We start from the raw sequence: 782108 nt of genomic DNA on the forward strand, positions 1-782108 counted from the left end.
CAGAAGCGCCCGTGCCGATTACCGCGACATTCTTACCCTCCAGCGAGTAACTGTGATCCCACTGGGCGGAGTGCATGACTTTACCCTCGTATTTCTCAATATCCGGGATGTCGGGCAGGCGCGGAATTTCCAGACCGCCAACGGCCGCGATTACAAAACGAGCGGTGAACTTGTCGCCTTGCTCGGTTTCGATATGCCAGATGTGGTTGTCTTCGTCCCAATGGCCGCCCTTGGCGCCGGTGTTGAGCCGCAGCTTCGAGCCCAGGTCATTCTTGTCGACCAAACTCTGCGCATATTTCTTCAGCTCCGAGCCCGGCGCGAACACTCGCGACCAGTCGGTGCGCTGATCAAAGGAGAAGCTGTAGACCAGCGACGGCACGTCGACCGCCACGCCCGGATAGGTATTGGCCCACCAGCACCCGCCGACTCCACTGTGCTTTTCGAGAATGACGATGTCGGTGACCCCGATATCCTTCAGTCTGATCGCCGCGCCCAGGCCGCCGAAACCAGCTCCGACGATCGCCACTTCAAAATCGGGGGTGAGCGGTTTCGACGCGGGTTTAGCGGCTGCAGCTGGCGCATTTGCAGTCTTCTCCGCAGCGGGCTTCCTCGCTGCCGCAGGCTTCTTAGGCACCGGTTTCGAGGCGGGCTTCGCCGTCGCCGGGTTAGTACTCGTGGTCATGCCAGTCCTTCCAAGGATCGGATGGTTCGATGGCATTGACCATAACGTGTCTCAGACAGAATTGGAAAGGATTCGTCAGCGCTATCGCCGGGCCAGTACCCCAAAGAGATCCAAGGGCAGTCACCAGCTAGGCTATTCTGCCATATCTGCCCCAGACAGACTCCCTTAGTCCTTATCCCCGGAACGCCGCCCGCGTGATCACGCCGACTACGACCGCGGCCAACCCAACGCCACCGACGATGAGAGCGACATGAGTAAGGTCGTCGAGCACTCCGTCAATGGTGATCTCGGCGACCTGGCGGGCACCGCCATCAGTTGCCGACACTTCTTGTTTGGCCCGATGAGCCAGCAGCGTCGCCAATCCCCAGGAGACCGCCGCCGACACGACGGCGCCGACTCCGAGCCAGGCGAGCACGGTCCCGCGCCGTCGGCCTGCCAGCAGAGCGAGCATCGCGGCGACGATCCCGACGACCACACTGATATAGGCGATCTGCGTAATCTGTTGGCTCACACGGTGATAACGTCCAGCCTCCAAGCCGTCACCCGCGTCCCGAGTGATCGGAACGGTGATCGGACCGGGAACCTTCACTGTGAGGCCAGTCGACGCGATCACTCGGTTGACCATGTCGGTCAGGTCGAGTTCCATCGCCTTACCCTGCTGATCGGGCGATGCTTCGTTGAACAACCAGCCGTGCTCTTGGCTAGCGATGTCGACAAAATCCGCCTTGAACTGCGGACTTGTCGTGTACGCCGACGCGATCGGCTTGGCGACGGCGGTCGGAACTAGACCGTTGGATCGGGTGACCACCTGATTGACGATCTCGTCGGCCATATACGACTGCACCTGCGAGTTGTCGGCCATCGTCGCGGCCGTCGAGGAAAAACCCTCGGGGTCGATGACCCGTTCCTTGATCCAGAGCGAGGGCAGTGCAACGATAATTGCCGCGATGGCGACCAACGTCGCCAGGCCGCTTACGAAACTACGCACTCCAACTAGGCTACTCACCCACCAGATCGCGGGCACGGCCGACGATCAATGGGTCAGGTTGGCCGACGAATTCCTCGTTCTTGCCGTCGTAATCGAACAGGCTGAGCACATGCCGCATCGCGTTGAGACGAGCTCGCTTCTTGTCATTGCTCTTGACGATTGTCCACGGAGCGTGGTCGGTATCGGTTGCGGCGAACATCTCTTCCTTGGCCGCGGTGTATCGATCCCACTTGTCCAACGACGCCAGATCCATCGGCGAGAGCTTCCACTGGCGTACCGGATCGATCTGGCGGATGGCGAACCGGGTGCGCTGCTCAAGCGGTGTTACCGAGAACCAGAATTTGACCAGGTTCACGCCGTCGTCGACGAGCATCTTCTCGAACCACGGCACCTGCTGCAGGAACAGGCTGTGCTGCTCATCCGAGCAGAAACCCATCACCCGCTCGACGCCCGCACGGTTATACCAAGAGCGGTCGAAGAAGACCATCTCGCCTCCGGCCGGGAGATGCTGGATGTAGCGCTGGAAATACCATTCGGTGGCTTCGCGCTCGCTGGGCTTCTCAAGTGCGACGATATGCGCGCCGCGCGGGTTGAGGTGCTCGTTGAAGCGTTTGATGGTGCCACCCTTGCCCGCGGCATCCCGTCCCTCGAATACCAGCAAATGCCGCTGGCCGGTCTTCTTGGACCACTTCTGCAGTTTGAGGAGTTCGATCTGCAGACGTCGCTTGGTGACCTCATACTCGCGCCGACTCATCCGCTCGTCATACGGGTAGTCCTCGCGCCACGTATCCACGACGTTGCGTTCAGGCAGCGTCAGCAGGATCGGGTCGTCGTCATCGTCGTCGTTTACCGCGAAACCCGAAGTATCGGCGAGGTCGACGAGTTGCTGTAGCGCCTCGCGCCCGGACACCGCGCTGAAGTCGGGTCCGACTAGTTTCAACTCATCCAGATCAGTCACAACCCAACGGTAAGCAGGAACGGCGAACGGTACATGTCTTCTGAGTGAACACGACCCGTCTCAGTTCTGGTAGTACAGCGATCCTGAACGCACGCACATCTTTCCGGTCGAACTCTCGTACGCCGCCGCGAATCCGCCGACACATGCGGTTCCGTTGGGGCTGGCATAGGCCTGGCCCGCCCAGCCGCCGATCGCGACCGCGGTAGCTCCGCGCTTAGCCTGGGCGACCGACTGTGCGGACGGGCCCGTCGTCAGTGAGTAAGCGTTGCCACGAGTGTTGGCTCCGGCCAGTGCGGTCGAACCCGGTTGGAGATTGCGGGCATGCGCGTTGCCGCCGTTGTCGGCCACCGAAATCGCGGTGCCTCCCGACGAGGAGTCCTCGGCGCTGGCCCGGCTTCCCTTGCCCGCAGTCGCGGCGCACGCACTGTTGCCGACGATGCGCTGGACCCGGTGGCCATTCTCGACATTGCAGGATGTGCCGGCATTCGCGGTACCGCCACTCAGCGTAAGCAGAAAGGCCACCCCGGCAATCGCCATCGTCGCGCCAATGAACCGCGCTGTGCACTTTCCAAAACTGTTGGTACGCAATGCTTTACACTCCTCACCGAACCAGCCCCACTGACCAGTCAACGCCTGCCAGCCTACCGATACAACACGGCGCGCGGTGCAACGATGAGGTTACGACCACGCGCCGGATTCCCGTCACCGGTGAGGACATCCGACTTAGTCGGCAGCGCGACGCTTCACCTCGGCCGAAAGGCCCTTCTTCGCGGTGTCTACTGCAACCTTCTGAGCCTGTCGCACAATGAGTCCCGGCAATTTCACCTTGAGTTCGACCTCAAGCTCGAACTTGACGTGCGCACCGCCACCCTTACCCTCGGTCACCGTGTAGACCCCGTGCTGAGAACTGAGCTGATTGCCTTCGACAAGATCCCACGTGCAACTGTTCTCGGTCCAGGTGTAGTCGAGCAGTTGATCGTCGGAGATCGGCCCCAACGACACCGACACCTGCACCCGCTTCGGCGCGCCGTCGTCATGCTCTTCGATTACCGTCGCGGATTTGTGCGGACCCGACCATTCGGGAAGGGACTCCACATCCATCAGAACTTCCATAACCACCGAAGGCGGTGCATCGACGTCGAATTCAGTTTTCGCGGAAACAGACATGCCCCGAAACCTACCATCGAGCACGACCCGTCCGGAGCAAAGCTGACCGAGCCCGTAAAACCCGTTCAGCGCTCGCGGTCGATCAGGCTCACCGGCCATGCCTCGTCGGGAATATCGGCCAGCGCGCACGGTTGATCCACCGCAGTGAACCACCCTCGATAATGGAGCACTTCGCCGATCACCGGGTTACGCACGATTGCATCGCAACGGAACCGTTGCCGCACGTCGTCCCATCCTTCGGTGTACTTCATCTCCAGGACGAACGGGCCTTTCATCCCGAGTTTGGGGCCGCGTAGCCAGCGCATCGGGCCGCTCTCGAGCAACAAGTCCCCACGTTCGGTTGCCGACGCCCGCAGTGGATACAACAATTCGGGACCGTCGCCGAAGTAGTCGACCAGACCTTCTCGCCCCGATACCAACACCGAGTTGAGTTTCCGTGTGCCAGAGGTGTATTCGAAGGTCCGCAGTACCGCCAGGCATTCCCGGCCCAGTTCGTCGACATAGCAGTAATTGTCTTGGGTAAACGGCACCATACGACTTGACTTGCTGGGCAACGCATTTCGATTCCCGTAGTACCAGGTGATCGGTGGCGGTACCGCGGCCGAGATGTAGATGGACTCCATGATTCCGGTCAGCTTTTGCGCGACCGCCGAGGTCGAATCGATCCCATATCGCCACTGCATATTCGGGTGTAGCCGCTCGAAGTCGGAGCCCAAGGCGGCACGATAGACCGGCGTCATGGGGTTCTCCTCACTGTTCAAGGGGAGAACTTACTACGCGACACCCACGCTCAGGTAGCGACTGCCGATTCGCAGAGTGCCTGCAACTCGACGATCACGTCATCGAGCGGAGTGACCCGTCGCTGCGTCTGACACAGTCCGACGGCTCCCTCGATGGCGGAGATGCTCAGAATTGCCAGTGATTGGGCTCGCTCACGCGGCACGCCGTCGTCGGCGAGGCGGTTGGTGATTAACGCGGTCCACTCGGCGAAAATCTCTTGGGCCTCGTCTGCGACGGCCGGTTCCGCATTGCGGGCCAGGCCGCCGGCTAGAACCGGGCAGCCGAACTGGAAGTCGCTGTCGATGAGCATCCGACGCCATACCGCTCCGATGTCGGCGACGGTTTCGGCTGGGGAGTCCGTTCGCCGACCCGCGATCCGACGCGCGATGAACTCCCCCGCATACCGCACCGCTTCGACCATCAGCTCCGATTTTCCACGCGGAAAGTGATGGTAAATCGAACCACGCGGCGCCTTACTCGCGGCGAGGACATCACCAATCGACGTGGCGCTCACACCGTCGCGGCCGATCAGATCCGCAGCACTGATGACCATGCGCTCCCGAGGGCCGCGTGCATCACCCTGGTCGGCAACTGGAGTCTCGGTCATCTGGACTCACTTTCATCCGCTGGACTATCTATGTCATCATACATAGCCATGCAGACAGATTCACCATCAACTCCCGAATCGGCACCATCACACACCGCCGACCCGCTTAGTTTCTCCGGACTGGAACTGATGCGGGCGTGGGCCGCTAATCCCGGCCTGGACCACCCGAGCATCGGACGCCTACTGGGCATGCGACCGGTGTCGATCGACGAGGGCACGGTAAGTTTCGCGGTCACCCCCAAGCCTGACTTCGCCAACCCGCTGGGCAGCGTGCACGGCGGCATCTGCGCCACCCTGCTCGACTCAGTGATGGGCTGCGCCGTCCACACCACCCTGCCTGCAGGCGTTGGATATACAACCCTGGAACTGAAGGTGAACTACATCCGGACGGTCTCGGTCGACGCCAGCGATCTGACCGGCGTCGGCACCACCATCCACGTCGGCCGTCGGACCGCGACCGCCGAGGGCAAGGTCTTCTCCGCCGAAGGGAAACTAGTCGCCCACGGCACCACGACATGCATTATCTTGCGCTGAGATATTTCTCCCGCAACTGACGTTGAACGGCGACGTCGAGACCGAGGCCATCGGTGAAATAGCTTGAGATAGAGCCGAATTCGCGGTCAACCTCGTCGAAGGCGTTGTCCAGGTATGCCGTACGCACACCAAGAACGGGCAGCAGTAATTCGGGGTCGCCACCGGCTTGGCCGAATAGCTTGAATACTTCGGCGAACGATGGCACCAGCAGGTCGTTGGTCAGCAAGTAGTCGGCGTAGACATCTTCCCGCGCTACGCCGAGCAGGCTGAGCAATGCCGCTGCGCCCCAACCAGTTCGATCCTTACCCGCCGTGCAGTGGAACAACGCCGGGCCAGGGCGGGCAGCCAAACCGGCGAAGAAGTCTCGATAGCCGGCGCGAGCACTGCCGTAGGTAACCAGACCTCGATAGGTCTCACCGATCGATTTGCCGACATCGTTCGACGCGAGTTGCTCGGAGACCTGGGCCGCCGTGTCCGGGTCCGCGAACAGGCCCATCAAGTTTGCGGGTACCGACAATTCAGCGTCGGCCAAGACATCTAGCTGGATATTGTCAGCACCGTTCAGCGAGGGGTCGGGAGCGGCGTTGATCTCATCGGTGGTGCGGAAATCGTAGATCGTCGTCAGGCTCAGCCCATCGACGTACCCGCGGTCGGCGTCACTCAAATCGGACAGATGATTCGAGCGGAACAATATGCCGCGAATGACTTCACCGTCCGGCGTCGACCAGCCGCCGAGATCCCGGAAGTTCGCCAGTGTGGACAACAACGAGGGCTGGTCAGCAGACGTAGACATGGTGCCATTCTTCCCGAACTCGATCCGCGGCCGACAACAACACTGGCCGGCCACTCGATATGAGTGACCGGCCAGCGTGAAACGCGTTCTGTGCGTTAGGGTTCTGAGCGGATCAGAAGCCCATGCCGCCCATCTCGTCGCCACCCGGCATTGCCGGTGCGGCAGCCTTCTCCGGCTTGTCAGCGACGACAGCCTCGGTGGTGAGGAACAGAGCAGCGATCGAAGCCGCGTTCTGCAGCGCCGAACGGGTGACCTTGACCGGGTCGTTGATGCCAGCGGCCAGCAGGTCCTCGTAGGTGTTGGTGCCGGCGTTCAGGCCGGTGCCAAGCGGCGAGTTGCGGACCTTGTCGGCGACAACGCCGGGCTCGAGGCCCGCGTTGATGGCGATCTGCTTGGCCGGAGCCTCCAGTGCGACGCGAACGATATTCGCACCGGTTGCCTCGTCGCCTTCCAGCGAGAGAGCGTCAATGGCCGACTCGGACTGCAGCAGAGCCACGCCACCACCGGCGACGATGCCCTCTTCGACGGCAGCCTTGGCGTTACGCACGGCATCTTCGATGCGGTGCTTGCGCTCCTTGAGCTCGACCTCGGTAGCAGCGCCGGCCTTGATCACTGCAACGCCGCCGGCCAGCTTGGCCAGACGTTCCTGCAGCTTCTCACGGTCGTAATCCGAGTCGCTCTTCTCGATCTCGGCACGGATCTGTGCAACACGACCGGCGATGGCGTCGGCGTCGCCGGCACCCTCGACGATGGTGGTCTCATCCTTGGTGATGACGACCTTGCGAGCGGTACCCAGCAGCTCCAGACCAGCGGTCTCCAGGGAGAGGCCGACCTCTTCGCTGATGACCTCGCCACCGGTGAGGATAGCGATGTCGGCCAGCATGGCCTTGCGACGGTCACCGAAGCCCGGTGCCTTGACGGCGACGGACTTGAAGGTGCCCTTGAGCTTGTTGACGATGAGGGTCGACAGAGCCTCACCCTCGACGTCCTCGGCGATGATGACCAGCGGCTTGCCGGCCTGGATAACCTTCTCCAGCAGCGGCAGCAGGTCCTTGATGGTCGACACCTTGCTCGAGACGAGCAGGATGTACGCGTCTTCGAGGACAGCTTCCTGACGCTCGGCATCGGTCACGAAGTAGGCCGAGATATAGCCCTTGTCGAAACGCATGCCCTCGGTGAGCTCGAGCTGCAGGCCGAAGGTGTTCGACTCCTCGACGGTGATGACACCCTCGTTGCCGACCTTGTCCATCGCCTCGGCGATCAGATCGCCGATCGACTGGTCACCGGCGGAGATACCCGCGGTGGCAGCGATCTGCTCTTTGGTCTCGATTTCGGTTGCGCTCTTGAGCAGCGACTCGGTAACAGCCTCGACGGCCTTCTCGATGCCGCGCTTCAGGCCGAGCGGGTTGGCGCCGGCTGCGACGTTGCGCAGACCTTCGCGAACCAGGGCCTGAGCCAGAACGGTAGCGGTGGTGGTGCCGTCGCCCGCGACGTCATCGGTCTTCTTGGCGACTTCCTTGACCAGCTCTGCGCCGATCTTCTCGTAAGGCTCCTCCAGCTCGATCTCCTTGGCGATGGAAACACCATCGTTGGTGATCGTGGGGGCGCCCCACTTCTTTTCCAGAACGACGTTGCGACCCTTAGGGCCCAACGTCACCTTGACAGCGTCGGCGAGGGCGTTCAGGCCCCGCTCGAGGCCACGGCGTGCCTCTTCGTCGAACGCAATGATCTTGGCCATTGGTAAGTGATCCTCCGGATACGGGGTGACACTAGGTTTCTTATGGCCGGAACTCGGTGCCCGCGACGGACGACCGGCGTGTCAAACGGACCGATCTCACCGTCCCGACCTGGCACTCACGGTCGTAGAGTGCCAGTACCGTTTTAGCACTCGAGTGCCGAGAGTGCAAGGCGATGGGTGTCATTCGTGCGTACGCACTGCCGACGATTCGGTCGACCTGGCGCAAGGCGGCAGATAGGGTCATCGGCGTGAAGATCGCCATCATCCTCATCGTCGCGTTGCTCGCGATCATCGCAGTGTTCGTGATTTTCAATTTCCTCGGGAACCGCAAGCTTCGCCTCGCAGAGGAAGAAGCACTGCGCAACCGCACCTACCGCCCCGGCGATCCGTTCTCCTCAGCCGACGACGACGCCGTGCACGGCAATCCGCGAGACCTCAAACCGAGTGACCTGATCGAGATTCGCGGCGAGACTTTCGCGGTCCGCGGGACGATGCGCCTCACCCAAGACGGCTATGTCTGGACAGAAAATTTCATCGACACCGGCACCGGCCGCAAGGCCTGGATTTCCGTGGAAGACGATCCCGACCTCGAAGTCGTCCTGTGGCAAGAACTTTCCGGCGTCGTCGTCACGCCGGGACCGCCGACCATTGATCTCGACGGACGCCGCTACGCTTTCGATGAAGCTGGCAACGCTCGGTTCACCTCGGCCGGGACGACGGGGGTTTCGGGTACCGGCAATATGGCCTATCAGGATTATCAGGCGGGGAATGATCGACTGTCCTTCGAGGACTACGGGTCCGGCTGGGAATGCGCCCGTGGCGAAGTGCTCAGCCATGCCGAATACCGCATTTATCCGTCCAACCCGGCCCCCGAGGCGTGAGGCACGCCAGATGACGATGCACACATTGGCGGTGCCCTATGCGGACACTCGCGCCGAACAGCTGACCCTTGCCATCGGCGAACCCGCATTGCCCGCACTCGCCCAGCACGAATGGCCATTCGGCGATATCATCATTGATCTGCGCCTGTTGGGGGCAAGCCACCAGGTCATCGTCTCCGACACCGACACCGGCACGTTCTCCGAAACCGTCGCGTGCTTGCCCGGTCGGACCGAATCCCTGCCAACCGAATATCGCGACAGCCGATACCGATTCGACGCCGAGATCACGGTCGTCTCCGACGCTGCCTTACGCGAGACGGTGGACCGATTGACCGCGCACGCAGATACGGCACACGCCGCCGACGCTCCCGTTCTCATCGCCCGCTTCCCGCGGGACCCGCTCGCGGTGACCGCACTATTCGCTCAGTTCGACGGCACCTTGGTGACCTGGCAAAGTTGGCATGTATATCCGCAATCCGGCGAGGTCGTAGTGACCCAATCCCAATTGGATTGCGCCGCATGACCACTCCTGATCCACGGCGCAAACTATTCATCGTCCGCAACATCATTGTCGGTGTAATCGTCGTGATTGCGGGCTTGTTGATGATCGGATCATGCGGCAGCGGGTCCACCAGCGCGCGTAACTACATCTCGGGCAATTATCAGCGCGACGCGTCGCTCGACGAATCCAATCAGACCGCATATATCGCCGACGGCACACCGGATTCGGTGGCGTCAGCGATCTCCAACGCGGAGCGACCGACCGACTCCCGCGCCGGCGCCACCACTACGGGCAATCTCGCCGGTACTCGATTTCTGCAGTACCCGGACTATCTGGTCGCGCTGTTCCCTTATGCCGCAGGCAAATCCAAGGTGATGTTGAGCAAGGACTACACCTCGGGTTATCACCACTACCACAACTACGTCGGCGGCTACTGGGTTCCGACGCCGCACTACTCGGGAACCGGATCAGGTAACCGGGGCGGCGGAAGTGGCAGCGGCAAATGACACCACTCACTTCCATCAACACTCCGACACGTCAACCTGCTAGGAGCGCACCGTGCTGACTCGAATCGTTGAGAATTCCTATGCCGCAGCGGCTTACAGCGCTTCGGGTATCGCCTTGATGGTCGCGTCGTTCGCGGTCGTCGATCTCCTAACCCCGGGCAACCTACGCCACCAACTGTGGTTCGACCGCAACCGCAACGCGGGAATCCTGGTCGGGTCGAACCTCGCGGCCATCGCCCTGATCATCGTCGCCGCGATCACCGCGAGCGAGGGCCGCCTCGGCGAGGGCCTGCTGTACACGGTCATCTACACCGCGATCGGGATAGTGCTGATGGCGATCACCTTCTTACTCATCGATCTGGTGACGCCCGGCAAGCTCGGCGAACTACTCGTCGACGAAAATCCACATCCCGCGGTCTGGGTGCAGGCGGTGGCGCATATCGGTATCGCGCTGATCATCAGCGCATCCATCCTGTGACGGTCGAATCACCGACGGTCCCCAACGCGCGGTTCGCCCGCGCAGCCCTGCTCGGCGTGGTATTCGTCTGCGCCGCATGCGGTCTCGCCTACGAACTTGCGCTGATCTCCCTCGGCTCCTTCCTGATCGGCAATACCGCGACACAAGCATCGATCGTGTTGGCGGTAATGGTGTTCGCGATGGGCGTCGGCTCGTTGGCCGCCAAACCCCTGCAACGCCACGCTGCCGCGGCGTTCGCGATCATCGAACTGGCGCTGGCACTGTTGGGCGGACTATCGGTCCTGGCGCTCTACGCCGCGTTCGCCTATCTGTCGATCTATACCTCGGCGCTGATCGTGGTCGCGTTCGTGCTGGGCCTGCTGATCGGCGCCGAGATCCCGCTGCTGATGGTCCTGCTGCAGCGAATCCGTAAGCAGGAGGCCGGTTCTGCGGTCGCCGACATGTTCGCCGCCGACTACATCGGCGCACTGATCGGCGGCTTGTGCTTTCCATTTCTTCTCCTGCCCTTCTTCGGGCAATTACGCGGCGCCCTCGTCGTCGGTCTGGTCAACGCTGCCGCCGGCGCGTTTCTGATCTTCGTCGTATTCGGCCGGGTCTTGAGCCGCCCCAAGCTGATCGCGCTAGGCACGGCGACCCTCGCGGTCGTCGCGGCGCTCATCGCCGGACTCGTCATGTCCGGATGGTTCGAAGTGACTGCGCGCCAAGCCCTGTACCGCGATCCGGTGGTCGCAGCCGAGCGCACCGCCTATCAAGACATTGTGATCACCGAGCGTCGCACCGCCCTTGGCCGCGATACTCGGCTGTTCCTCAACGGCGATCTACAGTTTTCTTCGATCGACGAATACCGCTATCACGAAGCCCTCGTACATCCGGTCATGTCTGCGCTTCCCGCACGCGGCGGCTCGGTGCTGGTGCTCGGCGGCGGCGACGGACTCGCCCTGCGCGAGGTTCTCACCTACCCGAACCTCGGCCCCACCACGCTCGTTGAGCTGGATCCGGAGATGGTCCGCCTTGGCCGCACCGACCCTCGGCTCACTTCACTCAATCGCGGGTCGATGAATGACCCTCGCGCGAATATCGTTACCGCCGATGCCTTTTCCTGGTTGCGCGACAACCAGAGCCGCTTCGACGTCATCATCATCGACATGCCCGATCCCGACGAAACCGCAACGGCGAAACTGTATTCGGCCGAGTTCTACGCGATGGTGCGCGGTCATCTCGCCACCGGCGGTCGAGTCGTCGTGCAATCCGGTTCACCCTATTTCGCGCCGCAGTCGTTCTGGTGTATCGGTTCGACACTCGCCGAGGCCGGCTTTCAGACCACGCCTTACCACGTCGATGTCCCATCCTTCGGCGACTGGGGTTTCTACCTAGCCGGATTTCAAAGACCGTCGCTGACAATGACGGCGCCGCGCGAGACTAGATTTCTAACCCCAGCCGTCCTCGCCGCCGCAGGCGTCTTTCCCGCCGACCGCCAACCGCGTCCGACGCCACCGTCGACGTTGATGGACCCACGGATCCTGCGCTACGCGCAATCGGAGTGGACGGCGTACTAGAGCGGGTAAGTTCATCACCCATGAGTCCGCAAGTGGCCGTGGCGCTGGCCGCGATGGCACTCCTGACCATCGGCGCCCTCGTCGTTATGGTGCGGACCCGTCGTGTGGTGACAACGCCTACCGAGCGCGCAGTCCATGCCACCTTGCAGACCGCAGCCTTGGCCGCCCGATCTCTGCGCTCCGGACTCACGCCTCAATCGGCGGCGGACGCCGTGCCACATCTTCGCGAGTTGACCGGTGCAGCGGCCGTCGCGGTCTACGACGCCGACATCGCGCTGCTGGCGACCGAATCCTCAGACGGGGCGGTGCCGGACAACATCATCAGCATCTTCGACGACGCCGCTCGCGCGGCCCACGCGGGCGGACGTCGCGTCCTGAACTCCGACCTGCCAACCACATCCGCACTGCGAGCGATCATCGCGCAGCCACTCATCGCCGATGACGAGACCGTTGGCGTACTTCTGGTTGCTACCAACCACTCGCCGGGCCCCGGACTATTCGGCGCGGTCGCCGAAGTCGCCCACTACGCGTCGAGTCAACTCGAGCTCGCCGAACTCGACGCATCGCGTAGTCGTCTCGACCGCGCCGAGGTCCTTGCCCTACGCGCTCAGATCAGCCCGCACTTCATCTACAACGCGCTCAACACCATCGCATCATTCGTCCGGACTGATCCTGATCGCGCTCGCGAATTGATCCTCGAATTCGCTGACTTCACGCGCTACTCGTTCCGCGCGGCAGGCGAATACACACTGCTCGCCGACGAGTTGCGCAATATCGACCGCTATCTCACACTCGAACGCGCCCGATTCGGTTCAGCACTGACCGTCAGACTTCATATCGCACCGGAAGTGCTCAACGTGGTCTTGCCATTCCTGGCATTGCAACCGTTGGTGGAGAACGCCGTTCGACATGGCCTCGCCGGCAGACGACATGGCACTATCACGATCGTGGCGGCTGACGCCGGATCGGACTGCGCAATCAGCGTCGAAGACGACGGCGTCGGGATGGACCCGGAACTGCTGCGCTCGGGTGCCATCGACGCACTGACACCATCACCGAATCCAAACCCCGACAGTGGGGGTGCCCATGTTGGCCTCGGCAACGTCGACCACCGACTACGCGCCGCGTTCGGCAACGACTATGGCCTGGTTGTCGAGACCGCCCCTGGCGCGGGGACCAAGGTCGGCATGCGAGTGCCGAAATTCCGTCCGGGAGTTGCGGTGTGATCCCGATGAGGACTAGAAAGGATGTTCGATGGCTTCGCTAGTGGTGTTAGCGGTCGACGACGAGCCGCCCGCACTGGACGAGCTGCGATATCTATTGTCTCGGCAGGCAGGCGTCGGCACGGTCACAACTGCCGCCGATGCCAATGAGGCGCTGCGCCTTCTCAACTCACGCCATTTCGACGCAGTATTCCTCGACATAAACATGCCGGGACTATCCGGGCTCGAATTGGCGGATGTACTAACGAATTTCAGCCACCGACCGGCGGTGATCTTCGTGACCGCCCATGACGACAAGGCAGTCGACGCGTTCGGTGTCGGCGCGGTCGACTATCTACTCAAGCCGTTACGCGAGGAACGGCTGGCGCAGGCGATCGCCCGGATCGAACCCACCGGCACCTCGACAACCGATGGTTCTTCCGGGGTCATCCCGGTCGAATTGGGCGGCGTCACTACGCTGGTGCCTCGCGACTCCATCTCCTGGGTCGAGGCGGTCGGCGACTACGCGCGTCTACACTCGGCCTCGGGAGCACACCTGGTTCGAATACCGTTGTCCACCTTGGAATCCCAGTGGCGAGATCACGGATTTCTACGTGTCCACCGCTCCTATCTGGTGTCGTTACCGATGGTGACCGGAATGCGGACCCGCGGATCGACGACGCTGGTCAGTCTGCGCGACAATGGTTCTGCCGTAGCGATCGACCTACCGGTCAGTCGGCGTCAGGTTCGCGACCTCAAGGATCGCCTGGTGCGCGACCCGATGCGGTCCTACCGCGGCCGCGGCCAGGGTTCGCCGTGAGCGAGAATCCCAAACCCGTTGTCGCCCAGCGTGAACGCGTTGTACTGGCTCATCGGCGCGGAGCGCGGATAGTCCGCACACGCGTCGAGGTACAGGAACAGACCGAGATCGGCGACGTCCTGGTCCGCGGACTGGTCCGCGCGCAACTCGGACTGGCCCTCCGACTCGGCGCGGCAGTGCTGGTCATCTGCGTGGCGGTCGCGATCATCGTGGCAACCGTTCCGCCGATCGGCACCGCATCGGTCGCCGGGATTCGGATCGTGTGGATCACCATCGGCCCGTTGCTATTCGGCGTTCTCTACGGCGTCGGCCGACTCTATCTGAGGTTGGCGAATCAGGCCGAGCACGACTTCCTCGGCGTCGTCGATGACGGCGGCTCGGACGAGGGCATCGACCGGTGAGGGCAGACGTGTCAACTCTTACCGCGGTCGCGTTAGTGCTCGCGGCGGCGGCAACCATCGCGGTCGGCGCCTACGGCGGACGTCTGGCGCGCACCACTTCGGACTTTCTGGTGGCCTCCCGATCGGTCGGCGCGCGGCAGAACGCTGCGGCGATCTCCGGCGAATACCTCTCTGCGGCTTCATTTCTCGGTGTCGCCGGTCTGATCGCCAAATACGGCACGGATGCACTGTGGTATCCGGTCGGCTTCACCGCGGGATACCTGGGACTGCTCATGTTCGTCGCGGCGCCGCTTCGCCGGTCGGGCGCGTATACCGTGCCCGACTTCGCGGAGTTCCGGCTGGGTTCGACGCTGGTGCGACGAGTCGCGATGATCGTCGTCGTGGCGATCTGCACCTTTTATCTGATCCCCCAGTTCCAGGGCGCGGGACTGACGCTGAACATCCTGCTCGGCCTACCCGTGTGGGCCGGTGCCGCCATCGTCGGCGCCATCGTGATCGTCAACGTCGTGGGCGGCGGCATGCGGTCCGTTACCTTTGTTCAGGCCTTTCAGTATTGGCTGAAGCTCACCGCGGTGGCGATACCGGCGCTTTCGCTCGGCCTGGTATTCCTCAGCGACCGACCGGCGCTGAATGAGACTGCGCCGCCACGGGTTTCACAGGATACGACGGTATCGATCACCACCGACGTCAGATTGACAGTGGTCGATCCGACCGGCGTCATCGTGACCGGAACGCTCGATGGTGTGTCGGTCGTCGACCATCGCATCACAACAGCGGGACGCTATGAACTGAGCGAAGACGCAACGCTCTCCCTGCGCGCGGGTTCGGCGACGCCCGTCGTCGCAGGTGCCCCGGCATCGGGCGAACGATGGTTAGAGCCTGGCGGCGGCTTTGGCGCTTCGGGCAATCGGGCTCTGTACCAAGTTCTTTCACTCATCCTTGCCACCTTTCTCGGCGCGATGGGCCTTCCACATGTACTCGTGCGCTTCTACACCAATCCGGACGGCAAGTCCGCGCGGCGGACCGCCCTTACCGTCATCGCGTTACTCGCACTGTTCTACTTATTCCCGATCGTCCTGGGAGTGCTTGCCCGCCTTTATGTTCCACAATTGCTCATCACCGGCAGCTCCGACGCCGCGGTATTGCTGCTACCAGCGGCCGCTGTCGGAGGCATGTGGGGAAGCATGCTCGCGGCGCTGGTCGCCGCGGGTGCGATCGCGGCATTCTTGTCGACATCATCCGGACTTTTGATCAGCGTTGCGGGCGCACTGTCCACCGATGTCCTGCGCGGCCGCATCAGCGACTTTCGCTGGGTCGCCGTCATCGGGGGTGCGGTCCCGGTCGCGCTGGCCGCCGCCACGACCTCTCTCGAACTCTCTCGCACCGTCGGACTGGCGTTCGCGGTCGCGGCGTCGACCCTGTGCCCTTTGCTGGTATTGGGAATCTGGTGGCGTCGTCTTACCTCGGCCGGCGCGATCAGCGGGCTTATCGTCGGCGGCTCGACGTCCAGTATTGCTGCGGTACTAGCCGTTTCAGGGATTTTGGACAACAACTCAGACGGCTGGGCCGCGGTAATCATCGGGTATCCCGCTGCGGTGACGGTACCGTTGGCGTTCGCGACAACCGTCCTGGTCAGTGTGTGTACATCGTCGCGCGCTCCGCGCGACGTGTCGCGAATATTCGCGCGAATGCATGTGCCGGAACGTCTGGGAATGGGTCTGGAGCGGCTCCCCTGACCGTTCACCGATTGAGAACCGCCGTTCGTCGCGCAGTCCGGCTTGTCTGACTCATCGCATTCGAATGTCATTCCAGTGTGACTCAGATCGCAATAGCCTCCCTTGGTAGCCCAGACCACGCAGCACAGGAGGCCAAGTGTCCACAATCGAACGGTCCAGCTGGCCGGCTGATCCGCCGTCGCCGACACCCCAACAGTTCGTTGAGATCGACGCGAGCCCCGAGTTCGCCGACCTCAAGCACACACTTCGTTCGTGGGTCTTCCCGATGACCGCGTTCTTCTTGCTGTGGTACGCGGTATACGTGCTGCTCGGCGCGTTCGCACACGACTTCATGGCGATTGAAGTATGGGGCAATATCAACGTCGGCATCATCCTGGGCCTACTACAGATAGTCACGACCTTCGTGATCACCGGACTCTACGTCCGTTTCGCCAACTCCAAACTCGATCCCAAAGCCGAAGCTATTCGCACCCAAGCGATGGCCACCACGGGTCACACCGATGGAAACGGAGCCAACGCATGAATACACCAGTTACGCATCTCGCCGCCGATACCGTCGGCAATCCGATCGCCAACATCTCGATTTTCGCGGCCTTTGTCGCGATCACGATGTTCGTGGTCATCCGAGCAAGCCGCAACAACAAGTCCGCAGCCGACTTCTTTACCGGCGGAAGATCTTTCACCGGTCCGCAGAACGGCGTCGCGATAGCTGGCGACTATCTGTCCGCCGCGAGCTTCCTCGGTATCGCCGGGGCCATCGCGGTATACGGCTATGACGGCTTCCTGTATTCCATCGGCTTCCTGGTCGCCTGGCTCGTCGCACTGTTGCTGGTAGCCGAATTACTGCGCAACACAGGCAAATTCACGATGGCCGACGTCCTGAGCTTCCGACTCAAGGAACGGCCGGTCCGGTTGGCCGCGGCCATTTCGACGCTGGCCGTATCGCTGTTCTATCTGCTCGCTCAGATGGCGGGCGCCGGCGGTCTCGTCGCACTATTACTCGACATCGAAGATCGCACCGGCCAGTCGATCGTGATCGCGGTGGTCGGCGTCCTGATGATCGTCTACGTGCTTGTCGGCGGAATGAAGGGCACCACCTGGGTGCAGATCATCAAGGCGGTCTTGTTGATCGCTGGTGCGGCACTGATGACCGCTATCGTGCTGGTCAAGTTCGGCATGAATTTCTCCGACCTGCTCGGGTCGGCGCAGGAAGCCATTGGCGGGTCGTCGGACGAGGCCGTCGCGGCCCGAGACGTGCTGGCACCGGGGGCACAGTACGGCGGTTCCACGACGTCGAAGATCAACTTCATCTCGCTGGGTATCGCCCTGGTGCTCGGCACGGCCGGTCTACCGCACGTGTTGATGCGCTTCTATACCGTGCCGACCGCCAAGGAAGCTCGACGCTCGGTGGTGTGGGCGATCGCGTTGATCGGCGCCTTCTACCTGTTCACCCTGGTGCTCGGCTACGGCGCGGCAGCCATCGTCGGACCCGATCGCATCCTTTCCGCAGCGGGCAAGGAGAACGCCGCAGCGCCACTGCTCGCCTTCGAATTGGGCGGCGTCGTACTTCTCGGAATCATCTCCGCAGTCGCGTTCGCGACGATTCTGGCCGTCGTCGCGGGTCTGACGATTACCGCGTCGGCATCGTTCGCACATGATATCTACGGAAGTGTTATCAAGCGCGGCAAGGCAACTGAGGCTCAGCAGGTCAAGGTGTCACGGATGGCCGCGGTGACGCTTGGCGTACTCGGCATCGTGCTGGGCATCCTGGCGAACGGGCAGAATATCGCCTTCCTGGTCGCTCTCGCGTTCGCGATCGCCGCGTCGGCGAATCTCCCGACGATCATCTACTCGCTGTACTGGAAGCGGTTCAACACCCGAGGCGCGCTGTGGAGTATCTACGGCGGCCTGACCGCAACGATCGCGTTGATCATCTTCTCCCCCGCCGTTTCCGGCGGACCGAAGTCGATGATTCCCGATGCCGACTTCGCCTACTTCCCGCTGGCGAATCCGGGCATCGTCTCGATCCCACTCGCCTTCGCACTAGGCATCATCGGCACCCTGACCTCCCCGTCGGATAAGGGTGATCCGGCCCGCAACGCCGAGATGGAGGTGCGCTCACTGACCGGACTCGGCGCCGAAAAGGCTGTGTCCCACTAGTTTTGGAACGTGGCAATTCGCAACTGCGCCGACTTCTATTGACTTGTAAGTGTTATCGGCTATAATCGAACATAATAACGATCAAGGCTACGCAGGTAGTGGCCCGTTGATATTTCAGATGTGGGAAGCACTGTTGATGAGGCGCGTTGGCGTCTGAATGTCCGACGCTGTTTGTTCTCATATTCGGAGTGTTCGATGGTTGCTTCTTCTGCCCCGCCACCGCGTGTTACGCGGGCGCGGTACGCGTGGGCCACGTCGGGTCCCCCTGTGATCGGTATCGACTTTGATCCGGCGCCAGTTGAAAGCTCTTGTGCCATTGGGCATGTCAACGATCTGATCGATGTGATCACCACCTGCCGTGCCGGACAATCATTGTTGTTGTGGCAGCAGTACCGCGCCCTGGCCGCCATGCACGATCAGTTAGCGCCAGGCAGCGGTGATCATGATGCTCGATTGATTGCTGAGCACAATCAGGTTGCTGCCCGCTATGCGGTCACCAGATCCATCGGACAGGCCACGGCAATGCGACAGCTGAACGAGGCTTTGGCAATGGTCTACCGGCTGCCGCTCGTGGGTGAACAACTACGCGACGGTGTCATCGCCGCCTGGCAGTTCTCCCGGATCGTGACCCGCTCGGATCTGATCGACGGCCGTGGGTATCGACACGACGTGGATGCCGAAATCGCCACAAGGCTTGGCAGAAAAGGCAGTTGGTCCGCTCGCAGACTAGATGCGCTGGTCGATTCGGCAATCTTCCGCCACGACCCCGACGCCGTCCGACAACGCCACACCGACGCCAAAGCCGCTCGTAACGCAACCATCGATCCGCTCGCTGATGGGATGGCCGAATTGCGCGTGACTGCAACCGCAGAAGACACCTGTGTCGCCATCACCGCCATCGACCAATTAATCGCCACTGTCTGCTGCCCGAATGATCCCAGACGTCGTGGGGCGCAACGCGCGGACGCCATCCTTGCGTGACTCAACGGAACCCCGTTCGAATGTGACTGCGACTCAACAGACATCAGCGCGCCGTGCACTGGCGAGCCCGACACCGTCGAACTATCGCATGCCAACGTGCAGATCGCGTTGCAAGTGATCACCGATCACGCCACGCTCACCACGCCAAACGCCGACGTCCCGGACGGTATGGGCTACATCGATGGGCACGGGGTGATCATTGGTGAGCAAGTCCGCGACATCGCAAACAGACCTGACTGCCGTCAGAGCGCGGTACCACCCAAACCCGCACACCGACAACGCCTTTCGGCAGACACTCCCTCCCATCCCCCTGCTTACCTTCTGACCCCTACCGCTTCAGTACTGCCTTCGATGCGTTCATTCGTGTCCGGGATTTGGGGTGCACGATGCCCCGGCCGCGATCGACCCGCCTGGAAAACCCAGTTGGATCACTGTCGCGAATACAACCAACAAAACCCGACCGAGGGTGGCCGCACCGAAGCAACAAATGTGGCAAGTCATTAAACAGACCCCTGAATCGACGGTCCAGCTTGCGTGTCAGGAGTGCGTTCACTACGCCCGACCCGGTTGCGATCTGGTTAGGCGAATGGATCAGTTCCGTGGGCGCCCTTTCGGGAACGCTGAGTGATCTTCTTTACAAGGCCGTCCCTTGCTTACGGACCTGCTGTTGTTTTGTGGGCGAGTTTGTGTGTGGCGGATAGGTGGTGGCGCTGGCGGTAGGTGGCGGCGGTGAGTGTGGTCCCGTCCTCGTCGTGGTGCAGTTTGAGGTGTGCTGCGAGGTTTCGGAACCATAGTCCACATTCGTGGCATTGCAGACGGGCACCGTCGTCGCCGAGGTGGCCGTGGCGACTGATGCGATGGGGTGCGGTGACCGCGCAGAGGTGTTCATCGGTGCGGTTTCGGGTCATCGCTGCCCACACGACTTGTCCGGTGCTGCCCAGGAGGCCGGCTAGTTCATAAGGGCCGAGGTGTTCGCGTGCAGCATAAATGATTGTCTCGTCCCATGATGAGAATCCTGCCGCGTGTAACCGGTTGTGCCACCACGCTTCTCGCCAGGTATCGGGGCCACGAAGGGCAACATCGGCGTCAAGTGTGTGGCGGTGACGATAGCTGTGCACAGTGAGCGGGTTATCGTCGTTGTCGGTGTGGGAGGGGATGTGTTGATCGAGCATCTGAAACCACAGTCCGCACTCGTGGCATTGCAAACGTGTCCCGTCATCTTCCAGATGGCTCGTACGACTGCGTATCAGTGGGCGGGTCGCGGCGAACGGATCGGTAAGGCTCCCGATCCGCAACCGATCAAGCACGGTGTCGCTTTTCGCACCGAAAATTTTCCCTATTTCGGTGGTGGGGGTCGAGAGCGTCGAGTTGGGTGGCAACCTCGGCGGTGAATTCCGAAATGTGTTCGCGGTGGCGGGCATGTCGCATCCACTGCAACACTTCTTCGTCGGCGTTGAGGACGGTGCCGTATTGAGCGTGGTGTGCTGTGATGCGGTCGAGCCATCGTTGCGTCGGGCTACGCAACGTTAGCCCGGTGCTGGCGGCTGCTTGAACGGTCACCGACGGATAAGCCCCGAGTCTGCGGGCGATCGCGGCCCAGGACCCATCATGGTGTTCGGCCCATTCAATAGCGTCTTGCCAACACGACCAAACCTGCCGCTGCCAGACGACCCGACCATAGGTCGTATGCGGCCTGCTCGAAAGGCACCAATGCTGGCCCTGACATTGCGGGCCCGGCCTGTTGGAAACCTACCCCCGCCGAGGACGTACTACGTGTTGAATAGCGTTGTAATGCGTAGGCGCGCATCTGATTTCGGCGTTGCGCACCAATTAGCGGTGTGCGTGCACCCAACCCCCATTGTCTGCGGTACTCCGAGGCCTCAATGCGGTGCCCCAATGCGAGGGACTGGCCAAATTCACATACCAACCGCCACACTCATGCCATTGCAACCGCACACCATCAGAGGCTAAAAACCCCGGACTTGACTCACATCGCTTCGACACCCTCCACACGCTAAACCGCCCACCACAACCGCGCGACACACGACCCAAGCAGAGCGAGCACGAAAGTGTCGCGTCTGACGGTGCGTATGCATGGTCTTCGACGTTTCAGAGTTTCCCTCCACAAACATTCGGTGTTCTATGTCACATTCAGTAACGCTTGCGTGCCGGATCGTACCGTGATGAAGTTCAGTGCAGAGTCAGTTGGCTATCGCACAGTCTGGGGATATCGGTCACCAGGGGGACCGCGATACCGCACATAGGGTCAAGGGGAGTTTCAGTGACATCACAACATCCGCCGGTGACGTTTCGGTCTAACGGGCAAGGACAAACCACTCGTTCGCGGTATCGATCACACTTTGTGGGGCTGCTGACAGTGTTGGCGGTACTAGCCAGTGTGGCCGCGAGCCTGGCCGTTGGGGGCGGTGCGGCCTCAGCGCGGGCGCACCCCACGCGTGATGGGCACACCATCTACTTAAATACCTACACCGTCAACGCCAAACCGATCTTCATCGAACGCCGATGAGGCTTGCGGGAAGCCCGCCAATATCGTGGTGGGAGTTGCTCGACACAAGGGTGACTTCTTCTTTTCTGACTCGTGCACCGCGGGATACAACCACGGCCACAACGGCATGTTCTACACCGCGACCGACACTGAGGAAGCGTCCGATGAGAAGGGCGTGCATTACGTGAGGGACGCGGCGTACGGAAAACGAGTGAATCCCAAGAAATACGAGGTCGGGGTGGATCAATCCGATCGCGACGAAGCAGCGGAATACGCACGCCGCCAAGACGGCAAGGGCTATAATAAAGTCTTCACATTCAACAAAATACAGGGCGAGAACCCCAACACGTTCAACTGCTCGCAGCTTATCTGGGCCGCGTATCGCTACACGGGCAACAACATCGAACTCGGCATCAAAGGCAAAGCAGCTGTTTATCCGAAGGAGCTGACCGAATCAAAATACGCGCACGGATACTGACATGGTGACACGGATTTCCGTGAATGCGGCGAAAGCGGCTGGTCAATCATACGCCAAGACAATTTCATTGATCCTTGCCGCACTCCTCGCAGGATTGATCACTGTAGTGGGGTGTAGCTTCTCAACTGAGACCTCAGTGCCGGGGCTGTCGGATCTCTTGGGGCCCGAGGTCTCGCGCATTCCACAGGGTGCACGAGCGGCGGTACTTGTCGGCCCTAGCGCTTTTGAATTCTCATACGACTCCGTGGCGGACGCCTCATGGCTCGTGTTTGTCGATGACGAATTCAAGCCGATTGGGCATGTGCACCGAAAAGGAATGTTCAGAGCGCAAATTGTCCGTTTCGGCAATTCAGGCCTAGCATTTCCCGATCGAACTACTACAACCCTAATCTCCACTACGGGCACGCGGAACATTCCGCTGTCAAGTACCGGTATGCTCGCTGACGGCACCTCCACTCGGACCGCAACCGGCGAAGCCTTGCTGTGGCTAGATATAGGGCGCGGGAAAGGCGGCGGACAGTACACAACTAACCTAGCCAGAATCCGTGCCGACGGTACGACGACCGAAAGTCGCATTGACGGCCGGCTCGCGTCAACAGGTTACTGCTCGAGCCACTACGCAATCATTGATGCGTGGACCACGGCAACCTATCACCTGATGAAGGTCCCTGCCAGCGGCCCGGTCGAGCATGGAACACGGTGGTCAGGGCAACCCTACGAGAACGGCCCCGCCGCATGGTCGTGCGCAGGTTCAAATTCGGCTACGGCACTGATGTCAGACAATCAGTATCCTCTGACCAAAAATCCGCCTGGCATTGCGCTCATCAGTATGGACTTGTTAACTCTGACATCGCGGTCACTCCCCAGTAGCGCCGCCGCCACCATCCGCTCCGACAGTGACTTCCGCGAGTTCCTCAAGACTCGGCGAACAATAACAGCCTCCGGCGACACCTGGTGGGATACGGCACACGGACGCGCGTTCGTACGTCCTGACGGATCTGTAGTCGAGACACGCGATGGACAGAACTACAATGCCCTGTTCACTCTCAGCACTCCGCACACTGCGATTCAGTCCGTCGAAGCAGCCGACGCTACTCGACCAGGCCAGCTGATCGCTATCTCCACGACCGCCAGCTCACCCGATCAGACGCCCACCTACGTCATCAGTGATGTCACACTTAAGGCCACGAGTCCGAGCATCCGCAATGTGCACGTACCGTGGATCGCCGAAACGATCCAACGACTACCCCAAGCAACAGTCCAAGACATCGCACAGATCCCCTAAATCCCCACCCATGCGGTACTGGCCCGTCGATAGCAGTTAACAACTATGGTACCGACCATCAACGCCGAAATTCCCGGTCCAAGCGGCACGAAACATTCCACTTCTTCGCCGCTAGTCCGCAGGGCAAGCAACAATCAACGTCACGAAGGTGAATGTATACAGCAGCCGCGAAAAGGCCTGCGGAGAGAACCCGAGTACATCATATTATGCGCAGCTTGCCTGCGGCGCGCTTAACAACTGGAGTCTGCACGGTAGTGGCAATTCATGCTCGGTTCTTTCAGATATCACAGAGCCGCATCTCGCAGCCGGTGGTGGCGACAACGAGTTCAAAGATCCTGCCGTGCACGTCTTGAATCACCCCTAGTTTGATGCCGCTCCCTTCTGAGTCAGGAAGGATGAGTACATGCCTAAGAAGATTGATCCCGAGGTTCGGTCGAGAGCCTTGAGGTTGTTGGAGTCACATAGCGGGGAGTACGCCTCGTTGACTGCGGCGTCGGCGGCGATCGCCAAGCAGGTCGGTGTGGGGCAGGAGACGGTGCGTCGGTGGGCGCTGCAAGCCCAGATCGACGCTGGTCTCCGTGCCGGTACCACCTCAGAGGAATCGGCAGAAATCAAACGACTCAAGGCCGAGAACAAGCAACTCCGTGAGGACGTCGCTATTTTGAAAGCGGCGACAACTTTCTTCGCGGGGGAACTCGACCCCCGCAACCGATGATTATCGGATTCATCGATTCCCAGCGTGCTCAGGGTCGTGTGGTCGAGTCGATCTGTCGGGTTCTGCGGGAGCAGGGTTGCCAGATCGCCGCACGAACCTACCGGGCCTGGCGCAGTCGCCGGCCGTCGGCGCGGACAGTCTCTGATGCCCACGTTGTCGATGCCGTGCGGTCTGTGGTGTCGCGTACCGATGCCAACGGAGTCAAAAAGATGACTCCCGAAGGCTTGTACGGGCGGGTCAAACTGCGTGTCCATCTGGACCGGACCACGCTGCCCGGCGTCTCTTACGGAGCAGTGGACCGGGCAATGACATTGCTGCACCACAACGGTATTCGGCGTTCCAAGGGGATCAGAACGACAATCTGATCAGTCGACGGCGTCCGCGCTGGTGACCTTCTGAACCGACAATTCAGCGCTGCCGAACCCAACCGTGTATGGGTGACTGACTTTACTTATGTCAGAACATGGGCCGGGTGGGTGTACGTGGTGTTCATTATCGACGTGTTTTCCCGGCGGATCGTTGCTTGGCATGCCTCAACATCGAAGTCAGTGGAACTGGTCACCATCCCGCTACGGATCGCGTTGTGGCAACGTCGCCACGAGGGGCATCGAGTGAAAGCTGCTGAACTGATTCATCATTCAGATGTCGGGAGTCAGTACACGTCGACCACGCTGACTGAACGGCTCGCACTCGAAGACATCGCAGCATCCATCGGATCAGTCGGCGATGCCTACGATAACGCCCTCATCGAGTCAGCGAACGGGCTGTACAAAACCGAGTGCATCCGCACCACGGTCTTCCATTCCGGCCCGTACAAGACGATCACAGACATCGAGTTCGCGACCGCCAGCTGGGTCGACTGGTACAACACCACCCGGCTTCACTCCAGTATCGGCCACCTACCCCCGATCGAATATGAAACACTCCACTACGCTGACCTCACTATCGAGGAACAGCCCCAACCGGAGCCGGCACAAAACCTAGGTTGATTCAACATGACCACCGATACCGACGGCCACACCCACTACCGGGTACGAACGCCCGAAGGAATCTGGGTCGACGGACCATCGTTCACCAGGACCGAGTTGTTCGATTCGCTCAACCAGATCCGGTTCGCCGATCCGCCGCCACCGTCACCGTCACCAACGGCCCAAGATCCCAAACACCGACAACAACGCACCATCGCCAAACACCAACGGCGACAACAAGAACGAGAACATAACCGGGCGGCAAGAGAGGCCGCCGAGTTGACGGAACACGTCACGCGCGCTGGGCGCCAACAATCGTCAGACACTTCGGATAGCGACGGCGATCCACCATTCTGACGTCACCTCACCGACTACGCACACCAGCGCTGCGGCAAATCGCACCGTCTAGGTCTTTGACGTACTGCGCGTCAGAAGTGTCCGCTGCTTGCCTGTGCGCGCATCGAGTATGACGCCCGCGGTACCGGAATCGACGCAATTGACTGCCACAACAACCGAATTGCCACCCCAACGGCATACCGCTGAATCGCGATACCCAGGACCACCGCGAGCAACACCCCCGCACCACCGGGATCAACCCGCCGCACAAAAGCCGAACGATAGGCAACCACCGCAATCACCGCAGCCACGATCACCGACAAAACCAGCGACCACCGAATCAACGACGTCAACCCACCCGCGTCATCAATAATCGCACCACCCGGAGTCCGCAACACAAACGCCACGCAATTGAGCACCATCGCACCCAACGCGCCACCAACCGTGATCTCGAACCAGCCGTTGGCGCCTCCCCCACGCTTGGTCATCTATTTGATGCCTCTCACCCCTGTATTCGCGCAAACGGTTGCGCCGCTTCGAGTTCGAAGCATAACTCAAGTAGGAGTTGCTCCTGTCCCAGATCGGCGCAGTAGTGCAGACCGATCGGCAACTCCCCCGATGACTGAGCCAACGGAAGACTCACCGCAGGAGTCCCGGCCGTATTGTTGATCGGCGTGAACGACACGTAGCGCACCAGCCGGTCGAAGATCTCATCGAAGTCCCCGGCCGGATCCAAATAGCCGATCTTCGGCGTCGTATGCGCCAACGTCGGCGACAGCACAACGTCGAAATTCTCATATACCGCACGGAATTTCTTGGTCTGACGATTGAGCCCCCGCAACGCGAACGGTGTCCGCCAGAAGTTCCGAAGGAAGTTCCGCGACAAACTTCGAGTGAATTGGTCCAGCTGAGATCGATCAAACCCCTTGTCTATTAACCTCTTTCCCATGAATTCCAAAGAGAATGCCAACAGGGACCAGTACTCGGTGAAGTCGCGAATATAGCTTCGGTCAACTGGCACCGGGATCAGATCGACTTGATGTCCCAACGATTGCAAAAGTTCGATATTCGCATAGAGTGCGTCGTTGGTGTCGCGGTCGAGCAGCGCACCGGTCAGCGGCTGGGTCAGGGCGGCTATTCTCAGGCGTCGCTTGCCGGGGCCCTCGACTAAACCCAACTCGGGCAACTTCTTTGCCGGCAAGAACTTTTGAGTGTCGGCCAGGAAATGCGCGGTATCACGGACGCTCCGGGACACGATGCCGTTAGAAATGATGTCGATCGGCGCGGCCTCGCCTTCGGCCGCCGCGATCACCCGATCCCGACTTGGTTTGAACCCCACCAATCCGCATACGGCAGCGGGAATTCGGATCGAACCACCGCCATCATTCGCGTGAGCAATTGGTAGCGCTCCCGCCGCAACAAGGGCTGCCGACCCACCCGACGACGCACCGGACGAGTAGTCGGTATTCCACGGGTTGCGCGTAGGTTCACGGTCGACGAATTCGGTGGTCGCGGTCAGTCCAAACGCCGGAAGCGTAGACGCTCCAACAATATTCATCCCGGACGACAGCAACTGATCCGTGAACCGCTCGTTGGCGGTTGCCGCGACTGCGGGTACAGCCGCCGATCCGTGCATCGTCGGCAATCCCTCGAAGAGAGTGTTGTTCTTAATGACTGATGGCACACCGCGGAATGCGCCCGGCGCGAACTCGTTCGCCGCAGCGCGCACCAGCGCGCGCTCGCGATCGTCGATGACAATTGCGTTGATGGCCGGCTCAACCTCGTCGATCCGGGCGAGGGCAGCGGTGGCAGCGTCAACCGCGGTGAACTCCCCCGCCGCGATCGCCCGAGCTACTCCCACTCCGTCCAGGTCACCGAGGCAATCGTCACTGAATGCGTGCACACGTTTCATGCGGATCGACGGTACACGGGTCACCGGAACCAAAAGGTCGGATAGTTCACGATCGACAACCTATCGCGAGAATTGGCAGCCGACGTAGAAAGACTGAACCGGGTCATTCAATCGAAGCAACACCATTCACCACCCATGAATTCACCCCAACCCGAGACCCCACCCGCCACCTGGAGTATCAAGGTAGTCATGCAGCTGACACTCAATGCCGATGAAGCCGCATTCCGCGAGGAACTGCGTACCTTTTTCACCACTCAGATTCCGCAGGAGATCCGCGATCGCGCAGCGACCGGTGACCTCCGCTACCCCGACGACATCGTCGAAACGACTCGAATCCTCAATGCCAACGGTCTCTGCGTGCCGCATTGGCCCGTCGAATGGGGCGGCAAGGACTGGACGCCAATTCAGCGCCACATCTGGCAGGAACAGCTGAATCTCGCGAACGTCCCCGACCCCCTTCCATTCAACGCGAGCATGGTCGGCCCGGTGATCGCCGAATTCGGATCACAGGAACAGAAGGAGAAATTCCTTCCCGCGACCGCCAACCTCGACATCTGGTGGTGCCAGGGGTTTTCCGAACCTGAAGCCGGCTCCGACCTCGCCTCACTCAAGACCAAGGCGGTCCGTGACGGCGACGAGTACATCGTCAACGGCCAGAAGACCTGGACCACCCTCGGCCAATATGCCGATTGGATCTTCCTACTGGTCCGCACCAACCCCGACGCTCCCAAGCGGCAGGCCGGAATTAGCTTCCTCCTGGTCGAGATGAATACACCAGGCATTGAAGTTCGGCCGATCCAACTGATTGACGGCGGCTACGAAGTCAACGAGGTCTTCTTCAATGACGTTCGGGTGCCGGCGGAGAACCTGGTCGGCGAAGAGAACGCGGGTTGGTCCTACGCCAAATTCCTGCTGGGCAACGAGCGTAGCGGTGTCGCTCGCGTCGCCGCGTCGAAGATTCGCATCTCACAGGCCAAGAAGCTGGCCGGCGAGATCAAGACGGCGAACGGCACGTTGCTCGATGACCCGTTCCTTGCCTCGCGTATTGCCGAACTCGAGAATGAACTGCTCGCACTCGAGCTCACTCAGCTCCGAGTGGTGGCGTCATCGGCCGACGGGCAGCCTAATCCGGCATCATCGCTACTGAAACTACGCGGCAGCGAATTGCAGCAGGCCGCGACCGAACTGCTCGCCGACATCGCCGGTCCCGACTCGCTGGCGGTCGCGTCTGTCGACCCGGACGCTCCCAACGGATCAGCCGAAATCGACGCAGCCACGTGGGCGCAGCTCACCGTCCCTACCTACCTCAATTACCGCAAGGTCTCGATCTACAGCGGATCGTCGGAGGTTCAGCGTCAGATCATCGACAAGGCCGTGCTCGGCCTGTAGGCCGCACCATTCGAAAGGTATTGAGTACCAATGGATTTTGAACTCACCGAAGAGCAGCAGATGCTGCGCGACGCAGTGCGCGACCTACTCACCAAGGCCTACGACGTCGAGTCGGTCCGCAAAGTCACCGACACCGAGTTGGGCTGGAACCCCGATGTCTGGAAACAACTCGCCGAGATGGGCATTCTCGGATTGACCATCGACGAGGACAACGGCGGAGCGGGCGCCGGACCGATCGAGGCATCGATCGTTCTGGGCGAACTCGGTCGGTCGCTGGCCCCCGAACCCTATCTGGACGCAGTCGTGGTCCCGGCGGCGATCCTGTCGGCGACCGACGATGCCGCAGCACCCGAACTACTCCAGGGCCTGGCCGCCGGAGATCTGCTACTGGCGTTGGCGCATAACGAGCCCGGCGACCGCTGGCCTGCCGCCGCGGTGGCGACCACCGCATCGGGCGACGGCGACAGCGTTACCATCACCGGCACCAAAGCGCCTGTGTTGCACGGTGATTGCGCCAACAGATTCATCGTTTCGGCGCGCCGCGGTGACGAGATCGGCCTTTACCTCGTCGACGCTGACGCAACCGGATTGTCCCGCAGCAACTTTCGGACCCACGACCGCCGCCGCGGCGCGCAGGTGGCTTTTGACAACACACCCGCCGTCAAACTCGCCGGCGATGCCGCGCAAATCCTCGCCGCCGCAGAGCTCACCACACAGACCGCCCTGTGTGCCGAGGCCGTCGGAGCTATGGAGAAGTCGCTCGCGCTCACCGTCGAATATCTGAAGACGCGCAAGCAATTCGGGGTGACTCTGTCGACTTTCGAGGCGCTGACCCACCGCGCCGCGGACATGTACGTGCTTCTCGAACTGGCCAGCAGCCTCAGCCTGTACGCCACCGCGACGCTTGCCGAGGGCAGCGCCGACGCGATCACCGCCTCGCGTGCGAAACTGCAGATCTGCCGATCGGCTCGCACCATCGGGCAGGAAGCCATTCAGATGCACGGCGGCATCGGAATGACCGCCGAGTATCCGGTCGGGCACTACGTCAGCCGACTGACCGCGATCAGCCACACCCTCGGAGGTGCCGACGAGCACCTGGCAAAGCTGACACAATCAGTGCGTGACTGGGACATGGTGTCCCCGGTCTGATCGCCGACGAGGGAGAACTGCACATGGTCGAGATGCTCCGTGACAATATGGCGTCGAGCGCGTCCTACGGGCTTATCGCAGTGGTGGCGCTCGTCGCCGCCTTCGGGGCTCTCGACCTGGTGACCCCAGGCAGCCTGCGCAAGCTGGTGTGGATCGACCACAACCGCAACGCGGTGATTCTGACCGTCGCCCAGGTCATTGCCGTCGCGCAGATCCTGACCGCGTCGATTATGGCCGGGACCGGGCTTGAACTGTGGCGTTCGATCTTGTTTACGCTTGTCTACGTCCTAATCGGGATCGCGGTCCTGGCCTTCTCCTTCGTCCTGATCGATTGGCTGACACCGGGCAAACTCGGCTCATTGGTCCTGGACGGCAATACCCCTACGGTGTGGATCAACGCAGCCGTTTTCGTCGGAATCGGAGCCGTGATGGCTGCCGCGCTGACCTTCTAATAGGGTGACGGGCGACATCTGTTCACCCCCGAGAAGGGATCGACCATGGCAGCGCCATTGATCGAAGCATCCATCGACATCAACGCCAGCCCCGAGCAGGTCTGGGGCGTCGTCTCCGACCTCAAGCGGATGGGCGAGTGGAGCCCGCAGTGCCTGAAGATGATTGTCCGCGGCGCGCCGGTTTCGCTGGGAACCCGCACCATCAACATCAATCGCCGCGGCGCACTGGTGTGGCCGACCACCGCGAAGATCGTGCGGTTCGAGCCGAATAAGGAGCTGGCCTTCCGGGTCACCGAGAATCACACGGTGTGGAGCTACACACTCACCCCCGGTGCGGCAGGCGTGACGCTCACCGAGCGTCGCGAGGCCGCCAACGGTGAAACCACTACTGTGTCAAGGATTCTCATCGACCGTATGTTCGGCGGAGCCGACTCCTTCGAGGCGGAATTGCATGAAGGCATGAACGAATCGCTCGGCAAGATCAAACGCGCCGCAGAGGCTGGGTAGAGCGATGGCTCGACGACCCGTCCCCGCCCCCTCCGGTCCGCCCGGCGTCGAGCCGCGCCAGCAGTCAACGCTCGAGCACCTACGGTCGCTGGCAACGCAGACTATCCCGCCACTGCACCCGGCCGGTATCCCATTCGTGGCGGTGCCGGCTGCAGTCGCGGTGCTGACTCGCCGCAAACGATGGATCTCACGGCCCGCGGCGGTCCTCGCCGCGGCCAGCGCGGCATTCTTCCGTAACCCCGGCCGAGTACCGCCGACCGGCACTGGCATCGTGGTGGCGGCGGCCGACGGCGAGGTCGCACTCGTCGATGAGGTGGTACCTCTACCCGAACTCGGACTCGGTGGCCAGCCAGTCCCCCGCGTTTCGACATTCCTATCGGTATTCGACGTCCACGTGCAGCGCGTGCCGATCAGCGGTATCGCCGAGGCCGTTACGCACATCGCTGGCAAATTCCTGTCCGCAGACCTTCCAGCGGCGAGCACCGACAACGAGCGGACGTCGATGATCATCCGCACCGACGATGGCACGCGCATCGGCGTCGTGCAGATCGCCGGGCTGATCGCTCGCCGCATCGTGTGCGAAGCCACCCCCGGTGATCGACTCAAGGTCGGCGATACCTATGGCCTTATTCGCTTCGGTTCCCGGGTCGACATCTACCTACCCGCTGGCTCGGTGCCGCAAGTACAGGTGGGTCAGCGCACCATCGGCGGCGAGACTCTCATCGCGACATTGCCGCAGGCTCCGGCGTGATCTCGGGTCGGCCACGCCAACCGGCCAGAGTCGCGCGGCGTCGCCTCGCCGGGATCCGGCCGCGTAGATCGGCCGCAGAGCGAGACGGCCGCACGAACCTGCAGTCGGGGCTGATCGTCATTCCGTCCGCGCTGACCATTCTGGCGATCTGCGCCGGGCTATCGGCTGTCCGCTTCGCAGGCGACGACAAGATCGACCTCGCGCTGGCACTCGTCGTCGGCGCGGCGCTTCTCGACGGCATCGACGGGCGAGTCGCGCGGTTGATGGGGGCCACCACCAAGATCGGGGCCGAGATCGACTCGCTCGCCGATGCGATCAACTTCGGCGTGGTGCCCGCACTCATCGTCTATGTGCATCTGATGCCCGGTGAGGACGTCGGCTGGTTACTCGCGCTGGTCTACTGCTGCGCCATCGTATTGCGGCTGGCCCGGTTCAACACCATCAACGACGACGAGAACGCCCCCGGCTACACGAAGGACTTCTTCGTCGGCGTGCCCGCACCTGCGGCTGCCATCATCGCTTTGTTGCCGATCGCCGTGGCACAGCAGTTCGGCGATGGCTGGTGGACGTCGGTCGGAGTAGTCGGTGCATGGCTGATCTTCTCGGCTTTCCTTGCGGTCAGCCGGATTCCGACGTCGTCACTGAAGGCGACCAGCCGAATTTCCCGCGCGGCGATTGCGCCGATCATGGTGGTGATAGCCGGGGCGGCCGCTCTGTTGGTGACCTACCCGTATGTGTTGATGGAGATCGCCATCATCGTGTACCTCGCGCATATCCCATTCGCGTGGCGGAATAGGCGCTGGGTCGCGGCTCGTCCTGATCAATGGGACCGGCATCCACGTGAGCGGCGTGCCGACCGCAAGGAGTTGGGGCGTGCCACGCCCAAACGCCGCTCGCGGCTGCCGGTCCGGCGTAAGTCGCAGGCCCGCTTGGGTCTTCGTAGGCCGACATGAGCGGATCACAACTGACGCTGACCGCGAAACTCAATCCGGCAGCCGTCGAAGCCAGACGTGGCATCACCCGAGTCCATCCCGAAGTGCTTGCCGCACTCGGCCTTCGGGAGTGGGATGCCGTCTCGATTACCGGAGCAAGAGTTACCGCGACCGTGGTGGCCGCCACTCCGGCGGATTTTCCGACCGGTGCCGTTTTACTCGACGACATCACCCTGTCGAATGCCGGTGTCAAAGAAGACGCACTGGTTGTGTTGTCACCGGTCGTCGTGCACGGCGCGGCGCGCGTAGTGGTGTCCGGCTCGACGCTGGCGAGCCAGTCGGTTGACGAAGCGACATTGCGTCGGGCGCTGCTCGGCAAGGTCGTCAGCGTCGGCGACACCACCTCACTACTACCTCGCGACCTCGGGCCCGAGTTCACCGCCGGCACTGCCACCCGCAAGCTTGCCGCGTCCGTTGGGATCACCTGGACGAACGAATTGCTGACGGTCGTCGAGGTCAGCCCGAACGGACCGGTGAGTGTCCAGCCGAATACCGCGGTGCTGTGGTCAACCGGCAACGACACACTTTCAGGACCCCAATCCCCCAGTACCGCAATTGTTTCCACACGCCGCACGCCGCCAGCGAAGGCACGTCCGGTCAACGAGTTGGTCGGCGTGGACACGCAGATCGCCAAGCTGACCGAGTGGCTGCGCATTACCCTTGACGAACCCGAAGTGTTGGCAGCCCTCGGTGCACAACCCCGGTTGGGTGTTCTCATCACCGGCCCGGCCGGTGTCGGGAAAGCAACCTTGGTCCGGTCGGTCTGCGCCACTCGCACGATTGGCATCATCGATGGTCCGACGGCGGGAGCCCTTGAGGCACAAGCACGTACACGTCTAGTCAATGACACCATCACAGCTCTGTCCGCATCGGGCGGCGTTCTACTGATCACCGACGTCGACACACTGCTGCCTTCGACACCGGAACCCGCATCGACCCTCATCCTTGACGCACTACGCAAAGCTATCGCCGAGCATCCGATAGCGCTGATCTGCACCAGCTCGAGTTCGGCCGGACTCGATACGCGGCTGCGCGACCCCTCCCTCTGCGACCGCGAGTTGATCATCGGCCTGCCCGACGCCGCGACCCGAGGTCGGCTACTCGCGGCGATCCTCACCGGCGTGCCGACCGGTGGTGATCTCAATCTCGACGAAATCGCCTCGCGGACACCTGGTTTCGTCGCTGCTGATTTGGCGGCCTTGACCCGCGAGGCGGCGTTACGCGCCGCCGCGCGGGTGTCAGCGGATAAGTCTTCCGAACGAGCCGACGAATCGCCGCAGCTGATCGCCGAGGATCTGCAAGGTGCGCTGTCGGTGATCCGGCCGGTCTCGCGAGCCGAATCACCCGAAGTAGCACTGGGTTCAATCACCCTCGATGACGTCGGGGATATGGAACAGACTCGCCAATCGCTGACCGAGGCAGTGCTGTGGCCCCTACGGCATCCGGACACTTTTACTCGGTTGGGTGTCCAACCGCCACGGGGAGTGCTGCTCTACGGCCCGCCCGGTTGCGGCAAAACATTCGTCGTACGTGCGCTCGCCGCATCGGGTCAGCTGAGCGTGCATACCGTCAAAGGCGCCGAGTTGATGGATAAGTGGGTCGGATCGTCGGAAAAGGCTGTGCGCGATCTATTTTCACGCGCTCGCGAGTCCGCGCCGTCACTGATCTTCCTCGACGAGGTCGATGCGCTCGCTCCCCGACGCGGGCAATCCTCCGACTCCGGCGTGAGCGATCGTGTGGTCGCGGCCCTGTTGACCGAACTCGATGGCGTCGAGCCGCTGTCCGATGTCGTCGTGCTCGGTGCCACCAACCGCCCCGATCTGATCGACCCCGCGCTGTTGCGCCCCGGCCGACTGGAGCGACTGGTGTTCGTTCCGCCGCCCGACGCCGACGCACGTTTCGAAATCTTGAAGACCGCCGGTCGCAGTGTGCCACTCGCTGACGAGATCGACCTGAAGACGGTCGCGACCGAATTGGACGGCTACTCCGCGGCGGATTGTGCTGCGCTGCTTCGCGAATCAGCGTTAGCGGCGATGCGCAGAGATATCGACACCGCGACAGTGACAGCCGAAGACCTGAAGTCAGCGCGCGCCGCGGTGCGGCCATCGCTCGACCCGGCTCAAGTCGCCGAGTTGGAGGCATATGCGCAACGTCGAGACGAGCGCTAAGCGCGAGAACTTGTGATCGGTACGCCGATACCGCCCATACCGTTATCTCCACAAGCCAATCAAGGAGAGATGACATGGGTATCTTTACTCGCAAGACCGCGGCTGACCGCCAGTCCGACGCGATGACCATGCTGGACAACATTGGAGCCGGACGCGGATTCACTGGCAAGATGACCAAGGCATTCATGGGCTCGGAATTCACTGAATCGGTTCAGCAAGCATCGACGTCACTGCACCAGGCCGAACACGTGGCTACTCTACGGGCAGCTGGCACACCAGCACGCAGTGCGATCGTCGCCAACGTCACCGATACCGGCCGGACCATCAACGACAATCCCGATGTATTGCTCACCATCGAACTCGATGGTCAGTTCCTCGCGGTGACCACGCTGGTATCGCGGATCGCGATACCACGGGTCGGAGACACCGTGCTGGTGGTCATCGATCCGGCGACCAACGCCCCCCTCTACGCCGGCCTCGGCTGAACCTGGCGAACTACTCGGCGTTGACCTGATAGAAAACGGAGTTGGGTCCACCCGCGGCCTGCGGCGTCGCACCAACCTGCGCCCAATAGGTCGTCCCAGCGTCCTTGCGCGACAACATCACCACCCGCTGGCCGCCCTCGGCGGTCCGGGACGATTCGGTGAAACCGGATTCGGTGAGTTTCTTGACCGCGGCGTCGAGCGCGTTGCCGACATCGGACTTGCCCTGCACGGTGATCGACCATCCGTCCGCCCGAGTGCCATTCGCGGTCAGGACGCGGCCGTCCAGCAACGGAACCTGATCAGCGGGGAAATCGCCGGGCAGTGCCACGACATCGAGGCCGTCACTACTGGTGGTGTCGTCACCGCCACATCCGCTGAACAGGAGTACACACGAGAACGCAGCGAGTAGGCAGGCGATCATTTTCCTCACAAGATCAACCGTATCGGTCTGCCGTCAGTGGTGGAACGGGCTGGTAGCGCTTTCCCGTGGCAACGGCGACTCCAGCCGATCCAGGAAGTCGACCTCGGATTTGATATCGGCCAGTAGCACCGTCGCCAAATCACGACTTAGCCCCGACCGCACGACGATTCGCTGCACGGTCAGGTCCGCCAAATCGTCGGCCATCGGGTAGGCCGGAACCAGCCAGCCGCGCATCCGCAAGCGATCGGACAGGTCATACAGATTCCACTTGTCCGTATAGCCGTCGCGGAGCCGCCACGCGAAGACCGGGATGGTGTCGCCTTTACTAATCAACTCGAACGGGCTCATCTGGCCGATCTGTGCCGACAGGTACTGGGCGACGTCGAGCGAACCCTGCTGTACCTGGCGATATCCTTCACGGCCGAGGCGAAGGAACATGTAGTACTGCAACAGAACCTGCGCGCCGGGCCGGGAGAAATTCAGGGCGAAGGTCGGCATATCGCCGCCCAGATAGCTGACGTGAAAGATCAGGCTCTCCGGCAAGGCCGCCTTGTCGCGCCACACCACCCAGCCGACGCCCGGATACACCAGACCGAATTTGTGGCCGGAGGTGTTGATCGACACCACCCGCTCGACTCGGAAGTCCCACTCCAGATCGGGCTGACAGAACGGTGCCACCATCGCGCCGGATGCGCCATCAACGTGAATCTTGATATCCAGCCCGGCGCTCGTCTGGACGTCGTCGAGTTTCGCGGCGATCGCAGCAACCGGCTCATACATTCCGGTAAATGTCTGACCGAGAATTGCTACGACACCGATCGTGTTCTCGTCGACGTAGTTCTCCAGATCATGACCGTCCAGGACGAGGTGATCGACGGTCACCGGGACATACCTCGGTTCCACCTCGAAGTAGTTGCAGAATTTCTCCCAGCAGACCTGCACCGCGGTCGACAACACCAGATTCGGCTTCTCGGTAGACAGGCCCTGCGCTTTGCGACGCGCCTGCCAGGACCGTTTGAGCGCGAGCCCGCCGAGCATGCATGCCTCCGACGACCCGACGGTCGACGTCCCGATTGCATCGTCGACTTCAGGTGCGTTCCACAGGTCGGCGATCATTCGCCAGCACCTGTCCTCGATCGCCGCTGTCATCGGATACTCGTCTTTGTCGATCATGTTCTTGTCGACGGTTTCGGCGTACAGCTTTTTGGCTTCGTCATCCATCCAGGTACTGACGAAGGTCGCCAAATTCAGTCGGGCGTTGCCGTCGAGCATCGCCTCGTCGTGCACGATTTGATAGGCCGTTTCAGGCAGACTCTGGTTATCCGGCAAGGCGAAACGCGGCAATTCGGTCGCTTCACCCGGCCGGGTGAACACACTGTTGAGTTGAATCGAGTCGGCGAACTCGATGTCGCGACGTGGACTGCCGTTGCGGTGGGCCATGCGTACTCCTCGGGATGGGTAGTCAGCCGTAAACAGCCACATCGGTAAGATGGATACCTGCGGGACATAATTTCCCGTGACACCCCGTCGTCGACAGTGGCCGACTCAACCGTATCGGAGTGCCCGTGATTTCAGTGCTGGTCGCGCTTTGCGTGTGCGCGCTTCTAGCACCGATGGTGATCATGCGGCTCGGTACGCGCGGCTTCTACGTGCTGGCACTCGCGCCCGCTGCGGCACTGGCCTGGCTGATCGCGAGCTGGCCGACCGCCGGTTCCCCGCACACCGAGACACTCGAGTGGGTCCCGGTCCTGCATATGTCGATCGTGCTGCGGATGGACACCCTAGCTGCGATCTTGTCGGTACTGATTCTGGGCATCGGCGCACTCGTATTGTGTTACTGCGCCAACTATTTCGACGAAGTCCGACCACGCGTCGCGACCTTCGGCGGCGAGATGATCGCCTTCGCCGCGGCCATGTTCGGACTCGTGGTCTCCGACAACATGCTGGTGCTCTACGTCTTCTGGGAAGCCACCACGGTGCTGTCGTTCATGCTCGTGGGCTTCTACGCGATGCGCGCGACATCGCGTCGCGCGGCGACCCAGGCCCTGCTGGTTACTACCCTCGGTGGTCTGGCGATGCTCGGTGGCATCATCATGCTCGGCGAGCGAGCCGGCAGCTTTTTACTCTCCGACATCTTGGCGAATCCGCCTGCGTCGTCGACGTTGGTCGATACCGCAGTCGTCCTGATTCTCATTGGCGCACTGAGCAAATCGGCCATCGTCCCGTTCCACTTCTGGCTACCCGGCGCGATGGCGGCTCCGACTCCGGTCAGCGCCTACCTACATGCCGCGGCGATGGTGAAGGCCGGCATCTACCTGGTCGCTCGCCTCGCGCCGGCATTCGCGACGACCGTCAGCTGGCACGTAGTCGTCATCACCCTTGGTCTGGTCACCATGATCCTGGGCGGCTGGCGGTCATTGCGCGAACTCGACCTCAAACTGATCCTGGCCTTCGGCACGGTCTCCCAACTCGGCTTCCTGACCGTGCTAGTTGGTATCGGCGACGCGAATGTCGCGATGGCCGGGTTGACGATGCTGGTCGCACACGCCCTGTTCAAGGCATGTCTGTTCATGGTGGTCGGCATCATCGACCACGCAACCGGCACCCGCGATCTTCGACGCCTCGCCCGGCTGGGTGAGCGACTTCCAGTACTCGCATTGACCGCCGCCGTCGCGGCCGCCAGCATGGGCGGTCTGCCGTTCACCGTCGGATTCGTCGGCAAGGAAACCGCCTTCGGCTCGATCTGGACCAGCGGCGCGTTGTCGGACTGGCAGGACAAGGTCGTCGACCTCACCCTGCTCGCGGGATCGATCCTCACCTTCGCCTACGCGACCCGCTTCCTGTGGGGGGCCTTCGGCCGCAAGGTCCGCACGGCGCCGACATCGGCCGTCCGAAATATGCATCCGCCGACTCGAATGTTCCTGCTCGCACCAATCCTGTTGGCGCTGTTGGGTGTTGTCGCCGGATTCCTCAGCCCACTGCTGGGGGATCTGTTCGAACCGTACGCGCATACGCTGCCGACCTATGGCCACGAAATCGAACATCTGGCGATGTGGCACGGCTTCGGACTGCCGGTGGTGTTCTCACTGATCGCGATTGTCGGCGGCATCCTCGTCTTCCTCGTCGTGCGGGCCGAACGCGACCACCTCTTTGTCCATCGGCCGCTGGTCAACGCCGACCGAATCTACGACGCCGTCCTGCGCGGCGCCGACACCGTCTCGCTGACTCTGACTCGGAACACTCAGCGTGGGTCGTTACCGATCACCATCGGCATCATTCTGCTGACCACCATCGCGCTCCCCGTCGCGATGCTGTTCACCGGATCCCGGAATACCTTGTCCATCAAGGGGTTCGAGAATGCCGCGCAGATCGTGATCGCCGCGGTGATCGTCACCGCTGGCATAACCGCCACACTGCTGCGCAATCGGTTGGCCGCGGTGATAGTCGTCAGTGTCACCGGCTATGGCTGCGCCGCGCTATTCGCGCTCTATGGCGCTCCCGACTTGGCACTCACCCAATTCTTGGTCGAGACCCTCACCCTGGTGATCTTCGTACTGGTATTGCGCAAGCTCCCCGCCGAACCGGAACCGCGACACTCCACCGGTTTTCGACCGCTGCGCGCCGCCCTGGCAGTGGCATTCGGCGCGACACTCGTCGGTATCGGTCTGTTCGCCGCGGCGGCCCGCGACAGCACACCCGTGCAAGTCGATCTTCCCGGTGCCGCATACACTTTCGGCCACGGCGCGAACGCGGTCAATGTGATCCTCGTCGACATCCGCGCCTGGGACACTCTGGGTGAAGTGTCGGTGCTCATCGTCGCGGCAACCGGAGTGGCGTCAATGGTGTTCCGCAACAGGCGATTCGGTGCCGCACCCCGAGTCGCCGACGCGGTCGCACTGTCCGACGTCGACGACGATCCGATCCCACCGGACCGCACCACCTGGCTCAAGGGCAGCGACCTACGTGATCCGCGACATCGCTCGATGGTGCTCGAAGCCACCACCCGCCTCATCTTCCCGACGATGGTCGTGCTGTCGGTCTACTTCTTTTACGCGGGCCATAACGCACCGGGCGGCGGATTCGCCGGCGGGCTGACCATGGGGCTCGCATTGGTTCTGCGCTACCTCGCGGGCGGTCGCTACGAACTCGGCGAGGCCTTGCCGGTCGAACCCGGCAAGATCCTGGGTGCCGGTCTGGCTATCTCCGCGGGCACCGCGATCGCGTCGCTACTCTTCGGCGCACCGGCGCTGTCGTCGGCGATGTTCAGCTTCACACTGCCCGTGCTCGGTGACATCAAAATCGTCACCGCACTGTTCTTCGACCTCGGCATCTACCTGATCGTCGTGGGACTGGTCCTCGACATTCTGCGCAGTCTCGGTGCGCGACTCGACGTCGAGAGTCAGATCAGCGGCTCGCGGGCGGTGAGCGCATGAGCGTCAACCTCGGGCTTTTGATCGCCGCCGGGATTCTGGGTGCCGCGGGAGCGTACCTGCTGATGGAACGGTCCCTGGTCCGCATGCTGCTCGGGCTGATCCTGGCCGGTAACGGCATCAACATGCTCATCATCGTCATCACCGGCGGTATGGGCAACCCGCCGATCAAAGGTCAGAGCGCGGCCGACCGCGCCCAAGACGCCGATCCCCTCGCACAAGCGATGGTGCTCACCGCGATCGTGCTGACGATGGGCGTCGCGGCATTCGTGCTGGCACTGGTCTATCGGCTCTTCGTTCTCAACCGAGACGATGACGATGTCGAAGACGACACCGAGGATGTCAAGATCCTGACCGGTTCGATACATACCGCCCCCGACCGCGACCGTAGTGACGACCCGGTCACCGGCGCCGACACCGCCGCGGGTGACTACTTCGACGACGACGGAAACCCGCTCACCGCAGAGGAATTCGTGGCACGTCACCGCAAGGTCATCGAGACCGACCTCATGCCCGACGAGGTCGCCGACATCGTCGACGAACTCTGTCTCGATGATGCGTCCGAGTCGCAACCCACCGGGGAGGTGCGCGAATGACACCCGACAGTTCGTGGATCACCACGCTGATCGTGTTGCCGACACTCGTGCCACTCGGTGCCGCCGCGTTGACGCTCCTGCAGGGACGTCACCCCCGCTTCCAGCGCGCGGTCACCGTCGCCGCGATCTCGATCGGACTCATCGCGTCGAGTCTGATGCTGTATCTGACCAACGAGAACGGCACCTATGCCGTGCATATCGGCGGTTGGGGCGAGAAGGGCTATCCGAACGGCCCGCTGGGCATCACGCTGGTTGTCGATCAACTGTCGGCGCTGATGCTGGTGGTCTCTACGACAGTGCTGCTCCTGGTGGTCGTGTACGCCATTGGCCAGGGTATCCGCGACGGCACAACGCAGCAGCCGGTCTCGATTTTCCTGCCGACCTATCTGATCCTGTGTGCCGGCGTCTGCAACGCTTTCCTCGCCGGTGACTTGTTCAACCTATTCGTCTCCTTCGAGGTCCTGCTCGCCGCGAGTTTCGTGCTGTTGACGCTTGGCGCGAGTGGCGATCGGGTTCGCGCGGGAGCTTCGTATGTAATCGTGTCGATGGTCTCGTCGCTGATCTTCCTGGTCGGCATCGCATTCGCCTACGCCACCACCGGCACGCTGAACCTCGCCGAGATGGCGATCCGGCTCGACGACGTACCGTCGGGCACCCGCAATGCTCTCTACGCGGTTCTACTTGTCGCGTTCGGTATCAAGGCTGCGGTCTTCCCGCTGTCGACGTGGCTGCCGGACTCCTATCCCACCGCTCCGGCACCGGTCACCGCGGTGTTCGCCGGGTTGCTAACCAAGGTCGGCGTATACGCCATCATTCGCACCCATACATTGCTGTTCCCGGGTGGCTCGATGGATACCATCCTGCTCGTCGCGGGACTGCTTACGATGCTCGTCGGTATCGCGGGCGCTATCGCGCAATCCGACATCAAACGTCTGTTGTCGTTCACTCTCGTCAGTCACATTGGCTACATGATCTTCGGTATCGCGCTGTCATCGGAATTCGGATTGTCGGCCGCGATCTACTATGTGGCGCACCACATTCTGGTGCAAACAACGTTGTTCCTGGTTGTTGGCCTGATCGAACGACAAGCCGGCTCGTCGTCGCTGCGCCGGCTCGGCGGCCTGATCGCCAGTCCACTCCTGGCGGTGCTCTATCTAATTCCCGGACTGAATCTCGGTGGCATTCCACCGTTTTCAGGTTTTATCGGCAAGGTGGCACTACTGGAAGCCGGCGCACAGGACGGGTCTGTTCTGGCCTGGCTGCTGGTGGCCGGCTCGTTGGTTACCAGTCTGTTGACACTGTATGTGGTTGCCCGCGTGTGGACTAAGGGATTTTGGCGGCCCCGCGCCGACGCACCGGAAGGCGATCTCTCCGACGCCGGACCGTCGGCACTGGTCGATGAGAGCACCGACTCGGCGTTCGCCGAACGTGCCGACGTCGGACGGATGCCGCCGGCAATGGTGCTGCCGACCGTCGCGATGGTTATCGTCGGCTTGGCGATGACAATCTGGGCTGGTCCGATCATCGCCTACACCGAACGCGCGGCCCACGACATCACTTCTCGCACGGTGTATCTCGAAGCCGTACTCGGCCCCAACGCACTCGACGGTACTGCGAAAGGGGGCAACTGATGTCATTTCGGTCCGCGGTCGTCAACGCGTGGCGTCTTAGTCTGTTGTCCGTCTTCTGGGCGCTGGTATCGGCCCTGGTTTGGGTACGCGGACACATTCGATTGCCACACTGGCTGGGTAGCGACAGTCGCGAGGTCGCCGTTCGGTTGTGGTCGCTAGCGTGGCTGACCTTCGTGTGGGTGCTGCTGTGGGGTGTTGTGTCATGGGCGAATGTCATTGCGGGACTTGTCCTCGCGGTAGCGATCGTGACGCTGCTGCCACTGCCGCGGGTACCGGTCGAAGGTCGAATCCACCCGTTGTCCCTTGCGCTTCTGGTGATCAGATTGCTCTACGACTTCGCGGTGTCGAGTTTCCAGGTCGGATGGATGGCCATCCGGCCGGGCAAGCCTCCACTCGGCGCGGTCGTGCGGGTACGCGTCGCCATCAAGTCCGACATGGTGCTCACACTCGCTATCGACTACCTCAATCTGGTGCCGGGCACGATGGTGGTGGAACTCGACCACCGTCGACGGCTCTTATACGTCCACGTCTTCGACGTGAGCAGTGAACGTCGGGTACGCGCGTTCTACCGACAGGTCGCGTATACCGAGAAGATGTTCATCAAGGCATTCGAGCGGGATAGCGAATGGCATCCCAGCCCGTATCACGGTATCGACGACGAGGAGCGATCATGAACTCGGTGATGCAGACGGCCTGGTCTATCGCTGGCGCGGTCTTGCTCTTCTCAGCGGCGTTGACTACCTACCGGATCCTGCGCGGCCCAAGCACATTGGACCGGTTGGTCGCGGCCGACGTTCTGATCGCGTTGTGTATGTGCGGGCTGGCGCTGTGGGCCGCGATCAGCCGGGATTCCACCGTGGTCCCCTCCATCGTCGCGATCGCGCTGGTGAATTTCCTCGGTTCATTGGCGGTCGCCCGCTTCCGAGTCCGGGATGACCAACAATGATCGGCGACATCATCAGCACGACGCTGATTCTGCTCGGCGCCCTGGTAGCTTTCACGGCATCAATCGGGCTGGCGCGATTTCCCGACACCCTGAGCCGGATGCACGCGGCGACCAAACCGCAGACGTTCGGCCTGTTACTTATCCTCGCGGGCGCGTCAATCAGGTTGGCGGGCAACGTCGATGTCGGAATGCTGATTTTGGCGGGTCTGTTCGCGCTGATCACCGCGCCGGTGGTCGCGCATCGAATCGGTCGGCTGGTCTACCGCGAACAACGAGCGCAGGACGGTTTATCGAATTCAGAGCCCGAACCCGAATCGGAGTCACCGAAGCCGTAACCGGCTAGCCCAGTTCTGCGACAACCGAACTCACGACGTCACGCATATCGGCGCTGCGTTCGTATACCAGTCGCTGCCGTTGATACGACGCGCCACGGCGAACGATCTCCTCGACACCGGCGAGTTCATCGACACAGGATAATTCCCGCGCGATTGGGGCGAGCCGCTCCAAAATCTCGGCAAGATCATCGGTGACCAACCGCTCGTTACACTGCGCATCCTGGATGATGATCGCGTCGAGTCCGTAACGCGCTGCGCGCCATTTATTCTCCTGCACCAGCCAGGGAGCCATCTGCGGCAAAGTGGCCGCAGGATCAGAGCGTTGATCCCCAGTCAGCGTGTGGTCGAGGTAGACGATCAAGCAATGGGTAAGGGCGACGAGGGCTGACAACTCACGCGTATTCGAGACACCGTCGCAGATCCGCACTTCGATGGTGCCAAGATGCGGCGAAGGCCTTATATCCCAACGGATTTCGTTGAGATGGTCGATGATGCCAGTCGTCTTCTGGTCTGCGACAAAGGCTTCGAACTCATTCCAGCGGGTGAACTGGAATGGTAATCCGGCAGTCGGCAACTGCTGGAACATCATCGCGCGATTACTGGCGTACGAGGTGTCCTGTCCCGACCACATCGGCGACGACGCCGACAGTGCCAGCAAGTGCGGGTAGTACTTGAGCAACGCTGAGACGATCGGTAACACCTTGTCGCGGTGCGAGATTCCGACGTGCACGTGTACGCCCCAGATCATCATCTGACGTCCCCACCACTGGGTACGCTCGATCAATTCGGCGTATCGATGCCCCTCGGTGAGCAACTGCGTGGACCATTGCGCGAATGGATGCGTACCGGCGCCGTAGAGGTCTACGCCCAGCCCACCTGCGACCGACCGCACCAACGAGAGCGTGTCCCCGACGTCGGCGACCGCCTCGGCGACCGTCGTGGAGACACCGCTGACGAGTTCGACGGTATTGCGCAAAAGCTCTTTGTGCACTTTGCCGGTGATCTCTTCACCGGCCAGCTCGACAACGCCATCGATAAGTGCCGCAGCCGAATTCGACAGGTCACGAGTATCCCTGTCGACCAGCGCGAACTCCCATTCGACGCCGAGTGTCGGCGGCGATCCAACGAACTCGATGGGTGTGATCATGCACAGCTCGCGTGATTCACTCTTTGGCCGCGATGACACCGCACGCGAGGCGCGGGCCCGCATCGCCAGTGTTCATCGTCGTCTGGTCCGCCGAGGGGGCGTATCGCGACGGGATATTGGCGAAGTTGTCCGGCTTTTCGTGGATCACGATCGACTTGCCGACGATCTGACTCAACGTCACTGCATCAGTGGTGGTAACCGTGGTGCCGGTGCCGTTCTTCAGAACGTTGAGCGACACCAGATCTCCGCTCGATGGATGCCCGGTATGTCCGGCGACCTGCAAATGTCCGCCGGCACTGGAGAACGGCTCCGATGTCGACGGGTCGCATACCCCGTTCGAGTGAAGGTGCAAACCGTGGAAGCCCGCAGCGACGCCCTTGGTCACTTCAATAGTGACCTTCACGCCACCACCTTCGGGCGCGAACAGGGCGGTGCCCACGACGTTATTCTTGGTGTCCACGATCTTCGCGACCGCTCCGGCCTTCTCCGACTCACCGTCGGATGACTTCACGTCGCCGGGAGGCGCCTGGTCGCCGGTGATCACTGACGGGGTGGTGCCCGGTACGTCGGTCGGTTCCTCACCATTGCTACAGGCCGCAAGGCCAAGTGCGACAACGCCAGTCGCGCCGACAGCCGTTGCCACACGGGCCCACGTGCGAGCGTTCCTCGTGTTGGATGTTGCCGTCCGATTCTTCACTGCGACTCCTTGCGGGTTGGGTTAAGAACGCGAAACCATGATGACCGGGATACCACTTGCGCACTGGGTGAAACTCGACGGTCGCTCTTCCACGCTCGCTCCGCCCGGGACGTCTTTGGCAGCCTTTTCCGCCTCCGACTTGGTGTTCCCCGCATCGCCGTCGGTGTCGTAGAAGACCGTATTCTCACTGAAACTCGATGTCGTCAGATTCTGCGGCGACGCCAGGGTATAGCCCTTCGTCTTCAAGTCGTTGGTGACTTCACGCGCCAGGCCGCTGACCGAACCGGCATTGAATACACACAGTCGGACATCAGTCGCGGACGATGTCGTCGACGTCGGTGTAGATGAGCCGCCTGGCGTCGGCGTGCTGGTGGCAACTTGGTCCAACGCCTTGTCCGGATCATCGTCCCTGGTCGCCAAATCATGGGCACCCAGTCCGATGCAGGCCACCGCAATGGCGAGGAGCAACATGGCGCCGGCTCGCAGCGGAAGACGGTTCGGTTCGCGATCTGCATTCATCACGGCAACTTTAACTCACGGCTCGGGGTGACCCGGACAACACAAACCGCTCAGGTGATATCGAATCCGAGGCGGCGGGCCGCACGCGCCTTCTGCCGAGAGGCACGCAACCGTCGCAGCCGTTTGACCAGCATCGGATCGGCCGCCAATGCTTCGGGGCGATCGACGAGTGCGTTGAGGACCTGGTAGTAGCGTGTCGCCGACAAACTGAAGAGTTCTTTGATGGCGTCTTCCTTGGCACCGGCGTACTTCCACCACTGACGTTCAAATGCGAGGATGTCACGCTCCCGTCGCGACAGACCGTCCGCTCCGACCTCGTGCGGATCGATATGCGACGAGGTGTCGGCATTGGTCGCGTGCTTGCTCGCATCACCTTGATTCTGACTCTGCGCCGCTGCGCCGTCCATCTCGCTCCCTGAAAGAATCGCTTGGTGAAAATTACTCTCACATCACTGTTCACGACCCGCTGACCTGGGAGTTCCTTCGACGTATCAGCACCGAAAGTCAAGTCTGGTCCGAGCAGTTCGGGTTAATCACAGCAATGTTGTTCGTTGATATCTAACCACGTCAGCCCACTCCGACACGCGATGACTCGCCCGGAAACTTTCCGATACCGGCGCGCTCGGGACGCTTGGGCGGCAGGGCGTAATCTGTCTGACCATGGCTATTCTCCCGATCTGTATCGTCGGCGAACCCGTCTTGCATCGGCCAACCGAACTCGTCACCCTCGACGCCGACGGCAAACCGTCGGCGGAGGACGTCGCTCTACTCGACGACATGTACGAAACGATGGACAAAGCGAACGGCGTCGGGCTGGCCGCGAACCAGGTGGGTGTCGGTAAGCGCATGTTCGTCTATGACTGCCCGGCGGGCGACACCCGGGCCACCGAACGCGAACGCGGCGAGGTCATCAATCCGGTTCTGGAGACCACCGAGATCCCGGAGACGATGCCCGATCCCGACGACAACGACGAAGGTTGCCTCTCGGTACCCGGCGAGCAGTTCCCCACCGGTCGCGCTGACTGGGCTCGGGTAACGGGCGTCGACCGCAATGGCGACGAAGTCATCGTCGAGGGGCACGGCTTCTTCGCCCGGATGCTGCAGCATGAGACGGGCCATCTCGACGGCTTCCTGTACGTTGACGTCCTCGTCGGACGCAACGCGCGTGCCGCGAAAAAGGTGATCAAGAAGAACGGCTGGGGTGTACCCGGCCTGACCTGGACCCCGGGTTCGGTCTCCGATCCCTTCGGCTGGGATGACTGACCGGGCTATCGACTCCTCGGACCTATATCTCGGCGACCGCATAGTCGTTCGGTACCGACTCGACGGCCGCCGACTTACCGATGTGACCGGGCTGTTGCGCGATGCCGGCGATCCGCTAGTCATCGAGGGCACCGGCCCCAAGGAGCTCGGTGAGTGCATCTCGGTATCCCGCCGCGAGGTGACCTCCGTGCGGTTGCTGTCCTACATGACCGTTCGCAACTCGGAGATTCGCACGGTCGCCGAATCGCTGGCACGTGCGGCGACCGCAACATTCCACCTCGAGTCGGGATGGCTATTGCGTGCGGATGCGATTGCTCCCCTTGATAATTCAGCACTCCCGGTGGAACTCGGAGCGCGGGCCGACGGCGTCTCACTGATCCCGATCTCGCGGTGGTATGCCGATCGCGGATTGCCAACGATTCTCGCATTGCCCGAACGGTTGATTCCCGACGTACACCTGGTCGGCACTCGGGTTGGACCGGTGATGCATGTGCTGGTGAAACCCGACAACCCGGCAGAGGCCGTCGCCGTGGATGCGACCGATCGGGCCAGCGGTGAGAACCTGCGGGCGTCGGGGTATCGACTGCACCACGTGCTGCGCCACCTGCGGCTCGACACGTACGGTGATGGGTAATGTCATCGGAAACCTCACCTAAACCACGCGCGCCGCGTAAGCCGTCGGCTGCGACCATCGCCAGAAACCGGCGCAAATCGATCGCATCGGCGATTGCCGTCGTCATCATCGTCGTTGTGGTCGGCGCGATCTGGCTTATCACCAATCGCGGCGACGACACCACGCCGTCAGCTGTTTCCTCATCCTCCGCAGCGGTCGGGTCGAGTTCGACAAAAAGCAATGGCAAGATCCCGGCCCGAGTGAGTGCGACGCTCGCACTCATTGACGCCGGGCGGTGGCCCGAGGCCGCGAATGCTCCCGGCACCCAGGGCGGCCGCAGCTTTCGCAACAACGAAGGCCGGCTACCGCGGAAGAGCCTGTCGGGCAAGGTGATGCGCTACCAGGAATGGGATATCAACGCGAAGGCATCCAATCGGGGCCGCGATGCGGAACGCATCATCACCGCCGCCGACGGCAGCGCCTGGTACAGCCTGGATCATTACCGAACCTTCGTCAAGATCCGAGGTCCCAATTCGTGAGCGGCACTGTAACTTTCGACGATTTTCTCGATGGCGCCCGGCGCGGTGGTGCTGTGGTGGCCTTGCGTAGCGAGGCCGCCGCAGTCGAGCTGGCCGGCGCTCGCCGGGTCGACGGCGCTGACATGACCCGGTTGGCGGGTGTGTATTCCGAGTTCGCCCGAGCCTGGGAATTCCCCGACTACTTCGGCGCCAACAAGGATGCGTTTGACGACTGTATGCGCGACTTGACCGGCTCGCCTTTGGTCACTGAAATCAGCAGCGCGCAACGGCTTCTGGTCGACGAGCCCCGCCAACTGCGCTGGTTCGCCGATGCGCTGACCTTTTATGCCGACCACTATCGGCAGGCCCGTCCCGGGGCTACTTTCGCCGTCGTCCTCACGGTGCCGGCGACCGTTCGGGCGTCGGTGCGACGTCGATGGCGCAATGTCGATGTTGAGCCGATCCTGTTGGGGGAGTGAATAAGTGCGTATCGCGACCTGGAATGTGAATTCGATTCGGGCCCGATCCGAACTCGTTGTCGAGTGGTTGACCGAGAACGACATCGATGTCCTGGCCATGCAGGAAACCAAGTGTGACAACGGCGAATTCCCATCGATGAGCTTCGCGGTCGCCGGCTATGACGTCGCCTATGTCGGCAGCGGCGGTCGAAACGGTGTGGCACTGGCGTCGCGGACAATCCTCGAAGACATCGAGACATCCTTCCCCGGTCAGCCGAGGTTTCCCGACGATGCCACGGGCGAGTTGGAGGCCCGTGCGATTTCCGCACGCTGCGGCGGGATTCGAGTGTGGAGTCTGTATGTGCCGAACGGGCGAGCCGTGGACGACCCGCACTACATCTACAAACTCAAGTGGCTCACCGCACTTCGCGATATCTCAGCGCTGTGGAAAGTGCATGATCCGGCCGCGCAAATCATGCTGGCCGGAGACTGGAATATCGCGCCGACCGACAACGATGTGTGGGATCGCGAGTACTTCGAGGGCAAGACACACGTAACCGACCCTGAGCGAAATGCTTTGCGCGAGTTCACCGATACCGGCTTCGTAGACTCCGCGGCACCATTCGCCGGTGACGACTACACGTTTTGGGATTACACCCAATTACGATTCGCCCGCAAGGAGGGGATGCGGATCGACTACGCGATGTGCTCCCCCGCCCTCGATGATCGGATCACCAACGCGTGGGTCGACCGCGACACCCGAAAACTGAGGGGCGCGAGCGATCACGCGCCGGTGGTATTCGAGATCGGAATCAGTTAGCCGATGTCTATGGACAGTTTCGATTCGTCGCATTCGCCCCGAGGAAAGTTGTCTGGTGAATTTCCCGCGCGCACTTCGGCTTTGACCGCCTCGGTGGTTTCGATGGGCGGCCGAGATAGCAGCCTCACAACAGCCGGGGCATCTCTGACGAAACACACGTTGATCACTATCCAATTGCTGCCGTCGGCCTCTTGGTGGGCAACCTTGCGGAAGGTCATCACTTGCTCGACAGAAATCGGGTTCGCACCGGATCTCAGAAGTCGTTCGGCCTCTGCCGCCGTCAAGAGAAGCAACTCGTCTTTGGCGACTTCACGGCCCTCAACCATCGGTGGCGTTGAAACCGACGTTGCAGGTGCGGATGAGGTCGCAGGTGCGGATGCGGTCGCAACTGACGATCTAACGGTCGCCGACGAGGTAGCGATGTCTGGCGGTGACGCCGTGTCCGAACACGCCGCGGTCGCAATGAGCATCCCCGCCGCACATAAGCCTGCCGCCATTCGACCAAACATCCCGTCCCCCACTCTTACTACGCTGACCCGCCTCGCGCCTTCACCGCATCGGCGTCTGACTGGTCTATCGACGTCAGAAACTTGTCGATGACGGGCCAGGTACTCGCGACCGCGTCCGGCCCAGCGAGCAAGCCCAGGTGGGACGACTCGACGGTCTCGAACTCGACCCGAGGCGAACCGGTCAGCAGTTCGACGCCATGCTGTGCCGCCGTCCAGCTGCACAGCGCATCGCGATGACTGCCGAATAGCTGGATCGGCACGTCGATATCGGCCAAATCCACCTCGACGTCGCCGATGGTGAGTTCCCCGGTGCGCAGCCGGTTGCGATAGATGAACTGATCCCACATCTGTTCAGTGAGCCGCCCCGGATATCCCGGGAATGTGCGCTGAAACCGGTTGATGACTTCCATCCGCTCCAGGGTCTGGGTGTTGCGCAGATTCTGCAGGATGAACAATGGCTTACGCAGTTCACGCTGCCACGACGTCGCACGGTAGGCGACCTGGACCACTGGCGCGGGGATGCCGCCCAAGAGGCGTAGCGGGACCAGCGGTGCCTTACCTCCGGTCGGGCGCATCAACGCGCGCGCTTCTCGGTATCCCGGCAAGGCGTCGTAGTCCAACGGCGTCGCGACCGCGGTGATCGAGCGGATCGACGTTTCGCCGCGCTTGGCCGCTGCTGCGGCGGTCAGCAAGGACAGCGTCCCGCCGAGACTCCAGGCCACCAGATCAACCTGATCGGTGCCCGAGTCGTCGAGGACGCGCCTGATGGCCTGCGGAATGATGTCGAGGACGAAATCCTCAAAACCCAGGCGCCGATCACCAAAACCAATCTCGCCGAAATCGATCACATATGGTGTCCGACCGGCGTCTCGCAGATACTTGACCAGGGAGAATTCATCAGACAGGTCATAACAACTGGCCGGTGCCGCGATGGGCGGAACCAGCAGAACCGGGGCGCCGCCGACGTCACCGTAACGGCGAAGTGCGCGGTGATCGTCGTCGAATAGCACCGTCTGGTCGGTGCTGGCCGAACCGCCGATCCCATCGCCGAACGTCAAAGCCCACAGATTGCGGGCCCCGACGCCGAGCGCAGCAACTATGGAGTCGTCAGTGCGTGGAGCTGTTGCTTGTGACATATGCCGTCTCTCTAGGTCGATATCGTCGTTGCCATTATCGACTGAGACCGTGCTCGGTGACTAATCGGCCGGTCACCTAGTCCTCGCGGATGGCTACGAACACCCGCTGATCCAGCATTTCGAGCGGATGCCCCTGCCCTGGCAAGACGACAGCCGAGGTCAGTCCCGCCCCGCGGAAACCGTCGACCCATTCGTCTTCGGTGAGGAAAATCCGGTCGGTCCCCGCACGCACGTCGGTGACACCGGCTTGCGGCTGACCCGCACGCGGTGACATAAGCAGATGCACCGACGTGAGCATCTGCGCATGCGCGTGAACCGACTCGATGATTACCAGCGCACCACCCGGATTCAGGCGATCACGCAACTTAGTCAACAGATCGCCGATGTGGTGGGCGTTGTGCAGCACATTGGACCCGATAATGATGTCGTAGCGCTCAGAACCCAGGTCCACGTTCATATCAACGATGCCGAAACGCATCCACGGGTACTCGGCGAAATGCTTTCTGGCCGAGGCCAGGAAGAAATCCGAGAGGTCAGTGAAGAAGTAGTCGACGGACATGCCGACCAGACCCGCGGCGACGTCATTCGTCGTTCCACCGACGCCGGCGCCAAGTTCCATGATCCGCACCGGCCGACGTTGCTGTTGCAACGTGCCAACCAGGTCGGCGACGGCCGCTCGCGCGCCCCGATTGAGATAGCTGCTGATCAGATTGTCCCGATAAGCCGCGTCGGCGGCGGCGGTCCCGCCGTCGGCAAAAAGGATCTCCTGCAACTGTTTACGGTCCTGAACCAACTCAGTCAGATGCTCGTTTGATCCGCCTAGGAAGGTCGCCATCTCCGGCCGATAGCCCAATTCGCGGCATACCTCGCCCAGATCGGAGCGTGACGGCGTAGGAACGGCCGCCACGTAGCGATACCGCTCTGTTCGCGCGTCTTGTTCGACGATGCCGTTACGGCCGAGCTCGACCAGCCACTGACGCAACAGCCATTGGTGCCGCGGCGCGAACTCGATGGCTGCCGCGATCTCCTCCTCGGTATGTGCCAGACCGTCGGCGAAGGCGGGGTACAGCGAGCGCATCATGGCGCTGAGACCGAACAGATTGATATCCGTTCGGGCCGAACGCATTCGATCGCCGTCAAGTGGCCCGCCGATCACTTCCTCCGCGACGGCACCCACCCGGTCGATCAGTTCACCGGGCGGCGGATCAACTGGCGCAACGGGGATAGCAACGGGAACTGCTGGTGTATTAGACTGCGGTACAGCAGCTTTCGCAGTTCCGACGTCGCCAATGGACGGGCGGTCGCCGATCATTCGGATGACGTCATCGAGTGACGCACCACTGACCAACTCCGCTACCGGCAACTCATAACCGAACTCCACCGACACCTGACGACGTAACTCCAACGCCTGCAACGAATCCAGACCCAACGCCACCAACGGCCGAGCCGTATCAATACTCGCCAGATCAACCACACCAATCACCTGACCGATCATCGCCAGCAACCTACCGGCGGCATCCACACCACCCGCCGGTGCCGGCACTGGCGTTGGACTCAGCGCTGGCGTCGGTACCGGCGTCGGTGCGGGCGTCGGCGCCGGTGCTGATGGCCGATCGCCGATCAATCGGATGACGTCATCGAGTGACGCACCACTGACCAACTCCGCTACCGGCAACTCATAACCGAACTCCACCGACACCTGACGACGTAACTCCAACGCCTGCAACGAATCCAGACCCAACGCCACCAACGGCCGAGCCGTATCAATACTCGCCAGATCAACCACACCAATCACCTGACCGATCATCGCCAGCAACCTACCGGCGGCATCCACACCACCCGCCGGTGCCGGCACTGGCGTTGGACTCAGCGCTGGCGTCGGTACCGGCGTCGGTGCGGGCGTCGGCGCCGGTACCGGTGCTGGCGTCGGTACCGGAACTGCAGTGGCAGGATTCGACAATGTTGACAGCAACGGCCCGTAACCGAAGCTACTCAGTACAGATCGCCCGCGTTCCCAATCAAATGCCGTGACGATGGCATTACCCGGCGATAGCGACTGCGCGACGGCGATCGCATCATCGGCCGACAACGGTAGGTAGCCAAAGGCTTCCAGTCCGCGCCGATCCGACGCACCGGCACCATGATGTGCGGCCCACAGCCCCCACTGAACAGATACACATGCCAGGCCCTGTGCGCGCAACCTAGTTCCGAGGGCATCGAGCATCCGATTGGCAGCGGCGTAAACCAGGGTCCCTCGACCACCGACGGTTGCGGCGAAGGACGAGCAGAGGATCACCTCGGCTCCATCAGCAAGGTCAACCGCATCCAACACATTGAGAAGGCCAACGACTTTCGCGCCCATCAACCCTTCGACGTGGCCAGCGGTCACCTCGGTCAACTCGATCGAACTGATCCCCATCAGGTCCGCCGCGGCGTGCACGACGAGATCGACTGCGCGGCGATCCAATTCCCGGCCAAGTCGGGAAACAGCCTCGACGTCGGTGACGTCACAGCCGAGCACCGAAACTTCACTCGCGCCCAACTCACGGATGTCGAGCAACGCCTCGGTGACTGCGGCGGTTTCCCCTGACCTATTCACCAGTGTGATCCGCCGCGTGCCGCGTCGCGCGTAATACTCGCAGTAGGCCAACCCGACGTCGCCGGTACCGCCGACAATCAATACGTGGTCATACGCGGAGACATCGGCCCGTCGCCGCGACTCATCTGCTGCGACAAGCCGTTTGGCGTACAGGTCCTTGCCACGCAACGCCAGTTCCGGTTCGGCCGCGGTATGCAGAGCGGTGACCAGTTTCGCAATCGCGACTGGGTCCGCGTCGGCGGGAAGGTCTAGGTGCCGGAATGCGACATCCGGATATTCTGCTCCGGCACAACGGAATCCGGCTGCCATCGCGGCTTGAGCCAGATTTGGCGGCGCGTCCGCATCGACGACCGTCTCGCCGCCCGTGGTGACCAGCCAGTAGTCACCGGCAGCCGCCGGTTTGGACCACCAGCGCCGTTCTGCGAAGAAGTCCGCGGTCTGGCCGATCGCGTCTCGCACTGATTCCGCGACGCCGCGCTGGTTGGTCGCCTGCGGCACCAGGATCACGACCGTGTCGATGGCCTCGTTCTCGCCAGCGGCGGCAACGTCGATCGTCCGCGCCGTCGCGCCGTACGCTTCTGCCTGCTCAATTACCGATACCGCGAGATCGGCCTGGCTATCGGTGTAGTCGACGATGCCGATAGTGCGCGGCGCGACCGTCTTTCGGCGGGACAGCCGTACCCACTCTTCGACGACATGCTGCGCCGACTCGGCAGACCTCGCCTGCGGGGCGGGCGGCGCCGGTACAGCAACGACCGGCACGACTGCGGGCGCCGGCGCAGTCTGCGCGGAAATGACGCGGCGTGACGGTGTCGCCTTGTCCGCCAACGGCATCCACAGCATCTGTCGGTTCATCACCGTGTGCGGAAAGTCGAGCAGCGGCAGATCTTGGTGCGCCTGACCTGATCGCAGCGAGGCTAGGGAGAAACGCAGATCGCCGACGATGACCGTTGCGAGGTTGCGGGTAAACACGGACAGGTCGGTCGCCGAACGATTAGAGGTACCGATGACGACCTCGGTGCCTTTGCCAACGGCGGTGACGGTGTCCCGCACCGGCAGCGCAAGCGTGGGATGCTCAGCTAGCTCGATGAGGGTGTCGGCACCCCGTTCCACTGCCGTACCGATCGCTTTGTCGAAGCGCACGGCATTGCGCAGGTTCCAGAACCAATACTCGTCAAGTGGCAGCTCAGCCGTGATTGAATCTCCGAGTGTGCCACCGATGCAGTCGATTTCGGTTGGTGTGAAGTGGTCGGCGACCAGTTTCGTACCCGCCGTGTCGAAGATGACATCTTTAAACTGACTCACGAGATTGGTGTGCGCGGGGTATTGAACGCCGATGACTCGTCCAAATCTGCCCCCCTCGGTGAATCGCTCGACGATATCGGCAACTATGTGCCGCTCGCCCGAGATCCCAACCATCCGAGGCGAATTGACCACCGAGATCTGTGCCCAGCCCGAGCTTCGCGCGAGCAGCGCTTCGGCTTCGTCTCGATCGGCGTCGATGACGCCCATCGCATATTTGTCCGATGCGATGGCCTCGACCGCGCGGGCCCGCGTGCCGACCATCATTGCCGCATCCGCCAGGGTCATCGCGCCCGAGACGTAGGCCGCCGCTATCTCGCCTTGACTGTGTCCCACAACAGCATTCGGTTCCACACCCACTGATCGCCACATCGCCGCCAGACCAGCCATCTGCATGAAGAGCGCCGGCTGCACCAACCGCGCGGGCTCGTTGTCGTCGGCGACTCTGGGAGCGGAGCCCAGGACATAGTCTCGCGGCGATTCGCCGAACGCCTCGATGAACGCCTCGTGACAAAGATCCACTTCGGCTCGGAATGCCGGAACGCCGTCGTAGAACAGCTTGCCCATCCCCCTGCGCTGCCCGCCTTGCCCCGGGAATATCCAGGCAGTACGCCTGGGTGTGGCAGGCTTGTCATTGGTCACCACACTGGGATGTGATCCTCCGGCGGCGATCGCGCCCATCGCGGCGTCGAGGGTCGTCCGGTCAGAAACCATCGCTAACGCCCGGTACCGACGCACGGTCCGCGTACGGATTAGCATCGCGGCAACCTCGTCACACGATATATCCGGTTGTGCACCAAGGTATTCCGAGATCGCAGCACCCTCGGCGCGCAGTAGATCCGGTGTTTCGGCGGACAACAGCACCGGGACAGAGCCGTCGGGCAGTCGGTAGGTGGGCAAGTCGGTCTCCTAAAGCAGAACAGGTGGTCTTCTCGGCGCCGGGGTTATGTCGGCGCTTGTTCGCGTGCGTCCTCGGCGAGTAGCTCGACGACGTCGGCGAGGTGTTCGTTGAGATAGAAATGCCCGCCGTCGAAAACGGTGACCTCAACGTCGTCGCTATGTTGGCGCCAGCCGTTGAGATCAGCCAAGGCGACAATGGGATCACTGTCGCCGCCAAGAGCGTGGATACGCGTCGCGATCTTCACATCCAGCGGGCAACGATAGGTATCGGCGGCAGCGTGATCGGCCTTGAGTACCGGCAATGCCATCCGCATCAATTCGCGGCTGGCGAGCACATCATTTCCGGTGCCCTGCAGAGCAGCCATGTGATCGAGGAGTTCCTCGTCATCGGTCGGCGACGGTGGCCGGAACTCACCGCGGCAAGGCGCGACGGCCGCGGACAATGTCACTTGACGCACCGGAATGCCTGCGGCTTCGGCTAGCCGGACGAATTCGAAGGATGTCACCGCACCCATGCTGTGACCGAAAGTCATGATCGGCACACCGCGGTTATACGGCGATACACGAAACTCGGCGAATGCGCCCACGGCGATATCGGCTAGGTCTTCAAGCGGTGGCTCAGCAAGCCGGTCCTGCCGGCCCGGATACTGGAAGATGATGACATCGAAGTGAGCGCTGAGCTCCTTCGATAGCGACCGATAGGCCGAAGCACCCGCTCCCGCATGCGGGAAGATGAGCAACGGTATGCGAGCATCGGGGCCCGGCTTGTGGAATTTTCGGATCCACCCTGGTTTATCCATGTCGAAGTACTCCGATCCGCGATATGACTATGGCTGACATACTTTTTCCCTTTCGGATGCATCGCGCGCGGTCGCTACAAGACTCACGCTGCGCTGCCAGAGCTTGACGAACTCGTCGATCTGAGCCTGCGTGAATATCACATCACTCCACCGCAGCGTCGTGACCAACTCCGGGCCACCCTCGCTGGCCTGCACCGCGGCAATGACACTCAACGGATACCGCAACGTCAGATCCGGTTCAGGTGCGATCGGGATGGCACGGTTGAGATCAGTGTCAGTGACCATCGTCCACGGCCGTTCGGGGCCACCACTGTGGTCGAACCTTCCGAGGTAGTTGAACTCCACCTGCGGCTCGGTCGCCGCGACAATCTCGGGGTCGCGTGAAATATCGTGCAGCAAACCGTAATCAAGACCCTGCTCGGGGACCGACGTCAGGTGCGTGCTGATTGAGTCGACGAGATCGGTCACCCGTTTCCGATCCCGCTCGGCCTCCTCGAGATCGACGGCGAACTCGCCGGCGCCCAGCCGCACCGGATACACGTTGGAGAACCATCCAGTGGTGCCCGTGGTGTCGGCTCCCAGCGTCTCGTCGGCACGACCGTGGCTTTCCAACGCGATCAGAGAACCGTGTCTATTCTCAATACCGCGCTCGGCTCGCCACGAGGCCAAAGTCACTGTCAACGCTGCCAATAGCGCCTCGCGCACACCGTCGGCGCGAGTTACCCCGGAGACCAGCGCCGCGCTGTCGGTCGGAGCGATTGTGACCTCGGCGATCCGCAGACTCGACCAGGTGACCCGGTCAGCGGCGGCCAGAGAGCCTAGCGCCGGATCCGGCCCCGCGAGCTGAGAGAGCCAATACTCACGTTGCGCACCAACTTCCGGTCTTTGTGCACGTTCGGTCATCAGCTCACACCAGCGGCGGTAGGAAGTGATTTCGGCAGGCGGCTCCGGGCGCTGCCCTGCGACAATCTGATCCCAGACCTGTGCCAGGTCAATCATCAGCACTCCCCACGAGACGACATCGACAGCCAGGTGGTGAATCGTGATCGCGAGAATATCGTCACCCGCTGATCCCCGTAACAAGTTGGCGCGCAATAAATCTCCGGTCCAGAGATTCATCTCGTCATTCGCTCGATCAACCGCGGCGGCGATTCGCTCAGCGGTCGACGGCCCCGTCGGGTCGAACTCCTCTTCGGCGAGCACCGACGCCGCGAGAACCGTGCCGGGTTCGCGCGTGCGTTGCCGAGCTTCACCGTGCTCGTTAGCGACCACAATCGACCGCAAGGTGTCGTGTCCATCAAGCACGGCCTGCAGCATGGCTTCGACATGCGAGCGGGTCGCACCGTCGGCAACCCTCAACACCACCGTCTGGGTGAACCGACGATAGTTGTCCTGCGCGAACATCCAGGACGCGTAGGGCAGCGGCAAGACATCGCCGTAGCCGCTGTGTTCCTCTTCATCCACTTCGCCAAGACCGAGATCGATCGCGGCCGCCAGGTCACGGATCGTCGGGTACGAGGCGATCAGCCGCACCGTCACGGCGAGTCCACGATGACGAGCACGCGTCGCAAGCGAAATCGCGACGATACTGTCGAGCCCCAACTCGAAGAAGTCCTCTTCGACGCCCGGCGTCTGCCCCTCGAATACCTCGGTCATCAAATCGACCAAGGCACGCTCGGTATCCGTCGACGCCACCGCATCGATACTCACGCCGGTTGTGGCCAATGCCTCCGCCGCGAGTCGATTCAATTCGCGCGCATCAGTTTTACCGTTCACGTTCACCGGCAGCTCAGTCAGGATCAGCAATCTGGCGGGAATCATGTACCCCGGTAGACGTTGACCCAACTGCGCGCGCAATAGGGTGGGGTTGAGGGCGATGCTCGCTTCGCTCCCGGCGCCCGCAACATCCGGCCCGCTCGCTTCGCTCCCGGCGCCCGCAACATCCGGCCCGCTCGCTTCGCTCCCGGCGCCGACCACAAACCCGATCAGCCCCGCTCCACCGCCTCGTCGGACGACTACCGCAGCGGCCGCTGTGACACCAGGCAGTTCGCGTAGCGCGGTCTCCACCTCACCGATCTCGATTCGATAGCCGCGGATCTTGACCTGATCGTCGGATCTGCCGAGGTAGGCGATACCGCCGCCGCGCAAGCGCCGGACCAGATCTCCCGTGCGATACATCCGTCGGCCGGATTCTCCTGTCGTACCAGGCATTTCGGTGACGAAGGGATCAGCGACGAATCTATCGGCGGTCTTGTCGGAGCGACCAACATACCCACGTGCCACCTGTGGACCAGCCAAATACAGTTCGCCAACCACGCCGGCCGGCACCTGCCGTAACCGGGAATCGAGGATATAGCCCGACATACCGGCGGTAGGCGCGCCGATATTTGCCGACGACATGTCGGGAAAGTCTTGCGGTGCAGTAAGATTCGCAACCAAAGCTTCCACCGTGGCTTCAGTTGGACCGTAGCAGTTGTGCACCGACACACCGGGCAATACCCTCAGACGAGCCCACAGTGCTGCGTCAATCGCCTCACCACCGAGCGCCAGGATCGACAGTCCCCGATCAACAATGCCCGCGTGCTCCAACTGCCGGAACATCGACGGCGTCGTGTCGATCATGTCGACACCGGACTCGGCGATGCCGTCGACCAGACGTTGCGTGTCGCGCATCGCCTCTTCGGAAAACAGTTGCAGCGCATGGCCGTCGAGCAACCCGATCATCGGCTGCCAGGAGGCGTCGAAACTCAGCGACCAGGCATGCGCTATCCGCAACGGCCGGCCCAGGCGCGCACGACCCGGACGATATACCCGCTCTCGATGGTCGACGAAATAGCTGATCACCGCTCCGTTGGTGTTGACCACCCCCTTCGGTTCACCTGTCGAACCGGAGGTGAAGATGATGTAAGCGGCCTGCTCCGGGTCGCGCCGAACCCATGGTGGCTCGATCGAGCGTGCCTCGATCCGCGCCTGCGTCTGTGCGTCATCGAGATCAATGATCTGCCCCGCCCGCGGCAGCCCAGCGACCCCACCCTGACCGCCGACTATGGTCGCGACCGGAGCGGCCTGCGCGAGGATAGAATCGATTCGATTGGCGGGCAAAGAAATATCGATGGGTACATACGCCGCACCCGCGGCGAGTACCGCGAAGATGGCGACCAGCGAATCTATCCCGCGTGGCAAACTGATCGCGACGACGTTCTCCTCACCCACGCCGTCGAGTTCACCGGCAAGACGGACCACCCGCGCATAGAACTCTTCAAAAGTCAGCTCGGTATCGCCGTCGGCAACCGCCAATGCCTTCGGCGTCTCCCGAGCCTGACGTTCAAACAGCTCGAAGATGGTCGCGCCAGACTCTGCGTCGGCAAGGGGCGGAGTAGTTGCGGCACTGGCCAATTGGGTCCGCGCATCGACCGGGACCACATCGATGTCCCCGACCGGGACCGCAGCGTTGTCCGGGAGGTCGCGCAATACATGCAAGAGACTCGCGGCGATATCGTCGGGCGTGAACGGCAACACCGACGTGATCGCCTCGACGGCGATGAGCAACTCGTCGCCGAGCAGATGTGACACGACCGTGAGCGGATAGTGCGTGAGGTTCTCCCCCATCACCGGAGTGAAGGTGACGCCTCCGCCGAATTCCATCGCCCCCATCGCCGCTTCCATTGGCGCGTTCTGGAACACGAACATCGCATCGAAGAGCGCGCCACTCCCCGCGGCACGCTGAACTGCCGACAGGCTCAGATAGCCGATATCGCGCATCGCTGTCGATTCCCGCTGCAGCCGTTGGCATTCAGCGTTCACCGTCGCCCCGGAATCAAGGGTGAACGCGACCGGAATTGTATTGAGGAAGAGCCCGATCATCCGATCGGCATCGGGCAACCGCTCCGGTCGTCCGGTGACGATTGTCCCGTAGACGACGTCGGAGCGATCGACGAGCCGAGAGAGCACTATTGTCCAGGCGAACTGGGCCGCCGTGTTCAGGGTGAGTGATTGGGCGCGAGCCCAATCCCGCAGACGCGCGGTGTCCTCGGCGGGTAGGCGGTAGTGGGTGGAGACTGGACGTGCCCCGTCGCCTGACCCGATACCCGTCCCCGAAGCTGCCTCGGCAACCATCAGCGGAGCCGAGACATCGGACAGATAGTCCGCCCACTGCTTTCCCACCGCGGCAACATCACGTTCGGCCAGCCACGCGATGTAGTCACGGTAGGGCCGCACCGGAGGCAGCGTCGATGCCACACCACCGGCTAGGTAGATCGCTTGGAGTTCGGCGAAGAAGACGCCAAGCGACCATCCATCCATCAGGATGTGATGCACCGTCACAATCAGTCGCCGTCGCTGGTCGTTCACGGTGAGCAGGGTCGCGCGCAGCGAAGGCCCTTGGCGCAGATCGAAACCGTTGGCTACCTCGGCCGCGGTGGCGGCTTCGACTCCGTCGGCGTCGACCCCCCGCTCAGTCCACGGCAGCGTGACGTCACTCGGCACAATCTGCACGGGTTTGGGAACATCGGTATCCCAGAACACCGCGCGCAGGTTGGGATGGCGTATGAGGAGTGCTTTCAGGCTGCGGCGCAACACTTCTGGATCCACCGGGCCGTCGATGTCGACGACGAGCGGAATCGTGTAGACATCCCCCTCGGGGATCGCACCACCGGCCTGCTCGGTTGCGAGCTGAGCAAGCGAGAACAACCCCTCTTGCAGCGGGCTCAGCGCCAGCACATCTTCAATCTGACTCATTGCCACATCCTCCGCATCACCAACGCGCCTTCCGCGTCATCGTCGAGAACCGCACTGTCGGCGACCACCTGATCGGGATGGGCTGCGATCTCGCGCAGCGTATTGACGAACGCCGCTTCAACGATCTCCGCCTCATCGGGTTCGAACGCGTCAGCCGCGGCGAAAATTATTGCTTCGACACTGTCACTGGGTAACAACGAGTTCGCCGGGAAAATCATCAGCAGGAGCGAATTGTCCGTCGCCCCGCCGCCTTCGAAAGTTTCCAGCCGAAGTCCGGCATCGGCGAGCAGCGACTCGATCTCGTCACGACCCGGCGGGTAGGACTCGTAGACGAACATCGTGTCGAAGAGTTTGCGGATCGACCCGCCGCCGCTCGCGGCCCGCATCGCTGAGGTCAGCGGATACTGCGGGTACTCCATGAGTTCGGTTCGGCCGGTGTGGCTTTCACTCAGCAGCGCTCGCCAGCTCGCCTGACCGTCAACGTTGATGACTGCGGGCACGATATTGGTGAAACAGCCGATCGCGGTGTCCACCCCGTCGAGATCTGCTGGCCGGCCAGATACCGCCTCGCCGAATACCGTCGCTGCCTCGCCGGTGATCAGTCGAAGAGTGTTGGCCCATGCGACTTGGCACATAGTGCTGAAAGTCGCTCCGGCCTCACTTGCGATATCAGTGAGGACTTTCACCAGTTCGTCGTCGATGGTGAACGCACGGCTCAGCGGCGCGCTACCGTCACCCGCACCTCGATCAGGTGCGACGAGACAGGCGCTGGCACCGTTCATCGTTTCCGCCCAAGCTTTTTCGGTCTCCTCCGCCCGCTGTTGGGTGAGCGCAAGGAATTTGCCATAGGTGGTCGGGTCGGCAATCGGTGGTGCACCGGCAGAGGCGTACTCGGCGAATACTTCACGCATGAGCAACTGGCCGGACCAGCCATCGAGCAGGATGTGGTGCATGGTCAACACCACCAGATGGTGGGCCGGTTCCGGCAACTTCAACACACTGACCCTCGTCAGCGGCCCGTTGGCCAGGTCAAACTGCTCCGCATTGTCGTCGGCAGTGAACTGACCGAGCCGCGCATCGACATCTGTCGTATCGGAGATATCGAGGAATCTCAGCGGCACGTCAACGCGTTCGGCGACGAGCGCATGCGGTACACCGGTTTTGGACACCGTGACGCGTACCCGCAGATTGGGATACCGGTTCACGACAGTGGCGAATGCCGCGCCCAGCCGCTCAACGTCGAGCGGTCCAGAAATCCGGATCAGCGTCTGGGTGTTGTAGACATCGCCGGCGCCGGCCGACAACGCGGTGTAGAACAGTCCGGCCTGCATCGGCGCGAGCGGGTAGACATCGGTGAAGTCACCGGTGGCCTGCCGCCAGCGATTCAAGTCATCCAGGTCAACGTCGGCGGCTAGCACATCCGACGGCGTCAACCTCCGGCGATCATCAGAGCGCACCGCCGCGGCAAGGTCAGCCAGCGCCTGCTGCCAATGCCCAACCAGGGACGTGACATCAGCTTTGGTGATGGCTCCGACAGGAAAGCGGAATGACGCTTGCAGCCGGGCGTTGACACCGTCGGCGACGGTGACGGTGTTGACATCAAGCACTGCGGGTGCGGGTGCCGCCGGGTTGGCATGACCGCCTAGATAACCGAACTCGGGTGCAGAATCCCATGAATCTGGTTCTGCCGCAATGGAGTTCGTGAAGCGACCCATATAGTTGAAACTAATCTGCGGTGCGGCATGCACTGCCAGGACGCGCCGAGCGTCTGGGTTGAGCCACCGCAACAGTCCCCAGGCAATGCCAGAATCATTCACCGCCGCTGACTGCTCTTTGACTGCCGCGAGCGCAGCCTCGACGTCGAGTGCGCCAGCCCCGGCGGCGCCGAGCGCGGCCGGGTAGGTGGTCGTGAACCAACCGACGGTCTCGGCCAGTTGTGCACCGGCGAAAAGAGATTCGGTTCTTCCGTGTCGTTCCATCGTCACCGCCACGGGGCCGGTGTCCTGAGCCTTTGCCGCACGGAGTCGGTTGACTGCGACGGTCAAGGCTGCCAGTTGCACGTCCAGGAAGCCCGCGCCGAAGGCGCCTGCGACCGTTGTCATCAGATACTCGGTGTCTGCGGCCGTGATCTCGGCGGTCACTTCGGCGACGGTCGCCACTGTATCCGCCGCCGGATCGAACGCCCTAGTACCGAGTACGACGTCGGGCGTAGCTGCGATTCGGTCCCAGCTCTCCAACGACGAAGTAATTTCCGGCGCCGTCGCGAGGCGAGCGATGTTGGTATTCCAGGCTCGCATCGAAGTGCCCTCGACCTGGTCCGAGGCTGGCGACGCCCACAACTCGCGCAGATCATCGGCGATGATGCGCCAGGAGACTCCGTCGATGACAAGGTGATGGACGATTAACAGGAGGCGACCGACATGCGTGTCTTCGGTGTGTACCCAGACCGCGGCGACATTGTGGCCCCCATCGGGGTCCAGCGCAGCGGCGTGAATCGTCAACTGCTCGGCGAGCACGTCACCGGCAGTGGCCTCCCACTCATCGGCCGCCAGCGTGATGTCGACGAATTTAGTTGCGGCCGAAGATATGTCGAGTGGAATACGGAATGCGAGGCTCCCGTTGTCGTCTATCGCTAGCGACGCGCGCAACATCGGATGCCTCGCGACAACGGCGTCGACGGTTGCCCGGATCTTCGCGGCGTCGGCGTCGCGCGGAGTAACGACAGCGGTCGCCAAGGCGAAACCGGTGCGGTCCGCATTCTGCTCGGTCCACATCGTCGCAACTGGATTCAGTGGCACCCATCCGTCCGGCCCGGAGACCTCAACCAGGGCAGGAGCGTGGTCAGTTTCCAGGATTCCGGTAGCCGCGGCAATCCCGGCGATTGATCGTGCCGCGAAGAGTGCACTGGTGGTGATATGCCGGCCGGCCTTCTTCAATTCCGCCGCGATACGTATCGCGCTGATCGAGTCGCCACCGAGAGCGAGGAAGTCATCTCCCGCCCGCAACGTCGTCGGATCAGTAAGACCAAGCACCTTTCCGATGGCTGCCGCGACTGCATGCTCGGCGTCGTCGCGCAGTTCCCGGCCGTTGCCGGACTCGGCCCCGAGCTCCGGCAGGGGAAGCGCCTTACGATCCAGTTTTCCGTTGGCGGTCAACGGAAGTGCGTCCAACACCAGCAGAGTGGCCGGGACCATATAGTCGGGGAGCCGAGCGGTGAGGTGATCACGGATCACCGCGTCGTCGACGGCGACCGATGCGGCCGCGGGAACGTAATAGCCCACTAGGGCCTCGCCATGCACCGCGACAGCTGCCGCAGCGATACCCGGCGCCTGACGTAGCACCGAACTGATCTCGCCGAGTTCGATCCGATGCCCGCGGACTTTCACCTGATCGTCTGCGCGGCCGAGGTATTCCATCGAACCATGGCCATTCCACCGGGCGATGTCGCCGGTGCGATACATCCGTGCGCCTGGCTGCTCGCCGAACGGGCAGGCGACGAACGTCGCCGAACTCAAACCGGGCCGCCGATGGTATCCATGCGCCAACTGCACGCCGGCGAGATACAACTCACCGACTACGCCCGGCGGAACCGGACGTAGTCGCTCATCGAGAACGTAGACCGACGAATTCGATTCGGGCACACCGATCAACGCCGGTTCGACACACTCGCCATAGCGTTCGCGCGTACGGATGGAATCACTGAAGTCTTCATGCATGATGTCCATTGCGGCCTCGGTTGGGCCGTATAGCCCCAGCACTGTTCCACCGAATACCTCACTCGCCTCGGTGACCAGTTCGGGCGGCACAGCCTCGCCGCCCAGATACACGTAACGCATTGAACGCAGCGAGGCTTGGTCCGGCGCGGAGTCGAGTAGCGCTCGAACCACGCTGGGCACCAACGAGATTTGGGTGATCTGGTGCTCGGCGATGATCCCGGTCAACGATTCGACGTCGGCCTGCCACCAGTCGGACGGCGGCAGGACTGTCGCAGAACCGGTGCACAAGGCGTTGATCAACTCGAAGACCGAGACATCGAAGCCGATCGGAGCCTTCTGCAGAATGCGTTCCATGCCGAAATCGAAATGCTCGGCCATCCACTGGACGTGATTCGCGGCCGCGCGATGTCCGACCATCACGCCCTTTGGGCGCCCCGTCGTGCCCGATGTGTACAGCAGATACGCGATGTCGAGTGGATGAACCGGACGAGCCAACTCGTTGTCGGTCAACGGAGTCGAATCCACCCTGCTGAGTTCGCTCAGCACGGCGTCGTCACGCAGATCGATCAGAACTGTGCCAGTGGACCCACCAGCGCCGGCAAACGCCTTCGACGCCGCGCACACCACCACCGAAAGTCGAGCGTCGGCAACCATATACTCGATACGATCCGCCGGGTAGCTCGGATCGATCGGCACGTAGACCGCACCGGCACGCAGGATGGCACTGAAGACGATGGGCAGCCACTCACTGCGTTCGGCGAACAGGCCAACCTTGTCTCCCGCCCTCACCCCTGCGCTGATCAACAGCCGCGCAACGGAATTGACGCGCTCGTCGAATTGGGCATAGGTGAGTTCAGTGTTCCCGAAGACAACCGCGATCCGCTCGGGATGGGTCCGGGACGACGTACGGATCATCTCGTCCAGAGTCTCCGGAACGATCGGCACGATTGGCCCCACGGCCGAACTGGCGAGCCGCGCGCGATCGGTCTCACTGAGGACCAGCAAGTCCTCCAGCGGCTTTTCCGGTGCGGCAGCGGCTAGCATCTGATCGATATAGTCATGCAGCCGGATAATCGTCGGCTCGTCGAAAAGGTCTGTGCGATAGGTTATCTGGACGTCGACCCGATCGTCGTGCAGGAATACCTCAACTGCGACCGGCAGCAGCGACGCCCCGTGATGCGCCAGTTCCCAACTCGTCTGTACGCCGGGAAGTTGTGGCCCGGTGATCTTCTGCTGCAGGAACAGCACCATCGTGTCGAAGAGCCCCGAACCGACGTTCCCGGTCACCCGATTCACCGCACGTACGATGGCCTCTTGCGGGAATGCCTTGTGCGCGAACGCATCAGTGGTAACAGACGCGGCATGGGCAGTCAGTTCCGCGAACGTCGACACTCCCGCACCGGTGAATCTGAGCGGCAGCATATTGCTCAAGTTTCCGATCAGCCGATCGGTTCCGGATTCCTCGCGATTGGCGACAGTCGTGCCCACGACGATGTCGGTTTGGCCGGTGATCTGTCGCAATGCCAGATAGTAGGCAGCCAGAAAGACCTGAAACGGTGTGGCCTGCAATCGATTCGCCAGATCACGAAGATTCTTGTCCGCCGCGGTACCCAGAAGTCGGTCGAGGCGCTCGCCCCGCTCGGTCTCGACGACCGGACGACGGTCATACGGAAGTTGCAGATCCGCTAGCTGTGCGACGCCTGACTCATCGGTGAATCGCGATGCCCAGAAGTCGATTTCGTCGGAGTGGTCGGCTGCCTCGAACGCATCCTGCTCGGCTTCGGCGAAATCCGCGACCTGCAACTCCAGTGGTTCTACGTCGATCTCGCCGACTGTCGCCTGTGCGTACGCGCGTTCCACATCCCGCGATAGGGCCGGCAATGTCATTCCGTCCCAGGCGATGTGCTGGATGACGAGGACGACGGTCAATGTCGCATCGTCAACACGGATGAACTGCAACCTCATTGAGGATTCGGCAGTGAGGTCGAACTCCTCATGTGCGGCGTCGGCAACCAACCTCTCCACCCGGGCGGCTACCTGTTCCGCAGGCTGACCGGTCAGGTCGACAGCGACCACTCTAGGCGGTAGATCGTCGTGGATTCGCTGGAAGGGCGCTCCACTCTCATCGGTGTGATAGGTGGTACGTAGAACTTCGTGCCGAACGGTCAGCGCTTGGAAGGAACGACGCAACGCGTCGTCATCGACCGGGCCGCGAAAGGTCAATGCGAGACAAAGGTTGTATGCAGTGCTACCCGGAGTGATTTGCTGGTGTGCCCACACATAGCGCTGACCGAAGGACAACGCCGCTCGGCTGCGGTCGCGTCTGCGCGCAATCGCCGGCGTGGTGGCCAAACCTTCGGCGGCGAGCCGCGCCGCCATCGCGCGTTCGAGGTCGTCAAGTGTTCGCATCTATTGTCCCTCACCGAATTTCGCACCGAGCGCGGCAAGTGTCGAAGCATCCAGACCCGATGCGCTCATCGGCGCACTCTCAACCGGCGCGTCGGCCGCCCGCTCGTCGGCGCCTGAGTCCGCGGCGGAATCCAGGGCGGCGCCCAACTCGTGCACAGACGGAGATGTGAATACCGTCTGCACATCGATGACATAGCCACGAGCGGTGAGGTCGGTAACCATCTTCAACGCAGCGATACTGTCGCCGCCCAGCGAGAAGAACGTGTCCTCACGGCCGACCTCGTCGTCGTCGTCAAGTTCCAAGACCTCGCGGATCGCCTGTACGACAACCTGTTCGGAGTCCGTTTTCGGCGGACCGCCAAGTCCTGACAATTGGGTCAGACCACCGGAGTCGCCGGCGAACACGATCACCCCTACGCCGCCGGCGGCGATATCTCCGTCAAGATGCGACGCCCAGGCGCCGGCCCGCTGCCCGATCCCCGTGGCGAATGCGTCAATCTCCGGACGCCCGGCCAGCCGTGGCGGGAACGAGACCACTACCGCGGCCCCCAGATCATCGAGCTCGACATCGAGTGCGATATCCACGCCTGCGTCTTGCGCATGCTGTCGTACCGATTCACGGGCCGTCAATCCGTTAGCCTCTACCGCCAGCCGTCCACTTCGACGAATGGCCAATTGGGCCTGGTAGAGGTTTTCCGACGACACCGCCTGCGCGGTCTGCTCAATCCGGACACCCGCGTGACGTCGGGCCGATGAGATGAGTTGCGCGAGATCGGCAATCAGCTGCCGCGGCGAGGACGAGGTGACTCGTACGCGCAGCGGCAGTCTGTTGGCCACGTTGCCGATCAGTCCAGCGGTCGCTTCGTCGGCGCGGGCATCGTCGACCAGCCCGATCACGATGTCGTCGCCAAGCCCCGCATCACGCAGTGCGACGGCGGTCAGGGCGGCGACCACCGCGGCTGCGGCATCGTCGGTATCCGCATTCTCCGGAGACAACGCCGCAACGGTCTCCGGCGGGATTGTCACGGTTCGGCGAGCCGGACCCGAGCCAGCCGGAACGTCGATTACCGGAACATAAGCCGGCGAATCGCTCAGCTGCTCGGCCCAGTAGGTCCTGGCCGGATCGGACGTCGGTGTCGCGGCTACCGTCTTGAGCTGTGCCGCAGCGTAATCCCGGTACTGGAGCGACGCGGCGGGCCCGGCGGCGCCGAGCAGCTCACCCACTATCAGGTCGAGCGCGACATCGTCAGCCGCTACCGGATGTACCGTCGTCGACAACACGTCGCGGCCAGGGAGGCGATGCAGCCGGATCCGAATCGGAAGTTCGGTTTCGAGGTCGAAACCATAGGTCGCCTCGTCGATCAATGCGGTCAGCAGATCCGTTTCGTCGCCGTCACGTTCTACAACCTCGAGTACCTGATCCGGCGCGGTGAGCACACGCTGGTATGGCCGACGACGATTACCGGGGTACACGCCGCGCAACACCTCGTGGTGGGATACCACTCGGATCGCGGCGTCCTCGAGTGATCCCACAGTCACTGTGCCGCTCAGTTCCAACGCTACGAACAGGTTGATCGCGGTGCCGCGACGCTGGGCAGTCAGAGCAGCCATTTGCGGCAATGACAGCGGCAGTGGCCGCTGCGCCGGCTGATCTGGGGCGTGTTGCTGCTCAGTCGATTTCGTCATTATGTCCTCTACTGGAAAATTCGGGGAGGTCTGTGGTGGCTTCGGCCAGTTCGGCAACGCCGTGGTCCGGGTGAACGGCGAAGATCTCTAGTACGCGCCGCAGAGACTGGGCGAACCGCTCGAGTGCCGCATGGTCGCAATTGCTGTCCCCCGCGGCGACACGAACCTGGAATCCACCGTCGTCGGCGTCTATGAATTCGAATCGCAAACCGTCGTCCGGACCTGTCCGCGATGTCTGGACGGCCGCGCTTAGCACCGGGCCGAACCGCATCGACGACGGCCAATTCTGTTCTCGTACTTCTACAGTCGCCTGAACCCGTGGCCGCGCGTCCAGTCGAGCGACCGCCTCCGCGGTAATTACTTCGATCGGGACATCACCGGTGCCGTATGTGCCGAGGGCGGCATCTCGCGACTGTTCCAGCGCGACGCGCAGGGTCGGTGCTCCTGCAAGATCGTGTCGCAGCACCAGCTCGCCCGCCAGTGGACCGACCATATTCGCCACCGCCACATCAGCTCGACCCGAAGTCGACCCCGCGAGCGCGATATCGTCACCGGCACCCAGGATGTTCAGTGCGACAGCGACCATCGCTTGGTAGAGCATGAATTCTGAGGCGCCGTCGGCGGTGGCCAGGCCACGAAGTCGGCGTCGCAACGCCGGGCTGACCTCAAAATCCACCGCGTCAGGCGAATCCGTCGGTTCTCCCCCGGCTTCGGGGTCGGGATTCAGCACCATCGGACGCGGGAGCCGTGCCAACTCGACATTCAACCGGAGCAAGTCCTCGGCAAACATCTCCACACATTCGAGCTGCCAGTGAACATGATCGGTGAACTCGATCTCCGCCAAAGCCTCCGCGGGTAGCGGTTGGGCAGTCATCCGGCGGTCATACGCCGCAGCCAGTTCGGCGACGACGATTCGCAGGGACCAGGTGTCAGCAATCGACCGATGCATAGTCACCGCGAGAACTGCTGTTGTTTCGTCGATGAACAGTCTTGCCCGCCAAAGTACTTCGTCTCGCAGGTCGAACCCTCGATGCTCGTCCTCGACGAGGGCACGGGCCAATCGACCGGCCGTGACATGCTCACTCACGAAGTCGACCTTCGGCTCGACCGTCGGCGATTGATAGGCGCCATCGGCGTCTTCGCCCCTGATCATGTGCAAAATCTGGTGTCGCGCAGCCACCTCGGACAACGCGCGCTGCAATTCAGTCGCGTCCAGATCGCCATCGAACCTCAACGTTGCCCGCACTTGGGCATGACTGCCATCAGAGACTGCCGCGCGCTGAATCGGAGCTAACGGACTACGGCCTGCTGGCCCGTACCGTCGCAACTCAGGCGCGGCGCGTGTCCGCAAGGTCGCCGGGGCGCGTTCAACCAGCGTGGCGAGACCTGCCACCGTGGGATGTTCGAATAGGTCACGGATCTGAATGGCTGCCCCGAACTCGCTTCGCAGCGCGTTCACCAGGCGACTGGCGATCAACGAGTGTCCGCCGAGTTCGAAGAAGGATTCGTCGGCCGCCACGGCTTCGACGCCGAGGAGGTCGGCAAAGATCTCGGCGATTCGACGCTGCGTTGGTGATTCGGGAGGCCTGCGGCCCTGGATGCCGACCTGCGGTGCGTGCGGCAGAGCCTTCTTGTCGAGTTTGCCTGTCGCCGATCGCGGAATCGCCGTGATCACGGCGTACCGCGCCGGAATCATGTACTCCGGCAAGGTCTTAGCCGCATGGGCCCGTACTGAGTCCACGTTGATCTCAGTGTCATCAGCGATCAGATACGCGGTAAGCAAGCCCGAATCACGTTGGCCGTCAACTACAATCACCGCATCGCGTACCGTTGGATGAGCACGCAACGTCGCGGCGATTTCGCCGAGTTCGACGCGATAGCCCCGGATCTTGACCTGTTGATCGGCACGACCCACAAATTCGATGTCACCCTGACGATTTCGGCTCGCAAGGTCACCGGTTCGATACAGCCGCCGGCCCGGATTGAACGGATCGGCGACGAAATGTTCGGCCGTCATCGTTGGCCGGTCCAAGTAGCCGCGCGCCAGCTGCGGTCCTCCGAGGTAGATCTCGCCGACAATGTCGTCGGGCACGAGTTGTAGTCGGTCGTCGAGGATATAGGCGGTGACATTGCGATTGGGCTGACCAATCGGGACGATCCGATTGCCGGCCGTGGTGCGGACCGAATAGTGGGTCGCGGATACCACCGCTTCGGTCGGTCCGTAATAGTTGCGCAGGTCCGCCTCGTACACCGCGCTGAATCGGTCGGCGACGTCGCCCGACAGAGCCTCACCACCAACCGGAACATGGGTCAGGTCTCGCCACTCACGTGACTCGGGAAGCGCTAATAGTGCGCGAAGCAGCGACGGCACCACGTGCAGTACCGAAATCCGGTGCCGCGTAATCGACTCCGCCAGATAGGACAGGTCGCGAATTCGTCGTGCATCAGGAATCACCAGTGTCGCACCATGATTCAGGGTGACAAACAGATCCAGCAGCGACGCGTCGAAGCTGACCGACGAGATCTGCAAGACCCGAGCCGCCGACGTTATGTCCCACTGCGCTCCGAAACCCGCGACATGGTCGCAGATCGCGCCGTGCGCGACCGGTACGCCTTTGGGAGTTCCGGTGGAACCCGAGGTGTACATGACATAAGCGAGATTGCCTGCCGTCAGCGGACGCACGCGGTCGCTATCGACTACGCGGTGTCCCGATTCGGTGCGAGCCTCGGATTCGGCGGCTGCCAACGTGGTCGGGTCGAGGACGATTCTCGGCTTGGCATCGGCGATCAGATGCTCGATACGTCCGGCCGGATAGCCGGGATCGATCGGCAGGTAGGCACCGCCCGCCTTGAGTACCGCGAGCATCGCGACGACGAATTCGACCGATCCGGCGAGTCGGATCCCGACGAGATCTTCGGTCCCAATTCCGTGCGCTATAAGATTGCGCGCCAAACGATTTGACCGAGTATCGAGCTCCCGATAGGTCACCCGCGTCTGCGCTCCCGCGACGTCAGCGACAAGCGCGAGCGCGTCAGTGTCCGCGTGATCGTCGAGCAAGTCGACTAGGGTGCCTGCAACTGGGGCAGTGGATATGCCTCGCGATCGCGTCAGTACGTCGGCTCGCTCGGCATCACCGAGCATATCGAGTCCGGAAATCGCAGCCGATGGCGTACGCAGGGCCGATTCAAGCAGCCGCGTGAAATGTGCCAACACCTGTTCGGCAGTCGGACCGTCGAGAGCGCCACCGCGGGAATCGAGCATGAACGTGGCGTCGTCAACTCCGACGTTGACGCTGAGTTGTACCGGGATTCCGATCGAGGTCGGTCCCGCATGGCGCAGCCGTGCCCGCTCACCGTCGAGTGTGAGCGTTCCGGCGCGGTCCTGGATGGCGAAACCTATCCGCACAACCTCCTCCATACCGTCGCGATCTCGACTGCGAACGGGATTGAGAGCTCGGACCACATCGTCGATGCCCGCACGGTTGTGTTTATCGGCGGCGGACAGCGCCGAATCAACGCGTCCAACCAACTCCGCGAACGACTCCCCTCGATCCACGCGTGCGCGAAACAACATCGCGTTCGCATAGCAGCCAATGACATTCACCGTCGCGGAATCGCGGGTCGAAGATCCCAACGCGATCGCGAAATCCGATGCGCCGGTATATCGCTGAACGAGTGCCGCGTATGCGGACAGGAGCACTGCCCGGAGACTGACGCCGCCGGCGGTGGCGTACCGTCTACCCTCCGCGATCAGATCGTCGGCGCCCGCCCGCGTCTGGCTAGCTTCTCCGGTCGCACCGGTCCTGCTATCCCCGGCCAGGTCAACCGGATCAGGACGCCGGTCAAACTGGTTGCGCCAGAAAGTGATATCGGCCAGTTCACTCGAGTCGTCAATTGTTTGTGCCGCGATCACCGGCAATTCTGCGGACGGATCGGCATAGAGTGCGCTGACTTCTTCGACCATCACCGACAACGAGTCAGCGTCAAACGCGATCGAGTGAGCCGTCAGCGAGAGAATCGCATCGCACCCGTCGCGATGAATCGCGGTGATACGCAACGGTACGTCGGTCCGCAGATCGAATGACGCGACATCATCGCGTTGCAGTAGTACCTCGACTCGACGTGCGGCCGCGCCTGGTGACAGCTCCGCCAGGTCGAAAGCGTCCCACCGCGGTCCGGTCCCGTCCACGACCCGGTAGGGCTCACCGTTCACGGACTCGGCAAATGTGCTGCGCAGGACATCGTGGCGAATGGTCAACTCATCGAAAGCAGTTCGCAGGCGGACCAGATCGACGGTGCCGGGTAGCTCGTAGACGGCACGAAAGTTGTGTGCCGCCGACTCCGGCTCACACAGGTAGCGGAACCAGACCCGACGTTGCGGCACCGTCAACGGGTGCCGCGCAGCGATGTCTGGTGATTCGACGTCCGGTTCCTGCCGACCGGCGAACGAGACCGTCATGAAGGCTGCGGGGTATCGGACAGATACCCGCCGCGCCGGAAGAACGTCGCGCCGTCGTGTTCGGTCCCATCAGCCGTGCGGATGCGAGTAATAACCAGTGCATAGTTGTTGCCGCGCTTGGCATCTGGCCCGCAGACCACCGCACCGCCACCTTCTTGAACGATCACCCGTCCCGCTGTCCCGCCATAGCGAGCCGTCGAGATCACCGCTCCGACGATTTCGACTTTCTCGCCGCGGTAGAAGGAATAGGCACGGGGATACGGCTCGGATAATGCGCGAACGAAACGCTCGAGGTCGTCGGCGGTGTCGGTCCAGTCGACAAGGCTGTCCCGTTCCGACCGCTTGTGGAAGTAGGTGCGGGCCGCTTTGTCCTGCGGGCGCCATTGTGGCTGACCGGATTCAACGGCAGCCAATGCCTCGTCGACCGCGTCGGGAATGAGATCCATTCCGGCATAAACCAACTCGGTCCCGGTGATTCCCGGCGGAATGGGTAGCCGCTTTTGAACCAGGATGTCGCCGGTATCCAACTGCTCATCCATTCGGTGGACGGTGAGCCCGAACTCATCGGCTCCGCTGATGAGCGCCCACAGCACCGGGGAGAACCCGGTGAACTTCGGTAGCAGTGAGTCGTGCAGGTTCAAGGTGCCGTGCGCCGGAAGGTCGTAGAGATCCTTGGGCATCCAGGTGTACCAGCTATTGACGACGATGAGATCAGGTTCGGCCCGTTTAACGATGTCGATGGTCTCGGCGTCGGCGCGCTCGGTCAGGTGGACCGGAATGTCGTTGGCCCGGGCGAGGTCTTCGACCGAATCGGCCCAACTTCCCTTGTAGGCGTCGTCACTAGCGGGGTGCGTGACGGCCAGAACCACGTCATGTTTCGACGCGATGAGTGCAGCCAGAGTCCGTTGGCCCCAGGTTTGGAAGCCGAATGACACGATGCGCATGGGAGTTAAACCTTCTCGTTCGGGGTTGGATGGACTTCGGCGAAACCGGGTACGTCATTGCGCGTCGCCGCGCTGGACAGCACTCGGTCGGACAGTTCGCCTAGACAGCTCAGATTTGGGAAGCCGGGCCCCTGGGCGAGACCGGCAAGGCTGGGCAGATGAAGTCTTGCGGCCAGGCCTTCGATTGCCAGGTCGTGTCCGATCGACGTCTCGACTCGATCCTGGGTGATCGGCCCACCGACCGCGAGTTCGATGAAATCGGTTGCCTCGGTGTCGAATAGGTCAAAGAACCACAATGGCTGACCACCGGTGGCGTCGACAACCAGATCGTAACCGTGTTCCTGGTCGGGCCGGAACTCGTTGCGTAAGGTCAGTGCGACCCCGTCGCCCTCCGGAGCCACCCGGATCACTCGACCCTGCAGATGGTGTACTCGATTGTCGTTGAGAAGCGACTCTTGCACTCGGACCGAGAACACACCACGATCGGTGCGGCGCACCACATCTCGCCGTTCGGCGAGACTTAGCGCGCGCCACTTAATCGGGTCGCTATAGAGCGAGTTCTCGAAGAAACTCTCGCCGCGCGTGTAGATCGTGGCACCGGGCGAGATCACCGAAACGGTTAAGACGTCATGTCGTACCAGTTCATCGAGTGCCGAGCCTGCGGTCTCGCCGCCGCCGATCACCGCGGCGCGTGAGGACACCGGCAGTTCCCGACGGCCCGCGAGCCGCCAGAACTCGGCAACGCTCAGAACCCGGGGATGTTCGGCCAGCGCTCTGGTGGATTGCCCTGGGCCGGTGAGCATCAACCGATCCGCCTCGACTACCGACGATGTTCCGTCGGGCCCGGTAACGGTGACCGACCAGCGGAAGCCGCCAGCGGGATCGGCTTCGGTACAGCCGATCGAGGTCGCGCGTCCACGGATGAGATCCACGTTGGTCTTTCGCGCGACCCATTGAAGGTATTTCGCCCACAGGTTGTGTTCCGGACTCGGGCGGCCGCGATCGACCCACTCGGCGTAGGTACCTCGCTCGACCAAGAAGGTGGTCCAGCTAAATGCCAGCATCGCCTTGTTGATCTCTTGGTTGTGACCACGTGCCCACGTCGAGTGGTAGGGAAAGCCGACATCCTTCTCCGGGTTGGTGCCCAGGCGGTGCCGCCCGTCGGTCCAGCCACCCGATTCCATCCAATTGCCGCCCACCGCAAGCGGTTCGATGACACTGACGCGCGGAGCCGGCAGGCCGAGGCTAGTCAGTACGTGAGCCTTTGCCGCCACCGCCATCGCCTTGGGACCTGCGCCGACAATCACCAGTCGTTCCACGAGTGCGCTCACTTCCTTGCCATGTCGGGAGCCCAGTACGAGGATGTCTCGAATCGGGTGTGCGGAAAGTCGGATAGGGGCAATCCGGCGCTGCTATGCGGCCAGATATACGCGGCGTCGTCGACGACGACGCGGGCAAGATTCGCACTGAACTCGGCGAGTGGGTCGGCGCCGCGTTTGACGGTGCCGACGGTGACGGTCCGCTGCGGTGCGGGGACATCCGCGGCGTAAACATTCTCCTGTATGGACAGCAGCATGGTCGGGTGGTCCGACATCTCGATGAAAGTGTCGACACCGTCGCGCGCGGCAGCGATGATCGCCAAGTCGAACCGCACGATATTGCGTAGATTCCAGAACCAGTAATCGCTCAGCGGTTCAGAGGGTGTGATCCGATTGCCGAGTGTCGCTCCGAAACACGGGATCGATCCCGTCAGGAATTCGACGGCGTCGAGACCGGCGGTCGCACCATAGAACGCCTCACGGTAACCGCTGACGAAATTGGTGTGACCGGGATAGTCAACTTTGATCCGGCGAGCGAAAGCGCCAGCCTGCTCGGCGCGCGACAAGATCGCCACGACGGCTTCAGTGTCACCCGATATCGCGTGAATATGACCCGAGTTGACGACGGCGAGTTCAGCCCAGCCAGAACACCGGGCCAGCAAACCTTCGACTTGATCGCGAGTCTGCCCGATCACACCCATCGTGTGATCGATGATGCCCGCGACTTCGAGTTTGCGAATCTCCCTGGCGCGCGTCGTGACAACCCGGATCGCGTCGCGCAGGCTCAGCAGCCCAGACACAACCACGGCTGCGATCTCGCCTTGACTATGCCCAATTGTCGCGGCCGGCACTACCCCCGCGTCCCGCCACATCGCGTGCAGCCCAAGGGTCAGCAGGAAAATGGCCGGCTGAACGAGCGTGACCTCCTCGCCCGCATCCTTGTCGATGAGGTAGCGCAGCGGGGAAATACCGACGGTTGCCTGGAATTCGCGGTCGACGTCATCGACGCAGGCGCGAAACACCGACGACGCCTCATAAAGTTCGGCGCCCATCCCGGCCCGCTGGCTCCCCTGACCGGGAAAGACGAATCCCACTCGACGGTCGATCGCCGCAGCCGCGGCAACCACCACGTCGGGGTGGGGCGTAGATGTCGCGAGGGCCCGCAATGCGCCAAGTGTGTGGTCACGATCACCCGCCGCAATCAACGCGCGATGCCGCCGCACTGGCCGCGCTCGCAGCAAGGCCGACGCGATATGCTCGGAGCTGAGCTCGTCATGCACCTCGAGGTAGTCGGCCAACACCGCAGCCTCTTGGGCGACACCGTCCGGTCGATCGGATGAGACCAGCAGCGCCACACGGCCATTGGGCATCGCCAACTCACTCATTCGCGGTGGCCGCCGTACTCATCCCGATTACCGCGTGCGCGTTGGTGCCCGCGATGCCGAATGACGACACCGCAGCGTAACGCGATTCGCCGTCAACCGACCAGTCAGTCAACGAGTCGGCCAAGCGCAGTCCCGTTGACGACCAGTCGATGGATTCGGTGGGTGTTTGAGCGTGCCGAGTCGGCGCGATCTGGCCGTGCAGTCCGCACAACAGCACTTTGACTAGTCCGAGCATTCCCGACGCGGCCTGCGCATGGCCAAGATTCGACTTGACCGACCCGACATATGCCGGTCGGTCGTCCTCGCCCCGATCACCGTAGATCTGTTGCAGCGCTTCCAATTCCAACGGATCGCCGACTGCCGTCCCGGTGCCGTGTCCTTCGATCAGGTCGATCTTGCCGGGATCAACGCCGGCAGTCTTGACCACTCGCGCCATCAGTCGTTCCTGGGCGGTCGCGCTGGGTACCGCGATTCCCAGTCCGCCACCGTTATGGTTGACGCCGGTGGCCAATACCTCGCCGTAGATCCGGTGATGATCGCGCAGCGCGGCAGATCTGCGTTGTACTACGACTGCTGCGGCTCCCTCCCCCCACAGGGTGCCGTCAGCCTGCGCGGAGTACGGCTGGCACTGCCCACCGGAGGCGAGCGCATTATTCTTTGAGAACTCGTAAAATGCTGCGGGCGAACCCATTACGCAGACGCCGCCGACTATCGCGGTCTCGGCCTCGCCGGCCCTGATTGATTTGACGGCCAGATCCAGCGCCGTCAGTGATGACGCGCATGCGGTGTCGACAGTCATCGACGGTCCGGTCAATTCCAGACAATGCGAGATACGACCGGCCAACGCGCCCAGCGCGGTACCACTGGCCCGGTAACCCGAGTACTCGTTGATCTCGGCCGCGCGCGGCCCGTATTCGGTGATCGATCCGCCGACGAATACTGCGGTATCGGTGCCGGACAACGACTCCGGGTTGATACCGGTGTTCTCGAGCGCCCGCCAGGCCGTCCGCAGAATCACTCGCTGTTGCGGATCCATCGCTACGGCCTCGCGCGGCGAGATACCGAAGAACAGTGGATCGAATTCACCAGCGGATTCCAGGAAGCCACCTGCATCGGTAACCTTCGACCATCCGTCGACGTCGGCGAGCGCGAGCAATTCGTCGATATCCCATCCGCGGTCACGCGGGAACGGGCCGATGAGGTCTGCGCCGGCCGACAGCGCCGTCCAGTATCCCGCCAGGGTGTCTATCCGCCCCGGCGTTTCGACAGCCATCCCGACGATGACAATCGGATCGTGGTCGTCAGAACTCATTGGTGCACTTCCTCTTCGATGGAGATCTCGGCGAGTTCGAGGAGGATATCCGCGACCCGCGATAGCCGCTCGTCGCTACCCTCCGTCTCGACGAGGCGTGACGCGATACCCCGCGCGGTCCGCGCGGAGAAAACCTCTGCTGCCCGAAACCCGTTCAGCGACAACAGTCCCCGCAGTCTCGCCGTCAGTGTCGTGGCCAGAATCGAGTTACCGCCCTGGGCGAAGAAATCCGATTCCACACCGATCCGGTCGTGCTGCAGGATCTGCGCCATCACATAGGCAACCGCCGCTTCGATCGCGTTGCGCGGAGCAACATATTCAGCTGCGGCCGGGCCACCCTGTGCTTCGGCGATCCGCGCTGCGACCACCCGGTCAAATTTTCCGTTGGCGGTCAGGGGGACGGTGTTCAAGACGCTCAGCTGATCCGGAATCATGTAGTGCGGCAGCAAGATCTCTGCCTGCGCGCGCACGTCGGCAACCTGCGCGGGCGCAGCCGGATCGGTGACGATCACCGCGGAGAGACCGTCACCGGAATTCTTCACCGCGACTGCGTCGCGGACTCCGTCGACTGACATGAGCGCGGCCTCGACCTCGCCCAATTCCACTCGGTGGCCACGGATCTTGACTTGATGATCTGCTCGGCCGAGGAAGTCGAGCGAGCCATCCGGCCGATAGCGGGCGAGATCACCTGTTCGGTACCAGCGGATTCCGGCGTGGTCGACGAATCGTGCCGCGGTCCGTTCCGGATCGCCGCGGTATCCGTCGGCGACGCTTACCCCGCCGATCCACAGTTCACCCACCACCCAATCCGGGCAGTCATCACCGGAACCGTTGACGACCCGGCAGGCCACTCCTCGAAGCGGAGTCCCGTAGGGCACCGACGTCGCGTCGGCCGGGAAGTCGGCGTCGACTTCACGGATCGTCGAATGTATCGCGGTCTCGGTCGCGCCGCCCAAACCGGCGAATCGCAATCCCGGCACCGCTTCTCGCAGTGCGCGACCCGATGCCGCAGGTACCCGATCACCACCGGTGATCACTGTGGTCAAGGTCCGCAGCTGCTCGGGTCGTGCGGTATCGACAATCATGCCGATGAGACCGGGCGCCGCATTAAGGACTGTCACTCCGGTCCGTTCGATGACGTCAGCCCACACCTGCGCGTCACGACGATCAGCCTCGTCGATGCACACCACCGCACCACCTGAGCCGAGCGGACTGAATAGGTCGAATACCGAAAGGTCGAAGTCAAGAGCCGACAGTGCCAAGGTCCGATCATCCTCGGTGAGGTCGAATTCGGCGCCGATGGCGTCAATGGTGTTGGCTGCGGCACGATGGCTGACCTGCACACCCTTGGGTTCGCCGGTTGAGCCGGAGGTGAACAGCACGTATGCGGCCGACTCCGGCGATACTGCCGCCGGAGCGGCAAGTGCCGAACCCTGTTCGGCGTCGCTGAGTGCGATCGAGGTGACACCGGCCAGCGCGTTGGCCGCGGTCGATACCAGAGCAACCCGAGCACCGCTTCGATTAAGCACGCGCTCTGCGCGCGCGCCGGGCTGATCGACTCCGATCGGAACATACTGGGCCCCGGCGGCAAACACTCCGAGAACGGCGGCGACCTGGTCGGCTCCCTTGGGAATGACGACGGCAACGGTGTCGCCAGCTCGGACGCCGGCGTCAACGAGTGCCTGCCCGATGGACAGCGCTCGCGCGGCCAGGGTGCCGTAGGTGATCTCGCCGGCACCGGAGATCACCGCGGCGCGGTTGGGCTCAGTCAGTGCGTGCCCAAAGAAGCCGTGATGTAAGGTTCGCGGCGGAAACGCCTGTGTCACAACCGCATTCACTTCGTCGCGGGTAGCCCGTGCTGATCCCGGCAGGTCCGAGGAGCCGGCAGCGTCCCAGGTCTCCGGCGCGGCGATGAGTGTGTCGAGGATTCGGCAGAACTCGGCGAACATCTCCTCGGCGACGCCGAATGGCAATGCGTCGCGCCGGATATCCCAGTTGGTCAACAATCCGCCACTCATCTCAACCACCTGCGCGTCGATGTCGACCTGTGGCCCCTGTGAGATGATCCAGACCGGCTCACCGAATCGTGCCGTCACCCGCGGCGAGAACACTTCGCCCAGTCCCAGACCGGAGGTGAACACCACCGAGGCTGTCACCGGACCGCCGCGCAGCCCACCGAGGTCACGGAGCACATCGAGGCCGCGGTAGGACGAATGCGAAGCGGCCGTGTGTAATTCACGCTGTACCTGGCGCGCGGAGTCGACCAGCGACGTGGTTGCCGACGTGTCGACATCCACCAGCACGGAGTTGGTGAAATCACCGACGACCAAATCAATCTCGGGGTGCAGTGTTTCGCGATTGAACAGCGGCACGTTGAGCAGGAATCGTTGCTCCGACGACCATCGGGCGATTACCTCGGAAAACACCGTCGCCAGTGCCACCGCGGTGGTGACGCCCCGCGAGCGCGCAGCCAATTCCAGTGCGGCCTTTCCCTTTTCGTCGAAATGCCGTGCCAGTCGGAAACTGCGCGACGGGTCAGTTCGTTCCGCTTCGGGGACGAAGGGCAGTGATGCGGGCTCGGGCAGTTGCGGGTAGCGCTGCGCCCACCACTGTCGGTCGGCCTCGGCATCGCCCGATTCACCCTCGCGCGCTTGGAGATACTCGCGGAAGGTGTAGCCGATCTCCGGCAGTTCGGCACCGTCGTACAGGGCGGCGAGATCGTCGAGGAGGCGGCGGTAGCTTTGTGCATCGGCGGCAAGCATGTCGACGTCGAGTTGCAGGCGGTGCCGGTTGTCGGGCAGGAGAGTCAGCGTGATGTCGATAACCTGACCGGCTTCGACGTCCATTCGCTGATGGCTCTTGGCATCCCGGATTTCGTCCAGCCGGGCGGCAATCTCCTGTGCGTTCTTATTCCGAAGATCCTCGGTTGTGAAGACCGGCAGCGTCGGCGCCGGCAGAATCCGCTGGGTGCCATCTTCGGTGATGGCGGCACGCAGCATCGGATGCCGAGCCACGAGTTGGCGAACTGCGATGGCCAATCGCTCGGGATCGATCGGGTCGACATCGGTTCCGCCGCCGTCGAATTCGGCGTAGAGGTGAGCGGCCACGCCGCCGAGAGCCTGTTCGTCGCCCCGGCCGATCCAATACGCGTGCTGCATACCGGCCAGCGGAAAGTCGTCGGACTGCTCAGCGTCGGTCGAGGCGGGCTGCGCCGACGCTGGAACTTCGTCGGCTGCCGTGCGCTTCTTCGCGAGTCCACCGGCTTTGGCGAAAACCCCCGACCACGCTTCGATAGTCGGCTCGAGCACAAGTGCCGAATAGTGAACGCGCGCACCACCGGCCCGCCAACGCGAGGTAAGCGCCATCAGCTTGAGCGAATCGAGCCCCAGCTCCAGCAGATCCTGATCGTCACCGATCTCATCGATCGGCAAATCCAGCGCCTGCGCGACGACTGCCCGAAGTTCGTCCTTTGTCACGTGTCTTTCCTCTATCCCTAAACTGCTATCCCTGGACCGCGCGGCGATAACCACGCGCGGCAAGTACTCCGAAAACCGCCGAGATCGCCACAGCCCAGCAAATGGTCAACGACAGCGGCGAGGCGATAGGCCCGCCTTCAGCCAACCCGACCATCGTGTCGATCGCGGGGCTCATCGGCTGATATTCGACGATCGGCTGCAGCCATCCCGGATACTCGGTCGCCGGAGCGAAACCCGTATTGAAGAACAGCAGCACCAAAAACAGCACGCCGAGGTACTGGATCTGCGCCTTACCTGACACCGTCGCAAGCGCTATCACCACCCACGCCCAGGCGACTCCGAACAGCACCGGAATCAGGACCGCGCCGAGGCCGGCCAAAAGGCCCTGCTCGAACCGAAAGCCCATTGTCATGGCGAAGACGAGTAGAACGACGGTCCCGGCGAGGATCCGCACCGCCTCGGCGAGAATACGCCCCAGCAAGAAACCCGATCTGGGGACCGGCAACGTCCACAATCTGCTGAGCAGACCTGAGTCACGGTCGTTGATCAGCGCGACGCCGGTAAGCATTGTGCCCTGCATCGCGCCGACGAGTGCCACCAGTCCCGCGTTGCCGAAGATACTTTGCCCCGCGCCGATCGCGGTGGTCGACTTGCCGAAGACGACCTGAAACATGATGAGTAGGAAGGCCGGAAAGACCAGCGCCTGAATAATCACACCTGGATCGCGCAGCCACGCACGAAGCAGTGCACCACAATGCACCGCAGACTGGGTGACCACATCCACGGCGGCGCGCGGCGCCGACACGGTTCGAGTGTCCAGCGTCATCATCGTCGAACCTCCGCTCGTGCCGCGAGACGCACCGCGACCACCCCGCCAACCAGAAGGCCAGCCGACCACGCGAGTACCGCCACATAGTCGGGCGTCGTGCCGGTCGTCAGCGCACGCATCGCATCGGCGAAGATCGATACCGGCTGATTCCGCACCACCGGGGCGATCCAATCCGGAAACGCCTGTGCGGGAACCAGACCCGTGGAAAGCATCACCAGCAGTAGCTGCGGGATCATCAGAATCTGGACGATGCTGTCGGGGTGAGCCACGACATTCGCCAGCGAGTCGGTCAGCATCGAAAGCCCAACCGCGAAAACAACCGCGAGCACCACGAATTGCACACTCTGCCACCATGATCCGTGGAACCGGAATCCGAAGGCCGATCCGATGGCGGCGGCGCCGAGGACCGCGACGAGGGTCCGGACCGCCGCGTAAAGAATTCGCGAGACCACCGGGAGCCACCGCTCCACCGGCAACGAAGCAAGGCGATCACGCACGCCGTCCTGCGCCTCCGCGGCGGCGATCTCAGCCGAGATGATTGCCGCGAACATCGCGGCCTGCAAGATGATTACCGGCGTCAGGTATTGCGCGTACCCACCCTCGTAGTCGGCGAATCGGCGGTACAGCGGCACGTACAGGCAGACGAAGAAGACGATCGGCGAACCGAAGGAGAAGAAGAACTGTCCTTCCCGAACGCCCGAACGCATCAGTCGAGTCGTGAGCACCGTGAGCGCGGTTGGTGCCGCAACCGAATTTCGGATCGCCACCCGACCGGCAGGTCGGACGTCGAGAAAGGTCATGATCGTTGCTCCGCGGGCACGTCGGAGACGAATCGGAAGAACACTTCGTCCAACGAGGGCCGACGTAGCGCGATATCGGAAACATCGATAGCGGCGTCCTGCAAGACCGCGACTACCGCACTGATCGAATCGAGGCCGTCGGGTGCGGCGAGCGAGATTTTCGGTCGGGCACCGGCAACTGTGTCGCCGGGTGCGGGATCGAACCGGGCCAGCACCTGTTCAGCGCGTTGGAGATCAGCCGCGTCAGCCAACGTGACGTCGCAGATAGCAGCTCCGGCAAGACCTTTCAGCTGCTCCGGCGTCCCCGACAGGACTACCGAGCCGTGGTCGAGCATCACAATGTTGTCCGCTAACCGATCGGCCTCCTCGAGATACTGGGTGGTCAGCAACACGGTGATGCCCTCATCGCGCAGCCCCGCGACCGTCTGCCAGACGGCCGCCCGACTCTGCGGGTCGAGCCCGGTCGTCGGCTCATCGAGGAATAGCACCCGCGGCCGGGTGACCAGCGCACAAGCGATATCCGCGCGTCGTCGCATACCTCCCGACAACGCCGAAACTTTTCGATCGACGAATTCGCCGAGACCGAATGTCTCGACTACCTCGTCGATCCGGCCGGCGATATCACGTCGGCCCAGACCGGTGAGCCGGCCGAACATCGTCACGTTTTCGCGAACGGTCAACGCACCGTCGAGTGATGCGTACTGGCCAGTGAGCGACACGATTTCACGAACCTTCGATGCCTGCGAAACGACGTCGTAGCCACCGATCAGAGCGCGCCCGCCATCGGGCCTCAGCAAGGTGGACAAGATCGACACGGTCGTGGTCTTGCCACTTCCGTTGGGGCCGAGCAAGCCGAGAATCTGCCCTTCGGAAATCTCCATCGAGACGCCGTCGAGTACCCGTGGTCCGCCGTAGGTCTTCACCAAGTCTTCGAGCACAACAATGGGCATGGCTACGCCCTCCTTCGTCGGTTCAATCGGCACTGTGGAAAACGGATCAGTCGGCGGCGGGCACGACGAAGGGTGCCACGCTGCCGAGCTTCTCGCAGGTCTCTTCGAATTCACGGTCAGGTGTGGACTGGTCGACCACGCCGGCGCCAGCGCATAGCCAGGCCTGACCGTCGTCGGAGAACGCGGTCCGCAAGGCGAGCGTCGCTTCCAGATCACCGGCAGACGACGCCGTCAACACTGCGCCCGAGTACAGCTCACGGCTATGCGGCTCGAGGCGATAGATCGCTTCGATGGCTTCCCGTTTAGGGATGCCCGAGGCCGTGATCGAGGGAAACAGCACCGCGAGCGCGCGCCACGGTCCCGCTGCCGGGTCGAGCGAACCACGCACGGTCGAGGCAAGATGCTGCACGCTCCCCCGTTCCCGAACCACCATGAATTCACTCACCGACGTGGTGTCGGCGACGGCGATCGATTCGATCTCGTCGAAACATGCGCGAACTGAAATCGCATGCTCAGCAATCTCTTTCGAATCAGAGATTAACTCCTCGCGAGCCGAAGAATCTTGCTGGGCCGAACGCCCGAAGGCGCGAGTGCCCGCCAGCGGCTCGGTGACCACCATGCCCTCGTCGTCAACCGCGACGACTAGTTCCGGACTAAATCCGGCAGCCTCGAGCGAGCCAAGCGATAACAAGAATGACCGCGCCGGATTGTTGCCCGCACGGCCACGAGCGTAGGTAGCCGGCATATCGATCGGGAACGGGACGGACACCCGGCGCGACATGATGACCTTCTGGTAATCGCCGCGACGTATCTCGGCCACTGCGGTGGCGACCCGCCCCCGGTAGTCGTCCACGTCCGCACTGACGTCGATCGGCGCGGAGTCCGCCAGTTGTCCCGCCCGGCTCGCGATTTCAGTCAGTCGCTCGGCACGGACGGTGTCGGCCGAGCCGGTGTCGATACCTGTGGCATCGACATATGCTTCGAACTCGGGAACGATCAGGTGCGCCAAAACGGCATCATCGAGCACCCGGTCGGTCAGATCGTGGTGTGGTGCGCAGAAGTCGAAACCCACCCAGCCATAAACCCGCCAGTGCGGCAGGTCCAACGCACTCAGCGCGGCGTCGAGCGCGACCGACGGGTCACCGGCCCACGCCTGCGAAGTCTGGTCGTCATCGCGAGTGACGGTGATCGAATCCTTGGTCAAGACAATGCGCACCCGAACACCGGCCGCGAATACCCAACGACCGTCGCGTTCGTACACAACATGATCGCCGAAGTTCCCTTCGCTGGCCCACGCCGCACAAATCAGAGCGGCTTGCTCGGGAGTGATCTCGGTTAGCGAGTGATCGACATTCTGCTGGTCGGTAGTCAGCGACATGATGTTTACATTCCTCGAACATGGATTGACGTGGGGTTATCGGGGGGAACGGGCTCGCGGCTCTTAGGTCAGCCTAACCTAGAAAGGTACAAAACCCACTGTTAGCTTCGTCGCAGGAATATCATAAGGCTAACCTAAAGATCCGTGTTTTAATAACCCCCGTGGATTCCCCCAGTGACCTCACCGTTGGCTATCTCGCACATCCTGAAATCGCGGCACAGAAATATAGAAATGCGGACATATTCGACAATCTGCCGCTGTGGAGGATACTCGACTCGGCGGTTCTGAACCGAGCTGATTCGCCGGCGATTACCGATGCGTCGGTCGACGGGCCCTTCACTCTCACTTATGCCCAATTAGACGCGGCCGTCGCACGTCGTGCGGCCGGCTTCGTTGACGCCGGGTTGGCACCCGGCCAGCGGATAGTCCTGCAACTGAACAATTCGGCAACCTTCGCGGTCACCCTGCTTGCTCTGCTGCGCATCGGCGCAGTCCCCGTGATGACACTTCCGGCTCATCGGATCTCGGAGATCGCCGGACTCGCGGACCGGTCCGGCGCGGTCGGCTATATCGGCGAGGACGGCCGTCGCGGATTCGACTACCGCACACTCGCGACCGAATTGCGCACCAGAGTGCCCGGCGTCGAACAGATCTTCATCGACGGCGACCCTGGAGAGTTCCTCGCGCTGCCCGATGCCGACCCGGCGTCGGTGACTCTTCCCGAGGACGTCGACCCAGACCTTCCGGCACTCTTCCTGGTATCCGGCGGAACTACCGGTCTGCCCAAACTCATCGCGCGTACCCATAACGACTACGCATTCAACGCACGACAATCCGCGACGATCGCCGAACTCCGCGCCGACGACACCTACCTGGTCGTGCTGCCCGGCGCGCACAACTTCCCGCTGTGCTGCCCCGGCCTTTTCGGAATGCTCTCGGTCGGCGGCCACGTGGTGTTCACCGACGTGGCCAGTCCGGACAACACCTTCGACCTGATCGAAGATCACCGGGTGACCGTCACCGCACTGGTTCCCGCGCTCACCCAATTATGGTGTGCCGCAAGCGAATGGGAGCCCGCTGATATCAGCTCGCTTCGATTGCTCCAAGTCGGTGGTGCCAAACTGGCTCGACCCGACGCACAGGCAGCCGACGAGGCATTCGGAAGTGTGATCCAACAGGTCTTCGGAATGGCCGAGGGGCTCATTTGCTACACGCGGCTCGACGATCCACGCGAACTGGTTCACGAGGTCCAGGGACGGCCGATGTCCGACCTCGACGAAGTCCGCATCGTCGACGCCGACGGTAATGACGTCCCCGACGGCACTGACGGTGAATTGCTGGTCCGCGGTCCGTACACCATCCGTGGCTACTACCGCGCCGACGAACACAATGCGCGTTCATTCACCGACGACGGGTTTTACCGATCCGGCGATCAAGTCCGCCGCCTGCCGTCCGGCCACCTCGCGGTGACCGGACGGATCAAGGACACCATCGTGCGGGCGGGCGAGAACGTCGCAGCCGACGACATCGAAGAGGCATTGCTTGCTCATCCCGATATCAGTCAGGCAGCCGTCGTAGGACTGCCCGACGACATGCTCGGCGAAAAGATCTGCGCCGTGCTGGTACCTCCCCTCGACCGCGCCGACGCCGATGGCCTCGATCTGCCCACGATTCGGAAATACCTCGCCGATCAGGGGCTGGCGTCCTTCAAACTTCCCGACGCCGTCGCCATCGCCGGCAGGCTGCCTGTCACCGCGGTCGGCAAGATCGACAAGTCGGTGTTGCGCGACGAATTGCTCACCGACAGCGCCGGATAGCCACGACGGCGACCACGGCTTGCTGGCAGACTGCCGGTATGTCCGAACCTCGCACACTACTGGTGAAATTCGCCGAAGCCGGTGACGGGTACCTAACGTGGCGATGGGTTAGCTCACAGGGCCCGTCAAAGTCCGTCGGTGTCGCACATATCGACGCCGCCGTGCTTTCGGCCGCCCGCACGACGCTGGCTAACGCGACACCGGATCCACTCCCCGGTGAAACCACGTCGGAGGGTGTCGACCGCGCGTTGCTCGACGGGCCGTTCGCACGACCCGACACCACTGCGGCCCTCGCCCGCGAACTCGGAAGTGCCCTCATACCAATCGAATTGACCGACACCCTGAAGGGCGAACCGACGCGCCCGATGGTGCGTCTGCAACCATCGCCATCCCTGACTCGGGTGCCGTGGGAGATGCTGCACGTGGGAGCGGCCGACGGCGTCGCATTCGACGAATTCGCCGATATCGTAGGCAGCGCCCCCGCGACAGTGGCGGCCGGCGACGAAGCCAACTCGCCCTGGACCGGTCCAGTGGTCGCGGTTATCGATCCGCGAATCCCAGGACAATCGGCGTCGTCAGCACTCGGTTCGGTGTTGGGCCGGCCATCGGAGGTCTCGCCGCTCGCGGCGCTACTCGACCGGTCCCCGGCAATCCGCCCGCCGGCCGCATCCTATTCGGACCTCGCCCGGCGTACCGATGTTGATCGAAACTGGTTGCGGAACAATATGATTGATGCTGGACGACTCCTGTATGTCGGGCATGTCAGCGCGGCATCGGGGCCCGACGACGAGAGTGTCAGCGCCGCATTGCACCTGTGTTGCACCGACGAACACGGCACTCATCGTCCGTTGACCGCATATGACGTACTGACCAGCGGCTACCGACTACCGCCGCGCACAGCTCTGATCGGATGTAATTCCGGCGGCGATCTGGAACACCCCGACGGCATGGGACTGTCGATGGCCGCCCTCGCAACCGGTGCCCAACTGGTCACCGCCACCAGGTGGGCCGTTCCCACCAACCACGCGTTGGCGCGCGCGGGTGATCTCGGCGGCCGAAATCCATTGGAGGACTTGATCCTCGCCGTCGACTCCGCACATGACTGCACCGATCCGGTCCGAAGTCTGGGGAGATGGCAGCGAGAGCAGCGCGAGCGGTGGTATGCGAACGGCGATCTCGCGGACGCACCACTACTGTGGGCCGCGCTGACAACTACTGAGCGCTGAATTACTAAGCAGCACAAACGATCCCCAAACTGGACCAGTCCAAATAATGCGATCTGTGATCGGTAGACGCCTGTCGCGATTACGTTTATTTCCAGCACGCCGGCATGGCGGCAGCACCGAAAACCTCAACAACAATCAGGAGTAGTCATGCGTAAGATCCAGATCCTCGTCGCCAGTGTCGGCGCCATCGGCCTCATCGGCGCCCTGGGCGCGTGCTCCGACGATTCCTCCAGCGACACCGGCAGCGGTGATACGGGGGTGAGCACCGGCGGTGACGCCTCGGTGACCATCGACGGCAAGCCCCTTGACATGGGATCGAAGAAGGTCGTCTGTACCGAGACCGGCGGTAAAGTCGCCATCGCCATCGGCGACAACACCGCGGGCGGCACCGCGGGTGTCGGCGCCACCCTTACCACCGGAGACAACCCAGAAGTCGAGACTGTCGGCCTCGGTGCCACCAATGGACAGGCGCTGGGCTGGGCCAAAGGCACCCCCGGCGGCGACGCCAAGGCCACCAAAGACGGCAACACCTACACGATCTCCGGCAATGTGATGGGCGTTGACATGGCCAACCCGACGGCACCGTCGAAGAAGTCCTTCGAGATCAAGGTCACCTGCCCGTAGTCCGGCACCGCCTCGCCACTGGCTACCAAGTGACGAGGGGAGCTCGATCTTCGGACAGTCCGAACCGCTGCTTGGCGACGTCGAAGGCGTCGCCAAGCACAACGGTATCGGGTGTCATCAGCAGCGGCGGCGGAGCCGCCACCATAAGTCTCGCGTCGTCATCGATCGATCGGATCGGCACGTCGCCGACCATGAGCTCGGCGGCACCGTCCGCCCACTCCTCTTCGCGCTTGATGTCCCCCGTCAGCACGGCAGCACTCAACACCCGGTGATCTGCCACGAATGATGCTGCTGCACAACGCAGTTCGACCAACTGAGCTACCACGCCGGACTCGCCCAGGCGAAATGCCAGCGCGAATGCCAGGGCAATCGCCTCCGCACCGCGTTGCTGCGCGAAGTGCCGGCGCTCAGCGTGACGGGACGAGGCGAAACTAGCGTGATGCAAGTAGACCGCCGCCGCGAGCACTTTCGCCAACGCCGACCGCAAGGCCGTCTGATTGGCGGTGGTGAGGTGCGGGTGGAACTGGCCGACGTAGCGTGCATGGGTCAGGTCGCAGACCGCCGCCATCGCGAATCGCTGCTGCACCAACGCGATTTCAGCTGCCTCGCAAATCAATTCAGCCGCTTGGTCATGCAGCTGGGTGGCCTGCTGAGAATCCTCGGAACTCAGTGCACAATCCTGCGTCGCACCCGAAGCCTGTACCAAAGCCGCGACCAACGTCATCGGCGACGAATCCCCCCGAGCCTGTTCGACGACGCCAAGATAGTGCTCGCGCGCCTCGGCGACGTCGTCATTCGCGTGCAGTCCAAACCCAACCGCCTTCGCCGACTCCGAACGATGATGCGGTTCAAGGAAATCCGCGTGAGCCAAGGCCGCAGCCGCGTATTCACCGAACAACTCGGCAGCGCGCGCGGTGTCGTTGCGTCCCAACGCGATGTAGCCGCGCAAATGCTGCAATGCCGCGCTGGCTTGAATATCGTCGACGACTCCTTCGGCCCGATCAGCGACACGAGTCGCCTCGTCGTAGTCTCCGATCCGAGCGTGGGCCTGGGCGAGATTCAGCAATGCGATCCCCAACGACTCCGGCGTATGGAGTGCACATTCGTCAACGGCTTCGCGCGCGTAGGTCAATGCCCGAGCCCACTGCTCACGTTCAGTGGCTATGGCAGCCACCGAACAGAGGGTCATCGCACGATTGCGTCCGACGTTGTCGGTCTCCGAGGCCAACTCCAGCGCGATGACCACGTCGGCATCTGCACCGTCGATATCGTCCATCGCTTGCAATACCTGACAGCGATTGAGGCGAACACCCCATTCCTGCTCGTTCAGCCGCCGCTGGTCAGCCTGACTGAGATCGACGTCGCGGACCGATGCGATCAGCTCGAGGCAGCGATCCAAATGCGCCAACGCGATCGAGACTTCACCGGAATTCAGACTGATCACATGGTCGATATTCGCCACCCGCAGTTGCGCATCCACCCGCGACCGCGGATCTGCGGTCGCATCGGCAACCTGTCTGGCCCGCTCAAGCGTCGAGGACCACTGGGCATCCCCGCTCTGCAGTTGTCCTGCCAGGACTTCGATGAGTCGGCGCACCTCAATGGCATCGTCGTCGAGTTCGACCATTCCTACACGGTAGATTCTGACGCGAGCCCGTGTATAGCGCCGGAAAGGATGTCGATCACCATGGCAGCTCCTCGCCCGCGCACAGCAGTGATCGACCAGGCGTGGCGAAACATGGTCAGCGCCACGGCCACCCGCGTCGAAGGTGACCCGTTCGCAGTGCTCAGCGGGCGCGACGGACAGCCGCTGGCCCGAACGGTCAAATGCCTCATCGATCCGTTGGTACTGCGGCTACGTGCCAATCCCGAGTTGGGTCGACCATTGCTTGATGTCGCGTCAGTCGCGGAAGTCGGCAGACTGATCAGCCTCGCCGCACCTACGATTGCCGACACCGCACGGTGGTTCACCGAACTCAAATACCAGCGACGGGCGGCTGCCATCACCGGCGGGAATATCCAGGAGCAGTACTTCCCGCGTGCTTTCGAACTCGCGGTTTCGTATGGAGCTCCTGGCAACGACGCTGCTTCGATCGCAGCTGAGATGATCGCCGAGATCCATCAGTCCAGTGCGGGAATGTCAGTCGCCGATCTGACCGCGTACCTCGATGAGAATCACGCCGAACTCGATGAACGTCTCAACCGGATATGGGGCGCCGGTGAGCGGGGATCCGACGCCGAGCCCGACCTGTGCATTGCCGAAGTATTGGCGGCACTGCTGACCGACGACGTCTCGGCGAGTGACCGCGACGGGCGGTGGGCAACTCTGACTGCTTCCGCGGTCCCCGCGCAGATCGGGCTGAGGCTATTCGACTCCGGTGCGCCGGTCGACCAGTTACTGCTGTCATGCGGAGTCGAGATCATGAAATCCGCTCGTAGACTGTCTCTTTCGGAATTCGCGCCGGCCACAATACCCGTACTGCGGGGTCGCGGCGGAGACCGACCACTGGACCGCTCGATCGCGACCCGGGTGACCACTACCTTGCGTCGGTCACGCGATCGGGACGAACTGCCTTCCATTGGCGAACTCGTCGGCCAGGAGATCAGCCGGTCCCGTCAGCCGTGGGCCCTCGACGGAGCAGTGTGGCATGCCGCGTTGCTGGTGGGCGTAGTGGTTGCCGCACAGTTGCATCCTCTTGCGCCACAACCGAGTTCCCACCATTTCGTCCAGGCGATGTCGCAGCGGCTGGCCGCCCAGGCGCACATCATGTACAACCGGCGGTTCCTCCTCGAAGGCTCGGCCGCGAACAGTGCACTCGCGGCCGATCTGCTGGAATTCTGGCGGCCCTACCTCAACCGCCTGTGGGTTCGGTTGCATGGATGGTCCGTCGTCGGACCTGACACGGCGACAACCGAATTCGACGCGGATTCACTGTTAGACCTACTTGACGGGATCGCCCGGTCGGTGAGTTTCGACCAGCGTTCACGTATTCGTGCCACGATCGAAAAGTCGGCCCGATGAGGATCTCGACCGCATCACGGTCCGCCGACGGCCCCGCATGGATGACCCTCCCCCTCGAAGTCGCCGGCGGAATGTTGACCTGGCGACTCGATTCACCGCATGATGCGGCGCCGCATCTGCACTTGTGGAGCCCGGGTGATGCCGACTGGCTGTGGCGCATCGTCGGCGAACAAGAACACGTCGGCGCACTGACTGCATTGGGAGACAACGGTGCCGACATCTCGGTCGAGCGTTCCGGCGATCCTACTCAGTTGTCGATACTGCGCCGGCTCGCCTGGGGACATTGGTTACGAAGGTGGTGGCCGACAAGTGTCGCCGACGGCATCGAGCCGCTGAACGCCGCGGTTCTCGACATCGAGGTCGCACTACTCACCGAAGACTGTGACAACTATTTCGATGCTGACTCCTTCGACGGCGACCCCGAGGCGATCGTCGTCGGACATGACGAGGACGCGATCGACTCCCTGTCAACCCATTTCAGTCCAGATGTTCGCACACTGCATCGCCGTTGGCTCGCTCGCGACAACAGCGTCGTTACCCGGTCCGAGAACATCGCCGTAGTCGCCGACGACTACGCTCTCGTCGCGGGGTCCGCCAAAACGGCGGCGCCCAGCGTCGACGCACTAGCGCGGGGTCATGCGTCACTCGCTTGGGAGTCGGTGCCCGCCAACACTTTCGATGCTGCCGAAGACACGATCGCTTGGTCGATCGACGCTGCGCCGGAGGTGGTTGCCGATATCGCGGTGGCTCTGCTGCCAGCACGTAGTGCACCGCCGCTACGCGTTGAGTTATCGCTCGCCACTCCCGCGATGCGTGTGCATGCCGCCCTGGATTCGCTTGGCACCGCGCGGATCACCTTGCCGCTTACCGCGATACAGGCATGGCGCACCGATTGGTCGACACTGATCTGCGCCGTCGGCGAAGTACCCGGCGATACCTCGCGTGACCTACGCGAGCAGGTTCGCGCAATGCTCAGGCGGCGGCTATCAGGAGCAGACGACGGAATACCGCTGTTCGTCGCCGAGCAGCTAGTCGCTGAAGCGGATTACTGACCGCCGCAACAGCACGCCTATCCGAACGAGCGACCGTAAATCCAATAAGCCTGCGACTTCACACCTTTGCGCCCGAGCTTGTAGTCGTTGCGGAAGAGGGCCGTAATTGCCCTGGTGGAAACCGATTCGGTTGCTATCCAACCGAATTGGCCCGCGGCATCGAACGCCTGCGCGGCGACCGCGGCAATCAGATCCGCACCACCGTCAGTCCGGTCGACGTAGTGAACCGTGTCTTGCGGTCGCCTCTTGATCGGCAGCGTGCGTTCGGAGGCGTGGCTCACCTCGAACCAAATAGTCGCGGCCGCAGCCGGATTGGACGATCCGTCGATCGCCTCGAGCAGCGAATTGATCGCCGGGAGGGAAGCGGCATCTCCGACGATCAGCCATCCCGACGGCGCGGGATCCGGATAGGCGAACTTGGAACCCATAAAGGTCGCGTTGATCTTGTCGCCAGGCTCGGCCGTCTGGGCCCACCGCGCCGCGGTGCCGTCATGAATGGCGAATTCGATGTAGAAAGTGTCAGTGGCCAGGTCGGTATCGACCAGGGTGTACCCACGCTGGTGCAGTTTGCCGTTGTCTTCGAACCACAACCGCACCCACATGGTGGGATGAATCGGTCGAGCGCCCAGTAGTCCACCGCCGGTGAAGCCGAGCCGCACATAGTCGTCGGTGATGGACTCATTGCTGGTGACAGTGAAGACGAAGTCGTCAGCTCCCATGAGCTTGAGGACTCGGCCCTGCCACCCGCGTGACAGTGTTTGTGTTGACGCGTCAGCCATTAGGCGCACCCTTCGCTAGATTCGAGCGCCACCCTACCCGATGTACTTAGGCTAACCTATCTTTCCATCAGGCAATGGCTATCCACCCAGCTGCGACACGCCACATAAGCGCAGATCAGGCTAGGTCGCTCATCATTCGTTCAGTGAACAGGGGCATGCTCGAGTCATGCGCACGCAATCAGTTCACGCGATATCGCTACTTCCCCGGCCAGGTGGCCGCATCATCGCTAGGATCGGCAAATGAGCACCCGCAAACGCGACCGGCAGATCCCGCGATGGCTCGGCGTCGTAATGACCGCCTACGGTTCGCTGGCGTCACTTGCGCTGGTCGTGCTCTACGCGAAGGCGAGCACTGGATCTTCATCCGGAACGGCGACCGCGATCGCCGCGAGTTGGTCAACCGCACTCACTGTCGCGCTGGTTGTCGCCGCCACGATGATTGCCGGAATCAACCTCGCCAATAGCCGCCTGCGACCTGCGGTTCTGCGCGATCGCCACCCAGGTCGTTAGCTGGTTGCAGCTCACGCCGCGATTGGCACGACTCCCGGATGAGCATCTAGGTATTGCTTGGTAAAAGTGCACACCGGCCGAATGCGCGCGCCCTGTTCCCGCACGTAGTCAAGGGCACCTCGGGTGAGTCTGGTTCCCAACCCGTGCCCGGTGTATTCGTCGTAGATAACCGTGTGCAGAACGGTGATCACCGACCCCTCCGACGACACCTCGGTTTGATAACCGAGCACGCCGACGAGATCGCCCGCGACCCATAGCTCAAAGCGATCGCGCGTGGGATTGTGCACGACCTCGGCTATTTGCTGCAGAATGGCCTGCGCCGATTGCGGCGGGCGATGACGACGTTTGAACTGCACAATTGACTCCTTTGCTCCCAGTAAACGCCGACGACGACGACGGCACCTGATGTGCCTTTCCACGACGTCGGCCCAACTGTGACTCTAGTCACAGCATAGCTAGGAACGACCCCGCCTGCGAGCTGACTCGACCCCGATTCGCGACCCGTTTCCGTTCTGTATGCAAATTGCGATCAATTTTCACAAAAACACTCCAGTTCCCCACCTGCCACAGCGGACAAAGGGGACATTCCGCCGGGCCAACGACGACGGCGAGCATCTCGACGGCGGCAGCGGTAGTGTGTTGGACGCACATCACAAATGAACACGCGGGGGCTCTCACGTACCGAGGGCTGAGATGGCGACAGGACGGTCGCCGACCGCCGGAACCTGTCCGGATAATGCCGGCGTAGGGAGTTGAAAGCATGGGCACACCTGTATCCGCGACCCAGATCACGACTGGTCCGATCGAAGGCAGCAACAAGCGTTATTTGGAACTCGATCATCTGCGAGTCCCCCAGCGTCGGGTCAATCTCACCAACGGTGAACACCTGGATCTATATGACACGTCGGGTCCCTACACCGACTCCGACGCTGAAATCGATGTCGAGGCCGGGCTCGCCCGCACCCGCGACTCGTGGACCAAACCCCAGGCGATCGGCGGTGCGGCAACCCAATTGGCATGGGCCCGAGCCGGCATCGTCACCGACGAGATGCGATTCATCGCCGCACGCGAAGGCGTCGATCCCGAGTTGGTCCGCAGCGAGGTCGCCATCGGCCGCGCAGTAATTCCCGCCAATCACCGCCATCCTGAATGCGAGCCGATGATCATCGGAAAGGCATTCGCGGTCAAGATCAATGCGAATATCGGTAATTCCGCGGTCACCTCGTCGATCGCCGAGGAGGTCGAGAAGATGGTCTGGGCAACCCGATGGGGAGCCGACACGATCATGGATCTGTCCACCGGCAAAGACATTCATCAGACCCGCGAGTGGATCATGCGTAACTCGCCGGTGCCGGTCGGGACGGTCCCGATCTACCAGGCGCTGGAAAAGGTCAACGGCGATCCAACAAAACTCACCTGGGAGCTGTACCGCGACACCGTCATCGAGCAGGCCGAGCAGGGCGTCGACTATATGACCGTGCACGCCGGGGTACTGCTCCGCTATGTGCCATTGACAGCCCGTCGGGTCACCGGCATCGTGTCGCGGGGTGGATCGATTATGGCCGCCTGGTGCCTGGCCCACCACGAAGAGTCGTTCCTCTACACACATTTCAACGAGCTGTGTGAGATCTTCGCGCAATACGACATCACCTTCTCTCTCGGCGATGGCCTGCGTCCCGGTTCCATTGCCGACGCAAATGACGACGCTCAGTTCGCCGAGTTGCGTACCCTCGGAGAACTCACGAAGATCGCGAAATCCTTTGGCGTGCAAGTGATGATCGAAGGTCCGGGCCACGTGCCGATGCACAAGATCGCGGAAAACGTTCGGCTCGAAGAAGAATTGTGCGAGGAGGCCCCGTTCTACACACTCGGACCACTCGCCACCGACATCGCACCGGCCTATGATCACATCACCTCTGCCATCGGCGCTGCGATGATAGCCCAGGCCGGCACCGCAATGCTCTGCTACGTGACTCCGAAGGAACACCTCGGACTGCCCAACCGCGACGACGTGAAAGTCGGTGTGATCACCTACAAAATCGCCGCACATTCGGCCGATCTGGCCAAAGGCCATCCGCGCGCACAGGACCGGGATAACGCATTGAGCAAGGCGCGCTTCGAGTTTCGCTGGACCGATCAGTTCAATCTCGCCCTCGATCCTGACACCGCACGGGAGTACCACGACGAGACGATGCCGGCCGAGCCAGCAAAAACAGCCCACTTCTGCTCGATGTGCGGGCCCAAGTTCTGCTCGATGCGCATCTCGGCTGATGTGCGTGCCTACGCAGAGGAGAACAATCTGGTGACCACCGAGGACATCGATCGTAAGATCGCCGCGGAAATGGCAGCGAAATCGCAGGAGTTCATCGACGCGGGCAACCGGGTGTACCTCCCTCTCGACAGCGTGGAAAGCGTCTGAACCGCTTGAGCCACAACGGAGTACCTCTTCTGCCCACCGCCCGGATCGGCGCGACGCCGGTCCGGGTGATGACCGTGGCGGGGTCGGACTCCGGCGGTGGCGCCGGAATACAGGCCGATATGCGCACCTTCGCACTCCTTGGCCTGCACGCGTGTGTCGCTGTCACCGCCGTGACTGTGCAAAACACCGTCGGTGTCAGCGATTTTGTCGCTATCGACCCGGAAATCGTTGCCGCTCAGATGACTTCAGTCGCCACCGACATCGGGGTGAACGCCGCCAAGACCGGCATGCTGGCTTCGGGTGCCATCATCGAGACCGTCTCCGGCACCGCCGACGATCTTGGTATCGGGCGCGATCACGCCACGCCGCTCGTCGTGGACCCGGTGGCTGCCTCGATGCACGGCGACCCATTGCTGGCCGCCGAGGCATTCGATGCGTTACGTACCAGGCTGATTCCACGGGCAACCGTGGTGACCCCAAATCTGGACGAGGTGCGGCTGATCACCGGCATCGAGGTGACTGACCCTGCATCGCAACGTGCCGCCGCACGGGCGCTCCTCGACCTCGGAGCTCGGTGGGCGTTGATCAAAGGGGGGCATCTGCGCAATTCGCGGCAGAGCCCCGACCTCCTGAGCGATGGCAGCGAACACTTTGAGTTTACTACCGAGCGCATCGCAACAGGCCACGACCACGGTGCCGGTGATACCCTCGCCGCGGCCATCACCGCTGCTCTGGCACATGGGTTTTCAGTCCCCGATGCCGTGCGGTTCGCCAAGTCGTGGGTCACCGAAGGATTACGCTGGGCCTACCCTCTTGGCGCCGGGCATGGTCCGGTGAACCCACTGTGGCGAGTGTCGGAACCGGAGTAGGTCCGGCCGCGTCTACTCGACCAACCGGTATCCCATCCCCTGTTCGGTGATCAGGTGACGTGGGTGTGCCGGGTCGGCCTCGAGCTTTCGTCGCAGACCAGCCAAATACACTCGTAGGTAATGGTTTTGGCCCGCGTAGGCCGGACCCCACACGGAATTGAGCAATTCGGCCTGAGTCACCAGTTGCCCGACGTTATTGGCCAGGAGCTCGAGGATTCCCCACTCGGTCGGTGTGAGGTGGACATCCCGGCCTTCGCGGGTGACCCGTTTGGCGCCGAGATCGACGGTGAATGTGGCGGTGGTTACCACCGGTTTGTCGGCCCGCGTCCCAACTGCCCCGCGGCGCACCGCGGCACGTAACCGAGCCAAGAACTCCTCCATGCCGAACGGTTTGGTCACGTAGTCGTCAGCACCGGCATCGAGTGCATCGACTTTGTCCATCGCGTCAGTGCGTGCCGAAAGAACGATCACGGGTACGTTGGTCCAACCGCGCAACCCGTCCAGCACCGTCCGTCCATCCATATCCGGCAGGCCGAGGTCGAGCACCACGACATCTGGTCGATGCCGGGCGGCCAGCGTTAGCGCCTGTGCACCGGTGGCCGCCACGGCGACATCAAATCCCCTGGCGTTGAGGTTGATTCGCAATGCTCGGAGCAGCGCCGGCTCGTCATCGACTATCAACACGCGGATGCGTTCAGCCATCGATACCTTCCTCGCTGGGCAATTCGATCACCATGGTGAGTCCACCGCCCGCTGTCTGCCCGGCGTGGATTGTCCCGGCCATCGCCTCGACGAACCCACGCGCGACCGACAGGCCCAGCCCCACACCGGATGTCGCATTGCGATCCCCTAGTCGAGTGAAGGCGGAGAACATTGTCTGACGTTCCCGTTCGGACACCCCCGCGCCGTGATCGATGACCAGGATCCGACAGCGGCGTCCCGCCGAGGAAACATAGCGGGCGGTCACCTCAACGACCGGTCTACCGTCGAAACTTTGTCCGGTCCCGCTGTGCCGCACCGCATTATCGATCACATTGGCCAGTACTCGCTCCAGCAGACCGACATCGGCATAGGTTACGATGCCCGCGGTGCGGTTGCCGATAAGGGTCGAGACAGGTGTTCCGTCGAGCGTCGGCGGCAAAGTCGCGATCACTCGGTCGACGATTTCCTCGACCGCGACGAGTTGAGGATGCGCGGTCACCACCCCGGCCGCAAGGCGTGAGGAATCGAGCAGATTTCCGACAATCGCGGTGAGATGATCGGTGGATTCCTCGATGCCGGCCAACAACTCCGCTGTGTCGTTGGCGTCAAACGTCACGTCGGTCGCCCGCAGACTCGACGCAGTTGCTTTAATCGTCGCGAGCGGAGTTCGTAGATCGTGACTCACCGCGGACAGGAGCGCTCCGCGCAACTGATCAGCTGCCGCGACTGCCTGCGCGTCAGCCGCGCGCTCGGCGAGTTCGCGACGCGTGACCACTCCCGCGACCTGTGCGGCAACCGCATCGAGCACCCGCCGCTCGCGGACCGCGACCGCCGGTCCGCGCAACAGAAGCACGAACTCCCCGTCGGACACCGGACAGACGGTGTCGGCGTCTGCCATCCCGGCCGGCGCATCACCGACTGCCTCGACGATCGTCTGGCCCTCACCGTGATCGCGTAATAGGCAAACGCCCTGTTGCGCATAGGCTTCGCGAACCTGGGCCAGCAGCGACTCGATTCCGTCACCGCGCATCGCGGCAGACGAGAATGTCGCGATCACCTCGGCGTCACGCGTGGCCCGCTGCGCCTCGACGCGCCGTGCGGCGACCGAATCCACCAGTACCGCAACGGCTATCGCGACCGCGAACATGACCGCAATCGTGATTACGTTCGCCGGTTCGGAGATCGTCAGCGTGTGCCGCGGAGCGGTGAACAGCCAGTTGAGCAACAATGCCGACACGAGCGCCGACAGCGCCGCAGGGCCCCAACCCCCCAGTAGTGAGACGGCCAGGATCACCGCGAAGAAGATCGCCGACTCGCTGCCGACATTGAGCCAGCGGTCGATTACGCTGATCCCCGCCGATGCGGCGATCGGAACTACAACTGCCGCAGCCCAACTCAGCGGGCGACGAAAACGCGAACGGCGGATATCGAGATAGTTTCGTCGTTTCGCGGATTGATCATGGGTAACCATGTGGACATCGATCTTCCCCGAGTCGCGCACGACGGCCGCGCCCGCACCTTCGGTGATGAGCCGCCGCCACCGCGATCGCCGCGACGTACCCAACACCAACTGGGTCGCATTGACCGAACGGGCGAAATCCAGTAGCGCGGTGGGAATGTCGTCGCCAACCACGGTATGCACTTGGGCGGAGAACCCTTCGGCGAGCCGAGTGACATCGGCAAGGTCTGCCGTCGGATCCATCAGGCCGTCATCGGAGATCACGTGCACGACAATGAGTTCGGCACCCGACCGTGATGCGATTCGACTGGCGCGCCGCAACAACGTCGTCGATTCCGGCCCACCCGTGACGGCCACCACGACACGTTCACGGGCCTCCCACGTTGCGGTGATGTTGTGTTCGGCTCGATAGGCCGCGAGCGACTCATCGACCCTATCGGCCAGCCATAACAGGGCCAGCTCACGCAACGCGGTGAGATTGCCACGGCGAAAGTAGTTGGCCAGCGCACCATGCACCCGATCGGCGGGATAGACCTTTCCGGCGGTGAGCCTCTGCTGCAAGGCTTCTGGCGCGATATCGACGAGTTCGATCTGATCGGCTGCACGCACGACGGCGTCGGGTACGGTTTCCCGTTGGGTGACGCCAGTGATCTGCTCGACGACATCGTTGAGCGAGTCGAGATGTTGGATATTCACCGTCGTGACGACGTCAATACCGGCGGCGCGTATCGCATCGATGTCTTGCCACCGCTTAGCGTGGACGGCCCCGACCGCATTGGTGTGTGCGAGCTCATCGACCAGCACAACCTCGGGAGCTCGATCAAGCACCGCTCTCAGGTCCATCTCCCAGAGCACGGTATCCCGGTACGAAAACGATGTGGGGGCAACGACCTCCAGCCCATCGACCAGGGCCGCAGTCGCCGTGCGGCCGTGTGACTCCACGACGCCGACCACAACGTCCCGGCCTTCGGCGACGAGTGCGTGCGCATGCATGAGCATCTCGAAGGTCTTTCCGACGCCGGGGGCGCAGCCGAGGAACACGGTCAGAGCGCCTCGTCGGCGCCCGCCGCGATCCGCCGTCGGTGACACACCCTGAGTCATGATTCGACGATACTGTCCGACCGCCGCGCGGCCGGCGCACCTACCGGTGACACACCGCTACGACATGGCCCAGCGCAACGTTGACCCGCACGACATTGACTCTGGGCTGTCCGAGGAACCCCCACTGCCTGCCTGCGGTGTTGTCGGCGATGATTTGCCGCACCTTCGATTCGGGCAAGCGCCCCTCGCGTGCGATTCGCGCGATCTGAAGATTCGCATAGGTGATGCTGATGTCCGGATCGAGACCCGAACCCGAGCCGGTCACTGCGTCGACAGGCACGGCCGATGGCGCAACTCCGTCCCGTGCCGCGATATAGCTCCGGCGTAAGTCGATACGCGTATGCAGGTCAGGGTTGTTGGGGCCGAGGTTGCTTGCCGCGGACGCCGCGGGGTCGCCGGGAGCCATCGCGTCGTCGACCGTCCCGGCCACTCGCGAGTGGAGATACCAATCCGCTTGTCCAACACCCGGTTTCGGGTCAACTCCAATCAAGGATGAACCAATACCACAGCCCCGCGCGTCGCTCATCCGACTACCTTCAGCCGCATGCGAATCGATCCGCGACACGAGCCATACGCCGGCCGGGTAGGCCAATCCCAACACGACGGTCAATGCCGCCAGTACCGCGAAAGCAACTGCGAGCTGTCGTCCGAATGTCTTGAGAAGGTTGGTCATCGCTACTCCTAACCCATGCCCGGCAGCAGTCGGACAACTAGATCGACAAGCCATATCCCCACGAACGGTGTGATCACGCCACCCAGCCCATAAACCACTAGGTTGCGGCCCAGCAGACGTTGCGCCGAACTAGGTCGGTACCGAACTCCCTTGAGTGACAGGGGAATCAGCGCGATGATGATCAGCGCGTTGAAAATCACGGCAGAAATGATCGCGGAGTTCGGCGATCCCAACCGCATGATGTTGAGACTGTCCAACTGCGGATAGACGGCGCTAAACAGAGCCGGCAGGATGGCGAAATACTTGGCCAAATCGTTGGCCAGCGAGAAAGTCGTCAACGCACCGCGGGTGATCAGCAATTGTTTACCGATCGCGACAACCTCAATGAGTTTGGACGGATCCGAATCCAGATCGACCATATTGCCGGCTTCTTTTGCGGCTGACGTTCCGGTGTTCATCGCGAGCCCGACATCAGCTTGTGCAAGGGCCGGAGCGTCGTTGGTACCGTCACCGGTCATCGCGACGAGACGACCGCCGGACTGCTCCGATCGAATCAACGCCAATTTGTCTTCCGGAGTCGCCTCCGCGACAAAGTCATCGACGCCGGCCTGCTCGGCGATAGAGGCCGCGGTCAGCGGATTGTCGCCGGTCACCATAACGGTGCGGATACCCATCGCCCTCAACTCGGCGAATCGTTGCGCCATACCGGGTTTCACGACATCGCTCAGCTCGATGACACCAACGACCGCCGGTGCGGATGTGTCGTCGGCAGCTGCCACCACCAACGGAGTGCCGCCAGCCGAGGCGATCTGCTCGACTCGGGTCTCGGTTTCGGTCGGCACCGATCCGCCGGCCTCGCGCACCCAGGTAAGGACCGCATCGGCCGCGCCCTTGCGTAGCCGACGAATTCGTTTTCCCTCGGCGATGTCTCGCCCGCTCATCCGGGTCTGTGCGGTGAACGGCACGACCACGACACCTTCAATATCGTCGGCCCGGTCGACGATGCTCGCCGTGTCCGCACCCGGACGCTCAAGACATAACTCGATGATGCTGCGACCTTCCGGAGTGTCATCGGCGAGACTCGATTCACATGCGGCACGGGTCATTTCGTCATCAGTCAGGCCCGGCGACGGCCAGAAGGCGGTCGCGCGGCGGTTGCCGAAAGTGATGGTGCCGGTCTTGTCCATGAGCAAGGTATCGACATCGCCCGCCGCCTCAACGGCCCGACCGGACATCGCGAGAACGTTGCGCTGAACCAAGCGGTCCATCCCGGCGATACCGATTGAGCTGAGCAGCGCGCCAATAGTGGTCGGGATCAAACACACCAGCAGTGCGATGAGTTTCACCGGATCGGCCTGCGCGCCACTGTAGGACTGCATCGGCCCGATTGCGACGACGGCAAGCAGGAAGACCACGGTCAACCCGGCCAACAGTATGTCGAGAGCGATCTCATTGGGCGTCTTCTTTCGCGACGCTCCTTCTACGAGTGCGATCATCCGATCGACGAAGGACTCACCAGGTGGCGTCATTATCTCCACGACGATCCGATCCGAGAGAACAGTCGTGCCGCCGGTAACCGCACTGCGATCACCGCCCGATTCACGGATCACCGGTGCCGACTCTCCGGTGATCGCGGATTCGTCGACGGTCGCGATACCTTCGATGACGTCACCGTCGCCCGCGATTACCTCACCGGCCTCAACGACGATGCGGTCGCCGATGACCAACTCCGCACCAGGGACCTCGGTGAGCGAACCGTCCGCGTTGAGACGGCGGCCGATAGTGTCGCGCTTTACTTTTCGGAGGCTGTCGGCCTGCGCACGACCACGCCCCTCGGCCACCGCCTCGGCCAGGTTCGCAAACAGTACTGTGAACCACAGCCAGACGGTGACACCGAACGCGAAAACCGACGGATGCCAGCAGGCGAGGACGAGCGTGAGAATCGATCCCAGGTAGACGACGAACATCACCGGATTGCGAGCCTGCGCCCGCGGAGTCAGTTTGCGCACCGCCAACGGCAGTGCGGTGATCATCTGCCGTGGCGAGAACGCGCCGGCCGAGACCCGATGGACAGCCGCGCCAGAGTCGCTCAGGTCTGATTCTGTTGCCTCGGTGCGACTCTCAGGTATATGCGTCACAGTCATGCCAACGCCTCTGCGATAGGTCCCAGCGCCATAGCCGGGAAGAAGGTTAGTCCGGCGACCAGTACGACAGTGCCGGTCAGCAAAGCGCCGTACAGGACGCCGTGAGTCGGTAGGGTCGCACTCGACGTCGACGATCTGGGTTTCTGCGACGCCAGCAGTCCGGCGAGCGCGAGCGTAAAGATGATCGGCAGCAATCGACCGAACAGCATGGCCAGTCCCAGTGACGTCTGGAACCAATCGCTAGTCACGGTGAGCCCGCCGAATGCGCTGCCATTGTTATTCGCCGCAGATGCATACGCGTAGAGCACTTCGCTAAACCCATGGATGGCGTTCACCGAACCGGGATCGCCGCCATTGGTCTGAAAACCACTGGTAGACGGCAAGATCAGCGTGATCGCCGTTCCAGTCAGCACCAGCACCGGCATGACCAAGATCGACAGCACCGCGACAGTGATCTCCCGCTGCCCGATATGTTTGCCTCGGAAAAGGGGCGTGCGTCCGACGAGTAGGCCGCCGACGAAGACGGCGATGATAGCCAGCACCAAGAGGCCGTAGAGACCGGTTCCGACGCCGCCGGGCGCAACCTCACCGAGGAGCATATTCCACAGCAAGGCACCACCACCCGCGGGTGAAAAGCTATCGTGTGCGGAATTGACTGCGCCGGTCGATGTTCCGGTCGTAGCGACACCGAATAGTACCGACGCGGGCACGCCGAATCGTTGCTCTTTACCTTCGAGCATGGCGCCCGCGGCATCCGAAGCGACCCCCGACGCACGGGACTCGGCAAGCCACGCGACGCTGAGCACGATTCCAAACAGGACAGTCATAACGCCGAGCAGCGTCAACCCCTGCCGATGGTCACGAACCAGCGTGCCGTAGGTACGGGTGAGGCAGACCGGTATCAACAAGATCGCCAAGATCTGCACGATATTGCTCAACGGGGTCGGATTGGAAAATGGATGGGCCGAGTTGGCCGCGAGCGTGCCACCACCGTTGGTGCCCAACAACTTTATGGATTCCTGCGAAGCGAACGGGCCGACGACGCTGCGATGATCGACGCCATCGAGCCCGGTAAAACCGAAACCGGAGTGGAATGACTGAATCGCCCCCTGGGTGAGGAAGACCAGCGCGATAAGCAGCGCAAGTGGCAGTAGGATGCGCACGCAGCCCCGGACCAGATCCACCCAGAAGTTGCCCAATTGCGCGTCGCCACGGCTGATGACGCCCCGGATCAGAGCGATCGCGACCGCGAGCCCGACCGCCGCGGAAGCAAAGTTCTGCACCGCGAGGCCAGCCATTTGAGTGAGATTCCCCATCACCTGTTCTGGCGAGTAGGACTGCCAGTTGGTATTGGCCACGAACGAGATCGCCGTATTGAAGGCTGTCGCGGGATTGATGGAACTGTGCCCGCCCGACATCGGCAACCACTGCTGGATACGTTGCAGCACATAAAGAACGATGATTCCGGCACCACTGAAGGCGACCACCGCCACCGCGTAGCCGACCCACGTCTGACCGCGCGCTGAGTCGACTCGCGCGATCCGATAGATCCATCGTTCGGGCGCGAGGTCACGCGCCCCGCTGTAAACACGGGCCATGTAGTCGCCGAGCGGAACATACGCGGCGGCCAGAAAGAACACGACCAGCAGGATCTGCAAGGTCGCGGCAAGAGCGGGTGACATCAGAACCTTTCCGGATAGACCAGCGCCACCAGCAGGTAGGCGATGACGGCTATCGCGACGATGACCAGTACGACACTGGTCACTCCGGCGCCGGTCATGACTGGTTCCGGCGCACCACGGCGCGGATCATCAACAGACACAACAGGATTCCAACGACAATCGCGCACAAGTACGCCACGTCTGCCATCGCGCTTCACTCTCCACTCACTCGCCGAAAGACTCTGCGGCTTACGCGAAGGATCGCGAGCCGCAGACCCACTGTGCGGCCGGTGGCGGTGGGCCGACGCGTTCTTAACGCATTCGGCACGTCCTGACCTGGGATCTCTACGGAATCTTTATGCTCGCGATCGATAACGCAGGAGTGCCGGAACGCCTATTCCGACGATGGCCGCGACGGCCAGTCCAAGTAGCGTCTCGCCGACGCGTTCGTTCAACCGAGCTTGTGCGGTGTCGGCATCGGCGTGACCCAGCAGGAGAATCACGAAGAATGTGGTGAAGAGCGGCAAAATATAGAACCGACTGCCAACCGTTCCAGCTGCGACCGCGACGATGACCGGAATGAGCAAGGCGTACAACACATTCGGCGTGTGCGCCCAGACCAGCAGGGTGGCCAGTGCTGCTCCGCACACCACCGAGACGAAACGGCCCAGCGTGCGCCAGCATTGCAGATCAGCATTGGGCCGCAGGACGAGAAGTGCGGCGCCGCAGGCCCAGCCGACGTGGTCGAGATGCAGTGCGAACCCGATTGATGAGGTGACGGTGGCGACGACTGCCACCAGAATCCACCAGTAGTCAGGGAATACCTCTGCCGGCGGCCGGGGTATAGGTGCGCCTCCCGGTATCGCGAGACTGCCAAGCCACACCAATATCGACGCGATGACGAACAGCCCGGCAATCCGCAGGGCAGACCCGGCGTCGTCGAAACTCAGCCCAATCGCGACCATCGGAATCACCAGGACGGTGAGCAGACCGCCCAGCAGTGCCGCGGGTTTCGCTGATGCGAGTCGGCCACCCAACGCTGCGAGCAGACACAGGCAGACGGTCGCCAGCGCCGGCGAACCGGCGATTGCGGCCCCAGCCACCAATGGCAGTCCGATCAGCGGACCGGCCGCCAACAGGACAATTCGCTTGCGCCGCTCCGGATTGATGCCAATGGCGGCGGCCGGCAGGATGCCGACGGCGAGTGCTGCGGCACGCGGAACGTCGTCGAGTGCGACATATGCGGCCGGCAGAGCAGCGAGGACCGCGACGGTCGCACCCGGCCAATTCCAGACGAATAGCGGAGCGGGACGCGGGAGGGACGTCGGTGGCGTGCCGGCGCCACGGGTCATGGCGATGCGGGATGCTGCGCGACGCCTGGTGCGCGGTACTGCACCGCGTCAGCGGTCATCGCCATGAAGACATCTTCGAGTGATGCGGTGACTGTCGACAACTCATGCAGAGTAATCGCGTGCTGCGCGGCGAGTTCACCGACTTGTTCGGTAGTCGCGCCATCGATGACGATCGCCGGTGTGCCGTCGGCCGCGTTGTCGGGTCGAACGGCAATACCGTTGTGCACCAAGGTGTCACCGAGCTTCTGAAGATGCGGACTACGCACTCGCACGGTCTGCCGGGCCGAGCTCGTGAACTCATCGATCGTGCAATCGGCGATGACTTTTCCCCGCCCGATAACCACCACGTGGTCAGCGGTCAGCGACATCTCGGTGAGCAGATGCGAGGACACGAGCACCGTCCGCCCCTGCGCAGCAAGCTGTTTCATGAAATTTCTGATCCAGACGATGCCTTCGGGATCGAGTCCGTTGACCGGTTCGTCGAAGAGCAGGACCGCCGGGTCGCCGATCATCGCAGCGGCCAGTCCCAGCCGCTGGGACATGCCGAGAGAAAAGCCACCGGCCCGCTTTCCGGCGACGTCGGACAGGCCAACCATGTCGAGGACCTGATCTACTCGCGAGCGGTCGATTCCGTTCGACGCGGCCAGCCACCGCAGGTGTGACCGCGCACTGCGATTGGGGTGCACCCACTTGGCGTCGAGCAGCGCACCGACGTGCCGCAGCGGCGAAGTGAACTTGGTATAGGGCTCGCCGTCGAAGGTGACCGAACCATCTGTCGGTCGGTCCAGACCGAGCATCATCCGCATCGTCGTGGTCTTCCCGGCACCGTTGGGTCCGAGAAACCCGGTGACCACACCTGGGCGCACGTCGAAGGAGACGTGGTCGACAGCGACGGTATCGCCGTAGACCTTGGTCAAGTTCTCGACGGAAATCATGTATGCAGCGTAATAGAGTTCACCGCACCCAGGGTGGTACTGCGACCGTGTCGCCTCGCTTAACGCCGCGCGGGTGACGACGCCCGCGCCCAGAAACGTTTGGGAATCCGGCCGGCCAACAGCGCCTGCCGCCCGGCCAGCACCGCGTGCCGCATTGCATTCGCCATCATCTCGGGGTCGTCGGCTCGGGTGACCGCTGTCGCGAGAAGTACCGCGTCACAACCCAATTCCATCGCCAGCGCGGCGTCACTGGCGGTTCCGATACCTGCGTCGAGTACTACCGGTACCGATGCCCGCGAAACGATCATCTCGATATTGTGCGGGTTCCGAATACCCAGCCCAGTGCCGATCGGTGACCCTAGCGGCATTACTGCCGCTACCCCCGCGTCCTCTAGTCGGGCGGCCAACACCGGATCGTCGTTGGAGTACGCGAGAACTGCGAACCCATCGGCTACCAGTGTCCTTGCCGCGTCAAGCAATTCGACCGGATCGGGCAACAATGTGGTGTCGTCGGCGATGACCTCGAGCTTCACCAGATCCGTCCCGATGGCCTCCCGCCCAAGATGGGCGGTCAATACCGCCTCGGCAGTGGTGTGACACCCCGCGGTGTTGGGTAACACCGCGATCTCCAACCTGCGTAACAAGTCCAGCAGCCCGGTCCCGCTCGACGGCGAGATCCGCCGCATCGCCACCGTGGTCAACTCCGTACCGGATGCGACCAGCGCACGCTCGAGCACAGCTAGATTCGACGCACCGCCTGTTCCGGTGATCAGCCGCGAGCCGAACTCGCGACCCGCCACCGTGAAGAGACCGTCAGCCACCCTGCACCGCCGTCACGATGTCCACCCGCGCCCCAATAGGAATCGATCGGCCCCAATCACCCTGCGGCACGACAAATCCGTCGACCGCCACGGCAATACCGGTCTGCGGCAGGTCCAACTGAACGACCAGACCTGCTACGGTCACGTCGACCGCGACTTCGGTATCGTCACCATTCACGGTGATAGTCATGAACTCTCCTCGATCTCGTCTACGCCGTCAGCAATTCTGCGACTCGGTCAGCGGTATAGGGCGCCAACAGGATTCCGTTGCGACCGTGACCGACAGCTGCGATAACTCGCTCATCGACTCGCTCTATGACGGGCAGACCATCAGCTGTCATCGGCCGCAATCCCGCGCCGACCTCGGCCAGGTCATAGGTCCGCAATCCCGGCATGATCTCGCACGCATCGACGAGCAGATCCGCCACGCCGCCCACCTGAGGTATCCGGTTGTCCGGTTCGAGCGGTTCGTATTGCGTCGCGCCCACGACGACGCCGTCAATCCGCGGCACCAGATAGACATTCCGATTGTCGATCCGACCTCGGATTACGTGTCGCGGCGGAGCGACCGACCATCGATTTCGGCGCAGTCGAATGATCTCGCCCTTGGCTTCATAGATCTGCACTCCCGGCCACAGCTTGCTCGAATCCAGTCCGGCGGCCAACAGAGTCTGGTCGGCTCGCACGTCGGCGAGATCGGTCACGGGTTCGTCAACGAACTCAGCGCCGATGTCGGCCAGAGCATCACGCAACCCCCTCAGGAGGCGGCGGTTGTCCACCGCCATCTCCCCGCGCGCCAAGTATCCGCCCTGCGAACGTCCACTGAGCATCGGCTCCGACGCACGCACCTGCGTCGCACTGACCTCGCTCAACCTCGACGCCACCGCGACATCGGCGGACCAGACAAACCGAGCCAATTGATGTAAATACTTCATGTCGGCAGCTGTGAAACCTACGAACAACGAGTCGCGAGCCGCGACGATATCGGGATCACCGAGCCGGTCCAAGAGCGATGGCCAGGCCCGCACCGACGCTGCCGATAGTTCGAGCTGGGCTTCCTCGCCGGGGATGCCTTCGCCAAGGGAACCGAGCATGCCAGCCGCTACGTCGGACGCCCGGCTCGACGCCCCGGCATCGAACACCGTGACCCGCCAACCTTCGTCGGCGGCGCGCAGCGCACAGGTGAGTCCGATGACACCGCCACCGACGACTGCGAGATTCATAATGTGATTCCTCCCTTCGCCGGCATGACCCGGATCAGGTTGTAACGGTCAGCGGATACCTGGCCCGCACTCTCAGTCCGACCTGTGCCCGCCTTCGGCACCCCTCGGACTCCCGTGATCTCGCCGCCTAGCCTACCGTTGCCCGAGTGGACCCTCGCGCTCGACTTTCCCAAGCTCGCTTGTACCTGTGTACCGATGCACGCCGTGAGCGCGGCGATCTGGTCGAATTCGTCAGTGCCGCAATCGCCGGCGGTGTCGACATCGTGCAACTGCGTGACAAGGGCTCGCCCGGCGAACGCGAATTCGGCGCGTTGGAGGCCGGTGAAGAGCTAGACCTACTCGCGAAGCTCCGTGAAGTCACCGACGCGACGGGCGCACTTCTCTCGGTCAACGATCGTGCCGATATCGCCGTCGCCGCGCAGGCCGACATCTTGCATCTCGGCCAGGGCGATTTGCCGATCGCGGTTGCTCGCGACATCGTCGGCGACGACATGATCATCGGGTTGTCCACCCACGACGATCAACAGGCTCGCTCTGCCGCGATCGCGACCAGCGTCGACTATTTCTGCGTCGGGCCATGCTGGCCGACACCGACCAAGCCTGATCGCAGCGCGCCCGGACTCGCCCTGGTCCGCACCGCGGCGTCGCTGGATACCGATCGGCCGTGGTTCGCGATCGGCGGAATCGACGAACACCGCCTACCCGAGGTCCTGGACGCAGGCGCCCGCCGCATTGTCGTCGTACGGGCGATCACGCACGCGCCGGAAGCCACCGCCGCCGCCCGCCGACTGTATTCGGCGACCACTTCACGCTGACCGGCTGTCGTAACTGTCCCGCGCGTCGAGTATCTCGTCCATATGCGCTGCGCCCATGTCTTGAGCTGACCGCATAGGACGCGCAGCGGCTCACCGAGTGGAGTAAGCGTAACGCAGCGCACACCGAATACGTCATCGTCCCGGCAAGCTCGGCGACGGTCATACCCGATGCGATCAGTGACGTCGATGCGGCGCCAATTGCCCCGGACACCCTTACCGCGGCGCAGGCTCTCGATATCTTGGGCGCCGCGCGCGAACGACCCTCGTTGATCACCGGGACGGCCGGAGCAGCTCGGTGGCTACGGCGCCCCGCTGGCCACAGCGAAGGGCTGGCGAGTCACCAGACTCGCGTGCCGGGCGGACGCGGCACTGATCACCGAGTTCGGCGGTCAGTACATCGAATCTTTCAATGGCACAACATAATTCGATGCCATTCTTGATGCTTCCGGTCTCGCCGACGCGGCCGAGGGCCACCGCCTCGTCGCCAAGGACGGCCTACGAGGTCGGGTGGTACTGGTCCCGTGACCTCATCGAGCCCGCACCGGCCGCAGCGAATTCCCCCGCGGAATGTGACCGCAGCTGGTGGGGGCCGGTTTGCCGACGAATCGGTCGTTGATCCAGGGAAGCGCCTGTGCCGCCCAGACCAGCGCGGCGGACGAATGGCTGGCATAGTCCAATTGCTCGTAGCGCACACGCCGGTTGCCGTCCGCGCAGTACTGACGCGCCAACGAACGGACGTCGCCCGCGATCATCACACCGTCGCCCATACCGACACCCGGCAGGGTTCCGGCGGTGCCTTCCAGTTCGCCGCGAGTCGACTGCACCAGCAGCAGTGGCGTCGTCGGGGTAGGCGACTGCCCCAGGTTGAGTTTGTTGACGATCTCGACGAAAGGTTTCACGCTCGCCGGATCGGCGTAACGCGGTTTCACGATGTCGCGCCAGGCCAACAGGGGGTGACGATAGAGGACATCGGCGATCGACGCATGCGACAACTGCCGCGTCAGTACACGACCTCGCGCACTGAGGTACGGCGTGAGATCGGCGCCGTACGCACGGCTCGCGCCGATGATCGCCATGACGGCGACACCCGACCAGCCCAAACTTCCGCTGACATAGCGCAGGTTGTTGAACGGCGCGACCAGCAGACCACCACCGGCCGCGCCGACGAGCCGGCTATTCACGTCCGGCGCGTACCCGGGCGCCAGGGTCGCGGCCCAGTTGGTCGCTATCGAGCCGCCCGAATACCCCATCAGAGCGACCTTGGTACGACTAGTCAGGCCGGTCTGCGCCGCGCGTCCGGCCGCACGGATCGCATCCAGGGTGTTGGTTCCGTATTCGGGTCCGGCCGCGAAGTCGGCGCGCTGCCCCTGGGTGTCGGTGACGATGACCGGGTAACCCTGCAGCAGCAGTGGGGTGATGAATGCGGTCTCGACCGTATTGATCAATCCGCCGAACGTCACATCCCCCGCGATCGAGCGCGACGGGCTGTCGGCCGGATTGAGCGAGTCATAGAACGAGTTGTAGGCGATCGCCTGGCCGCTTCGCGGAGTTCCGGGCGGCTTGAGGATCGACGTCACATTCGCCGACGGCCGACCTTGTGCGTCGATGCTCCGATAGACGAGCTGGACTACCGAGACCGGCGTCGCGATACCGCTCAGGTGATAACTGAGCTGCCGTGTCGCTAGAACATCGCCCGGCCCAGACTCCCCAAGTTCTGCTGTCGGCCGGCTGTAAAACGGATCGGCCTGGGCGATAGCGGCCGGTAGCGCCGTGATTAGCCCGGCGGCCACAAGGGTGCAGATCACGCGCACGACCACTCGGCGCGACAGCGAACTCGATTCGGCGCTCATCGGCCGCTCGCTTCGGCCTGCTGTGCCGTCGCGAGCATGACCGGGTCATGCGCGCACACGATTCGCAGGTCCGACTCGCCGCGCTGATACAACTCGGCGAGCGTCTGGTGATTACGTCGCACCGCACGCATATCCTCCGCGACTGCCTTCTCGAATAGTCGAAGGGACAGCGGGGTTTTCGTTGTGCCGTCGACCGTGCCGCAGTGGAAGAACGCGTCGCCACAGTGCAGAATCCAGTGATCTCCTGCGTCGACGGCGACCGCCGCGTGTCCGAGGGTGTGTCCCGGCATCGCGATGAGGGCGATGCCGTCGGAGATTTCGGTCAGCTGCATGACGTCGGTGAATCCTCGCCACCAATCTCCGCGCGGCGTATGTGTCACGATGCGGTCGGCAAACGAATCAAGTTGCCGGCTGCGGTACCTGATGCGGGAGCGAAGACCTGAGGAAAATGCCACGGCACTTTCGACCGCCGTGGTGTGCACCTTGGCACCGGGAAAATCGGATGCGCCGCCGATGTGGTCGACGTCGAGATGGGTGGCGACCACATGCCGGACATCGGCGACGTCGTAACCAAGCGCGACTACTTGCGCTGCCGCTGTCTCATGCGGGGTCAAGTCGGGCCGGATCACTCGCTTGATGGCGCCGATACGTGCGGGGTCGGTTCGGTCGTCGTGCCCATATCCACTGTCGACCAAGACCAACCCCTCGCCGGTCTCGATGAGTAGTACGTGACAGATCAACGGATCCGTCCCCGGTGGGCGCATGGTCCCGCAGTTGAGATGGTGCACTTTCATTCCAACACTCCTATTGAACGTCGTTCAATGAACGGAGTTCACTCTGGCAGAAGCCCTTAGACGTTGTCAACAGTGCGCACTGAGCGGACCAGACGAGATCACAGCCACCTGCGAGTCCGATGCCAGATCGCGGCTACAATTCGGCCATGGCCCGGCAAGTCGACAAGTCCGCACGTCGTGCGGAGATCCTGCGGGCGGGCGACAGACTCCTACGCGAACGTGGACTACAGGCACTGCAGATCCGCGAAGTCGCCCGCGAAGCCGGCATCGCGGCCGGCACCGTCTATACCTATTTCGCGACCAAGGAATCCCTGTTCGCAGCTCTGTACGCCGAACAAATCCTGCGCACCGTCGAGGAGTTCAAACCGTATCTCGACGCCCCGCCCAGAGAACAGTTCATCAGATTCGCCACCAGTTACCGCGACATGTACGGCGTCTTCGGCCGGGAAGTCGACGTCGCCTCATTCGTCACGCCGGACTCACTCGTCGACGGCCGAACGATCGAGGAATTGCTAAGTGCAACAAGCCAATTGGTCGAGTTGATGACCGAATTCATCACGAAGCACGATGTGCCACAACCCGAACTGACCCTCACCATCCTCTGGTCACTGTTGTCTGGGCTCGCTCTGCACTACAGCGGACCACGGCAGGTATTCGGTACCTCCGACTGGGACGACGCCGTGGGATTTGCCGCGGACAAGTTGGTCGACATCTTGCTGCCGAACCACACGCGATAATGACCCACGCAGCATGTGCGGCTAAAACCGAGTTGACCCGATCAGCCACCCGCAACTAGCCTTGATCGCGTGCACAAGCGACTTCTCGTAACCCGCCGCAACGGGGTCTGATCTGACCGACCCCCCGTTGCGGGTCGTTACGTCTTCTGTCGGTCACTCGAACTTCGACCGAAATGATCACACGAGATGCGTACTCTTCACTTTTCTCCGTCATCCTGTTCACGTCAGCCACAATCTGGTTCCGCGCGGACCGCACTCGCCGAGCACGTCGGCCACCTGTTGCCGCGCGGTATCGCTCAAGAGGCAGCGAATATGGACTGGAACGGATTTACCTCAACTTTTGCCCCCGAAGGCGCCATCCGCCTGGGTTCGTGGGCGACCGAACCGGCCGCAAGAGATCAAATCGATTGCCGCGCAACACTCTCCATTGACAACCGCATATTGTCCCTGCATGCCAAGGCATCGGGCCCGATCGGTGCGATGACATCGATGCTTCATGACATTGGCGCCCCGATTCAGATAGTGAGCCTGCATCAACGCACCAGCGGCGATCAAGTGATCACCTTCCTGCTGTGTGAAAACGATGATCGCCAGTGTTGGGCAGCCGGATTCGGCGCCAGCTCCGATGAAGCGAGTATCAACGCGCTCATCGCCGGAGCCAATCGATTGCTGCCGGCCGCACCGCTCTGAGATATGCAATTTCACTTTGTATACTGTTCGACTGCATTAGCTAGCCTGGTATGTCTGGGGCCGCATATGTTTTCGGCGTGCGGACAACCAGCAGATGTACACCAACGCGCACTCGGTTAAGCCACGCGAACTGGCTATTCGCCCGCAGCGGGATCATCGTTCTGCTGGTAGTTTTCGTTTCGACGATTTTTTCGGGCACAGCAGCTGCGTTACCGACCTCAATTCCCCCGCGTTCAGGCCCCAATCAGGCGACCACGACCCCTCAGGAGCCGACGCAGGAAACTCGCGTCGAGCGGCTTCCTGACAACGTAGATGCGAATAGGGATACCGACAGCGTCCCGATCCCATCTAACTATAGGTACGACGGCCCGGGCGCCAAAGACGCTCGCCATGATTACTGCTCGTACTCACCCGATTACTTTCCCGCGCCGGGACGAAATGCCAACTTCAGTGGCGCCTGCGCGCGTCACGATATGTGCTACGACGCAGCTGACGCGGCAAACCAGGGCTACGCGGGATGCAACAATTCACTCTGGCGAGACATGTCCACCATCTGTTTTCACCAATTCAGTAGATTCGACCCACGGAGGCAGGGATGTATGGGAACAGCAAATGTCTACTGGATGGCTGTTACCGGAAGTCATATAGGGCATCTATGACGGCACTCGCCGCCACTGTCATGTTGATCGCGACTTCTGGTTGCGACCGAAATCAGGTCAACGCCGACCCAGGGCAGGCAGCAACCGTCTACATGAGCGCTGTTGTCGCCGGAGATCGGAACAAGGCACTATCCGCCAGTTGCGGGCCCATCAGTTGGTACTTGGAAAAGATGACCGACAAGCAGTTCGCGGATTTTAGAACCAGCGTCGTCGGCAATTCCGCGTCGCCCACATTCGAGGTAGCTCGAACGAAGAAGACCGGCGAGGACTATCTCGTAGTACTTCGCCAGGACGGCGTAGAAAAGCCGGACGATGCACTCGTTGTGTCGTCGCCAGACCACGACGGGACATACAAAGTCTGCGATACCCGAGCGGCGCCACCGGGGACACCCGCACCGTACTCACCCGCTCCGTAATCACTCACCCGCTCCGTAATCCGACGTCACCGCTTCGGTGATCTTTGAGAGCTAGGGCAAAATCGCTGTGGCTTAGTCGAGTGCCAACTCCGCAAGACGCTCGCGCAGGGTCGCCCAACTGCCACCGAACCCAGGGTGCAGGGGTAGCGCGTCGACGTCGGACTCCGCCACCCAACGAAGTTCGGCTGACTCACCGTTCGCGGTCGTTGCCAGCGGCTCGTCCACGTCGGCGATGACGGTCGTATATGTCCACCCACTGGGAGTGGAATGGGTTACCAGTGCGGCACGCACCCGCAGGTCGTTGCCGCCGATACCGGCTTCCTCGTCAGCCTCCCGCACCGCGGTGTCGACCGCCGACTCGTGCGAGTCTCGCGCGCCGCCGGGTAGTCCCCAGGTACCGCCCTGGTGCGACCAGACGGCTCGGTGCTGGAGCAGGATCGCCATTTCGCCGTCGGCCAGTGGCGCTCGTAACAACAATCCGGCCGCGCCGTGGCGTCCCCAGTAGCGCGTCCCGTCCGCGTCGAATACCCAGCCGTCACCGTCTCCGCGCACAGTGCCTCCAGAATCCCTGACAACATCACCCGATGCCGTCGTAGCTCGCCCACAACGGGCACTCCCAAACCTAGGCGAGTTCGTCCCGCGTAGCCACCGCATCCGGTACTAGGGTTGTGTGGTGAGACGGTAGTGATAGCCGAGTTACGCGCTCGGATTGCGAAAGTGAGGACCAGCTGGTGACCGGCGACGCATCTTCTGTGCGGTCCCGGTTGGGCCGCGCACAAGTATCGCCGGACGGGAAACGCAGCGGCAAAACACGCGGCGAGCGCTCTCGTACGCCCAAACCTCTCAGCAGCGCCCACAGTCTTAGCACCGAGCGGGCGGGCGGACGTCCGCCGAGCCCACAGTTACGACGTGCGCTGTCCGACCGCCGCGAATTAATGGCCGCCGCGCGCGTGCGCGCCCAGTCACCGCTGATGTCGGCACGCCATTTGGTCTCATCGAGCATCGGGAAGCTCATCGCGATGGCCCTCATCCTGGCCGCCGCGTGTTTTCTTGCCGGCTGGTACGCGTCGCTGACACTGAACAGCCGCACGCAGATCCTGCAAGACACTGTCAATCACACCGAGCCGCTTTCGGAGTCCTCGCAGGTGCTCTACAGTTCGTTGTCGATCGCTGACGCGGCCGCCAACGCGGCGTTCATCTCAGGCGGTCTGGAACCACCTACTCTGCGCAAGCGCTACTCGGATGCGATAGCGACCGCATCGAACGCGTTAATCATTGCCGCGAGCAATTCCACGGGCGTCACCCCGACGGGGAATGACGACATTCCCGTCGATCCGGTACACACCGACCTTGCCGTACTAGCCACCAACGTTCCTGTCTACACCGGAATTATCGAGACCGCTCGAACCAATAATCGTCTGGGCAATCCGGTTGGTTCGGCCTATCTGGGCGAGGCGTCGTCGCTGATGCAGGACACGATTCTGCCTGCGGCCCAACGACTCTACGAGCGGCGCTCGGCAGCCATCGCAGACCCGCAACGGTCGTTGACCCAACCTCCGTGGGCGGTTTACGCGGTACTCGCCCTGGTACTGATCGCACTGATCTTCGCCGCCCGCTACCTCAGCCGACATACTCGCCGCCGCTTCAATATCGGCATTCTCATCGCGACGATCGCGATAGTCGTCGGACTCACCTGGTTACTCGTCGCCGGACTGATGTCGGTTGCCGCGACCAACGACGCCAAGAACAATGGCGCCGATCCATTGCGCGAGCTGACTCAGGCACGTATCGAAACGCAGCAGGCGCGCTCCGCGCAGACTCTGTCGCTGGTGCGGCGCGACCAAGACTCGCTGGAGGAAACCTATCGAAAGGCCAGCGACTCGATCGCCCGCACACTCACCGCACTGAAAGACGAACGGCAGAACGGGGCCGCGACGTCGGTGTCCGATGAGCTGATCCAGCGCGCGATCAACGCGCATAACGGCTGGGACCAGGCGAACTCGGAGATCAACCGGTTAGTGGCGGGCGGAGACTTCCGCGGAGCGCGCTCACTTCTCGTCGGCGACACCGCCAACTCCGCTGCGCGGTTCTACAGCGAACTGGACATGGCCCTCGTCGAGGCGATTACCAGCGCGCGCACCGTATTTCGGGATGACATCAACACAGCGCAACGGGTGATGGGCTTCTCCGGCAACGGCATCTGGACTCTCGGGATCATCGCCGCAGTCGCCATTCCGATCGGCCTTGCCCCACGAGTGCGGGAGTACATGTGATGGCGCACAACAGATCTACCTCGGCCCGGCGGCGGCTAACGCAGATCGCACTACTCGGCGTGCTCATCGTGACTCTCGCTGGCTGCGTCAAATTCGCCGCACCGCAAAGCCTTCCGCCCACAGCGACCGCGACGCCGCCGACACCCGCTGATGTCGAGACCAATGTGTCGCGTGAACCATCACCGAACGAATCCTGCAACCCGTCCCTGACCCTGCGGCCCACCGAGTTACCTGAACCGGGAAAGATGGCACCAAGAACCACGATGGCGGCGATTCACGGTCGTGGGCGACTGATCGTCGGACTCGATATCGGAAGCAATCCCTTCAGTTTCCGCGACCCCCTGTCAGGTGACATCAAAGGATTCGACGTCGATATCGCGCGCGAAATCTCCCGCGCCATCTTCAACACCCCCGACCGGGTGGAATACCGCGTACTCAGCTCGGCCGACCGCATCGAAGCGCTGCGCAGCAACAGCGTCGACGTGGTGGTCAAGACGATGAGCATTACCTGCGACCGCATGCAGGACGTGAGCTTTTCCGCGCCTTACTATGTTGCCTCGCAGCGAATTCTCGCATTGCGTGATTCATCGATCGAAGGTGCCGAAGGACTTGCGGGCCAACGGGTCTGCGCCGCACGCGGGGTGACGTCGATCGGTCGACTGCAGTCGATAGTGCCCAGCGTCAAGATGGTCGAAACTACCACCTGGGCCGATTGCCTCGTGTTGCTCCAACAAGGCGAGGTGGCCGCAGTATCCACCGACGACGCGATCCTGGCCGGCCTGGCGATACAAGACCCGTGGCTCAAGGTCGTCGGCCCCGGCCTTGGCACCGAGTACTACGGTGTCGGCATTCCGCGCGGGCAAGACGACATGGTTCGCTTCGTCAACGCGGTCCTCGCGTCGATAGCTGCCAATGGACGGTGGCTACAGATCTACAACGAATGGCTCTCCGTGCTCGGCCCGCAATACATCGCACCTCAACCGGTATACCGGGACTGATCGCCATGACCTCAGAATCCTCCGACGGGACCGTACCCGACGCCGACGATCCCGAAATCGGCACTCAGGCAGTACGATTCGATCCCTTCGCGGACGATGACGATGTGGTGCACACCGCCGAATCCGCGGGCACCCAAGCGGTCCCATTCGATCCATTCGCGGACTCCGGCCCAACGTCGGGCGGCTCGGCGCCGACCGCGCCAGTCGGCGACTCCGCGCCCCGCCGCGATTCATTCAGTTCCGGTGGCACCCGTCGCCTGATTCCATCTAGGCGGTCGCGCGTACATGACCGCCGGCTGGGCAGTAATCTCGTTGAGCTGCCACGGATTTCCGACACCGATCCGGCCGATGCCGTCATCGATGACCCGGTAATCGTCGAACGTAAACGCAATTGCTGGAAATGCGGTGAGCCGGTCGGGCGCGAATCCGGGCCCGGCACCGGCCCTCTCAGCGGCGACTGCCCTCACTGTGGGGCGCGGTACTCATTTGTGCCCGGACTGGCCAAGGGAACTCTGGTAGCCGATCAATATGAGATCCAGGGTGCGATCGCGCACGGCGGCATGGGTTGGATCTACCTGGCAACCGATCACAATGTCTCTGATCGCCCGGTGGTACTCAAAGGCCTTCTGAATTCGTCTGATTCGGAAGCGCAGGCGGTCGCGGTGGCAGAACGGCAGTTCCTGGCGTCGGTCAATCATCCCGCGATCGTGAAGATCTACAACTTTGTCGAGCACACGACCGAGGAGGGAAATCGGTTCGGCTACATCGTGATGGAGTACATCGGCGGCCAGACCCTCAAACAGCTGACCTCCCCCGAATCCGACGCTCCGAAGGAATCGACCAAACTTCTCTCGGTGGAGCAGGCGATGGCGTATCTGCTCGAAGTCCTACCCGCCATCGGATACCTGCATTCGGTCGGGTTGGTCTACAACGATGTGAAGCCCGACAACATCATGGTCAGTAGCGATGAGGTGAAACTCATTGATATGGGCGCGGTTTCGCCGATCAATGGCTTCGGACATCTATACGGCACCCCCGGGTTTCAGGCACCGGAGATCGCGAAAACCGGGCCGCAGATAGCCACCGACATCTACAGTCTCGGCAGAACCCTTGCCGTGCTGACCATTCCGATGCCAATGCGCGGCGGGCAGTATGTCGCCGGTCTGCCAGATGTCGCCGATGTTCCCGAGTTCGAGAACAATCCGTCCTTCCATCTGTTGTTGCAGCGGGCGACCGCGCCCGACCCGGCCGACCGGTTCGCCAACGCAGAGGAAATGACCACGCAGGTCCTCAATGTGCTGCGGGAGACGGTCGCAGTACATACCGGTGTGCCGCGGCCTGCACTGTCCACGGTGTTCACCCCGCCGCGGTCGACCTTCGGAGCTGATCTACTGCTGGCCCCGATCGAGGCCTTCTTCGACCCGGATCAAACCGCCTTCTACGACCCGGCCGACATTGCCCGGGCCCTACCGGTTCCGCTCGTCGACCCCAACGATCCGGCGGCTCCCCTGTTGACGTCGGCGGCGTTGAGCGATCCCCGACAGATCCTCGATTCGATCCGCGCCGCGCGCGCCAACGGTTTTCCGCAACTGCTCGATGCCAACGACGGTCATCCGTCGATCGAACTCGAACTCGTCGAAGTGCGCGCACTCCTGGAACTAGGTGATGTCGACACAGCGTTGGACCTGCTGTCGTCCATCGCGCTCTACTACGGCGAAAACTGGCGTATCGATTGGTATCTCGGCATCTGCGCCCTATATAACGACGAGCCCGAACTAGCCTTCGAACGATTCAACGAAGTGCTTGAAGCCATGCCTGGCGAGATCGGCCCGAAACTCGCCGTCGCGGGCACCGCGGAGTTGATCGGTCGCTGGATCATCTCGGCAAAAGGCACCCGGTCACCTTCTGCCGCAGCTAAAGCCAAGGATTGGTATAGCACCGCCGGGCACCACTACCACGACCTATGGTTCACCGATCATGGCATCGTGACCGCCGCATTCGGGTGGGCGCGGTTGGAATTAGCCGCGGGCAATATAGAAGAAGCCATCGCTCCGCTCGACGACGTTCCCGCGACGAGTCGGCATTACAGCACCGCGCGGGCCACCGCGATCCTCGTACTCGTCCACGGTCGGCCGTCGGAAGATGTCACCTACGAACACCTTTCGAAGGCCGCTCAGCGACTGGAGGAGATGCCCGACGCCGAACTCTACAAGGCGCGGCTCACCCTGATCGTGCTCGGCACTGCCCTCGGCTGGGTCGTGGCCCACCCGCCAGCCGAACCTCTGCCCGACTTCCTCGGCTATCCGTTCACCGAAGCGGGACTACGGGTCGCGACCGAACAAACGCTGCGTCGGCTGGCGCATCAGACTCGCGGCAATCGGGCTCACCGGTTCATGTTGGTGGATCTGGCCAACTATGTGCGGCCGGAGACCTTGTTCTAGGCGCGGCATCCACCCGGTTGCCCACTGCTAGATTTGGTCTCGTGGCCGAGGCACCCGCTGATCCCTGTCCAGGTCGACAGCCTGACCGCAACCGGTCCGTTGCGGGAACCGCCGTAATCGCGGTCGGCGTCTGCGTCTACGCGGGGGCGTTGCTGATTGTGACCCTCGCCAGCGACGGGCAGCTCCGATTTACGGCTGACAGCCTCGCCACGGTCCCCATGTGGCATCCGTTGCTTGCGGCGATCGTGGGCATCGCGCTCATCCAATTCACGCCGGTCGCCGAACCGCCTGTGCCTGCCGCTCCCGATCGGCGTATTCGGGTAGAGGCACCGGCACTCCTCGGTCTCGCCATGGCTTTCACGATCTTGCTGACTCTTCTCGGTCCGGCCGAGCCGAACTACACCGTGCTCAAGGTAGTGCTCTTGGTTGTTGCCCCGGCTGCGCTATTCGCGGTGAGCAGGCGATTCTTGGGCGCCGCACCATCTCTCGATTCCGCTGCGACAGACAGTTACCCCAGGGGCCGGTCCTGGTGGGCGCTGGTTCCCACCCTAGGTTGGGTGAGCATCTACCTGGCGCTATCGCTGGCCCATCCGGGCAGCGAGGTCCGGGCCGATGCGGTCACCGTCGTCGCGGTACTGATCGTGGGATTTGTGCTCAACGCGGTGGTCGAAGAGTTCTTCTATCGACGATGGCTGCAATCGCGGTGGGAGCGGATCCTCGGCGGGGTGTGGCCCGCGATTATCGTCAGTTCAATTTTGTGGGCCTCCTGGCACATCGCCATTCAAGGAACCGGTGATGTGGTCGTCGACCTCGCGAATGTCGTTGCCAATCAAGGAGTCACCGGCCTTTTCCTTGGCCTACTGTGGCAGCGATACGGCCTGATGTGGCCGCTACTCCTCGCGCACGGCGCGATGAACGCCAACCCAATCGCACTGCTCAGCTAGGGGTGTGCGACCGCCCGTGGTGGGTGTGCGCCTCGATCTCGCCCGGTCTCGATACACCAGATCCTCGCAAGCTCGGATCTGCCACTCAACCATCGACGGAGCGAACGCCTCACCGAACAGGAAGCACAGCTAGCGACGAGGTGTATCGAGCCCCGCAACCACTAAAGCGCACCCACTAACGCAGCCGCCTGCCGCGCGATCGCGAGTTCCTCGTTGGTCGGCACAACCAGCACCGTTACCGGTGAACCATCGGTGGAGATTCGCCGAGGTTCTTTGCTGCGCACAGCATTTCGCTCGGTATCGATGACGATCCCGTAGTTGTCCAGCTTCGCCAGACTGTCCGCCCGGACCGACGCCGCGTTCTCTCCGACGCCGGCGGTGAACGAGATGACATCCACCCTGCCCAGCTCGATCATGTACGCCCCGATGTAGCGGCGCAGTCGGTGGATGTACACGTCGTAGGCTGCCCGCGCATTCGCATCCCCCTGCTCGATACTCGCGGTAAGGGTACGAAAGTCGTTCTCCCCAGCCAATCCCTTGAGCCCCGACTGTTTGTTGAGCAGCATGTCGATCTCGTCGACACCAAGCCCGGCGACCCGGTTCAGATGCAAGATCAACCCCGGGTCGAGGTCACCGGAGCGAGTCCCCATGACCAAACCCTCCAGCGGCGTCATTCCCATCGAAGTGTCGATGGGATTTCCCCCGTCAATCGCCGACGCCGACGCCCCGTTGCCCAAGTGGAGAACGATCTGATTGGTGTCGCCGTACGAGCGGCCCAAGAATTCCGCAGCAGCCTTCGATACGTACTCGTGGCTGGTTCCATGAAATCCGTATCGCCGAATGGCATGTGCCGCAGCGACATCGCGGTCGATGGCGTAGGTAGCTGCGGCATCGGGCAACCCGTGGAAGAACGCCGTATCGAAGATCGCGACGGACGGAACGTCTGGCAGCAACTCTTGCGCTGCGCGAATGCCGATCAGATTCGCTGGATTGTGCAGTGGCGCAAGGGGCGAGATTCGTTCGATCTCAGCGACCACCTCGGGGGTGATCAGCGTGGGGCGATAGAAGCTCCGTCCGCCGTGAACCACCCGATGGCCGACGGCGCACAGATCCGCATTCGCGATATCGCTGCCATTGGCGGCGAAGAAGTCCAGGGCACGCGCGATAGCGGCTCCGTGGTCGGCCAACGGCAACTCATCCGAATCGGTATGACCATTCTGAGTATGGGAGATGGCCGACTGTTTCTCACCAATTCGCTCGGCCAGCCCCTCGGCTACGACATCGCCCGAAAGTGGGTGCACCACTTGATATTTCAACGACGACGAACCGGCATTGACGACAAGTACCGGTTGATCAGAAGTCGGATTGCTCACTTGCCTTGTCCTCCATCGCTATTCACCAAGTTCTGTGCCTGAATCGCGGTGATCGCAACGGTATTGACGATATCGGCGACCAGCGCGCCGCGCGACAGATCGTTTATCGGCTTGTTAAGACCTTGGAGAACCGGGCCAATGGCGATCGCACCGGCACTACGCTGCACGGCCTTATAGGTGTTGTTTCCGGTGTTGAGGTCGGGGAAGATCAGCACGGTCGCCTTGCCCGCAACCGGAGAGTCCGGCATCTTGGTTGCCGCCACCGACGGTTCGATCGCGGCGTCGTACTGAATCGGCCCCTCTACCAACAACTCCGGGGATCGCTGACGCACCATCTCGGTGGCCGCGCGCACCTTGTCAACGTCGGCACCCGCCCCCGATTCGCCGGTCGAATACGAAAGCATGGCCACCCGGGGATCAATACCGAATGCCGCCGCCGTCTCGGCCGACGAGATCGCGATATCGGCGAGTTGGGTGTCGGTTGGGTCGGGAACCACGGCACAGTCGCCGTAGGTGAGCACTTCGTCGGCGAGGCACATGAAGAAGACCGACGACACCGTGGCCACACCGGGTTTGGTCTTGATGATTTCGAAAGAGGGCCGGATGGTGTGCGCGGTGGTGTGCACCGCACCAGAAACCATGCCGTCGGCCATCCCGAGGTGCACCATCATGGTCCCGAAGTAGGAAACGTCGCGCATGACGTCGCGGGCTCGGTCGAGCGCGACATTCTTATGTTTGCGCAATTCGACGTAGATTTCGGCGAATTGTTCGGTGAGTTCGCTGGTTAGCGGATCAATGACATCGACATCGGTCAGATCGATATCGAGCGCTTCGGCTTTCTTCGCGACAACGTCGACATCACCGAGCAGCGTTAGCCGCGCAACGCCGCGTCGCAGTAGATGACCGGTGGCCCGCAGGATGCGATCCTCCTCGCCTTCAGGCAGGACGATATGCCGCCGGTCGGCCTTGGCGCGGGCCACCAACTGGTATTCGAACATTTGTGGAGTTACGACAGCAGGAATGTCGAGGTTGACCTCGGTGAGCACCTGGTCAACGTCAATATGCTCTTCCATCAGCGCCAGCGCGGCCTCGATCTTGCGCGCGGACTGATAGGCGACGCGACCGCGCGTATGTGCCGCGATACGTGCTGTGTCGTATGTCCCCTGCTCGCAGGAAATGATCGGCAGCGTCGGATTGAGTCCGTTCACCAGTGCCTGAATCATCGGATGCGGTTTGAGGCCACCGTTGAGGATGATACCCGCCAGCCGGGGAAACCCTTGTGCCGCATTGGCATTGACGAGCGCCAGCAGCACGTCGGAGCGGTCAGCCGGGGTGATCACCGCGGTGCCGTCGACGAGCCGCTCCAGAATGTGCTCGACAGTCATGCCGCCGACCATCACATTCAGCGCCTCGCGGTCCAGTAGGTCGGCATCGCCGCTGTAGAGATATCCACCGAGCGCTTCGGATAACTCACCCATCGTCGGCGCGCTGAGAATCGGCACTTCGGGCAACGCCCATGACGCGACCGGAATTGCCTTGAGCGCCTTGGTGATATCGGCGAGCCGGTCCGGTTCGCAGCGGTTGGCGACAACCGCGACGGCTGTCGCGTGAGCGGCCGACACTTCATGCAGCGCATGTTCGGCTGAGCCAACGACCTCTTCCGGCGTCCGGCCAGAGGCGTTGAGTGCCAACACAATTGGGCTCGACAGGTTGGCGGCGATGCGCGCGTTGAACCCCAGCTCCGACGGGTTGCCGACATCGGTGTAGTCCGACCCGACGACAAGAACAGTGTCGCATTGGGCCTGAACCGCGTGGAATCGCGCAACGATCTCGCCGATCGCGCCTTCCGCGTCGTCGTTCACTTGCTCATAGGTCACGCCGATACATTCGTCGTAGCTGAGGTCGACCGAATCATGCGCGAGCAACAACTCGAGGATGTAGTCACGTTCACCTTTGGATACCGCCCGCGAAATCGGCCGGAAGACTCCGATCCGCCCTCCGGTGGCCGATAGGATCGACAAAAGTCCAAGAGCGATGGTCGATTTTCCGGTCTCCGCCTCCGAAGAGGCAACGTAGATACTGTTCGACGCCACCGTGTCTGAAGCCATGCGCCTACCCTATCGTCAGTGTCGGGAGCCGGGCCGCAGGTCTATGCATCGGGCGGCCTAGCGCTGGCGCACTATCGCCCGCACGACAAGTTCGGCGGCCTCCTCGTCGGACAGGGTGCCCTCGGGGATCAGCATGTAGGAGTAGATAGTCCGCACCATGAACTCGGCTGCCGCCGCCGGATTGGGATAGAGCTGTTCGCCGATCTCCGGGGTGAGGTCGGGGATCGCCGCATTGATAATCAGGTGGATCAGCGTCGTTCCCGGCGAGTCCGTCGTAGACACCAAGGTGCGGACTATCTCCTCCGGTTCATTGCGGAGGATGTACTGAAGGGCCTCGTGTTCGCGGATATAGCGCAACGTCTCGATGACCTGGATACGCACCTTCCCCTCAGCATCGGGTTGGGTATCGGACCATTCGTTAAGACGGGCGCGTAGCAGCGAAACCTCACGCTCGACGATTGCCGCGACCAGCGCATCGCGGCCACCGAACATCCGGTAGGCGGTGGCGCGGGCCACCCCTGCCTGCCGCGCGACCGCCGTCAGACTCAACGCCTTGGCACCGAAACGGGACACGACTGCGACGCCGACGTCCACCATGCGCTCACGATCCATTGAGTAACCGTATCGAAAGCCGACGGTCGACAGCCGCGCTGATCACCGAACAGTGGTGGTCGTGGTGGTGGTCGGGCTGGAGGTAGTGGTGGCCGGCGGCGTCGAAGTGGTTGTCGTCGGCGACGTGGTCGGCTCAGGTGGTGACGTCGTCGGGCTAGTGCGCGGTGGCGCTTGCCGGAAGCTCGGCGGGGTGGAGTCGGTACCCGGCGGGGTGATCGGCTCCGATCGCACGTAAACACTGATCGTGTCCGACCGACTGACTCCGCCCCGGCCACCTCGCACCGTCGAGCAGCCGACGTCGTAGCGGTGAAAACCGCTCGACAAGTTGTCGGCACTTACGGTGCCCGATGCGCCCGGACGTAATCGGATCGACCCGATGTCGTCGGCCCGGCAGATCAAGGTCGACGTGGTCGACGTCGCGGAACGGAAGCGCACGACAATGTCGTCGTCAGTGAGTTGATAGGAGCACGACGGCGCGGGACCCGCACCCGACAGTGCACATGATCCCATCGACGTCACCGCACTCGCAGTCGGCGCGGCTATCGTGATCGTCGCGCCAAGAGTCGCCGTCGCGGTCAGGATGCCGAAGGTTTTGGTCACGCGCATCGTCGTGCTCCCTATGCGGTACTGCGTTGTTTCGGTACGAGCTATACCGACAGTTTACGCAACCGCGGGGCAAGATCGCGCGAGAAATTGTCGAGGAAGCGGCTCTGGTCATGGCCCGGCGCGTGGAACACCAAATGGTTCAGCCCGGCGTCGGTGTAGAACTTCACCTTCTCCACCGCCTCGTCGGGGTCCGATGCCACGATCCACCGTTTGGCGACCTGCTCGATCGGCAGTTCGTCTGCCAGTCGTTCCATTTCGGTCGACGAGTTCACGCTGTGCTTCTGCTCGGGCGTCAACGACAGCGGCGCCCAGAACCGGGTATTCTCTAGTGCCAGTTCAGGATCCGGGTCGTAGGAAATCTTGATCTCGATCATCCGGTCAATCTCTTCGAAGTCCCGCTCGACCTTGGCCGCGCCTTCCTTCACCGCCGGGATCAATTTCTCCGTGTAGAGCTCGACTCCCTTGCCCGACGTACAGATGAACCCGTCGCCCGCTCGACCCGCGTAACGTGCGACCACCGGCCCGCCGGCCGCGACATATACCGGAATCGGTTGTGCCGGAATGTCATACATATACGCACCCTGCGTGTGGTAGTACTCGCCGTCGAAGTCGGTCTCCTCTCCAGACCACAACGCGCGCATCAACGCGATCGACTCACGTAGCCGCGCGAACCGCTCTTTGAACTCGGGCCACTCGCCCTGGAATCCGGTCGCGTATTCGTTGAGTGCTTCGCCGGATCCGACACCCAACATGATCCGGCCCGGATACAGACAACCCATCGTCGCGAACGCCTGCGCGATGACCGCCGGGTTGTAGCGGAAAGTCGGAGTCAGCACCGATGTCCCGATCTGCACTCGTTTGGTCCGCTCACCCACCGCGGCCATCCAGGCCAGCGAGAACGGCGCGTGGCCACCATTGTGGCGCCACGGCTGGAAGTGATCGCTCACCGCTACCGAGTCCATCCCCGCTTCCTCAGCGGCGACAGCGATCTCCACCAATTCACGCGGATCAAACTGTTCGGCCGACGCCTTGAATCCGAGCTTCAGTTCCTGGGGCACCCGTTCCTCCTGGGATCGTCACGTTGTCGCCACGGTGTTTTAGGACGCGGCGCTGCTACGTCAGTTCTACCCGCTGCGGTATGCGGCGGGCTAGATCGGCTCCCCGCCGACGGCTCACGCGCATGTCGTCCGAGCAGCCGACACATGCGGGTAATAGATGGACACGGCGAAGCGCCGGAGTCGATCATCGCAGGTATGAGCGAGCTAGGGCGCGTCGATGAATCGGGGGCGGACGAGTGGCGAGTCCGCGAGCTTCATCGCCGTGACAAGCGTCGCGCCGCAATGTTCTTCGTCATCACCTGGTTGGCATTGCCGGTCGCTTTCATCTGTCTGCATGAGGTCCACGGAATGGCGTATCAGGTGCTGCGGGTAGTGATTCTTGCGTATATCGCGGTGTTTCTCTGGTCGATCGTCCGCGTGATCCAGCGGCGATGAAATAGCTTGACTTCAAGTTAACTTGAAGTCTTACCGTGTCCGCATGAGTATGGAATCTGTTGCCTGGGACACCATGTACAAATCGTCGACATCGCCGACCCAGCGGCACTTGAGTCGTGACGGCCGTACGACAGTGCAGCGCATCGTCACATTCATCGCACCCCATCGAGCGCGAATAGGGGTCTTCCTGCTACTTAGCGTGGTGGCCGCCGTGCTCACGGTGCTCACCCCCTTGCTGGCCGGTCGAGTGGTCGATCTGATCACCGACGGCGGGCCGGCGGGCGCTATAGCCGGTATCGCCGCCGCAATCGCCGGTATCGCGCTGCTGGAAACGGCGGTCAGCCTGGTGGTTCGGTGGCTGTCGGCGAATCTGGGCGAAGGATTGATCTACGATCTACGCCGCACTGTCTTCGACCACGTTCAGCAGATGCCGGTAGCGTTCTTCACCCGCACCCGAACCGGCGCTCTCGTCAGTCGACTCAATAACGACGTCATCGGGGCGCAGCGGGCCTTCAGCGACACGCTGTCCGGCGTCGTGTCCAACGCGGTCACGCTCCTACTCACCGTCTCGGTGATGTTGGCGATCAGTTGGCAGATCACTGTCGCGACGCTGATTCTGTTGCCTATCTTCATCATTCCCGCACGGCGGATGGGCGCCCGGATGGCAGCACTGTCTCGCGAAGCGTCGGCGTACAACGCTGCGATGTCGAGCCAGATGACCGAACGATTCTCGGCGCCGGGCGCGACACTGGTCAAACTCTTCGCCCGGCCGACCGACGAGTCAGCCGAATTCGCTAGTCGGGCAGATCGCGTGCGCGACATCGGCGTTCGGCGCGCGATGCTCCAGGCGATCTTCTTCAACGCGCTCATGTTGGTCAGCGCGTTAGCGCTCGCGCTGGTCTACGGGCTGGGTGGCTACCTCGCGGTTCGGGGCAGCCTCGATGCCGGAGCGGTGGTGTCGATGGCGTTGCTGCTGACCCGGATGTATGCACCACTCACCGCGCTCGCCAATGCCAGGGTAGAGATCATGAGTGCACTGGTAAGTTTCGAGCGTGTCTTCGAGGTGCTCGACGTCGAGCCGCTGATCACCGACAAGCCCGATGCCACCGAAGCTCCCGACGGCCCTGCATCGATCACGTTCTCCGATGTCGATTTCGCGTATCCCAGCGCCGACAAAGTGTCTCTCGCATCCCTGGAAGAGGTTGCCCAACTTGATAATCGGGGCGGCGATCAGATTATTCACGATGTCAGTTTCACCGTCGCCCCCGGAGAGATGCTCGCTCTCGTTGGTAGCTCCGGCGCGGGTAAGTCAACCATCGCCTCATTGGCCACTCGTCTTTACGACGTCGACTCGGGGTCAATCCGACTCAACGACAACGACATTCGCGATCTGACTGCCGCATCGCTGCATCGCCGCATCGGCCTCGTCACCCAGGACGGCCACCTTTTCCACGATACTGTCCGCGCAAATCTTAAGCTCGCGAATTCGGCGGCAACCGACGTCGAAATTGCCGAAGCACTGCGCCGCGCACGTCTGACCGACGTAATAGCCTCTCTCCCTGAGGGTCTCGACACCATCGTAGGCGAGCGCGGCTACCGCCTGTCCGGCGGCGAACGGCAGCGCCTGACGATCGCCCGATTGTTGTTGGCTCAGCCGTCAGTCGTCATCCTCGACGAGGCGACCGCACATCTCGACTCGACGTCGGAGGCCGCAGTGCAGTCCGCACTTTCCGAAGCACTCGCGGGCCGTACATCGATCGTCATCGCGCACCGTCTTTCGACGATCCGTGACGCCGACGAAATCCTTGTGCTGGAACAGGGTCGAGTCGTTGAGCGCGGGCGACATTCGGCACTGTTGGCGGCCGGCGGCCGGTACGCGGAGCTGTATCACACGCAGTTCGCGGATCAGGCGGCCTGAGAAATAGCTACTACTCCGCCGACGTCGGCTTAGCCCCCACCTTGCGTAGCTTCTTCAGTTGCAGCACCACGAATATGACGTTGACGACGATCACCACGACGCCGAGAATTACCCAGCCCCAACGCTCGTCGCCCCACCAGATCGCCGTCATCAACCCGACGAAGATCATCAAGATGATCGAGCCGACTATGGTGGTGATCATCGAAACTCGTTGTGCCGCAGCCATTGCGCCTGGGTTGAGGCCACCTCGACTCATCGGAACGCGTCCTTTCCGGTCAGCGCCTTGCCGATCATCAATTGATGCATCTCACTGGTGCCCTCATACGTGAGAACCGATTCCAGATTGTTGGCATGCCGGATGACTGGGTACTCCAAGGTAATTCCGTTGGCGCCCAATATTGTTCGGCACTCCCGGGCGATCGCGATCGCCTCGCGCACATTGTTGAGCTTGCCGAGACTGATCTGCTCCGGCCGAATCTTGCCGGAATCTTTGATCCGCCCCAGATGCAACGCGAGCAACTGTGCTTTGCCGACTTCCAGGGCCATATCAGCCAACTTCGCTTGCGTGAGTTGATAACTCGACAGCGATTTGTCGAAGACCTCACGATCTGCCGCGTAGGACAGAGCCGTCTCAACGCAGTCACGGGCCGCGCCGACCGCACCGAAGACGATGCCGAATCGCGCTTCGTTCAAACAACTCAACGGACCGCGCAGACCTTCGACACCGGGCAGCATCGCCGACGACGGCAGCCGCACATCCTCGAGAACCAGCTCGCCGGTGACCGACGCCCGCAAAGACATCTTGCGCTTGATCTCCGACGTCGAAAATCCCGGCGTATCGGTGGGTACGACGAATCCGCGAATTCCGCGCGAGCCCTCGTCAAGATCGGTGCGCGCCCACACCACCGCGACATCGGCGACAGATCCGTTGGTAATCCACATTTTTGCGCCGTTGAGGACCCAGTCGTCGCCGTCTCGACGCGCGTTGGTCCGCATACCCGCCGGGTTGGAACCGAAATCAGGTTCGGTCAGTCCGAAACAGCCGATCGCCTCGCCCGCTGCCATCCGAGGCAGCCATTCCTCGCGCTGCTGCTCGCTACCGAACGCACGGATCGCGTACATCGACAGCGACCCTTGCACGGAGACGAAACTGCGCAAGCCACTGTCAACAGCTTCGAGTTCCAGACAGGCCAGCCCATAACTGGTCGCCGATGTATTCGCGCATCCGTAGCCCTCCAGATGCATACCGAATAATCCGAGTTTGCCCAGTTCCAGAGCCAGTTCACGCACTGGCAGCTGCCCGGCCTCAAACCAATCGCCCACGTTGGGTCGCAGTCGTTTGTCGCCGAAATCCCGGACGGTATCGATAATCGCCCGTTCTTCGTCGTCGATCAACGTATCGAGCGCGAACAATTCCGCTATCGACTGCACATCACTCATCGGTCGCCTTCTGTCGTCGTCACCTTAAACTCCTGCTCACACACCAGTCGCCGCCAACGCGACGATAAGCGCACCCGCGATCACCACGATGGCTCCGATCAGCACGAACACCGCCAATGGCGATGGCATCGCGCCGCCACCACGCAACGCTCGCGTAGTCTGCCGCCATCGCACACCACCGGTCACCGCGACAGCCGTTCCGACCAGCACCATCAATCCGCCAAGCGAATACTTGATCGCCGGATGATGGACGTCGGGAGTCACGTAGATCAACGCGACACCGCCGGCCACAAAGCCGAGCGCCGTCCTAATCCAGGCGAGGACAGTCCGTTCGGCAGCGAGCGTGAACCGAGCATCGACACTACCCGGTGGCCGAACCTGCGATCGATCGTCAGCCGGTGAGCTTCGCTGGTGCATCGACAGAACTCGGGGCCTCTCTGATCACGTGGGTCACGAAGGAGGCCACCGCCTCAATCGCGTCGATCACCTCTCGATGCCGAAACGCCAGCACCGGAAACGCGTGGATCTGCCAAGAATAACTGTGTACCTCGGCCCGAATCCCCGCTGCGTCAAGCTTCTCGACGAGCTCAATCACATCCGGTTCGACCATTTCGTCCTCCGCGGTGATCAACACCGTCGGCGGAAAGAGCGCGGCGTCGAGCGAATTGATCCGGCGAGTTCCGGCGAACGGGATTGGGCCCCAATCGAATTTGGGTGCCAGCTCCGCCATCTTGTCCTGTGGCAGGTAGGCGTCGGAACGACTGCTGCGATCGGGGTTGGTGCCCAGATCTAGGTCGAGCAGCGGCGCGATCCCAACGTAGGCGATCGGAGCTGTGAGCCCGTTCTCCGCAGCGAGTTCGATGACCTTGCCGCACAGGAACCCTCCGGCCGAATCGCCGGCCACCACAATATGCCGGAATCCGCGCTGTTCGATGAGCTCCCGGTAGGCCGAGTACGCATCATGGACCGAGGTCCCGACGCCGCCCTCGGGTAGTTGGCGATACTCAAGCGAAAACACCGGCAGTTCGGTGCGTTCGCAGAGTCTGGAGGCGACCGCGCGATGAGTTCCGCGTCCGGCGACCACGAATGCGCCACCGTGTAAGTAGAGGACCGCCGTGTCACCTTCTCGCCTACTCGGCCCCTTGGGCAACATCAGATCGGCGGGGCGACCACCGAGGGTGAGCGTTGAGAACATCACCGTCTTGGATTTCGGTGCGGTCTGAGCCAGTTTGTCGATGAGATGCAGGCGTTTGAGTCCCCCGTCGGTGAGCGGATATGCCGACAACAGCGGCTTGAGGACTGCTCGCGCGCCGACCCATATCGGGTAGGACGCGAGACTCGGCTTCCGATGCGCGACGAAGGGCATGCTCAACTCCGACCTAGGCGGCTAAACGAACTCGTTGGTGAAACTACCCCCTGTGACATTCTTCATATCGCATCGGGGTACCGCGGCACCAGGAGATGAGCGGCGAGTCGCAGATGCGCGGCAATCCTATGAATCGCCCGGCGGTGGGGCACAATGGCTACGGCCGATTTCCGACAGATAGGACGAGCGTGCTGGTGAAAGCGCATCACACCGCGACTGCGTTCGCGCCGCACCGGGGTGGTCAGCCCCGGTGAACGGACGGGAAATGTTCATCGTCGGCACACCTTGCGGTCGTATCCGACGGTTACAGTTCACCGCCCATGTCGAAAGTAAGGCGGTAGTCGGTGCCCGACCCATCCAGTGATGCGATTCCCGCGCAGTATCTGCTGTCCGATCAGGGCAGTGATCCGCGGACGCTCGTCGATATCCTCACCGACACCGCTGCGCTGCACCCGGACGCACCCGCGATCGACGATGGCGACCGAACACTGACCTACGCGCAGCTTCACGCATTGATCCGGCGCGGTGCGGCGCGATTCAGCGCTGCTGGTATCGGCCGCGGGTCCCGAGTGGGCATTCGTATGCCGTCGGGCAGTCGCGATCTCTATCTGGCGATCCTCTCGACCCTGCAAGCCGGCGCCGCCTATGTCCCCGTCGACGCCGACGACCCGCCCGAACGCGCCGAACTGGTCTTCGGCGAGGCCAACGTCGATGCGATTGTCACCGCCGACGGAATCCACCGTGTTCACGACGGCGAGGTAGGTGCCGCCGTGCCCGAAGCCGCTGCCAGCATCGTGGCGCGGCCGACCCCCGACGACGACGCGTGGATCATCTTCACCTCGGGATCAACCGGAACGCCGAAAGGTGTTGCGGTAACTCATCGCAACGCCGCGGCGTTCGTCGATGCCGAAGCGCGACTATTCCTCGTCGACGAACCAATCGGTCCCGGCGATCGGGTCCTCGCCGGCCTGTCGGTCGCATTCGACGCATCCTGTGAAGAGATGTGGCTGGCCTGGCGATACGGCGCATGCCTTGTGCCCGCGCCGCGCTCGCTGGTGCGCAGTGGCATGGATTTGGGACCGTGGCTGGTTCAGCGCGACATCACCGTCGTCTCGACGGTCCCGACGCTGGCATCGCTCTGGCCACCAGAAGCCCTCGAAGCAGTGCGGCTGTTGATCTTCGGCGGCGAAGCATGCCCGCCCGAACTCGGCGAGCGACTCGCGGTCGAGGGCCGCGAAGTGTGGAATACCTACGGCCCGACCGAAGCGACCGTCGTGGCGTGTGCGGCCCCCCTCGACGGCACCCTGCCGGTGCGCATCGGATTGCCGTTAGCCGGATGGGATCTCGCCGTCGTCGATGCGCAATCACAGCCGGTCGCGGTTGGTGAGGTTGGCGAGCTGGTCATCGGCGGGGTCGGCCTCGCCCGCTATCTCGATCCGGCCAAGGATGCCGAAAAGTATTCCCCCATGCCATCTTTGGGGTGGGAGCGCGCCTACCGCAGCGGCGACCTGGTCAGACTCGACGAAGAGGGGCTGGTCTTCCAGGGACGTGCCGACGACCAAGTGAAAGTCGGCGGCCGACGGATCGAACTCGGCGAGATCGACAATGCGCTGCAACACCTTCCGGGTGTGGCCGGTGCGGCTGCGGCGGTACGCAAATCGGCTGCGGGCAACAGCCTTCTCATCGGCTACCTGGTGTCGGCCGACCCCGACTTCGACATCGCCGCCGCACACGCGTCACTTGCCGAGCAACTCCCCGCCGCGATGGTCCCGCGACTGGCACTCGTCGATGAATTGCCAACCCGCACTTCGGGAAAGGTCGATCGCAACGCACTGCCCTGGCCACTGCCCGCCGCCTCCGACGCCGACATCGACGACTTGACCGACACCGAGGCCTGGCTGGCCGAGCAGTGGACTCGCGTCCTCGGAGTACAGGTATCCGATGCTGACGCCGACTTCTTCGCCGAAGGCGGCGGATCACTATCGGCGGCACAACTGGTCACCGCACTGCGCGAGCGTCACCCGGAAATCACCGTCGCCGTCCTGTACGACCACCCACGGCTGGGTTCGTTGGCCGAGACACTCGACGACTTGAATCCGGCCGAAGAGATCGAACCGCGTGATGTCGTACCGGTGCCGCGCCGTGCCGGCTTCCTTCAACTGCTGGCTGCGATACCGCTGACCACGCTCACCGGCCTGCAATGGGCGACGTGGCTTGGTGTGGTCAACAACATCGGCGCGTGGGCCGCTGACCGCGCCGACCTCGATGTTCCCTGGCTGAACACCGTCAACTGGTGGGCCCTGCTCGCCGCGTTCCTCGTGTTCATCACGCCGCCCGGCCGAATGACGATTGCCGCAGTGGGTGCACGATTACTGTTGCGCGACGTCACCCCTGGCACCTATCCGCGCGGGGGCAGCGTTCACCTGCGACTGTGGGTCGCCGAACGCCTGGTCGAGGCGAGTGGTGCGGCCAACCTCTCCGGAGCGCCGTGGATGATCCACTTCGCACGTGCGATGGGTTCGTCGATCGGTACCGGCGTCGACCTGCACACGACTCCGCCGGTCACGGGACTACTGACGATAGGTGATTTCGCCTCCGTCGAACCCGAAGTTGACCTGGCGGGCTGGTGGATCGACGGCGACGTCGTGCATATCGGCGAGGTCGTCATCCGCGACGGCGCCTCGGTTGGTGCGCGCTCGACGCTGCTGCCCGGAGCCGTCGTCGGCCGCGAAGCCGAGATCGCCGCTGGCTCAGCGGTTATCGGCAAAGTCAAGGCTCGTCAGCATTGGGCCGGCTCGCCCGCGGTGAAGGCCGGTAAAGCGGAACATCCGTGGCCGGTCGAACGACCGAAGCGACGCGGCTATTGGGTACCGCTGTACGGAATGTCATCGCTGGTTCTGGCGTCGATTCCGCTCATCTCACTGGGCGCCGGTCTGGCCGTGCTCGGTTCCTGGGCACTGTCGGCCGACCGGCTTCAGTCGGTGGCGATCCGCTCGCTGATTCTGCTGCCGGCGGCGACACTGGTCAGCCTCTGCGTGTACGCGACCATCACCGCGGTGTTTGTGCGGCTGCTCTCGTTGGGCCTCACCAAGGGATATCACCCGGTGCGCTCGCGGGTCGGCTGGCAGGTGTGGGTGACCGAGCGTCTACTCGACGCCGCGCGGACGTACCTCTTTCCGCTCTACGCAAGCCTGTTGACGCCGGTGTGGTTCCGCATCCTCGGTGCCAAAATCGGTAAGGGTACCGAGATCTCGACGGCATTGGTTCTGCCCAAGTTCACTACCGTCGGCGATGACGCGTTTCTCGCCGACGACACCATGGTGGCGTCGTACGAACTCGGCGGCGGCTGGATGCATATCGACGAGGCCAAGATCGGCAAACGCTCATTCCTGGGCAATTCCGGCATCACCGGCCCAGGCCGCAAGGTTCCGAAGAACAGCCTCGTCGCCGTACTATCGGCGACGCCGAATAAGGCGAAGTCGGGATCGAGTTGGCTCGGTTCACCACCAGTTCGATTGCGCCGCACCACTACAACGTCGGACACCTCGCGCACCTTCGATCCGCCGACCAAACTCAAAGTTGCTCGTGCCTGCATCGAAACGCTCCGACTGATCCCGGTGATGGTCTCGTTCGGCCTCGGCCTGTTCATGCTCCTCGGCCTGCAATACATCGGATCGCAAGCCAACGTCTGGGTCGCCGCGGCGGTCAGCGGACTACTGCTGTTGGTTGCCGGTGCGGCGGCCTGCTGTATCGCGGCGGCCGCGAAATGGCTTGTGGTTGGACCGATCCCGGCGTCGGAGCATCCGCTGTGGAGCTCGTTCGTGTGGCGCAACGAGCTTTCGGACGCATTCGTGGAGACCGTCGCCGCGCCGTGGTTCGCCAACGCGGCGACCGGCACCCCGGTACTTAACATCTGGTTGCGACTACTGGGCGCGAAGATCGGTCGCGGCGTCTGGTGCGAAACCTACTGGCTACCGGAGGCCGACCTAGTTTCCCTCGGCGACGGCGCGACAGTTCAGCGTGGCTGCGTGGTGCAAACGCATCTGTTCCACGACCGGGTGATGTCGATGGACGAGGTGGTACTGGAGGCGGGTGCGACGCTCGGGCCGCACTGTGTTGCGCTTCCCGCGGCCGGGCTGGGTGAAGCCGCGACGGTTGGCCCGGCATCGCTGGTCATGCGCGGTGACGTAGTACCGGCGCATACGCGATGGCAGGGCAATCCGATCGCGCCGTGGCCGAGGAGGAAATAGAACCGGACTGCGGTCCGGAATACCATCGGCGAGACTGACGTTCTCGGATCATGAAAGGTTTCGGATTCCTCAGTTTCGGCCACTACCAGCACGGATCGCCAGTCGGTCCGGCCGAGATGATTCGCCAGGCAGTCGATATCGGTGTCGGCGCGGACGAATTGGGCGTTAACGGCGCATATTTCCGCGTCCACCACTTCGCGACCCAACAGGCCTCACCGATGCCATTGCTCACGGCGATCGCGGCGAAGACACGTCATATTGAAGTGGGCACCGGCGTCATCGACATGCGGTACGAGAACCCGCTCTACCTCGCCGAAGAAGCCGCCGCTCTCGACATCATCGCCGATCAACGACTCGCGTTGGGGATCAGCCGTGGATCACCCGAACCTGCCGAACGTGGCTGGGAATCGTTCGGCTACACCGGATCGATCGACCCGCGCGGCGCCGACCTCGCGCGCGACAAGTTCGATCTGTTCTTACGCGCGATCGACGGCCAACCGGTCGCTCCGGCGGCATCTGGCGGCCCGGCGCTACCTATCGAACCGCGCTCGAACGGGTTGCGGGACCGGATCTGGTGGGGATCGGGCAGTGCTGACACCGCCGAATGGACGGGGCGGCAAGGGTTGAACATGATGTCGTCGACATTGGTTTTCAGTGACGAAGCACGACCGCTACACGAGGTTCAGTCCGAACAGATCGAGCACTACCGCACCGCGTACACCGATGCCGGATTCACCCGACCGTCGCGAGTATCGGTGAGCCGCAGCATCTTTCCGATCGCGAGCGCCGAAGACGCGCAGATGTTCGCAATCCTCGGCGCGCGCGAAGGCCACGACGGTTTCGGATCGATCGACGGCAAGACCGCGACTTTCGGGAAGACCTACGTCGGCGAGCCGGACCAGCTTGTCGCCGCATTGCGCGCCGACACCGCGGTGATGGCGGCCGACACGTTGATGATCACCATCCCGTCCCAGCTCGGCGTCGACTTCAACCTGCGAATCCTGGAATCGTTCGCACGTCATATCGCACCGGAACTGGGTTGGCAACCGAATGCCGCGGGACCCGTGACCGGATATCCCGCGGCATAGTCAGCTAGCTCAGTCCTCGCGCTGCTGACGGAACAGGTAGTGGTCGGCTGCTGCCAATCCGGGCTTGGCGAAACCGACTGCCAGCGAAGCCGCGATGAGCACGAGGACGAGTTCGTAGCCACCGTCGGCGGCCCAGAATCCCGAATCCCAATGTGCGTACGCCATCGCGCCGATCATGTCGGCGGCCAGCAAGATTCCGACGAGCGGCAGCAGCAGGCCGAGGATCAATAGAACGCCGCCGACGAGTTCGACCCAGGTCGCGTACTGCGCTGCGAGCGCCGGCGCAGGGATACCCATCGCGTCGAACCCCTTCTCCACGTTGGAGATTCCGTTCGTATGGAGCTTCTGCCAGCCGTGCATGATGAAGGTGAAACCCAGAATGATGCGCGCCGCGAATAGGGCGAGACTGCGGATGGCGGTCATAGGTGTATGCCTCTTTCGATGATTGATGTGTCTGTGGGCGGTGCGGCCCCCGGCGCGGGGTCGCCGGGCCGAGTAGTCTTTAAGAGCCGCGACGCCGGTGAGCATCGCGTATTCGAAGTCAATCGACCAGGGAGAATGGGTGCCAGGAAAATTGGGCCGACGATCATTGCATCAGCCCCTTCTCGGAGCACCTGCCGACCATGTCGATCCCTATCTGCCCAACAACGGCAACCTGGGCTACCGCATCTCCCGATATGACCTCGAGCTCTCATATAAGGTAGCGACAAACCGCTTGGTTGTCACGTCAACCATTACCGCGACTTCATTTCAACAGCTCAGCAGCTTCTCACTCGACCTCGCGACGACGATGAGCGTCGCCCGGGTGACCGTCAACGGACATCGGGTCCGATACACCCATCGGCGCCACAAACTCACCATCACGCTGCCGAGCGTGATCGAACCCGGCGGTGCGCTGGCCCTTGTCATTCGATGTTCGGGCAACCCCCGTCCGATCAAGGGAAAATGGGGCGAAGTCGGCTGGGAGGAATTATCCGAGGGGGCACTGTGCGCTAACCAGCCCAACGGTGCGGCGTCGTGGTTTCCGTGCGATGACCACCCGGTCTCCAAAGCATCGTATCGATTCACCATCACCACCGATTCACCGTTCTACGCATTGGCAAACGGGGTGTTGCAGTCCAAGCGCGTCAAAGCCGGCCAGACCACTTGGATATACGAACAGGTAGAGCCGATGTCGACCTACCTGGCCTCGGTGCAAGTTGGGCCCTACCGCCTCCGGGAACTCGCGACCCGCCCAATACCCGTCAAAGCCGTGGTGCCGCAAAGATTGATGTCGACATTCGACGTCGACTTCGGTCGGCAGTTGGAGATGATCGAAACCTTCTCGGAAATGTTCGGTCCGTACCCGTTTCCGCAGTACTCGGTGGTCGTCACCGACGATCCGCTCGAAATTCCCATTGAGGCACAGAGCTTTTCCATCTTCGGCGCCAACCACTGCGACGGGACTCGCAACTCTGAACGTCTAGTTGCCCACGAACTGGCACACCAGTGGTTCGGCAATTCGGTGACCCTGGCCCGCTGGCGCGACATCTGGCTACACGAGGGCTTCGCCTGCTACGCCGAATGGTTGTGGAGTCAGCATTGCGGCGGCAAATCCGCCGACGAATGGGCCCGCCACTACTACGCCAAACTCGCGGCCAAGCCGGTGTCAGTGCCGCTGTCAGATCCGGGGCCGGCGCAGATGTTTGACGACTGGGTCTACAAACGTGGCGCCATGACCCTCCACGCCCTGCGGCTGACCATCGGTGACGGCAATTTCTTCGCCCTCCTCCGCCGCTGGACCGACAAGTATCGATACGGATCGGTGACCACCGAAGACTTCACGACGCTAGCCGCCGGTTTCTCGTCAACGTCGTTGACCGGCCTCTGGCAGGCGTGGTTACACCAGCCGCAGTTGCCGCCCTTTCCACAATGAACGTGGCGTCGGACGCGGCCAGATCGTCGAACGATTCGACCGATCTGCGTCGGGTAACCGTGGCAACGGTGATCGCCGCGGCGTCGGGCTATCTGGTTCTGCTTCTTGCCGCCCGACAGCTCGGAGCGGCGGCTTACGCCAGTTTCGCCGTCTTCTGGGCGGCCTACGGAATGGTCACCGGCGCACAGAACGGTCAGCTACAAGAGACCACGCGAGCAATCCGGAACGCGGCATCCGACGGACCCGCACCGGCAATCTGGCGACGACCCCTCGGGGTCAACGCAGTGATCGGCATCGGGCTGGGTCTCCTCGTCGCCGCCAGCTCGTGGTTATGGGCTCCCCATGTCTTCGACTCCTCCGTCGGATTGTCGGTCGCCCTATTGGCGGTCGGCGTCGTCAGTTTCGCGGCATACGCCCATCTGTGTGGCACGTTATCGGGGTCGGTGTCATGGTCGACGTTCGCCGCCCTGCTGACCGTCGACGCCCTCATTCGGCTCGCGGGTGCGACAGCAGCCTTCGCAATGGGGTTGTCGCTCAACGCTTTCCTCGTGATCACCGTTATCGGATCGGTGTCGTGGATGCTCGTTCTGGCAACCTCGGCCACCGCGCGTCGAGTGATCGGACTGGGCGCCGACGTCGCACCGCGCACCTTCGCCACCAACACGCTCACTGCGATGGCGGCCGCCTTGGCAAGTGCGGTGCTGGTGATGGGATTTCCGGTGCTGATCCGAATCACCGCGCCGGACTCCGATGACGCCGCCGCGATTGGCGCCGTCATCCTCGCCATCACTCTGACGAGGGCACCACTGCTGGTGCCGCTCAATAGTTTTCAGGGCGTCTTAATCACCCGGTTCGTCGACCAGCGACATCGGCTGGTTGCGGCACTTGGCGTGCCATTCGTCGCGGTTGCCGGGATCGGCGTGGTTGGCGCCCTGGCCGCGGCAATGATCGGGCCGTGGCTGATGACAAGCGTGTTCGGCGGCGGGTACGAGTTACCGGGAATTACGTTGGCCTGGTTCACCATTGGTGCGACGTTGCTCGCCTTGCTGACAATCACCGGTGCATGCGTGCTCGCCGTCGGAGCGCATCGATGGTTCGCCGCCGGATGGTGGCTTGCCACCGCCGCGTCGGTAGCGTTGCTCTTCGTGCCGCTGGGCGTGCAGGGGCGAGTGTCGGTCGCGCTGATCGCGGGACCGGTGGTCGGGATCGTGGTGCACATGGTCGCCTGCTCACGTCGGGGCGGTCTACGCTAGCTTCGAGCGGTTTACGGTGCTGTGCAGGGGGTTTCGAGTTCGGGTCGCGGAGTCTCGATACACCCGAGCTCGCAAGCTCGCTCGGGCACTCGACCATCGGCGGTGGCTACTCAACCTTGCGATGGTTAACGCCGTACCCGTCCGATTGCCGCGCTGGTTCGCTGAATTGCCTGGTTGAGCCGCGAGGTCGGGTGAAAGCGCGCTGCCCGCGCCGCCTTCGACCAGCCACGCTCACCACATTGGTCGGCCTGTTCGGCGAAAAAACGGTTCTCCTCGTCGAACCTACGACCATCGACCGCCTGAATCGAGCTGACCGACCCCCCGTGGCGGCGATAGGAGAAGACCACCGTCGGGTCGTAAACAAGCGATCCACCGTCGATGGTGAGATCAATGAGCAACGCGAGGTCGAGCACGACGTCGAAGCCGGTTCGGAACCCAACAGCACGGACCGCGGAGGTCCGCCACAGTAGCGAGGGGAAATACGTCCAATTGCCGTGAAATAAGCTGCACGCCAAGACTTCGCCGGACAATACCGTCGCGCGCGACGGCGCCAGACGCGACTTGATCCGGTCACCTAGCGGGCGAACGGGCATACCGGCGTCGTCGATAACGTCGACGCCCGGCTGTATAACGGCGGCACCGGGATTCGCGGAGGCCAGGCTCTTCACCGTCGCGAGATAGTCGGGGGCCATCACGTCGTCGCAGCCCATCACCACGAAATAGTCGGATGCGACGAGATCCACGCAGCGTCGGAAATTGCCGTTGACGCCGAGGTTGTTGTCGTTACGCAGGTAGGTAATCCGAGAGTCATCGAGTGTCTTGAGCCAACGGGCGGGCTCCGGGTCGGGATAACAGTCATCGACGACGACGAGACGCCAGTCCGCGTCAGACTGCCCGACGACGCTGGTCACCGCCTGCTTGAAATGTGCGACGTCGCCGTAGAAGGGCATCATCACGTCGACAGTCACCAGGCCAGCGTAATGGGCGGGCGCGCTGATGCGAATTCGGCGCGAGCCGGCGGCCGGCCTGGTGACGTCAGACGATCAGCTAGGGATCGGAGCCGACAGGGGCACGTTGACCCAGCTCGGCTGCTGGGCATCGAGGCGGACCCGTTGCGGCTTGAGACCGGAGTCAGCCAAGAAGAACGCCGGCGGCAACCCCTTCGGGAAATTGCTCGCGTATACATCCAAGCGCAGCCGGTGTCCCGGTTTCAGGGTCGCTTGTATCGGCGTTAGTGAGATATCCAATACCACCGGTCGGCCCGGAATAGTTTTCTGCCTCTTCGACAGGTCCATATAGTAGCTCGGCTGAGTATAGTCACCATTCGACGATTTCTGACTCCGCCCGCTATCAATCTGGCGCATCGACGCGATGAGTTGGCCGGTAGAGATTTCGCGCGAATTCCCATCCGGCGACACATCGTTGAGAGTCGCGACCCAATATCCGTCCTTCGCATCGTGCACGACATTCAGATGAGCGTTAATAGGACCCGATATCGTCGTCTCGTTACGCATGGGACTGCTGGTAAATGTCAAGCCCTCCCGCTCCCAGATCCGAGAATCACGAGCACATGCCTCGATAATCGAGATGATTCCGGCGGATATCTGCGCCGAATCACGACTGCACACACTTAGCAGGCCGGGCGCGACTGTCAGGTCACGTGGTTTCGTCGGGTACGAAACCGCAGATAAGCCGCCGTCGAATCGCGCGGTCGGGCTGGTGCCACTTCGCTTAGCGTTGAGATACATCCGTCGGTGCAGGTTCTGCGACACCGGAAACTCCGGCAGACTCACCCAAGCGCCACCCTGTTCTTTAACGGTGATCGGGCTGTATTTGTCGATTCCATTATCAATTCCGCGCAGCCAGTGGTCGAACCAAGCTCGTTGCAATACATCCAGGCGCGGCGGCATATTTCGCTGACCGAATCCGGCATAGCCCGCTCCGACATGATAGCCATCACCCATAATCAGCTTCTTCTTATCGGTGGACAGCGGAATACTGTTGAATGTGTTGGTCGCAGTATTGCCGAATAGATCGAACCACGCTCCCGCGATAAAGGTGGGCACCCGAATGCGGGAGGTATCAGTCTTCAATCCTTTCCGCAGATACGAGTTCGGATCGTACAGTTCACGAGCTTTCCGGGTGAGTTGTTCGGGACTCAAGGCGGTATAACCGCTGGCAACAACATCGAGAAGTGTTGCCGGGTCGGCGAGTCGATCCTTGAACCACTGCAGTTGCTGCTCCGGGGAAAATTTTCCCACAATGATCGAGGTAACGTCGGGCGTCATTTTGTAGAGATTCACCCCGATTAGCCAGGGAACCAGGAATCCGACACCGACGGCACCGCCGGCTCCCGCGATATCAGCGAACACGTCAGCGCTGGGGACGTAGGCGAAGATAGATTTCAGTGCCGGCGGCATTAGATGAGTTGTCTCAAGCGCGGAGATCGCGGTGAATGAGACACCCATCGCGCCGACATTTCCGTCACTCCACGACTGACGCGCTATCCAGTTGACTACCGCCGCAGCGTCACGCTTCTCGCGTTCGCCGAAGACTTGCCAGTTGCCGTTCGAATTGCCGGTGCCACGCATATCGACCTGAACCAGCGTGTACCCGGCACCCGTCAGGGCCCAGTCCTGTACCGCAGCCTCGATAGCTCCCGAGTTGAGTTGTCGGGTGAGGTCGAATACTCCATCCAGCCCGACACCGGGCAGATTTAAGGAGCTGATCCAATCTTCCAGAGGCTTCTTGACACCCAGCCCTTTCGCAGACGCGAGAAACGCGGCACCGACCAGCATCGGCAATTTTCCATAGCCCTGCAGCTGCAAGATGACCGGCCGCTTCCCGGTGGCGCGACGACCATCACGTGCCGGATGTATCACGTCAGCTTTGAGAACCGTCCCGTCATCCATCGTGATCGGCACCGCGAGATCGGGAGCGACTCCGTTATACCGCTGCGGGCCGTCGACCGCGGAGGTCCACTTCGCGGCGTACCGCCCGCCATCGACGCCGGTGTACTGACCTGGACGAGCGTCGGCCCCCGACGAGCTGAACACCACCCCTAACGCTATCGCGAGGCATATGGCCACCCCTCGCACGAACAAGCCAATCCGCATCTTCGAATCCTGCCTTCTTGTTACCAAAACCTACTGACAGGTAGCACAGTAATCTGGATCACTCAATCGCGCAAGATAGCAACCGGTCGCTATCTATGTCATGCTTTAGAGTCAGTCGAGTGCGTAGGACCCAGAAGGAACGTCGTGAAGCCACGACGGCCAAGCTGTTTGACGCGGCGATCGCGACGATCGCCGAAGTCGGCTACGCACGAACCTCCGCCAATGCCATCGCGGGTCGAGCAGGTATGTCGTCAGGTGCATTGTTCCGCCACTTCCCGACCATGGCGACGTTCCTCGCGGCGGTAGCACGAGAGGCATTCGAGCGACAGTCCGCCAATTTCGTCGAGCGCTTCGAAGCACATGCCGATGTGTCCCATCGCACAGCTCTGGAACGCGCGCTCACCGCTTGGCGCGAGATTACGAACCTTCCCGAACATTGCGTGTCACTTGAACTCACCATGGCCGCCCGAACCGATGAGGTCTTGCGTGACCGCATGCTGGAAACAATGCGTGACGTCGGGCCGGTGATGTTCGATATCACCAAGCGGACGGTCGGTGAAGATCTTGTGCTATCCGATTTGGACTTCGGCACGCTGGTTTTCATGGTTGGTGACCTCTTTGACGCCGAAACGCTCCAGCATCCGCTTCGCGAGCCCTACCCGATAATCAGCGAGCGGCGGATTCCGCTCCTGCTGGAGATGCTGGAGCGCTACCGGGCATCCGACGATTAGCCCTCGGCTGAGCAATCACATCACGGTCCGCAACACTGATTTCCAGCCCACGATAGGGTTACCGGCATGACCGAAGCTGCACCGTCGGGCGCCAACACCGACGTCTGGTTGGTAGTTCCGGTGTACAACGAGGCGCCGGTCATTGCTGACGTGATGGAGAACGCCGCGCGGACATTTCCCAATATCGTGTGCGTCGACGACGGAAGTTCCGATGGTTCGGCGGCTCAGATCAAGGCATCGCCCGCGCGTATCGTCCGCCACCCGGTCAACCTGGGACAGGGAGCGGCGATACAGACCGGCGTCGAATACGCGCGAAAACAGCCCGGCGCCAAGTACTTCGTCACCTTCGACGCCGATGGCCAGCATCAGATCGACGACGTTGTGGCGATGATCAGGCGGCTGCGTTCGGAGCCGATCGACATCATCGTCGGGACCAGATTCGCCGACGGTCGCAGCGAGTCGGTACCCCTGATCAAACGAATCGTGCTGCGAACCGTCGTGCTGTTGAGTTTCCGAACCCGCCGACTCGGCCTATCCGACGCACACAATGGACTTCGGGCGTTCAATAACACTGTCGCCGACCAACTCGACATCCGAATGAACGGCATGGCGCACGCGTCAGAATTCGTCGCTCTCATCGACCACCACGAATGGCGGGTCGCCGAGCAACCGGTGACCATTTTGTACACCGACTATTCGCGGGCAAAAGGCCAGTCGCTCATCAACGGGGTCAATATTCTGGCCGATGGCATGCTGCATGGCCGGACGAGGAAGTGATGAGATGATCTGGTTCCAGATTCTGTCGGTGCTCATTATCGTCGCGCTCATCGGCTTCTTCATGGCTAATCGCGGCACGGCACGCGCCTCAGCCGGCGTGAAGATACTGTTCGTGGGTTTCGTCGTATTTGGCGCCTACGCGATGCTTCGCCAAGACGATGTCACCTGGGTCGCAAACAAACTTGGCATTCAGCGCGGCCTTGACCTCGTGTTATTCCTGTTGGTCATCGCATTCGCCTTCACTACGGTCTCGACGTATCTGCGGTTCCGGGATCTGGAGATCAGGTATGCGCAATTGGCGCGCGCCGTCGCACTACAGAATGCCGACGCGGAGAACGAAAAGCGCTGAGCACACGATCCGCAGGGTGAGCCTGTTACGTGTCGCAGCAATTCACTTCGAGTCCACCAACCGGTTAAATCGGCCGAGTATTCGTTAGACATGCTCACAAAGCGCATCGCCGTCGCCACCGCAACCGTCGTAGCCGCCTGCGCCCTCGTTCTCGGCATACCAACCACCGCCGAAGCCGCGATCTCGTCCTGCGCTCTGTCATCACTGCCGTCCCAGGCGACCGACACCGTCAACCTGATCCACTCCGGCGGGCCGTTTCCCTACCCCAAGAACGACGGCGTCATCTTCGGCAATCGGGAAGGCATCCTGCCGTCGGCCGCATCGGGCTACTACCACGAATACACGGTCATCACACCGGGTGCGTCCACTCGCGGCGCCCGCCGAATCGTCACCGGCGGAACACCTTTGACCAGTCCGCCGCATTACTACTACACCGGCGATCACTACGTATCCTTCTGCGAAATCCGCGACGCGAACTACTGAGTAAAGGCGACAATCACCATGATTCACTATCGAATCGACGGTTCCGCGATCTCGTCGACCAAGGACTTCTACGAGGAGATCGGCCGAAGCGTCAATGGCCAGGGCGGCTACTTCGGCTCCAACCTCGACGGACTCGCCGACTGCCTGCGCGGTAGCTTCGGCACGCCAGCCGACGACGCGTTCGAGTTTGAATGGATCGACTCGGAAAACGCGCGCGCGAATCTCGACGGTTTCGACGATATCGTCGCGGTATTCGCCGACCAAGGTATCGGCTTACACCTGCTCTAGGGTCGGCCAGACGACCGACCCACGCTAACGCCGCACCACCACATATTCGATTTACCTCATGTCAGCGGGGTGACAGCCGTAAACATCGAATGAAAGGTTAGGCGCGGCATGAAGAAATCATCTTCCAATCCAATAGTCGCCACTCTGTTGGCAATATCTTTCGCCGTCACCGCATGGTTGGGTGCGGGGTCGGCACACGCAGACCGTCTCTACGGGAATATCTGGGTGGTTGGAAAAATAGAACAAGCGTATGTGGCCACAGGCGGTCCTCAGAAATGGGGAAATCCGACGATAAGCGAATCCGCCGCAGCCAACGGAGGCAGATTCCAGCGGTTCGCGAAGGATACCTCGTTCTATTGGCATCCGAGTGTCGCGAGCGGTGTCGCACATCAAGTCGGTGGCGCGATTCGCGCGAAATGGGCTGACCTGCAGTGGGAGCGTGGACCACTGGGTTATCCGGTAAAAAATGAACAAGGTCACCCTGAATCGACAACCCAACCCAACGCGCGTTCGAATGACTTTCAGGGCGGTGCAATCTTCTGGTCCGCGCAGACCGGAGCGCATCCGATCTGGGGTGAGATATACACGAAGTGGTTACGTCTCGGAGCGACTCGGTCCCAATACGGACTGCCCATCACCGATGAATACAAGATAGGCAACCGATTTGCTCAACGCTTCGAACACGGCCTCTTGGCCTGGCCGTAACCTCGCGCTCCGCTAGAAAGTGGTTCTCGGCTTACCCCGGGGACCACTTTCTGGTGTGGCGGACTACTGTCCCGGCATCTCATAGGCAGGCAACAGCCCCGACTCGACTGCCTTCGCCAAAGTCGGTGCGGCAGTATCCTTCTCCGACAATTCAAAGGTCAGCGGCGAGCCATCGCGCCGGACAGTCGGCCAGTCGATGGCCAGCTCAGGATCCAACGGATTGATGCCGTGCTCCGCGGTTGGGTTGTAGCCCGTGGAACACAGATAGGTAACCGTGGAGCCGTCGGCGAGCGCTAAGAAGGCGTGTCCGAGCCCCTCCGCGAGATAGACAGCCCGGCGGTCGGTGTCATCGAGAAGAACCGTGTCGTAGGTACCGAAAGTCGGTGAACCTACCCGGATATCGACGATGACATCGAGGACCGCGCCCACTGGGCAGGTCACATATTTAGCCTGCCCCGGCGGAACATCGGCGAAATGCACACCCCGTAGCGAACCAGCCGACGACACCGACATATTGACCTGCGCCAAGTCGAAGGTATGCCCGATGGCTTCGCTGACCAGTGGCGCCTTGAATGCCTCCAAAAACAGTCCGCGACTGTCGCCGTGCTGTACCGGAGTGAATTCCCATGCCCCGTCGATCGAGAGCGGCCGAACCTGCATCTGCTTAGAAACCCTTTCCGCGGGCGAGTAATTCGAGAAGGTAGTCGCCATATCCCGACTTGCGCAGCGGCTCAGCGCGACGGGCCAAATCGTCATCGTCGATGAGGCCGCGCCGCCAAGCGATCTCCTCCGGCACCGCGATCTTCAAACCTTGACGCTCCTCCACTGTACGGACGAAATTGCCTGCGTCGAGCAGCGAGTCGAAAGTCCCGGTGTCGAGCCACGCGGTGCCGCGCGGCAACACCGTCACGGCAAGATCGCCTCGCTCAAGATAGTGCCGGTTGATGTCGGTGATCTCGTATTCGCCACGCGCACTTGGCTTGAGACCGCGGGCGATGTCGACGACGTCGTTGTCATAGAAGTACAGTCCGGGAACCGCGAAATTCGACTTCGGTTGTGCCGGTTTCTCTTCCAACGAGATCGCAGTACCAGTGTCGTCGAAGTCGACGACACCGTAGGCACTCGGTTCGGCGACCCAGTAGGCGAAAATCGCGCCGCCGGTCAGCCCGTCGAAGCCCGACAATCGACTACCCAGTCCAGGCCCGTAGAAGATGTTGTCGCCGAGCACCAGTGCTACCGAGTCATCGCCGATGTGGTCCGCGCCGAGAACGAAAGCCTGGGCCAATCCATCGGGCGACGGCTGAGAGCGATAGGTGAGGTTGATGCCGAACTGTTCGCCACTGCCCAACAGGTGTTCGAACGCAGGCCGATCCGTCGGCGTGGTGATGATCAGAATGTCTGAGATACCGGCCAGCATCAACGTCGACAGCGGGTAATAGATCATCGGCTTGTCGTAGACGGGGACGAGCTGCTTGCTCACACCCAGGGTAATCGGATGTAACCGACTGCCCGTGCCACCAGCCAGAATGATTCCTCGCATGCGATTACCCTAGCTTCTTCACAGCCCACGACCAGCCGCTGGGATGGCGTGGTTCGTACACTTGATTCGGTAAATGACGTTTAGGAGAGGTCGTAATGCGCGTTCTCGTCACCGGCGGTGCCGGATTCATCGGCGCCAACTTCGTGTTGCGGACGTTGAGTACACGTCCCGACGTCGAACTGACTGTGCTCGACAAACTCACCTATGCGGCGAATCCGCAGACGCTAGCGGACGTCGCCGATCGGGTAGAACTAGTCGAGGGAGACGTCGCCGACGCCGGCATCGTCGATCCGCTGGTGGCGGCATCAGATCTCGTAGTGCATTTCGCCGCCGAGTCGCATAACGACAACTCACTTCTCGACCCGTCACCGTTTGTGCAGACCAACCTCGTCGGAACATTCACCTTGCTCGAAGCGATCCGCAAGTACGGGGTGCGCTACCACCACATCAGCACCGACGAGGTCTACGGCGACTTGGAACTCGACGACCCCACGCGGTTCACCGAGCACACCCCCTATAACCCGTCCAGTCCGTATAGCTCAACTAAGGCCGGCAGCGACCTGCTAGTCCGGGCGTGGGTGCGTTCGTTCGGCGTCGCGGCGACGATCTCCAATTGCTCCAACAACTACGGGCCTTATCAGCACATCGAGAAATTCATCCCCCGTCAGATCACCAATGTCCTGGCCGGACAACGCCCCAAGCTCTACGGCGACGGCCGCAACGTGCGCGACTGGATTCATGTCGACGACCACAACGATGCGGTGTGGACAATCATCGACAACGGTCACATCGGCGAAACCTATCTGATTGGCGCTGACGGAGAAGCGGATAACCGTACCGTGGTCGAGACCATCCTCGAACTGCTCGACCAGCCCTCCGACGGTTTCGATTTCGTCACCGACCGCCCCGGCCACGACCGCCGCTACGCGATCGATTCGACGCGACTGCGTGACGAACTAGGTTGGCGGCCAAACTATCTCAGCTTCCGGTCAGGCCTGGCGGCTACCATCGAGTGGTACCGCGACAACACCTCGTGGTGGCAGTCCGAAAAGTCCGGCGTCGAAAGTCGTTACGCCGCAAACGAAAAGGTAGTCGGGTAGCAATGCGCGTCTTGGTGAGTGGTGGAGCCGGGTATATCGGCTCGCATACCGTAGTCAAGTTGGTCGAGGCCGGCCACGACGTGATCGTGGTGGACGACTTCTCCAATGCCAAGCCGACGGTCATGGCGAGGCTGGAAGATCTTGCCGGACAGTCGATTCCGATGCATAGCTTTGACCTCGCCGACGCGGACAAGACCGAGCAGCTATTCGCCAACGAACAGGTTGACGCCGTCATCCACTTCGCCGGATACAAGGCGGTTGGCGAGTCGGTCGCCAAACCACTGGACTACTACGCCAACAACCTCGGTACCACGTTCTCGTTGCTGCGCGCCATGGAACGCCACGGCGTACACAAGTTGGTGTTCTCGTCGTCGGCGACGGTTTATGGCCCAGAACCGCGACTGCCGATGACCGAGGACCTGCCGACGTCGGCGACCAACCCGTACGGCTGGACCAAGGTGATGATCGAGCAAGTGCTCGCCGACGTCGCGGCCAGCGACTCCGCTTGGCGCATAGCCGCATTGCGCTACTTCAATCCGGTGGGCGCACATCCGAGCGGACAGATCGGCGAGGATCCCAGCGGCATCCCCAACAATCTCATGCCGTTCGTCGCACAGGTCGCCGTCGGGCGGCGGGACAAGCTCGCGATATTCGGCGACGACTACGACACCCCGGACGGCACCGGGGTGCGGGACTATATCCACGTCGATGATCTGGCCGCTGGTCACGTTGCCGCGCTGGACCGGATCAGTGTCGTCGACCAGTCGCTGTCGGTGTGGAATCTCGGTACCGGACAAGGAGTATCGGTACTCGAGGTAGTTCACGCCTTCGAACGGGCCAGCGGGCAACCGATCCCATACGAGATCGCTCCGCGTCGCGCCGGGGACATCGCGGCGTCGTATGCCGATCCAACCCGGGCCAACGACGAATTAGGTTGGCGCGCAACGAAGACGATCGATGACATGTGCGTCGACACCTGGCGCTGGCAATCGGCGAATCCTAACGGATACCCCGACGCGTAGGGCGATCTCGATACACCTCGTCGCTAACGCTCCTCGGCACTCGATCAGCGGTATCGGATGGTCGAGTGCCGCCCACCGAGCTTGCGAGTCGGACGGTGCATCGAGACCCCGCGAGACGAAAGACCAACGCACCAGATCTCGATACACCTCGTCGCTAACGCTCCTCGGGCACTCGATCAGCGGTATCGGATGGTCGAGTGCCGCCCAACGAGCTTGCGAGTCGGGCGGTGTATCGAGACCCCTCCAGATCACCTGGGTGGCGACAACACCTCGTCGCTCACCCGGTAGACCGTCACATTTCCCTTGCGGAAGACTGGCTTCAGCCCCGGCGCCCCGGCGACTCGAACGGCGCGGAACGGGTCACCCTGCCGACCATGCTCGGGGTCGGGAATTCCGTTCTGGAACCACCAATAACTCGGCGGGCTGTCAATGACATAGCGCACCTTCATATCTCGCACGATCGCGTCGATCTTCGGGTCCGCTCCGATCTGGCCGACACCCCAGTACAGGTCACGCTGACGCTGAGAGAAGTCGTTGGCCCGGTAGAACGGGAATAGCGGAGTCAGGCCGGTGACCGGATAGATCCACCCGGTGCCCTGGTCCAAATTGTTGAGGATCAACGACTTTCGAGCATCCGGCTGCGCGGCCAGCCAATGATAGGCCGACAGGTCGTCGGGACCGACGAACTTATCCCCTCGCTCTTTGGACGCGAGCTGCGCGTTCGGCGGGTAACGAAGTACCGCTCCACCCGCGATCAGGACCAACACAATCGCGAACACGGCCGGAACTGCTGTCCGTGCGAACGGTTTGCGACCCGTGCTCGCTGAACTTCGCGACGCCAACAACTTCGCCAGCCAATTCGTCACCGCGCCAACGGCAACCGCTGCAGCTGCGGCGGCGAAGATCGCCGTCACGAAAGTCAGGCGGTGCCCGGAGTTGTAGAAGTACCCGCCCAACACACCGAGCGGATCGGACAACGGACCAAGGGCGACAACGGAATTCGCGGCCACCAGCACAAAGACCAGCCAGGCCGCCAGGCCGCCCCAGCAGCGCAGCCAGATCAACACAACCAGGCCGATCATGGATGCCAGCACCAGGATCCACACCGGACCCAACCGGGTCAGGGGAATCGTGTAGTTGAACAGAGCCTGTTTGAATGCCTCCACCAACGTGGCCGTTTCGTCCCGGAAGTCGAAACCCGACAGTTCGTTATTCCCGGCAATCTTGATCGTGCCGTAGATGACCGGCGCGGAGAGCGCAAGCGCGGCAGCGCCGGTAACCGCCAGGGTTCCGAAGTCGGTAGCGCGTGCGCGCCAGGCAGACGCACTGCTCGACGTTCCGATCGGATGCCACAAAGCCTGTGTGAGCCACCACAATCCGACGATGGCGACAATCACGACCAGGCCCGACGGATGGGTCGCGGTGACGCCCGCGATCGCGATGGCGGCAGGCAGAATGCGACTCCGATCCCGTACCGCGGAAATTGCCAGCACAGCCGCGATCGGCGCCATCGATACTCCAACGGCGTTGGGCACCGCGGTCAGTTCCAGTTCCACATAGGGCAACGACGGGAACAAGCCGGCGACGGCAGCTCCAATCGCGGCGATCGTCGCCGACTGCGACGTCGAAAAGCGATGCCGGGCAAACCAATAGGCGAGGCTTGCGACACCAAGCGGCACGGTGATCGCAAGCACGGCAGGCGAATACGTGTTGTAGAGCTCGACCGGGTTGGCTCCGGTGACCGGGAATACCAACGCCCCCAGCGCATGCCAGGTATTAGGATAGAAGTTGAAGCCGTGGGTGTCGTAATTCATCAACTCGCCCATTCGCAGCGAGGAGCCGATGCCGGTTTCGTGAATCCAGCGCAGTGAACTCGCGTGCCACAGCGAATCCCATACCTGCGAGACATTGTCGAGTCCCCCGAATGCAGTGGTGACGATGGGGCGCACCGCCGTCGTCACGATGATCACCACGCCGAGGCCTACGCCCGCGACCAACCGCCAACAGGCTCTGCGACTCAGCGGTTCATCGTCATCGGATGCCGGAGAAGTCACTAGCCGGCGTCCGCTCCTCGAGGTGAGGAAGCGCGAATACCCCCACGCAAGGACAAGCGCGACGATCAGCGCAATTCCGGCGGTAATAAGGTTCCACTCGAATCCCACCGCCCCGTAGAAGACCGTGGCGAGACTGACGATCAGGAAGGTTACCGGCGGGCCTGCCGCGACCGCGACCGGCCAAGCGACCCCCATCCGACGTGTCACCAGCGCCCCGGGCACCACCAACAGCACCGCGGTGACGATGGCGACCCACGCGGTGAGCAACATCTTCGGTCAACCTCCAGGGAATCCTTGGCTTCTCGACGCGGATAGCCCGAATCGACTGTCCCGCCAACGTCCGAGATTACTGGGCACCAACCGCGCGCCAGATTGTGGACTGTGAGTTGCCGCGCGGTCGGCCGACTGAACTGCGCCTATGCGCCGCAGTCAGGTCCGCCTCGTGGTTAGCTTTCCAGGCCGGACCATTGACAAACGCCACAATCGTCACCCTATGACGAGGCCACAGGTACAGCCGCCGAATCTCACGCGTATCTCTTTGATCGCGCCGCCGCGCTCGACGACTTCCATCACGCGCTCCAGCACAAGATCAAACGACCGCTCTACACGTGGCCGGTGCCTGGCTACATCACGGTGGGCCGACGAGACTGAGCCTTACCCCGCGGTCACTATGCGGATGAGTCTTCGCGAATGACCGCGGGCGGGTAGCGCCGATGGCCGAGCAGGCATACCGCCAGACAGACCACCGCGGCGACGGCTCCGAAGACCAGCATCGATGGATAGGTCACCGCCCACGACGATGCGGCGAACCAGGCCATCACCGCCGGCGCCGCGAAGCCCAGATACGTGCCGGAATAGAAGACCGCCGTGAGGCCCGCGAGATCGTCGGGTCCGGCGATGCGCTGCACTTCGAGCAGACCCGAGATCATCGCCATTCCGTAGCCACAACCCAGCACAGTGGCGGCGACCAGCGCCAACCACAACGTCAGTGCATTCGCGGCCGCAGCGGCCAACAGCATGCCGACCATCAGCACGACAAGTGCCACGACGACACCCCGGACGCCCGTCGGATCATCGATCCGACGGCCTACTGATTGGATGCCGAAACCCGCGGCCAGGCCAGCGACGCAACACAGCGCAGCGAAGGCGATCGGAGCGCCGGCAGTATGCGACGTCATCACTGCCGGAATAACGGCGTAGGCGACCGCGCAAGCGCCGAACACCCAGGGCGAGACCAGCAGTACTACGGTCAGGAATCGACCATTGGTGACCGATGGGATGCGGAAGTCATCAGCCAGGCGGCGGCGGTCGCAGCGAACCGGATGCCGGGTCTCGGGCACCCGAACCAGCAGAAGGAGCGCCACTATGGCCATCGCGACGTTGATCGCATACGGCAATGCCGTCGGCCACGGTCCCCATTGCGCGAGAACGCCGGCCACGCCCGCACCGATGCCGAACCCCGCGGTCAGACTCATCGCGGCCCGGCGTGCGCCGGCTCCCGCCGACGAGCCATCGAGGTCGGATAATTCCTTGATCCACGTACCGCCCACCGCCATAGAAAGCCCAAGGGCTACACCGCTGAACACCCGCCCAACGGCAAGTAGCCCCGCGGAATGCGCGCCGACCGCGAGAATCAACGAACCCAGCGCGGCGGCGATCGGCGCGAGCATCATCAGCTTCTTGCGGCCGACTCGATCCGAGAGTGGTCCCGCGATCAACAGGGTTGGGATGATTCCGAGCACGTAGGTGAACAACAGGGCGTCGACGACGACGGCCGACATATTCGACGTCTGGCGGTACATCACCAACAGCGGAGTGAATTCGTTTCCACCCCAGGCACTCGCGAATAGGGCTGCCGCCACCGCGGCCCAGTAGCCCGAGTAGCGGGTGGTCATGGCATCTCCTGCCTGCGATTGAGTGTTGACGCTCATCGAATCGCCTGGCCATAGACCGAAGGCCCCTGGTGGACCGACGTCAGATGCGCGGCTAACGCGGCGTCGAATGCGGTGGGATCACCGGAGTCGATGGCGTCGATGAGAGCCGCGTGGTCGTCGAAGATGCGGGCCATGACGGCCGGATCGCGATGGACGCTCGCCGTGGTCATCCGGCGGTGCCGTTCGCCTAGGCTGCCAAAAAAGCCTGCGATTAGCTGGTTGTCGCCCGCGGTGACGATGAGCTGATGGAACTGTGCGTCGATACGGGCGAAGGCGGCCATATCCGACGCATCGACGCTGCGATGTTCGGCCAGATTCACGCGCAAGTCGTCGAGCAATACCGCCCTGACCGCCGGCCGGTCGACGATCTGCGCGACGGCATGGCCTTCCAAAAGCAAGCGCGCCCGGAGCACATCACCGGCCTCACGTTCGGTGACGGGCAGCACGAGAGCACCGCGCTTGGGGTAGAGCCGCATCCACCCCTCGGTCTCCAGTCGCAGGAATGCTTCACGTACGGGGGTTCGGCTGACCTCGCAACGTCGGGCGACATCACCTTCGCTGATGAGGTCTCCACCGGGAATCTCGCTGGTCAGGATGAGTTCCTTGACGACCTCGTAGACCTTGGTCGCCGCCGACGGTTCGTTACCCATAGGTACGACTCTAATCAAGTACACAACATAGATACAAGTCGCATCCTTGCTTGTTGCCTTGGAAATGCGAAGGGTGGCAGACTTTTCATGTTCTCGCCACGTGCCAGGGTTCGTGAACCGAATCACGGTGACGGCAAGAAGGACGCTATCGCAAGTGACGCACCAACCCGTGCGGCTTGTTCGGCGGCCGCTTTCGTAGCGCAACGACGCGCCCGCCCATCGCGCCTGTCACACTCGTGGCATCGACCCGCGACCCGTCTGTACTAAGGAGTGACCGTGACTAGCACGGCGAATGATCCCAGCACGCAGCCTGCCGAGACTCCGTTGCCCATCACCGACGAAGAAGTGTTCAACGCACACGTCGGCGGCAAGTTGACGGTTGAGTTGCGCGCGCCGATCGACACCCAGCGCGATTTGTCGATCGCTTACACTCCGGGCGTCGCTCAGGTCTCACGTGCGATCGCGGCCGAGACCGAGTTGGTCAACAAGTACACCTGGACCGACCGCCTGGTGGCCGTCGTCAGTGACGGTTCGGCCGTCCTCGGGCTCGGCGACATCGGACCGCGCGCATCGTTGCCGGTGATGGAAGGCAAAGCGGCACTGTTCCGTTCGTTCGCCGGCCTCAACTCGATTCCCTTGGTACTCGACACCCAGGACCCCGACGAGATCGTCGAAACCTTGATCCGACTGCGCCCCAGCTTCGGTGCGGTGAACCTGGAAGACATCTCCGCGCCGCGATGTTTCGAGATCGAGCAACGGGTCATCGAAGCGCTCGACTGCCCGGTTATGCACGACGATCAGCACGGCACGGCCATCGTTGTACTCGCGGCCCTCAAGGGCGCGGTGCGTGTACTCGACCGTGACCTGGCCGGACTAAAGGTCGTCATCTCCGGCGCTGGAGCCGCTGGCGTCGCATGTACTAACATCCTGCTCGCTTCGGGTATCGACGATGTCGTGGTCCTCGACTCGCGAGGCATCGTCAGCACCGATCGCGCCGACCTCACCCCCGTCAAGACCGACCTCGCCGCACGCACCAATCCGCGCGGACTCTCGGGCGGCGCCGCGGACGCCCTCAACGGAGCCGACGTCTTCCTGGGTGTATCGGCCGGCCTCATCGGCGAAGAGCTCATCGCCTCGATGAACGACGATTCGATCGTCTTCGCGCTGAGTAACCCCGACCCCGAAATCCACCCGACCGTCGCCGCGAAATACGCCGCCGTCGTGGCGACGGGCCGTAGCGACTTCCCGAACCAGATCAACAATGTGCTCGCGTTCCCCGGCGTGTTCGCCGGAGCACTCGACGCCGGCGCCCGTCGGATCACCGAGAATATGAAGCTCGCCGCGGCCGAAGCGATCCTGTCGGTCGTCGCCGACGACCTCGCCCGTGACAAGATCGTGCCGAGTCCGCTCGATCCCCGTGTGGCACCGGCTGTTTCAGCCGCAGTCGCCGATGCCGCACGCGCCGACGGCGTCGTGTAGCCACTTCCAACTCCAGAGGCGCCGCCCCGTCCGGCGGCGCCTTTGTCGTATCAGCGGTTATGCCGGATCAGCGCCGAGTTCCGTTGCGATTGCCGAGATTTGGCCGGCCAATTCGACATCGAGGGCGGTCAGCGTGCCGACGCTATGCGTGCTCAACTCGAAATGGATGGTGGCATAACGCAAGTCGATGTCGGGGTGATGGTTGAGCTCCTCGGCAACGTCGATGACTCGTGCGACGAACTGCCCGCCGGTGACCATGTCGCGGGTCAGGAAGTCGGCGTGCACTGAGTTGCCGACGACGCGCCACGGCACCGCGATCACGCGCTCGACTTCTTCAGGATCGATCGGTGCAGGACTATTTGCGGCCATATCCTTCACGATACGAGGATCCAGACCCTACGCACCCGGTTTGGGATTCCGGGTGCCGCCTCGCTACACTCGTGAGCGCTGTCGCGAGGCAGCACGCCGCCTTAGCTCAGTCGGTAGAGCGATTCACTCGTAATGAATAGGTCAGGGGTTCGACTCCCCTAGGCGGCTCCACACAAGTCGACATACTCGTCCTCTGGACACTCAGCTCCGACAACCTCCGGGTTGGCTTCCGCAGCAATTGCATCTCCACGGTCCGCTACGACCTCATCCTCAATCTCGTAGGTGCGTTCGCCACTAAGACTCAGTGTGAACCCAACGGGAAGGCCGAGATGGATCAGTGAGAAGTTCCAGCCACACCGGCGGGTCTAGCTGGGCATTTTCGGCGACTCGGGCCACTTCCCGGCGGCACTTCATTACCCGGACTCATAATTTTTCTACCGCGATAGGGCCACCGGCGACAAAGTGTGAAAGACTGTACTCCGGGATCTATACCTGATCTCTCACTGAAGGAAGTAGTAAAGCAACATGGCACAAGGAACCGTCAAGTGGTTCAACGGCGAAAAGGGCTTCGGCTTCATCGCTCCCGACGACAGCAACACCGGTGACGTCTTCGTTCACTACTCTGCAATCGGTGGAAGCGGATTCCGCAACCTCGAAGAAGCACAGCGAGTGGAATTCGACATCGAGCAGGGCCAGAAGGGTCCTCAGGCCACCAACGTGACCGTTCTCTAAGCTCACGCAACGAGAGCAGTCGAAAGCCCCGGTCACTTAGTGACTGGGGCTTTTTGCTGTCTCAGGTCCTGGACATCTACCCATCGCTCGGCAGCCCGCTGATGACTCCATATAGTGGAACAGACACCCATCGATGGCGAGGAGATCAGCATGTCGAACTTCGGAAAGAAGATCAAAGACGAGGTCAAGGCCGTTTCGGCCGCGATCGAGAATGAACTGACCGTCCTCGAGGGCGCACCCGGCGGCTACGACCCGCTCAAAGAGGATGATGAGGAGACCAGCGCCGACGCCGACGACAAGTAGGTTTCTCGACCTACGAATCAGGCCCTCGCACAAGCACTTCCACCAATTCGGTTAACAGTGGACTTGTCGGTTCGTCGGCACGCTCGACGCCGTTGACCTCGACCTGCAGCATTCCGGGCGACATCGGCAAGGCGCGTACACCGGGTGTCGTCTCCCCCGCGTAAAGCACCGTCCACGCGTCTGGATGGTTCACCAACTCGGCCACCGCCGTGCGATCCGGCGCAATCGGCGCGCCCCATCTCACCTGCAACCCCGCGGCGACGAACGCGTCGTCGATCACCGATCGCAATAACCTCTGCTGAGCAAGGGACGGCAGAAGTAACGGATAGCGTGAAAGCTGTTGCAGATCAACAGAATTGCCATCCGCCAATGGGTGTTTCTCGGATACCACCACCACCAGATCCTCCGACCATAACCGCCGCACGGCGAGCCTGGTGCGACCGCCGGCTTCCGAGTCCGGCAATGATCCCCGAATCAGGGCGATATCGACATCACCAGATCGCACCGAAGCGACTCGTGCGGCGAAATCGCGGATGATGAAATCAACCTCCGCGTCGGGGTGTGCGTCCCGCATCACCGCGATCGCGGCCATTGCCCGGTTGGCGAAGGACATGTTGGCGGCCAACCGAATTCGATGCCCGTCCGGCTGCACGGCGGCGAAGGCCAGTTCTTCGAGGGCCAGCATTTGACGTGCGATCGGCGCCAGCCGATCGGCAGCGTCGGTCGGTACCACTCGCCGCGTCGAACGATCGAAAAGGGTGACTGACAATTCGGCTTCTAACCGTGCGATCTGATGACTGATCGCCGACTGCGACAGATAGTTACGGCTTGCCGCTCGACTGAAGCTCAGCTCCTCACATACGGCCACGAAATAGCGCAACTGCCTCAGTTCCATCCGCCCAGGTTATCGCGATTCATGAGGGATCGAGATAACTGGGTTGAAAACTATGCGCTTTACCTCGGGATAGATCTGCATCAGTGTGTGTGTTGATGATTAATGAGAGACCCGACGCAGAGAGATCAGACGTAGAGAGGAATTCCCCGATGACTACCACCCATACCGCCGACGTTGTGATCGTCGGTTCGGGCTTTGGCGGTATTGCCGCGGCGCGCCGCCTCGCCCGGCGCGGATACCGCGCGCTCGTCGTCAGCGAAACCGCGCATTACCTATTCCAGCCGTTGCTCTACCAAGTCGCCACCGGCATTCTGGAACCTAAGATCATCGCCACCGCGGTCGAAGACACTGTGCCAACCGATGTCGAGGTCCTCAAAGCCCAGGTGACCGGGGTGGACGCTGCGGCGCAGAAACTGTTCGCCACCACAGACGGCCACGACGTCACGATCGAATACAACTGGCTCATCGCGGCAACCGGTTCGGCACAAGCGTATTTCGGCCGACCGGAGTTCGCCGAGCACACTTTCGCTTTGAAGACCGCCGCGGACGCAACGACATTGCGCGACCACATCCACGAGCGTTTCGTCATCGCCGCCGATACGACGGCAGATGCTGCCGCCCGAAATCGAGCGGCCAGCTTCGTCATCGTCGGCGCCGGGGCAACCGGCGTCGAAACAGCCGGTGAGATAGCCGAATTGGCAAAACGGCACTTCCATCAGGACGTTCAGATCACCCTCGTCGACGGCGCTCCTGACGTTCTACCCGCCTATGGTGGCAAACTCAGCGCCTACGCACGTCAGCGGCTGACCGACGCCGGTATCACCGTGATCACCGGCGCGATGGTCACCGAACTCGACGCCACCGGAGCGACCATCGAACACGACGGTGCGCCAACACGATTGGATGCCGACACCGTCGTCTGGGCCGCGGGGATGCGCGCCGCCGATTTCGCGGCGGCACTGGCCGCGACGAGCGGTTGCCCCACCGATCGCGCGGGCAGGCTACTGATCAACAACGACCTGACCGTCGGTGGATACGCGAATGTGTTCGCCATCGGCGACATGACGGCGTTGCACGACTACCCCGGACAGAGCCCGGTCGCCATGCAGCAGGGTCGTCATGCGGCGGACACCATCACCGGAAAGCACCAGCGCGGCACCGAGTTTCGGTATTTCGACAAGGGCAGCATGGCGATGCTAAACCGGCTGGGCGCGGTTACCGATGTGCGCGACACCATCAAAATGACTGGGCCGCTGGCGTGGGTGACCTGGCTGCTCGTACATCTCTACTACCTCGCGGGCCTCAAACATCGCACGCAGGCACTCGCCGATTGGGCTCGCGCGTTCGTTGGACGCGGACGACCGGGATACGCAACGTATGCGCCGATCCGCGTCCCCGATGACGACAAGGAGCGGGTAGTCGCGTAATTAAGGCGGGGCCGTCGACATCGGCGGCCCTACCTTGGCCGTTTACTCCGCATCGCCTGGCCGATTTTCGCAACCATCGCGTCCACCGCGAATTTGGGTTTGACGTTGAGGTCCAACGCTTCTCGGCATTCCAGAACTGCCTCGATACACTGCAGCAGTTGCTCCGGTGAGGCGAAGTCGGCCATCCCGGCGGTCGTGGACTCGACCATGTCCGGATGCATGGACTGCACCCGCGCGCCGGACGCTGTGACCATCGCGTCACGGAACAGTGCCGCGAGATCCACCAGCGCACGGTCAAGTACGTCACGCGATGTCCTTGTGGCGCGCGACTTCTGCCGCTTCTCCAACTCCTTGATGGCGCCCGCCGACCCACGCGGCGCTCGCGCGGCACCTTTGCCGGTGCCACCGGCGCCAAGTGCGGTTTTGAGCTCTTCAGTTTCCACTTCGTCTAGTTCGGCGCTGATCGCCTTGGCTGCTTCTTCGGCCGACCGGACCAGCGCTTCCGCCGCCGCGTAGGCCGTCGAGTCGCGGGTCGCGGCTCGAGCCAGCCCCAAGGCGGCCAACCGCTGAGTTCGAGCTGACGAATCAGTCGCCAGGCGTCGGGCCCGACCGATATGCCCGCCGCATACCGATGCCGCCCAGTGCGCATCCTCGGCGTCGATGCCATCGTGGGTCGTCAGCACATCGGCGATATCGGCCACCGACGCCGTCGTGAGCGCGATATGGCGGCACCGCGACTTCAAGGTGACCGAAATATCCTCCGGGTCAACCGACGGGGCGCACAGCAGGAAAACGGTGCGCGGTGGCGGCTCTTCGACAACTTTGAGCAACGCGTTCGCGGCCTGTTCGGTCAGCCGGTCGGCATCTTCGACGATGACGATCTGCCATCGGCCGGTGCCGGGTCGTCGGCTGGCGGTTTGCACGATATCGCGGATGGCCAGAACCGAAAGGCTCAAGCCCTGCGGTACAACATGGCGAACATCGGCATGTGTGCCACTCATCACAGTCACGCAAGAGCGACATATCCCACAGCCCAGATTTTCTGGAGTCTGGCACTGCAACGCCGCTGCGAAACACGTCGCCGCGACCGAACGACCTGTCCCCGGCGGACCGGTGAACAACCACGCGTGGGTCATCGAAGCGCGCTGAGCCGCGACACTTTCCTCGATCTGACCTGCGTCGGAGCCGAACATCGAGACCGCGCCCGAATTTTGTTCGTCGAGCCGGGCCGAAACCGACAAAGCGGCCCGCGCCGCGGCCGACAAGTCTGCCGCCACCGCTCGCTGGCCGATCAAACGATCGAACACGTTAGTCACAACAACAGACTAGAGGTCATCCCGGACACCCGATGCGAACCGGCAGTGTTTAACAATTGCAAGCAGCCAGCTACCGTTGATGATGTGGTTGCACGTCGCTCGCGGTGGTCGAAGGGTCTACACCTGGCCCGCTGGCTGATCCATACCCCGTGGCCGGTGCTCGCGCTCGACATGCTGCGGGCCAACCTGCTCGGCGCGCTTTTCACCTTCGCATTTCTGCGGTTCGGTATGCCCGACAAATACGCGGTCAGCCTCTCGCAGATCGATGCCCGTAACCAACTGGTCTTCGCTCTATATCTGATCAGCGCGGCTCTTGTCGGCGGTTATCTGAGCATCAGACTCACCCTGCCGGTACTCGTCTGGCATCGCCGACGATCCCGCCTGGATGACACCTACGCTCGACGTCGCGCACTGGCACTGCCCTGGCTGCTGACCGCGTCGAATTTCGCTCTGTGGGCCATCGGCGGCGTTCTGTTCACCTACCTCAACCTCGGCATCAGCGGCCAGCGAGCATTCTTCGTCGCCGGGGCGACGTCGGTCGGCGCACTGGTGACCTGTGTGCTCAGTTATATGCAAGCCGAAAAGGTCCTTCGCCCGATCACCGTCGCGGCGATGGCCAATGACCCCGACGTCGCCGTCGCACCCAGCGTCAGCACCCGAATCACCCTGTTCTGGCTGCTGACCGTCGCGATGCCGCTGATCGTGATCATCATCCTGATCCTGCTGGCCCGGTTTGAGATCGCCGGCGCGACCGCGTCTGAACTGATTCGGCCCATTCTCTGGATGGCCTGCGCCGGACTGGCATTCGGCGTACTCGCCATCGCCCGACTGCTCGCCGCGATCACCGACCCAATCAAACAATTGCGCCACGCCCAGAATGAGGTACGCGCGGGCAATCTCGATATCGCGGTGAAGATCTACGACGGCAGCGATCTCGGTCTGCTACAGGCCGGCTTCAACGAGATGGTGGCCGACGTCCGTGAACGCCAGGCGTTGCGCAACTTGTTCGGCCGATACGTCGGCGAAGACGTCGCCCGACGCGCCATCGAAACCGGAACCGAGTTGGGCGGCGAAGAACGTTATGTCGGCGTCCTCTTCGTCGATATCGTCGGCTCGACGCGACTCGCCGTCAATCGCCCACCGCGCGAAGTCGTTGGGTTGCTCAATGAGTTCTTCCAGGTCGTGGTCGACGTCGTGGGCCGGCACGGCGGCTTCGTCAATAAGTTCCAGGGTGATGCTGCGCTCGCCATCTTCGGTGCACCGCTCGAACTCGACGACTTCGCCGGTCGCGCACTCGCCGCTTCGCGCGAATTGCGCGTGGAAATCGAACGGACACTTGGCAATACCGACTTCGGCATCGGAGTATCGGCGGGTAAGGCGATAGCCGGGCATATCGGCTCGCAGCAGCGCCTCGAGTACACCGTTATCGGCGACCCAGTGAACGAAGCTGCTCGCTTGACCGAGCTGGCCAAGGACGAGCCGACCCGAGTCCTCGGTTCGGCCCGTGCGGTATTCCTCGGCTCGGCCGACGAAGCGGAGTTCTGGGATATCGGCGAAGGCGTCGAGTTGCGCGGCAGGGGAATCGAGACACTACTGGCACGGCCGAAGCTCGATCCGGTCGAATACGGCTGAGCCCCGGCACCTTTCGACAAACCCCACCTTTTCCGCAAACCCCACCTTTTCCGCAAACCCAACCCAGGCGGACGTTCCCGACCCTGAAAGTGGATCGGGAACGTCCGCGCGTGTGGGGTTTGCGGTGGGGCGCACTCGATGATCGGAGGGGGCCGCTACTCCGCGGTCGGCGGGGGAGTCTTTTTTGCCGCTGCCTTCTTCGCGGGAGCCTTCTTCGCCGCCGTCTTCTTCGCGGGAGCTTTCTTCGCTGGAGCCTTCTTGGCCGCCGTCTTCTTGGCCGCCGTCTTCTTCGTTGGAGCCTTCTTCGCTGGAGCCTTCTTCGCGGCCTTCTTGACCGGTCCGCGCGCCCGACGATCGGCGAGCAATTCCATTGCGCGGTCAGGAGTGATCGTCGCGACGTCGTCAGCCTTGCGCAGGCTGGCGTTGGTCTCGCCGTCGGTCACGTAGGGACCAAAACGGCCCTCTTTGATGACCATCGGCTTTTCACTGACCGAGTCGTTGCCCAACTCACGCAGCGGCGGTGCAGCAGCCGCCCGGCCCCGACGTTTGGGCTCCGAGTAGATCTTCAGCGCCTCTTCGAGAGTCACGTCGAATAGCTGGTCCTCCGACGTCAAGGACCGCGAGTCGGTCCCCTTCTTCAGATAGGGACCGTAACGCCCGTTTTGGGCGGTGATCTCGTCGCCGGATTCCGGGTCGACGCCAACCACCCTCGGCAACGACAGCAGCTTGAGTGCGTCGTCGAGAGTCACCGTCGCGATATCCATCGACTTGAACAATGAGCCGGTACGCGGCTTGGGGCCGGTCGCCTTCTTCGCGGCCTTCTTGGTCGCCTTCTTGGCGGTCGTCTTGGCAGTTTTGGTGGCGACTCCGCCCGACGCCGGATCATCAAGGGACACTGGAGCTTCCGCATCTGATCCGGACCTACCGCCAGGCGTAGCGCCGCCATCCCGTGGCGTCGGGCCAGGGGGCACCGTCAGCGCGGGCGCGGGCGTGCCGCCTTCGTCACCGTCATCGTCCGGCGTCGGCAGGATCTCGGTGACATATGGACCGAATCGTCCTTCCTTCACAACGATCTCGTGCCCGCTCGCCGGGTCGACACCCAACACCCGCCCCTCTTGCGGTGTGCTGAAAAGCTTTTCAGCTACCTCGAGAGTCAACTCGTCGGGAGTCATATCCGACGGCAGATTGGCCCGCTGTAAATCCGGCTCGGCGTCGGGACCGGCGACATTGCGCTCCAGATACGGTCCATAGCGGCCGACACGCACGTAGATCGGCCTACCCTGCTCGTCGTCGAACAGGTTGATGGAGTTCACTTCTCGCGCGTCGATACCCTCGAGATTGACGCCGACGAGGGTCTTGAGCCCACCGAGTCGCGCGACATCGGATCGCGCACCATCGGTCGAAGTCGTTGCCGGCGTGGCAGCTTCGTCGCCGTTACCGAAATAGAACTCAGTCAACCATCGCGTGCGATTCTCGTTGCCGCTAGCAATCTGGTCCAGGTCGTCTTCCAACGACGCGGTGAAGTCATAGTCGACGAGAGACTCGAAATGCGCTTCCAGCAAACCGATTACGGCGAACGCGATCCACGACGGAACCAGCGCGCTCCCCTTCTTCACCACGTAGCCGCGGTCCTGAATGGTGCCGATGATCGACGCGTAAGTCGAGGGCCGCCCGATGCCGAGTTCTTCAAGCGTCTTCACCAACGAGGCTTCGGTGTAGCGGGCCGGCGGATTGGTCGAATGGCCATCTGCCTCAAGGTCATTCGCGGTGAGTGCCTGTCCCTCGACCAGGTTCGGCAGACGCGATTCCTCGTCGTCGGCCTGCCCGCCAGCCTGCTCGTCGACCGTCTCGACATAGGCAGACAAGAAGCCCGGGAAGGTGATAGTGCGGCCGGACGTGGCGAAGGTGCAAACCTCGCCGGTATTCGCGGTGCCCGCGATTCGCAGACTCAGCGTGGTGCCTTTGGCATCGGCCATCTGCGACGCGACGGTCCGCTGCCAAATCAGTTCATACAGCCGGAATTCATCCGACGACAGCGCCGCCGCGACCGCGCCCGGAGTTCGGAACGATTCGCCAGCTGGGCGGATCGCCTCGTGTGCCTCCTGCGCGTTCTTCACCTTGCGGGTGTACTGACGTGGCGTCGGATGCACGAAGTTGGCGCCGTACAGCTCAGTGGCCTGCGCACGGGCAGCACTGATCGCCGACTCCGACAGCGTCGTCGAATCGGTACGCATATAGGTGATGTAGCCGTTCTCATACAGCCGCTGCGCGATTCTCATGGTGCGGTCCGAGGAGAAGCGCAGTTTACGGCCGGCTTCCTGTTGCAGCGTCGAGGTCATGAACGGCGCGTATGGGCGACGCGTATACGGCTTCTGCTCGACCGAGGTGACCGACATCGCGGCACCGGTAAGACCGGTGACAAGTGAACGGGCGCGGGTCTCGTCCAGCACGACGACGGCATCGGCCTTCTTCAACTGGCCACGGGAGTCGAAATCGCGTCCGGTGGCGACCCGTTGATCGTCGACGTTGACCAGGCGTGAGCGGAATGTGCGGGGCGAGGTCGTGGCATCGGCAGAGCTATCACCGGCGTCCATTGTCGCGGCGATATCCCAGTAGTCGGCTGACACGAAAGCCATGCGCTCACGTTCGCGTTCGACGATGATCCTCGTCGCCACGGACTGCACCCGGCCCGCCGACAGCTTCGGCATGACCTTTTTCCACAGCACCGGCGACACTTCGTAGCCATACAGGCGGTCGAGGATGCGACGGGTCTCCTGCGCGTCTACGAGGTCGATATCCAGGTCGCGCGGGCTCTGGGCGGCAGCCTGGATCGCCGACTCGGTGATCTCGTGAAAGACCATCCGCTTGACCGGAACTTTGGGCTTGAGAGTCTCCAGGAGGTGCCACGCGATGGCCTCCCCCTCGCGGTCACCGTCTGTCGCGAGATAAAGCTCGTCGACGTCCTTGAGCAGTGACTTCAGTTCGGTCACCGTCGACTTCTTGTCGGCGGAGACCACATAGAGCGGCTCGAAATCGTCGTCAACGTTGACACCGAGACGCGCCCACGGCTGCCCCTTGTACTTCGCGGGGACATCGGCCGCACCGCGGGGCAGGTCGCGAATGTGTCCGCGCGACGATTCGACGACGTAGTTGGCACCCAGGTAGCCGGCGATCTTACGGGCTTTGGTCGGGGACTCGACAATGACGAGCCGCCGGATTGGCTTCGTCGGTGCAGCAGTGTCAGTCTCGGCCACGGGCGCCTTTCGCGTTGTTCTTCGGTATACGGATTGACCGAAGAATAGGAGTTCTTACACGTCGTTGTACCTTATATATAGCGTGCGCTGCACATCTGATTACACATTCCGTGCGCCAGATATTCCCCTGTATCTCTGTTTTCACCCATCGAGCCGCAGGTCAGGATAGTTGAGGGGCCGGCCAGTTCGAAGTAGCGCCGGGTTGTGTCGGCGCGGGGCCGATTGTCTCGCTCAGCCGAGTGAGTCGACGCTTGCCGGTGACGCATAGTGCGGGCGAACCACCTCGCGCACCAACAATAATCGGAGCGATACCGACCCGCATCAACGCCGTCGCCAAATGCGGATGCGTATCGGGCGCGTGGGGGTCCAGAGCGAGGAGATATCGGGCGCCCTCTCGATGTCCACCAGCGATCACCCAGAGACGAATCGCGCGCGGCGTCGGTATCCAACCTGGCGGCACTGTCTTTACCGCCCCGGTGGACCAGCTGCGATGCAAAGCGGTCAACCTGGGGGTTGGCAGCGTACGGGCCATCGGCGAACCCTCGTCCGAGTGAACTGTCTCCGATTCCAACCCGGCCGCAGTCAGCTCCGCGACCAGCACATCGGCCCGCCACTGGTCGGCGACGACCACCGAAACCCGCGCCCCGGTCGCGGTATGTACCGACTGCCCATTGGCCGCGAGCAACCCCGCTACATCGGCGAGCGCGGGCTCGTCGGTGTCTGCGGAGAACATCGCGATTTGGGACATGAGTCGAGTCTAGTGTCAGTCGCTCGGGCGCCTGGAACACAAATCCCGCCCCCGATCCTTCGACCGGGGGCGGGATTGCGCAAGCTCGTCGTTTGAGCGAACGAGTCCTAGACGGCGCGGACGCCGGTGGCCTGCGGGCCCTTGGTGCCCTGGCCGACCTCGAACTCGACTCGCTGATTCTCTTCGAGAGTGCGGAAACCGGATCCCTGGATCTCGGAGTAGTGGACAAACACGTCGTCCGAACCCTCATCCGGTGCGATGAAGCCGAAGCCCTTTTCCGCGTTGAACCACTTCACAGTTCCCTGTGCCATTACTGCATTCCTTTACATACAAACCAACAGAGGCAACACGATGGTCTCGTGCCGTTGGCCGGTTCCGACGCCATACATCAAAAAGCCTGGACGGACCAAACTAACCTCAGTACCACGTTCGCAACAACGATTCCCCTCAGAGCCCGGATTGAACCGGGACTGACCAGAAGCTGCGACCGCTGCCAAGTCAACCACGTTCAGACGGTTCACAACAGTCACTAGATGCAAACTGAGTGAAAACCTGGTGTTGTTCAGCGAGTCGAAACCAAACAGTTATCTTTTCCCGCGGCTTTTAGGTTGCGCATCATCGGCGATGGGTGATTACACACCCACGGCAAGCCCTCGTCCGCCCGATCTCTACCCACCGATAACATCGACGCAGACGAGACAATATTCAGTGAACGGTCCGGTGCATGCGCAAAGTAGATTTCGGCAGCGAGTTGCTGACGCGCACTCTGGCGGGGATACCGGCCGACAACTCTCCCCTTAGGCACAGCTCGGTGATACCGGCCCGTCGTGCCTCTTATCAAGAGTGGCCCGCGTGGGTTGATCCATCAATCACGAATGCCTATGCCGCACAAGGAATCACGCAACTCTGGCAACACCAGGCCCTGGCCGCCGAGCTCGCCCACGCAGGAAACCACGTCGCGATCGCCACCGGCACTGCGTCGGGAAAATCGCTGGCATATCAGGTTCCGATCCTGTCCGAGTTTCTATCCAATCCGATTGCCTGTGCACTGTATTTAGCTCCGACCAAGGCTCTTGGCGCCGATCAACTGCGATCACTCGCGACCCTGCTAGCGGGCCGCACGGAATTCTCCCATTTGCAACCCTGCGCGTACGACGGCGATACTGAACCGGATATTCGCCAGTGGGCTCGTGCGCATTCGCGATGGATCTTCACCAATCCAGACATGTGCCATATAGGTATATTGTCAGCGCACGGAAAGTGGCAGCATTTCTTTCGAAACCTTCGCTTCATCGTCGTTGACGAATCACATCACTATCGCGGTGTATTTGGTTCGCACACGGCACTTGTACTGCGCCGGATCTTACGAATCGCGCGCGCACTGGGCGCAGAGCCGGTTGTCATCGCCGCAAGTGCGACCAACGCGGATCCTGCCGGGTCGCTGACCCGGTTGATCGGCGCACCCGCCCGGTCCGTCGCCGAAGACACCTCTCCGCACGGTGAACGAACGGTCGCACTTTGGGAACCCGACTTTGTGCCGGCGGTCAGCGGCGAAAACGACGCACCCGTTCGACGGGCGGCCGGAGCCGACGCGGCTCGCCTGCTGGCAGATTTCGTCATCGAGGGCGCTCGAACGCTCTGTTTCGTACGTTCTCGACGCGGCGTCGAGATAACCGCCCGAACGGCACGCGACCTCCTCGCACGGGCGGCCCCCGACCTGACCGATCGGATCGGCACCTACCGAGCGGGCTATCTCGCCGACGACCGACGACGCCTCGAACGCGCCATCGCCAGCGGTGAATTGCTTGGTGTCGCGACGACGAACGCCCTCGAACTCGGCGTCGACATCAGCGGCCTGGACGCCGTCATCGTCGCGGGTTATCCCGGCACCGTCGCGTCATTCTGGCAACAGGCCGGACGGGCCGGGCGACGCGGCGAGGCATCGACGGTCGTCCTGGTCGCCCGCGACGACCCCCTCGACACCTACCTGGTGCATCACCCCGAAGCGCTGCTCGACAAGCCCGTCGAAGCCACCGTGATCGACCCGACCAACCCATACGTGCTTGATGCGCAATTGCTATGTGCCGCATCTGAACTACCGCTCAAAGACCAGGACATTGAACTCTTCGACGCTCACGACGCGGTCGAACGGCTCAGCGCCGCGGGCCTTCTCAAGAAGCGGCCAGCGGGCTGGTATGTCACTCCCGGACTTGATCCGCATTCCGACGTCGACATTCGAGGCGGCATCGGTGGGCAGGTGCTGATCGTCGATTCAACGACGTCGAGATTGCTCGGCACCATCGACACCGGTCGTGCGATGTCATCAATCCATGCCGGTGCCGTCCATATCCACCAGGGAGTCGGCTACGTGGTCGATGAGTTGGACCTCGATGAGGGCTTGGCCCTCCTGCATCCAGAAGAGCCGGACTGGACGACGTCGGCTCGCGAGATCACCGAGATCACTCTCACCAAAACCGTCGAATCCCAGCATTTCTCCGATCTCGCGCTGGCCCTGGTCGAGGTAGACGTCACACATCAGGTCGTCGGCTATCTTCGTAAGTCGTTAACTGGTGAGATCATCGACTCGGTGCCACTCGATATGCCCGAGCAGACGCTGCACACCCGAGCGGTGATGTACACGCTATCTCCCGACGCGCTCGAAGCGGTCGGCGTGAGCGTCGGCCAGTTTCCGGGAGCACTCCATGCCGCCGAACATTCCGCGATCGGCATGCTCGGGTTGGTCGCGACCTGTGATCGCTGGGATATCGGCGGACTGTCGACCAATATGCATCCCGATACCGGGCTGCCGACCGTATTCGTCTACGACGGCTATCCCGGCGGTGCCGGATTCGCCGATCGCGGCTATAGCGCCTTCGCGCAATGGATTACAGCGACCCGGGACGCCGTTTCCGCCTGTCGTTGCGAACGCGGTTGTCCTTCGTGCGTCCAATCACCCAAGTGCGGCAACGGAAATGAGCCGCTCGACAAGCGCGGCGCACTTGCCGTGCTCCGATTGCTGAGTCGGCTGGTTCAGCAGTAACACCCTAATCAACCGGGCCCGCACGAGCAGACGCGCTAGCTTCGCGGCTTCCCCAGCGCCCCAACGCTATATCAACGACTACTGTCACCAAAACGTCGTCGCCGATGACGTCGCAGCGACCGACCCGAGCGTCGATTCGCTGACGCCGCACCACGTCGGCAACCCGGTCGCACGCATCCTCGCCGGACACCTGAGAGACCGCACCACCCAACGCCGCGAGGTCGGCAGCCGACTGCGCACGATGACGACCGACGATCGTCGCGCCGACATAGAGCAGCAGTACGACGACTATCGTGAACGCACCAATTGCCCACGCACCCAATACTGTTGCCGATCCGTCGTCATCGGCCAGCCGACGAACCGGCATCGTCTCCACTGCTCTCCGCTGTGCCAGGTTCGCGTACCGCTGTGTCGGGTTCGCGTGCCGCTGTGTCAGGTTCGCGCGCCGCGAGGGCATAGGCGCGAATATCGACGCCTGGGAGCAACGCGACTCTTGTCTCTACGATCACCTCGATGAACTCCGCTGACGAATCATTCACCGAGATAGAGGCCCCCGCAGGCGCAACCCGCCCGCCAACCTCCCGAGCCGTCGCGTCGCCCGCAGCGGCGAGGCGTGCCACTTCACGCGCCGCATCGACGCAGCGCACCTGCGCCGAAACTGCCGACACCCCAACGATTCCCATCATCAGAACCGTGACGATCGCCGCTATCGCATAGGCCGACTCCACAGTTGACATTCCGGCATCGTCGTCGCGTAGACGCCGGGCTATTCGCACCACGCGTCTACCCCACCGATGTCGACAATGCTTTGGTGATGATGCCGGTCAACGCACTGACCACATTGTCACCCGTGACGACCGTGTACAGCAGCGCACCGAATGCTGCCGCGGCGATCGTTCCGATCGCGTACTCAGCGGTCGACATACCGTCATCCTCGACAATTAGCTTGCGCCACAGCGATTTCTGAATCATGATCCGTCCCCTCCCGCGGTTCGCCGATCGAACCATTCGATCATTAGACGCAGCGTCGGGCCGTTTGGATCCATCGAGGTTTGGGATGCGGAAATATCGTCCCCCTCAATGGGATTCGAGGGTATATTGCCCTTTGGAGGCGGTCAGGGGGATGAGATTTACTGTTGGCCGGCGAGGGTAGGTGGAGCGGAGGGGCAGGTCGGGTAGTTCGTCTCGCGGGGTCTCGATACACCGGCAGGCCCCCAAGCTCGCACGTCAGCACTCGACCAACGGGCGGGAGTATGTCCACATGGCGACAAATCGACCAGCGAAGTCAGAACATCGTGTTGTTATTTGCTGACTTCTCCGGGACCGGCTGAATTACGTCCCAGTGCTCCACGATTTTTCCATCCTTTACGCGGAAGATGTCGACTATCGCACTCCCCCGGTCATCGGGCCGTTCGGTGGCGTGGACATGCAAATAGACCAGGTCGTCGGTAGCCGCGCTGCGCACGATCCTCGACCGCTGCGCCGGATTATCCGCGAAGGACTTCTTGAAGAAGGATACGAACGGCGCCTTGCCATCGGGAACATTCGGATTGTGCTGGCGGTAGTCGTCGGCGACCACGCTCGCGGCCTCATCGACCTGATGCTCGTTGAAGAAACGATCGTAGAAATCAACCACCAGCTTCCGGTTGGCCTGCGTGGCATCGTCGGCCGAATGACTCGACGTCGGTGAGACAGCATCGTCGGTTCCACAGGCGAGCAGGAGTGCCGCGAGACCCACTACGGTGATTGCCAGCAGTACCACCCGTGGCGCGAGAGTCTTGGAAGCAGCGAAAGAACGAGTCATACTTGTCAGATTAAGAAGTCGATCAGCCGAAGTCATGGTGTTATGGCGTCAATCGATAGTCAAAATCAGCCATCGTCGATCCGGACCGTGCGATACAAGCCATCGGCGGCATCGACCGGTCCGGTTGAACTGCGCCGAATCGCCGACCTCGCGAAGGCTGCCGCGACAGGTGAGTTCACAGGCACCCAACGCCTGGGCTTCGACCTGATTCTCCACATCGAGTCCGGTCACACCACCCATGAGGTGGACTTCACGCGCTACCGTCTTGGCCCGGGCGACATCCTCTGGGCCCACACCGGGCAAGTCCAACAGTGGGGCGATATCCACGCCATCGATGGTCACGCACTCCTGGCCAACGCCGACGCGCTGGCACCTGGAACCCACGCGCTGCTCACGCAGCTCGGCGTGTATTCGCGGGTGCACTGGCCGGCGGCAGCCGGCGAAGATTCCGAGCTGTCCCAGATCTTCGACGCGATCAAGGCGTGCGCGGCGGTAGATGCCGACAACTCTTCTGCGGCGCGCGACATGGCTATCGCCCACCTCGCGACCGCGGCCATACTCGTGTTGGCTGAAGCCGAACACAGCGCATCATCGATCCGGCCGCCGCCGAACGAACGACTACAGCAGTTCCACACGGAGGTCGACCAGAATTTCGCAACCGACCGAACGGTTGAGGGGTACGCACAACGCCTGCATTGCTCGCCTCGCACACTCAATCGCCTGGTCCGCGATCAGACCGGCCGCTCCCCCAAAGACATCATCGACGACCGCGTCGCCCTGGAAGCGCGGCGTCGACTGGCGCATGAGGACGCGGGAGTAGCAGCCATCGCCCGGAGCCTGGGATTCGATGATCCGGCGAACTTCACCAAATTCTTTCGACGCCGGACCGGCTTAACCCCCGAACAATTCCGCAGCGGTTACCGACGCTGAGTTCACAGACCGCCAAGGACTGTCCCGGCCAGACCGATGACGACCGGAGCGATACCAAGACATACAAATGCTGGCAGAAAGCAAAGCCCGAGGGGCCCGCTGATTTTCACGCCGGCACGTTCGGCTGCGGCCAAAGCGGAGTCGGCGGCACGCTCACGAGCCCGCGCCGACAGGTCGGCCAACCCCGCTGACATCGATGACCCGGCTCGCGCCGAGCGTCGGGCGAGGACTGCCAATTCTCCGAATCCCTCAGTCTCCCTTTCCAACTCATACCATGCTTGATCCGCATCGGCGCCAAGTCCGAGCAAGTCAACCGAACGTCGTAGCGATGTGGCGAGCGACGGTGGCAATCCTCGCACTACCGCCAGTCCCGCCGTCCGCACTGGCAACCCGGCCCGCAGGCAGATGGCGAAGAGGTCGTATGCGGCAGCGATTTCAAATGGGTCGACGCGGCTTCGCGAAACTCCTATCCATCGCGGCTCATGCGTCGCGGAACGATACTCGATAACCCGGTATAGCCACCAACGCGGCGGGGGCCAGACCCACAGTGCGAGCGCACCTGCCAGCACCATGATCAGCATCGGCACTACCCCTGCGCCAGAACATGGTCGGCGATCCGCAGCGACCACCACACTCCCGCCGCACCGAGCGCGGTGCCGACGACGAGCAGTATGCCGCCGATTCCACCCCGGCACAGAACGACCACCGGCTGCGCGCCGAGTGCTTGCCCGAGCCCGATGCCGAGCACTGGAAGTAACGCGAGCACAGTTGCGGTCGCACGAGGGCCCGCGAGTCCGGCATTCGTCCGCGCGGCAAAAGACCTGCGCGAGTTGAGATCGGAACGAACCGCGTCGAGCAGATCCTTGATCGGAACACCGAATTCAGACGCGATTTCCCAGGCGAGCGCGACGCGTCGCCATTCGGGCTCGATCGAACTCCCCTGCCATCCAACGCCATTCCCGATCGATCCACCGAGCGCGGTCCGCGCGGCGATCGTCCGCAACCGTCTGGCGACCACCGAATGCCGTTCGGTGAGTTCCTGTCCGGCGAAGGCGAACGCCGCTGGCGGCGGTGTGCCGATGGACAATTCGGCGGAGATCGCCGACAGGGCTGCTGCCAGGGCCTCGCGCTCCTGTTCACCTCGGCTGCGGCGAACCAATCTGCGCCGCAGCCAGATTGACAGGGCGGTCAGGACCGCGGCAGACAGTCCGACCGAGGGCCCGACGGCCACCGCGAACCCTAGTGGAACAGCACCAAGGCCGACCACGCCGAGTCTTCGCGACTTCCGCGCCTCGCTGCCGACCACAGCGCCAAGGCGGTATCGCGACTTCGGCAGTGGCCACCACAGAACGCCGAACGCGCCCACCACACACCACAAGCCGCTCACCATGCCGACCGCCGGCTCAGGATCTCCTCCAGCAACGCGCGCCTGGTGGTGAATCCGCTCTCGCGACGCCAAACCGATTGCACCACAACAAGTCCGTCGGTACCTCGCTGAACCAGACCGATGTCGGACAGTCCACGGCTTCCGTCTGGGCGACGGGCGACACCAAGGACTATCTGTATGGCGGCGGCCAATTGGCTGTGTAACGCCATCCGGTCCATTCCGCCAAGCGCGGCAAGCGCTTCCATCCGAGCGGGTACCTCGGCTGGCGAGTTCGCGTGTAGGGTGCCCGCTCCGCCATCGTGACCGGTGTTCAACGCACTGAGCAGATCGACAACTTCGGCGCCGCGAACCTCTCCGACTACGATGCGATCCGGCCGCATCCGCAGAGCCTGCCGCACTAGGACGCGCATCGGTACCTCGCCTACGCCTTCGACATTCGCCGTGCGCGCAACCAGCCGAACCAGATGCGGATGGGCTGGCGCCAGCTCCGGCGCATCCTCGACGCACAGCACCCGCTCGGCCCGATCAACGATACCGATCAGCGCGCTGAGCAGAGTCGTCTTGCCCGCACCGGTACCACCCGAAATGAGGACGGTGAGACGAGCTCGCACAATCTGGCGCAGTACGTCGACTACCTCACCGGGCACCGCGCCGCGTCTGACCAACGCGCCGAGATCCTGTGTGGCCGAACGAAGTACCCGTAGCGACAGACAGGTGCCATCCGGCGATATCGGTGGAATCACGGCGTGTAGCCGCACCGTATATCCGCGGCGCCCGACGTTGGCAAGGTGCCCATCGACCCACGGCTGCGCGTCATCCAGCCGCTTGCCCGCGCTCAATGCCAGCCGGGTGGCCAACCGGCGCACCGCCGACTCATCGTCGAATTCTATTGGCACCAGCTCCAATCCAGCCCCCCGGTCAACCCACACTCGCCTGGCCCCGACGAGAATATCGGCGATATCCGGCTCAGCCAAGAGTTCCTCCAACCGCCCCGCTCCTACCAGTTCGGTTTGAAGAAAACGCAGCGCCGCAAGCAGGTCGGTGTCACCGAGTACGCCACGGGACTCAGATCGAATCGCGTCGGCGATGAGCGCGGCGGTCGGAGTCCGGGCATCCGAGGCCAATCTGTTGCGCACCCGCTCGAGTAGCGCTTCCCGGTCCGCCGCGGGCGTCGGCTCTACAACAGTCACCCGGCCACTCCGTTCGCCCGTATCGCCCGCGCGACGACGTCACTCGCGGCGTGCCGCAACGGTTTTCGCATGAGTCGTGCCAGCGGAGCAGATTCGAGTCGCGCCGGCAAGCGGGGGTCGGGCCGATAGGCGGTGAGCAGCCGGACGTCGACGGCTCGCGCGACCTCGTGCGCCCGCAACCCGCCGAGTGTCGGCCCGCGTACTGCGACTTCGACGGCAGACATCGCGCCGAGTAGATGTGTCCGCACCGCTCGCGCTGCTGCGACCGCGACGACGCTGGCGCCGGTCACCACCACGACCACATCGACACCCGCCAGGGCCGCCCTCGTCAGTTCGACGTCAACGCGCGGCAAGTCAACGATCACGATGTCGCCCGCGGCCCGCCCGGCGTCGATGACCGCACTTAGCGCCGCAGGCGCGATAGGCCGTGGATCATCGCGGCGGGCGACGAGTACCGACACTCGGTCACTCGCTTTTGGAAGCGCGTCATGTAGTGCGGCAGAGGCGATTTGACCAGTTGATGCCGTCAAGTCCTGCCACCTCAGTCCGTCGACCGCCTCGACACCGAGAGTCAGATCAATCCCGGCTCCAACCTCGTTGGCATCGACGAGCAGCGTATGTCGTCGGGCGCCGGCCACCAATGCGCTCGCAGCGGCCAGAACCGTCGCACCGGCGCCTCCGTGCCCGCCGACGATCGCGACCGCACAGCCGGCCGCGACCCGGGGCATCCGACTCTCGGTGAGATGCCGTACCAGTCCCGCTTCGTCGCCTGGCAGTTCGAAGGCAGCGCCAACGCCCAACTCCACCCCGGCCCGCCATACGCGCGCGGACTCGGCAGCCGACGCCACCAACACCACACGATCGCGGCGCGGCATCGAATATTCTTCTAGCGCAAGCATATTCGATGGATCGACGATAGCCGCTCGACTCGATCGCCACGCTCGCCCGCATGACATGACGTCGGCGGCGATCAATTGATACCCCGCTGCCGCGGCGCATTGGGCCACACTGTCCCGCAAATCGTCGGAAACCAGCGCCAGCAGGTCGTCGTCCATGAACACCAGTGTCACTGGCGGACACCCAGCTATTGCCGCACAGAGCCTTTTGGCGGCGTTTGTGTGGACAGCCGCCGAACCTGTGGACTATCCGGTAAACGGCGGCACCACAGCACACGGCACCTTTACCGGATGCTCCGGATCCAGTGCGTTGAGGGCCAAATATGCCGCACGCCGAGAACCGGCGATCGCCATATGATCGCTGTAATCGGTTGCGCAAGAGTCCTGTACGACGATATTGCGCACCGACTCGCCTGGACGGCCCGGCACCTGACCACTCGTATAGGGAATCACCGCTTCGTCGTAGCGAGTAGAAATATTGGTGTAGTCGATACCCGCCACATACGGTGATCCGCCCGTCCAGACAGCATCGTTGGTCTTCGAACCCGGCATCATCTGCGAACATGCGGTGCAGACCGGCACCCAGCGATCACCGCCCGTCAGCCGACCCAGATACCGGCTCGGGGGAGCGAAAAGATCGCCGCCGGTCCCCCGCCAGAGCGGCGCCAACGATACGTACTTGGTCACGAACTTCGCTCCGCCGAGCTTCTTAAGGTAGTACGACGGCATGTAGGTTCCCTGCGAATGTCCAATGATGTCAACGGTTTTCGCGCCCGTCGTGGCAAGTATCCGCGCTACGAATCTTTTCAGCTGCGCTGCCGATGCCGGGATCGGACCCATCCCACCGACTGCGGTAGCCGGCCACGGCAACCCGGCGATGGCTCCATAGGTCAACGCGAAAACGCAATAGCCACGATTCGCCAACATCGGAACATATGCGCCCCAGTTGGTAGTCCGGGCACCACCGGTGCCGTGTACCAACACGACCGGACGCGGATGGGCCGACGTCGGCTTGCAGGTGAAATCATTTGAGCCCGGCAATGATCCGCCGGGATGAGTGAGTTCATAAGGGATACCGCCGAAGAAGTTGTAGTTCTCCTGGAGTCTGTTCGACGGTGCCGCGCCCGCGGAGCCCGTGCCGCCGAGTACCACCGCGAACACCGCCGCGGATACGATCAGGGATAACGCTCTACGGTCGGATATGCACTTCATATATGGACGCTCCTCGACGGGTCACAGACCTTGGTGACGCTAGCCGGACGCGCCGAGGTATGCGGACAGAATGACAAATCTGTCTCAAATGAGGAGAAAAGACCAGGAAACACCCTAGAAAGGGGACGACCCCGGCCAGGGGGGGAGGAGGCCGGGGTCATCGCGTTTCAGCCCCGGGGGGTCGGGCTGAAAGGCCCCGGTGAAGACCGGGTAACCAAGACTATACACACGGCCAGAGAATGATTGCAACTACAACCAAGTTGGGCGATCCGCGGCTACGGAAAGGCGCGCGTTGACGGATTCCGGGACGTACGCTGACCTGGTGACCAACCAGTCGGCACCCTGGAATGCGCCGCGAATTGCCGCCTTTTTCGACCTCGACAAAACTGTCATCGCCCGTTCGAGTGCGCTCGCGTTCACTCGCCCGTTCTACGCCGAGGGCCTGATCAACCGACGGTCGGTGTTGAAGTCTACCTACGCGCAACTGATGTTCCTACTCACCGCTGCCGATCATGACCAGGTCGAGCGACTGCGCGCACACGTCACCGACATGTGCCGCGGCTGGGACGTCGAGCAGATCACCTCGATCGTCTCGGAAACTCTGCACGACATCGTCGAGCCACTCGTCTTCGCCGAAGCAGCCGAACTAATCGCTTCGCATCAGGCCAAAGGCCACGACATCGTATTGATCTCGGCGTCGGGTATCGAAATGGTCGAGCCGATCGGCGAAATGCTCGGCGTCGACGCTGTTCGCGCGAGCCGGATGAAGGTGGTCGACGGCCACTACGCCGGTGAGCTGGAGTTTTACTGCTACGGCGATGCGAAGGCTGTCGCGATGTCCGAGTTGGCCGAGTCGGCCGGCTACGACCTTGATGCCAGCTACGCCTACTCCGACTCGATCACCGACCTGCCGATGCTGCTCGCGGTTGGGCACCCGACCGCGGTGAACCCCGATCGCGGCCTCCGCAAAGAGGCGGCCGATCGTGGCTGGCCGATCCTCGCCTTCGATCGACCGATCGCGCTCAGCGGTCGGCTGCGCGAGAATCGGACCGCGATCGCGGCAGCGTCGGCGGCGACCGGAATCAGCGTCGCCGCGGTGGGCGCACTGGTCTATTACGGCTGGTGGAGGCGACGCGAGTCGGCTTGAGAAAACTCGTGACGCACAACGCTTGATGTGATCTGCCTCACGGTGTACAAAAGGTGTTACGGAAACCTCGGAAGGCCAAGTCCGACCCGGAAGAGAAGGATCGAACTCCCTCGCCGAGCACTCCCAGCACGGGCGGCAAGCACCCACGCGGGGCACGCCGCAATAAGGCAAAAGCGTTGTGCGCCTGCGAAACTGCGGTCGAGGTCGACATCGACTCGCTCTCCCTCGCCGAGGCGATACCCACAACCCACCAAGCACGCTTGGTAACTTGAGTCCGTGCTACGCGGGCGGCGATCTGGATCACCAGAGCGTCGCCCGCAGTGCGTTGTCGGGAAGGATCGCGGCGTTAGCCACGCGCCGCGTCGGCGATTGAGCCGGCCTCGACCGCACCGGCCTCCAACGCCTCGCAGGTCAACAAGATCCAACGTCGCAGCCCCTCGGGTGTTCCGGCGGCAAAATCCGTTGCAGCAGAATGATATTCGACGACTTTTCGGAACCATGTCACCTCGGGGACGCCGAGATTATGTGGGTCGAGCCCGGACGACACACATACGAGCCTGGACGCCCCACGCGCCACCACCCCGTTTGCCTCGCCGAACGGCGCCAGTGACAACAGTTCGCCATGCACCACCGCGGCGAGCACTGGCGCCGCCACCGACGTTCCGCCAGTAATCAATTGGCCGAGTAGTTCGAGCCGTTCGCCGATCGCCGCGTCATCGCGCGGCCGACCGAGTTGGTCGGCGTCATCGACGAGATCGGCAGCTGCGAGCATATGTAGTCGGGCGAGCGCCTGCATCGGCGCACGGCGGAAGACTGCGGTCAACGGTTCAAGCGCGTCGCCGTCGAGCGCCTGCGCGACGCGCATCGCCCCGGCGAGGACCGGATCGTCGAAGTCGCCGTCGCGGCGCAATTCGACACTGCCGCCGTCAATGGCCGCGGACGACCGGCCGCCGCGCCACGACGCTTCGGTCGACGTATTGACCCAACCACGCAGGTTCACCGGATGTCGGTGCACGGCGCTCAATGTGTCGCGAGCCTTCTCTGCTGCGTCGGCGACGCCGGGCAGATCGAGGAGCGGGGCGAGCGGGTCCGGGCGAGCGGAGCGACGGGGAATGTCCGGGCGAGCGGAGCGACGGGGAATGTCCGGGCGAGCGGAGCGACGGGGAATGTCCGGGCGAGCGGAGCGACGGGGAATGTCCGGGCGAGCGGAGCGACGGGGAATGTCCGGGCGAGCGGAGCGACGGGGAATGTCCGGGCGAGCGGAGCGACGGGGGAAGTCGGGGGGCACAGTTGGTCAGGGTACCGACGGTTGGGGAGCGGATAGTTTCCAATACTGTCCAAACAGGTGGTGCGACGACCGCTCGTCGCATGACCTCGACCGTTCGCCGTACACAGCCGCTATCAGGCCGTGACGACGCAGCTAACTCGATGCAGCGGCATCGGCTAGTGACTACTCTCACAGTGTGCGTGAATGGCGGCGCGTGTTCACACGCCACCACGTATCGCCGCTCACCTTGTCCCACCGATCCCCGAAAGGCCCAGCCTGCAATGTCTGCTTCGCCCGACGTCTACCCACCTTCGCCGGAATTCACGGCACAGGCCAACGCCACTGCCGCACTGTACGACCGGGCCGACGCCGATCGGCTGGAATTCTGGGCCGAGCAAGCCCGCCGGCTCGATTGGGATACCGATTTCGAGCAAGTCCTCGACTGGTCGAATGCGCCCTTCGCCAACTGGTTTGTCGGCGGAAAACTCAACGTGTCGGTCAACTGCGTTGACCGCCACGTCGCAGCGGGTAAGGGCGATCGAGTTGCCATCCACTGGGTCGGCGAGCCCGGCGATTCGCGTGACATCACCTACGCGGAATTACTCGCCGAGGTCAGCCGCGCGGCCAACTATTTCACCGCGATCGGTTTACGGGCCGGCGATCGGGTGGCCATCTATATGCCGATGGTTCCCGAAGCATTGATCTCGATGCTCGCCTGCGCCCGTCTTGGCCTGACCCACTCGGTGGTCTTCGCCGGTTTCTCGGCGGCGGCGCTGCGATCACGCGTCGATGACGCGAGCGCGAAACTCGTCATCACCACCGACGGCCAGTACCGCCGCGGCAAGCCGGCCGATCTGAAGATCAACGTCGACGAAGCGCTCGGATCCGGCGACGACGCCGCGCCTTCGGTCGAACACGTCCTGGTGGTGCGCCGCACCAATCACGACACGAATCTGCCGTGGGTCGACGGTCGCGATGTCTGGTGGGATGACACCGTCGGCGAATCGTCGGATCACCATGAGCCACAAGCCTTCGACTCCAACCACCCACTGTTCCTGCTGTACACCTCTGGCACTACCGGCAAGCCAAAGGGCATCGTCCACTCGTCAGGCGGCTATCTCACCCAGACCAGTTACACCTTCCACAATGTCTTCGACCATAAGGAAGGTCGCGATATCTTCTGGTGTGGCGCCGATATCGGATGGGTCACCGGCCACTCCTATATCGTCTACGGTCCGCTCTCCAACGGCGCGACCGAAGTGGTCTACGAGGGAACGCCCAATACGCCGAATGAGCATCGGCATTTCCAGATCGTCGAAAAGTACGGCGTGACAATCTATTACATGGCGCCGACGTTGATCCGGACCTTCATGAAGTGGGGGCGCGATATCCCCGACGCCCATGACCTGTCGTCGATCCGGCTACTCGGCTCGGTCGGCGAGCCGATCAACCCCGAGGCATGGCGCTGGTATCGCGACGTCATCGGCGGCGGCACCGCGCCCATCGTCGATACCTGGTGGCAAACCGAAACCGGATCGATCATGATCTCCCCTCTACCCGGCGTTACCGATGCCAAGCCGGGTGCCGCGATGAAGCCACTACCGGGTATCTCGGCGAATATCGTCGATGACAACGCGAACCCGGTCACGCATGGCGAACAGGGTTACCTCGTCCTCGATCAACCGTGGCCGTCGATGCTGCTCGGCATCTGGGGCGACGACGAACGCTTCATCGAAACCTACTGGTCGCGGTTCGCCACGCAGGGGTGGTACTTCGCCGGTGACGGCGCCCGCTATGACGACGACGGCGCGCTCTGGGTCCTCGGCCGGGTTGACGACGTGATGAATGTTTCCGGCCACCGCATCTCCACCGCCGAAGTGGAATCGGCGCTCGTCGGCCATTCAGGCGTAGCCGAGGCCGCGGTGATCGGTGCCGCCGACGACACCACCGGCCAAGGCATCGTCGCATTCGTCATCCTGCGCGAAGGCGTCGAGAACTCCGGTGCCGCACTAGTCGCCGAACTTCGCGAACAGGTCGCGGTGGAGATCTCGCCTATCGCGAAACCTCGTGAAATCAACGTCGTGCCGGAACTGCCCAAGACACGCTCGGGCAAGATCATGCGACGCCTGCTCAAGGACGTGGCCGAGGGTCGGGAACTGGGCGATACATCGACACTGGTCGATCCGTCGGTATTCGAGGCAATCCGCCAGAAACGCGCTTAACCTAACATTCGCAATAGTGAACGACATGGCGGCGGGACTGCTAGGCTCGCCGCCATGTTGTTAGGGGCGGAACGGGATTGGACGCGGACTCTCGCGCTGATCGCAATGGTGCTTTGCGTTGTTGGACTCACATCGTGCATGACGAATCCCGCGACCTCATCAAGTTCATCGTCGACTCCGCGATCAATGTCGGTCTACGGTTCGACGTCGCCATCGAATTCGTCGTCGGTGCCGAGTTCTGCACCACGAGCGACGGGCGGCTATCTGGCCACGACAACCCGTTCGACCGGCTCGACCGGCAGCCTTCGATACGACATCGCGGTGCCACGGGTTATCGGCGGCAAACCGCGTATCGCCGCCCTCTTCAACCGAGCAACGAGCACTCGGTCCCACGATTTCGTCATGAAGTTCAGCGGCCGTCCTCCAGTCACCACCGTCAACGACAGCAAACTCGACTCAACCGAGCACACACGGGTCGCTACGATCACCGATCGCGTCATCGCCGGCGTATCCATCTACCTCTGGTACACGGCCGGTGCCGCGCATCCCAACTTCGATGTCACCACCGTCGTAGTCGATGCGGCCCGGGCCCGACTGATTGACCGCGACGAGCTGTTCAGTGACTGGGCTCGGGCGAGAACCCGGCTCGCTGAGCTCGCACCCGCATATGACCCATCGGGACGGCTACGTCGATCACCACCGACCAGTTACGATCCTCCCGCGTGGATACCGACTGCCGACGGATTACGCGTCTACATGGCGGTCCCGCATGCCATCGGAGATTATGTGCCGGTGACAATCCCGTGGTCGCAGATACGATCGGAGATCGCGCCGGAGTTACGTGAGACGGTCGGGGCCGGATGAAAACGATTGCGGCGATATCATTTTCGTTAGTGCTCAGTGTGCTGTTGAGCAGTTGTAGCGACCGAGGACTTCCCCACGCCGCGCCGGCGACTACCTCTACCGTGAACGATTTCGTCCCCGACGGCCGTGGCCCCACTACCGACCTCGATCGCACCGCACTCGACGGGCAGGCACTGCGCCGGATAATCGCCGACGGATACGACTCTCGGTGGACTCGTGACTACAGACATTCACCCTTCACATCGGAGTCGTCGAACAGTTACGAATGTCCAGCGACGCTGCTGGGCACCTCCGACGCCTTCCCCACGGGATATCGTGAGTACTCCGAGGTCCACGACGCCACCGGGCCCAATAACGCGGGTATCAGCCAATTCATGGTGCGATACGCATCAGCCACCGCCGCGCGACAGCGATACCGGGCGATTACTGCGGCAGCCGCGAGGTGCGACTCGCTCGACTCTGTCCATGTCGACCGCATGCCAGCCTCCTGGCGCTTCTACAGCAACACCCTTCAGCAACCGATCGGGCCATTCCACACGTCATACGCGATCATCACCGTCGGAGACCTTGTCTGCGCATCAACTGCCCGGACCCCCTCTCGCGACGACGTCATCACTATCACGACCCGGCTATGCGGCGCGTAACGACGACGGCCGCTTGCGACGCGGAGCGCCGCACAGATCAAACCCTGCCCCCGCGACCGCGCTGCGGCATGGCAACATAAACCCCAATACCCGAGCAACGGAGGATTCTGTGAACCCCAGCAACTCGGCCGGCCAGGGGAACGAAGCCGGTCGGCAGCCATATTCGGTCCCATCGATTCCGCTGACCGACGCCAACGTCGGCGCGAACGGCGAACCGACGATCGGCAATCTGGTCAAAGAGGCGACCGCCAGTGCATCGACGCTATTCCGCTCCGAGGTCGCGCTGGCCAAGGCCGAATTGGTCGCGGAAGGCAAGAAGGCCGGTATCGGCGCCGGGCTGCTTATCGTCGCCGCGGTCATGGTGCTCTACTCAAGCTTCTTCTTTTTCTTCTTCCTGGCTGAGGTCCTGTCCGAGTGGGTGTGGCGCTGGGCGGCCTTCGGCATCGTCTTCCTGCTACTGATCGGTGTTTCGATCCTCGCCGCGCTGATCGGCTATATCGTGTTCCGGCGGATGCATCCGCCGCGCAAGACCATCGAGTCGGTCAAGGAAGTTCGGTCGGTTGTGCCGTCCGGACTGGGCCATTCGACGACGTCGGCGACCACGCCGGAGATCTCGCATCCGGGTATTCCACCCGCTCGGGATCTTCATAAGCGCGACTGACCCCGGTGCCGGCGCCCGATCCTTCGACGGTCCGGTTCGACGGGCCGTGGCATCACTTCGACGTCCGCGCGAACGGCGTTCGATTCCACGCGGTCGAGATCGACGGGCGCCAGGTGGCCGACCGGCCACTGGTCTTGCTACTGCACGGATTCGGTGAATTCTGGTGGAGCTGGCGTCACCAGCTGGCCAGCCTGACCGATGCCGGCTACCGCGCGGTCGCCGTCGACCTACGCGGCTATGGCGATTCGGACAAACCGCCACGCGGCTACGACGGCTGGACCCTCGCCGGTGATGCCAACGGAATGATCCGCGCGCTCGGCCACACCGAGGCCGCGCTGATCGGTCACGCCGACGGCGGGTTGGTCAGCTGGGCGACGGCGATCCTGCACCCGCGCATGGTGACCCGGATCGGCGTGATCGCGTCGCCCCATCCGCGAGCGCTCCGTCATTCGGTACTACTCGACCCCGAACAGCGCAGCGCCTTCCTCGGCGGATTCCTGCACAATCAGTTGCCCCGGCTCGGCGAACGGCGGCTGACCCGCGCCAATGGTGCGTATATCGCCCAGTACTTCGAGGAGCGAGCGTCGGAGCGCTGGAAGCACACCGCCGAATTCACCGACGTTGTCGAACGTAATCGGTCAGCCGTGCAGATACCGGGTGTCGCCTACTGCAGCCTGGAGTATCGACGCTGGGCATTCCGCTCCCAGTTCCGTCCGGACGGATTCCGGTTCATGGAGTTGATGGATCGGAAATTATCGATCCCGGTCCTCGCGTTACGCGGGCGCGACGACCCGTTCGTGATGGACGGGCTGATGGCCGCCAGTCACAACTGGGCGACGCAGATGGACTACCGGCAGGTGCCGAACGCTGGTCATTTCGCGCATCAGGAACAACCCGACCGCGCGAACGACATGATCGTGAATTGGCTCGCGACCTGACTCGCGTCAGCCGCTGACGCACATCCCGGTACTCATCTCGGTCGTCGAATCGCTTCCCTGACTGACCGCGCTCTGCACCTGTTTGGCGGTGAGGATGAATCCCGTCTCGTCGGCCGGATTCTCCGACGCGCCAAACACGAGGCCGAGCACGTCACCGTCGGAGTTGATCATCGGCCCGCCCGAGTTGCCCTGCCGGATCTGTCCGCGCGCGGTGTAGACCTCGCGGGTGACGCGTCCGGTTTGATAGATATCCGGGCCGGCAAGGTTGATAGTTCCGCGAATACGCAACGGGCTCGCGGTGAACGGACCGTCTTCCGGGTACCCCAGCGCGATCGCGTCGTCGCCGCCCTTCGCCGGTGAGTCGGCGAAACGCATTGTCGGCGAACGCAGTCCGGGGACATCGAGTACGGCGATGTCGTTTTCGGGGTCGAAGTAGACGACCGTCGCCGAACGTCGGACGTTGGTCGAACTGATGACGGCCAGGCTGCGAGTACCAGCGATCACGTGCGCATTAGTCATGACGCGTTCGGGTGAGATGACAAAGCCGCTGCCCTCAAGGGAGCGTTGACAACTCGGCGCTTCACCGCGGATCTTCACGACGCTGCGTCGGGCCTGAGCCACCGCGGGCAGTCTGGTCAACGCGGTATCGGGCGGATCGACCGAAGCCACCGGCGCGGTGCCGAACGGCCCGATGACCTCGGGCAGGCCCGAACTCTCCAGCAGATTGGAGAACTCATTGGGAATATCGCGAAGCCATTGCGGCGCAATATCTTCGACGAGGCCAAGAGTCTTGGAGTCGTCAACCGCGTCAACGAGGGATGGCTGAGCGGAATGGCTGATCGGGATCGACAGCAACCACGCCGCGGCGAATACCGCGACCGCTTGCAGGACTGCCCCGACCACGCTGTCGAGTTGGCGTAATACGGGCAACCGCAGCGATCCGCGCGCCGCACGGCCAAGCACCATCCCGGCGACTTCACCGATCACGACTAGCAGCAGCAACAGACCGATCCCGACCACCAGCCGTACTGTCCGATCGTCGAACTGCGAAATGAGCCGTGGCGCAAGCAGAATCCCGGCGATCGCGCCGAGCACCACTCCGAAGAAGGCCAGTGCCGATGCGACGGCCCCCTGCCGGAAACCCGACGCGGCGGCGATCACCGCGAGGGCGATCACGATGATGTCGACCCACATACCCCCGCTCACCGGGGATGTCCTTCGACGTCGGCCGACCGCGCGGCAGCCGCTATCGCGTCCTCGAGCGGTCGGACGTCGGCATGATCCCACGGCACATCCCACCCCGCGGCGTCACTGATCGCGGCGAGGAGGCCGCCGGTGAAACCCCACACCAGTAGGCCGTCGACCATGAAAGCCGGGCCTTTGTACACACTTCCGCCCATTACCTTGCGCTGCACCTGGAATCGGTTCTCCGACGACAACAACTCCCGCAGATTCACTCGGGCGACCAACGCTGTCTCACCGGCATCGACGGCGTAGACCTCACCGGGAGCATGCCAATAACCGATCACCGGCACTACGTCGAAACCCGACGGCGGCACCGGGAAGCTGGGCAGCGCGGCGAGAACTTTGACAGCAGACGCGTCGAGCGCGGTCTCCTCGGTGGCCTCACGTAGCGCGGTCTGCACTGGAAACGATTCGCCCTCGTCATGCGCTCCACCGGGGAACGCGACCTGGCCACTGTGTTGCCGCAATGAACTGGCTCGCTGCAACAGCAGGACTTCGGCGTCGGCGGGTAGACCACCCGGGTAGGTGGGGTCGAAATCCCAACCTCCGGCGAAAAGCACCAGCACCGCCGCGGCCCGACGACGGCCGCCTCGCAACATCATCGCGATCCGTGTTCTGTCGCCGCCACGATTGTTGACGCTGTCGCTGACCGCGGTGACATTGCCGGTCAGCGTTCGAAGCCACGGAGGAATCTCGGCGTCGGCGACGAGCGGCCCCGGCACCACCGCTGCCGTTTGCCCCCGGTCGGTCATGTGCGAACTCCCAAGTTGGTTTCGACAGCAGCTGCGACGGCATCGGTGCTTTCGAAGATCTGCGGCAGTACCTTGGCAACCGTGCCGTCGGCGCGAACGAGAATCGTCGACGGGAACACTTTGGGAGCCGACAGGGCGGCAGCGACCTGGGCCTTAGTATCGAGGATTGTCGGCAGTGTGATGCCGAGTTCGGTGAGGAACTTCAAGATGAGAAATGGGCTACGCGAGCCGTCGACCGCGTGGACGGTCAATACCGTGATGGAATCGCCCGCACGTTTCGCGTAGTCCTGGAGCACCGGCAGCTCCCGCCGGCATGGCAGGCACCACACCGCCCACATGTTGATCAGCATCGGCTTACCCGCGGTGCCTGCGCCGACATCGTAGGAGGCCGCCGTTGCCAGGCACGGAACGGTGACTCCGGCCAACGTCGACGTCGGCCCGACCGGCGATCCGCCATTCGGGCAGTCGGCCAGTCTGGCTTGCGCACGTGCCCGCGCCAACTCCGCGTCGGCCACGGGAGCGTCGGTGACCCTCGCACCGGACGACGGTTCCGCCGTCGGGGTCGCCGTTGGCATCGGGTCATTCGACCGTGGCCAGATCGCGACGATCAACGCGATCACCGCGACGATGAAGACAATTGTCCAGCGCAAGGCCGGCGCCGACCACCAGCGCTGATTCTCGACTTCGGTCACTGTGCCGCGACCCCCGCCAACTCCAGCAGATGCTCGGTCTCGGGCCCTTTGACCAGCTTGGCCGCCTCAAGTTTGTCCAACGGCCCCTCACCGGCCGACGGGCAATCCTTCGCCAGGACGCACACTCCACACGCTGGTTTGCGCGCGTGGCACACGCGTCGCCCGTGGAAGATGATCCGATGCGACGCGTTGGTCCACTCTTTGCGTTCGATCAACTCCCCGACGGCCCGCTCGACCTTCACCGGGTCGGTCTCCTGGGTCCACCCCCATCGTCGCACCAGACGTCCGAAATGGGTATCGACGGTCAGCCCCGGCACACCGAAAGCGTTGCCCAGCACCACATTCGCGGTCTTGCGGCCGAATCCCGGCAACGTCACCAGTTCCTTGAGCGTGCCCGGCACCTCCCCGTCGAATCGCTCGACGAGCGCCTGACCGAGACCGATGATCGATGACGTCTTGTTGCGATAGAACCCCGTCGACCGGATCATTTCCTCGACCTCGGCGCGATTGGCACCCGCGTAGTCGGCCGCGGTGGGATATCGCGCGAATAGTGCCGGAGTCACTTGATTGACGCGTACATCGGTGCACTGGGCGGACAGGATCGTCGCCACGGAAAGGTCGAGCGGCGTCGTGAAATCGAGTTCGCAGTACACATTCGGGAAGGCCACTTTCAGTGTCCGGTCCATCCGTCGGGCCCGACGCACCAGACCTAGCGGTGTCTCGGCGTCGCGGGCGCGGCCAACGCGAGCAGCACCGGCATCGCTACGGGGATTGGCTACAGTACGGCTCGAACTCACCTGTCTAGAGTACTGACGCGGCGCACCTTCTCCTGGCCAAGGGCGAAAACGTGACTTCACGCGAAACGGCGACATCGGTCACGGTAGGTAACAATGCTGTGACGACGACGATGCCAGGTAGGCATCCGCGCCCGAGGTTGTGTTAACTGTTCCCCATGCAAGGTCTCGCCGCGGTGCTCTTCCCAGCCATGCTGATGCTGTTCGCACTGACGATGGAGAAGGTGCAGGCGCGCATCGACCGGACCACCGAGACGGTCTCCGACGAGCAGGTCGATGAAATCCTTCAGGCCGCGCAATCGCAGGCATCCGCTCCTGATGAGGTATCGCCATCGACTCTCGACGATCTGCGCAGTCGGCGCGCGAGTTGATTACCGCGAATATTTCGGCGCGACGCGTTCGAGTGTGATTGCCACCTAGTGACCTATTCAACACATATGCTGGGACGAGAGTACCCTTGCACGGTGTTCTTCTCACCGACCATTTCGGCCGGACGAGTGCGCCTAAATCAGAAAGGTTCCAGGTGGAGGAAGTACTAGCGCGGGCCGGCATATTCCAGGGTGTCGAACCCACAGCGGTTGCAGCGCTGACCAAACAACTCCAGCCGGTAGATTTCCCCCGCGGTCACGTGATCTTTCACGAGGGTGAACCCGGCGATCGGCTATACATCATTCTGTCCGGCAAGGTGAAAGTCGGCCGTCGCTCACCTGACGGACGCGAGAACCTGCTGACGATCATGGGTCCGTCGGATATGTTCGGCGAGTTGTCGATTTTCGATCCGGGTCCGCGTACGTCGTCGGCGACGACGGTCACCGAAGTGCAGACCGTGTCGATGGACCGGGACGCACTCAAGGCGTGGATCAAAGATCGCCCCGAGATCGCCGAGCAGTTGTTGCGCGTGTTGGCCCGCCGCCTGCGTCGCACCAACAACAACCTCGCCGATCTCATCTTCACCGACGTTCCCGGCCGGGTCGCCAAGCAGCTGCTTCAACTGGCTCAGCGCTTCGGCACTCAAGAGGCCGGCGCACTGCGAGTGACCCACGACCTCACGCAGGAAGAGATCGCCCAGCTGGTCGGAGCTTCCCGCGAGACGGTGAATAAGGCGCTCGCCGATTTCGCTCAGCGCGGCTGGATCCGGTTGGAGGGCAAGAGTGTCCTCATCGCCGACTCCGAGCGGCTCGCTCGTCGCGCGCGCTGACATTCTCTAACGCGATCAGGCCCCATCGTCATCGACGGTGGGGCCTGATTCTATTTTCGAAGCTATTCCTCGCGGAGATACTCCAACTGCGCCTTGACCGACATACGTGCGGCCGGCCACACCTTCTTGTCGACGTCGGCGTAGACCTTGCGCACAATCTTCATCGGCTTCGCCTTATTGGCGCTGACACCGAATTCGTCTAACGCCGCCCGGATCTGGTCGATTCGTTCTTCTCGATGCGATTTGTAGTAGCGCGCGACGGGAATCAGATCCGGATGGTCGGGGCCGTGTCCGGGCAGGAGCACGCAACCCTCCCCTTCGACGATGAGCCGGTTCAGGGAGTTCAGGTAGTCGCGTAGACCGCCGTCGCGCGGGTCGAGCACTGTCGTGCCGCGGCCGAGGATCGTGTCACCGGTGAGCATGGCGCGCTGACCGTCGTATTCGACGATGAAGCTCACCGAGTCACCCGAATGCCCTGGAGTGAAGAGAACGGTGATGGTGAGTCCAGCTGCTTCGATGACTTCTCGGTCAGTCAACGGCTCGGCCCCGCGGCAGTGTTCGTCGAGCCGCGCGCGTACTGGGGCGCCGGTCAATTTGTGTATCCGTTTAATCGCACCGGTGTGGTCGAAATGCCGGTGCGTTATCAAGGTCAGGACGACGTTGCCCTGTGCGACGACGTTCTCCACATGCGCTCGATGCTTCGGCGGCCCCGGGTCGACGACGACGCAGTCGGGGTGGCCGGGAGCCCGCAGGATCCAGGTATTGGTGCCATCGAGTTCCATCACGCCCGGGTTATGACACAGCAGCACCGACGCGAACGGCGTCACCACACGCGGCGTCTCGTAGGCCGGATGGGTAAGAGTCGCGGAATCCGTTGCCGCAGAATCATTGTCGGCGGAGCTGTTATCCATGCCATCGAGCCTAACTCAGCGCCGGGCCGCGGGCGGGTTCGTAGACGTCGGCGATTGCTCAGAATCGAAGTAGTCCGCTGGAGCCCACGGGTTGCCGCGACGTCGTCAGCGGATCTCGGGTGGGGCGCGGCGGCCGCACGGTCGGCTTGTCGGCCCGGACATATTTGAGGCGAGCGATTGCCACCCCGGCCAGGCACAGCGCCCCGCCGACCAGTCCCGCCGTCCCCGGCCCTTCGGAGAGGAAGATCCACGACCCGGCGATCGACAACGCGGGCACCGCGTAGCTCGCCGAGATACTCAACCCCGCCGGCGTATGGGCCAGTGCATATGCCCAGAGCAGGAATCCGGCGGCCGTCGGGGCGAGCCCGAGGTAGACGACGCCAACGGTGCTGCCGACCGGTGCCGCGGTCAATTCCCGGATCAACGTCAACGCGTAGGGTGCCAAGACGATCGCGCCTACCGCGCAACCCAACGCCGTCGCGGTCAGCGGGTCAGTCTTCGCCAAGACCAGTTTCTGCGCGATCACGCTGATTCCGTAGAGGAGGGCCGCGGCGATTGCCAATGCGACACCGATGCGGTCATGCCGCCCTGGCCCGGACAGTGCGATTATCGCGGCGCCGGCAAAACTGACCGCGATCCCGACCATCAGCAGTGGTGGAAATCCCTCGCGGAGGAATACACCCGCGAGTACCGCCACCACGATGGGCGCGATATTGACCAGTAGGGCGGTAGTTCCGGCGTCAAGATGCTGTTCGGCCGCATTGACCAACACGGTGTAGATCGCGAACCACATCGCGCCGTAACCGACGAGCAGGAGGAGTGTCGTTCCGCGCGGAATAGTCGCGACGAGTCGGCCGCGAAAGCGCCACCCCCACCACGTCAGGAGCACGACGGACGCGGCCAAGAGCCGCCCCTCGGCCATCGCCGCAGGTGAGACGTGTTCGCCGATGCCGCGGATCACCACGAATGACGATGACCACATCACCATGACCGCCACCAAGGCGACGGTCGGCAGCGAAACTCGATTTCCCATACGACTATCCTCCGGTGAGTAACTAATCAGCACAAGCGACTATTTGTTATGTATCATTCAGTACTACTGAAATATAGGAGTAGTCATGATCGACACCCATCGTCTGATGATCTTCCGGTCGGTCGTCGCAACCGGATCGGTGAGCGGCGCCGCCGCCACGCTCGGCTATACCTCGTCGGCGGTGTCCCAACACCTCACCGCCCTCCAACGGGAAACGGGGCTGACCCTCGTGGAACGGTCTGGTCGAGGTATCGAGCCGACGCCGGCCGGCCGGGTTCTCGCTGACGCCGCGACCAAACTCATGCAACAGGTCGACGAACTGACGAGCACCGTCGAAGACCTCCGGGCAGGGACAACCGGACGCATCGTGATCAGTGGATTCTCCTCGGCGGTGACCGGGTGGATGCCCGACGTTGTCGCCAAACTGACCCTCGGCTTCCCCGACACTCGGGTATTGGTGCGCATCGAAGAGGATCGCGAGGCAATCCGAGAGATCCGACCCGACATAGCCCTGCTGGTCAGCCTCGAACGGTCGCGGCCGATCCCCGGCTACGACAGTCATTCGCTGCTGACCGAGCCATATGTGGCGGTGCTCAACCAGAACCACGAACTCGCCGGCCGCTCGGCCATCGACCTTGCCGAGTTGGCCGCACACCGCTGGGTTGACAGCGACACCTCTGACGGTCCGTGCCGACAGAATATGCTGACTGCTTGTGCCGCAGCAGGTTTCACGCCGACGTTCATCGTAGAGACGAGCGACTACCCAGCTGCGCTGAGGTTCGTCGCACGCGATGTCGGGTTAACGGTCATCCCTCGATTGGGTGCCGCCGAACTGCCGGCCGGTACGATCGCCGTTCCGGTTGCCAATCCGACACCGCAGCGCACGATCTGCGTCTACGTCAAAGATTCGCGGTGCTATGACCCCGCGGTGGTGCGGACACTGGAGTTGCTGCGCGAGGCCGCATCTGGAAAATCGTCCGAATAAGTTTGCGGCGAGGGCAATCAGCCCTCGCCGCAAGGCTTATCTACTGATTTTCCGGAGACTGCGACACCTCGCCCTGATTCACCTGCCCCTGTACCGCTTTGAGCATCTGCACGCCCTGGGTCACGATGCCGGTAAGTATCTCGTTGACACCTTCAGCGCCGTTGAACACGGTCAGGTTCGACGATCCGAGCCCCTTAGCGGCCTCGCCAACCAGCGCGGGCAATTGTTCGATCAGCTGCTGATCCAAGGCGATCCGGTTATTCTTAGCCATTGCGGCGGACTGGATTTCGACGGCCTTCGCCTCAGCCTGCGCGGTGATCTCCCGACGTCGGGCCTCAGCCTCGGCCGGCTTGATCACCTCTGACAGCAGCTGCCGTTCGCGCAATTCGGCATTGGCCTCGGCCAACAGCGACTGCTCACGTGCGATTTCCTGGTTTACTCGCGCTTCGGCAAGCGGACCCGCCTGTGCCGCCTCGGCATTCGCCTTATCAGTCTCCGACCTGATGCCGGCCCGCTTGATGGCGGTCTCCCGCTCGTAGTCGGCCTGGTTCCGCAACGACTCCTGCTGCGCCTTCGCGGCTTCCTGATCCGCCAACGCCTTTGCCACTGCCGCTTCCCGTTGCACCTTCGCGATATTCGGCGCGGCCAGGGCGTTGATATAGCCCGATTCCATATCGTCGATCGACTGGATCTGGAACGAGTCCACGACCAAACCGATCGAACCCATCTCCCGCTTCGACGCTTCGAGAACCTGGCGCGACAACGTATCTCGTTCACGGATGATCTGCTCGATGGTCATTGAGCCGACAATGGATCGTAGATGACCCGAAAAGACTTGCCCGGTCAACTGATTCATCTCGTTCTCGTCCTCGGAGATGAAACGTTGGCCGGCGTTGACGATGGAGATGATGTCGCCGCCGACTTTGTGCGCGATCACCGCGCGCACGTTCAGCTGGATCCCCTGGGTGGTGACGCAGACCTCGCGAATCTGCGCCTCGTGCAACGCCATCGACAGATAGCGAACCTTGCGCAGTACCGGCATCACCCACTTGCCATGTCCCACAACAACATCGAACGGCGCACCCCCGTCGCTAGCCTTCTTGCCCGAGATGATCATCGCCTCGTCGGGTTCTGGAACGTGATAGCCGAACATTGAATCTCCTTTGTTTGCAACGCCAAAACGTACTTACTTCGGTGCGGAATAACTAGATCCCGATCCCGGGCACCGCCCACCGTTCGACGTCAACAACCCGCCCCGGCTGAACCCCAACGACGAGTACCGCCTCGCCGACCGTCAACGGATACGGACACTGCGCGAGAAAGCGTTCGCTCCCCCCGCTGACAAATAGCTCGACCTCACCGAGCGCGGTACCACCGTCGATAGCGACGGTGACATCCCCGGTGGCCCCGATCAGCGACGTCATCGCTTCACCCCGATCGACCTGTCGCCGACTGCCTGCGCTACCCAACCTCCACGATGAGTTCGACTTCAACTGGTGCGCCAAGCGGTAGTTCGCTTACCCCAACCGCCGAACGCGCATGGATGCCCGCGTCGCCGAAGATCTCACCGATTACATCCGATGCTCCGTTGATGACACCGGGCTGACCGGAGAAGCCGTGCGCCGACGCCACATAGCCGACCACCTTCACCACTCGGACGATCGAGTCGATACCGACCAGCGAGTCGATGGCGGCCAACGCGTTGAGCGCGCATTGCCGCGCCGCAGCGGCGGCCTCCTCCGGCTTGACCACGCCTTCGGCGCCGTCGGCGACCTTGCCGTGAGCGATCAGCTCACCGTCGCGGATCGGGACCTGACCCGAGGTATAGACAAGATTTCCGGTCCGCACCGCGGGTACATAGCTTGCCAGCGGCGGAACCACCGGCGGCAAGGTGATACCCAAGTCAGTCAGACGCTGCGACCATTGAGCCACCGCGATCAGCCCTTGGGCCGCTTGAGATAGGCAACGTGCTGCTCGCCGGTCGGCCCGGCGAGCACACTCACGAGTTCCCAGCCATCGGCACCCCACTGGTCGAGAATCTGCTTGGTGGCGTGGGTGAGAAGCGGGACCGTCACGTACTCCCAGGCGGTCACTGAAGGTGTTGTCATGGTCTCCAGCGTATCGGTACCAGCGGTGTATATAGGGTTGACCCGTGGTCAACGACAATGCGGAAGGCGCGAGACCCGCCGAGCAGACGACAACACAGCAAAATTCCTGGCCAGATGTGGCGGCGCGAGCCAAGCTGCACTTCGTGTCAGGCAAGGGGGGCACGGGAAAGACGACAGTCGCCGCGGCGGTAGCGCTCGCCCTCGCCTCGTCGGGCAAGAAGGTACTGCTCGTCGAGTGTGAAGGTAGGCAGGGCATCGCCCAACTCTTCGACACGGCACCGTTGCCGCCGACCGATCAGAAGATCGCGACGGCGCAGGGTGGCGGCGAAGTGTGGGGGCTGGCAATCGACATCGAGTTCGCCTTGCTGGAATACCTCGACATGTTCTACAACCTGGGCTTCGCGGGGCGGGCGATGCGCAAGATCGGCGCGATCGACTTCGTCACCACCGTTGCCCCCGGCCTGCGCGACGTGATACTCACCGGCAAGATCAAAGAACGGATCATCGCGACCGAGGGCACCGCGCGCAAGCCCGGCAAACTCCTCTACGACGCCGTGGTGGTTGACTCGCCGCCGACAGGCCGTATCGGCAACTTCCTGGACGTCACCGCCGCAATGGCCGAATTGACCAAAACTGGCCCCATCCGCAATCAAAGCGATGGTGTGGTCCGGTTGCTGCACTCGGAAGACACCGTGGTTCACCTGGTGACGTTGCTGGAAGCCATGCCCATTCAGGAAACCGTCGAAGCGGTCAACGAGTTGCGGGCCAAAGAACTCCGGCTGGGATCACTGATCATCAACCGGGTCGCACCTACTCATCTGCCGGCCGACGACGTCGACGAAATCGCGGCCGGAACCGTCGACGCGGCACGAATCCGCGAAAACCTCACCGAGGCTGGTCTCGAACTCTCCGACGAGGACTTCGCCGGTCTGCTCACCGAGACGATCGAGCATGCCACCCGGCTGCAGGCGCAGCAGGTGGCGCGGGCCCAACTCGACGACGTCGAAGTTCCGACGCTGGAATTGCCGAATCTGGAAGAAGGCGACCTCGGTTCGGTGTACGAACTCGCCGAGACGCTGCGGAAGGCTGGTGCGTGATGCCCCTCGATCTGAAGATGGCATCGATTCTGATGTCACCGAAAACCCGCGTCGTCATCTGTTGCGGTGCCGGCGGTGTCGGCAAGACTACGACGGCGGCCGCGATGGCCCTCTACGCGGCCGAGCGCGGACGTAAGGTCGCGGTGCTGACTATCGACCCGGCACGTCGTCTCGCGCAATCACTCGGAATGACGTCGCTCACCAACGATCCACAACCAGTCGAACTCGACGGTGACGGCGGCGGCAGCCTCGACGCGATGATGCTGGACATGCGCCGCACCTTCGATGACATGGTCATCGAGTACTCCACCCCTGAACGCGCGGCGGCGATCATGGAGAACAGTTTCTATCAGACCGTTGCGTCGTCGTTCTCGGGCACGCAGGAGTACATGGCGATGGAGAAACTCGGCAAACTCCTCGAGGAGGACCGCTGGGATCTGATCGTCGTGGACACCCCACCGTCGCGTAACGCGCTGGACTTCCTCGACGCACCCGCCCGTCTCGGCTCCTTCTTGTCCGGCCGGTTGATGAAGGTACTGATCGGCGGCGGACGCGGCGTCGGGCGCGTGGTGACCGGTGCGGTCAGTATCGCGATGCGCGGCGTCTCCACCATCATCGGCGGCGATACGTTGCGCGATGTGGCGACCTTCGTCCAGTCGCTCGATTCGATGTTCGGCGGGTTCCAGGAACGGGCGACCAAGACATATGAGCTGCTCAATCAGCCCGGCACGCAGTTCGCCGTCGTCGCCGCTGCTGAGCCGGACGCACTACGCGAGGCCGCATTCTTCGTCGATCGACTGTCCAGCGAGACGATGCCATTGGCGGGACTGATCCTCAACCGCACCCATCCCTCGCTCACCGGCATCTCCGACGCCGCTGCGGCGTCGGCACTGGAGTCGGTAACCGACGATCTCGCCCGTGGCGCGCTACAGATTCATCTGGACCGGTCGGCTACCGGCAAACGCGAATTACGTGTGCTGCAACGGTTCACCTCAGCGCATCCGGCGGTACCAATCGTCGGCGTCCCGGCCTTACCCTTCGAGGTCGCCGATCAGGACGCTCTCCGGGCGGTCGCACAACAGATAACGAGCAGGGGCTAGCAGCCCAACCGGAAACGCCGCTGAGGTTCACTCAGCGGCGTTTTTGGTTTAGTCGGTGATGACACACCGTTCGCCAACGAGCGCATCGCGACGACAGGTGCCACGCTGGGCGCGGCTACTCGCAGGTCGCAGCACGTATCGGACAAACCGACTACGCACTCCGATGGCGTTGACGTTGCGCCTCGAAGAACGAGGCCCAGGAAGTCACTTCGGGATGCTGGCGGAGTAAGGCGCGGCGCTGGCGTTCAGTCATGCCGCCCCACACACCGAACTCGACACGATTGTCGAGAGCATCGGCTCCGCATTCGAGTTGGACCGGGCAATGCCGGCAAATAGTTGCTGCTTTTCGCTGCGCCGCACCGCGGACGAACAGCTGATCTGGATCGGCGCCTCGGCATTTGGCGTTGGAAACCCACGCAAGCCGAGCCTCGGTTTCTCCGGTCGTCACTGTCGCTGACGTCATCCTTAGACCCCTATCTCTAGTTGTACACACACACGCCCACATTCCCGTTTTTAAAGTGTTATGTGAGTCACACTCTGCAGACAATCTAGGTATGGATCACTCAAATTTGCAAGCCCTGAGCGGAAGAAAATGGCACGAGCGTGCGAACTCTTGCAATCAACGCAGGCCAGGGCCCTAACCCCACCCACATTTGACTGCGCTCCCGCAGAACGTCACCGGCGCAACGTATCCTGTGCAACGTGTCGTTTGTGAAGAAACTCGCGCCGCTCGCCGGGTGTTGTCTGCTCGCTGGCGTTCTGGTCGCCGGACTCCTGTTTCCCGTAGCCAGCGGTCTCGGCGTTGCCTCCAATCGCGCGGCCAGTGCGGTGGAAAACGTATCGTCGGAGTTGTTGAACGGCACCGTTCCCGAGGTCACCACGATGACCGACGCCGCTGGCAAGCCGATCGCACTTCTCTACGACCAGTACCGTCTGCAGGTCGGCTACAACGACATCTCCCCCGACATGATCCGCGCGATCATCTCCATCGAGGACCGTCGCTTCCTCGAACACGACGGCGTCGACTGGAAGGGCACCATCCGCGCCGCTCTGAAAAACTCGTCGTCGGGTGAAGTGCAACAGGGAGCGTCGACGCTCGATCAGCAGTACATCAAGAATTACCAATTGCTGGTACTCGCTCGCACCGAGGCCGACAAGAACGCCGCTATCGAGACCACCCCCGCTCGAAAGCTGCGCGAGGTACGCATGGCGTTGACCCTGGAGCAGACGCTCGCCGATCAGGCCAAACGCGACCGGGGACTGTCCGACGCGGCTGCCAAGCAGGAAGCTAAGAAGCAGGTGGTGACGCGGTACCTGAACGTCGTGCCATTCGGCAGCAACGCCTACGGCATCGAGGCCGCCGCGCAAACATATTTCGGCATCCCCGCCAAGGACCTCAAGGTCGAGCAGGCCGCGATGCTCGCCGGCATGGTGCAGTCGAGTTCGGCGCTTAACCCGTACAACGACCCCAAAGCCACGCTCGAACGTCGAAACACCGTACTCGACACTATGATTCAAAACTTCCCGTCACGCCGCGCAGAGTTGGTGGCGGCCAAGACCACACCGCTGGGCGTACTGCCGACCCCGAAGACCGCCAAGCAGGGCTGCATCGCGGCGGGCAACAACGGCTTCTTCTGCGACTACGCATTGCAGTTCCTCGCCGAAAACGGACTGTCCCGAAACTCCGTGTTGCGCGGCGGCTACATCATCCGCACCACGCTCGACCCCGAGGTTCAACGCTCGACGGTCCGGTCCCTGCGGGCCAACGCCGACCCGCGCGCCGACGGCGTCGCCGAGGTGATGAGCGTCGTCCGTCCGGGCAAACAGTCACACGATGTCCTCGCGATGGGCTCCAGCCGCGAATACGGCCTCAACATCAGGGCCGGGCAGACGATGCAGCCTCAGCCGTTCTCGATGGTCGGCGATGGCGCCGGTTCGGTGTTCAAGGTGTTCACTGTCGCCGCCGCGATGGAGAAGGGCCTGGGCACCGGGTCGTCGATCCCGGTACCCGGATTCGTCGCCGTCGAAGGCATGGGTAACAGCGGCGGCTCCAATGGCTGTCCCGCCAACTCCTACTGCGTCAAGAATGACGGCAAATACCCCGCAACCATGTCAATCAGTCAGGCGCTGGCACAGTCCCCCAACACGGCTTTCGTCAAACTCCTCCAGCAAATCGGCGTGAAGCCGACCGTCGATATGGCGGTCCGGCTCGGCATGCGGTCGTACAACTCACCAGGTACCTCTGGCTTCGGCGAGAAGAGTGTCGCGCAGTACGTCAAAGACGGCAATCTCGGTTCGTTCACACTCGGCCCGGTACCGATTAACGGTCTGGAATTGTCCAACGTCGCGGCAACACTCGCATCCGGCGGCACCTGGTGCCCACCGAACCCGATCGCGTCGATCAGCAAGGTCAAACGTGACCGCTACGGCAACGTCGTGATGGGTGCCGACAACCGTCCGGCGCTCTCGACCGTTCCGTTCAACGCACCCAAGTGCGAGCAAGTCGTCGAGGCCGGATTGGCGAATTCGCTGGCCAACGCGATGAGCTTCGACGACAAGGGCGGCGGCACCTCGGCTGCGGCGGCCGGTTCGACTGGCTGGTCGCTGCCGGTTTCGGCCAAGACCGGCACCACCGAAGCACACCGGTCGGCTGCCTTCCTCGGCTTTACCAACAATCTCGCCGCCGCGACGTACGCCTACAACGACGGCCCTACCCCGTCCGGTATCTGCAGTGGGCCGTTGCGTCAGTGCTACGACGGGACCCTGTATGGCGGCATGGAACCCGCTCGAACCTGGTACACGGCAATGTTGCCGGTGGCCAACAAGTTCGGCGGCACCCGACTACCTCCGAATGATCCTCGGTTCGTATCGGGCTCCAATAGCGGCCGGATACCGTCGGTGACGGGACTCAACGCCAGCCAGGCGACGTCGCGGTTGCAGGAGGCCGGTTTCAAGGTGACCCAGCTCGATGTCGACAGCGGGCAAGTGCAGGGCACGGTGGTATTTACCGCACCGTCCGATTCCGCGATGCCGGGCTCAACGATCACGATCTATGTGAGCAACGGACGCAAGGCGTCGGGTGACGGAAATGGACCCACCGAGACCACTGTGCAGGTGCCCGGCGTCGGTCCGGTGGTCATTCAGATACCCGGCTAACCGACCCCGGCCCGACTCGCAGGCAACGCACATCGACATTGTCGACCGTGGTTGACGCTGTTCAGTATCCTAGGGTGATGCACTCGGATGCACTGACCAAATTGCTCGCACCCACCACGGCCGGCGCGCGCTTAGCAGTCGGCACTGCTGGGCTCGCGACGGCCGGGCTCGTCTACTCGACGGTGATCGAGCGCAACGCATTCGCGTTGCGGCACAACACCCTTGCCGTCCTTGAGCCTGGCGCGTCGCCGTTGCGGGTATTGCACCTGTCGGATTTGCATATGCTGCCCCGGCAGCATCTCAAACAAGCTTGGGTATCAGAACTCGAGGCACTCGAACCCGATCTCGTCGTCAACACCGGAGACAATCTGTCGCACCCGGCGGCGGTGCCGGCTGTTATTCAGGCACTCGGCGGCTTGCTTTCCCAGCCCGGCCTGTTCGTATTCGGGTCCAACGACTACTTCGGCCCCAAACCGAAGAATCCGTTCAAATACTTCAAATCAGACCATCAGCGCGTCCATGGTGACCCGCTCCCCTGGCAGGATCTGCGCGCCGCGTTCAGTGAGCGCGGTTGGCTCGACGCCACCCACACGGTACGGGAGCTGGAGGTCAACGGAGTTCGGATCGCGGCGGCCGGCGTGGATGATCCGCATATCGGACGCGACCGCTACGACACGGTGGCCGGCCGCCCGAATCCGTTGGCACACCTGCGACTTGGGCTCACCCATTCACCCGAACCTCGCGTCCTCGATCGTTTCGCTGCCGACGGCTACGACCTGGTGATGGCCGGCCACACTCACGGCGGCCAGCTGTGCCTGCCGTTCTACGGCGCATTGGTGACCAACTGCGAGATCGATCGATCGCGCGTCAAGGGCGTATCCAACTGGGGTTCCTCGATGAAACTGCACGTCAGCGCAGGGCTGGGCACCTCACCGTATGCTCCGGCGCGATTCTGCTGCCGCCCCGAGGTGACGCTGCTGACGCTGACCGCGGTGAGCCACGGCGATGCCGACTTCGACGCTGAGCAGTCTCTTCCACAGTTGGCCTCCGAACTGAGCTAACTCAATCGGTTTGACCGGATCGTCTGTGCGGCGATGAGTTTTCGGTGCGGGCGTTGTCTGCCCTTGTGACATCCACCAGGACTCACGACGGAGCAGACAATGACCCAATACTTCTTGACCCTCCCGCACGATAGCGCTGAGGAACCGACGATGGCGTCGATGGATCCGGCCGAACTCGAAACTGTGATGGCCGCCGTCGGAAAGCTCAACGACGACATGATCGCTTCGGGTGCATTCGTCACCGCCGGCGGCCTGTTCCCGCCGTCGACCGCCATCACCGTCGATGCCACTGGCGACAGTGTGACGCATACCCCCGGCCCGTTCGTCGAGGCAAAGGAGTATGTCGGCGGGTTCTGGATCATTGAGGCCACCGACCAGGCGGCAGCGGTGTCCTGGGCCGAACAGGCTTCTGCGGCATGCCAATCCAAGGTCGAGGTACGCGCGCTGCAGGAGGCACCGGAGTAGCTCGGGGCACCCGGTCCTGGCTAGGCTGGCCGCGTGGATATCCCCGCCGACCTACGTTCTCAGCAAAAGCTGGGCCCGGACTGGACGGACTGGCTCGATCGACTGCCCCGGCTATGCGACGACCTGCTCGCCGAGTGGCAACTGCGCGTCGTCGGGGAATCGATGCACGGGTTCGCATCGGTCGTCGCACCCGTGCGAATGGCAGACGGCAGGGAGGCCGTCCTGAAGGTCGGCTTCGACGGCGACGACGAATCCGAGTTCGAAGGACTCGCATTGCAACAATGGGCCGGCGACGGTGCGGTTCGACTGTTCCGCGCCGATCCGCAACGTCGCGCGCTGCTGCTCGAGCGGCTTGGCGATGGTGATCTGAGCACGATGCCCGACGTCGAAGCGTGTGCGATCACCGCGAGCCTGTACCAGCGTCTACATCGGCCTGCCACGCCGCAATTTCGGCCGCTGACCGGCTATCTACGACGTTGGCTCGACGCACTGGAACACGACGCCTCGCGAGTGCCGGTCCCACGGCGGCTCATCGAGCAGACACTACGCCGCGGCCGGGAGTTCGTCGACGACCCGGAATCGACCGGAACCCTTATCCACGGCGACCTGCACTACGAGAATGTTCTTGCGGCACAACGAGAGCCATGGTTGGTCATCGATCCCAACCCGATGTCGGGTGATCCGCATTACGAGTTGGCACCGCTCCTGTGGAACCGGTGGGATGAGATCGCCGACGACGCACGCGCGGGCGTCGCACGTCGTTTCTTCACCGTCGTGGACGCTGCCAGACTCGATGAGGATCGCGCCCGCGACTGGGTGATAGTCCGGATGATCCTCAACGCGCACTGGGCCGTCGAGGATGCGCAGCGAGCCGGGCGGGCACTCGACGCCGACGACCACGACTGGGTCACTCAGTGCATTACCGTCGCCAAAGCTGTTCAGCGGTAACGATTATTCGCGGGCAGCTTTTGCGGCGGCCCACCGGTTGGCATAGTCGCGCAAAAATGTCGCCTCGACGACGGCCATATTCTCAATTTCGGTTGGGTCAACACTTTCGTTTGGTGCGTGGATCAGACATCGCGGCTCTTCGACGCCGATAAGCATGATCTCGGCATCGGGGAAGGTGTCAGCGAAGACATTGCACAGCGGGATCGAGCCGCCCTGTCCCATTAGCAGCACATCGGCTACCCCGTAGACATCTTTCATGGCGTCGACCATTGTTTCGTACCCGAGTCCTGACGTCGCGCCGCGAAATGGCGCCCCTGCGGCTTCGCGCTCGATGGTGACGTTGACATGCCATGGCGCAGCCGACGTCAGCTGCGCGATCAACGCGTCTTCCGCTCGCGCCACGTCTGTCCCCGGCGGCACTCGAAGATTAAGGCGCGCACGCGTTTTCGGCACGATAGCCGCCGACGATCCCAGGACCGACGGGCAGTCGATACCCAGCACGGTCAGTGCCGGGCGGGCCCACACCATATCCGACACTCGAGCGGAGCCGAGTAGATCGACTCCGTCGAGCACATTCGCGTCTGTTCGGAACGCGTCAACCGGATAGTCGACCCCCGGCCAGGTCGCCGTGTTGTCAACACCCGCGATCGTCGTATTGCCCTTAGCATCGCGCAAGGTGGCCAGCATGGCGATCAGCGCGGCCAACGCATCCGGCGCCGCACCCCCGAACATGCCGGAATGCATTGCCGAAGAAAGTGTTTCCACCGTCACGACTACGTTGACCATCCCCCGCAGGGTGGTCGTCAGACTCGGTCGGCCAACTGCGAAGTTGCCCGAATCGCACACCAGGATCACATCGGCAGCACATATTTCCGGATTGGCGGCAACGAAATCCTCCATGCCACCGGTGCCCTGCTCTTCGGAACCTTCGCCGGCGATCTTGATATTCAGCGGTATCTGACCCTCGAGTGCTCTGAGTGCGGCGAGGTGCATCGCGATATTGCCCTTGCAATCAGCCGTGCCGCGTCCGTACCAGCGGCCATTCCGCTCAGTGAGATCCCATACCGGCGAGTCCCATTCGTCTTCGCCGAGTGGCGGTTGTACGTCGTGATGGAAGTAGAGCAGCACGGTCGGAGCATCGTCATGGCCTGCGAGAAAGCCGGTAACCGCCTTGCTGCCGTCGCTTGTCTCATGCGCATCGACGTCGGCGAACCCCAAGGCGCGGAATGTTTCCTGCAGCCAGGCGACCATCTTCTCGCATTCTTCCGGTGGCGACTGCTCTGGATTGTGGACCGATCGGAAACTGACCATCTCGGTCAGATCCGCCTTCGCCTGCGGCATTAGCTCGCGTACTCGGGCACGTAGTGTGTCATCAGCCATCGGACACCTCTATCTGTGTTGTCGTACTGAAGGATTCAGGATTTGTCTGTCGACTCGCCATCGCCTCGCAGCTCACCGCGCGGCCACAGGAACCACACTGCCACGGCGGCGAAGAGGGTGAACACCGCGGTGACGATTGTCGTGACCGCGAGCCCGTGGGTGAATGCGACGACGACCGCATCGGTTACCTTCCTCTCCAACTCTGCTGGAAGTCGCCCCAACGCGTCGGCGAACGAATTCGAATTGACCAGTGCTGCGTGAGCTTGATCGATCTCGGCGTCCGTCATTCCCGAGTCAGCAACCGCACGTTGAGAATCCGAGATCGTGAGCGCACGGGCGATGGCGCTCAGCAGTGCGACGCCGAGCGCTCCGCCGACCATACTCGACATCTTGAAGACCCCGGCTGCGGCGCCCGAGAGGCTGCCGGGCACATCTCCGACCGCCGTATTCGACACCGGGGTGGACAGCAGCCCGAGGCCAGCGCCGATCACGATAAGAGCCGCCGAGACCAGCCAGAGCGTACTGTCGCCGTGCAACGCGCCCAGTAATCCCATGCCCACCGCAAGCACGACAAGCCCGATGAGGACTGGTGTCCGGCCACCGACACGGCTGTCCATCCGGCCCCCCAACGGAATGAATCCGAAGATCCCGATGACCGCCGGCAGCATCAAGATTCCCGCAGTGACGGCGCTATATCCCCGCGCGCTCTGCAACCAGAGCACCAGGACATAACTGAGGCCCGCGTATGCGAGATTCATCGTAAGGTTGGCGGTGAGCGCTCCGTCGTAGGTACGTAGCCGAAACAATGACAGGTCTACCAGTGGCGACTTGACTCTGGCCTCGATTACCACCCATGCGACGGCGAGAACTACCGCGGCCACGAACAGTGTGAGAACCAGTGGACTCGACCAACCCGCAGTCGGGCCGTCCGTCAGGGCATACAGCAGTGCGAATACCGCCAGACCGATCGTGACGAATCCGCCCCAGTCGATCCGGCGGTCTGCATCAGCTTCGGCGGATTCCGGTGTCACAGAACGAATGACAGCGAACGCGACTATCCCCAGCGGTACGTTGATCCAGAACAGCCACCGCCATCCGGGCCCGTCGGTCAGAATGCCGCCGATCGCCGGGGCAAGGGCTTGCCCTCCCCAGGCGACAGCCTGCCAGATACCGAAGGCGGTCAATTGCGTTCGACCGGAGAATTGCAGCGGGATGAGCGCCAATGTCGCCGGAAGGATCAGTGCCGCACCGATTCCCATCAGGCCGCGACCGACGATCAGCATCACGACGCCCGGCGCGAGGCAGCGACAATCGAACAGGCCGCGAAGACCGCGATACCGATCTGCAGCACTCGACGCTGGCCAAAGATGTCCCCGAATTTTCCTGCCGCGATCACCACGGCACCGGCAACGAGGCTGAACGCGTTATTGGCCCACTGCAATCCGCCTTGATCGGCATGCATCGCATCGGCGATCGTCGGTGTGGCCACACCGAAATCGGCGAATGCGAGCCAAACCATCGCGGCCGCCGCACACGTTGCAGCTAGCGAGACCCACCGTCGGGACCCTATTGTGGCGGATGCTGCCGTCGTCATCGTGCGTAGTGCTGATCAGCGATGAACTCCCGCACGGTGGCAAGGTTCTGCGGGCAGTAGATCCCGACGATCAGCCGCAAGCCGTCGAAGGTGTTCTCCGGCAGAATGATTGGGCGGACATAGAATTCTCCGCCGATCCCAATCTGCGTCTTGAGGTGACCGAGCGCCGCTTTGCTGCCCGCCGTCGAGCACACCACCCCGCCGTCCTCACCGAGCACGCGCGCTACCTGACTGGCCGACATCGGGGTCGCCAGTCCTTCCGCCTGGTACGCGATGACCAAGCGATCAGCCTTGGCGAGCGCTGCCGCATTGTCCCGCGAATAGTTCCAGGTGACCAGCATGACCATCAGCAGGACGGTCATCACCGCCCCGACCGTCCAGTAAATTGCCTTGTGGCTCATGCTGTTTCACCTTCCGCGTCGGAGGAGACTCGCCAGGACGGCTTTCGAAGTGTTATCAGCAGCCACGGGACTATCAGGCCAAGCAGCAGTATGCCTCCGCCGACAATGCCGATGAAGACCCACGGGCTTCCGCCGCCGAACTGCGACGGCGGAATGAAACTGATCGCAATGGCTGCGACCGCCGAGATCAGCCCGACAGCGCATAACAGCGGCAACGCCGGCGCACGGTAGCCGCGCGGATGATTGGGTGCGATCTTGCGCAGTCGATAGGCGGCGATGAATAGCCAGATGTACACCAGCAAATAGACCGACGTAGTGATCGTCATGAAGATCCAGTAGGCGTTCGAGACCGCCGGGACGAGCGCGAAGAGTAGCGCCAACGCTGTCGTCACCCATCCCTGCGCAACCAGGATGTTCTGTTGCACACCGACTTTATTCGTCTTCTGGAAATACGGCGGGAGGTAGCCACCCTCTTTGCCAACCAGCAGCAGGCTCTTCGATGGCCCCGACAGCCAGGTCATGAAGCCAGCCAGCGAAGCGATAACGATCGCGAGACCGATGATCGGCACCAGCCACTGCAGTCCGAAGTGTCCGAAAACTACGGAGAAAGCTTGCATTACACCGGCCGTCAGACTGATCTGCTCCGAAGGCACTACCCACGAGATCGCCAGGGGCGGCAGAATTAAGATCACCAGGACGAGGATGACCGCCACGAACATGGCTCGCGGGAACTGTCTTTCGGGCTTCTCAAGCTCGTTGACATGTACCGCGTTCATCTCCATACCGGAGTAGGCCCCGAAGTTGCTGACGATTAGCACTATGCTCGCGATTCCAGTCCAGGCGGGGAAGATGTGGCTGCCGCTCATCGGCGCCGCAGACGGATTGCCTTGCAGGAGAAAAACAATACCCAGCAGCACCGGGGACTAGCGTGCCGATGAGCACGCCGCTAGATGCCAACTTCGCGATGACACCGATTCCGCCACGTAGTGCGAGAAGGACACCTGCCCAATAGAAGACGATGATCACGACCGCCGTGAACACGCCACTGGACGCCAGTTCCGGATTGATCACGTAGGCAAGGGTGCTCGCGACGAAGGACAGCAGCGTCGGGTAGTAGAAGATCGTCATCGCGAACTGATGCCAGGCCGCAGCGAAACCCATATTGGGCGAAATCCCTTCAGTCACCCAGCGATACACACCACCGGACCACCCCGAGGCCAGCTCGGCTGACACCAACGCTGTCGGAACGAGGAACACTATCGCGGGCAGCACGTAAAGGAAGACACATGCGAGGCCGTAGACGGCCATCGTCGGCGCTGGCCTGAGGCTGGCAACTGACGACACGGTCATTAGGGCCAAGGCGGTCCACGTTATGTAATTCGTTGCGGGACGCGCGGTTCCAACTGGGGAACCATCGCGAGTTGCCGTGTCTTCAGCCATATCCGGCCCCTTACTCTGCTCCGCCGATGTATGTCGCCATCAACTACGACATCGCACTGGGTGCGACGCCACATCACCCAAACGGGGTGAAGGCGGCATTTCTCAGGAGCAGAGATCGGGCGACCACCCTGAATCTTCGTCACGATGTTGAGGTGACGGCAGTCTGCCCTGCGATAGTCGTCAGCGCTTGACAAACGTGTCCAACAGATCCCTGCCGTCCCGCCACCAGCCGAGGCCACTGGCCGAGTTGATATGCCCCACGCTGCCGGCCAGGTGTAAGGGAGATCCCCATCCTGCGGCAATCTGCACGGCGGCATCGACTGTGCAGTACGGATCATTCACACTGGCGACTACACGACTGGGACACTCCAATGGTTCTGGCTCGGCACCAAGGAATGTCGGTGCCGCTTGTCGCGGAAAGCCCTGGCCGTTCAGGTCTGGCGGAGCCACCATGAACGCGCCCCATACCAATCGTTCCGGGTTCTTGGTCAACCACCGGGATGCGGCCCAGCAGCCAAGGCTGTGGGCTACCAGGACGACGTCGGGGTCTCGCTCGACGGAGTGATCGTAGGCAACCTGAACCGCGTCAACCCAATTGTCCAGATCAGGCGCGGACCATGACGTCGGCGAGATCCGCACCGCAGTACAGCCCCAATCGCGCTCCCACCTGGTCTGCCAGTGCTGCTCGTCCGATCCATCGATACCGGGGATGACGACGTATGCGACCACGATCACCAACCATTTCATTCGTAGAACTATCCTGCGGACCCAAGTCTTGCTCAAAGTGTGCTGGAATCAGGCTTGCGGGCAAAGCTTGGCAAATGAAATCAACGCGATGACCGGAGAAGAAGATGGAATCACTCGATCGAATCGACCAAGACATCCTGGAACTTCTTCAACAGGACGGACGGCTCACCGGCGCGGAGGTGGGGCGTCGGGTCGGATTGTCTCAACCTGCTGCGAGCGCGCGTATCGTACGGCTGGAGAAGTCCGGGATCATCACCGGCTATCGCGCGGTCGTCGACCCGATAGCACTGGGTCTCAACATCCACGCGGTCATTCGCCTCCGGACCACGCACGCCCAGTTGCCGAAGGCTCTTGAACTCGCCTCGCGGACACCGGAACTCGCCTCGACCCTGCGAGTCACCGGCGAGGACTGCCTGATCTTCGATACCCACTGCCGCGATGCGGGGAGGCTGGAGGCGGTGGTCGATTCACTGGCGCGCTACGGACCGGTCACCACGTCGTTGGTGCTGCACGAATACCCGTCCAAAGCGCTCGGGGTCGCGAAGTCACCGAGAGTCTGACCCATTCGGTTCGCGCTCGATCGCCGAGCCGTAGACGGCGTCGAGTAGCCCCGGCGCGAATTGTTCGACGAAATCGTCGCGGAGGCTATTGAGCCGACGTCCCGCGACATCATGCTGTTCGATCAGCCCGCAGCTCCGAAGAATCGAAAAGTGGTAGGAGGCAGTCGATTTCGGCAGGTTGTCATAGAGATCGCTGCAGCCCTGGTCCGGACCGCCGTCACGCAAACGGCGGACCATCTCCAGTCGCACGGGATCGGACAGGGCGCGTAGGACCTTGGCGACCCACTCAGGATCATGCCGTATGGGAGGTTCCAATTTTCTCGAACCGTCAGGTACGCTGTTCGTCATGGTTCCAGAATATTCGAACCCGCAAGGTCGGGAACTGTCGGTCGGCGTAATTGGCGCATCCGGGTGGGCGGACGTGGCGCATCTCCCCGCACTGACGAAAACACCGGGGCTGCGGCTTGGAGCAATCGCTACATCCAGGCCTGAGTCGGCCAAGCACGCCGCGAAGAAATGGGGCATCGACCGCTGGTATACCGATGCCGCCCATCTCGCGTCCGACCCGGAGGTGGACCTGATCACGGTGTCGGTGAAGGCTCCCCTGCACCGAGCCGTCATCGAACAAATCGTCGCTGCGCGTAAGCCCGTACTCTGCGAGTGGCCGATGGGCGTTTCCACCTCGGAGGCGATCCAGCTAGCAGAGCTGTTCGGGGAGAACAACATCACCGCATTCGTCGGGTTGCAAGCAGCGGCGAACCCGGTACTCGTCCAGACTGGGCGGCTCGTCGGCGACGGAAGGATCGGCACGGTCCTGAGCGCCACAGTCAGAGCATCACGGGCGAGCAAGGAACCGGTACCAGCGGCATCGGCTTACACGCTCGACATCCGCAGCGGAGCCGGCACTCTAGAAATCTTGGGCGGACACGCTCTGTCGGCGTTATTCACCGCCCTGGGATCACCGCCCGCTGCCCCCGAGAGGGTCACAGGTACAGCGAGACTGGTACGCACACAACACCTCTCGGCCGACGGCGGCGTGGTTGACGCCACCAGTCCCGACGTCATTACCGGCTATATCGATCTCGATCCGGGTATCGCGACGATCTCGCTCACCGACGGAGATCTCGCCCCCGGCACCGAAATCACCATCGTCGGGTCAGCTGGCCGAGTGACACTTCGCACCATCGCCGACGGCGAGCTGCGTCTGCGTCAGCCGCAGATGGCGGACTGGTCGGCTGAGGTCAGGACACCGGACGGTGTCGAGACACTTGTGGCGCCATCGGACGGTCTGCCGTTGGCAGCCCGGAATCCGTCGCATCTGTATCAGGCCATACGCGACGACATCGTTTCTGGGACGACACGTGCCGCACGAGCCAATGATGCGATCGCCATCCATCAGATCCTGGACGAATTCAGCGGCAACTGAGGCCCAGCAATCAACCGCCCCGGAAAGGGTTGAACTGCAACGCTAAACAGCAATACTCAGTCGCGGCAGGATTCATTGCCTTCCACGTCCCGCCATCAACAGGACGTCTGCGAAGCAGAAGTGCCGTTCGAAGTCGAGCTTCCGGCGGGTGACTACATGATCAGTTGAGATTGGATGAATGGTCGAATCGACGAGAGGTCTGAGGCGCGAGTTTCGGTGGAGTTTCGCCGGGGTCCGCGACAAGAGCCTCCGCGCGGGCCTCGTCGCGAACTGGGCTGCCACGTTGACGGCTCCGGCAATGAGTGGGGCTACTCTGGCGAGGTCACGTCGCTGGCGGGCGCGAATACCGACCGACGGACCTCACGCAAAATACTTTACACTCCCAGAAAACATGTAAAAAGTTCCATCAATATTTTGCATGTCTGGTCATATGTGTGGGAGGCTTCACGTATGACCTGGGTACCCGAAAAGCCTTACAACACCCTACCGCCGCCTCCAAGTGCCGACATCCTCGAAACCAAGGGCGTGTTGAGGGCTTCCATCGGCGCAAGCACTGCACTCGCCAAACTGGATCAGGCGGCAGTTTCGATGCGCAATCCCACGGTATTGATCAATTCGATACCTGTCCTCGAAGCACAAGCAAGCTCCGAGATCGAGAACATCGTCACCACCACCGACGAACTGTTCCGCCATATCGACAATGAGAGCGCTGCCGCGGACCCCGCCACCCGCGAAACCTTGCGGTACCGCACAGCACTGCGAGTTGGGTTCTCTCTTACGCAGGACCGTGGACTGACCGCTTCAACAGCGTCAGCCGTCTGCAGCATCATCAAGGGTCGCGAGATGAAAGTGCGCGCCGATCCGGGTACGAGAATCGCGAACCCCGGCACCGGCGAGGTGATCTACAGCCCACCCGAGGGTCGCGACTTGATCATGGACAAGCTATCTGGCTGGGAGCGCTTCGTCCACAACAACAAAGTCGATCCACTGGTCCGCATGGCTGCCGCCCACTACCAGTTCCAAGCCATCCATCCATTCTCGGATGGCAACGGCAGGACAGGACGGATCTTAAATGTGTTGATGCTGGTAGAGGCCAACCTCCTCCGAATGCCAATCCTTTACCTATCTCGATACATCATTGACACCAAGAACGACTACTACCAACTACTACTTGCTGTCACCGCGCAGGAGGCATGGGAGGAGTGGGTCCTCTACGTCCTCCGAGGGATTGAGACCACCTCGCTTATGACACTCCGCAAGATCGATGCAATCCACACACTTCAAGCGGACTTCGGGCACAGGTCCCGAGCAATCTCCAAGGGCGCAGCACACTCGGAGTTTCAGTCACTCCTATTCGAGCAGCCATACTGTCGGATCAACACGGTGATAGAGCGATGCGACGTCTCGCGCCCCACTGCAACCAGCTGGCTTAGCTCACTAGCTGAAGCGGGGCTGCTGAGAGACATCAAGGTCGGACGTGACCGCCTCTTCATCAACCGAGAGTTCCTCGAGTTATTGACCCGCGCAGAGCCTCTGGAGACATAGCAAGAGAATTGACATACCGAGAAAACCTGGGAAAAAGAGGGAACAAAGTTTGCAGTTATCAGTGATTTAGGTCACACATGACGCCTAGCCCACCCTGCGACTACCGTTCCGACCATGCGCCGCGCCGCGCTTGCACTCTGCGTATCCGCAGTCGCCCTAGCAGTAGCGTGCACCACCACTGCTCGACGGGCTGTGACTACAGCAACGGTGACTGCGTCCCACGGTTCCCCGTCGCCCCAATCGACACCAACCACGCAGACAGATCAGGATGCCACCGAGGTCCCCCGTACGTGACGAGCCGCGGCATACCCAAAACTCCAAGGCATGCGACGGCTGTGCTGCCGACATCACTTTCCAAAGCACATGGTGGAAAGACGAAAACTGCGGCGGGAGCTGGGGATGCGCAGTAGTCGAACTAACGATCAATGGCCGCTCCGCTACGCCATTCGCTTACAACGATTCGTTTGTCGCTGTCGGCCATAGCGGCAATATCGCGACGACTAACCACCACCGCAGGCCTAGTCGCCACGCTGCAACCGTCAGAACAACACCAACCAGCGAATTCAGATATGCCCACGGAGTAGCAGGATCAAAGAACATACCGGTCACCGCCAGCACCACCACGGCAACAGCTACCCCGCCACATACGAGCCATGCTCGCACGGTCTACTCATCACACCAGTAGACCGGCTATGTACGTTCTGCGGCATCAACAGATACCAGCGATCGGCGTGAGTTGGAACTACGCAACCTCTCGGAGAACGTACCCGTCTGGAACGGTCATCGTCTTATAGTAGTAATAGAATATTTGAGCGGCCTCCCTCCATTCAAAGACTTCATTTGGCTGCACAGTTGCCTCGTTTTCGCCGACCTTGACCCTTTCTTCCGGAGCTGTGTTGGTATCTGCAGATGGTGTCCGACCTACCACGCACAGGGATTGGCGGCCGTGCTTCTCAACCCTGGTATCAAGAGTCATTCTTGTCGGCGCTCCGCCTGCCTGTAGAAATATCTCTCCAGCTTTGGCTAGTTCCTCCGCCTTGAAATCGTCCGGCCACCCCGGTCGCGGAAGACTAAAAATATAGGCGGCGAAGTTCTCCTCGTCAAAGGCCCTAAACATCATCTCAAAGTAATCTTCGTCCTCGTCGGGCCCGACATACCAGGAACCGGAGAACACTTGGAGGACGTGTGTTGGAGTCGCCATGGTCATCCTTTCTCTGCGGCTTAGCCACGACCTGATTGGCAAACGAGGACGGGGCGACCGACGCGACTCCGCTCAATCCCGATGCACATGCCAGCGCCAACCCTGCCGCGGCGATACCCACCCCGTACTTGCGAACCATGTCAGAACCCCATACTCAGCCGTGTGTATCAACATGAATTATTGATACATAGGAGCACAGAGGGGTGAAGGTTAGCAACTACAAGGCCGAAATGCGCTGTTGACGACAGTAAGCGGTCATGCACGAGCGGGCGGTGGAGCCGAACTGGCCCTCCCCCCATTGAGCCCTGCGAATCGGGGCTCTCGGTACCCATGTAGTTGAGCGATCACAGCTGTCGCCTGTGTGGTTCTTGTATATAAAAGGTGTCAATGAGGTAAGTGTTACGACTCGCATCTCTCACGATCTACGTGCACAGCGCCGCATCGTTGGCAATCAACGCCTGGGCGAACGTGAAAGCCGCACAAACGATGCTGGGACACGCCTCAGCGGCACTCACCCTCGACGTCTATGCGGACCTGTTTCCGGACGATCTGGAGCGCGTTGCGGACGCTCTGGACGCGGCTCGTAAATCTGCTGCGGACTACAGGCACCGACGCCGACGCCGCGCCGTAGAAACGAGGAAGCCCCCAACCGGTGTTCCCACTGGTCAGGGGCCTCTACTGCTTCTCAACCAAAGCGTCGGGGTGGCGGGATTCGAACCCACGACCTCTTCGTCCCGAACGAAGCGCGCTACCAAGCTGCGCCACACCCCGTGTGTAGCCTGGAAAAGCTTACCGCAGGCCGCAGCGAGGACTAAATCGGCTGGTCATCGAACCAATTTCACCCTCAGCGGATGATCTGGGCGGCAACCTGATCCGACGATAATCGTCTGCATGAGCAAGCGTCCGGCGGCTCAGGCCGCCGCGCCCCAATGGTCACTGCCGCGCGGCCTCATCGTTCTCGTGAGCGTCGCCGGCTTGGTGGTCAGTGTCGCCGGAATCAGATCTGTTGCCGGGATAGTCGGGCCGGTATTTCTCGCGTTGATGCTGACGATCGCGGTACATCCGGCCGGGCGCTGGCTCCGCGGCAAAGGATGCCCACGTTGGCTCGCCTTCCTGACCGTTCTGACTTCGGTATACGCCATATTGATCGCATTGTTCGGCTCGATTATCTTCTCAATCGCTCGCCTCGCCACGATTTTGCCCGAGTACTCGGATAAGTTCGACGACCTCGTGAACGGTTTCCATAACTTTCTCGTCGATCACGGCGTCAGCTCCGAAGACGTCCACAAAATGCTGTCGAGTATCGACTCCAGCAAGATCATCGGCGCCGTCGGCGATATTCTCGGCAGCGTGGCTTCGGCCACCTCGGCACTGATCCTCGTCATCGTGGTGGCGCTGTTCATGGCGATCGACGCGATCGGCGTTTCCGAACGAATGAATATTCTCGCCCGCTCACGGCCCGATGTCGCAGCCGCGTTTAACAACTTCGCCGCCGGCACCCGGAGCTATCTAATAGTCACCACGGTGTTCGGATTCATCGTTGCAGTCCTCGATTCCGGCGCGCTCTGGGCACTAGGAATTCCACTTCCCATACTTTGGGGTTTACTTTCATTCATTACAAACTATATTCCCAATATCGGCTTCATCATCGGCGTCATTCCGCCGGCTCTTCTCGGATTGCTCGACGGCGGCGCGAGCAAAATGATCCTGGTCATCGTGATATACAGCGCGATCAACGTAATACTGCAGTCGGTGATCCAACCGAAGTTCGTCGGCGACGCCGTCGGCCTGTCAACGACACTGACGTTCCTGTCCTTGATCATCTGGTCCTGGATCATCGGACCCCTCGGCGCGATCCTTGCCGTACCACTGACCCTCTTCGCCAAGGGACTACTGATCGACATCGACCCCGCGACGCGCTGGGCCGACATACTTCTCGCCGATTCCGTAAAGACTGCCGAACAGATCGACGACGAGGACAAAAATACTGTCACACTAAAGATTGAGAATGATTGATTAGACGCCCAGCGACCACAAAACGACCGATACTTATTCCAGGACACTCATATGAAAGGCAAGAAAATGACAACCTCCCCCTCTCCCGTCAAGAATGGCTTCGCAGCCGGAATATCAATCGGCGCGGCCGCCCTTCTTTTCGTAGCGAGTCTCCTCGCCGTGTTCCAAGGCATCTCAGCCATCGCAAATGATGAAGTGTTCATTGCCGGGCCTCAATATATCTATTCCTTCGACCTCACCGCGTGGGGCTGGATTCACCTGATCCTGGGCATCATCGGAATCGCCGTTTCATTCGGATTGGCGCTGGGGTCGGGCTGGGCCCGAGTCTCGGCAATCGTCATCGCCTCGCTGTCGATCATCGCCCAGTTCCTCTGGTTGCCGTACTACCCGCTGTGGGCCATCTTGGTCATCGCTGTCGACATCCTGGTGATCTGGGCTGTGTCGACCTGGCGTACCGAGACCGTCTAGTCGCCCGCCGATCGGGCCGGTCCATCGATGGTGGGCCGGCTCGACGCGCGATGGTCGATCAACCGGTGGGCAATTGCGCCGCTTCAACCCGCCCCTGCGCGATCGCTTGTTCCAAAGCTTCGTGGTCTTCGACGTTGATCGACGCGTAGGACATCGCGAAATCAGCGATCGCATCCTCGAAACCCCTACCCCGACCAATGAATTCGGCGATGGCGTATCTGCTCGCGGTTCGGGCATGCGCTTGCGCGAGGGCTCGGCCACACAGCTTCGCGTAGAGCATCAGTCCACGGGGCTCCAATGCCTCGATGACAACCGAGCCCTTTCCGTCGCGGAGCTGGCGAATATAGAAGTCGCGGCCAATCCCCTCCGGGTCCAGCCCCGACTGCCAGCCGAGGAACGCATCGCTCGCGGCCTGCATAAGTCGCTGACCTTCGACGACGCGTCGCCCCTGGTTGTCGAAACTCGGCCCGGCTGGCACATATTTGGCCAGCACCGACTCCTGCGCCTCTTTCATCTGCAAGAACAGCGGGTCAGATAGGTCGCGGCCCACCATCAACGCGATCCACGCGCGAGTTCCGACGCTGCCGACACCCACCACCTTGCGCGCGGCCTCCTCGTAGGTGAACTGGTCCAGCAGCTGCGCCACCTCCGGCGGCAAGGTCGCCCGATACTCCGCGAGACGATGAGTGAGCTCGCGCGCCAACATCTCCGCGTCCTGCTCGCCGAATAGCTCGTTGATCGGGACCAGCAGCGGCGGATCGCTGCGGATATGCGCGATGCCGTCGGTCACCACACAAAGTTTCGATAACGCCTGCACACTGTCCCGATGCCGCGCCTTCTTCAGGAATTTGTTCGTGCGCTCGACCGCTGCGGTGTCCAGTTTTTCGCCCAGATCCGCGATGATTTCGTCGGCGTTCACGTGTGCGTACCAACAATCCAGCGTGGACTTGGTGACGCTGCGCGCCATCGACTTTCGGTAGGCCCGGGCGGAGCGGCACGCAACGGCCCGCACGTCCTTGTCGTCGAGGCCGTTTGCCTGCGCCGCGACCACGAAGCTCGCGGCGAGCCGTTTCACGTCCCATTCGAACGGGCCGGGGTACGTTTCGTCAAAATCGTTGAGATCAAACGCCATTCGACGCTCCGGCGTGAAGAACAACCCGAAGTTCGACAGATGGGCATCACCGCACAGTTGGGTATGAATACCCGAATCTGGTGTTGCCGCAAGATCTGCCGCCATTACCGCCGCCGCACCGCGGTAGAAGGTGAAGGGCGTGGCCACCATCCGCGCGTACCGCACCGGCACGAGTTCAGGGACTCGGCTGGCAGCTTGCTCGGTCAGAATGTCGATCGGGTCTCGACGATCGGCGCTGGGTGGCACATCTGCGAGGTCGGCAAGTCGCGTGGTCATCGAATCCTCCTAGCCGGACACCTCTTTCGGCGCCTACTGGTATGAAACGAACCACGGGGCGGGCGCGACACGCATTGTCTGCGCGGGGGTGAACGTCGGGTGGTCCTCCGTATAGAAATTCTTCCACCCCATCCACACATTCGGCGGCAAATCGGTAATCAGCCGATTCCACGTCCCCATCTTGACCGGCGGCGTTCCGTGTCCATCGGCATGGATCACCATCGCCAACTCGGGATGCGCGGTATTGATCGCCCGCCGATTCGCCAGCATATCCGAGTCGAATTCGTGCAGAATCAACACTTTCTGCGGTAATCCGTTGTCGCGCACCACGCTTGCGAGCCAGTCGGAGGTCCGGTTTACCTCGGCTGCTTCCACCGAGCCGATCTGCGTGAGGTGAACCTCATTGGGTTTGAGCCGCCACTCCGAATCCAGCGCGAGCCCCACATGTGGAAGCTTAAGTAGCGATTCGTACATCTTCGCCTGGCGCAGAAAGTCCATCCGGCCGGGTTGTAGATCGAGGGTCACGTAGATACCGGCTTTACCCGCGGCCTCAACCCAGGGCTTGATGACCGCGGGGTCGATGATCGAGGTGTAATTGTTACCCGGCCCGGGCGACGCCGACGCCACCGTGACGATGATTTCGAAGGCTGGGATCACCTTCTCTTTGCTCACCGAATCATACTGTGCGGCAACACGTTTAGCTCTCGCTATAGTCGCGGGCAAGCTCTGCCGTCCGAGCGGGCCGAGCGACGGCGAATCCGGCGAACCATACAGCGCGATCATCCGCCGGCCCGGAAAGACAGTGAGTCCTCCGCCGGGCAGTTCGAGCGCACGTCGGGCACCAACGACGCGATCGGAAAGCAGTGCGTCGGTACCGAATTCGCCACCGATGCCCAGCACTTGCGCCTCAGGGTCGGCCTTCAGAGCTTCGACCGCCGAGGCACTCGACCGTGGATCGCCTCCACTCGCATCTGCACCGACCGCACCTGCCGCGGCGATAGTCGCGAGTGCGTCGTCGCCTGGCGTCGCCACCAGCACCACTATCCGACGGCCCGACGGCACTGCCGAGAATGCTTTCTGCGCAGATGATTCCGTCACTGCGGCAAGGCCTAGCGAATCTGTCCCATCGCCAACCAGAACGGCATTGCGCGTACCCAACCTGGCTACTTCAGTGCGGATCGCGTCGATACTGCTGTCGTCGTAGACAAACATCGGAATCCGAAGCTTTCGGGCCGTCTCACCCGCAGCTCGACGGGCCCGGGCGTCAGCGCTTGGTCCTACAATCACGACAGTCGGAGCACCGGAAAACAGCTCGCGACTCGCGAGCACCGACGTCGGTACATTCGGATCGCCGTAGACCACCCGCGTTTGCGCGTCAGACAATTCGGCATTCGGTTCCTGGACACTCCGGCTGGCGACGGTGGCGGCAACGACAATCAGTGCGACCACGGCTACCGCGATGGCCACCGCCATCATCCGTAACGGTGTCAGCCTCCGACGCCCCTCCATATCGTTGGACCGACCTCCGCATCTCACGCCCCGGATAGCGCCGGAACTACCAGTTCTGCGCCGAGGCCACGCTAGGCCTTCGACGCCAACAAGGTATCAGCTTCGTCGGTATCAAATAGCGAATGGACTATCCACCGTCCCGACGCATCATCAGAAGGGCGTCGAGCTCGACCGCGACCCGGGCGGCGTCGGGTCCGGCCAATCGAGACAGCGGCACCCGAGAGATCCGCTCGGTGCGCCGCTCGGTGCGGTACACAATCAACGCCGTCAGCACGACGACGGGGACGAGAACGCTGACGATGATCACGATTGTCATGGCATTAATCATGTCCGCACACAAATTCTGCCACCAGTGGCGGAATTGACATTGTTAGCAAATAATCTGCCACAATTGTAGTCATGCTTCGCACTATCGCGGTCGTCCTGCAAAAACGCGTGGCGATGTTCGAATACGGCGTCATCAACGAAGTTTTCGGCATCGACCGCACCGGCGATGGGGTACCTTCCTTCGAAATGCTGGTCTGCGGGCCCGAAGCAGGTGTTCCGATCGATGCTGGCAACGGTGTGCAACTGGTACCGCCCGATGACTACTCCGCCTGCGCCCGCGCCGATCTGATCGCGATCCCCGCGGGCAATACGAACGGCGACTACACCGAAGAATCGCTCGACGTACTTCGTGCCGCCGTCGCGCGGGGTGCACGAGTGCTCACGGTCTGTTCGGGCGCCTTCCTCGCCGCGCACGCAGGGATTCTCGACGGACGCCGCGCCACCACCCACTGGATGTACGGGGAGAAACTCGCGCGGCAATTCCCCGACGTCATCGTCGACACCGACGTCCTATTCGTCGACGACGGCCCGATCACCACTAGCGCGGGGACCGCAGCCGGCATCGATGCCGCCTTACATATCGTGCGTCAGGAATTCGGTTCGGATATCGCCAATCGCATCGCACGTCGAATGGTCGTAGCGCCGCACCGGGACGGCGGCCAGCGGCAATACGTCGAGGCGCCGGTGCCGGCATGCGACTCCGACGGTTTCGGCGAAACACTGAGTTGGATGATCGAGAACCTTGACGCCGACATCGCGGTCAACGACCTCGCGAACCGCGCCCATCTCTCGCCACGCACTTTCGCACGACGGTTCGTCGACGAGGTCGGCGTGCCACCGCATCGTTGGCTCACCGAACAGCGGGTCTTGCACGCGCAACGGCTATTGGAATCGACGATGATCACGGTTGACGATGTCGCATCGCGATGCGGGTTCGGGTCCGCGACGCTGCTGCGCCACCATTTCAGCGCGATGGTCGGGGTATCGCCAGGCAGTTACCGCCAGCGGTTCACCGGCCGATGATCAATCCGCACCGCGCGTGTCGGCCGGCTCGAAATCGTCGGCATCAACCTTCGCGGCCTCGTCGGTCGCGTCAGCCTCAACCGGCAGCTCATCGAACGATACCCGCGGCGTCGCCGCGGTGTGATAGATCGCCAACCCAGCGTTGACCGCGGCCGCAATTCCGAAGCCAACGGCGAATATCCCGGTCAGCACATAGGCGATAGTCGCTAGGCCACCGTCGAGCGGCGAGACCGCCAACGCTGCCGCGACGGCCAGGATCAGCCCGAGCAGCGACCAAGCCGCGCCACGCACCCGCGGCCCCACGACGCCGGCATAAAAGAGCCTTCGATATACCCCGGTCTCGAATTCGTCGACGGCGGCCAGTCGCACCGCGTCGGCACCGGCCACGGTCCGCAGTTGCGCGGACAGTTCCAGATCCGCGAGCAACCGTGCTGATTCCCGTGCTCGGTACCGCACGAACGCGATGATCGCGACGGTCGCCGCGATCAACCCAAGACCCATCGAGAATGCCCATAAGTTCACATCGGCCACCGTACCGCCCGAGGGGTGAACGTGTTACAACTACGGTCGGGCCAACGCCGCGAGCGCGCCGGTGAACATCGACTCGAGTCCGACGATCAACGCATCCAAGCCGAGGTCGAATGCCCGATCGGCGCGCGAAACCGATTGCTCCGCTTCACCTTTCGACGCCTCGGCGGACAACGCGGGATATTCGATCGCCAATGCGCCGACGTCGAAGACTCCATCGGGCGCGTTAGCGTCCAGGGCTGCGCCCAATACAAATGATTCGACGGCAACGATCGCCGACAGTATTGACCCACGCGGCCAACCCGCAGCGGCGAATCCACTGACCAATGTGTCGTACATCTTCAGCACGGCCCGCGAGTCGGCCACCGGCATCACCGCGTATGTCGGCACCATATGCGCGTTGACGGCGAACACATCCCGCGCCGAACGCGCCCAACGCCGCACGCCTTCGGCCCAATCAGCTTCGGCGAAACCCCCGAAGTCGACCCCTTCAATGAGGTGGTCCTGGACCAGGATCATCAGCTCGCGCTTGGATCCGACATGGTTGTAGATGGCTGACGGGGCAACGCCGAGTCGATCGGCCAGCGTGGCGATGGTCAGCCGCGCCGGGCCACCCTGAGCCAACAGCGACATCGCACCGGCAACGATCTTCTCCCTCGACAGCACGCGTTGGCGGGGGCGTCCAGCACGGCGCGCCGCGTCGGCAGCCCCATCGCCAGCATTCCGATCCACGTCAGCTCCCTTGTGTTACCGCTGTCACAAGGTTAGCCTATAAATGAATCATATTCATTTACCTCGCCGGCCCGCACCCGACAGGAGCTCCCATGTCAACCTATGCAGTCACCGATCCCGCGACCGGCGAAGTCGTCGCCACCTACCCGACGGCTACCGATGCCGAAATCTCCGATGCTGTCACCGCAGCATCGAACGCCGCGTCGTGGGTCCGCTCGACGTCGGTCACCGACCGAGCCGAATTGATCCGCAAAGTCGGTGCGCTGCATCATGAACGCCGCGAACAGCTCGCCGACATCATCGTGCGGGAGATGGGCAAACCGCGCGATGAAGCGCTGGGAGAAGTGGACTTCTGCACCGCTATCTACGACTTCTATGCCGACAACGCCGAGACCTTTCTCGCCGACGAGCCGGTGAAACTCCTTGAGGGAGAAGGGGAAGCAGTCATCACCCGCGGACCGATCGGTGTGCTACTGGGCATAATGCCGTGGAACTTCCCCTACTATCAGGTGGCTCGATTCGCCGGCCCCAACCTGATTGTCGGCAACACCATCCTGCTCAAACACGCTCCGCAGTGCCCGGAATCCGCACTCGCGTTGCAGCAGATATTTCTCGACGCAGGGTTCGCCGAGGGCGCCTATGTCGATATCCGCGCCACCAACGAACAGGCAGCCACGATCATCGCCGACCCACGCGTCGCCGCGGTGTCGCTGACCGGCTCGGAACGCGCGGGCGCTGCCGTCGCCGAGGTCGCGGGCCGCAATCTCAAGAAGGTCGTACTCGAACTCGGCGGGTCGGACCCGTTCATCCTCCTGTCGTCGGACGATCTCGACGCCACCGTTGACTCAGCCGTCGCCGCACGCCTGGATAACACCGGGCAGGCCTGTAACGCGGCCAAGCGATTTATCGTCGCCGACGACCTTTACGACCCGTTCTTGGAGAAGTTCACCGCCAAGATGCTCGCCGCCGCCGACGGCATCGCCCCCCTGTCGTCGGAGCGAGCCGCTCAGGGCCTTGAACAGCAAGTCGCCCGCGCCGTTGAAGAAGGCGCTCACCTGGCCAGCGGTGGCGAACGTCGTGGTGCGTTCTATCCGCCGGCGGTACTAACCAACGTCCGACCGGGCACCGACGCCTACCACCAGGAACTATTCGGGCCGGTCGCCATCGTGCACCGCGTGGCCGACGAGGACGAAGCCGTCAGCGTAGCCAACGACACCCCATTCGGTCTGGGCTCCTATCTATTCACTACCGACCGCGATCAGGCACAACGCGTCGCCGCGAAGATCGAAGCCGGCATGGTGTTCATCAACGGAGTTGGCGCCGAGGGAGCAGAACTCCCATTCGGCGGAATCAAACGCTCAGGCTTCGGCCGGGAACTCGGGCGCTTCGGTATCGAGGAATTCATCAACAAGAAGATGATCAGGACAGTGGGCTAAGACCTGCCACCCCGCGATGGTCGAGTGCGACGGCGAGCTCGCGAGACGGCGCGTATCGAGACCCCACCCCGCGATGGTCGAGTGCGACGGCGAGCTCGCGAGACGGCGCGTATCGAGACCCGCCCCGCGATGGTCGAGTGCGACGGCGAGCTCGCGAGACGGCGTGTATCGAGACCCCCGCCGGCCGAAATACCAACGCCCCCATCGCAATTCCCTAACCGAACCCGACTACCGCGCCCCCGGCCGGAACATCTTCGACGGTTTCATCCGAGTGGACTCAGGCAACCAACGATTTACCGGACGCCGCATCGCACACAACGCGGAGATAACCAGTAAGCCGGCCTGAATCCAAGCGACGAGAATCATCGACGACGACACCTCGGGGTAGCGCAACAGAAGGTCGATGCCGATGGGTACCGACAGCACGTTGACCACGACCGTCGCGACAAAGAAGTTGCGAACATGTCGACTGTGATGATTAGCCGCACCCACCAACAGCGGATATTCGATGGCGAGGAATACCACGATCATCACCAGCATGAACGGCGGGAAAAACCCTGCGATGGAGTCGACCTGATTAGCCGGACCGGCATTCTTGGGATCCTGGGCCACGCCGTCGAGTAGACGCTGGCGTAGCAGGTCCGAGATCAGGCCCAGATTGAGGAAGCCGTAGACGACGGTGACCAGACCCATCGCTGCCGCGCCCCACCAGGCCACGCGAGCGTGCAGCGCCAACGCGACCGGCGGCGGCCCCGCATCGTCGGGTCGCGTCGGATACCACGACGACACATCCCGATCCTTCGACGTACGCGCGATCTCGGCCAGGTCTTCGGCGTCGAGTTCGGCCTGTGTCGGGATGCGATCCGGCTGGTCGGGGTCGGGTGAATTCTGCGAGCCCATAGGTTGATACTGCCACCTGCGACCTAGCGGGTGATCTTCAGCATCCTTCCAACCGTCCCCTGCCACAGCGTTCCACCGGAGGTGATGGTGCCGGTCAATTCCAACGGCTCATTGATCGGGGCATCGCCAACTTTGCGGGTCTTCACGCGTGCACCGGTCGCGAAGTCGGTGGCGACGTAGTAGACGGGACCCAACTGCTGCACTGCTCCCGGAACATAGGGTCCGTACCCGACGGCGTGGATCAGTCCGTCGGCGCGCGACAACTTGGGTAGCGTCGCGATGCGGTCAGCGTTCTCCCAGATTCGTCTGCAGCCATGCTCCGAGACGTCGATACGCGTCGCGCCGCCCTCGAATCCCGCATCGGCCGGCACACTTGGCCCGGTCACCGCCATCGGCGGGTACTGGTAGCCGTAGGTCGACGGGATCACCAACGAGTTCCCCCATGCCATCGGCGAGTTCTCGGTGCCTTGACCCGACGTCGCGAATGCCGGTGTGCGACACACGAGCGATCCGTCATCGCTGCGATAGACGAGAAGATTCGGCCGCCGTGCGGCGTTGTCGACGATGGCAACCCATCTTTCGCCACCCGGACCGAAATACGTTGGGGTGGTTCCCGATCCCCAGGTCAATTGTCCTGGCTTGCGAGCGGGACCACGATCGTAGGCTCGACGCCATACGGTGCGCGGTACGCCGTCCGAACCCGCCTTCATTTCGTAGAGGGCGTGGGTGGTGATGATCGACGCGCCACCCGGCCGAATAGTCAGCCCATTGCCAAGTTGCTCACCGGCGGGAAGTTTTGTCGAGCGGACCACGCGTCGCGCACCTCGATCGGTCACGGTGCCGATGGTTCCGTTGGTCGTCGCGAACCAGACCCGGCCCTGCCAGTCGGGCGCGAGCCCGGTGACGGCATCGCCTCGCGAAAGATGTTGCCGGACATCGGTTCTCTGGGCCACGTAGAGCTGCCATCCGGATGCGGTCCGCCGATGAGCCACACGTAGGATCGCGCCCGAACCGTCGGCGACGACCACTCGATTACGATCGTCGAGGTAGCCGTATACCCCGCCGAGTAGACCGCCTTTGGTCAACGGCAGTCGAGCGGTGACCGCTGCGGTACGCGGGTCGAAGAGCGTCACAGTCGGCACAGCGAAACCGCCGGCGCCGACATAGTTGGTACACAACGAGACTGGGAGACCGTCGGAGCCGACGAAGGTGGCGGCACATGCTCCGCCTGGTACCGACGATGCCGCGAGCCGGGCGGTTACGCCCGGACCGGGATTCCCGGTGGAATCGGTCGACTGCGGATCACCGTGCATCAGCGAGGTTCCGGCCGGGCCGATGCCCAGCGTCGGCCCCGGACTCGCCACCGCGGCCCCGACAGACAAACCGGCTACCACCGAGCAGACCACCAAAGACGTCAATGCGCGATGGATAATCGCAGTGTGACAACGCATTTGACTATGCAAGCACATAACCCGCACTGACGGCCACCTTACGGTCGGGTTGATTGGTTCAGACAATCAACCCGACCGTCTCGTCGGCTCAAATCCTCACTGAGACAGATGAGTCAACAGGAAGTTCGTCGCAGGCAGAAGTGTCGTCACCATCGGCAGCGCGTGATTGACCACCAGCCCCGGGAAGATCGGCGGGATAGTGTTGGTCACGAGAGTGACGTTGGCGCCCTGGCCTTTCCAGTCCTTGTACAGCTGATTCACCTGCCCGTAGGGAATCACGTCGTCGCTGATACCGCCCTCGATCAGTACCGGAGCGTTCGGCTTGAGTTTGCCGATCCGCTGGTCGCCGATCATCTTCTGAATCTCGGGATAGCGCTTGATCACCGACGACAACGATTCTCCAGTCCGCGTCCACTGACTGGTCCGCTGGAACCCGAAGTTGAGCCCGGTGTCACCGATGCACTGTGTCGCGGCGCTTTTCAGCGCGGTCTTACCGTTGGCGTTGGTCTCGCTGGCAAGAATCGGTGCCAGCTTGGGGTACCGGGCATCGAGTCCGTTGATGGCATAGGCGATCCCGCCGGCGATGAATGTGCCGTCGATTTGGTCGATGACCTTCGACAGGTCAGCCGGAGGCGCGCCCGCATAGGTGGCTTTCACATTCAGATCGGGCGCATAGCTCGATGCCAGTTCAGCGGCCGATGCCGCAGCACCGCCGCCTTGCGAATAGCCCGAAAAGGCGATCGGGGAATTCTTGGGCGCCTTGGCAACTCGCAGCGCGACACGAGCGGCGTCGAGCATTGCATGACCGGACTCGGCGCGGTTGACATAGGTGTGGATTCCAGGTGTGCCCATGCCGATGTAGTCGGTAATCGCCACTCGCACTCCGTTGAGGAGAAGCAGGTACATTTCCAGGCCGGTGTAGTTGACCGCGATGGACGGTTTTGCCGGATCGATGGCCAATGGGAAGGCCATCATCTTCGAACCCGCGCATTGATCGCCCTGGCCGATGGTGCCCGGACCGAGCACAACAGTGGGACGCGGCCCCTTGCCTCGCCAGGGCGCGGTCGGCTCGACGACGGTGCCGGTTACCGCAGCTGCGTTGCCGTCCTGGTAGGTCGAGCTGTACATCACGCGGGTAGCGGTCCCGGGCCACTGGTTAGGAATTCCGGGGATCTGCAGCAGTAGCGGCGATGGCTGGCTACGAATGACCGATCCTGGTGCGGTGTCGAATTTCGCTGGCGGCGTATAGAAGTCAGCGGCCGACGCCGAAGGCGCGATGGCCCCGGCGGCTCCGATCGCGAGCGCGGCGGATGTCGCAGTAGCTATCAGCGCGCCGAGTCGTCTTGAGATGAATCGCCGATTTCGTATCATAGAAATGTAATCTAGACCACCGACTCATAGAATGCTACTCGCGGGTAGGTTGTCGGGATCGACCCAAGCCAGGGCCGCCTCGCGGATCGATCACGCGTAGATTCGGTGCTCGTGGCAGACATGGTCAATGTTCCCGGCGGCGAGTACCTGATGGGTTCGGCGCAGCACTACCCCGAGGAACGTCCCGTTCGATCAGTTCACGTGACTCCCTTCCGTATCGACACGCACGCGGTCACCAACGCGCGGTTCGCCGAGTTCGTCGCGGCCACCGGGTATGTCACCGTCGCCGAACAGCCGTTAGATCCGTCGCGATATCCCGGCGCCGACCCGGACCTCCTCAAGCCGGGCGGGTTGGTGTTTCACCAAACTCCTCAACCCGTGGAATTACACGACCTCACGCAGTGGTGGGCGTACGTACCGGGAGCGAACTGGCGCAATCCGCGGGGTCCGCAATCATCGTTAGATCAACTCGACGACCATCCGGTGGTGCAGGTTTGCCACACCGACGCCGCCGCTTATGCCGCGTGGCGCGGCGTTCGTCTGCCAACCGAGGCGGAGTGGGAATTCGCCGCGCGCGGCGGTCTGCAGTCGCAGCCATATACCTGGGGTGCCGAAGCGGACGACGATCCGCCGTATCGCGTCAACCGCTGGCGCGGCGAATTCCCTTGGCAGAACTCGGCTTCCGATGGATATGAGGCGACGGCTCCGGTCGGCACGTTTGAGCCGAATGGTTACGGCCTCTACGACATGGCGGGAAACGTCTGGGAATGGACCGACACCTGGTGGACACACCACCATGCCGCCGAAAGCTCTCCGTGTTGTGGAACCGACGTCGCGCGGCAGCGGTCGATGGGCCCCGGCGACGACGTCGGACGTCGGGTCATCAAAGGCGGATCGCATCTCTGTGCGCCCAACTATTGCCTGCGTTATCGTCCGGCGGCACGACAGCCCGAGGCCATCGACTCAGCAACCTGCCACCTCGGATTCCGTTGCGCGACAGACGAATAGATAGCCGGTCGAGTGCCCGACGAGGCGCCAGCGAAATACCAACCGCCGGTCGAGTGCCCGACGAGGCGCCAGCCGAGGCGGGTGTATCGAGACCCCCCGCAAGACAAACACCCCTACCGCACAACGATTTCCAACTCACCAGGGTCTCGATACACGCGCGTCTCGCTACGCTCGGCGAGCGCACTCGACCAACCAAATCATCGCGTCTCGCTGCGCTCGGCGAGCGCACTCGACCAACCAAACACCAACCGCTGGTCGAGTGCCCGACGAGGCGCCAGCCGAGGCGGGTGTATCGAGACCACCCGCGCAACCGCCCCTAAACCAGCAACTCTGCGATCTGAATCGTGTTGAGCGCAGCGCCTTTTCGCAAGTTGTCACCGGATACGAATAGCGCCAGTCCCCGACCATCGGGCACGCCCGGATCTTGCCGGATACGTCCGACGAGCGACAAATCCTTACCCGCCGCGGCCAATGGCGTTGGCACATCGGTCAATTCGACACCAGCGGCCCCGGCCAAGATCGCCTGGGCCTGTGCGACGGACAGCGGCTCCGCGAACTCCGCGTTGATCGACAACGAGTGCCCGGTGAACACCGGCACGCGCACGCACGTACCGCTCACCAACAGTTCGGGCAGACCGAGGATTTTGCGCGATTCGTTGCGCAATTTTTGATCTTCGTCGGTCTCCCCGCTGCCGTCATCAACCAGCGCTCCGGCGAGTGGGAGAACGTTAAAAGCAATGGGCGCAACGTATTTCACCGGATCGGGGAACTTAACCGCCGAACCGTCATGAACTAACTTCTCGGCGTCGTCGATACCGGCACGCACCTGCGACGCCAACTCGTCGACGCCGGCCAGGCCGCTACCCGACACCGCTTGATACGACGAAATGATCAGCCGACGCAGCCCGGCTGCGTCGTGCAACGGCTTGAGGACCGGCATCGCGGCCATCGTCGTGCAGTTTGGATTGGCGATGATGCCCTTGGGCGGATTCTGCGCCAACTCGCCGTTGACCTCGGCCACCACCAGCGGCACGTCTTCGTCTTTCCGCCAGGCCGACGAATTGTCGATAACGGTTACACCGGCAGCCGCGAATCGCGGCGCCTGCTCACGCGACATCGTCGCGCCTGCGGAGAATAGCGCGATATCGAGTCCGACGGGATCGGCGGTCGCAGCGTCTTCGACGACGATTTCGCCGTCGCCCCATGGCAGCTTCTTGCCCGCGGACCGCGACGACGCGAAGAACCGCACCTCATCGGCGGGAAAGTTGCGCTGCGCCAACAGTGTTCGCATGACGGCACCGACCTGACCGGTCGCGCCGACTACTCCGATACGTGCACCCATTATCGACCAGTTCCCGCGTAGACCACGGCTTCTTCGTCGCCGCCAAGGTTGAATGCCGTATGCAGTGCCCGCACCGCGTCGTCGAGTTCGGTATCTCGACACAGGACCGAGATCCGAATCTCCGACGTCGAGATCAACTCGATGTTAATGCCAGCGTCGGCCAGCGCCTCGCAAAATGTTGCTGTCACACCCGGATGGCTCTTCATTCCAGCGCCGACGAGCGAGACTTTGCCGATCTGATCGTCGTAGAGAACTTCGGAGAAGCCAATTTCACTCTTGAGCGCGGTCAGCTTCTGCACGCCCAGTGGTCCCAGCTCGCGCGGCAGGGTGAAGGTGATGTCGGTCTTGCCGGTGTCGACCTTGGAGATGTTCTGCAACACCATGTCAATATTGATATCTGCGTCGGCGACAGCGCGAAATACCTTGCCCGCGTTGCCCGGAGTGTCGTCGAGGCCGACGACGGTTATCTTGGCTTCGCTGCGGTCGTGTGCGACGCCGGTGAGAATTGCATCTTCCACGGGAATGTCCTCCATTGAACCGGCGACCATCGTGCCGGGTTTATTCGAGTACGACGAGCGCACATGTACGGGAACGTTGTATCGGCGGGCGTATTCCACACAGCGCAGCATCAGTACTTTCGCGCCACAGGCGGCCATCTCCAGCATTTCCTCAAAGGAAACGGTCGAGAGGTGCCGGGCGTCGGAGACGATGCGAGGATCAGCTGTATAAATGCCGTCGACGTCGGTATAGATCTCGCAGACGTCTGCTTCGAGTGCCGCGGCAAGCGCGACGGCCGTTGTGTCCGACCCACCACGACCGAGCGTCGTCACATCTTTGGTGTCCTGTGAGACGCCCTGAAAGCCAGCGACCAAGACGATCTTGCCGTCGTCGAGCGCGCTGCGGACCCGGCCCGGCGTGACATCGATGATCTTTGCCGAGCCGTGGCTACTTGTGGTGATCACGCCGGCCTGCGAACCGGTGAACGACTGCGCCTCGGCGCCAAGCGAACTGATCGCCATCGCGACCAGGGCGTTTGAGATGCGCTCACCCGAGGTGAGGAGCATATCCATCTCACGCGGCGGCGGCGTCGGGTTGACCTGTTCTGCCAGGTCCAGTAGTTCGTCGGTGGTGTCGCCCATCGCGGACACCACGACGACCACGTCGTTCCCCTGCTTTCGGGTCTCGACGATGCGCTCGGCGACTCGACGAATCCGTTCGGCCGTTCCGACCGAGGATCCGCCATATTTCTGCACGACCAGTGCCACGCCGTTGAACCTTTCCGTTTCGGGATTGGAGATACGCCCTGCAACCTTACCGGGCTGCCCGATCCGGCGAACACCGCCGCTACGTCGGTTCACCCGGCGTCGGGAAATTCGTCCGAATACTTACCCAACAAGGGCAATATGCCCTCGGCGAGCGAGTATTCGGACGATTTTCGCAGGTGGCCGTGTCCTGACATGCGCTGGTTGGGCTACCGCCTACCATCACGTTGTGCCCGGAACCGCTGCCGCCGTGCCCGACCAAACCGAGTCGATGACACCATCGTCGACATCCTTCATCGTCCGCCATGCGGATTGGCTGCTGCCCGCTTTGGTCTTTCTCGCGGTCCGGGTGATCGGCCTGGTGGTCCTCGCTCGTTTTGCCCAGTTGCGGGGCTTGAACCTCGGCAACACACTCGCCGCATGGGACGGCAAATGGATGCTCGCCATCGCCGAACATGGCTACGCGGGCGTACCCGTCACACAGACCGACGCGCGCGGCATTCACCTCACCGAGACCGCATACGCCTTCTTCCCCGGCTACCCGTATCTCGTACGACTCCTGGACAAACTACCGTTCGTCACCGCCTATGGTGCCGCGATCGCGATCAATATCGTCCTCGGTTGCATAGCCGCAGCCGGGGCCGCGAGGTTGGCGGCCTTCTGTGCACGCACCATGTCGGCCAGATCCGACGACGCCGCATCGCCCGATCCGGCGCGCGTCGGGCTGATCCTCACCGTCCTATTCGCGGCGGCACCGATGGGCATCGTGCTGTCGATGGCCTACACCGAGGCCCTGTTCTGCGCACTAGCCGTCTGGGCACTGATCGGTGTCGTCGAGCATCGTTGGCTGTTAGCCGGCTGCTGTGCGGGACTGGTTGGACTGACCCGCCCGACGGCGATCGTCGTGGTGGGCGTCGTGATGCTGGCCGCGCTCCTCGCTCGCCGCGACGGCCCGCGAGCCTGGGCGGCGATCGCACTGAGTCCCCTCGGCTACCTCGGCTATCTCGGCTTCGTGTGGGCCAAGACCGGCTCGCCGACCGGCTGGTTTCGGATACAGACCGACGGGTGGGGCACCCAATTCGATTGGGGTGCGGCAACTTACACCTTCGTGAACGACTCACTGCTGAACTCCGGCGAGATCGCGCCGGTCGCGACGTCGTGGATCATCGCCGCAACCATCGGTCTCGTGGTTGTCGCCATGTGGAGCAGACTCCCGTGGCCGATCCTCGTCTACGGCGCTCTCGTCGTCGCTTCGATCATCTTGTCGTCGGGTTTGATGATGAGCCGTGCGCGCCTGCTCCTACCCGCGTTCGTTCTGCTGATTCCGGTGGCCTACGCGATTGCCCGATGGCGGACATCACATGCGGTGGCGGCGCTGCTGGTTATCGTCATCGGGAGCTCCTGGTTCGGCGCGCATATGCTGACGGTCTATCCCCACGCGGTCTAGCCCTTCTCCGCGAACCGCTATCCCGCGAAACCTCGGCACAAGTAGTCGATCCCGCTATCCAGCCGCTCCTTCAAGTCGACCTGTGGGACTTCGTCGGACCGCTCTATCCCCTGCGCGGCGATCAGACTGTCCGCGACCATCGCCAGCGCGACGCCGTTGATGAGATTCCAGACCGCGAGGGCCATATCGATCGACGCATCCTCACCTCGACCCAATTCCGCGAGGCCGTCGGCCAGCCAACGCAAACATTCCATCGACGTCTGGCTGAAGGTGAATCGCGGCGATGCGTAGGCAAGCACCATCCACGGATGTCGTTGATACAGAGCCCAATCGACGTCGACGGCAATCTGCACGCGTTCACGCCAGGTCCACGGCCCCGGCTCGTCGATCGGATAGCGAAACCGGCTACCGGTCTCCTCGGCCATTTCCCGCACGAGTTGGTCCTTGTCTGCGACGTGCCGGTACAACGACATAGCTCCAACGCCGAGCCGGTCGGCGAGTCGGCGCATCGACAACGCTGCGAGGCCGTCGGCATCGGCCAGCTCGATCGCGGCATCGATGATCGCCGGCATCGTCAGTTTCGCGGGCGCAGCCATCGTCGTCACTCTTTCCGGGGCAGGAATATCTGGATTGCGTACAGCGTACTCATTCATTAGAGTTCGAGAGCGCAACATGCCGCGTACAACGTACGCAATCCAGTCGAGGAGGACCAATGGTGATCGAGTCACCCGCCGCACCGACCACGCACGGTGGGTCGCGGCGTGCGTGGTTTGGCCTCGCGGTCCTCGTCCTACCGGTGTTGCTGGTGTCGATGGACGTGTCGGTGCTCTTCCTGGCAATGCCGACGTTGACTCACGAATTACACCCCGGCGCGACCCAATCACTGTGGATCCTCGACATCTACGGCTTCCTGCTGGCCGGACTTCTGATCACGATGGGCAACCTCGGCGACCGGATCGGCCGACGTTTGCTATTGCTCATCGGCGCGACGATCTTCGGTGCCGGTTCGGTCGTCGCCGCACTCTCGGTGGACCCGACCATGCTGATCGCCGCACGCGCCCTGATGGGGATCGGCGGAGCGACGCTCCTGCCGTCAAGCTTGTCGCTGATCTCCACGATGTTTCCCGACGTCGGGGCCCGCGCCCGCGCGATCGGCGTCTGGACCTCCGCGTTCGCCGGCGGTGCAGCCGTTGGCCCTATCGTCGGAGGCGTTCTGCTACAACACTTCTGGTGGGGATCGGTATTCTTGATCAACCTGCCGGTTCTCTTGATTCTGCTGATCGCCGGACCGTTTCTGCTTCCCGAACATCGGGCGGGCACCACCGGCGGCTTCGACGTCATCGGCGTAGTCTTGTCTCTCGCGGGCATCCTCCCGACGGTGTATGCCATCAAACACGTCTCCGTCGACGGACCGGACATCATCGCCTTGGTCGCCGGCACTGTCGGCCTGGCGATGCTGGCCCTGTTCGTGGCCCACGAACGACGGGTCGACAACCCCTTATTGGACCTGAAACTGTTGTCCAACAAAAGGTTCGCTCTCGCGATTGGATCGAGTCTGGTCGGTATGATGTCGCTGGCCGCGCTGAGTTACCTGACCAGCATCTACCTACAGACGGTGACCGGACGCGACCCGCTCGACGCCGCGATACTCGGCATTCCGATGGCCGTCACCGTATTCGTCTTCTCCCTATCGGCCGCGCGAATAACCGAAAAGCTGGGCCCGCGTACCGGTTTCATCGTCGCTCTGGGTGCGGCGGCAATCGGCAACTTCGCCCTGCTCGGTATCGGAGTCGACGGCGGCGTCTGGGCCTATCTCGCGGGCTCGGCCATTGCCGGTGTGGGTTACGGCATCGCGTTCAGTCTCGTCTCCGACGTCGCGGTATCGTCGGTGCCGCCGGAGCGCGCCGGAGCGGCGACCGGCCTATCGGAAACCAGTTTTGAACTCGGCAACGCGCTGGGATTGGCCCTACTCGGCTCACTGGCTTCGCTGGTCTTCCAACACGGCGTCGGCCCATCGGGGCAACGGTTCGAGGGCACCCTCGACGAGGTCGTCTCGGCCACCACTGATCAAGCGACGATCACCGCCGCGCAGGAATCATTCGTCACAGGTGTGCATGTCGCGACCGGCCTGGCGGGTGTGTTGCTCGTCGCGATGGCAGTGATCATCGCGGCGATTCTGCCCCGAGAGCGAAACCAGGCACGATAGTTCGCGTGACCGCCCCACCTCCTCGCCCCCGCATTGGGCGCGCGTTCTTGTCGGCGCCCGGCCTCGGCACGCGCTGGCCGGTAGCCGTGCGCGCCGCAGCAACTCTCGCCATTCCCGCGCTCGCGCTGTGGTTCGCGGGCCAGGGTGCGTACGCACTGCTGGTCGCGCTTGGCACCTTCGCGATGCTGTACGGGGAGGACCGGCCGTTTCGGATTCGATGGCGAGTAGTGACGACGATCGGCGCCATCCTCACCGCGTCGGTCGCGGCCAGCGCCTACCTTGCTGACATCCTCCAGTCTGATATCGGGAATGCGAACCTCCGCGAATGCGTGCTGGTCGTCGTGATGGCCACTATCGCGGGGGCAGCGGTGTTTATTGGAACATCGCTGCGGGCCGGGCCGCCCGGCCCGATGTTCGTCGTGCTGACGGCCGGAGTCGGCTGGGTGGTCGTTACCCACGGCGTCGCGCCGGAGATCGTAGTCGGCTGCACCGCGCTGGGGGTGGTGTCCTCACTGGTCGTATCCATGACGCCGGTCCTGTGGTCACGGCACCGACCGCAGGCCGCGGCGATCGACGCGGCCATCGCAGCCGTCGACACTTACCTCGACGCAGCGTCGTCGAATACTGCCGTTCAGGCAGCACAGGCGTCACGTAACGTCGCGGGCGAACAGATGCACAATGCGTGGACTGTCTTACACGACGCGGCGCAAACCGACGGTGACCTCGCCGACCGACTGTGGGCGGCGCATCGGCGGCTGGCCGGCGCACCGGAACTTAGTTCACCTGACGCCGCGGCCAGTTTCGCGCCACCATTGCCCCGACCGTCTGTGTCGCATCGCCTCGCCCAGTCAGCACACCCGCATACCCTGCCCGCCTATGTCGCCAGCCGGGTGGTGCTCGCAGCACTCGTCGCCGGTGGAGTGTCCGTTCTGCTCGGGCTGGGCCGGCCCGACTGGGCGATCATCGCGGTGGTGCTGGTTTTGCAGATGGGCCCCGACCGCGTGCGGGGTTCACTGCGTGGTGGGCAGCGCATGCTCGGCACATCGCTTGGCCTGGTGCTATTCGTCGGGGTCGCGTTGACCGAGCCCAACCATCTGACGTTGATTCTGCTGCTGACGGCTTTACAATTCCTCATCGAACTGACCGTCGCCAGCAATTACGGTCTGGCCGCCACTTTCATCACGCCGCTGGCGTTGTTGATGAGTTCGCCAAATGGAGCCGACGCCGTGTGGGCTACGGCAGGAAATCGGTTGGCCGAGACCGCGATCGGAGTGTTGTTGGCCATCGGATCACTTTGGGTGCTGTGGCCCAGGGGTCATCGGGCGACGCTGAAACTGGCACATCGCCGAACTCTTACCGAGTCATTCAGCGTGCTCGATGCCGTTTCGCGCCAGTCACCGCTCATGCCATCGGTATCAATGATGCGCCGGGACTTACAGTGGACCCTCCTCGGAGCGGACACAGCGGGTACCAACGCCGCACTCGATGAGCCCGACTGGGCGAAACAGGAGTGGCCGCAACATCTTTCGATCTGTGGCGCGGGGTACGACGTTCTCGCCGCGTGCTGGAATGCGCCGGCGGGCGAGCCGGTCAGCGCCGCCGATGGGCAAGCGCTGACCGTACGGGTGTCGTCGTTGGACGCGGCGATCAGTACTGACCGCAGGTAGCTTTCACCTTTGCCCGCAGTGCCTGGATCTCCTGCTTATGCTTGGCGCGGTCCTGCTTATTTCCCTTGCGCTGGTGGCCTTTGCCGCGCGGCTTTATGTTGTGATCCTTGAGGAACTGGCGAGCACCGGATTCCAACGGATGACTCTTGCGCCACTGCGCACGTTTGGCCTGGCGCTGTTGAGGAGTCATCACAATGATCGACTCGAAGCGCTTCTTGTGCTTGGGGTTTGCGCTGATCTTCTTCCATAGCGCGGGATCTTCCTTGGCGAGGGCCTTCTCGACCTGCGCCAGCGTGCACGAAGTACCGGGCACCTTGGTGTGCGGGGCCGGCGCGGCTTTCGCGGGTCCGGGATGGGCTGGAGCGGCCTGGGCCACCCCGCCGGTCATCAAAATCGACGCGGCTCCGGCACCGGCGACCGCAACGGCGATCCGACGGCGCAATGACGACGTACTAGCAGTGGACTGTTTCATACTTTCCTTTCACAACTCGCCAAGCGGCGAGACGGCCCGCGCACCTCCCGCGCGGACCATCACTCACGCTAGCCCGTCGGCAACGGTATGAAACTGTGAATCATCGTAGGGTTTGCTGTAATCGGGAATAACCGGCTATTTCCGCATAGGCCGGAATCTGCCCGAGAATATGCCCGCCGCCGATCCGGCACAGTGAATCTCACCACGTTGTCCGCTGTGAGTCCGGCGCACTCCGGTCGTTGTGAAGTACGTTGACGATTCATGGGAGCCGCCGCATACCGACTGACCGCCGATGACAACCTCTTCGTCGTCATGGAACACGTCCTCGATATCCCGGTAATCAATCAGTGCGTGTGGCGGCTCGGCCCCGACGTCGACGAAACATTCGTCGCCGCGCTCGCCGACAGCCTCCGCCGGGGCCGACTGTCCCGATTGGTAATCCGCCGCCGACTTCCTATCCGCGACAGGTGGATTCACACATCGAATGCGGGTATCCATCGATTCGACACGGTACCCATCTCTCCGGAGAGCGCCGACAGCTGGGCAACCGCCCAATTGGATGCCAACATAAATAGCGCGACCGGGCCGGCGTGGTCACTAACAGCTGCGCGCACAACCGACGGCAATACTCTTGTCTCCCTGGTGATCTCACACGTTGTCGGCGATGGCGGCGCTGTGGTGACCGGCGTCAGCGAGGCGGCCCGCCACGCGACGACCGCGACGCCGACCGTGTCCCCTTCGTTTATCGATGACCTGCGCGACAGCGCCGATCTCCTTCGATCCGCCGCACGCGCCGCCGTGAGAGTAGTCCGCGGCGGCGCGGCGAGCGCGCCTTCCGTGCCCGATCGAAGCAACCCGCCCACCGCAGACGCCACCATCTCTCCGGCGTCTATCGCGATCACCATCGACGCCGCATCCTTCGACGCCGCGGCTGCCAGTGCGGGCGGAACACCCAACACACTGTTCAGTGCCATCACCCTCGGCATACTCGCCGGTGCCGGACGAGTGAAGCCCGGAGACATCGCATCACTTTCGCTTCCGGTGTCGACTCGCGCCGTCGATGATCAGCGGGCGAACTCCACCACCAGCGTCGTAGCCGAGATCACCGTGACCGACGACCGCTATACCGATCTCTCCGATATTCGTCGCGCCAGTAAGGCGGCCTTTGCCGGACTTGCCGATGGTCCCGACGCCATGGCCCAACTCGTGGTGCTGGCTCAAGCGTTGCCCGACATAGCCATCCGGCGGCTCGCGGCTTCCATGAATACGCCGCAATGTATCGCGTCGAATCTCGGCGATCTCGACCCGACATTCGCGAGCCTGGGTAGTCGACTGCCCGGTCCGGTCGCAATGCGCTCCCTTCCGGTCGGTGTTCCGGCCGACAAGCTCGTCGCGATGCGCGGCGGTATCAGTGCCTGGCTGTCACGTAGCGCGGGTGTGGTCACACTCTGCATCGGTTCTCTCGATCCAGTCAGCGTTCCCACCACCGATGTACTGCGGCAACTCGTCAATGCCGAGCTGGACCGCTGGGGTCTGAATCCCGCACCGTGGTTGTAAAGACGTTAGTGACGGAGTTCACGTCGACCAATTCACGGCGTATTGGAAAGTTACGTACAGGCAAACCCTTAGGTCACGGACGTGACGTCAATCATATTGTGTACCAATTGGATTCGTACACGCTGATCTTAAGTCGAATATTCACTCCTAACCGATTGTCAAGTCTGGTGTCAATCCATCAGTAGTTCTATCTTTCCTCCTAGGCGATCCTTGAAGCCGCAAACATCCGAAAATCAATCATCAATCCGTGGGGAGATTGTTTCGATGGAATACACCGAACTAGCCGACTACCCAATACATTCCGGCACTGTCACCGAATGGCTGCCCGCAGCAACCGGCGACGATTGGCGCCGCGATCCGCGATCACTGTCGACTAATCATGAGGCGCACCTCGCCTTTTCGTCGCAGCAGGGCGATCAGGCTCCGCCGTGCTGGATCGGGACGGCATTCCGAATCTCCGGACCACTCGACGCGGCCGCGTTCACTGAAACCTTGCGGTTGTGGGTCGGTCGTCACGAGGCATACCGCACCACCGCGCGGTCCACCCAATCCGATTCCGGTCTCACCTTCGAAAGGCATTGCGTGGCAGCGGAATCGGTGACTATCGACTCGCGGCGCTACGGCCGACCGCGAGGTGGCACCGAGATCCACGACCACATCGAGAAGTTCTTCGCTACCCAGATTTCACCGTTCATCTGGCCGCATGTGGTGATAACCACCATCGAACCCAACATCTCGACCGCCGAGCAAGAGTGGTTCACGGTTATCTTCGCCGCCGATCATTCGGTGATGGATGCCTACACTCAGGTATTCGCTATCGCCGAACTCACCGAGATCTACCGCGCGGTGGAATCGGGGCGCGAACCGCAACTGCCGCCTACCGCTTCGTATGTGGATTACAGCGTCGTCGAGCGCGAGTACGCCGCTGCTCTGCACGCCGATCACGATGACATCGCACGTTGGCGCGACTACCTGACCGCCGGCTCGGCCACGCCCGCGGTTCCGCGTTTTCCGCTCCCCGTGGTCGGTACCGACGGTGTTGGCGCACAACCGAATCAGCAGGCGAGCCTGTCGCTATGGCTGCTAGACGCCGCCGAAACCGAATCATTCACCGGCAATGCGAAGCAGCAAGGTGGATCGCAGACAAGCGCGATACTCGCCGCGGCGAAGATAGCGCTGTCCAGACTCGGCAACAGCGGCTCGACGCGGTATTTGATGCCCATGCACACCCGCACCAGTCTCGACTACGCCGCCGCGGCCGGGTGGTTCGTCGGACTCATGCCGGTCGATGACGCGGTGGGCGACGCCACCACGTTCGCGGCGGCCGTCGCTGACACGTCAAAAGCGTTGAAGGCCAACAAGGGTCTGGTCGGCAATCCATACTCGCGCGTCGCCGAATTGGTGGGACTCACCGAAGCACCGGAATTCGTCATCTCCTTCGTCGACGGACGTTACCTGCCGGGCGCGGCTGCGTGGACCGAGCATGAACGCGCCCTCCGCAGCACCATGCGCAGCGATACCGAGGTCTACCTCTGGATCAACCGCGCTATCGATGGACTTAATCTTTCCGCACGCTTCCCCGCGAACGAGGTCGCTTCGGCATCGATTCATGCGTTCATCGCGGAGTTCTCCGCCGTGTTGCGTGATGTCGCCGCTACCGGCGATACGTCGGTGTTTCTTGGCAGTCTTCCCGGTCTGCCCAGTACCGCCGAGGAGGTCGCATGAGGATCGCGGCCGCCAGCGACTGGCGGCCGCGGCCGGGCACTCTTATCGACTGGGTGCCGACCCCGGAAACCGTCGCAGCAGCATCGACGGCGCCGACTCATGCGGTCGGCCCATCGTTTCTACAGCGCGATCACATCAACACCGTTGTCGCCGAGCGCGCCGCCGGAACCGAGCATCGCGCGTTCACCTGCGTCACGGTGCCCGTCGCCGAGCCGCTCGACGTCGAGCGGATGACCTTCGCGCTCAACGGATTCCTGCGGGATCACGAGGGTTGGCGGTCCACATTTGATACCGCGGGCGACGATATCGTTCGCCGGGTCGTCGATGCCACGAATATCACCGTGGTTCCGCTTATCGCTGAGGGGTCCGATGCCGCGACCCACCTCACCCGCCGCCTGCCGACCGCGGCCGTCTTCGACGCGTTTCCCGCGGTGGCTTTCGGTGTCGTATCCCGCGAGGATTCGTTCGACCTCTATTTCGCGATCGATCACGCCTTCGGTGACGCGAGTTCGCAGGCGATCGGACTTGCCGAAATCTTGGCCCGGTACCACCGCCCTGCCGAGCAGCCGTGGGCTACTGGCACTCCTGCCAGCCACCTCGAGCACACCGCTGCCGAATTCGCGCGCGCCGCGACATTGACAGTCGACACCCCTTCTGTTCAGCAGTGGCGGGAGATACTGCAGCGCAACAGTAATGGCCTCCCTGATTTCCCGCTCGACCTCGGAATAGTTGACGGCCAGCCGCAGCCGGTACATATCGATCTGCATCAACTCGCAGATGCACCGTCAACCGAGCAGTTGTCCGTCGCCGCTCGCGGGGCCGGTACCGGCTTCTCCGCGTTGATCTTTGCCGCGCTCGCCGTGACCGAGCGGCGACTGGCCGGACGTGATCACTACACGACGGCGACGGTGCTCAGCACCCGCAGCGGCGCACATCTGGGTGCCCAGGGTTGGTATATCAACTTCGTGCCGGTCTCATTCCCGATCCGCGGCCAGAAGCTCTCCGATGTCGTCGCCGACGCTGCCACTGGGTTCGCGACAGCGCGTTCGATGGCGGGTGACCCCGTGCACGGAGCGCTCGGGGCGCTGATCATGGCTGGCGAACTCGACCCGTCGGTGATCACCAATCCGCAAATGGTGTCGTACCTGGACTTCCGCTGGTTCCCCGCGGCCGAGGAACTGCGGGACGCCATCATCTTCACCGGTGAAGGCGTTACCGACCACGCGTCAATCTGGGTAAGCCGAACCGAAAGCGGATTGTTCGCAGGCTCCCAACGCCCGGACAACCCTATTGCGGCAGAAGCAATTTCACGCTATTTCGGCACTTTTCGGGAGGTTCTGGCCGAACATCTCGACGACGCGAGCGTGGCGGCCGAAGCACTGGAGGCGACCGCCTGAATTCGGTTCGCCGGCAGTCGATTATCGATCACCTATTCGTCCTCGAGGTCTTCAAGCCACCACTCGAGTTCTGACCGTGACCCGCAGGTGTCCGCCGGATCAGCGCGGAGCGCGGCACGAATATGCTCGGCGGCTCGCCTCTGTGATGAATAGAGATGATTGCCCAGAATGTCGAGCAGCCCCTTCAGATCGACTTGAAACGTTTCCACTGTGCCCTCCCGTGCCACAAGAATCCAGTGTGCAGGTTATCGCATGCGACAGGCGGCATCGCGAACAGTTGACGGGGCAACCCGGCTTGGCCCACCATGCCAGTTCGGCTAGGGTGAGAATATGCAGCGTGCACTCCTTCTCGGTTGCCGCGGCGGGGTCTGACCGACCGGCTCTCCGTCGCGGGGCCTTTTTATGTGCCGGTCATCTTCCACCATTCGGGCACCGGGAGCGATAGCGAGCGGGCCCAATCGAAATCCCACGGAGATTGACCTCAAATGACACCTGCAGATTCATTTTCCTCCGGCGTCAGCCGAATCGTCGAGCCCAATGGCCCGATTCCCGCCGGACAGCCAGCCTGGAACACCCAGCGCAACTCCGCGATGCCGGTACATCGATACCGACAATTCGCCGATGAAGTCGAGACCATCGCACTGACCGATCGCACCTGGCCGGACAAGGTCATCGATCGCGCACCGATGTGGGGTGCCGTCGACCTGCGCGACGGTAATCAGGCGCTGATCGACCCGATGAGCCCGGCACGTAAACGTCGCATGTTCGACCTGCTGGTCCGTATGGGCTACAAGGAAATCGAGGTCGGCTTCCCATCGGCCAGCCAAACCGATTTTGATTTCGTCCGGGAGATTATCGAAGACGACGCCATCCCCTCCGACGTCACCATTCAGGTACTCACCCAGTGCCGCGAAGAACTGATCGTCCGCACCTTCGAGGCATGTCGGGGCGCGGCGAATGTCATCGTGCACTTCTACAACTCGACCTCGGTACTGCAGCGTCGAGTGGTGTTCCGCGCCGACAAGGCCGCGATCACCAAAATCGCCACCGATGCCGCCCAGCTGTGTCTGTCCGAGCAGGCCAAGTACCCGGACACCAACTGGCGCTATGAGTACTCACCCGAGTCCTATACCGGCACCGAGCTGAGCTACGCCAAGGAAATCTGCGACGCCGTCACCGAGATCATCGCGCCGACCCCCGAGAAGCCGATGATCATCAATCTTCCAGCCACCGTCGAAATGGCGACGCCGAACGTCTACGCCGACTCCATCGAGTGGATGCATCGCAACCTGGCTCGGCGTGACTCGATCATCCTGAGTCTGCACCCACATAACGATCGTGGCACCGCCGTGGCCGCCGCAGAACTGGGGTTCCAGGCCGGCGCCGACCGGATCGAAGGCTGCCTGTTCGGAAACGGCGAACGCACCGGAAACGTCTGCCTGGTCACGCTCGGGATGAATCTATTCAGTCGTGGCGTCGACCCGCAGATCAGTTTCTCCGACATCGACGAAATCCGCCGCACTGTCGAGTACTGCAACCAGCTCAACGTTCCCGAACGCCACCCGTACGGCGGCGACCTGGTCTACACCGCCTTCTCCGGCAGCCATCAAGACGCCATCAACAAGGGCCTCGACCAGATGAAATTCGACGCCGATGCTGCTGATTCCGACGTTGACGACATTCTGTGGCAGGTGCCCTACCTGCCGATTGACCCGAAGGACGTCGGGCGCACCTACGAGGCAGTGATCCGCGTGAACAGCCAGTCCGGCAAGGGCGGTGTCGCGTACATCATGAAATCCGACCGTGGCATGGATTTGCCACGCCGTCTCCAGATTGAGTTCAGTCGCGAAATCCAGAAGTTGACCGACGGTGAGGGCGGCGAAGTCTCCCCCAAGGAAATCTGGGATGTTTTCGCCGACGAGTACCTGAACCCGATCAAGCCACTCGAGCGCATTCGACAGAAAGTTGATGCGGCCGAGACTGACGATGGTGACGACTCGATCACCGCGGTGGTGAAAGTCGACGGCGTCGAGAAGGAGATCTCGGGTGTCGGCAACGGCCCGCTCGCGGCCTTCGTCAACTCACTGAGCACCGTCGGCTACGACGTGCGGGTGCTGGACTATGCCGAGCACGCGCTCACCGCCGGTGACGACGCCAGTGCCGCCGCATATGTCGAGGCCGAGGTGAACGGCGAGATCGTGTGGGGTGTCGGCGTAGCGTCGTCGATTACCACCGCGAGTTTGCGGGCGGTAGTGTCGGCGGTCAACCGCGCCTACCGAGTAAGCAATCCGGCGGAGATCGAGGGCACCGAGCAGGCCGCACGTACCTGGGCCCCGTGACGCTTGCTCCGGCCGACAGGTGCCCATGCGGCAGCGGGGATGTGTTCGGCGATTGTTGCCGACCACTCCTCGCCGGCGCGCCCGCTCCGACGGCTGAGCGCCTAATGCGTTCGCGCTATACGGCTTTCGTAGTCGAAGATGCCGACTATCTGCTCGATACATGGCACCCGTCCAAGCGACCTTCCCAATTGTCGCTCGACGACGAACTGACCTGGCGAAGGCTCGATGTGGTAGCGACCCAACAGGGCGGCCCCTTCGACACAACCGGTGCGGTGGAGTTCGAGGCGTTCTACCGGAGTCCCGACGGTCGGGGATCGCTACATGAGCGGAGTCGTTTTGTGAAGCAGGGCAGGGAATGGTTCTACGTGGACGGGACGGCGTTGCCGAGTACTTGAGACTCCGAACTGTCTCAGACCGCGTCGAGCAAATAACCCAGTACTCGCTGCACCGACGCGGAGGGATCCGGCCGGGTCAACGCTTCGTATACCCTCGCCGCCTGAACCCCCTTGAGCGTCAATGGTTTAACTCCCGGATGACGAATGACATAGCGGGGCATCAGCGCGATCCCGCCGTTCGCCGCGACGATGGCCTCAATCGTGTCGAAGTTCAACAGCCGCTGCGTAACTCGCGGTTGTACGCCGGTTGCGGCGGCAATCGACAGCAGCACGTCGTCGACCGGAAATCCGCCTTCCACGCTGATCCAGTTGAAGTCCGCCAAGTCGCCCAATTCGACGGTATCGCGTTGCGCGATAGGTGAATCCCGCGAAACCACCACATCAATGGGCTCCCGGGTCAGCTCGGTGACTGCCACCCGCGCATCCGATACCGTCGGAGCTCGCTCATCGCGATGGGTGACCACAATATGGTTGTCCGCCAATGCTTTTGGGGCATCGGAGTAGCCGACGTCAAGTTCCGAGGCAATCACCATGACGTCATCGGAGCGCGCGTTGGCAAGGACTCTGGGCAGCAAGAGCGTTGCCCCCGACGGAAACGACGCGAGCCGAACCGGCGCGCTCCCGCCGCGGTAGGCACGCATCTCCTCATCCGCGTGATCGACGGCGGCGATGATCGAATCGGCTCGCAGCACGAGTGCGCGCCCGGCGTCGGTCAGCCTGATATTGCGACCGACCGGCTCGGTCAGTTCGACGCCGACCTCCCTACTCAACACCTTCAGTTGCTGGGATACCGCCGACGGCGTCATATGCATCGCGCCCGCCACCGCGCCCACTGAACCGCGGTCGGCGAACTCACGCAATATCCGCAGTCGTTTGATATCCACGCCTATTACCTTCCCAGATCATGCGAGAATCGCAGATGTGCTGATCTCCAAACCTATCGCCGAGGCAATCCGCACGGGCGCCGTGACCACCCAGTACCGACGGTGGGACGAACCGCGCGTCAAAGTGGGTTCGACGCAGCTGACGTCGTCGGGGTTGGTGCGCTTTACCCGTGTCGCACGGGTGAACGACCTGTCGACTCTGACCGACCGGGCGGCGCGGGCGGCCGGCATGAAGGATGCCGATTCGCTGCGAAAAGCCCTGGCGCCCAAGCAGAATCGCAAGCCAAGTGAACGCGGCGGCAAAGGCGGCGACACGGTGTTCCGAATCAATCTGGAATGGGCAGGTGAAGATCCACGACTCGCATTGCGCGATGGGATCCCCACCGCCGAGGAACTCGACAACATCGCCGCCCGGCTGTCCCGTCTAGACAACAGAGCCACCGGCGCGTGGACCCGCGACATCCTTGAGTGGATCGCCGACAACCCGCGGGTGGTCTCCAAAGAACTGGCGGCACTGCGCGGCGTCGAACTGCTTCCAATGAAGGTCGACATCCGCAAACTCAAGGCGCTGGGCCTAACTATCAGCCACGACGTCGGGTATGAGCTGTCACCGCGCGGCGCGGCATATCTCCAGTCGTTGCCGACGAGGTAACGCACCCCATCGCAAACCCGACCCACGCGGACATTCCCGACCCCAATTCGACGTCGGGAATGTCCGCGTGGGTCGGGTTTGCTACTCGGAGCCGCGGTCGGCCAGATAGAGCGCTCGTGACTCTCTGGCGTTCCGACCCCGGATCTCGCGTAGCAGTGACGGCGGGATCTCGACGAATTCGTAGTCCGCGTCGAGCGAACCCATCGCCATCGCCACCCATCGCGCATCCTCGACCTGCATCGTGACCAGGGTCGCGCCATCGCTCTCCTGGGCTTGCGCCCACCGCCCGATCCGCTCGCGCACCACGCTGGTCGGCGCCTGCACCAGAACCTTCACCTGATGCGCCTCCCACACCGACTGCAGGCTGGCGCGCACATACTCCGCGGCATCGCCGCCGGGGACTTCGCGCGGACGAAAACTTCGCTTGCCCTGCTTGGCATTTCGCAATCGATCCACTCGGAATGTCCGCCAGTCGACACGGTCGAGGTCGTAGGCAAGTAGATACCAGCGCCGTCCCATTGGCACCAGCCGCAACGGCTCGACACGACGCCTGGCCAACACAACTCCACCTCGGCCCCCGGCGCGCTCGGCCGGGGCGTATTCGAACTCCAACTCGACGGCATCGCGACACGCCAGGGCGACGGTAGTCAACGCCTCGGCGTCGAGCGACGGTGCGGTCTCGCCTGGCATCACCACGCTCATCGCCCGCAATGCGTCGGCGCGCTTGCGCAACTTCGGCGGCAACACCTGAGTCACCTTCGCCAATGCCCGCACCGATGCCTCGGCCAGGCCAGCCGCCGAACCCGATGCCGCGCCCCGCAGTGCGGCTACGATGGCGACGGCCTCCTCCTCATCGACGACGAGCGGCGGCATCGAGCCGCCTGGCGCCAATTGATAGCCGCCGCCGGTTCCGCGGACTGACTCAACGGGGTAGCCGAGCTCTCGCAAGCGTTCGACGTCCCGACGCACGGTGCGCTCGGTGGTGTCGAGCCGGTCCGCGAGTTCGGTCGCCGCCCATAGCCGGTGTGCCTGTAGGAGCGCGAGGAGTTTCAGCGTGCGCGTCGTCGTATCGGCCATACACTCATACTGCCCGATTCAACGGACAGAAATTGTCCGGAAACATGTATTCAGTTGCGGACCGATTCTGTCCGCATAGCTTCCTAACGTGATGGTCACACCAATCAGAAGGAGCAACTCGTGACCGTCACATCCGAGGCCGCGGTTCAGGCGCAACCGGCCGACACCAGATCTCCCGAATCATGGGCACCCAGTATCTCCGGACGCGCGCGGACCATCGCACTCGTCTGCCTGCTCGCCGCGTCGTTCATGGAGCTGATGGACGCGACAGTCGTCAACGTCGCCCTACGAACCATGCAAGCCGACCTCGGCGCGACGTCGAGCGCTCTCCAATGGGTGGTCGCCGGTTATCCACTGTCCTACGCGATCGGGCTCATCCTTGGCGCGCGCCTCGGCGACCGGTTCGGTCGACGTCGGCTGTTCGTCATCGGCCTCGCCGCATTCGGAGCGGCGTCGCTGGCGTGCGGACTGGCTGCCGACCCCGGACAGCTGGTCGCCTTCCGCATCATTCAGGGCGCGGCAGCCGCTTTGATGGTCCCGCAGGTGCTGACCAACATCCAGGTGCTCTACTCGCCCGAAGAGCGGGGCAAGGCGATGGGAATGTTCACTTCGGTGATCGGCCTGGCCGCGGTCAGCGGTCCGGTCCTCGGCGCCGTCATCACCAGCGGCGATTGGTTCGGAATGTCCTGGCGCCCAATCTTTTTGATCAATGTTCCACTCGCCGTCCTCGCTATCGTGGCAGCACGCGCGTTCATCCCGGAGACACGGGCCGCACATTCGGCGCCGATTACGATCGGATCGGCCGCACTACTCGGCTTCTCACTGGCCGCGATCATGCTTCCGATCACCATCGGGCCCGAACACGACTGGCCCGGTTGGGGATTCGGCCTCATTATCGCCGGAGTCCTCGGACTGGCCGCATTCGCCCAGCAACAGCTGAGTTTGCAACGACGAGGCGTCGAACCGATGGTGCCGCCGGCATTGTTCCAAACACGCTCCTTCGCAACAGGTTTGGCAACTTTCGCAGCGCTGAGCATCCCGACCGGCGGCTACTTCCTCGTACAATCGCTACAGGTGCAGGTGTCGATGAACTGGTCGGTTCTGCATACCGGGCTGATGTGGATTCCGTTCTCGCTGGCGGTTCCGATCTCAGCAGGTCTCGCCGCCACCATCCTCGCGCCTCGCTTCGGAAAGCACGTATTACAGGTCGGCGCAGCGATTTTCATCGTCGGGATGGTCACGATGTACTTCGCCGAGGCCTCGTCGAATCCTGCGGTGTGGTTTGCCGTTGCATTGTTTGTCTCCGGGCTGGGCTTCGGCGCCATCGTCGGATCGGCTGGTCTGTTGGTGCTCAACGACGTACCGGTTGCACTGGCCGGCGCGGCATCGGGAGTCTTCAACACCGTTCAGGCGTTGTCGGTAGCCATCGGCGCGGCGGCGATCGGCACCGTCTACAGCAGCGTTGGGGCGTCCAGCGGATTCGAATCCGGTTATCGCGGCGCGCTATTCATCATGATTGGCCTGGTCGCGGTTGGAGCCGTCATCGCACAGTCGATGCCTCGACAACAGATCGTCGCCGCTGGCGCCTAGCCGCTGGCTCGTCGTCGGGTATCCCCGCTTCGGGAAAATCGTCCGAATACCTCGGCACCAAGGGCAACTTGCCCTTGGTGCCGGGATATTCGGACGATTTTCGACATGCGGCGACGGACAGCGAAGCATTTCTACACTATCTATCCAGAACAATTCGCTTGTCCTGAACTGAATTGGCCGCCACCATAGGCCCATGACCAATCGCGACCGACTTCTCGGCCTGACTGTCGTCGTGCTGTGGGGCCTCAATTTCATCGCGATCCGCCTCGGCCTCGACCACTTCCCGCCTTTTCTGTTGGGCGCCTTGCGATTCACTGTGATGGCCATTCCGGTCATCCTGTTCGTGAAGTTCCCGCAGGTCCGCATGAGATGGTTCCTGTTGTACGGGTTAGGTTTTGGGGTCGCACAATTCGCATTTCTATTCCTCGCGATGAACCTGGGAATGCCGACCGGCCTGGCATCGCTCGTGCTACAGAGTTCGGCCCCGTTCACCGTCCTACTCGGCCTGGTCTTCCTCCGCGAACGTATGTCGGCGACCCAACTCGCTGGCATCGCGGTTGCGGTCGGCGGCATGGCCGTCATCGCCGTCGACCGAATGAATAACGGAGCCGCTGCGGCGCTAGTGCCGGTTCTGCTCACCCTCCTGGCCGGCCTCGGCTGGGCCTTCGGCAACATCGGCGGGCGCCTGGCCCAACCGTCGAACGCCCTGAGCATGGTCCTGTGGATGTCGGTAATCCCGCCGCTGCCGATGCTGGCGATGAGCCTGCTGGTCGACGGACCTGACGCCGACTTTCGTTCGCTGACAACACTTTTCACTCACACCGGCCTACTCGCACTTGCCGGCCTGGCTTACATCGTCATACTCGGCACGGTCGTGGGTTCAGGACTATGGAGCTACCTACTCACGAAGTACCCGGCAAGCCGTGTCGCTCCACTGTCGCTGCTCGTTCCCATCGTCGGCATCAGCGCGGCGTGGGCAATCTTCAGTGAACGACCCACTCCGATGGAACTACTCGGAGCGGTAATCGTGATTGTCGGCTGCGCTGCCGGCCTATTCGCCAAACGCAGCACTGACGGCGTCGCCCATGCGTCGCGCGATCACGCGAGCGGTTGGGCTGATCAGAGTCATATTGACGAACCCATGGATCATTCCACCGGCCCGTTCAACGGTCACCGCGACACCGGCCGCGCGCAACGCCTCGGCGTAGGCGATTCCCTCATCACGCAGCGGATCGAATCCAGCGACGACGACATGCGCGGCCGGAAGACCCGAGAGGTCGTCGGCTCGTAGCGGCGATGCCCGCACATCGGAACGCTGCTCGGCCGGGACATAGTTGTCGATGAACCAGTCCATATGCTCGCGCGTCAGGAAGTAGCCCTCGGCGAACTCGTCGCGTGAGGCGGTCGTCGCATTCGCGTCGACCACCGGGTAGATCAACAACTGATGCCGCGGCACTACGTCCTCGCCTCGAACCTGTTGGCACACAACGGCTGCCAGGTTTCCACCCGCGCTGTCACCGGCCACGCCGATCCGGTCGGGCGAGATCCCCCAGCCGGGGGCCTCGTCGACGGCGAACCGCCACGCCGCTACGGCGTCGTCGACCGCGGCGGGAAACGGATTCTCCGGAGCCAACCGGTAGTCGATGGACAACACGTCGACGCCGCCATCGATAGCCAAGTTGCGCACCGCGCCGTCGTGGCTAGCCCGACTGCCGATCACAAAACCGCCGCCATGATAGAAAACGACGAGGCCACGCGACGACTCGCCGAAGCGGTATCGCGTCGCCGGGATCGGTCCCGCCGGACCGTCGATGACGAGATCCTCCTCGACCGCGAAGGGCGGATACGACGCCAGCAACGACGCCGACGACACATCGATCTTCACTCGAGCTTTCGCCGGCGACGGGTCATACATATTGAATGCGGGGATTTTCTCTGCGGCGAATGCGATCGAAGCCACTTCCGGACTCAGCCGCTCACCTGCGGTGTTGGTCGGCATTCGGGACGCCAACATCCCGAAGACCGACGCGGGCAGACGACCGACAAGTCTCATCGCACTACGCTGAATGCGGGCGGTCAGGGGCAACGACACTGTGGTGGCACGGCTCACAGACGATTACCCTACCGTGCCGGTACCCGCCGACACGTCCCGCGCACCAGCCTCTCTGAATGGCTTGTCGCGTCGTAGGCGGCACATACTTCCAGGACAACGCGCACATCGTCGTCGCCAACGACAAGTACCGGTATCGCAGTCTCACGCCCCGATGGAAGCGGTTCCCGCAGAATCGTCCGCAATCGAACTCCGACGTCGGCGGGTGATGCGGCATCGTCGAAGCTGGCACTGAGCCTGGTGAGCCCATCTCTGATCAGAACGTATCGACGATAGTGCGCCAGCCGAATCCCGGCAGGTGAAACAGCGCGCCGAGGCCATGCCGCCGCGCCCAACTGCGGCACCGCACGGGTGATGTCCTGAGCCAACTTTCGCATTCCACGCGCTTCTCTTGCCAGCACCACGGTCCTACGCAGGTATGCCGCGCGACTCACCAACGCCGGGGTGAGCGTTCCGACGATCAGTAGCAACAGCCCGCTATCGAGTAGCGCCCGCGACAGTGGCTCGATGCCCTCTGGCAACAATTCGCGGTTGAGATAGATACCGAATTCGACGCCGTTGAGAACGAACCCGATCGCGAGCGACCACGTAGCCAGGATCATCGCTATCGTGCTGACCCACATGCTGCCCCGCGGCTTTGGTTCCGCGACGAGCCGAATGCCAGTCATCAACAGGCAGATGGGGATATAGCCGACCGCCGAAATCGCATATACCCACAGCAACGACGCCGGCGCATCCACAAAACGTCCGGTCCAGGAAACAGGGGTGACGATGGCAAAGCCGGCTGTCACAACAGCTACTCCGACAATCGCAATCGAATGGCCGGTGACCCGGACCCCGTATGCCTCGGCCAGCGCACGTACCAACACCATCGTCGCCAGATATTGCAGCCAGATCAGCCAGACATGGAAGTGATAGACGACGTCGGTGACCGGAACCAATCCGAAGTAGGTGGATAGCGCGAATGCGACCAGCGCGAGATAGACAGTCTGCACGGTGCGCCAGGTCGGATTGACGGTCTGCGATGACGGACTCCGCGACTGCGACAACAACACCGCCAGTCGCCACCCAAATACCGCGACGACTATCGGCAAGAGAACAGCCTGGACTGCTGGCGTCATCTACCAGCGCTCCGCGTAATCGTCGAGCGCCGCTGCGAGGCGGGTCAGTGTCGGCGTCGGCTCCGGGGATCGCACGCGTTCGGCCCGGAGTCCAACTAGGCAGGCGATGATCGATGCCACCAGTTCGGCGTCTTCTTCACAGTCAGGATCGGGTGGCGCTGTATGTTCCGCGACCGACGCGAGTGTGCCGGTGAGAATGTGCGCAAGTTCGTGGGTGATGTGGTGGGCCTGATGCGTGACCGACGTCTGCGACTGGAAGAAGACGACGTAGCCCTTGGCGTCGGCGAAGGTCGCGCCACTCGGTCCCCGAGCCGGCAAAGCGTGCTCGACCAGCTCGATCTCGGTCCCAAGCCGATCCGCGACGGCCCGCGCGAGCACTTCGGGTGTCACCCCGTAGGCCGGCAACGCGAGGTCGCGCAGTACCGCCCGGGTCCGCCTACGTATGCGACGCCGTCGAAGTGGAGTGTCAGCGGCAGGTAACGGAAGGAGCACAACGGCCGGCGCGGTCATACCTCTCCGATGTTTGTCGGTATAGTTAGAAATACGAAAAGACTATCGCCCACTGCGATTCTCCAACCGCTTGCCATCAACTCCAGACGGGCTGAACATGACGCAGGAACCGGCGCCTACCACCACGGCGTCCTCCGACATCTCTACCAAACTCGAGCACCTTTTCCAGGTCGTTCGCAACCCCGACGGATCTCGCATCAAGCAATCCGAAGTCGTCGCGCGGGCAGCCGCCGTCGGCGTCGAATTCAGTGAAGGATACCTGTCGCACCTGCGCACGGGACGAGTGAAGTCACCGTCATTCAAGGCAGTAGAAGGATTGGCCGCCGCGTTCGGCGTAGACATTGAGTATTTCGCAGTCGTAGAACCATCGGGAGGCGTCCTCCAGGATGCGGGGGTGGAGCGGACCGCTTACCGGCTGGCCGGCTTACCGTCGGAAGATCTCGACGTTATCAACGACATGATCACCGCGTTCCGCGCGCGTCGGAACCTGCCGCCCGCGTCGGAGACCAAGAACTGACAAGCTATCGCTAAGCGATAACCGTCGAAATCAGCACGCCGCCGCCGTAGAGCACACATAGGACACCCATGAAAATGCCAACGGCGGCAACACCTTTCATCTTCCGTGGTCCGATACAGCCGACGATTCCCACCGCCATGCCAATCACTCCGAATATCAGCGGAATGATCGCGTTGGCGTACGGGAACGAATCGAAGACCATCGTTCCCCAGTGCCCCGCCGGAACGAGTCGGAGAAGAATTATCGCCAATCCGGTGATGACAGAGACAATGGCAAAACCCGCCCCGTTTCGAGTTCCGGTCCCCGCGGTCTGCAAATGAGGAATCACTACACCGCCGGACAACGCCGAAGCGAATTCAGTCGATGAACTGAATCGTCGCGCCGGGTCCGGGTCGGTAGCCCTCAACAATGCGGAATCGACCCAACTCGATTGCGTCTGCCTCAGCACAAAATGGCGCCAGGCGATGACGTCGACGTCGGCGCCGGTCAGCAGATAGATCGCAACGCAGGCGAGCGCGTATTGATCCGACGACGGACCAGGCGCGACACCCGCGAGGACCTCGGGTGCCGCGTACACACCCCTTACTGTCTCATCTGAATCGTTCAGCATTACCGAACCACCTGGGCCGAAGACCAGATCCGACGGAGCCAACCGACCACGGGTCTGTCCGATCGCGGCCCTGCGGTCGAGTTCGGCCGCAGCAGCCGTGGCTACCCGGATCACATGCTCCGACGCGAGCGGACCAGCAGATCGAACTTGCGATGCGGCGTCGATCACCGGATCACAGGTCGTCGAGCGCGATGATGCCGTCCTGCACCGCGCGGGCCACCAGCGAAGCCTTCGTCGGCGCGGGACGGCCAACGTCGGCGTATTTGGCCCGAATCCGCGTCAGGTGAGTATTGACCGTGCCCATCGCGATAAACAGCGATTCGGCGACCGCCAGTTTGGAATCGAGCACGAGCCATGAACGCAGTACCTCGATCTCCCGCGGTGACAACGCGGGACGCAACAGATCGTCCACTCCGGAACCAACACGGATATTTTCGTCGACGATCGGATCGTTGACGAATCGTCGAATGATGTGTCCGCCGCCCACGACCCCCAATCGATGCCGGGAGATATCGACCGGCCACACCGTCTGTACTGGTCCCGGCGCGACCGTGCGGCGCGATGCGAGCCGCTCCAGCGCCTCCCGGTTTCGTCGGATCGATTGCTCGCACACGTGTGCGTCAGCAGCTGTCGCAGTCATAGTCTCGCCCTCTCGCCTAAACCCAACGTCGTATCCTAGATCGACTATTAGAATACTAATGTTACATCGTTCGGGCGACTCGCCAGCCATTCAGGACACTGAATGACCGGATCGCGGCCTAGTCTCAGCTCATGACCACCGTCGAACTGCTCCGTCCAGCTGGCCTAGTCCACAGCCCGGCCTTCAGTCATGTCGCGATCATCCCGCCCGGCGCCACGACGATCCTCATCGGCGGCCAAAACGCGGTCGATGCGGACGGTGCCCTCGTTGGCGCGGGCGACGTCGCCGCGCAAGTCCGCAAGGTCATGGAGAATCTCCTGACAGCGCTCGAGGCCGCGGGTGCCGGGCTTGAGCACGTCGTTCACATCTCGCTCGTGCTCGCCAAAGGCGTCGATATCAATGCCGGCTATGGCGCGGCGCTGGAAACCCTTGGCACGCTTGATATTCCACCGTTGGTGTCGGCACTATTCGCCGATCTCGGCGTGCCCGGCGCACTAGTCGAGCTGAGTGCGACGGCCGCGATCGTCCGAGAGTCATAAGTTGGGCCGCTCGATAGATGTCGGCCCCGTCGAGAGCACCGAAGGGCATATTGCCCTCCGACGTCTCCTACGGGGCCGAGAATTTCGGCTGAGGTATGCGGCCCGCGGGACGCGACCCGCAGGGGTATGACTGAAACCTGCGGACACGGCGCCGGCGAGGGACATGTTCCCCCGAAGCAGCTTCAGATGCAGAAACCAGTCAGGGACTGAAACCTGCGGGCTCAGCGTCGGCCAGGGGCATACCCCCGCTTCAGTTCCAGCAGCAGATTTCAGTCTGGGACTGAAACCTGCGGGCTCAGACCCAGCCAGGGGCCAACTCCCTCGCAGGCACTCACACCGCAGGTTTCAGCAACACCCGGTCCGCGAGTTACACCGCCTCGCGCAGGTCTGCCGGCAGATCGTCGCCGGGTTCCCCAAGGCCGAGATGTTCGCGCAGCGTCGTGCCCTCGTATTCGCGCCGGAACAGTCCCCGACGTTGCAGTTCAGGCACCACATAGTCGACGAAGTCGTTGAAGGTTCCCGGCGTCTGCGCCGTCGACACAATGAATCCGTCCGCTTCGCCACCGGTGAACGATGCCTCTATCTGATCGGCGACATCGGACGCCGTCCCCACGAACTGCGGCAACAGCACTCCTTGCGCATACAACTTGCCAATATCGCGCAGGGTGAGATTGTCCCGCTCACTCAGTCGCCGCGCGACGTTGAACAATCCCTGCGTCCCCGATACCTGCACGTCACTGAGCGGAGCGTCGAGGTCGTACTGCGAGAAGTCGTGATCGGTGTGCACCGACAGCGTGATCAATCCGGAAATCGGATCAGCCAATTCATTGTGGAATGCCTGCTTCTCCCGCGCGATGGACTCAGTTTCGCCGATGAACGGGATGAACGACGGAAAGATGTTGACGTGGTCCGGATTGCGGCCGAAATTCGACGCGCGCGACTTCACGTCGTCGTAGTAGGCCCGACGCCCCTCCGGCGTCGGATCGATCTCGAAAATCGCCTCGGCCCAGCGCGCGGCGAAATCCTTGCCGGTATTCGACGACCCCGCCTGGATCAGCACCGGGCGATGCTGCGGCGAGCGGGGCTGATTGAGCGGCCCACGAGTCCGGTAGTAGTCACCGTCGTGGTTGACCACCCGCACCTTGTCCGGATCGGCCCACTGTCCCGACGCCCGGTCAGCTTCGACGGCGTCCGCATCCCAGCTGGACCACAATTTGATCGCGGTCTGCACGAATTCTTCCGCGCGCAGGTATCGCTCCTCATGTTCGACGTGGTCGTCGAGGCCAAAGTTCTGCGCTTCGGCCTGCGTCAGCGACGTGACGATATTCCACGCGATCCGGCCGCGCGTGAGGTGATCGAGGGTGCCGAACACGCGCGCCAGCTCGTAGGGGTGGAAGTAGGTCGCCGACTTGGTCACCGCGATCCCCAAGTGCGTGGTTACCGCTGCCAAGCTGGCCGCGACCAGCGACGGGTCGAGTGTCGCGGCAGCTTGTGTGCCCCGACGCAGCGGTTCGGATTGATCGGCACCAAAACGCAGGGGTGCCGCGAGAAGATCGGCAAAGAATGCGAAGTCGAATTTGCCGCGCTCGAGAATGCGGCCGACACGGTGGTAATAGTCGGCGGAAAAATAGTCTCCCGTCGATCCGGGGTGGCGCCAAGCCGCGTGCGAGTGAGTGACGGGAGAGGCGATCAGAAATCCACCGAGGTGGAGTTGACGGGTCATCGAGAGGCTCCTTGCGACGTTGTGGTTGTCGCGGCCAGTCAACCGACGGAAGGCGTTGCTGACCATCGTTGCCATCGGGCTGAACGCAACCCGTGCGGTCCACGTCACGCCCGGCAAGAGCCACCGCGCCGGCGTCATGTGGAAAACTCGTCAGCATGTCCGGTGACACCTCTTCCCGTTTACCCGCGCGCACCCGACTCGCCCTTGCTGCCGCTTCGACGGCCCGCTGGGCGTCGCGGACTGCGGGCCGCGGCAAAGGCTCGATGATCGGCGGCCTGGTCGCCGCGAAAATCGATCCATCGATCATGTCGCGCCTCGCGGCCGGCAAACGCACCGCGATCATTACCGGCACCAACGGCAAGTCGACGACGACCCGCATGACCGCGGCCGCCCTCGGCGAATTGGGGAGGGTTGCAACGCAGGCCGACGGCGCCAACATGGATGCTGGCATCATCGCGGCGTTGACGCTCGACCAGCAGGCACTCATCACAGCACTCGAAGTAGACGAGTTGCACGTCCCGCATGTTTCCGACGCCGTCGACCCCGAGGTTCTGATCCTGCTCAATCTCTCCCGTGATCAACTCGACCGCGTCGGCGAGATAAATATCATCGAACGTCGGCTGCGCGAGGGCATCGAACGACATCCCGACGCGACCATCGTGGCCAACTGCGACGATGTCTTGGTCACCTCCGCGGCCTTCGACGCCAAGAAGGTCGTGTGGGTAGCGGCCGGCGCCAGCTGGGTCGGCGATTCGGTGAGTTGTCCGCGCACCGGTGAACCGATCATCCGGTCGACTACCGACAACGGCGTCGACTGGCGATCCACCGGCGATGACAACTTCCGTCGACCCCAACCCGATTGGTGGTTCGACGACGAGAAGATATACGGCCCTGAGGGTTTCAGCGCGACGCTGACGCTGGCCGTGCCGGGACGCGCCAATCGCGGCAACGCAACCCAGGCGGTGGCCGCCGCGGTCGCGATGGGCGCAGATCCCGGCAAAGCCGTTGTCGCGGTTGGCACCGTCGGTGAGGTCGCCGGCCGTTACGGCGTGACGAAGATCGGCGATCACACCGTACGCACGCTGCTCGCCAAGAATCCCGCGGGCTGGCAAGAAGCACTGTCGATGATCGACCAAGATGCCGACGGACTGGTGATCGCGGTGAACGGTCAGGTCCCCGACGGTGAAGACCTGTCCTGGTTGTGGGACGTCCGCTTCGAAGCATTCGAGACCATGCAGGTCGTCGCGTCGGGGGAACGCGCGGCCGACTTGGGCGTTCGCCTGCTCTACGCCGGGGCCGAGCACACCACTATCGCCAATCCATTGGCCGCCATCGAATCGTGTCCGCCAGGACGAGTCGAAGTGCTCGCCAACTACACCGCGTTCCGCGACCTCGGTATCGCACTGGAACGCGCGGCGAAAGACGAAGGGGGACAACGATGACCAACTCAGGCGAGTCGACCCTGCGGATCGGATTGGTACTGCCCGACGTCATGGGCACCTACGGCGACGGCGGCAATGCCCTGGTTTTGCGCCAGCGCGCACGAATGCGCGGCATCGACGCGGAGATCGTTGAGATCACTCTCGACGACGCCGTACCCGAGTCGCTCGATGTCTACACCCTCGGCGGCGCAGAGGATTTCGCGCAGCGATTGGCTACCAGGCATCTCACACGCTATCCCGGCCTGCAACGGGCCGCCGAGGCCGGCCGCCCGGTGCTCGCGATTTGCGCGGCGATCCAGGTGCTCGGCCATTGGTACGAGACGTCGGCCGGCGAACGCGTCGAGGGCATCTCAATGCTCGACGCCACGACCGCTCCGCAGGCGACGCGCACTATCGGGGAACTGGTGACCACACCGAACGTCGAAGGTCTGACCTATCCGCTGTCGGGATTTGAAAATCACCGTGGCGGAACAACTCTCGGCCCGGCGGCCACACCATTCGGTCGGGTTCGCAATGGCATCGGCAACGGGGTGGGCGACGGCAACGAGGGTGCCGTGCAGGGTTCAGTGATCGGTACCTATATGCACGGTCCCGCGCTAGCGCGCAATCCCCAACTGGCAGACTACCTGCTTGCCCGCGCGCTAGGTGTCGAAGCACTTGCGCCACTTGACCTTCCCGAGGTCGAGCAGCTACGTAAACAACGATTGGCGGCGGCGCGGCGGTAGGTCAGCGCCGGTCAATATCGCTACCGCACAACAGTATTCGTGTCGCCGGGTCTCGATACATGCGTGTCTCGCTCCGCGTGTGTCGAGACCAACCGAAGAAACGGCTAGTTCTAGCCCACGACCCGGCATCGCATGCGCGTTTCGTCCACGGCGAACCAGCCGTCCTCAAACGCTTGCCATCGCCGGAGATTCGCGCGATCTTCTTCTCCATCGCGTGCCACCGACCTGGCCAATCGCTCCTCGCGGGACGGCCCGTCGAGCCATAACGCACAAGCCAACCGATCGGCGACCTGACGTCGCGCCGACGACACCCCCTCGATGATCAACAGCGGCTGCCATCTGATCCATACGAGCGGCCCCTGCCGCGCGACGCCGTCAGCCCACTGCCGGGGCCGGTACTCTACATCTCGCCCACGCGAGAATGCATGCAGCACATCATCTTCCAGCTCCGGCCACCACCCGACCGGATTCGCCCATGTCGCAAAGTCATCGGTACGAATCAACACTGCGGCAATGCCACGCTCAGCCAGATCTGCCACCAGAGAATCGGCGAATGTCGATTTCCCGCTACCCGACGGACCGTCGATGGCGACTATTCCAGCCTCGACATCCGCCGCGAGATACGCGGCGACCCCATCTACATTGGCCACTTCCCACCCGAGCCCCATGCTGTCTAGGCGAGCACTCGTCGGCCCGAGAGGGCGCGTCCCAACGTCAGTTCGTCGGCGAATTCCAGGTCGCCACCCATCGGCAATCCGGAAGCCAATCGAGTCACCGACAACCCCGGAAAATCCTTGAGCATCCGCAGGAGATAGGTGGCGGTGGCCTCCCCCTCGGTATTCGGATCAGTTGCCACGATCACCTCGGTGACATCCAACCCGTCTTCCTGATTTGCCAAGCGCCGCAACAGTTCTCGGATACGCAGCTGATCGGGGCCGATGCCCGACAATGGATCCAGTGCGCCGCCGAGTACGTGATAACGACCGTTGAACTCTTTGGTGCGTTCAATGGCGTGTACGTCTTTCGGCTCTTCGACCACGCAGATCTTGGTCGCGTCCCGGCGTGCGTCGGAGCAGATCCGGCATAGTCGATCAGCCGACACGTTGCCACATTCGGCACAGAACGTCACGTTGTCCCGCACTTGGCCCAACGCCGCGATCAGCCGGTCGATCTGCGCGTTCTCCCCGGCCAATAGGGCGAAGGCAATCCGCTGGGCACCCTTGGGACCGAGACCTGGCTGCTTAGCCAGTTCATCGATCAAATCCTGAATCGGTCCCTCGTACATAGTCGGTACTGCTATCCCAACCCGGGCAATCCGCCGCCAAGGCCGCCACCCAGACCGCCGGCGAGCGGACCCATTTTCTCCTGGGCGAGGGCATCGCGCTTGGTCGCGAGGTCGGCAAGGGCACCGAGCACCAAATCCTGCAGTGTCTCGGCGTCGTCGGGATCGATGACCTTGGGGTCGATGGTGATCGCGGTGATGTCGCCACCACCGGTACCGGTCACGCTGACCAGGCCATTGCCCGCAGTGCCGGTGACCTCCGCGGCCGTGATCTCATTCTGCGCGGCGAGCAACTGCTCCTGCATCTGCTGCGCCTGAGCGAGCAAGCCGGCCATCGGGTTATCGCCGCCGGCGCCACCGCCGAACAGCTCGGAAGGATCAAAAGGTTGGTTCACAGGAACCAGGATAGTGGTGGCGTGAGCGCAATCCCCTATCGACATGCGCGGATAGGCGACTAAGCCGTCGCGAATGCTTCGGCTACCTGCTGGGACGTCAGTCCGTAGTCACTCAATTCGTATTTATGCTGCGGTTTCCGATCGCCGCTACGACTTTCCTCGTCGAGGCGGATCATCTCGGCACGGGCAACGTCAGATACTTCAGTCCCGAGCGCCTTGTATACGCGCTCGACAGTCCCGAAGGGGTCGGTACGCAGTTCTTTGAAGTCGACGTCGACGAACTGCGCCGGGTCGTAGTTGGCTCGGGCCTCCTCGAAGGCCCGCAATCCCCTCGACCACAGCTCAAGCTGCGTTTCGCCGACGGTCGGCCCGGTGAACTTCGTCGACCAGTCGGGGGTGGCGTGTTCGGCAAGGCTGCACATCGACGCGATGATGGTTTCCGGCGCACGGTGAGTCTGAATAACGAGCGCATCGGGATAGGTCTTCATCAGCGCGTCCAGCGCGAACAAATGGCTGGGATTCTTGAGTACCCAACGTTTCCCGGGATCATTCGCACCGATCAGCTGCAAGTTGCGACGATGCCGCGCATAGGCCGGTGTCCAATCCTGCTCGGCGAGCCAGCGCGAATATGTCGGCAGGTACGCCAGCGATTCGTAGGAGATCGACATAACGTTCTGCCGCAACAACTGCCAGCATTCCTCGACCTCGCCGGCGTCCATATAGTGCAGCCCCATGAACTCCGGATTCTCCACATGGTGCAGTTCCAGGCCAGCGTTGATCTGTCGATAGACCGGGTTATCCGACCAGGTTTCGCGCGGTGGGCGCGGCTGCGGGAATTCCGTCAGCCACATCTCGAGTCCCTGATGGCCGGGGTCTGCAGTCAGCAGCCGGTGAAGCGCCGTGGTGCCGGTACGCGGCAACCCGGTCACAAAGATCGGGCGAGTCACCTCCACATCGCGATAGCCCGGATTCGCCTGCCACGACGCCTCACTGAGCAGACGGGCGACCAGCGCCCCCTTAAGGAAGTAGCGAAACATTTTCGAGCCCAACGGGGTGAGTTCGGCGTCATCGCGATAAGACTGGAGCAGAATTTCCAGGGGTTCTCGATAGTCCTCAGCACCAAACTCGGTCAATCCCGTTGCACGCGAAGCTGATTCGTGTAGCTCGTCGACGCCGCCGACCGACGTCCGCAGATTGGTGTCAGTCATGATATTCGCCGCAGTTCACGTCGAGGGTGTGGCCGGTGATCGCACTCGCCATCGACGAACCCAGGAAGACCACGGCTTCGGCGATCTCATCCGGCTCGGGCAGTCGCTTGAGGTCGGACTTGGCGGCGGTCTGCTCGTAGACCTGTTCGGGGCTGATGCCGTACTTCTTGGCGACTTCGCTGAAATACCACTTGAGCTGATCGTCCCAGATATAGCCGGGAGCGACACTGTTGATCCGAATCCCCTTGTCCCCCAGTTCGGTAGCCAGCGATTGAGACATCGCCAACAACGCCGACTTGGTCAGTTTGTAACTGCCGTACCGCGGTTCGGAGTGACGGATCACCATCGAGTTGATGTTGACGATCGAGCCCTTGCTCTCCGCCAGCGATTCGGTGAATCCCTTGATCACCCGCAGCGTACCCAGCACGGTCAATTCGATACTGGCGGCTATCTGGTCGAAGTCGGTGCGCGCCAACGGTTTCATCGATGGCAATGCGAAGGCGTTGTTCACCACGACGTCGACATGGCCAAGCTCGCCGATGGTCCGCGCGACGAGAGTGTCCACCGCGTCGTCGTCGGTGATGTCGGTCGGTACGACCAGCGTCTTGCCACCCAGGGCTTGCACCTGTGTCGCGACTTCCCGCAGCCGCGATTCAGTGCGGGCCGCGAGTACCACTGTCGCTCCCGCTGCCGCAGCGCGTAGACAGATCGAGCGCCCTAAACCTGGCCCAACGCCGGAGACGACGACGACCTTGTCAGAGAGAATTCCCACGGGAGATATTCCTTTCGTCAACCAAGCATGCGCTCGGCGAATGCTCTCTGGCGCACCGCGATTCGGTCTCGCCATCCGGCGTCGTCGATCTTGTTGTCGGAGTAGTACGGCAAGTGCGCTGCCACGTCGCCGATATCGATCACCTGCGCTGTCGGTCCCAACTCGGGGCCGATCGGTTCGTCGGTTCGTTGCCAACGGAACTGCAGAATCCCGCTTCGACGCCCCGTTGTCTCCACCCAGTTGGCGACGCCGGGATTGTCCTTGGCCACAACCAGCCGGATCAGCCCGTCTGGATCCACTTGTGCCTGAGCCGAATTCAGGCTCGTCTGGTGATTCACGTAGTCGAGCGAGATGTACCACATACTCCCCAACTGAAATCCCTGGTACGGCGCCGCAGACTTCGGGACGGTGATCACCATCGCCTCATTGTCCGCGAGTCGAAAATGCCCGACCGAGGAGTATTGCGTCGAGAGCCCGCCAGGAGTTCTACGCGGCGCGGTAAAGGTGTTCACCGGCTCGTCGAGGTAGAACCACTTGGGAAAGTTGAACCACGTATGGACCCGGGCCATAAGCATTTTCGCGGCGATCGCATAGCGCTTCGCCATCCGCGCGACATCGGGTTCGACGGGCGCGGTGCCAACCGAATCGACGCGCTCGATTGTTACCGACCCCTTGGCCTCATTCGACCAGTCGCTGTAGACCTCACGCACGGCGAGCATCGATGCGCCATCCCCCAGTACGAAATAGTTCGACGGGGTCGCACCATCCAACTCGGGACCGAATGTCAGCTCGAACGATCCATCGTTGGCAATTTCCAGCCGGCGGTCGTCAAACGCGTCATCCCCACCGGGCACCTCGCTCGGCGTGTAGTCGCCGCGAAGTACCTGGAAGCTGAGATCAGCTGTGCTGCCTCGTTTTCCGCGGACAATATAGGTCGCACCGGGTTCGACGGTGGCGTGGTAGTAGAGAGTGTCCGGGTTGTCGAGCCCCATCTTCGCGTACGGGCCGGTCGAAGTGACGAAATACGGATGGCTCTTACTGTGCGCCCGGGACAGTTGCAGAATCGCTGAGACACTTCCGGCGAGATAGTCGTATCCCTCGGCCAAGTCAGCATCAGTTTCGATGAATTCCGCTGAGGCGATGAGCCTCTCGGCTTCGGCCACCGCATCTGTGAACGGTGCCGTCAGCAGCGGGCGCTCACTCTGGGCAACCGCTGGATCGGAACGTTCGTCGGTCACAGCCACGTGTCGCCTCCGGTGTATGTCAGGAAGTTGTCTAGCTCAGCCTGGGCGGGCGTCACCCGCGGATGCTCGGTGGACAGGTAGCCACCCCGGTAGAAGAGCAATGGTTTGTCTTGCAGGACATCACCTAAGGTGAGCGCCCGGCCCACCACGATGAAGTGATCGCCGGAGTCGATGACATTCTCGATCTCACACTCAACCCAGGTCAGGCTGTGCCGGATAACGGGAAGTCCACCAGGCGACGGGTCCCAGACGACCGAACGGAATTTATCGTCACCCGGCGCTCCGAAGGTCGCCGAGACATCTTGCTGCCGATTCGAGAGAACATTCACCACAAATTTGCCGTGCGCTTCGATGATCGGCCAGCTCCGCGACTTCTTCATCGGGCAGAACAACACCAGCGGCGGTTCGAGCGACAGCGCCGCGAACGACTGACAGGCGAACCCGGCCGGGTTGCCGTCGGTGTCGAGCGTGGTGATAACCGTGACCCCGGTACAGAACTGCCCCATTGCCGTACGAAACTGGCGGGAGTCGAAATCGCTTGTGCCGTAAGGTCCGCCGGGTACTCCAGAGGGACGCGGCTGACCGGCGACGTTCATCCTTTGAACCCGATGGAGAAGTCGTGACCCCACAGACTCACCGCGGTCGACTCACGGGCGATCCACTCGTGATCATCGACAGTCCTTCCCTCACAACCGAATTCGACGTCGAATCCGCCGGGCGTCTTCATATAGAACGACAACATCAAGTCGTTGACATGCCGACCGAGCGTCGCCGACATCGGCACCTTCTTACGCAGGGCACGATCGTGCGCCAAACCGACATCGTCGGAGTTCTCCACCTCGACCATCAGGTGCACTATCCCAGTGCTGTTGGGAATCGGCAGGAACGCGAGGGAGTGATGGCGGGGATTGCAGCCGAAGAAACGTAGCCAGGGCGGATCGTCGCCCTCCTCGCGCCCAACCAACTGCGGCGGCAGCTTCATCGAGTCACGCAACCGGAACCCCAGCACGTCTCGGTAGAACGCCAACGACGCGGCATCGTCGTCGGTGGTGAGTACGACGTGCCCGAGCCCCTGCTCACCGGTGACAAATTTGTGGCCATAAGGACTGACGATCCGTCGATGCTGTAGTGCCGCACCGTGAAACGCTTCGAGGATATTGCCGGTCGGATCGGAGAATACAATGAGTTCGTCGACGCAGCGATCGGCCTTCTCCTCCGCGGTGCCCTCGCGATAGGACACTCCCGCGCCGTCGAGTCGATCCCGAACCTCTTGCAGGCCAGCGGCATTCGCACACTCCCAGCCTGACGACGCCAGATGGTCACGGTCCGACGGCACAATTACCAGCCGCGCCGGAAAATCATCCATCCGCAAATACAGCGCGCCATCGGTCCGGCCCGTTCCCTCGATCATGCCGAGCACTTTGAGTCCGTACTCGCGCCAGGCCGCCATGTCGGTGGCGTCGATCCGCATATAGCCGAGGGATCGGATCGGCCCGAATTCTGAAGTCATCGAAGGTATTCCTCTGCGGGGCTGGAGTTCATCTCGTCCGGTTGATACCTCGGATCAGACCATCGTGTCGCCGATCGGAATGCCGAATTCGCCGTTTCCGTAAGCGACATATGCGCGTTCGGCATCATTGGCGGCATGAACCCGGCCGGCGTGGGCGTCCCGCCAGAATCGCTGAATCGGAGTGCCATTCTCCAGTGCGTGAGCACCGGAGTTCTCGAAGAGTCGGTCGATTGCGGAGATGGATCGTCCGGTGGCCCGGACTTGGTCGCGGCGCGCGGCCAGACGCAGTTCCATCGGGACTTCCCGGCCGGCCACGATCAAGTCGTATTCGGACTGCAGATTGCCCGACAGTTGGCGCCACGCGGCGTCGATATCACTCGAAGCCTCGGCGATACGTACTTTGGCGAAGGGATCGTCTTTCGCCTTCTCGCCAGCATACGCGGCGCGCACACGTTTGCCTTGATGCTCAACATGCGCCTTGTAGGCGCCGTAGGCCATCCCCACGATCGGAGCTGAGATGGTGCTGGGATGGATTGTGCCCCAAGGCATTTTGTAAACCGGCGCGGTGTTGCGCTCGAGGCCCGGCGCTTCGCCGACGCTCATGGTCCGGAACGAGAGCATGCGATGGCGTGGCACGAAAGCATCTTTGACTTCAATGGTATTGGAGCTGGTGCCGCGGAGCCCGACGACATTCCACACGTCCTTGATGTTGTAATCCGAACGCGGAATCAGGAAGCTCACGAAATCGACCGGCTTGCCGTTCTTGATGACCGGCCCGCCCACGACAACCCAGTCGGCAAGGTTGCTACCCGACGACCATGCCCACGATCCATTGACCTTGTAACCGCCGTCGACGACCTCGCCCATACCCATCGGGGCGTATGACGACGATATGCGTACCGACGGGTCGGCTCCCCACACATCCTCCTGGGCCTGTTGGTCAAAAAGCGCCAGATGCCAGTTGTGGATACCGACGATGCCCGAAACCCACCCCGTCGAACCGCACGCGGTGGAGATGCGTCGCACTGCCTCATAGAAGGTCACTGGATCGACTTGAAATCCGCCCCACTGCTCGGGCTGCATGAGTTTGAAGAACCCTGCGCCGTCGAGGCTGCTGGCAGTTTCGTCGGACACGCGGCGGGCGTCTTCAGTCTCCTGCGCACGCTGCTCAAGTTCGGGCAGTAACGCGCTGATCTTCTCCAGAACAGCCTGCCCCTGCTCCGACGCACTCACGAATTCGGACATCCGTCTCGCTCCTTTGTCCTTGTACAACTGTCGCTATCACGGCCACATTCTCGACGCCAGCGCGAACTGGCCTGTCGCTAAGACTAGAACACGTTCTCATTCCTGTCGAGCAAGTGGTGAAACCGCTGGTTGTCGCCTCGGGGCTGCGCGGGTGCTCGACCGATTCCCCAGTTGGGTATCGAATTTCTGTAACGTGTTCTAGTATTGATTCTGTGAACTTGGCCAGTTCCGTCGACACCAGGGAGACACTTCGATGACAGCCACCAAAGCATCCGACATCCGCGAGATCGATACCGGCACTCCACCGACTCGATTCGCTCGCGGCTGGCACTGCCTCGGCCTCGTCGGAGAATTCAACGACGGCAAGCCGCATTCGATCGAGGCTTTCGGCACCAAACTCGTCGCATGGACCGACACCGAGGGCGAATTCCACATCCTCGATGCCTATTGCCGACATATGGGCGGCGACCTGTCACAGGGCGTACTCCGCGGCGACAATGTCGCCTGCCCATTTCACGGCTGGCAATGGAAAGGTAACGGCCGCTGCGGCTCGGTTCCCTATGCCAAGCGGCAGCCCAAACTCGCGAAGACCCGCACGTGGCCGACAATGGTGCGCAACGGCCAAGTCTTCGTCTACAACGACCCCGAGGGAAACCCACCGCCGGACGAGGTGGTCATCCCCGAGCTAGACGAATTCGATACCGACCAGTGGACGGCCTGGACCTGGAACCAGATCGTGATCGAAGGATCCAACTGCCGCGAGATCATCGACAACGTCGTTGACATGGCGCATTTCTTCTACGTGCACTACGCACTGCCGGACTACTTCAAGAATGTTTTCGAGGGCCAGACCGCCGCGCAGTACATGAACTCACATGGCCGCCCCGACGTCGGTATCTCGTCGTCGTATGGCGACACTCGACTGGAGTCGATCGCCGCGTACTACGGCCCCTCGTACATGCTCAACCCGATGGTCCAGTACTACGGCGGATACGCGGTGGAGACCATCCTCACCAACTGCCACTACCCGATCGACGCCAATTCCTTCGTGCTGATGTACGGCGTGATGGCCAAGGTTCCTGACGGACTCACCGCCGAACAGGCCGACAAGATGGCGAAAAAGATCACCCAGGGCATCGAAGTCGGCTTCCTGCAGGACGTAGCGATCTGGAAGCGCAAGACCCGTATCGATAATCCACTACTCGTCGAGGAAGACGGTCCGGTCTATCAGCTGCGCCGTTGGTACGAGCAGTTCTATGTCGACGTCGACGACGTCACCGACGAGATGACCGGTCGATACGAATACGAGATCGATACCGAGAAGGCGCTAGAAAGCTGGAATATCGAGATCCAGGAGAATCTGGCTCGCCAGGCGGAGGAGAAGGCTGCTGAAGACGTCGTCACCGAAGTCAAGGCCGAGGTCTGACATGACTGCCGCCGCAGAACCGACGAGCGGCTGGGCAAAGGCCCCCAACTTCGCGTCGGATCCCGATCGGCTGGCTGCCGTCGAATCGGCGACCGCGCGCGATCGGCAGCACTATCTGTGCGGCGGTCTGCGTGAAATCGAATGTCGCGCCTGTCACGCGTCGATCAGGGTCAAGAAGACTGGACCGCATCAGACCAGCGTGCAGTGGAACGCGGTGGCGCGCGAACGTTGCCCGGAGTTCGACCAGGTTCGCCGCGATGGCGGAAATCCGGCGATGATGCCGACGTGCCCCCGGCTGTCGGCGAGTATCGACCATGCCGTTGCCGAAGGAATCCTTCCGCCGGAATCGCCGGCCGAGGACCCCGACGGCTACTGGTGACCGCAAACCTCACAACTCACTCGAGTCACACGTTCATCACACCTCGACAACAGGTTTAGACTTCTGTCGCCATTTCGGCCACTCTGGAGCGGTGAGCATTGCAAAGCGCCGCTTTACCCATCTCATAACCGCCTCCGCGGCCGTCGGCGCACTGACCTTCGGGCTGGTCAACGCACCAGCCGCCGCAGCCGATCCCGGTTCGTCCGGCTCCTCGTCGGGGTCGGCGAGCCTCTATCTCCCGGTTTCCACACCAGCCGGTCTACAGGCGTTGGCAGCCGCGACCACCCAGATAAACAAGCCGTACAAATGGGGCGGCGTCGGCCCCAATTCGTGGGATTGCTCCGGGCTGGTCCGCTGGGCGTTCTCCACCGCCGGTATCCGCCTCCCGCGGGTTAGTCAGGACCAGGCAAAGGTCGGGCACGCGATCCCGGTCTGGGCGCTCGCGCCCGGTGACGTAATCGTCTTCTACCGCAACGCGAGCCATATCGGCATCTACGCCGGCTTCGGTCAGGTCTTCAATGCCTACGGCCCCAACGGCGTACCGATCGGCTTCCAACCTCTCGCAAAGATGCCGCCTATCAAGACGATTCGGCGTTTCGGCTAGCGATTGCCGACCCGCTCGCGCCAGGTGCGCGCCCGCTCAGCCACGACAGGCACAGCCCGGTTCCGAACCGCGTCCGACGCCGCATACGCGCGTTCGGCGACGATCGGTGCGGTCTTGCGAGCAGTATCTGCTGCTGCTGAAGCCACCTCCGGCGCGCGTTCAGCGACCTCGCTGGCGACGTCGTCGAATCGCTCACCGGCCACCTTTGCCAACGTCGACGCTCGCGCGGCCGCGGTCGACGCGGCATCGGAGACAACCGGCGCAGCCTTAGCCGCCGCCTCTTCCAGTTTTGCGCCGGCAACCTTCCTGGCCGCCGAGAATCGGTCAGCGGCATGCGCGGCGAAATCTTCGGCATTCGACGCCCACTCATGCGCGCGGTCGCTGATCTCAGGCGTCGACGATCCCGACGGCGTGATCGAAGTGACCGCGCCTGATACCCGATCGGAGACCCGTTCGGCGGCGCGCTTGCCGCGCCACACCACACCTGGTTTGCCTTCGGTGTCGAAACCAGCAATGAGCAGGCCACCGAGTAATGCGACGTTCTGAATGAAATGCGTCTGCTTCTCTTGGCGGACGGCCGGGTCCGCTTCCTCCCAGAATGGATAGTCGACATAGGTGGTCGGCACCAGCGACCCGGCGAGCGTCAGCGATGCCACCCGCGGCAGTTTGCCCGTCGCCAACAACAGGCCACCACCCAGCTGCACACCCGCGTTCGCCAGCACCCACGTCTGCGGATCCTGCGGAACCGCGGGCGAATCGGGCAACAGGGTGGTTGCCTTGTCGACCAGCGGCTCAGCCGCCTGTGCAGTAGTGCCGGAGTTACGCAGGGTGCGATAGCCGTTGTAGATAAAAATCGAGCCGAGCAACGGTCGAGCGATACGCCGGATCATGCGGACACCTTTCCTAGACACTAGGTACTCGCACCGGATACCCAACTCGTTCGCGTGTCAAACATCCGCAGCTCGGAAATGTCCCCGTACGGGAGCAGATGGCATATCGCCAGCTGAGTTCACTACGGGACATATCTCAGCGGCGAACCAGCGCCCACACCGCCGCGCCAACGCATGCCAGCGCTATCGCCAACGAGCCGAGTAGACCCCAACCTGGTTGCAGCACAGACGATCCCGCATCGAGGGCGTCATTGACCGAGGTATCGAAAAGCCTTCGCTCTGGCGCGCTGATCGTGACGACGGTCCAGATCGCGGCGCCTAATCCGGCAACCGCGGCAATCAATGCCCCTCCCCTCCGAAATTCGGTCCGCCACCACATGAGGACACCGACGACGGCGATGACGGCACCGAGAATCAGAGTCCACAGACCAGGATGACCGGTGTGGTTCTGCAGAAAGGCAACGTCTTCGGCGCTCGCGCCGGGCACCGATACCTTCCCCAGGCCGCTTACCGACGGTTCGACGCCTTCTTTCCCGACACCCCATGACGCGAACGACAAGCCGAATAATGCCAATCCGAAAACGACGAATACCGGCGCCGTCCATCGATCACGATCATCCTGCCCGCTGCGAACCGTCACCGCCCCAGCGTGCCATGCCAACTGCAACCGGACTGGTGCCACTACGCCGAACGGACCACACTGAGGGCTCGATCCCACAGCAGCCGGGCGCTGGCCTTCAGCGGCTCGGGTTTGATCAGGTCGCGACTGAGCAGCGCCGTCGCCGACGCCTTAGTAGCCACCGATGCCTTCGACATATGACCGGAATCGAATGGTGGCGCCGGGTCGTATTCGATCATCAATTGGATGGCCTTCGCCTTTGCCTCGCCCGCGATCTGCCCGGCCAGCCACATCGCCAGGTCAATCCCGGCCGAGACACCAGCGGCGGTCACCACATCACCGTCGCGCACGATCCGCTGATCCGAAACCGGCGTGACGCCAAAGGTTTTGAGAGCTGGCAGTACCGACCAGTGCGACGTCGCGCTCCTGCCGTCGAGCAGACCGGCTGCGGCCAGCACAAGCGAACCCGAACAGACTGACGTTGTCCACGTGGCCCCAACCGATACCTTTCGCAGCCAACCGAGCACCTCGTCGTCGCAGGCAGCCGCGGCGCAGCCAGGTCCGCCTGGAACCAACACGAGGTTGGGGGCCGGTGTTTCGTCGAAAGTGTGGGTGGCACCGACGAGCAACACCCCCGAGTCGGCGGTGACCGGCCCGGTCTCCTTCCAGACGAAGCGCACGTCTGCTCCGGGCAGTGCACGTAACACTTCATAGGGCCCGATGAAGTCGAGCGCGGTGAACTGTGGGTATACGACGATGGCAATTTGCATGGCCGATCTCCTGTAATCAGTTGGGGTACATCAGGTCTTAGGCAATAGAAGGGATGCTGGGAATAGGACTCATGCGAACGTCTTGCGGTAATGATCCGGGGAGATGCCGAGGCGCCGAACGAAGTTGCGACGCAATGTTTCCGCCGAGCCGAAGCCGCATCGTCCAGCGATCACGGCGAGGGTGTCGTCGGTCTCCTCCAGTTGCCGACGTGCGGCGTCGGTGCGAATCCGCTCGACATAGGTACCCGGCGACTCGCCGACTTCCTCGGTGAACACGCGGGTGAAATGGCGGGGACTCATCGACGCGCGCTGAGCCAGCGACGAAACACTATGTGCCGCACCGGGTTCTGCTTCGATGACCTGCTGGACGTCGCGGATGGGCTCGCGTTTGGCTCGAGGCATCCATATCGGCGGTGAGAATTGGGTCTGGCCGCCGGGGCGACGGAGGTAAAGCACAAGTCCGCGAGCGACGGTCTGCGCGACGCGCGTGCCGAAATCGTCCTCGACCAGCGCAAGGCAGAGGTCGATGCCTGCGGTGACGCCAGCCGAAGTCCACACCTGATCAGAACTGCGAACGAAGATCGGATCGGGATCGACGGCGACGTCGGGAAATTCGTCAGCCAACCGTCCGGCCCAGGCCCAGTGCGTCGTCGCCGGGCAGCCATCGAGCAGGCCGGCCTGTGCCGCGATGAACGCTCCCGTACAGACAGTCACCACCCGTCGAGCGTTGACCGCGGCGCGGCGCAACCAGCCGATTACTTCGGCTGATTCCCGAACCGCGTCCATCCCGTAGCCACCGGGAACAACGATGGTGTCGATGATCAGGTCCGCGTCCGGCAACGGTTGCGCCACGAATTCCAGGCCGTTACCAGCCGGCACAGATGTCCCAGTGGACGACACCAGGGTGATCTCATAACCTTCGGTTGCCGATCGCTGGTCACCGGCGGCTTTGGCATCGAGATAGCGCGTGGCACCCGACAGCACGTCGAAAGGCCCGGCGACGTCGAGTGCCTGCACTCCGGGATAGCCGAGGATGACCACCGATCTCTTCACATCCCCAGTGTTCCCCCACCAGCACAATGGCGTCTACGCCATGTATCCCACAGATCAGGCCACCGACTCGGTCGGCCAGAACGGATCCCGGCCGGCCAGACCGACCAACCGGTGCAACAGCGGAGCGTCGTCTGGCACCTCGACCAGCGGTCCAAACATGCCATCGCGCTCACTCTGCGGCTGCGGCGGATAGTGCAAGTCGTAGACGACGCGCAGGAGGTTGTCGTCAAGGTCGTAGTCGACGCCGATGGCGCGTGCGATATCCCAGCCGTGCAAGACGAGTTCGCTGACCGCGACGGTGCCCAGAATCGAAGCCGGTGCACTCACCCCGCCAGCCTGAGTCATCCCTTCCCACGCATCGGGGTCGGCCCACGCCGCGACCAACTCGCCGACCTCGACTTTCAGCGACTCCCGCCAGTCCGGCTGCAGCACTTGGATATTCGGATCCGGCGGCGTCGATGTCAACGGCCCGGTCTCCTTCCGGCCGGCCGCTGCGAACGCGATACTGAGCCCAATGACGTGGGCAAACAGCGCGGCAAGGTCCATCGGGTCACACGGCGTCGGGCGGTCGAGTTGATCCTCGGTTGTACGGTCCGCGAGACCGATAATTTTCTGACCTGCAGTCGAAAGTTGTGATGTGTACATGTCTGCCTCCTCAGATAGTGCAGACTTAGCGCGTCAGCGAAACTCATCGGTCGCCCACGATGAGTTTTGCCGGACGCGTCGGTCTGTACCGATGTCCCCCACCCTTTCCGAGAGGATCCCTACATGTCTGAATACACCGCTGCCATCGGCGCCCCAGTCTGGTTCGACCTGGTCAGCTCAGATCCCAAGCGCGCCGTCGACTTCTACGGCGAACTGTTCGGCTGGGAGGCGACCGAATCCAACGAGGAATTCGGCGGCTACCAGAACTTTTCCGCGAACGGCAACCTCGTCGCCGGCCTGATGCCGAAGATGGACGAGAACGCACCGGCCGATATCTGGTCAGTCTATTTCCGGGTCGACGACGCGGCGGCGGCCGTCGACACCGCGCAGGGCGCGGGCGCTACCGTCATCGCCCCCGCGATGGCTGTCCGCGACCTTGGTGTGATGGCTGTCCTCGCCGACCCGGCAGGTGCGGCATACGGCCTGTGGCAGCCCGGCACACATGTCGGCTTCAGCGAGCGCGGCACCCACGGCACTCCGTACTGGTTCGACGAGATGAGCATGGATTACTCCGCGTCGGCCGAGTTCTATCAGAAGACACTGGGGTGGCGCCTCAATGAAGTCGGCAGCGGCGGCGACCCCGATGCCGTTGGCCCCGACCACTATTCAGAGGTATTTCCGGCCGGCTCGCAGGAGAGTGTCGCCGGCATCATGTCCGCGAAAGGCATGTTCGGCGACGATCACCCGTCGTTCTGGCAGGTATACATCACCGTCGATGACGTCGCGGCCACGATCGCCAAGGTCACCGAACTCGGCGGTGAAGTGCTGATGCCCGGCGAAGTGACGCCGTGGGGCACGCTCGCCTCGTTCAAGGACCCGATGGGTGCCGCGATCTGTCTGGGGCATCCGCCAGTTGGCATGTGACCGCTCGCTCTGATGACTGTGCCGACGGCATATCGCCGTCGGCACGGTCTTAGGGTGCGGAATTCTGGGCTTCGAACGGAACACGCTGATACACACAGTGATTGAGCCAATTCGCGTATAGCAGCACGCCATGACTGCGCCAATTGACTATGGGCTCGGCAGCGGGATCATCATTCGGGTAGTAGTTCGCCGGGACGTCAATGGGCTGCCCGGCTTCGACATCGCGCCGGTACTCGCGTGCAAGGGTGTCGCGGTCGTATTCGGGATGGCCGGTAATGAAGACCTGCCGGAGATCCGGGGTCGCGGCCAGCAGTACACCGGAGTCGTCGCCGACGGCCAGCAGATCTACCTTTCCGGTGGCGGCGATATCAGCGGCGTGTATATCGGTGTGACGGGAGTGCGGGGCATGGAATCGCTCGTCGAATCCGCGCAATAGCGTCGACTCGGGCCGGAGCACCTGGTGGTCGAACACCCCGAACAATTTCTGCGGCAGCTCGTATTTCTGCACGCCGTAATGCCGATAGAGGGCTGCCTGCGCTCCCCAGCAGATGTGAATCGTGGAATAGACGTGGTCGCGACTCCAGTCCAAGATCTGAGTCATCTCCGGCCAGTAGTCGACTTGCTCGAAATCCAGCCGTTCGATGGGCGCTCCGGTGATGATCAAACCATCGAAATATTGCTCTGCGACGTCGGCGAATGTGGCGTAGAACGCTTCGAGATGTTCGGCCGCGGTATTACGCGACGAGTGGCTGGCCATATGGAGCAGCGTGACCTCGACCTGCAGCGGGGTGCTGCCGAGAACCCGCAGAAGTTGCGTCTCGGTTGCCTCTTTGGTCGGCATCAGATTGAGGATGGCGATACGCATCGGCCGGATGTCCTGAGAGCGCGCCCGCTCCTCGGACATCACGAAGATACCCTCACCCTCCAGAATTGCGCGGGCGGGCAGGTCCCGCGGGATGTTTACCGGCATCCCTCAATACTGCCACTGCCCGCCCGGCACACCTACACTCCCGCGTTGGCGTCGGCCTTTTTCTTCAGCTCCAGCGCGATATCGATCAACTGATCTTCTTGTCCGCCAACCAGTTTCCGGGCCCCAGCCGTCAGTAGGATCTCCGCGGCGGACACTCCATACTTCTCGGCATGAGATTCGGCGTGTTTGAGGAATGAGCTGTAGCACCCGGCGTAGCCCATCATCATCGCCGGACGATCGACGAGGCATTCGGCCGGCATCACCGGGCGCACCACATCCTGCGCGGCATCGGCGATTTTCATGAAGTCGATGCCGGTGGTGATACCCAGTTTGTCGGCTACGCCGACGAAGGCTTCAGTAGGCGTATTACCCGCTCCCGCACCAAATCTGCGGATCGAGCCATCGATTTGCTGAGCACCCGCGCGGACCGCCAACACCGAATTCGCGATGGCGATGTCAAGGTTCTCGTGACCATGGAAACCGATCTGCGCATCGTCGCCGAGCTCGGCACGTACCGCCGAGACACGGTCCGAGACCTGCTCCAGAACGAGAGCACCCGCCGAATCCACCACGTATACGCATTGGCAACCCGCATCAGCCATTATCCGCGCCTGCTTGGCCAACACCTCCGGCGGCTGGCTATGGCTCATCATCAAGAAGCCGACGGTCTCCAAACCGAGTTCACGGGCCAGGCCGAAATGCTGAATCGAGACGTCAGCCTCAGTGCAATGTGTCGCGATGCGACAGATCTGGCCGCCATTGTCCTGGGCTGCTCGAATGTCGTCCTTGGTACCAAGGCCCGGCAACATCAGGAAGGCGATTTTGGCGCGTTTCGCCGTCTCCGCGGCCGCCTTGATCAGTTGCTGCTCAGGCGTTTTCGAGAAGCCGTAGTTGAAGGACGATCCGCCCAGCCCGTCACCATGCGTCACCTCGATCACCGGCACACCTGAATCATCCAGGGCGGCAACGATATCGCGCACTTCTTGTTCGGTGAACTGATGTCGTTTGTGGTGTGAACCGTCGCGCAATGACGAATCGGTGATGCGAATGTCGAGTTCGTCGCTGAACGCGCGGGCGTTAGCCATCAGACTCTCGCTCGCCCCGGTGAGGTCACTCATGCCAACGCTCCGATCTTCTGCTTGGCGATTTCCTCGCCGACTTTGGTGGCGGCGGCGGTCATGATGTCGAGGTTGCCCGCGTAGGGGGGCAGGAAGTCGCCAGCGCCTTCCACCTCGACGAATATCGAGACCCGCGCATAACCACCATTGATGACACTCGGCGGATCGAACTGCGGGTCCTGCAATAGTCGGTAGCCCGGAACGTACTGCTGGATCTCCTTCTCGCGCTTGTGGATCGACTCGGCGATCGCATCGGTATCGGCGTCGGCCGGGATGGCGCAGAAGATGGTGTCGCGCATGATCATCGGCGGGTCCGCGGGATTGAGGATGATGATCGCTTTGCCACGGTCGGCACCACCGATCGTTTCGATCCCCTTCGACGTGGTCTTGGTGAACTCGTCGATATTCGCGCGAGTTCCCGGACCAGCCGACTTTGAGGCGACCGAAGCCACGATCTCCGCATAGGGTACCGGCACAACAGAACTCACCGCGTGCACCATCGGAATGGTGGCTTGTCCACCGCAGGTGATCATGTTGGTATTCGGCGCGTCCAGATGCTCACGCAGATTGGCCGGCGGTACGACGGCCGGTCCGATGGCCGCAGGCGTCAAGTCAATCGCGGTGATACCAGCGGCCTGGTATCGCGGTGCGTACTCGCGGTGTACATAGGCCGACGTCGCCTCGAAGATCAAGTCGGGCCGTTCGGCGGACTTCAGCAACTCTTCCGCGCCACCGCTCATCGTGATCAGACCATGATCGGCGGCCCGCTTCATGCCTTCGGAATCGGCGTCAATTCCGACCATCCAACGCGGTTCGATTACCTCGGACCGTTCCAGCTTGTACATCAGGTCGGTTCCGATATTTCCCGAACCGATGATGGCGGCGCTCAACTTGGCGGCCACAGTTCCTCCTTCATTACTGTTAAGACCTACTCGAAATCCAAAGTGACGCTGCCTAATCCGTCGAACTCGGCGACGAAGTGATCACCAGCGTCGATGTCGATGGCCCGCGTCGCGGTACCCGGCAAAATGACATCACCCGCGCGCAGGCGGACACCGAAACTCGAAACCTTATTGGCGAGCCAGGAGACCGCTGTGAGCGGATGTCCAAGTACCGCGGCGGAATTCCCTTCCGCGACCACTTCTCCGTTGCGATGCAGGCGGGCGTCGATATTCCCCGTGTCGATGTCGGCCAGCGCCACCCGCTGCTCGCCGAGGATCCAGCCGCACGACGACGCGTTGTCGGCGATAGTGTCAGCCAGGGTGATTTTCCAGTCTCTGATCCGCGAGTCGATCAACTCGATAGAGGGCACCACCCACTCGATCGCCGCGATCACGTCGTCGCGAGTGCATCCCTCACCCGGGAGGTCGGCGCCGAGAATGAATCCAACTTCCACTTCCACGCGGGGAAAACAGAGTTTCGATCGGTCGATGGGCGTGTTTTCGATGTACTGCATGTCGTCGAGGAGGTGGCCGTAATCCGGTTCGTCGACATTCATCATCTTCTGCATAGCTTCCGAGGCGAGGCCGACCTTGTGTCCGGCGATCGCGGCACCGACATCGAGTCGGCGTCGAATATTGATCAACTGAATCTCGTAGGCGTCGACGGCATCGAGATCTGGTTGCGCCAGCGTCGGCGGGTCGATAGCCGCTGCCGACGCTTCGGCCTGGGCTAGAGCTGCGGCGATCTGGACTCGGATGGTGTCGCTGACTGCCACCGACTGCCACCTTCCGGTAGGTAGGGAATTTGGTATAGCCTTACGGACAACGGCAATTCTATAACGTGTTCTAGTTTTTCGGAACTCTGGAAGGTGAAACCCGATGACCAGCCCTGATGGAGCAACTCCCCGGTCTACTGACGGCCCGGAGACCTTCGACGTCGTCGTGGTCGGCGCCGGCGCAGCCGGTATGAGCGCGGCACTCACCGCGGCAACCCAAGGTCTATCGACCCTGCTGATCGAGAAGTCGCCGTACTGGGGCGGTTCGACGTCGCGCTCGGGCGGTGGCGTATGGATCCCGAATAACTCGGTGCTCGGCCGCGACGGGGTCGATGACACCGCGACCAAAGCCCGCGAATATGTGCACGCCATCATCGGCGAACACGCGGCACCGGAGAAAATCGACGCCTACATAGATCGCGGCCCCGAGGCACTCGACTATCTCATCGCGCACTCCCCCCTTGAACTCGAATGGGTGAAGAACTACTCGGACTACTATCCGGAGGCGCCGGGCGGCCGGCTCGCTGGCCGCTCGGTAGAGCCCAAACCATTCGATGCGCGGCGCCTCGGCGACCACCTGGATAATCTGCACCCGCAGTACACCAAGGCACCGCTGAATATGGTTGTGCTGCAAAGTGATTACAAGTGGCTCAATGTTGGCCTCCGCCACCCACGCGGTATCGCCAAGATGCTCAAGGTCGCCACACGATTCGCCTGGGCGAAATCCCGGAACAAAAAACTCATCGCGATGGGCGCGGCACTGGCCGCCGAACTCTATCTCGGCGTACTCGATGCCGGGGTCGACGTGCGGTTCGAAACCCCGCTGACCGACCTGGTCAGCAAAGACGGTGTGATCACCGGCGTAGTCGTGGAACACGATGGCAAGCGCCACGAGATCCATGTGCGGCACGGCGTAATCCTCGGCTCCGGCGGTTTTGAGCACAACGCCGAAATGCGAACCAAGTACCAGCGCGCCCCGATCGGCTCGGACTGGACCACCGGCGCGGCGTCGAATACCGGCGACGGCATCAACGCGGGCATCAAAGTCGGCGCCGCGGTCTCACTGATGGATGACGCCTGGTGGGGCCCGACGATCCCGCTGCCGAAAGGTCCGTGGTTCGCACTGTCCGAACGCTCGGTGCCGGGCACGTTCATCGTCAACCTCCGTGGCGAACGATTCATGAACGAGTCACTTCCCTATGTGGAGGCGGTGCACCGGATGTACGGCGGCGACTTCGGCCAAGGCGAAGGTCCCGGGGAGAACATTCCGGCGTGGCTGATCATGGATCAACGCTGTCGCAACCGGTACCTGTTCGCGGGTATCACTGCGCGCCAACCACTTCCGAAGAGCTGGCTGAAATCCGGAGTCGTCGTCAAGGCCGAGTCACTGGCCGAACTCGCCGAGCAGACCGGGCTACCCGCCGACACGCTCGCAGCCACCACCGCCAGATTCAACGAATTCGCACGCAAAGGCGTCGACGACGATTTCGCGCGCGGTACCAGCGGCTACGACCACTACTACGGCGACCCGACCAACAAGCCAAACCCCAGCCTCGGCCCGGTCGACAAAGGCCCCTTCTACGCGGTGAAAATGGTGCCCGGCGACCTGGGCACCAAGGGCGGAATCGACACCGACGCCACCGGTCGCGCGCTGCGTGCCGACGGGTCGGTCATCGACGGCCTCTACGCCGCGGGCAATACCAGCGCGCCGGTGATGGGCCACACCTACGCCGGGCCGGGCGCAACTATCGGTCCCGCAATGGTTTTCGGCTATCTCGCGGCCCTCGACACCGCCGCGCGGGCCGAACGGTCGACCACCACGGCATCGGCGACAGGAGCCTGAGCACATGCCCATCGATCCCTCCATCGCGGTCGGCGCCGAACTACCCGACGCCACGTTCTCGTGGTCCGCGTCGGACGTCGCGCTCTACAACCTCGCCGTCGGCGCCGCCGCTGATCCGATGGATACCGCAGGTCTCGGCTACATCGACGACGTCGCGCCCAAGGTGTTGCCGAGCTTCGCCACGGTCGCCGCGAATTTCCACGCCACCGAAGCACCGAAGGTGTCCTATCCCGGTATCGATATCGACCTGGCGAAAGTGGTCCATGGATCGCAGGAGGTGATCGCGCATCGAGCCATTCCGGCGTCGGGTAGCGCGACAACGCGTTCACGCATCGTCGAGGTTCAGGACAAAGGTTCGGCCGCGGTGGTCATCTCCGAGAAAGTGACGTCGAATGCGGACGGACCGCTGTGGACCGAACGCTCGTCGATCTTCGCCAAAGGCGAAGGTGGCTTCAGCGGTGAGCGCGGCGAATCCGTACGGGTCACCTATCCCGACCGCGCCGCTGACCACCGGATCGCGGTGCCGACCGCACCCAATCAGGCTCTGCTCTATCGACTCTGCGGCGACCGCAACCCACTGCACTCGGCGCCCGAGTTCGCGAAGGCTGCCGGATTCCCGAGACCGATTCTGCATGGGCTGTGCTCATACGGGCTGGTCTGCCGCTCGTTGGTAGACGAGCTATTCGACGGCGACGTTGAGGCGATCGGCGGCTACTCGGCCAGTTTCGCGGGCATCGTATTCCCCGGCGAGACGCTTGTCGTCGACGTCTGGGAAGACGGACAAACGCGACTGCTCGTGAAGGCGGCCGTCGCGCAACGCGACGGTGCTGCCGCGCTCGGCAACGTCGTGGTGACTCGCTCGTAGGATCGTCGCAGCGGCGACGTAGTGTGATCGGCGGCGCCGGATTGGTCCGGTGCCGAACGCCAAAATCGGCCAATCACTACGCTTTTCAAGGAGCAACTACAGATGAGCGATTCCCTGCAGTCCCTGGTCACCACGAATCGTGATGCGGTGGTCACTGAACTGGCGGGTGTCATCGACGCCGAGGTCAAAGACCAGTCCGGCCTGTCCGGCGCCGCGGTCAAGACCGCGTACGCCGCCGCGCAGAAAGTTAAGCCGGGCGTCGTGGCGAGCGCCACCGACAAGATGCTGCCGGAATTCGTGACCGCCCTGACCCCATTCTGGGATTCCAAGCCGGCCGGCACGGCGTTCGGCGATCACCTGTCGAATAACTCCGACGCGGCGGCGGAAGCTCTACTGGCCGTCACCGACGCTCAGGCGTCATCGGCCAAGCCCGCACTGGCGAAGACTTACAACTCACTGCGCGGCAAAGCGAAGAACTACGTCGTCGCCGCGCTGCCGAGGGTTGGCGGCGCAGTCGAGAAGCACGCGTAAGCGCGTCGGTTGTCAGGCGGCGCTGGTGGCGATCACGATCAACCCGACGATGATCGCGACCAGTGCCGCAAGCATCGACAGCACGCGCCACACGTGCACCTTCGTGGAGGTGTAGTCGGTGACCTGGTTCGCAGCCATGATCTCCCACTTTCGGTCGTTGTTACCAGGAGTTTGTTACTCCTGTGAATAATGTGACACAGCTTGAACCACTTCGCTCGGTTTGGCAGGGCGTGTCGGGAGATTAGTCTTAGGTTTTTCACAGAACTTCAGCGGAGGGCGGGCGTGATGAGTGGACGGGTAGAGACTGCGGTGACTGATGTCGGCCCGCCCGGGGAACGGATGGACTTCCGGTCAATCTGGCTGGTGACGATCGTCTGCGCCGCGGTCAGCATGGTGGTTGCCGCGATGGCCGCCCTCAACACCGCCCTCCCCGAGATCGCGGTCGCCGTCGGTGCCGATGCCAACGAAATGACCTGGATCATCGACGGCTACACCCTCGCCCTGGCCGCCCTTCTTCTACCCGCCGGAGCGGTCGGTGACCGCTATGGCCGTCGCGGCGTGCTGATTGTCGGACTGGTCATCTTCGCCATCGCTTCTCTGCTGCCGATCTGGACCGACGGACCGACCGAATTGATCGCAACCCGCCTGCTGGCCGGCATCGGCGCAGCGTTGATCATGCCGTCGACATTGTCGCTAATCACGTCGAATGTCCCCGAACATAAACGACCGGTCGCCATCAGCGTGTGGGCCGCAGTCGCGGGAGCCGGTGCCATCGCCGGATTCTTCGTCACGGGCGTTCTGCTGCAATTCTTTTCGTGGGAATCCATCTTCATCACCTTCGCCGCATCCGCGGCGGTGACCACCGCGCTCTGTTTGACGATCGGGTCGTCGAAAGACTCCGATCCGCAGAAGTTTGACTTCGCCGGCTCGGCCACCTCGGTGGTGGCCATCGCAGCTCTGGTGTTCGGCCTGATCGAAGCGCCGCATCGCGGCTGGGGCAACCCGCTCACCCTGCTGTGCCTGATCGGCGGTCTGGCACTGGCAATTCTGTTCTGCGTCATCGAGTTGAAGAAGGACAATCATCTCCTCGATGTCCGACTGTTCACCAACCGCGCGTTCGGTGCTGGAGCACTCGCCGTCGCCCTGCAATTCTTCGCCTCATTCGGGGTGTTCTTCCTTGTCCTGCAACAACTTCAGCTCGTCTTCGGCTATTCGCCGCTCCGCTCGGCGGTCGCGTTGTTCCCGATGGTCATCGGCGTCGCGGTGTTCACACTGCTCGGCAATTGGCTGGCGGTGCGTTTCGACGCGCTGCGTTTCGTGCTCGCTGGCGGCATCTTCATCACTGGCGTCGGCATCGGCCTGATGGGTCTGGTCGACTACGACCAGTATTGGCAACTGGGAATCATGCTGGCGGTCGCAGCCATCGGCATCGGCCTGGCGTCGGCACCGTCGACGACGGCCATCATGTCGAATACTCCGCTCGACGATCAGGGGGTCGGGTCCGCGGTGAACGACACCTCTCGCGAGATCGGGGCCGCGCTCGGTATTGCGCTCGCCGGAAGTCTGCTCGCCGCAGGCTATTCCGATCGCATCGGGCCGACCGCCGACCTCGCTCGCACCCAGATCGGCGCGGTCGATCCGGCTAAAGGCGCCGCCGCCGCCGACCATATCTCCAAATCACTCGCCGAGGCCGTACAGGTGGCACATCAAGTGCCCGAACCGCTGTCGTCGCAGATCCTGCACAGTGCCCAGCAGGCCTTCACCGAGCCGATGCAGCTGGGGTGTGTGATTCTGGCGAGCGTGTTGGTGGCCGGATCGGTCTTCCTGGGTTGGTTTGCCCCCCGGAAGGTCGTCGAAGATCCGCTCGAGAGCCCAACCGAACTTGGGTAATCCCCTGTCGCACAAGGGGACCATCCAATCGTAGATGGATACTACATCGCCGCGCGTGGCTCAGCGGCCCGGCGAGCGGCCGACACACCGAAGTAGTCGCCACCCTTGCGTACCGCGCTATCGGTACCCCAGGCGCGGCTGCCCGCATCAGCCGGAATCATCGCGGGAATGTGCTTGCGACAGTGGATATATGCCTCGTGCACGTCAACTCGCACCCACAGGTCCGGCACACGTCCGCGCACCGAATCCTCGGGCAAGTCGCGCACCTGCGCGCGCAGTTCTTCGTCGGGCACGATCGTCGCTCTGCCATTGATATGTAAGCCGATTCGATCTCGCACGAAGTCGATCAGCATGATGCCGACATGTGGATTCTCACTAATATTGCCCAGACTCGCCATCACGCCGTTGCCGCGATATTCGGGATAGCAGATCGTGTCGGCGTCGAGTACGTGGATGAATCCCGGCGGGCCCGCGCGGAACGAACTGTCCGCCTCACCATGAGCGTCGGCTGTCGCGATGAAGGCCATATCCATCCGGCCGATGAATTCGATCATCTCGTCGTTGAGCTGCGCTCGCATCTGATCGGCGTAGAACTTGTGGGCGCGCCTGGTGGTGCCGTACTCATGCTGCAGAGCATGTTCCCCGTCAGATCCGGGATGTTGATGAGTGTTATTCACTATCCTCAACCAATGTCGTTGTGCGCCTTGATGATTCCCACAACTCTGTCACGGATTGGCTGGCGTGAACAGTGGCACTCCCCCACCGCTCGACTCGCGGCCCCCGGAGGCCAGTTCACTCCGGCGACCAAGACCGCGCCGAAATTCAACACCGGGAAAATTGTTCTGGGCATCTTCCCTACCGAGTGCGGTGAACCGCCATCGGTGAATACCTGATTGATTGTCCCCATCGCCGAATAACGAGAAGCGAGTCGCCGAACAGTCCGTCGAACAATCGACGTTTCCGGACATTGGTCTCGAATTGCCTGAGCATTTCTTACGCACCCTTCAGTCGATCTAACCAACCAACGGCCCCGACGTGCGAAAAGTCCACAATAGGCCGAAAGAGTGGCAAATAAGGCGTCCACCTGCCGATAACGCGAGGGACTCTGACCTTGCGTGAGGTCAGACTACCGCGTTAGGCTCCCTGCATTACCGATGCTAACAATCTGTTCTAGTCAATCGATATAGACCGTAGATCGACAACAATAATCCACTCGATAAGGGGCAAGCATGCGCAAGAGTGCAATTCTGACGACAACCCTGACTGTCTCCGCCATCTCAGCGGCGACACTGGTATGCGGAGCTTCCGCAAACGCATATCCGCGGGAAGAAACAATCGGCTTGCACTGCTACGGACAGAACCCGAATATCCTGCTCTTCCCCTTCTACGGCGGAGCCCGGGTCACTCTGAACACACCGGTACGGGGACAGATCTCCATCTCAAGTGACAGCAAGGATCCAATTCCGTATACGACCGACACCACCGTCCGCGTAACAGACCTTCGGACAAATCGGACCCAGACCTACCATCGCAGATGGCAACACTCGCTAAGCGACATTGGCGGATACCGGATCGACGGCATCGCCGCCCGGGGCCGAACCAGGGTATCGGTCAGCGCGGTCAATCACGGCCTATTCCAGACACTGCGGGGGCCAACCTGCACTGGGATCGTTTCAGCTTAGCCACCCACCGTCACAATCTAAGGACTATTGAAAATGACCCAGTATCGCTTTCGGATCCGGTCGGCGGTCGCAGCCGTCGTTGCGGCGGGGGCCCTCGCCACATCAATCGCGGGAGGCACCGGTCAGGCTTCGGCACTGGCCGCGTATCGACTGACCAGTTGTATTGGACTGAGCCCCAACGTCGTTGATTTTCCCTACAACCCCACTCTTCTGTATGTCGACCAGTTCCGTGGAAAGACAATTCTCTCCGTGGATGCCAGCAGCTATTGGGGTTACCAATCAGCCATGCGATTCGATCTACGAAACCTCCAGACCGGTAAACGACTGACCGTGCGCACCGACCAGCGAGTGTTGCCACCCAACACCGGATTCCACAAGATCTATATCTCCCCATCGCGAATCGGCAAGGGGCGCGTGAAAGTCACGCTCAGTACGGTCAATCGCAATGCTCTCTGGTCCGTTCCGGCGACGACCTGCAGCGCGGTAGTCGCTATTCGCTGACCCGACCGCGCAACTACACCGGCGCCGACGCCCCGTCCTCAGCCGCCTTTTTCGCCCACTTGTAATCGGCCTTGCCCGCCGGCGTCCGCCGCACCTCGTCGACGAACACCACGGTGCGGGGCACCTTGTAGCGGGCCAGCTCGGTGCGGGCGTGTTCCTGGACTTCCTCCAGAGTCGGCTCCGGATGACCGTCGGCGACCTTGATTACAGCCGCGACCCGCTGGCCGTACTTGGCGTCGGGAACCGGAACCACTAGGGCATCGGCGATTGCCGGATGCGCGTGCAGCGTGGCTTCGACCTCTTCGGCGTAGACCTTCTCGCCACCCGTATTGATGCACTGCGATCCCCGGCCGAGGAATACGATGCTGCCGTCCTCCTCCAGGTAACCCATATCGCCGAGTACTGAAATACGTCGTCCGTCGGGAAGGGTCGGGAAGGTGCGGGCCGACTTCTCCTCATCCTTGTAATAGCCAAGGGGCACATTGCCGATCCGCGCGATCATGCCGACTTCATTCGGCGCGGTGATCTGGTTGAAGCGCTCGTCGACGACCATCATCTTCTCGGTCGGTGCGGTCTTGAGGTTGCCGTTCTGATCCAAGGTGATCTCGCCGTCGTTACCCGACTCCGACGCACCGAAGTTGTCGCGCAACACAAGCCCCTCCTTGACCGCGAGCATACGGTCACGGACATGCTGGGACCATATCGCGCCACCGGATGTGACGGAGAACAGCGACGACATGTCCACTTCGTCCTTCTGCTTCTCCATCTCATCGACGAGAGGCATCCCCATCGCATCGCCGACGATGAGGATGATCTGCGTCTGGTCACGCTCGATGTTTTTGACGATCTTCGCCGGGTTGAAGTCCCGTTCGATGATCAGTCGCCCGCCGAGGGTAAGGAAGGTGAATAGCGAATACGATGCCGCGCCATGCATAAGTGGCGCGGCGAGCAGGAACGCGATAGATGGGAAATCCTTTACCGCGGAGGCTATTTCGTCGAGATCCTTGCGTGCCTCACCATACGGGTTCCCGCCTGAGATCGGCTTGCGGAAGAAGTCGTCATGCTGCCACATGACGCCCTTGGGATAGCCGGTGGTACCGCCGGTGTAGAGCAGGTAGAGCTCTTCGCCGTTACGCGGCTCAAAGTCACGTTCAGTCGACTGCCCGGTGTAGTCATCAAAGGACACCACCGCGACTTCACGACCATCGGGCAGGTTCGATGCGGCCTCGCGCAGTTCATCGGTGACTGTCCCGATGACGAATACTGTTCGCACCGTGGAGATCTCGGGAAGCAGCTCGGCGACGCTGCGCTGATGCTCCGGCAATTCGACGATGATGCCCCGCGAATCGGAGTTGTCGAAGATGTATTGCAGCTCCGGGTCGGTGTAGCGGTAGTTGACGTTGACCGGCACGGCGCGGATCTTGATCAAGCCAAGCAGGCTCGTCACGTGCTCGACACTGTTCTTCAAGAACAGCGCAACATTGTCGCTCGCACCAATTCCATTGGCGGACAGCAAATGAGCAACCTGGTTGGCAAGCTTGTCCATCTCGGCGTAGGTCGTCTGTTCGCCTTCGAAGCTCAGCACCACCCGGTCCGGGACCGAGTCGGCGACAGTTTCAAAGACGTCGGCAAGGTTGAATTTCATCTTTCTGTACTCCTCATTCGGACCGGGTAAGAATCAAACCGCTGGTTGGCACACCGGTGCCAGCGGTCACAAGGACTTTGTGTGCGTCGTTGACCTGATTGACCGAAGTGCCGCGTAGCTGGCGCACAGCTTCAGCGATACCGTTCATTCCGTGGATATAAGCCTCGCCGAGTTGCCCACCGTGGGTGTTCAACGGCAAACGCCCACCAACCTCGAGCGCACCCGGCTCGGAGACGAAATCCTTCGCCTCGCCCCGACCGCAGAAGCCCAGTTCCTCTAGCTGCATCAACGTGTAGGGGGTGAAATGGTCGTAGAGCACTGCCATATCCATCTCGGCCGGCGCCAGCCCCGACTGGTCCCACAACTGGCGGCCCACCAGGCCCATCTCCGGTAAACCTGCGAGCTCGTCACGGTAATAGCTGGTCATGATGTACTGGTCGGTGCCGCTACCCGACGCCGCACCGGCGATGATGGCCGGCGGATGCGGCAAGTCCTTCGCCCGCTCGGGCGACACCACGACGATCGCCACCCCACCGTCAGATTCCTGACAGCAGTCGAGCAGATGCAACGGCTCGGCGATATAGCGGGACGCCTGATGGTCGGCGATGGTGATCGGCTTACCGTAAAAGAACGCGTTGGGATTGACCGCGGCATGTTTGCGGTCGACTACGGCAATCTGGCCGAAATCCTCACTGGTAGCACCATATTCGTACATATAGCGTTGAGCCACCATCGCTACGAAGGCGGCTGGCGTCGACAATCCGTGCGGATAGGAGAAGGCATTGTCGGTTCCCGACGAATTCTCCTGCGCGGCAACAGCTTTGTTGACCTGACCAAACCGGACGCCGGAGCGTTCATTGAACGCCCGATAAGCCACGGCTACGTCGCAGATACCGGTGGCCACAGCCATCGCGGCCTGCTGCACGGTCGAACAGGCCGCGCCACCGCCGTAATGGATCCGCGAAAAGTATTTCAGCTCAGGTATTCCCACCGCCCGCGCGACGGCGATCTCCATATTGGTATCCATGGTGAAAGTGACCAGGCCATCGACGTCTGCCGCGGTCAGGCCAGCATCGGCGAGTGCGGCGTTCACCGCCTCGGCGGCCAGGCGTAGTTCGCTTCGGCCGGAATCCTTGGAGAACTCAGTGGCACCGATACCGGCGATAGCGGCTTTGCCGGACAGTGTGCGTTCGCTCATGCGCCGGCCCCCACGCTGAAGGTGACCGTCGAAATCACATGCTTACCAAGGCTATTGGTCCCAGTGACGGCGACCGTGATCGAACCGGCGTCGATCGAGGTCACTTCACCGGTGAATGTCAAGGTGTCGTAGGCATACCACGGCACGCCGAGTTTGAGCGAGATCGAACCGATTCGCGCCGACGGTCCGGCCCAGTCGGTGACGAACCGCTCCACCAAACCGGTGTCAGTAAGGATATTGACGAATATATCCTTCGACCCTTTCCGTTGCGCGAGGTCGCGATCGTGATGGACGTCCTGAAAGTCGCGGGTCGCCAAGGCGGTCGACACAACAAAGGTCGGCGTCGCTTCGATCACCAGCGGGGGCAGTGCGAACCCAACCGAGATCTGCTGTGCGTCAATGGAAGTCATCGCTATCCTCCCTCCGATTCTGGCCGCCAGGCGTACAGCGTCCACGGCTGATCGTCGGGATCGTCGGGATCGGCTGGGAAGTCCAGGAATTCGGCCTTGACCCGATCGCCGATCGCCACCGACGCCGGATCAACGCCGCGCAACTGCCCGAGCATGCGAACTCCCTCGTCCAACTCGACCAATGCGACGACGAACGGCAACTCACGTCCCGGCACGCGTGGCGCGTGGTGAACGACAAAGCTGTACACGGTACCCAGTCCGGCCGAAACGATGTAATCGGTTGGCGGATAGACATTGTCGGCACCACGCTCGGTCCACACGGCGGGTACTGGCGGATGCTGGAGTGAGCTGTTCGTGTTGCGTGGTCTCGATACACCCGACTCGGCTAGCGCCTCGCCTGGCACTCGACCAGCGGCGGGGGCCACCGCCTCGCGTGATTGGGTGGTCGAGTGCCGAGGAGCCCTAGCGACGAGGTGTATCGAGACCTCGTGGCCTGAGTCGTCAACGTGCGCGGAGGCAGTTGGCTTGCGCCGTCTCGATTTACCTGACTCGGCTAGCGCCTCGCCTGGCACTCGACCAGCGGCGGGGGCCGGTCGCACCTGGATACGCAGTTCGTGTGCACGCACGCCGTCCCAGAAGAACTGGGTGTCACGCGAGGCGGTCGGGCGGATGAGCTTGCTCGGATCGAGGTCTCGATATGTGTCCGCGGGAACCGCGTCGTCGCCACGACCTTCCGACGGTGGCCGGAATTTGAGGATGCGGAAACGCATCTCGGCTACCACGTCATCGCCGACCGTCCACACGTTGCGGGTTGTGAAGAACCAGCCCTCGCCCAATGCCGTTTGCTTCGGCCCGACGACGTCGAGCAATTCGGCGGATAAGCTTACTCGCTCGCCCGGCCGGGTGTAGCGGTGATAGGTCGAGTCGCAGTTAGTCGCGACCACCGAAGTAAAGCCCGCGTCGTCGAAAAGCTGTGATGCTGCTCCGAGCGGATCATCTTGTGTCCGTTGGCCATTCAGGCCGCGCATCGTCCACACCTGCGCCATCGCTGGTGGCGCGACGATGCCGTCATGTCCGGCCGCACGTGCCGCTGCGTCATCGGAATAGATGGGATTAGCGTCACCCATCGCCTCGACCCAGTTATTGATCATCGGTCGATTGATCGGGTCACGTCCGGCAACCGGTTCACTCATCCCCGCGGACTTGATCTTCTCCGCGGCAGCGACGATTTGTTCAGTCTGCCTACTCACCACTGCACCTCCCCTACCGTTTAGCTCGCGGCAGGCCGAGCCCGGCTGTCGCGATCATGTCTCGCATCACTTCGTTGACGCCGCCTCCGAAGGTGATCACGACGTTGCGTTTCTGCTGGGCATCAAGCCAGCTCGCCAACTCCGCGGTCTGCGGGTCGGTGTAGTCGCCGAAGCGGCCGACAATCTCGTCAATCATCCGGCCGATCACTTGAATCCGTTCGGTGGCAAAGACTTTCGTCGCCGCGGCGTCAGCCATCGAGATGGCCTCGCCGGTTGCGGCAACCTGCCAGTTGAGCAACTCGTTGATACGCGCGTAGGCATCGATCTGTGCCAGTACCCGCCTGACATCGGCGTGTTCGGCGATTGGCGTGCCATCCGCACCGGACCGTTGAGCCCAGTCGCCCACACGCCGAGCCAATCCTTCGATCCGCCCGGAAGGCCCCAACATCACCCGCTCGTGGTTGAGCTGGGTGGTGATTAGTTGCCAGCCGCCCCCCTCATCGCCCACGCGCATGCCGACCGGCACTTTGACATCGTTGTAGTAGGTCGCGTTCACGTGATGCGCACCGTCGGCAGTGATGATCGGCGTCCAACTGAAGCCGGGATCGGTGGTGTCGACAATCAGGATCGAGATGCCCTTGTGTTTTGGGGCGTCTTTATCGGTGCGGACGGCCAGCCAGATGTAGTCTGCGTCGTGTCCGCCGGTGGTGAAGATCTTCTGCCCGTTGACAATATAGTGATCACCGTCAAGAACGGCCGAGGTGGTGAGTGACGCCAGATCAGTGCCGGCCTCCGGTTCGGTGTACCCGATGGCGAAATGTACCTCGCCAGCCAGAATCGACGGCAGGAACTTTCGTTTCTGTTCCTCGGTACCGTATGCCTGCAGAGTCGGCCCTACAGTCTGCAACGTCACCGCGGGCAGCGGCACATCGGCCCGAACCGCCTCGTTGGTAAATATCTGTTGTTCGATGTCGCCAAATCCCTTGCCGCCGAATTCTTTCGGCCATCCGACGCCAAGCCATCCATCTCGGCCCATCTGCGCGATTACCTTGCGATAGGTCTCGCCATGACGTTCGGTAAGCATCGTTTCGGCGTCTTGCGGGCTGATCAGGTCGGCAAAGTACTCGCGCAGCTGAGCTTTAAGCGCTCGCTGGTCGTCGGTGAGATCAATCAATTGCGTGGTATCGGTGTGCGCTATTTCGCCAGCGATAGGAGCCGACGCTAATGCATCAGCCAAATCATCAAGTGTCGCAACAGATCCGCCGACCAGACGGGCCAGATCCTTGGCTATTGAGTAGTAGCGGTGCAGCGGGTAGGTGATATCCACCCCAACCCCACCGTGCAGATGCGTCATGGTCCGCAAAGTCGCGGGAATCTCCGCCGCGAGCCAGTACGCTCCGATCGCCAAGTCGATTCCGGCATCGAGTCCCTCGGTCAGCCGCCAGGCCGCCGCCGTGGTGGCGAGGGTCATCGACCGCCCGACCACGTAGATGTCGGCGAGTTGTTGACTCACCGCCTGGAAGAGCGCGATCGGCTTGCCGAACTGGTTACGTTCACTGACGTGGTCGGCTGTCAGCCGAGTGGCACCGGCGACCAGTCCGTCGGCGTATCCGGCGAGAACCAGGCGATAGGCATCGCGCAATACCGAAGCATCAATGTCGAGCGGGGCACCGACGACGTCGTCGAAGTTGACGGCGTATTCACCCCAACCGCTCGAAGTGAAGGTGCGTGACAGCGATATCCCCGTCGCCGACGGATCTACCGCGTACACCTCGTCATCAGATGCAACCAGCAACACCGCCGCACCCTCGGCGTGCAGTGCCCCCGACGCCGACCCGGACAACCGACCGCCGGCAACAGTCACCGCGCCAGTCGCGGCAACCGAACCCCAACCGTCGACCAGGGCTGATTGCCACTTCGCCGCAACCTCGGCCGGGGTTCTCCGCAGAACGAGTTGTGCCGCGACCGTTCCCAATGCGGGCGTGACCGCGGCACCGCGTCCCATTCGCCGCAACAGCGGCAATAGTCCGGCGGCGCCGACGTCGTCGCCGCCGGCGGACGCCGGCAAAGCGAGCGCGAGAACGCCGGACTCGCGCAGTGCGGCCCATGCCACCTGGTCGAATCCGGGAGCGTCGGCGAACTTGTCCGACCATTCGGGCGCGAGACGTCCGAACACATCATCCGCCACTTCGGCCACCGCCGCCGCCGTCGCGTCCAGGGCGAAATCCACCGCGCCTCCTCAATAAAGTAGAACCTGTTCTAGTTGTATCAGAAAGCGGCGGTCAGCCGCGAGGCAAGCCCAGAATGCGTTCAGCCGCAGCGGTTTTCAGAATCTGCGTCGTACCACCCGCGATCGACAAGCACCGGTTGAGCAGAAACGCGTCCGAGGCCCCGGACGCTGCGATACCCCCGACACCAAGCAATCGCAGCGCGAAATCCGGGACCGCCTGACGATGAGTAACGCCGATCAGCTTGCGGACACTCGAGACCGACCCCGGATCACTGCCGGTTAGCCGCTGAGTCACTGCCCGCGCGTCCAGGGCCCGACCATTATGTGCCTCGGCGACCAGCGCGCCGAGTTCGGCGAACCGACCGTCGGTTAGAACCTTGTCGACATCGGCGATCTGGCGCAGTAGGGCATCCATCTCCTTGCCAAGACCGGACCCGCCCATAGCGACCCGCTCGTTCGCGAGCGTGGTTCGGGCCAGCCGCCAGCCGTCGTTGACCTCGCCGACTACACAGTCGCCGGGAACGAATACGCCGTCGAGAAAGACTTCGTTGAACAATGCACGCCCAGTCAGTTCGCGCAGCGGCCGAATATCGAGGCCCGCCGAGGCCATATCGACCAGAAAATACGTGATCCCCTTGTGCTTAGGGCTGGTTTGATCGGTTCGCGCCAGACATACCGCCCAGTCCGCGGTATGCGCCGCCGACGTCCAGATCTTCTGCCCGGACAGTTTCCAGCCCGGTTCTCCGTCTGGCCCCTCGGCACGAATTGCCTTGGTGCGCAACGATGCGAGATCCGAACCGGCTTCCGGCTCGGAGAACAGCTGACACCATGCGATATTCCCGGCGAGGGTGTCGGCGACGAACCGATCGCGCTGGGCTTCGGTGCCATGCTCCAGGATGGTCGGAATCGCCCAGCCCGCGATGACGAGGTCGGGGCGCACCACCCCGGCGCGATCCAGTTCGATATCGATGAGCAGCTGCATCGCGGGATCGGCGCCCAGCCCATAGGGCGCGGGCCAGTGGGGAGCCAGATAACCGGTGTCCGCGAGCGCCTTTCGCCGATCGCTCGGGTCCTCGGCCGCCGCGATGCCGGCGACGATCGCCCGAACCTGCTCCCGTTGGGATTCGACCGCCGACAGATCGATCGCGAACCGGCGCCGTTCACCGTCGGTTGCCATGCGCCCCAACTCGATCCGCTCGCGTCCGGCACCATCGAGCATCGAACGAGCCGCTAGTGCCGAACGTAAGTAGAGGTGCGCGTCATGCTCGAAGGTGAATCCGATACCGCCGAGGACTTGAATACAGTCCCGTGCGTTGGCCAGCGGAAGGTCGGCGACGAGGACGGCTGCCGCGAGGCTCGCCAGATTCCATTGCCGCGCCGCCTGTTCGTCACCAGCCAGTAGATCCTCGACAGCATTACTCTGATCCCACGCTGCGGCCGCGAGTTGCTCACTGCGGCAAAGCATTTCAGCGCAAATATGTTTGATGGCCTGGAATGATCCGATCGGCGCACCGAACTGAGTGCGCACTTTCGCATACTCGACAGCGGTATCCAGAGTCCACCGGGCGACGCCGCTTTGATACGCCGTGAGGGCCGTCGCGAGCGCCGCACCCGCGACGTCGGGTAGCTGAATGAGATCGGCATCGGACAGGCCGGAGATTGAGATACGCGAAAGCGAGGTGGTGCCGTCGAGTGGTTCGACGGCCTGCGCGTCACGCACCCCGACGTCGGGCGGGAGCACAGCCCATCGAACCCCCGTAGGACGAGAGACGGCGATAAGCAGCGCGACGGTATCGAGGTAGCCGGGTACCAATCCGAGGTCGACGTCGACACCCACGCCGAGTTCGATGGCGGTCCGAGAAGAACGGTAATGATCGGCGGGCACCGCGACTGCCATTTCACCGGCGATGATCCGTTCGGTCAGCGCCGACGCGCGTTCGTCGTCGGCCAGACCGAGTCCGATAGCCGCCGCGACCGTCGGCGCTATCGGCCCGGGCACGATGCGGCGGCCACATTCTTCAATCATCGCAGCGGTATCAGCGAACCGAGCTCCGAATCCACCCGCGTTCTCCGAGACGGATGCACCGAATAGTCCCAGCTCGGCGAGTTCAGGCCAGAGTTCCTGCCAGGAGTCGCTAGGTTTGTCAATATCGCCACGAACCTTGGTGGCGGTAGCGGAGCGCGCCGCCCACGATGCGATGGCGTCACAGACCGCGATTTGCTCGGCTGACGTGGCGATTGTCACGGGTTTTTCCTGCAATTCTTCTTGTGGGCGGCAACTAGAACCTGTTCTAATATGACATGAGAGTGCAGCAATGCCTAGCGGCGGCTTAAACTCTCAGAACTATCAAGTATTCAGATACCGATGGTTTGCCGACGTAAACCACACGTGAGTTAGGACCTCGACACATGGCACGTTCCGCAGCCGCCTCCGGCATCGACGAGGGCAGCGCCCCCGCGACGGACTCGGCGTCGACGGGCGCCGAAGTCGGATCCAGCGCTCAGCGCGAACGTCGACGTCGCATCCTGGATTCGACGCTGGCGCTGGCCTCCAAGGGCGGTTACGACGCCGTTCAGATGCGAACAGTTGCCGAAAAGGCAGACGTCGCAGTCGGCACTCTTTACCGCTACTTCCCGTCCAAAGTGCATTTGCTGGTGACCGCGTTGGCTCGTGAATTCGAGCGCGTGGAGACTCGGGTCGATCGGGCTCAGCTGCCCGGCGATACCGCGGTCGAACGCCTCGGGCACGTGCTGGACATGATTACCTTTGCGATGCAGCGCGACCCCCTGCTCACCGAGGCGATGACCCGCGCATTCATGTTCGCCGACGCGTCAGCGGCCGCCGAAGTGGAGAAGGTCGCTACGATCATCGACCACCTATTCGCCGGAGCGATGGTCGAAGTCGGCGAACAGGCGAGCGACGAAGACCTCGCCATCGCGCGCGTCATCTCCGATGTCTGGATGTCGAATCTGGTTCAGTGGCTGACCCGCCGCGCTTCGGCCACCGACGTCGCGAACCGACTGCAATTGACAATCCAATTGCTATTGGAAGGCCGGCCGCATCGAGACGCCGCCAAGTAGGTCCTGCCCTATCGCAGGTCGGCTTCGAGCTTCGGCCAGGTGTTGTGCAAGTCGGACTCCCAATATGCCCACGAGTGATTTCCGTTGGGGCGGAAGGTAGTTTGCACCGGCACACCGACGGCCTTGAATTTCTGGGTCAGTTCTCGCGTGCACAGGTTGACGGCGGCTTCGATACCGCCGCCTACCAGGATCTGATTGGCGAGTGTTACCGGATCACCGTTCACCAGTGGCGAGTTGAGAGTGTCATAAACTCCGGGCAGACCTGACCCGGCCGTCATATAGACCTTCATGCCGCGCAATCGCGAGGCGTTCAAATATGGATCGTTGGCAACCCAATCCTGCGATCCGGGCGGACCCCACATGTTGTTGATATCGCCGCGTCCCCGATCCGCGACGACCATGCGGATATATGCCTGCCCCAACGGATCACTTGTTCGCGCGCAACCGCTGAAGGCAGCGACGGAACGGTATAACTTCGGTGCCGCCACGGCCAGGTTCATCACAGAAGTGCCAGCCATTGAGATGCCAGCGATCGAATTCGTCTTGGTCGTGTTGAATTGCGCATCGATCAGCGGGGGCAATTCCTTGGTCAAGAAGGTCTGCCATTTGTTGCGACCGAGTACCGGATCGTCTTTCCGCCAGTCGGTGTAGTACGAGAAGGCGCCACCGACCGGCGTCACCACATTCACGTGTTTGTCGGCGAAGAATTTCACGTAGTCGGTCTTGGCGGCCCATGTCGCGGTGTCCTCGCCACCGCCGGCGCCGTTGAGGAGATACAGCGTCGGTGCGGGCTTGGACGTGTCTTTCGGACGCAGAACCGTGACCGGGATGACTTTGTCCATCGCGCCCGAATAGACCAGCACGGTGACCTGCTGCTTCGTCGTCGCAACCACCGTCTGAATCTTCGACGCTTTAACCTTCTGATCTGACGCCGCTGGGGTGTTCGACGGCGTCGCCGACGTGGTCGGTGATGTCGTCGGCTCTCCCGTCTCGGGTTCGGCAGCAGCCGGTGCGATGATCGAGGTTGCGATTGCCGCGGCCACCAGCGCCGATCCCAGCGTAGACAGCGTTCGCCTGCCCATTCGACGAATAGTCACAGCAGCCTCTTTCATCACTTGAATCACATTAGTAACATTTAGAGGCTAGCCGCCATTCTGACTTTGCCGCTAATCCAGACGGGCAATGTTAGGCAGTTGTGACCGCGCGTATGCCGTAGGTCACTTGGAACGGCTTCGGCCAAACGTCCCACACCACGGCTGTTCCCCCGGTAGCCTCCAACTCGGCTTCTTCACAGAACGAGGTTATCCGGATGCCCCTAGTCTCCAGAGTGAGCACCATGTCCCGCGGATTCGTCGTCGCCGCGACGGTAGTCGCCGCAACACTCGGGGTTGGTACCGCAGGCGCCGCCAACCACTACTTCCCGTATATCTCCGAAACGGCGGCCGCGCGCGCACAGTGCGGGCCGGACGACCTCACCGAGCGGGGCATCCAGGGCAATGTGAGCGCGGAGGATCGTAACTCCGGCCGCAGCCGACAGGGGTACAACTGCAATATGGCTCGGCTTGGCGGCGTTCGCGGCGCTGGCGGCGGCATCGTGTCGGTCACGAGTGACCACTGCAGTTATACGTCGAGCCTGTTTCCATCCAGTGCGATCGCGAAGCAGCCCGGCGTTCAGATCGTTGATGCCCGAAACCCACGCAAGCCCAGGGTCGTCGGCTCCCTCACCACTCCCGCGATGGTCGGCGGTACCTGGGAGTCGTTGAAGGTCAACCACAAACGCAAACTGCTCGCCGCGACATCCGTGCCATTCCTCTGGGGAGGCGGCTTCTTTTCCGTATACGACATCTCCGACTGCGCCCATCCCAAACTCCTCAACAAAGGCGCGGGTACCGCCTGGCCGCTCCCGTTCACGTCACATGAGGGTGGCTTCTCACCCGACGGCCGCACCTACTGGGCGTCGGGCGTGTATCCGGGTCACCTAAGCGCTATCGACATCTCGAATCCGGCCAAACCGAGCGTGATCTGGCAGGGTTTACACAGCTTCCTCGGCCACGGCTTTGGCATCAGTCCGGACGGCAACCACATGTTCCTGTCGAATATGGCCGGCATCACGGTCCTCGATATCAGCGCGATCCAACGTCGTGCGCCGTACCCGCAGGTTCCTCACGTCGCCGCATACCTCTGGCCCGACGGCCAGTTGAACCAACACAGCATCCCGGTCACCTACCAGGGTCGCCGACATCTGTTCAGCCTCGACGAAGCCGGTTCGGGCGGAGTGAAAGTCTTTGACATTCACAAACTGAACAAGCCGAAGCTGATCACGTCGATCAAGCTGGAGATCAACCTTCCGAAGAATCAGGACACCCTGGTTCGATCGAGTTCGGGTGGCTCTCTATTCGGGAGTAACCCACACTATTGCTCGGTGGATCGACCCAATGATCCGACTGCTCTTGCCTGTTCGTGGGAATCGTCCGGCATTCGGGTCTTCGATATACGAAACTTGAACAAAATACGGGAGATCGGTTACTACAACCCGCCAGCGCAAAAGAATTCCACGATTACCCAGTTACCCAACTCGCCACATGTGCTCGGGTCGATCATCGGTATGCCGGTGCTCGAGTTCTTGAGTCTTGGCATGTCGATGGCAAACGGCAAGGTATCCGTTCCGGAGCTGGTCGGGCCGCGCAGCGGCATGATCGCGGGCGGCGATATGGCGACCGACTGGTGTTTCTCACCGCCGGAATTCCACGGAAACCAGATCTGGAGCACGTGTTCGGACGGCGGGTTTATGGCCTTGGAGTTGAGCGGAAAGGTCTACACGCCGCCGGCCGACCAGGCGTCGACGCACGGTTCGGATTGATGACGCTCGAGACGCGTAAACGTTGGTTGTCAGTCGGCGGATTAGCCTGCGCCGCAATGCTTTTACTGGCGATCGGCGCTGCGGTCGGTGTCGCCGTCGAGCATCACCGCGATGCTGCGTCCCGACGTGCGCAGCCGTCAGCGACCGATATCGGCTTCGCGCAGGATATGGCGGCACATCATGATCAGGCGATCTTGATGTCCCGGTCGCTGCCGGGCAGTGCCGACGCCGAGATCCGAAGTGTGGCGCAGCGGATCATTTCGACGCAGACCGCCGAGGTCGCGACCATGCGCGGTTGGTTGACCTGGTTCGGCGAACCGCTGGCTTCAACGGATCCGATGTCGTGGATGCCGTCCCAGCCCGCACACCGCCACAATGTCGGCAACACCGCCGACGAAGTTCCGATGCCCGGCATGGCCAGCGTCACGGAATTGACTAAGCTCGCCGCCAGTACCGGCGGCACCGCATCGATTTTCTTCCTACAGTTGATGATTCGACATCATCGAGGAGGTGTATCGATGGCACAGGCCGCCTTCAACGCACCCGACGCGGCCTCGGCGACCAAACAACTCGCCCTATCGATGATCGGAGATCAGGGCGACGAGATCGGCCAAATGACGCTCCTCCTCACCGCACGTGGCGGGCAACCGCTCACACCTTGACATCTGTTCGGCAGTGGGCGATTCTGGCAATCACCTACTTTTGGAAACATATGTTGTCAGATTGCCAGGAGCTTAATCCAATGACCTGTCCGATGTCGCCGCCCACCGCCCCGACGACCGTGGCCACAATCGTCGACGACACCGAAGTCATTGTGCCGCCCGATTCACTGACCGCCGAAATGGTCGGGCACTGGACTTACCTGGTGCTCGAAGGCGCAGCCTTCCTGATGCAGGGCATGCACCCGGTTATCGGCGAGGTTGTCGAAAAGTACTCAGCCGCCTACACCGACCCGGGCGGTCGAGCCATCCGCTCGGTAGATTCGGTCCTGCGCTGGACCTACGGCGGCCTGGAAGCCGTGAAAGAAGGAGATCGGGTCCGGTCCATGCATGAGCCGCTGACTATGCGCAGCGCAGAAACCGGGAAGCAGATCAGTGCGCTCAATCCGCAGGCGTACCAATGGGTGATCGCCACGGCCTACATCACCACCATCAAAGCCGGTCCACTACTCATCGGCCGTGAATTCACCCGGGCCGAACGTGCAGAACTCTTGCGCGATAATCGTCGCCTCGCCCGCCTTCTACATGTCCCGATGAAGGGGTATCCGGCGTCGGATAGCGAATTTGACGTCTATTTCGACCAGATGATCGCCGAAGTGCTGGTAGCGACGCCGCGCACGCTGGAGTCGATCGAGATCATGCGTACCGGCGAGATTGAAGTGCCCAAGAAGATTCCGCCGTTCGCGCGCGGACTCTATCGCGCCGCGGCAAAGCCGGGCCTGTCGTTTACCTATCTATCGATCGCCGGACTCCTCGATCCGCGATTGCGAACCATGATCGGTATCGAGTGGACTGCGGCGGAACAGCGTCGGCTCGAACGCATTTATGCCATCATCCGAAGTGCGTATCGGGTGCTTCCAGAACGACTCACCTACTTCCCCCTGGCCTATCACGCGCGCAAGCACCACCGGTGCATCGAGAAGATGCGCAAGCGCGAAGAGAAGTCCTGGGCCTACCGGGTGCGCCCGAAACAACCTCTGCACCACTAGAAGGAATGAGCACGAAATGCCCGACATCACCAAGTTCTACATCGACGGACAGTGGGTCGATCCGGTCGGTGAATTGAATCTCCTCGACGTCATCAATCCGGCAACCGAGAAGGCCGCCGGTCAGGTGGCGCTGGGTACCAGCGCCGACGTCGACGCCGCGGTCGCAGCCGCGCGCCGCGCCTTCGACTCATGGTCGCAGACCAGCGTCGACGATCGAATCGCGTTGCTGGGGGCCATCATTGCCGAGTACCAGAATCGGTTCGCCGACCTCGCCGCTGCCGTCACCGAAGAAATGGGAGCCCCGACCGGATTGGCAAACGCCGCTCAGGTTCCGATTGGTCTCGCACATTTGGCCACAGCCGCCGAATCGCTGAAGACCTTCTCATTCGCCGAAGATCGCGGGTCGTCGCGCATCGTCAAGGAACCAATCGGCGTATGCGGCTTCATCACGCCGTGGAATTGGCCGCTCAATCAAGTCATGTGCAAGGTCGCGCCGGCCATCGCCACCGGCTGCACGATGGTCCTCAAGCCGTCGGAGGTCGCGCCGTTCTCGGCTGCCATCGTCGCCGAAATCTTCGACGCCGCAGGAGTTCCCGCCGGCGTCTTCAATCTGGTTAACGGTGACGGACCCGGCGTCGGGTCGGCATTGGCCGCGCACCCCGACATCGATCTGATCTCGTTCACCGGATCGACGCGGGCCGGCATCGAAGTCGCCAAGAACGCCGCTCCCACCGTCAAGCGAGTTGCCCAGGAACTCGGCGGCAAGAGTCCCAATATCCTGCTCGACGACGCGTCGCTCACCGCCAACGTCGCGGCCGGGGTCTCCTCGATGATGGTCAACTCCGGCCAATCATGTAACGCACCTAGCCGAATGCTTGTGCCCAACAGTCGAATCGACGAAGTGACCGCAGCAGTTGCGGAGGCCGCCAAGTCCATCACCGTCGGTGATCCGTCCACCCAGGTGTTTCTCGGACCGGTGGTTTCCGAACCTCAGTTCGCCAAAATCCAGGGTCTGATCGAACGGGCCATCGCTGACGGCGCGACTGCCGTCGTCGGCGGCGCCGGACGCCCCGACGGACTCGAAACCGGCTACTACGTGCAGCCGACGGTCTTCACCGGCGTCACCAACGATATGGAGATCGCCCGCACCGAGGTCTTCGGCCCCGTCCTCGTGGTGATCGGCTACGACTCGGTCGACGAGGCAATCGCCATCGGCAACGACACGGAATACGGTCTGGCCGGCTATGTTTCAGGCGAGGATGTCGAAGAGGTCCGACGCATCGGGTCGAAGTTGCGCGCCGGTTCCATTTCTCTCAACTCCGCACCGGTAGATCCGCTGGCCCCGTTCGGCGGCTACAAGCGAAGCGGAAACGGCCGCGAATGGAGCGACTACGCGTTCAACGAATTCCTGGAAGTGAAGTCTCTGCTGGGCTTCGGATCTTAGGAAGCAGCCTCGCACAGCAGCCTCGCACAACCTTGGCTGGCCGAGTACGCCCGACGAGCGCAGCGAGACGTGCCACCTTGGCTGGTCGAGTACGCCCGACGAGCGCAGCGAGACGTGCGTGTATCGAGACCCGCAACCCGAAGGCCATTGCGCAGCAACAGCACTGACGAACGGTGGTCTCGATACACCCGACTCGGCTAGCGCCTCGCCGGGCACTCGACCAACGGCGGAGGCAAGTCGAGTACACCCGACGAGCGCAGCGAGACGCGCGGGTATCGAGACCCCACAACCCGAAATACCGACTACACCGACGTCGCCCGCCCGCCATGAACATCCCGATGAATCGCATCGGCGATCGGCCGTCCCGACCTCCAGCCGTATCGCTCGAGGTCGGGAATGGTCTGCAATTGCTCAATTGGTCCGACGCACAACCAGGCGATCGGCACGACTCCCTCGGGCGCGCTGATGAAGTCGGTGAGCACGTCACGGTCGTAGAACGACACCCACCCGACGCCGATCCCTTCAGCAGTCGCGGCGAGCCATAAGTTCTGGATGGCCAAAGCCGCGGAGAAGACGCCGACCTCCGGGATACTCGCACGACCCAAGACATGGGTGCCGCCACGCGAATGGTCGTAGGTCACCACAATCCCTGTTCCACTCTCCCGAACACCTTCGATCGCAATCGGATCAAAGGTCGTGGCGCGTTCTGGAGGCAGACTGTCGGCGAACTCCTGACGCTTATCCGCCACATGCGCCGCGAACTTAGCAAGCCGGGCGGGATCTTGCACCACCACGAAATCCCAGGGTTGCGTGTTGCCGACGCTCGGTGCGTGATGAGCGGCCTGAAGTATCCGGTCCAGGACGTCATCATCGATGATCTTCCCGCTGTACTCTGCTCGCACATCGCGACGAGTACGAATGGCTTCGTATACCGGCATGCTCGGCTCTGACGACGCAGACGGGGCAGCAAGCTGATCGGTGGACATCGGTCCATCATGTCAGCGACACACAGTGAACTCGCAGCGGCCGGGACTAGCCTGGCGTCATGACCTCAACCCTGGACTCCGCCCCCATCGCACCGCTCATCGCCGACCTTTACGCGAAGGCCGATGCTAGTCACCTCCACGTCAAATCGGGAGCGACACCGCTCGGCGACCGTGATGCGAGCGTCCAAGAACGCGCCGACGCCGCCGAAGACAGGTACCTGCCGATTGATCCGGGTACTGGCCGACTCCTCTACTCGCTGATCCGCGCAGCGCGGCCGGAGACCGTCGTCGAATTCGGGACGTCATACGGGATTTCAACGCTACATCTCGCAGCCGCGGTGCGCGACAACGGTATTGGGCATATCTACACCACCGAGGCGAATGCGAAGAAGATCGCCTCGGCCCGCGCGACTTTCGCGCAAGCCGGTGTCGATGACATCATTACGGTGCTCGAAGGTGATGCGCTGCGCACGCTGACAGCGGTAACCGATCCGATCGGTTTCGTCTTACTCGATGGATGGAAGGATCTCTACCTGCCTTTGATCAAACTCCTTGAACCGCAGCTGATTCCGGGCGCTCTGGTCGCGGCCGACAATGCCGATAGTTCGGGCGCACGCGATTATTTGGATCGCGTTAGGGACTCGGCGAACGGATACACCAGCTTCAACTTTCCGGCCAAGGAACGCGACAGTATGGAACTCAGTTCACGGAACTGACTCGTAGCGAGCGGACATGGCGCGGACGCGGCGGATGATCTCGTCGCGCACATCGATCGGCTCGATTACCCGCACAGCTTCAGCCAAGCGCCACAAGACGTTTGCCGCATGCCGCCGATCGGAGAACTCGACCACCAGCCGAATGCCACCGTTGTCGGCGGGCGCACTGCTGCGCACCTTAGCCATCTGCGCCAAGGCGATTCGTGCTTGATCGTCGGCTTCGACCACTACATCGAGAAATTCGAACTGCGCCCGAAATGACCGGCGACTCTCCGTCCAGATCGCGTCCAGATCAACCGCGTCCGGCCGATCGGCTGGTTCAGCAAGCACAGTGACGTCACTACATCGCGACACTCTGAATATCCGTTGACTCCCTTGTGAATTCGCGACCAGATACCAGGCACTGTCGGCGGCGATGAGGCCAATCGGATCGAGTGTCCGTGGTTTGGGCTCGCCGTCGAATCTGCGGTAGATCAAAGCGAGGCGGCGGCCAGCGAGCACACCCTCCTGGATTGGTCCAAGTACCGACATCGGCGTCGCCTCACCCAGATACCCCTTCGGGCTGATCAGAATACGTTGCGCAGCAAGCGCTGCCTGCTCGCGTTGTCGCTCGGGCAGTGCGACCGCGATCTTGCGCATCGCGCTCGCGAACTCCGTCGGCGCCAACCGGCCCGCACCAGCGAGCAGGGCAGTCGCCTCGTCAATCGACAATGTCGAGAGATCGGCTCGGAACCCCGGCAGCAGCGCGAAGCCGCCGTTACGCCCCCGCTCGGCATATACCGGAATACCCGAGACCGACAGCGAGTCGATGTCGCGCATGACAGTGCGCTCGGACACCGCCAACTCCTCGGCGATCTGGCTTGCCGTCATCCGGCCACGCAGACGCAACAATGCGACGAGTGATAGCAGCCGATCAGTTCGCATCGGGAGGGCCTCACTTTCTCGGTCGAGAAAAGGTTTTCGTTAAATCATGACAGAATCTGACAGGTATAAGCGGTCAACTGATCTCGCAACCATCAGCCCACTTCAGGAGATGCCATGACCGCGCCGACTCAACTCTCAACCGACCCCCGACCGCTCTACCGGGCGGCCACCGACTGGGTCACCGAGCTACTCGCGGGTGTCGACAACGCCCAACTCCACGATCCGACCCCCTGTACCGAATTCGACGTCGAAACGCTCAGCCGCCACCTAGTCGCCACGGTCACTCGCGCCGCCGTCGTCGGCGAGGGCGGCGACTTCTCGACGGTGCCGGTGTTGGCCGACGCCCACGACGTCGATGCGTACGCCGCTGCTACTGACCGGGCAACCCGCGCTTGGCTCGACGACGACCGGCTGACCGCACTGGTCACCGTGCCGTGGGGCCAGGTCCCCGGCGCGGGTGCGCTGTGGGGTTACCTCAACGAAGCGCTGGTACACGGATGGGACCTGGCAGTGGCAACCGGTCAGCCGGCCGAGGCCGACGAGAATCTCGTGGCCCCAACCTTGTCGGCCGTGAAAGGCTTTCTGCCAGAACATATCCGAGACAGTGACGAAGTGCCGTTCGGAGCGGTCGTCCCGCCCCGGCCCGGCGCGGGACTGACTGAACAGCTTGCGAATTGGTCAGGTCGAGCGGTTTTCGACCGGAGTTGAGCCGAGGCCAACGCCACGTCCGCGGGCACCGGTGCGGCACCAACCCGTGCCGCACTCGCGGGCGTCGCGCCCTCAGCCGATCAATCGGTCGACATGCTTGGCGAGCTGATCGATCGTCGAACCGCCGGCTGGGACGACGTCAAAGGACAGCACCTCGTCATCGAAGAGTGCAGCAGCTCGCTTGGTCAGCGCGAACTCGAACCGGTCGCCGACCCGCCGCCACTGAACAATGCCCCCGTAGACGGGAGCACTCGCGCCGGTGGTGACGCAGTATCGGTTGGGACGATGCCCATCCGCGTCGCGCAGTGGGCTCGGCAGATCGCGCTGGATCTGAAAACAGCCATCCGAGTCCTCGTCGAGGAAGACGAGTGCTTCACATCCCAGATCGGGATGACGTTCGTGCGATACGCGAATTGCCACACCAGACAGACTAGTCATGCGACTAACGTGAGGGCAGATCGGAAACTCCCGGAGGCCCAGCGTGCAGATCACGATCATCGGAACAGACCTGCCGGGCCTACACTGCCCCCCGGGAGACAACTTCCCCGGCTACCGCAACGTTCACGTCGGGGTTCAGCGCCGTGGGCGCGCCGACGAACTCCTCGGCGTCCAACCGGCCGACGCCGCGTCGAGCATCTGGACTCTGCACTGCAAGGTCACCGGCACCGACATCGCCGACCTACTCGGACCACATATTCAAGGGCCACCCGGCGGCCGGTTCATCTATCTCAACTGGGGCAGTCTCAGCTCCGACGGCGGATTCGAGATGTTTCGCCGCGCCAAACTGATGCTCAGCGATATCGCACCCGGAGTCTTCGCCGATGCGTTGCGGTCACAACGCCTTACCGCCAAGCTTGCGCTGACCGACCCAAGCGGTCAACCCCTATGCGCGCGGGTAAAGCCTGATCGAATCACCTGGACTGCGGGCTAGAGGACGTCGTCGATCGGCCTAATCAACTTCTGCCGCAGTAGGTTTCGACAAGCACCCGCACGCCCTAGCTCGGGCGCGGGCTACCGGCCCGGATCCGACGTCAGGTCCCGCGCGCTCACGAATTCACGTCGCCTTCCGCTTAGCGGATCGTCGAAGGTCAGCGATGCCGCGAGTAGTCGCAACGGTTGCGAGAAGTCGCCTCGATCGGGTAGCTCCGCTATCTCCGGCCGCACGACTGGATAGAGCGGATCGCCCTCGATCGGAACTCCCAGCCCAGCCATATGTACCCGCAGTTGGTGAGTGCGCCCGGTATGCGGCGCCAATCGGTACAAGCCGCTCCCTGCCGAACTGTCGACCAGCTCGATATCGCTGATCGCGTTGACCTGACCCGCGACGACGCGCGCCCGCAAATCGCCGGCGTCTTTGAGGATGCGATTCTCGATGCGGATGGGGGTGGCAACCGTCGGGTCGACCGTCGCGCGCGCCATGTATGTCTTGCGTGCCGCCCGCGCGGCGAATAGCTCCTGATAGGCCGCCCGTACCCGCGGCCGCGTCGTGAACAGCAGGACCCCCGCGGTGAGCCGATCCAGACGATGCGCCGGCGCGATCTCATCATTTCCGAACATCCGACGCAGACGTACCAGTGCGGTCTGCGTGACATGCCGCCCACGGGGCATCGTCGCGAGAAAATGCGGCTTGTCGATGACCACGATGTTCTCGTCCGAATGCAGAATGTCGAGGTCGAACGGTATCTCAACTTCGTCGGGCAAGTCTCGGTAGAAGTAGACGGCTCGCTGTGGTCTTGACGCCTCGCCCGGGTCGACCCGGCACCCGTCGATGTCGAGAAGTTCGCCGGCATCGAAACGCGCGACTAGATCATCGACACTCAAACCCGCACCGGCGGGCATGGCAAGAATCGACGCACCCACCGTGGCCGCAGCTTCAGAGCCGCTCGGGTCACTACGCAACACCACACGCGTCGCGTCAACGCCATCGCGTGGCGGCAACGGCGACGGTCGACGACGCCGAGCCATCTGCTCCGATCAGCTCTCGAGGCGAGTCTTGAGGTTTCCGAGCAGCGCCGCCTGAATCCTGTTCAGGCCCTTCGGAGCGAAAGTCTTCTCGAAGAAGCCGCCGACGCCGCCCGCGCCTTGCCAGCTGGTCGTGGTGGTCACGGTCGAACCGCTACCGGCCGCCTGCACCGTGTAGGTGGTGACCATCGTGGAATTGGCATCGGTCTCGGTGACCGTCTGGCCCGCCACGCTGATGGTTGCCTTCACATCGCGTGATCGCTTGGAGGTTGCCTGCAGGATCCAGTGGACCTCGGTGCCCGCACCTTGCCCGCCGGTCAACACGCGGTAATCCCGATACTGCTCGGGCAGGATCGCCGGACGCGTCTGGTTGTAATCAGCCAGTGCGGTGATCACGGCATCGGGCGTTGCTGCGATGTCAATGGACTGCGTAGCGGAAACCTGTCCCACGATGGTGCTCCCTTAGTGTTAGACGGTGATCAGTTGGCGGGCGATTGAGATAAGTCCTAGGCTAGCTAAGTGAGTTCTGCGCGTTTGGAGATGGGGTCACAGGCTTTTCGGCAGGGCGTCGACACGTTGCTGTCCAGTTATCGGGCGATACCGTCCGATGGCACTGTCCGCCTGGCGAAAAAGACATCGAATCTATTTCGCAAGCGAGCGAAGAACCCGTATCCCGGGCTCGACGTCTCCGGTCTGGGCCAAGTCATCTCGGTCGATCCCGATGCCAAGACCGCCGACGTCGCCGGAATGTGTACCTACGAGAATCTCGTGGCCGCAACACTTCCCTATGGGTTGGTCCCACTGGTTGTACCTCAGTTGAAGACGATCACCCTGGGTGGCGCGGTCACCGGCTTAGGTATTGAAAGCACGTCATTCCGCAACGGTTTGCCGCACGAGTCGGTACGCGAAATCGAAATCCTCACCGGCGAAGGCGAATTGATCACCGCCGCACCTGACGGCGAGCACTCCGACCTGTTCTACGGGTTCCCGAACTCTTATGGCACGCTTGGCTATTCGGTTCGACTACGAATCGAGCTGGAGCCCGTCAAACCTTTCGTCGAACTTCGCCACGTGCGATTCACTGACTTAACAACGCTGCAAGCCACGATGAGCCGGATCGTCGCGGAAGGCAGCTACGACGGCGAAGTCGTTGAATACCTCGACGGCGTCGTCTTTAGCTCCGACGAGTCCTACCTGACGCTTGGCCGCCAGACCGACGAGCCCGGCCCGGCCAGCAACTACACCGGGATGGGTATCTACTACCGGTCGATTCAGCACGATTCGCGGGTCACCCCCACACGTGACCGGTTAACCATCCATGACTATCTCTGGCGGTGGGACACCGACTGGTTCTGGTGCTCACGGGCGTTCGGCGCGCAGAATCCCAAGATTCGACGATTCTGGCCAAAGAAGTTGCTGCGCAGCAGTTTCTACTGGAAGCTCATCGGCCTGGATCAGCGCTACGACATCGGTGACCGGCTCAACGCGCGGAAAGGGCAACCGCCGGGCGAGCGTGTCGTCCAGGACATCGAAGTCCCCATCGAGCGCTTGACTGATTTCGTCGACTGGTTCCTGCGCGAAATCCCCATCGAGCCGATTTGGTTGTGCCCGTTGAGACTTCGCGATCCCGCACCCGCCGGAGCGGATATGAGCCGCCCATGGCCGCTGTATCCGCTTGAGCCACAGCGCACCTACGTCAACGTCGGGTTCTGGTCAGCCGTCCCCGAAACATCCGGACGGCCCGGTCACGCGAACCGGCTGATCGAACGCGAGGTTGCCGATCTCGACGGACACAAGTCGCTATATTCTGAATCCTTCTATCCCGAAGACGAATTCGACGAGCTTTACGGGGGCGAGCAGCTCCGCCTCCTGAAGAAGCGTTATGACCCCAACAGCCGACTGTTGGACCTCTATGCGAAAGCGGTGAAACGCCAGTGACAACTACCAAAGACAGCAAAGCAGCACGTACCGACAAGATGTCGCTGGCGGAGATCTTCGAGACCCTACTTGGCGGCAAGCTGTCCATCCGTATCACCGCGTACGACGGTTCGTCCGCTGGCCCGGAAGACGCCCAGTACGGCCTGGACCTTAAAACTCCGCGCGGCACAACCTATCTCGTCACCGCCCCCGGTGATCTGGGTCTGGCGCGCGCCTATATCTCGGGCGACCTCGAATTGATCGGCGCCCATCCGGCTGACCCCTACGAGGCCCTGCGGGCTCTCGCGGCCGATTTGAATTTCGCGCGCCCTTCCCCACTGGAACTGGCGCAGATCGCACGTTCACTCGGCATCGAACATTTCAAACCGATTGCCCCGCCTCCCCAGGAGGCACTTCCCCGCTGGCGCCGATTCGCAGAAGGGTTCCGGCACAGCCGAACTCGCGACGCCGAGGTGATCCACCACCACTATGACGTCTCTAATACCTTCTACGAGTGGGTCCTCGGCCCATCGATGACCTACACCTGCGCGGTATACCCGAACCTTGACGCGAGCCTGGAAGAGGCGCAGGAGAACAAGTACCGGCTGATCTTCGACAAGCTGCGCCTCAAGCCGGGCGACCGCCTTCTCGATATCGGTTGCGGCTGGGGCAGTATGGTCCGCTACGCCGCGCGCCGGGGCGTACACGTCATCGGAGCCACGCTGTCCGCCGAACAAGCCGAATGGGGGCAGCGCGCCATCGTCGACGAAGGCCTGAGCGAATTCGCCGAGATCCGCCACTGCGACTACCGCGACGTCACCGAGACGGAGTTCGACGCCGTCTCCTCGATCGGCCTCACCGAACATATCGGCGTGCACAACTACCCGGCATATTTCACATTCATCCGCGATCGCTTGCGCGTAGGCGGAATGTTGTTGAACCACTGCATTACTCGCCCCGACAACAACAAGCAGAACCGTGCCGGATCGTTCATCGACCGCTACGTATTCCCTGACGGCGAACTCACCGGCTCGGGCAAGATCATCTCGAAACTCCAAGATATCGGCGGCATGGAAGTGCTGCACGAGGAGAACTTCCGCGAGCACTATGCCTTGACCCTGCGCGACTGGAATAAGAATCTCGTGGACCAATGGGAAGCGGCCGTCGAAGAAGTCGGCGACGGCACCGCGCGGTTGTGGGGTCTGTACATGGCAGGCTGCCGAATTGGCTTTGAACGCAACATAATCCAGCTACACCATGTCCTCGCGACCAAGCTGGACGACAAGGGTGGCAAGGACCTTCCGATGCGGCCTTGGTGGGACGCGTAGCCTAACCGAACGCCACTCGCCCCCAGCGGTCAAGTCACAGGGTCTCGATACACACGCGTCTCGCTGCGCTCGGCGAGCGCACTCGACCAACACTTCACACCCCGTCCGAGGCTCACGCTTGCCGCAATAGATCAGCTGATCTATCTTTAGATCATGCGATCTACACCGACATTCACCGAAAGCGCCCGACGCGAGCAGCTGGTCGACTGTGCCATCGAGGCGATCGCCGAACTCGGGTATGTCAAAGCATCTGTTCGCAAAATCGCCGAGCGGGCCGGTGTCGCGATGAGCGTGGTCCTCTACCACTTCGGCAACAAGGACGAGTTGGTCACCGCCGTCGTCGGCGAGTGCTATCGCTCCCTCGTCGGCGCGATGCACCCCGTGGTCACCGCCGCCGACAGCGCTCACGAACAGCTGGCAGCGCATATTCGATGCCATATCGACTACATCGCGACCCATCGTGACCATCAGTTCGCATTGATGGAGATAGCGAATAACTTTCGGACCAGTGACGGTAGGCGACTGCACGAAGCCGGGCTGCGGATCCCACCGGAACTGCTCGCACAGTTAGCCGAGATCGAGCTGGACGCAATCTTCGCCAATGGCGTCAAGTCCGGCGAATTTCGTTCACTACCAACAGATTCGATGGCTTTGGCGGTCCGCAGCGCGATCGGCGGCGCTCTTCTTCAATCCACCGTGAATCCAGAGTTCGACATCCACGCGTATGGCGAAACGCTGGTCAGCGCATTTTTTCTGGCCAGTGAGCCAACCTCCTAGCCCAATCCCGCACGACGAAACGGAAGCAAGACATGGCCGACATCATCATCGCCGCCTACGGCTCACGCGGCGACATCCTGCCGCTCACCGACTTCGGTGTCCGCCTCATCCGAGCCGGACACCACGTAGTCATGACCGCACCTACCGAGTTGGCCGGCGAAGTGCGTGATCTCGGAATAGACGTGCGGCCCATCGACTTCACGCTCGAGGCCGATATCGACATGGAAAGACTCGATCCACTCAAGACAGCTCGTCAGATGGTTATGCCCGCGGGTATGAAACAACTCGGCGACAACCTACTCGAAGCGCTGTCCGACGTGCCAGCCGATCTGATCGTGCTGTCGCCATTCGCCGAACTGGCCGGACATCCGTTGGCTGAGAGTCGGAGCATTCCGGCCATTGGCGCACGGCTGCAACCGATTTCGGCCACGCGCGAATATCCGCCCACGCTGGTCGGCGCATGGTCTGCCGGCGGGTATCTCAACCGCCGCGCCGGTCGACAAGCCGCGTCGTGGCTAGATCGCCTGTACGGCAAGACAATTGCCGGATTTCGCGATCGCTTGAACCTCCCCGCAAAGCCGGTCCAACTCATGCGCCGCGAACGAACCGCGGCGAATTGGCCCATCGTGCACGGCTACTCGCCCGCCGTTCTCCCGCGTCCCGCCGATTGGCGCACCGGGATCGACGTCGCCGGCTACTGGTGGCCACCCTCCACCGATTGGGAAGCGCCCGAGGATCTAGCCGCCTTCCTCAGCTCGGGAGAACCACCGGTATTCGTCGGGTTGGGATCGTTGATGGTGAAGACGAGCGAAGCAAATCGATTATCCGATGTCATCGGCTCCGCATTGGCAAAGGTCGGGGTGCGCGGCATCGTGCAGGCCGGCGGCGCCGGTCTGGTCGCTGACGGTCCGGATCTGATAGCCATCGGGGCTGCCCCCTACGACTGGCTGTTTCCGCGAGTGGCCGCGGTCGCACACTCGTGTGGGGCGGGTACCACCGCGTCGGCACTACGGGCCGGGCTGCCTACTGTCGGGATCCCCTCCCCCGGCGGTGACCAACCCTTCTGGGCCAAGCGGTTACGCCACCTCGGTGCCAGTCCAGCGTCGTTGCCGCGGCCGAAGCTGAAAGTCGACCCACTGGCCCGCGCCGTCGACGCCGCCCTCAACGACCCGACGTACCGTGTTGCGGCACAGGGGCTTGCGGCGCGGGTCAACGCCGAGGACGGTGGCGGAGCGATGGTACGGACGATCGAACACACCATCGACATCGGCCGTCGTCGCGGGGACGACTAGAAATTCATACCCCAGCCAGTCCGACAATCGAACGGGAATCGCCGTGGCGGTCAGCGAAGCACTCATGCATCACATCGCCTTTAACGCACTATTCGTCGTCGCCACACCGACTGGTTGACCTCACTCAAGCGGTCGTGCGCCCAACTCGGACTTCAATAGGTCCATCGCGACCTGTTCGGGGTCCAGGCGTGCATCTGGCCCGCTCGATTTGACCTGTTCCACCATCTCGTCGCGTTCCGCGTCGGTCAGCTCTTCGTCAGGAGTCGGCGGTTCGGGTGGCGGAGAAGGCTCCTCGGGCTCCGGCGGGAGTTCCGACGGCGCGGCACCAGAGTCCTTCTGGCGGTCGCCGTTTGCGCCCTGACTCGGCCGAGAAAACGTTTGACGCCGCGTCGCCGCCTGCTGCGGGCCAGCCTGTGCGCCACTGTTCACCGGTGCCGCCGTGCCCTGAGGGACATGTACCGTCCGCACATCGAGTTCGACGCCGAACACTTGACGCAACGAATCACGGATGATCGTCACCGCATGCGACGCCGACAACCTACCGACCAGCACTTCCACTGGGTGACCGAGGATAACGGTGCGGTCGTGGAGGTCGTGGATCATTGCCGCGGAAAGCATGGGCTCAAGGCTCTTGGACCTGTCCCGTACCGCTTCGCGCACTTCTTGATAGCGCTTGCGCATCTCGTCGACGTCGAGGCCCCCGGTAGCTGGCTCCGCCTCGGGCCGCCGTGAACTCCCCTGCGCGGCAATCGGTTCACGTTCTGGAGGGGACAGGTCATCGTCGACCGGTTCATCCGGGAGCGGAACATCGTCAACGATCGGCGGCCCAGCTGGCTGGTCATCACGCCGGCGAGCGACCTCCGGGCGAGTCGGCGTCGGCGGAGTCGGGGGCGGTGATTGTGCCGCCGGCTCGGACGTCGACGAGGCAGGCGCGGATGGCTTGTGCTCCGATTCCGCGGTCGTGGTCGCCGACTCTTCGACCGGGATCTGGACCTCTGGGCCGACTGAAAGTTGCGCTGTCTGTGGCGTCGCCGCCTGCGACTCCAACTCAGGCGACTGCGGAAGGCTATCCGTATTCGGTTGCGTAGCAGCCGAATACGAGGAATCTTCCGGTTCGGATGTCGAGTCTGTCGACCGACGTTGCGACGGGCGGACGAAACGCGGCGCGGGCTCATCGGCGGCAGGGGCCGACGGAGTCAGCTGGGTCGCGGCACCAGATCCGGCATCGACACTGCTTGGCACAGCGGCACTGCTTGGCACAGCAGCACGGGGCGCGGCGACCACGCCGGCTTCCAGCCGTTCCAATCGCTGCAGTAGCGCTGTGTCTTCGAGTGACGCGGCCGGCAGGAGCATTCGTGCACACATCACCTCGAGCAATAGCCGCGGCGACGTAGTGCCGCGCATTTCTCCCAACGCGGCATGCACAGTTTCGGCGAACCGGGTGAGCGCGGCCGGGCCGAGCGTCTCGATCTGCCCACGCATCCGGTCGAGCTGATCTCCGGGCGCCTCGACGAGACCTCGGTCGACTGCGTCCGGCACTGCTTGGAGCAGGATCAGATCCCGGAGACGTTCCAGAAGGTCCACGGCGAATCGTCGCGGGTCGTGACCCGCATCAACGACGCGTTCCACCGTTCCGAACAACTGCCCACCATCCGCTGCGGCCAGTCCGTCGATGGCATCGTCGATCAGCGCGACATCGGTGACGCCGAGCAGGGAAAGGGCACGCTCGTAGGTGACGCCGCCATCGCCCGAGCCGGCCAACAATTGGTCCAAGATACTCAACGAGTCGCGGGGCGATCCGCCGCCGGACCTGATGACCAGCGGGTACACCTCGGGAGCGACGGCGACCCCCTCGCTGGCACAGATTTTCTCCAGCAACCCGCGCATCACCGGCGGGGCGAGCAGCCGGAACGGATAGTGATGGGTGCGCGATCGAATGGTCGGCAGCACCTTCTCGGGTTCGGTGGTGGCGAAGATGAATATCAGGTGTTCTGGCGGCTCCTCAACGATCTTGAGCAGCGCGTTGAAACCGGCGTTGGTGACCATATGGGCCTCGTCCACGATGAACACGCGATAGCGCGATTCACTCGGCGCGTAGAAGGCGCGGTCGCGGAGTTCACGGGTGTCATCGACGCCGCCGTGACTAGCCGCATCGAGTTCGATGACGTCCAGATTGCCCGGGCCGCCAGGTGCCAGCGCCACACACGAGCCGCAGACCCCACACGGCGTCGAGGTTGGTCCCTGCGCGCAGTTCAGCGAACGCGCGAGTATTCGCGCCGACGACGTCTTGCCACAACCACGAGGTCCTGAGAACAGGTAGGCGTGGTTTATCCGGCCGGTGTCGAGTGCACGACCGAGCGGGGCGGTGACGTGCTCTTGACCGACGACCTCGGCGAATGTTGCCGGACGGTAGGTGCGATAGAGAGCCACGCATCGAGACTACCGATAGGTGCTGACAGACCGTGGGGCGACCGACTTGTCCTCGCCGGTCGAACGCCTGGGACCAATAGCTTTCATTACTGTCTGAGACAGACTACAGTCGGTGTCAGTTCAAGTTGAATCAGAGAGGACTTCGAATGTCACCCGACACTCCGCAATACGAGGTCGTGATCGTCGGCGCCGGTTTCGGTGGCCTGGGCGCCGCGATCAGACTTCAGCGCATCGGCGTCAACAACGTATTGATCCTTGAGAAGCACGCTGGCGTCGGCGGATGCTGGTGGGCGAACACCTACCCCGGCGTCGCGGTGGACGTGCCGTCCCTCGTGTACAGCTTCTCGTTCGAACAGCGAACCGACTGGTCGCGTGTATTCGCGCCAGGTGCCGAATTGAAGGAATACGCGCAGGACCTCGTCGATAAATACGGGCTCGCGGCCAAACTTCGCCTGAACACGAACTGTAAAGGCGGCGAGTGGGACGAAGAAAACCACCTGTGGCGAATCCACACTGACAACGGTGACACCTTCACCACCCGCTTCGTCATCGGCGCGGTCGGAGGTATCGAGATTCCCCGACTTCCGGACGTCCCCGAGATCGAGTCATTCGGCGGCAAGTTCATGCATTCCTCGCAGTGGGACCACGATTATCAGCTGGAAGGCAAGAAGGTCGCGGTAATCGGCACCGGCGCTTCGGCCTTGCAGCTCATTCCCGAGGTCGCCAAGATGGCCGGACATCTCACCGTGTTCCAGCGACGCGGCATCTGGGCCGCACCGAAGCCAGACTGGAAGGTTGGACCGGTCACGCAGTTCGTACTGGACCTGACGGTGCTGCGTAAGGTGGTCCGGTTCGTCGCGGGCGGCGTGATCTCCATAGGCGTCGGCGGCGGTGTGCAGCTGGCTCAGCCGTGGATGCTCCGCTTCGCGACCTTCTTCGCCAAACGCGCGCAAACGGCGTGGATTTGGGCCAACGTCGGTTTCGACGTCGATCTGGCCAACCAGCTGACACCCAACTACCCGATCGGCTGCAAGCGACCATCGGTGTCGAACAAGTACTTTCCAACCTTCAAACGCCCCAACGTCAAACTCGTGACCGAACTGATCACCAGAGGTGACAAGAAGGGCCTGGTCACAGGGAAGAACGATCTTCACGAGTTCGACGCCATCATTTGCGCGACGGGATTCCAGGTCGCCGAGGCGGACTCCTTCGCTCCCTTCCGAGTGGTCGGCTCCAACGGAATCGTCCTTCACGAGTACTGGAAGGAAAACCGTTTGCAGGCGTACCAGGGCGTATCAATGCCGAACTTTCCGAACGCATTCCTGACCACCGGTCCATACGGATATGCGCCAAGTAGCTACCACTCCTACATCGAGGCGGCGTGCGCCCATATCGTGCGTGCGATCGGCGAAGCCGACAAGCGTAAGGCGACTCGGGTCGAGATCCGGCAGGAAGTACACGACGAGTACTGGCACCGCTGCACCGACAAGGTGGAGAAGACCGGATACAAGTCGGTGTGCCAATCGTCGAACACCTTCTATATCAACAGCCAGGGCGACTCCGCCCTGGTGCGGCCCGAAGGCCAGTTCACGATGTGGTGGGAGAATCGTTTCTACGACAAGGACGTCTATACCTATCAGAAGCAGCCTGCGACGGCCGATGCTCCGACGAAGCCAGCCGTGAAGAACAAGGAAACGGCCGCTACCGGCGCATAATCACAGTTGTTATCCAAGAAAGGCACGATGCGGGAATCTTCAGGACGCCCGTATCGTGCCTTTTCAGAACATTTGGCACCGTCGTCGAAGATGTAGTCGGAGCTATTTGCACCGGAGTCGTCGCACTGCGACCGCTTCAATAGTCGATGCGATAGTGGGATCAAGTTTCCTCATGGTGAGAGCTTCACGAAGCCGCCGGAAGTATTCATGCTCACTGATCCCGAACTGCACAAGTATGTCCTCATCGCTGCCGCCACCATAGGGCGCCCACCGACGGGCGAAGTCGATGAGCTCGTCAGCGTAGTCAGTCACCGATGTTCCCGCCCGTAGGGACCGCGCTTCTTCACATATTGGGCCGCGCTATCAACTGATTTCTCGGTCAAACCACACAATGAGCCGCCCAGCTGAATACCAAATAGGCACACCAAGCCGAGGATCAACACTAGCCCGGTGACTAGTATCCGGACGCCGTTCATGACATCCAATAAGGCGCGGAATAGCCGACTCCCCAGCCGAATCAATACTTTGTCGGATTCTGAACTAAGTTGATCAACCATACTATCTCTTGTCATCGCTTACATTACTCATTAGCTGCCCGTTACTGAGTAACCCGGCAGCCATCTCTCCAAGAGCGACTCGAACTCCACCTGGACACCCAGTTGCGCACAGATGCCGATGACACCAGCGCCCACCCGCCCCAGCATCGGCAGTTGTTCTGCATCCGCACTGGGCAGCGAGAATGCGAGCGCGTTTGACAGCGACAAATTTTCGACGTTCATCGCTCGGCTACTATATTCCTGAAGCAGCTCTCGTGAGACAAAGATGCTGCCGCCTTTGAGCTGGTCGATCAGCGGGCCCCAGATACGCAACGGCGGAGCTAAGTCAATAGGTGCGTTCGGCTTGAGAAATCCCTCCCTCCGGAGAATTTCCACCACCTCGTCATAATTCTCTTTCATCCCCTCACGAGCAATATCTCCAAAATACTTTGGATAACCTCCCGGTATTTCGATGGATGCACCGAAGTCTATGATTCCGAGCCGCCCGTCTGGCAGGAGTTGAAAATTGCCCGGATGCGGATCACAGTGGACTAGCCCGAATCGTTCGGGTGAGGATATGGCGAACTCGATAAGCAGATTTCCGGCTCTATTGCGCTCGTCCGCGGTACCCGATTGGATCACCTTGGTCAGCGGCGTGCCCTCCATCCATTCTGACACCATTACCCGCGGCGAACTGGCAACGAGTTTCGGTACGAAGAATTTGGGATCGTCGGCGGTTAGCTCTTTCGCGAATCTGCGCTGGTAGTCCGACTCGATACGATAGTCGAGCTCATCAGCGGTGCTGGCGATAAACTCGTCCACCAGGCTCTTGAAATTGATTCCGGGCAGCAACGCGCCGAACGCACCCGAAAACATCTGGAACATCTTCAGGTCGGCCATCAGTGCCTCTTCGGCACCCGGATACTGAACCTTTACCGCGACCTTGCGACCATCGGACCACACCGCGCGATGAACTTGGCCGATACTCGCCGCAGCCATGGGCTGATCGTCAAACTGTGTGAAGCGCGAACGCCATTTGCTGCCCAGCTGTTGGGTCAGCATACGGTGGGTAGCCGCAGTCTCCATTGGCGGAGCGCCAGCCTGTAGCCGGGTCAGCGCGTCCCGATACTGCGCCATGAATCGGTCGGGAACCGCGGCTTCGGCCACGCTGAGCGCTTGGCCGACTTTCATCGCGCCTCCCTTAAGCTCGCCAAGCACCGCAAAGACCTGCTCAGCTGCTTCGTTGATCAATTTGTCGTCGATCTCGCCTTGCTCGGCACCCCTGAGAGCTTTGGCCCCCAACGAAGTCGCCCGCTGCACCATGATGGCCATCGGCAATCTCGCGACTTTCGCCGATCGGGTAAGCCCCCTGATTCTGCTGCCGGGCATATGATTCCCTCCAGGTTGAGACGAAAAAGAATGTCGTACTAAGACAATGCGGGTTTGCGTCGACTCTGTTTCAGCCGCTTAGTCGCTTCCGCCAGTACCTCAGGCACGATTTCTGGATCGGCGATCAGGCTCGCCAAATTCTCGGCACTCGCCGTCCTACCGAAAAAGTCACGAATCGTGACCTGGTGGTCCGGCGGATCGAGCACCTCGACAGAATCGCCGGCCTGGATGGCGGCCGGCACGACAACGCGAAGATAGGCACCAATATCACCCTGCTCAGCGAACCGGCGCACCCACTTGCTCTCGCCCGCCCATCGGCCAAAAACGATGCACGGCACGCGTGGAAGGGTCACTTCCAATACCAAGCCACTGGAGAAGACCCATCGCTCGCCGATTACAGCGTCAGAGACCGCTATGCCACGGATGCGCAGGTTCTCACCGAACCAGCCTGGACTGAGGTGCCGACCCAATTCCTTCTCCCAGCGTTCGGCTTCCGCCGCGGAATACGCATACACCGCCTTGGCGAGGCCTCCGTGGTCTCGGGTGTTACTGACCTTGTCTCCCCGTAAACCAAATTCAGTCACCGTGACTTCACCAGCCACTGGCCGCTTGTCGATCGAGGTACGGCCAAATGGACCTACAATCGGACGCTCGTCATGGACGACACACACTGCTTCGACGGTGCCGATCATTGTCCGAGCGGCAGACATCAGCGAGTACGCCACAGCCCGAATGTCCAGCCGACCTTGACGATCAGCGAGAAGATCGGTTGCGCTATCGCGTTGATCAGATGGAGCTGAACGTCTGGGAAGAATTTTGGAGCCAACGCGAATGTATACGTGAGCGCACTTCGGTCCGGCCCGAGGTCGTCGACCGTAAGCTTCTCCGCGATCGCGCGGGCACCAGGCACTGGAACTTCGCCGATGTAGAAAGCCAGCTCCTTGTTCTTCTCGTACCGCGTCACGAACTCATTGCTAAGAAGGAACGGCCCGAGCGTGAGTTTCCGGCGCGCGCCCGGTCCGTTCGGTTCAGAATTCTGCCACCTCGCCGAAATCACCGGGATCCACTCGAACGACTCAACCAGCTCCCACAGCCGTTCGGCCGGCACCGGAAACTCAGCACGACCACGCGCGATCAGCGGTGCGGTCTCATAGAAGTCCGACGAGGCGTCGATTTCCTCCGGATGGAATGGCATATGCCTACCCTTCTTGGATAATGCCTAGAATTTCTGTCTCAGACAGAATATCAGACGGCGCGGGCCGCCGAGTCCAGCAATGCGATATCCCCGATATCTCCGGAGTAGTCCAATTCGACGCTATTGCGGCCCAGCGCGTGTAACAACAGTTCAGAGGGCTCGCCCAGCAGTCGCACAGTCGACGGCCGAAAGGGTTTCGCGACGAACCGCGGCCCACCCCGGACCGCGACGACCACCCGAACCGGCGACTGGCGATAGGTGAACAGACCGACCACCAGAAAGAGCGATAGCCAGCACTGTTCGCCTACACTGAGCTGCCGCGGCCGCCAACCATCCTGCGCACGTCGAACATCTTCGTGATGGACGAACATCTCCAGGCCGTTAACCAGAGCGTCGGCCCAGGACATCGGCGACCACCATGGGGCTCCGCCATCCAGTTTCGCGAGCATCGAGTCCCAGTCCTGCGATGCGATCTGATTCTGCACCCTTCTGGTCCGCCCCGCGAAGAACGGAAGCAGGATACCCGCGGCGGAATCGAGTCGGCGCTCCCTCAGCAGTAGGTGCGCAAGGAGGTCGCGGGCGGTCCATCCTTCGCACAACGTCGGGGCATCGGGGCCGACCGCTCTCATCGTCACCACCAGCGCGGCGCGTTCTCTACTCGCGAAGCTCATGCCAACCCTTCATATCTGACGTGGCGAATCCATCTCAGACAGTTAGGGTACTGCACCGCAGGCATCCGTTCCGCGCTTCATCGAATATTCAGGAGCTGAAGATCTTCACCTTACCCCTCCTGTCTCAGTCAGTTAGTGCTACTGTCGAGCAACCGGCGTGGCGAGGAAGACTCCACCACCTTTAGGCCGGGGCCCAGGTTGTATCGACCTGGACGATCGCGAAATGAGGTGGCAAACCAAATGCGTAAACGACGGCGACAGGCAGCGAGTCAGGCCCTTATCGCCGGAAAGACTCCGAAACATCCAGTGGTCATCCATAGCTACCCGCCCGACAGCCTTAAGGCCAGGTTGTTCGGACTGGGTCTCGCGAGCACGGGAGCAGCACATTTCACCGCCCCCAAAGCGTTCGACCCACTGACAGCGAAGGCGTTCCCGGAGCGGACCAGGCGCTGGACGTACCGCAATGGTCTCACTGAACTGGCACTCGGGTTGGCCATCACCTCGCGTCACACTCGCCCATTGGGCACCGTGGGCCTGGCCGCGTACACAGCGTTTCTCGCCGGCAGGCGCACAAAAGCGAGCAATGCGTCGCCACCCCATCCTGCCGCCGAGATTCCAGCGATCGCACCCGAGGCAACATCCGACGACGAGCGTGCACAAGAACAGACGGAGGTAGCAACCTAGTGACCACAACACAACAACGAGGGTTCAACGGGCTGATAACCCGCTTCTTTGACGTTGCCGCCAAGGCATATGACCTAGGCCCTCTGCAACGCGTCGTATATCGACCGCCCCACGACGACGTGCTCGCCCAACTCCGCAAGCACGGAGTTGGTAGCGTGGCCGATATTGGTTGCGGCACAGGCATTTTCACCACGCGAATCCAGCAGGAACTCGGGCTCGATACCGTATACGGCATCGATGCGTCACGCGGGATGCTTGCCAGGGGGCGTGCACGCACCGACAAGGTCGACTGGCGGGAAGGGCCAGCCGAGGCACTGCCGCTGCCAGACGCCTCGGTTGACGCGGTGATTACCACCACGGCATTCCATTTCTTCGATCAACCTCGGGCGCTAGCGGAATACAGCAGGGTTCTCAAGCCCAACGGCATCATCGCGATATCGGCGATCAATCCGAAAGGTTTCCTAGTTCGCCCGATGCAACGGATAACGTTACTGCCGATAATTCCGGCGCACGCGGCGTCGCCATCACAGATGTGCGAGATGATCACCGCCAGAGGATTCGAAATCGTAGAGCAGCGCCCAATCAAACGGCCACTCTATAGCCGGCTCGTGCCCGACGTATTGACTGTAGCGAGGATTAGATAATCCGGGGTAAGTGCGGCGGGGAAAGACCCAGCGGTCTTTCCCTGCTTCTATTTGTGCCACTTTAGACAGATTCGCCTTGCCCCCGTATTACTCGACATAGCAATGGGGAGGAGGACTGATCGTCCTCCTCCCCATTCTCGCGCTGAGCGGGCGCCTACCCTCTCCGCAAAGTGCGCGCACCCCTCGACGCGCGCACCACAGCTACCCCTCGACCATCTTCCATCCGACCTGTGACCATATGCATATTTCTCAGCCTCAGTGCTATTGCGCCCGGCCTGCGGGGAAGGTCGGTGAGCAGTTCGAGTGCCTGCAAGACCCAAGCTGACTCGATTAAGCCGGCCGACCTGATCTCCAAATAGGGCGGGCGCTGCGAACATTGGGTCGTCACGACGTCAGATCCTTGTCTCAAGACCGCGAATACCGGCTTTCATGAACGGCCGGACCAGTGGTGCCGCCAGTTTCAGCGGCAGTAGTCCCCCGAACCTCGGTTGCGCGGCAATGGTCCACGTCACCGTGGTCCCGGTCTCGGTGGGCGTCAAAACGTACTCTTCGGCGAAGGATTTGATCACCAGGGGCAGAGAAACCCTGGTGCCCTGGACCGTCACGCGCTGATTGGCATCCCACCGGGTAACTTCCTCGGCCGCCGCGACCAATTTGCCATCGAAGAGCCTGGCGGCTCCGACACCCCGCGCGTCATTGGTATACCGGATGCCGTCGATCAACGGAATCCAGGAGAAGACACCGTTGCTGTTAAGCGCGGCCCACACCTTCTCCGGTGCGTGATTAAAGGTCCGCTCCGCAGATACGACGAACGATGCTTTGGTCGCGAAGAAATCGTCGACCTCCGACGCCGGGACTGGCTTAAGCAGACTCCCACCACCGTCCAGCACCCCCTTGGCCCGCTTCCTCAGTAAGAAAAGACCACACAGGGCGAACAAACCGCCAATAGCGACTACAACAATACCGACGACGATTAGCGTCACCATCACCCGAGCTCCTTTACTTGATCTGATGTCGAATGCCCGGCCGAGCAATCGCACTATTCTTCTCATTTGTCCTCCAGATACCTAACGAATTACGACGATCGGGTGTGTCGCGTTGGTTGCTATGAATACGCGAAGGGTGGATCTATCGGGGGCCGGGTCATTTATGGTCGCGGCTGCCATCGCGCCTCCTTCTGCGATCAGCGGGTCTGCGTCGCGGTCTCGTCGCGGCACTTCCGGGTCCGAAGTGCTGCCATCACCGACGAAGGTACACCGTCTGGGACAGTGGTGGAAGTCTGGACTATTTTCGTCACACCGGCCTATGCTGTCTGGGACAGTAGGGCTGGACTCGACCACGGTCGTAGTCCCGAAGGAGAGGAGCCAACCCGAATGACCCAACCGGAATCACCAATGGCAGACGCGGAAGCTGTCGTCTCACCGACGACACGGTTCGACATAGGACCTCGGAAATACCCGCGCCGGTACGTAGATCGCGGCGCCGCGATCCGCCTCAGTGACGGAACCGTGCTATCCGCGGATGTCACCAGACCGGCAACCGCACGCGGTAAGCCCGTGCCAGACCCCCTTCCGACGGTCGTGACATTCACTCCCTACAACAAGATGGCGATCTCGCGGGGCGCGCCACTTTTCGACCTCGCAGATCAGCTCGGCCCGCTGGTCAGCCGAGTGGTCGGACCGACGACCACTGGCCGAGCCGGACCACGCGAACTCATCAGGGCACTCGGTGGTGGCGGTACCGATGTGCTGCGCGCGAGCCAGACGCTGGTATCCCGTGGCTACGCCTACGTCATGATCGATGTGCGTGGAACCGGTTCGTCGACCGGTGTCATGGAGATGTTCAGCGAGCGCGAGCAGCAGGATTCGATCGAAGCGCTCGAATGGGTTCGCAACCAGCCGTGGTGCAACGGGGACCTCGCGCTGTCTGGGATTTCTTACAGCGCCATCGTGGCGCTGCAAGCTGCGGGCAATCAGCCGGCGGGACTCAAGGCGGTATTCGCGGTTGAGGGGTCCGCGGATGTCGCCAAAGACTGGATTCAGACCGGCGGCGCGCAATCGGTCTTTACCATCGGCTGGCTTGCAGTGGTCAACTTCGCGAAATGGGCACCTTCGATTCCGGCCCTCCTTCGAGCCAAAGTTGTCAGGCGATTCATCGGCGACCGCTTGCGCAGTCCGTTGACAATGCTCGGCACCATCCTCGGTATGGCGGTGAAGGAAGACCACATCGAGAGCTACTACAACGCCGATGCCGAAAAGCGGCCACCGAAGATCGAGGACATCACCGCCCCCACCTGGATCCACGGTGGCTGGCACGACATCTTCGCGCGGTCGAACACCGAAATGTTCGAGCGCCTCAATCTGGCCGGCGGCGCCAAGCAGTTGGTGATCGATGATGCTTATCACCTCAATCCGGGCGCCGGTTTTGGTACCGATAATCATCCGCAGCGACTCGACGAACTCCAATGTGCCTTCTTCGACCGTTGGCTCAACAGCCGAGCGAACGGTATCGACTCCTATGGCCCTGTCACGCTTCGCGAACTCGGAACCGGAGAGTGGATCACCTCGTCGGCATTCCCCGACCCACAGGCGCGAATCGAGCGGTGGTACCTCTCCGGCCAAGCCAGCGGAGCAGCATGCCATGCCGCTATCGACGGATCACTTGGTCCCGCGAAGACGACCGAACGGATTCAGCTCGAACTGCCCAGACGCGGTATCGGCTTTCAGTCCTACGCGACGAATGTGACCGCGATGGGCGCGCTTTCGATGCTGGGCAAGCGATGGTTCTCCGACAATCGCGCTTCAGAGGCCGGGTCGGTGACATTCACCAGCCAGCCACTGACCAACGACGTACATCTGTCCGGCTATCTCACTCTGCACCTGCGAGTACTCGCGCACGGTGCGGAAGCCTTCTGGGCGGTCACCGTGTGCGATGTCGCGCCCGACGAAAGCTCGGCGGTCCTCACTGCCGGCGCGCTGCGGTCGACTAGACGAGCGGTCGACGAGATCGCGAGCCTACGTGTCAACGGCCAACTGATTCGTCCGGAGCACCCGCTGACCGAACTGTCGTTGCTTCCGGTAATTCCGGACGAGCCCCACGAACTGGATATCGAGCTCAACGCGACCGCGGCATTGGTGGCGGCCGGCCACCGGCTGCGCGTCGCGATCACGCGAACCAGTTGGCCGCGGCACCTGTTGGGTCCCAAGGTGACCAAGCACATCAAAGGCCAGGCGATCGTAATCGATCCACTACACCCCAGCTGGCTCAGCTTTCAGGCCGTAGCCGAGACCGGAGAGCAGATCTCGTGAAAACCGCGATTGTTACCGGTGCCGCATCCGGCATCGGAATGGGATACGCAACCGTCCTGGCTGAACGCGGATTCTATGTTCTGGTCACCGATGTCGACCAGATCGGCGCCGAGCGGGTAGCTGCCGACCTCAATAGCCGAGGGGCCGGGCAGGCAGAAGCCAGGAAACTCGACGTCACCGACGCCTCTGCGGTCGCGCAGGTCGTCAATGACGTCAAGCGCGCACACGGTCGGCTCGACATGATCTTCAACAACGCGGGAATCGGCATCGGCGGTCCGACCGATGAACTCGAGGTCGCGCACTGGCAGAAGGCCGGCGACGTGATGATCATGGGCGTCGCATACGGAGTTGACGCGGCTTACCGAATCATGGTGGAACAGGGATTCGGTCATATCGTCAATACGGCGTCGATGGCGGGCATGGTGCCGCTGGCGTATATGGCGCCGTACAACATGGCAAAACATGCCGTTGTCGGTATGAGTCTTTCGCTCCGTGGTGAAGCAGCGGCCCATGGCGTCAAAGTGACCTGTGTCTGTCCAATCGCGGTAAACACCAATATCGTCCGAAACCTCAATTCAGGCCTGGGGGAGACCGACGAGACCCGGATCGCGAGTAAAGGCTACGACTTGCTCAAGCCGATCGCCGACCACGTTCCCGAGTTCATCGTGGCCAGCCCTGTCGGGCATGCGCGGGCAGTTCTGAAGGGATGCGATCGAAACCGAGCCCTGGTGATCAAACCGTGGTTCGGGCGGCAGGCGTGGTGGATGCAGCGGGCGTTCCCGCTTCTCACGGTGCGGGTCAGTTCGATCTACACGCGGCTCGCGATGATATTTCGCAAACCCGCCGTCAGCCTCGGGAAAGCGGTATTGCGCGTCCCAGACCAAGAAAAGGAGATCGCTCAATGAGCGCAATTTCGTCCGTATGGGACAACGGCCATCGAATTGGAGCACAGCTTCTCAATATTGTCACCGGTCCACTATTTCGATTCGGTCAGAAGATTGGGTACACCACGACGCTGCACGTCAAGTGGGTGGAGCTATACACCATCGGTCGAAAGACCGGACTTCGCCGCAAGTCGATCATGCCAAGCGTGCTGCACACTAAAGATCGCTTTGTGTTGGTCCCCACTTATGGCGGACACACTAAGTCGCCCGGTTGGGTGCACAACATAACGGCAAAACCAGAGATCGAAGTCGCGATGGACGGAAAGATCATCCCCATGCGCGGACATATCGCCGATGAATCCGAGCGTGAAGAAATCTGGGGGAAGCTAGTCGTTCGCAGCCTGGGGATCTACGCCGTATTGCAGGCAATAACCACTCGTAAAGTACAACTCATAATCCTGGAAAGGATCTGACTCTCATGACAAGCAAAATTCGAAATCCCCGGCTGGTGCTGATCACCGGTGCGGGCAGCGGGATCGGGCGGGCAACCGCACTACGATTCGGCAAAGCCGGATCCGAGGTGCTCTGCACCGACATTAACCTCGACACCGCGACCGAGTCCGCGGCCATGATCACCGCAGCTGGGGGAAACGCATCGGCACATCGCCTCGACGTCACCGATGACGACGCCTGGCAGGCGTTTGCTCAGCAGCTCCGCGACGACGGCAGGCTCGTGGAACTGCTTGTCAACAACGCTGGCGTTGGCGTCGTCGGCGCGTTCTTGGCACATTCGAAAGAAGATTGGGATCGCCAGATCGACGTGAACCTCAATGGTGTGGTCAACGGTTGTCGAGCGATGGCACCGCTGATGGTCGAGGCGCGACATGGACATATCGTGAATATTGCTTCGGTCGCGGCGTATACCCCGTTCGGGATGATGCCGTCCTACTGCGTGTCCAAAGCGTCAGTACGCATGTTTAGCGAATGCCTCCGTCTTGAGCTCGCCCCGCACAAGGTGGGCGTGAGCGTAATCTGCCCTGGGGCGGTCGCGACAAATATTGTCAAAAACTCGGAGTTCCACGGCGACGTTGGCATTGAAGACATGGATAACAAGAAGGAACTCGCCGGAGAGCTGGCCGTCAAATTCGGTCCGATCGTCCGTTCACCCAATCGTATCGCCTGGGCGATCGAACGCTCCGCCCGACGTAACCAAGCCGTTGTCCCTGTTCGGCCCGAAGCGTGGCTTGGCTATCTTGCCCACCGAGCCTCACCGACTTTGATGCGCGTCGTGATAGGCCAAGCCACACCCGCGCGTATCCGGCTGGCGGGCAGTATCGCTGACCGTCTGGTGTTCCGCAAAGCCGCCGAATTGTTGGCTCCCGTGTTCGCGCCGCAGTCAACCCCGGTCAAATAAACGGAAAGTAGGTAAAATCATGTTCGGAAAAGGCATAAAGAACCCTCGCCTCGTCCTTGTCACCGGCGCGGGCAGCGGCATCGGACGCGCAACTTCGCTACGATTCGCGAAGAAGGGCGCGACAATTCTGTCAACTGATATCAACGTCGAATCAGCTGCTGAGACGGTACGATTGATCGAGGAAAAGGGCGGTCGGGCGTTCTCCTACCGACTGGACGTCACCGACAACGACGCGTGGCACGCTCTCGCCAAACAGGTGGATTCGGAACACGGCACCCCAGATGTGATCGTTAATAATGCCGGGATGGGAATCGGTGGCGGATTCCTGGAGCACACCAAAGCCGACTGGGACTTTCAAATGGCGGTCAACCTCGACGGCGTCGTCAATGGATGCCGGGCGTTCGCGCCTCTCATGGTGGAAAAGAAGCACGGTCAGATCGTGAACATCTCATCGGGGTTGGCGTTTATCCCCTTCGCCCTGACACCGTCCTACTGCGTATCCAAAACTGCGGTGCGCATGTTCAGTGAGTGCCTCCGACAGGAACTCGCCCCGCACAAAGTCGGTGTCACGGCGATCTGTCCCGGAGTCGCAGCCACCAAGCTGCTTACTTCAGGCAAGGTCGTCTCGAAGACCGGGTTCGACGCGGAAGTACAGGACCGGGCACAGAAGGTCGTGGGTACCTTCGTGGAGAAAGTCGGCCCGCTCTTCGCGTCACCCGACTACATCGCGCGTGGCATCGTGCGCGCAACCAAATACAACGGCGGGGTTATTCCAGTTCGGCCCGAGTCATGGCTGGGCTACTGGGTCAGTCGAATCGCGCCCGGTGCCGTTCGACTTGTCGCCGGTCAATTGACGCCGAACCGCGCCAACGCAGTAGCCAACGTGGGTAACAACCTTGCCGCCGACAGTGTCGTCGACCGTGTACTCGCCGTGGCCGAGTCGGTGACGGGCGCATAGCGTCGCCCGCGCCTGTTCACGGAGCGAATCCCGTCGCGCGGCGCAACTGCATACGAGGCTCCCCGAACTTCAACAAGTCGGGGAGCCTCGCCAGTCAAGTGACATGGTCAACCGTCCCAGAAGGTTGGCTCAAACCGTCGATTCACCGCCTTTAGGTTGGTATCGTGGTCTGACCGGATACTGCCAAAGGAGTCTGATGTCCACTCAGCAACGCGACGGTGGCCGAGTGTTGCGAGTACTACGCGAACTAAATCCCAACGACGGCGCTTCGCGCCGCACCGCAAAAGTTGTCAAGATTCCCGCGGTATTCGCCGGCCGGCGAGCGGCTGGAGTGGTCAGACGAGCGTCCGGTCATTCGGCGCTCGATATTCAACGTGATATTCACGAGCGCACCGCTCAGCATATTTTCGAAGTACTAGGCGGACTCCGCGGCGTCGCGGCGAAAGTCGGCCAGATACTTTCGCTGTTCGATCGCGTGTTACCCCCTGAGCTTTCCGAGGCCTACGGAACAGCACTTGCCCAACTACAAGAATCCGCACCGATCATGCTTCCCGGAGTTGTCGACGAAGCATTGCGGACCAGCCTCGGACCGGAGTGGCATAACAGGTTTCTCGAGTTTGACATGGCTCACCCCAAGGCAGCATCTATCGGACAGGTCCACAAGGCGATATGGCATGACGGACGTCAGGTCGCGGTAAAGATTCAGTATCCCGACGCAAAACGCGCGATCGAAGCCGATCTCGCTCAATTGCGACTGCTATCGCTTGCCGTCACCGCAATGATGCCAGGTCTTGAGATGCGCCCGGTGGTCGACGAATTCTGCGATTGTATTATCGAGGAACTTGATTACGCTCATGAGGCGCAGAATCAAGCTATCTTCGCTGCCGCATATGCCGATGACCCCGATATTCTCATACCGCAAGTTATCGAGCAAACGGGTGATGTTTTGATCAGCGAGTGGATCGGCGGAACTTCGCTAACCTCGTTACTGGAACGCGGCGCCGCGCTGGCCGAGCGCAATCGAATCAGCACACAGATTATCCAGTTCAACATATGGAGCCAAAACCGATGTGGAATCCTTTACGGCGACGCCCATCCCGGAAATTACCGAATTCAGGCTGACGGCCGGCTGGGGGTCATTGACTTCGGCGCTTGCGCATCTCTCCCGGACGACTTCAACGAGATGATCGTGGATCTTGTGGATACTCTCCTCAACGGAGACATCACCGACCTCGCTGCAATGGTGCATCGTCGACGGTTCCTTAGCGAGGGTCGAGAACTCGACATCACCCGACTTAAGAAGACGTTGCTACCCTACCTCGAACCATTGCTGAAACCTGGTTTCGTCATCGACCAGGCATGGGTCCAGCAGCGCATCACCGAGGCTGTGGACCCCACCCTGTCGAATGTCTTTAGACAAACCACATTCCCACCGAACCTGATCGCGGGCGGGCGCACCGCGCTCGGCACCGTCGGACTTCTCGTTAAACTCAATCCCAGAATCTCACTCGACAACCTAGCCGTCGACTGGATACCCGGGCTTAAGCCAGTGCTTGCCCAGGCCGCGCGAAACGCCCATCGCGACGAGTCGACTCGAGACCATCTGAGGGTTATCGCGGGTGGCGACATATCCGCTGAAGAATAATAGTGCCCGGCCTGAACACGGCCGACTAGTCCGTTCTGGGCGAGTTGGTCAACTGGTGTTGATGAAGAATGTCGATTAGGGCTCGCAAACTCGCTCGATAATACTCAGGTAGCTCGCTGATCGCGGCGGCCATCCGATAGCACTCAATATTGTGAGTTCTTCGAGCATCAAACACGCGTTCGGCGGCGGACATTTCTGAGTGCTCCGTTTGGTAGCGTCTCGTAAAGTAGACAATGTCGATATCAAACGCCTCAGCAAGCGCGCGCACCGCGTTCAGGCTCGGCTCGTTCGCAGCACCACTTCGCAATTGAGAAAGATACGACTCTTTGACAGCGCGGAGATCCGGATCGATACGCCGGGCAATCTCGCTGGCTGTCACCGGAGTGCCGTCACCGCTAAAAGTATTGTCGAATAGTTCCGCGAGTAAGTTCGCGAAGGTCGGATGTGCCGAAACAGCCGAACCGGGCATGGACTTCCTCTCCGAGCTTCCGACGTCGTGCGTCGGATATCACGCCGGACCCCGCGGGGGTCCGAGCCGTCAAACGACTCGAACCCCGAGTCCGTTAGGGGGTAGGCGCAGGCGCGGCGGGCGCACCGGGAACAGGAACTCCGGTGCTATTCTGCGGACTCTGCACCGTCTGGTCGGCGGCCTGGTTCATTCCGTAGACCTTCCATGCCCCGTTGTCCCGCATCAGATCGACATACATCGCGGTCGCGACCGGTGTTGGTTTAGCCAGTTTGACCGACTGAACCGTCTGGTCCACCAGCGCGAGAATCCGGATTGACGAGGCAGTCTGTGACGAGATCGCGGCCTGGCTGACCTTGCCGACGATCTTCAATTGCGACGCCTTGATCACTTCACCGATGCCGCTTTGCACTGGCTGATACGAATCTCTAAAAGCACCCGTCGATCGCTCGGTCATCTGCTTGAACCACGGATCTAGGTTCGTGTAATCGATATTGTTGGCAGTCACAAGGAACGCTTTCGCGGCCGTCAGAGCGGCCGACCGGTCCTGTTCAGTCTGACGTTGCGCCGCAACCGTCCCCTCCAGATCATTGCCACGGTCAGACTCCTGCCAATACAAATAGCCCAGAACCGAAACCGCGACGAGAAAAGCGAGTCCGATCGCCACCACGCCCAAGAAGGGCACCCGCAGACCGTCCGCCGCCAACTTCGACAACCGCGAATCCGGGTCGTTTCTCGCCCCCTCGCGGCTAGCACCACGTATTCGCACGGCCCGACGAATTGTCCTTGGGGTGGTGTCTATCTCCAGATCCGCCACCGCCATGGCAGACTTCTCGGGCTGCGCTGCCGCGACATCCTGGTCCCTGACGTCAATTGCCCCGTCAGCCAGGACATCGGGTCGCGAGCTCTCCTCAACACCACTCCCGTCCCCTCCGGTCTTGTCGGACAGATCCGCAGGAGCTGACACGACCTCACTGTCGTCGACAGAACTAGACGTACTTCCTATACCCATATTTTCACCTTTCTTTCGAACACCCTCGGCTATCGCGGAATATTCACTAGTAGACGCATCCCTTTCCCATTCGGAAAGATTCCCATCAAAACATCCATCGCTTCATTTGCGTCGATGTGAATCCCGTGTATAGGGTCCAACAGAATAGGACGAACTATGTCAATAATCGGCTCTATGTCCGGACCGACGATCAATTCCAGGTAGCCAAGAAGCTTGTGGATCACTTTGATGTAGGGGATTATCTCTGTTCCACGACTCGAATCTACGATCTTTATAGCGTCATCCAATATTGCCGGTATTTCCGGAAGGAAAGTTGTGGCCAGCCGCTCGACGGACTTCTTCGCCAGCTCCGGTCCGTGGTCGGACTCGGTTGTCGCTCCTGCGATCATCGAGAACACTCGGCCCACTAGATCCTTGTTCTGGCGCACCGTCGTCGCGAAAAGGCTTCCAGCCTTAACCAACCGCGCGATATTTGGCTGAACACCAGCAACTGATTCGGTGGCCCCCGAAAGGATATTGTTAATATCCTCCGGATACACTTGATCAAATAGATCACTCAATCCGTTCAGAGCGCCAGTAATTGTTAGCGGGCGTGTGACTCTGTTTATCGGGATCGTCACACCGTCAGCGAAGAACGGTCCAGCGGTCGAACGCGGACCGAAATTTATGTACTGCTCTCCGACCGCCGACAAGTTCGCCACCGATATCTCAGAATCTACCGGGATATCGTAGGTAGCATTTACCTTCAATTTCGCTATAACACGGCCATTGCCTTCTGCTAATGAAGTGACCTTCCCTATCTGCAACCCGTTGATAGTTACCGGCGAGGTCTCCATGAGACCTCCCGAGTTCGGCAACTCAACCGTCATATCAATCGTCTGGTCGGCCGGACGATACGCGAATACGACCAGGACTAAGTAGAGAACGCCGCAGAGCGCAAGCGCCACCATCGCAACCGAAGATGCCCATAGTTTGGTTCTCATCGCACAAACCCCAACATCCTCAGAACCGGCAGAAGGCGGTTCTCAAATGCCTTGTCATTCGCAGCCACGATCTTCGCGTCGCGTTTAGGATCTCCCGTCAGTACGCTGACGGGAGTCTCCGGCCGTACATCGGTGATGATCACATTCGGACGGCCCTGTGCTGATAAGAACGGTACAATCTTATTGCGCAGGACGGCGTCAACAGCTGACATTGTGCGCGGAATCTCGTCCGGCGCCAACATGATCGACTGAATCACCGGCGTCCACACTCCGATGAAGTTCTTAACTGCCTTGTCCCGCGGTGGGCCCGCCTGAGCACCCCATTTCGCAATATCGCGAATTCCTTCGATGAAGTACACCAGACTGGGCAGGACACTTTGCACAACTTTCAAGAGTACGGGCGCCTTGGCGAATAATAGATGCCACACATCGTCTGCCTTGCCGGCATTGTCGATGATCTTCTCAGCGCGGTCTAAAATATGACTCAGTTTTCCATTCGCGCCAGCAATTCTATTAAGTGCCAGGGTCCCGTCTTTAAGAAGCTTCTCAAATACTCGCGCATCCGCCGGGACCGCCCTATTGACATTGGTCAGAAAGCTCTGAATAAACGGGATTGATCCGCCATTGACCCAGCCAACGACCGTCATAATATAATCCTCAACGGCATCCGCCGGCTTAGTCTGGCTCAACTCGATCACATCACCATCAGCTAGCATCCGGCCAGTCGTTTTCTGCGGAATTGTCATTCCGACAAACGTGTCTCCGAATATCGTGTGCTGACGGACGTCAACCGTAGTCTCTACGGGTAGGTGCACATTGTTCTGTATATTCAGAACGGCTGTCGCTCGATAGTAGGCTTGGTGCTCCGGCGGCGTATTCGGGATATGCGCATCCGGCACAGCACGAACATCGACCGAACTTACGATACCGATAGTCGCACCGTTCAGTTCCACCCGAGTACGCAGTGGCAGATTCAGCACACTCTCGAACTCAACCTTGACCACATAGGTATCGCCGTCGATCTGCGCGCCTGGCAGCGGAAGGTCTAGCGGCCGCACGGCACATCCCCCCAACAGGCTCAGCGCTACCAGCGCGACGACGATCACGCTGAATGACTTTCGCGCGGTCATCCCTCAGTCCCCACTGCCGCGAGAACCAGTTGGACAATTCCAAGGTCCATCTTTCCCCCTTCCTTGAAATCGCGATCGCACGCCTGATACGTCTGACGAATCGGCGTAAGGCCGCAGATATGCGATACCAGACCGGGATCAACTCGAAACTTGGGTGGCCGATATTGAAGTCGCCCAGATTTCAAGTCGGCATCGAACATTTTCAACATATTCGCCGCCGCCGGTGGGATCTGTTTCAAAATGTCGACGACCCGGGGAACATCCTGTAGAACTCCGTGTGCGATCGGAAATGCCCAATCGACTAGCCTATCCAGAACCGGAGCGTACTTGTACGCGACCTTGGCTATCGCCGGCACCCAGAATGATATATCTTTGATGATGGCGATAACGTCCGGAACGACTCGGGTCGCGATATTCGCGACATCCGTTAGGGCAGCGAGAGCGAACGATACTGTATTGCTTCCGTTGTCGAGACCTTTACTTATCTGGCCTACATTATCCAATACCTGACGTAGTACAAAGTTCGCCGCCGATGCCGTGTCACCCAGCAACCCTGAGATATTTCGAATCGCTCCATTCAGGTTTTTCGAACTTCCCCGGATCTGCGCACCCAATGTATACAGTGCACGACTGAGCTCATCAGGCGCTGCCACTTGTTCCGAGATATTCGGATCTTTGCCGGTAATATCGTTGGATAACTTCGTGATCGCTCGCATTGATTCGGTGAACCCGACCGGAGTGCGCGTGCGTCCGATCGGGATACACCTGCTGGTATCAAATGTCGAACCGCCGGTGTAAGCCGGTGTTAGCTCCACATGGCGATCCGTTACAATCGAATTGGCAATAGTGACGGCCCCCAGTTCGGCTGGCAACGTTGCATTTCTGTCTACCGTCATCACAACTTTGACTCGATCATCTACTGGCTCGATTTGATCAACCCGACCCACCTGAATACCCAGCATTGTGACCTTATTACCTGGGTATAGGCCCACCGCGTCTCTAAACACCCCACATATTGAGATCGGACCGTGCCTACTGTCATAGAATTGCTTCGCCGATATACCCACGGCAACCGTCATCGCCACCGTCACGAGCCCCAAAATCGTCACTGACATTCGATTCTTTGTCATATCAGCCCCTAGCAGCCCGGTCGGCCAGTCGGACACAACGGTGTGCCAGTGATGCTGGATTTGGAGTCATCGACGGTGAAGTATGGGTTCTCGGTATTGCCCGCGAACCATCGCAGTAGCGGCTCAATCTCCTTGGATATAAAGTCGAGTTCCTTCTTGTATTTGAGCAGCTCGACCACCGACTTATCAATCATGTCAAACCCCTGAAATAGTGGTTCCTCGATGAGCTGCGAGTAGAGATCAACAGGAACCGTAATGAAGTCGAATAGTCGGCGAATCTGCGAGACCACCACAACTACGCCCTCTCGCCGAAGCGCAACCTCGCGGTAGACCTCCAGAATCTGGTCTCCGGCCGCCTTTATTCGGTCCATCTTTCCGACGACCACATCGAGATATTCGGTGCTCACTCGAAGCGCACGAGCAAGCTGCTGCTTGCGTGCGTACACGATCGCCGACAGCTTGTTCACCTGCCCCAATAGGATGTCGAAGTCATGAGGCCGATTATCAAATGCGCCGGCCAACTTAGAAATCGACTTTCTCAATTTGGAGGCGTCGAGTTTCATCAGGGCCGGGGTCGCCGTCTCTAACGCCGACGACAAGTCATAGGGCGTCTTGGTGTACTCGCGCGGAATCACCCTGCCATCGGCTGTACCCTCTCCAGCGGGCTTCACGTCGACATAGCGACCGCCTATCGGTGTCAGTAACTTGATCTGGACGTGTGTCTGCTCGCCCAGTCGTACCTTGCCATCGACCGAGAAATCGATTTCTACATGGTCGCGTACGAGTTTGATTCCGCGAACTTTCCCGACCGGAATCCCCGCAACCCTCACCTCATCGCCTGTTCGCGCTTCTCCCGACGACGTGAACTCGGCACGGTAGGTCTTCTCACCGAATGGAATTACCGCGGTGGCCGCGGCGATCAACAGGGACACAACCGTGATCAGGAGCGCAACTATTCCTATGCGAATCTCAAAGCGGTTCTGCGCCTTCGCCGCTCGCTGGTTCATTGGCACGCCTTCATTCGCTCGACGCCGATGAGGATCGTCGAAGGTATGGGCAGCTGCGTGAGGCAGTTCAATCGCTTCCCCGCTCGGGGATCTAAGAACAGTCCATTTATGGTCTTCACTACGAGCGGTATCGCCGCGAGACTTTGTCTGATGATCGACACCGCCACAGCCGGCACGTAGCGGTTGTAGAGTCGCTCAAACCCAGCGAAATTGTCGTAATAGATCGCTAAGAATCCGTCGAGCCAGGGCATCAGTAGCTTCAAACCTGGAACACCGTTGTCGATCAAGTCCTTCAACAAATCGAGCTTTCCATGGACAGTCTTGACCAGGTCAAGAGCCTGTCCCAGCATCCTGTCGATCAACGGCGCTTTGCCATCGAACTTTGCGACTATCGAGTCCAAATTGTCCGCGATCGCGTTGACGACCGGCACCTGATTGCCCGCGACCGCGATAATCGTGTTCAGATCGTCCATTACCGGACCAAGCCCCCGCCCGTCACCCGATACCACCAACAGCAGATTCTCCAGGAATTTGTCGACGGAGCCGCTGGAGATCGTGTCGAAGATCGGTCGCACCGCATCGAACAGTTCGGAGACGTCGAACGATGACTGAGTCCGCTCGATCGGTATCACCGAGCCGGGTTGTAGGACTGAGCCGGGCCGCTCTTGCTGGAGAAGCGCAAGATAGCGCTGCCCAACCAGCGATTGAAACAGTATCGCGGCACGCGTGTTGTCATACACGGTCTGGTCGTCGCGCACGGTAAACGTCACCTTTGCCACCGTGCCGTCCAGGACGATGTCGGTGACCTTGCCCACTTGAACGCCAGCCATCCGGACATCTGCCCCCTTGGTGAGTCCGGATACATCACCGATCATCGCGGTGAATCCGGAGACCTTTCCTTTCACCGGTGTTTGAAGTGCAGTCCACAGTAGAGCGCCCATCAGGAGAATAATGACTCCCGCTATGCCGAGTTTGACCGTTGAGGCCCTTATTGAATTCAACGGGATCCTCCAATCGCGTTGGGATCGCCGGCCAGATAGGGCATGCTGGCGAGAATCACTTGAATCTTCATAGATACGGCCCCATTGGCCCCCTTTGCAAAGGACTTGTTGATCCGATCGACAAGCTGGGGGACTCTTCGATAGAAGCCGTTCGCACCCTTGAACGCGATACCGACGGGTTCGAGAATGCTAATCGCCGCGTCGACCAGTTTCGTGACCGAACTGCGCTGGCGCCAGACCAGGCCGCCCACATCGCCGATAAGCGTTCCAATGAACCTAACGACCGCGTCAATGTTGTCTGGCTGATTCAGCAAATGGGTGATCTTCGGCGACAATGACCGATAACCGGCCAAGGCTTCAGTGACCAACCTTGCGCCTTCGGTGGTCATTCCATCGGCCATTTCGATTATAGGTCGCGGATCCTGCTCGATCAGCGTCGTATTTCCTATCTTGGTTTGACCGAGTTCGATGGCGGTTCGGATGATATTGGAAATACCTTCGCTGCCACCTTCGAACATGAAGGTGTCCATAATGGTCCCAGCGTTGTCACCCTTGACCTTGCCAAGTGTGGTTGTAATCTTTCGAAATACCGAAGTCACGGTAACCGTCTTGCTATCGGCGGGCAAAACAATCACTCCGCTCTCGGCGAGTTGAGGCCCCGGAGCTACACGATAGAAGAGTTCAACTGAAGACATGCCGAGAGTGTTGGACGACACGAATCTCGCCTGAACATTGGTGGCTATATTTTTGGCGGCATACGGCTCAATACCGATTTTCAGGCGCTGCTGCGTCGCGCCCTTCGTTTCGACCTCGACAACCTGGCCGATCTTCAATCCGTTCATCTTAACGTCGGATCCAGCCACAATTCCTTCACCCATTTGCTGGGCCTCAAGAGTGAAGGTGAACCGCGGAGTGAAGTTTCCGCGCGCATAAGCGGAGAAGAGGATTGCGACTATTGTCAGCACAACTATGCCAATCAGGCCGACTATATACATCTGTCGGACGCTGATACCTCTGCCCGAGGGATCTTCCAATCTATTCACTTGTTACCCCGTAACTCTGATATCACCGGTCAACCCCCACAGGGTCAATGTCAAGAGCATATCCACGACTACGACGAGAACCAGGCTCGCGCGTATCGCCCGGCCTGACGCGACACCAACGCCTTCTGGGCCACCATTGGCGTAGAACCCAAAGTAGGAGTGGATGAGAATAACCATCACCACGAACACGACTGCCTTTATCAGCGATAGAAATATGTCACTAGGAGCTAAGAATGCAGTAAAATAGTGATTGTATGTTCCCCCAGATTGTCCGTGAATGGTCTTTATGAAGAACGACGTCGCAAAGTAGCTGCATGCGAGGGTGGTGAGATATACCGGAACAATGATAAGAATTCCGGCCAGTACTCGGGTTGTTACCACGAAAGGAATTGGATGTACCGCAGTCGCCTCGAGCGCGTCTATCTCCTCAGAGATTCGCATGGCGCCTATCTCTGCGGTAATACGACAGCCGGCCTGCGACGCGAAGCCAATCGCGGCTATAAGCGGCGCGAGCTCTCGAGTGTTGGCAAACGATGATATGAAGCCAACGAGGGGTCCCATTCCCAACATGTCGAGCACGCGGAACGCTTCAATTCCAATTACCGCACCAGTCATGATTCCCATGAATACGACGACGCCCACCGTGCCGCCGCCAACGATGATCTTGCCATTTCCAAAACCGATGTCTATGAAGACCCTCCCGGTTTCTCGGCGATAGCGCGAGACTGTCAACGGGATGGCCTTTAACGCTTGGTATGCAAATGCGAGCTGATGACCGAGTCGCAGCACTGGATTAGTTGCTGCTACCGCCGCCTTTTCAATATGGCGAGTTCCAAGCGGTCGGTATTTCGATGGTTCCATAGTCATAGAAGCTGCTCCGGGATCCAGATCGACAGGAGCTGAGTTATCAAGAGGTTCGCCGCGAAGGTCGATATCACTCCAATGACAACTGCGGCATTGACACCGTCGGCTACGCCTTTTGGTCCTCCCTTTGCCTCGAACCCCCGCTGGCTCGCGACGAACACGACAACAATCCCGAATATTACCGTCTTGACGATGGCGATAATCAGGTCTTGCGTCGACGCGAAGGCCGCGAATGAGTTGAAGAAGGCACCCGGCACGCCGCCTTGGAGAAGCGTCGTCGTGTAGATGGTGGACATGCCCACAAATATGATGAGAATGCATAGGAGCGGCCCAACCACGAACATCGCTGCAACTCGCGGCGCGACCATCCGGTAATTCGGGTTGATTCCCATCGTACGAATCGCGTCAATCTCCTCGCGGATCTTGCGCGCCCCGAGATCGGCTGCCACCGCAGCTCCAACCGCTCCGCCGAGCAAGATCCCCGCGACCATTGGAGCTCCCTGCCGGATGACCCCGAGGCCGCCGGCCGCTCCGGCCTGCGAGGTAGCACCCACCTGGGCCGCGAGAGCGCCGACTTGAACCTGAACAATCACGCCGAACGGGATAGCGATGAGAACTGCCGGAAAGGTCGACACACTCATCATGAACCAGGCTTGGGTGAGCGTTTCCCGCCACGGATGTCTCAACCTGACGGTGTCTGTCACCAACCCGACCGTGGTGTCTATGACAAGCAGAACTAACCTGCCCAACGTTGCGACCGAGCTGATAACCGTGCGGGTCGCCCATGCGAAGAGAGTGAAAGGCAAACGCAGCAGTACCTGGGGCAGATTCCGCGAGACTGGCCGAACCGACGGAAGTGAACTATCGATCACCTGGGCGCCACCCATCGCTGCACCACTGTCTGAACACGCCTAGCTCCCCCTTGGACGATCAACAATTTCGATTTCGTCAGCACCACCGACACCCCGCCGCCCGATCCGGCGAAGTCATTGCCACCCGCCGCTCCCGAGGCCCGGATAGCTGTCCCGTCGACGAGAACTACCCCTTTGAAGTAGGCTCCGCCGCCCGTTGATTTGCAGACCGAGTACTTCGTCTCCGGAGTCCGGCCCACGATCACCCCCTGATCCCACGGGTCGCATTGAGCACCTTGGTCCGCCCACCACCCGTAGTTGCTCGACCCATGCATCGTGTACATATCGGGTCGCGCGCTCAAGGGCGCCGCCGTGTAGCCCGCTCCATCGGGCGCTGGTGCCGGCACGGGCGGAATGGTTACTCCGGGCGCGGCAGAGGTCGACGGCTTGGGGCGCTTCTTGGAACTCGGCGGCGCCTTCGACGACTCGCCGGCGACGACGATTACCGGCGGTGGTGAGCCCTGATTCACCGAGAACCAGCAGATCAGGGACGAACCGATACCCACAACCAAAAACAATGCTGTTGCCGCTCGAACCACCGCGAAGCGCGAGTTGTCACGCCCGTCGGTCTCACTTGCCGAATCCGACCGCAACCGTGAGAACTCCATGCGCTGGGTCTCCTTCCACTGGGTCGCATGCCGCGATTCATTGTCTGTGACAGTATGCCGATCACTGTGGCGAACGCCGCATTCAGTCTGTACTGTAGCGCACACCATACCCCAGATCCGTACTAGCGGGTAGCCCTGGCTCAGACAGTAGGGTGGGGTCATTGCGAGAGAAGGAAGAGCCATATGAGCAGGGTGCGGTACATCTCAGCCATTGCGGCGGCGGTGGCAGTAGTCGCCTTAAGCGCGTGCGAGTCCAATGTGGAGACACCACCTGAGACAATTCAGATTGCGCAGAGTTCAGGTGCGACCTCGTCACAAGCGCCTGATCCGTCGGCAACGCCCCCGATCCCCACCGCTGCCGCGCTGGAGAAGCAGATGCGCTCGGTACTCAAACGCGGCCTGCCCGACAAGGAACGTCTCGATCTCATCGAAGACGGCAATGCGTTCAAATCCAATATTCCCGACCTCTTCAAAGCGATGGACGAGAACCCCGGCGCCAAATATGGAATCAAAGATCCGGTCGAAGATAATGGCGATGGCACGCTCAGCGCCACATTCTGGCTACAGAAAGACGGCACCGAGGCAACTGAGCGCACGGCTCAAGTTCAGTTCATCTCCCAAGACGGGAAGTGGCGAGTCAGCAAGAACGATGTCTGCGCCATCCTGCAAATGGCTGATTACACGTCCGAGGCTTGCGCATAAAGGAGCGGTGACACGTTAAATGTTCGCCAAGGTAGGCCGATGGGCATACGACTACAGATATATAGTAATAGTGGTGTTCGTCCTGGCAATGGGGGGTCTTGGGCTCTATGGCAAAGACTATACGCAGCACCTGAGCCAGGAAGGCTGGTTCGATGATACGAGCCAGTCTGTCGCGGGCTCAAAGCTGACAGATACTACTTTCGGACGCGACACAGATGCCGATGTTATTGCGCTGTACACCGCCCGGCCCGGCAGATCGGCAGATGACAAAGACATTGCGGCGCAGGGAAAGTCGCTATACGCGAACCTTGTCAAAGACAATCCTTCCACGATAAGGCGAGCCGACAGCTATTGGGATAGCAGCTTCGCGGCGAAGCGACTCTCTCATGGCCCCGACCAGGTCTACGCCAGCATAGGGCTGCAGGGCGACGGTGGAACCGAGACACTGAAGTATTTCGACGAGATCAAGAGCAAGCTCGCCATAGACGGACTCCAGCTACAAATAGCTGGGCTTATTCCGGTCGCCGACGCCATGCAGTCCGGAATGGATGATGACGTGAAGCGAATGGAGATGATCGCTCTCCCACTCGTCGCGATATTGCTATTCATAGTATTCGGAGGGGCGGTAGCGGCGACACTGCCAGTTCTTATCGGTGGACTTAGCATAATTGGGTCTACCGGAATCGTCCGACTGATCATGCACTTCACCGAGGTGAACGTGTTCGCCAGTTCGGTGATCACGCTGATCGGGCTCGGGCTGGCTATCGACTACGGATTGTTCACGGTGAGCCGCTTCCGGGAAGAGATAGCCGAAGGAGCGTCCACTTCCGATGCTGTTCGGGTGACAGTAGCCACCGCAGGCCGGACGATTGTGTTCTCCGCGACGATTATCGTGGTCTGCCTCGGCGGACTGCTGATCTTCCCGCAGGGTTTCTTGAAATCGGTCGCCTATGGCGCGATAGCAACTGTTGTCCTCGCCGCAGTTCTTTCGACCACCGTGCTGCCAGCGATTCTTGGAATACTAGGCTTAAAGGTGGATAGCCTCGGCTTCAAGTGGTTGCGCCGGACCAAGACAGCGGAGGAGATAGACGCCGGCATGTGGTCGCGTCTGGCTAACTGGTCGATGAAACGTCCTGCGCTGGTGGCAATCCCGATTGTCTTGGTGCTCGCCGCACTGGTGATCCCGTTTTTCAACGTGCAGTTCGGTGGCTTGAGCGAGAAGTACTTGTCACCCGACAATCCAGCTCGAGTAGCACAAGAGAAGTACGACACCCTCTTCCCTGGCGAGCGGACTGAGCCACTGAAGCTAGTGATTGTCGGCACTAGTAAGAACGAAGTGATCACCGCGATCCGTCGCGCCGCCAGCTTCGAACCTGGCCGAGAAAAGGAGCGTAAGCTGCGCGCGGGCCTGGCCGAAGAGTTCCAAGTCGCGAAGACCAAGCCAGCGAAGGGCATAACGCTCTTCACCGCGGGATTGTCACATCGCGACGATCCCGCGTCGGTTGACTCCGTGCTCAACGGGCTACGGAAACTCAGCCCGCCCGACGGCGTTCAGATCCTGATCGCCGGAACACCGGCCCTCGAGCGCGACAGTATCAACGGCCTCATCGGCCGCCTGCCCGTGCTCCTGCTGATTCTGGGGGTCGCATCGTTCATCTTGATGTTCTTGGCTTTTGGATCGTTCATCCTTCCGATCAAGGCCATCCTGATCAGTATTCTCAGTCTGACCGCAACACTTGGCGTCATTACGTGGATCTTCTATGACGGCCACGGAGCGGAACTCCTGAACTTCAGTCCGTCACCTTTGATGTTCGCGGTCTTGATTATCATCGTCACCATAGTCTTCGGACTCTCGACAGACTACGAGATATTTCTTATGTCACGAATGGCGGAGAGGCGACGAGCAGGACATGATACTCCAGAATGCATTCGGTACGGAATCGCCCATACCGGTGGGATTATCACTGCGGCAGCTCTAATCCTCATCGTGGTCACCGGAGCATTTGGCCTGTCGAATATCGTAATGATGAAATACATCGCCTACGGCATGATCGCCGCATTGATCCTCGATGCGACCATCATCCGCATGATGTTGGTACCAGCGATAATGAAGATACTCGGCGACTGGTGCTGGTGGTCGCCGAAATGGGCTCAAAAGATATACGCGAAGATCGGACTCGAGGAGTAAGAATAGTGGAGAAATGGGGTGTGGACAATCGTTCCGAGATTGAACCTGTCGCCGAGCCGCCGACGCGTAGCGGACTGATGATCGTCTCGTTGTTCGCGGTGTTGGTGGTGGCAGCTCTGACCACAATGGTCACATTCTGCCTGTAGCCGCGGCCGCACCGTCGGTATGCCACCAGGTCGGCCACCGCCGCATTTGCGATGTACTGCATGGTGCATGCGGGTGGCTGCCCCGTGGGAGCCACCCGCACGCATGTCAGAGGTTTTAGTACGCTATAATCCGCTGGGAATCCGAAGTCCTCGGGGTGCAGCGTTAGGAAGACCCGTGGTAGAGCACAACGCCGGCCTGTACCACCTTCGAAGTGGAAAGTATGCCCGCACTGCAAAACTTGCGACGCTGCCGGTTAGCTACGCCGGGCGTCGGGTGGCGGGAGTCGGCAAAGTCGCATTCGGTCGCTCACGCGCGGAGGTTGCCCGCGAAATCGAGCAACGTACCGCCCAGCATCTTTTCGAGGTGCTGGGAGAACTCAAGGGCGGCGCGATCAAAGTCGCCCAACTCCTCGCGGCCGTGTATCCGGCCCTCTTCGACGACTTGGGCGCTGACTACCGTGACGCACTCAATCGACTCCTCGAATCCGCGCCACCGATGCTGCCCGGCGGTGTCCACGAAGTCCTGAACACAGACATGGGCCCTGACTGGCGCGAGCAGTTTCGTAGCTTTGACGACAAGCGCGCCGCGGCAGCCTCCATCGGTCAGGTGCACCGGGCCGTTTGGCGTGATGGACGCGAAGTGGCCGTCAAAGTTCAATATCCCGGCATCCGCGATGTGATTGAAAGCGACTTGAAGTCGATACGACGACTTTCAATCCTCTTACCCGTGTTGTTCCCGCATATCGACGCGATAGCGATCATCGACGAACTGTGTGCGTGCGTACGGGGAGAACTCGACTATGCGAGAGAAGCCGACTACCAGCGGAAGTTTGCGGTCGCCTATCGTAATGACCCAGACTTCCTGATTCCCGACGTGATCGCGCAGTACGAAAACACGCTGGTCACCGAGTGGGTCGACGGTATTCCACTGAGTAAGACAATTCAACACAGCGACCAAGCCGAATGCGATCGGGTGGGAGTCCAGCTAGTGAGGTTCAGCCTGTCAGGGCCTCAACGATGTGGCTTGATATATGCGGACCCCCATCCGGCAAACTTCCTCGTGACAGCCGACGGACGACTGGGCATCATCGACTTCGGCGCCTGCGCCGCGATATCGGCCGAAAGCATAGCGATGCTGCAGGATCTGTCGCGAGTCATCGATGAAACAGACTCCGCAGCGTTCGAGTCGCGGCTGAGGGAATACCGGATCGTGTTGTCCGATGCCGACATTGACGAGATTGCCGCTCAATTCAAGGTAGTCTTCGAGCCCCTCGTCAGCGATTCGTTCACATATTCTCCTGCCTGGCTCCGTCAGCAAGCGAAGGTTTTCGCCGCGCCACAGCTGGACAATTCCGTTCGGCAGCTGGCTCTGCCACCAGAACTGACGATAGGTTTACGCACTTCGGTGGCATGTGCCGGGCTGATCTGCCAGTTGAATGCTTACGGTCGCTACCGCGACGAGATCGACCACCTGCTGCCCGGCTTCAATGCCGAGTTCTCTACGAGGACAACGCTATCGCCGAGCGTAGACAAAGTCAGTTGACGGCGCTGGCTTGGTCGGACGTGCCGGAAGATTCGTCGTCGAAGTACTCGCGATATGACGCGCTGCGCAGCACCTCCCGGTTGAACGCACCAATTTCTCGAATAGCCGCACGCGCGTCAGAAAGAATGTCCGAACCTGCCTGGTGCACATGTATCGCGCGGTCCCAGATTTGAAACTGCATCGGCGCCCCGGCCTCGCCGTACCGCTTCGCAACCTGCTCGGCGTCGGGCAGGAAGACCTCGGTTGAGCCGACCTGAATCAGGGCCGGCGGCATACCCGTGCAATCGTGATTGACCGACGACCACATCGGGTCGAGTTCACCATCGATGAGAAACCCCTGCCTGCTCAGAAACTCAAAGGCACTTGCTGGCAGAATCGGATCACGGCGAACGTTCGGATGCGCGTTTCGCACCTTCCAGTCCAAGTCAGCCCAAGGTGAGATGGAAACTATTCCACCCGGTACCGGGAGGCCTTCCTCCTTTGCGGCCAACGCGAGCCGGAAGACTAATCCGCCGCCGGCCGAGTCACCCGCGAAGACAATCCGCTCCGGCTCAAACCCCAAGACCAAGAGGTGTTGATAGGCTTCCAACCCGTCTGCGAGTGTTTCGACGTAATGGTGCGGAAGCTGTCGATAGTCGACGTTGAAGACCGCCATACCACTCGCGTTGCCGATTTTCGCGACGAGTCTCCGGTGGGTATTGAGTCCGCATGCCGCGAACCCTCCACCGTGAAAGTAGAGGATGGCGGCGTCACGCTGCTCGAGGGGATCTCCCAAACGCTTGTTCCACACCCACTCGGCGCGAAAGTGCCCGAAGTCGGTCAACCGCCGCCGAGTACCGCGCGGCGGTACGAGTATGGCCGCAGGAGCATCAGTAGTGCTGGAAACAGCGAAAAGCTCCTTGGGAAATAGCCCGCGTCTGCCGAGGGCTATTCCGGTCTTCGCTAGGAGATCGAGGACGGGAAGTGCGATCCGCGGTCCGATCAGATTCGCTAGCCTGGTGAGAACACTTGCTCGGTTCACCTCTTCGACCTGCACCGACGAGCCGAACGCTACTGTTCCGACCTGGTTCATTGCATCCTCCGCTTCTGTCTGAGACAGTGTAACTATAACTCACAGAACGCCTTGCGCGGAGGGATATCATGACAACGACGGTCAACGAGAAGAAGCGTCCGACACCAAAGGATGCACCAGGTGGCGATCCACTGGTCCCCGATTTTCAGGTGGCGATTATCGGTGCGGGACCAGGCGGCATCGCCGCCGGCGTCAAACTCAGCAAGGCAGGGATCGACAATTTCGCAATCATCGAACGTTCCGATGATTTCGGGGGCAGCTGGCACGAGAATCAGTATCCAGGTATCGCCGTCGATATTCCGGGTGTCGCCTACCAGTTCGGCTTCGCACGTAAGCACGACTGGTCACGAGTGTTCCCGTTCGGTCCCGAGGTCAAGAAGTACCACCAAGACGTTGCCCGCGACTTTGGGCTCTACGAGCACGCGGTGTTCAACACGAACGTCGACAAGGAAGTGTGGGCCGACGACGCGCACTACTGGAACCTGCACACGACTTCGGGAAAAGTGATCACCGCTCGTTTTGTGATCAGTGCGGTCGGTGCGTTCGTCCGGCCCAGAGCCGATAGTATCCCCGGAACCACCAAGTTCAAGGGCAAGATTCAACGGCCAACGAGCTGGGACTACTCCTGGGATCTCGCCGGAAAGACGGTCGCTGTAGTCGGCACTGGTGCCAGCGCTGTGCAGATCATCCCCGCGATCGCCAAAGACGTTGGCGCACTGACGGTATTTCAACGCACTCCGGTGTGGTGCGCGCCGATCAAGCCAGACGGCCCGATGCCAAAGGCCGCACAGGGAGTCCTGAAGATCCCCGGTTTGGTAGCCGGCGGCGAGAGCGCAGCACTTGTCGTCATCGACTTCCTGCTGCGCGCGGCCGTGTCAGTACCCTTGACCCTGGTCAAACCGGTACTGACCGCCTTCGACAAGGTCGCGATATCCGGATACGCAACATTCCTGAAGTTGTTCATCCGCAACGCCGAAACCGCCAAGAAACTAACCCCGAATTACGGTGTGATCGCCAAACGCCCGACGATGTCCAATGGCTACTTGCAGGCGTTCAACCGCAATAACGTCTCCCTGGTCACCGAACCGATCGACACCCTGACCGCCAAGGGCATCAAGACCCGCGATGGCGTTGAGCATCAATTCGACATGATCGTATTGGCTACCGGATACGAAGTGTTCTCCGACCCCGAGACCTACACAGTCGGGTCCATCGTCGGCCGCGAAGGCTTCGACCTCGGTGAGTTCTACACAAAGGAGGGGATGCAGGCATATCAGAGCGCTTCGGTGCACGGCGTGCCGAACCGATGGATGCTGGTCGGCCCATACTCGTGGACTGGTAGTGGGTGGCATGCCTTTGTCGAGATGACGGCCGACCACGCAATCCGCGCGATCACCGAAGCTAAGCGCCGCAATGCCACGCTGGTCGAAGTTCACCGAGCAGCTGCCGACGCCTATCACCGGAAGATTCTGCACTCCAACCGTGCGGTCAATTTTTACCTCGCGGATCTGAACGCTCATGTGCCGACGTACTACCGCAACTCTCAAGGTGACAGTACCTATATTCGGCCATCGGGCTTCTTCGAAGCCAGTCGGGGCAACCGCAAATTCCCTTACAGCGACTACAACTTCGCGAAGGTTGAACCCGCCACCCAAACCAGGGCCACGGCTGCCGCCAAGTTTGATCAGGTCAGCAACAAGTAGTGCTCGTAGTCGTAGGTCAGATGGAGTATCGCCGACCGCCCCGTGCTGTTCTGGCCGGGGCGGTCGGTTGATATTTCGGCCACTGACCGCGCAGAGAAACGCCCGTGCTTTCGCCGCGGACTAAGCGGTGGCGGCGTCGATATCGACGTCCGCGTGTGTCGTCGGCAATACGATCTCATCAAATTTCGCCAGCACCCGCTGATGATAGAGACCGAGCAGGTCGTCGAATAGCGCTAGCTGCGCCTCCGACGGTGCGGTACCCGAATCCCACACCGCAGTCATCGCCCGCCACATCAGCACGTGCAAATCCGGTGATACCGCGAAATAGGCGGCGAGCGCCTCCGGAACGGACAAAATCGTCGCACCGATCGAATTGAGCGTCGCCCGCTGGAATACGCTTCCAGCGCTCCCCATAATGTGCCGGATTAACACGAGCTCAAGCGAAAGAATCGCCGCGTGGTCTGGTTCTGATGCACGTGCCAAAGCTTCGAGCTGATCAACGTTGTCGCTTAGATCGCCCCGACGTTCCGAACCGTCGCATAGTGCGGTGTACGACAGAAAAGCATCGGCGAGTATCTGCCGCTGGCTCTCCACCATTTCTTCGAACATCTCGCTCGCGGCCTCCGGAAAAGACGTCACCGATAGACGGAAGAGGCGGCAGTAAACTTCCATACCTCCGTCAACACGAACGTCACGCACCACAAAGCCTTTGGCGCGCTTGGCGTCGACGAACCCCTGCGACTCCAACCGTCCCAGCACCAGTTGGGCGGTGGCACGATTGATCTCGAACTCTTCGGCCACTTGCCGAACCGACGGCATGAGCGTCCTGGGCGCGTACTCACCAGCGACTACGCGACGCGCCAGCATGTCCGCCACGTCAACGACTACAGTGCGGGAATCCATTACTACAGCCTCTCCGTTGGTGGTCTGCGATCTGGGATCTTGCATCTCAGACAGTACACCGGGTATATCCAGGCAGCCATACCAAAATCCGACCCTTACACCTAGTTGTGGGGAGATTCACTCGAACGTTGCGGGCCTGCACCAGCGGCAACCCAGTACCTACGGCTGACTGGGACAGTCACGAGGTGCACTATGGTTACCCCATGAACTCAGTCGAGCAGTTGTCCCCAAGTGCCGTCGAACAACTGAGTGCCGCCGCGCTTACCTATAGCCACGTAGGAGCGACCGCGGCAGGTCGGGAAATGCCCGCAGACTATCACCGTCTGCAAACCGCGGCGATCATCGGCAGTGGAGACGACTACTTCACGCGGGCCCGCGAAGCGCTTCTCTCCTGGCAGGTCCAGCTCCGCTCCGGTATTCGAGTCGCATCGTCGTCGCCCACCATCTCCGTAGGTACGGTCGCCACACTGACTATCGGCGTTGGGCCCATCGGCATGAAGGCACCGGTCCGCGTAGTAGACGTGCTGGACGAACCGCGCCACGTCGTCTTCACCTATGGAACATTGCCCGGCCATCCAGAGAGTGGGGAGGAGCGATTCGGCATCCGGCAATCCAGCGACGGCCTAATCGAATTCGAGATTCGCGCGTTCTCCCGCCATCAATCGGTCTTGACGCGGATAGGCGGCCCCGCCGGACGAATCGCTCAGGGGCTGATCACCCGGCGGTATCTTTCCTCACTCAAGGACGGTTAACTCACGGCCTTTCGTCAGCTTGGAATCGAAGCTGCTCAACGGTCCGCGGCAAACGACAATCGTCGCAACCGCCACCGCGATGAACACCCAGTTATAGGGATCGACGGTGAACCACCGCAACCACACGATGCCATTCTTGAAGAACAGGCCGGTCAGAAATGCCTCGGGCACAGCCTGATTGACCAGCCACATGGAGAACGCGAAATGCTCGCGCCAGGCGAAGGTGGCCAGAAATCCGGCGGCGAGCCCCACTGCGGTCACGACCCGCATCGGCCACGACCGCCCGCTGTCGAGAACCAGATGGATACCTAGGACGACCAGCGGCACGAACCACACCCAATGATGCCCCCAGGACATCGGCGACACCACACACGAAGTCATCCCCACCAGAGACAGCGCGAGCAATTCCTGCCCTCGACGGTGCGCGAGCACCGCGGCACACATGCCTAGGGCCAGCGCTGCTAGCACCGTGCCCAACCACAGCAGCACATTCGGTGAGTCCGTACCGATGAGATTCGCCAGCGCACCGCGCGCGGACTGGTTCCCGGTGGTCTGCGGCATTCCCACCCGATTCGAATCGAACATTGTCTGTGTCCAGAACTTCCATGACTCGGCGGGGAAGATCACGAAGCCGACGGCAATCGTCCCGGCGAATCCGCCAACTACCCCGAACGCGGCCCGCCAGCGTCGAAGTAACACCAGATAGAAGACGAAGATCAACGGAGTCAGTTTAATGCCGGCGGCCAAACCCGTTGCCACGCCCGCCAATCGCGGCTCGGATCGAGTACCACTCGCCGAGTCCTCGCGGTGAACAGGCATGCGGCGCAACAAATCCAAGAGGATCAGCAGTATCAAGAAGACATTGATCTGCCCGTACCAGACCGTCGTGCGTACCGGCTCAAGCAACAGCATCACCGAGACCAATGAAATCGCGACCACCCGGAGCCGCCAATTCACCTGGTGGCCAAGACTTTTGAAGCTGACCATGATGATCAGATACAGGGCGATCAGGATTCCGACCGACCACACCACCCGCGCGACGTCGAAAGACATCATGGCGAACGGGATGAATACCACCATCGATATCGGCGCATAGGTGTAATCCATCTGACCGAGAAGCTTTGCGTCGTAGAGGTTTCCGCCGTTCAGGACGGTCCGGGCACCGGCCCGGTACACGTCGAGGTCGAGTTGATAGTCGAATAGTCCCCACAACGGCTTCGAGAACGGAACGATGACGTCTTGCAACCACCACGCGAGCGCTCCGACGAATACGAAGCCGACGACGCTCACCGTCGAGGTCAGGCCCCGCCGACGTATCGGCGGGGCCTGTCTCGTTGATCGGTCTTGCGTCACATCAAGTTTTGTCGAGGAGTGCAGATCCGGCGATCAATGCGATTCCAGCAACACCTCGGTCGACGCCAGAAGAACACATGTAGCGACGCCGTCCATCGCGACCTTCAACTCGTCGATCTGCGGGAAGGTCGGCGCCAGGCGGATGTTTCGGTCGTGCGGATCTTTCTTGTACGGATAGGTCGACCCGGCGGCGGTAAGCGCGATACCCGCCTGCTTCGCCAGTTCTATAGTTCTGGCCGCGGCACCGTCGAGCACGTCGAGGCTGATGAAATATCCGCCCTCGGGTTCGGTCCACGACGCCACCTTGGACTCGGCGAGGCGAGATTCCAGAATGTCGAGCACGGCCTGGAATTTCGGTACCAGCAGCTCGCGGTGACGCGCCATATGCGCACGCACGCCGTCGGCATCGCCGAAGAATTTCACGTGCCGTAGCTGGTTGACCTTATCCGGGCCGATGGTCTTAGCCGACGCATTCTTGGTGAACCAGTCGAGGTTGGCCTTCGACGAGCCGAAAAAGGACACTCCGGCACCGGCGAAGGTGATCTTCGACGTCGAGCCCAGCACATAAACGCGGTCGGGGTGGCCGGCTTGTTCGGCCCACTCCAGGACTGGCAGCACGGCCGGTGCGGCGTCGACCAACGTATGGACCACGTAGGCGTTGTCCCAGAAGATGCGGAAGTCGTCGGGCGCGGGCATTTCCAGCAGGCGTCGGGTGGTCTCCGCGGAGAAGGTGACGCCGGTCGGGTTGGAGTAGGTCGGTACGGCCCACAATCCCTTGATACTTGGGTCGGATGCGACAAGTTCGGCACATACTTCGACGTCGGGGCCGTCGGGCAGCATGGGCACCGGGATCATCTCAATGCCGTAGCCCTGCGTGATGGCGAAGTGACGGTCGTAGCCGGGGCTGGGACAGAGGAATTTGATCGGCGCTTGTGCGGCCCACGTCGTCGACGATCCCGCAGTCCCGTGCAGCAGGCCGAACACAGTGAGGTCATGCATGATCTCCAGGCTGGAATTGCCGAGTGCCAGAAGTTGTTCTGGCGCGATGCCGAGGAGTTCACCGAAGATGACGCGCAGGTCGGTGAGACCCGCGAGACCGCCGTAGTTGCGGGTATCGAGGCCGTTCGAGTCGCGATACTCATCACCGGGCAGCGACAGCAGTCCGTTGGAGAGGTCGAGTTGCTCGGGTGCCGGCTTGCCACGGGTGAGGTCGAGTTTCAGCCCAGCGGCTTGGAGGCGTGCGTACTGCTTGGTTAAGTCGTCGGCGATGGTGCGAAGTTCATCAGGGCTCATCGAGTGAAAGTTCACGACTTGAGGGCCTCTCGCAAGCGAAGACACAGTGCAGCGGTGGTGGATCTAGAGATAGGGGACCCCGCGCACCCGAGAGAGCCCGTTGACCCTTGCTGCCTTCCGGCCCTGGGGGAGTTCACAGGATGCACGCCGCGCGGGATCCGTTAAGAAGTGTAGACGGTGGACCTGAGACAGCTCGCACGGTGGGGTCCGACGTGGCCGTTTTGAGTTCGGACACCTAGGGCGGTTATCATTCCCGGGTTGGAGGATTCGCCTAGTGGCCTATGGCGCTCGCCTGGAACGCGGGTTGGGTTAACGCCCTCAGGGGTTCAAATCCCCTATCCTCCGCAGCGAAACGCCCGTGTGCCTGATCACTCAGGTTGCGGGCGTTTCTCATTTCATCGGTCAAGATGGACTTCATGATTCGACAGTCCGCGGGTTTCGCCTTGCTTGGCTCACTGCTCGCGTTGCTGGGGGCCGCAGTATTCCAGGGGCACTCCTCCGACGGTTACGCCACCTACTTCATCGGTGGTGGCAGCAATTTCGGTGATTGGGGCTACCTCGAAGTCGCCGTCGGCGGCGCGATCCTCGGACTAGTGATCGGCGCGACGCTCTGGTTCGTCGGCTTACGAACGTCGGGCTCGCTCGACAATCGAATCGCCCGTGTCACGGCGGCGGGCCTACTTGGTACCACCGTCGGTATGTCTCCGACCTTGGTGCTCGTCAGCGGCGCCTTCAACGACGCGACCCGCGACGCCCCGATCTTCGTTATCTACCCGGTGAGTGCGGTCCTCGCATATGTGCTCGCACTCGCCGCGGTATTCATCGTCTTACGCATCGCAGGCGATGAATCCGCAACGGCCACAACAAAGACAACAGCAGCGATACTTCCGATCGGCGGTGTTATCGCCACACTGACCGGCGTCGGCGCGGCCTACCGGTTCTCCTATTCGACGTCGACGCCGACGTGGATCGTGGTCTTCATCGTGGTCGTCTTGGTACTCGCGGCCACCTTTGGGGCGGGCCGGGCACTCGCGATACGGGACTGAGTTTCACAGTCGCGGCACGGCAGAGCGCGGATTGACGCCCGCGAATGCCAGGCCGATGACCGCACCGGCCAGTTCCTCAAGTTGCCTCGCCCGATCGAGACCGCCCAGCACGTGCGGGGTGGCACCGACATCGCGCACCAGGCGGTGCGCCAATTCAACCGACCCCGGGTGGTCTCCAGCCAGCGGGACCACCAATTCGTTTGTCGCATAATCCCATTCGGTCGCGGGATAGACGTTGAAAGCCTTCACGACATTCGCCGCGGATAGGCGGCTGGAGATATACTCAGCAGCCGATCCTGACCGCAATAGATGTCGCCCCACCCCGTGTTCCACCGGATTGATCGGATCGATGATCGTAAGTCCGGCCGCGCCGCCAGTCGCTTCGACAATGTCGAGCATGTCGTCGACGCCGGCCCACGGCACCGCCAGCACCGCTACGTCGACATCTGTCACCGCATCCCGCAGCGAACCTGATCTCGCAGCGCCTACCGACTGCGCAAGCAGTCCTGCCCGCTCAGACGAACGTCCGCCGAAGACGACATCGTGGCCCGCGCGGTGCCAACGGCCACCAAGTGCGCGAGCGAGATGTCCGGTACCGCAGATTCCGATGGTGAGGGGAGGGATCAATCGCATCATGACGCCGACGCTAGACACTGTGCTGTGCACCATTCGGTGCACAGTCTGGTGGGATGATTGCCGAGTGGCCCACCTACCCGATGATTCACCTCACGACTACCTCGCCGATTGTCGAATCCGAGCCGCGACGGATCTGCTCCGGCACCAATGGGATCCAGTGGTGCTCGCGGCCCTGGCCGACAAATCACTGCGCAGGTCGCAGTTGTACGCCGCCATCGGACAGGTCGCCCAAAAGCCGCTGGGGGAAGCGATCGCGCGTCTCGTCGCCGCAGACCTATTAACCAACACATCTGGCGTATTGACACTCACCGCTCTGGGCAGGTCGTTCTACGACGGACCGCTACGAGCGCTCGCCGCCTGGACTGACCAATACGGGACCGAGCTATTAGCGAATAGCGACGACGCCGACTCCGTCTAAGACCGCAACGTCAGAGGCGACGCCGCCCCTGTGCTCACCAGTGCCAGCGCCTCGGGCCTGATCCCGGGGCGGAATCGCACCGATGCCGCGGTGACCTCGCCGGTGGTGGTGAGGCCGCGTAGGTCGACGTCGGCGATATCGACGCGCCGCATGGCGTCGGTGCCATTCATATTGGTCGTTGAGGTCAGCATGCTCAACACGCCACGACCGCCGCGCACGACAATCTGAGGGTCGGACATCGCGAACTCGAGGAGATGGAACCGCGTGTAAGCGACGATCGTGCCACGGTAGCGGAGAATCCCGTTCCCGCCACGAATCTTCTTATCCCGCAATGAGAACGCCAGCTTTCCATCGTCGCCCACGCTGGCACCGTCTGATGCCGCTATGCCTCCCTGCGCGGTCTTGGTGACACGGTCGTGAAAGGTCGGCGAATATGCCCACAGCAGGTTGCGCGGCGCCGGCTTAGACGTATTGGGTCCGGGCGCAGTGCTGTAGTTGACGGGAACATAGCGCTCCTGCGCGGCGTTGTCAGCACCCGCTGCTCCGTAGGTGTAGACACCGAAACGTGCACCGGTAGGCATATTCGACGGCGTGGTGGTCTTGATCCGCGCGACGAACGAGCCATCGGCCTTAAGCGCGACCCACTGCTGCCGGATAGTGCGGTTCATGTCGAATGGAGCACTCGGAACCCTCGCCAGAGCGGACCGCGAAAGGGCCCACTTCACCGCGGAACGCGTTGCCGCACGTGAGGATTCGGGCGCACCTCTGGACGGCTGCCATACCGGCGAGAACGCGCCGAACGCTATGAAGGTGCCATGCGGCACCCCCGGTGGAACCGGAACGGGCAGACCGTACTTGTTGGCATCGGGATCGAATCCGTGTCCACGAACGACGAGTTCGTCTCCCGGATGAATCTGCGTTGCGCCGATCGGCGTCCTACCGTCAGCCGCGAATACCGCGATGCGAGCGGTCTTCGTCGCGGGCGCAGCCGAGACCACCGCGGGTGCTACACCGACCAATGCGACCAGCACACCAAGGACTACTACTACCGAACGCCTCATACGCGGAGCCTAGCCTTAGCTACCCGTGCGACAGAAGGGACTATGGTCCCTTGTGCTCACTCCGCTATCCGGTTGCCCTGCTCATCCCAGTGCTCAGCCACCTTCTTACTCGGCTGCACCCGCGGCGGCTCCCCCGGCATCTTGGGATAGCTGGGCGGATAGGGCATATCGCCGAGACCATCAGCCTCGTCGCGCTGCACCATCTCCAGCAAAGCCTCGATTCCCGTTGCTGCGGAATCGACTTCGGACCATGGGTCACCGCGTTTTGCCACTAGCGCGGGAACCGTCGCGATTGTGCAATCGCGCGGATCGACGTCGACCAGTTCATCCCAGGTCACCGGCGTCGACACCATCGCGGTCGGAGTCCGCCGCGCCGAGTATGGCGACGCCATCGTCCGGTCACGCGCGTTCTGGTTGAAATCGATGAAGATCCGACTCCCTCGCTCCTCTTTCCACCACGACGTCGTAATGCGCTCGGGATCTCGACGCTCCAGCTCTCGCGCGAGTGCGATCACGCTGCGCCTGGTCGCGATGAAATCCCACCGCGGCTCGATCGGCACGTAGACGTGGATGCCGCGACTGCCCGATGTTTTCGCGAAGCCAGTGAAACCTAGCTCGTTCAACAATGGATTCAGAACTTCGACGGCGACGCGGCGCACATCCTCGAAATCCGTACCGGGAGAAGGGTCGAGATCGATGCGCAACTGATTCGGATGATCATTGTCCGACTTGAGATCGGGCCCGCTCGCCGACGCTCCCGGCGCCTCACCTTCAAACCCGTGCGCTCCCGGCGCCCAGGTCGGCCAGGTGTGGAACGTGAACGTCCCCAGGTTCGCCGCCCACACGACATCGGCCGGAACTCGTGGGCGGATCGCGTCACCAGTACGGCCCGATGGGAACGTAATCCGGGTGGACTCAACATGTTCCGGCCGCTTCTTGGCGATGTGTTTCTGATAGATCTGCTCACCTTCGACGCCGTCCGGGAACCGCTGTAGGAAGGTCGGCCGATCGCGAAGCGCGGTCATAAGCGACCCCGGTGAGACCCCGTCTCCCAACGCCATCGTCCGGTAATAGCCAACCAAATCCCTTTTGCGGCCGCCGTTTTCACCGAGTTCAGGGAAGTAGATCTTGTCCGGGTTACTCATTCGCACGGAGATGCCGTCGACGTCGAGCTGTTCGGCTGGGGTCGCCATCAGGATATTCCTTCCAGTACGTCATGGAGGTCATAGGTCAGCGGCACTTCCAACTGGCCGTAGCCGCAGCTTTCCGGTTCGCGGTCGGGGCGCCAGCGGAGGAATTTGACCGTATGCCTGAACCGATGACTTTCCATTTGGTCATAGGCGAATTCGGCAACCAGCTCGGGCCGGATCGGGATCCATTCTCCGGTCGCCGATGATCGCCATCGATTCACCTCACCCGGTGCCGTCTTCTCCGGGTCGAGCCGCATCGGCTCGAATTGTTCTTGCAGCTCAACGCGTTTCGTGTCGCTGAAGGCGGCCGACCCGCCGACCATCCGCATTTCCCCGTCCTGGTAGAGCCCGAGCAGCATCGAGCCGAGTCCGGTTCCACTCTTATGTACGCGGTATCCGATGACAACACAGTCAGCGGTCCGTTTGTGTTTGACCTTCAACATCTCTCGTTTGCCCGGCAGATAGTGGCTACCCAACGGCTTGGCGACCACACCGTCGAGCCCGGCACCCTCGAACGCGGAGAACCATTCGGTTGCCCGCTGCGGGTCGGCCGTGACCCGACTGACTCGCAGAGTCGAGGAACTGTCGGTGGAACCGATCGCGTCGAGCAACGCGGTGCGTCGGACGGAAAACGGTTCGCCGGTCACATCTGCCGTTCCGAGCGCCAGCGCGTCGAAGCCGATGAAGATGGCCGGCGTGGTCTCGGCGAGCATCGTCACCCGCGACTCTGCCGGATGAATGCGCTGCGACAACGAGTCCCAGTCGAGCCGATGAACACCGCCGATCTTCGCTGGCACTCCGATCTCACCGTCAACCACCACCTTGTCCGGCAGTTGTTCCTTCGCCGCCGAGACGACCTCTGGGAAGTATCGAGCGAGGTCCTTGCCGCTACGCGAGCCGATGACCACGTCGTCGCCGTCGCGGAAGATCAACGCGCGAAAGCCATCCCATTTGGGTTCATAGGAGTAGGCCGGATCATCCGGCTGGGCAGGGACTTTGGCCACGGCTTTGGCGAGCATCGGTGCGACGGGCGGCATCACGGGGAGATCCACGCCCACCATCCTTGCACTTGTAGGGTCGAGGCAATGGATACTTCCCAGGTGCGCCGCGATTTGTCTGGCGGGCGCTCCGCGCCGTTGCCGGCCGGGCGCTTCGCGCCGTCGCCGTCGGGCGACCTGCATATCGGCAATCTGCGGACCGCAGTGCTCGCCTGGCTGTTCGCGCGGACGACCAACCGCCAGTTCCTGCTTCGAATGGAAGACCTCGACCGTGCCGCCGTTGGTTCCGATCAACGACAGATCGACGACCTGCGCTCCATCGGTCTCGACTGGGAGCCGCCGGTCACCTACCAGACAACGCGGCTTGCGATCTACGACGCTGTCGTATCCCAACTGACCGGCGACGGTCGAACTTTCGAATGTTTCTGCACGCGCCGGGAGATTCTGGAGGCTCCCTCGGCACCGCACACGCCGCCGGGAGCGTATCCGGGAACATGTGCGAATCTCACTGCTGCGCAACGCGACGAGCGCCGAGGGGGCCGACCACCGGCAATTCGGATTCGCGCGGAGACCACCGAATTCGCGGTCAGCGACCAGTTTTACGGCGAATACATCGGGGCCGTCGACGATTTCGTCATTCGCCGTAACGATGGCACTCCCGCCTACAACCTCGCAGTCGTTATCGACGATGCGGCCTTTGGGATCGATCAGGTGGTGCGCGGCGACGATCTGATCTCGTCGGCGCCACGACAGGCGTATCTCGCAACGTTGTTGGGTCATCAAGCACCGACTTACGTACATGTGCCAATGGTCTTGAATACCAAGGGGATTCGCTTATCTAAGCGGGATGGCGCCGTTACCTTGGCCGACCTTCGCGACGCCGGCATTTCGGCGGCGCAGGTCCTTGCCGCGATCTGGCGGTCGTTGGGCATGGCCAGTCCGGGGGAAACGCTGTCGCTGGTCGAAGCCGCCGCACGTTTCGATTCAGCGCACCTGCCCCGCGACCCCTGGATCTTCGACGGGGTCTAGTCAGCTACACACCGAGCTACGGCGTCTTCCCCGCGTAGTACCTGCCCAGGAACGCATCCCGGTACTCGAAATACTCGCCGTTCTCGATCGCCTTTCGCGCACCGTCGACCATATCGATCACAAATGACACGTTGTGCAGCGTCGCCAACGTCGCCGCCAATCCTTCCTTGGCCTTGAACAGATGATGCAGGTACGCCCGGGAGTATTGCGAAGTGTAGTTCTCGATCTCCGGATCCAGTGACCCGAAATCCGTACGGAAGCGGGCATTGGTGACGTTGTACCGGCCATCGAGGGAGTAGATCGCGCCGTTGCGCGCCACCCTCGTCGGCGACACGCAATCGAAGGTGTCCGCACCGTTCTCGATGGCGGTGAAGATGTCATCGGGTTCGCTAATACCCAATAGATGTTTCGGTTTATCCTGCGGCAGTTCAGAATTCACCCATCCCACGATCGTCCCGAGATTCTGCTTCTCCAGCGCGCCGCCGATCCCGAAGCCACCGAAGCCTTTCCCGCCGTCGGCCACGTCTTGCTCCGACATCGCGGTGAGGTCGCGAGCAGCTTTTCGGCGCAAGTCCTCATACTGCGCCCCTTGAATGACCCCCCAAAGCGACTGCTGCGGCCGATGCGCTCGTTCGACCGACAGTCGGTTGTGTTCGGCCAGGCAGCGAATTGCCCACAGCCGCGTTCGTTCGAGCGAATTCTCTTGGTAGGAAAGGGTATTCATCAACGTGGTCAGCTCGTCGAAGCCGAAGATGATGTCAGCGCCTAGCCCGTGCTGTATCCGCATCGACAGTTCCGGGGTGAAACGATGGGTCGAACCGTCGAGGTGGGATTTGAAAGTCACGCCGTCGTCATCGACGCGAGCGAGTCGTTCACGACCTTCGGCGATCTTGTCGTCGTCCTGCTGCCCCGACACATCCATCGAGATGACCTTCTTGAACCCGGCTCCCAGCGACATCACCTGAAAGCCCCCGCTGTCGGTGTACGTGGGACCCGACCAATTCATGAAGGCGCCCAGGCCACCGGCCTGGTCGATGATGTCGTATCCCGGCTGCAGGTAGAGGTGATACGCGTTCGCGAGGACCGCCTGAGCCCCCAACGACGCGACCGCTTCGGGCAGAACCGTCTTGACTGTCGCTTTGGTACCAACGGGCACAAAAGCCGGCGTCGCGATGTCACCATGCGGCGTCGAGATGACTCCGGTCCGGCCCAGTGTCCCCGGCAAGGAAGTGCCATGGGTGAAACCGGGCGCGCGACGCGGTTGGTTGCCGTCTTGTTGTTCAGCGGGTGCAGTCACGGCCAGCATCTTCCCAGGTAATCCGCCGACCCCCAAACTCATCGCGGCGCTTCGTTATCCTTGACCCCATGTCACGCGTCGCGAAATTCCTGTCCTCGGCTGTTGTCGCCGGTGCCGTCTGCCTCGTTTTCGCCGGATGCGGCAGCGAGGAGCAAGCCGCGGAGTCACCGACTTCCACATCGGCCACCTCGGCGCCGACCACGACGTCGAGTACCGCCGCCAGCACCGTCGGCGGTCGTAAACCAGCGGCGCCACCGTCGTCGATCCCGGCCGAGCGGCAAACGTCGGTCGTTGCCGGCACTCAATGCGGCCTTACCAAGGGCCCCGACGGCGCGCTGACGATCGTCATCCTCGACGGCAAGGTCACCTGCGACACCGCCAAGAAGATCGCGGGCGAATACGGTCCGAAGATCGCCACCGGTGCCAACCAGACAGTGTCCGGCTGGGACTGTGGCCCCACCCAAACCTCCGGTGTACTGGCCAAATGCGTTAAAGGCGACGACGCGTTCGGGCTGGTCGCCAAATAGTGTCTTGACCCTCACGCGACGTGAGGCCCGAAGGTGGTCGTTGTGAGTGAAACGAAAGCCCGCACCGTCGGCGACGTCGCCAAACTAACCGGCGTCAGCGTCCGCGCTCTGCATCACTACGACGAAATCGGTCTGGTGGTGCCGTCCCGGCGCAGTCCGGCTGACTATCGGCTCTACGCCGACAGCGACGTCGAACGGCTACTGCAGGTACTCACCTACCGTGAGTTGGGTTTCCCGCTCGAGCAGATTTCGACCCTGCTCGACGATCCGTCCGCCGATGCGATGACACATCTGCGACGTCAGCACGAGTTGCTGCAGCAGAGGATCGGTCACTTGCAACGCATGGTCGGCGCAGTGGAGAAGATGATGAACAGCAAGAAATCCGGGATCAACCTGACCACCGAGGAACAGGCAGAGATATTCGGCGACAACTGGCCCGGTGATGAATACGCCGCAGAAGCCGAGCAACGGTGGGGTGACACCGACGCCTGGAAGCAAAGCCAACAGCGCGCCGCGAATTACACCAAAGAGGACTGGCAACGACTCAAGGACGAGAACGACGCGCTGCTGGCACGAATTGCCGACGCTTTTCGATCCGGCGTCGAGCCGGGCACTGTCGAAGCCGCCGAGATCGCTGCGGCGCACCGGGAGAGCATCGGCGCACATTACGATTGCAGTTACGAAATGCAGTGGTGTCTGGCCGAGATGTACGTCGCCGACGAGCGATTCACCCGCTACTACGACGATCAGGCCCCGGGGCTGGCTCAGTGGCTGCACGACGTCATCGTCGCGAATGCTCGAGCGCACGGTGCGACCGAGGCCACCTGGAGTTAGCGCTCACCTGGTCGTAGTCGATGCGGTCCGGCGCGGTCACTTGATACGGTGACCGCGCCGGACTTTTCGTCCGACGGCGAAAGGGCGATCCTATGACATCGACATCCGACGATCCGACGGAAGACGTTGGCGAGGCGAATAACTCGGAGCCGACGGAAAGTTCGACGCCGGTAGATGTTGTCTCCGAAGGCACGTCGCCCGCGGACTCCACCGCAGCTGATCCGACGCCGTCGCGCGGCGAGCGCTTGATGTCCTGGTGGTCGCGACACATCCGGCGATATTCGTACGGCGGACTCGTCGGAGCACTATTACTTCTCTGGGCATCGGCGACACCGTCGCTGCTGCCGCGCGGGTGGTTCTTCCAGGGGGCCGTCAGTGGTGGCTCAGCGGCGATCGGTTACGCGGTCGGCGCGTTCTTGACCTGGTTGGCGCGATTCATGTTGTCGCGCAAGGACCCCTGGCCCACTCCGTCTCGCTGGTGGTGGACCGGACTGGGTGTCGTCGGGCTCGGTGGCACCGCCTTCATGATGTACTGGTTCGCGCGGTGGCAGGACGAGCTGCGCGACCTGATGGGCGTCGATCATCTCAGCTGGACCGCCTATCCACTCGTGGTGATCGTCGCACTGATCGTCTTCGTAATCCTGATGAGTCTCGGGCAGGCGTGGGCATCGGGTCTGAAGTGGCTCGTGCATCAACTCAATCGTGTTGCGCCACCGCGTGTTTCCGCGGTCGTCGGTGCTGCGATCGTCGTAGTGTTGACGATCTTCATCGTCAACGGCGTCTTCGCGAACTATGCGATGCAGGCTCTGAACTCGTCGTTCTCGGCTGCCAACAACGAGACCAAAGCTGACAGCGCACCTCCGACATCGACGCTGCGCTCAGGCGGCCCCGGATCGCTCGTAACATGGGATTCACTCGGCCGCGAGGGTCGGGTATTCGTATCAAAAGGTCCTACGGTGCAACAACTTTCGGAGTTCAACGGACTGCCCGCCATCGAGCCGATCCGCGCCTACGCCGGGCTTGATTCGGCCGACGACGTCAATCAGGCCGCCGATCTGGCGGTGAAAGAACTGGAGCGCACGAATGCGTTCAGCCGCAAGGTGATCGCGGTCGGCGGAACCACCGGCAGCGGCTGGATCAACAAGTCGATGGTCGACTCGCTGGAGTACATGTACAACGGTGACGTCGCGACCGTGTCGATCCAATACTCGTTCCTGCCGAGTTGGCTATCGTTCATCGTCGATAGTGAACGCGCCCGGAAGGCCGGCATCGCGATCTTCGAGGCTGTCAGCGAGAAGGTTCGAGCGATTCCCGAAGCGCAGCGACCAAAGCTCGTCATCTTCGGCGAAAGCCTCGGATCCTTCTCCGGCGAAGCGCCTTTCGGCTCCATCCCCACGATCGCGGCCCGCACCGACGGCGCCTTGTTTTCCGGCCCGACCTTCAACAATCAGTTATGGCTGGACACAACCGGCAATCGGCAGGCCGGTAGTCCGGAGGTGAAGCCGATCTTCAACGACGGCAAGCAGGTGCGCTTTATCGCCGATCAGAATGACCTCGGACGTCCTAACGCACCGTGGCCGGGCAATCGAATCGTGTACTTGCAGCACGCATCCGACCCGATTACCTGGTGGAATCCCGGTCTTCTGTTCAGCGAACCGGATTGGCTCAAGGAGCAGCGCGGGTCGGATGTCCTGGGCTCAACTCGCTGGATTCCGATTGTGTCCTTCCTCCAGCTTTCAGCCGACATGGCGGTCGCGGTGAATGTGCCCGACGGTCACGGCCACCACTATCTGAGCGCGGTGCCCTACGCGTGGGCGCAGATCTTACAGCCGCCCGGGTGGTCGCCGGAAAAGACAAAGAAGCTAGAGCCACTACTGTCCCGCGACTGAGCGCCTCCCGCTCCGAGAATTTCGTCCGAATAAGTACTCGGCAAGGGCATATTGCCCTAGCCGGGCATCTATTCGGACGATTTTCGCGGGGCCGGGGCGACCCGGCGGCCGCGAGGATCAGGGCCCCAGCAGCCCGACCACTCGCTCAAGGGCGGCTACTCGACTTCCCTTGACCAACACCGCATCTGACGCACCGAGGCCGGCCAACGCATCAGCCGCGGCTTCGACGTCGCCGACGTGCGTCACCCCGTCGCCATAGCCCGGCTCCGCAACTGCGACGACGTTGATCCCCAAACTCGTTGCCAGCGCGGCGATTTCGCGGTGGGCCGCGGGCGCATCTGGCCCCAGTTCGGCCATCGTCCCCAACACCGCGACCCGACGTCGCGCGTCGAGCCGAGCCAGCGACCGCAAAGCCGCGGCCATCGACGTCGGGTTGGCGTTGTACGCGTCGTTGATGACGGTGAGCCCGGAGCCCAGGGTCGACAGTTCCATCCGCAGACCCGACAATGCGGCATCGGCGAGGCCGGTCACGATCGACTCGACGGTCACCCCGAGGCCTCCACCGGCTGCCGCCGCGGCAAGCGCGTTGGGCACCTGATGTTCGCCGCGCGCGCCCAGCGCGACGGGCGCCGAGCCCCACGGGGTATGCAACACGAAGGATGCGCGCAACTGGTCATCGAGCACCACGTCGTCGGCGAAAACATCTACGCCGCTTGATAATCCGTAGGTCAGCACACGCGCCGACGTCCGCGTCCGCATCGCCAGTACATTGGGATCGTCGGCGTTGAGTACGGCCACCCCGTCGTCGGGAAGCGAAGCGATCAACTCGCCTTTCGTCTGCGCGACAGCCTCGATCGAACCGAATAACTCGAGATGGACACCTTCGACGCGAGTGAGTACTCCCACGTCGGGTTCGGCGATATCGCAGAGCGTCGCGATATGTCCGATGCCGCGGGCGCCCATTTCCAGTACGACGGCTTCAGTGTCGTCGGGAGCGCCGAGCAGCGTCAGGGGCAACCCCAACTCGTTATTGAAGGACTTCTCGCTGGCTGCGGTGCGATACGTCGAGGCCAGCACCCCCGACAGCAGATCCTTGGTCGACGTCTTGCCTACCGACCCGGTGACGCCGACGATGCGTCCTGGAACACGACGCCGCGCCGCCCGTCCAAGGTCAGCAAGCGCTGATGCGGTGTCGGATACGCGGATGGCCGCAACGCCCGGCGCGGACTCGACGTCTTCGCTGGTCAGATACGCCGTCGCGCCGGCGGCGACGGCTGTCGGAATGAAGTCGTGGCCGTCCCGCTCGGCGACGATCGGTACGAACAGCTGACCCGGCGTCAAGACGCGAGAGTCGATCGCGGCCGAGGTGACCGTGGTGTCGGGGCCGATCAGTTCTCCGCCGGTTGCCGCTGCAATGTCGCTCGCCGTGAAATGCACCCTTCAACGCTACAAGGTGGCCTAACCCGCGCCGGGTGGCCGTCACCGCCACGCCGTATCGTGGTGACTCATGACCTCTGACCCGACGGCCGCTGGCTCTGCCCCCGGCCCTCTCCTGCGCCTGGTCGTTCTGTTCGGCGGTGTGTCGGCCGAACATGATGTGTCATGCGTGACGGCGGCGCACGTGTTGGCCGCAGCAGACCGTACGAAATACGACATCGTTCCAGTTGGGATCACCCGCGACGGCGGCTGGTTCCGACAGGACAAGGCGATCGCGGCGCTGGCCGGCGACATCGATCTTCCAAACTCGCTATCTCCCGAGGGCACCGAAGTCGATCCGATCGCCATCCTGCGCGACGGGTCGTCGGATCAGCAGACCGTTGTATTGCCATTGCTGCACGGTCCGCACGGTGAGGACGGAACCGTGCAAGGCATGTTGGAACTGCTCAAGCTTCCCTATGCCGGATCCGGCGTTCTCGGCTCCGCGGTCTGCATGGACAAGGCGATCGCCAAGGACCTCGCGGCGTACCACGGCATCCCGCAGTGTCGCTGGGTACAGTTCCGCGACGGCGTCGATGACGCTCGCGAGATCGTCGGGAAGGTCGAGAAAGAACTCGGTCTGCCGGTCTTCGTCAAACCGGCCAATATGGGCTCATCGGTCGGAATCACCAAGGCGCACAACCAAACTGAGCTCGATGACGCGATCAACCTGGCCTTGCGCTACGACGATGTTCTGGTGATCGAAGAGTCGGTCGTCGCCCGTGAGATCGAGGTCGCGGTCCTGGGCAACGCGCTGCCCGAGGTGTCATTGCCAGGGGAGATCGTGCCCGGCAGCGAGTTCTACGACTACGAGGACAAATACGTCACGGGTGCGGCCCAACTGGTAATTCCGGCCGAATTGTCCACTGAGGATACCGACGCGGTTCGCGAACTCGCCGTGCGTGCGTTCACCGCCATGCGATGCGGCGGCCTGGCCCGCGTCGACTTCTTCTACGAACAGTCACGACCCGACGGCGAGCCGGGCCGGGGTTGGCTACTCAACGAGATCAACACCATGCCGGGTTTCACTCCGGCGTCGATGTATCCCAAGATGTGGGAGGCGTCCGGCCTGAGCTACTCCGATCTCATCGATCAGATCGTCGCGCTCGCATTGCAGACCTACCAGCGTCGGTCGGGGTTCTCGACCGCCCATTGACCTCGGGTCAGTACGCCATAAACAGGATCTCGTCGCGTGTGTAGTCGTGGTCGGGGTGATTCTCCTTCAGGTGCGTGCGTACCGACTCCACCAACTCATCTTCGGTGGCTCCTTTGATCTGCTCACCGCACGGGCAGGTCAGTCGGGTTTTCGCCATGTCGTCTCCTCATATTCGCGGATGCTAATCACTTCCATAGAAGCATCTTCGTGAGTGGCCTGCGCAACATGGCCCTGCAATTGTGTTGCCAGTCTCGCCGAATCTCACTCACTCGGACTGCGCCTGTGCTTTCATCGGAGATACGAAGATACAAACTGCGTACGCATGTATCTCAGTCGGGTGAGAGGAATTCTGATGGATTGCGGTGGAATGAGCAGACGTGACGCTCTGAAGCTGGGCGGCGGAGGGATGCTGGCAGCCCTTGGCGGGATGTCACTGGCCGCGCGGCCGGCCCGGGCCGAACCGTGGTCGTGGTCCCCCAAGGGCTCGGTAGCGCATACCGGCTACGGCGCGGATCCACGGACAGTGTGGGATCCGGAGGCGGACAAGGTGATCGCCAATGTCATCGAGCATCACAATGTTCCCAAGATCAACGCGGCGTTACGTGACTGGGTGCAGAACGACCAGAAGCTGCCCAGCGGCATCCCGAATGAATTGCGTGACTTCATCGAGTACGCGCGGAAATTGCCCGAGTGGACCGACCATCGAAAACTCGCCGCCGGATTCGAATACAACAAGAAACACGGCACCCTCATTTCGGTGCTATACGCCTTCGCCAGCGGGATGATGTCCACGGTCATTCCGCATGAGGCACGTGCGGTCTATTACTCACAGGGCGGCAAGTATTTCAAAGACCGGATCGCCAAGACGGCCAAGCTGGGATATGACATCGGTACCGTCAATGCCTACGGTCCCAAAGGTCAGATGACCGTAACCTGCGTCAAAACCAGAATGATTCACGCGGCGGTTCGACACCTGCTTCCGCAGTCCCCCCACTGGCCAAAAGAAGCTATCCCGATCAGCCAGGACGACTTGATGGTCACTTGGCACAGCCTACCCACGACGATCATGCAGAACCTGGTGAAATGGGGTGTCCCGACGCCGGCGAATGAGTCAACCGGCTATCTACACAGTTGGCAGGTCTGCGGACACCTCCTGGGCATCCGCGACGAGTACATCCCGGCCACCTGGAAAGATGCCAACGCGCAGGCCAAGAAGGTGCTGACGCCGGTACTCGCGCCGACGCCGGAGGGCACCGTCCTCGCGAAGAATCTTCTCGACCTTGGTGCCGATCTCGACCTCACCATGCTGTCGGCGCCCATCCTCGGCGCGTTCACCCGTTTCATCTTGGGTGACAAAGTCGCCAATTGGATCGAGATCCCCCGCGAACCCGTATGGAGTCCGCTACTCGAATTCAGCTGGGCGCCGTTTATCGCGGTCCGCGAAGGAATACTGGGCGCGGCCCCGCCAATGGACAATGCCTATTGGATGTTCGACGAGTTTCTGCGCCAATTTGTCCTTTGGTACATGTCCGAATTGAGAATGCCGATAAGCATCGAAATTCCAACTATGAATCGAAAGTTCTGAGAATAGGAGAATCACATGGATTTCTGGATTGCACTTCAAGATCTGCTGAACCGTCTCGACGTCGGGTCATCCGGCTACGGCCCCTGGTAGACCGACCAGCGAATGTCCGGCACATAAGCGAGGTGACCAGCCGTCTCGAGTTGGCTTACCGGCCAGGTGGTATACACCGTGTTAGCGGGGTGATCATCTGACCGGGCAGCAAGGAGTACTCATGGATGGCGCAATACCCGCTGGCGAGACCGGATCGGCGGCAATGCTCGCACGGGTGCTCACCGAGGCTATGGAACAGCCTGACACCAGCGACGACATTCGGATCCGAGTCCTCAACGCGGCGCGTGATCAGTTCAGCACGGTCGGCATCCGACATTCGACGATGGACGACGTCGCTCGACGTGCGAAAGTCGCCCGCATCACGGTCTATCGGCGCTTCCCTACCAAGGACGCTCTGGTCGAAGAGGTAACGCTGCGAGAATTCCGAGACTATTTCGACCAGTTCCTTCTCGACATCGGCGACGCCGAGACAGTCGCCGATCGGGTCGTGGTCGGCTTTGTGAGTTCATTGCGCGTTATGCGTCGAAACCCGTTGCTGCGCGGCTTGTTAGCGGTCGAAGCTGATCTGCTGACGAGTTCGATGATAGGCGACGGCGGGCATATGGTCGCGGTGGTGCGCCAGTTCGTCGCGGGGCAGTTGCGTCGCGAACAACTCGCCGGCCACGTCGCCGACAGTGTGAATGTGGATATCGTCGCCGAGATGATGGTTCGGGTAACCGCGTCGTTTCTGGCGATACCAAGCCACGTCATCGACGCCGACGATGACGCGCAGATGACTGAGATCGCCCGGTGGGTGTTGGTACCCATGCTCGACGAGCGCCCGGTCGATTGAGCCACGCGAAACAACAATCTCAGCGCGCAGCCGCACCCTCAGTTGGTTGCCCTCCCTGCGGCCCAACGCAATTGGTCGCACACCGCTGCCAGTGCGGGTTGTTCCCCGCTACCGCGTCGATAGGCGACCCGAGTTTGTCGGCGGATAGCCAGCGGCGTCAGCATCACGCCGTCTGGCACTTCGTTGACACCCAACTGCGGCACCAACGCAACTCCCCCGCCCGCCGCCACCAGTCGCAGCACCGCGTCGAAATCATCGATTCGATGGGCCACGGTCGGCTCGAATCCGCTTGCCTGGCAACTGCGTACAGCCATCGTGTGGCATAGGGTCCCCGCATTCCCGACGATCCAGCGGCTCGACGCATGCGCGCGGATGATGTCGCCCGGTTCGACGAGCGGCCGCGTCGTCGACGCGAAGAACACCACTTCGTCCAGTAGCGGATCTGCTTCGATTCCTGCACCCAATGTCGAGGGCACATTGTCGTACTCATGGATCAGCGCGAGGTCAAGTAGGTTGCCGCGCAACATATCCGGCCCCGCAGCCGGGTCCATTTCGGTAACTTCGATCGACAAGTCCGGATATATCCGCGCTAATCCGGCAATCGCCGGTATCGCGAGCCTCGTCAACGCTGTCGTGAAGGCTCCGAGCCGGACCGTTCCCGATAGTTCCCGTTGGTCGACCAAAGATGCCTGCGCCCGTTCCAGTTCTGCGAGAACGGCTTCGGCATGTTCTGCCAACCGCAAACCTTGCGGTGTCAGGGTTACGCGACGACCACTACGCGCGAGCAAAGCCCGGCCGGTCTCCCGCTCGAGTGCGGACAGTTGTTGCGACACTGCGGACGGCGTGTAGGACAGGGCGTGGGCGACCGCGGCAATCGTGCCGCGGTGATTCAGTTCCCGCAATAGTCGAAGCCTGCGCACATCAAGCATAAGTTGATCTTACGTCGATCAGTCAATAAGTTAACTAGACCTTCGTTGAATTTCGCGCAACGCTATCCCCATGCAGCCTCCACTCACCGGGATCTTCGTCCCGCTCATCACGCCATTCGACATCGACGGCACCATCGCGATCGACGACCTACGGCGCCTTGCCGACCATGTACTCGACGAGGGCGCCGCCGGCATCGTCGCACTCGGAACCACAGCCGAGTCGGCGACATTGTCGCCCGACGAGCGGCGACGCGTTGTCGAGACCTGCGGTCAGGCGTGTGCCGAACACGGGTCGCCGCTGATCGTCGGCGCGGGTACCAACGACACTCTCGGCACGCGGACGTTGATCCAATCACTTTGCGGCTCAACCGAAATAGCGGCGTTCCTCACCGTGGTGCCGTACTACTCACGGCCGTCCGAGGAAGGGGTCGTCGCACATTTCGAGTACCTCACCCAGCACTGCCCAATTCCGCTGATCATTTACAACGTGCCGTATCGAACTGGTCAAGCTCTTGGGGTACCGACGATTCTGAGAATCGCGGACTTGCCGGGCGTGGTCGGAATCAAACAGTCCGTCGGATCAGTCGACACCGATACTGCACAACTCATCGCCGATGCGCCGCAGGGCTTTTCAGTTCTCGCTGGCGAAGACACCCTTGTCTCGCCCCTACTCGCGATGGGCGCGCACGGCGCTATCCTAGCGACCGCGAATGTCTATCCGGCCGAGTTCGCCACGCTATATAGGTTGTGGCACAACAAGAATGTCGCCAGCGCCCGCGCTATTGGAAACCAGCTGGTCACGCCCGCACTCACCCTGATGTCTACACCGAACCCGACGTCGATCAAAGCAGTTCTGCATGCGACCGGGCGAATATCGAGCCCAATGGTGCGCCTACCCCTGCTTCCCGTGCCGGCACCGGCAGCTGTCATCAGCGCGTTGCCGGCCAGCGTCGTCGAGCCGGTCGCATAGTCGTCGGCGCACCCGGCCCTTGATAGCTGCCGTATCCATTCGGATAACCGACACATGTCTGGGTAACAACCGCCATCTGCCGATATGGTTCGTGAGCGGCGCTCCGGCGAGGAGCGCCTCCAGTCGAGGACGAGTGAAAGGGACTTCATGTCCGCCAAAGCTTTTCGGACAGCGCTACTCACTATTGCGGTGGCCGCGGGAATCTCACTCGTAACCGGCACATCCCCAGGCATCGCTGCTCCTCCCGCGGATGGCGGCTTGGCACCGTGCGGCAAGAATGCTGTCGGCCTGCAGAATCAGATCTACTTCGGCACCAAGGTCGTCAAAACGCCCCGACCCTACGCGACGGACTTCGCCCGGCCCGACAACGTCAACTTCTGTAACTACAACGTCGGCCGGGGGAACCTGCGGTTCGGCCGCGATGGCCTCAACCTCGCCATCCCGTCCAACAAGCAGGGAGTCAACAACGCCGAGATTATTTCGCGCATCGCCTTCACCAAGGGGCTTCGCTCGACGGTCCGGGTCAACGGCGATCGCATCAGGGGTCTCAACGGTACCGTCGGCTGGGGCGTCGCCTCTCGAACTCTTGAATACCCTCAGTTGCAGGTCGCGTGGTTCTTCTACAACGACACCGACTCCACGCTGGGCAAACTCACCACCCAGCTGAAGCCGATCGCCGAACATATCGCGGGCGGCCTCCCCAAAGGCTTCTTCGCGATGATCAAGACGGAGAACAATCTCATCCCCAGGGTTGTGCCGCTGTCGATGAGCCTGCTTGACCGCAGCCATGATTACTCAGTAACCGCCACCGGATCCAAGACGGTGTTCTCCATCGACGGCAAGACGGTTGCCGACTTCAAGATGACCCTGTCCGACACTGTTCGCGTCATCGGCTACGACAAACCGGTACCGCTGGTCTTCCAGACCTGGCTCGATAGCAACTATTGGTTCCCGTACCCGACAGCACAGGCGAACCGGTCCGGCCACGCGTACCGTTTGGAGCGATTCGCCGAGGGACCCATCGCGTCCACGCCGGTGCGCTTCTAAAGGAGCTTCCCGCATCCGCACCACCGCACGTCGCGACCTCGAAGACTCGGACCGGCAGCAGACCGTACGACCGAGACAACGTGGTGGGACTTGCGGCGATCCGTCGGGCCGCCAAGTTGACTCAAACCGAACTTGCCCGCCGGATGGGCGTCAAACAAGCAGCGGTATCCGGCCTCGAAGGACGTGAGGACCTACTGCTGTCCACGCTGGCCAACTATCTGGCGGCTGCTGGTGCCACCGACATTCGAATCAGCGCGCGGCTCGGTGAACGCAACGTCGAAGTTGACCTTCGAGCACAGCCGGGCACAGTCGAACGGCTAGGCCAGCACCACCCGTAAGAAGGTCGCGACCTGGGCACCTGTATTCACATATGCGTACTGTTGCGCGCTGCTGTAGGTGCGATGCCCACCGACAGCTAGCTCAACATGCCCCGATTCCAGTTCCAGCACAATCGATCCGCCGGTCACGAAAACCATTTCGTGCCATTCCGCCGGGTCCGGCTCGGCGTCGTAGCGATCACCCGCGCCCAGACTCCACCACCACAACTGCCCCTCGGTTTGCGCGGGCGCACTTCCGAGCAGTGTCGCATGACTGGCGGGATCGCTTCCGCGCCACATTAATTCGTCGATCTTCTCCCGCGTCGCACTCGGTGCGATCACCAAACTGACGAAGGTCGTGCCCAAGGCTTCGGCGAGAGTGTCGAGGGCGGACAGACTCACATTCGCCTGCCCCGCTTCGAGATTGATGACCGTGCGGCGACTCACGCCTGCGGCATCGGCGAGTTCTTGCTGGCTGAGTCCGGCGCCGCCGCGTAACCGCCGCACGTTGGCGCCGACGTGCGCGAGGACGTCGGGGGACTTGTCATCGGACATGCGGGTAACCCTATCGGCAGGCGACCCTAATTGCGCAGACCATCCCCGCTGTGGGTCAGATCACCAGAGAGTGCATTTATTTGCACATTCTTAGCGTTTTCCCTTAGAGTGTGCAGAATGCTGCACATTGTCCGCGCGCGGCTTCACCGCCTCCCCTTCACGCCACCGGAATTGTCACTCATAGTGATCACCGTGGTGTGGGGTTCGACGTTCGTGGTGATCGCGAAGGCGATGGCATACAGCGGCCCTCTGTTCTTCATCGCTGTCCGGTTCCTGGCCGCTGCCGCAATCGCCGCCGTGGTGTTTCACCGAACCCTGTCCACCATCACCAGAACAGATCTCGTCGCCGGCATTTCCATCGGCGTCACGATGACGATCGGGTACGGACTGCAAACATACGGACTGCAAACTGTCGACGCCAGCACGTCGGCGTTCATCACCGCCCTCTATGTTCCGCTGGTACCGCTGCTAATGTGGGCCGTCTTTCGTAAGACGCCAAAAGTAATGACACTGTTGGGCATTGGCCTCGCTTTCATCGGCCTAGTCCTCTTGGCCGGCCCCAGTGCGGCCGGGATCCACCTGGGCCACGGCGAAATTGCCACGCTCCTCGGCGCCGTCGCGATGGCCGCGGAAATCATCCTCATCGGTTCCTTCGCGGGGAAGGCGAATCTCGGACGGGTAACCATCATCCAACTCTTCGTCGCCGGGTCGGTCGCGTTGGTCGCGATGCCGGTCGTCGGCGAATCGGTGCCGGCCTTCTCGTGGTGGTGGCTCGGACCGGCACTCGCCATGGGCGCGGCCAGTTGCCTCATCCAATTGACCATGAATTGGGCCCAGCGAACCGTATCGCCGACCCGCGCGACCATCATCTACACCGGCGAACCGGTGTGGGGCGCCATCTTTGGGCGACTCGCCGGAGATCGATTGGGACCATTGGCATTGGTAGGTGCGGCGCTCATTATCGCCGGTGTGCTGGTCAGCGAGTTGAAGCTGCGCCGCAAGCCCGGCGCGCAATCACCAGTACTCGACGGGGCTATGCATAACCCGGTGACAGTCGCCGAATCCGCTGCGCCGGTGCCGCAATCAGTCGGCAGAGCGTGACTCTAGCCGCCATGCGGCGATTCTGTCCCGCGGACAATTCATAACTCGATAGCATCGGGGCCGTGAGCCAGCCAACCGAATCCGCGTCGGATACCGACCGGGTCACCCTCCGTGTGCTGGTCTATTCCGACAATGCCCGCACTCGTGCCCAAGTGATCGGCGCGCTGGGCACTTCACTACACCCGGATCTGCCCGACCTCGACTACGTCGAAGTAGCCACCGAACCAATGGTGTTCACCCAACTCGACGCCCATGCGATCGACATCGCCATCCTTGACGGCGAAGCCACTCCGGTCGGCGGAATGGGCGTGGCCAAACAGATCCGTGACGAATACGATCCGTGTCCGCCACTTGTCGTTCTTATCGCCCGAGAAGCCGACCGATGGCTCGCGGATTGGTCCCGCGCGGATGCGACGGCGAAGTTGCCGATCGACCCCATCGCGTTGTCACAGATCATGAGCAAGCTGCTGTAGAGCGAGATTGCCACCACCGCAACAGCTTTGACGTCTCAGCAGCCTGCTGACACCCGGATGGCGAAATCGTAGACCGCGGCAACCAGCTCATCGAGCCCCGGCTGTTCGATCGGAAAGTGGCCAGCATTGGTCAGCGTGAGGGTGTTGACCTCCACCTTGCGAATCGGCCCCAGCAGCGGTTCGGATAGTTCGGCCGGCGTCCAGCGATCATCGGCCGGCTGCGTATGGAGCACCGGGCACACGTCGAAGTCGGCGGGCTCGACGTCGGGCCGATAGTGCATATAGCTGTCGAGGAATGCCACGGTCGCCGAATTCCCGGCCGAACTCTTGTCCCGGTAGAAAGCCTTCAACGCCGCCGGATCGTTCACCAGCGTCCGCATTTTCGACGCGAGCCTCATCGGGATACGCACCTTGCGCAACGGCGTCTTGGCGAGCGCTTTCAGCGCTGGGACGAGGCGGCCGGTAACTGGATCATGTGACGTGTCCCGGGCAACTCGCGGGTCACGCTGGTCGAGGAAAGTCATCCCGACGATGCCACGAACACCACCGCGACCCGCGACGTGGAACGCCTCCGCCCCTCCTGCGGAAAGACCGTAGAGGACGATCGGGCGATCATCGCGGGCCAGTTCGCGCTGCACCAGTGCCGAGCCGATGTCGACCCAGTCGTCGTAGGTGACCACGCTGTCGGGAGCAACTGACGTGACACCGAAGGTCGGCATGTCGATGGCAATTGTTTCCAGGCCACGGTGAGCGAGCGGGCGACCCAGAATCATGCTCATCTGACGCCCATTGGTGCCGACGCCGTGAAACAGGATCACCTTCACCGCCGCATCGGAATTCCGGTATGTATCCAGGTGGATTGAGTGTCCCTGGTGGTCCCACCATTCCTCGGCGGGCTCGTCGTCTTCCGGGATTTGGTAGTCGGACGGTAGAAACGACTGGATCTCGCGCCAAGCGCTCTGTGTCTGGTAGGTCACAGCGCCATTATGGCCTTCCGACGCCGCGCCGCACAGATCCCCTTCGCGTCAACAAGCAAATCCAACACAGCATCCCCTTCTCGTGAGTAGGGTGTGCGGTAGGTCACAAGCATGACGTCGGATGCGTCGGTCAGCTCAGCGCATCAAGACTAGCGGAGGGCTTGGCAGCAGATGAACGCTTACATTCCCATTTTGGTATTGGGCGCAATTGCACTGGCGTTTGCGGTCTTTTCGGTGTTCATCGCCTCGGCCGTCGGTCCAAAACGGTACAACCGTGCCAAGTTGGAAGCCTACGAATGCGGCATCGAGCCACTTCCGCCAACCGCTGGCTTCGTCCAGCGGATACCGGTGAAGTACTACCTCACAGCCATGCTCTTCATCATCTTCGACATCGAGATCGTCTTTCTCTATCCGTGGGCGGTCACCTTCGATTCCCTCGGCTGGTTCGGCCTGGCCGCCATGACTTTGTTCATCGTCAACGTATCGGTCGCCTACGCCTATGAATGGCGACGCGGCGGGCTGAGCTGGGACTAACCACCGACCACCGACGAACAGACAGGAGCGCAGATGGGCCTGGAGGAGAAACTGCCCAGCGGATTCCTGCTGAGCACGGTCGAGGGTCTGGCCGGGTATATGCGCAAGGGGTCGTTGTGGCCGGCGACATTCGGCTTGGCCTGCTGCGCGATCGAAATGATGGCGACCACCTCGGGGCGCTACGACTTGGCACGATTCGGCATGGAAGCATTCCGTGCCTCCCCCCGTCAGGCTGACCTGATGATCGTCGCGGGGCGTGTCAGTCAGAAGATGGCCCCGGTTCTGCGTCAGATCTACGACCAGATGGCCGAACCCAAATGGGTTCTGGCCATGGGGGTTTGCGCGTCATCCGGTGGAATGTTCAACAACTACGCGATCGTGCAGGGCGTAGACCATGTAGTTCCGGTCGACATCTATCTGCCCGGTTGCCCACCACGGCCGGAGATGCTCCTCAACGCAATCCTCAAGTTGCACGAGCAGATTCAGCAGATGCCGCTTGGCGTCAATCGTGAACAGGCCGTGTGGGCCGCGGAGCAGGCAGCGTTGAACTCAACGCCGACCATCGAGCTCAAGGGACTACTGCGATGACAGGCGAGATCATCCCGAATACGCGAGATGCCGGTGGACCAGGACCCGAGCGAATCGGCACCCGCCATGGCCTCTTCGGCGCTCGAGACTCCGGCGACACGTCCGGCTACGGACGTATGGTCGCGCCAATCAGCCTGCCCGGCAACACCATCCGCCCGTACGGGGGGTATTTCGACGAACTCGCCGACGAACTGGCCGCCGGACTGGACCGCCGCTCAATCGGCTTCGACGAGGCCATCGAGAGGGTCGTCATCTATCGCGACGAAATGACGGTCCACGTTCGCCGAACGTATCTGCCCACTGTCGCATCGACGTTGCGTGACGAGCCGTCGCTACGTTTCGAGTTGTGTCTGGGCGTAAGTGGCGCTCACTACCCGCACGAGTCGGGACGCGAATTACACGCGGTCTATCCCCTTCGGTCAATCACTCACAACCGCATGGTGCGGATGGAAGTCACCGCACCCGAGGTTGATCCGCATATCGCCAGCCTCTGTCAGATCTACCCGACGAACGACTGGCACGAGCGGGAAGCCTTCGACTTCTTCGGCATCATCTTCGACGGCCACCGCTCATTGACCCGCATCGAAATGCCCGACGACTGGGAAGGGCATCCCCAGCGCAAAGACTACCCACTTGGCGGAATTCCGGTGGAGTACAAGGGCACAACTATCGCTCCACCCGATCGGCGGAGGTCGTACAACTGATGACCGAAACCACCTTCACCGTTACCGGCCGCGATTGGGAAGACGTCGTCGCCGCGGTACGCGAGCGAAGCGCGGCACTGCCCGACGACGAACGCATCGTCATCAATATGGGTCCACAACACCCCTCCACTCATGGCGTCTTACGTCTCATCCTGGAGATCGACGGCGAGACTGTCACCGAGGCGCGATGTGGAATCGGCTACCTGCACACCGGGATTGAGAAGAATCTCGAATTCCGCACCTGGACCCAGGGCGTGACCTTCGTAACCCGGATGGACTACCTGTCCCCCTTCTTCAACGAAACGGCGTATTGCCTCGGCGTGGAGAAGCTTCTCGGTATCACCGCCGATATCCCCCAGCGCGCCACCGTGATTCGAGTACTTCTTATGGAACTGAATCGCATCACCAGCCATCTCGTGGCACTCGCGACCGGCGGAATGGAACTAGGCGCCGTGACGCCGATGTTCCTCGGCTTCGGCGCGCGCGAGACCATACTGGATCTCTTCGAAGACATCACTGGCCTGCGAATGAACCACGCGTTCATCCGGCCGGGCGGTATCGCTCAAGATCTTCCCGACGACGCCGCCGACAAGATCGGCGCAGTCCTCGACGCGCTACCCGGTCAGATCGGTGAAGTCGAAGGACTCCTGAACAACAACTACATCTGGAAGGCCCGCACCCAAGGCGTCGGCTATCTGGACCTGACCGGCTGCATGGCGTTGGGGATCACCGGGCCGGTATTACGATCGACCGGCCTGCCCCACGACCTCCGCAAGTCGGCCCCGTATTGCGGCTACGACACCTACGATTTCGACGTCGTCACCGATACGACCTGTGATGCCTACGGGCGCTACCTGATACGAATCAAGGAAATGAAAGAGTCGATCCGAATCGCCCGCCAATGTTTGGAACGGCTGGAGCCCGGCCCGGTCATGATCAGTGACCGTAAACTTGCCTGGCCAGCCGACCTTGCCGTCGGGCCCGACGGCTTGGGCAATTCGCCCGAACATATCGCCGAAATCATGGGCGTCTCAATGGAATCGCTCATCCATCACTTCAAACTGGTGACCGAAGGGATGCGGGTGCCGGCGGGTCAATGCTATGTATCGGTCGAATCGCCGCGCGGTGAGCTTGGCGCACATCTGGTGAGCGACGGCGGCACCCGCCCATACCGCGTCCATTTTCGCGACCCGTCGTTCACGAATCTGCAAGCGGTGGCGGCCATGTGCGAAGGCGGCCTCGTCGCCGACGTCATCACCGCCGTCGCAAGCATCGATCCAGTAATGGGAGGAGTCGACCGTTGAGCACCACCGACAATCGGGAGCCAGTCTTCTTGGAAGTACTGGCGGCGCCGACGCAGTTCGCCACGTCGGCACCGACACCGCCGATCGAATTCGCCGGCCCCGCAACCTATTCCGATACGGTCATCTCCGCGCTGACCGACGAGGCCGCCGAGATCATAGCCCGCTATCCGGTGCCCCGGTCGGCACTGTTGCCGCTATTGCATCTGGTCCAGAGTCAGGACGGCTACCTCACGCGCGCTGGCATCACCTTCTGCGCCGATCGATTGAATCTGACTGCCGCACAAGTTGCTTCGGTCGCTACCTTCTACTCGATGTACCGCCTGAACCCGACCGGGGAGTATTTGGTCGGAGTTTGCACCAACACACTCTGCGCGGTCCTCGGCGGGGACGAGATCCTGGCCGCGCTCACCGATCACCTCGGCATCGCTCCCGGCGAGACCACCGCAGACGGGCGTATCACTCTCGAGCATGTCGAGTGCAATGCCGCGTGCGACTTCGCGCCGGTGGTCATGATCAACTGGGAATTCTACGACAACCAAACCCCCTTTACCGCAACCGGTCTCGTCGATCACCTTCGTGCTGACACGCCTCCGTCTCCGTCACGTGGCAATCCGACCCTGTGTTCGTTCCGGCAGACGGCGCGGCTGCTCGCCGGCCTTTCGCCGACCGATGCGGAGGCGACCTCATGACAACCGTCGAACTGCCACCGGCAACACCCGAGCCCGCCGAGGCTCCAGTACTGAGCCGGCATTGGTCCGACGGGCATTCGTGGACGCTGTCGAACTATCTGCGCCACAACGGCTATCAAGGCTTGCGCTCCGCTCTCCAACAGGCACCCGACGATGTGATCGAGATGGTTAAAGGATCGGGCCTACGCGGGCGAGGGGGCGCGGGCTTCCCGGTGGGCACCAAGTGGTCCTTCATCCCCCAGGGCTCGGCACCAGGCGCCGACCGCCCGCATTATCTCGTCGTCAACGCCGACGAGTCCGAGCCGGGCACCTGCAAAGACATCCCGCTGATGCTCGCAACACCACACACTCTTGTGGAGGGCGCGATAATCGCCGCCTATGCCATCCGGGCCCGGCACGCCTTCATTTACGTCCGCGGCGAAGTGGCTTCGGTGATAGCTCGGCTACGCACCGCCGTCGCCGAGGCCTATGCCGCGAATCTGTTGGGTACCAATATATTCGGATCAGAATTCGATCTCGACCTCGTCGTACACGCCGGTGCGGGTGCCTACATCTGCGGTGAGGAGACAGCGCTCCTCGATTCCCTCGAAGGTCGGCGTGGCCAGCCCCGGCTGCGCCCGCCGTTCCCCGCCGTCGCCGGCCTCTACGCCAGCCCGACCGTGGTGAACAATGTCGAGTCGATCGCCAGTGTCCCAGCCATCCTGCGCAACGGCGCCGACTGGTTCCGCAAGATGGGAACTGAGAAGTCTCCCGGATTCACGCTCTATTCGCTGTCCGGACATGTCACGCGACCCGGTCAGTATGAGGCGCCCCTGGGGATCACCCTTGCCGAACTATTGGAGCGAGCCGGCGGCATCCGGGCCGGACACACTCTCAAGTTCTGGACGCCGGGTGGATCGTCGACGCCGATCTTCACCGATCAGCATCTCGATGTCCCACTGGACTACGAAGGGGTCGCCGCGGCCGGCTCGATGTTGGGTACCAAGGCGATTCAACTCTTCGACGACACAACCTGTGTCGTGCGGGCGGTACTTCGCTGGACTGAGTTCTACGCCCACGAGTCATGTGGCAAATGCACGCCGTGCCGCGAGGGAACATACTGGCTGGTCCAGTTGCTCCGACGACTCGAATCCGGCGACGGCACACCAGCAGATCTCGACACCCTGGCCGAGGTGACCGGCAATGTTATCGGAAAGTCCTTCTGCGCGTTGGGTGATGGCGCGGGCAGTCCGATTGTCTCGTCGTTGAAGTACTTCCGAGACGAATATCTCGCACATCTCCCCGGTGAGGGGCGCAGCGGTGGCTGCCCATTCGATACGGCACGCTCTACCGCCTACGCAGTTCCAGGAGGGCCGCGATGACCACCGCAGATGCCATACCGGCGGCTCCGCGAGCTCCCGAGGACCTGGTGACCGCGACCATCGACGGTACCCAGATCTCAGTTCCGAAGGGCACGTTGGTGATCCGCGCGGCTGAGCTCGTTGGCGTCGATATCCCGAGATTCTGCGACCACCCGCTTCTCGACCCGGTCGGCGCCTGTCGCCAATGCCTCGTCGAGGTAGAGGGACAACGCAAACCGATGGCATCGTGCACCATCACGGTCACCGACGGCATGGTTGTGCATACCCAACACTCGTCCGCCGACGCCGCGTCGGCGCAACGCGGTGTGATGGAACTGCTGCTAATCAACCATCCACTCGATTGCCCAACCTGCGACAAGGGTGGCGAATGCCCGCTGCAGAATCAAGCGATGTCGTCGGGACGTCCCCAATCGCGTTTCGCCGAAACCAAACGCACCTTCACCAAACCGGTCGCATTGTCATCGGAGGTGCTGCTCGATAGGGAGCGCTGCGTCCTGTGTGCCCGCTGCACCCGATTCTCCGACCAGATCGCGGGCGATCCGCTGATCGCACTTGCCGATCGCGGTGCGCTGCAACAGGTTAGCGCCTATGCGGACGAACCTTTCGAGTCCTACTTCTCTGGCAACACAGTGCAGATCTGCCCGGTCGGCGCACTCACTGGCGCCGCCTACCGATTCCGCGCGCGCCCGTTCGACCTGATTTCCTCGCCGAGCGTGTGTGAACACTGCGCCAGCGGCTGCGCACAACGCACCGACCACCGGCGCGGAAAAGTATTGCGGCGCTTAGCCGGTGACGATCCCGAGGTCAACGAGGAGTGGAACTGCGACAAGGGGCGCTGGGCGTTCGCCTATGCCGCGGGCCCCGACCGAATCACCACTCCGCTGGCGCGTAACCGCAGCGGTGAACTCCGACCGGTGTCGTGGGCCTTCGCGCTCGCCACCGCGGCGCGCGGATTGCAATCAGGTGGCCGGTCCGGAGTCCTGGTAGGTGGCCGGGCCACCGTCGAGGACGCCTACACATATGGAAAGTTCGCGCGAGTCGCGTTGGGCACCAACGATGTCGACTTCCGGGTGCGCGCACACAGCGTCGAGGAATCAGACTTTCTGGCCGCGTATGTCGCGGGCACCGGAATCTCGATGACTTATCACGAACTTCAGCAGGCTCCGGTCGTTGTTCTCGCCGGGTTCGAGGCCGAAGAGGAATCGCCAATGGTGTTCCTACGACTACGCAAGGCGGTACGGCAACACCGTCAGCGGGTGTATTCCATTGCGTCATGGGCAAGTCCCGGCCTGGCGAAACTGTCCGGGACGCTGATCAGCGCCGTCCCAGGTGCCGAAGCGCAGGCGTTCGACACTCAGCGGACCCGGGACCTGCTCACGACGCCGGGAGCAGTTCTCATCGTGGGCGAACGCCTGGCGGCGAGCCCCGGGGCGCTCTACGCCGCGGCGATGGCGTGCGCTGCCAGTGGCGCACGGTTGGTGTGGATACCGCGCCGTGCAGGCGAACGCGGTGCCGCCGATGTGGGCGCCGCACCGATGATTCTGCCCGGTGGCCGACCCGTCGCATCGGATCAGGCTCGCCGCGACATCGGCGCGGTTTGGGGTGTTCGTCCGCCCGACACCCCAGGTCGCCACACCGACGCCATTATCGACGCTGTGCGCCGAAACGACTTGTCAACCTTGGTTATCGGCGGCGTCGAAGCCGATGACCTACCGATACCATCGGCCCTCACCTCAGCATTGGCCTCGGCCGACTTCGTCGTCAGCCTCGAGCAGCGCCATAGCATGGTAACCGAGCGCGCCGATGTGGTACTGCCCGTTGCTTCGGCGGCCGAGAAGGACGGCACCTTCGTCGACTGGGAGGGCCGGCCACGCCCCTTTCGGGCCGCGCTCGACTCAGCCGACGAAACCCTGCCGCTTTCGGACCATCGGGTGCTCAACGCGCTGGCGACCGAGTTGGGCTTCGAGTTGGGTTGCGACACAGGCGTATCCATCCATGCCGAGCTCCATCGGATCGGCAGTTGGCACGGCGAGCGCCAATCAATGCGGCCGGTAGTGCCGCCATCGTGCCCGACGCCCGATCCAGGTCATGCCGTGCTCGCATCCTGGCGAATGCTGCTCGATGCCGGACGTTCTCAAGATGGGGAGCCTCATCTAGCCGGCACAGCTCACCGCGGCGTGGCCCGGCTGAATCCGCACACGGCGGCCGAAATCGGAGTGGCAGAGGGTGATCCGCTGTCGGTGTCAACGCTGCGCGGATCGATCACGCTCCCACTAGTAATCACCAATATGCCTGACCGCGTGGTGTGGATACCGATGAACTCCGCCGGTTCCCGCCTCTACCCGACGCTCGGCGCTGCCCCGGGTAGGACGGTCAGAATCAGTGGTGGTCGGCAATGAGTGACCGCTTCCCCTCCTTATCCGACTTCGGCCACGACACCTGGTGGCTGATTCTGGTCAAATGTATTGCTATTTTCGGCTTTCTGGTCTTGACCACGCTGGCCGCGATTCTCATCGAGCGCAAAGTCATGGCACGGATGCAACAGCGACTCGGGCCGAATCGAGTTGGCCCGCATGGCCTATTGCAAAGCCTGGCAGACGGAATCAAGCTGGCACTCAAGGAGGGCATCACCCCATTCGGCGTCGATAAAGTTGTCTATCTACTCGCGCCGATCATCGCGGTGGTGCCCGCGGTCATGGCTTTCGCGGTGATCCCGATCGGCCCACTGGTGTCCGTCGGCGGGCACCGAACTCCGTTGCAGCTCACCGACTTACCAGTCGGTGTGCTTTATGTTCTGGCGATCACGTCGATCGGGGTCTACGGAATCGTACTGGCGGGGTGGTCATCTGGTTCGACCTATCCGCTGCTTGGCGGCCTACGCTCGACCGCGCAGGTGATTTCCTACGAGATCGCGATGGGACTGTCCTTCGCGGCGGTATTTCTCAACTCCGCTACGATGTCTACCTCGGAAATTGTTGCCGCACAATCGAAACACTGGTACATACTGCTGGTTCTGCCGTCATTCGTCATTTATGCCATCGCGATGGTCGGCGAGACCAATCGTGCGCCCTTCGATCTTCCCGAAGCCGAGGGTGAATTGGTCGGCGGATTTCACACCGAATACTCCTCGCTGAAGTTCGCGATGTTCATGCTCGCCGAATACATCAACATGGTGACCGTATCCGCGCTCGCGACGACGTTGTTCCTCGGCGGTTGGCAGGCGCCCTGGCCGATCAGCATTGCCGACGCCGCGAACACGGGTTGGTGGCCGGTGCTGTGGTTCGTCGCCAAGGTCTGGATCTTCCTATTCGTATTCATCTGGCTGCGAACCACATTGCCACGCCTACGCTATGACCAATTCATGACAATGGGCTGGAAGGTTCTCATCCCGGTCGCGCTCGGTTGGATACTCGTCGTCGCGGTTGTGCGTGAGGTCACCGGTGGCTATCGGGAGTGGATCGGCGTGACGACCCTCGCGGTTGCCGGTATCGCCGTCAGCGCACTGCTCTTCGTCGGCATCTGGCGGCTCATTCGACTGCCTCGATCGGAGATCGCGACTGAACACGACCCCGTTCCGTTCGATCCAGCTGCGGGCGGGTTCCCGGTCCCTCCACTGCCCGGGCAGGTACTTCCCGATACGCCTGTGCCGGAGCGGATCTCCGGCCATACCATCCGAACCCAACTCGCCCTCCGCACATCGAAGGAGAACAGTGATGCCTGATCTTGGGAAGCCGGTCGCAGGTTTCGGCGTGACCTTCTCGACGATGTTCCGCAAACCGGTCACCGAGCAGTACCCCGAACAGAAGGAACCGACTGCGGCGCGTTATCACGGGCGGCATCAGCTCAATCGCTATCCCGACGGACTGGAAAAGTGCATCGGGTGCGAGTTGTGCGCGTGGGCGTGTCCAGCGGATGCGATCTTTGTCGAAGGTGCGGATAACACTGCGGAAGAACGATTTTCACCCGGTGAGCGGTATGGGCGGGTCTACCAGATCAACTACCTGCGCTGCATCGGATGCGGACTGTGCATCGAGGCATGCCCGACCCGCGCGCTGACGATGACCAACGATTACGAGCTCGCCGATACGTCCCGGTCCGGGATGATCTACGAGAAGGACCAACTCCTGGCCCCGATGGAGCCCACGATGACCCCGCCACCGCATGAGATGGCGCCGGGTTCACGACCGGAGAACTACTACCGCGGCGACATCGGGCCGAACGGCCTGCGGAACCGCGACAGCGATGTAGACGGCACATCCTCATGACAGCGCTTCTGGCAGAAGGACTTACCCGGACTTCGGGAGCCGAAGCGGTGCAGTTCTGGATCCTCGGCGTCATCGTTGTCATCGGCGCACTCGGCGTCGTGTTGAGCCCGAAGGCGGTCTATTCAGCGATCTTCCTGGCGATGACGATGATCATCCTCGCCGTCTTCTACGTCGTGCAGGGCGCTTTGTTCCTCGGTGTCGTACAAGTAGTCGTCTATACCGGTGCGGTGATGATGCTGTTCCTGTTCGTGCTTATGTTGATCGGCGTCGATTCGTCGGACTCATTGGTGGAAACCATTCGGGGACAACGGATAATCGCGGGGGGACTGGGCCTGGGATTTGGGGTGCTGCTGATCGCGGGGATCGCGAACGCGTCACTGGCGGTATTCGCCGGTGCGCCTGATTTCAGTCGCGGGGCAGCGCCGGGCGGCGGAAATGAGAACGTCCGGGCGCTCGCCGAGCTGATCTTCGTAAGATATCTGTGGGCATTCGAACTCACTGGCGCACTCCTGATTGCTGCGACACTCGGCGCCATGATTCTCGCCCACCGCCAGCGATTCGGACCACACCGCGGACAGCGTGAATTGTCTATCGAACGATTCCTCAAGGGCACCGATCTCACGCCACTGCCCAGCCCCGGAGTATTCGCACGACACAACGCCGTGGATGTGCCCGCGTTGGAGCCCGACGGCAGCCCATCGGCATTGTCAGTGAACGCAATGCTCAAGGCGCGTGAACTCGGTAGTGGCGAAGATCCTCGCTCCCTGGAGGATTCGCGATGAATCCCGCCAACTATCTGTATCTGTCGGCGCTCCTATTCGCCATTGGCGCGGCCGGGGTATTGTTGCGCCGCAACGCGATTGTCGTCTTCATGTGCGTTGAACTGATGCTCAACGCGGCCAACCTCTCCTTTGTGACCTTCGCCCGGATGCACGGGAGCCTCGACGGTCAGGTGATCGCATTCTTCACGATGGTGGTCGCAGCCGCGGAAGTCGTTGTGGGACTTGCCATCATCATGACCATTTTCCGCACCCGACGGTCTGCCTCCGTCGACGACGCCGACCTATTGAAGCGGTGAGCAGATGAGCGTTGAGCTGTCGAGTCAACTCCTCTGGCTGATTCCCGCGCTCCCCGCCGTGGGCTCGGCTGTCCTGCTACTCACCGGCAGACGAGCTGATCGGTGGGGCCATCTACTCGGCACCGGACTCGCGCTACTATCCGCCATCATCGGGATCGCGTTGTGGATCGGAATGATCGGGCGTCCCGCTACTGATCGGACTGTGCACAGCGATCTATTCAGTTGGGTGCCGGTCGGCGAGCTTCGCGTCGACTTCGGCTTCCAACTGGACCAGCTCGCAATGTGTTTCGTGCTGCTGATCACCGTCGTCGGTTCATTGATCCACGTCTATTCGATCGGCTATATGGCCGACGATCCCGACCGACGGCGCTTCTTCGCCTATCTCAACTTGTTTGTGGCCGCGATGCTCGTTCTGGTGCTTTCGGACAACTACCTCGGCCTATACCTCGGTTGGGAGGGAGTCGGCGTAGCGTCCTATCTGCTCATCGGCTTCTGGCAGTACAAGCCAACGGCCGCAACGGCTGCCAAGAAGGCATTCGTGGTCAACCGAGTCGGCGACATGGGACTCGCTATCGCATTGATGATCCTCTTCGCGACATTCGGGTCGGTGACCTTCAGTGAAGTATTCAGTATGGCCGGCGACGCCGGACAAGCGACGCTGACAGCACTCGGGTTCATGTTCCTCCTCGCGGCCTGCGGCAAATCCGCACAGGTTCCCCTGCAATCATGGCTCGGTGACGCGATGGAGGGACCGACACCGGTATCGGCACTCATCCACGCCGCCACCATGGTCACCGCGGGCGTGTACCTAATCACAAGGTCCGGTCCCATCTTCGATCTCGCACCGCATGCGCGAACGGGTGTGGTCGTGGTCGGTGCGGTGACTCTGTTGTTCGGCGCGATAATCGGCTGCGCGAAGGACGACATCAAGAAGGCTCTGGCGGCATCAACGATGAGCCAGATCGGGTATATGGTGCTGGCCGCCGGACTCGGTCCCGCTGGATACGCATTCGCGATCATGCATCTGCTGACCCACGGCTTCTTCAAAGCGGGCCTCTTCCTCGGCGCGGGTTCGGTCATGCACGCTATGAACGACGAGACCGACATGCGGCGGCTCGGCGGCTTACGCACCGTCATGCCAATAACTTTCGCGACCTTCGGCGTCGGCTATCTCGCCATCATCGGAGTGCCGCCATTTGCGGGCTTCTATTCCAAGGACCACATCATCGAGGCCGCCTTCGCCGCTGGCGGGGCACGGGGCTGGCTGCTGGGCCTGGCCGCTCTCCTTGGCGCCGGGATCACCGCGTTCTATATGACGCGAGTGATGTTGATGACCTTCTTCGGTAAGCGACGCTGGGATCACCGAGCTCGCCCGCATGAGTCTGGCTCGACAATGATCGGACCGATGATCCTGATTGCCATCGGATCGCTCGCGTCGGGTGGCCTACTCGCGATCGGTGGGACTCTTCAGGATTGGCTAGCCCCGGTAGTCGGCGAGACTCACGAACACGCGCCGCCGATACCCACGTGGTCGCTCACCGCCATCATCCTGGTGACCGTTGCCCTGGGTGTCGCGATCGCGTGGCGTCAATATGGTCAAACCCCGATACCGGTACGCGCACCAATCGAAGTGTCGATGCTGACCGTCGCCGCACGAGCGGATCTCTATGGAGACGCCGTCAATGAGCGGCTTCTGATGCGGCCGGGCCAGGAGCTAACCGCCGGATTGCTCGCCGTGGAGGACAACGGGCTCGACGGGGTCGGGCGCGGTATTGGAGCAGCGGTCAACTCGGCGTCGACGTGGATTCGACGGTGGCAGAACGGCTTTGTGCGTTCATATGCGATGTCGATGCTGGCGGGCACCGTTGCGATGATCGCCCTGATCATGGCGGTGAACATCCTATGAGTCTTACTATTCTGTGGCTGCTGCCCGCGATTGCCTCGGTAGCGTTGATGCTCCTGCCGGCTCGCGCCACACGGGCGGCCAAATATCTCGGTATGGCAACCTCGCTCGTCGTACTTACCTGGGCGGTCTTCCTCGCGGTTGCCTTCTCCCCCAGCGGTGCCCGATTTCAGTTCACCGAGGATCTGAGCTGGATCCCGGCTTTCGGAGCTAGATACTCGCTGGGCCTGGACGGTATCGGGCTGGTGCTCGTACTGCTCACCGTCGTATTGATGCCGCTGCTCCTGTTGGCCGGGTGGCGAGATGCCGACGCCAACGAAGGTCGCGGTGGGCATACCTACGTCGCGCTGATGCTGGCCGTCGAGGCGATGGTGTTGATGAGTTTCGTCGCCACCGACATACTGCTGTTTTACATCTTCTTCGAAGCCATGTTGATACCGATGTACTTCCTGATCGGCGGCTTCGGCGGTAGTGACGGCGCCAGGACACCCGCTGCGGTGAAGTTCTTGTTGTACAACCTTTTTGGCGGACTGATCATGCTGACAGCGGTGATCGGACTGTATGTGGTGACCATTCGTTCCGGCCTCGGTGTCGATGGCCACGGCACCTTTAGTTTCGAAGTGATCAGCGAGGCATCGGCCAATGGTCGGCTCGAAGCCTCGTCTGGCGTGCTCAATCTTATCTTCCTCGGGTTCATATTCGCTTTCGCGGTGAAGGCACCGCTATGGCCGTTGCACTCGTGGCTGCCTGACGCCGCAGTCTCCGCGACGCCCGCATCAGCGGTGTTGATGATGGCCGTTATGGACAAGGTCGGCACGTTCGCGATGCTCCGCTTCTGCATCGGCCTGTTTCCCGACGCCTCAACGACTTTCGCGCCTGTCATGTCCGGACTGGCGGTGGTCAGTATCGTCTACGGCGCCGTACTGGCCATCGGCCAGACCGATGTCATGCGGTTGATCTCGTACACTTCGATATCTCATTTCGGCTTTATAGTTCTGGGCATCTTCGCACTCACCAGTCAAGGACAGTCGGGCTCGACGCTCTATATGGTGAATCACGGAATCTCCACCGCCGCACTATTTCTCATCGCCGGATTCTTGGTTTCGCAGCGTGGCAGTCGACTCATCGCGGACTACGGCGGTGTCCAGAAGGTCGCGCCGGTTCTCGCCGGGACCTTCCTGATCGCCGGCCTGGCCACCCTGTCACTTCCGGGTCTCGCACCGTTCATCAGCGAATTTCTGGTACTGATAGGCACTTTCACCCGATATCCCGTCGCCGCGATCCTCGCGTCGAGCGCATTGGTTCTGTCGGCGATCTACATTCTGTGGACTTATCAACGGATGATGGGCGGTCCGGCGCCTTCGAAATCGATCGATGACGGCGCACCGCCGATCCGCGATCTCGGCTGGCGTGAGCGAGTCGTCGTTGCGCCACTGATTCTGGCCCTGCTGGCATTGGGATTCTTTCCCCGGCTAGTGCTGGACTTCGTCAATCCCGCTGTGTCCCATACATTGACGTCGGTGCACCAGACCGACCCAGCACCAAGTGTGGCAGGAGAACGATGACTTCATCCTCGATTACCACCCTCGCAATGGATTCACAGAGTATCGATTTCTTTCGGCTATCACCGATGCTGATCGTATTTGGCGTCGCAGTGACCAGTGTCCTCGTCGAGGCGTTCGTCGCTCGAGCTCTCCGGTACCGACTCCAACTGTGGCTATCCCTGGCGGGTTTGGCAGCGGGGTTCGTGGCGTTGGTCGCCGTCGCACGAGTACATGCGAACTCCACCGAGGTCGGCCGGGCCGCGATGTCGGGTGCGGTCATCATCGACGGTCCAACGCTATTCCTCCAAGGCACAATTCTTCTGATATCGCTTGCCGCGGTGAGCTTTATGGGCGAGCGGCGACTCGATCGAGTGTGGGCACCGGTCGAGGTACAGAGCGCGGCCGCGACGCGCACACTGTTGCCAACATCGAGCGGCGACGCCGAACTGCCCGCCGATGCGTTCACACCCTCGGCAGCAACCGTGCCCGGATCAGCCGATGAGCTGGTGTCAGCTCGCGCCGGCGCCATCACCACCGAGGTCTTTCCGCTCACGCTCCTGGCGGTAGGTGGGATGTTGCTGTTCCCTGCCTGCGGCGATCTGCTTACCATGTTCATCGCGCTGGAAGTGTTCTCGCTGCCGCTGTATCTGATGTGCGGTATCGCTCGACGCCGACGGCTACTCTCACAAGAGGCCGCACTCAAATACTTTCTCCTAGGAGCATTTTCGTCGGCAATCTTCCTATTCGGTGCGTCATTCGCTTATGGCGCAACGGGTTCCCTATCGCTCGGCGCGATTGGTGCGGCGGTCACGGCCCAGTCAGATGTCACGCTCGCACTGATCGCGGTTGCGCTGCTGGGTGTCGGCCTACTGTTCAAAGTTGGTGCGGTGCCATTCGGATCATGGGTGCCGGACGTGTACCAAGGAGCGCCCACGCCTGTTACAGCGTTCATGGCATCGGCAACCAAGGTGGCAGCCTTCGGCGCACTACTGCGCGTGCTCTACATCGGATTCCCTGCACTGCAAGACAAATGGGAACCGGCGTTGTGGACCGTGGCGATCGCCACCATGGTTGTCGCCACATTGATGGCAGTGACCCAGAGCGACATCAAGCGCATGTTCGCTTATTCGTCGGTCAGTCATGTGGGATTCATCCTGGTCGGCGTTGTCGCGCTGAGTCGATCCGGCCTAGCCGCGACTCTCTTTTATGTAGCGGCATACGCGCTTTCCGCATTCGGGGCTTTCGCGATCATCTCTGTCGTACGCGACTCGACCGGCCGGGAGGCTACCGATCTTTCCGCCTGGGCCGGGATCGGAAGACGCAATCCGCTTGTCGGATCGATGCTTTCACTCTTCTTGCTAGCCTTTGCCGGCATCCCGCTGACGAGTGGCTTCATCGCGAAGTTCGCCGTCTTTGGAGCTGCCGGCGGTGCCGGCGGCTGGGCGTTGGTCATGGTCGGAGTGATATGCAGCGCCATCGCCGCCTATTTCTATGTGCGGGCAATCGTGGCGATGTTCTTCACCGAGCCGACGGCCGAGTCACCGGATATCGTGAAACCCAGTCCGTTGACGACGGTTCCGATCGCGTTATGCGCGGCTGGCACCGTTGTGCTCGGCATCTTCCCGCAGCCGCTACTGGACCTGGCGAACTCGGCGGCAGTGTTTCTGCCATAGTTGGAAACGCAGTGGGTCAGCACATCTGAGTCACGCGCCATTGACACTGACGTCAACGTCAATGCATGCTGGACGCCATGCCGATCAGCGAGTCGCAGCAGCGCGCCCGGTCGGCGCGGAATTTCGAGGACAATCCGCGTCGACAACACATCATCGACGCCGCCGCCGACTGCTTTGCCGAGCTTGGCTTCCACGGCGCGACGGTCGAAGTCATCGCCGCACGAGCGCAGGTGTCCCGGCCGACCGTCTATGCCTATTTCTCTTCCCGTGAGGAAGTGTTTCGCGGAGTAACCGACCACGTCTGCGAGCGTTTTCTGCAGGCCCAACATGTCGAGGGTAAGCGGACAACGGCAGGATATCCCGGCGGGGAGGACCTGCGTCATATCCTGGCGATCACAACCAACGCCTTCATCGAAGCAGTCTACGAGTTCGGCGGTTTACTCGCGGTGATCGAGCAACGAGCACAAGTCGACCCCGACGTCGCCGAGAAGTGGAAGTCGGTGCGCACACGCCTCGTCAAGCGATACGCACGTTTCGTCGAACAGATCGCGCAAACGCATGGAATACAGCTCTGCGCCCCACCCGCAGCGATTGCCGAGTTGCTCTCCGACGCGCAGCTGGTCGGCGCGCGACGATTGACCGCTGCCTCGAAACACCAACGTGCACAGTATATCTCGACCATGATCGCAATGTCGGAAAGGCTCATTGGTCTCCCCCGAGCAACAGAGGACGCACATGCCTGAAGATCCAACTCTGCTCATCGCCAATCGCGGTGAGATCGCGCTGCGCATCATCCGCACCGCCACCGAACTCGGGATTCCCACAGTCGCGGTCTATGCGCAGGACGATTCCGAAAGCCCGCACGTTCGCGAAGCCGACATCGCCGTGGCGTTGGCCGAAAACGGGCCGGCGGCGTACCTCGACCAAGATGCACTGCTGTCGGCGGCCAGCCAGACCGGGGCGACTGCGATACACCCCGGGTACGGATTCCTTTCGGAGAACGCGGATTTCGCGCAGCGCTGCTCTGAGGCCGGGGTAATCTTCGTCGGGCCCTCCCCGGAAGTACTCCAGAAGTTCGGCAACAAGGCCCTTGCTCGCGACGCTGCCCAATCCGCCGGGGTGCCGGTCCTCGCCGCAACCAACGCCGGGGCGACCCTGGAGGAGGTCCACGCCTTCTTCGCCGACATTGACGGTGCGATCATGATCAAAGCTGTCTCCGGCGGCGGTGGACGCGGCATGCGGGAGGTCTCGGACGCAGCAGAAGTCGATGATGCCTACCGAGCGAGCGCCGCGGAAGCAGAACTCGGCTTCTCCGATTCCCAACTCTTCGCCGAACAGTTGTGCGGGAAAGCGCGACATATCGAAGTTCAGGTGATCGCCGCTGCCGATGGAGACGGCGGCACCACCGCGCTCGCGGTGGGCGACAGAGACTGCAGCATACAGCGACGTCATCAAAAGCTGATCGAAGTGGCTCCCGCCCAACAGCTTTCGAATGAGCTGCGCCTTAGGCTGCATTCGGCTGCGGTCCAGCTGTGCGCGACAGTCGGGTATCGCGGGTTGGCCACCGCCGAATTTCTCGTCACCGGAAATGATTTCGTGTTTCTCGAGGTGAACCCGCGTATTCAGGTGGAGCACACCATCACCGAGGAGGTCACCGGTATTGACCTCGTCGCGACACAACTGGCAATCGCTCAAGGTGTCACTTTCGGCGCCTTGGCTCTGCCTACAGGCGTGTCGTCCCGAAACTTCGATGCCGGCACCGGTACCCCAGCCTCCGCAGCCGGCATCGCCATTCAGGTGCGGATAAACATGGAGACGATCACTGCTGACGGCCAGACCTTGCCATCCGCGGGAACGCTGACCGAGTTCGCGCCACCGTCGGGGCCGGGGGTGCGAGTGGATACCTACGGGCGGTCGGGATTGACGGTCAGTCCGCGATACGACTCACTACTCGCCAAGGTGATCACCCATACCCGCCTCGATGACTTCGGCGCCGCGGTGCGCAAAGCCAGCGCCGCGGTAAGCAGTCTCACCGTCACCGGCGTACCGACAAATATCTCACTGCAACAGAAAATACTGTGCCACAATGATTTTCGCGCGGGTCAGGTAGATACCAACTGGCTCGATTCGCGACTGGTCGACTTCGCCGAGCAGCCCGCGTCCTCAACGTCACTATCCGACGACACGGTCATTCGGGCCACCATGACAGGGATCGTCGTCGAGATCGCCGAGCCGTCCCAACGGATAGCTCCGGGCGCTCAAGCCGCCGTTCTAGAGGCGATGAAGATGCAACACGTGGTGACCAGTGACGTCGGAGTCCTCGTGGAGCGCGTTCTGGTGACACCGGGGCAAGCGGTGAATCCCGGCGACCCGCTACTCGCCGTCGCTGGCGATGACCTCGCGGCACCCGGCGACACAGTAGCCGAATCGACGGTCGGCGAACGCGCTGATCTCACCGAGATCCTTGCGCGACACGCGGTGACCCTCGACGAATCGCGGCAAGAGGCTGTTGCGAAACGGCATGCCAGGCAACGCCGGACCGCACGCGAAAATATCGCCGACCTGGTCGACGAAGGTAGCTTCATCGAGTATGGCGCGTTAGCCATTGCGGCACAGCGGAGTCGGCGCAGTGAACAGGACCTGATCGAGAACACTCCGGCCGACGGACTCGTAGGCGGCACCGCAACAATCGGCGCTGAACGCTTCCCGTTTGCCGACGTCATCGTCATCTCCTACGACTACACGGTATTGGCCGGCACCCAGGGGATGCGCAATCATGCGAAAACCGACCGCCTATTGGAATTGGCTGCGCGCAAACAGGTTCCGTTGATTCTCTTCGCCGAAGGCGGTGGCGGTAGGCCGGGCGACACGGATTGGTCCGGCAACGCGCTGGACGTGCCGACCTTCCGTGCCATCGCAGCGCTCAACGGAAAGGTGCCGACGGTGTCGGTGGTGTCAGGCCGATGTTTCGCCGGCAACGCCGCCCTCGCCGGGGCGTGCGATGTGTTGATCGCGACGCCGGACGCCAATATCGGCATGGGCGGTCCGGCCATGATCTCCGGTGGGGGTCTGGGTATATACCGACCGGAGGACATCGGTCCCATCGATATCCAACGTCGGAACGGCGTCGTCGATCTGGTGGCCTCCGACGAAGCGCATGCCGTCGCCTTGGCCAAGCAATATCTGAGCTATTTCCAGGGCTCGCTCAATGAATGGGAGGCCCCCGATCCCGAACTCGCGCGCAACGTCGTGCCGGAGAATCGCCTGCGCGCCTATGATGTTCGGAATGCTGTTGCCGCAATCGCCGATGTAGGTTCGGTGTTGGAGTTGCGCCCCGACTACGGCGTCGGCATTGTGACGGCGCTGGTGCGGGTGGAAGGTGTCGCCTACGGATTGGTGGCCAACAGCAGCCACCACCTCGGCGGTGCGATTGACGCCGAAGCATCGGACAAGGCTTCCGATTTCGTCACGCTCTGCGAGACGCACCAAATTCCATTGGTAATGCTCTGCGACACACCGGGTTTCATGGTTGGCCCCAAATCCGAAGAGGACGCGACAGTGCGACGCTTTGGACGTATGTTCATTGCCGGCGCGCGACTGACCGTCCCGTTCGGTGCGATCATTCTCCGCAAGGCTTACGGTCTCGGTGCGATGGCGATGACCGGCGGCTCATTTCATGCGCCGGAATTCACCGTCGCTTGGCCGACCGGCGAAATCGGACCAATGGGCCTGGAAGGCGCGGTGCGGCTGGGCTTTCGGAAAGAACTCGACGCCATCGAAGACTCAGTTGAGCGCGACAGGGTCTTCAACGACATACTCGCTGCCGCCTATCAGCAAGGCAAGGCGCTGACGGCCGCGACAGCATTCGAGTTGGACGACGTGATTGATCCGGCCGACTCACGCCGCTGGATCAAAAGTCTGTCGGCCAGGCACGCGGGAATTGGAAAAGCCCTCCGCCTGAATTAACAGGCAGAGGGCTTCTGCGGTGGCGGGGGGATTTGAACCCTAACCGATAGTACGGTCAGACCCTTGAAACGCCGTCTACCTGCTGAAATACATCAGAGCTATTCACGCCAGATCACCCGGTTTCGTGGACAAGTGTGGGCAAAGTGTGGGCACAGCATCCGGGGGAACCACCGTCAACCTTGCACAGGTATCTGCGCTACGCATTCGGTTCGTAGTTCCAAAGGTCAAGCCCCTTCCACCCCGGAGGGAAACCCATGACCGACTCATTTACCACACCATCGTGAAGCGGGAGTTTGCTGACAACTGTCTTGAAGGAGCGAGGCCAATTACTCTCCGGTTTGGCAAGTGTCACGATATGCGCGTTCAATGCCGCCGCTGTGTATATACGCTTCCTTGCGTCGTCGCCCAACTCCGACAAGTGTGTCAGCGTAACGGGGACCTGATGTTCGTGCACCGCTGGGATTCCGTATACCGCGATCCGGTTCCATATCCGGTCATGGTGCGCGCAGTGATTCCGTACGTTGTTTAGCCGAATCAGCCACTTGTGCAGCACATTATGACCCTTCACTCCGAAGTGGTCTGAGATACGCCGCTTGTCCTGCTTGTCGAGCATTCCATACAGCCGGACTAGTTGACCGAATTCCAAAATCTCAACCGCTACCCAGATCGGTAATCGGCCGTCGTATTTTTCGCGAAAATGGCGAATAAAGTCTTCGTTCTGCGATTCGGATGTGCGGCGCTCATACCGTTCGATCCAGTCAGTATGTGCATCGTTGTCGCGAGCGCCCCGGACCTCCGCGCACTCATTTTCATCTAAGTGGACCCGTTGTAGATGTCCGAACTTCTCACGTTTTCCAAGAACGTAAGCAACTTGAACGCGGAGCGCCACCTCAACGATCTCTAAGGCTACGAGAATCTGCGCGCGCAGTTTGCTATCGAAATCGCACAGCGCTACAACCTGCTCGAAGGTCGCGCCTTCGATAAACTCATCAGCTCGTCTTCCCGGATAGCCTGAATCAAAACGCCGGAATGGGTACGAATATGCCGATAGCCTGTAGTACCCGATTCGTTTCAGCGCTCGAACTGCCGCCCGATCGTCATCACACCCCAATCCGCGTGACTTCATGAGTTCAATCTGCTCGTTGAAGTTGCGGTGAGCCTTGTTGTATTCCGCCATCGACGCAACTGCTCCCAAAAGAAAACCGACCCTTGTTAGCCGGTGACACGCAGTCGGTGACTAACAGAGGGGCCGGGGTTGATGAAGAAAATTTACCTCGCCATGGCTGCCACCGTCAAAACTGGATCGGAGGCCGCATTAGCCATTTATAGGACCCCTAGAGGTTTCCGAAGTCCGCATGGTCTCACGAACCCTACGCGAGCCGCATTCGGCCACCAGTGGCCAAAACAGGGCCACCTAGCGGTACCGGTTAGTCGAACGCCGAAATCAAGTTATCCCCAGGACATCACAGTTTGGTAACAACTGACGACTGAGCTTGTGGATAACTCCCCTCCCGACGCGCATGTCAGGATGCGGCAGCTTCTAGTCATCAACGCGTGTGACATCGCTCGCCAAATTGATCTCCCATTCGACCTTGTGCGCGTCGAGGAACCGCACAATCGGCGCCCACTGATGCCGAGTCCAGTCTTCCCCGAAGAACGGGAACAGTTCGCGGTCGCAACCGCCGTCGATGCGATCGATGACCTTGATCGCCCGCGACATGTACGGGTTCGGTTGCCACTGCACCACGGTTTCAACACCGTCGACTACCGCCGTAATTGAGTGGATGTGGACATCGAAGATTGGCTCGTTGCTCGCATTCGACACTTTGATGCGCCCGCGTCCGCCAGCGCCCTGGCTTCCATGTATCCGGATTTTCTTCGCCTGACTGTCGTCGGCGCGTTGCCGATCGACTTCGAAACCGGCCGCGATTCGTTCCTGTGCTGCGGCAACCCGCTGAGCAGATTCCCTGCTCTCACGCGCATCCGTGGCAGCGGACGCAGCTGCCTGCTGTGCATCTCGTCGCTGCCGGAACGCGATCCAGGCCGACCATGCCGCAATCAGCATCGAACCGATCGTCACCACTAGGCCAGCGGTCTCCATGCAGGAATTATGCAACACTTCCGCCTCACGCCTCTCGTCCTAGATGTCAAGACGTCAACAAGCACTCAGAATCCGAGCGCGCGTGCGTGCGATCGATGAAACCTGACTCGCGCGAGCAATCTGGCGACTACCGTTCCGACCATGCGCCGAGTCGTGTCTGTACTGTGCGTATCCGCAGTCGCCCTGTCAGCAGCCTGCACGAGCACTGCTCAACGGACTGTAACTACAACCACTGTGACTGCACCGCATGGTTCCCCGTCGCCACAATCGACAACCACCATGCGGACAGATCAGGACGCCACCGAAATACCCCCGTACGTGACGAGCCGCGGCATACCCAAGAGTTCCAAGGCATCCGACGGCTCTGCTGCCGACATCACTTTCCAGAGCATCTGGTGGAAACCTGAAAACTGCGGCGGGAGCTGGGGATGCGCAGTTGTTGAACTAACAGTCACTGGCCGCTCCGCGACGCCGTTCGCTTACAACGATTCGTTTGTCACTGTCGGGTATGGCGGCGGCTCCAAGCCCTGGACGGAACCCGAGGATTCGAACACTGTCGGCGGCAGCACGAACTTGAACTACTCCTCGATCGGCAAGGTGCCACCCCTCCGACTCGGCGAGGTGCGACAAGGACAGACAATTCACGGCTACGTCGGCTTCGGGCTCAACGGCCTTGAACGCGGCACCGACCTTTACATCAAGGTCACGGACCCCGCAGATCCGGAGAACACCGAAGCTGGCTGGCACACTGTTCTCGATTGATTCCGCGTCGCCTCTATCGGTACTCGATCGTGGCTATCGAGACTTGTATGGTGTCAGGTACGTCGTCCGTATTGAGTGATTCGATCTGGTCTTCCGGAAAGTTCACGACGGTCAACACTGGCAGCATCGCCAGATTCACGATGTGAGCTTTTGCGCCGTCCTGTATCGCAAGCACGATGGATTCTCGCTGCCTAATTACTGTCTGCAGTACAGGTACGACGTCGGCGGGCGGTTCTGGGAACAGTATCTGGAAGTCGAGCGAAGGCGCTGAAACAAGGGTCGGCATGCCCTTGATTGTCACCTACCTTGTCGTGCGTACGGGCGGAACTGACAGAAACTACCTATGACGGCTCTAGTTCGTCGTCGGTGGTGAGTCGAAACCGTTGGTGCGGTAGGCAGCCGTCGCTGCGGAGTCGATCGGCTACGACGTCGGGTAGCTCCCACATATGGGCGGTAACTTGCTTGCCGGATGCGAGTGCCGCGACCATGGGATGCTGCTGCCCGGTGAGTCGCTCATGCAGGTTGGCGGTCAATTGAAGGGCTTCATCGTTGAGCCAGGCATCGCGTATCCAGACTCCCGCGGGGCGCCGATCGGTGCGTCTCATGATGCGTTCCAGCGAGCGTGAGCGGCTTTCTGGTGCTGCCACGACCGGACCACCGGCGAGGCGGGCCGCAACGACGCCGCCCACGTCGACACCTGTTTTTCCAGCAGTCGGATCTCGGCTGAGAGTTCACTGACCCGACGCGTTGATACTTCAGCTTTGTCCATCTCCACAGCCAGCAACTCGCGCAGGGCGGCGACTCGATCGGCTTCGGATTCGATCAAGGTGAGCAGGTGTTCTTCGGCTTCATCGAATTCGTATCCGGGGTCTAATAGGCCGCGCAGGGACTCAATCAGGGCCTTGCCGGGCGTCTTTCGGGGTGTCATATTCGCCTCCTAGCTGCTCTGATGGGGTTTACCTGTGGGGCTGGGGGTTATGCGTGCGCTCGGTCCGAGGCGCTATGCATAGCGTGCTTGGGTTTGGGGGCGTTCGGGTTACCCCCCACCGTCGGGTTGTAGTCCGGGGTGGGGTTGGGTGGGTAGTCGGCGGCGGGCTGCTCGGGCTCGGTTGCGTGCTGCGGTTTCGCGGTTGGTCTTGGCCTTGTGGCATGGCTCGCAGAGGGTTTGGAGTGCGTTGAGGTCGTCGGTGCCGTCTGCGCGCCATGTGTTGGTGTGCAGGTGGTCGACTTGGAGTCCGACGCCGTTGGGGCTGTGGTGGCCGCAGTGCTGGCAGGTGTTGTTGTCGAGTGCGATGCGGTTGGCGCGTGTACGACGCCAGCCGGGCGTCGAGGTTCGTGGATCTCCGGTCCATGCCACGGTGTCGTCCTCCTGTGTGCTGGGCCGAGCGCGCGGACTGCACCGGCCGCTCGCTCGGCCCTGCGGTGGGCTCACCTCCTGGGTGAGCCGGGTCTAGGTCCACTCGCGCGGGTAGTCGTTGGGGCCACGCGAGTAGTCGGTTGGTGTGGTGATGGTGTGGTCGGCATTGAAGGTGATCGGTTCACCGCAGGCGGTGCGGACCAACCTCGCGGCATCGGGTTGCTGCTTGGCGTCGGGTGTCCACCACTGTGGGTAGTCGGTGTTGCTCACGAGTGCGTCGCGTCGTAGTGGTGTTGAGCGCTGGCGGTTCGGTCGGCGATAGCAGCGGCCATGGTCACGCGGGCGGCCCTGGCGCTGTTGAACTGAATTCCTGCTACTGAGGTGAGTCGTAACCAAAGCCCCGCGCGCTCAGTTGCATACCGGGATCGGTCGGCTAACACGCGGACAAGTTCGTCGTGCCGGCCGAGTGCGTCATCGGCGAGGAAGAACGCAGCGACGGCGTAGGCACGGGGCCGGGAGTCGAAGTGGATTGGGTTGCCTAGCGGTACCGCGCCAAACTCGACGAGGTCGGCAACCATGCTCAGGATCTGGTCGAGTGCTGCGCGGTGCACTGGTAGGGCTTGCCAGGCGTCGAGATGTTCTGATGTGCCAGTGTCGAGTACCTGATCGGCGGTGGTCTCTGGTCCGATATCCAGTTCCCGGGCAGCGCGCAAAGCTTCCCAATGTTCGGCCCAGATCGGAGCTATCAGCTCGGTCACTTCCTGTGCTGCAGTGCCGTCGCGGAATACCGTGTTCCAGCGGCGCAGTAGTCCGGCGGTGGCCTCGGCTTTGACGCTGCCGACGTCGAGTTGGTGTTGCGCGGCTGAGGTGATCAGCTTCTCTGCGTTGGCTGCGGTCAATTGTCCGCCGTCAGCGAGGTCGCCGAGGGTGGCTGGTGTCTCGACGGTGACAGCATCAACCGCGATCAGGGCCTGGCAAATCGCGTCGAGGGTCTTCGGGCGGGTGCCGGTCAGACGCTCGACCGTGGTGATAAATGCGTGTGCGTCAGCGACTCTCATCTACTTGCCTGCCTTGTGGGTAGCGACATCCCAATTGCCGGGATACTCGGTCGGTGCTGGGGTGCCTTCGGTTGCCGGCTCGGCGCCGCGTGCCTTCTCGACCGCTGCGATGAGCCCTTGGTAGGCGTCGTCGGGCAGTCCGGCGAGGTAGCGTTCGACGCCAGCCATCAGCTCGCCGAGCGGATCGTGTTTTGTTGGGGGTTGGGATTCAGCCATTGCGGCCTCCTATGGTTTCGATGGCGCGTCGCGGGAACATCCACTGGCGTCCGGTCTTTCGACCTTCGAGGTCGGCGGCGATTCTGCGTATATGCCTTGGGCTCAGTCCGAGGATTCGAGCAGCGTCGCTGGAGTCGATCATGTCGAATTCTGTTGTGGTGCTGTCGGTTTGGTGTCCGGCAGCGGACATAGCTAGTTTCATGTGCAGTTCATCGAAACCTGCGGGCAGTGGTTGCCCTGCATATCGTGCGCGTGCCCGCAGTGAGCCGAGCAGGCCAGCGAGTAGTCGTGTCTCACCCGCTGACAGCTCAGTCATTTCAGCTTGCCTTTCTCGAACTTCTTGTACGCGTGGGGATTTGCCCGGCGAGTACTGCGTCGGTAACGGGTTGGGTTGCTGCGTACTCACAGCACGCGGCAAGCGCAGGGCACTGGTAACAAAGTCGTTGGGCCACTGCATGTCGGTGTGCGACCGACGTGCGCGGTTCGTGGACCTCGGCCGGGTCAAACGCCTGGGGTAGCTCAATACAGCGGGCCCCCGGTAGTGACGGGGTATCTCGTAGCACCATCGTCAGCAGCGATAGGGCGCCGTCGTCGTAAGCGGTCGTGGAGTTCCTCGGTCGTCCCATCGGATTAGGCGCTCTCTTCGCCGTGCCGAGGCAGCGCTCCACCGATCGGTTGTTGGCGTTCGGCGTTCGCGATATCCCGTCGCAGGGCCGCCATCGCTCCCCGATATTGCGGTTGTCGCCAGTCGTCGGGACCGCGTACTTCGGGCTTGATAGTGGTCCACGTCATCACCCCGCCGCTGCCGTCGTCGCAGTCGTCGCACAGCGTGCCGCTGACAGTCTTGGGGAGATCGACGTAGCAGTTCTCACAGCGCTTGGGCATGGTGATCACGGAGCCTTTCGAGGGTGCGGCCCGTTTCTGCGCGGCGACGCATTTTGTTTTCGATGTGTGGAAGCCGTCGGCGAGATCGTCGGCATAAATCAGTGGATCGTCGCAGTGCGGACAGCCAGTAGGGACACTGTTCTGAGTCGTGTCCACACTGGGATTTTCGCCAGTGTGGACATCAGTAACGGCACTGTGTTTTGCCTGCTCATCGCCAGTGTGGACAAGTGTGGACACGGTTTGAGTGACAGGGGGGTCATTGGTGTCCTCACTGTCCACACTCACGACCTCCCCGTCGACGATTGTGGCGAGGCTCCAGAAGACCTTTCGCGGGAAACCCTTCTGGGTCTTCACGACGTTGATCGCAGCGGCCGCACGTTGGATTGTCTTCACACCGACACCGAGCGCCTTAGCCCCATCACGTTTTGCCACAGTGCTATCGACCTCGGGTTCGCCACCGCGGGATTTCTCGGTGAGATAGTCCTCCAACCAAATCTCGGACTCCTTGCGATCGTCACCGTCATCGTCAGGCGACGCAGACCGTCGAGCCTCATCGACGTTTGTGTCAACGTCACCGGTGAACACCACCCGGCCGACCTCGTCGATGCCGTGCTCGGGCAGCGACACCGACTCAAACCGGTAGCCGATCGAACGCGGCGATGGTGAGAGATTGCCCTTCACATCGGAGATGACGCCCTCGGTCTCCTCGTCGTTGCGGTGGAACGCCAACACCTGCCGGGGAACATCCGTCCACTCACTCGCGCCCTTCACCGCGTCGCGGGCCTTACGCTCACCGTCCTTACCCAGATGCGCGATACCGAGCACCACCGCATTCAGTCGGCCCGCCATCCGCTGAATCGGCTCCAGGAACGCCCGGACATCGTCACCGGAGTTGGCGCTCATCCGGGACGGCTTGAACGATGTGAGGGCATCGAAGACGATAAAGCGGCAGCCCATCTCAACGAGATCAGCTTCGAGTCGATCGAGGTCGCGCGGCAGTTGCAATGTCGCCTCGCTGATGTCGCCGTCCTCCATCTGCACGCCGACGTCGAGGAACCGAATCAGATCGACATTCGCGCCTGCGGCCAACATCTTCGGCACGATGTGCATCGAACGGTCTTCCTCCGAGTGCAACCAGACGACGAGTTCGCCGCGACGTGTGGCCTCAGCCGCCCATGCCGCGCACGTTGTTGACTTGCCTGAGTTGCCACGGCCGACCGGCAGAGTCAGGACACCTTTCGGAATGAGGTGTTTCTCCCACCATTCAACGCGCACAGGTTGGATTTCTGCACCTGTAGTCCAGGTGAATATGCGTCCATCGCTCATTACGAGACCTGCTTCCGTTCGATATATGCGCCGCTCTTAGCCGCATCGGCCCGGTCACGCAGATGCCGCGACACCAACGTCCAATCCCTCTCAGCCGCAACAGCTTTCGATGAAGCAATCATGATTTCCTGCGACTCATCGACATGGAGAGTCCACAACAGCGCGGCCCGGTACACAGCACCGACGAATAGCGGATCACCGGCAGGTAGTTCAAGCCACGTGTGGCTGCCGATCATAGGCGGAATCCCGTGTTGTTCGAGACGTTCGAGCGTGGATGCGATGCGGTCGAGCGTCGCGCGGAAAGAGACTTCACGAGATTGAATATCTGGGGGTTCAAAGTTCGATTCTGTTGCCATTCAGCATCTTTCGGGTCTTTGGTGAAGGGGGGCAAGCCGACTGCTGGGTACGGCCGACCTGCCCCGAAATGATCAATCTGATTGCGCCGCAAGAGTCTTCGACGTCGCCACGAGGTAGAGACCACGGCGTGGCGTATCGACGGCCTCAGCGGCGGCGCGGTTTGCGGTTCGTTGGACCACCGCGCCAAGCAGCAAGTTCAGCGCGGAGAGCTCGCGGGCATCAAGCTCCCATATCGAGGCCCGCTCCAGCAATCCGGTCAGCTCGTCCAGCAGCTCACAACGCCTGGCCTCGATGCACCCAGTCGTTGTACTCATCGCGACACCACCGTCACCACATCAACCCGCCCAGCCTCAGCGTCGAGCACCAGGTACGCCAGCGTGAGTAGTTCATCGAGATTCGCCGGGGTGACGCGGCCTAGCGCATCGCGCATAAGATCTTCGCCGGGGCACGCCGCATATAGCGCGTCGGCGGCCAGGTCGAACTTGAGGTCATCATCAAGCTGCGTGTGCAGCGGTCGGGTCGCTGCGGTAGTCTCACTCATTACTAGCTCCTTGTTGGGTGTTGGTGTCTCCCTCGGTCGGTCCGCCAAGACTTTCGGCCGAGGGATTTTCTTTGTTGTTATCGACGTCCACAAATTCCGAGCGCCGCGTGAATCTACGAATTTCGGGTTCGTCGGCGCCGAGTCCCAGGTCTTCGCCGCGGGTCGCGGCGTCGTAGCGATCGGTTGCCATCACGCCGCGCCCGGGTTCACGGTGTTCGAGTCCAGATACGACTGCACGTCGGACCACTTGTAGAGCACTTTTCGGCCATGTTTGACGTACGGAATTCCCCGACCGAGGTAGCGATCCTGTGCGAGAGCGGCGGGGGTGGTGTGCATGAACGCAGCGACTTCGGCAGCCGTGCCCACTGGCGACGGTGCAGCCTTTGCCTCCTGAAGGTCGATGGTGTCGGACATTTTCACTCCTTTTTTCATGTCACGTGATTTCCAGTGACTTGCCAATGGTTTACACGACCTAGGTATTCACGTCAAGTCACTGGGTATCCAGTAGAGTTGCGTGTCATGAGCGGGACGCCACTTGCCGAGGTCGTCGGGCAGAACTGCAAGCGATTGCGCACAGACGGACGGGTCACGATGGACGCGTTGGCGTCGACAGCGCGCGAGTACGGCCTGCGATGGAACACAGGCAGGGTCGGCGATTTCGAGGGTGGCAGGGTAAGCCCCACTCTCCCAACACTTTTCGTGGTCGCTGCGGCTTTGTCGCGTGCGCTCGGGAGGCCAGTGCACCTTTACGAATTGATGCACGACTACGAACAGAACTACAACGATCCTGACGCAGGGATGATTCAGGTGGAGGTCAATGAGGTACTGACCGTGCCCGATTTCACCATCGCCCAAGCGCTGCGCGGTGAACCAGTCCGATTGCCTTCGAATGAGGTGCGCTCGCACAACGCAACTGCGGTAGAGCTGATGAGGGTGACCGGCAAGCTCGAACCAGATGACGAACTCGATGCAATGGTGTCGATGTACCAGAACGCCGGCCTCACCGAGCAACGCCTTGCCCGCGACCTAGACACGGACCTGGCGACGATTGTTGCGGCGTCACATCGCCTGTGGCAAGCGGGGTTCACAACCGAACGCGATCGCCGCGCTGGCACAGAGGCCAACGCACAGAAGCGCGGGCAGGTCACCCGCACGATGAAAGACGAACTGCGACAAGCGATCGAGGCATCAAATGGCGACGATTGAGAGCTACACGACCAGGTCGGGCAAGCGGTACAGGGTTCGCTACCGCACGCCCGAGCATCGCCAGACTGACAAGCGCGGGTTCGCAACCAAGCGGGCCGCAGAGGCCTTCGCTAATACCGTTGAGGTAGAGAAACTTACGGGTGACTACGTCGCGCCAGCACGCGGTCTAGTCACAGTCGCCGAACTTCAACCCGCATGGATGGACCGTAAGCGTGCCGCGTCGTCGGCGTCATGGACACTGAGCCTCGAAACCGCTTGGCGAGTCCACGTCGAACCACGTTGGGGCACAACACGCGTCGCCGACATCGACACACTCGCGGTCGAGGCGTGGATCTCTGGACTGTCCGGCGAGAAGTCGCCGACTGTCGTGTTGCGCGCGCATGGTGTCCTCGCGGGCATCCTCGACGACGCGGTGCGAGCGAAGCCGAAACGTTTGGCGTCCAACCCCTCTCGGCTCGTGACGAACCTCCCTCAGAAGGCTAAGAAGAAGCACGTCTATCTGACTGCCGAGGACGTCGCCGACCTCGCGGCCGCGGCCGGACCGCGGGCGCCGATCGTGTACGTGCTCGCTTACTGCGGGCTGCGGTGGGGTGAACTTGTCGCGCTGCGGGTGTCCGATGTCGAGTTCCTGCGCCGTCGAATCTCGGTGCATCGCAACGCGGTATGGGTTGGTCAACAGTGCGTCGTCGGCGAGACAAAAGGACGTGAAGCCCGATCGGTACCGGTCCCCCAGTTTGTCCTGGACATGCTGGCGGCCGAGTGCCGGGAGAAAGCGCTGGCTGATCTTGTGTTTCCTGGCGACGATGGCGAGTTCCGGGCACGGCCGAAGTCCGGTCGAGGTTGGTTCGCCAACGCGGTGAAGCGGGCTGGGATCGACTCGACGACGACGCCGCATAGCCTCCGGCACACCTGCGCCAGCCTCACGGTCAGCGCCGGCGGCAACGTTCTGGCGCTCGCTCGAATGCTCGGGCACAAGGACGCTTCGGTGACGCTGCGGGTCTACTCCGACCTGTTCGATTCGGACCTGGATTCATTAGCTGAGCAACTACACAGCAGCTACTCATCAACAGCAAGTGTGGGCAAAGTGTGGGCAGAAACGTCCGTCTGAGCCATACATGGGCATGGAAAAAGCCCCTCACCTGCGTTAACAGGTGAAGGGCTTCTGCGGTGGCGGGGGGATTTGAACCCCCGGTACGGGGTTACCGCACACAGCATTTCGAGTGCTGCACCTTCGGCCGCTCGGACACGCCACCGCGGAAGACACTACCGCAGGAGCGATCTGATCCTTAAATCGGCTGGTCAGCGTACAGAATCAGCGCACGACGCCTACGGGCTCGGTGTTCCCTTGCCTTCTTCGCCAGCGCCGGGCTCGGTAGGCACATTTGGTGCGCTGAAGGTCTGCTCAACGTCGACAGGCGTTTCGACCGGCTTCTCGGACGATGCGGCGCTGTCCGCGCCCACGAAACGATCCTTCAATTCGTTGAGCTTGCCGAATGCGGAATTGACCGCGCCCTGAACCTTCTCGTTCGCCGCGAACTCGTTGATCTTCTCGACCGCGGTATTGGTGACGCCCTGGACCTTCTCGTTGGCCGCCAACTCGTTGACTTTGCCGACCGCGGTGTTGACCGCGCCCTGGACCTTCTCGTTCGCCGCGAACTCGTTGATCTTGCCGACCGCGGTGTTGACCGCGCCCTGGACCTTCTCATTGGCCGCGAACTCGTTGAACTTTTGTTTGGCCGCGTCGACGGCCTCGGTGACTTTATCGTTGGCGTCGGACATGATTTCTCCCTTGTGGGCGGGCGGGATGTGCACCACCAATCTGCCATATGCGCGCACCGATGGCACCCTGAGATCTGCTCTGACTTTTACCCGGATTTATCTCGGCGAGCAGCGAAAAAGTCCTGCACAATAGCCGCGCATTCATCCGCGAGCACGCCGCCGCGTACCTGGGGACGATGACTGAGCCTAGGGTCGCGCAACACGTCCCACAACGACCCCACCGCTCCCGTCTTGGGCTCGTAGGCACCAAACACCACTCGCTCGATACGCGCTAGACCGATCGCACCGGCGCACATCGCGCACGGTTCGATGGTGACCGCGATGGTGCAGCCCTCCAACCGCCAGCCGTCGCCGTGACGTGTGGCCGCGGACCGTAACGCAAGCACTTCGGCATGGGCACATGGATCGCCGTCGGCTTCCCGACGGTTGCCCGCACGCGCCAACTCGACGCCATCCGCGTCGACTACGACGGCTCCGATCGGAACATCGGCGGGGCCCGAGGATGACGCGGCATCGATCGCCATCGCGATCAGCCGCTCAAACTCCCGCTCCAGCGCGGACACCGACGCTAGTGACCGATCGATTCGAGAATTTTCGCCAGTTCATCGGCGAAGCCGAGCCTGGCGGCGACCATGCCGAGTTGTTCGTCGGCGTACAGATCCGTGTCGGAGACGATGACGCTCATCACGGCGTCGGGCAGGCCGAGGTCGGCGAGAACACCCAGATCACCCTCTTCCCACGGGTCGACGTCGTCGAGTTCGTCGGAATCGAAATCCGGAATCTCCACATTAAGCGCGTCGAGCACGTCCGCGGCGACGTCATAGTCGATACCGGCCGTGGCGTCTGAGAGCAACAGTCGCGCTCCCGAGGGAGACGGGCGAAGGATGATGAAGAATTCGTCGTCAACGTCGAGGAGTCCGAACACTGCTCCGGCCGCCCGCAACTCACGCAGCTGACGTTCGGCGTCGGCCAGATCAGTCAGCGCAGACGGCTCTAACGCGGTCACTTTCCACGCGGTTTCTTCCCGGACAACCGCAACTGCGAAGCCATCCACATCAGCGTCATTCGACCGCGCTTGGTTCGAATCGCCTGAGCCACCTGCCATGCAGGTCACGGTAGTCGCTATAGCTCCGTTCCCCCAACTTTGCCGAGCGATATGACACGCTGGACCGGTGAGCAGCGACGACCCCACCCGCGCACCGGTGTGCATCCTCGGCCTCGGACTGATCGGCGGATCACTTCTCCGCGCGACGACGGCCAAGGGGCGAAAGGCATTCGGATACAACAGGTCCGCGCCAACCGTCGCGGCCGCTGTCGCCAGCGGACACGACGCCTCGACCGACCTCGAAGCAACTCTGCGTCGAGCCGCCGAACTCGGTGCGGTGATCGTCCTGGCGACCCCGGTCACCGCCCTGCGGGCTGTGCTACCCGCCGTCGTCGAGTACGCGCCGGACAATCTGCTGACTGACGTCGTCAGCGTCAAAGAACCGGTGACGCGACTCATTGCCGAGCATCATTCTCGCGCGCGTTACATCGGCGGGCATCCGATGGCCGGGACCAGCGAATCGGGTTGGGACGCAACGGACTCCACGCTATTCGACGGGGCGATGTGGATGCTCACCACCGACGACGACACCGATGCCTCCGACTGGCTCACCATCGCGGCGATCGCACTCGACTCGGGCGCACAGGTAGTACCGGCGGCAGCCGACGCCCACGATCGCGCTGTCGCCGCGATCTCACACCTGCCGCATCTGACGGCGAACGCGACCGCCGTCGTCGGCGCCGGGGAAAGCGACCTCGCCCTCAGTCTGGCGGCGGGCAGTTTTCGGGACGGCACTCGCGTCGCAGGCACCGCGCCGGAGTTGCAGCGGGCAATGCTGGAAGCGAATTCGACGGCGTTGCTCAATGTGCTCAGCGAGACGATCGACCGCTTGATCCAAGCGCGTGACGAACTTCGTGACAACGGAACCGTCGAGGTGCTGGTCGACGACGGGCATCGGGCACGCAAGGCATACGAGCACATCGCGACCGACACGCGCCAGCCGATCACCGGCGTCACCGTCGGCGCACCCGGTTGGGCCCAGGAGCTGCGCCGACAGGCGCACCAGGCGAGGGTATGGCAGGGCTGAGGCGCAGTCAGATGCGGGTTGAGATACCCGCGTAGTCGACTACGAACCCGCTATCGTCGACGGTCACCGACGTGCTCGCGATGGGCGTGGTGATCGCGATGGCGTCGGGGCCCGCGTTGTAGGTCATCGTCGCTGCTTCGACCTTCGCCTCGGGCAAGTACACGTAGACAACCGGGATCGAATGCTCGCCATCGGGCTCGCGGTGCAGGCCAAGACGACGGATTGGCAACGCCTTGAACATCGGACTCATCGCGATGTCGACATCTTGAGCGCCGCCGAAATCACTGTGTACGGTGCCCTCGGCCGTTTGCACCAGCCAGTTGTTCTCACCGTCGCGGGTGATCGCCAGCTGGGATTCGCCGCCGGCCTGCACCAGGTGGATGCTGAGCCGGCGGGTGACGCCAACATCGTTGGTGATCAGCTCATACGACGCCGAGTACGGCTCGTAGTCGGCCTCAGCCGAGATGATTCGGCCGTAGGCCTTGATGCGGTCGCCGGTCACGTGCAAGCGGACCTGCTCCAGTCGGCTGTTGGTCAGTCGACGCCAGGTGATCATCGACTTGAAATCGTCGGTACCGGGATGCTCGGCGGGCTGCTGAGCCGATTGGGGTGAACTCACCCCTCTACGGTAGGCGACGCTCGTCGCAAGGCTGAACTCATCACACATATCCGGTGGTGACAGCCACTTTCACAGTCCGGTGTGAAGCAACGAAAAGGCGGTCCGCGAATTGCGCGGACCGCCCTGTCGTCGAGTCTGATCTATGCGTCGGCGGTCGAGGACTTGCCGAAGGCGAACTTGCCATCCTCGAACAGCAGCGGATAGAGCAGGCCGCCGATCAGTCCACCGACCAGTGGGGCCACCCAGAACGCCCACAACTGGCCGGGTGCGCCATCACCGTTGAAAAACGCGACCGCAGTTGAGCGGGCCGGATTGACCGAGGTGTTGCTGATCGGGATGGAGATCAGGTGGATCAGCGTCAGCGACAAACCAATTGCCAAGGGGCCGAAGCCCTTTGGCGCGCGACCGTCGGTCGCTCCAAGGATGACGATCAGGAAGAAGGCCGTCAGGAGCGCTTCGGCCAGCAATACCGCGGCCAGCGTGTAATGGTTGGGCGAGTGGTCGCCGTATCCGTTTGCCGCCATGCTGCCACTGGCCTCGAAGCCCGGCATGCCCTTTGCGATGACCCACAACGCCGTGCCGGCGAGTAGCCCGCCAAGCACCTGGGCCACCCAATAACCTGGCAGGTCCTTGGCCGGGAGTCGACCGCTGACTACCGCGCCCAGCGTGACGGCCGGGTTGAAGTGCCCGCCGGAGATGTGGCCGACGGCGTAGGCCATAGTGACCACGGTCAGACCGAAGGCAAGTGCGACGCCGAGGAAGCCGATGCCCATCTGGATGACACCGATATGCCCTTGACCTGCATCGGCGACATTCTTCGCCGCAAATATAGCGCTACCGCAACCGCCGAATACCAACCAGAACGTGCCGAAAAATTCGGCGAGTAGCTTACTGATTCCCTTGACTTCCATCGGGCGAACTCACTTTCCGTCGACTGCGTTTAAGTACGAGGCGCGCAAACCCCCCGAACCGAACGCGCGAATACCACTGTGACAGATGTGGTTAGTGGTGCGAAGTGTTGTTATTGATTCGACGCCACTCAGTTGCCGACCGCAGACCTGATCAGACCGAAAGGGTCGTCAACCCTGGAATGAGCGTCGTGGTTATTTGCTTATGGTTGTAGTCGTCGCGGATCAACGACACCGAGGCGACGACGATTCCCGCTCCGGTCTGCGCGATCGCGGAGGTCGGGAGGGTCATGGGATATGTCGTGGTCCAAACCGTGTCCGGTTTGTGCGCGGGTATACGCCACTCACGTAGGTTGACGCGACCGGTTTTTCCGGTGTTGATGTTGCGCCAGGAAATCGAAAGATAGCGCACCGCGTTTTGGTAGTAATACGGAGCGAGCCTCGCGACCGAGAATTCCACCGCACGCGGCGGCGCCGGGTATTGCAGAGTCGTGGGCGCACGTTGAGCAGCTATCGATATCGGCCTCAAGTGCTGGCCGGGGCCCCACTCAATTCCGCCGATCGCCGGGATCTGGAAGACGATCACATTGGACGAGGCGACCGAAATGGGCGCGGGCGTCGGCGCGGCAGATGCGACGGCGGGCGCAGTCGCGGCGGCCAGAGCAATCGCCCCGGTCGCGGCTAGTCGACGTAATTTGAACATGATTCCCCTCCTGCGATGGCCGATCAACTGATCGGCTCGATGTCGATCGTCATGAGTTGTGCTGTCGTATGAGGCGCATTTGTCGTCACCACGACGTCGTAGATTCCCGCGGGCCCAGGCGTGACGACATCCCTCGATGTTCCCCACACACCTGGGCCTGGTATGTGCCGCACAAAGGTCTTGCGAATATTGCTGCCCCGCTTTGTGAAACTATAGGTGAGATCGACCGCGCACGGGCCAACTCCATAGAGCGTGCTGGACAGGGACAGCGTGGCCTGACCTGGGTAGTGTCCTAACCCAACGTCGACCTTGCCAGCGCAAGCGCCGGTCGCACTGAGCGTATAGAGGCTGGCTATCCGGTTGCCGTCAGCTGCGGCTGCCGGGGCCGCGGTCACCATCGCCATTGTCGTCGCCGCCGCTACTGTCGCCGCGGTACCTACGATCGATCGAGCTACTACTGACTTCATTGCGCGCCTTCCGGTTGTGAGGATTGCTGCGAGACGGCTGTAGTTGTCGTATCGCGACGGCCTGATGGAGTGTTAGCAAAGGCAAGCAATTACCGGTCTCGCCGCCACTACGAATTGTTGTCCCCGTGAGTGTGGCCCAAGGGCATATTGCCCTTCGAACCCTCTGACGGGGATGACAATTCACGCCGAAAGGCGGCAACAGTTGGTCCGTTCGCCTCCGCAGGAGCCATAGCCCGGGCAGCCGTACCCTCAGCAGCCATATACAAAGTCAGCGGCGACGGCGGGAAGGCGTCCATAACTTACACAGGTGCCGACTCAAACATGGCACAGGACACCGTCGCCGCGTTGCCCTGGGAGAAGAAGGTCACGCTCAAAGGGTTCATGAAGATCGCATCGTTAACCGCGACAAACGATTTCGAGGCGTCCGACGGCTCGAAGAGCACCTGCGAGATTCTCGTCAGTGGCAAGGTGAAGTTCACGCAGACCGGTACCGGTCCTGGTGCTACGGCGTCGTGCTCGGGGTCGGTGGACTGAGCCGAAGCGCTCAACCGAAACGACGCAGGCCAGGATGATTTCCTGGCCTGCGTCGTTGCTTGTGCGCCCGAAGGGATTCGAACCCCTAACCTTCTGATCCGTAGTCAGATGCTCTATCCGTTGAGCTACGGGCGCGTGCCTGTGTTCAGTTATCTCTTCCGCTGTCGGTGACTGCGGTCGGCGGAGGCGAGAGGATTTGAACCTCCGGTCCCATTTTAGTGAGACAACTCATTAGCAGTGAGTCCCATTCGGCCGCTCTGGCACGCCTCCCAGCGAAGTCCTTAACGAACTGCCGGATTGAAAGGTTACACACACGTCCTCGGAGTAAGCAAACCGGCAGGACAGCAGGTCAGCGCGGCAGGTCAGATACCCTGTTACGCGTGACCCTGCACATCCGCCCCGACCTCGACGACCTGCCGACATACGTGCCAGGCAAAACGTTCCCGGGGGCAATCAAACTAGCCAGCAATGAGGTCACCGAAGGCCCCCTGCCGAGCGTGCGCGCCGCCATCGTCGACGCCGCCACGAACGTCAATCGCTATCCCGACAACGGGATGGTGGAACTGACCGCCGAATTGGCGAAGAAGCTCGGCGTCACCGAGGACGAGATTCAGATCGGTTGTGGCTCAGTAACTTTGTGCCAGAACCTGATTTCGATCACCGCCGGTATCGGCGACGAGGTGCTGTTCGGCTGGCGATCCTTCGAGACCTACCCACTCGCGACGAGGATCGTCGGCGCGACGCCCGTACAGATCCCACTTACCAGCGACCTCGTCTACGACCTCGACGCCATGGCAGCAGCCATCACCGACCGCACCCGACTAATCTTCATCTGCAACGCCAACAACCCCACCGGCACCGTCGTCGACGCCGACGATTTGGTCACGTTCCTGCGCAAGGTCCCGCCGCAGGTCGTCGTTGCGCTCGACGAGGCATATTTCGAGTACAACCGACTGGCCGGCAGACAGGCATACGACGCCCTCGAACTCCGCAAAGAATTCCCGAATCTTGTTGTGCTGCGAACTTTTTCGAAGGCCTACGGCCTAGCTGGGCTGCGCGTCGGATACGCGGTTGCCGACCCTCAGGTGGTCACCGCACTCGGCAAGGTGCATGTTCCGTTCTCGGTGAACAGCCTCGCGCAAAGCGCCGCGGTCGCCAGCCTCGCCGCCGCCGATGAACTGCTCGCGCGAACCGACGCCGTCGTCGCCGAGCGCGATCGGGTGACTGCCGACTTGCGCGGACTGGGGTACCGCGTCCCGGATTCTCAGACCAACTTCGTCTGGCTCGAATTAGGTGACGACACAACCGAATTCGCGGCCCAGTGCGTTGCGGCGGGCGTGGTCATCCGGCCGTTCGCCAACGACGGTGCCCGCGTGACCATCACCAATCAAACCGAGAACGACGCCTTCTTGGCATTCGCGCGAGGATGGGCGTCGAAAGACTAGCGACACCGATCATCGAAGATAGCGGCTACATGGGAGTCATCGATTCGTCAATGCAGCCTATCGCCGTTGGGCGACAAGTTGTCTCGCCGATGACCGTGACGGCACAGACCCCGACGGCGACTACAGGCCGCGTGAGATCGTCGGCCACAACACCGGCAAATCCCGACGCCAGTACTGCCAGCTGTGCGTTCCGATGAATCGGAAACCATCGGTGAATGCAATGCCGTTCGCGCGCAGTTGCCACGCGAACTGTTGCGAGCACCGGTAGGTAAGCAATTCGAGCGCCGACCCCGAGGCAGTCACGGCTTCCTTGGGGACATCGCCGTCCGGCCGGGTGTCGAGGTCGAGCGGACCGATCGCGCCCGAGCCCGCAGAGAGAAAGATGTTCTTGCCGCGCAACGCGTCCAGATTCGACGTCGGGTCGTGGCTGACCCAACCTTTGGAACCAAATGGTCCCCACATATTGGTCGCATCGCCACCAGCTCGGCCGACCGTTGTCCGCACGTAGCCCTCATTGAGTGGCGCCGAAACCGGCGGGCAACCGCTCAGCGACGCGATACCGGTGTAGAGCTTGGGGTTGCGCACTGCGAGCGCGAACGCTGACTGGCCACCCATCGACAGCCCGACGACCGCGTTGCGCCCGGTTCCGTTGAACCGCGCGTCGATCAGAGGTGGTAGTTCCTTGGTAAGGAATGTCTCCCACATCGGCTTGCCCAGCTTGCGGTCACGCCTGATCCAGTCCGTGTAGAAAGTCCCGGCACCCCCGACCGGCAGCACGACGTTAACATTCTTGCTCGCGAAGAATTCGCCAGCCTTCCCCTTGGTGATCCAGTCGCTGACCTCGGCGGTTCCGCCGGCACCGTCGAGCATGTAAACCGTGGAGCGCGGGCCGTTGCCGCTTCGTGGGGTCAGCACCGACACCTTCACCTTGCCGCCCATCGACGGCGAGTTCACCCAGACGTCGGTACGCAGCGCACTGAGCTTCTTGGTGAGCGCAATTTTCGCAACCGGATGCTTCGCGTCCGGCGCGATGGAAGTGCGGGGGACGGCTTCGGCTACGCCGACCGCGGGCGCGATCAGTCCCGCGACCGCGACACCCGTCACCGCGAGTATCGTGACCAGCCGTTTTGTTACGCTCACTACAACTTCCCTAACCAACTTCGCCCTCGTATGGAAGGACGGAAGATCTCAGTCCGCTCCGACTGCCATCTGGACACACCACGGACGCACCCAGGATAACGAGGCGCTGCGCTGAGCGCGAGTTCACACGGCTTATTCTCAGACTAATCAAAATAGCCAGGGTGAAAATCGGGTCAGTTGAACTGGCGATGGCGAACAGCCAACTAACGATGGCGGATATGCGCCGATGAGGAGTCTACGAATGCCTGGATTACCCAACGGCGGCTACGCATTCACCGCGACCGTTCCGGTCCGATGGTCCGACATGGATGCCTTCGGTCACGTCAACCACGCCCGGATGGTGACCCTGATGGAGGAGGCACGCATCGAGTGGCTGCTCTCCGCGGGGGAGGAATACCAGCCACTGATCAAGAGCGCGATGATCGTGCACGTCGACATTCGCTATCAGGCTCAGCTCCGTCACGAAGACAGCCCATTGCGAATTGGCATGTGGATCAAGGGTTTTCGATCCGTCGACTTCACCATCGGATACGAAATTCGAGCCAATGGCTCACTGGCACAACAAACGAAACCCGCGTGTGTGGCAAGTACACAGATGGCCGTCGTAGACATTGAGGCGCACTCCCTGCGCCGGCTCACGCCAACCGAGAAGGACTATCTGCGCCAATGGTCGCGCAACACCTAGCCTGCCTAGGACGGCTCGTAACGCTCGGGCAATTGCTCGGGCAGCGGTAGCGGATTGCTCATGGAAATACGGGCGATATTGCCCTGCAAAACATCCCGATAAATACGCAATTGCTCTTCGCCCGCGCGTACCTGCTCGGTAACTCTCTTCGAATTGTCGGCCGATATCTCCCGATCGCCGGAACGCGCGATCAAATGGTCGATCCGGTCGTCGATAGACGCGGCGTGGTTGTATTCAGCCAACAGCTGCAATTCAACTGCCGCCGACTCGACGACGTGCGCGACCTCCGTCAACGCCTGCACCCGATCGATCAGCTGGCTCCACACCGGGCGCAGTGCGGCTTCCTTCACATTGATGTGCTCGGCGAATGACCGGTCGAAGCCACCATTGCTCAACGCGCGGTCGAGATCGACGCGAACTGATCGCAGGGAAATGACATCGGCGGCAATTTCCGCCAATTCCGCATGCAGATTGACCTGCGTGCGCGGAAGGGCGAAATGATCCGACGTCCACGCTGGATTGCGCATGATCCGGTCGTAATAGTGGCCCGCGACGAACAGGATCGTCTCGTATCCGTCGACGAAACGGGCCTCGCGCTGAGTGGCAGCCGACGGACCCGTCGCCGTCTCTGGATCTCCGAAAAGTTGCCCGGCCCACTGCTCGGCCTGGTTACTCCCGGCCCGCGACGCCATCTGCCCCACGACGCCGACGATCCGCTCGATGGCCGCGCCGCCTGCCTTACGCATGTAGTTGACGTTATTGACGTTTGGGGTCGGGGTGCATAGCAATCCACCGAACAACCGTTCCCGATCGTCGAGCTCCAGGTAGACGTTCTCGCGTCGTTCGCGACGGATCGAGCGGGTCCCCGATGCGAACACCCCCTTGCCGATCACGACCGACTTATGTGCGTCGTCGCGGCGGCGTTGCAGACCGTTGAGCCGGTTGCGCAACACCGCGGCCACCATCGACGGCATCATCGGATTGTTCAGTTGCTGCTCAACCTGCGCGATGCTGCGCTGCAGACGCCGCAGATCACTGAACCCACCGTCCAGGCCAGGCAGTGACACCCCGGTCGATGCCCGCCGCACGACGATTGCGCGCGCACCGGGGGCGACAAATCCCGCCGCGACCAGCAGTGCGGCGTTGTCGGACAGCTCGGCACGCTCGCCAGGCATCCGCGAAGCATCGCACCAGCTACGGATGACTTCGCTGGTCGGCGAATTGATGGTGGCACTCACTCTTGCCATGTTACCCACGAGCCGTGACGTCGAACGGTGCCGCTGATCACGTGGGCTGCCGTTAGTTCCGCCGCCCGATGACACTGCCAGATAACTGCCAGGTTTCGGTTTGGGCACCCGACTATCCCCGCAACGACAATCGCGCCATACTCACCAGTGTTACTGAAGTGACTGATGTGACAATCGGGAAAAGGACGCTGTGCGCCTGCTGGAGGATCGACTTGTGAAGATGCGGATTGTGGCGACAGCGCTGTCGGCAGTTGCGGGACTGACGATCGGCGCGGTTCCAGCGATCGCGGCACCGGCACCTGGCCCACCTCCACCAGCTCCCCCGGCGCCCGGCGCGGCACCCGCGCCAGCCCCTCGCCCCGCCGCGACCCGAGTCGTCGCCAAACGTCCACTGAAGGGCCGCGAGCGGCTTCGGATCTACTCCGCAGCGATGGAACGCGAAGTCGTCATCGACCTGCAGCGCCCCCGGGGCGCGGACAAGAGTCGGGCCAAACGTCCGACGCTTTACCTCCTCGACGGCGCCGAGGCACGCGACGACGAGTCCGGCTGGTACGCCCGCACCGACGTCGCTTCCCTCGCCGCGACCGAAAACCTCAATGTGGTCACACCTGTCGGTGACCCGCATAGTTACTACACCGACTGGCAACGCGTCGATCCCGGCATCGGCCGCAAGTACATGTGGGAAACCTTCCTCACCAAAGAACTGCCGCCGATCATCGACCGCGACTTTGGCGGCAACGGCCGTAACGCGATCGCGGGGGCGTCGATGGGCGGTGTCGCGGCGTTGACGCTCGCTACCCGACGGCCCGACTTGTACAGCGGCGTAGCCGGATTCAGCGATTGCGCCAATATCTCCAGCGGCCCCAACAAGTTCTTCACGCAGTGGGATATCAGCCGCGGCGGCGGTAACTCGATGAATATGTGGGGGAAGTTCACCGACCCGGAATGGGAAGCACACGACCCTTACGTACACGCCGACAAACTCGCCGGCAAGACCATCTACATGTCGTCGGGCAACGGCATTCCCGGTGAGTACAACGCAGTGTCGAGCGACCCGATGAATGAAACTCTCGCCGGAGTGTTCCTGGAATTCGGCAGTGCGCTGTGCACCGGCCAGATGACCTCCAAGCTCTCGCAGCTGAACATTCCGTACACCTCCAACATCCACCCGGTTGGCACCCACCGCTGGGAGTATTGGCGCGACGAATTACGTTCTGCCTGGCCGGTATTGATGAAATCAGTCGGCCTGCGACAATAGCCCGATGGCGCTGTTGGCCGACGCCGCCCCACCACCGGCGGACCGTGATCGCCGATCAGCCGTTGATGTGGCTCGCGTTTGTGCTCATCATCGGTGTCGCGCGCGGCGGGCCGGTGTGGATCAGCGGCGCCGGTATGACGACCACTAGACTTGATCACTATGTGTCAGCCAGTGAAATGCAATGTCTGCGGAAAAACCACCTGGGCCGGGTGCGGTGAGCACATCGCCGAGGTCCAGGCGACGGTGCCGGCCGAACAGTGGTGCGACGGCAATCATTCGGGCAAATAGCTACTCGGTGGCAATTACGACGACAGTGTCGCCGTAAGGCTGGGTACGCCCTTTGAGTTTGGCGCCGATGGTGTTAAACAGCTTTGAAATCGGTACTTGCACACCATATTTCGCCTTAACTGCGGCTTGCACGGCGTCAAACTCGGGTCCAGCCGTCACCAGTTTCGCGGTCCCGGCGACGGCAACTGCGCCGGCCGGGATAGCGCCGCGCTGACTACAGGGTGTTACCTCGACAGCGGGGTTGTTGCGGAGCCGTTTGGCCTTCCCGGACGTCGATGACGTCCAGAAGCCGATCCGCCCGTCGTCGAGCGGGACGACCCACACCGGGGTGGCGACGCCCTCGCCCGACTTACGGAATGTGGTGACCGAGATCGCCTTCTCATTGCTCAATGCCATGTGGCAAGCGTAATCCGACGATCCCGGTTCGACCATCTGAGCCGATCTATTCTCAGCCGATCGGGCGGCTACTCGGCACCTGAATCCAACTTGGGTTTTTCGGGTCAATCAACACATGTTCGGGTTTGAGTGCCGAATCATTCGACATCGGACCGAACGACACCGCGCGCGGCGCGTTGAACGCATAGACGCTTACCCGAAGTCGGTGGCCCTTCTTCAGCAGCGCGTCGGTACCGAGCAGGCCGATGTCCAGGGTCTGTTTGGCTCCCGGCTTCACCAGATCGCGATGGAACCCATCAAGAGCGTAGATCGGATCAACCACGTCGCCGTTTGGCGCGTACCCGGACTTCGCCTTGTCGAGCTGGTTACGGATGGACACCGTCAACGAACCGGTGGTGATAACCCGCGACGAGCCGTCGGGCGCGACGTCGGTGACGACGGTCGCATAGAAACCATCCTTCGCATCGACCTGGGTCCGCAGATGCACGTTGATGGGCCCGTTGATCGATGTCGGCTGTGCCACCGGCGCGGAGGTGAACGTCAACGCGCCCCGCTCGGCGACTCGATTGTCCTTACTGCACACGTCCAGCCAGCTCAAGAAGCCGATTTGATCGCGATTGGTGTCGCCCGAGCACAACGTCGTAATCCCAGGTGCGACAGTCCATTTCGCGCCGCGGGTCGGCGCGGTCTTCGACAATGAGCCGTCGGCGATCGACGTCGGCGAGGTACGACTGCGCGTTGAGGTGAGGTAAAGACGACGATGCTGCTGGTTGTCGCGAGGGAAGGACGTCGACTGCACCCAACGGCCACCCTGCTGGTGGCTGGTCGCCGGCGCGTATTGATCGATGTGGTTGTCGATGCCCTTGATCCATTTGTCGAACCAGGCACGTTGGAGCACACCCCAGGCTGGCGGCTGACCGGGTCCGCCGCGAGCGTCCCAACCATTGGTGACGTGTTGACCGGTGCTCATCAACAGCTTTTTCTTGCTGCTCGGCAGACCGCTGAGCTGGTCGAGGGTGCGCCACTCCATATTCGTGAACAGATCCTGCCAGCCACCGACGACGAAGGTCGGCACCGCGACCTTGGCGGCGTCGGTCGTGAGAGCGTTGCGATAGGAGGAGTTCAGCTCAACGAGTTCCTTGGCCCGTCCGGTCAACGTATTCGTCGACTTGGACAGTAGACCCTGTAGGTATTCCGGAATGAACACCGCCGGATTGGTGAGACGATCACGTAGCCACACCGGGTCGAACTGACCGCGGAGCAGGCTCGGAATGTCGGGGAAGGTCTTTGTCGCATTGACGGCGAATAGCCAGAGCGCGAGAAAGCCTGCGCCATAACCTGATCCGGGTGCGACGACGTCGGCGACGATGTCGGTCATCGGGGCCGCTGGGAAGATCGCCTTGAGACCGAGCGGTCGCTTCGACGCCGCCTGCAGCTGATTGACGGCCGAGTAGGAGTACCCGGACATGCCGAGGTCGCCATTGGAATACGACCGGGTGCGCGCCCAGTCGAGGACTTCGAGGGTGTCTTTGCGTTCGCGCGGACCGAACACATCCCACACGCCTTGCGAGGTTCCGGTACCGCGAACGTCGACGACGACCTGAGTGTAGCCACTACGGACCAGTTTCGGGTCGACGGAGAACGAACTCAGGAGTCCACCCTGGGTGACCTTCAACAGTTGTTCGGTACCCGAGATCGGGGTGCCGGACAGGTTGATCCCGGCGAAGAAATCGAGGACGGGCTTCGATAGGCCCGGAATGTTGGTCGCCGCCGTCGCGATCATGCTGATCAGCTTGTTGTAGGGGGTCATGTTGACGATGACCGGGTTCTTGTCCCTGGTGGCCCGTCCCGCACGGTCGGCCGGCTGATAGATATCCGCGCGCAGGATGGTGCCGTCGGACATCCGGATCGGAACACTCGGCGTCACATGGATTCCCGCGTATCGCTGCGGGCCGTCGTACGTCTTGGTCCACTGCGGTGGATTGATCCCCAATGATGCCGCTTGCGTCGGCGGTGCGGCTGCGACACCGACGGCGATAGCCGACGCGACGAACACCGCCGATAATCGGCTGACAAACTTGTACATCCCGACCCCCAAGGTCTGATTGCGAAGTCAGCATGGTGTGACTGCGCACCTCATGCCTAAGTCATGTGACTGGGATCGCACATTATTACTGGCGAGTAGCTTATGTCAAGATGAGATTTACCTGAGTGAAGGAGTGGATGTGGCCGTTAGCGTTGCCTCGTTCAACGTGAACGGCATCCGCGCCGCCCGACGCCGAGGCTTCGACGACTGGCTCGCCTCCCGGTCGCCCGACGTGGTGGCGTTGCAGGAGTTGCGCTGCCCGGCGGCCGAGGTTGGCGACTTTCCGGGCTACACGGCGGCGGTTGATGTCGGGTCGATTCCCGGACGCAACGGCGTCGCCATCCTGACCGCTACCGCGCCCGCGGACGTCCGCAACTGGGTCACGCATCCGCCGCGCGCTCGCGGCCTGCGCGAGTTCGCGACACATGGCCGCTACATCGAAGTCGACTTGGCTGATCGGCCGCTAACTGTCGCCTGCCTGTACCTCCCCAAGGGCGGGCTGCCAGCCGAGTTGCAGCGCGCCGGGTCGATGCGCGAACAGCCCGACGGTGGCGCCAAATACGCTCGCAAGAAGAGATTCGTCGCGGCGTTCACCCGCGAGCTCGACCGTAACCGATTGTCCGCCTTGCATTCTGGCCGCGAGTTTCTATTGGTCGGCGATCTCAACGTCGCGCACACGCAATACGATGTGACAAATTGGCGACCCGCCCGCAAGATGGATGGGTTTTTGCCGGAGGACCGTGCGTGGTTTGATTCGCTGCTCGGCAAGCGGCGACTGGTCGACGTCGTGCGGCGGGTGTACGGCGACCAACCCGGTCCGCTCACCTGGTGGAGCTGGGCCGGCCAGTCATTCGCGAAGGATGTCGGGTGGCGGGTGGATCATCAACTGGCGACACCGGGTTTGGCGGCTCGGGCCTCGAAGGTGTGGGTGGATAAGGAACCCTCGCCAGATGAGCGACTGTCTGATCACGCGCCGTTGGTGGTGCGGTACGAGGACTGAGTTCGCATCATCTCACTTGATTCTCAAGACTGGACACGTCCAGATACTGCCGATCTTCTTCGACCAGTCCGCCGTCGTTCACGACGAGCACCTTGACATAGGGCAGCACGAAGGTGCTGCCGCGCCGACACGTCGTCACGATCCGTCCACCAAATATCAAGTCCCCCATCGCGGTACCCGAACCGATGAGTTCATAAGCGACCGCCCTATCGGTCGAGTACACACCGCGGACCTGCTCGGTGTAATCCGGAAAAGCGGCAAACCACGCCCGACTCCATGCCACGGTTTGCGACGCATCCAGCGCCGGGAATGACGGGGTGAGTAGAAATCGGTAGGTCGGCGCACACGTCGCTGCCCAGTCGTGCCAATCTTGCCTCACCCACGCGTCTTGCACTCGATGTTGTACAGCATCCAAATTCACATCGCCTCCAATAGCTGCCACTTGGACTCTAATTGCGACGATACTCAGATCCAGCAGGCCCAGTCAATAGCGTCCATCCGGCATGTAAAGTCGAGGAATGTCACCTCGTAGCAGCGCGGCCGTCGCCGCACAGACGCGGACACGGATCGTCGAAACGGTCGGGTACTACGCGTCGCTACAAGGATTCAGTCAGGTCAGCACACGTGAGATCGCCAGGGAACTCGAGATGAGCAAATCTGGCGTCATCGGCCCTTTTGGGTCCCGTGACGAACTTTTGCATGACGCGCTCGAGGCGGCGTTGGCGGCGTTTACGCAAGCTGTCATCTCACCGGCACAGTCCGTACCGGCCGGACACCCTCGACTCATCGCTGTCGCCGATGCATGGGTTGACTACCTCATCAATTGTCCGTTCCCCGGCGGGTGCGTCGTGACCGCCGCATCGATAGACCTCGACGGCCGTCCTGGACCATTGAAAGACCAACTTGCACAAGCGATCCACCAATGGCGTGCGTTTCTCGCCGAACAATTTCGCGCCATGGGACATCGGCGCCAAGAGGCACTCGATCGCGCGACAATGATGATCGGCGTCGCAATGGCCGCGAATCAGGACGTGCAACTTCTCGACGATCCGGCCACCGCGGCACGAACCAAACGCACCCTGCGTGCGGTCATCGATCACCGCGGCTGACATAGTTGGTCATCCGAACTACACATAGCGTTTCCCGACGCGCCAGTTCGGTGCGCAAGTCTGAGGCGATGCCCTCAGATCCTCCGAATACCGTGTCCCGCCGCTCCGTTTTGCGGGGCGCGGCTGTCGGCGCCTTACTCATTCCGGCGGGCGGCCTGCTCGACGCATGCGGATCGTCGGGCGAATCCGGTTCGACCAGTACAAGTTTACTGCGTAATCGACCGACGCTCACGCACGGCGTCGCCGTCGGCGACGTGACCACCAGCGGCGCACTGGTCTGGGCGCGGTCGGATAAACCTGGGACCCTTATCGTCGAAACGTCGGCGACCGAGAGATTCACCAATGTCCGAAAGTTCCACGGGCCCAAGGTCGGAGCTGACAGCGACGGAACTGGACGCCTGCAAATCGCCGGCCTCGAGCCGGGCAAGTCGATCCACTATCGCGTCACCGCCGAAGGCGACGACGGTGCGGTCAGCGAGCCGGTGATCGGGACCTTCACCACCGCTCCGGTGGACGCGGGAGACATTCGCTTCATCTGGTCAGGTGACGTCGTCGGGCAGGGCTGGGGTATCAACCCCGACATCGGCGGTATGAAGATCTTCAGCGCGATGGCTGATCGCGAGCCACAGTTCTTCATCCACTCCGGCGATGCCATTTATGCCGATGGCCCGGTCAAAGCGACACAGAAGCAGAACAACGGCAAGACCTATCGCAATGTCACCAGCCCGGCCAAGTCTCAGGTCGCGCAGACGCTTGATCAGTTCCGCGGCAACTATGCCTACAATCTCACCGACGAGCACTATCGGAGATTTAATTCCTCTGTCGCGCAACTGATTCAGTGGGATGACCATGAGGTGCTGAACAACTGGTTCCCCGGCGAGAGCTTGGCGGGACAGGATCGGGACGGCTATACCGAAACCAGCGTGAACGTACTCGCCGGCCGTGCACGTCAGGCATGGCGCGAATGGCAGCCGGTTCAGCTCGACCGTCGTGATCGGTTGTACCGCAAGGTTTCTTACGGGCCACTGCTCGATGTCTTCATCCTCGACATGCGCACCTACAAAAACCCTAATCCGACGGCGTCGTCGAAGGATGACGCCGCGGGTATCCTGGGAGCCGAGCAGACTCGATGGCTCATCGACTCGCTGCGCGGCTCCAAGGCTACATGGAAGGTAATAGCAAATGATCTTCCGTTGGGAATAGTCGTGCCCGACAAGGCAACCGGTCCGGGGTCGATGGAGGCGGTGAGTCAGGGCGACGACGGAGCGCCGCTTGGACGTGAGATCGCGTTCTCACGAGTCCTGTCCGAGACCAAGGCAGTGAAGAATAAGGTCTTACTGACGGCCGACGTGCACTACACAGCCGCCATCTCCTACCAGCCGGATCGCGCTAGTTTCAAGGACTTTCGCCCATTCTGGGAGTTTGTGTCCGGCCCTCTGCACGCGGGTGCATTCCCAGAATCGCCAGTGGACAAGACTTTCGGAGCGCAGTACGAATTCGTTCATGCCCCAACCGAATCTAATGTGTCACCGGCCGAGGGATTTCAGCATTTCGGCGAGGTCAGCATCGCAAAGGAGACCGGGGTATTGACAGTCGCGTTGCGCGATGCGACGGGAAAGACCTTGTATACCAAGGAAATCGAAGCAGAGCGGTAGTCGGCTGAAGGTCGAGCCGGTCGCCCGACACCACCGACCATCGCTGTCCTAATGCGTAGAAGTCGCCCTCATCCCCCCGATGTCGCCGCCGCGATTGTCGTTCGAAATCCCCGCCTAGAGTGGCCACTGTGACGCGGATATGGTCACGCCCATGCCTCGGCTCAAGAACGAACGGATCACCCGTGTGACCTGAATTCCGTTGGCGGCCAGATGAATCAACGCGATCCGCTCACCGGCTACCGGAATCCACGGGTTGAAACATCGGTTCCGCCGACGTTCAGGTCCTGCGCGCGCAGCGCCGAGACGAGACTGTCGCGTCGGTCGCGATAGACCGAGGTAACGCGGTCGATGACCTCACGGGGGCGCCGAGAGCGACGGCGCTGTGGTCGTCTTCAATGACTACACACGACGTGTCCCGCAATGCCCTCGCCAGTTCACGCGCCCGCACTGACGACGTACTCACGCCGGTCGGATCATGCGCGCGCGGTTGCAGGATGGCCGCGGTGGGAGACTGTTGGAGGGTATGGGCGAATGCGTGCGGATCAGGACCGTGCCGATCGATCGGCACGGCGATGGCTTTCAGTCCCAGCGGTCGAGAAGGTCGAGGAACTGCGGAAACGTCGGATCTTCGACGATCACTCGGTCGCCGTAGCGGGCGACCAATACTGACCCGACGCTGGCGGCGTCTTCCTGTCTGACTTGACCTTGACCTTGACGTCAACCTCTATGTTTCACGGATGATCGCGCAGACACCGACCACGGGCATTCTGACCGGCGTCGACATCCTTGATTCTGGAGACGGGCCGGCCGCAGACCTGACCAATTGCGCACGCGGACATACCTACCCGCCCGATCAGGTCGTGCGCTGGCCGGAGAAGATCCACACGTTCCTCGTGGAACTGTGAGAGCCGCGACCCGGCTACGAACCACCGCGCTCGGCGCCGCACTGTTGGTGTTTCTAACCGCGGAGCTATTTCCGGTGGGCGCACAGTCCGACCTCGCCACAGGGTTGCACACCACGCCCGCACAAGTGGCCTTGCTGTTGTCTGCCTACGCTGTTGTGGCTGGCGCTGCGACACTGCCACTCCTGGCGGTCAGTCGCCGGTTCGATCAGCGCATTGTTCTAGTGACTTGTCTGCTGGTCCTCGGCGCCTCGCAAGTGGGGTTCGCATTCGCCGCCGGTATCACCTCCGCCGCGACATGGCGGACGCTGGCCGCCCTGGTGCACGGGATCGTGTGGTCGCAGGCGACGGTAGTCGCGGTGCGCCTCACGACACCGGATCGGGTCGCACGCGCCAACGCAGCAGTATTCCTGGGATCAACCCTCGGCCTCGTGGCCGGTGCCCCGGTAACCGCGGCACTCGCCCACGCCGTCGGGTGGCGCGCCACCGCCCTGTCCATTGGGGTGGCCGCCACGCTGTGCGCAGCGATGCTGTGGGCGGCTCTTCCCCCGATGCCGGCGCACCCGCAGATCCGTCGAGGGCGAATGCGGGTATCGGGCCGCGACGGAGGGGCGATCGCTATGGTCGCCGGGGTCACGCTGCTCGTGGTGACCGGTCATTACGTCAGTTACGCGTTCCTCGAACCGCTGCTCGTTCGCAGCGGCCTCGGGCAAGGCAGAGTCGCGCCGATGCTCGCCGCTTACGGGGTGGCCGGACTGCTCGGTGTGTGGCTGGCCGGACGTCACCTGGACTCGCATCCCGCGCGAGTGCGCTACGGGTTCCTCATCGCGCTGGTGCTCGCGCTCAGTGGTGTTGTCCTACCATCAACCAGCGCAGTCGCCGTCGTGGTGTGGGGCTGCGCGGCGGCCGCGATTCCGGTTGTGCTGAACACCGCCGCTATCCGATCGACCGCTCACCATGCCGATGTCGCGTCCGGGGTATACGTCGTCGCCTATCAGATAGGCATCGCCGCGGGTTCCGCACTCGGCGCGGGGATAGTCGGCACGGTCGGACTTAGTGTCCTGCCGGTGGTGTCGATCTCACTGGTGGCCGCAGCCGCGGTACTGCCCATCCGTCACAGCTGAGGATGGGCGACAGGAGCGTCCATAGCCACAAGTTGCGGTCACTAACTTAGCTAGCTAAGTTAGTGAGGTGGATCTGGCATACGAACTACACGACCTGGTACTCACTCTCGACCGCCAGGCGGACGCAATGCTGGCGGCCCACGGTTTGAACTACAACCGCTACGTCGCTCTCGTGGTGGTCAGCGAGCACCCCGGCCTCACCGGCCGGCAGCTCGCAACCGCCTTGCGGATCAGCGAACCGTCGACGAGCGCCATCATCAAACGACTCATAACCGAAGGCCTCATCGTCGACGTGTCCCCCGCCGGTTCCGGCCATGTGCGCCGCCTCCAGACCACGGCTGCCGGGCTGTCGGTGCAGCAGGCCGCTAACACGTCATTGGGAAACTCCCTCGACCAGAGCGCCGTTGCCGCCGGAATCGACCCGAACGATCTGGCTCGCACCATCCACACCCTCCACAACCAGATCCAGCGCGAAGGACCGAGCGCCCCTCCCCAAACGCCCCGTCAACACAGGAGCCATCCATGATCTCCGCCCTTTTGATCGTTGCCATGACGCTGGCCACCGCGAGGCTCGCGCTACTCGTGACGCTGCACGTGGTGGGCCGCACCCACTACTCGCCCGTAAAACATGCGGTCAGTGACTACGCGGTGGGGCCAACCCGCAGACTTGCCGCCGCGATGAACGCGGTGACCGCGGCTCTATTCGCGACACTCGCCGCCGCGGTCTGGTGGGGTTACCCGAACTGGACCTCGCACACGTCCAGCACGATCTACCTGGTGGTTCTGTCGGCGATCTTCGTGGTCCTGCCAGCGCTGCCAACCGACCTGGAGGGCGACCGGGCAACGCCAATCGGACGAGCACATCTGATAGCGGCAGTGGCCTGGTTCGCGCTGAGCTACACCCTGACTGGACGCTTTACCCAACTCGTCGCGGACTCCGACAGCTCGTTGTCAGGCGTTCTGCATACGTTCAACATCATCGCAATGGTCTCGTTGATCGCTTTGGTCATCTCGCTGCTTCCCGCCTTGCGAACGAGATTCTTCGGCATCACCGAGCGAATCTTCCTCGGCGCGATTTCAATATTTTTCCTGTTGCTTCCGATCGCGCTACTCGTCGATTGAGCTTGGTTGGGTTGGGCGGGGGTTGCCGCGTTGGTTTGTCGACGAGGTCACGTGTGCGCTCAGTCGCTTCGGCCGACCTCGGTTCCCTAATCGCGCACCACCGCAACATCTTTCGCTCCCGGTTAGCGAGCGGTTGGCCGTAGCTGAGCCGAACCGATTCGATCACGTCGGTGGACCTCCCCGACGAGTTCCCGGCTTCCGACACCTAACACGGCTGGACGTGCCGGATGAAGCGCACTACCCCCTGAGCGAAGTTTCTCGCCGCCCGGGGACAGGGCGATCGGCAGCAGCCGGGGGACCGAACGCCGTATCGCTCTGTCGGAATCGCACATGATCGTGAACTGGCGGCGGACGAGTCGTGGCAAGCAGGCCGGTGGGCAATAGTTGCAGAAGCCCTGCCCACAGTGAGGAAGCAGCGAGTCGAGGCCCGAACTCGGATCGCACGCGAGATTCGGAAAGCCCTGGTGGGGCGCGTTCTATGCCGCGCTCAGAACCCGGTCTGTCCGATCGGACACCTTCACCGCGGCTTGCGCCTGCGGATCAGCCACCACTCGGGCCTTGACCTGATCGAGTGCAGGGTCGAGGAAGGTGGCAACTCCGACGGCCTTGTCATCGTCGCTGTGCCCCCTGTTGCAGACCGATGAGGGCCGCCTGCCCTCCGGGCGCTACGACGAATACTGCGCCACCGGAATCACCGCCGTCGTTGACAGTGGCTTCGCGCTCGTAGCGCAGGTCGTCGCCGTCAGCGCTGATCAGTCCACCGCAGCGGACGCCCGCTCGGGCACCGATCACGCAGATTGGGTGCCGACCGCGAGCTTGCGCGTGCCGGCGACAGTGAACGCACCGGCGACTGGCCAGGTGCGCGCGACGCGCGTCGACTCCGTAGGGACCGATGCCGTTGTCCAGACCACAGCAGCGTCGATCGAGTACCCGTCGGCGGTCGTGCCGTCGACCGCTCCGGTCGCCGGTCCGAGGGGCTTCGTATTGGCGCCACCTGCGTCCGTCTGCAGTAGCTGGGACTGGTCGCCCGATGTCGTAGCGCAGTGGCCGGCAGTCAGTACACCCCGGGCGGCGTCGAGGGTCGCGGGCGCGACGATCGGCCCCAACGTGCACATCTTCGCGGCTCCGGACTCGGCGCGTCGGAGCTTGATGCCGGGTGTCGGGCTACTGCCGTACGCGATCCCGTTCCGGTCAACGGTGCGCTCACCCTGCCCGGTCACGTTCACCCACGCGATCGTGGCGGGGCTTGGCCCATCCACGGCGGTGCTCTCCGCCGCAGTCGTCGGCGTCGTACCCCGCTCCAGTTTCCGACGCTGGCGTGCCCGACGTGCTGCAGGCGGCCAGCAGCAGTGCGCTCGCGACCGCTGCGATTCCCCCGCCTACCCAACCCCCGGTTCTCATGCCTTCATTATCCCATCCAGGCTGGACAACGCGCCCCCGGCTTTCGCCAGCACCTCGCGCACCTCGGCGGTGCCGCTGAGGCCGGGCGTACCTGCGAGCAGCGCTTCTGTGCGGGCGAGAGCGCGGCGGTCGGCGGCGATGGTGGTGGTCAGCGGTGATGCGGTCATGCACGGGATCATGCACCCGCGCGGCGGGATCAGCGGCGTGGGGCGCGAGTGGGTAGGGTGATCAGACGCGCGGTGCGGTGGGGAGGGGCAGTCGCTCACGCATGACGCCCATGGTGGCACGTCGCCGGCAGCGCGTTGATTCGGACGGGTCCGTGCGCTGTGGTCCGGTCGGGGAATCTCACCGGAACCGAAGCCGACGATTGGTAGCAGGATCGCCTCGCTTACGGCGTCGAGCGCGCCGCTGCCGGATGTCATGAGCGAGGTCTTCGCCGCTGACGACATCGGGAAGCCGAGCGTACAGCGCCCAACAGTCATCACAGAGCACCTCGTCGCCGGAGAGGTGCTCGCCGAGAGCTCCGAGCATGGTCTCGACTCGGCGGTCAGTCGGATGGTCGAGTAACCCCAAATGGCAAAGGTGAAGGAGTGTCGCGGAGGCTATCGTCGACGCCGACGCGCCGTGCGGAACTACGACATCTTCCCGTGCCAGTGCGGCGAGTGGTTGTTCTCGGATGCGGATCACGACGTCGGCCAGGTGGTCGTTCAGGACACGATATGCCTTCCGTGTGTCCGCATCCTCCTTACCTGCGTGCCAGTAGGCCCCGTCGTACTCGAACCCATACATCAGGCCGTGTGGCAACTGAAATCGCATGTCTAGGTGCATGCGAGCGTCACTGGGCAAGCGAACGTCCTGCTCGCCAGGGCCGAGCACGAACCCAAGGATCGCGAATACGTCCGATTCGAGCTTGGACGTTCGAGGCTCACCGCCGAGGCAGTTGTCGCACCGGTCCCCGCGAATGTAGCGACCACGTGCCGAGCTCATTCGATATCTGCCCATGCTGCGAACGTAATAGAGGCCTAAGACAACGCCCGCGCTAAGAACTGGAAGTTCCCAGCCGCGGTGGGACGCGCGGGTGGGGCGGGGTGCTGGCACAGGCGTTCTCTAAAACAGAGAATCGTGGACGTGTGGGGAATCAAGAAAATCAGGGTCGTGGTGCCGCCGGACGAGGACATCGAGCTGCCACTGAGCCGATCGGCGCGAGGACTTGGAGGGGCTGTACCCGTACCTCGAGAAGGTGCCGGTGGAGGGGTATCCGTCGCGGGTCGAGGTGCACGCCGATGAGTCGGTGTGGTTGGTGTTCCGGACGCCGTTGCCGTGGAAGGCGCTGCGGATGGGGCGGGGCGACGCCGAGGGTAGGTGTTAGGTCTTCAGTTCGAGTGTGGCGCCAGTCCGCCGCATCATCTCGAACGTGCCGATCGAGCTGACACCGAGCGCGGTACAAGCGTCGGGGATCATCACCCTGTTCCGACGCGCGGGGTTGGCGAGTTCGTGGGTGACCATCGTGTGGCCGTGAGCGGCGGCGAACGCGACGAGCTGGTAGTCGGCGGCGTTGCCGGCGAACGCAGCGAGGGCAGCGGGCAGGAAGTTCTGGGAGTTCGCCCACGCGGTCAGCGGTGCGAACTGAGCCGCAGCGGCGCCATCGAGCGGGAGGAAGAAGGAGCCGTTGTTCTGCGCCCACACGGATAACTCGTCGCTACCGGCGAGGAGCTCGGCGCGGACCGCCTCGATGCTGCACACCAGCCCGCCGTTGTGCGCCTGCTCCAGCCAGGTCCAGAAGCCCGGTGCGATGTCAAATCCGTAGTAGCGGTTCTTAGCCTCGATCAGAATGTTCGCGTCGACGAGGAACATCACGCCACCCCGATCTCGTCAGCGAGCCGGGCGAAGGTCTCGTGCTTACGAGTCCCGAGGAGTTGGAAGGCGTCACGGTAGCTGGTGTCGCCCTGGAAGGTACTCGCGATGACTGCGCGGGCGAAGTGCCGGCTCAGGCGCAGTGGCTGCGTGTTGTAGTAGTTGCCGCCGCTGCCGCGGTTTCGGCCGGCGTGCTCGATCACCCGCTCGCGTTCAGCTTCGTACTCGTCGCGGTAGCGGTCCCAGGTCAGGAACTTCGCGTCGAAGAACCGCTTCAGGATTACTAGGGTGCTGACCTTGTAACGCCTGGCGAGACGAGTGACCTCTTGCTGCGTGACCTCGCCAGGGAAGTCGCTTCGCAGGCTGGACAAGGGAACGAGCACCTCCGCCGCGACCCGATTGCACCATAGCTCGTCCGCTACGCCGTCGCGGGCGACCATCGCGGCGTCAGACAGCGCGCTCCCGCCGAGCCACACGTGAGCGACCTCGTGGATCAGCGTGAATATCTGGGCGGCCTTGGTGTCGGCGCCGTTGACGAAGATCAACGGAGCAAGCGGGTCGGAGAGTGCGAAGCCGCGGAACTCGTCGGGATCCAGGGCCCGGTGGGTATCACCGCCGACGATGCCACTGACCATCACGAGAACACCGATGCCCTCGATCATGTCGATGAGCTGGCGGAGTGCGTCCTCGTAGTTTGCGAATCGGGCCCTGCTTACGACGTCGAACCCAAGCTCATGACTGATCGCACGCGCGGCTTCGACGTGGGGGGTATTGACCGTCGCGGAGCCGACGTACTGCAGCGGATCACTGCCCTGCTCGCGTTCGTATTCCCGGTACCAGTCCTGGCGGGCCTGGCAGATATAGATCGTGTCGAGCAAGTCTGCGGACGGGCGGGGCACCGCTGCGTTGCCGATGGTGCGCATGTCGGGGATCGGCACCGGCTCGGTGGGAGGCTCTTGGAGGAACAGCAGGCCGAAGGGCGTGTGCGTCGCGTGTGCGAACTGCTCCAGCTGTTTGAGGGTGGGCTTCTGGTCGCCGGTGAGCCAACCGTCGAGCCGCGGTGCTCGCTTGTGGGTGGTCGCCTCGTCCCAGCCGGCACGCTCAACGGCCCACTCAAGGAGGCGGGGTGCGACGTCAACGCGAACGACGGCCACGGATCTCCTTAACTTCGAGGTGGGAGTGGTACTTGGATAGTGTGCCCGACCTGGCCTGAGCTCGTGGAGTGACCCCGCGGATTGGCGATGACCCCGGGACGCAACTGCTGAGCGCTGTGCGGGCGTTCCAGAGAACTGTCGCATGCGGCTCCGACAGAGTAGGGCAACTGTCGCCGTCCGGATACTCAGGCGAAGAGTGGTGTTACCGATCCTTCGGCGTGGGTGCGGGTGTGGAGAGTACCCGCCCCTCGGTTTGCCGCCGCGTTCTCGGTCCCGCCGCCTGCCTCTTTGGGGCATGATTCTTCGGATGACAATGACGGGTTCTGAGAAGGCATTCCCTACCGGCGCTGTCGAACCGGGGGCCTATGACTGCGTCTGGGATATCGACGGCGTCGAGGTTCAAGGTTCGATCGAGTTGGAGGGAGGTCGATTCCCGAGCGGCCGGGCGAAGTTCACCCTTGCCGCCTGCAGCACCCCCGGCGAGATGATGGTATTTCCAAGAAGTGAACAGCGAGATCGGGTCGACGGCTTCATCGAGCAGTCGGGCGCCACATCACTCTCGTGGACGTCACAATCACCACCACGTTCGAAAACGCCTCGTTCCTCGAAGCGACCTTTGCGCTCGTGGGGTTCGACCTCGACAGCGAACACGACCTCCTATTCAGCAAGGCGTGTTTCCAGACCACTGGACTAGAACTCTAGTTCTCTTTCATCCCCGCAGTGCCGTCCTCAGGAACCGAGTTACCCGCCTGGTCGAGGCGCACCAGCTTTACTGACAAGCTGTGCGGACGAGGGGTGGTGCGAATCTCCAGGAGGGCTACAGCATGCTGCACTACCCGGCGCGCGATCTGAAGCTCAGTCAGAAAGAACTCGCGATTCGGTTCCCGCTGGCTTAGCTCTCCGTGCTCGTACAACGGGATACTCTTCACTGTGGTGACCTCGTTCAAGGCCCAAGTTTTCGCGTGACTCACGCCCGAACATAGCCTCCATGCCGTCAGTAACGACTCTGGATGCTGCGGGAGCGAATCGATCGACTTGATCAGACTCTGGAATCCCCCAGGGTTGGCGACTTTGATGTTGACGCCCAGCTTCTCAGCTGCCGAGTCGGCCCACTCCTGACGTTCTTGTTGCTCATCCACCCCCAGGGGAGTCCCGCTGTAGGCGGTCTCCGCGAACTTCCACGAGTCCCGATGCTGCCAGAGGAGCCGAGCAAGTCGTGTGTCTGGGTCGTCCGGCACCAAAAGCCAGGTAGCCATCCCGGCGGACTCATATGTCCCCCGCAGAAGCGTGAACTGCGGGCTAATCCAGTCGTCGCTCAGGATCAGCGCGCAGGCCGCCTCGGCGCTTTCTGCTGCGTGGTCCAGGCACCGGCGCACGACCGACGTCGCCCAAATATCTGGGAATCGACGCTCGTCCAGTGACAGGTCACTCGCTACCGCGGCAGGCTGCGGCGAAATCTTCCGCACACGCGAGTGAAGACCGCGGAGAGTCTCCAACTCGTTCGCTACTGCGGTGCCCACATCCAAACTCATGGGACAAGGACTACCACGTGTTGCCTGAACCAGCGGAGTTGTTGCGGCGGACCCGCGGGACCCTGCTTCACTCCCCGAGAGGGAAGACCTCCGACGCGCGATATTCGCAACCGAGGAGCGCGAGGTAGTCGGCGCGGACCAACTGTCGCAGCAGGTCAGCGAGCTGGTCGAGCTCGTGAACGTTGTACGTGCCGGTTCCATGCGACAGGCGATTGCGGACTATGCGAACTGCGCTCTCCACGGAGTTGCGGTTCTCGTCCTCCATCTCGGTAGCGATAACCCGTAGCGCGCCCAGTCGCCGTCGTGGTTCCAGACCTTCGTGGCGGTCGAAGACGGCCTTCAGAGTCGTGTCGAGAGTGGACCGCGGAGACTTGCCGATGGAGTCCTTCACGAACTTGAGCTGGGCTCTGGTCAGGACTCCGTCGTCCTGTGCAGCTTTCAGCACTTCCAGCAGTTCTGCACGCTTAGTTCGGTGCTTCTCGACGCGCACCTCCCACTCGTCTCTCGTGTCGAATCCGTAACCAGCTTCGAGCCACTGGACTAGCTGCAGGACACGCGATCGAGGGTGCTGCGCCCGACTGAGGATCATGGGGTCGTACCCGTCGATCAGCGGATGGCCCTCAGTTCTCTTGAACTGGATGTGCCGAAGAGCTGTAAGCGGCGAGTCTCCGCCGTCGCTACCGATTCGGTAGCAGACTGGCGTCGAGCGGTCCTGATCCGCGTAGTACGGGTTCTGCGTGATCGCCGCGGTAAAGACAGTCACGACGCTGTCAGCGGTTCTGAACGTCAGGTGGGTGAGCTTCTCGGCTCGGCCCGTCGCTGCGCTGACTAGGGTGACGAGGTTGCTACACCAGTGATCGCGCCAGTCGCTAACGCTGAGGCCGTCGGCTACTTGAATCATCGCCCATGGCGCAAACTGCACGCGAAATCGGTACGGGTCGGCCACAGTGGCGGACGACGTGAACTCCAGCTTGAACGACCCGCTCTCATCCTCCCAAGACCTCGCCGTTCCACCCTCGGACGTGGCGGTCCATTGCATCTTCTCTGGGTCGTAGGCCCGCGGGAAGGTGGTGGATGTGAGCGGAGTGAAGCCCGTGGCTAGTTCGGCGCGCTCTCTCAGCCACGCATCACGCCACTCGTGGAATCCTGCGGCGAATTTCGAGTTCATGTGAAGGGCCGCCGCACGCTCCGCGCTGCCCGTCCGAAGTTCGGTGACGAGCGCCTCCACGTCGTGCTTCGTGATCTTCTGCGCGCGAACGTCGCCGTACTTCTCCGTGACGGGTTTCAGCGCGAACCGGTACGCCGCCGCGGTGAACGGCTTCGTGCGCGCAGTCTTCGCGGTGAGCCACGAGTCGACGGCTTCGGCCACGGTCACGTCGCTGGGAGCGGCGTGAGTACCGGTCGCGAGCTCAGCGGTGGTTGCCGCGTGCCACGCCTTCGCGTCGTCGACGGTGACGAACCGCTTCCGGTGCTGGAGCCGTTTCCCGTTAGGGAGCGTGGTGTTGATGCGCGCTTCGTAGCGCGGACCGCGCGCCGTATCGACGCGGGTGATGTAGCTGGGCAATCGGGCCATGTGTTCATCTCACCGTTGATTCGCTGAGAGCCAAGCCGCATGACACGACACGCCGAGCCGATTACCAAGTCAATAGTGGCAGGAGTGGCAATTTCGAGAGGTTCCGACGCCCGGCTGGACGCCGGAACCTCTTTCACCTGCGGAAGCGGAGGGATTTGAACCCCCGGTGGTTTTACCCACGCTCGCTTTCAAGGCGAGTGCATTCGGCCGCTCTGCCACGCTTCCTTGCCAGAACAGGCTAGCCGACCGCCCTACCGGAACCACAATCGGCCGACGTCGCGTCGTAGGCTCGAAGCCATGCGTGCCATCGTCGCGGAGAATTCCGAACTCGTCATCGTCGACCGCCCAACCCCCTCCCCCGACGCCGGCGAGGTCCTGATCAAAGTCGCCGCCGCCGGGGTCAATCGCGCCGACCTGATGCAACGCCAAGGCTTCTACCCGCCCCCACCCGGCGCGAGTGATGTTCTCGGCCTCGAGGTTTCCGGCGAAATCGTCGAAGTGGCCGCCGACGTCACGAATTGGTCCGTCGGCGACAAAGTCTGCGCCCTGCTCGCCGGTGGCGGCTACGCCGAATACGTGAATGTGCCAGCGCCGCAAGTACTTCCGATCCCCGACGGGATCGACCTCGCGACCGCCGCCGCCCTACCGGAAGTCGCCTGCACCGTCATATCCAATGTCGTCATGGCAGCGAACCTGACACTGGGCGAAACACTGTTGATCCACGGCGGCGCCAGCGGTATCGGAACTCACGCCATCCAACTCGCCAAAGCTCTCGGCGCGAGAGTCGCGGTCACCGCCGGATCACCCGAAAAACTAGCCGCATGCGTCGACCTGGGCGCCGACATCACCATCAACTACCACGACGACGACTTCGCGAAAATCCTCACCAACCTCGGCGGCGCCGACGTCATCCTCGACATCATCGGTGCCAAATACCTCGCCCAGAACGTAGCCGCGCTGGCGACCGGCGGACGAATCGTCATCATCGGCATGCAGGGTGGCGTCAAAGGCGAACTCAACATCGGCGCGTTGATGGGAAAGCGCGCCTCGATCACCGGCACCACGCTTCGTGCCCGCCCGGTCGACGGCCCCGGCGGGAAAGGCGAAATCGTCGCCGAAACGCTCGCCACCACCTGGCCGCTGATCAGCACAGGTGACATCAAACCTGTTGTGTCCCAAACATTTTCATTCGACGACGCGGTATCGGCGCATGAATATCTGGAACGTGGCCAGGCAACCGGCAAGGTGCTGCTGACCGTCGTGGACTAGGACCCGCTGCTGACGCCCACGATCCCCCGATGCACCTTGGCTAACGCCGCACCCAACTTCTCGAACTCCTCCGGAGTCAGGACGTCGATGACGTACTGCCGAACCAATTTGTCGCGCACTAGCGCCGCACGCACGAGATAGCAACGGCCTTCAGTGGTGACCCGCACCCATCGCTGGCGGCCATCATCGGCACCGTCGACACGCTCGACACGCCCGGCTTCGACAAGTCGGGTGATCTGCCGGGAGACGGTGCTCAGCGAGATTTGAGTGATCGATGCGAGGTCGGAGATACGCAGGCGATCGTGTTTCGACAACGCCTCAAGGACTCGCCAGTCCGGCGTCTGGGGCAGCCCCGCCTCAGCGAGGCCCTGATTAATCGCGGCGAACAGATGCCAGCCGCCGCTTACGAAGTCGTCCCACGACCGTCGCTCCGCTTCCGAGAAGGAATGTGACCCTCCGGACGGCCCCGAAGAATCTACGAGCCCCGCCACCGCCTTAGATTCAGATTCGCTCACCGCAACTACCTATCACTCGCCAAATTACGCCCAGCGTAGTCTCACGCGAGTGAAGCGAGTGTACGCACTAGGTGATCGACCTCATACGGCGTCGAATACGGGGCTAACCCGATAGTGACCGCGCCGTCCGCCTCATCGACGCCGGCCTGCGCAAGAGCGCGTGACGGCACCGCGGTCAGTGCACAGATCCCGTTGTCGGCGAGACGACGCACTACCTTGTCGCCACTGACGCCGTCGACGGTGAAGCTGACTAGCGGAATGCGATTCTCGGCAGTTCCAAAGACCCGGACCGGGTTCAGATTCTCCAGGGAATTGATCAGATAGAACATCAGTCGCTGCAGGTACTCGTACAGTCCGTCGAGTGAGGTGACCAGCCGACGTCGACGTTTGCCGATCGCATCGTCGTCAATCGACGCCAGATGTTCCACCGAGGCGATGACCCCGGCCAGCAGAGCGCCCTGGTGCTGGCCGACTTCCAGTCGCGCCGGCCCCGACGCCGTCGGGTCGATGGACAGCATTTCAAGCCCGTCGATTTCGGCAGGATCAGCGAAAACCATCGCCGCCACGCGCGGCCCGCCCCACCGATCGGCCGACACCACGACGACGTCGGCACCGAGTTCGGCGATATCGAGCGACAGATAAGGGGCTGCACTACTAGCGTCGACGATCAATTTGGCACCAGCGCCGTGCGCCAGCGTGGCGATTTCGCTGATGTCGGTGAGCGCGCCTGTTGTCGATGATGCCAACGTCACCGCCACGATCTTGGTGGCATCGGAGATCAAATCCGCGAACTGCTCAGTCGGCAGCTGTCCCGTCTCGATATCCATCTCGGCCCAGCGCACCCGCGCTCCGAGCGCCGAAGCATGCCGCAGCCACGGCACGATATTCGCCTCGTCGTCGACTTTGCTCAGCAACACCTCGGTCCCCCACCAGCGCTGCGTACCGTACGCATCGGCGAGGTTTCCGATCAGCGCGGCAACCGACGGTCCTAGCACAACGCCGGCGGCGTCGGCGGCGAGCAAATCCGCGATGGCACGGCGGGCGGTCGATACGACGTCGAGAGTTGCCTGACTCCCCGGGTAAACACCACCCGGCGCCGAAACCAGCGACCGAAATCCAGTCGACACCGCCGAAGCGACGGCGTCCGGAATCTGCATGCCGGCCTGCGGATCGAAATGTATCCACCCGTCGCCCAGGGAGGGGAAGAGCCCTCGCGCGTGGGCGACATCAAACGTCATGAGTCACACGATAGACGGTGACGGTTCGATGCGGTCGCGCCGTTCGTGAGCAGCGGTCGCCGACGTTCGGGTGAATCCAGATGTCAGACTGGAGCAATGATGAGTGGACCTTTTGGCTCCGGCGGCCCCGGCCAGTTGAGCGGCGGCGGCCCGGAGGGCAACGACATCCCCGACAATGTGATCGTCGTGAGCAACGGATCGGACGACGACAATCCCAGTGTCGCCGACATGGTTGAGCAGCCGGCGAAGGTCATGCGGATCGGAACCATGATCAAGCAACTGTTGGAAGAGGTGCGCGCGGCTCCCCTCGACGACGCCAGCCGTAACCGGCTGCGGGAAATCCACCAGTCGTCGATCCGGGAACTCGAAGATGGCCTGGCACCGGAACTGCGCGAGGAATTGGAACGGCTCGCACTCCCCTTCACCGACGACACCACCCCATCGGATGCTGAGCTACGGATTGCCCAAGCACAGCTCGTCGGGTGGCTCGAAGGACTTTTCCACGGCATTCAGACCGCTCTGTTCGCGCAGCAGATGGCCGCACGCACTCAACTCGAGCAGATGCGGCAGGGCGCGCTGCCACCCGGCACCGGGCCCGGTGGCGTCGCCGGCGGGCACGGTCCCGGCCAATATCTGTGACGGCTCGCACTGCCCGGCGACAGGTAGAGTGACCCTTCGTGTCAACGGCAGTGAATGATCGAGTGATCCCCCCGGCACCGGAGACGTCGGATTCGCGGACTCTGCGGCGCGGCTTCGCCGATCTTGCCGAGGGCCTACGCACCCGCGAGCTGTGGCTACACCTGGGCTGGCAGGACATCAGGCAGCGCTACCGTCGCTCGGTACTCGGCCCGCTATGGATCACGGTTGCCACTGCGATCACCGCCGTCGCGATGGGCTTGCTCTACAGCCAGCTGTTCGGGATCGACATCGACAAATTCCTGCCGTATGTGACTCTCGGATTGGTCTTCTGGAACTTTATCCAGAACTCGATCACCGACGGGTCCGAGGTGTTCGCCACCAACGAAGGCCTCATCAAACAGTTGCCGGCTCCGGTCAGCGTGCATGTCTACCGCATCGTGTGGCGGCAACTGATCATTTTCGCGCATAACATCGTGATCTTCATCGCGATCTGGGCCTATTTCCGGCCGCCCACCGGCTGGAGCGGCCTGCTGATCATTCCGGCGATGGTGCTGTTCGTGCTGAATTCAGTGTGGGTGACTATTGTCTTCGGCATTTTGTCCACCCGGTTCCGCGACATCAAACAATTGCTGGCGACCGCGGTCCAGCTGATCTTCTTTATGACGCCGATCATCTGGACGATCAACATGGATTCACTCGGCAAAATGTCCGAGCGGATGAAGTTGGTCGAACTCAACCCGCTGTATCACTACCTGGAGATCACCCGTGGCCCACTGCTCGGCGATCACGTCGAGTTCTACCACTGGGCAATTGTGCTCGGCTGCACCGCGGTTGGCTGGCTGATGGCCTTGTTCGTGATGCGCAACTACCGCGCCCGCGTGGCGTACTGGGTTTAGGACTGATTGTGAAGAATTCGATACTCAAGTCCGCTGCCCTCGTGGACCCCGACAAGGTCCGCGTCGATACCTGGGACGCGTGCGTGGACTTTCCCATCTTCGACGCCAAGACCCGCTCGATCAAGAAGTCCGTATTGGGCAAGGCCGGTGGTGTCATCGGCTCCGCTGGTTCGAATCTCGTTGTGGTGGAAGCTCTCCGCAACATCAATCTGCACCTCGAACACGGCGACCGGGTTGGCCTGGTCGGGCACAACGGCGCGGGCAAGTCGACGCTGCTGCGCCTACTTTCGGGTATCTACGAACCGACCCGTGGTGCGTGCCGGGTGCAGGGACGCGTCGCACCGGTCTTCGACCTGGGCGTCGGTATGGACCCGGAGATCTCTGGTTACGAGAACATCATCGTCCGCGGGATGTTCCTGGGTATGAGCCGTAAGGAGATGCTGCGCAAGACCGACGAGATCGCCGAGTTCACCGAACTGGGCGACTATCTCGAAATGCCACTGCGTACCTACTCGACGGGTATGCGCGTCCGCGTCGCCCTCGGCGTCGTCACCAGCATCGACCCGGAGATCCTGATCCTCGACGAAGGTATTGGCGCGGTTGACGCCGACTTCATGCGCAAGGCCCGAGTTCGCTTGCAGGCCTTGGTCGAACGCTCTGGCATTCTCGTCTTCGCCAGTCACTCAAACGAATTCCTCGCCCAGCTGTGCGACCGCGCATTGTGGATCGACCACGGTCAGATCCGGATGGAGGGCGGCATCGAAGAAGTCGTCGACGCTTACGAGGGCCCCGACGCCGCCGCGCGCGTCCGAAAGGTACTCGCCAATCTGGAGGCTGACGACAAGACCCGGCCCAACTTCGTCGGGTCGGTGTCGGACGCACCCGAGACCAGCGACGACGAGAATGCCGACACCAAAGCCGATGCCGGTGAGTAGCACCACGCGCGTCGTGGCTGTGGTGGTCACTCATCGTCGGGCGGAGTTGCTTGCCGAGTCGTTGAAAGTCATTGCCGCGCAGGATCGTCCGGTCGACCACCTGATCGTCGTCGACAACGCCGCCGAGCAGCGGGTGGCCGAGCTGGTCAACGCGACCGGCGTCGAGACAACCTATATCGGGTCACAGCACAACCTCGGTGGCGCGGGCGGTTTCGCACTGGGCATGCTGCACGCGCTGGCGCTCGGCGCTGACTGGGTGTGGTGCGCCGACGACGACGGCCGACCCGAAGGGCCGCAAGTACTTTCGACGCTGCTCGACTGCGCGACACGGCACGGCCTTGCCGAGGTGTCGCCGGTGGTGTGCAATATCGACGACCCCGACACACTTGCCTTCCCGCTGCGCCGGGGCCTGGTATGGCGTCGCAAGCGGTCGGAACTGTTTGAGGGACAAGAGCATACCGGCGCCGGGAGCGGGCCGAATGTGACCGGCGCCGGGAGCGGGCCGAATACTACCGATGATCTCCTCGAGGGCATCGCCTCACTGATGAACGGCGCGTTGTTCTCCGCCCAGGCGCTCGAGCGAGTCGGCGTACCCGACCTGCGACTGTTCTTCCGCGGCGACGAAGTTGAGATGCATCGTCGCCTGACGCGGTCGGGACTACGTTTCGGGACCTGCCTGACCACCGCGTACCTGCACCCCGATGGCAGCGACGAGTTCCGGCCCATTCTCGGTGGTCGGATGCACACCCAGTATCCAGATAATGCGAACAAGCGTTACTTCACCTACCGCAACCGCGGCTACCTGATGAGTCAGCCGGGTATGCGCAAGCTCATTCCGCAGGAATACGCCCGGTTCGGCTGGTATTTCCTGGTACAGCAGCGTGACCTGGCCGGCTTCCGCGAATGGGTGCGGCTACGCAAACTTGGTCGGGCGGAACACTTTTCGCGACCCGAGTAGACCTGGACCAGGCACGGCTCACGCCGGTTGCGCGCTCTCGGCTGAGTATCGAGTCCGACTCGCCGGGCCTCGATATGTGACTCCATCGGAGCGGCCGCCCGTCGAGTGCCCGGCGAGGCGCCAGCCGAGCCGGGTGTATCGAGACGCCGCGACCAAGTCGGCCTACTCGTCCACGGCGGCGAGACCAGCCAGGTATGCCTCGATCGCAACTCTCCAGACCTGATCGGCCGCTGACGAGCCACCCAAAAGCCCGCGGCGCTCACTGGTCGCCAATCCCTCGACCAGCGCCGCGAATCCCAGTGCGGCACTGTCGATATCCTCGATCGAACCAGAAATCTGACCGACCGCCGCCGTCAGCATCCGCCGGCATTCCCAAGCACCCGCGAGGTCGACGCCGCCATTGACGGATAGGGGGCGAGCGAGCATCACGTCGACCAATCCGCGCGCGTCGTCGGCGAATTCACGAAAGGTAGCGGCGAACGCATGCAGGCGAGCCGCGCCCGGCGGTTGCGTATCGAGGTGCTCGTGCGCTCGCTCGGCCAGCCGATCGAACCCCACTGCCATCACGGCATCGACGAGTCCGTCCCGGCTGCCGAATAGCTGATTGAGCGCTGCGATGTTACTTCCCGCAGCTTCTGAAGCCCGTCGCGTGGTCAATGCCGCGACACCTTCGTCGATGGCAATCTGGGTCGCAGCGTCGACGAATCGCTGAAACAGTTCGGCATCCCGGGTCCGTGGACGTGGCATCTGAACAGTATGACAACACCCTTTCCCTAGTTTTGTATCAGTGATATGTTTCCCGAATGACCGACAACCTCGACAGAATTCGCCAGTTTCTCGCCAACGCCCCCGTCGCCGAGACACTCGGCCTCGAACTACTCGACGCCGCGCCGGAACGCTCGGCCATCAGCATGAAGATCGCGCCTCATATCACCTTCGACGGCGCGACGGTCCAAGGCGCGATAGTCGCCACCCTCGCCGACTTCGCCGCAGTCGCCAGCGCATCCATGGTCGCCCGGCCCAACCAATTCATCGCGACCGTCGGATGCGAGACACATAACCTGGCCCCCGCCCGCGGCGAACGCCTCATCGCCGTTGGCCGATTGGTCAGCAAGCCCGGTCGTCGCATGGTCGCGGCAGCCGACGTCTACGCCGACGATGAACGCGGCACTCTATGCTTGACCGGCTTGTTTACGGCTGCGGCACTCGACTGACCCGACTCCAACTCGAACAACCGCCCACAACGCAACTAGAACGTGTTCTACTGTGAAGAGACGTCCCCTCCAGAACAGGACCTTCTCGATGCGTTTCACGTTCGCCGAAGCCATGACCGACACGTCCTTCTACGCGCCGCTTGCTCAGGCGGCCGAGAAGGCCGGATTCGACGGTTTCACCATCCCCGATTCACTGGCCTACCCGGAACAGTCCGACGCAACCTACCCCTACACCCCCGACGGCAATCGCGAATTCCTCGACGGCAAGGACTTCATCGAAACCTTCATCGCCGGCGCCGCACTCGGCGCGGTTACCGAAACGATCCGATTCACCCCGTTCGTCGTTAAGCTGCCGGTCCGCCCGCCCGCCTTGGTAGCCAAGCAGGCTATGTCGATCGCGACGTTGACCAACAACCGGTTCGCGATGGGTGTCGGCACCAGCCCGTGGCCCGAGGACTACGACTTCATGGGCGTCGACTTCAAACGCCGCGGCAAGCGGATGGACGAGTGCATGGACATCATCCGGGGACTGTCGACTGGCGAATACTTCGAATTCCACGGCGAGTTCTACGACATTCCGAAGATCAAAATGTCCCCCGCGCCAACCGAACCCATCCCGATGCTGGTCGGCGGTCACGCCGACGCCGCACTGCGTCGTGCGGTGGTGCGCGGCGACGGCTGGATGCACGGCGGTGGCGACGGTGAAGAACTCGACATGCTGCTCGGCAAGATCAACGACATCCGCAAGGCGGAGGGCAAACTCGACGATCCTTTCGAGGTCCACGTGATCTCACTCGACGCGTATACGGTGGATGGTTGTAAGCGCTTGGAGGACAAGGGAATCACCGACGTCATTGTCGGATTCCGACTGCCCTACATCATGGGTAACGATACCGAGCCGCTGCAGAAGAAGATCGACCATCTCAACTGGTACGCGGAGAATGTGATCGCAAAGGTCAACGGCTAGCCAGCAGCTCAGATATGTCCCCACGGGCGATCAGATGGCATATAGACACCTGATTCAACGTCGGGACATATTTCTGCGGTAAGCCGACCTACAACTTGAAGATCACCGCGCGCTGCACGACGAAGTTGATGACAGTGGCGATTCCCTGCGCGATCACGAAAGCGACAATGCTGTAGATCCGCGAATCGCCAAAGACGTGCAGCAACCACGTATAGACGCCGACGTTGACGACGAATGTCACCAGGTAAAGCACCACGACCGCCACGAACCGAGCAGTGTTCGGGTCCGCCTTGAACGTCCAGCGGCGGTTGACCAGGTAGGCGACCGTCGTGCCCAGGATGAACCCGCACGCCTTAGCTATCCACTCAGATGTCCCGAAACCGAACTGCAAGAGTTGAGTGAGCCCTAGGTCCAACACCGCCGAACCCGCGCCGGTGATGATGAACCGGATTATCGCTGTCCTGAGGTCGACGTCGTCGCGCATCTCCTCGACTTCGAGCGGCAACTCGACCGGGGTGGGGATATGCGGATGTTCGTGAGGAACGTTGGGGTCATGAGCGGACACCTCAGACACTCTAGCGGGCTGGTTCAGCGACGCTTCAGAACTCCTCGACGACGTCCGAATCGCGTGCCGCGGCTTCACCACGATCAAGGCCGGTCAATGCTTGCAGGTCACCGTCGTCGAGGGCGAAGTCGAAGATGTCGGCGTTCTCGTCTTGACGTCCCCGATGCGACGATTTGGGTACCACCCCGATCCCCTGTTGTACTGCCCAGCGCAGCGCGATCTGGGTCGGGGACTTGCCATGTCTGCGCGCCATCGCGAGGACCGACGGATCGTTGAGTAACCCTTCCTTCCGGCCGGTCGGGTGCCAGGCCTGAGCGAAGATGCCCCGGTCGGCCATGAAGGCGCGTAACTCAGTTCTCGCCAATGAAGAAGAACACTGAATCTGGTTGATCGGGGGCCACACTCCGGTGGCGTCGTACAGCGCTTGCAGATGCTTCTGCTTGAAATTCGAGACTCCCGGAACCCGGACGAAGCCCTCGTCGGCGAGAGTCACCAACGCCTTCCACGTTTCGACGGTCCTGCCAAGGCTGGGACACGGCCAGTGGATCAGGTACACATCTATCTGCGCGACCTGAAGACGCCGCGCGCTCTCCTTCGCCGCGTTGATCGCCTCGTCGTATCCGTGGTCGCCGCCGGCGACCTTCGTCTGGATCAGCACCCGATCACGGTCTACGCCGGATTCGGCGACGCCGATCCCGACGCTGCGTTCATTGCCGTAATGCGATGCGGTGTCGAGCAATCGGTACCCGTTGCGGACGGCGGTCTCGACGGCTCCCGCACAAGGCTGCCCGAGCATGCCGAACGTACCCAGTCCAACCAGCGGCAAGGAAACACCATTAGGTAGTTCGTACGTTGGAATCTCCACAGTCATCTAGCCTAGTTGGGCCGCGCAGTGTCCGTAAGCCGATCACATGGCTGACCCCGGGATGGTAAACATCCTTCATGTCGATACAGAGCCTGCGCCAAGCTTTTCGTTACCGAGTGGCCCGGCATATTCTCATCGGTCCGTTCCTATTCGTCTGGGGACGACCGAAAGTGACTGGGCAGCAGAATATTCCGAAGACTGGCCCGGTCATCCTGGCGGCCAATCACCTCGCTATCTCCGATTCCTTCTTCGTCGTCCAGTCCGCCCGACGTCCGGTGATGTTCCTGGCCAAGGCCGACTACTTCACCCAGCCCGGTCTACGCGGCAAGTTCAAGAAGGTGTTCTTCTCCGGGATGGGACAGATTCCGGTCGACCGCGCGGGCGGCGCGAAGGCGACACCCGCCATCGATGCCGCGACCGGGATCGTCGACGGTGGCGGTGCGTGGGGTATTCATCCGGAGGGCACGCGGTCACCCGATGGCCGCATGTATCGGGGCAAGACGGGAGTCGTTCGAGTCGCGGTGGCAACCGGCACTCCGATCATTCCGATCGCACTGACCGGCACCGACAACCGGAACCGCACCAACTTCTGGAAGAGCCGCGTATCAGTCGACATTCTGCCGCCCCTGGACCTCAGCCACGTACACGCCGACAATGAGACTGAGATCCGAGACGCTACCAATACGTTGATGGCGCAGATCCGCGCGAAGACGGGGCAGGTGTACGTCGACACCTACGCCAAGCCGGGCAGCGCGACGAAATAGTCTCAGAACGAGTCGAGTTTGGCGTCCAGGTCGTCGAATCGTTCGACGTCGGGCCGGTCCAGCAGGATCCCGCGAATCGCCACGAACGCGGCCCGATGAAGGCCCTGAAATCCGCGAGCGGATCGGTATCGAGTACTGCCAGGTCGACGTCGAAGAGAAAATCACCGATCTCGTCCCATTAGTGCGACGTCGCCTCTGGCCGGATGTGCTCAGAGGTGAGAATGTCCCCAGCCGAGGCGATTTGTACGGAAGATTCTTCGACGAAATCAGCGGGGAGTGAATAGTGAATATCCTGAGCGGCGAAATACTCCTCGATCCCGCTACCCTCTTCCGCGCGCTCGACCCCGCCGAGGAAGAATTTGTGCGCCCACCAGAGCTTTTCCGAGATGCACATAGTGCCGTAGATCCGGCAGATCGCCCGAACTGCACGCGTCAGCATCCGCACTCTCTTCACGACTTGACTGTCACAGGTGTGACAAGTCAGCGTCTGACCAGACGACCTGCGCAAGTCAACGAATTGACGGCAAGTGACGCACTCGCCCGGAATGTGAGACACCTTGACCGAATCGACTAGTCCAAACGGGTGAATCCCATCGCGGCACGTTCGCAGGAGTGGCTTATCAACGCACTCAGAGCCCGAGGTTCCTCGACGCCACTCACCTGGAATACGCATTGGCCTTCAATGCGGGCGGATACTTCAACGTCCTATTCGCGTGGTTGTATCGCGGCAGGCGGGAGACACCGTCCGAAATGGCCGACGCTATCGGCTCGTGTCACGGCGACTAGTCGGCGATCTCCGGAAATCTGTCCCGCACATGCGCCTGCAGGCGCTGCGCCGCCGGCGACGCCACCGCGGCGGACATCGCCAGCCCGACGCTTCGCGTGAAGTCACCATTCGCCAACTCCAGCGTCGCGACGTCGTCCGGTGCGCCAGCTTCAAGCGATCGCGGCATGATCGCGACACCCAATCCACGACCGACCATCGACCGCATCGTCTCGAAATCCGCGATCTCCACGCTCACCCTAGGCTCGAATCCCGCTGCGGCACACCACCGTCGCGTCTCTTGACGGAGATGATAGGTCGACGGGTTGGCGATGAAATCCTCATCGGCGAGTTCGTTGAGTCGTATCATTTTCCGGTGTGCCAGCCGATGATCACGCGGTACATGCAGGCTTACCCGCTGAGTTCCCAACGGTGTGGTCGGTAGGCCAACCGGTGCGGGGATGACGATTGCCAGATCCAGTTCTCCCTCCCGCAGGCACCGAACGAGCTCGGCACCATGAGCCTGCCGGAGCACCAGACGGATTCCCGGCGCGACGTCGTGGAATTCGGCGAGCATTCGCGGAATCAGGTTCGGCCCCAGGCTAAGTGGAAAGCCGAACCGGACCACACCGACGTCGGGGTCGAGGTCGTCGACCACCGCGGTCAGCGCCTGATCGATAGCTCGCAGCGGACCCCGAATTCGTGCGAGGAGTTCACGACCGGCCGCCGTGAGGACCAGTCGGCGCCCGGCCGGCACGAATAGCGCCACCCCGAGCGTCTTCTCCAGGGCGTGCAATCGGCGACTCACCGATGACTGCGGAACGTCGAGCAACTGCGCTCCACGAGTCACGTGTCCAGTCGTAGCGACAACTTCGAATGCCACCAACGAGGGCATCAGATCGACGGTCTGCCCTCGGTAAAACTCATCCATATTTGGATGATAATCATCAAAACATACATTGGACAGATTGGTTGTTATCGACGCACGATGGTGTCACTCGCATCCGGGAAGGCCAACAATGACTACTGACATCGACTCCACCTGCTACGACGTCGTCTTGATCGGCGGCGGCATCATGTCCGCGACACTCGGAGCGATGATGAGCACCCTTTCGCCCGACCTCCGCGTCGTGTTACTGGAACGCGCCGATGACCTTGCCGAGGAAAGCTCCGGATCGTGGAATAACGCGGGCACCGGCCACTCCGGATTCTGTGAGCTCAACTACATGCCCGACCCGGCCAACGGGGACAAGGCAATCGACGCCGCGCGGCAATTCCGAATCACCAGCCAATGGTGGTCATCCCTCGCCGCGCGTGGACTCCTCGATCTCGGTTCAATCGTCCATACCGCTCCGCACATGAACCTGGTCTACACCCGCACCGACGTCGACTACCTTCGACGACGTTACGAAACCCTCTCAGCGTCAGAGCTTTTCGCCGAGATGGAGTACAGCGAGGATCGAGAGATCATTCGATCCTGGGCGCCACTGACCATCGACGGACGAGCCGAGGACGGGCCGATCGCCGCCACGCGGGTCGCTGGCGGCACCGATGTCGACTTCGGGGCGCTGACCACCTCGCTAGCGTCCGTCATCACCGCGACGGGCGGCGAAATCCGCACCGGAGCCGAAGTGACGACACTGCGGCGAGGGCCGAACGCCGATTGGAGCGTCGAGGGTCGAAATCGCAAGAATGGCACAAGGTTCCAGCTATCTGCGAGGTTTGTCTTCGTCGGCGCCGGCGGCCAGGCGCTACGCCTGCTACAAAAGGCACGAGTGCCGGAAGTCCGCGGATACGGGGTACTCCCAGTCGGGGCCGCATTCCTCCGCTGCACCGACCCCGATATCGTCGCTCGACACCGCGCAAAGGTCTATGGCCAGGCACCGATTGGCGCACCGCCGATGTCGGTGCCGCACTTGGATAAGCGCTTTGTCGACGGCGAGCAGGCGTTGATGTTCGGTCCATACGCAACCTTCAGCACGCGACTGCTTCGCAGCGGCAAACTGACCGACTTCTTCATGACGGTTCGCCCGCATAACATCCTCGGTCTCGCCGCCGCGATAGCCGGCAACGTGCCGCTGGTGAAATACCTTGTAGCGCAATTATTTTTGTCGAGAGCACGGAAATTTTCACAACTTCGCGCCTACTACCCCGGGGCCGACTCAACTCAGTGGAAGATGATCGGAGCCGGCCAACGCGCGCAGCTGATTCGCCGCGTCGGCCGCAATCCCGGTGTGCTGCAGACCGGTACCGAATTGGTCGTCGGCGGCGATGGCACCATCGCGGGACTGCTCGGCGCATCGCCCGGCGCGTCTACGGCGGTCCCGATTATGTTCGATCTTCTGCGACAGTGTTTCCCAGATCGCTGGCGTCGGGACTGGCAGGCCCAGATCGCCGAGGCGATACCCGACGCCGCATCCGCTGCTTAGCCGAACGCGTCGCCGCGGTGACCGGCTCCGACGAGGTCGCGGCTGCCAGCCCCGTCACCGGCATCGCGCCATAGATGGATTCGGCATTTCCAGCCGGAACGTCGTAGGTCTCATGCCAGATGCCGACCGCGTCAGGGGCCGCTGTTGCCCTGGCGTAGAAGGCTTTCCACGCGGGCCAATGCTTATGGTCGGCATCGCGGGCGTATCGGTAGAGCTCGTCGACACTGCGCCAGTACTGGACCACCATCGCCCCGCGGGGCTGGAGGGCGAGTTGATAGTGCAGCAGACCACTCGCCGGATCTCGGTCGAGTTCACGAAGCATCCGCGGCATAGCGGTGAACACTGGGATCCACTGTTTGAGTCGGAGTGGGTTGTTTATGCGAAATCCGATGAGAAAGACCACGATCGGCTGGTCGGTGTTGTGTGTGGTGGTCCGAACAGTGCCCACGGCGACCTCCCGGTTGACTGGGCTGGCTATTGGCTGGGCTGGGCTGTGCCGACTAGTTAGGTAGTGACACTCTCCAATGATGGATAGCGGTAGTATCCAATGTCAAGCAGATTGGAGAATCCGTGCAGATTTCCGAGTTGGCAGCGACCACCGGACATACCGTGGCCACCGTCAAGTTCTATCTCCGCAGCGGGCTCTTGCCGGCCGGCGAGCGGACCAGCGCCACCCGCGCGACCTATGGCGCCGACCATGTTCAGCGGCTACGTCTAATCCGCGCGTTGATCGACGTCGGCGGGCTCAGTTTGAGTCAGGTACACAGCGTTCTCGACGTGCTGACCGGCGAACACCGCTCGCCGACCGAGGTTCTGGGTGCCGCCTACCTGGCATTCGCGGATCGGCCTCCGATCGAAAGCGACGGTCGTGTCCGCAAAGTTCTGGTCGATCTGGGCTGGACACCCCACTCCCACGATCCCTACCTCGCGAGACTAGAGGAAGTCGTCGACGCACTCACAGACCTAGGCGTGCCGATCTCCGATGACGCGTTACGGGCCTACGCGCGCGCTGCGATGGACGTGGCCACAGTTGACATCGACCGAACCGACATCTCGTCGAATCACCTCACCGACCTCAGTCGGGGGCTGACCACAATGGCCGCGGGCTCAATTCTCTACGAGCCGATCCTGACCGGACTTCGTCGCCTCGCCCACGCCGAGATAACCGTGTCACGCTATGGCCGACCCGTACCGGCCACCGACCAGTCACCCCGTGACAAGATGAGCGAATGACCCAAGCTGCCAACTTCGCGACCGTCGGCGACCTAAAGATCTGTTATGACGAGTTCGGTGACGTCGATGATCCCGCCGTACTCCTGATCATGGGCATCGGCGCACAGATGGTGTTCTGGCGCAACGAATTCTGCCAGCAGGTGGCAGACCAGGGCTTTCGCGTGATCCGATTCGACAATCGTGACAGTGGCCTATCGACCAAACTCGACGGCGTGCGTGCCGGCGGCGGATCCATGCTCGCCAATATGACGCGCTACTACCTCGGGCGACCAACTGCCGGTACGGCATACACGCTCACCGAGATGGCCGACGACGCAGCGGGCGTCCTGGATCATCTCGGGGTGGCCCAAGCCCATATCGTCGGTGCATCGATGGGCGGCATGATTGCCCAGGTCTTTGCTGCCGAGCACGCGGAACGGACCCGAACACTCACCGTGATCATGTCCAGCAACAATCAGGGTTTTCTTGCTCCACCGGGACCGAAACAGCTTGTCGCACTGCTGAAGCCGCCGCCAAAGGGCGCCAGCCGCGAGGAGATCATCGCGAATACCGTACGCGTCGGCGACATCATCGGTAGCCCCGTACACCGACCGGCACCGGATAAGGCGCTGGCGCACGCGACCGAATATTACGACCGCAGCTACTACCCCATCGGATTCGCGCGACAGTTCGCCGCCATCATGGGCACCGGTCGACTGGTGCCATTCGATAATCGAATCACCGCGCCCACCTTGGTTTTACACGGGGCGGATGACAAGTTGATGCGTCCGTCGGGAGCACGCGCGATCGCCAGGGCGATCAAGGGCGCACGGTTCACGCTGGTCAATGGAATGGGCCACGATCTGCCAGAACCATTGTGGGACAGCATTGTTAGCGACTTGACCGCAAACTTCGCCCGAGCGTGACTGCCGCCAACCCGGAAAATCGTCCGAATAGTGACTCGCGGAGGGCGATATGCCCTCCGCGACCACCTATTCGGACGATTTTCCCGGCGGGGTGTGGTCGGTTAGCGAGGCGGGGCGAGGCCGGTGCACGGAGTCTGCACTTGCACTGCGGATCACCGGGAACGTCTCAGTTGGTCACCGCGCGCATCGGTCCCGGCGTCCACCAACCCGATCGAGCCTCGTCGGAGATCTGAAGCTGCGCAACCGTCTGTGGCACAAGGGGAACCAACTGGACCAGATTGCCCCAGTCCTTCGCCCAGTCGTTGCGCAGATACGACGGCAACACCGTCGGCCGCAGTGAATTCTCGACGATGCCGAGCGGGCCGCCGTAATCGCCGGCCATCCAACGCTGGGAATTGACCCGTTCGCCTTCGGCATCCGGCTCGATCCGCCACTTGGGGACTTCCCAGACACCGTTGACGATGGCCGCCGGGCGCTGGCACGGGAACGCGAGCGCAACCTCCCAGTCGAGTAGTACCGGATCAGCGCTTCCCACAAGGGAATTGAGCGTCGACATCTTCGACACGCGAGGCGGTGTCACCGCGATCCACTTGTCGTAGTCGGTTGCGGTGTCCTCGGCGACAACGCGCACCACACTCGCCCGCGGCGGAGCATCGGCGCGCGGAAACCTCAAATTCTGCCACTTCGGCGCGGTGTGGTTGATTCCCAAGGGAGTAACCATTCCCACCGGCGTGACCCGACCATCGGGCTCGACCCGACCGAATTGCAGGCGCACCTTCTGACCGGAATGAGTAACCGCCAGCTCGTCCACATACTCGACGTCGCCGGCAGCCGACATCGTGATGAGTGGCGCATCAGGGGATGCGGCCGGCAACTGATACCAGTCCGACGTCAACCGCCCCTGCCCACTGCCAACGCCGAACGATCCGACCACTGGCGCGACGTCGGCGGACAATCCGAAGGGCCGCTTGATAGTTGGCTTGGCAACCTCGCGACCGGGCGTGTCCGCGGTCTGATCAGTGCCGGTGGCCGTCGGGTCAACCAACGCACTGTCGTCGGTGGACTCTTCATCCGAATCATCGGTGTCAAGGGTCGGCGATAAGGCGTTGAGGTCGAAACCTGTTGCATCCGAACCGAGTAGCGCGCGCTCAGCTGTGGATGGCGACTGGCCGGCGACCCGCGCAGCCTTCAGCACACCTGCGTTCGCGTCCTTCTCCACCAGAACCGCATCGGCGAGCGCACAATCTTGGCCGCGCACGGCGTCGACGTTGGAATTGGCCCAGGACCATGAATTACGTTGCGTGTAAATAGATTTCGCGAAGGAAACAAATGTGAATGCCAACGCTACGGCGCAGACGATCGCGATTGATTTGGTCGGCATTCGCTGCCACCAGTTCAATTGCGACGCGTCCGCCTGGCCGGAGTTGGCAGTGTCGGATGACCGATCATCGCGGAAGTACTGCCACGCGCCGAGCGCGGTCAACACCAGGGCGATGGCGAGAATCCCCGCGTAGAGCGGGATTCCCTTGATCGCGGGAGTGTCATCGGCCCACGGAATTCCGTAGCTGCCGACGTACCACCACTGGTTTCGCCCGGCGAACGCGATCGCCAGCGCGTAGGCACACGCGGCGGCGATGAAGGTGCGGTTACACCGCCGCACCATCACTTCGGGCCGGATGAATGCCGTTGCCGCAGCTGCCAATACGCCGGTCAAACACGCGAACGCGCCCATCTGGTGGGTTGCTTTGGTCGGCACGAAGGCGAGCACCACCACCGCGCCGGCCATTACACCGACCAACCGCCACAGCGGCGCCGACACCACGCCGGCTACCCGGCGTCGTTGCAGCAGAATGAGTACCACGATCAACAGGGACAGGAAGGTCACGAAAACCCCGACGCGGCGGGCGATCGAACCGTCTGGCGTCGGATTGAGCAGGATGTAGTAGCGCATCCCCTCGTTCCACCACTTGTTGGTCGGCCCGACGATGCCCTGCACCTTGATGCCTTCGAGGATAGTCGCGAGGGTCTGATCTGCGAAGATGGCGAAAAGGACGACCGTGCCCGACGCGAGGATCGGCATCAGTAGCGCCGCCAGACCGTCACGGCGACGGCGGATCAACAGATGTCGCATAAGGGGCCGCAATCCGGTGATCAGCGGCAGAATCGCAATGGCGCCCGCAGGATGCACGGTCAGGGTGCCCGCGGCGCAGATGACTGCGAGGGCGAGTGGCAGGAATCGGCCACTCGCGATCGCGCGCTCGACCAACACCCAGGTGAGTAGCGTGCCGACGGTCAGGAACGGCTCGATCCGAAGCCCGTTATTGAAGGGCAGCCATACCGCGAGGAAGCTCAGTGCCGCGGCCCACATTACCACCGACGACGAACGCAGTGCCGCACCTAGTCGTGGCACCGCGGCGCGGCTGATCAGGAACCAGCCGGCTACCGCGAACATAAAGGGCAGCAGGCGCAGCCACGGCGTCGCGGTGCTGACTTCCATCCACAACGAGAGGTAGCGGTAATGCCAACCGAATGGGTCTTGCGGAGCACCAAAGTAGCGGTAGTAATTGACGAGATAGCCAGCGTCACCGGCCACTCGCCCGACCGTGACCTGATAACCGTCGTCGGCGGTATTGCCGCCGATGAACAGCCACACCCCCAGAATGCCGATCACGGTGACATCCACGAATTTCGGTCGCCACCACCGCTTCGGGACCAACCTGCGCAGCTTCCGTCCATCGCGGGCGTCGAGAATGCCAAGGGCTGCGATCGACACCACCGTCATGATCACACCCAACACCAGCAATAGCGACTTGAGCGCGGTCGGCGAGGAAGAAAACCGCATGTCGATCGTCGACGAGAACGAAAGACCTTCGGCGGAAACATTTTTCGGCAGATCCGTGTAGACACCGATGATCTGCGGTCGCGCGTCGGGATCAGCGATGGTGAAATCAACCGGCACGCCGCCGGTCGCTGGCACGCCGACGATGCGGCCCGATGTTCCGGTGGTGTCGGCATGAACGACGATGCGGCAGTTGGGATTAGCCTGCGCCGCGGCACGAGGAGTACTGAGCAGCAACGTATTTCGCTGTGTCACTTGCAGACTGTCGGAGGTGGCCCGGACAAACAGGCCGACCTTGCTCGCCTCGACCCCAGCCGACGGAACCGTCGAAACCAGCACCCCACCGCTTTTCGGCAGCGACGACGCCAACGTGCACGGCACCGTCAGATCCAGTTTCAGCGGCGCGTACGCGACGTTGGGCGCCACGACGTTCTCGACGGTGCCGCTTTGCGGCCAATTGAGTTGGGTATTGCTGTATTTCACCGGCAGGAACGGCGAAAGGATAGCCAGGAACAGTCCGATCGAGCCCGCGACGATAGCGACGATCTGGACCTGTTTGATCCGGCGGCGCCGGGAATCGGGCTGAGCTGTCATCGTATTCGCGGCACTTTCGCTAGCAGCTGGCATATCACCGTCAGTCATCTTGTGGCACCACCCGAATCGAGCCGGTGCGCTGCCATCCCCATCGCGAGGCGGTTCCCGTTGTCACCGTCGCCGCGGGTGCATCGGGCACCAAGGGCTGCAACCGCTGCAGATTGCCCCATTCGCGGTACCAGTCATTCGACAGATATGTCGCCATCGTGCTCGCCCGCGTCAATGCCTCCGAGGTTGCGAGGATGCCGCCGTTGACCGTTGCCTGCCAGGTCTTCGACTGGGCGTTGGCAGTCGTGGGGTCCGGCAGGATCCGCCATTTCGGAATCTGGTTCACACCGTTGGTCGCGGTCATCGGGTGCTGACACGGGAACTGGGCGCCGACGGTGAAGTCGACGAGCGTTGGGTCCGTCGATCCGACAACCTCCTGCAGCGTCTGTAGGCGCGGCACCCGCGGCGGCGTGATTGCCAGCCATTGGTCAGGGCTCAAGCTGTTATCCCGGGCCACAATTCGCATCGCGGTCGCTTTCGCTGGAATCCCCGATGTGGGAACGCGCAAGTTGCGCCAAGGCCGGTTCGGCTGGCCGGGTCCCGGGTCAATCGGGACGGCAGGCGCTCCTACCGGCGTGAACTTGCCTCCCGATTCTCGCCCGAACTCGATCTGCAGCGACCGCCCCGTCGTGGTCGCACCATCTCGATCGATTGAGAAAATCGGCCCCGCGGCGGATATGACGATCAGCGGTCCCGCGTTGCGCGCGGGTAGCTGGTACCAGTCGCTGGTCAGCGTTGCTTCGGCGTTGTTATGTCCGTAGCTGCCCAGGACCGGGGTGGTCGCGGGGTTCAGCCCGAACGGCAATGCCGCTGTGCTGCCGTTGATTCCGCGGGGTCCGATCCCGCCGGTTGTGCCAGGGCTACCGCCCGAAACTACGAACGGCCGCGCCAGGTTGCTGGACGTGTTCATTGTTCCCGGGCTGAGAGAAGTTGCCTCCGAAAGGAGATCAGCCCCGACGCCGTTCGGATCAAAGCCATCGGACTCGCCAGCCAGCGCCGCCGAAACATCTTTGCCATCAACGGGTTTGAGCATGCCACTGTTGGCATCTCGTTCCACCAGCACGTAATCAGCCATGCCACAAGACTTTCCGGTGACAGTGTCGACGTTGGCGGCAAAGGTGGTGTACGTATCGGTCCGGGCCGCGATGGCCTTCGCGAAGAGTGCAACCTCGACCAATACCATCGCAGCCGCGATAAACACCAGGGGCGAGGACACCAGCGCGACCCGCCATGCCGGCACCGGCGCGTCGGGATCGGGAGCACCCACGGCGTCGGCCCGTAGGTGCAGCACCATCGCAGCCACGACGGCGAGGCCAGTGAGGCCCAAAAAGACTGAGGACAACGGGATTCCGGCCAACGACGGCGCCTTGTCGAACCACGAGATACCAAGATTGACCGCCCACGGCCACGCATTCTTACCGGCGGTGGCGATGGCGCAGGCCAGCATGAGCGCGGCGACGAAAACCGCGAAATTGCGCGGTGAACGTCGCGACGATTCCGCCACCGCGACGGCGGCCACCGCGGCGAGCGCGGCTCCGACGCCGGCATAAATACCGAATTGGATGGTCCACTTGGTCGGGGTGAACGAGAGCAGCAGAGTTGTCAGCAGGATTGCACTAACCACTCGCCACACCGGTCCGGGATCGACTCCACGAATCTTCTTACGTCGCAACATGATCGCTAGGCACACTGCTAGCGAAACGATAAGCAGCAGGACCGGAATGCGGCGGGCGAGCGCTCCGTCGTCGGTGCTGACAACCAGGAAGTAGTATCGCAGTAATTCTTGATACCAAACCAGCGTCGGACCGACGGTGTAGCGCACCCGCAGAGTCTCGGCAACGGTAGCCAGCGTCTGATCGCGGAAGACGATGATTATCACCAGACTCGCCGCCGCAGCCACCGGCAGCAATAAGGCGGCTATGCCGTCTTCTCTCCGCCGGATCCGCACAGCACGCAGCACCAAGCGAGAACCCGCCAAAAGCAATGCGACAGCGATGATTCCGTGCGGCGCGAGGGCCAATGTCAACCCCGCCGACAGCGCGGCCAGTGCCGCAGGCAGAATCCGTCGCGTCGCTATCGCCTGCTCCACGCCCCACCAGGTGAGAAGTGAGCCAAGGACGATGATTCCTTCGCTGCGCAGCCCGCTGCACAACGGCAGCCAAAACGCGCAGAATACCGCCGCCGCGGTGAACATCGCCCATTGCGATCGACGCACCGCGCCACCAAGGCGTGGCAGCAAAACGCGGGTAAGTATGAACCAGCTCAGCAAGCCGGCCGCCAGAGCGGGAAGTCGCATCCACAGGCCCGACGTAGAGATCGACGCCCAGTGCTCAAGGAAGCTGTAATACCAGTCGAACGGCGCCTCGGGGATACCGAAGAAGCGGTAATAGTTCGCCAGATAACCGGCACCGTCGGCGTTGCGGCCCATATTGAGGATGTAGCCGTCGTCAGGTGAAGCCGCGGCGATCGCGAACCACACCACAAGTACGCCAGTGACCACCAGATCGACAGCACGCGGTCGTAGCAATTGCCGAAGATCCAGCCGCCCAACTCGACGGTGATAGCCGCGCAGCACGTCGAGTCGCGCGACGGCCACCAACGACACGAACACGGCGATCGCGCCGACGAACATCACCAAAAGTTTGATCAGCGACGGCGATGAGTCGAAGCGATTGTCGACGTCGATGTGAGCACGCAGTTGGGGTGCGGTCGCGGCCCGCACTGTCGACGTCGGGAGATCGGTGAAGATCCCCGCGATCTGCGGGCGGTTTTCCGGCTCGGTGGTGCCCGCCGGGCCCAATCCCACAAAATGAGCACCGGTAGACGCGGACGACGACCAGATATGCAGCTGGGTGCAGCGTGTCAGGTCCGCGATCGGCGCGCTGGCGACGACCTTGCCGCGGAAGGCAACATCAACCGTCGTGCCGGTGTCGGTCACGAATAGCGCGGACTGACGGGCCTTGAGACCCGACGACGGCATCGTGGACAGCACGGTCATCGACGATCCCGCCTCGCGCGGCAAGCCAGCGTTGGCGAGGACACCGCACCCGATGGTGATGTCGAGTTCGCGCGCGGTCTGCGCGACCAGGGGCGCGGTGACCGAAGCGGTCTGGGTGGATAACGGCTGCCCAGCGGGCCAGTCGATAGTCGCGGTCCGCTCGTTGACCGGGAGAAACGGCGTCAGAATTGCGGCCAGAACTGCGACCAATCCGGCGACTACAGCCACTACGGCCGCCGGATTTTTACCCCGGCCCGTTCCCTGCGCCTGCGGCGTCGTTTGTGAATCCGGCACGGCAGGTCACCTTAGTGCACGCGGCTGTGAAGCGGGTGAGCCACCGGGTGGTCAGTAGGCTTAGCGGCGTGAATGTGCGCGCAGGGATCGTGGTCACCGGAACGGAAGTCCTCACCGGCACCATCAGCGATCGGAACGGCCCGTGGGTGGCGCGATCACTCCTGGATATCGGCGTCGACGTAGCCCATATCCTGATCTGTGGTGATCGGCCCGACGACCTCACCGCGCAGCTGGCATTCCTGGCCGCCGAAGGTGTCGACCTGATCGTCACCACCGGTGGCCTCGGCCCAACCGCCGACGACCTCACCGTCGCGACCGTGGCGGCGTTCACCGGGCGAGAGTTGACCCTCGACGTCAAGCTTCAGGCGCATATCGCCGACATCATCGCCCGCTGGCGACGCGCCTCGGGAACCGACTCGGCGGCCTTGGCCGCCGGAATCCGAAAACAAGCACTGGTTCCCGCCGGTACACAGTCGATTCCGCCCGTGGGTACCGCTCCCGGTGTCGCGATCCCGGCGTCGCCACAGAGTTCACCGGCGTTACCGGCGATACTCGTTCTGCCTGGCCCACCCGCCGAATTGCAGGGCATGTGGGCAGCGGGGCTAGCGTCCAACGCTGTCGCACAAGCACTCTCGGGCCGAACTGCCCACCGGGCCCAGACCATCCGCGCTTATCGCCTGTCCGAGGCAGACCTGGCCGCGACGCTACGCGACGCCGAAGGTCAGGTCGACGGACTTGATCGTCTGGAGATCACCACCTGCCTGCGGGGCGGCGAAGTGGAGATCGTCACCCGCTACGACGTCCAAGCGCAGTCGACCTACGATGCGCTCGCCGCCCACTTGACCAAACATCATGGCCCGCAGATTTTTTCGACCGACGGGTCGACTATCGACGACCGGCTGGCGACGCAGTTGTCGGGACGATCGGTGGCGACGGCTGAATCATGCACCGGCGGACTCGTCGCCGCCCGCTTCACCGACCGCGCCGGGTCATCGGAGTATTTTCTCGGCGGAGTCGCCGCGTACGCCAATGAGGTGAAGACCGAAATCCTCGGTGTACCAACCGAACTCATAGTCGAGCACGGTGCGGTCAGCGAGCAGGTTGCGCGGGCGATGGCCGATGGTGCGCGCCGTGCGCTGCGCACCGATACAGCGGTATCCACGACCGGTATCGCCGGTCCGGGTGGCGGCACCGACCGCAAGCCGGTCGGCACGGTGTGCTTCGGTATCGCGGTGGCCGGTCAGCCGACGCACACGCACACTGTCGTGTTCCCCGGCGGACGTTCGACCGTGCGCGCCCTGGCCACGACGGCGGCCTTCCACCTGTTGGCCGAGGCTTTGAGCGGCGGTGAAGAAGGTCCAGCCAGTCGCTGAATCTTGCAACACCCGATCAACTGTGATCTGATAAATCAACTATTCACATTGATACATTCAGGTCTACGGGGGATGCCAAAATGTTTCGTCGGGCTCGGTCGACGATCGCGGTAGCGCCGGCCATAATCATCCTGGCCATTGCCACTCTGATGAGTGGTTGCGCCGCCAGTAGTAGCGCCGAACGTCGGGACGGCAACCACTCCCCGACGTCGTCGGTGGCCACTTCAGTCGCACCAAGTGACGATCTACGCGAGATCACCGCGGTGACCCGCAAGGCCATCGATGCCTATAACACCGGCAATCTGACAGCACTCAAGTCTATTTCGTGCGGCGCTCTCAAGACTGACCTCGCCAAGACGACGACCCGTGATTTCCGGGACGAATCCCGTGCCGATCTACGCCGGCGCGGCACCGGGACAGTTGTCTCGATTTCCGAGCTCAAGACTCTAAATACCCACGCGACTGGGAATGTCGTCGTGCAATATCAGCGACAGGTAGCCGGGTTGGACGCCCAGAATCGTATCCACTTCGAGGGCACCTACAAGCGCGTCAAAGGTACCTGGCGGATTTGCGGAGTGGACTAACTTTCATCATTGATACTCGACGACGCGCCCCGCTAAGACTGTCGATAATTGTCGCGGCAGTTTTGATCCCACTAGCGGCGGCTGCCGTTGGCTGGCAGGTATGGAACAGATCGCACCAGGACGAGTCATCCTGCTGGTATTCGCAGGCAATCTACGAGAAGGTGTACCGAGTCGAACGCCTGTCAGACCGGGCCACGCACTCCGACGTGATCGCCGTGGTGAGAATCGACCAGGTGACCGATGTAGTCACGAAGAACGCACCCTCGACAACATTCTCGGCGTCGCCGCTGGTCACCTATCGAGGCAATCCGGGGAATTCGATAACAATCGAGCAGGCCGGAATCGACGGCTGCCGATCAGAAAATGACCCCATCCTGCAGCCCGGTAAGAAGTACCTACTATTTCTTCAGTCAGACCGGGCAAGCAACCGCACTGTCACGTACACCCAAATGTGGACCGAAGGTCAGACCCCATTGTCAGCACAACAGGTGCGGGCAGCCGAGAATTCACAACCAATCCCCGGACTGCAGAAGGTCGTCGACAGTCTGCCGAAATATCCTTTCCAGAAATAGCGCGAGTGGCGCTTACACCGATGCAGCCGCCATCGACAACCGGACACATACTTCGGCGAGTTCATCGGCAGACATATCCCGTTCGATCAGCCACGCCTCGATCAAGCGATTCACACCGCCGACGACGAACCGCGCGATGCGATAAGCCGCCGGGGTATCGATCGGCGGTGTATCGGGCAATTCGGTGAAATGAGCGACCATGACACCGGCGATGAGATCGAGGGTCTGGCGACGACGATCTTCCAGCCCGACCATCCCGGACATATCGCTGGTTACGATGCGAAACATCGCCGGGTCGGCTTCGAGAGCGGTCAAATATCCAGAAAGCGCCGCATGCAGTCGACGGTCGACCCGGCCGCCGGTCGCGCTGCTCGCGCCGACCATCGTCGCAACCATCTCGTCGCGAACCTGATCCGCGACGGCGAGGATGAACGCGTCACGATTCGCGAAATGCTCGTAGAAATAACGGTAGACCAGCCCTGATTCTTTGCAGACCCCGCGCACGGTGATATCGCCGACGCCCGATCGTCCCCAGGCTTCCCGACCCACCGCGATGAGTTTCAGACGTCGTTCCTCACGGCGCGTGTCCGCGCTGACACCGCCGTAGTCGCGTACCACCTCGCCGCGCACCATTGACCGGAATTCTAGACACGTCTATCTTTGGAGAACAGTCGTTGTCCAAAAACGGAGCCATACTCATGACCGCGCAGATTCCTCGACGACATCCTGCGAAACCCTGTCGAATCCCGGTCGGCGTCGCAGTGTTCAGTCGGCTACTCGGCATTCGCGGCCCCGACGCCGCGCAGTTCCGTCGCTTCGGCGAAGCTCTCACCGAGGGGGATCCGCTGATGGACGACCTCGTCGGATGGATGACCGAAACCGGCATGAAGAGCACGCGGCCGCTATTCGAACAAGCCCTGGCCAGTGGCATCGACAGTGTCACCGACGCCCCGGCACCTCTTCGCAAGTTCTTCGCCATCGTCGAGCAGACGCCCAACTGGGTGGACCCGGCGATATTGCGGGTGGGTGCGCAAACCATGAACAGCGGTGGCGCCGACGGCCTGTTCATAGCCCGCGACGTCGCATTGCTCGGCGGATACAGCTTCTCCGGCTTCAACCAGACCCTGCTGCGGACCGGCGCACTGGAGAAGGGCTCGAACAAGCGATTCGCCGAGACCTCGCAATGGGCGCTCGACGTGATCGCCGACGACGGTCTGGAACTGTTCGGTGCCGGCTACCGCTCAACGTTGCGTGTCCGGCTGATCCACTCCCTGGTGCGCAGTCATGTGGTTGACCTGCCCGACTGGGATTCTGATCAGTTCGGGCTGCCGATCAACCAGACCGATATGGCCGCAACCCTGGTCGGAGCCCTGGTTGCTCCGATGGTCGGCGGCCTCGGCATCGGGCTGGTCAACAGGCCGTCGGAGTACACGGCAGTCGGCCATCTGACTCGCTACGTCGGCTGGCTGATGGGTGTCGACGACGAGTTCCTGCCGGGCGGGTTTCGTGATTCGATCCGCATGCTCGCGCATACGTCGGCTGCGTTGTCGATCCCCGACGAGACGTCGCCGCAATTGGCACGACCGATGGTCGACGATCCGCTGAGCTGGAACTATCGACACTTCCGCACTCTTCGACGTCGAATCGCGCGGTCACAGCATCTCTCGGTCAGCGCGTTCTTCCTCGGCTCGCGAGCGATGGCCCAGCTCGGTCTGCCGACTCGGGTTATGCCGTGGTACCCGCTGCTGCGCATCCCGGTCAACGCAATCCGGTCCGTGGCGGCCTTCCTGCCCGGTGGTCGCGAACGCGCCAGCCGCCAGGGTCGTCGCAGCCAGGAGCGTTTCATGGTGACAATGCTCGAGGCTCCCGCGAGGATCGGCGAGTCGACGCAACTGGCCCAGCACGCGGCGTAGCGCCCGTCCTACCGCCCGTCCTACCGCGAAAATCGTCCGAATAGGTGGTGGGCTGGGGCAATATGCCCTCGCCGGGGATGTATTCGGACGATTTTCACGGATGGCGGCAGCAGTGGCCTAAGCTCGGCAATCGTGAGTATCGTGAGTTCGCGCAACTTCTTTCGGCTCGGCGCGGTTGGCGTCATCGTTCTAAGCGCCACCGTCGCTGTCGCATTGACAACCGCGGTCGCCAATGCGGAGAAGCTTCCGCCTACCGGCACACCGCAGTGGTCGGGTATGGACGTCCGCGCGTACGACGGTCCGGTGCCAGCCAAGGCGGGTACCCTGATCGCTCACGTGCCACTACCCACCCGACTGTCGGTTCCGGCAGCCGGATCGGCGTACCGCATCCACTATTCGACGCCGAATCAGCACGGCAAGATGGCAACCAGTACCGCGATTGTGTTGCTGCCCAACGGAAAAGCCCCCGCTGGTGGCTGGCCGGTGCTCGCCTGGGCACACGGGACCGTCGGACTAGGCGATGACTGCACCCCATCGGCACAGCCACGCTCGCAACGCGATTCGGACTATCTCTCCCACTGGCTCCGCAACGGCTATGCCGTCGTCGGCACCGACTACGTCGGACTGGGCACTCCCGGCCTGATGAGCTACCTGAATGGCCGATCCGAAGCCCACTCAATCGTCGACTCGGTGAAAGCCCTTGGACAACTTGATGTTCCAGTGGCCAAACGCTGGGCGATCGTCGGGCAGTCGCAAGGTGCCGGAGCCGCGCTCAACGGTGCCCGCTACGCGACCGAACTCTCCGGCGGAACTGGACTCGACTACCGCGGCGTCGTCGCAACCGGCACCCCGGCCAATATCGAGCAAATCATCGCGCTCGGTTCACCCACCTTCCCACCGGTAAAACTGCCAGCTGGACTCAACACCTACGCGGCCTACATCATGGCGGGATTCATCGACGCCCGGCCCGACCTGCACCCCGAACGGGTACTCACCCCGTACGGCCGCCAGATCGTGGCCCAGGCCCGCGAACTCTGTTACCCGGAGATGAGCGAGCTGATGGACGGCAAACAACTCACCAGACTCTTCGCGCGGCCGATCACATCCATCCCCGGCGTTCGCAAAGCGCTCGCCGACTACATGGGAACCCCGTTCAGCGGCTACGACCGGCCAATTTTCCTCGGTCAGGGACTACGCGACATCGACGTCCCCGCACCGTCGGCGCTATCGCTTTACGCACAGATGAAGGCGAACAACCAGCCCGTCGAATTGCACGTCTATCCGAGCCAGGACCACTCCGGCACCGTTTACGCGTCGATGGCCGATTCCACCCCATTCCTGGCGCGGATCCTGCGCTAGGGCGGCGACCTAGTCGGACGCTTCGTCTTGCGCAGCCTTACGTTTGCGGTCTTCCGCGCGGACGCGCTTGGCCGTTTCTTGTTCCGCGACAAGCCAATCCGGCTTCTCCGCGAGGAGCGCCTTGATTTGCTCGGTGGTCAACGCTTCGGTGATGTCGTTGCGGACCAGCGCATTCAACGACACGCCTAGCTTTGCCGCGACCAGGTTCTTGGGGTGCGGGCCGTCGCGGCGCAAGTCCTGCAGCCACTGCGGCGGTTCCAATTCCAGCGCGGCGAGTTCTTCGCGGGTAATCGCATTCGCCTGGAAGTCCGGCGGCGTCGCCGGAAGGTAGACGTCCAACTTCTTGGCGGCGGTGAGGGGCTTCATCGCTTGCGGTGACGGCTGCGAACTCATCAGACCAGCGTATCCGGCGGTACCGTAACCATCGTGACCGCGCCCGCAGCTCAACCATTCCGGCTCGCATTCGTACCGGGTGTGACCCCCGCGAAATGGGTGCGAATCTGGTCCGAGCGACGTCGTGATCGGATCGAATTGGTGGCGTGCGACAACACCGACGCCGCACTGAGCCAGTTATCCGACGGCACCGTGCAAGTCGCGTTGGTTCGCGAGCCTCCCGCCGAGGTCGGGCTCAATGTCATTCCGCTCTATACAGAAACGACCGTGGCCGTCGTCGAGAAGGAGCATCTGTTCACGGCGGTCACCGAAGTGGCCCTGACCGATATCGCCGACGAACCCCTGTTGATACCCCTCGATGACCCGTTGACCTGGCCCGATCGCCCAGGCGTCCGAGTTGACCACCGACCCGCGACAGTTAGTGACGGCATCCAGCTGGTAGCCACCGGGATGGGCGTCCTGCTCGTCCCGCAGTCGTTGGCCCGGCTGCACCATCGGCGCGACGTCGCCTATCGCCCGGTTCAACACGCACCGCAGACACCCGTCGCGCTGGTGTGGCGCCAAACGTCCCCGCAGGTGGAGGAGTTCGTCGGCATCGTACGCGGACGCGGCCCCAACTCATCTCGAGGCGAGTCCGAACCCGCCCCGAAACGCACCGCGCGCGAGAAGATGCTCGCTAAACGAGCAGCTCGGGAAGCCGCCGGTAAGCAGCCTCCGTCGCCACGCAAACCCCGACGACCCCGCAGTCGATAGGGGTCGCGATCATCACAACACCCGAAGACCACACCCGCTTCTCAGGTACCCACAGGTATCCTCAAGCCCGATGTCTACTACCAAACAGACCCCCGACGCTCCGCTCGACGCCGCGTCCGATCTCCCCATCGAGACCCGCCGTCTAGTCGGCTGGTCGCGCACCACGCCCATCGACGGGCAGGTTCTGGAGACCAACGACGTCGAGGTAATCGCCAAAGCGGTCGCCCGCGTCGCCGACGACAATGCCGACAAGCCGACCTATCTGCAACGCGGTGTCATCGCACGCGGACTTGGGCGCTCCTATAACGAGTCCGCGCAGAACAGCGGTGGCCTCACCGTCGATATGACGCGGATCAATCGCATCCACAATATCGACGGTGAAACCGGGATCGTCGACGTAGATGCGGGCGTCAGCCTGGACCAGTTGATGCAGATCGCACTGCCTTTCGGCCTATGGGTTCCGGTGCTGCCAGGTACCCGTCAGGTCACCATCGGCGGTGCCATCGCACACGACATCCACGGCAAGAATCACCACAGCCAGGGCAGCTTCGGCAATCACGTGATCGAACTGACGCTGCTCGTCGCCGATGGCCGCATTCTGACCCTTAAGCCGGGCGGCAGCCCCGACGACGCCAACGGCGAACTGTTCTGGGCTACCGTCGCGGGTATCGGCCTGACCGGGATCATCCTGCGCGCCAAGATTCAGATGAAGCGCACTGAGAGCGCGTACTTCATCGCCGACACGGCCCAGACGCACAGCCTGCAGGAAACGCTCGATCTACATCTGGACGACGGTTTCGAGGACGGCTACGAATACGCGTCGGGCTGGTTCGACACCATCAGCGCACCGCCGAAGCTCGGTCGTGGCACCTTCTCACGCGGCAATCTCGCCACCCTCGACGAACTGCCGGAGAAGTACCGCAAGAATCCACTGAGCTTCAACAACAAGCCGCTGATCACCTTCCCCGACGTCTTCCCGCGCGGCCTGGCAAACAAGCTGAGCTTCTCGGTCGTGGGCGAGGCGTACTACCGCATCGGCCCGCCCAGTGAGGGCAAGGTCAAAAATCTCGCGCAGTTCTATCACATGCTCGACGTCTTCGGTGACTGGAACAACGCCTATGGACGCGGCGGCGGTTTCGCGCAGTACCAGTTCATCGTGCCCACCGGCAACGAGGGCGAATTCACCCGCTTGATCGAAGATATCCAGGCATCGGGTCACGTCAGCTTCCTCAACGTGATCAAGCTCTTCGGCGACGGCAACAAAGCTCCGCTGAGCTTCCCCTTCAAGGGTTGGAACGTCTGCCTCGACTTCCCGATCAAGAAGGGGCTGGCACAGTTCCTCAACGGGCTCGACGCCCGCGTGATGTCGATGGGCGGACGCCTATACACCGCGAAGGACTCGCGGACGTCGGCTGCCAGCTTCCACCAGATGTACCCGCAGCTCGACTCCTGGATCGCGACTCGCCGCGGCATCGACCCGACCGGGGTGTTCATGTCCGACATGGGCCGCCGCCTCGAACTGAACTGACCTGACTTCCCACCTAAGGACTTAGACACATGATCAACGCCGTCGGCGTACCGCAATCCATCCTCGTACTCGGTGGCAGCTCTGAGATCGGCCTGGCAATCACCGCCGAGTACCTATCCCAGGGCGCTTCGCGCGTCGTACTCGCGACAGTTCCGGGTGACCCGGCCGCTGCCGCAGCAGTCGACAAGATGAAGGCAGCCGGTGCCGCGACCGTCGAGCAGATCGACTTCGACGCCATCGACACCGATTCGCACGGTGCCGTCATCGACAAGGCCTTTGCCGGCGGCGACATCGACGTCGCCATCGTGGCCTTCGGCATCCAGGGCGACGACGAGCAGGCCTGGCAGGATCAGAAGCTGGCCGTCCTGGAAGCCAAGATCAATTACACCGCAGCGGTTTCCGTCGGCGTGCTGGTCGGCGAGAAGTTCCGCGCGCAGGGCCACGGCCAGATCATCGCGATGAGTTCGGTCGCCGGCGAGCGTGTCCGTCGTAGCAACTTCGTCTACGGCTCCACCAAGGCCGGACTCGACGGATTCTACCTCGGACTCGGAGAAGCCCTGCGCCCCTTCGGTTCTCGCGTGCTCGTCGTACGCCCCGGTCAGGTCCGCACTCGACTGTCCGCACATGTCAAAGACGCCCCGCTCACCGTGGAGAAGGAGGTCGTCGCGCGTCTCGCAGTCGCTGCCGCCGCCAAGGGCAAAGAAATCGTCTGGGTCCCCGGTCCGTTCCGCTACATCATGATCGTGCTGCGCCACATCCCTCGGCCGATCTTCCGCAAGCTTCCGGTGTAGCTCCAACTAGCCCACAACAAAACCGGGGTTCACGACAATTATCGTCGTGTACCCCGGTTTTTCGGTGGGGTAGGGCCAGTGCACTAACCTCGACCCGGTGACGGCAACGCAGAAGTCAGCCCCGGTGTTCACCCGATCGCGCCTCATCGACGCCGCTGGGCTCGTCGCCACCGTCGTAGTCGGGGCCATCGTCGCCTACGCGGCGCTGCTGGTCATCGGCAAGGTCGACTGGCCAGCGTTCAACTCGTCGAATGTCACGCGGGCACTGACAACCATCGGACAGGCCGTGGCGATCGCGGTATTGGTCGTCGCTGTCATCGCTTACCGGCTCCGGCGCTGGGCACCGGCACTACCGATACTGTCCGCGGCCGGCGTGGCCGGATTCGTCACGATCACCCTGGGAATGCCGCTGGGCGCGACGAAGCTGTACCTGGGCGGCCTCTCGGTCGATCAACAATTCCGCACCGAATACCTCACCCGGCTCACCGACTCACCGCACCTCGCGGATATGACCTATCACGGACTCGCGCCGTATTACCCGGCCGGCTGGTTCTGGATGGGCGGTCGCTTCGCTCAGTTCGACGGCCTACCCGGCTGGGAGGCGTACAAGCCCTGGTCGATTCTGTCGATCGCTGTCGCCGCGGCATTGGCCACCGCGCTGTGGAACCGGATGATCGGCACCGACCGCGGCATCGCTGTCTCACTCGCGGTCACCGTCGTGACGCTCATATACGCCGCGCCCGAGCCTTACGGCGCGGTACTGATCCTGCTGGGCGTGCCGATGCTGGTCGTTTTCGTTCACGCCTTACGCGGTCTGCGAGGAACGTCCGTTGCCGGATTGCGAGCCACCTCCTGGCCCGCGGTGATCGCCTCCGGCCTCTTCATCGGACTTTCCGCGACGTTCTACACCCTGTTCACTGGACTTCTCGCCGGCATCACGATCCTGCTCGCCTTGTGGTTCTCGGTAGCCGGGTGGCTCGCCACCGCCAATAAGGCACGACCCGCAGCCGATGTTCGAGCACAGCGCCGAACGCTCATAGTCGGCGTCGTCGGACGACTCGCCGCGATGGGGATCATCGGTGGGCTCGTCGCTCTATTCGCCTGGGCACCTTATCTTTCCGATCGTATTTCGGGCACCGCCGCCAGTGGCGGCTCCGCGGAGCACTACCTGCCCGAATCCGGCGCGCTCTTCCCGATGCCGATGTTCGACGTCTCGCTCGTCGGCGTTCTGACGCTGATCGGCCTGGGGTGGGTACTGTTGCGATTCCGGCAGCGGACTATCGCGCTGGCCTTCGCGGCCGCGATCGTCGGGGTGTACGTGGTAGTCGCGATCTCATTGTTGCGCACGGCAACCGGCAGCACCCTGCTTTCGTTCCGCCTGGGTCCGGTACTTATCGCAATCCTTTCCGCCGCAGGCATATTCGGGATCGGGGAGCTCGCGCGAGCCGCTGTCGGGAAATTCGGCGACGTGCGTTTTGTCATCGGCGCGCTTGGCATCATCGCCGCGGTGGGCATGGCACAGAGCGTGCCCGGCATGCTCAGCTCCGACGTCACTACCGCCTACACCGACACCGACGGAACGGGGGTCCGCGCGGACAAGAAGCCGGCCGGCGCGGAGTCTTATTTCCCCAAGATCCACAACCTCATTCGCGACCAGACCGGTAAACCTGCTGACCAGACGATCGTGCTCACCGCCGACTACGGCTTCCTATCGCTCTACCCGTACTGGGGATTCCAGGGATTGACATCGCATTACGCGAACCCACTTGCCGAATTCGACAAGCGCGCCAAGATAATTGAACGATGGTCGAAGATCGCCAGTCCCGATGAGATGATCACCGAGCTCGATGGCGCGCCCTGGACGCCGCCCACGGTATTCCTGTTCCGCTACAGCGCCGACGGCTACAGCCTTAAACTCGCCGAGGATGTGTACCCCAACGATCCCAACGTGCGGCGGTATACGGTGACCTACCAAAAGTCCGCCTTCGCCGATCCACGTTTCCGGGTGACTGAGGTGGGACCGTTCGTGCTTGTTGTCAGGGAGGGTCGCAAATGAACTCGAAGAATACCCGTTCGCCACGCTATGAGATCACCTCCGTCGAATCTGACTCCGGGACAGCCTATTTCGTCTACACGGACGTTTCGAACTGGATTATTCTCAGATCCGGCGACGATCTCACCCTCATCGACGGCGGATATCCCGGTCAGGCCGACGCCGTCGTCGAGTCCATCCGGATGACTGGCGGCCGGCCCGAAGCTGTCGTCGGCGCGCTGCTCACACACGCGCACGTCGATCACATCGGCGGATTGGCGAAAGTCGCTGCACGGTACGGGTTTCCGGTCTACGCCGACGAACTCGAGGTCGGGCATGCGCGGCGGGAGTATCTTCAGCAGGCCGCCCCGGCCGACATCGCACCCCTGGCGATACACGGACGCGGCCTGCGCTGGCTGTCGAAGATTATCCCGCTTGGTGCGCTGAGTAAGGCCGGAGTGGCTGCGGCACATGCATTCCCGTCGACGTCGAACCCGCCCGCGCTGGACCTGCCCGGCGCTCCGGTGCCGGTCCCCGCATACGGACATACGAATGGGCACAGCGGCTTCCTAGTCACCGACGGCGAGGCACTCATTTCCGGCGACGCCCTGATCAGTGGACATATGACCTCCGCACTGACCGGCCCGCAATGCCTATCCAAACATTTCCAGCATGACGTCAACGCCAACCGCGCTGCGGTGCAATCATTTACCGGCCTCGACGCTCAGATTCTGATGCCTGGGCATGGCCCACTGTTGCGGACGAGTGTGGCTCAGGCAGCGCGGGAAGCCTTGGGACGGTAAAGGCTTCGGCCAATCAGGCCGGTCGGAGTCGAGGTCGGCCAGTTCACCTGCCCAACAGATCACCTTCGTTGAATGGTCGAGTAGTGCTTGTCACGAAGTGTTACGCCCGGCTCCCCTGACCTGACAGATGCTCGGTCAGGAACTGCACGGCGTAGTCGTAGCCCGCGACGCCCAGTCCGGTGATGGTCCCGACCGCGATCGGCGAGACATACGAATGGTGGCGGAACGACTCCCGCTTGGCGACATTGCTGATGTGCACTTCGACGATCGGCACTTCGGGTACCAAGAGCGCGTCAGCCAGGGCAACAGAGGTGTGTGTCCATCCGCCCGGGTTGATGATGATGCCGCTTACCTGACCACGGGCCTCGTGAATCCAGTCGATCAGCTGCCCCTCGTGATTGGTCTGCGCGGACCGCAGACCGAAGCCGCGCTCAGCGGCCCGACGTTCGGCCGATTCGACGATCTGCGTCAGCGTCGTCGATCCGTACACGTGGGGTTGACGAACACCCAACGTATTCAGATTCGGTCCGTTGAGCAGAAGTATCGGCAGCGGCTCTGCGCCGGGGGCAGCGGAATCAGCGGTCATCTGATCACCTTAAGTCAGGTGCATAGGCGCAACCGATACCATTTCCCCTTGTGCCACCCCAGACAGCGCCAGCCCACACAGTAGGACGTGCCAAGCTAGTCGCCATCATCACGGGGTTGCTCGGCCTCTTCATGGCGCTGGCTACCCCGCTCATGCCGGTCACCCAGACCACTGCCGAGCTGTCCTGGCCACAGAACGGCGTGATCCGCGGGGTTGAGGCCCCGCTGGTCAGCTATGTGCCGATCGACATGACAGCGTCCATCCCCTGCTCGGCGGTCGACCAGTTGACCGCTCCCGATGCAGCCGCATCAAAGTCGGTCCTCCTGTCCACCCTGCCCAAACAAGCCGACAAATCCTCTGACCGCGGTTTGTTCATCCGCACCACCGGAACACCGACCGACGCCCCCGACGCCCGATCCGTCGAAGTAGTCATCCGCAACACGCCGCTGGTGTCGGCGACTTTCGCCCAGCTGCGCACCCAGCCGTGCAGTCGCATCGACGTCGAGGCCACCGCCGACGAGGTGCGCGCAGAGTTCGTCGGCATGCGCTCGGATGACGGAAAGCCACTCGTTGGCACCACCGTGGGCCGCGAGTCCGAACACTACGATTCCGACCAACGGCCACAGGTCACCGGTATCTTCACCGATCTGTCCGGACCGTCGAGCTCGCTGGCGGGGCTGACCGCGCATGTCACCATCGACTCGCGCTACAACACCGCGCCGACCGTCCTCAAATGGCTTGTCCTGATTGTCGGCGTGATCGCGACACTGATATCCCTGGCCGCGTTGGCGGTGCTGGATTCCACCGACGGCCGCAAACACCGTCGCATCTTCCCGGCACGGTGGTGGCGTCTCAATCCACGCGACTACGCGGTCCTCGGTGCCCTACTGATCTGGCATTTCATCGGGCCCAATACTTCCGACGACGGCTATTTGTTAACGATGTCGCGGGTGGCCCCCGACAGTGGCTACACCGCGAACTACTTCCGCTGGTTCGGCGCGCCCGAGGCCCCCTTCGGCTGGTACTACCAGATCTTCGGGTGGCTATCGCATGTCAGCCTCGCCAGTCCCTGGCTGCGGCTACCCGCATTGTTATGCGGAATGATCTGTTGGCTCATCGTCAGTCATGAAGTACTGCCGAGGCTCGGCCGGGCGGCCGCCCGCGCTTCGGTCGGCTGGACGTCGGCTTTCGTATTCCTCGCGATGTGGTTCCCGTTCAACAACGGGTTGCGCCCCGAACCGATCATCTGCCTGGGCGCATTGCTCACCTGGTGCTCAGTCGAACGTGCCATCGCGACCGGACGGCTGCTACCCGCCGCACTCGCCTGCCTGATCGGCGCCTTCAGTCTCGCGGCCGGGCCGACCGGCCTGCTGGCCGTCGCGGCACTCGTGGCGGGCGCCCGCCCGATGATCCTTTCAGTCATCAAGCGCGCCAAGGTAATCAGGGGCGAGACCGGATCGATCTGGACGTCATATCTCGCGCTGCTGGCTCCGATTCTCGCCGCGGGGACCTTCGTAATCTTCGTCGTGTTCCAGAATCTGACGCTCACCTCCTTCCTCGACGCGTCGGCGATGAAGACGGCGCTCGGACCGTCGCTGCACTGGTACAACGAAATCGACCGCTACTCTTCGCTTTTCGCGTTCTCGGCTGACGGTTCCATCGCCCGGCGCTTCGCAGTCCTGGCGATGCTCCTGTCGTTGGCCGCATCCGGCCTGGTGATGATTCGACGCTCGCGCATCCCCGGCACCGCCCTTGGACCGGCTCGGCGCATTGTCGGAATCACCTTCGCCTCCTTGCTCTTCCTGATGTTCACCCCGACCAAGTGGACGCACCACTTCGGTGTCTTCGCGGGCCTCGGCGCGGCATTGGCTGCCATCGCCGCGGTCGCGGTCGGCCAGGGCGTGATGCATTCGCGTCGCAACCGCACAATTTTCGCGGCTCTCACCTTGTTCATCGCCGGATTGGCATTCACCGCGCCCAACTCGTTCTACTACGCCTCCGCATGGGGAATGCCTTGGGGCGTAGAACAAGTGGTCCTCGGCGTCAACCTGGCGAACCTTCTGCTCTATGCCGCGCTACTCCTCCTGCTCCTGGCATTGTGGTTCCACTTCCGCGAGCCGTTCACCGGCCGGGACCCGGCCGACGGTGCCCCCAAAGTGTCGGACACTGTTCCCGACAAGCGGCGGCACACACTGTGGACGACATTGCGCAGCGCCCCATTGGCCTATGTCGCCGCGGCCATCGTGCTCTTCGAAATGGTGACCGCGCTATTCGCCGGCATCCAGCAGAGCGGTTCCTATTCGGTGCCGCGAACCAATCTCGAAGCCTTGGCCGGCAAGGAATGCGGTATGGCCGACAAGGTCTATGTCGAGACCGCCCCGAGCGACTATCTGTTATCCGCAGTGGACAAGACACTGCCCGATCCGCTATTCGGCCCCAAGACCACCGGATCATCGAAGTCGTCGGGCTTTCGCGCCAACGGCCTGCCCGAAGAACTCAGCGCCACCGCGTCGGCCGGCTCCCTTGGCGTGCTTGCCGGTGCGGCACAAGCAGATCCGGACATCTTGAACGCCAACACGGCGAACACCGGGGGCGGTGAGATCGCCAAGCCCGGGATCAACGGCTCCGTGGCGCAGCTCCCGTTCCTGCTCGATCCGGACCGCACTCCCGTACTCGGCAGCTATTCCGACGACGCTCAGATCCCCGCGTACCTGACGTCGGGATGGTACGAGTTGCCGAAGGACTTCCACTCCAAAAAGCTGCTGACCTTCTCGGTCGCCGGCTGGTTCAACACCCCCGACCTTCAGTTGGAATACACTATCGGCGCGGTCGGAGCGAACACCCGTGACGGTGATCTGACCAAAGCGGGCACAATTGACATGATTGATCCGGGTCCCCGACCATCGTGGCGCAATGTCCGCCTGAGCACCGATCAGATTCCCGCCGATGCCACGGCCGTGCGGATCGTGGCTAAGGACGAGAACCTGTCGAAGGATCAGTTCATGGCGGTGACGCCGCCGCGTCTCCCCGAGCTGCGCACGTTGGAAGACGTTGTCGGACGGACGGATCCGGTTCATATCGACTGGACATCGGGCCTGGTGTTCCCGTGTCAACGCCCGTTCAACCATCACAACGGCGTGGCCGAGATTCCTAAATGGCGGATCAAACCGGGAGCCGATCTCGCGGCCGCGGTGTCAGCCTGGCAGGCCGCCGACGGCGGCGGGCCGATCGGCTGGCTGGAAGTATCGCAGCAAGCCGATTCGCTGGCCACCTACCTGATCGGCGATCTCGGGCGCGATTGGGGATCGTTGGAGAAGTACACGCCATACGGCGACGTGGACACTCTCGCCGAGATCACCACCGGCACCTCGACACGTAGCGGCCTTTGGGCGCCCGCACCGATCCGGTACTGAGTTAGCCTCAATGCCATGAGTTACGACGTCTGGCTGATCCCGGCCGCGCACTGTGACACGGCCGCGTCGGCGCGGGCTTTCGCGCTCATGCAAGACGAAGCGGAACAACCGGCCACCGAGATGGCCGCACGCTTGGCGACCGAGATCAGCGCCGCCGACGGGGAATTGGACGATGAGTCGGGGTTCCTATCGATGTCGCCTCTGGACGGCACCGGTGCGGCGGTTTTCGTTCCGTCGCGATGGCCTGCCATCCAACAGGCACGCGACATCGTTGTGCCACAGGCGTTTTCCGTCGGTTACGGAGTTTACGACCCACAGCTCGACGTCGTACTGGATCCGCGTGGCGCAGTCCATGGGCAGATGATGACCTCGAATGAGGGAACGTTTCCCACTCTCACTCGCGGGCTCATCGAGCATTTCGCATATGCGATGAAGGTCAAGGATTTCGTCATCGTCGAGACCGACGTCGAGGTGTACATGCAGTCCCAGCGAACGGACGCCGAGGCATACGACCTCGAATACCGAGACGGGTCATCAGATCGCCATTTTGGTACCGAGGTCGCGCGCCCCGACGAGGTGGTCGCGGCGATGCTTGGGTGGCTGGCCGGCAATGAGGCTGCCTACCAACAGTTTTCGTGGCAAAAGCTCGAGCTGGGCCCGGTCACCTCCTGAGGAATACAACTGTCTGGGTCAGCAATCCTCGCCGGACCTTCGGAGGCTAGCCAGGCTCCACGGTGACCTTGATCGCCGAGCCTTCTTTCACCACCGTGAACGCATCGAGCACGTTGTCGAGCGGAATATGCCGGGTGATGAGATCTTTCACTGGGACCTGACCGGTCGAGATGTACTGAAGTGCCCGCTTATTGTGTTCGGGAGCCGACCCATTGGCACCGTGAATATGCAACTGGCGGTAGTGGACGACATTCGAATCACAGGTGATCTTCGGGTCGGTCTTGGGCAGTCCGCCGAAGAAGGAGATCCGGCCGTTGCGCGCGGCCATCGAAATCGCCTGTTCCTGAGCAACATTCGCGGCCGTCGCGGTAATGACCACATCGGCACCACGCCCATCGGTCAGTTCCATGACACGTTCTATGACATCGACCTTCGAGCCGTCGATAATTTCGTCGGGCGACACGGCGTCGGCCGACATCTGCAGGCGACCGGCGTTGACGTCGACCAGATAGATGGGCCCAGCTTTATGAACGCCCCGTGCGATGCGGATATGCATACATCCGATCGGCCCCGCGCCGAAGACGACGACGGTGTCCCCCTCTTCGATGCCGAGCAATTCTTGTGCGTTGATGGCGCAGGCGAATGGTTCAGCAGCCGACGCCTCGTCAAAGCCGACATTATCCGGGATGCGATTGAGGCCATCGACCTTGAGCACCTGCGTGGGCACGGTCATGTACTCCGCGAATCCGCCGTCGTACTGATAGCCGATCGATGTCTGGTTCTGGCAAACGGCCATCCAGCCCTTTCGGCATTCATGACAGTCACCACATGGCACGGCCGCGATGACCTGAACACGATCTCCGACCTGCCACTGCGCACTGAAGGTGTCATTGACATCGGCGCCGACCTCGACGATCTCGCCGGCGACCTCGTGTCCCAGAGTGCGTGGAGGTGTCAGGTTCTGATGGCCGTTGCCGAAGATCTTGACGTCGGTGCCGCAGGTCGAGCAGTTGCGGACCCGAATCTTGACCTCGCCAGGGCCGCAGGTCGGCTCGGGAACATCTTCGAGGCGGACGTCCTCGGGTGCGTAGAACCGTAGTGCCTTCATCGTGATGTTCCTCTCATAGCCGAACGTTGATGTGTGCACTCTATCGGTCATTCGGGCATAAATCCACCCGATTGACTGCCCGTTTATAGCCGATTGCTTGCATTTCTGACCGTTTATGTGTCTACTTAGTTATGTGACCGGCATCACGGTCGAGGTCGAAGCGGAGGTAACTCTCATGTCAGGTGCAGCTAGCCCGACGAACACGACGTCGCGCGGCGGACTGCGCGTCCGCGTGCAGAAGTTCGGTACGGCGTTGTCGAATATGGTCATGCCCAACATCGGCGCGTTCATCGCGTGGGGCCTGCTCACCGCACTGTTCATCGAGTCTGGCTGGCTAACCGGCATCTTCAGCGGATTGGACGACCCCAACGGATGGGTCGCGAAGATTGGTGGCTGGGGTGCGTACGACGGCGCCGGAATCGTCGGCCCGATGATCACTTACCTACTGCCCATTCTCATCGGGTACTCCGGCGGCCGAATGGTCCACGGCAACCGCGGCGCGGTGGTCGGTGCGATCGCGACGGTCGGCGTGATCACCGGCTCCGACGTCCCGATGTTCATGGGCGCGATGATCATGGGTCCACTGGGCGGCTGGCTTATGAAGAAGCTCGACGAGTTGTGGGCAGGGAAGATCAAACCCGGTTTCGAAATGCTGGTCGATAACTTCTCCGCGGGAATCCTCGGCCTCCTGCTTGCCATCGTCGGGTTCTTCGGTGTCGGACCGATCGTCTCCGGATTCACCCGGGCGGCCGGCAATGCCGTCGACTTCCTGGTCAACCACGACCTGCTGCCACTGACGTCGATCTTCATCGAGCCAGCCAAGGTGCTATTTCTCAACAACGCGATCAATCACGGCGTGCTGACGCCACTCGGCACCGCGCAGGCCGCCGAGACCGGCAAATCCATCCTCTTCCTGCTGGAGACCAATCCCGGCCCCGGATTGGGAATTCTGTTGGCGTACACCTTCTTTGGCAAAGGTCCGGCCCGAGCGTCGGCACCTGGTGCGGCCATCATCCAATTCTTTGGCGGCATCCACGAGATCTACTTCCCCTACGTCTTGATGAAACCGCGACTGATCCTCGCCGCCATCCTTGGAGGTATGACCGGCGTGTTCATCAACGTTCTGTTCGGATCGGGACTGCGCGCACCAGCGGCACCCGGATCGATCATCGCGATCTACGCCCAGACTCCCGCGGACAGCTTCCTCGGAGTAACCCTGTCGGTCGTCGGCGCGACCGTGGTCTCCCTGCTCACCGCTCCTTTCCTGCTGAAGATCGACCACTCCGAGGAGATGCCCGATATCGCAGCCGCGACCGCCGGAATGGAGGCGATGAAGGGTAAGAAATCGAGTGTGTCGTCGATACTCACCGGCGGCGGAGCCCGCGGACCGATCACCGACATCGTGTTCGCATGCGACGCCGGGATGGGATCGTCGGCGATGGGCGCATCGGTGCTGCGCCGCAAGATTCAGAAAGCCGGGTATAGCGACGTCACGGTCGTGAACCAGGCAATCTCGAACCTCGAGGACACCCACGACCTGATCGTCACCCACGCCGACCTTACCGAACGGGCGAGACAGTCGACGCCGTCGGCGATCCACATCTCGGTCGATGACTTCATGTCCAGCCCGCGATACGACGAGATCGTCGAACTACTCGGGCAGACCAACTCGCCCTCGGCAGAAATGGTTGCCCCGCAACAGGATTCGCAGCCTCCCTCCGCAACGACGTCGGGCGGGGGTGTGGCGACCGCACCGGCCCTGCAAGCACTAGCGCTGGAATCCATCGTGTTGCACGGCACGGCGACCACCCGTGACGCCGCGATCGACGAAGCCGGGCGGCTGCTGGTCGAATGTGGCGCGGTCGATGCGTCCTATGTCGCGTCCATGCATGAGCGCGAGAAGTCGGTCGCGACGTTCATGGGCAACGGCTTGGCGATTCCACACGGCACCAATGACGCCAAGAGCGCGATTGTCCGTACCGGTCTGTCCTTCGTACGCTACGACGATCCGATCGACTGGAAGGGTAAGCCCGCCGAGTTCGTCATCGGCATAGCCGGCGCGGGCAAAGATCACCTTGCTCTGTTGAATAAGATCGCCAAGGCATTCCTCAAGGCCGACGACATCGACCGCTTGCGCGCCGCGCGGACACCCGAAGAGATCCGCGACATCCTCTCCTGAGGCTGACGTGCGGTGGTCAGCGCCGAGTAGCGTGATATCCCGTGGATTCCGATACGCGGCAACGACAGATCGTCGAGTTCGCCCGAACGCGTGGGCGGGTCGAGGTGATCTCGCTCGCTGACGAGTTGGATGTCGCGAGCGAGACGATCCGCCGGGACCTCAGGGCCCTGGCCACTCGACGCCTCCTCAAACGTGTGCACGGCGGAGCTGTGCCGCTGGAGACAGCCGCATTCGAGTCCGGACTCGAATACCGCAGCCAGGTCGATCTCGCACAGAAGCACCGGATCGCCGCCGCCGCCGCGGACCAACTGCACGGTGCTGAGACGGTGTATCTCGATGAGGGGTTCACCCCCCGCCTGATCGCCGAACGGCTGGCCGATCAGCAGCTGACTGTAGTCACCTCATCGTTGCTGGCTGCCGAAGCGCTGGCTCACAGTTCGACGGTCACCGTCCTGCTACTCGGCGGTCGGCTACGCGGACGTACGCTTGCGACTGTCGACAACTGGGCGGTGGACCGGTTGAGCAGCCTGGTCATCGACGTCGCCTACCTCGGTACCAACGCGATCTCCCTCGACCACGGTCTCACCACGTCGGATCCGGCGGTTGCCGCGGTGAAGGGCACGGCCGTCCGGGTGGCACACCGATCGATACTGGTGGCCGCGCACTCGAAATTCGGGCAGAGCAATTTCTGCCGCTTCGCCGAACTCGCGGACATCGAATCCATCGTTACCGGAACCGAACTCGATGCCGAGCGGGCGGATCGATACGAGGACCGGGGTCCATCGGTAATCCGGGTCTAGCGGCGGTTCGTCGGAAGCGATTATCGAAGCTGATAGCGCTCCGACGACACGGTGAACGCATGGTCGCCGGATTCGCAAGTGATTCCGCGACTTGCGTCGATGACGCACGAGATTCCCCCGGCAGTAAGTGTGGTGCCGTACGGCAGCACTTTCACCGAAGCGGGATTGGACGAGCTGACACTGGTATCGCTGTAGAAGGTCAGCGTCCCCGGCTTCACCGACGACACCGAGACTCCGTTGGGGTGAATCGATTGGACTCCGCCGCCTTGGACCGACGGCGCGTTCGCGGGCATTGGCCCCTTGCACCCCGCCCAGGACGGGGCCTGGACCGACGTGACGATGGCGCAGTGCCATTGATTCGACGGCGATACGAAGTAGTACGAGCCGCCCTGCTGGTAGGCATCGGCTGTCGGGGCCGCGCTAGCCGGTCCCGCGACCGACAGACCGGCGAGTGCGGAAAACGAAGCCAGGAGAACGGCACTGAAGATACTGCGGCGAGTGTTTGTCGTCATGCCGCAATTCTCGCGACGATGCCGCTCGCCGTCGATGGGCACAACTCCCCATCGACTTCAGGGCTTAGCACAATTCGGATTTTGAGTATGCGGTACTTCTGGTACTGATACCTTGCCTTTCATGACATCTGCAGAGTCGGCCTTCGTCCCCGAGGCCCCTCAGCCGAACCCGATCCCGATCCCCGCCGAGGCGATTGCACCACCACGAGGCGTGCACGGCTGGGTCAGTCCAGACTTCATGGCAACGGCCAAGGCATTCGCCCTCCTGTTCAGTCGTCTGAGATTCGGCGGCGGCGCACTGTGCGTGTACGCCGATGGTCATCCGGTGATGGATATCTGGGCAGGTAAAGCGACAGCCGAGAATGACTGGTCGCACGACACAGCGGGGCTAATCTTCTCCGCGTCCAAGGGCATCTCCGCCGCAGTCCTACATCGGCTCGCCGATCGCGGACTACTCGACTACGACGCACCGATCGCCGAGTACTGGCCAGATTTCGCAGCTAATGGCAAGGGGCGCATCACGATTCGCGAGGCCCTGGCACACCGCGCCGGGTTGTCGCGGCTCGATGGCATCGTCGAGCATCTCTCGCATCTCGCCGACCTCGAGGAATTCGAGCGCCGGATGGCAGCCGCTCCGATCGGTCCGCATTTCGGTCGACAGGCCTATCACTCGCTAACGATTGGCACGATCATGTCGGGGATCGCGCGCGGCATCACCGGAGAGTCGATGCGCAGTCTGTATCAGTCGGAAATCGCGCAGCCCCTCGGATTGCAGAGTTTGTCACTGGGCCGTTCGCCCATTCCAACGGTCCAGCACACCGCATTCGTACCTGCCCTTGCTCCGGTGATGCGCCACCGCTCACTCGAGGGCCGCCTGCCGTCGACGCTCGAGCGAGCAAAACGGTTGCGCGGATTCGGCGGCACACTGCGCACTCTCCACGTACCAGGGCTCGAATGGTGGCTTGCCGACGATGGCACACCTATCAGCCCGATCTACGATATCGAACTGCCCGCGGGCAATGCGATGGTCCCAGCGCATGAATTGGCGAAGCTATACGCGGCGCTTGCGGGCGATGGCAGTGTGGACGGTCGACGACTACTCTCGCCGTCGACAATCCGGCAGCTGGCACCGATCAACGGAACAAATTTCGATCGCACCCTTGGGGTGCCGTGCACATTCCAACTGGGCTATCACACTGGCCCACCGCTGCGGAGTATGTCTGGCAGCTTCGGACATGTGGGTCTCGGCGGTTCGACCGGGTGGGCCGACCCAGCGCGCGGACTTGCAGCGGGATTCGTTCATAACCGGCTGCCGACCGTCGGGTTCGCGGATCAGACTGCGTTCTTCGCGCCGCTGTGGCCGCTGATCGTGCGGGCGGCCCGGGTCAGGCGCCGACTTCGTTGACCGACTGCGGTCGCAGCTGTCCAGCAGGCGGAATTCGTCCCCCACCCGCATTGCCATAACATCTACTGGCGTGCCCTTGACCTCCCAAACTCCTGCGCCCGCTGTCCGGCTCGTCGCGGTCGTGGCCGGCGTTCTCGGCGTAATCCTCTGCGGCCTGACACCGCTGCTTCCGGTCAAGGCCACCGATGCGTCGTTTAGCTGGCCCAATACGCAGCAACTCAACGCAGCCGATTCCTCGGTAACCGCGCCGCTGATCGCGCAGACACCCAAGTCGATGCAGATTCGCATCCCGTGCCGGGTGCTCGCTGACTTACCCGCTAACACAAGCACGGTCCTGGCAACCATGCCGGCGAAGGCCACCCGCGCGGCGGCCTCGATGTTGACGGTCAAGGCCGATCGTTCGTCGGTAACGGTCACTACCCGCAACTCAGTTGCCGCGACTGCCTCTCGCTCGGCTATTGCCTCCGGGCGGTGCGCGGAACTGAAGATCTGGTCGAATGCCACCGGCGTCGGCGCCCAGTTCGTCGGGCTCGGGCCGGCGACAGTTCTGCCGTCGGACAAGCGCCCCCAGATCGACGGCATTTTCAGTGACTTGACCACCCCGCAGGCAACAGCGGCCGGAGTCGCGGGCCTGCGCGCCCACGTCGACATCGACAATCGCTACGAAACCAGCCCAAGCATCGTGAAACTGCTGGTGATGATCGTCGGCGCGCTTTGCGTCGCGGTGTCGCTGGTCGCGCTTTACCTCCTCGACCGTATCGGCGGCTATCACCGCAATGTCGGCAATTCTCGGGCACTCTTCTGGCGAACCCTCAAACCTCGGGTCACCGACCTGGTGGTCACCGCGACATTGCTGGTGTGGGCCCTCATCGGTGCCGGCTCACCCGACGACGGCTACATCCTTAATATGGGCCGGGTAGCAGCCGACGCCGGTTATCTACCCAACTACTACCGCTTCTACGGCAGCGCCGAGACTCCGTTCGACTGGTACTACAGCTTCCTATCGCACTGGTCGTCGATCTCACCGTCGATCCTCTGGATGCATATCCCATCACTGCTGGCCGGCTTGGCGTCGTGGTTCATCCTCACCCGAATTCTGTTGCCCCGCTTGGGTCCGGCGATCCGCAACAGCAGTTGGGCGCAATGGGCGGCCGCGATGACCTTCGTCGCCTTCTGGTTGCCGTTCTGCAGCGGGCTCCGCTCCGAAGGCATCATCGTGCTCGGGTCACTACTGACCTGGTGGGCCGCCGAACAGGCCATCGGCACCCGACGTCTGTTGCCGGCAGCACTGGCGGCCATCGCCGCTGCGATGACATTCGCCCTTGCGCCACACGGCATTATCGGTGGCGCAATCCTCTTGGTCGCCGCGCGGCCAATGCTGCGAGTCCTGATTCGACGTCGCGCCGAAGGAGGTCTACTGCCACTGATCGCGCCGCTGGCTGCCGCCGGCACTCTCGTCCTGCTCGTGGTATTCCGTGATCAAACCCTTGCGACTGTCGCCGAAGCTATCAAGATCCGGTACCAAACTGGACCGGCGATCATGTGGTACCAGGAATATCTGCGCTACTACTTCATCGCGGTGTCCACCCCGGACGGCGGACTGCCGCGCCGCGTGCCCGTGCTACTACTGTTGGCCGCGGTATTCGTCACCGTTGCGGTTATCCTGCGGCGCAGCAAGATTCGCGGCGTGGACAATGGGCCCACGTGGCGGCTGATCGGCGCTATCGGGGTCACGTTGGTCTTGCTGGCCTTCACCCCGACCAAATGGACCATTCAATTCGGCATCTTCGCGGGACTCGCCGCAGCGGTCGCGGCCACCGCAACTCTCGCGATAGCCCAGACCGCGGCGACCTCGACGCGCAATATCACCGTGTTCGTCTCCGGGTTGTTCTTCGCCTTGGCAGCGGCAATGGCCGGCAAAAATGCCTGGCCGTACGGCTATAACCTGGGTATCGCGTGGTTCGATCGCGCGCCGGTCTTCGCAGGTATCGCCATCTCGACCATCTTCCTCATTCTGGCGGTGGCGACCGGCGCACTGGCAGCCTGGCAGCACCTGCGCCAGGACTATGTCACCAACCGCGGCCTCGCTCATTCCAAGCAGCCCACGGCTGATCGACGCCGGCTGGCTCTGGCTTCCTCGCCCATCGCCGTCATTGCCACCGTGATGGTTCTCGCCGAGGTCCTGGTCTTCATGAAAGCCGCGGTTACCCGGTACCCCACCTTCACCGTATTCAGCGAGAACGTGAACACCCTGCGCGGCAAACCCTGCGCGCTAGCCGATCAGGTACTAACCGAACCGGATGCCAACGCGGGCATGCTGATTCCCGTCGGGAATCGTTCGCCGTCTCAGGCGCTCGCCGGAAGCGAGTCGGTCGGCTTCTCCCCCAACGGTATTCCGCTCGATCTCTATCCGGAACCCGGCAGCGCCCGCCCCGGCCAGATGAACGTCTCGGCCAGCTTCGCCAAACCGTTCGCCGTAGTCGGCGCACCCAGCGCGGGAACCACCGGCGGGTATGGCCCGACGACGGTCAACGGCTCGCAGATGGCTCTGCCCTTCGGCCTCAACCCCAAAACAACACCGGTACTCGGCAGCTACGGCTTCGGCGGCGAGGCCCGGCTGACCACCGACTGGTATCAATTGCCTGACCGCGCGAGCTCACCGCTGGTGGTCGTCAGCGCAGCGGGTGCCATCACCACTGTTGACGCGGAAGGCGCCGTACAATTCGGTCGATCCGTCCGTCTTCAGTTCGGACGGCCAAGCGCCACAGGTGAATTCGAGCCACTCGGGCCTGGCGCGATGCCCATTGATCCGGGGCCCGTTATTCCGAATATGCCCTGGCGAAACTTGCGGGTGCCGATGTCAGCAGTGCCGCCAGCAGCGACGGTGGCACGAATCGTGGTCTTGGACAACAACTTGGGACCGAAGCAGTTCGTCGCCGTCACGCCGCCGCGCGCTCCGCGATTGATCACCCTGCAGGGGCTAGTGGGTAGCGATGCGCCAACGCTTGTCGACTTCACCGTGGCAGGGCACTTCCCCTGCCAACGGCCACTGAGTGTTACCCACGGTGTCGCGGAGATTCCACGCTGGCGCATCCTCGGCGATTTCGTCACGACGACGTCGCAGTCTAAAACCTGGCAAGCCGCTGTCGACGGCGGCCTGCTGGGTATCTCCGAGTCGACGACATCGGCGTCGACGGTCCCGACCTACCTCTCCGAGGACTGGCATCAGGATTGGGGTGCGTTGGAACGGCTGACTCCGCTCGCGGACGATGCTGCTTCAGCGAAAATTCAGACCACACAACGTAATCAGTGGGGCTGGTCGCGGACCGGCTCAATCAGGGTGGAGCCGGATACCGAATGACCACTAGCAAGTACGCGAAATGGGCCGCGGTGATCTGCGGTGCGCTCGGTGTGTTGATGGCTGCGCTCAGTCCGCTCCTACCGGTCGATCGCACTACCTCCGAACTCAACTGGCCGCAGGCCGGAGGAGTCAAAAGCGTTGCCGCCCCGCTAGTTTCCTTCGTGCCACAGACCGTCGATGTGTCCGTGCCATGTGCACTGGCCAAGGATTTGCCCCGCGACGGTGGTGTACTTCTGTCCACGATTCCCGCCAAGGGGCAGCAAGCCAGCGCGCGCGGGCTGTTCTTCCGTGCGACCGCCGATGCCCTCGAAGTGATCGACCGCGACGTCGTCATCCTGACCACCAAACGCACGGCAGCACAGTCGAATCCAAATTGCCGCATCGTATTCACCGGCAATGGCGACGGCGTACACGCTAGGTTCGACGGCATCGAAGCCGCGGAGCCGACTGCGGGTGAAGCACTACGCTTCGACCTCCCCGACCCCGACATGCGGCCACAGATCGTCGGCGTTTACACCGATCTGCCACCGTCGGCGAATACCAGCCAACTCTCGCTCCACGCCGACATCGACACCCGTTTCGCTACCACTCCGTCGACGCTGAAATTCTGGGCGATCGTCTTCGGCATTCTGATGACGGTGCTGTCACTGGTCGCACTTGGCATCCTCGATGCCCGAGATGGTCGCGGCCACAAGCGAATTCTGCCAGTCGGCTGGTGGCGGATCCGTCCGCTCGACGTCGTGGTCTTCGCGATCCTCGCATTCTGGTGGATCGCCGGCACCAATACCTCCGACGACGGATACAATTTCACCGTCGGCCGGATCACCGGCGACGCTGGCTACGCCGACAACTACTTCCGCTACTTCGGCGTGCCCCAGGATCCGTTTGGTTGGCATTTTCAGGTGATCTCGGCGATGAGCGAGGTGAGCCTCGCCGCACCGTGGATGAGGTTGCCCGCCTTCGCGTTAGGGCTGCTGGGCTGGTGGTTGATCAGTCGTGAAGTGGTGCCCCGCCTGGGTCGGACGGTGCGTAACAGCACGCCGGCGATGTGGTCGGCGGCATTCGTCTTCCTCGCAATCTGGTTGCCGTACAACAATGGTTTGCGCCCCGAACCTGCCGAGGCAGTCGGCGCACTGCTGACCTGGTGCTGCGTCGAGCGCGCCATCGCCACTCGCCGCTTACTCCCCTACGCCATCGCGGCACTAACCGCCGCGTTCACGCTGGCGCTCGCGCCAGGTGGCCTGATGGCCGCCGCCGCGTTGCTCGCTGGCCTGCGTCCGATCATCAAAACCGTTGTGTCACGGCGTAAGCGAGACGGTCTGCTACCGATGCTCGCCCCCATCGCAGCTGCGGGTTTCGCGGTGCTCTATCAGATCGGTGCGGATCAGAGCGTGATGCCGCTGGTCGACGCCTACAAAGTGGCAGCCGACGTCGGCCCGACCCTGGAGTGGTGGGAGGAGCCCGTCCGCTATTACTACCTGATCCTGCCGACCGCCGACGGCACCGTCGCCCGCCGCTTCGGCATTCTCGCCATGATCCTGTGCCTCTTCGTGGTCTTGTTCCGTCTGCTTCGTCGCGAGCATCCCAATGCTGTTTCCCGCGCGCCGATTTGGCGACTCATCGCGGTAACCCTCGGCACCATGTTCTTCATCGCGTTCACACCAACCAAGTGGACCCACCATTTCGGCGTCTACGCGGGTATCGCCGGCGGCCTGGCCGCAGCCGCCGGAGCGATGATGTCGCCGATCATTCTCCGATCGCGGCGCAATCGCACCTTCTTCGCCTCAGCGATGCTGACGGTCACCGGTATCTCCTTCGCCGGCCCGAATGGCTGGTGGTTTGTCGGCAGTTACGGCATCCCATGGTGGGATCGCCCGCCTGCGATCGCCGGAGTGCAGTTCAGCTGGATCTTCTTGGCCCTCGCAGTGATCACCGCCCTCGTCGGCCTCTGGTTCCACTTCCGCGACGACTACACCGATGACAAGACCCGTAGCATTGGTTCGTCTCGGCTATCACGCCTGAAATTCTCTCCACTTCCGGTGTTGTCGGCGTTCGTGGTGATCTTCATGGTCGTCTCATTCGCCAAAGCCGCGTATGTGCAACGCGACAGTTGGTCGTGGCTGAACTCGAATACCCGTGCGCTGCAGGGCAATGAATGTGCGCTGGCGAATGATGTGATGGTCGATGCCGATCCCAACATCTCCATGTTGCGGCCGGCCCCGATCGGTGACGTGACGCCGCCGGTCGCCGCGACCTTCGCCGGTCGCGACCTCACCGGTTTCACACCCGAAGGCGTACCGACCAAGCTTTCGGTCGATGCCACCGAGAGCGACGATTCGACCGGGTCATCGTCGGGGTCCACCAGTGGAAGCGACACCGAGACCACCGGATCTGATTCGACTGACACCGAATCGAATTCGGCCAGCGGAGATAATGCTGGCGGACGCGGCGCGAAGGGAATCAACGGATCGACGGTGCGTCTGCCGTTCGGCTTGAACCCCGCCACCACCCCGGTGCTCGGCAGCAACGGATCACCAAGCGGCACCGGCTCGTTGACGTCTGGCTGGTACCAGTTGCCGTTCTCGACGTCGAAACTCGATCCCAACGCGCCACTGCTTACGGTAGCGGCAGCAGGCTCGGTCCAAGCTGTCGACGGGATCGGCGTTGTTCACCCCGGACAACAGGTGACCGTGCAATTCGGTCGACGCGGCGCGAATGGCATGATCACGCCGTTGCGACAGATGTCGCCGGTCGACATCGCCAAAACAGAGATCTGGCGCGATCTGCGCTTCCCGCTGGCCGACGCGCCGAAGGGCGCCGATGTGGTACGGGTAATTGCGAAGGACACTTCGGGGGCACCGACCCAATGGGTTGCCGTGACGCCACCGCGTGTCGCGACGCTGCACACCCTCAACGATGTTGTGGGGCAAACGGACCCGGTCTTCATCGACTGGCTGCCCGGCATGGTGTTCCCGTGCCAGCAACCAATGGTGGTCCGCAACGGCGTGCTCGAAGTTCCCAAATGGCGAATCCTTCCCGATGCCGAGGCGACTGAGAAGAACAGCCAGACCTGGATGGCCGGAAAATCCGGTGGCCCCCTTGGCATTACCGAGGCGATGTTGATCCCTACGATCGTGCCGTCGTATCTCCGCAACAATTGGGGTCGCGACTGGGGCAGCCTCCAGAGCTTCACCGAGATAGCTCCGGCACCACCTGCCGAGCTGACCTTGGGCACTACCCGCGAATCGGGCCTATGGGACCTGGGACCGATGCGATCGACAGGATACTGAGCCGGTGCGACTGAGTACGGCAATACTTCCGGTCTTCAATGCCGCCGACACCCGCGCGCGGTGGCGGGAGGCAGAGGAGTTGGGTTTCGCGTGCGCGTACACCTATGACTATCAGACTTGGCGGATGTTCCGGGACAGGCCTTGGTATGACGCACTTTTGACACTGTCCCTTGGAGCATCGGTAACCTCCGAGATCAGGCTGGGCACCTTGGTGACCACACCCAACTACCGGCATCCGGTGACACTTGCCAAAGATCTGATCACGCTCGACGCGATCTGCGATGGTCGCCTCACCCTCGGGCTAGGCGCTGGCACATCATCTTTCGACGCCGCCGTACTGGGCGACCCGCCGTTGACTCCTCGCCAGCGGCATAATCGCCTCGAGGAGTTCACGCGCGGGCTCGATGAGTTGTTGACCAACGATGAGACCTCCTTCAACGGCGAGTGGTACACCGCCGTCGAAGCGCGCACCATCCCCGGATGTATTCAGCGCCCGCGCATTCCGTTCGCCATCGCAGGCAGCGGGCCACGCGGTATGAAGCTGACCGCCGAACTCGGTGCGGCCTGGGTCTGCGACCTGGCCGCCTTCGACGCCGACTTCGATGTGCCGGCCGAGCTGCTGAATCAGCTTGCACGACTGGGCGATACGCTCCGTGATGCCGGACGCTCACCAGACTCGCTGGAGCGAATACTGTTGGTGGGAGCCAACTCACCGGCGTTTGCCCAGGACGTTGACTCGCTGATCGGTGCGGCAGCGGAGTATGCCGCTGCGGGGTTCACCGAATTGGTTGTCCATGCACCGATCCACGACGTCGGGCTGGGAACGCGTCCGTCGGTGTACGCGGCGGCGAGCCGTCTCGCGCAGGCTATCGCCGAGTTCTAGCTATTGTCGGCCCCAAACCGACTCCGCGCCAAGCTCTCCGACACTCACGACGATCGCAATCGAACCGAGTGCCACCACAACCGCCGCGATGCCGACAACGATCGTCGACCAATGCCGCACACCAGGACCGAGATACCGATCCCGCTGGGTTTCCGTTCGCGGCGACGTCAGCAACCACCATAGGGCGGCAAGTCCGAACAGTGGACCAACCCAGATGATCACCATGTCGCCGTAGTGAATGTGGTTGGCGAGCGTCTCACTCGGCTCCGCACCGAGGGACTTCTCCAGAGCTTCACCGGCGCTCGTGGTGATGGGCACCGCGATCAGTGCCAGCAAGGTGAGGATGACCGGCGCCGGCCCAAGCCATACGCGTGCCGTCGGCCACACCACCGAGGTGATGACGGCGAGCGCGGCAACGGGAACCGCCACCACGACGATATGTACTAGCAGCGGATGCGCAGGTAGCCCGTTGATGGTGTCCATAGATCGAGCCTAGGTGCCGTCGCTCCGCGGTAATGGATATTGCCGAGATTGCGGAAACCCCACCCCACCTGCGGCTTCGGTTAGCGTTTCCTACGTTGCGCTGCCCCCGTGGCACGCGGCTATGGTGACCACATGTCCACGGGTGCCCACGAAGGCGAGCCACATTCGGGAACACTGGCGAATCGACTCAACTGGTTGAGGGCCGGGGTTCTGGGCGCCAACGACGGTATCGTGTCTACCGCCGGGATCGTCGTGGGGGTCGCGGCCGCGACGGCCACGCGGCAACCGGTATTCATGGCGGGTGTGGCCGGCCTTGCCGCGGGTGCGGTCTCGATGGCGCTCGGCGAGTACGTGTCTGTGAGCACCCAACGTGATAGCGAACGGTCGCTGCTGGCGAAGGAGCGTCAGGAGTTACGCGAGCAGCCGCAAGCGGAGTTGGACGAACTCACCGGACTCTACGAAGAGAAGGGGCTCAGCCTGGCCACCGCACGTCAAGTTGCCGAAGAACTGACCGCGCACAACGCATTTGAGGCGCATGTCGACGCCGAGTTGGGATTCGATCCGAACGAGTTGACCAATCCCTGGCAGGCCGCGGCATCGTCAGCCGTGTCCTTCACCGTCGGCGCATTACTACCGCTGATCGCGATTCTCGCGCCGCCGGTGTCAGTTCGAGTGCCAGTGACTTTCGTCGCAGTACTGGTGGCACTGGCTCTGACCGGGGCAATCAGCGCCCGGCTCGGTGGCTCGCCGATGACCCGACCGATTCTCCGAGTCGTCATCGGCGGCGCGATCGCCATGCTGGTGACCTTCGGCCTCGGGCATCTGACGAATGGGATCACGTGAGTGGATAAGGGTCTGTTCGCGCGGCGATCTCGCCGGGTCTCGATACACCCGACCAGCGGTGTTGGTCTGGTCGAGTGCTGAAGAGCGCTAGCGACCAGGTGTATCGAGACCTCGCGACCCGACCTAGACCGGCATCAAGAAATGCTTGCGGCGGGTCTGCAATACCTGCTTATCGCGCAACTGCGCCAACGCTTTTCGTAGTTGCAGACGAGTCTGCGACGGCTCGATCACCGCGTCGATGTAGCCGCGCTCGGCCGCAAGGTAGGGAGTCGCCATCATGACGTTGTAGAAGTCGATGAAGTCGCGACGCACCTTATCGGCGTCGGCCGCCGACAATCCTTCGGTCTGACGACGCGTCAACACAGCTGCGGCCGATTCGGCACCCATCACCGCGATCTTGGCGCTCGGCCATGCGAAGTTGATGTCGGCGCCGAGCTGCTTGGAACCCATCACCGCATACGCGCCGCCATATGCCTTGCGCAGCACGACAGTCACCTTCGGGACACTGGCCTCGACATACGCGTAGAGGAATTTGCCCGAGCGACGAATGGTGCCCTTCTGCTCTTCAACCAACCCCGGCAAAATGCCCGGTGTATCCACCAGGAAGACCAGCGGGATATTGAACGCATTGCAGATTCGCACGAAGCGAGTCGCCTTCTCCGACGAATCGGTGTCGAGCGTCCCGGCCATCACACTCGGCTGATTCGCGACAACACCGACGCTGCGCCCGTCAACCCGCGCGAAGCCGGTCAGGATATTCGGCGCGAAAAGTTCGGCGACCTCGTGGAAGGCACCATCATCGAAGAGTCGAATGATGATGTCGCGCATGTCATAACCGGCGTTGTCGTTATCCGGCATAAAAGTATCGAGAGACAGATCCGATTCAGTGACCTCAGGCTCCAACCCGGGGTTTACGACGGGCGGCCATTCATGCGCGCTCGACGGCATGTACTGCAGGTACTCGCGGACCCAGTCGAACGCGGCCTTCTCATCGGGAGCGATGTGGTGGATATTGCCCCAGCGCGCCTGATTGTGTGCGCTACCAAGGTCTTCCGCCGAGATTTCTTCGCCGGTCGTCTGCTTGATGACATCGGGTCCGGTGACGAACATGTAGCTCTTATCCTCGACCGCGACCAGAATGTCGGTATTCGCCGGGGTGTACACGGCGCCACCGGCACATTTGCCAAGGATGACCGAGATCTGCGGAGCCAGACCCGACAGCAAGTCATTGCGGCGGCCCATTTCGGCATACCACGCGAGCGAGGTGACCGCGTCCTGGATACGCGCGCCAGCTGAGTCATTGATACCGACCATCGGGCAGCCGATCTTCGCGGCCCACTCCATCAATCCGGAAACCTTGCGGCCGAACATCTCTCCGACCGTTCCGCCCAGAACCGTCTGATCATGGCTGAAGGCAGCAACGGGTCGCCCGAATACGAGGCCGTGACCGGTGACCACCCCATCGCCGTAACCCGACTGAGCGGCACCGGGCATCTTGGCCAGCGCGCCGATTTCGACGAAAGTGCCCGGGTCGAACAGCATCGCCAACCGCTCACGAGGAGAGCAGATACCCTTGGCCGCGCGCTTGGCCACCGCCTTCTCGCCACCTGGTTCCTTTGCGGCTTCGAGCTTCTCACGCAGATCAGCCAGCTTTGCGGCGGTTGTATCAGTCACTCATTCACTCTTTCAGATCGTTCATCCGCTTGGTGAGATCCGTGCCGATCTTCGCGATATACGGTTCATCGACAATCGACAGATGGTCACCACCGATGTGGACGATTTCCAGATCATCGACGACTTCGCCCCAACGTCCGTCTTCATCGATCTCTGCCCACTTGGGCTCGAGTTCAATCGCACCGTCATGCATCTTGTCCGCGCGATACAGCACAACCTTGCGGTCATACGGCTCCGGCCGGATCTGGTCGAGGATGCGGTTCTCGACGAAGGACGTCCGCTGATGTTCGATGATTCCGCCCGGAATCTTGGTGTCGCTCATCGCCATCATCTCCATGATGATCTGGAACTGACCCGCATCGTCGGCGTCGACGAGTCGATCCATCGGGATCGGAATATCGCCATCGAGGTCGTAGTTGCGCACCGCGAAGTTCTTCCACCGCTCCAGGCGTTCCCGCTTGGAATCGGGTGTCTCGATCATGTCGGCCGTCGGGCGGACCACGTCGATCAACCCGATGAACGCGATCTCTTCACCGGCTTCGCGGAGTACTTGCGCGACGCCGTATGCCAGCGCACCACCAAATGACCAGCCCACCAACACATATGGCCCGTGTGGCTGGATTTCACGCAGCTTCGGAATGTACTCGCGCACCCGTTCTTCGATGGAACCTTCGACTCCGCGGTCGAAGCCGATCACCGGCTGATCTACCGGAAGGCGTTTCAGCAGAGCCTCATACGCCATCGTGTTACCACCGGCGGGATGGAATAGGAGGATCGGAGTCGCATCCCCGGCAGCCGGGTCGTAAGTCTTCTTGCCCTCCGGAGACAACCGCAGATAACGCACAAACCCATCAGTGTTCGCGCTGTCGTCCATGTGCTGACGCACGTAATCGGACAATTCCTCGATGGTTTCCGAGTCCAACACATCCTCGACATCGAGTTCGCCACCCGCGCGCTCTGAGAGTCGATCGGTCAGCTTCTGCGCGGTTTCCTCGTCGAGTACCGGCAACTTGTTGAAAATACCGCCGGCAGACTTCCCGGTAACCACGGCATACACGCCAAACGTCAATCGTTCAGCGGCATCGCGTGGTGGAACGTCCGAGCCGGCCGCTTCGGCAACAGCCGCCTGGTCGGAGAGGTCGACGGGAGCGGCGGTGTGCGCAAGCGCACCCGCCTTAACGGCCTTGGGCTCAGCTACCTTCGGCTCGACCTTGGGTGACTCGGCCTTGGGTTCCTCCGTCTTCGGCGCTGCCGCTTCCCGTGCGGTCTGTTCGTCGATATAGGCGTTGAGCGCCGCGGTGTCGAGTTCCCCACCGCCAGCGGCATTCTGGTTCAGATCGTCGAGCTGATCACGGTGAGTAACCGCGAACTGGACGAATTTCTCGACGTCGGCGAGTGTTGCCTGCCGCATCGCTTGCAGCTGCAACTGCGGAATGTCGAACTCGAATTCCACGCGGTTCTTGATACGCACAGCCATCAGCGAATCAAGGCCGAGTTCGATCAGCGCGATCTCGCGCGGCAGATCCTCCGGGTCATAGCCCATCGACTCGCCGACAATGATCGCGAGCCGATTGCCCACCGTCTCACCGGAATTCGGATTCCACTTGTTACCGATGTCGTCGACGATCTCTTCTTCGGTGACCACCTCTTCGACCGGCCGAGCAGGCTCTGCCGAATCAGCCACTGCTACAGCGGGAGTCGCCGTCTCACTGACAGCCCCGGTGACCACCGCATCGAATAGCAACCGGAAGTGTTTGCCGTCGCGCGCATGGATCGAGACCGACGCACCACCGGGATGCGGACTCAGCGTCGTGGTCAGCGTTCCCTCGGTCGGAAGCTCAGCGTATGCCTCACTCGCGCCGACCGACGCATCGGAAATCACCTCTGCCGCAGCGGCTCTCACCAACTCACGTGGATCGGTGACGGCTGCGGCGTTGACCTCCCAGGCATGCCTCCCGTCTGGCAGCGCGACATGTGAGCCGGGTACACGGCCAGCCGAGCCACCGCCGGAAATCTGCGCCTTAAGCCAGTAGGGCTTGCGCTCAAACCGCGTGCGTGGAATATCGGCGAAGTCACCAGCACCGAACAAACTCGCGACATCGGCCGCGTGCCCATGAACGTACAACTTCATCAACGCGTTGATGAAGCCGTAGTTCTCGTCTTCTTTGCGGCGCAGCGTCTCGACGAGTTCCGCATCATGCAGTCCGGCCGAGAACGTCACGGCCGCAACTGAAATCAAGACGGCGGGGTTCGGTGACAGCTCCACGAATGTTCGGTGACCATTTTCCACCGACTTGGCGATCGCCTGGCTGAACCACACGCTGTGACGCAGGCCCTTGAGGAAGTAATCGATGGTGTGGACCGGCTCGGAACCGGGACGATAGAAGGTTTCGCGATCAATCGAACTGTAGAACCCGACCTTGGGGCGCAATGCCTCTATGCCGGTGAGTTCATAGGATAGCTCGCCCAGCAGCGGATCCATCTGAGAGGTGTGGCTGGCACCCTTGGTTTGAAGTTTGCGACCAAGCTTGCCTTCGGACTCCGCGCGCGAAACGATTGCGTCGACCTGTGATTCGGGTCCGCCGATCACCGTGTGGGTCGGCGCCGCATATACGCAGATCTCCAGATCCGGGTAGTCGGCGAGCACGCCGGTGATGTCGTCGGCACTGTACTCGACGAGCGCCATCAAGCGGATATCGTCGCCTTGCAGCATCGATTCGCCTTCGCCCATCAGGCGTGAACGCTGACAGATGACCCGAGTCGCATCCGCGAGCGAAAGACCACCACTGATGAACGCGGCCGACGCCTCACCCATCGAATGCGGTACCAGCACACCGGGTTCCGCGCCGTGGTGACGCAGCAGCTGGGCCAGCGCAACCTGAATCGTGTAGATGCCGACCTGCGATGTCTCGATGCCGTAGGTCTGTTCGTCGTCGACGAACATCTCGGCGATCGAGTAGCCGAGTTCGTTGACCACATAGCCGTCGACCTCGTCGACATACTTGCGGAAGACTGGATTCTCCAAGTACAGCTGCTTGGCCATCTTGCGATGCTGGCTGCCGAAGCCGGAGAGCAGCCACACCGCCGACGCCGGATCAGGCGAATCAGCACTGTAGACAAGGGGATTCGCCTTGCCTTCGACGACGGCGCGAACACCCTTGACGGCATCTTCATGGGTACGGGCCATCACGACGGCGCGGGAGCGCCCGTGGTTCCGATGCGCCAGTGCGCGACCGATATCGGCCAGCGGCGTTGCCTGGCCCTCTTCCGATTCCAGCCACGCGGCCAGATCCTCGGCGGCCTTGCGGCGCCGCGACGGCAGGAAGGCCGAAATAACCAGCGGCACAACCGATCCCTCTACCGCTGCCGGCGCGAAACCAGCTGCCGGGTCGACTTCGACCTCGGCGACCACGACGTCGTCAGTCTTCTTCGACGCCGCGAGTACCGCCCGCTCGGCGTCAGTCAGGTATTCGTCGTCATCATCGAACTCGTCGTCAACCAAGTCGGCGGCGACCTCTGAAGTCGACTCAGCCTCAACGGGTTCCGGCGTGAGGATCAGATCCGACGGCAGCACCTCGCGCACCACCACGTGCGCGTTGGTTCCGCCGAAGCCAAATCCGGAGATGCCCGCGATCGCATGCCCGCTGTAGCGCGGCCAGTCGACACTCTCTTCGACGACCTTCAAATTGGTGGCCTCGAACTGAATGTACGGGTTGGGCCCAGCGTAGTTGAGAGATGCGGGAAGCTTGTTATTCTGTAGTGCCAGAATAACTTTCGCGATCGCACCCGCACCGGCAGCCGACTCCATATGGCCGAAGTTTGTCTTCGCCGAGCCGAGCAGCATCGGATTATCCGAAGTACGTCCCCTACCCACGACCCGACCGAGTGCATCAGCCTCGATCGGATCACCCAAGATAGTGCCGGTGCCGTGCGCCTCGACGTAGTCGACCTGGCGTGGGTCGAGCGCGGCGTCGGCGTAGGCATCGCGCAAAACGTCTACTTGCGCTTCGGGATTCGGCGCGAAGATGCCGTTCGAGCGACCATCGGAGTTGACCGCCGAACCGGCGATGACGGCCAGCACCTGATCACCGTCCCGGCGAGCGTCAGCAATCCGCTTGAGTACAACGAGACCACCGCCCTCGGACCGGACCATGCCGTCGGCATCTTTCGAAAACGCCTTAATGTGACCATCTTTCGCGACCGCGCCGATGGTGTCGAAGCCGACCGTGGCCGCTGGGGTGAGCAGCATGTTGACGCCACCGGCGACGGCGACCTCGGATTCACCCGACCGCAACGAGCGCACCGCCTGGTGGATGGCCACCAACGATGACGAGCACGCGGTGTCCAGCGCGACCGACGGGCCGTGGAAGTCGAAGAAGTAGGAGACGCGGTTGGCGATGATCGACGTCGAGGTGCCGGTGAGCGCGTAGGCCGCGGTCTCGTCGGATCCTTCACCCAGGCCCATCGCGGCCATCAACTGATAGTCATTGGTGGAGGTGCCGACGAAGACACCGACCGGACGCCCCTTCAGATCACTCGGCGGGATATGTGCGTGTTCGAGCGCTTCCCAAGTGAGTTCGAGCGCGAGCCGCTGCTGGGGGTCGACCATTTCGACTTCGCGCGGCGACATCTGGAAGAAGTCGGCGTCAAAACCCTTGACGTCGTCGAGGTACCCGCCGCGCAGATTCGCCTTGTCCAATACCTCGGCCAACCGCGGATCCGACGTGAATTCCGACCAGCGCCCATCGGGCAGCTCCGAGATTCCGTCAACACCGTCGATCAGGGCCGCCCAGGTGGACTCCGGGGTCTGCCCCGCACTCGGAAATCGGGTCGAGAGCCCGACGATGGCGATATCGTCGTCGGCATCGCGATCGCGCTGCCAAAACGGCTCGGCGTCGGAATCGTCATCGACATCCGGGTCGCCCTCGATAATCCGTTTGGCCAGTGAGGCGATAGTCGGATGCTGGTAGGCAACCGTCGCCGTCAGGATGACACCGGTCTCGTCCTCGATATCGCCGGCCAACGCGACCGCATCACGCGAGGACAGACCGAACTCTTCCATCGGCCGATCGTCGGAGATGGCATCCGCAGATACCCCGGTGGCTTTGGCGATCCAGTTGCGTAACCAGTCACGCAGCTCGGCGACGGTCATCTCGACGCCGGAGCCACTTCCGCCGCCCACGGTCTCGCCGGGGGTCGCTTGTGTGGTCGCGTCGCTCTGGTCGTTATTCAGTTCAGACATCGTTTCTCAGACTACTGGTTAGGCGCGTCGGGGAAGGCAGTCTGCTGGTAGCCACCGCGCAGCGTGCCGTCGATGTAAGCGGCTTTCGCCGCTCGACGTGCGATCTTGCCGCTGGACGTACGGGGAATCGAGCCGGCCGGCACAAGCAGCACGTCACGTGTCATCACGCCATGTCGCTGCGCTATCGCCGCACGTACGGTGTCGGCCACTTCCTGGGGATCGGTACGACGTCCCACGCCACGTTCGCCAACGATCACCAACTGCTCCGACGCGTCGTCGGCGTCGAAAGTGAGTCCGCTCGCCGAGTTCTCGAAGACAACTGCCGGCAGTTGATTAGCCGGTACCGAGAAGGCTGCGATGAAGCCGGGACGCAGGGCCGTGCTCGAGTTCTCCGCGCTGTGTTCGAGATCCTGCGGATAGTGGTTACGGCCGTCGACTATGACCAGGTCTTTGACGCGGCCCGTGATGTAAAGCTCACCGTCGAGCCATACGCCGTAATCACCGGTACGCATCCACTGCGCGTCGGCCGGCGCGGTCTCGGCGTGGCTCCCCTGGGGCAACGGAGTGGTCAGCTTGTTGTGGAAGGTCTCGACGGTCTCGTCGGGCTTATTCCAGTATCCGACGCCGATATTGAGGCCGTGCAGCCAAATCTCGCCGACATTGCCGTCGACCAGCTCGGTGCCGGTATCTGAATCGACGATGGTGGCCCACTGGCTGATCGCGACCTGTCCACACGACACCTGCGCGATGGCGTTGGGAGCGTCAGCGTCGACGACGACCATCCGGCCGGCATTCAACTCATCGCGGTCGACGTGGATGATCTTCGCTTCGTTCTTGCGTTGCGTCGCGGAGACGAACAGGGTCGCCTCGGCCATGCCGTAGCACGGCTTGATCGCCGTCTTGGGTAGTCCGTACGGCGCGAAGGCGTCGTTGAATTTCTTCATCGAGCTGACCGTGACCGGCTCTGAACCGTTGATCAGGCCGATGACATTGGAGAGGTCGAGACTTTCGCCATCCTTCGGCAATCCGCGGGCCGCGGCATGTTCGAAGGCGAAGTTCGGTGCGGCGGCATAGGTCTCGGCGCCGTCAGCTGCCGCGGCGAGTTCTTTGATCCACCGGCCGGGCCGACGCACGAACGCCTGCGGACTCATGATGGTGATGTAGCGACCGCCGAGTGCCGGCAGGATAACCGTCAGCAGTCCCATGTCGTGGAACATCGGCAACCAGGTCACACCGCGGGCATTGCGATCGATCTCGATGGTCGAGTAGATCTGCAGGACATTCGCAGCAACCGCTTGGTAGGTGATCTCGACGCCTGCGGGTATGCGAGTCGATCCCGAGGTGTACTGCAGATACGCGACCGTGTCGCGGTTATGGTCTTTGCCCGCGACCGGGGCGACCCAGCTCGATCCAACCGAATCGGGGACGGCATCGACCGCGATGACACGCGGGCGTTCCTTGGCCGGGCGGTCGGAGAAGAAGTCCCGTACGGCTTCGGCGGATTTCGTCGAAGTCAGAATCGCGGTCGGCGTGCAGTCACCCAGAACGGCGTGCAGCCGATCGGTATGGCCTGGCTCGTCGGGGGAAAACAGCGGCACCGCGACGTTGCTCGCGTACAGCGCGGCGAAGAAACCGATGACATATTCCAGCGACTGCGGGGCCAGGATGGCCACCCGGTCGCCCGGTTTGGTCACCTGTTGCAGCCGCGCGGCAACCGCGCGCAGCCGCTTACCGAACTGAGCCCACGTCAGGTCCTGCGCCTCACCGTCGCGTTCGCGCGAGTAGTCGATGTAGCGGTAGGCCAAGGTATCGGCCTCGTCGCGTACATTTCGCTCGACATAGTCGACGAGCGTCGCGTCTTCGGTGAAGTGAAGGTTTCCCGACTCGTCGAGAAACTGCTCGAATTCAGTCTTCAGCATTCGTACTCCTGCGCTGCCCGCTGGTATATCGGCAGCCGTTCCAATTCGGTGCGAACTTTTCGCTATTTCGTATTTCGTATTAAGTGTTTTGCAGTATGCGCGCGGCACGCATTTATCCAAACGTTACCTTGAAGTGGTAGCCGGATATGCGCGCCAAACCGTGGATATCCTACTCTCCTCGCAGCAGCGGGATGACCGGAGCGAACGCATCCATTTGGGTCGGAAAGACTCCGACATATGACATAGACGTCCGACGTCGAACCTCTCTGATCTGATCCGCTATCTGCTCGAAGGTGCCGAAGGCGAGGTACGGGGATTGCAGGATGTCATCCACGGTCAGCGTGACGTCCCGCGCGATATTGGGCGGGTATCCCTGTTCAAGTGCCTTGAGTGCCATCTCGGCGGTCGCCTCGCGGTCGTCGGTGATGACGATCGTCGCGATGGTCCAGTTCAATTCGATGTCGTCGAATCGGTCGCCAGCGGCTTGCCGGATCACATCGACACGTTCGATGGTCTTCTCAATTGTCATATCGGACAACCGCAATTGACCTTCGCGGGTGGTGCCGGTGGCAACCGAGATGACGTCGGCGTATTTGGCCGCCAGCGCAAGCATCTTGGGTCCGCCACCGCCGACCGCGAGCGGCGGTCGGGGGCCCTGCCGGGGGCGGGGGCTACCGACTAGACCGGTGATCTTGTAGAACTCGCCGTCGAAATTCACTTCCTCGCCGCGCAGCAGCCCGTCGAGGATGATCAGCGCCTCTTCCAGACGCCGGATGCGAACGCCGGGCGACTCGAATTCGATACCTGCCTTGTCGAATTCCTCTTTCATCCACCCCGCGCCGATGCCGAGTTCCAACCGGCCCTTCGACAGCACGTCGATGGTGGTCGCTTCTTTGGCGAGCAGCGCCGGGTGACGCCAACCGTTGGCTAGGACCGAGGTGGCCAGCCGGATGGTGCTGGTGGCCTGAGTCAGCGCGCCGAGCGCGGCGAGCGGACCAACCTGGTTACCCAGGTGATCAGGAATGGCGAACGTGTCGAACCCGTATTCCTCGGCAGTCTGAGCGAGCTGCACGAATTTACGGGCGCCGCCCTCGTCCTTATTTCCCTCGCCGCCTGCGCCGAAGCGGAACTTGCGGGTCATTCACGGTCTCCTCGCCGAATAGCACAAAAATTCACCGCAAACTCCAGGTCCCCGACAAACCCGGATGCGGCACGCGATCACCCACGTTACGTTGGTGGTCGCGGTGCGACCAAATATTTGACGCGGCCGGGCGTTCAGCTGTGTTTCGGGCGTGGCGCACTGGTAATGAGGTCCGCCGACCACCCGTACATCCACTGGGTGGCGGTGCTGCCATCTGACTGCCAGTACTTCGGCGTCGCGTACATCGCGTGCACCGGGTTGTTTATCGCACCGGCAAGCTGACTCACCGCCCGCAGCGGATTAGTGACCGTCGGCGAATCGCATATGAGATCGCCTGGCGCACAGATACTTTGGACTCGGTCCTGCAATGACCCAAAGCCCTGTTGGCGCGGCCCGTTGAACTTGATTCCGGGCACCAGGCCACCCATCCCGGCCAACGCGATCTCCGCGCCGACGCCGTCGGGATTGGGCCCGATGTCGTGTTGCTTACCCGCTTCACGCCTACCGTCGGCGATCAGCCCGACGCCCAGAACGAGATCTTCATTACCCTGCGGCAATATCCCCCGATCGGTGCCAATGATGCTGGCTAAGTCACCGCCGATTACGGCACCCTGCGAGAAGCCCATGATCACGAAACGCGTCAACGGACATTTCGCATTGACCGACGTAATCCGGGCCGCGGCACGTTTGTATCCCTGCGAGCGGGACGTGTTGTAGTCGGCCTGTTTGTCGCCGAGATTCGCGGGGTTCCGGAACTGAGCCATATACGGAACCGTGTAGACCTCGGTACGCGAGTCCGGGAACTGCTGCTGCAATGCCTTCGACACCCGCAACATCAACGATCTCGGGTTCGCATTCGGACTGAACGGATCGTCGCTGGCCCTCGACTCCCACGTACCCGGGATTACGACCGTCTCGACGTCCGGGCAACTCGCCGGCTGACTGTCGGGACGTTGTGCTCCCGGAGTCGAAGGGCCCGTGGAGTGCGGCGGGATGATCGGAGTCGGGCCGAAACTGTTGATGATCAGCAGAATGATCAACACGATGGCGATGATCGCCAACCCGACGATCAGCAGCAGCCATCGAGATAGTCTGCGGTTTCGCTTGCGCCGCACCGCGTTACGCGCGTTCATCGACTACCGCTCGCGCTTAGCAATAGTTCTCGACGGCAGCCTTGATGACCTTGTCCGCCTTGGCATTGGCATCGGCGGCCGACTTGGTTCCCGGACTGGTGGACGCGAGCACGAAAGCCTTCCACGTGTTCTGGTCACCGCCCTTGCTGCGCTGCGTGCAGATGTAGTCGGCCATCGTCAATGCGATGGTGTTGTCGGTGTCACCCATGAAAGTCACCTTCATGGATTTCAGCGCGGCGAGATACTTCTTACCCTTGTCGGACACCGGCGCCGTCGACGCCCCCGGGAACTCGCTCGGCTGCGTGGTGGCCGAGTTGGGATTGGTGGCCGGCATACCGGGCTTCGAGGTATCGGTGCCATCAGGCGACTTCAAAGTGGACGACGCCCCCGCGTCATCCGAGGACTGCGGCGCCCCCGAGTACATCGACGTCGTGGTGACGGGTTGGGTAATCGGAGCGGTTGCGGTCGAGTCGTCGCCACAGGCCGCCAAGGCCGATATCGCAAGAGCACCAGCTCCCGCTATCAGTGCCCAGCGAAACATCAGTTTCGTCATGTTGTGTACTGCTGCCTTTCACCGGTAAATACGATCTGCGTCAGATCCCCGCGATACGCCCGACACTCAAAACAGGCTACCTTCCCACCGGACCTTTTCCGTTCCGCGAAACCACCCGACCTGCGAGAACACCAGAATTCCTCAGCCAGAATTTAGGCATCGCACGTCTGCCGATCAGGGTGGGTCCGTGTAACGGGTCCGCGAGTGCTACTTGGTCACCCGTGCGCCACCGCGCGCGGTCCAGACGATCTTGCCGTGCTGGAAGGTGTTGAAGCGTCCCTTGCCGTCCTTGGTCGGCAATTCGTCGCTCGTCGGCAGGCCGAGTTTGCTGCCCGGACCACCGACACTCGCATACACGCCGCCGATACCGCCGGTCACGATCTTCGGCCCCTTGGGCCCGGTGAAGATGCGACCGCCGCGGAAGTCTTGCGCGCGTCCACCCGGCACCGCGTATTCAGGCGTCAGGCACTCACCGAGTGCTTTGCGGTTGCGGTCGTAGACCTTCTTGATCTTGCCCGCAGTGCGGCATGCCGGCCGGTCGCCCGAGAGGCCCAATGCGCCCGCGGCTTGCGGCCACGCCTGCGACATCTCGAATTGCCAGTAGGCCCAGGTATGCGTTCCCGATGGCCGGTAGACGGCCTGGCCGGGGATACCGGACTGGTTGAGTTTGGTGGCGAACTGCTGCGAGGTTACCCGCGACAGCAGCTCAAGCCCGACGCCGCTGTAGTTGGTCGCCAACATCGGAATATCCGACGGCTTATCGTGTGGCCCGACCATTCCATTACCCGACGAGATGTAGAGGCTGGTGCCCTGCAACTTGTCGACCAACAGATACGGATCGTGTTCCTTCCACGCCGGGTTGCTCGGCGCGCCGAACATCTTGCCCGAGTCGTAGCCGCCACCATCGCGCAACGCGAACTGAATCGCCTGGGGCATACCCATCGACGTCATCTGCAGGATGCCCGAGAACGACGCGGCGAACTTGTAGAAGCCGGGGTTGCGCGCGGCAAGAGTCATCGCCGCCGTGCCGCCCATCGACAGACCTTCCACACCGCGCACATCGGTTGAACGCCAATCATTTTCGAGGATCGGCGGCAACTCGTGGATCAGGAATGTCTCCCACTGGTAATTCTTGCCACGGTCGGGCTGCAACCAGTTGGTGTAGAAACTCGACTCACCGCCGACCGGCAGGATCACGTTGACATTCTTGTCTTTGTAGAACTCTTCGGCGTTGGTCTCCAACAGCCAGCCGTTCTGGTCATCACGCGCCCGCAGACCGTCGAGCATGGTCAGTTGCGGGAATTTATCCTTCGGCTTGGCCCACCAGTCGCGGGCGAGGAGGATCTGCACCTGGACGTCGGTGTTCATCGCCGGCGAGTGGACCCACACGGCGACGTGACGGTCGGTAAGCCACGAGACCTTGGTGACTTTCGCCGCCTGGTCCGGCGCTGCCGGCGGCGGCGCGGCAGGTGTCGTCGGGGTCGCGACATTCGGAGCCGGCGAGGCCGGCGACGCTGGTGCGGGGGATGCGGGTGCAGGGGATGCCGGTGCGGGGGCAGGGGCTGCCGACCCGATGCCGAGGCTGGTAACCGCCAGCACTCCGCTGACGCCAACCGCTGCCGCAATCAGTCCGGCCTTGCGCCCGAATCGGCGTGTGCCTGTTTGTCTCATCGCCACGTTCTCCCTTTCCAACTGCGGCGATCTGCCACTTCTCCCTTAGACAGCAGAACGCCCTACGCGTGTTTTTCTACACGTAGGGCGGCAGGTTTTGAGGTTGCCACGCTGTGACTCGTGGGATTTCTGTGAATTTTGTGATTGTTGTGACTTGTCTCCTGACGCTCTGAACGCACAAAAACGGCGCGTGAGGTACTTGCCTCACGCGCCGTTTTTAGTTCAGCTAGGTCAGCTGACTAGTGGAAGAATCCACGAGCCTTAGCGTTCCAGACCATGTCCTGCCAGTAACCCCACGCGTGGGTACCCACGGCGTCGTAGCTCATGACCGGAAGCCCCTGCAAGGCCGCTGCGGCCTGGAATGCCTTGGCCTGAGTGAAGGCAAGGAACTCCAGCGTCGAACCCTTGAACAGGTCGTCGAACACATTCGGCAGCGCGTTGTACTTACCGAAGAGGCCGTTACCCGAGCCGACGAAGATCTTCATGCCATGCATACGGTTGATATTGAGGAACGGATCGTTCTGGTACCAGCGAGCATCCCACGGCGGGCCCCACATGGAGTCGGAGTTCCACGGCTTGGGATCGACATCGAGCATCGCCAGCCGGATCATCGTGTGCATACCGGGCGCCGACAGGAAGTTGTAACCCGACAGCGACGCCGCGCGGTCGAAGTTGCGACGATTCTGCGCACCGATCACGAGGGCGGCGTTACCACCCATTGACAGGCCCATGATGGCGTATTTGCCATTACCCACGCGGAAACCACGTGCGTCCAGACCGCGAATCAGGGTGTTGGTGATGACACAGTTCCAGCGGTAGCGGTAGCGCTGGTTATTGAAGTTACTTGGCGCGTTCCAGTCTGTGTAGAAACTGGCCGGGCCACCGATCGGCTCAACGACGTTGACGCCGGAGCGAACCATCTCTTGGATGTTGGTGTTGATTTCCCAGCCGTTGTAGTCGTACTGGGCGCGCATACCGTCGAGCATGATCACGGTCTTGTAGTTGCCCGGACGCTTCCAGGCGCGCACCTTGACGTTCGGCATTCCGCAGCCGTTCACGTAGAACTGCTGCCGGCCGACCTGGGTAGCGCCGATGCGGGCGTTCGCCTGTCCGGCGCCGACCACGACACTGGCCAATCCGACCACGGTCAATACAGCCACAATCATGGCCGTCAACCGATGTCGCGTGCCTGCCGACCGCGGCGTAGAAGCGTTTTCGCGCATTCGCCTGAACTCTCTCTCTTTCCATCCACCGGCTTATCTCCGGCTCAGGAAATCATCTCGGACCCGTGTCACCCGACCTAACGAACCCAGCCTCATATGCATGAGGCGCGGGCCACATCGGAGTGAGCCTATTGCACAGCCCGGGGGGCTGACAAACGCTGCGGCGAATCATCCCGACGAGGATGACCTGTTTCCGCAGGCACGGGCGATTTCAAATACATCAAGGTACATATCGCAGTTCCAGTACTGAGCGTTACCGTTCTGAGATCAAATCGGGCAATCCGGCATATAAGAGACAGCTAACACGAGGCTGAGCACACGCCCGTCATCGCTGATGAATCCGCGGTGGCATTACGAGCCCACATCGCTGGATTTCATACTCCGGATTGCGCTGAATGCGATAGCTGGTGAATCCGAGCGACTGTTTCACACTGCTCTTGAATCGCTGCAGGGTCCACGGCTCAGCCTTGTAGGAAGCGATGCGATCCTCGGTCGCCGGACAAGTCAATGCCACCTTCGCCTGTCGCACCAGGTCCTCATCGAGGTAACCGGGGAGTACCGGGCGGCGCGGATAGGCGCCCGACTCGGCGATCACCCACTCCGACTGCAGTACCTTGTCGTGGCCGATACGTCCGTCTTCCAGACGGTCGGTATGCGCCGCTATCGGATAGGCCAGGCCCATCTGATCGATCACCCGAACGTCGAGCGGAGCGTTCATACTCGTCATGCCCAAGTTGAGGAAGTAGACCGTGACCTGCCGTTTGCCACCGTCTGGCATTTTCCCGCCGGGCAACTGCGCGACATACCACTCGTCATAATTCGACGACGGCAGGATCACGCCGCCGGTTGAGTGGAACTCATCGATCTTCGCTACCATCGCCCGCATCCGCGGGTAGTTCAGATAGTCCTGCGCGGTCACCGGGTTCTCATTACCCATATTGGTGACGTAGAACCGGCGCTCGTCGACGATGCCGCTGCGGCCGATGTCGATGCCGGCGTTGGGCAGCGTGTTCTCATGCGAGTTGACGGCCCAGACCAACGTGGTGATCCACAGGGCGCCCATCAGCACTGCTCCACCGAGCTGCCATTGGGCCAGGCGCGATCGCCTGCGAGCGGCCTTCGCAGCCACCCTGGATTCGGCTGTACCGGAGCGACGGAACGCGGCCCGCAGATTCGCGGGGATCGTCAACGGAATCACGATAACCGGCAACAAGATGATGAATAGGGGAACCAGCAGCACGCGAGCGTGCATGAAGTCGCCACCCTGCCGCAACCAGTAGACGGCGTCGATGAAGCCGGCCAGCACCACGACGGTGACGACCATCGACGGCGAACGCAACCGTGCGACGAATGTCGCCCAGCGACCGCGCGGACTCGAATCACCTTGTGCTGCTTCAGCTTCGGACGATTCATCGACCGTCGACGCCCTGAGTCGACGACCGACGAGAAGCCAGATCGCAGCCACCAGCGCGAGGATCACCGGCAGCAGCAAGGCATAGGGGCCGAACATATTGGACAGGTAGATGAACCCCTGTTTCCACTTGGAACCGCTCGCATCCTTGGCGATCGCCGGGTTAGGCACCAATACGGCGTAGTAGCCCATCCGGAAGATCTGGTAGCCGACCGGGAGCGCGCCCGCGACCACGACGATCGCTATCCGTGTCCACCACGATTGCGGTACGACGAAGACCAACAGCAGCGCGAGGCCACCGAGAATGGTCAGTTCGGGACGTATCAGCGGAGCGAGGCCCGCGGAGAAGGCCAGTGCGAGGTCGGCCGCGACGCCGCCCCTGGTTTTGGTTGCCGCGGCGCGAGTTCCGCGCCGCGCCCAGCCGAGCAAAAGGACCCAGAGCGTTGCGACCCACAGCAGCGCGAGTCCATTCTCCAGGCCGCTCGTCGCGAAGTCGCGGGCCGGTGGCAACGCGATGTAGATGATCGCGCCAAGCGGCAGCAGCAGCGTGAAACCCGCCGCGCCGCGTCCGGCGAGGGATGGCCAGTAGAGCCGTGCCGTTCCGTACATGGCGAGCGGGACCGCGGCCACCGAGCAGACCAACGCCACCCAGAGCGCGACGTATTCGAGTTGCCCACCCGTTATCCACGACCAGAACCACAGCACATAGGTCCAGGCGGTCGAGGTATTCGCCTCGACTCGCTCGCCGGCGTTGAAAACCGGGCCGTTGCCAGCGAAGAGGTTACGCAGCGTGCGCAACACGATCAGGCCGTCGTCGGCGATCCACCGCCGCTGCCACGAACCGATCGAGAAGAAGACGGTGATGGTGACCGCACCTATGAACCAGCTCACCGCCGGCGTCCACTGCCGTGGGCCCCAGCTGGTTTTTACGGTGGATTCAGCCTGCTCGACAGCGGTATCAGAGGTGGGCATAGACGGCGACACCAACGCATACTATCCAGCTCACCGCGAGGAGTTGCAGAACCCTGTCGCCCAAGGCGATCTCCTCGGGTTCGCCCGCCGCGCCGCCGTCGACGTCGACGGCGTACCGCAGGATCGCCACCGTGAACGGGACGATCGAGATGGAGTAAAAGACGTTGTCGCCGTGGATGTCGGTGTCGAGCGCCCACAGGCCATAGCAAAGGACAACCGCCGTTGCCGACAATGTCCAGACGAACCGCAGGTAGGTGGTGGTGTAGTACTCCAGCGATTTGCGGATCTTGGCGCCGGTACGTTCGGCGAGCTGCAACTCCGCGTACCGCTTGCCGGCCGCCATGAACAGCGAGCCGAATGCCATAACCAGCAGGAACCACTTGGATAGTGCCAACTCGGCGGCTACGCCACCGGCGATCGCGCGCAGCAGGAAGCCCGATGACACGATGCAGATGTCGATGACGGCCTGATGTTTGAGACCGAAGCAGTAGCCGAGTTGGATCACCAGATATACCGCGATAGTGGTCGCGGTCTGCCAATTGGCGAGGTAGGCGATACCGACCGAGGCTGCAGCGAGAACCACCGCGAGGCCGAACGCAAGATTGCGCGGCACCACACCAGCGGCGATGGGACGGAATCGCTTGGTGGGATGGTTTCGGTCGGCCTCGACGTCGAGGGCGTCGTTGATGAGGTAGACCGACGACGCGACCAGGCAGAACGCGACGAATGCGATACCGACGCGCAGCATCATGGCGCCGTCGGTCAGCACATCGGTGCCCGCCGCCAGCGGCGCGGCCAGCACGAGGACGTTCTTCACCCACTGACGGGGACGAACCGCTTTGATCAGACCAGTCGTCAAGTTCTTGGGCGGGCCCAGAACCTTGCCGTGTTCGATCGGCTCCTCGCTCATCTCACATCCGCTCTTCTACTGCTGTTACGCCCCCTGAAGAGACGACTGCCAAGGATCTTGTCACCGAATAGTTTGTCACCTGCGATGACCGCACCCGCGCTCGCCGCACCGATAGCGGCTCCAGCAGCCACATCGGTGGGGTAGTGCACGCCCAGCACCAGTCGCGACAGCAGCATCGGGGGAACGAGTACCGCGGGCACGGCGGCAGGCGGCAGGCCAGCGGCCCGACCGATCAGGATCGCCGCGGCCGTAGTCGACGTCGCGTGCGACGACGGGAAACTCAGTTTGCTCGGCGTCGAGACACCGACCCGGATCGCCGGGTGGTTGGGTCGACGCCGGCGCACGATCCGCTTGATGATCACCGATGCCGCATGCGCGCCGAACGCACCCGCTCCGGCCTGCACCCAGGTCAGTTCACCGCGGGCATCACCGCGCCGATAGGCAAGCGCCGCTCCCGCACCCGCGATCGCGAGCCAGCCCAAGGAGTGTTCGCCGAAATGCGATAGCCCGCGCGCGGCCGGTATGACGCCCGGCTGGTCGACGAGCGCCGACTGTACCGCGACCAAAATCGCGGATTCTCCCGTTGGGGCAGTTAGGGTTTCACGTCCGATGTGCTCAGTCGATTCCGAAGACACGTGCCCAACTCTCTTTACTTGTCAGATCATCGTGCGCGGCGCGGTATTGCTCACGCATATCCGGGAATCGCGCCTTGAGTTCCTTGATCAGGGCCGAGGACTCGCGGGCTAGCGCGATCATCTTGTCGCGGTCTCGCTGGCGATACACCACACCTCGACCATCGGCGGTGGTCACCGTCACGCCGTCGACGCGCCCCAGGCTGTACCAGCGCGCCTCGATCGGCGGGTAATTCGCTTGCGGCACTTCGTAATGTCTGGGATCGGCCGGTCGGATGTTGTTGACCACGGCGGCCGCGAGGGACCGGACCTTCGCTACCGGGTTGGCTGGCTCGTTGACGCCGAGTGCGGTTGCCTCGCCAGTTGTCTTGGGCAGCGACTGTGCCGACTCGAGGACGACCGCGTCCGGAAACTGTTTGCGCATCGCGGCGACCTTGGGTAGCGCTGTTGGCAGCAGCGATCGGATGTGGTCGGGTCCGGCGAGGAAGTCGCGGATCGCTTCATTTTGAATCGCGACGGTCGAATACTCAAGGCATAGAAGGTGTTTCGCGGTTGCCTTGACCATTGACTTGAGGATGCCGCCAATCGGTCCATCGTGGTGGATGGATGCGACGACTAGCCGGTTACGCAAGTGGAAATACGCCTGCCAGTCGATGGCATCGTCCTTGTCACTCCATGCCATATGCCAGATCGCGATACCCGGGACGGTTGCGGTCGGGTAACCGGCCTTCGCCGCGCGCAACGCGAATTCCCAGTCGTCCCATTTGATGAACAGCGGCATCGGCAGGCCGATGGTCTCCGCGCATTCGCGCGGAATCATGCACATCCACCAGCCGTTGCCCTCGACGTCGATCCGCCGATGCAAATTCTTGGAGTTATCTCGGTCGCGCAGTGGGTATTTGGCGAAATCATGGTCGTATTCGACGAACGGAGCCGCGGTCCACATGAAGTTGCCCCGGTTGATGACTTCGCCCATGCAATGTAGGTGGCTACGGTCTTGCAGGTTAAGCATTTGCCCGCCGACCAGCATGGGCGTCTTGGCGAACCGCGACATGGCGAGCGCACGCAGAATCGAGTCCGGCTCGATCGCGATGTCGTCGTCCATGTACAGCACATAGGGGCTATCGGTGAGCCGTAGCGCCTCGTACATGATCCGGGCGTATCCGCCGGAACCGCCGAGATTGCCCTGGCTGAACATATGCAGTCGATCACCAAGTGCCGCAGCGGCTTCGGTGTAGCCTGCCTCGTCGACGACGTTGCGAGTCCCCTGGTCGGGCATGATTACCGCGTCGATGACCTCGTCAACCAGCGGGTCGCTGGTCAGCGCGGCCAGTGCGGCAACTGCGTCGGTCGGCCGGTTGAAGGTCGGGATGCCGACGGTGACCCGCTTGGTCTCCGGATCGAGTGCTGCCGCGGCATCAGCGTCGGCGTACCAACCTGCTGCGACGATCTCGGTGTCGGTATCGGTGGTGATGTCGAACCAGATCCAGCCGCCGTCCTCGAACGGACCCAGGTCGAGTTCGAATTCGATTGTCCCGCGACCATTTTCGTCGGTGGGGATCAAATCACCGCCGAGTCCAATCCGTGAACCGTCGATCTTGGACCGGTATAGATCGACGCGCGCGGTACCGATGACTTCGAGCTTGAGGACCACTGACTTCAGTACGCTCCAATGGCGCCAGTAGGCCGCCGCGAATGCGTTGAAGTAGGTCTCGAAACTGACTTCGGACTCAGCGCCGATCAGCACCGACGTGCGGCTGGGCGAATGCGCACGGCGACTGTTGCTTTCAGATTCGACAAGATAGAGCGAGCGAACATCGAGCGGCTCGCCGGGACGCGGGAAGATGACCCGCTGCAGCAGCGATGCGGCCTTGCTCGGTGCTTCCGATGGTGATTGGGCGGTGCTGGTACTTACCGTCATCTACTACGCCTCTGCTGAATCAGCCAGCGGCGCACCGTCTTCGAGGTGCGGCGCGAGCGTGTTGTCGAACATGGTCAACGCACTGGCAATAGCCATATGCATGTCCAGGTATTGGTAGGTGCCCAGGCGTCCGCCGAAAAGCACCTTGGCACTGGCGGTTTCGGCCTTGGCCCGGTCACGGTAGCGGGTGAGCATCGCCCGGTCGTCGGGGGTGTTGATTGGGTAGTAGGGCTCGTCTTCATCGTCGGCGAAGCGACTGAACTCGCGCATGATGACCGTCTGGTCGGCCGGATACGTATCGCGCTCCGGGTGGAAGTGCCGGAACTCGTGGATGCGAGTGAAGGGGACGTCGGCATCGTTGTAGTTCATCACCGGGGTGCCCTGGAAGTCTCCCGTTGGCAGCACCTCGGTCTCGAAATCAAGTGTGCGCCAACCCAATCGCCCCTCGGAATAGTCGAAGTAGCGATCCAGCGGTCCGGTGTAGACCACGGGAGCGTCCGGACTGGCCGCCCGCAATTCATCTCGGACGTCAAACCAATCGGTGTTCAGCCGCACCTCGATCCGCTCGTCGGCGGCCATTTTCTCCAGCCACGCGGTGTAACCGTCGACCGGCAATCCCTCGTAGGTGTCGTTGAAGTAGCGGTTGTCAAAGTTGTAGCGAACCGGGAGCCGGGTGATATTACCGGCGGGAAGGTTCTTGGGATCGGTTTGCCATTGCTTGGCGGTGTAGTGCTTGAAGAAGGCTTCGTAGAGTGGCCGACCAACAAGGCTGATGGCCTTCTCTTCGAAATTCGCCGCAGCACTGCTGTCGACCTCGGCCGCTTGTTCAGCGATCAGCGCCCGCGCTTCGTCGGGAGTATGCGACCGGCCGAAGAATTGGTTGACCAGCCCCAGTCCCAGCGGCAACGGATACGCCTGGCCGTCGTAGAGACCGAATACCCGATGCTGGTAGCCGGTGAACTCGGTGAACTGACTGACGTACTCCCAGACCCGCGTATTCGAGGTATGGAAGAGATGCGCGCCGTATTTGTGCACCTCGATGCCGGTTGTCGGCTCGGCCTCCGAATATGCGTTGCCACCGATGTGATGACGTCGGTCGAGCACGAGCACCCGCTTGTTCAGCTGGGTCGCCGCACGCTCGGCGACGGTGAGTCCGTAGAAACCCGAGCCGACGACGATGAGGTCGTAACCACTATTGCCTGCCACGGGTGTTCAGGGTATCCGAAACTACCTGAGCGTTTCCCGCTCATACGCCCACCGGTGCGGCGCGTCACTGTTGGAGCAGGGCATCGACGATGGCGTCGGTGATCGAGGATGTCGGCGACATCGGGATCGAATGGTGCGATGCGGCTGGCAAAGTGGTCACGCGGATGACAGGGAACCGCTTTCTGACCAGGTCAGCGACGTGCGCGGCGTCGTGTACCCGGCTAGCGGCAGCGAGAAGACAGTTGGCATGGCGAGATCATCCATCGCGGCCGGTTTCGTTGTCGGGGGATTGTCAGCGCGCCTACCGGGACGAGTGTGGCCGCCAGTTGCGTCAACCGCATCCAGTGAGCGTCGGGCGATTCGCCGAGTGCGCTCTCCCATTCGATCAGTCGCGCGGTTCGGCGGGCCGACGGCGCGATCCAGTCCTGGGCTGCCCGCATTAGTCTCTTATCTTTGCCTGCAGTTCAAGCCGCGCCATCGATTGCCTAGAGCGGTTTTTCGCTACGGTCGGTGCTCGACGATACCGTATCTCTCGCCGGGGTCGGTGGGCATCGAACCTTCCTCGACGACATGGCTGCGGCCCCACTGCGCTCCTCTCGGCTGGTGGACATATCACCCGTGTGCTCGCACCAACTTCAGGCGGAGCAATCCCCCGAACTGTGTCCACGGGACGTCTAGCGCGGACACATATCAGAATCACAACAGCCGCCGTCGAATCTGCGGGGCTGGACCGCTTATTTGCGCGCGGCGACAGTTATCGATGGGTCTCGCGCTATGCGCAGACCGCTAAATGCCCGAGCGCTTTCGCGACTAGATTCCGCGCTAAGACCGGGACACTCCGCTCGGCCTTCTCCGGAAAGAGAGGGCGGCTTTCGCTGATCGCGAGCCAATCGCGACAAGCCAACATAGAGCGTCGGGGCCCATGCTCCGAATCCAGCAAGCTCGATGACCTTCATTCCAGTCGACATTGAGAAGACTCGTTGCCATAGGCTGAATGATTTTCTATCAGAACGCGGACTTTGTCTCCACAATGCTCCAGGAGATATCCCAGCTTGCCGACCAGCTCGTGATCGTCCATGTCGGGGACGTAGGCAATCGCGTTGCGGCATGCCTGCAGGTCTTCGAGGGCAGGTGAATTCCTTTGTGTCAGATGGCTATCGGTGCGGGCGGTGGATGTGGGCACGATGGTTGATGTCGAGTTTGTTGCGTAGTGGCTTGCTGAGCCGGCGCGGGCTTTTCGGTGAGCGGGCCTGCGATGAATTCGGGCCTGTGGGGATCTGCATGGCCCACCGAAAACCGCACCTCAGTGCAAATCGTCGACTCAAAGACCAAAGTGTTGTTCGTGGCACAAACCATACCGATCACCATCGACGGATGCCGCGAGGCTATCAGATCGAGAATACTGTTCACCGTCGATGGATCGCCCGTGCAGGTTCTCTGCTGGGTCTTTCAATGAGTGCTTTTGGTAGGTAAATTTCTGTTTGTACTTGCTACTGCAGCTCAATCGTGCATGGTAATTTCACGCGACCTAACAGGTTGTTGGTACCTGCGGCAGCCGAACTTAACGGCTCCGCTTTGAATCGTGAAATGGAGGCAGGAAATGATGAGGGCCAGGACCATCGCAATCGTTGGGGGAGTTGCGATCGCAGCCACTCTTGGGTTGAGCAGCTGTAGTGACGGAAATACTAGTGATCCTGCGATATCGTCGTCAGTCACTTCCGTGCCCTCGACCCGGTCGGTTACCTCGACGCCGCATGCGTCTCCGACGACATCGAAGTCGTCAGGTCAGACCCCGGCGGCTCCTCATCGACCGACTTCGACGACCAACCGGGACGATGATCCTGCGGGCAAAGCGTGCACGGACCAGAGTGGTGCTCCCGGTCACTACATTTGGAGCGAGAGTTCGGATCAATGGGTCTGTCAGATCACCGGGAACGCACCGCGAGCCACCACTCCGGCACCCAAGACGACACCGTCCGTGCGGGACGATGACCCGGCCGGAAGTCCGTGCACTGACCAGAGTGGTGTTCGCGGGAAGTACATCTGGAGTGAGAGTACGAATCAATGGGTTTGCCAGGTCAGCTGAGATTCTTGGTGTGGAGTTCACGCCAAGTGCTCGACTCCTGGGGGGAGGGCCGGTGGATGCGGCGAGTGGTTGTTGGTTGCATCGTCGCGATTGGCCTCTGCGCGTGCGCCGCGACGCCTACGACCGAGGGGATACCGAGTTCGACCCTGACGCCCGTCAAGGTGGGCCCGTGGGCCGCAGACCTGAACAACGTCAACGAGTCATCCGACGTGGAGGTCAGGCGGTATTTGTATCCGACGTCGACCGGAAGTCGTGACGAACGTCAGAACTGGGCTGATGTGTACTTGCCGCCCGGGCAACACAAATCCGGAACGGTCCCGCTGGTCATTCTCATTCACGGTGGATCGTGGCAGGCCCAGGTCGGCGCCGACTCCTTCGTCACTTTCTCGCGACGGTTGGCCGAACGTGGATTGGCCGTCTACAACCTCGAGTATCGGCGGGTAGGTTCCGGCGGTGGCTGGCCGACGACCTTCGAAGATGTCGCTGCGGCACTGGATTTCGTTCCGCAGGTTCGTGCCGGGATCCCGGAGATCGACACACGGGATGCGGTTGTAGTCGGTCATTCGGCGGGCGGGCAGTTGGCGATGTGGGCTGGCACCCGCCACAAGCTTGAAGCGGACGAAGTCGGCGCGAGCCCGACGTTTCGGCCCACGAGTGTGGTTTCCCTTGCCGGGCCGCTGGATATGCGTACCGCAGTCCGGCTCGGAGACGACCGGATCGTCAAGGCCGTGGGAGGCCAGCCCGACCAGGTTCCGGACAGATACCGTTCAGTGGACCCGATTCAGAATATCGACCCCAAGACTCCGATCATCGCGATGGTTGGCACCAACGATCATGTGGTGCCTGCAATTCTGTCGCAGAACTACGTGAACGCCGTAGTCCGCGAAGGTGGCAACGGGAAGGTGGTGTTGCTCGGTGGCGCAGACCACGTCTCCATCGTTACGCCGTCTGCGACCACATTCCCCCTTGTGGTGGAAACCATAAGCCGCGCAGCACATACCGCGCACCGTGGGTAGGGCGAGAGGTTGTTAAACATGACAAGACCGGGGCGTAGGCCGATTGGGTTGTTGCTGATCATTCCTCGCAGAGCCGGGTGCGCCCTGCTCGCTGTCGGGCTTGCCGTGGCAATGGTTGCGTGCGGCTCGCCGACCGACCGGCCGGCGGACACGTCAGCGACAAGCACGAGTGTCGTGCAACCCGGTCTCGACACCGAACTGTTTGCTCAACTACCGGCTCGTATCCGCGACAGCAAGGAGCTTGTGATCGGGACAGACCCGTCGTTCGAACCGATAATCGTCGCGAGGAACGGTCAGATCATCGGCTTCGATGCTGACGTGGCGTCCGCAATCGGTCGGATCCTCGGCGTGAGGCCGGTGTTCCGCCAAGACCACTTCGGTTCGATTATCCCCGCGATCCGAAATGGAACATACGACACTGGACTACGCGGGATCTTCGACACGATCGTGCGTGAGCGCGAGGTCGATATGGTCACCTACTTCAGTGCGGGCACCCAGTGGGCGCAGCGCACCGGAGCGAACGTCGATCCCAACAATGCGTGTGGCCTCAAAGTCTCGGTGTCCGCAGGCACCGTCCAGAGCACCGTTGAGATCCCGGCAAAAAGCCAGGCCTGCACCACGGTCGGCGAAAAGGCGATCACGGCGGTCCCGTTCGAGGACGTGCGCGGTGCGGTCTCGGCAGTGCGCCGGGGCGAGGTCGACGCCATCTCCGCCGACTCTCCAGTAACCGAGTTTTCGGTACACCAGTCCGGCGGCACGCTGACGCTCGCCGGGGATATATTCGACACAGACCCCTACGCTTTGCCTGTTGCCAAAGGGTCACCTTTAGGTCCGGTTCTTCGCGCAGCGGTGCAACGCCTCATCGAGAGCGGTGAAATTCAACGTATCGCGCGCAAATGGGGACTTGAGAATGGGCTGATCAAGAAGTCCACGGTCAACGCCGCGACCAATTGACGGCATGCGGTGATGCACAAAACTGAGCTGGCACGCTCCACCGGGGAAGCAGCACCAGGCCACACCCGACAATCTGTGAGTCCTGTCTCAGATCAAAGCGCTTGGCTATTGTTGTCATCGGCCGGCAGTCGTACCGCGACGCAGGCGCACATCGCCGAGCGCGGTCAGATCGCGATCAGATCGACTCGTGTGATCGTGAGATGCCCCGACGATAGCGATACTCATTGTGAGGAGTGCCATTGCGCTCGCAAGATCGTCGCGGGCTGCCGTCAGCAGATGAGGAAGGAGATCAGAAGTACGGCGACGCAGGTGCACGCGCGGAGGATGCGGCCCACCCGTGACCAGCCTCGACCAGATCGGACCGTTAGGCACGAGTGCGAATTGCCTGCGCGCATCTTTAGCCGCCGACCGTCAACTAAAGTGGCTTGATGAACATCAAAATGTCCCTAACCCTAGTCAGCACAACGTTGATTATTGCGCTAATGACTGGCTGCGCCACATCAAGAAATGTGGCGACACCACCGAATAGTGGTAATTCCGCTTCGATACCCACAGAAAGTGAACGCATGACGAACATTCCAGCGCCCGTTCAGATAGTGATCGACAGCATCAACAACGGCGACAAGGAGGCATTTGTAGCAGCCTTTACACCCGATGGAATAGTCAATGATTGGGGTCGCATACTCCGCGGATCAGCGGGCATCGCAAGTTGGGCTGACACCGACGCGATCGGACAAAATGCCAAGATCGAGATCACGTCAGCGAAGACGAATGGAAGTATTACTGACATTCGATTCAATTGGAGTAGTAAACGATTCAACGGCCCCAGTCGCGCCTACGTGACTGTAACTGGCGACAAGGTTAGCGAATTTCGTATACCGAACGAATAAACCTTCCACACGCGCCAACATTCATTGGCCGCCGCATGTGCACGTTTCTCAGTTCTGGCGGCGATCTCGTGGTTTCGCAGCAATGACTGAGCCAAGAATCGCAGCCGCTGATGGCACGCCCGCGACTACAATTGCTACTGCAGCTTCCTCGCCAACACCGTAGCCTTCTTCGATTGTGCCCACGAGGAAGTTGTACAAGGTCACACCGATCCACATCGTGATAAAGTGCGAGATGGCCGAATGTACGCCTACCTTCGGGGCCGCCCTGCCGAGAACGACTGACCCTAGTGCGAGCACAACACCGACTGCGATTATCACGATCGTACGATTCATATATTCATATTATGGGCACCGGGGGGTTATGTAAAGTTCGTACCGATCGCCTTTGCAATCGATGTATTTTGCCCGATATCGCGCACAAAAGTATGAACGTGGAGTTGAGAATCTTTGGCGGCCGCCGATTGCTCGCAGACACTCGGCAGTGAAGCGGCATGCCCCGCGTTGTGTTAGATAATTGTAGAAACAATCCAATAGCCTACCAGCCTGTTTCAGGACATCTTGGCCTGTCTACCCCGCTGTGCGATCCGGTCGTAGCCGAAGCAGGAGTACATCGAGTTCCGGCAAATTTCTCCGTACCGAAATAGTCGGCTGTCGGGCTTACCCCAATCTGGTTGGCTGGATAGGCACCGAGAAATCAGCGCACAGCTGACCGGCAACGAATATAAGTCGAGCGGGGGTACGGAGGCGATAACTCGTTGAGCGAATCCCAAACGCACTCGATACTCACACCACATACAGACGGCGAGCACGGCTACAGCGAAGCCAATTGCCGCTAACCGAGAATACGCGATGGACACTTGACTCCCGACTATGTGCCCCGCTCAACCGTGATGTGGATAATGACGACTTTATCATCGCTGCTTCGCGTCGGTGCTCATCGCAGTTGATGGTCGATCCACCCTATTGTCTGCATGCCAAAGAGGTCTGTACCCCAGCCGTACAGGTCAGTGAATGATCGCATCAGGCTGCAGTCGCTGGGCGCGTAGGTCACTTTGGTTCCGCCTGCCCGGTACTTAGCTGCCAGGTCACGGGAATCCTTAGCCGGCACTAGTGACATCGGCGAGTCGTTCTTGGCGCAACTAGTGATGAGGACATTGGCTTTTGGCGCCTGTCGCCCCAACAAGTTGTCGTCATAAACGTGCTGGAAGGCCCTAATTTCGGCGGGGTTTTGCCCTCCTTTGAACATGAGATTCAACGGAACGAACGGCAGACCGAAATAGGCTGGTGTTTGGCATTGCGTGCGAAACACATCGGCGATCTCCTTGCCGACCGGAGTGAGTTTCTCGTCGATCTTCATCTCCGGGTATTTCGGTTCTAGCCCCAACAACGTGGCAAATCCAAATCCCGACCCGACAGATCCGTTAGTCATTCTCAGAAAGTTCCGTTGGTTGACCACCATGCCTTCAAGGACGGCAGCACGAACATTCAGTTCGGGTGCGTAGCGTGCTTGCGACTCCGCTGCAAATGCCGCGCCCACACCTCCACCGGCGATTCCGAACAGCGCGACAGCAGGCTTCTCGTCGAGACCAGCCGGTGCACGCACTGCCGCACGAATTGCGTCGAGCTGGGCATGGCCAGCGTACTTTCCGGCGAACACTCCGTGCGGTTCCCAGTCACCATTGTTGCCCACATCTGAAATCACCACCGAGTAGCCCTTGTCAAACATCAGAGCCAGCGGCCCAAGTGCTGACCACGACGAACCATCGAGAGGGTCTCCACCGGTCCACTGCGAACTTGGGTGGCAATACGCGCCGACCGAGTCGTTGGCTTCCTGATAACTAACCAGTTTGTGTTTCGCCGTTCGCTTACCACGAGGAATCATCACAATCCCAGTGCTTATCTCAGGGGTCGTTCCATCAAGTCCAGTGGTCACATACATCAGTTTGTACGCATCGAGATTGCCCGGTTTAACTCCGGTGAACATTACGTCCACCTTCTTCGACTTGAGTAGCGTGCCGGGCTCTTCGTTTCCTGACAGAGCCGGCTCGTCATAAAACGCATCACCATAGGTGAGGGCTTTAAAGATTTCTGCAGGACCACCTAGTCGACCCGAACTCAAAGAACCAACGACATACCCGTTAAGTACCTTCCCCAGATTCGGGGTGGAGACCGGCGGCGCGCCGACCGCGCCACCAGCGGCGAGACCTTGTAGTGCCGTCGCAGCGAGAACAACACCAAAAACTACCGCAGCCACGCGCACGACCTGGGGGTACCTCACGACACCGAAACCTTGGTATTGGCGAGCATTGATTGGAGCGTCTGGGGAATAGTCATCGTTGGTCGGTGACTCTCCAGTTGCTGCACGTATGGCACTTGTAGTTGAGCCTTAAGGGCTGGCCAGTTGTTGTTGACCATGATCTTGTACTTCGGCAGAAGTTGGGTGTCGATGTAGTCCCAACGCTCCTCGAACACGGCCCAATTCCAGCTTGGAAGCGGCGAAACCAGAGTCACAGTCCGGCCGTCAGGCAATGTGGTCGTCGTGTTGACTGGCTTGAACGACCGGGGTGGGGTAACGCCAGCCACCGACGGAGAACCGGCAAGTGTTGATAGATAGGTGATTGCCTCACCGACATCACCACGATAGGACCGCACTAAGTCCCACTGCGCCTTGATGATTTGCCCCTGTTCGCGTCGAAGCAATACACCGTTTCCGGCAGCGATGCGATCTGAAGTTTTTGACGCGACATCTCGCCACGCATTCATAATCGTCTCACCGAACAGTCCCGCTCGCTGCATCTCCTCGAGAGCCGGAAGACCTCGGGTGGCGTAGGCCTGGTGCATTGGCATGAGGTCGGAGAAGATGTTCTTTTGCATTACCAGGATCATGCCGAGGATGTACTGCAGATCCGCGCCGGTGATGGTTGATCCCGCATTCGCCAGGGCACGCAGCCCTTCCGGCAGCAGGGTCAGCGCCTGCGGCCCGGCGACATCGGTAACCGCCTTGACCACCGCGCGCGAGGTTTGCTGAATGGCTGGAAAGTCGTAGACGCCAGCCATCAGCTCGAAGTCGATGAGCCCACCTCCGAAATCGGCGCCGACCTGTCCACCCATACCTGCCCACTGGAGCTCCCGGTGCGAAAGCTGGAAGTTTTCGTAATACCTGTAGGACTTGATGAGATTCTGGCGGTTCGCAGTGACACCTGATCGAGGGTTCCACGCAGACAGATCAATTCCAGCAGCAGTGGTCGCCTTGACCAGCCAATACTGGTAAAGCAATGCTGCGTAACGTGACGGAGCTACCCCACCGGAACGGGCCTGGTCGATGAGATGTTGCAAAGTCGCAAGATCGTCCGGAAGACGAGGATTCACCCCACCGGGCCCCTTAGCCGCGTCACGGTTAACCAGCGGCAGGCCAAGATACGCATCCAACCTGCTCTCCGCGCGCGCGGGCGCAGCCGCAATACTTAAGGCAAGAGCGATGATGATGATAATGCCGCAAAACGCGCTAAACGCCCAGCGGCAGACAGAGAAATCCTTCATACTTCATCCCAACTTCAAGCAGTAGATATTGCGGCCACCAACTGCAACTCCGTCTCGCACGAGGTTGATAACCGTTCGATAACATAAACCAATTGTCAACAGAGGTCCAAATCCGTGTGGACAGTCCCTTCCCTACCTGGACGGTCAGAGAATTCACTGACAGGCGCGAAAGACGCCAGCACGCGACTGCCGATCTTGATCGCGTCATCGCCCGATGCGGTGTGTTGTGTGCTTGGTGGCCAAACACCAAAGATGTTGGGGGCCAAACGATTTAACCACTGATAGTGATCATGTGGTGATCGCCAACGCGTAGCGAGAACAGTACAATCTGCGACCGCAAGATCGTCTTGCTCGGACCACCCCAGCACCGGGAAACCTATTTCGCGACCACGTCGTGCAACGAGCGCCTTCGGTCGCTGCGCACGTTCCAATCAGTTGCACCGGTAGGTTTGTGAACGTCCGCCCAACCGGGTGTTGATGTCACAAACCAGGCGTGCTCTGCTGACCTTGGATGCCGACGGTGACACAACCTTCTGACGGTGCCGGGACGTTGGCTGGTTGAGGGTGTATTGAGACCTAACCCCCGAGACCCTCTACCGCAACGCATCCCGCCGCGGGAAGCCCTTTACGGGCAAACCACCGGAAGCCTTGTAGCGCTCAAACCCCTTGCCCGCCAATACATGTGCGCCGGTCTTCTGGCTGAAGAGCATCATGCCCTTCTCGAAGAGCTGAGTTACGCCTGCACCGTCGGGCGTCAACGTCGGCAGGCCGAGTGCCTTACCTAGCGGCCCCAGCAGTCCGCCCAGCTCCATGTAGCGGCCGGCGAAAATACTCTGCGCCGAAGTCAACAAGGTATTCGCGAGACTGCCCAGATCGAGGCTACCGAAGCTACCCGGCGACGCTGGGCCGGTCGGCGGCTTCACGATCTTCGGGCGGGCGGTCTGCCCCTTGACCGCGAACCACGCGGACTTAAGCTGAAGGAGAGTTCGGGCCTGCTCACCAGTCACTTCCTTGGCGCCATTACTGCCGACCGCGCGAACTTTGATCGCACGTCCATCCTCGGGCCCCAGCCCGTTCGCCTCGATGACTTCAAAACTGCGCAATGCGCCGACACCAAAGGTCGAGCCAATACTTCCCGCACTCACCGTCGCGGTCCAATTATGTACTGGCGCAATGGAATCACCATCATCGATAACGGCTGGGAAGTTTCCACCAGCGGTGTATCCGCCGGTCGACGCGGAGAATTCGGTGAAAGCCGGCTTGCCACCGGCCAGTCGGATCTGCCCCGCGGTGGCGTCGGCGGCCTTGTTCGTCCGCGGATCCTCACCCGCGACGGCGCCGTAGACCTGAGAGTTCTGCGTGTCGTCGATCTTCTTGCCGCCCGCGATCGCGGCCAACGCGTAGGTTCGTGCCGCGACGGCCTGCGCCTTGAGCGCTTCCATACCGCCCTGATCGCCCCAACCCGGCGAGCTCTCTTTGGGGATCACGCCCTTCACGTAGTCATCGACGTTGAGTTTGTTGACGACCCTGCCGCCGTCCAGACCCAACGCTCCGCGAAAGGCGGCATTGGATCCACACATCTTGAGGAATTCAGTCGGGGGGCGACTCGGAGCCATATTCACCGGCTCGACGAACTGTGCGCCCACGCTCCGCACCACCGCACCACCGCACCCGTTAGTTATTGTGGCCGTCGCCCCGGACAGGCTGACCGCCTGTCCGGGAGCAACCGTTTGGCCGCCTACCCTCATACCGGCATCCGCACGGACATTGACCGATCCCTGCTTGGTGAGAGTCACCGAGACATCGGGTTTATCCGCCTTCCCCGCGGTGGTACCGCCGTAGTAGTGGCCCAAAATCTGCGCCGCCGACCAGCCCTTCTTCGCGTAACCGAAGGCGCCCCACTGCCCCATCCCGCGACCGTGTCCGTGACCATGCCCGATGAGCGTGATCTCCGACCCGGCGGAGAGGCTAACCGATCCCGAATCTATCGGCGAGCCGGCGACTACGACGCCTCCGATGACGAGCGCAGGTGCCAACCCGAGTACCGCGAACGAAATCGTCCGCCTATTTCGGGTTCTGATGCGCCGTGCCATGAAGGTCCTCCACAATCGCAAGCCTGTTACTGATGAGACCTGTGTGACTAATGAGACGTCTGTGACTGTAGTGAATATCGACCGGGCCCGACAACCCGAGGAGGTCACAGTTGCGTTGCGACCACCTCGGGTGCCAGATTCTGCAGGTAGCTAGGCCTTCATCTCGTAGCGACCGGATAGCCCTCGGGCAGCGGCTACCACCTTCTCGGCGCGCTCGGTGTTCTCGGCCGGACGTCGAACCAGTCCCAATGCGAGGTTCTGCTGGGTTCGGTCGGCACTCGGCTTTCCATACAGACTCACCGCGTGCCTGGAGAAGTCGCGGACGAAGGTATCGAAGATGTGATCGAGCAGGAACTCGTCAGTCTCATCACTCGCCGCCTGCTCCAGGATCAACTGCGCGTACGGGAGCAGCGTGAACATCTCGCCGATGGCGAACAAGAAGTCGACGTCGGCCTGCTGTTCCGGCGTCGGCGGGGCCGCGGCGACCAATGCCTGCAAGCCGATGGCCTGTTCGGTGAACACGGCGACGTTTGGGATATGCGAATACTGCTCGAATACCGCGCGCCAATCGGCGAAGCGGATCCGGCCCAACCCCTTGCTCGGTCCCTGCCGGAACAGGAATTCATCGTCGGTCGCGTCGCGACGACGCTTCACCGTCGGGACCTGCGCGGATTTGAATTCGCGGCGCAGCGCGGGGACCACCGTACTGGCCGGTGCCGTCACGCGGCGCCCAACCCAGTCGAGCACCGTCGAAGCCGTGCGCAGCACGCCGGTGGGAGCTCCATCTGGAACGAAGCGCAGACCGGCGAGTGCGGCGTCGGACGGGTCGAAAAGGAAGTTCGGCAGGAATTTCATCGCCAGAGCCAAGTTGACGTGGACAGTTCCCTCCAGCCGCGGCAGGCCGAACATCGCGGGAAGAGTCATCGCGAAGTAGGTGTCATTCTCGAATCCGCGTGCCGCGATCACATCGGAGAGATCTTCGTAGATCTTCTGCCCGGTACGTGTGACAGACATCTTCTCGATCGCGCTGAACAGCAGGTAGCGACGATCTTCCGGATTTGCCGACCGCATGTAGTCGATGGCCCGCTCACTGTAGAGCTGCATGCCGGCCAGCCGGGCATAGCTATCCGCGAGCAGCCCCGCGACCTGGGGGAATTCGGTAACTCGATGACCGAAGAGCTGCCGGTTCTCCGCGTGCGTTACGGCCTCGTAGATCGCATGCTCACATGCTCCGATGGCTCCGAAGCCCAGGTTGAACTTGCCGACGTTCACGGTATTCATCGCGGCGTCGAAAGCTGCTCGGCCAGTGTGCAATACATCGGCGGCAGTCACCGGGTAGTCGTCCAGGCCGAATGCCGCGACATACATCTGCGAGTCGACGACGTTCTTATGCAGTTTGTACGCGTCGTGACCACTGTCCGCGGCGAAGAACATGTAGCCGCTGTATTCATCGTCGCTCAGCTTGCGGGAGAAATCCGCCGAGTCGATGACCGGCCGGTCCGCACGACGTCCGAACACCGACACCATCGCCGCCCGGTTGCCATTTCCGATGTAATACTTCTCGCCAGTCGCCCGGAAGTCGTCACCGTCGGGGGCGAGGATCATGTCGGTGGAGTAGATGTCGGCGCCGTGCGCCTGCTCCGACAGCCCGAAGGCGAAGATCTCACCGGATTCCAGAGCTGCCGCCGCCTTGGCCTTCGCCGCCTCGTTGGCACTCTGCCAGATCGGCCCCAGCCCGAGAATCGTGACCTGCCAGACATACCAGTACTGCATGCCGTAGAAGCCCAAGATGCGCGACATCATCGCGATACGCGAAGTGTCCCAACGCTTATCGACATTCCCGGCGGCCTGAGCTTGCGGCGTCAGGAAGGTCGCGAAGACTGATTCACGTTTGACGAAATCCAAGAAGTCCGCATACCAGATTCGATCCCGGTTGTCGGCAAGCAATTGTTGTTTGCCGAGGCCTTCGAAGTAGTCGACGGTAGCTCGCAGGATTCGTTGCGTTGCGGCGTCAAACTCGTCGAAGGTGGCGGTATCGGGGTTGAACATCAGGTCTGTCACAGAGGGTTCCTTTCGGCCGGCTGCGCGTATGCGCGCCCATACCGGCAGAAATCTACACATGTGTAGGAAAATAATCTACATGTGTGTAGGTATCGTTACCCCATGACCGCAGAGCCCATCACGCGTGGCAGACAACGCGCAGAACACCTTGGGCCCCAACGTCGCAGGCCACAGATTCTCGACGCCGCGCTACGGATCGCAGTGACCGAAGGGGTCGCCGCGGTCACCATCGCGTCGGTGGCCGAGCGGATCGACGTCACCCGACCGGTCGTCTACGGGTGTTTCACAAGTCGAGTGGATTTGATCGCCGAGTTGGTCCGAAACGAGGAAGCCAACCTCTGGTCCAGCCTCACCGACGTACTACACGCGCGCGAGGTCGACGCCGACGAGTCCGTGTTCATCGAGGGATTCCGGGCGCTGCTGCACACCGTCGACGCCCGGCCCGACGGCTGGCGCCTGCTCTACGGCAATCCCGACCCCGCCGTCGCGGCCTACTTCGGCCGTGGCCGCCAGGCCGCACTGGAACGTTGCACCGAACTCCTGCGCCCGACCCTGCATGCGTGGGGGGTCGACGACCCTGAATTGAAACTGCCCGCGCTGGTGGAACTTTGGGTTTCCGCGAGCGAGGGAGCGGTACGCACCCTGCTCGCCGACGATCGCTGGACCCCCGACACGCTCGGCGCGTTCGTCGGGACGCGGGTGTACCGCGCCATGCGCGTGGACTAGAACCAGCGCTGTAGCACCCGCGCCACGCCGTCTTCGGTATTGGTTCCGGCCACCTCATCTGCGACCGCCAAGGCGGCGTCGTGACCATGCCCCATCGCAACGCCATGCGTTGCCCACCTCAGCATCTCGACGTCGTTTGGCATGTCACCGAAGGCGATAACCGCGTCGGTCGGCAGGTCGGCCAGCTGCGCCAACTTCTTCAGGCCAGCAGCCTTATGCGTGGCCGGAACAGATAGTTCGACGAGCCCGTTGTCGGTCGAAAAGGTCACCTCGGCGAGATCTCCAACTGCGGGCGCCAATCGTGCCGCGATCTCACTGCTGAGCATTTCTGTCTGTCGCACAAGGAGCTTCACCGACGGCGCCTCGTAAACCTCGTGATCATCGACGATGACGTGGTCCGGATTGAGCCATGCGTGGCGGTAGCCGGCAGACGCGACGAACGGCGGCGTCGCCGCGTCATAGGCTGATTCCCCGGCACGTTCGGCAGCCAGTCCCGCACCGGGAACCAGCTCGATGGCGAGGGCTCCCAGCTTCGCCAGAACCGCGGGTTCCAGCGTCGCCGACGACAGCACGCGATCATGTTCGACGTCGTAGATGATCGCTCCGTTAGCGCAGACCGCGTAGCGGATGATCGGCCGACCGGCATGATCGTCGGCGAACTGGTCGGTCACTTCGCCGATCCAGCGTGGCGGACGACCGGTCGCGAGCACCACCTCGACACCGGCCTCGCGCGCTCTGCGAAGCACTGCTTGCGTGGTCGGCGTCAACGCATTCGCGTCGTCGATCAGTGTTCCGTCGACGTCGGATGCGATGAGCGTTGGCGGGCCGAACCCGCGGCCCGTGGGAACCGAACTCACCGAGACTTATCCTCCCTTTTCGCCGCACGCGCGGCTGCCTTTTCTGCTGCTTCGGCGTCCTCGATCACCTTGGCGTCCGCCGGCGTCGGGGCACTGCCACCCAGCCGCGCGGGCACCCAGTATTCCCCGGCCGGATGCGGCCCATAACTCTGCTGTACCTCGTGCAGGATCGTGGTCATCGTTTCGCGCAAGGCTACGGCGGCGATTTCGGGATCATCGTCGGGCGAGATGACAACCGGCGTTCCGTACCGCACGGTGACCGGAATGTGCTTGCGGCCCATACTCCGATGTCCACCTTTAGTCCACTGTCGGTGAGCGCCCCAGACGATAGTCGGAATTATCGGCACCCGCGCTTCGGTCGCCATCCGCACCGCGCCGGATTTGAACTCCTTCAGTTCGAAACTCCGGCTGATCGTTGCCTCCGGGTAGACCGCGACCAACTCGCCAGTGCGTAACGACGCGACGGCGCGCTCGTAGGCTTCATGTCCGGCCGAACGGTCCACCGGAACCGTGCCGGTGTGGTTGACCAGGAAACGCATGATCGCGATATCCATCACTTCGGACTTGATCAGGAATCGCGTTCTTCGTCCGGCCCGGTAAACACCGAGCGCCATCGGCAGGAAATCGAAGTAGCCAGTGTGGTTCACGGCCAGTACCGCACCACCGGCCGGAATGTTCTCCAAGCCCTGATAGGTGCGTCGAACCCCCTGTACCCGCGCAATAGTGCCGGCAATGCCTTCGAGGACTCGATACACCGGTTCCATGCCAGTGACCTTCCTACTTATCCTCGCCCGCGGCGTTACGCTCGGCTCGCTTCGCAGCCTTCTCGGCCTGCTCCGCCTCGTCCATCGCATTGGCTTCGGCAAGCGTCGGCGCGCCGCCACCCAACCGAGCCGGCACCCAGAACTCGCCCTCGGGGTACGGGCCGTATAGCTCGACATACTGCTCTTGCAGCTCATGCAGCTTGGCGGTCATCACGTCATGAAGTTTCTCGGTGATCTGCTCGGCAGTCCCGATCGGTTCGATGGGATCGGCGACGCCGATCATCACTTTGTAGCCGTGCCGCCCGAGCTTCTTGGGGTGGCCTTTGGTCCAGATTCGCTGGGCTCCCCAAATCACCGTCGGAATTATCGGCGCTCCGGACTCCAGCGCCATCCGCGCCGCTCCTGACTTGAATGCCTTGATCTCAAAACTGCGGCTGATCGTCGCCTCCGGGTAGACGCCGACGAATTCGCCGTCCTTGAGATATTCGACGGCGGCTTTGTAGCTGTCGGCACCCGCACTCCGGTCGACCGGGATATGCCGTAGCGAGCGCATGATCGGCCCGGAGAGATTGTTGTCGAATACCTCCTTCTTCGCCATGAAGCGGACTTTGCGTTTGTCCTGCAGAAATGCGGGGATTCCAGCGAGGGTGAAATCGAGGTAGCCGGTGTGGTTAATCGCGATCACACCGGGTCCGTCGGCGGGTACGTGCTCCACGCCGGAGATCTTGAACTTGACGCCCTGGGCGAGCCATAGTGTGCGGGCAACGCCGATGACCGTGTCGTAGACGGGTTCCATGTCGATGAGCTTAGCCGGGGCGGTTGGGTGCCGGCGTGCCCCTCACCACACCTACCGGCTGCGATTCGACATTGGCCCGATACCAGGCCGTACCCTGGTATTCGGTTCACAGCCCGATCAGGAAGGCCGAGAGTTGCAGATCACCAGCGTCGGACACGCGGGGTTTCATATCCAGACCGCAGCGGGGTCCATTCTCTGCGATCCCTGGGTCAACCCCACCTACTTCGCCTCGTGGGTGCCGTTCCCGGATAACACCGAGCTCGACTGGGACGCACTTGGCGACTGCGACTACCTCTACGTCTCACACTTGCATCGCGATCATTTCGACGCCAAGAACCTGACCGAGCATGTCAACAAGGACACAACTGTCCTGCTCCCCGACTATCCGGTCCCCGACCTCAAGCGTGAACTCGAGAAGCTCGGCTTCCACAAATTCGTGGAGACCGAAGATTCGGTGAAGACCACCGTCAGCAATGACAAGGGTTCACTCGACGTCATGATCATCGCGTTGCGCGCGCCTGCCGACGGTCCCATCGGCGACAGTGGACTGATCGTCTCCGACGGCGAAACCGTCTGTTTCAACATGAACGACGCCCGGCCCATCGACCTCGACGTCATCGGCGAGTCCTTCGGCGACGTCGACATCCATCTGCTGCAGTACTCCGGCGCCATCTGGTACCCGATGGTCTACGACATCCCACGTCGCTCCAAAGCGAACTTCGCCGCACAGAAACGCCAGCGCGGAATGGATCGCGCACGTTCCTATATCGAACAGGTCGGAGCAACCTGGGTGGTCCCGTCGGCCGGTCCGCCGATGTTCCTCGACCCGGACTTGTTCTCTCTCAACGATATTCCCGATGCCGATGGCAAACCTGACGAGACGTCAATCTTTCCCGACCAGGAGACCTTCCTGGACCAGATGAAGATTCACGGCACCGACGATGGCGAGAAGCATCGCGGCCTGATGATGATTTCCGGCTCGACGGTCGACCTCACCGGTTCGACGCTCAATGAGTTGTCCCACCCATTCCCGCCCGACGAGATCTGGAAGGACAAGGGCGCCTACCTCAACCGGATGGTGGAGAAGTTCGCGCCGATCATCGCCGCAGATAAAGCCACCTGGGCACCCGCGCAGGGCGAGCCCCTGCTGGAACCGCTACGTGCCAAGTTCGAGCCGATCATGAAACAGTCCGATCTCATCTGCGACGGCATCGGCTATCCGGTCGGCATCGTGCTCGGCGGCAAAGACGATCCCAACGCCGAGGTTGTGGTCCTCGACTTCCCGAATCGTGTTGTGCGCGCACCGAAAGACGGCGACGGCAAGTACCGTTACGGCTTCCGCATCGCCCCCGAATTGGTCCGTACCGTACTGCGCGACGACGAGCCGGACTGGGTCAACACAATTTTTCTGTCGACGCGGTTCACCACCTGGCGGATCGGCGGCTACAACGAGTATCTGTACACCTTCTTCAAATGTCTCACCGACGAACGTATCGCGTATGCCGACGGCTGGTTCTCCGAGGCGCATGACGACTCGGCGTCAATTGAGAAGGACGGCTGGACAATTCAGCGTCGCTGCCCGCACCTCAAGGCCGACCTGTCGAAGTTCGGCATCATCGAGGGCGAGAAGCTGACCTGCAATCTGCACGGTTGGCAGTGGGATCTCAATAGCGGCCGCTGCCTGACGTCGAAGGGCCACGACCTGCGCGCCGAGCGCAGCAGTTCGTAGCCCTTCGGGTTCGCGCCCAATCCGGTTATGCCAGATAGGAATCGAAGAAATGCTTAGCTCCGACTCCAGGCATCGTCGGTAGCTTCGGCGTCGTAGCCGAGGCCGGTCACTCGAATTAGCGGCTCGACCGGAGTGACGTTCGCGAACGAATGTGTTGCGCGAGATGGCAGACGCGTATTCGCCGGGCGTCGCACGCAGTTACCCCGAGCGTGAGACGACGCAACTAGACTCATCCTCATGCGCAGCCGTCACATCAGCGTAGTCATCGAAGCGTCACCCGAAGCCGTCTACGACTTTGCCGCCGATCCCGACAGTCTGCAGCACTGGGCCGCGGGGTTGGCGTCGAGCGAGGTGACTCGTAGCGGCGATGTACTGCTGGTCGAGTCGCCGATGGGGACGGTCACGGTGCGCTTCGTCGCACACAACGACCTCGGAGTCTTCGATCACGACGTCACACTGCCGTCCGGCGAGATCGTGCACAATCCGGTGCGGGTACTGGCACATCCCGATGGCGCCGAGGTGGTGTTCACCGTCCGGCAACGCGATATGACCGACGACGAATTCGATCGCGACTGCGCGACGGTGGCCGCCGATCTCGAACGGCTCAACCAGATCCTCACCGACTCGTACGAATAGCGGACCTACTCGCCGGATAGATCCGCGGACAAGTCGCGGACCTGGGCGTCGTCGGGAAGTTTAACCTCTTCGATCGGCTCGGGCCGATCGTCGTATTCCAGTCGAAGCGCACGGCTCATCGTTGCATGCATGTCGTATAGCGTTGTCACATAAGTTAATTCGAGGATCTGCTCATCTGGCAGAGTTCTCTTGAGCACATCGAAAACCGCGTCCGGCACACGACCGCCGTCGTAGACGAGGGCATCGGTATAAGCCAGGACAGCTCGCTCGAGTTCGTTGAACGCGTCGCTGATCTGCCAGTGCGGCAGCGCTTCGATCTTCTCTTCGGCCATTCCGAGAGACCGCATCTGTTTGCAGTGCTGCGAGTAGACGAACTGGCTGCCCCTCGCATAGCCCGCCCGCCCCTGGCCCAACTCGCGCAGCAGTGGGTCGAGTTTCACGCCGCGGTACACTTTGAATCCCGCCACGGCGTGCCGAAAGACGTTGGGGGAACCCGCGAAAACGGTCCACCAATCGCCCGGCGTGCCGTGGACCGTGCCGTGGTCGACGGCGGGGTCACGGTCGGGGCCGAACAGCCGGTCATAGAAGAAGAGGATGCGCTCATCGGTGACTTCGGCGCGTGGGATTTCCCGCAAACGTGGCATTACCGGGCCACCGGCACCTTGCGATCCGCCGCGGTACGCGGCTCATGGACGACATCTGCCTCGGTGAATGTCTTTGTCCAGCAGGCAAATTCCAGCAAGGCGCCGTCGGGGTCCTGGAAGTAGAACGACCGCACGAATGTTCCGTCATGAGGATGGCGGGTCACACCCATCGGCGAATCGTCGTGGTTGAGAACGAAACTGACCTTGATGCCCTCTTCTTTGAACTTGGCGTAATACTCGTCGAACTTCTCCGGCGGCACCGCGAAGGCCACATGATTCATCGATCCAGTCGCACTGTTGAGTTCCTCCTCACCGGGCAATCCGGCCGGCGCGGAGATTCCAGGGACCCCGTCGGGAGCATCGACCAGCCAGAAGAACGCGATGGTGTCGCCATTGCCGCAGTCGAAGAAGAAGTGTTGCCCCATGTCGTTGGGCAACTCAATCGTCTTGATCAGTGGCATGCCGAGCACTCCGGAGTAGAAGTCGATGGTGCGCTGCATATCCGCGCAGACCAGCGCGAGGTGGTTGATCCCCCGTAATTCGTATTTCTCATTCACACTCATCGTCGACCCTTCCGTCGAATTTAGATGACTTGACAGTCATGTCATGTTCTTGGGAAAGTGTGCGGGTGACCGAGACTTCTGTCAACACCCCTTCGACCCCGGGCCTCGACCCGACCGCGTTGACCCCTCGGGGCCGCAAGACCCGCGACTCAGTACTGCGCGCCGCTCGGACTGTGTTTGAGGACGTCGGATTTCTCGACGCTCGAGTAGAACTCATTGCCGCCCAGGCCGGTGTCTCGTACGGCACCTTCTACCGGTACTTCGAGTCGAAAGAGGATGTCTTCTTCCAGCTCAGCAACCAACTCTTCGAAGACAGTCATCCCCGTGAACCACCGAGTGCCGCATCACCTCGCGAGAAGCTCATCGCCTCCAATCGGGCGTATTACGAGTCCTATCAACGCAATGCGCGCATGATGGCCATCGTCGAGCAGGTCGCCACCTTCAACGCCGAGTTCCGCGCGCTGCGCCACCAGCATCGCGAACTGCTGACCGGTCGGACCGCCAACGCCATCGCTCGCTGGCAACGCGACGGATTGGCCAACCCCGATATCGACCCGACCCTGGCCGCCCGCACCATGTCGGCGATGGTCGACCACACCCTCTACCTGTGGCTCGTACAAGGCGAAGAGGCCGACAAGGAAGCACTACTGGCGACCCTCGACCAGATGTGCGTCGGAGCCCTGGGATTGAACCTCAGCCGAAAGGACACCACCGCGTGACCGCTCTGACCCCCGGCACGGATATCGATGATCTGACTGCCCGGATGCGGGTATTCATCAACGATGAAGTGATCCCCGCAGAACCCACACTTATTCGTGAAGAACACAGCGGCGCAACCACTTTGGCCGCGCTGCGCGAGCGCGCCAAAGACCTCGGACTGTGGGCACTGGGGCATCCGGCCGATGTCGGTGGCGGCGGTCTGCCCTTCCTGGACTTTGTGTACCTCAACGAGATTATCGGGCGGTCCGAATTCGGTCAGCTGGCCGTCGGATCGGTGTCGATGCAGGACACCTTGATGTTCTACAAACACGGCACCAGAGAACAGAAACAGCGGTGGATCCCACCGATGGTGGCCGGCGACATCTTTCCGTCGGTCGGCCTCACCGAGCCGGAGGTGGCGGGGTCGGATCCAACGCTTATCGCCACGCGCGCCGAATCCGACGGTGATACCTGGATCATCAACGGACACAAGTGGTTTACCACTGGCGTCGCGCAAGCGGCGTACTGCTCGGTATTCGCACGAACCGAATCCGACGACATGCCAAGACACTCGCGGGTAACAGCGTTCATCGTCCCAACCGACACACCGGGTTTCGAGATCGTTCGATCGATCCCGACGATGGGCCACGACCCGAGCGACCACTACGAGATCAGACTGACCGATGTCCGGGTCCCGGCGTCAAATATTCTGGGCGAGCGGGGTAAAGGATTCCTCGTCGCACAGGATCGACTGGGTGCCGGGCGAATCTTCCACGGTATGCGTTGGCTCGGGCAGGCACAGCGGGCCTTCGAGCTGATGTGCGACCGGGCGAATACTCGATTCGCGCACGGCTCACTGTTATCGGAGAAGGGCGAAATCCACCGGTATATCGCCGAATCCGCGGCCGAGATCCATGCGGCCCGGCTGATGACACTCGACGCGGCGCGGCAGATCGACTCCGGTGAAGACTTCCGCGTCCAGGTCGGCCTGGTGAAGTTTTGGTGCGCCCGCATGCTGCACAACGTCGTCGACCGCGCGATCCAAGTACACGGCGCACTCGGCCTGACGGCCGACACGCCGTTGGAGCGCATGTATCGGCAGGCACGGTACGCCCGCGTCTACGACGGCCCGGACGAGGTACACCGTATGTCCACGGCGCGCAGGATACTCAAGGATCCCGAGACGGTTCCATGGCGGTGAATCCGGAAACCCATTCCACGGCAAACGAACTCGATGCTGGTGTAGAGCGAGCGTTGGCAGCCGTCGGCATTCTGGTCACGGTGACCGGTTGCCATCGGCTCACCGCGGGTGCGAGTCGAGAGACGTTCCGGATCGACTACACCGACTCCACCGGAGACATCGCCAAGGCGGTATTGCGACGCGACCCGCCCGGTCACGGGAACCCTCACCGGATGCGCGCGGAAGCAGTGTGCCTTCGCACGGCGCTCGACGCGGGCGTGCCGGTCCCGCGCCTACTGTGCGCCGACGATGACGCACCCGGCATCGACGCTCCCTTTCTGATCATGGACCATGTCAACGGAGAAACGTTGCCGCGCAAGCTGCAACGCGATCCCTCGCTCGCCGCTATTCGGCCAATGCTGGCCATCGAATTCGGTCGCATCCTCGGCCGGTTACACCGCACGCCGTTGGCAGGCCTGGAAATTCTCGACGATACCAACCCGCTGGACGCCTTGGAAGCCACCTTCCGCGCGCAGGGGCAAGACAACCCGACGGTAGAAATCGGTCTTCGCTGGCTGCGGGCCAATACCCCGACGTCACGGCCAATTACCTTGGTACACGGCGACTTTCGGGTCGGCAACCTGATTGTCGATGATGCTGGCGTTCAGGCCGTGCTCGACTGGGAGCTTAGCCACCTGGGCAATCCGATCGAAGACCTGGGCTGGCTGTGTGTGCCGGCATGGCGGTTTGGCAGCGCACTCCCGGTGGGCGGCCTCGGCGAGCGCAACGCACTGTTGGACGGCTACGAACAAGAGGCGGGATGGCGCCCGTCGGAGAACGAGCTGCATTGGTGGGAGATCTTCGGGACGCTGAAATGGTTGGTACTGAGCATCTTTCAATCACAGCGACATTTGTCGGGCGAAGAACACTCACTCGAATTGGCAGCCATCGGACGTCGCGTCTGCGAATTCGAATACGACCTGCTCCAATCACTGGGAATATCCGACAGCGCCATCGTTGACGCATCTGCCGTCGAGTCCGGGCCTGGTGCGTATCGGCGTCCGTCGCTGACCGAAATCCTTGAGCTGGTCACCGAGATCATCGTTGACTCCGGTGCCGCCTTGGCGGGTGACGCACATCGACAGCATCACCTTCGGATCGCCGCGAACCTGCTGCGGATCGCGGGACGCGAAGTCGATTCGGGGTCAGCTGGTACACGAGAATTGGCAACCGCGCTCGCGACCGTCGACTGTGGGTCAGAAGCCCAACTGGCGGAGTCGATTAGGACCGCGGCGTTGGATTGGACCGATAGCGATGTGCAGCGCGCCGTCGTATCGACGGTGACGCTGCGATTGCGGGTCAGCAATCCTCGGCATCTGGGCACGACTTAGTCAAACGAACGACAGAGGGTTCGTCGCGGCGTGATCCGCGGGTGACAATGCTGCAATCCCCGCCACTAGGAGACGCCATGCAGCCGACCTCAGGCTTTCCGCTCCAGCCGCCCTATCAAGTCGCCTATCCCGCACCGCCGACCAGGCCCGCGGGCCCACCGCCAAATGCGATCGCGACCCGAATCCTGGCGGGCCTGACCCCCGTGTGTTTCATCCTGATCATCATGTTCGGCACATTGACCTTCACCACTATCACTCCGCACGCGAGCGGCGACGAGTCGACCGCGAACGGCTGGGGTGTCTGGACGCACCAGGGGACGGGGCTGGAGCTATACAACGAGGCGTATGCCTTGGTGCTCCCCGGCGTACTTCCGTCGCTCCTGATCCTCGGACTGCCGACTCTGTTGGCGATCCTGGTCATGTTCAATGTCGGGCGTCGACCGCTATTTATTCTCACCGCTGCGTTCGCGGTGTTCGCGTGCAGCGCGGCGCTCTGGTTGGTGCTGAATCCGAGTGACTTGGTCGTGACCCTCGGCACGGATTCATCCGGGTATATCGACTCCCACTATGACGTCTCCACCGGGCCATCGGCGATCCTCGTCTTACTCGCGTGTGTCGTCGTGCTGGCATCGTCGTCGGTAGGAGCGGTCCTTTCGCGCAGAGCCGCGCCGGTCGGGCGGTAACGTCTAACTCCGTGAGCCTGGAAGAACTGCGTGACCTGATCGCCACTGGAGAACCGTCGAGCGGGGCCGCACAGACTTTGAAGTATCGGACTGTCGACGCCGGTCCGGGATGGGCGATCGTCGAGATGGAACCCCGCGCAGATCTGCACGGCAACCTCGGCGGCAATGTACAGGGCGGAGTGATCGCCGCGGCTATCGATTCCGCACTCGGCTCGGCGGTGCGGACGGTTACCGACGACGGCCAGAATTTCGTAACCCTCGACCTCTCGTGTCGCTATATCCGTGCCATCAAACCGGGGTCGGGTACGGTCTCGATCCGCGCCGAAGTGGAACACGCCGGTCGCACCACCGCGACGGTCCGCGCCCAGGTGCACGACGGCAGCGGACGCTTGGTTGCCAGCGCCACCTCGACGCTGCTGTTGTTGTCCCGCTAGCCCCGACCCTGCCCGCCGTGCCCGCTAGCCCGATCCTGCCCGCAAACCCGACCCGGCCGGACGTTCCCGACCCACTTTTCAGGTCGGGAACGTCCGCGGGGGTCGGGTTTGCGATCAGATGAAACCATTTCGCTCGCACCTTACGTCTAACGACCATGTACCCGTTTCCGATCGACACTGACGGCTATATTCGACTTTCCAGCGCTCACCTACTGGGCTTCGACGACCGACAGTTCACTCGCGCAGAAGAACGTGGCGAAGTATTCCGGGTGGCGCCCGGTGTGTACGCGCTCCCCGCGGACCGACGCCCAGAAGCATTGCATCGTTTGAAAGTTCATGCTGCGGACACGACACCCGACGTCGCGATCTCACACACCTCAGCCGGCGTCCTACACGGTCTGGATATGCTTCACGCCGACTTCTCCAGGATCAACGTAACTTCAGCGACGACCGATCGCGGCTACAAGCGCCAACACCGCCACGTACACCCTGGCCCGCTAAAGCTCGCCGACGTCACACTCGTCGACGGGATCTGGACGACATGCCTCGAGCGCACTGCCTTCGACGTTGCACGGACATCGCCGAAAGGCTTTCCAGCCGCGTTGGCGGTACTCGATTCGGCGCTGCGGATGGGCGCCGCCGCACGACGAATGTCGGACTACGGCGGCGAACCTCGTACTGGGGTAGGTGTCGCGAGAACCGCACTGCGCCATGCCAATCCGTTGTCGGAGAACGCGGGAGAGTCGTGGGGCCGCGCGCAGATGATCGACGGTGGGCTCACCACCCCGCGACTCCAACGTCGAATCTTTGACAAGTCCGGCCAATTCATCGCACGCGTCGACTATGACTGGGTCGACGAGAACGGCGTCGTCCGATTGATTGGCGAGTTCGACGGTCTGGGCAAGTATCTGAAGTACCTCAGGTCGGGCGAGAAGCCGCACGACGCTATCCGCCGCGAGAAGGTCCGGGAGGGACAGCTACAAGACCTGGGCCTCGTCGTTGTGCGGTGGATTTACGACGATCTTGCGTCGGGCGGCGTCGTTCCGCGCCTAGTCGCTCAGATGCGGGCGCTGGGCCTGCGGACGTCGCAACCGCCCGTCAACCCCGCGACTTTCCGACGCATAGCGTAGCCTCGCCCCCTGCCCCGACGCACCTCCTGCCCTGCAAACCCGACCTGCGCGGACGTCCCCGACCCACTTTTCGGGTCGAGGATGTCCGGACGGGTCGGGTTTGCGGGCAGGCCGCGACGCCCAGCTCGACCCCGCGCGCACCGTCCCCGGCTTACAATCGATGAGTGACCGGCTCTGCCAGCACGGAAACCTATTACGACCTGGGGTCATATCACCGGTCCGTCGATACGCAGTCACCGGAGGCCCAGGTCTGGTTCGACCGTGGCCTTATCTGGTCGTACGCGTTCAACCACGACGAAGCGATCCGCTGTTTTGAGCGCGCGCTGGAGTGGGATCCTGAGCTGGGACTGGCGCACTGGGGTATCGCGTACGCGGTTGGGCCAAACTACAACAAGGCGTGGGACGCCTTCGATCCCACTGACCGTCGCTACTCACTTCGCCGCGCACGCTCGGAACTGGAACAGGCGACGACAGGCCGACTCGACTCCGTCGAACTTGGCTTGATTTCCGCTCTGCGCCAACGGTTCTCGACCGATGATCCCGATAATCTCGATGCATTGGCAGGTGGACATAGCGCATACGCCGACGCCATGTGCGCGCTGGCGGCTGCGCATCCCGACGACATCGACATCATGACTCTCGCCGCCGATGCACTACTCAACGTCACGGCATGGCAGCTGTGGGACGGCAACTCCGGGGAGCCTGCTGCCAATTCCCGTGTACTCGAAGCGACTCGCCTTCTCGACGACGTGCTGGCTACACCGGCGGGACGCGTACACCCCGGAGCCCTGCACCTCTACTTACACGCGATGGAAATGTCGGCCACTCCGGAGGTCGCGCTCCTCGCCGCCGACCGCCTTCGCGGCCTAGTCCCCGACGCCGGCCACCTGCAGCATATGCCCAGCCACATCGACGTCCTCTGCGGCAACTACCACGATGCGATCGAGGCCAATCTTCTTGCGGTCGAGGCAGATCGGAAGTTCGTCGAGCAGGAGGGCGCGGCCAATTTCTACACTCTGTATCGCGCCCACGACCTCCATTTCGTGGTCTATTCCGCCATGTTTGAGGGCAATTCGAGGATCGCGCTGGCCGCCGCCGCAGAACTGGCCGAACAATTGACTCCCGATCTGTTGGCAATACCGTCGCCGCCGATGGCTGACTGGCTGGAAGCCTTTGTGCCGCTTGGCATCCACGTACTGATCCGGTTCGGCAGATGGCAGGAGCTGATTGCGCAAACCGCGCCGGTCGACTCAGACCTGTTCGCCACGACGCTGGCGACCGTGCACTACGGTCGCGGAATCGCCTATGCCGCAACCGGTGAACTGCCGAACGCCCGCGCGGAACGTGACGCACTTACCGAGGCCTGCGAACGCATTCCATCAACTCGCTACCTGTTCAACAATTCCTGCCGCGACATCCTCGCCATCGCACGAAAAATGCTCGATGGCGAAATCGCCTACCGCGAAGGAAATTTCGCCGAAGCATTCGCATTTCTGCGCGAGGCGATCGAGTTGGATGACGAACTGCCTTACGACGAACCGTGGGGCTGGATGCAACCGACCAGACATGCTTACGGTGCACTGCTGTTGGAACAGGGCCACGTCGATGAGGCCGCTCGGGTCTACGCCGCCGACCTCGGCCTCGATCCTTCGGTGAATAGATCGAGCCACCATCCGAACAACGTGTGGAGTCTGCACGGCTATCACGAATGCCTGCTCCAACTCGATCGCACCGCCGAGGCGGAACTCGTTGGCAGACAACTAAGGCTGGTCACCGCACGCGCCGACGTCCCCATCGAGGCATCGTGCGCTTGCCGCCTGACGACGTCCGGCGGGTGCTGCTCCGCTTAGTTCGCTGCTCCCGACGCCGCTATCACCACTGCCCCGACGACGGCCGCGATAAACGCGATCACTGCGACCGCGCCCCAGCCCGCGCGGGTCGTATCTCCCAGCAGCGCGATGCCGATGATCCCTGGAATTACCGTCTCGCCCACCACAAGTGCGGCAGCGGCACCATTGACTGAACCGGTCTGTAGCGCGACGGTAAACAGATAGAAGCCACCGATGCCGCCAACCAGAATTCCGTAGGCGGCGGGGTCGCTCAGTATCTGCCCGACGTCGAGCGGTTCGACGCCGTCGAGTATGCGTACCGCGATCGCCATCAGGCCGAACAACGCGCCGGCGCCCAGCCCAGCGACAACCGCGACTCGCGCACCGAGCCATGCCACGAGTGCTATTCCGCCGACGAGCACGACGACCCCGACAATGAGAACGCCCCAATGTACAACCGCCCCAACGGGTTTATGCCCCTCGTCGCCAGCAGCCACGCCGAGCGTCACGAGCGCCGCGACGACAACACCGATGGCCGTCCAGTCCTTTGGTTGTAACCGCGTACCCAACACCACGATCCCCAGCAGCGCGGTCACGATCAGGTTGGCGCTCATAATCGTCTGCGAGAGAAACAACGGGATGAGCCGCGCGGAGACCAACGTCCCCACGAAGCCAAGACCGTCGAGCGCCATCCCGGCCAGATATGAGACGGTGAGGATCGCGGCCAGCGTGGAACGCAACGTCGGCGGCGACGCCGTATCGGGGGCCACCTGCTGTGCGCCGCGTGCCTGCAACACCGACGCGGTGCCGTAAGCGAATGCCGCCAGAACCGCGAAAAGTACTCCGACGATCATCGGGTCAACGTACTACGCCTCGCTTCGACGCAAGCCCCGAAGAGCTAACCATCCGGCAGTTGCCGCCATCACGATCAGCGCCGCGATCTCCGCATATAGGACGGGTGTTATGAGGAAAGGACGCAACATTCCGGCGCTGGAGTTGAACGACTCCGCTCCGACCATGGTGAGGAAGTCATCCAAAAGTATCTCGGGTTGGACGACAATCGCACCGACGACCGCCGCCGCGGCCACCGACGCCAGCGCCGCGACCGCCCCGATACCGATCCGCCAGACCGGTGCCACATTCAGCAGCGCGATCACAGAGGTGGCGCAGACCAATACCGCCGCCAGAACCGCGACCCAGCCGACCGGAGTAACCGCGCCCGCGAGCATCGGACCGTAGTGATCGGCATGCTGACCGACATACGTGGCCAGGCCGGTCCACGCGAACGGCATACCCAGCTCGGTGAAGTCGATCCACTTCACCAACGTGAGTCCGACCGCGACCGCCGAGGCGGCCAATCCGATAACCGCGATGACCCGGGTACTCACGACGGTGCCAGTACCTCGGTACCTACGAACCGCGCCAATTCCTCTGGCAGCACCACGGTGCCGTCTGGCTGCTGGTGATTCTCCAGGATCGCGACGATCCACCGTGTGGTTGCCAGCGTTCCGTTGAGTGTCGAGGCGATCTGCGGCTTACCGTCGTCATCGCGATAACGGATGGCCAGACGGCGGGCCTGGAACGTCGTGCAGTTCGACGTCGAGGTGAGTTCGCGGTAGGTGTTCTGCGTCGGGAACCACGCTTCGCAGTCGAATTTGCGCGCGGCGGAGCTGCCCAGGTCGCCACCGGCGACGTCGATAACGCGATATGGCACGTCGATCGCGGCGAGCATCTCTTTCTCCCAGTTGAGAAGTTTGAGATGCTCCGCGTCGGCATCCTCCGGCCTGCAGTAGATAAAGCCCTCGACCTTGTCGAACTGGTGCACACGGATGATGCCGCGGGTGTCCTTGCCGTAGCTGCCGGCCTCGCGACGGAAACAGGTCGACCAACCCGCATATCGCTTGGGGCCCGCGGAGAGATCCAGGATCTCGTTCGAGTGGTAGCCGGCAAGCGGCACCTCGGAGGTGCCGACAAGGTACAAGTCATCGTCGGGCAGGTGGTAGATCTCGTCGGAGTGCGCGCCGAGGAATCCAGTTCCGGCCATGATTTCCGGACGCACAAGCACCGGCGGAATCATCAGCGTGAAACCGTTTGCTGTTGCCTTCGCCGCGGCCATATTCAGCAGACCGAGTTGGAGCATCGCCCCGAGGCCAGTAAGAAAATAGAACCGCGAGCCCGAAACCTTCGCGCCGCGTTCCATATCGAGCAACCCGAGCGCTTCGCCTAATTCCAGGTGGTCGCGGGCATCAGGAATCTCACGCGGTTCGCCGACATGCGCGAGCACAACAAAGTCGTCTTCACCGCCGGCCGGAGCACCGTCCTGCACGATGTTGGAAATAGCGCGCTGAGCCTGCTCAGCTTGCGCCTCAGCCTCACCTTGGCGTGCGACGGCGGCTTTGACCTGCTCAGCGAGTTGTTTGCCCTGGGCCAGCAGGGTGGCCTTCTCGTCGCCGCTGGCCTTGCCGACCTGTTTGCCGAGCGTCTTCTGCTCAGACCGCAAGGTATCCGCTTCGACGATGGCAGATCGGCGGGTCGCATCGGCGTCGAGGAGGACGTCGACCAAACCCGGGTCCTCACCACGGGTGCGTTGCGACTGCCGAACCAGATCAGGGTTTTCGCGCAGAATCTTCAGGTCGATCACGGGTTAAAGCCTACTGGTGGGCGCGGTGAGCGCGGTATTTGACGTCGAGGTTGTGCGGCCCCTCACCTCGCCGTGCCTACACCAGGCATGATGGAACGCGATGACTGAGCAGAATTCTGTGCCCGACGCCGACAACACAGAGCAGACTCCCGCGCCTTCGGGCGCCGCGCGGGTGCATGCGCATGTCCTGGAACATCCCGTCCGGGTGGTGCTTACCGGCGTAGTGATCGGTGCCATCGTCATGGCGATCACCGCGGTGTCCCTCGGCTGGTTCTCCGACGCCGGCGATGTCGGCGGCACCGATATCGGCGAAGGTGAACGACTCGCGCAAAACGCCTTCACCCAATCGGCCGCTGGTGACTGCCTCGACTGGGCCGAAGGCAAACCCGGCAGCCCGACCAAGGTGGCGTGCACCGCCAAACATCGATTCGAGGTGGCCGGGCCGATCGACGGCGCGGTCCTCCCCGGCGCCGAGTTCGGCCCGAACGCCCAATGGCCCGGAGCGAAGCGGTTCGCCGCAATCCGCGACGAACAGTGTCCCGTCATCGTCTCCGAGTATTTGGGCGGAAAACTCGATCCGCAGGGCCGCTTCTCGGTGGGTTTGATGTTCCCGTCGCAGGTGCAGTGGGACAAGGGTGCGCGCGAATTGCGCTGCGGCCTAGAACAACCCGGCAAGGCGGGCACGCAGACCCAGTTCGTCGGCCAGGTCGCCAATCTCGACCAGTCCTTCGACTGGCCGCCGGGCACCTGCATCGGCATCGATCCGGCAACCCGCAAGCCGACGTCCCTGCGGGTCAACTGCACCGAGCAACATGCGTTCCAGACCACCGGCATCATCGACCTGGGCGCACGTTTCGGACCACGACTGTCCGGCAAACCGTGGCCCGGGATAGCCGAGCAGAATAAATTCCTCGAATCGATCTGCCCCGGTCAAACCAACCGATTCCTCGGCGGCAAGGACAAATTCGACAAAACCACACTGAACGTTCAGTGGTCGACGGTCAGCGAAGTCAGTTGGCTGGCGGGTAGTCGTCGCGTGCTGTGCTACATCGGATTACCCGACCGCGGCGGCTTCGCGACCCTGGTGGGCGATGCCCGCTCGACGTTACTCGTGAACGGCAAACTGCCCGTCCCGCCGCCTGCCGCACCACCCGGTCGCGCATTGCCGACGCCGGTCCCGATGCCCGGCGGTATCGCACCCAATCCACAAGAGGTGCCGGCCCCGGCCGGCTAAACGGGACACCATGCCAGTCAAGATGTCCGACAAGGATTTTGAAAACCTTGTCGGTGACGCGCTCGACGAAATTCCGTCCGAGTTGACCGACCAGATGTCGAATGTGGTGATTCTGGTAGAACCACACCACGAGAACGACTTTCACATTCTCGGCTTGTATCACGGCATCGCGCTCACCGAACGCACCAGCGAATACGGCGGATTCCTCCCGGATACCATCACCATCTATCGCGAACCGATTCTCGCCATCTGCGACTCAGCCGAACAGGTGAAGCAGGAGGTGAAGGTGACCGTTGTCCATGAGGTGGCACACCACTTCGGCATCAGCGACGCATGGCTGCATGCCAACGGGTGGGGTTGACCTTCAACCAACTTCAAGGACCATCGTCGTGCGTATGACAACAGATCACCTCACCATCGGCACCTTCGCACGCGTGACTGGACTGACGTCCAGTGCGTTGCGCTTCTACGACGATTCCGGACTATTGGCGCCCGCCGATGTCGACGAATCAAGCGGATATCGCTACTACTCACCCGAACAGGTTTCGACGGCGCAGCTCATCCGACAACTTCGCGAGACCGGCATGTCATTGGGCGACATCCGAGCGATTCTCGACGACCCCGATCCCGCCGGGACGACTCGACGGATCGACGATCATCTGGCCGAGTTGGCGCGTCGGCTGGCCGATGCGACTGCTGCGGCCGCACAGATCAAGTCGGCCGCCCGGGGCGACGTTGCGGGTGGGGCGACGTCGATATCCGGTCCGTTATTCGCCAGCGCCTGTGACCAGGTTCTGCCGGCAACCCTGGTGAATCCCGAACTGCCGGTGTTGGATTCGGTATTCGTCGAGGTTGGCGGCGGCGAGCTGACACTCACGGCCACCGACCGCTATCGCCTCGCGTCCCGCTCGCTATCGTCGCCGACCGCCGATTCCGAATGGTCGGCTGCGGTGGCCGCCAGCGCCATCCGAACGCTGGCCGACTGGGCCCGTCGGCAGCATCGAATCTCCTTGCACCACAACGGTACCGACGTTGTCGCGTCCAACGGAACCGAGACTCGCCACGCCCCAACCCTCGGTGTCACCTATCCCGACTATCGCCTGATGCTACGTTCACTGCCTGCAGTCGCGACTCGCGCCGCCGTATCCCGAAAAGCATTGCTGGACTTGCTCGAACGCGGCGATCGCCTGGTCAGTGTAGCCATCACCGACACCGCGTTGTCAGTTGGCGATGACACTATCGTCGCCACGGTGACCGGCCAACCGATCACCATTGCCTTCGATGTCACGGTGCTCCATCCGACAGTCGCAACCGCCATCGGCGAAGACGTATTGCTCGACATCGCCGCGGAAGATCAGCCGGTGCAGGTACGTTCGGCGGACGACGGCGGACTGATCACCCTGGCGATGCCGGTGCGGATAGACGGCTAGCTACCCCATCAGATCGGCATCGTCGGAATTGCCTTCTGTCTCATGAGCGAATGGCGCGACGCGAGTCCCCCAGCGTCGGCACACCCATGATTGGTCAAGGTATTCCAGCTCGATCGACTGAGTATTCTCCAGGTGATTTGCCAGTGCGAACTCGGAGTCGATGCCAGCTAGCTTCGCTGCCACCAACCGAATGGCAGCGCCGTGGCTCACCAGGTACACATCGCGGTCGACGGCGTCGGACAGGTAGTTTGTCACGACGTCGTCGATCGCGGGCAAATAGCGGTCGTAAACGTTCTGCAATGATTCCCCGCCGGGCAATTCAGCGGCCAAATCGCCGTCATGCCAACGCTTCACGATCTCACCGAATACTTCGTGGGACGCTCGGTCGAAATTGTCCTCCAAATCGCCGACCTGAACCTCGTACACACCGTCGAGCACTTGCGGTTCAATCTCCCACACCATCCCAGCGATCTCCGCGGTCTGCCGTGCGCGACGTGCGCTGGAGTTCAACAAGACTGTCGACTCATCGATTGGGGTGTGCAATGCGAATAATGCCGCCTGGCGCGCGCCGAAATCGGTCAGGCCGGCTCCGGGAAGTCGAGTATCCAAGCGCCGCATAACATTCGACGTCGTCTCACCGTGGCGGACCAGAAACAACCGCGACACTAACCCTCTCCTCGCTGTAGGGAGCGATACCACTGCACACTCTCCGCATGATTTGGCGGCTGAGCGCCGAGCTGACCACGATCGGCCGCCCACGATCCCAGATAGACGACACTGTCGGCGCGGCGATGCAACGCACGTAACGTCTCGCCAACCGCGTCGTCGTCGAGATGTCCGGCAGCGTCGAGGAAGAATCGGTAGTGGGCCGCGGTCGAGCGGTCGACGTCCCGGCGCGGCCGGGACTCGATACGAGTGAGATCCACTCCACGCGTGGCGAATTCACTCATCGCCGACATCAAGCTGCCTGGCTCATTCGGCAGGCTCAAGATCACTGCGGTGCGGTCTGTCCCCGACGGCGGGTCCGGTGGCCCGGGCCGGCCGACGAGCAGGAACCGAGTCGCGGCATCGTCGGCATCGGCGACACCGTCGGCGAGTACGGCGAGTCCTAGTGCTGCGGCCGCGGGGCCGGTGGTGACGGCGGCGTCGGCGAGCCCGTTGGAAACATCCTGTGCCGCAGCAGCATTGGAGGATGCCGCTACAAACTCGGCATTCGGGAACAGCCTGGCGACCGACTCGCGAACCTGGGCCGAGGCCACCGGATAGGCCGCGATGCTGCGCACCGCGCCCGGCTCAAGTGGTGTCGCGGCGGCGATGGTGAAGGCGATATCGAGGATGACCTCGGCGAACACTTGGACGCGTGCGCCATCGTCGGGCGGAACGAGCGCGTCCATAGTCGCCGGAACCGAGCCTTCCAGCGAACTCTCAATAGGCACACAGCCGAAATCAGCTTCGCCAGAACGGACCTTGGCGATGGTCGCGGCCGGATTGGCTGCCGGTACACGTTCGATGTCGGCATCGGGTATGTCAACGAGCGCTGCCGGACGGCGGTCGGCCAGAATCGCATCGAGCGCCATTTCGGTGAAGGTTCGAGCGGGACCGAAGTACGCGATAACAGGCACGTACTTCAGGGTAGCGGGTCGGCTGCGCGCAATGCCCTGCTTAGTGAGTCGGCTATACTGCGTTATGGCGATGGATCTCGCCTGGTCCGTTTTTCGGCCCGAACCGCCGGCTCGCCGGCTGATAGTTCCTCCTCGTATCGGCGTATGCCCATCGGAAGGGACAGTTCTATGGCCATCGACTCACCACGACCGCTTCATCAGCAGCCCAGCGCGCTTATCGCCGTCTTCGCCGGCGGCATCGTCGGAACGGCCGCGCGTTACGGGCTGGAACACGCTTTCCCGGCTGAGGCCGGGCGGTGGCCGTGGGCCACTTTCGGCATCAACCTGTGCGGAGCAGCACTTCTCGGCCTGATTTCCGCGTTCCTCGCCGCGCAAGCGAATGAATCGGTTCAGCGCCGCCAATTGCGACTGTTCGCCGGCACCGGCTGCTGCGGCGCATTCACCACCTACAGCACCTTCGCACTCGAGCAGACAAACCTGTGGCGCGAGAACGAGCCCGGCATCGCCATCGGCTACGCCGTCGTGTCAGTCGTCGGAGGTGTGTTGATGGCGTTTGCGGGTTTTGTCACTGGCGATTCTCTCAGCGGAAGGCGCGGGCGATGATCGCATTGGCCGCAATTCTGTGCGGCGCCCTCGGAGCTGTGGCGCGATTCGTCGTCGACGGCATCGTTCGGGCGCGAGTGGCGGCGACATTCCCGGTGGCGACACTGCTGATCAACGTGACCGGCTCCACACTGCTTGGCGTCGTCGCCGGGTTGGTGATGTTCCAGGCAGCGCCGAGCACGCTGATGACCGTCGTCGGGACGGGGTTCTGCGGTGGTTACACGACATTCAGCACGGCGAGCCTGGAGGCGATGGTTCTCATGCGCGAGCGTCGCCGCTGGCGTTCGATCGCGTATGCGGTTGCGTCGGTAGTTGGGTCAGTGCTCGCCTGTGCCGGAGGAATGTATTTGGCCTCCCTCTGATCGTGAATGTTGACGAACAGCGGTTTCGTGTTTAGGTTAGGGTTACCTTGCTAGTCGAAGTTGTTGATTGAGGAGCCCATGACTCACGTCGCGCATTCCCAGCCGTCCGATGCTGAGGCGATCCAGACCGCGTGCCGTCGGGTCAGCAGCGCTACCCTCGCCGTCGGTGCTTCCGAACCGTTCACCGTCAATGTGGTGCACCTCTTTGAGTCTCAGGCCTTCGTATTGGTCCCGACCGACTGCGAGGCCGTAGTCATCGCCGACGACGACCCCAACGGCGTAGCCGCACTCCTGGAAATCACCGATCACGCACCCATCGACCTGCGCGAACAGGTCCGGGCACTGGTGTGGCTCAGCGGCACGCTCTACCCGGTCCCCGACGAACTTCAGCGCGACCTCGCCATCGAGATCGCCACCGACCACCCCGACGACGGCCTGCTCGACATCGGCCACGGCTACTCCCTGCTGCGTCTACAGGTCGACAGCGCGGTGATCGCCAACAGCAGCGGTGCAGCCTCGGTACCCGCCGACATCCTTGCCGACGCTGACCCCGATCCGTTCTGGGAGTACGAGACGGGCTGGATCACTCACCTCGACAGCGATCACGGCGACCTGGTTGGACAGCTCGCCCGCAAACTCCCCGCCGAGTTGCGCACCGGCCGCGTTCGCCCACTCGGGCTCGATCGGTTCGGCCTGCGTTTCCGTATCGAAGGTCCCGAAGGCGACTCGGATGTCCGCATGCCATTCCCGCAGCCGGTAGAGACAGTGTGGGAACTATCGACGGCGTTGCGGTCACTGGCGGGTTGCCCCTTCATCAACAGCTTTACGCAGTAGCTAGTTCGAGTCGTCCTTCGGCGCTGGCGATTCACCAACACGTAAGTTGTGTTTGTGCACTTGCGCGAGTTGCTGGTTCCGCCTGCCCAGACGTCGGTCGATGTCGTACGCGGGCGCACCGCGCGCCGCGCACTGATCATCGAGCTGGCGATAGTCGCCGTCCTCACCTTCGGCTTTTCGGCGATCTACGCAACCCTTTCGCTCATCGAAGCTCAACTCGGGCCTGGCATTTCCGAAACCACCGTCGCGATCAACCCGACGCGATCGACCGATGATGCCATCGACTTCACGCGCCAGGTAATGAGCGCGATCCGTCTGTGCGCGATAGCGGCACTCGGCATCTACTTGTTGTGGCGCAGCGGAATTCGACTAAGTCGCGCTGGCCTATCCCGCCGCCCGGCAGCAATCGATATTCCGGCTGGCCTTGTCTTGGCCGCAGTCATCGGCCTGCCCGGAATCGGGCTCCTCGCCCTCTCCCGGCTGCTGGGTATCAACGCCCAACTGATCGCCAGTCCCACCGACGGCCCCTGGTGGCAACTGCCCGTCCTGGTCCTCATCGCCATCGGCAATGCCCTCGCCGAGGAGATCATCGTGGTCGCCTACTTCATCACCCGACTACGGCAACTCGGGGTCGACGAGAACTCCGCTCTCGCGGCCAGTGCCTTCTTGCGCGGCGGCTATCACCTCTATCAAGGGGTGGGCGCGGGTCTGGGAAACCTGTTGATGGGCTTGATCTTTGGGCGGTATTTTCAGCGTACCGGCCGCACCTGGCCGCTAGTCATCGCCCATGCCACAATCGACGTCGTAGCCTTCGTCGGCTACGCGCTGCTGTCGGAGCAGCTCGGATTTCTGCGCTGACGCCCACTCAGAACGGTGGCGTTCCTACGCCGACGAGCCGCACCGTGCCCCATTGAGTGACGTCGGTCAGGCGTGCCGCAGCCGTCAGGCCCGACGCGGCCGTGATCTCGACCTCACGTACCTGCTCGTCGCGCCAACGCCGAACGTCGTCGCCGTAAGCTGTTCCGGCCCAATGGAATCTACCATCGCTCGGATTCAGATGACCTTGCACGCGAATTCGGCCGATACCTCGTTCACCGTCGGCGACAAAAGTGACCTCGCCGTCGAAAACCTCAGAATCGATTGATTCCGCTGTGTCCCAATCGAACTCGATCGGGGCGAAGCGTTTGAGTCTTCGGCGCAGCTTGCGCCGCGTCCCGACAATGCCCCACTCGTTGAGCACCGGCTGACGCACCCGCAAACCAGTCGCGCCTGCCGCCGCATACTCGACCACCAGGGCGAGCACGTAGTCGAGAGTGTCCGCGTTGCAGTAGACGCGATTAGGCTCCGACGCGGAGCATACCTGCAAGTAGTTCGGCTGCGGCGCAACGCCTTCGACAACGACTAACTGTCCCGGCTGCGGATCACCAATGTCTACCGGCACACCGGCCCGCAGCGCACGACGGCCCAACTCCGCCAGGACCGGGCCACGGCCATCGAGTACCACCGCTGGCGTCACGATGGCAAGAATCCCGCTCGACGCCAACACATCCGGGAGAACCGATTCATCAGACCGGCGTCTTCCAGGAAGCCCGCGAGGGACGCGAACCCTCGAACTTGCGCCTCGTGAAATAGCGGATTGGCGCGTGCCGCGCGGGTGGCGGCCCGCGCGTCGAGCCCGGCTCGGCGATACATCGCCGGATTGGTGAACACCATCTTGAACGCCTGCGCCGCCAGTCCGTGTCCGGAAGCAGCGATCAGAGTCTCGGTACGAGATCGAACTGGCTTGCGCCGCATGACCCCATCGCGGGCGAATCCGATATGCCGTGCCTCCTCGGTGACGTGCACTTGCATCAATCGGGCGATCAGCGGCTGGAGCTCGGGATCGTTGAGCATGTCGCGCTGTAGGGCATCGAAGATCTCCTCGCCGACGAGTGCGGCCACCCACAACAGACTTCCGCGCAGAGCGTCGGCAAGCCAATACATGACGATGCGCTGCCACCACTGCATAGCGAAGGCACGAGCCCCGCTGCGCTCGATAGCCCGGCCGAACATGATCATATGGCGGCACTCGTCACCCATCTCGGTGAGTGCGTAGTGCGTCGTCGCCGCTGCCGGGTCCTGCTTCATAAGACGTTGCAGCAGAGCACGATTAAGCAGATTCTCAAACCAGATCCCGACCGACAGGATATTGGCCATTTCCTGCCTGGACAGTTCGATGCGCTGTTCCTGGGACATCGACTCCCAAATATCGGTGCCGTAGAGGGTCACCACTTGCGGCGGCAGAAAGTACTTATCCGGATCGAGCGGAGCATCCCAGTCGAGGTCGACCACTGGGTCGTAGGAGCGATTCGTCGACCCTTTGATCAGGCGGGTGGCGATCGCCGTCCGACCGCCGTTGTCGTATGTCAGGGCTGTCATTTCAAACCTCCATCACTGGCTGTTCCTGTGACTTCCGACACTAGGCGCGGACTCGGAATGTGTCAACGGTCACTGTTACAGTGGTTGGTGTATTGATCGGTTGACGGTGACCATCGCCAAGGTCGGTCGGACGACTCATCGGAAACTCAGGTCCACCGACGTAAATTGTTGGCTATGACTGACCAGCCGATGCCGCCAAATCGACGGCCGGGGCCACCTCGACGAGTGCCCCCACCGCCTCAGCGGGCGCAGCCGGGTGCTCGGCCGGGTGTGTACCAGCCCCCGCAAGCGTGGTCGGCCAGCCCCGAGGCCCCCCGTCAGGCCGGTGCCGGAAATCGCTACGCACCCACCCAACGGCCCGAGCCGATCCCAGTCGAGCCGCAGCGGCAAAGCCGTCGACCCGACCGAAATGATCGTCGGCAGCCCCCGCCGCCCCCGCGCAAACCGCCGTCAGGCGAGACCAAGCCTCCCCGACCAAAGCGCAAACGCCGGCTACCCATCGGCAAGGTCGCACTATTGCTCGTCGTCGTGTTGCTGGTCGGAAGTGTCGGCCTGCTGTTCTACTACGACAACAAACTGCATCGGGTCGCCGCATTGACCTCATACACCGGACGCGTCGCCGACACCCCGGGGACCAACTGGCTCATCGTCGGCACCGACTCACGCGCGGATCTATCGCAAGCTCAGCGGAACCGGCTCGCCACCGGCGACAGTGATGGATCACGCACGGACACAATCATGTTGGTGCACAAGCCGCCAAGCGGCTCCACAATGATCATCAGCATTCCGCGTGACTTATACGTGCCGATTCCCGGGCAGGGCTCGCATAAGATCAACTCCGCGTTCAACTTCGGCGGACCGCACCTATTGGTGCAGACCGTCGAAACACTGACCGGCGTGCATATCGACCACTTCGGCGAAATCGGTTTCGGCGGGTTCGACACACTCGTCGACGCCGTCGGAGGCGTCAACATGTGCCTCAACCAAGCACTGAACGATCCAAAGGCTGGCTTACGCCTCAAGGCCGGCTGTCAGGACCTCAACGGCAAGCAGGCGCTAGGTCTGGTGCGTACCCGCGCATTCCCCAACGCCGACCTGGAACGTGTCGTGAATCAACGAAAGTTCTTGAGCGCCTTGATGTCTAAGGCCACCAGTCCGGGTGTACTGCTCAATCCCTTTGCCCTGTTTCCGTTCATCAACGGCGCGATCGACTCGCTGACCGTCGACGAGAACGATCACATCTGGCATCTCGCCGGATTAGCCTTCGCACTGCGCGGTGCCCCGGTCACGACCACGGTCCCCACCGGGGGTAGCGAATACACCGGTGACGGCGACTCACTTGTGGTCGGCGACAACACCAAACGCTTCTTCGAGGCAATCGCGTCCGGTCGCACCGTCGACAACGATCTGCTCAGTGACCAAGGTGGCGCGATCAAGTAGGTCGTGGGGGTTACAGATTTCCGCCGGCAGCCGCGGGCGCTGAAGCATCAGCGGTGGCAGCGACGTTGAGTTCCCGCTCGACGAAGTTCTCCAGGTCGAAGAGGTTGCCCTTGGCCCGCTCGGCGATGGTCTGGAGGGTGGTCATCGTGGCGACTTCCTCGACCTGCTCCTTGAGGAACCACTGCATGAACTGCTCACCGAGGTAATCGCCGTCGTCACGTGCTGCCTTCGCGAGATCGATGATCTGCTGGGTGACCGCCTTCTCCTGTTCCAGTGCCAGTTCTATCGGTTCCATGTAGGCGCCAAAGTTGTTGACAGGCATGGCCACACCGGGAATCTGTACCGCGACATCGCGGTCGAGGAAGTACTGCACGATCATCATTGCGTGATTACGTTCTTCAACCGCCTGCGCATAGAAGTGCTGCGCCAATTGAGGCATGTCGTGGTTGTCGTAGTAAACCGCGATGCCGATGTACTGCTGCGACGATGAGAACTCATTGCTGATCTGCTCTAGAAGCAACTGCTGGAATTTCGTTAATTCGGCCATGACGATCATGGTAATCGCCATGTCAGACGCCTAATCGTTCAGCGAGACCTAAGTAAGGTGAGGGAGTGCTTTGCCGGAAGTCGGAGGCGGACCCAAATCTATTCGGCTTCCTCGCGCTGGCGATTGGCCCCGATCAACAACCGAAGCTGATTAGCCGCCCGATCCAGCGGCTCGGTTGACTGAGCAGCGCGGCTCACGAGCAGAGCTCCTTCGAGCGTGGCAACAACCGTCGCGGCAAGTTCTTCGGCTGTTGCCGCCGACATGCCCTCGACCCGACTAAAGCGGTCGGCCAGAATCGTTGTCCAGGCCGCGTATATCCCGGCTGCCACATCCGAAGCTTCGGGAGCATCTCGACGGCCGAAAGCAGCAGCCGAAACCGCGCAACCTCCCTCAAACTCCGACTCGCGCACGAGTTGCTTCCAGATCTCGATAAACACACCGAGGGGGTCATCACTGTCAACCACCTCGCGCAGAATCGCAGTGGTCTGGTCGCCCGCGAACCGGGTTGCCTCCGCCACCAATTCAGCCTTTCCTCCCGGGAAGTTCCAGTAAAGCGACCGCCGGGCAACGTTGCTGTTTTTGACTATTTCGGCGACCCCGGCACCAGCTACGCCATGTCGACGAACTAACTCGACGGTGGAGTCGATAAGCCTCTCTCGCACGCTTGCCATCGGCCACCTCCTTTCGTCGGCCCCGCATCCGCGACTTGCAGTCGCATTGACAGTATCCCGTGCGGCGACGTCTTCAGCCCCCGGAGCCTTGCCCAATTATACCGATCATGCTAATTTCTGAGTTATACCGATCGGGATAAATGTCGGCTCGACGGATTCGCCTTACCACCGAGCCCGAACCAGGGCGATCAAGGAGCGCATGTGCCCATCCATCACCTCAACTGCGGCGACTTGCATCCGCTATCCCGGCTCCTGTCCGAAGGTAGGGGCAGCCCGTTCCGGCGGGCGCATTTGGTATGCCACTGCTTGCTTATCGACACCGGCGACGGGGTGATCCTGGTAGACACCGGCCTCGGCGAGGCCCAGACACAAGATCCGCGATCCACCCTGGGACTGGACGTCGCATTTCTCTTAAAGCCCAGCACTGCAACAGAATTCACTGCCGTATCTCAGGTGCAGGCCCACGGCTTCGATATCGGCGATGTTCGCGACATCTTCATGACTCATCTGGATGTCGACCACCGCGGGGGGTTGACCGACTTTCCGAACGCCACGGTCCATGTGAACCGGACGGAACTGGTCACAGCCCAGCGGCCCCGCACATTGATGGACGCGCGACGCTACCGCGGCGAGTGGTTCAAGGATGTCAGGTGGGCAGCTCATGACACCGGAGCTGAACTCTGGCAAGGCTTTTCGGTGCTGTACGAGCGAGATACTCCGGCCGGCCGAATTATTATGGTGGATCTGCCGGGGCATTCACCGGGCCACAGCGGAGTAGTTATCGAGCACGGCGGAACGAAGACTACGCCTGTTCACTCGTTGTTCCATGTCGGCGACGCGATACAGCACCGGGCCGAACTCCGCGCTGATTCGTTGACACCGTGGGGAATTCGAGGATTCAACACACTGATGCAGGCAAGCCGACGTCATCGATTGCGTACCCTCCAACAGCTTCAAGACCTCGACAGAACCGCATGGGCAGCTGTCGACATCATTTGTTCTCACGATCCGGCCATGCTGGACAAGCACTTGGGAGAATCATGACCACCCGCCGGGCATCGTCGAATGCGCTCGAATCCATTCCATTGGGAATCCGCGAGATCGCGCGAAAACTCCTAGATCGGAGCGTCGTCGCCGATGCACACGGGCATCCGCAAGCGGTAGTCCCTGGGCCGGTTCGGCGAGCCGCCGAACGTCTCGCGGACGTGCCACACGACCCGCTGACCAGCTTTTCGGATGGGCTGGTGAACCTCGCGATAATCACAGCCGTCGGCGATCCGATGGGCACTGTCGCACGTCCGCGATCACCGCTCGCCACTGTCGTCAAACAGCTCGAGGCAACACGCCGCGAGGCATTCACCGCGGGTTTGCCTGTAGCGACATCGGTCGCCGATATTCGTCCGGATAGCGCCACCCGGATTCTGTTGGGAATCGAAGGGGGCGACGTCGTCGGCGACGATCCCGACTGTCTACCAAGACTATTCGATGCCGGAGTGCGGGTGATAGGACTCGTTCACTACGCGGACAACGCCATAGGGACCATCGGCACATCGATTGTCGGCCGCCGGGGAAGTCGGACTGTCCGCGCCGGTTCCAGAAGTCCCGGTTTGACGCGGCTCGGAGTAGAAATCGTCACCGAGATGAACCGGCTGGGCATCGTGATCGACCTCGCTCATGCCGATCGGTCGACAACCGTCGATACATGCGAACAGAGCACTGCCCCAGTCATCTCGTCACATACCGCAGCGGCCGCGCTACGAGACTTCCCTCGCTATATCAGCGATGCCGAAATCGAGGCAATCGCGGCCACCGGCGGATTGATCGGACTGTGGCCCGCACGTGTCGGATCGATGGCGATGACCGACCTCGACGACTTCGCTCGGCACGCGCAACACTTGGCCGATCTTGTTGGTACCGAACATATCTGTATCGGCACCGATAAGAACGGAGTGACCGCCTATGCGTATGGCTACCGAGGCTCGGAAGATTTCGTGAATCTCGCCGCCGCGCTGCTGCACGTCGGGTTCTCGACCGTCGATGTCGAACAGATCATCGGCCGCAACCTGCACCGCGTCACGGCCTCGATCATCGAGCCCGCAACCGAATCCTAACGAGAAGGACCCGCATCATGATCACCCCGATACATAGTGCCGCCGCCCCCGAACCGTTCGGCCCGTACTCGAGTGGGGCACAAATAGGGAATTTCGTGCAAGTCTCCGGTCAGCTCGGCATCGATCGGCGGACAGGTGGATTGGCGGGAGAAGGGGCCTACGGGCAGGCTCGCCAAGCCATCGCCAACATCGCGGCAATCCTCGGCGAGCGTGATCTGGGGTTCGATGATGTGCTGATGCTGCGCATATTCGCCGAGTCTCCCGAGCAGTTCCCCGAAATCAATCGGGCAATCGAAGAGGTGCTTACACCGCCTTATCCCGCGCGGACCACCCTATTCGCAGGGTTGCCAGTTGGGATCGCCGTCGAGATCGACGCACTCGCGATCATCGCCTGACCTCAGTCTTGAGTATCACTTAGGAGCACCAATGCCTCTCTCCCATAGCCGGACCGCTCATCGTCATATTTTCGTGTCGATACTGATAGTCCTAATCACTTGTGCCGCAGTATCTTTTGAACCTCCACCCGCAGCTGCGGAGCCGACGTCGCCACATGATCGGTTCTACGACCGACCGACCGGCCTCGATGCAGCTGCACCCGGTGCGATCTTGCGCGCACGGAAAGTGAATGTGCGTGCACTACAACTACTTCCGGTGAATGTCGATGCGTGGCAGCTGCTTTACCGCACCACCGGCATGGACGGGGAACCCGATGCGACGGTCACCACGGTGATGGTTCCACGCGGCGGTGCTGGCCGAAAGTTACTGTCGTATCAAGCGGCTACCGACTCGACACTTCGGATCTGCAACCCGTCATTCAGCCTGATCAACGGTGCGCCAATCGACTTCACCTCGCCCGCCGGCCCACTGACATTCGGACTTCCCGCAGCCGAGTTGCTGCTCGCCGCAGCAGGACTCGAGCGAGGCTGGACGGTATCAATACCCGATCACGGCGGCCTCGACGCCCGCTTCCTTACTCCACGACAGCCCGGCTGGGCAGTCCTCGACGGTATCCGTGCCGTTCAGTCCTTCGGGAAGTCTGGGGTCGAACGCACCGATCCAGTCGGCCTGTGGGGCTACTCGGGCGGTGCAATCGCAACAAGTTGGGCTGTGGAGGAGCAATCAACGTACGCACCTGAAATCAACATTGCCGGAGCCGCGATGGGCGCACCCGAACGCGATCTCGTCGGGTCGTTGAAGAAGGTCAACGGCGCGGCCATCGCCGGCCTTGTGCCAATGGCATTGTCGGCGATCGGTAAGGACTCGCCTGAGTTCCGCGGGGAAGTCGCAAAATACCTTCAGCCGGGCAGTCGCCGAATCGTGGACGAGATCCGGAATCACTGCGTGGGCCAAAACGGATTAGTCAACCTGTGGTTCGACTACAGGCTTCATCTCAACAAGCCAGTCGATGTGGTTCTCGGCAACGATATCGTACGCCGGGAACTGATGGCGCGCGGAATATCCGGTCGTATCCCTGTCGCCCCGACATATATCTACAACGGTGTCTCCGACGAAGTCGCACCGATCAGCGGCACCGACAAACTGGCCCGTTCGTACTGCACCGGTGGTGCCGTAGTCACTTACCGGCGCGAGGTTCTGCCGCCCAACCCAGTGCCACAAGTCATGTCGACGCATGGAACTGTCGCCGTGACTGGTGCTCCTGGCGCGTTCGCGTGGTTGAAACAACACCTCGACGGCAGCCGACCAATCGACTCGCGCTGCGACTGGCGGACCGTTCCCACCACGCTTGCGACAGGCGAAGCGCTCGACGTTCTCGGACCGTCTTTCATCGTTAATCCTTTGCGGACGCTATTGGGTCAACCCCTCGGCACTCAGTGAATCGCCCAAGACACGTACGAAGGGACTTATTGAATGGATTTGGGACTGTCCCGACGTGTCGCGGTCGTGTGCGGCTCGAGCAGCGGAATCGGCGAGGCCGTCGCGCGAACACTGGCCGCCGAAGGTGCCCGCGTGATCGTCACCGGCCGGCGCGGCAGGTTGATTCGACGGATCGCCGGTGAATTGCCCGATGCTGCTGGCGTGGAAGCCGATCTACTCGCCGATGGTGGACCAGCACGTCTAATCGAGGCGACGGCCGAAATATTCGGTGCGCCAGACATTCTCGTTCTCAACGGGCCCGGCCCCCGCCCCGATCAAGCTCACCGATTGGCACCAACGGACATCAGCGAAGCAATCAGAACCGCCATGCTTCCGCATCTCGAACTCATCAGCCGCGCCCTCCCCATCATGCGTGAGCGGAAGTGGGGCCGCATCATCGCGATATCGTCCACCGGCACCATCATCCCGATTCCCAACCTGGCGCCGTCCAATATCGCACGCAATACGCTCGCGTCGTACCTGATGACGCTGGCGGCCGAGGTTGCCGCCGACGGAATAACGGTCAACCAAGTCGCACCCGGTCGTATCCATACCGCGCGCAGCGCCGATCTCGACACGATGCTGGCGGAGCTGACCGACCGGAGCGTGGAGGAGATCAGGGAGGCCGCCAGCCAGGGCATCCCCGTGGGCCGATACGGCACACCGCAGGAAGTCGCCGACCTAACCGCATTTCTCTGTAGCACCTCGGCGTCATATCTCACTGCGACGACCATCGCGTGCGATGGCGGGGCGATCGGGCGACAGCAACTTCACATCCCGAAGAACCCATGACCGACAACGCATCCCCCGACTGCCGAGAATCTCTGCCAGATCTTCGACGTCGACGGCGTCGAGCGGCCCGCGCGTCCCGACGCTTTCATCCGCTTCGGCCAGCGGAAGCCGCATGGCTTCCCACGTATTCGATGCGCGTTCGTCAGTGGCACTCGCAATCGGTGTGTCGACCCGTCGCCCCGACGACATCGTTTCATCGACCCCGACAATGGCGATGCGAGAGACATTCATGGCACGCGACAACCGACTCGCCGATCGCACTTACCCGGTATGTGCCCCTTCGGCGAATACCTCGACGATCTTGGCGCAGAACTGCGGCAGATCATCAGGCCGCCGACTGGAAACAAGTCCGCTGTCAACGACGACCGGCTTATCGACGAAATTCCCCCCAGCGTTGCGGATGTCGGTCCGGACACTCGGGTACGACGTAAGTGTCCGTCCCGCAACGACATCGGCTTCGACCAATATCCACGGCCCATGACAGATCACCCCGACCGGCTTACCCGCTTCCACAATCTGTTTCACGAAATCGACCGCAGCCGCATCCTGACGCAATTTGTCTGGATTTGTCGTACCACCCGGCAAGAGCAAAGCATCGAATTCATCGGCACGCACCTCGGAAACTAGCCGGTCGACCTCGAACGTCTCACTCTTTTCGACGTCGTGGTTCATCGCCTGAATCGTGCCCGCCCGCAACGAAACCAGAACTGTTCGCGCTCCGGCTTCTTCCACCGCCATCCGCGGCTCGGTGAGTTCGACTTGTTCGACCCCGCCAGCAGCGAGGATGGCGACGGTGCGCCCATGCAATGGAGTGACTGTGGTCATAACAACTGCTCCCAGGATCGACGGCAAGTACCGCCTGGGTGCCCGACGGCGACGACTCCGAAACATCCTCGTACTGGGACGTGCCCGCTGTCAGCGCAGCGTGATCTGACGCCCGCGAATTCCGTCACGGGACCGGCGCTCTTCGCCGGTCAACTCGGCGGTATTCGCCAATGCCTCGACCAACCGTTCGTCGAATTGATTGACACCGTCGTACCACTCTTCGTGATGCTTCTCGTTGTCCAGATCGAAGACCGGCACCAGCAGTCCGTGGGTACGGAAGGAGCCGGCGAAACGCGACCCCTCGCCAAGGGTCAGTTGCCCTGCGGCGTGCAGCCTGGCCAGCGCGCTCATCAGTTCGTCTTCGTTCTCTGGTCGTACCCAGCGCAGATGTGCGCGATCGCCGGCATCGACCCACCACGGCGCGCCGATGCCGCTACTCGGGGTAAGACGTGCGGTCGGCATGATGGTCTCGTTTGCTCGCGCGAGCATCTGCGCAATCTCCGGCGGCACTGTCGATTCGCCGGCGAACCACCATGAAAAGTCATCGTGCACAACGATCTTCAGCGGCTCGTCGGCCTTAAGCACATCGGTGAGCACCCCATCGGCATCCGACAGCTCGTATTCGTCACCGACTTCCGCCTCCCCGGCCCACCCGATGGAGTTGGCGAGATTGGTTGCGGCATCGGCGATGTCGAGTTCACTGGTGGTCTGCATCGCGACCAAACCCTCGACGGTGCGACCGTCCGCGTCGGACGCGGCGTCGATCGCACGGACGATCGCAGGCACGGCACCGGGAAGGATGGTGGCGAGGGTGACGCGGTTCGTCGGGTCCGCCGTCAGGTCGAGTTCCGCGGTCGCCGAGGCTACGAAGGCACGCAACGCGACCAGGTCACACTCGGCGGCGAATCCGGCGAATGGACGCGGGGGGAGTGCGACGGCCGATAGCTGGCGTGCCTTGCGCGCCGCGACTCGCTCGGCCCGGTTACTTCCCGGACGTGGTCCGCTGCCGCGTTTGCTCTTCTTGGCCATCGTTACACCTTCTCATGGCACAACCGCATGACAGAAGGCACCTCAGTCGACGGTCACCAGCCAGTCGCGAGCCCGAGCGGGGTAGTTCGTCGCCAGCCAGCGCACCCCAAGATCGGCGCACAGCTGCATGTCGACATGTTCATCGACAGTCCAGCAGTAGGTGACGCGCCCCGACGCCGCGGCCCGGTCGACCAATTCGGGATGCATCCGCAATGTCTGCACCGACGGCCCGATGCCGGTTGCCCCGACGGCGGTGGCAGCGCTGCCACCGAGAACCCGCGCGGTGTCGCCAAGCAAAATTGTCGGTAGGAGCGGCGCATTGCGGCGGATTCGCCATACTCCGGCCGAGGAGAACGAGATGACCACTGCCCGACTGTGATCGGCTGACGGTGGTGATGCGACGGCGAAGCGCTGCAGCTCTTCGAGGAGCAGGGTCTCCACCAGAGATCCGTAGCGAACCGGATGTTTGGTCTCGATGAACAGTCGCACCGGACGTCGCCAGTCGAGGGTGAGCGTCAAAAGCTCTTCCAGAGTCAGCACTTTCGCAGGCTGGCCACTGTGCCACGACCCGAAGTCCAGCTCCTGCAACTGCGCCAGCGTCATTTCGCTGACTGCCCCGGCACCGTTCGAGGTTCGCTCCACCGTTCGATCGTGAATACAGACCAATTTGTGGTCTGCGGTCAGACGCACATCGCATTCGAGCCCGTCGGCACCCTGCTCCAACGCAAGTTCGTAGGCGGCCAGGGTGTGCTCCGCCCGTTCCCCTGAGGCACCACGATGGGCGACAACCGCGGGCTTCCCCGACCGTGAGATCCGCTCGCCGACGGTCATCCCGCGATCACCCACCTGGTCTTCGTTTCGGCGACAGTAGTTACCGGAGCATCGAATACTCCGGGCAATCGCAACCGGTACCACCAACTGAACGCCGCGGAGACCGCGGCGCTGACCACCACGAAGAACAGTCCGTCGGCCTGATTCTGAATCGAGTCCGCTACAAACTGGTACGTGATCGCTACGGCCGCAAGGATATTCACGATCACCCAGGCCACCAGGATGCGTGTCATTCGACGCTGGCGTCGGGCGAACGTCTCGGCGTCGACATCAATGTCGGCAACCTCGTACAGCAACCAGGCTGGACCGATCAGATTGACTATCGGCACAACGACGAGGGGCCAGAGTTGCCACCACGGCCGCGGATCGAGCCGACCGATTCCGCGATAGACATCCGCGCGTAGATTTTTCAGCCATTGCGCGACCGCGATGATCGCAAGTAGTACGGCTAGAGCCGCACATGCGCCGGCAAAAATTACGAGCAACGCTGTCACTCGATCCACCCAAGAGGGGATGACGACGCTCCGGTTCACCGACACCAACACATACCGCACCAGATGGATGAGTGCGGTGAGGGTGAACACAACCGAGGTAAGGGTGAGGGCCTGCGTCAATTGGCGATCGGAGTTGACTCGCGCGTCCTCGACGCTTGACCGCCATTCCGGGTCCAGGTTGGGCAATCCCCATCGCGGGATATAGGCATAGCGCGGAATGGGACTACGCCCCGGACCGTCGACACTCGGCGCCCGTCGGGGCGCCGGGCGCGCCTGCGGCGGACGCTGAGCCGTCCAGCGCATATTGGGGTTTCGGAACACGCGCTGCCTGGCCGGCTTCGGGCTGGGCCGTTGCGCCTGGCGGGCACGCATCGGCGTCGGCTGGGGCGCACGATTGGCTGCTGACCCCGGCGCGATGACCGACAGCGGACCGTCGCACCGCGGGCAGGTATCGCGTCCGGGTCGATGCGGCGCCTGAATACGACAGCGCGGGCAGAAGTCGAGGAGCCCGGAGGATGGCGACTGGGTCACTGTTCGTCCTCGGTCAAGTCATCGGGCAGGTCGGTCACCGACACTTGCTCAATTGGCATTGGCGCTCACCCACTCCTCGCATCGTCTGGGCGTCGGTTCCATGGTGGCACAATCTCTCGTCTTGACATTCGCGCACGCCCGGCCATGTCGACTATGACGACCTACATATGGATATCCACATGCGGTTTTGGGCGTCTGTGCATTACCGGTCAGTAGGACACTCAACCGAAGGATGAGTTCTCACTCGCTGTGATGGTCGCCACATAGCAATATCCTCATTTGTGATAATGATCACTGGTCTGGGCCTTCGGGGGCAGATGTTCTTCACCAGACTGCAATTGTGCCGCCAGCGCACAGGTCAGATTTATTCAACAGGCTCCTGTGGATAACTTGTGGACTAAGTAGGGATCAAAGTCCCAAACGTGCCCAGTCGGCGCGTTTCTCCACAGCATCGACGACCCCCCGGACGACTGCGGCCGAGGTGGATGACCGCACCTGTCCACCGGTCAGGCGAGCGAGCAGGGGTTTAGGCGATTCGATGGTCGTGATCTCCGCATCGGGATAGCGTTCGGCGATCACCGAACGCATCACTCCCAGACCGTCAACCAATCCCATATCCACAGCTCGCTTACCCACCCAAACGTCCCCGTTGAAAAGTTCGGCGTCGGTCCCCTTCAGTTTGGCACCACGACGCTGGCGTACCCAGGCGATGAATGCATCATGCAGTTGCTCCTGCAAGAGTTTGAGCCATTCAACGTCTTCTTCTTTTGCCGGCGAGAAAGTGTCGAGTCGCGCCTTGTTGTCACCGCTGGTGTATAGCCTGCGTTCCACACCGACTCGATCGAGAACCGAGGAGAGCCCGAACCCCGAGGACACCACGCCGATCGAACCGACCATTGAGGTGCGAGCGGCATAGATCTCGTCGGCGGCACAGGCAATCCAATAGCCGCCCGACGCGGCGAGATCTTCACAGAACGCCAGGACCCGCACACCCTTCTCCGACGACAGCTGCCGGATACGTTCGGCGATGTACTCCGACTGTGCGGGTGAACCACCCGGAGAATTGATTGTCACCACGACGGCCTTGAGATGCTCGACGTCGAACGCCCGACGCAGGACGTTCTCCACACCTTCACCCGTCAGTCCCGATCGACCACCGACACCCGAGCCGATATGTCCGTCGAGCCGGACCACAGCAATCCGGTCGGCACGCGACGATGTCCACGCATGAAACGCCTTCTTCACGGCTTTACCAGTCATCAGCTCAGTTTACTGACGTGACGGCCGGGTTCGGATCCAGCCGATCACCTCGCCCGATCGGATTACACTGCACATCGATGCAGATCCGCTGGCTTTCGGCCTACTTCGACTTCCCCGCACCGCAATTCGGTGACGAGGTGACGTTTTGGCGCGCCATCGCCGGATCGACCGTGTCGCCGCCACGCGGCGAACACAAGGAGTTCGCTTCGCTCGAGCCATTCAACGGCGATCCTCATTTACGCGTGCAGCGTATCGATGACGGCCCCGGCGGACTCCACCTCGATCTTCACCTGGTCGACCACCGCGACGGAATCGCCGAATGCGCCGCCGCTGGAGCGCAGATCGTCGCCCAGAACGATCCGACGTTCGCGGTCCTGCGTTCACCTGCCGGATTACCGTTCTGCCTCAACGAATGGCAGGGCGAGGCAACCCGGTCCCGGCCGATCCGCTGGCCGGGTGCGTCGATTTCGATCATCGATGAAGTCCTGATCACCGTGCCGCATAAGCATTTCGAAGCGGAGCGTACGTTCTGGTCGACGGTCACCGGCTGGCGGATCGAAAAGTCCCCACCTCGGTCTGACGCTCCGGCGTCGGCCAGGTTTATCCGCACCGAACCGCTGCCGATATCGGTGGTACTCACTCCTGTCGCCGACGACAGCGTCGGCGCACAGGTATCCCTTGCCGCCACGTCTGTCCCCGATGAGGTTGCGCGGCACGAAGATTGGGGCGCGACGGTGGTCGCGGACGCGACTACGAGTGTGTTGATGGCCGACCCCGTGGGTCGGCCGTACCGGATCACCAACCGCAACCCCCGTAGCGGACGGTAGATTCACGAATTCAGCAGCGCCTCAAGGAGGTCGACTTCGGTATCGACCTCACGGCGTGCGGCCGGCATGACTTCGGTGAAGTACTCGACCCGCACGTCAGTCCCGTCTACCACCGTCCAGCTACCGGCCAGCCTTCCATCGACCAACACGAAGCCGGGTGATCGCCCATTGGGCGTGATCGTCTTGCGGTAGAGCTCCGGGTCGGCGATACGGGCCCTATCGGCTTGTACCGCAATAACGTTGTCGAATGGCGCCACTAGCCGCGCGGGGGCCGGCTGGTCCGCATCGGCAATATCGAGGCCATCAAGGTCGTAGAGCTTCTCACCGTTCGGTCCGACGTAGGCAATCAATTCCCAGTCCGCGAGCATCGCCTCCATATGGGGTTTGAGGCCAGTCATCGCCGCCCAGGTCTGCACTCCCTTAACGGTCGCCGGACCGAACCCGCGAAGATACAAGCGGATCAAATCCCGGATCGCCTCGTCGCCGGTCAGCGCGGGCTCACCCGGACCGACCCAGTCGTCGAACAGGCTGTAGCGCAACGTGCCGCCACCACCCGACGCCCACAGCCCGCGCGGAGGTATCTGCACAAGTTTCAACGCGCAGCGTGCCACGCCGGATAGCGTCGACGCCGGTTCGTCAGGCCAGCGGCGCTGGAGCCGGACCCCAAGTTCGCGAACCGAAAGCTCTTGCCCGGCAAGTTCTTCGCGGGCCTGTTCGGCGATATCGGTTGGATCGGCGGCGGTCAGCCGCGGAACGTGCGCCTTGGCGATCTCCGTGCTGACCCGAGGTTGTGCGAGTTCTCGTATCCATCGAGCGTCCTGCGCATCAGTCAAAAAGACCGTACTGCGCAGCGACACCATTCTCACCACCTCACGCGAGGTGAGGAGTTCGTCGAGATCGGCTGGATCGTAATCGACGATGCGAGAGGCGAGTCCGTAATGCGCGGCCCGCGGATCCTGTGATTGCAGGCCGACGCAGCGGTCGATCACCTCAATGGCATCGTCATCGATACGGGTCAGCAGATGTTGGCGATGCAACAATGTGCGATTCCATTGACCCAATGAGATCTGTTCTGGCGCAAAGGTTTCTACCATGACTGCGTCGGAGGTTGGTGCTCTAGGCCGGATACTTCAGACCAGTGGCCGAGTGACACCGATATCCATTCGGATTCTTGGCCAAATACTGCTGGTGATAGTCCTCGGCGTAGTAAAAGTGACCGTCACCCGCTGCCGCCAACGGTTTGATCTCGGTCGCGATCGGATCGAGTCCGGCCTGCGCGATCACCGGCGCGAACCGGTCGGCCGACGCCTGCGCTACCCGCGCGTCGTCGTCGGAGACGGTGTAGATCGCTGAGCGGTATTGGGTGCCGACGTCGTTCCCCTGTCGCATATCCTGCGTGGGGTCGTGGCTTTCCCAGAAGATCTTGAGAATGCCGTCGAGATCGATAACCTTCGGATCGAAAACCACGAGCACCGCTTCGGTATGTCCGGTCTGCGCGGTGCATACCTCTTCGTATGAAGCGTTGGGGGTATAGCCGCCCGCGTAGCCGACCGCGGTCGTGTAGACGCCGGGCACCTGCCAGTAGATCTCCTCGACGCCCCAGAAACACCCACCGCCCAGAACCACCGCCTGTCGGCCCTGCCCCCACGGATCGTCGGAGTCCGGCGCCTGCGGTTGCATCGGATGCCCGAGCACCACATTGGTCTTCGCGACAGGCACCGCGGTGGCACGCCCAGGTAGTGCGGCCTGCTGCGCGACCAAGGTCTGCTTATGCGAATTTGCGGAGATGAGCTGGTCGAACCACGACATGAGTCCATCGTACTGATCGCTGGTCGCCGTGGCCCGATTTGAGCCTCCGCGGTTGACATGCCTATGATGACCGTCACACTCGGCCATGTGAGGATTTTCACTCGTGTCGCGACTTATGGGAGAGCGAAGATGACAACGACCGTCCGCGTCCGTTCCGCCGCCGCCGAGTCCGCGTCGAATGCGTTCGCCGGTAGTCGTATCCGCAGTTCCTGTATCGCGAGCGGGCTAAGTATTCTCGCCATCATCGGTGCCCTCATCGTGGTTGTGGTGCTTTAGCAAACTCGGGTTGCCGTTACGCACCGACCTCGGTGTCGCCGGAATTTTGCGCATCTGACACGGTGTTATAGGACACAGCGCGCTTATCAGGATCTGCAACGCAGAACCTGCCCTGTTGCGTTTGCCATCGCCCTCGACAAGGGTGGTCATGGCTGTCTCAACCGAAGAAGTTTGTCCTATCGAGAGGATCATCGTGGCTGAATACACCCTGCCAGAGCTGGACTACGACTACGGCGCCCTGGAGCCTCACATCTCCGGCCGCATCATGGAACTGCACCACAGCAAGCACCACGCGACCTACGTCAAGGGCGCCAACACCGCGCTGGAGAACCTCGCCGCGGCACGCGAAGATGGAACGATCGCAGGCAAGGTCTACGGCCTCTCCGCCAACCTGTCCTTCCATCTAGGTGGTCACACCAACCACTCGATTTTCTGGAAGAACCTCACCCCGGACGGTGCCGATCGTCCCGACGGCGACCTCGCGGCCGCAATCGACGAGGACTTCGGCAGTTTCGAGAAGTTCCAGGCGCATTTCACCGCTGCGGCCACCACGCTGCAGGGTTCGGGCTGGGCGATCCTCGGCTACGACACCATCGGTAAGCGTCTGGTGATCGAACAGCTCACCGACCAGAGCGGCAACACCTCAGCCGCACTCATTCCGGTCGCGGTACTCGATATGTGGGAGCACGCCTTCTACCTCGATTACCAGAACGTGAAGCCGGACTACGTCAAGGCTTGGTGGAATGTCGTCAACTGGGCCGACGCCGCCGCTCGCTTCGACCGCGCGCGTACTCAGGGTTCGGGACTCATCGTTCCAGCCTGATCTGTTCTGACAGCCGCCCTCCGCATTCGACGCGGAGGGCGGTTTTGTCTTTCCCGGCCGCGTCGATATTCCACCGCGACCTCGGTAAGCCACCGCTCCTCGGTCGCACGATCGGCGACGATCAGGCTGCTGCGGTCAGGTTTTGTAGACGCGTCGACGTCGGGCGAGTCGAGCGCGTGACGAATCTGTTGCGCCACCCGGGCGCTTCCCCGCTCGCTGTCATCCCCGTCGACTGGAAACCTGTACGACAGAGCCAGCAGCGCGTCCCGGATGTCCACCATTCGTCGATATAGGCGATACTCGGGATCATTCGACTCGGCATCCGGCGTCGGCACCGTCGACACAAACGGACGCAAATCAGTCCACAGCGGTTCCAGTACCCGGTGAAGGTTGTTGGTATGCAACCGTTTTCGCGCTCGACTGAGCTCGGGAACCCACATCGGCATTGTGAGTCCGATCATCATTCCGACAGTTCCGACCCCTGTCATCAACGGGGTGGCCGTTGGCCACGGATCGACCAGCCGCCGACCTATCGGGTGACTGAGAATCACGAGGATCCGATGTACGGCGAAACAGAGATAGCAGACCGCGCCCAACGCGGTGGTGACCATCGCCGCTCGGAAGACCGCTTGCTTCGCCAGATACGCGAATCGGATGCAGCACAACGTGATAGCGATCAATGCCGCGGAAACCACGAGGTGGTAGATAAGCATCAGACCGGCAACCGCGCTATTGGTGTGGGCATATTCGTCGGAGAATCCGCGCGCCGTCTCTGGCACCGAAATCGTCGACCACAGAACCGCACTGGCAGCGATCACCACGGCGACGACAACCCAGCAGATCCGAACGAATAGCCGGGCACGGTCGCGCTTGAGGCTCCAGTAGGCGACCGCCGTAAGGATCAGCACACTCCACACGATCATCGACGCATTGATCAGCAGTCGCGCCAGATTGGGTGTTCCCGAATAGGCGTTCAGTGCGTGGTAAATGTGCGGAGCGCCCATGAGCGATGCGATCCCACGTACGACGAACGCCGCCAAGATCGCCGAGATCGCCGGGTCCCACACTCTGTCACGTTGCCACGCAAGGCAATACAGCGAGCACAGCCAGCACACGACGGCGGGCAACAAAAATCCGAGCGCGACGTCGGTCTGCACGGCGGTCAGCTATCCAGCAGACCGAACGAACGCATGACCTGGGTCAGCTTTTGATCCGGTTCGACGACCACCGGTCCGGTTCGCGCCGAACCGGAGATGAACATTCCGAGAAGCGAAGCCATAACTTCAGCTTCCTGTTCGTCGGCATCGGTCCCGGCATCGTGATCGGAAATACGGCCGAGAACACGGACCCGATCCCCTGGCACAATCTGGCCGCGATGACCGCAAATCTGATGGCTCAGCTCATGCAATGCGATGTGGTCGCGGTGAAACTGCGATGTCTCTGATTCGTAGACGATGTAGTCGACCGACTCGGTACGCACCAATAGGCCGTGCAGGGACCGGTGTCGCAGCGGCATCGGCGACAAGACCACCTGCCTGCCGATGAGTTCCCCGACCCTCGCGCAGATCTCGTCGACACTTCGGCACCGCCAGATGCCGGCGTCGATGAGCTGTTGACGGCAGCGCTGATACAGATCACCGTCGCTGCGCTGGATTCGGCGGCCCATAGTCAGCCGTCGGCGCTGATATCCCGACCGCCCGATGGGCGGTTCAGTTGATCATCGACCTCCGGCAAGCCCTGAAGCCGCCGCACGTGGTCCAGTACCGCGGCGACTGTCGAAAGACTATCGCTGTCGAGTCCAACAGCTCGCATCGCGATCGAACGAACCCCGAGCTCGTTCAGTTGATCGGCGTCGAGGGCTGGCGGACCGTCGATATCCATCAATTCAGTGATCGAGACATTGAAATAGCGTGCGAGGGCAATCTGCAGCTCAGTTGACGGCCGACTGCGCTTGCCGGTGCGTAGCGCCGACAGATATGCGCCGCTGACCTTGAGTTGCGGATTGTCCGCTTTCAGTTCCGTGGCGATCTGCTCATTGGTCACGCCGCCGCCGTTGATAGCCTTCATGCGAATCAACGAATTCAACCGGTCGGCGAAAATTTGGGTCGCGCGCGGAGGGTTTCCCTCGTCCATGTTGATCAGTATGCCCCCGCGTACACGCGTTCAGCAACCCGAAACCGAGTCGAAATAGCCTGTTAACCTGGGATCATTGTGCGACAAGTCACGTTGACCGCAGCGGTTCCAGTGAATAGCGTCACTATTGAATTCAACTACTGGTTGAAATCAGTCTCATGCCCTCGAATCGGACGGACCGTTGCTGATGCTTATCTCAATTCCAGCCATGATGATGCGCGGCGGCACCTCACGTGGCATGTACTTCGTCAAGTCGGAACTGACCGCGACCGGGGCTGACCTGGACAGACTTCTGCCTGCGTTGATGGGGTCGCCCGGGCGCGACCAAGTCGACGGCCTCGGCGGCGGCTCGTCGACTACCAGCAAAGTCGCGATCGTGAGCCGGTCCGAACACTCCGGCGTAGACATCGACTATCTATTCGCACAGGTAAATCCTGTCTCCGGCAAAGTCGACTGGCGGCCGACCTGCGGCAACGTCCTGGCCGGTATCGCGCCGTTCGCGATCGAACGAGGAATGGTCGACGCAGGCCCGGAACAGACAGATGTGCGGGTCCGATTGGTCAACACCGACGCACGCGCCGTCTGCACCGTGCCAACCCCCGACGGCAGCGTCCGATATGACATCGACGAACCCGGCGCACTCCCCGCGACGCCGGTGCAGGTGTCGTTTGGCGACTTCGTCGGCGGCAGCACCGGCCGGCTCCTGCCAACCGGCAGTCCCAGCGACTTCGTGGACGGCACGGAATTCAGCGCCGTCGATGCCGGAGTATGTGCGGTCATCATCCGGGCAGCCGACGTCGGGATCCGCGGTGACGAGACTCAGTCAGAGATCAACGCGAACTCCATACTCCTTCAACGCATTTCCAGCATCCGGGCAAAGGCCGCGGATCTGATGGGGATGGGTGACGTCAGAGATTCGGTGCTTCCGAAGGTGATGCTGGTTTCCGACGGTGGTGCCGCCGCAGATATCACCTCTCGCTACTTCGTGCCCGATACCTGCCACCCGGCACACGCGGTGTCGGGCGGGGTGTGCCTGGCCATCGCTGCGCGAACTCCGGGAACGGTTGTCGCATCCCAGGCTCGCGAGGTGCGGACCGACTCCGGCAAGTTCACCGTCGCTCATCCCTCGGGCACAATCGAATTGGGGATTACCGGAGCCGGCATTGCGACAAACGTGACGGTCGGCCGAACGACCCGAAAACTTTTCGACGGGCAGGTCTTCGCCACCCTGCACGGGGTGGCGTGTTGAGATCGACACCGGCGCGTTGCCCGGAGAGAATCCGCATCGCGCTCCAGTGGGCGGTATGCCTCGCGGGCACCGTGATCGTTGGCGAACTCCTGGCGACGATCGGCTCACCGGCACCGTGGCTGATCGCGGGTCTGGTGGTGGCTGCCGCGACGGCGCTCACCTCAGGGCAGGAGCTCACTGTTCATCGTCACCTCCTACGGCCTGCGCAGGGGGTAATCGGTGTGCTTGCGGCGGCACCACTCGCCTTGATCTCTGGTCGGGAACTCACCCGAAACCTTGGTGTCTCGCTAGTGACTTCCCTTGTGACACTGGCACTTTGCCTACTCAGTGCCTACGTGCTGTTTCACTATGCGAAGCGACTTGACCCGGCGACATCGATCCTGTCCACGCTCGCGGGCGGGGCCAGCGGCATCGCCACGATGGCTCCGGAGCTGGATGTCGATCACCGCTATGTCGCCATGTCCCAGTACTTACGCCTGGTCATCGTCACCCTCACGCTGCCCGCCCTGTTGATCATCGCCGGAGGACATGAGGGCTCCGCATCGCTTGCCGACGGTGCTCTCACACCCGCCACCGCGGTAATCCTCGCCTGCCTGGTTTTCGGAGTCGGCTACGCGGGAAAGCTCCTTCACCTTCCCGCACCATTCCTGCTGGCTCCGCTTATCACTACTTTGCTGCTCGGAGTGTTCGCCTCGCCCGACTGGATGCCCATTCCAACCGATCTGATCACCGCACTGTCCTACGTCGTAATCGGTTGGCAGGCAGGCGGTTCGTTCTCTCGCACGAGCATCCGGGCGTTCGCACGACTGCTACCCGTCACCCTCGGCACAATCACGCTGATGATTGTCGGCTGCCTTGGCATGGCTTACGCCGTATCGGCGGTGATGACGGTGCCGTTCAGCGACGCCTACCTGGCCACAACACCCGGCGGCATCTACGCGGCCCTCGCCGTTGCCCAGAGTGCAGGTGCCGGACCGCTCGTGACCACCGCCCAGGTGATCAGGCTTATCGTCATGCTGGTCACTGCCATCGTCGCCGCGAAGTATTTTGCGCGCCGGTCACAGGAAAGACGCCAGAATGACAGCGGCACAAGCGATTACGACCACCGCCAGAGCCACCGCATCGCGGCGGTGCGGGCCTGACTGATACGCCACGAGGCTACCCGTCCCGCCGCGGGCGGTGATCGCCTCGGCCATTTCCGCGCTGCGCCGCAAGGCATTTGACATCGCTGCGGTGACCATATCGAAGACCGCCATCTGCGCCGACGGATGTGACACCGCCCCAGCGGATTTTGTAACCGGCCGCAATCGATAGGCCGCCCGAAGGATACGCAGCTCATCAATCAACATCGGCATTCCCCGCAGACACAAGGCGATTGCCACTGCCCATTCATCGACTGGTAGCCGCAACCAGCGCAGCGGTCGCATCAACGACGCCAATGCCGGTGCGATATCTGCCATCTGCGTCGTCCAGATCACCATCACCGACATCGCTACGACGACCAGCGCAAGCACCGTCGCGCGTAAGAACACCAAGGCACCGTCGAGACCGTTGACGGAGGATGAGAGCGCGGTCCCCACCACCACCAGCGCCCAGATCCACCAGGGTGGACGAGGTATGGCGCCCAACGGAATTCCCGCGACAATCGCAGTGACGACCACGACGCCGGCGACAAATCCCAGGGCGGGCCACGACGGCAACACCCACGTCATGATGCCGAGTATCGCCACGATGCCCAGCTTGGTCCCGGCCCACAGGCGGTGGATTATCGAGTCGCCCGGCACTTGCCGCAACGGCACGGTTCGCATGGTCATCGGACATCCCCCGTAAGTTCCGCACCTAATCGTCCATCGACCAGTTCGACGCGCTGGTTGCACACCTCTTCAAGAGCCTCGAAATCATGCGAAATAATGATCAAAGTCATTCCAGCAGAGCGCAATCGCGACAGCAGCCCAATCACCTCGCGGCGCGCGGACGGATCCAGACCAGCTAGCGGCTCGTCGAGCACCAGCAAATCGGGATCGGATGCGATCAATGCCGCGAGTACTACCCGCCGCAACTGCCCGCCACTGAGCGAGTCGGTCGGACGGGCAGCCAAAACTCTTGGCAGACCAACCAACTCAAGTACCTCGCCAACCTCACGCGTGCCGATCTCGCGACCGCCGACCGCCATGATCTCGTCGGCGACGTTGGCCTGCTGAATTTGTAGACGTGCGTGCTGGAAGGCCAGCGCGACCTTGCCCACCTGCCGCGACGTCGGCCGAGAGCCGAGCTCGCAAGTGCCACTTGTAGGTTCGATCAGGCCGGCCAGTAGCCAGGCCAGCGTGGTCTTGCCAGATCCATTGCCGCCGACAATCAGTACGCCGTCACCGGGATTCACCCGCAACGAGACATCATGCAATGCGGCCACCTCCCAGGGGGAACCCTGCAGGTAGGTGTGCGCAGCGTGGTTCAAGGTCAGCGCGCGGCCCCCTTCCTTACGCAATGAGCGGCGACGAGGAGCACTGGGAACCGACGAACTATCGAGTGCCACTTCCCAATCCGGCTCCTGCGTCACGATCGAGCCCTCCCGCAGGTGAATCACTCGGTCGGCGACCGCGGCTTCGGCCAGCCGGTGAGTGATGAGAACGACTGAGATTCCGAAGCGCTGGGGCAACGAGCGGAGTAGTGCGATCAACTCGTCGCGCCCCGCCGGATCGACCATCGACGTCACCTCATCTGCGATAAGCAGCGCGGGATGACGAGCCAACGCCGCGGCGATCGCCAGGCGCTGTTGCTGGCCGCCGGACAGATCCAGCGTCTCGCGACCGCCGAGTCCGGTCAGACCCACCGCGGCGAGAATCGCCTCCACGTCGACCTCGGTAGCCCAATCGGGCGGCAAACCCCAGACCACATCGTCGGCGACACGTGAGCCGAGCATCTGTGTCTCGGGGCGCTGCAACACCATCGCGGTACCGCCAGGGCGGCCCAACGCGGCCTGTCCCGGCCGCTGGATCGTCCCTTCCGTTGGCAACCGACCCGCCAGCAGTTTCGCCAACGTCGACTTACCGGACCCATTCGGGCCGACGACGGCGACAAATTCACCGTGGCCAATCGACATGTGGATGCCGCTCAGTGTCGATTTGCGCGCACCGGGATAGCGGAAGCCAACCCCGGCCAATGTCAGCGGGAGCGGGCCACTGGGCCCGTTCTGAACCCCGTCCAAGTTCAGTCCACCGTCGTTGTCGAGGGTGTCTTCGCTCGGGATGTCGGCGACTCGGTCGACTACAGCCCCCAGCACCCACCACGCGACGTAGAGTGCGACGACAGCGCCAAGCACGCCGGTCACCCACATCCACAACCACCAGTAGTCGATCACCGCGTCGGCGAAACCGTTGATCCACCGTGACACACTCTCGAAGCTGTCCAGTTGTTTGGCGATTCCCCTGGCCGTGTTCTCAAAGGTCTTCAGCACCAACGTGCGCAGGGGTACCAGGATGAACAGAAGTGCGACCGGGGCCGCCGCGAGGAACGGCGAAGCGAGAAACGTCACTACCGTCAGCGTCCCGAGCCCCCTGCCCCGCCGCTTGATCTCGCCGACGATCCCGCCGATCACGGCCGAGCCGACGATGGAGACGGCCGCGCCGGTGCCGGCGAGAGCGAATGCACATGCCGCGCCGGTGACCGTGGCCGCGACAAGCGCGCGCGGACGGGTCCGGGCTGCGATCAACGCCATCGGCACCGGCGCCAACAAGCGGGCAGCACCAGCAAGGGGGATCACCGCCGCGATCACCACGACGGCGACCGCGAGTCCGGTAAAGATCGCGATCGTGGCGTACTCGATGGGACGCAATGGTCCGGCCGATGGAGCCGCGTTGGCGTCCACGGTGCCTCCCTGAATGCCCGCCACCGGCGGCGCGATTATCGAGTCCGAATCGGCTTTCACCGATTCAGTGTGCCAAAAGCCGTTCGCAACGGTCTCTCGGCGCATCTGAATCAGGTAACCCGCAAACTAGTTTTTGTGCCTCCTACCTGCAACTATACGGCCGATCCATCTGTTGCGGGCCACGACTGGACGTGATTAGGCTGGCCGAGTGATTACCGCACTGATGGTCAGCTTCGGCGTGATCTTTGTGGCCGAACTCGGCGACAAGTCACAGCTGATGGCTATGACCTATGCCCTCCGCCATCCGTGGTGGGTCGTGCTGTCCGCAATCGCTGTCGCTACCACCGCGGTGCACGCGGTATCGGTGTTCTTCGGGCATTTTCTCGGCCTGTCGATCCCCGCGGATCTGATGGCGATCGTCGCGGGTCTGGCCATGCTGCTATTCGGACTGTGGACTCTGCGGGGCGATTCGCTGAGCGACGAGGAGGCCGGACGCGCCGACCGTGTCGGATCGTCAGTATTCCTGGCCGTGATGTCCTCGTTCTTCCTCGCCGAGCTCGGCGACAAGACCATGCTCGCCACCATTACCCTGTCCGCCGACCACGACTGGTTGGGCGTATGGATCGGCTCGACGATCGGCATGGTGGCAGCGGACGCGCTGGCCATCGCGATCGGCGTACTGCTCGGCAAACACCTCCCCGAACGCGCGATCACGCTCGGGGCTGCCGTGCTGTTCTTCGGCTTCGCCGCGTGGCTCATCTCTGACGGTCTACTCGCCGGTCCAGGCATGCTGGTCACCATTGCGACCGTGACCGCGGTAGTCGTCATTTCCGGTGCGGGCGCAGCGTACCTATGGCACCTCCGACGTCGGACCGCCGTACGACGCGCGGAACCCGCGGAGCTGAACGGCTAAAGAACCCGCGCCAGTCTCAGCAGCGGCTCGGCGTCGTCGTCGAGACTGGTGCCGTCGGGCGGCAGCACATCGCGCACCGCACCTTTCGACGTTCCCGCTTCGCGGTACTCGTCGACTGCGGCACGCAACAATTCGGCGCGGTCGGCATCGGATCCGTCGTCGAAATCCTCCGACAGCAACGGCGACAACTGAGTGAGACCATCCCGGATCTCGACGATGCGCCGCTCGAACAGCACCGTCGGCGTCGATTTAAGTACCGTCCCACCGTGTCCCGGCAGCACGACGCTGGGGATAGCCCACGTGATCAACGTCCACAGCGGTTCGAGTTCCCGATAGCGCCGACGCCGGCGCAGTCCGGCGAGCACGGCCCGAGTCTTGGCATATGCCATCGGATAGCAGATTCCGATCAGGAAAGCGACCAGACCGATTACCGAGAAAATCGTCGCTACCTGCACCAGTTTGAGTAGCGACACACCGAAGACCAGTGAGCCGAGGACGTACACGATCTGCGCCATCGAGCCAGCGGCCAACAGGATCAGCCCGGTCATCAAGATGAGCAGTGACACCTTCAGGTAGCCACCGGCCATGGCTAGGAACCGTCGGATACTGCGGACGCATTGCAGCAAACCGTAGGCGAGATAACCACTGGCGATGAGAAAGAAGAGAGCGAAACCCGCGTTACGTGTCGTCGATGCGGATAGCCCCTGGGTCCGCAGATCCAACGGGATCAGCAGCATGGTGATTTGGAGTCCAAGGACTGCCACGACGAGCGGAATCGATTCAACTCCCGCACGACGCTGGCGAACCGTCTCGGTTGAACTGAAGAAGAAGACGACGATCAGGCTGGCAACACCGAGCGCGAGCAGTCCGTAGAGCAGTACCCGTGAGGCCCCGGTGAATAACTCGTCGTTCAGAAATGCGGTGACATCCTTGTTGGAAACCACGAATGCCAGCGTCAACGAACCGATCGCCGTGGTCATCGCAACCGCTTGCACCCCGCCGCCTTGACGCCGGATCTGGTCGAGACGCCAGCACATCGCGCACGCGAAGACCGCGAACGCGATGACATTGATGATCCCGGCAACCACTCGACTCAGACCTCGACTCTTATCGGCTACAGCTGTAAACGGCGCTACAGCCAGCCCCGATGGCCCCCGAGTACCCGCTGAATTCCGCGTAGGCCCTGATGCTGCGCCGTATGCCCCACGGCTTCACGCGCTTCAGTCGCCCAAGTGATGATAAGCGATGCCAGCATCTCCGCCTCCCACTCCCTTTCGTCGGAGTAGCAAGTGCGGGCCAGCGCGGCGTCGGCATCGTCCGGATCGGGCTCTGCCAACGCCGCCGCGGCCAGATCGCCGAGCATCTGATGACCGGCGATCATATGGCCGAACTCATGGATGATGATCTGATCGCGATGAACCGGAGTGGTGTTCTCCTGATAGAAGAAGTAATCAGCGTCCGACGCCGCCAACCAGACGCCGTTCGGCATACCGGCCGGCAGTGGATGCGCGATCAGCTTTATCGGTCGTCCGCGGCGCGCGCCGTACCGATCACAAAGCTGGGTGACGTTGAGGGGCAGGTCGAGATCGAGCCCTCGCAGCGAGTCACGGATGATCAGGCGCAGCGCGCGCTCACTTCGCATACTGCGTCGTGAGGACTATTCGGACTCGGAGAGTCCCGCTTTGGTGACCTCCGGCGGGTCAGTCGGCAGACCCTGCTGCTTGCGCAGCACCTTGATGAGTTCGCTGACGACGCTGACCGAATCGCTCGACAGGCCGGCGAGCCGGAATGCCGCGAGCTGCACATCGGTGTCGGCCTGCATACGCATTTTGTCGATCTCGTCGCGAGTGCGCTGTGCCGCGCGGTCTTCGAGGAAGTAGTGAACATCGACGCCAAATGCCGCGGCGATGCCCTCGACGGTTCGGAACGACGGCGACTTCGCCTTGCCCGACCGCAGTTGAGACAAGTACGACTCGCCAAGCCGGAAGCCGCGCTCGGTCGACCGCGCCGCGATCGCCTTGGCACTGTAGGCCCGGCCGTTCGGTCCGGGGACTGTCCGGAAGAGTTCCTCGAGCCTGCGAGCAAACAAGCCCGGGTCAACGTCAGCGATAACGTCGCCTGCTGTTAGTCCGGGTGAACTGTCTAGTGTCACGATTTCCGCCTGTAATCCTGGTGACGCCGTCGCGCCGCCATATTGTTTACTCTGTTTCCTCGACCCAGCAGCTTGACAGTGTGTAGGAAGAGTTGCCCAGCTGCGAATTTACCTTGCGTTCATTAAACGTCGGATTGGACCCATCTTGCAAGGCCCAGCCCATCGGAGGATACCCAAATCGGGGGGTGAAATGGTTCCACCTGCAACAACAATATCGCGAGTGTGTCGCTACTCACATACCAATGGTTAGCGCAGGTCAAGGATAGGAAAGTCTGGTCAATCGACCAAGTCGCTCATACCGCACGATACCGTAGACTAAACGATCAACATCGCACCTGCCCAATGGGTGCCCCTGCCATGCCGGGTCGGAACCACCCTCCTGAGGACCGTACAGACTATGCATCTGCCAGATTCGACTGCCGCCGCGCGCCCCGCAGTCCGCAAGTTCGTCGCGCTCGTCGGCGCGGGAACACTGCTGCTCGCACTTACGCTGCTCGGCTCGATCGGCGGTGGCGCGGCTGACGCGTTCCCCGGCCTCGGCGGTGGACACAGCCACGGATCAGACGACAACAACGGCTCGGGGACCGGCGGAAGCAACAACGGCGGTACCAATAATGGCGGAAGCAACGGGATCGGCCCCGGATCTCTTCCGGGCAATAACGACCCCGACGATGACGATGATGACGACGGTGACGGTGGCCCTGGTCACGGCGGCTCTAGCCAACCGAATCTGACCATCCCCAAATACACCGCACCGCCGACCAGCGATGGTTCGCCAACCACCACACCGCGGTCCCGCTCCGGATCGGGCGGTTCATCACAGTGGAGCGGCGGCGGTCACCCGAAGCAATCGTGGGAGAAGGACAAGGCCGGGCCGACTGCACCCAAGGCGACGGCCCCCGAGGTTCCGGCACCGATCGTCCCCGCCGCTCCCGTCGCACCGGCGGTGCCGCCCGCAGCAGCGAATAGCGGCAATGGCAATGGCAATGCTGCGGCCCCTAAACCGGCGACCAAGCCACACACTGTCAAGCCGCATGCGGCTAATCACGCATCCAAGAATGCGCCGACGCACGCGACACCGAAGGTCGTCGTCGCTCCGGAGCCGACAGTTACGCCACCCGTGATCGCGGCGGCTGAGATCGGCGACTTCGCGGGCGGCGTCGCGCCGGCCGCACTGTTGATCCTCGGATCGGCGGCGCTACTGGGCAGCGGCCGCTTCCTCGATGCCATCTCCGCCGCGCGTTCGTAGATACCGGATTCGTAGTTCCTCGACCGTTGGCACGGTCGAGGAGGCGATGTTGTCCATCCATTCGCGCAGTATTTTCGTCGCCCGCACGTCGTCCTCGTTGTACTCCAGCAGGCGCTCACGCTGACTGATATCAACCGTTTCATCGATCCCGACGGCGTGCCGGTACCAATCCATCGACGCGGCGCCACCGGCGTCGTCGTCACGCCAATGAAAACCCGCGATCGGCGCGACCCGTTTGAGCCCTTTTCCCGACGGCGATAGGAAGTTCTGGCCGACGGCGGCGAAAATGTCGACCCATTCATCCGAGGCGATGAACGCATCGATCTTCGCCCGAGACGGTATGCCGGGTAGGCCTGCGAAACGATCGGCTGAACCGCGCAGCCAGCGATTCTCGGCCTGCTCGGAATAGCAGTACGCGGCGAACGTCTTCCCCTGGGCGCGCGCAGTGTTGCGGATCGTCATAAGCCATTGCCAGAACTCCGCGAATGAGCGCGCCTCGTCAACAGTCGGCAACGGCTGCCAAGTCACGAATGGCCGATATGGCTGCACTTGCCCGATTGTGTTGTCGGTCAACAACGTTCCCCACAGATACGCACCGTCCTCACCGAACGATTCCATGTCGACATCCACCTCGACGTCGGCGCGCTGCACCGCAACGTCGTCGTGGCGCCGCACCAATTTCGTTCCGGTGAGCCAACATTGAGCGAAGACCACCGCTTCCTCGAACGGCCCTTTGAACTCCTCGGGCGCGTCCGATAACGCGGCCAATCGATCAATGGTCCTGATCTCATTGTCCGCCAGCACTTTTGCCTGCGCGCCGTTGACGACCAGACTCACGTCACGGCGGGCGATCAACTCCGTCTCGCATTGCGGCCACCACTGACATCCACGACACTCACCGATTCGGCTCGGGCTGGTCACCACCTGCTGCGCGGCGATCCGACGTCGATGCACCAGATTCTCGTCGTATCCATCCAGAAGCGGGTCCAGGTCATAGACAACGATGCAATCCACATCGAGTCCGATTACTCCGCCGTGCGCTCGACCTGCGATGCCGTCGCTCTGCAACATGCGGCACAGATGCGCCAACCGCATCTGGTCACGCTTGTTGTTACGTGCCCCCCGCGTCTGGTCGACGGTCGGCAACCATCCCCACAACGGGCTCGTCACGATGCCGGTCCGCTGAGAATCCCCGACCTCGGAGCTGACCGGATAGCTGACGCGATGGTTGACGACGATCACCGGCACGTACCCGATGCCGTCGTGGACGAGCAATTCACTATGTCCGCGGCGCCCGGCATCGATGTCCGTACGCAGAACCGCGTCGGCGATCCACCGGGCACCTGACCGCGCGGCACGATAGGTGGCGTCGATGCGCGCACTACGTGACGCCGCGGCGTCGATCATGACAAATGTTCCAGCCGGTTGATCGCTGTGCAGGCTGCGCAGCAGGTCTTGAACCTTGCTTCGGTGTTCAGTCGCCGCGCGGATCCGCTGTGTAACCTCGGGAGCCGACTGCTCACGGGCCGGCGGCGAATCCGTCCGTGCCGCGAAATCGAGAGCCAGTCGGTGTTCGCATCCAGTGAGATCGCGAGCGCCGAGCACCGGTGAACTCACCCGTCCGCCTTCCGTCGCCGCCGCATAGGAGACACCTGCGGCCATCCCCTCCACCCTATGTAATGCTTGTAACAACAACTCGCGGGTCTCCACCCCCGCGCAGCGACGGAAGGTTTGGCATGGGGTTGATCGTTTCTGACGGCAAGAGCCGCGCCCAGCGTCGGGCGGAAGCCAAGGCACTGAAGACGAAGGCCAAGCTGGAGGCGAAGCTAGACGCGAAGGCGCGCCGCAAATCGGAGAAGATCGATCGGCGTGCTCTACGCAAGGCAGAACGCAAAGCCCAACGTCAGGCCGACCGACAGGCCGCGCGCCAGGAGCGCGACACGCAGAATGGTGATCGCAAGTCCTCGTCCGGCGACGACAAGGCGAGTGTCAAAGCCGCCAAGGCTAACAAGAAGGCGGCCAAAGTCAGCGCTAAGGCCGACGCCGCCAAGATCAAGGCCGAGGCCGAATCTCGCAAACTGAGTACGACCAATGTCAAGCGTTATCTCGCCGTCGCGCGGCTGGTCGCACCGATCGCCGGCCCGGTGATCTACCGGGCATCGGTCAGCGCCCGCGAGCAACTCGCGATCGCCAAAGCCAACCGGGCGGGTGTCTCCCCCGATGTGCTGCGACAGTTCTCCGGCCACGGCGCGACTCAGTCGGCACGAGTCGCCACCACCCGCGCGTCGGTGGACAAGCTGGTAGCGCAGGACCAGTCAGCCGATGCGGCGGCCTTCGCCAGCGCCATGAACACGCGGCTGGCGAATCTCGCGACCGCGGTCGACGCCGCGGAGATGATGCCGCCGGCGCAGCGACGACACGCGCATCAAGCGATCGACCGCGAACTGTCGACGATCGAGAGTGACATCCTCGCGCGACTAGGCGTCCGAACCTAGTCGGCAGTTTCGTCCGAATCACCGTGTACATACAACGCGGGTGAGGTACCCACCAGCGCGGTGAACGCCCGGATCAGATGCGACTGATCGGAGAAGCCGAGTTCTGCCGCCGTCGACGCCCAGTCGATGTCAGCTTCGGTATTCGCTACACGTGCGACGTCGAGTAACCGGAATCGTTGAATTACCCACTTCGGACCAATGCCGACATACTCACCGAAGAGACGCTGTAGCGTCCGCAGGCTGACTCCCGCGTGCGACGATAACTGTTCGGCGCGGGTCACGGCGGTGTCGTTTTCGGCGAGTGTCACCAACTCGGCTAGTTCTTCTATCGTCGAATCTCGTTGCAGTCCAATTGATTCGATCAAATCGTCGATGACAGAAAGGTGTTCGGCGTCGCTTCGCTCGGCGTTGAGCAGGGCGTGTGCCAGCGGCCGGTCATCGACGTCGATGACCTCGCCCAATGGCCGCACCGAGCGCGTAATCTCACTGACCGGGCGCCGCAGGACCGCATGAAATGCGGCTGGCCGAAAGGCCACGCCAACGACGTGACCGTCACCGCGCAAGGTTCGGGAGAAATCAGTGTTACCGACGCCGTGTACCAGTATTCGACCATCTTCCGCCGCGAGATGGATGATCGGCTGCGGGATGACCCGCTGGGTGAATACGCCGTCAACGTGCCAGCGGACAATCCAGATATAGTCGATCCAGTACGCGAATCGCGGTGCGGCGTAACGCTCTATCGTGATCGGCGCCGTTGCCGACGGATTCAGGATTGCCTTTCGGCCACGGCCGCGAGGGGGATCGTCGGGCGCGGACTGAGAGTTCACGTAATAATTGTCGCGTTTATTCAATACCGTTTCCACTCGGAGCGGCAGACTCAGTTTCATGAGTAATTCGACAACCACAGCATCTGCCCAAACCCACACCGTCACCGGAACTTTCAGCGTGACCGGCTGGAACGAAACGAAGATCTACGCCGTCGATGACGAGACAGTCACGATAAGCGGCACCGACTATCCCGCACGGGGCTTCAACCGGGCCGACGTCACCTACGCATACAGCGGCGACATCTCTGGCGCCGGTCAGTTGACCTACCTACTCGGCTATGTGAAAGGCAGCGATTCGCCGACCGTCGGCTTCCAGGCGTTCACCGGTTCCATCGACGGCCACGACGGAAGTGTGGTGTTACAGCACAACGGCTTTCACAACGAGGAAGGCGTACACGAGCGATTGGATATCGTCGCAGGCCTGGGAACTGGCGGACTGTCGACGATGATCGGTCACGCCGAGGTCAACATCGTCGGACATCACGAAAGCTACGAGATCACTCTGCACTACTCGATGAGCTGACCTTGCAGATGTCTACAGCGGAACGATCACTCCGCTGTAGGCGGTGCAGACCTTGCCCTTGCCGGGAATCCCGATGCGGCACAAGCGGAACTGCTTTCCGTTGTATCCGGCTGACCGGGTCCACTGACCGATGGCCGGCAATCCGTTCGGTGGTGCGACGGCCAATCGATGCCACGGCGTCGACCGCTGCACGGGTGCTTTCTGCCCAGCCCGCTTGATGATTCGCACTTTGACGCTGCGTTCTTCGAGAATCACCGTGCGTACGCCCGCGTCTCGAGTCAGCAGATAGCCACCCGAATTGGGCGTCACCGCGACCGCGTGAGCGGTGCCGTACCAATCGGCGAGCACCACTTGTGGAGCTGCCTCCCGCTTGAGCGACTGTGGCGCCGCGTTCGCTGCACCGAGCGGTATCAGTAACGCGGCAACCGCGAGCAAGAGTGCGGCCAGCAACGTCGGGCGGACAATCCTGAGCGTCATGACACCGGTCCTTGGATGTGTTGTGCGGACTTACCTACCGACCCGGCAGATACTTCAACGATTCCATCAGCTTAGGGGTTGCCTTGAGGAACACACTCTTCGGCACACCACGGATGCCGTCGAGCCCGATGAATCGCTGCTCGGCGATGGTCTGGGGCTCGGTGTACTTGTACAGGCCCTCCTCGCCGTGCCGCCGCCCGACGCCCGAGATGCCCATGCCGCCCATCGGAGCGGCTGTCGAACCCCAAGCGGAGGCGTAGCCCTCGTTAATATTCACGGTGCCCGCCCGGAGCCGCTCGGCGATCTTCTGCGCCTCGCTGCTCGATCCGGCGAACACGCTGGCGTTCAGGCCGTACTCAGTATCGTTGGCCCGTGCGATCGCTTCCTCGACGTTGGCGACCGGATAGATCGCGACAACCGGGCCGAACGTCTCGTCCGCGTAGCAGTCCATTCCCTCGGTTACGCCGGTGAGCACCGTCGGCTCGTAGAAGAACGGTCCGAGATCGACCCGACGCTTTCCGCCAGCTTGCAGGGTCGCACCCTTGGCGACGGCGTCGGTGACGTGCTTGTCGACGGTTTCGGACTGACTGGCCGACGCCAGCGAACCCATATCGGCGGTGAAGTCGTACGTGGCGGCCAAGTTCATATTCGACACATATGCCGCGAACTTCTCGGTGAACTCGTCGGCGACCGACTCTTCGACATAGATGCGCTCAATCGAGATACACAGCTGGCCGGAGTTGGAGTAGCACGCGCGAGCTACCCCGGAAACGATCCGATCGATATTGGCGTTCGCCGTGACGATCAACGGGTTCTTACCGCCCAGCTCGGCGGAGAAGCCAATCAGCCGACGTCCGGCCTGTTCGGCCAGCGTCGCGCCAGTGGCCGACGATCCGGTGAACATCACATAGTCGGTTTGCGCGACGATCGCTTGTCCCACAACACTTCCCGGTCCGGGAACCACCGCGAACAACTCCTTGGGCAAACCTGCCTCGTACAGCAGTTCCGCACATGCCAGCGCGCAGTACGGCGTCTGACTGTCCGGCTTGATGACTACCGCGTTGCCGGCGGCCAACGCGGCAACCGCATCTGAAACAGCAAGTGTCAGAGGGTAATTCCACGGCGAGATGACGCCGATAACACCCTTGGGCTGATACCGCACGCGCACATCGGTCGCGCCCGGCAAGATACCCTTAACCTTCTTGTCGGCCAGCAGCCCCGGTGCGACATTGGCATAGTGCCGCGCCGACAGCGCTACGTCGAGCACTTCCTCCTGCGCATAGATTCGCGCTTTGCCGGTCTCAGCCTGCGCGATGTCCATCAGAGAATCGGCGTTCTTGTTGACGAGTGCGGCGAAGTCGAAAAGTACTTTGGCTCGGTCGGCGGGTTTACGTGCCGCCCAATCCTTTTGGGCTTCGCGGGCACGCGCAACGGCGACTTCGAGGTCGGCAGCGGTACCCACCGGGATGGTCGCCATCTCGGCACCGCTGAATGCTTCGACGATCGTGCGGATCGGCCGCTTGCCCGCATCGTCGATAGCGACGAGCCGCGCCAAGCGGGCGAAGTAGTCAGCGGTGGGCTGCGACATGGGTGAGGCCTTTCACGAAACGGGTTCGAGGGTGGAAGTGAGCGGACTACTGCGCAACGAGGACGATGCCGTCGTCGTCGGAGTAGACCAAATCGCCCGGCTGGAAGGTTTCGCCGCCGATGGTCAGCGGCACATCCCGCTGACCGGCGCCGGTCTTGGTTGACTTACGTGGATTGGTACCGAGAGCTTTGACGCCGATCGCCATCTCCCCGATGGCAGCGGCGTCCCGGATCGCGCCATTGGCCACGATGCCGACCCAGCCGTTGGACCGGCCGAGTTCGGCGATGATGTCACCGACGAGCGCGGTATGCACCGAGGCGTCACCGTCGATCACGAGCACACCGCCCGGATTCGGCTCGGACAAGATCGACTTGAGTAGCGCGTTGTCCTGGAAGCATTTGACGGTGGTGACCCGACCGACGAATTCGCGGTTGCCGCCGTATTGCCGGAACTGCGTATCGCAGCTGCGCACGTCGGCGCCGATTTCATCGGCGAGGTCTGCGGTGGGAACGAATGCCGGCTCAGTCATGACTGTGATCGTACCGGTGGGTAGCTTGGCGCCTCGAGCACGTTGACCGCTAGCTGGATTTGATGGTTTCGACGATCACCCGAGCGAGGTCGGCTGGCCGCTCGTCGGGTATCCAGTGCGATGCGCCGGAGAACACTTCGAACCGGTAGGGACCGTCGACGTAGCGCTCGGTCAGGTATGCGCCCTTGGAACCGAGCGCGGTGTCACCATCGCTCCACACATAGGTGGTTGGGACTTTGATGCGCTTCATGCCACGACTGCTCGCGAATGGAAGCCCGCGATACCAGTTGAGGGGTCCAGTAAGTCCGACGGTTTCGATGATATCCGAGTGCACCTCAGCCACCATTTCGTCAGTCATACCGGTTGACTTCAACATCCCGTCGAAGTAGCCCGGCCGCAATCGGACCAACAACTCGGGAACCTTCGGCGGCTGAAAAGCCAGCATGTACCAGGACCGGCGAGCCTGATCGCTAGTAACAATCGCTCGCACGAACGCGGCTGCGTGCGGCACCGAAACAGCGGTTAACGAACGTACGTGATCGGGGTGCAGTCCGGCGACCGACCAAGCGACATTCGCGCCCCAGTCGTGGCCGACCACGTGAACCGGCGCGCCGATCCGGGCGATTAACTCGCGAATGTCGGCGACGAGTTCTGAGTTGCGATAGGCCCACCGCCGCTTCGGGGCCGCGCCCGGTGCGTAGCCGCGCTGGTTGGGCACTACGGTACGGATCCCCTGCGCGTTGAGTATCTCGGCGACCTTCGACCACGACTTCGCGGTCTGCGGAAATCCGTGCAGAAGTACAGCGACCGGTCCGTCGAGCGGGCCGGAGTCTACGACGGGAAAACGGAGTTCACCCCTGCGGAACTCGTTGATACGTTCATGAGCCATGACGCCACCTCGATTTATATGACTTCTGGGTAACTTAACGGCGTGAAGTTACTTCAGTCAATAGTCCGGCGGCCTAAACCGGCTTCACCAACGGGAAAGCCAACGATTCCCGGATCGACTGGCCGGTGATCAGCATCGCGATCCGGTCGACGCCCAGACCTAATCCACCGGTCGGCGGCATCGCGTATTCGAGTGCCTGCAGGAAATCCTCGTCGATCTCCATCGCCTCGGGATCACCTCCAGCCGCCAACAACGATTGAGCGGTGAGCCTGCGACGTTGCTCGACCGGGTCGGTCAGCTCGGTATAGGCGGTCCCGAGTTCGACACCCCACGCAACCAGGTCCCAACGCTCGGATATGCCGTCGATGCTGCGATGAGGTCGGGTCAGCGGCGAGACCGACGATGGAAAGTCGATGTAAAACGTCGGCTCGGTGGTGCGCGCTTCGCCGAAATGCTCGTAGAGTTCCTGCACGATCTGTCCGGCATCCCAGCCGGGGCGGATCGGAACGTCGACGCGCGCACTGTGATCTCGCAATTCTTCCACCGTTGTCGCCGGCGTGACCACTGTGCCGACGCCCTCGCTCACGACGTCGTAGACCGATCGCACCGGCCATGGTCCGGATATGTCGACCCACTGCTCGGTGCCGTCGGCGGCTGTCCGCACCACCTTTGGCGATCCGTGCACGGCCGTCGCCGCATACTGAATCAAGTCGCGGGTCAGATCGAGCATCCGACGGTAATCACTATGTGCTTCATAGGCTTCCAGCGAAGTGAACTCGGGGTTGTGGGAGAAGTCCACTCCCTCATTGCGGAAGTTCCGGCCGATCTCGAAGACCCGCTCCACGCCGCCGACGCAAAGCCGTTTGAGGTACAGCTCCGGCGCGATACGCAGATAGAGGTCGAGATTGTAGGCGTTGATATGCGTCTGGAACGGGGTCGCGTTGGCGCCACCGTGAATCCGTTGCAGGATAGGCGTTTCCACCTCGAGGAAATCCCGCTGATCGAGGAAGTCCCGAAGCGCCCGCACCACCGTGCTCCGGGTCTTGAGTAGGCGGCGACTATCAGCGTCGATCGCGAGGTCGACATATCGCTGTCGCACCCGCGCCTCCGGGTCGGTGAGACCGGTCCACTTATTCGGCAACGGATGTAGGCATTTTCCGATCATCGACCACGCTCGCACCAGAACCGAGACCTCGCCGGTCCGGCTAATGCCCATCACGCCGGTAGCGCTGACCAGATCGCCGAGGTCGACCGTCGACGCGAAGTCCAGCGAGCCGTCCGCCAGCTTGGACGGTTCGACGAGAATCTGCGCCTGCCCCGACCAGTCGTGCACCTGCGCGAACACCACTCCGCCGAAATCACGGAGTCGGGTGACCCGGCCCGCGACTCGCACTGCGGTCCCCGCATCACTCGACGTCGCCTCGGCAATGGTGCGCGTCGGGCGCTGGGCGACCGGATAGGGATCAACTCCGTTGTCGCGCAACCCTTCTAGCTTCTTCATGCGAACGCGAACCTGTTCGGGGCGGCGAGTGGCGTCCCGATCCGCCGCCCGCTCCTCATCGAGCTGAATCAGCAAGGCGCCCAGGTCGATGCCAGCCGGTATCGACGACACACCCGCCGTGTACTGGCGCCTGCGTAGCCCGAATGACGGTAGCGTTATGAAACCTTCGGTCACCACCGATGCCAATCCGACGCGCGGGATCATGCGCGCATCCTCAAAGCACAGGTACCGGGGCACCCACTCCGGCAGGTACTTCGCGTTCGACTTGTAGAGCGATTCCATCTGAAAGAATCTGGAACCGAACATCAACACTGAGTACGACAACCGCATCACCGGGCCGGCGCCGATTTGGTTGCCCTGTTCGAAGAATGCTCGAAAGGTCGCGAAGTTCAGTGAAATCTCATTGATACCAATGTCTTCGGAGCCCCGCGCGAGTTCGCTGACCATCAATTCCACGATGCCGTTCACCGAACCACGATCACGTCGCATCACGTCCAGGGACACTCCGGTGCGCCCCCAGGGAACAAATGACAACATGCCGACGGTCTTGGCATGCTCGGTGTCCATTCCCGAAATTGCTTCCACCAGAAGACAATTGCCGTCGTATTGGTCGCCGAGCCGACCGAGCGCCATCGCGAAGCCGCGCTCCTCGTCGGTGTCCCGCCATTCGTCGGCGAGTGCCATCATTTCTTCTCGCTCAACGGGATTCAATTCCGAATGGCGTCGGATACGAACGCCGACACCGGCGCGCTTAGCGCGCGTCACCGCTTGGCGGACGCCTTTCATCGCCGGACCGTTGAGGCTGAACGTACCGGTATGCAGGATCGCCTCGTCGCCGATGTTGAGGCTCCCGAAACCGGCGTCGTGATATGCCCGCGCGCCCCGGGAGCTCGCGCCCATCGCGGCCGGATGCCAGCCGTATTGCTCACACAGGGTGAGGAAGGCTTCGATCGCTCGCGGCCAGGATTCGGGGTCTCCGATCGGGTCGCCGCCGGCCAGCCCAACGGATAGTTCCACTCGATAGGTGATTGCCGCGCGGCCGTCCGCGGAGAACACCACGGCCTTGTCCCGGCGGGTAGAGAAATACGCCAGCGAGTCGTCGTCGTTGAAGGTTGTGATCAGCGCACGAATCAACTTCTCGTCGTCGACGGTCATCAGCGATTTGAGTCGCTGCGACCGCAACAGCACGACCGCAGCCACCATCAACGCCAGTGCTCCGAATAGCCCCAGTAGTCCATTGATCGGGGCAATCGAGTGGTGACCGTCGAAGGTTCGCGGATCGACCGTGCTGAACGCGACCACCCGATTGAGGGCGTAGGCGAATCGTTCACCGGGCTCGAGGGTATGCGGGACGAGTAGCACCAGCCCCCAGCCGACCAGCGTTGCGACTGCCAATCCACCGAAAAGGACTGCGAGAGCGGCAAATCCGGCCCCTCGGCGGACCTTGGTATAGAACTGCCGATAGGTGACGATCAGGAAGAGTAGCGCAGCCAGATCAATACCCACCCCGATGTAGATACCGATCCGCTCGGCGTTGTCGACCTCGTATTGCGAGGCGAGTGGATCGAATAGGTAGGCAATATTCGACGCCATGAACAACAGCAGGTAGGCCACCGAGATCCACCACGCCATCCGCTTGCGGCTGCCGAGGGCGATGGCGACCATCCCCAAAACGAAGGCCCACGCGAAGCTGGTGTCGGGCATCGAGATGACGAAGCTGTCGATGAAATCCCGCGGTACGTGGATCAGGCGTCGGAACGGCGGAAAGATACTCGACAGCAAGGACAGCGCGGCAAGCACTCCGGTGACGGTCGCCGCGAACCGCGGTGCGTTCGCGCCGAATCCCTGTGGACGTCGAATATGCTCGATGAGGTCGTTCGACCGCCAATTGGCATCGCGTACGCGGTCCGAATGCGCTGTCATGGAGTAACGGTAGCCTCCGCGCGGCGCAAATCGGCCGACCGCACCTAGAATCACGGCGTGAGTGATATTCCAATCAGCGACCAATCAATTCGACTGGGACAGTTCTTGAAACTGGCGAATCTGATCGATTCGGGCGCAGACGCGAAGGCGGTAATCGCCGACGGGCTGGTCCGGGTGAACGATGAGGTGGAACGCCGACGAGGGCGTCAGCTGGTCGTCGGTGACACCGTCGAGTTCGCTGGCGTATCGGCCACCGTCGCCGTCGAGTGACGCGCTCTATCGCAAGGGATGTTGACGTGTCGAAGCGTCAGGCGTCACGGCTGATCACGACCGCGCCTGCCCGAGGTGAGATCGGCACACTCGCAACGGTTTTGGGGGCGGGCATCGCCTTGTATGCGGCAGCGACAGTGCCCTTTGCTCGGTCTCGGGGGAATAGGTGAGCGCGAAACCGGCGTTGAACCCCACGGATCAACTTGCCCGCACCTGACCGTCAAGGATCGAATCATGCCCGAGATGACGCCCGCTGCCGCCGATGCCTTCCTTCGCGACGTCCACGTCGGTGTGCTGGCGATCGAACGAAGTTCGAACCCTCCGCTGGCGATTCCGATCTGGTACGACGTCGATGAGGCAGGCAACGTGATCATCTGGACGGGCGCTGATTCGGTGAAAGCTCGGCTCATCGGCAGGGCCGGGCGCGCGTCATTCACGGTGCAGCGGGAGACAGTGCCCTACGCATACGTAACGGTCGAAGGTCATACGTCGAGCGCGGCTGCGGATGACGCGACGGCGCGACGGATCGCACGGCGTTACCTCGGCGAGGACGGTGGCGACGAGTTCCTGAAGTCGAGTCCCGTTGACGGCAATGTCATCATCACCATCCACAAAGACAAGTTGCGATCACTGACCTACGACAATTGACCGCTACACCGCGATGGAGTCCCGTCGAGCGTCGGACTTGTTCTCGAATGGATTCGGGCACGGTCCATCGAGACCTACTTGCGACTATGAATGCAGGCGGCGAAGTTCAGCGCTGGTGACCAACCGCTCGGCTTCTTCCGGAAAGCGGCGGGCCACTCGCGGACGGCGCAGGTGCCCGGCGGCGAGGGTGGTCAACGACAACGATTTACGATGATTGAGAGGTGCTGATGCGATCCTCATTTCAATCACTCCCGGATCTGTAACTGCTGCTGAGCAGCGACGGCCACTTACTTTGATCTACTGTAGCGAGAATTCTCGCTGACGCACCCTCCAGGCGGAGAAAGTGGCCAACGACACTTCAAGTCTGACATTTGGACTATCGAATCGAGCATCAAAGCCGTTACCGACGTCGGACGATCAAATGAACGTCCGGCCGCACCCAGGACTAGCCCAACTTCGCGAGGAAGTTCTGCGACCAGGCCAATGCATTCGTGCCCGGTGTCACCTGCAGCGTCGAATACTCGCCGTGGGCACCCGAGAGTAGAAACCGCCCGAACTTGATGATCTGTTCGGTAGCCCTCGCGTTACTCAACTCTCGCGGGATCGCCCCCGGCCCGCCGCGGGTCATCAGATCCCGGAAGATCGCGCCGGCCTCGGCTTGATAGTCCGCGAACTGGCTCGGCGTCGGATTGCTGGTCTCCGCCAGATAGCCGATGATTCGGGTGATGTAGTAATCGCGGTCAACATTGCAATACAGGTCCTTCGGGTGGCAGATGCTGAACGTCTTGCCGCTTACCCAACCGAATCCGCCGAGACGCGGGCCGCCACTGCCTTGTCCGGTGAGCGGTGGGCCGACAAGCGCATCCCGGCGCGACCGTCGAGGGTCGGAGATGAGCACCGCACCCGCGAATTGGCTCGGTCGGATCGCGGCACGACCGGTGCCGATCTCCGACGCCACGTCACCGGCGGCGTCGGCGCCCTGGCTGTACCCCGTCAACGCGATCTTGGTGCCCGCACACCGTCGAACCATCGCTTTCGCGAGCCCCCAGGTATTGGCTACTGCTTGCGCCTTCGAGTGACCGTAGATCGAACCGCCGTTCTCCCACGGGAAGGCCGTCGCGTTGTAGCCGACATACCGCACTTGAGTTTCGGGCCCGAGATTTCTGGTTACCGTTCCTACCAGTCCCGGACCGTTGGCCCAGGTCCCGGGAATGGCGAGCACATACACTTTGGGGCAATTCGACGGCGCAGCAGCTGCGGTCGTCGAAGTCAGTAGCCCCCCGGCAATCGAACTTGCGACAGCCATGAGAACTATGAAGAACCTTTTGATGTCCACGCGTGTCTCCTCCCGAGCACGTGAGCCAGTTCACACCAGCCAAGTCAATAGCCGCTAGTGTAGGTTCAAATCCCCAATTCGGCGAGTGTCAGTTTCGACAAGCGCAAGCGTCTCAGTCATCCGGAATTCCGGTGACGTCGCCCTGGCCGATGTAGTCGCATGCGAGACGCTGGCGAGACTCGCCTGTATCGAGACCGCGTGAGCCGAATGCTGGTGTGTGATACGAATGCCAGGCGTGCGACGGTCTCGATACACCCGGCTCGGCTGACGCCTCGCCGGGCACTCGACCATCGGTAATTGTTAGTCGAAAATTCGACTTAGCGCTGGGCCACCTGCGTCGGCACGATCGGCGAAGGCAGATCCGACGTACCGGTAAGGAACGCGTCGGCGGCCGCGGCTGCCGAACGGCCTTCGGCGATCGCCCACACGATGAGGGACTGTCCACGGCCGGCGTCACCCGCCACGAATACGCCCGGCACTGTCGTCGCGAAATTGTCGTCACGCTTGATATTGCCGCGAGCGTCATACTCGACGCCGAGCTTGTCCAGGAGGTCACCGCGCTCCGGGCCGACAAAGCCCATCGCGAACAGCACCAGATCGGCCTCGAGTTCGAAGTCGCTGCCTTCAACCTTCTCGAACCGGCCGTCTTTCATGACCACCTCATAGGCTTTGAGCGCGGTCACCTTGCCGTCCTTGCCGACGAATTCCTCGGTGCTCACCGAGAACACCCGATCGCCGCCCTCTTCGTGGGCCGACGACACTCGGTACATCAACGGGTAGGTGGGCCACGGTGTCGATGCCGCACGCTCTGACGGCGGCTTCGGCATGATCTCGAACTGATGCACCACCTCGGCACCCTGCCGCAGCGACGTGCCGAGGCAGTCCGCGCCGGTGTCGCCGCCGCCGATGATGACGACCTTCTTGCCCGTGGCGGTGATCTGGTCGGGAACCTCGTCACCGTGCTGCACGCGGTTCGCCTGCGGCAGGAATTCCATCGCCTGATGGATGCCGTCGAGTTCACGACCGGCGATCGGCAGGTCGCGACCGATGGTGGAACCGTTGGCCAGGATCACCGCGTCGTAGTCGCCGCGTAACTGCTCGACGGTCACGTCGACGCCGACGTTCACACCCGCGCGAAAGACGGTGCCTTCGGCTTCCATCTGCTCCAGACGGCGATCGATGAAGTGCTTCTCCATCTTGAACTCGGGGATGCCGTAGCGCATGAGCCCGCCGATGCGATCGGCTCGCTCGAACACGGTGACGTCGTGACCGGCACGCGTAAGCTGTTGCGCCGCAGCCAGACCCGCGGGGCCGGAGCCGACGACAGCTACCTTCTTGCCAGTCTTCTCGGCGGCGGGCACCGGTTTGACCCAGTCACTCGAGTACGCGTTCTCGATGAGTTCGACCTCAACCTGCTTGATTGTCACCGCCGGCTGGTTGATGCCGAGCACACAGGACGACTCACAGGGAGCCGGGCACAACCGACCGGTGAATTCCGGGAAGTTGTTAGTCGCGTGCAACCGGTCGATGCCATCGCTCCAGCGGTCCCGATACACCAGATCATTCCACTCGGGAATCAGATTGCCGAGCGGACAGCCGTTGTGACAGAACGGAATACCGCAGTCCATGCATCTGCTGGCCTGCGTCTTGAGGGTGGACTTGTCGAAGTCGGTGTAAACCTCTTTCCAGTCCATCAATCGCAAATCGACGGGGCGACGATCAGGCGTCTCACGGTCGGTGTGCTTGAGGAATCCACGTGGGTCAGCCATGAGTCGCAGCCTCCATGATCGCGTCGTTTACGTCGCGGCCGTCGCGCTCGGCGGCCTCGATTGCCAGAAGTACTCTCTTGTAGTCCCGCGGCATCACCTTTCGGAACGCAGCCTTCGCATTCTCGAAATCGTCGAGAATCGCTGCGGCGACGGGTGACTCAGTCTCGTTCCGATGCTGGCCGAGGATGTCGGCGAGGAACTCAATATCCTCGGTCTCCAACTCCTCAACATCCACCAGTTCTCGATTCAGGTTGTCCGGCAGCGCATTCTGTGGGTCGTAGACATAGGCGACGCCGCCGGACATACCCGCCGCGAAGTTGCGGCCGGTCTCGCCCAGCACAACTACCCGGCCACCGGTCATGTACTCGCAACCGTGATCGCCCAGCCCCTCGACTACGGCGGTCACTCCGGAGTTGCGGACGCAGAAGCGTTCGCCGACGATGCCGCGCAGGAAGATCTGTCCCGCGGTGGCACCGAAACCGATCACGTTGCCGGCGATGATGTTGTTCTCGGCGACGAAACCGTCGGCGGTAAGCGACGCTGGCCGGACCACGATCCGGCCGCCCGACAGTCCCTTGCCGACGAAGTCGTTGGCGTCACCCTCCAGGCGCAGGGTAATACCCTTTGGCACGAAGGCACCGAAGCTGTTGCCGGCCGAGCCGGTGAAGTCGATACGAATGGTGCCGTCCGGAAGTCCTTGTGCACCATAGGCTTTAGTCACCTCGTGACCCAGCATAGTGCCGACCGTGCGGTTGACGTTGGTGATCTTGGACGTGAAGGAGATCGGCGTCTGAGTGTCGATCGCTTCCCGCGCCTGCGCGATCAGCTGGTTGTCGAGCGCCTTGTCCAACCCGTGGTCCTGCGTGCCCGAGCAGTACAGGTCCTGGTTCATGAATGGCGAATCGGGGAACGCGAGAATCGGCGACAGATTGAGTTTGCCTGCCTTGGCGGAACTCCAGTGCGCCAACGCCTTTTGGGTGTCCAGCGCCTCGACCTGGCCGACCGCTTCCTGCAAGGTGCGGAAGCCAAGACGGGCGAGCAATTCGCGGACTTCTTCGGCGATAAACATGAAGAAGTTCTCCACGAATTCCGGCTTGCCCGCGAAACGTTCACGCAGCAGCGGGTTTTGCGTCGCGACGCCAACCGGGCAGGTGTCGAGATGACACACACGCATCATGATGCAGCCTGACACCACCAGTGGCGCGGTGGCGAAACCGAACTCCTCGCCACCTAGCAACGCGGCGATAACCACGTCGCGGCCGGTCTTCAGCTGGCCGTCAACCTGCACGACGATGCGATCGCGAAGTCCGTTGAGCAGCAACGTCTGCTGAGTCTCGGCAAGGCCGAGTTCCCAGGGCGCCCCAGCGTGTTTGAGCGATGTCAGCGGTGTCGCACCGGTGCCACCGTCGTGACCGGAGATCAACACCACGTCGGCGTGTGCCTTCGACACACCAGCGGCAACGGTGCCGACGCCAACCTCGGAAACAAGCTTCACGTGGACGCGAGCCTTCGGATTGGCGTTCTTCAGGTCGTGGATCAGCTGTGCCAGATCCTCGATCGAGTAAATGTCGTGGTGCGGCGGCGGCGAAATCAGTCCGACACCCGGCGTCGAACCGCGAACCTCGGCAACCCACGGGTAAACCTTGTGCGGCGGAAGTTGGCCGCCCTCACCGGGTTTCGCCCCCTGCGCCATCTTGATCTGAATGTCGGTGCAGTTCGACAGGTAATGCGACGTCACGCCGAACCGGCCCGACGCGACCTGCTTGATCGCGCTGCGGCGCCAGTCGCCGTTCTCGTCGTGATGGAACCGTCGCGGATCTTCGCCGCCCTCACCGGAGTTCGAGCGACCACCCAACCGGTTCATCGCGATGGCGAGCGTCTCATGCGCTTCGGCGGAGATCGAACCGTAACTCATCGCGCCAGTGGAGAATCGCTTGACGATTTCGCTTGCCGGCTCGACCTTGTCGATCGGGATCGGATCGCGATCGCCGAATTTGAAGTCGAATAGACCGCGCAACGACGCCATTCGGGCCGACTGATCGTCGACCAACTTGGTGTACTCCTTGAAGATCGAGTACTGGCCGGTGCGGGTTGCGTGCTGCAGCTTGAAGACGGTATCCGGGTTGAACAAGTGGTATTCGCCCTCGCGACGCCACTGGTACTCGCCGCCGACCTCCAGTTCGCGGTAGGCACGCTCGGTTGGCCGGTCGTTGAACGCCAGATGATGCCGGGTCGCGACATCGGCGGCGATCTCATCAAGGCCGATACCGCCGAGATGGCTGCGCAGGCCAGTGAAGAATTCGTCGACAATCTCTTGAGAGAGGCCGATGACCTGGAACAACTGGGCGCCGTTATACGAGGCCACGGTCGAGATACCCATCTTGCTCATCACCTTCAGGACACCCTTGCCGGCTGCCTTGACGTAATTCGCGCGAGCCTTCTCGAAGCTCAAGTCCAGCGCATTGCGCTCGACCATGTCTTCGATCGATTCGAAGGCCATATACGGGTTGATCGCGGCGGCACCGAAACCGACCAGGGTGGCCATGTGGTGGACCTCGCGAGCGTCGCCGCTCTCCACCACGAGTGATACGTGGCGGCGGGTCTTTTCCCGCACCAGGTGGTGGTGTACCGCGGCGGTCAGCAGCAACGACGGAATCGGAGCAAGCGTTTCGTCGGACTCACGGTCGGACAACACGACGATGCGCGCTCCGGCAGCGATAGCTGCGGAGACTTCCGAGCGCACCGCATCGAGCGAATTACGAAGTCCCGCACCACCTTCGGCGACCGGATAGAGACCGCGCACGACGACCGGCCGGAACTCAGGGTACTTGTCGACATCAATATCGACCAACCGCGCGAGGTCGTCGTTGCCGATGATCGGCGATGCGCCAACGATCTGGCGACACGAGTCGGCGCGCGGATTGAGCAGATCATGTTCCGCGCCAAGGCGAATGCCGAGACTTGTGACAACTTCTTCGCGGATCGCATCGAGCGGCGGGTTGGTCACCTGAGCGAACATCTGCTGGAAGTAGTCGAACAGCATGCGCGGGCGAGTCGAAAGCACCGCGATCGGGGTGTCGGTACCCATCGAGCCGAGGGCCTCGGCTCCGGTGCGGGCCATCGGCGACACCAGCAGATTGAGATCTTCGGTGGTGTAGCCGAAAACCTGCTGGCGCAACGCGACTCGGTCATGCGGCATATGGCGATGCGGCGGCGACGGCAGGTCGGCAAGACCCACCTGGTGTTCGGCGAGCCACTGCTCGTAGGGATGCTCGGCGGCGAGCTCATCCTTGATCTCGACGTCGTCGACGATACGTCCCTGCTTGGTATCGACGAGGAACATCTTGCCGGGCTGCAGACGCAATTTCTGCACGACGTCGGCGTGGTCGATGTCCAGGACACCGACCTCCGAGCCGAGCACCACCAAGCCGTCCTTGGTGACCCAGATACGCGAAGGTCGCAGACCGTTGCGGTCCAGCACCGCGCCAATCACGTCGCCGTCGGTGAAGCAGACCGACGCCGGGCCATCCCACGCCTCCATCAATGCGGAGTGGTACTCGTAGAACGCGCGGTGTTCGGGCTTCATCGACTCATGACGTTCCCACGCTTCGGGGATCATCATCAGCACAGCGTGCGGCAATGGCCGACCGGCCAGGTGCAGGAGTTCAAGGGTCTCGTCGAAGCGCGCGGTATCCGATGCACCGGGGGTGACGATCGGGAACACCTTCTCGCCGGCACTCTCACCGAACACCGACAGATCCATCAGCGCCTCGCGGGCACGCATCCAGTTCTCGTTGCCGTTGACGGTGTTGATCTCACCGTTGTGCGCGACCCGGCGATACGGGTGAGCCAGCGGCCAGCTGGGGAAGGTGTTCGTGGAGAACCGTGAATGCACAAGTCCCAGCGCACTTTGGACGCGGTCGTCCTGAAGGTCGACGTAGAAGCCACGCAACTGCGGCGTGGTCAACATGCCCTTATAGACGAAGGTGCGACCGGACAGGCTCGGGAAGTAGACGGTCTCCGACGCCTGGGCACCTTGGCCCGCTCCCTTGTTGCCCAGTTCGTGCTCGACACGCTTGCGAATCACATACGCGCTGCGCTCCAGTTCGTCTCCGCTCGCGCCCGCGATGAAGACCTGCTTGAAAGTGGGCATCGCGTCGCGCGCCAATGCTCCGAGCGACGAATCGTCGATCGGCACATCGCGCCAGCCGAGGACCTTGAGTCCCTGTGCCTCGACAATTTTGTCGACCGCGGCGACTGCCGCCCGCGCATCCTCACTGCCCTGCGGCAGGAAGGCGATGCCGGTCGCATATGAACCCTCGATGGGTAGCGAGAAGTCGACGACCTCGCGGAAGAAATGGTCGGGAACCTGGATCAGGATGCCCGCGCCGTCACCGGTATTCGGCTCGGCACCAGCCGCACCTCGGTGCTCGAGATTGACCAGCGCGGTAATCGCCTTCTCAACGATGTCGCGGCTGCGTCGACCATGCATGTCGACGACGAACGCGACGCCACATGCGTCATGCTCATTGGCTGGGTCGTACAGCCCCTGAGGGCCGGGAGCCTGCTTCATAATCGCCCCTACTCTATGCGCGACGCTGCGCTACCAAATTAACGACAGAATTGTCCGGACATACCTCGCGCGAGCCCACTTGTTGTGGGTGCGCCCGTGTCGGGCGACTGGGCTGCAGTCGCCGCGATATCGCGAGCATCGCCCACCAGTGGCGGCGACATCCGGGTCAGCGTCATTGCTGACCATTCCGCATCGGATCGCCATGACGTTGTGGTCAGGTCTCTCGATGCCAACTGCTCACAAGAGCATTGTCACTATTTTCGCACGTCCGGGCTTAACTATCGAAATCAGCAGCAAAACCCGTCCGAACTCAACCTGCTGACCTGCGGCAACCCGCTGCAGGTCAGTTCCGTGATTCGCTGACCTCACACCACTTTGAGACCCTATTGTGAAATTGTGTCTTTACCAGCCTTTCAATCCACCCCCGATGACGCACCTCGGAGTGCTTCCCCGTCGCTCTCGCCCCGTCGGCACAACGACTGGCAACGCGCACGTGGATCCTTGCGCGCACGCATGCTCAATTCGTCGCTGTCGATCGTCGCGCCACGGCTGATGGCCGCTATGGATTTGGGACCGTCGCCCTTGGCCCCGAAGCTGATCAGCGCGGTACGCCCGTCACTGAATTCGACGTTAGTCGCGATGAGTCCGACGCCACGAGGCACTATTTCGTGGCCGGTATCGGTCCCGGTGCGCGGAGCATCGGCCACCCGGGCAGAGCACGTCCGCGGCGAGTGGGTCTTCGGACCGGGAGTCAGCCGGCCGGCGGACCCGGCATCGACGCGGATCATCTACTACTTACATGGCAGTGGGTACGTAGTCTGTTCACCCCGAACGCACCGTGGGCTGGTGTCACGGCTGTCCCGGCACGCCGCCCGGCCGGTGTTCAGTCTCGACTACCGGCTAGGCCCGCGCTATCGGCTGCCCGACGGTGGCGACGATGCGATCCGCGGCTACCGCTGGCTCCTTGATCTGGGGTACCGCCCGGAGAACATCGTGGTCGCCGGCGACTCCGCGGGTGGGCATCTCGCTCTTGACGTACTCGCCGACAACCACCGCGCCGGACGGCCCCAGCCCAGCGGCATGGTGCTGTTCTCCCCGCTGCTCGACCCGACTTTCGCCCTCGCCGTGGCACGTGAAGCCGGCGGTGTGCGCGACCCGTATATCAGCGCGATCGCCGCGCAACGCATTCTGGCGTTGTACACACGTAACGCCGTCGTCGACAATCCCCGCGTGACGGTGCCGATCGACACGGGAATGTCGTTGCCACGCACGCTGATTCAATTCGGCGGTCGCGAAGTGATGGGCGACGACGCAACCGAGATGCACCGCCGACTCATTGCCGCGGGAGGTGACTCTGAACTTCAGGAGTGGCCCGACCAGGGGCACGTATTCCAGATGTTTCCGTACTTGACCCCGGAATCGGGCCGCGCGATCAGCGAGGCGGCGAGGTTCATCCGCGAATTGTAAGGACGTGTTTGCGCAAAAGACTCGACGCCGACGGATGCGTGCGGTAGTCAGGTCTCATGACCTCAACTGAAACGCTCGACGCCCGCGCCAACACCCTTCTCGCTCTTCATCAGCCGGGCAATCCCGTTGTCCTGCCGACAGTCTGGGACGCCTGGTCGGCGAAACTCGCCGTTGACGCCGGCTTCGCCGCGCTGACAGTAGGTAGCCATCCGGTCTCCGATTCGGTCGGTAAGCCCGACAACGAGGGGCTGACCTTCGACGATCTGCTCACTCGCGTCGCCCAGATCACGTCCGTGGTCGATGTACCGATCTCGGTCGATATCGAGTCCGGTTATGGCGAGAGCGCCGAGCGTCTGATCAGCGGGCTATTGGCCGCCGGCGCGGTTGGTTTGAATATCGAAGATACCGTACACAGCGAGGGCGGGCGCCTGCGCACATCGAGCGAGCATGCGGAACTTGTTGGCGCACTACGTAAATCGGCCAACGATGCCGGCGTTCATGTAGTCGTCAACGCGCGTACCGACCTCTTCTTGCGCGCCGACGGCGACGAGTCCGACCGCGTCGACCGCGTCATCGCCCGGCTGAACGAGGCAGCGGACGCGGGAGCTGATTCGCTCTACCCGGTTGGTCGACACGATCCCGACACCCAGCGTCGACTCACCGGAGAACTTCGCCTTCCGGTCAACGCCATCGCACTGCCCGGGGCCGACGATCCCGCGTCGTTCGGACCGCTCGGCGTCGGCCGTATCAGTTTCGGTCCGTTCTTCCAGGCCGCACTGGCCGAACACGCCGCGACACTACTCGGCCGGTGGAGCGAGCGGGCACAATAACGTGCATGCTTAACATACGGGTGACCGCAAACCGCGAGAAGTGCTCCGCGGCAAACGAACTCGTCGCCGACGATCCCACTGTGGCGAATATCGTCAGACTCACCTCGTCCGGTGCGACGGATATCCTGCTCTTCGACGTCGCACGGGAGAATGCCAACGCGATTATCGCGGCGCTGCGCGACCTCGGTATTGAACAGAATGGTTCGATCACGCTCTCCGAGCCACTGACCACGATTTCGGTCGCCGCGGACCGTGCCGAGGCACACGCTCCGGGCCACCCCGACGACGCGCTGGTCTGGGAACACATTGAGGAGCAGGCGCGCGGCAACGCCCGCTTTTCGTGGTCCTTCGTCACCTTCCTGGTGCTGGCCACGTTGATCGCCAGCGTCGGAAGATATACCGATCAGCCCATTCTGATCGTCGGCGCGATGGTGGTCGGCCCGGAGTTCGCGCCGATCGCCGCGATCTGTGTCGCATTAGTTCGTCGTCGCGGGGCCCCAATCCCGCAGGCGGCGGCAACCCTTCTGTTGGGTTTCCTCGCCGCTGGCACCATTACCTGGGCGCTGTGGTCATTGGCCTACCTGTTCGGCTGGATCGACTACACCACGGCGACCACGGGTGAGCTCACTCAGTTCATCGTTTCCCCCGATCTATGGTCGTTCCTGATCGCGCTGCTGGCGGGTAGCGCCGGGGTACTCTCCCTGACTACCTCCAAATCCGCGGCGCTGGTCGGAGTATTCATCTCCGTAACAACGGTTCCGGCGATAGCCTGCATCGGGCTGACGCTGGCCGTCGGAGCGTGGCATGAGGCGTGGTCCTCACTCGTCCAACTCGCCGTCAATCTCGCCGGACTACTCGTCGCTGGTACCGCAACCCTCGCGATCCAACAACTCGCCTGGCGCCGGTTCGGCCGACGGCTATCAGCCGATTGAGCCGTGACCGTAAGGTAATGCCAAGTCCGTCCAACACACAGGAGAGTAGATGTCCGACCTCGATGATCTTTTGAAGCAGATTTCCGTCGACGATCTCGCCGCACAACTCGGCGTTGAGTCGGCCGAAGCCGACGCCGCGGTCAAGCAGGCGGTGCCCGCACTCCTGCACGGATTACAAACCACCGCCGAAACCGGCGACGGCACAGCCGATTTGGAAGCCGCGGTCAAGGATGACGACGGCGACAAGATCGTCGCGAGCCTCTTCGGTGAGAAGACCGACGACGTCGCGAACGCATTGTCGGATCAGGTACCCGCCGCGGCCGTCGATCAGGGTCTGGTCAAGAAGTTGCTGCCCATTCTCGCGCCGATCGTCATCTCCTTCGTACTGAAAAAGCTGTCGAGCGGACAGAACGCCAGTGGCGAACAGTCCGGCGGTGGCGGCCTCGGCGATATTCTGTCCGGCGCACTTGGCGGCGGAAACAACGACGGCGGTGCCCTCGGAAGTATCCTCGGCGGGCTACTCGGCGGCGGTTCCAGCGGCGGCGCGGGCGGCGCATTGGGGAGCATTCTCGGCGGGCTACTCGGCGGCAAGAAGTAGCTAGAAACAGGTAATCGGCCCGATATGGTTGCCTCACAACCGTATCGGGCCGATTTGCGTGTCTGTCAGTTAGTTCGCCAACGCCGCGAAGAACACCCGCAGATCCGCGACGACGTCGGCGGGCCGCTCCATCGAGGCGTAATGCCCGCCCTCGGGAAAGTTCGACCAGTGCACGATATTCGAGTTATCTCGTTGCGCCAGTGAGCGAATGGACTTGAAGTCATCGGCGAATACGACGACCCCGGTCGGCGCGCTGTTGATCGCGGGCTCTACGTCGGCATGCGCCTCCTCGAAGTGGTACCGACCCGCGGCCGCGGCGGTATTGGTGAACCAGTAGAGCTATACCTGCATCAGGATCTGCTCACGCGTCACGAGGCTGGTGCCGTTGCCGAAGCTGTTGAACAACTCGTTCCACGCGAGTTGCCCGACCGGGGAATCAGCGATTCCGACAGCGACAGTTTGAGGTCGTGAGGAGTTGATGGCGTTGTATCCGCCGACCGACTGGAACCACTGCATATGTTCCAGGGCGGCGTATTCGTCCGGGCCGAACTCCGCGAACTCGGCTGGGTCACCCGACGGGAACGAAAATAGTTGCAGCACATGCAGCCCCAGGAATCCGGGCGGACTGATCAGACCGAGCTCACGAGCGATCATCGCACCCGCGTCACTGCCATGTACACCATAGGATTGGTAGCCGAGGCGGCGCATCAACGTATCGAAGGTCTGAGCTACTCGGCGCATCGTCCACCCGCGGTCGGCCAACGGCGTCGAAAATCCGAAACCCGGTATGGATGGGATGACCACCGAAAATGCGTCGGAAGCATTGCCGCCGTGGGCTTCCGGATCGGTAAGCGGTCCGATCATGTCCAGGAAGTCAGCGAACGAACCCGGATAGCTATGGACCAACAGCAGCGGGGTGGCATCGGCGACCGGTGACTGAATGTGCAGGAAATGGACTGTCTGACCGTCGATTTCGGTGCGGAAGTGGTCGAAGGAGTTCATCGTCGCTTCGACGGCTCGCCAGTCGAAACCGTTGCGCCACAACTCGACCATCTCGCTCAAATACTGGTTGGGTGTTCCGTAATCCCAGTCATCACCGGGGGCAGGCTGCGGCAGTCGGGTGTGAGCGAGCCGAGAGTTGAGGTCGTCGAGGTCCGCCTGGTCGATGGCGACGGTGAACGGTGTGATTGCTGTCTTTGTTGTCATGACCTGAAGGTATGACTCATACAGGAACGGCAGGTTCCTAATTTGTGAGACCATTTCGACTATGCGAGAAACAACGTCGCGGCTACTTTCGTTGCTGTCCCTATTGCAAACCAAGCCGGAATGGACGGGCACCGACCTCGCTCAACGACTCGACGTCACCACCCGCACGATCCGTAACGACATTGAGCGACTGCGTGAACTGGGATATCCGGTCGACGCGGCGCGCGGCAGAAGTGGGCACTACCGGCTCGGCGTCGGAGCCAAACTGCCACCGCTGCTGCTCGACGACACCGAAGCCGTCGCGGTAGCGGTCGGGCTGCGCTCGGCTACCGGCATCGCGGGAATGGAGGACAGTAGCGCCCGCGCGCTGACAAAACTGGAGCAGGTACTGCCGAATCATCTACGGCGCCAAGTGAATGCGATCGACTCGTCGATGTCCTCCGGGCCGGATAACACTGACAGCAACGTCGTTGAGCCGATGATCGCACCTGAAGTGTTGACGGCGCTCGCCGCCGCGATCCGCGATCGGCATCAGGTGCGATTCTCCTATGACACACCGCCTGATGCCGCCACGCCGCGAACCGATGGACGTCCCGACGGATGGCCAATCGTCGTCGATCCCTATCGTCTGGTCAGCTGGCAGCGGTTCTGGTATCTCGTCGCACGGGACGAGGATCGGGACTGGCACACCTACCGGGTCGACTGGATCGATCTGCGACTGCCTACCGCGCGCGGCTTCACCCCCGAGCCGATGCCCGACGACACATACACCGATTTCGTCCTGCGCGATGTCGCGTCGACAGGATGGAAGTTCCACGCGCGCATCACCGTTCACGCGTCAGCACAAGAAGTGCTGTCCCGGATTCATGCCGCCGTCGGCATCGTCGAATCGATCGACGAGAACTCCTGCGTCCTGGTCACCGGCGCCGACACCCTGGAAACCGTGGCGGTATACATCGGGATGCTTGGGCTGGATTTCTCGGTAGCCGAGCCGACGGCCCTCGTCGAGCAGCTGCGGATAGTCGGCGAACGGTATCTGCGGGCGATCGGCTGATCACTCGTCGAACTGTGCGCCAACCATCGGTGGATGTTGTTCCAGCACAACTTTTTCCTCGTCGGTGAACGTACGCGAGCGCGATAGGAAGCGAACTCCTTCGGGTGCTTCCAGACTGAATCCCGCGCCTCGGCCGGGTACGACGTCGAGGATGAGCTGAGTATGCTTCCACAATTCGAACTGGTCGCCGTTGATCCACACGCGCACTGCCGGAAGAGGATTCGGCATTTCAATCTCGCCGACGAGTACATCCCGCTGACCGATGCGATACTCGCCGACCGGATAGCACATCGGCGCCGATCCGTCACAGCAGCCGCCGGACTGATGAATCATGAGCCCGCCGTGCAACTCCGACAGTTTGGTCAGGAGTTGCACGGCGGAGTCCTGGGCGACAACGCGGTCGGGTGTCCCTGCCTGCGTAGCCATCGCCTGCCTTTCGAATCTCTAGAAGAATCCCTTGGCGCTCTGGGCGTATCCGACCAACAGGTTCTTGGTCTGCTGGTAGTGCTCTAGCATCATCAGATGGTTCTCGCGGCCGATGCCGGACTGCTTGTAACCGCCGAAGGCGGCGTGGGCCGGGTAGTCGTGATAGGTGTTGGTCCACACTCGACCGGCCTGGATCTCGCGGCCGGCACGGTAGGCGGTCGCACCGTCACGCGTCCAGACACCGGCACCCAAACCGTACAACGTATCGTTCGCGATCGACATAGCGTTCTCGTAGTCGGAGAACGTCGTCACGGCGAGAACCGGGCCGAAGATCTCCTCCTGGAAGATGCGCATCTTATTGTCGCCACCGAATACCGTCGGCTGGATGTAGAAGCCGCCGGACAGGTCACCGCCCAAGTCGGCCGGCTCACCGCCGACGAGGACCTTGGCACCTTCCTGTTTGCCGATCGACAGGTAGGAACTGATCTTCTCGAACTGATCATTCGACGCCTGCGCGCCCATCATCGTGTCGGTGTCGAGCGGATTGCCCTGCTTGATCGCTTTGACCCGCTCGACCGCGCGACCGATGAAGTCGTCGTAGATGTCCGCCTGGATGAGTGCTCGACTCGGGCAGGTACAGACCTCGCCCTGGTTGAGTGCGAACATCGCGAAGCCTTCGAGGGCGCGATCGAGGAAACCATCGTCGGAGGCAGTGACATCGTTGAAGAAGATATTCGGGCTCTTGCCACCGAGTTCCAGCGTCACCGGGATCAGATTCTCCGACGCGTATTGGCTGATCAGCCGTCCGGTGGTGGTCTCACCGGTGAACGCGATTTTGCGGATGCGGTTACTCGACGCGAGTGGCTTACCGGCCTCCACGCCGAAGCCGTTGACGATGTTGAGCACTCCGGCGGGTAGCAGATCGGAGATGAGCGAGGCCAAGTAGAGAATCGACGCGGGCGTCTGCTCGGCGGGCTTGAGCACTACCGCATTTCCGGCGGCGAGCGCGGGAGCCAGCTTCCACACGGCCATCAAGATCGGGAAGTTCCACGGGATGATCTGTCCGACAACCCCGAGCGGCTCGTGGAAGTGATATGCCACGGTGTCTTCGTCGATCTCGGAGATGCCGCCCTGCTGGGCACGCAACGCGCCGGCGAAGTAGCGGAAGTGATCGACGGCCAGCGGGATGTCGGCGGCCAGCGTTTCACGCACGGCTTTGCCGTTATCCCACGTCTCTGCGACGGCGATCTTCTCCAGGTTCTGCTCGATGCGATCGGCAATACGCAGGAGGACCAGCGAACGCTCGGCGACCGAGGTCTTACCCCACGCGGGGGCGGCCTTGTGTGCGGCGTCGAGCGCAAGGTCGATATCCTCCGCGGTTGAACGAGCGACCTCGCAGAACGTCTTGCCGTCGATCGGCGATGGGTTCTCGAAATACTGCCCCTTCACCGGAGCGACCCACTCGCCACCGATCCAATTGTCGTAGCGGGATTCGTAGCTCATCACGGCGTCGGCCGAACCCGGCTTTGCGTAGACAGTCATGTGTGCGCTCCTTCTCATAGGGGAACCAGTGTGAACTGATTCACAGAGTAGGAGTTGCAACGTTGCAGCAGCGTTGCACGAGTACCGCTATCGCCCGAGTCGCCGGTCCAGCACTCGGATCCGGCCGGTGACCAGCGCTCGATCCGGGTGATCGGCCCCCAGCCTGCGAGCCAACACCTGCCACGCCTCAAGATCTTCGCGACCGTGGACCGACTCGGTCCACCGGGTCAACGCCGCCACATCCTGGTCGGCGATGGCGCGTGATCGGATGTCCTCGCGCAACTCTTCGAAGAGATCGACGATGCCCGGCGCGATTGAATCGGCCAGCAGACCGCCACGTCCGAGCGCCGAGATCGCCGCCGCCAATCCCTGTCCGGCTCGCACCTGGACTCGCAAAGACTGCCAATCGGATTCGACGTCGACACCAAGTCGATACGGCCGGGACGCGATAGTGTCGGCGCCGAGGTCGCGGCGCAGCCGTGAGATCTCCGCGCGAACAGTCACCGAGTCAACTCCGTCCTCGGCCAGGGCCATCGCCATCTGCTCGGTGTTCATGCCCTCCGGATGCGCCTGCAGCAATGTGAGTATTTCGGCGTGACGTCGGGACAGTTGCGTCGTCGAACCGCCAGGACGTACCCATGCGTACTGATCGCCGCTCAGGATCGTCAACTGCGCCGAACTCACGGCGAACACCCGAGGATCCGCGAGATCAACACTGGGAGAACGTAATTCACGCTCAACCGCGGCGACGACCGAGCGTACCGCGGCCAATGCGAAGGGCGCGGCCGCTGCACGGCCGCCGGTAACGTCGACGACACCGATGACATGCCCGGTGATCGGATCGTGTACCGGCGCGGCGGCACAGTTGAACTCCTGCACGGACTCGGTGAAGTGTTCCGCGCCGACGATCTGCACCCCGCGATCGACAGCCAGTGCGACTCCCGGCGCATTGGTGCCGACGACGTCTTCGCTCCATACCGCGCCTTCGATGAAGTCGATGCGTGCCGCATCGTCGCGCGCCGAACTGTCGCCCTCAACCCACAGCAAGCGGCCATGCTCATCGGTCAGGGCGACGACCACGCCGGTGTCGGCGATGTCATCGAGCATCAACGATTGGACGAGCGAACGCGCCGCCGACATCGGATGGGTGCGCCGGTACAGCCGGAACTCAGCAGCCGACATCGCGGCACCACCCGGACGCAGCCCGGAGGGATCGACGCCGCCTAGCACCGACCGACTCCACGATTCGCGAACTATGGTGCGCACACTCGACTCGTTGGGGTTACCGCCGGACCGCACCTTTTCGTAGGCAGAGCGGATAGCAGATGCCGCGTCGCCCATACCGCCTCCGTTGGATCAGACCCAGGTCCGCACACCGAAGGTCTCGTCCCCGAGTGTAGCTACCGCGATGTGACCTGGGTAACTGTGTCACCCGAATACGGGCTGTACCGATACGGCGATCTGCCAGTCAATTCGTAGAGCGGATCACCATTGACCGCGTAGCCGAGCTCCCGCAGGGCGACCTTGCTGCTCTTGAAGGTCGACGTGTGCTCGATGGCCTCGACAACGCGGATATACAACGGAATCGCGTAGTCGGGCAGCGACTTCTGGAGTGAATCCGCTAGTGAATCCCGGTCCAGTGTTTCGCCGGACAGCACCACGGCAGCCATCCCTGCCTTGCCGTCGGCACCGGGGATGTCGACGCCGAATACCACCGCCTCGGCGACATCGGGATGCTGATCCAACACTCCTTCGACCTCGGTCGTCGCTACGTTCTCCCCCTTCCACCGGAAGGTGTCACCGATCCGGTCGACAAAGGCGAGATGGCCGCAGCCCTGATCGCGGACGATGTCACCGGTGTTGACCCAGCTGTCACCGTTGCGAACCGCCGAGCGGACCAACTTGGCTTCGGTCGCATCGTCGTCGGTATAGCCGTCGAATGACGACAGCGAGGTGTTGCGGATGAGAAGTAGCCCGGCTTCCCCTCTTCGCACGCGGGTGACTCTGCCGTCCGGCCCTCGGCACGGTCGGCCGCCGTCCTCGTCGTAGCGGACTATTGCACGCAGTGCCGGCGGGCTGAAGCCCGTCGTGTGCCGCAACCCGAGAAAGTTGAACGCGCCGCCCGGCAGCTCGCTCCCGGCATAGAACTCGCCGATACGCTCGATTCCGAATCTTTCGGCGAATTCATCCCAGATATCCGGACGCAGGCCGTTGCCCATGATCTTGTGTACGCGATGTCGCCGGTCCGAATCCTTGGCCGGTTGTGCCAGTAGATATCGACAGGTCTCGCCGATATAGGTGAATGCCGTGGCGTCATTCTCGATGACCTCGTCCCAAAACCGCGAGGCACTGAATCGTTCGCCGATCGCCAGGCAGGCACCGCCGCCGACGACCGCCGCCAACGAGGCGGTCATCGCATTGTTGTGGTAGAGCGGCAGCGGGCAATAAAGCACATCGTCGGGACGCAGGCGCAGCAAGGCACCGAAAGCGAAGGCAGCCGATATCCACCGTCGATGCGACATCTTGCTGGCTTTGGGCATACCCGTCGTTCCCGACGTGAACACCTTGAGAGCGGCGTCATTGGCGTCGACGTCGACGTGCGGCGGATCGGAATCGTCGACATCGGCCGACAACTGCTCCAACCGCTCGAAGTCGATCACCTCGCCGGACTGGCCGCTAAGCACCGCGGCGTCGATGCCGAAGCCGGCCAGGATCACCGATGGTTGAAGCAACCCGAGCGCATGATTGAGCGCGTCGCCGCGCGCGTTGTAGTTGACGAGTCCCGCACATGCGCCGACCTTCACGCTCGCCAGCATCGCCAGCACATTCGCCGGATGATTGTGTCCAAGAATCGCGACGGTATCGCTGCGCCGCACTCCTCGCGCCGACAACACGCGCGCATAACGGTTCACTCGGCGGTTGGCTTCCGCGTAACTCATGGTCTCGCCGTCAAAACGGAGAAAAGGACGATGCGCGTGCACCGATGCCGCTCGTTCGAAGAACACTCCGACGTCGCGCAACGACCGAGGCGAGGCGAGCGAGCGCAGAATTGGGCGAGCGAGTGTCGGTGCGTCGGAAACCGATCGCACCGCCTCTCGAAGTACATCGGTGACTCGCACGTTGTCGTTGACGGGCCGGACTGTACTCATTTCCATCCTTCGGTGACTCAACCGACCTGGACGCCGGCCCGCCACATCGCATGATGGACCGGACATCCGGCCCCCGATCCCGCGCATATGTCACAAGCTGCCCCGTCGACCGTCCCGTTGCCCAAGCAATCCGCGCATTCGGCGAGCAACCGGTCACACTTGGCACAGGAGTGCGTGCCGTCGAGTAACGAGGGGTCCGCAGCTGTCACGGCCGGCGGCTCCGGATCCGATTCAACCACCGCCGACGTCCGCTCCGCACGCGCTTTAGCCAATGCACGGCGCGCGGATTCGAGTGTGATGTCTCGGGGTTGTAGTCCTTCGCGGGCGAACCCGGCTACTGCTTCGGGGGTGTAGTAGAAGCGAAAGGGCACCACGACGTCGGTCAGGACGGTCGTGGCGTGTAAGAACCGGCATAGCCATCGGTACTGGCGCTCATCTTTGGCCGACCACTGCGCGTTGCCGAGTTCGCGCAGATGCGGTCCCATCGAGCCAAGCGTGGTGAGACGCGCGTACCACCCGGCGACCGGAATGAGTGGGCGAATGATGTACCGCGCGACCAGCGGATTCATCCCCTCCACGTTGGAGATGTCGTTAACCACCTTGGGATTGCCGAATGAACGCTCGGATAGACGCACGCTGGTCTCCGACATCCCGTTGGCCACTAGCTCGTGGTGAAGCACATGGTCGAGGTATTCCTCGAATTCGGCGTAGGTCTGGGGTTGGGCCGAGTCGTCGACTCCGTACATCGAGTACCACTCTTTGGACTCTTCGAAGATCTGTTCCCGCTCATCGCGGGTGAGTGGTTTACGCAGGACGCCCAGTTCCGAAGCCCGGTAGATGGCCTCGAAGAAGGTCACATGGGCCCAATAGTAGGTCTCGGCGTTGATCGCGTGATACTTACGGCCGTCGGGCATATCGCCCTTGATCGATTTGTGGAAGTTGCGGACCTGCAAAGCCGATTTGCGAGCCGCGTCCGGCTCGCGGTAGATCACCGACTGGATGGGTTTGGCCGAACGCCGCACTCGTTCCAAGAAGGTGCCCTTTCCGCTAAAGAGAACGGAATGATCCGAAACTCCTTGTCCGAGTTGCGGATACATGTTCTCGATGACGGCGGTACGCAGGCCGAGCGCCGACTGCACCCGGAGATCGCCGACGTACTTCCACAGCAGCGAATCCGGCGGCACCGGATATTGAGCGAGGTGCCGACGCGCGACGCTGTCGTCGGTTTCGCGTTCAGGAATCTCCGAATCCGTCCGGTACCAGTTCTTGCCGACGAACACCTTTTCAGTCATTTTTCCTCCCGGGTCTCACCGGGACCGTAACATTGGCTCCACATGGGGTCAATGTTGCTCCGACAGCTTCGATGAAATGTAGAGATACTTTTGCCTCAGAGTTTCACTCGTGCTAATCATATGTGAGCTCCGACACGAGGGAAACATGACAACAGCCACAGGACAGCGCCCTGAGATCCAGTATCTACAACGCTTGACGGAGCTGGCCAGCAAACGATCGGGGCTGTTCAGCTCGCATTTTCGAACATTCGGCCGCGTGATAAATCTGGCCGCGCAATCCTTCCGATATTCGGCAACCGACATTGCGACCCTGCGTTTCTCCTGGAAGGAAGCAGCCGTTCAGGGGTGGCATTTCGTCGCTATCACAGCAGTGCCCGCCATCCTGATGGCCGTTCCATTCGGCGTCATCGTGTCGCTTCAGGTCGGTAGCCTCGTCAATCAACTTGGCGCCACCTCCCTCGTCGGAGCTGCGGGTGGCATGGGCATCCTTCGTCAAGGCGCCCCGCTGGCGACCGGAATGCTCCTCGGCGGCGCGGGCGCGTCGGCCATCGCCGCGGATCTTGGATCCCGAACCATCCGGGAGGAGATAGACGCACTGCGCGTCATGGGCATCGACCCGGTGCGCCGGCTGGTCGCGCCGAGGTTGGTCGCGATGACACTCATCGCTCCTCTGCTGAGCGTGCTGATCATCGTGACCGGCACCGTCGCCGGCTACCTGATCGCGTTGGTCTCCACTGGTTCGGCTCCGGGCAATTACTGGGCGTCGTACGGAGCATTCGCGTCGCTCGCCGACATCTGGGTCGACTTCGTCAAGGCCGCGATCTTCGGCGTGATCGTGGTAATCGTGGCATGCCATCGAGGGCTGGAAGCGTCCGGCGGTCCACGCGGCGTCGCCGACGGTGTGACCGCCTCAGTGGTGCTGTCAGTGCTGACCATCATTGTGGTCAATGTCGTGATCACCCAGATCGTCGTCGTGTTCCTACCCCCGCAGGTCGTCTGATGGCGGCACCGTATCGGCCCAAGGCCCTCGTCATAGCCAATAGGACAGTCGCGCCAGCGAAGTTCGGACTACGTCCGCTCGAATATCTCGGGCACGGAGCGCAGTTCACCTTCATCGCCCTGCGCTCGGTTCCGTTCGCTCTTGCGCACTATCGGCAGCAGTGCTTGCGAATCTTCAACGAAATGGCTTGGGGGCGTGGGGCGATCATCGTTGGTGGCGGAACCGTGGCCGTACTCGTCGTGCTCGGCCTCGCCATCGGCGCATCGCTTGGCATCGAAGCGTATGCCGCGCTCGACCTCGTCGGCCTGGGATCGTTGACCGGAGTCATATCCTCATTCGGCAATACTCGGGAACTGGCGCCGCTGGCAGCGGCGCTGGGGTTCGCGTGCCAAGCGGGGTGCCGAATGACCGCCGAAATCGGCGCGATGCGGATCAGCGAGGAGATCGATGCCATCGAGACGTTGGCGATCCGGTCCATCCCGTTCGTAGTCACCACCCGGGTGATCGGGGGACTCGCCGCGATCGTCCCCGCATATCTGATCACCCTCATCCTGAGTTATGTGGCCGCAGGATCGGTGACTCTGCTCGTACACGGCGAATCCAGCGGAACGTACTACCACTACTTCGACCAGTTCATCAGCGGATGGGACATCATCGCCTCGGTCATCAAGGTTGTCGTCTTCGCTACCGCCGTGCTACTGATCCACGGCTACCAGGGTTTCTTCGCCAGCGGCGGCCCGGCCGGCGTCGGTATCGCGTCGGGCCGGGCGATCCGCGCCAGCCTGGTCGCGGTCGCCGCCCTCAATATGGTTATGACGATGGTGCTGTGGGGCATCAGCCCGACTATCGAATTCACCGGGTGATCGCGAAATGCCTATTGTCACAATGCTTCCCGGTATGCCGACCTCACTGCGCCGGGCGCGACTAGCCGGTCTGGGTGTTCTCGCGGTCGCGGCTCTGATGTGCGCAATCATCGCGGCCTGGCCCGAATCTGATGCGAGGAACATTCACATCACCATCCGCACAACACAAGTCGCCGATGGTCTGCGAGCCGGTGCGACTGTCGTCGCCGACGGTGTAGCGATCGGCCAGGTCAGTGAGATCGTCCGCAACGGCACGTCCATCGACATCGGCCTGTCCCTCGACGACGCCCAGCTCGCCGGACTCACCGATCAGCTCTCCGTCGCGTTCAGCCCGACGAACATGTGGGGTATCACCGGCATCGCTTTGACGAAATCCGCTCTGGGACAACGGCTTCAATCGGGCACGCTGATCGATCTGTCGCGCACTTCGAAGGCCGTTCCCGACAATTCGCTGACCGTACTCCTCGACAAAGTAAGCCCCCTGCTGGGTATCGTCTCGGGCGCGACTACCAGCCTGGCACTCGATCGTCTCACCCGTCAGCTGACCGCTTTCACCCCACTACTCACCGCAGCCCTGCAGGTAGGTATCGACGTCGGCGGTGCGCATACCCATCTGCGCACGGTTCTGCGTAGCCAGACCGCGCTTGTCGGTCCCGCGATCGAATGGGGTTCGGCGCTGCTCGGCGTGCTCAACCACATGCGCACCAACGAACGTCTGGCCACTGCTGCCGCACGAACACGGTTTGACCGCGCGATGAACTACCTCCAGCACGAGCTGGTGCCCTCGGTTCCACCGATCTTCACGACCTTGCACAATCGTTTCGACGGCTACTTCCCACAGTTGACTCCACTGCTCAGCGCGCTGGGCGACACTATTGACGACCCGGCGCGGACCGGAAACGATCTGGCCCAACTCCTCGAACGTTCGTCCCGGACATTCCAGCAGCGGGGGGATCGCACGGTACTCGACATCCGCGTGCGCCTGGCGTCGGTACCCGCCGCGCTGAGCATGGTCGAGAACTACGGCCGAGGGGGCGGGCAATGAGAAGTGTCGGTTCGTCAGCCACCCGACTGGCCATCTTCGCCATTGTGATGATCGCTCTCACCGTGGTGGTCGCCAACACGATCACCCGCCCCGCTCCGGGAGATCAGGTCACCTATCAGGCAATGTTCACCGATGCCAACGGTTTGCGTCCCAATGACGACATACGTGTCCGCGGTCTGCAGATCGGGAAGGTCGTCGCGGTCGACCTCGACGACACGAATCTCCGAGCCCGCGTCACCATGCATATCAAGCTCGACCAGCGGCTGCCCGCGGACACCGTATTGGCGATCCGATTCCAGAGCCTCGCGGGGATCCGGTATATCGACGTGCAGATTCCGGCCGGGTCCGGGCGTCGGGCCGATGCGATCGCCGCCGGTCATACCTTCCCGGTCGAGCAGACCCGGCCGTCATTCGACATCACCACGGTGTTCAACGGCCTCCAACCGGTTTTGCGCAGTCTGAAGACCGACGACATCAATCGACTCGGATCGACTTTGGCCGCGGTGATCGGTGGCGACTCCGCCGAACTCGGAAATGCGCTGTCCGCAGTCGACGACATGCTCACGTACACAAATGAACGGCAAGCCGTCATCGAACGTCTCCTATCGAATCTCAAGACGGTAGCCCAGCATCTCGGTGGCCGGAGCAACACCCTAAACACCCTATTGGGCGGACTGGAAGGCCTGATCGGGACGATGGCGGACAAGATCAAAGGAATCGTCGAATTCGGCCAGTACGGCATATCGGTACTCCGGCCGCTGAATTCGATTCTCAATACGCTCGGGATCACCGAAGGGGCCAATCCCGACCTCGCCGTGATCCTGCGCCGGGCGATTCCGGACCCACAACTGGTCATCCGGGTTCTCGAACTCGCGCCACCCCTACTTCAATCGCTCGCCAATGCGCTGCCTGGCGAGAACTCATCCCGGAAGACCCTGGACTGCAGTAAGGGCGCATATCCGTTACCCGCCCAAATGGCCGTATTCATCGGCGGAAAGCAGGTGACGCTGTGCAAGCGATAAGCCGCCCACGTCCCCGGCCGCATAGCGAAACCGTCGATGCCGACCCGAGTCGCCAGACCCTCTGGGGGGTGATCGGCGCCGTCTTGATCGTCGCCGTTTTGCTGATATGCGCCCTGGTCTATGTGATCCCGTTCGACAAGCGCACCTACCACGCCCTGGTCTCGGACGCCTCGTGGCTGCGTGCCGGGGATGAGGTACGCATCGCCGGCGTCGGCGTCGGGAAAATCACCGCCATCACTCTCAACACCAATGATGTCGACATCGCATTCACAGTGAAGAACGACATTCGGTTGGGGTCGGAGACGAGTGCCGCGGCACGTATGCTCACCGCGGTCGGAGGCTATTACCTGGCCGTGCAGCCGGCTGGCTCAGGGGTGCTCAACTCGCCGATCCCCGCCAATCGCGTGACGCTGCCATACTCACTGATCCAGCTCTTCGGCGATGCCTCGGCAAAGATCACCCAGCTCGAACTCGCCCCCGTGGGGGAAAGTCTGGCCACGCTGAACGACGCTCTCAAAGGACAGCCAGAAGCAGTGCGCGACACTTTAACCGCGAGCGCAAATATCACTCACGTTCTCGCCGAACAGAATTCGGCACTCGATGGCGCCCTCGATATCGCCGATGAGTACATCACCTATGTGAACGGCAACAAGCAAACAATGTTGCGCTTCTTACGTGTACTAGCCCAATTGGAAGGGATCGTCCGAGCCAACACCGCTGAGATCGTCAACGGCGTAGGAGTCGCCGATGAGTTGATTTCACGGATCGGCGCACTCGCCCCGATCTACACCGATCAGCTCCGGCCGATCGCCGCTTCACTGGCTAAGTCGGCACCCGCGGTCAACGAGATGCTGGCCAAAGTGACACCGATGGCCACTCAATTGAGCGCATTGATTACGCGGATCAAAAATATGTATGCCAAGGATGGTTTCCGAATCGATCAATCTAATATGGTCCTGGCCTCCGATATTTGCATACCCCTGCCCGGAAAGTCCTGCTGATGTCGGAAAAGCGGAATATGACGTCGGCGCGGCGGGCACTGTTCACCGCTCTCGCCGTCGTTGTCGCGACTACGGTCACCGCCGGAATCATTTGGTACTACTCACCTCCACTGCGCGAGCGGCTATCCTCATTCGCCGATCGGCCGACCGAATATTGCGCCCTCATGCCCGACGTCATCGGCATGTATCAGGGCAATCAGGTGACCCGGATGGGTGTGCCGGTCGGCAAAATCACCGCGATCGAACAAATGCCCGTCGGCGTGACCCTTCGTTTCACGGTACGCAGCTCAGTGCGCATACCGGCTGATATCGGCGCGACGATACTCGCAACGGACCTCAGCGCGAAACGGCAGCTGGCACTGGTCGGCGGCGACCACGGCGGAGCGACACGTCCTCCGTCGCGCTGTATCGACAAGACACTCACTCCCCGCAGTATCAGTGAGTCCATCAGCGCCGTCGCGCGAATCGCGAGTGACCTGCAGTCGCGGGGCTCGGTTCCCTCCGACTTGGTCACGACCGCATCCACCGCTCTGGCCGGGACCGCGGACGACGCGAACACCCTGCTCTCCGACCTTGCCCGTGCTTTCGATCAACCCAACGCCGATATCGGGAGGTTCACTCGAATTTACGACGCTTTGGCGTCGATGACCCGCAGCGTACGGGCGGGTTGGACCGAAATCGACGGGCCTGTGCGCGACCTGTATCAGATGCTGAATTTGGTGAACAACACGCTGTTCCCGAGTGCGACCAGGATTATCGACAACCTGATCGATGTACTGGGGATGTTCAATGACCTCGCTATGAAATTCGGTAGAACAGCGATAGACGGGCTCGGCGTATTAGTCCCCGCAACTACGATTCTGCGTACCGGCTCCGACGCTTTCGCTGGCCTTCTCAAGATAGTGCCGGCATTCACCGACGTATTCGACAAGAGTATCGATGATAGGACGGGTTATATCCGCCTCGAATACAAATACCCGGTGGTGCCGATTCCTCCCGGTGCGGCACAGAAGCTTTGTCCTCTACTCAAGCAGAATATCGCCACCGGATGCTCCCCGACGACACCGTTGCCAGCCAACCTCATCACCCTATTACTCGCGGCGGCAGCCAAATGAGCAGATTCGCCTCGATGAAGCGATCGACCTTCGCGCGCCTAGCGGCAGTCCTGACGGTATTGATCATCTCGATCACGGTCTCAATTCGAGGGACTGCCAGCTTCTCGGAACTGCCCGCCATCGACGATCTGACCGCCGGCCCGACTTACCAGGTGGACGTACAGTTCTCCAACGCGCTGAACCTGCCGGACAAGGCCACTATCCTGCTCGACGGGGTGAAAGTCGGCGTGGTCGATTCAGTTTCGGTCGGCTCGGTTTCCGACGCCTATGTGACCGCGCACCTGGCAATACGGAACGAGTACCGCATTCCCGTCGGTACAAAAGTTCAGCTACGCCAGCCGACTCTGCTCGGCGACATCTTCCTCGCACTCGACACCGAAGGAGTAGCGTCCAGCTCACCTGACCTGGCTCCGAGGGACGTTATTCCACTGCGCGATACCCAACCGCCAACCCAAGTGGAGGATCTGCTCGTCAACGTCGCGGCGGTGACCGGGAACGGGGTCATCTCGAAGATGCTCAACGCGGTCGCCACGGCGAACAATATCGGCGGTACTCCCGCCGACACGGCGGCATCGATGCAGGAATTGCGACGCCAGCTAACCGACCTCGGCTCACACCCGCAAGACTTGGGCGCGCTTCTCACCACCCTCGAACGCGGTACCGCGGCCCTCAAAGCATCCGGACCCGACCTGTCCGCGCTACTCGATCCCATCGGGATCGAGACCACGGTCGCGGTGGTCGGCTCGTTGATCAACGCGATCGGCATACTCGGCGCGATCGGACCGATTGGGCGACAGGCCAACTTCCTCTCCAGCTTCCTGAACTCGGCAGACCACGCACTCCAGACGTTGGTGCCCGCATTCCTGGGCAGCCCTCAATTGATAAGCCTGCGGACGCCGACGAATGCGACCCGGCTGATCGACCTGATTTCGCAGAAAGTGGTTCCGTGGGCATCGTCGGGACTGTCGGTCAATCTCGCCGAACTCACCGTTAGCGATACCGCCGCCGGCACCACGACACGCGACCGGGTCTCGAACTTGGTCTCGGCGATGATGCGATTGGGGTTGGCCGGCTGATGAAACGCGTACTGCCCGCACTCGTATTACCCGTCATCGGTGTGCTCGCCGCCGCGTATCTCATGGTCTCGGTCGTGGGCTACACCCCCTGGAAGGACCGGATGGCATTCGGTCTCACCCTGCCCAGTTCCGGCGGCCTACTCGTCGGCTCACCGGTACTACTGCGTGGTGTCTTGATCGGCGAGGTCACGTCGGTCATGCGGCAACCTGACGCGGTGCGGGTGACGATGGATATAGATCGCGACACGCGAATCCCCACTCGGACCGGGCTACGCGTCGAAAGTATGTCTCTGCTCGGTGAGCCATATGTCAATTTCGCGCCCGACCGGATCAGCGGTCCATACCTTCACCAGGATTCGCAACTCACTTACAATTCCGGCGGTCCCGCGAGTCTCACTGAAATAGCCAGCGCGAGTACCAAACTCGTGGCGAATATCGACCCGCAAATGCTTAGCCGGCTGATGGGCGGCTACCTTCGGGCTACTGAGAACGTAGCCGCGATCGACACCCTGGGCCGCTCAGCCAACTTGCTTGCCGCCGCGATACTCACTCGACGTGCAACCACTCGTCAGTTCCTGGCGGACCTCGACTGGCTGTCGGCCAAGACGCCGGAACTCGGTCAGCAACTCAGTATGACGGTGTCATCGTGGGATCAATTCGGTTCAGCCGCAACGGAAGTGATCCGCGCCGCAGACGACCTAGCGCGGGCCCCCGGAATGCCCGCTGCCTACTCCTCTGGAAACGGTCTGCAGCCGTTCCTTGTCGGCCTGCGGAGGAAGATTGACGCCATCGGCGCACAGGTCGGGCCGATAGCCCCCCTCCTCGTGCCCCTCACGTCACTGGCGACCGCAACTTTCCGCTCGGTCGACCTCTCCATGCTCATCGCGCAGGGCTTGAGCACCGTCGACCCCGACGGTGGGCTGAACCTCACCATGAAGACCGTCGATCCCACCTCGCCCAACTGATCCCATCTCCGAGAACAGGAAATATCATGTCCGACAAAGTATCTGACACCCTGACCGACGACCGGCCCAAGACCCCGCCCGCGACCGGTTCGCCGTCTCCACACGATAACGGCGACACTCTGCGTATACCCAGGGCAGCTATCCGAAAGGCTTTCTGGGGTGCCGTCACAATCGCGATCGCCGCCGTCATCGTCTGGATCATCGTGGATGCCCGGAGTGAGTTGTCCGCAGTTCGCAATGAGACCAGCGCCGCCGCGCAGGTAACCGCCGACGAACAGCGCGCTGAGAAAGTGGCAGCGGACTATGCGAAATCGGCCTCCGATCTCGATTTCACCAAATCAGCAGACTGGCCGGCAAAACTATCGGCGAACACCACAGACGTTCTTACGCAACGCTTTCGGCAAGTCGCAACCGATATGCAACAGATCTTCGTTCCGATCAAATGGCAATCGCACGGCTCGGTGATCGATTCCCATGCGGTCAGCCGTTCGAAGGATGTCTACACCGTCTACACGACGGTGAACCTGGTCCAAACCAGTTCACAGTTCACCGATGGACGATCCACCATCACCGTCTACAAGATCGACGTGGACCGCAATCAGGACTGGAAAATCTCCAATGTCGGTGTGCCCCCAGGCGTTAGCGATATGTTCGCCAAGCCGGGCGGTGGGCGCTGAGCGCCGCGTCAGGCGAAAGCCTGAACGCCACGGCGACCGGCGATAGCACCGGTGGTCCGGTACATACTCGCGATCAGGCCGGTATCGCCGGGTTCGATCAGCCCAGCCGAAGATGCCAGCACCAGCTGTCCGCGCCATCCGCCACTGATCAGATGCGGCACGATCCGCCTCGCCACGTTGGGATGACGTGCAATCGTACGTACGATGAAACGCTCTGCGGCATAAGGGTTGTGATAGTTGGTCCGGAGCAGCGCCGGCCACCGCGCAGTGAGGTCGGTCGAGATGCCCTCGGCGAGTACCCGCGCGGCGAGACACCCGGTTTCCAGCGCGAAGTCGACGCCTTCCCCAGTCAACGGGTGAATACCGCCCGCGGCGTCGCCGACGGCCACCCAGTTGGGTCCCGCCACCGGCCCGGCCAATCCACCGATGGCGAGCGGAGCCGACGCGAAATCCTCGGGTGTGTCCACCTCGCCGCCCAGGCGCAAGTGGTCGAGGTACCGCTCGTGCAGTTCGCGCGCCGACATGCGGCTGCCCGCGGTCCAGTGTTTTGCCGACAGCATCTCGCCATAGCCGACGTTCGCCCAGCCGTAGCCGATCGGAAATACCCAGCCATAACCCATCGAATCCGTTGGCGTAGTGGGCGGAAGAATTGCGATCCGCATTGCATCCGAATCGATTTCGGGCATGTGGACATAGCTGCGCGAGGCGACCGCGTACATCTCGTCGCGGTGCCATCGACGTCCGAGCATGGCGCCAACCGGCGACCCGCTGCCGTCGGCGACGATCAGCCTGTTGCACGGCACCTTCTGCTCGCCGGCCTCGCCGCGGACCACAACGGCGACAACGCGGCCATCGCGGTCGGTGTCAACCGAAACCACCCGGCCGGTGACTTCGTGCGCTCCGACCGCGAGCGCGCGCTCGTGCAAGGCGTGGTCCAGATCGGCTCGTTTGATCGCGGCACTGAATTCTGGATGATTCCCCCGGGGCCAGGCGATAGCCGCCGGCTCATTCGATCCGACGCTGATGTCGACGCGCGATTGTCGCGCCTGCAAGCCGATCCAGGTGCGCAGCCCCAGTGCGCCCAACGCGCCGACCGCTCGCGGGGTCAGTCCGTCGCCGCAGCATTTGTCACGCGGGAAACGCGACTTGTCGATGAGCAGAACCTCGCCGAACCCGAGTTCGCGCGCGGTGATCGCCGCTGCGGCACCGGCTGGGCCTGAACCGACTATCACGATGGTTGACATGTTGAGACAATAACATACTATTGGTTCAACTTAGTCTCGTTCACTACGCGGAACAGGCCTTATGTCAGATCACCCCGCCGAGGAGTACTCAACGTGAGAACACCACTGGACCGATATTTCGATAATGGGTTCCCCGATCTTTCGCCGATCTGGCATAGGTTGCGACGCCGACCGCTGGCAATTTTCAATCCGATCGACCTGCTCTTCGAGCTCTATCGGCCGGATTACTTCAAGAAGGCGACATTCGCCGAACCACTCGGCGATCCGGGTTGGTTCGGTCCCGACAGCCGATCGTGGTACGTCCACACCCACACACCGTCGTTGTGGCTCGGCGTCTTCAATACCGCGGTGATCGACATCGTCCATCAGGGCATCCAATACGCGGTTTTCGATCACTCGAAACTCGTCGGTCGAGACTCTGATGGCAACGTACTGCCCGGCAAGTTTTCGACTACCGGAACATTCGCGCGCGCGGCCCGAACACATTCGTTTTTCACCGGCGTCGTATACGGTCCGACCGAATCAGCCGAAGCGCTGTCAGCCACAGTCCGCGCTATCCACGGCAAGGTCAACGGAGTTCGCCCCGACGGCGTGCGATATGACGCCGACGATCCGGAATTCTTTCGCTGGACCTATTGCACAGTAGTCGACGGACTCGCGGCGGCGCATCTCCGATATCACCCAAAGCCTTTGGGCGGTAAGGAATTAGACGAGTTCTATGCCGAGTACGCCCGCGTCGGGGAGGCTCTGGGCGGCACCGGCCTCCCGCGAACTCGCGCCGAATGCACCTATATGCTCCAGCACCTCGCCCCGGTCAAAGACGTCGTCCTCAACGACGACAACCGGAAATATGTCGAGATGCGTGCACCACGCGGCGCGGGCATCGTCGCGGAGTTCGTCTACTGGGTCCTGATGGACATGATGCCGCTGCCGGTCCAGGAAGCCGTCGACTTCGCTCAGCCGTCAAGGCTGAAACACACCCTCTTCAAGACCACCGCTCGGGTGGGAGTCCGAGTCTTGTCGATCGGGGGCGACTTACGCGAGGTACGCGAGGCCAATCGCCGCGTGCGGGCAATACCCGAGAGTTCACGAAACATGACTCAGCATCTGAAAGATGGCGCGCAGAGTGCCGGCGAAGAGGAAGCGACCCACCTTGATCGGGTGTGCTGACTCGGGGCTACCGGGCAGGTTCAGCGACCAGCGGCGCGAGGTACCGCTCGCCGAACTGACGGGCGTCCTCGGGGTTCTCCAGATTGACGAACGACGACGTGGTCTCGATATGCGAAAGTACCAACCGAACCATTGTCTCGGAGACCACCAGCAAGTCCTTGAACTCTCTGGTGGAGCCGCATTTCTTCAAGACCTTAGCGACCCGGATCGCCATGTCGTCGACGAGTTTGCGCCTCATCTTGACCACGGCGTTGTGCGGGAGAAAGACCGAACCTTCCAGCGCCAAAGTGCGCAGGAACGGCGAGGATACGACGATATCCATGGCCGCGCAGAATGCTTCGACTACCGCCTGCTCCGGGTCGCACGAGCGGGTCGCGGCTTCCAAACGCTCAAGCAGCCCGCCGCCGATCTTGCTGAGAACTCCGATAATCAGCGACTCTTTGTTGGGAAAACGACGGTAGAGAGTGCTCCGGCTGACGCCCGCCTCACGGGCCATATCGTCGACGGACGATTTGCGAAGGCCGAACCGCTCGAATTCCGATTGCGCCGCCTCCAAAATCGCCTCGCGCTGCTCGTCGGGAGTGGCGGTCGTCCGCAACGACATCTCCACCAACACCATCACCTCAGTCTGTTCCGGCACCCGTGCCCCAACGGCACGGTATATAGAAACATTTTGCGATCAATGTTTCAAGGCCGAGTGCTATATCCAACACTCCACCAAAGCCGACACTATGGCAACCCCTTCAGAAAGGCCCGGTGACTCGATGTCGACCGCCGAAAAGTCGACCGCACGCGCCGTCGATTCCGAGCTCAACTACGTGTACCGCCCTGGCATGCCGCTTCGTCCGGCACCGCCGCGTATCGCCCGGTCCGGGCGGCAGGCTGAGATCTGGGCCGTGCCGCGCCACCGACTACTCAAGCGCTGGGTCGCCGATATCGATACCCATGACAACCCGGTAGTCGAGTTACTGGATGATCACTACTGGCAGGGCGACGAATTCATGGATCCGGTGGTTCGCCATTTTCGTGAGATCGGTATGGCCGAGGGCCGCGCAATGCTCGACAAGGCACTCGACGACGGTATCGAGTCGATACCCAATGCTCCCCAAGAATTGCTCAACCTGTTCGAGCACCTCGACAATCCGCCGTCGTGGTACGACCCGGAATTGTGGGAACGTGGTCGACAGCTGTGGAACAACTGCTCACTCGCCGGACGGATGGGCATGCTCGTACAGGATGCGATGGGCACCTTCGTCGGAGCCGAAGTTTCCACGGCAACCGGCATCACCGGTCGCTTCGTTACCGACCCGGACCGCCGCCAGGCTGAAACCCTGCAGTGGTTCCACTGGGTCACCAAACCCGGCAGCCTCGACCGGTTCAGCAATGAGTACAAGAGCACTGTCCGGGTCCGACTGATGCACGCCCAGGTACGGCAGGCGATTCTCAACTCCTGGACTCCCGAGGAATACGAGTACCACGGCAATCCGATCAGTACCGCGATGGTGATGATCGCGGGGACTACCTTCGGCCTCATTCCTATGCTGATCGACGACGCCTACGGCCGCAGGTACACGCCCGACGACATGAACGCCGTCACCCACTACTGGTCGTATATCTGCTACGTCTTCGGCGCACATCCGGACATCATTCCCACCAGTTCGGCCGACGCCCTCGACATCATGAATTACGGCGTTGCGACCGCCGGCGGGCCGACTGACTGGACGCGTCAGATGGTTTCGGCGGCCACGGACGTTCTGGTGGCTACCCCCGGCCTTCGCGGACGGCTCCTTCGATCGGCCGTCGGACCGCTCATGGGCGCACTCTCGAACTACAGCGGAGAGCAATTGGTTCGAGCGCTACTCGGCGAAACGCCATTCGAACATGTACGTCTGCAGCCCTGGCGTGCGTTGGGAGGGCTTGCGATTCGCGCCGACGTCGCTTTTCACCGGATCGATGACATTCTTCCCGGGGCCCGATCCCGTCGGGCCAAACGCGCGCTACGGGGTGACCGATACGAAGGCGCGGCCGTGGCGGTAACCCGTGCCCGCGCAAAGGCGCTAGGCATTGAGCTCGACTACACCGGTCATGACGCCACAAAAGCCGCCGGATGTCCGGTCTTCCTCGGCTAGGCGGGCGGCGTTCGTCGCGACGACCGACGCCGCAGCGCCGCATCCATCCATCCATCAGGGCCGACGACTTCGGGTTCCAGGTCGTGCTGGCCCGCGCCGGAACCGAAATCGAAGTCTCGGCCGACTCGACGGTACTCGAGGCCGTCGAGCGGGCCGGGATCAAGCCGGTCAGCTTTTGCCGCAACGGGATGTGCGGCACCTGCCAAACGACAGTCCTCGGTGACACGCCTATCGATCATCGCGACAGCTTCCTCAATGACTCCGCACGCGAGAGCAGCCTGATGATCTGTGTGTCGCGAGCCGAATATCCCGGCACGACAATCGAATTGGACCTCTGATTCTAGCTAAGGCTAGCGGTTCAGCGACCGCGTGAACAGCCGCAGAAGCACCCCGACAAGGACTTTGAGGGCGACTGACTCGACGCCGCGTAGACGATCGGCGGCCGTCAGCGTCCAGACGATTTCGGTGCCGCCAGGAGTCGCGGTTAGCGCGACCAGCCCTTGATAGTCCTTGAACGGAACGCCAGCGAGCGCGCGGTAACCGAGCTTCTGATCCGGACTGAACTCGGTGATCTCTTCCACAATCGCCGGGCCCGGGCCAACTTTGATTCGCCGCACAGCGCCGACACCGTTGGGGTCGCCTTCTTTTGCCGCGGTGACGTTGACTTTGGTTCCCGGTCCCCACGCGGACATGCCCGCGTGATCTGCCAAGGCCGCCCAGACCTGTGCGGTGGGCTTCTTGACGGATGCGGTTGCCTGTGCGCTAACGCGTGACATGAGGTGCGCCTTTCATTCAAAGAGAGCGGTCGTTACTACAGTCGATGTAGCTATCAGGCCGTAACATCTCCCAGCCGCCGGGTCGGCGTCAAGCAAAAGCGGCGCCGCTGTGACGCGAGACACATTCAGTTCCGCATAACATCGTGTCAGGCAGTCCATCTCCGACCCCGCGCGAGTAGCTTCGCTTTCAGCGGACACCGGGACGGCGCCGGGGCCTGAGGAAAGGCGCACGCATGGATGGAGCAGCGGTCACGCTGATCGCGATGGGCGTGATCATCGCCGCGCTGGTGATTCTCGGAATGGTCGCGTTCGGCAAACTGCATGCGGCCGACATGGCGGCAACGGAGGCCGCGGTCGCGCTCGATGAAGCGCGCTCGCGCCGGGCCGACCTCGTCTCCGGCCTCGCCGATGTGACGAAGGAACATGCACCGCAAGAACGTTCGGTGTTCGACGACGCCGTTACCGCGCATGCCGGCAGCGACGACGCGGCCATCACGCAAGCCCTGAACGATATCCTTCAGCTCGCCGACAACTATCCCGATCTCAAAACATCCTCGAGTTTCAGTCAGCTAGAAGAGCATCTGTCCGATAGTACGAACGAACTGGCGCACGCTCGGCAGCATTACAACGACACCGCCCGCCACCTCAACCAACTGGTCGCGACCGTCCCGTGGATGTTCTTTTCCGGATTCGCCGGAATCACATCACGAGACCTCGTTGAATTCTAGTCGCATTCACGCTACGGTACGCTGCGGGTTGAGACGCATACTCTAATTCGTCTCAACCCGGGATCTCACCGCTGGGATCTCACCAGCAGTGATCTCACCAGCCGACTTCAGGAGCGACGATGACCCGGACCGAAGCATCGCCGATACCGGCGGCATTCACGTGGCAACCGGGCTATCCGGGCACTCCCCACGGTCGAGTGCGGGAGTTCGTATTGCGTGCCACCGGCTTCGACCTGGCACCCTCCGATGAGATCGCCGCTGCCTACTTCACTCGCCTCTGGGATACCGATCCACTCGCCGAACGCTTCGTCGACGAGGTCTACTACGGCGACATCGGTTTCGAGCGGGGCAAGGAGCTTCTCGAAGAAGCCGCGCGTAACGGCATCGACTCCATCCCGGATGCACCGTCATCGATGCGTGCCCTCTTCGCCGAACTAGAGACGATTCCCGACTGGGCCGACGTCGAGGAGATCGAACGAGGCGCGGCGACCTGGCGCCGCTGGGCGTATGACATGGGCGCGATGGGGAACGCCGGCACCATCGACACCTATACCGAGGCATGGCTCGCGGTGCCGCTCTCGCTATCCGGAGGGTACGCGGGCGCCAGCGCCCTGCATCGCTATCTGGAAACCAGCCGCTGGTGGATCGAATGCGCCCAGCCATATGCGGTCACCACCGTCGGATCAACGGCCAAATTGCTATCCATCAAAGTGCGTGTGATGCACGTGTCAGTTCGTCGCGGCGTCGCCAATCATCCCGAATGGGACGAGGCGAGCTGGGGTAAGCCGATTAGCCAGTCCGCACAGATGCTCACCTTGCTCGGCGGCAGCGTCGCGCCGGGTCTGGCACTGTTCGGCATCGGGCACCTGTCCAGCCCACGTGAATTGCGTGCTTCGCTGGAGTTCAATCGCTACCTCGGCTACTTGCTCGGTGTCGATCCGAACCTCTGCCCGGCGACCTTCGCCGACGGTGTCCGGATGCTATTCCACTTCGACGCCTGTCGTTCCCTGGATTCGGGCGAAGTGGGATCGGAGCTGGCCGCCTCATTTGTGCCTTCCTTTGCGCCACAACCTGATTGGTCACTGCGCGACAGAATCCGGGGACACTTTCATCTCCAGTTACAGGCCGGCTTCTCGCGGTTGTACATCCTGCCGTGGAATCGGAGCCGGTTCGACGGGCTGCCCGGCGGTTGGGTCGGCGCAGGTTACCTCCTGGCACGACTCCCGCTGCTGATCGGGGTCGAAGTCATCCGACGGCTGATCCCCGGCGTCGACCGTGCCTGGCAGAAACATCGAGCCCGAGCATGGCGCGAGTGGCTGGATTGGCAGACACGCGACCGCGAGCATTCGTTCAAGCCGACGACTGAGATGCGTCGCTGACGACTAGGCCGACGGCGGGTAGTACTGGCCCGGCGGCGGCGGTGCGTAAACGCCCGCTGGCTGATCGGTCGATACGATCTCCGCGCCCAACGGCAGCAGTGAGACCGGCACCATCTTGAAACTCGCGAACCCTAACGGGATGCCGATGATGGTCAGACACATGGCAATTCCGGTGGTGATGTGGCCGATTGCCAGCCAGATGCCGGCCACCAGAATCCAGATCACGTTGCCGATGGTCGAGGCAGCGCCAGCGGTCGGCTTGCGCACGACAGTTCGACCAAATGGCCACAGTGCGTAATTCGCCATCCGGAACGACGCTATGCCGAACGGGATGGTGATGATCAGAATGCAGCAGATGATGCCTGCGATGAGATAGCCGAGGGCCATCCAGAATCCGCACAGCACGAGCCAGATGATGTTGAGGATGGTTTTCACCAGTCAAGTATGCGCCTGATTGTCCGGTTGTCACCGGCGGATTCCGCCGCTACTTCCGCAATTCCCGTACCGCGTCGATCGTGTCTGCCAGTTCCGCGGTCTTATCCGGCCGGTATCGCACCACCCGCGCGAATCTCAACGCCACGCCACCTGGATACCGTGAGCTCCCCTGCACGCCGTCGAGTTCGATTTCGACGACGAGTTCCGGACGGAGGTACACCGTGTGTTCGTCCCGCGATATCTCATGTAGTGGAAATTCCGCTGTCTGCCAACGCAATAGCTCGTCGGTTAATCCCTTGAAGGTCTTACCGACCATAATCGGCGCACCACCTTGCGGGTCACGCGCGCCGAGATGCAGATTGGACAACCATCCGCGTCGCCGACCTGAACCCCATTCCGCGGCAAGCACAATCAAGTCGACGGTATGTGTCGGCTTAACCTTCTGCCAGGTCTTACCTCGCCGGCCAGCCGCGTAGACGCTGTCGAGGGCCTTGACCATCACGCCCTCGTGGCCCGCCGCCAGTGCGGCGTCGTTGATGCGTTGGGCATCGTCGGCGTCGGCTGGCCACGCACTGGGGATTCGGTGGTTCGGGGCGACCCTCTTGAGCATCGCCAACCGCTGTCGCAGCGGTTCGTCGATCAAATCGACACCATTTACGTGCAGGCAGTCGAAGAAATACGGGCGCAGCACATTGTCTTCGGCACCGACACCAGACGATCCGAATCTGCTCATCGTCTCCTGGAACGGACGTGGCCTCCCCGAGTCATCGAGCATCAGCGTCTCGCCGTCGAGAATCACTGTTTCACAATCGAATTCACGAACCACCGAGACGATGTCGGGCAATCTATCGGTTACCTCGTTGAGGGTCCGAGTGAAGATCCGCACCTGCTCACCCTCGCGATGTACTTGAATCCGAGCTCCGTCGTATTTGTAGTCGATCACCACGTCCGGTCCCAGATCCGCGTACGCCGCAGCCATCGTGTCGGCCGGGCTCGCCAGCATCGGCGATAGCGGTCGACCCACTTCTATTCGCAAGTCGCCCAACGCCCGCGCACCCCCGCTACGGACAAGCATCGCGGTTCGTGCCAATGAGCCGGTCAGCATCACCGCTCGCCGCACAAGCGTCGCGTCGATCTCCGAGGCGGCCGCGATCGCATCGGACATCACTCCGGCTAACGCGCCCTGCCGCAACTCTCCCGAGATCAGTCGCACGAGGAAATGTTGCTCAAATTCGGTTGCCGCACTGAATATCTCAGCGAGGAGGCTCGCCCGCGCTGACGACGACCCGCTGCCCGACAGCGCGGCCAGTGAGGTGAATCGAGTATCGACATCGATCACGTCTAGCGACTCGACGGCCGCGGCGCCAACCTCGCGCTGTGCCGCCAGACTCCGCCATCCAACGCCGATACGTCCTTGCGGCAGTTCACCGGACAACCAGTGAACCAGGATCGCCGTCTCCAGTTCGTCTGCCGCACCGAGAATCTCAGCGATAGCCACACGTTTGGCCACGCGCGACGACGTCGACCTCACCGTAGCTGACGCCTCGACCACCCTCGCGAGTTTCATCGTGCCTGATCCTTCTGCCAGGCGCGGAATCCCGCGACCGCAGCGGCGATATCGGCATAGACGTGGTCCGCGCTGATGTCACCGAGCACACCGTTGGTCAGCAGCGCCTCACGCAGATCCGGATCGACTCCCGCCAGTACGAAATGCGCGCCATGCGAATGGACATAGTCGATCAGATCGTTGAGCATCTTCGCAGCCGAGAAATCGACGTCGGCGATCGCCGAACAGTCGAGAATCAGCCATCGCACCGGATCAGGTGCGGCCTCGATGAGTGCGGTGACGTCGTCGGAGAAACGAGAGGCATTGGCGTAGAACAGTTCCGCGTCGTACCGAAACACCACCAGTCCCGGCGCCGACTGAGTACCCGGCGTCGCGGCGGCGAACGTCGGTTCACCATGTTCTCGGATACCGATGACGAATCGATTCGGCCGGTACTGCCGGCGAATGATTTCGACCAGGGACAGAACCATGGCCATGATGATTCCATCGCGCACCGACAGGAAAACCACCGCGGCGGTGGTCAGTGCCGCTATCGCGAACTCCACTCGCCGCACCTGCCAGATACGCCGCATACCGTGTATATCGATAAGCCGCACAGCAATAAGTGAAACGATCGCGCCGAGCACGGCATGCGGGAGAAAAGCCAACTGGTCAGTGACAAAGACCACCACCAGCAAGGCCACCGCGGCCATCGTCATATTGGCCACCTGGGTGCGACCGTGTTGTTCGTCGAGTAGCTCGGTCTTGGTCGGGGAACCGTTCACCACGAACGTGCCACTGAACCCGGCGGCCGCGTTCGCACCCGCCAGGCCCAGCAGGTCGCGGTTGACATCAGGCTTCTGCCCGTGCCGCTGGGCAAAACTTCTTGCGGTGGCTGCACTTTGGGCGATGATCACTAACGCGCAGCCGGCGGCTACGGGCAGTACGGTAGCGGCATCGACGAGTGACAGCTGCGATGGCCAGCCGAAGCTGGGCCAGCCACCCGATACTTGACCGACCACCGGCAATTTGGACGACCAGTGCGCGAGTTGCACCACGGCGATGGCCGCGACAACCACCAGCAGCGCCATCGGTATCCGGCGTGCGAATCGGTCACCGAGGAGAATCGCGAGCAAGGTCACCGACGCGAACGCGAGCGCTAGCAGATTCACATCGCCCAATTGCCGGACCAGTTCGACGACTTTCTTCGCGGCGTTGCCATGTTCGGCCGGCAGACCCGCGATAGACGCCAACTGTCCGATCAGAACCGAAATGCCGACGCCGGTAAGGAATCCGGTGAGGACCGACGTGGACAGGAAGTCACCGAGAAACCCCAGCCGGAGCACCCAGGCGACTACCAACAGCGCAGCGGTGACGATGCCGACCAAGGCACACCAGGCCAGCCACCGGTCAGTGCCCGCGGCCAAACCGGCGATACCGAGCCCGGCGACACCCGAAGACAGCAGCGCCGCCGTTGCGGAGTCAGCCCCGACTACCAGTAGTCGGGACGCGCCGAGAAGGGCGAAGACAATGGCTGGCGCGATAATCGTGTAGAGCCCCGCGCTGACCGGCACCTGAGCGATGGAGCTGTACCCCATACATTCGGGGATGGCGACCGCCGCCAACGTGATACCGGCGATGATGTCCGCCCGCAACCACTTTCGCTGATATCCGCGCAGCGCCGGCGGCATCATGGCTCAGACCTCGCTCAGGTCCACATCGCGGGTTTCGCCGATCGCGCAGACCGCGACGAATGTGAGCGCACCGGCGATCGCCAGATAGACACCAACCCACGCCACCCCGTAACTGTGTACCAGCCAAGTGGCGATGAACGGCGCTACCGCCGCACCGATAATCGAGGCGAAGTTGTAGGCGATACCCGATCCGGTGTACCGGACATTCGTGGGAAACAGCTCTGGCAGTACGGCGCTCATCGGGCCAAAAGTCAGACCCATCAACGTCATTCCGACGATGAGGAAGGCCAGCATAACGGTGTCGTCGACCTCGGACGGGTTGATGAACCACCCGAACGAAATGCCGAAGACGATGATAGCGGCGGTGATGATCAGCAGCACCGGACGACGACCGTAGCGGTCGGCCAAATATCCCGACACCGGCACGAAGGCCGCGAAGAACAGCACCGAAATGAGCTGCATACCAAGGAAATCCGTATACGAGATCGTTAGTTTGATGCCTGACGCGTCAACGACCTTGCCGGTTCCGTATGACGTCGTCCAAGTGGTCACCACGTAGAACAGCGTGTACGTCGCGAGCATGACGAAGGTGCCGATGATCAACTGTCGCCACGACGTTTTCACCACTTCGGCCAGGGGTGCCCGGACCTTCTTGCCTTCGGCGACCGCCTGGGTGAATACGGGTGTCTCGGTGAGTTTCAACCGCACATACAGGCCGACGATGACGATGATCGCACTGGCCAGGAACGGAACTCGCCACCCCCAGGTGAGGAAGGCATGGTTGCTCGCGGCCGTCTTGGCGTCGAAGTCGAGCAAGTTCATCAGCAATAGGAACAGACCGTTGGCGAAGAAGAAGCCGATCGGTGCACCGAGTTGCGGCCACATAGCGGCCCAGCCGCGCTTGCCCTTGGCCGCTGTCTCGGTCGCCAGGAGCGCCGCACCCGACCATTCGCCGCCAAGGCCCAACCCCTGGCAGAATCGCATCAACGCGAGGAGAACCGGGGCCAGATAGCTCACCGACGCGAATGTGGGCAGTAGACCTATGACGAAGGTCGCGATCCCCATAGTGAGCAGTGACCCGACCAGAGTCGCCTTGCGGCCGATCCGATCGCCGAAGTGGCCGAAGATCATCGAACCGATCGGGCGGGCGACAAAGGCCAACCCGAAGGTCGCGAATGACGACAGCAACGCGGCGGTGTCGTCACCCTTGGGAAAGAACAGCGTCGGGAAGACGAGTACTGCCGCGGTCGCGTAGATGTAGAAGTCGAAGAATTCGATACTCGTGCCGACCATCGACGCGATGACGATGCGGCTGCGGGGCACCGATGGAGCTGCGCCGCCGGTGGTCTCTGTGTCTGTCACCGACGTAGCCTACAAGACCGACGAATGTCTGCCCGGTGAATGACGGTAGGTCTCGACTTACGACCTGGCGACTCCATCCGCGTTGCCCCGGCCCGGTTCGTCTTACTGTCTACGTGGCCTAACGAGTGTCGAAATATACTCTTCGAATCAAGCTGACTGATCATGGACTGACTGTGATCGCGACAGTCACGTTCGCAAGAAAATATTATGCTATACCAATAGCATGCACATGCGCCTACCACTTTGCGCCACCCTGCTGGCGACCACCGTGATCATCGCCGCATCAACAGTCTTCGCCGCACCCGCCATCGCCGTGCCCCAAAAAGCCACTCAGATTGCCTGCCCCGGACCCGGGACCGTAGTCGCTTGCCAGCAGATTCGCCTGCGTAAAGGCACCCTTCGCCTGGGTAACCTCACCCTGCACATCCCCGACGGCGCACTCACCGCCACCACACCCCTGTACGGCGACTCTCGCTACCCACCGGGCTGTGACGCGTCACCGAACAACTGGCTCGACGTCGGAGAACCGAATATCACGGCCAACACACACCGATTTCCCGTCGGCAAATGGGGTATCACCTCAGCCGAACTGACCCCTGAGCCAACCCGACCAATAGATGCCTGGGTCTCGTCTCCCTACGAAAGTCGGAACGGCTGCGAATCGTGGTTCACGCCGACAACGGCCACCAAAATCGCCCGCACCACCGCCTTGTATCTCGAATCGTGGCGCATCCACCTATACGGCCCCACACTCGGACCCAACTGCTATATCGGCAGCGGTACGGTGCCACTCTATCTTTTCTCGACACACAACAGCTTAGATCTCGAGCTCAAACCGGTCTCTGTGTCATCGGTACGCACAAACGGCGACCTCACCACCGTCTCCGGCCAACGATTGATCGACAAGGATGTCTCACCGCCTAGAGCCGTCCTCTGCGGGCCGATCGATCACGCCTTCAACGTCCTTACCGGTGCAGTCAACAACGTCCCGGCCCGAGCCGACTTCACCATCGACCAGACGATCATCCGCCGATGAGCAGGCCATGTGGAGACATTCCATCAACGGCTGCGGTCGCGTAGATGTAGAAGTCGAAGAATTCGATACTCGTGCCGACCATCGACGCGATGACGATGCGGCTGCGGGGCACCGATGGAGCTGCGCCGGTCGCGGTGCTGGCTTTGTCTATCACCGGCTGAGATTACAACGTCACTCCGAGCGCGGTGCGGGCTATGCCAACATGCGGATCTGTCATTCGCGGCAACGACATCACCCAGGAAATCCGTCCCAGTCGACGACCAACGCTGCTAGATCAAGACCATGTGGACCCGAATCCGACTTTCCGCCACGATGCCTGTCATCGCAGCGTTCGCCATCGCCACAGTCCTGGCCGCGGGATTGGTTGCTGTCCCGGCGGCTGACGCGGCGCCAGTTCCCAATAGTCAAATCAGCTGCCCGGCGCCTGGCAAAGTTCTCGGCTGCCACCAACTGAGTCTGCGCCACGGCACACTCCGGATGGGTGCGTTCCGGTTAGATATTCCTGCGGACGCTGTTGACGTCACGCTACCCATGTACGACATGACGGGGCAGGATCCTGCCTACGACAGTACAACCCCGGCCTGCGGTAGCTGGGACAATCTTTTCAGAGACTATTCAAAACCCGTGCCAGGTACCGTTCGCACAAGATCGTTTCCGGTGCGAAACTGGGGTATAGCCACGGCTCAACTGGAACCGATCCCAGGCACGTCTGATGTGCCCGTGTTGTTAACCCAAGGCCGATTCGGCGGATGCGACTCCTGGTTCTCGCCAAAGAAGGTCCGTCGAATCGCGGTCACGAACAAGGTTCCCAAGAACGCGAACGAGATCGACATCGAGCGCGAGACCTTCACCTACTTCAACACGGGTTCGTGGCGCATCCATCTTCGCGGTCCCGCACTCGGGCCGAACTGCTATATCGGAAGCAAGCCAATTTGGGTGATTGGCGGGGCCGGAGTGAGTACAAACGATCTGGGTTACGAAATGACTGCCGTATCAGCAAGGTCGGCCCGTACAGATGGGACCACTACCAGGGTCACCGGTCAGCATATGAAATCGCCTGTGCGCGACAGTCTCTCAACTCCCTACGCCGTCGGTTGCGGAGCATTCGACAACGTGATCAACATAGCCACCGATGGTCGACTACACAATGGTTCGCAGGCCGACATGACCTTCGACCACACCATCGTCCGCCGCAACTAACCTCAGCTCCCGCGCGCTATCCATTCCGGCAGGTGTGGCGCCTCGTCGCCGATCGTCGTCGAGTCGCCGTGACCGGTGTTGACGACGGTTTCCGGCGGAAGTGCTAGCAGCCGTTCACGAATCGATTCGATGATCGTGTCGAAGCTGGAGAACGATCGCCCCGTTGCTCCCGGCCCGCCGTGGAAGAGCGTATCGCCGGAGAACAGCGTGTCCAGCGCGGGCACGTAGACCACGCACGAACCTGGCGAATGGCCAGGGGTGTTGATGATCTCCAGCTCGACGCCGCCGACGTCGATGCGTTGGCCATCGGTGAGTTCACCGTGATCGACATCGGGATGTGTTTGCTGCCAAAGCATTTCGTCGCCCGAGTGCAACAACATCGGCGCGCCGGTCACCGATGCCAACTCCGGTGCGACGGTCACATGATCGTTATGACCGTGCGTCAGCACGATGGCTTTGACGGTCCGGCCGCCGACCGCGTCGAGGATCGGCGCAGCCTGGTGAGCCGCGTCGATGATGACCACCTCGTCGTCGTCGCCGATCAGCCAGATGTTGTTGTCGACATCCCAGGTACCACCGTCGAGGGAAAAAGTTCCCGAGGTGACCACCCGGTCGATACGCGCTGACATCTAGAGCTCCACCACCGAACGCAGGACTTTGCCTGCCTCCATCGCTTCGAACGCCGCCTCGACGTCGGTCAGCCCGACCCGCTCGGTGACGAACTTATCGAGCGGCAGTCGGCCCTGTTGGTAGAGGTCGATGAGCATCGGGAAATCCCGTTCCGGCAGGCAATCGCCGTACCACGACGATTTCAGCGCTCCGCCACGTGAGAAGAAGTCCACCAATGGAAGTTCCAACTTCATCTCCGGCGTCGGAACGCCGACGAGAACTACCACACCCGCGAGATCCCTTGCGTAGAAGGCTGTTTCGTAGGTCTCGGGCCGGCCGACAGCATCGACGACCACGTCGGCACCGTTGCCGCCGGTCAGTTCCTGCACGGCAGCGACCACGTCGTCGGTCACCGAACCGTCGATTGTGTGAGTAGCGCCAAGGTCTTTGGCCCATTCCAGCTTCGCGGCATCTCGGTCGATGGCGATGATCGTGGTCGCACCGGCGAGTTTCGCTCCGGCGATAGCGGCGTCGCCGACTCCACCGCATCCGATTACGGCAACCGAGTCGCCTCGCCCCACACCACCGGTATTCATCGCCGCACCAAGGCCGGCCATCACACCACAACCGAGGAGGCCGGCCACGGCGGGGTCGACATCGGAATCGACCTTGGTGCATTGCAATTCGTGTACAAGAGTCTTGTCGGCGAACGCACCGATACCCAGAGCGGGAGTGAGCTCAGTGCCATCGGTGAGGGTCATCGGCACGCTGGCATTGAAGGTGTTGAAGCAATACCAGGGACGGCCGCGCTTACACGCTCGACATTCACCGCATACGGCGCGCCAATTGAGTACTACGAAATCGCCGACCTCGACATGCGTCACGTCGGAACCGACCGATTCAACGACCCCCGCGGCCTCGTGGCCCAGTAAGAATGGGTATTCGTCGTTGATGCCGCCTTCGCGATAGGCGAGGTCGGTGTGGCAGACGCCGCACGCCTGGATATCGACCACGACATCGCGCGCACCGGGATCTGGAATCACGATGTCGACGAGTTCGGTTGGGGCCTTCTTGCTGCGCGAAATGACTCCGCGAACGGTCTCTGACATCGATACTTCCTCCTGATTGTCGCGTCTGCTCAACCCTACCCAACCCGCGCTCAACACAAAGCGGCGCGGCGTACGGTGAATTCATGGCCGTTTCAAGTTCGCAAGCACCACAAGCAATTGTTGTCGCCGGCGCGGGGCTGGCCGGCGCCAAAGCAGCAGAAGCGTTGCGCGACATAGGGTTCGAAGGAAACATCACCCTCATAGGCAGTGAACGGCATCTACCCTACGAGCGACCGCCACTATCCAAGGATGTGCTCACCGGACACAAACATCTCGCCGACTTCACCGTCCACGACAGCGCTTGGTACCGAGATAAGCAGGTCGAGCTTCGACTCAGTCAGACAGTCAACGGCATCGACACCAGCATCAATCAAATCACCCTCACCAACGGTGAGACGCTGACCTACGACAAGCTCATTCTCGCAACCGGATCGTCGTCGAAGCATCCGCCGATTCCGGGGGCCGACGCTGAAAATGTGCACTACCTGCGGACGGTCGATCAGGCCCGCGAGATCAAAAGTATTCTCACCGCCGGGTCCGCCCTTGCGGTGATTGGTGCCGGTTGGATAGGACTCGAGGTGACGGCGGCGGCCCGGGCGGCCGGAGTCGCGGTCACCGTCGTCGAGTCGGCCGAGTTGCCCCTACTCGCCGCCCTCGGCCCGGAGCTGGCCGAGGTATTCGCGAATCTGCATCGCGAACACAACGTCGACTTCCGCTTCGAGGCCTCGGTTGCCGAGATCACCACCGCCGACGGTCGGGCGAACGGACTGCGATTGTCCGACGGTTCAAAGATTCACGCCGATGCCGTACTGGTCGCCGTCGGTGCCGCGCCGAATATCGACATCGCTCGCGACGCCGGCCTCGACCTTGCCGATGGCGGAGTCGCGGTGAATTCGACACTGCGAACGAGTGATCCTGACATCTATGCGGTCGGTGACATCGCAGCAGCCGAGAACCCGGTCTACGACACGCGGATTCGGACCGAGCATTGGGCGAACGCGCTCAATCAACCAGCGGTCGCCGCAGCGGCGGCGCTCGGTGGCGGCGACGTGTACGACGCACTCCCCTACTTCTATACCGATCAATACGACCTCGGAATGGAGTACGTCGGACACGCGCCGTCCTATGACTCGGTGGTCATTCGAGGGGATCGGGCCAAGCGCGAGTTCGTCGCATTCTGGCTCGATACCGAATACCGAATCCTGGCCGGAATGAACGTCAACGTCTGGGATGTCACCGACGACGTAAAGGCACTGATCCGATCGCGTAGGCCGATCGATCCCGCCCAGCTGGCCGACACGAACGTGCCGCTCGACCAGCTGGGTTAGAAGCGATCAGTTCGGCATTACATATGCGCCGTCGAGCGTCTTCACTTGCTGCCACACCCGATCGAAGGATTCCGCGTCGGCAACCGGGCGCCGTATCGCGCCGGCTGCCCACTCCTGCTGAGCCTGCGTCGCCGACGGCTTTCCGTACAACGACACCGCATAGCCGGAGAAGTCTCGAACCTGGAAGTCGAAGATCCGGTTGAGCACGTCGACGTCGAGCCCGGTGTTCGCGGCCTGTTCGATGATCAGCTGGCCATACACGATAAGTGAGAACAGGTGTCCGATGTTAAGGACGAAGTCGAGATCCTTCTGTTGTTCGGCGCTGGGCGCGGCGGTGAGCAGTAGCTCCTGCAGTGCTTTGGCCTGCTCGTAGAACACCGCGACATTCGGCACATCGGAGCGGGACTCGTATGCCTTGGTCCAGTCCCCGAAACGTACCTTCGCCGCACCACCCACCGGCCCTTGAGCGAAGAAGAAGGCGTCGTCGGTCGCGTCGAGCCGGGTGCGGACCTCCGGGTACTCAACCGGATTGAACAAATAATTCGGCATGAATTTGAGGATCTGCGCGACGTTGACGTGCACGGTTCCCTCCAATCGCGGGAGCCAGCCGATGTAGCGGTTGGCCTCGTGGAAGTAGGTGTTCTTCTCGTACCCCTTCGCCGCGACGACGTCGAGCAGCAGGGTCATCACGGACTCACCCTCCGAGGTCACTTTGGACTTGGTCACCGGGTTGAACAGGAGGTAGCGCCGGTCGTCGAGACTGGCACTGCGGAAATAGTCGACTGCCCGGTCGCTGAATAACTTCATAGCCGAGAGCCGCGCGAAGGCATCGACGAAGTTGCCCTGGACGTGGGAGAAATCGGTGACCGGATTGCCGTACAGAATCCGATTGTTGGCGTGGGTGATCGCCTCGTACAGCGAATGCGTCGCCATTCCGACCGAACCGTGGCACAGATTGAACTTGCCGACGTTGACGGTATTCAGTGCGGCGGCAAAAGCCTCCGGACCGGTATGTAAAACGTCGTCGGCTGAAATCGGGTAATCATCGAGTGAGAAGGTCGACACGTACATCTGCCCGTGGACGACGTTGTCGATCAAGTTGTAATTGGGGTGCCGGCTGTCGACAGCGAAGAACACATAGCCTTCGGGGCCCTCGACGTCGGCGCGCCGTCCGAAGACCGAGACCATACCCGCGACATTGCCGTTGCCGATGTAGTACTTGGTGCCCGAAGCCGTGAAGCCACCTGGCGTCTCCGCATTCGGTGTCAGCACCATGTCGGTGCTGTAGACATCGGCTCCGTGAGAGCGCTCGGACAGCCCGAAAGCCATCACCTCACCGTCGGCGAGTTGCTGTGCCGCTTTGGTTTTCGCAGCCTTGTTCGCCGACATCCAGATCGGGCCGAGGCCGAGGATCGTCACCTGCTCGGCGTACCAGTAGGCCAATCCGTAGAATCCGAAGATCTCGCTCAGAGCGGCATTGCGGGCGCCGTCCCAGCGGCGGGCCTCGTCGCCATCGGCATATGCCGCCGGCGTGAGGAAGGTGGCGAACAACTTCTCCTTCTTCTGAAACTCGAGGAAGTCGGTGACCCACTCGGCCTTCAAATCAGCCTGTAATAGTCGTTCTTTTCCGAAGGACTCGAAGAAGTCGATAGTCGCCCGCAACAGCCTGCGGGTCTCGGCGTCGAACTGGGAGTAATCATTGGTTTTAGGGTTCAGGAGGACTCCATACATGCGCCCACTCTAGCCCGCAGGTTATGCGAGCAATCCGCTCCGCCGAGCCAGCATTACCGCCTCCCGGCGGTTCGACGCGCCGAGTTTGCGCATAGCGTCCCTCAGGTAGCTCTTCACCGTATATCGGGTCAAGGTTAGCTCTTCGGCGATCCGTGCATCCGAATAGCCAAGGGCCGCAAGGGAAATCGTATCGAGTTCACGTCGAGTGAGTGATACCTCCGATGCCACGCCGGTTGCACCGCGCAGCAGGTCGCTCAAATCGATCAGTTCCGCTGTCACCCGCGGATCATCGATATCGGCCGCCAGCTGGCGAATCTTCGCGAATGCCTCGGCGACTCGATCCTGGAGGGCCGATTCTTCTACTATCGCCGCAAGTGCCGCACGACGGACCAGCGACTGTTCGATAGATCGCGCCTCGGCGGCGAGCGAGTCGAGCGTCCGACCACCGATCGGATCGTTGGTGTGCAGCGCCGCGTAGAGGACCGCAACTGGTCGACGCTCCACGATGACCGGCGCGGCCGCCATCGCCTTTAACCCTTCGGCTGCGATGACTCGGTCATAGCGATGGGTGATGCGCGGCGTGCGCAGGTAGTCGTCGACCACGAGTGGGCGGCTCATCGACACCACTTTGCCGCCCAGTCCGTGACCGATCACCACCGGGACATCTCGCAACGCACCCACGGTCGAACCGGAGAAATGCCGAAGCCGAAGTCGCTCGGTGCTCTCAACGACGCCGACGAATGCCAGCGAGACACCGCTGGCGACGCGCAATCGATTCAGTGCGTCACCGACGTCGGCGCCGGACACCTCGACTGACATGTGACTCAGATTACAGACTCACCGCCGCGCGGGCCTCGCTCCGGCCCAAACGGCAACTGTCGCAATGAGCGCGGAACGATGGTCACTCAGCCTTTCCGGCGAATGCGAATCTTCGTTGCTCAGCACTCGGAGAGCCGGTGATGCGTAGAACCAAGAAGTCACCATTCCGAGCAGCAGTGCGAGCGCGTCAACCGGATTCAGGTCCGCCGCAATTGATCCCTCACCTGCGTTCGCCGCTAGTTGATCGACTTTCGCACGGTAGCCATCGACCGCGTCGGACTTCGCAGCGGGCCATTCGAGTTGCGACCACGCAGCAAGGCGAAGATGCTCTGGATGTTCGACCAAATAGTCGAAAAGGGCTCCCGCGTATCCAGGAAGATCGCCGGCCGTAAACGGAACATCGAGAGAAATCTGACTGACCGAATGACTCACCACGGTGTCGAACAGTGTCTCTTTATTGGTGAAGTACACGTAGATCAGCCGTTTGTTCGCACCTGCCGCCGCCGCGATCCTATCGACCCTCGCGCCCGCCAGCCCGTGCGCGGCGAACTCTTCCGCGGCCGCCTGGAGTAGACGCGCCTTAGTGGCTGCGGAATCCGGAGGCATAGAGGTCAGCCTATCGCCAACGCACCGCGACGGAATCAGCGCAACGCTGTTCGGGCCACCTCCGCGTCCTGTTCAGGCGTACCGCCGGAGACACCCACGGCACCGACAATCACTCCGTCTTCGACTATCGGGTGGCCGCCGCCCATCAACAGCAAACCACCGTTGAGATGGTCGAAATGAGGTGCGGGTTGCCCCAACTCGAGTGGGATTCCCAGTGCTTCACTTGGCGCCTGGAACATCACCGAGGTCCGCGCTTTCGCGATTGCGAGATCATTGGAGGCGAGCCAAGCTCCATCCATCCGCGCGAAGGCAACCAGATTGGCGCCGGTGTCGAGGATCGCAATTACCGCATTGAGCCCCAGTTGGGTGGCTGCGGCGCGACCGCGCTCGACTATCTGTTGTGCCACATCGATATCGACATTTCTCGCTTCAGGCATTCTGACTCCACTCCGTCGCCTGCCACTGCTTGGCGGCCTCGATGGTGTCGAACGGACGCATCGTTCGGTACAGGTGCTCGTCCGCCGGTATCACCTCAACCATCGCGTCGATCATCTCTTGTGGATCGGCCTGACCTTCGAGGCTCGCGCTGAAATCGGGCATCGGGACCACAGCTGTCGCGGCGTCGTACCACTGCTCGTAGCTTTCCGCGCCGGTGTCATTGAAACCGGTGCCAAAAACGCCCGGGTTGACGGTGGCGACCTTAACTCCGTAAGGCTCTAGCTCGGCCTTCATCGATCCGGCAATCGCCTCGATCGCGTGTTTGGTAGCGCAGTAGACCCCCAGGAAGGGCACAACCAGGATCCCGCCCATCGACGAGGTCCACACCACCTTCCCGCTACCCCTTTTCACCATCTCCGGCACGATCGACTGAACCAACTGCATATGCCCAAAGACATTGACATCAAACGACTCTCGCGCGCGCTGCAGCGGAACATCCACGATCGATCCGCCCTCCATTATCCCGGCGTTGAGAACCAGTACGTCGACGTCGAACGAACCCGCACGTTCGAGGTCGATGGCGTCTACGAGGTTGAGTTTGATCACTTTGAGTTCGACGCCGGCGTCGGCAGCGTCCGAACGTAGGCTGCGCACCTGCGGCCAGGTCTCGGCACCGGCGATTACCCGGTGTCCCTGTGCTGCCAATGCCAATGCGGTACCGCGACCAAATCCCGAGCTGGCGCCGGTTATGAGAATTCTCTTCGACATGACTTCCTAACTAACTAGTTACTTACCTGTCCTTTCGAGAATGCCTCAAGGTCTTGGGTAAGTCAATAACCAGTTAGTTACCTCCGGCCTACTGATCGCCCAAGCCGGCTTAAGTCGCGATCGGTCGCTTGAACGACTATCTGGATTACCGGTTCGCGATAGCGTCGATTGTCGGCACAAGGCCGACACTGGATCGAAAGAATTCCCCGGGGAGACGCATCCTTATGCTGCTGAAATCCTTGCACCGACGCGGAGTATCCCCAGCGGTGGACGCCTTGCGGACTCTCGTCCCACCGCCAGAAGCGAGTACGTCGATCAATTGGACCGACGTTCACAAGCGCTTCGGTCTGTGCCTGCCCGACGACTACGAGCTGATCGTCGAGCACTACGGTGCTGGCAAATTCGATGACGCGCTGACGGTGTGGGTCCCCGACGGCCGCGGCGGTGACGATCTATTCGCATTCGCCACGGCCGCGGCTGAACGACTTGAGGATGCACGGAATGATACGTCTTGCCGCACACTGTCCGAGCCCGATGGCAGCACCCACTCGGCGGAACTCGGGAGCGGACCACTGCTGTTCACACCGTGGGGCACCGCCCCCGGCGGATACTTCGGTTACTGGCATCGATGTCATCGCGACCCGAACCGCTGGCCCGTCCTCTTCACCGACTTGAACGGCGTCTGGCTGTACCACCGCCAGGGGCTGGCACAGTTTCTGGTTGATCTATTGGTGGGTAAATTCCCTTGTCCGACAATAGAATCCACCCTTCCGTCGACACACACCTTCATCGCGGCCGGCGGTGGGACCTACTAGTCGTCGGTCACCACGACATTGACCGGAATGTTTCCGCGAGTCGCGTTGGAGTACGGGCACACCTGGTGCGCCTTGTCCGCCAGTTCCTGCGCTTGTACGTGATCGAGATTAGGCAGGGTTACCTCGAGGGTCACCTCCAGCGCGAAGCCACCAGCATCGTTCGGCCCGATGCCAACTCGCGCTCCAACCGACGAATCGGTGATGTCGGCTTTGGCCTGTCGCGCGACTAGCTGCAGCGCGGAGTGGAAACACGCCGCGTACCCGACGGCGAAGAGTTGCTCGGGGTTCGTGCCCTGCCCGCTGCCGCCCATCTCGGTGGGGATGGCCAAGTCGAGATCCAGGCGTCCGTCCGAGGTGCGACCATGACCGTCGCGCCCAGCTCCGGTTGCCAATGCTTCTGCGGTGTAAATGGTGCTCATTGCGATTCCTATCTGTTGGAGGATTGCTCGTCCCGAAATGCCGCGGTGAGTTTCACCAGCGACTCACGCAGAGCGACGACTTCCGCGATACTCATACCCGACCGTGCCGCGAGGCACGCCGGAATCTCGACGGCGTCGGCTCGAAGTTCACGTCCGGCGTCGGTGAGATGTATTTCGACGCGACGTTCGTCGTTGGTCTGTCGTCGGCGCTCGATAAAGCCAAGCGTCTCAAGCCTTTTCAGCAACGGAGACAGTGTCCCCGAATCGAGATCCAGCTCACCGCCGATTTCACGGACGCCACGTCCGTCGCGCTCCCACAGCACCAATAGCACCAGGTACTGCGGGTAGGTGACTCCGAGCTCGTCCAGCATCGGTCGATACACAGCTGTGGTAGCCCTCGACGCCGCATAGAGCGCGAAGCACAGCTGCTGATTCAAAGCGAGTTCGTCGGCCACCTCAGAAAAGTAGCCCACATTTAGATTGTGTGCAACCTATCTAGCCAATCCCCACGCGTGAGCACTCGCTCAACTCGGTAACCGTCATCCACTACCACCAAGTCAGCGCGCTTTCCGACAGCCAATTCGCCGATGTCGGTTCGACCGAGCGCTCGAGCCGGCGTCGACGCTGTCATAGCCACCGCGGCCAACAGCGCGGCCTCGGCGCCTAGTCCGCCGCGACCTTCGGTCAGTCTCGTCGCCGATCGCTCAAACAATACGTCCATCGTCGCGGTACTTCCGGCGATCGCTCCGGTATCCCGCACGCGCGCAACAGAATCAGTCACATCGACGTCGAGAACACCCAACTGGTATGACCCATCGGTCATTCCCGCCGCCGCCATCGCGTCGGTCACCAACGCCACTCTGCCCGGCCCGGCGGTGCGCGTCACATACGAGACCAGATCAGGATGTACATGCACTCCATCGCCGACGATCTCGATGGTCACCCGAGGGTCCTCCAGCAGCGCCAGGATCGGCCCCGGCTCCCGATGATGCAGTGGGCGCATCGCATTGAATAGGTGCGTCGCCACCCGTGCGCCGCGTTCAATCGCCGCCTTGACTTGCGCATGACCAGCGTCGGTATGGCCCACTCCGACAAGCACATCCGCTGCCGCGAATTGCTCGACCGCATCGAGCGCACCAGGCAGTTCCGGAGCCAACGTCACCATCGAGATGGTTCCGCGGGCGGCGTCGAGCACTCGGGCGATCTCCGCGGGATCCGGGTCGCGGAGCGTGTCGGGATCATGCGCGCCGCATCGATGATGACTTAGCCACGGTCCCTCCAGGTGAAGGCCGGCAATCTCATCGCGCACGACGAGGTCGTGTAGCGCATCGATCTGTGCGAGTAGGAATTCCGGGCCTGAACTGACCAGACTCGCCACCGACGTCGTGGTGCCATGTCGTCGGTGAAACTCGAGGCCGTGGCGGATTTCGTCGGCGACACCGTCGGTATACGAATATCCGCCGCCGCCGTGCACATGCATGTCGATGAATCCGGGAACAACTGTGTGCGAGCCGAATTCGTGGTCGGCACGCCGCGGCGGTAGACCAGCACCGACGCCGGCAATCCGCTCGTCGTGGATCTCGATCCAGCCGGGAGAGTGCACCGTGCCGTCGGCGACCACACGCGCGGCGGAAATGACGATTGAACTCATAGAGTCTCCGTCACCTTCGCCAACCCACGCGGCGTGTCTGGATCGCCACCCCGCGCAATGGCGAGATGCAGTGAAAGTTGCTGCAGTGGAATGATTTCCAAGAGTGGAGACAGCTCGTCAGGGACACCACCGGGAAGCGAAATGCCACCGGTGAGGCCAGCGATTCGGGCCGAAGATCCCACGCCGAAGACATCGGCATTGCGCTCGGCGAGCCGCTCCAGCACCGGAACCATCGCATCGCCGCCCGCGCCGGACGGCACCACGGCGAGTACCGGAACCTGCGGGTCGACAGTGGCCAGCGGGCCGTGGAGAAGGTCGGCACCCGAAAATGCTTGTGCCGAAAGGTAGGACGTCTCCATCAGTTTGAGCGCGGCCTCTCGCGCGGTCGGATACGAGTAGCCGCGGCCCGTGGCTATCAGCCGCTGCGCGAACCGATACCGCTGTGCCACTTCGCGAACGTGCGCATCTGCCTCGAGCACCGCGGTACCCAGTTCGGGCAATGCTTTCGCCGCCGATCCGTCGCCGCCACGAACCTTTTCCAGCAGGAGATACAGCGCCAGCAACTCCGCGGTATAGGACTTGGTCGCGGCGACCGACTTCTCCGCACCGGCACACACGTCGATATGCAGTTCGGCCGCGTCCGATAGCGGCGACGACGCGTTGTTGGTCACCGCCACCGTCAGCGCACCCTGTGCACGGGCGACTTCAACTGACTGGACGAGATCCGGCGATCCGCCCGATTGACTCACCGCGATATAGAGCACATCCCGCAGGTCGGGGCGCGTGCCATATACCGTCATCGTCGACGGTGATACCAGCCCCGCCGGAAGACGGTGGGTGATCTCGACAAGGTATTTCGCGTAGAGAGCAGCATGATCACTTGTCCCGCGCGCGACAAACTGCACGAACCGTGGGCGGTACTGCGCGACACGTGCCGCGGCATCGTCAATTGCTTCAATACCGTTGTCCAGCAAAGCTTGCCAAGCCTGCGGCTGCTCGGCGATCTCCGCCGCCATCAATCGGCCGGGCACGGCGTTGTGCGTAGTCGAGGTCATGATTGTCCTTTCGTCAACATTTCACCGATCACTGAGTCGCTGGGCAAGCTCAACGGCACCGCGCACCGGATCGACGGATAGCACCCGGACGTCGGCGACGCCGCGGCCGGCGAGGATGCGTCGTACTCCACGTTGCAGCATCGGCTGATTCACTGCCAGTCCGCCAGCCATCACGACCGGGCCGGCTATCCGTAGTTGGGCGCCAACCTGCAAGACGAGTTCGGCCAACGCGGTGGCCGCGGCGTCGACGATTCCGGCGCTCAACGGATCGCCGGCCTTCGCCATTTCGAAGACGACCCGTGCGCGACCCGCCCAGTAGCGCCGGTCGGTTTGCGCATAGAAGTGGTTGAGAAGTTCAGCGGCGTCGGACAATCCGCAGTCAGCGGCAAGTTCCTGCCCGAGCTGTTGCCCCGGATGATGGTCATCCATCCGCGCCAGCAGCCGTCGAATCGCCTCGCGTGCAACCCAATACCCGCTACCTTCATCGCCAAGGAGGTAACCCCAGCCGCCCGCACGGGCACTCGCATCACCCGATCGACCCCAGGCGACCGATCCGGTACCCGAGATCACGGCGATGCCGTCGAGGACTCCTGCCGCGGCGAGGATCAGCTGACTGTCGTGAACGACGCGCACCTGGGCATTCGGCAGACGCGCGTCGAGAAGGTCATACAAGATTTTCACGGACTCGGGCGTATCCACACCCGCCGCACCGGCACACACCGCACGGATACCCATCGAACCGCCGAGCCGATCGATGACGACGTCGAGTTGACGTCCCGCTTCCGCGGTTCCCACCGAGGCGACATTGGCACTACCTACGATCGACTCTGACACGATGACTCCGTCGACGGCACGGACCGCGTGAGTCTTCGAGCCACCGATATCGAGCGCGAGAATTGCGTTGTGGGACATCGGATTCTACGAACCTGCCGCGATGCGGACCGTCGGCTCGGCTGGCCACCGTCCCTCGTTGCGCCAAAAGTGCTGGATATCTTCGAGCTTGCGCCCCTTAGTTTCCGGCGCGTACTTGAAGACGAACACGAAGGCCGCGATTGTCAGCGCGCCGAAGATGGTGAATGTCGTCGAACCGCCGAGGCCGTTGATCAGAGTGAGAGTGAACTGCGCGACAATGGCATTAGCGACGAGGTCTGCTGTCAGCATGGCACTCGATCCGTAGGCACGTAGACGCGCTGGGAATGCTTCGCCGGCGTACACCCAGACGAGCGATCCGAAACCGAACGAGAATCCGACTACCACCAGCACCAGACCGATGAATCCTACGATGCCAGCCGCGCCGCCGCCGGTGAACTGTCCGTCGGCCAGCTGATAGGCCACGATCATCGTGATGAAGGCGACCACCATCGTCGAGATTCCGCCGAGCAGGATGGGGCGCCGACCGAATCGATCGATGGTGAACAGCGAGACAATTACCGCCGCCAGGCCGAATAGCTGAACGAACGCGGGCAGCATGTATTTGCCGAAGTTGTCGGTGTAGCCCATGCCGCTGAAGATGTCCGGGCTGTAATAGACGATCGCGTTGATACCGGTGATCTGAATGAAGAAGCCGAGGCCGACGACGAAAAAGGTGGCTCGGGCGAAGGGTTTGCGGAACAGTTCGCGGATACCGCCACCGTGTTCGTCGCGCAGCGCTTGCCGCATATCGGCCAATTCGAGTTCAATCTGGGCGGCATCGGCACCCGATTCCACCCTGGACAACGCGGCACGCGCTTCTGCTTCGCGGTTTTGGGACATGTACCAGCGGGCAGTGTCGGGCAGCCGCATGAGAACGACGGTGACGAGCATCGCGGGTATCGCGGCGATACCCAGCATCGCCCGCCAGGCATCCTCACCGGTATCAGCGAGGACGTACCCGAAGACATAGCCCAGGATGATGCCGACGATTGTCGCGAACTGGTACGCCACCAGCATGGCGCCGCGATTGCGTGCCGGCGCTGACTCGGCTACGAACACCGGCACCACGACCACCGACACGCCGATTGTCAGCCCGAGTAGGAATCGCGCGAGAAGTAGCAATCCGACCGTCGGAGCGACAGCACTGAATAGCGCGAATACCGCATATGACCCCGCAACGGTGACCATCGCCCGCTTCCGACCGACCCGATTGGCGAACCAGCCGCCGACCAATGCTCCGAGGATTTCGCCGACCACGACCACCGTGGCCATCGCCTGAGTCATGCCGTCACCCAGCGAATATTGGTCTTTGATGAAGTCCTTGGCGGCGCCGATATTCGACGTGTCGTAGCCGTAGATGATGCCCAGGCTGGCCGCGGCGATCGCGACCAGCGCAGCGAGGCCGGTGCTGCGTACCGGAAGTGGACGGTTCATGCGCTACCTCTCTGCACCTGGATTGGTATAGACCAATATGTGATGGGAACTACATTGGCATACACCAATGGGATAGGCAATAGGTATCCTGCAATTCATGACAGACGATCCCGCCGCCGCAGTCGACGCCGCCGCGCGACTGCCGCGGTATTTCCAAATCAAGATCGCGCTCACTGAGCGTATAGCCGAAGCGGCGCCAGGAACGTCGCTGCCGCCGGAAAGACAACTCGCCGCCGAGCTTCGGACATCTCGCACCACCCTGAGGAAGGCACTCGCGGAGTTGACCGCCGAGGGCGTCTTGCGCAGCACCCAGGGCAGCGGCAACTACGTCGCGCCACCACGGCTGGTCCACGTTCGGCAGTTGACGTCATTGACCCACGATCTTGGCGCCGAAGGACTTACGCTTACCTCGCGCCTGCTATCCGCCGATCGGTTACGCGCCGACGCCGATCTGGCCATTCACCTCGACGTCCCCTCGGGTCGACGCGTGCACAGGCTGACTCGGTTGCGCATCGTCAATGACGAACCGATGGCGATCGAGACCGCCCACCTGCCTGGACGTCTGCCGGGATTGGCCGAACGCGTCGTGGCGAATGGTTCGCTGTACGCGACCCTCCGCGAAGACTACGGCATCGAGATCGGCACGGTTGAAGACAGTGTCGAAACGGCACTGGCTACCCCGACCGAAGCAAACTTGCTCCAAATCCCTTCCGGTGCACCGCTTCTGATGGTCCGACGTCAGGCACGCGATGCCGCTGGCGATGTCGTGGAATGGACTAAGTCGGCATACCGGGGTGACCGGTTCCGATTCGTATCGCGTAGTAGTTGAACTTCGCCAACCGGACAGAACCTGTCCTAGAGCGGTCGTAAGGTCATCGGTGCAGGGAAACCCATCACCGAGAGGCATCATCATGGCCGGGACCTATACCGCTGTCGAATTGAACCCCGATCTCAGCGAAGAAAAGCAGGACCTTCTACTGCTGCTCGCAGATCAGCGGTCGCTGCTCAAGATCACAGTGCGCAATCTGACCGATGAACAAGCGCGTCAGCGCACAACTGTTTCCGAGCTGACACTTGGTGGTTTGCTCAAGCACGTGGCGTCGGGCGAGGCTGACACCGCCGCCGAGATTGTCGCCCGCGACGAGACCGCGGTATTCGACCCGGCCGCCGGAGCGGATTCATACAGCTTCGGCCCCGACGACACCGTCGGAGGGTGGATCAGTGAATACGACCGTGCGGCAGCACAATTCGATAGTGTGATCGCCCAGGCCGGCAGTCTCGACGAACTTATCCCGATGCCAACCGCGCCGTGGCAGCCCGAGCGGGAATGGTGGTCGATCCGCCGCCTCGTCGCACATCGACTGCGCGAGACGGCTCAGCACTGCGGCCACGCAGACATCATCCGCGAAGCCCTCGACGGCCAGACGACGATGGCGGCGATCAGCGAAGGAATGGACTGGGGATAGGAACTGTATTCCCTTGACGGGGAATCATTTTGGAGGATGGTTGAACGTAGTGTCGCAATCGAGCCCAGCGTCGTGGGCGCAACGCTCGAGGCGTTCATCGTCCGCTTGAATGGCCTGCCCCTCGAATGCGAACTGCACCCCAAACCGAAACAGGCGTCCCGCACGCAGGAGAGCCGGACACTGTTGAACTGTCCCAAGCGAATGTGAAGATCGCGTTGCATGTGATCACCGACAACAAGAACGAGAACACAACCGCACCTCGAGAAGACTGAGGACCCACCGTTCTGATGACGTCTCACCCGGTCTCGATACACGCGCGTCTCGCTAGCGCTCGTCGAGCGCACTCGACCAACGGCGGGTCTCGACACACCCAACTTGCGAGCGCACCCGACCAACGGGGCGGGTCTCGACGGCGCATCAACTTACGAGCGTTCGGCCCACCATTGTTTGAGCGCCACCTCGGCCTCGTCGCGATCCATCGGCCCGCGATCAAGCCGGAGTTCCTTCAGGTATCGCCAGGCTTCGCCGACCTGCGGGCCCGCTGGCAGGCCGAGCAATTCCATAATGGCGTTGCCGTCCAGGTCCGGACGCACCCGATCGAGGTCTTCGGCTTCCTTCAATACCGCGATACGACGCTCGAGGTCGTCATAAGTCTCCTGCAGCTTCCGCGCGCGCCGCTTATTGCGCGTCGTGCAGTCGGCTCGGACGAGTTTGTGGAGCCGTTCCAGCAGATCGCCGGCGTCGGTCACGTACCGGCGCACCGCGGAATCGGTCCACTTGCCCTCGCCGTAACCGTGAAATCGCAAGTGCAAGAACACAAGTTGCGCTACGTCGTCGGTAACGGCCTTTGGATACTTCAGCGCTCGAAAACGCTTGCGCACCATCTTCGCGCCGACTACCTCATGATGGTGAAAACTCACTCCGCCATTGGGTTCGTGCCGTCGCGTATCGGGCTTGCCGATGTCGTGAAGCAGTGCGGCCCAACGCAATACGACGTCAGGGTCACCAGTCTCCAGATCGATCGCCTGCTGAAGGACGGTCAGCGAATGCTGATACACGTCCTTGTGTTGATGATGCTCGTCGATGGTGAGCTTCATTCCGGGGATCTCCGGAATCACGCGATCGGCCAGACCGGAGTCGACCAGCGCATCCACGCCTTCGATGGCGTGCTCACCACAAATCATCTTGTCGAGTTCGGCGCGGATCCGCTCGACCGTGATCCGATCGATCTCACCGACCATCTCCACGATGGCATCGAATGTGCGCGGCGTGAGCCGGAAACCGAGTTGAGAAACGAAGCGCACGGCACGCAGCATGCGCAACGGGTCGTCGCCGAATGACTGTTGAGGCGCGGCGGGAGTGTCTATTACTCCGGCAAGCAGCGCGGTCATGCCGTCGAGCGGGTCGATGAAGTCCGCGGCACCGTCAGCCGTGATCTTGACCGCCATCGCGTTGATAGTGAAGTCGCGCCGCACGAGGTCGCCGTCAAGGGTGTCGCCGAAGGTCACCTTGGGATTACGCGATACCTGGTCGTAGGTATCGGCGCGGTATGTCGTCACCTCGATCAGGGCCGACCCCTTCCGGGCGCTGATCGTGCCGAATTCGATGCCGGTGTCCCACACGGTGTCGGCCCAGTCGTCGAGCAGCGCCTGAATCGCTGCTGGCCGAGCGTCGGTAGTGAAGTCCAGATCATTGCCGAGGCGTCCGAGTACGGCATCCCGCACCGATCCCCCGACCAGGTACAACTCGTGCCCGGCGTCGGCGAATAGCGCACCGAGTGAATTGAGGACACTGGACTCCGCGCGGAGGGCGGCCGCGGCGGAGGCGAGGAGCCTGGTGCGGCGTTGCGCGGGTTCGGTCACGGTCAGACACCTTACCTGGGCCTGCGGCAACCTCCCGAAACGTACTTTGTCCTGTCTGGGCAATCGTTCCTACGACACTCGCTAGCCCTTCCAGGCGAACGGCAGGTGTCCAACGACTAGCATTCAAGGCGTGTCCGCCGAACCGTCCAGCCCACATCAAGGCGTCGACGCCGACGCCGATGCGGGCCAGACCTCTTCGGGTAGGCCCCACCGGAGTCGACGTCGACGTGGGCGTCGTCCTGCCCTGCCAGCGGCCCCGGCGGCGAGCACGCCGACGAAATCCCAGGACAACCCGGCTGGCCCGAAGCCTGGACCACCGCCGGACAAGGTAGTCGCGCGTCCCCCCAAACCGTCGGATCTGGCCGTTCCCAAGCCGGGCCCGCCAGTTGTGCAGAACTCGCGGCCAAAACCAGGGCCACCCGGACCTCGACCGGACAAGAATCGGCGTCGTCGCACCCGACGCCCCGACGCGGAGTCGACGAGCCCTGGTTCAGCTGAGTCGACCAACGGCAAAAGCCGTGGCCCCAAGCTGCGCACCGTGCGGGAGACGTCGGCGGGCGGGCTCGTCATCTCGACCTTCGGTGAGCCGTACCCAGAGCTGTCGGCGGCACTGATCGGACGCGTCGATCGTCGAGGCCGAATGATGTGGTCGCTACCGAAGGGACATATCGAAACCGGCGAGACCGCCGAACAGACCGCGGTCCGGGAGATCGCCGAAGAGACCGGCATCACCGGATCGGTTGTCGCACCCTTGGGCAAGATCGACTACTGGTTTGTCAGTGAGGGTCGCCGCATCCATAAGACGGTGCACCACTACTTATTACGCAGTCTCGGCGGCGAGCTGTCCGATGCCGACTACGAAGTCGCGGAAGTCGCCTGGGTCCCGTTGACCGAACTGCCGCGTCGGCTCACGTATTCTGACGAGCGTCGCTTGGCACGAATGGCCGAGGGAGTCATCGCCGACTTGATGGCCGATCCCACTCGATTGGCGCAGTCTGAAGCCGAGAGCATTCGCACCGAACCAAATGCCTATGAACGAGCCGCCGCCGCACGCAACCAGCGTCGCAACGATCCGCCGCCTCCGGCACGATCGCGCCGACGTCGACGCCGCGGACGTCGTAGCCCGTCCACAGATGATTGACGCGTCGAGGCGCGCAATGCGTACGACGCTAACCCTCATCGTCGTAGCCGTGCTGGTTTTCGCGGGCCCACTGTTGGCGTCCGCGTCGGCGGCACCCGGTGGCGAGACGACCGCTCGGTTCGCCAAGGTGTCCATCGAATCGGTTTCGCCGTCGATGGTGACCACCAGCAGTCGTTCGTCGGTCACGGTCTCCGGGCAGGTCACCAACACCAGCGACCGCGCGCTCAGCCAGCTCGGAATCCGCCTGCAACGCGGGGAGCGCGTCGCCGACGCCGCTGGATTACGCACCGCGCTGGCCGCCGACGCCGCGACCTTCGATCGCTCCGGCCCGTTCGTGTCCCTCGGTGGCCCCCTGACCCCGGGACAGAGCAAGCCCTTCACCCTCTCCGTACCACTGTCTGGTTCGACCGGCTTGGGGATCGACTCGACCGGCGTGTATCCGCTGCTGGTGAACCTCAACGCGATCCCCGAATATGGCGAGATGGCGCGGGTCGCCGACTCGCGCACACTACTCCCGGTCCTCTCGCTGCCACCGAATCCGCAACGTGCGTCCGAAGCCGACTCCGGACCCATCGGCGAGGAGCAAACGACGACCGACGTCGGTTCGGACGGCTCGGTTGTCGCCAATCTCAGCGCGCCCTCATCTCTGACGATGTTGTGGCCGCTCGCCGCGCCGCCGCAGATGGCCCCCGGCCGACTCGGCGGCACACAGCCCCGACTAATCAGCGAAGATATGGCACGGTCACTCGCCCCCGGTGGACGTCTGCGCACCCTTGTCGACGCCGCTGAGTCGGTTTCCGGCATAGCCGACGACGAACAGGTCCCCGATAGTTCAGAATCCGCGGCAGCACCGTCGTCGGATACTCCACCGACACTCGCTGCGCCGTCAAAACTGCAGCAATCGGTCTGCCTCGCCGTCGACCCCGATCTGCTGCTCACCGTCCGTGCCATGACGGGCGGTTATGCCGTCACCAGCGACCCGCGCAACGTCGATGCTCCGACGACGCCTGGTACCGGTGCCGACGACGCTGCGGCGTGGTTGCGCGACCTACAGCAGGTCGCCGCACGTCTGTGCGTTGTCGCGCTCCCGTTCGCCGGGGCGGATCTGGATTCGTTGCAGCAGGTGGGCAATGGGTCGTTGGCCGAGTCAGCGCTCACCGCGCCCGCCGACATCGTCGATAGCATTCTCAACGTGAAAAGTGTTCGCGGACTTGCCATTCCGTCAATCGGCGCGGTGACTACCGAAGGTGCCGGTGTGCTCACCGCCAATAAACTGAACAAGGCGGTAACCGCGTCATCGTCATTGGCCGGCGCCGGATCGGTGACCGGTCAATACCGGGTCGGCGATCTGCGATTCCAGTCCTACGACGCGCCGATCACCGCTGCACTCGGCGCCATCGGCACGCACCCGATTACCCCGGTACTGACCCCGGACGATCAGCAGGTGGCGCTCGCTGACGAATCACCGGAAAGCCGACGCCAGTCCGCACTCGCCGCACTCGCCTACCCGTCGATCGAGGTGCCGTCGCAGCGGCGGCCGACTGTCGGGCGGTCCCAATTCCTGATACCGCCGGACTATTGGTCACCCTCGGCGGCCGACGCGCAAGCGTTGGTGTCGTCGGCGACCCTGCTCCTCGAATCCGGTGTCGCCAATCCGATGCCGCTGCCGAAGGTCGTCGACGGGCTCAACTCGGAGGATCCGCGCCTTGCTCGTCTGGTGCCGCCACCGGGCACGATGCTCGCCACGAACCGCGGCTGGGTACCGTCGTCGGCGGTCAGCCGCGACATCTCGACCCACGCCGCGCTGAGCTGGCAATTGCAGGCATCGCTCGTCAACAGCGACGACGTGGACGTATCACCGGAGTCCTACTTGGCTCCGCTGCGCGCCGATCTGTTGCGCGGGTTGCGAAGTCCGGCCCAGGACACCGCTGCCGATCGCATCGCATTGCGAGCCGACCGCGTGATCCGAGTGGCCGCGGTCGGGCAGACGCTGGAACGAATGCGGTCGTCGGTAACCCTGTTGGACCCCGGTGGCCGGTACACCCTGGTCTCCGAGCGCAGTCCCCTTCTTCTCGTCGCCCGAAACGATCTCGACCTTCCGATCCGGGTCCGGCTCGACACCATTGCTCCCGACGAACTCAATATCGACGACGTCGGTGTGATTGAAATTCCGGCACGCGGTACCCGCCAGGTCCAACTCCCGACTCGCGCGGAGACGTCGGAGTCGATGTCGGTACAGATAGCATTGGTGTCCAGCACTGGGGTCAGCGTAGGGGCGCCGATCAGCCTCTCGGTGAATTCCAACGCCTACGGCAAACCGTTGTTCATCGTCACGCTCATCGCCGGCGTCGTACTGATCCTGTTGGTGATTCGCCGGCTGTGGCATCGGTTCCGCGGGCAACCCGACCCGGCTGACGCCGACCGCCCGGAAGCCGACGAGGCCACTCGAGCGTTGGCTGCCACTGATTACCAACATCGTCTCGCGCAGGAGAAGGAAGGAGGGCCTGATGCCTGATCGCCAGCCACCGGGCCCTGGCTTTCGACCATTGTCGGGGCCGCTCGCCGATCGGTCACCGCTAGCGGGTGGGCGACCGACCCCCGAACACATCCCACCTCGTGACCAACCCAACCCAGCCCAGCCCAAAGCCGCCCAGCCCAAGCGCGCATCCGATTCGTCGATCCTGAAGACCAGCGGCTCGATTGCGATCGCGACGCTGATGAGCCGGATCACTGGATTCGTCCGAACCGTGCTGGTGTTGGCGATGCTCGGTGCCGCGGTATCGTCGGCGTTCCAGGCGGCCTATGTGCTGCCGAATATGGTCGCCGAAGTGGTGCTCGGCGCCGTTCTCACCGCGATCGTCATTCCGGTGCTGGTTCGCGCTGAGGCCGAAGACGACGACGGCGGCGCGACTTTCATCAACCGGATCTTCACCCTGACCGTGACGCTACTCGGTGTGGCCACGGTGCTCGCGCTGGTCGGTGCGCCCGTCCTGACCTATCTCAACGTCGGCGACGGCGACGTCAACCGCGACTTGGCGACCGCCCTCGCCTACCTGTTGTTGCCCGAGATCCTGTTCTACGGGCTGTCGGCGTTGTTCATGGCGATTCTCAACGTCAAGGGCTATTTCAAACCGGGCGCTTGGGCGCCAGTCCTGAACAATGTCGTGCAGATCGTCACGCTGATCATCTATGCCGCTCTGCCCGGCGAGATCACGCTCAATCCGGTCCGCATGTCCAACCCGCAGATCCTGGTACTGGGTATCGGTACGACGATCGGCGTGATCGTCCAGGTGTCGGTCCTGGTGCCCTACCTCAAGCGAGCGGGCGTCAAACTGCGCTGGGTGTGGGGTATCGACGACCGACTGCGGCGATTCGGCAATATGGCGCTGGCCGTCGTGGTGTACGTCGCGATCTTGCAGGTGGGTCTCATCATCACCTATCGCATCGCGGCCTCGGCCAACGAATCCGGCATCAGTGTGTATGCGACGCATTGGCAATTGCTGCAACTGCCATACGGCGTGCTCGGCGTGACGATTCTGACCGCGATCATGCCGCGACTGTCGCGGAACGCGGCGGCGAAGGACACTAATTCGGTCATCGATGACCTCTCGCTGGCGACCCGGCTCACGATGGTCGCATTGGTGCCGGTGGTCGCATTCATGACCTTTTTCGGTCCGGCTATCGGTATCGCTGTCTTCCAATTCGGCAACTTCGACGCCGACGTCGCCTCCCAACTCGGGTCGGTACTCGCCTGGGGCGCGTTCACCCTCATCCCCTATGCGATGACACTGGTCCAGCTGCGGGTGTTCTACGCGCGCGAGGATGCCTGGGCCCCGACGCTGATGGTCCTCGGGATCACCGCTATCAAGGTTGCTCTGTCGTATTTGGGGCCGGTGCTTTTCGACGACCCCAACCTTGTCGTGCGATGGCTGGCGTTGTCGAACGGGGCCGGATATCTGGTCGGCGCGATCGTCGGCCATTTCCTGTTGAAAAAGCGGCTCGGCAATGTCGCGATGACCAATGTCACGCGGACAAGTGTGTTGGCCATCGTCGTCTCGATCGTCGCCGCCGGGTTGACGTGGATGCTCGCCGAGTTGTCCGGACTCCACGAACTCGCTACCGACGCCGGGAAGATCGGCTCGTTGATCTACTTGTTCCTTACCGCGATCGTCGCGCTTGGACTCTCCTATGCCGCGTTGGCCGCCCTAAAGGTCCCCGACGTCGTGGCGATTACGGTCAGCGTGCGTCGAATGGCCGGGCGGTTCATCCCGGCGTTGGCGCCGGCGAGTGTGCCGGAAGCGGAATCGACTGCGGCGATGACGATTCAGTTTCCGCGGATCGGTGTCGAGGAATCGGTACCGTATTCTGGACAAGTACAGGTTTTGCGGCGCTTCGACCGCGGGACGTCAACGTGGCAGTCATACTCCGTCCATAGTGGTGGCGCGGCTGGCACCGGCGTGTACAGCCCACCCGACATGAGGTATCGCAGGAGAGGAGCTCGGGGCATGAGCGACGGTGACGTCGAAGCAGTGAACGAGACCGAAGCCGTTGACGCACCGAACGAATCGCCGCGGCCTACCCGCCCCCGGGGCCCACGCCTGGTTCCCGGTGCCGCGGTCGCGGGTGGACGCTATCGACTGCTCGACCCGCATGGTGGTACCCGCGGATTGCAGTTCTGGCGCGCCCTCGATATCAATCTTGATCGCGATGTGGCGTTGACCTTCGTCGACGCCGACCAATTGTCGACACCTCCGGCGGCGGGCGAGAAGTCTGACGGTCCTGAGGAAGGCCCACAGGCGGTGCTGTCCCGAACACTGCGCCTCGGTCATGTGAACTCCTCGGGAGTGGCCCGCGTGCTCGATGTGGTGCGCGGTTCATCCGGCGGCATCGTCGTCACCGAGTGGGTGCCCGGCTCATCGTTGCGTGAGGTTGCCGAATCCAGTCCGTCGCCGGTCGGAGCGGCACGTGCGGTTCGCGCACTTGCCGCGGCGGCTGAGTCCGCACACCGCAACGGTGCCGCGCTATCGATCGATCATCCTGACCGCGTTCGTATTTCGACCGACGGCAATGCAGTCCTGGCGTTCCCCGGCACCCTCGTCGGCGATGGCAAGGCTTCGGACGTGCGTGGTCTGGGCGCGGTGCTCTACGCCCTGCTTCTCGCGCGCTGGCCGCTCGACGGCGAGACCGGATCGAAGATCGTCACGACCAACGAGAAGGAAGGTTCGGTTGGCGGACTGCCGCCAGCCATCCCGGACAGCAACGGTAAGCCCGTCGAGCCGAGGGAATCTCGGTCAGATGTGCCGTTCGAGATCTCGGCCGTCGCGGCCCGCGCGCTCGACGGTGACCGTGGAATCCGTACTGCCGGAACGGTTCAGCATGTGCTGGACCAGGCGACCGTCGTCGATCTCAAGACCGACATGTTGCCCGCCGTGGAGGGCGGACCAGAACCCGTAGCGGTTACCCGCAATGAGCGGTTGAAGCCGGGCCGTGACACCGACGAACCCGAACGCAAACGCAATGTGGGATTGATCGTCGGGGCTGGACTGCTCGCACTATTCGTAGTGATCGCATTGATCGTATGGATGTCGAATGCGTTGGGCGGCAGCGGCGGTCCGAGCAATATCGACACCATCATCACCACCTCGACGTCGGGACAGGCACAACCGAACGCGGCCGGGCCGATTGCGCTCACCGACGCCAGCGTTGTGGACTACTCGGATCAGGCACCAGATCCGTCGACCAACGTTGGCAATGTGATCAGTGGACGCCAACCCGCGTGGCGGACCGACCCTTATCGCTCGTCGCCCGACTTCGGCGGCCTCAAACAAGGCCTCGGTTTGATGTTCAATCTGGGCGGCTCGAAGACGGTGAAATCGGTGACCATCCGGACCACCACACCTGGGTTCAACGTCGAATTACGTACCGCGCCTTCGCCATCGGCGACGCTCGGTGAGACGAAGGTGGTGGGATCGGGCACGGTCTCCGGCGCTAGTAACACGCTGACGGTGTCGACTCCGGTCGCGAGCCCGTACTTCATGGTGTGGATCACCGACCTACCGAGCGGCCCGAGTGGCAACGGCTATCAAGCGGTTATCAGCCAGGTGTCGATGTCCAGCTGATGTCGCATAACGATTTACCTCCCGGCGCCGTCCTGGGCGACGACGGACTGGTGCGTGCGATCTGGGCCGAGAAGCCCGGCATGATGCGTGACTATTACGACACCGAGTGGGGCATTCCGGTAGTCGGCGAGTCCGCACACTTCGAACGCCTTGTGCTCGAAGGCTTTCAGTCCGGACTGTCGTGGGCGATCATCTTGCGTAAGCGACCCGCGTTCCGTGAGGTATTCGCGGATTTCGACGTCGACACGGTTGCGGCGATGACCCCCGACGATGTCGAGCGATTGATGGGCGACGAGCGAATCGTGCGTAACCGCAAGAAGATTGAAGCCACGATTACCAATGCCGCCGCGGTCATCGCATTGCGCGACGAGGGCGGACTCGAAGAGTTCCTGTGGTCGTTCAAGCCGTCTGATACTCCCCGACCGGTGTCCATCGCCGACGTCCCGACCACCTCGGAGGAGTCGGTGACACTGTCAAAGGCATTGCGTAAGAATGGCTTCCGATTCGTCGGCCCGACGACGATGTTCGCGTTGATGGAGGCGATCGGCATTGTCGACACTCATCTGCTGACCTCCCACCGGCGAGGCGCGTCAGGCGTCTGGCCGAAGTAGCTGTCAACCTCACATCTGTCCTGCCTCGTCGGCGACGCCGTCGCCGTCCCGATCGATGAGCACGTAGTCGTCTCGGCCATCTCCGTCGGTGTCGAGGTATATGCGCCGGGCCGACGAAGGCTGGTCCCACAGCCCGCGTCCGCCGTCCCGATAGAACGATTCGGTGGCGCCGTCGTCGTCGAGGTCGAGGGCCGCGACATCGGCGACGCCGTCCCCGTCGGAATCCCACATGGCGTCATCGGTACGACCGTCGCCGTCGAAGTCCAGTCGCACGGCCTCGTTCGTGCCGTCGTGATCCAGGTCGACGTCGGCAGGCGAATGCCAGTGACTCACCGGACCGGAGCCGCTGCCGAAGAAGTAGTCGATGACGTGGTCCACTTCTATTGGACGCAGCCGCGGGCCGTTGGGTTCCCTCGAGTTCTCCCCGACCAACTACGCTCATCACCATGTTCATCAGCGAGCTCGGCGAGCAATGGCACGCCGCCCGAATCGATCCGACGATCACCCACCTCGACTCGGCGTCGGCCGGCCGATCGTCGAACGCGGTTATCGAAGCGATCGCAGATCATCTCTGGCGTGAATCCAAGCGGGGCTCCTATGTAGCGCTTGACGATGTGTACAACGAGTTGCTCGACGGGCGCAATGGCCTTGCCGCGCTGTTGGGCACCACCGGCGACCGGATTGTCTACCGCGACAGCGCGCGAGCTTCATTGCGCTCCCTGCTGTCTGCCTGGAATCTGCCGATCGCGACCACCGTGTGGGTCGCGAAGAACGAGTTCGGGCCCAACCTGATCGAGTTCGAACGGCGCGGATTCGCCGTCCGGACCCTGCCCGATGCCGATGTTTTCGGTCACGTCGACGTCGATGCACTGGAGAATATGCTGCAGTTCGAGCAGCCGCAGTTCATTCACATGTGTCAGATCGGGTCGGCCAGTGGCGTGGTCCAGCCGGTCAAGCGGATCGTCGACGTCGCACATGACGCCGGAGTGCCGGTCGTCGTCGATATGGCGCAGGCGATCGGGCATGTCCCCACTGTCACCGGAGCCGACTTCAGCTATGGCACCAGTCGCAAATGGCTCACCGGTCCTCGTGGCGTGGGTTTCGTTGCGGTACAGGAGAAGTCGCTGCGCCCGATAGCCCTGGCCGATCTTGAAGTTGGCACCGACGCCGGCTATATCGCCGGGCGCCTCGGGCTTGGGCGGGCCGTCGCCGAGATCACGACCATCGGGGCGTCGAAGGTTTACCGTGAGCTGGCCAAAGTGGGGCAGACGACACGGGAGCGGATGAATGGCATCGGTAGCTGGGAGGTTGTCGAACCGATCGAAGAACCGTCCGCGCTGGTCACCCTCGCTCCCCCGCCGGGCTGGCAGGCCGGCGATGTCGCTGCCGCTGCCGCCCATCTGCGCAGCACGGGTGTACTGGTCACTGCCGCGCATGTGCAGCGCGCGCCGCTGACGATGGAGAATTCGGTACTACGGCTTAGTCCGCATCTAGATGTCACCCGCGAACAGCTCGACCGGGTCGCGGGTGAGTTGCGGACGATGGGCTACTGAGAGTCAGCGACTACTTCATCGAAAGTACGTCGGACACAAGCAGTTTCGCGTAGTCGGCGTCGATTGGCAGGCCGAATACCGCGTGGTGGTAGAGCGGTGCGATCACATGGTCGAGGACCTGGCGTACCTGTGGTGTTGGTTCACCGCGCTGCTGTGCCCGGGCAATCATCTCACCGGCCTGGGCGATTCGGATATCCCAGCATGGACAGGCTTCGACGAGGCCGTCGCGCGCGGCGACCATCGCGCGTAGATAGGACGTGCGGTGTGGTCGGCTGATGTCGTCGCCGATGATTGCCGCCCACGCGGACAGGTCGCCGGCCAGATCGCCAGTTTCGGGCAGCGGTTCGTCGCGGGTCAATGCCGCGACGGCGACCTCCTCCAGTAGCACGTCGATGCTGCCCCACCGGCGGTAGATGCTGGTCGCGTTGACTCCGGCGACCTCGGCGACCTGCGGAATTGTCATCGTCTCGCGGTGACCTTCGGTCACCAGCCGCCCGACCGCTCGATACACCGTGTCCCGGACGCGTGCGCTGCGGCCGCCGGGCCGTTTGCGTGCCGCTGTCGTCGTAGTCATGGCACCATTATTGCAAATCGGTTGGCTTTTGTATCGCTTTGGGCTTAGGCTCCTAATGCAATGATCAATGCATTAGAGGAGAAAAGATGACCAGCGGTCGCACCTCGGCTACCAATCTAACAAGAACTAAAGCACACCCCCTGGAACTGGAGGCCCGCGGTTGGTGGTGCACAACTTACTGAGGCCACGACACTCACGATAAGGACTTTGCGTCGGGGTTTGGCGGGGTAGTTGGGAGTAAGCGTCGCGGACGGGAGCAGACTGAGCGGGAACGGACCCGCCCCTCCTGCTATTCCTGTTTGCTGGTCGCTGTGGGCATAGATTCCGGTTTGGTTGTCGGGGCCAGTTGTATTCTGACTGGTGTGAGCGGCCATCGAGGTACCTTCCGGCCCTCCGGTCAATCTATGCGCCCAAGCAATCCCGCCACACCCGGTACCCTCCCCAACCATGGCAGGCGACAAACTCACAGTCTTTATCAGCTGGACAGGACCACTCGCGAAAGACATCGCACCCATCTGGCGCGACCTCGTTAGCGAAATCAGCGACCGCACCGACCCCTTCGTCTCCGCCGCGGACATTGAAGTCGGCTCACGCGGACTCGACGACCTCAACAAGATGAACTCGACGGTACAAGATTCGGCATCGTCGTCGTCACCCAAGCAATCCAACACGCACCCTGGCTCGATTTCGAAGCCCCTCTCCAAAACACTCGACAACGCCACCGTGCGCGCCCCCTCGTCGACTTCACTGCTGCCACAGAAAATCACCCGCCCCCTCAAACGATTCCAAGGAACACTCCTCGACGAAGTCGGGGTGGGACGAATCTTCACTGCGCTCGCCGCCGCCGTCAACGCCGACGGCTCCGCCTACACCCGGCGACTCGACAAACACTGGGACGACTACAAGCTCCGGTTCGACCAGGCCAAAGCAACACATGCAGACGCCACACCATCCGAGAAAATAACCACCGACGACATGATCGCCGAATCCTCACCACCGCCAACCACCCTCCATCGGCACGACGCAACCAACAAATGAGGCGGCATGGAGTTTAGGCTCCATCCGAACACCGCTAGAACAACCGAAGGAGAAATAGACATGGCAGTTGACCAAGGCGGACGGTCCCCAATTCACTACGCAGCTCTGGACGGCAAGGTTGAGCTGCTCCGCGAACTCCTCGCGGCCGGCGCTGACCTAAACGCACGCGACCAGCAGGATTTCACACCACTTCATTTCGCCGCGCAGCAAGGGCAATTGGCCGCTAGTACCCTGCTGCTTGACAATGGGGCACAGGTAGACCCCAAGAACTCCGACGGCAATACGCCTCTATGGGTTGCAATGTTCCAGCCTGGGCCTGGAAGCAAGCTCGTCGTACGGCTGCTGCTTGCGCGCGGCGCTGACCCGGACAGTGTGAACAGCGTCGGGAAGACTCCCAAGAACGTCGCCGAGACTATGGTCAACGAAGAGCTGAAAGAAATCTTCGGGTTGCAGTAGGACCCCCAAGTCAGCGACACCTCGACTTCACCCCGACGTTGAAGAAGTGATCTGTGTCGTCGGGCGAGGCCACACCGAACTGGTTCGGTCCATGCTCGCTACCGGCGGCTTCAATGTGAATCAGGGCATCTCCGCTGGCAACACCCTGCTACACCTAGCGGTGCAGCAGGGACGTTTTGAGATCGTCGAGCAACTAGTTGCCTATGAAGCGGAAACCAATTCACGCGGAGACGACGGCCGCGCTGTGGCCCACCAACCTCGAACGCCCCCACTCCGGAGAGATCACCATCGTGACAGCTAGTTCTGGAAGTTCTGCGCTGACCGAACCCATCGCAGTTGACGACACTCTACATGAGCGTCCGGCAGACTTTGCGGCCGATAAAGGTTGCGGTGTGCCAGTGTTGAAGGTGGTATTGGATGTTGCCGGTACGGCACTTTTGATCGTTGCCGCAGCCAACCTCACGAATGTGGGTGACTGGGTTATCGCGGGCATGTGACGAGCAACTCCCCGCCGTTTCTCCACGCGATGACCGCCCTACGGGCTATCGGGCAGCGTGGCGAGCTGACGCCACCACTACCTGCCGCGACGGTGATGATCTGACTATTGCGAGTGGACTGAACCTGGTGATATCGATCTGGTGGCCGGTCCCGGTGTGCAGGTCGATGCGTTGATGAGTGTGTGCAGGTGTGGGATTTCGACCGGATCGGGCACGTCTCTGAGGCGGACCGGCTTTGGCACTGCCTGCAGCGCCACGAGCCCGTGAATACCGGATTGTTGCTCGTGCTGAATATCGTGCACAGGTCGCCGCTGACCGCGACCTGGTAGCCGCCTAAATGGACCGACAACAGTGTGTCACTCGATGATTGGTCTCGTTCGTCACTGACGTGCCACTACTGGTGGAAGGCGAGGCGGCGCGCGAGCCGTCGCGGCAGCGCAGAACGACACGAGGCTCGCTATCGATGTGGCCATTCAGGACTGTGATGATTGCCGGCGAGAGCTGGGGCTAGACCCGTACGGTGATCGCTCCGGGGAGCTGTAGACCAAACTGCGGCACCGGCCCGAGTCCCGTCATTAGTCCCGCTTCGCCACCGTAGCTGGTGAAAGCTTCACGACCGCTTTTCGTGCATATACGTCCATTCCGCGATCAGTGTGGTGCACATAAGGGGCGCTGAAATTTTGGACGCCGGATGCTCCGGTAGAGGTGTTGAGCCAAGCAACCTGGTATCCACTGACATAGTTAGACAGATAACCCGGTCCGCCGATACTGAGGATCGTTTCGACGGTGACTTGCCCGCCCGCCGGCGTATATGTGGTGGTGGACGCGCAGCAGCCCAGCCCGATGTACGAGCCAGTGGGCGTCGCTGGCGCAGCGGTCGCCACCCCGACACCGCCAGCCCCCAGAGCCACGGCTGTAGCTCCGGCCACGACCGCCGTGCCGAGCTTGATTCGATGAACCATACCTAGTTTGGAATCCACGACCTCTCCATCTCCCCCGGCCAGGAATATCCAGCTTGTAGGGTGTTCCTCCTCACATCGCCGAGCCGGAGTGTGGCGTTACACACTACTAGGCGCCGCTTCGGGGCGTGGTTCCCAACGACGTATAGCTGGAATTTGACAGGTACTCGAAACCCACCGATAGATCGGCCAGGTGGCCTCGATCTTCGTGTAGCTGACGAGCGGCAGTATTTTGTGTGCTTTGTCGATGCGGGTTTCGATGGGGGTTGCGGGCGGTCATCCACTCGCGGGCGGTGATCTGATCGTCGGCGTAGAGGGCGGCAAGTTCTTCGAGTTTGGCGATATCGGTAGCGATCTGGGCCGTGCCGAAAAGAAAATTATCCACTGTAACGCCGCCGGGCAGTTTCGCGAAATACGTTTTGGGTCATGAGACCCGTCACACATAGAATGGAGAATGTAATGCGTTTACGGGTCCTGCTACTGACAGTCGGAGTATCTTTGTTGACTCTTGGACTTAGTCTCGTTTCTTTGCCGGCAGTTCAAGCGGCGCCATCGAACTCGCATTCGGGCGAGATTCACTTGGTGGGCAGCCACATGTCAGCCCGCGACAAGGGAAAGCTCGTATGCGAGACACAGGGTAGCGACGTTGACATCAAGGTCGACAGGGTCCATCACCAAATTTCTGTACACCAATGGGGATTGGAAGGCTGCGATCGTTACCGAAGCAACACACCTTCCCAGATTTCTGTCGGATGGGTAAACCTGTCGAACGGTAGGTCCGGCGTCACCGGGCTCAACATCCGGTCGACACACACCTACTCACCCACCGTGGTATGTGGCGCTGGTCATTGCACCAGTAAGCGGCGGTACCCGATCTACGACCGCAGTGCAGTTCTCCCAACCGGCCCTGGCGACATTGTGCTTACCGCGTGGGGCAATACCGCCCCAGTTGTCGGCCAGCCGATCCAATTCACCACTGTGCTAGCCATCCCACTCCGCATAAAGGCCTGACAAACAAAACTTACACGCTCATTGAGGAAATATGTGCTGGCGGTATGGAGACTGGCCAGAGACGTCAGTAAGCTACTTGGGCCGCGCCCTGTGATGGTTCAGTTTTCATCGCCAGGTTATTGCATCGCCAGTCATCGCCGACGATTGAGGCTGTGTCCATCAAGAAACAACGATCGAAATAGGTAGGTAAAGTGCGATGAGGGTTCGAATATTGGCAATGGCGATTGTCTCGGCATCGACATTGTCGTTCGTCACGATTACCGAGGTGCCGGCCACTGCAGCGCCGGCCGAAAGCGTGAGTACCAGCACAGCAATCGTTAAATTGGCCGCGCTAGGAGCACCGATTCGAGTGGGGGCGCAACAGCAGCAACTGGTAGCTGCACCGACCGGAGAAACGGTGCAAATCCACGGCACCGGGCAGTCCGTCGACCCATGGATGGGCAGCCCAATTCAATTGGAGACCACACCCACCGATGGTTCGGTCACGATCACCCAATTTGAGGTAGCGGGGCCGCCCGATAGCGAGCTGCCTTATGTTGAACCGTCGAAGGTGGCGGTCGCATGGATCAATCTCTCCAACGGCCGGTCGGGGGTAACCGATCTTAACCAGCGAGTCGTCACGGAGGTACACACCGTTCAAGAATGTGGAACCAAGAATGGTCACCCGTTCTGTAACTCACGCAAGGTGACCAAGCTGAACCGTGAGCGCACCATCAGCACAGGTCGGGGACCGGTAGTCGTGGTGGCGTGGGGATCGACAGCATACTTTGGCGGCTACGGGCAGTTTTTCGCCTACGCGATGCCTGTTCCGCATCTGGTTACTGTGTAACGAACAGTGTGTGGATGGTTGCGGCGGCAAATCCGCCACGCATTGCCTCCCGCCATCGTGTGATCGTGCGACTCCGCCGACGGGTTCGGATTGGTTTGCCGAATTTACGAACCAGGAAACCCTGGCCGCTCCACCCATCGCGGCGGTTCCAAAACTCCGCGCGTACATCGCGGGCCGGATCAGCGACTGGGACATCAGGTTGCCGGCTCGGTGAGGTCGGGATGAAATGCAGATGGAAGGTGCAATAGCGCGAATACAGAAGCAGGCCCGGATTGTTGCCCGCGTCCGGTCATGAGGCAGGTATAGGTCGAGTTCTATGATGCGGTTGAGCGCTCCCGAGCGATGAAGGTGACAACGTTGCCGATCGCTTGTTTTGCCTGTCCGAGTCCATCTGCTCCTAGTTGGTACCAGCGTAATTCGCGGTTGCGAGCGCCTAGCGATAACTCCTACTCTTGCGCCTTCGGGCCGTCCGATGATCCCCTCGGAGTCGACGCGGAATATCTCGTGGCCGCAGACCTGCCGACCGTTGTCTCAGTGGACCTCACCGCCGGCGCTCTCGTGCGTCAGGAAGCCGAACAGGTCGCAGAGTGAGATCAGGGCGCTGCGGGGTCGTCGGTGCACAAGGGTTTGGCGACGAAGATCCACCGCGGCCTGACGTCGCCCGGCAGCATTCGCCGATGCTGTCCTTCGGTGGGCACTCACGTTCCGACTGCTTCTCGGCACGGGAACGACGTCAGAGCAACCGGGCACCCGAGCGGAACGAATTATTGCACTAGTAGTGCGCGACTTTTGAAGGTGATTGGCCGACAGTCTTCAGCAGCGGCGTAATCCGGGCGATCCGCATCAGCTCGCGAGCCCACGACGACGAAGCACCGACACTCCAGGTCCACTGAGTTCGTCGAGTACACATGTCCGCCCGGCAATGGCCATCATGATCGCCTCCGCGTTGCCGCAGATATGAGAGCCGATGCCACGACGCCATGAGACATCGGTAGCGGTGAACCGTAGTCCGACGACGCGATGGTGGGCACCGATCGGCGGGGCGAATCGCGCGAAACTCAGCGCCGGGACGAGCCGTTCGTTAGGGATCATGCGAGGTCGACCGAGCGGCCGTCGAATGTCCTGTTGGTGCACCATCGCGTCGAGTAGCGCGACGCGACAGCCGAACGCTGTCGTGAGGCCGCGCGGATCGGCGCATCGCTCCATCCTGGTGATCAACTGGTCTGGTTCCCAGCTCGAGTAGTCTGCTAAACCCGCGGCGTTGACCTCCGCCAGCGAGAGCCGGGCACGACCGAATCGACCGAGCAACTCGGGCCAGGCTAGGTCGTCGAAACTGAGCGAATGCGCGATGACGTCCTGGACTGTCCACCCCGCGCATAACGAAGGCTCCTGCCAGTCTTCATCGCTCAACTCGCGCAAGAAAGCCGCGAAGCTGCGGCGCTCTGCCTGAGCCAGCTTCCGGACGCTCAACACGGGTTGACTCGCCCAAGTTCGGCCGACCACTCGACGATCGCCGCAGCGAACTCGACGGGGGCATCGGACTCGACGTAAAGGCCAGCACCCTCGACGATCACCGTCTGGTGATGTGCAAGCGCCGCCTCCAGTCGGATTCGCTCGACATGACGGAAGACTCGGTCCGCACCGCCCCACAGGATGAGCGTTGGCAGCTCTGAGACATCGCCAAGAGTCGCCTCGACTTCAGTGAAGAACTCACGACTGGACGTGATGCAGCGGGGAAGAATCGCGGATGCCTGCCGCCGTCGCGGAGTGTCTTGGGCCTGACGATAGTGCGCCATCTCAGCGTCAGTGGGTGTGCGGCGTCGGTGGCCGGCCGGAACAAGGAGGTCGACGACGAAGCCGAAACGGTGTGCAAGCGCACGCAACGGACGGGAGCCTACGATGCGGGAGAATGCTTCGAAGTACAGGTCGCCATTCGTCGGCCATGCCCAGGTGTCGGCGAGAACCAGCCGGTCGAACGTTCCCGGACGTCTGCGCTCGACTGCCAGTCCAATTGGTCCACCCCAGTCCTGCGCGACCAGCGTCGCAGCCTCGATGCCCACTGCGTCGACGAACGCGGCAACGACACCGGCGTGCTCCTCGGGCCGAAAGCGGTATCCAGGTCGCGCCGTGGACAGGCCAAATCCCGGGTAGTCCAGAGCGACGCAACGGAAGTCATCTCGCAGAATGCGGATCACATCGCGCCACAAGAAGGACCAGGTCGGATTTCCGTGGAGCATGAGGAGGGCCGGCCCGCTCCCTTCGTCGATGTAGTGAACGGTATTGCCGTCGATCTCGACGAATTGGCTGTCAAATGGAAACAGGCTGTTGTCGACCCACGCGGGCCGTTCCCCAGCGGTCATGGTTGAACTCCCCTTCTCTGATGTGCGATTGAGAATCTCAAGTATAATTTATGATGTCAAGGGAGAATCAGGCGATAACGCCCTGAATCATCTGCGCAGCCAAAACCGAGGGGTCCGTCTCGATCTGCTCGGCGATGTTGGCCGACAGCGCAAGCGTGACCAACCCGTGAGACAGCGACCACCCCGCCAAAGCGAGTGCACGGACAGCTTCATCGGTGACCGGTTCCGAACGGTGAGCTGACAAACCGGATCGTGCCGAACCGAAGAGGACATCGAACGCAGCGTTCCTGGCCACCGACAACTTCGGATTGTCACCGCGATACAGATAAGGGCGGAACATCACCTCGAAGTAGCCGCGGTGGGTGAGAGCGAATGTCATATAGGCCTAGCCGCCCAACAAGAATCCCGCAGGACCCGTAGCGGCCGCACCGATCATCTCCGCCTGCAGGCTGAACCCCTCGGTCACTACCGCCGTGAAAATACCGGCCTTGTCGCCGAACTGATAGGCCAATGCTGAATGGGACACGCCAGCACGACGGGCGATGCGGCGCACACTCACCGCCGCAACCCCGACGCTCTCCACCTCCTCAATCGCACCGTCGATCGCCGCCCGTTCAAGCCGCCCGTGGTGATATGGCCGCGACTGCGCAGTTGACGCCATATGCGCGCCCTACAGAGCAATCTGACCATTGATAATTTTCCTTGCATCGGGCATTCTGACGAGCAGTTCGAAGAACTGTCCATTGGTCAGATTGCCGAGTAAGAGAGCCGCCCTGTGATCGAAAGCACCGTGACGAGCGGCGTCGCTACACGGTGGAGCGCGGCACGCGTGATCCGATGGAGCGGTGTGATCGGTTTTGTGCTGCCCGCGCTGACCTTGCCGGTGTATCCGATCTGGTCCTACCCACAAACCGAGACTTCGGGCATCGATGTGGCGGCGTGGGCGACCAACCACCATGTTCAGCTGGTCGTGACCCAGCTGCTCAATATCGTCGGCGTCACACTGTGGTTCGTTTTCGGCGCCGCGCTGTGGACCTACCTTCGCGATCGGCTGCCCGCGCGATCGACTCTGCCGGTGTGCTTTGCCGCCAGTTTCTTCGGCTGCGTGATCCTGCTGCTCAGCGGCTTCACCGCCTTCAACCTTTTGCTCTACCGGCAATACTCCGCCGAGTTGTCAACGCTGCTCTACGACTTGACTTTTGGACTGTTAGCGATGTCAGGGATGCCCACCATCGTGGCGCTGGGCTCATACGCCGGCGCGGTATACCGCCATCGAGTGTTGCCTCGGTATACCGCACACCTTGCGATCGTCGGCGCCGCAGTACACCCGCTTTTGCTCGCCGCATTCATCGTCCAGGAAGGCCCCCTTTCCATGCAGGGCATCTCCATCACGGCGATGCCGGCCTTCTTGTTCGCCTGGATCCTCGGGACAGCCCTGGGGATGCCTCGCCAGCAATGAGCCAAGGCAGCGACGCAGCGCACGTCACGGGCCCCACCGAAGACTCCCCAATTCGTGAGAAATCCGGCAGCACCCACGCGCTCAACGACTTCCCAATTCGTGATCAAACGACTTCCGAATTAACAGTCAAAATCAGACGAACGGGTGCGGTATCGATCACGTATGGACCGGCAACCACGGGACCGGCACGTCCGGGTACACCGACTACGGGCGCGAGCACGGGGAGACCACTGCCTTGACTAAGCGGATCCTATGTAGCGCCGATCCCGAATTCCGGGGCGACCCCGCCCGACGGAATCCCGAGCAAACTACAGATCGCCGCCCTGCCAAAGTGCCACATGCTGTGGTATCTCAACTTGGCTGCCGTCGCCGGCGTCGTCACAACCCACAAAGACAGCGCCCACGGCGTCATGGTCCAAGACTCCACCGGCGGCGGGCAGGTCGAGTCGGTAACCCTAATACCCTGCGTCACGGTCACCACCAGCAGTGACCCGGACATCGCGCGCGAGGTCCACGTCAAGATCCCGAGGTGTGCTTCATCGCCCGCTCCGTCAACTTCCCCGCGTCGCCACGAGCCCGTCATCACCGTTAAGGAGAACGTGTCATTGAAGGGCAGCGGGCGACTAGGCGGCGTGGACGCAGTTGTCTAGACATTTGATCTCGACGGTCGCGTTGAATTGGCCGTCGACACCGTGCTTGATCGGCACCGCTGCTGCGACCTTCGCGGCTACCGCGAGATGTTCAGATCTCGTTCCGACAGGGTCAGGTCCTCCAAATTTCGCATGGATTGGTCGAAGTCACGCTGAATGCTCGCGGACATTACCTTGAGCACTGGCTTGCCCAAGAATTTAGGTCGCACCCGGAAATGGAACTCATACACCATCGAGCAGGCTATACCACCTTCGATCGGTTCGAACCGAAAGATATTGAGGACGTCAGAAAGCGGACCGATTCGCTCTGTGCTGTCGATCCTTAGTTTGTTCGGAATTAGCTGTTGCACCTGCCATTCCACGGTCGCTTCAAATGGTCCAGCGCCAGCGATTCGTTCGCGATAAGTCAATTCCGAGGTCGCCGTGCCGTGATGAATGAGCACTTCGCGCACAGTGGTCACCCACTCGGCATACCGGCTGGTGTCGGACGTAACCGCCCACAACTCTCTTGGGGTCACCACCAGATTTCGTTGCGCAGTAATAATAAGTCGGTCGGTCATTTTCTCCCTGCCTCTCGTATAGCAACAATTGTGGCCGCTGTCTGTTCGCCAGAGCGCACAGCTCCGTCTAGGTATCCGTTCCAGTAGTCGGCGTGCTCGGCACCCGCCCAGTGCACCAATCCAAATGGCTTGTCCCTCCATTGCCCCAAACCGGTAAGTACCCCTGGGCCCAGCGAACTCGTCGGTCCACCCTGAGTCCAGGGGTCACTCGTCCAGTCCTTTTCGATCCAGTCGATCGGTCGCAGGGCGCGCGGACCGACGACTCGGGCGAATGCTCGTAGAACAGAGCCTCTACGCTCCTGGTCGGAGCGATTGGCCCACTGGCGCCACTGATCGGCCCCCACGAAGCCCATTAGCACCCCGCGGCTGCCGTCGGCAGGACTGTTGTCGAACATCGAACATACGCCCAGCGACGGGTCGCGGAATATCCCTTGTCCGGATAGTCCCTCTTCGCGCCAGAATGGCCTATCGTAGACGGCTTCACATTTCATCAAAGCGCCAAACGGCATTCGTTCAAATAATGCTGCCTGATGTGGCGGTAGCGCGGGCGCCCAGTCAATCCGGGTGATGAGATTCGGCGGCACAGTAACCACCACATGCGGCGCTGTCCAGGATGATTCTCCTGAATAGACGGTGACCGACAACTCGGTTTGTTCGATCCGCTGGACTGGAACATTGACGGCGACCGCTTCGCCCAGCCTCTCGGCCAATCGCAAGCTCAACAGCTGCGACCCGCCAACAATTCGTGATTCCTGCGCTCCTCCACGAACGCCCATCATCCGCTCGATAGTTCCTTGGTTGAGTTCATCTCCACAACCAGCTACGTACCACAGACCGAAAAGCGCCGAGACTTCGTCCGCTGACTTCCCAAACGCCGACCCAAGCAAGACATTAAGCAGTTCGAGCGCGCCACTGGAAAATGAGTGTTTGCGGACCCAAGTGCTCAAGGTCTGTCCATCGAGATCACGAGCGTGCGGCGCCTCCCACGGGGCCCCGACTGGGATGTCACCGGCAACCTTGTTGATGCGCGTCATCATTCGCGCCAAATCAGGCAATACTAGGAGATCCGGTGGGATCCCATTGCCAAACAACCGTCGACGGTCACCGTGAATGTACGCGTTCAAACCAGTGTCATACGCAGGAAATGTATCAATACCAAGCGTTGCCGCCAAGTCCAATACCCGATTCTGGGTTGGACCCACGAACTGGCCACCAGCTTCAACGACTCTTCCCTGTCCAAGTGAATGGTCTAAGGTACGCCCCCCGACGCGATCGCGCGCCTCCAGCACGCGCACACCCAATCCCTCATCCGTCAGTGCGTGTGCGGTCGTCAGTCCTGCCAGACCCGCTCCCACGACTATCACATCAACGGCCTCTGTCATTTTGACTCCATTCTTCGGTAATTCCTCAGGTATATCGAATACGTGTTACGGCGCAAGATTCCGAGGGCTATCGAACGCCGCGGATCGGCAGAACCGCCAGACTTCCCGCGATGCCGAACACTGCGGCGGCCACGAAGACGCTGGAAAAACCGCCCGTGGCACTTACGACTAAAGCGCCAATGAGCGGACCTAGCGCTTGTGGTACCTGCATCGCGATATTCATGATGCCGAGATCTTTGCCGCTGTCCTCGCTATCAGGCAGTACTTGCGTTGCAAGCGCCTGGTCAACACCCAGGAAACAGCCGTAACCAGCGCCAAGCAGAGCTGCAGCAACCACTGTCATCGGGAAATTCGATACCGCGACAATACCGATCGCCGCCAGCGCTTGGGCCAGGCCAGCTGCGAGTACAAATGGCTTGCGCCGACCGATCCGGTCACTGACCTGGCCGGTGACGAGCGCGCCAAACAGAACGAATAGCGTATATATGCTGGCGGCAATGGTGAGTTTGTCGACCGGATTGGATAACCGAAGTCCAAACTGCAGGTACTGCAAGAGAAGTGCGGTACCAAGTCCGTTTCCGATGCTGATCAGAACGCGCCCGAGTAGAGTCCACCCGAAGTCGGGGTACTGTCGGGGCGATATCCATAGCTCGCTCAACAATGTCCGCACAGTCAGCTTGCTTCGTTTGTGCGTCGGATGCGGCGGGTCATTGAGATACCACACGAACGGCGCCACGAGCACAACCACACAGATCGCCAGCGTCAGATAGGGGCCGGTATACCGGGTGCCGAACAGGGCGCCAATCACCGCCACGCCCAGCAGGATCCCGAGCGCTTGCGGCGCCGAGACCCAACTGGACACCACACCGCGCTGATTCACGGGGACCTGGTCACTGATTAGCGCAGTCAATGCGGCCGCCGTGGCTGAAAATCCGGTGATCACGATGGACCAGAAGACAGCCATACCCACCCACGTGTGCTGAAACCCGAGTCCAGATAGGCCGATGACTGTGGATAGCACTCCGATGACAATCCATGGTCTGCGGCGGCCGAACCGACTGGTGGTCCGGTCGCTTAGCGCACCAACCAGAGGAAAGGCAATCAACGCGAAGCCTGCTGCGATGCCAGAAATCTGGCCGAATGACATCACGCTGCGTTGCCATTGGTCTTCTGGAACCTCGCTCGCGGCAAGTCCCAGCCATCCATTGATCTGAACAGGTAGGACAAGCTGGAACGGTGTGAGCTGCGCCATCCAGACGCCCATCCAGGCGAGAGCGAAGTAAGTGATCCAGCGTCGGCTCACCGGACGATCGGGCGCCACTGTCTGCGCGGAGCGGACCTCATTGCTGATCGTCGCGTTCTCCACGGGGCGGCGCCGCTCATGAGAAGTCATACGGTTCCGCCCGCGATTGGCGTACGGCCGCGTGATGCCACGTTTAGTTCATCCACCCGATCGGCTTGGGCAAGCAGGTATCGCATAGCCACTCCGATCACGATGGCCGCCATGGACATGATTACCAGGGCCAATATTGATATCCAGAACATGTTGTCGTATAACGACAGGTGAGTGCGCAGGAGCGCGCGGTGAGCGTAGGTCATAGGTGCGATGTCACGGAACGGCCGGAACGCAGGTGGTGTGGTTCCCAGTGGGAAGATGCCGCCGAAGGCAAAGATCTGATACATGAAGAAGACGAACGAGATGATCGAACCGTAGACTCGCCCGAAGACCACCACGAACAGCTGCGTGCTGACCGCGGCGGTGACACCCACTAGCATCACGATCGGCAGCATTGAGGCCCAATTGTGCGGATTCCAGCCAATCAATGCACCATACGATGTAAGCAGAAGCCCAAAGATAATGCCCCCTAATGCACCTAGCCTCGCGCCGCGCAGTGTTGGCATTGCGGCCCTTTTGAGTGCTGAGGCGTAGTTGTTGTTGCCGCGGCTGGGGGAGAGGACCATCCACATCAGGATGCTCAACAAGAAGGCGCCCAATACCACGATGACCGGGCCGGCACCACGGTCGATCTCTTTGTGGCTGCGATCGTTGTTGATGACCTTTTGGCTGGGTTGCAGGTTGTCAATGCTCACATTCATTGGGGCGGCGAACATATTCGCGCTGGCAGGGACATCGTCGATATGGGGTGCCTGTGCGGACCCATCCGATAGGCCACTGCTGAGTTGACTGGCGCCGGTATCGAGATCACGACTGCCCTTCTTGAGGGCAGCTGCTCCGTTCTTTAGGTCGGGCATTCCCTTGTGTAGTTCACCGAGGCCGTCATCGAGTTGTTTTGCGCCCTCGTTGAGTTGTTTTGCGCCAGTATTCAGTGAAAGTACCCCCGAGAGGTACTCAGCTTTCGGATCGTTGAGCTGCCTCGCGAGTTCGACTGTACCGTTGCGTAATTGAGCCAGTTGGCCGATGGTGCTATTGGGTGCTTCGGTGTTCAATTCGTTTAATAGCGACTTCAGCTGTGTCGCGGCGGCGCGGATGGTTGCATCAGAATTCAACGCCAGGGCATCGACTGCAGGCATCAGGGCGGCGACATTTTTGCTCAGCGGCTCCAGTTGAGCAAGCAATGGGGTGATAATTCCACCGACTCCGTCGCGGATTTGCGTGGCGCCGGAGCCGAGTTCCTTGGTTCCGGTAACTAGTTGGCCCGTGCCATCGGATAACTGCGTCGTCCCGGCGTGAAGTTGGCCGCTGCCGTTTTTGAGTTGTCCCACGCCGTCGGCCACCTGGTTTATTCCGTTGGCAAGCTGTGAAGTACCGTCCTTGAGCTGCTTGGTGCCGTCTTTGAGTTGCTTACCGCCGACTGAGGCATCTTTGAGCCCGTCACCGAGCTGGTTCAGGCCGAGGAGGACCCCTTTGGCGTAGCCTTCGCCGATGGTTGCGGCAATTTCCTTTTGTGCTTGGGCAATCACGCTAGTGGCCACCGCCGGGCCCAGAGTTCCGTTGAAGTCGTTGAAGTACACCGAGATTCTCGGCTTCTGCGGATGCGAATCGGTGACTGAATAGATCTTTTTGGTAAAGTCGCGTGGAATAATGAGTGCAAACGCGTATCGAGTCTCCTTGATGCCCTTGACCGCTTCGGCGCTCGACACCTTGTGGAATTGCAACTCTCCGGAGGACGTCATGTCGTCGAGGATTTGCTGGCCGAGGTTTTCGAACTTGCCGTCACTGGTTCCTCCGGCATCATCGGTCGAGACCGCAACGGGCACGTCTTTGAGATATAGTTCTGGGTCCCACATAGTCCACATGTAAATGCCGGAGATGATGGCGGGCAGCACAAGCAGCGCGACCACGAACAGTTGTATCGACCGCCGCTGCGGAACTCGCCGTAGCGCCACGCCAAGACGGGCGGTAAACCCATTCCCTACTGGATTGGACTTAGCCTGCGGTGACACAGATTCCGGATTGTCAACGGGCACTGTCATGTTCAGACCTTAATGAGAGATGGCGAATGGGTGGCAGCACTGTCGATGGTCAGTTGTTGCAGCTATCTACGACGTCGGGCTAGTAGGCGGCGGAAATTGTCAGGCTCATCTGAGCAACGGCTCATGGTTGGCGGCAAAGGCGTCTACTGATTCGAGGTCGAAGTCACCGTGATCGCTGCCCAGCCCGCCAGCAACCTGCGCGGCGGTTGCGTTGCCTAATACAGCGGCTTCAAGGGTGCTTCTGCCAATTCCGATTCCCCGCAAGAATCCGGCTGAGAACGCATCGCCACAGCCGGTGGTATCGATCACGTCGATACTGAAAGCTGGTGCCCGAACTATCTCGGTATCGGTCACAATGATTGCGCCGTCAGCGCCGAGGGTGGCAACCACCGCCCCGACGCCGCGATCGATCAGCTGTCGGCAACCATCTTCGATGGTCGCCGCCCCGGTTAACCCGAGTACCTGGTCGGCGTTGGGTAGCAGGTAGTCAAGATGGGGCAGTGCCGGCGCGATCCATTCCAGCGTCCCCGGATCACCGCTTGCCAAAATGTCGGCGGAGGTTACTGTGCCACGGTGTCGAGCCGCGCGCAGGATTGTCGAATAGGATTGTCCACCAAGTAGTTCGGGGGCACCAACATGCAGATGCGTGTGGTGGCTCGCGGCCGCGATCAGTTCGTCAGTAAGGGTGATCGCTAGATTCGCGCCAGGGATGTGAAGGGCGGGCCGACTACCGTCGGATCGGATAGGAAGTACTGACGCTGAAGTTTGGTGTGCGTCGTGCCGCTGCAGCGCCGTCACGTCGATGCCGTATCTGGTGAGCATGGTCAGGAACTGGTCACCTATGGCGTCTGTGCCGATCGCGCCCGCGGCACTGACCTGCGCCCCCAGCTTGGCTGCGGTGACTGCTGTCCCCCCTGCGGCGCCGGCCGGGCTGAATTTGATGGCCTGCACCAGTGCAGCGCCCTGCCCTTCGGGGATCGAGTCGACTGGGTAGACCTGTACATCGAAGACATGGGCGCCCAGGCACATGATTTTCTGGGCCATATTGTCTTGGGTCATAGCCATTTACCGTTCCTGCTGGTTGGGAGATGAATTGTCGTGGGTGTGTGAAGTTGCTCGATGCGTCTGGCCGTACCCTCGGGTGATCGCGGTGTCGATGACCGCCTGCTGCTCTGCGGTCGTGAGCGCTCGAGGCTCGCCCACTTGTTTGGCCCGCCGGTAGAGTCCGCAGGCCCATTCGAGTAGCAAGGTTTTGTCCATGGCATCGGCTAGGTCGGAGCCGACGGTGACGGCGCCGTGGTTGGCCATCAGTACTGCTCGCTTGTGGGCCAGGGCTGCTAGGACCGAAGCTGCTAGCTCGTCAGAGCCGAAGGGCGCGAACGGAATCACCGGGACTGCACCGCCCAGGGCCAGTTGCTGGTAATGCAGGCAGGGTAGTTCTTCGAGTACCACTGATACTGCAGTTGCTTCCGGTGAATGGGTATGCACGACCGCGTTGGCCAGTTCACGTCGGTACACACCCAAATGCAACTCGATTTCGGAGGTGGGCGCGTAAGTGCCGGCGATGGTATTTCCTGCCAGGTCCACGATGGTGATGGCGGAGGGATCGGCTTTGGCCAGTTCTATGCCGGTTGCGGTGATGGCAACTAGCTCACCAACTCGCACACTGATATTGCCTGCCGATCCGATCACTAGCCCCTCGGCGCCGAGCAGTCGGGCTGCGGTGGCCACCGCGGCGGCTGCTGCATCAAGTGCTGACATCAACTCGCCACCATCAACGCGGGGCTGGTCCCGGTGAATGCGGTCAATGCCCCTGATGCCGAACGCTGGTCCCCGAAGTATCGGATGCGGTACCGCCCTGCAAGCACCTGGGCCGGCACTCGCCAGGTAATGGTGATTAGGCTCGCGGTCTGGCTTCCGTTAGGGCGTTCCCACTTGAGCTCTGTGCACCAGTCATTGTCGTCGTAGGCGGTTTCCCATCTGCCGCCGGTATAGCGTTCCACTACGAAGTAGCTGCTGCCGGTACGGATTCGGTTGTTGGGATGGGCACCGCAGAACTGGACCACGGCAGTGCTTGACGGTGCGTATCGCGTTGCGGGGGCATTGACCACATCGCCGTAGCGGTGTCCGACGATGGAGGTGTCAGGAGGTATCGGCGGCAGCAGGTTGATCAGATTGTTGTTGGTGTTCGGCGGTCGCGGACCGAGATCGAGGTGCCGACCAGACACCAACGAACGCGCCAGCCGGTCAAACTCCTGCATATATGCGCAGAGGGTGTAGCGGCCGAACAGGGTTTCGCCACCTTCGTATTGTTGCGACACATATTCTTCGGGTGTGGTCACATATCCAGCGTATGCATTTGCATAGCCTTGTAGGAGAACATTTTCCAGGCTCACGCCGAGCGCATTGGATACAGTGCGTCGTACCCGAAGACCGGCGACAATCGTGAATTCGGCTGGTGCGCCGCACAATACGAGATCTCCGATACAAATGATTTGAATGGGAACAACCTGGTTAATCCATGGACGCGGCGGCATGATGCCCACAGGGAATGCGATGAGTTTGGGTGCCTGCACGTCTTTGATCCACTGCGGTGGAGTCGGAATGGTATTGGCACCTAACGCTTGTGCCACGGGATTGAGCATGCCTTCTTTGAGAAATCCGAGCTGACTCTTGGTGTTGTCTTCGGTACTGGTTGCTGCCGCTGCAGCGCCCATCATCGCTGGCGAGGTGCGCGCTCGGCGTCCGTTTGGTGTGTAGGTGCCGTCGATCGCGACATCGGCCATATTGATGTATCGATACGCATACCGTACGGGGCCACTTAATTCCCTAGTCGAGCCGATGCTGGCGCGGCCAGCTCGATATTGGCGGTCCCCAATGATCTGACAATTGTGACGATGGCTATCGGTCGGGCCGCCAGGGCGGAGGGGGCGAGTCCACAAGTTGGGCGTCATATCGCCAGCGTTAGTCTGTGGGAATGACCACACGGTGCCCGGCGATGACGCCTCGGCAACGTAGCTGGCATATCCCTTGTTGTCGGCGGCGATCAAGTAGTTGGCATCGGTCAACGACGTGCCATGAGTGGCGAACCAGGTGACTATCCCAATCTCGTTGCCGCCTTGGCGCAGAACAAGTGTCGTCACCTGCGGATCGACTTTTTCTGGGAACACCCGTTTGTCATCGCCCGCATTAAGGTCGAAGGCTTCCGCCGAACGGTTCACACTAGCGTTGTACAATTCCCCGTGACCCACATGCAGGGTGCCCGGAGCCACGGTGGCATGCGCTGCCTCGATAGCGGCGACGATGCCGGCAACCTCGGCATCGTAGGAATTGCGCTGAAAACCTAACGCGGACAGATGATGTGCATAGTCCCAGGACGTGCCACCACACGAGTTGTGATTGTGGGTGGCATTGATGTTGATGTTTTCCTCGGTATACAGAGATCCATACTTCGCGCGCAGCGCAGCCATTACACCCACTCGATGAGATGCGAAGATTATGGCAATATCTGCGTTAACGAACACCACCCGTGAGCCGGTCCTCACGTCGACGATAATGTAGGCGCGGGCCCAGCATCGCTGCAGCAGTCCGCTAGCAATCTGGCTGAAGTCGGCGTACCCCATCATTCCCTGGCCCGCAATGGCGCCGGTCATGTCGGCCTTACCTGCTCCGACAAGGAACCCAGAACCGGTATGCGCTGACGTTCCTGGACTCGCCGAAGCAGTCCCTCGACTCAGCCCCGTGGCGGCCATAGCCGCACTGGCAGCGCCGACCGCGATGCCGCTCAGCATATTTCGCCGAGATATCCCTTGGCGCGCAGTTGCTGCCGGGCCTGCTGATCGATCACTCAATTTCTACACCTCATTCGTCTTACTGCAGTTGTCGTGCCGCAGGCTTGAACTGCAGTACGGCATGAAGAGCTTCCTTGCGCGGCCGATAGCTCTTCCGGCCTGAAGTGGGTCGTTGATCCATTGAAGCATAAATACACAACAATGTTCAGTTATGGGCCAGAAGTCAGTCAGAGCTGCTCTAGCTGCGGGGCATCTCGGGCTCGTTGAATCGGTCTCCCAACCAAGACAGTCCTAGTGGAACAGTAGGGACCGCGGTGGCGGCATGGTCGGCACCGAAGCCAAGATGAGGTATGCCAACTTCGCTGTAGCCGACCTTGCCGCCAAGGAGACGCCACGAGCGAACAAGAGCGACCGAAGCGGCGGTGGGAACCGTGTCATCGTGAGCGGCGCTGACTACCAGCACCGGCGCCTTCGGTGCGACGTTGCCAATACGTTCACGCTCGACCCAGTGCACCCACGGCACACTATTCAGTAAGTCCGCCATGCTCCGGCCGTCAGTGGTGAGAGTGCGGGAATCTGTTCCACCAAAAGCGGATTCGGTATCTTTGTCGCATTGCACAGCTACAGCTTTGAGGAAAGCGAGGCCCCTGCTATTGAGGTCTCTGCGCTTTTGCGCCGCGAGCTTGGGGTGCCGACTGATGAGTGAGTTGAACATGTAGCCGATGTCACCCATCGCGGGCCCGCCGTCCATAGCTTTTGCTGTGGCAACAAGGTCCACCACTGGCGCCCCCGCTACCGTTCCAACTATTGAGAGTTCGGGCGCGTAACTTTTTGCTAGCTCCGCTGCCGCTGCCACCGCTCCGCCGCCCTGGGAATAGCCATAGAGGGCAACCCTAGACTTCCGCGTGAGCCCACCCCGTCCACTAGCCAGCGCAGCTCGCGCGGCGTCAAGAACGGCCCGGCCACTTGCAACCCGGTCGGTGTAGCTATGCAATTCCGGGGTCCCTAGGCCCTGATAGTCAGTGGCAACCACCGCATAACCTGCATTCATCAACGCCCCGATGAGGACGTTCTCAGCTAGTGGCGAAGTACGGCCACTAACCGACGGGGCACACTGATCACCCTGCCCCTGGGTGCCGTATGCGTAAGAGATTAGTCGGCGCTCACCGGGCCCTGTCCATGGAGCCGACGGCAGGAACAGGTCGCCGGTCACCAGGATTGACCTGTTTGCTGAGGTGCGGCTGAAGTAGGACATGCGCTGAACTGATCCCGGAATAGGGACCGCAGACGTGGACGACTTGAGGGAAAGAAGTGTTCCCACGGTATCGGCGGCTGACACATCGTTTCCAGGGGAAGCCTGTGCCAGATTGGCCGGTACCACCAGCGCCAGCGCGGCAGTAGTAAGAACGGCGATCGCCCAAATTCTGCCGCCCAGTCCTATTCGTCTTATGTTCACTATGCACCACCGCCTATTCGTCGGATCGTCCAAGATCCTGGCATGAAGCCACGGCGTCATCGGCATGGCTATAGATAGACCTCACCGTCCAGGTTGCCCAGGCCGCGGCTCGGTTCTCCGACCCGCATCACCCAGGACTTAGGCAGCAGGGTCCAGCGATTAAATCATAAGTAGACAGATGGAGTCAGTTATCGGCGAATTTTGGTTCGTATAAGCTGCGCAGGACAGAAGATCGATGATGACGAGGGGCGACGGTGGCCAAAGGGGCACAGACTCGCGCGCGAAGCGTGGCTCGCTTACTTGACGCCGGGTTGAGCGCTTTCGCCGAGTTGGGTTTTCACTCGACGTCGATCGATGAAATCTGCGCGCGAGCCCATCTGGCCCGCGGCACCTTCTACTCGCATTTCGAAAGCAAGGACGCACTCTTCTTTGCTCTGTTCGAGCAGCACATGACCCAGGAGCTGAACCGGATTGCCGAAGCGGTTGAGTTGGCGGGCACGGTCGAGGAGGCGATTCTGGGGGCGGCGGGGGCGGCGACCGCACAGCCGGACGTTGAGCGCCGCTGGTTCATCATCTCCACCGAATTCACCATGTACGCCGCCCGCAATTCCCAGGCCGCTCAGCTACTAACCAAACACGAGGACGCTGTTCGAGCGCGGTTGCGGGCGACCCTCGCCCGCTTCGTCGACGAGTCGTCGATTGATACAGACCTAGCCGTGCGATTCATAGTCGCCTTGTATGACGGCGCCATGCTGCAGGATGTGGTCGGCACAGATCTGGCAGTCACAAGTCGGATGCTCAGTCAGGTGTTGCCCCTAACTTTGCAGCTATTTGAGCAGCATTAATCCTCTATGCACTAAGTTAAATCGGCTAGGCTCGCGGAGCGCTGCATGATAGCGGCCCCGCACTGTTTGAGGAGCGCCCATTGTCGAGAGAATGTCTGACAGCGTGTGTGGATATCGTAAATCAGGCACATGGCGCCTGCGAAGAAAGTGCGACTCCTATCTGACTGAGGGCGCCGGTGGCCGCGCGGCACGCGTTCTACTCGCTGTTCGAATGTGGTGTGCGCGTGTTACCGCGAGGTCGACCCGAACGCGCTATCCCGCCGCTCCGCGTCCGTTGCACCGCGTTGGTTGCGCGGTGTACCTGGCACGCAAGGACCCTGTTCATAGACCGTGTGGTCGCAGGCAAAGAAGTTTTCCAGTAGCTCGGCATCACTCAGCGCCGATTTTCGATCGTGCCGCTCAAGCCAGCGTGACCTTTGACGAGCAAATTGGAACCCAGAACCCCGCACGGCGCCTTGAAGTGCGCAAATACTCGAAGCCTGCAAACATAGATACGTTCCCCCTGGAGCTAGCCGGGATTCTGACGCGCCTTCTTCGATGCACTGGATTCACTAGGACTGTGCAGTGCTGCTGGGGGGTCGCCGACTGCACGACGGGTCGGCGCATCCACCCGGTGGGCGAAGAGCAACAGATCAAAGCGGCACCACTCCCCGACCCAGCTTCACTCAATCGCCTCGGTCGCGGACGCATCCAGGTCGACATCGGGTATTTCACGACCACTTCCAGCAAACTCCATACAAATCCGTCGCCACGGGACCGATTCATCCATGCGCAGATTCGCCATCACAACGAGCATGACTACCCTGCAACAAAGTTGCGGTGGCTCATATCCAGCGAGGGCGTGAGCGATGGCCTATCGAAGTACGTCGCTGGCCTCCGATTCGGCGGTGAATACCTTGTCGGCGGCGAACCGTGCGAACTGCGCCAATAACAACACCGGTAGGTCGTCTGCCCCCTCAACCATCGACTGCAACAACGCCCCCTCATAGAGGGCGATTGCCCCCCTGACCAAGAGCGTCACTTCACTGTCTGATAGGTCGGATCCCATGCGCCCCAGGATGTCTCGCAACTGTGAGCGCAGCGCCCGATCCCGCTCGTTGAGCGCCGCGGCCGCAGCCGCGTTCCGTGCAGCGTATATGGAGAACTCGGTGGACAGCAATGCCCATTGGCGCTCGTCAGCACCCTGCTCAGAAAGAACCTCTAGCGTGACGGCGACTACCCCCTCTAGCGATTTCACCTCCTGCGCACCTCGTTCAATCTCACTGACGAGGTTGATTGCGTGCCTATCGAACAGCCCGAGAAACACCTCGTCTTTGTTCGGAAAATTCGCATAGAAGGCGCTGCGCGAAACACCAGCGCCCCGACAGATGTCTTCAATCGACGTCGCGTGAAACCCATTCTCAGCGAATAGTCCCTCTGCAGCATCCATAATCCGCGCGGTAGTACGGGCACGCGTGGGCGCTCCCTTAGCCATCAGTCCTCCGTAGGTCGCCGAGGAATCTCACGATAGACCATGCCATAAACCGACTCGTGATACTTTTATGAAATGGAACCTGGAGAGTTTGACGCAGTAATCGTCGGCGCAGGCCTCGCCGGGCTTGTCGCCGCGCACGAGTTGACAAAAGCCGGACGGCGCGTGGTGATCGTCGATCAGGAGAACCGCAATAACCTTGGTGGCCAGGCATTCTGGTCCCTCGGCGGCCTATTCTTCGTCGATTCTCCCGAGCAACGCCGACTAGGCATCAGGGACTCGTTCGAACTCGCTTACAGTGATTGGCTAAATTCGGCCGGCTTCGATCGAAGCGATGATCATTGGCCACGCCGCTGGGCTCGCGCGTACGTGGAATTCGCAACGCATCGCAAACGGCAGTACCTTCACGACCTGGGACTCAGGGTCACTCCCGTTGTCGGCTGGGCTGAACGAGGCGGCGGGCTCGCATCCGGACACGGCAACTCAGTTCCCCGCTTCCACCTCACCTGGGGTACCGGCCCGGAAGTGGTACGGGTATTTCGCCAACCTGTGGAACGGGCCGAGACAACCGGCTTGGCACAGCTGAGGTTCCGACACAGAGTCGACGAACTAATCGTTGAGAACGGAGCCGCCGTCGGAGTCCGAGGTCAGCTGCTTACCCCTTCCAGCGAACCTCGCGGCGTCGCATCGAGCCGCGCAGTGTTGGAACCGTTCGAGATTCGAGGACGAACGGTCATTGTGACCTCCGGAGGAATCGGTCACAACTTCGATCTCTTGCGTCAGTACTGGCCGACAGAACGACTCGGCCCCTTCCCCAATCACATGATCGCCGGCGTACCCGCACATGTAGATGGCCGCATGCTGGCGATCAGCGAGCAGGCCGGCGCACACATCATCAACAGAGACCGCGTATGGGCGTATACCGAGGGAATCCACAATTGGGATCCGATCTGGCCGGAACACGCGATCCGAATAATTCCCGGTCCGTCATCGCTGTGGCTCGATGCACACGGGAAGCGGTTGCCGATTCCGAATTTCCCAGGATTCGATACCAACACTTCGATGCGCGCGATTCTGTCCACCGGATACGACTACTCCTGGTTTATCTTGACACAAACCATCATCGAGAAAGAGTTCATCCTGTCGGGCTCGGAACAGAATCCCGACATCACTGGAAAAGACATCAAAGGAACGCTTGGCCGTGTCATGTCGAAAGGTGAACCAGGTCCGGTGGAGGCGTTCAAGAAGCGCGGCGCGGACTTCGTTGTGGCCAATGACCTACGCGAGCTGGTCGACGGAATGAACCGGTTAGGCCGGGGCGGCACTGTCGACTACGACACCGTCCGAACTGAGGTCGAGGCCCGGGATCTTCAGATAGGCAACCCATATAGCAAGGACGCGCAGCTGCATGCAATCACAAACGCGCGAAAGTACCTCGGAGACAAGATGACTCGTGTAGCAAAACCCCATCGCCTCCTGGATCCGGCGCACGGTCCACTCGTCGCGGTCCGCCTTAATATCCTGTCCCGCAAGACATTAGGCGGATTGAAGACTGACCTCTCGGCGCGGGTGCTCACCGAACACAACGACGATCCAATTCCTGGACTCTACGCCGCCGGCGAGGTTGCGGGCTTCGGCGGAGGAGGCGTACACGGCTATAGCGCTCTGGAGGGCACCTTCCTGGGCGGATGCATATTCTCCGGGATGACCGCAGGACGCGCAGCCGCAGTGGCGACCAGCACCACAAGATGACCCCGACCGCAGTGGCGGGCGCACCATTAGGCGCCGAAAGAAAAGTCGCCAGACAACCTGATACGGGCGGGCGGGTGATCCCGGCTGGGTTGATGCTGACGAATTTCAGCTGGCTGAGCTTAGCTCTTAGGGGTTTGCGCGTTGCCGGTGATCGTTTGGAAGTGGCGACGATTGCGTTCGGACGCATGCTCCGTGCGAGCTTGGCGGTGAGGCGCGCGGTGGTGGGTCTGCTTGCGTTCGTTTTGTTGCGGTGAAGACGGCGGCCAGGTCTGCATGTACCGGACAGTGGACGCGCACGAATGCTTGGGTCAAGTTGATCGAGAACGCCAGTTGAGGTAGTCGATCGCCGCAGGATCACCAAGCAAAGCCACACCATGCCCTCGCCGCCTGGTCAAGTGGGTGATGTCCGAGACCAGGTAGGGCATTGCTGGGTCGCTGGTGTCTGCGGGAAGCAGAGACACAGCTTGGTCAAACAGAGTTAATGCCTGGTGATGATCCTGCTGATGTGGGTGAATCTCGGCGGTGGCGGCGAACAACGAAGCATGCATCGCGGTGGCAGACCAGGCAGACCGCGGGCCTCATTGAGCAAAGCATGCGCGTAGTCATAGCGTGCAAATCGGCCAATGCGAAACTTGGCATGGGCGGGAGCATTGTCTGCCTCCTGACCAGCGCGTCGCGCCTCATTGCAGAGAGGTGTCGAGTGCGAGCTGGATCTCAGTCGGCCAGGACAGATCGAAAACGGAATCCAGCAAACGCGACCACCTGGTCAAACTGGTCGACCCGGTGGCCAATGTCGCCGATCATAGAAATCTGGCCACTGTCAGATCCGATTGCGGCGGTACGACACCCAACCACAACCTTCAGGTGCCCGTCAGCGACTGCGCGCTCGGCTCGTTCCCTGAGCGCACCACGAGCGGGGAGCTCGTCGGCAGCACCGCCATCGGAACAAAGCGACGTCAGCACCGGGCGGAAAGCCCAATTGAACTGCGTGCCCGATTCTTTCCCGCCAAGTTCGGTAAGCGCAATGACCGCCGTCAATGCCCAGGGGCTCCTAGGTCCTATTGCATGAAACGCGCGACACTGGTACACACAGTATGTGATACTCATAGTACCGTACTAGCTACGAGTAAGAGCCCGCATGAGAAGCAGAGGAGGCGAACCGTCACCGCGCAGAAGCGGCAAGTCTCACGACTTCTGGCGTCGGCCGCAGGCTCTGGATCTATGCAACCGCGATCGGCTGTCTCGGCAACCGGTCTCCGACAGCTAGAAACTAGGAGATTCCATGAGCCCGGACCAATTGACCAAGGAGCAGAAGCTCGCCGAGGACTTAGTCGAGGACGTAACAGTTCGTCCGCGAGAGGTACATTTTGACCTGTCGGCAGCACCCCTGCATTGGATTCCCGGTGAGCCGCTTTTATCCCACGCGTTCTCGGCATTCCATATTGCGCTATCGCTGGGGGAGCGAGGGTTTGTTGATTCGTTCAAGCGGGGACTTCCCTATGTGAAAGATGATTCGATCCGTGAGGAAATGATCGGGTTCATCGGGCAGGAAGGCGTGCACGCGGACGTACACAACCGTGCTGTGTGGGAGTTCCTGGAACGTCACGGACTTGACCTTGGACCGATGGTCAAAGAGGCTGACTACGGTTATGACCGGATGATCGCGGCGATCGACAGGCTTCCGGAACGACTTCGCTATGCAGTTATCGTTCAGATGCTGGCGATGACCGCCGCTGCCGAGCACATGACGAACACCCTGAGCTATTGGGTTCTCTCGAATTTTGATTTTGAGGTTCACGATGCCGATCCGACGCTCAGTGATATGTTTCGCTGGCATTGCTCTGAGGAAGTCGAACATCGGTGCGTCGCATGGAATGTCGCGCAGTACTTCGGCGTCGGTCGGGCGCGATTAGCGCCGATGGCAGCTGTCGTCGCACTGGCCTTTCCATTCGCCGCGGTAGCCGGTGCGTGGTTGCTAATCCGCAGGGATCCTACTTTGCCGAAGATGAACCCTGTTCGTGTCTTTTGGGAATTCACAAAGGCGCAGCGGCGCGGTGAGATGCCTCCGTGGAGCTTAATGCGTCACGCGGCGGCAGCATGCGCATATCGTGACTACAGTCCGGCGAGTACGGGGAACGCGTCCGAGGCTCTCGCCTACCTGGCGAAGTCGCGGGCTGTGAAGCAGCGGAGCGCAACATGATGTCCCGGCCGACCACAGAGACCATCGAGGGCCGTCGTGCATTGCTTCACCTTGAAGGCGGTGTTCCGCCGAGTTTCTACGCAAACTTCAAGCACGATCCGGTGCTGATTGCATTCGATGCGCTTGTCGGTCCTGCGGTTCGGCTATTCGGCAGGCTGTCGCCAACCGGCACTCCACCGCAAGTGGTTGACCGCACTATTGAGTTGTGTCTGGTCGAGCGCAGGTCTGTGGCGGCCGATCATGGTGTGGTGAGCTTCACTTTCAGTGGTGCGGACGGTGCCCCTTTGCCTGCTTGGCGGCCTGGTGCGCACATCGACATGATGCTCCCCTCAGGGCGGATCCGCCATTACTCCTTGTGTGGGGATTTCAATGATCGTGGCTACTACCGGGTCGCCGTCCGGCGAATCTCAGATGGTGGCGGTGGCTCTATTGAAATGCATGACAATCTGCGAGTGGGTGATCGGATTCGTGCCCGTACCCCTAGGAACGTGTTTCCACTCGTTACGATGGGACAAGGTGACACCGAAGGCCGGAGGCTGCATTTCATCGCTGGAGGAATCGGAATCACTCCGATCCTGAGCATGCTGGGTGCAGCAGATCAGGCTGGAGTTGATTGGACAATGACATACACCGGGCGCAGCCCTGAAGGCTTGCCATTCCTCGATGAACTGGAACCATATGGTGAACGTGTGGCAATCCGTACGGACGACGAATCAGGTCTGCCGAGCGCCCGCGATCTGCTACCAGACGTCCACTCGAAAATTGCGGTATATTGCTGCGGGCCAGCGCCAATGATGGAACTAGTGCGGGCTGATGTGCAGCATCGCGAGGGAGTCGAGTTTCATTCCGAGCGGTTTAGCCGGCCGCCCATAGTCAATGGTCAGCCTTTCGACATTCAGCTGGGCAAGGAAGGTGAAATTCTGTCGGTTCCAGCAGATCGGAGCATTCTCGAAGTCGTCCGGGAATCTCGACCATTGGTCTCATATTCCTGCGAACAAGGATACTGTCAAAATTGCAAAATCAAGACGCTAGGTGGAGAAATCGATCATCGAGATAACACATTGAATGATGCCCAGCGAGAGCAAAACGAAATGTTGATTTGTGTCTCGCGCGCGCCGCGCGGCGAACAATTGGTGCTCGACATTCAGTGAACTTCGCGTAGTAGAGGCCGTACTGCCCATGTAACTCTGGAGGTAAATAGCATGGAAACTCCACGAACCATCGTGAATGGCGACGTCGAGATTGTCATCTATGAGCAAGGAAATCCTGACGGCGACACGATTATCTTGTGTCACGGGTGGCCAGATAGCCATCATCTCTGGGACAAAGTGGTTCCGTTCCTCACCAACCGCTTCCATGTGGTTACCATTGACAATCGATGGATTGGAAATATGTCGAATCTTGACCCCACTGAAATCACATTGTCATTGCTGGCCGACGACTATGAAGCGGTGATCTCCGAGCTCAGTCCCGATAAACCGGTCCATATCATGGGCCACGATTGGGGCAGTGCCGCCGCGTGGGAACTGGTCACAAGGCCAGGGGCTGAACAACGCGTTGCATCCTTTTCTGCAGTTGCCGGCCTTAGCCGCGGCCACCTAGTTGAATGGGGTCGGTCTCGCATAAGTCGGCCGACCCCGAAAAACCTTATGCAGGTATTCGCCCAAGTTTTCGTGGTCTCCTACATGTATTTGATGATGATACCCGTTGTTCCCGAGTTCGTGCTACGAATCGCTGTCACTGAAAGGCGGTGGCGCTTCGCGATCGGCATGCTCGAGAGGGTGTCGCCGTCGGAAATTTCGCTGTCGCCGACCTTCCTCGAGGACATGATCAGCGGCATTGCTATCTACCGGTCGACGATGTCCACCAACCCACTTCGCGCCGTTGGCCGCCCGACAACCGTCCCAGTGCAGAACATCGTCGGTACGCTGGAACCTGTGATGCTGCGTCCCGCATACGCTGACGAGGCCAAGTGGGTAGATCAGACCTGGCTACGCGTAATGAAGGGCAGCCACTGGCTGCCCTTTTCCCAGCCACGGCAACTGGCCACTGCGGCAACAGAACTGGCCGATGCCGTGAACGGCGGCCCACCGTCCGCTGAACTTGCGCGATCGAGGATGACCTATCGCCACGCAACCAGGTAGTCAAGCGCGAGTGAATGCTCGTAAGGGCACCCAGCTTCCAGCAAGGGCTGTCGATGTCCCCCGGTTTGTTCCTATCTGGTTACGAGGGCCGGGGCGGCGTTCTGGCGGGAGCGCGAGGCGGCGGCCAGCCTCCCTGCCAGAACTCTGGCGGACACTGTCGCGGCATACTCCATCTTGCTATAGAAGTCGGAACTAAACCCAGGGCACTTCACAGGATTTTGGTCTGTAGGTCTTTGGGTGGTTGCCATCGGCTCGCTGTTCCGGCCATGCGGTTGAAGACGGGGCCGGGTGTGAGGTGTAGCGCGGTGTTGCGGGCGATTTCCAGGAATGCGTTTTGTGGCGTGGCGAAATAGGCGCCGGCCTTCGACATTGCGTAGAGAGCGAGCATTCTGCGCCGCCGCCTGGACAGTGCCTGGGTGCCTTGGCAGGCAAGGGTTAGGGCGTCTTCCATCGCCAGTGCGGCTCCCTGGCCGAAGGTGGGTTGCATGGTGTGCGCCGCATCGCCGATGAGAACAACGTGTCCGCGCGTGAGTTGGCGTGGTGGTCGGGCTTCGAGAATGCGCGGTCGGATGATGTGTTCCGGTCTTGCGGCGTTGATCAATTCAGGCAGCGGTGCTGGCCAATCGCGAAACGCGGATAGTTCAATGTCGTGCCGCGAGGCGCCACCATAAACGTAGGTACGGCCGTCGTTGAGCGGTAGAACGCCGAACTGGGCTGTCCGGCCCCAAATAGTGCCGAACCCCTCGCGAAGATCTTTGTCGACAAACCATGCCCAATTTGTGGTGTTGATCAGCCGTGCAGCGGGCCCCGAGGGCCACAGGGTGGATCTGACGATTCCGTTCGGGCCATCGGCCCCGACCACAAGATCAAACTTGCGGACGTTGTCGCTGATCTGCACTGATCCGTCGGGATCAACACCGGTCACGGAGGTCGAGTACTGCACAGAGTCTGCTGGTAACTGTTCTGTCAGCCACCTCAGCAGTTGGCTCCGCGGCACGGTCGCGTATTCGGTTCCGCCCGTGAGCTTGGGCAGTGTGCTGTGCACAAGCACCTTGCCGTTGGCGCTACGCACCGACGCGGGAGTGTCTGCCCAGCGGGTGGTGCTGATACGTTCCCGAACACCGAGCATTTCCAGGCATGTCAACGCATTTTGGGCCAACGAAATTGCCCCGCCGCCTGCAGGCGGCTCAGCCGTTTTCTCGTACACAGTTACGCCATGGCCGTGGTGTCTGAAGGCAATCGCAGCCGACAGTCCTGCAAATCCGCCACCCACTATTCCTATCTTCATACCAGTTGATACTACGTCCCGTAGTAGTTTCGTGTCGTCGAAACGCGCTGACGGTCTACATTGCCTTGGCAGTTGGCAGGAATGCCGGCCGGGTTTGAGTCAGCGCTTGGTAAAAACGCGGCGGATTGTCGAGGCATCGTCCCTCGTGCTGCCGCGTCGATCACGGCCGCATCGGCCACCCGGGAATCGACCGTTGTCACTGATATGACGGGACTCACCGCGGACGGGTTGAGGATGCACGATAGGCGGCCGTTAAAACCCGGCCGCCGAGTGCTTGATGCGGTCGGATGCTGTTGTAGATCTGCTGGAATCGGTGGACTTCCATTTCGAGGGCGCCGCCGTCGGCGAAGATCCCGCGGCGAGCTGGGTGATGACGTCCTTGCAATCTCTGCCGTTCTCGATCATCGAGATCACGCCGCTCAACTGTCCGTGCGCCCGGCGAAGCCGGTTCAGCACAAGGGTGCGCGTCTCGTCGTCTCCGGTCATGTCAGATCCTCCCGTGTAAAGAGTCCACCGTACCCCCGGGGGGCATGAACCCTGAGGTGTTCGCGGTAGCGGGGTCAGGCGCCGCCGAGGGTGGCGATAGCCTTGCCGAGGAGTTCGGTGGCTTGCGAGGCGACCGGCTCGAGGTCGGATTCGCCGGTGATCGACACCATGAGGTTGGGGTTCATCGCCTCGACGATCATCGTGCGGCCGGTCGCGTCACTGGTGTCGGCACGGACGACGACGTTGCAGGGCAGCAGCATCCCGATCTGGGGCTGCACGCCGAGTGCCTTGTGCGCGAGCGTCGGGTTGCAGGCGCCGAAGATGGTGAACTGCTCCATGTCCTCGTCGAGCCTTTGCTTGAGAGTTGCCTGCACGTCGATCTCGGTGAGCACGCCAAATCCCTGATCCTTCAACGCGGCGGTCACCTTCTCGCGGGCAGTGGCGAAGTCGGTGTCGGTCAGTGTGGTGGTCAGTCCGAGTTCCATGGTTCTGTCCTTCGTTGTTTTGGGCGTAAGTTCGTCAGTTGTGGGCGAAGGTGATCGACGGGAGGACTCGTCCCTCCTGTCAATCGGATGGACATGGATCTTTTGGTGGATGTGGGGTGCCCGTCGCACCACTGCGGGGTGGCACCTTGCGCCGGATAGCGTCGACGTGGCGTCCGCACCCGGGCCAGGTGTTCTTTTCGCAGGTCATGTCTTCGCGTGGGCACATGGGTCAGCCCTGTGCGCGCCACCTCGATATCGATGTTGGCCTGATCTAGACGTACGCGACGACCGACAGCCGCATACAGATCGCCGAACGCCTCGGCGGGCTGCGGCCAGCAAGCCGACCACCAGACTGCGACACCTCCATGTGGTGGGCCATACCTGGATCCATATCGCCCTTCGCGATCACATCAGCGTTCAAGACCGCCAGGCTCATCTGCCGCAGAGTAAGCGTGACGCCGCCATGACGCCCGGCGACATCGGTCAACCACCGAAACGTAGCCCACGCGAACGGACAGGCCGGGTCGACGCAGCAATCGATACGCATCTCGCCTCCTCAGTATGTACCCCTGGGGGTATTGCCCGGGCCGTGCGTGTCACCAGTAAGCGGGACACGAATGACAGAAACAATACCCGCGCGGGGGATATACGTTGTCCAAGGCGCCAACAGGGCAATCGTCGACTCAAGGAACCTGGCAAGTCCTAAAACAGACTTCCCCGATCTGGAACGCCCGCGCGGCCGGTGGTGCAGACCCGCGCGGTTGTCAGATGCGGGTGCACAACCCTTTCAGGGGGCAGGAGCACATAGTTTGCGATTTGTTGGGCGGCTGCGGTTGCTGCTTTGAGTTCAGCACGCGCACGTTTAAGGGCGGTCCTCGCGTCGATGGGGGTTGTCTGCCCGGTCAGAAATCGCAATGTTGCAGTCAGTGCCGCGTCGCGTTCGACCGTGGTGGTGTACTGAGCAGTCACCTGGTGCCAGATGTGTGCGAACTGGGCGCGCTGAGCTTCTGGAAGATACGCGCTGCGCCCTGTTAGCCAACGGCTGATTGCGGGGTTTTCCTGAACCTTTTTGGGTGCGGGGATCGGTGGTCGTGTTGGCTCAAGAAGCGTGACAGGAACAACGGGTGTGTTCGTGGTCGTACAGGACGTTGATCAGAGTGGTGATGTCGTCGTGTTGCTGTCGGGGAAGATCGGCCATCGCCAAGACGAGTTGGTGGTAGTGGTTGGTGCGGTCTGCGCGGGCCCGCCAAACCCGATCTGTCATCGTCGCGTGCGCAAAATGGTGGTGAAAGTCAGCAGTAAAGTAGGCGATATCAACCTCGAACGCCGCCGCGAGGGCTTCGACCGTGCGAAACGATGGCGTGGCCGCGACACCGCTGCGTAGTTGACTGAAATACGACTCACCCACCTCACCCGGCCCCACCCGGCGAGTGCGGTGGACAATCTCTTTGGCGGTCACGACCCTGCCGCCGGGATCAGTGGTGGCGGCGAACAACCCCGCCAACAACTCCACCAGTGTCGGCCGCGAAGGCTGTGAGGACACGTCAAGACTCCTGTCTATGTGCTGCACGTTTCCGGTCCGGAAACGGTTTTAGGCGTTCTAACCTGCACAAATACGGCCTTTGTAAGGAGGGCAGTTGCGCATCTTCGACAGTCGTGATCATATTGATTTTCCAGTTTAACAACCACACCTGGTTTCAGCGCAGCACACAAGGGGTACACGAATGTTTCGTCGGGTCGGGGGGATCGCTGCCACCTGTGCAGCCGTACTTCTCACAGCAGCAGGACTAGTCGGGACGGCGAACGCTACGCCGACACCGCTAGCGTCAAAACATGATCACCTGGTCACCGATGACGGCTGGAACGTTGATCTGCGGGCCTCGGAGTTGGTCGTCAACCCCATGTCGAATGTGGCCAACAGTTTCGCCTCCCGCGAAGGATGGATCTCCTCGCGAGTGAAGGGCACCATTACCGGTGCCGGACGCGAAGATGTCCAATCAGCCATCTTGGAACAAGTGTTGATCATCGGCTGCCAAGTCGATGTCTCCGACGGTGCAACTTTAGGGTTGGCGACGTCGATTGGGCCGAACGCCAGCGTCAACATCAGCGGCGTCCCCAGCGCCAGCATCGGTGGCAGCGCCTCAGTCGCACCAAGCATCAGTTCCAAACTCGCCCCCGGCAAAATCAGCGAATTCAGCCTCGGCAAAAAAACCCTGCAAACCGATCACGCCTCCATCAGAGCCAAAAAAATCCGAGTCTCAGTCGACGGATGTGTAGGACCGACCACCGTCAGGCTCCTCGCCCGTTTCTCAGTATCTACCAAAACTTCTGACGACACCACCACCGTCTACTCAGCCCGCATGTGGCTCTAACACCAGGGGGAAACAACTAACCATGAAGACCACACCAGCCCGCACGCGGGCACCGATCACGGGTCTACTTGCCCGCATCGCCGCAGTCCTGGCACTCGCCGTCGCACTGGCGATCGCCGTCCTCGCCATCCCGACCGCCTCAGCAGAAACACCCGCCGAACGCTGCGCCCGCGAAACCAACACCTACAACACTGCGTGGAAACAATCCTGGGTCGCCACCCACCCCGGCAAAACCATCTCCGACGCACCCGCACCACCCGTCCCATACACCTGCCAAAACCCCAACACCACCACACCCACCACACCCAGCACCGCACCACCAGCAACCCTGCCAGGCACCACCACCACAACACCCGGCCCCGGCCCCAACATGGGCGTCCACGCCCCCACCGACATACCCACACCAGGCAAAACACCCATCGTCCGGGCACCAGGGAACGCGACTCAGGGCACATCCAGCGCGAATCCAAGTGTTGCCCCCCTCCCCTCCCGAGCTACGGCAGAGCCCCCCACAGGCAGAAGACCTGCAGAAGCCCCAATCAACGAACGTAAGACTGAACCAAACAAGTTCTGCGATATATACGGTGTTATCTGCAATTCGTCCCTGAGCCTTACAGAAGGCGCACATATTAATGGCAAAGATGGCCAGAAGAAGTGGGCGTGGGAGAGCTGCCCGTATGGCCAACACAAATCATACGCGTTAGCGGGGGACTACTGTTACACAGACTACGACTACATCGTTCGAGATATCCGGCATACCGGAAGCGGCGTGGGAACTAACCCAGTCGGACATGCGCAGTGCGGCGTGAAGACCACTCGCACCTCCGAAGTCGAAATTACAACCGAGAGCTCAGTCGGAAAGGAATCTGAGGCCGGCATGAGTGCTGGAATCTCGGGCGTCGAACTGAACGCTGCGGTATCCCAGTCATTCTCGGAAACAACAGGACAAAGTTCAAAGCTCGGAGTGCAGACGGAACCTCCGACTGAAGACCCTAAGGCCTGCCCCCCGGGCAGGGAGATGGTGGCCTACCAAATATATGAAGCTTATGTATATAATCTTGATGTAGTAGACACGCGGTCTGGCGCAACCGTAGGGCATATCTACGACTGTACGACCACCGTTTACACCCAAGATGTAAAGTGGAAGTTAGTATGAGTAATCAGCAGAATCCAGAGCCTGGGAACGCACATGCTGGCGCTACTCAACGCCGTTGGGCTAAGATCGCCGGCCTCGCAATCCTCGTTCTACTGTTAGCGGTCTTCGTAGTTCGCCCCCTCATCTTGAGCGCGTGGGACAAAGTTAGTTACGAGGCGCGCCCCGCAGCATCGGCCGCTTCAAATCCGGATAGTTTTTCGCCGTCGCGAATAGTGAAATATGAGGCCCTTATCGGCGGAACCGTAAAAAGCGGTGAAGATTTGTTAGGTTACTCACAGAGAAAGAATCTGTATCAACAAGCGCCGGTTACATTGGGCGCACCCGGATTGGGTAGCGACAAACCCGAAGGATACAAGCTTGAGGATCTAACTATTGTCGCCGTTTGCCAGACCCTGCCAGCCGAGAGAGCACTCAGCGGAAAGGAACCAAAGCCCGGAGTTAACGACCGAATCTACTTTGCGACGTTTCCAACAGCACGTTTAAGTGCCGCGCAACTCCACGAGTTGAGAACTCCGACCATCTCAAAAGATAGCGCGATTGTAATTGCTGCGACTGCCACTCTACAGAAGCAAACTAGTTGCTATCCCAACGACGTTCAATCAATCGCCGTAAGATAGAACGCAGAAGGTGAAGTGCTCCGACAGCGCGGTTCTGTTGGAGCACTTCACGTTGAGTTATTAGTTCAGCCGTTTACCCGATAGTTGCGAAGACTGCTGGACGCACAAAACATGCAGTAGGGGCTTGTGCGCCTTGGGTGACAGTTCGGTCGCGCAGCTTGATACAAGTAGAGAAAATTGTAACCAGCTGCGCGGCGACGGTGGTCACGCGAGCTCGGGGCGGTCAAGACGACGGTGGCATCGGTGGGCGCCAGGCGGGTCCGGGCTGATGCGCGGCTAGTTCACTTGTTTGGGGATTGGGCGGGTGGAGTGCGTAGCGGAGCGAGTGGCGCGGACGGGAGCGCAGCGGACGGGAGCAGAGCGAGTGCAGTGAAGCGCGTAGGCCGCCTCGGTAGTGTTGATGGGGTGAGTGTGGAGCTGATCGAGCGCGCGCGGTCGATCGCCGAAGAGCGGCTGTCCGGCCAGTCGCGGCGGTGGGCGCATGTGCAGGGCGTTGCAGCGACCATGGAGCAACTGGCGCAGTCGTATCCGGTGACGGTTCGTGAGGTTTTGCTGGCGGCGGCTTGGTTGCATGACGTGGGGTACTCCGAATCGGTGCGTGATTGTGGGTTTCATCCGGTTGATGGTGCCCGGTTTGTGCTTTCGCAAGGCTTCCCTGAACTGGTGGCGTCGTTAATCGCGTATCACACCGGTGCCACTGTGGAAGCCGAGGAACGTGGCCTGACAAGTGAGTTGGCACCCTTCACTCATCCACCGACTGAGCTGTTGGATGCGTTAACCAGCGCTGACATGATGACCGGACCCGACGGGGTTGCGGTATCTCCGGCTGCGCGAGTGGAAGAGATTTTGACGCGTTACCCCGCTGAGGACCCGGTACATCGGGCGGTATCGCGGTCAGCGCCGGAATTGTTGGCGGCGGTCGCACGCGTGAAAGGCCGCGATTAGTCGGGAGCTAGACCTTAGCCGAGGTAGGGGTGAGGGCGGTGCTGCAAATAGTGGGTGATCCGCAGGCGCATCGACGGGTGAATGGAGAGTTGATCGAGTGTGGTGGGGGAAGTCCAGGCGATATCGGTGCTTTCGTCGTCTATAGCGAGGGTGCCACCTATCAGCCGAGTGGTGAAACACAGTGAGAATTGTTGGCGCACTTCACCATTGGTGTATGCCATAACATGGTTGGGGTTGGTGTAGGTGCCCACCAGCCCGGTGATGTCCACGGTGAGCCCAGTTTCTTCTTTCACTTCCCGGACGGCGGTCTCGGTGATGGATTCACCCAATTCCATACCACCTCCAGGCAACGCCCATAGGTTGTTGTCGCGGCGGCGGACGAGCAGGATATGCCCTTCATTGTTGGTGACAATCGCCGTTGTTGAGGGAACGACACTGTTGGCCGTTGGCGCGTCGGGATCATCTATGTAGTCGATGCGAGTCATGGGCAGAGCCTTTCGAGAATCGCTGTTGCGGCGGTGTGTGAGTCATAGTGGTTTCGATGCGTGCCATACGCGTTCGTATGCGCCCATGTGGTCGTCCCACAGGTCGGGTGCATGTTGGCGGCGGACGACGGTGGCGGGGTTGTCGCTCGCGGGGGCACCGAACAGGTGGTGGTTGGCAATGAGGGTGTCATCTCCCCGGAATATCGAGGTGTATAGGGGCGTGGCATGCAGCTGCACGGTCAGGCCCGGTACGTGGTTGAGAGGTTTGAGCCGTGACACTGTCATGCGGCAACGCCCAGCCAAATTCGACCCGATCTCCTCTTCACGGCCGCGTCGGGCGACGGCTTCACTGTCGGGGTCACCGACCAAGAACCGGATACGAACACCCCGCTCGGCCGCTGCCCGCATGAGCTTGGGAAACCGTGGCACCCCGTCGAACAGGAAGGTGCCGCCGTAGACCAGGATGTCGATCTGGGTCTGGGCGCTGTCGAACAATTCGATCCATACCGCCGCTGGTACTGCAATCCGACTCGGATAGACGCTGACCTCAACGGTTCCCGCATCTGGGGACTGGGCGCGTGGGAATTGGTCGGGCCACACATCGCCCAGTTCTAACGGTTTGTCTCGGTCCTTGTTGAGTACGTCGAGAAGGATGCGGGCGTTTCTGCGCTGCGGAAAGGTCTGTCCAGCTAACCACCGCTCGATAGTGCGCTTTTCTAGTGTTGCCTCGCGTGCCAGTTCCGCGATGCTCCGGCCTGAGGTGGCAACGGCGTGGACTAAGACCTCATTCGCGCTCACCTGAACAACCGTGTTGTCCTCGTCTGGGGCGTCGTGCACCCTGCGTATCCTCCTGTGGCCCTGCGGGGCCACTGCTCGTGGCACCGAATATGCCGTCAGTCTGTCATGACATGACACAGGAATGTCGCCCAAATGACGGCCAAAGGAGAATGGCCTCCGCAACCACGCATTTGGGACGAACTTGTCGATCGAGTCGCCCAGTAGCCCGTGCGTTCAGGTGTGCAGTCCTGCTGTATCTGCGACATTGTTGTGTCGCCAGAGTGACGTCGTGATGGCGTAGCTATGGCATCGCGTTGGGGGTTGTGTGGGTGGTGTGCAGTCAATGTGGTTGCACAGCAAGATAATTCCCAACCTTGGAGGCGTTTGTTATGCGGTTGAAAATTGATACCAGTGGGTCGCAGTTCATTGTTACGAAGGCACCCGAACCTCGTATGCATTTTGATTCAGGTAGCCCCAAACTCGACCCCACGACCGGGCTGCAACTCTACGCAGTGCAAGTGTTGGCATTGGATGATGCTGGTGGTGAAGTCATCACCGTCACCGTCGTGGGTGATCCGAAAGTTGTTGTTACCCAACCCGTCACGCTGACCGGGTTGGTGGCGATCCCCTGGGCCCAGGGCGATCGGTCCGGGGTGGCATTTCGCGCCGACACCCTCACCACCACAACAACCACCCCACCGGTACCGGCGTCGGCATCTGATGGTGTCGCTGGTGGACGAGCACCCAAATAGCGGCACCTGACCGGGGTGGGGCGAGAACCAATCGTCATTGTGATGTTCTCGCCTCACCCCGAAATCCGGCTACTCCACCCTCCTTCATTCTTCCATCTTCTTTGCGAGTTAAGGACTTTCGCTATGAATTCTTCTCAACACAACTCGGGCGGGTCTGCCGCTGACACGTTCTTTGACGCTCTTGTCACATCCCTTGTCGGGTGGGTGTGGCGGCTCATCGGGTTCACTGCCCGGTGGGTGTGGCGACTGCCCGTGCTTACTTTCCCGACTATCGGTATTGGTGTGTTGGGCTGGTTTTATGGCGGCGGGACGATGGTCGCCGCCACCGGCGCGTATGCCGCCCTTATGTGTGGGTGGAGTGTTGCTGATCGGGCGTCGTTGGCCCGCCACACTGTCGGCATCATGCGTGGGCGGTGGGTGGTGTGGCGAAGGTATCGCTCCTGGGCTGCCATCTGCATCGACTGCAGACTCTCGCGCACACGCGGTGACCGCGTCATCGTCCCCACGTTGAGGTCGGTCGAGTTGGGTGCCGACGCCGATGTGCTCACGGTGATACCAGCGCGTGGGCAACCCGTCTCCGACTTTCACAGCGAGCTTGACGCACTCGCTGATGCCTTCGAGGCATTGTCGGTGACCGCCACCCGCACATCACCAGGGCAGATCGAACTCACCGTTCACCGCCACCAACCCTTGACCCAACCACTAACCCCACACGCGAACAACTCCTCAACAACCTCGGACCTGTCGGCCGGGCTAGCTGTGGGCGCATGCGCTGACGGCCGGCCGTGGCTGCTGCACATACTGGGAGCACACATCCTGATCGGCGGGGTCACCGGAGCCGGGAAAGGCTCAGTGCTGTGGTCCATCATCGGCGCACTGGCACCATCAGTGGCCACAGGTCACACAGCGTTGTGGGTCGCTGACCCCAAAGGCGGCATGGAACTGTCTGCCGGGGCGGACCTGTACGCCAGGTTCGCCTACACCGCCGAAACCATCGCCACCATGCTCACCGATGCCGCCGACATCATGGCCGACCGAGCCCAACGCCTACGCGGAACCACCCGCCAACACACCCCCACCCCCGACGAACCATTGATTGTGGTCATCGTCGACGAGTTAGCTGCGTTGACGGTGTTCGCCGACCGCAAACTCAAAACTGAGATCGACCGCCACCTCGGCCTGCTCCTGACCCAAGGGCGTGCCGTAGGCGTCAGTGTGGTTGCCGCCGTACAAGACCCCTCCAAAGACGTCGTACCCCTACGGCAATTGTTCCCCACCCGAATCGCCCTACGAATGGCCGAATCCACCCAAACCACCATGATCCTCGGACCCGGCGCCACCGACCGCGGCGCACTAGCCCACCACCTACCCGAACACCTCCCCGGCCTGGGCTACATCTTGCTCGACGGCACCGCCGCCCCCACCCTGGTGCGCGCCTTCCACTACACCGACACCCACATCAACACCCTCAACCGTACGTACGGCACCCGCGAATACCCGAACCCATGACCACCACCAACCCCCGAACAGGCACGGGCACAACACTATTGAGCGCAGCCCTACCAGCGGACATCCTCACCGGCGGAGCCACGCAAACGATGTTCGCCGACGGGGTGATTGGTGAGATGGTGGCCCGCGCTACGCACCCGAGCTATCCACACTGGTGGAATAGTGTGCGCGCCAGCGGCTACTGTCTACAACCCATCCACCTGCACCGAGGACACGGCCTTACAACACAGGATCGGTTGATGGTGCGTTGCGGAAACCGCCGCGCCGCCGTCTGCACATCCTGCTCACGCCTGTACGCCGCCGACACCTGGCACCTAGTGCACGCCGGACTATGCGGCGGCTACCACAACATCCCCGAAACCATTACTACCCACCCCCAAACATTCCTCACCCTAACTGCGCCCTCCTACGGCAAAGTCCACCCGCCCGAACACCGCACCCACGCGGGGCAACCCGTCCAGCCAGACTTATACGACTACACCGGGCATGTCCTGTTTACGTGGTGGGCCCCAGATTTGTGGCGGCGCTACACCATCCGCCTTCGCCGCCTGGTCGCCACACACCTGTCCGATCACGGGTTGCCGCGCAACACGGTGCGGGTGTCATTCCTCAAAGTGCACGAAAACCAAACCCGACTCATCCCGCACTACCACGCCATCATCCGCCTCGACGCCCCAACAACACCCGATCAACCCCCAACCCCACCACCTCCGGTCATCAACAGCAGCCAGCTCGCAGTACTGGCCGCACAGGCAGCCCGCGACATCACCCTGACCGTCCCCGACCCCACCCGAGCAGAAGGCACCCGCACCCTACGCTTGGGCACCCAAACCGACGTCCAACCCCTCGACACCACCATGCCCACCAACACACGCCGAAAGATCGCCGGATACTTGGCCAAATACGTGACCAAATCGGTGGCTGACACCGGCATCACCCCCAAACCGATCAGCCCCCACGCCATCGGCGACCCCGCTATCACCGACACACTCACACCACACGCCTACGCGTTGTGGCACACCATCATCAACCTCGCCCACCAGGCACCCGAGCACTACGCCGCGATGGCAACCAAACTGCACACCCTCGGCTATCGCGGACACGTCACCACCAAATCCCGCCGCTACTCCACCACCATGGGACACCTCCGCGCCATCCGCGCCCTTTGGCGAGCGCACCACCCCACCGGCGAACCTGACACCGACAACACCAACCTCGACACCGAGGCTGACTGCCGCCCATGGTCGTTCGCCGCATCAGGACACCACACCCACGGCGACTACCAACTGACCCTCACCGCCGCCCGCGCCCACCACGACCAACTTCGCGCCCGACACCAACACCCCAACCCGGCCGGTTCACCATGACCACCACCACGCCCGCACATCGTCGCCAAAACCCGCCGCCCACCACAGAACCAACAACCGCGCCCGACACGGCGTTTCGTGAATGGCTCACCCAATCCTGCAGGCAACAAGGTGTCCCGCTGACCATCACCGACCCCGCCACCCTCACCCACATCACCGCACTCCTAAAGAATTGACCCACGCAACCACAAACCACCACGGGGCAAGACCACGCTCGCAGCGTCGCGGCAGCATTTGAGATTTGCAGGTAATGTCGCTCTCAACGCGTCACGAATGTGATGCCCCTAACACCGGGAGTGGCTAGTGCAATCGTTCGCGTGGTACCTGATTCCAATCACAGTAGCGGTGCTGGCACTATCAATGTGGCGGTGGCGAATCTATACCACGCCGCGATTTTCTGAACCGCAACTTGAACACCTAGGCAGGGCCGTGTTGGCGGATCTACGCGGCGGCTCTCCACGACCTGAGTACCCCCAAACTGTGGACAAGTATTTCTCACGGATAGGCGTTGATAGCAACGCCAGCAACCAACTTCTTGTATGGATGATGAACCAGGGATGGATATATTTGCATGACTGGACACTGGTGAACAAATTGCTATCACTTCGACCACGCGTATCACTGACAACTAATGGATGGGAGTTAGCAACGGTGAAAGAGCCAACGATACGAGTAGAGGGTAGCCCGGGGGCGTCTGTGAACTCGGGTTCAGGAACACAACAAATACAGGGGAATCACAATGGTGACAGCATCAATGTATCGGGAACTGACCTTGCCGACATTGCCTATGCAATACAACTAGACACACCCGCTCTCGATCCCGAGACTCGGCGTATCGCCACGCAAGTGGCCCACACACTTTCCGACGCAGCAGAATCGGGCAATGTCGACAACAGCAGAGTGCACACCTCCCTGGCATGGTTACGATCCCGAATCAACGAAGCATCAGCCCAACTCACATCGCGTGCCATCTGGGAAGCAACTAGGCACGCACTACAACTCAAAGGCTGGCTATAGCCCAGCCAACTAGCTCAAAGATAAGGGATATTGATGGGAACATTCTGGTATCGCAGATCAAGTTCGTTCGTCGGGGAAAGCACCGCCAACAACACATCGGAGAGCACGTTCGTCAGGAGTCTGGAAGACCTCTACGGGGCCAAGGTTACCCTGTATGTGCCCGAAGCGATCAAAGTCCAACTTCCCCAACCTGTACCGGCGAGTGTGCCCGCGGACATCACCAGATTCGCTGCCACCCACCACTGGATGCCCTGTTCCGAACCTGATTTCGCATTGTTCGAGGTTTCCGATGTGGAGCGACTCATCAGCGATGTCGATCCCACCGCCTCAGCACCAATTTCGAATCGTCCAGGGCAGATCGCCGTGGAAGTCGGCCAGATATTCGTCAACACTACCGCCGTGATGGAGCAACATTTACGTGAGCCGATGACACCGATCGGCCTGCCCGACATCGCCGACGAAGACACGTTAATGGCGGTCTTTCACAACGGCCTCGGTGATCTCCTGGCCCGCCACCTCGCCACCGAAGCCAACCGACTTCTACGTCAACGTTACCCACGAGTGTTTCCCAGCCGCGTAAATTTCGCGTTCCTCGACACCTTCGATCCCGCCGCCCATTTCCGGCTCCCCGACACCATGTTCAACTTTGGCCCACTGAAGATCACCCGCCAAATCATGCGTGATCACCTCGACCCAACCCACACCCCCCTCGACGACTACGGGGTAACCGAACTGACCATTGTTGAAGCCAGCGGTATCATTCTCGGCTGCCTCTACGCTTTCGCCGCGATATCAAACGGATGTCTCAGCACAAAATGACACCCCACAATAAAGCACGGTTATCACAGCACCGATGTTAGAGTCGCCATTGTGGTTGGACGCGGTTGATATCCAAACTGCGGGCCCCTTTGGCGCCGGGGGTGATGACCGCGTGGTCAAGGACAGTGGCGACGATGGCGTGCTGACGCTCGATCGACAACTCTTCCCACTGGGTGCGCAGACTTTCCCCGGTGCCGAGTAGTTCGTAGAGTGGCCCGTCGGCGGTCACCGCAGCAATGTCCTTGTGCGCCCGGTCGATACGCGCCTCGATCGGATTACGTGCGGCCATCCACTCCCGCGCACTGATCTGATCCTCCGCATACAAACCGGCCAGTTCTTCGAGCTTCGCAGTACCTGCTGCGATAGCGGCGCTCAACGCAGCAGTATCGGGGTTCTGGATAGTCTTACCCGCCAACGCTGTACGCAAGGCTGGGGAATCCAGGCGGGCCAACACCGCATCAACCAACAGTTGTTCGACCGGATCAGCAACCACAGTCAACCGTCCGCAACTCCCCGCAAAGTCCGGGCCCGCCTTACACACATACCGGCGAGTATGACCGGGGGTGTCATACCGTCGCTGCGAAAACAACGTTCTCCCACAGCGTCCACACCGCAACAACCCCGACAAAACATAGGTGCGCGGTGCCCGCTTGTTCGCACGCGCCTTCGACGCAAACACCGCCAACACCTGCTCCCGCTCAGCCGGAGTGATGATCGCCTCCCACACCGCCGGACCCACCACCTCCCCATGATGCTCCCGCAACCCCGCGATCCGCCCCGAACGCACCATATGCCGCAACGACGAAGTCATCCACGCATTCCCCTGCACCGTTTGGACGCCGGTCTCGTTCAACCAGCGAGTCAACGACCCCACCGACTCCCCCGCAATAACGCGCGCCACCACCTGCCGCACCACAACAGCTTCCGACTCCCGAATACTCGCATTACCCAACTCGTAGCCAAACGCCCGCGACGGACCATGCGGCAACCCCTTCTGCGCATTATCCAAAAGCTTACGAGTAATCCTTGCCGAACGCCGGCCTGACTCTTTCGCCGCAAACGCCGCAAAAATCCGGGCCATGAACAACCCATCATCATTACCCAAATCAATATCCGCAGTCACCGTCGCCACCTCCCGAACACCAGCGGCCTCACACAAAGTGACAAACTCTTCCAACTCCACCGGCCGACGATGAAGACGATCCAAGTTGTAAACAATCACCCCATCACGCACCCCGGCAGCAAGATCATCCACCATCTGCCGGTACGCAACCCGCACCTTGCCCGAATACGCAGACACATCATTATCGACATACTCCCGCCCAATCACCCACCCGCGCTCGGCAGCCAACAGTCGGCAGTCTTCTAATTGTCGTTGCACGCCAAGACCTTTGCCGTCCTGATCCTGTGAGATACGGGCATACACTGCAGCCGAACGCACCAGGCTTCTACCGTTAGTCATAGTGGTCACCTTAACAACAACACAGCAATCTCCCATTTTGGTGCGTGGCGGCCATTACCGCGCTCGTGCTATTCGCCTCGGCCGCACCATCCCCTATATATCCTCTGTACCAACAACTTTGGGGATTCTCCTCCTTCACGCTCACGCTCATCTTCGCCGTCTACGTGATCGCGCTGCTGTCGATGTTGCTCACCGTCGGGTCTATCTCCGATCACATCGGCCGACGTCCGGTCCTCCTCGCGGGCATCTCTGTCCTGATCCTCGCGATGGTGACCTTCGCGTTCGCCGACGGCGTCGGGACGTTGATGGCCGCACGAGTACTTCAGGGAATCGCCACCGGCGCCATTCTCGGCGCGCTGAGCGCCACCATGCTCGATCTGCAGCCCGATGAGCAGACCGGCGCGATGGCCAATGGCGCCGCGCCCGGCATCGGTCTGTCCTCCGGCGTCATCGTCGCCGGAATCTTCGTCGAGTACGTCCCGGACCCGCGAGTCATCATCTACGTGCTGACCGCGATCGCGCTGGCCGGCGCGCTGCTGGTAGTGCTCTGGCTCCCCGAGACGTCGCCACGGGTCGGTTTCGACGACCGGCGGCACCTAGCGACGACAATCGCACCGCGTGCATCGGTGCCTTCAGCCGTCGCGCCGGTGTTCTTCGCGGGTGTTCCGGTGATGCTGGCGACCTGGTCACTGGGCGGCATGCAACTCTCGCTCGGGTCGTCGGTGGTTGCCCGAATCCTCGGTATCACCAATCATGCGGCGGCCGGCGCCGCACTGGGAGTCTTCTTTATCGTCGCTGCGGTGGCTGCGGTCACGACCAGCTCGATGGATCCCGGGCCTAAGCGTGCGGTCGGCCTGTTGGCCCTATTCGTTGGGGTGCTGACGACGCTGGGTGGTGCACTGTCGGCGTCGACGCCGGTCTACCTCGTCGGATCCGGAATCGCGGGAATCGGTTTCGGCACGGCGTTCGTCGCGGTCGTGGCCCTACTGGGAGCCGCCACGCCGCGCGAAGAACGCGGGCGGGTGTTCGCCGCGGTCTTCGTCGGAAGCTACCTGGGCTTCTCCATCCCAGCCGTGATCGCGGGCGCGGCGACCGGCCACTTCGGTTTGCGCACAACGTATATCGGTTACTCGGTCTACGTGATCGTGCTGGTGGTACTCGCCGCGATCAGCGCTGTGCTGGTCGGGCGGCGGGCACGCCGAACGCCACGGAATCGCGACCACATCGATGAGTTCGTCGAGCCCGACGAAGTCGCTGGAGTTGCGAGCTGCGCTCAGCCGATCGTCAGCACGACCTTTCCGGTGGCGGTGCGGCCCTCCAGGCTGGCCAGAGCATCGACGGCCTGTTCAAGACCGAAAGTCTGACCGACGACGGGCTTTAGCGCACCGCTGCGCAGGTGAGGTTCCATCGCCGTCAGCTCGGTGGCGATATGTCCCGGACGCGATAGGGCGAACGCACCCCAGCCGACACCCGTTACCCCAATATTGTTGAGCAGCAAGCGATTTACCTTCACCGTCGGTATATCGCCCGCCGTGAACCCAATGACGAGTAGCCGGCCGTGCTCGCGGAGCGTGCGGAGCGAATCGGTGAAGCGATCACCGCCGACCGGATCGACGACGATATCGACTTCACGTCCGATCGATTCCCGGAAGCCCTCGGCCAGAACGTATTCGTCGGCACCGGCGGCGATCGCGACCGCCCCCTTCTGGTCGGTAGACACCACCCCGATGACGCGACCGGCACCGAAAGCCTTGGCCACCTGAATGGCGCTGGTACCAATACCGCCAGCCGCACCGTGGACAAGGACGGTCTCGCCCGGCTCAAGGTGACCGCGCTCAATGAGGGCGAAATACGAAGTGCCGTAATTGAATGGGTACGCCGCACCTTCGACGAAACTCACCTGGTCAGGCAACCTGAACGTCAGATCGGGACGAGCAAGCGCAACCTCGGCGAACCCGCCGAGCAGGGGGAGCGCGGCGACCCGATCGCCGACCGCGAACCCTGAACCTTGCGGCGCGTAGGACACCACACCTGCCACCTCGGCGCCGGGAATGAAGGGCAGATCCGGCTTCATCTGGTAGAGCCCGCGGGTCTGCAACAACTCCGGGAAGGCGACGCCTGCGGCCTTCACCTCGATAGTGAGCTGCCCGGGATCGTGGGGTGCGGATACGTCGACCAATTCGATTGCCGACGGACCGTCGAGACTGCTGATGTGGATGGCACGCATCCCTTCACCCTAGGGCAGCCGGCGCCGCCTGATCGGGCGCATGTCGAATGCCTCGATACAACGCGACGGTCGCTAGCCCGCCGCAGACGTAGAGCACGGCACCGAAGAAAATCAGAAGCGATGATCGACCGTCGTCGGGAATTGTCAAGGCGGCGATGGTGATTGCCGCGACGTACGCGATATTGAAAACAGCGTCTTGTACGGAGAAAACTTGGCCTCGAACGGTGTCGGTGATGTCGAGCTGCATCGCGACGTCGCCGCATAGCTTGGCCGTTTGGCCGACGAGGCCGAGTATCGCCGCCGCGATACCCACCGCAATCGGCGCGAGTCCGAGGAGGGCGAGCTGCGCGATCACACCGACAGCCATCGCCAGCAGGATCGTGTTGCGGCGACCGACCCGAGCAACGGACAGCGGCGTAGTCACTGCCGCGACGAAGGCCCCCGCGGCGGTACAGGCGGCGATCACCGCGATATCGCCGAATCCGCTGCCCAGACCCTGGTGTTTGATCAGTACCAACAGCATCAACGTATTCATGCCGAAGACGAGTCGGTGAGCGCCGATGGCCGATAGCGCGGCTCCGACGGTTCGGTGCGCGGCGACCGCTCGGCCACCATGCGTCAGACCCACCGACACCGCGTGTAGAGCGGAATGTCCAGCGTCGTCGGGGATGTCTGGTCCGAGAGCTTTGCGCGGGAATCGGTGGGCGATCCACGCCGCGATCAGCGCGCAGACGACGCCGGCCATCGTCGTTTCGGCGCTGCCGGTGTTGTCGTCGCCGAATACGGCTCGGAGGCCGACGGTGATGCCGGCCCCCACCGCGAGCATGCCCGCTCCCAACGTCGTGAACAGGGAGTTCATCGCCACCAGAACGTCCTTGCTGACGACATGCGGGAGACTCGCGGACAGGCCGGAATTGACGAAGCGACTGGCACCGGTCACCACCAGGGCACCGATCAGCACTACGGTTTGCGGTGCGCCGGTTGCCACCGTTACCGCGACGACTGCGATCAGCGCGGCCCGAATGATGTTGGCGTACACCAGGACTGAACGGCGATCCCAGTGATCGAGGAGCGCTCCGGCGAATGGCCCCAGGACCGAGTACGGCAGTAGGAGCACCGCGAACCCGCCCGCGACGGCGAGTGGGTCGGTGTGGCGTTCGGGGTTGAACAGGATCGCGGTGAACAATGCGGCCTGGAAGACACCGTCGGTGATCTGACTTGTCAGCCGGACAGCGAGTAGCCGACCGAGGCCGGGTGAGTGGGTGAGCGAAGATAGAAAGATCCCTATTGCCGATGGCGACGATGGGGATCGGGATCTCACTGCACAAGACTACCGACCTCGCGGCGATGCGCATGCCATGATTGTTTCGTGAGCGGCGGTGACGACTTCGTGGCAGCGCAACGTCGGGTGCGAGCTGGGACGTTGCTCATCGCATCGACGACGCTGACCGAGTCCATCTTTGCGCGTTCGGTGATTTACATGATCGAACACAACGACGAGGGCAGTCTCGGCGTGATTCTCAACCAGATGAGTCAGACCGCCGTGCACAACCTGTTGCCACGCTGGACGGACTTGGCCGCGAGTCCGCGAGCACTGTTCATCGGCGGGCCGGTTAAGCAGGATTCCGCGCTGTGTCTGGGAGTACTCAAGCCCGGAGTCGATCCCGGGCTGATCGAAGGCGTGCGACAAGTAGACGGCCGAGTCGTACTGGTCGATCTCGACACCGACCCCGAGCAACTCGCCGAAATCCTTGAGGGCGTGCGGCTATTCGCCGGGTACTCGGGGTGGAGTAGCGGTCAACTCGACGACGAGCTGGGTCAGGACAGTTGGTTGTTGGCGTCGGGGCTGCCGCGCGACATCACCGCGCCGGCAACTGTCGACGTGTGGTCGTCGGTGCTGCGCCGGCAGCCCTGGCCGCTGCCCCTGTTGGCGACCTTTCCCGACGACGTTATGGGGAACTGATCGTCAGCGCTTCGGTGACCGATGCGTACATCGTCGCCTTGATCGCGGACACCGTGCCTCGGTCCTTTCCGAGCTGTGTCGCCAACCGCTCGACGGCCTCGTCGACGACTGCCGCCTCGGCGACCGCCGTGTCTGCCAGACCAACGTCGGTGGCCTGCTGTCCGCCGTAGCGATGTCCGCCGACCATCGCGTCCAGCGCCGCGCGGGGACTGAGCTTCGCTTGAATCAGCGCCGCCATGCCGGGCGTGAAAGGGATGTTGATATCGACTTCCGGGAAGCAGTAGTAGCCGCGGTCCACACGCATCACTCGGTGATCGTGTGCGATCGCGAGCATCGCTCCGGCGCCGAACGCATGGCCGTTTACCGCCGCCGCGGTCGGTAGCCCGAAGGTGAGAATCCGGTTGAACAACTCCTGCACCCGTCCGACGTACCACTGGCTGCGGTCACCGTTGGCAAGCAGCCACTCCAGGTCGAGACCGTTCGAGTAGAACTTCCCCGTCCCAACGGTGACCAGGCCCTGGGCGCTGCCTTCGATTTCGTCGAGTAGCGCGTTGACCTGGTCGAGCCAGTCGGGAGTGAAACGGTTCTCGTCGTCGCCGAGAGTGAGTAGTGCGATCGTGTCTCGGTAGGCAACGGTCGGCGCCATGATTTGGTCCTATCTGTTGGGGTTTCTCGGTTTTGGGGCGGGTGGTTCCAGGGCCAGGATTGCTCGTACCGCGGCGCCCAGGCGTGCACGTGCCGCGGCGTCGGGTGGTCGGTCGCGACGTAGTAGTAGGGCGGTCGGTAGTTCTACGACGCAGTCGCGAATTACGGCTACCGCCTCCCGGTCGCCGCGCCCCCACATCGCCTGCGCGAGTCGGATGAACAGCTCGGTGAGGGTGCTCTCGAGGGCCTGCAATCGTGCGGCGACGTCGGCTGGCATTTCTCGTGAGCCAAGTAGTTCGGCACGGTCGACCGTCAAGAGAAATCGCCCGGAAGTCCCGAACGCGATGGAGAATTCGGCTGGGCTGCCGGCTGCCGCGATGACAGCGTCGATGGGATTTGTCTCTTGATCGACCGCCGCTCGCTGTAGATCGAGAAAGCGTTGCGCGGCACGTAGGCAGACGTGTCCCAACAGTCCGGACCGGGATCCGAACGCATGGTAGATCGCACCATTGGAAGCGCCGGTGACCTGCGACAAGGCCCGGACCGTTACCGAGGCTGGCCCGGATTCGACGGCCAGTTTCTCGGCTGCGTCCATCAACTCGTCGAGGTCATGTAGTCGGGGCCGCGGCACCCGGCCACAATAACAGAGCGGCCGCTCTATTACTATACCTTCTTGTGATCTGACCCACTAGTAAGGCACTATGTTCCGCAGTTCATATCTCAGCTAATGCTCAGGATGGAAAGTCGGGTTCCAGGGATGCGCGCTGCTCTGATCATTTCGACGTTGATGGCGTCGATACTTTTATTGATCCAACCGGGAACGGCCGGGGCGGCCTCCCCACGGGAATGGACCCGCTCTCACGACGGTCCGCATCCGTACGCCGGCGTCCATGTTGACTGGGATGTGCCGATCCGGATGAGTGATGGCACCATTCTCAAGGCCAATATCTACCGTCCCGGCGATGCTGCCGAACGGCCGACGTCGACGAAGACTCCCGTCATCGTCAACATGACGCCGTACACCAAACTTGTGGCCGCGGTGGCCACCGCGGCCCTGCAGAACCCAATCCTCGAACCGTTCGTCATGCAGATCGCGTCGATGATCAATCTCAGCGGCACGCCGATCGACGGCGTCACCGAATTCGCCAAGGCCGCGAAAGGTGGTGGCCTCCGGTCATTTTCGGTTGATCTTGATCTCGTTCGCAGCGGCTACACCCAGGTTGTGGTCGACGTTCGGGGCACCGGCTTCTCCCAAGGCGTGTGGAATGTCTTCCAGGAGCGCGAACAGAAGGACACCGTCGAAGTTATCGACTGGGCGTCCAAGCAGCGATGGTCTAACGGCAAGGTCGGGATGAGTGGCGTGTCCTACTCCGCCATTAACCAGATCCAGGCGGCTAACAAGAATCCCAAGGCGCTCAAGGCAATCATGCCGGTCGAACCCGGCGGAGACCTCATCCGCGACATCGTCGCGCCGGGTGGCGCATTGGGATTCGGCTTCCTGCCGAACTGGCTGCTCGCGGTCAACGGACTCAAGTTCGTGCCCGACGTCAAGTCGATGTTTACCGGCACATTCGACTGGAAGTGGTTGGCCAGCAGGATATCTGACCCGTTCGTCTTCTTCCCGCAGCTGTTCGCGGCGCTGTTCACCCCGGATATCAAGTCGATTCCACCGGATCTGAAGAAGCTGCTCTCGCCCAACTCCGAAGAACGTCGCAGCTGGCAGGACCATGCCGAGCGCATCAAGACTCCGACCATGATCTACGGCGGCTGGTTCGATCTGTTCACCAACTCCGAAGTGCGGATGTACAACAAGATTCCACTGCCGCCTGGCCAGAAGCAACTGATCATGGGCGAGACATACCACGGCACACCGGGAATGGGATTCGGCGAATACGGCAAACCGCCGCGCCTGGATGTCCTCGCCAAGGCTTGGTACGACAAGTGGCTCAAGGGGATTGACAACGGCGTCGACACCTACGGCCCGGCAACGCTCTTTCAGCAGGGCAACAAGTGGATCACCGCTAAGCAGTTCCCGCGCGCGGGGATGACGCGCCAGCGACTCTACCTATCCGATCGCTCCTCGCGGACTGCTCCACACGCGGTGCGCGATGGAAGCCTTAGTCCCGAGAAGTCGAATTCTCGTGGGCGCCTGACGATTTCTCCCGGAGTGCTGACGCTCTGTTCCCGCGACTCGGCACAACAGACCGCGGGGGCGACGGCGCTATTCACCTTCTGCGGCAAGGATAATCGAGTCGCCGAGCATAACGCGTTGACCTTCACGACGGCTCCGGTAACGAAGACCCGGACGCTGTCGGGGTACGTCAACCTGCACCTAAATGCGGTGATGGACGCCACTGATGGGTATTGGACCGCGATGCTCACCGATGTCGCCCCGGATGGGTCGTCGCGACCGATCAGCTCCGGCCAGGTGATGGCTTCACTGCGGGCGGTAGACAAGTCGCAGAGCGGCTACGCGGACAACGGCGACGTCATCGACCCGTTCTACACGATGACTTTGGAGTCGAGGCAGCGCACCAAGCCCGGTCGGGCGGTGTCACTCGATATCGGACTACTGCCGACCGAGGCCATGCTCAAACCGGGTCATCGACTTCGTATTGACGTATATGCGATGAACTTGCCGAGGGGACTTCCGTTGCGGCCCTTGCTGAATGAGACGGGCCTACGGCCGCAGCATATTCAGCTCGATCCCAACCGGCCGAGTTTTGTGAACATTCCGGTGTCCGATCCATTGGTGCGCTAGGCGACAGCTTCACGGCTGTATCGGGTTGCCAACCACGCGCAAATGATCAGCTGAATCTGATGGAAGATCATGAGCGGCAACACGATTAGGCCAACCGTCGAACCGGCGAACAACACCGTTGCCATCGGCAGACCGGTGGCCAGTGACTTCTTGGTGCCACAGAACTGAATGGCGATCATGTCGGCACGATCGAAACCCATCCGCTCGGGCACCCAGCGGGTGACGCCAAGCATCACCACCACCATGATGAATGCCAACACGATCATCGCGATGACCTGCCAGGCGTCGACCTTCGACCAGATGCCGTTGACGACACCTTCGCTGAACGCCGCGTAGACCACCAGCACGATCGACCCTCGGTCGACCAGTTTGGTCGGCTCGGCATAGCGCGACATCCAATTACTGATGACTGGCCGAGCGAGTTGGCCGAGAATGAATGGCACCAGGATCTCGGCGACGATCTTCAGAATCGATGAGGCGTCTATATGCAGACCTGCGGTCGACGAACTCATCAGCCAGACCACCAGCAGTGGCGTCAGAAACACGCCGAGCAGGTTCGACACGGATGCGCTGACGATGGCTCCGGGAACGTTGCCTTTTGCGATCGAGGTGAATGCGATCGATGACTGGACCGTCGATGGAACCAGGCAAAGGAATAGCACGCCCGCATAGAGATCTGACCCGATGATCGGCGTGAGTGCTGGTTTCAGGGCGAGCCCGATGAGGGGAAAAGCGATGAAGGTGAAGGCGAGGATCGTCAGATGCAGTCGCCAGTGTGCCAGCCCCGCGAGGGCTTCACGGGGATGGAGGCGAGCGCCGTAAAGGAAGAACAGCAACGCGATGGCCGCGACGACGACTCCATCGAGAATGTCGGCGAAGGCGCCCCGCGCCGGTAAGACGGCAGCGACCAGAACAGCCGCGAAGATCGCTAGTACAAACCCATCTATGGGTAGGCGTTTCATCTCTTACGCCTGGGCAGCCTCGTTGGTGCATAGGCCGGACAGCGCACAGGAGCCACACGAAGACTGACCGCAATCCGACGCCGGATCGGCATCTTCGATCACCGGCTCGTCGCCGCCGCAGTTACATCCCGACCCGCAGCCGGTCGATTCGTCGTCACTGGGCGCGGCTGCCGCGGCCCGGATGCCCAGCCCACTGACAATGCCGATAACCAGCAGGGATACCACGATCGAGGACACCGCGAACACGAGTCCCCAGACTCCACCGACCGCGAGATTAAGAGCGGCGCCCACCCCGGTGATGAGGGCAGCGGCCAGCATTCCGGGACCGGCAGCTCGATTGGCGACCTCGAATGCCTTCGCCGAGCGCATCGTCTCGTCGGCACGCACGCCAAGCCATTTGTTGCGCCCCAACCGTCCGGACAGGCCGGCGACGCCGACCGCGCACCACAGCGCCGCGAGGGCGAAACCGATGATGGCGACGACAACAGACACAACACTCACGATGCCCACCATACTTCGTCAATCCGAGCACGATTTACGCTGGTGGGGTGACTGGATCGAACTCCCCCGACGCCGCGACCACCGCGCCCCACCGCTACACCGCCGACGTAGCCGGCGCTCTCGAGCAGCAGTGGCAGCAAACCTGGACCGCCCGCAAGGCGTTCGAAGCTCCCAACCCGGTTGGCCCGCTGGCGGGGGATCTGGAACCCTTCGGCGGCGTTGACGCGGCAGCGAACAAGCTCTTCGTCCAGGATATGTTCCCCTACCCTTCGGGTGCGGGTCTGCATGTCGGGCACCCACTCGGCTTTATCGCCAGCGACGTTTTCGCGCGGTATGCCCGGATGGATGGCCGCAACGTGCTACACACGATGGGCTTCGATTCGTTCGGCCTGCCCGCCGAGCAGTACGCGGTACAGACCGGCACGCACCCCCGGACGACAACCGAGGCGAATATCGAGCGCTACCTGGAGCAAATCCGGCGGTTGGGTCTGGGCCACGACGAACGCCGTCGCGTCGCCACCACCGATATCGACTTCTATCGGTGGACACAATGGATCTTCCTACAGATCTACAATGCCTGGTACGACGAGGCGCAGCAGCGGGCGCGGCGGATAGACGAGTTGATCGCCGAATTCGATTCCGGGGCAAAGACACTCGACGACGGCAGGGTGTGGGATTCGCTTGATGCCGCCGAGCGCGCGGCTGTCGTCGACTCGTATCGGCTGGTGTACCAGAGCGATTCGCTGGTCAACTGGTGCCCCGGACTCGGCACGGTGCTGGCCAACGAAGAGGTCACCGCCGACGGTCGTAGCGAGCGCGGCAACTTCCCGGTGTTCCGCAAGCGGTTGCGACAGTGGATGATGCGGATCACCGCGTATTCCGATCGGTTGCTCGATGATCTGGACTTGCTGGACTGGCCGGAGAAGGTCAAGACCATGCAGCGCAACTGGATCGGACGCTCGCGCGGTGCACGGGTGCACTTTCCGGTACCCGGCGCGGACACTTCGATCGAAGTCTTCACCACTCGTCCCGATACCCTGTTCGGTGCGACCTATATGGTTCTCGCGCCGGAGCATCCGCTGGTCGATGAGTTGGTCGCAGCCACATGGCCCGCCGGCGTGAATCGGAAATGGACTGGTGGACAATCGGACCCGGCCTCCGCCATTGCCGCCTATCGTGCCGCCATCGCCGCGAAGTCGGATCTCGAGCGTCAGGAGAACAAAGAGAAGACCGGCGTCTTCACCGGCGGCTACGCAACGAATCCAGTTAACGGACAACAGGTCCCGGTGTTCATCGCCGACTACGTGTTGATCGGGTATGGCACCGGCGCGATTATGGCGGTGCCCGCCCACGACGGCCGCGATCACGAGTTCGCTACCGAGTTCGGCCTGCCCATTGTCGAGGTCATCGGCTCCGATACCGATATCGCCGCCGAGGCGTTCATCGGCGACGGTCCCCTGGTCAACTCCGACTTCCTCGACGGTCTCGATGTCGACGCCGCCAAAGCGGCGATCATCGAGCGCCTGGAGCAGGACGGAAGTGGCTCGGGCACAGTCGCTTTCAAACTCCGGGACTGGCTGTTCGCGCGGCAGCGCTATTGGGGCGAGCCGTTCCCCATCGTCTACGACGAACACGGTCATGCGCACGCGCTGCCGGAGTCGATGCTGCCGGTCGAACTGCCCGAGGTCGAGGACTACGCACCGGTTGCCTTCGATCCCGATGACGCTGATTCCGAGCCGTCTCCCCCGCTGGCCAAGGCAACCGAGTGGATGAGCGTCGAACTGGATCTCGGCGACGGACCGCGGACCTACACTCGCGATGCGAATGTGATGCCGCAGTGGGCCGGCAGCTCGTGGTACCAGTTGCGCTATATCGATCCGACCAATGAATCCGAATTCTGCGCCAAGGAGAACGAGGCGTACTGGATGGGCCCGCGCCCGGCCGAGTTCGGTGAAAAGGACCCTGGCGGTCTGGACCTGTATATCGGTGGCGTCGAGCATGCGGTACTACACCTGCTGTACTCGCGATTCTGGCATAAGGTGCTCTTTGACCTCGGCCACGTCACGAGTGTCGAACCGTACCGAAAGTTGTTCAACCAGGGCATGATTCAGGCGTTCGCCTATACCGACGAGCGCGGCGTCTATGTGCCGGCCGAAGAAGTCACCGAGCAGAACGGCGAGTTCTTCCACGACGGTAAGCCCGTCACGCAGGAGTACGGAAAGATGGGCAAGTCCCTGAAGAATTCCGTCGCGCCCGACGATATCGCTCGCGACTACGGCGCGGACACGTTGCGTGTCTACGAGATGTTCATGGGGCCCCTGGATCAGTCGAGGCCATGGGCGACCAAGGATGTTGTTGGCGCACAACGCTTCCTGCAGCGGGTCTGGCGACTGGTCGTCGACGAGGATTCGGGGGAGGTGATCGTCGCCGACGTCGATACATCCGAGGACACCCTCAAGCTCCTGCACAAGACCATTGCCGGAGTGCGCGAAGACTATGCGGCACTGCGCAATAACACGGCGGTTGCCAAACTCATCGAGTTCACCAATCACCTGACCAAGCAGTACCCCGGTGGCGCACCGCGGGCGGCGGTCGAACCGCTGGTGACAATGTTGGCTCCCTTGGCACCACATATCGCCGAGGAACTGTGGCTGCGACTTGGCCACGACGGTATGTTGGTCCGCGGTCCTTTCCCGGTGGCCGACGAGTCGTTGCTGGTTGAGCAAACCATCGAGATACCGATTCAGGTCAAAGGGAAGGTCCGCAGCCGGATTACGGTCGCAGTCGATGCCGATGAGGAGACGATCCGTGCGGCGGCACTCGCTGATGACAAAATCGCGCCGCTACTCGACGGTGAGCCACGCAAAGTCATCGTGGTGCCCGGTCGAATGGTAAATGTGGTGCCTTAGTCGCTTAGCGGAACGGACCGAGGAGAACTACTGGTGTGATCTCCACCGGATAGGGCCGTTGTGCCACAAAAGATTCGGTGCCGGCAACCGTGGCCTCCTCGACGTACTGATGGTCCTCGAGTTCGAAGGCGGTGAGCGTGACGGCTATCGGTTCGATGACCCAGTAACTCGGTACGCGGACCGCCGAGCCTAGTTGCCAACCTATGGACTATCCCCTAATGTGAATGAGCACTTTAACTTCTAAAACAAGGGGGCCATTATGAGCTCAGCGAAGATCGTGACCGCGGCACTGGGTATTGCTGCGGCAGCCGGGGCGTCGATTGTTGTCGGCAGCAGCTCGCCGGCGACAGCGGCATCGGTTCAGGAGACGCGGGACTACGTGTGGGTCGGGTTCACCCCGTCCGAGACTAAGCAAATCGCGCACAGCGGTGTTTCGTCGATCTTCAGCCGACGCGAGGTGCATCCGTACTTCTATGCGCAGCAAGACCGTGACTCCGTCTACAAGAGCTACTTCGTTCCGGGCCGGGGATATGTCGTCAAGGCAACCGTGCAGAAGTTGGTCGACGAGGCCGCACATCATCCCAATGGGCGCGTTTGGGTCTCGTACAACAAGCACCTTCCGCGGCCGATCACCATCTGGACGCAGTTCTAAATTTTCGTCAGTGTTTGGGCGGGAGCTGTGCAACGTAACGGCTGCACAGCTCCATCCAGCCTCGTAGTTGACGTTTAGTACCGATGCCCTCGGCATCAACCCGAAACCACCCGGCGAGATCGCGTTCGCGCATGACCATCGGCGCGGAATGTTTGCGCGTCAGAATTGTCTTGGTGTCGTCGGGATCGCATCGACCAAGGATGCCGCCCTCGCGACTGACCGCGACGGCCATATGCCCGTCAACCATAAACCCGAGCCCGCCGAACATGGCCTTCTCGGTGATCGACGTCGCGCGGATTGGCATATCGTCGCGGTCGCAGAACTCGGCGAACACCTCTCGGACGCGGTTGGCCAACTCGTCGTCGTATGACACGCCGTCGAGACTACGCGCGAGTGACCCGGCCCACTGGCCTTTAATCTTACTCAGGAGTAAGGTAGCCGCATGGCAATCAATCTCGAGCTCCCAGAGAAGCTGAATTCGACGGTAGAGCGCACCCATCTCGCTGCCGAGCACATCTTCCGGCCCATTTCTCGCAAATACGACGAGGCCGAGCATGAGTACCCCAAAGAACTCGATGAGCTGGCAAAACTCGCCAAACAAGCCGCTTCGTCGGAGCGCTCAGCCGACGGCGAGAGCGCCAAGTCAGCCGAAACGGTGAACGGCGCCAACATGCGCGCAGTGCTCTCGGCCCGGGAGATGAGCTGGGGAGACGTCGGCTTGATGCTGTCCATCCCGGGGCGCGGACTGGGCAACGCCGCGATCACCGCGGTCGCCAACGAAGAGCAACTGGAGCGGTTCAGCGACGTATGGGCAGCGATGGCCATCACCGAGCCGAGTTTCGGGTCCGACTCCGCGGCGGTTTCCACGACGGCGACGCGTGACGGCGACGACTACCTGATCAACGGCGAGAAGATCTTCGTCACCGCCGGGTCGCGTGCCGACCACGTAGTGGTGTGGGCGACCATCGACAAATCAGCGGGACGCGCCGCGATCAAGAGCTTCGTCGTGCCGATGAACACTGACGGCGTTACCGTCGTCCGACTCGAGCACAAGCTGGGAATCAGGTCCTCGGACACCGCTGTTGTGCGTTTCGAGAACGCCCGAGTACCCGCGGGAAACCTCCTAGGCTCGCCGGAGATCGATACCAAGAAGGCGTTCGGCGGGGTCATGCAGACCTTCGACAACACCCGTCCCGTTGTCGCCGCGATGGCCGTCGGACTGGCGCAAGCCGCGCTCGAGTCGTACGCCAAGATTCTCGACGACGCTGGACATGAGATCGACTACGACCGGCCGGCGGCCAGCCAGCACGCGGCGGTTGCCGAATACCTGCGGCTTGAGTCCGACTTGGAAGCCGCATGGTTGCTGACCTTGCGCGCCGCGTGGATGAGTGACAATAAAGACTCGAACTCCGCCGAAGCATCTATGTCGAAGGCCAAGGCCGGCCGTATGGTCAACGAGTTGACGAATAAGGTTGTCGAAATCGCCGCTACCGCAGGCTATTCCGAGCGTGATCTGGTGGAGAAGTGGGCGCGCGACGCGAAGATTTTGGATATCTTCGAGGGCACTCAGCAGATTCAGCAATTGGTCATTGCCCGGCGTATTCTCGGCCGCACGTCAGCACAGCTGAAGTGATCAACTAACCCGCTATCGGGCAACTCGTTCCCGGAGTCGTTGGTCTCGCTCGATCCGAGCGGCGTCACGTCTACGCCGCTCGGCGAGGATCGCGACTATGACCATCTCTGGGGGAGCCGCAGTGGGTGGAGCAGGTGCCACAAATCGCACCATCTGGCTAGCGAGTTGGTCGCTGACTTGCTGGCGCGCAATGGGGTTCAGTTTGTCGACCCGCCCGAGGAAAGAGCGCGCCGCGATCGCCAGGGGTATCGGAAGGGGAGCGACATCGGCAGTCGATGCCCATTGCTCAAGTTGAGGCGGCATCGGCGCGGGTGTCGGCAGATCCAATGAAAAGCGATCTCGCACAACGTAAGTGCCGGCCAACAAGTCGCCGAATCGTTTACCTTTACGATTGGTGACCGCGCACAACAGCGCGGGAAGTCCCCAGCAGCTATAGATTTCGACGAAACCTAACAGAGCGCGAGTTAGCGCCTGCCGGAAGGTAATCGGGCCGGCGTCGTCGCGTACAGTGCGCAGGCCCAGGATCCAATGTCCCAGAGTCTTTCCGCGCGTGAAGGTTTCGGTCACCGTCGGTATGGCGACCAATGCGAAGATGATGATGCAAGTGTGTAGCGCCAGTGCGACGGTCAGGCCGGTATTGGTGAAAAACCCGCCACCGATGAACGACTGCACTAGTAAGAAGATCAACCCCAGATAGACGGCCACACCGAGCAAACAGTCAATGAGTCCAGACAGGATGCGTAAACCGATGTTCGCGGCGGGCAGGTCAAGGGCCACCGCTTCACCCGATACCAGGTCGTCGCGGCCGACGCCGATCGTCGCACTCGTCGACACTGACACCGGCGGTGGCAGGGGGCGATAGGTCATGGCAGTAACAATACTGGCCACGCGGCTGTGCGTCGGCTGTCTGACCGAGACATGAGCGGGGGATATAGGGCTAGGCTTGATCGTCGTGGACCTTGACGCATATGTTGCCGCACACCAGGGCAGCTGGCACCGGCTCAACGAGTTGTCTCGGCGGCGTAACCTCACCGGCGCCGAGGCTGACGAGATTCTTGATCTGTACCAGCGGGTCGCCACACATTTGTCGGTCATTCGATCGACGGCGCCAGATGCCGGCGTGATCGGTTACCTGTCGGCACTGCTGGCCCGGGCCCGGTCACGGGCGGCTGGTACGCGCGCCACGTCGCTGCGCGACGTCGGGACCTACTTCAGTCGCACCCTGCCGGCCGGACTCTATCGACTGCGTTGGTGGTGGATCACGACAATGGTGGCGTCCTTCTTCGCGATCGGAGTCGTGATGTGGTGGATGGTGTCGCACCCGCAGATCGAGTCCTCGCTCGCGTCGCCGGGGGAGATCGACCAGCTCGTCAACAATGATTTCGAGAGCTACTACTCGGAAAGTGCGGCAAGCGCATTCGCGTTCCGAGTGTGGACCAATAACTTCTGGCTCGCCGCCGTGTGCATCGCGTTCGGGGTCTTCTGCATCCCGGTCGTCTACATCCTCGTCAACAACGTCATCAACGTGGGTGTCGTCGGATCGATGATGATCAGCCACGGTAGGGGAGACCTGTTCTTCGGGCTCATCATCCCGCACGGTTTGCTGGAAATGACATGCCTATTCGTCTCGGCCGCAGTGGGATTGAAGCTGTTCTGGACGTGGGTGGCGCCTGGAGCCAGGACACGTTTCCAAGCGTTAGCCGAGGAGGGCCGGACTGCCATGGCCGTCGCGATGGGTCTTGTCGTGCTCTTGTTGATCACCGGAGTCATCGAGGCCTTCGTCACGCCGTCGGGATTGCCGACCTGGGCGCGTATCGCAGTGGGTATTGCCGTCGAGATCGGCTTCTTCGCGTACGTGTTCACCTTGGGGCGCAACGCGTATCTCGATGGTGCGACCGGTGATCTGGAGTCGGAGAGCGAACGTGGTTTCTCGGCGCCGGTGGCGGCTTAGCGGGTATCGAGACGCGCGGGTATCGAGGCCCGGCGATACGTCTACGGTGTGAACACCAACACCGACGACGGCAGCGCCTCCAGAGTCGCCGGGAGTGAACCAATCACGTCACCATCCACCGACACCAAAGCTGTTGGCTCGGAATCTATTTCAATCTTCGCTCCACGCAGGGTCCGCACCAGCGGGTGCTCAACGTGTGTTCCTTTGAAGACTCGCGGGAAAATCCGCGCGACGGTGATCCTCCCGAATCGACGCTGATAGGACGCCAGCGTCACGTCTAACTCACCGTCGGTAAGTGATGCTCCGGGCGTGATGAGCATGCCACCGCCGTAGGAACGGGTGTTGCCGACCGCGGCGAAAACCACGTCGGCATCGACCTCGAGTTCGCCGTCGACGACGATCCGGTACCGCCGCGACTTCAGTCCCACGAGTTCGCGCAACGCGGCCAAGGTATACCTCGCCTGCCCTCGCGGCCAGACCATTGAGACCGCTCGGGCGGTGACCTCGGCGTCGAAACCAGTTGCGGCGACAGTGACGAACGTGGTCGTCACCCCGTCTCCCAAGGTCACCCGCCCCAAATCGATCCGCGTCGTTCGGCCGCCGACGATCACCGAGACCGCACCCGGCACATCGTCGATCGGGATTTTCAGCGCACGCGCCAAGTCGTTGCCGGTGCCGGCCGGAATCACTCCGACGGGCTTCTTCGCGCCGGTAGCCAGTGCGGCGTCGAGTGCCAATCGGATACTGCCGTCGCCGCCGATGGCGACGAGCGCGTCAATGTCATCACGTCGACAGGCTTCGGCTGCCAGCCGCTCGGCATCGTCGGCATCGAACCCGGTAAGAACCTCGACTGCCACCGACCGGGCGGCGAAGGCGACCTGCGCCTGCGCGGCGACTGACAATCCGTGCCCATGCCGCGAATGCGGATTGACCAGCAGCGCAATCCGTTTGACGTCCGTCATCAGATCAGTTTGCCCGGGTTGCATACTCCGGCGGGGTCGAATACCCGTCTCACCGCCGCGAGAGCCTCGATGCCGAGGTCCCCGTCTTCCTGTGCTAGCCATGGCTTGTGGTCCACGCCGATCGCGTGATGATGGGTTATCGACGCCCCGGAATCGATAATAGCCTGCGACACAGCCGTTTTGGCTGCCGTCCATTGAGCGATCACGTCACCCTCCTGTCGGTAGACGACCGTGAAGTACAGCGATGCGCCGGCAGCGTAGGTATGCGAGATATGGCACATCACGACCGTCGGCTCGGGCAACGCGGCGGTCAAAGCCGCTGTGACAGCAGCTTTCACGGCATCGACCTTCGACCACACCGTTGCGGTTTCCAATGTCTCGCAACCGACACCGATCTCAAGTAGCGCATCGCGCAGGTATGGCGCGTTGAAACGGCCATGCTCCCAACTGTTCGCCGGCCCGTCACCACCACTGATTCCGCCCGCGGCAGTAAATATTTCACGCGCGACACTCATCCGTGCCGCAACCGCGGTGGGGGAGCCCTCAAAGGTCGTGATCGCCAGACAGCCGCCCGGCGGCAGCGCGTCATCACCTTTCTGTTCGCCAATCTCGTTGGGGCGGGCCAGATTCAGGGCGGTCTCCGCCTCGTCCGACAGCCGCAAGACTGTCGGCATCACGCCTTCCTGTGCCAGTCTGCGAAACGCGTCAGCACCAGCGTCGAATGAATCGAATCGCCACGCCTCATAGCCGGTGGTCGCCGGCACGGGATGTACGCGCACTGACACTTGCGTGACGATGCCGAAGGTACCTTCTGAGCCCATGATGAGTTGCCGCAAGTCCGGACCCGCGGCAGATTTCTGCGCGCGGCCGACGGTCAGCACCCCAGCGGGTGAGACGAGCGTCAAGTCGATGACCATGTCGTCGAATCGCCCGTAACCCGCCGATGCCTGACCGGACGATCGCGTCACCGCGAATCCGCCGATAGTCGCGAACCGGAAACTCTGCGGGAAGTGTCCCAGGGAGAATCCCCGCTCAGCCAGCGCGGCTTCGGCGGCCGGCCCGGTCATCCCCGCGCCAAGCGTCGCGATACCGGATACTTCGTCGAGGGCGACCAGCGAGTCGAGCCTGCGCAGATCGACACTCAGGACCGCGCGCAGATCGCCGGCAACTGGGTCTAGTCCGCCGACGACGCTCGTGCCACCACCGAAGGGGACCACGGCAACCCCGTTCGACGAACACCAGGAAAGCAGATCCGCGACCGAGGCACTGTCCGCGGGCAGCGCCACCGCATCAGGGGCGTCCTGCGTAGCCAGTTTGCGGCGAAGCAGATCCAGCGTCGACTTTCCACCGGCTCGCGGCAACCGATCGCCGTCAGCGGTCGAGATCCACTGCTCGCCGACAATCCCCGCAAGCGCCTCGATGTCGGCAGCTGTCAGCCGCGACGGCGCGAGTGCGATATCCGCTTGGGCGACTTGCGCGGATGGCTCGCCGGATACCCCGAGCATGCCGCGTATCAGTGTCGACACCGAGTCGGACAGTGGCGCAGCAAGGGCTGGGTCTCCCCAGGCGTTCCATTTCATCGGCGGCCTTGGAAGATGAGCGGCGCGAGCGTTGGTCATAAGATACAGTGTTACACATAATGTCAATCCGTAACGACACTCCGCATAACTCCGGTTCGGGAGCGGACGAGATCGCCGACCGCGTCCTCGACGCCGCCCGAATGGCGGTGTTGCGACATCAGGGCCGCCGGGTGACGCTCGCCGAAGTCGCCCGCGAAGCCGGTGTGAGCAGGCCGACCGTCTATCGCCGCTGGCCCGATATGGACACGCTGCTGCGTGACCTGATGACTCGTGAAGTCGGTCGGATCGTCACCGCTGTCACCGAAACCACCCCGCTGCACACGGGTCCCCGATTCGACGCGACCGTCGATCAGGTGGTTCGCATCGCGGCCGCGATGCGCGACGACGATCTATTCACGGTGCTGTGGACAGCTCGCTCGGATTTCCTGACGCCCTATGTTTTCGATCGCCTCGGCGAAAGTCAGCGGGGTTTGCTCAGACTGCTCGCCGACGGTATCTCCGACGGTCAGCACGACGGCCACATCCGCTCCGGAGACCCCGACAAACTCGCGGCGATGGTTCTACTGATTACCCAATCCGCGGTGCAGTCGCGATCTTTGGTGGAACCGATCCTCGGCGACGACTGGACCATCGAACTCCACTACGCGCTGTCCGCCTATTTGAAACCGGAGAACTCCTGATGTCCGCCTTGACCGCACAACGTCGAAGCATTGATCTACACGCACTGGCCGACCGGCGCGAACCACTCGACGTCCTGGTCATCGGCGGTGGTGTGACCGGTTGCGGCGCAGCGCTTGACGCGGCGTCACGGGGACTCAGCGTCGCCCTCGTCGAGGCTAACGATCTTGCGTTCGGAACCTCGCGCTGGAGCAGCAAGTTGGTCCACGGCGGCCTACGATATCTTGCGTCGGCCAGCATCGGCATCGCTTACGAGAGCGCCATCGAACGTCACCATCTGATGACAACCATTGCGCCGCATCTTGTTTCGCCGCTGCGACAGGTGGTTCCCGACTTTGGCGACCGTCGCACCAAACAATTGGTATGGACCGGCTTTCGCGCTGGCGACGCACTGCGCCGAGTAGCCCGCACGCCGAAATCAGTACTGCCCGGACCCGGCAACCTGAGTAGCGAAGAAATGGCGGCGGTCACGCCGACCGTTGCTCGAGCGGGATTGCGCGGCGGCGTCGGAACCTACGACGGTCAACTCGTCGATGACGCACGGCTGGTGGTCGGAATCGCTCGTACCGCAGTGGCTTTCGGCGCGCACGTCTGCACGTACACCAAAGCCGGCGCGGTTTCGGGGACCGGCGCGACGTTGACCGATACGCTGACCGGCGAGAGTTTCGACGTCAAGGCGCGCAGCGTGATCAACGCGACCGGCGTCTGGGCCGGCGATGTCGATTCGACCCTGAAGATCCGGCCGAGCCGTGGCACCCATCTCGTCTTCGATGCCCAGGCTTTCGGCAATCCCACTGCCGCACTGACGGTTCCGGTAGCCGGTTCGATCAGTCGCTTCGTCTTCGCGATGCCTGAACAATTGGGGCGGGTGTATCTCGGACTCACCGACGTCGACGCTCCGGGCGCGATCCCCGATGTGCCGACCGCCGACGACGACGAGATCGAATTTCTGCTCAACACCGTGAATGTCGCTCTGCGGCAACCACTTACCCGCTCCGACATCAGAGGTACCTTCTCGGGACTGCGACCGCTGATCGACAGCGCGGGCGGCGAGGGCGGCTCGTTGGCCGACGTGTCCCGCAAACACGCAGTGCGGGTACGTGATTCGACGTTGGTGAGTATCGTCGGCGGCAAGCTCACGACTTATCGTCGGATGGCTCAAGATGCCGTCGATGCCGCGGTGGGCGCCGCCGGGCTTCAGGCCGGTTCATGTATCACCGCCGCGACCCCATTGGTCGGTGCCACCGGCGGCGCACCCGGCAGCGATCTGCCGCCGTCGCTTGTCGCCCGGTTCGGCACCGAATCGTCGAGGGTGGTCAGTAGCGCCACCGTGCCCGACCCCACCGCGTCTATCGCCGACGGCATCGACGTCACCCGCGCGGAGATTCAGTACGCGCTGACACATGAGGGCGCGCTGACCGCCGACGACGTCATCGAACGCCGGACGCGAATCGGGTTGATACCCGAAGATGCGTCGCGGGTGAAGCACGCGGTCGAAGAGATCGTCGCGACCGCCTCTTGACTTTCCCACTAGGAAAGTGACACGCTACTTTCCAACAAGGAAAGTGAGGCTCCCATGTCAGATCTCAATCACGACCAGGCACAAGACGCACTCGACGCCGCCCGACGCGCACAGCAATCGGTGGCCGGACAACTCGGTCTGCCGCGCGCGTACTGGTGGGTGCTGGCCGCGGGCTGGCTGGTACTCGGAGTGCTCGGCGACTTCACCCCCTCCTGGGTGACCACCGTCGCGACCATCGCGTTCGCGTTCGGCCACTCGGTTGTCGCCTCAAGCCTGCTCGACGGACGTCGCCGCACGTCTAAGCTTCTGGTCAGCCGTGACGTAGCCGGCAGGCGAATCCCGTTGGCAGTTATCGCCATCCTGCTCGTCATGGCCGCCCTGACCATCGCACTTGGCTTCGCGCTCGATGCTGACGGCGCCAACCACGCGGGTACCTGGGCGGCACTGACCGTCGCGGCCATCGTCGGCTTCGGCGGCCCCGAAATCTTGTTCGCCACACGGCGTTTGGTGCACGCATGACACCGGACGGATTCGACGAGCTGATCCATCCGAGTACTCGACTGTCACTGATGGCCACCCTCGCGGCTGCTGACTGGGCCGAGTTCGCCTATCTCAAGGAGCAGCTCGGCCTATCGGATTCGGCTCTCTCCAAACAACTCTCGACGCTGGAGGAAGCCGGTTACCTGACCACCGACCGGCAGGCCACCGGACGTCGACGAACGGTCCGGGCCCAGCTCACCGACACCGGCAGGGCAGCGTTTGCCGGTCATATGGCCGCGTTGCAAGCGATTGTCGCGCGATCGCTCACCAAATAGAACGTGTTACAGTTTAATGATGGGACAGTTCAGCCGAGCCGAGATCGAAGCCGAGTTCCAGCTATTCGAAGGTCGAGCGAATTCGGCTGCGCTGACACATGATTGGGATCCGTGGACCAATCAATTCACCGTTGATGCCCGCTACGTCGAGCACGCGATGGGTACCTTCAACGGGCGCGAGGAGATTCGGCCCTGGATTGAGAAGACGATGGGCCGGTTCCCCGGCAACCACATGGTGGCTTTTCCCTCGCTGTGGCACATCATTGATGAGGACACCGCACGGGTTATCTGCGAGATCGACAACCCGATAGTCGATCCGGGCGACGGCTCGGTTCATTCGGCCACCAACATCACCATCCTCACCTACGCCGGCGGCGGTCAATGGGCCAAAGAGGAAGACATCTACAACCCGATGAAGTTCCTCGCCTCGGCGAAGGGCTGGTGTGCGCGGGCGACGGAGTTGGGAACTATCACCGACGAGGCCGAGGCCTGGTACCAGCGAATGAAGAACTTCTAGGCTTTCCAACCACCCAGTTGTGCACAACGCCGCAGGTGAACGCCGTTGTCCACAGATTTCCGCCAGATTTTCCCGATAAGCCGAAAAGCGCATTTCGCGCCATTAGTGTCATCGCATGACCTGGGGGGATAACTGTGATGGCCGTACCGACGAACAACTGCTCGACGCTCATATCGCCGGTGAAACCGGCGCTTTCGCGACGCTCATCGAGCGTCATCAGCGACGCCTGTTGGCGATCGCTTACCGCACCACCAACAACCCCGAAGACGCACACGACGCCTTGCAGGATGCCCTGCTCAACGCGCATTGCATGGCGAAGCACTACCGGGCCGAAGCGAAGGTGATTTCCTGGCTGCATCGCATTGTCGTCAACGCCTGCCTGGATCGAATCCGCCGGAATAAGAGCCACCGCACCATTCCGATTCCTGAATTCGACGTCCTACCGCTCGCCGACCCGCACGACCACACCACCGACGTCGACTTGGCGGTGTCCGTAGGCCACGCACTGAACCTCCTGCCACCCGACCAGCGCGCCGCCGTTGTCGCCGTCGATGTAGAGGGGCTGCCGGTCAATGAAGCAGCCGCACGCCTTGGCGTACCAACCGGGACCATCAAAAGTCGTTGTTCACGTGGACGTTTGAAACTTGCGGCGCTCCTCGGACATCTTCAAGAACCTGTCTGAATGGACCACCGGCAGCGGTGCTGAGCCATAGAGTGATTACGATCCTTCTCCCCCGAGTCTGAGTCCCGTGACACCGACGAAAGCATGGCCATGACCCCACCGGTACCCGGCACAACCGAGCCTGGGTCTACCGGCCCGCCCGAGTCGCCTTATCCGTCAGAGCTACTGGCCGACCTGCACGCCGACGCCCTCCCGCCCGATATCGCGGCGCATATCAGCGCGCATATCGCCGCCGACCCGGTCGCGCAGGGAACACTCGCAGCACTGGATCGTATTCGACTAGTGCTCGGGGGATTGCCGGTTATCGAACACGAGGTCCCACCGGACGTCCAGGCGGCCACCGATAGGACCCTCGCCGACATCGCCTCGACGTCGCGGTACAAGAATGTCGTCCCTCCCGCCCGTGGCCGTTGATTGTCGCAAGCTTCAGCAACCCTCGATCGTCATTCTGTTCGCCACCGGTGTGGCCAGTCCACGATCGGCGCGTGATCCATCCGGCTCACCCGTCCGGGAACAACTGTCTCTACCCTTATGTTGAATTAGCCGAATAACACGCCAGGTAACTCCGGAGGACCAATTGACCGACACCGACCAGATCCACGACATCATCATCATCGGATCCGGCCCCGCTGGTTACACCGCTGCTGTCTACGCGGCGCGAGCCGAGCTGTCTCCGGTTGTGTTCGAGGGCACCCAATTCGGCGGTGCCTTGATGACCACCACCGAGGTGGAGAATTTCCCCGGTTTCCAATCCGGCATCCAGGGCCCGGCCCTGATGGACGAAATGCGTGAGCAGGCACTCCGATTCGGCGCTGACCTGCGCATGGAGGATGTCGACGCGATCCGCCTCACTGGCGAGATCAAGGAGGTTGAGGTCGACGGCGAGATCCATCGGGCCCGCGCGGTCATTCTCGCGATGGGTGCCGCTGCTCGCTACCTCGACATCCCCGGCGAGCAGGACCTGCTCGGACGCGGCGTTTCCGCGTGCGCAACCTGCGACGGCTTCTTCTTCAAGGACCAAGACATCGCCGTTATCGGCGGCGGCGACTCGGCGATGGAAGAAGCAACCTTCCTCACGAAGTTCGCTCGCAAGGTGTACCTGGTCCACCGCCGCGAGGAGTTCCGTTCGTCACGCATCATGCTCGACCGCGCGCGCGACAACGAGAAGATCGAATTCATCACCAATGCCGCCGTCGAGTCGGTACACGGCGAAACCGGCGTTACCAGCCTCACGTTGCGCAAGACCGACGTCGAGCAGGAAACCGCGAGCCTCGATGTGACCGGCATGTTCGTCGCGATCGGCCACGATCCGCGCAGCGAACTGGTACGCGGCCAGGTGGAGTTGGATGCCGAGGGTTATGTGCAGGTTCAGGGCCGCACAACCTACACATCGCTGCCGGGCGTCTTCGCCGCCGGCGACCTCGTTGATCACACCTACCGTCAGGCGATCACCGCCGCGGGCAGCGGCTGTGCCGCCGCCATCGACGCCGAGCGTTGGCTCGCCGACCAGAAGCACGCGACAGCTCCGGTTGCTGCCGCGGCCGCATCCTAAAGCCATTACTTGCTAGGCCCGATCTAAAGGAGATCTCATGGGTAACAACACCATCGCCACCACTGACGCCACCTTCAAGGCCGACGTCATCGAGTCCGGCAAACCCGTCCTCGTTGACTTCTGGGCCACCTGGTGCGGACCATGCAAGATGGTTGCGCCGGTCCTTGAGGAAATCGCCGGTGACTACGCGGACAAGTTAACTATCGCCAAACTCGACGTCGACCAGAACCCGACAACCGCTCGCGACTTCCAGGTGATGTCGATTCCGACGCTGATCCTGTTTGAGAACGGTCAGGCGACCAAGACCATCGTCGGTGCCAAGGGTAAAGCTGCCCTGTTACGCGAACTGAGCAGCGTCGTCGAAGCTTAGTGGTTAAAACTATATGCTGGGCGAAGTCGATGAGATGATGCGATAACTCACGATTATTTGGTTGTCGACGTCCAACCCTGCGACAATCTGACTTGCCACATTGTCCGAAACCCAGATTGTCAGCGAGGAGTACGTGGATGCCGTCGTTCAGGTTGGGTGACCACGGCTCGGCAGTCGCTGAGATCCGGTCCATCCTGATCAACCAGGATCTGCTGGCCGGATCGGTCTCCGACGACGTCGCCATCTCAGCCAATGGCTGGACCAGTCCCGACGCGGTCTTCGACGTCGCGACCGACCATGCCGTGCGAGCGTTTCAGCAGCAGCGAGGCCTACTTGTCGACGGCGTCGTCGGCCAGGCGACCTACCGGGCATTGCGTGAGTCGTCCTACCATCTCGGCGCGCGCGTTCTGCTCTATCGACTATCGGCACCGATGGTCGGCGACGACGTCGCAACACTCCAATCCCGCCTGCAGAATCTCGGCTACTACACGTCTATCGTCGACGGCGTCTTCAGTGAGACCACCCACAACTCGGTATGCCTGTACCAAAGTGAGTACGGGTTGTCCTCCGACGGAATCTGCGGGCCGGCAACACTGCGCTCACTCGAGCGGCTCGGCACCCGCATCACCGGCGGGTCACCACACGCCATCCGCGAGGAGGAGCGGGTCCGGCGCTCCGGCCCGCGTCTGACCGGCAAGCGCATTGTGATTGATCCGGGTTCGGGGAGCGGCCAGCCAACCGACGCACTCGCCGATCTCGAGGCGCGCGTCCTCTGGGATCTCGCTTCTCGACTCGAGGGCCGGATGTCGGCAGCCGGCATGGAGACTTTCCTTTCTCACGACGGCCGGGGCCAACCGACCGACGAGGATCGTGCCCGCGTCGCGAATGCCGTCGACGCCGATATCGTCCTCGCACTGCGCTGTGCGTCGAGCCGCACCGAATCCGCCAACGGCGTCGCGACGTTCTATTTCGGCAACTCGCATGGATCGTCATCAATGATCGGCCGCAATCTGTCTGGATTTATCCAGCGCGAGATCGTCGCGCGCACCGGTCTGGCTGACTGCCGAACACATCAACGCACCTGGGATATTCTCCGATTGACTCGAATGCCGGTGTCGCTCATCGACATTGGATACTTGACCAATTCCCTCGATGCTGACAAGCTCGACGACCCCGGAACGCGTGACGTGATCGCCGAAGCCATCCTGGTAGCTGTCAAGCGGTTGTATCTCCTCGACGCCGACGACCGTCCCACTGGCACGTACACTTTCGCCGACTTGCTCGCCGCCGAAGAAGTCGCGACCTAGCCGTCAGGTCAGCCGACCGGAAGCGCGTCGTCCTTCTGCTCACGCGAGGTGAGCTCCATCGCCGCCTCCACCACAAGCTTCTCCAATGCGCCTTCGACGGCTGACTTCCACCCGAGACCTTCATCGAGCTCCAGTCGGAACCGCGGGAACCGCGGATGCGGAGCGACGAGATCGAAACCTGAGTCCTTCAAGAAGTCGGCATCCATCATGCATGACGTACACAGCTCAGCGATCAGTTCAGCAATGCCGTCGTCGGCTCCGATGATCCCGAACGCTTCGATCGCACGGACACCGCGTTGCATCAGATCTGAAACCACGGCGTCGAGCAAAATCGGAGCCGCCTCCTTGAAACCGGCCTCCGCCGTGATCGACGTCAACAGCACGGCGTCGTGACTCACCGGAGAAGTGGGGAAGTGGCTCGCGCGGGGCACGCGCGCGGGCGGCGCGTAGAACGCGGTACCGACCACCGATTGCATAGTGGAGTCGATAGCGAGTTGCGCACACGTACCCCACTCGAGCAGAAGCCCCGACACCCAGGCTTCCTTGTCGAACTCGCTCTCGAAGATCGCTGTTGTAGTCGAGGCGGCGTCGGCGAACATTGGAGTCGCCAGACTCTGCTCGACTGTCGCCGGATCGACCTCCCAGTAGACACAACGCCGGGTATGCGATGGCAGATTCTCAAATCCACTGAGATCGAGGCGCACAATCGAGAGTCCCACGGTCAGCTCACCCGATCGAAATAGCGCTCAGACGAAAGATGTTGTCTTGCAATACATTTCGCAAGTCCGCCAACCTTTTCCGTCGATATCGTCACTGTGACGTTATTTCCAGGTGTCCGTGTATGGGAGAATTTCACCGCTATCCGCGGCTCTGTTCGGAAATCATTCCGACGATCCGCTCGAGGTCATCGACCGATCCAAATTCGACGACTATCTTGCCTTTGCGCTTGCCCAGACTGACTGTGACCCGCGTATCAAGCTTATCGGAGAGGCGTTCGGCAACGTCTTGAAGTCCCGGCATCTGCATCGGCTTGCGACGCTGCGCAGTCGGCTTGTTCGGAGCGTCGTCTCGATTGGCCAAGGTAACCGCTTCTTCGGTCGCGCGGACCGACATCCCCTCAGCCACGATGCGCTTCGCCAGCTCGACTTGCCCCTCGCTTCCGGTCTCCAACGCAAGCAGGGCACGAGCATGCCCGGCGGACAGGACACCGGCCGCCACTCGCGACTGCACCGGAACCGGGAGCTTCAGCAAGCGGATCATGTTGGTAATCAGTGGGCGCGACCGGCCGAGTTTGGCGGCAAGTTGTTCATGTGTCACGTCGAACTCTTCGAGAAGTTGCTGATACGCGGCAGCCTCTTCCAGCGGATTCAGTTGCGCCCGGTGGATGTTCTCGAGGAGTGCGTCGCGCAACATGTCGCCGTCATTCGTCTCACGGACGATGGCGGGAACTGCCTCCAGACCCGCTTCCTGGCTGGCGCGCCAGCGGCGCTCACCCATGACGATCTGGAATTTGACGCCTTCAGCGGTCGGCTTAGGCAGCGGTCGGACGACGATGGGCTGCATCAATCCGAACTCGCGGATCGAATGGATCAGCTCATCCATCGCCTCTTGGTCGAAGACCGTGCGCGGCTGATGCGGATTGGGCTGGATCTGCTTGGGCGCGATCTCTCGGTAGACCGCAATATCCTCGGAGACCGACGCGGGTTCTCGGCGGGGAGTGCCACCACCGCCGATTACGACGTCGGCGGCCGCGCTACCCATTTTGGGTCCGTCGATAGACGATGGCTGCCCGGACTCGTCAGTCGGAGTCGTCGGAATCAAGGCCGCTAGACCTCGGCCCAAACCTCCGCGACGCTGAGTTTCCCGACTCACTTGACTCCCTCCGGACTTACGGCCTTGATGGCGAACTCGCGAGCGGCATCGAGGTAGCTCATCGCTCCACGTGAACCGGGGTCGTATTCGATGATCGTCATCGCATAGCCCGGCGCTTCGGAAACTTTGACACTACGCGGAATGATCGTGCCCAATACCTTATCGCCAAAGTGGGCACGAACTTCCTCGGCTACCTGGTCCGCCAGCTTCGTTCGTCCGTCATACATCGTCAACAGCACGGTCGACACGTGCAGATCAGGGTTGAGGTGAGCCTGCACCAGCTCGATATTCCGGAGTAGCTGGCCGACACCTTCGAGCGCGTAGTACTCACACTGAATTGGGATCAGTACTTCGCGGGCCGCGACCATCGCATTGACCGTCAACAAGCCAAGCGAGGGTGGGCAATCGATGAGGACATAGTCAATACCGAGTTCGGCAAGCGTCTCTCGATCGATGGCATTGCGGAGTCTATTCTCCCGCGCGACGAGCGAAACCAGTTCAATCTCGGCGCCGGCCAGATCCAAAGTCGCCGGCACACAATAGAGATTGCCGTTGCTTGGCGACTTCTGAATCGCTTCCCGCAGTGTCACCTCACCGAGGAGCAGCTCATACACCGACGCGATGTCGGGTCGACGATGATCGATGCCTAGCGCGGTGCTGGCATTACCCTGCGGGTCGAGATCGATGACGAGAACACCGAGTCCATGGATGGAGAGACCCGCTGCCATATTGACCGCCGTCGTGGTCTTGCCGACGCCGCCCTTCTGGTTGGCCACGGTGATCACGCGGACTGCCGGGGGACGGGGGAGTTGGCCGCTGGCGCCAGGCGTCAGAACCTGACTGGCGCGCGCTGCTGCTGCCGCGATGGGTGTGTCGTTGAAGTCTGGCTGCGGGGACTGCCCGGCGCCGCCGGCCGTTGTTTCACGTGAAACAGTCGGTCTTTTCTGGGCCACGCTGGAACTCCTCGGTGCTTCACTCGATGGATGCGAATGGACATTCTCGACGCTCTTAGGCGTTCCGCTGTCGCGACTTCTATTGTGCGCTTTCGCGCGCTTCCAAGCCAACTTCAAGACCTTCCAGAAGAACGGTTGCGCGTTCCGACGACGACGATCGTCGGAGTGGGCAGAAGACCGACGCCGCACTCCCGCACTACTAAGTCCTCAAGCCCAACACGCTTCACCGCGATCGCGTGCTCGACCATCTCGTCTGCCGCCGACGAGCCTTTCATCGCGACTAGACGACCACCGGTCCGAATCAGGGGAGCGGACCACTTCGCCAGACGATCGAGCGGTGCCACCGCCCGCGAAGTTACGACGTCGGCGTTCCCCACTCGCTTAACGATCGCGGCCTCTTCAGCCCGGCCTCGCACGACTGCAACGTCGATGCCCAGATCGGCAACGACCTCCTCAAGGAAAGTCGCTCGTCGCAGCAACGGCTCGACGAGCGTGATCCGCACATCGGGTCTCGCAATCGCGAGCGGAATTCCGGGCAGGCCGGCACCGCTGCCGATGTCTACAACCGACTCACCTTCGGCAAGGCACTCACGCACTACCGCGCAATTGATGATGTGGCGGTCCCACAACCGCGGGGTCTCGCGTGGGCCGATCAGTCCTCTAGTGACGGCAGCTCCAGCTAACCAATCCCAATATTTCTCGGCGACAGACGTAGCGTCACCGAAGATCTCTCGTGCGAGCGCGGGAGCATCCCGTGCTGCAGTGTCAGACATTCATCGTCCCTCCGGGTGCGTTGTTTCACGTGAAACACGAGCGAACGCTTCAAACAACACCCTTGTAATTTATGCCCCTGAAACGAAAGAAGTCCCGGCTAGAAGCCGGGACTCTTTACTTCCTTCGTATTACTGTAGTGCGTCAGCTGGTCTTGATCACCACAACATGACGCTTGGGCTCGACGCCCTCGCTCTCACTGACGACACCTTCAACAACCGCCACGGCATCGTGCACGATCTTCCGCTCGAATGGGGTCATCGGGTCAAGTGCCTCGCGGCCACCATTCTCTGCCACCCGGTTACCGACCTCAGTGCCGAGGCGCGCTAGACGGTCGCGACGATCAGCACGCCACCGCGCGACGTCCAGCATCAGCCGGCTACGATCTCCCGTCGCTTGCTGCACGGCAAGTCGGGTCAGCTCCTGCAAAGCATCGAGAACCTCGCCCTTACGTCCGACGAGTTTGGTCAAATCCTCGCCACCATCGATGCTGACGATCGCACGATCACCGTCGACATCCAGATCGATGTCACCGTCGAAGTCCAGGACGTCCAGCAACTGCTCTAGGTAGTCGCCCGCGATCTCGCCTTCCTCGACCAACCGATCCTCGTCATCGCCTTCGTCGGCGGCAACGTCGTCAGCGTCCGCAACCTCGGCGACCGTGTCGCCGCCGGGGGAGGCTTGCGCTTCCTCGACCGAGTCCTCTTGTGCCGCCTGGGCGACGTCGGACTGCGCGGCCTCTTGTGCCGCTGCTTCCGTAGTCATGTAGTCCACCTAACTCTCTGCCATCTATAAGTGTGTTATCGCGACCCGACAACTAAGTCAGTGTCGCCCGCCTTTGCGGCCGCCTTTGCGCCGATTCTTATTGGTATTCGGGCGCGGCTGCTGCTTCTTGGGCTGCCCCTGTCCCGAACCAGCAGAAGCGTTCGACGTCTTCTGTTTGGTCGTAGTGTCACCACTGGCTGCCTCATCGGTCTCAGGGCCGTCTTTCACGAGGCTTGTCTTGTTCCGATCTGGCCGAGCGCCAGGCTTAGGGGCATTCGCCTTCAGCTTCTCTTGTTTAGCCTCACGCGCCGCTTCCTCTTCTCGCTCGATGCGACCGAACACTAGATGCTGCTGTCCGTAGGTCCACACGTTATTCGAGACCCAGTAGAGCAAGATCGCAACGGGGAAGAAGGGTCCGGTGACCAAGATGCCAAGCGGGAACACATACTGCGACAACATGGTCATGAACCGCGTCTGCGGGTTCTCCAGTGCTTCGGCAGTCATCCGCTTTGCCGACGCTCGCGCGTTCATATAAGTCGCGAAGGATGCGACCAGCATGATCGGAATCACCACGACGGCGATGTTTCCGCGAGTGAAGTCGACCGCGTCGGTCGGGTGGGCCATGAAGGCCTGCCACTCGGTGATCGGCTCGGTGATGAACGATGACAGCGGGACGCCGAAGAAACGAGCGTCGAGGAAGTTCTGTACCTGGTCCACGCTGAAGAAGTAGTTCGGCAGCTGTCGGGTCTCCTCGGGGGAGAGCCCGAGTTGTCCCATACCCGTAGCGGTTCGGTTGAAAGACCTCAGCACGTGGAAGAGTCCAATGAAGACCGGGATCTGCAGCAGCATCGGCAGGCAGCCGAGCAGGGGATTGAACCCGTGCTCCTTCTGCAGCTTTTGCATCTCCTCGGTCATCTTGACCTTGTCCTTGGCGTATTTCTTACGCACGGCCTGCATCTGCGGCTGGATCTCTTGCATCTTCTTCGTCGTCTGAATCTGCTTGACGAACGGCTTGTAGAGGATCGCGCGGAGGGTGAACACCAGGAACACCACCGACAAGGCCCATGCGAGGCCGTCCCAACCCGGACTGCTGGGCAGGATGGCGTCGAACAGCCAATGCCACACCCACATGATTCCCGACACCGGGTAGTAGATGAAGTTAAGCACTTCTTATGAACCCCTCACTGCTTTGCTGACCCGGCGCTCGGGGACCGGGTCATATCCAGGCCTATGCCACGGACCGCATTTCGCGAGCCGTACCACCGACAGCCAACTGCCTATTAGAAATCCATGTGTTTCCAGCGCCTCGACCGCATACGCGCTACATGTCGGTTCGAACCGGCATGTAGGCAGCCGCATGGGGGACACCCAGGTGCGGTAGAGCTCGATGATGAAAATGACCGTGCGCCGGGGCGACCGATAGATCGACGACCACCAAGAGTGTTCTGTCATCGCAGATCCGTCTTTCCCAGCGCGCGTACCAGTTGGTTGCCGAGTTCGACGCTGCTTCGCGTAGCCGCACTAGGGCGCGCGCGGATCACGACATATGTCTCGCCGAGGTCGACCGAATCACATAGATACGCGAAAGCCGCCCGCAATCGGCGGGCCACAGTGTGGCGCACAACCGAGTTGCCGACGGCTTTGCTGACTATGAGTCCAAACCAGGGACCACCGGTGAGAGCAACGTCTTTACGCACACCGATGGTGTCGGGCCAGTCGGAACCGACCCTGAGGAAGTGGATAGTCAGATCTCGACTACCCACTCGCGCACCGGATTTGATCGTGCGGCTGAAATCACCGCGTACCAATCTGCGCGAAGTCTGCTGCTGTGCATTCATCGACGCCTCGCCTCACACGACCCGGCTGCGCGACAACGCATTCCGTCATGCGGAAACCGAGTCAGGTACTTGCCCGATGAAACTCAGGCGGTCAGCTTGGCGCGACCCTTGGTACGACGACCGTTGACGATCGCCCGGCCGGCGCGGGTCCGCATACGCAGGCGGAATCCGTGCACCCGGGCACGACGACGGTTGTTCGGCTGGAAGGTACGCTTGCCCTTGGCCATGAGGTACTCCTCGTATCGGGCCATCAATCCCAGGCGCACGCGCACCCTTGATCGACAGCATTTGCGGTCTTGGCGGTCCCGGGGATGGTGCCGAGTAATCTCGGTTCGACGACCTGCGATTTCGCGCAGGCTAGTCCGCAAATCCACACCCTGGTAGACCCCTCGAGACTACTGATCGCGCGGTGACAAATCAAACCGTGGTGCTACACACCACTTCAGGTGCGACACGCCCGGCGTGAAATAAATTTCAGATTCTTCTTTCGCAACCACGTACACGTCTGCTAGGTTTCTCCAGACGCCCCGGGCTGGGCATGTCCCGAACACGCTTCTCGACGCGGTTCCTCTATCTCTACACCACTTGTTCACACCTGTGGATAGATCATGTGGACAACTTGGCACTCAGACCCAATCAATGGCAATCTCACTGCAGAACAGTTGTCGAAATACCCGACGTGCAGGAGGACCTGGGGCCGATGACATCGGAACGTGATTCTTTCAGCGAGGTCTGGGGACGTGTTGTCGCCGAGCTCAACGCCGACTCCGACGCGATCGACCATCATCCTCTGACCCGCCAACAGAAGGCCTGGCTGTCTCTGGTTCACCCACTGACCCTCGCCGAAGGCTTCGCTCTGCTCACCGTGCCGACACCACTGGTGCAGGAACAGATCGAACGAACACTTCGTGAACCAATCCGGTCAGCGCTCTCGCGACACCTCGGTCAACCGGTCGAACTTGGCGTTCGTATCGCACCACCGAGCGAAGAATCCGCACCCGCGTCCGATGAGCCAGCACCCACCGTCTTCGACGCTCCGCAAACCGGACCGACGAACCAAGCCGCCGGCATCAACGACCACCCAGAGCGTCGACACTTCTCCGGTAGGGACGAACCTGACTCCGCTACTCGGGGCGACTGGTCTGCGTATTTCAACAATGACACCGCTGATACCAGCCTGACCGGGCCGACCGCCCGCAGTCTGCATCCGCGATACACCTTCGACACTTTCGTCATCGGCGCATCCAACCGGTTCGCACACGCTTCGGCGGTCGCCGTCTCCGAAGCTCCCGCACGGGCCTACAACCCACTCTTCATCTGGGGCGAGTCTGGACTGGGCAAAACCCACCTGTTGCATGCGGCTGGTCACTACGCACAACGCCTGTTTCCCGGTATGCGCGTCAAATATGTATCGACCGAGGAGTTCACCAACGACTTCATCAACTCGCTGCGTGATGACCGACGCGTCGCGTTCAAACGTCGGTACCGCGACGACATCGACATCCTCCTGGTTGACGACATCCAGTTTCTGATGGGCCGCGAAGGTATCCAGGAAGAGTTCTTCCATACCTTCAACACCCTGCATAACTCGGGCAAACAAATCGTCATCTCCTCTGACCGACCCCCGAGACAGCTTGCGACACTTGAGGATCGACTTCGCACTCGATTCGAGTGGGGGCTGATCACCGACGTGCAACCGCCCGATCTCGAGACTCGCGTAGCGATCTTGCGCAAGAAGGCACAGATGGATGACATCACCGTGCCCGACGACGTGCTCGAACTCATCGCGTCCAAGATCGAACGCAATATCCGTGAGTTGGAGGGCGCTCTGATCCGCGTCACCGCGTTCGCCTCGCTGAATAACACCGAACTCGATCGCTCGCTGGCCGAGGTGGTGCTCCAGGCGCTGTTGCCGGAGACCAACGCCTTCGAGGTCAGCGCCGCCCGGATCGTGACCACTACCGCAGACTATTTTGATCTCTCGGTCGACGAACTGCGTGGTCCCAGCCGTACTCGTGCCATCGCCCAAGCCCGGCAGATAGCGATGTACCTGTGCCGTGAACTCACCGATCTATCGCTGCCGAAGATCGGTGAAACCTTCGATCGCGACCACACCACTGTCATCCACGCCGACAAGAAGATCCGCGGAGCGATGGCCGAGCGCCGGGATGTGTACAACCACGTCCAAGAACTCACCGCGAGAATCAAGCAGGGCGCACAGGGCTGATCGAGCCGACTCTCAACCGCTACCCGAGAGTTCTGTCATGCCATTTTCACCCTGAGCACCGCCTCGCACGCTGTGTACAACTATGAGCACAACCTCAACAAACTGTGGACAGATAGGGGACAGTCGACTAACAGTTTGTCGTTCGTGCACACCCTCGAGAGGTTGCTCCCTGATCCGTCCACCGCTCATGCACATGCCGAAATGCTAGTTGGCCTGCGACGATTAGGGTTCTCCACAGAATCCACAGGACCTATGACTATGAGTATTTCTTTCTTTAAGAAGATCTTTAAAAGCAGGTATGTGCACAACCAGGGTTGACCGGTCAGGTTGCAGAGCCGATCCGCCACCGAATCCAGCCCAGAGAACCCCCTTGACGTCGTGGCGTTCTACAGTGGAATCCCAACCGACGATCAACTTCAGGCAAAGGTGACTCCCAGGCATGAAATTCCGTGTTGCACGCGACGACTTTGCAGACGCAGTTGCCTGGGTTGCCCGCAGCCTCCCGTCGCGCCCGCCCGTCCCGGTCCTCGGTTGCGTGTTGATCACCAGCACCGACAATGGCCTGACCGTGTCCGGCTTCGATTACGAGGTGTCCGCTCAGGAGAGTGTCGCCGCTGAAATCGCCGAACCCGGCACCGTGCTGGTCTCTGGCCGGCTGTTGGCCGAGATCACCAAAGCGCTGCCGGCAAAACCGGTCGATGTGGTTCTCGACGGTTCGCGGGTGGCCATCACCTGCGGTAGCGCACGATTCTCGTTGCCGACAATGCCGGTCGAGGATTACCCGCAGCTGCCAGAAGTTCCGACGGTCACCGGCACCGTGCCGTCGACGGTTTTCGCCGAAGCGATCTCACAGGTTGCCGTTGCCGCCGGCCGCGATGACACGCTGCCGATGCTGACCGGCGTGCGGGTGGAGATCGACGGCGCGAAAGTAGTCCTGGCCGCGACCGACCGGTTCCGTCTCGCAGTACGTGAATTGGAATGGCAGCCAACCGATTCCGGTGCGACAGGTGCCGTGTTGGTTCCCGCGAAGACACTTTCCGAGTCGGCGAAGACCGCGGGTTCGGACGCCGGAAATGATGTCTCCCTTGCCTTCGGTAGCGGCTCGGCGATTGGTGGTGAAGGAATCCTCGGCATTCTCGGCTCGAGCAAACGCACCACCACTCGGCTACTCGACGCCGAATTCCCGAAATTCCGTCAGCTGCTCCCGGCCAGCCACACTTCGGTCGCGACTATTGACAGCTCACCGCTACTCGAGGCGATCAAGCGTGTCGCGCTCGTCGCCGAACGCGGTGCACAGGTCCGGATGGAATTCAGCGAAGGATCTGTGTTGCTGACCGCGGGTGGCGACGACGCTGGCCGCGCGGAGGAGGAGTTGCCGGTTAGCTTCTACGGTGAGCCACTGACCATCGCCTTCAATCCAGGCTATCTCCAAGAAGGTCTGAATGCGATCGGCGCGTCATCGGTCGATTTCGGTTTCACCACGCCGAGTCGTCCGGCCGTGCTGCGTCCGTCGACTGGCGAAGAGCCGGTAGCCGACGAGTCCGGGGCCTTCGTGGCACCTGATTCCGCGTTCAGCTACCTACTGATGCCAGTTCGACTTCCGGGCTGACCGGTCGCAGGTGTTCGTCCGAGAGCTGACTCTCCGAGATTTCCGGTCGTGGTCGCACGTATCGTTGCCACTGCAGCCTGAACCCACAATCTTTGTGGGCCGCAACGGATTTGGGAAGACAAATCTCGTCGAATCGCTGTTCTATCTGACTAATCTGAGATCGCATCGGGTGAGTTCGGATGCCGTCCTGGTCAGGTCAGGAGCAACTGATGCCCAGGTCACCGCGACGGTGGAGAATGCCGGACGAGAGTTGACGGTGGATCTCACCGTTCGCGGCGAGGGTTCGAATAAGGCCGCGATCAATGGTCGACCGGTACGCAGGACCCGCGAGATAGCGGGGATCTTGCGGTCAGTCCTATTCGCGCCGGAGGACCTGGCGCTCGTTCGCGGTGAACCGGCCGACCGGCGTCGGTTCCTTGATGAAATCGTCGGAAATCGGGGACCGGGGGCGGTCGCCGACAAGGCAGATTACGACCGCGTATTACGCCAGCGGTCGGCATTGCTGAAATCTGCGGCAGCTGCGATGCGGCGTGGCGGCGGCGACGCGGAATCGATCATCTCAACTCTCGATGTCTGGGATGCGCAACTCGCCGGCTACGGTTCCAAGGTGGTCGCGGCGCGAATCGACGACGTCGCCAACCTGAAACCCCTTTTCTCCCAAGCTTATTCGTCTATCGCGCCGCATTCACGACCGGCGACACTCGCTTATCGCTCTTCGCTCGGGCCCGAAGTGATCAACGTCGATGGCACTGCGTTGGAGGCCGGCGCGATTGAAGAACTGATGATCGAACGGCTCGCCGCGATTCGGGACAAAGAAATCGAGCGAGGGCAGTCACTGCTCGGTCCCCACCGCGATGATCTGGATATCATCTTGGGCTCGGATGTCGCGAAAGGCTTTGCATCCCATGGGGAATCGTGGTCGCTGGCGTTGTCATTGCGGTTGGGTACGGTGGAATTGTTGCGCGTTGAAGGTGTCGAACCGGTGATCATGCTCGATGATGTGTTCGCCGAACTCGACTCGGCCCGGCGTACGCATTTGGCTGGCTTCGTCGAATCCGCCGAACAGTTGTTGATCACCGCCGCGGTCGCCGAAGATCTGCCTGATGGGATCGGTGGACGCGTCATCGGGGTCGATATCGAGGAGAATGAGGGACAGCGCCGGTCAGTCATCCAGGAGGTGAGTCAATGAGCGACGACCTCGAGGGCCTGTCGGGATACGAGCTCGCGCGTAAGGCGTTGGAACAAGCGCGCGCGCAGGGGAAGATCGCCGGGAAGGGGAATGCCTCTCCGGTCCGCGGTCGCGGTGGTGGTGGCCGTACCCGCAGACGATGGTCCGGCCCGGGTCCGGACGTACGCGATCCGCAGCCATTCGGTCGATTGACCGGTCGATTGGCACACGATCGTGGATGGCAACCGAAGATCGGGGAGGGGACGGTCTTCGCGAGGTGGCGCGAGATTGTCGGCGAAGATATCGCGGCACATGCCACGCCGAGCGTATTGAATGACGGGATATTGCAGGTACAGGCTGAATCGACGGCGTGGGCTACGCAGTTGCGGTATGTGCAGGCGCAAATCCTGGCGAAAATCGCCGCCGCTGTCGGCGACGGCGTGGTGAAGTCGCTGCGAATCACCGGACCGAAGGCACCGTCGTGGCGTAAAGGTGAGCGGCATGTCTCCGGACGCGGTCCGCGTGACACTTATGGCTAGGGTTTCTGGATCACCGACTGACAGCCTGCTGAGACCGATTTTGCTTCCGAACCCACAATCGGACGGCACTCATGCCGCGTTAGGCGATCTGAGCGCGAATTAGCGGTGCTGCGTACCTACTTCTGTCTGACTGGTCCAGTACTATGTGTGAAGTGCCCCGCCGAACACTCGGCGTGCGGCCATCATCCGCGGGGTAAAACCGACAACAGAAGGAGCGGACGCACGTCGTGACCGATACCAATAGTTCCGACTCGTCAGCAGCCAAGAAGAGCTCGAAGAAGAGTTCTGAATACGGCGCCGATTCCATCAGCATTCTCGAGGGTCTCGAGGCCGTCCGGAAACGACCGGGTATGTACATCGGTTCCACCGGTGAACGAGGCTTGCACCACCTGATCTGGGAGGTCGTCGACAACTCGGTCGACGAGGCGATGGCCGGCTATGCGTCGCAGGTTGACGTCACGCTGCTTGCCGACGGCGGAGTGAAAGTCGTTGACGATGGTCGTGGCATTCCTACCGACATGCACAAGACCGGGGTGCCGACCGTCGAGGTTGTCATGACCCAGCTGCACGCGGGCGGCAAGTTCGACTCCGATTCCTATGCGGTGTCCGGTGGCCTGCACGGCGTTGGTATCTCCGTGGTCAACGCGCTGTCGACCCGCGTGGAACTCGCGATCGACTACGGCGGCTTCCACTGGGACCAGACCTACCACCACGCGGTGCCCAATCCGCTCGAGAAGGGCGCGGCCACTCGTAAGACCGGCACCACCGTCCGATTCTGGCCCGACTCCGAAATCTTCGAGACCACCACCTTCAACGCTGAAACCGTCGCGCGCCGATTGCAGGAAATGGCCTTCCTCAACAAGGGCCTGACCATCACACTGACCGACGAGCGTCTGACCGACGAAGCCGCCGAGGCTGAGGCCGAGATGGGCGGGGGTAACGACGGCGACGATACGGCGGAAGTCGTTGGCAATAAAGAAGAAAAGGCTGATCGGGTCGCGAAGATCAAGACGCGCACCTACCACTATCCCGATGGTCTGGTCGACTACATCAAGCACCTCAATCGGACGAAGCATCCTATCCACACCTCGGTCGTCGGATTCACCGGCAAGGGAACCGGCCATGAGGTTGAGATCGCGATGCAGTGGAACAACGGCTATTCCGAGTCTGTCCACACCTTCGCCAACACCATTAATACCCACGAGGGCGGCACCCACGAAGAGGGTTTCCGCGCGGCATTGACTAGCACCGTGAACAAGTACGCGGCCGACAAGAAGTTGGTCAAGGAGAAAGACGGCAAGCTGACCGGCGATGATATCCGCGAAGGACTCGCCGCTGTTATCTCGGTCAAGGTCGGCGATCCCCAGTTCGAGGGTCAGACCAAGACCAAACTCGGCAACACCGAGGTGAAGAGCTTTGTGCAGAAGATGTGCAACGAGCATCTCGCGCACTGGTTTGAGTCGAATCCAGCCGAGGCGAAGGTCATTATCCGTAAGGCCGTCGATTCCGCACAGGCGCGGATGGCGGCCCGCAAAGCGCGAGAGTTGGTGCGGCGCAAGACCGCAACCGATATCGGCGGCTTGCCCGGCAAGCTCGCCGACTGCCGTAGCAACGACCCGACCAAATGTGAGGTCTACATCGTCGAGGGCGATTCGGCCGGTGGCTCAGCGAAATCCGGTCGTGACTCGATGTACCAAGCGATTCTTCCGTTGCGCGGCAAGATCATCAATGTCGAGAAGGCGCGCATCGACCGGGTGCTTAAGAACGCTGAAGTCCAGTCGATCATCACCGCATTTGGCACGGGTATCCACGACGAGTTCGATATCGCCAAGTTGCGCTATCACAAGATCGTGCTGATGGCCGATGCTGACGTTGACGGACAACACATTTCGACGTTGTTGCTGACACTGCTGTTCCGCTTCATGCGCCCACTGGTCGAACACGGTCACGTGTTCCTGGCGCAGCCGCCGCTCTACAAGTTGAAGTGGCAGAAGGGTGCTGAGCCGGAGTTCGCCTACTCCGACCGCGAGCGTGACGCTCTACTCGAAGCTGGAAAGTCCAACAATAAGAAGATCAACACCGAGGACGGCATCCAGCGCTACAAGGGTCTCGGCGAGATGAATGCTAAGGAATTGTGGGAAACCACAATGGATCCCGAGGTTCGTATCCTTCGCCAGGTGACCCTCGACGACGCGGCTGCCGCCGACGAACTGTTCTCCATCCTGATGGGTGAGGACGTCGCCGCCCGCCGCAGCTTCATCGCGCGCAATGCCAAGGACGTCCGCTTCCTCGATGTCTAGGTCTCCTAGCATCCACTGATCTCGAAGGCGTGAAACACCAATGACAGATACCACTTTGCCCCCAAGCGGCACCGACGACGGCGGCGCCCGCGACCGCATCGAACCCGTTGACATTCAACAGGAGATGCAGAACAGCTATATCGACTACGCGATGAGCGTGATTGTCGGCCGTGCGCTGCCCGAGGTCCGCGACGGCCTCAAGCCGGTGCACCGCCGCCTGCTCTACGCGATGAACGATGCTGGTTTCCGGCCGGACCGCAGCTACGTGAAATCCGCGAAACCTGTTGCCGAGACAATGGGTAACTATCACCCGCACGGTGACACCGCGATCTACGACGCCCTCGTTCGTCTGGCCCAGCCGTGGTCGTTGCGCTATCCGTTGGTCGACGGGCAGGGCAACTTCGGCTCGCGCGGCAACGACGGCGCGGCCGCGATGCGTTACACCGAGGCGCGTCTCACGCCGCTGGCGATGGAGATGCTGCGCGACATCGACGAGGAGACAGTCGATTTCATCCCGAACTACGACGGCAAGACTCAGGAACCGACGGTGCTGCCGTCGCGTATCCCGAACCTGCTGATCAATGGTTCCGGCGGTATCGCGGTCGGTATGGCGACCAATATTCCGCCGCATAACCTCACCGAGGTCGCGGACGCGGTGTTCTGGACGCTCGCTAACCCCGAGGCCGATGACGAGGAGTTGCTCGCCGCGTGTATGGACGCGGTTAAGGGTCCCGATTTCCCAACCTCGGGACTTATCGTCGGTGGTCAGGGCATTAAGGATGCCTACACCACCGGTCGTGGCTCGATCCGCATGCGCGGCGTCGTCGACGTCGAGGAGAACAAGGGCGCCACGACCCTGGTCATTACCGAGCTGCCGTATCAGGTCAATCCGGACAATCTGATCGCGTCGGTCGCCGAGCAGGTCAACGAAGGAAAACTCAAGGGCATCAGCCGAATTGAGGATCAGTCATCCGATCGTGTCGGCATGCGCATCGTCGTGACACTGCGTCGCGATGCGGTCGCGAAGGTGGTGCTGAACAACCTGTACAAGCACAGCCAACTGCAGACGAACTTCGGTGCCAACATGCTGTCGATCGTCGACGGTGTGCCACGCACCCTGCGTCTGGATCAGATGATCCGCCTGTACGTCGCACACCAGATCGACGTGATCGTGCGACGCACCCGGTACCGGCTGCGCAAGGCCGAAGAGCGCGCTCATATTCTGCGCGGTCTGGTGAAAGCCCTTGACGCACTTGACGAAGTGATCGCATTGATTCGTGCGTCGGCGAATACCGATGCCGCGCGTCGCGGACTGATCGATCTGCTTGACATCGACGAGATCCAGGCCGACGCGATCCTCGCGATGCAGTTGCGTCGCCTGTCCGCACTCGAGCGTCAGAAGATCGTCGACGAGCTCGCCGAGATCGAGCGCGAAATCGCCGACCTAAAGGACATCCTGGACAAACCCGAGCGTCAGCGTGCCATCGTGCGCGACGAGCTGCGCGAGGTCGTCGACAAGTATGGCGACGAGCGCCGCACGAAAATCGTTGCGGCAGAGGGTGATGTAGCCGACGAGGACCTCATCGCCCGTGAAGACGTCGTCGTCACGATCACCGAGACCGGGTATGCCAAGCGGACCAAGACCGACCTCTACCGCAGCCAGCGCCGCGGTGGCAAGGGTGTGCAAGGTGCCGGCCTCAAGCAGGACGATATCGTCGCGCACTTCTTCGTCTGCTCGACGCATGATTGGCTGCTGTTCTTCACCACCAAGGGCCGCGTATACCGTGCGAAGGCTTACGAGCTACCCGAAGCGAACCGCACCGCACGCGGTCAGCATGTCGCGAATCTCCTTGCCTTCCAACCGGAAGAGCGAATCGCGCAGATCATCCAGCTCAAAACCTATTCGGACGCACCGTATTTGGTGCTCGCAACGCGCAACGGGCTGGTGAAGAAGTCCAAGCTCGAGGACTTCGACTCGAACCGGTCCGGCGGCATCGCCGCGATCAACCTGCGCGGCGAGGATGAGTTGGTCGGTGCGCAGTTGTGCAGTTCCGAAGACGATCTGCTGCTGGTATCCGATCACGGTCAGTCGATCCGATTCAGCGCCACTGACGAGGTACTGCGGCCGATGGGCCGGCAGACCTCGGGTGTGCAGGGTATGCGATTCAACGACGACGACAAGCTGCTCTCGCTCAATGTGGTGGTACCCGATACCTATCTCCTGGTGGCGACGTCGGGCGGGTATGCCAAGCGCACCGCGATGGATGACTACCCGGTACAGGGTCGCGGCGGCAAGGGTGTGCTGACGATTCAGCATGATCGTCGACGCGGCAATCTGATCGGTGCCCTCATTGTCGACGACGAGACCGAGCTCTACGCGATTACCTCCGGCGGCGGTGTTATCCGTACCGGTGCCAAGCAGGTACGTAAGGCGGGTCGCCAGACCAAGGGTGTTCGCCTGATGAACCTGGGCGAAGGCACTACGCTATTGGCGATCGCACGCAACGCGGACGAGCCTGAAGAGGAACCGTCGAGCGACACGGCCACCAAGAAGTAACGTCGGTACCGTGAACCCAGGTCCACGTGACATGCCGGACCAGCCCACCCGCCACCGCCGATTCAAGGAATGTCATTGAGCACAGCGAATGAACCAGACGAGCAGAAGACCGATGGTGCTGGTTCGTCGGAGTCGACCGAGTCTCCGTCGACGTCGGGGACCCGGGCGACGGTTGTGCCCCCGTGGCAGCGCGGTCAGAGTGAGTCGACGGCGCCGGGAGCGCAGCGAGCGGGCCAGGTTGATTCGGCGCCGGGAGCGCAGCGAGCGGGCCAGGTTGATTCGGCGCCGGGAGCGAAGGCTCCGGCGGGGCCGCCGCCTCGTGGTGTCGTGAGTGGGACGCCTGGCACCGATAAGCGCAAGCCGTTGAACAAGCTTGATGCGGCCGGCGCGAAGGCGGGTGATGGTGAGAGCGGTGGCGCGGCGTCGGAGACGTTTGTTGAGTCGCCGACTCGCAATATCGATCGTGCGGGACTGGCGACGCAGAATCTGCCGGATCTCGACGCGATCCACCATGTGGATGCGGCTAAGTCGGGTAAGGCAGTGCCGTCGTCGTCATCGACTCGTTCTGGGCCCACTCAGGTGGGTGCCGGGCGGGCGCTGCGGGCGTCGGTGCAGATTCGTCGGATCGATCCGTGGGCGATGTTCAAGATCTCCGCAGTGCTGTCGATCGTCGGGTTCTTCGTCTGGCTGATCTCGGTTGCCGTGCTGTATCTGATCCTCGACGGCATGGGTGTCTGGGATCAGGTCAACAGTTCCTTCGGAACGTTGACGACGGCGGACGGATCGTCGGGCGGTGGCGACATCTTCGGTGCCGGCACCATCTTCGGGTGGGCCGTCGGGCTCGGCGCGATCAACGCGATATTGCTCACAGCGTTGGCGACGATCGGTGCGTTCATCTACAACCTGTGTGCCGATTTGGTCGGTGGCGCGGAAGTGACCCTGGCCGATCTCGATTGACCGAAAACCGGGGTATGACCTGCGACGATTGTGCCGTTTTGATTAATGATGGCACTCTCGGGTAATCTCATTCCTCGGTTCACGGGCCTATAGCTCAGGCGGTTAGAGCGCTTCGCTGATAACGAAGAGGTCGGAGGTTCAAGTCCTCCTAGGCCCACCGCGAACACCGAATTTTCGGTCGACGCAAACCCAAGTCCGGGTACCCCGGCACGGGGCCTTAGCTCAGTTGGTAGAGCGCTGCCTTTGCAAGGCAGATGTCAGGAGTTCGAATCTCCTAGGCTCCACAGTTTGAATTGAGACGGCATTCTCTCGACTTCGGGAGGGTGCCGTTCTTCGTCTTTGCCCACGATTGGTGGGTCCGCTCCTTCGACGGAGCAGGTGCCCTTACATACATCCTTGGGTCAACCGCTGTTATCAGGTCGCCAACCGACGCCCCGGGGTACCGCGCTCATGATCGGCAGCCAGCGCAGCCGGTTCCAGCCCCCAACGATTCGTGCTCTTTAACAGGCGGAACCCCAGGCAGTCGGCTGGGGTCTCACCACGACTCGGCCACCGGGTGAATCGTGTCGGCGAATACCGTCACCGTCGTCTCGCAGTCGCAACGCGCGGGCCACGTCCCTGATAGCGAATCGTGCCGCCCCCTATTCGGCCAGCCACGCCCCATGTAGGCCCGCCGGCACTCGGTGCGGCATCTTGATCTCGGCCACCGGTCCGGCGTCGAGATCATCGGCCGGGAGAATGACAAACCACGACGAGTCGTCGCGCAGGTCGGTGGTGAACGCTCCCCAGTAGTCGTCCTGTGCACCAGGAAGGTAGATCGGCTCGCCGTAGATCATCCCTTCGGCTGAGACCTTATGCTCAGCTCCGGCCTCCAGATCGAAGAATCGTAGTGCGGTAGTCGGACCGGGACCCTCGACGACCTTGCCGACCGTCGACACCCAGCGGTGCCGTTTGGTGGAGAGTCGATCGTCAATCCGGGGGAATTCGATGCTGTGTGTGGACCGGGTATCGCGGGTGACCGTGCGAGTGGCCGGATCAATCGTCGCCCGTACGAGACCACAGGCCGGCGGGGCGGACTCCTTGGCGAAACCGGCGGGATACGACCATTGCACATAGTCAACGACGACTGACCCGGCCGAGTCGTAGGCATTGGCGAAATGCCATACCCAGAACGGTTCCGTGTCGATCCAGATCACCGGCGACCCGTCGCGCGGAATCAGCGCGATTCGGGTGCCGTCGTCGGGTCGCCAGTCGAGGACCGAGCCACCGGCCATCGCAGCGGCGATGTCAAACCTCAAGGGACACAAGAAGATTACGACATACTTCGACGTTAGAGCCATGTCGTGGATCATCACTGACCGCGCCACACCTTCGACGACGGTCGGTGGCCGCGTGCATCGGCCGTCGGGTCCGATGACCGACCACGTCAGGTAGGGAGCCTCCAACAGATAGTTGAACAGCACCAGCTCGCCGGTCTCGGGATCGAGTTTGGGATGAGCGGTGCTGCCGACTGCCATCGCGCCGTCACAAGTTTCGCGACCCAACGTAGCCAGGTCCCGCGGGGCCAGCCGGTAAGGCGGTGCGGCCTCCGCCATCGCAAGCAATCGCCCCCCGTGTCGCACGATATTGATGTCCGGCAGATCCCGCGTCGTTCCAGCCAGGGCTGTGCCGACCTCGTCCGCCTCGGGTGTCCACAGGTCAGTCACGCCCGGCCAGATCGCATGACCGACGCGTTCCTCTTCGACGACCATGGGTGTTCGTACATACCTATTGAGATATGCGGCGCGACCGTCGCGCAAGGTGAGTCGATGGACCATGCCGTCGCCATCAAGCGGGTATACATAGTGGCCGATCGGGTCGAACCGCGGATTGGGCCCGTTGCGCAGGTAGGCGCCGTTCAAGTCGGACGGAATCTTTCCACGAATCTCGAGCCCGTCGACGTCGATTTCCTCGCGCTGCGGGGCGAAGACTCCGGTGAGATGTGCATGGTGCGCGATGTCGACAGGCGCGGGACGAGCGAACGGGTCAGTGGTTGCGACCATGGGAGACTCCGAAAGTCGGGGAGAGGGCTGATTGAACCCATGATCCTCGTCCGGGTGCAGTCATGCCTCCGACTCGAGCCAAAAATGTCTGCTTTACGGTGATCGGGTGACCGAAACTCCCGCCGCGCCCACCGACACCCGGCCAGAACCCGCGATGGTCGCGATCGTCATCGCGTTCGTCGTGATTGTGTCAGTACACCTGGTGGCGTTGGGATTCGGCGACGACAACACGGCGACCCTCACCAAGATCCTCATCGTTCCGACCGTAATCGCGTATCTGTGGGTCGCGTCGAAAGGTGTCCGCACCCGCTTGTTCTGGTTGATGCTCGCCGGCCTGGGCTTTTCCTGGCTGGGCGATACCGTCCCGGAGTTCCTTGACGACGGTTTCCTGGTGATGATGGGACTATTCGCGTGTGCACAGGTCGCGTACCTCGCGGCCTTCTGGCCCTACCGAAGCAGTTCGCTTCTACATCGCCGAATGTGGTTGGCGCCGTACGTGATCGCGGCGATCGCGGTGATAGCGCTCTGCGCTCCCGGCGCTGGTGCGTTACTCGCGCCGGTGACCGTCTACGCGCTACTTGTCGGGGCGTCAGCGGTGTTGTCGACGGGTCTGGGAGTGGTCGCCGGCGTCGGCGGCGCGCTATTCCTCGTCTCTGACGGCATGATCGCGATTCGCGAATTGCCCGATTGGGGATGGACGAGCAACCTTGCCGTACCGATCATGGCGACCTATGCACTCGCTCAGGGCGCGCTTGCGATCGGAGCCAGTCGTCGGGTGCGAGGCGACTGAGCTGGCCGCCACTCTCAGCCCGGCGAAAGCAGGCCTTCGATCGATTCCCGCTGACGACTGAGTTCACCGAGCTGAGTCTCGATCCCGGCCAGCACGTCATTCATCTCGGCGACGACGGCGGGACAGAGATCGATCCGAACTGGTGCGTCTGCCGCGCACGGGAGTAAACGCGCGACTGTCTGACTGGTGAAACCGGCGTCGAGTAACGCCCGAATCTGGTGGACGGTTGCCACCGCCGAAGCCGGGTAGCGGCGGTAGCCGTTCCCGGCACGTTCGGGACGTAGCAGTTCTTGTTCTTCGTAGTAGCGCAGAGCGCGGCGGGTGACGCCGGTCCGCGCGGCTAATTCACCGATCAGCACTACAGACCTCCGGTGTCGAATTTTGGCTTGACCTTCACCCCGACGTCAACGCTTACGGTTTCGGCATGATTCCGCAGCATTTGATCGAAGAGATCCTTACCGATGTCGACTTCGTCGACGATGGCAACGGCCCCGTCATCGCTCTCGCGCATGGAGCGGGCGGCGGCGTACGTGAGAACTTCGGCCCGTTGATCGATAGTCGGCGAGAACAGTTCAGATTCGCCGGACCCTACTATCCCGGTACTGCATCGACACCGAATTCACAAGGGCAACTGGATATTTCGACGTTGGCCGATCAAGTGGTCGCGGCCGGCATTCGTGCTGGCGGCGACACCTTCCCGATCGTCGGACTGTCCCTGGGCGCAGCGGTCGCGGTGACCGCGGCAGCTCGCCATCCAGAACATGTCAGCGCGCTCGTCCTCACGGTTGGTCTTGCTCACTCTGACGCGCAGATCACAGCCTTCACCCAGATCTGGCGATCCCTGGCGGCACATGAGGAGTGGGAGGCGCTGGCCGCCCTGATGACCTATTCGATCGGCACCGAATCCAGTCTCGCCGCCCTGTCGCCCGCGGACTACGCCGCCACCGTCGAAGCGGTCCGATCGGGATATCCGGCCGGCGGCGCCGCGCATGCCGAACTCGCCGGCCGGACCGACGTTACTGCCCTCTTCGACGATATCGACGTGCCCGTACTGGTTGTCGTTGGCGGCCAGGACCGCATTGTCCTGCCCGCCACCGCGCGAGCGTTCAGCGACATCAGCGGCGCGAGGGTCGTCGAGTATCCCGACGCCGGACATATCTTCACGCCGGAGCAGAGCGCCCGGTGGGCCGATGACGTCTTCGATTTCATCGGTCAGTTGTGAGGAAGTGGAGAACGGTCTCGACAAAGAGTGCGGGTTGCTCGACGTTGGCAAGATGTACCACCGGAAAGCCAACCCGCGTGGCGTCGGGGATAGCCGCCGCGATGAGCTCGCCGTGACCGGGCAGACATACCTCGTCGTAGTCGCCGGTGATTACGAGCGTGGGGTTGGGGATCAACGATCCGAGGCGGCGCAGGTCGGCATCACGTACTGCCGCGAAACATCCGGCGAGGCCACGCGGATCGACCGCCAGCAGGTCTTCCCGAAAAGGATCTACTTCGCTGGTATCTCGGATGGTTTCGGGGAACCAGTTGTCCAGGAATCGTTGGGCGGTCGCGGGAATATCCGGCGACGTTCGTAACCGCGCGATCTGCTCGTCCCACTGAGCCGCGGGCCCCAAGTACGCGGAGGTGTTCGCCAGAATTAGATGGTCGACTCGGCGCGGAGCGTGAACACCGAGCCATTGTCCGATGAACCCACCCAGCGACAGGCCGCAGAAGTGGGCACGGTCGATTCGCAACGCGTCGAGCAGCTCCAATACATCCCTGCCGAGGCGGTCGAATGAGTAGTCACCGGCCGGCGAGCCGGACATTCCGTGCCCCCGAGTGTCGTAGCGCAAGATGCGAAATCGACTCCCGAGGTCGGCAATGACTCCGTCCCACATCCTCATCGTCGTGCCGATGGAATTCGACAGGATCAGTACCGCGCCGTCCGCCAGACCGTCGAAGCGATAGGCGATCTCGACACCGTCGCCCACCGTGACGAACGAATGATCAACCATGTTCACTACTCACTCCGTTCCATATTCAGGTATGAAGACGATAGAGTCTGACATCAATGTCAGATTCAACTGCGGAATGGATACGGATCGGTGAGCTATCGCGGCGCACCGGCGTAAGCGTCCGATCACTCCGGTACTACGAGCAACAGAAGATGCTCATCTCCGAGCGCACGCCCGGCGGGCATCGGGAATACCCGGAAGCCGCTGTGGATCGGGTCATCCTTATCCAGCAGCTATTCGCCGCTGGGTTACACAGCACCAAGATCGCGCAGCTTCTGCCCTGTATGCGAGCCCCCGAAGGTCGCCCCAACGAACACGCGACGCCGCGACTGGTCGATGAACTGACCGCTGAGTGCGGCCGTATCGAGTCCATGATCCGCGACTTGAACATCTCGAAGTCGATCCTTCAAGAGGTCATCCGATCTACGGAAACGGAAGCACGCAGAACCGACTATTGATAAGTCGTTTGACTGCCTAAAACACCATTTCGATATCGGATCTTTATCAAATTGGATAACTCAATATTCTCGACGCCGGAGTACAGATAATTGTATCGCGCGTCCACACTGCTGCACCCCTCCGAAGATGTGCTGAGCGTGTACCAATCTCGACAGCAAGCTCTCAATTGCATTGTCCACCAGGGAATTTGGCGGCGCGAGTGTCGGCTATGGGCTTCGGTGAAGATCACTCGCCGACTTAACAAATAACGACGGCGCGTGAGATCAGAGTGATGCTCACAAATTGTCAACCCGAAAATCAAATGAGACTGCCAGTCCATAACCCTGAGATTGGCCCCCAAATTGCTGGGAATCACTGGGGGATAAGGGAATGCGACACAATCTCCGATAAGCTGTCGATCATGCATTTGGCCCGGCGGGACCGAAATGGCCGCCGCAAATTCGATATAGCCCGGAGTAGTTTCAGCGTTGTACTAGTCGCTGGGCTGCTGCTTGGGCTAAGCGTCGTCGTAATTCCGTCCGCGGCGTCCGCAGCACCGGTCGGTCCAGCCAACCGTGTACCAGTTGGCGACGGACTCTGGACTGCCGCACGGATTCCGAGCACCGGTGGCGTCACGCTCTACGCCGACGTTCTGCGACCGCGAAACCTACCTGCCAATGCGAAGACTCCCGTCGTCATGGCGATCGGACCGTATTTCAACCACTTCGCCAGACGGGGAGAAAAGGGCAACGCCCGGGACGGAATGGGTCGCGGGTTGATACCGGCGAATCGTTACGACGATCTGATCGCCGGCGCTGACCTGCTCAAGCGTGGCTATACCGTCGTGATGGTCGACTTGCGCGGCTACGGCGGAAGCTCGGGCTGCCCCGATGCGGCCGGTCCAAGCGAGCAGTCCGATGTCGCGTCCGCAGTGCGCTGGGCGGCTAACCAACCCTGGTCGACCGGCAAGGTTGGGCTCTACGGCAAGTCCTACGACGCCGTCACCGCGCTTATGGGCGCAGGTATGGAAGTGCCGGGACTGTCCGCCGCAGTGGCCCAGGAGCCGGTCTACGACTGGTACCGCTACCTGTACGGCAATGGAGTGCCGCGGGTGAATCGACTGGGTACGCCCCTGTCATTCGTCTATCTCTCGACCGGATTCTCACCGGTACCCGGTATGGATCTGTCGTCGTATTTCGAACGATCCTTCGCGAACTTCGTAAATCCCTACTGCCTGACCGGCGGCTTGCTCGCGCAGTTGAACGCGCGGAAGTCGGACGCGTATTGGCGCGCCAGAAATCTGCTGCCACGATTGCGGGGCTCAACGGTCCCACTGTTCCTCACCCAGGGATTCATCGATCAGAACACCTCGGCCGATGGCCTCGAGCAGGCATTGGCCGGAATGCGCGGACCGGTACGTGCCTGGCTCGGCATGTGGGATCACGTCCGCGGCAACGACACCGACATGACCGCGCTGCTCAATTCCGGCACCCCCAACCGGCTGTCGACCGGCCGCTCGGGGTATCTCAAAGAGGTCGGCAGGTTCTTCGACGCCCACCTCAAGGGCAGGCCGGCGGCGACAAGCGATCCTCGCTTCGTCATCCAGGACAACACGGGCCGTTGGCGGGCACAGCAGACCTGGCCGCAGAACGTGTCCTCGCGAACCTCGACCCTGCGTAGCGGATCATATGTCTACGACGGCCGCCAGACCGCCACAAAGATTCTCTACCTGGGACGATACTACGCAACCCAGCTCGACTCGCTGGCTCCCGGCGGCACCAACTTCCAAGTGGCGAGGACAGGTGACTCGGCGTCGAACGGAGTGTGGACCGTACTGCCGCCCGAAGCGTCGAATATCCGGCTCTCCGGGACCATCAAGGTCTCGCTCAATACGACCGGGCCAGCGACGATGCCCGTCGCGGTCGATGTATACGACGTCGACGAGACTGGAACCGGCACACTGATCACCCAGAACGCCGCGATCCTGGCACCCAAGTCGACGTCGATAGCACTATTCAGTACCGACTGGGTGGTTGCGGCGGGTCACCGCTTGGCGATCCGAGTCACCGATTCGAATAACGGTCGCTGGGGATATGACACGCCAACGAAGGCCCGCATCCAGGTCAAAGGCGGCACGGTGACCTTGCCACTAGCCCCGGTTGACATCGGAACCCCGACGTCGGGCGGTTCGAATTCGAATCTGGAAGGATACCTCGGGTCGTTCCGCTATCCCGTGCCCAGACGTCGGTGAATTAGTTCAGGAGATCACGAGGTACACAATGGTGCCGGTGATCGTCACCGCCGCATAGAAATACCCGATCCACAGCGCCGCGATCGCATACGAATCACCGGTCTGGCCGGTACGTGCGATGGCCGAGCGCGCCATATGACCGCAGATCACGCCGGGTAACCACGTGACGCCCAAGAAGGACAGCACCAGGGCGACAATCGCCAGGCGGTTGGTGGGCGGCACCGAGTTCTCCTGCGAGGTTGACCGCGTGGGCGGTGTTGATGTGGGTGCGGGCGATGAGGTCGCGGGCTTTTCGTCGACGGTAGCGTCGTCGTGATCAACCTCAGAGTACGCGAGCGGCTGCGCGGCCTTCGAATTGCCTTGTGGCGCTGGACTTTTTGAGAGTCGCTGCGGGGGTGGCGGTGTTCCGGCGGGAGCGGGCCGCTGCGGCGCGGTACGCGGGGGCGGGCCATTGTTGGGGCCCGGACCACTAGGTCGCGGCGGGCCGGCTGGATTACCTGGACCCGCCTGATTTCCCGGACCACCCGGATTTCCTGGACCACCTGGATTTCCTGGACCCGCAGGAGCACCGGTCGGTGCGCGACGCGGTCCGGCATTCGGATTGGGCACCCGACGGCCACCGGCAGGCGGTCCGTTCTGTGGTCGCCAACCCGGTCGGGGACCAGGAGGTACCCGACCCGGTGCCGGAGTTCCGGGAGCCGGGGCGGTCGGCCGAGGCGGCGCGGGCGGAGTCGGCGGTTGTCGTCGGTCCCAGGGAACCGGCCCGCTCCCGGCGCCAGGTCGGTGTGGCCCGCTCGCTTCGCTCCCGGCGCCAGGTCGGTGTGGCCCGCTCGCTTCGCTCCCGGCGCCAGGACCCCCGTTGTCTGTTGTCATCGGTAATAAATTACCTTCTCTGAGCTGAAGGAGGTGAGATGTCCTCGATACGCGGTGGTTCGGGAGCGACCGGCGGGAACTCGACACCCTTGCGTCGGGTCAGCGAGGCGGCGGCAGCGGCGGCCGCGAGAAGTGCGGCGACGGCGGCCACGCGCGCGATTTTCGATTGCATGCCTACACCCTGCCAAAATGCCGGAGCTGTCGCCATTTCGCGCCCCCGGGGCGGGTCCGGCGCACGCCCGTCGCGCAGAGTGGTTGGATAGAGGTATGAGTGAAAATAAAACCGCGACCATCCGCACTAATCGCGGTGACGTGGTCGTCGAACTGTTCCCGAACCATGCGCCAAAGACGGTCGCCAACTTCGTCGGCCTCGCCGACGGTAGTAAGGATTACTCGACCAAGAACGCGTCGGACGGCGACTCCGGCCCGTTCTACGACGGCTCGGTCTTTCACCGCGTCATCAGCGGCTTCATGATCCAGGGCGGCGACCCAACCGGTACCGGCCGTGGCGGTCCGGGTTACGAGTTCGAAGACGAGTTCCACCCCGAGTTGCAGTTCAACAAGCCCTACCTGCTCGCGATGGCCAACGCCGGGCCAGGCACCAACGGTTCGCAGTTCTTCATCACCGTCGGACCCACCCCGCACCTCAACCGCAAGCACACCATCTTCGGCGAGGTCACCGACGCTGCCTCGCAGGCGGTCATCGACGCGATCGCGACCACGTCCGTCGATCGACAGGACCGTCCCACTGACGCCGTCGTCATCGAAAAGATCGAAATCAACTGACCGGGCCATCGGGTAACTACGGCCGGGCGTCGACCACCAAGGTGGCCGGCGCCCGGCCGTTGGTTACCTACACGCTTATCGCGATCAATGTCGCCGTCTTTGGAATCTGTGCGGCACAAGCGAATTCAACTGACGTCGCCGCATATCTACCCCCATTGTTCGACCGCTGGGCACTGTCCGGAATCGATCTCGCCGCCGGTGAGTACTGGCGCCTGCTGACCGCCGGATTCTTACACCTGTCGTTGATTCACCTCGGCGTCAACATGGTGTCGCTCTACCTGCTCGGCGTCTCATTGGAACCTGCGCTCGGTCCTCGGCAATACACCGCGATCTATCTCACGGCGCTGTTCGGTGGTAGCGCGGCGGTTGCAGTATTCGGCAAACCCGAGGTCCTGACGGCCGGCGCGTCCGGCGCGATCTACGGTTTGATGGGTGCCCTGCTGGTTCTGGTACTGCGAGCGCGCACCTCGGTGGCGCCGGTCATTGGCATTATCGCCGTAAACGTCGTGCTGTCGTTGACCCTGCCGAATATCTCGATCCTGGCGCACCTTGGCGGACTGCTGTTCGGCGCTATCAGCGCGGCCGTATTCGTATTCGTGCCGGGCCTATCGCGTGGCTGGGGAGTGCGAGTCGCCTGGGCGTTGGCCGCTGCGGTGCTGCTCGTCGCGGTGCTGCTCGGCGCTGTCGGTCCTCAGCGCTCCACCTGAAATCCGGCGGCTTCAAGAGCGTCAGCCACTTCGTGGATGTCGGCGCCCAGTTCCCAGCGGCCCATGACGATGATGCGGGTGTCGTCATCGGTCGGTTCGCCTGACGAGCCGCGTTGCGGCTCGAACTCGAACTCCAGATGACCGATCCGGCGACCCATTCGGCGAAAGTCGAGGATGCGCAGTCGCGCGACGTCGGCGGCGGCGTAAGTTTGCGCTCCGAATATCGTCCGGATGGTGACGGTTGGGGTTCCGCCGGTCGACACCAGTCGCAGCCGAGGCCGGACTGCCGCCGCCGTACCGCCGAAGCCGAATAGCAGTAGCGCGGCAATGACCATCAGAACCGAACCGGCCGGATCGTCGAATGTCACGATGGCCGCGATCGAGAGCGCCACGCCGCCGGCGATCAGCCCGTAGGCGAACGGTTTGGGCGACGACCAGGACTGGATATTCGGCTCAGCCATCGAGACTCACAGACTTATCCACAGGACTTACCCACAATGGGGATGAATTACACACATGTAATTTCCACAGTGGGGATAACTTATCCACAGGGAATTGAGCGGTGTTTTCGCTGGTCAACGCCACCGCATGGTCATCAACAGGCCGACAACCATCGCGGCGAAGCCGATCAAGAAGTTCCACGGGCCCAGTTCGTACATCCAGTTGAGCCACCCGCCCTCAGCCGCGATACCCGTTCCCGCCGACGCGGCGAGGTAGTACACGACCAACCAGGCCAACCCGAGCAGCATCAGCCCGAACATGATGGACAGATACCACACGCCGGACGGGCCAACGTTGACCTTCACCGGCACACGGCTGGCGGGGTTGATGGTGTAATCGGTCTTCTTCCGGACTTTTGACTTCGGCATAACTTCCTCGGTGCTATCGATCGCCAGTTGGCGGTTGGTACGCCGTGGGCGCAGGTAGGTCTTTGTCCATCGTAGTCAAACGTCGACGGTGGCTGGTCGTCACGTCGAGGTTTGGCAGTATCGTTACCCGAGTGACCGCGAAGATCCTCGTCATCGACAACTACGACAGCTTTGTATACAACCTGGTTCAGTATCTTGGCCAGTTGGGCGTTGTGGCCGAGGTCTGGCGCAACGATGACGATCAATTGCCCGACGATGCGACCCAACTCGCCGAAGTGATCGCGGGCTTCGACGGCGTACTGCTGAGTCCGGGACCCGGTACCCCCGAGCGAGCTGGGGCGTCGATGCCAATCGTTGATGCCGTGCGATCCACCGGCACGCCGCTGCTCGGTGTCTGCCTTGGGCACCAGGCGATCGGTGCCAGCTTCGGTGGAACCGTCGATCGCGCACCAGAACTGTTGCACGGCAAGACTTCTCTGGTCAGCCACACCGATCAAGGGGTGCTCACCGGGTTACCCGATCCGTTTACCGCGACTCGTTACCACTCGCTGACTGTGCTACCCGAGACGATCCCCGAGGAACTCGTCGTCACCGGCCGAACCGAGAATGGCATCGTGATGGCGATGATGCATCGCGATCTTCCGATCCACGGCGTGCAGTTCCACCCGGAGAGTGTGCTGACTCAGGGCGGCCATCGGATGCTGGCGAACTGGCTGAAAGTTTGCGGCGTCGACGTTGACGAGGCCTTGGTCGCGACACTCGAAGCGGAGATGGCCGCGGTTATCTAGTCCCTAGCCGCCAGGCAATAGGCTGATCTGCCCGACGCCGATAGTGATCGCGCCATTCTTTCGGACCCGGCTGCCCGCAGCGGGACTCTGACTGACGACCTTCCCGTTGTCGGGGCTGCCGATGCCAACACCGCGAGGGATCTGGTTCAACGTCGAATCGTCCCAACCGGCACTCGCAAGTGCCGCGCGCGCTTGGCCCGGAGTGCGTCCGCGCAGGTCGGGCATGATGAACATATTGCCGCGAGAGATCACAACGGTCACCGTCGAGCCGCTGTCGACGGTGGTTCCGCTGGCCGGCGATGTCCGAACAACCTGACCGGCGGGAAGATCCGAATCACCCGGCACCGAGCTCATCTTCAGCCCGGCCTGCTGCAGAATGTTTTCCGCCTGGTTCTCGGTCTGACCGGTGAGATCGGGGATGGTCACCTGCTTGGGACCGCTGCCGATCAGGATGACCACCGCCGCGTTAACCGGCGTCGAGGTGCCGACCGGCGGCGTCGTGCTGACGACTTTGCCCTTCATATCGGCGGTCGAGTCCACCTTGTCGTCTTTGACGTTGGTGAAGTTCAGCTTTGTGAGCGCGTCCTTGGCCTCCTGCAGCGTTTTGCCGCGCAGGTCGGGGATCGCCAGACGCGGTGGCCCGGTCGAGATGTACAGCGTGACCTCGGAGCCTTTGCCGGCTTGCACATTGCCACCCGGTGCGGTGCGCGTCGCGCTGCCGACCGGAACGTCCAGACTCGTCTCCTCGAGCTGTTTTATCGAGAAGCCTGCGTTTCCCAACACATCGCGGGCGTGCGTTGATGTCATACCGGCGACAGCGGGGACTGCGACCTGCGGTATCGGGTCCGACGACCACGGCTGCACGACGACGAGCGTGCCGAGCAACAGAATCAGCACCGCGACGATCGCCATCACCGAACGGCGTCGATACCACCGCGGTGACGACGGCGGATCGCCATCGTCGACCTCGTCGACATTCCGTCGACGAACCCGTGGTGTGTTCGGATCGGTGCGCGAGAGTGCCCGTGGCCCGGTGTCGATAAGGCCGGTTCGCTCGGCGTCGGACATGATCATCGGGGCCGACGGCTTACCGCCGGTGAGGACCTTGATGCAGTCCGAACGGAAGTCTGCGGCCGACTGATAGCGATTGGCCGGATTCTTGCTCATCGCCTTGAGGATGACCGAATCAATCTCCGGCGAGAGGTCACCGCGCAGCGACGACGGCAGCGGCGGATCCTCGTGTACGTGCTGATGTGCGACGGCGACTGGCGAGTCACCGGTGAAAGGTGGTCTGCCGGTGAGCAATTCGAATAGCACGCAACCCATCGAATAGATGTCGCTGCGTGGATCGACTTTGATGCCGCGCGCCTGCTCGGGCGATAGATATTGCGCGGTGCCCATCACGGCCGAGGTCTGGGTCATCGTGGAGGTGGTGTCGTTCATCGCGCGCGCGATGCCGAAATCCATCACCTTCACGGCGCCGGATTTGTCGATCATCACGTTGGCGGGCTTCATATCGCGATGCACGATGCCATTGCGGTGGGAGAAGTCCATCGCAGCCGCGACGTCGGCCATCCAGGTGAGTGCCTGCCGGGGGACGAGTGGCCCTTCGGTGCGCAAGATGTCCCGCAAGGTGTCGCCGTCGACGTATTCCATCACGATGAACGGCAGCGGACCTTCCTCGGTCTCGGCCTCACCAGTGTCGAAGACCTGCACGATCGTCGGGTGATTCAGCTTCGCCGCGTTCTGCGCCTCGCGCCGGAACCTCAGGTAGAACGACGGATCACGGGCGAGATCGGCGCGCAGTACTTTGATCGCGACGTCGCGATGCAGCCGCAGGTCACGAGCGAAATGCACCTCGGACATCCCGCCGAAACCCAAGGTTTCGCCGAGTTCATACCGCCCAGACAGATGGTTTGGCGTAGACATCGTCAGCCACCGCCGGGGAATGGGATGGTCGGGAAGATCGGCTTCACCGGTGTCGCACCGGGGTCGCGCGGTAAGTCCTCGGGATTGGTCGTCGGCGTTGTGGTGCGCGGAGTCGACCGAGTCGTCGTGGTCTCTTCGGTCGTCTCGTCTTCGGTGGTCGTTGTTGTGGTGCGCGGTGTTGACCGGGTTGTGGTGGTCTCTTCCGTCGTTTCCTCAGAGGTCGGCACGAGTGTGGTGCCGATCGTCGTCGTCGACGACGGCGCCGGGCCAGTCGTGTCGTTCTGATTCTGGAGCCAGTAGCTGATGAGGGCTATCGCAGCCAGCAGTAACAGCACAGCTACCGCCGCGAGGGCCTTCTGGCCGCCGGTCCAGCCATTGTCGGGCTCAGGAGTCGGTCGGGACACGGGACGATTCGTCGTCGGGGGACGGGTTACCGGGGGACGAGTCGTCGGCGACTGTGCACCGGTCATCGCTCGAGTCGACGACGCGGCGGCGAGCCCGGCGCCGGCCACCGCACCCGCGGCGGCAGCCCCGGCGACGCCACCGGCCGTGATTGGACGCGGCGGACGTCGGCCGGCGCGAACAGCGGCAACGGCGTTGGCGAACTCGCCACCGTTGGCATAGCGCTGCTTGGGGTCTTTGGCGAGGGTGATCTCGATGAGTTCGCGCACACCCGACGGCAGATTCGCCGGGAGCGGCGGCGGGGTCTCGCGGATATGTTTCATCGCGACCGTGATCGCGCCGTCGCCGAGGAACGGTCGACGGCCGGTCAACGCCTCGTATCCGACGACGCCGAGCGAGTACACGTCAGACGCCGCGGTCGCCTCATCGCCCGATGCCTGCTCGGGGGAGATGTATTGCGCGGTGCCCATCACCATGCCGGTCTGGGTGACCGGAGCGGCGTCGACCGCCTTGGCGATGCCGAAGTCGGTGATCTTGACCTGGCCGGTCGGCGTGATGAGGATATTGCCCGGCTTAACATCGCGGTGCACAAAGCCCTGCGCATGCGCGGCCTGTAAGGCGCGGCCGGTCTGTTCGAGCATGTCCAGGGTGTTATTCAACGACAGCTGGCCCATGCGGGTGATCACCGAGTTCAGCGGTTCACCGTCGACGAGTTCCATCACCAAATAGGCCAACGCGTCGCCGCCGCCGCGGTCGGGCGTCTCGCCGTAGTCGAAGACGCCGGCGATACCCGGATTATTGAGACTCGCGGTGGTCTGCGCCTCGGTGCGGAATCGGGCGGTGAACTCCGGGTCATTGGAGTATTCAGCCTTGAGAACCTTCACCGCGACCCGACGATTGAGTCGGGTGTCCAGACCTTCCCAGACCTGACCCATTCCGCCGGTCGCGATAAGTCGCATCAGTCGGTAGCGGTCGGCGATTATCGTGCCACTCTGAAGCGTCATCCGTTACCTCCTCCAACCAGTGCGTTGATTACGGCGCGGCCGATCGGCGCGGCGATGGCACCGCCCGTCGACGCGCTGCCGAGTTGTCCGTTCTCCACGATCACGGCTACCGCGATTTTCGCATTAGATGATGGTCCGAATGCGATGTACCAGGAATAGGGTGTTTCTCCCGCGCACGATGCCGCTTCGCAATGTTCGGCGGTACCGGTTTTCGACGCAATCGAAATCGGGCCGCCCGAACCGGCCGTGTGCTGTTCGGAGGCGATCATCAGCTGAGTCAGGGTTGCCGCCTCGGTCGAGGTGATCGGCTCGTTGATGGTCGTCGGCGCGGTGGTGTGCAACGTCCGAAGGTCGGGGGCTTGCAATTTATCGACGAGAAACGGCTGCATCCGAACGCCGCCATTGGCGACCGTTGCCGCGATAATCGCATTCTGCAGCGGACTCATCACCACGCTGGCCTGTCCGATGGCCGCCTGGGCCAAAGTTGCCGGACCAGGGATATCACCGGTTTCCGACGTCGCGCGAACCGGGATCGGGATACCCGGCTGGCTTTGATTCATGCCGAATCGAGTGGCCATGTCGATCAGCGCAGGCGTGGCGCCCTTCATCTTGTTGACGGTCAAATCGCCGAACGCGGTATTGCATGAGTATTGGAACGCCTGGGTCAGCGAGACGGTTCCGCCCGACGATTCGGGACACGTCTCGCCTGCGTAGTTGGTCAGTGGTTCAGGTGAGTCGGGCAGCTTCATCGACGGCGACGCGGTCAGTCGGATATTCGTGTTGACACCATCGCGCAGCGCGGCAGCGGTTGTGAGCACCTTGAACGTCGAACCCGGTGGGTAGCGCTGGTCGATGGCCCGGTTCAGCATCGGCTGACGGACGCTGTTCGGGTTGTTCCAGCGGGTCCAGGCGTCCTCTCGGACGTTCTGGTCGTGGCTGGCGAGCAGGTTGGGATCGTAGCTGGGTGCTGACGCCAGCGTCAGGATGCGGCCGGTCGTCGGCTCGATGGCCACGACTGACCCGCGGCAGCCGCCGTCGCAACCGTTGCGCAGCGCGTTGTAGGCGACTTGCTGCAGCTTGGGGTTGATAGTCGTCACGACATTGCCGCCGCGCGGATCGCGGCCGGAGAACATGTCGAGGAATCGCTGACCGAACAGTCTGTCGTCGCTGCCGTTGAGGATGGGATCCTCGTACTTCTCGATGCGCTCGCTGGCGAACTGATACGAGAAGTATCCGCTGACCGGCGCGAACGCTTCGGCGCCGCGGTTGGGGTAGACACGCAGGAATTTGAATCGGTCGTTGGTCGGCACGGAGTTCGCGATGACGGTGCTACCGGCGGTGATCAGACCACGCTGACGTGAGTACTCATCGAGCAGCACGCGCGTGTTGCGGCTGTCTGATTTGAGGGTATTGGCCTTGAACACCTGCACGTAGGTGGAATTCACCAGAAGAACGACCACCATCCCGACGACGACCATCGCGATGCGCTGAATCTGCTTATTCATCGGCGCCTCGCCGATGTTGTCGGGACCACCGCAGTTGGCATATTGTCCACCGCCGGCGCCGGCTTGCGTTTGACCGGATCGGGCTCGCGCGCCGCGTTGGAAACTCTGATCAGCAGGGCCAGCAAGATGTAGTTCGCCAGCAGGGACGAACCGCCGTAGGACATGAATGGGGTGGTGAGTCCGGTCAACGGAATGAGTTTGGTAACGCCGCCGACCACTACGAAGACCTGAATGGCGATGGTGAATGCCAATCCGGTGGCCAGGAGTTTGCCGAAACTGTCGCGGACGGTGAGGCCAACGCGCAGACCGCGCACCACGAAGATCAGGTACAGACATAGCACCGTGGCCAACCCGAACAGCCCCAGTTCCTCACCGATGGACGCGATGATGAAGTCGGTGTTCGCGAATGGGACGAGGTTGGGCCGGCCAGAGCCGAGTCCGGTGCCGAACAGACCGCCGGTAGCCAGGCCGAAGAGACTCTGCGCCACTTGGTAACCCTTGTTGGCGTAGTCGGCGAATGGGTCTTGCCACACTTGGACGCGGACTTGCAGATGCGGGAAGAGTTGATAGGCGAGCAGGGCTCCGGCGACGAACAGCGTCAAACCTATGACGACCCAACCGATTCGGCCGGTCGCGACATACAGCAGCACGAGGATGGTGCTGAAGATGAGCAGCGGTCCGCCAAGATCGTTCTGCACGGCGAAGATGGCGAGCGTCACGAACCATGCGAGCAGTAGCGGACCGAGATCACGCGCGCGGGGCAGATCGAGCCCAAACACGTGCTTGCCCGCGGTGGTGAACAGATCACGCTTATTCACCAGCAACGCGGCGGTGAAGATGATGATCAGGATCTTGGAAAACTCGCCCGGCTGAATATTGAACAGCGGGGTGCGGATCCAGTTCTTGGATCCGTTGATCTCCGACATCGACGCGGGAAGAATCGCCGGGATGGCGAGGAAGACCACGCCAACCAGGCCGAGTGTGTAGCTATACCGCGACAACGTGCGATGGTCGCGGATCAGGATGAGTACCGCGGAGAAGGCGATGATCCCCAGCACGGCCCACAGCAGCTGTTGATCGGCGTTACTGCTGACGTCGCCGTCGACATTCATCGACTCGCCGGTGCGGCCGGTGCCGAGGTCGAGGCGGTGAATAATCACCAGTCCCAGTCCGTTGAGCACTGCGGCCAGTGGCAGCAGAAGCGGGTCGGCATGTGGCGCATAGCGTCGAATCACGAAGTGCGCCAAGGCAAATAGCGCGACATACGCGGCCACGAACTTCGCTAGCTCCCAGGTGATGGTCTGTTCCTGGGCGGCTTCAACGATGAGGAGCGCGACGGTGACCAGCCCGATGGCGAAGCCCAGGAGCATCAGTTCGGTGCGACGCTCCGTGCGTTTGGGCTCAATGCGGGGCGCTGCCGTCGGACCGGACGTCGGGGCCGAAGGAGCTTGAGTCATGACGACGGCTTTCGGCAATTACGGCCTTCGCCGTCGAACGGGGTCTCGGTTGGGGGTTGGCTTTGCGTCGTCGTCGGAGCGCTGCTCGGCGGTGGCGTCTGACCGGGGCCCGGACGCGGCGTCGGCGTCGGGGTGGGCTCCGGGGCGGGTTCGACGCATAGCGGCAGCAGGGTCAGATCGCGGACCTTCTGCTGGGCGTCGGGCAGTGAGAAGTTCTTGATGGCGTCCGAGTTGATCGCACCCCGGCTCACCTCATCGAGAGATTTCACCGGCAGAGCGGTACACGGGCCTTCGGAATTATCGTCGACGAAGGTGAGGTTCGGAGTTTCGTCGGCAAGATTCTCTGCGCATACGCGCTGGTAGGGCGATCCGAGAGAGATGAACAAGATCTTGTCCGGAGTACCCTGGAAGATCGCGACGTTGCCGTCGCGCTCGCCGACGTAGTAGTTGCTATTGATCTTGGACTTGGTAACCAGCAACGCGGCGATGATGATCGCGATGATCGCGACAACCGTGCCGATAATCAGCCAGATGCGCCACGGGGATCGCTGCGGTTTCTCGACCTCGGGCTCGGTGATCGTCGGGCGCTGCGGGTTGGCGGCCGGCGGTCGCAGGGCGGCCGCGCGTCCGGCAGCCGTCGACGGGTTCGGTACGTAGCCGTCCTGATCGTCGCCGCCAGCCGCGCCGCCGACGATGGGCCGGGATTCGCCGAGTTCATCGGCGACCACATCCGCGACGATCACGGTGACGTTGTCAGGACCGCCGCCGCGGAGAGCCAATTCGATGAGCCGGTCGGCGCAGGCGTGATGATCGTTGATGGAGCCGATTGTCTCGGCGAGGGTTTCCTCGCTGACGACGTCGGATAGTCCGTCGCTGCAGAGGATGTAGCGGTCGCCCGCGCGGGCCTCGCGCATGGTCAGCGTCGGCTCGACCTCGGTACCGGTCAGCGCGCGCATGATCAGTGAGCGCTGGGGATGCGTGTGAGCCTGTTCGGCGGTGATGCGACCTTCGTCGACGAGGGTCTGGACAAAGGTGTCGTCGCGGGTGATCTGGGTGAGCTGACCGTCGCGGTATAGGTAGGCGCGGGAGTCGCCGACGTGACACAGGCCGATCCGTGGCCCGGCGAACAGGATCGCAGTCAGCGTGGTGCCCATGCCATCGAGTTCGGGGGAGTGCTCGACCTGCGCGGCGATCGCGGCGTTGCCCTCGGCGGTGGCGCGTGACAATTTGTCGAGGAGGTTGCCGCCGGGCTCGTCGTCGTCGAGGCCGCGTAGCGCACCGATGACGAGCTGACTGGCGACCTCACCAGCCGCATGGCCACCCATGCCGTCGGCGATGGCGAGCAGCCGAGCGCCGGCGTAGACCGAGTCTTCGTTGTTGGATCGCACCAGACCGCGATCACTGCGCGCGATATAGCGCAGAACGAGGGTCACGGGCGCAACTCGATCACGGTCTTGCCGATGCGGACCGGAGTGTTGATCGGTACGCGGACGGCGGTGGTCACCTTGGCGCGGTCGAGGTAGGTGCCATTGGTTGAGCCGAGGTCCTCGACGTACCAGTCGTCACCTCGGCGGGACAACCGCGCGTGCCGTTCGGAGGCATAGTCGTCGGTGAGGACCAGCGTCGAGTCGTCGGCGCGGCCGAGTAGAACTGGCTGCTCGCCGAGAGTGATGCGGGTATTGGCCAATGCTCCGTGGGTGACGACGAGATAGCGCGCCGATCCCTTCCCGGTGCTCTTGCGATCCCGACGCACCGAGCTGGAAAGGCCCGATAGTCGGCTGCCCAGCCCGATGTCGGAGCGCGCGGCTCGGATCACTGCGAACACGAACAGCCAAAGCAGCACCAGAAATCCGATTCTGGTCAACTGCAGCACAATGCCTTGCATGACTGGTGTTCACCTCCTCACCGTTTGTCGGCGTACTCGGCGTCGAACCCGGTGGGCGACGATCACAGGAAAAATGGAGGCCGCGGCCCCGCGGTCTCGTCTGAATCCTATTGGGAAAAATTCGGATCCCACTTGAGCGCCATGTGACAGTTCGGTATCGAACTCGATTGAGTCAGTCGATTCGATGACGTCACATGGCCTCGGTGGCTATCCGAAGCGGACTGAGATGTCGGAATGCCCGACGCGGATGCGGTCACCGTCGGCGAGTTCCCAGCTGCTGACCTGCACATCGTTGACGGTCGTGCCGTTGGTGGAGTTGAGGTCGGTGAGCATCGCGGTGTTGCCGTCCCAGCGGATCTCGACGTGACGACGGGAGACGCCGGTGTCGGGGAGGCGGAACTGCGCGTCCTGGCCGCGACCGATCACATTTGATCCCTCATGCAGCGAGAAGGTGCGGTTGCTGCCATCTTCCAGGAGCAGGGTGATCGACGTCGGCGCGTAGCCCTGCGGCGGGTAGTTCTGCTGGGGGTAACCGCCCTGGTAGGTGCCCTGCTGGCCATAGCCCTGGTCGTAACCTTGGTCATAGCCCTGCTGGTCGTAAGCGCCCTGCGGGTAGCTCTGTCCCTGTTGGCCCTGCTGAGGGTAACTCTGGGCGTCGTAGCCGCGCTGCTGGCCGTAACCCTGCTGGTCGTAGCCCTGCTGGTAGCCGGGCTGCTGGTCGTAGCCGGGCTCGTAGCCCTGTTGGCCACCCTGCTGATACGCCTGCGGGTCGTAGCCACCCTGCTGGTAGCCGGGCTGTTCGTAGCCGCGTTGTTCATATCCCTGCTGGTCGTAACCTTGCTGGTCGTAACCGCCCTGTTGGTAGCCACCTTGGTCGTATCCACCCTGTTGGTAGCCGGCATCCCCGCCGGGACGACGGTCGTATGGGGGATTCTGGGACATGTGTGGGGCTCCTAGCTGTGCGTTTTCGCCTTGTGGGTTGTGCGGTTGTGGGTGCGCCGGCGTCACCGGACGTGGTGTGGCGTCTGGGTTGACGGCTCCGCTGGTGCGGAACATCCCGGTGTGGAGGTCCGACAACTCCTCGAACTCTACGACGACGGGGCCGTATGTCTGCCAACCATTGTCGCTTATGAAGTTTTCCAGATGTTTGGAGAAGGTCTTGCGGTTCAGTTCATATTCTTCGCTCACTTGCCGCAAGTCCGACGGACTTAATCGCACGCTATAACTGTTCGCGGCCAGGACGGCGCCGTCGCCCAGGTCTTCCAAAGACTCTTCGGCGGCGCGGCAAAGAGCCTGTTCGATCTCCTGAGGTGCGACTTTACCGCCGAACACTCGAGCGAAGCCGCCGTCGACGGCACCCTCCAGCTTGCGTTCAAAACGTTGCAGGATCCCCATCGCGAGACCTCCCTTCAGTGTCCAAAAGTTTTCGGCGTGTCACTAAGACCGTGGATCGTTGTTCGATGATACCGAAGGTCGATGACACGGTCGTTGTGCGCGGGGTCGGAGACGCCGTCTGCGATTTATGTTTTGCCGGCGCGTCGTGCTAACGTCTTCGAGTCCTTACGGACAACCCACCGACTGCGGTGGCCACGGGCGAGTGGCGGAATGGCAGACGCGCTGGCTTCAGGTGCCAGTGTCCTTCGGGACGTGGGGGTTCAAGTCCCCCTTCGCCCACAGTGAGCGGTTCATGCTCCTTGTATTGCCCATATCGGGCATCTTGAATTTTAGTCTGACCTGCGGGGATAGGCAAGGTAGCTCGATATCTTGTTATCACTCGGTCTCGGGACGTCGGCCGGCGAGTGCCCCACTGTTCACTGTGGGCCTTGAAGTATTTGCTCAGCTGCTGTGAGTATGGCGCTAGGGGTTGTATTGAGCGCTGCGGCTAACTCCCATAGGCGGTCGATTTGAATTGATGCCTCGCCAGTCTCTATGCGCGCGATTGCAGGACGGCTGACGCCACTGAGTTCTGCGAGCCTCGCTTGGGTCAGGTGAGCGCAAACTCGTGCGCTTCTAATTGCTTCTCCGACTGCGTCTCGACGCACTCTCCGTACCTGCCTCTGCGCTGTTGACAGCGACGATTCGGGGACGGGCACAGCTCCATTCTCACGCAGAACGTGTTCGGTGCACCGACCCACCGTCTACTTGTATCGCACGCGATACTAACATTGTGGTGGTCTGCTTTCTGACTCGCGGCAACTTCATGGTCGAGCACCCCACCCTCACCTGACACTGGCTGGCAGTTCGATAGGCAGTACGCCGGGACCAGAAGCCATTCTGGTGCAAATACGACGCTGAGGGAGTTTAAGGTGCGTGAGTGGTGTAATCGGTTAAGATCTGACGGCCAACGGTGTCAATGGCGTCTGTGGGAATCGAAATGCCCTCATCATGATAAGGCTGCCGATAGTGTTGGTCATGATCCTGATCTGCAGCGATTGCGAGAGATGGGGTACCGGCCGGTGATATCTGACTTCCCCCCGTTAGAGCGGGGGCATCTTTTCACGGAAGTTCGATACTGGACATACAAGGAACACCATCGATTCGTCGATGAGAGCTTGTGGACTGCGGCGGTGAGGGCCCATGCAATAGGTATCTTTGATGCTGCGCGAGGAAATGTTGCTACAAATCTAGACAAGCAGACGGCGGCCCATATCGGCATTCAGTGCGCTCGTTGGACATGGACGAATTTACATTCGAAATAGCGGCAGTCGACCCACGCACTGCCGGGCGAGTACGTGAGCTGATGGTGCTGACGTATCGGTGGCCAAGTATCGATCGGGAACAATGTCAGGGTCGTGGTGTACATCATTAGCCATGACCAAGCGGCGCAATGCCCCACAGGTATTTACCTGTGGATACAAAAGAAACCTGAGACTAACGGCTCGATACGACAAAATCGTCACTAATAGTCACTAATCGTTCCTCGTTGTTTGAGGAGTTGTTCGTGGCGATCAGTGTTAGCGCCCTTGTGTCACGGGCGATATTCGCTGTATACTGTGGATGACCGACAAGGCTGTGGAAAGAAACAGAGACTTTCTGAGCGAGCAGCTAACGTTCGCCGCGTACTGATGAGTTCCGCCGAAGCCGTCGGCATCCTCATAGTGCCCGATCTTCCCGAGGCAGAAGAGCCTCCTGCAACACAGGCCGTGCCCGACCCTGTAGCGAACCCTTCTGGCGTGAGCGGTGTCCCGAACCCGAAAGACATCATCCTCATCGACTACGGCGCCGCCGGCCGGTACGAAATCCGGATGGATGTCTCGTGGGTTGAAATGCACCCCGAGGTATTCACCGAAACCCGAGCGGTCATTGACCGAATGCGCGAATTGGCTGAAATCCAGCGTGACAAGGAACTGCACAGCACGGCTGAGTCAGCGGATACGGACTGATCGTCCGTACTGATGATCGGAACGGATCTCATAGCGCCTACCGCACGAGTGGTAGGCGGATTAGCCGCGAACAGCGCGCTTTCCGCCGACTGTCGGGTACACAAATCTCCGCTGGCCGGAACACTCGGAGGTAACTACAGCAATCCACTGAATCGAGCTGAGCGGTGCCGACCCTGAGTCCTGTCCTAGGACAACTCTCACCGAATCCTCAGCGTCCCCAGAGCAAGGAATTGTTGCCCGCAAGGCGAGGGCACTTACTAGGGACCGGTCCGTATAGTGACTCAGGTGTTAAATAGGGATGGCATTTAGTCCGGGCTGATCCTCATCATCAGTCACCCCCGCTCCCGCCGCCTGCGGGCTCGGAACCCCATGCGTGCATGCGCAATCATGTTTTGTGGAAGCGATGCGGGCATGGCGTCTCCTAATGTTTGCATTTCACCTGAAGGCAGGGTTTGACGCGCCGCCTAACGAGGGTGGACTATATGCGCGAAGGACGTCAGGATAGTGGATTTTGGCGGACGGGTCCTGGTTCTGGCGATGGTCGACTAGCACTTCACAGGGTCAGGGATGCGACCCTTTAGCCGTTAGACCTTGTTCATATTGGCTGTCCGCTTTTCGCGAAACCGCTTGGGTTCGTAGAAATAGCGAGCAGGTGACGGTGGAACTCAGGTTGTGAGTGCGCTGATGACGTCAATGGTGTGATGGGTTCACGGGCAACTCAACTTTCGTCACAGGGACGGATCAGTAAGGGATCTGGGGACCTACGTGACGGAGTTCTTCACGTGGGTCTAGGACAGGACATCGTTGGAGAATGACGCTGAGCTTTCGGAGTTCGAGGCGATCCGCCGGGGTTGCCGTCAAGCAGCAGATCGCCGATGAGACCCTGCGCTGCTGGCGCCGTAAGGCTCAGATCGATGCCGACGAACGCCAAGGCGCGACCGGCACCGAACACGCGGAGATCGGGCGCTTGAAGGAAGAAGTCGCCGAGCTGCGCCGTACCAACGCGCTGCTGAAGTAGTCTGCAAGCGCTTTTTTCGCATCGAAGCTCGACCGGACCACGACGAAATGACCACGTTCATCGACACATTCCGTGACCGTTTCGGGGTCGAGTTCATCTGCCGCACCCTGCGTGCGGCGGGCGTGGCGTTCTCGACGTCCCGAGGTTACCACCGAGCCGACCCGCGCCCGTCGACCACTGCTCTGCGGCGGCGTGCTGCTGTCGGATGACAACGTAGATGAGACTAGTGACAGTTAGTTGAGACTCAAGAAACGTCTGCCCTGGACAGCGGGATCCTTGTGCGTTGGCCAGGTTGGCATTCCCGTCTTCCGTCGGTGAGGTTCCCGTGCCTGTCGTCACTCGCCTCTACACTCATCGCCATGAACGCAGGCACGCCCTACTACGCCGAACGCAAACGTCGCGATGAGGCGGCGAGGCTATCGACGCCGATCTCCGCAGAGGACATCCTCGAAGAGGATGAGCGGCTGGGAGTGAAGCTCGCAACGCTCTGGGAAACGGTGGGGCAGCATTACGATCGACACGCATTCCCGGGGACATCGCCGCTGTCCGAGTTGGTGCGAGGCGTTCTGAAGATGCACACCGGAATCGTCGTGTACGGCGGCACAATGGCCTCGGCAATCAGCGGGGACTACGACGCGGAGACCAAACTGTCGATAATCGAAGCGACAGCGGAGATCCTGAGCCGGGAGGTGAGGGCCGGTCAAGGTAGCACTATCACCGGCTCGGAGATGGGAGCAGTGTTCACGAGGAAAGTGAACAAGGTGTTCCAAGATCACAACGTGAACTTAGAACTCGACGAATCGCGCCGGTTTATCCCGATCGAGTCGCCGGTCGTTCACTCCAATGTGGTCATGCCAGCGCCCACCCTTATGCGCGGCGATACGCGCTTCGCGGGTGTGGAGAAGGCATACGAAGATGCACTGACCGAGTTGCGGCGCGGTGAAGGCGGTAATGCGGTGACCGACGCAGGTACCGCACTGCAAGAGGCATTCGAGGCCGTCGGTATCGCTGGTGGCACGTTGGGCAAGCAGATCGATGGCGCACGGAACAGTGGTGTGCTCGGTGGGACGAATTCGCCGTTCGCAGAAAGCTTAGTGAAGGTCGCGCAGTGGGTCGCCGCGAAGCGCAACAACGGCGAGGCGCACCGCGCCGTACATGGCATTGAGCTCAATGATGCGTGGTTCATCGTGCACGTCGTCGGTGCGTTCATTGTTTACCTACACCAGACGACCAGCCCAACAGACTCAGACGACGGTTAGAGTTCTCGATGGCGCTCGGGGTCGCGGTGGTCATCGCGACGCTCTGACGCACGGTCACTTGCCAGACGCCACCGAGCAGGGCTGACCAACCGCCCCATGACGCGCAAATCGCCGAAACTTTGTCAGTGGAGCAGAGCATAATTCTAGAAATGATGCGTCGGCGATCACCACACATCAACCGTCCACCCGCAGCGTCATGCGCTGCGCTGACCGCCCAACATCCACGCGCTGTCGTCGGGAAAGACGGCGTGGAAGTCTCCGTGGATCTCTACGCGCTCACACACAAGGCCTGACGCCGGATCATGGCGAACAGACGAGCGCGCAGAGCCCGCCGTGGTAGAGAAATGGGTCTGGCCCCGCGCGTGCCAAGTGCAAGTGAAAGGTTCCCGACGCCTGATATGACAGGGTTGCCCGCCGAAGCCGCCCAGTATGTCGAATCGATGCAGCAGCAGCCGATGGCAATCAACGCGGGAATGGTCGGCGCGAGCGCACTAAGCGCGCAACAGCGTCGTCGGTTACTGAGCGAGATCGACATACTGGACGCATTGTCCCGACTGGCCGATATCCATATGCAGTGGGATATAGCGTCCACGACGCACTGGAACCTCGCGGGGTTGCATCTAGACCTGCTGTTACAGGCCTCAGTCGAGTGGATGTCGGCGGTCCGGGCGGAGGTGAACAAAGGCAATATCTTCGCAGCGCCTCGGGCGACCGTTCAATTGATGCGCGAGATAATGGAGGCCGATCTGCCGTCTTCGGGTAGACCAATGACGGCCGAAGAACTGGTGCACCTACTCCTGTCAATCAATACTGAGCAACAACAAACCACAGAGTTCAGCAGCGACACGCCTGACGCTGTTGACTTCGCAGCACTAGATGCGAAGTTCCAAGCGATGGCACCGGACGAGCTCTACGCGCTCATGCGCGAGTTTCTCACCGCCCAGAACGCGGGCATACTATTCAACGCACCCAACAAGATCGAGGTCCTTAAGGCTGACATCTGGGACCTGTGGTACTCGCACTGGTCCGGCCGGGCCTCCGACACCTTAGGCGCCAGGCCCGTCGACACGTTCAAGATGGCGACCGGAATCGACTTCGATGACTACCTCCGAGCCGGGGATACACTAGCAGCGGCGGTGGCCGCTGGCCGCACCATCGTCGCTCTGGACGAACTCTCCGACAACCCCGCGGTGCGAGACTTTGTCACCGCCAACATGGGGTTGGATCTGGCGGGTTTCCGCGCGCAACTTGCCAATGATCGCGCTCGGGGAGACGTTGGGCTGCAACGATATGGGTTCACCCGGTATCCCCTCCTGGATCTAGAGGATGGAACGTTGCTGATCCTGCGGGCACAGTGGGCGATCGAGAGGTTCTTCGGAGACCCACCCCAGTTCGACGTCATCGCCGCGTTCGCCAGCCGCGGTGACACGCACAACACAAAGCGATTTAACGAAGGGATTAAGCACCAGTTCGAGGATACTGTCGGACGGATCGCCGCAAGGATCGCGGCGAGCAGCCAACGCGTGAGCGCGGTCGTAAACGAGAGCGAGCTCCAGGCGGAGTGGACGCAGGGCCGCGGGCAGACGCCGTCGGTGTGCGATTGGGTGCTACGTGCTGGACCTGTCAACGTGCTGATTGAAGCGACTCACCACCCAGTGAAAGAGTCACTCGCGCAGGGACTCGCAGATGGGCAAGCCTACAACGAAGACGCCAACAGAGTCTTGACTGACCGAAAGTTTAAGCAACTCGCATCAGTAATGGAGCTTATCCGTAGTCGAGGCTGGTCGGGACAACCCCAACCGGATGCGATCTTTATCCCCATCGTCGTCGTGCCGAACTCGGGCACACCAAGTTCGGCACTCAGCGAGATGGACAACGCGAAGCGAGCTGAGCCAGCATTCGCCCCCTACCAGGGCCGAGTCGCGCGGCCGGCTGTCTTGCAGTTGCGAGATGCCCAGCTACTCGAGGGTCTCGGAGATTACCTCCCCGGCGATGTAGTGAACTTCCTGTACCAGTGGCGCAAATTCCCGGTACCGCTGTCACTGGGTGAGTTCCTAGAACTGAACAACGTGCCTCGCCCTGTGCCAAAACACATATTCGGAGCTGCCAATCGTCTTGACGAGCAACTCCGAGGAGTGGTGCGCACGGAATAATTCGGCGTGTTGGGTGCCCTCGACACAGATAGGTGGTCAACACACGGTGTTTCGTGACTATCTGTCGAGTGTGACAGCCTCGTAGTCGATGATCTGCCCAAGTGACTACGCAAAGACTCATCACCGGACAAGCGATCATGATAGACGGAGGACAGTCTGTCGTTCTCGTATGACCTAGACCGACACCACAGAAGATGCCGCAAATGCGGCTAGCGCGCGGCGAACGTGCGCTGGCGCAGCCCGCTGCGCTGTCGGGATGGTCCTTCCACGGATCATCGGTTGCTGCCGCTTTCCAGCATTGACGTTTACGATATGGGACAACTTGTGCTTTCCTTACATCAACTGGCGCGGAAAACAGAAAGCTCACTAGAAGACATCAGCTCTGGAGTTATTGGTATGCCAGATAGCTGACCGGCAGCAGAGAAGACAGATTCGAAAGGCGATCTTATCGCGGCCCCCAGGTCGGTGGAACCCTCGGCCGCCGCCAAGGCGGCCGTTACTTCGGCTAATCGTGGTCCTTCGGCATCTCGCGAGACTGTGTCGAACGATGTTGGATTGTCACCATTTGTTGATAGGAAAACGGTGTACGAAGATTCGCTGGTTGATGTTGCTGCAACCCACGAACCTTCATCGGCAGATAGTTCTTTCGCCAGCTTGTGATATCGAGCCAATTGGCCACCGAGAACTTCGAACATCAGTGTTGAACCACTGTGGGAGCCGACACCGACAACGAGGCCAACATCACCCTGTGGTGGGTCATTGCGGTAGATCTCCTCGGTAAGAAGGAAGAGGTCATGAATGCCGTTCGCTGCCGCCGGTTCAGATAGAGGCTGTAATTTGTCGATAAGCACCGTTGGATTCACCGTTACTACAGTAAAGCAAAAGCCGCGAGCAATTAACTTTCCAAAGTCGGAGCGTAACCACGAATACTGATCTGCTGCACTCATACTGAATCCTCCAAATCTACTGCACAGTGACGCGATATAAGTCGCCGTCCATGACGCGCTCTCGCGCATAGAATCCGCCTAAGGTGCCCCCTTGGCTTGAGTTCTCTCCCGAGGGCACCCACGCGATGACCGTAGCACTGCCTCCTTGTCGCGAGGACGCGAAGGGATACTCATCGCAGCTCGCGCTGGTATCCTTCCAAGGTGTATGCGAGAAGTCAGGCTTCGGCCCCAGGGCAGCCTTACGCGCATCACTACATGCTACCTTGCGGTTATCATCCTTGAGGCCACCATCGACTCGATTCAAGGTCGATGGATAACCTTTACTAAATCCGTTCCTTATGTTTTTGCTAACGTACGGGTATTTACTAGGCGAAAAATTGAGCGTTGGGGTGAACGCTACGTTTACACACCCCGGTGTCGTCCAGAGATCGTCACACCGTAAAACTGCATCCATTTCTACTTGTCGAACCAATGGGGCAGTTACTGTAGTAATGGACGTTGTTCTCACTATTATTTTGGTGACCTGAGTGTTCGCAGAGGAGTAAGGAATGTGAATATTAAACCCAGGTTTCGCGTTAGACTCGGCAGATTTTTGTAGAGTTCCACCCCACTCCTCCCGGAGGTCGAAGTTCGATCCAGAGCCGTTATAGCGTGCTGTCAGAACATCAATCTTAAATGATCCTCCTATCGTGCCCGGAATATCGTGAGATAGCGTGAAGTGCATATCAACGTTAAAAGTAGATGCTCCTTGGCCACCCTCCGCTTCACCGGTGAATTTGACTGTCCAAGCATCTACCGGAACTTGGTTCTTTTTAACAGTGGAGGTAGCATAGCCAGAGAAGCAGGCGGTGATCCTGCTATTGGTGCAGTCGTCCGGGGATGCATCAGCTTCCGCATTTGTAATAATAGTCAGGCACGCGCCCGAAACTAGGGTGAGTATTGCCAGAATGCTTATTTGCAATCTCGACTTATCGGTCTTCTTGAAGAAGTACATGGTGACCTCTTTAGGGTGTAAGGAGACCTCGGCTGCATTGATATCGGCAGTGCGCCAAGGTTGCCTAGTTGTTAACTAAGTGAATTTAGATGAAATGCATGAGGGCGCAGAAGCGAATGCGCAAATCTACTAAGCTAGCGTCTTCCGACAACAAGATCCTGCGTGTACTTATCGCCATTCCCGTGTGTTGCCGAACCGCGCTGAGAAGATCTAGCTGCCGTGTCGCTATTTATGGTCGGTTGGCCGGGTGTTACGCCTGCTGCGGGGTTGCTAGTGCTGGCGGGTGGGTTGAGGCTGGGGCCGACGCGTGGGGTGGTTGATGCATTTCCACTGCTGCTGGGTGAAGCGCTACTGGGGGTGGGCGTGTCGCTAGTGGTGGTGATCGACGGTGGTGGTGTGGTGTTGTTCTCGCCGCATTTGTAGGGCGGGTTGGGGGCAGGGGCGTCGTCGATCGACTTGCCGGGATGGGTAGCAACCCAAGCTTGCTTCCAGGTGGTGTTGTAGGTATTGGTTTCGCGTTGGCAGCGTTCGGCGGGTGTTTCTGCTGCCGAGGTGCCGGTGGTGATCGCGGCGATACCGAGAGCGCATATTGCTACGGTGATCGCGACGAGCAGTAAGAGCCGTGGCCCAAGCTTGGCGACTGCGATGCTGTGGTTACCCATGGAACCCCGACCGTCCCTTCATGATTGTGAATGAGTGTATCGCGGAGGCGAATTGATGGCGAGTCATGACCATGCGTCCATTCCGGGCTGGGCCAGGCAGCCGGGGATCGTTGGGGCGGGCGGCGCTTTGGTGGGGTTCTGGCCTGGGTGGGTAACAACCCATGTTTGCACCCACAGGCGTTGATAGGTGTGGCAGTCTTTGCTGGTCAGATCGATGCGGGAGGGTGCGGGGGTGGCACCTGGGCGACTTGCTTGAGCAGACGGGGCATCTACCGCGGTCAAGCCGAAGCCTGTGCCGATGAGTGCTGCGGTGGCGAGGCCGGCGGTCCACACGCCGGCGCGGCGTGTGGTGGTGACGCGGTGGCGGCCGCCGCGGCGGTTGCGAGATTTGGTGATGCTGATAGTCATGTGTTCTCCCTAAAGGTGAGTGAGTGCTGTTGGGGGTGCGACCCGACTTGGCGAGGTCTTCAGATGTGTTGGTGGATGCGGTCACTGGCACCGACTAGATGCTTTTTTGGGCGCCGTATTCGGTGTAGACGTAGACGCCGGTATCGGTGGTGACTGAGATTTTGGCGAAGGGGCGGACCTGCACCCCGCCGATCGCGTTGGACATCGAGAGTTGAATACCCGACAGGACGATGTCAGCAGCGGGTTTGGTCATCGCGATCGACGCTAGGGTGACGATCTGCACCTTGCCTGCCCCAACTTCAAACTCCAGATCCGCAGCAGGAATGACCGTGGCTTCCATCTCTGCTTTTCCCCCGACCTCACCGATCGAGGCGCCACCACCAGAAGAGGAGATCGTCATTGTCGGTGCGATCTTCGCGTTCACTCCGGCGTTGAGTTTGAGCTCGGGTGTGTGCGCTGTGACCTTCACCCCGGTCGGGGCAAACGAGACGGGGTAGCCGATCTGGTAGCCGACCTCCAGAGTCGCTCGGACTGATTCGCCATCGGTGATACCGCGCACGGCGGCGTGGACATCTGCCGACAAGAGCGCTTCACGCGAGAGGGCATCGACCGAGCCGATCGGCTTGGCGTTCACCGTGTAGGAGTTCAAGTAGATGGTGTGCCCATCACGCGTCGGGTGCGCCCGCGCCGACGCCGTGCCAGTCCCGACTACTAGACCACCCAACAGGCTCACCAACACACAGACGATCGCAGCAATCCCTACGAATCCGACACGGTAGTGAGTATGTCGGTACCACCGCATCGGAGGGTTTACTGCCCGATCGATACCGTCGACATCGACATGAGTTTGCTCTGACGTATGCACTGAATTCCCCTGACCCTTTAAGTCGTGAACACCCGCAAAGTGACTCTCACCGGGTGTCCACGATGACGTAGGCGAACTACAGCACGCCAAATCGGTCCGCGCAACTGGACCGTGACATAAACATCTAGAATCGGCTGGTCAAGGCGCTAACCGAGTTTTCCGGACCGGAAAGACAAGTTCGCGCGACCTGGCAGAATAGGCCCGGATAGTCGACCTAATCCTGCCTATCCGTTGCCAGTGTGGGCCGAAACACTCGAAGCCCCTTATGCTCCCATCTGACTGTTCGGCAAATTTAATTGCCCATGCACAGCAGAACACTTCGTCGGGAAGCGCAACCCTCCACTTGCGATCGCCCCCTGCCAGGCGGCTATCTGGGTGGTACCGCCGCCTTCTCTGGGTGTGCGGCAGAGATATATGACATTGCGCTCGCTACGGAAAGTCCGAACTGTCGCATCAGCCCGACCGGGTCTTCAGATACCCGGGCCTCAAACAGGATTCGATCGGAGCGGAGCCGATCACACACGTCACAGCATTAGCACCTTTGCAACCCACCGGTGCTACATATACCGAAGGCCATTCGACCTCACGGCCGATCTCGCCAAATCTATACCGTCAACCAAGCCGTGCAAGAAAAGCAGACGAAATCATTGACTCCGAAACATGTTGTGGCACAACCTATCTATCAGGGCTGCTGCCCAGCTCGACAATGAGACGGCAGGCTACATATAGCGGTCCTGGCGCGCATCGAGACGCGTGGCTCTACCCACCGTCCAGCCAGGACGGGGCTATCTACGGTGAGCAGGAGGATCGACCATGAAATGGACTGAACTGAAAGTACGCACGAAAGCCGCCCTGGTTGCAGGGGCAATGGCAGCCGCCGTCGCTGTGCCCGCCGCGGTCGGCATAGGGACGGGAACCGCGCACGCGGCATATCCAGTGGTGTCAGTCCAAGCGGGTGCCGCTGCACGCAACGCGCCGACTACGGCCAACTCCTTCGTGGGATGGGTCTTAAACGTGACTGACTCGGGCGGTGCATCACTGGGCCGACAAGTCGCCTACGTGCGTTGCTACGCCGACGGCGGCTGGGCCAACGGAAACTACGCCTCGAACCGATGGTTCAAGGTCTACGTCTACGAAAGCCTGCACAAGTGGCCACACGCTCAGTGGCTCTATGTTCATTCGTCATACGTCACAAACCAAAAGGCAGTTGGTCGCTGCTAGGCCCTGGAACGCTCTCGCAACTCGGGCGGCGAGGGCGTTCCACAGCGTCGCATCAGGCCGCGCGAAATACCCTGTACTGCTTAGCGGGACCTATTGCGGCCCAACGCCACTCACGAACTATGCAAGGTGATCAATTCGGGGAGATGGACGTTGACCGCGTCGAGCGGTTCTAACGAGCGCGTCGCCAGTGAGGTGATTACGGCACCTTCGATCGCGGCGATGATGATGATCGCAAGCGATTCCGCTTGCTCCGGTCTGATCCGGTGACGTTGCAATCCGGCCGCCAATGTCTGATGCCAATCGGTAAAAACGTCGCCCGCGATATCCGCCGCCAGAGGTGCTTCTGACCGGCCGAGCGCGGCCGCGACGATGGGGCAGCCGGCTTTGAAATCGGCGCCCGCGATCAGTCGCTTCCACGCGACGACGAAACTCTCGATGGCTGCGGCGGGCGTTGGAAACTCATTGAAACGGGCGACTTCGGCGCCCAACGCGGCCCCCGCCACCCGCGTCGCTTCGGCGACGAGAGCTGACTTTCCTTCGGGAAAGTTCACGTAAACCGACCTCCGGGATATCGCACTGTTCTCGACGATCGCCGCCACCCCGGTCCCCGCAACGCCCTGGCGTCGCATGAGATCAATTGTCGTGGATACGAGTTTGTCTCGAGCCGCCATGCCGCCACCACCTTCGTTCGCGTACTACGTCAGTGAATGCAAGTATACCGCTCGGTGTACTAGGGTCGGTCCCCACGCGGTTAACCGATCGGTATACCTACCGGATCCGGCCGACTGCCGGACTCGCAACGGCGAACGAGGAGTGAAGATATGGCAAGCAATGGCATGTCGGGCGCGGACGCGATCGTCGTGGGGGCTGGCCTCGGCGGTCTATCTGCCGCCGCCTATCTGGCCGCCGTCGGCAAGCGTGTAATTCTGCTGGAGAAGTACTCGGCACTTGGCGGTTCGTCGCATGTATTTCAGCGCCGCGGGCGCTGGGAATTCGACTGCGGCGTTCACTACGTCGGCGAATGCGGCGACGATGGCGCCGTCACCACCGTGATGCGAGGACTCGGACTCGATGACCGCATCGAGTGGCTGCCGTTAGATGAATCGGGTTTCGATCGAATCATCGGCCCGGGTTTCGAATTGGCGACCCCGGTGGGTTGGGATGCGTACCTGACGAACCTCCACAAGTCCTTTCCCGACGAGCCACGCGCCGTTCGCCGCTTCCATAGCGTGATGCGAAAACTCGGGGAAAGTGTCGATCGCTTTGACACCGCCGGTTCCGCGCGCGGACACGGGCAATGGCTGATCAAGGCTGGGACTGCGGCGCCATTCGCGGCGATGCCCTACGGGGCGTTTCTGGCGATGTGCGGATTCTCCGGAAGAGCCGTGCTGGCGCTTTCGGTCCAATGCGGCGCGCTCGCCACCACACCAGCGACGGTTCCGACCGCGATGATGGCCGGATTCCTTCAAGACTATGTAGGCGCCGGGGCGTACTACCCGCGCGGCGGCGGTCAGATGCTGGCCGCTGGGTTTGCCGAAGTCATCACTACTCATGGTGGGCAGATTCGCACCCACTCGGATGTATCGCGCATCGTGATTGAGGGAAATGCGGTGGTTGGTGTCGAGTTGGCGGATGGCCAGCGCGTCCACGCTCCGGTTGTGGTCTCCGATGTCGATGTCATCAAGACATTCACCGATCTGGTCGGACTGGATCGACTGCCCGCCTGGCACCGAAATCGGGTGCGACGCTGGAAGATGTCCAAGCCGGTTGTCACCGGATTCTTCGGCCTCGACTACGACACCGGCGCGTACCCCAACAGCAACTTCTTCTCCATTCCCAATTGGGACGATGCGGGGTCCCTGTGGTCGCTGTCGAAGATGGCCGGCCAGCTTATCGGCGGGCGTGGATTCGACGACGGTGCGGAGTGGGCGCGAGCACTCGCCGCGCGCCAGCCGATGTACGTGCAGTCGTCGTCCCGGCGCGATCCATCTAATGGTCGCGCGGCGCCGGTCGGATCGTCGACTGTCGAAGTGCAGACGATCACCCCTGCCGACCCGCGTCTGTGGGGCGTTCACGGGTACGACATCGACAGTGGTGAGTACCGCGGCGACGCACGCTATAGCGAGATCAAGAAGATCGTCGTCGACGGCATGCTCGAACGGATGGAGCAGGCCTTCCCCGGCTCGTCAGCCAAGGTCACCATCGCTGAATTGGGCACCCCGGCCACTCAGACAAGGTTCGTCGGTAACACCGGAGGCGCACCATTCGGCCTCGAACTTCGGTTCACCCAGAGCGGACTGCTGCGCCCGCGCTCACACACGCCGGTCTCGGGACTTCTCCTCACCGGAACCAGTACGGCTTGGGGGCCGGGAACTGTCGGCTCGATGATTAGCGGAGTGCACGCCGCGTCTGCCGCTACCGGACGGGACTTGGCCTCCGAAATCCGAGGCGGAACCGTCTTGGCCGATCCCACTCGGTTCAGCGCCTGGCCGGATGACTTCGATCCGCTTGCCGCGACCCGTTCATTTACCGTGAAATGACTGATGGCCCAGTGACTCAATTGACTTCTGCCGCTCCTGCCCGGTCCCGCACGGTTGCCAGTCTCACCGTCCTATCGATGGCTGCCTTTATGGCGAGTCTCGATGCGTTCATCGTAAATGTGGCGTTCGAGTCAATCGGAAAGGACTTTCCTGATTCGACTGTCGGTGGTCTGTCCTGGATTCTGAATGCTTACACCATCGTCTATGCCGCTCTATTGATTCCGGCTGGGCGCCTCACTGATCGATTTGGTCAGCGATCGGGATTTCTGATCGGGATAGCGCTGTTCACCGCCGCCAGTGCCGCGTGTGCGCTAAGTCCCGGCGTGGTGTGGCTTGTCATCTTTCGCGTGATTCAGGCGATTGGGGCGGCGTTGCTCACGCCCGCCAGTCTCGGTTTGACGTTGGCCAGCGTCGACCCTGCGCATCGGGTCCGGGCGGTTCGTTTGTGGGCTGCCGTCGGAGCGTTGGCTGCGGCACTCGGTCCAGTAGTCGGCGGACTCTTGGTGACCATCGACTGGCGCTGGATATTCCTCATCAACCTGCCGATCGGAATTGGCGTGTTCGTCGGGGCGATACTTTTCGTCCCGAAAATCGAGCAGCTAAAACAGTCCGCGCTACCTGACTTCTTCGGGGCCGTCATGCTGGTGATCGCCATCGGATCGTTGACTCTGGGCCTGGTGCAGGGGCCCGACTGGGGATGGACCTCGCGTGGTGTGTTGCTTTCGTGGGCGTTGTGCGTGGTGACACTTGGCGTCTTCGTCGTATCGATGTTCCGGCACCCGGCTCCGGTAATACCGCCGGCGCTACTCCGGGTGCGGTCGTGTCGTTGGTCGAATGTCGCGGCGATACTCTTTTCAATTCCGTTCGGTGGTCTGCTATTCAGCAGCATCCTTTGGATGCAACAGGTGTGGGGATATTCGGCGATTCAAACCGGCTTTGGCGTCGCTCCCGGACCGCTTATGGTTCCCATATTCGCGGCGGTGGCGCATAAACTCTCGGCGCGCTACTCCATTGGCGTAATTACCTCAATCGGCTGCGTGTTGACCGGTGTTGGAGCGATCGTCGTTGCCGAGTCGGTATCGCTTCACCCGTCGTATATGACCACGATGTTGCCCGGCTGGATTGTCGGCGGTATCGGAGTGGGACTGGCGTTGCCGTCGATATTATCTTCGGCTACAGCGGAACTGCCTGATGATCAATCCGCGACCGGCAGTGCATTGGTAACAATGGCGCGGCAGTTGGGATTGACGATAGGTGTCAGTCTCGTAGTCGCGATTGTCGGAACCCCGCTCGGCCCGCAACAAGCGTTCGATAGGTTCCACGAGGCGTGGTGGGCGTTAGCGATAGTCGGACTTGTCGCGGGACTCGCGGCGCTGTTGTCGACTCCTGCGGTCAGTTCTTCGGGTGGACGCCCATTAGTGTCGCGATCTGCTGCGCCAACGGCGTGAGGTTGAGTTTGTCGGGGTCCTTCTTAGGCTTG

General features: G+C 62.0%; 744 protein-coding genes, 10 tRNA genes, 1 other RNA gene, 4 pseudogenes, 3 riboswitches and 1 other annotated feature (1 of these 763 only partly in view). Of the genes and pseudogenes, 358 read left to right on the top strand and 401 right to left on the bottom strand.

Translation table 11 applies throughout. The annotated features are described in order from the left end of the window. From AAFP29_RS06390 to AAFP29_RS06420, 7 genes are all read right to left on the bottom strand, one after another. Positions 1 to 682, bottom strand: partial view of a flavin-containing monooxygenase gene (locus tag AAFP29_RS06390; protein ID WP_419216518.1) — the start only. It extends 989 nt beyond the left edge of the window; 682 of the gene's 1671 nt are visible here — the first part of the coding sequence; its start codon is at positions 680 to 682; its stop codon lies off the left edge, out of view. Between the two features lie 172 nt (positions 683 to 854). After that, positions 855 to 1670 carry a hypothetical protein gene (locus AAFP29_RS06395; RefSeq protein WP_419216519.1) on the bottom strand — a complete coding sequence of 272 codons (816 nt, stop codon included), beginning with the start codon at positions 1668 to 1670 and terminating at the stop codon, positions 855 to 857. A 10-nt stretch (positions 1671 to 1680) separates the two neighbouring features. Beyond that, positions 1681 to 2628: a polyphosphate kinase 2 gene (gene ppk2 / locus AAFP29_RS06400; protein WP_419216520.1), complete on the bottom strand. Its 948-nt coding sequence runs from the start codon at positions 2626 to 2628 to the stop codon at positions 1681 to 1683. Between the two features lie 60 nt (positions 2629 to 2688). Then, positions 2689 to 3216 carry a DUF6764 family protein gene (locus AAFP29_RS06405; RefSeq protein WP_419217222.1) on the bottom strand — a complete coding sequence of 176 codons (528 nt, stop codon included), beginning with the start codon at positions 3214 to 3216 and terminating at the stop codon, positions 2689 to 2691. Positions 3217 to 3351: 135 nt separating this feature from the next. Then, the gene (locus AAFP29_RS06410) at positions 3352 to 3795 is read right to left on the bottom strand and encodes an SRPBCC family protein (RefSeq protein ID WP_419216521.1); all 444 of its coding nucleotides are present in this window, start codon (positions 3793 to 3795) and stop codon (positions 3352 to 3354) included. 65 nt (positions 3796 to 3860) lie between these two features. Then, positions 3861 to 4535, bottom strand: a complete 675-nt coding sequence (locus tag AAFP29_RS06415) for a DUF4166 domain-containing protein (RefSeq protein ID WP_419216522.1) — start codon at positions 4533 to 4535, stop codon at positions 3861 to 3863. Between the two features lie 50 nt (positions 4536 to 4585). Next, positions 4586 to 5182, bottom strand: a complete 597-nt coding sequence (locus AAFP29_RS06420; RefSeq protein ID WP_419216523.1) for a TetR/AcrR family transcriptional regulator — start codon at positions 5180 to 5182, stop codon at positions 4586 to 4588. Between the two features lie 48 nt (positions 5183 to 5230). Between AAFP29_RS06420 and AAFP29_RS06425 the strand changes: the two genes are divergently transcribed. Continuing rightward, on the top strand, positions 5231 to 5716 hold the full coding sequence (locus AAFP29_RS06425; RefSeq protein ID WP_419216524.1) for a PaaI family thioesterase: 486 nt from the start codon (positions 5231 to 5233) through the stop codon (positions 5714 to 5716). On the opposite strand, the gene AAFP29_RS06430 is transcribed toward AAFP29_RS06425, so the two are convergent. Together AAFP29_RS06430 and groL are read right to left on the bottom strand one after the other, a co-directional pair. After that, the gene (locus AAFP29_RS06430) at positions 5703 to 6509 is read right to left on the bottom strand and encodes a tyrosine-protein phosphatase (protein WP_419216525.1); all 807 of its coding nucleotides are present in this window, start codon (positions 6507 to 6509) and stop codon (positions 5703 to 5705) included. The genes AAFP29_RS06425 and AAFP29_RS06430 overlap by 14 nt on opposite strands. A 112-nt stretch (positions 6510 to 6621) precedes the next feature. Next, a complete protein-coding gene (gene groL, locus AAFP29_RS06435) occupies positions 6622 to 8247 on the bottom strand; it encodes a chaperonin GroEL (protein ID WP_419216526.1) in 1626 nt (541 codons plus the stop codon). A 248-nt stretch (positions 8248 to 8495) separates the two neighbouring features. Here groL and AAFP29_RS06440 point away from each other — a divergent pair, with 248 nt between their 5' ends. The 12 genes from AAFP29_RS06440 (at position 8496) to AAFP29_RS06495 (ending at position 19470) form a co-directional block, all read left to right on the top strand. Further along, a complete protein-coding gene (locus AAFP29_RS06440) occupies positions 8496 to 9128 on the top strand; it encodes a DUF4178 domain-containing protein (protein WP_419217223.1) in 633 nt (210 codons plus the stop codon). Positions 9129 to 9138: 10 nt separating this feature from the next. After that, on the top strand, positions 9139 to 9651 hold the full coding sequence (locus tag AAFP29_RS06445; protein WP_419216527.1) for a DUF2617 family protein: 513 nt from the start codon (positions 9139 to 9141) through the stop codon (positions 9649 to 9651). Beyond that, positions 9648 to 10136 (top strand): DUF4247 domain-containing protein, encoded by a 489-nt coding sequence (locus tag AAFP29_RS06450; RefSeq protein WP_419216528.1) that lies wholly within the window; start codon positions 9648 to 9650, stop codon positions 10134 to 10136. The genes AAFP29_RS06445 and AAFP29_RS06450 overlap by 4 nt, the downstream gene beginning before the upstream one ends. Positions 10137 to 10188: 52 nt before the next feature. Further along, on the top strand, positions 10189 to 10614 hold the full coding sequence (locus AAFP29_RS06455; RefSeq protein ID WP_419216529.1) for a DUF350 domain-containing protein: 426 nt from the start codon (positions 10189 to 10191) through the stop codon (positions 10612 to 10614). Next, positions 10611 to 12170, top strand: coding sequence for a polyamine aminopropyltransferase (locus AAFP29_RS06460; protein WP_419216530.1), 1560 nt, complete (start codon positions 10611 to 10613; stop codon positions 12168 to 12170). The genes AAFP29_RS06455 and AAFP29_RS06460 overlap by 4 nt, the downstream gene beginning before the upstream one ends. A gap of 20 nt (positions 12171 to 12190) precedes the next feature. Next, the gene (locus AAFP29_RS06465; protein WP_419216531.1) at positions 12191 to 13396 is read left to right on the top strand and encodes a sensor histidine kinase; all 1206 of its coding nucleotides are present in this window, start codon (positions 12191 to 12193) and stop codon (positions 13394 to 13396) included. A 28-nt stretch (positions 13397 to 13424) separates the two neighbouring features. Next, positions 13425 to 14192, top strand: a complete 768-nt coding sequence (locus AAFP29_RS06470) for a LytR/AlgR family response regulator transcription factor (protein WP_419216532.1) — start codon at positions 13425 to 13427, stop codon at positions 14190 to 14192. Then, positions 14189 to 14593: a hypothetical protein gene (locus AAFP29_RS06475; protein WP_419216533.1), complete on the top strand. Its 405-nt coding sequence runs from the start codon at positions 14189 to 14191 to the stop codon at positions 14591 to 14593. Before AAFP29_RS06470 ends, AAFP29_RS06475 begins: the two co-directional genes overlap by 4 nt. An 8-nt stretch (positions 14594 to 14601) precedes the next feature. After that, the gene (locus AAFP29_RS06480; RefSeq protein WP_419216534.1) at positions 14602 to 16329 is read left to right on the top strand and encodes a cation acetate symporter; all 1728 of its coding nucleotides are present in this window, start codon (positions 14602 to 14604) and stop codon (positions 16327 to 16329) included. A gap of 136 nt (positions 16330 to 16465) precedes the next feature. Continuing rightward, on the top strand, positions 16466 to 16852 hold the full coding sequence (locus tag AAFP29_RS06485) for a DUF485 domain-containing protein (protein WP_419216535.1): 387 nt from the start codon (positions 16466 to 16468) through the stop codon (positions 16850 to 16852). Beyond that, positions 16849 to 18489, top strand: a complete 1641-nt coding sequence (locus AAFP29_RS06490; protein WP_419216536.1) for a cation acetate symporter — start codon at positions 16849 to 16851, stop codon at positions 18487 to 18489. Before AAFP29_RS06485 ends, AAFP29_RS06490 begins: the two co-directional genes overlap by 4 nt. A gap of 267 nt (positions 18490 to 18756) precedes the next feature. Further along, the gene (locus AAFP29_RS06495; protein ID WP_419216537.1) at positions 18757 to 19470 is read left to right on the top strand and encodes a DUF222 domain-containing protein; all 714 of its coding nucleotides are present in this window, start codon (positions 18757 to 18759) and stop codon (positions 19468 to 19470) included. Positions 19471 to 20123: 653 nt separating this feature from the next. Here the strand turns inward: AAFP29_RS06495 and AAFP29_RS06500 are convergent. Then, positions 20124 to 20642, bottom strand: a complete 519-nt coding sequence (locus AAFP29_RS06500; protein WP_419216538.1) for a hypothetical protein — start codon at positions 20640 to 20642, stop codon at positions 20124 to 20126. A gap of 175 nt (positions 20643 to 20817) precedes the next feature. Between AAFP29_RS06500 and AAFP29_RS06505 the strand changes: the two genes are divergently transcribed. From AAFP29_RS06505 to AAFP29_RS06525, 5 genes and pseudogenes are all read left to right on the top strand, one after another. Further along, a complete protein-coding gene (locus AAFP29_RS06505; RefSeq protein ID WP_419216539.1) occupies positions 20818 to 21000 on the top strand; it encodes a hypothetical protein in 183 nt (60 codons plus the stop codon). Positions 21001 to 22025: 1025 nt separating this feature from the next. Further along, a complete protein-coding gene (locus tag AAFP29_RS06510; protein ID WP_419216540.1) occupies positions 22026 to 22454 on the top strand; it encodes a hypothetical protein in 429 nt (142 codons plus the stop codon). 829 nt (positions 22455 to 23283) lie between these two features. Then, complete coding sequence (locus AAFP29_RS06515; protein ID WP_419216541.1) at positions 23284 to 23739, top strand: hypothetical protein; 456 nt, start codon at positions 23284 to 23286, stop codon at positions 23737 to 23739. A 403-nt stretch (positions 23740 to 24142) separates the two neighbouring features. Further along, positions 24143 to 25443 (top strand): annotated as a pseudogene (locus AAFP29_RS06520) (IS3 family transposase). After that, positions 24415 to 24546, top strand: a sequence feature (AL1L pseudoknot). (Overlaps the previous pseudogene by 132 nt.) A gap of 6 nt (positions 25444 to 25449) precedes the next feature. After that, positions 25450 to 25779: a hypothetical protein gene (locus AAFP29_RS06525; RefSeq protein WP_419216542.1), complete on the top strand. Its 330-nt coding sequence runs from the start codon at positions 25450 to 25452 to the stop codon at positions 25777 to 25779. Between the two features lie 71 nt (positions 25780 to 25850). On the opposite strand, the gene AAFP29_RS06530 is transcribed toward AAFP29_RS06525, so the two are convergent. Together AAFP29_RS06530 and AAFP29_RS06535 are read right to left on the bottom strand one after the other, a co-directional pair. Next, complete coding sequence (locus AAFP29_RS06530) at positions 25851 to 26246, bottom strand: hypothetical protein (RefSeq protein WP_419216543.1); 396 nt, start codon at positions 26244 to 26246, stop codon at positions 25851 to 25853. 14 nt (positions 26247 to 26260) lie between these two features. Continuing rightward, a complete protein-coding gene (locus AAFP29_RS06535) occupies positions 26261 to 27670 on the bottom strand; it encodes an amidase (protein WP_419216544.1) in 1410 nt (469 codons plus the stop codon). 189 nt (positions 27671 to 27859) lie between these two features. On the opposite strand from AAFP29_RS06535, the gene AAFP29_RS06540 reads away from it, so the two are divergent. From AAFP29_RS06540 to AAFP29_RS06575, 8 genes are all read left to right on the top strand, one after another. Then, complete coding sequence (locus tag AAFP29_RS06540) at positions 27860 to 29059, top strand: acyl-CoA dehydrogenase family protein (RefSeq protein WP_419217224.1); 1200 nt, start codon at positions 27860 to 27862, stop codon at positions 29057 to 29059. 30 nt (positions 29060 to 29089) lie between these two features. Next, positions 29090 to 30208 (top strand): acyl-CoA dehydrogenase family protein, encoded by a 1119-nt coding sequence (locus AAFP29_RS06545; RefSeq protein ID WP_419216545.1) that lies wholly within the window; start codon positions 29090 to 29092, stop codon positions 30206 to 30208. A 23-nt stretch (positions 30209 to 30231) separates the two neighbouring features. Further along, positions 30232 to 30660 carry a DUF350 domain-containing protein gene (locus AAFP29_RS06550; RefSeq protein ID WP_419216546.1) on the top strand — a complete coding sequence of 143 codons (429 nt, stop codon included), beginning with the start codon at positions 30232 to 30234 and terminating at the stop codon, positions 30658 to 30660. Between the two features lie 45 nt (positions 30661 to 30705). After that, positions 30706 to 31167 (top strand): SRPBCC family protein, encoded by a 462-nt coding sequence (locus AAFP29_RS06555; RefSeq protein ID WP_419216547.1) that lies wholly within the window; start codon positions 30706 to 30708, stop codon positions 31165 to 31167. A 4-nt stretch (positions 31168 to 31171) separates the two neighbouring features. Beyond that, positions 31172 to 31918 carry a phosphatidylserine decarboxylase gene (locus AAFP29_RS06560; protein ID WP_419216548.1) on the top strand — a complete coding sequence of 249 codons (747 nt, stop codon included), beginning with the start codon at positions 31172 to 31174 and terminating at the stop codon, positions 31916 to 31918. Then, on the top strand, positions 31915 to 32871 hold the full coding sequence (locus AAFP29_RS06565) for a CDP-alcohol phosphatidyltransferase family protein (RefSeq protein ID WP_419216549.1): 957 nt from the start codon (positions 31915 to 31917) through the stop codon (positions 32869 to 32871). Before AAFP29_RS06560 ends, AAFP29_RS06565 begins: the two co-directional genes overlap by 4 nt. After that, positions 32868 to 35078, top strand: a complete 2211-nt coding sequence (locus tag AAFP29_RS06570) for an AAA family ATPase (protein WP_419216550.1) — start codon at positions 32868 to 32870, stop codon at positions 35076 to 35078. The genes AAFP29_RS06565 and AAFP29_RS06570 overlap by 4 nt, the downstream gene beginning before the upstream one ends. A gap of 74 nt (positions 35079 to 35152) precedes the next feature. Continuing rightward, positions 35153 to 35563, top strand: a complete 411-nt coding sequence (locus AAFP29_RS06575; protein WP_419216551.1) for a hypothetical protein — start codon at positions 35153 to 35155, stop codon at positions 35561 to 35563. Between the two features lie 10 nt (positions 35564 to 35573). On the opposite strand, the gene AAFP29_RS06580 is transcribed toward AAFP29_RS06575, so the two are convergent. Beyond that, positions 35574 to 35984 carry a hypothetical protein gene (locus tag AAFP29_RS06580; RefSeq protein WP_419217225.1) on the bottom strand — a complete coding sequence of 137 codons (411 nt, stop codon included), beginning with the start codon at positions 35982 to 35984 and terminating at the stop codon, positions 35574 to 35576. Between the two features lie 33 nt (positions 35985 to 36017). Beyond that, positions 36018 to 37424, bottom strand: coding sequence for a glutamate decarboxylase (locus AAFP29_RS06585; RefSeq protein WP_419216552.1), 1407 nt, complete (start codon positions 37422 to 37424; stop codon positions 36018 to 36020). 125 nt (positions 37425 to 37549) lie between these two features. Between AAFP29_RS06585 and AAFP29_RS06590 the strand changes: the two genes are divergently transcribed. From AAFP29_RS06590 to mnhG, 6 genes are read left to right on the top strand one after another with little or no spacing between them, the layout of a single operon-like run. After that, positions 37550 to 40417 carry a Na+/H+ antiporter subunit A gene (locus tag AAFP29_RS06590; protein ID WP_419217226.1) on the top strand — a complete coding sequence of 956 codons (2868 nt, stop codon included), beginning with the start codon at positions 37550 to 37552 and terminating at the stop codon, positions 40415 to 40417. Further along, positions 40414 to 41010, top strand: coding sequence for a Na(+)/H(+) antiporter subunit C (locus AAFP29_RS06595; RefSeq protein ID WP_419216553.1), 597 nt, complete (start codon positions 40414 to 40416; stop codon positions 41008 to 41010). The genes AAFP29_RS06590 and AAFP29_RS06595 overlap by 4 nt, the downstream gene beginning before the upstream one ends. Next, positions 41007 to 42641 carry a Na+/H+ antiporter subunit D gene (locus AAFP29_RS06600; protein ID WP_419216554.1) on the top strand — a complete coding sequence of 545 codons (1635 nt, stop codon included), beginning with the start codon at positions 41007 to 41009 and terminating at the stop codon, positions 42639 to 42641. The genes AAFP29_RS06595 and AAFP29_RS06600 overlap by 4 nt, the downstream gene beginning before the upstream one ends. Then, positions 42641 to 43315: a Na+/H+ antiporter subunit E gene (locus AAFP29_RS06605; RefSeq protein ID WP_419216555.1), complete on the top strand. Its 675-nt coding sequence runs from the start codon at positions 42641 to 42643 to the stop codon at positions 43313 to 43315. Before AAFP29_RS06600 ends, AAFP29_RS06605 begins: the two co-directional genes overlap by 1 nt. Positions 43316 to 43323: 8 nt before the next feature. Beyond that, on the top strand, positions 43324 to 43587 hold the full coding sequence (locus tag AAFP29_RS06610) for a monovalent cation/H+ antiporter complex subunit F (protein WP_419217227.1): 264 nt from the start codon (positions 43324 to 43326) through the stop codon (positions 43585 to 43587). Then, positions 43584 to 43922, top strand: a complete 339-nt coding sequence (mnhG, locus tag AAFP29_RS06615) for a monovalent cation/H(+) antiporter subunit G (RefSeq protein ID WP_419216556.1) — start codon at positions 43584 to 43586, stop codon at positions 43920 to 43922. The genes AAFP29_RS06610 and mnhG overlap by 4 nt, the downstream gene beginning before the upstream one ends. Before the next feature lie 4 nt (positions 43923 to 43926). Here the strand turns inward: mnhG and AAFP29_RS06620 are convergent, their stop codons facing one another. Genes AAFP29_RS06620 through AAFP29_RS06635 form a run of 4 tightly spaced genes read right to left on the bottom strand, consistent with a single transcriptional unit; the run spans position 43927 to position 46692 of the window. Then, complete coding sequence (locus AAFP29_RS06620; RefSeq protein ID WP_419217228.1) at positions 43927 to 45066, bottom strand: glutamate--cysteine ligase; 1140 nt, start codon at positions 45064 to 45066, stop codon at positions 43927 to 43929. 19 nt (positions 45067 to 45085) lie between these two features. Then, positions 45086 to 45766, bottom strand: a complete 681-nt coding sequence (locus AAFP29_RS06625; protein WP_419216557.1) for a superoxide dismutase family protein — start codon at positions 45764 to 45766, stop codon at positions 45086 to 45088. 21 nt (positions 45767 to 45787) lie between these two features. Further along, positions 45788 to 46285: a LytR C-terminal domain-containing protein gene (locus tag AAFP29_RS06630; protein WP_419216558.1), complete on the bottom strand. Its 498-nt coding sequence runs from the start codon at positions 46283 to 46285 to the stop codon at positions 45788 to 45790. Between the two features lie 50 nt (positions 46286 to 46335). Beyond that, on the bottom strand, positions 46336 to 46692 hold the full coding sequence (locus tag AAFP29_RS06635) for a DUF3263 domain-containing protein (protein ID WP_419216559.1): 357 nt from the start codon (positions 46690 to 46692) through the stop codon (positions 46336 to 46338). 253 nt (positions 46693 to 46945) lie between these two features. Between AAFP29_RS06635 and AAFP29_RS06640 the strand changes: the two genes are divergently transcribed. From AAFP29_RS06640 to AAFP29_RS06660, 5 genes are read left to right on the top strand one after another with little or no spacing between them, the layout of a single operon-like run. Then, positions 46946 to 47548: a peptide deformylase gene (locus AAFP29_RS06640; RefSeq protein WP_419216560.1), complete on the top strand. Its 603-nt coding sequence runs from the start codon at positions 46946 to 46948 to the stop codon at positions 47546 to 47548. Further along, entirely contained in the window at positions 47541 to 48182 is a 642-nt protein-coding gene (locus AAFP29_RS06645) for a GNAT family N-acetyltransferase, cg3035/Rv0428c family (protein ID WP_419216561.1), read from the top strand. The genes AAFP29_RS06640 and AAFP29_RS06645 overlap by 8 nt, the downstream gene beginning before the upstream one ends. Next, positions 48182 to 48700 carry a ribonuclease domain-containing protein gene (locus AAFP29_RS06650; RefSeq protein WP_419216562.1) on the top strand — a complete coding sequence of 173 codons (519 nt, stop codon included), beginning with the start codon at positions 48182 to 48184 and terminating at the stop codon, positions 48698 to 48700. The genes AAFP29_RS06645 and AAFP29_RS06650 overlap by 1 nt, the downstream gene beginning before the upstream one ends. After that, the gene (locus AAFP29_RS06655; protein ID WP_419216563.1) at positions 48697 to 49158 is read left to right on the top strand and encodes a barstar family protein; all 462 of its coding nucleotides are present in this window, start codon (positions 48697 to 48699) and stop codon (positions 49156 to 49158) included. The genes AAFP29_RS06650 and AAFP29_RS06655 overlap by 4 nt, the downstream gene beginning before the upstream one ends. A 4-nt stretch (positions 49159 to 49162) precedes the next feature. Further along, on the top strand, positions 49163 to 49957 hold the full coding sequence (locus tag AAFP29_RS06660; protein ID WP_419216564.1) for an exodeoxyribonuclease III: 795 nt from the start codon (positions 49163 to 49165) through the stop codon (positions 49955 to 49957). 526 nt (positions 49958 to 50483) lie between these two features. On the opposite strand, the gene AAFP29_RS06665 is transcribed toward AAFP29_RS06660, so the two are convergent. The 16 genes from AAFP29_RS06665 to AAFP29_RS06740 form a co-directional block, all read right to left on the bottom strand. After that, complete coding sequence (locus AAFP29_RS06665; protein ID WP_419216565.1) at positions 50484 to 51602, bottom strand: alpha/beta fold hydrolase; 1119 nt, start codon at positions 51600 to 51602, stop codon at positions 50484 to 50486. Between the two features lie 76 nt (positions 51603 to 51678). Then, positions 51679 to 56403: a nocobactin polyketide synthase NbtC gene (gene nbtC, locus AAFP29_RS06670; protein WP_419216566.1), complete on the bottom strand. Its 4725-nt coding sequence runs from the start codon at positions 56401 to 56403 to the stop codon at positions 51679 to 51681. 44 nt (positions 56404 to 56447) lie between these two features. After that, positions 56448 to 57203, bottom strand: a complete 756-nt coding sequence (locus AAFP29_RS06675) for a thioesterase II family protein (protein WP_419216567.1) — start codon at positions 57201 to 57203, stop codon at positions 56448 to 56450. 27 nt (positions 57204 to 57230) lie between these two features. Next, complete coding sequence (locus AAFP29_RS06680) at positions 57231 to 61940, bottom strand: amino acid adenylation domain-containing protein (RefSeq protein ID WP_419216568.1); 4710 nt, start codon at positions 61938 to 61940, stop codon at positions 57231 to 57233. Next, entirely contained in the window at positions 61937 to 68065 is a 6129-nt protein-coding gene (locus AAFP29_RS06685; protein WP_419216569.1) for an amino acid adenylation domain-containing protein, read from the bottom strand. Before AAFP29_RS06685 ends, AAFP29_RS06680 begins: the two co-directional genes overlap by 4 nt. Then, positions 68066 to 69751, bottom strand: a complete 1686-nt coding sequence (locus tag AAFP29_RS06690; RefSeq protein ID WP_419216570.1) for a condensation domain-containing protein — start codon at positions 69749 to 69751, stop codon at positions 68066 to 68068. Next, positions 69735 to 74210: an amino acid adenylation domain-containing protein gene (locus AAFP29_RS06695; protein ID WP_419216571.1), complete on the bottom strand. Its 4476-nt coding sequence runs from the start codon at positions 74208 to 74210 to the stop codon at positions 69735 to 69737. Before AAFP29_RS06695 ends, AAFP29_RS06690 begins: the two co-directional genes overlap by 17 nt. Beyond that, positions 74207 to 75154 (bottom strand): methionyl-tRNA formyltransferase, encoded by a 948-nt coding sequence (locus AAFP29_RS06700; RefSeq protein WP_419216572.1) that lies wholly within the window; start codon positions 75152 to 75154, stop codon positions 74207 to 74209. Before AAFP29_RS06700 ends, AAFP29_RS06695 begins: the two co-directional genes overlap by 4 nt. Positions 75155 to 75159: 5 nt before the next feature. After that, positions 75160 to 76473 carry a SidA/IucD/PvdA family monooxygenase gene (locus tag AAFP29_RS06705; RefSeq protein ID WP_419217229.1) on the bottom strand — a complete coding sequence of 438 codons (1314 nt, stop codon included), beginning with the start codon at positions 76471 to 76473 and terminating at the stop codon, positions 75160 to 75162. A gap of 8 nt (positions 76474 to 76481) precedes the next feature. Continuing rightward, on the bottom strand, positions 76482 to 77858 hold the full coding sequence (locus tag AAFP29_RS06710; protein ID WP_419216573.1) for an acyltransferase domain-containing protein: 1377 nt from the start codon (positions 77856 to 77858) through the stop codon (positions 76482 to 76484). Continuing rightward, positions 77851 to 79170: a polyketide synthase gene (locus AAFP29_RS06715; protein WP_419216574.1), complete on the bottom strand. Its 1320-nt coding sequence runs from the start codon at positions 79168 to 79170 to the stop codon at positions 77851 to 77853. Before AAFP29_RS06715 ends, AAFP29_RS06710 begins: the two co-directional genes overlap by 8 nt. Beyond that, complete coding sequence (locus AAFP29_RS06720; RefSeq protein WP_419216575.1) at positions 79167 to 82646, bottom strand: amino acid adenylation domain-containing protein; 3480 nt, start codon at positions 82644 to 82646, stop codon at positions 79167 to 79169. Before AAFP29_RS06720 ends, AAFP29_RS06715 begins: the two co-directional genes overlap by 4 nt. Positions 82647 to 82671: 25 nt before the next feature. Next, entirely contained in the window at positions 82672 to 83475 is an 804-nt protein-coding gene (locus AAFP29_RS06725) for an ABC transporter permease (protein ID WP_419216576.1), read from the bottom strand. After that, positions 83472 to 84275: an ABC transporter permease gene (locus AAFP29_RS06730; protein ID WP_419216577.1), complete on the bottom strand. Its 804-nt coding sequence runs from the start codon at positions 84273 to 84275 to the stop codon at positions 83472 to 83474. Before AAFP29_RS06730 ends, AAFP29_RS06725 begins: the two co-directional genes overlap by 4 nt. Continuing rightward, complete coding sequence (locus tag AAFP29_RS06735; RefSeq protein ID WP_419216578.1) at positions 84272 to 85225, bottom strand: ATP-binding cassette domain-containing protein; 954 nt, start codon at positions 85223 to 85225, stop codon at positions 84272 to 84274. The genes AAFP29_RS06730 and AAFP29_RS06735 overlap by 4 nt, the downstream gene beginning before the upstream one ends. Positions 85226 to 85271: 46 nt before the next feature. Then, positions 85272 to 86603 carry a salicylate synthase gene (locus AAFP29_RS06740; RefSeq protein WP_419216579.1) on the bottom strand — a complete coding sequence of 444 codons (1332 nt, stop codon included), beginning with the start codon at positions 86601 to 86603 and terminating at the stop codon, positions 85272 to 85274. A 161-nt stretch (positions 86604 to 86764) separates the two neighbouring features. On the opposite strand from AAFP29_RS06740, the gene AAFP29_RS06745 reads away from it, so the two are divergent. The 3 genes from AAFP29_RS06745 (at position 86765) to AAFP29_RS06755 (ending at position 90270) form a co-directional block, all read left to right on the top strand. Beyond that, positions 86765 to 88420 (top strand): (2,3-dihydroxybenzoyl)adenylate synthase, encoded by a 1656-nt coding sequence (locus tag AAFP29_RS06745; protein ID WP_419216580.1) that lies wholly within the window; start codon positions 86765 to 86767, stop codon positions 88418 to 88420. 38 nt (positions 88421 to 88458) lie between these two features. Next, positions 88459 to 89646, top strand: a complete 1188-nt coding sequence (locus AAFP29_RS06750) for a CHAT domain-containing protein (protein ID WP_419216581.1) — start codon at positions 88459 to 88461, stop codon at positions 89644 to 89646. A 147-nt stretch (positions 89647 to 89793) separates the two neighbouring features. After that, positions 89794 to 90270 carry a lipoprotein LpqH gene (locus AAFP29_RS06755; RefSeq protein ID WP_419216582.1) on the top strand — a complete coding sequence of 159 codons (477 nt, stop codon included), beginning with the start codon at positions 89794 to 89796 and terminating at the stop codon, positions 90268 to 90270. Between the two features lie 22 nt (positions 90271 to 90292). Here the strand turns inward: AAFP29_RS06755 and AAFP29_RS06760 are convergent, their stop codons facing one another. Then, positions 90293 to 91897: a hypothetical protein gene (locus tag AAFP29_RS06760; protein WP_419216583.1), complete on the bottom strand. Its 1605-nt coding sequence runs from the start codon at positions 91895 to 91897 to the stop codon at positions 90293 to 90295. Positions 91898 to 91957: 60 nt separating this feature from the next. Between AAFP29_RS06760 and AAFP29_RS06765 the strand changes: the two genes are divergently transcribed. Both AAFP29_RS06765 and AAFP29_RS06770 read left to right on the top strand, forming a co-directional pair. Beyond that, positions 91958 to 93292 carry a hypothetical protein gene (locus AAFP29_RS06765; protein ID WP_419216584.1) on the top strand — a complete coding sequence of 445 codons (1335 nt, stop codon included), beginning with the start codon at positions 91958 to 91960 and terminating at the stop codon, positions 93290 to 93292. After that, complete coding sequence (locus AAFP29_RS06770; RefSeq protein ID WP_419216585.1) at positions 93289 to 94344, top strand: hypothetical protein; 1056 nt, start codon at positions 93289 to 93291, stop codon at positions 94342 to 94344. The genes AAFP29_RS06765 and AAFP29_RS06770 overlap by 4 nt, the downstream gene beginning before the upstream one ends. Before the next feature lie 17 nt (positions 94345 to 94361). Here the strand turns inward: AAFP29_RS06770 and AAFP29_RS06775 are convergent, their stop codons facing one another. Further along, positions 94362 to 95123 carry a siderophore-interacting protein gene (locus AAFP29_RS06775; RefSeq protein ID WP_419216586.1) on the bottom strand — a complete coding sequence of 254 codons (762 nt, stop codon included), beginning with the start codon at positions 95121 to 95123 and terminating at the stop codon, positions 94362 to 94364. Positions 95124 to 95363: 240 nt separating this feature from the next. On the opposite strand from AAFP29_RS06775, the gene AAFP29_RS06780 reads away from it, so the two are divergent. Beyond that, positions 95364 to 95633, top strand: coding sequence for a hypothetical protein (locus AAFP29_RS06780; RefSeq protein WP_419216587.1), 270 nt, complete (start codon positions 95364 to 95366; stop codon positions 95631 to 95633). A gap of 11 nt (positions 95634 to 95644) precedes the next feature. Here AAFP29_RS06780 and AAFP29_RS06785 read toward each other — a convergent pair whose 3' ends face one another. Beyond that, positions 95645 to 95989: a GNAT family N-acetyltransferase gene (locus AAFP29_RS06785; protein WP_419216588.1), complete on the bottom strand. Its 345-nt coding sequence runs from the start codon at positions 95987 to 95989 to the stop codon at positions 95645 to 95647. 298 nt (positions 95990 to 96287) lie between these two features. Next, a riboswitch (TPP riboswitch) is annotated at positions 96288 to 96401 on the top strand. On the opposite strand from AAFP29_RS06785, the gene thiC reads away from it, so the two are divergent. Both thiC and thiD read left to right on the top strand, forming a co-directional pair. Further along, a complete protein-coding gene (thiC, locus tag AAFP29_RS06790; protein WP_419216589.1) occupies positions 96394 to 98052 on the top strand; it encodes a phosphomethylpyrimidine synthase ThiC in 1659 nt (552 codons plus the stop codon). Its footprint overlaps the riboswitch before it by 8 nt. 68 nt (positions 98053 to 98120) lie before the next feature. Next, entirely contained in the window at positions 98121 to 98921 is an 801-nt protein-coding gene (gene thiD / locus AAFP29_RS06795) for a bifunctional hydroxymethylpyrimidine kinase/phosphomethylpyrimidine kinase (protein ID WP_419217230.1), read from the top strand. 12 nt (positions 98922 to 98933) lie between these two features. On the opposite strand, the gene AAFP29_RS06800 is transcribed toward thiD, so the two are convergent. The 11 genes from AAFP29_RS06800 to AAFP29_RS06850 all read right to left on the bottom strand — a co-directional run bounded on the left by AAFP29_RS06800 (position 98934) and on the right by AAFP29_RS06850 (position 110992). Further along, positions 98934 to 99623 carry a response regulator gene (locus AAFP29_RS06800; RefSeq protein ID WP_419216590.1) on the bottom strand — a complete coding sequence of 230 codons (690 nt, stop codon included), beginning with the start codon at positions 99621 to 99623 and terminating at the stop codon, positions 98934 to 98936. Further along, positions 99616 to 102183, bottom strand: a complete 2568-nt coding sequence (locus AAFP29_RS06805) for a DUF4118 domain-containing protein (RefSeq protein WP_419216591.1) — start codon at positions 102181 to 102183, stop codon at positions 99616 to 99618. Before AAFP29_RS06805 ends, AAFP29_RS06800 begins: the two co-directional genes overlap by 8 nt. Positions 102184 to 102223: 40 nt before the next feature. After that, on the bottom strand, positions 102224 to 102856 hold the full coding sequence (locus AAFP29_RS06810) for a potassium-transporting ATPase subunit C (RefSeq protein ID WP_419216592.1): 633 nt from the start codon (positions 102854 to 102856) through the stop codon (positions 102224 to 102226). An 8-nt stretch (positions 102857 to 102864) separates the two neighbouring features. Continuing rightward, on the bottom strand, positions 102865 to 105000 hold the full coding sequence (gene kdpB / locus AAFP29_RS06815; protein WP_419216593.1) for a potassium-transporting ATPase subunit KdpB: 2136 nt from the start codon (positions 104998 to 105000) through the stop codon (positions 102865 to 102867). Beyond that, entirely contained in the window at positions 104997 to 106682 is a 1686-nt protein-coding gene (kdpA, locus tag AAFP29_RS06820; protein WP_419216594.1) for a potassium-transporting ATPase subunit KdpA, read from the bottom strand. The genes kdpB and kdpA overlap by 4 nt, the downstream gene beginning before the upstream one ends. Beyond that, positions 106682 to 106780, bottom strand: coding sequence for a potassium-transporting ATPase subunit F (locus AAFP29_RS06825; protein WP_419216595.1), 99 nt, complete (start codon positions 106778 to 106780; stop codon positions 106682 to 106684). The genes kdpA and AAFP29_RS06825 overlap by 1 nt, the downstream gene beginning before the upstream one ends. A 237-nt stretch (positions 106781 to 107017) precedes the next feature. Then, positions 107018 to 108013, bottom strand: a complete 996-nt coding sequence (locus tag AAFP29_RS06830; RefSeq protein WP_419216596.1) for an FUSC family protein — start codon at positions 108011 to 108013, stop codon at positions 107018 to 107020. Continuing rightward, on the bottom strand, positions 108010 to 108948 hold the full coding sequence (locus AAFP29_RS06835; protein WP_419216597.1) for an ABC transporter ATP-binding protein: 939 nt from the start codon (positions 108946 to 108948) through the stop codon (positions 108010 to 108012). Before AAFP29_RS06835 ends, AAFP29_RS06830 begins: the two co-directional genes overlap by 4 nt. A 59-nt stretch (positions 108949 to 109007) precedes the next feature. Further along, positions 109008 to 109769, bottom strand: a complete 762-nt coding sequence (locus tag AAFP29_RS06840; RefSeq protein ID WP_419216598.1) for a thiazole synthase — start codon at positions 109767 to 109769, stop codon at positions 109008 to 109010. Then, the gene (thiS, locus tag AAFP29_RS06845; protein ID WP_419216599.1) at positions 109762 to 109959 is read right to left on the bottom strand and encodes a sulfur carrier protein ThiS; all 198 of its coding nucleotides are present in this window, start codon (positions 109957 to 109959) and stop codon (positions 109762 to 109764) included. The genes AAFP29_RS06840 and thiS overlap by 8 nt, the downstream gene beginning before the upstream one ends. 19 nt (positions 109960 to 109978) lie before the next feature. Next, the gene (locus tag AAFP29_RS06850; RefSeq protein WP_419216600.1) at positions 109979 to 110992 is read right to left on the bottom strand and encodes an FAD-dependent oxidoreductase; all 1014 of its coding nucleotides are present in this window, start codon (positions 110990 to 110992) and stop codon (positions 109979 to 109981) included. A 10-nt stretch (positions 110993 to 111002) separates the two neighbouring features. Then, a riboswitch (TPP riboswitch) is annotated at positions 111003 to 111109 on the bottom strand. Between the two features lie 29 nt (positions 111110 to 111138). Here AAFP29_RS06850 and thiE point away from each other — a divergent pair. Next, positions 111139 to 111807: a thiamine phosphate synthase gene (thiE, locus tag AAFP29_RS06855; protein WP_419216601.1), complete on the top strand. Its 669-nt coding sequence runs from the start codon at positions 111139 to 111141 to the stop codon at positions 111805 to 111807. A 527-nt stretch (positions 111808 to 112334) separates the two neighbouring features. On the opposite strand, the gene AAFP29_RS06860 is transcribed toward thiE, so the two are convergent. Beyond that, positions 112335 to 113657, bottom strand: a complete 1323-nt coding sequence (locus AAFP29_RS06860; RefSeq protein WP_419216602.1) for a lipase family protein — start codon at positions 113655 to 113657, stop codon at positions 112335 to 112337. Then, positions 113654 to 114451 (bottom strand): MBL fold metallo-hydrolase, encoded by a 798-nt coding sequence (locus tag AAFP29_RS06865; RefSeq protein WP_419216603.1) that lies wholly within the window; start codon positions 114449 to 114451, stop codon positions 113654 to 113656. The genes AAFP29_RS06860 and AAFP29_RS06865 overlap by 4 nt, the downstream gene beginning before the upstream one ends. Before the next feature lie 146 nt (positions 114452 to 114597). Between AAFP29_RS06865 and AAFP29_RS06870 the strand changes: the two genes are divergently transcribed. The 3 genes from AAFP29_RS06870 (at position 114598) to AAFP29_RS06880 (ending at position 116953) form a co-directional block, all read left to right on the top strand. Further along, positions 114598 to 115188: a TetR/AcrR family transcriptional regulator gene (locus AAFP29_RS06870; protein WP_419216604.1), complete on the top strand. Its 591-nt coding sequence runs from the start codon at positions 114598 to 114600 to the stop codon at positions 115186 to 115188. 186 nt (positions 115189 to 115374) lie between these two features. Next, on the top strand, positions 115375 to 115878 hold the full coding sequence (locus tag AAFP29_RS06875) for a hypothetical protein (protein WP_419216605.1): 504 nt from the start codon (positions 115375 to 115377) through the stop codon (positions 115876 to 115878). Between the two features lie 655 nt (positions 115879 to 116533). Next, entirely contained in the window at positions 116534 to 116953 is a 420-nt protein-coding gene (locus AAFP29_RS06880; RefSeq protein WP_419216606.1) for a hypothetical protein, read from the top strand. A gap of 72 nt (positions 116954 to 117025) precedes the next feature. On the opposite strand, the gene AAFP29_RS06885 is transcribed toward AAFP29_RS06880, so the two are convergent. Next, entirely contained in the window at positions 117026 to 117505 is a 480-nt protein-coding gene (locus AAFP29_RS06885) for an NUDIX hydrolase (protein WP_419216607.1), read from the bottom strand. A gap of 179 nt (positions 117506 to 117684) precedes the next feature. Between AAFP29_RS06885 and AAFP29_RS06890 the strand changes: the two genes are divergently transcribed. Genes AAFP29_RS06890 through AAFP29_RS06905 form a run of 4 tightly spaced genes read left to right on the top strand, consistent with a single transcriptional unit; the run spans position 117685 to position 123609 of the window. Continuing rightward, positions 117685 to 119226, top strand: coding sequence for a hypothetical protein (locus AAFP29_RS06890; RefSeq protein WP_419216608.1), 1542 nt, complete (start codon positions 117685 to 117687; stop codon positions 119224 to 119226). After that, complete coding sequence (locus tag AAFP29_RS06895; protein WP_419216609.1) at positions 119226 to 120224, top strand: glutamate ABC transporter substrate-binding protein; 999 nt, start codon at positions 119226 to 119228, stop codon at positions 120222 to 120224. The genes AAFP29_RS06890 and AAFP29_RS06895 overlap by 1 nt, the downstream gene beginning before the upstream one ends. Before the next feature lie 5 nt (positions 120225 to 120229). Next, on the top strand, positions 120230 to 122665 hold the full coding sequence (locus AAFP29_RS06900) for a tetratricopeptide repeat protein (protein ID WP_419216610.1): 2436 nt from the start codon (positions 120230 to 120232) through the stop codon (positions 122663 to 122665). Between the two features lie 41 nt (positions 122666 to 122706). Next, positions 122707 to 123609 (top strand): CPBP family intramembrane glutamic endopeptidase, encoded by a 903-nt coding sequence (locus tag AAFP29_RS06905; protein WP_419216611.1) that lies wholly within the window; start codon positions 122707 to 122709, stop codon positions 123607 to 123609. A gap of 161 nt (positions 123610 to 123770) precedes the next feature. Here the strand turns inward: AAFP29_RS06905 and AAFP29_RS06910 are convergent, their stop codons facing one another. From AAFP29_RS06910 to fgd, 5 genes are read right to left on the bottom strand one after another with little or no spacing between them, the layout of a single operon-like run. Next, positions 123771 to 124982, bottom strand: a complete 1212-nt coding sequence (locus tag AAFP29_RS06910) for an acetate kinase (protein WP_419216612.1) — start codon at positions 124980 to 124982, stop codon at positions 123771 to 123773. Further along, positions 124979 to 127090, bottom strand: coding sequence for a phosphate acetyltransferase (gene pta / locus AAFP29_RS06915; protein WP_419216613.1), 2112 nt, complete (start codon positions 127088 to 127090; stop codon positions 124979 to 124981). Before pta ends, AAFP29_RS06910 begins: the two co-directional genes overlap by 4 nt. Before the next feature lie 57 nt (positions 127091 to 127147). Next, positions 127148 to 127702 (bottom strand): TetR/AcrR family transcriptional regulator, encoded by a 555-nt coding sequence (locus AAFP29_RS06920; protein ID WP_419216614.1) that lies wholly within the window; start codon positions 127700 to 127702, stop codon positions 127148 to 127150. A 42-nt stretch (positions 127703 to 127744) separates the two neighbouring features. Then, on the bottom strand, positions 127745 to 128308 hold the full coding sequence (locus tag AAFP29_RS06925; protein ID WP_419216615.1) for a hypothetical protein: 564 nt from the start codon (positions 128306 to 128308) through the stop codon (positions 127745 to 127747). 41 nt (positions 128309 to 128349) lie between these two features. Continuing rightward, positions 128350 to 129366, bottom strand: a complete 1017-nt coding sequence (gene fgd, locus AAFP29_RS06930; protein ID WP_419216616.1) for a glucose-6-phosphate dehydrogenase (coenzyme-F420) — start codon at positions 129364 to 129366, stop codon at positions 128350 to 128352. Between the two features lie 195 nt (positions 129367 to 129561). Between fgd and AAFP29_RS06935 the strand changes: the two genes are divergently transcribed. Continuing rightward, positions 129562 to 129801, top strand: coding sequence for a hypothetical protein (locus tag AAFP29_RS06935; RefSeq protein WP_419216617.1), 240 nt, complete (start codon positions 129562 to 129564; stop codon positions 129799 to 129801). Positions 129802 to 129844: 43 nt separating this feature from the next. Further along, positions 129845 to 131719, top strand: a complete 1875-nt coding sequence (locus AAFP29_RS06940) for an ABC transporter ATP-binding protein (RefSeq protein ID WP_419216618.1) — start codon at positions 129845 to 129847, stop codon at positions 131717 to 131719. A 10-nt stretch (positions 131720 to 131729) separates the two neighbouring features. On the opposite strand, the gene AAFP29_RS06945 is transcribed toward AAFP29_RS06940, so the two are convergent. The 4 genes from AAFP29_RS06945 to AAFP29_RS06960 are packed head-to-tail and all read right to left on the bottom strand — an operon-like array spanning position 131730 to position 134525. After that, a complete protein-coding gene (locus AAFP29_RS06945; RefSeq protein ID WP_419216619.1) occupies positions 131730 to 131975 on the bottom strand; it encodes a hypothetical protein in 246 nt (81 codons plus the stop codon). Further along, positions 131972 to 133159 carry an acyl-CoA dehydrogenase family protein gene (locus tag AAFP29_RS06950; RefSeq protein ID WP_419216620.1) on the bottom strand — a complete coding sequence of 396 codons (1188 nt, stop codon included), beginning with the start codon at positions 133157 to 133159 and terminating at the stop codon, positions 131972 to 131974. Before AAFP29_RS06950 ends, AAFP29_RS06945 begins: the two co-directional genes overlap by 4 nt. Positions 133160 to 133195: 36 nt before the next feature. After that, positions 133196 to 133576, bottom strand: coding sequence for a YidH family protein (locus AAFP29_RS06955; protein ID WP_419216621.1), 381 nt, complete (start codon positions 133574 to 133576; stop codon positions 133196 to 133198). Next, positions 133551 to 134525, bottom strand: a complete 975-nt coding sequence (locus AAFP29_RS06960) for an alpha/beta hydrolase (protein WP_419216622.1) — start codon at positions 134523 to 134525, stop codon at positions 133551 to 133553. Before AAFP29_RS06960 ends, AAFP29_RS06955 begins: the two co-directional genes overlap by 26 nt. Positions 134526 to 134869: 344 nt before the next feature. Between AAFP29_RS06960 and AAFP29_RS06965 the strand changes: the two genes are divergently transcribed. Continuing rightward, complete coding sequence (locus tag AAFP29_RS06965; protein ID WP_419216623.1) at positions 134870 to 138775, top strand: Pls/PosA family non-ribosomal peptide synthetase; 3906 nt, start codon at positions 134870 to 134872, stop codon at positions 138773 to 138775. 50 nt (positions 138776 to 138825) lie between these two features. Continuing rightward, positions 138826 to 139863, top strand: a complete 1038-nt coding sequence (locus AAFP29_RS06970) for an LLM class flavin-dependent oxidoreductase (protein WP_419216624.1) — start codon at positions 138826 to 138828, stop codon at positions 139861 to 139863. A 9-nt stretch (positions 139864 to 139872) separates the two neighbouring features. On the opposite strand, the gene AAFP29_RS06975 is transcribed toward AAFP29_RS06970, so the two are convergent. Further along, on the bottom strand, positions 139873 to 140286 hold the full coding sequence (locus AAFP29_RS06975; RefSeq protein ID WP_419216625.1) for a DoxX family protein: 414 nt from the start codon (positions 140284 to 140286) through the stop codon (positions 139873 to 139875). A gap of 139 nt (positions 140287 to 140425) precedes the next feature. On the opposite strand from AAFP29_RS06975, the gene AAFP29_RS06980 reads away from it, so the two are divergent. Together AAFP29_RS06980 and AAFP29_RS06985 are read left to right on the top strand one after the other, a co-directional pair. Next, positions 140426 to 141778 (top strand): M1 family metallopeptidase, encoded by a 1353-nt coding sequence (locus AAFP29_RS06980; protein WP_419216626.1) that lies wholly within the window; start codon positions 140426 to 140428, stop codon positions 141776 to 141778. Next, positions 141775 to 143031, top strand: coding sequence for a lipopolysaccharide biosynthesis protein (locus AAFP29_RS06985; protein ID WP_419216627.1), 1257 nt, complete (start codon positions 141775 to 141777; stop codon positions 143029 to 143031). The genes AAFP29_RS06980 and AAFP29_RS06985 overlap by 4 nt, the downstream gene beginning before the upstream one ends. Positions 143032 to 143156: 125 nt before the next feature. On the opposite strand, the gene AAFP29_RS06990 is transcribed toward AAFP29_RS06985, so the two are convergent. Together AAFP29_RS06990 and AAFP29_RS06995 are read right to left on the bottom strand one after the other, a co-directional pair. Next, a complete protein-coding gene (locus AAFP29_RS06990) occupies positions 143157 to 143999 on the bottom strand; it encodes a glycosyltransferase family 2 protein (protein ID WP_419216628.1) in 843 nt (280 codons plus the stop codon). 75 nt (positions 144000 to 144074) lie between these two features. After that, positions 144075 to 146147: a CocE/NonD family hydrolase gene (locus tag AAFP29_RS06995; RefSeq protein WP_419216629.1), complete on the bottom strand. Its 2073-nt coding sequence runs from the start codon at positions 146145 to 146147 to the stop codon at positions 144075 to 144077. Between the two features lie 119 nt (positions 146148 to 146266). On the opposite strand from AAFP29_RS06995, the gene AAFP29_RS07000 reads away from it, so the two are divergent. From AAFP29_RS07000 to AAFP29_RS07025, 6 genes are all read left to right on the top strand, one after another. After that, positions 146267 to 146878 (top strand): TetR/AcrR family transcriptional regulator, encoded by a 612-nt coding sequence (locus tag AAFP29_RS07000; RefSeq protein ID WP_419216630.1) that lies wholly within the window; start codon positions 146267 to 146269, stop codon positions 146876 to 146878. A 66-nt stretch (positions 146879 to 146944) separates the two neighbouring features. Continuing rightward, positions 146945 to 147655, top strand: coding sequence for a glycosyltransferase family 2 protein (locus AAFP29_RS07005; RefSeq protein WP_419216631.1), 711 nt, complete (start codon positions 146945 to 146947; stop codon positions 147653 to 147655). Between the two features lie 4 nt (positions 147656 to 147659). Beyond that, on the top strand, positions 147660 to 148004 hold the full coding sequence (locus AAFP29_RS07010; RefSeq protein WP_419216632.1) for a DUF2304 domain-containing protein: 345 nt from the start codon (positions 147660 to 147662) through the stop codon (positions 148002 to 148004). A gap of 90 nt (positions 148005 to 148094) precedes the next feature. After that, a complete protein-coding gene (locus AAFP29_RS07015; RefSeq protein ID WP_419216633.1) occupies positions 148095 to 148487 on the top strand; it encodes a ribonuclease domain-containing protein in 393 nt (130 codons plus the stop codon). Between the two features lie 18 nt (positions 148488 to 148505). Then, a complete protein-coding gene (locus tag AAFP29_RS07020; RefSeq protein ID WP_419216634.1) occupies positions 148506 to 148775 on the top strand; it encodes a barstar family protein in 270 nt (89 codons plus the stop codon). 108 nt (positions 148776 to 148883) lie between these two features. Continuing rightward, positions 148884 to 149480 (top strand): LGFP repeat-containing protein, encoded by a 597-nt coding sequence (locus AAFP29_RS07025; RefSeq protein ID WP_419216635.1) that lies wholly within the window; start codon positions 148884 to 148886, stop codon positions 149478 to 149480. Between the two features lie 63 nt (positions 149481 to 149543). Here the strand turns inward: AAFP29_RS07025 and AAFP29_RS07030 are convergent, their stop codons facing one another. Both AAFP29_RS07030 and rfbA read right to left on the bottom strand, forming a co-directional pair. Beyond that, the gene (locus tag AAFP29_RS07030; RefSeq protein WP_419216636.1) at positions 149544 to 150140 is read right to left on the bottom strand and encodes a dTDP-4-dehydrorhamnose 3,5-epimerase family protein; all 597 of its coding nucleotides are present in this window, start codon (positions 150138 to 150140) and stop codon (positions 149544 to 149546) included. 4 nt (positions 150141 to 150144) lie between these two features. Continuing rightward, positions 150145 to 151020: a glucose-1-phosphate thymidylyltransferase RfbA gene (gene rfbA / locus AAFP29_RS07035; protein WP_419216637.1), complete on the bottom strand. Its 876-nt coding sequence runs from the start codon at positions 151018 to 151020 to the stop codon at positions 150145 to 150147. Positions 151021 to 151115: 95 nt separating this feature from the next. Between rfbA and rfbB the strand changes: the two genes are divergently transcribed. Beyond that, the gene (gene rfbB, locus AAFP29_RS07040; RefSeq protein WP_419216638.1) at positions 151116 to 152120 is read left to right on the top strand and encodes a dTDP-glucose 4,6-dehydratase; all 1005 of its coding nucleotides are present in this window, start codon (positions 151116 to 151118) and stop codon (positions 152118 to 152120) included. A gap of 2 nt (positions 152121 to 152122) precedes the next feature. Beyond that, a complete protein-coding gene (galE, locus tag AAFP29_RS07045) occupies positions 152123 to 153142 on the top strand; it encodes a UDP-glucose 4-epimerase GalE (protein WP_419216639.1) in 1020 nt (339 codons plus the stop codon). 248 nt (positions 153143 to 153390) lie between these two features. Here the strand turns inward: galE and AAFP29_RS07050 are convergent, their stop codons facing one another. The 3 genes from AAFP29_RS07050 to AAFP29_RS07060 form a co-directional block, all read right to left on the bottom strand. Further along, on the bottom strand, positions 153391 to 155466 hold the full coding sequence (locus AAFP29_RS07050) for a DUF6541 family protein (protein WP_419216640.1): 2076 nt from the start codon (positions 155464 to 155466) through the stop codon (positions 153391 to 153393). 398 nt (positions 155467 to 155864) lie between these two features. Further along, complete coding sequence (locus tag AAFP29_RS07055; RefSeq protein WP_419216641.1) at positions 155865 to 157091, bottom strand: MFS transporter; 1227 nt, start codon at positions 157089 to 157091, stop codon at positions 155865 to 155867. 32 nt (positions 157092 to 157123) lie between these two features. Next, positions 157124 to 157780 carry a GntR family transcriptional regulator gene (locus AAFP29_RS07060; RefSeq protein ID WP_419216642.1) on the bottom strand — a complete coding sequence of 219 codons (657 nt, stop codon included), beginning with the start codon at positions 157778 to 157780 and terminating at the stop codon, positions 157124 to 157126. A gap of 270 nt (positions 157781 to 158050) precedes the next feature. Here AAFP29_RS07060 and AAFP29_RS07065 point away from each other — a divergent pair, with 270 nt between their 5' ends. After that, a complete protein-coding gene (locus AAFP29_RS07065) occupies positions 158051 to 159259 on the top strand; it encodes an NAD(P)-dependent malic enzyme (protein ID WP_419216643.1) in 1209 nt (402 codons plus the stop codon). A 57-nt stretch (positions 159260 to 159316) separates the two neighbouring features. Here the strand turns inward: AAFP29_RS07065 and AAFP29_RS07070 are convergent, their stop codons facing one another. Continuing rightward, positions 159317 to 159628, bottom strand: coding sequence for a 4a-hydroxytetrahydrobiopterin dehydratase (locus tag AAFP29_RS07070; protein WP_419216644.1), 312 nt, complete (start codon positions 159626 to 159628; stop codon positions 159317 to 159319). Between the two features lie 95 nt (positions 159629 to 159723). Between AAFP29_RS07070 and AAFP29_RS07075 the strand changes: the two genes are divergently transcribed. The 3 genes from AAFP29_RS07075 (at position 159724) to AAFP29_RS07085 (ending at position 160663) form a co-directional block, all read left to right on the top strand. Next, positions 159724 to 159799, top strand: a tRNA-Thr gene (locus AAFP29_RS07075). Positions 159800 to 160153: 354 nt separating this feature from the next. Then, positions 160154 to 160360, top strand: a complete 207-nt coding sequence (locus AAFP29_RS07080) for a cold-shock protein (protein ID WP_419216645.1) — start codon at positions 160154 to 160156, stop codon at positions 160358 to 160360. Positions 160361 to 160510: 150 nt separating this feature from the next. Beyond that, positions 160511 to 160663, top strand: coding sequence for a hypothetical protein (locus AAFP29_RS07085; RefSeq protein WP_419216646.1), 153 nt, complete (start codon positions 160511 to 160513; stop codon positions 160661 to 160663). A gap of 10 nt (positions 160664 to 160673) precedes the next feature. Here AAFP29_RS07085 and AAFP29_RS07090 read toward each other — a convergent pair whose 3' ends face one another. Beyond that, positions 160674 to 161558: a LysR family transcriptional regulator gene (locus AAFP29_RS07090; protein ID WP_419216647.1), complete on the bottom strand. Its 885-nt coding sequence runs from the start codon at positions 161556 to 161558 to the stop codon at positions 160674 to 160676. 149 nt (positions 161559 to 161707) lie between these two features. Between AAFP29_RS07090 and AAFP29_RS07095 the strand changes: the two genes are divergently transcribed. Then, complete coding sequence (locus tag AAFP29_RS07095; RefSeq protein WP_419216648.1) at positions 161708 to 162985, top strand: NAD(P)/FAD-dependent oxidoreductase; 1278 nt, start codon at positions 161708 to 161710, stop codon at positions 162983 to 162985. A gap of 29 nt (positions 162986 to 163014) precedes the next feature. Here the strand turns inward: AAFP29_RS07095 and AAFP29_RS07100 are convergent, their stop codons facing one another. Beyond that, positions 163015 to 164301 carry a DNA polymerase III subunit delta' gene (locus AAFP29_RS07100; RefSeq protein WP_419216649.1) on the bottom strand — a complete coding sequence of 429 codons (1287 nt, stop codon included), beginning with the start codon at positions 164299 to 164301 and terminating at the stop codon, positions 163015 to 163017. Between the two features lie 171 nt (positions 164302 to 164472). On the opposite strand from AAFP29_RS07100, the gene AAFP29_RS07105 reads away from it, so the two are divergent. Then, on the top strand, positions 164473 to 165933 hold the full coding sequence (locus AAFP29_RS07105; protein WP_419217231.1) for an adenylate/guanylate cyclase domain-containing protein: 1461 nt from the start codon (positions 164473 to 164475) through the stop codon (positions 165931 to 165933). 155 nt (positions 165934 to 166088) lie between these two features. On the opposite strand, the gene topA is transcribed toward AAFP29_RS07105, so the two are convergent. The 3 genes from topA to AAFP29_RS07120 form a co-directional block, all read right to left on the bottom strand. Then, the gene (topA, locus tag AAFP29_RS07110; protein ID WP_419216650.1) at positions 166089 to 169187 is read right to left on the bottom strand and encodes a type I DNA topoisomerase; all 3099 of its coding nucleotides are present in this window, start codon (positions 169185 to 169187) and stop codon (positions 166089 to 166091) included. A 160-nt stretch (positions 169188 to 169347) separates the two neighbouring features. Then, a complete protein-coding gene (locus AAFP29_RS07115) occupies positions 169348 to 169935 on the bottom strand; it encodes a hypothetical protein (RefSeq protein WP_419216651.1) in 588 nt (195 codons plus the stop codon). Between the two features lie 107 nt (positions 169936 to 170042). After that, a complete protein-coding gene (locus tag AAFP29_RS07120; protein ID WP_004022110.1) occupies positions 170043 to 170246 on the bottom strand; it encodes a cold-shock protein in 204 nt (67 codons plus the stop codon). A gap of 413 nt (positions 170247 to 170659) precedes the next feature. Here AAFP29_RS07120 and AAFP29_RS07125 point away from each other — a divergent pair, with 413 nt between their 5' ends. Next, positions 170660 to 172975 carry a DEAD/DEAH box helicase gene (locus AAFP29_RS07125; RefSeq protein WP_419216652.1) on the top strand — a complete coding sequence of 772 codons (2316 nt, stop codon included), beginning with the start codon at positions 170660 to 170662 and terminating at the stop codon, positions 172973 to 172975. Positions 172976 to 172979: 4 nt separating this feature from the next. On the opposite strand, the gene AAFP29_RS07130 is transcribed toward AAFP29_RS07125, so the two are convergent. From AAFP29_RS07130 to AAFP29_RS07145, 4 genes are all read right to left on the bottom strand, one after another. Next, positions 172980 to 173342: an Rv3654c family TadE-like protein gene (locus AAFP29_RS07130; protein ID WP_419216653.1), complete on the bottom strand. Its 363-nt coding sequence runs from the start codon at positions 173340 to 173342 to the stop codon at positions 172980 to 172982. Further along, positions 173317 to 173712, bottom strand: a complete 396-nt coding sequence (locus AAFP29_RS07135) for a TadE family type IV pilus minor pilin (RefSeq protein WP_419216654.1) — start codon at positions 173710 to 173712, stop codon at positions 173317 to 173319. Before AAFP29_RS07135 ends, AAFP29_RS07130 begins: the two co-directional genes overlap by 26 nt. A gap of 46 nt (positions 173713 to 173758) precedes the next feature. Beyond that, positions 173759 to 173947, bottom strand: a complete 189-nt coding sequence (locus AAFP29_RS07140) for a DUF4244 domain-containing protein (RefSeq protein WP_419216655.1) — start codon at positions 173945 to 173947, stop codon at positions 173759 to 173761. A gap of 313 nt (positions 173948 to 174260) precedes the next feature. After that, entirely contained in the window at positions 174261 to 174779 is a 519-nt protein-coding gene (locus tag AAFP29_RS07145) for a nuclear transport factor 2 family protein (RefSeq protein WP_419216656.1), read from the bottom strand. 42 nt (positions 174780 to 174821) lie between these two features. Between AAFP29_RS07145 and AAFP29_RS07150 the strand changes: the two genes are divergently transcribed. Further along, entirely contained in the window at positions 174822 to 175709 is an 888-nt protein-coding gene (locus tag AAFP29_RS07150; protein WP_419216657.1) for a helix-turn-helix domain-containing protein, read from the top strand. A gap of 2 nt (positions 175710 to 175711) precedes the next feature. On the opposite strand, the gene AAFP29_RS07155 is transcribed toward AAFP29_RS07150, so the two are convergent. From AAFP29_RS07155 to AAFP29_RS07175, 5 genes are all read right to left on the bottom strand, one after another. Then, positions 175712 to 176290: a type II secretion system F family protein gene (locus AAFP29_RS07155; protein ID WP_419216658.1), complete on the bottom strand. Its 579-nt coding sequence runs from the start codon at positions 176288 to 176290 to the stop codon at positions 175712 to 175714. A gap of 5 nt (positions 176291 to 176295) precedes the next feature. Then, positions 176296 to 177099, bottom strand: a complete 804-nt coding sequence (locus AAFP29_RS07160) for a type II secretion system F family protein (RefSeq protein WP_419216659.1) — start codon at positions 177097 to 177099, stop codon at positions 176296 to 176298. After that, on the bottom strand, positions 177093 to 178286 hold the full coding sequence (locus tag AAFP29_RS07165; RefSeq protein WP_419216660.1) for a TadA family conjugal transfer-associated ATPase: 1194 nt from the start codon (positions 178284 to 178286) through the stop codon (positions 177093 to 177095). The genes AAFP29_RS07160 and AAFP29_RS07165 overlap by 7 nt, the downstream gene beginning before the upstream one ends. Continuing rightward, the gene (gene ssd, locus AAFP29_RS07170) at positions 178283 to 179356 is read right to left on the bottom strand and encodes a septum site-determining protein Ssd (protein WP_419216661.1); all 1074 of its coding nucleotides are present in this window, start codon (positions 179354 to 179356) and stop codon (positions 178283 to 178285) included. Before ssd ends, AAFP29_RS07165 begins: the two co-directional genes overlap by 4 nt. A gap of 72 nt (positions 179357 to 179428) precedes the next feature. Then, on the bottom strand, positions 179429 to 180394 hold the full coding sequence (locus tag AAFP29_RS07175) for an esterase/lipase family protein (protein ID WP_419216662.1): 966 nt from the start codon (positions 180392 to 180394) through the stop codon (positions 179429 to 179431). 322 nt (positions 180395 to 180716) lie between these two features. Between AAFP29_RS07175 and AAFP29_RS07180 the strand changes: the two genes are divergently transcribed. Further along, positions 180717 to 181541, top strand: coding sequence for an HAD family hydrolase (locus tag AAFP29_RS07180; RefSeq protein ID WP_419216663.1), 825 nt, complete (start codon positions 180717 to 180719; stop codon positions 181539 to 181541). Between the two features lie 346 nt (positions 181542 to 181887). On the opposite strand, the gene AAFP29_RS07185 is transcribed toward AAFP29_RS07180, so the two are convergent. Continuing rightward, on the bottom strand, positions 181888 to 182655 hold the full coding sequence (locus tag AAFP29_RS07185) for an oxidoreductase (protein ID WP_419217232.1): 768 nt from the start codon (positions 182653 to 182655) through the stop codon (positions 181888 to 181890). Positions 182656 to 183089: 434 nt separating this feature from the next. Here AAFP29_RS07185 and acs point away from each other — a divergent pair, with 434 nt between their 5' ends. From acs to AAFP29_RS07210, 5 genes are all read left to right on the top strand, one after another. Then, positions 183090 to 185030: an acetate--CoA ligase gene (gene acs, locus AAFP29_RS07190; RefSeq protein WP_419216664.1), complete on the top strand. Its 1941-nt coding sequence runs from the start codon at positions 183090 to 183092 to the stop codon at positions 185028 to 185030. Positions 185031 to 185168: 138 nt separating this feature from the next. Next, positions 185169 to 185894: a hypothetical protein gene (locus tag AAFP29_RS07195; protein WP_419216665.1), complete on the top strand. Its 726-nt coding sequence runs from the start codon at positions 185169 to 185171 to the stop codon at positions 185892 to 185894. 101 nt (positions 185895 to 185995) lie between these two features. Further along, on the top strand, positions 185996 to 186538 hold the full coding sequence (locus AAFP29_RS07200) for a sensor domain-containing protein (protein ID WP_419216666.1): 543 nt from the start codon (positions 185996 to 185998) through the stop codon (positions 186536 to 186538). A 109-nt stretch (positions 186539 to 186647) separates the two neighbouring features. Continuing rightward, positions 186648 to 187199 (top strand): phage holin family protein, encoded by a 552-nt coding sequence (locus AAFP29_RS07205; RefSeq protein WP_419216667.1) that lies wholly within the window; start codon positions 186648 to 186650, stop codon positions 187197 to 187199. A 5-nt stretch (positions 187200 to 187204) separates the two neighbouring features. Then, positions 187205 to 188137, top strand: a complete 933-nt coding sequence (locus AAFP29_RS07210) for an alpha/beta fold hydrolase (protein ID WP_419216668.1) — start codon at positions 187205 to 187207, stop codon at positions 188135 to 188137. Positions 188138 to 188143: 6 nt separating this feature from the next. Here AAFP29_RS07210 and AAFP29_RS07215 read toward each other — a convergent pair whose 3' ends face one another. From AAFP29_RS07215 to nth, 4 genes are read right to left on the bottom strand one after another with little or no spacing between them, the layout of a single operon-like run. Continuing rightward, a complete protein-coding gene (locus AAFP29_RS07215; RefSeq protein ID WP_419216669.1) occupies positions 188144 to 189343 on the bottom strand; it encodes a MarP family serine protease in 1200 nt (399 codons plus the stop codon). Continuing rightward, entirely contained in the window at positions 189340 to 190134 is a 795-nt protein-coding gene (locus AAFP29_RS07220) for an NUDIX hydrolase (protein WP_419216670.1), read from the bottom strand. Before AAFP29_RS07220 ends, AAFP29_RS07215 begins: the two co-directional genes overlap by 4 nt. Then, positions 190131 to 190826, bottom strand: a complete 696-nt coding sequence (locus AAFP29_RS07225) for a TlpA family protein disulfide reductase (protein ID WP_419216671.1) — start codon at positions 190824 to 190826, stop codon at positions 190131 to 190133. Before AAFP29_RS07225 ends, AAFP29_RS07220 begins: the two co-directional genes overlap by 4 nt. After that, complete coding sequence (gene nth, locus AAFP29_RS07230) at positions 190823 to 191512, bottom strand: endonuclease III (protein ID WP_419217233.1); 690 nt, start codon at positions 191510 to 191512, stop codon at positions 190823 to 190825. The genes AAFP29_RS07225 and nth overlap by 4 nt, the downstream gene beginning before the upstream one ends. Positions 191513 to 191778: 266 nt before the next feature. Here nth and AAFP29_RS07235 point away from each other — a divergent pair, with 266 nt between their 5' ends. Beyond that, complete coding sequence (locus AAFP29_RS07235; RefSeq protein WP_419216672.1) at positions 191779 to 191991, top strand: hypothetical protein; 213 nt, start codon at positions 191779 to 191781, stop codon at positions 191989 to 191991. Between the two features lie 152 nt (positions 191992 to 192143). Continuing rightward, the gene (locus tag AAFP29_RS07240) at positions 192144 to 192818 is read left to right on the top strand and encodes a Crp/Fnr family transcriptional regulator (protein WP_007316734.1); all 675 of its coding nucleotides are present in this window, start codon (positions 192144 to 192146) and stop codon (positions 192816 to 192818) included. 62 nt (positions 192819 to 192880) lie between these two features. On the opposite strand, the gene AAFP29_RS07245 is transcribed toward AAFP29_RS07240, so the two are convergent. Both AAFP29_RS07245 and AAFP29_RS07250 read right to left on the bottom strand, forming a co-directional pair. Next, the gene (locus AAFP29_RS07245) at positions 192881 to 193729 is read right to left on the bottom strand and encodes an MBL fold metallo-hydrolase (protein ID WP_419216673.1); all 849 of its coding nucleotides are present in this window, start codon (positions 193727 to 193729) and stop codon (positions 192881 to 192883) included. 58 nt (positions 193730 to 193787) lie between these two features. Then, on the bottom strand, positions 193788 to 194762 hold the full coding sequence (locus AAFP29_RS07250) for a DMT family transporter (protein WP_419216674.1): 975 nt from the start codon (positions 194760 to 194762) through the stop codon (positions 193788 to 193790). An 85-nt stretch (positions 194763 to 194847) separates the two neighbouring features. On the opposite strand from AAFP29_RS07250, the gene AAFP29_RS07255 reads away from it, so the two are divergent. Next, entirely contained in the window at positions 194848 to 195747 is a 900-nt protein-coding gene (locus tag AAFP29_RS07255) for a LysR family transcriptional regulator (RefSeq protein ID WP_419216675.1), read from the top strand. Positions 195748 to 195787: 40 nt separating this feature from the next. Here the strand turns inward: AAFP29_RS07255 and AAFP29_RS07260 are convergent, their stop codons facing one another. The 4 genes from AAFP29_RS07260 to AAFP29_RS07275 are packed head-to-tail and all read right to left on the bottom strand — an operon-like array spanning position 195788 to position 197855. Continuing rightward, positions 195788 to 196900 carry a flotillin family protein gene (locus tag AAFP29_RS07260; protein ID WP_419216676.1) on the bottom strand — a complete coding sequence of 371 codons (1113 nt, stop codon included), beginning with the start codon at positions 196898 to 196900 and terminating at the stop codon, positions 195788 to 195790. Positions 196901 to 196952: 52 nt separating this feature from the next. After that, a complete protein-coding gene (locus AAFP29_RS07265) occupies positions 196953 to 197171 on the bottom strand; it encodes a hypothetical protein (RefSeq protein ID WP_419216677.1) in 219 nt (72 codons plus the stop codon). Positions 197172 to 197208: 37 nt separating this feature from the next. Then, positions 197209 to 197679: a RidA family protein gene (locus AAFP29_RS07270; RefSeq protein ID WP_419216678.1), complete on the bottom strand. Its 471-nt coding sequence runs from the start codon at positions 197677 to 197679 to the stop codon at positions 197209 to 197211. Positions 197680 to 197684: 5 nt separating this feature from the next. Beyond that, complete coding sequence (locus AAFP29_RS07275) at positions 197685 to 197855, bottom strand: DUF4177 domain-containing protein (protein WP_007316802.1); 171 nt, start codon at positions 197853 to 197855, stop codon at positions 197685 to 197687. Positions 197856 to 197899: 44 nt separating this feature from the next. On the opposite strand from AAFP29_RS07275, the gene AAFP29_RS07280 reads away from it, so the two are divergent. Both AAFP29_RS07280 and AAFP29_RS07285 read left to right on the top strand, forming a co-directional pair. After that, a complete protein-coding gene (locus tag AAFP29_RS07280; RefSeq protein ID WP_419216679.1) occupies positions 197900 to 198952 on the top strand; it encodes an ArsA-related P-loop ATPase in 1053 nt (350 codons plus the stop codon). Then, positions 198952 to 200052: an ArsA family ATPase gene (locus tag AAFP29_RS07285; RefSeq protein WP_419216680.1), complete on the top strand. Its 1101-nt coding sequence runs from the start codon at positions 198952 to 198954 to the stop codon at positions 200050 to 200052. Before AAFP29_RS07280 ends, AAFP29_RS07285 begins: the two co-directional genes overlap by 1 nt. A gap of 151 nt (positions 200053 to 200203) precedes the next feature. On the opposite strand, the gene AAFP29_RS07290 is transcribed toward AAFP29_RS07285, so the two are convergent. After that, positions 200204 to 200515, bottom strand: coding sequence for a WhiB family transcriptional regulator (locus AAFP29_RS07290; RefSeq protein WP_419216681.1), 312 nt, complete (start codon positions 200513 to 200515; stop codon positions 200204 to 200206). Positions 200516 to 200754: 239 nt separating this feature from the next. On the opposite strand from AAFP29_RS07290, the gene AAFP29_RS07295 reads away from it, so the two are divergent. The 4 genes from AAFP29_RS07295 to AAFP29_RS07310 all read left to right on the top strand — a co-directional run bounded on the left by AAFP29_RS07295 (position 200755) and on the right by AAFP29_RS07310 (position 205682). Continuing rightward, positions 200755 to 203208: a transglycosylase domain-containing protein gene (locus tag AAFP29_RS07295; RefSeq protein WP_419216682.1), complete on the top strand. Its 2454-nt coding sequence runs from the start codon at positions 200755 to 200757 to the stop codon at positions 203206 to 203208. A 77-nt stretch (positions 203209 to 203285) separates the two neighbouring features. Continuing rightward, complete coding sequence (locus AAFP29_RS07300; RefSeq protein WP_419216683.1) at positions 203286 to 204269, top strand: metallophosphoesterase; 984 nt, start codon at positions 203286 to 203288, stop codon at positions 204267 to 204269. A 99-nt stretch (positions 204270 to 204368) separates the two neighbouring features. Then, the gene (locus AAFP29_RS07305; RefSeq protein WP_419216684.1) at positions 204369 to 204734 is read left to right on the top strand and encodes a YciI family protein; all 366 of its coding nucleotides are present in this window, start codon (positions 204369 to 204371) and stop codon (positions 204732 to 204734) included. 33 nt (positions 204735 to 204767) lie between these two features. Then, positions 204768 to 205682: an aminoglycoside phosphotransferase family protein gene (locus AAFP29_RS07310; RefSeq protein WP_419216685.1), complete on the top strand. Its 915-nt coding sequence runs from the start codon at positions 204768 to 204770 to the stop codon at positions 205680 to 205682. A gap of 3 nt (positions 205683 to 205685) precedes the next feature. Here AAFP29_RS07310 and AAFP29_RS07315 read toward each other — a convergent pair whose 3' ends face one another. From AAFP29_RS07315 to AAFP29_RS07345, 7 genes are all read right to left on the bottom strand, one after another. After that, positions 205686 to 207062: a dipeptidase gene (locus AAFP29_RS07315; protein WP_419216686.1), complete on the bottom strand. Its 1377-nt coding sequence runs from the start codon at positions 207060 to 207062 to the stop codon at positions 205686 to 205688. Positions 207063 to 207097: 35 nt separating this feature from the next. Beyond that, on the bottom strand, positions 207098 to 208345 hold the full coding sequence (locus tag AAFP29_RS07320; RefSeq protein ID WP_419216687.1) for an MFS transporter: 1248 nt from the start codon (positions 208343 to 208345) through the stop codon (positions 207098 to 207100). Continuing rightward, positions 208345 to 208581, bottom strand: a complete 237-nt coding sequence (locus tag AAFP29_RS07325) for an MFS transporter (protein WP_419216688.1) — start codon at positions 208579 to 208581, stop codon at positions 208345 to 208347. The genes AAFP29_RS07320 and AAFP29_RS07325 overlap by 1 nt, the downstream gene beginning before the upstream one ends. Before the next feature lie 71 nt (positions 208582 to 208652). Beyond that, positions 208653 to 209057, bottom strand: coding sequence for a hypothetical protein (locus AAFP29_RS07330; protein ID WP_419216689.1), 405 nt, complete (start codon positions 209055 to 209057; stop codon positions 208653 to 208655). Continuing rightward, positions 209054 to 209923, bottom strand: a complete 870-nt coding sequence (locus AAFP29_RS07335) for an APC family permease (RefSeq protein ID WP_419216690.1) — start codon at positions 209921 to 209923, stop codon at positions 209054 to 209056. Before AAFP29_RS07335 ends, AAFP29_RS07330 begins: the two co-directional genes overlap by 4 nt. Beyond that, entirely contained in the window at positions 209805 to 210407 is a 603-nt protein-coding gene (locus tag AAFP29_RS07340) for an amino acid permease (protein WP_419217234.1), read from the bottom strand. The genes AAFP29_RS07335 and AAFP29_RS07340 overlap by 119 nt, the downstream gene beginning before the upstream one ends. Positions 210408 to 210677: 270 nt before the next feature. Further along, entirely contained in the window at positions 210678 to 211244 is a 567-nt protein-coding gene (locus tag AAFP29_RS07345; protein ID WP_419216691.1) for an RBBP9/YdeN family alpha/beta hydrolase, read from the bottom strand. Between the two features lie 104 nt (positions 211245 to 211348). Here AAFP29_RS07345 and AAFP29_RS07350 point away from each other — a divergent pair, with 104 nt between their 5' ends. After that, the gene (locus AAFP29_RS07350; RefSeq protein ID WP_419216692.1) at positions 211349 to 211804 is read left to right on the top strand and encodes an Lrp/AsnC family transcriptional regulator; all 456 of its coding nucleotides are present in this window, start codon (positions 211349 to 211351) and stop codon (positions 211802 to 211804) included. Here the strand turns inward: AAFP29_RS07350 and AAFP29_RS07355 are convergent. Next, positions 211790 to 212152 carry an ArsR/SmtB family transcription factor gene (locus AAFP29_RS07355; RefSeq protein ID WP_419216693.1) on the bottom strand — a complete coding sequence of 121 codons (363 nt, stop codon included), beginning with the start codon at positions 212150 to 212152 and terminating at the stop codon, positions 211790 to 211792. The two genes, AAFP29_RS07350 and AAFP29_RS07355, sit on opposite strands and share 15 nt — an antisense overlap. Between AAFP29_RS07355 and AAFP29_RS07360 the strand changes: the two genes are divergently transcribed. Next, positions 212151 to 213230: a Gfo/Idh/MocA family protein gene (locus tag AAFP29_RS07360; RefSeq protein WP_419216694.1), complete on the top strand. Its 1080-nt coding sequence runs from the start codon at positions 212151 to 212153 to the stop codon at positions 213228 to 213230. The two genes, AAFP29_RS07355 and AAFP29_RS07360, sit on opposite strands and share 2 nt — an antisense overlap. Positions 213231 to 213680: 450 nt before the next feature. Continuing rightward, positions 213681 to 214775: a Fic family protein gene (locus tag AAFP29_RS07365; RefSeq protein WP_419216695.1), complete on the top strand. Its 1095-nt coding sequence runs from the start codon at positions 213681 to 213683 to the stop codon at positions 214773 to 214775. A gap of 450 nt (positions 214776 to 215225) precedes the next feature. On the opposite strand, the gene AAFP29_RS07370 is transcribed toward AAFP29_RS07365, so the two are convergent. From AAFP29_RS07370 to AAFP29_RS07380, 3 genes are all read right to left on the bottom strand, one after another. Continuing rightward, entirely contained in the window at positions 215226 to 215438 is a 213-nt protein-coding gene (locus tag AAFP29_RS07370; protein WP_419216696.1) for a hypothetical protein, read from the bottom strand. A gap of 79 nt (positions 215439 to 215517) precedes the next feature. Further along, the gene (locus AAFP29_RS07375; RefSeq protein WP_419216697.1) at positions 215518 to 215976 is read right to left on the bottom strand and encodes a hypothetical protein; all 459 of its coding nucleotides are present in this window, start codon (positions 215974 to 215976) and stop codon (positions 215518 to 215520) included. Positions 215977 to 216673: 697 nt separating this feature from the next. After that, positions 216674 to 216747: transfer RNA gene (locus AAFP29_RS07380), tRNA-Pro, on the bottom strand. Between the two features lie 120 nt (positions 216748 to 216867). Between AAFP29_RS07380 and AAFP29_RS07385 the strand changes: the two genes are divergently transcribed. Beyond that, positions 216868 to 217992, top strand: a complete 1125-nt coding sequence (locus tag AAFP29_RS07385) for an AI-2E family transporter (protein WP_419216698.1) — start codon at positions 216868 to 216870, stop codon at positions 217990 to 217992. Between the two features lie 66 nt (positions 217993 to 218058). Continuing rightward, positions 218059 to 218460, top strand: coding sequence for a DUF7144 family membrane protein (locus tag AAFP29_RS07390; protein ID WP_419216699.1), 402 nt, complete (start codon positions 218059 to 218061; stop codon positions 218458 to 218460). A 58-nt stretch (positions 218461 to 218518) separates the two neighbouring features. Here the strand turns inward: AAFP29_RS07390 and AAFP29_RS07395 are convergent, their stop codons facing one another. The 3 genes from AAFP29_RS07395 to AAFP29_RS07405 form a co-directional block, all read right to left on the bottom strand. Beyond that, complete coding sequence (locus AAFP29_RS07395; RefSeq protein ID WP_419216700.1) at positions 218519 to 219868, bottom strand: DUF2252 domain-containing protein; 1350 nt, start codon at positions 219866 to 219868, stop codon at positions 218519 to 218521. 33 nt (positions 219869 to 219901) lie between these two features. Then, on the bottom strand, positions 219902 to 221344 hold the full coding sequence (locus AAFP29_RS07400; protein WP_419217235.1) for a hypothetical protein: 1443 nt from the start codon (positions 221342 to 221344) through the stop codon (positions 219902 to 219904). A 160-nt stretch (positions 221345 to 221504) separates the two neighbouring features. After that, positions 221505 to 221693 carry a hypothetical protein gene (locus tag AAFP29_RS07405; protein WP_419216701.1) on the bottom strand — a complete coding sequence of 63 codons (189 nt, stop codon included), beginning with the start codon at positions 221691 to 221693 and terminating at the stop codon, positions 221505 to 221507. Between the two features lie 83 nt (positions 221694 to 221776). Here AAFP29_RS07405 and AAFP29_RS07410 point away from each other — a divergent pair, with 83 nt between their 5' ends. Then, the gene (locus AAFP29_RS07410) at positions 221777 to 222727 is read left to right on the top strand and encodes a GlxA family transcriptional regulator (RefSeq protein WP_419216702.1); all 951 of its coding nucleotides are present in this window, start codon (positions 221777 to 221779) and stop codon (positions 222725 to 222727) included. Here the strand turns inward: AAFP29_RS07410 and AAFP29_RS07415 are convergent, their stop codons facing one another. Both AAFP29_RS07415 and AAFP29_RS07420 read right to left on the bottom strand, forming a co-directional pair. Continuing rightward, complete coding sequence (locus tag AAFP29_RS07415) at positions 222728 to 223249, bottom strand: hypothetical protein (RefSeq protein WP_419216703.1); 522 nt, start codon at positions 223247 to 223249, stop codon at positions 222728 to 222730. It abuts the gene before it with no gap. Positions 223250 to 223288: 39 nt separating this feature from the next. Beyond that, on the bottom strand, positions 223289 to 223987 hold the full coding sequence (locus tag AAFP29_RS07420; RefSeq protein WP_419216704.1) for a TetR/AcrR family transcriptional regulator: 699 nt from the start codon (positions 223985 to 223987) through the stop codon (positions 223289 to 223291). A 92-nt stretch (positions 223988 to 224079) separates the two neighbouring features. On the opposite strand from AAFP29_RS07420, the gene AAFP29_RS07425 reads away from it, so the two are divergent. Next, positions 224080 to 225423 carry an NAD-dependent succinate-semialdehyde dehydrogenase gene (locus AAFP29_RS07425; RefSeq protein ID WP_419216705.1) on the top strand — a complete coding sequence of 448 codons (1344 nt, stop codon included), beginning with the start codon at positions 224080 to 224082 and terminating at the stop codon, positions 225421 to 225423. Positions 225424 to 225651: 228 nt separating this feature from the next. On the opposite strand, the gene AAFP29_RS07430 is transcribed toward AAFP29_RS07425, so the two are convergent. From AAFP29_RS07430 to AAFP29_RS07440, 3 genes are all read right to left on the bottom strand, one after another. Continuing rightward, positions 225652 to 226323 carry a hypothetical protein gene (locus AAFP29_RS07430; protein ID WP_419216706.1) on the bottom strand — a complete coding sequence of 224 codons (672 nt, stop codon included), beginning with the start codon at positions 226321 to 226323 and terminating at the stop codon, positions 225652 to 225654. A 23-nt stretch (positions 226324 to 226346) separates the two neighbouring features. Further along, a complete protein-coding gene (locus AAFP29_RS07435) occupies positions 226347 to 227774 on the bottom strand; it encodes a hypothetical protein (RefSeq protein WP_419216707.1) in 1428 nt (475 codons plus the stop codon). Positions 227775 to 227870: 96 nt separating this feature from the next. After that, positions 227871 to 229145 carry a lipase family protein gene (locus tag AAFP29_RS07440; protein ID WP_419216708.1) on the bottom strand — a complete coding sequence of 425 codons (1275 nt, stop codon included), beginning with the start codon at positions 229143 to 229145 and terminating at the stop codon, positions 227871 to 227873. A 120-nt stretch (positions 229146 to 229265) separates the two neighbouring features. Between AAFP29_RS07440 and AAFP29_RS07445 the strand changes: the two genes are divergently transcribed. Continuing rightward, positions 229266 to 230153, top strand: coding sequence for a formylglycine-generating enzyme family protein (locus AAFP29_RS07445; protein ID WP_419217236.1), 888 nt, complete (start codon positions 229266 to 229268; stop codon positions 230151 to 230153). A 316-nt stretch (positions 230154 to 230469) separates the two neighbouring features. Here AAFP29_RS07445 and AAFP29_RS07450 read toward each other — a convergent pair whose 3' ends face one another. Together AAFP29_RS07450 and AAFP29_RS07455 are read right to left on the bottom strand one after the other, a co-directional pair. Then, a complete protein-coding gene (locus AAFP29_RS07450) occupies positions 230470 to 231495 on the bottom strand; it encodes an aspartate-semialdehyde dehydrogenase (RefSeq protein ID WP_419216709.1) in 1026 nt (341 codons plus the stop codon). Next, positions 231495 to 232760 carry an aspartate kinase gene (locus AAFP29_RS07455; protein WP_419216710.1) on the bottom strand — a complete coding sequence of 422 codons (1266 nt, stop codon included), beginning with the start codon at positions 232758 to 232760 and terminating at the stop codon, positions 231495 to 231497. Before AAFP29_RS07455 ends, AAFP29_RS07450 begins: the two co-directional genes overlap by 1 nt. Positions 232761 to 233028: 268 nt before the next feature. Here AAFP29_RS07455 and AAFP29_RS07460 point away from each other — a divergent pair, with 268 nt between their 5' ends. Continuing rightward, positions 233029 to 234204 carry a glycosyltransferase 87 family protein gene (locus tag AAFP29_RS07460; RefSeq protein WP_419217237.1) on the top strand — a complete coding sequence of 392 codons (1176 nt, stop codon included), beginning with the start codon at positions 233029 to 233031 and terminating at the stop codon, positions 234202 to 234204. 17 nt (positions 234205 to 234221) lie between these two features. On the opposite strand, the gene AAFP29_RS07465 is transcribed toward AAFP29_RS07460, so the two are convergent. Further along, a complete protein-coding gene (locus AAFP29_RS07465) occupies positions 234222 to 234800 on the bottom strand; it encodes a TetR/AcrR family transcriptional regulator (RefSeq protein WP_419216711.1) in 579 nt (192 codons plus the stop codon). A 116-nt stretch (positions 234801 to 234916) separates the two neighbouring features. Between AAFP29_RS07465 and AAFP29_RS07470 the strand changes: the two genes are divergently transcribed. Both AAFP29_RS07470 and AAFP29_RS07475 read left to right on the top strand, forming a co-directional pair. Beyond that, entirely contained in the window at positions 234917 to 236410 is a 1494-nt protein-coding gene (locus tag AAFP29_RS07470; protein ID WP_419216712.1) for an MFS transporter, read from the top strand. Positions 236411 to 236415: 5 nt separating this feature from the next. Continuing rightward, a complete protein-coding gene (locus AAFP29_RS07475) occupies positions 236416 to 238077 on the top strand; it encodes an FUSC family protein (RefSeq protein WP_419216713.1) in 1662 nt (553 codons plus the stop codon). Here the strand turns inward: AAFP29_RS07475 and AAFP29_RS07480 are convergent. Beyond that, complete coding sequence (locus AAFP29_RS07480) at positions 238058 to 238549, bottom strand: hemophore-related protein (RefSeq protein ID WP_419216714.1); 492 nt, start codon at positions 238547 to 238549, stop codon at positions 238058 to 238060. The two genes, AAFP29_RS07475 and AAFP29_RS07480, sit on opposite strands and share 20 nt — an antisense overlap. A 261-nt stretch (positions 238550 to 238810) precedes the next feature. Between AAFP29_RS07480 and AAFP29_RS07485 the strand changes: the two genes are divergently transcribed. The 3 genes from AAFP29_RS07485 to AAFP29_RS07495 all read left to right on the top strand — a co-directional run bounded on the left by AAFP29_RS07485 (position 238811) and on the right by AAFP29_RS07495 (position 243228). Continuing rightward, complete coding sequence (locus AAFP29_RS07485; protein WP_419216715.1) at positions 238811 to 240106, top strand: hypothetical protein; 1296 nt, start codon at positions 238811 to 238813, stop codon at positions 240104 to 240106. Between the two features lie 264 nt (positions 240107 to 240370). Then, a complete protein-coding gene (locus AAFP29_RS07490; protein ID WP_419216716.1) occupies positions 240371 to 241831 on the top strand; it encodes a condensation domain-containing protein in 1461 nt (486 codons plus the stop codon). Further along, positions 241828 to 243228, top strand: a complete 1401-nt coding sequence (locus tag AAFP29_RS07495; RefSeq protein ID WP_419216717.1) for a condensation domain-containing protein — start codon at positions 241828 to 241830, stop codon at positions 243226 to 243228. Before AAFP29_RS07490 ends, AAFP29_RS07495 begins: the two co-directional genes overlap by 4 nt. A gap of 32 nt (positions 243229 to 243260) precedes the next feature. On the opposite strand, the gene AAFP29_RS07500 is transcribed toward AAFP29_RS07495, so the two are convergent. Further along, positions 243261 to 243437, bottom strand: a complete 177-nt coding sequence (locus AAFP29_RS07500; RefSeq protein ID WP_419216718.1) for a hypothetical protein — start codon at positions 243435 to 243437, stop codon at positions 243261 to 243263. A gap of 276 nt (positions 243438 to 243713) precedes the next feature. On the opposite strand from AAFP29_RS07500, the gene leuA reads away from it, so the two are divergent. Further along, positions 243714 to 245567 carry a 2-isopropylmalate synthase gene (leuA, locus tag AAFP29_RS07505; protein ID WP_419216719.1) on the top strand — a complete coding sequence of 618 codons (1854 nt, stop codon included), beginning with the start codon at positions 243714 to 243716 and terminating at the stop codon, positions 245565 to 245567. Further along, the gene (locus tag AAFP29_RS07510) at positions 245564 to 245962 is read left to right on the top strand and encodes a YchJ family protein (protein WP_419216720.1); all 399 of its coding nucleotides are present in this window, start codon (positions 245564 to 245566) and stop codon (positions 245960 to 245962) included. The genes leuA and AAFP29_RS07510 overlap by 4 nt, the downstream gene beginning before the upstream one ends. Before the next feature lie 14 nt (positions 245963 to 245976). Here AAFP29_RS07510 and AAFP29_RS07515 read toward each other — a convergent pair whose 3' ends face one another. Further along, positions 245977 to 246846 carry a LysR family transcriptional regulator gene (locus tag AAFP29_RS07515; RefSeq protein WP_419216721.1) on the bottom strand — a complete coding sequence of 290 codons (870 nt, stop codon included), beginning with the start codon at positions 246844 to 246846 and terminating at the stop codon, positions 245977 to 245979. Positions 246847 to 246883: 37 nt separating this feature from the next. Here AAFP29_RS07515 and AAFP29_RS07520 point away from each other — a divergent pair, with 37 nt between their 5' ends. Then, complete coding sequence (locus tag AAFP29_RS07520) at positions 246884 to 247498, top strand: ASCH domain-containing protein (protein WP_419216722.1); 615 nt, start codon at positions 246884 to 246886, stop codon at positions 247496 to 247498. An 81-nt stretch (positions 247499 to 247579) separates the two neighbouring features. Here the strand turns inward: AAFP29_RS07520 and AAFP29_RS07525 are convergent, their stop codons facing one another. Continuing rightward, positions 247580 to 248575 carry a helix-turn-helix transcriptional regulator gene (locus AAFP29_RS07525; protein ID WP_419216723.1) on the bottom strand — a complete coding sequence of 332 codons (996 nt, stop codon included), beginning with the start codon at positions 248573 to 248575 and terminating at the stop codon, positions 247580 to 247582. A gap of 120 nt (positions 248576 to 248695) precedes the next feature. Here AAFP29_RS07525 and AAFP29_RS07530 point away from each other — a divergent pair, with 120 nt between their 5' ends. Further along, positions 248696 to 250165: an MFS transporter gene (locus AAFP29_RS07530; protein WP_419216724.1), complete on the top strand. Its 1470-nt coding sequence runs from the start codon at positions 248696 to 248698 to the stop codon at positions 250163 to 250165. Between the two features lie 193 nt (positions 250166 to 250358). Then, positions 250359 to 251456, top strand: a complete 1098-nt coding sequence (locus AAFP29_RS07535) for an EamA family transporter (protein ID WP_419216725.1) — start codon at positions 250359 to 250361, stop codon at positions 251454 to 251456. Here AAFP29_RS07535 and AAFP29_RS07540 read toward each other — a convergent pair. The 3 genes and pseudogenes from AAFP29_RS07540 to AAFP29_RS07550 all read right to left on the bottom strand — a co-directional run. Continuing rightward, positions 251358 to 252218 (bottom strand): annotated as a pseudogene (locus tag AAFP29_RS07540) (alpha/beta hydrolase); the annotation flags it as partial. The gene AAFP29_RS07535 and the pseudogene AAFP29_RS07540 sit on opposite strands and share 99 nt — an antisense overlap. 68 nt (positions 252219 to 252286) lie before the next feature. Beyond that, a complete protein-coding gene (locus tag AAFP29_RS07545; protein WP_419216726.1) occupies positions 252287 to 253396 on the bottom strand; it encodes a DUF6545 domain-containing protein in 1110 nt (369 codons plus the stop codon). Continuing rightward, entirely contained in the window at positions 253397 to 253906 is a 510-nt protein-coding gene (locus AAFP29_RS07550) for a hypothetical protein (protein WP_419216727.1), read from the bottom strand. It abuts the gene before it with no gap. A gap of 97 nt (positions 253907 to 254003) precedes the next feature. On the opposite strand from AAFP29_RS07550, the gene AAFP29_RS07555 reads away from it, so the two are divergent. Continuing rightward, positions 254004 to 254423: a hypothetical protein gene (locus AAFP29_RS07555; RefSeq protein WP_419216728.1), complete on the top strand. Its 420-nt coding sequence runs from the start codon at positions 254004 to 254006 to the stop codon at positions 254421 to 254423. A 10-nt stretch (positions 254424 to 254433) separates the two neighbouring features. Here the strand turns inward: AAFP29_RS07555 and AAFP29_RS07560 are convergent, their stop codons facing one another. Both AAFP29_RS07560 and AAFP29_RS07565 read right to left on the bottom strand, forming a co-directional pair. Continuing rightward, entirely contained in the window at positions 254434 to 255201 is a 768-nt protein-coding gene (locus tag AAFP29_RS07560; protein ID WP_419216729.1) for a hypothetical protein, read from the bottom strand. Between the two features lie 4 nt (positions 255202 to 255205). Continuing rightward, on the bottom strand, positions 255206 to 255673 hold the full coding sequence (locus tag AAFP29_RS07565) for a LuxR C-terminal-related transcriptional regulator (RefSeq protein ID WP_419216730.1): 468 nt from the start codon (positions 255671 to 255673) through the stop codon (positions 255206 to 255208). A gap of 131 nt (positions 255674 to 255804) precedes the next feature. Between AAFP29_RS07565 and AAFP29_RS07570 the strand changes: the two genes are divergently transcribed. Continuing rightward, on the top strand, positions 255805 to 256212 hold the full coding sequence (locus tag AAFP29_RS07570; RefSeq protein WP_419216731.1) for a RidA family protein: 408 nt from the start codon (positions 255805 to 255807) through the stop codon (positions 256210 to 256212). Between the two features lie 367 nt (positions 256213 to 256579). Here the strand turns inward: AAFP29_RS07570 and AAFP29_RS07575 are convergent, their stop codons facing one another. Next, positions 256580 to 257935 carry an LLM class flavin-dependent oxidoreductase gene (locus AAFP29_RS07575; RefSeq protein WP_419216732.1) on the bottom strand — a complete coding sequence of 452 codons (1356 nt, stop codon included), beginning with the start codon at positions 257933 to 257935 and terminating at the stop codon, positions 256580 to 256582. A 155-nt stretch (positions 257936 to 258090) separates the two neighbouring features. Here AAFP29_RS07575 and AAFP29_RS07580 point away from each other — a divergent pair, with 155 nt between their 5' ends. Both AAFP29_RS07580 and AAFP29_RS07585 read left to right on the top strand, forming a co-directional pair. Continuing rightward, complete coding sequence (locus AAFP29_RS07580) at positions 258091 to 259377, top strand: MurT ligase domain-containing protein (RefSeq protein WP_419216733.1); 1287 nt, start codon at positions 258091 to 258093, stop codon at positions 259375 to 259377. Next, positions 259374 to 260102: a type 1 glutamine amidotransferase gene (locus tag AAFP29_RS07585; RefSeq protein WP_419216734.1), complete on the top strand. Its 729-nt coding sequence runs from the start codon at positions 259374 to 259376 to the stop codon at positions 260100 to 260102. Before AAFP29_RS07580 ends, AAFP29_RS07585 begins: the two co-directional genes overlap by 4 nt. 110 nt (positions 260103 to 260212) lie before the next feature. Here the strand turns inward: AAFP29_RS07585 and AAFP29_RS07590 are convergent, their stop codons facing one another. The 9 genes from AAFP29_RS07590 to hsaA are packed head-to-tail and all read right to left on the bottom strand — an operon-like array spanning position 260213 to position 267758. Further along, positions 260213 to 260752: a uridine kinase family protein gene (locus AAFP29_RS07590; RefSeq protein ID WP_419216735.1), complete on the bottom strand. Its 540-nt coding sequence runs from the start codon at positions 260750 to 260752 to the stop codon at positions 260213 to 260215. A gap of 23 nt (positions 260753 to 260775) precedes the next feature. Next, the gene (gene recR, locus AAFP29_RS07595) at positions 260776 to 261387 is read right to left on the bottom strand and encodes a recombination mediator RecR (RefSeq protein WP_419216736.1); all 612 of its coding nucleotides are present in this window, start codon (positions 261385 to 261387) and stop codon (positions 260776 to 260778) included. 11 nt (positions 261388 to 261398) lie between these two features. Next, positions 261399 to 261779, bottom strand: coding sequence for a YbaB/EbfC family nucleoid-associated protein (locus AAFP29_RS07600; protein WP_419216737.1), 381 nt, complete (start codon positions 261777 to 261779; stop codon positions 261399 to 261401). A gap of 59 nt (positions 261780 to 261838) precedes the next feature. Continuing rightward, positions 261839 to 262987: a sulfotransferase family protein gene (locus AAFP29_RS07605; RefSeq protein WP_419216738.1), complete on the bottom strand. Its 1149-nt coding sequence runs from the start codon at positions 262985 to 262987 to the stop codon at positions 261839 to 261841. Next, a complete protein-coding gene (locus AAFP29_RS07610; protein WP_419216739.1) occupies positions 262980 to 263759 on the bottom strand; it encodes an SDR family oxidoreductase in 780 nt (259 codons plus the stop codon). Before AAFP29_RS07610 ends, AAFP29_RS07605 begins: the two co-directional genes overlap by 8 nt. Positions 263760 to 263776: 17 nt before the next feature. Next, entirely contained in the window at positions 263777 to 265003 is a 1227-nt protein-coding gene (locus AAFP29_RS07615) for a hypothetical protein (protein WP_419216740.1), read from the bottom strand. After that, the gene (hsaB, locus tag AAFP29_RS07620; RefSeq protein WP_419216741.1) at positions 264994 to 265599 is read right to left on the bottom strand and encodes a 3-hydroxy-9,10-secoandrosta-1,3,5(10)-triene-9,17-dione monooxygenase reductase subunit; all 606 of its coding nucleotides are present in this window, start codon (positions 265597 to 265599) and stop codon (positions 264994 to 264996) included. Before hsaB ends, AAFP29_RS07615 begins: the two co-directional genes overlap by 10 nt. Further along, the gene (gene hsaC / locus AAFP29_RS07625; protein WP_419216742.1) at positions 265596 to 266513 is read right to left on the bottom strand and encodes an iron-dependent extradiol dioxygenase HsaC; all 918 of its coding nucleotides are present in this window, start codon (positions 266511 to 266513) and stop codon (positions 265596 to 265598) included. Before hsaC ends, hsaB begins: the two co-directional genes overlap by 4 nt. Before the next feature lie 54 nt (positions 266514 to 266567). Continuing rightward, positions 266568 to 267758, bottom strand: a complete 1191-nt coding sequence (gene hsaA / locus AAFP29_RS07630; RefSeq protein WP_419216743.1) for a 3-hydroxy-9,10-secoandrosta-1,3,5(10)-triene-9,17-dione monooxygenase oxygenase subunit — start codon at positions 267756 to 267758, stop codon at positions 266568 to 266570. Positions 267759 to 268011: 253 nt separating this feature from the next. Here hsaA and AAFP29_RS07635 point away from each other — a divergent pair, with 253 nt between their 5' ends. The 3 genes from AAFP29_RS07635 to AAFP29_RS07645 all read left to right on the top strand — a co-directional run bounded on the left by AAFP29_RS07635 (position 268012) and on the right by AAFP29_RS07645 (position 270167). After that, entirely contained in the window at positions 268012 to 269184 is a 1173-nt protein-coding gene (locus AAFP29_RS07635; protein ID WP_419216744.1) for a Rieske 2Fe-2S domain-containing protein, read from the top strand. A 1-nt stretch (position 269185) separates the two neighbouring features. Continuing rightward, positions 269186 to 269563, top strand: a complete 378-nt coding sequence (locus AAFP29_RS07640) for a hypothetical protein (RefSeq protein ID WP_419216745.1) — start codon at positions 269186 to 269188, stop codon at positions 269561 to 269563. A 151-nt stretch (positions 269564 to 269714) separates the two neighbouring features. Further along, on the top strand, positions 269715 to 270167 hold the full coding sequence (locus AAFP29_RS07645) for a C40 family peptidase (RefSeq protein ID WP_419217238.1): 453 nt from the start codon (positions 269715 to 269717) through the stop codon (positions 270165 to 270167). Here AAFP29_RS07645 and AAFP29_RS07650 read toward each other — a convergent pair. From AAFP29_RS07650 to AAFP29_RS07670, 5 genes are all read right to left on the bottom strand, one after another. Beyond that, positions 270164 to 271057 carry a DoxX family membrane protein gene (locus AAFP29_RS07650; protein ID WP_419216746.1) on the bottom strand — a complete coding sequence of 298 codons (894 nt, stop codon included), beginning with the start codon at positions 271055 to 271057 and terminating at the stop codon, positions 270164 to 270166. The two genes, AAFP29_RS07645 and AAFP29_RS07650, sit on opposite strands and share 4 nt — an antisense overlap. Positions 271058 to 271193: 136 nt before the next feature. After that, a complete protein-coding gene (locus tag AAFP29_RS07655) occupies positions 271194 to 271697 on the bottom strand; it encodes a hypothetical protein (RefSeq protein WP_419216747.1) in 504 nt (167 codons plus the stop codon). Positions 271698 to 271738: 41 nt separating this feature from the next. Continuing rightward, positions 271739 to 272446 carry a DJ-1/PfpI family protein gene (locus AAFP29_RS07660; protein WP_419216748.1) on the bottom strand — a complete coding sequence of 236 codons (708 nt, stop codon included), beginning with the start codon at positions 272444 to 272446 and terminating at the stop codon, positions 271739 to 271741. Between the two features lie 69 nt (positions 272447 to 272515). Then, positions 272516 to 273499, bottom strand: coding sequence for a GlxA family transcriptional regulator (locus tag AAFP29_RS07665; RefSeq protein ID WP_419216749.1), 984 nt, complete (start codon positions 273497 to 273499; stop codon positions 272516 to 272518). A gap of 54 nt (positions 273500 to 273553) precedes the next feature. Next, positions 273554 to 274144: a TIGR03086 family metal-binding protein gene (locus tag AAFP29_RS07670; RefSeq protein ID WP_419216750.1), complete on the bottom strand. Its 591-nt coding sequence runs from the start codon at positions 274142 to 274144 to the stop codon at positions 273554 to 273556. A 123-nt stretch (positions 274145 to 274267) separates the two neighbouring features. On the opposite strand from AAFP29_RS07670, the gene AAFP29_RS07675 reads away from it, so the two are divergent. After that, positions 274268 to 275068: a VOC family protein gene (locus AAFP29_RS07675; RefSeq protein ID WP_419216751.1), complete on the top strand. Its 801-nt coding sequence runs from the start codon at positions 274268 to 274270 to the stop codon at positions 275066 to 275068. 49 nt (positions 275069 to 275117) lie between these two features. Here the strand turns inward: AAFP29_RS07675 and metA are convergent, their stop codons facing one another. From metA to AAFP29_RS07695, 4 genes are read right to left on the bottom strand one after another with little or no spacing between them, the layout of a single operon-like run. Next, positions 275118 to 276038 carry a homoserine O-acetyltransferase MetA gene (metA, locus tag AAFP29_RS07680; protein WP_419216752.1) on the bottom strand — a complete coding sequence of 307 codons (921 nt, stop codon included), beginning with the start codon at positions 276036 to 276038 and terminating at the stop codon, positions 275118 to 275120. A 32-nt stretch (positions 276039 to 276070) separates the two neighbouring features. After that, on the bottom strand, positions 276071 to 277156 hold the full coding sequence (gene dmpG, locus AAFP29_RS07685) for a 4-hydroxy-2-oxovalerate aldolase (protein ID WP_419216753.1): 1086 nt from the start codon (positions 277154 to 277156) through the stop codon (positions 276071 to 276073). After that, entirely contained in the window at positions 277153 to 278058 is a 906-nt protein-coding gene (locus tag AAFP29_RS07690; RefSeq protein WP_419216754.1) for an acetaldehyde dehydrogenase (acetylating), read from the bottom strand. The genes dmpG and AAFP29_RS07690 overlap by 4 nt, the downstream gene beginning before the upstream one ends. A 26-nt stretch (positions 278059 to 278084) precedes the next feature. Then, positions 278085 to 278873: a 2-keto-4-pentenoate hydratase gene (locus AAFP29_RS07695; protein WP_419216755.1), complete on the bottom strand. Its 789-nt coding sequence runs from the start codon at positions 278871 to 278873 to the stop codon at positions 278085 to 278087. Between the two features lie 103 nt (positions 278874 to 278976). Here AAFP29_RS07695 and kstD point away from each other — a divergent pair, with 103 nt between their 5' ends. From kstD to AAFP29_RS07710, 3 genes are all read left to right on the top strand, one after another. Continuing rightward, a complete protein-coding gene (gene kstD / locus AAFP29_RS07700; protein ID WP_419216756.1) occupies positions 278977 to 280716 on the top strand; it encodes a 3-oxosteroid 1-dehydrogenase in 1740 nt (579 codons plus the stop codon). A 4-nt stretch (positions 280717 to 280720) separates the two neighbouring features. Further along, complete coding sequence (locus tag AAFP29_RS07705) at positions 280721 to 281581, top strand: MaoC/PaaZ C-terminal domain-containing protein (RefSeq protein WP_419216757.1); 861 nt, start codon at positions 280721 to 280723, stop codon at positions 281579 to 281581. 102 nt (positions 281582 to 281683) lie between these two features. Continuing rightward, complete coding sequence (locus AAFP29_RS07710) at positions 281684 to 282112, top strand: DUF6918 family protein (RefSeq protein WP_419216758.1); 429 nt, start codon at positions 281684 to 281686, stop codon at positions 282110 to 282112. A gap of 12 nt (positions 282113 to 282124) precedes the next feature. Here AAFP29_RS07710 and AAFP29_RS07715 read toward each other — a convergent pair whose 3' ends face one another. Then, positions 282125 to 282250: a hypothetical protein gene (locus AAFP29_RS07715; protein ID WP_419216759.1), complete on the bottom strand. Its 126-nt coding sequence runs from the start codon at positions 282248 to 282250 to the stop codon at positions 282125 to 282127. A gap of 147 nt (positions 282251 to 282397) precedes the next feature. On the opposite strand from AAFP29_RS07715, the gene AAFP29_RS07720 reads away from it, so the two are divergent. After that, a complete protein-coding gene (locus AAFP29_RS07720; RefSeq protein ID WP_419216760.1) occupies positions 282398 to 284002 on the top strand; it encodes an MFS transporter in 1605 nt (534 codons plus the stop codon). 41 nt (positions 284003 to 284043) lie between these two features. On the opposite strand, the gene AAFP29_RS07725 is transcribed toward AAFP29_RS07720, so the two are convergent. Beyond that, on the bottom strand, positions 284044 to 284679 hold the full coding sequence (locus tag AAFP29_RS07725; RefSeq protein ID WP_419216761.1) for a pyridoxamine 5'-phosphate oxidase family protein: 636 nt from the start codon (positions 284677 to 284679) through the stop codon (positions 284044 to 284046). Between the two features lie 552 nt (positions 284680 to 285231). On the opposite strand from AAFP29_RS07725, the gene AAFP29_RS07730 reads away from it, so the two are divergent. After that, positions 285232 to 285684, top strand: coding sequence for a hypothetical protein (locus AAFP29_RS07730; protein WP_419216762.1), 453 nt, complete (start codon positions 285232 to 285234; stop codon positions 285682 to 285684). 33 nt (positions 285685 to 285717) lie between these two features. After that, positions 285718 to 286185 (top strand): hypothetical protein, encoded by a 468-nt coding sequence (locus AAFP29_RS07735; RefSeq protein WP_419216763.1) that lies wholly within the window; start codon positions 285718 to 285720, stop codon positions 286183 to 286185. Positions 286186 to 286198: 13 nt separating this feature from the next. Here AAFP29_RS07735 and AAFP29_RS07740 read toward each other — a convergent pair whose 3' ends face one another. The 7 genes and pseudogenes from AAFP29_RS07740 to AAFP29_RS07770 all read right to left on the bottom strand — a co-directional run bounded on the left by AAFP29_RS07740 (position 286199) and on the right by AAFP29_RS07770 (position 295163). Next, positions 286199 to 287830, bottom strand: coding sequence for an AMP-binding protein (locus AAFP29_RS07740; protein ID WP_419216764.1), 1632 nt, complete (start codon positions 287828 to 287830; stop codon positions 286199 to 286201). A 13-nt stretch (positions 287831 to 287843) separates the two neighbouring features. Next, on the bottom strand, positions 287844 to 289028 hold the full coding sequence (locus AAFP29_RS07745; RefSeq protein WP_419216765.1) for a lipid-transfer protein: 1185 nt from the start codon (positions 289026 to 289028) through the stop codon (positions 287844 to 287846). Continuing rightward, entirely contained in the window at positions 289025 to 289438 is a 414-nt protein-coding gene (locus tag AAFP29_RS07750) for a MaoC family dehydratase (RefSeq protein ID WP_419216766.1), read from the bottom strand. Before AAFP29_RS07750 ends, AAFP29_RS07745 begins: the two co-directional genes overlap by 4 nt. 2 nt (positions 289439 to 289440) lie before the next feature. Continuing rightward, complete coding sequence (locus AAFP29_RS07755; RefSeq protein WP_419216767.1) at positions 289441 to 290688, bottom strand: bifunctional MaoC family dehydratase N-terminal/OB-fold nucleic acid binding domain-containing protein; 1248 nt, start codon at positions 290686 to 290688, stop codon at positions 289441 to 289443. Positions 290689 to 290701: 13 nt separating this feature from the next. Then, entirely contained in the window at positions 290702 to 291862 is a 1161-nt protein-coding gene (locus AAFP29_RS07760) for an acyl-CoA dehydrogenase family protein (RefSeq protein WP_419217239.1), read from the bottom strand. 114 nt (positions 291863 to 291976) lie between these two features. Beyond that, positions 291977 to 292693: pseudogene (locus AAFP29_RS07765) on the bottom strand (acyl-CoA dehydrogenase family protein); the annotation flags it as partial. A 277-nt stretch (positions 292694 to 292970) separates the two neighbouring features. Beyond that, positions 292971 to 295163, bottom strand: coding sequence for an acyl-CoA dehydrogenase family protein (locus AAFP29_RS07770; RefSeq protein WP_419216768.1), 2193 nt, complete (start codon positions 295161 to 295163; stop codon positions 292971 to 292973). Positions 295164 to 295327: 164 nt separating this feature from the next. On the opposite strand from AAFP29_RS07770, the gene kstR reads away from it, so the two are divergent. Beyond that, on the top strand, positions 295328 to 295999 hold the full coding sequence (gene kstR / locus AAFP29_RS07775; RefSeq protein WP_419216769.1) for a cholesterol catabolism transcriptional regulator KstR: 672 nt from the start codon (positions 295328 to 295330) through the stop codon (positions 295997 to 295999). 8 nt (positions 296000 to 296007) lie between these two features. Here kstR and AAFP29_RS07780 read toward each other — a convergent pair whose 3' ends face one another. Next, positions 296008 to 297081, bottom strand: coding sequence for an alpha/beta hydrolase (locus tag AAFP29_RS07780; RefSeq protein WP_419217240.1), 1074 nt, complete (start codon positions 297079 to 297081; stop codon positions 296008 to 296010). Positions 297082 to 297335: 254 nt separating this feature from the next. Here AAFP29_RS07780 and AAFP29_RS07785 point away from each other — a divergent pair, with 254 nt between their 5' ends. The 4 genes from AAFP29_RS07785 (at position 297336) to AAFP29_RS07800 (ending at position 302011) form a co-directional block, all read left to right on the top strand. Next, positions 297336 to 298859 carry an LVIVD repeat-containing protein gene (locus AAFP29_RS07785; RefSeq protein WP_419217241.1) on the top strand — a complete coding sequence of 508 codons (1524 nt, stop codon included), beginning with the start codon at positions 297336 to 297338 and terminating at the stop codon, positions 298857 to 298859. Further along, positions 298859 to 299521, top strand: a complete 663-nt coding sequence (locus tag AAFP29_RS07790; protein WP_419216770.1) for a DUF305 domain-containing protein — start codon at positions 298859 to 298861, stop codon at positions 299519 to 299521. Before AAFP29_RS07785 ends, AAFP29_RS07790 begins: the two co-directional genes overlap by 1 nt. A 92-nt stretch (positions 299522 to 299613) precedes the next feature. Then, entirely contained in the window at positions 299614 to 300567 is a 954-nt protein-coding gene (locus tag AAFP29_RS07795; RefSeq protein ID WP_419216771.1) for an oxygenase MpaB family protein, read from the top strand. 16 nt (positions 300568 to 300583) lie between these two features. After that, the gene (locus AAFP29_RS07800; protein ID WP_419216772.1) at positions 300584 to 302011 is read left to right on the top strand and encodes an aldehyde dehydrogenase family protein; all 1428 of its coding nucleotides are present in this window, start codon (positions 300584 to 300586) and stop codon (positions 302009 to 302011) included. A gap of 302 nt (positions 302012 to 302313) precedes the next feature. Here AAFP29_RS07800 and bluB read toward each other — a convergent pair whose 3' ends face one another. Next, positions 302314 to 302949: a 5,6-dimethylbenzimidazole synthase gene (bluB, locus tag AAFP29_RS07805; RefSeq protein ID WP_419217242.1), complete on the bottom strand. Its 636-nt coding sequence runs from the start codon at positions 302947 to 302949 to the stop codon at positions 302314 to 302316. Positions 302950 to 303056: 107 nt separating this feature from the next. On the opposite strand from bluB, the gene AAFP29_RS07810 reads away from it, so the two are divergent. Further along, entirely contained in the window at positions 303057 to 303713 is a 657-nt protein-coding gene (locus AAFP29_RS07810; RefSeq protein WP_419216773.1) for an O-methyltransferase, read from the top strand. Here the strand turns inward: AAFP29_RS07810 and AAFP29_RS07815 are convergent. Next, a complete protein-coding gene (locus AAFP29_RS07815) occupies positions 303702 to 304637 on the bottom strand; it encodes a helix-turn-helix transcriptional regulator (RefSeq protein ID WP_419216774.1) in 936 nt (311 codons plus the stop codon). The genes AAFP29_RS07810 and AAFP29_RS07815 overlap by 12 nt on opposite strands. 114 nt (positions 304638 to 304751) lie before the next feature. Between AAFP29_RS07815 and AAFP29_RS07820 the strand changes: the two genes are divergently transcribed. Further along, positions 304752 to 305345 carry a TIGR03086 family metal-binding protein gene (locus AAFP29_RS07820; RefSeq protein WP_419216775.1) on the top strand — a complete coding sequence of 198 codons (594 nt, stop codon included), beginning with the start codon at positions 304752 to 304754 and terminating at the stop codon, positions 305343 to 305345. Positions 305346 to 305417: 72 nt separating this feature from the next. Here the strand turns inward: AAFP29_RS07820 and AAFP29_RS07825 are convergent, their stop codons facing one another. Further along, complete coding sequence (locus AAFP29_RS07825) at positions 305418 to 305765, bottom strand: hypothetical protein (RefSeq protein ID WP_419217243.1); 348 nt, start codon at positions 305763 to 305765, stop codon at positions 305418 to 305420. Positions 305766 to 305826: 61 nt separating this feature from the next. Between AAFP29_RS07825 and AAFP29_RS07830 the strand changes: the two genes are divergently transcribed. Continuing rightward, positions 305827 to 306276, top strand: a complete 450-nt coding sequence (locus AAFP29_RS07830) for a DUF5990 family protein (RefSeq protein ID WP_419216776.1) — start codon at positions 305827 to 305829, stop codon at positions 306274 to 306276. 80 nt (positions 306277 to 306356) lie between these two features. Here the strand turns inward: AAFP29_RS07830 and AAFP29_RS07835 are convergent, their stop codons facing one another. Beyond that, a complete protein-coding gene (locus AAFP29_RS07835; RefSeq protein WP_419216777.1) occupies positions 306357 to 307310 on the bottom strand; it encodes a pseudouridine synthase in 954 nt (317 codons plus the stop codon). 9 nt (positions 307311 to 307319) lie between these two features. After that, entirely contained in the window at positions 307320 to 307757 is a 438-nt protein-coding gene (locus AAFP29_RS07840; protein ID WP_419216778.1) for an SRPBCC family protein, read from the bottom strand. 90 nt (positions 307758 to 307847) lie between these two features. On the opposite strand from AAFP29_RS07840, the gene AAFP29_RS07845 reads away from it, so the two are divergent. From AAFP29_RS07845 to AAFP29_RS07860, 4 genes are all read left to right on the top strand, one after another. Further along, positions 307848 to 309245 carry an FAD-binding oxidoreductase gene (locus tag AAFP29_RS07845; RefSeq protein WP_419217244.1) on the top strand — a complete coding sequence of 466 codons (1398 nt, stop codon included), beginning with the start codon at positions 307848 to 307850 and terminating at the stop codon, positions 309243 to 309245. Continuing rightward, entirely contained in the window at positions 309242 to 310552 is a 1311-nt protein-coding gene (locus AAFP29_RS07850; RefSeq protein ID WP_419216779.1) for a class I SAM-dependent methyltransferase, read from the top strand. The genes AAFP29_RS07845 and AAFP29_RS07850 overlap by 4 nt, the downstream gene beginning before the upstream one ends. 153 nt (positions 310553 to 310705) lie before the next feature. Beyond that, positions 310706 to 311329: a TetR family transcriptional regulator gene (locus tag AAFP29_RS07855; RefSeq protein ID WP_419216780.1), complete on the top strand. Its 624-nt coding sequence runs from the start codon at positions 310706 to 310708 to the stop codon at positions 311327 to 311329. 32 nt (positions 311330 to 311361) lie between these two features. After that, entirely contained in the window at positions 311362 to 312621 is a 1260-nt protein-coding gene (locus tag AAFP29_RS07860; protein ID WP_419216781.1) for a glycosyltransferase, read from the top strand. Positions 312622 to 312741: 120 nt separating this feature from the next. Here the strand turns inward: AAFP29_RS07860 and AAFP29_RS07865 are convergent, their stop codons facing one another. Continuing rightward, complete coding sequence (locus tag AAFP29_RS07865; RefSeq protein ID WP_419216782.1) at positions 312742 to 315051, bottom strand: DNA polymerase III subunit gamma and tau; 2310 nt, start codon at positions 315049 to 315051, stop codon at positions 312742 to 312744. A 146-nt stretch (positions 315052 to 315197) separates the two neighbouring features. On the opposite strand from AAFP29_RS07865, the gene AAFP29_RS07870 reads away from it, so the two are divergent. Next, entirely contained in the window at positions 315198 to 316766 is a 1569-nt protein-coding gene (locus AAFP29_RS07870) for a flavin-containing monooxygenase (protein WP_419216783.1), read from the top strand. 102 nt (positions 316767 to 316868) lie between these two features. Here AAFP29_RS07870 and AAFP29_RS07875 read toward each other — a convergent pair whose 3' ends face one another. The 5 genes from AAFP29_RS07875 to AAFP29_RS07895 form a co-directional block, all read right to left on the bottom strand. Further along, entirely contained in the window at positions 316869 to 317078 is a 210-nt protein-coding gene (locus AAFP29_RS07875; protein WP_419216784.1) for a DUF3263 domain-containing protein, read from the bottom strand. Positions 317079 to 317353: 275 nt separating this feature from the next. After that, a complete protein-coding gene (locus tag AAFP29_RS07880) occupies positions 317354 to 318634 on the bottom strand; it encodes an ABC1 kinase family protein (protein ID WP_419216785.1) in 1281 nt (426 codons plus the stop codon). A gap of 95 nt (positions 318635 to 318729) precedes the next feature. Beyond that, positions 318730 to 319401, bottom strand: a complete 672-nt coding sequence (locus AAFP29_RS07885; RefSeq protein ID WP_419216786.1) for an MOSC domain-containing protein — start codon at positions 319399 to 319401, stop codon at positions 318730 to 318732. Further along, positions 319401 to 319886, bottom strand: a complete 486-nt coding sequence (locus AAFP29_RS07890) for a hypothetical protein (protein WP_419216787.1) — start codon at positions 319884 to 319886, stop codon at positions 319401 to 319403. The genes AAFP29_RS07885 and AAFP29_RS07890 overlap by 1 nt, the downstream gene beginning before the upstream one ends. A gap of 50 nt (positions 319887 to 319936) precedes the next feature. After that, positions 319937 to 320557, bottom strand: a complete 621-nt coding sequence (locus AAFP29_RS07895; RefSeq protein ID WP_419216788.1) for a TIGR03085 family metal-binding protein — start codon at positions 320555 to 320557, stop codon at positions 319937 to 319939. A gap of 240 nt (positions 320558 to 320797) precedes the next feature. Here AAFP29_RS07895 and AAFP29_RS07900 point away from each other — a divergent pair, with 240 nt between their 5' ends. Then, the gene (locus AAFP29_RS07900; RefSeq protein ID WP_419216789.1) at positions 320798 to 321241 is read left to right on the top strand and encodes a hypothetical protein; all 444 of its coding nucleotides are present in this window, start codon (positions 320798 to 320800) and stop codon (positions 321239 to 321241) included. Continuing rightward, a complete protein-coding gene (locus tag AAFP29_RS07905) occupies positions 321241 to 321885 on the top strand; it encodes a class I SAM-dependent methyltransferase (protein WP_419216790.1) in 645 nt (214 codons plus the stop codon). Before AAFP29_RS07900 ends, AAFP29_RS07905 begins: the two co-directional genes overlap by 1 nt. Positions 321886 to 322277: 392 nt before the next feature. On the opposite strand, the gene AAFP29_RS07910 is transcribed toward AAFP29_RS07905, so the two are convergent. Then, the gene (locus AAFP29_RS07910) at positions 322278 to 322871 is read right to left on the bottom strand and encodes an SRPBCC family protein (RefSeq protein ID WP_419216791.1); all 594 of its coding nucleotides are present in this window, start codon (positions 322869 to 322871) and stop codon (positions 322278 to 322280) included. Positions 322872 to 323258: 387 nt separating this feature from the next. On the opposite strand from AAFP29_RS07910, the gene AAFP29_RS07915 reads away from it, so the two are divergent. The 6 genes from AAFP29_RS07915 to AAFP29_RS07940 all read left to right on the top strand — a co-directional run bounded on the left by AAFP29_RS07915 (position 323259) and on the right by AAFP29_RS07940 (position 330094). Next, positions 323259 to 325193, top strand: coding sequence for a CocE/NonD family hydrolase (locus tag AAFP29_RS07915; RefSeq protein WP_419216792.1), 1935 nt, complete (start codon positions 323259 to 323261; stop codon positions 325191 to 325193). Continuing rightward, positions 325190 to 326098, top strand: coding sequence for an SDR family NAD(P)-dependent oxidoreductase (locus tag AAFP29_RS07920; RefSeq protein WP_419216793.1), 909 nt, complete (start codon positions 325190 to 325192; stop codon positions 326096 to 326098). Before AAFP29_RS07915 ends, AAFP29_RS07920 begins: the two co-directional genes overlap by 4 nt. Continuing rightward, on the top strand, positions 326095 to 326550 hold the full coding sequence (locus AAFP29_RS07925) for a nitroreductase/quinone reductase family protein (protein WP_419216794.1): 456 nt from the start codon (positions 326095 to 326097) through the stop codon (positions 326548 to 326550). The genes AAFP29_RS07920 and AAFP29_RS07925 overlap by 4 nt, the downstream gene beginning before the upstream one ends. A 5-nt stretch (positions 326551 to 326555) precedes the next feature. Next, positions 326556 to 327491: an SDR family NAD(P)-dependent oxidoreductase gene (locus AAFP29_RS07930; protein WP_419216795.1), complete on the top strand. Its 936-nt coding sequence runs from the start codon at positions 326556 to 326558 to the stop codon at positions 327489 to 327491. 19 nt (positions 327492 to 327510) lie between these two features. Next, the gene (locus AAFP29_RS07935) at positions 327511 to 328449 is read left to right on the top strand and encodes an SDR family NAD(P)-dependent oxidoreductase (protein WP_419216796.1); all 939 of its coding nucleotides are present in this window, start codon (positions 327511 to 327513) and stop codon (positions 328447 to 328449) included. Positions 328450 to 328645: 196 nt separating this feature from the next. After that, positions 328646 to 330094 carry an ABC1 kinase family protein gene (locus tag AAFP29_RS07940; RefSeq protein WP_419216797.1) on the top strand — a complete coding sequence of 483 codons (1449 nt, stop codon included), beginning with the start codon at positions 328646 to 328648 and terminating at the stop codon, positions 330092 to 330094. Positions 330095 to 330119: 25 nt separating this feature from the next. Here the strand turns inward: AAFP29_RS07940 and AAFP29_RS07945 are convergent, their stop codons facing one another. From AAFP29_RS07945 to AAFP29_RS07995, 11 genes are all read right to left on the bottom strand, one after another. Continuing rightward, on the bottom strand, positions 330120 to 330563 hold the full coding sequence (locus AAFP29_RS07945) for a helix-turn-helix domain-containing protein (RefSeq protein ID WP_419216798.1): 444 nt from the start codon (positions 330561 to 330563) through the stop codon (positions 330120 to 330122). Between the two features lie 94 nt (positions 330564 to 330657). Further along, complete coding sequence (locus AAFP29_RS07950) at positions 330658 to 331527, bottom strand: hypothetical protein (RefSeq protein ID WP_419216799.1); 870 nt, start codon at positions 331525 to 331527, stop codon at positions 330658 to 330660. Between the two features lie 74 nt (positions 331528 to 331601). After that, entirely contained in the window at positions 331602 to 332555 is a 954-nt protein-coding gene (locus AAFP29_RS07955; RefSeq protein WP_419216800.1) for an MlaD family protein, read from the bottom strand. Beyond that, a complete protein-coding gene (locus AAFP29_RS07960) occupies positions 332552 to 333685 on the bottom strand; it encodes an MlaD family protein (RefSeq protein WP_419216801.1) in 1134 nt (377 codons plus the stop codon). The genes AAFP29_RS07955 and AAFP29_RS07960 overlap by 4 nt, the downstream gene beginning before the upstream one ends. Continuing rightward, entirely contained in the window at positions 333682 to 334815 is a 1134-nt protein-coding gene (locus AAFP29_RS07965) for an MlaD family protein (RefSeq protein WP_419216802.1), read from the bottom strand. Before AAFP29_RS07965 ends, AAFP29_RS07960 begins: the two co-directional genes overlap by 4 nt. An 8-nt stretch (positions 334816 to 334823) precedes the next feature. Then, positions 334824 to 335822 carry an MlaD family protein gene (locus tag AAFP29_RS07970; protein WP_419216803.1) on the bottom strand — a complete coding sequence of 333 codons (999 nt, stop codon included), beginning with the start codon at positions 335820 to 335822 and terminating at the stop codon, positions 334824 to 334826. After that, positions 335819 to 336823, bottom strand: coding sequence for an MCE family protein (locus AAFP29_RS07975; protein ID WP_419216804.1), 1005 nt, complete (start codon positions 336821 to 336823; stop codon positions 335819 to 335821). Before AAFP29_RS07975 ends, AAFP29_RS07970 begins: the two co-directional genes overlap by 4 nt. Next, a complete protein-coding gene (locus tag AAFP29_RS07980) occupies positions 336820 to 337818 on the bottom strand; it encodes an MlaD family protein (RefSeq protein ID WP_419216805.1) in 999 nt (332 codons plus the stop codon). Before AAFP29_RS07980 ends, AAFP29_RS07975 begins: the two co-directional genes overlap by 4 nt. 51 nt (positions 337819 to 337869) lie before the next feature. After that, positions 337870 to 338733 (bottom strand): MlaE family ABC transporter permease, encoded by an 864-nt coding sequence (locus AAFP29_RS07985; protein WP_419216806.1) that lies wholly within the window; start codon positions 338731 to 338733, stop codon positions 337870 to 337872. Next, positions 338730 to 339434 carry an ABC transporter permease gene (locus AAFP29_RS07990; RefSeq protein ID WP_419216807.1) on the bottom strand — a complete coding sequence of 235 codons (705 nt, stop codon included), beginning with the start codon at positions 339432 to 339434 and terminating at the stop codon, positions 338730 to 338732. Before AAFP29_RS07990 ends, AAFP29_RS07985 begins: the two co-directional genes overlap by 4 nt. Before the next feature lie 164 nt (positions 339435 to 339598). After that, the gene (locus AAFP29_RS07995; protein ID WP_419216808.1) at positions 339599 to 340249 is read right to left on the bottom strand and encodes a hypothetical protein; all 651 of its coding nucleotides are present in this window, start codon (positions 340247 to 340249) and stop codon (positions 339599 to 339601) included. A 183-nt stretch (positions 340250 to 340432) separates the two neighbouring features. Between AAFP29_RS07995 and AAFP29_RS08000 the strand changes: the two genes are divergently transcribed. From AAFP29_RS08000 to AAFP29_RS08015, 4 genes are all read left to right on the top strand, one after another. After that, a complete protein-coding gene (locus AAFP29_RS08000) occupies positions 340433 to 340951 on the top strand; it encodes a hypothetical protein (RefSeq protein ID WP_419216809.1) in 519 nt (172 codons plus the stop codon). 73 nt (positions 340952 to 341024) lie between these two features. Next, positions 341025 to 343139: an MMPL family transporter gene (locus AAFP29_RS08005; RefSeq protein WP_419216810.1), complete on the top strand. Its 2115-nt coding sequence runs from the start codon at positions 341025 to 341027 to the stop codon at positions 343137 to 343139. Positions 343140 to 343144: 5 nt separating this feature from the next. Then, complete coding sequence (locus AAFP29_RS08010) at positions 343145 to 343285, top strand: hypothetical protein (RefSeq protein ID WP_419216811.1); 141 nt, start codon at positions 343145 to 343147, stop codon at positions 343283 to 343285. Positions 343286 to 343460: 175 nt separating this feature from the next. Further along, the gene (locus tag AAFP29_RS08015; RefSeq protein WP_419216812.1) at positions 343461 to 344828 is read left to right on the top strand and encodes an ABC1 kinase family protein; all 1368 of its coding nucleotides are present in this window, start codon (positions 343461 to 343463) and stop codon (positions 344826 to 344828) included. Here AAFP29_RS08015 and AAFP29_RS08020 read toward each other — a convergent pair. After that, on the bottom strand, positions 344821 to 345900 hold the full coding sequence (locus AAFP29_RS08020) for an alpha/beta hydrolase (protein ID WP_419216813.1): 1080 nt from the start codon (positions 345898 to 345900) through the stop codon (positions 344821 to 344823). The genes AAFP29_RS08015 and AAFP29_RS08020 overlap by 8 nt on opposite strands. A 68-nt stretch (positions 345901 to 345968) precedes the next feature. Between AAFP29_RS08020 and AAFP29_RS08025 the strand changes: the two genes are divergently transcribed. Further along, the gene (locus AAFP29_RS08025) at positions 345969 to 347603 is read left to right on the top strand and encodes a flavin-containing monooxygenase (RefSeq protein ID WP_419216814.1); all 1635 of its coding nucleotides are present in this window, start codon (positions 345969 to 345971) and stop codon (positions 347601 to 347603) included. Positions 347604 to 347723: 120 nt separating this feature from the next. On the opposite strand, the gene AAFP29_RS08030 is transcribed toward AAFP29_RS08025, so the two are convergent. Beyond that, entirely contained in the window at positions 347724 to 348506 is a 783-nt protein-coding gene (locus tag AAFP29_RS08030) for a winged helix-turn-helix domain-containing protein (RefSeq protein WP_419216815.1), read from the bottom strand. 203 nt (positions 348507 to 348709) lie between these two features. On the opposite strand from AAFP29_RS08030, the gene AAFP29_RS08035 reads away from it, so the two are divergent. Continuing rightward, positions 348710 to 349258 (top strand): DUF1990 family protein, encoded by a 549-nt coding sequence (locus tag AAFP29_RS08035; RefSeq protein WP_419216816.1) that lies wholly within the window; start codon positions 348710 to 348712, stop codon positions 349256 to 349258. Here AAFP29_RS08035 and AAFP29_RS08040 read toward each other — a convergent pair. The 3 genes from AAFP29_RS08040 to ffs all read right to left on the bottom strand — a co-directional run bounded on the left by AAFP29_RS08040 (position 349241) and on the right by ffs (position 352067). Then, positions 349241 to 350560: a glycosyltransferase 87 family protein gene (locus AAFP29_RS08040; RefSeq protein WP_419217245.1), complete on the bottom strand. Its 1320-nt coding sequence runs from the start codon at positions 350558 to 350560 to the stop codon at positions 349241 to 349243. The genes AAFP29_RS08035 and AAFP29_RS08040 overlap by 18 nt on opposite strands. Positions 350561 to 350644: 84 nt before the next feature. Next, the gene (locus AAFP29_RS08045; protein ID WP_419216817.1) at positions 350645 to 351919 is read right to left on the bottom strand and encodes an aminotransferase class I/II-fold pyridoxal phosphate-dependent enzyme; all 1275 of its coding nucleotides are present in this window, start codon (positions 351917 to 351919) and stop codon (positions 350645 to 350647) included. Between the two features lie 53 nt (positions 351920 to 351972). Further along, positions 351973 to 352067, bottom strand: an RNA gene (gene ffs, locus AAFP29_RS08050) — signal recognition particle sRNA small type. 97 nt (positions 352068 to 352164) lie between these two features. On the opposite strand from ffs, the gene AAFP29_RS08055 reads away from it, so the two are divergent. After that, positions 352165 to 352249: transfer RNA gene (locus AAFP29_RS08055), tRNA-Ser, on the top strand. Positions 352250 to 352320: 71 nt separating this feature from the next. Then, on the top strand, positions 352321 to 352950 hold the full coding sequence (locus AAFP29_RS08060) for a hypothetical protein (RefSeq protein WP_419216818.1): 630 nt from the start codon (positions 352321 to 352323) through the stop codon (positions 352948 to 352950). 3 nt (positions 352951 to 352953) lie between these two features. Here the strand turns inward: AAFP29_RS08060 and AAFP29_RS08065 are convergent, their stop codons facing one another. Next, positions 352954 to 353586, bottom strand: a complete 633-nt coding sequence (locus tag AAFP29_RS08065; RefSeq protein WP_419216819.1) for an NADPH-dependent F420 reductase — start codon at positions 353584 to 353586, stop codon at positions 352954 to 352956. Between AAFP29_RS08065 and AAFP29_RS08070 the strand changes: the two genes are divergently transcribed. After that, on the top strand, positions 353585 to 354004 hold the full coding sequence (locus AAFP29_RS08070) for a winged helix-turn-helix transcriptional regulator (protein WP_419216820.1): 420 nt from the start codon (positions 353585 to 353587) through the stop codon (positions 354002 to 354004). The two genes, AAFP29_RS08065 and AAFP29_RS08070, sit on opposite strands and share 2 nt — an antisense overlap. On the opposite strand, the gene AAFP29_RS08075 is transcribed toward AAFP29_RS08070, so the two are convergent. The 3 genes from AAFP29_RS08075 to AAFP29_RS08085 are packed head-to-tail and all read right to left on the bottom strand — an operon-like array spanning position 354001 to position 357307. Beyond that, positions 354001 to 355065, bottom strand: coding sequence for an HtaA domain-containing protein (locus tag AAFP29_RS08075; protein ID WP_419216821.1), 1065 nt, complete (start codon positions 355063 to 355065; stop codon positions 354001 to 354003). The two genes, AAFP29_RS08070 and AAFP29_RS08075, sit on opposite strands and share 4 nt — an antisense overlap. A gap of 56 nt (positions 355066 to 355121) precedes the next feature. After that, the gene (locus AAFP29_RS08080; protein ID WP_419216822.1) at positions 355122 to 356258 is read right to left on the bottom strand and encodes a DNA polymerase domain-containing protein; all 1137 of its coding nucleotides are present in this window, start codon (positions 356256 to 356258) and stop codon (positions 355122 to 355124) included. After that, a complete protein-coding gene (locus AAFP29_RS08085; protein ID WP_419216823.1) occupies positions 356258 to 357307 on the bottom strand; it encodes an ATP-dependent DNA ligase in 1050 nt (349 codons plus the stop codon). Before AAFP29_RS08085 ends, AAFP29_RS08080 begins: the two co-directional genes overlap by 1 nt. Positions 357308 to 357340: 33 nt before the next feature. On the opposite strand from AAFP29_RS08085, the gene gluQRS reads away from it, so the two are divergent. Further along, complete coding sequence (gene gluQRS, locus AAFP29_RS08090; protein WP_419216824.1) at positions 357341 to 358282, top strand: tRNA glutamyl-Q(34) synthetase GluQRS; 942 nt, start codon at positions 357341 to 357343, stop codon at positions 358280 to 358282. Positions 358283 to 358298: 16 nt separating this feature from the next. Here gluQRS and tgt read toward each other — a convergent pair whose 3' ends face one another. Then, positions 358299 to 359588 carry a tRNA guanosine(34) transglycosylase Tgt gene (gene tgt, locus AAFP29_RS08095; protein WP_419217246.1) on the bottom strand — a complete coding sequence of 430 codons (1290 nt, stop codon included), beginning with the start codon at positions 359586 to 359588 and terminating at the stop codon, positions 358299 to 358301. Between the two features lie 59 nt (positions 359589 to 359647). Between tgt and AAFP29_RS08100 the strand changes: the two genes are divergently transcribed. From AAFP29_RS08100 to AAFP29_RS08110, 3 genes are all read left to right on the top strand, one after another. Then, the gene (locus AAFP29_RS08100; protein WP_419216825.1) at positions 359648 to 360106 is read left to right on the top strand and encodes a hypothetical protein; all 459 of its coding nucleotides are present in this window, start codon (positions 359648 to 359650) and stop codon (positions 360104 to 360106) included. A gap of 33 nt (positions 360107 to 360139) precedes the next feature. Then, positions 360140 to 360940: a MerR family transcriptional regulator gene (locus AAFP29_RS08105; RefSeq protein ID WP_419216826.1), complete on the top strand. Its 801-nt coding sequence runs from the start codon at positions 360140 to 360142 to the stop codon at positions 360938 to 360940. Positions 360941 to 361032: 92 nt separating this feature from the next. Then, a complete protein-coding gene (locus tag AAFP29_RS08110; protein ID WP_419216827.1) occupies positions 361033 to 362829 on the top strand; it encodes an alpha/beta hydrolase in 1797 nt (598 codons plus the stop codon). A gap of 117 nt (positions 362830 to 362946) precedes the next feature. Here AAFP29_RS08110 and AAFP29_RS08115 read toward each other — a convergent pair whose 3' ends face one another. Continuing rightward, positions 362947 to 364266 carry a UDP-N-acetylmuramoyl-tripeptide--D-alanyl-D-alanine ligase gene (locus AAFP29_RS08115; RefSeq protein ID WP_419216828.1) on the bottom strand — a complete coding sequence of 440 codons (1320 nt, stop codon included), beginning with the start codon at positions 364264 to 364266 and terminating at the stop codon, positions 362947 to 362949. Between the two features lie 70 nt (positions 364267 to 364336). Here AAFP29_RS08115 and AAFP29_RS08120 point away from each other — a divergent pair, with 70 nt between their 5' ends. Continuing rightward, a complete protein-coding gene (locus tag AAFP29_RS08120; protein ID WP_419216829.1) occupies positions 364337 to 365461 on the top strand; it encodes a D-alanine--D-alanine ligase family protein in 1125 nt (374 codons plus the stop codon). Between the two features lie 7 nt (positions 365462 to 365468). On the opposite strand, the gene AAFP29_RS08125 is transcribed toward AAFP29_RS08120, so the two are convergent. Continuing rightward, complete coding sequence (locus AAFP29_RS08125; protein ID WP_419216830.1) at positions 365469 to 365618, bottom strand: DUF1059 domain-containing protein; 150 nt, start codon at positions 365616 to 365618, stop codon at positions 365469 to 365471. 210 nt (positions 365619 to 365828) lie between these two features. On the opposite strand from AAFP29_RS08125, the gene AAFP29_RS08130 reads away from it, so the two are divergent. Together AAFP29_RS08130 and AAFP29_RS08135 are read left to right on the top strand one after the other, a co-directional pair. After that, on the top strand, positions 365829 to 367046 hold the full coding sequence (locus AAFP29_RS08130; protein ID WP_419216831.1) for an oxygenase MpaB family protein: 1218 nt from the start codon (positions 365829 to 365831) through the stop codon (positions 367044 to 367046). Between the two features lie 211 nt (positions 367047 to 367257). Beyond that, positions 367258 to 367929 carry a TetR/AcrR family transcriptional regulator gene (locus AAFP29_RS08135; protein WP_419216832.1) on the top strand — a complete coding sequence of 224 codons (672 nt, stop codon included), beginning with the start codon at positions 367258 to 367260 and terminating at the stop codon, positions 367927 to 367929. A gap of 38 nt (positions 367930 to 367967) precedes the next feature. Here AAFP29_RS08135 and AAFP29_RS08140 read toward each other — a convergent pair whose 3' ends face one another. Beyond that, a complete protein-coding gene (locus AAFP29_RS08140; RefSeq protein WP_419216833.1) occupies positions 367968 to 368858 on the bottom strand; it encodes a LysR substrate-binding domain-containing protein in 891 nt (296 codons plus the stop codon). 70 nt (positions 368859 to 368928) lie between these two features. Between AAFP29_RS08140 and dapA the strand changes: the two genes are divergently transcribed. The 3 genes from dapA to AAFP29_RS08155 all read left to right on the top strand — a co-directional run bounded on the left by dapA (position 368929) and on the right by AAFP29_RS08155 (position 371213). Next, on the top strand, positions 368929 to 369828 hold the full coding sequence (dapA, locus tag AAFP29_RS08145; protein ID WP_419216834.1) for a 4-hydroxy-tetrahydrodipicolinate synthase: 900 nt from the start codon (positions 368929 to 368931) through the stop codon (positions 369826 to 369828). 147 nt (positions 369829 to 369975) lie between these two features. After that, positions 369976 to 370875: a hypothetical protein gene (locus AAFP29_RS08150; RefSeq protein WP_419216835.1), complete on the top strand. Its 900-nt coding sequence runs from the start codon at positions 369976 to 369978 to the stop codon at positions 370873 to 370875. A gap of 83 nt (positions 370876 to 370958) precedes the next feature. Beyond that, a complete protein-coding gene (locus AAFP29_RS08155) occupies positions 370959 to 371213 on the top strand; it encodes a helix-turn-helix domain-containing protein (protein WP_419216836.1) in 255 nt (84 codons plus the stop codon). Here the strand turns inward: AAFP29_RS08155 and AAFP29_RS08160 are convergent. Further along, complete coding sequence (locus AAFP29_RS08160) at positions 371193 to 371747, bottom strand: helix-turn-helix domain-containing protein (protein ID WP_419216837.1); 555 nt, start codon at positions 371745 to 371747, stop codon at positions 371193 to 371195. The two genes, AAFP29_RS08155 and AAFP29_RS08160, sit on opposite strands and share 21 nt — an antisense overlap. 117 nt (positions 371748 to 371864) lie before the next feature. Between AAFP29_RS08160 and AAFP29_RS08165 the strand changes: the two genes are divergently transcribed. Together AAFP29_RS08165 and AAFP29_RS08170 are read left to right on the top strand one after the other, a co-directional pair. After that, positions 371865 to 372848, top strand: coding sequence for a DMT family transporter (locus AAFP29_RS08165; protein ID WP_419216838.1), 984 nt, complete (start codon positions 371865 to 371867; stop codon positions 372846 to 372848). A gap of 62 nt (positions 372849 to 372910) precedes the next feature. After that, on the top strand, positions 372911 to 373321 hold the full coding sequence (locus AAFP29_RS08170) for a hypothetical protein (RefSeq protein WP_419216839.1): 411 nt from the start codon (positions 372911 to 372913) through the stop codon (positions 373319 to 373321). 35 nt (positions 373322 to 373356) lie between these two features. Here the strand turns inward: AAFP29_RS08170 and AAFP29_RS08175 are convergent, their stop codons facing one another. Continuing rightward, entirely contained in the window at positions 373357 to 374298 is a 942-nt protein-coding gene (locus AAFP29_RS08175) for an alpha/beta hydrolase (protein ID WP_419216840.1), read from the bottom strand. Between the two features lie 171 nt (positions 374299 to 374469). Between AAFP29_RS08175 and AAFP29_RS08180 the strand changes: the two genes are divergently transcribed. From AAFP29_RS08180 to AAFP29_RS08255, 16 genes are all read left to right on the top strand, one after another. Next, complete coding sequence (locus tag AAFP29_RS08180) at positions 374470 to 374832, top strand: NADH-quinone oxidoreductase subunit A (RefSeq protein ID WP_419216841.1); 363 nt, start codon at positions 374470 to 374472, stop codon at positions 374830 to 374832. A gap of 33 nt (positions 374833 to 374865) precedes the next feature. Next, positions 374866 to 375420, top strand: a complete 555-nt coding sequence (locus tag AAFP29_RS08185; RefSeq protein ID WP_170196308.1) for a NuoB/complex I 20 kDa subunit family protein — start codon at positions 374866 to 374868, stop codon at positions 375418 to 375420. 8 nt (positions 375421 to 375428) lie between these two features. Next, positions 375429 to 376124 (top strand): NADH-quinone oxidoreductase subunit C, encoded by a 696-nt coding sequence (locus tag AAFP29_RS08190; RefSeq protein ID WP_419217247.1) that lies wholly within the window; start codon positions 375429 to 375431, stop codon positions 376122 to 376124. Beyond that, complete coding sequence (nuoD, locus tag AAFP29_RS08195) at positions 376124 to 377428, top strand: NADH dehydrogenase (quinone) subunit D (RefSeq protein ID WP_419216842.1); 1305 nt, start codon at positions 376124 to 376126, stop codon at positions 377426 to 377428. The genes AAFP29_RS08190 and nuoD overlap by 1 nt, the downstream gene beginning before the upstream one ends. Beyond that, positions 377425 to 378117, top strand: coding sequence for an NADH-quinone oxidoreductase subunit NuoE (nuoE, locus tag AAFP29_RS08200; RefSeq protein ID WP_419216843.1), 693 nt, complete (start codon positions 377425 to 377427; stop codon positions 378115 to 378117). Before nuoD ends, nuoE begins: the two co-directional genes overlap by 4 nt. Beyond that, complete coding sequence (nuoF, locus tag AAFP29_RS08205) at positions 378114 to 379478, top strand: NADH-quinone oxidoreductase subunit NuoF (protein WP_419216844.1); 1365 nt, start codon at positions 378114 to 378116, stop codon at positions 379476 to 379478. The genes nuoE and nuoF overlap by 4 nt, the downstream gene beginning before the upstream one ends. After that, positions 379475 to 381877, top strand: a complete 2403-nt coding sequence (locus tag AAFP29_RS08210; protein ID WP_419216845.1) for an NADH-quinone oxidoreductase subunit G — start codon at positions 379475 to 379477, stop codon at positions 381875 to 381877. Before nuoF ends, AAFP29_RS08210 begins: the two co-directional genes overlap by 4 nt. After that, entirely contained in the window at positions 381874 to 383199 is a 1326-nt protein-coding gene (gene nuoH, locus AAFP29_RS08215) for an NADH-quinone oxidoreductase subunit NuoH (RefSeq protein ID WP_419216846.1), read from the top strand. Before AAFP29_RS08210 ends, nuoH begins: the two co-directional genes overlap by 4 nt. Further along, positions 383192 to 383743, top strand: a complete 552-nt coding sequence (gene nuoI, locus AAFP29_RS08220; protein ID WP_419216847.1) for an NADH-quinone oxidoreductase subunit NuoI — start codon at positions 383192 to 383194, stop codon at positions 383741 to 383743. The genes nuoH and nuoI overlap by 8 nt, the downstream gene beginning before the upstream one ends. Next, entirely contained in the window at positions 383740 to 384525 is a 786-nt protein-coding gene (locus tag AAFP29_RS08225; RefSeq protein WP_419216848.1) for an NADH-quinone oxidoreductase subunit J, read from the top strand. Before nuoI ends, AAFP29_RS08225 begins: the two co-directional genes overlap by 4 nt. Beyond that, entirely contained in the window at positions 384522 to 384821 is a 300-nt protein-coding gene (gene nuoK, locus AAFP29_RS08230; RefSeq protein WP_419216849.1) for an NADH-quinone oxidoreductase subunit NuoK, read from the top strand. Before AAFP29_RS08225 ends, nuoK begins: the two co-directional genes overlap by 4 nt. Before the next feature lie 4 nt (positions 384822 to 384825). Beyond that, entirely contained in the window at positions 384826 to 386727 is a 1902-nt protein-coding gene (gene nuoL, locus AAFP29_RS08235) for an NADH-quinone oxidoreductase subunit L (protein ID WP_419216850.1), read from the top strand. Then, a complete protein-coding gene (locus AAFP29_RS08240; RefSeq protein WP_419216851.1) occupies positions 386724 to 388289 on the top strand; it encodes an NADH-quinone oxidoreductase subunit M in 1566 nt (521 codons plus the stop codon). The genes nuoL and AAFP29_RS08240 overlap by 4 nt, the downstream gene beginning before the upstream one ends. Next, positions 388286 to 389941 (top strand): NADH-quinone oxidoreductase subunit NuoN, encoded by a 1656-nt coding sequence (gene nuoN, locus AAFP29_RS08245; RefSeq protein ID WP_419216852.1) that lies wholly within the window; start codon positions 388286 to 388288, stop codon positions 389939 to 389941. The genes AAFP29_RS08240 and nuoN overlap by 4 nt, the downstream gene beginning before the upstream one ends. Before the next feature lie 65 nt (positions 389942 to 390006). Next, complete coding sequence (locus tag AAFP29_RS08250; protein WP_419216853.1) at positions 390007 to 390684, top strand: TetR/AcrR family transcriptional regulator; 678 nt, start codon at positions 390007 to 390009, stop codon at positions 390682 to 390684. After that, entirely contained in the window at positions 390677 to 393907 is a 3231-nt protein-coding gene (locus AAFP29_RS08255; protein WP_419216854.1) for a carboxyl transferase domain-containing protein, read from the top strand. Before AAFP29_RS08250 ends, AAFP29_RS08255 begins: the two co-directional genes overlap by 8 nt. A gap of 196 nt (positions 393908 to 394103) precedes the next feature. On the opposite strand, the gene AAFP29_RS08260 is transcribed toward AAFP29_RS08255, so the two are convergent. Both AAFP29_RS08260 and AAFP29_RS08265 read right to left on the bottom strand, forming a co-directional pair. Next, positions 394104 to 395084, bottom strand: coding sequence for an Abi family protein (locus AAFP29_RS08260; RefSeq protein ID WP_419216855.1), 981 nt, complete (start codon positions 395082 to 395084; stop codon positions 394104 to 394106). 363 nt (positions 395085 to 395447) lie between these two features. Further along, positions 395448 to 396008: a hypothetical protein gene (locus tag AAFP29_RS08265; protein WP_419216856.1), complete on the bottom strand. Its 561-nt coding sequence runs from the start codon at positions 396006 to 396008 to the stop codon at positions 395448 to 395450. 279 nt (positions 396009 to 396287) lie between these two features. Here AAFP29_RS08265 and AAFP29_RS08270 point away from each other — a divergent pair, with 279 nt between their 5' ends. Then, positions 396288 to 396770, top strand: a complete 483-nt coding sequence (locus AAFP29_RS08270) for a hypothetical protein (protein WP_419216857.1) — start codon at positions 396288 to 396290, stop codon at positions 396768 to 396770. Positions 396771 to 396783: 13 nt separating this feature from the next. Here AAFP29_RS08270 and AAFP29_RS08275 read toward each other — a convergent pair whose 3' ends face one another. The 14 genes from AAFP29_RS08275 to AAFP29_RS08340 all read right to left on the bottom strand — a co-directional run bounded on the left by AAFP29_RS08275 (position 396784) and on the right by AAFP29_RS08340 (position 402924). Beyond that, positions 396784 to 397056: a hypothetical protein gene (locus AAFP29_RS08275; protein WP_419216858.1), complete on the bottom strand. Its 273-nt coding sequence runs from the start codon at positions 397054 to 397056 to the stop codon at positions 396784 to 396786. A gap of 55 nt (positions 397057 to 397111) precedes the next feature. After that, on the bottom strand, positions 397112 to 397375 hold the full coding sequence (locus AAFP29_RS08280) for a hypothetical protein (RefSeq protein ID WP_419216859.1): 264 nt from the start codon (positions 397373 to 397375) through the stop codon (positions 397112 to 397114). After that, the gene (locus AAFP29_RS08285; RefSeq protein WP_419216860.1) at positions 397372 to 397698 is read right to left on the bottom strand and encodes a hypothetical protein; all 327 of its coding nucleotides are present in this window, start codon (positions 397696 to 397698) and stop codon (positions 397372 to 397374) included. The genes AAFP29_RS08280 and AAFP29_RS08285 overlap by 4 nt, the downstream gene beginning before the upstream one ends. Positions 397699 to 397806: 108 nt before the next feature. After that, complete coding sequence (locus AAFP29_RS08290; RefSeq protein ID WP_419216861.1) at positions 397807 to 398127, bottom strand: HNH endonuclease; 321 nt, start codon at positions 398125 to 398127, stop codon at positions 397807 to 397809. 93 nt (positions 398128 to 398220) lie between these two features. Next, the gene (locus tag AAFP29_RS08295) at positions 398221 to 398397 is read right to left on the bottom strand and encodes a hypothetical protein (RefSeq protein ID WP_419216862.1); all 177 of its coding nucleotides are present in this window, start codon (positions 398395 to 398397) and stop codon (positions 398221 to 398223) included. Further along, the gene (locus AAFP29_RS08300; RefSeq protein WP_419216863.1) at positions 398394 to 399185 is read right to left on the bottom strand and encodes a hypothetical protein; all 792 of its coding nucleotides are present in this window, start codon (positions 399183 to 399185) and stop codon (positions 398394 to 398396) included. Before AAFP29_RS08300 ends, AAFP29_RS08295 begins: the two co-directional genes overlap by 4 nt. Next, complete coding sequence (locus tag AAFP29_RS08305; RefSeq protein ID WP_419216864.1) at positions 399186 to 399401, bottom strand: hypothetical protein; 216 nt, start codon at positions 399399 to 399401, stop codon at positions 399186 to 399188. After that, on the bottom strand, positions 399394 to 399717 hold the full coding sequence (locus AAFP29_RS08310) for a helix-turn-helix domain-containing protein (protein WP_419216865.1): 324 nt from the start codon (positions 399715 to 399717) through the stop codon (positions 399394 to 399396). The genes AAFP29_RS08305 and AAFP29_RS08310 overlap by 8 nt, the downstream gene beginning before the upstream one ends. Positions 399718 to 400031: 314 nt before the next feature. Then, entirely contained in the window at positions 400032 to 401612 is a 1581-nt protein-coding gene (locus tag AAFP29_RS08315) for an AAA family ATPase (RefSeq protein WP_419216866.1), read from the bottom strand. Beyond that, complete coding sequence (locus tag AAFP29_RS08320) at positions 401612 to 401968, bottom strand: DUF2742 domain-containing protein (protein ID WP_419216867.1); 357 nt, start codon at positions 401966 to 401968, stop codon at positions 401612 to 401614. The genes AAFP29_RS08315 and AAFP29_RS08320 overlap by 1 nt, the downstream gene beginning before the upstream one ends. 72 nt (positions 401969 to 402040) lie before the next feature. Further along, complete coding sequence (locus AAFP29_RS08325) at positions 402041 to 402283, bottom strand: hypothetical protein (protein WP_419216868.1); 243 nt, start codon at positions 402281 to 402283, stop codon at positions 402041 to 402043. After that, positions 402280 to 402510 carry a hypothetical protein gene (locus AAFP29_RS08330; protein ID WP_419216869.1) on the bottom strand — a complete coding sequence of 77 codons (231 nt, stop codon included), beginning with the start codon at positions 402508 to 402510 and terminating at the stop codon, positions 402280 to 402282. Before AAFP29_RS08330 ends, AAFP29_RS08325 begins: the two co-directional genes overlap by 4 nt. Continuing rightward, positions 402503 to 402700 carry a hypothetical protein gene (locus AAFP29_RS08335; protein ID WP_419216870.1) on the bottom strand — a complete coding sequence of 66 codons (198 nt, stop codon included), beginning with the start codon at positions 402698 to 402700 and terminating at the stop codon, positions 402503 to 402505. The genes AAFP29_RS08330 and AAFP29_RS08335 overlap by 8 nt, the downstream gene beginning before the upstream one ends. Further along, on the bottom strand, positions 402700 to 402924 hold the full coding sequence (locus AAFP29_RS08340; RefSeq protein WP_419216871.1) for a DNA-binding protein: 225 nt from the start codon (positions 402922 to 402924) through the stop codon (positions 402700 to 402702). The genes AAFP29_RS08335 and AAFP29_RS08340 overlap by 1 nt, the downstream gene beginning before the upstream one ends. Before the next feature lie 105 nt (positions 402925 to 403029). Between AAFP29_RS08340 and AAFP29_RS08345 the strand changes: the two genes are divergently transcribed. Next, positions 403030 to 403716, top strand: coding sequence for a hypothetical protein (locus tag AAFP29_RS08345; protein WP_419216872.1), 687 nt, complete (start codon positions 403030 to 403032; stop codon positions 403714 to 403716). Then, a complete protein-coding gene (locus AAFP29_RS08350; RefSeq protein ID WP_419216873.1) occupies positions 403703 to 404824 on the top strand; it encodes a tyrosine-type recombinase/integrase in 1122 nt (373 codons plus the stop codon). The genes AAFP29_RS08345 and AAFP29_RS08350 overlap by 14 nt, the downstream gene beginning before the upstream one ends. 57 nt (positions 404825 to 404881) lie before the next feature. On the opposite strand, the gene AAFP29_RS08355 is transcribed toward AAFP29_RS08350, so the two are convergent. The 4 genes from AAFP29_RS08355 to AAFP29_RS08370 form a co-directional block, all read right to left on the bottom strand. After that, positions 404882 to 404969: transfer RNA gene (locus AAFP29_RS08355), tRNA-Ser, on the bottom strand. A 73-nt stretch (positions 404970 to 405042) separates the two neighbouring features. Further along, on the bottom strand, positions 405043 to 405495 hold the full coding sequence (locus AAFP29_RS08360) for a mannosyltransferase (protein ID WP_419216874.1): 453 nt from the start codon (positions 405493 to 405495) through the stop codon (positions 405043 to 405045). 86 nt (positions 405496 to 405581) lie between these two features. Continuing rightward, entirely contained in the window at positions 405582 to 406049 is a 468-nt protein-coding gene (locus AAFP29_RS08365; protein ID WP_419217248.1) for a nucleoside deaminase, read from the bottom strand. Positions 406050 to 406063: 14 nt separating this feature from the next. After that, positions 406064 to 406600, bottom strand: a complete 537-nt coding sequence (locus AAFP29_RS08370; protein WP_419216875.1) for a tRNA adenosine deaminase-associated protein — start codon at positions 406598 to 406600, stop codon at positions 406064 to 406066. A 67-nt stretch (positions 406601 to 406667) separates the two neighbouring features. On the opposite strand from AAFP29_RS08370, the gene AAFP29_RS08375 reads away from it, so the two are divergent. Next, positions 406668 to 407627, top strand: coding sequence for a prephenate dehydrogenase (locus AAFP29_RS08375; protein WP_419216876.1), 960 nt, complete (start codon positions 406668 to 406670; stop codon positions 407625 to 407627). A gap of 7 nt (positions 407628 to 407634) precedes the next feature. Here AAFP29_RS08375 and AAFP29_RS08380 read toward each other — a convergent pair whose 3' ends face one another. The 4 genes from AAFP29_RS08380 to AAFP29_RS08395 form a co-directional block, all read right to left on the bottom strand. Continuing rightward, the gene (locus AAFP29_RS08380; RefSeq protein ID WP_419216877.1) at positions 407635 to 408246 is read right to left on the bottom strand and encodes a putative glycolipid-binding domain-containing protein; all 612 of its coding nucleotides are present in this window, start codon (positions 408244 to 408246) and stop codon (positions 407635 to 407637) included. Between the two features lie 140 nt (positions 408247 to 408386). After that, the gene (gene aqpZ, locus AAFP29_RS08385; RefSeq protein WP_419216878.1) at positions 408387 to 409157 is read right to left on the bottom strand and encodes an aquaporin Z; all 771 of its coding nucleotides are present in this window, start codon (positions 409155 to 409157) and stop codon (positions 408387 to 408389) included. Positions 409158 to 409308: 151 nt separating this feature from the next. After that, complete coding sequence (locus tag AAFP29_RS08390) at positions 409309 to 409857, bottom strand: hypothetical protein (protein WP_419216879.1); 549 nt, start codon at positions 409855 to 409857, stop codon at positions 409309 to 409311. A gap of 23 nt (positions 409858 to 409880) precedes the next feature. After that, on the bottom strand, positions 409881 to 410324 hold the full coding sequence (locus tag AAFP29_RS08395) for a hypothetical protein (RefSeq protein WP_419216880.1): 444 nt from the start codon (positions 410322 to 410324) through the stop codon (positions 409881 to 409883). A 129-nt stretch (positions 410325 to 410453) separates the two neighbouring features. On the opposite strand from AAFP29_RS08395, the gene AAFP29_RS08400 reads away from it, so the two are divergent. Beyond that, positions 410454 to 410858 (top strand): MmpS family transport accessory protein, encoded by a 405-nt coding sequence (locus AAFP29_RS08400; protein ID WP_419216881.1) that lies wholly within the window; start codon positions 410454 to 410456, stop codon positions 410856 to 410858. Positions 410859 to 410920: 62 nt separating this feature from the next. Here the strand turns inward: AAFP29_RS08400 and AAFP29_RS08405 are convergent. Beyond that, positions 410921 to 410993 (bottom strand) — tRNA-Arg (locus tag AAFP29_RS08405). A 46-nt stretch (positions 410994 to 411039) separates the two neighbouring features. Beyond that, positions 411040 to 411128 (bottom strand) — tRNA-Ser (locus AAFP29_RS08410). A 110-nt stretch (positions 411129 to 411238) separates the two neighbouring features. Here AAFP29_RS08410 and hisC point away from each other — a divergent pair. Then, positions 411239 to 412303, top strand: coding sequence for a histidinol-phosphate transaminase (hisC, locus tag AAFP29_RS08415; RefSeq protein WP_419216882.1), 1065 nt, complete (start codon positions 411239 to 411241; stop codon positions 412301 to 412303). 120 nt (positions 412304 to 412423) lie between these two features. On the opposite strand, the gene AAFP29_RS08420 is transcribed toward hisC, so the two are convergent. Further along, entirely contained in the window at positions 412424 to 413443 is a 1020-nt protein-coding gene (locus AAFP29_RS08420) for an alpha/beta hydrolase (RefSeq protein ID WP_419216883.1), read from the bottom strand. Between the two features lie 241 nt (positions 413444 to 413684). On the opposite strand from AAFP29_RS08420, the gene AAFP29_RS08425 reads away from it, so the two are divergent. Further along, positions 413685 to 414128 (top strand): acyl-CoA thioesterase, encoded by a 444-nt coding sequence (locus AAFP29_RS08425; protein ID WP_419216884.1) that lies wholly within the window; start codon positions 413685 to 413687, stop codon positions 414126 to 414128. 5 nt (positions 414129 to 414133) lie between these two features. Here the strand turns inward: AAFP29_RS08425 and AAFP29_RS08430 are convergent, their stop codons facing one another. Continuing rightward, positions 414134 to 415375: a hypothetical protein gene (locus tag AAFP29_RS08430; protein ID WP_419216885.1), complete on the bottom strand. Its 1242-nt coding sequence runs from the start codon at positions 415373 to 415375 to the stop codon at positions 414134 to 414136. Between the two features lie 220 nt (positions 415376 to 415595). Between AAFP29_RS08430 and AAFP29_RS08435 the strand changes: the two genes are divergently transcribed. Together AAFP29_RS08435 and AAFP29_RS08440 are read left to right on the top strand one after the other, a co-directional pair. After that, a complete protein-coding gene (locus AAFP29_RS08435; protein ID WP_419217249.1) occupies positions 415596 to 416633 on the top strand; it encodes an alpha/beta hydrolase in 1038 nt (345 codons plus the stop codon). 159 nt (positions 416634 to 416792) lie between these two features. Further along, a complete protein-coding gene (locus tag AAFP29_RS08440; RefSeq protein ID WP_419216886.1) occupies positions 416793 to 416921 on the top strand; it encodes a hypothetical protein in 129 nt (42 codons plus the stop codon). Here AAFP29_RS08440 and AAFP29_RS08445 read toward each other — a convergent pair whose 3' ends face one another. Together AAFP29_RS08445 and AAFP29_RS08450 are read right to left on the bottom strand one after the other, a co-directional pair. After that, entirely contained in the window at positions 416922 to 417317 is a 396-nt protein-coding gene (locus tag AAFP29_RS08445; RefSeq protein WP_419216887.1) for a PPOX class F420-dependent oxidoreductase, read from the bottom strand. A 52-nt stretch (positions 417318 to 417369) separates the two neighbouring features. Beyond that, the gene (locus AAFP29_RS08450; RefSeq protein ID WP_419216888.1) at positions 417370 to 419403 is read right to left on the bottom strand and encodes a CocE/NonD family hydrolase; all 2034 of its coding nucleotides are present in this window, start codon (positions 419401 to 419403) and stop codon (positions 417370 to 417372) included. A 139-nt stretch (positions 419404 to 419542) separates the two neighbouring features. Between AAFP29_RS08450 and AAFP29_RS08455 the strand changes: the two genes are divergently transcribed. After that, positions 419543 to 420403 (top strand): exodeoxyribonuclease III, encoded by an 861-nt coding sequence (locus tag AAFP29_RS08455; RefSeq protein WP_419216889.1) that lies wholly within the window; start codon positions 419543 to 419545, stop codon positions 420401 to 420403. A 7-nt stretch (positions 420404 to 420410) separates the two neighbouring features. Here the strand turns inward: AAFP29_RS08455 and AAFP29_RS08460 are convergent, their stop codons facing one another. Next, the gene (locus tag AAFP29_RS08460) at positions 420411 to 420824 is read right to left on the bottom strand and encodes an ester cyclase (protein ID WP_419216890.1); all 414 of its coding nucleotides are present in this window, start codon (positions 420822 to 420824) and stop codon (positions 420411 to 420413) included. Between the two features lie 97 nt (positions 420825 to 420921). On the opposite strand from AAFP29_RS08460, the gene AAFP29_RS08465 reads away from it, so the two are divergent. The 7 genes from AAFP29_RS08465 (at position 420922) to AAFP29_RS08495 (ending at position 426315) form a co-directional block, all read left to right on the top strand. Continuing rightward, positions 420922 to 421512 carry a TetR/AcrR family transcriptional regulator gene (locus AAFP29_RS08465; protein ID WP_419216891.1) on the top strand — a complete coding sequence of 197 codons (591 nt, stop codon included), beginning with the start codon at positions 420922 to 420924 and terminating at the stop codon, positions 421510 to 421512. A gap of 68 nt (positions 421513 to 421580) precedes the next feature. Further along, entirely contained in the window at positions 421581 to 423167 is a 1587-nt protein-coding gene (locus tag AAFP29_RS08470; protein WP_419216892.1) for an alkaline phosphatase D family protein, read from the top strand. A gap of 531 nt (positions 423168 to 423698) precedes the next feature. Further along, complete coding sequence (locus AAFP29_RS08475; RefSeq protein ID WP_419216893.1) at positions 423699 to 423836, top strand: hypothetical protein; 138 nt, start codon at positions 423699 to 423701, stop codon at positions 423834 to 423836. A 68-nt stretch (positions 423837 to 423904) separates the two neighbouring features. Further along, positions 423905 to 424072, top strand: a complete 168-nt coding sequence (locus tag AAFP29_RS08480; RefSeq protein WP_419216894.1) for a hypothetical protein — start codon at positions 423905 to 423907, stop codon at positions 424070 to 424072. Beyond that, positions 424069 to 425193: an MFS transporter gene (locus AAFP29_RS08485; protein WP_419216895.1), complete on the top strand. Its 1125-nt coding sequence runs from the start codon at positions 424069 to 424071 to the stop codon at positions 425191 to 425193. The genes AAFP29_RS08480 and AAFP29_RS08485 overlap by 4 nt, the downstream gene beginning before the upstream one ends. Positions 425194 to 425260: 67 nt before the next feature. Continuing rightward, the gene (locus AAFP29_RS08490) at positions 425261 to 425719 is read left to right on the top strand and encodes a MarR family winged helix-turn-helix transcriptional regulator (RefSeq protein WP_419216896.1); all 459 of its coding nucleotides are present in this window, start codon (positions 425261 to 425263) and stop codon (positions 425717 to 425719) included. Then, complete coding sequence (locus AAFP29_RS08495; RefSeq protein WP_419216897.1) at positions 425716 to 426315, top strand: DUF998 domain-containing protein; 600 nt, start codon at positions 425716 to 425718, stop codon at positions 426313 to 426315. The genes AAFP29_RS08490 and AAFP29_RS08495 overlap by 4 nt, the downstream gene beginning before the upstream one ends. A gap of 609 nt (positions 426316 to 426924) precedes the next feature. On the opposite strand, the gene AAFP29_RS08500 is transcribed toward AAFP29_RS08495, so the two are convergent. From AAFP29_RS08500 to AAFP29_RS08545, 10 genes are all read right to left on the bottom strand, one after another. Beyond that, positions 426925 to 427107, bottom strand: coding sequence for a hypothetical protein (locus AAFP29_RS08500; RefSeq protein ID WP_419216898.1), 183 nt, complete (start codon positions 427105 to 427107; stop codon positions 426925 to 426927). Beyond that, entirely contained in the window at positions 427104 to 427541 is a 438-nt protein-coding gene (locus tag AAFP29_RS08505) for a hypothetical protein (protein ID WP_419216899.1), read from the bottom strand. Before AAFP29_RS08505 ends, AAFP29_RS08500 begins: the two co-directional genes overlap by 4 nt. Further along, a complete protein-coding gene (locus AAFP29_RS08510; RefSeq protein ID WP_419216900.1) occupies positions 427519 to 427716 on the bottom strand; it encodes a hypothetical protein in 198 nt (65 codons plus the stop codon). The genes AAFP29_RS08505 and AAFP29_RS08510 overlap by 23 nt, the downstream gene beginning before the upstream one ends. Next, the gene (locus AAFP29_RS08515) at positions 427713 to 427883 is read right to left on the bottom strand and encodes a hypothetical protein (protein WP_419216901.1); all 171 of its coding nucleotides are present in this window, start codon (positions 427881 to 427883) and stop codon (positions 427713 to 427715) included. The genes AAFP29_RS08510 and AAFP29_RS08515 overlap by 4 nt, the downstream gene beginning before the upstream one ends. 178 nt (positions 427884 to 428061) lie before the next feature. Continuing rightward, positions 428062 to 428718, bottom strand: a complete 657-nt coding sequence (locus tag AAFP29_RS08520; protein WP_419216902.1) for a hypothetical protein — start codon at positions 428716 to 428718, stop codon at positions 428062 to 428064. A gap of 363 nt (positions 428719 to 429081) precedes the next feature. Continuing rightward, positions 429082 to 429570 (bottom strand): DUF4411 family protein, encoded by a 489-nt coding sequence (locus tag AAFP29_RS08525; RefSeq protein WP_419216903.1) that lies wholly within the window; start codon positions 429568 to 429570, stop codon positions 429082 to 429084. Continuing rightward, positions 429570 to 430724 (bottom strand): ImmA/IrrE family metallo-endopeptidase, encoded by a 1155-nt coding sequence (locus tag AAFP29_RS08530; RefSeq protein WP_419216904.1) that lies wholly within the window; start codon positions 430722 to 430724, stop codon positions 429570 to 429572. Before AAFP29_RS08530 ends, AAFP29_RS08525 begins: the two co-directional genes overlap by 1 nt. A 698-nt stretch (positions 430725 to 431422) precedes the next feature. Next, the gene (locus AAFP29_RS08535; RefSeq protein WP_419216905.1) at positions 431423 to 432256 is read right to left on the bottom strand and encodes a hypothetical protein; all 834 of its coding nucleotides are present in this window, start codon (positions 432254 to 432256) and stop codon (positions 431423 to 431425) included. A 67-nt stretch (positions 432257 to 432323) separates the two neighbouring features. Next, a complete protein-coding gene (locus AAFP29_RS08540; protein WP_419216906.1) occupies positions 432324 to 433829 on the bottom strand; it encodes a hypothetical protein in 1506 nt (501 codons plus the stop codon). A 140-nt stretch (positions 433830 to 433969) separates the two neighbouring features. Next, a tRNA-Ser gene (locus tag AAFP29_RS08545) sits at positions 433970 to 434054 on the bottom strand. Between the two features lie 72 nt (positions 434055 to 434126). Between AAFP29_RS08545 and AAFP29_RS08550 the strand changes: the two genes are divergently transcribed. After that, positions 434127 to 435098 (top strand): NAD(P)H-quinone oxidoreductase, encoded by a 972-nt coding sequence (locus AAFP29_RS08550; RefSeq protein WP_419216907.1) that lies wholly within the window; start codon positions 434127 to 434129, stop codon positions 435096 to 435098. On the opposite strand, the gene AAFP29_RS08555 is transcribed toward AAFP29_RS08550, so the two are convergent. Then, the gene (locus AAFP29_RS08555) at positions 435095 to 435613 is read right to left on the bottom strand and encodes a MarR family winged helix-turn-helix transcriptional regulator (RefSeq protein ID WP_419216908.1); all 519 of its coding nucleotides are present in this window, start codon (positions 435611 to 435613) and stop codon (positions 435095 to 435097) included. The two genes, AAFP29_RS08550 and AAFP29_RS08555, sit on opposite strands and share 4 nt — an antisense overlap. Positions 435614 to 435654: 41 nt before the next feature. Further along, the gene (locus AAFP29_RS08560) at positions 435655 to 436851 is read right to left on the bottom strand and encodes a cysteine desulfurase-like protein (RefSeq protein ID WP_419216909.1); all 1197 of its coding nucleotides are present in this window, start codon (positions 436849 to 436851) and stop codon (positions 435655 to 435657) included. Positions 436852 to 436947: 96 nt separating this feature from the next. On the opposite strand from AAFP29_RS08560, the gene AAFP29_RS08565 reads away from it, so the two are divergent. The 4 genes from AAFP29_RS08565 to AAFP29_RS08580 are packed head-to-tail and all read left to right on the top strand — an operon-like array spanning position 436948 to position 440279. Continuing rightward, complete coding sequence (locus AAFP29_RS08565; protein WP_419216910.1) at positions 436948 to 437490, top strand: bacterial proteasome activator family protein; 543 nt, start codon at positions 436948 to 436950, stop codon at positions 437488 to 437490. A gap of 38 nt (positions 437491 to 437528) precedes the next feature. Continuing rightward, positions 437529 to 438386 carry an ABC transporter permease gene (locus AAFP29_RS08570; protein WP_419216911.1) on the top strand — a complete coding sequence of 286 codons (858 nt, stop codon included), beginning with the start codon at positions 437529 to 437531 and terminating at the stop codon, positions 438384 to 438386. A gap of 8 nt (positions 438387 to 438394) precedes the next feature. After that, the gene (locus tag AAFP29_RS08575) at positions 438395 to 439321 is read left to right on the top strand and encodes an ABC transporter ATP-binding protein (protein WP_419216912.1); all 927 of its coding nucleotides are present in this window, start codon (positions 438395 to 438397) and stop codon (positions 439319 to 439321) included. Further along, positions 439308 to 440279, top strand: coding sequence for a glycosyltransferase (locus AAFP29_RS08580; protein WP_419217250.1), 972 nt, complete (start codon positions 439308 to 439310; stop codon positions 440277 to 440279). Before AAFP29_RS08575 ends, AAFP29_RS08580 begins: the two co-directional genes overlap by 14 nt. Before the next feature lie 162 nt (positions 440280 to 440441). Here AAFP29_RS08580 and AAFP29_RS08585 read toward each other — a convergent pair whose 3' ends face one another. After that, positions 440442 to 441026, bottom strand: coding sequence for a TetR/AcrR family transcriptional regulator (locus AAFP29_RS08585; RefSeq protein ID WP_419216913.1), 585 nt, complete (start codon positions 441024 to 441026; stop codon positions 440442 to 440444). Positions 441027 to 441082: 56 nt separating this feature from the next. Here AAFP29_RS08585 and AAFP29_RS08590 point away from each other — a divergent pair, with 56 nt between their 5' ends. Then, entirely contained in the window at positions 441083 to 441493 is a 411-nt protein-coding gene (locus AAFP29_RS08590; RefSeq protein ID WP_419216914.1) for a PaaI family thioesterase, read from the top strand. A gap of 88 nt (positions 441494 to 441581) precedes the next feature. Then, positions 441582 to 442460, top strand: a complete 879-nt coding sequence (locus AAFP29_RS08595; protein ID WP_419216915.1) for a TIGR03619 family F420-dependent LLM class oxidoreductase — start codon at positions 441582 to 441584, stop codon at positions 442458 to 442460. 88 nt (positions 442461 to 442548) lie between these two features. Here AAFP29_RS08595 and AAFP29_RS08600 read toward each other — a convergent pair whose 3' ends face one another. Both AAFP29_RS08600 and AAFP29_RS08605 read right to left on the bottom strand, forming a co-directional pair. Then, on the bottom strand, positions 442549 to 443025 hold the full coding sequence (locus tag AAFP29_RS08600) for a GtrA family protein (protein WP_419216916.1): 477 nt from the start codon (positions 443023 to 443025) through the stop codon (positions 442549 to 442551). A 34-nt stretch (positions 443026 to 443059) separates the two neighbouring features. Beyond that, positions 443060 to 443890 carry an aldo/keto reductase gene (locus tag AAFP29_RS08605; RefSeq protein WP_419216917.1) on the bottom strand — a complete coding sequence of 277 codons (831 nt, stop codon included), beginning with the start codon at positions 443888 to 443890 and terminating at the stop codon, positions 443060 to 443062. 77 nt (positions 443891 to 443967) lie between these two features. On the opposite strand from AAFP29_RS08605, the gene AAFP29_RS08610 reads away from it, so the two are divergent. After that, on the top strand, positions 443968 to 444654 hold the full coding sequence (locus tag AAFP29_RS08610) for a lysophospholipid acyltransferase family protein (RefSeq protein WP_419216918.1): 687 nt from the start codon (positions 443968 to 443970) through the stop codon (positions 444652 to 444654). A 178-nt stretch (positions 444655 to 444832) separates the two neighbouring features. Here AAFP29_RS08610 and AAFP29_RS08615 read toward each other — a convergent pair whose 3' ends face one another. Further along, positions 444833 to 445093 (bottom strand): hypothetical protein, encoded by a 261-nt coding sequence (locus tag AAFP29_RS08615; protein WP_419216919.1) that lies wholly within the window; start codon positions 445091 to 445093, stop codon positions 444833 to 444835. Between the two features lie 173 nt (positions 445094 to 445266). Between AAFP29_RS08615 and AAFP29_RS08620 the strand changes: the two genes are divergently transcribed. Beyond that, positions 445267 to 445440 carry a hypothetical protein gene (locus AAFP29_RS08620; RefSeq protein WP_419216920.1) on the top strand — a complete coding sequence of 58 codons (174 nt, stop codon included), beginning with the start codon at positions 445267 to 445269 and terminating at the stop codon, positions 445438 to 445440. On the opposite strand, the gene AAFP29_RS08625 is transcribed toward AAFP29_RS08620, so the two are convergent. Further along, complete coding sequence (locus AAFP29_RS08625) at positions 445437 to 446348, bottom strand: LysR family transcriptional regulator (protein ID WP_419216921.1); 912 nt, start codon at positions 446346 to 446348, stop codon at positions 445437 to 445439. The genes AAFP29_RS08620 and AAFP29_RS08625 overlap by 4 nt on opposite strands. Before the next feature lie 88 nt (positions 446349 to 446436). Here AAFP29_RS08625 and mqo point away from each other — a divergent pair, with 88 nt between their 5' ends. Further along, the gene (gene mqo / locus AAFP29_RS08630; RefSeq protein WP_419216922.1) at positions 446437 to 447846 is read left to right on the top strand and encodes a malate dehydrogenase (quinone); all 1410 of its coding nucleotides are present in this window, start codon (positions 446437 to 446439) and stop codon (positions 447844 to 447846) included. Here the strand turns inward: mqo and AAFP29_RS08635 are convergent. Continuing rightward, the gene (locus AAFP29_RS08635; RefSeq protein ID WP_419216923.1) at positions 447746 to 448294 is read right to left on the bottom strand and encodes a DUF4188 domain-containing protein; all 549 of its coding nucleotides are present in this window, start codon (positions 448292 to 448294) and stop codon (positions 447746 to 447748) included. The two genes, mqo and AAFP29_RS08635, sit on opposite strands and share 101 nt — an antisense overlap. Before the next feature lie 122 nt (positions 448295 to 448416). Between AAFP29_RS08635 and AAFP29_RS08640 the strand changes: the two genes are divergently transcribed. Both AAFP29_RS08640 and AAFP29_RS08645 read left to right on the top strand, forming a co-directional pair. Then, positions 448417 to 449079, top strand: a complete 663-nt coding sequence (locus AAFP29_RS08640; RefSeq protein WP_419216924.1) for a MerR family transcriptional regulator — start codon at positions 448417 to 448419, stop codon at positions 449077 to 449079. Then, complete coding sequence (locus AAFP29_RS08645; protein WP_419216925.1) at positions 449076 to 449984, top strand: alpha/beta fold hydrolase; 909 nt, start codon at positions 449076 to 449078, stop codon at positions 449982 to 449984. The genes AAFP29_RS08640 and AAFP29_RS08645 overlap by 4 nt, the downstream gene beginning before the upstream one ends. 166 nt (positions 449985 to 450150) lie before the next feature. Here the strand turns inward: AAFP29_RS08645 and AAFP29_RS08650 are convergent, their stop codons facing one another. Both AAFP29_RS08650 and AAFP29_RS08655 read right to left on the bottom strand, forming a co-directional pair. Beyond that, positions 450151 to 453465, bottom strand: a complete 3315-nt coding sequence (locus AAFP29_RS08650; RefSeq protein WP_419216926.1) for an arabinosyltransferase domain-containing protein — start codon at positions 453463 to 453465, stop codon at positions 450151 to 450153. Then, positions 453458 to 456757 (bottom strand): arabinosyltransferase domain-containing protein, encoded by a 3300-nt coding sequence (locus tag AAFP29_RS08655; protein ID WP_419216927.1) that lies wholly within the window; start codon positions 456755 to 456757, stop codon positions 453458 to 453460. Before AAFP29_RS08655 ends, AAFP29_RS08650 begins: the two co-directional genes overlap by 8 nt. A 68-nt stretch (positions 456758 to 456825) precedes the next feature. On the opposite strand from AAFP29_RS08655, the gene AAFP29_RS08660 reads away from it, so the two are divergent. From AAFP29_RS08660 to AAFP29_RS08670, 3 genes are all read left to right on the top strand, one after another. Then, a complete protein-coding gene (locus AAFP29_RS08660; protein WP_419216928.1) occupies positions 456826 to 458130 on the top strand; it encodes a competence/damage-inducible protein A in 1305 nt (434 codons plus the stop codon). Positions 458131 to 458210: 80 nt separating this feature from the next. Then, entirely contained in the window at positions 458211 to 458714 is a 504-nt protein-coding gene (locus AAFP29_RS08665) for a hypothetical protein (protein ID WP_419216929.1), read from the top strand. A gap of 233 nt (positions 458715 to 458947) precedes the next feature. Next, positions 458948 to 459286 carry a hypothetical protein gene (locus AAFP29_RS08670; RefSeq protein WP_419216930.1) on the top strand — a complete coding sequence of 113 codons (339 nt, stop codon included), beginning with the start codon at positions 458948 to 458950 and terminating at the stop codon, positions 459284 to 459286. A gap of 12 nt (positions 459287 to 459298) precedes the next feature. Here AAFP29_RS08670 and AAFP29_RS08675 read toward each other — a convergent pair whose 3' ends face one another. Beyond that, positions 459299 to 459919, bottom strand: a complete 621-nt coding sequence (locus tag AAFP29_RS08675) for a TetR/AcrR family transcriptional regulator (RefSeq protein ID WP_419216931.1) — start codon at positions 459917 to 459919, stop codon at positions 459299 to 459301. A gap of 65 nt (positions 459920 to 459984) precedes the next feature. On the opposite strand from AAFP29_RS08675, the gene AAFP29_RS08680 reads away from it, so the two are divergent. Together AAFP29_RS08680 and AAFP29_RS08685 are read left to right on the top strand one after the other, a co-directional pair. Continuing rightward, positions 459985 to 461199, top strand: coding sequence for an oxygenase MpaB family protein (locus tag AAFP29_RS08680; RefSeq protein WP_419216932.1), 1215 nt, complete (start codon positions 459985 to 459987; stop codon positions 461197 to 461199). Positions 461200 to 461331: 132 nt separating this feature from the next. Further along, positions 461332 to 462558, top strand: coding sequence for an alpha/beta hydrolase family protein (locus AAFP29_RS08685; RefSeq protein ID WP_419216933.1), 1227 nt, complete (start codon positions 461332 to 461334; stop codon positions 462556 to 462558). Positions 462559 to 462567: 9 nt separating this feature from the next. Here the strand turns inward: AAFP29_RS08685 and AAFP29_RS08690 are convergent, their stop codons facing one another. Continuing rightward, entirely contained in the window at positions 462568 to 462951 is a 384-nt protein-coding gene (locus tag AAFP29_RS08690; RefSeq protein WP_419216934.1) for a DUF5997 family protein, read from the bottom strand. Between the two features lie 33 nt (positions 462952 to 462984). Between AAFP29_RS08690 and AAFP29_RS08695 the strand changes: the two genes are divergently transcribed. From AAFP29_RS08695 to AAFP29_RS08715, 5 genes are all read left to right on the top strand, one after another. Continuing rightward, positions 462985 to 463704, top strand: a complete 720-nt coding sequence (locus tag AAFP29_RS08695; RefSeq protein WP_419216935.1) for a LysR family transcriptional regulator substrate-binding protein — start codon at positions 462985 to 462987, stop codon at positions 463702 to 463704. A gap of 70 nt (positions 463705 to 463774) precedes the next feature. Beyond that, positions 463775 to 465232: an FAD-binding protein gene (locus AAFP29_RS08700; RefSeq protein WP_419216936.1), complete on the top strand. Its 1458-nt coding sequence runs from the start codon at positions 463775 to 463777 to the stop codon at positions 465230 to 465232. A 29-nt stretch (positions 465233 to 465261) separates the two neighbouring features. After that, positions 465262 to 466023, top strand: a complete 762-nt coding sequence (locus AAFP29_RS08705) for a decaprenylphospho-beta-D-erythro-pentofuranosid-2-ulose 2-reductase (protein WP_419216937.1) — start codon at positions 465262 to 465264, stop codon at positions 466021 to 466023. A 124-nt stretch (positions 466024 to 466147) separates the two neighbouring features. Continuing rightward, the gene (locus AAFP29_RS08710; RefSeq protein ID WP_419217251.1) at positions 466148 to 468079 is read left to right on the top strand and encodes a galactan 5-O-arabinofuranosyltransferase; all 1932 of its coding nucleotides are present in this window, start codon (positions 466148 to 466150) and stop codon (positions 468077 to 468079) included. After that, on the top strand, positions 468076 to 468858 hold the full coding sequence (locus AAFP29_RS08715) for an MBL fold metallo-hydrolase (RefSeq protein WP_419216938.1): 783 nt from the start codon (positions 468076 to 468078) through the stop codon (positions 468856 to 468858). Before AAFP29_RS08710 ends, AAFP29_RS08715 begins: the two co-directional genes overlap by 4 nt. A 100-nt stretch (positions 468859 to 468958) precedes the next feature. Here the strand turns inward: AAFP29_RS08715 and aroQ are convergent, their stop codons facing one another. After that, positions 468959 to 469444, bottom strand: coding sequence for a type II 3-dehydroquinate dehydratase (aroQ, locus tag AAFP29_RS08720; protein ID WP_419216939.1), 486 nt, complete (start codon positions 469442 to 469444; stop codon positions 468959 to 468961). Positions 469445 to 469494: 50 nt separating this feature from the next. Between aroQ and AAFP29_RS08725 the strand changes: the two genes are divergently transcribed. After that, positions 469495 to 472857 (top strand): arabinosyltransferase domain-containing protein, encoded by a 3363-nt coding sequence (locus AAFP29_RS08725; protein ID WP_419216940.1) that lies wholly within the window; start codon positions 469495 to 469497, stop codon positions 472855 to 472857. 15 nt (positions 472858 to 472872) lie between these two features. Then, a complete protein-coding gene (locus AAFP29_RS08730) occupies positions 472873 to 473529 on the top strand; it encodes a hypothetical protein (RefSeq protein ID WP_419216941.1) in 657 nt (218 codons plus the stop codon). A gap of 46 nt (positions 473530 to 473575) precedes the next feature. On the opposite strand, the gene AAFP29_RS08735 is transcribed toward AAFP29_RS08730, so the two are convergent. Further along, on the bottom strand, positions 473576 to 474637 hold the full coding sequence (locus tag AAFP29_RS08735) for a zinc-dependent dehydrogenase (RefSeq protein WP_419216942.1): 1062 nt from the start codon (positions 474635 to 474637) through the stop codon (positions 473576 to 473578). A gap of 175 nt (positions 474638 to 474812) precedes the next feature. Between AAFP29_RS08735 and AAFP29_RS08740 the strand changes: the two genes are divergently transcribed. Together AAFP29_RS08740 and AAFP29_RS08745 are read left to right on the top strand one after the other, a co-directional pair. After that, entirely contained in the window at positions 474813 to 476816 is a 2004-nt protein-coding gene (locus AAFP29_RS08740; protein ID WP_419217252.1) for a PTS mannitol transporter subunit IICBA, read from the top strand. A gap of 41 nt (positions 476817 to 476857) precedes the next feature. After that, a complete protein-coding gene (locus tag AAFP29_RS08745) occupies positions 476858 to 477616 on the top strand; it encodes a DeoR/GlpR family DNA-binding transcription regulator (RefSeq protein WP_419216943.1) in 759 nt (252 codons plus the stop codon). A 20-nt stretch (positions 477617 to 477636) separates the two neighbouring features. Here the strand turns inward: AAFP29_RS08745 and AAFP29_RS08750 are convergent, their stop codons facing one another. Continuing rightward, positions 477637 to 478128: a hypothetical protein gene (locus AAFP29_RS08750; protein WP_419216944.1), complete on the bottom strand. Its 492-nt coding sequence runs from the start codon at positions 478126 to 478128 to the stop codon at positions 477637 to 477639. A gap of 121 nt (positions 478129 to 478249) precedes the next feature. On the opposite strand from AAFP29_RS08750, the gene AAFP29_RS08755 reads away from it, so the two are divergent. The 4 genes from AAFP29_RS08755 to AAFP29_RS08770 all read left to right on the top strand — a co-directional run bounded on the left by AAFP29_RS08755 (position 478250) and on the right by AAFP29_RS08770 (position 487067). After that, positions 478250 to 479533 (top strand): serine hydrolase domain-containing protein, encoded by a 1284-nt coding sequence (locus tag AAFP29_RS08755; RefSeq protein ID WP_419216945.1) that lies wholly within the window; start codon positions 478250 to 478252, stop codon positions 479531 to 479533. A gap of 76 nt (positions 479534 to 479609) precedes the next feature. Next, positions 479610 to 482894, top strand: coding sequence for an arabinosyltransferase domain-containing protein (locus AAFP29_RS08760; protein WP_419217253.1), 3285 nt, complete (start codon positions 479610 to 479612; stop codon positions 482892 to 482894). Beyond that, the gene (locus AAFP29_RS08765; protein WP_419216946.1) at positions 482891 to 486184 is read left to right on the top strand and encodes an arabinosyltransferase domain-containing protein; all 3294 of its coding nucleotides are present in this window, start codon (positions 482891 to 482893) and stop codon (positions 486182 to 486184) included. The genes AAFP29_RS08760 and AAFP29_RS08765 overlap by 4 nt, the downstream gene beginning before the upstream one ends. 4 nt (positions 486185 to 486188) lie before the next feature. Next, a complete protein-coding gene (locus tag AAFP29_RS08770; protein WP_419216947.1) occupies positions 486189 to 487067 on the top strand; it encodes an LLM class flavin-dependent oxidoreductase in 879 nt (292 codons plus the stop codon). On the opposite strand, the gene AAFP29_RS08775 is transcribed toward AAFP29_RS08770, so the two are convergent. Next, positions 487068 to 487550 (bottom strand): DUF2231 domain-containing protein, encoded by a 483-nt coding sequence (locus tag AAFP29_RS08775; protein WP_419216948.1) that lies wholly within the window; start codon positions 487548 to 487550, stop codon positions 487068 to 487070. A 132-nt stretch (positions 487551 to 487682) separates the two neighbouring features. Between AAFP29_RS08775 and AAFP29_RS08780 the strand changes: the two genes are divergently transcribed. Beyond that, positions 487683 to 488393, top strand: a complete 711-nt coding sequence (locus AAFP29_RS08780; RefSeq protein ID WP_419216949.1) for a VIT1/CCC1 transporter family protein — start codon at positions 487683 to 487685, stop codon at positions 488391 to 488393. A gap of 123 nt (positions 488394 to 488516) precedes the next feature. Here the strand turns inward: AAFP29_RS08780 and AAFP29_RS08785 are convergent, their stop codons facing one another. The 13 genes from AAFP29_RS08785 to glf all read right to left on the bottom strand — a co-directional run bounded on the left by AAFP29_RS08785 (position 488517) and on the right by glf (position 510001). Next, positions 488517 to 490067, bottom strand: coding sequence for an acyl-CoA carboxylase subunit beta (locus AAFP29_RS08785; RefSeq protein ID WP_419216950.1), 1551 nt, complete (start codon positions 490065 to 490067; stop codon positions 488517 to 488519). 4 nt (positions 490068 to 490071) lie between these two features. Next, positions 490072 to 495309 (bottom strand): polyketide synthase Pks13, encoded by a 5238-nt coding sequence (pks13, locus tag AAFP29_RS08790; RefSeq protein WP_419216951.1) that lies wholly within the window; start codon positions 495307 to 495309, stop codon positions 490072 to 490074. Positions 495310 to 495320: 11 nt separating this feature from the next. After that, positions 495321 to 497228 carry a long-chain-fatty-acid--AMP ligase FadD32 gene (gene fadD32 / locus AAFP29_RS08795; RefSeq protein ID WP_419216952.1) on the bottom strand — a complete coding sequence of 636 codons (1908 nt, stop codon included), beginning with the start codon at positions 497226 to 497228 and terminating at the stop codon, positions 495321 to 495323. Positions 497229 to 497397: 169 nt separating this feature from the next. Next, complete coding sequence (locus AAFP29_RS08800) at positions 497398 to 498369, bottom strand: LLM class F420-dependent oxidoreductase (protein WP_419216953.1); 972 nt, start codon at positions 498367 to 498369, stop codon at positions 497398 to 497400. 134 nt (positions 498370 to 498503) lie between these two features. Continuing rightward, on the bottom strand, positions 498504 to 499502 hold the full coding sequence (locus AAFP29_RS08805; protein ID WP_419216954.1) for a cutinase family protein: 999 nt from the start codon (positions 499500 to 499502) through the stop codon (positions 498504 to 498506). A gap of 16 nt (positions 499503 to 499518) precedes the next feature. Further along, a complete protein-coding gene (locus AAFP29_RS08810) occupies positions 499519 to 500055 on the bottom strand; it encodes a DUF732 domain-containing protein (protein WP_419216955.1) in 537 nt (178 codons plus the stop codon). Between the two features lie 207 nt (positions 500056 to 500262). After that, entirely contained in the window at positions 500263 to 501726 is a 1464-nt protein-coding gene (locus AAFP29_RS08815; RefSeq protein WP_419216956.1) for an alpha/beta hydrolase-fold protein, read from the bottom strand. Positions 501727 to 501965: 239 nt separating this feature from the next. Then, positions 501966 to 502949, bottom strand: a complete 984-nt coding sequence (locus AAFP29_RS08820; RefSeq protein WP_419216957.1) for an alpha/beta hydrolase — start codon at positions 502947 to 502949, stop codon at positions 501966 to 501968. 325 nt (positions 502950 to 503274) lie between these two features. Then, the gene (gene zomB / locus AAFP29_RS08825) at positions 503275 to 505332 is read right to left on the bottom strand and encodes a flagellar motor control protein ZomB (protein ID WP_419216958.1); all 2058 of its coding nucleotides are present in this window, start codon (positions 505330 to 505332) and stop codon (positions 503275 to 503277) included. After that, positions 505319 to 506242 carry a decaprenyl-phosphate phosphoribosyltransferase gene (locus AAFP29_RS08830; RefSeq protein ID WP_419216959.1) on the bottom strand — a complete coding sequence of 308 codons (924 nt, stop codon included), beginning with the start codon at positions 506240 to 506242 and terminating at the stop codon, positions 505319 to 505321. The genes zomB and AAFP29_RS08830 overlap by 14 nt, the downstream gene beginning before the upstream one ends. Further along, a complete protein-coding gene (locus AAFP29_RS08835; protein ID WP_419216960.1) occupies positions 506239 to 506877 on the bottom strand; it encodes a phosphatase PAP2 family protein in 639 nt (212 codons plus the stop codon). Before AAFP29_RS08835 ends, AAFP29_RS08830 begins: the two co-directional genes overlap by 4 nt. Beyond that, entirely contained in the window at positions 506858 to 508795 is a 1938-nt protein-coding gene (locus AAFP29_RS08840) for a glycosyltransferase (RefSeq protein WP_419216961.1), read from the bottom strand. Before AAFP29_RS08840 ends, AAFP29_RS08835 begins: the two co-directional genes overlap by 20 nt. Before the next feature lie 3 nt (positions 508796 to 508798). Beyond that, entirely contained in the window at positions 508799 to 510001 is a 1203-nt protein-coding gene (glf, locus tag AAFP29_RS08845; protein ID WP_419216962.1) for a UDP-galactopyranose mutase, read from the bottom strand. Positions 510002 to 512065: 2064 nt separating this feature from the next. Between glf and AAFP29_RS08850 the strand changes: the two genes are divergently transcribed. The 3 genes from AAFP29_RS08850 (at position 512066) to AAFP29_RS08860 (ending at position 514947) form a co-directional block, all read left to right on the top strand. Continuing rightward, positions 512066 to 513103 (top strand): alpha/beta hydrolase family protein, encoded by a 1038-nt coding sequence (locus tag AAFP29_RS08850; protein WP_419216963.1) that lies wholly within the window; start codon positions 512066 to 512068, stop codon positions 513101 to 513103. A gap of 243 nt (positions 513104 to 513346) precedes the next feature. After that, positions 513347 to 514057: a transporter substrate-binding domain-containing protein gene (locus AAFP29_RS08855; protein ID WP_419216964.1), complete on the top strand. Its 711-nt coding sequence runs from the start codon at positions 513347 to 513349 to the stop codon at positions 514055 to 514057. A gap of 428 nt (positions 514058 to 514485) precedes the next feature. Further along, positions 514486 to 514947 (top strand): hypothetical protein, encoded by a 462-nt coding sequence (locus AAFP29_RS08860; protein ID WP_419216965.1) that lies wholly within the window; start codon positions 514486 to 514488, stop codon positions 514945 to 514947. A gap of 934 nt (positions 514948 to 515881) precedes the next feature. Here the strand turns inward: AAFP29_RS08860 and AAFP29_RS08865 are convergent. The 4 genes from AAFP29_RS08865 to AAFP29_RS08880 form a co-directional block, all read right to left on the bottom strand. Then, positions 515882 to 517201 (bottom strand): lipase family protein, encoded by a 1320-nt coding sequence (locus tag AAFP29_RS08865; RefSeq protein ID WP_419216966.1) that lies wholly within the window; start codon positions 517199 to 517201, stop codon positions 515882 to 515884. 20 nt (positions 517202 to 517221) lie between these two features. Beyond that, a complete protein-coding gene (locus tag AAFP29_RS08870; RefSeq protein WP_419216967.1) occupies positions 517222 to 518487 on the bottom strand; it encodes a hypothetical protein in 1266 nt (421 codons plus the stop codon). 593 nt (positions 518488 to 519080) lie between these two features. Continuing rightward, entirely contained in the window at positions 519081 to 520580 is a 1500-nt protein-coding gene (locus AAFP29_RS08875; RefSeq protein ID WP_419216968.1) for a SpoIID/LytB domain-containing protein, read from the bottom strand. Positions 520581 to 520730: 150 nt separating this feature from the next. After that, on the bottom strand, positions 520731 to 522641 hold the full coding sequence (locus tag AAFP29_RS08880) for an acyl-CoA dehydrogenase family protein (RefSeq protein ID WP_419216969.1): 1911 nt from the start codon (positions 522639 to 522641) through the stop codon (positions 520731 to 520733). Positions 522642 to 522743: 102 nt separating this feature from the next. Here AAFP29_RS08880 and AAFP29_RS08885 point away from each other — a divergent pair, with 102 nt between their 5' ends. Then, positions 522744 to 523367 carry a TetR/AcrR family transcriptional regulator gene (locus AAFP29_RS08885; RefSeq protein WP_419216970.1) on the top strand — a complete coding sequence of 208 codons (624 nt, stop codon included), beginning with the start codon at positions 522744 to 522746 and terminating at the stop codon, positions 523365 to 523367. Here AAFP29_RS08885 and AAFP29_RS08890 read toward each other — a convergent pair. From AAFP29_RS08890 to AAFP29_RS08900, 3 genes are read right to left on the bottom strand one after another with little or no spacing between them, the layout of a single operon-like run. Continuing rightward, positions 523364 to 524224 carry an HAD family hydrolase gene (locus AAFP29_RS08890; protein WP_419216971.1) on the bottom strand — a complete coding sequence of 287 codons (861 nt, stop codon included), beginning with the start codon at positions 524222 to 524224 and terminating at the stop codon, positions 523364 to 523366. The genes AAFP29_RS08885 and AAFP29_RS08890 overlap by 4 nt on opposite strands. Next, positions 524221 to 524988, bottom strand: coding sequence for a lysophospholipid acyltransferase family protein (locus AAFP29_RS08895; protein WP_419216972.1), 768 nt, complete (start codon positions 524986 to 524988; stop codon positions 524221 to 524223). The genes AAFP29_RS08890 and AAFP29_RS08895 overlap by 4 nt, the downstream gene beginning before the upstream one ends. Positions 524989 to 525001: 13 nt before the next feature. Then, positions 525002 to 525784, bottom strand: a complete 783-nt coding sequence (locus tag AAFP29_RS08900; protein ID WP_419216973.1) for a lysophospholipid acyltransferase family protein — start codon at positions 525782 to 525784, stop codon at positions 525002 to 525004. A 133-nt stretch (positions 525785 to 525917) separates the two neighbouring features. On the opposite strand from AAFP29_RS08900, the gene AAFP29_RS08905 reads away from it, so the two are divergent. Both AAFP29_RS08905 and AAFP29_RS08910 read left to right on the top strand, forming a co-directional pair. Beyond that, positions 525918 to 527513 (top strand): Rieske 2Fe-2S domain-containing protein, encoded by a 1596-nt coding sequence (locus AAFP29_RS08905; RefSeq protein ID WP_419217254.1) that lies wholly within the window; start codon positions 525918 to 525920, stop codon positions 527511 to 527513. A gap of 237 nt (positions 527514 to 527750) precedes the next feature. After that, positions 527751 to 528149 carry an SRPBCC family protein gene (locus AAFP29_RS08910; protein ID WP_419216974.1) on the top strand — a complete coding sequence of 133 codons (399 nt, stop codon included), beginning with the start codon at positions 527751 to 527753 and terminating at the stop codon, positions 528147 to 528149. Positions 528150 to 528154: 5 nt separating this feature from the next. Here the strand turns inward: AAFP29_RS08910 and AAFP29_RS08915 are convergent, their stop codons facing one another. Further along, positions 528155 to 528793, bottom strand: a complete 639-nt coding sequence (locus AAFP29_RS08915) for a carboxymuconolactone decarboxylase family protein (protein ID WP_419216975.1) — start codon at positions 528791 to 528793, stop codon at positions 528155 to 528157. Beyond that, positions 528793 to 529356: a VOC family protein gene (locus AAFP29_RS08920; RefSeq protein WP_419216976.1), complete on the bottom strand. Its 564-nt coding sequence runs from the start codon at positions 529354 to 529356 to the stop codon at positions 528793 to 528795. The genes AAFP29_RS08915 and AAFP29_RS08920 overlap by 1 nt, the downstream gene beginning before the upstream one ends. A gap of 65 nt (positions 529357 to 529421) precedes the next feature. Here AAFP29_RS08920 and AAFP29_RS08925 point away from each other — a divergent pair, with 65 nt between their 5' ends. The 7 genes from AAFP29_RS08925 to AAFP29_RS08955 all read left to right on the top strand — a co-directional run bounded on the left by AAFP29_RS08925 (position 529422) and on the right by AAFP29_RS08955 (position 536723). Then, the gene (locus AAFP29_RS08925; RefSeq protein WP_419216977.1) at positions 529422 to 530075 is read left to right on the top strand and encodes a TetR/AcrR family transcriptional regulator; all 654 of its coding nucleotides are present in this window, start codon (positions 529422 to 529424) and stop codon (positions 530073 to 530075) included. A gap of 44 nt (positions 530076 to 530119) precedes the next feature. Then, positions 530120 to 531256, top strand: coding sequence for an acyl-CoA dehydrogenase family protein (locus tag AAFP29_RS08930; protein WP_419217255.1), 1137 nt, complete (start codon positions 530120 to 530122; stop codon positions 531254 to 531256). Then, positions 531247 to 532626, top strand: coding sequence for a phosphotransferase family protein (locus AAFP29_RS08935; protein WP_419216978.1), 1380 nt, complete (start codon positions 531247 to 531249; stop codon positions 532624 to 532626). The genes AAFP29_RS08930 and AAFP29_RS08935 overlap by 10 nt, the downstream gene beginning before the upstream one ends. 77 nt (positions 532627 to 532703) lie before the next feature. Continuing rightward, positions 532704 to 533309, top strand: coding sequence for a hypothetical protein (locus AAFP29_RS08940; RefSeq protein WP_419216979.1), 606 nt, complete (start codon positions 532704 to 532706; stop codon positions 533307 to 533309). Positions 533310 to 533320: 11 nt separating this feature from the next. Next, positions 533321 to 533743 (top strand): PaaI family thioesterase, encoded by a 423-nt coding sequence (locus tag AAFP29_RS08945; protein ID WP_419216980.1) that lies wholly within the window; start codon positions 533321 to 533323, stop codon positions 533741 to 533743. Positions 533744 to 533898: 155 nt separating this feature from the next. Continuing rightward, the gene (locus tag AAFP29_RS08950; protein ID WP_419216981.1) at positions 533899 to 534873 is read left to right on the top strand and encodes a type IV toxin-antitoxin system AbiEi family antitoxin domain-containing protein; all 975 of its coding nucleotides are present in this window, start codon (positions 533899 to 533901) and stop codon (positions 534871 to 534873) included. Positions 534874 to 535037: 164 nt separating this feature from the next. Further along, positions 535038 to 536723 (top strand): tetratricopeptide repeat protein, encoded by a 1686-nt coding sequence (locus tag AAFP29_RS08955; RefSeq protein WP_419216982.1) that lies wholly within the window; start codon positions 535038 to 535040, stop codon positions 536721 to 536723. Here AAFP29_RS08955 and AAFP29_RS08960 read toward each other — a convergent pair. The 3 genes from AAFP29_RS08960 to serS are packed head-to-tail and all read right to left on the bottom strand — an operon-like array spanning position 536720 to position 539343. Further along, positions 536720 to 537556 carry a hypothetical protein gene (locus tag AAFP29_RS08960; RefSeq protein ID WP_419216983.1) on the bottom strand — a complete coding sequence of 279 codons (837 nt, stop codon included), beginning with the start codon at positions 537554 to 537556 and terminating at the stop codon, positions 536720 to 536722. The two genes, AAFP29_RS08955 and AAFP29_RS08960, sit on opposite strands and share 4 nt — an antisense overlap. Positions 537557 to 537568: 12 nt before the next feature. Then, positions 537569 to 538090, bottom strand: coding sequence for a hypothetical protein (locus tag AAFP29_RS08965; RefSeq protein WP_419216984.1), 522 nt, complete (start codon positions 538088 to 538090; stop codon positions 537569 to 537571). Continuing rightward, the gene (serS, locus tag AAFP29_RS08970) at positions 538087 to 539343 is read right to left on the bottom strand and encodes a serine--tRNA ligase (RefSeq protein ID WP_419216985.1); all 1257 of its coding nucleotides are present in this window, start codon (positions 539341 to 539343) and stop codon (positions 538087 to 538089) included. Before serS ends, AAFP29_RS08965 begins: the two co-directional genes overlap by 4 nt. Before the next feature lie 100 nt (positions 539344 to 539443). On the opposite strand from serS, the gene AAFP29_RS08975 reads away from it, so the two are divergent. Genes AAFP29_RS08975 through AAFP29_RS08985 form a run of 3 tightly spaced genes read left to right on the top strand, consistent with a single transcriptional unit; the run spans position 539444 to position 542007 of the window. Then, on the top strand, positions 539444 to 540577 hold the full coding sequence (locus AAFP29_RS08975; protein WP_419216986.1) for a septum formation family protein: 1134 nt from the start codon (positions 539444 to 539446) through the stop codon (positions 540575 to 540577). A 10-nt stretch (positions 540578 to 540587) separates the two neighbouring features. Further along, a complete protein-coding gene (locus AAFP29_RS08980; RefSeq protein ID WP_419216987.1) occupies positions 540588 to 540938 on the top strand; it encodes a metallopeptidase family protein in 351 nt (116 codons plus the stop codon). 34 nt (positions 540939 to 540972) lie between these two features. Then, positions 540973 to 542007, top strand: coding sequence for a MerR family transcriptional regulator (locus tag AAFP29_RS08985; protein ID WP_419216988.1), 1035 nt, complete (start codon positions 540973 to 540975; stop codon positions 542005 to 542007). Here the strand turns inward: AAFP29_RS08985 and AAFP29_RS08990 are convergent, their stop codons facing one another. Together AAFP29_RS08990 and pheA are read right to left on the bottom strand one after the other, a co-directional pair. Then, positions 542008 to 542673: a histidine phosphatase family protein gene (locus AAFP29_RS08990; protein ID WP_419216989.1), complete on the bottom strand. Its 666-nt coding sequence runs from the start codon at positions 542671 to 542673 to the stop codon at positions 542008 to 542010. Beyond that, a complete protein-coding gene (gene pheA, locus AAFP29_RS08995; protein WP_419216990.1) occupies positions 542673 to 543629 on the bottom strand; it encodes a prephenate dehydratase in 957 nt (318 codons plus the stop codon). The genes AAFP29_RS08990 and pheA overlap by 1 nt, the downstream gene beginning before the upstream one ends. Before the next feature lie 57 nt (positions 543630 to 543686). After that, positions 543687 to 543767, top strand: a riboswitch (Fluoride riboswitch). Positions 543768 to 543797: 30 nt separating this feature from the next. On the opposite strand from pheA, the gene crcB (AAFP29_RS09000) reads away from it, so the two are divergent. From crcB (AAFP29_RS09000) to AAFP29_RS09015, 4 genes are all read left to right on the top strand, one after another. Continuing rightward, entirely contained in the window at positions 543798 to 544232 is a 435-nt protein-coding gene (gene crcB / locus AAFP29_RS09000) for a fluoride efflux transporter CrcB (protein WP_419216991.1), read from the top strand. Further along, complete coding sequence (crcB, locus tag AAFP29_RS09005; RefSeq protein WP_419216992.1) at positions 544229 to 544594, top strand: fluoride efflux transporter CrcB; 366 nt, start codon at positions 544229 to 544231, stop codon at positions 544592 to 544594. Before crcB (AAFP29_RS09000) ends, crcB (AAFP29_RS09005) begins: the two co-directional genes overlap by 4 nt. A 78-nt stretch (positions 544595 to 544672) precedes the next feature. Continuing rightward, positions 544673 to 545428, top strand: coding sequence for a DUF2470 domain-containing protein (locus AAFP29_RS09010; protein ID WP_419216993.1), 756 nt, complete (start codon positions 544673 to 544675; stop codon positions 545426 to 545428). Positions 545429 to 545482: 54 nt separating this feature from the next. Further along, a complete protein-coding gene (locus AAFP29_RS09015; protein WP_419216994.1) occupies positions 545483 to 546286 on the top strand; it encodes a CPBP family intramembrane glutamic endopeptidase in 804 nt (267 codons plus the stop codon). 7 nt (positions 546287 to 546293) lie between these two features. On the opposite strand, the gene AAFP29_RS09020 is transcribed toward AAFP29_RS09015, so the two are convergent. Next, entirely contained in the window at positions 546294 to 546944 is a 651-nt protein-coding gene (locus AAFP29_RS09020; RefSeq protein WP_419216995.1) for a DUF4873 domain-containing protein, read from the bottom strand. Then, a complete protein-coding gene (locus AAFP29_RS09025; protein WP_419216996.1) occupies positions 546941 to 547846 on the bottom strand; it encodes an AurF N-oxygenase family protein in 906 nt (301 codons plus the stop codon). Before AAFP29_RS09025 ends, AAFP29_RS09020 begins: the two co-directional genes overlap by 4 nt. 174 nt (positions 547847 to 548020) lie before the next feature. On the opposite strand from AAFP29_RS09025, the gene AAFP29_RS09030 reads away from it, so the two are divergent. Continuing rightward, complete coding sequence (locus AAFP29_RS09030) at positions 548021 to 549286, top strand: LCP family protein (protein WP_419216997.1); 1266 nt, start codon at positions 548021 to 548023, stop codon at positions 549284 to 549286. A gap of 10 nt (positions 549287 to 549296) precedes the next feature. Here the strand turns inward: AAFP29_RS09030 and AAFP29_RS09035 are convergent, their stop codons facing one another. Further along, positions 549297 to 549833 carry a ferritin gene (locus AAFP29_RS09035; RefSeq protein WP_419216998.1) on the bottom strand — a complete coding sequence of 179 codons (537 nt, stop codon included), beginning with the start codon at positions 549831 to 549833 and terminating at the stop codon, positions 549297 to 549299. A gap of 98 nt (positions 549834 to 549931) precedes the next feature. Continuing rightward, positions 549932 to 550504 carry a TetR/AcrR family transcriptional regulator gene (locus AAFP29_RS09040; protein ID WP_419216999.1) on the bottom strand — a complete coding sequence of 191 codons (573 nt, stop codon included), beginning with the start codon at positions 550502 to 550504 and terminating at the stop codon, positions 549932 to 549934. Between the two features lie 201 nt (positions 550505 to 550705). Here AAFP29_RS09040 and AAFP29_RS09045 point away from each other — a divergent pair, with 201 nt between their 5' ends. The 5 genes from AAFP29_RS09045 to AAFP29_RS09065 are packed head-to-tail and all read left to right on the top strand — an operon-like array spanning position 550706 to position 555282. Beyond that, positions 550706 to 551548: an MBL fold metallo-hydrolase gene (locus AAFP29_RS09045; RefSeq protein ID WP_419217000.1), complete on the top strand. Its 843-nt coding sequence runs from the start codon at positions 550706 to 550708 to the stop codon at positions 551546 to 551548. Beyond that, on the top strand, positions 551545 to 552615 hold the full coding sequence (locus tag AAFP29_RS09050; protein WP_419217001.1) for a dipeptidase: 1071 nt from the start codon (positions 551545 to 551547) through the stop codon (positions 552613 to 552615). Before AAFP29_RS09045 ends, AAFP29_RS09050 begins: the two co-directional genes overlap by 4 nt. A gap of 17 nt (positions 552616 to 552632) precedes the next feature. Then, the gene (locus tag AAFP29_RS09055) at positions 552633 to 553010 is read left to right on the top strand and encodes a RidA family protein (RefSeq protein ID WP_419217002.1); all 378 of its coding nucleotides are present in this window, start codon (positions 552633 to 552635) and stop codon (positions 553008 to 553010) included. A 31-nt stretch (positions 553011 to 553041) separates the two neighbouring features. After that, entirely contained in the window at positions 553042 to 554451 is a 1410-nt protein-coding gene (locus AAFP29_RS09060) for a lipase family protein (protein ID WP_419217003.1), read from the top strand. Between the two features lie 33 nt (positions 554452 to 554484). Next, entirely contained in the window at positions 554485 to 555282 is a 798-nt protein-coding gene (locus tag AAFP29_RS09065; RefSeq protein ID WP_419217004.1) for an SDR family oxidoreductase, read from the top strand. A 261-nt stretch (positions 555283 to 555543) separates the two neighbouring features. Here the strand turns inward: AAFP29_RS09065 and AAFP29_RS09070 are convergent, their stop codons facing one another. From AAFP29_RS09070 to AAFP29_RS09090, 5 genes are all read right to left on the bottom strand, one after another. Beyond that, complete coding sequence (locus AAFP29_RS09070; RefSeq protein ID WP_419217005.1) at positions 555544 to 556107, bottom strand: type 1 glutamine amidotransferase domain-containing protein; 564 nt, start codon at positions 556105 to 556107, stop codon at positions 555544 to 555546. A 90-nt stretch (positions 556108 to 556197) separates the two neighbouring features. Next, positions 556198 to 557136: a DUF5926 family protein gene (locus tag AAFP29_RS09075; protein ID WP_419217006.1), complete on the bottom strand. Its 939-nt coding sequence runs from the start codon at positions 557134 to 557136 to the stop codon at positions 556198 to 556200. A gap of 42 nt (positions 557137 to 557178) precedes the next feature. Beyond that, positions 557179 to 557967, bottom strand: coding sequence for a glycerophosphodiester phosphodiesterase family protein (locus AAFP29_RS09080; protein ID WP_419217256.1), 789 nt, complete (start codon positions 557965 to 557967; stop codon positions 557179 to 557181). Next, a complete protein-coding gene (locus AAFP29_RS09085) occupies positions 557964 to 558992 on the bottom strand; it encodes a DUF4328 domain-containing protein (RefSeq protein ID WP_419217007.1) in 1029 nt (342 codons plus the stop codon). The genes AAFP29_RS09080 and AAFP29_RS09085 overlap by 4 nt, the downstream gene beginning before the upstream one ends. A 408-nt stretch (positions 558993 to 559400) precedes the next feature. Beyond that, on the bottom strand, positions 559401 to 560252 hold the full coding sequence (locus tag AAFP29_RS09090) for a S49 family peptidase (protein WP_419217008.1): 852 nt from the start codon (positions 560250 to 560252) through the stop codon (positions 559401 to 559403). Between the two features lie 77 nt (positions 560253 to 560329). On the opposite strand from AAFP29_RS09090, the gene AAFP29_RS09095 reads away from it, so the two are divergent. Next, the gene (locus AAFP29_RS09095) at positions 560330 to 561079 is read left to right on the top strand and encodes a VOC family protein (protein WP_419217009.1); all 750 of its coding nucleotides are present in this window, start codon (positions 560330 to 560332) and stop codon (positions 561077 to 561079) included. A gap of 2 nt (positions 561080 to 561081) precedes the next feature. Here the strand turns inward: AAFP29_RS09095 and AAFP29_RS09100 are convergent, their stop codons facing one another. Further along, positions 561082 to 562173 (bottom strand): winged helix DNA-binding domain-containing protein, encoded by a 1092-nt coding sequence (locus AAFP29_RS09100; protein ID WP_419217010.1) that lies wholly within the window; start codon positions 562171 to 562173, stop codon positions 561082 to 561084. 22 nt (positions 562174 to 562195) lie between these two features. After that, complete coding sequence (gene msrA, locus AAFP29_RS09105) at positions 562196 to 562888, bottom strand: peptide-methionine (S)-S-oxide reductase MsrA (protein WP_419217011.1); 693 nt, start codon at positions 562886 to 562888, stop codon at positions 562196 to 562198. 129 nt (positions 562889 to 563017) lie between these two features. Here msrA and AAFP29_RS09110 point away from each other — a divergent pair, with 129 nt between their 5' ends. Together AAFP29_RS09110 and AAFP29_RS09115 are read left to right on the top strand one after the other, a co-directional pair. After that, entirely contained in the window at positions 563018 to 563164 is a 147-nt protein-coding gene (locus AAFP29_RS09110) for a hypothetical protein (protein ID WP_419217012.1), read from the top strand. Between the two features lie 193 nt (positions 563165 to 563357). Continuing rightward, on the top strand, positions 563358 to 563987 hold the full coding sequence (locus AAFP29_RS09115; RefSeq protein WP_419217013.1) for a superoxide dismutase: 630 nt from the start codon (positions 563358 to 563360) through the stop codon (positions 563985 to 563987). Here AAFP29_RS09115 and AAFP29_RS09120 read toward each other — a convergent pair. The 3 genes from AAFP29_RS09120 to AAFP29_RS09130 are packed head-to-tail and all read right to left on the bottom strand — an operon-like array spanning position 563957 to position 566120. Continuing rightward, a complete protein-coding gene (locus tag AAFP29_RS09120) occupies positions 563957 to 565144 on the bottom strand; it encodes an MAB_1171c family putative transporter (protein WP_419217014.1) in 1188 nt (395 codons plus the stop codon). The two genes, AAFP29_RS09115 and AAFP29_RS09120, sit on opposite strands and share 31 nt — an antisense overlap. Before the next feature lie 5 nt (positions 565145 to 565149). Then, entirely contained in the window at positions 565150 to 565653 is a 504-nt protein-coding gene (locus AAFP29_RS09125; RefSeq protein WP_419217015.1) for a hypothetical protein, read from the bottom strand. A gap of 2 nt (positions 565654 to 565655) precedes the next feature. Next, positions 565656 to 566120 carry an XRE family transcriptional regulator gene (locus AAFP29_RS09130; protein WP_419217016.1) on the bottom strand — a complete coding sequence of 155 codons (465 nt, stop codon included), beginning with the start codon at positions 566118 to 566120 and terminating at the stop codon, positions 565656 to 565658. A 187-nt stretch (positions 566121 to 566307) separates the two neighbouring features. On the opposite strand from AAFP29_RS09130, the gene AAFP29_RS09135 reads away from it, so the two are divergent. Continuing rightward, complete coding sequence (locus AAFP29_RS09135; RefSeq protein WP_419217017.1) at positions 566308 to 567369, top strand: PrpF domain-containing protein; 1062 nt, start codon at positions 566308 to 566310, stop codon at positions 567367 to 567369. Further along, positions 567363 to 568511: an AbrB family transcriptional regulator gene (locus tag AAFP29_RS09140; protein ID WP_419217018.1), complete on the top strand. Its 1149-nt coding sequence runs from the start codon at positions 567363 to 567365 to the stop codon at positions 568509 to 568511. The genes AAFP29_RS09135 and AAFP29_RS09140 overlap by 7 nt, the downstream gene beginning before the upstream one ends. Here the strand turns inward: AAFP29_RS09140 and AAFP29_RS09145 are convergent. Continuing rightward, positions 568428 to 569183 carry an energy-coupling factor transporter transmembrane component T family protein gene (locus AAFP29_RS09145; RefSeq protein ID WP_419217019.1) on the bottom strand — a complete coding sequence of 252 codons (756 nt, stop codon included), beginning with the start codon at positions 569181 to 569183 and terminating at the stop codon, positions 568428 to 568430. The genes AAFP29_RS09140 and AAFP29_RS09145 overlap by 84 nt on opposite strands. Further along, positions 569180 to 571234 (bottom strand): ABC transporter ATP-binding protein, encoded by a 2055-nt coding sequence (locus tag AAFP29_RS09150; RefSeq protein ID WP_419217257.1) that lies wholly within the window; start codon positions 571232 to 571234, stop codon positions 569180 to 569182. The genes AAFP29_RS09145 and AAFP29_RS09150 overlap by 4 nt, the downstream gene beginning before the upstream one ends. 208 nt (positions 571235 to 571442) lie before the next feature. Between AAFP29_RS09150 and AAFP29_RS09155 the strand changes: the two genes are divergently transcribed. Then, positions 571443 to 572147: a TMEM165/GDT1 family protein gene (locus AAFP29_RS09155; protein WP_419217020.1), complete on the top strand. Its 705-nt coding sequence runs from the start codon at positions 571443 to 571445 to the stop codon at positions 572145 to 572147. Here the strand turns inward: AAFP29_RS09155 and AAFP29_RS09160 are convergent. From AAFP29_RS09160 to AAFP29_RS09170, 3 genes are read right to left on the bottom strand one after another with little or no spacing between them, the layout of a single operon-like run. Further along, entirely contained in the window at positions 572144 to 573235 is a 1092-nt protein-coding gene (locus AAFP29_RS09160; protein WP_419217021.1) for an MAB_1171c family putative transporter, read from the bottom strand. The two genes, AAFP29_RS09155 and AAFP29_RS09160, sit on opposite strands and share 4 nt — an antisense overlap. 44 nt (positions 573236 to 573279) lie before the next feature. Next, a complete protein-coding gene (locus tag AAFP29_RS09165; RefSeq protein ID WP_419217022.1) occupies positions 573280 to 573789 on the bottom strand; it encodes a hypothetical protein in 510 nt (169 codons plus the stop codon). Between the two features lie 15 nt (positions 573790 to 573804). After that, positions 573805 to 574299 carry an XRE family transcriptional regulator gene (locus AAFP29_RS09170; RefSeq protein WP_419217023.1) on the bottom strand — a complete coding sequence of 165 codons (495 nt, stop codon included), beginning with the start codon at positions 574297 to 574299 and terminating at the stop codon, positions 573805 to 573807. A gap of 397 nt (positions 574300 to 574696) precedes the next feature. On the opposite strand from AAFP29_RS09170, the gene AAFP29_RS09175 reads away from it, so the two are divergent. Further along, positions 574697 to 575548 carry a hypothetical protein gene (locus tag AAFP29_RS09175; RefSeq protein ID WP_419217024.1) on the top strand — a complete coding sequence of 284 codons (852 nt, stop codon included), beginning with the start codon at positions 574697 to 574699 and terminating at the stop codon, positions 575546 to 575548. Here the strand turns inward: AAFP29_RS09175 and AAFP29_RS09180 are convergent. Then, positions 575498 to 577210, bottom strand: coding sequence for a TM0106 family RecB-like putative nuclease (locus tag AAFP29_RS09180; RefSeq protein ID WP_419217025.1), 1713 nt, complete (start codon positions 577208 to 577210; stop codon positions 575498 to 575500). The genes AAFP29_RS09175 and AAFP29_RS09180 overlap by 51 nt on opposite strands. 74 nt (positions 577211 to 577284) lie before the next feature. Here AAFP29_RS09180 and AAFP29_RS09185 point away from each other — a divergent pair, with 74 nt between their 5' ends. Then, positions 577285 to 578043 carry a DUF6474 family protein gene (locus AAFP29_RS09185; RefSeq protein WP_419217026.1) on the top strand — a complete coding sequence of 253 codons (759 nt, stop codon included), beginning with the start codon at positions 577285 to 577287 and terminating at the stop codon, positions 578041 to 578043. On the opposite strand, the gene AAFP29_RS09190 is transcribed toward AAFP29_RS09185, so the two are convergent. Next, positions 578040 to 578870 carry a helix-turn-helix domain-containing protein gene (locus tag AAFP29_RS09190; protein ID WP_419217027.1) on the bottom strand — a complete coding sequence of 277 codons (831 nt, stop codon included), beginning with the start codon at positions 578868 to 578870 and terminating at the stop codon, positions 578040 to 578042. The two genes, AAFP29_RS09185 and AAFP29_RS09190, sit on opposite strands and share 4 nt — an antisense overlap. 58 nt (positions 578871 to 578928) lie before the next feature. On the opposite strand from AAFP29_RS09190, the gene AAFP29_RS09195 reads away from it, so the two are divergent. Continuing rightward, positions 578929 to 579393, top strand: a complete 465-nt coding sequence (locus AAFP29_RS09195; RefSeq protein ID WP_419217028.1) for a DUF3224 domain-containing protein — start codon at positions 578929 to 578931, stop codon at positions 579391 to 579393. Positions 579394 to 579405: 12 nt separating this feature from the next. On the opposite strand, the gene AAFP29_RS09200 is transcribed toward AAFP29_RS09195, so the two are convergent. The 5 genes from AAFP29_RS09200 to lysX all read right to left on the bottom strand — a co-directional run bounded on the left by AAFP29_RS09200 (position 579406) and on the right by lysX (position 586300). After that, positions 579406 to 579870, bottom strand: coding sequence for a hypothetical protein (locus AAFP29_RS09200; protein ID WP_419217029.1), 465 nt, complete (start codon positions 579868 to 579870; stop codon positions 579406 to 579408). A 34-nt stretch (positions 579871 to 579904) separates the two neighbouring features. Then, positions 579905 to 581458, bottom strand: a complete 1554-nt coding sequence (locus AAFP29_RS09205) for a succinic semialdehyde dehydrogenase (RefSeq protein WP_419217030.1) — start codon at positions 581456 to 581458, stop codon at positions 579905 to 579907. 46 nt (positions 581459 to 581504) lie between these two features. Then, entirely contained in the window at positions 581505 to 581987 is a 483-nt protein-coding gene (gene rraA, locus AAFP29_RS09210) for a ribonuclease E activity regulator RraA (RefSeq protein ID WP_419217031.1), read from the bottom strand. A 49-nt stretch (positions 581988 to 582036) separates the two neighbouring features. After that, positions 582037 to 582876, bottom strand: coding sequence for an alpha/beta fold hydrolase (locus AAFP29_RS09215; RefSeq protein ID WP_419217032.1), 840 nt, complete (start codon positions 582874 to 582876; stop codon positions 582037 to 582039). Between the two features lie 73 nt (positions 582877 to 582949). Beyond that, entirely contained in the window at positions 582950 to 586300 is a 3351-nt protein-coding gene (gene lysX, locus AAFP29_RS09220) for a bifunctional lysylphosphatidylglycerol synthetase/lysine--tRNA ligase LysX (protein WP_419217033.1), read from the bottom strand. Positions 586301 to 586357: 57 nt separating this feature from the next. On the opposite strand from lysX, the gene AAFP29_RS09225 reads away from it, so the two are divergent. Together AAFP29_RS09225 and AAFP29_RS09230 are read left to right on the top strand one after the other, a co-directional pair. Further along, positions 586358 to 586570 (top strand): RNA-binding S4 domain-containing protein, encoded by a 213-nt coding sequence (locus AAFP29_RS09225; protein ID WP_419217034.1) that lies wholly within the window; start codon positions 586358 to 586360, stop codon positions 586568 to 586570. 234 nt (positions 586571 to 586804) lie between these two features. Beyond that, the gene (locus AAFP29_RS09230) at positions 586805 to 587218 is read left to right on the top strand and encodes a pyridoxamine 5'-phosphate oxidase family protein (RefSeq protein ID WP_419217035.1); all 414 of its coding nucleotides are present in this window, start codon (positions 586805 to 586807) and stop codon (positions 587216 to 587218) included. A gap of 84 nt (positions 587219 to 587302) precedes the next feature. On the opposite strand, the gene AAFP29_RS09235 is transcribed toward AAFP29_RS09230, so the two are convergent. The 4 genes from AAFP29_RS09235 to gltB all read right to left on the bottom strand — a co-directional run bounded on the left by AAFP29_RS09235 (position 587303) and on the right by gltB (position 594896). Further along, positions 587303 to 587458: a hypothetical protein gene (locus tag AAFP29_RS09235; RefSeq protein WP_419217036.1), complete on the bottom strand. Its 156-nt coding sequence runs from the start codon at positions 587456 to 587458 to the stop codon at positions 587303 to 587305. A 205-nt stretch (positions 587459 to 587663) separates the two neighbouring features. Beyond that, positions 587664 to 588524, bottom strand: a complete 861-nt coding sequence (locus tag AAFP29_RS09240) for a cutinase family protein (RefSeq protein ID WP_419217037.1) — start codon at positions 588522 to 588524, stop codon at positions 587664 to 587666. A 347-nt stretch (positions 588525 to 588871) separates the two neighbouring features. Beyond that, positions 588872 to 590323, bottom strand: coding sequence for a glutamate synthase subunit beta (locus AAFP29_RS09245; RefSeq protein WP_419217038.1), 1452 nt, complete (start codon positions 590321 to 590323; stop codon positions 588872 to 588874). Then, positions 590316 to 594896, bottom strand: a complete 4581-nt coding sequence (gene gltB, locus AAFP29_RS09250) for a glutamate synthase large subunit (protein WP_419217039.1) — start codon at positions 594894 to 594896, stop codon at positions 590316 to 590318. The genes AAFP29_RS09245 and gltB overlap by 8 nt, the downstream gene beginning before the upstream one ends. A 96-nt stretch (positions 594897 to 594992) precedes the next feature. On the opposite strand from gltB, the gene AAFP29_RS09255 reads away from it, so the two are divergent. From AAFP29_RS09255 to AAFP29_RS09275, 5 genes are read left to right on the top strand one after another with little or no spacing between them, the layout of a single operon-like run. Further along, a complete protein-coding gene (locus AAFP29_RS09255; protein ID WP_419217040.1) occupies positions 594993 to 595259 on the top strand; it encodes a hypothetical protein in 267 nt (88 codons plus the stop codon). A gap of 33 nt (positions 595260 to 595292) precedes the next feature. Next, entirely contained in the window at positions 595293 to 596363 is a 1071-nt protein-coding gene (locus AAFP29_RS09260) for an alpha/beta hydrolase (protein ID WP_419217041.1), read from the top strand. Between the two features lie 56 nt (positions 596364 to 596419). Next, complete coding sequence (locus AAFP29_RS09265; protein ID WP_419217042.1) at positions 596420 to 597193, top strand: isocitrate lyase/PEP mutase family protein; 774 nt, start codon at positions 596420 to 596422, stop codon at positions 597191 to 597193. A gap of 5 nt (positions 597194 to 597198) precedes the next feature. Then, a complete protein-coding gene (locus AAFP29_RS09270) occupies positions 597199 to 598125 on the top strand; it encodes a DUF389 domain-containing protein (RefSeq protein WP_419217043.1) in 927 nt (308 codons plus the stop codon). Positions 598126 to 598174: 49 nt separating this feature from the next. Next, the gene (locus AAFP29_RS09275; protein WP_419217044.1) at positions 598175 to 598723 is read left to right on the top strand and encodes a DUF937 domain-containing protein; all 549 of its coding nucleotides are present in this window, start codon (positions 598175 to 598177) and stop codon (positions 598721 to 598723) included. A 339-nt stretch (positions 598724 to 599062) separates the two neighbouring features. Here the strand turns inward: AAFP29_RS09275 and AAFP29_RS09280 are convergent, their stop codons facing one another. Next, entirely contained in the window at positions 599063 to 599929 is an 867-nt protein-coding gene (locus tag AAFP29_RS09280) for an epoxide hydrolase family protein (RefSeq protein ID WP_419217045.1), read from the bottom strand. A gap of 61 nt (positions 599930 to 599990) precedes the next feature. Here AAFP29_RS09280 and AAFP29_RS09285 point away from each other — a divergent pair, with 61 nt between their 5' ends. Next, positions 599991 to 600983, top strand: coding sequence for a helix-turn-helix transcriptional regulator (locus tag AAFP29_RS09285; RefSeq protein ID WP_419217046.1), 993 nt, complete (start codon positions 599991 to 599993; stop codon positions 600981 to 600983). Here the strand turns inward: AAFP29_RS09285 and AAFP29_RS09290 are convergent, their stop codons facing one another. The 5 genes from AAFP29_RS09290 to AAFP29_RS09310 form a co-directional block, all read right to left on the bottom strand. Beyond that, positions 600984 to 601409, bottom strand: a complete 426-nt coding sequence (locus tag AAFP29_RS09290) for a DUF779 domain-containing protein (protein WP_419217047.1) — start codon at positions 601407 to 601409, stop codon at positions 600984 to 600986. 18 nt (positions 601410 to 601427) lie between these two features. Next, positions 601428 to 602951, bottom strand: a complete 1524-nt coding sequence (locus AAFP29_RS09295; protein ID WP_419217048.1) for an aldehyde dehydrogenase family protein — start codon at positions 602949 to 602951, stop codon at positions 601428 to 601430. 87 nt (positions 602952 to 603038) lie between these two features. Continuing rightward, on the bottom strand, positions 603039 to 604292 hold the full coding sequence (locus AAFP29_RS09300) for a GAF domain-containing protein (protein WP_419217049.1): 1254 nt from the start codon (positions 604290 to 604292) through the stop codon (positions 603039 to 603041). A gap of 59 nt (positions 604293 to 604351) precedes the next feature. Then, entirely contained in the window at positions 604352 to 606100 is a 1749-nt protein-coding gene (locus AAFP29_RS09305; RefSeq protein WP_419217050.1) for a long-chain-acyl-CoA synthetase, read from the bottom strand. A 17-nt stretch (positions 606101 to 606117) separates the two neighbouring features. Continuing rightward, a complete protein-coding gene (locus AAFP29_RS09310) occupies positions 606118 to 607392 on the bottom strand; it encodes an oxygenase MpaB family protein (protein WP_419217051.1) in 1275 nt (424 codons plus the stop codon). A gap of 145 nt (positions 607393 to 607537) precedes the next feature. Between AAFP29_RS09310 and AAFP29_RS09315 the strand changes: the two genes are divergently transcribed. The 9 genes from AAFP29_RS09315 (at position 607538) to AAFP29_RS09355 (ending at position 616156) form a co-directional block, all read left to right on the top strand. After that, positions 607538 to 608392 carry an MlaE family ABC transporter permease gene (locus AAFP29_RS09315; RefSeq protein WP_419217052.1) on the top strand — a complete coding sequence of 285 codons (855 nt, stop codon included), beginning with the start codon at positions 607538 to 607540 and terminating at the stop codon, positions 608390 to 608392. Then, entirely contained in the window at positions 608392 to 609255 is an 864-nt protein-coding gene (locus AAFP29_RS09320) for an ABC transporter permease (RefSeq protein ID WP_419217053.1), read from the top strand. Before AAFP29_RS09315 ends, AAFP29_RS09320 begins: the two co-directional genes overlap by 1 nt. A 7-nt stretch (positions 609256 to 609262) precedes the next feature. Further along, positions 609263 to 610300 (top strand): MlaD family protein, encoded by a 1038-nt coding sequence (locus AAFP29_RS09325; protein WP_419217054.1) that lies wholly within the window; start codon positions 609263 to 609265, stop codon positions 610298 to 610300. Then, positions 610297 to 611322 (top strand): MlaD family protein, encoded by a 1026-nt coding sequence (locus AAFP29_RS09330; RefSeq protein ID WP_419217055.1) that lies wholly within the window; start codon positions 610297 to 610299, stop codon positions 611320 to 611322. Before AAFP29_RS09325 ends, AAFP29_RS09330 begins: the two co-directional genes overlap by 4 nt. Before the next feature lie 68 nt (positions 611323 to 611390). After that, complete coding sequence (locus AAFP29_RS09335) at positions 611391 to 612323, top strand: MlaD family protein (protein ID WP_419217056.1); 933 nt, start codon at positions 611391 to 611393, stop codon at positions 612321 to 612323. Further along, a complete protein-coding gene (locus AAFP29_RS09340) occupies positions 612323 to 613438 on the top strand; it encodes an MlaD family protein (protein ID WP_419217057.1) in 1116 nt (371 codons plus the stop codon). Before AAFP29_RS09335 ends, AAFP29_RS09340 begins: the two co-directional genes overlap by 1 nt. A 14-nt stretch (positions 613439 to 613452) precedes the next feature. Next, positions 613453 to 614514, top strand: a complete 1062-nt coding sequence (locus tag AAFP29_RS09345; protein ID WP_419217058.1) for an MlaD family protein — start codon at positions 613453 to 613455, stop codon at positions 614512 to 614514. Next, the gene (locus AAFP29_RS09350) at positions 614514 to 615479 is read left to right on the top strand and encodes an MlaD family protein (RefSeq protein ID WP_419217059.1); all 966 of its coding nucleotides are present in this window, start codon (positions 614514 to 614516) and stop codon (positions 615477 to 615479) included. The genes AAFP29_RS09345 and AAFP29_RS09350 overlap by 1 nt, the downstream gene beginning before the upstream one ends. A 26-nt stretch (positions 615480 to 615505) precedes the next feature. Next, the gene (locus tag AAFP29_RS09355) at positions 615506 to 616156 is read left to right on the top strand and encodes a hypothetical protein (protein WP_419217060.1); all 651 of its coding nucleotides are present in this window, start codon (positions 615506 to 615508) and stop codon (positions 616154 to 616156) included. A gap of 8 nt (positions 616157 to 616164) precedes the next feature. Here AAFP29_RS09355 and AAFP29_RS09360 read toward each other — a convergent pair whose 3' ends face one another. Beyond that, positions 616165 to 617400, bottom strand: a complete 1236-nt coding sequence (locus AAFP29_RS09360; RefSeq protein ID WP_419217061.1) for a geranylgeranyl reductase family protein — start codon at positions 617398 to 617400, stop codon at positions 616165 to 616167. A 93-nt stretch (positions 617401 to 617493) separates the two neighbouring features. On the opposite strand from AAFP29_RS09360, the gene AAFP29_RS09365 reads away from it, so the two are divergent. Further along, positions 617494 to 618570, top strand: a complete 1077-nt coding sequence (locus AAFP29_RS09365; protein ID WP_419217062.1) for an oxygenase MpaB family protein — start codon at positions 617494 to 617496, stop codon at positions 618568 to 618570. 7 nt (positions 618571 to 618577) lie between these two features. Here AAFP29_RS09365 and AAFP29_RS09370 read toward each other — a convergent pair whose 3' ends face one another. Beyond that, a complete protein-coding gene (locus AAFP29_RS09370) occupies positions 618578 to 619189 on the bottom strand; it encodes a TetR/AcrR family transcriptional regulator (protein ID WP_419217063.1) in 612 nt (203 codons plus the stop codon). 145 nt (positions 619190 to 619334) lie between these two features. Between AAFP29_RS09370 and AAFP29_RS09375 the strand changes: the two genes are divergently transcribed. Both AAFP29_RS09375 and AAFP29_RS09380 read left to right on the top strand, forming a co-directional pair. Then, positions 619335 to 620699 (top strand): oxygenase MpaB family protein, encoded by a 1365-nt coding sequence (locus tag AAFP29_RS09375; protein WP_419217064.1) that lies wholly within the window; start codon positions 619335 to 619337, stop codon positions 620697 to 620699. Further along, on the top strand, positions 620678 to 621037 hold the full coding sequence (locus tag AAFP29_RS09380; protein ID WP_419217065.1) for a 2Fe-2S iron-sulfur cluster-binding protein: 360 nt from the start codon (positions 620678 to 620680) through the stop codon (positions 621035 to 621037). Before AAFP29_RS09375 ends, AAFP29_RS09380 begins: the two co-directional genes overlap by 22 nt. 12 nt (positions 621038 to 621049) lie before the next feature. Here the strand turns inward: AAFP29_RS09380 and AAFP29_RS09385 are convergent, their stop codons facing one another. Next, positions 621050 to 621475 carry an SRPBCC family protein gene (locus AAFP29_RS09385; RefSeq protein WP_419217066.1) on the bottom strand — a complete coding sequence of 142 codons (426 nt, stop codon included), beginning with the start codon at positions 621473 to 621475 and terminating at the stop codon, positions 621050 to 621052. Between the two features lie 233 nt (positions 621476 to 621708). Between AAFP29_RS09385 and AAFP29_RS09390 the strand changes: the two genes are divergently transcribed. Both AAFP29_RS09390 and AAFP29_RS09395 read left to right on the top strand, forming a co-directional pair. After that, positions 621709 to 622203 (top strand): LemA family protein, encoded by a 495-nt coding sequence (locus AAFP29_RS09390; RefSeq protein WP_419217067.1) that lies wholly within the window; start codon positions 621709 to 621711, stop codon positions 622201 to 622203. 119 nt (positions 622204 to 622322) lie between these two features. Continuing rightward, entirely contained in the window at positions 622323 to 623582 is a 1260-nt protein-coding gene (locus tag AAFP29_RS09395) for an oxygenase MpaB family protein (RefSeq protein WP_419217068.1), read from the top strand. A 3-nt stretch (positions 623583 to 623585) separates the two neighbouring features. Here the strand turns inward: AAFP29_RS09395 and AAFP29_RS09400 are convergent, their stop codons facing one another. The 4 genes from AAFP29_RS09400 to AAFP29_RS09415 are packed head-to-tail and all read right to left on the bottom strand — an operon-like array spanning position 623586 to position 628619. Then, positions 623586 to 624017, bottom strand: a complete 432-nt coding sequence (locus AAFP29_RS09400; RefSeq protein ID WP_419217069.1) for a YccF domain-containing protein — start codon at positions 624015 to 624017, stop codon at positions 623586 to 623588. 49 nt (positions 624018 to 624066) lie between these two features. Further along, positions 624067 to 625584, bottom strand: coding sequence for an ATP-dependent DNA ligase (locus AAFP29_RS09405; protein WP_419217070.1), 1518 nt, complete (start codon positions 625582 to 625584; stop codon positions 624067 to 624069). Then, positions 625581 to 627257 (bottom strand): SulP family inorganic anion transporter, encoded by a 1677-nt coding sequence (locus tag AAFP29_RS09410; protein ID WP_419217071.1) that lies wholly within the window; start codon positions 627255 to 627257, stop codon positions 625581 to 625583. Before AAFP29_RS09410 ends, AAFP29_RS09405 begins: the two co-directional genes overlap by 4 nt. A 3-nt stretch (positions 627258 to 627260) precedes the next feature. Beyond that, on the bottom strand, positions 627261 to 628619 hold the full coding sequence (locus AAFP29_RS09415) for an MFS transporter (RefSeq protein ID WP_419217072.1): 1359 nt from the start codon (positions 628617 to 628619) through the stop codon (positions 627261 to 627263). Positions 628620 to 628848: 229 nt separating this feature from the next. Between AAFP29_RS09415 and AAFP29_RS09420 the strand changes: the two genes are divergently transcribed. After that, entirely contained in the window at positions 628849 to 629655 is an 807-nt protein-coding gene (locus AAFP29_RS09420; protein WP_419217073.1) for a hypothetical protein, read from the top strand. On the opposite strand, the gene AAFP29_RS09425 is transcribed toward AAFP29_RS09420, so the two are convergent. Beyond that, on the bottom strand, positions 629642 to 629809 hold the full coding sequence (locus tag AAFP29_RS09425; RefSeq protein ID WP_419217263.1) for a hypothetical protein: 168 nt from the start codon (positions 629807 to 629809) through the stop codon (positions 629642 to 629644). The genes AAFP29_RS09420 and AAFP29_RS09425 overlap by 14 nt on opposite strands. 377 nt (positions 629810 to 630186) lie before the next feature. Between AAFP29_RS09425 and AAFP29_RS09430 the strand changes: the two genes are divergently transcribed. After that, positions 630187 to 630855, top strand: a complete 669-nt coding sequence (locus AAFP29_RS09430; RefSeq protein WP_419217074.1) for a hypothetical protein — start codon at positions 630187 to 630189, stop codon at positions 630853 to 630855. 2 nt (positions 630856 to 630857) lie between these two features. On the opposite strand, the gene AAFP29_RS09435 is transcribed toward AAFP29_RS09430, so the two are convergent. Together AAFP29_RS09435 and AAFP29_RS09440 are read right to left on the bottom strand one after the other, a co-directional pair. Further along, on the bottom strand, positions 630858 to 631484 hold the full coding sequence (locus AAFP29_RS09435; protein ID WP_419217075.1) for an MBL fold metallo-hydrolase: 627 nt from the start codon (positions 631482 to 631484) through the stop codon (positions 630858 to 630860). Continuing rightward, entirely contained in the window at positions 631485 to 632573 is a 1089-nt protein-coding gene (locus AAFP29_RS09440) for an S-(hydroxymethyl)mycothiol dehydrogenase (RefSeq protein WP_419217076.1), read from the bottom strand. A gap of 83 nt (positions 632574 to 632656) precedes the next feature. Between AAFP29_RS09440 and AAFP29_RS09445 the strand changes: the two genes are divergently transcribed. Continuing rightward, positions 632657 to 633901 (top strand): NAD(P)/FAD-dependent oxidoreductase, encoded by a 1245-nt coding sequence (locus AAFP29_RS09445; RefSeq protein ID WP_419217077.1) that lies wholly within the window; start codon positions 632657 to 632659, stop codon positions 633899 to 633901. A 6-nt stretch (positions 633902 to 633907) separates the two neighbouring features. Here AAFP29_RS09445 and AAFP29_RS09450 read toward each other — a convergent pair whose 3' ends face one another. From AAFP29_RS09450 to AAFP29_RS09470, 5 genes are read right to left on the bottom strand one after another with little or no spacing between them, the layout of a single operon-like run. Beyond that, positions 633908 to 635632, bottom strand: coding sequence for an acyl-CoA dehydrogenase family protein (locus tag AAFP29_RS09450; RefSeq protein WP_419217078.1), 1725 nt, complete (start codon positions 635630 to 635632; stop codon positions 633908 to 633910). Positions 635633 to 635653: 21 nt separating this feature from the next. Next, complete coding sequence (locus tag AAFP29_RS09455) at positions 635654 to 636451, bottom strand: LuxR C-terminal-related transcriptional regulator (RefSeq protein ID WP_419217079.1); 798 nt, start codon at positions 636449 to 636451, stop codon at positions 635654 to 635656. Between the two features lie 18 nt (positions 636452 to 636469). Then, a complete protein-coding gene (locus AAFP29_RS09460) occupies positions 636470 to 637057 on the bottom strand; it encodes a TetR family transcriptional regulator (protein ID WP_419217080.1) in 588 nt (195 codons plus the stop codon). Between the two features lie 35 nt (positions 637058 to 637092). Then, positions 637093 to 637494: a GlcG/HbpS family heme-binding protein gene (locus tag AAFP29_RS09465; RefSeq protein WP_419217081.1), complete on the bottom strand. Its 402-nt coding sequence runs from the start codon at positions 637492 to 637494 to the stop codon at positions 637093 to 637095. Further along, complete coding sequence (locus AAFP29_RS09470; protein WP_419217082.1) at positions 637487 to 638263, bottom strand: SDR family oxidoreductase; 777 nt, start codon at positions 638261 to 638263, stop codon at positions 637487 to 637489. The genes AAFP29_RS09465 and AAFP29_RS09470 overlap by 8 nt, the downstream gene beginning before the upstream one ends. Before the next feature lie 224 nt (positions 638264 to 638487). Here AAFP29_RS09470 and AAFP29_RS09475 point away from each other — a divergent pair, with 224 nt between their 5' ends. Next, the gene (locus tag AAFP29_RS09475) at positions 638488 to 639078 is read left to right on the top strand and encodes a hypothetical protein (RefSeq protein ID WP_419217083.1); all 591 of its coding nucleotides are present in this window, start codon (positions 638488 to 638490) and stop codon (positions 639076 to 639078) included. Here the strand turns inward: AAFP29_RS09475 and AAFP29_RS09480 are convergent. Genes AAFP29_RS09480 through AAFP29_RS09505 form a run of 6 tightly spaced genes read right to left on the bottom strand, consistent with a single transcriptional unit; the run spans position 639075 to position 644549 of the window. Next, the gene (locus AAFP29_RS09480; RefSeq protein ID WP_419217084.1) at positions 639075 to 639497 is read right to left on the bottom strand and encodes an organic hydroperoxide resistance protein; all 423 of its coding nucleotides are present in this window, start codon (positions 639495 to 639497) and stop codon (positions 639075 to 639077) included. The genes AAFP29_RS09475 and AAFP29_RS09480 overlap by 4 nt on opposite strands. Before the next feature lie 8 nt (positions 639498 to 639505). Next, on the bottom strand, positions 639506 to 639952 hold the full coding sequence (locus AAFP29_RS09485) for a MarR family winged helix-turn-helix transcriptional regulator (RefSeq protein WP_419217258.1): 447 nt from the start codon (positions 639950 to 639952) through the stop codon (positions 639506 to 639508). 20 nt (positions 639953 to 639972) lie between these two features. Further along, on the bottom strand, positions 639973 to 641148 hold the full coding sequence (nagA, locus tag AAFP29_RS09490; RefSeq protein WP_419217085.1) for an N-acetylglucosamine-6-phosphate deacetylase: 1176 nt from the start codon (positions 641146 to 641148) through the stop codon (positions 639973 to 639975). Beyond that, positions 641145 to 642164, bottom strand: coding sequence for an SIS domain-containing protein (locus tag AAFP29_RS09495; RefSeq protein ID WP_419217259.1), 1020 nt, complete (start codon positions 642162 to 642164; stop codon positions 641145 to 641147). The genes nagA and AAFP29_RS09495 overlap by 4 nt, the downstream gene beginning before the upstream one ends. A gap of 60 nt (positions 642165 to 642224) precedes the next feature. After that, entirely contained in the window at positions 642225 to 643115 is an 891-nt protein-coding gene (locus AAFP29_RS09500; protein WP_419217086.1) for an N-acetylglucosamine kinase, read from the bottom strand. A gap of 6 nt (positions 643116 to 643121) precedes the next feature. Continuing rightward, positions 643122 to 644549: a sugar porter family MFS transporter gene (locus AAFP29_RS09505; RefSeq protein WP_419217087.1), complete on the bottom strand. Its 1428-nt coding sequence runs from the start codon at positions 644547 to 644549 to the stop codon at positions 643122 to 643124. 97 nt (positions 644550 to 644646) lie between these two features. Between AAFP29_RS09505 and AAFP29_RS09510 the strand changes: the two genes are divergently transcribed. Next, entirely contained in the window at positions 644647 to 645378 is a 732-nt protein-coding gene (locus AAFP29_RS09510) for a GntR family transcriptional regulator (RefSeq protein ID WP_419217088.1), read from the top strand. 82 nt (positions 645379 to 645460) lie between these two features. After that, positions 645461 to 646015: a DUF664 domain-containing protein gene (locus AAFP29_RS09515; protein WP_419217089.1), complete on the top strand. Its 555-nt coding sequence runs from the start codon at positions 645461 to 645463 to the stop codon at positions 646013 to 646015. Positions 646016 to 646437: 422 nt separating this feature from the next. Here AAFP29_RS09515 and AAFP29_RS09520 read toward each other — a convergent pair whose 3' ends face one another. Then, positions 646438 to 647877 carry a CCA tRNA nucleotidyltransferase gene (locus AAFP29_RS09520; protein WP_419217090.1) on the bottom strand — a complete coding sequence of 480 codons (1440 nt, stop codon included), beginning with the start codon at positions 647875 to 647877 and terminating at the stop codon, positions 646438 to 646440. Between the two features lie 130 nt (positions 647878 to 648007). Between AAFP29_RS09520 and AAFP29_RS09525 the strand changes: the two genes are divergently transcribed. The 4 genes from AAFP29_RS09525 to AAFP29_RS09540 are packed head-to-tail and all read left to right on the top strand — an operon-like array spanning position 648008 to position 655748. Continuing rightward, on the top strand, positions 648008 to 649018 hold the full coding sequence (locus AAFP29_RS09525; RefSeq protein WP_419217091.1) for an NUDIX hydrolase: 1011 nt from the start codon (positions 648008 to 648010) through the stop codon (positions 649016 to 649018). Positions 649019 to 649034: 16 nt separating this feature from the next. After that, entirely contained in the window at positions 649035 to 651533 is a 2499-nt protein-coding gene (locus tag AAFP29_RS09530) for a DUF6049 family protein (protein ID WP_419217092.1), read from the top strand. After that, positions 651526 to 655137: a murein biosynthesis integral membrane protein MurJ gene (gene murJ, locus AAFP29_RS09535; RefSeq protein ID WP_419217093.1), complete on the top strand. Its 3612-nt coding sequence runs from the start codon at positions 651526 to 651528 to the stop codon at positions 655135 to 655137. The genes AAFP29_RS09530 and murJ overlap by 8 nt, the downstream gene beginning before the upstream one ends. After that, positions 655137 to 655748, top strand: coding sequence for a DNA-3-methyladenine glycosylase I (locus AAFP29_RS09540; RefSeq protein ID WP_419217094.1), 612 nt, complete (start codon positions 655137 to 655139; stop codon positions 655746 to 655748). Before murJ ends, AAFP29_RS09540 begins: the two co-directional genes overlap by 1 nt. A gap of 9 nt (positions 655749 to 655757) precedes the next feature. On the opposite strand, the gene AAFP29_RS09545 is transcribed toward AAFP29_RS09540, so the two are convergent. Beyond that, positions 655758 to 656126, bottom strand: a complete 369-nt coding sequence (locus tag AAFP29_RS09545) for a hypothetical protein (RefSeq protein WP_419217095.1) — start codon at positions 656124 to 656126, stop codon at positions 655758 to 655760. A 68-nt stretch (positions 656127 to 656194) separates the two neighbouring features. Here AAFP29_RS09545 and AAFP29_RS09550 point away from each other — a divergent pair, with 68 nt between their 5' ends. Beyond that, positions 656195 to 657301: an aminotransferase class V-fold PLP-dependent enzyme gene (locus tag AAFP29_RS09550; protein WP_419217096.1), complete on the top strand. Its 1107-nt coding sequence runs from the start codon at positions 656195 to 656197 to the stop codon at positions 657299 to 657301. 10 nt (positions 657302 to 657311) lie between these two features. Here the strand turns inward: AAFP29_RS09550 and AAFP29_RS09555 are convergent, their stop codons facing one another. Continuing rightward, complete coding sequence (locus tag AAFP29_RS09555) at positions 657312 to 657875, bottom strand: TetR/AcrR family transcriptional regulator C-terminal ligand-binding domain-containing protein (protein ID WP_419217097.1); 564 nt, start codon at positions 657873 to 657875, stop codon at positions 657312 to 657314. A gap of 447 nt (positions 657876 to 658322) precedes the next feature. On the opposite strand from AAFP29_RS09555, the gene AAFP29_RS09560 reads away from it, so the two are divergent. Genes AAFP29_RS09560 through AAFP29_RS09575 form a run of 4 tightly spaced genes read left to right on the top strand, consistent with a single transcriptional unit; the run spans position 658323 to position 659866 of the window. Next, positions 658323 to 658913: a hypothetical protein gene (locus AAFP29_RS09560; RefSeq protein WP_419217098.1), complete on the top strand. Its 591-nt coding sequence runs from the start codon at positions 658323 to 658325 to the stop codon at positions 658911 to 658913. Positions 658914 to 658973: 60 nt separating this feature from the next. Further along, complete coding sequence (locus AAFP29_RS09565; RefSeq protein WP_419217099.1) at positions 658974 to 659369, top strand: ankyrin repeat domain-containing protein; 396 nt, start codon at positions 658974 to 658976, stop codon at positions 659367 to 659369. A 46-nt stretch (positions 659370 to 659415) separates the two neighbouring features. Further along, complete coding sequence (locus AAFP29_RS09570) at positions 659416 to 659670, top strand: ankyrin repeat domain-containing protein (RefSeq protein ID WP_419217100.1); 255 nt, start codon at positions 659416 to 659418, stop codon at positions 659668 to 659670. Beyond that, complete coding sequence (locus AAFP29_RS09575) at positions 659573 to 659866, top strand: hypothetical protein (protein WP_419217264.1); 294 nt, start codon at positions 659573 to 659575, stop codon at positions 659864 to 659866. Before AAFP29_RS09570 ends, AAFP29_RS09575 begins: the two co-directional genes overlap by 98 nt. Positions 659867 to 660441: 575 nt before the next feature. On the opposite strand, the gene AAFP29_RS09580 is transcribed toward AAFP29_RS09575, so the two are convergent. Both AAFP29_RS09580 and AAFP29_RS09585 read right to left on the bottom strand, forming a co-directional pair. Further along, entirely contained in the window at positions 660442 to 660846 is a 405-nt protein-coding gene (locus tag AAFP29_RS09580; RefSeq protein WP_419217101.1) for a hypothetical protein, read from the bottom strand. Between the two features lie 88 nt (positions 660847 to 660934). Next, positions 660935 to 661210 carry a hypothetical protein gene (locus AAFP29_RS09585; RefSeq protein ID WP_419217102.1) on the bottom strand — a complete coding sequence of 92 codons (276 nt, stop codon included), beginning with the start codon at positions 661208 to 661210 and terminating at the stop codon, positions 660935 to 660937. 822 nt (positions 661211 to 662032) lie between these two features. Between AAFP29_RS09585 and AAFP29_RS09590 the strand changes: the two genes are divergently transcribed. Then, positions 662033 to 662665 (top strand): hypothetical protein, encoded by a 633-nt coding sequence (locus AAFP29_RS09590; protein WP_419217103.1) that lies wholly within the window; start codon positions 662033 to 662035, stop codon positions 662663 to 662665. Positions 662666 to 663508: 843 nt separating this feature from the next. Here AAFP29_RS09590 and AAFP29_RS09595 read toward each other — a convergent pair. The 4 genes from AAFP29_RS09595 to AAFP29_RS09610 all read right to left on the bottom strand — a co-directional run bounded on the left by AAFP29_RS09595 (position 663509) and on the right by AAFP29_RS09610 (position 665686). Next, a complete protein-coding gene (locus AAFP29_RS09595) occupies positions 663509 to 664138 on the bottom strand; it encodes a maleylpyruvate isomerase family mycothiol-dependent enzyme (protein WP_419217104.1) in 630 nt (209 codons plus the stop codon). Beyond that, on the bottom strand, positions 664132 to 665025 hold the full coding sequence (locus AAFP29_RS09600) for an alpha/beta fold hydrolase (protein WP_419217105.1): 894 nt from the start codon (positions 665023 to 665025) through the stop codon (positions 664132 to 664134). Before AAFP29_RS09600 ends, AAFP29_RS09595 begins: the two co-directional genes overlap by 7 nt. 67 nt (positions 665026 to 665092) lie before the next feature. Continuing rightward, positions 665093 to 665404, bottom strand: a complete 312-nt coding sequence (locus AAFP29_RS09605) for a TetR-like C-terminal domain-containing protein (RefSeq protein WP_419217106.1) — start codon at positions 665402 to 665404, stop codon at positions 665093 to 665095. 6 nt (positions 665405 to 665410) lie between these two features. After that, complete coding sequence (locus tag AAFP29_RS09610; protein ID WP_419217107.1) at positions 665411 to 665686, bottom strand: TetR/AcrR family transcriptional regulator; 276 nt, start codon at positions 665684 to 665686, stop codon at positions 665411 to 665413. 114 nt (positions 665687 to 665800) lie between these two features. On the opposite strand from AAFP29_RS09610, the gene AAFP29_RS09615 reads away from it, so the two are divergent. Then, entirely contained in the window at positions 665801 to 666484 is a 684-nt protein-coding gene (locus tag AAFP29_RS09615; RefSeq protein WP_419217108.1) for a hypothetical protein, read from the top strand. 338 nt (positions 666485 to 666822) lie between these two features. Further along, positions 666823 to 667134, top strand: a complete 312-nt coding sequence (locus AAFP29_RS09620; protein ID WP_419217109.1) for a hypothetical protein — start codon at positions 666823 to 666825, stop codon at positions 667132 to 667134. 77 nt (positions 667135 to 667211) lie between these two features. On the opposite strand, the gene AAFP29_RS09625 is transcribed toward AAFP29_RS09620, so the two are convergent. The 7 genes from AAFP29_RS09625 to AAFP29_RS09655 all read right to left on the bottom strand — a co-directional run bounded on the left by AAFP29_RS09625 (position 667212) and on the right by AAFP29_RS09655 (position 676302). Beyond that, the gene (locus AAFP29_RS09625) at positions 667212 to 667694 is read right to left on the bottom strand and encodes an SRPBCC family protein (protein ID WP_419217110.1); all 483 of its coding nucleotides are present in this window, start codon (positions 667692 to 667694) and stop codon (positions 667212 to 667214) included. Then, entirely contained in the window at positions 667691 to 669076 is a 1386-nt protein-coding gene (locus AAFP29_RS09630; RefSeq protein ID WP_419217111.1) for a flavin monoamine oxidase family protein, read from the bottom strand. Before AAFP29_RS09630 ends, AAFP29_RS09625 begins: the two co-directional genes overlap by 4 nt. A gap of 67 nt (positions 669077 to 669143) precedes the next feature. Further along, positions 669144 to 670469, bottom strand: coding sequence for an MFS transporter (locus tag AAFP29_RS09635; protein WP_419217112.1), 1326 nt, complete (start codon positions 670467 to 670469; stop codon positions 669144 to 669146). Next, positions 670466 to 672511: a YhgE/Pip family protein gene (locus AAFP29_RS09640; protein ID WP_419217113.1), complete on the bottom strand. Its 2046-nt coding sequence runs from the start codon at positions 672509 to 672511 to the stop codon at positions 670466 to 670468. The genes AAFP29_RS09635 and AAFP29_RS09640 overlap by 4 nt, the downstream gene beginning before the upstream one ends. Before the next feature lie 105 nt (positions 672512 to 672616). Continuing rightward, positions 672617 to 673576, bottom strand: coding sequence for a carbohydrate kinase family protein (locus AAFP29_RS09645; RefSeq protein WP_419217114.1), 960 nt, complete (start codon positions 673574 to 673576; stop codon positions 672617 to 672619). After that, a complete protein-coding gene (locus AAFP29_RS09650; RefSeq protein WP_419217115.1) occupies positions 673577 to 674272 on the bottom strand; it encodes a class II aldolase/adducin family protein in 696 nt (231 codons plus the stop codon). Then, the gene (locus AAFP29_RS09655) at positions 674272 to 676302 is read right to left on the bottom strand and encodes a neutral/alkaline non-lysosomal ceramidase N-terminal domain-containing protein (RefSeq protein ID WP_419217260.1); all 2031 of its coding nucleotides are present in this window, start codon (positions 676300 to 676302) and stop codon (positions 674272 to 674274) included. The genes AAFP29_RS09650 and AAFP29_RS09655 overlap by 1 nt, the downstream gene beginning before the upstream one ends. Here AAFP29_RS09655 and AAFP29_RS09660 point away from each other — a divergent pair. Continuing rightward, a complete protein-coding gene (locus AAFP29_RS09660) occupies positions 676253 to 676465 on the top strand; it encodes a hypothetical protein (protein WP_419217265.1) in 213 nt (70 codons plus the stop codon). The two genes, AAFP29_RS09655 and AAFP29_RS09660, sit on opposite strands and share 50 nt — an antisense overlap. 75 nt (positions 676466 to 676540) lie before the next feature. Here AAFP29_RS09660 and AAFP29_RS09665 read toward each other — a convergent pair whose 3' ends face one another. Continuing rightward, positions 676541 to 677758, bottom strand: coding sequence for an alpha/beta fold hydrolase (locus tag AAFP29_RS09665; protein WP_419217116.1), 1218 nt, complete (start codon positions 677756 to 677758; stop codon positions 676541 to 676543). 287 nt (positions 677759 to 678045) lie between these two features. On the opposite strand from AAFP29_RS09665, the gene AAFP29_RS09670 reads away from it, so the two are divergent. After that, positions 678046 to 678603: a TetR/AcrR family transcriptional regulator gene (locus tag AAFP29_RS09670; RefSeq protein ID WP_419217117.1), complete on the top strand. Its 558-nt coding sequence runs from the start codon at positions 678046 to 678048 to the stop codon at positions 678601 to 678603. A gap of 853 nt (positions 678604 to 679456) precedes the next feature. On the opposite strand, the gene AAFP29_RS09675 is transcribed toward AAFP29_RS09670, so the two are convergent. After that, the gene (locus AAFP29_RS09675) at positions 679457 to 680077 is read right to left on the bottom strand and encodes a TetR/AcrR family transcriptional regulator (RefSeq protein WP_419217118.1); all 621 of its coding nucleotides are present in this window, start codon (positions 680075 to 680077) and stop codon (positions 679457 to 679459) included. A gap of 72 nt (positions 680078 to 680149) precedes the next feature. Between AAFP29_RS09675 and AAFP29_RS09680 the strand changes: the two genes are divergently transcribed. The 4 genes from AAFP29_RS09680 to AAFP29_RS09695 all read left to right on the top strand — a co-directional run bounded on the left by AAFP29_RS09680 (position 680150) and on the right by AAFP29_RS09695 (position 686170). Continuing rightward, a complete protein-coding gene (locus AAFP29_RS09680; RefSeq protein WP_419217119.1) occupies positions 680150 to 681826 on the top strand; it encodes an FAD-binding dehydrogenase in 1677 nt (558 codons plus the stop codon). A 1297-nt stretch (positions 681827 to 683123) separates the two neighbouring features. Beyond that, complete coding sequence (locus AAFP29_RS09685) at positions 683124 to 684026, top strand: metal-dependent hydrolase (RefSeq protein WP_419217120.1); 903 nt, start codon at positions 683124 to 683126, stop codon at positions 684024 to 684026. Next, positions 684023 to 685177, top strand: coding sequence for a PDR/VanB family oxidoreductase (locus AAFP29_RS09690; protein ID WP_419217121.1), 1155 nt, complete (start codon positions 684023 to 684025; stop codon positions 685175 to 685177). The genes AAFP29_RS09685 and AAFP29_RS09690 overlap by 4 nt, the downstream gene beginning before the upstream one ends. Before the next feature lie 51 nt (positions 685178 to 685228). Next, a complete protein-coding gene (locus tag AAFP29_RS09695) occupies positions 685229 to 686170 on the top strand; it encodes an alpha/beta fold hydrolase (RefSeq protein WP_419217122.1) in 942 nt (313 codons plus the stop codon). A gap of 208 nt (positions 686171 to 686378) precedes the next feature. Here AAFP29_RS09695 and AAFP29_RS09700 read toward each other — a convergent pair whose 3' ends face one another. The 5 genes from AAFP29_RS09700 to AAFP29_RS09720 all read right to left on the bottom strand — a co-directional run bounded on the left by AAFP29_RS09700 (position 686379) and on the right by AAFP29_RS09720 (position 689972). Next, positions 686379 to 687458, bottom strand: a complete 1080-nt coding sequence (locus AAFP29_RS09700; protein ID WP_419217123.1) for an FAD-dependent monooxygenase — start codon at positions 687456 to 687458, stop codon at positions 686379 to 686381. Between the two features lie 252 nt (positions 687459 to 687710). Then, a complete protein-coding gene (locus tag AAFP29_RS09705) occupies positions 687711 to 687944 on the bottom strand; it encodes a metal-sensitive transcriptional regulator (protein WP_419217124.1) in 234 nt (77 codons plus the stop codon). 74 nt (positions 687945 to 688018) lie between these two features. Further along, the gene (locus AAFP29_RS09710) at positions 688019 to 688429 is read right to left on the bottom strand and encodes a DUF302 domain-containing protein (RefSeq protein WP_419217125.1); all 411 of its coding nucleotides are present in this window, start codon (positions 688427 to 688429) and stop codon (positions 688019 to 688021) included. A 271-nt stretch (positions 688430 to 688700) separates the two neighbouring features. Further along, positions 688701 to 688976 (bottom strand): hypothetical protein, encoded by a 276-nt coding sequence (locus tag AAFP29_RS09715; protein ID WP_419217126.1) that lies wholly within the window; start codon positions 688974 to 688976, stop codon positions 688701 to 688703. Positions 688977 to 689528: 552 nt separating this feature from the next. After that, a complete protein-coding gene (locus tag AAFP29_RS09720) occupies positions 689529 to 689972 on the bottom strand; it encodes an XRE family transcriptional regulator (RefSeq protein ID WP_419217127.1) in 444 nt (147 codons plus the stop codon). A gap of 181 nt (positions 689973 to 690153) precedes the next feature. Here AAFP29_RS09720 and AAFP29_RS09725 point away from each other — a divergent pair, with 181 nt between their 5' ends. Continuing rightward, on the top strand, positions 690154 to 690801 hold the full coding sequence (locus tag AAFP29_RS09725) for an MspA family porin (RefSeq protein ID WP_419217128.1): 648 nt from the start codon (positions 690154 to 690156) through the stop codon (positions 690799 to 690801). Between the two features lie 183 nt (positions 690802 to 690984). Here the strand turns inward: AAFP29_RS09725 and AAFP29_RS09730 are convergent, their stop codons facing one another. Continuing rightward, positions 690985 to 691221 carry a hypothetical protein gene (locus tag AAFP29_RS09730; RefSeq protein WP_419217129.1) on the bottom strand — a complete coding sequence of 79 codons (237 nt, stop codon included), beginning with the start codon at positions 691219 to 691221 and terminating at the stop codon, positions 690985 to 690987. Positions 691222 to 691953: 732 nt separating this feature from the next. On the opposite strand from AAFP29_RS09730, the gene AAFP29_RS09735 reads away from it, so the two are divergent. Next, positions 691954 to 692574, top strand: a complete 621-nt coding sequence (locus AAFP29_RS09735) for a hypothetical protein (protein ID WP_419217130.1) — start codon at positions 691954 to 691956, stop codon at positions 692572 to 692574. A 405-nt stretch (positions 692575 to 692979) separates the two neighbouring features. After that, positions 692980 to 693519 (top strand): HD domain-containing protein, encoded by a 540-nt coding sequence (locus AAFP29_RS09740; RefSeq protein ID WP_419217131.1) that lies wholly within the window; start codon positions 692980 to 692982, stop codon positions 693517 to 693519. A gap of 14 nt (positions 693520 to 693533) precedes the next feature. Here the strand turns inward: AAFP29_RS09740 and AAFP29_RS09745 are convergent, their stop codons facing one another. Together AAFP29_RS09745 and AAFP29_RS09750 are read right to left on the bottom strand one after the other, a co-directional pair. Beyond that, positions 693534 to 694004 carry an NUDIX hydrolase gene (locus AAFP29_RS09745; protein WP_419217132.1) on the bottom strand — a complete coding sequence of 157 codons (471 nt, stop codon included), beginning with the start codon at positions 694002 to 694004 and terminating at the stop codon, positions 693534 to 693536. A gap of 42 nt (positions 694005 to 694046) precedes the next feature. After that, positions 694047 to 694841, bottom strand: a complete 795-nt coding sequence (locus tag AAFP29_RS09750; RefSeq protein WP_419217133.1) for a hypothetical protein — start codon at positions 694839 to 694841, stop codon at positions 694047 to 694049. Positions 694842 to 695170: 329 nt separating this feature from the next. On the opposite strand from AAFP29_RS09750, the gene AAFP29_RS09755 reads away from it, so the two are divergent. The 4 genes from AAFP29_RS09755 to AAFP29_RS09770 all read left to right on the top strand — a co-directional run bounded on the left by AAFP29_RS09755 (position 695171) and on the right by AAFP29_RS09770 (position 700245). After that, complete coding sequence (locus tag AAFP29_RS09755; protein ID WP_419217134.1) at positions 695171 to 695533, top strand: hypothetical protein; 363 nt, start codon at positions 695171 to 695173, stop codon at positions 695531 to 695533. A gap of 123 nt (positions 695534 to 695656) precedes the next feature. After that, on the top strand, positions 695657 to 697042 hold the full coding sequence (locus tag AAFP29_RS09760; protein ID WP_419217135.1) for an FtsK/SpoIIIE domain-containing protein: 1386 nt from the start codon (positions 695657 to 695659) through the stop codon (positions 697040 to 697042). Next, a complete protein-coding gene (locus AAFP29_RS09765; RefSeq protein WP_419217136.1) occupies positions 697039 to 698409 on the top strand; it encodes a replication initiator in 1371 nt (456 codons plus the stop codon). The genes AAFP29_RS09760 and AAFP29_RS09765 overlap by 4 nt, the downstream gene beginning before the upstream one ends. Positions 698410 to 699459: 1050 nt before the next feature. Next, positions 699460 to 700245: a hypothetical protein gene (locus AAFP29_RS09770; RefSeq protein WP_419217137.1), complete on the top strand. Its 786-nt coding sequence runs from the start codon at positions 699460 to 699462 to the stop codon at positions 700243 to 700245. Positions 700246 to 700282: 37 nt separating this feature from the next. Here AAFP29_RS09770 and AAFP29_RS09775 read toward each other — a convergent pair whose 3' ends face one another. Further along, complete coding sequence (locus AAFP29_RS09775) at positions 700283 to 701707, bottom strand: recombinase family protein (RefSeq protein WP_419217138.1); 1425 nt, start codon at positions 701705 to 701707, stop codon at positions 700283 to 700285. Positions 701708 to 701751: 44 nt separating this feature from the next. Between AAFP29_RS09775 and AAFP29_RS09780 the strand changes: the two genes are divergently transcribed. After that, a complete protein-coding gene (locus AAFP29_RS09780; RefSeq protein WP_419217139.1) occupies positions 701752 to 703071 on the top strand; it encodes an MFS transporter in 1320 nt (439 codons plus the stop codon). Here the strand turns inward: AAFP29_RS09780 and AAFP29_RS09785 are convergent. Both AAFP29_RS09785 and AAFP29_RS09790 read right to left on the bottom strand, forming a co-directional pair. Then, positions 702981 to 703934 (bottom strand): NADPH:quinone oxidoreductase family protein, encoded by a 954-nt coding sequence (locus AAFP29_RS09785; protein WP_419217140.1) that lies wholly within the window; start codon positions 703932 to 703934, stop codon positions 702981 to 702983. The two genes, AAFP29_RS09780 and AAFP29_RS09785, sit on opposite strands and share 91 nt — an antisense overlap. Before the next feature lie 4 nt (positions 703935 to 703938). Next, positions 703939 to 705255 carry an MFS transporter gene (locus AAFP29_RS09790; protein WP_419217141.1) on the bottom strand — a complete coding sequence of 439 codons (1317 nt, stop codon included), beginning with the start codon at positions 705253 to 705255 and terminating at the stop codon, positions 703939 to 703941. 48 nt (positions 705256 to 705303) lie between these two features. Between AAFP29_RS09790 and AAFP29_RS09795 the strand changes: the two genes are divergently transcribed. Further along, complete coding sequence (locus AAFP29_RS09795; protein ID WP_419217142.1) at positions 705304 to 705897, top strand: YqgE/AlgH family protein; 594 nt, start codon at positions 705304 to 705306, stop codon at positions 705895 to 705897. On the opposite strand, the gene AAFP29_RS09800 is transcribed toward AAFP29_RS09795, so the two are convergent. Both AAFP29_RS09800 and AAFP29_RS09805 read right to left on the bottom strand, forming a co-directional pair. After that, positions 705884 to 706543 carry an enoyl-CoA hydratase-related protein gene (locus AAFP29_RS09800; protein WP_419217143.1) on the bottom strand — a complete coding sequence of 220 codons (660 nt, stop codon included), beginning with the start codon at positions 706541 to 706543 and terminating at the stop codon, positions 705884 to 705886. The two genes, AAFP29_RS09795 and AAFP29_RS09800, sit on opposite strands and share 14 nt — an antisense overlap. A 9-nt stretch (positions 706544 to 706552) precedes the next feature. Further along, a complete protein-coding gene (locus tag AAFP29_RS09805; protein ID WP_419217144.1) occupies positions 706553 to 707173 on the bottom strand; it encodes a TetR/AcrR family transcriptional regulator in 621 nt (206 codons plus the stop codon). Positions 707174 to 707329: 156 nt separating this feature from the next. Here AAFP29_RS09805 and AAFP29_RS09810 point away from each other — a divergent pair, with 156 nt between their 5' ends. Next, the gene (locus AAFP29_RS09810) at positions 707330 to 709303 is read left to right on the top strand and encodes a CocE/NonD family hydrolase (protein ID WP_419217261.1); all 1974 of its coding nucleotides are present in this window, start codon (positions 707330 to 707332) and stop codon (positions 709301 to 709303) included. On the opposite strand, the gene AAFP29_RS09815 is transcribed toward AAFP29_RS09810, so the two are convergent. Both AAFP29_RS09815 and AAFP29_RS09820 read right to left on the bottom strand, forming a co-directional pair. After that, the gene (locus AAFP29_RS09815; protein ID WP_419217145.1) at positions 709300 to 710265 is read right to left on the bottom strand and encodes a bile acid:sodium symporter family protein; all 966 of its coding nucleotides are present in this window, start codon (positions 710263 to 710265) and stop codon (positions 709300 to 709302) included. The genes AAFP29_RS09810 and AAFP29_RS09815 overlap by 4 nt on opposite strands. Before the next feature lie 3 nt (positions 710266 to 710268). Beyond that, a complete protein-coding gene (locus AAFP29_RS09820; RefSeq protein WP_419217146.1) occupies positions 710269 to 710766 on the bottom strand; it encodes an SdpI family protein in 498 nt (165 codons plus the stop codon). A gap of 47 nt (positions 710767 to 710813) precedes the next feature. On the opposite strand from AAFP29_RS09820, the gene leuS reads away from it, so the two are divergent. Both leuS and AAFP29_RS09830 read left to right on the top strand, forming a co-directional pair. Further along, positions 710814 to 713675 carry a leucine--tRNA ligase gene (gene leuS / locus AAFP29_RS09825; protein ID WP_419217147.1) on the top strand — a complete coding sequence of 954 codons (2862 nt, stop codon included), beginning with the start codon at positions 710814 to 710816 and terminating at the stop codon, positions 713673 to 713675. 259 nt (positions 713676 to 713934) lie between these two features. Further along, positions 713935 to 714327: a hypothetical protein gene (locus AAFP29_RS09830; protein WP_419217148.1), complete on the top strand. Its 393-nt coding sequence runs from the start codon at positions 713935 to 713937 to the stop codon at positions 714325 to 714327. Between the two features lie 7 nt (positions 714328 to 714334). Here the strand turns inward: AAFP29_RS09830 and AAFP29_RS09835 are convergent, their stop codons facing one another. Further along, complete coding sequence (locus AAFP29_RS09835) at positions 714335 to 714700, bottom strand: TfoX/Sxy family protein (protein ID WP_419217149.1); 366 nt, start codon at positions 714698 to 714700, stop codon at positions 714335 to 714337. 69 nt (positions 714701 to 714769) lie between these two features. On the opposite strand from AAFP29_RS09835, the gene AAFP29_RS09840 reads away from it, so the two are divergent. Further along, positions 714770 to 715960 (top strand): acyl-CoA dehydrogenase family protein, encoded by a 1191-nt coding sequence (locus AAFP29_RS09840; protein ID WP_419217150.1) that lies wholly within the window; start codon positions 714770 to 714772, stop codon positions 715958 to 715960. Between the two features lie 12 nt (positions 715961 to 715972). Here the strand turns inward: AAFP29_RS09840 and AAFP29_RS09845 are convergent, their stop codons facing one another. Further along, the gene (locus tag AAFP29_RS09845; RefSeq protein WP_419217151.1) at positions 715973 to 716827 is read right to left on the bottom strand and encodes an RDD family protein; all 855 of its coding nucleotides are present in this window, start codon (positions 716825 to 716827) and stop codon (positions 715973 to 715975) included. 85 nt (positions 716828 to 716912) lie between these two features. Here AAFP29_RS09845 and AAFP29_RS09850 point away from each other — a divergent pair, with 85 nt between their 5' ends. Further along, positions 716913 to 717911 carry a stage II sporulation protein M gene (locus AAFP29_RS09850; RefSeq protein WP_419217152.1) on the top strand — a complete coding sequence of 333 codons (999 nt, stop codon included), beginning with the start codon at positions 716913 to 716915 and terminating at the stop codon, positions 717909 to 717911. A 41-nt stretch (positions 717912 to 717952) separates the two neighbouring features. Here the strand turns inward: AAFP29_RS09850 and AAFP29_RS09855 are convergent, their stop codons facing one another. Further along, a complete protein-coding gene (locus tag AAFP29_RS09855; RefSeq protein WP_419217153.1) occupies positions 717953 to 718873 on the bottom strand; it encodes a YegS/Rv2252/BmrU family lipid kinase in 921 nt (306 codons plus the stop codon). Further along, positions 718873 to 720453, bottom strand: coding sequence for an FAD-binding oxidoreductase (locus AAFP29_RS09860; protein WP_419217262.1), 1581 nt, complete (start codon positions 720451 to 720453; stop codon positions 718873 to 718875). Before AAFP29_RS09860 ends, AAFP29_RS09855 begins: the two co-directional genes overlap by 1 nt. 59 nt (positions 720454 to 720512) lie before the next feature. Between AAFP29_RS09860 and AAFP29_RS09865 the strand changes: the two genes are divergently transcribed. The 10 genes from AAFP29_RS09865 (at position 720513) to AAFP29_RS09910 (ending at position 727896) form a co-directional block, all read left to right on the top strand. Beyond that, positions 720513 to 721133 (top strand): TetR/AcrR family transcriptional regulator, encoded by a 621-nt coding sequence (locus AAFP29_RS09865; protein WP_419217154.1) that lies wholly within the window; start codon positions 720513 to 720515, stop codon positions 721131 to 721133. Beyond that, entirely contained in the window at positions 721133 to 722653 is a 1521-nt protein-coding gene (locus AAFP29_RS09870; protein WP_419217155.1) for an FAD-dependent oxidoreductase, read from the top strand. The genes AAFP29_RS09865 and AAFP29_RS09870 overlap by 1 nt, the downstream gene beginning before the upstream one ends. A gap of 54 nt (positions 722654 to 722707) precedes the next feature. Next, on the top strand, positions 722708 to 723172 hold the full coding sequence (locus tag AAFP29_RS09875) for a hypothetical protein (RefSeq protein ID WP_419217156.1): 465 nt from the start codon (positions 722708 to 722710) through the stop codon (positions 723170 to 723172). Then, positions 723169 to 723468, top strand: coding sequence for a winged helix-turn-helix domain-containing protein (locus AAFP29_RS09880; RefSeq protein ID WP_419217157.1), 300 nt, complete (start codon positions 723169 to 723171; stop codon positions 723466 to 723468). The genes AAFP29_RS09875 and AAFP29_RS09880 overlap by 4 nt, the downstream gene beginning before the upstream one ends. 19 nt (positions 723469 to 723487) lie before the next feature. Further along, entirely contained in the window at positions 723488 to 723985 is a 498-nt protein-coding gene (locus AAFP29_RS09885) for a nuclear transport factor 2 family protein (protein ID WP_419217158.1), read from the top strand. A gap of 115 nt (positions 723986 to 724100) precedes the next feature. After that, complete coding sequence (gene sigM / locus AAFP29_RS09890; RefSeq protein WP_419217159.1) at positions 724101 to 724667, top strand: RNA polymerase sigma factor SigM; 567 nt, start codon at positions 724101 to 724103, stop codon at positions 724665 to 724667. 84 nt (positions 724668 to 724751) lie between these two features. Beyond that, positions 724752 to 725081: a hypothetical protein gene (locus tag AAFP29_RS09895; RefSeq protein ID WP_419217160.1), complete on the top strand. Its 330-nt coding sequence runs from the start codon at positions 724752 to 724754 to the stop codon at positions 725079 to 725081. Between the two features lie 163 nt (positions 725082 to 725244). Further along, positions 725245 to 726219, top strand: a complete 975-nt coding sequence (trxB, locus tag AAFP29_RS09900; protein ID WP_419217161.1) for a thioredoxin-disulfide reductase — start codon at positions 725245 to 725247, stop codon at positions 726217 to 726219. Between the two features lie 37 nt (positions 726220 to 726256). Further along, on the top strand, positions 726257 to 726589 hold the full coding sequence (gene trxA, locus AAFP29_RS09905) for a thioredoxin (RefSeq protein ID WP_419217162.1): 333 nt from the start codon (positions 726257 to 726259) through the stop codon (positions 726587 to 726589). 137 nt (positions 726590 to 726726) lie between these two features. Further along, a complete protein-coding gene (locus AAFP29_RS09910) occupies positions 726727 to 727896 on the top strand; it encodes an N-acetylmuramoyl-L-alanine amidase (RefSeq protein WP_419217163.1) in 1170 nt (389 codons plus the stop codon). A gap of 8 nt (positions 727897 to 727904) precedes the next feature. Here the strand turns inward: AAFP29_RS09910 and AAFP29_RS09915 are convergent, their stop codons facing one another. From AAFP29_RS09915 to rpmH, 9 genes are all read right to left on the bottom strand, one after another. Next, a complete protein-coding gene (locus tag AAFP29_RS09915; RefSeq protein WP_419217164.1) occupies positions 727905 to 728615 on the bottom strand; it encodes a hypothetical protein in 711 nt (236 codons plus the stop codon). A 139-nt stretch (positions 728616 to 728754) separates the two neighbouring features. Next, the gene (locus tag AAFP29_RS09920) at positions 728755 to 729768 is read right to left on the bottom strand and encodes a ParB/RepB/Spo0J family partition protein (protein ID WP_419217165.1); all 1014 of its coding nucleotides are present in this window, start codon (positions 729766 to 729768) and stop codon (positions 728755 to 728757) included. Further along, positions 729765 to 730721, bottom strand: a complete 957-nt coding sequence (locus AAFP29_RS09925; protein ID WP_419217166.1) for a ParA family protein — start codon at positions 730719 to 730721, stop codon at positions 729765 to 729767. The genes AAFP29_RS09920 and AAFP29_RS09925 overlap by 4 nt, the downstream gene beginning before the upstream one ends. Before the next feature lie 113 nt (positions 730722 to 730834). Continuing rightward, positions 730835 to 731494, bottom strand: a complete 660-nt coding sequence (gene rsmG, locus AAFP29_RS09930) for a 16S rRNA (guanine(527)-N(7))-methyltransferase RsmG (protein ID WP_419217167.1) — start codon at positions 731492 to 731494, stop codon at positions 730835 to 730837. Between the two features lie 142 nt (positions 731495 to 731636). Then, entirely contained in the window at positions 731637 to 732257 is a 621-nt protein-coding gene (locus tag AAFP29_RS09935; protein WP_419217168.1) for a protein jag, read from the bottom strand. A 57-nt stretch (positions 732258 to 732314) separates the two neighbouring features. After that, positions 732315 to 733424, bottom strand: coding sequence for a membrane protein insertase YidC (gene yidC / locus AAFP29_RS09940; RefSeq protein WP_419217169.1), 1110 nt, complete (start codon positions 733422 to 733424; stop codon positions 732315 to 732317). A gap of 3 nt (positions 733425 to 733427) precedes the next feature. After that, positions 733428 to 733709, bottom strand: a complete 282-nt coding sequence (gene yidD / locus AAFP29_RS09945; protein WP_419217170.1) for a membrane protein insertion efficiency factor YidD — start codon at positions 733707 to 733709, stop codon at positions 733428 to 733430. Then, a complete protein-coding gene (gene rnpA / locus AAFP29_RS09950) occupies positions 733706 to 734095 on the bottom strand; it encodes a ribonuclease P protein component (protein ID WP_419217171.1) in 390 nt (129 codons plus the stop codon). Before rnpA ends, yidD begins: the two co-directional genes overlap by 4 nt. Before the next feature lie 83 nt (positions 734096 to 734178). Next, a complete protein-coding gene (gene rpmH / locus AAFP29_RS09955) occupies positions 734179 to 734322 on the bottom strand; it encodes a 50S ribosomal protein L34 (protein ID WP_330433603.1) in 144 nt (47 codons plus the stop codon). Between the two features lie 473 nt (positions 734323 to 734795). On the opposite strand from rpmH, the gene dnaA reads away from it, so the two are divergent. The 9 genes from dnaA (at position 734796) to AAFP29_RS10000 (ending at position 745736) form a co-directional block, all read left to right on the top strand. After that, positions 734796 to 736322: a chromosomal replication initiator protein DnaA gene (gene dnaA, locus AAFP29_RS09960; protein WP_419217172.1), complete on the top strand. Its 1527-nt coding sequence runs from the start codon at positions 734796 to 734798 to the stop codon at positions 736320 to 736322. Positions 736323 to 736761: 439 nt separating this feature from the next. Further along, positions 736762 to 737931: a DNA polymerase III subunit beta gene (dnaN, locus tag AAFP29_RS09965; RefSeq protein ID WP_419217173.1), complete on the top strand. Its 1170-nt coding sequence runs from the start codon at positions 736762 to 736764 to the stop codon at positions 737929 to 737931. 10 nt (positions 737932 to 737941) lie between these two features. After that, a complete protein-coding gene (gene recF, locus AAFP29_RS09970; RefSeq protein ID WP_419217174.1) occupies positions 737942 to 739120 on the top strand; it encodes a DNA replication/repair protein RecF in 1179 nt (392 codons plus the stop codon). Further along, the gene (locus AAFP29_RS09975; RefSeq protein WP_419217175.1) at positions 739117 to 739638 is read left to right on the top strand and encodes a DUF721 family protein; all 522 of its coding nucleotides are present in this window, start codon (positions 739117 to 739119) and stop codon (positions 739636 to 739638) included. Before recF ends, AAFP29_RS09975 begins: the two co-directional genes overlap by 4 nt. A gap of 227 nt (positions 739639 to 739865) precedes the next feature. Then, positions 739866 to 741938, top strand: a complete 2073-nt coding sequence (gene gyrB, locus AAFP29_RS09980; protein ID WP_419217176.1) for a DNA topoisomerase (ATP-hydrolyzing) subunit B — start codon at positions 739866 to 739868, stop codon at positions 741936 to 741938. Between the two features lie 40 nt (positions 741939 to 741978). After that, positions 741979 to 744495 (top strand): DNA gyrase subunit A, encoded by a 2517-nt coding sequence (gene gyrA / locus AAFP29_RS09985; RefSeq protein ID WP_419217177.1) that lies wholly within the window; start codon positions 741979 to 741981, stop codon positions 744493 to 744495. 75 nt (positions 744496 to 744570) lie between these two features. Beyond that, positions 744571 to 745452: a DUF3566 domain-containing protein gene (locus tag AAFP29_RS09990; RefSeq protein WP_419217178.1), complete on the top strand. Its 882-nt coding sequence runs from the start codon at positions 744571 to 744573 to the stop codon at positions 745450 to 745452. A gap of 83 nt (positions 745453 to 745535) precedes the next feature. Beyond that, positions 745536 to 745609, top strand: a tRNA-Ile gene (locus tag AAFP29_RS09995). 54 nt (positions 745610 to 745663) lie between these two features. Beyond that, a tRNA-Ala gene (locus tag AAFP29_RS10000) sits at positions 745664 to 745736 on the top strand. A 357-nt stretch (positions 745737 to 746093) separates the two neighbouring features. Here the strand turns inward: AAFP29_RS10000 and AAFP29_RS10005 are convergent. Next, on the bottom strand, positions 746094 to 747494 hold the full coding sequence (locus AAFP29_RS10005; RefSeq protein ID WP_419217179.1) for a carotenoid oxygenase family protein: 1401 nt from the start codon (positions 747492 to 747494) through the stop codon (positions 746094 to 746096). Positions 747495 to 747600: 106 nt separating this feature from the next. On the opposite strand from AAFP29_RS10005, the gene AAFP29_RS10010 reads away from it, so the two are divergent. Beyond that, positions 747601 to 748284 carry a lysoplasmalogenase gene (locus AAFP29_RS10010; protein WP_419217180.1) on the top strand — a complete coding sequence of 228 codons (684 nt, stop codon included), beginning with the start codon at positions 747601 to 747603 and terminating at the stop codon, positions 748282 to 748284. 14 nt (positions 748285 to 748298) lie between these two features. Here AAFP29_RS10010 and AAFP29_RS10015 read toward each other — a convergent pair whose 3' ends face one another. Continuing rightward, the gene (locus tag AAFP29_RS10015) at positions 748299 to 748643 is read right to left on the bottom strand and encodes a MerR family transcriptional regulator (protein WP_419217181.1); all 345 of its coding nucleotides are present in this window, start codon (positions 748641 to 748643) and stop codon (positions 748299 to 748301) included. Positions 748644 to 748708: 65 nt separating this feature from the next. On the opposite strand from AAFP29_RS10015, the gene AAFP29_RS10020 reads away from it, so the two are divergent. Next, positions 748709 to 749506 (top strand): alpha/beta fold hydrolase, encoded by a 798-nt coding sequence (locus tag AAFP29_RS10020; protein WP_419217182.1) that lies wholly within the window; start codon positions 748709 to 748711, stop codon positions 749504 to 749506. Here AAFP29_RS10020 and AAFP29_RS10025 read toward each other — a convergent pair. Continuing rightward, positions 749490 to 750284 carry an alpha/beta fold hydrolase gene (locus tag AAFP29_RS10025; RefSeq protein WP_419217183.1) on the bottom strand — a complete coding sequence of 265 codons (795 nt, stop codon included), beginning with the start codon at positions 750282 to 750284 and terminating at the stop codon, positions 749490 to 749492. The two genes, AAFP29_RS10020 and AAFP29_RS10025, sit on opposite strands and share 17 nt — an antisense overlap. Before the next feature lie 56 nt (positions 750285 to 750340). Between AAFP29_RS10025 and AAFP29_RS10030 the strand changes: the two genes are divergently transcribed. Further along, positions 750341 to 750742 (top strand): MerR family transcriptional regulator, encoded by a 402-nt coding sequence (locus AAFP29_RS10030; protein ID WP_419217184.1) that lies wholly within the window; start codon positions 750341 to 750343, stop codon positions 750740 to 750742. Between the two features lie 401 nt (positions 750743 to 751143). Further along, positions 751144 to 752973: a CocE/NonD family hydrolase gene (locus AAFP29_RS10035; RefSeq protein WP_419217185.1), complete on the top strand. Its 1830-nt coding sequence runs from the start codon at positions 751144 to 751146 to the stop codon at positions 752971 to 752973. Between the two features lie 6 nt (positions 752974 to 752979). On the opposite strand, the gene AAFP29_RS10040 is transcribed toward AAFP29_RS10035, so the two are convergent. Then, on the bottom strand, positions 752980 to 753195 hold the full coding sequence (locus tag AAFP29_RS10040) for a DUF4190 domain-containing protein (protein WP_419217186.1): 216 nt from the start codon (positions 753193 to 753195) through the stop codon (positions 752980 to 752982). 661 nt (positions 753196 to 753856) lie between these two features. Next, positions 753857 to 754018 carry a hypothetical protein gene (locus tag AAFP29_RS10045; RefSeq protein ID WP_419217187.1) on the bottom strand — a complete coding sequence of 54 codons (162 nt, stop codon included), beginning with the start codon at positions 754016 to 754018 and terminating at the stop codon, positions 753857 to 753859. 95 nt (positions 754019 to 754113) lie between these two features. On the opposite strand from AAFP29_RS10045, the gene AAFP29_RS10050 reads away from it, so the two are divergent. Next, positions 754114 to 754632 carry a peptidylprolyl isomerase gene (locus AAFP29_RS10050; RefSeq protein WP_419217188.1) on the top strand — a complete coding sequence of 173 codons (519 nt, stop codon included), beginning with the start codon at positions 754114 to 754116 and terminating at the stop codon, positions 754630 to 754632. 41 nt (positions 754633 to 754673) lie between these two features. Then, complete coding sequence (locus AAFP29_RS10055) at positions 754674 to 755339, top strand: rhomboid family intramembrane serine protease (protein ID WP_419217189.1); 666 nt, start codon at positions 754674 to 754676, stop codon at positions 755337 to 755339. Here AAFP29_RS10055 and AAFP29_RS10060 read toward each other — a convergent pair. Together AAFP29_RS10060 and crgA are read right to left on the bottom strand one after the other, a co-directional pair. Next, positions 755324 to 755800, bottom strand: a complete 477-nt coding sequence (locus AAFP29_RS10060; RefSeq protein ID WP_419217190.1) for a PH domain-containing protein — start codon at positions 755798 to 755800, stop codon at positions 755324 to 755326. The genes AAFP29_RS10055 and AAFP29_RS10060 overlap by 16 nt on opposite strands. Before the next feature lie 114 nt (positions 755801 to 755914). Further along, a complete protein-coding gene (gene crgA, locus AAFP29_RS10065) occupies positions 755915 to 756208 on the bottom strand; it encodes a cell division protein CrgA (protein ID WP_419217191.1) in 294 nt (97 codons plus the stop codon). A gap of 131 nt (positions 756209 to 756339) precedes the next feature. Between crgA and AAFP29_RS10070 the strand changes: the two genes are divergently transcribed. Next, positions 756340 to 756996: an aminodeoxychorismate/anthranilate synthase component II gene (locus tag AAFP29_RS10070; RefSeq protein ID WP_419217192.1), complete on the top strand. Its 657-nt coding sequence runs from the start codon at positions 756340 to 756342 to the stop codon at positions 756994 to 756996. Between the two features lie 3 nt (positions 756997 to 756999). On the opposite strand, the gene pknB is transcribed toward AAFP29_RS10070, so the two are convergent. The 7 genes from pknB to AAFP29_RS10105 form a co-directional block, all read right to left on the bottom strand. Then, positions 757000 to 758925, bottom strand: a complete 1926-nt coding sequence (pknB, locus tag AAFP29_RS10075; protein WP_419217193.1) for a Stk1 family PASTA domain-containing Ser/Thr kinase — start codon at positions 758923 to 758925, stop codon at positions 757000 to 757002. 2 nt (positions 758926 to 758927) lie between these two features. Then, complete coding sequence (locus AAFP29_RS10080) at positions 758928 to 760331, bottom strand: protein kinase domain-containing protein (RefSeq protein WP_419217194.1); 1404 nt, start codon at positions 760329 to 760331, stop codon at positions 758928 to 758930. Next, complete coding sequence (locus tag AAFP29_RS10085; RefSeq protein ID WP_419217195.1) at positions 760328 to 761836, bottom strand: penicillin-binding transpeptidase domain-containing protein; 1509 nt, start codon at positions 761834 to 761836, stop codon at positions 760328 to 760330. The genes AAFP29_RS10080 and AAFP29_RS10085 overlap by 4 nt, the downstream gene beginning before the upstream one ends. Next, complete coding sequence (locus AAFP29_RS10090) at positions 761833 to 763293, bottom strand: FtsW/RodA/SpoVE family cell cycle protein (RefSeq protein ID WP_419217196.1); 1461 nt, start codon at positions 763291 to 763293, stop codon at positions 761833 to 761835. Before AAFP29_RS10090 ends, AAFP29_RS10085 begins: the two co-directional genes overlap by 4 nt. After that, entirely contained in the window at positions 763290 to 764726 is a 1437-nt protein-coding gene (locus tag AAFP29_RS10095) for a PP2C family protein-serine/threonine phosphatase (RefSeq protein WP_419217197.1), read from the bottom strand. The genes AAFP29_RS10090 and AAFP29_RS10095 overlap by 4 nt, the downstream gene beginning before the upstream one ends. Next, positions 764723 to 765178 carry an FHA domain-containing protein FhaB/FipA gene (locus AAFP29_RS10100; protein WP_419217198.1) on the bottom strand — a complete coding sequence of 152 codons (456 nt, stop codon included), beginning with the start codon at positions 765176 to 765178 and terminating at the stop codon, positions 764723 to 764725. Before AAFP29_RS10100 ends, AAFP29_RS10095 begins: the two co-directional genes overlap by 4 nt. Positions 765179 to 765385: 207 nt before the next feature. Beyond that, positions 765386 to 766573 (bottom strand): FhaA domain-containing protein, encoded by a 1188-nt coding sequence (locus tag AAFP29_RS10105; protein ID WP_419217199.1) that lies wholly within the window; start codon positions 766571 to 766573, stop codon positions 765386 to 765388. Between the two features lie 196 nt (positions 766574 to 766769). Between AAFP29_RS10105 and AAFP29_RS10110 the strand changes: the two genes are divergently transcribed. Further along, positions 766770 to 766852 (top strand) — tRNA-Leu (locus AAFP29_RS10110). Between the two features lie 137 nt (positions 766853 to 766989). On the opposite strand, the gene AAFP29_RS10115 is transcribed toward AAFP29_RS10110, so the two are convergent. Beyond that, entirely contained in the window at positions 766990 to 767313 is a 324-nt protein-coding gene (locus AAFP29_RS10115) for a helix-turn-helix domain-containing protein (protein ID WP_419217200.1), read from the bottom strand. A gap of 930 nt (positions 767314 to 768243) precedes the next feature. Between AAFP29_RS10115 and AAFP29_RS10120 the strand changes: the two genes are divergently transcribed. From AAFP29_RS10120 to AAFP29_RS10135, 4 genes are all read left to right on the top strand, one after another. Next, the gene (locus AAFP29_RS10120) at positions 768244 to 768561 is read left to right on the top strand and encodes a hypothetical protein (protein WP_419217201.1); all 318 of its coding nucleotides are present in this window, start codon (positions 768244 to 768246) and stop codon (positions 768559 to 768561) included. A gap of 811 nt (positions 768562 to 769372) precedes the next feature. Continuing rightward, a complete protein-coding gene (locus AAFP29_RS10125) occupies positions 769373 to 769579 on the top strand; it encodes a hypothetical protein (RefSeq protein WP_419217202.1) in 207 nt (68 codons plus the stop codon). A 359-nt stretch (positions 769580 to 769938) separates the two neighbouring features. Further along, on the top strand, positions 769939 to 770838 hold the full coding sequence (locus tag AAFP29_RS10130; protein WP_419217203.1) for a hypothetical protein: 900 nt from the start codon (positions 769939 to 769941) through the stop codon (positions 770836 to 770838). Positions 770839 to 771236: 398 nt separating this feature from the next. Next, positions 771237 to 772991 carry a hypothetical protein gene (locus AAFP29_RS10135; RefSeq protein WP_419217204.1) on the top strand — a complete coding sequence of 585 codons (1755 nt, stop codon included), beginning with the start codon at positions 771237 to 771239 and terminating at the stop codon, positions 772989 to 772991. A 338-nt stretch (positions 772992 to 773329) separates the two neighbouring features. On the opposite strand, the gene AAFP29_RS10140 is transcribed toward AAFP29_RS10135, so the two are convergent. From AAFP29_RS10140 to AAFP29_RS10160, 5 genes are all read right to left on the bottom strand, one after another. After that, positions 773330 to 773938 carry a DUF6461 domain-containing protein gene (locus tag AAFP29_RS10140; protein ID WP_419217205.1) on the bottom strand — a complete coding sequence of 203 codons (609 nt, stop codon included), beginning with the start codon at positions 773936 to 773938 and terminating at the stop codon, positions 773330 to 773332. 16 nt (positions 773939 to 773954) lie between these two features. Further along, positions 773955 to 774932 carry a NucA/NucB deoxyribonuclease domain-containing protein gene (locus AAFP29_RS10145; protein WP_419217206.1) on the bottom strand — a complete coding sequence of 326 codons (978 nt, stop codon included), beginning with the start codon at positions 774930 to 774932 and terminating at the stop codon, positions 773955 to 773957. 134 nt (positions 774933 to 775066) lie between these two features. Next, positions 775067 to 775594 (bottom strand): hypothetical protein, encoded by a 528-nt coding sequence (locus AAFP29_RS10150; protein WP_419217207.1) that lies wholly within the window; start codon positions 775592 to 775594, stop codon positions 775067 to 775069. Positions 775595 to 775657: 63 nt separating this feature from the next. Further along, positions 775658 to 776002: a hypothetical protein gene (locus AAFP29_RS10155; protein WP_419217208.1), complete on the bottom strand. Its 345-nt coding sequence runs from the start codon at positions 776000 to 776002 to the stop codon at positions 775658 to 775660. Positions 776003 to 776096: 94 nt separating this feature from the next. Then, positions 776097 to 776735 (bottom strand): MspA family porin, encoded by a 639-nt coding sequence (locus tag AAFP29_RS10160; RefSeq protein ID WP_419217209.1) that lies wholly within the window; start codon positions 776733 to 776735, stop codon positions 776097 to 776099. Positions 776736 to 777680: 945 nt separating this feature from the next. On the opposite strand from AAFP29_RS10160, the gene AAFP29_RS10165 reads away from it, so the two are divergent. Next, positions 777681 to 778088 (top strand): hypothetical protein, encoded by a 408-nt coding sequence (locus AAFP29_RS10165; RefSeq protein WP_419217210.1) that lies wholly within the window; start codon positions 777681 to 777683, stop codon positions 778086 to 778088. A gap of 110 nt (positions 778089 to 778198) precedes the next feature. Here the strand turns inward: AAFP29_RS10165 and AAFP29_RS10170 are convergent, their stop codons facing one another. Further along, a complete protein-coding gene (locus tag AAFP29_RS10170; RefSeq protein ID WP_419217211.1) occupies positions 778199 to 778759 on the bottom strand; it encodes a TetR/AcrR family transcriptional regulator in 561 nt (186 codons plus the stop codon). Between the two features lie 150 nt (positions 778760 to 778909). Between AAFP29_RS10170 and AAFP29_RS10175 the strand changes: the two genes are divergently transcribed. Both AAFP29_RS10175 and AAFP29_RS10180 read left to right on the top strand, forming a co-directional pair. Beyond that, a complete protein-coding gene (locus AAFP29_RS10175) occupies positions 778910 to 780628 on the top strand; it encodes a phytoene desaturase family protein (RefSeq protein WP_419217212.1) in 1719 nt (572 codons plus the stop codon). Positions 780629 to 780705: 77 nt separating this feature from the next. Next, positions 780706 to 781872, top strand: a pseudogene (locus AAFP29_RS10180) (MFS transporter); the annotation flags it as partial. Positions 781873 to 782108: the final 236 nt, after the last annotated feature.

The sequence above is a fragment of the Gordonia sp. CPCC 205333 genome (genome assembly GCF_048537885.1).
GTDB lineage: Bacteria > Actinomycetota > Actinomycetes > Mycobacteriales > Mycobacteriaceae > Gordonia.

Bases quoted from the DNA above. Each gene is read 5' to 3' on its own strand.
- AAFP29_RS06410 (WP_419216521.1), bottom strand. From the start codon at position 3,795: ATGTCTGTTTCCGCGAAAACTGAATTCGACGTCGATGCACCGCCTTCG.
- AAFP29_RS06415 (WP_419216522.1), bottom strand. From the start codon at position 4,535: ATGACGCCGGTCTATCGTGCCGCCTTGGGCTCCGACTTCGAGCGGCTA.
- AAFP29_RS06420 (WP_419216523.1), bottom strand. From the start codon at position 5,182: ATGACCGAGACTCCAGTTGCCGACCAGGGTGATGCACGCGGCCCTCGG.
- AAFP29_RS06425 (WP_419216524.1), top strand. From the start codon at position 5,231: ATGCAGACAGATTCACCATCAACTCCCGAATCGGCACCATCACACACC.
- AAFP29_RS06430 (WP_419216525.1), bottom strand. From the start codon at position 6,509: ATGTCTACGTCTGCTGACCAGCCCTCGTTGTTGTCCACACTGGCGAAC.
- groL (WP_419216526.1), bottom strand. From the start codon at position 8,247: ATGGCCAAGATCATTGCGTTCGACGAAGAGGCACGCCGTGGCCTCGAG.
- AAFP29_RS06445 (WP_419216527.1), top strand. From the start codon at position 9,139: ATGACGATGCACACATTGGCGGTGCCCTATGCGGACACTCGCGCCGAA.
- AAFP29_RS06450 (WP_419216528.1), top strand. From the start codon at position 9,648: ATGACCACTCCTGATCCACGGCGCAAACTATTCATCGTCCGCAACATC.
- AAFP29_RS06465 (WP_419216531.1), top strand. From the start codon at position 12,191: ATGAGTCCGCAAGTGGCCGTGGCGCTGGCCGCGATGGCACTCCTGACC.
- AAFP29_RS06470 (WP_419216532.1), top strand. From the start codon at position 13,425: ATGGCTTCGCTAGTGGTGTTAGCGGTCGACGACGAGCCGCCCGCACTG.
- AAFP29_RS06490 (WP_419216536.1), top strand. From the start codon at position 16,849: ATGAATACACCAGTTACGCATCTCGCCGCCGATACCGTCGGCAATCCG.
- AAFP29_RS06500 (WP_419216538.1), bottom strand. From the start codon at position 20,642: ATGCTCGATCAACACATCCCCTCCCACACCGACAACGACGATAACCCG.
- AAFP29_RS06515 (WP_419216541.1), top strand. From the start codon at position 23,284: ATGGACTTGTTAACTCTGACATCGCGGTCACTCCCCAGTAGCGCCGCC.
- AAFP29_RS06525 (WP_419216542.1), top strand. From the start codon at position 25,450: ATGACCACCGATACCGACGGCCACACCCACTACCGGGTACGAACGCCC.
- AAFP29_RS06530 (WP_419216543.1), bottom strand. From the start codon at position 26,246: ATGACCAAGCGTGGGGGAGGCGCCAACGGCTGGTTCGAGATCACGGTT.
- AAFP29_RS06535 (WP_419216544.1), bottom strand. From the start codon at position 27,670: ATGAAACGTGTGCACGCATTCAGTGACGATTGCCTCGGTGACCTGGAC.
- AAFP29_RS06540 (WP_419217224.1), top strand. From the start codon at position 27,860: ATGCAGCTGACACTCAATGCCGATGAAGCCGCATTCCGCGAGGAACTG.
- AAFP29_RS06545 (WP_419216545.1), top strand. From the start codon at position 29,090: ATGGATTTTGAACTCACCGAAGAGCAGCAGATGCTGCGCGACGCAGTG.
- AAFP29_RS06550 (WP_419216546.1), top strand. From the start codon at position 30,232: ATGGTCGAGATGCTCCGTGACAATATGGCGTCGAGCGCGTCCTACGGG.
- AAFP29_RS06555 (WP_419216547.1), top strand. From the start codon at position 30,706: ATGGCAGCGCCATTGATCGAAGCATCCATCGACATCAACGCCAGCCCC.
- AAFP29_RS06560 (WP_419216548.1), top strand. From the start codon at position 31,172: ATGGCTCGACGACCCGTCCCCGCCCCCTCCGGTCCGCCCGGCGTCGAG.
- AAFP29_RS06570 (WP_419216550.1), top strand. From the start codon at position 32,868: ATGAGCGGATCACAACTGACGCTGACCGCGAAACTCAATCCGGCAGCC.
- AAFP29_RS06575 (WP_419216551.1), top strand. From the start codon at position 35,153: ATGGGTATCTTTACTCGCAAGACCGCGGCTGACCGCCAGTCCGACGCG.
- AAFP29_RS06580 (WP_419217225.1), bottom strand. From the start codon at position 35,984: ATGATCGCCTGCCTACTCGCTGCGTTCTCGTGTGTACTCCTGTTCAGC.
- AAFP29_RS06585 (WP_419216552.1), bottom strand. From the start codon at position 37,424: ATGGCCCACCGCAACGGCAGTCCACGTCGCGACATCGAGTTCGCCGAC.
- AAFP29_RS06595 (WP_419216553.1), top strand. From the start codon at position 40,414: ATGAGCGTCAACCTCGGGCTTTTGATCGCCGCCGGGATTCTGGGTGCC.
- AAFP29_RS06600 (WP_419216554.1), top strand. From the start codon at position 41,007: ATGACACCCGACAGTTCGTGGATCACCACGCTGATCGTGTTGCCGACA.
- AAFP29_RS06605 (WP_419216555.1), top strand. From the start codon at position 42,641: ATGTCATTTCGGTCCGCGGTCGTCAACGCGTGGCGTCTTAGTCTGTTG.
- AAFP29_RS06610 (WP_419217227.1), top strand. From the start codon at position 43,324: ATGCAGACGGCCTGGTCTATCGCTGGCGCGGTCTTGCTCTTCTCAGCG.
- mnhG (WP_419216556.1), top strand. From the start codon at position 43,584: ATGATCGGCGACATCATCAGCACGACGCTGATTCTGCTCGGCGCCCTG.
- AAFP29_RS06630 (WP_419216558.1), bottom strand. From the start codon at position 46,285: ATGAATGCAGATCGCGAACCGAACCGTCTTCCGCTGCGAGCCGGCGCC.
- AAFP29_RS06635 (WP_419216559.1), bottom strand. From the start codon at position 46,692: ATGGACGGCGCAGCGGCGCAGAGTCAGAATCAAGGTGATGCGAGCAAG.
- AAFP29_RS06640 (WP_419216560.1), top strand. From the start codon at position 46,946: ATGGCTATTCTCCCGATCTGTATCGTCGGCGAACCCGTCTTGCATCGG.
- AAFP29_RS06645 (WP_419216561.1), top strand. From the start codon at position 47,541: ATGACTGACCGGGCTATCGACTCCTCGGACCTATATCTCGGCGACCGC.
- AAFP29_RS06650 (WP_419216562.1), top strand. From the start codon at position 48,182: ATGTCATCGGAAACCTCACCTAAACCACGCGCGCCGCGTAAGCCGTCG.
- AAFP29_RS06665 (WP_419216565.1), bottom strand. From the start codon at position 51,602: ATGTCACAAGCAACAGCTCCACGCACTGACGACTCCATAGTTGCTGCG.
- AAFP29_RS06675 (WP_419216567.1), bottom strand. From the start codon at position 57,203: ATGGATAAACCAGGGTGGATCCGAAAATTCCACAAGCCGGGCCCCGAT.
- AAFP29_RS06680 (WP_419216568.1), bottom strand. From the start codon at position 61,940: ATGAGTCAGATTGAAGATGTGCTGGCGCTGAGCCCGCTGCAAGAGGGG.
- AAFP29_RS06685 (WP_419216569.1), bottom strand. From the start codon at position 68,065: ATGCGAACACTTGACGACCTCGAACGCGCGATGGCGGCGCGGCTCGCC.
- AAFP29_RS06690 (WP_419216570.1), bottom strand. From the start codon at position 69,751: ATGACGAAATCGACTGAGCAGCAACACGCCCCAGATCAGCCGGCGCAG.
- AAFP29_RS06695 (WP_419216571.1), bottom strand. From the start codon at position 74,210: ATGACGGTCTCGTTCGCCGGTCGGCAGGAACCGGACGTCGAATCACCA.
- AAFP29_RS06700 (WP_419216572.1), bottom strand. From the start codon at position 75,154: ATGCGCATCGTGTCATTCGGCTTCCAAACCTGGGGCCAACGGACTCTG.
- AAFP29_RS06710 (WP_419216573.1), bottom strand. From the start codon at position 77,858: ATGAGTGAGTTGGCGATGCCCAATGGCCGTGTGGCGCTGCTGGTCTCA.
- AAFP29_RS06715 (WP_419216574.1), bottom strand. From the start codon at position 79,170: ATGAGTTCTGACGACCACGATCCGATTGTCATCGTCGGGATGGCTGTC.
- AAFP29_RS06725 (WP_419216576.1), bottom strand. From the start codon at position 83,475: ATGATGACGCTGGACACTCGAACCGTGTCGGCGCCGCGCGCCGCCGTG.
- AAFP29_RS06730 (WP_419216577.1), bottom strand. From the start codon at position 84,275: ATGACCTTTCTCGACGTCCGACCTGCCGGTCGGGTGGCGATCCGAAAT.
- AAFP29_RS06735 (WP_419216578.1), bottom strand. From the start codon at position 85,225: ATGCCCATTGTTGTGCTCGAAGACTTGGTGAAGACCTACGGCGGACCA.
- AAFP29_RS06740 (WP_419216579.1), bottom strand. From the start codon at position 86,603: ATGTCGCTGACTACCGACCAGCAGAATGTCGATCACTCGCTAACCGAG.
- AAFP29_RS06750 (WP_419216581.1), top strand. From the start codon at position 88,459: ATGTCCGAACCTCGCACACTACTGGTGAAATTCGCCGAAGCCGGTGAC.
- AAFP29_RS06755 (WP_419216582.1), top strand. From the start codon at position 89,794: ATGCGTAAGATCCAGATCCTCGTCGCCAGTGTCGGCGCCATCGGCCTC.
- AAFP29_RS06760 (WP_419216583.1), bottom strand. From the start codon at position 91,897: ATGGTCGAACTCGACGACGATGCCATTGAGGTGCGCCGACTCATCGAA.
- AAFP29_RS06765 (WP_419216584.1), top strand. From the start codon at position 91,958: ATGGCAGCTCCTCGCCCGCGCACAGCAGTGATCGACCAGGCGTGGCGA.
- AAFP29_RS06770 (WP_419216585.1), top strand. From the start codon at position 93,289: ATGAGGATCTCGACCGCATCACGGTCCGCCGACGGCCCCGCATGGATG.
- AAFP29_RS06775 (WP_419216586.1), bottom strand. From the start codon at position 95,123: ATGGCTGACGCGTCAACACAAACACTGTCACGCGGGTGGCAGGGCCGA.
- AAFP29_RS06780 (WP_419216587.1), top strand. From the start codon at position 95,364: ATGAGCACCCGCAAACGCGACCGGCAGATCCCGCGATGGCTCGGCGTC.
- thiC (WP_419216589.1), top strand. From the start codon at position 96,394: ATGGGCACACCTGTATCCGCGACCCAGATCACGACTGGTCCGATCGAA.
- thiD (WP_419217230.1), top strand. From the start codon at position 98,121: ATGACCGTGGCGGGGTCGGACTCCGGCGGTGGCGCCGGAATACAGGCC.
- AAFP29_RS06800 (WP_419216590.1), bottom strand. From the start codon at position 99,623: ATGGCTGAACGCATCCGCGTGTTGATAGTCGATGACGAGCCGGCGCTG.
- AAFP29_RS06805 (WP_419216591.1), bottom strand. From the start codon at position 102,183: ATGACTCAGGGTGTGTCACCGACGGCGGATCGCGGCGGGCGCCGACGA.
- AAFP29_RS06810 (WP_419216592.1), bottom strand. From the start codon at position 102,856: ATGACCAACCTTCTCAAGACATTCGGACGACAGCTCGCAGTTGCTTTC.
- kdpB (WP_419216593.1), bottom strand. From the start codon at position 105,000: ATGACTGTGACGCATATACCTGAGAGTCGCACCGAGGCAACAGAATCA.
- kdpA (WP_419216594.1), bottom strand. From the start codon at position 106,682: ATGTCACCCGCTCTTGCCGCGACCTTGCAGATCCTGCTGGTCGTGTTC.
- AAFP29_RS06825 (WP_419216595.1), bottom strand. From the start codon at position 106,780: ATGACCGGCGCCGGAGTGACCAGTGTCGTACTGGTCATCGTCGCGATA.
- AAFP29_RS06830 (WP_419216596.1), bottom strand. From the start codon at position 108,013: ATGACCCGTGGCGCCGGCACGCCACCGACGTCCCTCCCGCGTCCCGCT.
- AAFP29_RS06835 (WP_419216597.1), bottom strand. From the start codon at position 108,948: ATGATTTCCGTCGAGAACTTGACCAAGGTCTACGGCGATACCGTCGCT.
- thiS (WP_419216599.1), bottom strand. From the start codon at position 109,959: ATGACTATCACCGTGAATGGTGACGATACCGAAGTCGCGGTCGACGTG.
- AAFP29_RS06850 (WP_419216600.1), bottom strand. From the start codon at position 110,992: ATGAATCTCGCAGTCGTCGGTGGCGGTGTCATCGGACTCACCTGTGCG.
- AAFP29_RS06860 (WP_419216602.1), bottom strand. From the start codon at position 113,657: ATGAGCGCCGAATCGAGTTCGCTGTCGCGCCGAGTGGTCGTGCGCGTG.
- AAFP29_RS06865 (WP_419216603.1), bottom strand. From the start codon at position 114,451: ATGAAAGTGCACCATCTCAACTGCGGGACCATGCGCCCACCGGGGACG.
- AAFP29_RS06870 (WP_419216604.1), top strand. From the start codon at position 114,598: ATGGCCCGGCAAGTCGACAAGTCCGCACGTCGTGCGGAGATCCTGCGG.
- AAFP29_RS06875 (WP_419216605.1), top strand. From the start codon at position 115,375: ATGCGTACTCTTCACTTTTCTCCGTCATCCTGTTCACGTCAGCCACAA.
- AAFP29_RS06880 (WP_419216606.1), top strand. From the start codon at position 116,534: ATGACGGCACTCGCCGCCACTGTCATGTTGATCGCGACTTCTGGTTGC.
- AAFP29_RS06895 (WP_419216609.1), top strand. From the start codon at position 119,226: ATGGCGCACAACAGATCTACCTCGGCCCGGCGGCGGCTAACGCAGATC.
- AAFP29_RS06900 (WP_419216610.1), top strand. From the start codon at position 120,230: ATGACCTCAGAATCCTCCGACGGGACCGTACCCGACGCCGACGATCCC.
- pta (WP_419216613.1), bottom strand. From the start codon at position 127,090: ATGGCTTCAGACACGGTGGCGTCGAACAGTATCTACGTTGCCTCTTCG.
- AAFP29_RS06920 (WP_419216614.1), bottom strand. From the start codon at position 127,702: ATGGATCGTGAGCGCATGGTGGACGTCGGCGTCGCAGTCGTGTCCCGT.
- AAFP29_RS06925 (WP_419216615.1), bottom strand. From the start codon at position 128,308: ATGCGCGTGACCAAAACCTTCGGCATCCTGACCGCGACGGCGACTCTT.
- AAFP29_RS06935 (WP_419216617.1), top strand. From the start codon at position 129,562: ATGAGCGAGCTAGGGCGCGTCGATGAATCGGGGGCGGACGAGTGGCGA.
- AAFP29_RS06940 (WP_419216618.1), top strand. From the start codon at position 129,845: ATGAGTATGGAATCTGTTGCCTGGGACACCATGTACAAATCGTCGACA.
- AAFP29_RS06945 (WP_419216619.1), bottom strand. From the start codon at position 131,975: ATGAGTCGAGGTGGCCTCAACCCAGGCGCAATGGCTGCGGCACAACGA.
- AAFP29_RS06950 (WP_419216620.1), bottom strand. From the start codon at position 133,159: ATGAGTGATGTGCAGTCGATAGCGGAATTGTTCGCGCTCGATACGTTG.
- AAFP29_RS06955 (WP_419216621.1), bottom strand. From the start codon at position 133,576: ATGCACCAGCGAAGCTCACCGGCTGACGATCGATCGCAGGTTCGGCCA.
- AAFP29_RS06960 (WP_419216622.1), bottom strand. From the start codon at position 134,525: ATGCCCTTCGTCGCGCATCGGAAGCCGAGTCTCGCGTCCTACCCGATA.
- AAFP29_RS06970 (WP_419216624.1), top strand. From the start codon at position 138,826: ATGAAAGGTTTCGGATTCCTCAGTTTCGGCCACTACCAGCACGGATCG.
- AAFP29_RS06975 (WP_419216625.1), bottom strand. From the start codon at position 140,286: ATGACCGCCATCCGCAGTCTCGCCCTATTCGCGGCGCGCATCATTCTG.
- AAFP29_RS06985 (WP_419216627.1), top strand. From the start codon at position 141,775: ATGAACGTGGCGTCGGACGCGGCCAGATCGTCGAACGATTCGACCGAT.
- AAFP29_RS06995 (WP_419216629.1), bottom strand. From the start codon at position 146,147: ATGCGGATTGGCTTGTTCGTGCGAGGGGTGGCCATATGCCTCGCGATA.
- AAFP29_RS07005 (WP_419216631.1), top strand. From the start codon at position 146,945: ATGACCGAAGCTGCACCGTCGGGCGCCAACACCGACGTCTGGTTGGTA.
- AAFP29_RS07010 (WP_419216632.1), top strand. From the start codon at position 147,660: ATGATCTGGTTCCAGATTCTGTCGGTGCTCATTATCGTCGCGCTCATC.
- AAFP29_RS07015 (WP_419216633.1), top strand. From the start codon at position 148,095: ATGCTCACAAAGCGCATCGCCGTCGCCACCGCAACCGTCGTAGCCGCC.
- AAFP29_RS07020 (WP_419216634.1), top strand. From the start codon at position 148,506: ATGATTCACTATCGAATCGACGGTTCCGCGATCTCGTCGACCAAGGAC.
- AAFP29_RS07025 (WP_419216635.1), top strand. From the start codon at position 148,884: ATGAAGAAATCATCTTCCAATCCAATAGTCGCCACTCTGTTGGCAATA.
- AAFP29_RS07030 (WP_419216636.1), bottom strand. From the start codon at position 150,140: ATGCAGGTTCGGCCGCTCTCGATCGACGGGGCATGGGAATTCACTCCG.
- rfbA (WP_419216637.1), bottom strand. From the start codon at position 151,020: ATGCGAGGAATCATTCTGGCTGGTGGCACGGGCAGTCGGTTACATCCG.
- rfbB (WP_419216638.1), top strand. From the start codon at position 151,116: ATGCGCGTTCTCGTCACCGGCGGTGCCGGATTCATCGGCGCCAACTTC.
- galE (WP_419216639.1), top strand. From the start codon at position 152,123: ATGCGCGTCTTGGTGAGTGGTGGAGCCGGGTATATCGGCTCGCATACC.
- AAFP29_RS07050 (WP_419216640.1), bottom strand. From the start codon at position 155,466: ATGTTGCTCACCGCGTGGGTCGCCATCGTCACCGCGGTGCTGTTGGTG.
- AAFP29_RS07055 (WP_419216641.1), bottom strand. From the start codon at position 157,091: ATGACCACCCGCTACTCGGGCTACTGGGCCGCGGTGGCGGCAGCCCTA.
- AAFP29_RS07060 (WP_419216642.1), bottom strand. From the start codon at position 157,780: ATGGGTAACGAACCGTCGGCGGCGACCAAGGTCTACGAGGTCGTCAAG.
- AAFP29_RS07070 (WP_419216644.1), bottom strand. From the start codon at position 159,628: ATGGCCGCAAATAGTCCTGCACCGATCGATCCTGAAGAAGTCGAGCGC.
- AAFP29_RS07080 (WP_419216645.1), top strand. From the start codon at position 160,154: ATGGCACAAGGAACCGTCAAGTGGTTCAACGGCGAAAAGGGCTTCGGC.
- AAFP29_RS07085 (WP_419216646.1), top strand. From the start codon at position 160,511: ATGTCGAACTTCGGAAAGAAGATCAAAGACGAGGTCAAGGCCGTTTCG.
- AAFP29_RS07090 (WP_419216647.1), bottom strand. From the start codon at position 161,558: ATGGAACTGAGGCAGTTGCGCTATTTCGTGGCCGTATGTGAGGAGCTG.
- AAFP29_RS07095 (WP_419216648.1), top strand. From the start codon at position 161,708: ATGACTACCACCCATACCGCCGACGTTGTGATCGTCGGTTCGGGCTTT.
- AAFP29_RS07105 (WP_419217231.1), top strand. From the start codon at position 164,473: ATGCTGCGGGCCAACCTGCTCGGCGCGCTTTTCACCTTCGCATTTCTG.
- AAFP29_RS07115 (WP_419216651.1), bottom strand. From the start codon at position 169,935: ATGTCCCAAATCGCGATGTTCTCCGCAGACACCGACGAGCCCGCGCTC.
- AAFP29_RS07120 (WP_004022110.1), bottom strand. From the start codon at position 170,246: ATGGCACAGGGAACTGTGAAGTGGTTCAACGCGGAAAAGGGCTTCGGC.
- AAFP29_RS07125 (WP_419216652.1), top strand. From the start codon at position 170,660: ATGCGCAAAGTAGATTTCGGCAGCGAGTTGCTGACGCGCACTCTGGCG.
- AAFP29_RS07130 (WP_419216653.1), bottom strand. From the start codon at position 173,342: ATGCCGGTTCGTCGGCTGGCCGATGACGACGGATCGGCAACAGTATTG.
- AAFP29_RS07135 (WP_419216654.1), bottom strand. From the start codon at position 173,712: ATGTCAACTGTGGAGTCGGCCTATGCGATAGCGGCGATCGTCACGGTT.
- AAFP29_RS07140 (WP_419216655.1), bottom strand. From the start codon at position 173,947: ATGATTCAGAAATCGCTGTGGCGCAAGCTAATTGTCGAGGATGACGGT.
- AAFP29_RS07145 (WP_419216656.1), bottom strand. From the start codon at position 174,779: ATGACTCGTTCTTTCGCTGCTTCCAAGACTCTCGCGCCACGGGTGGTA.
- AAFP29_RS07150 (WP_419216657.1), top strand. From the start codon at position 174,822: ATGGCGTCAATCGATAGTCAAAATCAGCCATCGTCGATCCGGACCGTG.
- AAFP29_RS07155 (WP_419216658.1), bottom strand. From the start codon at position 176,290: ATGCTGATCATGGTGCTGGCAGGTGCGCTCGCACTGTGGGTCTGGCCC.
- AAFP29_RS07160 (WP_419216659.1), bottom strand. From the start codon at position 177,099: ATGGTGAGCGGCTTGTGGTGTGTGGTGGGCGCGTTCGGCGTTCTGTGG.
- AAFP29_RS07175 (WP_419216662.1), bottom strand. From the start codon at position 180,394: ATGAAGTGCATATCCGACCGTAGAGCGTTATCCCTGATCGTATCCGCG.
- acs (WP_419216664.1), top strand. From the start codon at position 183,090: ATGTCTGCTTCGCCCGACGTCTACCCACCTTCGCCGGAATTCACGGCA.
- AAFP29_RS07195 (WP_419216665.1), top strand. From the start codon at position 185,169: ATGACGAATCCCGCGACCTCATCAAGTTCATCGTCGACTCCGCGATCA.
- AAFP29_RS07220 (WP_419216670.1), bottom strand. From the start codon at position 190,134: ATGACCGACCGGGGGCAAACGGCAGCGGTGGTGCCGGGGCCGCTCGTC.
- nth (WP_419217233.1), bottom strand. From the start codon at position 191,512: ATGGACCGGACACTGAAAGTGGCCTTCCCGAATGTGTACTGCGAACTC.
- AAFP29_RS07235 (WP_419216672.1), top strand. From the start codon at position 191,779: ATGCAAGGTCTCGCCGCGGTGCTCTTCCCAGCCATGCTGATGCTGTTC.
- AAFP29_RS07245 (WP_419216673.1), bottom strand. From the start codon at position 193,729: ATGGATAACAGCTCCGCCGACAATGATTCTGCGGCAACGGATTCCGCG.
- AAFP29_RS07250 (WP_419216674.1), bottom strand. From the start codon at position 194,762: ATGGGAAATCGAGTTTCGCTGCCGACCGTCGCCTTGGTGGCGGTCATG.
- AAFP29_RS07255 (WP_419216675.1), top strand. From the start codon at position 194,848: ATGATCGACACCCATCGTCTGATGATCTTCCGGTCGGTCGTCGCAACC.
- AAFP29_RS07260 (WP_419216676.1), bottom strand. From the start codon at position 196,900: ATGTTCGGCTATCACGTTCCAGAACCCGACGAGGCGATGATCATCTCG.
- AAFP29_RS07265 (WP_419216677.1), bottom strand. From the start codon at position 197,171: ATGACGTCGCTGATCGGGGCCACCGGGGATGTCACCGTCGCTATCGAC.
- AAFP29_RS07275 (WP_007316802.1), bottom strand. From the start codon at position 197,855: ATGACAACACCTTCAGTGACCGCCTGGGAGTACGTGACGGTCCCGCTT.
- AAFP29_RS07285 (WP_419216680.1), top strand. From the start codon at position 198,952: ATGCCCCTCGATCTGAAGATGGCATCGATTCTGATGTCACCGAAAACC.
- AAFP29_RS07290 (WP_419216681.1), bottom strand. From the start codon at position 200,515: ATGACGTCAGCGACAGTGACGACCGGAGAAACCGAGGCTCGGCTTGCG.
- AAFP29_RS07300 (WP_419216683.1), top strand. From the start codon at position 203,286: ATGCACTCGGATGCACTGACCAAATTGCTCGCACCCACCACGGCCGGC.
- AAFP29_RS07305 (WP_419216684.1), top strand. From the start codon at position 204,369: ATGACCCAATACTTCTTGACCCTCCCGCACGATAGCGCTGAGGAACCG.
- AAFP29_RS07315 (WP_419216686.1), bottom strand. From the start codon at position 207,062: ATGGCTGATGACACACTACGTGCCCGAGTACGCGAGCTAATGCCGCAG.
- AAFP29_RS07320 (WP_419216687.1), bottom strand. From the start codon at position 208,345: ATGCTGATCGTCGGTCGCGGCCTGATGGGAATCGGTGCGGCACTGATC.
- AAFP29_RS07325 (WP_419216688.1), bottom strand. From the start codon at position 208,581: ATGGTTTGGCTCGCATTCGCCGATTTCGGTGTGGCCACACCGACGATC.
- AAFP29_RS07330 (WP_419216689.1), bottom strand. From the start codon at position 209,057: ATGAGCCACAAGGCAATTTACTGGACGGTCGGGGCGGTGATGACCGTC.
- AAFP29_RS07335 (WP_419216690.1), bottom strand. From the start codon at position 209,923: ATGAGCGGCAGCCACATCTTCCCCGCCTGGACTGGAATCGCGAGCATA.
- AAFP29_RS07340 (WP_419217234.1), bottom strand. From the start codon at position 210,407: ATGACCGTGTCGTCAGTTGCCAGCCTCAGGCCAGCGCCGACGATGGCC.
- AAFP29_RS07345 (WP_419216691.1), bottom strand. From the start codon at position 211,244: ATGAAATGGTTGGTGATCGTGGTCGCATACGTCGTCATCCCCGGTATC.
- AAFP29_RS07350 (WP_419216692.1), top strand. From the start codon at position 211,349: ATGGAATCACTCGATCGAATCGACCAAGACATCCTGGAACTTCTTCAA.
- AAFP29_RS07360 (WP_419216694.1), top strand. From the start codon at position 212,151: ATGGTTCCAGAATATTCGAACCCGCAAGGTCGGGAACTGTCGGTCGGC.
- AAFP29_RS07355 (WP_419216693.1), bottom strand. From the start codon at position 212,152: ATGACGAACAGCGTACCTGACGGTTCGAGAAAATTGGAACCTCCCATA.
- AAFP29_RS07365 (WP_419216695.1), top strand. From the start codon at position 213,681: ATGACCTGGGTACCCGAAAAGCCTTACAACACCCTACCGCCGCCTCCA.
- AAFP29_RS07375 (WP_419216697.1), bottom strand. From the start codon at position 215,976: ATGGCGACTCCAACACACGTCCTCCAAGTGTTCTCCGGTTCCTGGTAT.
- AAFP29_RS07385 (WP_419216698.1), top strand. From the start codon at position 216,868: ATGAGCAAGCGTCCGGCGGCTCAGGCCGCCGCGCCCCAATGGTCACTG.
- AAFP29_RS07390 (WP_419216699.1), top strand. From the start codon at position 218,059: ATGACAACCTCCCCCTCTCCCGTCAAGAATGGCTTCGCAGCCGGAATA.
- AAFP29_RS07395 (WP_419216700.1), bottom strand. From the start codon at position 219,868: ATGACCACGCGACTTGCCGACCTCGCAGATGTGCCACCCAGCGCCGAT.
- AAFP29_RS07400 (WP_419217235.1), bottom strand. From the start codon at position 221,344: ATGATGGCGGTGGCCATCGCGGTAGCCGTGGTCGCACTGATTGTCGTT.
- AAFP29_RS07405 (WP_419216701.1), bottom strand. From the start codon at position 221,693: ATGACAATCGTGATCATCGTCAGCGTTCTCGTCCCCGTCGTCGTGCTG.
- AAFP29_RS07410 (WP_419216702.1), top strand. From the start codon at position 221,777: ATGCTTCGCACTATCGCGGTCGTCCTGCAAAAACGCGTGGCGATGTTC.
- AAFP29_RS07425 (WP_419216705.1), top strand. From the start codon at position 224,080: ATGTCAACCTATGCAGTCACCGATCCCGCGACCGGCGAAGTCGTCGCC.
- AAFP29_RS07430 (WP_419216706.1), bottom strand. From the start codon at position 226,323: ATGGGCTCGCAGAATTCACCCGACCCCGACCAGCCGGATCGCATCCCG.
- AAFP29_RS07435 (WP_419216707.1), bottom strand. From the start codon at position 227,774: ATGCGTTGTCACACTGCGATTATCCATCGCGCATTGACGTCTTTGGTG.
- AAFP29_RS07440 (WP_419216708.1), bottom strand. From the start codon at position 229,145: ATGATACGAAATCGGCGATTCATCTCAAGACGACTCGGCGCGCTGATA.
- AAFP29_RS07445 (WP_419217236.1), top strand. From the start codon at position 229,266: ATGGTCAATGTTCCCGGCGGCGAGTACCTGATGGGTTCGGCGCAGCAC.
- AAFP29_RS07450 (WP_419216709.1), bottom strand. From the start codon at position 231,495: ATGGGTGCACGTATCGGAGTAGTCGGCGCGACCGGTCAGGTCGGTGCC.
- AAFP29_RS07460 (WP_419217237.1), top strand. From the start codon at position 233,029: ATGACACCATCGTCGACATCCTTCATCGTCCGCCATGCGGATTGGCTG.
- AAFP29_RS07465 (WP_419216711.1), bottom strand. From the start codon at position 234,800: ATGGCTGCGCCCGCGAAACTGACGATGCCGGCGATCATCGATGCCGCG.
- AAFP29_RS07470 (WP_419216712.1), top strand. From the start codon at position 234,917: ATGGTGATCGAGTCACCCGCCGCACCGACCACGCACGGTGGGTCGCGG.
- AAFP29_RS07480 (WP_419216714.1), bottom strand. From the start codon at position 238,549: ATGAAACAGTCCACTGCTAGTACGTCGTCATTGCGCCGTCGGATCGCC.
- AAFP29_RS07485 (WP_419216715.1), top strand. From the start codon at position 238,811: ATGGGAGCCGCCGCATACCGACTGACCGCCGATGACAACCTCTTCGTC.
- AAFP29_RS07490 (WP_419216716.1), top strand. From the start codon at position 240,371: ATGGAATACACCGAACTAGCCGACTACCCAATACATTCCGGCACTGTC.
- AAFP29_RS07495 (WP_419216717.1), top strand. From the start codon at position 241,828: ATGAGGATCGCGGCCGCCAGCGACTGGCGGCCGCGGCCGGGCACTCTT.
- leuA (WP_419216719.1), top strand. From the start codon at position 243,714: ATGACACCTGCAGATTCATTTTCCTCCGGCGTCAGCCGAATCGTCGAG.
- AAFP29_RS07525 (WP_419216723.1), bottom strand. From the start codon at position 248,575: ATGGCCGATACGACGACGCGCACGCTGAAACTCCTCGCGCTCCTACAG.
- AAFP29_RS07535 (WP_419216725.1), top strand. From the start codon at position 250,359: ATGACCAATCGCGACCGACTTCTCGGCCTGACTGTCGTCGTGCTGTGG.
- AAFP29_RS07545 (WP_419216726.1), bottom strand. From the start codon at position 253,396: ATGACGCCAGCAGTCCAGGCTGTTCTCTTGCCGATAGTCGTCGCGGTA.
- AAFP29_RS07550 (WP_419216727.1), bottom strand. From the start codon at position 253,906: ATGACCGCGCCGGCCGTTGTGCTCCTTCCGTTACCTGCCGCTGACACT.
- AAFP29_RS07555 (WP_419216728.1), top strand. From the start codon at position 254,004: ATGACGCAGGAACCGGCGCCTACCACCACGGCGTCCTCCGACATCTCT.
- AAFP29_RS07565 (WP_419216730.1), bottom strand. From the start codon at position 255,673: ATGACTGCGACAGCTGCTGACGCACACGTGTGCGAGCAATCGATCCGA.
- AAFP29_RS07570 (WP_419216731.1), top strand. From the start codon at position 255,805: ATGACCACCGTCGAACTGCTCCGTCCAGCTGGCCTAGTCCACAGCCCG.
- AAFP29_RS07575 (WP_419216732.1), bottom strand. From the start codon at position 257,935: ATGACCCGTCAACTCCACCTCGGTGGATTTCTGATCGCCTCTCCCGTC.
- AAFP29_RS07580 (WP_419216733.1), top strand. From the start codon at position 258,091: ATGTCCGGTGACACCTCTTCCCGTTTACCCGCGCGCACCCGACTCGCC.
- AAFP29_RS07585 (WP_419216734.1), top strand. From the start codon at position 259,374: ATGACCAACTCAGGCGAGTCGACCCTGCGGATCGGATTGGTACTGCCC.
- recR (WP_419216736.1), bottom strand. From the start codon at position 261,387: ATGTACGAGGGACCGATTCAGGATTTGATCGATGAACTGGCTAAGCAG.
- AAFP29_RS07605 (WP_419216738.1), bottom strand. From the start codon at position 262,987: ATGACTGACACCAATCTGCGGACGTCGGTCGGCGGCGTCGACGAGCTA.
- hsaB (WP_419216741.1), bottom strand. From the start codon at position 265,599: ATGAACGTCGCCGGTCAGCCGCGTCCCTCTGGAGTACCCGGCGGACCT.
- hsaC (WP_419216742.1), bottom strand. From the start codon at position 266,513: ATGACTTCAGAATTCGGGCCGATCCGATCCCTCGGCTATATGCGGATC.
- hsaA (WP_419216743.1), bottom strand. From the start codon at position 267,758: ATGTCCGAATTCGTGAGTGCGTCGGAGCAGGGGCAGGCTGTTCTGGAG.
- AAFP29_RS07635 (WP_419216744.1), top strand. From the start codon at position 268,012: ATGACAGCCACCAAAGCATCCGACATCCGCGAGATCGATACCGGCACT.
- AAFP29_RS07640 (WP_419216745.1), top strand. From the start codon at position 269,186: ATGACTGCCGCCGCAGAACCGACGAGCGGCTGGGCAAAGGCCCCCAAC.
- AAFP29_RS07650 (WP_419216746.1), bottom strand. From the start codon at position 271,057: ATGATCCGGCGTATCGCTCGACCGTTGCTCGGCTCGATTTTTATCTAC.
- AAFP29_RS07660 (WP_419216748.1), bottom strand. From the start codon at position 272,446: ATGCAAATTGCCATCGTCGTATACCCACAGTTCACCGCGCTCGACTTC.
- AAFP29_RS07670 (WP_419216750.1), bottom strand. From the start codon at position 274,144: ATGTACACATCACAACTTTCGACTGCAGGTCAGAAAATTATCGGTCTC.
- AAFP29_RS07675 (WP_419216751.1), top strand. From the start codon at position 274,268: ATGTCTGAATACACCGCTGCCATCGGCGCCCCAGTCTGGTTCGACCTG.
- metA (WP_419216752.1), bottom strand. From the start codon at position 276,038: ATGCCGGTAAACATCCCGCGGGACCTGCCCGCCCGCGCAATTCTGGAG.
- dmpG (WP_419216753.1), bottom strand. From the start codon at position 277,156: ATGAGTGACCTCACCGGGGCGAGCGAGAGTCTGATGGCTAACGCCCGC.
- kstD (WP_419216756.1), top strand. From the start codon at position 278,977: ATGACCAGCCCTGATGGAGCAACTCCCCGGTCTACTGACGGCCCGGAG.
- AAFP29_RS07705 (WP_419216757.1), top strand. From the start codon at position 280,721: ATGCCCATCGATCCCTCCATCGCGGTCGGCGCCGAACTACCCGACGCC.
- AAFP29_RS07710 (WP_419216758.1), top strand. From the start codon at position 281,684: ATGAGCGATTCCCTGCAGTCCCTGGTCACCACGAATCGTGATGCGGTG.
- AAFP29_RS07715 (WP_419216759.1), bottom strand. From the start codon at position 282,250: ATGGCTGCGAACCAGGTCACCGACTACACCTCCACGAAGGTGCACGTG.
- AAFP29_RS07720 (WP_419216760.1), top strand. From the start codon at position 282,398: ATGAGTGGACGGGTAGAGACTGCGGTGACTGATGTCGGCCCGCCCGGG.
- AAFP29_RS07730 (WP_419216762.1), top strand. From the start codon at position 285,232: ATGCGCAAGAGTGCAATTCTGACGACAACCCTGACTGTCTCCGCCATC.
- AAFP29_RS07735 (WP_419216763.1), top strand. From the start codon at position 285,718: ATGACCCAGTATCGCTTTCGGATCCGGTCGGCGGTCGCAGCCGTCGTT.
- AAFP29_RS07740 (WP_419216764.1), bottom strand. From the start codon at position 287,830: ATGAAATTCAACCTTGCCGACGTCTTTGAAACTGTCGCCGACTCGGTC.
- AAFP29_RS07745 (WP_419216765.1), bottom strand. From the start codon at position 289,028: ATGAGCGAACGCACACTGTCCGGCAAAGCCGCTATCGCCGGTATCGGT.
- AAFP29_RS07750 (WP_419216766.1), bottom strand. From the start codon at position 289,438: ATGACTTCCATTGACGCACAGCAGATCTCGGTTGGGTTCGCACTGCCC.
- kstR (WP_419216769.1), top strand. From the start codon at position 295,328: ATGGCACGTTCCGCAGCCGCCTCCGGCATCGACGAGGGCAGCGCCCCC.
- AAFP29_RS07780 (WP_419217240.1), bottom strand. From the start codon at position 297,081: ATGGGCAGGCGAACGCTGTCTACGCTGGGATCGGCGCTGGTGGCCGCG.
- AAFP29_RS07785 (WP_419217241.1), top strand. From the start codon at position 297,336: ATGTCCCGCGGATTCGTCGTCGCCGCGACGGTAGTCGCCGCAACACTC.
- AAFP29_RS07790 (WP_419216770.1), top strand. From the start codon at position 298,859: ATGACGCTCGAGACGCGTAAACGTTGGTTGTCAGTCGGCGGATTAGCC.
- AAFP29_RS07795 (WP_419216771.1), top strand. From the start codon at position 299,614: ATGTCGCCGCCCACCGCCCCGACGACCGTGGCCACAATCGTCGACGAC.
- AAFP29_RS07800 (WP_419216772.1), top strand. From the start codon at position 300,584: ATGCCCGACATCACCAAGTTCTACATCGACGGACAGTGGGTCGATCCG.
- bluB (WP_419217242.1), bottom strand. From the start codon at position 302,949: ATGCCGGTATACGAAGCCATTCGTACTCGTCGCGATGTGCGAGCAGAG.
- AAFP29_RS07810 (WP_419216773.1), top strand. From the start codon at position 303,057: ATGACCTCAACCCTGGACTCCGCCCCCATCGCACCGCTCATCGCCGAC.
- AAFP29_RS07815 (WP_419216774.1), bottom strand. From the start codon at position 304,637: ATGCGAACTGATCGGCTGCTATCACTCGTCGCATTGTTGCGTCTGCGT.
- AAFP29_RS07820 (WP_419216775.1), top strand. From the start codon at position 304,752: ATGACCGCGCCGACTCAACTCTCAACCGACCCCCGACCGCTCTACCGG.
- AAFP29_RS07835 (WP_419216777.1), bottom strand. From the start codon at position 307,310: ATGGCTCGGCGTCGTCGACCGTCGCCGTTGCCGCCACGCGATGGCGTT.
- AAFP29_RS07845 (WP_419217244.1), top strand. From the start codon at position 307,848: ATGGGGTCACAGGCTTTTCGGCAGGGCGTCGACACGTTGCTGTCCAGT.
- AAFP29_RS07855 (WP_419216780.1), top strand. From the start codon at position 310,706: ATGCGATCTACACCGACATTCACCGAAAGCGCCCGACGCGAGCAGCTG.
- AAFP29_RS07860 (WP_419216781.1), top strand. From the start codon at position 311,362: ATGGCCGACATCATCATCGCCGCCTACGGCTCACGCGGCGACATCCTG.
- AAFP29_RS07870 (WP_419216783.1), top strand. From the start codon at position 315,198: ATGTCACCCGACACTCCGCAATACGAGGTCGTGATCGTCGGCGCCGGT.
- AAFP29_RS07880 (WP_419216785.1), bottom strand. From the start codon at position 318,634: ATGGCCATCATGGTGCAGCGGGCGACTTCGTTGGGGGCCAAAGCTCTC.
- AAFP29_RS07885 (WP_419216786.1), bottom strand. From the start codon at position 319,401: ATGTCTGCCGCTCGGACAATGATCGGCACCGTCGAAGCAGTGTGTGTC.
- AAFP29_RS07890 (WP_419216787.1), bottom strand. From the start codon at position 319,886: ATGCCATTCCATCCGGAGGAAATCGACGCCTCGTCGGACTTCTATGAG.
- AAFP29_RS07895 (WP_419216788.1), bottom strand. From the start codon at position 320,557: ATGAGCTTCGCGAGTAGAGAACGCGCCGCGCTGGTGGTGACGATGAGA.
- AAFP29_RS07900 (WP_419216789.1), top strand. From the start codon at position 320,798: ATGCGTAAACGACGGCGACAGGCAGCGAGTCAGGCCCTTATCGCCGGA.
- AAFP29_RS07910 (WP_419216791.1), bottom strand. From the start codon at position 322,871: ATGGTGACGCTAATCGTCGTCGGTATTGTTGTAGTCGCTATTGGCGGT.
- AAFP29_RS07915 (WP_419216792.1), top strand. From the start codon at position 323,259: ATGACCCAACCGGAATCACCAATGGCAGACGCGGAAGCTGTCGTCTCA.
- AAFP29_RS07925 (WP_419216794.1), top strand. From the start codon at position 326,095: ATGAGCGCAATTTCGTCCGTATGGGACAACGGCCATCGAATTGGAGCA.
- AAFP29_RS07930 (WP_419216795.1), top strand. From the start codon at position 326,556: ATGACAAGCAAAATTCGAAATCCCCGGCTGGTGCTGATCACCGGTGCG.
- AAFP29_RS07935 (WP_419216796.1), top strand. From the start codon at position 327,511: ATGTTCGGAAAAGGCATAAAGAACCCTCGCCTCGTCCTTGTCACCGGC.
- AAFP29_RS07940 (WP_419216797.1), top strand. From the start codon at position 328,646: ATGTCCACTCAGCAACGCGACGGTGGCCGAGTGTTGCGAGTACTACGC.
- AAFP29_RS07945 (WP_419216798.1), bottom strand. From the start codon at position 330,563: ATGCCCGGTTCGGCTGTTTCGGCACATCCGACCTTCGCGAACTTACTC.
- AAFP29_RS07955 (WP_419216800.1), bottom strand. From the start codon at position 332,555: ATGAGAACCAAACTATGGGCATCTTCGGTTGCGATGGTGGCGCTTGCG.
- AAFP29_RS07960 (WP_419216801.1), bottom strand. From the start codon at position 333,685: ATGACCGCGCGAAAGTCATTCAGCGTGATCGTCGTCGCGCTGGTAGCG.
- AAFP29_RS07965 (WP_419216802.1), bottom strand. From the start codon at position 334,815: ATGACAAAGAATCGAATGTCAGTGACGATTTTGGGGCTCGTGACGGTG.
- AAFP29_RS07970 (WP_419216803.1), bottom strand. From the start codon at position 335,822: ATGAACCAGCGAGCGGCGAAGGCGCAGAACCGCTTTGAGATTCGCATA.
- AAFP29_RS07980 (WP_419216805.1), bottom strand. From the start codon at position 337,818: ATGTATATAGTCGGCCTGATTGGCATAGTTGTGCTGACAATAGTCGCA.
- AAFP29_RS07985 (WP_419216806.1), bottom strand. From the start codon at position 338,733: ATGACTATGGAACCATCGAAATACCGACCGCTTGGAACTCGCCATATT.
- AAFP29_RS07995 (WP_419216808.1), bottom strand. From the start codon at position 340,249: ATGGAGTTCTCACGGTTGCGGTCGGATTCGGCAAGTGAGACCGACGGG.
- AAFP29_RS08000 (WP_419216809.1), top strand. From the start codon at position 340,433: ATGAGCAGGGTGCGGTACATCTCAGCCATTGCGGCGGCGGTGGCAGTA.
- AAFP29_RS08020 (WP_419216813.1), bottom strand. From the start codon at position 345,900: ATGAACCAGGTCGGAACAGTAGCGTTCGGCTCGTCGGTGCAGGTCGAA.
- AAFP29_RS08025 (WP_419216814.1), top strand. From the start codon at position 345,969: ATGACAACGACGGTCAACGAGAAGAAGCGTCCGACACCAAAGGATGCA.
- AAFP29_RS08030 (WP_419216815.1), bottom strand. From the start codon at position 348,506: ATGGATTCCCGCACTGTAGTCGTTGACGTGGCGGACATGCTGGCGCGT.
- AAFP29_RS08035 (WP_419216816.1), top strand. From the start codon at position 348,710: ATGAACTCAGTCGAGCAGTTGTCCCCAAGTGCCGTCGAACAACTGAGT.
- AAFP29_RS08060 (WP_419216818.1), top strand. From the start codon at position 352,321: ATGATTCGACAGTCCGCGGGTTTCGCCTTGCTTGGCTCACTGCTCGCG.
- AAFP29_RS08070 (WP_419216820.1), top strand. From the start codon at position 353,585: ATGACGCCGACGCTAGACACTGTGCTGTGCACCATTCGGTGCACAGTC.
- AAFP29_RS08065 (WP_419216819.1), bottom strand. From the start codon at position 353,586: ATGATGCGATTGATCCCTCCCCTCACCATCGGAATCTGCGGTACCGGA.
- AAFP29_RS08075 (WP_419216821.1), bottom strand. From the start codon at position 355,065: ATGAGGCGTTCGGTAGTAGTAGTCCTTGGTGTGCTGGTCGCATTGGTC.
- AAFP29_RS08080 (WP_419216822.1), bottom strand. From the start codon at position 356,258: ATGGCGACCCCAGCCGAACAGCTCGACGTCGACGGCATCTCCGTGCGA.
- gluQRS (WP_419216824.1), top strand. From the start codon at position 357,341: ATGGATACTTCCCAGGTGCGCCGCGATTTGTCTGGCGGGCGCTCCGCG.
- tgt (WP_419217246.1), bottom strand. From the start codon at position 359,588: ATGCTGGCCGTGACTGCACCCGCTGAACAACAAGACGGCAACCAACCG.
- AAFP29_RS08100 (WP_419216825.1), top strand. From the start codon at position 359,648: ATGTCACGCGTCGCGAAATTCCTGTCCTCGGCTGTTGTCGCCGGTGCC.
- AAFP29_RS08110 (WP_419216827.1), top strand. From the start codon at position 361,033: ATGACATCGACATCCGACGATCCGACGGAAGACGTTGGCGAGGCGAAT.
- AAFP29_RS08120 (WP_419216829.1), top strand. From the start codon at position 364,337: ATGACCTCTGACCCGACGGCCGCTGGCTCTGCCCCCGGCCCTCTCCTG.
- AAFP29_RS08125 (WP_419216830.1), bottom strand. From the start codon at position 365,618: ATGGCGAAAACCCGACTGACCTGCCCGTGCGGTGAGCAGATCAAAGGA.
- AAFP29_RS08130 (WP_419216831.1), top strand. From the start codon at position 365,829: ATGAGCAGACGTGACGCTCTGAAGCTGGGCGGCGGAGGGATGCTGGCA.
- AAFP29_RS08135 (WP_419216832.1), top strand. From the start codon at position 367,258: ATGGATGGCGCAATACCCGCTGGCGAGACCGGATCGGCGGCAATGCTC.
- AAFP29_RS08140 (WP_419216833.1), bottom strand. From the start codon at position 368,858: ATGCTTGATGTGCGCAGGCTTCGACTATTGCGGGAACTGAATCACCGC.
- dapA (WP_419216834.1), top strand. From the start codon at position 368,929: ATGCAGCCTCCACTCACCGGGATCTTCGTCCCGCTCATCACGCCATTC.
- AAFP29_RS08150 (WP_419216835.1), top strand. From the start codon at position 369,976: ATGTCCGCCAAAGCTTTTCGGACAGCGCTACTCACTATTGCGGTGGCC.
- AAFP29_RS08160 (WP_419216837.1), bottom strand. From the start codon at position 371,747: ATGTCCGATGACAAGTCCCCCGACGTCCTCGCGCACGTCGGCGCCAAC.
- AAFP29_RS08165 (WP_419216838.1), top strand. From the start codon at position 371,865: ATGCTGCACATTGTCCGCGCGCGGCTTCACCGCCTCCCCTTCACGCCA.
- AAFP29_RS08180 (WP_419216841.1), top strand. From the start codon at position 374,470: ATGAACGCTTACATTCCCATTTTGGTATTGGGCGCAATTGCACTGGCG.
- AAFP29_RS08185 (WP_170196308.1), top strand. From the start codon at position 374,866: ATGGGCCTGGAGGAGAAACTGCCCAGCGGATTCCTGCTGAGCACGGTC.
- nuoD (WP_419216842.1), top strand. From the start codon at position 376,124: ATGACCGAAACCACCTTCACCGTTACCGGCCGCGATTGGGAAGACGTC.
- nuoF (WP_419216844.1), top strand. From the start codon at position 378,114: ATGACAACCGTCGAACTGCCACCGGCAACACCCGAGCCCGCCGAGGCT.
- AAFP29_RS08210 (WP_419216845.1), top strand. From the start codon at position 379,475: ATGACCACCGCAGATGCCATACCGGCGGCTCCGCGAGCTCCCGAGGAC.
- nuoH (WP_419216846.1), top strand. From the start codon at position 381,874: ATGAGTGACCGCTTCCCCTCCTTATCCGACTTCGGCCACGACACCTGG.
- nuoI (WP_419216847.1), top strand. From the start codon at position 383,192: ATGCCTGATCTTGGGAAGCCGGTCGCAGGTTTCGGCGTGACCTTCTCG.
- AAFP29_RS08225 (WP_419216848.1), top strand. From the start codon at position 383,740: ATGACAGCGCTTCTGGCAGAAGGACTTACCCGGACTTCGGGAGCCGAA.
- nuoK (WP_419216849.1), top strand. From the start codon at position 384,522: ATGAATCCCGCCAACTATCTGTATCTGTCGGCGCTCCTATTCGCCATT.
- nuoL (WP_419216850.1), top strand. From the start codon at position 384,826: ATGAGCGTTGAGCTGTCGAGTCAACTCCTCTGGCTGATTCCCGCGCTC.
- AAFP29_RS08240 (WP_419216851.1), top strand. From the start codon at position 386,724: ATGAGTCTTACTATTCTGTGGCTGCTGCCCGCGATTGCCTCGGTAGCG.
- nuoN (WP_419216852.1), top strand. From the start codon at position 388,286: ATGACTTCATCCTCGATTACCACCCTCGCAATGGATTCACAGAGTATC.
- AAFP29_RS08250 (WP_419216853.1), top strand. From the start codon at position 390,007: ATGCTGGACGCCATGCCGATCAGCGAGTCGCAGCAGCGCGCCCGGTCG.
- AAFP29_RS08255 (WP_419216854.1), top strand. From the start codon at position 390,677: ATGCCTGAAGATCCAACTCTGCTCATCGCCAATCGCGGTGAGATCGCG.
- AAFP29_RS08260 (WP_419216855.1), bottom strand. From the start codon at position 395,084: ATGGCGGAATACAACAAGGCTCACCGCAACTTCAACGAGCAGATTGAA.
- AAFP29_RS08265 (WP_419216856.1), bottom strand. From the start codon at position 396,008: ATGGAGACCGCTGGCCTAGTGGTGACGATCGGTTCGATGCTGATTGCG.
- AAFP29_RS08270 (WP_419216857.1), top strand. From the start codon at position 396,288: ATGCGGACAGATCAGGACGCCACCGAAATACCCCCGTACGTGACGAGC.
- AAFP29_RS08275 (WP_419216858.1), bottom strand. From the start codon at position 397,056: ATGCCGACCCTTGTTTCAGCGCCTTCGCTCGACTTCCAGATACTGTTC.
- AAFP29_RS08280 (WP_419216859.1), bottom strand. From the start codon at position 397,375: ATGAGACGCACCGATCGGCGCCCCGCGGGAGTCTGGATACGCGATGCC.
- AAFP29_RS08285 (WP_419216860.1), bottom strand. From the start codon at position 397,698: ATGACACCCCGAAAGACGCCCGGCAAGGCCCTGATTGAGTCCCTGCGC.
- AAFP29_RS08300 (WP_419216863.1), bottom strand. From the start codon at position 399,185: ATGAGAGTCGCTGACGCACACGCATTTATCACCACGGTCGAGCGTCTG.
- AAFP29_RS08305 (WP_419216864.1), bottom strand. From the start codon at position 399,401: ATGGCTGAATCCCAACCCCCAACAAAACACGATCCGCTCGGCGAGCTG.
- AAFP29_RS08310 (WP_419216865.1), bottom strand. From the start codon at position 399,717: ATGACTGAGCTGTCAGCGGGTGAGACACGACTACTCGCTGGCCTGCTC.
- AAFP29_RS08315 (WP_419216866.1), bottom strand. From the start codon at position 401,612: ATGAGCGATGGACGCATATTCACCTGGACTACAGGTGCAGAAATCCAA.
- AAFP29_RS08320 (WP_419216867.1), bottom strand. From the start codon at position 401,968: ATGGCAACAGAATCGAACTTTGAACCCCCAGATATTCAATCTCGTGAA.
- AAFP29_RS08325 (WP_419216868.1), bottom strand. From the start codon at position 402,283: ATGAGTACAACGACTGGGTGCATCGAGGCCAGGCGTTGTGAGCTGCTG.
- AAFP29_RS08330 (WP_419216869.1), bottom strand. From the start codon at position 402,510: ATGAGTGAGACTACCGCAGCGACCCGACCGCTGCACACGCAGCTTGAT.
- AAFP29_RS08335 (WP_419216870.1), bottom strand. From the start codon at position 402,700: ATGGCAACCGATCGCTACGACGCCGCGACCCGCGGCGAAGACCTGGGA.
- AAFP29_RS08340 (WP_419216871.1), bottom strand. From the start codon at position 402,924: ATGTCCGACACCATCGACCTTCAGGAGGCAAAGGCTGCACCGTCGCCA.
- AAFP29_RS08345 (WP_419216872.1), top strand. From the start codon at position 403,030: ATGAGCGGGACGCCACTTGCCGAGGTCGTCGGGCAGAACTGCAAGCGA.
- AAFP29_RS08350 (WP_419216873.1), top strand. From the start codon at position 403,703: ATGGCGACGATTGAGAGCTACACGACCAGGTCGGGCAAGCGGTACAGG.
- AAFP29_RS08360 (WP_419216874.1), bottom strand. From the start codon at position 405,495: ATGTCCGACGCCAACGATAAAGTCACCGAGGCCGTCGACGCGGCCAAA.
- AAFP29_RS08370 (WP_419216875.1), bottom strand. From the start codon at position 406,600: ATGGCAGGTGGCTCAGGCGATTCGAACCAAGCGCGGTCGAATGACGCT.
- aqpZ (WP_419216878.1), bottom strand. From the start codon at position 409,157: ATGGAAGTCAAGGGAATCAGTAAGCTACTCGCCGAATTTTTCGGCACG.
- AAFP29_RS08390 (WP_419216879.1), bottom strand. From the start codon at position 409,857: ATGTTCAAATTACGTCGACTAGCCGCGACCGGGGCGATTGCTCTGGCC.
- AAFP29_RS08395 (WP_419216880.1), bottom strand. From the start codon at position 410,324: ATGAAGTCAGTAGTAGCTCGATCGATCGTAGGTACCGCGGCGACAGTA.
- AAFP29_RS08425 (WP_419216884.1), top strand. From the start codon at position 413,685: ATGCCTGGATTACCCAACGGCGGCTACGCATTCACCGCGACCGTTCCG.
- AAFP29_RS08430 (WP_419216885.1), bottom strand. From the start codon at position 415,375: ATGGCAAGAGTGAGTGCCACCATCAATTCGCCGACCAGCGAAGTCATC.
- AAFP29_RS08435 (WP_419217249.1), top strand. From the start codon at position 415,596: ATGCGGATTGTGGCGACAGCGCTGTCGGCAGTTGCGGGACTGACGATC.
- AAFP29_RS08440 (WP_419216886.1), top strand. From the start codon at position 416,793: ATGTGTCAGCCAGTGAAATGCAATGTCTGCGGAAAAACCACCTGGGCC.
- AAFP29_RS08445 (WP_419216887.1), bottom strand. From the start codon at position 417,317: ATGGCATTGAGCAATGAGAAGGCGATCTCGGTCACCACATTCCGTAAG.
- AAFP29_RS08450 (WP_419216888.1), bottom strand. From the start codon at position 419,403: ATGTACAAGTTTGTCAGCCGATTATCGGCGGTGTTCGTCGCGTCGGCT.
- AAFP29_RS08465 (WP_419216891.1), top strand. From the start codon at position 420,922: ATGTCACCTCGTAGCAGCGCGGCCGTCGCCGCACAGACGCGGACACGG.
- AAFP29_RS08470 (WP_419216892.1), top strand. From the start codon at position 421,581: ATGCCCTCAGATCCTCCGAATACCGTGTCCCGCCGCTCCGTTTTGCGG.
- AAFP29_RS08475 (WP_419216893.1), top strand. From the start codon at position 423,699: ATGCGTGCGGATCAGGACCGTGCCGATCGATCGGCACGGCGATGGCTT.
- AAFP29_RS08480 (WP_419216894.1), top strand. From the start codon at position 423,905: ATGATCGCGCAGACACCGACCACGGGCATTCTGACCGGCGTCGACATC.
- AAFP29_RS08495 (WP_419216897.1), top strand. From the start codon at position 425,716: ATGATCTCCGCCCTTTTGATCGTTGCCATGACGCTGGCCACCGCGAGG.
- AAFP29_RS08510 (WP_419216900.1), bottom strand. From the start codon at position 427,716: ATGAGAACCGGGGGTTGGGTAGGCGGGGGAATCGCAGCGGTCGCGAGC.
- AAFP29_RS08515 (WP_419216901.1), bottom strand. From the start codon at position 427,883: ATGACCGCATCACCGCTGACCACCACCATCGCCGCCGACCGCCGCGCT.
- AAFP29_RS08520 (WP_419216902.1), bottom strand. From the start codon at position 428,718: ATGGGCAGATATCGAATGAGCTCGGCACGTGGTCGCTACATTCGCGGG.
- AAFP29_RS08525 (WP_419216903.1), bottom strand. From the start codon at position 429,570: ATGTTCCTCGTCGACGCGAACATTCTGATCGAGGCTAAGAACCGCTAC.
- AAFP29_RS08535 (WP_419216905.1), bottom strand. From the start codon at position 432,256: ATGAGTTTGGATGTGGGCACCGCAGTAGCGAACGAGTTGGAGACTCTC.
- AAFP29_RS08540 (WP_419216906.1), bottom strand. From the start codon at position 433,829: ATGGCCCGATTGCCCAGCTACATCACCCGCGTCGATACGGCGCGCGGT.
- AAFP29_RS08550 (WP_419216907.1), top strand. From the start codon at position 434,127: ATGCGTGCCATCGTCGCGGAGAATTCCGAACTCGTCATCGTCGACCGC.
- AAFP29_RS08560 (WP_419216909.1), bottom strand. From the start codon at position 436,851: ATGACGTTTGATGTCGCCCACGCGCGAGGGCTCTTCCCCTCCCTGGGC.
- AAFP29_RS08565 (WP_419216910.1), top strand. From the start codon at position 436,948: ATGATGAGTGGACCTTTTGGCTCCGGCGGCCCCGGCCAGTTGAGCGGC.
- AAFP29_RS08580 (WP_419217250.1), top strand. From the start codon at position 439,308: ATGCCGGTGAGTAGCACCACGCGCGTCGTGGCTGTGGTGGTCACTCAT.
- AAFP29_RS08585 (WP_419216913.1), bottom strand. From the start codon at position 441,026: ATGCCACGTCCACGGACCCGGGATGCCGAACTGTTTCAGCGATTCGTC.
- AAFP29_RS08590 (WP_419216914.1), top strand. From the start codon at position 441,083: ATGACCGACAACCTCGACAGAATTCGCCAGTTTCTCGCCAACGCCCCC.
- AAFP29_RS08595 (WP_419216915.1), top strand. From the start codon at position 441,582: ATGCGTTTCACGTTCGCCGAAGCCATGACCGACACGTCCTTCTACGCG.
- AAFP29_RS08610 (WP_419216918.1), top strand. From the start codon at position 443,968: ATGTCGATACAGAGCCTGCGCCAAGCTTTTCGTTACCGAGTGGCCCGG.
- AAFP29_RS08615 (WP_419216919.1), bottom strand. From the start codon at position 445,093: ATGCTGACGCGTGCAGTTCGGGCGATCTGCCGGATCTACGGCACTATG.
- AAFP29_RS08625 (WP_419216921.1), bottom strand. From the start codon at position 446,348: ATGGATGAGTTTTACCGAGGGCAGACCGTCGATCTGATGCCCTCGTTG.
- mqo (WP_419216922.1), top strand. From the start codon at position 446,437: ATGACTACTGACATCGACTCCACCTGCTACGACGTCGTCTTGATCGGC.
- AAFP29_RS08645 (WP_419216925.1), top strand. From the start codon at position 449,076: ATGACCCAAGCTGCCAACTTCGCGACCGTCGGCGACCTAAAGATCTGT.
- AAFP29_RS08650 (WP_419216926.1), bottom strand. From the start codon at position 453,465: ATGACTGACGGTGATATGCCAGCTGCTAGCGAAAGTGCCGCGAATACG.
- AAFP29_RS08665 (WP_419216929.1), top strand. From the start codon at position 458,211: ATGTTTCGTCGGGCTCGGTCGACGATCGCGGTAGCGCCGGCCATAATC.
- AAFP29_RS08675 (WP_419216931.1), bottom strand. From the start codon at position 459,919: ATGGTGCGCGGCGAGGTGGTACGCGACTACGGCGGTGTCAGCGCGGAC.
- AAFP29_RS08680 (WP_419216932.1), top strand. From the start codon at position 459,985: ATGACCGCGCAGATTCCTCGACGACATCCTGCGAAACCCTGTCGAATC.
- AAFP29_RS08690 (WP_419216934.1), bottom strand. From the start codon at position 462,951: ATGAGTTCGCAGCCGTCACCGCAAGCGATGAAGCCCCTCACCGCCGCC.
- AAFP29_RS08700 (WP_419216936.1), top strand. From the start codon at position 463,775: ATGTCTACTACCAAACAGACCCCCGACGCTCCGCTCGACGCCGCGTCC.
- AAFP29_RS08705 (WP_419216937.1), top strand. From the start codon at position 465,262: ATGATCAACGCCGTCGGCGTACCGCAATCCATCCTCGTACTCGGTGGC.
- AAFP29_RS08715 (WP_419216938.1), top strand. From the start codon at position 468,076: ATGAACTCGAAGAATACCCGTTCGCCACGCTATGAGATCACCTCCGTC.
- aroQ (WP_419216939.1), bottom strand. From the start codon at position 469,444: ATGACCGCTGATTCCGCTGCCCCCGGCGCAGAGCCGCTGCCGATACTT.
- AAFP29_RS08730 (WP_419216941.1), top strand. From the start codon at position 472,873: ATGAGTTACGACGTCTGGCTGATCCCGGCCGCGCACTGTGACACGGCC.
- AAFP29_RS08735 (WP_419216942.1), bottom strand. From the start codon at position 474,637: ATGAAGGCACTACGGTTCTACGCACCCGAGGACGTCCGCCTCGAAGAT.
- AAFP29_RS08740 (WP_419217252.1), top strand. From the start codon at position 474,813: ATGTCAGGTGCAGCTAGCCCGACGAACACGACGTCGCGCGGCGGACTG.
- AAFP29_RS08750 (WP_419216944.1), bottom strand. From the start codon at position 478,128: ATGACGACAAACACTCGCCGCAGTATCTTCAGTGCCGTTCTCCTGGCT.
- AAFP29_RS08755 (WP_419216945.1), top strand. From the start codon at position 478,250: ATGACATCTGCAGAGTCGGCCTTCGTCCCCGAGGCCCCTCAGCCGAAC.
- AAFP29_RS08765 (WP_419216946.1), top strand. From the start codon at position 482,891: ATGACCACTAGCAAGTACGCGAAATGGGCCGCGGTGATCTGCGGTGCG.
- AAFP29_RS08775 (WP_419216948.1), bottom strand. From the start codon at position 487,550: ATGGACACCATCAACGGGCTACCTGCGCATCCGCTGCTAGTACATATC.
- AAFP29_RS08780 (WP_419216949.1), top strand. From the start codon at position 487,683: ATGTCCACGGGTGCCCACGAAGGCGAGCCACATTCGGGAACACTGGCG.
- pks13 (WP_419216951.1), bottom strand. From the start codon at position 495,309: ATGTCTGAACTGAATAACGACCAGAGCGACGCGACCACACAAGCGACC.
- fadD32 (WP_419216952.1), bottom strand. From the start codon at position 497,228: ATGCTGAAGACTGAATTCGAGCAGTTTCTCGACGAGTCGGGAAACCTT.
- AAFP29_RS08800 (WP_419216953.1), bottom strand. From the start codon at position 498,369: ATGACCCGCAAGTTCCGCTTCGGCGCAGGCGGCGAGGGAAATAAGGAC.
- AAFP29_RS08805 (WP_419216954.1), bottom strand. From the start codon at position 499,502: ATGAACGCGCGTAACGCGGTGCGGCGCAAGCGAAACCGCAGACTATCT.
- AAFP29_RS08810 (WP_419216955.1), bottom strand. From the start codon at position 500,055: ATGACGAAACTGATGTTTCGCTGGGCACTGATAGCGGGAGCTGGTGCT.
- AAFP29_RS08815 (WP_419216956.1), bottom strand. From the start codon at position 501,726: ATGAGACAAACAGGCACACGCCGATTCGGGCGCAAGGCCGGACTGATT.
- AAFP29_RS08820 (WP_419216957.1), bottom strand. From the start codon at position 502,949: ATGCGCGAAAACGCTTCTACGCCGCGGTCGGCAGGCACGCGACATCGG.
- zomB (WP_419216958.1), bottom strand. From the start codon at position 505,332: ATGCCCACCTCTGATACCGCTGTCGAGCAGGCTGAATCCACCGTAAAA.
- AAFP29_RS08830 (WP_419216959.1), bottom strand. From the start codon at position 506,242: ATGAGCGAGGAGCCGATCGAACACGGCAAGGTTCTGGGCCCGCCCAAG.
- AAFP29_RS08840 (WP_419216961.1), bottom strand. From the start codon at position 508,795: ATGACGGTAAGTACCAGCACCGCCCAATCACCATCGGAAGCACCGAGC.
- AAFP29_RS08850 (WP_419216963.1), top strand. From the start codon at position 512,066: ATGGGTTTGCCAGGTCAGCTGAGATTCTTGGTGTGGAGTTCACGCCAA.
- AAFP29_RS08860 (WP_419216965.1), top strand. From the start codon at position 514,486: ATGAACATCAAAATGTCCCTAACCCTAGTCAGCACAACGTTGATTATT.
- AAFP29_RS08870 (WP_419216967.1), bottom strand. From the start codon at position 518,487: ATGAAGGATTTCTCTGTCTGCCGCTGGGCGTTTAGCGCGTTTTGCGGC.
- AAFP29_RS08875 (WP_419216968.1), bottom strand. From the start codon at position 520,580: ATGGCACGGCGCATCAGAACCCGAAATAGGCGGACGATTTCGTTCGCG.
- AAFP29_RS08885 (WP_419216970.1), top strand. From the start codon at position 522,744: ATGACCGCAGAGCCCATCACGCGTGGCAGACAACGCGCAGAACACCTT.
- AAFP29_RS08895 (WP_419216972.1), bottom strand. From the start codon at position 524,988: ATGGAACCGGTGTATCGAGTCCTCGAAGGCATTGCCGGCACTATTGCG.
- AAFP29_RS08900 (WP_419216973.1), bottom strand. From the start codon at position 525,784: ATGGAACCCGTCTACGACACGGTCATCGGCGTTGCCCGCACACTATGG.
- AAFP29_RS08910 (WP_419216974.1), top strand. From the start codon at position 527,751: ATGCGCAGCCGTCACATCAGCGTAGTCATCGAAGCGTCACCCGAAGCC.
- AAFP29_RS08915 (WP_419216975.1), bottom strand. From the start codon at position 528,793: ATGCCACGTTTGCGGGAAATCCCACGCGCCGAAGTCACCGATGAGCGC.
- AAFP29_RS08920 (WP_419216976.1), bottom strand. From the start codon at position 529,356: ATGAGTGTGAATGAGAAATACGAATTACGGGGGATCAACCACCTCGCG.
- AAFP29_RS08930 (WP_419217255.1), top strand. From the start codon at position 530,120: ATGCGGGTATTCATCAACGATGAAGTGATCCCCGCAGAACCCACACTT.
- AAFP29_RS08935 (WP_419216978.1), top strand. From the start codon at position 531,247: ATGGCGGTGAATCCGGAAACCCATTCCACGGCAAACGAACTCGATGCT.
- AAFP29_RS08940 (WP_419216979.1), top strand. From the start codon at position 532,704: ATGCAGCCGACCTCAGGCTTTCCGCTCCAGCCGCCCTATCAAGTCGCC.
- AAFP29_RS08950 (WP_419216981.1), top strand. From the start codon at position 533,899: ATGTACCCGTTTCCGATCGACACTGACGGCTATATTCGACTTTCCAGC.
- AAFP29_RS08960 (WP_419216983.1), bottom strand. From the start codon at position 537,556: ATGATCGTCGGAGTACTTTTCGCGGTTCTGGCGGCATTCGCTTACGGC.
- AAFP29_RS08975 (WP_419216986.1), top strand. From the start codon at position 539,444: ATGACTGAGCAGAATTCTGTGCCCGACGCCGACAACACAGAGCAGACT.
- AAFP29_RS08980 (WP_419216987.1), top strand. From the start codon at position 540,588: ATGCCAGTCAAGATGTCCGACAAGGATTTTGAAAACCTTGTCGGTGAC.
- AAFP29_RS08985 (WP_419216988.1), top strand. From the start codon at position 540,973: ATGACAACAGATCACCTCACCATCGGCACCTTCGCACGCGTGACTGGA.
- crcB (WP_419216991.1), top strand. From the start codon at position 543,798: ATGGCCATCGACTCACCACGACCGCTTCATCAGCAGCCCAGCGCGCTT.
- crcB (WP_419216992.1), top strand. From the start codon at position 544,229: ATGATCGCATTGGCCGCAATTCTGTGCGGCGCCCTCGGAGCTGTGGCG.
- AAFP29_RS09010 (WP_419216993.1), top strand. From the start codon at position 544,673: ATGACTCACGTCGCGCATTCCCAGCCGTCCGATGCTGAGGCGATCCAG.
- AAFP29_RS09025 (WP_419216996.1), bottom strand. From the start codon at position 547,846: ATGACAGCCCTGACATACGACAACGGCGGTCGGACGGCGATCGCCACC.
- AAFP29_RS09030 (WP_419216997.1), top strand. From the start codon at position 548,021: ATGACTGACCAGCCGATGCCGCCAAATCGACGGCCGGGGCCACCTCGA.
- AAFP29_RS09035 (WP_419216998.1), bottom strand. From the start codon at position 549,833: ATGGCCGAATTAACGAAATTCCAGCAGTTGCTTCTAGAGCAGATCAGC.
- AAFP29_RS09040 (WP_419216999.1), bottom strand. From the start codon at position 550,504: ATGGCAAGCGTGCGAGAGAGGCTTATCGACTCCACCGTCGAGTTAGTT.
- AAFP29_RS09050 (WP_419217001.1), top strand. From the start codon at position 551,545: ATGACCACCCGCCGGGCATCGTCGAATGCGCTCGAATCCATTCCATTG.
- AAFP29_RS09055 (WP_419217002.1), top strand. From the start codon at position 552,633: ATGATCACCCCGATACATAGTGCCGCCGCCCCCGAACCGTTCGGCCCG.
- AAFP29_RS09060 (WP_419217003.1), top strand. From the start codon at position 553,042: ATGCCTCTCTCCCATAGCCGGACCGCTCATCGTCATATTTTCGTGTCG.
- AAFP29_RS09065 (WP_419217004.1), top strand. From the start codon at position 554,485: ATGGATTTGGGACTGTCCCGACGTGTCGCGGTCGTGTGCGGCTCGAGC.
- AAFP29_RS09070 (WP_419217005.1), bottom strand. From the start codon at position 556,107: ATGACCACAGTCACTCCATTGCATGGGCGCACCGTCGCCATCCTCGCT.
- AAFP29_RS09075 (WP_419217006.1), bottom strand. From the start codon at position 557,136: ATGGCCAAGAAGAGCAAACGCGGCAGCGGACCACGTCCGGGAAGTAAC.
- AAFP29_RS09080 (WP_419217256.1), bottom strand. From the start codon at position 557,967: ATGACCGTCGGCGAGCGGATCTCACGGTCGGGGAAGCCCGCGGTTGTC.
- AAFP29_RS09090 (WP_419217008.1), bottom strand. From the start codon at position 560,252: ATGACTGGTAAAGCCGTGAAGAAGGCGTTTCATGCGTGGACATCGTCG.
- AAFP29_RS09095 (WP_419217009.1), top strand. From the start codon at position 560,330: ATGCAGATCCGCTGGCTTTCGGCCTACTTCGACTTCCCCGCACCGCAA.
- AAFP29_RS09100 (WP_419217010.1), bottom strand. From the start codon at position 562,173: ATGGTAGAAACCTTTGCGCCAGAACAGATCTCATTGGGTCAATGGAAT.
- msrA (WP_419217011.1), bottom strand. From the start codon at position 562,888: ATGTCGTGGTTCGACCAGCTCATCTCCGCAAATTCGCATAAGCAGACC.
- AAFP29_RS09110 (WP_419217012.1), top strand. From the start codon at position 563,018: ATGACAACGACCGTCCGCGTCCGTTCCGCCGCCGCCGAGTCCGCGTCG.
- AAFP29_RS09125 (WP_419217015.1), bottom strand. From the start codon at position 565,653: ATGGGCCGCCGAATCCAGCGCAGCGACGGTGATCTGTATCAGCGCTGC.
- AAFP29_RS09130 (WP_419217016.1), bottom strand. From the start codon at position 566,120: ATGGACGAGGGAAACCCTCCGCGCGCGACCCAAATTTTCGCCGACCGG.
- AAFP29_RS09135 (WP_419217017.1), top strand. From the start codon at position 566,308: ATGCTTATCTCAATTCCAGCCATGATGATGCGCGGCGGCACCTCACGT.
- AAFP29_RS09145 (WP_419217019.1), bottom strand. From the start codon at position 569,183: ATGACCATGCGAACCGTGCCGTTGCGGCAAGTGCCGGGCGACTCGATA.
- AAFP29_RS09165 (WP_419217022.1), bottom strand. From the start codon at position 573,789: ATGCGAAGTGAGCGCGCGCTGCGCCTGATCATCCGTGACTCGCTGCGA.
- AAFP29_RS09175 (WP_419217024.1), top strand. From the start codon at position 574,697: ATGCATCTGCCAGATTCGACTGCCGCCGCGCGCCCCGCAGTCCGCAAG.
- AAFP29_RS09180 (WP_419217025.1), bottom strand. From the start codon at position 577,210: ATGGCCGCAGGTGTCTCCTATGCGGCGGCGACGGAAGGCGGACGGGTG.
- AAFP29_RS09185 (WP_419217026.1), top strand. From the start codon at position 577,285: ATGGGGTTGATCGTTTCTGACGGCAAGAGCCGCGCCCAGCGTCGGGCG.
- AAFP29_RS09195 (WP_419217028.1), top strand. From the start codon at position 578,929: ATGAGTAATTCGACAACCACAGCATCTGCCCAAACCCACACCGTCACC.
- AAFP29_RS09200 (WP_419217029.1), bottom strand. From the start codon at position 579,870: ATGACGCTCAGGATTGTCCGCCCGACGTTGCTGGCCGCACTCTTGCTC.
- AAFP29_RS09205 (WP_419217030.1), bottom strand. From the start codon at position 581,458: ATGTCGCAGCCCACCGCTGACTACTTCGCCCGCTTGGCGCGGCTCGTC.
- rraA (WP_419217031.1), bottom strand. From the start codon at position 581,987: ATGACTGAGCCGGCATTCGTTCCCACCGCAGACCTCGCCGATGAAATC.
- AAFP29_RS09215 (WP_419217032.1), bottom strand. From the start codon at position 582,876: ATGGCTCATGAACGTATCAACGAGTTCCGCAGGGGTGAACTCCGTTTT.
- lysX (WP_419217033.1), bottom strand. From the start codon at position 586,300: ATGACAGCGCATTCGGACCGCGTACGCGATGCCAATTGGCGGTCGAAC.
- AAFP29_RS09230 (WP_419217035.1), top strand. From the start codon at position 586,805: ATGCCCGAGATGACGCCCGCTGCCGCCGATGCCTTCCTTCGCGACGTC.
- AAFP29_RS09235 (WP_419217036.1), bottom strand. From the start codon at position 587,458: ATGAGGATCGCATCAGCACCTCTCAATCATCGTAAATCGTTGTCGTTG.
- AAFP29_RS09240 (WP_419217037.1), bottom strand. From the start codon at position 588,524: ATGGCTGTCGCAAGTTCGATTGCCGGGGGGCTACTGACTTCGACGACC.
- AAFP29_RS09245 (WP_419217038.1), bottom strand. From the start codon at position 590,323: ATGGCTGACCCACGTGGATTCCTCAAGCACACCGACCGTGAGACGCCT.
- gltB (WP_419217039.1), bottom strand. From the start codon at position 594,896: ATGAAGCAGGCTCCCGGCCCTCAGGGGCTGTACGACCCAGCCAATGAG.
- AAFP29_RS09265 (WP_419217042.1), top strand. From the start codon at position 596,420: ATGACCTCAACTGAAACGCTCGACGCCCGCGCCAACACCCTTCTCGCT.
- AAFP29_RS09270 (WP_419217043.1), top strand. From the start codon at position 597,199: ATGCTTAACATACGGGTGACCGCAAACCGCGAGAAGTGCTCCGCGGCA.
- AAFP29_RS09275 (WP_419217044.1), top strand. From the start codon at position 598,175: ATGTCCGACCTCGATGATCTTTTGAAGCAGATTTCCGTCGACGATCTC.
- AAFP29_RS09280 (WP_419217045.1), bottom strand. From the start codon at position 599,929: ATGACAACAAAGACAGCAATCACACCGTTCACCGTCGCCATCGACCAG.
- AAFP29_RS09285 (WP_419217046.1), top strand. From the start codon at position 599,991: ATGCGAGAAACAACGTCGCGGCTACTTTCGTTGCTGTCCCTATTGCAA.
- AAFP29_RS09290 (WP_419217047.1), bottom strand. From the start codon at position 601,409: ATGGCTACGCAGGCAGGGACACCCGACCGCGTTGTCGCCCAGGACTCC.
- AAFP29_RS09295 (WP_419217048.1), bottom strand. From the start codon at position 602,951: ATGACTGTCTACGCAAAGCCGGGTTCGGCCGACGCCGTGATGAGCTAC.
- AAFP29_RS09300 (WP_419217049.1), bottom strand. From the start codon at position 604,292: ATGGGCGACGCGGCATCTGCTATCCGCTCTGCCTACGAAAAGGTGCGG.
- AAFP29_RS09305 (WP_419217050.1), bottom strand. From the start codon at position 606,100: ATGAGTACAGTCCGGCCCGTCAACGACAACGTGCGAGTCACCGATGTA.
- AAFP29_RS09310 (WP_419217051.1), bottom strand. From the start codon at position 607,392: ATGACTGAAAAGGTGTTCGTCGGCAAGAACTGGTACCGGACGGATTCG.
- AAFP29_RS09315 (WP_419217052.1), top strand. From the start codon at position 607,538: ATGACAACAGCCACAGGACAGCGCCCTGAGATCCAGTATCTACAACGC.
- AAFP29_RS09320 (WP_419217053.1), top strand. From the start codon at position 608,392: ATGGCGGCACCGTATCGGCCCAAGGCCCTCGTCATAGCCAATAGGACA.
- AAFP29_RS09325 (WP_419217054.1), top strand. From the start codon at position 609,263: ATGCCTATTGTCACAATGCTTCCCGGTATGCCGACCTCACTGCGCCGG.
- AAFP29_RS09330 (WP_419217055.1), top strand. From the start codon at position 610,297: ATGAGAAGTGTCGGTTCGTCAGCCACCCGACTGGCCATCTTCGCCATT.
- AAFP29_RS09340 (WP_419217057.1), top strand. From the start codon at position 612,323: ATGTCGGAAAAGCGGAATATGACGTCGGCGCGGCGGGCACTGTTCACC.
- AAFP29_RS09345 (WP_419217058.1), top strand. From the start codon at position 613,453: ATGAAGCGATCGACCTTCGCGCGCCTAGCGGCAGTCCTGACGGTATTG.
- AAFP29_RS09350 (WP_419217059.1), top strand. From the start codon at position 614,514: ATGAAACGCGTACTGCCCGCACTCGTATTACCCGTCATCGGTGTGCTC.
- AAFP29_RS09355 (WP_419217060.1), top strand. From the start codon at position 615,506: ATGTCCGACAAAGTATCTGACACCCTGACCGACGACCGGCCCAAGACC.
- AAFP29_RS09360 (WP_419217061.1), bottom strand. From the start codon at position 617,400: ATGTCAACCATCGTGATAGTCGGTTCAGGCCCAGCCGGTGCCGCAGCG.
- AAFP29_RS09370 (WP_419217063.1), bottom strand. From the start codon at position 619,189: ATGGTGTTGGTGGAGATGTCGTTGCGGACGACCGCCACTCCCGACGAG.
- AAFP29_RS09375 (WP_419217064.1), top strand. From the start codon at position 619,335: ATGTCGACCGCCGAAAAGTCGACCGCACGCGCCGTCGATTCCGAGCTC.
- AAFP29_RS09380 (WP_419217065.1), top strand. From the start codon at position 620,678: ATGTCCGGTCTTCCTCGGCTAGGCGGGCGGCGTTCGTCGCGACGACCG.
- AAFP29_RS09385 (WP_419217066.1), bottom strand. From the start codon at position 621,475: ATGTCACGCGTTAGCGCACAGGCAACCGCATCCGTCAAGAAGCCCACC.
- AAFP29_RS09390 (WP_419217067.1), top strand. From the start codon at position 621,709: ATGGATGGAGCAGCGGTCACGCTGATCGCGATGGGCGTGATCATCGCC.
- AAFP29_RS09395 (WP_419217068.1), top strand. From the start codon at position 622,323: ATGACCCGGACCGAAGCATCGCCGATACCGGCGGCATTCACGTGGCAA.
- AAFP29_RS09405 (WP_419217070.1), bottom strand. From the start codon at position 625,584: ATGAAACTCGCGAGGGTGGTCGAGGCGTCAGCTACGGTGAGGTCGACG.
- AAFP29_RS09410 (WP_419217071.1), bottom strand. From the start codon at position 627,257: ATGATGCCGCCGGCGCTGCGCGGATATCAGCGAAAGTGGTTGCGGGCG.
- AAFP29_RS09420 (WP_419217073.1), top strand. From the start codon at position 628,849: ATGCGCCTACCACTTTGCGCCACCCTGCTGGCGACCACCGTGATCATC.
- AAFP29_RS09430 (WP_419217074.1), top strand. From the start codon at position 630,187: ATGTACGACATGACGGGGCAGGATCCTGCCTACGACAGTACAACCCCG.
- AAFP29_RS09435 (WP_419217075.1), bottom strand. From the start codon at position 631,484: ATGTCAGCGCGTATCGACCGGGTGGTCACCTCGGGAACTTTTTCCCTC.
- AAFP29_RS09440 (WP_419217076.1), bottom strand. From the start codon at position 632,573: ATGTCAGAGACCGTTCGCGGAGTCATTTCGCGCAGCAAGAAGGCCCCA.
- AAFP29_RS09445 (WP_419217077.1), top strand. From the start codon at position 632,657: ATGGCCGTTTCAAGTTCGCAAGCACCACAAGCAATTGTTGTCGCCGGC.
- AAFP29_RS09450 (WP_419217078.1), bottom strand. From the start codon at position 635,632: ATGTATGGAGTCCTCCTGAACCCTAAAACCAATGATTACTCCCAGTTC.
- AAFP29_RS09455 (WP_419217079.1), bottom strand. From the start codon at position 636,451: ATGTCAGTCGAGGTGTCCGGCGCCGACGTCGGTGACGCACTGAATCGA.
- AAFP29_RS09460 (WP_419217080.1), bottom strand. From the start codon at position 637,057: ATGCCTCCGGATTCCGCAGCCACTAAGGCGCGTCTACTCCAGGCGGCC.
- AAFP29_RS09465 (WP_419217081.1), bottom strand. From the start codon at position 637,494: ATGCCTGAAGCGAGAAATGTCGATATCGATGTGGCACAACAGATAGTC.
- AAFP29_RS09470 (WP_419217082.1), bottom strand. From the start codon at position 638,263: ATGTCGAAGAGAATTCTCATAACCGGCGCCAGCTCGGGATTTGGTCGC.
- AAFP29_RS09475 (WP_419217083.1), top strand. From the start codon at position 638,488: ATGCTGCTGAAATCCTTGCACCGACGCGGAGTATCCCCAGCGGTGGAC.
- AAFP29_RS09480 (WP_419217084.1), bottom strand. From the start codon at position 639,497: ATGAGCACCATTTACACCGCAGAAGCATTGGCAACCGGAGCTGGGCGC.
- nagA (WP_419217085.1), bottom strand. From the start codon at position 641,148: ATGAGTTCAATCGTCATTTCCGCCGCGCGTGTGGTCGCCGACGGCACG.
- AAFP29_RS09495 (WP_419217259.1), bottom strand. From the start codon at position 642,164: ATGGCGGCGGAGATCGCCGAGCAGCCGCAGGCTTGGCAAGCTTTGCTG.
- AAFP29_RS09500 (WP_419217086.1), bottom strand. From the start codon at position 643,115: ATGTCCCACAACGCAATTCTCGCGCTCGATATCGGTGGCTCGAAGACT.
- AAFP29_RS09505 (WP_419217087.1), bottom strand. From the start codon at position 644,549: ATGAACCGTCCACTTCCGGTACGCAGCACCGGCCTCGCTGCGCTGGTC.
- AAFP29_RS09510 (WP_419217088.1), top strand. From the start codon at position 644,647: ATGACAGACGATCCCGCCGCCGCAGTCGACGCCGCCGCGCGACTGCCG.
- AAFP29_RS09515 (WP_419217089.1), top strand. From the start codon at position 645,461: ATGGCCGGGACCTATACCGCTGTCGAATTGAACCCCGATCTCAGCGAA.
- AAFP29_RS09530 (WP_419217092.1), top strand. From the start codon at position 649,035: ATGCGTACGACGCTAACCCTCATCGTCGTAGCCGTGCTGGTTTTCGCG.
- murJ (WP_419217093.1), top strand. From the start codon at position 651,526: ATGCCTGATCGCCAGCCACCGGGCCCTGGCTTTCGACCATTGTCGGGG.
- AAFP29_RS09540 (WP_419217094.1), top strand. From the start codon at position 655,137: ATGTCGCATAACGATTTACCTCCCGGCGCCGTCCTGGGCGACGACGGA.
- AAFP29_RS09550 (WP_419217096.1), top strand. From the start codon at position 656,195: ATGTTCATCAGCGAGCTCGGCGAGCAATGGCACGCCGCCCGAATCGAT.
- AAFP29_RS09555 (WP_419217097.1), bottom strand. From the start codon at position 657,875: ATGACTACGACGACAGCGGCACGCAAACGGCCCGGCGGCCGCAGCGCA.
- AAFP29_RS09560 (WP_419217098.1), top strand. From the start codon at position 658,323: ATGGCAGGCGACAAACTCACAGTCTTTATCAGCTGGACAGGACCACTC.
- AAFP29_RS09565 (WP_419217099.1), top strand. From the start codon at position 658,974: ATGGCAGTTGACCAAGGCGGACGGTCCCCAATTCACTACGCAGCTCTG.
- AAFP29_RS09575 (WP_419217264.1), top strand. From the start codon at position 659,573: ATGAAGCGGAAACCAATTCACGCGGAGACGACGGCCGCGCTGTGGCCC.
- AAFP29_RS09590 (WP_419217103.1), top strand. From the start codon at position 662,033: ATGAGGGTTCGAATATTGGCAATGGCGATTGTCTCGGCATCGACATTG.
- AAFP29_RS09600 (WP_419217105.1), bottom strand. From the start codon at position 665,025: ATGACCGCTGGGGAACGGCCCGCGTGGGTCGACAACAGCCTGTTTCCA.
- AAFP29_RS09605 (WP_419217106.1), bottom strand. From the start codon at position 665,404: ATGACATTCGCTCTCACCCACCGCGGCTACTTCGAGGTGATGTTCCGC.
- AAFP29_RS09610 (WP_419217107.1), bottom strand. From the start codon at position 665,686: ATGGCGTCAACTGCGCAGTCGCGGCCATATCACCACGGGCGGCTTGAA.
- AAFP29_RS09620 (WP_419217109.1), top strand. From the start codon at position 666,823: ATGCTGTGGTATCTCAACTTGGCTGCCGTCGCCGGCGTCGTCACAACC.
- AAFP29_RS09625 (WP_419217110.1), bottom strand. From the start codon at position 667,694: ATGACCGACCGACTTATTATTACTGCGCAACGAAATCTGGTGGTGACC.
- AAFP29_RS09630 (WP_419217111.1), bottom strand. From the start codon at position 669,076: ATGACAGAGGCCGTTGATGTGATAGTCGTGGGAGCGGGTCTGGCAGGA.
- AAFP29_RS09635 (WP_419217112.1), bottom strand. From the start codon at position 670,469: ATGACTTCTCATGAGCGGCGCCGCCCCGTGGAGAACGCGACGATCAGC.
- AAFP29_RS09640 (WP_419217113.1), bottom strand. From the start codon at position 672,511: ATGACAGTGCCCGTTGACAATCCGGAATCTGTGTCACCGCAGGCTAAG.
- AAFP29_RS09645 (WP_419217114.1), bottom strand. From the start codon at position 673,576: ATGGCTATGACCCAAGACAATATGGCCCAGAAAATCATGTGCCTGGGC.
- AAFP29_RS09650 (WP_419217115.1), bottom strand. From the start codon at position 674,272: ATGTCAGCACTTGATGCAGCAGCCGCCGCGGTGGCCACCGCAGCCCGA.
- AAFP29_RS09655 (WP_419217260.1), bottom strand. From the start codon at position 676,302: ATGCTGAGCGGCATCGCGGTCGGCGCTGCCAGTGCGGCTATGGCCGCC.
- AAFP29_RS09675 (WP_419217118.1), bottom strand. From the start codon at position 680,077: ATGGCTAAGGGAGCGCCCACGCGTGCCCGTACTACCGCGCGGATTATG.
- AAFP29_RS09680 (WP_419217119.1), top strand. From the start codon at position 680,150: ATGGAACCTGGAGAGTTTGACGCAGTAATCGTCGGCGCAGGCCTCGCC.
- AAFP29_RS09690 (WP_419217121.1), top strand. From the start codon at position 684,023: ATGATGTCCCGGCCGACCACAGAGACCATCGAGGGCCGTCGTGCATTG.
- AAFP29_RS09695 (WP_419217122.1), top strand. From the start codon at position 685,229: ATGGAAACTCCACGAACCATCGTGAATGGCGACGTCGAGATTGTCATC.
- AAFP29_RS09700 (WP_419217123.1), bottom strand. From the start codon at position 687,458: ATGAAGATAGGAATAGTGGGTGGCGGATTTGCAGGACTGTCGGCTGCG.
- AAFP29_RS09705 (WP_419217124.1), bottom strand. From the start codon at position 687,944: ATGACCGGAGACGACGAGACGCGCACCCTTGTGCTGAACCGGCTTCGC.
- AAFP29_RS09710 (WP_419217125.1), bottom strand. From the start codon at position 688,429: ATGGAACTCGGACTGACCACCACACTGACCGACACCGACTTCGCCACT.
- AAFP29_RS09715 (WP_419217126.1), bottom strand. From the start codon at position 688,976: ATGCGTATCGATTGCTGCGTCGACCCGGCCTGTCCGTTCGCGTGGGCT.
- AAFP29_RS09725 (WP_419217128.1), top strand. From the start codon at position 690,154: ATGTTTCGTCGGGTCGGGGGGATCGCTGCCACCTGTGCAGCCGTACTT.
- AAFP29_RS09730 (WP_419217129.1), bottom strand. From the start codon at position 691,221: ATGGGTGTTTTGCCTGGTGTGGGTATGTCGGTGGGGGCGTGGACGCCC.
- AAFP29_RS09735 (WP_419217130.1), top strand. From the start codon at position 691,954: ATGAGTAATCAGCAGAATCCAGAGCCTGGGAACGCACATGCTGGCGCT.
- AAFP29_RS09745 (WP_419217132.1), bottom strand. From the start codon at position 694,004: ATGACTCGCATCGACTACATAGATGATCCCGACGCGCCAACGGCCAAC.
- AAFP29_RS09755 (WP_419217134.1), top strand. From the start codon at position 695,171: ATGCGGTTGAAAATTGATACCAGTGGGTCGCAGTTCATTGTTACGAAG.
- AAFP29_RS09760 (WP_419217135.1), top strand. From the start codon at position 695,657: ATGAATTCTTCTCAACACAACTCGGGCGGGTCTGCCGCTGACACGTTC.
- AAFP29_RS09765 (WP_419217136.1), top strand. From the start codon at position 697,039: ATGACCACCACCAACCCCCGAACAGGCACGGGCACAACACTATTGAGC.
- AAFP29_RS09770 (WP_419217137.1), top strand. From the start codon at position 699,460: ATGGGAACATTCTGGTATCGCAGATCAAGTTCGTTCGTCGGGGAAAGC.
- AAFP29_RS09775 (WP_419217138.1), bottom strand. From the start codon at position 701,707: ATGACTAACGGTAGAAGCCTGGTGCGTTCGGCTGCAGTGTATGCCCGT.
- AAFP29_RS09785 (WP_419217140.1), bottom strand. From the start codon at position 703,934: ATGCGTGCCATCCACATCAGCAGTCTCGACGGTCCGTCGGCAATCGAA.
- AAFP29_RS09800 (WP_419217143.1), bottom strand. From the start codon at position 706,543: ATGGCGCCGACCGTTGCCTACCGAGACACGATCGCACTACTCACTCTC.
- AAFP29_RS09810 (WP_419217261.1), top strand. From the start codon at position 707,330: ATGGCGTCGATACTTTTATTGATCCAACCGGGAACGGCCGGGGCGGCC.
- AAFP29_RS09815 (WP_419217145.1), bottom strand. From the start codon at position 710,265: ATGAAACGCCTACCCATAGATGGGTTTGTACTAGCGATCTTCGCGGCT.
- AAFP29_RS09830 (WP_419217148.1), top strand. From the start codon at position 713,935: ATGAGCTCAGCGAAGATCGTGACCGCGGCACTGGGTATTGCTGCGGCA.
- AAFP29_RS09840 (WP_419217150.1), top strand. From the start codon at position 714,770: ATGGCAATCAATCTCGAGCTCCCAGAGAAGCTGAATTCGACGGTAGAG.
- AAFP29_RS09845 (WP_419217151.1), bottom strand. From the start codon at position 716,827: ATGACCTATCGCCCCCTGCCACCGCCGGTGTCAGTGTCGACGAGTGCG.
- AAFP29_RS09855 (WP_419217153.1), bottom strand. From the start codon at position 718,873: ATGACGGACGTCAAACGGATTGCGCTGCTGGTCAATCCGCATTCGCGG.
- AAFP29_RS09860 (WP_419217262.1), bottom strand. From the start codon at position 720,453: ATGAAATGGAACGCCTGGGGAGACCCAGCCCTTGCTGCGCCACTGTCC.
- AAFP29_RS09865 (WP_419217154.1), top strand. From the start codon at position 720,513: ATGTCAATCCGTAACGACACTCCGCATAACTCCGGTTCGGGAGCGGAC.
- AAFP29_RS09870 (WP_419217155.1), top strand. From the start codon at position 721,133: ATGTCCGCCTTGACCGCACAACGTCGAAGCATTGATCTACACGCACTG.
- AAFP29_RS09875 (WP_419217156.1), top strand. From the start codon at position 722,708: ATGTCAGATCTCAATCACGACCAGGCACAAGACGCACTCGACGCCGCC.
- AAFP29_RS09880 (WP_419217157.1), top strand. From the start codon at position 723,169: ATGACACCGGACGGATTCGACGAGCTGATCCATCCGAGTACTCGACTG.
- AAFP29_RS09885 (WP_419217158.1), top strand. From the start codon at position 723,488: ATGGGACAGTTCAGCCGAGCCGAGATCGAAGCCGAGTTCCAGCTATTC.
- sigM (WP_419217159.1), top strand. From the start codon at position 724,101: ATGACCTGGGGGGATAACTGTGATGGCCGTACCGACGAACAACTGCTC.
- AAFP29_RS09895 (WP_419217160.1), top strand. From the start codon at position 724,752: ATGGCCATGACCCCACCGGTACCCGGCACAACCGAGCCTGGGTCTACC.
- trxA (WP_419217162.1), top strand. From the start codon at position 726,257: ATGGGTAACAACACCATCGCCACCACTGACGCCACCTTCAAGGCCGAC.
- AAFP29_RS09910 (WP_419217163.1), top strand. From the start codon at position 726,727: ATGCCGTCGTTCAGGTTGGGTGACCACGGCTCGGCAGTCGCTGAGATC.
- rsmG (WP_419217167.1), bottom strand. From the start codon at position 731,494: ATGTCTGACACTGCAGCACGGGATGCTCCCGCGCTCGCACGAGAGATC.
- AAFP29_RS09935 (WP_419217168.1), bottom strand. From the start codon at position 732,257: ATGACTACGGAAGCAGCGGCACAAGAGGCCGCGCAGTCCGACGTCGCC.
- yidD (WP_419217170.1), bottom strand. From the start codon at position 733,709: ATGACAGAACACTCTTGGTGGTCGTCGATCTATCGGTCGCCCCGGCGC.
- rnpA (WP_419217171.1), bottom strand. From the start codon at position 734,095: ATGAATGCACAGCAGCAGACTTCGCGCAGATTGGTACGCGGTGATTTC.
- rpmH (WP_330433603.1), bottom strand. From the start codon at position 734,322: ATGGCCAAGGGCAAGCGTACCTTCCAGCCGAACAACCGTCGTCGTGCC.
- dnaA (WP_419217172.1), top strand. From the start codon at position 734,796: ATGACATCGGAACGTGATTCTTTCAGCGAGGTCTGGGGACGTGTTGTC.
- dnaN (WP_419217173.1), top strand. From the start codon at position 736,762: ATGAAATTCCGTGTTGCACGCGACGACTTTGCAGACGCAGTTGCCTGG.
- AAFP29_RS09975 (WP_419217175.1), top strand. From the start codon at position 739,117: ATGAGCGACGACCTCGAGGGCCTGTCGGGATACGAGCTCGCGCGTAAG.
- gyrA (WP_419217177.1), top strand. From the start codon at position 741,979: ATGACAGATACCACTTTGCCCCCAAGCGGCACCGACGACGGCGGCGCC.
- AAFP29_RS10005 (WP_419217179.1), bottom strand. From the start codon at position 747,494: ATGGTCGCAACCACTGACCCGTTCGCTCGTCCCGCGCCTGTCGACATC.
- AAFP29_RS10020 (WP_419217182.1), top strand. From the start codon at position 748,709: ATGATTCCGCAGCATTTGATCGAAGAGATCCTTACCGATGTCGACTTC.
- AAFP29_RS10025 (WP_419217183.1), bottom strand. From the start codon at position 750,284: ATGGTTGATCATTCGTTCGTCACGGTGGGCGACGGTGTCGAGATCGCC.
- AAFP29_RS10030 (WP_419217184.1), top strand. From the start codon at position 750,341: ATGTCAGATTCAACTGCGGAATGGATACGGATCGGTGAGCTATCGCGG.
- AAFP29_RS10035 (WP_419217185.1), top strand. From the start codon at position 751,144: ATGCATTTGGCCCGGCGGGACCGAAATGGCCGCCGCAAATTCGATATA.
- AAFP29_RS10045 (WP_419217187.1), bottom strand. From the start codon at position 754,018: ATGCAATCGAAAATCGCGCGCGTGGCCGCCGTCGCCGCACTTCTCGCG.
- AAFP29_RS10050 (WP_419217188.1), top strand. From the start codon at position 754,114: ATGAGTGAAAATAAAACCGCGACCATCCGCACTAATCGCGGTGACGTG.
- AAFP29_RS10060 (WP_419217190.1), bottom strand. From the start codon at position 755,800: ATGGCTGAGCCGAATATCCAGTCCTGGTCGTCGCCCAAACCGTTCGCC.
- crgA (WP_419217191.1), bottom strand. From the start codon at position 756,208: ATGCCGAAGTCAAAAGTCCGGAAGAAGACCGATTACACCATCAACCCC.
- pknB (WP_419217193.1), bottom strand. From the start codon at position 758,925: ATGTCTACGCCAAACCATCTGTCTGGGCGGTATGAACTCGGCGAAACC.
- AAFP29_RS10080 (WP_419217194.1), bottom strand. From the start codon at position 760,331: ATGACGCTTCAGAGTGGCACGATAATCGCCGACCGCTACCGACTGATG.
- AAFP29_RS10085 (WP_419217195.1), bottom strand. From the start codon at position 761,836: ATGAATAAGCAGATTCAGCGCATCGCGATGGTCGTCGTCGGGATGGTG.
- AAFP29_RS10090 (WP_419217196.1), bottom strand. From the start codon at position 763,293: ATGACTCAAGCTCCTTCGGCCCCGACGTCCGGTCCGACGGCAGCGCCC.
- AAFP29_RS10100 (WP_419217198.1), bottom strand. From the start codon at position 765,178: ATGCAAGGCATTGTGCTGCAGTTGACCAGAATCGGATTTCTGGTGCTG.
- AAFP29_RS10105 (WP_419217199.1), bottom strand. From the start codon at position 766,573: ATGGGGATCCTGCAACGTTTTGAACGCAAGCTGGAGGGTGCCGTCGAC.
- AAFP29_RS10120 (WP_419217201.1), top strand. From the start codon at position 768,244: ATGAGTTCCGCCGAAGCCGTCGGCATCCTCATAGTGCCCGATCTTCCC.
- AAFP29_RS10125 (WP_419217202.1), top strand. From the start codon at position 769,373: ATGACGCTGAGCTTTCGGAGTTCGAGGCGATCCGCCGGGGTTGCCGTC.
- AAFP29_RS10130 (WP_419217203.1), top strand. From the start codon at position 769,939: ATGAACGCAGGCACGCCCTACTACGCCGAACGCAAACGTCGCGATGAG.
- AAFP29_RS10135 (WP_419217204.1), top strand. From the start codon at position 771,237: ATGACAGGGTTGCCCGCCGAAGCCGCCCAGTATGTCGAATCGATGCAG.
- AAFP29_RS10140 (WP_419217205.1), bottom strand. From the start codon at position 773,938: ATGAGTGCAGCAGATCAGTATTCGTGGTTACGCTCCGACTTTGGAAAG.
- AAFP29_RS10145 (WP_419217206.1), bottom strand. From the start codon at position 774,932: ATGTACTTCTTCAAGAAGACCGATAAGTCGAGATTGCAAATAAGCATT.
- AAFP29_RS10150 (WP_419217207.1), bottom strand. From the start codon at position 775,594: ATGGGTAACCACAGCATCGCAGTCGCCAAGCTTGGGCCACGGCTCTTA.
- AAFP29_RS10155 (WP_419217208.1), bottom strand. From the start codon at position 776,002: ATGACTATCAGCATCACCAAATCTCGCAACCGCCGCGGCGGCCGCCAC.
- AAFP29_RS10165 (WP_419217210.1), top strand. From the start codon at position 777,681: ATGAAATGGACTGAACTGAAAGTACGCACGAAAGCCGCCCTGGTTGCA.
- AAFP29_RS10170 (WP_419217211.1), bottom strand. From the start codon at position 778,759: ATGGCGGCTCGAGACAAACTCGTATCCACGACAATTGATCTCATGCGA.
- AAFP29_RS10175 (WP_419217212.1), top strand. From the start codon at position 778,910: ATGGCAAGCAATGGCATGTCGGGCGCGGACGCGATCGTCGTGGGGGCT.